General features: G+C 59.7%; 842 protein-coding genes, 7 tRNA genes, 3 rRNA genes, 1 other RNA gene, 9 pseudogenes and 1 riboswitch (2 of these 863 only partly in view). Of the genes and pseudogenes, 392 read left to right on the forward strand and 470 right to left on the reverse strand.

The genetic code is table 11. The features are described 5' to 3' along the window. Together hemL and BLU48_RS24530 are read left to right on the forward strand one after the other, a co-directional pair. Positions 1 to 382: the end of a glutamate-1-semialdehyde 2,1-aminomutase gene (hemL, locus tag BLU48_RS24525; RefSeq protein ID WP_057024466.1), read on the forward strand. Its footprint begins 902 nt before the window's first position; only the last 382 of its 1284 coding nucleotides appear in the window; its start codon lies beyond the left edge, outside the window; the stop codon is at positions 380 to 382. A gap of 226 nt (positions 383 to 608) precedes the next feature. After that, positions 609 to 1163, forward strand: coding sequence for a tetratricopeptide repeat protein (locus tag BLU48_RS24530; RefSeq protein WP_057024465.1), 555 nt, complete (start codon positions 609 to 611; stop codon positions 1161 to 1163). 38 nt (positions 1164 to 1201) lie between these two features. On the opposite strand, the gene BLU48_RS24535 is transcribed toward BLU48_RS24530, so the two are convergent. Continuing rightward, entirely contained in the window at positions 1202 to 1528 is a 327-nt protein-coding gene (locus tag BLU48_RS24535) for a DUF1820 family protein (protein WP_003194436.1), read from the reverse strand. A gap of 130 nt (positions 1529 to 1658) precedes the next feature. On the opposite strand from BLU48_RS24535, the gene miaB reads away from it, so the two are divergent. From miaB to lnt, 5 genes are all read left to right on the forward strand, one after another. Continuing rightward, positions 1659 to 2987 carry a tRNA (N6-isopentenyl adenosine(37)-C2)-methylthiotransferase MiaB gene (gene miaB, locus BLU48_RS24540; RefSeq protein ID WP_057024464.1) on the forward strand — a complete coding sequence of 443 codons (1329 nt, stop codon included), beginning with the start codon at positions 1659 to 1661 and terminating at the stop codon, positions 2985 to 2987. 230 nt (positions 2988 to 3217) lie between these two features. After that, complete coding sequence (locus tag BLU48_RS24545; protein WP_043047963.1) at positions 3218 to 4222, forward strand: PhoH family protein; 1005 nt, start codon at positions 3218 to 3220, stop codon at positions 4220 to 4222. Next, positions 4215 to 4673 carry an rRNA maturation RNase YbeY gene (ybeY, locus tag BLU48_RS24550; RefSeq protein WP_057024463.1) on the forward strand — a complete coding sequence of 153 codons (459 nt, stop codon included), beginning with the start codon at positions 4215 to 4217 and terminating at the stop codon, positions 4671 to 4673. The genes BLU48_RS24545 and ybeY overlap by 8 nt, the downstream gene beginning before the upstream one ends. Positions 4674 to 4715: 42 nt before the next feature. Beyond that, complete coding sequence (locus BLU48_RS24555; protein ID WP_010206772.1) at positions 4716 to 5555, forward strand: HlyC/CorC family transporter; 840 nt, start codon at positions 4716 to 4718, stop codon at positions 5553 to 5555. Between the two features lie 8 nt (positions 5556 to 5563). Continuing rightward, positions 5564 to 7087, forward strand: coding sequence for an apolipoprotein N-acyltransferase (gene lnt / locus BLU48_RS24560; RefSeq protein WP_057024462.1), 1524 nt, complete (start codon positions 5564 to 5566; stop codon positions 7085 to 7087). 125 nt (positions 7088 to 7212) lie between these two features. Here lnt and BLU48_RS24565 read toward each other — a convergent pair whose 3' ends face one another. Together BLU48_RS24565 and BLU48_RS24570 are read right to left on the reverse strand one after the other, a co-directional pair. Continuing rightward, positions 7213 to 7974: a YdcF family protein gene (locus BLU48_RS24565; RefSeq protein ID WP_057024461.1), complete on the reverse strand. Its 762-nt coding sequence runs from the start codon at positions 7972 to 7974 to the stop codon at positions 7213 to 7215. A gap of 101 nt (positions 7975 to 8075) precedes the next feature. Beyond that, the gene (locus BLU48_RS24570; RefSeq protein ID WP_057024460.1) at positions 8076 to 8393 is read right to left on the reverse strand and encodes a hypothetical protein; all 318 of its coding nucleotides are present in this window, start codon (positions 8391 to 8393) and stop codon (positions 8076 to 8078) included. Positions 8394 to 8654: 261 nt separating this feature from the next. Here BLU48_RS24570 and leuS point away from each other — a divergent pair, with 261 nt between their 5' ends. The 5 genes and pseudogenes from leuS to BLU48_RS24595 all read left to right on the forward strand — a co-directional run bounded on the left by leuS (position 8655) and on the right by BLU48_RS24595 (position 14730). After that, positions 8655 to 11261, forward strand: coding sequence for a leucine--tRNA ligase (gene leuS / locus BLU48_RS24575; protein ID WP_057024459.1), 2607 nt, complete (start codon positions 8655 to 8657; stop codon positions 11259 to 11261). Positions 11262 to 11350: 89 nt separating this feature from the next. Then, positions 11351 to 11956, forward strand: a complete 606-nt coding sequence (locus BLU48_RS24580; RefSeq protein WP_057024458.1) for an LPS-assembly lipoprotein LptE — start codon at positions 11351 to 11353, stop codon at positions 11954 to 11956. A 39-nt stretch (positions 11957 to 11995) separates the two neighbouring features. Continuing rightward, positions 11996 to 13033, forward strand: a complete 1038-nt coding sequence (holA, locus tag BLU48_RS24585) for a DNA polymerase III subunit delta (RefSeq protein ID WP_057024457.1) — start codon at positions 11996 to 11998, stop codon at positions 13031 to 13033. A 144-nt stretch (positions 13034 to 13177) separates the two neighbouring features. Continuing rightward, entirely contained in the window at positions 13178 to 13342 is a 165-nt protein-coding gene (gene arfA / locus BLU48_RS24590; protein ID WP_003176285.1) for an alternative ribosome rescue factor ArfA, read from the forward strand. Between the two features lie 62 nt (positions 13343 to 13404). Then, positions 13405 to 14730: pseudogene (locus BLU48_RS24595) on the forward strand (lytic murein transglycosylase). Positions 14731 to 14846: 116 nt separating this feature from the next. On the opposite strand, the gene BLU48_RS24600 reads toward BLU48_RS24595, so the two are convergent. From BLU48_RS24600 to BLU48_RS24660, 13 genes are all read right to left on the reverse strand, one after another. Then, entirely contained in the window at positions 14847 to 15767 is a 921-nt protein-coding gene (locus tag BLU48_RS24600) for a S66 peptidase family protein (RefSeq protein WP_057024456.1), read from the reverse strand. 127 nt (positions 15768 to 15894) lie between these two features. Further along, entirely contained in the window at positions 15895 to 16896 is a 1002-nt protein-coding gene (gene lipA / locus BLU48_RS24605) for a lipoyl synthase (RefSeq protein ID WP_057444888.1), read from the reverse strand. A gap of 26 nt (positions 16897 to 16922) precedes the next feature. Then, complete coding sequence (gene lipB, locus BLU48_RS24610) at positions 16923 to 17570, reverse strand: lipoyl(octanoyl) transferase LipB (protein ID WP_057024455.1); 648 nt, start codon at positions 17568 to 17570, stop codon at positions 16923 to 16925. Further along, entirely contained in the window at positions 17570 to 17845 is a 276-nt protein-coding gene (locus BLU48_RS24615) for a DUF493 domain-containing protein (protein WP_034117737.1), read from the reverse strand. Before BLU48_RS24615 ends, lipB begins: the two co-directional genes overlap by 1 nt. 85 nt (positions 17846 to 17930) lie before the next feature. After that, on the reverse strand, positions 17931 to 19088 hold the full coding sequence (locus BLU48_RS24620) for a D-alanyl-D-alanine carboxypeptidase family protein (RefSeq protein ID WP_046069686.1): 1158 nt from the start codon (positions 19086 to 19088) through the stop codon (positions 17931 to 17933). Between the two features lie 182 nt (positions 19089 to 19270). Continuing rightward, positions 19271 to 20275: a septal ring lytic transglycosylase RlpA family protein gene (locus BLU48_RS24625; protein ID WP_057024454.1), complete on the reverse strand. Its 1005-nt coding sequence runs from the start codon at positions 20273 to 20275 to the stop codon at positions 19271 to 19273. Then, on the reverse strand, positions 20275 to 21285 hold the full coding sequence (gene mltB, locus BLU48_RS24630) for a lytic murein transglycosylase B (RefSeq protein ID WP_057024453.1): 1011 nt from the start codon (positions 21283 to 21285) through the stop codon (positions 20275 to 20277). Before mltB ends, BLU48_RS24625 begins: the two co-directional genes overlap by 1 nt. 17 nt (positions 21286 to 21302) lie before the next feature. After that, complete coding sequence (gene rodA / locus BLU48_RS24635) at positions 21303 to 22406, reverse strand: rod shape-determining protein RodA (protein WP_043047986.1); 1104 nt, start codon at positions 22404 to 22406, stop codon at positions 21303 to 21305. 31 nt (positions 22407 to 22437) lie between these two features. Continuing rightward, entirely contained in the window at positions 22438 to 24336 is a 1899-nt protein-coding gene (gene mrdA, locus BLU48_RS24640) for a penicillin-binding protein 2 (RefSeq protein ID WP_046069688.1), read from the reverse strand. A gap of 15 nt (positions 24337 to 24351) precedes the next feature. Continuing rightward, positions 24352 to 24819, reverse strand: a complete 468-nt coding sequence (gene rlmH, locus BLU48_RS24645; protein WP_003176297.1) for a 23S rRNA (pseudouridine(1915)-N(3))-methyltransferase RlmH — start codon at positions 24817 to 24819, stop codon at positions 24352 to 24354. Between the two features lie 9 nt (positions 24820 to 24828). Beyond that, a complete protein-coding gene (rsfS, locus tag BLU48_RS24650) occupies positions 24829 to 25323 on the reverse strand; it encodes a ribosome silencing factor (RefSeq protein WP_003176298.1) in 495 nt (164 codons plus the stop codon). 66 nt (positions 25324 to 25389) lie between these two features. Next, positions 25390 to 26034, reverse strand: coding sequence for a nicotinate-nucleotide adenylyltransferase (gene nadD / locus BLU48_RS24655; protein WP_043047989.1), 645 nt, complete (start codon positions 26032 to 26034; stop codon positions 25390 to 25392). After that, on the reverse strand, positions 26034 to 27299 hold the full coding sequence (locus BLU48_RS24660; RefSeq protein ID WP_057024452.1) for a glutamate-5-semialdehyde dehydrogenase: 1266 nt from the start codon (positions 27297 to 27299) through the stop codon (positions 26034 to 26036). Before BLU48_RS24660 ends, nadD begins: the two co-directional genes overlap by 1 nt. 174 nt (positions 27300 to 27473) lie before the next feature. Here BLU48_RS24660 and BLU48_RS24665 point away from each other — a divergent pair, with 174 nt between their 5' ends. Both BLU48_RS24665 and BLU48_RS24670 read left to right on the forward strand, forming a co-directional pair. Further along, positions 27474 to 28157: a DNA-3-methyladenine glycosylase gene (locus tag BLU48_RS24665; RefSeq protein WP_057024451.1), complete on the forward strand. Its 684-nt coding sequence runs from the start codon at positions 27474 to 27476 to the stop codon at positions 28155 to 28157. Positions 28158 to 28262: 105 nt separating this feature from the next. After that, positions 28263 to 29579, forward strand: coding sequence for a bifunctional DedA family/phosphatase PAP2 family protein (locus BLU48_RS24670; RefSeq protein ID WP_057024450.1), 1317 nt, complete (start codon positions 28263 to 28265; stop codon positions 29577 to 29579). On the opposite strand, the gene BLU48_RS24675 is transcribed toward BLU48_RS24670, so the two are convergent. The 4 genes from BLU48_RS24675 to BLU48_RS24690 form a co-directional block, all read right to left on the reverse strand. Continuing rightward, on the reverse strand, positions 29573 to 29788 hold the full coding sequence (locus BLU48_RS24675; RefSeq protein WP_046072587.1) for a hypothetical protein: 216 nt from the start codon (positions 29786 to 29788) through the stop codon (positions 29573 to 29575). The two genes, BLU48_RS24670 and BLU48_RS24675, sit on opposite strands and share 7 nt — an antisense overlap. Positions 29789 to 29885: 97 nt before the next feature. Next, entirely contained in the window at positions 29886 to 30476 is a 591-nt protein-coding gene (locus BLU48_RS24680) for an LON peptidase substrate-binding domain-containing protein (protein ID WP_057024449.1), read from the reverse strand. Positions 30477 to 30497: 21 nt separating this feature from the next. Beyond that, positions 30498 to 31214, reverse strand: a complete 717-nt coding sequence (locus BLU48_RS24685) for an LrgB family protein (protein WP_046069693.1) — start codon at positions 31212 to 31214, stop codon at positions 30498 to 30500. After that, positions 31211 to 31564, reverse strand: coding sequence for a CidA/LrgA family protein (locus BLU48_RS24690; protein WP_046069694.1), 354 nt, complete (start codon positions 31562 to 31564; stop codon positions 31211 to 31213). The genes BLU48_RS24685 and BLU48_RS24690 overlap by 4 nt, the downstream gene beginning before the upstream one ends. Before the next feature lie 183 nt (positions 31565 to 31747). Here BLU48_RS24690 and BLU48_RS24695 point away from each other — a divergent pair, with 183 nt between their 5' ends. The 3 genes from BLU48_RS24695 to BLU48_RS24705 all read left to right on the forward strand — a co-directional run bounded on the left by BLU48_RS24695 (position 31748) and on the right by BLU48_RS24705 (position 34698). Further along, entirely contained in the window at positions 31748 to 32203 is a 456-nt protein-coding gene (locus BLU48_RS24695; protein WP_043047997.1) for a MaoC family dehydratase, read from the forward strand. Positions 32204 to 32308: 105 nt separating this feature from the next. Next, positions 32309 to 34027, forward strand: a complete 1719-nt coding sequence (locus BLU48_RS24700; protein WP_057024448.1) for a C13 family peptidase — start codon at positions 32309 to 32311, stop codon at positions 34025 to 34027. A 29-nt stretch (positions 34028 to 34056) separates the two neighbouring features. Then, positions 34057 to 34698, forward strand: coding sequence for an oxidoreductase (locus BLU48_RS24705; RefSeq protein WP_046069697.1), 642 nt, complete (start codon positions 34057 to 34059; stop codon positions 34696 to 34698). 134 nt (positions 34699 to 34832) lie between these two features. On the opposite strand, the pseudogene BLU48_RS24710 reads toward BLU48_RS24705, so the two are convergent. The 6 genes and pseudogenes from BLU48_RS24710 to BLU48_RS24735 form a co-directional block, all read right to left on the reverse strand. Next, a pseudogene (locus BLU48_RS24710) lies at positions 34833 to 35116 on the reverse strand (YceK/YidQ family lipoprotein). Then, the gene (ubiX, locus tag BLU48_RS24715; protein ID WP_057024447.1) at positions 35109 to 35738 is read right to left on the reverse strand and encodes a flavin prenyltransferase UbiX; all 630 of its coding nucleotides are present in this window, start codon (positions 35736 to 35738) and stop codon (positions 35109 to 35111) included. Before ubiX ends, BLU48_RS24710 begins: the two are co-directional and overlap by 8 nt. Beyond that, the gene (gene mpl, locus BLU48_RS24720) at positions 35735 to 37084 is read right to left on the reverse strand and encodes a UDP-N-acetylmuramate:L-alanyl-gamma-D-glutamyl-meso-diaminopimelate ligase (RefSeq protein WP_057024446.1); all 1350 of its coding nucleotides are present in this window, start codon (positions 37082 to 37084) and stop codon (positions 35735 to 35737) included. The genes ubiX and mpl overlap by 4 nt, the downstream gene beginning before the upstream one ends. Before the next feature lie 278 nt (positions 37085 to 37362). Beyond that, a complete protein-coding gene (locus tag BLU48_RS24725; RefSeq protein ID WP_057024445.1) occupies positions 37363 to 38034 on the reverse strand; it encodes a hypothetical protein in 672 nt (223 codons plus the stop codon). A gap of 446 nt (positions 38035 to 38480) precedes the next feature. After that, positions 38481 to 41708: a hypothetical protein gene (locus tag BLU48_RS24730; RefSeq protein WP_057024444.1), complete on the reverse strand. Its 3228-nt coding sequence runs from the start codon at positions 41706 to 41708 to the stop codon at positions 38481 to 38483. Positions 41709 to 41968: 260 nt separating this feature from the next. Continuing rightward, the gene (locus BLU48_RS24735; RefSeq protein WP_057024443.1) at positions 41969 to 43879 is read right to left on the reverse strand and encodes a sigma-54-dependent Fis family transcriptional regulator; all 1911 of its coding nucleotides are present in this window, start codon (positions 43877 to 43879) and stop codon (positions 41969 to 41971) included. Between the two features lie 271 nt (positions 43880 to 44150). Between BLU48_RS24735 and exaC the strand changes: the two genes are divergently transcribed. The 10 genes from exaC to fic all read left to right on the forward strand — a co-directional run bounded on the left by exaC (position 44151) and on the right by fic (position 55223). Next, positions 44151 to 45671, forward strand: coding sequence for an acetaldehyde dehydrogenase ExaC (exaC, locus tag BLU48_RS24740; protein WP_057024442.1), 1521 nt, complete (start codon positions 44151 to 44153; stop codon positions 45669 to 45671). 206 nt (positions 45672 to 45877) lie between these two features. Further along, entirely contained in the window at positions 45878 to 47311 is a 1434-nt protein-coding gene (gene eat / locus BLU48_RS24745; RefSeq protein ID WP_046069706.1) for an ethanolamine permease, read from the forward strand. A 63-nt stretch (positions 47312 to 47374) separates the two neighbouring features. Next, the gene (locus BLU48_RS24750) at positions 47375 to 48769 is read left to right on the forward strand and encodes an ethanolamine ammonia-lyase subunit EutB (protein WP_057024441.1); all 1395 of its coding nucleotides are present in this window, start codon (positions 47375 to 47377) and stop codon (positions 48767 to 48769) included. Beyond that, positions 48766 to 49602: an ethanolamine ammonia-lyase subunit EutC gene (eutC, locus tag BLU48_RS24755; RefSeq protein ID WP_057024440.1), complete on the forward strand. Its 837-nt coding sequence runs from the start codon at positions 48766 to 48768 to the stop codon at positions 49600 to 49602. Before BLU48_RS24750 ends, eutC begins: the two co-directional genes overlap by 4 nt. A gap of 89 nt (positions 49603 to 49691) precedes the next feature. Next, positions 49692 to 50150, forward strand: a complete 459-nt coding sequence (locus BLU48_RS24760; RefSeq protein WP_056846361.1) for a GNAT family N-acetyltransferase — start codon at positions 49692 to 49694, stop codon at positions 50148 to 50150. Positions 50151 to 50454: 304 nt separating this feature from the next. Beyond that, complete coding sequence (locus BLU48_RS24765; protein WP_046069710.1) at positions 50455 to 51111, forward strand: DedA family protein; 657 nt, start codon at positions 50455 to 50457, stop codon at positions 51109 to 51111. A gap of 6 nt (positions 51112 to 51117) precedes the next feature. Further along, complete coding sequence (locus BLU48_RS24770) at positions 51118 to 51933, forward strand: M90 family metallopeptidase (protein ID WP_057024439.1); 816 nt, start codon at positions 51118 to 51120, stop codon at positions 51931 to 51933. Positions 51934 to 52041: 108 nt separating this feature from the next. Next, entirely contained in the window at positions 52042 to 52569 is a 528-nt protein-coding gene (gene ppa / locus BLU48_RS24775; RefSeq protein WP_005791810.1) for an inorganic diphosphatase, read from the forward strand. Positions 52570 to 52782: 213 nt separating this feature from the next. After that, the gene (locus BLU48_RS24780; protein WP_057024438.1) at positions 52783 to 53553 is read left to right on the forward strand and encodes a LexA family transcriptional regulator; all 771 of its coding nucleotides are present in this window, start codon (positions 52783 to 52785) and stop codon (positions 53551 to 53553) included. 548 nt (positions 53554 to 54101) lie between these two features. Next, positions 54102 to 55223 carry a protein adenylyltransferase Fic gene (fic, locus tag BLU48_RS24790; protein ID WP_057024437.1) on the forward strand — a complete coding sequence of 374 codons (1122 nt, stop codon included), beginning with the start codon at positions 54102 to 54104 and terminating at the stop codon, positions 55221 to 55223. 63 nt (positions 55224 to 55286) lie between these two features. Here the strand turns inward: fic and BLU48_RS24795 are convergent, their stop codons facing one another. From BLU48_RS24795 to BLU48_RS24835, 9 genes are all read right to left on the reverse strand, one after another. Then, positions 55287 to 55523, reverse strand: a complete 237-nt coding sequence (locus BLU48_RS24795; protein ID WP_057024436.1) for a hypothetical protein — start codon at positions 55521 to 55523, stop codon at positions 55287 to 55289. 183 nt (positions 55524 to 55706) lie between these two features. Next, on the reverse strand, positions 55707 to 56864 hold the full coding sequence (locus tag BLU48_RS24800; RefSeq protein ID WP_057012897.1) for a glutathionylspermidine synthase family protein: 1158 nt from the start codon (positions 56862 to 56864) through the stop codon (positions 55707 to 55709). Between the two features lie 11 nt (positions 56865 to 56875). After that, entirely contained in the window at positions 56876 to 57589 is a 714-nt protein-coding gene (locus BLU48_RS24805) for a DUF1190 domain-containing protein (RefSeq protein WP_057024435.1), read from the reverse strand. 18 nt (positions 57590 to 57607) lie between these two features. After that, positions 57608 to 58036 carry a DUF350 domain-containing protein gene (locus BLU48_RS24810; RefSeq protein WP_057024434.1) on the reverse strand — a complete coding sequence of 143 codons (429 nt, stop codon included), beginning with the start codon at positions 58034 to 58036 and terminating at the stop codon, positions 57608 to 57610. Positions 58037 to 58051: 15 nt separating this feature from the next. After that, positions 58052 to 58726 (reverse strand): DUF2491 family protein, encoded by a 675-nt coding sequence (locus tag BLU48_RS24815; protein WP_057024433.1) that lies wholly within the window; start codon positions 58724 to 58726, stop codon positions 58052 to 58054. Further along, the gene (locus BLU48_RS24820) at positions 58713 to 59747 is read right to left on the reverse strand and encodes an ion channel (RefSeq protein ID WP_057024432.1); all 1035 of its coding nucleotides are present in this window, start codon (positions 59745 to 59747) and stop codon (positions 58713 to 58715) included. The genes BLU48_RS24815 and BLU48_RS24820 overlap by 14 nt, the downstream gene beginning before the upstream one ends. Before the next feature lie 72 nt (positions 59748 to 59819). After that, a complete protein-coding gene (locus BLU48_RS24825) occupies positions 59820 to 60380 on the reverse strand; it encodes a rhomboid family intramembrane serine protease (protein WP_057024431.1) in 561 nt (186 codons plus the stop codon). A gap of 58 nt (positions 60381 to 60438) precedes the next feature. After that, a complete protein-coding gene (locus tag BLU48_RS24830) occupies positions 60439 to 61137 on the reverse strand; it encodes a PspA/IM30 family protein (protein WP_043048039.1) in 699 nt (232 codons plus the stop codon). A gap of 17 nt (positions 61138 to 61154) precedes the next feature. After that, positions 61155 to 61736 (reverse strand): YjfI family protein, encoded by a 582-nt coding sequence (locus BLU48_RS24835; RefSeq protein WP_043048040.1) that lies wholly within the window; start codon positions 61734 to 61736, stop codon positions 61155 to 61157. Positions 61737 to 62105: 369 nt separating this feature from the next. Between BLU48_RS24835 and ycaC the strand changes: the two genes are divergently transcribed. Further along, complete coding sequence (gene ycaC, locus BLU48_RS24840; RefSeq protein ID WP_057024430.1) at positions 62106 to 62738, forward strand: isochorismate family cysteine hydrolase YcaC; 633 nt, start codon at positions 62106 to 62108, stop codon at positions 62736 to 62738. A gap of 61 nt (positions 62739 to 62799) precedes the next feature. Here ycaC and BLU48_RS24845 read toward each other — a convergent pair whose 3' ends face one another. Beyond that, positions 62800 to 63831, reverse strand: coding sequence for a PDDEXK nuclease domain-containing protein (locus tag BLU48_RS24845; RefSeq protein ID WP_057024429.1), 1032 nt, complete (start codon positions 63829 to 63831; stop codon positions 62800 to 62802). A 183-nt stretch (positions 63832 to 64014) separates the two neighbouring features. On the opposite strand from BLU48_RS24845, the gene BLU48_RS24850 reads away from it, so the two are divergent. From BLU48_RS24850 to BLU48_RS24880, 8 genes are all read left to right on the forward strand, one after another. Continuing rightward, complete coding sequence (locus BLU48_RS24850) at positions 64015 to 64659, forward strand: NAD(P)H-dependent oxidoreductase (protein WP_057024428.1); 645 nt, start codon at positions 64015 to 64017, stop codon at positions 64657 to 64659. Beyond that, positions 64598 to 64978: a MerR family transcriptional regulator gene (locus BLU48_RS24855; RefSeq protein ID WP_082636703.1), complete on the forward strand. Its 381-nt coding sequence runs from the start codon at positions 64598 to 64600 to the stop codon at positions 64976 to 64978. The genes BLU48_RS24850 and BLU48_RS24855 overlap by 62 nt, the downstream gene beginning before the upstream one ends. Positions 64979 to 65113: 135 nt before the next feature. Next, positions 65114 to 69748 carry an RHS repeat-associated core domain-containing protein gene (locus tag BLU48_RS24860; RefSeq protein WP_083348206.1) on the forward strand — a complete coding sequence of 1545 codons (4635 nt, stop codon included), beginning with the start codon at positions 65114 to 65116 and terminating at the stop codon, positions 69746 to 69748. Next, entirely contained in the window at positions 69705 to 70118 is a 414-nt protein-coding gene (locus tag BLU48_RS31885) for a hypothetical protein (protein WP_124356334.1), read from the forward strand. Before BLU48_RS24860 ends, BLU48_RS31885 begins: the two co-directional genes overlap by 44 nt. 281 nt (positions 70119 to 70399) lie before the next feature. Beyond that, complete coding sequence (locus BLU48_RS24865; RefSeq protein WP_003176346.1) at positions 70400 to 70642, forward strand: exodeoxyribonuclease VII small subunit; 243 nt, start codon at positions 70400 to 70402, stop codon at positions 70640 to 70642. Beyond that, on the forward strand, positions 70639 to 71526 hold the full coding sequence (gene ispA, locus BLU48_RS24870; protein WP_057025380.1) for a (2E,6E)-farnesyl diphosphate synthase: 888 nt from the start codon (positions 70639 to 70641) through the stop codon (positions 71524 to 71526). Before BLU48_RS24865 ends, ispA begins: the two co-directional genes overlap by 4 nt. Before the next feature lie 110 nt (positions 71527 to 71636). Further along, on the forward strand, positions 71637 to 73535 hold the full coding sequence (gene dxs, locus BLU48_RS24875; RefSeq protein WP_057025379.1) for a 1-deoxy-D-xylulose-5-phosphate synthase: 1899 nt from the start codon (positions 71637 to 71639) through the stop codon (positions 73533 to 73535). A 140-nt stretch (positions 73536 to 73675) separates the two neighbouring features. Beyond that, positions 73676 to 75553, forward strand: coding sequence for a TonB-dependent receptor domain-containing protein (locus BLU48_RS24880; protein WP_057025378.1), 1878 nt, complete (start codon positions 73676 to 73678; stop codon positions 75551 to 75553). Positions 75554 to 75643: 90 nt separating this feature from the next. On the opposite strand, the gene BLU48_RS24885 is transcribed toward BLU48_RS24880, so the two are convergent. From BLU48_RS24885 to nrdR, 11 genes are all read right to left on the reverse strand, one after another. Beyond that, complete coding sequence (locus BLU48_RS24885) at positions 75644 to 76429, reverse strand: cobalamin-binding protein (RefSeq protein ID WP_057025377.1); 786 nt, start codon at positions 76427 to 76429, stop codon at positions 75644 to 75646. Further along, positions 76426 to 76845 (reverse strand): nuclear FMR1 interacting 1 family protein, encoded by a 420-nt coding sequence (locus BLU48_RS24890; protein WP_043051120.1) that lies wholly within the window; start codon positions 76843 to 76845, stop codon positions 76426 to 76428. The genes BLU48_RS24885 and BLU48_RS24890 overlap by 4 nt, the downstream gene beginning before the upstream one ends. Then, complete coding sequence (gene ribA, locus BLU48_RS24895; protein ID WP_057025376.1) at positions 76842 to 77459, reverse strand: GTP cyclohydrolase II; 618 nt, start codon at positions 77457 to 77459, stop codon at positions 76842 to 76844. Before ribA ends, BLU48_RS24890 begins: the two co-directional genes overlap by 4 nt. A 230-nt stretch (positions 77460 to 77689) precedes the next feature. Then, a complete protein-coding gene (locus BLU48_RS24900) occupies positions 77690 to 78415 on the reverse strand; it encodes a substrate-binding periplasmic protein (RefSeq protein WP_057025375.1) in 726 nt (241 codons plus the stop codon). Between the two features lie 50 nt (positions 78416 to 78465). Further along, positions 78466 to 79431: a thiamine-phosphate kinase gene (gene thiL / locus BLU48_RS24905; RefSeq protein ID WP_057025374.1), complete on the reverse strand. Its 966-nt coding sequence runs from the start codon at positions 79429 to 79431 to the stop codon at positions 78466 to 78468. A gap of 19 nt (positions 79432 to 79450) precedes the next feature. Further along, entirely contained in the window at positions 79451 to 79951 is a 501-nt protein-coding gene (gene nusB / locus BLU48_RS24910) for a transcription antitermination factor NusB (RefSeq protein ID WP_046069738.1), read from the reverse strand. Then, the gene (gene ribH, locus BLU48_RS24915) at positions 79948 to 80424 is read right to left on the reverse strand and encodes a 6,7-dimethyl-8-ribityllumazine synthase (RefSeq protein ID WP_003194576.1); all 477 of its coding nucleotides are present in this window, start codon (positions 80422 to 80424) and stop codon (positions 79948 to 79950) included. Before ribH ends, nusB begins: the two co-directional genes overlap by 4 nt. 88 nt (positions 80425 to 80512) lie before the next feature. After that, positions 80513 to 81604, reverse strand: a complete 1092-nt coding sequence (gene ribBA / locus BLU48_RS24920; RefSeq protein ID WP_046069739.1) for a bifunctional 3,4-dihydroxy-2-butanone-4-phosphate synthase/GTP cyclohydrolase II — start codon at positions 81602 to 81604, stop codon at positions 80513 to 80515. 15 nt (positions 81605 to 81619) lie between these two features. After that, complete coding sequence (locus tag BLU48_RS24925) at positions 81620 to 82282, reverse strand: riboflavin synthase (protein ID WP_057025373.1); 663 nt, start codon at positions 82280 to 82282, stop codon at positions 81620 to 81622. A 47-nt stretch (positions 82283 to 82329) separates the two neighbouring features. Continuing rightward, on the reverse strand, positions 82330 to 83466 hold the full coding sequence (gene ribD / locus BLU48_RS24930) for a bifunctional diaminohydroxyphosphoribosylaminopyrimidine deaminase/5-amino-6-(5-phosphoribosylamino)uracil reductase RibD (protein WP_057025372.1): 1137 nt from the start codon (positions 83464 to 83466) through the stop codon (positions 82330 to 82332). Continuing rightward, the gene (gene nrdR, locus BLU48_RS24935) at positions 83463 to 83927 is read right to left on the reverse strand and encodes a transcriptional regulator NrdR (protein ID WP_026082968.1); all 465 of its coding nucleotides are present in this window, start codon (positions 83925 to 83927) and stop codon (positions 83463 to 83465) included. The genes ribD and nrdR overlap by 4 nt, the downstream gene beginning before the upstream one ends. Before the next feature lie 139 nt (positions 83928 to 84066). Between nrdR and BLU48_RS24940 the strand changes: the two genes are divergently transcribed. From BLU48_RS24940 to trxA (BLU48_RS24950), 3 genes are read left to right on the forward strand one after another with little or no spacing between them, the layout of a single operon-like run. Then, the gene (locus BLU48_RS24940; protein ID WP_057025371.1) at positions 84067 to 84522 is read left to right on the forward strand and encodes a YbaY family lipoprotein; all 456 of its coding nucleotides are present in this window, start codon (positions 84067 to 84069) and stop codon (positions 84520 to 84522) included. Then, positions 84519 to 85181, forward strand: coding sequence for a class I SAM-dependent methyltransferase (locus BLU48_RS24945; RefSeq protein ID WP_057025370.1), 663 nt, complete (start codon positions 84519 to 84521; stop codon positions 85179 to 85181). Before BLU48_RS24940 ends, BLU48_RS24945 begins: the two co-directional genes overlap by 4 nt. A 32-nt stretch (positions 85182 to 85213) precedes the next feature. Continuing rightward, entirely contained in the window at positions 85214 to 86086 is an 873-nt protein-coding gene (trxA, locus tag BLU48_RS24950; RefSeq protein WP_057025369.1) for a thioredoxin, read from the forward strand. Here trxA (BLU48_RS24950) and BLU48_RS24955 read toward each other — a convergent pair. Further along, on the reverse strand, positions 86083 to 86424 hold the full coding sequence (locus BLU48_RS24955; protein WP_057025368.1) for a hypothetical protein: 342 nt from the start codon (positions 86422 to 86424) through the stop codon (positions 86083 to 86085). The two genes, trxA (BLU48_RS24950) and BLU48_RS24955, sit on opposite strands and share 4 nt — an antisense overlap. 129 nt (positions 86425 to 86553) lie before the next feature. Here BLU48_RS24955 and BLU48_RS24960 point away from each other — a divergent pair, with 129 nt between their 5' ends. The 5 genes from BLU48_RS24960 (at position 86554) to BLU48_RS24980 (ending at position 90463) form a co-directional block, all read left to right on the forward strand. Beyond that, on the forward strand, positions 86554 to 87153 hold the full coding sequence (locus BLU48_RS24960; RefSeq protein WP_057025367.1) for a DUF2796 domain-containing protein: 600 nt from the start codon (positions 86554 to 86556) through the stop codon (positions 87151 to 87153). Positions 87154 to 87159: 6 nt separating this feature from the next. Continuing rightward, complete coding sequence (locus BLU48_RS24965; RefSeq protein ID WP_057014535.1) at positions 87160 to 87870, forward strand: ABC transporter ATP-binding protein; 711 nt, start codon at positions 87160 to 87162, stop codon at positions 87868 to 87870. A 1-nt stretch (position 87871) separates the two neighbouring features. Next, positions 87872 to 89137, forward strand: a complete 1266-nt coding sequence (locus tag BLU48_RS24970) for an ABC transporter permease (RefSeq protein WP_057025366.1) — start codon at positions 87872 to 87874, stop codon at positions 89135 to 89137. Between the two features lie 11 nt (positions 89138 to 89148). Next, positions 89149 to 89670 (forward strand): DUF3299 domain-containing protein, encoded by a 522-nt coding sequence (locus BLU48_RS24975; RefSeq protein ID WP_057025365.1) that lies wholly within the window; start codon positions 89149 to 89151, stop codon positions 89668 to 89670. 94 nt (positions 89671 to 89764) lie between these two features. Further along, positions 89765 to 90463, forward strand: coding sequence for an OmpW/AlkL family protein (locus BLU48_RS24980; protein WP_046069749.1), 699 nt, complete (start codon positions 89765 to 89767; stop codon positions 90461 to 90463). 137 nt (positions 90464 to 90600) lie between these two features. Here the strand turns inward: BLU48_RS24980 and BLU48_RS24985 are convergent, their stop codons facing one another. Continuing rightward, positions 90601 to 91485, reverse strand: coding sequence for a sugar nucleotide-binding protein (locus tag BLU48_RS24985; protein ID WP_046069750.1), 885 nt, complete (start codon positions 91483 to 91485; stop codon positions 90601 to 90603). A gap of 166 nt (positions 91486 to 91651) precedes the next feature. On the opposite strand from BLU48_RS24985, the gene BLU48_RS24990 reads away from it, so the two are divergent. Then, positions 91652 to 95899, forward strand: a complete 4248-nt coding sequence (locus tag BLU48_RS24990) for a DEAD/DEAH box helicase (RefSeq protein WP_057025364.1) — start codon at positions 91652 to 91654, stop codon at positions 95897 to 95899. Positions 95900 to 96004: 105 nt separating this feature from the next. Here BLU48_RS24990 and BLU48_RS24995 read toward each other — a convergent pair whose 3' ends face one another. Beyond that, complete coding sequence (locus BLU48_RS24995) at positions 96005 to 98095, reverse strand: mechanosensitive ion channel family protein (protein WP_057025363.1); 2091 nt, start codon at positions 98093 to 98095, stop codon at positions 96005 to 96007. 219 nt (positions 98096 to 98314) lie between these two features. Between BLU48_RS24995 and BLU48_RS25000 the strand changes: the two genes are divergently transcribed. From BLU48_RS25000 to BLU48_RS25015, 4 genes are read left to right on the forward strand one after another with little or no spacing between them, the layout of a single operon-like run. Further along, positions 98315 to 99241, forward strand: coding sequence for a DUF72 domain-containing protein (locus BLU48_RS25000; RefSeq protein WP_057025362.1), 927 nt, complete (start codon positions 98315 to 98317; stop codon positions 99239 to 99241). Next, positions 99238 to 100014, forward strand: a complete 777-nt coding sequence (locus BLU48_RS25005) for an endonuclease/exonuclease/phosphatase family protein (RefSeq protein WP_057025361.1) — start codon at positions 99238 to 99240, stop codon at positions 100012 to 100014. Before BLU48_RS25000 ends, BLU48_RS25005 begins: the two co-directional genes overlap by 4 nt. After that, complete coding sequence (gene clsB / locus BLU48_RS25010) at positions 100011 to 101273, forward strand: cardiolipin synthase ClsB (RefSeq protein WP_057025360.1); 1263 nt, start codon at positions 100011 to 100013, stop codon at positions 101271 to 101273. The genes BLU48_RS25005 and clsB overlap by 4 nt, the downstream gene beginning before the upstream one ends. Beyond that, on the forward strand, positions 101263 to 102219 hold the full coding sequence (locus tag BLU48_RS25015) for a lysylphosphatidylglycerol synthase domain-containing protein (protein WP_057025359.1): 957 nt from the start codon (positions 101263 to 101265) through the stop codon (positions 102217 to 102219). Before clsB ends, BLU48_RS25015 begins: the two co-directional genes overlap by 11 nt. A 4-nt stretch (positions 102220 to 102223) precedes the next feature. On the opposite strand, the gene BLU48_RS25020 is transcribed toward BLU48_RS25015, so the two are convergent. From BLU48_RS25020 to BLU48_RS25030, 3 genes are all read right to left on the reverse strand, one after another. After that, the gene (locus BLU48_RS25020) at positions 102224 to 102979 is read right to left on the reverse strand and encodes an alpha/beta hydrolase family protein (protein ID WP_057025358.1); all 756 of its coding nucleotides are present in this window, start codon (positions 102977 to 102979) and stop codon (positions 102224 to 102226) included. Further along, complete coding sequence (locus tag BLU48_RS25025) at positions 102969 to 104078, reverse strand: DUF3182 family protein (protein WP_057025357.1); 1110 nt, start codon at positions 104076 to 104078, stop codon at positions 102969 to 102971. Before BLU48_RS25025 ends, BLU48_RS25020 begins: the two co-directional genes overlap by 11 nt. Before the next feature lie 172 nt (positions 104079 to 104250). Then, complete coding sequence (locus tag BLU48_RS25030; protein WP_057025356.1) at positions 104251 to 105222, reverse strand: GlxA family transcriptional regulator; 972 nt, start codon at positions 105220 to 105222, stop codon at positions 104251 to 104253. Between the two features lie 96 nt (positions 105223 to 105318). On the opposite strand from BLU48_RS25030, the gene BLU48_RS25035 reads away from it, so the two are divergent. After that, complete coding sequence (locus BLU48_RS25035; protein ID WP_057025355.1) at positions 105319 to 105882, forward strand: cysteine hydrolase family protein; 564 nt, start codon at positions 105319 to 105321, stop codon at positions 105880 to 105882. Positions 105883 to 105903: 21 nt separating this feature from the next. Here the strand turns inward: BLU48_RS25035 and tam are convergent, their stop codons facing one another. After that, on the reverse strand, positions 105904 to 106665 hold the full coding sequence (gene tam, locus BLU48_RS25040) for a trans-aconitate 2-methyltransferase (protein WP_057025354.1): 762 nt from the start codon (positions 106663 to 106665) through the stop codon (positions 105904 to 105906). Between the two features lie 277 nt (positions 106666 to 106942). Between tam and BLU48_RS25045 the strand changes: the two genes are divergently transcribed. Then, entirely contained in the window at positions 106943 to 107767 is an 825-nt protein-coding gene (locus BLU48_RS25045) for an alpha/beta fold hydrolase (RefSeq protein ID WP_046069762.1), read from the forward strand. 74 nt (positions 107768 to 107841) lie between these two features. Here the strand turns inward: BLU48_RS25045 and BLU48_RS25050 are convergent, their stop codons facing one another. Together BLU48_RS25050 and BLU48_RS25055 are read right to left on the reverse strand one after the other, a co-directional pair. After that, on the reverse strand, positions 107842 to 108357 hold the full coding sequence (locus BLU48_RS25050) for a single-stranded DNA-binding protein (RefSeq protein ID WP_043050064.1): 516 nt from the start codon (positions 108355 to 108357) through the stop codon (positions 107842 to 107844). A 9-nt stretch (positions 108358 to 108366) separates the two neighbouring features. Continuing rightward, positions 108367 to 109761: an MFS transporter gene (locus BLU48_RS25055; protein ID WP_056846331.1), complete on the reverse strand. Its 1395-nt coding sequence runs from the start codon at positions 109759 to 109761 to the stop codon at positions 108367 to 108369. A gap of 178 nt (positions 109762 to 109939) precedes the next feature. Between BLU48_RS25055 and uvrA the strand changes: the two genes are divergently transcribed. Further along, positions 109940 to 112774, forward strand: a complete 2835-nt coding sequence (gene uvrA / locus BLU48_RS25060; RefSeq protein ID WP_057025353.1) for an excinuclease ABC subunit UvrA — start codon at positions 109940 to 109942, stop codon at positions 112772 to 112774. A 65-nt stretch (positions 112775 to 112839) separates the two neighbouring features. On the opposite strand, the gene bfr is transcribed toward uvrA, so the two are convergent. From bfr to tyrS, 55 genes are all read right to left on the reverse strand, one after another. Further along, positions 112840 to 113304 (reverse strand): bacterioferritin, encoded by a 465-nt coding sequence (gene bfr, locus BLU48_RS25065; protein WP_003176400.1) that lies wholly within the window; start codon positions 113302 to 113304, stop codon positions 112840 to 112842. 155 nt (positions 113305 to 113459) lie between these two features. Further along, positions 113460 to 114908 carry a catalase gene (locus BLU48_RS25070; protein WP_057025352.1) on the reverse strand — a complete coding sequence of 483 codons (1449 nt, stop codon included), beginning with the start codon at positions 114906 to 114908 and terminating at the stop codon, positions 113460 to 113462. A 238-nt stretch (positions 114909 to 115146) separates the two neighbouring features. Further along, positions 115147 to 115533, reverse strand: a complete 387-nt coding sequence (gene rplQ, locus BLU48_RS25075; RefSeq protein ID WP_003176402.1) for a 50S ribosomal protein L17 — start codon at positions 115531 to 115533, stop codon at positions 115147 to 115149. A gap of 41 nt (positions 115534 to 115574) precedes the next feature. After that, positions 115575 to 116576: a DNA-directed RNA polymerase subunit alpha gene (locus BLU48_RS25080; RefSeq protein WP_003176403.1), complete on the reverse strand. Its 1002-nt coding sequence runs from the start codon at positions 116574 to 116576 to the stop codon at positions 115575 to 115577. 22 nt (positions 116577 to 116598) lie between these two features. Beyond that, a complete protein-coding gene (rpsD, locus tag BLU48_RS25085; RefSeq protein ID WP_003176404.1) occupies positions 116599 to 117219 on the reverse strand; it encodes a 30S ribosomal protein S4 in 621 nt (206 codons plus the stop codon). 18 nt (positions 117220 to 117237) lie between these two features. After that, positions 117238 to 117627, reverse strand: coding sequence for a 30S ribosomal protein S11 (gene rpsK, locus BLU48_RS25090; protein WP_002555466.1), 390 nt, complete (start codon positions 117625 to 117627; stop codon positions 117238 to 117240). Between the two features lie 30 nt (positions 117628 to 117657). Beyond that, positions 117658 to 118014: a 30S ribosomal protein S13 gene (gene rpsM / locus BLU48_RS25095; protein WP_003194635.1), complete on the reverse strand. Its 357-nt coding sequence runs from the start codon at positions 118012 to 118014 to the stop codon at positions 117658 to 117660. A gap of 129 nt (positions 118015 to 118143) precedes the next feature. Further along, on the reverse strand, positions 118144 to 118260 hold the full coding sequence (gene rpmJ, locus BLU48_RS25100) for a 50S ribosomal protein L36 (RefSeq protein ID WP_002555468.1): 117 nt from the start codon (positions 118258 to 118260) through the stop codon (positions 118144 to 118146). Between the two features lie 27 nt (positions 118261 to 118287). Next, positions 118288 to 119616, reverse strand: a complete 1329-nt coding sequence (secY, locus tag BLU48_RS25105; RefSeq protein ID WP_003194637.1) for a preprotein translocase subunit SecY — start codon at positions 119614 to 119616, stop codon at positions 118288 to 118290. After that, positions 119617 to 120054, reverse strand: a complete 438-nt coding sequence (rplO, locus tag BLU48_RS25110; RefSeq protein WP_003176407.1) for a 50S ribosomal protein L15 — start codon at positions 120052 to 120054, stop codon at positions 119617 to 119619. It abuts the gene before it with no gap. Positions 120055 to 120057: 3 nt separating this feature from the next. Then, positions 120058 to 120234, reverse strand: coding sequence for a 50S ribosomal protein L30 (rpmD, locus tag BLU48_RS25115; RefSeq protein ID WP_003176408.1), 177 nt, complete (start codon positions 120232 to 120234; stop codon positions 120058 to 120060). Positions 120235 to 120236: 2 nt separating this feature from the next. Further along, positions 120237 to 120737, reverse strand: coding sequence for a 30S ribosomal protein S5 (gene rpsE / locus BLU48_RS25120; RefSeq protein ID WP_003176409.1), 501 nt, complete (start codon positions 120735 to 120737; stop codon positions 120237 to 120239). A gap of 3 nt (positions 120738 to 120740) precedes the next feature. Further along, positions 120741 to 121091 (reverse strand): 50S ribosomal protein L18, encoded by a 351-nt coding sequence (gene rplR, locus BLU48_RS25125; protein WP_003186037.1) that lies wholly within the window; start codon positions 121089 to 121091, stop codon positions 120741 to 120743. A 10-nt stretch (positions 121092 to 121101) separates the two neighbouring features. Beyond that, on the reverse strand, positions 121102 to 121635 hold the full coding sequence (rplF, locus tag BLU48_RS25130) for a 50S ribosomal protein L6 (protein ID WP_003194640.1): 534 nt from the start codon (positions 121633 to 121635) through the stop codon (positions 121102 to 121104). 12 nt (positions 121636 to 121647) lie between these two features. Beyond that, a complete protein-coding gene (gene rpsH, locus BLU48_RS25135) occupies positions 121648 to 122040 on the reverse strand; it encodes a 30S ribosomal protein S8 (protein ID WP_003176413.1) in 393 nt (130 codons plus the stop codon). Between the two features lie 208 nt (positions 122041 to 122248). Further along, the gene (gene rpsN, locus BLU48_RS25140; RefSeq protein WP_003176414.1) at positions 122249 to 122554 is read right to left on the reverse strand and encodes a 30S ribosomal protein S14; all 306 of its coding nucleotides are present in this window, start codon (positions 122552 to 122554) and stop codon (positions 122249 to 122251) included. A gap of 13 nt (positions 122555 to 122567) precedes the next feature. Further along, on the reverse strand, positions 122568 to 123107 hold the full coding sequence (gene rplE, locus BLU48_RS25145) for a 50S ribosomal protein L5 (RefSeq protein ID WP_003194642.1): 540 nt from the start codon (positions 123105 to 123107) through the stop codon (positions 122568 to 122570). A 22-nt stretch (positions 123108 to 123129) separates the two neighbouring features. Next, positions 123130 to 123444, reverse strand: a complete 315-nt coding sequence (gene rplX / locus BLU48_RS25150) for a 50S ribosomal protein L24 (protein WP_003176416.1) — start codon at positions 123442 to 123444, stop codon at positions 123130 to 123132. Positions 123445 to 123455: 11 nt separating this feature from the next. Then, complete coding sequence (gene rplN, locus BLU48_RS25155) at positions 123456 to 123824, reverse strand: 50S ribosomal protein L14 (RefSeq protein WP_002555479.1); 369 nt, start codon at positions 123822 to 123824, stop codon at positions 123456 to 123458. A gap of 23 nt (positions 123825 to 123847) precedes the next feature. Then, positions 123848 to 124114, reverse strand: a complete 267-nt coding sequence (gene rpsQ / locus BLU48_RS25160) for a 30S ribosomal protein S17 (protein WP_003444370.1) — start codon at positions 124112 to 124114, stop codon at positions 123848 to 123850. A gap of 2 nt (positions 124115 to 124116) precedes the next feature. After that, on the reverse strand, positions 124117 to 124308 hold the full coding sequence (gene rpmC / locus BLU48_RS25165; protein WP_002555481.1) for a 50S ribosomal protein L29: 192 nt from the start codon (positions 124306 to 124308) through the stop codon (positions 124117 to 124119). Beyond that, positions 124308 to 124721: a 50S ribosomal protein L16 gene (rplP, locus tag BLU48_RS25170; RefSeq protein ID WP_003176421.1), complete on the reverse strand. Its 414-nt coding sequence runs from the start codon at positions 124719 to 124721 to the stop codon at positions 124308 to 124310. The genes rpmC and rplP overlap by 1 nt, the downstream gene beginning before the upstream one ends. A gap of 12 nt (positions 124722 to 124733) precedes the next feature. Further along, positions 124734 to 125420: a 30S ribosomal protein S3 gene (gene rpsC, locus BLU48_RS25175; protein ID WP_003176422.1), complete on the reverse strand. Its 687-nt coding sequence runs from the start codon at positions 125418 to 125420 to the stop codon at positions 124734 to 124736. 13 nt (positions 125421 to 125433) lie between these two features. Then, complete coding sequence (gene rplV, locus BLU48_RS25180; RefSeq protein WP_003103908.1) at positions 125434 to 125766, reverse strand: 50S ribosomal protein L22; 333 nt, start codon at positions 125764 to 125766, stop codon at positions 125434 to 125436. An 11-nt stretch (positions 125767 to 125777) separates the two neighbouring features. Beyond that, the gene (gene rpsS, locus BLU48_RS25185) at positions 125778 to 126053 is read right to left on the reverse strand and encodes a 30S ribosomal protein S19 (protein WP_002555486.1); all 276 of its coding nucleotides are present in this window, start codon (positions 126051 to 126053) and stop codon (positions 125778 to 125780) included. 16 nt (positions 126054 to 126069) lie between these two features. Next, complete coding sequence (rplB, locus tag BLU48_RS25190) at positions 126070 to 126894, reverse strand: 50S ribosomal protein L2 (protein WP_003210080.1); 825 nt, start codon at positions 126892 to 126894, stop codon at positions 126070 to 126072. Between the two features lie 14 nt (positions 126895 to 126908). After that, entirely contained in the window at positions 126909 to 127208 is a 300-nt protein-coding gene (rplW, locus tag BLU48_RS25195; protein ID WP_002555488.1) for a 50S ribosomal protein L23, read from the reverse strand. Then, positions 127205 to 127807: a 50S ribosomal protein L4 gene (gene rplD, locus BLU48_RS25200; RefSeq protein ID WP_003176424.1), complete on the reverse strand. Its 603-nt coding sequence runs from the start codon at positions 127805 to 127807 to the stop codon at positions 127205 to 127207. Before rplD ends, rplW begins: the two co-directional genes overlap by 4 nt. Before the next feature lie 12 nt (positions 127808 to 127819). Continuing rightward, positions 127820 to 128455: a 50S ribosomal protein L3 gene (gene rplC, locus BLU48_RS25205; RefSeq protein WP_003176425.1), complete on the reverse strand. Its 636-nt coding sequence runs from the start codon at positions 128453 to 128455 to the stop codon at positions 127820 to 127822. An 81-nt stretch (positions 128456 to 128536) separates the two neighbouring features. Beyond that, positions 128537 to 128848 carry a 30S ribosomal protein S10 gene (gene rpsJ, locus BLU48_RS25210; protein ID WP_003186070.1) on the reverse strand — a complete coding sequence of 104 codons (312 nt, stop codon included), beginning with the start codon at positions 128846 to 128848 and terminating at the stop codon, positions 128537 to 128539. Between the two features lie 158 nt (positions 128849 to 129006). Continuing rightward, complete coding sequence (tuf, locus tag BLU48_RS25215; protein ID WP_003176426.1) at positions 129007 to 130200, reverse strand: elongation factor Tu; 1194 nt, start codon at positions 130198 to 130200, stop codon at positions 129007 to 129009. A 30-nt stretch (positions 130201 to 130230) separates the two neighbouring features. Then, complete coding sequence (gene fusA / locus BLU48_RS25220; protein WP_043050068.1) at positions 130231 to 132336, reverse strand: elongation factor G; 2106 nt, start codon at positions 132334 to 132336, stop codon at positions 130231 to 130233. A 30-nt stretch (positions 132337 to 132366) separates the two neighbouring features. Beyond that, positions 132367 to 132837, reverse strand: coding sequence for a 30S ribosomal protein S7 (gene rpsG / locus BLU48_RS25225; RefSeq protein WP_002555493.1), 471 nt, complete (start codon positions 132835 to 132837; stop codon positions 132367 to 132369). A gap of 118 nt (positions 132838 to 132955) precedes the next feature. After that, complete coding sequence (gene rpsL, locus BLU48_RS25230) at positions 132956 to 133327, reverse strand: 30S ribosomal protein S12 (RefSeq protein WP_002555494.1); 372 nt, start codon at positions 133325 to 133327, stop codon at positions 132956 to 132958. Positions 133328 to 133543: 216 nt separating this feature from the next. Then, positions 133544 to 137743 (reverse strand): DNA-directed RNA polymerase subunit beta', encoded by a 4200-nt coding sequence (rpoC, locus tag BLU48_RS25235; RefSeq protein ID WP_005791982.1) that lies wholly within the window; start codon positions 137741 to 137743, stop codon positions 133544 to 133546. Positions 137744 to 137807: 64 nt separating this feature from the next. After that, a complete protein-coding gene (rpoB, locus tag BLU48_RS25240; RefSeq protein WP_046069767.1) occupies positions 137808 to 141881 on the reverse strand; it encodes a DNA-directed RNA polymerase subunit beta in 4074 nt (1357 codons plus the stop codon). A gap of 219 nt (positions 141882 to 142100) precedes the next feature. Then, positions 142101 to 142466, reverse strand: coding sequence for a 50S ribosomal protein L7/L12 (rplL, locus tag BLU48_RS25245; RefSeq protein ID WP_003176432.1), 366 nt, complete (start codon positions 142464 to 142466; stop codon positions 142101 to 142103). A gap of 78 nt (positions 142467 to 142544) precedes the next feature. Continuing rightward, positions 142545 to 143045 carry a 50S ribosomal protein L10 gene (gene rplJ / locus BLU48_RS25250; protein ID WP_003232405.1) on the reverse strand — a complete coding sequence of 167 codons (501 nt, stop codon included), beginning with the start codon at positions 143043 to 143045 and terminating at the stop codon, positions 142545 to 142547. A 199-nt stretch (positions 143046 to 143244) separates the two neighbouring features. Continuing rightward, the gene (rplA, locus tag BLU48_RS25255; RefSeq protein WP_003176434.1) at positions 143245 to 143940 is read right to left on the reverse strand and encodes a 50S ribosomal protein L1; all 696 of its coding nucleotides are present in this window, start codon (positions 143938 to 143940) and stop codon (positions 143245 to 143247) included. Next, positions 143940 to 144371: a 50S ribosomal protein L11 gene (gene rplK / locus BLU48_RS25260; RefSeq protein WP_003176435.1), complete on the reverse strand. Its 432-nt coding sequence runs from the start codon at positions 144369 to 144371 to the stop codon at positions 143940 to 143942. Before rplK ends, rplA begins: the two co-directional genes overlap by 1 nt. Positions 144372 to 144488: 117 nt before the next feature. After that, positions 144489 to 145022: a transcription termination/antitermination protein NusG gene (nusG, locus tag BLU48_RS25265; protein ID WP_003176436.1), complete on the reverse strand. Its 534-nt coding sequence runs from the start codon at positions 145020 to 145022 to the stop codon at positions 144489 to 144491. A 9-nt stretch (positions 145023 to 145031) separates the two neighbouring features. Further along, positions 145032 to 145400, reverse strand: a complete 369-nt coding sequence (secE, locus tag BLU48_RS25270; RefSeq protein ID WP_003194658.1) for a preprotein translocase subunit SecE — start codon at positions 145398 to 145400, stop codon at positions 145032 to 145034. A gap of 45 nt (positions 145401 to 145445) precedes the next feature. After that, positions 145446 to 145521: transfer RNA gene (locus BLU48_RS25275), tRNA-Trp, on the reverse strand. A gap of 163 nt (positions 145522 to 145684) precedes the next feature. Continuing rightward, a tRNA-Thr gene (locus BLU48_RS25280) sits at positions 145685 to 145760 on the reverse strand. A 26-nt stretch (positions 145761 to 145786) separates the two neighbouring features. After that, positions 145787 to 145860 (reverse strand) — tRNA-Gly (locus BLU48_RS25285). Positions 145861 to 145883: 23 nt separating this feature from the next. Further along, a tRNA-Tyr gene (locus BLU48_RS25290) sits at positions 145884 to 145968 on the reverse strand. A gap of 142 nt (positions 145969 to 146110) precedes the next feature. Continuing rightward, a complete protein-coding gene (locus tag BLU48_RS25295; RefSeq protein WP_057025351.1) occupies positions 146111 to 146557 on the reverse strand; it encodes a hypothetical protein in 447 nt (148 codons plus the stop codon). Positions 146558 to 146564: 7 nt separating this feature from the next. Then, positions 146565 to 147314 carry a pantothenate kinase gene (locus BLU48_RS25300; protein WP_057025350.1) on the reverse strand — a complete coding sequence of 250 codons (750 nt, stop codon included), beginning with the start codon at positions 147312 to 147314 and terminating at the stop codon, positions 146565 to 146567. After that, the gene (gene birA / locus BLU48_RS25305; protein ID WP_057025349.1) at positions 147304 to 148263 is read right to left on the reverse strand and encodes a bifunctional biotin--[acetyl-CoA-carboxylase] ligase/biotin operon repressor BirA; all 960 of its coding nucleotides are present in this window, start codon (positions 148261 to 148263) and stop codon (positions 147304 to 147306) included. Before birA ends, BLU48_RS25300 begins: the two co-directional genes overlap by 11 nt. A gap of 163 nt (positions 148264 to 148426) precedes the next feature. Beyond that, positions 148427 to 148542 (reverse strand): 5S ribosomal RNA (rrf, locus tag BLU48_RS25310). 158 nt (positions 148543 to 148700) lie between these two features. Next, positions 148701 to 151592 (reverse strand): 23S ribosomal RNA (locus BLU48_RS25315). A gap of 247 nt (positions 151593 to 151839) precedes the next feature. Then, positions 151840 to 151915 (reverse strand) — tRNA-Ala (locus BLU48_RS25320). Between the two features lie 30 nt (positions 151916 to 151945). After that, positions 151946 to 152022, reverse strand: a tRNA-Ile gene (locus tag BLU48_RS25325). 82 nt (positions 152023 to 152104) lie between these two features. Next, positions 152105 to 153641, reverse strand: a 16S ribosomal RNA gene (locus BLU48_RS25330). Together the 16S, 23S and 5S rRNA genes with 2 tRNA genes alongside form the textbook arrangement of a ribosomal RNA operon. A 496-nt stretch (positions 153642 to 154137) precedes the next feature. Next, entirely contained in the window at positions 154138 to 155337 is a 1200-nt protein-coding gene (tyrS, locus tag BLU48_RS25340) for a tyrosine--tRNA ligase (RefSeq protein WP_057022960.1), read from the reverse strand. Between the two features lie 209 nt (positions 155338 to 155546). On the opposite strand from tyrS, the gene BLU48_RS25345 reads away from it, so the two are divergent. Both BLU48_RS25345 and BLU48_RS25350 read left to right on the forward strand, forming a co-directional pair. Next, entirely contained in the window at positions 155547 to 156959 is a 1413-nt protein-coding gene (locus BLU48_RS25345; protein ID WP_057022959.1) for a peptidoglycan DD-metalloendopeptidase family protein, read from the forward strand. A gap of 3 nt (positions 156960 to 156962) precedes the next feature. Next, positions 156963 to 158054, forward strand: a complete 1092-nt coding sequence (locus BLU48_RS25350; RefSeq protein ID WP_057022958.1) for an anhydro-N-acetylmuramic acid kinase — start codon at positions 156963 to 156965, stop codon at positions 158052 to 158054. 74 nt (positions 158055 to 158128) lie between these two features. Here BLU48_RS25350 and erpA read toward each other — a convergent pair whose 3' ends face one another. Further along, complete coding sequence (gene erpA, locus BLU48_RS25355) at positions 158129 to 158479, reverse strand: iron-sulfur cluster insertion protein ErpA (protein WP_003176443.1); 351 nt, start codon at positions 158477 to 158479, stop codon at positions 158129 to 158131. A 165-nt stretch (positions 158480 to 158644) separates the two neighbouring features. Further along, positions 158645 to 159679: an N-acetyl-gamma-glutamyl-phosphate reductase gene (gene argC / locus BLU48_RS25360; protein WP_057013901.1), complete on the reverse strand. Its 1035-nt coding sequence runs from the start codon at positions 159677 to 159679 to the stop codon at positions 158645 to 158647. 134 nt (positions 159680 to 159813) lie between these two features. Here argC and hemJ point away from each other — a divergent pair, with 134 nt between their 5' ends. The 6 genes from hemJ to coq7 all read left to right on the forward strand — a co-directional run bounded on the left by hemJ (position 159814) and on the right by coq7 (position 164228). Next, complete coding sequence (hemJ, locus tag BLU48_RS25365) at positions 159814 to 160242, forward strand: protoporphyrinogen oxidase HemJ (protein ID WP_057022957.1); 429 nt, start codon at positions 159814 to 159816, stop codon at positions 160240 to 160242. Between the two features lie 24 nt (positions 160243 to 160266). After that, positions 160267 to 161229 (forward strand): NAD(P)H-dependent flavin oxidoreductase, encoded by a 963-nt coding sequence (locus tag BLU48_RS25370; protein ID WP_057013903.1) that lies wholly within the window; start codon positions 160267 to 160269, stop codon positions 161227 to 161229. A gap of 68 nt (positions 161230 to 161297) precedes the next feature. Continuing rightward, on the forward strand, positions 161298 to 162260 hold the full coding sequence (locus BLU48_RS25375) for a DUF805 domain-containing protein (RefSeq protein WP_056846878.1): 963 nt from the start codon (positions 161298 to 161300) through the stop codon (positions 162258 to 162260). 62 nt (positions 162261 to 162322) lie between these two features. Beyond that, complete coding sequence (locus tag BLU48_RS25380) at positions 162323 to 163111, forward strand: SDR family NAD(P)-dependent oxidoreductase (RefSeq protein ID WP_046069777.1); 789 nt, start codon at positions 162323 to 162325, stop codon at positions 163109 to 163111. A gap of 46 nt (positions 163112 to 163157) precedes the next feature. Further along, entirely contained in the window at positions 163158 to 163496 is a 339-nt protein-coding gene (locus BLU48_RS25385) for a histidine triad nucleotide-binding protein (RefSeq protein ID WP_017128660.1), read from the forward strand. A gap of 84 nt (positions 163497 to 163580) precedes the next feature. Continuing rightward, positions 163581 to 164228, forward strand: coding sequence for a 2-polyprenyl-3-methyl-6-methoxy-1,4-benzoquinone monooxygenase (gene coq7 / locus BLU48_RS25390; protein WP_056846879.1), 648 nt, complete (start codon positions 163581 to 163583; stop codon positions 164226 to 164228). A gap of 69 nt (positions 164229 to 164297) precedes the next feature. Here coq7 and BLU48_RS25395 read toward each other — a convergent pair whose 3' ends face one another. After that, the gene (locus BLU48_RS25395; RefSeq protein WP_003194686.1) at positions 164298 to 164720 is read right to left on the reverse strand and encodes an OsmC family protein; all 423 of its coding nucleotides are present in this window, start codon (positions 164718 to 164720) and stop codon (positions 164298 to 164300) included. 245 nt (positions 164721 to 164965) lie between these two features. On the opposite strand from BLU48_RS25395, the gene crp reads away from it, so the two are divergent. Then, positions 164966 to 165610 carry a cAMP-activated global transcriptional regulator CRP gene (gene crp / locus BLU48_RS25400; RefSeq protein WP_005792020.1) on the forward strand — a complete coding sequence of 215 codons (645 nt, stop codon included), beginning with the start codon at positions 164966 to 164968 and terminating at the stop codon, positions 165608 to 165610. Here crp and BLU48_RS25405 read toward each other — a convergent pair. From BLU48_RS25405 to BLU48_RS25420, 4 genes are all read right to left on the reverse strand, one after another. Then, positions 165607 to 166302, reverse strand: a complete 696-nt coding sequence (locus tag BLU48_RS25405; protein WP_046069779.1) for a lipoate--protein ligase family protein — start codon at positions 166300 to 166302, stop codon at positions 165607 to 165609. The two genes, crp and BLU48_RS25405, sit on opposite strands and share 4 nt — an antisense overlap. A 142-nt stretch (positions 166303 to 166444) precedes the next feature. Then, on the reverse strand, positions 166445 to 167281 hold the full coding sequence (gene trpC, locus BLU48_RS25410; protein WP_057022956.1) for an indole-3-glycerol phosphate synthase TrpC: 837 nt from the start codon (positions 167279 to 167281) through the stop codon (positions 166445 to 166447). After that, positions 167278 to 168327: an anthranilate phosphoribosyltransferase gene (gene trpD, locus BLU48_RS25415; protein ID WP_043051166.1), complete on the reverse strand. Its 1050-nt coding sequence runs from the start codon at positions 168325 to 168327 to the stop codon at positions 167278 to 167280. Before trpD ends, trpC begins: the two co-directional genes overlap by 4 nt. 9 nt (positions 168328 to 168336) lie before the next feature. Then, positions 168337 to 168930 (reverse strand): aminodeoxychorismate/anthranilate synthase component II, encoded by a 594-nt coding sequence (locus BLU48_RS25420; protein ID WP_046069781.1) that lies wholly within the window; start codon positions 168928 to 168930, stop codon positions 168337 to 168339. Between the two features lie 412 nt (positions 168931 to 169342). Here BLU48_RS25420 and estP point away from each other — a divergent pair, with 412 nt between their 5' ends. Then, positions 169343 to 171265: an esterase EstP gene (gene estP, locus BLU48_RS25425; RefSeq protein ID WP_057022955.1), complete on the forward strand. Its 1923-nt coding sequence runs from the start codon at positions 169343 to 169345 to the stop codon at positions 171263 to 171265. Positions 171266 to 171387: 122 nt separating this feature from the next. Here estP and trpE read toward each other — a convergent pair whose 3' ends face one another. The 4 genes from trpE to BLU48_RS25445 all read right to left on the reverse strand — a co-directional run bounded on the left by trpE (position 171388) and on the right by BLU48_RS25445 (position 175659). Next, positions 171388 to 172869 (reverse strand): anthranilate synthase component I, encoded by a 1482-nt coding sequence (gene trpE, locus BLU48_RS25430; protein ID WP_057022954.1) that lies wholly within the window; start codon positions 172867 to 172869, stop codon positions 171388 to 171390. A gap of 68 nt (positions 172870 to 172937) precedes the next feature. Next, the gene (locus BLU48_RS25435; protein WP_057022953.1) at positions 172938 to 173756 is read right to left on the reverse strand and encodes a phosphoglycolate phosphatase; all 819 of its coding nucleotides are present in this window, start codon (positions 173754 to 173756) and stop codon (positions 172938 to 172940) included. After that, complete coding sequence (gene rpe / locus BLU48_RS25440; RefSeq protein ID WP_046069785.1) at positions 173753 to 174427, reverse strand: ribulose-phosphate 3-epimerase; 675 nt, start codon at positions 174425 to 174427, stop codon at positions 173753 to 173755. The genes BLU48_RS25435 and rpe overlap by 4 nt, the downstream gene beginning before the upstream one ends. A gap of 83 nt (positions 174428 to 174510) precedes the next feature. After that, positions 174511 to 175659, reverse strand: a complete 1149-nt coding sequence (locus BLU48_RS25445) for an iron-containing alcohol dehydrogenase (protein WP_043051160.1) — start codon at positions 175657 to 175659, stop codon at positions 174511 to 174513. Between the two features lie 227 nt (positions 175660 to 175886). Here BLU48_RS25445 and BLU48_RS25450 point away from each other — a divergent pair, with 227 nt between their 5' ends. After that, positions 175887 to 176861: an alpha/beta hydrolase family protein gene (locus BLU48_RS25450; RefSeq protein WP_057022952.1), complete on the forward strand. Its 975-nt coding sequence runs from the start codon at positions 175887 to 175889 to the stop codon at positions 176859 to 176861. 145 nt (positions 176862 to 177006) lie between these two features. Here BLU48_RS25450 and BLU48_RS25455 read toward each other — a convergent pair whose 3' ends face one another. Genes BLU48_RS25455 through BLU48_RS25465 form a run of 3 tightly spaced genes read right to left on the reverse strand, consistent with a single transcriptional unit; the run spans position 177007 to position 179472 of the window. After that, positions 177007 to 177774 (reverse strand): TerB family tellurite resistance protein, encoded by a 768-nt coding sequence (locus BLU48_RS25455; RefSeq protein WP_057022951.1) that lies wholly within the window; start codon positions 177772 to 177774, stop codon positions 177007 to 177009. A 1-nt stretch (position 177775) separates the two neighbouring features. After that, positions 177776 to 178450 carry an N-acetylmuramate alpha-1-phosphate uridylyltransferase MurU gene (gene murU, locus BLU48_RS25460; protein WP_057022950.1) on the reverse strand — a complete coding sequence of 225 codons (675 nt, stop codon included), beginning with the start codon at positions 178448 to 178450 and terminating at the stop codon, positions 177776 to 177778. Further along, a complete protein-coding gene (locus BLU48_RS25465; RefSeq protein ID WP_057022949.1) occupies positions 178447 to 179472 on the reverse strand; it encodes an aminoglycoside phosphotransferase family protein in 1026 nt (341 codons plus the stop codon). The genes murU and BLU48_RS25465 overlap by 4 nt, the downstream gene beginning before the upstream one ends. A 130-nt stretch (positions 179473 to 179602) precedes the next feature. Here BLU48_RS25465 and BLU48_RS25470 point away from each other — a divergent pair, with 130 nt between their 5' ends. From BLU48_RS25470 to BLU48_RS25520, 11 genes are all read left to right on the forward strand, one after another. Then, on the forward strand, positions 179603 to 182404 hold the full coding sequence (locus BLU48_RS25470) for an LPS-assembly protein LptD (protein WP_057022948.1): 2802 nt from the start codon (positions 179603 to 179605) through the stop codon (positions 182402 to 182404). Further along, positions 182385 to 183719: a peptidylprolyl isomerase gene (locus BLU48_RS25475; RefSeq protein ID WP_138233671.1), complete on the forward strand. Its 1335-nt coding sequence runs from the start codon at positions 182385 to 182387 to the stop codon at positions 183717 to 183719. The genes BLU48_RS25470 and BLU48_RS25475 overlap by 20 nt, the downstream gene beginning before the upstream one ends. Further along, a complete protein-coding gene (gene pdxA, locus BLU48_RS25480) occupies positions 183716 to 184705 on the forward strand; it encodes a 4-hydroxythreonine-4-phosphate dehydrogenase PdxA (RefSeq protein WP_057022946.1) in 990 nt (329 codons plus the stop codon). The genes BLU48_RS25475 and pdxA overlap by 4 nt, the downstream gene beginning before the upstream one ends. Next, complete coding sequence (gene rsmA / locus BLU48_RS25485) at positions 184702 to 185514, forward strand: 16S rRNA (adenine(1518)-N(6)/adenine(1519)-N(6))-dimethyltransferase RsmA (protein WP_043049711.1); 813 nt, start codon at positions 184702 to 184704, stop codon at positions 185512 to 185514. Before pdxA ends, rsmA begins: the two co-directional genes overlap by 4 nt. Before the next feature lie 211 nt (positions 185515 to 185725). Beyond that, the gene (apaG, locus tag BLU48_RS25490) at positions 185726 to 186106 is read left to right on the forward strand and encodes a Co2+/Mg2+ efflux protein ApaG (protein WP_043049712.1); all 381 of its coding nucleotides are present in this window, start codon (positions 185726 to 185728) and stop codon (positions 186104 to 186106) included. Next, on the forward strand, positions 186106 to 186957 hold the full coding sequence (locus BLU48_RS25495; protein ID WP_057022945.1) for a symmetrical bis(5'-nucleosyl)-tetraphosphatase: 852 nt from the start codon (positions 186106 to 186108) through the stop codon (positions 186955 to 186957). The genes apaG and BLU48_RS25495 overlap by 1 nt, the downstream gene beginning before the upstream one ends. Before the next feature lie 9 nt (positions 186958 to 186966). Beyond that, positions 186967 to 187296, forward strand: coding sequence for a thiosulfate sulfurtransferase GlpE (gene glpE / locus BLU48_RS25500; protein ID WP_046069794.1), 330 nt, complete (start codon positions 186967 to 186969; stop codon positions 187294 to 187296). A 285-nt stretch (positions 187297 to 187581) separates the two neighbouring features. Beyond that, complete coding sequence (locus BLU48_RS25505) at positions 187582 to 189504, forward strand: PrkA family serine protein kinase (RefSeq protein WP_003194732.1); 1923 nt, start codon at positions 187582 to 187584, stop codon at positions 189502 to 189504. A 113-nt stretch (positions 189505 to 189617) separates the two neighbouring features. Next, positions 189618 to 190889, forward strand: a complete 1272-nt coding sequence (locus BLU48_RS25510; RefSeq protein ID WP_057022944.1) for a YeaH/YhbH family protein — start codon at positions 189618 to 189620, stop codon at positions 190887 to 190889. After that, a complete protein-coding gene (locus tag BLU48_RS25515) occupies positions 190886 to 192451 on the forward strand; it encodes a SpoVR family protein (RefSeq protein ID WP_046069795.1) in 1566 nt (521 codons plus the stop codon). Before BLU48_RS25510 ends, BLU48_RS25515 begins: the two co-directional genes overlap by 4 nt. A gap of 63 nt (positions 192452 to 192514) precedes the next feature. Beyond that, entirely contained in the window at positions 192515 to 193747 is a 1233-nt protein-coding gene (locus BLU48_RS25520) for a multifunctional CCA addition/repair protein (protein ID WP_057022943.1), read from the forward strand. Positions 193748 to 193791: 44 nt separating this feature from the next. On the opposite strand, the gene folK is transcribed toward BLU48_RS25520, so the two are convergent. Together folK and folB are read right to left on the reverse strand one after the other, a co-directional pair. Beyond that, positions 193792 to 194340 carry a 2-amino-4-hydroxy-6-hydroxymethyldihydropteridine diphosphokinase gene (gene folK / locus BLU48_RS25525; RefSeq protein ID WP_057022942.1) on the reverse strand — a complete coding sequence of 183 codons (549 nt, stop codon included), beginning with the start codon at positions 194338 to 194340 and terminating at the stop codon, positions 193792 to 193794. Beyond that, positions 194331 to 194684 carry a dihydroneopterin aldolase gene (gene folB, locus BLU48_RS25530; protein ID WP_046069798.1) on the reverse strand — a complete coding sequence of 118 codons (354 nt, stop codon included), beginning with the start codon at positions 194682 to 194684 and terminating at the stop codon, positions 194331 to 194333. The genes folK and folB overlap by 10 nt, the downstream gene beginning before the upstream one ends. Positions 194685 to 194758: 74 nt before the next feature. On the opposite strand from folB, the gene plsY reads away from it, so the two are divergent. Next, complete coding sequence (plsY, locus tag BLU48_RS25535; protein WP_057022941.1) at positions 194759 to 195328, forward strand: glycerol-3-phosphate 1-O-acyltransferase PlsY; 570 nt, start codon at positions 194759 to 194761, stop codon at positions 195326 to 195328. A gap of 20 nt (positions 195329 to 195348) precedes the next feature. Here plsY and tsaD read toward each other — a convergent pair whose 3' ends face one another. Next, on the reverse strand, positions 195349 to 196374 hold the full coding sequence (gene tsaD, locus BLU48_RS25540; RefSeq protein WP_046069800.1) for a tRNA (adenosine(37)-N6)-threonylcarbamoyltransferase complex transferase subunit TsaD: 1026 nt from the start codon (positions 196372 to 196374) through the stop codon (positions 195349 to 195351). 203 nt (positions 196375 to 196577) lie between these two features. Between tsaD and rpsU the strand changes: the two genes are divergently transcribed. The 14 genes from rpsU (at position 196578) to pqqE (ending at position 214095) form a co-directional block, all read left to right on the forward strand. Further along, on the forward strand, positions 196578 to 196793 hold the full coding sequence (gene rpsU, locus BLU48_RS25545; RefSeq protein ID WP_002551877.1) for a 30S ribosomal protein S21: 216 nt from the start codon (positions 196578 to 196580) through the stop codon (positions 196791 to 196793). A 443-nt stretch (positions 196794 to 197236) separates the two neighbouring features. Then, entirely contained in the window at positions 197237 to 199207 is a 1971-nt protein-coding gene (gene dnaG / locus BLU48_RS25550) for a DNA primase (protein WP_057013928.1), read from the forward strand. Between the two features lie 67 nt (positions 199208 to 199274). Further along, positions 199275 to 201125 (forward strand): RNA polymerase sigma factor RpoD, encoded by a 1851-nt coding sequence (gene rpoD / locus BLU48_RS25555; RefSeq protein WP_057022940.1) that lies wholly within the window; start codon positions 199275 to 199277, stop codon positions 201123 to 201125. Positions 201126 to 201246: 121 nt separating this feature from the next. After that, positions 201247 to 204990 carry an EAL domain-containing protein gene (locus tag BLU48_RS25560; protein WP_057022939.1) on the forward strand — a complete coding sequence of 1248 codons (3744 nt, stop codon included), beginning with the start codon at positions 201247 to 201249 and terminating at the stop codon, positions 204988 to 204990. Between the two features lie 15 nt (positions 204991 to 205005). Further along, positions 205006 to 205082, forward strand: a tRNA-Ile gene (locus BLU48_RS25565). 112 nt (positions 205083 to 205194) lie between these two features. Next, entirely contained in the window at positions 205195 to 205641 is a 447-nt protein-coding gene (locus BLU48_RS25570; RefSeq protein ID WP_046069804.1) for an Lrp/AsnC family transcriptional regulator, read from the forward strand. 167 nt (positions 205642 to 205808) lie between these two features. Continuing rightward, positions 205809 to 207491, forward strand: a complete 1683-nt coding sequence (locus BLU48_RS25575) for a flavin monoamine oxidase family protein (protein ID WP_057022972.1) — start codon at positions 205809 to 205811, stop codon at positions 207489 to 207491. Positions 207492 to 207501: 10 nt separating this feature from the next. Continuing rightward, positions 207502 to 208296: a carbon-nitrogen hydrolase family protein gene (locus BLU48_RS25580; RefSeq protein WP_057022938.1), complete on the forward strand. Its 795-nt coding sequence runs from the start codon at positions 207502 to 207504 to the stop codon at positions 208294 to 208296. 48 nt (positions 208297 to 208344) lie between these two features. Next, positions 208345 to 210720 (forward strand): pyrroloquinoline quinone biosynthesis protein PqqF, encoded by a 2376-nt coding sequence (gene pqqF / locus BLU48_RS25585; RefSeq protein ID WP_082636645.1) that lies wholly within the window; start codon positions 208345 to 208347, stop codon positions 210718 to 210720. A 158-nt stretch (positions 210721 to 210878) separates the two neighbouring features. Continuing rightward, on the forward strand, positions 210879 to 210953 hold the full coding sequence (pqqA, locus tag BLU48_RS25590; RefSeq protein ID WP_003194766.1) for a pyrroloquinoline quinone precursor peptide PqqA: 75 nt from the start codon (positions 210879 to 210881) through the stop codon (positions 210951 to 210953). Between the two features lie 71 nt (positions 210954 to 211024). Next, positions 211025 to 211936 carry a pyrroloquinoline quinone biosynthesis protein PqqB gene (gene pqqB, locus BLU48_RS25595; RefSeq protein ID WP_057022937.1) on the forward strand — a complete coding sequence of 304 codons (912 nt, stop codon included), beginning with the start codon at positions 211025 to 211027 and terminating at the stop codon, positions 211934 to 211936. Positions 211937 to 211947: 11 nt separating this feature from the next. Then, positions 211948 to 212700, forward strand: coding sequence for a pyrroloquinoline-quinone synthase PqqC (pqqC, locus tag BLU48_RS25600; protein ID WP_046069807.1), 753 nt, complete (start codon positions 211948 to 211950; stop codon positions 212698 to 212700). After that, positions 212697 to 212972, forward strand: a complete 276-nt coding sequence (gene pqqD, locus BLU48_RS25605) for a pyrroloquinoline quinone biosynthesis peptide chaperone PqqD (protein WP_046069808.1) — start codon at positions 212697 to 212699, stop codon at positions 212970 to 212972. Before pqqC ends, pqqD begins: the two co-directional genes overlap by 4 nt. Further along, positions 212965 to 214095 (forward strand): pyrroloquinoline quinone biosynthesis protein PqqE, encoded by a 1131-nt coding sequence (gene pqqE / locus BLU48_RS25610; RefSeq protein ID WP_043049729.1) that lies wholly within the window; start codon positions 212965 to 212967, stop codon positions 214093 to 214095. The genes pqqD and pqqE overlap by 8 nt, the downstream gene beginning before the upstream one ends. 5 nt (positions 214096 to 214100) lie before the next feature. On the opposite strand, the gene BLU48_RS25615 is transcribed toward pqqE, so the two are convergent. Together BLU48_RS25615 and BLU48_RS25620 are read right to left on the reverse strand one after the other, a co-directional pair. Continuing rightward, on the reverse strand, positions 214101 to 214259 hold the full coding sequence (locus BLU48_RS25615) for a YqaE/Pmp3 family membrane protein (protein WP_003194776.1): 159 nt from the start codon (positions 214257 to 214259) through the stop codon (positions 214101 to 214103). Between the two features lie 183 nt (positions 214260 to 214442). After that, complete coding sequence (locus BLU48_RS25620) at positions 214443 to 215711, reverse strand: aspartate aminotransferase family protein (protein WP_057022936.1); 1269 nt, start codon at positions 215709 to 215711, stop codon at positions 214443 to 214445. A gap of 209 nt (positions 215712 to 215920) precedes the next feature. Between BLU48_RS25620 and BLU48_RS25625 the strand changes: the two genes are divergently transcribed. Then, a complete protein-coding gene (locus tag BLU48_RS25625) occupies positions 215921 to 216820 on the forward strand; it encodes a LysR family transcriptional regulator (protein WP_057022935.1) in 900 nt (299 codons plus the stop codon). A 226-nt stretch (positions 216821 to 217046) separates the two neighbouring features. On the opposite strand, the gene BLU48_RS25630 is transcribed toward BLU48_RS25625, so the two are convergent. From BLU48_RS25630 to BLU48_RS25645, 4 genes are all read right to left on the reverse strand, one after another. Then, on the reverse strand, positions 217047 to 218825 hold the full coding sequence (locus BLU48_RS25630; RefSeq protein WP_057022934.1) for an acyl-CoA dehydrogenase C-terminal domain-containing protein: 1779 nt from the start codon (positions 218823 to 218825) through the stop codon (positions 217047 to 217049). A 119-nt stretch (positions 218826 to 218944) separates the two neighbouring features. Then, positions 218945 to 220717, reverse strand: coding sequence for an acyl-CoA dehydrogenase C-terminal domain-containing protein (locus BLU48_RS25635; protein WP_057022933.1), 1773 nt, complete (start codon positions 220715 to 220717; stop codon positions 218945 to 218947). A 90-nt stretch (positions 220718 to 220807) separates the two neighbouring features. Continuing rightward, positions 220808 to 222097 carry a GGDEF domain-containing protein gene (locus BLU48_RS25640; RefSeq protein ID WP_057022932.1) on the reverse strand — a complete coding sequence of 430 codons (1290 nt, stop codon included), beginning with the start codon at positions 222095 to 222097 and terminating at the stop codon, positions 220808 to 220810. A 206-nt stretch (positions 222098 to 222303) separates the two neighbouring features. Beyond that, complete coding sequence (locus BLU48_RS25645) at positions 222304 to 224109, reverse strand: phenylacyl-CoA dehydrogenase (RefSeq protein ID WP_057022931.1); 1806 nt, start codon at positions 224107 to 224109, stop codon at positions 222304 to 222306. Between the two features lie 52 nt (positions 224110 to 224161). Between BLU48_RS25645 and BLU48_RS32530 the strand changes: the two genes are divergently transcribed. Beyond that, positions 224162 to 224290: a hypothetical protein gene (locus tag BLU48_RS32530; protein WP_255320511.1), complete on the forward strand. Its 129-nt coding sequence runs from the start codon at positions 224162 to 224164 to the stop codon at positions 224288 to 224290. Between the two features lie 155 nt (positions 224291 to 224445). Here BLU48_RS32530 and BLU48_RS25650 read toward each other — a convergent pair whose 3' ends face one another. The 6 genes from BLU48_RS25650 to bioB all read right to left on the reverse strand — a co-directional run bounded on the left by BLU48_RS25650 (position 224446) and on the right by bioB (position 229353). Further along, on the reverse strand, positions 224446 to 224727 hold the full coding sequence (locus tag BLU48_RS25650; RefSeq protein WP_046069815.1) for a hypothetical protein: 282 nt from the start codon (positions 224725 to 224727) through the stop codon (positions 224446 to 224448). A gap of 106 nt (positions 224728 to 224833) precedes the next feature. Then, entirely contained in the window at positions 224834 to 225514 is a 681-nt protein-coding gene (bioD, locus tag BLU48_RS25655) for a dethiobiotin synthase (protein ID WP_057022930.1), read from the reverse strand. Next, positions 225511 to 226323, reverse strand: a complete 813-nt coding sequence (gene bioC, locus BLU48_RS25660) for a malonyl-ACP O-methyltransferase BioC (RefSeq protein ID WP_057022929.1) — start codon at positions 226321 to 226323, stop codon at positions 225511 to 225513. Before bioC ends, bioD begins: the two co-directional genes overlap by 4 nt. Then, a complete protein-coding gene (locus BLU48_RS25665; protein WP_057022928.1) occupies positions 226316 to 227047 on the reverse strand; it encodes an alpha/beta fold hydrolase in 732 nt (243 codons plus the stop codon). The genes bioC and BLU48_RS25665 overlap by 8 nt, the downstream gene beginning before the upstream one ends. Next, a complete protein-coding gene (bioF, locus tag BLU48_RS25670; protein ID WP_057022927.1) occupies positions 227040 to 228221 on the reverse strand; it encodes an 8-amino-7-oxononanoate synthase in 1182 nt (393 codons plus the stop codon). The genes BLU48_RS25665 and bioF overlap by 8 nt, the downstream gene beginning before the upstream one ends. A 76-nt stretch (positions 228222 to 228297) precedes the next feature. Next, positions 228298 to 229353: a biotin synthase BioB gene (bioB, locus tag BLU48_RS25675; protein WP_043049742.1), complete on the reverse strand. Its 1056-nt coding sequence runs from the start codon at positions 229351 to 229353 to the stop codon at positions 228298 to 228300. A gap of 91 nt (positions 229354 to 229444) precedes the next feature. Between bioB and BLU48_RS25680 the strand changes: the two genes are divergently transcribed. From BLU48_RS25680 to rarD, 5 genes are all read left to right on the forward strand, one after another. Continuing rightward, on the forward strand, positions 229445 to 230182 hold the full coding sequence (locus BLU48_RS25680) for a ComF family protein (RefSeq protein ID WP_057022926.1): 738 nt from the start codon (positions 229445 to 229447) through the stop codon (positions 230180 to 230182). A 57-nt stretch (positions 230183 to 230239) separates the two neighbouring features. After that, a complete protein-coding gene (locus BLU48_RS25685; protein ID WP_057022970.1) occupies positions 230240 to 231004 on the forward strand; it encodes a TOBE domain-containing protein in 765 nt (254 codons plus the stop codon). A gap of 79 nt (positions 231005 to 231083) precedes the next feature. Next, entirely contained in the window at positions 231084 to 232982 is a 1899-nt protein-coding gene (locus BLU48_RS25690) for a PhoX family protein (protein WP_057022925.1), read from the forward strand. 169 nt (positions 232983 to 233151) lie between these two features. Next, complete coding sequence (locus tag BLU48_RS25695) at positions 233152 to 234126, forward strand: serine/threonine protein kinase (RefSeq protein ID WP_034116112.1); 975 nt, start codon at positions 233152 to 233154, stop codon at positions 234124 to 234126. Positions 234127 to 234309: 183 nt separating this feature from the next. Beyond that, positions 234310 to 235194, forward strand: coding sequence for an EamA family transporter RarD (rarD, locus tag BLU48_RS25700; protein ID WP_046069823.1), 885 nt, complete (start codon positions 234310 to 234312; stop codon positions 235192 to 235194). A gap of 222 nt (positions 235195 to 235416) precedes the next feature. Here the strand turns inward: rarD and BLU48_RS25705 are convergent, their stop codons facing one another. Further along, positions 235417 to 235929 (reverse strand): glycine cleavage system transcriptional repressor, encoded by a 513-nt coding sequence (locus BLU48_RS25705; RefSeq protein WP_057022924.1) that lies wholly within the window; start codon positions 235927 to 235929, stop codon positions 235417 to 235419. Between the two features lie 267 nt (positions 235930 to 236196). Between BLU48_RS25705 and BLU48_RS25710 the strand changes: the two genes are divergently transcribed. Continuing rightward, complete coding sequence (locus BLU48_RS25710; RefSeq protein ID WP_057022923.1) at positions 236197 to 238374, forward strand: malate synthase G; 2178 nt, start codon at positions 236197 to 236199, stop codon at positions 238372 to 238374. A gap of 65 nt (positions 238375 to 238439) precedes the next feature. On the opposite strand, the gene BLU48_RS25715 is transcribed toward BLU48_RS25710, so the two are convergent. Continuing rightward, the gene (locus tag BLU48_RS25715; protein WP_057022922.1) at positions 238440 to 238868 is read right to left on the reverse strand and encodes a hypothetical protein; all 429 of its coding nucleotides are present in this window, start codon (positions 238866 to 238868) and stop codon (positions 238440 to 238442) included. A gap of 128 nt (positions 238869 to 238996) precedes the next feature. After that, positions 238997 to 239443: a response regulator gene (locus BLU48_RS25720; protein WP_057013953.1), complete on the reverse strand. Its 447-nt coding sequence runs from the start codon at positions 239441 to 239443 to the stop codon at positions 238997 to 238999. A gap of 244 nt (positions 239444 to 239687) precedes the next feature. Here BLU48_RS25720 and BLU48_RS25725 point away from each other — a divergent pair, with 244 nt between their 5' ends. From BLU48_RS25725 to BLU48_RS25760, 8 genes are all read left to right on the forward strand, one after another. Continuing rightward, a complete protein-coding gene (locus tag BLU48_RS25725; protein ID WP_057022921.1) occupies positions 239688 to 241610 on the forward strand; it encodes a putative nucleotidyltransferase substrate binding domain-containing protein in 1923 nt (640 codons plus the stop codon). Continuing rightward, the gene (locus BLU48_RS25730) at positions 241607 to 242314 is read left to right on the forward strand and encodes a 3'-5' exonuclease (protein ID WP_057022920.1); all 708 of its coding nucleotides are present in this window, start codon (positions 241607 to 241609) and stop codon (positions 242312 to 242314) included. Before BLU48_RS25725 ends, BLU48_RS25730 begins: the two co-directional genes overlap by 4 nt. Before the next feature lie 98 nt (positions 242315 to 242412). Continuing rightward, positions 242413 to 242931 carry an RNA polymerase sigma factor gene (locus BLU48_RS25735; RefSeq protein WP_043049751.1) on the forward strand — a complete coding sequence of 173 codons (519 nt, stop codon included), beginning with the start codon at positions 242413 to 242415 and terminating at the stop codon, positions 242929 to 242931. Next, positions 242928 to 243896, forward strand: a complete 969-nt coding sequence (locus BLU48_RS25740; protein WP_057022919.1) for a FecR domain-containing protein — start codon at positions 242928 to 242930, stop codon at positions 243894 to 243896. The genes BLU48_RS25735 and BLU48_RS25740 overlap by 4 nt, the downstream gene beginning before the upstream one ends. Positions 243897 to 244102: 206 nt before the next feature. Next, a complete protein-coding gene (locus BLU48_RS25745; RefSeq protein WP_057022918.1) occupies positions 244103 to 246532 on the forward strand; it encodes a TonB-dependent siderophore receptor in 2430 nt (809 codons plus the stop codon). A gap of 61 nt (positions 246533 to 246593) precedes the next feature. Further along, complete coding sequence (locus tag BLU48_RS25750; protein WP_057022917.1) at positions 246594 to 247697, forward strand: PepSY-associated TM helix domain-containing protein; 1104 nt, start codon at positions 246594 to 246596, stop codon at positions 247695 to 247697. Further along, positions 247694 to 247876 carry a hypothetical protein gene (locus BLU48_RS25755; protein WP_057022916.1) on the forward strand — a complete coding sequence of 61 codons (183 nt, stop codon included), beginning with the start codon at positions 247694 to 247696 and terminating at the stop codon, positions 247874 to 247876. The genes BLU48_RS25750 and BLU48_RS25755 overlap by 4 nt, the downstream gene beginning before the upstream one ends. Before the next feature lie 163 nt (positions 247877 to 248039). Continuing rightward, positions 248040 to 248669 (forward strand): glutathione S-transferase, encoded by a 630-nt coding sequence (locus BLU48_RS25760; RefSeq protein WP_057022915.1) that lies wholly within the window; start codon positions 248040 to 248042, stop codon positions 248667 to 248669. A 174-nt stretch (positions 248670 to 248843) separates the two neighbouring features. Here BLU48_RS25760 and creD read toward each other — a convergent pair whose 3' ends face one another. From creD to rloA2, 4 genes are read right to left on the reverse strand one after another with little or no spacing between them, the layout of a single operon-like run. After that, positions 248844 to 250193 carry a cell envelope integrity protein CreD gene (gene creD / locus BLU48_RS25765; RefSeq protein ID WP_057022914.1) on the reverse strand — a complete coding sequence of 450 codons (1350 nt, stop codon included), beginning with the start codon at positions 250191 to 250193 and terminating at the stop codon, positions 248844 to 248846. 52 nt (positions 250194 to 250245) lie between these two features. Beyond that, positions 250246 to 251685, reverse strand: a complete 1440-nt coding sequence (creC, locus tag BLU48_RS25770) for a two-component system sensor histidine kinase CreC (protein ID WP_057022913.1) — start codon at positions 251683 to 251685, stop codon at positions 250246 to 250248. Then, a complete protein-coding gene (creB, locus tag BLU48_RS25775) occupies positions 251685 to 252353 on the reverse strand; it encodes a two-component system response regulator CreB (RefSeq protein WP_046069836.1) in 669 nt (222 codons plus the stop codon). The genes creC and creB overlap by 1 nt, the downstream gene beginning before the upstream one ends. 8 nt (positions 252354 to 252361) lie before the next feature. Further along, entirely contained in the window at positions 252362 to 252862 is a 501-nt protein-coding gene (gene rloA2, locus BLU48_RS25780; RefSeq protein WP_057022912.1) for a retropepsin-like aspartic peptidase RloA2, read from the reverse strand. Between the two features lie 173 nt (positions 252863 to 253035). On the opposite strand from rloA2, the gene BLU48_RS25785 reads away from it, so the two are divergent. Then, complete coding sequence (locus BLU48_RS25785) at positions 253036 to 253914, forward strand: acyltransferase (protein WP_057022911.1); 879 nt, start codon at positions 253036 to 253038, stop codon at positions 253912 to 253914. A 54-nt stretch (positions 253915 to 253968) separates the two neighbouring features. On the opposite strand, the gene BLU48_RS25790 is transcribed toward BLU48_RS25785, so the two are convergent. Together BLU48_RS25790 and BLU48_RS25795 are read right to left on the reverse strand one after the other, a co-directional pair. Continuing rightward, entirely contained in the window at positions 253969 to 254946 is a 978-nt protein-coding gene (locus tag BLU48_RS25790) for a hypothetical protein (RefSeq protein WP_083348207.1), read from the reverse strand. 185 nt (positions 254947 to 255131) lie between these two features. Next, positions 255132 to 255704, reverse strand: a complete 573-nt coding sequence (locus BLU48_RS25795; protein WP_057022909.1) for a DUF2780 domain-containing protein — start codon at positions 255702 to 255704, stop codon at positions 255132 to 255134. Positions 255705 to 255840: 136 nt separating this feature from the next. Here BLU48_RS25795 and BLU48_RS25800 point away from each other — a divergent pair, with 136 nt between their 5' ends. Beyond that, the gene (locus BLU48_RS25800) at positions 255841 to 256299 is read left to right on the forward strand and encodes an anti-sigma factor domain-containing protein (RefSeq protein ID WP_057022908.1); all 459 of its coding nucleotides are present in this window, start codon (positions 255841 to 255843) and stop codon (positions 256297 to 256299) included. 110 nt (positions 256300 to 256409) lie between these two features. On the opposite strand, the gene fdhA is transcribed toward BLU48_RS25800, so the two are convergent. The 8 genes from fdhA to BLU48_RS25840 form a co-directional block, all read right to left on the reverse strand. After that, on the reverse strand, positions 256410 to 257609 hold the full coding sequence (gene fdhA / locus BLU48_RS25805; protein ID WP_005792122.1) for a formaldehyde dehydrogenase, glutathione-independent: 1200 nt from the start codon (positions 257607 to 257609) through the stop codon (positions 256410 to 256412). A gap of 184 nt (positions 257610 to 257793) precedes the next feature. Further along, positions 257794 to 258651, reverse strand: a complete 858-nt coding sequence (gene purU, locus BLU48_RS25810; RefSeq protein WP_005792124.1) for a formyltetrahydrofolate deformylase — start codon at positions 258649 to 258651, stop codon at positions 257794 to 257796. 10 nt (positions 258652 to 258661) lie between these two features. Next, complete coding sequence (locus BLU48_RS25815; RefSeq protein ID WP_057022907.1) at positions 258662 to 259294, reverse strand: sarcosine oxidase subunit gamma; 633 nt, start codon at positions 259292 to 259294, stop codon at positions 258662 to 258664. Positions 259295 to 259418: 124 nt separating this feature from the next. Then, positions 259419 to 262436, reverse strand: coding sequence for a sarcosine oxidase subunit alpha (locus tag BLU48_RS25820; RefSeq protein ID WP_057022906.1), 3018 nt, complete (start codon positions 262434 to 262436; stop codon positions 259419 to 259421). After that, positions 262433 to 262735 (reverse strand): sarcosine oxidase subunit delta, encoded by a 303-nt coding sequence (locus BLU48_RS25825; RefSeq protein WP_027605979.1) that lies wholly within the window; start codon positions 262733 to 262735, stop codon positions 262433 to 262435. Before BLU48_RS25825 ends, BLU48_RS25820 begins: the two co-directional genes overlap by 4 nt. 15 nt (positions 262736 to 262750) lie before the next feature. Further along, positions 262751 to 264001, reverse strand: a complete 1251-nt coding sequence (locus tag BLU48_RS25830) for a sarcosine oxidase subunit beta (protein ID WP_010207084.1) — start codon at positions 263999 to 264001, stop codon at positions 262751 to 262753. A gap of 22 nt (positions 264002 to 264023) precedes the next feature. After that, positions 264024 to 265277 (reverse strand): serine hydroxymethyltransferase, encoded by a 1254-nt coding sequence (gene glyA / locus BLU48_RS25835; RefSeq protein WP_046069843.1) that lies wholly within the window; start codon positions 265275 to 265277, stop codon positions 264024 to 264026. 251 nt (positions 265278 to 265528) lie between these two features. Then, entirely contained in the window at positions 265529 to 266257 is a 729-nt protein-coding gene (locus BLU48_RS25840; RefSeq protein WP_057022905.1) for a TraX family protein, read from the reverse strand. Positions 266258 to 266347: 90 nt separating this feature from the next. Here BLU48_RS25840 and BLU48_RS25845 point away from each other — a divergent pair, with 90 nt between their 5' ends. Both BLU48_RS25845 and BLU48_RS25850 read left to right on the forward strand, forming a co-directional pair. Continuing rightward, positions 266348 to 267388 (forward strand): threonine aldolase family protein, encoded by a 1041-nt coding sequence (locus BLU48_RS25845; protein WP_057022904.1) that lies wholly within the window; start codon positions 266348 to 266350, stop codon positions 267386 to 267388. A 183-nt stretch (positions 267389 to 267571) separates the two neighbouring features. Beyond that, positions 267572 to 267772 carry a hypothetical protein gene (locus tag BLU48_RS25850; RefSeq protein ID WP_046069846.1) on the forward strand — a complete coding sequence of 67 codons (201 nt, stop codon included), beginning with the start codon at positions 267572 to 267574 and terminating at the stop codon, positions 267770 to 267772. A 74-nt stretch (positions 267773 to 267846) separates the two neighbouring features. On the opposite strand, the gene BLU48_RS25855 is transcribed toward BLU48_RS25850, so the two are convergent. Beyond that, entirely contained in the window at positions 267847 to 269667 is a 1821-nt protein-coding gene (locus BLU48_RS25855; RefSeq protein WP_057022903.1) for a flavin monoamine oxidase family protein, read from the reverse strand. Between the two features lie 270 nt (positions 269668 to 269937). On the opposite strand from BLU48_RS25855, the pseudogene BLU48_RS25860 reads away from it, so the two are divergent. Continuing rightward, positions 269938 to 271388 (forward strand): annotated as a pseudogene (locus BLU48_RS25860) (purine-cytosine permease family protein). Further along, positions 271385 to 272194: a nitrilase-related carbon-nitrogen hydrolase gene (locus BLU48_RS25865; protein ID WP_057022902.1), complete on the forward strand. Its 810-nt coding sequence runs from the start codon at positions 271385 to 271387 to the stop codon at positions 272192 to 272194. Before BLU48_RS25860 ends, BLU48_RS25865 begins: the two are co-directional and overlap by 4 nt. A 3-nt stretch (positions 272195 to 272197) precedes the next feature. Here the strand turns inward: BLU48_RS25865 and gbcB are convergent, their stop codons facing one another. Beyond that, a complete protein-coding gene (gene gbcB / locus BLU48_RS25870; RefSeq protein WP_057022901.1) occupies positions 272198 to 273298 on the reverse strand; it encodes a glycine-betaine demethylase subunit GbcB in 1101 nt (366 codons plus the stop codon). A gap of 281 nt (positions 273299 to 273579) precedes the next feature. Here gbcB and gbcA point away from each other — a divergent pair, with 281 nt between their 5' ends. Together gbcA and BLU48_RS32535 are read left to right on the forward strand one after the other, a co-directional pair. Further along, entirely contained in the window at positions 273580 to 274875 is a 1296-nt protein-coding gene (gene gbcA / locus BLU48_RS25880) for a glycine-betaine demethylase subunit GbcA (RefSeq protein ID WP_057022900.1), read from the forward strand. A gap of 672 nt (positions 274876 to 275547) precedes the next feature. Then, positions 275548 to 277059: a lytic polysaccharide monooxygenase gene (locus BLU48_RS32535; protein ID WP_057022899.1), complete on the forward strand. Its 1512-nt coding sequence runs from the start codon at positions 275548 to 275550 to the stop codon at positions 277057 to 277059. 93 nt (positions 277060 to 277152) lie between these two features. Here BLU48_RS32535 and etfB read toward each other — a convergent pair whose 3' ends face one another. The 6 genes from etfB to BLU48_RS25915 all read right to left on the reverse strand — a co-directional run bounded on the left by etfB (position 277153) and on the right by BLU48_RS25915 (position 284932). Beyond that, on the reverse strand, positions 277153 to 277923 hold the full coding sequence (gene etfB, locus BLU48_RS25890) for an electron transfer flavoprotein subunit beta (RefSeq protein WP_057022898.1): 771 nt from the start codon (positions 277921 to 277923) through the stop codon (positions 277153 to 277155). Between the two features lie 10 nt (positions 277924 to 277933). Next, positions 277934 to 279154, reverse strand: a complete 1221-nt coding sequence (gene etfA / locus BLU48_RS25895) for an electron transfer flavoprotein subunit alpha (RefSeq protein ID WP_057022897.1) — start codon at positions 279152 to 279154, stop codon at positions 277934 to 277936. Next, positions 279154 to 281097 (reverse strand): dimethylglycine demethylation protein DgcB, encoded by a 1944-nt coding sequence (gene dgcB, locus BLU48_RS25900; RefSeq protein WP_046069853.1) that lies wholly within the window; start codon positions 281095 to 281097, stop codon positions 279154 to 279156. The genes etfA and dgcB overlap by 1 nt, the downstream gene beginning before the upstream one ends. Before the next feature lie 172 nt (positions 281098 to 281269). Continuing rightward, a complete protein-coding gene (gene dgcA, locus BLU48_RS25905) occupies positions 281270 to 283330 on the reverse strand; it encodes a dimethylglycine demethylation protein DgcA (RefSeq protein ID WP_046069854.1) in 2061 nt (686 codons plus the stop codon). A gap of 16 nt (positions 283331 to 283346) precedes the next feature. Beyond that, positions 283347 to 283877 carry a DUF5943 domain-containing protein gene (locus tag BLU48_RS25910; protein ID WP_003194877.1) on the reverse strand — a complete coding sequence of 177 codons (531 nt, stop codon included), beginning with the start codon at positions 283875 to 283877 and terminating at the stop codon, positions 283347 to 283349. Positions 283878 to 283954: 77 nt separating this feature from the next. Further along, entirely contained in the window at positions 283955 to 284932 is a 978-nt protein-coding gene (locus BLU48_RS25915; RefSeq protein ID WP_014720245.1) for a dipeptidase, read from the reverse strand. A gap of 218 nt (positions 284933 to 285150) precedes the next feature. Here BLU48_RS25915 and BLU48_RS25920 point away from each other — a divergent pair, with 218 nt between their 5' ends. Continuing rightward, positions 285151 to 285552: a lysozyme inhibitor LprI family protein gene (locus tag BLU48_RS25920; protein ID WP_043046153.1), complete on the forward strand. Its 402-nt coding sequence runs from the start codon at positions 285151 to 285153 to the stop codon at positions 285550 to 285552. Between the two features lie 39 nt (positions 285553 to 285591). Here BLU48_RS25920 and BLU48_RS25925 read toward each other — a convergent pair whose 3' ends face one another. Further along, positions 285592 to 286557 (reverse strand): tyrosinase family protein, encoded by a 966-nt coding sequence (locus BLU48_RS25925; RefSeq protein WP_057022896.1) that lies wholly within the window; start codon positions 286555 to 286557, stop codon positions 285592 to 285594. Between the two features lie 188 nt (positions 286558 to 286745). On the opposite strand from BLU48_RS25925, the gene BLU48_RS25930 reads away from it, so the two are divergent. After that, positions 286746 to 287162 (forward strand): DUF3010 family protein, encoded by a 417-nt coding sequence (locus BLU48_RS25930; protein ID WP_046069857.1) that lies wholly within the window; start codon positions 286746 to 286748, stop codon positions 287160 to 287162. A 7-nt stretch (positions 287163 to 287169) separates the two neighbouring features. Here BLU48_RS25930 and BLU48_RS25935 read toward each other — a convergent pair whose 3' ends face one another. Further along, positions 287170 to 287610, reverse strand: coding sequence for a hypothetical protein (locus BLU48_RS25935; RefSeq protein WP_057022895.1), 441 nt, complete (start codon positions 287608 to 287610; stop codon positions 287170 to 287172). 268 nt (positions 287611 to 287878) lie between these two features. Beyond that, positions 287879 to 288823 carry a GlxA family transcriptional regulator gene (locus BLU48_RS25940; RefSeq protein WP_057022894.1) on the reverse strand — a complete coding sequence of 315 codons (945 nt, stop codon included), beginning with the start codon at positions 288821 to 288823 and terminating at the stop codon, positions 287879 to 287881. Between the two features lie 194 nt (positions 288824 to 289017). Here BLU48_RS25940 and BLU48_RS25945 point away from each other — a divergent pair, with 194 nt between their 5' ends. The 5 genes from BLU48_RS25945 to BLU48_RS25965 all read left to right on the forward strand — a co-directional run bounded on the left by BLU48_RS25945 (position 289018) and on the right by BLU48_RS25965 (position 293004). Continuing rightward, positions 289018 to 289962: a choline ABC transporter substrate-binding protein gene (locus BLU48_RS25945; protein WP_057022893.1), complete on the forward strand. Its 945-nt coding sequence runs from the start codon at positions 289018 to 289020 to the stop codon at positions 289960 to 289962. A gap of 71 nt (positions 289963 to 290033) precedes the next feature. After that, the gene (gene cdhC / locus BLU48_RS25950) at positions 290034 to 290921 is read left to right on the forward strand and encodes a 3-dehydrocarnitine:acetyl-CoA trimethylamine transferase CdhC (protein ID WP_057022892.1); all 888 of its coding nucleotides are present in this window, start codon (positions 290034 to 290036) and stop codon (positions 290919 to 290921) included. Positions 290922 to 291002: 81 nt separating this feature from the next. Continuing rightward, complete coding sequence (locus tag BLU48_RS25955) at positions 291003 to 291968, forward strand: L-carnitine dehydrogenase (protein ID WP_057022891.1); 966 nt, start codon at positions 291003 to 291005, stop codon at positions 291966 to 291968. A 43-nt stretch (positions 291969 to 292011) separates the two neighbouring features. Next, positions 292012 to 292488 (forward strand): thioesterase family protein, encoded by a 477-nt coding sequence (locus tag BLU48_RS25960; protein WP_057022890.1) that lies wholly within the window; start codon positions 292012 to 292014, stop codon positions 292486 to 292488. Positions 292489 to 292740: 252 nt separating this feature from the next. Next, a complete protein-coding gene (locus BLU48_RS25965; protein ID WP_032879047.1) occupies positions 292741 to 293004 on the forward strand; it encodes a hypothetical protein in 264 nt (87 codons plus the stop codon). Positions 293005 to 293092: 88 nt separating this feature from the next. Here the strand turns inward: BLU48_RS25965 and gbdR are convergent, their stop codons facing one another. Both gbdR and BLU48_RS25975 read right to left on the reverse strand, forming a co-directional pair. Then, positions 293093 to 294196: a choline metabolism transcriptional regulator GbdR gene (gene gbdR, locus BLU48_RS25970; protein WP_043046168.1), complete on the reverse strand. Its 1104-nt coding sequence runs from the start codon at positions 294194 to 294196 to the stop codon at positions 293093 to 293095. A 494-nt stretch (positions 294197 to 294690) separates the two neighbouring features. Further along, positions 294691 to 296067, reverse strand: coding sequence for an L-serine ammonia-lyase (locus BLU48_RS25975; RefSeq protein WP_056846928.1), 1377 nt, complete (start codon positions 296065 to 296067; stop codon positions 294691 to 294693). Positions 296068 to 296482: 415 nt separating this feature from the next. On the opposite strand from BLU48_RS25975, the gene BLU48_RS25980 reads away from it, so the two are divergent. The 3 genes from BLU48_RS25980 to choV all read left to right on the forward strand — a co-directional run bounded on the left by BLU48_RS25980 (position 296483) and on the right by choV (position 299517). Beyond that, positions 296483 to 297430, forward strand: a complete 948-nt coding sequence (locus tag BLU48_RS25980; RefSeq protein ID WP_046069867.1) for a choline ABC transporter substrate-binding protein — start codon at positions 296483 to 296485, stop codon at positions 297428 to 297430. A gap of 66 nt (positions 297431 to 297496) precedes the next feature. After that, the gene (gene choW / locus BLU48_RS25985) at positions 297497 to 298342 is read left to right on the forward strand and encodes a choline ABC transporter permease subunit (protein WP_046069868.1); all 846 of its coding nucleotides are present in this window, start codon (positions 297497 to 297499) and stop codon (positions 298340 to 298342) included. Continuing rightward, positions 298339 to 299517, forward strand: a complete 1179-nt coding sequence (choV, locus tag BLU48_RS25990; protein ID WP_043046175.1) for a choline ABC transporter ATP-binding protein — start codon at positions 298339 to 298341, stop codon at positions 299515 to 299517. The genes choW and choV overlap by 4 nt, the downstream gene beginning before the upstream one ends. 169 nt (positions 299518 to 299686) lie before the next feature. Here the strand turns inward: choV and BLU48_RS25995 are convergent, their stop codons facing one another. After that, the gene (locus tag BLU48_RS25995; RefSeq protein WP_231989069.1) at positions 299687 to 301621 is read right to left on the reverse strand and encodes a BCCT family transporter; all 1935 of its coding nucleotides are present in this window, start codon (positions 301619 to 301621) and stop codon (positions 299687 to 299689) included. Positions 301622 to 302010: 389 nt separating this feature from the next. Here BLU48_RS25995 and betI point away from each other — a divergent pair, with 389 nt between their 5' ends. The 10 genes from betI to yccS all read left to right on the forward strand — a co-directional run bounded on the left by betI (position 302011) and on the right by yccS (position 316746). Next, positions 302011 to 302604 (forward strand): transcriptional regulator BetI, encoded by a 594-nt coding sequence (gene betI, locus BLU48_RS26000; protein ID WP_057022888.1) that lies wholly within the window; start codon positions 302011 to 302013, stop codon positions 302602 to 302604. A 110-nt stretch (positions 302605 to 302714) separates the two neighbouring features. Then, positions 302715 to 304187: a betaine-aldehyde dehydrogenase gene (gene betB / locus BLU48_RS26005; RefSeq protein WP_057022887.1), complete on the forward strand. Its 1473-nt coding sequence runs from the start codon at positions 302715 to 302717 to the stop codon at positions 304185 to 304187. A gap of 143 nt (positions 304188 to 304330) precedes the next feature. Continuing rightward, on the forward strand, positions 304331 to 306034 hold the full coding sequence (gene betA, locus BLU48_RS26010) for a choline dehydrogenase (protein ID WP_043046183.1): 1704 nt from the start codon (positions 304331 to 304333) through the stop codon (positions 306032 to 306034). 222 nt (positions 306035 to 306256) lie between these two features. Beyond that, positions 306257 to 307699: a TldD/PmbA family protein gene (locus BLU48_RS26015; RefSeq protein WP_057022886.1), complete on the forward strand. Its 1443-nt coding sequence runs from the start codon at positions 306257 to 306259 to the stop codon at positions 307697 to 307699. Then, entirely contained in the window at positions 307699 to 309015 is a 1317-nt protein-coding gene (locus BLU48_RS26020) for a TldD/PmbA family protein (RefSeq protein WP_057022885.1), read from the forward strand. Before BLU48_RS26015 ends, BLU48_RS26020 begins: the two co-directional genes overlap by 1 nt. Before the next feature lie 172 nt (positions 309016 to 309187). Further along, positions 309188 to 310078: an alpha/beta fold hydrolase gene (locus BLU48_RS26025; protein ID WP_057022884.1), complete on the forward strand. Its 891-nt coding sequence runs from the start codon at positions 309188 to 309190 to the stop codon at positions 310076 to 310078. Between the two features lie 35 nt (positions 310079 to 310113). Continuing rightward, positions 310114 to 311541 (forward strand): multidrug transporter subunit MdtD, encoded by a 1428-nt coding sequence (mdtD, locus tag BLU48_RS26030; RefSeq protein ID WP_057022883.1) that lies wholly within the window; start codon positions 310114 to 310116, stop codon positions 311539 to 311541. 130 nt (positions 311542 to 311671) lie between these two features. Further along, complete coding sequence (gene dbpA / locus BLU48_RS26035; protein WP_231501119.1) at positions 311672 to 313009, forward strand: ATP-dependent RNA helicase DbpA; 1338 nt, start codon at positions 311672 to 311674, stop codon at positions 313007 to 313009. 159 nt (positions 313010 to 313168) lie between these two features. Next, entirely contained in the window at positions 313169 to 314347 is a 1179-nt protein-coding gene (locus BLU48_RS26040) for a BaiN/RdsA family NAD(P)/FAD-dependent oxidoreductase (protein WP_057022882.1), read from the forward strand. 215 nt (positions 314348 to 314562) lie between these two features. Continuing rightward, positions 314563 to 316746 carry a YccS family putative transporter gene (gene yccS / locus BLU48_RS26045; protein ID WP_057022881.1) on the forward strand — a complete coding sequence of 728 codons (2184 nt, stop codon included), beginning with the start codon at positions 314563 to 314565 and terminating at the stop codon, positions 316744 to 316746. A 22-nt stretch (positions 316747 to 316768) separates the two neighbouring features. On the opposite strand, the gene BLU48_RS26050 is transcribed toward yccS, so the two are convergent. Continuing rightward, positions 316769 to 317506 carry a substrate-binding periplasmic protein gene (locus BLU48_RS26050; protein WP_057022880.1) on the reverse strand — a complete coding sequence of 246 codons (738 nt, stop codon included), beginning with the start codon at positions 317504 to 317506 and terminating at the stop codon, positions 316769 to 316771. A gap of 198 nt (positions 317507 to 317704) precedes the next feature. Between BLU48_RS26050 and BLU48_RS26055 the strand changes: the two genes are divergently transcribed. Beyond that, on the forward strand, positions 317705 to 318157 hold the full coding sequence (locus BLU48_RS26055; protein ID WP_057022879.1) for a GNAT family N-acetyltransferase: 453 nt from the start codon (positions 317705 to 317707) through the stop codon (positions 318155 to 318157). A gap of 102 nt (positions 318158 to 318259) precedes the next feature. Here BLU48_RS26055 and BLU48_RS26060 read toward each other — a convergent pair whose 3' ends face one another. From BLU48_RS26060 to BLU48_RS26070, 3 genes are read right to left on the reverse strand one after another with little or no spacing between them, the layout of a single operon-like run. After that, the gene (locus tag BLU48_RS26060; RefSeq protein ID WP_057022878.1) at positions 318260 to 318556 is read right to left on the reverse strand and encodes a winged helix-turn-helix domain-containing protein; all 297 of its coding nucleotides are present in this window, start codon (positions 318554 to 318556) and stop codon (positions 318260 to 318262) included. A 17-nt stretch (positions 318557 to 318573) separates the two neighbouring features. Beyond that, positions 318574 to 319074: a M48 metallopeptidase family protein gene (locus BLU48_RS26065; RefSeq protein ID WP_032879017.1), complete on the reverse strand. Its 501-nt coding sequence runs from the start codon at positions 319072 to 319074 to the stop codon at positions 318574 to 318576. A 42-nt stretch (positions 319075 to 319116) separates the two neighbouring features. Further along, complete coding sequence (locus BLU48_RS26070; protein WP_057022877.1) at positions 319117 to 321222, reverse strand: putative bifunctional diguanylate cyclase/phosphodiesterase; 2106 nt, start codon at positions 321220 to 321222, stop codon at positions 319117 to 319119. A 310-nt stretch (positions 321223 to 321532) separates the two neighbouring features. Between BLU48_RS26070 and BLU48_RS26075 the strand changes: the two genes are divergently transcribed. Further along, positions 321533 to 322198, forward strand: coding sequence for a polysaccharide lyase family 7 protein (locus tag BLU48_RS26075; RefSeq protein WP_043046198.1), 666 nt, complete (start codon positions 321533 to 321535; stop codon positions 322196 to 322198). Positions 322199 to 322628: 430 nt separating this feature from the next. Beyond that, the gene (locus tag BLU48_RS31890; RefSeq protein ID WP_124356341.1) at positions 322629 to 322976 is read left to right on the forward strand and encodes a hypothetical protein; all 348 of its coding nucleotides are present in this window, start codon (positions 322629 to 322631) and stop codon (positions 322974 to 322976) included. Positions 322977 to 323035: 59 nt separating this feature from the next. On the opposite strand, the gene fba is transcribed toward BLU48_RS31890, so the two are convergent. The 6 genes from fba to tkt form a co-directional block, all read right to left on the reverse strand. Next, the gene (fba, locus tag BLU48_RS26080; RefSeq protein ID WP_003177554.1) at positions 323036 to 324100 is read right to left on the reverse strand and encodes a class II fructose-bisphosphate aldolase; all 1065 of its coding nucleotides are present in this window, start codon (positions 324098 to 324100) and stop codon (positions 323036 to 323038) included. Between the two features lie 263 nt (positions 324101 to 324363). Continuing rightward, the gene (locus BLU48_RS26085) at positions 324364 to 324696 is read right to left on the reverse strand and encodes an MliC family protein (RefSeq protein ID WP_057022876.1); all 333 of its coding nucleotides are present in this window, start codon (positions 324694 to 324696) and stop codon (positions 324364 to 324366) included. A gap of 63 nt (positions 324697 to 324759) precedes the next feature. Beyond that, positions 324760 to 324987: a hypothetical protein gene (locus BLU48_RS26090; protein WP_046069886.1), complete on the reverse strand. Its 228-nt coding sequence runs from the start codon at positions 324985 to 324987 to the stop codon at positions 324760 to 324762. 31 nt (positions 324988 to 325018) lie between these two features. Continuing rightward, entirely contained in the window at positions 325019 to 326182 is a 1164-nt protein-coding gene (locus BLU48_RS26095) for a phosphoglycerate kinase (RefSeq protein WP_043046203.1), read from the reverse strand. Positions 326183 to 326199: 17 nt separating this feature from the next. After that, on the reverse strand, positions 326200 to 327255 hold the full coding sequence (gene epd / locus BLU48_RS26100) for an erythrose-4-phosphate dehydrogenase (protein ID WP_057022875.1): 1056 nt from the start codon (positions 327253 to 327255) through the stop codon (positions 326200 to 326202). Between the two features lie 138 nt (positions 327256 to 327393). After that, complete coding sequence (gene tkt, locus BLU48_RS26105) at positions 327394 to 329391, reverse strand: transketolase (RefSeq protein ID WP_005792201.1); 1998 nt, start codon at positions 329389 to 329391, stop codon at positions 327394 to 327396. A 259-nt stretch (positions 329392 to 329650) separates the two neighbouring features. On the opposite strand from tkt, the gene BLU48_RS26110 reads away from it, so the two are divergent. The 4 genes from BLU48_RS26110 to BLU48_RS26125 all read left to right on the forward strand — a co-directional run bounded on the left by BLU48_RS26110 (position 329651) and on the right by BLU48_RS26125 (position 334066). Continuing rightward, positions 329651 to 330646: an ArsR/SmtB family transcription factor gene (locus tag BLU48_RS26110; RefSeq protein WP_046069888.1), complete on the forward strand. Its 996-nt coding sequence runs from the start codon at positions 329651 to 329653 to the stop codon at positions 330644 to 330646. 19 nt (positions 330647 to 330665) lie between these two features. Continuing rightward, a complete protein-coding gene (metK, locus tag BLU48_RS26115) occupies positions 330666 to 331856 on the forward strand; it encodes a methionine adenosyltransferase (RefSeq protein WP_043046210.1) in 1191 nt (396 codons plus the stop codon). 110 nt (positions 331857 to 331966) lie between these two features. Continuing rightward, positions 331967 to 333631: an NAD-dependent DNA ligase LigB gene (gene ligB / locus BLU48_RS26120; protein ID WP_057022874.1), complete on the forward strand. Its 1665-nt coding sequence runs from the start codon at positions 331967 to 331969 to the stop codon at positions 333629 to 333631. Between the two features lie 39 nt (positions 333632 to 333670). Next, positions 333671 to 334066: a DUF1090 domain-containing protein gene (locus BLU48_RS26125; RefSeq protein ID WP_057022873.1), complete on the forward strand. Its 396-nt coding sequence runs from the start codon at positions 333671 to 333673 to the stop codon at positions 334064 to 334066. 6 nt (positions 334067 to 334072) lie between these two features. Here the strand turns inward: BLU48_RS26125 and BLU48_RS26130 are convergent, their stop codons facing one another. Then, the gene (locus BLU48_RS26130; protein ID WP_046069891.1) at positions 334073 to 334522 is read right to left on the reverse strand and encodes a c-type cytochrome; all 450 of its coding nucleotides are present in this window, start codon (positions 334520 to 334522) and stop codon (positions 334073 to 334075) included. Between the two features lie 129 nt (positions 334523 to 334651). Here BLU48_RS26130 and mltA point away from each other — a divergent pair, with 129 nt between their 5' ends. Then, positions 334652 to 335845, forward strand: coding sequence for a murein transglycosylase A (gene mltA, locus BLU48_RS26135; RefSeq protein WP_057022872.1), 1194 nt, complete (start codon positions 334652 to 334654; stop codon positions 335843 to 335845). A gap of 63 nt (positions 335846 to 335908) precedes the next feature. Here the strand turns inward: mltA and BLU48_RS26140 are convergent, their stop codons facing one another. Further along, the gene (locus tag BLU48_RS26140) at positions 335909 to 336295 is read right to left on the reverse strand and encodes an MAPEG family protein (protein ID WP_057022871.1); all 387 of its coding nucleotides are present in this window, start codon (positions 336293 to 336295) and stop codon (positions 335909 to 335911) included. Between the two features lie 31 nt (positions 336296 to 336326). Beyond that, positions 336327 to 337160 carry an EamA family transporter gene (locus tag BLU48_RS26145; RefSeq protein ID WP_057022969.1) on the reverse strand — a complete coding sequence of 278 codons (834 nt, stop codon included), beginning with the start codon at positions 337158 to 337160 and terminating at the stop codon, positions 336327 to 336329. A 102-nt stretch (positions 337161 to 337262) separates the two neighbouring features. On the opposite strand from BLU48_RS26145, the gene BLU48_RS26150 reads away from it, so the two are divergent. Next, positions 337263 to 338522 (forward strand): cation:proton antiporter, encoded by a 1260-nt coding sequence (locus BLU48_RS26150; protein WP_057022870.1) that lies wholly within the window; start codon positions 337263 to 337265, stop codon positions 338520 to 338522. Here the strand turns inward: BLU48_RS26150 and BLU48_RS26155 are convergent. The 3 genes from BLU48_RS26155 to BLU48_RS26165 form a co-directional block, all read right to left on the reverse strand. Continuing rightward, a complete protein-coding gene (locus BLU48_RS26155) occupies positions 338516 to 339403 on the reverse strand; it encodes a formate/nitrite transporter family protein (protein ID WP_043046222.1) in 888 nt (295 codons plus the stop codon). The two genes, BLU48_RS26150 and BLU48_RS26155, sit on opposite strands and share 7 nt — an antisense overlap. A gap of 71 nt (positions 339404 to 339474) precedes the next feature. Further along, positions 339475 to 341394 carry a patatin-like phospholipase family protein gene (locus BLU48_RS26160; RefSeq protein WP_057022869.1) on the reverse strand — a complete coding sequence of 640 codons (1920 nt, stop codon included), beginning with the start codon at positions 341392 to 341394 and terminating at the stop codon, positions 339475 to 339477. A 100-nt stretch (positions 341395 to 341494) separates the two neighbouring features. Beyond that, the gene (locus BLU48_RS26165) at positions 341495 to 341899 is read right to left on the reverse strand and encodes an acyl-CoA thioesterase (RefSeq protein ID WP_043046224.1); all 405 of its coding nucleotides are present in this window, start codon (positions 341897 to 341899) and stop codon (positions 341495 to 341497) included. Between the two features lie 198 nt (positions 341900 to 342097). After that, positions 342098 to 342204, forward strand: a riboswitch (S-adenosyl-L-homocysteine riboswitch). Between the two features lie 21 nt (positions 342205 to 342225). Here BLU48_RS26165 and ahcY point away from each other — a divergent pair. The 5 genes from ahcY (at position 342226) to BLU48_RS26190 (ending at position 348791) form a co-directional block, all read left to right on the forward strand. Continuing rightward, positions 342226 to 343635 (forward strand): adenosylhomocysteinase, encoded by a 1410-nt coding sequence (gene ahcY, locus BLU48_RS26170; protein ID WP_043046226.1) that lies wholly within the window; start codon positions 342226 to 342228, stop codon positions 343633 to 343635. 178 nt (positions 343636 to 343813) lie between these two features. Beyond that, complete coding sequence (gene metF / locus BLU48_RS26175; RefSeq protein ID WP_057022868.1) at positions 343814 to 344659, forward strand: methylenetetrahydrofolate reductase [NAD(P)H]; 846 nt, start codon at positions 343814 to 343816, stop codon at positions 344657 to 344659. Between the two features lie 79 nt (positions 344660 to 344738). Next, positions 344739 to 345821, forward strand: a complete 1083-nt coding sequence (locus BLU48_RS26180) for a hypothetical protein (protein WP_057022867.1) — start codon at positions 344739 to 344741, stop codon at positions 345819 to 345821. Positions 345822 to 345884: 63 nt separating this feature from the next. Beyond that, positions 345885 to 346688 (forward strand): substrate-binding periplasmic protein, encoded by an 804-nt coding sequence (locus BLU48_RS26185; RefSeq protein ID WP_057022866.1) that lies wholly within the window; start codon positions 345885 to 345887, stop codon positions 346686 to 346688. A 222-nt stretch (positions 346689 to 346910) separates the two neighbouring features. Further along, on the forward strand, positions 346911 to 348791 hold the full coding sequence (locus BLU48_RS26190) for a DEAD/DEAH box helicase (RefSeq protein WP_057022865.1): 1881 nt from the start codon (positions 346911 to 346913) through the stop codon (positions 348789 to 348791). A 146-nt stretch (positions 348792 to 348937) separates the two neighbouring features. On the opposite strand, the gene BLU48_RS26195 is transcribed toward BLU48_RS26190, so the two are convergent. Continuing rightward, positions 348938 to 349537, reverse strand: a complete 600-nt coding sequence (locus tag BLU48_RS26195; protein WP_057022864.1) for a YceI family protein — start codon at positions 349535 to 349537, stop codon at positions 348938 to 348940. A 32-nt stretch (positions 349538 to 349569) separates the two neighbouring features. Next, positions 349570 to 350121 carry a cytochrome b gene (locus tag BLU48_RS26200; protein ID WP_057022863.1) on the reverse strand — a complete coding sequence of 184 codons (552 nt, stop codon included), beginning with the start codon at positions 350119 to 350121 and terminating at the stop codon, positions 349570 to 349572. 272 nt (positions 350122 to 350393) lie between these two features. Here BLU48_RS26200 and BLU48_RS26205 point away from each other — a divergent pair, with 272 nt between their 5' ends. Continuing rightward, positions 350394 to 351800 (forward strand): adenosylmethionine--8-amino-7-oxononanoate transaminase, encoded by a 1407-nt coding sequence (locus BLU48_RS26205; protein WP_057022862.1) that lies wholly within the window; start codon positions 350394 to 350396, stop codon positions 351798 to 351800. A gap of 31 nt (positions 351801 to 351831) precedes the next feature. Further along, positions 351832 to 352551 (forward strand): 16S rRNA (uracil(1498)-N(3))-methyltransferase, encoded by a 720-nt coding sequence (locus tag BLU48_RS26210; protein ID WP_057022861.1) that lies wholly within the window; start codon positions 351832 to 351834, stop codon positions 352549 to 352551. A 15-nt stretch (positions 352552 to 352566) separates the two neighbouring features. On the opposite strand, the gene BLU48_RS26215 is transcribed toward BLU48_RS26210, so the two are convergent. Then, positions 352567 to 353484, reverse strand: coding sequence for a transporter substrate-binding domain-containing protein (locus tag BLU48_RS26215; protein WP_057022860.1), 918 nt, complete (start codon positions 353482 to 353484; stop codon positions 352567 to 352569). 93 nt (positions 353485 to 353577) lie between these two features. After that, entirely contained in the window at positions 353578 to 354819 is a 1242-nt protein-coding gene (locus BLU48_RS26220) for a D-amino acid dehydrogenase (RefSeq protein WP_057022859.1), read from the reverse strand. Positions 354820 to 354925: 106 nt separating this feature from the next. Between BLU48_RS26220 and BLU48_RS26225 the strand changes: the two genes are divergently transcribed. Beyond that, entirely contained in the window at positions 354926 to 355828 is a 903-nt protein-coding gene (locus BLU48_RS26225) for a LysR family transcriptional regulator (RefSeq protein ID WP_057022858.1), read from the forward strand. A gap of 15 nt (positions 355829 to 355843) precedes the next feature. Here the strand turns inward: BLU48_RS26225 and trhA are convergent, their stop codons facing one another. Then, on the reverse strand, positions 355844 to 356461 hold the full coding sequence (gene trhA / locus BLU48_RS26230; RefSeq protein ID WP_057022857.1) for a PAQR family membrane homeostasis protein TrhA: 618 nt from the start codon (positions 356459 to 356461) through the stop codon (positions 355844 to 355846). Between the two features lie 146 nt (positions 356462 to 356607). Between trhA and BLU48_RS26235 the strand changes: the two genes are divergently transcribed. Further along, on the forward strand, positions 356608 to 357522 hold the full coding sequence (locus tag BLU48_RS26235) for a LysR family transcriptional regulator (protein ID WP_057014145.1): 915 nt from the start codon (positions 356608 to 356610) through the stop codon (positions 357520 to 357522). Between the two features lie 103 nt (positions 357523 to 357625). On the opposite strand, the gene madM is transcribed toward BLU48_RS26235, so the two are convergent. The 12 genes from madM to BLU48_RS26295 form a co-directional block, all read right to left on the reverse strand. Then, complete coding sequence (madM, locus tag BLU48_RS26240) at positions 357626 to 358390, reverse strand: malonate transporter subunit MadM (RefSeq protein ID WP_057022968.1); 765 nt, start codon at positions 358388 to 358390, stop codon at positions 357626 to 357628. Positions 358391 to 358395: 5 nt separating this feature from the next. Next, positions 358396 to 358788: a malonate transporter subunit MadL gene (madL, locus tag BLU48_RS26245; protein WP_057022856.1), complete on the reverse strand. Its 393-nt coding sequence runs from the start codon at positions 358786 to 358788 to the stop codon at positions 358396 to 358398. 67 nt (positions 358789 to 358855) lie between these two features. Further along, positions 358856 to 359755, reverse strand: a complete 900-nt coding sequence (gene mdcH, locus BLU48_RS26250; RefSeq protein WP_057022855.1) for a malonate decarboxylase subunit epsilon — start codon at positions 359753 to 359755, stop codon at positions 358856 to 358858. After that, on the reverse strand, positions 359752 to 360348 hold the full coding sequence (locus BLU48_RS26255; protein WP_057022854.1) for a malonate decarboxylase holo-ACP synthase: 597 nt from the start codon (positions 360346 to 360348) through the stop codon (positions 359752 to 359754). The genes mdcH and BLU48_RS26255 overlap by 4 nt, the downstream gene beginning before the upstream one ends. After that, entirely contained in the window at positions 360342 to 361112 is a 771-nt protein-coding gene (mdcE, locus tag BLU48_RS26260; protein ID WP_057022853.1) for a biotin-independent malonate decarboxylase subunit gamma, read from the reverse strand. Before mdcE ends, BLU48_RS26255 begins: the two co-directional genes overlap by 7 nt. Further along, positions 361109 to 361951 carry a biotin-independent malonate decarboxylase subunit beta gene (locus BLU48_RS26265; RefSeq protein ID WP_057022852.1) on the reverse strand — a complete coding sequence of 281 codons (843 nt, stop codon included), beginning with the start codon at positions 361949 to 361951 and terminating at the stop codon, positions 361109 to 361111. Before BLU48_RS26265 ends, mdcE begins: the two co-directional genes overlap by 4 nt. After that, positions 361944 to 362243 carry a malonate decarboxylase subunit delta gene (locus BLU48_RS26270; protein WP_057022851.1) on the reverse strand — a complete coding sequence of 100 codons (300 nt, stop codon included), beginning with the start codon at positions 362241 to 362243 and terminating at the stop codon, positions 361944 to 361946. The genes BLU48_RS26265 and BLU48_RS26270 overlap by 8 nt, the downstream gene beginning before the upstream one ends. Continuing rightward, on the reverse strand, positions 362243 to 363076 hold the full coding sequence (locus BLU48_RS26275) for a triphosphoribosyl-dephospho-CoA synthase (RefSeq protein ID WP_057022850.1): 834 nt from the start codon (positions 363074 to 363076) through the stop codon (positions 362243 to 362245). The genes BLU48_RS26270 and BLU48_RS26275 overlap by 1 nt, the downstream gene beginning before the upstream one ends. Next, positions 363077 to 364747 (reverse strand): malonate decarboxylase subunit alpha, encoded by a 1671-nt coding sequence (gene mdcA, locus BLU48_RS26280; RefSeq protein ID WP_057022849.1) that lies wholly within the window; start codon positions 364745 to 364747, stop codon positions 363077 to 363079. Positions 364748 to 364913: 166 nt separating this feature from the next. After that, positions 364914 to 365348, reverse strand: coding sequence for a hypothetical protein (locus BLU48_RS26285; protein WP_057022848.1), 435 nt, complete (start codon positions 365346 to 365348; stop codon positions 364914 to 364916). Continuing rightward, positions 365311 to 365940: a nucleotidyltransferase domain-containing protein gene (locus BLU48_RS26290; RefSeq protein ID WP_046069918.1), complete on the reverse strand. Its 630-nt coding sequence runs from the start codon at positions 365938 to 365940 to the stop codon at positions 365311 to 365313. Before BLU48_RS26290 ends, BLU48_RS26285 begins: the two co-directional genes overlap by 38 nt. A 61-nt stretch (positions 365941 to 366001) precedes the next feature. Next, a complete protein-coding gene (locus tag BLU48_RS26295) occupies positions 366002 to 366241 on the reverse strand; it encodes a DUF6124 family protein (RefSeq protein WP_046069919.1) in 240 nt (79 codons plus the stop codon). 435 nt (positions 366242 to 366676) lie between these two features. Between BLU48_RS26295 and BLU48_RS32420 the strand changes: the two are divergent. After that, positions 366677 to 366763, forward strand: a pseudogene (locus BLU48_RS32420) (helix-turn-helix transcriptional regulator); the annotation flags it as partial. Between the two features lie 86 nt (positions 366764 to 366849). Here the strand turns inward: BLU48_RS32420 and nhaA are convergent. Next, the gene (nhaA, locus tag BLU48_RS26305) at positions 366850 to 368196 is read right to left on the reverse strand and encodes a Na+/H+ antiporter NhaA (RefSeq protein WP_057022847.1); all 1347 of its coding nucleotides are present in this window, start codon (positions 368194 to 368196) and stop codon (positions 366850 to 366852) included. 238 nt (positions 368197 to 368434) lie between these two features. Here nhaA and BLU48_RS26310 point away from each other — a divergent pair, with 238 nt between their 5' ends. Both BLU48_RS26310 and BLU48_RS26315 read left to right on the forward strand, forming a co-directional pair. Continuing rightward, the gene (locus tag BLU48_RS26310; RefSeq protein ID WP_057022846.1) at positions 368435 to 370315 is read left to right on the forward strand and encodes a DUF294 nucleotidyltransferase-like domain-containing protein; all 1881 of its coding nucleotides are present in this window, start codon (positions 368435 to 368437) and stop codon (positions 370313 to 370315) included. Then, positions 370312 to 371034, forward strand: coding sequence for a 3'-5' exonuclease (locus BLU48_RS26315; RefSeq protein WP_057022845.1), 723 nt, complete (start codon positions 370312 to 370314; stop codon positions 371032 to 371034). The genes BLU48_RS26310 and BLU48_RS26315 overlap by 4 nt, the downstream gene beginning before the upstream one ends. Positions 371035 to 371202: 168 nt before the next feature. Here the strand turns inward: BLU48_RS26315 and BLU48_RS26320 are convergent, their stop codons facing one another. From BLU48_RS26320 to pilG, 7 genes are all read right to left on the reverse strand, one after another. Continuing rightward, a complete protein-coding gene (locus tag BLU48_RS26320; protein ID WP_370881222.1) occupies positions 371203 to 372873 on the reverse strand; it encodes a BCCT family transporter in 1671 nt (556 codons plus the stop codon). A 138-nt stretch (positions 372874 to 373011) separates the two neighbouring features. Further along, the gene (locus BLU48_RS26325; RefSeq protein WP_005792246.1) at positions 373012 to 373467 is read right to left on the reverse strand and encodes a chemotaxis protein CheW; all 456 of its coding nucleotides are present in this window, start codon (positions 373465 to 373467) and stop codon (positions 373012 to 373014) included. Then, positions 373460 to 379273 (reverse strand): Hpt domain-containing protein, encoded by a 5814-nt coding sequence (locus tag BLU48_RS26330; protein WP_057022844.1) that lies wholly within the window; start codon positions 379271 to 379273, stop codon positions 373460 to 373462. Before BLU48_RS26330 ends, BLU48_RS26325 begins: the two co-directional genes overlap by 8 nt. Positions 379274 to 379434: 161 nt before the next feature. Further along, positions 379435 to 381486: a methyl-accepting chemotaxis protein gene (locus BLU48_RS26335; RefSeq protein ID WP_057022843.1), complete on the reverse strand. Its 2052-nt coding sequence runs from the start codon at positions 381484 to 381486 to the stop codon at positions 379435 to 379437. Then, the gene (locus BLU48_RS26340) at positions 381483 to 382007 is read right to left on the reverse strand and encodes a chemotaxis protein CheW (protein WP_057022842.1); all 525 of its coding nucleotides are present in this window, start codon (positions 382005 to 382007) and stop codon (positions 381483 to 381485) included. Before BLU48_RS26340 ends, BLU48_RS26335 begins: the two co-directional genes overlap by 4 nt. An 11-nt stretch (positions 382008 to 382018) precedes the next feature. Beyond that, positions 382019 to 382384 (reverse strand): twitching motility response regulator PilH, encoded by a 366-nt coding sequence (gene pilH / locus BLU48_RS26345; protein ID WP_014720320.1) that lies wholly within the window; start codon positions 382382 to 382384, stop codon positions 382019 to 382021. 46 nt (positions 382385 to 382430) lie between these two features. Further along, positions 382431 to 382838, reverse strand: coding sequence for a twitching motility response regulator PilG (gene pilG, locus BLU48_RS26350; protein WP_046069925.1), 408 nt, complete (start codon positions 382836 to 382838; stop codon positions 382431 to 382433). 238 nt (positions 382839 to 383076) lie between these two features. On the opposite strand from pilG, the gene gshB reads away from it, so the two are divergent. From gshB to BLU48_RS26385, 7 genes are all read left to right on the forward strand, one after another. Then, positions 383077 to 384030, forward strand: coding sequence for a glutathione synthase (gene gshB, locus BLU48_RS26355; RefSeq protein ID WP_046069926.1), 954 nt, complete (start codon positions 383077 to 383079; stop codon positions 384028 to 384030). 77 nt (positions 384031 to 384107) lie between these two features. Then, on the forward strand, positions 384108 to 385013 hold the full coding sequence (locus BLU48_RS26360; protein ID WP_057022841.1) for an energy transducer TonB: 906 nt from the start codon (positions 384108 to 384110) through the stop codon (positions 385011 to 385013). A gap of 50 nt (positions 385014 to 385063) precedes the next feature. Then, on the forward strand, positions 385064 to 385633 hold the full coding sequence (locus BLU48_RS26365) for a YqgE/AlgH family protein (protein WP_057022840.1): 570 nt from the start codon (positions 385064 to 385066) through the stop codon (positions 385631 to 385633). Further along, positions 385633 to 386070, forward strand: a complete 438-nt coding sequence (ruvX, locus tag BLU48_RS26370; RefSeq protein ID WP_057022839.1) for a Holliday junction resolvase RuvX — start codon at positions 385633 to 385635, stop codon at positions 386068 to 386070. The genes BLU48_RS26365 and ruvX overlap by 1 nt, the downstream gene beginning before the upstream one ends. A 132-nt stretch (positions 386071 to 386202) precedes the next feature. Continuing rightward, on the forward strand, positions 386203 to 386709 hold the full coding sequence (pyrR, locus tag BLU48_RS26375) for a bifunctional pyr operon transcriptional regulator/uracil phosphoribosyltransferase PyrR (RefSeq protein ID WP_057022838.1): 507 nt from the start codon (positions 386203 to 386205) through the stop codon (positions 386707 to 386709). Between the two features lie 24 nt (positions 386710 to 386733). After that, complete coding sequence (locus tag BLU48_RS26380; protein ID WP_057022837.1) at positions 386734 to 387738, forward strand: aspartate carbamoyltransferase catalytic subunit; 1005 nt, start codon at positions 386734 to 386736, stop codon at positions 387736 to 387738. Beyond that, positions 387735 to 389006 carry a dihydroorotase gene (locus BLU48_RS26385; protein ID WP_057022836.1) on the forward strand — a complete coding sequence of 424 codons (1272 nt, stop codon included), beginning with the start codon at positions 387735 to 387737 and terminating at the stop codon, positions 389004 to 389006. Before BLU48_RS26380 ends, BLU48_RS26385 begins: the two co-directional genes overlap by 4 nt. A 139-nt stretch (positions 389007 to 389145) precedes the next feature. Here the strand turns inward: BLU48_RS26385 and BLU48_RS26390 are convergent, their stop codons facing one another. Beyond that, complete coding sequence (locus BLU48_RS26390) at positions 389146 to 389574, reverse strand: TM2 domain-containing protein (protein ID WP_046069932.1); 429 nt, start codon at positions 389572 to 389574, stop codon at positions 389146 to 389148. A gap of 249 nt (positions 389575 to 389823) precedes the next feature. Here BLU48_RS26390 and BLU48_RS26395 point away from each other — a divergent pair, with 249 nt between their 5' ends. Then, a complete protein-coding gene (locus tag BLU48_RS26395) occupies positions 389824 to 390462 on the forward strand; it encodes a C40 family peptidase (protein ID WP_046069933.1) in 639 nt (212 codons plus the stop codon). 78 nt (positions 390463 to 390540) lie between these two features. On the opposite strand, the gene BLU48_RS26400 is transcribed toward BLU48_RS26395, so the two are convergent. After that, complete coding sequence (locus BLU48_RS26400) at positions 390541 to 391575, reverse strand: type IV pilus twitching motility protein PilT (RefSeq protein WP_057022835.1); 1035 nt, start codon at positions 391573 to 391575, stop codon at positions 390541 to 390543. A gap of 57 nt (positions 391576 to 391632) precedes the next feature. Between BLU48_RS26400 and BLU48_RS26405 the strand changes: the two genes are divergently transcribed. From BLU48_RS26405 to BLU48_RS26445, 9 genes are all read left to right on the forward strand, one after another. Continuing rightward, complete coding sequence (locus BLU48_RS26405) at positions 391633 to 392319, forward strand: YggS family pyridoxal phosphate-dependent enzyme (protein ID WP_043046293.1); 687 nt, start codon at positions 391633 to 391635, stop codon at positions 392317 to 392319. Positions 392320 to 392353: 34 nt separating this feature from the next. Beyond that, positions 392354 to 393172, forward strand: coding sequence for a pyrroline-5-carboxylate reductase (proC, locus tag BLU48_RS26410; RefSeq protein ID WP_057022834.1), 819 nt, complete (start codon positions 392354 to 392356; stop codon positions 393170 to 393172). A 25-nt stretch (positions 393173 to 393197) separates the two neighbouring features. Continuing rightward, positions 393198 to 393785: a YggT family protein gene (locus BLU48_RS26415; protein ID WP_003195087.1), complete on the forward strand. Its 588-nt coding sequence runs from the start codon at positions 393198 to 393200 to the stop codon at positions 393783 to 393785. A gap of 141 nt (positions 393786 to 393926) precedes the next feature. Then, a complete protein-coding gene (gene metX, locus BLU48_RS26420; protein WP_046069938.1) occupies positions 393927 to 395069 on the forward strand; it encodes a homoserine O-succinyltransferase MetX in 1143 nt (380 codons plus the stop codon). 25 nt (positions 395070 to 395094) lie between these two features. Then, positions 395095 to 395715, forward strand: coding sequence for a methionine biosynthesis protein MetW (metW, locus tag BLU48_RS26425; protein WP_005792273.1), 621 nt, complete (start codon positions 395095 to 395097; stop codon positions 395713 to 395715). Between the two features lie 21 nt (positions 395716 to 395736). Continuing rightward, the gene (locus tag BLU48_RS26430) at positions 395737 to 396171 is read left to right on the forward strand and encodes a DUF4426 domain-containing protein (RefSeq protein WP_057022833.1); all 435 of its coding nucleotides are present in this window, start codon (positions 395737 to 395739) and stop codon (positions 396169 to 396171) included. After that, the gene (gene rdgB, locus BLU48_RS26435) at positions 396168 to 396764 is read left to right on the forward strand and encodes an RdgB/HAM1 family non-canonical purine NTP pyrophosphatase (protein WP_164484862.1); all 597 of its coding nucleotides are present in this window, start codon (positions 396168 to 396170) and stop codon (positions 396762 to 396764) included. Before BLU48_RS26430 ends, rdgB begins: the two co-directional genes overlap by 4 nt. After that, positions 396761 to 397963, forward strand: a complete 1203-nt coding sequence (gene hemW, locus BLU48_RS26440; RefSeq protein WP_057022831.1) for a radical SAM family heme chaperone HemW — start codon at positions 396761 to 396763, stop codon at positions 397961 to 397963. Before rdgB ends, hemW begins: the two co-directional genes overlap by 4 nt. Before the next feature lie 21 nt (positions 397964 to 397984). Beyond that, a complete protein-coding gene (locus BLU48_RS26445; protein ID WP_003176691.1) occupies positions 397985 to 398308 on the forward strand; it encodes a DUF3392 domain-containing protein in 324 nt (107 codons plus the stop codon). Between the two features lie 141 nt (positions 398309 to 398449). Here BLU48_RS26445 and trmB read toward each other — a convergent pair whose 3' ends face one another. From trmB to BLU48_RS26465, 4 genes are all read right to left on the reverse strand, one after another. Continuing rightward, a complete protein-coding gene (trmB, locus tag BLU48_RS26450) occupies positions 398450 to 399175 on the reverse strand; it encodes a tRNA (guanosine(46)-N7)-methyltransferase TrmB (RefSeq protein WP_057022830.1) in 726 nt (241 codons plus the stop codon). Between the two features lie 9 nt (positions 399176 to 399184). After that, entirely contained in the window at positions 399185 to 399979 is a 795-nt protein-coding gene (locus tag BLU48_RS26455) for a thiazole synthase (protein ID WP_032884143.1), read from the reverse strand. Positions 399980 to 400043: 64 nt separating this feature from the next. Beyond that, positions 400044 to 400244: a sulfur carrier protein ThiS gene (gene thiS, locus BLU48_RS26460; RefSeq protein WP_046072595.1), complete on the reverse strand. Its 201-nt coding sequence runs from the start codon at positions 400242 to 400244 to the stop codon at positions 400044 to 400046. A gap of 71 nt (positions 400245 to 400315) precedes the next feature. Beyond that, on the reverse strand, positions 400316 to 400696 hold the full coding sequence (locus tag BLU48_RS26465) for a DUF423 domain-containing protein (protein ID WP_057022829.1): 381 nt from the start codon (positions 400694 to 400696) through the stop codon (positions 400316 to 400318). A 74-nt stretch (positions 400697 to 400770) separates the two neighbouring features. On the opposite strand from BLU48_RS26465, the gene mtgA reads away from it, so the two are divergent. After that, positions 400771 to 401493 carry a monofunctional biosynthetic peptidoglycan transglycosylase gene (gene mtgA, locus BLU48_RS26470; RefSeq protein WP_057022828.1) on the forward strand — a complete coding sequence of 241 codons (723 nt, stop codon included), beginning with the start codon at positions 400771 to 400773 and terminating at the stop codon, positions 401491 to 401493. Positions 401494 to 401624: 131 nt separating this feature from the next. Here mtgA and rpoH read toward each other — a convergent pair whose 3' ends face one another. The 4 genes from rpoH to ftsY form a co-directional block, all read right to left on the reverse strand. After that, positions 401625 to 402479 (reverse strand): RNA polymerase sigma factor RpoH, encoded by an 855-nt coding sequence (rpoH, locus tag BLU48_RS26475; protein WP_003176698.1) that lies wholly within the window; start codon positions 402477 to 402479, stop codon positions 401625 to 401627. Positions 402480 to 402608: 129 nt separating this feature from the next. Beyond that, a complete protein-coding gene (gene ftsX / locus BLU48_RS26480) occupies positions 402609 to 403631 on the reverse strand; it encodes a permease-like cell division protein FtsX (protein ID WP_046069945.1) in 1023 nt (340 codons plus the stop codon). Continuing rightward, positions 403628 to 404299, reverse strand: a complete 672-nt coding sequence (ftsE, locus tag BLU48_RS26485) for a cell division ATP-binding protein FtsE (protein ID WP_003195112.1) — start codon at positions 404297 to 404299, stop codon at positions 403628 to 403630. Before ftsE ends, ftsX begins: the two co-directional genes overlap by 4 nt. After that, a complete protein-coding gene (gene ftsY / locus BLU48_RS26490; protein ID WP_057022827.1) occupies positions 404296 to 405672 on the reverse strand; it encodes a signal recognition particle-docking protein FtsY in 1377 nt (458 codons plus the stop codon). Before ftsY ends, ftsE begins: the two co-directional genes overlap by 4 nt. A gap of 338 nt (positions 405673 to 406010) precedes the next feature. On the opposite strand from ftsY, the gene BLU48_RS26495 reads away from it, so the two are divergent. From BLU48_RS26495 to BLU48_RS26510, 4 genes are read left to right on the forward strand one after another with little or no spacing between them, the layout of a single operon-like run. Continuing rightward, positions 406011 to 407366: a M16 family metallopeptidase gene (locus BLU48_RS26495; protein WP_057022826.1), complete on the forward strand. Its 1356-nt coding sequence runs from the start codon at positions 406011 to 406013 to the stop codon at positions 407364 to 407366. Continuing rightward, complete coding sequence (locus tag BLU48_RS26500) at positions 407359 to 408849, forward strand: M16 family metallopeptidase (protein WP_057022825.1); 1491 nt, start codon at positions 407359 to 407361, stop codon at positions 408847 to 408849. The genes BLU48_RS26495 and BLU48_RS26500 overlap by 8 nt, the downstream gene beginning before the upstream one ends. After that, complete coding sequence (rsmD, locus tag BLU48_RS26505) at positions 408849 to 409466, forward strand: 16S rRNA (guanine(966)-N(2))-methyltransferase RsmD (protein ID WP_057022824.1); 618 nt, start codon at positions 408849 to 408851, stop codon at positions 409464 to 409466. Before BLU48_RS26500 ends, rsmD begins: the two co-directional genes overlap by 1 nt. 51 nt (positions 409467 to 409517) lie before the next feature. Continuing rightward, entirely contained in the window at positions 409518 to 410513 is a 996-nt protein-coding gene (locus BLU48_RS26510; protein WP_057022823.1) for a hydrolase, read from the forward strand. Between the two features lie 120 nt (positions 410514 to 410633). Here BLU48_RS26510 and BLU48_RS26515 read toward each other — a convergent pair whose 3' ends face one another. Next, a complete protein-coding gene (locus BLU48_RS26515; protein ID WP_057022822.1) occupies positions 410634 to 411488 on the reverse strand; it encodes a sulfurtransferase in 855 nt (284 codons plus the stop codon). 34 nt (positions 411489 to 411522) lie between these two features. Then, a complete protein-coding gene (locus BLU48_RS26520) occupies positions 411523 to 412194 on the reverse strand; it encodes a TetR/AcrR family transcriptional regulator (protein ID WP_005792294.1) in 672 nt (223 codons plus the stop codon). 144 nt (positions 412195 to 412338) lie between these two features. Here BLU48_RS26520 and BLU48_RS26525 point away from each other — a divergent pair, with 144 nt between their 5' ends. The 5 genes from BLU48_RS26525 to BLU48_RS26545 all read left to right on the forward strand — a co-directional run bounded on the left by BLU48_RS26525 (position 412339) and on the right by BLU48_RS26545 (position 416911). Beyond that, on the forward strand, positions 412339 to 413766 hold the full coding sequence (locus tag BLU48_RS26525) for a coniferyl aldehyde dehydrogenase (RefSeq protein ID WP_057022821.1): 1428 nt from the start codon (positions 412339 to 412341) through the stop codon (positions 413764 to 413766). 29 nt (positions 413767 to 413795) lie between these two features. Next, positions 413796 to 414341 (forward strand): hypothetical protein, encoded by a 546-nt coding sequence (locus BLU48_RS26530; RefSeq protein WP_046069953.1) that lies wholly within the window; start codon positions 413796 to 413798, stop codon positions 414339 to 414341. Between the two features lie 37 nt (positions 414342 to 414378). Beyond that, complete coding sequence (locus BLU48_RS26535) at positions 414379 to 415974, forward strand: GMC family oxidoreductase (protein WP_057022820.1); 1596 nt, start codon at positions 414379 to 414381, stop codon at positions 415972 to 415974. 103 nt (positions 415975 to 416077) lie between these two features. Then, positions 416078 to 416557 (forward strand): pantetheine-phosphate adenylyltransferase, encoded by a 480-nt coding sequence (gene coaD / locus BLU48_RS26540; protein WP_003176711.1) that lies wholly within the window; start codon positions 416078 to 416080, stop codon positions 416555 to 416557. A gap of 102 nt (positions 416558 to 416659) precedes the next feature. Beyond that, positions 416660 to 416911: a YfhL family 4Fe-4S dicluster ferredoxin gene (locus tag BLU48_RS26545; protein ID WP_003195146.1), complete on the forward strand. Its 252-nt coding sequence runs from the start codon at positions 416660 to 416662 to the stop codon at positions 416909 to 416911. A 123-nt stretch (positions 416912 to 417034) separates the two neighbouring features. Here the strand turns inward: BLU48_RS26545 and mutM are convergent, their stop codons facing one another. Both mutM and BLU48_RS26555 read right to left on the reverse strand, forming a co-directional pair. After that, on the reverse strand, positions 417035 to 417847 hold the full coding sequence (gene mutM, locus BLU48_RS26550) for a bifunctional DNA-formamidopyrimidine glycosylase/DNA-(apurinic or apyrimidinic site) lyase (RefSeq protein WP_057022819.1): 813 nt from the start codon (positions 417845 to 417847) through the stop codon (positions 417035 to 417037). Positions 417848 to 417868: 21 nt separating this feature from the next. Then, positions 417869 to 418681, reverse strand: a complete 813-nt coding sequence (locus tag BLU48_RS26555) for an HDOD domain-containing protein (protein WP_172833449.1) — start codon at positions 418679 to 418681, stop codon at positions 417869 to 417871. A gap of 206 nt (positions 418682 to 418887) precedes the next feature. On the opposite strand from BLU48_RS26555, the gene BLU48_RS26560 reads away from it, so the two are divergent. The 3 genes from BLU48_RS26560 to ilvD all read left to right on the forward strand — a co-directional run bounded on the left by BLU48_RS26560 (position 418888) and on the right by ilvD (position 423483). After that, on the forward strand, positions 418888 to 420084 hold the full coding sequence (locus BLU48_RS26560; protein WP_015886370.1) for a class I SAM-dependent rRNA methyltransferase: 1197 nt from the start codon (positions 418888 to 418890) through the stop codon (positions 420082 to 420084). Positions 420085 to 420272: 188 nt separating this feature from the next. Next, a complete protein-coding gene (locus BLU48_RS26565; RefSeq protein ID WP_231989000.1) occupies positions 420273 to 421412 on the forward strand; it encodes an MFS transporter in 1140 nt (379 codons plus the stop codon). Positions 421413 to 421641: 229 nt separating this feature from the next. Beyond that, positions 421642 to 423483 carry a dihydroxy-acid dehydratase gene (ilvD, locus tag BLU48_RS26570; RefSeq protein ID WP_046069958.1) on the forward strand — a complete coding sequence of 614 codons (1842 nt, stop codon included), beginning with the start codon at positions 421642 to 421644 and terminating at the stop codon, positions 423481 to 423483. Between the two features lie 189 nt (positions 423484 to 423672). Here the strand turns inward: ilvD and BLU48_RS26575 are convergent, their stop codons facing one another. The 4 genes from BLU48_RS26575 to BLU48_RS26590 form a co-directional block, all read right to left on the reverse strand. Beyond that, complete coding sequence (locus BLU48_RS26575) at positions 423673 to 426117, reverse strand: TonB-dependent siderophore receptor (RefSeq protein ID WP_057022817.1); 2445 nt, start codon at positions 426115 to 426117, stop codon at positions 423673 to 423675. 133 nt (positions 426118 to 426250) lie between these two features. Continuing rightward, on the reverse strand, positions 426251 to 427198 hold the full coding sequence (locus tag BLU48_RS26580; protein WP_057022816.1) for a FecR family protein: 948 nt from the start codon (positions 427196 to 427198) through the stop codon (positions 426251 to 426253). Further along, on the reverse strand, positions 427195 to 427728 hold the full coding sequence (locus BLU48_RS26585) for an RNA polymerase sigma factor (protein WP_057022815.1): 534 nt from the start codon (positions 427726 to 427728) through the stop codon (positions 427195 to 427197). Before BLU48_RS26585 ends, BLU48_RS26580 begins: the two co-directional genes overlap by 4 nt. A gap of 206 nt (positions 427729 to 427934) precedes the next feature. Further along, complete coding sequence (locus BLU48_RS26590) at positions 427935 to 428996, reverse strand: HAD family hydrolase (RefSeq protein WP_057022814.1); 1062 nt, start codon at positions 428994 to 428996, stop codon at positions 427935 to 427937. 241 nt (positions 428997 to 429237) lie between these two features. Between BLU48_RS26590 and BLU48_RS26595 the strand changes: the two genes are divergently transcribed. After that, entirely contained in the window at positions 429238 to 430629 is a 1392-nt protein-coding gene (locus tag BLU48_RS26595; protein ID WP_057022813.1) for an L-cystine transporter, read from the forward strand. A gap of 87 nt (positions 430630 to 430716) precedes the next feature. On the opposite strand, the gene BLU48_RS26600 is transcribed toward BLU48_RS26595, so the two are convergent. Beyond that, on the reverse strand, positions 430717 to 431229 hold the full coding sequence (locus BLU48_RS26600; RefSeq protein ID WP_057022812.1) for a dihydrofolate reductase: 513 nt from the start codon (positions 431227 to 431229) through the stop codon (positions 430717 to 430719). Positions 431230 to 431298: 69 nt separating this feature from the next. On the opposite strand from BLU48_RS26600, the gene BLU48_RS26605 reads away from it, so the two are divergent. From BLU48_RS26605 to BLU48_RS26615, 3 genes are read left to right on the forward strand one after another with little or no spacing between them, the layout of a single operon-like run. Then, complete coding sequence (locus BLU48_RS26605; RefSeq protein WP_057022811.1) at positions 431299 to 432678, forward strand: DUF2868 domain-containing protein; 1380 nt, start codon at positions 431299 to 431301, stop codon at positions 432676 to 432678. Next, positions 432671 to 434059 (forward strand): DUF3482 domain-containing protein, encoded by a 1389-nt coding sequence (locus tag BLU48_RS26610; RefSeq protein ID WP_057022810.1) that lies wholly within the window; start codon positions 432671 to 432673, stop codon positions 434057 to 434059. Before BLU48_RS26605 ends, BLU48_RS26610 begins: the two co-directional genes overlap by 8 nt. Positions 434060 to 434090: 31 nt before the next feature. Further along, a complete protein-coding gene (locus tag BLU48_RS26615; RefSeq protein WP_057022809.1) occupies positions 434091 to 435071 on the forward strand; it encodes an IS5 family transposase in 981 nt (326 codons plus the stop codon). Between the two features lie 142 nt (positions 435072 to 435213). Here BLU48_RS26615 and BLU48_RS26620 read toward each other — a convergent pair whose 3' ends face one another. The 9 genes from BLU48_RS26620 to BLU48_RS26660 form a co-directional block, all read right to left on the reverse strand. Then, positions 435214 to 435840, reverse strand: coding sequence for a hypothetical protein (locus BLU48_RS26620; RefSeq protein WP_169718277.1), 627 nt, complete (start codon positions 435838 to 435840; stop codon positions 435214 to 435216). A 278-nt stretch (positions 435841 to 436118) separates the two neighbouring features. After that, positions 436119 to 436694 (reverse strand): hypothetical protein, encoded by a 576-nt coding sequence (locus BLU48_RS26625; RefSeq protein ID WP_057022808.1) that lies wholly within the window; start codon positions 436692 to 436694, stop codon positions 436119 to 436121. Between the two features lie 90 nt (positions 436695 to 436784). After that, complete coding sequence (locus BLU48_RS26630; protein ID WP_057022807.1) at positions 436785 to 437342, reverse strand: hypothetical protein; 558 nt, start codon at positions 437340 to 437342, stop codon at positions 436785 to 436787. 112 nt (positions 437343 to 437454) lie between these two features. Continuing rightward, complete coding sequence (locus BLU48_RS26635; RefSeq protein WP_057022806.1) at positions 437455 to 438591, reverse strand: TIGR03364 family FAD-dependent oxidoreductase; 1137 nt, start codon at positions 438589 to 438591, stop codon at positions 437455 to 437457. 125 nt (positions 438592 to 438716) lie between these two features. Continuing rightward, a complete protein-coding gene (locus BLU48_RS26640; RefSeq protein ID WP_057022805.1) occupies positions 438717 to 439739 on the reverse strand; it encodes a putative 2-aminoethylphosphonate ABC transporter substrate-binding protein in 1023 nt (340 codons plus the stop codon). Between the two features lie 22 nt (positions 439740 to 439761). Then, positions 439762 to 441474: a putative 2-aminoethylphosphonate ABC transporter permease subunit gene (locus BLU48_RS26645; protein ID WP_057022804.1), complete on the reverse strand. Its 1713-nt coding sequence runs from the start codon at positions 441472 to 441474 to the stop codon at positions 439762 to 439764. A gap of 1 nt (position 441475) precedes the next feature. Continuing rightward, on the reverse strand, positions 441476 to 442540 hold the full coding sequence (locus BLU48_RS26650) for a putative 2-aminoethylphosphonate ABC transporter ATP-binding protein (RefSeq protein WP_057022803.1): 1065 nt from the start codon (positions 442538 to 442540) through the stop codon (positions 441476 to 441478). A 247-nt stretch (positions 442541 to 442787) separates the two neighbouring features. Beyond that, positions 442788 to 443651, reverse strand: a complete 864-nt coding sequence (locus BLU48_RS26655) for a LysR family transcriptional regulator (protein ID WP_057022802.1) — start codon at positions 443649 to 443651, stop codon at positions 442788 to 442790. Between the two features lie 16 nt (positions 443652 to 443667). Continuing rightward, entirely contained in the window at positions 443668 to 445968 is a 2301-nt protein-coding gene (locus BLU48_RS26660) for a heavy metal translocating P-type ATPase (RefSeq protein ID WP_057022801.1), read from the reverse strand. An 85-nt stretch (positions 445969 to 446053) separates the two neighbouring features. Here BLU48_RS26660 and cadR point away from each other — a divergent pair, with 85 nt between their 5' ends. After that, positions 446054 to 446494, forward strand: coding sequence for a Cd(II)/Pb(II)-responsive transcriptional regulator (cadR, locus tag BLU48_RS26665; RefSeq protein ID WP_057022800.1), 441 nt, complete (start codon positions 446054 to 446056; stop codon positions 446492 to 446494). 130 nt (positions 446495 to 446624) lie between these two features. Here the strand turns inward: cadR and BLU48_RS26670 are convergent, their stop codons facing one another. Both BLU48_RS26670 and lgt read right to left on the reverse strand, forming a co-directional pair. Then, positions 446625 to 447458, reverse strand: coding sequence for a thymidylate synthase (locus tag BLU48_RS26670; RefSeq protein WP_057022799.1), 834 nt, complete (start codon positions 447456 to 447458; stop codon positions 446625 to 446627). A 57-nt stretch (positions 447459 to 447515) separates the two neighbouring features. Beyond that, on the reverse strand, positions 447516 to 448328 hold the full coding sequence (lgt, locus tag BLU48_RS26675; protein WP_057022798.1) for a prolipoprotein diacylglyceryl transferase: 813 nt from the start codon (positions 448326 to 448328) through the stop codon (positions 447516 to 447518). A gap of 217 nt (positions 448329 to 448545) precedes the next feature. Between lgt and BLU48_RS26680 the strand changes: the two genes are divergently transcribed. After that, positions 448546 to 449292: an NRDE family protein gene (locus tag BLU48_RS26680; protein ID WP_057022797.1), complete on the forward strand. Its 747-nt coding sequence runs from the start codon at positions 448546 to 448548 to the stop codon at positions 449290 to 449292. Between the two features lie 125 nt (positions 449293 to 449417). Here the strand turns inward: BLU48_RS26680 and ptsP are convergent, their stop codons facing one another. Then, positions 449418 to 451697 (reverse strand): phosphoenolpyruvate--protein phosphotransferase, encoded by a 2280-nt coding sequence (ptsP, locus tag BLU48_RS26685; protein WP_046069979.1) that lies wholly within the window; start codon positions 451695 to 451697, stop codon positions 449418 to 449420. Positions 451698 to 451719: 22 nt separating this feature from the next. Further along, positions 451720 to 452199, reverse strand: a complete 480-nt coding sequence (locus BLU48_RS26690) for an RNA pyrophosphohydrolase (protein ID WP_003176750.1) — start codon at positions 452197 to 452199, stop codon at positions 451720 to 451722. Between the two features lie 143 nt (positions 452200 to 452342). Between BLU48_RS26690 and BLU48_RS26695 the strand changes: the two genes are divergently transcribed. Continuing rightward, positions 452343 to 452999, forward strand: a complete 657-nt coding sequence (locus BLU48_RS26695; protein WP_057022796.1) for a histidinol-phosphatase — start codon at positions 452343 to 452345, stop codon at positions 452997 to 452999. 113 nt (positions 453000 to 453112) lie between these two features. Here the strand turns inward: BLU48_RS26695 and BLU48_RS26700 are convergent, their stop codons facing one another. After that, on the reverse strand, positions 453113 to 453526 hold the full coding sequence (locus BLU48_RS26700) for a DUF2269 family protein (protein ID WP_057022795.1): 414 nt from the start codon (positions 453524 to 453526) through the stop codon (positions 453113 to 453115). A gap of 41 nt (positions 453527 to 453567) precedes the next feature. Next, complete coding sequence (ilvA, locus tag BLU48_RS26705; RefSeq protein WP_057022794.1) at positions 453568 to 455082, reverse strand: threonine ammonia-lyase, biosynthetic; 1515 nt, start codon at positions 455080 to 455082, stop codon at positions 453568 to 453570. Between the two features lie 137 nt (positions 455083 to 455219). Between ilvA and rpiA the strand changes: the two genes are divergently transcribed. Then, positions 455220 to 455891: a ribose-5-phosphate isomerase RpiA gene (gene rpiA, locus BLU48_RS26710; RefSeq protein ID WP_032878877.1), complete on the forward strand. Its 672-nt coding sequence runs from the start codon at positions 455220 to 455222 to the stop codon at positions 455889 to 455891. A 324-nt stretch (positions 455892 to 456215) separates the two neighbouring features. Beyond that, positions 456216 to 458162 carry an autotransporter domain-containing protein gene (locus tag BLU48_RS26715; RefSeq protein WP_057022793.1) on the forward strand — a complete coding sequence of 649 codons (1947 nt, stop codon included), beginning with the start codon at positions 456216 to 456218 and terminating at the stop codon, positions 458160 to 458162. Here the strand turns inward: BLU48_RS26715 and BLU48_RS26720 are convergent, their stop codons facing one another. The 4 genes from BLU48_RS26720 to BLU48_RS26735 all read right to left on the reverse strand — a co-directional run bounded on the left by BLU48_RS26720 (position 458163) and on the right by BLU48_RS26735 (position 462479). Beyond that, positions 458163 to 459071, reverse strand: coding sequence for an SdiA-regulated domain-containing protein (locus BLU48_RS26720; protein WP_043046998.1), 909 nt, complete (start codon positions 459069 to 459071; stop codon positions 458163 to 458165). It lies immediately after the preceding gene. A 121-nt stretch (positions 459072 to 459192) separates the two neighbouring features. Then, entirely contained in the window at positions 459193 to 460119 is a 927-nt protein-coding gene (locus tag BLU48_RS26725) for an SdiA-regulated domain-containing protein (protein ID WP_057022792.1), read from the reverse strand. Positions 460120 to 460396: 277 nt separating this feature from the next. After that, positions 460397 to 461062, reverse strand: a complete 666-nt coding sequence (locus tag BLU48_RS26730) for a fumarylacetoacetate hydrolase family protein (protein ID WP_057022791.1) — start codon at positions 461060 to 461062, stop codon at positions 460397 to 460399. A 22-nt stretch (positions 461063 to 461084) separates the two neighbouring features. Next, entirely contained in the window at positions 461085 to 462479 is a 1395-nt protein-coding gene (locus BLU48_RS26735) for an FAD-binding oxidoreductase (protein ID WP_043046995.1), read from the reverse strand. 205 nt (positions 462480 to 462684) lie between these two features. On the opposite strand from BLU48_RS26735, the gene serA reads away from it, so the two are divergent. After that, positions 462685 to 463914, forward strand: coding sequence for a phosphoglycerate dehydrogenase (gene serA / locus BLU48_RS26745; protein WP_034116292.1), 1230 nt, complete (start codon positions 462685 to 462687; stop codon positions 463912 to 463914). 63 nt (positions 463915 to 463977) lie between these two features. On the opposite strand, the gene BLU48_RS26750 is transcribed toward serA, so the two are convergent. Beyond that, a complete protein-coding gene (locus BLU48_RS26750; protein ID WP_046069985.1) occupies positions 463978 to 464418 on the reverse strand; it encodes a DUF4399 domain-containing protein in 441 nt (146 codons plus the stop codon). Between the two features lie 134 nt (positions 464419 to 464552). Between BLU48_RS26750 and BLU48_RS26755 the strand changes: the two genes are divergently transcribed. Next, the gene (locus BLU48_RS26755; RefSeq protein ID WP_057022790.1) at positions 464553 to 465047 is read left to right on the forward strand and encodes a transporter substrate-binding domain-containing protein; all 495 of its coding nucleotides are present in this window, start codon (positions 464553 to 464555) and stop codon (positions 465045 to 465047) included. A 71-nt stretch (positions 465048 to 465118) separates the two neighbouring features. On the opposite strand, the gene BLU48_RS26760 is transcribed toward BLU48_RS26755, so the two are convergent. Further along, positions 465119 to 465751 (reverse strand): 2OG-Fe(II) oxygenase, encoded by a 633-nt coding sequence (locus BLU48_RS26760; RefSeq protein ID WP_057022789.1) that lies wholly within the window; start codon positions 465749 to 465751, stop codon positions 465119 to 465121. Positions 465752 to 465882: 131 nt separating this feature from the next. On the opposite strand from BLU48_RS26760, the gene BLU48_RS26765 reads away from it, so the two are divergent. Next, the gene (locus BLU48_RS26765; RefSeq protein ID WP_057022788.1) at positions 465883 to 466635 is read left to right on the forward strand and encodes a DUF2059 domain-containing protein; all 753 of its coding nucleotides are present in this window, start codon (positions 465883 to 465885) and stop codon (positions 466633 to 466635) included. A gap of 103 nt (positions 466636 to 466738) precedes the next feature. Here BLU48_RS26765 and bipL read toward each other — a convergent pair whose 3' ends face one another. Continuing rightward, positions 466739 to 467680: a phospholipase BipL gene (gene bipL / locus BLU48_RS26770; protein ID WP_057022965.1), complete on the reverse strand. Its 942-nt coding sequence runs from the start codon at positions 467678 to 467680 to the stop codon at positions 466739 to 466741. 99 nt (positions 467681 to 467779) lie between these two features. Here bipL and BLU48_RS26775 point away from each other — a divergent pair, with 99 nt between their 5' ends. Together BLU48_RS26775 and BLU48_RS26780 are read left to right on the forward strand one after the other, a co-directional pair. Further along, positions 467780 to 468355 (forward strand): DUF6436 domain-containing protein, encoded by a 576-nt coding sequence (locus tag BLU48_RS26775; RefSeq protein ID WP_057022787.1) that lies wholly within the window; start codon positions 467780 to 467782, stop codon positions 468353 to 468355. Between the two features lie 26 nt (positions 468356 to 468381). Further along, a complete protein-coding gene (locus BLU48_RS26780) occupies positions 468382 to 470736 on the forward strand; it encodes a penicillin acylase family protein (RefSeq protein WP_057022786.1) in 2355 nt (784 codons plus the stop codon). A gap of 9 nt (positions 470737 to 470745) precedes the next feature. On the opposite strand, the gene BLU48_RS26785 is transcribed toward BLU48_RS26780, so the two are convergent. Beyond that, positions 470746 to 471711, reverse strand: a complete 966-nt coding sequence (locus BLU48_RS26785) for a GlxA family transcriptional regulator (RefSeq protein WP_057022785.1) — start codon at positions 471709 to 471711, stop codon at positions 470746 to 470748. Positions 471712 to 471981: 270 nt separating this feature from the next. Between BLU48_RS26785 and BLU48_RS26790 the strand changes: the two genes are divergently transcribed. Next, positions 471982 to 472623 (forward strand): HD domain-containing protein, encoded by a 642-nt coding sequence (locus tag BLU48_RS26790; RefSeq protein WP_057022784.1) that lies wholly within the window; start codon positions 471982 to 471984, stop codon positions 472621 to 472623. A gap of 129 nt (positions 472624 to 472752) precedes the next feature. Here BLU48_RS26790 and BLU48_RS26795 read toward each other — a convergent pair whose 3' ends face one another. The 7 genes from BLU48_RS26795 to BLU48_RS26825 all read right to left on the reverse strand — a co-directional run bounded on the left by BLU48_RS26795 (position 472753) and on the right by BLU48_RS26825 (position 481078). Next, positions 472753 to 473637, reverse strand: coding sequence for an ABC transporter permease subunit (locus BLU48_RS26795; protein ID WP_003195236.1), 885 nt, complete (start codon positions 473635 to 473637; stop codon positions 472753 to 472755). Further along, positions 473634 to 474554: an ABC transporter permease subunit gene (locus tag BLU48_RS26800; RefSeq protein ID WP_005792353.1), complete on the reverse strand. Its 921-nt coding sequence runs from the start codon at positions 474552 to 474554 to the stop codon at positions 473634 to 473636. The genes BLU48_RS26795 and BLU48_RS26800 overlap by 4 nt, the downstream gene beginning before the upstream one ends. Then, on the reverse strand, positions 474551 to 475693 hold the full coding sequence (locus BLU48_RS26805) for an ABC transporter ATP-binding protein (RefSeq protein ID WP_046069993.1): 1143 nt from the start codon (positions 475691 to 475693) through the stop codon (positions 474551 to 474553). Before BLU48_RS26805 ends, BLU48_RS26800 begins: the two co-directional genes overlap by 4 nt. 65 nt (positions 475694 to 475758) lie before the next feature. Next, the gene (locus BLU48_RS26810; protein WP_057022783.1) at positions 475759 to 476853 is read right to left on the reverse strand and encodes a polyamine ABC transporter substrate-binding protein; all 1095 of its coding nucleotides are present in this window, start codon (positions 476851 to 476853) and stop codon (positions 475759 to 475761) included. 152 nt (positions 476854 to 477005) lie between these two features. After that, a complete protein-coding gene (locus tag BLU48_RS26815; RefSeq protein ID WP_043047043.1) occupies positions 477006 to 478100 on the reverse strand; it encodes a polyamine ABC transporter substrate-binding protein in 1095 nt (364 codons plus the stop codon). A 196-nt stretch (positions 478101 to 478296) separates the two neighbouring features. Then, entirely contained in the window at positions 478297 to 479661 is a 1365-nt protein-coding gene (locus BLU48_RS26820) for an aspartate aminotransferase family protein (protein ID WP_057022782.1), read from the reverse strand. A gap of 58 nt (positions 479662 to 479719) precedes the next feature. Continuing rightward, positions 479720 to 481078 (reverse strand): glutamine synthetase family protein, encoded by a 1359-nt coding sequence (locus BLU48_RS26825; RefSeq protein WP_003195249.1) that lies wholly within the window; start codon positions 481076 to 481078, stop codon positions 479720 to 479722. A 609-nt stretch (positions 481079 to 481687) separates the two neighbouring features. Here BLU48_RS26825 and BLU48_RS26830 point away from each other — a divergent pair. After that, positions 481688 to 483064 (forward strand): glutamine synthetase family protein, encoded by a 1377-nt coding sequence (locus BLU48_RS26830; protein ID WP_003213894.1) that lies wholly within the window; start codon positions 481688 to 481690, stop codon positions 483062 to 483064. A 237-nt stretch (positions 483065 to 483301) separates the two neighbouring features. Next, positions 483302 to 483931, forward strand: coding sequence for a TetR/AcrR family transcriptional regulator (locus BLU48_RS26835; protein WP_057022781.1), 630 nt, complete (start codon positions 483302 to 483304; stop codon positions 483929 to 483931). A gap of 124 nt (positions 483932 to 484055) precedes the next feature. Here the strand turns inward: BLU48_RS26835 and BLU48_RS26840 are convergent, their stop codons facing one another. From BLU48_RS26840 to BLU48_RS26875, 8 genes and pseudogenes are all read right to left on the reverse strand, one after another. Beyond that, on the reverse strand, positions 484056 to 484271 hold the full coding sequence (locus tag BLU48_RS26840) for a TOBE domain-containing protein (protein ID WP_003176783.1): 216 nt from the start codon (positions 484269 to 484271) through the stop codon (positions 484056 to 484058). A gap of 28 nt (positions 484272 to 484299) precedes the next feature. Continuing rightward, on the reverse strand, positions 484300 to 485106 hold the full coding sequence (gene ssuB / locus BLU48_RS26845) for an aliphatic sulfonates ABC transporter ATP-binding protein (RefSeq protein ID WP_046069997.1): 807 nt from the start codon (positions 485104 to 485106) through the stop codon (positions 484300 to 484302). Beyond that, entirely contained in the window at positions 485103 to 485888 is a 786-nt protein-coding gene (gene ssuC, locus BLU48_RS26850; RefSeq protein ID WP_057022780.1) for an aliphatic sulfonate ABC transporter permease SsuC, read from the reverse strand. The genes ssuB and ssuC overlap by 4 nt, the downstream gene beginning before the upstream one ends. Positions 485889 to 485897: 9 nt before the next feature. Then, complete coding sequence (gene ssuD / locus BLU48_RS26855; protein WP_043046978.1) at positions 485898 to 487046, reverse strand: FMNH2-dependent alkanesulfonate monooxygenase; 1149 nt, start codon at positions 487044 to 487046, stop codon at positions 485898 to 485900. A gap of 25 nt (positions 487047 to 487071) precedes the next feature. Continuing rightward, positions 487072 to 488040, reverse strand: coding sequence for a sulfonate ABC transporter substrate-binding protein (locus tag BLU48_RS26860; RefSeq protein ID WP_057022779.1), 969 nt, complete (start codon positions 488038 to 488040; stop codon positions 487072 to 487074). A gap of 95 nt (positions 488041 to 488135) precedes the next feature. Next, positions 488136 to 488729, reverse strand: coding sequence for an NADPH-dependent FMN reductase (gene ssuE, locus BLU48_RS26865; protein ID WP_057022778.1), 594 nt, complete (start codon positions 488727 to 488729; stop codon positions 488136 to 488138). Positions 488730 to 488968: 239 nt separating this feature from the next. Beyond that, positions 488969 to 489607 (reverse strand): peroxiredoxin, encoded by a 639-nt coding sequence (locus tag BLU48_RS26870; RefSeq protein ID WP_003213910.1) that lies wholly within the window; start codon positions 489605 to 489607, stop codon positions 488969 to 488971. Positions 489608 to 489879: 272 nt separating this feature from the next. After that, positions 489880 to 491221 (reverse strand): annotated as a pseudogene (locus BLU48_RS26875) (OprD family porin). 370 nt (positions 491222 to 491591) lie between these two features. Between BLU48_RS26875 and tauA the strand changes: the two are divergent. Next, complete coding sequence (gene tauA / locus BLU48_RS26880) at positions 491592 to 492578, forward strand: taurine ABC transporter substrate-binding protein (protein ID WP_057022777.1); 987 nt, start codon at positions 491592 to 491594, stop codon at positions 492576 to 492578. 101 nt (positions 492579 to 492679) lie between these two features. On the opposite strand, the gene argA is transcribed toward tauA, so the two are convergent. Then, on the reverse strand, positions 492680 to 493978 hold the full coding sequence (argA, locus tag BLU48_RS26885; protein WP_057022776.1) for an amino-acid N-acetyltransferase: 1299 nt from the start codon (positions 493976 to 493978) through the stop codon (positions 492680 to 492682). A gap of 134 nt (positions 493979 to 494112) precedes the next feature. Continuing rightward, positions 494113 to 495261 (reverse strand): acetylornithine deacetylase, encoded by a 1149-nt coding sequence (argE, locus tag BLU48_RS26890; RefSeq protein ID WP_057022775.1) that lies wholly within the window; start codon positions 495259 to 495261, stop codon positions 494113 to 494115. A gap of 158 nt (positions 495262 to 495419) precedes the next feature. On the opposite strand from argE, the gene BLU48_RS26895 reads away from it, so the two are divergent. Further along, the gene (locus BLU48_RS26895; RefSeq protein ID WP_043046971.1) at positions 495420 to 496787 is read left to right on the forward strand and encodes a CYTH domain-containing protein; all 1368 of its coding nucleotides are present in this window, start codon (positions 495420 to 495422) and stop codon (positions 496785 to 496787) included. An 80-nt stretch (positions 496788 to 496867) separates the two neighbouring features. Here BLU48_RS26895 and BLU48_RS26900 read toward each other — a convergent pair whose 3' ends face one another. Beyond that, positions 496868 to 497338 (reverse strand): Lrp/AsnC family transcriptional regulator, encoded by a 471-nt coding sequence (locus BLU48_RS26900; RefSeq protein ID WP_057022774.1) that lies wholly within the window; start codon positions 497336 to 497338, stop codon positions 496868 to 496870. A 127-nt stretch (positions 497339 to 497465) separates the two neighbouring features. Here BLU48_RS26900 and BLU48_RS26905 point away from each other — a divergent pair, with 127 nt between their 5' ends. The 6 genes from BLU48_RS26905 (at position 497466) to BLU48_RS26930 (ending at position 502729) form a co-directional block, all read left to right on the forward strand. Beyond that, positions 497466 to 497804: a hypothetical protein gene (locus tag BLU48_RS26905; RefSeq protein ID WP_057022773.1), complete on the forward strand. Its 339-nt coding sequence runs from the start codon at positions 497466 to 497468 to the stop codon at positions 497802 to 497804. 85 nt (positions 497805 to 497889) lie between these two features. Then, on the forward strand, positions 497890 to 499584 hold the full coding sequence (locus BLU48_RS26910) for a GspE/PulE family protein (RefSeq protein WP_057022772.1): 1695 nt from the start codon (positions 497890 to 497892) through the stop codon (positions 499582 to 499584). A 76-nt stretch (positions 499585 to 499660) separates the two neighbouring features. Beyond that, entirely contained in the window at positions 499661 to 500581 is a 921-nt protein-coding gene (locus BLU48_RS26915) for an SPFH domain-containing protein (protein WP_057011345.1), read from the forward strand. Positions 500582 to 500591: 10 nt separating this feature from the next. After that, a complete protein-coding gene (locus BLU48_RS26920) occupies positions 500592 to 501038 on the forward strand; it encodes an NfeD family protein (protein ID WP_043046967.1) in 447 nt (148 codons plus the stop codon). A gap of 68 nt (positions 501039 to 501106) precedes the next feature. Next, positions 501107 to 501421, forward strand: a complete 315-nt coding sequence (locus BLU48_RS26925; protein WP_034116324.1) for a DUF2388 domain-containing protein — start codon at positions 501107 to 501109, stop codon at positions 501419 to 501421. A 165-nt stretch (positions 501422 to 501586) separates the two neighbouring features. Next, positions 501587 to 502729 (forward strand): DegT/DnrJ/EryC1/StrS family aminotransferase, encoded by a 1143-nt coding sequence (locus tag BLU48_RS26930; protein WP_057022771.1) that lies wholly within the window; start codon positions 501587 to 501589, stop codon positions 502727 to 502729. A 113-nt stretch (positions 502730 to 502842) separates the two neighbouring features. Here the strand turns inward: BLU48_RS26930 and gcvH are convergent, their stop codons facing one another. The 8 genes from gcvH to BLU48_RS26970 form a co-directional block, all read right to left on the reverse strand. After that, entirely contained in the window at positions 502843 to 503226 is a 384-nt protein-coding gene (gene gcvH, locus BLU48_RS26935) for a glycine cleavage system protein GcvH (RefSeq protein ID WP_057022770.1), read from the reverse strand. Positions 503227 to 503278: 52 nt separating this feature from the next. After that, complete coding sequence (gene gcvT, locus BLU48_RS26940) at positions 503279 to 504361, reverse strand: glycine cleavage system aminomethyltransferase GcvT (RefSeq protein ID WP_057022769.1); 1083 nt, start codon at positions 504359 to 504361, stop codon at positions 503279 to 503281. Between the two features lie 156 nt (positions 504362 to 504517). Continuing rightward, positions 504518 to 506134 (reverse strand): ABC transporter permease, encoded by a 1617-nt coding sequence (locus BLU48_RS26945; RefSeq protein WP_057022768.1) that lies wholly within the window; start codon positions 506132 to 506134, stop codon positions 504518 to 504520. Positions 506135 to 506295: 161 nt separating this feature from the next. Beyond that, complete coding sequence (locus BLU48_RS26950; protein WP_057022767.1) at positions 506296 to 507300, reverse strand: extracellular solute-binding protein; 1005 nt, start codon at positions 507298 to 507300, stop codon at positions 506296 to 506298. A 162-nt stretch (positions 507301 to 507462) separates the two neighbouring features. Continuing rightward, positions 507463 to 508680 (reverse strand): 2-octaprenyl-3-methyl-6-methoxy-1,4-benzoquinol hydroxylase, encoded by a 1218-nt coding sequence (locus BLU48_RS26955; RefSeq protein ID WP_164484866.1) that lies wholly within the window; start codon positions 508678 to 508680, stop codon positions 507463 to 507465. Positions 508681 to 508741: 61 nt separating this feature from the next. Continuing rightward, a complete protein-coding gene (ubiH, locus tag BLU48_RS26960) occupies positions 508742 to 509929 on the reverse strand; it encodes a 2-octaprenyl-6-methoxyphenyl hydroxylase (protein WP_057022765.1) in 1188 nt (395 codons plus the stop codon). Next, on the reverse strand, positions 509926 to 511248 hold the full coding sequence (gene pepP, locus BLU48_RS26965) for a Xaa-Pro aminopeptidase (RefSeq protein WP_057011354.1): 1323 nt from the start codon (positions 511246 to 511248) through the stop codon (positions 509926 to 509928). Before pepP ends, ubiH begins: the two co-directional genes overlap by 4 nt. A gap of 20 nt (positions 511249 to 511268) precedes the next feature. Continuing rightward, positions 511269 to 511826: a YecA/YgfB family protein gene (locus BLU48_RS26970; RefSeq protein WP_057022764.1), complete on the reverse strand. Its 558-nt coding sequence runs from the start codon at positions 511824 to 511826 to the stop codon at positions 511269 to 511271. Between the two features lie 138 nt (positions 511827 to 511964). Here BLU48_RS26970 and BLU48_RS26975 point away from each other — a divergent pair, with 138 nt between their 5' ends. The 4 genes from BLU48_RS26975 to BLU48_RS26990 all read left to right on the forward strand — a co-directional run bounded on the left by BLU48_RS26975 (position 511965) and on the right by BLU48_RS26990 (position 513385). Then, positions 511965 to 512174 (forward strand): TIGR02449 family protein, encoded by a 210-nt coding sequence (locus BLU48_RS26975; RefSeq protein ID WP_003177365.1) that lies wholly within the window; start codon positions 511965 to 511967, stop codon positions 512172 to 512174. Then, positions 512171 to 512488: a cell division protein ZapA gene (locus BLU48_RS26980; protein ID WP_005792389.1), complete on the forward strand. Its 318-nt coding sequence runs from the start codon at positions 512171 to 512173 to the stop codon at positions 512486 to 512488. Before BLU48_RS26975 ends, BLU48_RS26980 begins: the two co-directional genes overlap by 4 nt. Positions 512489 to 512518: 30 nt before the next feature. Continuing rightward, a non-coding RNA gene (gene ssrS, locus BLU48_RS26985) (6S RNA) lies at positions 512519 to 512697 on the forward strand. Positions 512698 to 512755: 58 nt separating this feature from the next. After that, positions 512756 to 513385 (forward strand): 5-formyltetrahydrofolate cyclo-ligase, encoded by a 630-nt coding sequence (locus BLU48_RS26990; protein ID WP_057022763.1) that lies wholly within the window; start codon positions 512756 to 512758, stop codon positions 513383 to 513385. Positions 513386 to 513398: 13 nt separating this feature from the next. On the opposite strand, the gene BLU48_RS32085 is transcribed toward BLU48_RS26990, so the two are convergent. Further along, positions 513399 to 513548, reverse strand: a complete 150-nt coding sequence (locus tag BLU48_RS32085) for a hypothetical protein (RefSeq protein ID WP_010207387.1) — start codon at positions 513546 to 513548, stop codon at positions 513399 to 513401. 194 nt (positions 513549 to 513742) lie between these two features. Here BLU48_RS32085 and BLU48_RS26995 point away from each other — a divergent pair, with 194 nt between their 5' ends. The 5 genes from BLU48_RS26995 (at position 513743) to BLU48_RS31895 (ending at position 519661) form a co-directional block, all read left to right on the forward strand. After that, positions 513743 to 514192: an EVE domain-containing protein gene (locus BLU48_RS26995; RefSeq protein WP_057022762.1), complete on the forward strand. Its 450-nt coding sequence runs from the start codon at positions 513743 to 513745 to the stop codon at positions 514190 to 514192. Between the two features lie 69 nt (positions 514193 to 514261). After that, a complete protein-coding gene (locus tag BLU48_RS27000; protein WP_057022761.1) occupies positions 514262 to 515227 on the forward strand; it encodes an HlyD family secretion protein in 966 nt (321 codons plus the stop codon). Next, positions 515224 to 517941 carry a ribosome-associated ATPase/putative transporter RbbA gene (gene rbbA / locus BLU48_RS27005; protein WP_057022760.1) on the forward strand — a complete coding sequence of 906 codons (2718 nt, stop codon included), beginning with the start codon at positions 515224 to 515226 and terminating at the stop codon, positions 517939 to 517941. The genes BLU48_RS27000 and rbbA overlap by 4 nt, the downstream gene beginning before the upstream one ends. Beyond that, complete coding sequence (locus tag BLU48_RS27010) at positions 517941 to 519059, forward strand: ABC transporter permease (RefSeq protein ID WP_057022759.1); 1119 nt, start codon at positions 517941 to 517943, stop codon at positions 519057 to 519059. Before rbbA ends, BLU48_RS27010 begins: the two co-directional genes overlap by 1 nt. 188 nt (positions 519060 to 519247) lie before the next feature. Next, positions 519248 to 519661: a hypothetical protein gene (locus BLU48_RS31895; RefSeq protein ID WP_124356351.1), complete on the forward strand. Its 414-nt coding sequence runs from the start codon at positions 519248 to 519250 to the stop codon at positions 519659 to 519661. A 56-nt stretch (positions 519662 to 519717) separates the two neighbouring features. Here BLU48_RS31895 and BLU48_RS27015 read toward each other — a convergent pair whose 3' ends face one another. Next, positions 519718 to 520125, reverse strand: coding sequence for a flagellar basal body-associated protein FliL (locus BLU48_RS27015; protein ID WP_057022758.1), 408 nt, complete (start codon positions 520123 to 520125; stop codon positions 519718 to 519720). A 150-nt stretch (positions 520126 to 520275) separates the two neighbouring features. On the opposite strand from BLU48_RS27015, the gene BLU48_RS27020 reads away from it, so the two are divergent. Next, positions 520276 to 521253: an NADPH:quinone oxidoreductase family protein gene (locus BLU48_RS27020; RefSeq protein WP_057022757.1), complete on the forward strand. Its 978-nt coding sequence runs from the start codon at positions 520276 to 520278 to the stop codon at positions 521251 to 521253. Between the two features lie 228 nt (positions 521254 to 521481). Continuing rightward, entirely contained in the window at positions 521482 to 522819 is a 1338-nt protein-coding gene (gene glpT / locus BLU48_RS27025) for a glycerol-3-phosphate transporter (protein WP_003195321.1), read from the forward strand. Here the strand turns inward: glpT and BLU48_RS27030 are convergent. Together BLU48_RS27030 and BLU48_RS31900 are read right to left on the reverse strand one after the other, a co-directional pair. Then, positions 522816 to 523469, reverse strand: coding sequence for a gamma-glutamylcyclotransferase (locus BLU48_RS27030; protein ID WP_046070022.1), 654 nt, complete (start codon positions 523467 to 523469; stop codon positions 522816 to 522818). The two genes, glpT and BLU48_RS27030, sit on opposite strands and share 4 nt — an antisense overlap. 92 nt (positions 523470 to 523561) lie before the next feature. Further along, positions 523562 to 523705: a hypothetical protein gene (locus BLU48_RS31900; protein WP_156422413.1), complete on the reverse strand. Its 144-nt coding sequence runs from the start codon at positions 523703 to 523705 to the stop codon at positions 523562 to 523564. A 187-nt stretch (positions 523706 to 523892) separates the two neighbouring features. Here BLU48_RS31900 and BLU48_RS27035 point away from each other — a divergent pair, with 187 nt between their 5' ends. Beyond that, on the forward strand, positions 523893 to 524375 hold the full coding sequence (locus tag BLU48_RS27035) for a hypothetical protein (protein WP_057022756.1): 483 nt from the start codon (positions 523893 to 523895) through the stop codon (positions 524373 to 524375). Positions 524376 to 524487: 112 nt separating this feature from the next. On the opposite strand, the gene BLU48_RS27040 is transcribed toward BLU48_RS27035, so the two are convergent. The 6 genes from BLU48_RS27040 to BLU48_RS27065 all read right to left on the reverse strand — a co-directional run bounded on the left by BLU48_RS27040 (position 524488) and on the right by BLU48_RS27065 (position 531760). Further along, complete coding sequence (locus tag BLU48_RS27040; protein ID WP_057022755.1) at positions 524488 to 525456, reverse strand: CDP-6-deoxy-delta-3,4-glucoseen reductase; 969 nt, start codon at positions 525454 to 525456, stop codon at positions 524488 to 524490. After that, a complete protein-coding gene (ubiD, locus tag BLU48_RS27045) occupies positions 525456 to 526922 on the reverse strand; it encodes a 4-hydroxy-3-polyprenylbenzoate decarboxylase (protein WP_057022754.1) in 1467 nt (488 codons plus the stop codon). The genes BLU48_RS27040 and ubiD overlap by 1 nt, the downstream gene beginning before the upstream one ends. A gap of 59 nt (positions 526923 to 526981) precedes the next feature. After that, positions 526982 to 528964 (reverse strand): acyltransferase family protein, encoded by a 1983-nt coding sequence (locus BLU48_RS27050; RefSeq protein WP_057022753.1) that lies wholly within the window; start codon positions 528962 to 528964, stop codon positions 526982 to 526984. A 155-nt stretch (positions 528965 to 529119) separates the two neighbouring features. Next, positions 529120 to 530379 (reverse strand): transcription termination factor Rho, encoded by a 1260-nt coding sequence (rho, locus tag BLU48_RS27055; protein ID WP_003176825.1) that lies wholly within the window; start codon positions 530377 to 530379, stop codon positions 529120 to 529122. Between the two features lie 235 nt (positions 530380 to 530614). Then, entirely contained in the window at positions 530615 to 530944 is a 330-nt protein-coding gene (trxA, locus tag BLU48_RS27060; protein ID WP_003213989.1) for a thioredoxin TrxA, read from the reverse strand. 120 nt (positions 530945 to 531064) lie between these two features. Then, positions 531065 to 531760: a FadR/GntR family transcriptional regulator gene (locus BLU48_RS27065; RefSeq protein WP_057022752.1), complete on the reverse strand. Its 696-nt coding sequence runs from the start codon at positions 531758 to 531760 to the stop codon at positions 531065 to 531067. 253 nt (positions 531761 to 532013) lie between these two features. On the opposite strand from BLU48_RS27065, the gene BLU48_RS27070 reads away from it, so the two are divergent. The 4 genes from BLU48_RS27070 to BLU48_RS27085 are packed head-to-tail and all read left to right on the forward strand — an operon-like array spanning position 532014 to position 534853. Continuing rightward, a complete protein-coding gene (locus BLU48_RS27070) occupies positions 532014 to 532799 on the forward strand; it encodes a transporter substrate-binding domain-containing protein (RefSeq protein WP_057011371.1) in 786 nt (261 codons plus the stop codon). Positions 532800 to 532813: 14 nt separating this feature from the next. Next, complete coding sequence (locus BLU48_RS27075; protein ID WP_057022751.1) at positions 532814 to 533482, forward strand: amino acid ABC transporter permease; 669 nt, start codon at positions 532814 to 532816, stop codon at positions 533480 to 533482. Next, the gene (locus BLU48_RS27080; RefSeq protein ID WP_057022750.1) at positions 533479 to 534129 is read left to right on the forward strand and encodes an amino acid ABC transporter permease; all 651 of its coding nucleotides are present in this window, start codon (positions 533479 to 533481) and stop codon (positions 534127 to 534129) included. The genes BLU48_RS27075 and BLU48_RS27080 overlap by 4 nt, the downstream gene beginning before the upstream one ends. Next, complete coding sequence (locus BLU48_RS27085) at positions 534116 to 534853, forward strand: amino acid ABC transporter ATP-binding protein (protein WP_057022749.1); 738 nt, start codon at positions 534116 to 534118, stop codon at positions 534851 to 534853. Before BLU48_RS27080 ends, BLU48_RS27085 begins: the two co-directional genes overlap by 14 nt. On the opposite strand, the gene BLU48_RS27090 is transcribed toward BLU48_RS27085, so the two are convergent. The 4 genes from BLU48_RS27090 to BLU48_RS27105 form a co-directional block, all read right to left on the reverse strand. Next, positions 534825 to 535400, reverse strand: a complete 576-nt coding sequence (locus BLU48_RS27090) for a DUF1120 domain-containing protein (RefSeq protein ID WP_231989001.1) — start codon at positions 535398 to 535400, stop codon at positions 534825 to 534827. The two genes, BLU48_RS27085 and BLU48_RS27090, sit on opposite strands and share 29 nt — an antisense overlap. Then, positions 535366 to 537780 (reverse strand): fimbria/pilus outer membrane usher protein, encoded by a 2415-nt coding sequence (locus BLU48_RS27095; RefSeq protein ID WP_057022748.1) that lies wholly within the window; start codon positions 537778 to 537780, stop codon positions 535366 to 535368. Before BLU48_RS27095 ends, BLU48_RS27090 begins: the two co-directional genes overlap by 35 nt. A 93-nt stretch (positions 537781 to 537873) precedes the next feature. Continuing rightward, positions 537874 to 538503 carry a fimbria/pilus chaperone family protein gene (locus BLU48_RS27100; protein ID WP_057022747.1) on the reverse strand — a complete coding sequence of 210 codons (630 nt, stop codon included), beginning with the start codon at positions 538501 to 538503 and terminating at the stop codon, positions 537874 to 537876. A gap of 176 nt (positions 538504 to 538679) precedes the next feature. After that, the gene (locus BLU48_RS27105; protein WP_057022746.1) at positions 538680 to 539327 is read right to left on the reverse strand and encodes a DUF1120 domain-containing protein; all 648 of its coding nucleotides are present in this window, start codon (positions 539325 to 539327) and stop codon (positions 538680 to 538682) included. A 481-nt stretch (positions 539328 to 539808) separates the two neighbouring features. Between BLU48_RS27105 and ppx the strand changes: the two genes are divergently transcribed. Continuing rightward, positions 539809 to 541311: an exopolyphosphatase gene (gene ppx, locus BLU48_RS27110; protein WP_046070035.1), complete on the forward strand. Its 1503-nt coding sequence runs from the start codon at positions 539809 to 539811 to the stop codon at positions 541309 to 541311. 137 nt (positions 541312 to 541448) lie between these two features. Here ppx and ppk1 read toward each other — a convergent pair whose 3' ends face one another. Together ppk1 and hemB are read right to left on the reverse strand one after the other, a co-directional pair. Continuing rightward, complete coding sequence (gene ppk1 / locus BLU48_RS27115) at positions 541449 to 543671, reverse strand: polyphosphate kinase 1 (protein WP_046070036.1); 2223 nt, start codon at positions 543669 to 543671, stop codon at positions 541449 to 541451. 18 nt (positions 543672 to 543689) lie between these two features. Then, the gene (hemB, locus tag BLU48_RS27120; protein WP_057022745.1) at positions 543690 to 544703 is read right to left on the reverse strand and encodes a porphobilinogen synthase; all 1014 of its coding nucleotides are present in this window, start codon (positions 544701 to 544703) and stop codon (positions 543690 to 543692) included. Between the two features lie 208 nt (positions 544704 to 544911). Here hemB and BLU48_RS27125 point away from each other — a divergent pair, with 208 nt between their 5' ends. Next, entirely contained in the window at positions 544912 to 545547 is a 636-nt protein-coding gene (locus tag BLU48_RS27125) for a DedA family protein (RefSeq protein WP_057022963.1), read from the forward strand. On the opposite strand, the gene BLU48_RS27130 is transcribed toward BLU48_RS27125, so the two are convergent. Further along, positions 545528 to 546763, reverse strand: a complete 1236-nt coding sequence (locus BLU48_RS27130; protein WP_057022744.1) for a sterol desaturase family protein — start codon at positions 546761 to 546763, stop codon at positions 545528 to 545530. The two genes, BLU48_RS27125 and BLU48_RS27130, sit on opposite strands and share 20 nt — an antisense overlap. Before the next feature lie 115 nt (positions 546764 to 546878). Between BLU48_RS27130 and elbB the strand changes: the two genes are divergently transcribed. Continuing rightward, positions 546879 to 547544 carry an isoprenoid biosynthesis glyoxalase ElbB gene (gene elbB / locus BLU48_RS27135; protein WP_057022743.1) on the forward strand — a complete coding sequence of 222 codons (666 nt, stop codon included), beginning with the start codon at positions 546879 to 546881 and terminating at the stop codon, positions 547542 to 547544. Here elbB and BLU48_RS27140 read toward each other — a convergent pair. The 5 genes from BLU48_RS27140 to BLU48_RS27160 form a co-directional block, all read right to left on the reverse strand. After that, positions 547541 to 547996 (reverse strand): YaiI/YqxD family protein, encoded by a 456-nt coding sequence (locus BLU48_RS27140; protein ID WP_057011383.1) that lies wholly within the window; start codon positions 547994 to 547996, stop codon positions 547541 to 547543. The genes elbB and BLU48_RS27140 overlap by 4 nt on opposite strands. Before the next feature lies 1 nt (position 547997). Beyond that, positions 547998 to 549893 carry an FTR1 family protein gene (locus BLU48_RS27145; protein WP_057022742.1) on the reverse strand — a complete coding sequence of 632 codons (1896 nt, stop codon included), beginning with the start codon at positions 549891 to 549893 and terminating at the stop codon, positions 547998 to 548000. Positions 549894 to 550093: 200 nt separating this feature from the next. Next, positions 550094 to 550726, reverse strand: a complete 633-nt coding sequence (locus BLU48_RS27150) for a LysE family transporter (RefSeq protein ID WP_057022741.1) — start codon at positions 550724 to 550726, stop codon at positions 550094 to 550096. A gap of 87 nt (positions 550727 to 550813) precedes the next feature. Then, a complete protein-coding gene (locus tag BLU48_RS27155) occupies positions 550814 to 551386 on the reverse strand; it encodes a mechanosensitive ion channel family protein (protein WP_057011386.1) in 573 nt (190 codons plus the stop codon). Next, positions 551386 to 553296, reverse strand: coding sequence for an ATP-binding cassette domain-containing protein (locus BLU48_RS27160; RefSeq protein WP_057022740.1), 1911 nt, complete (start codon positions 553294 to 553296; stop codon positions 551386 to 551388). The genes BLU48_RS27155 and BLU48_RS27160 overlap by 1 nt, the downstream gene beginning before the upstream one ends. Before the next feature lie 50 nt (positions 553297 to 553346). On the opposite strand from BLU48_RS27160, the gene BLU48_RS27165 reads away from it, so the two are divergent. Beyond that, positions 553347 to 553811 (forward strand): TIGR02444 family protein, encoded by a 465-nt coding sequence (locus BLU48_RS27165; protein ID WP_057022739.1) that lies wholly within the window; start codon positions 553347 to 553349, stop codon positions 553809 to 553811. Here BLU48_RS27165 and BLU48_RS27170 read toward each other — a convergent pair. Then, positions 553808 to 554962 (reverse strand): AlgP family protein, encoded by a 1155-nt coding sequence (locus BLU48_RS27170; RefSeq protein ID WP_082636641.1) that lies wholly within the window; start codon positions 554960 to 554962, stop codon positions 553808 to 553810. The genes BLU48_RS27165 and BLU48_RS27170 overlap by 4 nt on opposite strands. A 192-nt stretch (positions 554963 to 555154) precedes the next feature. Here BLU48_RS27170 and BLU48_RS27175 point away from each other — a divergent pair, with 192 nt between their 5' ends. Further along, positions 555155 to 555832 (forward strand): FKBP-type peptidyl-prolyl cis-trans isomerase, encoded by a 678-nt coding sequence (locus tag BLU48_RS27175; protein WP_057022737.1) that lies wholly within the window; start codon positions 555155 to 555157, stop codon positions 555830 to 555832. 53 nt (positions 555833 to 555885) lie between these two features. Here the strand turns inward: BLU48_RS27175 and BLU48_RS27180 are convergent, their stop codons facing one another. The 7 genes from BLU48_RS27180 to BLU48_RS27205 form a co-directional block, all read right to left on the reverse strand. Next, positions 555886 to 556344: an Rsd/AlgQ family anti-sigma factor gene (locus BLU48_RS27180; protein ID WP_057022736.1), complete on the reverse strand. Its 459-nt coding sequence runs from the start codon at positions 556342 to 556344 to the stop codon at positions 555886 to 555888. A gap of 209 nt (positions 556345 to 556553) precedes the next feature. After that, entirely contained in the window at positions 556554 to 557075 is a 522-nt protein-coding gene (locus BLU48_RS27185) for a disulfide bond formation protein B (protein ID WP_057022735.1), read from the reverse strand. Between the two features lie 237 nt (positions 557076 to 557312). After that, positions 557313 to 558554 (reverse strand): heme biosynthesis protein HemY, encoded by a 1242-nt coding sequence (locus BLU48_RS27190; RefSeq protein ID WP_057022734.1) that lies wholly within the window; start codon positions 558552 to 558554, stop codon positions 557313 to 557315. A 5-nt stretch (positions 558555 to 558559) separates the two neighbouring features. Beyond that, a complete protein-coding gene (locus BLU48_RS32425; protein ID WP_057022733.1) occupies positions 558560 to 559675 on the reverse strand; it encodes a uroporphyrinogen-III C-methyltransferase in 1116 nt (371 codons plus the stop codon). 18 nt (positions 559676 to 559693) lie between these two features. Continuing rightward, positions 559694 to 560452 (reverse strand): uroporphyrinogen-III synthase, encoded by a 759-nt coding sequence (locus BLU48_RS32430; protein WP_057022732.1) that lies wholly within the window; start codon positions 560450 to 560452, stop codon positions 559694 to 559696. Next, on the reverse strand, positions 560449 to 561390 hold the full coding sequence (hemC, locus tag BLU48_RS27200; protein WP_057022731.1) for a hydroxymethylbilane synthase: 942 nt from the start codon (positions 561388 to 561390) through the stop codon (positions 560449 to 560451). The genes BLU48_RS32430 and hemC overlap by 4 nt, the downstream gene beginning before the upstream one ends. A gap of 138 nt (positions 561391 to 561528) precedes the next feature. Beyond that, a complete protein-coding gene (locus BLU48_RS27205; RefSeq protein ID WP_057022730.1) occupies positions 561529 to 562275 on the reverse strand; it encodes a LytR/AlgR family response regulator transcription factor in 747 nt (248 codons plus the stop codon). Positions 562276 to 562776: 501 nt separating this feature from the next. On the opposite strand from BLU48_RS27205, the gene argH reads away from it, so the two are divergent. After that, positions 562777 to 564171: an argininosuccinate lyase gene (gene argH / locus BLU48_RS27210; protein ID WP_046070055.1), complete on the forward strand. Its 1395-nt coding sequence runs from the start codon at positions 562777 to 562779 to the stop codon at positions 564169 to 564171. A 96-nt stretch (positions 564172 to 564267) separates the two neighbouring features. Here argH and BLU48_RS27215 read toward each other — a convergent pair whose 3' ends face one another. Continuing rightward, positions 564268 to 564927, reverse strand: a complete 660-nt coding sequence (locus BLU48_RS27215; protein WP_057022961.1) for a glutathione S-transferase family protein — start codon at positions 564925 to 564927, stop codon at positions 564268 to 564270. Positions 564928 to 565052: 125 nt separating this feature from the next. On the opposite strand from BLU48_RS27215, the gene BLU48_RS27220 reads away from it, so the two are divergent. The 3 genes from BLU48_RS27220 (at position 565053) to BLU48_RS27230 (ending at position 568750) form a co-directional block, all read left to right on the forward strand. Next, positions 565053 to 565337 carry a hypothetical protein gene (locus BLU48_RS27220; protein WP_057022729.1) on the forward strand — a complete coding sequence of 95 codons (285 nt, stop codon included), beginning with the start codon at positions 565053 to 565055 and terminating at the stop codon, positions 565335 to 565337. A gap of 150 nt (positions 565338 to 565487) precedes the next feature. Then, positions 565488 to 565742 carry a TIGR02647 family protein gene (locus BLU48_RS27225; RefSeq protein ID WP_043046912.1) on the forward strand — a complete coding sequence of 85 codons (255 nt, stop codon included), beginning with the start codon at positions 565488 to 565490 and terminating at the stop codon, positions 565740 to 565742. A 167-nt stretch (positions 565743 to 565909) separates the two neighbouring features. Then, positions 565910 to 568750, forward strand: coding sequence for a class I adenylate cyclase (locus tag BLU48_RS27230; protein ID WP_057022728.1), 2841 nt, complete (start codon positions 565910 to 565912; stop codon positions 568748 to 568750). Here BLU48_RS27230 and rnk read toward each other — a convergent pair. From rnk to cyaY, 3 genes are all read right to left on the reverse strand, one after another. Then, entirely contained in the window at positions 568747 to 569157 is a 411-nt protein-coding gene (rnk, locus tag BLU48_RS27235; protein ID WP_057022727.1) for a nucleoside diphosphate kinase regulator, read from the reverse strand. The genes BLU48_RS27230 and rnk overlap by 4 nt on opposite strands. A 132-nt stretch (positions 569158 to 569289) precedes the next feature. Next, complete coding sequence (locus BLU48_RS27240) at positions 569290 to 569508, reverse strand: DUF1289 domain-containing protein (protein WP_057022726.1); 219 nt, start codon at positions 569506 to 569508, stop codon at positions 569290 to 569292. Positions 569509 to 569510: 2 nt separating this feature from the next. Further along, positions 569511 to 569858, reverse strand: coding sequence for an iron donor protein CyaY (cyaY, locus tag BLU48_RS27245; RefSeq protein ID WP_057022725.1), 348 nt, complete (start codon positions 569856 to 569858; stop codon positions 569511 to 569513). 238 nt (positions 569859 to 570096) lie between these two features. On the opposite strand from cyaY, the gene lptM reads away from it, so the two are divergent. The 6 genes from lptM to BLU48_RS27280 are packed head-to-tail and all read left to right on the forward strand — an operon-like array spanning position 570097 to position 574679. Beyond that, positions 570097 to 570264, forward strand: coding sequence for an LPS translocon maturation chaperone LptM (gene lptM, locus BLU48_RS27255; RefSeq protein ID WP_003195417.1), 168 nt, complete (start codon positions 570097 to 570099; stop codon positions 570262 to 570264). 9 nt (positions 570265 to 570273) lie between these two features. Beyond that, a complete protein-coding gene (gene lysA, locus BLU48_RS27260) occupies positions 570274 to 571521 on the forward strand; it encodes a diaminopimelate decarboxylase (RefSeq protein WP_057022724.1) in 1248 nt (415 codons plus the stop codon). Positions 571522 to 571524: 3 nt separating this feature from the next. After that, positions 571525 to 572355 (forward strand): diaminopimelate epimerase, encoded by an 831-nt coding sequence (gene dapF / locus BLU48_RS27265; RefSeq protein ID WP_043046906.1) that lies wholly within the window; start codon positions 571525 to 571527, stop codon positions 572353 to 572355. A 13-nt stretch (positions 572356 to 572368) separates the two neighbouring features. Next, positions 572369 to 573085: a DUF484 family protein gene (locus BLU48_RS27270; protein WP_057022723.1), complete on the forward strand. Its 717-nt coding sequence runs from the start codon at positions 572369 to 572371 to the stop codon at positions 573083 to 573085. A 2-nt stretch (positions 573086 to 573087) separates the two neighbouring features. Then, positions 573088 to 573987, forward strand: coding sequence for a tyrosine recombinase XerC (gene xerC, locus BLU48_RS27275; RefSeq protein WP_057022722.1), 900 nt, complete (start codon positions 573088 to 573090; stop codon positions 573985 to 573987). Next, positions 573984 to 574679 (forward strand): HAD family hydrolase, encoded by a 696-nt coding sequence (locus tag BLU48_RS27280; protein ID WP_057022721.1) that lies wholly within the window; start codon positions 573984 to 573986, stop codon positions 574677 to 574679. Before xerC ends, BLU48_RS27280 begins: the two co-directional genes overlap by 4 nt. 193 nt (positions 574680 to 574872) lie before the next feature. Here BLU48_RS27280 and sutA read toward each other — a convergent pair whose 3' ends face one another. From sutA to glnK, 4 genes are all read right to left on the reverse strand, one after another. Beyond that, positions 574873 to 575205, reverse strand: coding sequence for a transcriptional regulator SutA (gene sutA / locus BLU48_RS27285; protein ID WP_043046902.1), 333 nt, complete (start codon positions 575203 to 575205; stop codon positions 574873 to 574875). Between the two features lie 102 nt (positions 575206 to 575307). Continuing rightward, positions 575308 to 575733, reverse strand: a complete 426-nt coding sequence (locus BLU48_RS27290; RefSeq protein WP_057022720.1) for a secondary thiamine-phosphate synthase enzyme YjbQ — start codon at positions 575731 to 575733, stop codon at positions 575308 to 575310. 209 nt (positions 575734 to 575942) lie between these two features. After that, a complete protein-coding gene (locus BLU48_RS27295; protein WP_043046900.1) occupies positions 575943 to 577280 on the reverse strand; it encodes an ammonium transporter in 1338 nt (445 codons plus the stop codon). A 34-nt stretch (positions 577281 to 577314) separates the two neighbouring features. Continuing rightward, the gene (glnK, locus tag BLU48_RS27300) at positions 577315 to 577653 is read right to left on the reverse strand and encodes a P-II family nitrogen regulator (protein WP_002555808.1); all 339 of its coding nucleotides are present in this window, start codon (positions 577651 to 577653) and stop codon (positions 577315 to 577317) included. Between the two features lie 423 nt (positions 577654 to 578076). Between glnK and BLU48_RS27305 the strand changes: the two genes are divergently transcribed. Beyond that, positions 578077 to 578340 carry an accessory factor UbiK family protein gene (locus BLU48_RS27305; protein ID WP_046070065.1) on the forward strand — a complete coding sequence of 88 codons (264 nt, stop codon included), beginning with the start codon at positions 578077 to 578079 and terminating at the stop codon, positions 578338 to 578340. A gap of 217 nt (positions 578341 to 578557) precedes the next feature. Continuing rightward, positions 578558 to 580054 carry a YifB family Mg chelatase-like AAA ATPase gene (locus tag BLU48_RS27310; protein ID WP_057022719.1) on the forward strand — a complete coding sequence of 499 codons (1497 nt, stop codon included), beginning with the start codon at positions 578558 to 578560 and terminating at the stop codon, positions 580052 to 580054. Positions 580055 to 580060: 6 nt separating this feature from the next. Here BLU48_RS27310 and BLU48_RS27315 read toward each other — a convergent pair whose 3' ends face one another. Beyond that, on the reverse strand, positions 580061 to 580636 hold the full coding sequence (locus BLU48_RS27315; RefSeq protein WP_057022718.1) for a TetR/AcrR family transcriptional regulator: 576 nt from the start codon (positions 580634 to 580636) through the stop codon (positions 580061 to 580063). A 114-nt stretch (positions 580637 to 580750) separates the two neighbouring features. Between BLU48_RS27315 and BLU48_RS27320 the strand changes: the two genes are divergently transcribed. After that, on the forward strand, positions 580751 to 581665 hold the full coding sequence (locus BLU48_RS27320) for an ABC transporter six-transmembrane domain-containing protein (RefSeq protein WP_057022717.1): 915 nt from the start codon (positions 580751 to 580753) through the stop codon (positions 581663 to 581665). A gap of 3 nt (positions 581666 to 581668) precedes the next feature. Here BLU48_RS27320 and BLU48_RS27325 read toward each other — a convergent pair whose 3' ends face one another. Further along, on the reverse strand, positions 581669 to 583645 hold the full coding sequence (locus BLU48_RS27325; protein ID WP_057022716.1) for a methyl-accepting chemotaxis protein: 1977 nt from the start codon (positions 583643 to 583645) through the stop codon (positions 581669 to 581671). A gap of 176 nt (positions 583646 to 583821) precedes the next feature. Beyond that, entirely contained in the window at positions 583822 to 584742 is a 921-nt protein-coding gene (locus tag BLU48_RS27330; RefSeq protein WP_057022715.1) for a LysR substrate-binding domain-containing protein, read from the reverse strand. Positions 584743 to 584893: 151 nt separating this feature from the next. Between BLU48_RS27330 and BLU48_RS27335 the strand changes: the two genes are divergently transcribed. After that, a complete protein-coding gene (locus BLU48_RS27335) occupies positions 584894 to 586297 on the forward strand; it encodes a NorM family multidrug efflux MATE transporter (protein ID WP_043046893.1) in 1404 nt (467 codons plus the stop codon). 129 nt (positions 586298 to 586426) lie between these two features. Here the strand turns inward: BLU48_RS27335 and BLU48_RS27340 are convergent, their stop codons facing one another. Then, positions 586427 to 588091: a putative bifunctional diguanylate cyclase/phosphodiesterase gene (locus BLU48_RS27340; protein WP_057022714.1), complete on the reverse strand. Its 1665-nt coding sequence runs from the start codon at positions 588089 to 588091 to the stop codon at positions 586427 to 586429. A gap of 276 nt (positions 588092 to 588367) precedes the next feature. On the opposite strand from BLU48_RS27340, the gene rep reads away from it, so the two are divergent. Then, positions 588368 to 590377 (forward strand): DNA helicase Rep, encoded by a 2010-nt coding sequence (gene rep / locus BLU48_RS27345; protein ID WP_046070074.1) that lies wholly within the window; start codon positions 588368 to 588370, stop codon positions 590375 to 590377. 57 nt (positions 590378 to 590434) lie between these two features. Continuing rightward, a complete protein-coding gene (locus BLU48_RS27350; protein ID WP_057022713.1) occupies positions 590435 to 591007 on the forward strand; it encodes a xanthine phosphoribosyltransferase in 573 nt (190 codons plus the stop codon). A 146-nt stretch (positions 591008 to 591153) separates the two neighbouring features. On the opposite strand, the gene BLU48_RS27355 is transcribed toward BLU48_RS27350, so the two are convergent. From BLU48_RS27355 to dadA, 6 genes are all read right to left on the reverse strand, one after another. After that, positions 591154 to 593076, reverse strand: coding sequence for an acetyl-CoA hydrolase/transferase C-terminal domain-containing protein (locus tag BLU48_RS27355; RefSeq protein WP_057022712.1), 1923 nt, complete (start codon positions 593074 to 593076; stop codon positions 591154 to 591156). Between the two features lie 138 nt (positions 593077 to 593214). Beyond that, entirely contained in the window at positions 593215 to 593625 is a 411-nt protein-coding gene (locus BLU48_RS27360) for a c-type cytochrome (RefSeq protein ID WP_057022711.1), read from the reverse strand. A 181-nt stretch (positions 593626 to 593806) separates the two neighbouring features. After that, entirely contained in the window at positions 593807 to 594355 is a 549-nt protein-coding gene (locus BLU48_RS27365) for a cupin domain-containing protein (protein WP_005792468.1), read from the reverse strand. Positions 594356 to 594471: 116 nt separating this feature from the next. Continuing rightward, positions 594472 to 595545 carry an alanine racemase gene (alr, locus tag BLU48_RS27370; RefSeq protein WP_057022710.1) on the reverse strand — a complete coding sequence of 358 codons (1074 nt, stop codon included), beginning with the start codon at positions 595543 to 595545 and terminating at the stop codon, positions 594472 to 594474. 79 nt (positions 595546 to 595624) lie between these two features. Continuing rightward, a complete protein-coding gene (locus BLU48_RS27375) occupies positions 595625 to 595978 on the reverse strand; it encodes a RidA family protein (protein WP_057022709.1) in 354 nt (117 codons plus the stop codon). Beyond that, a complete protein-coding gene (dadA, locus tag BLU48_RS27380) occupies positions 595950 to 597251 on the reverse strand; it encodes a D-amino acid dehydrogenase (RefSeq protein WP_043046885.1) in 1302 nt (433 codons plus the stop codon). The genes BLU48_RS27375 and dadA overlap by 29 nt, the downstream gene beginning before the upstream one ends. A gap of 156 nt (positions 597252 to 597407) precedes the next feature. Between dadA and BLU48_RS27385 the strand changes: the two genes are divergently transcribed. Then, positions 597408 to 597896, forward strand: a complete 489-nt coding sequence (locus BLU48_RS27385; protein WP_003176896.1) for an Lrp/AsnC ligand binding domain-containing protein — start codon at positions 597408 to 597410, stop codon at positions 597894 to 597896. A gap of 60 nt (positions 597897 to 597956) precedes the next feature. Here BLU48_RS27385 and BLU48_RS27390 read toward each other — a convergent pair whose 3' ends face one another. Then, positions 597957 to 598310 carry a YkgJ family cysteine cluster protein gene (locus tag BLU48_RS27390; protein WP_043046884.1) on the reverse strand — a complete coding sequence of 118 codons (354 nt, stop codon included), beginning with the start codon at positions 598308 to 598310 and terminating at the stop codon, positions 597957 to 597959. Between the two features lie 115 nt (positions 598311 to 598425). On the opposite strand from BLU48_RS27390, the gene BLU48_RS27395 reads away from it, so the two are divergent. Further along, complete coding sequence (locus BLU48_RS27395; RefSeq protein ID WP_057022708.1) at positions 598426 to 599718, forward strand: NAD(P)/FAD-dependent oxidoreductase; 1293 nt, start codon at positions 598426 to 598428, stop codon at positions 599716 to 599718. Here the strand turns inward: BLU48_RS27395 and BLU48_RS27400 are convergent, their stop codons facing one another. After that, positions 599719 to 599943 carry a DUF1127 domain-containing protein gene (locus BLU48_RS27400; protein WP_057022707.1) on the reverse strand — a complete coding sequence of 75 codons (225 nt, stop codon included), beginning with the start codon at positions 599941 to 599943 and terminating at the stop codon, positions 599719 to 599721. Positions 599944 to 600109: 166 nt separating this feature from the next. Here BLU48_RS27400 and BLU48_RS27405 point away from each other — a divergent pair, with 166 nt between their 5' ends. Together BLU48_RS27405 and BLU48_RS27410 are read left to right on the forward strand one after the other, a co-directional pair. Continuing rightward, on the forward strand, positions 600110 to 601534 hold the full coding sequence (locus tag BLU48_RS27405) for an aminotransferase-like domain-containing protein (RefSeq protein ID WP_057022706.1): 1425 nt from the start codon (positions 600110 to 600112) through the stop codon (positions 601532 to 601534). A gap of 62 nt (positions 601535 to 601596) precedes the next feature. Then, positions 601597 to 603165: a phospholipase D family protein gene (locus tag BLU48_RS27410; protein ID WP_057022705.1), complete on the forward strand. Its 1569-nt coding sequence runs from the start codon at positions 601597 to 601599 to the stop codon at positions 603163 to 603165. A gap of 26 nt (positions 603166 to 603191) precedes the next feature. On the opposite strand, the gene BLU48_RS27415 is transcribed toward BLU48_RS27410, so the two are convergent. Together BLU48_RS27415 and BLU48_RS27420 are read right to left on the reverse strand one after the other, a co-directional pair. Beyond that, the gene (locus tag BLU48_RS27415; protein WP_057022704.1) at positions 603192 to 604334 is read right to left on the reverse strand and encodes an MFS transporter; all 1143 of its coding nucleotides are present in this window, start codon (positions 604332 to 604334) and stop codon (positions 603192 to 603194) included. Between the two features lie 156 nt (positions 604335 to 604490). After that, on the reverse strand, positions 604491 to 605984 hold the full coding sequence (locus BLU48_RS27420) for an aldehyde dehydrogenase (protein WP_057022703.1): 1494 nt from the start codon (positions 605982 to 605984) through the stop codon (positions 604491 to 604493). 229 nt (positions 605985 to 606213) lie between these two features. On the opposite strand from BLU48_RS27420, the gene BLU48_RS27425 reads away from it, so the two are divergent. Next, positions 606214 to 606576 carry a cupin domain-containing protein gene (locus BLU48_RS27425; RefSeq protein ID WP_046070085.1) on the forward strand — a complete coding sequence of 121 codons (363 nt, stop codon included), beginning with the start codon at positions 606214 to 606216 and terminating at the stop codon, positions 606574 to 606576. Between the two features lie 71 nt (positions 606577 to 606647). On the opposite strand, the gene rpmG is transcribed toward BLU48_RS27425, so the two are convergent. Further along, positions 606648 to 606803, reverse strand: coding sequence for a 50S ribosomal protein L33 (gene rpmG, locus BLU48_RS27430; RefSeq protein ID WP_003176906.1), 156 nt, complete (start codon positions 606801 to 606803; stop codon positions 606648 to 606650). An 11-nt stretch (positions 606804 to 606814) separates the two neighbouring features. Next, complete coding sequence (gene rpmB / locus BLU48_RS27435) at positions 606815 to 607048, reverse strand: 50S ribosomal protein L28 (RefSeq protein ID WP_003176907.1); 234 nt, start codon at positions 607046 to 607048, stop codon at positions 606815 to 606817. A 458-nt stretch (positions 607049 to 607506) separates the two neighbouring features. On the opposite strand from rpmB, the gene BLU48_RS27440 reads away from it, so the two are divergent. Continuing rightward, complete coding sequence (locus BLU48_RS27440; RefSeq protein WP_046070086.1) at positions 607507 to 609099, forward strand: ABC transporter substrate-binding protein; 1593 nt, start codon at positions 607507 to 607509, stop codon at positions 609097 to 609099. 127 nt (positions 609100 to 609226) lie between these two features. On the opposite strand, the pseudogene BLU48_RS27445 reads toward BLU48_RS27440, so the two are convergent. Continuing rightward, positions 609227 to 609388: pseudogene (locus BLU48_RS27445) on the reverse strand (JAB domain-containing protein); the annotation flags it as partial. 73 nt (positions 609389 to 609461) lie between these two features. Between BLU48_RS27445 and BLU48_RS27450 the strand changes: the two are divergent. From BLU48_RS27450 to BLU48_RS27465, 4 genes are read left to right on the forward strand one after another with little or no spacing between them, the layout of a single operon-like run. Continuing rightward, on the forward strand, positions 609462 to 610628 hold the full coding sequence (locus BLU48_RS27450) for a tyrosine-type recombinase/integrase (protein ID WP_223817826.1): 1167 nt from the start codon (positions 609462 to 609464) through the stop codon (positions 610626 to 610628). After that, complete coding sequence (locus tag BLU48_RS27455) at positions 610621 to 612228, forward strand: site-specific integrase (RefSeq protein WP_003253494.1); 1608 nt, start codon at positions 610621 to 610623, stop codon at positions 612226 to 612228. The genes BLU48_RS27450 and BLU48_RS27455 overlap by 8 nt, the downstream gene beginning before the upstream one ends. Beyond that, positions 612225 to 614627, forward strand: coding sequence for a hypothetical protein (locus BLU48_RS27460; RefSeq protein ID WP_003253492.1), 2403 nt, complete (start codon positions 612225 to 612227; stop codon positions 614625 to 614627). Before BLU48_RS27455 ends, BLU48_RS27460 begins: the two co-directional genes overlap by 4 nt. After that, the gene (locus tag BLU48_RS27465) at positions 614624 to 614983 is read left to right on the forward strand and encodes a hypothetical protein (RefSeq protein WP_003253491.1); all 360 of its coding nucleotides are present in this window, start codon (positions 614624 to 614626) and stop codon (positions 614981 to 614983) included. The genes BLU48_RS27460 and BLU48_RS27465 overlap by 4 nt, the downstream gene beginning before the upstream one ends. 8 nt (positions 614984 to 614991) lie before the next feature. Here the strand turns inward: BLU48_RS27465 and BLU48_RS27470 are convergent, their stop codons facing one another. Then, the gene (locus BLU48_RS27470) at positions 614992 to 615414 is read right to left on the reverse strand and encodes a hypothetical protein (protein WP_003253488.1); all 423 of its coding nucleotides are present in this window, start codon (positions 615412 to 615414) and stop codon (positions 614992 to 614994) included. Positions 615415 to 615497: 83 nt separating this feature from the next. Between BLU48_RS27470 and BLU48_RS27475 the strand changes: the two genes are divergently transcribed. The 3 genes from BLU48_RS27475 to BLU48_RS27485 all read left to right on the forward strand — a co-directional run bounded on the left by BLU48_RS27475 (position 615498) and on the right by BLU48_RS27485 (position 618204). Beyond that, positions 615498 to 615818 (forward strand): helix-turn-helix domain-containing protein, encoded by a 321-nt coding sequence (locus BLU48_RS27475; RefSeq protein WP_003253486.1) that lies wholly within the window; start codon positions 615498 to 615500, stop codon positions 615816 to 615818. A 149-nt stretch (positions 615819 to 615967) separates the two neighbouring features. Beyond that, positions 615968 to 616327, forward strand: coding sequence for a histone-like nucleoid-structuring protein, MvaT/MvaU family (locus BLU48_RS27480; RefSeq protein ID WP_003253484.1), 360 nt, complete (start codon positions 615968 to 615970; stop codon positions 616325 to 616327). A 956-nt stretch (positions 616328 to 617283) separates the two neighbouring features. Next, positions 617284 to 618204, forward strand: coding sequence for a hypothetical protein (locus BLU48_RS27485; protein WP_003253479.1), 921 nt, complete (start codon positions 617284 to 617286; stop codon positions 618202 to 618204). Between the two features lie 130 nt (positions 618205 to 618334). Here the strand turns inward: BLU48_RS27485 and BLU48_RS27490 are convergent, their stop codons facing one another. The 3 genes from BLU48_RS27490 to BLU48_RS27500 all read right to left on the reverse strand — a co-directional run bounded on the left by BLU48_RS27490 (position 618335) and on the right by BLU48_RS27500 (position 622672). After that, positions 618335 to 620164, reverse strand: coding sequence for a CocE/NonD family hydrolase (locus BLU48_RS27490; protein ID WP_003253477.1), 1830 nt, complete (start codon positions 620162 to 620164; stop codon positions 618335 to 618337). Positions 620165 to 620208: 44 nt separating this feature from the next. After that, a complete protein-coding gene (locus BLU48_RS27495; RefSeq protein ID WP_003253475.1) occupies positions 620209 to 621648 on the reverse strand; it encodes a YfcC family protein in 1440 nt (479 codons plus the stop codon). A gap of 112 nt (positions 621649 to 621760) precedes the next feature. After that, positions 621761 to 622672 (reverse strand): LysR family transcriptional regulator, encoded by a 912-nt coding sequence (locus BLU48_RS27500; RefSeq protein ID WP_003253472.1) that lies wholly within the window; start codon positions 622670 to 622672, stop codon positions 621761 to 621763. Positions 622673 to 622874: 202 nt separating this feature from the next. Here BLU48_RS27500 and BLU48_RS27505 point away from each other — a divergent pair, with 202 nt between their 5' ends. The 4 genes from BLU48_RS27505 (at position 622875) to tnpC (ending at position 626748) form a co-directional block, all read left to right on the forward strand. Then, on the forward strand, positions 622875 to 624101 hold the full coding sequence (locus BLU48_RS27505) for an OprD family porin (RefSeq protein WP_009682006.1): 1227 nt from the start codon (positions 622875 to 622877) through the stop codon (positions 624099 to 624101). 352 nt (positions 624102 to 624453) lie between these two features. Continuing rightward, the gene (tnpA, locus tag BLU48_RS27510; RefSeq protein WP_014335805.1) at positions 624454 to 624786 is read left to right on the forward strand and encodes an IS66-like element accessory protein TnpA; all 333 of its coding nucleotides are present in this window, start codon (positions 624454 to 624456) and stop codon (positions 624784 to 624786) included. After that, positions 624783 to 625118, forward strand: coding sequence for an IS66 family insertion sequence element accessory protein TnpB (gene tnpB, locus BLU48_RS32435; RefSeq protein ID WP_014335806.1), 336 nt, complete (start codon positions 624783 to 624785; stop codon positions 625116 to 625118). Before tnpA ends, tnpB begins: the two co-directional genes overlap by 4 nt. A gap of 61 nt (positions 625119 to 625179) precedes the next feature. Continuing rightward, entirely contained in the window at positions 625180 to 626748 is a 1569-nt protein-coding gene (gene tnpC / locus BLU48_RS27520) for an IS66 family transposase (RefSeq protein WP_041476245.1), read from the forward strand. Between the two features lie 112 nt (positions 626749 to 626860). Here the strand turns inward: tnpC and BLU48_RS27525 are convergent, their stop codons facing one another. Further along, entirely contained in the window at positions 626861 to 628558 is a 1698-nt protein-coding gene (locus BLU48_RS27525; protein ID WP_003253466.1) for a phosphoethanolamine transferase, read from the reverse strand. 440 nt (positions 628559 to 628998) lie between these two features. Continuing rightward, on the reverse strand, positions 628999 to 629205 hold the full coding sequence (locus tag BLU48_RS32440) for a hypothetical protein (protein WP_003253464.1): 207 nt from the start codon (positions 629203 to 629205) through the stop codon (positions 628999 to 629001). Here BLU48_RS32440 and BLU48_RS32445 point away from each other — a divergent pair. The 3 genes from BLU48_RS32445 (at position 629185) to BLU48_RS27540 (ending at position 630853) form a co-directional block, all read left to right on the forward strand. Then, complete coding sequence (locus BLU48_RS32445; RefSeq protein ID WP_223255137.1) at positions 629185 to 629385, forward strand: zinc ribbon domain-containing protein; 201 nt, start codon at positions 629185 to 629187, stop codon at positions 629383 to 629385. The two genes, BLU48_RS32440 and BLU48_RS32445, sit on opposite strands and share 21 nt — an antisense overlap. Positions 629386 to 629439: 54 nt before the next feature. Then, the gene (locus tag BLU48_RS27535) at positions 629440 to 630345 is read left to right on the forward strand and encodes a cation diffusion facilitator family transporter (protein ID WP_003253462.1); all 906 of its coding nucleotides are present in this window, start codon (positions 629440 to 629442) and stop codon (positions 630343 to 630345) included. Between the two features lie 157 nt (positions 630346 to 630502). Further along, positions 630503 to 630853 (forward strand): DUF3147 family protein, encoded by a 351-nt coding sequence (locus BLU48_RS27540; RefSeq protein WP_003253461.1) that lies wholly within the window; start codon positions 630503 to 630505, stop codon positions 630851 to 630853. A gap of 32 nt (positions 630854 to 630885) precedes the next feature. Here the strand turns inward: BLU48_RS27540 and BLU48_RS27545 are convergent, their stop codons facing one another. Next, positions 630886 to 631212 carry a DUF2790 domain-containing protein gene (locus BLU48_RS27545; RefSeq protein WP_003253458.1) on the reverse strand — a complete coding sequence of 109 codons (327 nt, stop codon included), beginning with the start codon at positions 631210 to 631212 and terminating at the stop codon, positions 630886 to 630888. A 689-nt stretch (positions 631213 to 631901) separates the two neighbouring features. Between BLU48_RS27545 and BLU48_RS27550 the strand changes: the two genes are divergently transcribed. Together BLU48_RS27550 and BLU48_RS27555 are read left to right on the forward strand one after the other, a co-directional pair. Then, positions 631902 to 632576, forward strand: coding sequence for a heavy metal response regulator transcription factor (locus tag BLU48_RS27550; protein WP_003253457.1), 675 nt, complete (start codon positions 631902 to 631904; stop codon positions 632574 to 632576). Further along, positions 632573 to 633991 (forward strand): heavy metal sensor histidine kinase, encoded by a 1419-nt coding sequence (locus BLU48_RS27555; protein ID WP_009682005.1) that lies wholly within the window; start codon positions 632573 to 632575, stop codon positions 633989 to 633991. The genes BLU48_RS27550 and BLU48_RS27555 overlap by 4 nt, the downstream gene beginning before the upstream one ends. 57 nt (positions 633992 to 634048) lie before the next feature. Here BLU48_RS27555 and BLU48_RS27560 read toward each other — a convergent pair whose 3' ends face one another. Beyond that, a complete protein-coding gene (locus BLU48_RS27560) occupies positions 634049 to 634636 on the reverse strand; it encodes a hypothetical protein (RefSeq protein WP_003253452.1) in 588 nt (195 codons plus the stop codon). Positions 634637 to 634902: 266 nt separating this feature from the next. Between BLU48_RS27560 and BLU48_RS27565 the strand changes: the two genes are divergently transcribed. Next, entirely contained in the window at positions 634903 to 635124 is a 222-nt protein-coding gene (locus BLU48_RS27565) for a hypothetical protein (protein WP_003253450.1), read from the forward strand. Between the two features lie 82 nt (positions 635125 to 635206). On the opposite strand, the gene BLU48_RS27570 is transcribed toward BLU48_RS27565, so the two are convergent. Genes BLU48_RS27570 through BLU48_RS27580 form a run of 3 tightly spaced genes read right to left on the reverse strand, consistent with a single transcriptional unit; the run spans position 635207 to position 638023 of the window. Continuing rightward, positions 635207 to 636661 (reverse strand): ArnT family glycosyltransferase, encoded by a 1455-nt coding sequence (locus BLU48_RS27570; protein ID WP_003253448.1) that lies wholly within the window; start codon positions 636659 to 636661, stop codon positions 635207 to 635209. After that, the gene (locus BLU48_RS27575; protein ID WP_003253446.1) at positions 636655 to 637638 is read right to left on the reverse strand and encodes a glycosyltransferase family 2 protein; all 984 of its coding nucleotides are present in this window, start codon (positions 637636 to 637638) and stop codon (positions 636655 to 636657) included. Before BLU48_RS27575 ends, BLU48_RS27570 begins: the two co-directional genes overlap by 7 nt. Then, entirely contained in the window at positions 637604 to 638023 is a 420-nt protein-coding gene (locus tag BLU48_RS27580) for a GtrA family protein (RefSeq protein WP_003253444.1), read from the reverse strand. The genes BLU48_RS27575 and BLU48_RS27580 overlap by 35 nt, the downstream gene beginning before the upstream one ends. A gap of 257 nt (positions 638024 to 638280) precedes the next feature. On the opposite strand from BLU48_RS27580, the gene BLU48_RS27585 reads away from it, so the two are divergent. The 4 genes from BLU48_RS27585 (at position 638281) to BLU48_RS27600 (ending at position 642443) form a co-directional block, all read left to right on the forward strand. Continuing rightward, entirely contained in the window at positions 638281 to 639249 is a 969-nt protein-coding gene (locus BLU48_RS27585) for a LysR family transcriptional regulator (protein WP_009682003.1), read from the forward strand. A 210-nt stretch (positions 639250 to 639459) separates the two neighbouring features. After that, positions 639460 to 640767 (forward strand): OprO/OprP family phosphate-selective porin, encoded by a 1308-nt coding sequence (locus BLU48_RS27590; protein ID WP_003253440.1) that lies wholly within the window; start codon positions 639460 to 639462, stop codon positions 640765 to 640767. Positions 640768 to 641065: 298 nt separating this feature from the next. After that, entirely contained in the window at positions 641066 to 642091 is a 1026-nt protein-coding gene (locus BLU48_RS27595) for a hypothetical protein (RefSeq protein ID WP_003253439.1), read from the forward strand. A gap of 127 nt (positions 642092 to 642218) precedes the next feature. Beyond that, a complete protein-coding gene (locus BLU48_RS27600) occupies positions 642219 to 642443 on the forward strand; it encodes a hypothetical protein (protein WP_003253436.1) in 225 nt (74 codons plus the stop codon). Positions 642444 to 642533: 90 nt separating this feature from the next. Here the strand turns inward: BLU48_RS27600 and BLU48_RS27605 are convergent, their stop codons facing one another. The 5 genes from BLU48_RS27605 to BLU48_RS27625 form a co-directional block, all read right to left on the reverse strand. Beyond that, a complete protein-coding gene (locus BLU48_RS27605; protein ID WP_009682002.1) occupies positions 642534 to 644531 on the reverse strand; it encodes a heavy metal translocating P-type ATPase in 1998 nt (665 codons plus the stop codon). A 201-nt stretch (positions 644532 to 644732) separates the two neighbouring features. Continuing rightward, complete coding sequence (locus BLU48_RS27610; RefSeq protein WP_003253432.1) at positions 644733 to 645056, reverse strand: DUF2790 domain-containing protein; 324 nt, start codon at positions 645054 to 645056, stop codon at positions 644733 to 644735. 162 nt (positions 645057 to 645218) lie between these two features. Beyond that, positions 645219 to 648380 (reverse strand): CusA/CzcA family heavy metal efflux RND transporter, encoded by a 3162-nt coding sequence (locus BLU48_RS27615; RefSeq protein ID WP_003253428.1) that lies wholly within the window; start codon positions 648378 to 648380, stop codon positions 645219 to 645221. Positions 648381 to 648404: 24 nt separating this feature from the next. Further along, positions 648405 to 649655, reverse strand: a complete 1251-nt coding sequence (locus tag BLU48_RS27620; protein ID WP_003253426.1) for an efflux RND transporter periplasmic adaptor subunit — start codon at positions 649653 to 649655, stop codon at positions 648405 to 648407. Between the two features lie 68 nt (positions 649656 to 649723). Then, positions 649724 to 650995: a TolC family protein gene (locus BLU48_RS27625; RefSeq protein ID WP_016712696.1), complete on the reverse strand. Its 1272-nt coding sequence runs from the start codon at positions 650993 to 650995 to the stop codon at positions 649724 to 649726. 404 nt (positions 650996 to 651399) lie between these two features. On the opposite strand from BLU48_RS27625, the gene BLU48_RS27630 reads away from it, so the two are divergent. Further along, positions 651400 to 652743 (forward strand): OprD family porin, encoded by a 1344-nt coding sequence (locus BLU48_RS27630; protein ID WP_057023333.1) that lies wholly within the window; start codon positions 651400 to 651402, stop codon positions 652741 to 652743. A 489-nt stretch (positions 652744 to 653232) separates the two neighbouring features. Further along, a complete protein-coding gene (locus BLU48_RS27635; protein ID WP_003253420.1) occupies positions 653233 to 653907 on the forward strand; it encodes a heavy metal response regulator transcription factor in 675 nt (224 codons plus the stop codon). 535 nt (positions 653908 to 654442) lie between these two features. On the opposite strand, the gene BLU48_RS31910 is transcribed toward BLU48_RS27635, so the two are convergent. Both BLU48_RS31910 and BLU48_RS27650 read right to left on the reverse strand, forming a co-directional pair. Continuing rightward, entirely contained in the window at positions 654443 to 654679 is a 237-nt protein-coding gene (locus BLU48_RS31910; RefSeq protein ID WP_074059229.1) for a hypothetical protein, read from the reverse strand. A 275-nt stretch (positions 654680 to 654954) separates the two neighbouring features. After that, the gene (locus tag BLU48_RS27650) at positions 654955 to 655494 is read right to left on the reverse strand and encodes a hypothetical protein (RefSeq protein WP_003253418.1); all 540 of its coding nucleotides are present in this window, start codon (positions 655492 to 655494) and stop codon (positions 654955 to 654957) included. A 99-nt stretch (positions 655495 to 655593) separates the two neighbouring features. Between BLU48_RS27650 and BLU48_RS27655 the strand changes: the two genes are divergently transcribed. Next, positions 655594 to 656127 (forward strand): hypothetical protein, encoded by a 534-nt coding sequence (locus BLU48_RS27655; protein WP_009682000.1) that lies wholly within the window; start codon positions 655594 to 655596, stop codon positions 656125 to 656127. Here the strand turns inward: BLU48_RS27655 and BLU48_RS32450 are convergent. From BLU48_RS32450 to radC, 3 genes and pseudogenes are all read right to left on the reverse strand, one after another. Beyond that, on the reverse strand, positions 656120 to 657016 hold the full coding sequence (locus tag BLU48_RS32450; RefSeq protein WP_014754857.1) for an alpha/beta fold hydrolase: 897 nt from the start codon (positions 657014 to 657016) through the stop codon (positions 656120 to 656122). The genes BLU48_RS27655 and BLU48_RS32450 overlap by 8 nt on opposite strands. A 336-nt stretch (positions 657017 to 657352) precedes the next feature. Beyond that, positions 657353 to 658390, reverse strand: a complete 1038-nt coding sequence (locus tag BLU48_RS27670) for a hypothetical protein (protein WP_003253411.1) — start codon at positions 658388 to 658390, stop codon at positions 657353 to 657355. 498 nt (positions 658391 to 658888) lie between these two features. Then, a pseudogene (radC, locus tag BLU48_RS27675) lies at positions 658889 to 659401 on the reverse strand (RadC family protein); the annotation flags it as partial. Positions 659402 to 659544: 143 nt separating this feature from the next. On the opposite strand from radC, the gene coaBC reads away from it, so the two are divergent. The 4 genes and pseudogenes from coaBC to argB all read left to right on the forward strand — a co-directional run bounded on the left by coaBC (position 659545) and on the right by argB (position 663801). Then, positions 659545 to 660753 carry a bifunctional phosphopantothenoylcysteine decarboxylase/phosphopantothenate--cysteine ligase CoaBC gene (gene coaBC / locus BLU48_RS27680; protein WP_043048060.1) on the forward strand — a complete coding sequence of 403 codons (1209 nt, stop codon included), beginning with the start codon at positions 659545 to 659547 and terminating at the stop codon, positions 660751 to 660753. A 5-nt stretch (positions 660754 to 660758) separates the two neighbouring features. Beyond that, complete coding sequence (gene dut, locus BLU48_RS27685; protein WP_003213270.1) at positions 660759 to 661214, forward strand: dUTP diphosphatase; 456 nt, start codon at positions 660759 to 660761, stop codon at positions 661212 to 661214. 254 nt (positions 661215 to 661468) lie between these two features. Then, a pseudogene (locus tag BLU48_RS27695) lies at positions 661469 to 662875 on the forward strand (phosphomannomutase/phosphoglucomutase); the annotation flags it as partial. Between the two features lie 20 nt (positions 662876 to 662895). Then, positions 662896 to 663801: an acetylglutamate kinase gene (gene argB / locus BLU48_RS27700; protein ID WP_057023331.1), complete on the forward strand. Its 906-nt coding sequence runs from the start codon at positions 662896 to 662898 to the stop codon at positions 663799 to 663801. Between the two features lie 113 nt (positions 663802 to 663914). Here argB and pyrE read toward each other — a convergent pair whose 3' ends face one another. After that, positions 663915 to 664559 carry an orotate phosphoribosyltransferase gene (gene pyrE, locus BLU48_RS27705; protein WP_057023330.1) on the reverse strand — a complete coding sequence of 215 codons (645 nt, stop codon included), beginning with the start codon at positions 664557 to 664559 and terminating at the stop codon, positions 663915 to 663917. Between the two features lie 82 nt (positions 664560 to 664641). Here pyrE and BLU48_RS27710 point away from each other — a divergent pair, with 82 nt between their 5' ends. Beyond that, positions 664642 to 665421, forward strand: coding sequence for an exodeoxyribonuclease III (locus BLU48_RS27710; protein ID WP_003195493.1), 780 nt, complete (start codon positions 664642 to 664644; stop codon positions 665419 to 665421). A gap of 59 nt (positions 665422 to 665480) precedes the next feature. On the opposite strand, the gene BLU48_RS27715 is transcribed toward BLU48_RS27710, so the two are convergent. Both BLU48_RS27715 and rph read right to left on the reverse strand, forming a co-directional pair. Further along, entirely contained in the window at positions 665481 to 665849 is a 369-nt protein-coding gene (locus BLU48_RS27715; protein ID WP_043048064.1) for a DUF4870 domain-containing protein, read from the reverse strand. A gap of 22 nt (positions 665850 to 665871) precedes the next feature. After that, positions 665872 to 666594, reverse strand: coding sequence for a ribonuclease PH (rph, locus tag BLU48_RS27720; protein ID WP_043048066.1), 723 nt, complete (start codon positions 666592 to 666594; stop codon positions 665872 to 665874). A 190-nt stretch (positions 666595 to 666784) separates the two neighbouring features. Between rph and BLU48_RS27725 the strand changes: the two genes are divergently transcribed. From BLU48_RS27725 to BLU48_RS27750, 6 genes are all read left to right on the forward strand, one after another. After that, positions 666785 to 667648: a YicC/YloC family endoribonuclease gene (locus BLU48_RS27725; RefSeq protein WP_057023329.1), complete on the forward strand. Its 864-nt coding sequence runs from the start codon at positions 666785 to 666787 to the stop codon at positions 667646 to 667648. A gap of 10 nt (positions 667649 to 667658) precedes the next feature. Next, positions 667659 to 668279 carry a guanylate kinase gene (gmk, locus tag BLU48_RS27730; protein WP_003213284.1) on the forward strand — a complete coding sequence of 207 codons (621 nt, stop codon included), beginning with the start codon at positions 667659 to 667661 and terminating at the stop codon, positions 668277 to 668279. A gap of 167 nt (positions 668280 to 668446) precedes the next feature. Further along, positions 668447 to 668710, forward strand: coding sequence for a DNA-directed RNA polymerase subunit omega (gene rpoZ, locus BLU48_RS27735; RefSeq protein ID WP_003195508.1), 264 nt, complete (start codon positions 668447 to 668449; stop codon positions 668708 to 668710). Positions 668711 to 668770: 60 nt separating this feature from the next. Next, positions 668771 to 670876: a bifunctional GTP diphosphokinase/guanosine-3',5'-bis pyrophosphate 3'-pyrophosphohydrolase gene (gene spoT / locus BLU48_RS27740; RefSeq protein ID WP_057023328.1), complete on the forward strand. Its 2106-nt coding sequence runs from the start codon at positions 668771 to 668773 to the stop codon at positions 670874 to 670876. A gap of 39 nt (positions 670877 to 670915) precedes the next feature. Continuing rightward, positions 670916 to 671296, forward strand: a complete 381-nt coding sequence (locus tag BLU48_RS27745; protein ID WP_003176922.1) for a RidA family protein — start codon at positions 670916 to 670918, stop codon at positions 671294 to 671296. A 55-nt stretch (positions 671297 to 671351) separates the two neighbouring features. Beyond that, positions 671352 to 672095 carry a hypothetical protein gene (locus tag BLU48_RS27750; protein WP_057023327.1) on the forward strand — a complete coding sequence of 248 codons (744 nt, stop codon included), beginning with the start codon at positions 671352 to 671354 and terminating at the stop codon, positions 672093 to 672095. Between the two features lie 123 nt (positions 672096 to 672218). On the opposite strand, the gene BLU48_RS27755 is transcribed toward BLU48_RS27750, so the two are convergent. Next, complete coding sequence (locus BLU48_RS27755; RefSeq protein ID WP_057023326.1) at positions 672219 to 673070, reverse strand: SDR family oxidoreductase; 852 nt, start codon at positions 673068 to 673070, stop codon at positions 672219 to 672221. A gap of 190 nt (positions 673071 to 673260) precedes the next feature. On the opposite strand from BLU48_RS27755, the gene exbB reads away from it, so the two are divergent. The 6 genes from exbB (at position 673261) to BLU48_RS27785 (ending at position 680073) form a co-directional block, all read left to right on the forward strand. Then, complete coding sequence (exbB, locus tag BLU48_RS27760; protein WP_057023325.1) at positions 673261 to 674247, forward strand: tonB-system energizer ExbB; 987 nt, start codon at positions 673261 to 673263, stop codon at positions 674245 to 674247. A gap of 6 nt (positions 674248 to 674253) precedes the next feature. Then, on the forward strand, positions 674254 to 674679 hold the full coding sequence (gene exbD, locus BLU48_RS27765) for a TonB system transport protein ExbD (RefSeq protein ID WP_003176926.1): 426 nt from the start codon (positions 674254 to 674256) through the stop codon (positions 674677 to 674679). Further along, the gene (locus BLU48_RS27770) at positions 674676 to 675425 is read left to right on the forward strand and encodes a TonB family protein (protein ID WP_057011438.1); all 750 of its coding nucleotides are present in this window, start codon (positions 674676 to 674678) and stop codon (positions 675423 to 675425) included. Before exbD ends, BLU48_RS27770 begins: the two co-directional genes overlap by 4 nt. A gap of 165 nt (positions 675426 to 675590) precedes the next feature. After that, the gene (locus BLU48_RS27775; protein WP_043048080.1) at positions 675591 to 676511 is read left to right on the forward strand and encodes a hydrogen peroxide-inducible genes activator; all 921 of its coding nucleotides are present in this window, start codon (positions 675591 to 675593) and stop codon (positions 676509 to 676511) included. Between the two features lie 8 nt (positions 676512 to 676519). Then, entirely contained in the window at positions 676520 to 678595 is a 2076-nt protein-coding gene (recG, locus tag BLU48_RS27780) for an ATP-dependent DNA helicase RecG (protein WP_057023339.1), read from the forward strand. Positions 678596 to 678672: 77 nt separating this feature from the next. Then, positions 678673 to 680073: an aminoacyl-tRNA deacylase and HDOD domain-containing protein gene (locus BLU48_RS27785; protein WP_057023324.1), complete on the forward strand. Its 1401-nt coding sequence runs from the start codon at positions 678673 to 678675 to the stop codon at positions 680071 to 680073. 130 nt (positions 680074 to 680203) lie between these two features. Here BLU48_RS27785 and BLU48_RS32095 read toward each other — a convergent pair. The 3 genes and pseudogenes from BLU48_RS32095 to BLU48_RS27800 all read right to left on the reverse strand — a co-directional run. Continuing rightward, positions 680204 to 680284 (reverse strand): annotated as a pseudogene (locus tag BLU48_RS32095) (helicase); the annotation flags it as partial. A 97-nt stretch (positions 680285 to 680381) separates the two neighbouring features. Beyond that, positions 680382 to 680858 (reverse strand): DUF6392 family protein, encoded by a 477-nt coding sequence (locus BLU48_RS27795; protein WP_057023323.1) that lies wholly within the window; start codon positions 680856 to 680858, stop codon positions 680382 to 680384. Next, positions 680752 to 682323 carry an S-type pyocin domain-containing protein gene (locus BLU48_RS27800; protein WP_231989002.1) on the reverse strand — a complete coding sequence of 524 codons (1572 nt, stop codon included), beginning with the start codon at positions 682321 to 682323 and terminating at the stop codon, positions 680752 to 680754. Before BLU48_RS27800 ends, BLU48_RS27795 begins: the two co-directional genes overlap by 107 nt. Before the next feature lie 308 nt (positions 682324 to 682631). Between BLU48_RS27800 and BLU48_RS27805 the strand changes: the two genes are divergently transcribed. Beyond that, complete coding sequence (locus tag BLU48_RS27805; protein ID WP_057023321.1) at positions 682632 to 682874, forward strand: DUF6124 family protein; 243 nt, start codon at positions 682632 to 682634, stop codon at positions 682872 to 682874. Between the two features lie 128 nt (positions 682875 to 683002). Here the strand turns inward: BLU48_RS27805 and BLU48_RS27810 are convergent, their stop codons facing one another. The 13 genes from BLU48_RS27810 to tagH form a co-directional block, all read right to left on the reverse strand. Next, positions 683003 to 683380, reverse strand: coding sequence for a hypothetical protein (locus tag BLU48_RS27810; protein WP_046070103.1), 378 nt, complete (start codon positions 683378 to 683380; stop codon positions 683003 to 683005). A 124-nt stretch (positions 683381 to 683504) separates the two neighbouring features. After that, positions 683505 to 684428, reverse strand: a complete 924-nt coding sequence (gene tagQ / locus BLU48_RS27815) for a type VI secretion system-associated lipoprotein TagQ (protein ID WP_043048086.1) — start codon at positions 684426 to 684428, stop codon at positions 683505 to 683507. 84 nt (positions 684429 to 684512) lie between these two features. Further along, on the reverse strand, positions 684513 to 686225 hold the full coding sequence (locus tag BLU48_RS27820; protein ID WP_057023320.1) for a formylglycine-generating enzyme family protein: 1713 nt from the start codon (positions 686223 to 686225) through the stop codon (positions 684513 to 684515). Continuing rightward, on the reverse strand, positions 686218 to 687402 hold the full coding sequence (locus tag BLU48_RS27825; RefSeq protein WP_057023319.1) for an FtsX-like permease family protein: 1185 nt from the start codon (positions 687400 to 687402) through the stop codon (positions 686218 to 686220). Before BLU48_RS27825 ends, BLU48_RS27820 begins: the two co-directional genes overlap by 8 nt. Continuing rightward, positions 687402 to 688106, reverse strand: a complete 705-nt coding sequence (locus BLU48_RS27830; RefSeq protein ID WP_057023318.1) for an ABC transporter ATP-binding protein — start codon at positions 688104 to 688106, stop codon at positions 687402 to 687404. The genes BLU48_RS27825 and BLU48_RS27830 overlap by 1 nt, the downstream gene beginning before the upstream one ends. Further along, complete coding sequence (locus BLU48_RS27835) at positions 688106 to 691084, reverse strand: serine/threonine-protein kinase (RefSeq protein WP_057023317.1); 2979 nt, start codon at positions 691082 to 691084, stop codon at positions 688106 to 688108. The genes BLU48_RS27830 and BLU48_RS27835 overlap by 1 nt, the downstream gene beginning before the upstream one ends. Beyond that, on the reverse strand, positions 691081 to 691800 hold the full coding sequence (locus BLU48_RS27840) for a PP2C family protein-serine/threonine phosphatase (protein ID WP_057023316.1): 720 nt from the start codon (positions 691798 to 691800) through the stop codon (positions 691081 to 691083). Before BLU48_RS27840 ends, BLU48_RS27835 begins: the two co-directional genes overlap by 4 nt. After that, positions 691801 to 692454, reverse strand: coding sequence for a type VI secretion system-associated protein TagF (gene tagF, locus BLU48_RS27845; protein ID WP_057023315.1), 654 nt, complete (start codon positions 692452 to 692454; stop codon positions 691801 to 691803). Beyond that, complete coding sequence (tssM, locus tag BLU48_RS27850; RefSeq protein WP_057023314.1) at positions 692451 to 695951, reverse strand: type VI secretion system membrane subunit TssM; 3501 nt, start codon at positions 695949 to 695951, stop codon at positions 692451 to 692453. The genes tagF and tssM overlap by 4 nt, the downstream gene beginning before the upstream one ends. Then, complete coding sequence (locus BLU48_RS27855; RefSeq protein ID WP_057023313.1) at positions 695948 to 697237, reverse strand: DotU family type VI secretion system protein; 1290 nt, start codon at positions 697235 to 697237, stop codon at positions 695948 to 695950. Before BLU48_RS27855 ends, tssM begins: the two co-directional genes overlap by 4 nt. 6 nt (positions 697238 to 697243) lie before the next feature. Beyond that, the gene (gene tssK, locus BLU48_RS27860) at positions 697244 to 698578 is read right to left on the reverse strand and encodes a type VI secretion system baseplate subunit TssK (RefSeq protein ID WP_046070113.1); all 1335 of its coding nucleotides are present in this window, start codon (positions 698576 to 698578) and stop codon (positions 697244 to 697246) included. A gap of 18 nt (positions 698579 to 698596) precedes the next feature. Next, the gene (gene tssJ, locus BLU48_RS27865; protein WP_057023312.1) at positions 698597 to 699106 is read right to left on the reverse strand and encodes a type VI secretion system lipoprotein TssJ; all 510 of its coding nucleotides are present in this window, start codon (positions 699104 to 699106) and stop codon (positions 698597 to 698599) included. Positions 699107 to 699163: 57 nt separating this feature from the next. After that, positions 699164 to 700498: a type VI secretion system-associated FHA domain protein TagH gene (gene tagH, locus BLU48_RS27870; RefSeq protein ID WP_057023311.1), complete on the reverse strand. Its 1335-nt coding sequence runs from the start codon at positions 700496 to 700498 to the stop codon at positions 699164 to 699166. Between the two features lie 394 nt (positions 700499 to 700892). Between tagH and tssA the strand changes: the two genes are divergently transcribed. From tssA to BLU48_RS32100, 12 genes are all read left to right on the forward strand, one after another. Beyond that, positions 700893 to 701912, forward strand: coding sequence for a type VI secretion system protein TssA (gene tssA, locus BLU48_RS27875; RefSeq protein WP_057023310.1), 1020 nt, complete (start codon positions 700893 to 700895; stop codon positions 701910 to 701912). Positions 701913 to 701966: 54 nt separating this feature from the next. Continuing rightward, complete coding sequence (gene tssB, locus BLU48_RS27880) at positions 701967 to 702473, forward strand: type VI secretion system contractile sheath small subunit (protein WP_003195557.1); 507 nt, start codon at positions 701967 to 701969, stop codon at positions 702471 to 702473. Positions 702474 to 702475: 2 nt separating this feature from the next. After that, positions 702476 to 703972 (forward strand): type VI secretion system contractile sheath large subunit, encoded by a 1497-nt coding sequence (tssC, locus tag BLU48_RS27885; RefSeq protein ID WP_043048103.1) that lies wholly within the window; start codon positions 702476 to 702478, stop codon positions 703970 to 703972. A 171-nt stretch (positions 703973 to 704143) separates the two neighbouring features. Next, complete coding sequence (locus BLU48_RS27890; protein WP_005792512.1) at positions 704144 to 704632, forward strand: Hcp family type VI secretion system effector; 489 nt, start codon at positions 704144 to 704146, stop codon at positions 704630 to 704632. 78 nt (positions 704633 to 704710) lie between these two features. After that, the gene (gene tssE, locus BLU48_RS27895) at positions 704711 to 705226 is read left to right on the forward strand and encodes a type VI secretion system baseplate subunit TssE (RefSeq protein WP_005792513.1); all 516 of its coding nucleotides are present in this window, start codon (positions 704711 to 704713) and stop codon (positions 705224 to 705226) included. Next, on the forward strand, positions 705223 to 707082 hold the full coding sequence (gene tssF, locus BLU48_RS27900) for a type VI secretion system baseplate subunit TssF (protein WP_057023309.1): 1860 nt from the start codon (positions 705223 to 705225) through the stop codon (positions 707080 to 707082). Before tssE ends, tssF begins: the two co-directional genes overlap by 4 nt. After that, positions 707046 to 708089: a type VI secretion system baseplate subunit TssG gene (gene tssG / locus BLU48_RS27905; RefSeq protein ID WP_057023308.1), complete on the forward strand. Its 1044-nt coding sequence runs from the start codon at positions 707046 to 707048 to the stop codon at positions 708087 to 708089. Before tssF ends, tssG begins: the two co-directional genes overlap by 37 nt. Then, positions 708082 to 710739 carry a type VI secretion system ATPase TssH gene (gene tssH, locus BLU48_RS27910; protein WP_057023307.1) on the forward strand — a complete coding sequence of 886 codons (2658 nt, stop codon included), beginning with the start codon at positions 708082 to 708084 and terminating at the stop codon, positions 710737 to 710739. The genes tssG and tssH overlap by 8 nt, the downstream gene beginning before the upstream one ends. A 158-nt stretch (positions 710740 to 710897) precedes the next feature. Further along, the gene (locus BLU48_RS27915) at positions 710898 to 712844 is read left to right on the forward strand and encodes a type VI secretion system Vgr family protein (RefSeq protein WP_046070120.1); all 1947 of its coding nucleotides are present in this window, start codon (positions 710898 to 710900) and stop codon (positions 712842 to 712844) included. Between the two features lie 15 nt (positions 712845 to 712859). Beyond that, complete coding sequence (locus BLU48_RS27920) at positions 712860 to 713294, forward strand: DcrB-related protein (RefSeq protein ID WP_057023306.1); 435 nt, start codon at positions 712860 to 712862, stop codon at positions 713292 to 713294. Between the two features lie 14 nt (positions 713295 to 713308). After that, positions 713309 to 717634, forward strand: a complete 4326-nt coding sequence (locus tag BLU48_RS27925; protein ID WP_057023305.1) for an RHS repeat-associated core domain-containing protein — start codon at positions 713309 to 713311, stop codon at positions 717632 to 717634. Beyond that, positions 717631 to 718218 (forward strand): hypothetical protein, encoded by a 588-nt coding sequence (locus BLU48_RS32100; RefSeq protein ID WP_172833434.1) that lies wholly within the window; start codon positions 717631 to 717633, stop codon positions 718216 to 718218. The genes BLU48_RS27925 and BLU48_RS32100 overlap by 4 nt, the downstream gene beginning before the upstream one ends. A gap of 201 nt (positions 718219 to 718419) precedes the next feature. Here the strand turns inward: BLU48_RS32100 and BLU48_RS32105 are convergent, their stop codons facing one another. The 4 genes from BLU48_RS32105 to BLU48_RS27950 all read right to left on the reverse strand — a co-directional run bounded on the left by BLU48_RS32105 (position 718420) and on the right by BLU48_RS27950 (position 721644). Beyond that, the gene (locus tag BLU48_RS32105; RefSeq protein ID WP_164484842.1) at positions 718420 to 719547 is read right to left on the reverse strand and encodes a type III secretion effector protein; all 1128 of its coding nucleotides are present in this window, start codon (positions 719545 to 719547) and stop codon (positions 718420 to 718422) included. Between the two features lie 279 nt (positions 719548 to 719826). Next, positions 719827 to 720102 (reverse strand): HU family DNA-binding protein, encoded by a 276-nt coding sequence (locus BLU48_RS27940; protein ID WP_003195589.1) that lies wholly within the window; start codon positions 720100 to 720102, stop codon positions 719827 to 719829. A gap of 189 nt (positions 720103 to 720291) precedes the next feature. Further along, a complete protein-coding gene (locus BLU48_RS27945; RefSeq protein WP_057023304.1) occupies positions 720292 to 721440 on the reverse strand; it encodes an NAD(P)/FAD-dependent oxidoreductase in 1149 nt (382 codons plus the stop codon). 36 nt (positions 721441 to 721476) lie between these two features. Continuing rightward, positions 721477 to 721644: a rubredoxin gene (locus BLU48_RS27950; RefSeq protein ID WP_003213373.1), complete on the reverse strand. Its 168-nt coding sequence runs from the start codon at positions 721642 to 721644 to the stop codon at positions 721477 to 721479. Positions 721645 to 721839: 195 nt separating this feature from the next. Here BLU48_RS27950 and BLU48_RS27955 point away from each other — a divergent pair, with 195 nt between their 5' ends. Continuing rightward, on the forward strand, positions 721840 to 722403 hold the full coding sequence (locus tag BLU48_RS27955; RefSeq protein ID WP_057023303.1) for a chorismate--pyruvate lyase family protein: 564 nt from the start codon (positions 721840 to 721842) through the stop codon (positions 722401 to 722403). Further along, positions 722403 to 723293 (forward strand): 4-hydroxybenzoate octaprenyltransferase, encoded by an 891-nt coding sequence (gene ubiA, locus BLU48_RS27960; protein ID WP_057023302.1) that lies wholly within the window; start codon positions 722403 to 722405, stop codon positions 723291 to 723293. The genes BLU48_RS27955 and ubiA overlap by 1 nt, the downstream gene beginning before the upstream one ends. 107 nt (positions 723294 to 723400) lie before the next feature. Here ubiA and BLU48_RS27965 read toward each other — a convergent pair whose 3' ends face one another. Further along, entirely contained in the window at positions 723401 to 723778 is a 378-nt protein-coding gene (locus BLU48_RS27965) for a COG4315 family predicted lipoprotein (RefSeq protein WP_057023301.1), read from the reverse strand. Positions 723779 to 723930: 152 nt separating this feature from the next. Here BLU48_RS27965 and phoB point away from each other — a divergent pair, with 152 nt between their 5' ends. From phoB to BLU48_RS27980, 3 genes are all read left to right on the forward strand, one after another. After that, positions 723931 to 724620: a phosphate regulon transcriptional regulator PhoB gene (gene phoB, locus BLU48_RS27970; protein ID WP_003176964.1), complete on the forward strand. Its 690-nt coding sequence runs from the start codon at positions 723931 to 723933 to the stop codon at positions 724618 to 724620. 82 nt (positions 724621 to 724702) lie between these two features. Beyond that, a complete protein-coding gene (gene phoR / locus BLU48_RS27975) occupies positions 724703 to 725965 on the forward strand; it encodes a phosphate regulon sensor histidine kinase PhoR (protein WP_231989072.1) in 1263 nt (420 codons plus the stop codon). Positions 725966 to 726258: 293 nt separating this feature from the next. Further along, positions 726259 to 727599, forward strand: coding sequence for a hemolysin family protein (locus BLU48_RS27980; protein ID WP_057011466.1), 1341 nt, complete (start codon positions 726259 to 726261; stop codon positions 727597 to 727599). A 136-nt stretch (positions 727600 to 727735) separates the two neighbouring features. On the opposite strand, the gene BLU48_RS27985 is transcribed toward BLU48_RS27980, so the two are convergent. The 7 genes from BLU48_RS27985 to BLU48_RS28015 form a co-directional block, all read right to left on the reverse strand. Next, positions 727736 to 728638 carry a response regulator gene (locus BLU48_RS27985; protein ID WP_057023299.1) on the reverse strand — a complete coding sequence of 301 codons (903 nt, stop codon included), beginning with the start codon at positions 728636 to 728638 and terminating at the stop codon, positions 727736 to 727738. Between the two features lie 181 nt (positions 728639 to 728819). Further along, positions 728820 to 729581, reverse strand: a complete 762-nt coding sequence (gene phoU, locus BLU48_RS27990; RefSeq protein WP_057023298.1) for a phosphate signaling complex protein PhoU — start codon at positions 729579 to 729581, stop codon at positions 728820 to 728822. 70 nt (positions 729582 to 729651) lie between these two features. Further along, positions 729652 to 730485, reverse strand: a complete 834-nt coding sequence (gene pstB / locus BLU48_RS27995; RefSeq protein ID WP_034116465.1) for a phosphate ABC transporter ATP-binding protein PstB — start codon at positions 730483 to 730485, stop codon at positions 729652 to 729654. Positions 730486 to 730613: 128 nt separating this feature from the next. Continuing rightward, positions 730614 to 732284, reverse strand: a complete 1671-nt coding sequence (gene pstA, locus BLU48_RS28000) for a phosphate ABC transporter permease PstA (protein ID WP_043048129.1) — start codon at positions 732282 to 732284, stop codon at positions 730614 to 730616. A 15-nt stretch (positions 732285 to 732299) separates the two neighbouring features. Further along, the gene (locus BLU48_RS28005; protein ID WP_172833450.1) at positions 732300 to 734333 is read right to left on the reverse strand and encodes an ABC transporter permease subunit; all 2034 of its coding nucleotides are present in this window, start codon (positions 734331 to 734333) and stop codon (positions 732300 to 732302) included. A 384-nt stretch (positions 734334 to 734717) separates the two neighbouring features. Then, positions 734718 to 735704, reverse strand: coding sequence for a phosphate ABC transporter substrate-binding protein PstS (locus tag BLU48_RS28010; RefSeq protein ID WP_057023296.1), 987 nt, complete (start codon positions 735702 to 735704; stop codon positions 734718 to 734720). A 172-nt stretch (positions 735705 to 735876) separates the two neighbouring features. Further along, positions 735877 to 737166, reverse strand: a complete 1290-nt coding sequence (locus BLU48_RS28015; protein WP_005792537.1) for an MFS transporter — start codon at positions 737164 to 737166, stop codon at positions 735877 to 735879. A 458-nt stretch (positions 737167 to 737624) separates the two neighbouring features. On the opposite strand from BLU48_RS28015, the gene BLU48_RS28020 reads away from it, so the two are divergent. Continuing rightward, complete coding sequence (locus tag BLU48_RS28020; protein ID WP_003176975.1) at positions 737625 to 738029, forward strand: acyl-CoA thioesterase; 405 nt, start codon at positions 737625 to 737627, stop codon at positions 738027 to 738029. Between the two features lie 58 nt (positions 738030 to 738087). Next, complete coding sequence (locus BLU48_RS28025; RefSeq protein ID WP_057023295.1) at positions 738088 to 738987, forward strand: D-hexose-6-phosphate mutarotase; 900 nt, start codon at positions 738088 to 738090, stop codon at positions 738985 to 738987. A gap of 118 nt (positions 738988 to 739105) precedes the next feature. Here BLU48_RS28025 and BLU48_RS28030 read toward each other — a convergent pair whose 3' ends face one another. From BLU48_RS28030 to BLU48_RS28050, 5 genes are all read right to left on the reverse strand, one after another. Beyond that, a complete protein-coding gene (locus BLU48_RS28030; protein WP_046070137.1) occupies positions 739106 to 739642 on the reverse strand; it encodes a DUF3299 domain-containing protein in 537 nt (178 codons plus the stop codon). Positions 739643 to 739719: 77 nt separating this feature from the next. Next, on the reverse strand, positions 739720 to 739965 hold the full coding sequence (locus BLU48_RS28035) for a GlsB/YeaQ/YmgE family stress response membrane protein (protein WP_005792540.1): 246 nt from the start codon (positions 739963 to 739965) through the stop codon (positions 739720 to 739722). A 106-nt stretch (positions 739966 to 740071) separates the two neighbouring features. Next, entirely contained in the window at positions 740072 to 741157 is a 1086-nt protein-coding gene (locus BLU48_RS28040; protein ID WP_057023294.1) for a 5-(carboxyamino)imidazole ribonucleotide synthase, read from the reverse strand. Positions 741158 to 741168: 11 nt separating this feature from the next. Then, on the reverse strand, positions 741169 to 741660 hold the full coding sequence (gene purE, locus BLU48_RS28045; RefSeq protein ID WP_003176980.1) for a 5-(carboxyamino)imidazole ribonucleotide mutase: 492 nt from the start codon (positions 741658 to 741660) through the stop codon (positions 741169 to 741171). Positions 741661 to 742132: 472 nt separating this feature from the next. Next, on the reverse strand, positions 742133 to 743041 hold the full coding sequence (locus tag BLU48_RS28050; protein ID WP_043048142.1) for a LysR substrate-binding domain-containing protein: 909 nt from the start codon (positions 743039 to 743041) through the stop codon (positions 742133 to 742135). A gap of 182 nt (positions 743042 to 743223) precedes the next feature. On the opposite strand from BLU48_RS28050, the gene aspA reads away from it, so the two are divergent. From aspA to BLU48_RS28090, 8 genes are all read left to right on the forward strand, one after another. Beyond that, positions 743224 to 744648: an aspartate ammonia-lyase gene (gene aspA, locus BLU48_RS28055; RefSeq protein ID WP_043048143.1), complete on the forward strand. Its 1425-nt coding sequence runs from the start codon at positions 743224 to 743226 to the stop codon at positions 744646 to 744648. Positions 744649 to 745040: 392 nt separating this feature from the next. Further along, on the forward strand, positions 745041 to 746492 hold the full coding sequence (locus BLU48_RS28060) for an alanine/glycine:cation symporter family protein (protein ID WP_057023293.1): 1452 nt from the start codon (positions 745041 to 745043) through the stop codon (positions 746490 to 746492). A 77-nt stretch (positions 746493 to 746569) separates the two neighbouring features. Next, positions 746570 to 747553: an asparaginase gene (locus tag BLU48_RS28065; RefSeq protein WP_057023292.1), complete on the forward strand. Its 984-nt coding sequence runs from the start codon at positions 746570 to 746572 to the stop codon at positions 747551 to 747553. 93 nt (positions 747554 to 747646) lie between these two features. After that, a complete protein-coding gene (locus tag BLU48_RS28070) occupies positions 747647 to 752236 on the forward strand; it encodes a hypothetical protein (protein WP_057023291.1) in 4590 nt (1529 codons plus the stop codon). 54 nt (positions 752237 to 752290) lie between these two features. Continuing rightward, entirely contained in the window at positions 752291 to 753283 is a 993-nt protein-coding gene (locus BLU48_RS28075) for an AraC family transcriptional regulator (protein WP_057023290.1), read from the forward strand. A gap of 128 nt (positions 753284 to 753411) precedes the next feature. Continuing rightward, positions 753412 to 754446, forward strand: coding sequence for a histone deacetylase family protein (locus BLU48_RS28080; RefSeq protein WP_057023289.1), 1035 nt, complete (start codon positions 753412 to 753414; stop codon positions 754444 to 754446). After that, positions 754443 to 755534: a polyamine ABC transporter substrate-binding protein gene (locus BLU48_RS28085; RefSeq protein WP_057023288.1), complete on the forward strand. Its 1092-nt coding sequence runs from the start codon at positions 754443 to 754445 to the stop codon at positions 755532 to 755534. Before BLU48_RS28080 ends, BLU48_RS28085 begins: the two co-directional genes overlap by 4 nt. Before the next feature lie 129 nt (positions 755535 to 755663). Continuing rightward, positions 755664 to 760334: a dermonecrotic toxin domain-containing protein gene (locus BLU48_RS28090; protein WP_057023287.1), complete on the forward strand. Its 4671-nt coding sequence runs from the start codon at positions 755664 to 755666 to the stop codon at positions 760332 to 760334. Here the strand turns inward: BLU48_RS28090 and pdxR are convergent. Further along, the gene (gene pdxR / locus BLU48_RS28095) at positions 760291 to 761829 is read right to left on the reverse strand and encodes a MocR-like pyridoxine biosynthesis transcription factor PdxR (protein ID WP_057023286.1); all 1539 of its coding nucleotides are present in this window, start codon (positions 761827 to 761829) and stop codon (positions 760291 to 760293) included. The two genes, BLU48_RS28090 and pdxR, sit on opposite strands and share 44 nt — an antisense overlap. Before the next feature lie 87 nt (positions 761830 to 761916). Here pdxR and BLU48_RS28100 point away from each other — a divergent pair, with 87 nt between their 5' ends. The 3 genes from BLU48_RS28100 to BLU48_RS28110 are packed head-to-tail and all read left to right on the forward strand — an operon-like array spanning position 761917 to position 763680. Then, positions 761917 to 762555 (forward strand): FMN-binding negative transcriptional regulator, encoded by a 639-nt coding sequence (locus BLU48_RS28100; RefSeq protein WP_057023285.1) that lies wholly within the window; start codon positions 761917 to 761919, stop codon positions 762553 to 762555. After that, positions 762552 to 762998, forward strand: coding sequence for a GNAT family N-acetyltransferase (locus BLU48_RS28105; protein WP_057023284.1), 447 nt, complete (start codon positions 762552 to 762554; stop codon positions 762996 to 762998). The genes BLU48_RS28100 and BLU48_RS28105 overlap by 4 nt, the downstream gene beginning before the upstream one ends. Positions 762999 to 763008: 10 nt before the next feature. Continuing rightward, on the forward strand, positions 763009 to 763680 hold the full coding sequence (locus BLU48_RS28110; RefSeq protein ID WP_057023283.1) for a GNAT family N-acetyltransferase: 672 nt from the start codon (positions 763009 to 763011) through the stop codon (positions 763678 to 763680). Between the two features lie 68 nt (positions 763681 to 763748). Here BLU48_RS28110 and BLU48_RS28115 read toward each other — a convergent pair whose 3' ends face one another. After that, positions 763749 to 764651, reverse strand: coding sequence for a homocysteine S-methyltransferase family protein (locus tag BLU48_RS28115; RefSeq protein ID WP_057023282.1), 903 nt, complete (start codon positions 764649 to 764651; stop codon positions 763749 to 763751). Positions 764652 to 764765: 114 nt separating this feature from the next. Between BLU48_RS28115 and BLU48_RS28120 the strand changes: the two genes are divergently transcribed. The 3 genes from BLU48_RS28120 (at position 764766) to BLU48_RS28130 (ending at position 767836) form a co-directional block, all read left to right on the forward strand. Then, positions 764766 to 765587, forward strand: a complete 822-nt coding sequence (locus BLU48_RS28120; RefSeq protein WP_057023281.1) for an ABC transporter substrate-binding protein — start codon at positions 764766 to 764768, stop codon at positions 765585 to 765587. Further along, entirely contained in the window at positions 765584 to 766354 is a 771-nt protein-coding gene (locus tag BLU48_RS28125; protein WP_057023280.1) for an amino acid ABC transporter permease, read from the forward strand. Before BLU48_RS28120 ends, BLU48_RS28125 begins: the two co-directional genes overlap by 4 nt. Positions 766355 to 766546: 192 nt before the next feature. Beyond that, on the forward strand, positions 766547 to 767836 hold the full coding sequence (locus BLU48_RS28130; RefSeq protein ID WP_056847500.1) for an autotransporter outer membrane beta-barrel domain-containing protein: 1290 nt from the start codon (positions 766547 to 766549) through the stop codon (positions 767834 to 767836). A gap of 83 nt (positions 767837 to 767919) precedes the next feature. On the opposite strand, the gene oadA is transcribed toward BLU48_RS28130, so the two are convergent. Both oadA and BLU48_RS28140 read right to left on the reverse strand, forming a co-directional pair. Beyond that, positions 767920 to 769728: a sodium-extruding oxaloacetate decarboxylase subunit alpha gene (gene oadA, locus BLU48_RS28135; RefSeq protein WP_057023279.1), complete on the reverse strand. Its 1809-nt coding sequence runs from the start codon at positions 769726 to 769728 to the stop codon at positions 767920 to 767922. An 11-nt stretch (positions 769729 to 769739) separates the two neighbouring features. Further along, a complete protein-coding gene (locus BLU48_RS28140; RefSeq protein WP_003195732.1) occupies positions 769740 to 771155 on the reverse strand; it encodes an acetyl-CoA carboxylase biotin carboxylase subunit in 1416 nt (471 codons plus the stop codon). A gap of 195 nt (positions 771156 to 771350) precedes the next feature. Between BLU48_RS28140 and BLU48_RS28145 the strand changes: the two genes are divergently transcribed. Next, positions 771351 to 772325, forward strand: a complete 975-nt coding sequence (locus BLU48_RS28145) for a LysR family transcriptional regulator (protein WP_057023278.1) — start codon at positions 771351 to 771353, stop codon at positions 772323 to 772325. Here BLU48_RS28145 and BLU48_RS28150 read toward each other — a convergent pair. The 3 genes from BLU48_RS28150 to BLU48_RS28160 form a co-directional block, all read right to left on the reverse strand. Next, positions 772255 to 772452 carry a PA3496 family putative envelope integrity protein gene (locus BLU48_RS28150; RefSeq protein WP_080889045.1) on the reverse strand — a complete coding sequence of 66 codons (198 nt, stop codon included), beginning with the start codon at positions 772450 to 772452 and terminating at the stop codon, positions 772255 to 772257. The two genes, BLU48_RS28145 and BLU48_RS28150, sit on opposite strands and share 71 nt — an antisense overlap. A 211-nt stretch (positions 772453 to 772663) precedes the next feature. Beyond that, positions 772664 to 773530: a transcriptional regulator HexR gene (gene hexR, locus BLU48_RS28155; RefSeq protein WP_003177007.1), complete on the reverse strand. Its 867-nt coding sequence runs from the start codon at positions 773528 to 773530 to the stop codon at positions 772664 to 772666. 164 nt (positions 773531 to 773694) lie between these two features. After that, entirely contained in the window at positions 773695 to 776568 is a 2874-nt protein-coding gene (locus BLU48_RS28160; protein ID WP_057023277.1) for an EAL domain-containing protein, read from the reverse strand. A 279-nt stretch (positions 776569 to 776847) separates the two neighbouring features. Between BLU48_RS28160 and uvrD the strand changes: the two genes are divergently transcribed. The 3 genes from uvrD to BLU48_RS28175 all read left to right on the forward strand — a co-directional run bounded on the left by uvrD (position 776848) and on the right by BLU48_RS28175 (position 780672). Continuing rightward, positions 776848 to 779031, forward strand: coding sequence for a DNA helicase II (gene uvrD, locus BLU48_RS28165; protein WP_057023276.1), 2184 nt, complete (start codon positions 776848 to 776850; stop codon positions 779029 to 779031). A 225-nt stretch (positions 779032 to 779256) separates the two neighbouring features. Continuing rightward, positions 779257 to 780129 carry a Tim44 domain-containing protein gene (locus BLU48_RS28170; RefSeq protein WP_057023275.1) on the forward strand — a complete coding sequence of 291 codons (873 nt, stop codon included), beginning with the start codon at positions 779257 to 779259 and terminating at the stop codon, positions 780127 to 780129. Between the two features lie 135 nt (positions 780130 to 780264). Continuing rightward, on the forward strand, positions 780265 to 780672 hold the full coding sequence (locus BLU48_RS28175) for an SMI1/KNR4 family protein (RefSeq protein WP_057023274.1): 408 nt from the start codon (positions 780265 to 780267) through the stop codon (positions 780670 to 780672). An 89-nt stretch (positions 780673 to 780761) separates the two neighbouring features. Here BLU48_RS28175 and BLU48_RS28180 read toward each other — a convergent pair whose 3' ends face one another. Further along, positions 780762 to 782519 carry a cation:proton antiporter gene (locus tag BLU48_RS28180; RefSeq protein ID WP_057023273.1) on the reverse strand — a complete coding sequence of 586 codons (1758 nt, stop codon included), beginning with the start codon at positions 782517 to 782519 and terminating at the stop codon, positions 780762 to 780764. A gap of 292 nt (positions 782520 to 782811) precedes the next feature. Between BLU48_RS28180 and BLU48_RS28185 the strand changes: the two genes are divergently transcribed. Continuing rightward, positions 782812 to 783297 carry an acyl-CoA thioesterase gene (locus BLU48_RS28185; protein WP_043048172.1) on the forward strand — a complete coding sequence of 162 codons (486 nt, stop codon included), beginning with the start codon at positions 782812 to 782814 and terminating at the stop codon, positions 783295 to 783297. A gap of 42 nt (positions 783298 to 783339) precedes the next feature. Here BLU48_RS28185 and pdxY read toward each other — a convergent pair whose 3' ends face one another. Beyond that, positions 783340 to 784212, reverse strand: coding sequence for a pyridoxal kinase PdxY (gene pdxY / locus BLU48_RS28190; RefSeq protein WP_057023272.1), 873 nt, complete (start codon positions 784210 to 784212; stop codon positions 783340 to 783342). Positions 784213 to 784329: 117 nt separating this feature from the next. Between pdxY and BLU48_RS28195 the strand changes: the two genes are divergently transcribed. Then, the gene (locus tag BLU48_RS28195) at positions 784330 to 784725 is read left to right on the forward strand and encodes a DUF3301 domain-containing protein (RefSeq protein ID WP_057023271.1); all 396 of its coding nucleotides are present in this window, start codon (positions 784330 to 784332) and stop codon (positions 784723 to 784725) included. On the opposite strand, the gene BLU48_RS28200 is transcribed toward BLU48_RS28195, so the two are convergent. The 4 genes from BLU48_RS28200 to dksA are packed head-to-tail and all read right to left on the reverse strand — an operon-like array spanning position 784719 to position 788007. Next, positions 784719 to 785681, reverse strand: a complete 963-nt coding sequence (locus BLU48_RS28200; RefSeq protein WP_057023270.1) for a CobW family GTP-binding protein — start codon at positions 785679 to 785681, stop codon at positions 784719 to 784721. The two genes, BLU48_RS28195 and BLU48_RS28200, sit on opposite strands and share 7 nt — an antisense overlap. A gap of 44 nt (positions 785682 to 785725) precedes the next feature. Then, positions 785726 to 786370, reverse strand: coding sequence for a DUF1826 domain-containing protein (locus tag BLU48_RS28205; protein WP_057023269.1), 645 nt, complete (start codon positions 786368 to 786370; stop codon positions 785726 to 785728). After that, positions 786370 to 787575: a zinc metallochaperone GTPase ZigA gene (gene zigA / locus BLU48_RS28210; protein ID WP_057023268.1), complete on the reverse strand. Its 1206-nt coding sequence runs from the start codon at positions 787573 to 787575 to the stop codon at positions 786370 to 786372. The genes BLU48_RS28205 and zigA overlap by 1 nt, the downstream gene beginning before the upstream one ends. A gap of 27 nt (positions 787576 to 787602) precedes the next feature. After that, positions 787603 to 788007, reverse strand: coding sequence for an RNA polymerase-binding protein DksA (gene dksA / locus BLU48_RS28215; protein ID WP_043048182.1), 405 nt, complete (start codon positions 788005 to 788007; stop codon positions 787603 to 787605). A 126-nt stretch (positions 788008 to 788133) separates the two neighbouring features. On the opposite strand from dksA, the gene BLU48_RS28220 reads away from it, so the two are divergent. Further along, positions 788134 to 788502, forward strand: a complete 369-nt coding sequence (locus tag BLU48_RS28220; protein ID WP_057023267.1) for a hypothetical protein — start codon at positions 788134 to 788136, stop codon at positions 788500 to 788502. On the opposite strand, the gene BLU48_RS28225 is transcribed toward BLU48_RS28220, so the two are convergent. After that, positions 788499 to 789710, reverse strand: a complete 1212-nt coding sequence (locus BLU48_RS28225; RefSeq protein WP_057023266.1) for an N-acetylmuramoyl-L-alanine amidase — start codon at positions 789708 to 789710, stop codon at positions 788499 to 788501. The genes BLU48_RS28220 and BLU48_RS28225 overlap by 4 nt on opposite strands. Positions 789711 to 789838: 128 nt before the next feature. On the opposite strand from BLU48_RS28225, the gene folE2 reads away from it, so the two are divergent. The 5 genes from folE2 to BLU48_RS28250 are packed head-to-tail and all read left to right on the forward strand — an operon-like array spanning position 789839 to position 793707. Beyond that, entirely contained in the window at positions 789839 to 790729 is an 891-nt protein-coding gene (folE2, locus tag BLU48_RS28230; RefSeq protein WP_057023265.1) for a GTP cyclohydrolase FolE2, read from the forward strand. Then, entirely contained in the window at positions 790726 to 791394 is a 669-nt protein-coding gene (locus tag BLU48_RS28235) for a metal ABC transporter ATP-binding protein (RefSeq protein ID WP_057023264.1), read from the forward strand. The genes folE2 and BLU48_RS28235 overlap by 4 nt, the downstream gene beginning before the upstream one ends. After that, entirely contained in the window at positions 791394 to 792260 is an 867-nt protein-coding gene (locus BLU48_RS28240) for a metal ABC transporter permease (protein WP_057023263.1), read from the forward strand. Before BLU48_RS28235 ends, BLU48_RS28240 begins: the two co-directional genes overlap by 1 nt. Positions 792261 to 792271: 11 nt before the next feature. Next, positions 792272 to 793150 (forward strand): metal ABC transporter substrate-binding protein, encoded by an 879-nt coding sequence (locus tag BLU48_RS28245; RefSeq protein WP_057023262.1) that lies wholly within the window; start codon positions 792272 to 792274, stop codon positions 793148 to 793150. Further along, a complete protein-coding gene (locus tag BLU48_RS28250) occupies positions 793147 to 793707 on the forward strand; it encodes a gamma carbonic anhydrase family protein (protein WP_046070176.1) in 561 nt (186 codons plus the stop codon). The genes BLU48_RS28245 and BLU48_RS28250 overlap by 4 nt, the downstream gene beginning before the upstream one ends. A gap of 68 nt (positions 793708 to 793775) precedes the next feature. Here BLU48_RS28250 and BLU48_RS28255 read toward each other — a convergent pair whose 3' ends face one another. Continuing rightward, the gene (locus tag BLU48_RS28255; protein WP_057023261.1) at positions 793776 to 794297 is read right to left on the reverse strand and encodes a DUF3617 domain-containing protein; all 522 of its coding nucleotides are present in this window, start codon (positions 794295 to 794297) and stop codon (positions 793776 to 793778) included. Positions 794298 to 794427: 130 nt separating this feature from the next. On the opposite strand from BLU48_RS28255, the gene cls reads away from it, so the two are divergent. Further along, the gene (gene cls / locus BLU48_RS28260) at positions 794428 to 795867 is read left to right on the forward strand and encodes a cardiolipin synthase (RefSeq protein ID WP_057023260.1); all 1440 of its coding nucleotides are present in this window, start codon (positions 794428 to 794430) and stop codon (positions 795865 to 795867) included. A 75-nt stretch (positions 795868 to 795942) separates the two neighbouring features. On the opposite strand, the gene cfaB is transcribed toward cls, so the two are convergent. From cfaB to hflK (BLU48_RS28300), 8 genes are all read right to left on the reverse strand, one after another. Next, a complete protein-coding gene (cfaB, locus tag BLU48_RS28265; RefSeq protein ID WP_057023259.1) occupies positions 795943 to 797127 on the reverse strand; it encodes a C17 cyclopropane fatty acid synthase CfaB in 1185 nt (394 codons plus the stop codon). An 85-nt stretch (positions 797128 to 797212) separates the two neighbouring features. Then, a complete protein-coding gene (locus BLU48_RS28270) occupies positions 797213 to 798001 on the reverse strand; it encodes an HvfC/BufC N-terminal domain-containing protein (RefSeq protein WP_057023258.1) in 789 nt (262 codons plus the stop codon). Continuing rightward, positions 797992 to 798837 carry an MNIO family bufferin maturase gene (gene bufB, locus BLU48_RS28275; protein ID WP_057023257.1) on the reverse strand — a complete coding sequence of 282 codons (846 nt, stop codon included), beginning with the start codon at positions 798835 to 798837 and terminating at the stop codon, positions 797992 to 797994. Before bufB ends, BLU48_RS28270 begins: the two co-directional genes overlap by 10 nt. A gap of 65 nt (positions 798838 to 798902) precedes the next feature. After that, positions 798903 to 799172: a BufA2 family periplasmic bufferin-type metallophore gene (bufA2, locus tag BLU48_RS28280; protein WP_057023256.1), complete on the reverse strand. Its 270-nt coding sequence runs from the start codon at positions 799170 to 799172 to the stop codon at positions 798903 to 798905. A 117-nt stretch (positions 799173 to 799289) separates the two neighbouring features. Next, a complete protein-coding gene (locus tag BLU48_RS28285; protein WP_057023255.1) occupies positions 799290 to 801176 on the reverse strand; it encodes a cation-translocating P-type ATPase in 1887 nt (628 codons plus the stop codon). Continuing rightward, positions 801173 to 802207 carry a protease modulator HflK gene (gene hflK, locus BLU48_RS28290; protein WP_057023254.1) on the reverse strand — a complete coding sequence of 345 codons (1035 nt, stop codon included), beginning with the start codon at positions 802205 to 802207 and terminating at the stop codon, positions 801173 to 801175. Before hflK (BLU48_RS28290) ends, BLU48_RS28285 begins: the two co-directional genes overlap by 4 nt. Next, positions 802204 to 803199 (reverse strand): protease modulator HflC, encoded by a 996-nt coding sequence (hflC, locus tag BLU48_RS28295; RefSeq protein ID WP_164484868.1) that lies wholly within the window; start codon positions 803197 to 803199, stop codon positions 802204 to 802206. The genes hflK (BLU48_RS28290) and hflC overlap by 4 nt, the downstream gene beginning before the upstream one ends. A 9-nt stretch (positions 803200 to 803208) precedes the next feature. Continuing rightward, complete coding sequence (gene hflK, locus BLU48_RS28300; protein ID WP_057023252.1) at positions 803209 to 805134, reverse strand: protease modulator HflK; 1926 nt, start codon at positions 805132 to 805134, stop codon at positions 803209 to 803211. Between the two features lie 311 nt (positions 805135 to 805445). Here hflK (BLU48_RS28300) and BLU48_RS28305 point away from each other — a divergent pair, with 311 nt between their 5' ends. From BLU48_RS28305 to BLU48_RS28330, 6 genes are read left to right on the forward strand one after another with little or no spacing between them, the layout of a single operon-like run. Then, positions 805446 to 806069 carry a CDP-alcohol phosphatidyltransferase family protein gene (locus BLU48_RS28305; RefSeq protein ID WP_057023251.1) on the forward strand — a complete coding sequence of 208 codons (624 nt, stop codon included), beginning with the start codon at positions 805446 to 805448 and terminating at the stop codon, positions 806067 to 806069. 10 nt (positions 806070 to 806079) lie between these two features. Continuing rightward, positions 806080 to 807828 (forward strand): bifunctional alpha/beta hydrolase/class I SAM-dependent methyltransferase, encoded by a 1749-nt coding sequence (locus BLU48_RS28310; protein WP_057023250.1) that lies wholly within the window; start codon positions 806080 to 806082, stop codon positions 807826 to 807828. Positions 807829 to 807830: 2 nt separating this feature from the next. Then, positions 807831 to 809129, forward strand: a complete 1299-nt coding sequence (locus tag BLU48_RS28315) for a phosphatase PAP2/dual specificity phosphatase family protein (protein WP_057023249.1) — start codon at positions 807831 to 807833, stop codon at positions 809127 to 809129. Further along, positions 809119 to 809562 (forward strand): hypothetical protein, encoded by a 444-nt coding sequence (locus BLU48_RS28320; RefSeq protein WP_057023248.1) that lies wholly within the window; start codon positions 809119 to 809121, stop codon positions 809560 to 809562. The genes BLU48_RS28315 and BLU48_RS28320 overlap by 11 nt, the downstream gene beginning before the upstream one ends. Before the next feature lie 9 nt (positions 809563 to 809571). Next, positions 809572 to 810192 carry a lysophospholipid acyltransferase family protein gene (locus tag BLU48_RS28325; protein WP_057023247.1) on the forward strand — a complete coding sequence of 207 codons (621 nt, stop codon included), beginning with the start codon at positions 809572 to 809574 and terminating at the stop codon, positions 810190 to 810192. Between the two features lies 1 nt (position 810193). After that, the gene (locus BLU48_RS28330) at positions 810194 to 811126 is read left to right on the forward strand and encodes a phosphatidate cytidylyltransferase (protein WP_043048213.1); all 933 of its coding nucleotides are present in this window, start codon (positions 810194 to 810196) and stop codon (positions 811124 to 811126) included. Between the two features lie 148 nt (positions 811127 to 811274). Here the strand turns inward: BLU48_RS28330 and BLU48_RS28335 are convergent, their stop codons facing one another. The 17 genes from BLU48_RS28335 to mnmG all read right to left on the reverse strand — a co-directional run bounded on the left by BLU48_RS28335 (position 811275) and on the right by mnmG (position 827550). Next, a complete protein-coding gene (locus BLU48_RS28335) occupies positions 811275 to 811661 on the reverse strand; it encodes a hypothetical protein (protein WP_057023246.1) in 387 nt (128 codons plus the stop codon). A gap of 85 nt (positions 811662 to 811746) precedes the next feature. Further along, positions 811747 to 813579 carry a glutamine--fructose-6-phosphate transaminase (isomerizing) gene (gene glmS, locus BLU48_RS28340; RefSeq protein WP_057023245.1) on the reverse strand — a complete coding sequence of 611 codons (1833 nt, stop codon included), beginning with the start codon at positions 813577 to 813579 and terminating at the stop codon, positions 811747 to 811749. Between the two features lie 10 nt (positions 813580 to 813589). Next, a complete protein-coding gene (locus BLU48_RS28345) occupies positions 813590 to 814360 on the reverse strand; it encodes a DeoR/GlpR family DNA-binding transcription regulator (protein WP_172833451.1) in 771 nt (256 codons plus the stop codon). A gap of 216 nt (positions 814361 to 814576) precedes the next feature. Then, positions 814577 to 815944 (reverse strand): bifunctional UDP-N-acetylglucosamine diphosphorylase/glucosamine-1-phosphate N-acetyltransferase GlmU, encoded by a 1368-nt coding sequence (glmU, locus tag BLU48_RS28350; protein WP_057023244.1) that lies wholly within the window; start codon positions 815942 to 815944, stop codon positions 814577 to 814579. Positions 815945 to 816067: 123 nt separating this feature from the next. Beyond that, entirely contained in the window at positions 816068 to 816484 is a 417-nt protein-coding gene (locus BLU48_RS28355; RefSeq protein ID WP_005792601.1) for a F0F1 ATP synthase subunit epsilon, read from the reverse strand. A gap of 44 nt (positions 816485 to 816528) precedes the next feature. Then, positions 816529 to 817905, reverse strand: coding sequence for a F0F1 ATP synthase subunit beta (gene atpD / locus BLU48_RS28360; protein WP_003195827.1), 1377 nt, complete (start codon positions 817903 to 817905; stop codon positions 816529 to 816531). Between the two features lie 27 nt (positions 817906 to 817932). Continuing rightward, positions 817933 to 818793 carry a F0F1 ATP synthase subunit gamma gene (atpG, locus tag BLU48_RS28365; protein WP_005792602.1) on the reverse strand — a complete coding sequence of 287 codons (861 nt, stop codon included), beginning with the start codon at positions 818791 to 818793 and terminating at the stop codon, positions 817933 to 817935. 50 nt (positions 818794 to 818843) lie between these two features. Further along, positions 818844 to 820388, reverse strand: a complete 1545-nt coding sequence (gene atpA / locus BLU48_RS28370; RefSeq protein ID WP_003195831.1) for a F0F1 ATP synthase subunit alpha — start codon at positions 820386 to 820388, stop codon at positions 818844 to 818846. A gap of 21 nt (positions 820389 to 820409) precedes the next feature. After that, positions 820410 to 820946: a F0F1 ATP synthase subunit delta gene (locus tag BLU48_RS28375; RefSeq protein WP_003195833.1), complete on the reverse strand. Its 537-nt coding sequence runs from the start codon at positions 820944 to 820946 to the stop codon at positions 820410 to 820412. 12 nt (positions 820947 to 820958) lie between these two features. Further along, positions 820959 to 821429, reverse strand: coding sequence for a F0F1 ATP synthase subunit B (locus BLU48_RS28380; RefSeq protein ID WP_046070209.1), 471 nt, complete (start codon positions 821427 to 821429; stop codon positions 820959 to 820961). 56 nt (positions 821430 to 821485) lie between these two features. After that, complete coding sequence (gene atpE / locus BLU48_RS28385) at positions 821486 to 821743, reverse strand: F0F1 ATP synthase subunit C (RefSeq protein ID WP_002555987.1); 258 nt, start codon at positions 821741 to 821743, stop codon at positions 821486 to 821488. 133 nt (positions 821744 to 821876) lie between these two features. Then, the gene (atpB, locus tag BLU48_RS28390; RefSeq protein WP_046070210.1) at positions 821877 to 822746 is read right to left on the reverse strand and encodes a F0F1 ATP synthase subunit A; all 870 of its coding nucleotides are present in this window, start codon (positions 822744 to 822746) and stop codon (positions 821877 to 821879) included. Positions 822747 to 822762: 16 nt separating this feature from the next. Then, on the reverse strand, positions 822763 to 823170 hold the full coding sequence (locus tag BLU48_RS28395) for a F0F1 ATP synthase subunit I (protein WP_010565865.1): 408 nt from the start codon (positions 823168 to 823170) through the stop codon (positions 822763 to 822765). 148 nt (positions 823171 to 823318) lie between these two features. After that, positions 823319 to 824191 (reverse strand): ParB/RepB/Spo0J family partition protein, encoded by an 873-nt coding sequence (locus BLU48_RS28400; RefSeq protein WP_057023243.1) that lies wholly within the window; start codon positions 824189 to 824191, stop codon positions 823319 to 823321. Between the two features lie 9 nt (positions 824192 to 824200). After that, on the reverse strand, positions 824201 to 824998 hold the full coding sequence (locus BLU48_RS28405) for a ParA family protein (protein ID WP_057011547.1): 798 nt from the start codon (positions 824996 to 824998) through the stop codon (positions 824201 to 824203). An 18-nt stretch (positions 824999 to 825016) separates the two neighbouring features. After that, positions 825017 to 825661 (reverse strand): 16S rRNA (guanine(527)-N(7))-methyltransferase RsmG, encoded by a 645-nt coding sequence (rsmG, locus tag BLU48_RS28410; RefSeq protein ID WP_057011548.1) that lies wholly within the window; start codon positions 825659 to 825661, stop codon positions 825017 to 825019. Next, positions 825658 to 827550, reverse strand: a complete 1893-nt coding sequence (mnmG, locus tag BLU48_RS28415) for a tRNA uridine-5-carboxymethylaminomethyl(34) synthesis enzyme MnmG (RefSeq protein WP_057023336.1) — start codon at positions 827548 to 827550, stop codon at positions 825658 to 825660. Before mnmG ends, rsmG begins: the two co-directional genes overlap by 4 nt. Positions 827551 to 828115: 565 nt before the next feature. On the opposite strand from mnmG, the gene BLU48_RS28420 reads away from it, so the two are divergent. The 3 genes from BLU48_RS28420 (at position 828116) to BLU48_RS28430 (ending at position 832087) form a co-directional block, all read left to right on the forward strand. After that, complete coding sequence (locus BLU48_RS28420) at positions 828116 to 828622, forward strand: sigma-70 family RNA polymerase sigma factor (RefSeq protein ID WP_057023242.1); 507 nt, start codon at positions 828116 to 828118, stop codon at positions 828620 to 828622. Continuing rightward, positions 828622 to 829566, forward strand: a complete 945-nt coding sequence (locus BLU48_RS28425; protein ID WP_057023241.1) for a FecR domain-containing protein — start codon at positions 828622 to 828624, stop codon at positions 829564 to 829566. The genes BLU48_RS28420 and BLU48_RS28425 overlap by 1 nt, the downstream gene beginning before the upstream one ends. Positions 829567 to 829648: 82 nt before the next feature. After that, positions 829649 to 832087, forward strand: a complete 2439-nt coding sequence (locus BLU48_RS28430; RefSeq protein WP_057023240.1) for a TonB-dependent siderophore receptor — start codon at positions 829649 to 829651, stop codon at positions 832085 to 832087. A gap of 19 nt (positions 832088 to 832106) precedes the next feature. Here BLU48_RS28430 and mnmE read toward each other — a convergent pair whose 3' ends face one another. The 5 genes from mnmE to rpmH all read right to left on the reverse strand — a co-directional run bounded on the left by mnmE (position 832107) and on the right by rpmH (position 836038). Further along, complete coding sequence (gene mnmE / locus BLU48_RS28435) at positions 832107 to 833477, reverse strand: tRNA uridine-5-carboxymethylaminomethyl(34) synthesis GTPase MnmE (RefSeq protein ID WP_057023239.1); 1371 nt, start codon at positions 833475 to 833477, stop codon at positions 832107 to 832109. A gap of 79 nt (positions 833478 to 833556) precedes the next feature. After that, a complete protein-coding gene (gene yidC, locus BLU48_RS28440) occupies positions 833557 to 835242 on the reverse strand; it encodes a membrane protein insertase YidC (RefSeq protein WP_057023238.1) in 1686 nt (561 codons plus the stop codon). A gap of 2 nt (positions 835243 to 835244) precedes the next feature. Then, complete coding sequence (gene yidD / locus BLU48_RS28445) at positions 835245 to 835490, reverse strand: membrane protein insertion efficiency factor YidD (protein WP_019816912.1); 246 nt, start codon at positions 835488 to 835490, stop codon at positions 835245 to 835247. Continuing rightward, a complete protein-coding gene (gene rnpA, locus BLU48_RS28450) occupies positions 835483 to 835890 on the reverse strand; it encodes a ribonuclease P protein component (protein ID WP_020302575.1) in 408 nt (135 codons plus the stop codon). Before rnpA ends, yidD begins: the two co-directional genes overlap by 8 nt. Positions 835891 to 835903: 13 nt before the next feature. Continuing rightward, entirely contained in the window at positions 835904 to 836038 is a 135-nt protein-coding gene (gene rpmH, locus BLU48_RS28455) for a 50S ribosomal protein L34 (protein WP_003213577.1), read from the reverse strand. A gap of 585 nt (positions 836039 to 836623) precedes the next feature. Between rpmH and dnaA the strand changes: the two genes are divergently transcribed. Genes dnaA through gyrB form a run of 4 tightly spaced genes read left to right on the forward strand, consistent with a single transcriptional unit; the run spans position 836624 to position 842829 of the window. Next, on the forward strand, positions 836624 to 838141 hold the full coding sequence (gene dnaA, locus BLU48_RS28460; protein WP_046070216.1) for a chromosomal replication initiator protein DnaA: 1518 nt from the start codon (positions 836624 to 836626) through the stop codon (positions 838139 to 838141). A 38-nt stretch (positions 838142 to 838179) separates the two neighbouring features. Beyond that, complete coding sequence (dnaN, locus tag BLU48_RS28465) at positions 838180 to 839283, forward strand: DNA polymerase III subunit beta (RefSeq protein ID WP_005783345.1); 1104 nt, start codon at positions 838180 to 838182, stop codon at positions 839281 to 839283. A 20-nt stretch (positions 839284 to 839303) separates the two neighbouring features. Then, entirely contained in the window at positions 839304 to 840407 is a 1104-nt protein-coding gene (recF, locus tag BLU48_RS28470; RefSeq protein ID WP_003187251.1) for a DNA replication/repair protein RecF, read from the forward strand. A 4-nt stretch (positions 840408 to 840411) separates the two neighbouring features. After that, positions 840412 to 842829, forward strand: a complete 2418-nt coding sequence (gyrB, locus tag BLU48_RS28475) for a DNA topoisomerase (ATP-hydrolyzing) subunit B (RefSeq protein ID WP_043048232.1) — start codon at positions 840412 to 840414, stop codon at positions 842827 to 842829. 97 nt (positions 842830 to 842926) lie between these two features. Here the strand turns inward: gyrB and BLU48_RS28480 are convergent, their stop codons facing one another. Further along, the gene (locus tag BLU48_RS28480) at positions 842927 to 843649 is read right to left on the reverse strand and encodes a response regulator transcription factor (protein WP_057023237.1); all 723 of its coding nucleotides are present in this window, start codon (positions 843647 to 843649) and stop codon (positions 842927 to 842929) included. 391 nt (positions 843650 to 844040) lie between these two features. Here BLU48_RS28480 and BLU48_RS28485 point away from each other — a divergent pair, with 391 nt between their 5' ends. Then, the gene (locus BLU48_RS28485; RefSeq protein ID WP_057023236.1) at positions 844041 to 846320 is read left to right on the forward strand and encodes a CHASE2 domain-containing protein; all 2280 of its coding nucleotides are present in this window, start codon (positions 844041 to 844043) and stop codon (positions 846318 to 846320) included. Positions 846321 to 846501: 181 nt separating this feature from the next. Here BLU48_RS28485 and BLU48_RS28490 read toward each other — a convergent pair whose 3' ends face one another. The 4 genes from BLU48_RS28490 to glyQ all read right to left on the reverse strand — a co-directional run bounded on the left by BLU48_RS28490 (position 846502) and on the right by glyQ (position 850898). Continuing rightward, entirely contained in the window at positions 846502 to 847272 is a 771-nt protein-coding gene (locus BLU48_RS28490; RefSeq protein WP_057023235.1) for a lysophospholipid acyltransferase family protein, read from the reverse strand. 82 nt (positions 847273 to 847354) lie between these two features. After that, positions 847355 to 847894: a D-glycero-beta-D-manno-heptose 1,7-bisphosphate 7-phosphatase gene (gene gmhB / locus BLU48_RS28495; protein ID WP_164484809.1), complete on the reverse strand. Its 540-nt coding sequence runs from the start codon at positions 847892 to 847894 to the stop codon at positions 847355 to 847357. Further along, positions 847894 to 849948, reverse strand: coding sequence for a glycine--tRNA ligase subunit beta (gene glyS, locus BLU48_RS28500; RefSeq protein ID WP_057023234.1), 2055 nt, complete (start codon positions 849946 to 849948; stop codon positions 847894 to 847896). Before glyS ends, gmhB begins: the two co-directional genes overlap by 1 nt. Continuing rightward, on the reverse strand, positions 849945 to 850898 hold the full coding sequence (gene glyQ, locus BLU48_RS28505) for a glycine--tRNA ligase subunit alpha (RefSeq protein WP_057023233.1): 954 nt from the start codon (positions 850896 to 850898) through the stop codon (positions 849945 to 849947). The genes glyS and glyQ overlap by 4 nt, the downstream gene beginning before the upstream one ends. A gap of 81 nt (positions 850899 to 850979) precedes the next feature. On the opposite strand from glyQ, the gene BLU48_RS28510 reads away from it, so the two are divergent. Both BLU48_RS28510 and BLU48_RS28515 read left to right on the forward strand, forming a co-directional pair. After that, complete coding sequence (locus BLU48_RS28510; protein WP_057023232.1) at positions 850980 to 851537, forward strand: DNA-3-methyladenine glycosylase I; 558 nt, start codon at positions 850980 to 850982, stop codon at positions 851535 to 851537. Between the two features lie 40 nt (positions 851538 to 851577). Further along, positions 851578 to 852465, forward strand: coding sequence for a lysophospholipid acyltransferase (locus tag BLU48_RS28515; RefSeq protein WP_014716285.1), 888 nt, complete (start codon positions 851578 to 851580; stop codon positions 852463 to 852465). Positions 852466 to 852599: 134 nt separating this feature from the next. Here BLU48_RS28515 and BLU48_RS28520 read toward each other — a convergent pair whose 3' ends face one another. The 5 genes from BLU48_RS28520 to def form a co-directional block, all read right to left on the reverse strand. Next, positions 852600 to 852911: a hypothetical protein gene (locus BLU48_RS28520; protein WP_057023231.1), complete on the reverse strand. Its 312-nt coding sequence runs from the start codon at positions 852909 to 852911 to the stop codon at positions 852600 to 852602. Between the two features lie 18 nt (positions 852912 to 852929). Further along, the gene (gene trkA, locus BLU48_RS28525; RefSeq protein WP_057023230.1) at positions 852930 to 854303 is read right to left on the reverse strand and encodes a Trk system potassium transporter TrkA; all 1374 of its coding nucleotides are present in this window, start codon (positions 854301 to 854303) and stop codon (positions 852930 to 852932) included. 22 nt (positions 854304 to 854325) lie between these two features. Next, positions 854326 to 855636, reverse strand: coding sequence for a 16S rRNA (cytosine(967)-C(5))-methyltransferase RsmB (gene rsmB, locus BLU48_RS28530; protein WP_057023229.1), 1311 nt, complete (start codon positions 855634 to 855636; stop codon positions 854326 to 854328). Then, complete coding sequence (fmt, locus tag BLU48_RS28535) at positions 855633 to 856586, reverse strand: methionyl-tRNA formyltransferase (RefSeq protein ID WP_057023228.1); 954 nt, start codon at positions 856584 to 856586, stop codon at positions 855633 to 855635. The genes rsmB and fmt overlap by 4 nt, the downstream gene beginning before the upstream one ends. Positions 856587 to 856655: 69 nt before the next feature. Then, positions 856656 to 857162 carry a peptide deformylase gene (gene def / locus BLU48_RS28540; RefSeq protein ID WP_046070226.1) on the reverse strand — a complete coding sequence of 169 codons (507 nt, stop codon included), beginning with the start codon at positions 857160 to 857162 and terminating at the stop codon, positions 856656 to 856658. Positions 857163 to 857297: 135 nt separating this feature from the next. Here def and BLU48_RS28545 point away from each other — a divergent pair, with 135 nt between their 5' ends. The 3 genes from BLU48_RS28545 to tsaC all read left to right on the forward strand — a co-directional run bounded on the left by BLU48_RS28545 (position 857298) and on the right by tsaC (position 859874). After that, complete coding sequence (locus tag BLU48_RS28545; protein ID WP_057023227.1) at positions 857298 to 858074, forward strand: hypothetical protein; 777 nt, start codon at positions 857298 to 857300, stop codon at positions 858072 to 858074. Between the two features lie 63 nt (positions 858075 to 858137). Next, positions 858138 to 859241 (forward strand): DNA-processing protein DprA, encoded by a 1104-nt coding sequence (gene dprA / locus BLU48_RS28550; protein WP_057023226.1) that lies wholly within the window; start codon positions 858138 to 858140, stop codon positions 859239 to 859241. A gap of 75 nt (positions 859242 to 859316) precedes the next feature. Further along, on the forward strand, positions 859317 to 859874 hold the full coding sequence (gene tsaC, locus BLU48_RS28555; RefSeq protein ID WP_043048265.1) for an L-threonylcarbamoyladenylate synthase type 1 TsaC: 558 nt from the start codon (positions 859317 to 859319) through the stop codon (positions 859872 to 859874). Positions 859875 to 859978: 104 nt separating this feature from the next. Here tsaC and BLU48_RS28560 read toward each other — a convergent pair whose 3' ends face one another. Further along, the gene (locus BLU48_RS28560) at positions 859979 to 860956 is read right to left on the reverse strand and encodes an NADPH:quinone reductase (RefSeq protein WP_043048266.1); all 978 of its coding nucleotides are present in this window, start codon (positions 860954 to 860956) and stop codon (positions 859979 to 859981) included. Between the two features lie 160 nt (positions 860957 to 861116). Here BLU48_RS28560 and hemF point away from each other — a divergent pair, with 160 nt between their 5' ends. Beyond that, the gene (gene hemF / locus BLU48_RS28565) at positions 861117 to 862049 is read left to right on the forward strand and encodes an oxygen-dependent coproporphyrinogen oxidase (RefSeq protein ID WP_056847525.1); all 933 of its coding nucleotides are present in this window, start codon (positions 861117 to 861119) and stop codon (positions 862047 to 862049) included. Further along, positions 862049 to 862867, forward strand: a complete 819-nt coding sequence (aroE, locus tag BLU48_RS28570; RefSeq protein ID WP_057023225.1) for a shikimate dehydrogenase — start codon at positions 862049 to 862051, stop codon at positions 862865 to 862867. The genes hemF and aroE overlap by 1 nt, the downstream gene beginning before the upstream one ends. A 112-nt stretch (positions 862868 to 862979) precedes the next feature. Here aroE and BLU48_RS28575 read toward each other — a convergent pair whose 3' ends face one another. The 3 genes from BLU48_RS28575 to betC form a co-directional block, all read right to left on the reverse strand. Next, positions 862980 to 864548, reverse strand: a complete 1569-nt coding sequence (locus BLU48_RS28575; RefSeq protein ID WP_057023224.1) for a SulP family inorganic anion transporter — start codon at positions 864546 to 864548, stop codon at positions 862980 to 862982. Positions 864549 to 864704: 156 nt separating this feature from the next. Then, a complete protein-coding gene (gene choX, locus BLU48_RS28580) occupies positions 864705 to 865625 on the reverse strand; it encodes a choline ABC transporter substrate-binding protein (protein ID WP_057023223.1) in 921 nt (306 codons plus the stop codon). 18 nt (positions 865626 to 865643) lie between these two features. Continuing rightward, positions 865644 to 867158 (reverse strand): choline-sulfatase, encoded by a 1515-nt coding sequence (gene betC / locus BLU48_RS28585; protein WP_057023222.1) that lies wholly within the window; start codon positions 867156 to 867158, stop codon positions 865644 to 865646. Between the two features lie 103 nt (positions 867159 to 867261). Here betC and BLU48_RS28590 point away from each other — a divergent pair, with 103 nt between their 5' ends. From BLU48_RS28590 to BLU48_RS28615, 6 genes are all read left to right on the forward strand, one after another. Continuing rightward, entirely contained in the window at positions 867262 to 868212 is a 951-nt protein-coding gene (locus BLU48_RS28590; RefSeq protein ID WP_057023221.1) for a choline sulfate utilization transcriptional regulator, read from the forward strand. Between the two features lie 30 nt (positions 868213 to 868242). Continuing rightward, a complete protein-coding gene (locus BLU48_RS28595; RefSeq protein WP_057023220.1) occupies positions 868243 to 868569 on the forward strand; it encodes a DOPA 4,5-dioxygenase family protein in 327 nt (108 codons plus the stop codon). A gap of 176 nt (positions 868570 to 868745) precedes the next feature. Next, a complete protein-coding gene (locus BLU48_RS28600) occupies positions 868746 to 869705 on the forward strand; it encodes a 2-dehydro-3-deoxygalactonokinase (protein ID WP_057023219.1) in 960 nt (319 codons plus the stop codon). A gap of 1 nt (position 869706) precedes the next feature. Next, complete coding sequence (locus BLU48_RS28605) at positions 869707 to 870327, forward strand: 2-dehydro-3-deoxy-6-phosphogalactonate aldolase (protein WP_057023218.1); 621 nt, start codon at positions 869707 to 869709, stop codon at positions 870325 to 870327. 48 nt (positions 870328 to 870375) lie between these two features. After that, positions 870376 to 871524, forward strand: a complete 1149-nt coding sequence (dgoD, locus tag BLU48_RS28610) for a galactonate dehydratase (protein WP_057023217.1) — start codon at positions 870376 to 870378, stop codon at positions 871522 to 871524. A 168-nt stretch (positions 871525 to 871692) separates the two neighbouring features. After that, positions 871693 to 872997: an MFS transporter gene (locus tag BLU48_RS28615; RefSeq protein ID WP_057023216.1), complete on the forward strand. Its 1305-nt coding sequence runs from the start codon at positions 871693 to 871695 to the stop codon at positions 872995 to 872997. Between the two features lie 33 nt (positions 872998 to 873030). Here the strand turns inward: BLU48_RS28615 and BLU48_RS28620 are convergent, their stop codons facing one another. From BLU48_RS28620 to trpB, 3 genes are all read right to left on the reverse strand, one after another. Next, the gene (locus BLU48_RS28620) at positions 873031 to 874689 is read right to left on the reverse strand and encodes an FAD-dependent oxidoreductase (RefSeq protein WP_057023215.1); all 1659 of its coding nucleotides are present in this window, start codon (positions 874687 to 874689) and stop codon (positions 873031 to 873033) included. A 192-nt stretch (positions 874690 to 874881) separates the two neighbouring features. Next, complete coding sequence (gene trpA, locus BLU48_RS28625) at positions 874882 to 875691, reverse strand: tryptophan synthase subunit alpha (RefSeq protein WP_057023214.1); 810 nt, start codon at positions 875689 to 875691, stop codon at positions 874882 to 874884. Then, positions 875692 to 876918 carry a tryptophan synthase subunit beta gene (gene trpB / locus BLU48_RS28630; RefSeq protein ID WP_043048280.1) on the reverse strand — a complete coding sequence of 409 codons (1227 nt, stop codon included), beginning with the start codon at positions 876916 to 876918 and terminating at the stop codon, positions 875692 to 875694. A 110-nt stretch (positions 876919 to 877028) separates the two neighbouring features. Between trpB and BLU48_RS28635 the strand changes: the two genes are divergently transcribed. Beyond that, positions 877029 to 877925, forward strand: coding sequence for a LysR family transcriptional regulator (locus BLU48_RS28635; protein ID WP_057023213.1), 897 nt, complete (start codon positions 877029 to 877031; stop codon positions 877923 to 877925). 8 nt (positions 877926 to 877933) lie between these two features. On the opposite strand, the gene BLU48_RS28640 is transcribed toward BLU48_RS28635, so the two are convergent. Continuing rightward, positions 877934 to 878260: an ElaB/YgaM/YqjD family protein gene (locus tag BLU48_RS28640; protein ID WP_003170746.1), complete on the reverse strand. Its 327-nt coding sequence runs from the start codon at positions 878258 to 878260 to the stop codon at positions 877934 to 877936. 157 nt (positions 878261 to 878417) lie between these two features. Between BLU48_RS28640 and BLU48_RS28645 the strand changes: the two genes are divergently transcribed. Beyond that, positions 878418 to 878633: a dodecin gene (locus tag BLU48_RS28645; protein WP_005783406.1), complete on the forward strand. Its 216-nt coding sequence runs from the start codon at positions 878418 to 878420 to the stop codon at positions 878631 to 878633. 115 nt (positions 878634 to 878748) lie between these two features. Continuing rightward, positions 878749 to 878973, forward strand: coding sequence for a DUF1161 domain-containing protein (locus BLU48_RS28650; protein ID WP_057023212.1), 225 nt, complete (start codon positions 878749 to 878751; stop codon positions 878971 to 878973). A 58-nt stretch (positions 878974 to 879031) separates the two neighbouring features. On the opposite strand, the gene BLU48_RS28655 is transcribed toward BLU48_RS28650, so the two are convergent. Continuing rightward, positions 879032 to 880033: an LLM class flavin-dependent oxidoreductase gene (locus BLU48_RS28655; protein ID WP_057023211.1), complete on the reverse strand. Its 1002-nt coding sequence runs from the start codon at positions 880031 to 880033 to the stop codon at positions 879032 to 879034. A gap of 218 nt (positions 880034 to 880251) precedes the next feature. Here BLU48_RS28655 and BLU48_RS28660 point away from each other — a divergent pair, with 218 nt between their 5' ends. Beyond that, entirely contained in the window at positions 880252 to 880683 is a 432-nt protein-coding gene (locus BLU48_RS28660; RefSeq protein WP_043048284.1) for an OsmC family protein, read from the forward strand. Between the two features lie 206 nt (positions 880684 to 880889). Further along, the gene (locus BLU48_RS28665; RefSeq protein ID WP_057023210.1) at positions 880890 to 881129 is read left to right on the forward strand and encodes a DUF1161 domain-containing protein; all 240 of its coding nucleotides are present in this window, start codon (positions 880890 to 880892) and stop codon (positions 881127 to 881129) included. Here the strand turns inward: BLU48_RS28665 and BLU48_RS28670 are convergent, their stop codons facing one another. Further along, entirely contained in the window at positions 881130 to 881552 is a 423-nt protein-coding gene (locus BLU48_RS28670; RefSeq protein WP_057023209.1) for a PA0061/PA0062 family lipoprotein, read from the reverse strand. 110 nt (positions 881553 to 881662) lie between these two features. Here BLU48_RS28670 and BLU48_RS28675 point away from each other — a divergent pair, with 110 nt between their 5' ends. After that, positions 881663 to 882706 (forward strand): aminopeptidase, encoded by a 1044-nt coding sequence (locus BLU48_RS28675; protein ID WP_057023208.1) that lies wholly within the window; start codon positions 881663 to 881665, stop codon positions 882704 to 882706. A gap of 83 nt (positions 882707 to 882789) precedes the next feature. Here the strand turns inward: BLU48_RS28675 and BLU48_RS28680 are convergent, their stop codons facing one another. Beyond that, positions 882790 to 883449, reverse strand: coding sequence for an HAD family hydrolase (locus BLU48_RS28680; RefSeq protein WP_057023207.1), 660 nt, complete (start codon positions 883447 to 883449; stop codon positions 882790 to 882792). Beyond that, positions 883446 to 883988 (reverse strand): gamma carbonic anhydrase family protein, encoded by a 543-nt coding sequence (locus BLU48_RS28685; protein WP_057023206.1) that lies wholly within the window; start codon positions 883986 to 883988, stop codon positions 883446 to 883448. Before BLU48_RS28685 ends, BLU48_RS28680 begins: the two co-directional genes overlap by 4 nt. Before the next feature lie 54 nt (positions 883989 to 884042). Here BLU48_RS28685 and prlC point away from each other — a divergent pair, with 54 nt between their 5' ends. The 8 genes from prlC to BLU48_RS28725 all read left to right on the forward strand — a co-directional run bounded on the left by prlC (position 884043) and on the right by BLU48_RS28725 (position 894280). Continuing rightward, entirely contained in the window at positions 884043 to 886142 is a 2100-nt protein-coding gene (prlC, locus tag BLU48_RS28690; RefSeq protein ID WP_172833435.1) for an oligopeptidase A, read from the forward strand. Then, positions 886139 to 886414, forward strand: a complete 276-nt coding sequence (locus BLU48_RS28695) for a YheV family putative zinc ribbon protein (RefSeq protein ID WP_017528719.1) — start codon at positions 886139 to 886141, stop codon at positions 886412 to 886414. Before prlC ends, BLU48_RS28695 begins: the two co-directional genes overlap by 4 nt. 289 nt (positions 886415 to 886703) lie before the next feature. Then, a complete protein-coding gene (locus BLU48_RS28700; protein WP_057023204.1) occupies positions 886704 to 887456 on the forward strand; it encodes a gluconate 2-dehydrogenase subunit 3 family protein in 753 nt (250 codons plus the stop codon). Between the two features lie 2 nt (positions 887457 to 887458). Then, positions 887459 to 889243 (forward strand): GMC family oxidoreductase, encoded by a 1785-nt coding sequence (locus tag BLU48_RS28705; protein WP_056847535.1) that lies wholly within the window; start codon positions 887459 to 887461, stop codon positions 889241 to 889243. A 12-nt stretch (positions 889244 to 889255) separates the two neighbouring features. Continuing rightward, positions 889256 to 890554, forward strand: coding sequence for a cytochrome c (locus tag BLU48_RS28710; RefSeq protein WP_057023203.1), 1299 nt, complete (start codon positions 889256 to 889258; stop codon positions 890552 to 890554). A gap of 79 nt (positions 890555 to 890633) precedes the next feature. Further along, positions 890634 to 891692: a PA0069 family radical SAM protein gene (locus BLU48_RS28715; protein ID WP_057023202.1), complete on the forward strand. Its 1059-nt coding sequence runs from the start codon at positions 890634 to 890636 to the stop codon at positions 891690 to 891692. 226 nt (positions 891693 to 891918) lie between these two features. Continuing rightward, on the forward strand, positions 891919 to 892647 hold the full coding sequence (locus BLU48_RS28720) for a carbonic anhydrase (RefSeq protein WP_043048302.1): 729 nt from the start codon (positions 891919 to 891921) through the stop codon (positions 892645 to 892647). 85 nt (positions 892648 to 892732) lie between these two features. Beyond that, positions 892733 to 894280, forward strand: a complete 1548-nt coding sequence (locus tag BLU48_RS28725) for a SulP family inorganic anion transporter (RefSeq protein ID WP_057023201.1) — start codon at positions 892733 to 892735, stop codon at positions 894278 to 894280. Between the two features lie 155 nt (positions 894281 to 894435). Here the strand turns inward: BLU48_RS28725 and BLU48_RS28730 are convergent, their stop codons facing one another. Further along, complete coding sequence (locus tag BLU48_RS28730; RefSeq protein ID WP_043048304.1) at positions 894436 to 895083, reverse strand: hypothetical protein; 648 nt, start codon at positions 895081 to 895083, stop codon at positions 894436 to 894438. A gap of 369 nt (positions 895084 to 895452) precedes the next feature. On the opposite strand from BLU48_RS28730, the gene coxB reads away from it, so the two are divergent. The 4 genes from coxB to BLU48_RS28750 all read left to right on the forward strand — a co-directional run bounded on the left by coxB (position 895453) and on the right by BLU48_RS28750 (position 899835). Continuing rightward, positions 895453 to 896580: a cytochrome c oxidase subunit II gene (gene coxB / locus BLU48_RS28735; protein ID WP_057011596.1), complete on the forward strand. Its 1128-nt coding sequence runs from the start codon at positions 895453 to 895455 to the stop codon at positions 896578 to 896580. 58 nt (positions 896581 to 896638) lie between these two features. Beyond that, complete coding sequence (ctaD, locus tag BLU48_RS28740) at positions 896639 to 898222, forward strand: cytochrome c oxidase subunit I (protein WP_057023200.1); 1584 nt, start codon at positions 896639 to 896641, stop codon at positions 898220 to 898222. Positions 898223 to 898360: 138 nt separating this feature from the next. Further along, complete coding sequence (locus BLU48_RS28745; protein WP_057023199.1) at positions 898361 to 898912, forward strand: cytochrome c oxidase assembly protein; 552 nt, start codon at positions 898361 to 898363, stop codon at positions 898910 to 898912. A gap of 35 nt (positions 898913 to 898947) precedes the next feature. Further along, entirely contained in the window at positions 898948 to 899835 is an 888-nt protein-coding gene (locus BLU48_RS28750) for a cytochrome c oxidase subunit 3 (protein ID WP_043048310.1), read from the forward strand. 6 nt (positions 899836 to 899841) lie between these two features. Here the strand turns inward: BLU48_RS28750 and BLU48_RS28755 are convergent, their stop codons facing one another. Then, positions 899842 to 900045, reverse strand: a complete 204-nt coding sequence (locus BLU48_RS28755) for a twin transmembrane helix small protein (RefSeq protein ID WP_046070265.1) — start codon at positions 900043 to 900045, stop codon at positions 899842 to 899844. Positions 900046 to 900077: 32 nt separating this feature from the next. On the opposite strand from BLU48_RS28755, the gene BLU48_RS28760 reads away from it, so the two are divergent. The 5 genes from BLU48_RS28760 to BLU48_RS28780 are packed head-to-tail and all read left to right on the forward strand — an operon-like array spanning position 900078 to position 904001. Then, positions 900078 to 900842, forward strand: a complete 765-nt coding sequence (locus tag BLU48_RS28760; RefSeq protein WP_057023198.1) for an SURF1 family protein — start codon at positions 900078 to 900080, stop codon at positions 900840 to 900842. Then, positions 900808 to 901392, forward strand: coding sequence for a hypothetical protein (locus tag BLU48_RS28765; protein WP_046072616.1), 585 nt, complete (start codon positions 900808 to 900810; stop codon positions 901390 to 901392). The genes BLU48_RS28760 and BLU48_RS28765 overlap by 35 nt, the downstream gene beginning before the upstream one ends. Before the next feature lie 10 nt (positions 901393 to 901402). Further along, positions 901403 to 902482 carry a COX15/CtaA family protein gene (locus BLU48_RS28770; protein WP_057023197.1) on the forward strand — a complete coding sequence of 360 codons (1080 nt, stop codon included), beginning with the start codon at positions 901403 to 901405 and terminating at the stop codon, positions 902480 to 902482. Then, the gene (gene cyoE / locus BLU48_RS28775; protein WP_057023196.1) at positions 902470 to 903369 is read left to right on the forward strand and encodes a heme o synthase; all 900 of its coding nucleotides are present in this window, start codon (positions 902470 to 902472) and stop codon (positions 903367 to 903369) included. Before BLU48_RS28770 ends, cyoE begins: the two co-directional genes overlap by 13 nt. Continuing rightward, a complete protein-coding gene (locus BLU48_RS28780) occupies positions 903366 to 904001 on the forward strand; it encodes an SCO family protein (RefSeq protein WP_057023195.1) in 636 nt (211 codons plus the stop codon). Before cyoE ends, BLU48_RS28780 begins: the two co-directional genes overlap by 4 nt. Before the next feature lie 481 nt (positions 904002 to 904482). Here BLU48_RS28780 and BLU48_RS28785 read toward each other — a convergent pair whose 3' ends face one another. From BLU48_RS28785 to BLU48_RS28795, 3 genes are read right to left on the reverse strand one after another with little or no spacing between them, the layout of a single operon-like run. Then, on the reverse strand, positions 904483 to 905253 hold the full coding sequence (locus BLU48_RS28785; protein WP_057023194.1) for a MetQ/NlpA family ABC transporter substrate-binding protein: 771 nt from the start codon (positions 905251 to 905253) through the stop codon (positions 904483 to 904485). Between the two features lie 49 nt (positions 905254 to 905302). After that, complete coding sequence (locus BLU48_RS28790) at positions 905303 to 905977, reverse strand: methionine ABC transporter permease (protein ID WP_057023193.1); 675 nt, start codon at positions 905975 to 905977, stop codon at positions 905303 to 905305. Further along, positions 905977 to 906984: a methionine ABC transporter ATP-binding protein gene (locus BLU48_RS28795; protein ID WP_057023192.1), complete on the reverse strand. Its 1008-nt coding sequence runs from the start codon at positions 906982 to 906984 to the stop codon at positions 905977 to 905979. The genes BLU48_RS28790 and BLU48_RS28795 overlap by 1 nt, the downstream gene beginning before the upstream one ends. Positions 906985 to 907249: 265 nt before the next feature. Between BLU48_RS28795 and katE the strand changes: the two genes are divergently transcribed. After that, entirely contained in the window at positions 907250 to 909391 is a 2142-nt protein-coding gene (katE, locus tag BLU48_RS28800) for a catalase HPII (RefSeq protein ID WP_057023191.1), read from the forward strand. Between the two features lie 101 nt (positions 909392 to 909492). Here the strand turns inward: katE and BLU48_RS28805 are convergent, their stop codons facing one another. From BLU48_RS28805 to zur, 4 genes are read right to left on the reverse strand one after another with little or no spacing between them, the layout of a single operon-like run. Continuing rightward, positions 909493 to 910212: a PA5502 family lipoprotein gene (locus BLU48_RS28805; RefSeq protein ID WP_057023190.1), complete on the reverse strand. Its 720-nt coding sequence runs from the start codon at positions 910210 to 910212 to the stop codon at positions 909493 to 909495. Between the two features lie 37 nt (positions 910213 to 910249). Next, on the reverse strand, positions 910250 to 911038 hold the full coding sequence (gene znuB / locus BLU48_RS28810; protein ID WP_057023189.1) for a zinc ABC transporter permease subunit ZnuB: 789 nt from the start codon (positions 911036 to 911038) through the stop codon (positions 910250 to 910252). After that, on the reverse strand, positions 911031 to 911801 hold the full coding sequence (gene znuC / locus BLU48_RS28815) for a zinc ABC transporter ATP-binding protein ZnuC (protein ID WP_057023188.1): 771 nt from the start codon (positions 911799 to 911801) through the stop codon (positions 911031 to 911033). The genes znuB and znuC overlap by 8 nt, the downstream gene beginning before the upstream one ends. After that, positions 911801 to 912283, reverse strand: coding sequence for a zinc uptake transcriptional repressor Zur (gene zur, locus BLU48_RS28820; protein WP_043048330.1), 483 nt, complete (start codon positions 912281 to 912283; stop codon positions 911801 to 911803). Before zur ends, znuC begins: the two co-directional genes overlap by 1 nt. Before the next feature lie 58 nt (positions 912284 to 912341). On the opposite strand from zur, the gene BLU48_RS28825 reads away from it, so the two are divergent. After that, positions 912342 to 913271: a zinc ABC transporter substrate-binding protein ZnuA gene (locus BLU48_RS28825; RefSeq protein ID WP_046070276.1), complete on the forward strand. Its 930-nt coding sequence runs from the start codon at positions 912342 to 912344 to the stop codon at positions 913269 to 913271. 519 nt (positions 913272 to 913790) lie between these two features. Here the strand turns inward: BLU48_RS28825 and BLU48_RS28830 are convergent. After that, on the reverse strand, positions 913791 to 914040 hold the 3' end of the coding sequence (locus tag BLU48_RS28830) for a homoserine kinase (protein WP_057023187.1). Its footprint extends 704 nt past the window's final position; the window shows 250 of its 954 coding nt (coding positions 705-954); its start codon lies beyond the right edge, outside the window — the gene reads right to left on this strand; the stop codon is at positions 913791 to 913793.

The following is a 914040-nucleotide window of genomic DNA, read 5'->3' on the forward strand; positions in this document are numbered from 1 at the left end:
CCCGCTGGCGATGGCCGCCGGCCTGGCCACCCTGCGCCTGATCAGCCGCCCGGGCTTCCATGCCGAGCTGACCGACTACACCACCCGCCTGCTCGACGGCCTGCAACAACGCGCCGATGCCGCCGGTATCCCGTTTGTCACCACCCAGGCTGGCGGCATGTTCGGCCTGTACTTCAGCGGTGCCGACGATATCGTCACCTTTGATGACGTGATGGGCAGCGATGCCGACCTGTTCAAGCGCTTCTTCCACCTGATGCTGGAAGGCGGCGTGTACCTGGCGCCGAGTGCCTTCGAAGCCGGGTTCACCTCGATCGCCCATGGCGAAGCCGAGCTGAAACTGACCCTCGATGCTGCCGAACGCGCCTTCGCGGCCCTGAAATAACTGACGGCACTCACTGACGTTGCCCCAGGCAGCGTCAGATTTGCTACTTTGCCTACAGATATTTCCTGCATTTTTCGAGAATTATCCTACAAACCGGCAGATATCTTGCCCAAGCAGCAGAAAAACGAGTAAAGACTTTGTAAGCAGGGGCCTGCTTATTTCATAATGCGCGCTGATTGGACTCCCCCGTGGGTCCGCGTGCCCCGTCAGAGGTAAGTCGATTCCCATGAAACGCACCGGCCGCACCCTGGTTCTGGGCTGCCTGTTGCTCCTTCAGCCGCTGCTGGCACATGCCCAGGCAGGCGGCAACTCGTTGTTAATCCCAGCGATGGGTCGCTGCACCCTCAATACCCAGCCAGACAGCCAGGCCGAAGCGCTGAGCGCGTGCCAGAAACAGGCTGATGACGGGGATGCGCAGGCGCAATACGAGTTGGGCGAGTACTACCACGACAGCAAGAACCCGGCCCTCGACCTCAACAAAGCGTTGAGCTACTTCGAGAAAGCCTCATTGCAGGGCCATGCCCAGGCGCAATTCCAGCTGGGTAAGATGTTCTTCCGCGGCGAAGGCGTGCCGGCCAATAACGTCCAGGCGTACATCGTGCTGAAAATGGCCGCAGTCAACGGTGCCGAAGACGCACTGGATACTGCCGACGAAGTTGCCGAGCACATGCAGCGCGATGAGCTGGAAGTGGCCACCCAGGTGCTGGGGCAGATTTTCCGCAATTACCTGCAGGAACTGCAGAGTGCCGATGGGCGCTCGCCCTTCTCACCCCTGCCCTGATTTCGGCCAGCCCCTTCTATTGCCATCGGTCTAACGCCCTACTTCTCAGGCATCGGCATCGGAAACGGCATGACATTGCTAGTGCCCCGCGCCTCGCTGATCTTCGGCGTGCCCAGGCGCTCGACTTCATCGATGCGTACGATCGAATGCATCGGCACAAAACTGCGCACCACGCCTTCGAACTGGGCCTTGAGCTTTTCTTCGCCCGGGTCGACGACCAACTGGGTGCGCTCGCCAAAGACGAATTCTTCCACTTCCAGGAAGCCCCACAGATCACTTTGATAGATCTGCTTGGCGTACATTTCGAACACCTGGCCCTGGTTAAGGAAAATCACCTTGTAGATTGGAGCTTCACGTTTGGTCATGGTGGGCGCGGAACACATGGGGATATAAAAGAGGGCGCGAACTATAGCATGGCACCCGATGCACAGCGCTAGGAACCGATGGGCATGCCCCCTATAATGCGCGGTTCTTTACCACCAGTTGACGATACCCATGGCCAAGAAGCTTTATATCGAAACCCACGGTTGCCAGATGAACGAGTACGACAGCTCGCGCATGGTCGACCTGCTGGGCGAACACCAGGCCCTGGAAGTCACCGCCCGCGCCGAAGATGCCGACGTGATCCTGCTCAATACCTGCTCGATCCGCGAGCGGGCCCAGGACCGTGTGTACTCCCAGCTGGGCCGCTGGCGCGAATTGAAACTGGCCAACCCGGACATGGTGATCGCCGTCGGCGGTTGCGTGGCCAGCCAGGAAGGCGCTGCGATCCGCGATCGTGCGCCCTATGTCGACGTGGTCTTCGGCCCGCAAACCCTGCACCGCCTGCCTGACATGATCGACGCCGCACGCATCACCAAGCTGCCCCAGGTGGACGTTTCGTTCCCGGAGATCGAGAAATTCGACCATCTGCCCGAACCGCGCATCGACGGGCCGAGCGCCTACGTGTCGGTGATGGAAGGCTGCAGCAAGTACTGCACCTTCTGTGTGGTGCCCTACACCCGCGGTGAAGAAGTCAGCCGGCCGTTTGACGACGTACTGTCGGAAATCATCCACCTGGCTGAAAACGGCGTGCGTGAAGTGACCCTGCTGGGCCAGAACGTCAACGGCTACCGTGGCCTGACCCACGACGGGCGCCTGGCCGACCTGGCGGAGCTGATCCGCGTGGTCGCCGCCGTCGATGGCATCGAGCGCATCCGCTACACCACCTCGCACCCGCTGGAGTTTTCCGACAGCCTGATCCAGGCCCACGCCGAAGTGCCGGAATTGGTCAAGCACCTGCACTTGCCGGTGCAATCGGGCTCGGACCGCATCCTGTCGGCGATGAAGCGCAACCACACGGCGCTGGAATACAAATCCAAGCTGCGCAAGTTGCGCGCCGCAGTACCGGGCATTTGCATCAGTTCGGACTTTATCGTTGGTTTCCCGGGCGAAACCGAGAAAGATTTCCAACAGACCATGAAGTTGATCGAGGACGTCGGTTTCGACTTCTCCTACTCGTTTGTTTACAGCCAACGCCCAGGTACACCTGCCGCGGACCTACTGGATGAAACCCCGGAAGCGCTGAAAAAGGAGCGTTTGAACGCGCTGCAACATCGCCTCAACCAACAGGGTTTCGAGATCAGCCGACAAATGGTCGGTTCGATCCAGCGCATCCTGGTTACGGATTACTCGAAAAAGGACCCGGGTGAATTGCAGGGCCGTACCGAGAACAACCGCATCGTCAACTTCCGTTGCGATGACCCCACCCTGATCGGCCAGTTTGCCGATGTGCATATCGATGCGGCGCAGCCACACTCGTTGCGCGGCTCGCTGATCAACTGATCTCGCGGACCGGATGAAGATCAAAATGTGGGAGCGGGCTTGCCTGCGATAGCGATGTATCAGTGCCCTATGCGCCAACTGACCCACCGCTATCGCAGGCAAGCCAGCTCCCACAGGAGTTCTTCATGGTTATCGAGAGTGGGGCCAGTCTATTTAAGTGCTTTCGCACACCGGCGCCTGGCGTTATTCTCTCTCTCACCTCATCAGCCAAAGGGCGGCTAAAAGCAACCTTGAACGCACCCATAGCAGAACCCCATCGTTTTCTCCTCGAGCCTTTTGAGGCTCGCCGTTTCGCCAACCTGTGCGGACAGTTCGACGAGCACCTGCGCCTGATCGAACAACGCCTGAGCATCGAGATCCGCAACCGCGGCAATCAGTTCGAACTCATTGGTGAACCCCAACACACCACGTCTGCAGAAAACCTGCTGCGTCGCCTCTACCGCGAGACCAAGGGCAGTGAGCTGTCGCCGGAAACGGTGCACCTGTACCTGCAGGAGTCCGCCGTGGAAGACCTGGCCAACAACCCGGTGGCCGAAGCCAGCGTGGCCCTGCGTACCAAAAAAGGCATGATTCGCCCACGTGGCTTGAATCAGCAGAAGTACGTCAAGGAAATCCTCGGCAACGACATCAACTTCGGCATCGGCCCAGCCGGTACTGGCAAGACCTACCTGGCCGTGGCCTGTGCGGTCGATGCCCTGGAGCGCGAGCAGGTGCGACGCATCCTGCTGGTGCGCCCGGCGGTCGAGGCCGGCGAAAAGCTTGGTTTCCTGCCCGGCGACCTGGCCCAGAAAATCGACCCGTACCTGCGCCCGCTCTACGACGCACTCTACGAGATGCTCGGTTTTGAATACGTCGCCAAGCTGATCGAGCGCCAGGTGATCGAGATCGCCCCGCTGGCCTACATGCGTGGCCGTACCCTGAACAACAGCTTCATCATCCTCGACGAAAGCCAGAACACTACCGTCGAGCAGATGAAGATGTTCCTCACCCGTATCGGTTTCGGCTCCACTGCCGTGATCACCGGTGACGTCACCCAGGTCGACCTGCCCAAGGGCACCAAGTCGGGGCTGGCTCAGGTGATCGAGGTGCTCAAGGACGTGCCGGGCATCAGCTTTACGCACTTCATGCCCAAGGACGTGGTGCGCCATCCGCTGGTGCAGCGCATTGTCGAGGCCTATGAGCGCTTCGACCACAAGGACGACGCTCCGGCCAAGGACGTTCACCGCGATGCTTGAGCTAGACCTGCAGCTGGCCACCGAAGCGCCCGCCCCCAGCGAAGAACAGTTTCGTCAGTGGTGCACCCTGGCCTTGCGCCAACGCACTGCCGACTCGGAACTGACCATTCGCCTGGTGGACGAGCCCGAAGGCCGCGAGCTGAACCACACCTGGCGCCAGAAGGACTACGCGACCAACGTGCTGTCCTTCCCCGCCGACGTACCGGATGAGCTGCTGGATATCCCGTTGCTGGGCGATCTGGTGATCTGCGTCGAGGTGGTCGAGCGTGAGGCGAAGGAACAAGGCAAGGAACTTGAGGCCCATTGGGCCCATCTAGTCATCCACGGCTGCTTGCATCTCTTGGGTTACGACCATATAGACGATGATGAAGCCGAAGAAATGGAAACACTGGAACGAACGTTGCTTGCAGAACTGGGTCACCGTGACCCTTATGCAGACGACGAAAACTGATCAACACTCAACTGTCATATCAAAGGATTTAGAGTAATCGCTATGAGCGAAGACCGATCGAGCAACGGGCAGAAGTCATGGCTGGGTAAACTGACCCAGGCTTTTGCCCACGAGCCGAAAAACCGCCAGGAGCTGCTGGAGCTGCTGCGCGAGGCCCACCAGAACAAGTTGCTGGACAGCGAAGCGCTGGCCATCGTCGAAGGCGCCATTCAGGTGGCTGACCTGCAAGTACGGGACATCATGGTCCCGCGTTCGCAGATGATCAGCATCAAGGCGACCCAGACCCCACGGGAATTCCTCCCGGCCGTAATCGACTCGGCGCACTCGCGCTACCCGGTGATCGGTGAAAGCCATGACGACGTCATGGGTGTCCTGCTGGCCAAGGACCTGCTGCCGCTGATCCTCAAGGAGAACGGCGACAGCTTCAACATCAAGGACCTGCTGCGTCCGGCCACCTTCGTACCTGAATCCAAGCGCCTGAATGTGCTGCTGCGCGAATTCCGCGCCAACCACAATCACATGGCCATTGTGATCGACGAATACGGCGGCGTGGCGGGCCTGGTGACCATCGAGGACGTGCTGGAACAGATCGTCGGCGACATCGAAGACGAGCACGACGTCGAAGAAGACAGCTACATCAAGCCGCTGCCCAGCGGTGACTTCCTGATCAAGGCGCTGACGCCAATCGAAAACTTCAACGAGTTCTTCGACAGCGAATTCTCCGACGATGAGTTCGACACGGTCGGCGGCCTGGTGATGAGTGCGTTCGGGCATCTGCCCAAGCGTAACGAGACCACCGAGATTGGCGCCTATCGCTTCCGCATTTTGAATGCCGATAGTCGTCGTATCCATCTGATCCGTTTGACACCTATTGCCCGCTAAGGAATGACATGCAGCGCCTGAACCGCCCCGGCTGGCCCGGTAACTTGCTGGCCGTGGTGGCCGGCGCCATCACTACCCTGGCGCTGGCGCCGTTCGATATCTGGCCGTTGGCTCTGGTAGCGGTCGGCCTGTTCTATATCGGCCTGCGGGAGCTGACCCCCCGCCAGGCCCTGGGCCGCGGCTGGTGTTTCGGTTTCGGCCTGTTTGGCGCCGGCACCAGCTGGATCTACTACAGCATTCACCACTTCGGCGGCGCTTCGGTGTTGCTGGCGGGGTTCCTGATGCTGCTGTTTACCGCCGCCATCGCCTGGTTCTTTGCCCTGCCCGCCTGGTTGTGGGCGCGCTGGCTGCGCCGCAATGAAGCGCCGTTGGCGGATGCCCTGACCTTCGCCGCGTTATGGGTTGGCCAGGAAGCGTTTCGTGGCTGGTTCCTCACCGGCTTCCCCTGGTTGTACTCCGGTTACAGCCAACTCGACGGCCCGCTGACCGGCCTCGCGCCGCTGGGCGGAATGTGGCTGATTTCCTTCGCCCTGGCACTCACGGCAGCCCTGCTGTGCAACCTGCCGCGCCTGCTGGCAAGCAAGCGCAACGCCTTCATTGGTGCGGGCCTGGTGTTGCTGGTCGCCCCCTGGGCTATCGGCCTGGCGCTCAAGCACCACGCCTGGACCTCGCCCTCCGGCGATCCCCTGAGCGTCGCCGCCATCCAGGGCAACGTCGAGCAAAGCATGAAGTGGGACCCCCAGCAGCTCAATGCGCAGTTGGCGCTGTACCGCGATATGAGCCTGAGCTCCAAGCGTGTCGACCTGCTGGTATGGCCGGAAACCGCCGTGCCGGTGCTCAAGGAGTCGGTCGAGGGCTACCTGGGCATGATGGGCAAGTTTGCCGCCGACCGGAACACCGCGCTGATTACCGGGGTACCGATTCGCCAGGAAGTGCACCATGAGAAGCGTTACTTCAATGGCATTACCGTAGTCGGCGAAGGTGACGGCACCTATCTCAAGCAAAAGCTGGTGCCGTTTGGCGAATACGTGCCGTTGCAGGACATGCTGCGCGGGCTGATTGCGTTCTTCGACCTGCCGATGTCGGACTTCGCCCGCGGCCCTTCAGACCAGGCCATGCTTCAGGCCAAGGGCTATCAGATTGCGCCGTTCATTTGCTATGAAGTGGTGTACCCGGAATTCGCTGCCGGCCTGTCGGCCCAGAGCGACTTGCTGCTGACCATCAGCAACGACACCTGGTTCGGCCGCTCCATCGGCCCATTGCAGCACCTGCAAATGGCGCAGATGCGTGCACTGGAAGCCGGGCGCTGGATGATCCGCGCCACCAACAACGGCGTGACCGGGCTGATCAACCCGTTTGGGCAGATCACCGCACAGATCCCGCAATTCGAGCGTGGCATTCTCTACGGCGAAGTGGTGCCGATGCATAACCTCACGCCGTACCTGCAGTGGCGTTCGTGGCCGTTGATCATTGTGTGCTTGGCATTGTTTGGCTGGGCCCTGTTGGCTGGCCGGATGTCCAAAACCGTCTAACCGGACAAACACCAAACAAATGTGGGAGGGGGCTTGCTCCCGATAGCAGAGTGTCAGTATCAAATGTACTGACTGACACACTGCTATCGGGAGCAAGCCCCCTCCCACATTTTTATCCTACGGTGTTACTGATAAAACACCCGGTATCCCACCTGCCCCACCGCCTCATTGATCAACTGCCCGCTCTGCCACACCGCCTTGACCTCCGGCATCCAGCCGCCGAGCGGCCGGCCGTGGTCTACGCCCAGAAAGCCCACCGGCCCGGGCACCACAGTAAAACCGGCCTTCTCAAAGCTCCACACCGAACGCGGCATGTGCCAGGCTTGAGTCACCACCACCACACGCTTGATACCTTCCGGTAATAGAATCTCAGCGCTCATCTGGGCGTTTTCCCAAGTGGTACGACTACGCTCTTCCTTCCAGCGCACGCTGACACCGAAGTCATCCTGCATCGACACGGCCATCATCTCGGCCTCACTGGGCGGCGTGCCGTAGTGCAAGCCGCCACTGGTCAGCACCGGCAAACCTGACGCCTTGGCCAGTCGCGCCGCATAACGCTCACGCTCCAAGCCAATGCCGGTGGGCTGGTCGCTGCCCCAGGCAATATCCCCACGCTCACGTCCCGAGCCCAGCACCACAATTGCATCGGCCCGCTGGGCCAGCGTAGCCCAGTCTTCGCGAGCCAAAGGCGGCTCAGTCTCGAGGGCACGAGCGCCCCATTGCACCATCACCGGCAGGCTGATCAACCACATCCCGCCCAGTCCGAGGGCAAAACATAATCCGGCCAGGCGCGGGCGACTGCGACGAAACCACCAGGCAAGAACCAGCAACAGCAAGAAAATACCGGGCGGCAACAACAATTGCTTAATGAAATAACGAAAAGGCATCGGGCATCTCCAAAGATGCCCGAAGCCTAGATGCAACGGGGTTGAGCGACAATCTTTCTTTACCAGCCTGTTTCAAGAAAATTAACGGATGGCACTGTGCTTCACTTGCACCGTACGGACCGGGATTTTTCCGGGTCGCGACCGGCCGCCAGATCCTTCAGCCAGACAACCTTGGCCGAACGAAGAGGCTCTTGGGCTGGCGGGGAGGCCTGCCCATGAGAGGCGCGGTGGTGATTCAACTCCAGGTAGTTCTTGATCAGTTCAAGCTCCGCCTGGCTCAAGCCTCGCAACTCCAGCTCCAGAGGCCGTTCATCACGCAATCGGCCTGCGGTTCTTGCGGCATCCAATGCCCGACCCAAACGGTCGATCAATCCCTCATACAACTGCGGTTTCGTTAAAGTTCGCTGCGATTCAACCATCCCCTCACCTCATTGAAGAAATACTTGCTCCCCAATAAACAGCGTAGCCCCCGTTGCTGCGCCTGCCCGCTGCCGCGACAGACGGCCCTTGCCGCGCAATCAGGGTTTCCCTCGATAGAGTGGGGTCATGTATGCTACGGCGCTTCCTGTAACTCCACTTCCCGCAGGGTTTGGGCACGGACGCGCCGCTTCTTGGTGTCGAACAACCCGGACAGTGCACCGAAGAGGATTAGGCCACCCCTATCCAGTTCAAAAGTAGCCATGCACGAACAATATCAGCCCCGTGAAATAGAAAATGCCGCCCAAACGTTCTGGGACGAGCAGAAGTCCTTTGAAGTCAGTGAACAGCCAGGCAAGGAGACTTACTACTGCCTGTCGATGTTCCCTTACCCCAGCGGCAAGCTACACATGGGGCACGTGCGTAACTACACCATCGGCGACGTGATTTCCCGCTACCAGCGCATGCTCGGCAAGAATGTCCTGCAACCCATGGGCTGGGACGCCTTCGGCATGCCGGCGGAAAACGCCGCGATGAAAAACAACGTGGCCCCCGCCAAGTGGACCTACGAAAACATCGCCTACATGAAGACCCAGCTGCGCAGCCTGGGCCTGGCGGTGGACTGGTCCCGCGAAGTGACCACCTGCAAGCCGGACTACTACCGCTGGGAACAATGGCTGTTCACTCGCCTGTTCGAAAAAGGCGTGATCTACAAAAAAAGCGGCACCGTGAACTGGGACCCGATCGACCAGACCGTACTGGCCAACGAGCAGGTCATCGACGGTCGCGGCTGGCGCTCCGGCGCGCTGATCGAAAAGCGCGAAATCCCGATGTACTACTTCAAGATCACCGCCTACGCCGATGAACTCTTGTCGAGCCTCGATGACTTGCCGGGCTGGCCTGAACAGGTCAAGACCATGCAACGCAACTGGATCGGCAAATCCAAGGGCATGGAAGTACAGTTCCCGTACAACGTCGATTCCATCGGCGAAGCCGGTGCACTCAAGGTCTTTACAACCCGTCCGGATACCCTGATGGGCGCGACCTACGTCGCAGTGGCCGCCGAACACCCGCTGGCCACCCAGGCTGCACAGAACAACCCCGAGCTGCAGGCATTCATCGCCGAATGCAAAGGCGGCAGCGTGGCCGAAGCAGACGTCGCCACCCAGGAGAAAAAAGGCCTGCCGACCGGATTGTTCGTCGAGCACCCGCTGACGGGCGACAAACTGCCGGTCTGGGTCGCCAACTACGTGCTGATGCACTACGGCGACGGCGCCGTCATGGCGGTGCCGGCCCACGATGAGCGCGACTTCGAATTCGCCATCAAATACAACCTGCCGATCAAGTCTGTGGTGCGCACCAGCTCGGGCGACACCAACCCTGCACCATGGCAGGACGCCTATGGCGAGCACGGCACCCTGATCAATTCCGGCGAGTTCGACGGCCTGGATTTCCAAGGCGCCTTCGACGCTATCGAAGTCGCGCTGATCAAGAAGAACCTCGGCGCCTCGCGCACCCAGTTCCGCCTGCGCGACTGGGGCATCAGCCGCCAGCGCTACTGGGGCTGCCCGATCCCGATCATCCACTGCGAGAGCTGTGGCGACGTGCCCGTACCGGAGAACCAGCTGCCTGTCGTGCTGCCGGAAGATGTCGTGCCCGATGGCGCCGGCTCGCCGCTGGCGCGCATGCCGGAGTTCTACGAGTGCAGCTGCCCGAAATGCGGCGCGCCGGCCAAGCGTGAAACAGACACCATGGACACCTTTGTCGAGTCCTCGTGGTACTACGCTCGCTACGCCTCGCCGCACTATGAAGGCGGCCTGGTGGAAAAATCCGCAGCCGACCATTGGCTGCCGGTTGACCAGTACATCGGCGGCATCGAACACGCCATTCTCCACCTGCTGTATGCGCGTTTCTTCCACAAGCTGATGCGCGACGAAGGCCTGGTGAGTTCCGATGAGCCGTTCAAGAACCTGCTGACCCAGGGCATGGTGATCGCCGAGACCTACTACCGCCGTGAAGCCAATGGTGCCTACACCTGGTTCAACCCGGCGGATGTCGAGCTCGAGCGTGACAGCAAGGCCAAGGTGATCAGTGCCAAGCTGAAATCCGACGGTCTGCCGGTGGAGATCGGCGGCACCGAGAAGATGGCCAAGTCGAAGAACAACGGTGTCGACCCGCAGTCGATGATCGACCAGTTCGGCGCCGACACCTGCCGCCTGTTCATGATGTTCGCCTCGCCGCCTGACATGAGCGCCGAATGGTCCGACTCCGGCGTCGAAGGCTCGCACCGCTTCCTCAAGCGCGTCTGGCGCCTGGCCCATGCCCATGTCAGCCAGGGCTTGCCGGGCAAGCTGGACGTCGCGGCCTTGAACGACGAGCAGAAAGCCATTCGTCGCAGCACCCACCTGGCCATCCGCCAGGCCAGCCAGGACGTAGGGCAGCACCACAAGTTCAACACCGCCATCGCCCAGGTGATGACGCTGATGAACGTGCTGGAGAAAGCCCCGCAAGCTACAGAACTTGACCGCGCGCTGATCCAGGAAGGCCTGGAAACAGTTATTCTGTTGCTCGCACCGATCACGCCGCACATCAGCCATGAACTGTGGAGCCGTTTGGGCCACAGCGGCGCCGTAATCGATGCCGCCTGGCCAGTGCAGGATGAAAGCGCCCTGGTACAGGACACGCTGCAATTGGTCATCCAGGTCAACGGTAAACTGCGCGGCCAGATCGACATGCCGGCCAGCGCCAGCCGTGAAGAGGTTGAGGCCGCTGCACGCATCAACGAGAACGTGCTGCGCTTTACCGAAGGCCTGACGATCCGCAAAGTGATCGTGGTGCCCGGCAAACTGGTCAACATCGTCGCCAGCTAAATCGGATCGGGCGCGGGGCTTGGGCCCTGCGCCGAACTAAACCTTTAGGGCCTCGATATGGCCCACATGGTTTCAAGGGGAGCAACAAAATGATCAAACGCAATCTGCTGGTTATGGGCCTTGCCGTGCTGTTGAGCGCTTGCGGCTTCCAGCTGCGTGGCACCGGTACCAATGAGCTGTCGCTCAAGGAACTCGACGTCAGCGCCCGCAACGCCTATGGCGAGACCGTGACCCAGCTGCGCCAGACCCTGGAAAACAGCGGCGTGCATGTGTACAACGGCGCGACCTACAAACTGATCCTGACGGATGAGAAAGAAACCCAGCGCAATATCAGCTACGCCAGTGCCGGCCGTGCGTCAGACGTCGAGTTGAACACTGCGCTCCTCTTCGAAGTACAAGGCCGCGATAACTTGCCGCTGATGGGTGACAAGATCCAGGTGCAGAAGGTTGTCAGTCACGACGGCAACAACCTGGTGGGTTCAGACTCCGAGACCCTCCAGGTGCGCAAGGAAATGCGTCGTGAGCTGATCCAGCGCATGATGACGCGCCTGCAAATGCTGACCCCGGAAAAGCTGGCCGCCCTGCAGCAAACCGCCGACAACAAGGCCAAGGCTGATGCCGATGCCCTGAAAGCCGCGCAAGAGTATGAAGACAACACGCCGAAACAATCGCCTGTTGAAGTCCCAGTCGAGTAAGCCAGGCGGGGCGCCCCTGGCGCCCCGTTCGACCCGTCTATGAAACTTGCCCCTGCCCAACTCGCCAAGCACCTGCAAGGTGGCCTCGCGCCTGTCTATATCGTCAGCGGCGATGACCCGCTGCTGTGCCAGGAAGCGGCCGACGCGATCCGCACCGCCGCACGTCAGCAAGGCTTCGACGAACGCCAGGTCTTCAGCGCCGACGCCAGTTTCGACTGGGGTACATTGCTGCAGGCCGGCGCCAGCATGTCGTTGTTTGCCGAAAAGCGCCTGCTGGAACTGCGCCTGCCCTCGGGCAAGCCGGGCGACAAAGGTGCGGCGGCGTTGATGGAATATTGCTCGCGTCCTGCCGAAGACACGATCTTGCTGGTCAGCCTGCCCAAGCTTGACGGCAGTGCGCAGAAAACCAAGTGGGGCAAGGCGCTGGTAGAAGGCCCACAGACCCAGTTCATCCAGATCTGGCCAGTGGACAGCAACCAGTTGCCGCAGTGGATTCGTCAGCGCTTGTCACAATCGGGGCTGGCAGCGACACAAGATGCCGTAGAGCTGATCGCCGCCCGGGTCGAGGGCAACCTGCTTGCCGCCGCCCAGGAGATCGAAAAGCTCAAGCTGATGGCCGAGGATGGTCAGATCACTGTCGAAACCGTACAAGGCGCAGTCGCTGACAGCGCTCGCTTTGATGTGTTCGGCCTGGTGGATGCGATCCTCAACGGCGAGCCCGCCCACGCCCTGCGTATGCTCGAAGGCCTGCGTGGCGAAGGGGTGGAACCGCCCGTGATTCTCTGGGCCCTGGCTCGGGAGTTGCGGGTACTGGCGAACATTGCCCTGCAATACAGCCAGGGCACACCCCTGGATAAATGTTTCAGCCAGGCCAGGCCTCCGGTGTGGGACAAGCGCAAACCGCTGATGAGCAAAGCTCTGCAACGGCACTCGGCGCAACGCTGGGCGCAACTGTTGCTGGAAGCCCAGCGCATCGACGCCCAGATCAAGGGCCAGGCCGCCGGCTCGCCGTGGATGAGCCTGAGCCGTCTGTCGCTGTTGATGGCCGGCCAGCGCCTGACGCTGCCCGCTGAATAACCCACCGATCCAATTGTGGGAGGGGGCTTGCTCCCTCCCACATTCGACCGCGTACCTTTCCTACATGTCGTCAGGCTTTACAGCCGGGCAACTTCGGCAGATGATTTGCACCGCTCCATTCCACACCCTAGCGAGAGAACCATCATGAGCAAAAAGCCATCCAAGCATGGCCCCAACAAGGCTAAATCCATCATCGCCCAGCCCTTGTTCCGCAGCCGCCAGGAACGCGCCGGCAAGGGCAAAGGCAGCTACCGCCGCGAAGCCTTCCAGTCTAATAGCTGGGAGGCTTCTTACTTTCTGGCTGCCTGAAGGCAAGCGCCCCTCTGGCATGATAAGGTCTATACCTGATTTGTAACCCCCTGGACCTGTGCATGCCCTCTAGTCTTTCTCGTCGTTGGCACCTTCGCCAATTGATCGCTGCCTCCAGCCTCATTCTGCTCGTCGCCTGCGCGGAAAAACCTACCGCCGCGGATGCGCAACCCCTGCCCAAGCTCCAGACCGCACCGGCCATCGCGCCAGCCGTCGTTGCCCCGCTGGCGGTGGACAATCTTGACATCCAACCGACCCAGACCTTCGCCGAATGGCAGGCGGGCTTTCGTGCGCAAGCCCTGCAGGCCGGGATCACAGCTGACGTCTTCGATAACGCCTTTGCTGGCGTCACCCCTGATATGGCGGTAATTCGCGCCGACCGCAGCCAGCCGGAGTTTTCCCGCCCTGTGTGGGAATACCTCGACGGCGCCCTGTCACCAGTGCGCGTGCGTAATGGCCAGGCGCTGTTGGTCAAGTACGCCGATATCCTGCAAAGCATTGAGCAGCGCTATGGTGTCGACCGCCAGGCGCTGGTCTCGGTTTAGGGCATGGAGAGCAACTTCGGCGCGTTCCAGGGCAACAACTCGGTGATCCGCTCCCTCGCCACCCTGGCCTACGAAGGCCGTCGCCCGGCCTTTGCCCAGGCGCAACTGCTGGCGGCACTGCAGATCATCCAGCATGGCGATATTCAGGCCGACCAGATGAAAGGCTCATGGGCCGGTGCAATGGGCCAAACCCAGTTTATCCCGACCACCTATAACACCCATGCCGTGGACTTCGACGGTGACGGTCGCCGTGATATCTGGAACAGCCCGTCCGATGCCCTCGCCTCCACTGCGCATTACCTGCAAAGCTCCGGCTGGCAAAAAGGCCAGCCTTGGGGTGTTGAAGTGCAGCCGCTTCCCTCGGGCTTCGATTACAGCCTTGCCGATGGTGGCGTGCGCAAGAGTGTTGCCGAATGGCTGCAACTGGGGATTGAGTTGCCACCCGGTGTGAGCCTGCCGGCCAACGTCGATCAATTGTCCGCCGCCCTGCTGTTGCCGGCGGGTTACCGCGGCCCGGCATTCCTGGTACTGGATAACTTCCGCGCGATCCTCAAGTACAACAATTCGTCATCCTATGCGCTGGCAGTTGGCCTGTTGTCGGAGCGATTTGGCGGCGGCGGTGTGATTCGTGGCAGTTGGCCCAAAGATGAGCTGCCGCTGAGCCGCTCACAGCGTATCGACCTGCAAACGGCGCTCAGCGCCAAGGGTTATGACGCGGGTAATGCGGATGGGATTATCGGCGCCAACACGCGCAAGGCGATTCGAGCGGCGCAGCAGGCGTTGGGCTGGCCGGCGGATGGGTATCCGACGGTGAAGTTGCTGGAATCCCTGCAAGGCCGGTAGATTGACTTATGGCGACTACCGCAATCGGGGGCAAGCCCCCTCCCACACTTGGAATGCATTCCAAAAATGTGGGAGGGGGCTTGCCCCCGATTGCGGTTTAGCAGACTGTAAAAAACTCAGTGGTTGAACACTACGCCCTGCTCCAGCACCAGCTGCTGCTCCCCCGCATCCAGGCGCACCAAAGCGCCCATCGGCAACGTCAGGTTCGGGTCGCAATGACCACTGCGCCAGCCTGCCAGCACCGGAATGCACAGCGGCTCGAAGGTCTGCTTGAGCAACCGCTCCAGCGCGACGTTATCCACACCCGCCACGTCCCCGACCAGCACACCGGCAACCTGGGCCAGCTTGCCCGCCAGGCGCAGGTGAGTCAGCAGGCGGTCGATACGATAAAGCGGCTCGTTGACGTCCTCGATAAACAGGATGATGGCTTCGGCGTCTATTTCGTACGGCGTGCCCATGACCGCCGCGATCATCGACAGGTTACCGCCCAGCAAGCGCCCACAGGCGATGCCTGGTTCGATCGTGGTCAATGGATAGGCCGCAGGGTGCGCAAGCACGCTGCCGGCGCCCAGCTGACCACGCAGCAGGCTGAACAATGAGGATTCCGTGGGTTGCTGCTTGCCACCCAGCAGGTCGGCATTGAGCATTGGACCGTGGAACGTGACAAAACCGGCATAACGGTTGATCGCCAGGTGCAAGGCGGTGATATCGCTGTAGCCCACGAACGGCTTGGGGTTGGCGCGCAGCAGGTCGAAGTCCAGCGCGTCGAGCAGGCGTGGCGTGCCGTAGCCGCCGCGCAGGCAGAGAATGGCATCGATTTCGGGGTTGGCGAAGGCGGCATGCACGTCGCGCAGGCGCACTTCATCGCTACCGGCCAGGTAGCCGTCGCGTTCGTATACACCGGGATAAATGCGCAGGTCGTAGCCACGGGCACGCATCCATTGCCCGGCTTTTTCAACGTCCAGTGCAGCAGGGCCGGCGGGGGCGATCAGGGCGATGGTGCCTTCAGAACGAAGGGCTGGAACGGCTGGCGTCATATACAACTCTCCCTAGTCAACGCGCAACGAAATGTGGGAGGGGGCTTACCCCCGATGGCTGTGTGACAGTCAATACATGAGTGACTGATACACCGCAATCGGGAGCAAGCCCCCTCCCACATTGGACTTAGGAAACCAAGCTTGCCTTGACCAGCTTGGCCTGCTCATCGGCATGGTACGAAGAACGCACCAACGGGCCGGACGCGACGTTCTTGAAGCCCATCTTGTAACCTTCCTCAGCGAACCAGGCGAAGGTGTCCGGGTGCACGAAACGCTGCACTGGCAAGTGGCTGCGGGACGGTTGCAGGTACTGGCCCAGGGTCAGCATGTCGATGTCGTGCTCGCGCATGCGCTTCATGACTTCGATCACTTCTTCATCGGTTTCGCCCAGGCCGAGCATCAAGCCGGACTTGGTCGGGATGTGCGGCATCATCTGCTTGAATTTCTGCAGCAGGGTCAGCGACCACTGGTAGTCCGAACCCGGACGCGCAGCCTTGTACAGGCGCGGCACGGTTTCCAGGTTGTGATTGAACACATCCGGCGGCTCGGCGGCGGTGATTTCCAGCGCGACGTCCATACGCCCACGGTAGTCCGGCACCAGGGTTTCGAGCATCACGTTCGGCGACAGCTTGCGGATTTCGCGGATGCAGTCGGCAAAGTGCTGGGCACCGCCGTCACGCAGGTCGTCACGGTCAACCGAGGTGATCACCACATACTTGAGTTTCAGGTCAGCGATGGCGATGGCCAGGCTTTCCGGTTCGTTGACGTCCAGAGGCTTCGGACGGCCGTGGCCGACGTCGCAGAACGGGCAACGACGGGTGCAGATGTCGCCCATGATCATGAAGGTGGCGGTGCCGCCGGAGAAGCATTCGCCCAGGTTCGGGCAGGACGCTTCTTCGCACACGCTGTGCAGCTTGTGCTTGCGCAGCAGCGCCTTGATACGGTCGACTTCCGGCGATACCGGGATGCGCACGCGGATCCAGTCAGGTTTCTTCGGCAGTTCGGTGGTCGGGATGATCTTGACCGGGATGCGTGCAACCTTCTCGGCGCCGCGCAGCTTGACGCCGGCTTCCACCTTGGCACGCGGGGCCGGGGCTGGACGCTCGGTGATGTCCAGCGTCGGGATCATGGTTTGCACTGCATCAGTAGTCATAATCAGTCGATTCCGCCCGTGAGGGTCGTCTGCTCAGCATAGTCGAGGTGTTTGACGAGCTGCGCACGCAGCCGGGCACTAACCTCGGCAAATTTAATCGGTGTGGCGTGGTCACTCAGCTGTGTCATCGCCAGCCCGGCGTAACCGCACGGGTTGATGCGCTGGAACGGCGCCAGGTCCATGTCCACGTTCAGGGCCAGGCCATGAAAGGAACAACCATGGCGAATCCGCAAGCCCAGGGAGGCGATCTTCGCGCCATCCACATACACACCGGGGGCATCGGGCTTGGCTGCGGCGCTCACGCCATAACTGGCCAACAGCTCGATCAGGCAAGCCTCCATGCGGCTGACCAGGTCGCGCACGCCAAACCCCAGCTTGCGCACGTCCAGCAATAGATAAGCGACAAGCTGACCGGGCCCATGGTAAGTCACTTGACCCCCTCGGTCGACCTGCACCACCGGAATATCACCCGGAAGTAGCAGATGCTCTGCCTTGCCGGCCTGGCCCTGGGTGAATACCGGTGGATGTTCCACCAGCCAGATTTCATCCGGTACCGAGGTGCCGCGCTCGTTGGTAAAGCGCTGCATGGCATGCCAGACCGGCTCGTAGGCCATCCGGCCGAGCTCGCGAAAGCCCAGGACTTCTGACATCACAGCACCATGTGCACGAAGCCGGTGGCCCGCAGTTCGCTGTTGATGTTGTAGAGCTGGTCTTGATCGGTGGCAACGATGTGCAACTGGATCGTGGTGTACTTGCCGGTGGAGCTTTGACGCTCGTCCACGCGGTTGTCGTTGATCGTCGCATGCTTCCTGACGATCTCGAGAATCTTGTCCTTGCGGCCCACGCCGGTATCGCTGATCACCTTGACGGGATAATCCGTCACCGGGAATTCGATCTTTGGCGCCTTTACTTCTTTATCGGTCATGGCGTAACGGCCTCGTAAGCGGTAAGCCGTGGCGACGGGCAAAGCCCCGCGTCGGATCAACGCGGGGCTTTGCAGGTGCACACAATCAGTTGAACAAGCCGTAGAAGAATAGACGGATGCTATCCCATACGCGGCGGAAGATACCACCTTCGTCGACCGCGTCCAGCGCGATCAGGTCGGCGCTGTGCACCACCTTGTCTTCCAGCTTGACTTCGACTTTACCGATCACGTCGCCCTTGGCGATTGGCGCAACCAATTGCGGGTTCAGGGTCATGCTGGCAGCGAGCTTTTTCAGCTGGCCCTTAGGCATGGTCAAGGTCAAGTCGTCGGCCAGGCCGGCCTTGACTTGGGAGGTCGCACCTTTCCAGACCGGCGCGGTCGCAAGCTCAGCACCCTTCTGGTAGAAGGTCTGGGTTTCGAAGAAGCGGAAGCCGTAGGTCAGCAGTTTCTGCGTCTCGGCCGCACGGGCCTGCTCGCTGTTGGTGCCAAATACCACGGCGATCAGGCGCTGGCCATCACGTACGGCGGACGACACCATGCAGTAGCCGGCTTCGTCGGTATGGCCAGTTTTCAGGCCGTCGACGGTCTTGTCGCGCCACAGCAACAGGTTGCGGTTAGGCTGCTTGATGTTGTTCCAGAAGAATTCCTTCTGGGAGTAGATCGCATAGTGCACCGGGTCGACACGGATGATTGCGCGCGCCAGCAGCGCCATATCGTGAGCCGACGAGTAGTGCTCAGGGTTCGGCAGGCCCGTCGGGTTCATGAAGTGGCTGTTGGTCATGCCCAGGTCGCCGGCCGTCTTGTTCATCATGTCGGCAAAGGCGTCTTCGCTGCCGGCGATATGCTCGGCCAGGGCGACGCTGGCGTCGTTACCGGACTGGATGATGATGCCGTGCAACAGGTCGCTCACGGTGACTTGCGAACCCACCTTGATGAACATCCGCGAACCGCCGGTGCGCCAGGCGTTTTCGCTGACGGTGACCGGATCGTTTTCGCCGATCTGGCCGCGACGGATTTCCAGGGTCGCGATGTAGGCAGTCATCAGCTTGGTCAGGCTCGCCGGCGGCAGGCGCTGGTCACCATTGCTCTCGACCAGCACGTTGCCACTGGCGGCATCCATGAGGACCCAGGACTTGGCGGCCAGTTGCGGGGAGGCCGGCACCATTTCAACCGCCCAGGCGGCCGGGGTGATGATCAGCGAGATAAGCAGGCACGTGCGTTTGGCTAAGGTGGTGATGTTCATCCGTCTCTCGAAATTGCTTATGGAAACTTGCCCTCGCGGGCAAAACTATTCAGACAGCCCGCTTCCAGGCTGTCACGTATTCGGTTGCCCGCTCACCCCTTGCCCCTGGGTTTTTATTGTTCACGAGCCAACAACCTGGGCTCGAGCGCGCATGCGCGCCTGAGCCATCAATCCATTACTGCTTATTCTGCGGTGACCACGCTGGGTTGCCCCAGGTTAGCCAGGCGTACGCTGTTCTGCACTTTGGCTACCTCGCTCGGCGAGCCGATCGGGCCCATGCGTACACGGTGCAAGGTTTGCTGGTTACGCACGATGGAGCTGATGAAGACTGGCGCGCTGACCATGCCGCTGAGCTTGGACCTTAACAGTTCTGCCGCATCCGGGTTGGCGAAAGCGCCCACCTGCAGGTATTGCCCGCCCACAGTAGAAGCGCCCGGCGCTGCATGGGGTACCACCACGGTATCCGGGGCATGCTGCGCCGGCGGCGGCGTCCACTGCTCGATCTTGCCGGTCGATGCCGTCACTTGCGGTTGCGGAGCCTGCGGTTCGTTGAGCATCAACGGCGCCGGCTTGCCGCGCTGGGCCCAGTACTGCGCGGGGTCGATACCTTCGACTTTCACCCGTGCGGTGCCGGTTTCGGCATAACCGAGCTTCTTCGCCGCGGCATAGGACAAGTCGATGATCCGGTCCGAATAGAACGGCCCACGGTCATTGACGCGCAGGATCACCGTGCGGTTGTTGTCCAAATTGGTCACGCGCACATAGCTGGGCAGCGGCAGGGTCTTGTGGGCCGCGCTCATGCCATACAGGTCATACACTTCGCCATTGGCGGTGTTCTGGCCATGGAACTTGGTGCCGTACCAGGACGCGGTACCCGATTGCACGTAGGTCTTGGATTCCTGCAACGGGAAGTAATTCTTGCCGAGCACGGTATAGGGGTTGGCCTTGTAGGGGCCGGTGTGCAGGGTCGGCGTGGCATCCGGGATTTTCGACACATCCACATCCCACCACGGCGCGCCGTCTTTGTGCGCGCGGTTGATGTCCAGGCCCGGTTGGGCGCGGACCACCGCACCGCCGGCCTTCTTGGCAGGCGCACGGTTAGGGCTGGTGGAGCAACTGGCGACCAGCAGGCACAACGCGGTGAACGCCACCAGCTTGAGCGGTTTTTTGAACGGCGATACCCGCATTACTTGTTGCCCCGTGCTTTGACCAGCTCGTCTGACAGCTGATGTACGGCCATGGCGTACATCACACTGCGGTTATAACGCGTGATTGCGTAGAAATTCTTCAGGCCCATCCAGTATTCCGGGCCGTTTGCGCCTTCCAGGCGGAATGCCGTTACCGGCATGTCATCGCGTGGCGCATTCTGACTCGACCAGCCCAGCGCTCGCAACTCCCCGACGGTCTTGACCGGCTCGATACCCTGGGTCAGGCCCTCATCGGCGCGCTCACCGCTGACATCGGCGCGAATCACCACCGGCTCACCGGCTACCCAGCCGTGGTGCTTGAAGTAGCTGGCTACGCTGCCAATGGCATCATCGGGGTTGCTCCAGATGTTGATATGCCCGTCACCGTCGAAATCCACCGCATAGGCGCGAAAGCTGCTCGGCATGAACTGCGGCAAGCCCATCGCACCCGCGTAGGAGCCCTTGAGGGTCAGCGGGTCGACCTGCTCTTCGCGGGCCAGCAACAGGAATTCACGCAGTTCCTTGCGGAAGAATTCAGCGCGGGGCGGGTAATCGAAGCCCAGGGTCGACAAGGCGTCGATCACCCGGTAACTGCCGGTATTGCGCCCGTAGAAGGTTTCAATGCCGATGATCGAGACGATGACCTGGGCCGGTACGCCGTATTCCTGCTCGGCGCGGGCCAGCACCGCCTCGTGCTGGCGCCAGAAGTCGACGCCACGGGCTACGCGGGCGTCGGTGAGGAACATCGGGCGATATTCCTTCCACTGCTTCACACGTTCGGCGGGACGGGAAATGGCGTCGAGAATCGCCTGTTTCTTCTGGGCTTCGCGGAACACGCCCATCAGTTGCTCACCGGCAAAACCGTAGTCGCGGGTCAACTCACCGACAAATTCGGCGACCTGGGGTGAACCATCGTAGTCACCGGCCTGCGCCTCTTGCGTTGCGCCCAGGAGCCCAATCAGGCCCACACAGGTCGCATGCCGAGTCGCCCAGCCGCGCATTAGTTGCATTGACATCTTCACCTTATTCAAACCTGTGCGATCCATTTGCGATGCGTATGAATCGACATCAAAACCCCAAACGCTGACATCAATGTCACCAGCGAAGTTCCGCCGTAGCTAATGAATGGCAACGGCACCCCAACCACCGGTAACAGGCCACTGACCATACCGATGTTGACGAAAACGTAAACAAAAAAAGTCATGGTCAGGCTGCCGGCAAGCAATTTGCCGAACAGCGTCTGTGCCTGGGCAGTGATCACCAGGCCACGACCAATCAACAGCAGATAGATCAGCAACAAGGCGCAAATGCCTACCAGGCCGAACTCTTCGCCCATCACCGCAATGATGAAGTCGGTGTGACTCTCGGGCAAGAAGTCCAGGTGGGACTGGGTGCCCAGTAACCAGCCCTTACCAAATACTCCGCCGGAACCGATGGCCGCCTTGGACTGGATGATGTTCCAGCCGGTGCCCAATGGGTCGCTCTCCGGGTCAAGGAAGGTCAGGATCCGTTGTTTCTGGTAGTCGTGCATAAAGAAGAACCACATGGCCACGGCCACGGGGATGGCCGCAGCCAGCACGCTGAGGATCCAGCGCCAGCGCAAGCCGCCCATAAACAGCACAAATGCGCCGCCGGCGAGAATCAGCAACGAAGTGCCGAGGTCCGGCTGGCGCACGATAAGAATGAAGGGCACGCCAATCAGGATCAGGCTGATGCCCACATGCTTGAGCTGTGGCGGCAAGGTGCGCTTGGACAGGTACCAGGCAATGGTGGCCGGCATCAGGATCTTCATGAATTCCGACGGTTGGAAGCGGATCACCCCCGGGATGTTGATCCAGCGCGTGGCGCCCATGGCGTTGTGGCCCATGACATCCACCACCACCAACAGCAGCACGCCGGCGACATAACCCAGGGGCACCCAGCGTGCCATGAAGCGCGGCTCAAGCTGGGCGATCACCACCATCGACAACAGGCCCAGGCCGAACGAGGACGCTTGCTTGATCAGCAGGTCCCAGTTCTTGCCGCTGGCCGAATACAACACGAACAGGCTACCGGCCGCCAGGGTCAGCAGCAGGATCAGCAGCGGCCCATCAATGTGCATGCGTTGCAGCAACGTCGCACGGCGACGCATCACGTCCTCGCTGGAGAGGATGCGGTCAAAATTACTCTTCACGGGCCGTAACCTCGGGGCTTGAAGGGGGGCCGCCATATTCGGGCTTGAGCTTGCCATCGGCGGCCAGCAGCCAGGCGTCCATGATCTGGCGCACCACAGGCGCGGCGACGCCGGAGCCGGACTCACCGTTCTCGACCATCACCGCCACCACGATCTTCGGGTCCTCGGCCGGGGCAAAGCCGACAAACAAAGCGTGGTCGCGGTGGCGCTCCTGAACCTTGGAGCGGTCATATTTCTCGCCCTGCTTGATCGCGACCACCTGGGCCGTACCACTCTTGCCGGCGATGCGGTATTGCGCGCCGGCCGCCGCCTTGCGTGCGGTGCCACGGGCGCCGTGCATCACTTGCTGCATGCCATGGTTGACCTTGGCCCAGTCGGACGGGTCGCGCAGCACAATGTCGGGGATCGGGTTTTCATCCACTGGCTTTTCGCCTTCGATGGTCTTGGCCAGGTGCGGACGGTTCCAGATGCCCTTGTTCGCCACCAGTGCCGTGGCCTGGGCCAGTTGCAGCGGCGTGGCCTGCATATAGCCCTGGCCGATCCCGAGGATCAGGGTTTCACCCGGGAACCATGCCTGGCGGCGGGTCGCACGCTTCCACTCACGCGACGGCATCAGGCCAGGAGATTCTTCGAACATGTCCAGGGAGACTTTCTGACCGAGGCCGAACTTGCCCATGTAGGCAGACAGGCGATCAATCCCCAGCTTATGGGCCAGGTCGTAGAAGTAGGTGTCGTTGGAGCGCATGATCGCGGTGTCCAGGTCGACATAGCCGTCACCGGAGCGGTTCCAGTTACGGTATTTGTGGTCGTAGTTGGGCAGCATGTAGTAGCCGGGGTCATAGACGCGGCTGGAGGCCGTGACCACGCCGGAATCCAGGCCGGCAATCGCCACCGCTGGCTTGATGGTCGAACCTGGCGGATACAGGCCGCGCAGCACCCGGTTGAACAGCGGCCGGTCAATGGAATCGCGCAGCTCGGCATAGGCCTTGAAACTGATCCCGGTGACGAACAGGTTAGGGTCGAAACTCGGCTGGCTGACCATCGCCAGTACTTCGCCGGTCTTCGGGTCCAGGGCCACGACCGCACCACGCCGGCCACCCAGGGCCATCTCGGCCGCTTCCTGCAGCTTGATGTCCAGGCTCAGCACGATGTCCTTGCCCGGGATCGGGTCGGTACGCTTGAGCACGCGCAATACACGGCCACGGGCATTGGTCTCGACTTCTTCGTAACCCACCTGGCCGTGCAGTTCGGGCTCGTAGAAACGCTCGATGCCGGTTTTGCCGATATGATGGGTGCCGCTGTAATTGACCGGATCGAGGGTTTTCAGCTCTTTCTCGTTGATCCGCCCCATGTAGCCGACCGAGTGGGCAAAGTGCGGGCCTTGCGGATAGTGCCGCACCAACTGCGCCACCACTTCCACCCCTGGCAGGCGGAACTGGTTCACCGCAATGCGGGCGATCTGCTCTTCGGTCAGCTCGAACAGGATCGGCACCGGCTCGAACGGCCGGCGCCCCTGCTTCATGCGTTTCTCGAAGATCACCCGGTCTTCCGGCGTCAGTTGCAGTACCTCGACGATCACATCGAGCACCTGCTGCCAGTCGCCGGAACGCTCGCGGGTCATGCTCAGGCTGAAGCTGGGGCGGTTATCCGCGACCACCACGCCATTGCGGTCGAAGATCAGCCCCCGGGTCGGTGGAATCGGCTGCACATGCACCCGGTTGTTTTCCGACAGCGTGGAGTGATAGTCGTACTGGATCACCTGGAGGAAATACAGCCGCGCAATCAGCACGCCCATCAACGCCACCACCAAGATGGCACCGAACACGACCCGCGCGCGTACCAGACGTGCGTCTTTCTCGTGGTCCTTGATGCGGATCGGCTGGGTCATCGGGGGCGGCGCAGACTATTTGTGGTAAGGGTGCCCGGACAGGACTGTCCAGGCGCGATACAGCTGTTCACCGATCAGGATCCTTACCAACGGGTGCGGCAATGTCAGGGCCGACAGCGACCAACGCTGATCAGCGCGGGCGCAGACTTCCGGCGCCAGCCCTTCCGGGCCACCCACCATGAAATTGACCGTGCGCGAATCCAGGCGCCAGCGGTCCAATTCCACCGCCAACTGCTCGGTACTCCAAGGCTTGCCGTGCACCTCGAGGGTGACGATGCGCTCGTTGGGGCCGACCTTGGCCAGCATGGCTTCGCCTTCCTGACGGATAAAGCGCGCCACGTCGGCATTCTTGCCCCGGGTATTGAGCGGTATTTCCACCAGCTCAAGCGACAGCTCGGCGGGCAGACGCTTGGCATACTCGTGCCAGCCTTCTTCCACCCACTTGGGCATGCGTGAACCGACAGCGATCAGACGCAGGCGCACAGCCGTTCCTTATTCCTGGTCTTTGTTGAGCTTGTCGAAGTGCGCGTGGCCCACTTCCGGGCTGTGGTGCTTGCCATCGGCGGCACGGCTCTGCTCAGCGCCTTTCCACAGACGCTCCAGGTCGTAGAACTGGCGGGCGTTGGAGGTCATCATGTGAACGATCACGTCGTCCATGTCCAGCAGCACCCAGTCGCTGTCGCCCTTGCCTTCTTCACCCAGTGGCTTGACGCCTTGGGCTTTGACGGCTTCGCGAACCTTGTCCAGCATCGCGCCGATCTGGCGGTTGGAAGTACCGGTAGCGATGATCATGAAGTCGGTGATGCTTTGCTTGTCGCGTACGTCGAGCACCTGGATGTCCTGGGCTTTAACGTCTTCCAGGGCGGCCACGGCGACTTTCACCAGCTCTTCGCCAGCCAGTTCCGGGCCAACGTGGGCTTCAACCGGCAGCGGCGCGCTTTTGAAGGTGCCTTTGCGCTTAACTTTGCTTACGTCTTTGTTCGTCATATAAAACTCGTTTTGCTCGTATGTTCGGGCGCTTGCTGCACAACTCGTGCGTTCAAGCGCGCCTTTTCAGTTCGACGCACGGTAAAGCCCGTGCGCATCGATGTAGGCCAGGACCGCGTCAGGCACCAGGAAACGTACCGACTTCCCGCTGGCCAGCAGTTGACGGATCTGGGTGGCGGACACCGCAAGCGGGGTCTGCCAGACGAATGCAATATTCCCGTTCGGCCCGGTCAGGGCCAAGGGGTCACTTACCGACCGCGCGGCCAGCAGGTTGCGCAAGGCATCCGGCGGTTCGCTGTCGGCATCCGGGCGTTGCAAAACCAGGATGTGGCAATGCTGGAGGAGTTCCTCCCAGCGGTGCCAAGAGGGCAGGCCGCAAAATGCGTCCCAGCCCAAAAGCAGAAATAACTGGTCATCCGCGGCCAACTCGGCGCGCATCAATTCCAGGGTGTCGACAGTGTAGGACGGTTTATCGCGCTTGAGTTCGCGATCGTCCACCACCAGCGGCGCTATGCCCTCTACCGCAAGGCGCACCATTTCCAGGCGCTGTTGCGCCGACACTTGCGGCGTATCACGATGCGGCGGCCGGAAATTGGGCAGCAGCCGCACCTCGTCCAGCGCAAGGGCATCCGCGACTTCCAGGGCACTGCGCAGGTGGCCGATGTGCACGGGGTCGAAAGTACCACCGAGCAGCCCGATGCGTTTAGCCATCAACTGCGCACGTGACCGTCACCGAACACCACGTACTTCTCGCTGGTCAAGCCTTCGAGGCCAACCGGGCCGCGCGCGTGGAGCTTGTCGGTGGAGATACCGATCTCCGCCCCCAGGCCGTACTCGAAACCGTCGGCAAACCGCGTCGAGGCGTTGACCATCACCGAAGCGGAATCCACTTCGTTGAGGAAACGCCGGGCATCGCTGAAGTGCTCGGAAACGATAGCGTCGGTGTGCTTGGAGCCGTATTTGTTGATGTGTTCGATGGCCTGGTCCAGGTCATCGACGATACGGATCGACAGGATCGGCGCCGTGTACTCGGTGTACCAGTCCTGCTCGCTCGCCTCGATCACGTCCGCGCCGAGCAACGCCCGGGTACGCTCGCAACCGCGCAGCTCCACGCCCTTGTCGCGGTAGATGGCAGCCAGCGGCGGCAGCACGCGCTCGGCAATGCCGGCGTGCACCAGCAGGGTTTCCATGGTGTTGCACGGAGCATAGCGGTGGGTCTTGGCGTTGTCGGCGATGCGAATCGCCTTGTCGAGGTCGGCGGCGATGTCGATATAGACGTGGCACACACCGTCCAGATGCTTGATCACCGGCACCTTGGCATCGCGGCTGACGCGCTCGATCAGGCTCTTGCCACCCCGGGGAACGATCACGTCGACGAATTCCGGCATGGTGATCAGCGCACCAACGGCGGCGCGGTCGGTGGTTTCCACCACTTGCACCACTTCGGCCGGCAATTCGGCCACGGCCAGGCCTTGCTGGATGCAGGCGGCGATGGCGCGGTTGGAATTGATCGCCTCGGAACCGCCACGCAGGATGGTAGCGTTGCCGGACTTGAGGCACAGGCTCGCGGCGTCGATGGTCACGTTTGGACGCGACTCATAGATGATGCCGATCACGCCCAGGGGCACGCGCATCTTGCCGACCTGGATACCGGATGGCAGGTAGCGCATATCGCGGATTTCACCGATGGGGTCAGGCAGCTTGGCCACCTGACGCAGGCCTTCGATCATGTCGTCGATACGTGCCGGGGTCAGCGCCAAGCGATCCAGCAGGGCCGGTTCCAGGCCATTGGCACGGCCGTTGGCCAGGTCCAGCTCGTTGGCGGCGGTCAACTCGGAGCGCGAGGCATCCAGAGCATCGGCAGCCGCCAGCAGCGCACGGTTCTTCTGGGCAGTGCTCGCACGGGCGATCAACCGCGAAGCCTGACGGGCAGCGCGACCCAGGCGGGTCATGTAGTCAAGAACGGACTCAGTCATGGTCAGGGAGTCTTGGCAAAGAGGAAAGCGGCAGATTATAGCTGTGACGCAGCACGACTGACAGCGGTGAGGGGCGGATGGTCGAAATGAACTGTAAAAACCTGCGGTTCAGGCGTAATTAAGCTGGGAGTTGTTATTATTCGGTCACATTTAGCCGTAATAACCCTGAACGCCATGTCCGGTTTTACCCCTCTGCTCCCCCCCAGCGCCCTGCCCAACTGCTTCTTCGACCGCGATGCGCAACTGCTTGCGCGAGAATTACTCGGCAAAGTCATTCGCCATCGCGTCGGTGATATCTGGCTTTCGGCGCGAATTATTGAAACCGAAGCCTATTACGTGGCCGAAAAAGGCAGCCACTCCTCCCTCGGCTACACAGAAAAGCGTAAGGCTTTGTTTCTGGACGGTGGCCATATCTATATGTACTACGCCCGCGGCGGCGATTCGCTGAACTTCAGCGCCCATGGCCCGGGCAATGCCGTACTGATCAAATCAGCCTACCCATGGGTCGATGAAATCTCCGGCCCGGCCAGCCTGGCCCAGATGCTGCTGAACAACCCGAACGCCGATGGCAGCCCTCGCCCGACGCAAAAACTCTGTGCCGGCCAGACCTTGCTGTGCAAGGCGCTGGGCCTGAAGGTGGCGATGTGGGACGCCAAGCGCTTTGACCAGGAGCTGTTGTATGTCGAGGATGTTGGCCAGGTGCCTACGCAGATTATCCAGACCACGCGGCTGGGCATCCCCAGCGGGCGCGATGAACACCTGATGTACCGCTTCGTAGATGCTGGCTATGCGCCTTATTGCACGCGGAACCCGCTGCGCCGGGGGCAGGTCGAAGGCCGCGATTATTTCTTGATTTGAACAGGTGGACCCACGCAACACATCCAATGTGGGAGGGGGCTTGCTCCCTCCCACAGTTGATCATCAGCGTTTCAGCATATGCATTACAGAGATGGAGTGGATTGTATGGGCCAATGGCTCGATAGCATTACCGGCTGGCTGACCCTGAACCCGCAATGGCTGGCAGCGGCGGTGTTTATTGTCGCGTGCGTGGAGTGCCTGGCCATCGCCGGGCTGATCGTGCCGGGCACGGTATTGCTATTCGCGATTGCCGCGCTGGCCGGCAGCGGCGCGCTGTCCTTAAGTGAAACGCTTTTGCTGGGCTTTCTCGGCGGCTTGTTGGGCGATGGGGTTTCCTACTACCTGGGACGACATTTCCACCAGAACATCCGGCGCCTGCCCGGCCTTCGTCACCATCCTGAGTGGATGAACGGCGCGGAAACCTATTTTCACAAATACGGAATCGCCAGCCTATTGGTCGGACGTTTCATCGGCCCGTTGCGCCCTATGCTGCCAATGGTCGCCGGCATGTGCGACATGCCCTTCCCGCGCTTCGCTGCCGTGAGCATCCTTGCCGCAGCGGGCTGGTCGGTGGCTTACCTGATGCCGGGCTGGGCCGCTGGCGCCGCGTTCCGCCTGCCTCTGCCTGAGGGTTTCTGGCCGGAAGCGGCGGTTATCGCGGCCTGCCTGGCGGTCCTGCTGGGGCTGAGCTTGAACAGCAGCTGGCGCGGCCATCGTCGCGCCACCTTGTGGATCGGTTGCGCCAGCCTGGTCTTGTTGATTGCGCTGTTTATCGGCTACCCCCACCTCAACGACTTCGATCAGGGTCTGAGCGCACTGGTGCAGGAGCATCGCAGCCCTTGGCTGGACGAGGTCATGGTGCGGGTCACCCAACTGGGTGAGTTCAAGAAGATGTTTGTCGCCAGCGCGGTGTTCACCGGCTTGCTGATACTGGCACGGCAATGGCGCCACGCGCTGTTTGTCGGCGCCACGCTCGCCGGTGCGGCCGTGATCAACACCGGCACCAAGCTGTTTTTCGCCCGTGGGCGCCCGGAAATCCTCACAGACCCGTTGACCAGCTTCAGCATGCCCAGCGGCCATGCCTCCGGCGCCTTTGCATTCTTCCTGGCGCTTGCGGTGCTGGCCGGCCGTGGCCAACCCACACGTCTACGCCTGACCTGGATGTTGCTGGGTTGTATTCCCGCGGCCTTCATTGCCCTGTCGCGGGTTTACCTGGGCGCCCATTGGCCCACGGATATCCTGGCCGGCACGTTGCTGGCGATGACCGTATGCGCGTTCAGCCTCACCGTCAGCGAACACCGCAGCCCATTGCCTGCGATGTCGCAAAAAGCCTGGTGGCTGGTGTTGCCGGCCGTGGTGGCCGTACTCGGCTTTATCGCTTTTACCGGCACGCCCCACGCACTGCTCAGGTACGCCTATTGACCCTTGGCCGGGCCGATCCAGTCCACCGAAGCGCTGCGGCGCTCAACACAACGTTCGCGCCGCTCCAGTAGCATCTCATCGGCAATTTCAGCGGCGCGCTCGGCGATGTACTCCGGGCCCCGCGTTGCATCCTGCTGGAGCAATTGTGTGGTCACGCTGACAAAGTACGCGTCCCAGGCAACTTGCTCCGATGGTGTCAGACGAATCATGGTCATCCCCGATCAATTAATGTGATCGGAAAATATTGCAGGCGGCGCAGCTGAGATGGCCGAGCAAACTCTGAAAGCTCCGTCAGATAAATCTGAATCAGGTGAACAGTTCGCCCTGGAGTTCATCCAGCAACATTTGAATCGCATCCAGGCGTTGCTGCGGGTCGTCGAGTTGCAGCAGGTCGACCTTGTCGGCCTCGGTGAACGGCAATAGATAAGCCAGCTGATTGCCCAGAGCTTGCTGCCCCTCGGCTTGGCCGCCCATGTCCAAAGAGGCGACCATCGGGTGCTCGGCCAGGGCCTGGAGCAACGCAAGCAGGTCGGCGTCCTCTTCTTCAAGCGGCCGGTCCGGCAGCTCTTCCATCCATTGCACGTCGGCCACCAGCAGTTGGTCTTTCTGCACGCCGGCATCACGCACACGGAAACGCCGACCGCCTTCGACACGAATCCCCAGCAGGCCGTTGTCCTGCTGTTTGAAGTCGCGGATCAGCGCTTCACAGCCAATCAACGCGTAGCCCTCCGGCGCCATGCCGACTTCCTTGCCGTCGAGGATGCACACCACGCCGAAGCTTTCGCCCTTTTTCATGCAGCGGCTGATCATGTCCAGATAGCGCGCCTCGAACAGTTGCAAGTCGAGGGTGCAGCCAGGGAACAGCACGGTGTTGAGCGGGAACAGCGCCAGACTCATAAAGGTTTCCTTAAACCTGGGTTAAACAATTACCGACACTGCCAGCGGCAGGAACACTGCCGTGGCCACGCCCATCAGGCTCATCGCCAGCGCCGCGAAGGCGCCACACTCTTCGCTTTCCTGCAGGGCCACCGAGGTGCCGACGGCGTGGGCAGTCATGCCCAACGCCATGCCGCGCGCTTCGGGGCTGTGTACACCCAGGCGCGTCAGGTACGCCGGGCCGATCATCGCGCCGACCACCCCGGTGATCAGCACAAACACCGCCGCCAAGGCCGCAACGCCACCAATCTGCTCGGCGACCAGCATGGCGATCGGCGACGTCACCGACTTGGGCGCCATGGTCATCAGCACCATATGTTCGGCTCCGAACCACCACCCCAGCCACACACACAAACCTGTGGCCAACACCCCACCTATCACCAGCGTAGTAAAAATCGGCCAGAACAATTGGCGAATCCGTCGCAGGTTGAGATAAAGCGGCACCGCCAGGGCCACTGTTGCAGGCCCGAGCAGGATGCCCATGATCTCGGTGCTCTTGCGGTATTCGGCATAGCTCAGGCCACAGGTGAGCAGCACGCCGATCACCAGCAGCATGGACACCAGCACCGGCTGCAGGAAGACCCAGCGGGTTTTCTCGAACCCCGCCAGCACCAGTTGATAGGCGCCCAGGGTGATGCCGATGCCGAACAGCGGGTGGTGAATGACGGCCGTCCAGGCACCCTGCCAGTCAAAGATCACTGCCCTCGCTCCTTGCGCTTGACCATTTGCTGCATCAATACGCCGATAAAGCCCATGGCGATCACCAGCGACAATACCAGCGCACCGACGATGGCCCAGAAGTCGGCGGCGATGTCCTTGGCATATACCATCACGCCCACGGCCGGGGGCACCAGCAGCAGCGGCAGATAACGCAACAGGCTGCTGGCCGCCAGGCTCAGGGGCTCGCCGACTTCACCGCGCCAGACCAGGAAACCCAGCATCAGCAACAGGCCCACAATCGGCCCCGGCAGCACTGGCAACAGTAAATGATTGATCGCCGTGCCGATCAGTTGGAACAGCACCAGCCAGGTCAGGCCACGTAACAGCATTCGCTCTCTCCCCTTCAAAGCTCGCCCGCATTATAAGCATGCCCATTCTATGCCCCGGCATTCGCCAAAAGCATGGTGGGTTGACCGGGCGGGGTGCCCATGATGATCTACATTGGTTCTCTGTAACCCATAAAAAGCCCCCATTCTCGGGCGGATAAAAACGATGAACCCAGGAGAGACGCAATGCCCTATGTACCTGTAGCGCAGCTCAAAGATTATGTCGGCAAGGAACTGGGACGTTCCGAATGGCTCACCATCGACCAGGCGCGTATCAACCTGTTCGCAGAAGCCACCGGCGATCATCAGTTCATCCACGTCGACCCGGTCAAGGCCGCCGAGACCCCATTCGGCAGCACCATCGCCCATGGTTTCCTGTCGCTGTCGCTGATGCCCAAGCTGATGGAAGACATCCTGATCATGCCCGAAGGCCTGAAGATGGCAGTCAACTACGGCCTGGACAGCGTGCGTTTTATCCAGCCGGTGAAGGTTGATTCCAAGGTGCGCCTGAACGTCACCCTCACCGATGTCACCGAGAAAAAACCGGGCCAATGGCTGTTCAAGGCCACCGCCACCCTGGAAATCGAAGGCCAGGAGAAGCCCGCCTACATTGCCGAGTCGTTGTCGCTCTGCTTCGTATAAGGCCCGGACTGTGGTGAGGCGATAAACCTTGCCACAGTGTATGTAAATTTATGTATGAATCCTGCGGCTGCGGCATACTCGGCGCTCAATTATCCGGATCCCGCTATGCGCCCACTCGTTCCCCTCGCCTTTGCCCTGTTGCTCACCGCTTGCGGAGACGGCGAATCGCTGTTGCCGCCCGATGCGCGCCTGCCCGATGGCGGCCGCTACCGGGGTGACGTGGTCAACGGACTGCTGCAAGGCCAGGGCCGCGTGGATTACCCCAATGGCAGTTGGTACGCCGGCCAGTTCGACAAAGGGCAGTGGCACGGCAAGGGCGAATGGCATGGTAGTAATGGCGAAGTCTATAAAGGCGAATTCCAGCAGGGCCTGTTTGAGGGCCAGGGCAGCCTGACCACCGCGGGCAGCAGTTACGTCGGAGGTTTCAAAAAGGGTCGACGCAACGGCGAAGGCACCCTCAAAGAGGGGCAAATGACCTATCGCGGCGAATTCAAGGACGACCAGTACGCAGGCCTCGGCCGCCTCGAGCTGGCCGATGGCAGCCAATACCAGGGCCAATTCGCCCACGGCAAGCCCAATGGCGAAGGCCAGCGTAATGACGACAGCGGCAATCAGTTCAGTGGCCGCTTCGTCGATGGCCAACTGGAAGGCAATGGCACCTTCAACAGCGCCGAGGGCGATATCTATGTCGGCCAATTCAAGCAGAACCAGCTCAACGGTAAAGGCCGCTACGAAAACGCCGACGGTGACGTGTGGATCGGCCAGTTCAAGGAAGGCGCCCTCAGCGGCCAGGGTGAGTTGATCGGGGTGGATGGCAGCCACTATGTCGGCCAGTTCAGCGATTGGCGCTTTACCGGCGAAGGCCGCCTGAATCTCACCGATGGCAGTTTCTATATCGGCGGTTTCGACAGCGACAACTACCAGGGCCGCGGCACCCTCGTCCTCACCGACGGCACCGTACAGGCGGGCACCTGGGTCAATGGCCTGCGCGTACGCGATGCCGATGGCACGCTGCTGCCCGACCCACTGGAAACCGGCGTACTGGCCCAAGGCCGCTTGCTCGATAACGCCCTGGCCGCCGTGCCGCTGTCCACCCCTGCCGTCGAGCTGTACACCTTGGCATTGGCGGGCGACGGCAAGCAAAGCGTGTTCCTGCGCGAAGCCGATTACGTCAGCAACATGCTCGCCACACGCTTCGGCGCACGCGGGCAGGTGCGCCTGGTCAACCACCGCGACCATATTACCGACCGCCCGCTGGCCACCCGCGAAAGCCTGCGACGCGCCGTGCAAACCCTGGCCGAACGTACCGGGCCGGAAGACCTGATCTTCATCTACATGACCAGCCATGGCACACACGAACACGAACTGGTGCTCGACCAACCGCGCATGGAACTGGCCGACCTGCCCGCCGATGAGCTGGCCGCGGTGCTCGCACCGCTGAAAAACCGCGACAAGATTATCGTGATCTCAGCATGCTATTCCGGAGGCTTCATACCGGCACTCAAGGATGAACGCACCCTGATCATGACCGCCTCCCGTGCAGACCGCGTGTCGTTTGGCTGCTCGGAAGAAGCGGACTTCACCTACTTCGGTGATGCCCTTTTCGCACAAGCTTTTAACCAGACGGATGATTTGCAACACGCCTTCAAACTGGCACAACTGCACGTGGCCGAACGCGAACAGGCGGACAACTTCGAAGCCTCCGAACCGCAGATCTGGGCCCCCAAAGGCGTGATCGCCCGCTGGCAATTATTACGCAAACAGCAGGCACGAAAGGCGCTCGAAAGCGTCTCAATGAATAGCAAGGAAGCCAAAGGCAACTAAGCTGTAACGTGTAACAAGGGGGAAACACCATGTACCTGACACCTCAGCACATCTTGCTGGCCGGGGCCTCCGGGCTGACTGGCGAGCACCTGCTCGACCGCCTGCTCAACGAACCTACCGTAACCCGCGTACTGGCACCGAGTCGCAAGCCGCTGGCTGAGCACCCGCACCTGGAAAACCCCGTAGGCGACCCCGCCGTATTCCTGCCGCAACTGAGCGGCCAGGTGGATATCGCCTTCTGCTGCCTGGGCACTACCATCAAGCAGGCGGGCTCCGAAGCGGCCTTCCGCGCTGTCGACCTGGATCTGGTCGTGGCCTTCGCCAAGCGCGCACGGGAACTGGGCGCGCGGCACCTGATCGTGATCAGCGCTATTGGCGCCGACCCGAAATCCTCGATCTTCTACAACCGGGTCAAGGGCGAAATGGAACAGGCATTGAAGGCCCAGGACTGGCCGCAACTGACCATCGTGCGGCCTTCGCTGCTATTGGGCGAACGCTTGGAACCACGCCTGGCCGAGCAACTGGCCGGGCCGTTGTCGCGTTTGATCCCAGGCAAGTATCACGGCATCGAAGTCTGCGAACTGGCCCGCGCCATGTGGCGTCTGGCGCTGGAAGAGCAGGATGGGGTGCGGGTGGTCGAGTCGGATGAGCTGCGCAAGCTCGGCAAGTAAATGTAAACACAAAACCAATGTGGGAAGGGGCTTGCCCCGATTACGGTATGTCAGTCACCAAATAGTTGACTGGACTACCGCTATCGGAGGCAAGCCCCCTCCCACATTGTTTTGTGTTGCTGGCGGGATTTGCGTTACAGCCCACCAGTGGCGTTGAAGCCAACGCCCAGCACCGTCAACACCGACAAGGGCAACAACAGCGTGTCGAGCAATGCACTGGCCGGCAGGTCGACATGGGGATAGCGCGGCGCCTCGGCGCCAAAGCGGTCCTTGGCGCAACAGCCGCCATTGATCGCATACAAATCCAGGCGCGTACCTGCATACACCACCGGCGCGCCAGGTTGCGCGGCGTCCAGGGTGCGCGCCGTGGGCAGCCCATCAGTTGCAGCGCCAGCAATAGCAGCAGCGTTTTATTCATCGCCGCCCAAATGGTGCTCGCCCCAGCGCGGCAGCATGTCCTGGGGAATGTTCAGCAGGTTGAGGATGCGCGCCACCACGAAGTCCACCAGGTCATCAATGGTCTGCGGCTGGTGATAGAAGCCCGGCGAAGCCGGCAAAATGGTCACGCCCATGTTCGACAACTTGAGCATGTGCTCCAGGTGGATGCTTGAATACGGCGCTTCGCGGGGCACCAGGATCAATTGGCGGCGCTCCTTCAAGGTCACGTCCGCTGCCCGTTCGATCAGGTTGTTGCAAGCCCCCGTGGCAATTGCCGACAGGGTGCCGGTGGAGCACGGCACCACCACCATCGCCGCAGGCGCACCGGAACCGGAAGCTACGGGCGACATCCAGTCTTCCTTGCCGTAGACCTTGATCTGCCCTGCCGCTGCGCCGGTGTACTCGGTGAGGAACGCCTGCATCGTCTGCACCTTGGCTGGCAGTGCGACATCGGTCTCGGTAGCCATTACCAACTGCGCCGCCTTGGAGATCAGGAAGTGCACCTCCCGGTCCTCGCGCACCAGGCAATCCAGCAAGCGCAAGCCATATGGCGCGCCGGACGCGCCGGTCATCGCCAAGGTGATGCGTTCCGGGCCGCTCATTTCAGCGCCTCGGCCAATTTGCCATGCAGGCCGCCGAAGCCGCCGTTGCTCATGATCACTACGTGGGTGCCCGGCTTGGCGTGATGCTTGACCTGTTCAATGATGGCTTCCAGGGAATCGCACACCACCGACGGCACGGTGCACAACGCAGCAATCGCTGGCAGGTCCCAGCCAAGGTTGGCCGGTGCGTACCACACCACCTGGTCGGCATCGTTGACGCTTTCCGGCAGGCCATCGCGGTGCGCGCCGAGCTTCATTGAGTTGGAACGGGGCTCAACGATCGCAATGATCTGGGCGCCTCCGACGCGCTTGCGCAGGCCATCCAGGGTGGTGGCAATCGCGGTTGGGTGATGGGCAAAGTCGTCGTAGATGGTAATCCCATTCACGTCCGCTACTTTCTCCATGCGGCGCTTCACGCTTTTGAATGCGCTCAATGCCGCAATGCCCATGGCTGGCACTACGCCTACATGCCGAGCTGCGGCCAGCGTCACCAAGGCGTTGGCCACATTATGCTGGCCGGTCATGCCCCAATCGACAATGCCTTGAGCTTCGCCTTCGAACAGCACTTCAAAGCGCGAACCATCTTCGCTGAGCAACCTGGCCTGCCACTGCCCGCCGGCACCGGTGGTCTGTACCGGGGTCCAGCAGCCCATGTCGATCACACGCTGCAAGGCCGGCTCGGTAGTCGGATGGATAACCAGGCCTTCACTCGGGATGGTACGCACCAAGTGATGGAACTGCCGCTCAATGGCCGGCAGGTCGGGAAAGATATCGGCGTGATCGAACTCAAGGTTATTCAGGATCGCTGTGCGCGGGCGGTAATGCACGAACTTGGAGCGCTTATCAAAAAAGGCGCTGTCGTATTCGTCCGCCTCAATCACGAAAAACGGCGTATCACCCAGCCGCGCTGAGACCGAAAAATTCTGCGGCACACCGCCGATCAGGAAACCAGGGCTCATGCCCGCATGCTCCAGCACCCAGGCCAGCATGCTGCTGGTGGTGGTCTTGCCGTGGGTGCCGGCCACTGCAAGTACCCAACGGCCCTGCAACACATGGTCCGCCAGCCACTGAGGCCCTGAGACATAAGGCAAGCCCTTGTTCAGTACATACTCGACCGCTGGGTTGCCGCGGGACATGGCGTTGCCGATCACCACCAGGTCCGGGACGGGGTCGAACTGCGCCGGGTCATAACCTTGGGTCAACGCGATACCCTGCGCCTCGAGTTGCGTGCTCATGGGCGGGTAGACATTGGCATCAGAGCCGGTGACGTGATGGCCCAGTTCTTTGGCCAGGACCGCCATCGAACCCATGAAAGTGCCGCAAATACCGAGAATATGAATGTGCATAGTCGACCTCGTAAAACATCGAGGCAGGTTAGCGTAACGTGAGTAAAGTCGCACTCTTTAGCTTTGGCTCCCGCTATGCAGGGCTTGCCAGGGAGGTGCCAGCTCTCGGGCTTGCTGGATATAAAGCGCCACTCGCGCACTGATTAAATGGTGACCTATTCGTACGCTGAGTGGCGAAAATCACAAACACACTCAAAAAATCGAGGAAGATTTACCCTGATAATTCAGGAAAGATCAAAAAGCCCACCATTCGATGGGCTCTGCTGATATGACCGACCTTAGCCGGTGCCCGCAATCTTCGATTTCAGCGAGCCCATCAACGCAGAAAGGACTGCCATACGGGTCTCCATGGCGATTGCACGGGGCTTGATATCATCTTCGTCAGCCCCCGTGAAAGCGGGCTGAAACGGAATATTGTGCTTGCGCGCTTCTTTAGCGAACTCGCCCTCGGCAAAGTCAAGCATGGCTCCAAGCGCATCCAGACGCGTGTCGTTATCCAGCATCAGCCATTTCACCGATATAGGAACAGGCTCCTCATTACGCAGTTCGCCCAAGGTATTGACGATCTTAAATACACTGCTTTGAATATGATCGACGATCCGGCCCTCTTCTACACTTTGTACGGTGGCATTGGCGGGTGGAGGGTTGATAATTGGCTTGAGCGCTTCGTTAGCAGTTCCGGCAATAAACAATCCCATCGTACTAAAGGGCGCGCTGATTGCTGTGGTGATGGCAGCGGTCTTGAGGAGCGTCTTGGTCGTGGGCGGAAGCGCTGTCTCTTTGGCTTTCACCAGTTCATCGGCATTCTTCTCAAGCTTGGCCGCAGAAAAGGGCTCGACCTCCTGCCCATCGACTCGTCCTGCCGTGGGCTGGCCAAATAACTTGTCGCGAGCTTCAGCGTCTTTACGGGCTTGCCATTCTTTTTGCTGTTTGGCTTTGTATTCGACCATCGCTGGCGATTGATAAATACTTCCCTGACTAGCTTCCCCCGGTAGTCGGGTGCCTACCGAATGCCCTGGCCCCTCGAAGCTTCCAACTTTGGAATCAACGAACGCTTGATCTAGCGTTCGGTCGAGGCTCCCTGACTTGCTGCTGCCAGGTGTGTCGCCTACTTTCGGGGCGTCTAAAGACCGAGTCGGAATTGGAGTACTGCCTCGCGCCCCGCCCATAACGCTGTCTAAAAACCCGCCTATTCTTGAATACTTTGTGTGCAGGTGGGCCTGTGTAGAAATTGAAAGTATCATAATGAGTTACCTGATGATTAATAATTATTAGAAAGCCATCCATTACCTTCATTTGATAAGTGAGCAATATGCCGGAAACAGTTCCTGCTCTTCATTAATAAAAATATCGAAACACACCTACTGCCCAAGCAGCATTAAATACCAACCCAGCACTATTTTTCCAAGGCACTAACAACACCAAACTGCGCAGCTTGCACACCAAAAGGCGTCTTGGTAATAACATTATATGCATACCACCCTCCGGCTTTCAGGATCGCAACGGTGGGTCGCCACACATTATCTTCCGCCGACTTGAAAAACCCTTTGACGATATCGCCCTCCTTGTAAGCTTTGGAGACATCATAACTTTTATAATTTCCTCTGAGCTTTGACAGCACCTCATCGCTTTTTCCCGCGATGTGTTTGATATCCCGATAGCCCGCGTGCGCGCCCTTATTCAAGTTTTTAGCAATATCTACAGTATCGGTGTACCCCACCGACGCACCAACACCGGCAAATACTCCGCGCATGAGAATAGTCAGCAAGCCTTTGCCTGCCTTGGATGCTTTACGACCAGCATTGGCGGCCGGAAGGGCAAAACCTAAAATATCGAAACCGATATTAAACACTGCCCCCTTGATATCCCCTTTAATCGCATCTTGAACTCCATCATAAAAAGGCACGAGGCTCAGGAAAAACTCCTTGAGGTTTTCATCAATTGCCCGCCCTTTCTCAATCTCCGTAACTCCCGCAGCCTTGAGCTTGAGATCCTCATAAGGCTGCACAGAGAAACTACCCACTGCCTGAGCAAGCGCATTGGTTTTTTTTGAGAAGTAGGAGCCCGGCATGTCACCCGTCACATCTGGTGGGTCACGATCTTCGTTGAGCGTTCCATAGGCGTTGTAAACATGCAATGAGCCCGGAACATAGCCCTTGCCTTGGTCGCTGAAATACGAACTGTCGTCAAAGCCGGTTCGGCTACCTGCAACCGTATTTTCCTTGACAACTCGCCCTTCGAAAGGAAGAACGTTATAGGTAGAAACGTTACCCCCCCCGTCCACCACTTTCATCAATAAACCCTGAGTCCCCTTAAGCGCTTTAAGTTCCTGCTCGGTGGGCTCTCTAGGCCAAAACCTCATGCTGGTAAGCACTTCAAGTGGAGAGGGGACTCTATCTAGAAAAGGACGAGATACTTCGAAAAAGCTCACGTCCGACTGGCTAATCTTTTCTCGATCGGCAATTGGCAACAATGAAAGCTGATATTTAAACTGGATACCCCATGCACTCTCATGGGTTTTCCGATAATCCTGGAACGCCGCAGAAAATACTTGGTTGATGTCAGGCTCAAGTTCCTCAATGCGAGACTTAACCTTACTGTATGGAAATTTGTTTTCGTCCAATGACTTCCATTTACCCACCTTGACAGGCCCACTCATGTAAATATCAAGCAGCGACAACGGTGCATGCTTCACCTCCGTGTCCTGCAGCACTTTGAGGGTCGAGTCAATATCGGGAAAAACGCGCCTGAGCTCCTCCAAGGCCAAGGCCTCTCGGGTTTTGGGGAGTGTTTTCAATACTTCACTCGCCCATGAAATTTCTCTTACCTGTTTGATGGATGCTTGCCTTATCCGCTCGAGCTCAGTCGTCGTAACGGTAAACTTCGAATTGTTTACAGTGATTCTGTTCGCGAAGCCCCAGGCGACAATAGCGTCGTGCATTGCCGCGCTCAACTCGCTCTCGCCCTCAAACGAAACAGGCGGCACCTTACCAAAAGCCATCACTTGGCTATAGGTCATGTTTGCCGATGCACCAGGTACTTGCAGCTCAATACGCATTACTTGAATGCAAAAATTCATCCATGCAGCAGAGCCATAAATAATGCCGGGCGGTATGTTTTTTACCAAGAATTCAGGAGCAACCGCCGATAGTAGTAAGCGCGCAGACAATGCAGCCAATTCAACCCCAACCCTGGGTTCAAGATGAGCGACAAAGCGTTTGACGATTTCAGCGGGAGAGGCGCCAATATTATCTTTGTGATACAGGTCATAGCCCGCCACATTGAAACGCGATTTGTCCGCACTGGCATCCAGCTCATGTACCAATGCGGCGTTCACATTTTCAATTGCGCTGGTCGAGGTTTTGATCGACTTGAGCGTGTTTTGAATATCCTCACCCAGCGCCAGCGCCTTGGGCGAGCGAATGAGCTGATCCATTATCAACGCGGGGTGATCTGCGATCATTTGGCTGGTGGCGTGGGGAAGCGCCTTGATCAACAAGCTTAATACACTGCTTGCACCTGGCCCGGTCTGCGTACCAGGCACCTGGGCAAGTTGCTGTCTCTTCCACTCATCCACCAAGCCTTGCCTCTTGCGCAAGGCAGTACGGCCCAACTTTATGCTCAACTGCTTGGTACCCCCCGACTCAATACCTGGTGCCCGATGAGCGAGGTCAACGGACAACCCCAGTGCCGTTTCAAGCGCCTGTTCACTATTGACGGGTACCTTGTTGCCTTCCAGCGTGAGGATTTGTGCGGCACTCATCTCACTGCGCTGTTCGCTGGCGAACAGGCTTGAACGAGGGTCAATGGGAATCTTGACTGCATCCAGGGCAATATGCCCACTGGCATCATCTACCTGGGTGCGCAACGCCGTAATAAGCGCATGACGATTAGCGTTATCCCCCAGCGCCTGCCGGTGTGCAGACAACGCTTCATCAGAACGCGGCGTTACATAGTTATCGGGTAAGTCAAAGCCAGGCTTTTCGAGCAACTGCCGAATACGGGCATGCACTTCAGTCGTGCTAGAGCTCTTGGGCTCGCCGTAAAACTGCTCGACCACAACAAGCGGTACTTGGTCGTCACGTCCGTATAACGGGCATACAAATGTCTGCCCGGTTTCTGGCGCAAACACTTTGGAAATGGACAATAACGTGCGCGAAATATCGGACCACCCTGAATCATCTGATAACGAAAAGGTTTTGATCGCACCGCCGACATAACCAGAGATTTCACCGCGTGATGGATTGACTTTCAAATAGCCCGTGTTGAGATTTTGCTCCCGGGCCCATGCCAGAAACCCTGGCTCTTTGAACGCGTGATCCAACTGTGTACGCCAACGTCCCACGGTCGATTCCCGGCGTACATCAACCAAAGGCGCGTGGCCAAACGTTTTGTTGATACCCGCAGCCAATGTCTTGGCATAAGATCTTGACACTTCTGCATCGGCGCCAGCCCGTGAAAATGCCGTTGGCCCGCCAGCGCGTTCGGGCAGCTCGGTGCGGGTGTCAGCCCGCAATTCATCTGCAGCATGATCGCGATGCGTGCCAATTATCTCTGTAACGGGTGCCAGAACGGCGTTGAAAGCGGATGGGAGCAGAGGCGCGGAGAGTTTTGGAATAGTCATGATTCACCCTTAGTGCAGACATTAAGATTTCCTGTAAAGGAGCCTTCATACATGTCCTTAGTGGATCATTGAAAAAAAATCGCGCGGTTAAACCTCGACCAAATAAGACAGCCCTCAAAAAACCGCAACTCAACGCGCTTGCACACTGCGAATATCAAGGGCTCAGTATATTTTCAACAATATGATACCAATACGCCTGTCGCCACTTAAGACACACACGCATCACTCTTTAAAGAATAAAAGAGAAAACCGAACGTAGTCTAAACCCCGACATTTCGTGAGATCCCGTGCTTGCGCAACTTTCTATAAAGCGTATTGCGGCTTAAACCCAGGCTTGCAGCCGTTTGTGTCATGTGCCAACCCTGCCGCTCCAGTGTGCCAAGCAGTACCAAGCGCTCCGCATCTTCCAGCGCCAGCCCGTTGTGGGTTCCCCTGGTCGGTTCGGTTCGGCCTTGACGCATTGTCGCGGGTAGATCTGCAACGCTGACCGTGCCGCTCTCGTTCAGCGCGACCAACGTGCGCAGCACTGTGCGCAACTGCCGCACATTGCCTGGCCAAGCGTACGCCAGCAGGGCTTGGCGAGCCTGGACGTCGAGTACAACAGGCTGCGTCCCGGCTTCCTGTGCCAATAAAAAGTCGAGCAATTGGGCTTTGTCACTGCGCTCGCGCAGCGGCGGCAGCTCAATCTCCAGACCGTTGAGCCGGTAGTACAGATCCTCGCGAAAGCTGCCGTCTTGCATGCGCTCGAGCAAATTTCGGTGTGTGGCGCTGATGATCCGCACATTCACAGCGTGCGGCTCACCGCCGATGGGCACCACCAGGCGATCCTCCAGCACTCTTAGCAGGCGCGTCTGCAACGCCAGCGGCATGTCGCCGATTTCGTCGAGAAACAGGGTGCCGCCATCGGCTTGTTGCAACTTGCCGCGCATGCCGTCTTTAAGGGCCCCAGTAAAACTGCCGCCGCGATAGCCGAACAATTCGCTTTCGATCAGGCTTTCCGGAATGGCGGCGCAGTTGAGGGCGATAAAAGGTTTATTGGCACGCTGGCTGGCCTGGTGTATGGCCTTGGCGAAAGCCTCCTTGCCGGAACCCGTCTCACCATTGACCAGCAGCGGAACGTCGCGCTCGAAGACTCGCAGCGCCTTGCGAAACTCATTTTGCAAGGCCGGGTCGGCCAGGCAGATGCCGGGCATGCGCGGCGGCTCGGGCGCCTTGAAGACGGGGGGCGGCACAGGGCGCGGCTGACCGCGCAACGCGGCGAACAAGTGCCGCCCGTCGCGGCTGCGTAACGGCCAACTCGCGGTGGCATTGGCACTGGCGCGACCGAACAGTTGGTCCAGGGAGCAGTCGAAAAACGCCTCCACCGGTTGCCCCAGCAAGCCCCCGCGCACTTGCCCCAGCAGGTTCAACGCACTCTGGTTGACCGCGCAAATGCGCCCTTCCCCATCGAACGCCAACAGCCCTTCACTGAACAGGCCCACCGACTCGGCCTGCAGGTGGAAACGCAACAGCCAGTGGTGCTCAAAATGGCGCAGGAAGTAGCAACTCTCAATCATCTTCGCCGACAGGTTCACCAGCGCCATGGTATGGAATTGGCTCTGGCGCGATACCGCTTCGCGTGCCGAGGACACATCGAGTACCGCCAGCAGCTCACCGTGGGGGTCGAACACCGGGCTTGCCGAGCAGGTCAGCCCGGTATGGCGGCCACGGAAGTGTTCATCGCGGTGAATGGTCAAGGACTGGCGCTCCACCAGGCAGGTGCCAATGCCGTTAGTGCCCTCGCAGGCTTCGCTCCAATCAGCGCCCAGCCATAGCCCGGCGCGCTCGAAAATCTTGCGTTCGGACGGCGCGGTAACGCAGTTGAGGATCACGCCCCGTGCGTCGGTGAGCAGAACCGCATGGCCGGCGCCGGAGAGCTGCTGATGCAGGCTGTTCATCTCGCTGCCGGCGATGTGCAGCACTTGGCGCAGGCGCTCGCGGCTTTCCAGCAGGCGGCCGTGTTCAAGCACCGTGGGGGCGATGGTCTGCGCAGGATCGAGGTGATAATCCTCCACGCAACGCAGCCAGGAACGAGCGATGGACGGATCGCTGCCCGGCCCCTGGGACAGCTCCTGTCCGCGGGTGACGGTCAAGACTTGCTGGGCATGGCGACTGAAATGATCGTTATGCATATTCTTATTATTCTCCCTGCGTGAGAGCGCCCAGCATCCCCCAGCCCTCTGCCCATTGCAATCCCGGGCCGACCCACCGGTCACAGGCTGTACCGTTTATGGCACAAACTGTCACAGCACCTGTACCACGAGGGTGACAACGACGCAGAGCGCCAACGCCCAACCCGTTGATTTGACTGGCCGGCGCTGCAGTGGCCCAACCTTTGCTCTACGCTTTATCACGCGCTTGTCGCGATGTACTCCAATAAACATAAAAGCAGGAGATGCCACCATGCGTTACGCACACCCCGGTACTGAAGGCGCGATCGTTTCGTTCAAGGCCAAGTACGGTAACTACATCGGCGGCGAATTCGTTGCGCCGGTCGATGGCAACTATTTCACCAACACCTCGCCGGTCAACGGCAAGCCTATCGCCGAATTCCCGCGCTCCACGGCCAAAGACATCGATAAAGCCCTGGACGCCGCCCACGCCGCCGCCGATGCCTGGGGCAAGACCTCGGCCCAGGACCGCTCCCTGGTGCTGCTGAAAATCGCCGACCGCATCGAACAGAACCTCGAGCTGCTGGCCATCACCGAAACCTGGGACAACGGCAAGGCCGTACGCGAAACCCTCAACGCCGACATCCCCCTGGCCGCCGACCACTTCCGCTACTTCGCCGGCTGCATCCGCGCCCAGGAAGGCAGCAGCGCCGAAATCAACGAACACACCGCCGCCTATCACTTCCACGAGCCGCTGGGCGTGGTCGGCCAGATCATCCCTTGGAACTTCCCGCTGCTGATGGCCGCATGGAAACTCGCCCCGGCCCTGGCCGCCGGCAACTGCGTGGTGCTCAAGCCCGCCGAGCAAACACCGCTGGGCATCAACGTGCTGATGGAAGTGATCGGCGACCTGCTGCCGCCGGGCGTACTCAACGTGGTACACGGTTTCGGCAAGGAGGCCGGCGAAGCCTTGGCCACCAGCAAGCGCATCGCCAAGATCGCCTTCACCGGCTCGACGCCTGTGGGCTCGCACATCATGCATGCGGCGGCTGAGAACATCATCCCGTCCACCGTCGAGCTGGGTGGCAAGTCGCCGAACATCTTCTTCGCCGACATCATGAAAGCCGAACCTGCATTTATCGAAAAAGCCGCCGAAGGCCTGGTGCTGGCGTTCTTCAACCAGGGCGAAGTATGCACCTGCCCATCTCGCGCACTGGTGGAAGAATCGATCTACGACGACTTCATGAAAGTAGTGATGAAGAAGGTCGAGTCGATCAAGCGTGGCGACCCGCTGGACACCGACACGATGGTCGGCGCCCAGGCCTCCGAGCAGCAGTTCGACAAAATCCTGTCCTACCTGGAAATCGCCAAGGGCGAAGGCGCGCAGCTGCTGACCGGCGGCAAGGTCGAGAAGCTGACGGGCGACCTCGCCACCGGCTATTACATCCAGCCGACCCTACTAAAGGGCACCAACGAAATGCGCGTGTTCCAGGAAGAAATCTTCGGCCCGGTGGTGAGCATCACCACCTTCAAGGACGAAGCCGAAGCCCTGGCGATTGCCAACGACACCGAGTTCGGCCTGGGCGCCGGCCTGTGGACCCGCGACATCAACCGCGCCTACCGTATGGGCCGGGCGATCAAGGCCGGCCGTGTGTGGACCAACTGCTACCACCTGTATCCGGCGCATGCCGCGTTTGGCGGTTACAAGAAGTCCGGCGTGGGCCGCGAGACCCACAAGATGATGTTGGATCACTACCAGCAGACCAAGAACCTGCTGGTGAGCTACGACATCAATCCACTGGGCTTCTTCTAACCCGCAACACCCTCCTACCTTTGAAACGCAATCAAAGGTGGGAGGGGCTTGCTCCCGATAGCAGAGTGTCAGTCGACATCTAAGTGACTGACCCTCTGCTATCGGGAGCAAGCCCCCTCCCACATTTGGATCTTCATAAGTATTTGCGATGCGCATTCGGCATACAGAGGCCGAGTTAAAACAATAAGAATGAAAGGTACTTCCCCATGCCTAGCGAACCCACTGGCTCTTCCGTCGACTTCGAAAAAGTCGGCACCGAATACTTCCAACAACGTGAACTGAAAAAAGGTGCCGCCGGCTGGGTACTGCTGGTGGGCCTTGGCGTTGCCTATGTGATCTCCGGCGATTACGCCGGCTGGAACTTCGGCCTGGCCCAGGGTGGCTGGGGCGGCATGTTCCTCGCCACCTTGCTGATGGCGACGATGTACCTGTGCATGTGCTTTTCCCTTGCAGAACTGTCGTCCATGATCCCCACCGCCGGCGGTGGCTACGGTTTTGCCCGCAGCGCCTTTGGCCCTTGGGGCGGGTTTCTCACGGGTACCGCGATCCTCATCGAATACGCCATCGCCCCTGCGGCCATCGCGGTATTTATCGGCGCCTATTGCGAGTCACTGTTCGGCATTGGCGGCTGGATGATCTACCTGGCGTTCTACATCATCTTTATCGGCATCCACATCTTTGGCGTGGGCGAAGCCTTGAAACTGATGTTCGTGATCACCGCCGTCGCCGCAATTGCCCTGGGCGTGTTCCTGGTGTCGATGGTGCCGCACTTCAACGTCGCCAACCTGCTGGACATTCCGGTGACCGAAGCCAAGGGCGCCAGCAGCTTCCTACCGTTCGGCTACGTCGGCGTGTGGGCGGCGATCCCTTATGCCATCTGGTTTTTCCTCGCGGTGGAAGGCGTTCCATTGGCCGCCGAAGAAACCAAGAACCCGAAACGCGACCTGCCCCGCGGCCTGATCGGCGCCATTGTTGTGCTGACCAGTTTTGCCCTGCTGATTCTGGTGATCGCGCCGGGCGGTGCGGGCACTTACGCGCTGATCAAATCCGGCAACCCGCTGGTTGAAGCACTGGCGTTGTCCTACGGCGGTTCGACCTGGATGGGCAGCTTCGTCAACCTGGTCGGCTTGGCCGGCTTGATTGCGAGCTTTTTCTCGATCATCTACGCCTATTCGCGGCAGATCTTTGCCTTGTCCCGCGCCGGCTACCTGCCGCGCAAACTGTCCGAGACCAACAAGAGCAAGGCGCCGGTGCTGGCGTTGGTGATCCCCGGGATTATCGGTTTTGGCCTGTCGCTGACCGGCCAGGGTGACTTGCTGATTTTGGTGGCGGTGTTTGGCGCGACGATTTCCTACGTGCTGATGATGGCCGCGCACATCACCCTACGCATCCGTCGCCCCAAAATGGACCGACCGTACCGCACGCCGGGCGGCATCTTCACCTCGGGCGTGGCGCTGGTACTGGCCTGCGTGGCCGTGGTGGCGGGCTTCCTGGTAGATCCACGAGTGGTGATTGGCGCCGCGGTCATCTATGGAGTATTAATTGCTTACTTTGCTTTCTACAGCCGGCATCACTTGGTAGCAGGCACGCCGGAAGAGGAATTCGCGGCGATCCAGGCCGCAGAGGCCGCCTTGCACTGATTGCCGAAAACCTCGACGCGGGCGCGTACTCTATGTTTGCCCGCGTCATCCAGGAGACACTGTATGGCAAGCTTTTCCCACGCGGTGGGTGCCCTCACCTACCGCTTCGACGACCTCAAGGACGTGATGGCCAAGGCCAGCCCCGCCCGCTCCGGGGACTTCCTCGCCGGTGTCGCCGCACAGAACGACGGTGAACGGGTGGCGGCGCAGATGGCGCTGGCGAATATCCCGCTCAAGCACTTCCTGCAGGAAGCACTGATTCCCTATGAAAGCGATGAAGTCACCCGGCTGATCATCGACACCCACGATAAACAGGCGTTTGCGCCGGTCAGCCACCTCACCGTCGGCGGCCTGCGCGACTGGCTGCTTAGTGATGCCGCCGATGAACACGCCCTGCGTGCATTGGCGCCAGGGCTGACCCCGGAAATGGCCGCCGCCGTGTCCAAGATCATGCGCGTGCAGGACCTTGTGCTGGTGGCGCAAAAGATCCGCGTGGTTACCCAGTTTCGCGGCACCATGGGATTGCGCGGGCGCCTGTCCACACGCTTGCAGCCCAACCACCCCACCGATGAACCGGCAGGCATCGCCGCGAGCATTCTCGACGGCCTGCTCTACGGCAACGGCGACGCCATGATCGGCATCAACCCGGCCACCGACAGCATCGCCTCGATCTGCGCCATGCTGGAGATGCTCGACGCGATCATCCAGCGCTACGAAATCCCCACCCAGGCCTGCGTGCTGACCCACGTCACCACTTCCATCGAGGCGATCAACCGGGGCGTGCCCCTGGACCTGGTGTTCCAGTCGATTGCCGGCACCGAGGCGGCCAACGCCAGTTTCGGCATCAGCCTGAGCGTGCTGCAGGAAGGTTACGACGCCGGCCTGAGCCTCAAGCGCGGCACCCTGGGGCAGAACCTGATGTACTTCGAAACCGGCCAGGGCAGCGCCTTGTCGGCCAATGCGCATTTTGGCGTCGACCAGCAAACCTGTGAAACCCGCGCCTACGCCGTGGCGCGGCACTTCAAGCCATTTTTGGTGAACACCGTGGTCGGCTTTATCGGCCCGGAGTACCTGTACAACGGCAAGCAGATCATCCGTGCCGGCCTCGAAGACCACTTTTGCGGCAAGCTGCTCGGCGTGCCCATGGGTTGCGATATCTGCTACACCAACCACGCCGAAGCCGACCAGGACGACATGGACACCCTGCTGACCCTGCTGGGTGTGGCCGGTATCAACTTCATCATGGGCATTCCCGGTTCCGACGACATCATGCTCAACTACCAGACCACCTCGTTCCACGACGCTCTGTACGCCCGTCAGACCTTGGGTTTAAAACCGGCGCCGGAGTTTGAACAGTGGCTGGCGAAAATGGGCATCTTCACGCAAGAAGGCGGCAAGGTGCACTTCGGCAACAGCCTGCCACCGGCGTTTCGCCATGCCTTGGCGCAACTGGGATGAAGGAGCCGACCGTGCAACCAGAATTGCCTGACAACCCGTGGCTGGAACTGCGCCGCCTGACCCCGGCGCGCATCGCATTGGGCCGCACTGGCACCAGCATTCCCACCAGCGCCCAGCTGGACTTCCAGTTTGCCCACGCCCAGGCGCGGGATGCGGTGCACCTGCCCTTCGATCACGCCGGGCTCAGCAGCCAATTCGCCGAACGCGGCCGCGACAGCCTGCTGCTGCACAGCGCCGCCCCCGACCGGCACATCTACCTGCAACGCCCGGACCTTGGGCGGCGCTTGAGCGATGAGTCGGCCCAGACCTTGCGCGACTACGCCTTGGCACATCCCGGTGGGGTGGACTTGGCGATTGTGGTGGCCGATGGTCTGTCGGCGCTGGCGGTGCATAAACATACCGCGCCATTTCTGGCACGCCTGGAAGAACAGACCCACGCCGAAGGCTGGTCCTTGTCACCGGTAATTCTGGTGGAACAAGGCCGCGTGGCGGTGGCCGACGAGATCGGGCAACTGCTCGGGGCCAAAATGGTGGTGATCCTCATCGGCGAACGCCCGGGGCTCAGTTCGCCGGACAGTCTGGGCCTGTATTTCACCTACAACCCCAAGGTCGGCCTCACCGACGCCTATCGCAACTGCATCTCCAATGTGCGGCTGGAAGGCTTGAGTTATGGCATGGCGGCCCATCGTCTGCTGTACCTGATGCGCGAGGCGTGTCGCCGGCAGTTGTCGGGGGTCAATCTCAAGGACGAGGCGCAGGTTCAGACCCTCGAAACCGACGATCCGGACCTGATGAAGGGCAATTTCCTGCTCAGCCCACCGGCTGATCGATAGCAGCACGATTGCGCTTTTTTGTCGCATTAGGCAGCATCAAGCCACGGCCGCTCGCGTGGTCATACCCCATTAGGAAGTTGAGGCCTGGCATGCGGATTACTCAAGCGACCCTGGAACACCTGGACCTGTTGACCCCGCTATTCGTCAAATACCGCGAGTTCTATGGCGCCTTGCCGTTCCCGGACTCATCCCGGGCCTTCCTGGAAAAGCGCCTGCGACGCAAGGAGTCAGTCATCTACCTCGCCCTGGCTGATGATGATGACAAGCGGCTGCTGGGGTTCTGCCAGCTGTATCCGAGCTTTTCCTCGTTGTCGCTCAAACGGGTGTGGATCCTCAACGACATCTATGTAGCCGAGGACGCGCGTCGGCAACTGGTGGCCGACAACCTGATGCGCACCGCCAAAAAGATGGCCAAGGAAACCCATGCCGTACGCTTGCGGGTCTCCACCAGCAGCGACAATGACGTGGCGCAGAAGACCTATGAATCCATCGGTTTTCGTGAAGACACCGAATTCAAGAACTACGTACTGCCGATCAACGAAGACTGATCCACCCCCCCAAACACCTCAGATCCCCTGTGGGAGGGGGCTTGCTCCCGATTACGGTGGGTCAGGCGCAGATTGGTACCTGACACCCCGCCATCGGCAGCAAGCCCCCTCCCACAAAAAACCAAGCCCAACCGCTTCACACTTTCACGACACTCCCCGCTACAAAAGCCACACGCTTTTCACCATTCAATCCGTATAATGCCGACCTTTCAGGGCCGTAAGAATCGCGACAACTATTTGTAGCCTTATTGCCCGAGCTTCCGCACAGGCCTGCTGAGCCGGGCCGTTCACACAGGTGCCATCCATGGATTTCAACCCGCTCGACCTTATCCTGCATCTCGACGTCTACCTCGACATGCTGGTAACCAATTACGGTCCGTGGATCTACGCCATTCTGTTCCTGGTTATTTTTTGCGAAACCGGCCTGGTGGTCATGCCCTTCCTGCCGGGTGATTCCCTGCTGTTTATCGCCGGTGCCGTAGCAGCCGGTGGCGGCATGGACCCAGTACTGCTGGCCGGCCTGTTGATGCTGGCGGCGATCCTCGGTGACAGCACCAACTACGTCATAGGCCGAACGGTCGGCGAGCGCTTGTTCAGCAACCCGAACTCCAAGATCTTCCGTCGCGACTACCTGCAAAAAACCCACGATTTCTACGACAAGCACGGCGGCAAGACCGTAACCCTGGCGCGCTTCCTGCCGATCCTGCGGACCTTCGCACCGTTCGTCGCCGGCATCGCCAAAATGCCCTATCCGCGCTTCTTCGGTTTCAGCGTGCTGGGCACCATCCTCTGGGTCGGCGGCCTGGTGACCCTGGGCTACTTCTTCGGCAACGTGCCGTTTATCAAGAAAAACCTCTCGCTGCTGGTGGTGTTCATCATCCTGCTGTCCCTCGTGCCGATGATCATTGGCGTGGTGCGCAGCCGCTTTGGCCGCACCTCCTCCGAAGCCAACCCGCACTGACCGGCAATGTGGTCCCTCAGCGCCTGGCGTCGCCGGCGCCTGCTGGCCAAGCACCCGATTGCCGATGACACCTGGCAGCGGGTGCGCCAGCACCTGACCTTCCTCGACGGCATCAGCGCCGAGCAAAACCAGTGGCTGCGCGAAGCCTGCGTGGTCTTCCTCGCCGAAAAACACCTCACCGCCCTGCCCGGCGTCGAACTGCACCAGGAACAACGCCTGCTGCTCGCCGCGCAGGCACAGCTGCCACTGATGAACCTCGGCGATCTCGACTGGTACCAGGGCTTTCATGAAATCGTGCTATACCCCGACGACTTCCTCAGCCCGCAACGCCATCGCGACGCCAGCGGCGTCGAGCACGAGTGGGACGGTGAACACAGCGGCGAAGCCTGGCAACAAGGCCCGGTCATCCTGGCCTGGCCCGGCGTACTCGCCAGCGGTCAATGGGAAGGCTACAACCTGGTCATCCACGAACTGGCCCACAAGCTGGACATGCTCAACGGCGACGCCAACGGCCTGCCGCCCCTGCACCACGACATGCGCGTGCAGGAATGGGCCAGCGTGATGCAAAGCGCCTTCGATGACCTCAACCGCCAACTCGACGCCAACCCGGACGCCGAGACAGAAATAGACCCCTACGCCGCGGAAAACCCGGCGGAATTCTTTGCCGTTACCAGCGAGTATTTCTTCAGTGCCCCGGATTTGCTGGCCGACAGTTATCCACAGGTGTACGCCCAACTCAGCCGCTTTTACCGCCAGGATCCCCTGGCGCGCCTGACCCAACTGCAAGCCCACGACCCGCGCTACCAGCCACACGGCGAATGACCGTACGACGCTTGGCGCATGGCATCGGCGTCAGAATATGCCTATAATCGCCGCCACTTTTAGGCCAATCCGGCCATGTCATATGGCCAACTACGGGGGCAACGCCCAATGAGCTACAGCAAGATTCCGGCTGGCAAAGACCTGCCGAACGACATCTACGTCGCGATCGAAATTCCGGCCAACCACGCGCCGATCAAATACGAAATCGACAAAGACAGCGACTGCCTGTTCGTTGACCGTTTCATGGCCACCCCGATGTTCTACCCGGCCAACTACGGTTTCATCCCCAACACCTTGGCTGACGACGGCGACCCCCTCGACGTGCTGGTCGTGACCCCTTACCCGGTTACCCCAGGCTCGGTCATCCGCGCACGCCCAGTCGGCATCCTGAACATGACTGACGACGGCGGCGGCGATGCCAAAGTCATCGCAGTGCCACACGACAAGCTGTCCCAGCTGTACGTGGACGTGAAGGAATACACCGACCTGCCGCCACTGCTGCTGGAACAGATCAAGCACTTCTTCGAGAACTACAAAGACCTCGAAAAAGGCAAATGGGTGAAGATCGACGGTTGGGGCAACGCAGAAGCCGCCCGCGCCGAGATCATGAAGTCGGTTGCCGCCTACAAAGGCTGATACCCGCGCTTCATTGTTACGGCAAATAAAAAAGCCCCGTTAAATCGGGGCTTTTTTATGGGAAAAATTAAAAATCAAGTTCAATGTTTATTTAATGGCGTTTAACTAAGCGCCACACCTGAAAAACCAAGCCACAACTAAGCCAAATCCTACATATGCAATTCAACGCATGGTTTATTTGATTAGTTTTTCCGGCCAGTAAACTCTGCGTTTATGAATACATCAGGTGATCGTTTAAAAGCGCTACTTCGGGAAGTTCATCTTTCCGCCTCCGACTTCGCCAAGAACCGCGGCGTCACGCCTCAACACGTGAACAACTGGTTCAAGCGCGGAGTTCCCATGGGCCGACTCAACGAGATCGCAGAACTGCTCTGCGTCTCCAGTCGCTGGCTAAGCGACGGCCGAGGCCCCAAACATCCGCCTGCCAACTACCTGTTGGAAGGCCCCACCGCAAGGATTGCAACTACCCGCGAAGACACTGGCAAATACCTCACAGGCCCAGCCTGCCGCCCGGAAAAAACCGACGTGGAGATCGCCCTCCACCCCACATTCACCTCAACCGAACGCATCCGCATCTCGCTGCACACCCTCGAAACCCTCAACGTCAAACCCGACCGCGCGGTAGGCGCCTACATGGTCGACAACAGCATGATCGACATCATCCAACAAGGCGCCACCCTCGCTATCGACCGAGGCCGCACCCAAATCATCGACGGCGAAATCTACGCCGTCGAACACGACGGCATGCTACGCATCAAATACCTCTACAACCGCCCCGGCGGCGGCCTGCGCATGCGCAGCCACAACGCCGCCGAACACCCGGACGAATATCTGAACCACGAAGAACGCTTCGAACAAAGCTTCAAGATCATCGGCTGGGTATTCTGGTGGTCCACCCTTAACAACCGCCGCCCACCCGTGCCGCTGGATGAACACCTGCTGGGCTGGGAAGGCTCTAAATCGGAACCGGAGGTGGGCAATTGAAGTGAATGTGGGTAGAATGCGCCGCACATTTGGCAGGGGGATGGCTTAGCTATCTGCCCTGCCAGGCGATGCGGAGGAGTTCCCGCAGATGCCCCTACTATTCAGCCAGACGCGATGTTGGCTGAGCGATTTGAAGGCTGGTGAGGTTTGTCAAAAACAAGCTGAGGCAGTCCCCGAGAAGCCGGCCACAAGCCGGCTTTTTAATGCCCCCCCTTAAACATCAATCACGTAGCCTTAAAGATCCACTCTGCGCTCCCTGAACATGTCTCTGGTGCAATAGGCAGCCATTCAAAGGCCAGTGGGCTCCAGCAATATCAAAATGACTCGACGCAATTTAGGTGTATTACCCCTTCTTCATTGCTTCACCCAAATAATCAGCAACCTGATCGATATCTAACATGTCGCCAACAGCGACACGAGGATGAAACATGTCGCAAAAATACAAAAATAACGACACGTTATGCACGCGGGCTTACACTAGCGACATGACAAGGGCGCTTATAAAAGCGGCCTCACCTTTAATTGGACGTCCTAGTGAGCGTGCGCCCATGACTAACCCCCAGCGGCCTTGGCAGGCGGATAGACCCTATAACCAGCTTCCACCCTTGCCGCCAAAGGCAGAACTGGAAACCCGAGCAGTCCTCAAACGCTGCATCGAAGCTCGAGCAGCCTTGGCCGTATTGAAACAAGCAGCCGAGCTGATTCCTAACCAAACGATGCTGATCAATACGATCCCGCTGCTGGAAGCCAAGGACAGCTCCGAGATCGAAAGTATTGTCACTACTACAGATTTACTCTTTCAGCATGCCCAGGATGGCGCCAATCATGCAGATCCCGCGACCAAAGAAGCCCTCCGGTACCGCAAGGCTCTACATAACGGTTTCCAGTCGCTGGCTGAACGTCCACTCTCTACCGGCACAGCAGTAGAGATCTGTCGAACGCTCAAGGGGGTAGACATGGACATCCGTCGAGTACCAGGCGTCCAGCTAGCCAATGATCGGACCGGAGAAATCATCTATACCCCACCAGAGGGCGAAGATCGCTTACGCGACTTGCTCGCCAACTGGGAACGTTTTCTACACAACGAGACAGACCTCGACCCGCTGGTTCGCATGGCTGTCGGGCACTATCAGTTCGAGGCTATTCATCCATTCACAGACGGCAATGGTCGTACCGGGCGCGTGCTAAACACCCTGTATCTGATCCAGGAAGGTCTGTTGAATCTACCGATTCTCTACCTTAGTCATTTCATCATTGCGCATAGAGCCGATTACTATCGACTACTGCTTGATGTCACACGCGAACAGGCCTGGGAGCCCTGGCTGCTGTACATGCTTACTGCCGTGGAAGAAACCGCTCGCTGGACCAGTGCCAAAATTGCCGCCATTCGCAGCCTGTCCGAGCACACCAGCCAATTTGTTCGCGAGCGTCTGCCGAAAACCTACTCACGCGAATTGGTGGACGTGATTTTTGAGCAGCCCTATTGCCGTATTAGCAACGTCGTCGACAAGCAGATCGCCCAGCGCCAGGCTGCTTCTCGCTACCTCAAAGAGCTGGTCTCCATTGATGTTCTGCAAGAGGTTCAGGTCGGAAAGGAAAAACTGTTCATTCATCCAAAGCTGATGCAGTTGCTGATTCGCGACGGCAACGAATTCAAGCCGTATTTCTGAGCCGAAATTAAGGAAATCGTGAATAAGTCGCCTGGACGATAAAAACGAACAGGCGACGTCATATCACCTAGGCTGCAAACACTCCACAGCCCGATCCGCCACCATCTTCGCCATCTCCACCAAATGCATCACCGCTCTCTGTGGCGCAGCCAGCGGTTCTCCGACCACCTGCGACGTAGCCACCGCACACTGCAGCAACTCCGCCACACGCACCCAAGCATCCTCGAAGCTCAACTCTTCATTAACAGTAAATGGGTTAGGCCCACGCGAAGAAGGCATATCTGAAACAACGTTTTCCATGGCACAACTCCAATTAAAAAGTGTGTACCAATCGACTCCGGGCGACTAAACCCGATCACTGAATAGACAGTGACAGTTCGCAGCCTAGTCACCCATTCCCGCTGGCGCAATGCAGTTTGGATTCTCTCGGAAACGTCCTGCAAATGAAAGCGATCAGCCCTGCTGGCCCTTTAAGCCGTCGCCTCAATCCAATATCAAATGCGGCAAAAACCGACTCGAATCCTTGGTAATCAAACTATCGTCCTCCCGCACGCCAATCCCCGCCGCTTGATCCCCAATCACCCAAGACCCAATCAACGTGTAGCTGTCCCCAAACCGTGGCAACGGCGCAAACTCCTGAAGAATAAATGGCGCATCCGTGTAGGGCCCGTCCTCTTTCACGATCAACCCATCAGCCGTTTGCAGTTCAATATTGGCGCCTTCCCGCGAGAAGAACGGCTTGCGTACCCAGCCCTTCGGCACGGCCTTGCCTGGGTCAGTATCCAGGTGCGACGCGAGCAAATTCGGGTGGCCTTTGTTGAACTCCCACAACAACGGCAGGATGCCTTTGTTGGAGAGGATGGACTTCCACGCCGGCTCGAAAAACTGCGTATCGCTCTCGGCAATGGCGGCGCCGAAGGGTTCGTGGAAGATGAACTCCCAGGCATGCAACTTGAACAGATGGGGGATCCAGCGATCTTGTAGGTCGACGAAGCGGCCTTCGTTGGTCAGGCCGATGTCTTCGATGTCGATGTGGCGGGATTCGATGCCGACTTTTTCCGCGACCAGACGCAGGTAGTCGGTGGTGCCTTTGTCTTCGATGGAGTCTTTCATCGAGGCGAAGTAGAACGGCTGGTTGACCTGCAGTTGGGCGAAGGCCTGGTGCAGTTTGGTGTCGATGCTGTTGAATTGGTCGGCGTGTTTGGGCAGCAGGCCGCGTTCGATGCATTGCTCGAGCCAGCCCCACTGGAACGCCGCGGCCTCGTAGAGGCTGGTGGGGGTGTCGTAGTTGAGTTCGAGCAGTTTGGCGGGACCGGTGCCGTTGTAGGAGAAGTCCATGCGCCCGTACAGGTGCGGGTGGCCTTCGAGCCATGAGGTGCGGATCATGTCGTAGAAAGGCGCGGGGATGCTCAGGCGTTCGAGCAGTTCTTCACTGTGGACCACGCGGGCCACGAGGTCCATGCACATGTCATGGATCTCGGTGGTCGGGTCTTCAAGGTCGCGCTCGATTTGTTGGAGCGTGAACTGGTAATACGCGCGCTCGTCCCAGTAGGGTTCGCCGTCGATGGTGTGGAACAGAAAACCGAGACTGTCGGCGGTCTGTTTCCAGTCATGACGCTCTGCGCAGTGGATCTTCTTCATGCCTGCCTTCCTTAACTGCTCGACCCGCCGCCGCCCCAGCCGCTGCGGGCGCTGGCCTTGCTGCCGAAGCCGCCACGGGAGGTGGCCGAGGACACGGAGCTCGACTTGTTGGTGGAGCGCAGCGTATTGGTGTAATTGCTGCTGCCGTACCGGGCCTGGTTGGAGCGGCCGAAGGTGGCCCCATTGGAGACGCGCTGGTTGAGCGTGGAGTTGCCGTAGTTGCCGCGATCATCGCGGTAGCGGTACACCGGCTCGGAACGGTAGCTGTTGCGGTTGTTGCTCAGCATGTTGCCGATCAGCAGGCCGGTGAGCAGGCTGCTGGTGGAGAAACCCGAGCCACCGCCGCTTGCTTGGGCGTTGGTCGCTTGGGCATTGGCGGCGTCGACCTGGGATTGAGTCACCTGGCCTTCGGCGGTCAGTTCAAAGCCGCCGAGCCTTGGGATGAACTTGCCGGTGGAGTCTTGCTGGCACCAGTCGGCGACGAAGTCAGCATCGCAATCGGCCTGGCTGTCGTACACCGGCGCAATGCGGCGATGCTCGGCCATGGCGGTCATGTAGGCGTCCGAGCAGACGTCTACCGGGAGTTTTTCATCGGCGCATTGCTGCACCGACTGGAAGTTGTACTTCTTCTGCAAATCGTAGGTTTTTTCCGTTGGCCCGCAGCCGGATATCGCCATGGCGACCGACGCTGCCAGCGACAGCTGGACGTACTTGCTTCGTTTCATCGAGAGCTCCGTGCGCAATCAGTTCGAGGTGGGCGTCATGCACGCGGCATTCAACATGCCGACGCTGATGGCCACGGCGGCCACGTAGATGCCGGCCGCGAGTTCGCCCTTTTTGATGCGCTCGGACGTGCCTTTGAGCACCAGGCTGGTCAGCAAAAACGCCAACAGTTGGACGACGGCTGCAATCACCGCCCAGACCACGAAGTCGACGAGGCTGACGGAGTAGGCAATCACGTTGCTGGCCGGAATGGCGAAGCCGACGATGGCACCGCCCAGGGCGACCGCTGCGGATGTGTTGCCCGCTCGGATCAGCTCGAATTCCTTGTGCGGGGTGATGCGGGTGTAGATGAACTGGAACAGCGCGAACAGTAGCGCAGCCCCCAGGATGTAGAGGACAAAGCCGAACACGGCAGCTTTGTTCAGGGAAATGGAGAGAGCTTCTAGCATGGGATGCTTCCTTTTTTAGAGCGCAGTCAGATCGGTTGTGTACAGCGAAATGCCCAGCGACGTGCTCAGGCTGATGGTGCCTTCGGCGTCTTCTTCGACGGAAAACAGCAAAAACTCGCGGCGGTCGGTCAGGCCGGTGTCGCGTGCATATAGCATCGAACGGTGCTCAATGCTGTAGGCCGCCTCCGGGCTGACGATTTGTTCGCTCATTGCTACCAATTCGGTCTGGCCGTCTTCGCTGCCCCACTCACGGAAGAACTCGACGCCGTCGTGGGTGTAGGTCGGCAACCCGATCAGGCTCTGTGGGCCCGCCAGCCGGCGCAGTTCCGCTTCACTGCTGACAGTGACGTTACTGAGGTAGTTGAACAGGATCACCGACTCGACCTGCCCGGCGATGTCACCCGTGGTGTGCACCTGCAGCCAATAGTCTTCGTCGTTCATGTAATAGCGCGACAGCCAGGTCGACTGCCCGAGGTCAACGGTGCCGTTGGCCCAGATTTCCTGGGAACCGGGTATTACCACCGAGGTTTTCTCATCGAGCAACAGTTTCAGGCTCGTGTCGAACATCAGACCTTTGCCCGGTGCCAGGCCCAATGGCCCGGTGACCGGCAGTGCCTGGCTGGTCGGCGCTTTCGAGTCAGTAGTGGCGTTCGGAGCTTCGAGCCCCATCAGTTGTTTAAACCATCCCATGGGAGATTTCCTTGAGCCGGGTGGAGGCGATATAGAAGAGTTCACCGCCCTCGACGCGGGTGGCGCTCGGCGGGTTGATCGCGGGTTGCTGGGCATCTTTGGCGCGATAGCCGATAAGGGTGGCGTTGTGCTGTTCTTTCAGTCGGGTATACAGCTCGCCAAACGTGGCCTCAAAGGCCTCGGGCAGTTTCATCAGGTATTGGGTGGCACCCTGCCCCACGCACAGCAGTTCATTGATGACCACTGATGAACCGGGGTCCTGGGAGGCACGCACCAGCATTTCAATCGCCATGCTTGAGGTGCATTCCAGGCGGGGTGCGTAGGAACTGGCGAGTGCGGCGATTTCACTTTCGTTGAAGTGGGCGACCACATGCCCGACGGGGCTTAATTGATTGACCGCCAGTACCGTAGCCAGGGTCAGGTCGTCAGATGGGGTTCGCACCAGCACACGTTCGGCACCGGGAACACCGGCACGCAGCAGCAACGCGGTGGAGGACAGGCTCTCACCGCGGATGAACGCCGCTTTGCCCGGCATCGGGTTTTCTTCGAGGGTGCAGTCGCAAATCACGATCAGGTTGTCGTTGGAGGTTTCATCTTGCAGCAACAACTCGATGACCCGCTCACTGGATGCGCCCTCCCAGCCGATCAGCACGGTATGGCCGGCCTTGCCGGTGAAATCGCCTTTGCCCTTCATGCCTTTTCTCCATGCATCGATGACACTGCTGGTGGTTTTGCCGATGGCGGCCGTGAGCAGCGCAATGCCGCCGAGCATGACCCAGGCTGCCACGAATATCCGCCCCACCGCGGTCTGCGGTGCGAGATCGCCATAGCCGACGGTCAGTGTGGTGGTCAGATAAAAGTAAATAAAGGTTGCGGGGGCGGTGAGGTGTTGCTCGCCCAGGAACACCAGGCCCAGATAAGCCACGCCCAGGTGTACGCCCAAGGCAACGACCAGGCCTGCCCAGCCGAAGCGGTGAAAGAGGGACGAAGCGTACCGGCGCAATAAAAGAAAGATCGACATTTCATCCCTGGTTCCGTGGGTACTGGGTTCCTGACGAGGCGCTCGCCTCGGCATTTGGATGCTTAAGTGCGCTCACCCGGCATTAAACCTGCTGCGCGGTGCAGAGAGAAGTACCTTGGCGGCAATAAACCCGGCGAACGCGCCGAAGAGGTGACCTTCGAAGGAAACACCCTGCCGGGGCAGGAAGCCAAGGATCAGGCCGCCATACAGTACCGCCACCACACCGGCGGTTATCAGGTTGCTCCAGCTTCTGTGGAACCAGGCGCGCGCCAGCAGGTAAGCCCATAGCCCGAATACCCAGCCGCTGGCGCCGACGTGAATGCCTGCAAAACCGAACAGCCAGACCAACGCGCCACCCAGCAGAATCACGATTGCGCTGACGGCAATAAAGCGGTGGAGTCCGTCGAGGATAACCAGGGTGCCCAGGACCAGAAAGGCAATCAGGTTTGCGCTCAGGTGGGCAAAGGACGCGTGCAGAAACGGTGAGGTGAGGATGCCGAACAGGCCGTGCAGCGTTCTCGGGACCAGGCCGAAGGCCATGAGGCTGTAACCGGTCGCTACATTGAGCAGTTGCAGCGCGACCATCAAGAGGGCCAGGCCTGCGATTGTCTTGAAACCCTTCAAGGCGTCCATCCTCACCTCGGCATAAAAAAGAAGGGCAGAAATGCCCTCCTCCCTTCGGCGACGTTGCTTACTCGGCCGACTTTTGCTTCAGACGCTCAAGAATCGCATTGGCGCTGCCTTCGTTCGGCGTGATGCCAGCGTCGCGCAGTTTGCGTTCCAGGTCAGTACCCGTCGACGCCTCAGCCAGTTCGTCCTGGGCTTGCAATTCAGCGGCGCGTTGCTGCTGCTTGGCCTGTAAGCGATTCAGCGTACCGACAGCGGTTTCCAGCTTGCCGTTGGCACCGCCGCTGGCAATGGATGCGCTGACCTGGGCCTTTTGCACGCTGTCGCGAGCCTTGGCCATGTCCACTTGCTGGCGCAGGCTTTTGATCCGGCTCTCGGCCTTGGTGATGTCCTTGCGCATGCTCTCGGCGTAGCCACCGAACTCGGCGGTCTGCTTTTGCTCGACGTCCCGCTCGTTGGTCAGGGTCGAAATGGCTTCGGCGACTTCCAGGGCCAGGTCTTCACGGTTAGCCTGGATCGCGGCCATCGCCTTGGTCTCCAGGTCTTTGATCTTGGCGTCGTACTCGCCGACACGATCAGCGGCCAGTTTGTGCTTGGCCATGATGCTGACCAGCTCACGCTTGGCATTGGCCAGGGCGCTGTCAGCATCGCGGATTTCCTGGTCAAGGATGCGCAGGGCCTGTTGGTCGACGATCGATTCGCCGACTTCATTGGCACCGCCACGCAGCGCGGTGAACAATTTGCTCCAGATGGACTGAGTCATTAGGTTTTCCCGAATAATTAGTTGAAGAAACGTTCGAAGGCTTCGCTGGCGCGCTGCACGTTGTCGACCAGGGTTTTCACCTCGGTCACGATGTTGGTCAGGCTGGAGTCGGAGCTGAGCGCACCGAACATGTTGTAGACCACCTGCCCGTTGGGCATGGACTCGATGCCGATGGAAGACAACGGGAACATCTCCCGGCTGCGCAGCACCGCGTCGTTGAACTTGGCGACATCGTTGATGGACTCGACGTCGACCAGCACGGTGTCCACGATGATCTGCTCGCCCACCACTGCGATGTAAATCGGCAGGCCCCCGAAGTCGTTCATTTCCAGCTTGATGCTGGACTCGGAGCCTTGGACGAGGGAAAGCGTAATGTCTTTGGACGTCACTTCATCCAGGGCCTGCAGCGCACTGAAGAGGCGATCGATGTTCCAGTTGGTACCTGCGCTCATGAAATTCTCCGACATGAATGAGCCAGCCAGAATCGGTTGGCGAAGCTGTTTCTCCATCTGCTTGAGCAAGCTTCGGTTTTCGGGAAGCACCCAAGCCTCGTGTTTCACATAACCGGCGGCCGCCAGGCCCGCGCGCATCTGCTTCATGTAAAAGCTCGATGGCTTTTTCGCAGACTGTTTCAAGCGCTCTCCCTGAAGGCTGGCTGAATCGGTATCGGGCCCTGCAGCAGGGCTCGATGGAGAGCTGCTTTTCATCGTACTGACCTCGCTGTGAAAAACTCACGCGTGAGAAAATCTACAGGCAATGTTCGTTGCACTCAATAGCTCACGCGTGAGATTTTTCCGAAGCTGTTTCCGCCCATGGGCAAGACCATATCTTGTGAGTGACCAGGTATTGTCTCTTCTGAGTTGACGGTATTACCTATTCCAGCCGATTTATCCCCCATTACCCACCCATTAATCTGTGCCCATGTTGAACGCAACGCCCAACCAACCTAAACAAAAAAGGATTCAACCATGAGCACTGCAACCTACAACCGCTTGAACAAAGACGACGCCATCGTACTGCTGGTCGACCACCAGACCGGCCTGATCTCCCTCGTGCAAGACTTCTCCCCCAACGAGTTCAAGAACAACGTGCTGGCCCTGGCGGACCTGGCCAAGTTCTTCAACCTGCCGACCATCCTCACCACCAGCTTCGAGCAAGGCCCGAATGGCCCGCTGGTGCCGGAGTTGAAGGAGATGTTCCCGGACGCGCCGTACATCGCCCGTCCTGGCCAGATCAACGCGTGGGACAACGAAGACTTCGTCAAGGCTATCAAGGCTACCGGGCGCAGGCAGATCATCATTGCCGGCGTGGTGACGGATGTGTGCGTGGCGTTCCCGACCTTGTCGGCGCTGGCGGAAGGCTTTGAAGTGTTTGTGGTGACGGATGCGTCTGGCACCTTCAATACCACGGTGCAGCAGGCGGCGTGGAGCCGGATGACCCAGGCCGGTGCGCAGTTGATGAACTGGTTCTCGGTGGCCTGTGAGCTGCACCGCGACTGGCGCAACGACATTGAAGGCCTGGGGAATCTGTTGTCCCAGCGCATTCCTAACTATCGCAATTTGATGAATGGCTATGCGGCGCTGACTGCACAGCAGAAGTAAGCCAGCCGAGTGTGACGATAAGCCTGCCCTGAGAAGCAGGCTTTCGGTGTTTGAGCCGGTCCTACCCCGCCAACTCTCGCTCAATCTGTTCAATGCTGGGCAAACTGGCTTGCAGCTCTGCCGGCAAAGACTCCACCAATTGATATTCCGCCACGCCGATAGGCCGGTTGTTATCGCGCAGTGCATATTCAGCCACCACCTCATTTTTCCCCTTGCACAACAACAGGCCGATGGTCGGGCCATCCTGTGGGTGCTTCAGCTCGGCATCCACAGCTGCGAGATAGAAGCTCAACTTGCCCAGATGCTCGGGCTTGAACTTGCCCGCCTTGAGTTCGATCACCACGTAGCAACGCAGCTTCAGGTGATAGAACAACAAGTCAACGAAGAACTCATCACCGCCCACATTCAGCAGCACTTGCCGGCCAACGAAGGCAAAGCCTGCGCCCAACTCCAATAAGAAGTCAGTGACATGCTTGATCAAGGCGTTTTCGATATCACGCTCTTGTGCATTCAGGCCCAGGCTGAGGAAGTCAAAGCGGTAAGGGTCCTTGAGGGATTCGCGGGCCAGGTCGGATTGAGCTTTGGGCAGGTGGCTTTCGAAGTTGCTGACTGCTTTGCCACTGCGCTCCAGCAGGCGGTTTTCAATGTGCATTACCAGCGTGCTGCGCGACCAGTTGTGTTTGATCGTTTGGGTGATGTACCAACGACGCGTTTCGGGGCCGGGAAGTTTGTCCAATAGCGCGATCTGATGGTACCAAGGCAATTGTGCAAGCACCCCTTGCACAAATTCCGCATCCGGCCACGCCTCGGCAAAAGCGCGCATGTACTTGAGATTGCGCGGCGAAAAACCCTTGATGTCGGGAAAAGCCGCGCGCAGATCTTGCGCAAGGCGGTCGATCACTTTGCTCCCCCAGCCTTGATCGTTTTGACGGGTCAGAATATCGCGGCCGATCTGCCAGTAGAGCAGCACCAGCTCACGATTGACCGCGATTGACGCGCGCTGCTGTGCGTTATGGATACGGCCCTTGAGGTCTGTCAGCCAATCGCTGTAGCCCTCGGGAGGCGCGGACAGCCCGATAGCGGTTTCGCTCATGCCTTTTTACTCTTGTGTTTTCAGCAGGCTAGTCAGGCCATCGTGCCGTCACAAGGGTTCATGAATACTCCAGGAAGGGTCCTGCGCACCTTACGGAACGGTCCTGCTGGCACTGGCTGTGGCCCTTGACTCTCCCCTATACGGCACACCCTACCCTGAACGCCCCTTTCAGGAGCCTTCTGCATGAGTCAGCGCATCCTGGTCATTCTCGGCCACCCGTCCACCGATAGTTTTTGTTCAGCCCTCGCGCAGACCTATATCCACGCCGCGAAAACGGCGGGTCACGACGTACGCGTCCTACGTCTGGGTGACCTCAGGTTCGACCCCATCCTTCACCACGGTTATACCCAGGTCCAAGCGCTGGAGCCCGACCTGCTCAGCGCCCAAGCCGACATCCTTTGGGCCGAGCACCTCACATGGGTTTTCCCTGTTTGGTGGGGTGGTATCCCGGCCTTGATGAAAGGCTTCATCGACCGTGTTTTCCTACCCGGCTTCGCCTTCAAATACCGCGCAGGCAAGGCATTCCCTGACAAGCTGCTAAAGGGCCGAACCGCGCACTTGCTAGTGACCCTGGACACGCCGGCGTGGTATTACCGCTGGGTCTACCGCATGCCGGCCATCCACCAGATGCGTCGCACCACGCTGGCGCTGTGCGGCATCACGCCGAGCAAGACCCTGCTGTTCGGGCCGGTGCTGGGCGCTACGCTGACGCAGCGGGCCAAGTGGCTGAAACAGGCCGGCGCATTATTTGAGAAAGGGAATTTTCATGTACATCGGCAAAGCCGCGCAGTTGTCCGGCACGACCATCAAGGCGATTCGTCACTATGAGGCGATTGGATTGATGCCCGAGCCTCAACGCCAGGGCGGCTACCGCGTTTATACGGCGCAGAGCGTGGAGCGATTGACCTTTATCAAATGCGCCCAGCAGCTGGGGTTCAAACTCAAGGAGTTGCAGGAGATTTTGCTGGGGTACGACGGTGACGCCCTTCCCTGGGACCGGGCGGACCAAGCCATCGCCAACAAAAAGCGCGCACTGGCCGCGCAGATCGCCGTGTTGCAACGGATGCAGGCGGGCTTGATTGAGTTTGAAACCCAACTGAAAGACGCACAAGGGCACTGTTCGTCAATCAGCAGCGTCGCCATTTGACGCAGCCTTTACGCATGAGTTGGCGCTGACTTTTACGGGCCCCTTGTAAGGGCAATCTGATTTTCCAAACCGTTCATCCAGCCGCTTTTCGCTGCGGCAGACTCCGACGCCTTGCCTTCTGTCGAGACGTCATGGATGACCCACGCTGCCCACATCGCCGCTATCGAACACGAGCTGGATGGCTTCCATCAAAGCCTGGTGGAGTACCGCCAGCAGATGGGTGCCTGGTATTCGCGTGCGCTGAATTCGGTCAGCCATGCAGCGGATATGCCGTCGTTGCTGGGCATGGACCGGGTGTTGCGGGTTGGGGATTCCCAGCGTTCGGTAAGCCTTAGCGACGCGGATTTTTCTACCGTGGCCCGCTGCCCGGTGGGTGGCGTGCTGAAGATCGAGAGCAAATTCGAATCAGCGTATGACGTGCCGATTGGCGATATCCCGGTTGAGGTGATTGGCCTGGATGACGGCAGTTCCACGCGGGTGATGCTCGATAAGCACGGCAAGGGTTCGCACTACTGCGCCGCCGGCGGGCGCTATCAGGTGCGGGTTCAGGGTGGTGTTTCAGCGCAGCAAGTGGACGCCTTGTTTACCTCCTATGCCGGGCTGACGGCGGACTTGGAACAGTGGCTTCGGTCGCAGTGGAAAAGCTTCAAACCCCACTGGGAAAGCTCTACTGCCAGCGCGATTGGCAGCGGCGTGCTGGCAGGCAGCTGGGCGGCGATCCATGACGTGTGGGACAGCCTCAAGCTGGTGCAGGCGATGCTTGAAGACCCGTTGAAGTACGTCGAGCAACTGGGCAGCGAGGCGGCCAAGTTGGCGCAGATCGCCACCGATGCGCCCAGGGTCATGGAGCAGGCGATGCTGCTGGCCAGTGATGAAGCGGCGCTGTACCTGTTACTGCGCACCGCCATGATCTGGCTGGACGCGTTACCGCCCAGTGAAGTTGCGCAGGCAGCCGCCAGATTTATGGTGTCGCTGCTGATTGATCTGGTGATCGGCGCAGTGTTGACCATCGCGTTGCCAGCGGCGGGCGTGGCGTATTTGAGCATGCGCCTGGTCAAGTACGGCAAGCAGATTCTTGCGGCGGCAGTGGGCTTTGTGAAGGGCGTGCTGGCGATTCTCACGAAGTTCATGCAGGCGGTGGACCGCTACAAAGCGGTGGCGGTTCGCGGGGTGGTCGGCGGGCTGAAGCAAGGCACGATGCAGATGCGCTGGAAGGCGCGGCAGAACGCAGTGCTGAAGCAGAAAGAGCGTGTGGATGATGTGCCTGTCGTGGCGTCGAATCCCAAGGGGGATGCGGCGGCGCCTGCGGACAAGACGGTCACTCATGGCTGCCCGGTGTCGATGGTCACCGGGGAGGAATTGCTGACCCTCACCGATGGTGCGCTGGACGGGATCTTGCCGTTTGAGTGGACACGCTTGTATCGCACCAGTGCGGTGGAAGTGGATTGTGGGTTGGGGTTTGGCTGGAGTCACGCGCTGGCGCACAGGCTTGTTGTGTCGGGCGAGTCGGTGGTGTGGACCGACCATGAGAATCGCCGTACGCAGTTTCCGTTGCCCACAGATTCTCGACCGGCGATCACCAACAGCCTGGCCGAAGCGGCGATCTACCTGGGCTCGGCACCTGATGAGTTAGTGCTGGCCCAGGCGTCGCGGTTTTATCACTTTCGTGATGGTGTGCTGGTCTCGATCAGTGATGCGTATGACAACCGCCTGCGCATTTGCCGTGATCATTCCGGGCGAATTGAGCGGTTGGATAACGGAGCTGGTCGCTCACTGTTGCTGCGCTATGAGCTGGATCGCATCGTCGCGGTGGACTACCAGGTTCATCGCGCCAAAGACCGTGGGCCCTACGTCTGGGAGACCGAGCAGAACGTCGTTTCCTACGCCTATGACGAAGACGGACGACTGGTTTGCGCGACCAATGCCGTAGGGGAAAGCGAGCGTTATCGGTACGACGATCAGCACGTCATTGTCGAGCGGCAGTTGGCCGGTGGGGCGAGTTTCTTCTGGGCGTGGGAAGGCTCTGGCAAGGCGGCACGCTGTGTCCGGCATTGGGCGAGTTTTTCGCAGATGGACACGCGGTATGCCTGGGGGGATGACGGCCGTGTCACCGTGCACAACGCCGATGGTAGCCAGGAAGTTTATGTCCACGACGACCGGGCGCGGTTGGTACAGCGCATCGATCCCGACGGCGCCCAGCACTTCAAATCCTACGATGACCAAGGCCGGCTAACTGTCGAGCAGGACCCGCTGGGCGCGGTGACCGCCTATCAGTACGACGAAGCCGGACGCTTGGTGGCGCTGTTTCCGGGGGATGACGAGCCGACGTCCTACGAGCATGACAATGGTTTCGTACGGGTTGTCAGGCGTGGCGAGGCGGTCTGGAAATATGAGCGTAATAGCCAGGGCGATGTTACGCGCAGAACTGATCCTGACGGGCAGGTCACGGACTATAGCTACAACAAACGCGGGCAGTTAACCGGAGTTTGGTACCCCGATCACAGTTGTCATCGGCTGGTGTGGAATGAGCGTGGGCAGTTGCTTGAGGAACAATTGCCCAATGGCCGGATCAAGCGCTATCGCTATGACGATCTAGGGCGGCAAGTAGCGTGTGAGGATGAATATGGCGCGCTAACCCAGTATCAGTGGGACAGCGTCGGGCGCTTGATTCGCCTCGTCTTGCCAGGCGGCGCCACTCGGGAATTCAGCTACAACCCCTACGGCAAAATCATCGCCGAGCGCGATGAACTCGGCCACGTCACCCACTACGAATACGCCGACGGCCTGCACCTGATCAGCCGCCGCCTCAACGCCGACGGCACCCAGGTCCACTACCGCTACGACAACGCCCGGCTGTTGCTCACCGAGATCGAAAACGAAGTCGGCGAAACCTACCAGCTCACCTATCACCCCAACGGCCTGCTCCAACAGGAAACCGGCTTCGACGGCCAGCGCACCGCCTATGCCTACGACCTCAACGGCAACCTGCAGGAAAAGACCGAATACGGCGACGACAACAGTCAGCTCATCACCCGCTACGAGCGCGACCACGCCGGGCGCCTTGTCCGAAAAAACCTGCCCGATGGCAGCGCGATCGATTATGCCTACGACCGCCAAGGCAACCTCCTCAGCGTCGAGGACGGCCACTGGGCCCTGGCCTACGAATACGACCAGCAAAACCGCCTCGTCGCCGAGCACCAAGGCTGGGGCACCTTGCGCTACGGCTACGACGCCTGCGGCCAGCTACAAAACCTGCGCCTGCCGGACAATAACCGCCTCACCTTCAACCACGACAAAGGCGGTCACCTCGCCACCGTCGAGCTCAACGGCGAAGTGCTCACTTCACACCTCTTCCGCGCCGGGCGTGAACACCAACGCCAACAAGGCCAACTGCTCAGCCACTACCACTACGACGACCAGAATCGTCTGCACGCCCACGCCATCACCCAACAACAAAACTACCTTTACCAGCGCCAATACGACTACGACAAATCCGGCAACCTCACCCGCCTGCTCGACACCCGCAAAGGCGAACATCGCTACCACTACGACCCCCTCGCCCGCCTGACCCGCGCCGACCATTCGCAGGACGTCCAGGAACGCTTCGCCCACAACCCGGCCGGCAACCTGCTCATGCAAGACCGCCCAGGGCCGGACATCGTCGCGGCGAACCGCCTGGTGATCCAGGGCGACCGCCACTACGACTACGACGCCTTCGGCAACCTCATCCGCGAGCGGCGCGGCAAAGGCCAGCAACTCGTCACTGAATACCGCTACGACTGCCAGCATCGGCTGATCAGCGTGACGAAGCCCAACGGCGAAACCGCCAGTTACCGCTATGACCCCTTTGGGCGGCGCATCAGCAAGACCGTAGATGGCAAGACCACCGAGTTTTTCTGGCAAGGCGACAAGCTGATTGCCGAGCATCACGCGGACCGCCACCGCAGCTACATCTACGAGCCCGACAGCTTCCGCCCACTGGCACTGCTGGAAGGCTTCGGCCCAAAAGCCACAACGCCCTACCACTACCAACTCGACCACCTCGGCACACCGCAGGAACTAACCGACACCGAAGGCGAAATCGTCTGGTCCGCCCACTACCGCGCCTACGGCCAGATCGCCCGGCTCGACGTGGGCAAGATCGACAATCCACTGCGTTTTCAGGGGCAGTACTTCGATCAGGAAAGCGGGCTGCACTACAACCGTCATCGCTACTACAATCCGGATATCGGTCGTTACCTGACGCCGGACCCGGTGAAGTTGGCGGGTGGGGTCAATGGGTACCAGTACGTGCCCAATCCGACAGGGTGGGTGGATCCGCTAGGCTTGAGTAAGTGTCTTGGGGAGGACGGATGCAAATCGCAAGCAGACGTTGAAGAGCCGGCAGATACAGCTAAGGTAAATACAGGCGAACCAAACCAGCCAACCGTAACAACCCGTCCAACGGAGTTTGCCAGCAAGCAAAAACTAAACGAGCATTACGAAAAGCACGGGCCAGAATTCGGAGTAGAGACCCCCAATGAATATTTACTCACGGCACGACATGTCGTGAGCGAAGGCATTCCTGTCAATTACCTCTACAAAAGCAAATCGACAACAGGATATGTTTTACTCATGGGAACGAATAGAACGGGCCAAGCGAAATTTGCATTCGCGGGTACGAATGCAGATGGCAACATAACCACCTTACATACCAAAAGTGGGAAAGACTTCTGGAGGATGATAAATGGCGACGCCACTGACAAAACCATCAGACCTTACAACCAATAACTATAAAAAAGCAAAAGTTGTAGCGCTCAACGAACATATAGAAGAAGACGTAACTTTGATCATCGAAGGGACGACTATAAACTGCTTCGCCAGCTATTGCCCCTATGAGCTTGAAGTGGGTAAGACGTATGACGTGGAACTCACATTAAATCTTTCAGAAAACTACGAAATTGAACGAACTGGCGAAACTAACACACTGATAAAACATACAAATCGCGGTTATTCATATGTACTGTACGGAGACCTGCACAATGAAATCTTAATGTCTTTCACATCTCTTAATGTCGAGGGCGTACATTACGACCATCCCGAATGCAACGACCATTTTATCAAACTAAAAGTTGAAAGAATCGACGCCTGTTTTCACTGACATGCGAAATAGCTCGCACAATCGGCTCACCAAATGAGCCGAATAACCCCCTCTATTCGGCTCGCCCCACCCATGCATTCCTCCATGGATCACCCACGCTGAACCTGGCAACACGCCACTGCCGACCTACTGGAAAAAAACTGCCTGACACGCCTCCCCGGAGGCGGCCGCAGCACGCGTTATCAGATCAATCCCACCCACGAGTAGCCCCCTACTCATTTGCCCCCATCCCCCATGTCTGCTAGTGTCGCGCCGGTTTACCGTCTACCGGAATTGCCGCCATGGCCCGCAAAAAAGTTGCACTGGATTTCGAACAATCCCTCGCCGACCTGCAAACCCTGGTCGAGCGGCTGGAGAACGGCGAGTTGTCGCTGGAGGACTCGTTGACGGCGTTTGAGCAGGGCATCGGCCTGACCCGCGACTGCCAGAGCGCGTTGGCGCAGGCGGAGCAGAAGGTCCAGGTGTTGCTGGAGCGCGATGGGGAGTTGGCCGAAGAACCTTTCGATGCGGAACAGCCGGAATGATCGACGCGTACCAGGCCAGTAGCCAAGCCCGGGTGAATGCCGCGCTGGAGCCCTTGTTTGTTGCGCCAAGCCCGGAAATGGCGCGCCTCTATGAAGCCATGCGCTACAGCGTGATGAATGGCGGCAAGCGTGTGCGCCCGTTGCTGGCCTATGCGGCCTGTGAAGCCCTGGGTGCGCCTGCCGAAGAAGCCAATGGTGCCGCGTGCGCGGTGGAGCTGATCCACGCCTACTCCCTGGTACATGACGATTTACCGGCAATGGACGACGACGATCTGCGTCGCGGCCAGCCCACCACCCACAAAGCCTTTGATGAAGCCTATGCGATCCTGGCCGGTGACGGCTTGCAGAGCCTGGCGTTCAGCGCATTGCTGGACCCGCGCTTGAGCAGCGTCAACGCCGAGATCCGCCTGCGCATGGTAACCACCTTGGCCCAGGCCGCAGGCCCAGCCGGCATGGTCGGCGGGCAAGCCATCGATATGGGTTCGGTCAGCCTCAAGCTGGATCAAAAAGCCCTCGAACACATGCATCGCCACAAGACCGGCGCGCTGATTGAAGCCGCTGTGCACCTGGGCGCCTTGGCCAGTGGCCGTGCCCAAGCCGCGCAGTTGGCGGCCCTGCAAACCTATTCCCGGGCTATCGGCCTGGCGTTCCAGGTACAGGACGACATTCTCGACGTAGAAAGTGACACGGCGACCCTGGGCAAGCGCCAAGGCGCCGATATTGCACGGGACAAGCCGACATACCCTGCGTTGCTTGGGCTGGAAGCCGCCAAGGCATATGCCATTGAACTGCGTGACCAGGCCCTGGATGCCCTGCGACCTTTCGACGCGGCGGCCGAGCCCCTGCGGGACCTGGCGCGGTATATCGTCGAGCGTCGCCACTGACAACCCCGGCCATTTGCGCCGCATATCGGCCAAGTTCGGCGCTCTGCGTGGGCAGTTTGCACGGCTTGAGGTAAACTGCCGCCTCTTCTATACCTATAACGATTCGCCTGATGCCCACGACGTTTCAAGAGATTCCCCGCAAACGCCCGTCCACGCCCTTGCTCGACCGCGCTGCCACGCCGGACGGCCTGCGTCGACTGGGTGAAGCCGAGCTGGAAACCCTGGCCGATGAGTTGCGCCTGGAATTGCTCTACACGGTCGGCCAGACCGGTGGGCATTTCGGTGCCGGGCTGGGCGTGATCGAGCTGACCATCGCCCTGCATTACGTGTTCGACACCCCGGATGACCGGCTGGTGTGGGACGTGGGCCATCAGGCGTATCCGCACAAGATTCTCACCGGCCGGCGCGAGCGCATGGCCAGCCTGCGCCAGAAGGACGGCCTGGCCGCCTTCCCGCGACGTTCGGAGAGCGAGTACGACACCTTTGGCGTTGGCCACTCCAGCACCTCCATCAGTGCAGCGCTGGGCATGGCGATTGCCGCCCGCCTGCAAGGCAGCGAGCGCAAAGCCATTGCCGTGATCGGCGATGGTGCGCTGACCGCCGGCATGGCCTTTGAAGCGCTCAACCACGCGCCGGAAGTGGACGCCAACATGTTGGTGATCCTCAACGACAACGACATGTCGATCTCGCGCAATGTCGGGGGGCTGTCCAATTACCTGGCGAAGATCCTTTCCAGCCGCACCTACGCCAGCATGCGCGAAGGCAGCAAGAAAGTGCTCTCGCGCCTGCCTGGCGCGTGGGAAATTGCCCGTCGTACCGAAGAATACGCCAAGGGCATGCTGGTGCCCGGCACCCTGTTCGAAGAGCTGGGCTGGAACTACATCGGCCCTATCGACGGCCACGACCTGCCGACCCTGATCGCCACCTTGCGTAACATGCGTGACCTCAAGGGCCCGCAGTTCCTGCATATCGTCACCAAAAAAGGCAAAGGCTTCGCCCCGGCGGAAGTCGACCCGATTGGCTACCACGCGATCACCAAGCTTGAGCCCCTGGACGCCCCCGCCGCTGCGCCTAAAAAAGCCAGCGGGCCGAAGTATTCCGGTGTGTTCGGCGAATGGCTGTGCGACATGGCCGCCGCCGACCCGCGCCTGGTGGGCATCACCCCGGCGATGAAGGAAGGCTCCGACCTGGTGGCGTTCAGCGAGCGTTTCCCGCTGCGTTACTTCGACGTGGCGATTGCCGAGCAGCACGCCGTCACCTTCGCCGCCGGCATGGCCTGCGAGGGCGCCAAGCCGGTGGTGGCGATCTACTCCACCTTCCTGCAGCGCGGTTATGACCAGCTTGTTCACGATGTGGCGGTGCAGAACCTCGATGTGCTGTTCGCCATCGACCGCGCCGGCCTGGTGGGCGAAGACGGCCCGACCCATGCCGGTAGTTTCGACCTGTCCTACCTGCGCTGCATCCCCGGCATGCTGGTGATGACGCCGAGCGACGAGAACGAACTGCGCAAGATGCTCAGCACCGGCCACCTGTACAACGGCCCGGCCGCCGTACGTTACCCGCGGGGCAATGGCCCGAACGCGATGATCGAGAAAGACCTGGAACCGATTGAGATCGGTAAAGGCATCGTGCGCCGCCAAGGCAGCAAAACCGCATTTTTGGTATTTGGCGTGCAACTGGCCGAAGCGCTGAAAGTCGCCGAGAAGATCGACGCCACTGTGGTCGACATGCGTTTCGTCAAACCGCTGGATGAAGCGCTGGTGCGCGAGATCGCAGCTAACCATGAGCTGCTGGTGACGGTTGAAGAAAACGCGATCATGGGCGGCGCAGGGGCGGCGGTCAGCGAATTCCTGGCGCGGGAGAATATCCTCAAGTCGGTGCTGCACCTGGGCCTGCCGGATCTGTACGTCGAGCACGCCAAGCCGGCGCAGATGCTGGCTGAGTGCGGGCTGGATGAGGCCGGCATCGAAGCCTCGGTTCGCGAGCGCATGGCAATGCTGGCCCTGTAGAAACCGGGACTAAATGTGGGAGGGGGCTTGCTCCCGATAGTGGTGGATCAGTTAAAAATACTGAGACTGACACACCGCTATCGGGGGCAAGCCCCCTCCCACATTTATTTTGTGTCACCTTCAAACGCTATGGACAGCCCATGAACCGCCGCCTGTGCCTTGCCCTACTGCTTCTACCTTGCGCCGACCTGCTCGCCGACACCCGCGACCAGGCGCTTAAGCTTTCCGACGTGGTTATCAGCGCCAACCGCCAGGTGCAGGCGCGCAACGACAGCAGCGCTGCCAACACTGTGTTCACCCGCGCCGACATCGACCGCCTGCAGCCCACCAGCGTCACCGACCTGCTCAGCCGCGTGCCTGGTGTGCAGGTTGCGCCGACCGGTGGGCGTGGCAGTTTGCCGGGGATCTTCATTCGTGGCACAAAGGCCGCACAAAGCCTGGTACTGGTGGACGGCCAGCGCATTGCCAACACCACCACCGGTGACAGTGGCCTGCAATACCTGAACGTCGATCAGATTGAGCGCGTAGAAGTGCTGCGCGGTTCACGTTCGGTCATTTACGGCAGTGACGCGATTGGCGGAGTAATCCAGATTTTTACCCGGCGCAACGCCGAGCAAGGCCTGCAACCAAGGATGAAGCTTGGATTTGGCAGTAACCAGACATGGGAGCGCAGCCTGGGGCTATCGGGTGGCGATGAACACACGCGCTTCAATCTGGGGGCGAGCCTGGATGAAACCGCTGGCATCAACTCGAGCCACGCGTCGTTCCCCAGCGACGGCGACCATGATGCCTACCGCAACCAGTCCATCAGCCTGAATCTCAGCCATTCGTTCAGCGATGAGCTGGAGGTAGGTTTCAATCTACTGGATAACCGCGGCAAGTCGGAATATGACAATAGCTTTGGCCGCTACGACAGCGTCACCGAGCAAAGCGTTGGTCAGAAACCCTACACTGACTACACGGTGAGCAGCGCCAGCGGTTATGTCGATGCCAAGCTCAATGAGACCTGGCAGTCGCGCCTGGAATTGGGCCACAGCGAAAACCGTGACACCAAGCGCGATACGCTCAGTGATGATTTCAGCGTGTTCAATACCTATCGCGATTCGGTCAACTGGCAGAACGACCTGACCCTGAATGAGCAGAACAACCTGATCGTCGGTGGCGACTGGTATGAAGACCGCTTACACGGCTCCACCACCTTTACCGAAAACAGCCGCTGGAACCGCGCCGCCTTTGTGCAGCACCGCTTCCACAGCGAGTGGTTTTCCACCGAGCTTGGGCTGCGTCGCGACCAGAACCAGCAGTTCGGCGGTCAGAATAGCTGGAGCGGCACGCTCACCGTGCCGGTCAACTCTGACAATGACCTGCTCTTGAGCTACAGCGAAGGCTTCCGTGCACCGACTTTCAACGATCTCTATTACCCCCTCACGCAATACAGCAACCCTAACCTGCAGCCCGAGACATCGAAGAGCTATGAGCTGCAATGGCGCAGCCAACTGACAGACAGCACGCGCCTCGAAGCCTCGCTGTACCGCACCGACCTGAGCGACGCGATCATCCTCGACGCCGGCAAGCCGCAAAACGTGGCGTCAGCGCGCATCAACGGCCTTGAAGCAGCGCTCAAGCAGGAGCTGTTTGGCTGGCAGGGCAACCTGGGCCTCTCGATCATCGACCCGCGTGACCGTGAAAGCGGGCATACCCTGGCGCGTCGCGCACGGCGTACATTGAACCTGGACCTGGATCGGCAGTTCGACGAGGTGGGCATCGGCGCGAGCTGGCAGGCGATCAGCAGCAGCTACGACGACGAAGCCAACCGCGATCGTATGGGCGGCTACGCCTTGCTGGGGCTGCGCAGCAGTTGGGCATTAAACCGGGAAGTATCATTGTCATTGAAGGTCGATAACGTGCTGGACAAGTCCTATTCGCGGGCGAAGTACAGCTACCTCGAGGAAAGTCAGAATTATCGCGAAGAAGGCCGGGTGTGGATGTTTGGGGTTACTTGGACACCTGAGATCTGAATTGTCTGAGCCGGCCTCTTCGCGAGCAAGCCCGCTCCCACATTTGAAATGCATTCCCCTGTGGGAGCTGGCTTGCCTGTGATAGCGGTGTCACAGGTCAGGTGATAACACCTGACACAACCGCGCCACCGCCTCCAACATCTGCCCACTGGGCCGTTCCAATCCCTTGTCCGGCACTAACAAGAGGCGTGCCGCCATCGTCGGCCATGCTTTCCACGCATCCATCTGCGCCTGGTCACCCACCAGTATCACCTCGGGATTACGCTGCAACACCGACTCCACACTGACCTGCGGGGCCGGCAGCTTAAGATCATCAAACACATTGCGCGCCCCGCATACCCCCAGCGCATCGCTGATGATCTGCCCACCGCCCACGGTATACAGCGGCTGGTTCCACACTTGATAAAACACTTGCAAAGGTTCGGTGCGCCGATAGCGCTGTCGCAGTTCGGCGAGGCGTTTACTCAGCTTATCGGCCAACACTCGACCAGCCTGCGCGCGGCCCAATTGCTCGGCAATGGCCTGGACCTGGGTGGTCAGCTGTTCAAGGTTATGGGGTTCGGCGACGTACACCGGGATATTCAGGCGCTGCAATTGCTCGCGCTGGGCCGGGCCAACACTGCCAGGCCACAGCAGGATCAAGTCAGGCTTGAGGCTGAGCAGGCGCTCCATGTCCAACTGGCCGTAATGCCCGACCGACGGCACTTTCGCCAACGCTGCCGGCCGTTCGCCGCCATCGAGTACGCCCACCAGCAGGTCGGCAGCGCCCAGTTCAACCACGATTTCAGACAGTGACGGCGCCAGGCTGACCACTCGCTCGGTCGCCACCGCCTGAACACTGAATACCAGCAGCAGTGCCAGCCAGTAACGGCTCATCCCAGTTGACGCGGAATGCGGTAGAGGTAAAACAGCACCATGGTCGACATTGCCAGCAGAAACAGCGGCACCGCTTCCAGCCCGACAAACACCGCCAGCGCACCGATCCAGGCCGGCAGCGCGGCCACCAGCAAGGCCGTGCGCCGACGCGCCGCCAGGGTGATCCAGGCAGCGGGTTCCTCAGGGGTATCGAGGGCTTTGGAGGTAGCGATCAGCGCATGTTTATAACCATGGAAATAACGCAGGCTGAGAAACATCGAGCCCACGCCAGCAATGAAAAACGGCATGGCCAGCACGGGAAGCAGGGATTCGGCGCGGCCAAATACCAGGTTGATCACAAACAATGGGAGCAACGCCAGGGCCAGGTACTGCCACCAGTTGAAAGACAGTCGCCGCTTTACCTGGCCTCGGGTCACGCGCGGTCGACCTCGCCCTGGTGCTCGTTGCCCATCATGTGGTCGAGCTTGCTGGCCTTGGTGGCCAGGTAGAGCTTGTTGTGCGGGTTGTGCCCGGTATGCAGCGGCACGCGCTCGGCCACGGTGATGCCCATCTCGGTCAAGGCCTTGACCTTGCGCGGGTTGTTGGTCATCAAGCGCAGGGATTTGACACCCAGGTGCTCGAGCATCGGCAGGCAGATCGCGTAGTCACGCTGGTCAGCGGCGAAGCCCAGGCGTTCGTTGGCTTCCACGGTGTCGGCGCCGCCATCTTGCAGTTCGTAGGCACGGATCTTGTTCAGCAGGCCAATGCCGCGGCCCTCCTGACGCAGGTACAGCAGCACACCACGGCCTTCACGGGCGATGGCTTGCATTGCCGCTTCCAGTTGCGAGCCGCAGTCACAGCGCTGGCTGAACAGCGCATCGCCGGTCAGGCACTCGGAATGCACACGCCCCAGCACCGGCGCGCCATCGGTGATGTCGCCGAGGCTGAGCACAACGTGCTCGCGCCCGGTGGCTTCTTCGAGGAAGCCGTGCATGGTGAACGTGGCAAAGGGGGTAGGCAGCTTGGAAGCAGCGACGAAAACGACGGGCACCGTGTGCTCCTGATTTCAGATTTCACAGAGACGGCCATTGTAACAGTACGTTCCTACAGACGCTTAAGCTGAATTATCGCTGATAAAGATCAATAGGTTCGATTGGCCTTCGGATTGATTCTATGTAGGCGCGAGCTTGCTCGCGAAAGTCGTCGACGTTAACGCAGGCATTCTGAAGCAACGCGGCGCCTATGGGGTTTTTTCGCGAGCAAGCTCGCTCCTACAGTGAACTAGAACGGATAGGGCTGGTTCCAGCGTGCGAAAATCCCTTTCAACTCGCCCGTCTTGACCAGACTGGTCAGGCGCTGGTCATACACCGCCATCAACGCCCGCCCGCGCTCGGAATCGGCGAAGCCAATGTAAAGCGGCAACTCGGCGATATGCGTGAGTTTGAACAGCGCCGGGTCCTGGGATTGGCTGAGCACGTACTTGGCTTCAGTGAGGGCGTCGATATAAAAATCGGCGCGGCCGTGTTGCAGCATCGGCAGGATACCGCTGCGCCGCTCGATCTGGTTGAAGCGACGCACGCAGGGCAGGTATTGCTCGTACTTGTAGCCCCGCACCCAGGCGAGGCGGTAGTCGCCCAGCGTCGCCAACGTCGGCGTTGGCGCTGTTGCCAGCCCGAGGGCGTAAATGTGGTCGGCGTCGAAGTTCCATCGGGGATACAACACTGCGCTGGCCTCATTGCGATAGCTGCCGACATAACCATCCACCTCGCCGCGCTGCGTCAGGCCGACCGAGCGGGTATAGGGCACGCTGCGGGTTTGCAAGGTGATACCAGCGGGCTCGAAAATCTGACGCAACAGGTCCCAGGCCAGGCCGCTGCCATCTTGGTTGGTGTAGTCGTTCCACTGCTCACTGGCCAGCACGATCCTGCCAGGCACAGGCATCTGTTCCGCCTGGGCCATGAAGGCAAAGGCACACAGCACGGTCAGCAGCCAGCGGCGCACAGCCATAGTGACGGCCTCTCCTGGAGTAAACCTATTAAGGGTAGCAGGACGCCAGCTTAGGGCGCCCGGCGAAAATGCTGGTAGCCGCGCACCGCCGGGGTGACGTCCTGGCCGTTGGCATCGAGCAGCGTCACGCCCTGCCCGGCTTCGACCCGACCGATCACATGCACTGGCCAGTTGTCCGCCTGCAACGGCAACAACTGAGACGCTGGCAAAGTGAACGCCAGCACGTAGTCATCGCCGCCGCTCAATGCCGCCACACGGGCCTGGTCTTCGCCGACAAATGCCAGCAAGGCCGTGGACAACGGCAACCTGTGACGTTCGACCACCAGGCGGACCGCCGAGGCCTTGGCGATATGCCCACAATCGGCCAGAAGCCCGTCGGAGATGTCCATCGCCGCAGTCGCCTTGCCCCGCAGCGCCAGCCCCAGGGCCAACTGCGGTTGCGGCGACCAGTAATGGGCCAGCAGCGGCTCGGTGATTGCCGCATCCGCCGTGCGCTGGCCCAATACCAGCGGCAAAGCGCCGGCGGCATTGCCAAGCTCACCGCCGACACATAGCAGGTCACCCGGCCGTGCACCGCTGCGCGTCAACGCCTGCCCGGCCGGCACACTGCCAAACACGGTCAGGGTCAGGCTCAACGGCCCGCGGGTGGTATCGCCGCCCACCAAGCCCACGCCGCAGCTTTGCGCCATGGCGTTCAAGCCTTGGGCATAGCGTTGCAGCCAGTCGATATCGACGCTCGGTGTGGTCAGGGCAAGGGTGAATGCGAGGGGGTTGGCGCCCATGGCAGCCAGGTCGCTCACTGCCACGGCCAGCGAGCGCTGGCCGAGCAGGAAGGGATCACACGGGTCGGCAAAATGCACACCGGCCACCAGCGTATCGGTAGAGACAGCCAACTGCTCCCCGGCGGGGAGCGCCAGCAAGGCGCAGTCGTCGCCGATCCCCAAGGCAATGCCTTCGCCGCCTTGCGCACAGGGCGCAGCGGCGAAGAACCTGCTGATCAGCTCGAACTCGCCCATTCGGGAACTCAAGCGCAGGTTAGCGCTTGTGCTCCTTCACTTCGGCTTCGCGCAAGCGCGGGGCCAGTTTGTCGAGCACGCCATTGACGAACTTGTGGCCGTCGGTCGAACCGTAGACTTTCGCCAGTTCGATGCCTTCGTTGATTACCACGCGGTACGGTACGTCAACGCGCTTGAGCAGCTCCCAGGTAGACAGGCGCAGTACCGCCAGCTCAACCGGGTCCAGCTCTTCGAGGGTCAGGTCCAGGCATGGCGACAGCGCAGCATCGATCTCGGCCTGGTTGGCCGGAACACCGTGCAGGATATCGTGGAAGTAGCTCTGGTCAGCAAAGGTGAAGTCGTTATCGACGCGAAATTGCGCTTCGATCTCGTTCAGCGAAGTGCCGGCCATGTGACGCTGGTACAGCGCCTGGGTGGCGAGCTGACGGGCCGCACGGCGCTTTTCACTTTTCGAGGGCTTGCCGGCATCGGCCGGACGCTCGTCGCGCGGGTTGAAACGATCGCTCTCGTCGGAAATCACTTGGCCTCCAACTGCGACAGCAGGCTGACCATTTCCAGCGCGGACAAGGCAGCTTCAGCGCCTTTGTTGCCGGCCTTGGTGCCGGAGCGCTCGATGGCTTGTTCGATGGAGTCAACGGTCAGCACGCCAAAGGCAACCGGCACGCCGAACTCCATGGACACCTGGGCCAGGCCCTTGGTGCATTCGCCAGCCACGTATTCGAAATGCGGGGTACCGCCACGAATGACCGCGCCCAGGGCGATGATCGCCGCGTACTCGCCCTGTTGAGCAACTTTTTGCGCAACCAGTGGAATTTCGAAGGCGCCAGGGGCACGGATAAGGGTGATGTCGCTCTCGCTCACACCGTGGCGAACCAGGGCGTCAACGGCACCGCTTACCAGGCTTTCAACCACGAAGCTGTTGAAGCGGCCAACCACCAGGGCATAGCGGCCTTTGGGGGCGATGAAGGTACCTTCGATGGTCTTCAGGGTCATTCGACAAATCTCTTAAAGAGCCGGGACGCGAAAAGTGCGTCCCTCAGTGATGATTTAACCGCGAACAAGGGGCAGAAATCGCCAGCCTTTATTCGGAGGGCACGTATTCTACAACTTCCAGGTCGAATCCGGATATCGCATTAAATTTCATCGGTGCGCTCATCAGGCGCATTTTGCGTACACCGAGGTCGCGCAGGATCTGCGAACCGGCACCGACGATGCTGTAGGTGGTCGGTTTTTTCACCGGCACGGCGTCAGCGGTTTCGCGGATATGCGCCAGCAAGACATCGCCGTCCAATGGGTGACCGAGCAACAACACCACACCGCTGCCCGCCTCGGAGACCGCAGCCATGGCGGCGCGCAGGCTCCAACGACCCGGTTGCTTGACCATCAGCAGGTCGCGCAGGGGGTCCATATTGTGCACCCGCACCAGGGTCGGTTCTTCGGCGCAAATATTGCCCAGGGTCAGGGCCATGTGTACGTCGCCTTCCACTGAATCACGGTAGGTCACCAAATTGAATTGGCCCAGTTCGCTGTCCAGCGGCTGCTCGGCAATCCGCTGAACGGTACGTTCGTGGATCATGCGGTAGTGAATCAGGTCGGCGATGGTGCCGATCTTGAGGTTGTGTTCGGCGGCAAAGGCTTCAAGCTCAGTACGACGGGCCATGGTGCCGTCGTCGTTCATCACTTCGCAGATCACCCCGCTCGGCTCGAAACCGGCCATGCGCGCCAGGTCGCAGGCGGCTTCGGTGTGGCCGGCGCGTGCCAGTGTGCCACCGGGCTGGGCCATCAGCGGGAAGATATGGCCCGGGCTGACGATGTCTTCGGCCTTGGCGTCTTTCGCGGCAGCGGCTTGCACGGTGCGGGCACGGTCAGCGGCGGAAATACCGGTGGTGACACCCGTGGTGGCTTCAATCGATACGGTGAACTTGGTGCCGAAACCCGAGCCATTGCGCGGCGCCATCAGTGGCAGCTTGAGCAATTCGCAGCGTTCGCGGCTCATGGGCATGCAGATCAGCCCGCGGGCGTGCTTGGCCATGAAGTTGATGTGCTCAGGCAGGCACGCCTCGGCGGCCATGATGATATCGCCTTCGTTCTCGCGGTCTTCGTCATCCATAAGGATGACCATCTTGCCTTGGCGGATGTCTTCAACCAGTTCTTCGATGCTATTGAGCGCCACGCGGCACCCCCTTGGTCAGGATTTCAGGTAGCCGTTAGCGGCCAGAAAACTTTCAGTGATGTTCCCGGATGCAGGCTCTGCGGCCTTTTCGCCCAGCAGCAGGCGCTCCAGGTAACGGGCAAGCAAGTCGACTTCGAGATTCACCCGGCGACCTGGCTGGTATGACGCCATGATGGTTTCGCTCAAGGTGTGGGGAATGATGGTCAGTTCAAATTCGGCGCCATTGACGGCGTTCACGGTCAGGCTGGTGCCGTCGACGGTGATCGAGCCTTTGTGGGCGATGTACTTGGCCAGCTCTTTGGGAGCGCGGATACGGAATTCCACGGCACGCGCATTTTCGCTGCGGGCCACCACTTCGCCGACACCGTCGACATGGCCGCTGACCAGGTGACCGCCCAGGCGCGTGGTAGGCGTCAGGGCTTTTTCCAGGTTGACCGGGCTGCCGGCCTTGAGGTCGTTCATCGCGGTGCAGTCCAGGGTTTCCCGGCTGACGTCGGCGGCAAAGCCGTTGCCCGGCAGGTCGACAACGGTCAGGCACACGCCGCTGACGGCAATGCTGTCGCCCAGCTTGACGTCGCCCAGGTCCAGCTTGCCGGTTTCAACCAGCAGGCGGACGTCGCCACCTTTGGGGGTCATTGCACGGATGCTGCCAATGGCTTCGATAATGCCGGTGAACATGTCGTTCTCCTGAAAACGAGGGCGGGCGCTCAAGCGCAGGCCGGGAATTATACGCTCGCTGCCGGGACGGGAATGGCAGTGACTCGCCAGTCGTCGCCTACAGCACGCATTTCAGTGATCTTGAGTCGAGGGGCGTCGGCCAGTTTTTCAAGCGGCCAATCCAGCAGCGGCCGGGCGGCGGAGCCGAGGAATTTGCCGGCGATGAAAATCACGTATTCATCCACCAGGCCCTGCTGGGCAAACGCACCCGCCAGGCTCGGACCGGCTTCCACCAGCACCTCGTTGACGCCACGTGCGGCCAACGCCACCAGAGCAGAACGCAGGTCAACCTGACCGTCCACGCCCGGCACCACCAGGCACTCGGGGCCACGGGGGTATTGGTTTTGCGCGGTGACGCAGGTGATGACCAGTGCCGGTCCTGCCTTGAAGAAGGGGGCGTTGAGCGGCACCCGCAGCCGGCCATCGATCAACACGCGCAACGGTGGGCGCGACATGGCCAGGGCCGTGGTGGCTTCATCCAGACCCAGCTCAGCGGCACGTACGGTCAAGCGGGCATCATCGGCCAGCACCGTGTCGGCACCGGTCAACACCACACTGGCCTCGGCACGCAGGCGCTGGACGGCGGCGCGGGCAGCGGGGCCGGTGATCCATTGGCTTTCGCCGCTGGCCATCGCGGTGCGGCCGTCCAGGCTCATGGCCAACTTGACCCGCACAAACGGCAGGCCGTGCTCCATGCGCTTGAGAAAGCCCGGGTTTAGCGCCCGCGCCTCAGCTTCCAATACGCCGCTGCGCACTTCGATACCGGCCTGGGCCAGGCGCTGCATACCGCGCCCGGCCACTTCCGGGTTGGGGTCCTGCATGCCTGCGACCACCCGCGCCACGCCAGCCGTCACCAGCGCATCGGCGCAGGGCGGCGTATGGCCATGGTGGCTGCACGGTTCAAGGGTGACGTACACCGTCGCGCCACGGGCCTTGTCACCGGCGGCGCGCAAGGCATTCGGCTCGGCGTGGGGCTCGCCGGTGCGCTCGTGCCAGCCTTCGCCGACAATCTGCCCGTCACGCACAATCACGCAGCCTACCCGCGGGTTGGGGTGAGTGGTGTACAGGCCCTTGCGCGCCAATTCGAGGGCGCGGGCCATGTAATGGGCGTCAAGGACCGCCTGTTCAGCGCTGGGTGGGTTCATTTCTTCACCGGCTCACGGGCCAGGCGGTCGATTTCTTCGCGGAACTCATTGAGGTCCTGGAAACGTCGATACACCGAGGCAAAACGAATATAGGCGACTTCGTCGAGCTTTTGCAGCTCGCCCATCACCAGCTCGCCGACGACCAGGCTCTTGACCTCGCGCTCGCCGGTCGCACGCAGCTTGTGCTTGATGTGCACCAGCGCCGCTTCCAGGCGCTCGACACTTACCGGGCGTTTTTCCAGGGCGCGCTGCATACCGGCGCGCAGTTTTTCTTCGTCGAAAGGCTGGCGGCTGCCGTCGGACTTGATCAGACGGGGCAATACCAGTTCGGCGGTTTCGAAGGTGGTGAAACGTTCACCACAGGCCAGGCATTCGCGCCGACGACGCACTTGATCGCCCTCGGCGACCAGACGCGAGTCAATGACCTTGGTGTCGTTGGCACCGCAGAAGGGACAGTGCATGGTTGGCAGGCAACAAAAAATGGGAGGGCCATGGTAGCGCATCCCCGTGGCAAGACAAGCCATAGCCTTTACGGTATATAGGCAGGCCTATATGTTTCATATTTTTAAGCCACGGATTTTGTCCTTTCTGGAGCCGTACATGCAGTTACGACCATTTGTTCTACTCACCCTGTTCAGTTTCCTGGTCGCCTGCAGCAGCGAAGCCCCCAAGCCGGCCGCGCCTCAACCGACACCGGCGCAAGAGAAAAAAGTCCCGGGCATTGAAGACCTCGGCCCCCTGCCCGCCTATCAACGGGAAATCAGCGGCAGCCTGACCAACGTGCCCGCCGGCGCCGAAGTCGAAATGGCACTGCTGGTGATCGATGACCGTTCGCGCCCGCAGCAACTGCTCGCCAGCAGCGTGCTGAGCGGCAATGGCAAGCCCTTGGCCTTCCGCCTGCGCTTCAACCCTGAAGCCTTCCCGGCCGGTGCGCGGGTTGAATTGCGTGGCCGCGCCAGCCAGTCCGGCCAGTTGATCCTGCACCTGCCTGCGGTGCGCGTCACCCAGGCGATCACCCAGACCACCGGCCCCCTGCAACTCGTCAAGGCGCCATGACGCCACCGCTGCACCTGCAAAGAGCCCTGAGCGAGTTGATCGGCGACGCGCAATTGGTGCCCTGCCCGCTCCCGGGCACTGACTTGTCGTTGTGGCTGCTCGACGCCGACAACATGGACCGTGCCTTCAGCCAGGAAGAAACCCGGCGCATCCTGCATGAGCCGCCCTACTGGAGCTTTTGCTGGGCCAGCGGCCTGGCATTGGCGCGTTACCTGACGGCGCACCCCGAGTGGGTCGTCGGCAAACGCGTGCTGGATTTCGGCGCCGGCTCCGGCGTGGCCGGGATTGCCGCCGTAAAAGCCGGCGCCCTCGAAGTGGTGGCCTGTGATCTCGACCCGCTGGCCCTGGCCTCTTGCCGCGCAAACGCCGAACTCAACGAAGTAGAGCTGGGCTATTCGGCGGACTTTTTCGCCGAAGCCGACCGCTTCGACCTGATCCTGGTAGCCGACGTGCTTTACGACCGCGCCAACCTGCCGCTGCTGGATCAATTCCTCAGCCGTGGCCGCGAAGCGCTGGTGGCGGATTCGCGGGTACGGGACTTCCGTCACCCGCATTATCAACGGCTGGAGATCCTGGACGCGCTGACCCTGCCTGACCTGGCCGAGCCTTGGGAGTTTCGCAAGGTGAGCCTGTACCATTCCCGGCGCCAGCCCTTATAGTTGCCCCATTCCCGCTTTATTCGAGACGCCCCATGAGTGAGCCTACGCCGTACATCTTCGACGTCACCACCGCCAACTTCGACCAGGCGGTGATTCAGAATTCTTTTGAAAAACCCGTGCTGGTGGACTTCTGGGCCGAGTGGTGTGCGCCGTGCAAGGCACTGATGCCGATGCTGGCGCAGATTGCCGAGAGTTATCAGGGCCAGTTGCTGCTGGCCAAGGTCGACTGCGAGGCCGAGCAGGACATCGTCGCGCGCTTTGGCATTCAAAGCCTGCCGACGGTGGTGCTGTTCAAGGATGGCCAGCCGGTGGACGGGTTTGCCGGTGCACAACCGGAGTCGGCAGTGCGGGCGATGCTGGAGCCCCATGTGCAGATGCCACCACCAGCTGCGGCGGATCCGCTGGAACAGGCCCAGGCGTTGTTCAGCGAAGGACGTATCAGCGAGGCCGAAGCGCTGCTGGTGGCGCTGTTGGGCGAGGACAATACCAACGCCGCGGCACTGATCCTGTACGCACGCTGCCTGGCCGAACGCGGTGAGTTGGGCGAAGCCCAGGCCGTGCTCGACGCGGTGAAGGGCGACGACCACAAGGCTGCCCTGGCCGGGGCCAAGGCGCAAATCACCTTCCTGCGCCAGGCTGCGGACTTGCCGGATGCTGCCGACCTGAAAAGCCGCCTGGCGCAAAACCCGCAGGACGATGAAGCGGCCTATCAGCTGGCGATCCAGCAACTGGCGCGCCAGCAATACGATGGGGCGCTGGAAGGCCTGCTCAAGCTGTTTATCCGCAACCGCAGCTACAGCGAAGGCTTGCCCCACAAGACCTTGCTGCAGGTGTTCGAACTGTTGGGCAATGATCACCCGCTGGTCACGGCGTACCGTCGCAAGTTGTTTGCTGCGCTGTACTAATCACCGATCCAACTGTACAGCGGCGTATCACCGCCGCTGCTCACCTTGACCTTGGCGCTGTGGCGCAGGCGGACCAGCAGGCGCTTGCCTGCCCCGGCATCGCCAGCCAACCCTTCCAGTTGATCGAGCAATTCCAGACCATTGAGTTGCCCGGCCTTGCGCAGCAGATCCTGGGCGTGCTGCCACAGATCCTCGTTCTGTTTGACTGGCGTCGGCGTTGGCGCACTTGGCGTTGGAGCGGCCTGTAACTGTGCGCCCAGCCGCGCCCAATCACCGTCATCCAGTTCCAGGGTCAAATCCACCGGCAGGTCGCCGACGGTTCCACGAATTCGCAACATCGTCCTTACTCCTGCATTTTTCTGATGGGCATGCTCCCATGCCGCTTGCGCAACGCCAAGCGGGCGGTCAAACTCTCAAACTTATTGTTATAAGATCACATAACATAACTTTCGTCTTGGAGCCGTCCCATGCGCCGTTTGCTGCTCGCTTTGCCGTTTGCCCTGCTGCCACTGGCCGCCGCACATGCTCACGAAGATCATGACCACGAGCATGGCAGTCTTGGCGCCCACGAACACGGCGTCGCTCGCCTCAACGCGGTTCTGGACGGCCAGGCCCTGGAGCTTGAGCTGGACAGCCCGGCCATGAACCTGGTGGGGTTCGAGCATGCGGCGACCAGCGCCGCCGACAAAGCCAAGGTCGCCGCAGCGCGCAAGCAGCTGGAGAACCCGCAGGCACTGTTCAACCTGCCCAAGGCCGCAGGCTGCAAGGTCAGCAGCCAGGAACTCAACAGCCCGCTGTTCGGTGACAAGCCCGAAGCCGAGCATGACGATGATGAGCACGCCACCGACGGCAAAGGCGCTGCCGCCCACGAGCACCATCACGACCACAGCGAGATCCACGCCCACTATCAGTTCACCTGCGCCACGCCGACAGCCCTGGGCAACCTCGACCTGAGCCAAGTGTTCAAGACCTTCCCTGCGACCACGAAAATTCAGGTACAACTGATCGGCCCAAGCGGTCAGCAAGGTGTTGACGCGACGGCCACCGCAGCCACCCTGAAGTTCTGAGTTCACATGACCCACCCATTGATCGAACTGTCCAACCTGGGCTTCAACTGGCCCGGTCACCCGCAGTTGCTGGACATTCCCGCGTTCCGCCTGGAGCCCGGGGAAACCCTGTTTCTCAAGGGCCCGAGCGGCAGTGGCAAGACCACGCTGCTGGGGCTCTTGGGTGGCGTGCAGAAACCCAGCCAGGGCAGCATCCGCCTGCTCGGCCAGGAATTGACCGAACTCTCGGCCGGCGCCCGTGATCGTTTCCGTGTGGACCACACCGGCTACATCTTCCAGCAATTCAACCTGCTGCCCTTCCTGTCGGTGCGTGAAAACGTCGAGCTGCCTTGCCACTTTTCCAAGCTGCGCGCACAGCGGGCCCGGCAGCGCCACGGCAGTGTCGACCAGGCGGCCGCGACCTTGCTTGCGCACCTGGGTTTGAAGGACAAGGATCTGCTTGAGCGGCGCGCCGACTCGCTGTCCATCGGCCAGCAACAACGGGTCGCCGCGGCCCGTGCGTTGATCGGCCAACCGGAGCTGGTGATCGCCGACGAACCCACCTCGGCCCTGGACTACGACGCCCGCGAAGCCTTCATCCAGTTGCTGTTCGCTGAATGCCGCGACGCTGGCGCCAGCCTGTTGTTTGTCAGCCACGATCAGAGCCTGGCGTCGCTGTTCGACCGCAACCTGTCGCTGGCCGAACTCAATCGCGCCGCCACGCCCGCAGAGGTTTGAGATGTATCTGTTTCGTCTAGCCATGGCCAGCCTGGCTAACCGCCGCTTTACCGCGATCCTCACCGCCTTCGCCATCGCGCTTTCCGTGTGCTTGTTGCTCGCCGTGGAGCGCGTGCGCGTCGAGGCACGCAACAGTTTCGCCAGCACCATCAGCGGCACCGACCTGATCGTCGGTGCACGTTCGGGCTCAGTGAACCTGCTGCTGTACTCGGTGTTCCGCATCGGAAACGCCACCAACAACATTCGTTGGGACAGCTACGAACACTTCGCCGCCAACCCCCAGGTGAAATGGGCGATTCCGATTTCCCTCGGCGACTCCCATCGCGGCTACCGGGTGATGGGCACCAACGAATCCTACTTCGAGCACTACCAGTACGGGCGCAAGCAAAACCTCGAACTGGCCAGCGGCCGCGCTTTCGCCACCGACCCGTTCGAAGTGGTGCTCGGCGCCGAAGTCGCCGACGCCTTGCATTACAAGCTCGGTGACAAGCTGGTGCTGGCCCACGGCGTGGCGGTGGTCAGCCTGGTCAAGCACGACGACAAACCCTTCACCGTGGTCGGCATCCTCAAGCGCACCGGCACTCCGGTGGATCGCACGCTGCATATCAGCCTGGGCGGCATGGAAGCGATCCATATCGACTGGCACAACGGCGTGCCGGCCCAGGGCAAAGGCCGCGTCAGCGCCGACCAGGCGCGCAATATGGACCTGACTCCACAAGCCATCACCGCGTTCATGCTCGGCCTGAACAACAAGATTTCCACCTTCGCCCTGCAAAGGGAGATCAATGAGTTCCGTGGCGAGCCGATGCTGGCGATCCTGCCGGGCGTGGCCCTGCAAGAGCTGTGGAGCATGATGGGCACCGCCGAGAAAGCCTTGTTCGTGATCTCGCTGTTCGTGGTGCTGACCGGTTTGATCGGCATGCTCACGGCTATTCTCACCAGCCTCAACGAACGCCGCCGCGAGATGGCGATCCTGCGTTCGGTGGGCGCGCGCCCGTGGCATATCGCAACCCTGTTGATCTTCGAAGCCTTCGCCCTGGCATTGGCCGGCGTGGTGGCAGGCGTAGGGTTGCTGTACCTGTGCATCGCCGCGTCACGGGGTTACTTGCAGGCCAACTACGGGTTGGACCTGCCGATGTCCTGGCCGAGCGAATATGAATGGACCCTGCTGGCGGGTATCCTCGCGGCAGCGCTGTTGATGGGCAGCGTGCCCGCGTGGCGTGCCTATCGACAATCTTTGGCCGATGGCCTGTCCATTCGTTTATGAGGAAGGCTTCGATGCGTCGTGCCCTGTTTGCCCTGTTGCTGCTGGTGAGCGTGCCCGTGTGGGCGGATGAGCAGCCCAGGGACTTGTCCTGGCAGGAGATGATCCCGCCGGACGCACCGCCGGAAATCCCCAATATGAAACCGCTGCACGACCTGTCGAACATGGCCGACGCCTTGTCCGTGGAAGCTGCGCCCGCGGCCAAGCAGGACCTGCCCAATGCCCCGGTGGTACAAGGTCTCGACGGCCAACATATCCGCCTGCCGGGGTATATCGTGCCGCTGGAGGTCAGTGAGGAAGGTCGTACCACCGAGTTCCTGCTGGTGCCGTATTTCGGCGCATGCATTCATGTGCCGCCACCGCCGTCGAACCAGATCGTGCATGTCAAAAGCGAAGTCGGCGTGAAGCTCGATGAGCTGTATCAGCCGTACTGGATCGAAGGCGCGATGCAGGTCAAGCCGTCGTCAAGCGAGCTGGCCGACGCCGGTTACCAGATGGATGCCGAGAAGATTTACATGTATGAGCTGCAGGAGTAGCGCTGATCACCCTTTCATTGAGCTGAGTCAAAAGACCAGTCGGAACGATCTTTACCATTGGACGTACAACTTCTAAACGTCCTCTGGAGCTCCCATGAACAAGTCTCTGCTCGGCGCGTCCCTCTTCGCGCTCGCCCTCGTCGCACCGGTCGCACACGCTCACCAAGCGGGCGATATCCTGGTGCGTGCCGGTGCAATCACCGTGAACCCGGACGCCGACAGCGGCAAAGTCAAGGTTGACCAGGGCCCACTGGCCGGCACCAACCTGGGCGGCAAGGCGACCATGAGCAGCGACACCCAGTTGGGCTTGAACTTCGCCTACATGATCACCGACCACGTGGGTATCGAACTGCTGGCCGCCACGCCGTTCGAGCATGACGTGAAACTCAAGAACACCGCCCTGGGCGCCGCCAACGGCAAGCTCGGCTCGCTCAAACACCTGCCGCCGACCCTGAGCGTCGTGTACTACCCGCTGGACAACAAGTCGGCGTTCCAGCCCTACGTGGGTGCCGGTATCAACTACACCTGGATCTACGACGAACACGTTGGCGGTCGTGCCGAACAAGCCGGTTTCAGCAACTTCAAGGCCGAAAACTCCTGGGGCTGGGCCGCACAGATCGGCGCCGACTACATGATCAACGACAAATGGATGATCAACGCCCAGGCGCGCTACATCGACATCAGCACCAAGGCGACTGTGGATAACAATGCGCTGGGCCAGGGCACTCGCGCCAAGGTCAATGTGGACGTGGACCCAATGGTTTACATGGTGGGTATCGGCTACAAGTTCTAAGCGATATTTCACGAACACCACACAACCAATGTGGGAGGGGGCTTGCTCCCGATAGCGGTGGATCAGTCCATGAATCTGTTGACTGACACTCTGCTATCGGGGGCAAGCCCCCTCCCACATTTTGGTTTTGTGTGGTGTCAGCTATGGCGATAGAAGCGGTCCAGCAACGCCGGCAACCCTGCCCGCCACGCCCTGGGCTTGATGCCGAAGGTGTGGAGGATCTTCTTGCATGCCAACACCGCGTGCTGCGGTTCTTCTGCGGCATCCGGCCGCGCCGCGTGGGCCTGGGCGGTGGGGGATTCAATGGCCAGCGCGTGGAAGTTGCGCGCCTCGGTCAGGATCGCCTGGCCCAGGGCCAATGGCGTGGTCGCTTCATGCCCGGCATAGTGGTAGGTGCCCCACAACGGCGCCGCGCAATCGAGTTGCTTGAGCACCGAGATGATCACCCGTGCGGCATCGTCCACCGGCGTCGGGTTGCCGCGACGGTCGTCCGCCATCAGTAACTCATCGGGTTTCTCGGCCCGGGCCAGGAAACGCCCGAGAGTGCCGTCAACGCTGTCATCCAGCAACCAGCCAAAGCGCAACAGCACATGCTGTGGGCAAGTGGCGCGCACGCTTTGTTCGATACGCCACAACGCCTGGCCGCGCAGGCCCAGGGGCACCGGCTCGTCTTTTTCGCTGTAGGCGGTGGCGCGAGAGCCATCGAACACACGATAGCTGGACGGTTGCAGCAGGGTGATGCTGTGGTGCTGACACAGTTCGGCCAGGCGCTCGATGGCGAATTCCTGGCCGGCCAGGCGGGTTTCGCTTACGGCTTCGGCCTGGAACCAGTCGAAATAGTAGGCGAGGTTGATCAACGCATCGGGACGGGTGTCGTCGAGCAATTGGGTGAGGCTTGCGGCATCCCAGCCGTCTTGGGGCGGTTTGGGTGCGAGGAAACCGATGTCTTCCTCTGCACCGAGGCGAATCAGCGCCTGCCCGAGGGCATTCCCGCCGCCCAGTAACATAAGGCGCATTCGCATAGATTGAGCAGGCCCGGTCTGTTTGGAACGATGGTTATTATCGACAGGCATGTGCGCCTTGCCGTAGGTAGTTGCCAGAATCGTTGCATTTTGCGGGTTTGTAGCGCAACCGTCACGGATAAAGTGCGGGGTTGCAACTTGGCCCCGCCGGTTGCATATAGGGTGAATGAACCTTCCCGAATCAACGGACAAGGGTTTGCACGGCTTTCACCCCGCCGTCAGCACTTGGTTCCGTAGTACCTTTCCTTCGGTGACCAACGCCCAGGCCCAGGCGTGGCCGTTGATCCGCCAGCGCCGCTCGACACTGGTCGCCGCGCCCACCGGTTCCGGCAAAACGCTGACGGCCTTCCTGGCGGTGCTGGACGACCTGGTGCACCAAGGCCTGGCCAACGGCGGCGAACTGCCGGACCAAACCCTGGTGGTGTATGTGTCGCCGCTCAAGGCGCTATCCAACGATATCCAGATCAACCTGCAAAACCCGCTGGCCGGCATTACCGAACATCTGGAGAAGCTGGGGCTGCCGCCGCTGGTAATCCGCACCGCTGTGCGCACCGGCGACACCCCGCAAAAAGACCGCGCCCAGATGCGCAAACGCGCACCGCATATCCTGGTAACCACTCCGGAATCGCTCTACGTGCTGCTCGGCTCGGATTCCGGCCGGCACATGCTCGCCAGCACACGTACGGTGATCGTCGATGAGATCCACGCCATCGCCGCCGGCAAGCGCGGCAGCCACTTGGCCTTGAGCCTGGAGCGCCTGCAAGGGCTGTGTGCCGAGCCATTGACCCGGATCGGCTTGTCGGCCACGCAAAAACCCATCGAAGCCGTCGCACGCTTTTTAGTCGGCACCGAACGTGATTGCGCCATCGTCGATATCGGCCACGCCCGTCCCCGCGACCTGGCGATCGAAGTACCGCCGGTGCCCCTCTCGGCGGTGATGGCCAACGATGTGTGGGCGCTGGTCTACGATCGCCTCGCGCAATTGGCCCGCGAACACCGCACCACCCTGGTATTCGTCAACACCCGGCGCCTGGCCGAACGCCTGGCCCGGCATTTGAGCGAGCGCCTGGGCAAGACCGCCGTGGCCGCTCACCATGGCAGCCTGGCCAAGGAGATGCGCCTGGACGCCGAACAGCGCCTCAAGGCCGGCGAACTGCAAGTGTTGATCGCCACGGCGTCCCTGGAGCTAGGGATTGATATTGGTGAAGTGGACCTGGTCTGCCAGATCGGCTCGCCGGGTTCGATCAACGGTTTTCTGCAACGGGTTGGCCGTTCCGGGCACCAGGTCGGCGGCACGCCCAAGGGGCGCCTGTTTGCCACCACCCGCGACGACCTGATTGAGTGCGCCGCGCTGCTCGACTGCGTGCGACGTGGCGAGCTGGATACCTTGCATATTCCCGTGGCACCGCTCGATGTACTGGCCCAGCAGATCATCGCCGAGGTCAGCGCCCAGGAATGGCCGGAACAGGCGCTGCTGGCGCTTATCCACCGCGCCGCGCCCTACGCCGAACTGGATGAACGCCACTACCAGGCCCTTTTGCAGATGCTCAGCGAGGGCTACAACGGCCGCCAGGGCATGCGCAGCGCCTACCTGCACCGCGACGCCGTGACCCACACCCTGCGCGGGCGCCGTGGCGCCAGGCTCACGGCGGTAACCAGCGGCGGCACGATCCCCGACAATGCCGACTACAGCGTGTTGCTGGAGCCGCAAAGCCTGAATATCGGCAGCGTCAACGAAGACTTTGCGGTGGAAAGCATCGCCGGGGATATCTTCCAGCTCGGCAATACCTCCTATCGAATCCTGCGGGTCGAAGCCGGCAAGGTGCGGGTCGAGGATGCCCAGGGCCAACCTCCGACCATTCCGTTCTGGCTGGGTGAAGCCCCTGGACGCAGCAACGAGTTATCGGTGGCCGTGGCCCGCTTGCAAGGGCAGTTGGACAGCTTGCTCGGCGCCACGCCCGGCGACCTGCAACCGGCCCTCGACTGGCTTACCGGCACCCTGGGCCTCAATGCCGCCAGCGCCGACCAACTGTTGGACTACCTCGCTCGGTCGCGCCAGGCCCTGAGCGCCCTGCCGTCCCAAGACACATTGATCATGGAACGGTTCTTCGATGCATCCGGCGGCACCCAACTGATCATCCACACGCCGTTTGGCAGCCGCATCAACCGCGCCTGGGGCCTGGCCTTGCGCAAGCGCTTTTGCCGTACCTTCAATTTCGAGCTGCAAGCGGCGGCCAGTGAAAATGCCATCGTGCTGTCGTTGTCCACCAGTCACAGCTTCGCGCTGGATGAGGTGTGGCGTTATCTCAACAGCAACAGTGCCGAGCACATCCTGATCCAGGCCGTGCTGGATGCGCCACTGTTCGGCGTGCGCTGGCGCTGGAATGCCGGCGTGGCCCTGGCGCTGCCGCGTTATACCGGCGGGCGCAAGGTGGCGCCGCAAATCCAGCGGATGAAGAGCGAAGACCTGATCGCCAGCGTGTTTCCCGACCAGATCGCCTGCCTGGAAAACCTTGCCGGCGAACGCGAAATTCCCAACCACCCGTTGGTAGAGCAAACCCTCGACGACTGCCTGCACGAAGCCATGGACAGCGACGCCTGGCTGGCGCTGCTGCGGCGCATGGAGCGCGGCGACGTGCGGTTGATCAGCCGCGACCTGCCCGCGCCCTCGCCCATGGCCGCAGAAATCCTCAGTGCCAAACCCTATACCTTCCTCGACGACGCGCCCCTGGAGGAGCGCCGCACCCAGGCCGTGCTCAACCGCCGCTGGAGCGACCCGCAGAGCACTGACGACCTGGGCGCCTTGGATGCCGACGCCATCGCTGGTGTACGCGATGAAGCCTGGCCGGCGCCCAATGGCCTGGATGAAATGCATGAGGCGCTGATGAGCCTGGCCTGCATCGCAGCGAGCGAAGTTACGCCGCAATGGGCCCAATGGTTGCAGGCATTGCGCAAGGCCGGGCGGGCCTATCAGTTGTCTAACGGAATGTGGGTCGCCGTGGAGCGCTTGAGTTGTTTGCAGGTGCTGTATCCCAACGATCTGCCGTTGCTGCCGGGGTTCGATGAGCCCTGGTCCTTCGATGAAGCGCTGGTGGAAGTGCTGCGTGCGCGCCTGAGTGGTTTTGGCCCGCTGACCCTGGCCGAGATCGCAGCGCCCCTGGCCTTACCGGTGGTGTCGATTACCCAGGCCCTGGCACGCCTGGAACAGGAAGGCTACGTGCTGCGCGGCCACTTCAGCCCCGGCGTGGGTGAAGAACAATGGTGCGAACGTCATTTGCTGGCGCGCATTCATCGCTACACGGTCAAGCGCCTGCGCCGGGAAATCGAGCCGGTGGCATTGCAGGATTTCATGCGCTTTCTGTTCGATTGGCAGCACCTGTCCGACAGCACCCGCGGCCAGGGCAGCGCGGTGTTGCCGCAGATTGTCGGCCAATTCGAAGGCTATGCCGCCGCCACGTCGGCCTGGGACACAGACTTGCTCAGCGCCCGCATCAAGGATTACTCATCGACCTGGCTCGATGACCTGTGCCGCAGCGGCAAACTGGTCTGGACGCGCCTGAGCAACAGGGCCGGCGCCATGGCGTTGCGCAGCACCCCGGTGGTTTTGCTCCCCCGTAGCCAGGTAGCGTTGTGGAGCGGGCTGACCGAGCCTACCGACAGCACCACCTTGTCGCCCAAGGCGCAGAAGGTCTACCTGGCCCTGCGCGAGCATGGCGCGCTGTTTTTCGATGAACTGGTGCACGAGGCCCATTTGCTGCGCAGCGAGCTGGAGACAGCCTTGCAGGAACTGGTAGGCGCCGGCCTGGTGAATGCTGACAGCTTCGCCGGCCTGCGCGCCTTGACCACCCCCGCCAGCAAACGCCAGGCGCGCAGCAGTCGACGTGGGCGCGGGGCGTTTGTCGGCGGTATGGACGATGCCGGGCGTTGGGCCCTGGTTCGCCGCTCGGCGACCGCCGCCGGCGCGCATTCGGCCGAGACCCTGGAGCATGTGGCAATGACCCTGCTGCGCCGTTATGGTGTGGTGTTCTGGCGGCTGCTGGAGCGTGAGGCGGACTGGTTGCCAAGTTGGCGCGAGCTGCTGCGCACTTTCCATCGGTTGGAGGCGCGGGGCGAAATTCGTGGCGGGCGGTTTGTCAGTGGGTTGGCGGGGGAACAGTTTGCATTGCCGGAGGCGATACCGTTGCTGCGCGAGGTGAGGCGGCGGCCCCATGATGGGAGTTTGATTGCGGTGTGTGGGGCCGATCCGTTGAATCTTGTCGGCACGCTGCTGCCGGGAGCCAAGGTGCCAGCGGTAAGCGGTAATCGGGTCGTTTATCGTGATGGGGTGCCGGCGGCGGTGATGGTCGCCGGCAAGCAGCAGGTGTTGCTGGAGGTGGAGCAGCAGGCGGTGCAGGAGAAGTTGATCAGGCGCTGACCTTCAGGGCCTCATCGGGGGCAAGCCCCCTCCCACACTTGAAATGTGTTCACAAATCTAAATGTGGGGGGCTTGCTCCCGATGGGGCTAGAACAGCCACCCTCATCATTGAGACCTGGGCTGCTCGGTCAGCACCAGCGCGTCCGGCTCTTCCACCTGCGCCACACGCTTAGGCAACAACACCTGCTGTGGATAAGTCTGCGCAAAGTGCACCTCATCACAGTTATCCACCAGTTTTTTCAACCGCTGGTTAAACGCCCGACTGACCGCATATTGCCCACCCGACACCGTACGGAACTGTGCGGTAAGCACCACGCCATTGAGGTCCATCTTGTCCACGCCAAATACTTCCAGCGGCCCTTGCAGGTTGTACTTGAGGAACACGTCGTCGCGAATCGACTGGCCCGCTTCGCGGATCAGCTCCACGGCCTTGTCCACATCGGTGTCGTAGGTGAATTGCACCGAGAAGAAGGCATAGGCGAACTGCCGTGACTGGTTGGTAACCGCCTTGATCTGGCCGAACGGCACCGAATGCACAAAACCCTTGCCGTCGCGCAGGCGCAGGGTGCGGATGGTCAGGCCTTCGACGGTGCCGGCGTGGCCGGAGTCGAGCACTACCCAGTCGCCGATGGACAGGGTGTCTTCGATGATGATGAACAGGCCGGTAATCACGTCCTGCACCAACTGCTGGGAGCCGAAACCGATGGCCAGGCCCACCACCCCGGCACCCGCCAGCAACGGCGCGACGTTGATGCCCAGGTTAGCCATGGTGGTGATCGCGCAAATCACCACCAGGATAATCTTCACCGCATTGCGCAGCAGCGGCAGGATGGTTTTCACCCGGGTGCTGGGCTGGCGGCTGGAGCGTTTATTCACCGGCGGCTTGAGGGCTTCCTGGATCGCCGTATCGAGTACCACCCAGAACAGCCAGGTCACCAACAGGATCAGGCCGATGCTGCTGAGGGAATCGCTGATGGCCCGGCCCACTGAGTTGCGCTGGGCGAATTCGAATAGCGATACGCCCCAGATACGCCCGAGGATTTCGATAAAGGCAATGGCCATGACGATACGCAGGATCGCGTGCAGCAAACTGAGGAAGCGTTCCTTGTAGGCGCTGCTGCGTTGGATCGACACTTGGCTGCGGGACTTGAACAGGTGTTGCAGCACGGTGCTGAGAAACACTGTGCCGATCAGCAGCAGCGTGGTGAGCAGTGCGCAACGCAGGGCCTTTTGGTTGTCGTCGCCGGCGCCAATCAGGTTGACCGCCGACACCAGCACCATCAACAGGATCGGCCAGTACCAAAGCCCGGAAAACACCCGCAGCGATTGCTGCAAGGCCGGATGTTTGAGGCGTTGGGCCAACGGCCGGTTACGGATCAAATGGGCCACCGGACGGCGCAGACGCACCACCAGCACACCAAAAATTACTGCGGCAAACAGGCCGGTAAATACCGCAATACTGCTGGTGATATTGCCGCCCAGTTGACGAGCGATCTGCGGGCTGGTCAACGCGTCGCTGAGGGCGGCAAGGAAGCCGATCAGGAACAGCGGCTTGGGGCAGTAGTCACGAATAATCTGCACGGCGGGCCGTTTGTGCCCGACGTTAAACATCACAATGACGCACAGCAGCATCGAGGTCGAAAAGATGCCGCTGCTGGTGGCATAGGCAAAACACAGCGCCAGCGCACGGCCCACCGAAGCGGCCAAGAAGTGGCTCACATAGAGGGTCAGCGGCAGGCAGATCAACGCTGGAATCGTGTAGGGCACTATGTAGCCGAGCAAGCCTTGCAAGCGCTGGCGCCTTGCGACGAACGAGCGGCGGCTGGAGCGCTGCACGACCCAGTGCCCCAGTAACGTCAACACGGCAAAGGCACCGATCCACACTCCGGACAACAGCAGAAAATCGCCGGCCACACTCCACGGCGAGCGCGCGGCGGTCTGGTCGACCAGGCGCCCCACTTCATCCGCCGCCCGGTCGGCACGCAGGCGCCAGGCGTCGACGAGGTTCTGGTTGAGGTCGAGCTTGTCCTGCACGTCATCAATACTGGAACTGATGGCCCCGAGCAGCCCGCCCTCCACCAACAGCTCCGGCTTGGCCGGCGTTTCGGCGGCAGGCGCAGTGGCCGCGGCTTGCAGTGCACCGTTGCCGCACAGCAACAGCGCGGCGAGCAGTAATGCAGTCTTTAGATTCAGCAAAACAACGGGCTCCTTCAGCAGGGTGTGTAAGGAACTGACGGGTTTGGCCTTGGATCGTTCCCTGCGCTTTTTGGGCATGTGATTTAAAACGGTGGGAGGGACTTGCCCCCTCCCACATTTGGTACCCCGTACCGTCTGTAGGAATGTGGAAACTTTCAGGCAAATATCGCAGTCATCCCATAACGGAGGTCAATCCACCCATCATTTACGGGAGCAAGCATGACGGCGATTCATATCGGCATTTCCGGCTGGCGCTACACGCCCTGGCGCGGGGACTTCTACCCCGAGGGGCTGACCCAGAAACGCGAGCTGCAGTTTGCGTCACGTGCCGTCAACAGCATCGAAATCAACGGCTCGTTCTACGCGCTGCAAACCCCCAAGCGCTATGCCGAATGGTATGCCGATACGCCTGAGGGCTTCGTGTTCAGTGTCAAGGCGCCGCGCTATATCACCCATATCCTGCGCCTGCGGGAGGTGCACAAGCCGATGGCGAATTTCTTTGCCTCCGGGGTATTGGAGCTGAAGGAAAAACTCGGCCCTATCCTTTGGCAGTTCCCGCCCAGCTTCAAGTTCGACGCCGCGCTGTTCGAAACCTTCCTAGCCGAACTCCCCACCGACACCTATCAGGCCGCCGCCCTCGCCCGCCAACATGAGTCGCGCATGAACGGCAAGGCCAGCATGAAAGCCTATGCCAAGAAGCCGTTGCGCCACGCGGTGGAGATTCGCCACAAGAGTTTTGCGGTGCCGGAATTTGTGCAGATGCTGGACAAGCACGGCGTCGCTCTGGTGGTTGCGGACACCGCCGGCAAGTGGCCGTATATCGAAGACGTCACCGCCAACTTCATGTACTTGCGCTTGCACGGCGACAAGCAGTTGTATGCCAGCGGCTATAGCGCCGAAGCGCTCAAGCGCTGGGGCGATCGCATCGAGCGCTGGGCCCATGGCAAGCAACCTGCGGACGCGCACCTCGTCGCTCCCCAGCATAAGCCTCGCGCCCGTAAACGGCGCGACGTGTTCTGTTTTTTCGACAACGACATCAAGGTTCGCGCGCCCTTCGATGCACGCCAATTGCTGCAGCGTTTCGAACTGGACAAGCACCTGGCCACCGAGCCCGGCAAGTTGCCGGAACCCGGAGTATTGCCATGACCCAGCCCGAATTGATCCCGATCACACCGACCACCGCCATCACCCGCTTCACCGTGCTGACGGTCAATATTCATAAGGGCTTCACGGCCCTGAATCGGCGCTTCATCTTGCCCGAGCTGCGCGAGGCAGTGCGCAGCGTGGGCGCCGACATGGTGTTCCTGCAGGAAATCCACGGCACCCACGAACGTCATCCCCAGCGCTATAGCGACTGGCCGAAAATGCCGCAATACGAATTCCTCGCCGACAGCATCTGGCCGCAGTTTGCCTATGGTCGCAATGCGGTCTACCCCCATGGCGACCATGGCAATGCACTGCTGTCGAAATTCCAGATCATCCGCTACGACAACCTCGATATTTCCCAAAGCGGCCACGAAAACCGTGGCCTGCTGCATTGCGTGCTGCGCTTGCCGGGTGGCGAGCGCGAGATACATGCGATCTGCATCCACCTGGGCTTGCGCGAGGTACATCGCCAGCAGCAATTGCGTTTGCTGGAGCAGCGCATCCTCGAGATCCCGGCCGATGCGCCGTTGGTGGTCGCCGGCGATTTCAACGACTGGCGCCAAAAGGCCGACCTGAGCCAAAGCGGCCTCCATGAGGTGTTTGTCCATGCCCATGGCAAGCCGGCGCGCACCTTCCCGGCGCGCCTGCCATTGCTGCCTCTGGATCGCATCTATGTGCGCAACCTGACGATCCATAATCCTCGCGTGCTCACCACGCGGCCCTGGTCTCACCTGTCGGATCATGTGCCCCTGTCGGTGGAGATTGAGCTATGAACGTTGCGCTAGAGCATATCGCCACCGACCAGCCGCCGGACGACAGCAAAGCTCGCGACCTGGATTACGGCTGGCAGAGCGGCAACCGTGTGGAGTTGCTGGAGAATGGCGAGGCGTACTTTCCCGCCGTGTTCGACGCCTTGCGCGGCGCCCAGCGCGAAATCCTGTTGGAGACCTTCATCCTGTTTGAGGACAAGGTTGGCCATGAGCTGCAAGGCATCCTTATCGAAGCGGCGCAGCGCGGGGTGAAAGTAGTGGTGAGCCTCGATGGATTTGGTTGTGGCGAACTGAGCCCGGCCTTTCTTGGCGAATTGGCCGAAGCCGGGGTTGCGGTGCAGATGTTTGACCCAGCCTCCAAGACCCTGGGCATTCGCACCAACTGGTTCCGCCGCCTGCACCGCAAGATTGTGGTAGTCGACGCCAACGTGGCGTTTATCGGCGGGATCAATTTTTCCGCCGACCACTTGGCGGACTTCGGCCCCGAGGCCAAGCAGGATTACTCAGTACAGGTGATCGGCCCTGCGGTGGCTGACCTGCACCACTTTGCCCTGGCCCAAAGTGGTCGCCAGGTGCGCACCCGTCGTGGCTGGCGACGGCGTCAGCAGCGGCCTTCGCCCTGGACCAACGAGCAAGGTGACGGCTTGGTGCGCCTGATTTATCGCGACAATATCCAGCATCGCGACGACATCGAAGAGGCGTATATCCACGCCCTGAGCCAAGCCCGCCAGCGAGTAGTGATCGCCAACGCCTACTTCTTCCCTGGTTATCGCCTGCTGCGCGAGATTCGTAACGCGGCGCGCCGTGGCGTGCATGTGCAATTGATCATGCAGGGCCAGCCCGATGTGCTGCTGGCCAAGCTGGCGGCGCGCATGCTCTACGACTATTTGCTCAAGGATGGCGTGGTGATTCACGAGTATTGCCAACGCCCGTTGCACGGCAAGGTTGCGCTGGTGGACGACGAATGGAGCACCGTGGGCTCCAGCAACCTCGACCCACTGAGCCTCGCGCTGAACCTGGAAGCCAATGTGCTGATTCGTGACCGGGCATTCAATCAGCAGTTGTACGAACGCCTGGAGGCACTTGCCAGGAATCATTGCCAGACCATGCCTGCCAAGCGCAAGCCGCGCCTGTGGCTGTGGCGCCTGACCGTGGGCTTTTTGGTGTTCCATGTGATGCGCCACTTCCCTGCGCTGACCGGCTGGTTACCGGCGCACAAGCCGCGCTTGAAACCTTTTGAGAGTAGGCCCCATGACGCCTGAAACCAGCGGTTCGCGGTTCAAGCGCTGGAAGAAACCGCTGACGATTGCGTTCTTCCTGCTGCTGATCGTGCTGTTCACCCTGCTCGCCCGGCGTATCGACTGGAGCGAAGTGTTCCAGACCCTGGGCGACTTCAAGCTGCGCACGTTGCTAATCGCCGGCACCCTGACCTTATGCAGTTTTATCGTCTATGCCTGTTTCGATCTGATCGGCCGCACCTACATTCGCCAGCCGTTGCGCTGGAAACAGATCCTGCCGGTGGGCATCATCAGTTACGCGTTCAACCTCAACCTCAGCGCCTGGGTAGGCGGCATCGCCATGCGCTATCGGTTGTACTCCCGACTGGGAGTGAGCACCAGCAATATCGCCAAGATCCTCGGCCTGAGCCTGGCCACCAATTGGTTTGGCTATATGGCACTGGCCGGGGTGGTGTTCAGCAGCGGACTGGTCACCATGCCGCCCGGCTGGAAGCTCAGCACTGGCGCTTTGCAAGGTGTCGGCGTGCTGTTGGTAATCGCAAGCCTTGGGTATCTGGCGGCGTGCCGGTTTTCAAAAAAACGCGCATGGTCGATCCGTGGCATCGAGATCAACCTGCCGTCGCTGCGCATGGCCTGCCTGCAACTGGCCCTGGGCGCCTTGAACTGGTCGCTGATGGCAGCGGTGATCTTTACCTTGCTGCCGGCCAAGCTGGATTACCCGCTGGTGTTGGGGGTGCTGCTGATCAGCGCAATTGCTGGAGTGGTCACCCATATACCTGCCGGGCTTGGGGTGTTGGAGGCCGTGTTCATTGGCCTGCTGCAACATGAAGCGTCACGAGGGAGTTTGTTGGCAGGGCTGATCGCATATCGGGCGATTTATTTCATCTGCCCGCTGTTGATTGCGTTGGTGATGTACCTGGGCGTGGAAGCCAAGGCCAAGGCCCTGCGAGTGAAGAAAACACCCGCTTAGCGCGTCAGCGGGATTGAATGATGCTTAACCGCTCGCCCACCACCATCTCGGTAATCCAGTCCACCAGGATCGAGGTGTAGGCCTGTTGCGACACCGGGTCACTCAGGGAATGGTCGGCACCATCGATGATGCGGTGGGTCAGGGAGTGAGTCTGCTGGCAGGCCGCACGATAGCTCATGATGGTGGCGTGGGGCACATGATCGTCGGTTTCCGATTCGACGATCAGCACATCGCCAGTAAATTGTGCGCAGGCATGCAGGGCACGGTTGGTCTCGGCATGCACGAGGGTGCCGCGGTAATCCATCAAGTCGGCTTTATCCAGGTCGCGCTTGGGCTTGAGCCATTCCTGGTCGCGGTACAGTGCGGGCACCCGCAGCGCCAGCCAACGCACTGGGCGTAACGAGGTGAGGATGGCCGCCAGGTAGCCGCCATAGCTGGTGCCAACCACCGCCACCGCCGAGGTGTCGATAGCCGGGTGAGACAGCAGGCGGTCGTAGGCCGCTATCAGGTCGCGCAGGTTGTCTTCACGGGTAACGCGGGATAACGGAATGCCGGTGCCGGCGTGGCCGCGCAAGTCGAAGGTCAGGCATACGCAGCCCAGCCCGGCAATGCCTTTGGCTCGCTCCAGGTCGCGCTCCTGGCTGCCGCCCCAACCGTGCACGAACAACACGCCGGGCACTTTGGATTTTGGACTGAGGAATGTTCCGCTCATCTGTTCGTCGTCTATATCGATGGTGATGCTCTCGCTTTTAGCCGTCATAAGGTTTGACCGTCACGTATTTGAGAAGAAATTCGCTGTTTTCGGCCGGGCCTCGGTATACCTCGATGGCATCCGCCGGCAGCGCTTGATCCACGTAGGTTTCCACCGAGGACACACGAATGGCCTTGAGGCCTGGGTTGTTGATAAAGCTCTGCAGCGCCGCGACCTCCGCGCTGCTTGCCCCACCCATGCGCCAGGATTGTTCGAGTACACCACTGCGGCGCTGCCCATCGCTGTCCAGGCCTTGGGCAATGTCGTAGTTGCGCCGCGAGGCGTAGAAGCCTGGGTAGGCTTCGTCGGCAGCGTTGTCGAACACCCGAGCCTGCTCGATGGCTTCACGCACATCCTCTGGCAAGTCCAGGTTGAGCAGGTCTTCGTAGTAACCGCGCACGACCAAGAGGTTGGAGCCGCCGTAAACCTCTTCGCCCTGCCCGTCCTGGGTCAGGTACTGCTCGCCGCAGTAGCTGAATACGTGAGCGCCGATAAAGCTCTGGCCCACACTGTGGGTGACTACGTCGTGCAGGTCCTGTTCCAGCACCACGCCCTCGCTGAACATCTTGCTCGCTTCTGGACGTGCCAAGACCGCGTCGAATTCATCGAGGCTGTGGATAACTTCCTGGCCACGTCCTGCGCAGGCATGCACGGGCTTGAGGCGAATAGGTCCGCTGTAGAGCAGACGAGTAGCGGCGGGCCTGGCGTTCTCGAGGCTGAACACAGTCAAGCCATCCAACACGACGTCGCGCACTCGCTCGCAGAACAGCGGCGACCAACCTTCAGGCGCTTTTGCCTCAGGGCCCAGCAGGCCATGGCTGATGGCTTTGGTGCAGATAAAATCGTGGTCGACATAACCGCCCCACAAGTCTTCGGGCCCTTTGATATTAAGCTGATGCGCTTGAGCGGGCCCAACCAGCGTTTGCGTGGGCAAAAGATACAGTTCACGCCCGGCGTGCAAATCGGGATCGTAACTGCCACCGAATTTGAGTCCGAGTATCTGCGCCAGCCAGCGGGCCAAGGCGCGGTTGGTTTCAACTTCATGCTGCGGCGCGCCCTCTCGCGTGGAGTGTGCGACCACCAGTTTCTTGCGATTCGTTGGGGTCATGCGTTCCCCTTGGTTATCCCGCCCTTATGTGTAGCACAAAGGCTGCATGGATCAGGCCAACGCGCGGCTGGCAGGGATAGTCTTTAAATCAATCAGTTGCGCCGAAAGTGATGGCCGTTAGCCTGTCTTATTCTGCACGACCTGCGTTACACCACACGGCGTTCTGCACGATTCAAACACCAAACCGGTTGCGGTAATCGCTGGGGGCCAGGCCGGTAATCTTCTTGAAGATCGCACGAAAGGCGCTGGGATCCTGATAGCCCACGGTCCAGGCGATGTGGTCGATCGTGCCGTTGGTGAACTCCAGCATCTGTCGCGCCTTGCCTACCCGCAGATGCTGGCAGTATTCGGTGGGTTTCAACCCGGTCGCAGTGCGAAACCGTCGCAGGAACGTGCGCTCCTCAAGGTTCGCCTCCCGTGCCATTGCCGCCACGCCGACATCCACCGCGCCACTGGCTTGCAACCAATGCTGGACTTTGAGGATTGCGCTGTCGCCATGCCTGAGAATCGGCGCAAAGTTACTGCCGCACTGGCTGGCGCTGTCGCGGTGTTCGATCACCAGAAACCGCGCCGTGTCGGCCGCGATGCTGGGGCCCATCAGCCGGTCGACCAGGCGCAGGCCCAGCTCGGACCAGGCCATCAGCCCAGCGGTGGTGATCAGGTCGCCGTCATCGACAATGGGTTTATCCGCTTCCAGGCGCACCGCCGGGTAACGGGCCGCGAAGGTTTTCGCGGATGACCAGTGGGTGGTGGCGCTGCGCCCGTCCAAAAGCCCGCTGCGCGCCAGCATGATCGAGCCGATGCACACGCCGCCAAGCACCGTACCGGCGGCATGCTGCTGGCGGATCCACTCCAGCAGCGCGGGCGGCGCCTGATCTTCGGTGAATTCACCAATCGACGGGGGCACCAGCACGGCCATCATCGATTGGTCCGGACCTGGGTGGCTGTCAAACCCGCGCGCAGGCGTACCGTGGGCATCCACCTGCCAGTGGCTGACCCGCAACAGCGGAAGTTGCCCGGTTCGATGCTCGGCGGCGATGCGATTAGCCACCCCGAACAGGTCCGTCAGGCCATGCACCGCCGCCAGTTGCGCGCCCTGGTAGATCAACACCCCCAGCTCGACGGTCCCGCGTTCCACGGTCATTGTCAGTTTTCCCCCTGTTATTGTCGGTGCAGCCAATCCTCGGCCTGATCGCCAGCTAAGATACTAGGCCCATCAACCCATCACGAGGCGATACACATGGCCAAGCAGGCGCTCATCCTAATCGATATCCAGAACGACTACTTCCCACAAGGCAAGTGGCCCCTCGACGGCGTGGAAGCCGCGGCGGACAAGGCGGCGCAAGTGCTACAGGCGTTTCGCCAGGCCGGCGATGCAGTGATTCATGTGCGGCATGAATTCGAAGGCGACGACGCACCGTTCTTTACACCGGGCTCCGAAGGCGCGCATTTGCATGCCAAGGTGTTGAACGAGGGCGATGAACCGGTCGTGCTCAAGCACTTTGTGAATGCGTTTCGCCAAACCAACCTACGCACCTTGTTGGAACAGCGCAGCATCACCGATGTGGTGGTAGTCGGCAGCATGAGCCATATGTGCGTGGATGCCGTGGTGCGGGCGGCGGCGGACCTGGGCTACAAAGTCACGGTGATCCATGACGCGTGTGCCACTCGCGATCAGGAGTTCAACGGGCAGGTCATCCCAGCGGCTCAAGTACAAGGCGCATACATGGCAGCCCTGGCCTTCGGCTATGCGGGCGTGGTGTCAACGGATGAATTCTTGAAGGCGCAAGCGGCGGCCGCGTGACCGCCACCCGGATCGATGGCTCTAGCGTGTAGCAATGATGAACAGCCGCGGGAACGGCAGCAATACAGTGCCATCGGCCAGGGCCGGATAGGCCTGGGTGATTCGCGCCTTGTACGCCTGCAGGAAAGCGGTTTTTTCTTCACTGCTCAACGGCGCGAGAAAGGGCCGCAATGCCGATGCCTTGAACCACTCCACTACCGCCGCGTGATCCGCCAGCGGGTGCTGATAAGTGGTGCGCCACACATCTACGGCACTGCAATGCTTACTCAGCAGTTCGTAGTAGTAGCTGGCGGTGTGCCGCTCATTGTGTTTGACCGCGCCGATCTTCGCGGACCATGGGCCGTCGGCCGCGACTTCGCGGGCCAGCCGGTGAGCAGGCTCGTCAAGGTTATCCGGTGTTTGCACCGCCAGCGTACCGCCTGGGTTCAGTTGGTTGATCAAGTGCGGGTAGAGCGTGGCGTGGTCGGGCAGCCATTGCAGCGAGGCATTGGCCAGGATCACATCGAAACTCTGTGCCGGACTCCAGGCACCGATATCTGCCAGCTCGAAGTTCAGCGCCGGCAGGCGCTTGCGGGCGTCAGCCAACATGTCATCGGAGCTGTCCATGCCGATCACCTGCGCCTCCGGGAAGCGTTTGGCCAGCACTTCAGTGGAGTTGCCCGGGCCGCACCCCAAGTCAACGGCTGTGCGCACGTCAGCAGTGGGAATGGCCGCGACCAGATCACGGACGGGGCGAGTGCGTTGCTGTTCGAACAGCGTGTATTGCTTGGCAGACCAAGTCATCGCAATTTTCCTTGTTCTAGAGATGAACGACAGCCTAAAACTTGAGAGCCATGAGAACAAATAGCCGAATTGATCGCCACCCCTGTTAAAAGCCTGTCCGTGAGCGGAAAACTCGGCGCTGTCGCCACACGCCTCGCCTGTACAGACTAGAATTATTATCGACCCAAACAGGTTGAGTCTTCTTAGGGTCATCAACTTAACGCCAGCGTAGTGTCCACGGACGATTTTTCTGGCCTCCATCAGCCAAAAATTATCCACACGTCAATGGAGCTGAGCCATGGCCTATTTGAAAACCCGCGAAGGTAACGACCTTTACTACAAGGACTGGGGCAGTGGTCAGCCCGTTGTGTTTTGCCACGGCTGGCCGCTGAACAGCGACAGTTGGGAGTCTCAAATGCTGCACTTCGCCAACCATGGTTTTCGTGCCATTGCGCATGACCGCCGCGGGCATGGCCGATCAAGCCAACCGTGGGCCGGCAATGACATGGATCACTACGCAGATGACTTGGCGCAACTGATCGAGCACTTGGATCTGACCGCCGTGATTCTCTTCGGCTTCTCCACCGGGGGCGGGGAAGTGGCACGCTATATCGCACGGCACGGCACTGCACGCGTGGCCAAGGCAGGGTTGATCTGCGCCGTGACGCCCCTGATGTTAAAAACCCCCAGTAATCCGCAGGGGACGCCGATAGATGTTTTCGACGGCCTGCGCGCCGACTCCATTGCCAACCGTTCGCAGCTCTATCTTGACCTCGCAAGCGGACCATTCTTCGGATTCAACCGAACAGGGGTCGAGCCGTCGCCAGGCTTGATCAATTCGTTCTGGATGCAAGGCGTAATGGGAGGGCACAAAAATACGTTTGACAGTATCGAGGCTTTTTCGGAAACCGACTTCAGGGATGATCTGAAGTACTTCAACATCCCCACGCTGATCATCCATGGAGGCGACGATCAAATTGTACCGATCCAAGCTTCGGCCCTGGAGAGCAAGCGCTTGATCCCACACGCCCAACTGCTGGTATACACAGGCGCCCCTCATGGGTTGACCGACACGCACAAGGAGCGAGCCAATCAAGATATGTTGCGCTTTGCGCAATTGTAGTCGGCAGCAGTACACAAAAAAAACGCGCGGCCTTAGGCAGCGCGTTCTTTTGCAGCGAGTCGCTTTTATGTAGGTTAGAACGGAATATCGTCATCAAAACTGTCGAAATCCTGGGCCGGTTGCGGCGCAGCCTGTTGTGGCGCTGGGCGCGATTCACGCTGTGGCTGCTGGGCTGGCTGCGGACGCGACTGCTGTGGACGCGGTGCCGAGTTGGACATGCCGCCCTGGCCCTGTTGGTCGCCCTGTGGACGGCCGCCCAGCAGTTGCATGGTGCCTTGCATGTCGACCACGATTTCGGTGGTGTAGCGCTTGATACCGTCTTTTTCCCACTCGCGGGTTTGCAGCTTGCCTTCGATGTATACCTGCGAACCTTTGCGCAGGTACTCACCGGCGATCTCCGCAACCTTGCCGAACATCGACACGCGGTGCCATTCGGTCTTCTCGACTTTCTGGCCGGTCTGCTTGTCGGTCCACTGCTCGCTGGTCGCCAGACTCAGGTTGGTCACGGCGTTACCGTTAGGCAAGTAGCGAACTTCGGGATCCTGGCCGCACGTACCGACCAATATGACTTTGTTAACCCCACGGGCCATAACGTTCTCCTAAGCTGGGCGCGCTGTCGGCACTGGGTTGACCAGTTGCTCGAGCGTCGCGCGATCCAATAATTCGGTATCTAGTTTGATGTAGATGGCGGCTTCTTCAGCGACAACCACGGCATCGGTAACCCCGGTGACGGTCTTCAGGCGCTCGGCCAGGCCTGCTTCGCGCATCGCGTCGGGCGATAACGGCAAGCGCAGACTCGTCACATAGGGAGGTTCGCGCATGGTAACAGCAAAGGCCAGCCAAAGTGCAGCCAGCCCGGCGCATCCCAGGAAAACAACCGACAAACCGCCATGCTGGAACATCCAGCCACCCATGATGCCGCCCAGTGCGGAACCCAGGAACTGGCTGGTGGAATACACCCCCATCGCCGTGCCCTTGCCGCCGGCCGGTGAAACTTTACTGATCAGCGAAGGCAATGAAGCCTCCAGCAGGTTGAACGCGGTGAAAAATACCACCGTGCCGGTGACCAGCGCCCGCAGGCTGTCGCCGAACTGCCAGAAGAATAGCTCAGTGAGCATCAGCGTCGCGACGGCGCCGAGCAGAACTCGTTTCATTTTGCGTTTTTTCTCGCCATAGATGATGAACGGGATCATGGCGAAGAACGAAATCAGCAGCGCGGTAAGGTACACCCACCAATGCTGTTCTTTGGGCAGGCCGGCTTTTTGCACCAGGGCCAGGGGCAAGGCGACGAAGCTGCACATCAACATGGCGTGCAACACAAAGATACCCAAATCCAGGCGCAGCAGGTCTGGGTGTTTGAGCGTGGGCAGCAACGCCTGGCGGGCGACACCGGATTCACGATGGGCCAGCGTGCCAGTAGAGCGCGGCACCATAAAGGCCACTATCACGATACCGAACAATGCCATGCCACCGGTGGCCAGGAACAACCCGTGCAAGCCAAACGCACGGGTCAGCAAAGGGCCGACCACCATGGCCACGGCAAACGACAGGCCGATGGTCATGCCGATCATGGCCATGGCCTTGGTGCGGTGCTGTTCACGGGTCAGGTCCGACAGCAAGGCCATGACCGCAGCGGAAATCGCGCCCGCACCCTGCAGGATGCGCCCGGCGATCACGCCCCAGATCGAATCGGACTGGGCCGCGAGCACGCTGCCCAAGGCGAACACGATCAACCCGAGATAAATCACCGGGCGACGGCCAATGCGGTCGGAAATGATCCCGAACGGAATCTGGAAAATCGCCTGGGTCAGGCCATAGGCGCCAATCGCCAGGCCGATCAAAGCGGGGGTCGCGCCTGCGAGATCCATTCCATAGGTCGCCAGTACCGGCAACACCATAAACATGCCCAGCATACGGAAGGCGAACACCAGGGCCAGACCGCTTGCCGCTCGGGTCTCGCCGCTACTCATGCGTTCGCTGTGGGGATCGTGCATGGAAAAACCTCGTGTGAACCGGCGGCGATTCTACCAGTCCCATCGATTGAGAGGGTATATGCGGCGCTTTGCCGCGCAGCTTTCATGTAAGGCTGCAAGCGGCCTTTTGACAGTGTATATTCATCCAGTCTTTAGCCGTATACTCCGGCATTATTTACGCCCGCCGTGCGAGGCCATCTTGGACAAGATCCTGATTCGTGGGGCTAGAACCCACAACCTGAAGAACATCGACCTGACCCTGCCCCGGGACAAACTGATCGTCATCACCGGTTTGTCCGGCTCCGGCAAGTCGTCCCTGGCGTTCGACACGCTGTATGCCGAAGGTCAGCGTCGTTATGTGGAATCGCTGTCGGCCTATGCCCGGCAGTTCCTGTCGATGATGGAAAAGCCCGACGTCGACACCATCGAAGGGCTGTCGCCGGCGATCTCCATCGAGCAGAAGTCGACCTCCCACAACCCACGTTCCACCGTGGGCACCATTACCGAGATCTACGACTACCTGCGCCTGCTGTACGCGCGGGTTGGTATTCCGCGTTGCCCGGACCACGACATTCCTCTGGAAGCCCAGACCGTCAGCCAGATGGTCGACCTGGTGCTGGCCCAGCCGGAAGGCGCCAAGCTGATGCTGCTGGCGCCCGTTATCCGCGAGCGCAAAGGCGAACACCTTTCGGTCTTCGAAGAGCTGCGGGCCCAAGGCTTCGTACGCGCACGCATCAACGGCAAGCTGTATGAGCTGGATGAAGCGCCGAAGCTCGACAAGCAGAAAAAGCATTCGATCGATGTGGTGGTCGACCGTTTCAAGGTGCGCGCCGACTTGCAGCAGCGGTTGGCGGAATCCTTCGAGACCGCGCTGAAGCTGGCCGATGGCATTGCCCTGGTGGCCCCCATGGATGACGAGCCGGGCGAAGAGATCATCTTCTCCGCGCGCTTCGCCTGCCCGATCTGTGGCCATGCCATCAGCGAGCTGGAACCCAAGCTGTTTTCCTTCAACAACCCGGCCGGCGCCTGCCCGACGTGCGATGGCCTGGGCGTGAAGCAGTTTTTCGATATCAAGCGCCTGGTCAATGGCGACCTGACCCTGGCCGAGGGGGCGATACGTGGCTGGGACAGGCGTAACGTCTACTATTTCCAGATGCTGGGGTCATTGGCTTCCCACTACAAGTTCAGCCTGGAAGTGCCGTTCAACCAACTGCCGGCAGACCAGCAGAAGGTCATCCTCAATGGCAGCGGTTCGCAGAATGTCGACTTCAAATACCTGAACGACCGCGGCGATATCGTCAAGCGCTCGCACCCGTTCGAAGGCATCGTGCCGAACCTGGAGCGCCGCTACCGCGAAACCGAATCGGCGAGCGTGCGTGAAGAACTGGCTAAATTCCTCAGCACCCAGCCTTGCCCGGATTGCCGGGGCACGCGCCTGCGCCGTGAAGCACGACATGTGTGGGTAGGCGAGAAAACCCTGCCGGCGGTGACCAACCTGCCGATTGGCGATGCATGCGAATACTTTGGTGTGCTTAAGCTGACCGGGCGTCGCGGGGAGATTGCCGACAAAATCCTCAAGGAGATTCGCGAGCGGTTGCAGTTCCTGGTCAACGTCGGCCTGGACTACCTGTCGCTGGATCGCAGCGCCGATACCTTGTCGGGTGGTGAAGCACAGCGGATCCGCTTGGCCAGCCAGATTGGTGCGGGCCTGGTAGGCGTTCTGTATATCCTCGATGAGCCGTCGATTGGATTGCACCAGCGGGATAACGATCGCCTGCTGGGTACGCTGAAACACCTGCGGGATATCGGCAACACCGTGATTGTGGTCGAGCACGACGAAGACGCTATCCGCCTGGCAGATTATGTGGTCGATATCGGCCCGGGTGCTGGCGTGCATGGTGGACATATCGTTGCCGAGGGTACGCCTGCCGAAGTAATGGCCCACCCCGACTCGTTGACCGGCAAGTATTTGTCTGGCCGGGTGAAGATCGAAGTACCTGCCAAGCGTACTCCGCGTAACAAGAAAATGGCGCTGCATCTCAAAGGCGCGCGCGGGAACAACCTGCGCAATGTCGACCTGGAGATTCCGCTGGGCCTGCTGACCTGCGTGACCGGTGTTTCCGGCTCGGGCAAGTCGACGCTGATCAACAACACGTTGTTCCCATTGAGTGCCACCGCCCTGAACGGCGCGACCACCCTGGAAGCGGCTGCCCATGACAGCATCAAGGGCCTGGAACACCTGGACAAGGTGGTCGATATTGACCAGAGTCCGATCGGCCGCACACCGCGCTCCAACCCGGCGACCTACACCGGATTGTTTACGCCAATTCGCGAGCTGTTTGCTGGCGTTCCAGAATCCCGCTCGCGGGGATATGGGCCTGGCCGGTTCTCGTTCAACGTCAAGGGCGGGCGCTGTGAAGCATGCCAGGGCGACGGCCTGATCAAGGTAGAGATGCACTTCCTGCCGGACATCTACGTACCGTGCGACGTGTGCAAGAGCAAGCGCTACAACCGCGAAACCCTGGAGATCAAGTACAAGGGCAAAAGCATCCACGAAACCCTCGAGATGACCATCGAGGAAGCCCGGGTATTCTTCGACGCGGTACCGGCACTGGCGCGTAAGCTGCAGACGTTGATGGATGTAGGCCTGTCGTATATCAAGCTGGGGCAATCGGCGACCACCTTATCGGGGGGCGAGGCGCAGCGGGTCAAGTTGTCTCGCGAGCTGTCCAAGCGAGATACCGGCAAGACCCTGTACATCCTCGATGAGCCGACCACCGGCCTGCACTTCGCGGATATCCAGCAATTGCTTGACGTACTGCACCGCCTTCGCGACCACGGCAATACCGTGGTGGTGATCGAGCACAACCTCGATGTAATCAAGACCGCTGACTGGTTGGTGGACCTGGGGCCGGAAGGTGGCTCCAAGGGCGGCCAGATCATCGCCGTGGGCACACCGGAGCAAGTCTCCGAGATGTCGCAGTCACACACGGGTTATTACTTGAAGCCGTTGTTGGCGCGCGACCGGGCCTGATTTTCAGGTCCCAATGAAAAGCCCCTGTCACGTTGCGGTGACAGGGGCTTTTTTGTAGCCGGAAGTTAGAACTGCGATTGCAGGTAATTCTCCAGGCCAATCAACTTGATCAGGCCCAACTGCTTTTCCAGCCAATAGGTGTGATCTTCTTCGGTGTCATTCAACTGGACACGCAGTATTTCCCGGGTGACATAGTCGTTGTGCTGCTCACACAGCTCGATGCCCTTGCACAGGGCCGCACGGACCTTGTATTCGAGGCGCAGGTCGGCAGCGAGCATGTCAGGCACCGTTGTGCCCACATCCAGGTCATCGGGACGCATGCGTGGCGTGCCTTCGAGCATCAGGATACGGCGCATCAGCGCGTCAGCATGCTGTGCCTCTTCTTCCATCTCATGGTTGATACGTTCGTAAAGCTCGGTAAAGCCCCAGTCTTCGTACATACGCGAGTGGATGAAATATTGGTCACGAGCTGCCAGTTCGCCCGTCAGCAACGTGTTGAGGTAATCGATTACGTCGGGGTGACCTTGCATCGCCCTACATCTCCCTACTTGAAAGGCTGTAGTTTGAACCATGATGACTTTAAGGTCACGGGATCAACGGCAGAAAAGTGAAGATTTCCGGAGAAAAGTAGCTGAAATAACGCAAAAACCGCCCAAATGAGGGCGGTTCTGCTTATCGTTTAGAGTCAGTTAAGCGATACACCCAGTGCCTTTGCGATTGCTTCTCCATAAGCCGGGTCGGCCTTGTAGAAATGCTGCAATTGACGCTGGACCACATCGCTGGAAACCCCCGCCATCGCACCGGCAATGTTGCTGGTAAGCAGAGCTTTTTGCTCATCGTTCATCAGGCGGAACAACGCACCCGCATGGCTGTAGTAGTCGGTGTCTTCACGATGATCGTAACGATCCGCGGCGCCGCTCAGGGCAAGTGCAGGTTCGGCATATTGCGCAGCTTGCTTGGGTGCATCGGCGTAGCTGTTTGGCTCGTAGTTGGGCGCCGCACCACCGTTACTGCCGAAGGCCATCGAACCGTCACGCTGGTAGCTGTTCACCGGGTTGCGTGGCGCATTCACCGGCAATTGCTGGTGGTTGGTGCCGACACGGTAGCGGTGGGCATCTGCGTAAGCGAAAACCCGACCTTGCAGCATGCGGTCCGGCGACAGACCTACACCTGGAACCATGTTGCTTGGGCCGAATGCAGCCTGTTCTACTTCAGCGAAGTAGTTCTGCGGATTGCGGTTGAGCTCCAGCTCACCCACCTCAATCAACGGGAACTCTTTTTGCGACCAGGTCTTGGTCACGTCAAACGGGTTCTCGTAATGAGCATTCGCCTGGGCCTCAGTCATGATCTGGATGCAGACGCGCCATTTCGGGAAGTCACCGCGCTCAATCGCCCCGAACAGATCACGCTGGGCATAGTCAGGATCAGTCCCTGCAAGTCGGGCAGCCTCGGCTGGCGCCAGGTTCTTGATACCTTGCTTGGTCTTGTAGTGCCATTTCACCCAATGACGTTCGCCCTTGGCATTGATCAGGCTGTACGTGTGGCTACCGAAGCCATGCATGTGGCGATAGCCATCTGGAATACCGCGGTCCGAAAACAGGATGGTGACCTGGTGCAGCGCCTCAGGAGAGTGCGACCAGAAGTCCCACATCATCTGCGCGCTTTTCAGGTTGCTTTGCGGCAGGCGTTTCTGGGTGTGGATAAAGTCCGGGAATTTCAATGGGTCGCGGATGAAAAACACCGGGGTGTTGTTACCCACGATGTCCCAGTTGCCTTCTTCGGTGTAGAACTTCAAGGCGAAGCCACGTGGATCTCGCTCGGTGTCAGCCGAACCGCGCTCACCACCTACAGTGGAGAACCGCAGGAAGGTCGGCGTTTGCTTACCAACCGATTCGAACAGCTTGGCGCTGGTGTACTGGGTGATGTCTTTTGTCACAGTGAACGTACCGTAGGCACCCGAACCTTTGGCGTGCACACGACGCTCAGGGATGTTTTCACGGTTGAAGTGAGCGAGCTTCTCGATCAGGTGAAAATCGTCGAGCAGCAACGGGCCGCGAGGGCCGGCGGAACGCGAGTTCTGGTTGTCTGCGACAGGGGCGCCGCTGGCGGTGGTAAGGACTTTATTCTGGCTCATGCGCAATCTTCCTCAGGTCGGGCTTGAAACTGCCGGCTAATCGGCTTGGAGGGAGTATTGATCATCAACATGACGTGTACAAATTCATTAAATCGTACGCATCAATAGAAAATAACTAATAACCCTCCAGTAGCCATAGTACCCAGCGCCGATGAGTGAAAGCTTGTATCTATTGAGCTTTTCTTGCGCGCACAAAAAACCGGGCACTAGGCCCGGTTCTTCGTTACAGCTTGTCGTCTTACTCGGCGGATACAGCTTCGCCAGCAGTAGCACGATCAACCAACTCGACATACGCCATAGGCGCGTTGTCGCCAGCGCGGAAACCGCACTTGAGGATGCGCAGGTAGCCACCCTCACGGGTAGCGTAACGCTTGCCCAGGTCGTTGAAGAGCTTACCAACGATAGCTTTCGAACGAGTACGGTCGAAAGCCAGACGGCGGTTAGCCAGGCTGTCTGTCTTGGCCAAAGTGATCAGCGGCTCAGCAACGCGACGCAGTTCTTTAGCTTTCGGCAGTGTAGTTTTGATCAGCTCGTGCTCGAACAGCGACACCGCCATGTTTTGGAACATGGCCTTGCGGTGCGAGCTGGTACGGCTCAGGTGACGACCACTTTTACGATGACGCATGGTTCATTCCTTACCAAACTCACGTTCGGTGATTACGACGATCAGGCAGTCGCCTTGTCGTCCTTCTTAAGACTTGCAGGCGGCCAGTTGTCGAGGCGCATGCCGAGGGACAGACCGCGGGAGGCCAGAACGTCCTTGATTTCAGTCAAGGATTTCTTGCCCAGGTTCGGAGTCTTCAACAGTTCTACTTCGGTACGCTGAATCAGGTCGCCGATGTAGTAAATGTTTTCCGCCTTAAGGCAGTTAGCCGAACGTACAGTCAGTTCCAGATCGTCAACCGGGCGAAGCAGGATCGGATCGATCTCGTCTTCTTGCTCGATTACCACTGGCTCGCTGTCACCCTTGAGGTCGACGAACGCAGCCAACTGCTGTTGCAGAATGGTTGCAGCGCGGCGAATAGCCTCTTCAGGATCCAGGGTACCGTTGGTTTCCAGATCAATAACCAGCTTGTCCAGGTTAGTACGCTGCTCGACACGGGCGTTTTCCACCACGTATGCGATACGGCGAACCGGGCTGAACGAAGAGTCAAGCTGCAAGCGACCAATGCTGCGGCTTTCGTCTTCATCGCTCTGACGCGAGTCGGCCGGTTCATAACCACGACCACGAGCTACAGTGAGCTTCATGTTCAGGGCGCCGTTAGACGCCAGGTTAGCGATTACGTGATCGGGGTTAACGATCTCGACATCATGATCCAGCTGAATATCGGCAGCGGTAACCACCCCCGAACCCTTCTTCGACAAGGTCAGCGTAACTTCGTCACGGCCGTGCAGCTTGATAGCCAGACCTTTAAGGTTCAACAGGATTTCAATTACGTCTTCCTGTACACCTTCGATGGCGCTGTACTCGTGGAGCACACCGTCAATCTCGGCCTCGACTACTGCACAGCCGGGCATTGAGGACAACAGGATGCGGCGCAGCGCGTTGCCCAGGGTGTGGCCAAAACCACGCTCGAGAGGCTCGAGAGTGATCTTGGCGCGGGTTGGACTGACAACCTGCACATCAATGTGGCGGGGTGTCAGGAACTCATTTACCGAAATCTGCATGGATGCACCTATTTTCTAGCCCTTACTTGGAGTAGAGCTCGACAATCAGGCTTTCGTTGATGTCGGCGGACAGATCACTGCGAGCAGGAACGTTCTTGAAAACGCCCGACTTCTTCTCAGTGTCTACTTCTACCCATTCTACGCGGCCACGTTGGGCACACAGATCGAGAGCTTGGACAATGCGAAGTTGGTTTTTTGCTTTCTCGCGAACTGCGACCACGTCACCAGCACGAACCTGGTAGGACGGAACGTTTACGGTCTGACCGTTAACGCTGATCGACTTGTGCGATACCAGCTGACGGGATTCGGCACGAGTCGAACCAAAGCCCATACGGTATACAACGTTGTCCAGACGGCATTCGAGCAGTTGCAGCAGGTTTTCACCGGTTGCACCTTTCTTGCCAGCAGCTTCTTTGTAGTAGCCGCTGAACTGACGCTCGAGAACGCCGTAGATACGACGGACCTTCTGCTTTTCACGCAGTTGGGTGCCGTAATCGGACTGGCGACCGCGGCGTTGGCCGTGGATACCAGGTGCTGCTTCAATGTTGCACTTCGATTCGATCGCGCGCACGCCGCTCTTCAGGAAGAGATCGGTGCCCTCGCGACGAGCGAGTTTGCATTTTGGACCAATGTAACGAGCCATTCTTTACAATCTCCTGGATTACACGCGGCGCTTCTTCGGCGGACGGCACCCGTTGTGCGGGATTGGCGTCACGTCGGTGATGCTGGCGATCTTATAGCCACAGCCGTTCAAAGCACGGACAGCAGACTCACGACCTGGACCTGGACCTTTGACGTTAACGTCGAGGTTTTTCAGGCCGTATTCCAGCGCAGCTTGACCAGCACGTTCAGCAGCTACTTGAGCAGCAAACGGGGTGGACTTGCGGGAACCGCGGAAACCCGAACCACCGGAGGTAGCCCAAGAAAGCGCGTTACCTTGACGGTCGGTGATGGTCACGATGGTGTTGTTAAAAGATGCATGGATGTGGGCGATGCCATCAACCACTGTCTTTTTAACTTTTTTACGAGGACGAGCAGCAGGTTTTGCCATGATAATTTTCCTGTCGATTCGCTGGGGCGATTACTTGCGGATCGGCTTACGCGGACCTTTACGGGTACGCGCGTTAGTCTTGGTACGCTGACCGCGTACTGGAAGACCACGACGATGACGCAGACCGCGATAGCAACCGAGGTCCATCAAACGCTTGATTTTCATGTTGATTTCGCGACGCAGGTCACCTTCAGTGGTGAACTTCGCCACTTCGCCACGCAGCTGTTCAATCTGCTCGTCGCTCAGATCCTTGATCTTAGCGGCTGGGTTTACCCCAGCAACTGCGCAAATTTTCTGCGCAGTAGTGCGACCAACACCATAGATGTAGGTCAGCGAGATAACAGTGTGCTTGTTATCTGGAATGTTAACGCCTGCAATACGGGCCATTCAGTGGGACTCCAATTGACAGCTACCTACGCCCCGGAAGCCAAGAAATAGGGCGCGAGATAATATCGCTGTAATAACAAATAATCAACCCGGCAGCGCACTAGCTGCCGGGCTTCAAGCGGATCACACTCAGCCTTGGCGCTGTTTGTGACGCGGTTCCGCGCTGCAAATTACTCGAACAACACCTTCGCGGCGAATAATCTTGCAGTTACGGCACAGCTTTTTCACCGATGCACGAACTTTCATCACCAACTCCTCGAACCTTATGGGTACTCAGCGCAACATGCCGCTGCCGTAACCCTTCAGGTTGGCTTTCTTCATCAGGGATTCGTACTGGTGCGAAACGAGGTGCGATTGTACTTGGGACATGAAGTCCATCACAACCACGACCACGATCAGCAACGAGGTCCCGCCAAGGTAGAACGGAACGTTTGCTGCAACCACCAGGAACTGGGGCAACAAGCACACGGCCGTCATATATAGAGCACCGAACAGGGTCAAACGAGTCAGAACGCCATCAATGTAGCGTGCCGACTGCTCACCTGGACGGATGCCCGGAATAAAGGCACCGGACTTCTTCAGGTTTTCCGCTACGTCTTTCGGATTGAACATCAACGCCGTATAGAAGAAGCAGAAGAAAATAATCCCTGCACTAAACAGCAGAATATTCAACGGCTGACCAGGAGCGATCGACTGAGAGAGGTCCTGCAGCCAGCCCATATTTTCGGACTGACCAAACCAGGTACCCAACGAAGCCGGAAACAGCAAGATGCTGCTCGCGAAAATTGCCGGAATAACGCCGGCCATATTCACTTTCAGCGGCAAGTGGCTGGTCTGCGCAGCAAAGACCTTACGGCCCTGCTGACGCTTGGCGTAGTGAACAGCAATACGACGCTGGCCACGCTCAATGAACACCACAAAACCGATAATCGCTACTGCCAGCAAACCGATGGCAACCAAGGCGAAGATATTGATATCACCCTGACGCGCAGACTCGAAAGACTGCCCGATTGCTCTCGGAAGACCGGCGACGATACCTGCGAAAATCAACATCGAGATACCGTTGCCAACACCACGCTCAGTAATCTGCTCACCCAGCCACATCATGAACATCGCACCAGCCACAAAAGTGGATACTGCGACGAAATGGAAGCCAAAGTCACCAGTGAACGCAACGCCCTGCCCGGCCAGGCCAACGGACATGCCGATAGCTTGAACCAAGGCGAGGACGACAGTGCCGTAGCGGGTGTACTGGCTAATCTTGCGACGGCCAGCTTCACCTTCCTTCTTCAACTGCTCCAGTTGCGGGCTGACGGCTGTCATCAGTTGCATGATGATCGATGCCGAGATGTACGGCATGATCCCCAGTGCAAAGATGCTCATCCGCTCCAGCGCGCCACCGGAAAACATGTTGAACAAGCTAAGAATGGTCCCCTCATTCTGTCGAAACAGGTCTGCGAGTCGGTCCGGGTTGATACCTGGAACCGGGATGTGTGCGCCTATTCGGTAGACGATAATCGCCAGGAACAGAAAACGCAGACGAGCCCAAAGTTCAGACATACCGCCTTTGCCGAGCGCTGAGAGAGCACCTTGCTTAGCCATTTATTCCTCGAACTTGCCGCCAGCTGCTTCGATAGCCGAACGCGCACCTTTGGTGGCGCCGATTCCCTTGCCGATAGTGACAGCGCGAGTCACTTCACCGGACAGCATGATTTTCACACGCTGTACGTTGACGTTGATCACGTTGGCATCTTTCAGGGTCTGCACAGTAACGATGTCGCCTTCCACTTTGGCCAGCTCGGACAGACGCACTTCTGCGCGGTCCATGGCTTTCAGGGATACGAAACCGAACTTAGGCAGGCGACGATGCAGCGGCTGTTGACCGCCTTCAAAGCCTGGAGCGATGGTGCCACCGGAGCGGGAGGTTTGACCTTTGTGGCCACGGCCACCAGTCTTACCCAAACCGCTACCGATACCACGGCCCGGACGATGCTTTTCGCGACGGGAACCCGGCGCTGGACTCAGATCATTGAGTTTCATCGATTAACCCTCTACACGCAGCATGTAGTAAGCCTTGTTGATCATCCCGCGATTCTCGGGAGTATCCTGGACTTCTACAGTGTGACCGATGCGACGCAGACCCAAACCTTTAACGCACAGTTTGTGGTTAGGGATGCGGCCGGTCATGCTTTTGATCAGCGTTACTTTAACGGTAGCCATGATCAGAAGATCTCCTTGACAGTCAGACCACGCTTGGCAGCGATGGACTCAGGAGATTGCATAGCCTTCAGACCCTTGAAAGTGGCGTGAACCACGTTTACCGGGTTAGTCGAGCCGTAGCACTTGGCCAGAACGTTCTGAACGCCAGCAACTTCGAGGACAGCACGCATAGCGCCGCCAGCGATGATACCGGTACCTTCAGAAGCAGGCTGCATGTACACCTTCGAAGCGCCATGGGCGGACTTCATTGCGTACTGCAGAGTGGTGCCGTTCAGATCAACTTGGATCATGTTGCGACGAGCAGCTTCCATTGCCTTTTGGATCGCAGCAGGCACTTCACGTGACTTGCCACGGCCGAAGCCAACACGCCCTTTACCATCACCCACCACGGTCAACGCGGTGAAAGTGAAGATACGGCCGCCTTTAACGGTTTTGGCTACGCGGTTAACTTGAACCAGCTTCTCAATGTAGCCTTCGTCGCGCTTTTGGTCGTTATTTGACATAACTTAGAACTCCAGCCCAGCTTCACGAGCAGCATCAGCCAGCGCTTTCACGCGACCGTGGTACTTGAAGCCAGAGCGGTCGAAAGCCACTTGCGAGACGCCAGCGGCCTTAGCACGCGTAGCGACCAGCTGGCCAACCTTTGTGGCCGCGTCGATGTTGCCAGTGGCACCATCACGCAGTTCTTTATCCAAAGTCGAGGCGCTTGCCAGGACTTTGTTGCCGTCGGCCGAGATGACCTGGGCGTAGATGTGCTGCGACGAGCGGAACACGCAGAGACGCACGACTTCGAGTTCGTGCATTTTCAGGCGTGCTTTGCGAGCGCGACGCAGTCGAGTAACTTTTTTGTCGGTCATTTGCTATGCCCTACTTCTTCTTGGCTTCTTTACGACGGACGACTTCGTCCGCGTAGCGCACACCTTTGCCTTTGTACGGCTCTGGTGGACGGAAGTCGCGGATCTCAGCGGCCACTTGACCTACCAGCTGCTTGTCGATGCCCTTGATCAGGATATCGGTCTGGCTAGGGGTCTCAGCAGTGATGCCCGCTGGCAGTTCGTAATCCACAGGGTGCGAGAAGCCAAGGGCAAGGTTCAGAACCGTGCCTTTTGCTTGCGCTTTGTAACCAACACCGACCAGCTGGAGCTTACGCTCGAAGCCTTGGCTTACGCCTTGGACCATGTTGTTTACCAACGCACGCGTGGTACCGGCCATTGCGCGAGTTTGTTGATCGCCATTGCGAGCAGCGAAACGCAGCTCACCAGCTTCTTCAACGATCTCAACGGACGAATGGATGTTCAGTTCAAGAGTGCCCTTGGCACCCTTCACCGAAAGCTGTTGGCCTGCGAATTTGACTTCGACACCGGCTGGCAGCTTAACGGGGTTCTTAGCGACGCGTGACATGCTTATCCCCCCTTAGAACACAGTGCAAAGAACTTCGCCGCCGACACCGGCAGCGCGCGCAGCACGATCCGTCATCACACCTTTGTTGGTGGAGACGATAGACACGCCCAGACCGCCACGAACTTTCGGCAGATCTTCAGCGGACTTGTACTGACGCAGGCCTGGACGGCTAACGCGCTTCACTTCCTCGATGACCGAACGGCCTTCGAAGTACTTCAGCTCGATGGACAGCAGAGGTTTGATTTCGCTGCTGATCTGATAACCCGCAATGTAGCCTTCGTCTTTCAGGACTTTGGCAACAGCTACCTTCAACTTGGAAGATGGCATGCTTACGACGGACTTTTCAGCCATCTGGGCATTACGGATACGAGTTAGCATGTCCGCTAACGGGTCCTGCATACTCATGGGCTAGACGCTCCTAATACAAAAAAATTAGCCTTGCGGCTACATATGTCGCCGAGAATCTCCGAGCATAGAAAACACGGGCTCAGGCGAGCCGGGTATTCTAGACACACTCCGGAAATGAAACAAGCCCCAAAAGGGGCTTGTTCCAGATTCAAGGTCACCGGCGGTCAGTATCTTGCGATCCGAACCGCCTGGACTTCGAACGTACTTACCAGCTGGCTTTAACCAGACCTGGTACGTCACCACGCATTGCCGCTTCACGCAGTTTGTTACGGCCGAGGCCGAACTTGCGGTAAACGCCGTGTGGACGACCGGTCAGGCGGCAGCGGTTACGCATGCGCGAGGCGCTTGCGTCACGTGGCTGCTTCTGCAGAGCAACTGTAGCTTCCCAACGCGCTTCTGGACTTGCGTTCAGATCAACGATGATAGCTTTCAGTGCTGCACGCTTCTTGGCGTACTTGGCAACCGTGAGCTGACGCTTCAGCTCGCGGTTTTTCATGCTCATCTTGGCCATGGTCCTACTCCAATCAGTTGCGGAACGGGAATTTGAAAGCACGCAACAGGGCGCGACCTTCATCATCGTTCTTGGCAGTGGTGGTCAGGGTGATGTCCAGACCGCGGAGAGCATCGATCTTGTCGTAGTCGATTTCCGGGAAGATGATCTGCTCTTTCACGCCCATGCTGTAGTTACCACGACCATCGAAGGACTTGGCATTCAGGCCGCGGAAGTCGCGAACCCGAGGCAGGGAGATCGACAGCAGACGATCCAGGAATTCGTACATACGCTCACGGCGCAGAGTCACTTTGACGCCGATCGGCCAACCTTCACGGACTTTAAAGCCAGCGATGGATTTCCGAGCGTAAGTCACAACGACTTTTTGACCGGTGATCTTTTCCAGGTCAGCAACAGCGTGCTCGATGACTTTTTTGTCGCCGATCGCTTCGCCCAAACCCATGTTCAGGGTGATTTTGGTGACGCGCGGAACTTCCATCACGTTCCCGAGCTTAAGTTCTTCCTTAAGCTTGGGGGCGATTTCCTTCCGGTAAATCTCTTGTAGTCGTGCCATGGTCTAATCTACCTAGCAGTGTTCAAGCATCAACCGCTTTTTGGGTCGACTTGAAGACACGAATTTTCTTACCGTCTTCTACTTTGAAACCAACGCGGTCAGCCTTGTTGGTTTCGCCGTTGAAGATGGCGACGTTAGAAGCGTCCAGCGGAGCTTCTTTCTCGACGATACCGCCCTGCACGCCCGACATCGGGTTAGGCTTGGTATGACGCTTGACCAGGTTCAGACCACCGATAACCAGACGGTTATTGGCGAGAACCTTAAGCACCTTACCGCGCTTACCTTTGTCTTTGCCGGCGATCACGATGATCTCGTCGTCACGACGAATCTTTTGCATGTCGGATCTCCTTACAGCACTTCTGGGGCGAGCGAGACGATCTTCATGAACTTCTCAGTACGAAGTTCACGGGTCACTGGCCCAAAGATACGGGTGCCGATAGGCTCTTGCTTGTTGTTCAGAAGAACAGCAGCGTTGCCATCAAAGCGGATAATGGAGCCATCTGCACGACGTACGCCGTGACGAGTGCGGACTACGACAGCAGTCATCACTTGGCCTTTTTTCACCTTACCGCGAGGAATTGCTTCCTTCACGGTAACTTTGATGATGTCACCGATACCAGCGTAACGACGATGGGAGCCACCCAGCACCTTGATGCACATAACACGGCGAGCGCCGCTGTTATCGGCCACATCGAGCATGGATTGAGTCTGAATCATATAATTTCTCCGACCCCTAGTCCTTAGACTTCCACAGCGCGTTCGAGAATATCAACCAGCGCCCAAGACTTGGTCTTGGCCAGCGGACGAGTTTCACGAATAGTGACTTTGTCGCCGATGTGGCACTGGTTGGTTTCGTCGTGCGCGTGCAGCTTAGTCGAACGCTTAACATATTTACCGTAGATCGGGTGCTTAACGCGGCGCTCGATCAAAACGGTGATGGTTTTGTCCATCTTGTCGCTGACAACACGGCCAGTCAGCGTACGGACAGTCTTTTCGGCTTCAGCCATGATCACTTACCTGCCTGCTGGTTGAGCACAGTCTTCACGCGAGCGATGTCACGCTTAACTTGCGAGAGCAGATGAGACTGCCCCAACTGGCCAGTTGCTTTCTGCATACGCAGATTGAACTGGTCGCGCAGCAGGCCGAGCAGTTGCTCGTTCAGCTGCTGTGCGGATTTTTCACGAAGTTCATTCGCTTTCATCACATCACCGTCCGTTTAACAAAGGAGGTGGCGAGCGGCAGCTTTGCAGCAGCCAGGGCGAAAGCCTCACGCGCCAGCTCTTCAGAAACGCCCTCGATTTCATACAGGACTTTGCCTGGCTGAATCTGGGCTACCCAGTATTCCACGTTACCCTTACCTTTACCCATCCGAACCTCGAGAGGTTTTTTGGAGATCGGCTTGTCCGGGAATACACGGATCCAGATCTTGCCGCCACGTTTTACGTGACGGGTCAGGGCACGACGCGCTGACTCGATCTGACGAGCGGTGAGACGACCACGAGCTACAGACTTCAGCGCGAACTCGCCGAAGCTGACTTTGCTACCGCGCTGAGCCAGACCACGGTTGTGGCCTGTCATCTGCTTGCGGAACTTCGTACGCTTAGGTTGCAACATTTGGCGTACCCCTTACTTAGCAGCTTTTTTACGAGGCGCTGGTGCTTGTGGTTTCAGTTCTTCTTGGCGACCACCAATTACTTCGCCTTTGAAGATCCAAACCTTTACACCGATCACACCGTAAGTGGTGTGAGCTTCGTAGTTGGCATAGTCGATGTCGGCACGCAGGGTGTGCAGTGGCACACGACCTTCGCGATACCATTCAGTACGTGCGATTTCAGCACCGCCGAGACGACCGCTCACTTGGATTTTGATGCCTTTGGCACCAATACGCATGGCGTTCTGTACGGCACGCTTCATAGCGCGACGGAACATTACGCGGCGTTCCAGCTGCTGAGCTACGCTCTGCGCAACCAGCATACCGTCGAGCTCCGGCTTACGGATCTCTTCGATATTGATGTGCACAGGCACACCCATTTGCTTGGTCAGGTCCTGACGCAGTTTCTCAACATCTTCACCTTTCTTCCCGATAACAATACCTGGACGAGCGGTGTGGATGGTGATACGTGCAGTTTGCGCCGGACGATGGATATCGATACGGCTTACGGACGCGCTTTTTAGTTTGTCTTGGAGATACTCACGCACCTTCAGATCAGCGAACAAATAGTCCGCATAAGTCCGACCGTCTGCGTACCAGACGGAGGTGTGCTCCTTGACGATTCCCAGGCGAATGCCAATGGGATGTACTTTCTGACCCATCTCTTCGACTCCGTTACTTGTCAGCAACCTTGACAGTGATATGGCAAGACCGCTTGACGATGCGATCAGCACGGCCTTTGGCACGCGGCATGATGCGCTTCAGCGAACGCCCTTCGTTGACGAAAACGGTGCTGACCTTCAGGTCATCAACGTCTGCGCCTTCGTTATGCTCGGCGTTGGCTACGGCCGACTCCAGCACTTTCTTCATGATCTCGGCGGCTTTCTTACTGCTGAAAGCCAACAGGTTGAGCGCTTCGCCCACCTTCTTCCCGCGGATCTGGTCGGCGACCAAGCGGGCTTTCTGGGCGGAGATTCGAGCGCCCGACAACTTAGCGGCTACTTCCATTTCCTTACCCCTTAACGCTTGGCTTTCTTGTCTGCCACGTGCCCACGATAAGTGCGGGTACCGGCAAACTCGCCTAGTTTGTGGCCGACCATGTCTTCGTTAACGAGAACTGGGACGTGTTGGCGACCGTTGTGTACTGCGATGGTCAGACCGACCATTTGTGGCAGGATCATCGAACGACGCGACCAGGTTTTAACTGGTTTGCGATCGTTCTTTTCCGCCGCCACTTCGATCTTCTTCAGTAGGTGAAGATCAATAAAAGGACCTTTTTTCAGAGAACGTGGCACTGTCGTATCCCTCTATTTACTTGCGACGACGGACGATCATTTTGTCGGTACGCTTATTACCACGAGTCTTCGCGCCCTTAGTCGGGAAGCCCCATGGCGATACCGGATGACGACCACCAGAGGTACGACCTTCACCACCACCGTGTGGGTGGTCAACCGGGTTCATGGCAACACCACGAACGGTTGGGCGAACGCCACGCCAGCGTTTGGCACCAGCTTTACCCAACGAACGCAGGCTGTGCTCGGAGTTCGAGACTTCACCCAGGGTCGCACGGCATTCAGCCAGCACTTTACGCATCTCACCAGAACGCAGACGCAGGGTCACGTAGACACCTTCACGAGCGATCAGCTGAGCCGAAGCACCAGCGGAACGAGCGATTTGCGCGCCTTTACCTGGCTTCAATTCGATGCCGTGTACGGTGCTACCAACTGGAATGTTACGCAGCTGCAGAGCGTTGCCCGGCTTGATCGGTGCCAGGGCACCTGCGATCAGCTGGTCACCAGCACTAACGCCTTTAGGGGCGATGATGTAGCGACGCTCGCCATCTGCGTACAGCAGCAGAGCGATGTGAGCAGTACGGTTTGGATCGTATTCGATACGCTCGACAGTGGCAGCGATGCCATCTTTGTCGTTGCGACGGAAGTCGACCAGACGATAATGCTGCTTATGGCCACCACCGATGTGACGAGTGGTAATACGACCATTGTTGTTACGACCACCAGTCTTCGATTTCTTCTCGAGCAGCGGTGCGTGAGGAGCGCCTTTATGCAGCTCCTGGTTGACCACCTTGACCACAAAACGGCGGCCAGGGGAAGTCGGTTTGCATTTAACGATTGCCATGATGCACCCCTTCCTTACTCAGCACTGCTGCTGAAATCGAGATCTTGGCCTGGCTGAAGGGAGATAACTGCCTTCTTCCAGTCATTACGCTTGCCCAGACCGCGAGCAGTGCGCTTGCTCTTACCCAGAACATTCAGGGTAGTAACACGCTCTACTTTCACGCTGAACAGGCTTTCGACGGCCTTCTTGATTTCCAGCTTGGTTGCGTCAGTTGCAACCTTGAAAACGAACTGGCCTTTCTTGTCAGCCAGAACCGTAGCCTTTTCGGAAACGTGCGGGCCAAGCAGAACTTTAAATACGCGTTCCTGGTTCATCCCAGCAGCTCCTCGAATTTCTTCACGGCCGACACGGTGATCAACACCTTGTCGTATGCGATCAGACTAACTGGATCGGAACCTTGCACGTCACGTACATCGACGTGTGGCAGGTTGCGAGCAGCCAGGTACAGGTTCTGATCAACAGCTTCAGACACGATCAAAACGTCGGTCAGGCTCATGTTGTTCAGTTTGCCCAGCAGATCTTTGGTTTTTGGACTTTCAACAGCGAAGTCTTGAACCACGACCAGGCGATCAGTACGCACGAGTTCAGCAAGGATGGAGCGCAGTGCTGCGCGATACATCTTCTTGTTGAGCTTCTGAGAGTGATCCTGAGGACGAGCTGCGAAAGTGGTACCGCCGCCGCGCCAGATTGGGCTACGGATAGTACCGGCACGAGCACGGCCAGTACCTTTCTGACGCCAAGGGCGCTTACCGCCACCACGAACGTCGGAACGGGTCTTTTGCTGCTTGCTACCTTGACGGCCGCCGGCCATGTAGGCCACGACTGCTTGGTGAACCAGCGTCTCGTTGAATTCGCCGCCAAATGTCAGTTCGGAAACTTCAATCGCTTGAGCGTCATTTACATTTAATTGCATGTCAGCTTCCCCTTAACCGCGAGCCTTGGCCGCTGGACGTACAACCAGGTTGCCGCCAGTAGCGCCAGGAACAGCACCCTTGACCAACAACAGATTGCGTTCAGCGTCGACGCGCACTACTTCGAGGGACTGCACGGTCACGCGCTCAGCGCCCATATGACCGGACATTTTCTTGCCCTTGAATACACGACCAGGAGTCTGGCACTGGCCAATAGAGCCCGGGACGCGGTGGGAAACGGAGTTACCGTGAGTGTTGTCTTGACCACGGAAATTCCAACGCTTGATCGTACCCTGGAAGCCTTTACCCTTGGACTGACCGGTTACATCAACCAGTTGACCAGCGGCGAAGATTTCAGCGTTGATCAGATCGCCAGCCTTGTAGTCGCCGTCTTCAAGACGGAACTCCATGACGGTGCGACCAGCTGCAACGTTTGCTTTAGCGAAGTGACCTGCTTGAGCAGCAGTCACGCGCGAAGCACGACGCTCGCCGACAGTGACTTGCACTGCACGATAGCCATCGGTTTCTTCAGTTTTGAACTGGGTGACGCGATTCGGTTCGATCTCAATGACCGTGACCGGAATGGAGACACCTTCTTCGGTGAAAATACGGGTCATACCGCATTTACGACCGACTACACCAATAGTCATGTTGTAAACCTCATGAGTGTACGGGGCTTTCACCCGCTATGGCCGCCCATTTCAGAGCGTTACACGACTAAGACCCAAGTCTTAGCCGAGGCTGATCTGTACTTCCACACCGGCCGCCAGATCGAGCTTCATAAGTGCATCAACGGTTTTATCCGTTGGCTGGACAATGTCCAGTACGCGCTTATGAGTACGGATCTCGTACTGGTCACGCGCGTCTTTGTTGACGTGCGGGGAGACCAGAACGGTAAACCGCTCTTTACGGGTAGGCAGTGGAATTGGACCACGCACTTGAGCACCAGTACGTTTCGCGGTTTCCACGATTTCCTGGGTGGATTGGTCGATCAGGCGATGGTCAAAAGCCTTCAACCTGATACGGATTTGCTGATTTTGCATTGGATTTCAGACTCCGGCTGCTATTCCCAGCGAGCGCAATACGCCCGTTAAAAGGAGGCGCAATTCTATAGACGGCCCTGATAGGTGTCAACCCAATAAAAAAGGCCCCCGCTGAGCGGGGGCCTTTTCAAAACATCGAGCCATCTCAGAAGAGATAATTACTCGATGATTTTAGCTACAACGCCAGCACCAACGGTACGGCCGCCTTCACGGATTGCGAAACGCAGACCGTCTTCCATAGCGATGGTTTTGATCAGGGTGACAACCATTTTGATGTTGTCGCCTGGCATTACCATTTCTACGCCTTCCGGCAGTTCGCAGTTACCAGTTACGTCGGTAGTACGGAAGTAGAACTGTGGACGGTAGCCTTTGAAGAACGGAGTGTGACGGCCGCCTTCTTCTTTGCTCAGCACGTACACTTCAGCTTCGAACTTGGTGTGCGGCTTAACCGAACCCGGCTTAACCAGAACCTGGCCACGCTCAACGTCGTCACGCTTGGTACCACGCAGCAGAACGCCGCAGTTCTCGCCAGCACGACCTTCGTCGAGCAGTTTACGGAACATTTCAACACCGGTGCAGGTGGTGACGGTGGTGTCACGCAGACCAACGATTTCCAGTGGATCTTGAACCTTGACGATACCGCGCTCGATACGACCAGTTACAACAGTACCGCGACCGGAGATCGAGAATACGTCTTCGATTGGCATCAGGAACGGCTTGTCGATAACACGGACTGGATCTGGGATGTAGCTGTCCAGAGTCTCAACCAGTTTACGAACGGACGTGGTGCCCATTTCGTTATCGTCTTTGCCTTCCAGAGCCATACGAGCAGAACCGATGATGATCGGAGTGTCGTCACCTGGGAAGTCGTAAGTGCTCAGCAGATCGCGCACTTCCATCTCAACCAGTTCCAGCAGCTCAGCGTCGTCTACCAGATCAGCCTTGTTCAGGTAAACCACGATGTACGGAACGCCAACCTGACGGGACAGCAGGATGTGCTCACGGGTTTGTGGCATCGGACCATCAGCGGCCGAACAAACCAGGATTGCGCCGTCCATCTGGGCAGCACCGGTGATCATGTTCTTCACATAGTCAGCGTGACCTGGGCAGTCAACGTGAGCGTAGTGACGGATCAGCGAGTTGTATTCAACGTGCGCGGTGTTGATGGTGATACCACGAGCTTTTTCTTCTGGTGCGCTGTCGATTTTATCGAAATCAACGATTGCAGAACCGAATACTTCGGAGCAAACGCGAGTCAGAGCAGCAGTCAGAGTGGTTTTACCGTGGTCAACGTGACCGATGGTGCCAACGTTGACGTGCGGTAGGGAACGATCAAATTTTTCTTTAGCCACGACAATTAACTCCTTGCCTAAAGGACTGAATCAGCCTTGTTTTTTGGATACAGTTTCAGCGATGTGCGCCGGAGCTGTGTTGTATTTTTTGAATTCCATAGAGTAGCTTGCGCGACCCTGGGACATGGAGCGAACGTCGGTCGCATAACCGAACATCTCACCCAACGGAACCTCAGCGCGAATCACTTTGCCGGAAACCGTGTCTTCCATACCCAAGATCATGCCGCGACGACGGTTAAGGTCGCCCATGACATCACCCATATAGTCTTCAGGTGTAACAACTTCTACCGCCATGATTGGCTCAAGCAACTCACCACCGCCCTTCTGGGCCAGTTGCTTGGTTGCCATGGAGGCAGCCACCTTAAACGCCATCTCGTTGGAGTCGACGTCGTGGTAAGAACCGTCAAAAACGGTTGCTTTCAGGCCGATCAGCGGATAGCCGGCAACAACACCGTTCTTCATCTGCTCTTCGATACCCTTCTGGATAGCAGGGATGTATTCCTTAGGAACAACACCACCTACTACTTCGTTCACGAATTGCAGACCTTCCTGACCTTCGTCAGCAGGGGCAAAACGGATCCAGCAGTGACCGAACTGACCACGACCGCCGGACTGACGAACGAACTTGCCTTCGATTTCACAGTTCTTCGTGATGCGCTCACGATAGGAAACCTGAGGCTTACCGATGTTGGCTTCGACGTTGAACTCACGGCGCATCCGGTCAACCAGGATGTCCAGGTGAAGCTCGCCCATGCCCGAGATGATCGTTTGACCAGTCTCTTCATCAGTCTTGACGCGGAAAGATGGATCTTCCTGAGCAAGCTTACCCAGAGCGATACCCATTTTTTCCTGGTCATCCTTGGTCTTAGGCTCTACGGCAACCGAAATAACCGGCTCCGGGAAGTCCATGCGAACCAGGATGATTGGCTTGTCAGCGTTGCACAAGGTTTCACCAGTGGTGACGTCCTTCATGCCGATCAAGGCCGCGATGTCACCAGCGCGTACTTCCTTGATCTCTTCGCGGGCGTTTGCGTGCATTTGCACCATACGACCCACGCGCTCTTTCTTGCCTTTAACCGAGTTGATCACGCCGTCGCCGGAGTTCAACACGCCCGAGTAAACGCGGACGAAGGTCAAGGTACCCACGAATGGGTCAGTGGCAATTTTAAATGCCAGAGCGGAGAACGGTTCTGCGTCGTCTGCATGACGCTCCAGCTCGATGGTCTCGTCATCCGGGTCAGTACCCTTGATGGCAGGAATATCGATTGGTGCAGGCAGGTAGTCGATCACAGCATCGAGAACCAGGGGAACACCCTTGTTCTTGAACGAGGAGCCGCAAACAGCCAGGACGATTTCACCAGCGATAGTACGCTGACGCAGAGCGGCCTTGATTTCCACGTTGGTGAGCTCTTCACCTTCGAGGTACTTGTTCATCAGCTCTTCATTGGCTTCGGCCGCAGCCTCAACCATGTTGTTGCGCCATTCGTCAGCCAGTTCCTGCAGCTCGGCAGGGATAGGCTTGCGAACAGGGACCATACCCTTGTCGGCATCGTTCCAGTAGACAGCTTCCATGGTCAGCAGATCGATCTGCCCCTGGAAGTTATCTTCGGAACCGATAGCCAACTGGATTGGCACCGGAGTGTGACCCAAGCGCTGCTTGATCTGACCGATCACGCGCAGGAAGTTCGCACCGGCACGGTCCATCTTGTTTACGTAAACAAGGCGTGGAACGCCGTATTTGTTGGCTTGACGCCATACGGTTTCCGACTGCGGCTCAACACCCGAGGTACCGCAGAACACAACGACAGCGCCGTCGAGTACGCGCAGGGAACGCTCAACTTCAATAGTGAAGTCTACGTGGCCCGGGGTATCGATTACGTTGAAGCGGTGCTCATCCTTGTACTGCTTCTCGGAACCTTTCCAGAAGGCGGTAATAGCAGCAGAAGTAATGGTAATACCACGCTCCTGCTCCTGAACCATCCAGTCTGTGGTCGCGGCGCCATCATGCACCTCGCCCATCTTGTGACTTTTGCCGGTGTAAAACAGTACGCGCTCGGTGGTGGTGGTTTTACCAGCATCCACGTGAGCAACGATACCGATGTTACGGTAGCGGCTAATCGGAGTAGTACGAGCCATAAAGCCCTCGCAAAATTAGTGAAGCTAAAATTAGAAGCGGTAGTGCGAGAAAGCTTTGTTAGCTTCAGCCATACGGTGCACGTCTTCACGCTTCTTAACAGCAGCACCTTTACCTTCAGCAGCGTCCAACAATTCGCCGGCCAAACGCAGAGCCATAGACTTCTCGCCGCGCTTACGGGCGAAGTCTACCAACCAGCGCATTGCCAGAGCGTTACGACGGGACGGGCGAACTTCAACCGGAACCTGGTAAGTAGCACCGCCTACACGGCGCGACTTCACTTCGACCAGCGGAGCGATGGCGTCGAGAGCTTTCTCGAAGATTTCCAGGGGGTCGCTGTTCTTGCGTTCTTTAACCTTTTCCAGCGCGCCATAAACGATACGCTCGGCAACGGCTTTCTTGCCGCTTTCCATCACGTGGTTCATGAACTTGGCCAGGATTTGGCTTCCGTATTTTGGATCGTCAAGCACTTCGCGCTTGGCTGCTACGCGTCTTCTTGGCATGGATAAGCCCTCAAACGGTCTTCAGGTTCGCTCGGAATCGGTGCCCTTTCGGGACGCCTCCGACCTTACTCTTATCGACTCAGAAAATAAGATGATTCAGGTTTACAAAAAGCCGCTACTACTTAGGCTTTTTAGTACCGTACTTCGAACGACCCTGGTTACGACCTTTAACGCCGGAAGTATCCAAGGAGCCGCGTACGGTGTGGTAACGAACACCTGGCAAGTCTTTTACACGACCGCCGCGGATCAGTACCACGCTGTGCTCTTGCAGGTTGTGGCCTTCACCGCCGATGTACGAGGAAACCTCGAAACCATTGGTCAGACGCACACGGCATACTTTACGCAGTGCCGAGTTAGGTTTTTTCGGCGTGGTGGTATACACACGAGTGCATACGCCACGACGTTGCGGGCAGTTCTGCAGCGCAGGCACGTCGGATTTCTCGACGATACGCTTACGCGGCTGACGTACCAGCTGGTTGATAGTTGCCATCTACTAGCTCCACTGTTGTCTTGCGACGCTATTGTCTTGCAAGAAAAGCAAAATGGCAGGAACGAATTCCCGCCAAATTTAGGGGTACAAGAGTCTAAAGAGGATCTTGTCCCCAGTCAAGGCAAGGCCCCGACCTCCCCTCTCGTCGAACCAGGGCAAAAATGCCTCGATCCGACGAATGGGACTGCCAGGGCCCAGACTTATCTACTGCAGAACTCAGTTACCGCTTGAGTTCAGCGCTTCGGTCAGTGCAGCTTCCACTTCACTGGCGCTTACGCGCAACGGCTTGTCAGCATCACGGCGACGCTTGCGCTCGCTGTGGTAAGCCAAACCGGTACCGGCTGGGATCAGACGACCCACAACCACGTTTTCTTTCAGGCCACGCAGGTAATCGCGCTTGCCGGTTACCGCTGCTTCGGTCAGTACGCGAGTGGTCTCCTGGAAGGAGGCCGCCGAGATGAACGACTCAGTGGACAACGACGCCTTGGTGATACCCAGCAGCACGCGAGTGAACTTGGAAACGAATTTCTCTTCGTTCGCCAGGCGCTCGTTTTCTACCAGTACGTGAGTCAGTTCCATCTGGTCGCCCTTGATGAAACTGGAATCGCCGGATTCAGCGATTTCAACTTTACGCAGCATCTGACGCAGGATGGTCTCGATGTGCTTGTCGTTGATCTTCACGCCCTGCAGACGGTAAACGTCCTGGATCTCGTTGACGATATACTTGGCCAGCGCACTCACACCCAGCAGACGCAGGATGTCGTGTGGATCGCTCGGGCCGTCGGAGATAACTTCGCCGCGGTTTACCTGTTCGCCTTCGAAGACGTTCAGGTGACGCCACTTCGGAATCAGCTCTTCATACGGATCGCTACCGTCGTTCGGGGTAATGACCAGACGGCGCTTGCCCTTGGTCTCTTTACCGAACGCGATGGTGCCGCTGACTTCAGCCAGAATCGACGCTTCTTTCGGACGACGAGCTTCGAACAAGTCAGCAACACGCGGCAGACCACCGGTGATGTCACGAGTCTTCGAAGTTTCTTGCGGGATACGCGCGATAACATCACCGATCGCGATCTTCGCACCATCCGCTACACCGACCAGGGCGTTGGCTGGCAGGAAGTACTGAGCGATTACGTCAGTGCCTGGCAGCAACAGATCCTTGCCGTTGTCGTCGACCATCTTCACAGCAGGACGGATGTCTTTACCGGCAGCTGGACGATCTTTGGCGTCGAGTACTTCAATGTTGGTCATACCGGTCAATTCGTCAGTCTGACGCTTGATCGTGATGCCTTCTTCCATGCCCACGTAGGTCACGGTACCTTTCATTTCGGTAACGATTGGGTGAGTGTGCGGATCCCACTTGGCCACGATTGCGCCAGCGTCGACCTTGTCACCTTCTTTAACCGAAATCACAGCACCATACGGCAGCTTGTAACGCTCGCGCTCACGACCGTAGTCATCAGCGATTGCCAGCTCACCGGAACGGGACACAGCAACCAGGTGGCCATCCACTCGCTCAACGTGCTTGAGGTTGTGCAGACGGACAGTACCGCCATTCTTCACCTGTACGCTGTCGGCTGCGGAGGTCCGGCTTGCCGCACCACCAATGTGGAACGTACGCATGGTCAGCTGAGTACCCGGCTCACCGATGGATTGGGCAGCGATAACGCCGACCGCTTCACCGATGTTCACCTGGTGACCACGAGCCAAGTCACGGCCGTAGCACTTGGCGCAGATGCCGTAGCGGGTTTCGCAACTGATCGGCGAGCGAACGATCACTTCGTCGATGCTGTTGAGTTCGATGAACTCGACCCACTTTTCATCTACCAGAGTGCCGGCAGGAACGATAACTTCCTCAGTACCTGGCTTGAACACGTCACGGGCAATCACACGACCCAATACGCGCTCACCCAGCGGTTCTACAACGTCACCGCCTTCAATGTGCGGAGTCATCAGCAGGCCATGCTCGGTGCCGCAATCGATCTCGGTTACAACCAGATCTTGTGCAACGTCTACCAGACGACGTGTCAGGTAACCGGAGTTAGCGGTTTTCAACGCGGTATCCGCAAGACCCTTACGAGCACCGTGAGTGGAGATGAAGTACTGAAGTACGCTCAAACCTTCACGGAAGTTCGCGGTAATCGGCGTTTCGATGATGGAACCGTCCGGCTTGGCCATCAGGCCACGCATACCGGCGAGCTGACGGATCTGCGCAGCAGAACCCCGTGCGCCCGAGTCGGCCATCATGTACATCGAGTTGAAAGATTCCTGGTCGACTTCGTCGCCGTGACGGTCGATGACTTTCTCTTTCGAGAGGTTGGCCATCATCGCCTTGGAAACTTCGTCGTTGGCCTTGGACCAAAGGTCGATCACTTTGTTGTACTTCTCGCCCTGGGTTACCAGGCCGGAGGCGTACTGGCTCTCGATCTCTTTCACTTCGTCAGTGGCGGCACTGATGATGCGAGCTTTTTCATCCGGAATAACGAAGTCGTTAACGCCGATGGAAACGCCGGAAATAGTCGAGTAAGCGAAACCTGTGTACATCAACTGGTCAGCGAAGATAACGGTCTCTTTCAAACCAACCACGCGGTAGCACTGGTTGATCAGCTTGGAGATCGCCTTTTTCTTCATTGGCAGGTTGACGACGTCGTACGACAGACCTTTTGGCACAACCTGGTACAACAGCGCACGGCCGACAGTGGTGTCGACGATACGGGTGTTGCTCACGCTGCCGCCGTCACGGTCGTTGACGGTTTCGTTGATCCGCACTTTGACCTTGGCATGCAGTGCGGCTTCGCCGGCACGGAACACACGGTCAACTTCCTGCAGGTCAGCGAACACACGACCTTCGCCCTTGGCGTTGATCGCTTCACGGGTCATGTAGTACAGACCCAATACAACGTCCTGCGACGGAACGATGATTGGCTCACCGTTGGCTGGCGACAGAATGTTGTTGGTCGACATCATCAACGCACGCGCTTCCAACTGGGCTTCCAGTGTCAGCGGTACGTGCACGGCCATTTGGTCGCCGTCGAAGTCGGCGTTGTACGCAGCACAGACCAGCGGGTGCAGCTGAATCGCCTTACCTTCGATCAGTACTGGTTCAAACGCCTGGATACCCAGACGGTGAAGGGTCGGTGCACGGTTGAGGAGAACCGGGTGTTCGCGGATCACCTCGGCGAGAACGTCCCAAACCTCTGGCAGTTCGCGCTCGACCATTTTCTTGGCCGCTTTGATGGTGGTCGCGAGACCGCGCATTTCCAGCTTGCCGAAGATGAATGGCTTGAACAGCTCAAGTGCCATCTTCTTGGGCAGACCGCACTGGTGCAGACGCAGGGTCGGGCCTACGGTAATTACCGAACGACCGGAGTAGTCAACGCGCTTACCGAGCAAGTTTTGACGGAAACGACCTTGCTTACCCTTGATCATGTCAGCCAGGGATTTCAAAGGACGCTTGTTGGAACCGGTGATAGCGCGACCACGACGACCGTTGTCGAGCAAGGCATCGACCGCTTCTTGCAACATACGCTTTTCGTTGCGCACGATGATGTCCGGAGCGGACAGATCAAGCAGGCGCTTCAAGCGGTTGTTACGGTTGATCACGCGGCGGTACAGGTCGTTAAGGTCGGACGTCGCGAAACGACCACCGTCCAACGGCACCAGCGGACGCAGGTCTGGCGGCAAAACCGGCAGAACGGTCAGTACCATCCACTCTGGCAAGTTGCCGGAACCCTGGAAGGCTTCCATCAACTTCAGGCGCTTGGACAGTTTCTTGATCTTGGTTTCGGAGTTGGTTTGCGGAATTTCTTCGCGCAGACGACCAATCTCGTGCTCCAGGTCGATGGCGTGCAGCAGCTCGCGGACAGCTTCGGCACCCATGCGGGCATCGAAATCGTCACCGAATTCTTCCAGCGCCTCGAAGTACTGCTCATCGTTCAGCAGCTGGCCCTTTTCAAGGGTGGTCATGCCTGGATCGATAACGACATAGCTCTCGAAGTAGAGAACGCGTTCGATATCACGCAGGGTCATGTCCATCAGCAAGCCGATACGGGACGGCAGTGATTTCAGGAACCAGATGTGGGCAACTGGCGAAGCCAGTTCGATGTGCGCCATGCGCTCACGACGAACCTTGGCCAGTGCAACTTCAACGCCGCACTTCTCGCAGATCACACCACGGTGCTTCAAGCGCTTGTACTTACCGCACAGGCACTCGTAATCCTTTACCGGGCCAAAGATCTTGGCGCAGAACAGGCCGTCACGTTCAGGTTTGAACGTACGGTAGTTGATGGTTTCCGGCTTTTTAACTTCACCGAACGACCACGAACGGATCATCTCAGGCGATGCCAACCCAATACGGATGGCGTCGAACTCTTCGACTTGACCCTGGTTTTTCAGCAAATTCAGTAGGTCTTTCAAGGCCTTTCCTCCTGGCGGAGCAGAGAGCGGGCCAAACGGCTCCGCTCTCGATTCGCGTCACGTGTTATTCGGTTTCCAGATCGATATCGATGCCGAGGGAACGAATTTCTTTGATCAACACGTTGAAGGACTCGGGCATGCCCGGCTCCATACGGTGATCGCCGTCCACGATGTTTTTGTACATCTTGGTACGACCGTTCACATCGTCCGACTTCACTGTGAGCATTTCTTGCAGAGTGTATGCAGCACCGTATGCTTCCAGTGCCCAAACCTCCATCTCCCCGAAACGCTGACCACCGAACTGAGCCTTACCACCCAGCGGCTGCTGGGTAACCAGGCTGTACGAACCAGTAGAACGAGCGTGCATCTTGTCGTCTACCAAGTGGTTCAGCTTCAGCATGTACATGTAGCCAACAGTAACCGGACGCTCGAACTTGTTGCCGGTACGGCCGTCGAACAGCTGCATCTGGCCGCTTTCTGGCAAGTCTGCCAGCTTGAGCATGGCCTTGATTTCGCTTTCCTTGGCACCGTCGAACACCGGGGTAGCCATTGGAACGCCGCCGCGCAGGTTCTTCGCCAGGTCCAGGATTTCCTGGTCGGAGAAGGTATCCAGCTCTTCGTTGCGACCGCCGATCTCGTTGTAGATCTCGTGCAGGAACTTACGCAGGTCTGCGACCTTGCGCTGCTCTTCGATCATGCGGTTGATCTTTTCGCCCAGACCTTTGGCCGCGAGGCCCAGGTGGGTTTCAAGGATCTGACCAACGTTCATACGCGAAGGTACGCCCAACGGGTTGAGGACGACGTCGACCGGGGTGCCATTGGCATCGTGCGGCATGTCTTCAACCGGCATGATCACGGAGACCACACCTTTGTTACCGTGACGACCGGCCATCTTGTCGCCCGGCTGGATGCGGCGACGGATTGCCAGGTAAACCTTGACGATTTTCAGCACGCCTGGAGCCAGGTCATCGCCCTGCTGCAGTTTGCGCTTCTTGTCTTCGAACTTGTCGTCCAGCAGACGACGACGATCAACGATATAGGCCTGAGCCTTCTCGAGCTGCTCGTTCAGAGCATCTTCAGCCATGCGCAGTTTGAACCACTGGCCATGCTCAAGACCGTCGAGGATTTCGTCGGTGATGTCCTGACCTTTCTTCAGACCTGCGCCGCCTTCAGCCTTGTGGCCTACCAGAGCGGAACGCAGACGTTCGAAGGTCGCGCCTTCAACGATACGGAACTCTTCGTTCAGGTCCTTGCGGATCTCGTCGAGCTGGGTCTTCTCGATGGACAGTGCACGAGCATCACGCTCAACGCCGTCGCGGGTGAAGACCTGTACGTCAATGACAGTACCCTTGGTACCGGTAGGTACACGCAGGGAGGTGTCTTTAACGTCGCTGGCTTTTTCACCGAAGATGGCACGCAGCAGTTTTTCTTCCGGAGTCAGCTGGGTCTCGCCTTTCGGAGTGACTTTACCGACCAGGATGTCGCCTGCGCCAACTTCAGCACCTACATAAACGATACCGGCTTCGTCCAGCTTGTTCAGTGCAGCTTCACCCACGTTAGGGATGTCCGCAGTGATTTCCTCTGGCCCAAGCTTGGTGTCACGTGCCACACAGGTCAGCTCCTGAATGTGGATCGTGGTGAAACGGTCTTCCTGAACAACGCGCTCCGACAGACAGATGGAGTCTTCGAAGTTGTAGCCGTTCCAGGCCATGAACGCGATACGCATGTTCTGACCCAGTGCCAGCTCACCCATGTCGGTGGACGGGCCATCGGCCATGATGTCGCTACGCTGAACGCGATCACCCTTACGCACCAGCGGACGCTGGTTAATGCAGGTGTTCTGGTTAGAACGGGTGTACTTGGTCAGGTTGTAGATGTCGACACCAGCTTCACCGGTTTCAACTTCGTCATCGGCAACACGAACCACGATACGGCTGGCATCAACAGAGTCGATCACGCCACCACGACGAGCCACGACGCAAACGCCGGAGTCACGGGCTACGTTGCGCTCCATGCCGGTACCTACCAGCGGCTTGTCGGCGCGCAGGGTCGGTACAGCTTGACGCTGCATGTTGGAACCCATCAACGCACGGTTGGCGTCATCGTGTTCCAGGAACGGGATCAGCGACGCTGCAACCGAAACTACCTGCTTCGGCGAAACGTCCATCAAGGTGACGTCTTCCGGCGCCTTGACGGTGAACTCGTTCAAGTGACGAACAGCTACCAGTTCGTCGATCAGGACTTTCTTGTCGTTCATCGTGGCCGAAGCCTGAGCGATCACATGATCAGCTTCTTCGATAGCGGACAGGAATACGATCTCGTCGGTGACCAGACCCTCTTTCACCACACGGTACGGGCTCTCAAGGAAGCCGTACTGGTTGGTGCGCGCATAAGCGGCCAAGGAGTTGATCAGACCGATGTTCGGACCTTCCGGCGTTTCGATCGGGCAAACACGACCGTAGTGCGTCGGGTGTACGTCACGAACTTCGAAGCCTGCGCGCTCACGGGTCAGACCGCCCGGGCCCAGTGCAGAGACACGGCGCTTGTGGGTAATCTCGGAGAGCGGGTTGTTCTGGTCCATGAACTGCGAGAGCTGGCTGGAACCGAAGAACTCTTTCACCGCCGCAGCCACTGGCTTGGCGTTGATCAGGTCTTGCGGCATCAGGCCTTCGCTTTCTGCCATCGACAGACGCTCTTTGACCGCACGCTCAACACGTACCAGGCCAACGCGGAACTGGTTCTCGGCCATTTCGCCAACGCAGCGAACACGACGGTTACCCAGGTGGTCGATGTCATCGACGATGCCTTTGCCGTTACGGATGTCGACCAGGGTCTTCAAGACCGCAACGATGTCTTCCTTGCACAGCACACCCGAACCTTCGATTTCGGTACGACCGATACGACGGTTGAACTTCATCCGGCCGACCGCAGACAGGTCATAGCGCTCAGGGCTGAAGAACAGGTTGTTGAACAGGGTTTCGGCAGCGTCTTTGGTTGGTGGCTCGCCAGGACGCATCATGCGATAGATCTCGACCAGCGCTTCCAATTGGTTGCTGGTGGAGTCGATCTTCAGTGTGTCGGAGATGAACGGACCGCAGTCGATGTCGTTGGTGTACAGGGTCTCGATGCGAACGACCTGGGCCTTGGCGATTTTAGCCAGGATTTCGGTGTTCAGCTCGGTGTTGCACTCGGCCAGGATTTCGCCTGTGGCCGGATGAACGATGACCTTGGCGGTAGTACGCCCCAGGACATAGTCCAGAGGTACTTCCAGCTCCTTGATACCGGCTTTTTCGATCTGATTGATGTGGCGCGCAGTGATACGACGGCCAGCCTCAACGATGACCTTGCCTTTTTCATCCTGGATATCCAGGACAGCAATTTCACCACGCAGACGCGAAGCGATGAGCTCCAGCTTGAGGGTTTCATCCTTCAGGCTGAATACGTTGGTGGTGTAGAAAGCGTCCAGCACTTGCTCGGTGGTATAGCCGAGCGCACGCAGCAGTACCGAGGCCGGCAGCTTGCGACGACGGTCGATACGCACGAACACGCAGTCTTTCGGATCGAACTCGAAGTCCAACCACGAACCGCGGTACGGAATGATCCGCGCGGAGTACAGGAGTTTGCCGGAGCTGTGCGTCTTGCCGCGGTCGTGGTCGAAGAACACGCCCGGGGAACGGTGCAGCTGGGAAACGATTACACGCTCGGTACCGTTGATAACGAAGGTACCGTTCTCAGTCATCAATGGGATTTCGCCCATGTAGACTTCTTGCTCTTTGATGTCCTTGATCGCTTTGTTCGACGATTCTTTGTCGAAAATGATCAGGCGGACTTTTACCCGCAAAGGTACGGCGTACGTAACGCCACGCAACACGCATTCTTTGACATCAAATGCCGGTTCGCCCAGGCGATAACCGACGTACTCCAGCGCAGCATTGCCGGAGTAGCTGATGATCGGGAAAACGGATTTGAAGGCCGCATGCAGGCCCACGTCGCGGAACTGATCTTTGGTCGCTCCCGCCTGCAAGAATTCACGATACGAATCCAGCTGGATAGCCAGAAGGTACGGGACATCCATGACGTCCGGCAACTTGCTAAAGTCCTTGCGGATACGTTTTTTCTCAGTATATGAGTAAGCCATCAGCGTTCCCCAGCTTGGTCACCTGCTTGTTTGGCCCTCCCGACGGGAGCAGCCAGAAAATCTTGCAAACCCCATGGTTTGCACCACCGCATCGGGTGGCTACAGCGCGTTAATGGCGGCGACCGAGTCGACAGCCAAGAACGGAAAAAGGCCGGTGGCAAGAGCCACCAGCCATCAGCCTTCAGCTTAACGCTTGGGCTGGAGACGCAAGGTCGATGCTTACTTCAGCTCGACTTTAGCGCCTGCTTCTTCCAGAGTAGCTTTGGCTTTGTCAGCAGCGTCTTTCGACACAGCTTCCAGAACCTGGGCAGGAGCGCCGTCAACTACAGCCTTGGCTTCTTTCAAGCCCAGACCGGTCAGTTCACGTACTGCCTTGATCACGTTTACTTTCTTCTCGCCAGCTTCCAGCAGCATGACGTTGAATTCGGTTTGCTCTTCAGCAGCAACAGCAGCAACAGCTGGGCCAGCGGAAGCAGCGGCAGCGGAAACGCCGAATTTTTCTTCGAAAGCTTTGATCAGCTCAACAACCTGCAGAACCGACATTTCAGCTACGGCGTTGAGGATATCGTCTTGGGAGATAGACATTGCTGTATTTCCTGAATTGGGGGACGGCCTACGCGGCCATCGAAATAAACAAAAATACGCGAGAGAGGTTGCTCAGCCTTAGGCTGCGGCAGCTTCTTTTTGCTCGCGAACTGCAGCCAGAGTACGAGCCAGCTTGCTGGTAGCGCCTTGAATCACGCTCATCAGCTGCGAAATGGCTTCGTCGCGGGTCGGCAGTGTTGCCAGTACGTCGATTTGGTTAGCTGCGAGGAACTTGCCCTCGAACGCAGCTGCCTTGATCTCGAACTTATCCTGACTCTTGGCGAATTCCTTGAACAAACGGGCAGCAGCGCCTGGATGATCCTTGGAGAACGCAATCAGAGTCGGGCCAGTGAACACGTCGTTGAGAACACTGTATTCAGTGTCAGCAACAGCGCGCTTGAGCAGGGTGTTACGTACAACACGTACGTATACGCCAGCTTCACGAGCCTCTTTACGGAGTCCGGTCATAGCGCCTACTGTCACACCACGGGCATCAGCCACGACAGCGGACAGAGCAGCTTTGGCAGCCTCGTTGACTTCAGCGACGATGGCCTTCTTGTCTTCGAGATTAATTGCCACGGGTTTAACTCCTGCTTGTTACCGTTTCATCTGGCCGGAGCCGGATGTCGTTTTGGTGTCTGATTCGGTAAGGAACCGGGAGCACCATCTGCGTAGGCTTGTTGGTTTAAGACTTGCGTCGCCTACGGTCTTGGATAGCCCCCGCCAGGCAGGGACCCCAATCTTTCAATTGGCGCAATCGCTTGCGCCAACTTGTGTCTTATACGTCCAGCGAGCCTTGGTCGATGACCAAGCCTGGGCCCATAGTGGTGCTCAGGGTAACGCGCTTGACATAGATACCTTTCGAGGAAGCCGGCTTGATACGCTTCAGATCAGCGATCAGGGCTTCAACGTTTTCCTTCAGCTTGACGGCATCGAAGCCGACTTTGCCAACGGAGGTGTGAATGATGCCGTTTTTGTCGGTGCGATAACGAACCTGACCAGCCTTGGCGTTTTTAACCGCGGTAGCTACGTCTGGCGTTACGGTACCGACCTTAGGGTTAGGCATCAGACCACGTGGGCCGAGGATCTGACCCAACTGACCTACTACGCGCATTGCATCCGGGGAGGCAATAACTACGTCGTAGTTCAGGTCGCCGCCTTTCATTTCGGCGGCCAGGTCGTCCATGCCAACGCGATCAGCGCCAGCTGCCAGAGCAGCTTCAGCTGCCGGGCCCTGGGTGAAGACGGCAACACGTACAGTCTTGCCAGTACCGTGTGGCAGCACAGTAGCGCTACGAACGACCTGGTCAGATTTACGTGGGTCAACACCCAGGTTTACAGCAACGTCAACAGACTCGCTGAACTTGACAGTCGACAGCTCGGTCAGCAGGGCAGCAGCGTCTACAAAGTTGTAGGACTTGCCTGCTTCGATCTTGCCGGCGATAGCCTTTTGGCGCTTGGTCAGCTTAGCCATTACACACCCTCCACGTTAAGGCCCATGCTACGAGCAGAACCGGCGATGGTACGCACGGCTGCATCCATATCAGCTGCAGTCAGATCCGCGTTTTTGGTTTTCGCGATTTCTTCCAGCTGAGCACGAGTTACGGTGCCAACCTTAACGGTGTTAGGACGAGCGGAACCGCTAGTCAGACCAGCAGCCTTCTTCAACAGAACCGAAGCCGGGGTCGACTTGGTTTCGAAAGTGAAGCTACGATCGCTGTATACAGTGATGATCACAGGAGTCGGCAGACCTGGCTCAAGACCCTGAGTACGGGCGTTGAAGGCCTTGCAGAATTCCATGATGTTCACGCCGTGTTGACCCAGAGCTGGACCGACGGGTGGACTTGGGTTGGCCTGAGCGGCCTTCACTTGCAGCTTGATGTAAGCGGTAATCTTCTTGGCCATGAGGCACTCCAATTACGGGTTCAAACGCCTCAAAAGGCTCCCCGGTTACTTGCGCGTTTATCCCAGTGACGACAAAACCCCACAGCCTAAGGCTGCGGGGTTGGGATACTTGCTCAGCTAGACCTTCTCGACCTGGCTGAACTCCAACTCTACCGGAGTAGAGCGACCGAAAATGAGCACTGCCACCTGGATCCGGCTCTTTTCGTAGTTAACTTCTTCGACGGTGCCATTGAAATCAGCAAATGGGCCATCAGTCACACGAACAACCTCACCCGGCTCGAACAACGTCTTCGGCTTGGGCTTGTCGCTACCATCAGCAACGCGACGCAGAATTGCTTCCGCCTCTTTGTCGGTGATCGGAGCAGGTTTATCAGCAGTACCGCCAATGAAACCCATGACACGAGGAGTGTCCTTGACCAAGTGCCAAGTACCTTCATTCATGTCCATCTGAACCAGCACGTAGCCAGGGAAGAACTTGCGTTCGCTTTTGCGCTTCTGGCCATTGCGCATTTCAACCACTTCTTCAGTGGGGACCAGAATCTCGCCGAAGCCATCTTCCATGCCTGCAAGCTTTACGCGCTCTAGCAAAGAGCGCATAACATGCTTCTCGTAACCCGAGTAAGCATGCACAACGTACCAACGCTTAGCCACGGGACACCCTTAGCCAACAATCAAGGAAACAAGCCAGCCGAGCAGGGAATCAAGCCCCCACAACAGCAACGCCATAACCAGAACAACAGCCACGACAATCAATGTGGTCTGCGTGGTTTCTTGGCGAGTCGGCCAAACGACTTTACGTATTTCGGTGCGAGCTTCCTTTACCAGGACCGCGAAAGACTTGCCTTTGGCAGTCTGCAGGCCTACAAAGGCAGCTACAGCAGCAAGGGCGAGCAAAGCGAGCACACGGTACAGGATCGGCGAAGCAGAATAGTACTGATTGCCAACAACGCCTACGACCACCAAGGCGACTACAGCGAGCCACTTGACCAGATCGAAACGAGAGCTTTGAGCTTCAGCCTTAGGAGTCATCTATGAAGATCCTGTGAAAAGAAAGCCAGACACACCACGTGAATCTGGCAGGTCAGGAGGGAATCGAACCCCCAACCTACGGTTTTGGAGACCGTCGCTCTGCCAATTGAGCTACTGACCTAAAACAAAATCAGGCCGACCATTATGCAGGCCTGAAAAAGACTTTACAACAACCAACCCCAACAGACTTGAAATCATCCGACAACCAAAGCCAGACACAACACGAAACAAGCCGAGGCAGCTGTTAAAACAAAGGCAGATATTTTCATATCTGCCTTGTTATATGGAGCTCTTGAGCGGATTTGAACCGCTGACCTCACCCTTACCAAGGGTGTGCTCTACCAACTGAGCTACAAGAGCAAAACACCGTGCACAACCTGCAAACTTGGAGCGGGTAGCGGGAATCGAACCCGCATCATCAGCTTGGAAGGCTGAGGTTCTACCACTAAACTATACCCGCGGAGCTTGCAGCTCACGCTAAAATGGTGGAGGGGGAAGGATTCGAACCTTCGAAGTCGTAGACGTCAGATTTACAGTCTGATCCCTTTGGCCGCTCGGGAACCCCTCCTAAGCGAGCCGGCATTCTACATCACGCCGGCCTTCTGTCAAGCATTTTCTCATTAAAAATATGAGGTTAGCTGCGTTGACCTTCGCTTCGCTATGTAGCCCTTAAAGGTCTTCACTGCGAAGCGGGCGCCATTCTATGCAAACTATTCGAGAGTTGCAATGCCTTCGCACAGCATTATTTTATGTTTTAACTCATTGAATTCCTTAGCAAGGTTTTCAAACGGCAGATCATCAGCCAGGCGCCGGCTTTCAGGGGCTACACGCAACCAGTAACCCGAGGCATCAGGCGCACTCAACAATTGAACCTTGACCTTTATATCCAGGCTCGTCAGTCGCTGCTCGACAGATAGGGCTTGGCGCCGATCAGAGAAACCACCGATGTATAGACAGGTATTTTGCCCATCAGATGGCTTTATTCGATCACGCCGAGCCATCCCATCTGCAGATTCACTCAAGAGCCGAATGTCTTGCTGCGCTCCACGATAAAGACTCAAAGGCGTGACATCCTTGGCACGCAACGGAGCTTCTTGCTGATGCCAGACGTAATAGAAAGCATTGAGGACAAGTAAAAGCAAAAACAGCCAACGCATAATCACCTCAAGACAAAGGACATGCCATCGCCAGACCAACAAATACAAGGTCCGGAACCAGCTGAGCCTGGGGCGCAGCATCCGAGACCAACTCAGCATCCCCCCCTGTCAGGAAGACGGTGAAATCGTCACCCCAGTAGCTTCGCGCCAACTCAAGCTGGGTCAGCACAAACCCTCTAAGCATAAGCGTACAGCCTCGCTCGACGGCCTCCACGGTGGTCCGCCCCGGAGAGAGGTGCTCCAGAGCCCTCTCAGCCGCCGCGTCGCCATAACGTATCTTGCGCGTATGGGTACGCAGCTGATTGCGCATGAGGGGCATGCCTGGGCAAATAAACCCTCCCAGGTGCTCACCATCTGAACTGATAAAATCTGCGGTCGCCGCGGTGCCAAAATCGAGCACCAGGCATGCACCTGACGCCAATTTGAATGCCCCGAGCATCGCCAACCAACGATCAAGCCCGAGACGCTCGAAATCTTCGTAGCCGTTGCGCACCCCAGCCATTTCCCGCGCAGGGCCGGCACATGAAACGGTAACGCCAAATGCATCCACCAACGCAGCTACCAGCTTGTCGGTTTCTTCAAGCGCACGAACACTGACTAATCGGCAACGCGTAAGCAGAAGATCGGGAAGAGCCACCAAGCTGTCAATCAATGATGCATCCGAACCTGCTATGCCTTCCGCGCATGCGCTTGCCTCACTCGACTCAAGTACACGCCATTTAATGAAGCTGTTTCCACAGTCGAGCTCAAGAATCATCACGCAACCTCAGGCTTAGCTCACCGCCGCTATATATTTTCTCAACTCCATCGACATTCAAACGCAAGGCGCCCTGACGATCCACGCCCAGTACCACCCCCTCAATCCGGTTGGTGCCGGCAATGAGAGATACAGGCCTGGCCTGCCACAAGTGATGCTGCTCCCACTCTTCTTGCAATCCGGCAAAACCAGTAGCCTTATGGCGATCAAGATAGACTTGCAGCTGTCCTCCCAGGCGCGCCACCAGGTGGTTGCGGTCAATAGAGGTTCCAGTCTCAAGCTGCATCGACGTCCACTGTTGATCGACCTCAACAGCCTTCTGCATATTCACATTGATACCGATGCCAAGCACAACGTGACAGATGTCTCCAGGATCCCCGACTAGCTCGAGCAAGATGCCAGAAATTTTCTTGCTCCCAACCAAGACGTCGTTTGGCCACTTCAAAGCCGCACCCTGGACCCCCGACTCGCGCAAAGCCCGCATGACAGCCAACCCCACTACGAGGCTCAACCCCTCCAACTGTCGCAAGCCGCCTTCGATGCGCAACACGAGACTGTAATAAAGATTTTGCGCATATGGACTGACCCATTTTCGGCCACGCCTCCCCCTTCCAGCCGTTTGTTGTTCTGCCAAGACAACAAAGGGTGGCACGCAGCCCGACTCCACAAGACGCAAAGCCTCGGCATTGGTGGAATCAACGGAATCGTAAATGTGAACCGGCCAGGCTGGAGAACCCGCCTCCAGAGAAATGTCCTCTGCATTCAAAAACACCAGCGGCGCAGCCAATTGATACCCACGGCCACGGACCTTATGAATAGGCAGGTTCATCTCGGCTTCAAGATGCTGGAGCTGCTTCCACACAGCACTTCGACTAATTCCCAGGGCAGCGCCAAGCGCCTCTCCAGAATGGAATCGACCATCTTTCAGAAGTTTCAACAACATCAGCATGCAGGTATCGCCTCACAATGAGGCACGCATGATAGCCATGCATAGAGTCATTGCATAGAAAGCCCGTTCGTTAGCACTCAAGGCATAAGCGATATTTCTTAGATTTTCCGAGCGCCCAAAACAAAACCCCAACTGCTTTCGCAATTGGGGTTTCGGAATTTAATCTTGACGATGACCTACTCTCACATGGGGAAACCCCACACTACCATCGGCGATGCATCGTTTCACTACTGAGTTCGGGATGGGATCAGGTGGTTCCAATGCTCTATGGTCGTCAAGAAATTCGGGTACTGAGTCGTGGCCAGCAGGCCTCGCTTCAGCAAATTGGGTATGTGACAGCTGTCGGTGTTTTGTGAGCGTCGAACTTTCGGTTCATTTTCGTCTTCACACACCGCAATCTGATGCTCGTTAGAGTAGTCAAATTGCTTGGGTGTTATATGGTCAAGCCTCACGGGCAATTAGTATTGGTTAGCTCAACGCCTCACAGCGCTTACACACCCAACCTATCAACGTCGTAGTCTTCGACGGCCCTTCAGGGGACTCAAGGTCCCAGTGAGATCTCATCTTGAGGCTAGTTTCCCGCTTAGATGCTTTCAGCGGTTATCTATTCCGAACATAGCTACCCGGCAATGCCACTGGCGTGACAACCGGAACACCAGAGGTTCGTCCACTCCGGTCCTCTCGTACTAGGAGCAGCCCCTCTCAAATCTCAAACGTCCACGGCAGATAGGGACCGAACTGTCTCACGACGTTCTAAACCCAGCTCGCGTACCACTTTAAATGGCGAACAGCCATACCCTTGGGACCGGCTTCAGCCCCAGGATGTGATGAGCCGACATCGAGGTGCCAAACACCGCCGTCGATATGAACTCTTGGGCGGTATCAGCCTGTTATCCCCGGAGTACCTTTTATCCGTTGAGCGATGGCCCTTCCATACAGAACCACCGGATCACTAAGACCTACTTTCGTACCTGCTCGACGTGTCTGTCTCGCAGTCAAGCGCGCTTTTGCCTTTATACTCTACGACCGATTTCCGACCGGTCTGAGCGCACCTTCGTACTCCTCCGTTACTCTTTAGGAGGAGACCGCCCCAGTCAAACTACCCACCATACACTGTCCTCGATCCGGATAACGGACCTGAGTTAGAACCTCAAAGTTGCCAGGGTGGTATTTCAAGGTTGGCTCCACGCAGACTGGCGTCCACGCTTCAAAGCCTCCCACCTATCCTACACAAGCAAATTCAAAGTCCAGTGCAAAGCTATAGTAAAGGTTCACGGGGTCTTTCCGTCTAGCCGCGGATACACTGCATCTTCACAGCGATTTCAATTTCACTGAGTCTCGGGTGGAGACAGCGCCGCCATCGTTACGCCATTCGTGCAGGTCGGAACTTACCCGACAAGGAATTTCGCTACCTTAGGACCGTTATAGTTACGGCCGCCGTTTACCGGGGCTTCGATCAAGAGCTTCGCGTTAGCTAACCCCATCAATTAACCTTCCGGCACCGGGCAGGCGTCACACCCTATACGTCCACTTTCGTGTTTGCAGAGTGCTGTGTTTTTAATAAACAGTCGCAGCGGCCTGGTATCTTCGACCGGCATGAGCTTACGGAGCAAGTCCTTCACCCTCACCGGCGCACCTTCTCCCGAAGTTACGGTGCCATTTTGCCTAGTTCCTTCACCCGAGTTCTCTCAAGCGCCTTGGTATTCTCTACCCAACCACCTGTGTCGGTTTGGGGTACGGTTCCTGGTTACCTGAAGCTTAGAAGCTTTTCTTGGAAGCATGGCATAAACCACTTCGTCATCTAAAAGATGACTCGTCATCAGCTCTCGGCCTTAGAATCCCGGATTTACCTAAGATTCCAGCCTACCACCTTAAACTTGGACAACCAACGCCAAGCTGGCCTAGCCTTCTCCGTCCCTCCATCGCAATAACCAGAAGTACAGGAATATTAACCTGTTTTCCATCGACTACGCTTTTCAGCCTCGCCTTAGGGACCGACTAACCCTGCGTCGATTAACGTTGCGCAGGAAACCTTGGTCTTTCGGCGTGGGTGTTTTTCACACCCATTGTCGTTACTCATGTCAGCATTCGCACTTCTGATACCTCCAGCAAGCTTCTCAACTCACCTTCACAGGCTTACAGAACGCTCCTCTACCGCATCACTTACGTGATACCCGTAGCTTCGGTGTATGGTTTGAGCCCCGTTACATCTTCCGCGCAGGCCGACTCGACTAGTGAGCTATTACGCTTTCTTTAAAGGGTGGCTGCTTCTAAGCCAACCTCCTAGCTGTCTAAGCCTTCCCACATCGTTTCCCACTTAACCATAACTTTGGGACCTTAGCTGACGGTCTGGGTTGTTTCCCTTTTCACGACGGACGTTAGCACCCGCCGTGTGTCTCCCATGCTCGGCACTTGTAGGTATTCGGAGTTTGCATCGGTTTGGTAAGTCGGGATGACCCCCTAGCCGAAACAGTGCTCTACCCCCTACAGTGATACATGAGGCGCTACCTAAATAGCTTTCGAGGAGAACCAGCTATCTCCGAGCTTGATTAGCCTTTCACTCCGATCCACAGGTCATCCGCTAACTTTTCAACGGTAGTCGGTTCGGTCCTCCAGTTAGTGTTACCCAACCTTCAACCTGCCCATGGATAGATCGCCCGGTTTCGGGTCTATTCCCAGCGACTAGACGCCCTATTAAGACTCGCTTTCGCTACGCCTCCCCTATTCGGTTAAGCTCGCCACTGAAAATAAGTCGCTGACCCATTATACAAAAGGTACGCAGTCACCCAACAAAGTGGGCTCCCACTGCTTGTACGCATACGGTTTCAGGATCTATTTCACTCCCCTCTCCGGGGTTCTTTTCGCCTTTCCCTCACGGTACTAGTTCACTATCGGTCAGTCAGTAGTATTTAGCCTTGGAGGATGGTCCCCCCATATTCAGACAAAGTTTCTCGTGCTCCGTCCTACTCGATTTCATGACTAAGAGATTTTCGCGTACAGGGCTATCACCCACTATGGCCGCACTTTCCAGAGCGTTCCGCTAATCTCAAAGCCACTTAAGGGCTAGTCCCCGTTCGCTCGCCACTACTAAGGGAATCTCGGTTGATTTCTTTTCCTCAGGGTACTTAGATGTTTCAGTTCCCCTGGTTCGCCTCTTGCACCTATGTATTCAGTACAAGATAACCATCTTATGATGGCTGGGTTCCCCCATTCAGACATCTCCGGATCAAAGTCTGTTTGCCGACTCCCCGAAGCTTTTCGCAGGCTACCACGTCTTTCATCGCCTCTGACTGCCAAGGCATCCACCGTATGCGCTTCTTCACTTGACCATATAACCCCAAGCAATCTGGTTATACTGTGAAGACGACATTCGCCGAAAATTCGAATTTCTCAATTAAGAGAACTCACAAATTTTACCTTAGCCTGATCCGTTACCAGTGAAAGTAACGTTCAGTCTATCTTTCTATCACATACCCAAATTTTTAAAGAACGAACTAGTCAAAGACTAGAAATCAACATTCACCATCACAGCGATGGAATGCTCATTTCTAAGCTTTATACAAACAGAAGCAGTAGTGGTGGAGCCAAACGGGATCGAACCGTTGACCTCCTGCGTGCAAGGCAGGCGCTCTCCCAGCTGAGCTATGGCCCCGTATTTCTACAGGCGTTTCCCACACAAAATTGGTGGGTCTGGGCAGATTCGAACTGCCGACCTCACCCTTATCAGGGGTGCGCTCTAACCAACTGAGCTACAGACCCAATTTCGGGCTGCTTCTTATCGTCTTCTTCAATGAATCAAGCAATTCGTGTGGGAACTTATGGAGCAGCTGATGTCGTCGATTAAGGAGGTGATCCAGCCGCAGGTTCCCCTACGGCTACCTTGTTACGACTTCACCCCAGTCATGAATCACACCGTGGTAACCGTCCTCCCGAAGGTTAGACTAGCTACTTCTGGTGCAACCCACTCCCATGGTGTGACGGGCGGTGTGTACAAGGCCCGGGAACGTATTCACCGCGACATTCTGATTCGCGATTACTAGCGATTCCGACTTCACGCAGTCGAGTTGCAGACTGCGATCCGGACTACGATCGGTTTTCTGGGATTAGCTCCACCTCGCGGCTTGGCAACCCTCTGTACCGACCATTGTAGCACGTGTGTAGCCCAGGCCGTAAGGGCCATGATGACTTGACGTCATCCCCACCTTCCTCCGGTTTGTCACCGGCAGTCTCCTTAGAGTGCCCACCATTACGTGCTGGTAACTAAGGACAAGGGTTGCGCTCGTTACGGGACTTAACCCAACATCTCACGACACGAGCTGACGACAGCCATGCAGCACCTGTCTCAATGTTCCCGAAGGCACCAATCTATCTCTAGAAAGTTCATTGGATGTCAAGGCCTGGTAAGGTTCTTCGCGTTGCTTCGAATTAAACCACATGCTCCACCGCTTGTGCGGGCCCCCGTCAATTCATTTGAGTTTTAACCTTGCGGCCGTACTCCCCAGGCGGTCAACTTAATGCGTTAGCTGCGCCACTAAGAGCTCAAGGCTCCCAACGGCTAGTTGACATCGTTTACGGCGTGGACTACCAGGGTATCTAATCCTGTTTGCTCCCCACGCTTTCGCACCTCAGTGTCAGTATCAGTCCAGGTGGTCGCCTTCGCCACTGGTGTTCCTTCCTATATCTACGCATTTCACCGCTACACAGGAAATTCCACCACCCTCTACCATACTCTAGTCAGTCAGTTTTGAATGCAGTTCCCAGGTTGAGCCCGGGGATTTCACATCCAACTTAACAAACCACCTACGCGCGCTTTACGCCCAGTAATTCCGATTAACGCTTGCACCCTCTGTATTACCGCGGCTGCTGGCACAGAGTTAGCCGGTGCTTATTCTGTCGGTAACGTCAAAATTGCAGAGTATTAATCTACAACCCTTCCTCCCAACTTAAAGTGCTTTACAATCCGAAGACCTTCTTCACACACGCGGCATGGCTGGATCAGGCTTTCGCCCATTGTCCAATATTCCCCACTGCTGCCTCCCGTAGGAGTCTGGACCGTGTCTCAGTTCCAGTGTGACTGATCATCCTCTCAGACCAGTTACGGATCGTCGCCTTGGTGAGCCATTACCCCACCAACTAGCTAATCCGACCTAGGCTCATCTGATAGCGCAAGGCCCGAAGGTCCCCTGCTTTCTCCCGTAGGACGTATGCGGTATTAGCGTCCGTTTCCGAACGTTATCCCCCACTACCAGGCAGATTCCTAGGCATTACTCACCCGTCCGCCGCTCTCAAGAGAAGCAAGCTTCTCTCTACCGCTCGACTTGCATGTGTTAGGCCTGCCGCCAGCGTTCAATCTGAGCCATGATCAAACTCTTCAGTTCAAACATCTTTGGGTTTTTAAGAAACCCTAAACTTGGCTCAGCAATCGTTGGTTACATCTTTGATTTCTCGCGGAGTAACTTGTGATGCTGATAATCTTGTTGACTATCAGTCTGACTCCACAAGCACCCACACGAATTGCTTGATTCAGTTGTTAAAGAGCGGTTGGTTAAGAGCTTTCGTCTCAACCGAGGCGCGCATTCTACAGCAGCCTCATTTGCTGTCAAGTGATTATTTTCAGAAGCTTTCGAAGATTTCTTCAACAACTTCAACCACTTGCGCCTCTGATCTCTCATCAGCGGGAGGCGAATTCTACAGCGTTACACGCTGCTGTCAACACCTCTTTTTCAACTTCCTTTGGGCTTCGATGAACTGAAGCTACTTGCTGCCGAAAACTTCATAACTCATTGTTTACCAAGGAGTTTTACGTTTCGACTGCGCCGGAAGTGGGGCGAATTATAGACAGATATAATTCGCCGTCAACACCTAATTTCAGTCTTATTCGGATTTGAGCGTAATGCGCGCAAATGCTTTCTTTCCTGCCTGGCACACATGAGTAGCGCCCAGCTCGTATATAAAGGTGCGATCAACTACCTCACCATCTATACGCACGCCGCCCGACCCCAAGAGATCACGAGCGACCGCCGAGTTCTTTACCAGGCCCGCCTTATTAAGAACAGCCGCAATCGGCATCGCCTCAACAGCCGTCAACTCAATTTCCGGCAGATCGTCAGGCAGCTCGCCATCCTTCATACGATTACCCGCAGCGCGGTGAGCATTGGCCGCAGCCTCCTCACCATGGAAGCGCGCAACAATCTCTTCTGCCAGCTTGATCTTCACATCGCGAGGATTGGCACCTGCCTCTACATCCGCACGCAGCGCGTTAATTTCGTCCATCGAGCGGAAGCTCAACAGTTCGAAGTAACGCCACATCAAAGCATCCGGAATGGAAACCAGCTTGCCGTACATCACACCCGGCGCTTCCTGAATGCCAACATAGTTACCCAAGGACTTGGACATCTTCTTGACGCCATCCAACCCCTCAAGCAACGGCATGGTCAGAATGCACTGAGCCTCCTGACCATATGCACGCTGCAGCTCACGCCCCATCAGCAGGTTGAACTTCTGATCGGTGCCGCCCAGCTCAACATCCGCACGCAGCGCTACTGAGTCATACCCCTGAACAAGCGGGTAAAGGAACTCATGGATCGCGATTGGCTGATTGGTGGAGTAGCGTTTGTCGAAGTCATCGCGCTCGAGCATGCGCGCCACAGTGTACTGGGAGGTCAGGCGAATGAAGTCTGCCGGCCCCATCTCATCCATCCAGGTGGAGTTGAACGCCACCTCGGTCTTGGCTGGATCAAGGATCTTGAATACCTGTGTCTTATAGGTCTCGGCATTATCGAGCACCTGCTCGCGAGTCAGCGGCGGGCGCGTCGCGCTCTTGCCACTCGGATCACCAATCATTCCGGTGAAGTCACCAATGAGGAAGATGACCTGGTGACCCAACTCCTGGAACTGACGCAGCTTATTAATAAGCACGGTGTGACCCAGGTGCAGATCCGGCGCGGTCGGATCAAAGCCAGCCTTGATACGCAGGGGCTGGCCGCGCTTGAGCTTTTCGATCAGCTCAGACTCGACCAACAGTTCGTCCGCACCACGTTTTATCAGCGCTAGCTGCTCTTCAACCGACTTCATAACAGACCCGCAAGGCTCAGATTCAAAAGGGAACCAACCATACAAGATCAGGGACTAATTACAAGTTTTGCCCTGCGCACGGACACCGTTCAGCAAGCCCAGCATTCGCGAGCTTGCGCCACAGATGATTTGGTTATATTTTATACAGTTATTTCATCTTCATCATGTCATTCATCTTTTCCATTTCATCTTCAAAGTCAAAATTACCTATGACCACTGAACCGTCTAAAGCGCCGCCGCTTTACCCGAAGACCCACCTGCTCGCCGCAAGTGGTATCGCCGCCCTTCTCAGCCTGGCACTCCTGGTATTCCCTTCCAGTGACGTAGAAGCCAAACGAACATCCCTTAGCCTCGACCTCGAGAGCCCTGTTGAGCAACTGACACAAGATCAAGACGCTTCCGACGCCCAACAAGCCACAAATACCTCGACCGAATCGCCTTTCGCACACATCGAAAGCGCGCCCGAAGACACCCAACAAGCCACCCAGGACCAACCTGCGGTAGCCGCAGCCAAGAGCCCTCAGCATCGCGAGGTCATCGTCAGCAGAGGCGACACGCTATCAACGCTGTTCGAAAAGGTCGGACTGCCTGCCGCTACCGTCACCGAGGTGTTGGCCAGCGATAAGCAAGCCAAGCAATTTACCCAGCTCAAACACGGTCAAAAGCTTGAGTTCGAACTGACGCCCGACGGGCAGTTGAACAACCTGCACACCAGCATCAGCGACCTGGAAAGCATCAGCCTGAGCAAAGGCGCCAAAGGCTTTGCCTTCAACCGCATCACCACCAAGCCGGTCATGCGTTCAGCCTATGTACACGGCGTGATCAACAGCTCCCTGTCGCAATCGGCCGCCCGCGCAGGCCTTTCGCACAGCATGACCATGGACATGGCCAGCGTATTTGGCTACGACATCGACTTCGCCCAGGACATCCGCCAGGGTGACGAATTCGACGTAATCTACGAGCAAAAAGTCGCCAACGGCAAAGTAGTAGGCACAGGCAACATTCTCTCTGCACGCTTCACCAACCGCGGCAAAACCTACACCGCTGTGCGCTACACGAACAAACAAGGCAATAGCAGCTATTACACCGCTGATGGCAACAGCATGCGCAAGGCCTTCATCCGCACACCTGTGGACTTCGCCCGTATTAGCTCGCGTTTTTCCATGGGTCGCAAGCATCCAATTCTGAATAAAATCCGCGCGCACAAGGGCGTCGACTATGCCGCTCCGCGCGGTACGCCTATCAAGGCAGCTGGCGACGGCAAAGTACTGTTGGCGGGACGTCGCGGCGGTTACGGCAATACGGTGATCATCCAGCACGGCAATACCTACCGAACGCTGTATGGCCACATGCAAGGGTTCGCCAAGGGCGTCAAGACAGGCGGCAACGTGAAACAGGGCCAAGTCATCGGCTACATCGGCACTACTGGCCTGTCCACAGGGCCGCACTTGCACTATGAGTTCCAGGTCAATGGCGTACACGTTGACCCATTGGGCCAGAAGCTGCCAATGGCCGACCCGATCGCCAAAGCCGAACGTGCGCGCTTCATGCAACAGAGCCAACCGCTGATGGCGCGGATGGATCAAGAGCGCTCCACCTTGCTGGCTTCGGCGAAGCGTTAAGGTATGCCGCTCTATATCGGTGTGATGTCCGGGACCAGCCTCGACGGCCTGGATATCGCCCTCATTGAACAAGGCACGGCGATCAATCTGATCGCCACCCGCTACATTCCCATGCCCGACACCTTGCGCACTGAGCTATTGAGCCTGTGCGCCAGCGGCCCTGATGAAATCGCCCGGTCTGCTATTGCCCAGCAACAGTGGGTCACGCTGGCCGCCCAAGGCATCCACGCCTTGCTGGATCAGCACAACTTGAAGCCTCAAGACATTCGCGCGATTGGCAGCCATGGCCAGACGATTCGCCACGAACCCGCCCGAGGCTTCACCGTGCAGATCGGCAACCCCGCCCTGCTCACTGAGCTGACTGGCATCACCGTAGTCAGCGACTTCCGCAGCCGTGATGTTGCCGCTGGCGGCCAGGGTGCGCCCTTGGTTCCTGCGTTTCATGAAGCCTTGTTCGGCGAACACACGGGCAACCGCGCGGTGTTGAATATTGGCGGGTTCAGCAACCTCAGCCTGATTGAGACGAACAAACCTGTCGCCGGCTTCGACTGCGGCCCGGGCAACGTCCTCCTGGATGCCTGGATTCACCTGCAGCGCGGCGAACACTTTGATCGCGACGGGCAATGGGCTGCCAGCGGCAAGGTCCAGCCCCGGCTACTCAACACATTGCTCAGCGACCCGTTCTTCTTGACCAAAGGCCCAAAAAGTACAGGTCGCGAAGTATTCAACCTCGCCTGGCTGCAGGAGCACCTTGCCCGTTTGCCTGTGTTTGAACCCCAGGACGTACAGGCCACGTTACTGGAACTGACGGCCCTCACCATCGTCGAGTCCCTGCAAAGCGCCCAACCAACCACAGAGACCTTGCTGATCTGCGGCGGCGGCGCCCATAACAAAACACTGATGGATCGATTGACAGCGCTGTTGCCCACCACCCACGTCAGCAGCACAGCCACCTACGGCGTAGACCCCGACTGGGTAGAAGCCATGGCCTTCGCCTGGCTGGCTCATTGCTGCCTGGAAGGCATCGCCGCCAACCGCCCCAGTGTCACAGGTGCCAGCGGCCTTCGGGTACTCGGCGCGATCTACCCCGCCTGAAGCCCAGACAGCAAAACGCCGCCTGGCTTAATCAAAGCCCGGCGGCGTTTTTTTGTTGCGGACGAGGTGACCGATCAGATCGAGAACGAAGACCCACAACCACAGGTAGTGGTGGCATTAGGGTTCTTGATCACGAAACGCGAGCCTTCCAGACCTTCCTGGTAATCCACCTCGGCACCTGCCAGGTATTGGAAACTCATCGGGTCCACGACAAGGCTGACGCCCTCGCGCTCGACGATGGTGTCGTCATCGGCCACATCTTCATCGAAGGTAAAACCGTACTGAAACCCTGAACAACCGCCGCCCGTAACGAATACGCGCAGCTTCAAGCGATCATTACCCTCTTCATCGACCAGGCTCTTCACCTTGTGCGCAGCACCGTGGGTAAATTGCAAAGCCGTGGGGGTGAAGGACTCAACGCTCATGCTGATAATCTCCCGGCGTAGCGCCGTCATATGCGTAATGGCCGGTATTATCCGCTTCTCCTAGAAAAGCGGTCAACTATTGTTACGGCATATCAATCCGAGCAGCCGCCATTAAAAACGCAAAAGGCCCGATCAGCGGGCCTTTTGCGCAACAGCCTATCAGCGTTAAGGCAGCATGCCCGCATGGGAGAGACCCAGCTTCTCATCCAGGCCGAACAGGATGTTCATGTTCTGCACCGCCTGGCCCGACGCGCCCTTGACCAGGTTGTCGATCACCGACAGCACCACGACCAGGTCGCCATCCTGCGGGCGATGCACTGCAATACGGCACACATTGGCGCCACGCACACTGCGGGTTTCCGGATGGCTGCCCGCCGGCATTACATCGACGAACGGCTCATTGGCATAACGCTTTTCAAACAATGCCTGAAGGTCTACCGAGCGGTCAGTAACGGTCGCATACAGCGTGGAGTGAATCCCACGGATCATCGGAGTCAGGTGTGGCACGAAGGTCAGGCCCACGTCCTTGCCGGCAGCGCGACGCAGCCCCTGGCGGATTTCTGGCAAGTGACGATGCCCCTTTACCGCATAGGCTTTCATGCTTTCCGACGTTTCAGAGTACAGAGAACCTACCGCCGCGCCGCGCCCCGCCCCGCTGACACCCGACTTGCAGTCGGCGATCAGGCGCGAAGCATCCGCCAAACCAGCTTCCAGCAATGGCAGGAAGCCCAGTTGCGTAGCAGTCGGATAGCAACCCGGTACCGCAATCAGGCGTGCTTGCTTGATCTGCTCACGATTGACTTCCGGCAGGCCGTAGACCGCCTCCTCCAGCAACTGCGGCGCACCGTGGGGCTGGCCGTACCATTTGGCCCACTCATCGGCATCCTGCAGGCGGAAGTCCGCCGACAGGTCGATGACCTTTGTACCGGCCGCCAACAACTCACCCGCCAACGCATGGGCAACACCGTGAGGCGTGGCAAAGAACACCACATCGCAGGCGCCCAGGGTCTTGATATCCGGCACGCTGAACGCCAGGCCGTCATAGTGGCCTCGCAGGTTCGGGTACATATCGGCCACGGCCAGCCCAGCTTCGGATCGGGAAGTGATGACCACCACCTCAGCCTGCGGATGCTGGGCCAACAGACGCAGCAATTCGACACCGGTGTAACCCGTGCCGCCGACAATACCGACCTTGACCATAAACCTGCCCTCAACGAACCCACTGGAAAGCCGTCGATAATAGGGGCCGCATCGTTCTGCGACAACCGTCAACGTGACGTACGGGCGCATGAGCCACTACTATCTTCGTTACCGTGAACCTGGGAATAACTAAAATGCTCTATCTATGGATAAAAGCCTTCCACATCGTCAGCATCGTCTGCTGGTTTGCCGGGCTGTTCTATCTGCCGCGACTGTTCGTCTACCACGCTCAAAGCGAAGACACCGCCAGCAAAGAACGCTTCAGTGTCATGGAGCGCAAACTGTACCGGGGCATCATGGGGCCGGCGATGGTTGCCACACTGGTCTTCGGCATCTGGATGCTGGCGCTCAATCCAGGCATTTTCCAATCCGGTGCCTGGATCCACGCCAAGTTGACCTTGGTCGTGCTACTTATCGGCTACCACCATATGTGCGGCGCGCAGGTGAAACGCTTCGCCCGTGGCGAGAACACCCGCAGCCATGTCTTTTATCGCTGGTTCAATGAGGTGCCGGTTCTGATATTGCTGGCTATCGTAATTTTGGTCGTGGTCAAACCGTTCTAACTTCAATTACTCGGGGAACCTCCAATGTCGCTGCCCGCTTTGCTGGAACAACGTCTGCGCCTGCCCGTGGTGGCTGCGCCGATGTTTCTGATCTCCAACCCGCAACTGGTCCTGGCCTGCTGTCGCAACGGGGTGGTTGGGAGCTTCCCGGCGCTCAACCAACGCGAGAGCAGCGGTTTCAAGGCTTGGCTGGAAGAAATCGAAGCTGGCCTGGCGCAGCTGGACAACCCAGCGCCCTATGCCGTGAACCTGATCGTGCATAACAGCAACCCCCGGCTGGAGGCCGATTTGGCGATCTGTGTGGAGCACAAGGTGCCTATCGTCATTACCAGCCTCGGTGCGGTGAAGGAATTGGTAGATGCCGTCCACAGCTACGGCGGCCTGGTGTTTCATGACGTCACGACCCGACGCCATGCCGAGAAAGCCGCTGAGGCGGGCGTCGATGGCCTGATCGCCGTAGCCGCTGGTGCCGGCGGCCATGCTGGCACCTGGAGTCCCTTCTCGCTGATTGCCGAAATTCGCCAATTCTTCGACAAAACCCTGCTGCTGGCCGGTTGCCTCAACCACGGCCACGAAATTCTCGCAGCCCAGTTGCTGGGAGCCGACTTGGCGTATTTCGGCACGCGCTTTATCGGTACTACCGAAAGCCACGCGCCAGATGCCTATAAAGAGATGCTGCTCACATCGCGCGCCGCCGACATCGTGCACACTCCCGCAGTCTCCGGCGTACCTGCGAGCTTTATGCGCCAGAGCCTGGAAAATGCCGGTTTCGACCTCGCCGCGCTGCAAGGCAAAGGTGAAGTCAATTTCGGCTCCAAACTCAAACCATTGAGTGATGAGGCCAAAGCGTGGAAAACTGTATGGTCCGCCGGTCAGGGCGTCGGTGAAATCGATGATTTACCCAGCGTCGATGAACTCGTCGCCCGCCTGGATGCCGAATACCGCAAAGCACGCGAGCATGCCGCGCAACTGCGCTGGCCACGCTGACCCACTGCACGGCCCGCCGATTGGACGGGCCTGCACACCTTCCCTGATTAAGTGACAAGGATGCCCGCATGAGCGACAACCGTTTCAAGATTGTGTTTGACGGAGCCTTGCTCCCGGGTGTCGAAAGCACCACCGCCAAGCTGAACCTCGCCGAGCTGTTCAAGAGTGATGTCGAGGCGATTGAAAAACTCTTTACCGGCCGCCCGGTCGCGCTCAAACGCGACCTTTCCCGCCCCGATGCCGAAACCTATCTGACGGCATTGAAAAACGCCGGGGTCGACGCACGCATCGAAGCCGAACAACCCGTAGCATTCAGCCTGGCCGAAACCCACGAGACGAGCTCTCCTGGCTCCGACTTTTCCCGCTCCGAAGCTTCACCTTATGCCCCGCCACGCGCTGCGGTTGGCGATGACTTGCCGGAGTTCGCCACCCTCAAGGTATTCACCATAAACGGGCGCATCGGCCGCCTGCGTTACCTGGCCTGGACGCTGGCACTGACCGTCGCGATGCTTGTGGCTGCTGGCATCATCAGTACCGTCGGCTTCGCGGTGGCGACTGCCTCGCCAACAATCGCCATCATTCTCGGCTCGCTGCTGGGTTTCGCGCTATTTGTTGGACTCGTCGTGGTGAGCGTGCAAATCGGTGTGCAGCGCCTGCACGACCTGGGCTGGTCTGGCTGGCTGTACTTGCTGAACCTGGTTCCACTGGTCAATAGCGTTTTCCCTATCCTGTTGCTGGTATTGCCGGGGAACGCGGGTGCCAACCAATACGGCGCACCGCCACCACCGAACTCTACAGCGGTGAAAATCCTGGCCTCGCTGTGGCTGGCGTTTATTCCATTGATGCTCATCATCGGCCTGACCCTGGGCATGAACGGTTATCTGGACCAACTTGAAGCCAATATGGACAGCAGTTACGAAAGCAGCTCCATCACCTCCGATGAAGACGTCGACCAAAGCGTGATTGTGGATGAAGCCGCAGCGCAAAGTGCTGACGACGCGGCCGAACCTGTAGACTCTCCAGAACAGTGAAGAAACGCCCGCCACCTGTGATGCCACTGTCACAGGTCGGCGGCGTTGCGATGGAGAAAGGCATGACCCGTTACGCTCTGATCACCGGTGCCTCCAGCGGCATCGGCCTGGCTTTGGCCGAAGCCCTGGCTCGACGCGGCCGCAGCTTGATTCTGGTGGCCCGCCAGCGTGATCAGTTGGAAAGCATTGCATTGGAATTGACCCAACGCTTCGGCGTCGAGGTGCTGTTTCGTGCCTGCGACCTGGGCGAGCCGCTGCGTTTGTCCGGTTTTTTGCTGGAGCTTGAAGAGGGCGAGCGACAGATTGATCTTTTGGTCAACTGCGCCGGCATTGGTACCAGCGGGCCGTTCCTGGCCCAGGACTGGATGACCGAGCAGGACCTGATCGAAGTCAACATCCTGGCCCTGACCCGCATGTGCCATGCCCTCGGCAATGCCATGGCGCTGCACGGTGGCGGGCAGATTCTAAACGTTGCTTCGGTCGCAGCCTTCCAACCGGGCCCATGGATGAGCAGCTACTACGCCAGCAAAGCCTATGTACTGCACTTTTCAGAAGGCTTGCGCGAAGAGTTGAAGACGTGTGGCATCAAGGTCTCGGTACTTTGCCCGGGCCCTACGCGCACCGCCTTCTTCGGCACCGCGCAGATGGATACGGCGAAACTTGACCACAGCCAGCAACTGATGAGCCCGGAAGAAGTCGCGCTCTACACTGTGCGCGCGCTGGAAAAGAACAAAGCCATCATCATTCCCGGGCGCCGCAACCGCTGGCTCGCATTCAGCCCACGCCTCAGCCCGCGTTGGCTGACCCGCAAGATTGCCGGCGCCATCAACAAGGCCTATTGCCCGCGCTGATCGCCTGGGTACACTCACCCTGCATTTTCATAATGGAGAAACAGCTGTGGATACTCTGTTCACCAAGATCATCAACAGAGAAATACCCGCGAAGATCATCTATGAAGATGATCAAGTCCTCGCCTTCCACGATATCGCCCCGCAGGCGCCGGTACATTTTCTGGTTATTCCGAAAAAGCCCGTCCGCACCCTGAATGATCTGACTGAAGATGATAAGGCCTTGGCCGGCCATATCCTCTTTACAGCCCAACGCCTGGCCCTGGAGCTAGGTTGTGAAGAGGGTTTTCGGGTCGTGATGAATTGCAATGAGTTGGGCGGGCAGACCGTTTATCACATCCATATGCATGTGCTCGGTCAGCGTCAGATGAACTGGCCGCCAGGCTGAGGGCCGGAGTCGAATTGACTCAGCGCAAACGCTTCGCCCTCTCTTGCGGTAAACTGGCCGCCGAGATTCTTCCCGGAGGTCAGCATGACTACCCAACGTCACTACTCGCCGATTGACCGTCTGTTGCTGCAAGCCGACATGGCCATGCGCACACTGCTGCCATTCAGCGGCCAACCCTACCGCCCATCGCCCGCCATCGTGCAGCCCGATGCGCAGCTGAGCGAAACGGATACCCGTCACGTGGCCGGCCTGATGCGTATCAACCATACGGGTGAAGTCTGTGCCCAGGCGCTGTATCAAGGCCAGGCGCTGACCGCCAAGTTGCCGCAGGTACGTGCAGCGATGGAGCATGCAGCCGAGGAAGAGATCGACCATCTGGCCTGGTGCGAACAGCGTATCCGCCAGTTGGGCAGCCACCCCAGCGTTCTGAACCCACTGTTTTATGGCTTGTCGTTTGGTATCGGCGCTGCCGCCGGGTTGATCAGCGACAAAGTCAGCCTCGGATTTGTCGCCGCGACGGAACATCAGGTCTGCAAGCACCTGGATGAACATCTGGAGCAGCTGCCGGCCGAAGACGAAAAGTCCCGGGCGATTCTTGAGCAGATGCGCATCGATGAAGAACACCATGCAGAAAGCGCTCTAGACGCCGGCGGCTTCCGTTTTCCAGCACCGGTGAGGTTCGGAATGAGCCTGATGGCCAAGGTCATGACCAAAAGCACCTATAGAATCTAAAAGTGCGTCAAATTCAAACCGGAAAAAGGGCGCTCGCAGCGCCCTTTCTCTTGCCTGCGATTCCAGCAGTCAGCCCAACTCGATGATTTCGTAATCATGAGTGATGACCACACCTGCGGCACCCAGCATGATCGACGCCGAGCAGTACTTCTCGGCGGACAACTCAATGGCACGCTTGACCTGGGCTTCCTTGAGCGCACGGCCCTTGACCACGAAATGCATATGGATCTTGGTAAATACCTTGGGGTCCTCAGTGGCGCGCTCGGCTTCCAGAAAGGCTTCGCAGCTTTCCACGGCCTGGCGCGACTTCTTCAGGATGCTGACCACATCGAAATTGCTGCAACCACCGACGCCCAGCAGCAACATTTCCATCGGGCGCACCCCAAGGTTACGGCCTCCGGCTTCCGGCGGGCCGTCCATGACCACCACATGACCGCTACCCGACTCACCGAGGAACATGGCTTCGCCCGCCCATTGGATGCGTGCCTTCATCGCCCAGACTCCACTGCTAAAAAAGGGTCGCCAGCTTAGCACAGGGCCTCAAAACCGCAGCGCTCTGGCTGAATTTGATAAATCACAGCGTTTGCCAAGCAATTTCGCTAATCGAGGCAGAATGTGTCTGGTAAGCTGGCGCCAAATCAATGGCGCATTGCCATGATTTTACAGTGCGTATCAATATTGAGACCACTGAATAAAAACAACGCCAACCACACCGCGCAGTCTTTCGGGAAACAACCATGGTTGCTCTTACTCCCACACCCAAGATCAAGAACCTCGACAAGCTGTTGATGCATTGCCAGCGCCGACGTCATCCGGCCAAGCACAACATCATCTGCGCCGGCGAGCGCTCAGAAACCCTGTTTTTCATTATCAAGGGCTCGGTCACCATCCTGATCGAGGATGAAGACGGCCGCGAAATGATCATCGCGTACCTGAACACCGGAGATTTTTTCGGGGAGTTGGGGTTGTTTGAGCAGGCGGGCAAGGAACAGGAGCGCAGTGCTTGGGTACGCACCAAGGTTGAGTGCGAAGTCGCCGAGATCAGCTATGCGAAATTTCGCGAACTGGCCCAGCATGATCCGGATATCTTGTATGCCCTGAGCGGCCAGATCGCCCAACGCCTGCGTGATACCACGCGCAAGGTCGGCGACCTGGCGTTCTTCGATGTCACCGGTCGCGTAGCGCGCTGCCTGCTGGAGTTGTGCAAACAGCCCGACGCCATGACCCATCCCGACGGCATGCAGATCAAGGTCACGCGCCAGGAGATCGGGCGTATTGTCGGCTGTTCACGGGAAATGGTCGGTCGTGTGCTCAAGGACCTGGAAGAGCGCAACCTGGTACATGTCAAAGGCAAGACGATGGTGGTATTCGGCACCCGCTAACCCGGCAGGAAGCTGGCCAGCATTTGACGGTACAACCTGTCGAGCCGACTGATCGCATCCGGTGCGGGAAACGCTTCGTGCAGGGCGATATGGCTCTCGGCACGCACCCGCTGTTCCAGGCCACAGGCTTGATTGAAGCGGTTGACCGCATTGATCAGTTCTTCACGATCGTTATCCAGCAACAAGGCGCCGTGGATCAAGCCCACCGGACGACCGCCACTTTGGCGCCAACGCTGGGCGGTACCGACCATCTTGCGGCCATTGAGATTAACGTTGTACCGACCATCGCAAAAAGCTCCGTCGATTTCGCCAACGGAGGCATCGCCGCCCAACTCGAGCAGAAAATCGCAGATCGGCTGGCACAAGCGCTGGTAACCGGTTTCGATGCGGCCTTGGTCGCCCTCACTGCGCGGCGGCGCATACACCAAGGCGATATTGACCGTGGCAGCGGACTGCGGCACGGGTTCACCCCCAGTTTCCCGCAGCAACACCGGCCAACCGGCATCCGCCGAGATTTGGCTGGCCACCGCAAATGCCGGCAGCCGACTCAAACGGCGCGGCATGACCAGCGCCTGATCGCTGGGCTGCCAGAACAACAGCCCGAAGTCCTGCTCGCCCGCGCCAACGGCTGCCAACAGCTGCTGCTCGGCGGCAAGGCCCGCTTCTACAGTCATGATCACGGGCTGAGTCATCGAACACCTACCTCTCAGATTAAACACAAGGCCCAATGTGGGAGGGGGCTTGCCCCCGATAGCGAACCGTCAGCCGACTGATCATCAACTGAAGGAATGCTATCGGGGCAGGCCCCCTCCCACATTTTTAGCGCATTTTGGATCAGTCTAATGTCGAACCGCTGACTGTCACGCCACGCTCTGGGAAGAACAGGCGTTGCAATTCCGCCCCTGGGTTCTCGGCACGCATGAACGTCTCGCCCACCAGGAACGAGTAGACGCCGCTGATTTCCATCAGCTCCACGTCGGCACGATTGACGATGCCACTTTCAGTAATCACCAAGCGATCACGGGGAATACGCGGCAACAGATCCAGGGTATTTTCCAGGCTGACTTCAAACGTATGCAGGTTACGGTTGTTGACCCCCACCAGCGGCGTGTCGAGGGTTTTCAGTGCGCGCTCAAGCTCGCCGCCGTCATGCACTTCGACCAGTACGTCAAGACCGACGCTTTTGGCCACCGCCGCCAACTCGGCCATCTTCACGTCATCCAGTGCGGAGACGATCAATAACACGCAGTCAGCGCCCAAGGCTCGGGCTTCGACGATCTGGTAAGGGTCAACCATGAAGTCCTTGCGGATCACCGGCAACTTGCATGCAGCACGAGCCTGTTGCAGGAACAGGTCGGAACCCTGGAAGTAATCAATATCGGTCAGCACGGACAGGCAAGTCGCACCGCCCTTCTCATAGCTGGCGGCGATTTCAGCCGGTACAAAGTTTTCGCGAATGACGCCTTTGCTCGGCGAGGCTTTTTTCACCTCGGCGATCACGGCCGGCTGCTTGAGCTTGGCCTGGGCGATCAAGGCATTGGCAAAACCCCGTGGCGCATCGGCGACCTTCGCCTGCGCCTCCAGCTCGGCCAGGCTAACGCGGGCGCGGCGCTCGGCCACCTCTTCGGCCTTTCGGGCCAGGATCTTTTCCAGAACGGTCGGCACACTCATCCTTCATTCTCCATCTTGAATACGGCAGTGAAGGCTCCCAGCTCTTCGAGCTTCTCACGAGCCAGACCAGTGTGCAGCGCATCGTGGGCCAAGGCGACACCTTCCTTAAGACTATAGGCGTGGTCGGCTGCGTAAAGTGCCGCGCCAGCATTCAGAACAATCATCTCCGCGGCCTTCTGACCGTTTTCGGTCTTACGGCGTCCCAGAGCATCACGAATCAGTTCCAGCGAAGCTGCCGGGCTTTCCACCGCCAAGCCGTGCAAGCTCTGACTCTTCATACCCAAGTCCTCAGGCTCGACCCAATACTCAGTGACCTCATCGTTCTTCAGCTCTGCGACAAAGGTCGGCGCCGCCAGGCTGAATTCGTCCAGGCCATCCTTGGAATGCACCACGAGCACATGCTTGCTGCCCAGACGCTGCAAGACTTCGGCCAGTGGCCGGCACAACGCCTGACTGAACACACCCACCACCTGATGCTTCACACCGGCCGGATTCGTAAGCGGGCCAAGCATGTTGAACAGGGTACGCAGGCCGAGGTCCTTGCGTGGGCCGGCAGCGTGCTTCATCGCGCCGTGATGGGACTGGGCAAACATGAAGCCAATGCCAACGCTGTCAATGCAGCGTGCTACTTGTACCGGCGTGAGGTTCAGGTAGATACCCGCCGCTTCCAGCAAATCGGCACTGCCGCTCTTGCCGGATACCGCACGGTTACCATGCTTGGCGACGGTGCAGCCAGCGGCAGCCACCACAAAAGATGAGGCTGTCGACACGTTGAAAATATTCGCACCGTCACCGCCGGTGCCGACCACATCGACAACGCCGTCGAGGGTCTTGAGTTCGACCCTGTCCGCCAGCTCACGCATCACCGACACCGCACCGACGATTTCATCGATGCTTTCGCTCTTCATGCGCATTGCCATCATAAAGGCGCCGATCTGCGCGTCGGTACATTGACCGGTCATGATCTCGCGCATCACATCGCTCATTTCGGCAGTGCTCAGGTCCAGATGACCGACGATACGGTTCAGGGCAGTCTTGATATCCATGAAAAGTCCTTAGCGCGTGCCGCCGCTCTGCTTGAGAAAGTTGGCGAACAGCTCGTAGCCCTGCTCGGTCAGGATTGATTCAGGGTGAAACTGCACCCCTTCGATATTCAGTGTCTTGTGACGCAGACCCATGATCTCATCGACCGAGCCGTCCTCCAGCTGGGTCCAGGCGGTCAACTCCAGGCATTCGGGCAAGGTTTCGCGCTTGACCACCAGCGAGTGATAACGGGTCACCGTCACGGGCAGGTTCAGGCCATGAAACACACCCAGATCCTTATGGAACACCGGGCTGGTCTTGCCATGCATGACTTGGCGCGCCCGTACCACGTCACCGCCAAACGCCTGGCCGATGGACTGATGGCCCAGGCATACGCCCAGGATCGGCAGCTTGCCGGCGAAATAGCTGATGGCTTCAAGAGAGATGCCCGCTTCGGTCGGCGTGCAAGGGCCTGGCGAAACCACGATACGCTCCGGATTCAGGGCGGCAATTTCGGCGACGGTCAGTTCATCGTTGCGCACGACCTTGACCTCGGCACCGAGCTCGCCAAGGTATTGCACAACGTTGTAGGTAAAGGAGTCGTAGTTATCAATCATCAGCAACATGTGGGGTTCAAGCCTCTTGAATTCACTGATTTCAAATGACGGCCTTCCTAGAGAGTGACCCGCTGCCAGACGCACGTTCCGATTGCCGGGGGTAGCCGGCAAGGGGCGTCAGACAACGGGTGAAGAAGGCAAATCGTTACAGGTCCGGCCGGGCCGGCGGAGAAAAATGTCAGGCGCGCCAACGCCAACGGGCGTGTGCCTTGACTACTCGCATCAAGAGTTTGCTGATGATCAACACGGGGAGGGTCTCATTCATACGTTCAGGCACAGTAACGTAGCCTAGCCAGCGGTGCAATATGGAGTAGTAAATACGGGGGGGAACGTAGGCGAATTCGGTATATCCCTACAGAAAATGCCAGAAGTTTTGCTAGTGTTTGAGTTCCGATACAAAAACAACCAAATGGAACCTTGCATGTTCAGACCAGCATTTTTCGCGCCCCTTGCCAGCTGTCTCTTGTCACTGGCATGCGCCCAGGCGTTCGCAGCGCCGTCACCGTATTCAACGATGGTGGTTTTTGGTGACAGCCTGGCCGATGCGGGCCAGTTTCCCGATGGCTCGAATGGCTCCACGCTACGCTTTACCAACCGCACAGGCCCGACATTCCAGGGTGAATACGGCCTGGTTTCATCGACCCTGTTGGGCGCGAAACTGGGAGTAGCCCCCAACGACTTGAACGCCTCCACCTCACCGGTTCGCGCAGCCCAGGGGTTGCCAGATGGCAACAACTGGGCCGTCGGTGGCTACCGTACCGACGATATCCTCGACTCCATTACCTCGGTTTCAGATGCCGCCATCCCACCCGGCAACCCTGGTGCGGGTACAGTTTTGCGCAGCCGCCAGGGATATCTGCCAGCCAACGGCGGACGGGCCGACCCCAATGCACTGTACTTTCTCTCCGGCGGCGGCAATGACTTCCTCCAAGGTCGCGTACTGAGCCCCGAACAAGCCATCGCCGCCGGCGGGCGCCTGGCTGAAAGCGCCCAGGCGCTGCAACAAGCCGGTGCGCGTTACATCATGGTGTGGATGTTGCCCGACCTTGGGTTGACACCGGCCATCAATGGCACCCCGCAGCAGGCCGCAACCTCGGCCCTGAGCACTATATTCAACCAGTCATTGGTCCAGCGCCTGTCGTACGTCGACGCCCAGGTTATCCCTTTGAATATCGCGTTGTTGCTGAAGGAAACCTTCGCCGATCCAGCGCGCTTCGGCCTGGCCACGGGGCAGAATCTGACCGGTACCTGTTTCAGCGGAAACAGTTGTACCGCCAACCCAACCTATGGCATCGGCGGCACCAACCCGGACCCGACCAAGCTGATCTACAACGACTCGGTCCACCCCACGGTGGCGGGACAACGGTTGATTGCCGACTATGCCTATTCACTGCTGGCGGCGCCCTGGGAGCTGACCTTACTGCCGGAAATGGCCCAAGGCACATTGCGCGCCCACCAGGACGAGCTACGCAATCAATGGCAAGCAGACAACGGCAACTGGCAAGCCGTCGGTCAATGGCGTGCAATCGTGGCCGGCGGTGGGCAGCGTCTGGATTTCGACGACCAGAGCAGTTCGGCCAGTGGCGACGGCAGCGGCTACAACCTGAATATCGGCGGCAGCTACCGGCTCGATGAAAACTGGCGCGTAGGGGTTGCCGCCGGCCTGTATCGACAGACACTGGAAGCTGGCACCAACGATTCGGACTACAAGCTCAACAGCTACATGGGCACGGCCTTCGCTCAATACCAGCAAAATCAATGGTGGGCCGATGCCGCCGTGACCGGCGGCAAACTGGACTTCGACAGCCTCAAGCGCAAGTTCGCCCTGGGCGTGAACGAAGCGTCCGAAAAAGGCGATACCGATGGCTGGCTCTGGGCCTTTAGCGGCCGGCTGGGCTACGACCTTGCTGCACCGGGCAGCGACTGGCACCTGTCGCCGTTCATCAGCGCCGATTATGCACGCGTCGAAGTGAATGGTTATTCGGAAAAAAACAGTCGCTCCACCGCACTGACCTTCGATGATCAACAACGCGACTCCAAGCGTCTTGGCGTCGGCCTGCAGGGCAGCTACCGCATCACACCGCAAACCCAGGTGTTCGGCGAAGTGGCTCACGAACACGAGTTCGAAAATGACACGCAGAAGGTGAATATTTCGCTCAACAGCGTGCAGGGAATCGACTTCAAGCTGGACGGGTATACGCCTCGCAGCAATTCCGATCGCTTGAGCCTGGGTGTCAGCCACAAGCTGACTCAGGACCTGGCGTTGCGGGCGGCGTATAACCTCAGGAAGGATGACAATTTGACCCAGCAAGGGGTCAATGTCGGGGTCAGTCTGGATTTCTAAATACTGCACAAAACAAATGTGGGAGCTGGCTTGCCTGCGATGGCGGTAGATCAGTCACTGAATATCTCGAGTGACACACCGCCATCGCGGGCAAGCCCGCTCCCACATTTTTTATTTCAGCTTTAGTCTTGTGGCGTTTGCTCCGCCAGCGCCACGGCACGGAACATCGCCCGGCGCTTGTTCAGGGTTTCTTCCCATTCAAGGGCCGGCACCGAGTCAGCCACAATCCCTCCTCCGGCCTGCACATGCAGCTCGCCGTCCTTGATCACCGCGGTGCGGATCGCAATCGCAGTGTCCATATTGCCGTTCCAGGCAAAATACCCCACGGCACCGCCATAGACACCACGCTTGACCGGCTCCAGTTCATCGATGATTTCCATGGCGCGGATCTTCGGCGCACCCGACAGCGTGCCCGCCGGCAAGATCGCCCGCAACGCATCCATCGCCGTCAATCCGGCTTTCAGTTCGCCGGTGACGTTGGACACGATATGCATCACGTTGGAATAGCGCTCGATGACCATCTTCTCGGTCAGTTTCACCGAGCCGATTTCAGAGACACGCCCGGTGTCGTTGCGGCCCAGGTCGATCAGCATCAGGTGCTCGGCGATTTCCTTATCGTCGCTGAGCAGGTCTTCTTCCAGCGCCACATCCGCCTCTTCGGTCGCGCCGCGCGGGCGAGTACCGGCGATCGGGCGAACGGTGATCAGGTTGTCTTCGACACGTACCAGCACTTCCGGCGAACTGCCTACGACATGGAAGTCGCCAAAATTGAAGAAGTACATGTAGGGGGTCGGATTGAAGCAACGCAGCGCCCGGTAGAGGTCAATCGGCGCAGCCTTGAAGTCGATGGACATACGTTGCGACGGCACCACCTGCATGCAGTCACCGGCAAGGATATATTCCTTGATGGTGTCGACCGCACGCTCGTAGTCGGCCTGGGTAAAGCTGGAACGGAACACCGGGTCGGCCGCCGGTGGTCGGCTGAGGTCCAGGCCGCGACGCGGGGCGATCGGCTGACGCAGTTTTTCCAGCAACGCTTCAAGGCTGGCCTGGCCTTGCTCGAAGGCGGCCTCTTGGGCAGGGTCGGCGAGAACAATCGCATGCATCTTGCCGGCAAGGTTGTCGAACACCACCACCGCGTCGGACACCATCAGCAAAATGTCCGGTACACCCAAAGGGTCCGGATTCGGACATTTCCCCAGGCGCTTTTCTACATAACGCACGCAGTCGTAGCCGAAATACCCCACCAAGCCACCGTTGAAACGCGGCAGGCCAGGAATAGTTGGCACGTTGTAGCGTGCCTTGAAGGTTTCGACAAAGGCCAGCGGGTCTTCTACGTCATGGCTTTCGATCTCGACGCCGTCATGGGTGATGCTCACATGATGGTCGTGTACCCGCAACACGGTGCGGCATGGCAGGCCGATGATCGAGTAACGGCCCCACTTCTCGCCGCCCTGTACCGACTCGAGCAGGTAGGAATTGGGCTCGTCGGCCAGTTTCAGGTAGATCGACAGTGGCGTATCGAAGTCGGCCAGGGTTTCGCAGGCCAGGGGAATACGGTTATAGCCGGCAGCGGCCAAACGCAGGAATTCTTCACGGATCATGGGGTGCCTCGTGGCATGAGGGACAAACGGTCAGGTAGGCAAACGTGCCGCAGCGCGGCGAGGATCAGTCAGGCGCGCCAACGCCAGCGGGCCAGGGCCTTGATGACTTTCATCCAGAGTTTGCGAGTAACCACCACGATGACGTTTCCAGAAGGGGACGGATCAATGTTGGGCAACGTTATCTCAGCGCCCGCTCCCAGGCAACCGGGGATTAACAGTCGCAGGTCGTCAATCACCAGGGCCGGCGATTCTTCTGCAATCGGCCGCCCATGGTTGTAGCCGTAGCTCAGGGCCACGCACTTGACTCCGGCGGCCTTTGCCGCCAGCACATCGCTGCGCGAATCGCCGACAAACAATGATTGGGACGCCGGGATATTGGCCATTTTCATCACGAAGAACAGCGCAGCCGGGTCAGGCTTCTTCTGCGGCAAGGTGTCGCCACCGATGATCCAGCGGAAATAACGACCGATCTTCATCTGGTCCAACAAGGGTGCGACAAAACGCTCCGGCTTGTTGGTGATCAAGGCCATTTCCACACCCTGCTTGCTCAACCATTTGAGCGTGTCACGCACACCGGGGTAGACAACGGTGAGCTCATGGCCATTTTCATAGGCCACATTGAACAACTCCAAGGCGTGTTCGGCCTCGACGTCATCTACGCCTTCGGCGTCGATATGGTTGGCAAGGGCCCGGCGCACCAGCATCTGCACACCGTTGCCCACCCATTCACGCACCGATTCGACCCCCGCCGGCTTGCGTCCCAGCTTGAGCAGCATCTCATCCACCGCCGCCGCCAGGTCGGGCACCGAATCGATCAAGGTACCGTCCAGATCGAACATCACCAGCCGTGGCAGTTTGCCGGGGAACAACTGCTCAAAGCCGCTCATGGACGCGCCAGCGCCAGTTCGGCGCGCATTTTGTCGATGACGGCCTGGTAGTCCGGGGCGTTGAAGATTGCTGAGCCAGCCACGAAGGTATCAGCGCCAGCAGCAGCGATCTCACGGATGTTGTTGACGTTAACCCCACCGTCGATTTCCAGGCGGATATCGCGGCCGGACGCATCGATCAGTGCGCGAGCTTCGCGCAGCTTGTTCAGGGTGCCCGGGATGAACTTCTGTCCGCCGAAACCTGGGTTGACGCTCATCAGCAAGACCATGTCGACCTTGTCCATCACGTACTCAAGCACGCTCAGCGGGGTGGCCGGATTGAACACCAGGCCGGCCTTGCAGCCGCCTTCGTGGATCAGTTGCAGGGTACGGTCGACATGCAACGACGCCTCCGGGTGGAAGGTGATGTAGGTCGCGCCGGCCTCAACGAAGTCGCCGATGATGCGGTCCACCGGGCTGACCATCAGGTGCGCGTCGATCGGTGCGGTGATGCCGTACTTGCGCAGCGCGGCGCAGACCATCGGGCCGATGGTCAGGTTGGGCACGTAGTGATTGTCCATGACATCGAAGTGCACGAAGTCGGCGCCGGCGGCCAACACTTTGTCCACTTCTTCACCCAGGCGGGCGAAGTCGGCGGAGAGAATCGATGGAGCGATGACGAAGGGCTGCATGACGCACCTTTTTGAGCTAAATCACGATGGCGCGCATTGTATACCTCATGCTTTGCTGCGCGCACGGTGACCTATCTCAATGGTTAATAAGCCGCTCGGTAGATTTTCTCGATATCCGCCGCGCTGAGCTGACGCGGATTATTGCGCATCAGGCGCTCGATACCTGCCGCCTCCGTGGCCATGGACGCAATGGCATCCTCGGGCACTCCGAAACTGCGCAGCCCCGCCGGGATCTCCACTGCGGCACACAAGCGCGTCATGGCCTCCACGGCACGGTCGGCAGCATCGTTGACACTCAAGCCGGCCACGTTCACACCCATGGCCTGAGCAATATCCTGCATTCGTTCAACACATGCCAATTTGTTCCAATGCATCACATAGGGCAGCAGCAGCGCATTGCTCACACCATGGGCGATATTGAAGCGCCCACCCAGCGGATACGCCAGCGCATGCACGGCGCCGACCCCAGCGTTACCAAAGGCCATGCCGGCCATGAGGCTGGCGGTGGCCATGTCGTCACGGGCCTGCAGATTGGCCGGATTGGCGTAAGCCTTGGGCAGCGCGCGGGCAATCAACTTGATCGCACCGATGGCCAGGGCGTCGGTAATCGGTGAGGCATTCAGTGACAGGTAGGATTCGATGGCATGCACCAAGGCATCCACACCACTGGCGGCAGTGACGCTGCGCGGGCAGGTCAGGGTCATTTGCGGGCTGATCAGCGCCACATCCGGCAGCAGGTAGTCGCTGACGATGCCTTTTTTCAGCTGTGCGGCCTTGTCGGAGAGGATCGCCACATTGGTCACTTCCGAGCCGGTGCCGGCCGTGGTGGGGATGGCGATCAGCGGCGGGCCCTTGCGCGGCACCTGGTCGACGCCGAACAAGTCCGCCAGCGCGCCGTGGTAGCCGGCATAGGCTGCCACGCTCTTGGCAATATCAATGGCACTGCCGCCGCCCACGCCAATAAGACCGTCATGCCCACCCTCGCGATACGCACGCATGCAGTCTTCGACGATGGCGATTTCCGGGTCAGGCAGCACACGATCAAAAATTTCGTAGGCGCGATCACCCAGGTGCTCCAGGGCCAACGCTACGGTGCCGGACTTGACCAGCGCGGCATCGGTGACGATCAGCGGGTTATCGACATCCAGGCGCGTGAGCTCAGCGGCCAGTTGTTCAATGGCGCCCGCGCCGGTCAGCAGTTTGTGGGCGATCTTGAATGAGGAAGTACTCATGTGCGCGGCCTCTTATTAATGTTGGGCTGGCACAAGAATAGCTGCCCACAGGATGTTGTCTGCCATTCATTGGCTGAATGGTCAGAGGGCTCAGACGACGCCCTACCCTTCAAGGCAAACTACAAACAGCCGATAACGAGTTGAACGCGAAAACCACTCCTCACGCCACTGACAAATACCGACCAACCCATTAGGCTGCTGGAATCACTTCTGGCCGGGAATTAACGATGCTTTTTCCTCACCACTCGGCACTGTCAGCATTGTGCCTATCGCTACTATTGACCAGCGCCCCGCCCGTGCAGGCCGCCGAAGCGCCAGCGCCTGCAGACGAAAAACCGGTTGAACGCCACCCCCTGCCCGAGCGTAGCCAGGCAGAAGCCAGCGCGCTCGAACGGCAGGTGCCGCCACAGGAACAACAACAGTTGCAGGCTGGCAGCGATTCGTTTTTGGCACTCTGGAAACCTGCCAACAGTGCCGAAGCTGAAGGTGTGGTGATTATTGTGCCAGGGGCCGGAGAGAACGCTGACTGGCCGCAAGCCATCGCCCCCTTGCGGAGCAAGTTACCAGACGCCCACTGGGGTACCCTGAGCCTGTCGTTGCCGGACGTGAATGTGGACACTCTGCCGCCACGCGTCATCGAGCCGCCCAAGGCTGCGGTCGATACCAGCAGCAAGGAGGGCAGCACGGCGGCCAAACCCGTCGAACAGGCCGCCAGCGCCGAGGCCGAAGGTACTGACCCGGCGGTGGTACCGGGCGCGGATGAACAGGACAAGACCGACGCCAAGCGCATCTTCGACCGTATCGATGCCGCCGTCGCCTTTGCCCAGACCCAGAGCGCCCGCAGCGTGGTCTTGCTCGGCCATGGCACCGGCGCCTGGTGGGCGGCACGTTACCTGGGCGAGAAACAGCCCTCGCAGGTGCAGAAATTGGTCATGGTGGCCGGAAAGACGCCCGCCGCCCGTCAACCAGACCTGCAACAACTGGCGCCGAGCTTGAAAGTGCCTACGGCGGATGTGTTCTATCAAGATGGCGCCCAGGAACGCAAAAACGCCCAGGAACGCATTCAGGCCGCCAAACGCTCGAAAAATGACGCCTATAAGCAGGTATCACTCACGGCTTTGCCCGGCAATAGCGCAGCAGAGCAGGAACAGTTGTATCGGCGGGTTCGTGGGTGGCTGAGCCCGCAGGCCGGCGCCGACTGATCACAAATTCGAAATCAATATAGACCAATGTGGGAGGGGGCTTGCTCCCGATAGCGGTGTATCAGTCAACATATTCATTGGCTGACAGCTCGCAATCGGGGGCAAGCCCCCTCCCACATTAGCTGGGGTTTTCAGGCCAATCGCCTCAGCGAAAATCCCGCCGCTCGCGAATCAACGCATAGGCGTTATGCAGGTCCCGGGTGCGCTCCGTCGCCTCCCGTACCTGCGCGGGGCTGGCACCGCTGCCAGCGATCTTGTCCGGATGGTGACGGCTGAGCAGGCGGCGGTAGGCGCGCTTGATCACTGAAGGTTCGGTAGTTGCCGTCACGCCTAGAATCCGCAACGCCTCCTGATAAGCCCCGCCACGACTCGCCAATGGCTTACGCTCCGGCGCGTAATCGACTGCCAGCGCCTGGAGTTGTTGCGGTGTCCAGCCCAGCCACTTGCCCCACTGGTCGATCAGGTCGCGCTCGGCATCATCCGCCCGGCCGTCCGCCCAGGCCATGCGCCAACAAGCACGCAAGACGCCTTCCGCCGCATGGGGCTGGGCCTTGAGTACACGTAGGTAGCTGCGTACACGGACACTGCCGGATTTACCACGGTTGAATGCCATGATGGCGCGGCGCTGGGCCGGCTCGCTCATGTCCAACGAACGCATTTCCTGACGCGCCTGCTGGATATGCCCATCGACAACCCGTCCATTACTCTTGGCCAGCCGCCCCAACAGCACAAACAACAATTCGTCGTTGCGCAATGCCGGCCGCCCGCCCAGGCGTTCGCGCAACTGCGCCCAACTGTGCAGCTGCAGGCGACGATCCAATGCCTGCCCCAGCAATGCACCCAACAATGCCCCCGGGATACTGGCAATGGCAAAGCCAGCCCCGGCGCCAATCAGCGTCCCTGGCCACAACATCCTACTGCCCCGCTGTCAGCAGAGTTTCGACCTGTGCCAGGCGCTCCAACGTGCCGACATCAATCCAACGTCCTGTCATGTGTTCTCCCGTTACCAGCCCTTTAGCCATGGCCGCCCGCAACAGCGGGGCCAGCTTGAAGGCACCCGCGCTGCAACCCGCGAACAATTGAGGGTCTAGCACTGATATGCCACTGAAGGTCAGGTTATCGGCACCGGGCGCCGCATCATGAAGCACACCATGATCCAGACGGAAATCACCTGCGGAGGGGTGATGCGCCGGGTTGTCGACCATCACCAGATGCGCCAGGCCCTTGAGCGGTTGCTTGAGCCGGGCGAAATCGTAGTCGGTCCAGATATCGCCATTGACCACCAGGAACGGCTCATCCCCCAGTAACGGGAGGGCCTGGAAAATCCCGCCGCCGGTTTCCAGCGGTTCGCCCTCCGGTGAATAGCGGATGCGCAGGCCGAACTGCGCACCATCGCCCAGGTAACTCTCGATCTGTTGACCGAGCCAGGCGTGGTTGATCACGATATCGGTGAAGCCGGCCTTGGTCAGCGCTTCCAGGTGATATTCGATCAGGCGCTTGCCACCGGCCTGCACCAGCGGCTTGGGCGTATGCAGCGTGAGCGGACGCATCCGCTCGCCTTTGCCCGCCGCCAGGATCATGGCCTTCATACGCTCGCCTCGGCGGGTTGGCGAAGGCTGGCAAGCAGCTCGCCCAGTTCGCTCAACTCAGGCCGGTCGGCGAGCACGGCGTCTATATAAGCGAAGAAGCGCGGCACGTCCGCCAGGTAGCGTGGCTTACCGTCGCGGTGGCAAATGCGCGAAAAGATGCCGATAACCTTGAGGTGGCGCTGCACGCCCATCAGGTCGCTGGCACGCAGGAAATCTTCAAAGTCATCCTGTACGGGAATCCCCAGCTGCCCGGCGCGCTGCCAATAGCCACGCTGCCATTCTCTCACGCGGGCCTGGGGCCAGCTGAGGAAGGCATCCTTGAACAGGCAGGTAATGTCGTAGGTTACCGGGCCGTAGACCGCGTCCTGGAAATCCAGAACGCCAGGGCTGGGCGAGCTGATCATCAGGTTGCGCGGCATATAGTCGCGATGCACCAGCACCTTGGGCTGCGCCAGGGCACTGTCGATCAACTGCTCGCTGACACGCTGCCAGAGGGCCTGTTGCTCGGTGTCAAAGTCGACTCCCAAGTGTCGGCGTACGTACCACTCCGGGAACAATTCCAGCTCGCGGCGCAACAAGGCCACGTCGTAGCTGGGCAGTGGTTGGTCCATCGGCAGTTGCTGAAACGCGAGCAGCGCATCGATGGCATCGGCAAATAACTGATCGGCGTTTTCACCGTCAATCACGTCCAGATAGGTTTTTCTGCCCAGGTCATTAAGCAAAAGAAAGCCACGGGGCAAATCTTCTGCGTAAATTTTCGGCACATTTATTCCCGATTTCGCCAGCAGATGCGCGATATCGACGAAAGGTTTGCAGTTTTCCTGGGGAGGTGGCGCGTCCATGACAACGAACGTATGGTCACCGCCCTCCCAGCGGAAGTAACGCCTGAAACTCGCGTCACTGCTGGCCGCGGTCAATGTGGCCGGGGGCACGGCGCCCCAGTCCTGAGCGTTGAATAGGATTGGCAACTGCTCATCCAGCCAGACTTCCAGCTGTTGTAAACGTAGATCTTGCTCGGGCATTACAGAGGTCTCCGACGGCGCTAGCCGTCAAGCGGGGCATGCTTTATTATCACGCATCTTTTTCAGACCATCGAGAGGCGTGCGGCCCAAACCGCGGGCAGATGGCACGCAGGAAGCCCGGACTAATAAGATGGCATTGAAATCCCCCGCGTTTCGTAGAAAATTTCCGTTGCTGGTAACCGGCAGTCTGCTGGCCATGCAACCTTTCGCCACTTCACACGTGGTCGCCGCTGAGCAGTATGACTGCTCGGTCTCCGCTTCGGGTGCCTGGGATTGTGCGCCGAAGACCGCCGCCGCCCCGCTGCCGCCGCGTCCGGTGCATGACGGTTCCGCCGTCAGCTCGGCCAACGGCACGCCGCAAGGCGAAGCCGGCGGCAAGGTCGACGCCGAGCCGAAGACCATGCTGGTCACCGAAGCCAAGGGCCGTGGCCTGCGTTCGCGCAGCGCCGACTACAGCCACCTGGACTGGGTGCCTCGCGAGAAGCTGACCGCAGCACAGCTGGCCGAAACCGGTCCTTACTGCAGTGGTGCCTACATCGAGCCTGTTCGTCCTGGCATGAACGACAAGACGAACAAGAGCGATGCGCCGACCTTCATCGGTGCCAAGGCCTCTCGTTACGAGCAGGAGCAGCAGGTTGCGACCCTGGCCGGTGACGTGGTCATGCGCCAGGGCAGCATGCAGCTGGAGTCGGACGAAGCCAGCCTGTACCAGGCCGAGAACCGCGGCGAGCTGAACGGCAAGGTGCGTCTGCGCGACAACGGCGCACTGATCGTCGGCGACCATGCCGAAGTGCAGCTGGACACCGGCGCCGCCCAGATCGACAACGCCGAATACGTGATGCACAAGTCACGCATCCGCGGTAACGCGCTGTACGCCAAGCGTGCCGAGAACGCGATCATCCGTCTCAAGGACGGTACGTACACCACCTGCGAGCCAGACAGCAACGCCTGGCAGCTCAAGGGCAACAACATCACGTTGAACCCGGCCACCGGTTTCGGTACAGCCACCAACGCGACGTTGCGGGTCAAGAACATCCCGATCCTGTACACCCCTTACATCTACTTCCCGATCGACGACCGTCGTCAATCCGGCTTCCTGCCGCCGAGCTTCAGCACCGGTGGCGAGACGGGCTTCACCCTGGTGACGCCGTACTACTTCAACCTGGCGCCGAACTATGACGCTACGTTGTACCCGCAATACATGACCAAGCGCGGCTTGTTGATGGAAGGCGAATTCCGCTACCTGACCAAGTCCAGTGAAGGGCAGTTTGGTGGGGCGTATCTCAACGACGACAACGACGAGCGAAGCAAGCAGACCGACTCCGAAAAAACCCGTTATATGCTCAATTGGCAGCATCGGGGTGGGCTGGATTCACGCTTGTCGACACTGGTTGATTACACCAAAATCAGCGATCCGTTCTACTTCCAGGACTTGAAGTCCTATCAGGAAGGCGTTCAGAGCCAGGACTTCCTGAATCAGCAAGGTGCTTTGACCTATCGCGGGGACTCCTATCAGGCCCGTCTGAATGTCCAGTCGATGCAATTGGCGACGATTTCCCAGATCACTCCGTATGATCGACTACCGCAAATTACATTTAACGGTACCCTCCCGTTTCAACCAGCTGGGCTGAACTTCTCTTATGAGACCGAAGCAGTAAGGTTCGATCGTGACTTGCGCAGCGGTAGAGTTCGCGACCAAGATGGTGGCCCGTTTAATGCGGATGGCACCATCGGCGAGAGACGCCTGGATGAAAACGTGACAGGTCTGACCCGTGCAAACGGTACCCGTCTCAACGTTGCGCCAGCCGTCTCGTACCCGATGAACTGGAGCTACGGCTTTATCACGCCGAAGTTGAAGTACGTCTATACCAAATATGACCTGGATCTAGATGGTAAAGGCAAGGACCAAATGGCCCTGGCCGGCCAGACGTTTAACAGCTCGCAAGATCGCTCTGTGCCTATCGCCAGCATCGACAGCGGCCTGTATTTCGACCGCACGACCAATTGGTTCGGCAAAGACTACAACCAGACACTCGAACCTCGCGCGTTCTACCTCTATGTGCCGAACAAAGACCAAAGTGACATTCCGGTCTTCGACACCAGCGAAAACTCTTTCAGCTACTCCTCGCTATTCCGCGATAACCGCTTCAGCGGTTCCGATCGCATCGGTGACGAGAACAAGCTGTCCTTCGGCCTTACCAGCCGTTGGATCGAAGAAAATGGCTTCGAACGTCAGCGTGCATCCATCGGTCAAGCGGTGTACTTCAAGGACCGTGAAGTTCAATTGCCAGGCGTTGATGCCAAGACGCGCGATGATGCGCACTCCAATGTTTCTCCAATCGCATTGGAATACGAGTTTCGCTTCAACCGCGACTGGCGCGCAACTGCCGACTACAACTGGGATACCGATAGCCATAGCCCTCGCTCCGGCAGCGCAATGTTCCACTACCAGCCGGAAGACAACCCGAACAAGGTGGTCAACCTCGGCTACCGCTATCGTAACGACCAAGTGGTCTACAACCAGCTGACCGGCAAATGGCAGTTTGGTGGTGACTTCGGCCAGGAAGGTGATCCAAACTTCGTGAAGGATTACTACAAAATCCAGCAACACGACTTCTCGATGATGTGGCCGATCGTTCCGCAGTGGAACCTGATCACCCGCTGGCAGTATGACTATGCCCGCAACCGCACCCTGGAAGCCTTCGGCGGTTTCGAATACGACAACTGCTGCTGGAAACTGCGCGTCATCAACCGCTACTGGGTTTCCAACGACGAATACAGCCAGATCGCCCCGCAGAACGAAAAGGGTGACCACGGGCTCTTCCTCCAGATCGTCCTTAAAGGACTCGGCGGCCTGACCGGCGCCAAGGTAGAGAGCTTCCTCGACAAAGGCATTGAAGGTTATCGTGAACGTGAAGACAAAGCTTTCTGAGTGTTTGCGCCCGCTAGTGCTGGGCGCGCTGTTCCTGGGTACTGTGACGGCACACGCCGCGGTCCAACAGCTGGATAAAGTAGCGGCCATCGTCGACAACGACGTGATCATGCAGAGCCAGTTGGACCAACGGGTCAAGGAAGTACAGCAAACCATCGCCAAGCGTGGCGGTGGCGTGCCACCGACCAGTGTCCTGGAACCCCAGGTGCTGGAGCGTCTGATCGTCGAAAACCTGCAATTGCAGATCGGCGAACGCTCCGGTATCCGAATCTCGGATGAAGAACTGAACCAGGCCGTCGGCACCATCGCTCAACGCAACAACATGAGCATCGATCAGTTCCGCGCCGCCCTGGCTCACGACGGGTTGTCCTATGAGGACGCCCGTGAGCAAATCAAGCGCGAGATGATCATCAGCCGTGTGCGCCAGCGCCGCGTGGCCGAACGAGTCCAGGTGTCCGAACAGGAAGTGAAGAACTTCCTGGCCTCGGACCTTGGCAAGATGCAGCTCTCCGAAGAACTGCACCTGGCCAATATCCTGATCCCGACGCCAGACAGCGCCAGCGCCGAGCAACTCAACGCCGCAGCCGCCAAGACTCAAGCGGTATACGACCGTCTGAAGGCCGGTGCTGACTTTGCCCAGACCGCGATCGCCGTCTCCGGCAGCGATAACGCGCTGGACGGCGGTGACATGGGCTGGCGTAAGGCCGCGCAACTGCCACCTCCGTTCGACCGTGAACTGAGCGCCATGAACGTGGGTGACATCACCCAACCGGCACGTACGCCAGGCGGTTTCATTATCCTCAAGCTGCTGGGCAAGCGCGGCGGCGAGACCTCGCTGAAAGACGAAGTACATGTTCGTCATATCCTGGTTAAACCAAGCGAAATCCGCACCGAGGCACAAACCAAGGAACTGGCGCAGAAGATCTACGACCGCATCGAAAACGGTGAAGACTTCGCCACCCTGGCCAAAAGTTTCTCGGAAGACCCAGGTTCTGCCCTCAACGGCGGCGACTTGAACTGGATCGACCCAAAAGCCCTGGTACCAGAGTTCCAACAGGTCATGGCCGACACCCCGCAAGGCGTGTTGTCCAAACCGTTCAAGACCCAATACGGCTGGCATGTGCTGGAAGTCCTTGGCCGTCGCGCCACGGACAACACCAACCAGGCCCGCGAGCAGCAAGCCCTGACCGTACTGCGTAACCGCAAGTACGACGAAGAGCTGCAAACCTGGCTGCGTCAGATCCGTGACGAAGCTTATGTAGAAAACAAGCTGCCAGGCGCCGAGCAAACAGGCACCGACCAGGCCACCCAGTGAAACCCCAGCGTTTCGCGGTGACACCCGGCGAGCCGGCAGGCATTGGTCCAGACCTTTGCCTGTTGCTTGCCTCGCAACTCCAGCCACACCCCCTGATTGCCATCACCAGCCGCGACCTGCTCCTCGAGCGGGCCGCGCAACTGGGTGTGGCTGTCACCCTGCTGGACGTAGCGCCGGGCAACTGGCCTGACCTGCCGGCGCCTGCAGGCAGCCTGTATGTGTGGGATACCCCGCTGCACGCCAAGGTTGTTGCCGGGCAACTGGACAAGGCCAATGCGGCGTTTGTGCTGGAAACCCTGACCCGTGCGGGCCAAGGCTGTATCGACGGTGACTTCGCCGGCATGATCACCGCTCCGGTACACAAAGGCGTGATTAACGAATCCGGCATCGCCTTCTCCGGCCATACCGAATTCCTCGCCGAGCTGACCCACACCGCTCAAGTAGTCATGATGCTCGCCACCCACGGCCTGCGCGTCGCCTTGGTGACGACTCATCTGCCGCTGCGTGAAATCGCCGACGCCATTACCGCCGAGCGCCTCGAGCGTGTCACGCGCATCCTGCACGCCGACCTGCAACAGAAATTCGGCATTGCCCAACCGCGTATCCTGGTCTGCGGGCTCAACCCCCACGCCGGTGAGGGCGGTCACTTGGGCCATGAAGAAATCGACATCATTGAACCGACATTAGAGCGCCTGCGCCAAGAAGGCATGGACCTGCGCGGTCCACTGCCCGCAGACACTCTGTTTACCCCCAAATATCTGGAGCACTGCGACGCAGTGCTGGCGATGTACCATGACCAGGGGCTGCCCGTGCTGAAATACAAAGGCTTCGGCGCCGCAGTCAACGTGACGCTGGGCCTGCCGATCATCCGCACCTCCGTCGACCATGGCACCGCCCTGGACCTGGCGGGCAGCGGCAAGATCGATACCGGCAGCCTGCACGTGGCCCTGGAAACCGCCTATCAGATGGCCGAGACCCGTATATGACTGAGCATTACCAACACCGGGCGCGCAAGCGCTTCGGGCAGAACTTCCTGCACGACGCTGGCGTGATCGACCGCATCCTGCGCTCCATCCATGCCAAACCCGAGGACCGCCTGCTGGAAATCGGCCCGGGCCAGGGCGCGCTGACCCAGGGCTTACTCGCCAGTGGCGGGCAACTGGACGTGGTAGAGCTGGACAAGGACCTGATCCCGATCCTCAACCAGCAGTTCGCCGGCAAGCCCAACTTCAACCTGCACCAGGGCGACGCACTGAAGTTCGATTTCAACAGCCTCAACGCCGCGCCCAATAGCCTGCGGGTAGTGGGTAACCTGCCATACAACATCTCCACGCCGCTGATTTTCCACCTGCTGAACAACGCCGGGATCATCCGCGACATGCACTTCATGCTGCAAAAAGAAGTGGTGGAACGCCTGGCTGCCGGGCCTGGCGGCGGCGATTGGGGCCGGTTGTCGATCATGGTCCAGTACCATTGTCGTGTGGAGCACCTGTTCAACGTGGGTCCTGGCGCGTTCAACCCGCCGCCCAAGGTCGACTCGGCCATCGTGCGCCTGGTGCCTCACGCCGTGCTGCCACATCCGGCCAAGGACCATAAATTGCTGGAACGGGTGGTACGCGAAGCGTTCAACCAACGTCGCAAGACCCTGCGCAATACCCTCAAGGCCCTGCTGAGCACCGCTGAAATCGAGGCCGCCGGCGTCGATGGCAGCCTGCGCCCCGAGCAGTTGGACCTGGCCGCATTTGTACGCCTGGCCGACCAGCTGGCTATCCAGCCTGCTCCGACGGCGGAATAAGACAAAAGGACAACATGATCCAAATGTGGGAGGGGCTTGCTCCCGATAGCGGAGTATCAGTGGATATATTTTCAACTGACACACCGCTATCGGGAGCAAGCCCCTCCCACATTTTGGATCACGTTATCCCAGACGGCATGTCTGGCCTAGTGCCCACCTGATGGCCTAGACTGAGCCGCATCTGCTGTCCTCCGCTTTTAAGGCCTCTTGCATGTCCGATCCTCGCTACCAGATCGACGTCAGCGTCGTCACCCGCTTCCTGGCGGACCAATCGCAACCTGAACACAACCGTTTCGCCTTTGCCTACACCGTCACAGTGAAAAACAACGGGCTGGTACCGGCCAAGCTGCTGTCACGGCACTGGGTGATCACTGACGGTGATGGCCAGGTCGAGGAAGTGCGCGGCGCCGGCGTGGTGGGCCAGCAACCCTTGATCGACAGCGGTGCCAGCCATACCTATAGCAGTGGCACGGTGATGACCTCCAAAGTCGGCACCATGCAAGGTTCGTATCAAATGAAGGCCACCGATGGCCACTTGTTCGACGCCACCATCAAGCCCTTCCGCCTCGCGGTGCCCGGAGCCCTGCACTGATGGCGACGTACGCGGTCGGTGACCTGCAAGGGTGCCTGGAGCCCCTCAAGTGCCTGCTGGAGCGCGTAGCCTTCGACCCGGCTGAGGATCGCCTGTGGCTGGTGGGGGATTTGGTCAACCGTGGCCCTCAGTCCCTGGAAACCCTGCGCTATCTCTATAACCTGCGTGATTCCCTGGTGTGCGTACTGGGCAACCACGACCTGCACCTGCTGGCCGCCGGCAATAACATCGAGCGTCTGAAAAAGGGCGATACCTTGCGGGAAATCCTTGATGCGCCCGATCGCGTCGAGCTGCTCGACTGGCTGCGTCGCCAAAAAATCATGCATTACGACGAAGGCCGCAACATCGCCCTGGTCCATGCGGGTATCCCGCCCCAATGGACGTTGAAGAAAGCCCTCAAGTGCGCCGCCGAAGTCGAAAGCGCACTGGCTGACGACAACCTGTATACGGCTTACCTCGACGGCATGTACGGCAATGACCCGGTGAAGTGGGACAACGACCTCACCGGCGTGGCCCGCCTGCGTGTGATCACCAACTACTTCACGCGCATGCGTTTCTGCACCGCCGAGGGTAAGCTGGATCTCAAGAGCAAGGAAGGCGCCGACACTGCGCTGCCGGGTTATAAGCCCTGGTTTGCCCACCCGGAACGCAAGACCCGTGACACCCGGATCATCTTCGGTCACTGGGCAGCCCTGGAAGGCAAGTGCGACGAGCCTGGCGTGTTCGCCCTTGACACCGGTTGTGTGTGGGGCGGCGCCATGACCCTGATGAACATCGACACCGGCGAGCGTCATGACTGCCAGTGCCAAGCCCCCCTTCCCATTACCCAGCCGGCCACCGCCAAGCCTTAGGAGCCCGCCATGAGCGAATTCAAACGTATCCCTCCCGAACAAGCCCAGGCCTTGCGCGAGCAAGGTGCAGTGGTGGTTGATATCCGTGACCAGCCGACTTACGCAGCCGCCCACATCAGCGGCGCCCGGCACCTGGATAACGTCAATATCGCCGACTTCATCCGCGCCGCCGACCTTGATGCGCCCCTGATCGTAGCCTGCTACCACGGCAATTCCAGCCAAAGCGCGGCCGCCTACCTGGTCAGCCAGGGCTTCTCCGATGTCTACAGCCTGGACGGCGGCTTTGAGCTGTGGCGTGCGACTTACCCTTCGGAAATTTCCTCAGGCGATTCGCAATAATTTTTTTCACACCCCGCTACCCCGCGTGACGCTTGGGCTTGCGCCGTTTCTGACGAACGGCGCAGCCAAACTAATTGCGCATCACCCCTTTACCTCCCGGATTCCGAACTATCCTTAAGCGCAGGCCATCCGAATCAGGGGAGAGCCGGTACACCGGCGTACGGGTCATCGGTAGCGTTTCAGGGTGTTCTGGGGGGAAAACAGCCATTGGCGTCCGTCAATGACTGCCAGCATCGACTGATTGATCCGGCGTCGGCTCCACGTATCGAGCGAGGTGACGACGTCATGAGTATTTTCAGCCACTTCCAACAACGCTTCGCGTCCACGCAGCAGGAGGAACTCACCCTTCAAGAGTATCTCGAGCTGTGCAAGCAGGACCGCAGCACCTATGCATCTGCGGCCGAGCGCCTGCTACTGGCGATCGGTGAGCCGGAGTTGGTGGAAACCGCCAACAATTCGCGCCTGTCGCGGATATTTTCCAACAAGGTGATCCGCCGCTACCCGGCCTTTGAAGACTTCCATGGCATGGAAGAATGCATCGACCAGATCGTGTCCTACTTCCGCCATGCCGCCCAAGGCCTGGAAGAGAAGAAGCAGATTCTCTACCTGCTCGGCCCCGTCGGTGGCGGTAAGTCGTCCTTGGCCGAAAAACTCAAGCAGTTGATCGAGAAGGTGCCTTTCTACGCGATCAAGGGCTCTCCGGTCTTCGAGTCGCCCCTGGGCCTGTTCAACGCCACAGAAGATGGCGCGATCCTTGAAGAAGACTTCGGTATCCCTCGACGCTATCTCAATACCATCATGTCGCCGTGGGCTACCAAGCGCCTGGCCGAGTTTGGTGGCGATATCAGCCAGTTCCGCGTAGTAAAACTCTACCCGTCGATCCTCAACCAGATCGGCGTGGCCAAGACCGAACCGGGCGACGAGAACAACCAGGATATTTCGGCGCTGGTGGGCAAGGTCGATATCCGCAAACTTGAAGAATTCCCGCAGAACGACGCCGATGCCTACAGCTACTCAGGCGCGCTGTGCAGGGCCAACCAAGGCCTGATGGAGTTTGTGGAAATGTTCAAGGCACCGATCAAGGTGCTCCACCCACTGCTCACCGCGACCCAGGAAGGCAACTACAACAGTACCGAAGGCCTGGGGGCAATTCCCTTCACCGGGATCCTGCTGGCCCACTCCAACGAATCGGAATGGCACACTTTCCGCAACAACAAGAACAACGAAGCCTTCATCGACCGGATCTACATCGTCAAGGTGCCGTATTGCCTGCGGGTCAGCGATGAGATCAAGATCTACGACAAGCTGCTGTTCAACAGCTCCCTGGCCAAGGCCCACTGCGCGCCCGACACCCTGAAGATGCTCGCCCAGTTCACCGTGCTGTCGCGCCTCAAGGAGCCGGAGAACTCGAATATCTATTCGAAAATGCGCGTATACGACGGCGAAAACCTCAAGGACACCGATCCCAAGGCCAAGTCGATCCAGGAATACCGCGACACAGCAGGCGTGGACGAGGGTATGAACGGCCTGTCGACTCGCTTTGCGTTCAAGATCCTGTCCAAGGTCTTCAACTTCGACCCGCATGAGATTGCCGCCAACCCGGTGCACCTGCTCTATGTACTGGAACAGCAGATTGAACAGGAACAGTTCCAGGCCGAAACCCGCGAGCGCTACCTTCGATTCCTCAAGGAATACCTGGCACCGCGCTACATCGAGTTTATCGGCAAGGAAATCCAGACCGCATACCTGGAGTCCTACAGCGAGTACGGCCAGAACATCTTCGACCGCTACGTGCTGTATGCCGATTTCTGGATTCAGGACCAGGAGTACCGCGATCCGGAAACCGGCGAAATCCTCAACCGCGTGGCCCTGAACGAGGAGCTGGAAAAAATCGAGAAACCCGCCGGCATCAGCAATCCGAAGGATTTCCGCAACGAAATCGTCAACTTCGTACTGCGCGCCCGGGCCAACAACAACGGCAAGAACCCTACTTGGCTCAGCTACGAGAAGCTGCGGGTGGTCATCGAGAAGAAAATGTTCTCCAACACCGAGGACCTACTGCCGGTCATCAGCTTCAATGCCAAGGCCAGCAAGGAGGATCAGCAAAAACACAACGACTTCGTTACGCGAATGGTCGAGCGAGGCTACACCGACAAACAGGTACGGCTGCTCTCCGAGTGGTACCTGCGGGTGCGCAAATCGCAGTAAGGCAGCGACAAGTGTGCACTGCCAGGCCATTGGCCTGGCAGCCGACCGCTTGTCCCGAAGCTTCCAGCTAGCAGCTTGAAGCTTGTAACGTGAAGCTGCCCGGAGGGCTCCCTATGAGCTATGTGATCGACCGACGCCTCAATGGCAAGAACAAGAGCACGGTAAACCGCCAGCGTTTCCTGCGGCGTTACCGTGACCACATCAAAAAGGCCGTCGAAGAAGCCGTCAGCCGCCGCTCCATCACTGACATGGAGCATGGCGAACAAATCAGTATCCCGGGGCGGGACATTGACGAGCCGGTGCTTCACCACGGCCGCGGCGGCAAACAGACCGTCGTGCACCCCGGCAACAAGGAATTCACCACCGGCGAACACATCCAGCGCCCACAAGGTGGCGGTGGCGGTAAAGGCCCGGGCAAGGCCGGCAACTCCGGGGAAGGCATGGATGAATTCGTATTCCAGATCACCCAGGAAGAATTCCTCGAATTCATGTTCGAGGATCTGGAATTGCCAAACCTGGTCAAGCGCAACCTGACCGGGACCGACACCTTCAAGACCGTGCGCGCCGGGATCAGCAACGAGGGTAATCCATCGCGCATCAACATCATCCGCACCTTGCGTTCAGCCCATGCACGGCGCATCGCCCTGTCTGGCAGCAGCCGCGCCAAACTAAAGCAGGCCAAGGAGGAGTTGGCGCGCTTGAAGCGTGAAGAACCGGATAACTTCGGCGATATCCAGGAAATCGAGGCAGAAATAGAGAAACTCAGCGCGCGCATCCGCCGCGTACCATTCCTCGATACCTTTGATTTGAAATACAACCTGCTGGTCAAACAGCCCAACCCCAGCTCCAAGGCCGTGATGTTCTGCCTGATGGACGTGTCCGGCTCCATGACCCAGGCGACCAAGGATATTGCCAAGCGTTTCTTTATCTTGCTGTACCTGTTCCTGAAACGGAACTACGACAAGATCGACGTCGTGTTCATTCGCCATCACACCAGCGCCCGGGAAGTGGATGAAGAGGAGTTCTTCTACTCGCGGGAGACCGGCGGCACCATCGTTTCCAGTGCATTGAAGCTGATGCAGGAGATCATGGCCGAGCGCTACCCTGCCAACGACTGGAACATTTACGCCGCCCAAGCTTCCGACGGCGACAACTGGAACGACGACTCGCCGATCTGCCGTGACATCCTGATCAACCAGATCATGCCGTTTGTGCAGTACTACACCTACGTCGAAATCACCCCCCGTGAGCACCAGGCCCTGTGGTTCGAGTACGAGCGCATCGGCGAAGCCTTTGCCGATACGTTCGCCCAGCAGCAACTGGTCTCGGCCGGCGATATATACCCGGTCTTCCGTGAACTCTTCCAGCGCAGGTTAGTGACATGACCGCCAAAAAAGAGAACAAGCGTCAACCCATTTCCACCGGTTCCGAGTGGACCTTTGAATTGATCCAGGCCTATGACCGGGAAATCAGCCGTATTGCGGCGGGTTATGCCCTGGATACTTACCCCAACCAGATTGAGGTCATCACCGCCGAGCAAATGATGGATGCCTATGCCTCCGTGGGCATGCCGTTGGGTTACCACCATTGGTCCTATGGCAAACACTTCCTCAGTACCGAGAAGTCGTACACGCGAGGACAGATGGGCCTGGCTTACGAGATCGTGATCAATTCCGACCCTTGCATCGCCTACCTGATGGAAGAAAACACCATCTGCATGCAGGCGTTGGTGGTGGCTCATGCCTGCTATGGGCACAACAGTTTTTTCAAGGGCAATTACCTGTTTCGCACCTGGACCGACGCCAGCTCGATCATCGATTACCTGGTGTTTGCCAAGCAGTACATCATGCAGTGTGAGGAACGCCACGGTATCGATGCGGTGGAAGACCTTCTGGACTCCTGTCATGCCCTGATGAACTACGGGGTCGACCGCTACAAACGCCCCTACCCGATTTCCGCCGAAGAGGAACGCCTGCGCCAAAAGGAGCGTGAGGAGCACCTGCAGAAACAGATCAACGACCTATGGCGCACAATCCCCAAACGTGCCGGCAAAAACAACGACAAGGACAATGCGCGCTTCCCCGTCGAACCTCAGGAAAACATCCTCTATTTCCTGGAAAAACATGCTCCGCTGCTGGAGCCTTGGCAGCGGGAAATCGTGCGCATCGTACGCAAGATCGCTCAGTACTTTTATCCACAGCGCCAGACCCAGGTGATGAATGAAGGCTGGGCGACTTTCTGGCATTACACGCTGATGAACGATCTGTACGACGAAGGCTTGGTCACTGACGGCTTCATGATGGAGTTCCTTACCTCCCACACCAGCGTGGTGTTCCAGCCCGGCTTCGACAGCCCGTATTACAACGGCATCAACCCCTATGCCCTGGGCTTTGCCATGTACCGCGACATCCGCCGCATGTGCGAACACCCCACGGAAGAAGATCGCCGCTGGTTCCCGGAAATCGCAGGCAGCGACTGGTTGTCGACCATCAAGTTCGCCATGAGCAGCTTCAAGGATGAGAGTTTTATCCTGCAATACCTGTCACCTCAGGTGATTCGCGACCTCAAGCTGTTCAGCATCCTCGATGACGACCTCAAGGACGATCTGGTGGTCCCGGCCATCCACGACGAACCGGGGTACCGCATCATCCGCGAAACCCTGGCCGCCCAGTACAACCTGGGCAATCGCGAACCTAACGTGCAGATCTATAGCATCGATGTGCGCGGCGACCGTTCGCTGACCCTGCGTCACCAGCAGCATGATCGCAAGCCTTTGGGCGAATCCACCGAGGAAGTGCTCAAGCACCTGCATCGACTGTGGGGCTTTGACATCCACCTGGAAACGCTACAGGGCGATCAGGTCATGAAAACCCATCATGTGCCGCCACGCAGCGATCACAACGACAATGACTACGGCCGCCTGGACATGGCCGTCGTTCATCTCTGAAGCAGCAAAGCCTCCATTGGCCAGGCGCAGGCGTTATCCTGTGGCGCTAATGGAGGCTTTTTCATGAAAATCTACAAAGTCGGCGGCGCCGTGCGTGATCGCCTTCTGGGCATCAAGGTCACCGATATCGACCGCGTCGTCGTCGGCACAACCACCGAGGAAATGCTCGCCAAAGGCTATAAGCCGGTGGGCGCCGATTTCCCCGTATTTCTCGATCCGAAAAATGGTGATGAATACGCCCTTGCCCGCACCGAACGCAAGAGCGGCAGGGGTTACGGTGGCTTTGTGTTTCACGCAAGCCCCGAGGTCACCCTGGAAGAGGACTTGATCCGTCGTGACCTGACCATCAACGCCATGGCGGAAGATGACGATGGCAACCTGACCGATCCTTATCACGGCCAACGCGATCTTGAAGCGCGTATATTACGTCACGTTTCCCCCGCGTTCGCCGAGGATCCGCTCCGCGTGCTGCGCGTTGCCCGCTTTGCCGCGCGTTATGCACACCTTGGCTTCAAGGTCGCACCCGAGACACTCGAGCTGATGCGTCAACTCAGTGATTCCGGCGAACTCGAGGCCCTTACCCCCGAACGCAGCTGGAAAGAAATCTCACGGGCGCTGATGGAAGATCAGCCCCAGGTATTTATCCAGGTACTGCGCGACTGCGACGCACTGAAAACCCTGATGCCGGAGGTAAACGCGCTGTTCGGTGTGCCCCAACCCGAGGCTCATCATCCGGAAATCGATACCGGCGTTCACACTTTGAGCGTGCTGGAACAAGCCGCTTTGCACAAACAACCGCTGACAGTGCGCTGGGCCTGCCTGCTGCACGATTTGGGCAAAGGCCTGACGCCTGTGGATAAGTTGCCGCAGCATATTGCCCACGAACACCGCGGCTTAAAGCTGATCAAGGCGGTAAACGAGCGCTTCAAGGTGCCCAGGGATTGCCAGGAATTGGCCTTGCTGGTGGGCGAATTTCATACCCACGGCCATCGCGCACTGGAACTCAAAGCCTCGACATTACTGGAATTACTGCAGAGTTTTGACCTGTACCGGCGGCCGCAGCGCTTCGAAGAGTTTGTAGTGGCCTGCGAAATGGATGCCCGGGGCCGCAAAGGCTTTGAACAACGCAGTTATCCACAGGCAGATTATTTGCGCGGCGCGGCAAAGGCTGCACGCGAAGTACCGGTTGCACCATTGCTGGAAAAAGGTTTCAAAGGCCCAGAGCTGGGAGCGGCACTCAAGCGCGAACGGCTGAACGCGCTGAAAGCCTACAAGGAACAACACAAGCCTGTGTAGGAGCGAGCTTGCTCGCGAAAAACGTCAACGATAAGGCAGCGCCCTCAGGTTTTTCGCGAGCAAGCTCGGCTCTTACAAGAGAGCTCTTGCGGCGTCAGTTGTCGGCCTTGCCACTCAAAGCCGACAGGCGCCAGCACCTGGTCGATCTGCGCATCGCGCCACAGCTCGGCCATTGTCTTGCCTGCCTCAGGGTGCATACGATCCGGCGCCATCATCGACAGCGGCCACAATACAAAAGCGTTTTTCAGGATTTCTGCCCGTGGCAGGATCAATCCATCGAAATTACCTACCAAATCGCCATACAGCAACACATCGATATCCAGCGGCAGGCCCTTACGGTTAGGCGCATAACGGCCATTATCGGCCTCGATGAATTTCAATCGGCGATCCAACTCCAACAACGGCAGGTCGGTATAAGCCGACACCACCAGGTTGAAAAATGGCCCGCTCTTGATCCCCACCGGCTGGCTTTCGAACACCGCTGAACAGCGCATATCCGTCAAGAACCCCGCCAGCGCATCCAGGCCGGCGCATAGACGGCTTTCGCGCTCAACATTGCTGCCAAGCCCAAGGTAAATCTGAGTCAACGACATCCGCGCTCGATCTCCACGCCCACGCCCTTGGCAGCCGGCACGGCGCCTGGCTTGGTCAATTTGAGGTGCAGCCAGGGAATCTGGAATTCGCTCATCAGCACCTCGGCCAAGCGCTCGGCGAAGGTTTCCACCAACTGATACTGGGACTGCTCGGCAAAAGCCTGGATACGCGCGGACACGCTGGCGTAATCCAGCGCCAGCGCCAGGTCATCACCTGCAGCGGCCGGGCGATTATCCCAGGCGAAGCTCAGGTCCAGGCGCAAGCACTGCCGGATCCCGCGCTCCCAGTCGTAGGCCCCGATCACGGTGTCGACTTCCAGGCCTTCGATAAACACTCTGTCCAAGTACTCTTCTCCGCAGCACGACAAGGGCGCGATGCCCCGTTAGAATCAGGGCATCCTCGCCCGGAATAGTTAGCATGTTTTGGTCACTGGCGATTCTCGCCTACCTGCTCGGCTCGCTGTCCTTCGCCATTTTGCTCAGCCGCCTGACGGGAAACCCCGACCCGCGAATGAGTGGCTCAGGCAATGCCGGCGCCACCAATATGTTGCGCCTGGCCGGCAAGAAACTTGCCGTCCTGACGTTGCTGGGCGACGTGTGCAAGGGCTTGCTGCCCGTGCTGATCGCCAGCCTCCTCGGCCTTACCTTGCAACAGCAAGCCTGGGTGGGCGTGTGCGCCGTCCTGGGCCACCTGTTCCCGCTGTACTTCCGTTTTCGCGGCGGTAAAGGCGTTGCCACAGCGGCCGGTATGCTGCTGGGCATCTACCCACCGGCCGCGTTACTGGCCATGCTCGCCTGGCTGCTGACGTTCTACCTGACCCGAACCAGCTCGCTGGCCGCGCTGATCGCCACCCCGCTGACCCTGCCGCTGTTGGCCTGGCAGGAACCGCAGGCCTTGCTGCCGATGAGCATGCTGACCCTGCTGATCGTCTGGCGTCACCGCGGCAATCTACGCGACCTGTTTGCAGGGCGCGAACGGCATTTTTAAATCCGCCCTTGCGTCGGCTCTTACAACGGCGGCAACTGTTCCATTGGCCAACGTGCCTGCACGCTGATCGCCAGGCTTTCGTGCTGTCCGGCCTGCAAGCGCTGGCAACCGGCATAGGCGATCATCGCGCCGTTATCAGTGCAGAACTCAGGGCGTGCGTAGAACACATGACCATTCATGTCGCCGAGCATTTTCTCCAAGGACACGCGCAGTGCCTTGTTGGCACTGACGCCGCCAGCAATCACCAGCCGCTTCATACCCGCCTGCTTCAGGGCGCGCTTGCACTTGATGGTCAAAGTCTCCACCACGGCCTGCTGGAACGCCAGAGCGATGTCGCAACGGGCTTGTTGACCGTCGTCCCCGGCACTGACGCTCTGCTGCCAGGTGTTCAAGGCGGAGGTTTTCAAACCGCTGAAACTGAACATCAGGCCAGGGCGATCACACATCGGACGCGGGAAGGTGTAGCGCCCGGCCACGCCTTTCTCGGCAAGACGGGCGATTTCCGGGCCACCTGGATAATTGAGCCCCATCATCTTCGCAGTTTTATCGAAAGCTTCGCCGGCGGCGTCGTCCAGGGACTCGCCCAGCAAGGTGTATTGGCCGATACCATCGACCTGAACCAGCTGCGTATGGCCGCCCGAAACCAACAAAGCGACGAACGGGAACTGCGGTGGTGTTTCTTCCAGCATGGGCGCCAGTAAATGGCCTTCCATATGGTGCACGCCAAGAGCCGGAATGCCCCAGGCAAAAGCCAGCGCCTGGGCGCAAGAGGCCCCAACCAGCAGGGCTCCGACCAATCCAGGGCCCGCAGTGTAGGCGATGGCATCGATCTCGGTCGCCACACAATCGGCCTCGTCCAGCACCTGGCGAATCAACGGCAGCATGCGCTTGACGTGATCACGGCTGGCAAGCTCCGGCACCACGCCACCATAGGCGCGGTGCAGGTCGATCTGACTGAACAGCGCGTCGGCCAAAAGCCCGCGTTCACTGTCGTATAGGGCGACGCCGGTTTCGTCGCAGGAGGTTTCAAGTCCCAGTACTAGCATGGGTTTGCGCCTTGTAGAGGCTGAATTCGAAGGCGCGCATGATAGTCCCCGCTCCCCCTCCCGACTAGCGGTTTTCGATCAGAGGCTTTGCATTCCGGGCAATGAGGGGTTAACATCCGCAACCCTTAAAAACCGACGACCTCAGCCGCGAATTTTTTGCGACGAGAACGTTGATTCCCGGTAATGAAAGAAGGTAGCTCTGGATGCCAGCCGTCAAAGTAAAAGAGAACGAACCCTTCGACGTAGCTCTGCGTCGTTTCAAGCGCTCCTGCGAAAAAGCCGGTGTTCTGGCTGAAGTTCGTAGCCGCGAATTTTATGAGAAGCCAACTTCTGAGCGTAAGCGTAAAGCAGCAGCCGCTGTTAAGCGTCACGCCAAGAAAGTTCAGCGCGAACAGCGCCGCGCCGTTCGTCTGTACTAATACACAGACGTTCGTAGCAAGCTTCTGCCAAGCCCGGCCCTCAGCCGGGCTGTTGGCATTTGCGGATATCGCTTGATGCTTCACCGTCGACGCCGCACATGCGACCGAGACACTGCTTCAAACGTCAGGGCTGGCTCTTTTGCCAGCGGTGCACGTCTCTTCTGACGAGCCTAACAAGGCTACTGACGAGCACACCTATTCTTCAAGCAGGCGATCAACTGTGTCGGCTGTGCCCATCGATGCGTTTCCGTGGCCCTCATTGGCCAAGACCGGACGCCCGGGCAACATTTCCATGCCGAAGACTGATCAGAAACTACCGTCAGTGAATGCTCGGCAGATACACTTTCCTGACAACCCAAGCAGACGATGATGATCGAGCACTCGATACGTGCGCTTGAACACTTCACGGGCCCTCATTTACACGCAGTGATGACGAGAACGCCATGGCCGGGCTGATTCCCCAGAGCTTTATTGACGACCTTCTGAACCGCACCGACATCGTCGATGTTGTCAGCTCACGCGTACAACTGAAAAAAGCCGGCAAGAACTACACCGCCTGCTGCCCGTTCCATAAAGAAAAAACCCCATCGTTCAGCGTCAGCCCCGACAAGCAGTTCTATTACTGCTTCGGTTGCGGTGCCGGCGGCAACGCCCTCGGCTTCCTGATGGACCACGACAACCTGGACTTCCCCCAGGCCGTCGAGGACCTGGCCAAAGCCGCCGGCATGGAAATCCCCCGCGAAGAAAGTGGCCGCCCGCACAAACCCAGGCAGCCCACCGACTCGCCCCTGTATCCGCTGTTGACGGCCGCTGCCGATTTTTATCGCCAGGCCCTCAAGAGCCACCCGCAGCGCAAGGCCGCCGTCGATTACCTCAAGGGACGCGGCCTCACTGGTGAAATCGCCCGCGACTTCGGCCTCGGGTTCGCCCCACCAGGGTGGGACAATCTGTACAAGCACCTGAGCAGCGATACCCTCCAGCAAAAAGCCATGATCGATGCCGGCCTGTTGGTGGAGAACGCCGAGACCGGCAAGCGCTACGATCGTTTTCGCGACCGGGTGATGTTTCCGATCCGCGACAGCCGTGGCCGTATCATCGCCTTTGGTGGCCGCGTTCTCGGTGACGACAAGCCCAAGTATCTGAACTCCCCGGAGACTCCGGTGTTCCACAAGGGCCAGGAACTCTACGGCCTGTTCGAAGCGCGCAAGAACAACCGCAACCTCGACGAGATCATCGTGGTTGAAGGCTACATGGACGTGATCGCCCTGGCCCAGCAAGGCCTGCGCAACGCGGTGGCAACCCTCGGCACCGCCACTAGCGAAGAGCACTTGAAGCGCCTGTTTCGCGTGGTACCCAGCGTGCTGTTCTGCTTCGACGGTGACCAGGCCGGCCGCAACGCCGCCTGGCGCGCGCTTGAGGCCACGCTGTCGAGCCTGCAGGACGGGCGGCGCGCACGTTTCCTGTTCCTGCCCGAAGGCGAGGACCCGGACACACTGGTGCGCTCGGAAGGCACCGACGCGTTTCGTGCGCGCATCAATCAACATGCGCAGCCACTGGCGGATTATTTTTTCCAGCAACTGACCGAAGAAGCCGACCCGCGCTCCCTCGAGGGCAAGGCCCATATGGCCACCCTCGCCGCACCGCTGATCGACAAGGTCCCGGGCGCCAACTTGCGCACCCTGATGCGCCAGCGCCTGCTGGAGATCACCGGTTTGAGCGGCGAAGCCGTAAGTCAGCTGGTGCACAGCGCACCACAGGATGCACCGCCGGCCTACGACCCTGGCATGGATTACGACGCCATGCCGGACTATGCCGACTTCCATCAACCCCAGGAGGCCTTTGCGCCCCAGCAGGAGTGGACGCCAAAGAAACCCGGCGCCGGCGGCAAGAAATGGGACAAGAAACCCTGGAGCAAGAACGGCAAGCGCGGCGATCGCGATGAAGCCTACGCTCCACGCACGCCGGTGGCGGTAGAAGCCCCGACACTTATTGCGCTGCGTACATTGATTCACCACCCGCAATTGGCCGGCAAGGTTGAGAGTGCCGACCATTTTGCCAACGAGAGCAACACCTATGCCCAGGTGCTGATTGCCCTGATCGAGGCGGTGCAAAAAAATCCTAAGCTAAACTCAATTCAGCTGATGGCTCGCTGGCATGGCACGGAACAGGGCCGTTTATTGAAAGCCCTGGCGGAAAAGGAGTGGCTAATTGACGGAGATAACCTTGAACAACAGTTTTTAGACACCATTAATAGGTTATCCGCGGGTCAGCATACGCAGACCCTCGATGAGCTCATCAAGAGAGCCAGGCAGCCGGGATTGTCGGCTGAAGAGCAAATTCAGATAGCAAAACAGATGCGCGACCTCTTAAAACAGAATGTTTCCGCATCAAACCCGACCTCAGCTGGCGTGTGAGGTCATAGCTCGGGTATAATCCTCGGCTTGTTTTTTGCCCGCCAAGACCTTCAGTGGATAGGGTGTTATGTCCGGAAAAGCGCAACAGCAGTCTCGTATCAAAGAGTTGATCACACTAGGTCGTGAGCAGGGTTACCTGACTTACGCGGAGGTCAACGACCACCTGCCTGAGGATATTTCAGATCCAGAGCAGGTGGAAGACATCATCCGCATGATTAACGACATGGGGATCAACGTATTCGAAGTCGCGCCAGATAAGGACTCCCTTATGCTGGCCGACGCTGATACCGACGAGGCCGCCGCTGAGGAAGCTGCTGCCGCGCTGGCTGCAGTAGAGACCGATATCGGCCGCACGACGGACCCTGTACGCATGTATATGCGTGAAATGGGTACCGTCGAGCTGCTGACACGCGAAGGCGAAATCGAAATCGCCAAGCGTATCGAAGAGGGCATCCGTGAAGTGATGGGCGCAATCGCGCACTTCCCTGGCACGGTTGACCACATTCTCTCTGAGTACACCCGCGTCACCACCGAAGGTGGCCGCCTGTCCGACGTCCTGAGCGGTTATATCGACCCGGACGACGGCATTGCGCCGCCTGCCGCCGAAGTACCGCCGCCGGTCGACCCGAAAGCGCCGAAAGCGGACGACGACACCGACGACGACGAGGCTGAAGCCAGCAGCGACGAAGAAGATGAAGTCGAAAGCGGTCCGGACCCTGTTGTCGCGGCCCAGCGTTTCGGTGCGGTTTCCGATCAAATGGAAATCACCCGCAAGGCTTTGAAGAAGCACGGTCGCGGCAACAAGCAGGCAATTGCCGAGCTGGTCGCCCTGGCTGAGCTGTTCATGCCGATCAAGCTGGTACCCAAGCAGTTCGAAGGCCTGGTTGAGCGTGTTCGCAGTGCCCTTGAGCGTTTGCGTGCCCAAGAGCGTGCAATCATGCAGCTCTGTGTGCGTGATGCGCGTATGCCGCGTACCGACTTCCTGCGCCAGTTCCCGGGCAACGAAGTTGACGAAAGCTGGACCGACGCACTGGCCAAGGGCAAGGCGAAATACGCCGAAGCCATCGGTCGCCTGCAGCCGGACATCATTCGTTGCCAGCAGAAGCTGATCGCGTTGCAGACCGAAACCGGTCTGACGATTGCCGAGATCAAGGACATCAACCGTCGCATGTCGATCGGTGAGGCCAAGGCCCGCCGCGCGAAGAAAGAGATGGTTGAAGCGAACTTGCGCCTGGTGATCTCCATCGCCAAGAAGTACACCAACCGTGGTCTTCAGTTCCTCGACCTGATCCAGGAAGGCAACATCGGCCTGATGAAGGCGGTGGACAAGTTCGAATACCGTCGCGGCTACAAGTTCTCGACTTATGCCACCTGGTGGATCCGTCAGGCGATCACTCGCTCGATCGCCGACCTGGCCCGCACCATCCGTATTCCGGTGCACATGATCGAGACCATCAACAAGCTCAACCGTATTTCCCGGCAGATGTTGCAGGAAATGGGCCGTGAACCGACCCCGGAAGAGCTGGGCGAACGCATGGAAATGCCTGAGGATAAAATCCGCAAGGTATTGAAGATCGCTAAAGAGCCGATCTCCATGGAAACGCCGATTGGTGATGACGAAGACTCCCATCTGGGTGACTTCATCGAGGACTCGACCATGCAGTCGCCAATCGATGTTGCCACCGTTGAGAGCCTGAAAGAAGCGACCCGCGACGTGCTGTCCGGCCTCACTGCCCGTGAAGCCAAGGTACTGCGCATGCGTTTCGGCATCGACATGAATACCGACCACACCCTTGAGGAAGTCGGTAAGCAGTTTGACGTGACCCGCGAGCGGATTCGTCAGATCGAAGCCAAGGCGCTGCGCAAGTTGCGCCACCCGACGCGAAGCGAGCATCTGCGCTCCTTCCTCGACGAGTGATACCAGAACCCCCGGCCCAGGCCGGGGGTTTTGTTTTGAATAGATAAAATTCGTCGCAACCTCCCTCCCCTGAAATGCCCGTCTACACTCGATTCATTCCCCGTGCCATAACGAGACCGTTATGCCCAGATTGCCGACCGTGTTACTACTGTCGCTGCTGACCTGGACCGCAACGGCTGGCGCGTTGACTCTTACGGATGATGAGCGTAGCTGGTTGACGGACCATCAGGAGCTGCGCCTTGGCGTGGATGCGTCGTGGCCACCTTTCGAATACCGTGATGAAAACAGCCGTTACCAGGGCCTGGCCGCTGACTATGTACGCCTGATCCAGGACCGCCTGGGTGTGCGGATCAAGCTGATCGAGCCAGCCAACTGGACCGCTGCGCTTGAACAAGCCCGGAGCAACCAGCTCGACCTGCTACCCGGCATCATGTCCACCCCGGAGCGCCAAAGCTTTCTGGCCTTCACACGTCCCTACCTGGACTTTCCCATTGTCATCCTTGCCCATGAAGGTGGCGCGAAACCACGCAACCTCAAGGACTTGTACGGCCTGAAAATTGCCGTGGTGGAAAACTACGCGCCCCATGAGTTGCTGCGTACCCACCATCCGGACCTGAATCTCGTTGCAATGCCCAACGTCAGTTCGACGCTGCAAGCGCTGGCCACCGATGAAGTGGATGCGGTAGTCGGCGACCTGGCCTCCAGTGTCTGGAGCCTGCGCCAACTCAAACTCGATGGCTTGTACGTCAGCGGTGAAACGCCCTACCGCTACCAATTGGCGATGGGCGTCCCGCGGGATGAAAAAATACTGGTGGGCATCCTGGACAAAGTCCTCGCCGACCTCAGCCCAGCCGAAACCGAAGCGATCCAGCAACACTGGGTCGGCAGCTTCACGGATCACCGCACCCTCTGGGCGGACCTGCTGATGTACGGCCTGCCAGCGGTGTTGCTACTGAGCACCGTGTTGGCGGTGGTCATTCGGATCAATCGCCGGCTCAGCTCGGAAATCTCCCGCCGGGTCGCCCTTGAGCAAGAACTGCGTAGCAGTGAGTACCACTATCGTGGCCTGGTGGAGAGCTTGTCTGCCATTGCCTGGGAAGCGAGCATCAGCGACTTCACCTACAGCTATGTGTCACCCCATGCCGAAGACCTGCTCGGCTATCCCCGCGCCCATTGGCTGATTCCAGGCTTCTGGCGCAATATTATCCACCCCGCTGACCTGACCCACACCGAGGCGTATTGCTACCGGGAAACCCGTGCCAATCGCGATCATAGCGTCGACTATCGCGTCATCGCCGCTGATGGCCGCTGCCTGTGGGTCCGCGATATCGTGAGCCTGATCGAACATGGCCATGAACCAGTGCTACGCGGCTTGATGATCGACATCAGCGAAGCCAAGCGCACCGAAGAAGCCCTGCAACTGTCCGAGCAGAAGTTTGCCTCAGTGTTTCAGCAATGCCCGGACATCCTAGTGATTGCGCGGCTGTCCGATGGCTGCCTGCTGGAGGTCAATAAGGCATTCGAGGACCAGATTGGCCTGAGCGCCAACGAGGTCATAGGCAAAACTGCCACTGAGCTGAATATATGGGACGTTCAAGGTATTGGCCCGGATTTGCTGCACCGAGTGCAGACCACCAGTATCCGCAACCTGGAAATGCAATTTCTGCGCAGCAACGGCCAGGCATTTACCGGGCTGATCTCAGCTGAGCCCTTCCAACTCGACACCACCGAAGCGCTGGTGGTGGTGGTGCGCGACATCACTCAACTCAAGGAAACCCAACAGCGGCTGCAAACCTCCGAAGAGAAATTCGCCAAGGCGTTCCACGCCTCCCCTGATGGCTTGCTGCTGAGCCGCCAGAGCGATGGACTGCTGATTGAGGTAAACGAAGGTTTCAGTCACCTGACCGGCTTCACCAGTGCCACCTCACTGGATCAATCAACTTCGGACCTGGGCATCTGGGTCGACCTCAATGAACGTAAGCACATGCTTGAGTTGATGCATCGCGACGGCTTTGTCCGCGATTTCGTCTGCCATATCCGCCGCGCTGACGGCCAGATTCGTCTCTGCGAGGTGTCCAGTCGCCCGCTGCCCATTGGGGACGACGATTGCATGCTGACCATCGCCCGGGACATCACCGAACGCCAGTTAATGCAGGAAAAACTGCAACAGGCCGCCACGGTGTTCGAAAGCACCGCCGAAGGCGTCTTGATCACCGACACCCGACAGAACATCAGCGCCGTCAATCGCGCCTTTAGTGAGATTACCGGCTACAGCGAGACCGAAGCCCTCGGCCATACCCCACGCCTGCTTGCCTCCGGCCTGCATGACAGCGCGTTCTACGCGGCCATGTGGCACCAACTGACGGCCCACGGTCACTGGCAAGGCGAAATTTCCAACCGCCGCAAAAACGGCGAGGTGTATCCAAGTTGGCTGACCATCAGCGCCGTGCGTAACCGCGACCAGTTGATCACACACTTCGTGGCCGTGTTTGCTGACATCTCCAGCCTCAAGCTGGCCCAGGCACGCCTGGACTACCAGGCCCACCATGACCCGTTGACCGGCCTGCCCAACCGCACCCTGTTTGAAAATCGACTGCAGGCCGCCCTCAACGGCCAGCAGGAAAGCGGCAAACAGGGTGCCGTGTTGTTTCTCGACCTCGACCGCTTTAAACACATTAATGACAGCCTCGGCCACCCGATCGGCGACCTGCTGCTCAAAGACATCGCCGTACGCCTCAAGGAGCAATTGCGGGACGTGGACACCGTGGCCCGCCTGGGCGGCGATGAATTCATCATCCTGCTTCCCGGCTTGCAGCAGGCCAGCGATGCCCAGCACCTGGCGAATAAACTGCTCGATTGCTTTACACCGCCGTTCCAGGCCGCAGAGCACGAGTTCTTTATCAGCGCCAGTATCGGCACCAGCCTGTATCCACAGGACGGCACCGACGTTGCTACCCTGGTCAAAAACGCCGATGCCGCGATGTACCGCTCCAAAGCCAAGGGCCGCAACCGGGTCGAACACTACACCCGCGACCTGACAGCCCAGGCCAATGAACGCGTGGCGCTGGAACACGAACTGCGTCGCGCCATCGAACGTGACGAATTGAGCCTGTGTTACCAACCCAAGCGCAGCCTGGTGACCCAGGAACTGATCGGCGCCGAAGCCTTGATCCGCTGGCACCACCCGACCTTGGGCGAAGTCCCGCCCGAACACTTTATTGCCCTGGCCGAAGAGAACGGCATGATCCTGCAGATTGGCGACTGGGTACTGGAACAGGCCTGCCGCCAGCTGTACCTATGGCAACAGGCTTTCGACGATTTTGGTCCACTGTCGGTCAATCTTGCTGGCGCTCAACTGCGTCACCCCAAGCTGCTGTCACGCATCGAACAGTTACTGCGCGATTACCGCCTGGAACCCGGCTGCCTGCAGCTGGAGATCACTGAAAACTTCATCATGAGCCAGGCAGAGGAAGCCCTGGGGGTGCTGCATCAACTCAAACGCCTGGGCGTCCAATTGGCAATCGACGATTTCGGCACCGGTTATTCGTCCCTCAGCTACCTCAAGCGCCTGCCCCTGGACTTCCTCAAGATCGACCAATCCTTCGTCCGAGGCCTGCCCGATGACCCCCACGACGTCGCCATCGTGCGCGCCATCATCGCCCTCGGCCACAGCATGCAATTCACCATCATCGCCGAAGGTGTGGAGAACACTGCACAGCAAGCCTTTCTCGCCGCAGAAGGGTGCGAACAGATGCAAGGCTACATCGTCAGCCTGCCCCTGCCACCGGCGCTTTTTGCCGCAAACTTCCTTCGTACAAGGCAGGAGGATTTTTCGGATGGCACACTGAAGAAACCATCGTTATAATCCGCGGCCTACTGAGGGCCTATAGCTCAGTTGGTTAGAGCAGGGGACTCATAATCCCTTGGTCGTAGGTTCGAGTCCTACTGGGCCCACCAAACAAGAAAGCCGCGCATTGCGCGGCTTTTGCGTGTCTGGCGTAGCGGTTCTTTCATCCGGACCAAGCCTGTACCATGCTTGCTCATTGCCGTCCGCACTGGAGCCTCCCCCTTGCCCCCCCTAGACGAAATCGACCGCCAGCTTATCGCCGCCCTGCAGCTCAACGCTCGCGAAAGCGTGGCCATGCTCGCCCGACAGTTGGGCATTGCGCGCACCACGGTGACGTCGCGCCTGGCACGCCTGGAGAAAACCCAGGTGATCACCGGGTATGGCGTGCGCCTGGGCCAACGCGTTGCAGATGGGGGATTGCAGGCTTATGTGGGGATCACCGTACAACCGCGTTCCGGTAAAGAAGTGCTGCGCAGGCTGAGCGCCATGGCGCAAGTACAGCAGTTGTGCGCGGTGAGTGGCGAGTTCGATTATGTGGCTTGGCTGCGCACCGATTCGCCGGAGCAGTTGGACCAGCTGCTCGACCAGATCGGTACTGTCGACGGTGTAGAAAAAACCACCACCTCGATCATCCTCAGCAACAAACTGGACCGCGGCCAACCAATTTGACCACCAAATTCGTCATATTGACAAAAATCAGTGCAATTCGACGACACATTGCGTCTTATTAACGAGCGCAACGCTCCCTAAACTGGCTGCCATCTTTTCCTATACTCAACGGGCCATCTCCCGCCGAGCCGTCAGTAAGGTCAGCCATGAGCATTCCGTCCAGCACCATCAGCAAGACCAATCGCCACCCCGCAGACGGCAAGAAACCCATCACCATTTTTGGTCCGGATTTCCCCTTTGCCTTTGATGACTGGATCGAACACCCCGCCGGGCTGGGCAGTATTCCCGCCGCCCACCATGGCGCCGAGGTGGCGATCGTGGGGGCCGGTATCGCGGGCCTGGTTGCAGCCTACGAGCTGATGAAGCTGGGCCTCAAGCCGGTGGTGTATGAAGCCTCGAAGATGGGTGGGCGTTTGCGCTCCCAGGCGTTTGAAGGCGCCGAGGGCATCATCGCCGAGCTGGGTGGCATGCGTTTTCCCGTGTCGTCCACCGCGTTCTACCATTATGTGGACAAGCTGGGCCTGGAGACCAAACCCTTTCCCAACCCACTGACCCCGGCGTCCGGCAGTACCGTGATCGATCTGGAAGGGCAGACCCACTACGCGCAAAAACTCTCGGATTTGCCGGCACTGTTCCAGGAAGTGGCCGATGCCTGGGCCGATGCCCTGGAAGCCGGCTCGCAGTTCGGTGATATCCAGCAGGCGATCCGCGATCGCGATGTACCGCGCCTCAAGGCACTGTGGAACAAGCTGGTGCCGCTGTGGGATGACCGCACCTTCTACGATTTCGTCGCCACCTCCAAGGCCTTTGCCAAGTTGTCGTTCCACCATCGCGAGGTGTTTGGCCAGGTCGGCTTCGGCACGGGTGGCTGGGACTCGGACTTCCCCAACTCCATGCTGGAAATCTTCCGTGTGGTGATGACCAATTGCGATGACCATCAACACCTGGTCGTCGGCGGCGTGGCGCAAGTGCCCATGGGCATCTGGCGCCACGTGCCTGAGCGTTGCGCCCACTGGCCAGCCGGCACCAGCCTCAGCTCGCTGCATAGAGGCGCACCACGGGCTGGCGTCAAACGCATTGCCCACGCCGCCGACGGCCGTTTCGCCGTCACCGACAACTACGGCGACACCCGTGAATATGCCGCGGTATTAACCACCTGCCAGAGCTGGCTGCTGACCACCCAGATCGAATGCGACGAAACCCTGTTCTCGCAAAAAATGTGGATGGCCCTGGACCGCACGCGATACATGCAGTCATCGAAAACCTTTGTGATGGTCGACCGCCCATTCTGGAAAGACAAAGATCCGCAGACCGGCCGCGACCTGATGAGCATGACCCTCACCGATCGCCTGACCCGCGGTACCTATCTGTTCGATAACGGTGACGACAAGCCGGGCGTGATCTGCCTGTCCTACTCGTGGATGAGCGATGCGCTGAAAATGCTGCCCCAGCCTATCGATAAGCGCGTCAAGCTGGCCCTCGACGCGCTGAATAAGATCTACCCGAAAGTCGATATCAAGGCGCGCATCATCGGCGACCCGATTACCGTATCCTGGGAAGCCGACCCGCATTTCCTCGGCGCGTTCAAAGGCGCCCTGCCCGGTCACTATCGCTACAACCAGCGCATGTATGCGCACTTCATGCAGAAGGACATGCCCGCCGAACAACGTGGGATCTTCATCGCCGGCGATGATGTTTCCTGGACCCCGGCCTGGGTGGAAGGCGCGGTGCAGACCTCGCTCAATGCGGTCTGGGGCATCATGACCCACTTCGGTGGCAACACCCACCCAGAGAACCCGGGGCCAGGTGATGTGTTCGATGAAATCGGGCCAATCGCCCTCGCCGAGTAAGGAGTTGACCATGCGTGTCGCCCTGTACCAATGCCCGCCGCTGCCGCTGGATGTGGCCGCCAACCTCCAGCGTCTGCACCAGGTGGCCCATGAAGCGTGCGACGCCGATGTGCTGGTGCTGCCGGAGATGTTTCTCAGCGGCTATAACATTGGCGCCGAAGCCGTTGGCGCGCTGGCCGAGGCTCAGGATGGGCCGTCGGCACAGGCGATTGCCGAATTGGCGCAGAGTGCCGGGCTGGCGATTCTGTACGGCTACCCGGAGCGGGCCGAAGATGGCCAGGTCTACAACGCCGTGCAGTTGATCGACGCCCAGGGCAAGCGCTTGTGCAACTACCGCAAGACCCACCTGTTTGGCGACCTGGATCACTCGATGTTCAGTGCCGGTCCGGATGATTTCCCCGTGGTGGAATTGAACGGGTGGAAGGTAGGCATGCTGATCTGCTATGACCTTGAGTTTCCGGAAAACACCCGACGCCTGGCCATGGCCGGTGCCGAACTGATCCTGGTGCCCACCGCCAACATGGTGCCCTTCGACTTTGTCGCCGACGTCACTGTGCGTGCACGAGCCTTCGAGAACCAATGTTTCGTGGCCTACGCCAATTACTGCGGGCATGAAGGCGATATTCAGTACTGCGGGCAAAGCAGCATTGCCGCGCCGGATGGCCAGCGACTCGCCCAGGCCGGCCTGGATGAAGCATTGATTGTGGGTACGCTGGATCGTCAATCGATCCTCGACGCCCGCGCCGCCAATCACTACCTGCACGACCGTCGCCCCGAACTCTACGTCGCGCTGCACAAGCCCTGACCCGGTGGGTTTGCTAGCATAGGCACTTCCCATGCCTAGGAAGTGCCCATGCCTGCGCCGGTTCACCCTCACCCTATTCACCTGACCCTGGCCAATGGCCTGCGGGTTGCCCTGCGCCATGCACCGCGCCTGAAACGTTGCGCCGCGGTTTTACGGGTGGCTGCCGGCAGTCATGACGTGCCATTGGCCTGGCCGGGGCTGGCGCATTTTCTTGAGCACCTGCTGTTTCTGGGTACCGAGCGTTTTCCGGCGGGCGAGGGGTTGATGGCTTATGTGCAACGCCACGGTGGGCAGGTCAACGCCAGCACCCGTGAGCGCACCACCGATTTCTTCTTTGAACTGCCGGTGTCGAACTTTGCAGATGGGCTGGCACGCTTGGCGGACATGCTGGCCCATCCACGTTTGACGCTCGACGTTCAACGGCGTGAACGCGAAGTGCTGGACGCGGAGTTTGTGGCCTGGTCCCAGGATGCCAAGGCTCAACTGCAAGTGGCGTTGATGAAGGGATTGGCGGCGGATCATCCGCTGCGAGGTTTTCATGCCGGCAACCGCGACAGCCTGCCGGTGGAAAGTGCCGCCTTCCAGCAAGCCTTGCGCGACTTCCACAGGCATTTCTATCAAAGTGGGCAGATGACCTTGAGCCTTGCCGGCCCACAATCGCTGGCAGACCTGCAAGCCTTGGCCCAGCAGTTCAGTGACGAACTGACCCCGGGGCCACTGCATCCGCAAGCCGCTCCCCCCGCCTTGATGCAGGGCCCAGCACACAGCTATCAACACGTTGCCCATCAACACCTGCATCAGGTCATCACCTGTAACGCCCCACGCCAAACGCTGGAGTTCCTCTGCACTTGGCTCAACGCTTCGGCACCAGGCGGGTTGATCGCGCTGCTGAAAGCACGACAATTGGCCACCGCGCTGCACGCGTCCGTGCTGTACCACTTCGCGGGCCAAGCGGTGCTGGATATCGACTTCACCCTCGATACCAGGAATGAATCGGCCACGCAGATTGAAGCGTTGCTGTACGACTGGCTGGGTTTTTTCGCACGCAGCGATTGGACAGCCTTACGCGAAGAGTTCGCCTTGCGCAACGCTCGTCAACAACAGGTCCAAGGCGCCCTGGCATTGGCTCGCAACGAAAGCGAAGACCTTTCGGAGCAAAGCGTCACAGCCCTCAAGGCCATGCTCGACGGGCTGCACCTGCCTGACTTCGAGCACAACTGGCAGCTGCCACCGAACAACCCCCTGCTGCGTCCGCCGGCCAAGGAAGAACGCGCCGGCCTGATCCGTGGTCAAACCAGCGCCCACCGTGGCTTGCGTAGCTTTGCCCAGGATCGCTCACGGGGTCGAAGGGAGTTAACGGCGCTGATATTCAGCCAGGCGTTGGCGGATGACACCGACGAAGGCGCGTTGTACCTGCACTGGCGGTTTGACGCTGCCGTCCCCGCCGGGCTCGAACCCGCGCTGCAGCCGTTGCGCGAACATGCTCGCCAGGCAGGCATCGAGTTGTCTTGTGAAACCATTGCCAATGATTGGCTGGTGAAAATGCACGGTCTTCACGAAACGATGCCGGCGGTGCTCGAAGAACTGGCACGTTGCCTGAACAGGTGCGATGAACCGCTATCCTCGCCCGAACCGGCGCCGCCGATCGCCATCCGGGAGCTGCTCAAGGCGCTGCCTGCTTGCTGCGCCGGGGTGCAACCCGAGTCCTTGGAAGCCCAAGCGTCGTGGTCTGGCGCACGCTGGCAGGGGCTGGGCTTTGGCCTATCCACCGCCAGTCAAGCGGCGATCAAAATCGCAGCCGCCCACTTGCCAGGGCAACCGGCGAACATCCCGTTTACACCTCAGCCAATCGACGGCCAACACCTCTGGCACGAGATCAACACCGACTCCAGCGAAGCCGCCTTGTTGCTGTTTTGCCCAACACCGAGTCTATCCCTGGCCGATGAAGCCACATGGAGGTTACTCGGGCATGTGCTCCAGGCGCCGTTCTATCAGCGTTTACGAGTCGAGCTGCAAATCGGCTACGCCGTGTTCAGTGGCATCCGGCAAATCAACGGGCAAACCGGCCTGTTGTTTGGCGTGCAGTCGCCCAGCATGTCCCTGGACGGGATTGTCGAGCAGCTGCAAACCTTCCTGGGGCAACTGCCGTCCTTGCTCGAACGCAGTCCAGACTTGGGCAACCAGGCCCTGGCGCAGCAGTTCACAGACCAGGCGCTGCCCATCAGCCAAGTTGCGGACTTGCTCTGGCACGCGCAACGGGCGGGTCATTCGTCGGGGTACCTGGATCAACTTCAACAGCTGATTCAAAGCCGCACACGCGAGGACTTGCAACACGCAGCCCAACAACTCAATAACGCGGCAGGCGGCTGGCGCTGCGTGGCAAACGGGCCGTGCATCAACCACAGCTGGCAAGCAGTGCATTGATCATTGCCAACCCTGCAACAGGCTTTTTCCACCGAGACAGCGCTAACTTGAAAAGAATTGCGTAATATTCCCTGGCAATATCTGAACATCTCCAATGGGAGGTGGACTATATGTATTACTTGGTAGTGAACGTCCCATCCCTTGATAGGAGTAAGAATATGACCTGGTCCAAACCTGCTTACACTGATCTGCGTATCGGTTTCGAAGTCACCATGTACTTCGCCAGCCGTTGATTGGCTGAGTAATACAACGCCTCGGTTTGCCCGGGGCGTTTTTGTTTCGAGCTTTGCCTGATGGAGCGATCATGTTTGTCCAGATTCTAGGTTCCGCCGCCGGCGGTGGCTTCCCGCAGTGGAACTGCAATTGCGTGAACTGCGCAGGTTTTCGCAATGGCAGCCTGCGGGCCCATGCGCGCACCCAGTCGTCCATCGCGATCTCCGATGATGGCGTGAATTGGGTACTGTGCAATGCGTCGCCGGATATCCGTGCGCAACTCCAGGGTTTTGCGCCCATGCAACCCGGCCGCGCCCTGCGCGACACCGGCATCAGCGCGATCATCCTGATGGACAGCCAGATCGACCACACCACCGGCTTGTTGAGCCTGCGCGAAGGCTGCCCACATCAAGTGTGGTGCACCGACATGGTCCATGAAGACCTGAGCACCGGCTTTCCGTTGTTCACCATGCTGACCCATTGGAACGGCGGCCTGGCCTGGAACCGCATCGAGCTGGACGCCAGCTTCACCATCCCGGCCTGCCCCAACCTGCGTTTCACCCCGCTGCCGTTGCGCAGCGCTGCACCGCCCTACTCGCCGCACCGCTTCGACCCACACCCAGGCGACAATATCGGCCTGATCGTCGAAGACCTACGCACCGGCGGCAAACTCTTCTACGCCCCAGGGCTGGGCAAGGTCGACGTACCGTTGCTGGAAATCATGGCCGGCAGCGATTGCCTGCTGGTGGACGGCACAATGTGGGATGACGATGAAATGCAGCGCCGCGGCGTCGGCACCCGCACCGGACGCGAGATGGGCCACCTGGCACAGAACGGCCCTGGCGGCATGCTGGAAGTGCTGGAGCAGTTGCCCAAGCAGCGCAAGGTGCTTATCCACATCAACAACACCAACCCGATCCTCGATGAAGACTCCCCCGAGCGAGCCGAACTGGTGCGGCGCAATGTCGAAGTGGCTTACGACGGCATGAGCATTGAATTGTAGGAGCGACCGAAATGACTGATACAGCGTTGACCACGGCTGAATTCGAAGCAGCCCTGCGGGCCAAGGGCGCCTTCTACCATATCCATCACCCCTATCATGTGGCGATGTACGAAGGCCGCGCCACCCGCGAGCAAATCCAGGGCTGGGTCGCCAACCGCTTCTACTATCAGGTCAATATCCCGCTGAAGGACGCCGCGATCCTGGCCAATTGCCCGGACCGGGAGATCCGCCGCGAGTGGATCCAACGCCTGCTTGACCACGACGGCGCGCCGGGTGAGGACGGCGGTATCGAAGCCTGGCTGCGCCTGGGCCAGGCCGTGGGCCTCGACCCGGACCAACTGCGCTCCCAGGAACTGGTACTGCCCGGCGTACGTTTCGCAGTGGACGCCTACGTCAACTTCGCCCGCCGCGCCAGCTGGCAGGAAGCCGCCAGCAGTTCACTGACTGAGCTGTTTGCACCGCAGATCCACCAGTCGCGCCTCGACAGCTGGCCGCAGCATTACCCATGGATCGACCCGGCCGGCTACGAATACTTCCGCACCCGCCTGGGCCAGGCACGTCGCGACGTGGAACACGGCCTGGCGATTACCCTGCAGCACTACACTACCCGTGAAGGCCAGGAGCGCATGCTGGAAATCCTGCAGTTCAAACTGGACATCCTGTGGAGCATGCTCGATGCCATGAGCATGGCCTACGAACTCAAACGCCCGCCCTATCACAGCGTGACCGAGCAGCGGGTCTGGCATAAAGGGATCACCCTATGAGCTTTGATCGCAGCAAGAAACCGACCTGGCGCCAGGGCTATCGCTACCAGTACGAACCCGCGCAGAAAGGCCATGTGTTGCTCTACCCTGAAGGCATGATCAAGCTCAACGACAGCGCCGCATTGATCGGTGGCTTGATCGACGGCGAGCGCGACGTGGCAGCGATCATCGCCGAGCTGGATAAGCAATTTCCCGGTGTGCCTGAGCTCGGTGAAGATATCGAGCAATTCATGGAGGTCGCCCGTGCTGAGCACTGGATCACCCTTGCCTGAAAAACCAGAGGTCGGCTTGCCGCTGTGGCTGCTGGCCGAGCTGACCTACCGCTGCCCGTTGCAGTGCCCGTATTGCTCCAATCCGCTGGATTTTGCCGAGCAGGGCAAGGAACTGAGCACCGAGCAGTGGATCAAGGTGTTTCGCGAAGCCCGCGAGATGGGCGCCGCGCAGTTGGGTTTCTCCGGCGGTGAGCCGCTGGTGCGACAGGACTTGGCCGAGCTGATCGCTGAAGCCCGCAAGCTGGGCTTCTACACCAACTTGATCACCTCCGGCATCGGCTTGACCGAGCAAAAGATCAGCGACTTCAAGAAAGCTGGCCTGGACCACATCCAGATCAGCTTCCAGGCCAGCGACGAACAGGTGAACAACCTGCTGGCCGGTTCGAAAAAAGCCTTCGCGCAAAAGCTGGAAATGGCCCGTGCGGTGAAAGCACATGGCTACCCTATGGTGCTGAACTTCGTTACCCACCGGCACAATATCGACAAGATCGACCGCATCATCGAGCTGTGCATTGCGTTAGAAGCAGATTTTGTCGAGCTCGCCACTTGCCAGTTCTATGGCTGGGCCCAGCTCAACCGCGTGGGCTTGTTGCCGACCCGGGAGCAACTGGTGCGCGCCGAACGCATCACCAACGAATATCGCGCCAAGCTGGAAGCCGAAGGGCACCCGTGCAAACTGATCTTCGTGACGCCGGACTATTACGAGGAACGCCCGAAAGCCTGCATGAACGGCTGGGGAAGCATCTTTCTGACCGTCACACCGGACGGCACTGCCCTACCCTGTCACGGCGCCCGACAGATGCCGGTGCAATTTCCCAATGTGCGCGACCACAGCATGCAGCACATCTGGTACGACTCGTTTGGCTTCAATCGCTTTCGTGGCTACGACTGGATGCCCGAGCCGTGCCGTTCATGCGATGAAAAGGAAAAGGACTTCGGCGGCTGCCGTTGCCAGGCGTTCATGCTTACCGGTGATGCCAGCAATGCCGACCCGGTGTGCAGCAAGTCCGAGCAGCACGGCATCATCCTTCAGGCGCGGGAAGAAGCCGAACACGCCACCCAGACCATCGAGCAACTGGCCTTTCGCAATGAGCGCAACTCACGGCTCATTGCAAAAGGCTGAGGGCCTCAACGCTTGGCGATGATGTACACCGCGTGAATGATGCCAGGGAAGTAACCGCACAGGGTCAGCAGGATATTCAGCCAGAAGGCGCCGCCGAAACCTACTTGCAGGAACACACCCAGTGGCGGCAGCAGAATGGCGATGATGATACGAATGATGTCCATGGGTCAGCTCCATAAAAATCGGCTCCTGTGAGCCGTGTAGCTAATCGACCTTGGGGGTTCGTGAGGGTTCAGTGGGATCTGGCACTGCGCCATCCTTTATTGAGCAGACAAAAAAACGCCCCCAGCCAAAAGAATCAGGCTGGAGGCGCCGCGTAGGCCGCGAGACGGTTCTGAAATACAGGGTTAAACGGCAATGCCCTTGCGACATTGCACTTGGGCAGTACGCACCCGTGAAAAGGCGCGGGCCAGGCGCTGGAGCATTTCGTCGATGTTGCCTTTGCTTATCGTCAGTGCCGGGGTGAAGCGCAAACAGTCGGGTTGCGGCGCGTTGAGGATCAGTCCCTCCTGCAAGGCGGCCTTTACCACCGCATCCGCAGAATCATCCGATAACGTCAGCCCCCACATCAGGCCATTTCCGCGCAACGGCCCGTGGTCGTAACGATAGGCCAGGCGGGCGAGACCTTCGCCCAGGTAACAGCCCGACTCACGTACATGCTCTAAAAAGCCGTGTCCCAGCACCGTATCGGTCACAGCCAACCCAGCCGCGGCCATCAGCGCATTACCATGGTGGGTGCCTCCCAGCTCACCCACATCAAAGCAACAAGCTTTGCCCCGCGCCAGCAGCGCCGCCAGCGGCACACCGCCGCCCAAGCCTTTGCCCAGGGTAATGATGTCGGCGCGTACGCCGTACTGTTGCTCGGCGAGCAAGTTGCCGCAACGGCCGATACCGGTTTGCACTTCGTCGAGGATCAGCAGGATCCCCAGTTCGCGACACAGCCTCTCGACGCCCTTGAGGTAGTGCTCGGTCGCAGGGATCACACCGGCTTCGCTCTGGATCGGCTCCAGCATGATGGCTACCGTCTGGGCATCTACCGCGGCATGCAAAGCGGGAAGATCGTTGAAAGGGACGTGGCTGAAGCCTGGCAGTTGTGGTTCGAAGCGGTTATCCGATAGACCTGCCGAAGCAGCCAGGGCAGCGAAGCTACGACCATGGCAACCGTTGCTCGTGCTGATAATGCGATAGGCCCCCCCGCGATGCAGCTGCCCCCATTTGCGCGCCAGCTTGATCGCCGCCTCGCAGGCTTCCGCGCCGCTGTTGAGCAGATAAGCCTGGTCGCTGCCGGTATGCCGGCAAAGACGCTCGACGAGATTGAGTTGGACGCTATTGTGCAAGCCGTTGCCGGAGTTGATCAGCGCCTGAGTTTGCTCGGCCAGGGCCTTGATCAACACCTGCGGACTATGACCGAGACTGTTGGCGGCATTGCCTTGGCTGAAATCCAGGTAGGCACACTCATTGCTGTCCCACAGCCAGGAGCCCTGGCCACGCACAAACACCTGAGGTGGGCGGGCCACGGTGGGCATCAGGGCTTCAGTGGAACGGTCGTCGTGCGGCGGATCCAGGATCAGATCGTCAAGGCTCGGCGCTGGGCGGCGCATGTTGAACAGGTTCACAAGTCAGCTCCGGTGGCAACCTGACCTTGGTCGGAATAACCTGGCCAATCCACATGGAGGTTTTTTGCCTTGCCTATGCAAACGCTATCAACACAAACGCTGTTCATTGTCCGATTCGGCCCTGTAAGCCCTGCGAATAGGCGCTAGACTAGGGGTCTGCGGGGCCAGCGGCCATTTCGATTTTCCAGCTTTTTCGATAAGTAAATCTTATGGATTTCAAGCAACTGCGTTATTTCGTCGCGGTGTATGAGGAGGGCCACGTAGGCCGCGCCGCGGAGCGCCTGTCGATCTCCCAGCCAGCCTTGTCGCAACAGATTCGCCAACTGGAGCAGAACCTTGACGTGAATCTGTTCGAACGCAGCAGTAAGCGCCTGTTACCGACGCTGGCGGCGCACACCCTTTACAACCATGCACTGCCGCTCATTGATGGCATGCAGCAAGCCGTCGAGGCGCTGCGCAACTTCAAGGGCCAGGCCATGCGCACCCTGGCCATCGGCGTGCTGCAAACCGTGCACACCAGCCTGGTGCCGCAGATGCTCGAGCGCGTGCGCAAGGCCCAGCCCCATCTGGTGGTGCAGATCTACGAATTGACCGGGCTTGAGATCGAGCGCCGGTTGCTCAACGGTGCCCTCGACATTGGCATCAGCTACCTGCCGCCACGTCAACCGGGCCTGCACGGCGTGTTGCTGTACGAAGATGAGTTGAAGGTGGTGATTCCCGAGGACCATCCGCTGCGCGAATTCAAGAAAGTCTCGTTGAAACAGGCGGCCGAACTGCCGATGTTGCTGCTGGGGGAGGAGTTTCAAGTCAGGCAGATCTGGCAAGGCCAGTTGGCTAACCTGGGGCGGCGTCCGCAGGTGCAGGCCGAGCTCAATACCATGGTGGGCATCCTCGACAGCCTGCCCCACACCCGGCTGGCGACGGTACTGCCGGGCCGCTCCCAGGACGAACACAACAGCAAGGCGCTGCTATGGAAACCCTTGAGTGAACCCAGGGTGGCGCTGAAAGTAGGCTTGGTGTGCCGCGATGTGCAGCGCCAGCAGGCGACGATGGCGTTGCTGCGCACCTTGCTCGAAGATGTGATGAATGCCCCGCAGGCAGGCGCCTGACTTTTTCGCGGGCAAAAGAAAACCCCGCCGAAGCGGGGCTTTGCAGACTGTTTCCCTGACATCCATTTCACTCCGCCGTCCTGGCAGAATCCTACGTGTCCGTGTTGTTGCTTTGCGCTTCCTGCGCGACGTCCATGTGAAGTAGATTAGCCGTGGATCCAATTTGGCGATAGAGGACGAATAGCAGCACGTCATGTAAGAGAATGCTTACACGCCCTCCTCGCCCTTAGAACAAGGCCTCATCCATCAGGAACAACGATTCGCTACCGGCTTTTACCGATGCACTCAACGAGTGGATACGCGGCAACAAGCGGGCAAAGTAAAAACGTGCGGTACCCAGTTTGCTGGCGTAGAAGGCTTCCTCGGTCTCCTTGCCCAACGCGGCCTTGGCCATGCGCGCCCACATGTAGGCGTAGGCCATGTATCCGAACGCATGCAGGTACTCCACCGACGCTGCGCCGATTTCATTCGGGTTGTTCCTGGCGCGATCCAGCACCCAGGCCGTCAATTCATCCAGGTTATCCACCGCTGCGCTGAGCGGCTCAGTGAACTCGGCCAACTCGGCACTTGATCCGGCGATGAACTGGCGGATCTCATCGGCGAACAGGGTGTAGAACGCACCGCCGCTGCCGACGATCTTACGGCCCATCAAGTCCAGGGCCTGAATACCATTGGTGCCTTCGTAGATCTGGGTGATGCGCACGTCACGCACCAACTGCTCCTGGCCCCACTCGCGGATGTAGCCATGGCCGCCGAATACTTGCTGGCCGAGCACGGTGGTTTCCAGGCCCAGGTCGGTGAGGAAGGCCTTGGCAACGGGGGTCAGCAACGCCACCAGGTTATCCGCGCGCTCTCGAGCAGCTGCATCGTCACTGAACTTGGCGATGTCCAGCTGCGTCGCCACGTAGGTGGAGAACGCCCGGCCGCCTTCGTTCGCCGCCTTCATGGTCAGCAGCATGCGGCGCACATCCGGATGCACGATGATCGGGTCTGCCACTTTGTCCTTGGCCTGTGCCCCCAGCGGGGAGCGACTCTGCAGACGATCGCGGGCGTATTCAATCGCGTTCTGATAAGAGCGCTCGCCGGATGCCAAGCCCTGGATCCCCACCCCCAGGCGCTCATAGTTCATCATGGTGAACATCGCCGCCAGGCCACGGTTGGGCTCACCCACCAGGTAACCCAAGGCCTCGTCGAAATTCATCACGCAGGTCGCGGACGCCTGGATGCCCATCTTGTGTTCAATCGAACCGCAGGTCACCGGGTTACGCGCACCCAGGCTGCCGTCGGCATTGACCAGGAACTTCGGCACCAGGAACAGCGAGATGCCCTTGGGCCCGGCCGGTGCATCCGGCAGCTTGGCCAGCACCAGGTGGATGATGTTTTCGGTCAGATCGTGTTCGCCACCAGTGATGAAAATCTTGGTGCCGCTGACTTTGTAGGAACCGTCTGCCTGAGGCTCGGCCTTGGTGCGGATCATCCCCAGGTCGGTGCCGGCATGGGCTTCGGTCAAGCACATGGAACCGGCCCACTCACCAGAATACATCTTCGGCAGGTAGGCCGCCTTGAGCGTTTCACTGGCGTGGGTGTTGATCGATACACAGGCGCCGGAAGTCAGCATGGGGTACAGGCCGAATGCCAGGCTCGACGAGTTGATCATTTCTTCGACCTGCGCCGACACCGCCTTGGGCATGCCCATGCCGCCATAGGTCGGGTCGCCGCCCACTCCCACCCAACCGCCTTCGGCATAGGTGCTGTAGGCCTGGGGGAAGCCGTCCGGGGTACTGACTGCGCTGTCCTTCCACTGGCAGCCCTGCTCATCGCCGCCGCGGCTGAGGGGGGCGATGGATTTGGCGGTGACTTTGCCGGCCTCTTCGAGGATCGCCTCAACGGTTTCGGCATCAACGCTGTCTGCCAATGCCGGCAACTGGGCCCAAGTCTTGGCGACCTCAAAAACTTCGTTGAGGACGAAGCGCATATCACGCAACGGCGCTTTGTAATCAGCCATGGCAAACCTCGTGAGAACGTGAAAAGTGATTCGATAGGATCGGTTTTACAAGCTCCGAGTGTACCCGAACAACTTTTCAGACACATAGGGTCCACTTGTGACCGACAGGTATTTTTAAGTCACTCCAGCTGAAATGCCGCCCCGGACAGACTCATCAGGCATTCGCTGCCCGCTTCCACGGCGGCGCGGTGGGTGGTGGTACGCGGCAGCAGGCGCTTGAAGTAGAAATCACAGGTGGCCAGCTTGGCCTGGGTGAACGCGGCATCGTCCTGGGACTGGGCGGCAATCGCCATGCGCAACCAAAGGTACGCCAGGATGATATAGCCGCTGTACATCAGGTAATCCATCGCTGCCGCGCCCACTTCGTCAGGATTCTTCATCGCCGCCATCCCGACTTTGGTGGTCAACTCACCCCACTCCTGATTGAGCTGATTGAGTTGCGTCACATGAGCCTTGAATTGCGGATGCTCGGCCTGCGCCCCACAGAACTTATGCACGATCTTGGTAAACCCGCGCAGCAGTTTGCCTTGGCTACCCAGCACTTTGCGCCCCAGCAAATCGAGGGCCTGGATACCGTTGGTGCCTTCATAGATCGGCGCAATCCGCGCATCGCGTGCCAGTTGCTCCATGCCCCACTCACGAATATAGCCATGGCCGCCAAATACCTGCATGCCATGGTTGGTCACCTCCAGACCGGTTTCGGTCATGAAGGCCTTGCAGATCGGCGTAAGGAAGGCCAACAAGTCTTCGGCCTCCTGGCGTTGGCCCGCGTCGCTGCCCAGATGAGCAGTATCGAGCAGTTGCGCGGTGAAGTAGGTCAGTGCGCGGTTGCCCTCGTTAAAGGCTTTCATGGTCAGCAGCATGCGGCGTACATCGGCATGCACGATGATCGGGTCAGCAGCCTTCTCCGGGGCCTTGGCGCCGGTCAGCGAGCGCATTTGCAGGCGTTCGCTGGCGTATTTGATCGCGCCCTGGAAGCTTGCTTCGCCATTGCACAGGCCCTGCATGCCGGTGCCCAGGCGGGCGTGGTTCATCATGGTGAACATGCAGTTGAGGCCCTTGTTCGCCTCGCCGATCAAAAAACCCTTGGCGCCATCGAAATTCAGCACGCACGTGGCCGAAGCCTTGATGCCCATCTTGTGTTCGATGGAGCCACAGTGCACCGCGTTGCGCTCACCCGAGTCGGCATGGAACTTGGGCACGATAAACAGCGAAATCCCCTTGGTACCCGCAGGCGCGTCCGGCAACTTGGCCAGCACGAGGTGGATGATATTGGCGCTCATGTCGTGCTCACCGGCCGAGATGAAGATCTTGCTGCCGGTGATTGCATAGCTGCCATCGGCCTGGGGCACGGCGCGGGTCTTGATCAGGCCCAGGTCGGTGCCGCAGTGGGCTTCGGTCAGGCACATGGTGCCGGTCCATTCGCCAGCGGTGAGCTTGGTCAGGTAGGTAGCTTTCTGTTCGTCGGTACCGTGGGCGTGGATGGCCGACATGGCGCCGTGGGTCAGGCCCGGGTACATGCCCCAAGAGGTATTGCTGGAACCGATCATCTCGCTCAGCACCAGGCCCAAGGAATGGGGCAAGCCCTGGCCGCCGTAGGCCGGGTCCGCCGCCACGCCGTGCCAGCCGCCTGCCACGTATTGGGCGAAGGCTTCCTTGAAGCCCTTGGGTGTGGTCACCACGCCATTGTCAAAATGGCAGCCCTCTTCATCGCCACTGCGGTTGAGTGGCGCGAGCACGTTTTCGCAGAACTTCGCGCCCTCCTCAAGGATCGCACTGACCATGTCCGGGCTGGCGTCCGTTGCGCCCAGGGCCGCGTAATGGCCGTGGAAATCGAACACGTTGTCGATCAGAAAGCGCATGTCGCGCAAGGGAGCTTTGTACTCAGGCATGGCAATGTCTCCGGCAGCAGATGCTTTCAAGCTACTGCCGGCACCGCCTGTGGACAATCACTGTAGCGCTGCTGAATACAGCGCCATTACTCAACCGGCAGCGCTTTCCATGCGTACCGCGCCACGTCGGGTCTGGCCGGCCGCGACCACACAGTTACGCCCCGCGCCCTTGGCGGCGTACAACGCCTGGTCGGCGCACTTGAGCACTTCCTCGGGGCTGCGCTGCTCGGCCTGGCGCTCGGCCACACCGATGCTGACCGTTACCGACACACTGGATGCACCGCTGCCAGCACGCCGCTGGCGGCCTTGATGGTCGTCATGGGGGCGGTCCGGGTTGCGCAACTTGATAGCGTAGCCGGCAATGATCTCGCGGATCTCCTCCAGATGCGGCATGCATTCATCCAGGGTCTTGCCGGCAAACACCACGGCAAACTCTTCACCGCCATACCGGTAGGCTCGCCCGCCGCCGCTGACCTTGGACAACTTGCTCGCCACCAGGCGCAACACCTGGTCTCCCACGTCATGGCCATGGGTGTCGTTGAAACGCTTGAAGTGATCCACGTCGCTCATCGCCAGCACATAGCTGCGCCCCAGCCGCTGCATGCGCTCGTTGAGGGCCCGTCGCCCGGGCAAGCCGGTCAGTTCATCGCGAAATGCCATTTGATAGGCCTCATGGGCCACACCGGCAGCGATCATCAGCATCACCTGGCTGCACATGATGTTAAGGGTGAACGGCAGGATGAAGGTTTGCGGCAACATCCAGAACATCCCCAGCAATCCCACCAGTTGCGCGGCGTGCAGCGGGCGCGGCTGATACCAGTACTGTGCGGCCAGGGTGAGAAAGCCGATCAGGAACATGGGGTATGAGAGTTGGATCAGGCTCATCCAGGTGCCATGCAGCGCCGGCCAGCGAATCTCCGCCAGCCAGTTAAGTAGCGCCTGGGGGAAACTTTGCTCCAAGGCCAATGCCACGCTGCCTACCGCCAGTAACACCGCGGCGCGTGCGATGAAGTCACGGAACAAATGGGTCTTCTCCTGCCACAGCGCGTAAATGCTGAACAGCAACGGCAACAAGAGGCAACACAGGTGAAACACCACCGCAGCGTCTTCGCGCACGCGACCGTTGTCGCGGTAAAAATCAGTCTGGGTATCCAGCAGGAAATAGGCAACGTACACCGTGATCATCAGGAACAGTTCACGCTGACGCCGATACACGGCACAGTAGGCACCGCCCAGCAGCAAGACCAGGGTGGGCAGCACGTTGAACAACGAGGTGAAGAAGACACTGAGGTCCTTGACGTACGCAGCCGAAAGCCCAGCCAGCAATAACAGCAGCGAGGGTAGGAAGTGGCTTAAACGTAGCGCAGACACGCGTGACAAGGGTAAAACTCCGACCCGCAAAAAATAATAGCACTGTGCCTCTATGCGATCAGTTAAGCACAACCGACCGGCCATGTATCACATTGCCATCACTTTAACGGCAGGCGCTCCCAATCCCTGAGTGCTGTACGCGGGTTTTTTAACCGGCCATAAAAAACCGCCGGCTCCCGAGGGAGGCGGCGGTTTTCAGAAGGCTGCCGGAAGGCTTAGTAAGCCAGGCCGAAGTCTTCTTCTTTCATGTCCATCAGGTTGCCGGCGCCCGACAGCATGGTTGCTACGTGGGTGCGGGTACGCGGCAGGATGCGCTGGAAGTAGAAGCGCGCGGTCTGCAACTTGGCAGTGTAGAACGCTTCTTCGGTGGTGCCGGCAGCCAACTTCTCGGCAGCCAGGCGTGCCATGTCGGCCCAGAAGTAAGCCAGGCACGCATAACCGGAATACATCAGGTAGTCCACCGAGGCGGCACCGACTTCTTCACGGTCTTTCATCGCGGCCATGCCGACCTTCATGGTCAACTCGCCCCATTCTTTGTTCAACGCCGCCAGCGGAGCAACGAACTCTTTGACAGCCTCGTTACCTTCGTTGGCCTGGCAGAACTTGTGCACGATCTTGGTGAAGCCCTTGAGCGCTTCGCCCTGAGTCATGAGCACTTTACGGCCGAGCAAGTCCAGTGCCTGGATGCCGGTAGTGCCTTCGTACAGCATCGAAATGCGGCTGTCGCGAACGTTCTGCTCCATGCCCCACTCGGCGATGAAGCCGTGGCCGCCGTAGATCTGCACGCCGTGGTTGGCCGATTCAAAACCGACTTCGGTCATGAACGCCTTGGCGATCGGAGTCATGAAAGCCAGCAAGCCGTCGGCCTGTTTCTTGGCTTCGTCGTCGGTGCCGTACTTGACGATGTCCACTTGCTTGGCGGTGAAGTACACCATCGCACGGTTGCCTTCGGCGAAGGCTTTCATGGTCAGCAGCATGCGGCGCACGTCAGGGTGCACGATGATCGGGTCGGCGGCTTTGTCCGGCGCTTTCGGGCCAGTCAGGGAGCGCATCTGCAAGCGATCACGGGCATATTTCAAGCCGCCCTGGAAGCCGATCTCGGCGTGGGACAGGCCCTGCAGCGCAGTCCCCAGGCGAGCGGTGTTCATGAAGGTGAACATGCAGTTCAGGCCTTTGTTCGCCGGGCCGATCAGGAAACCGGTGGCCGCGTCGAAATTCATCACGCAGGTGGCGTTGCCGTGGATGCCCATCTTGTGTTCCAGGGAACCACAGGTCACCGCATTGCGCTCGCCCACCGAACCATCGGCGTTGGGCAGGAACTTGGGCACGATAAACAGCGAGATGCCTTTGGTGCCGGCAGGTGCGTCGGGCAGGCGGGCCAGTACGATGTGGACGATGTTGTCGGCCATGTCGTGTTCACCGGCCGAGATGAAGATCTTGGTGCCGGAGACTTTGTAGGAACCGTCGGCCTGAGGCTCGGCCTTGGTGCGCAACATGCCAAGGTCGGTGCCGCAGTGCGGCTCGGTCAGGCACATGGTGCCGGTCCACTCGCCCGACACCAGCTTGGTCAGGTAAGCCTCTTGCTGCTCAGGGGTGCCGTGCTCGGAAATGGTGTTCATCGCACCGTGGGACAGGCCCGGGTACATGCCCCACGACCAGTTGGCGGCACCCACCATTTCGCTGACCGCCAGGCCCAGGGATTCCGGCAGGCCTTGGCCGCCGTGCTCCACATCGTGGGCCAGGCTTGGCCAGCCGCCTTCGACGAATTGCTTGTAGGCTTCTTTGAAGCCGGTAGGGGTCTTAACGCCTGACTCACTCCAGGTACACCCTTCGATGTCGCCCACGCGGTTCAACGGTGCCAGTACTTGCTCACAGAACTTGGCGCCTTCTTCGAGGATGGCGTCAACCATGTCCGGGGTAGCGTCCTGGCACGCCGACAGGCTCTGATAGTGCGCTTCATAACCGAGCAGTTCGTCACGAACGAAGCGAATATCACGCAAGGGGGCCTTGTAGTCAGGCATAGCGATAAACCTCTGCTGATGTATCTGGGATGAACAACCGCGTGGATTTGTTATGGCGGTCAAACAGGTGTTTGAAACATACGTTTACCACCCAGGGTTGTCAAGCATCGGCCAGATGCCGTTTGTCTTGATGCAGGTCATCGTCAGGCACGGCAAGGCCCGCGGCAAGACGCCACGCTAAATTGAGTGCAGAGAGTGATCAGGGCTAGGCAAGAGAAAAAGGTGGGAGGGGGCTTGCTCCCGATAGCGGAATGTCAGTCAGTACTTTTGTAACTGACCCAGCGCTATCGGGGGCAAGCCCCCTCCCACTTTTTGAACTACGTACATGAAAGAGGATCAGGCGTAGGTGTCGATCAAGGTGCCAAGCATTTCATTCGAAGCCTTCGCGACTTTCGCCCCCAGCTCCACTTGAAACTTGCCCTGGGCCATTTCCACCATATTGCTCGCCGAATTGGATGGCTGGGCGCGGTCGCTGGCTTGCAGACGATCACTTTGTGCACCCGATGGCTGGGTCGTCGCGGCGCTGGCAATCTTGCCGGCCGCCTGGTCGACGCGGTTCTGCCCGGCCTGAATGCTGTTCAGTCCCGAATAAAACGCGCTGCTGCCAGAGATTTCCATGGCGTAAACCTGCCTTTAGAGAATCGTGAAGTTGGATTGAAGCAGACATCTTGGCAAAAGGCCCGTCAAAAACACTAATGGCACATTGCCTTAGTGATAGCCAAAATCAGTCAAGCAGGTCCAATTCAAGGTATTCGGCCACTGCAGCCGCCCCGGCGTGCTTGAGTTTCGGCACTCTTCCCAGGCAAGGCGCCGGCAAGCGCTCAGCCAGGGTGGCGAGGTTTTCTTCCAGACGAGAGGTCTTGGGGTCGATGATGTTCGCCACCCAACCCGCCAGCGGCAAGCCGTCCCGTGCGATGGCTTCGGCGGTAAGCAATGCATGGCTGATACAACCCAGGCGCACCCCAACCACCAGGATCACTGGCAGCTTGAGCGCCATGGCCAGGTCCGACAAGTTGGCCTGGTCAGCCAAGGGTACGCGCCACCCGCCCGCGCCCTCGATCAAGGTGAAATCCGCGCCACGGGCCAGGACTTGCTGCATCGGCTTGAGCAACGATTGCACCGTCAACGCGACACCTGCCTCGCGTGCGGCCAGATGAGGCGCGATAGCCGGCTCGAATGCTACCGGGTTGACCTCTGCATAGCTCAGCGGCACTGAACATTCGGCCAACAGCGCCAAGGCATCGGTGTTGCGCAACCCTTGGGCAGTCAGTTGGCAGCCCGACGCCACCGGTTTTCCGGCTGCGGTACTTTTACCTGCCAGCCTGGCGGCATGCAGCAGGCCAGCCGCGATAGTGGTCTTGCCCACATCGGTGTCGGTGCCGGTGATGAAATAAGCGGCGCTCATGCAGGTTTCTCCAATACGGCATACACCACTTGGTAGGTGGCAGGCAGGCCATGGGCCTGACGCAACTGCTCGTAAGCATCGACCAGTGCCACCATCCGTGCGCGGCCCGTCAACCCTCCCGGGCGGCCCGGGTTGAGGTTATGGGCGCCCAACGCCTTGAGTTCGTGGGTCAGGCTGCGCACATCCGGGTAATGCAGCACATGGGGCTGTCGCTCCAGGCTCATCACCCGCAAGCCACTGATCGCACACAGTTGTTGATAAGCCTCGAAGGTGCGGAAGCGGTTAACGTGGACCAGGCCATCCGCCGCCCGCCAGCTTTCGCGCAGTTCATCCAGCGTGCCTGTGCACAGGCTCGCGAAGGCCAGCACACCGCCCGGTCGCAGTACGCGATGAGCTTCACTGAGTACTGCATCGAAATTTGCGCACCATTGCACCGCAAGGCTGGAAAAGAGCAATTCGATGCTGTCAGCCTTAAGCGGCAAGCGTTCCGCATCACCGGCAATGAAGTGCTGCGCACCGCCCAAAGGCCGCGCATGGTTGAGCATGCCTTCGGCGATATCCAGCGCGATGCCTTCGCTTGCAGGCAAACGCTCACCCAGTACCCGGCTGAAGTAGCCCGTGCCGCAGCCCATATCCAGCCAGCATTGTGGCGAAAGGTTGGGCGGCAAACGGCTGAGCAATTCATGCCCCACCGCCCGCTGCAACTCGGCCACGCTGTCGTAGCTGGCCGCTGCACGGGAAAACGAGGCCGCGACCTGGCGCTTGTCCGGCAAGGCGCCCGGCAGGCAAGGATGGGATAAATCAGTCATCAACACACTCATGCAAAAAAGCCTGGATGGCCCCCGCTACACCGTGGGGGTCTTCCAGGAGAAACGCGTGACCGGCCTGTTCAATCAGGCCGACTTCTACATCGGGGAGCAAGGCCAGCAGATCACTGGCGGCTTCGGCAGGCACCAGCCCATCCAAGCCGGCAAACAAATGCAACTGCGGCCCGCGAAATGCCTGCAAGGCGGCTCGGGTATCCAGTTGGGCCAGCAGTTCCAGGCCAGGCATCAAGACACTGGGGAGTGTATTCGGCGCACCGCTGACCAGCAGCCGCGACAGTCCGCGGGGGTCTGCGGCGCCCTTGGCGCACAGCAGGCCGAAGCGCTTGAGGGTGACCTGGGAGTCGGCATGGCAGCCCGCCAGGAATGCATCAAAGGACTCGGCCGGCATCCCGTGGGGCCAGCTGTCATGGGCGACGAAACACGGATTGCTCGCCAGGGTCAGCAAACCGCAGCAACGCTCGCCGCGCCGCGCCGCCAGCTCTGAAGCGAGCATGCCGCCGAGGGACCAACCACCGAGCCAGACGTTGTCCGGCAGCGTCGCATCGAGCTCGTCGAGCCATTCACCCACATCACTGGAATCCAGCACCGGCAAAGGCTCGATCTGTACCCGCAGATGCTCGTTCAGGCCGTGCAGTGCAGCGGCCAGCGGCTCCAGCGGTGACACACCGAGCCCCCAGCCGGGCAGCAATATCAGTCGATTACGCATGGTCGGGCTCCGAGGCGCCTAACAAGCGGAAACACTCTTCCAACCCGTTCAACAATAGCTGCACCTGCGCCTCGCTGTGGGCCGCCGTTAATGTCACCCGTAAACGGGCGGTGCCGGCGGGCACCGTAGGCGGGCGGATCGCAGTGACCATCAGGCCACGCTCGCGCAGCATTTGCGACAGGCGCAACGCCCGGGCGCTGTCGCCAATCAGGATCGGCTGGATCGGCGTAAAGCTGTCCATCAACGCCAGGCCCATCTGCTCGGCGCCCTGGCGGAACTGGCGGATCAACCCGTTGAGGTGCTCGCGGCGCCAATGTTCATGGCGCAACAGTTCCAGGCTTTTCAGGGTGGCGCAAGCCAGTGCCGGGGGTTGGCTGGTGGTGTAGATATACGGGCGGGCAAACTGGATCAGGCTTTCGATCAACTCATCGCTGCCAGCCACAAATGCCCCGGCGGTGCCGAAGGCTTTGCCCAAGGTGCCCACCAGCACCGGCACGTCCTCCTGGCTCAAGCCGAAATGCTCGACGATGCCACCGCCCTGGGCGCCCAACGGACCGAAGCCATGGGCGTCATCCACCATCAGCCAGGCACCTCTGGCCTTGGCTTCACGGGCCAGTGCGGGGAGGTTGGCCAGGTCGCCGTCCATGCTGAACACGCCATCAGTGACCACCAGCGTATTGCCGCTGGCCTTCTCCAGGCGCTTGGCCAGGCTGTCGGCGTCGTTATGTAGGTAGCGATTGAAACGCGCCCCTGACAGCAAGCCGGCATCCAGCAATGACGCGTGGTTGAGGCGATCTTGCAGCACCGTATCGCCCTGCCCCACCAATGCCGTGACCGCGCCGAGGTTGGCCATGTAGCCGGTAGTGAACAGCAGTGCACGCGGGCGCCCGGTCAAATCAGCCAGGGCTTCTTCCAACTCATGGTGCGGCGTGGCGTGGCCCACCACCAGATGCGAAGCGCCACCGCCCACGCCCCAACGGGCCGCTCCGGCGCGCCAGGCCTGGATCACCTGCGGGTGATTGGCCAGGCCCAGGTAATCGTTATTGCAGAACGCCAACAATGGCTGGCCATCCACCACCACTTCGGGCCCTTGAGGGCTCTGCAGCAGCGGGCGTTGACGGTACAGATGTTCGGCACGGCGGGCAGCGAGGCGCGCGGCGAGATCAAAAGACATGCTGGCCTCGATTTGGCGGGTTCAACTGGATCAAATAATGTGGGAGCAAGCCCCCCACATTTGGATCCCATTTCAATCAGACGACAGCGTTGTAGAACTGCTCGCTGCTCTTTTGCTCCACCAGCGCCTGCTCGATCGCCGCCTGGTGCACTTCATCAGCGTGCTCTTCGCGAGCTTCAGGCAGGATGCCCAGGCGTGCAAACAGTTGCATGTCCTTGTCGGCCTGCGGGTTGGCGGTGGTCAGCAGTTTGTCGCCGTAGAAGATCGAGTTGGCGCCGGCAAAGAACGCCAGGGCCTGCATCTGCTCGTTCATGGCCTCGCGGCCGGCGGACAGGCGCACGTGGGATTTCGGCATGAGGATGCGTGCCACCGCCAGCATGCGGATGAAATCAAAGGGGTCGATATCGTCGGCGTTCTCCAACGGCGTGCCGGCAACCTTCACCAGCATGTTGATCGGCACCGACTCCGGGTGCTCGGGCAGGTTGGCCAACTGGATCAGCAGGTTGGCGCGGTCGTCAAGGGACTCGCCCATGCCGAGGATGCCGCCCGAGCAGATCTTCATCCCCGAATCACGCACATAAGCCAGGGTTTGCAGGCGCTCGCCGTAGGTGCGGGTGGTGATGATCGAGCCGTAAAACTCCGGCGAGGTATCGAGGTTGTGGTTGTAGTAATCCAGGCCGGCCTGAGCCAGGGCTTCAGTCTGGTCCTGGTCGAGGCGCCCGAGGGTCATGCAGGTTTCCAGGCCCATGGCCTTCACGCCTTTGACCATCTCCAACACGTAGGGCATGTCCTTGGCCGACGGGTGTTTCCACGCCGCGCCCATGCAGAAACGCGTCGAGCCGATGGCCTTGGCGCGGGCAGCCTCTTCGAGGACCTTTTGCACTTCCATCAGCTTTTCTTTTTCCAGGCCGGTGTTGTAGTGGCCCGACTGCGGACAATATTTGCAATCTTCCGGGCAGGCGCCGGTCTTGATCGACAGCAAGGTCGATACCTGCACGCGGTTGGCGTCGAAATGCGCGCGGTGCACGGTCTGCGCCTGGAACAACAGGTCATTGAATGGCTGCACGAACAGGGCTTTGACTTCGGCTAAGGACCAATCGTGACGCAGGGTGGCAGAGGTGCTGGCGCTCATGGGCGATTCCTTGATTATGCTTTGGCAAGCGCTGCGGGAAGGGTAATACCCACAGGCACGACACGGATGCCGGCATATTTAAGGAAGAATCATGCACTGTCAACCTGACCACAAACGACAAGTTTACATCTGGTCAAAAAACATACAATCCTGCCTGATTTGCGATGAAAGCACTCAGTCAGCCGAAGATATATGCAACGTCTGCGAAACAGACCTGCCTTGGCTAATGGAGCAGTGTGAACGCTGCGCCCTGCCCTTGCCGATGGATGGCTTGATTTGCGGGCAGTGCCAAAGGCATTCACCCGCTTTCCAGCAGGTCGTCGCGCCTTGGACCTATAGCTTTCCCATCGACACCCTCATCAGCCGCTTCAAGCACCAGGGCCGTTGGCCGCTGGGACACATGCTGGCACGCCTGCTGGGGCAACACCTGCAACACCGCTTCGACAACGCTGAACTCGACCGACCCGACGGCCTGCTGCCGGTGCCCATGGCCCGCAGACGCCTGCGCGAGCGCGGCTTTAACCAAGCGTTGATGGTGGCCCGCTGGCTCAGTAAAGCCCTCGAGATTCCCTATCATGAACATGCGTTATTACGCCCTTATGAAACCGTCGCGCAGCAAGACCTGGATGCCAAGGCCCGCAAATGCAACCTGCTCAACGCTTTTGCCCTGGCACCCGACGCCCACGTAGCAGGGCAACATCTGGCGTTGGTAGACGACGTACTCACCACCGGCGCCACGGCCCACAGCCTGGCGCGGCTGTTGATAGGTGCCGGCGCACGCCAAGTCGACGTCTATTGCCTGGCACGTACACCAAGGTCCAGCGTCTGACTTGACTCCCCTGCGCCAGGACGGCAACGTCCGCTCATCTCATCCAGACGTATGCCCATGTCCCTGCCCAACCCCCTCAACCAGCACATCATCCGTCGGCCCCAGCGCATTGCCTTGCTGGGGCATATCGCCGAGCAGGGTTCCATCACCCGTGCGGCCAAAAGCGCCGGGTTGAGTTACAAGGCTGCTTGGGACGCCATCGACGAACTGAACAACCTGGCGCAAAAACCGCTGGTTGAACGCAGCGTCGGCGGCAAGGGTGGTGGCGGCGCCAAGCTGACGCAAGAAGGTGAACGGGTGTTGCGCCTCTATCAGCGCCTGCAAGTGTTGCAGGCCGAAGTACTCGGCTCGGACGAAGCGGCCAGCGACTTCAACCTGCTGGGCCGCTTGATGCTGCGCACCAGTGCGCGCAACCAATTGCACGGCCAGGTCAGCGCCATCGACAGCCATGGCCGCAATGACATGATTGGCCTGCAGTTGGCCGGCGGTCTGCATCTGGACGCACAGATCACCCACGACAGCACCCAACGACTGGAACTGCAGGTCGGCGTGGAGGTGGTCGCCCTGATCAAGGCCGGGTGGCTCGAATTGCTGGCGATCGGGCAGCCTGAAACACCTGGACACAATTGCATGGGCGGTGTGATCGAGATGATTCTCGACGCCGAAGATGGCCCCAGTGAGGTGCGTGTCGCCCTGCCCAACGGCCAGGTGCTATGCGCGCTGGCACCGCCCGCTGCACTCCAGGCCCTTGACGCTGCCGAGGGCCAACCGATCCGCGTGCAATTCGCCCCCAGCAATGTGTTGCTTGGCACGCCGGTATAGCGGGCCAAAGTCTTCGAACTGCAACAATTTGGTCACAAGCGCTGCTTAAGGTGTCTGCAAAAACCGCAGGGAGCCTGAGATGAGCCTATTAGAAGAAAACCAAGCCACCGACCTTGAACAGATGGTCGGCCTCACACGTCGCCGCTTTATTGGCGCAGGCGCCCTGTGCGGCGCGGCGATGTTCCTGGGTGGCAACCTGCTGAGCCGCAGCGCCCTGGCCGTGAACGCCGCCTCCGCCAGCCCATTGCTGGGCTTCACCAGCATTGCCGCTGCCACCAGCGACACCATCACCCTGCCTCCGGGCTACAGCGCTTCGGTGCTGATCAGTTGGGGCCAGCCATTGCACAAGAACGCGCCGGCTTTCGACCCGTCCGGCAATGGTACGGCCAAGGCGCAGGAACAACAGTTCGGCGACCACAACGACGGCATGAGCCTGTTTCCCTTCCCGGGCGACAACGGCCGCGCGCTGATGGCGATCAACAACGAGTACACCAACTATCGATACCTCTTCGCCCACGGCGGTGCACCGCAGTCAGCTGAAGAGGTACGCAAGGCCCTGGCCAGCGAAGGCGTGTCGGTCATCGAAGTGCGGCGCAAGGGCGACACCTGGCAGTTCGTCCAGGATTCGCGCTACAACCGGCGCATCCACGGCAACACACCGATCCGTTTGAGCGGCCCCGCCGCCGGCCATGACTGGCTGAAAACCCGCGCCGACAAAAGCGGCAAGCAAGTCCTCGGCACATTCCAGAACTGCGCCAACGGCAAGACCCCCTGGGGCACCTACCTGACCTGCGAAGAAAACTTCACCGACTGTTTCGGCAGCAGCAACCCGCAGCAAGCTTTCGACGCCGGGCAGAAGCGCTACGGCGTGGTAGCCGCCAGCAAAGACATCAACTGGCACCCGCACGACCCACGTTTCGACATGGCCAAGAACCCCAATGAACTCAATCGCCATGGCTGGGTGGTGGAAATCGACCCATTCGATCCGCAATCCACTCCGGTCAAGCGCACGGCACTGGGTCGCTTCAAGCACGAAAACGCCGCCCTCGCCGAGACCCGCGACGGCCGCGCCGTGGTGTACATGGGCGACGATGAGCGCGGTGAGTTCATCTACAAATTCGTCAGCCGCGATCAGATCAACCACGACAATCCGAAAGCCAATAAAGACCTGCTCGATCACGGCACCTTGTACGTGGCCATCTTCGACGCAGGCGACGGCGATGCCGATCATCCCAAGGGCAAAGGCCAATGGGTTGAACTCACCCATGGCAAAAACGGCATCGACGCCGGCAGCGGTTTCGCCAACCAGGCAGAGGTGCTGATCCATGCGCGCCTGGCCGCCAGCGTAGTGAAAGCCACGCGCATGGACCGCCCGGAATGGATCGTGGTCAGCCCCACCGACGGCCAGGTCTATTGCACCCTGACCAACAACGCCAAGCGTGGCGAAGACGGCCAGCCGGTGGGCGGGCCCAACCCACGGGAGAAAAACGTCTACGGCCAGATCCTGCGTTGGAGGGCCGACGCCGATAACCACGGCGCCACGGACTTCACCTGGGACCTGTTCGTGGTGGCCGGCAACCCTGGCGTGCACGCCGGTACGCCGAGGGGCGGTTCATCCAATATCAACCCCCAGAACATGTTCAATAGCCCCGACGGTCTGGGTTTCGACAAAGCTGGGCGCCTGTGGATCCTGACCGATGGCGACTACAGCAATGCCGGCGACTTCGCGGGCATGGGCAATAACCAGATGCTGTGTGCCGACCCGAGCACCGGGGAAATCCGCCGTTTCATGGTTGGGCCGGTGGCGTGTGAGGTGACAGGAATCAGCTTTGCGCCGGATCAGAAAACCTTGTTTGTGGGGATTCAGCATCCGGGTGAAACCGGTGGTTCGACCTGGCCGGAGCATTTGCCCAATGGCAAGCCGCGTTCGTCGGTGGTGGCGATTCGGCGGGATGATGGTGGTGTTGTCGGCGCCTGACAGGGCCTCATCGGGGGCAAGCCCCCTCCCACAATTCTGAATTGCGAATACATTCAAGTGTGTGAGGGAGCTTGCCCCCGATTGCAATAGCACAGCCACCACCTATCCCAGCCCCGGTGCGTTACCATACCCGGCCCGACGCGGCGCCCTGCTGCGCGCAGGAGTTCGCATGGCCCACCCGTTTGAAACCCTCACCCCTGACTTGGTCCTCGACGCCGTTGAAAGCATCGGTTTCCTCAGCGACGCACGCGTATTGGCGCTCAACAGCTACGAAAACCGCGTGTACCAAGTGGGTATCGAAGACGCCGAGCCGCTGATCGCCAAGTTCTACCGGCCCCAGCGCTGGACCAACGAGGCAATCCTTGAAGAACACCGCTTTACCTTCGAACTGGCCGAATGCGAAGTACCGGTAGTAGCGCCGCTGATTCACAACGGCGAAAGCCTGTTCGAACACGCAGGTTTCCGCTTCACCCTGTTCCCGCGCCGTGGCGGCCGGGCGCCTGAGCCAGGCAATCTTGATCAGCTCTATCGCCTCGGGCAATTGCTGGGCCGTTTGCACGCAGTGGGTTCCACCCGCCCGTTCGAACACCGTGAAGCTCTGGGTGTGAAGAACTTTGGTCACGATTCCCTCAACACCTTGCTCGAAGGCAACTTCATTCCCAAAAGCCTGTTGCCGGCCTATGAATCCGTGGCCCGCGACCTGCTCAAGCGTGTGGAAGAGGTTTATAAAGCCACGCCGCACAAGAACATCCGCATGCACGGCGATTGCCACCCCGGCAACATGATGTGCCGCGACGAGATGTTCCATATCGTCGACCTGGACGATTGCCGCATGGGCCCGGCGGTGCAAGACCTGTGGATGATGCTCGCCGGCGACCGCCAGGAATGCCTGGGCCAGCTGTCGGAACTGATGGATGGCTACCAGGAATTCCACGATTTCGACCCGCGCGAACTGGCCCTGATCGAACCCCTGCGCGCTCTGCGCCTGATGCACTACAGCGCCTGGCTGGCACGCCGCTGGGATGACCCGGCGTTCCCCCACAGCTTCCCGTGGTTCGGCAGCGAGCGGTATTGGGGCGACCAGGTGCTGGCGTTGCGTGAGCAGCTATCGGCCCTCAATGAAGAACCCCTCAAACTCTTCTAACCGCTTTTGCTTTTAATGTGGGAGGGGGCTTGCTCCCGATAGCGGATTATCAGGTGCCATATTTCTCAACTGACAGTCCGTATCGGGAGCAAGCCCCCTCCCACATAAAGCAAAGCGGGCCCCACTGCTGCACAAATATCCTTACAATCGCGCTTTGTTAGCTGCCTAAGCAAGGATTCTGCAATGCAAGCCGCCAACCCTCGCAAGGGGTACATCCTGGGCCTGAGTGCCTACGTCATCTGGGGTCTGTTCCCGCTTTACTTCAAAGCCATTGCCAGCGTACCCGCCGCCGAGATCATCGTGCACCGTGTGCTGTGGTCAGCGCTGTTCGGCGGTTTGCTGCTGATGGTGTGGAAACATCCCGGCTGGTTCCGCGAGTTGCGCGACAACCCCAAGCGCCTGGCGATCCTGGCCCTCAGCGGTTCGTTGATTGCGGCTAACTGGCTGACCTACGTATGGTCGGTGAACAGCGGGCGTATGCTCGAGGCCAGCCTGGGTTACTACATCAACCCGCTGGTGAATGTACTGCTGGGCATGTTGATCCTCGGTGAACGCTTGCGTCGCCTGCAATGGATAGCAGTGGGCCTGGCGGCGGTGGGCGTGGCGCAACAGGTCTGGCAGGTTGGCAGCTTGCCGTGGGTGTCGCTGGTGCTGGCGTTGACCTTCGGTTTCTATGGCTTGATACGCAAGCAGGCGCCGGTCAAGGCATTGCCCGGGCTGGTGGTGGAGACCTGGATGCTGGTGCCTATTGCCGTGGCGTGGTTGCTGTTCAATCCGTCGGCCCACAGTGCGCAACTGGAATTCTGGAGTACCTCCGAAGCCTGGTGGCTGGTGGCCGCAGGCCCGGTCACGCTGATCCCGCTGGTGTGCTTCAACGCCGCCGCTCGGCATTTGCCCTATACCGCACTGGGCTTTTTACAATACGTCGCGCCGACCCTGGTGCTGCTGGAAGCCGTATTGCTGTTCGGCGAACACTTGGCGCCGGCCACACTGATGGCATTCGCCTTTATCTGGGCCGGCCTGGTGGTGTACAGCCTGGATGCCTGGCTGAGCGTGCGCAAACGCTGATCAAATAACGTACAAACCTCCGCAAGCCACGGACTTCGTGGCTTGCAGCGTTTCACCCCAAGGTTATCCACAACCTGATCCCCGCCATGTGTGCACAAGTCCTTGAAACTGCTCGTTTTTTGCTCAACTGACGGAGATGCACGGCCGGCGTGGGCTGGCGTCGGATTTCTACAGGTTATCCACAGCCCCATGCAAGTTTTCCATGCATAACCCTGTGTATCGTTATTCCTCCTGACGCAACTCCACCATCAAGTCATCGGCCAAGGTTTCCAGCGATGCTTGCAAAGTCTCCAGCGACAGGCTCGCTGGCACCTGCAACAACGCCTCGGCGTTAAACAGCGGATCGCCGCTCATGGGCGCCGGGCGCACATCGGTACTCAGGCGTTCCAGATTGACACTCTGCTGACTCAACAGCGCGGTGATCTCGCGCACGATGCCCGAGCGGTCATTGCCCACCAAGGTCATCAGGATTGGCTTGGACGCCGCCGCCTGCCCGCTGCTGCCCTCACCCACCAGCACGCGAATACCGTGTGTGGATAAGTCCTCCAACGCCGCGGCCAACGCTTGGTGTTGCTCGGCCGGCACGCTGACTCGCAGGATCCCGGCAAACTGCCCCGCCATATGAGCCATGCGGCTTTCCAGCCAGTTACCGCCGTGGGCGGCAATGGTCTGGGCGATGCGTTCCACCAGTCCGGGTTTGTCGGCAGCGATAATTGTGAGTACAAGATGGTCCATGGCAACGCCCTCTGGAATTCAATCTACAAGGTGGACCCGGGAGCCCTCGAAAACAAATCGTGTACCATTTTTAGATTTATCTGGAACAATCTAATAGTTTTTTGAGAACATCTGGTTCTCCGCTGTGACCGTACGACCAAAGTGGGTCGCTAAACGACGTATTTAGTCTAATTTTCACAACCGCAAATCATCATGTAGTATGCCCAACCGTGCACTACATAATGAAAATCTGAAAAAGCGCATAAGCTCCGCAGAGTGAGGCAAGCAATGACTGAACACGTTCAAGTCGGTGGCCTGCAGGTCGCCAAAGTCCTGTTCGACTTCGTGAACAACGAAGCCATTCCCGGTACCGGCATCACTGCCGACCAGTTCTGGGCCGGTGCCGACAAGGTTATCCACGACCTGGCACCGAAGAACAAAGCCCTACTCGCCAAACGCGACGATTTCCAGGCGCGGATCGATACCTGGCACCAGACCCACGCGGGCCAGGCGCATGACCCGGTGGCCTACAAAGCCTTCCTGCAAGACATCGGATACCTGCTGCCAGAAGCCGCAGACTTCCAGGCCTCGACCCAAAACGTCGACGACGAAATCGCGCACATGGCCGGCCCCCAGCTGGTAGTGCCGGTGATGAATGCCCGCTTCGCCCTTAACGCTTCGAATGCGCGCTGGGGTTCGCTGTACGACGCCTTGTATGGCACCGACGCCATCAGCGAAGCCGATGGCGCCGAGAAGGGCAAGGGCTACAACAAAGTGCGTGGCGACAAGGTCATCGCCTTCGCCCGTGCGTTCCTCGACGAAGCCGCGCCGCTCAGCGCCGGCAGCCACGTTGACTCCACCGGCTACAAGATCGTCGATGGCAAGCTGATCGTCAGCCTCAAGGGCGGCAGTAACAGCGGCCTGCGCGACGATGCGCAATTGATCGGCTTCCAGGGCCCGGCGGCCGAGCCGATTGCGATCCTGCTCAAGCACAACGGCCTGCACTTCGAGATCCAGATCGACGCCAGCACCCCAGTCGGCCAGACCGACGCGGCCGGCGTCAAAGATGTACTGATGGAAGCCGCGCTGACCACCATCATGGACTGCGAAGACTCCGTCGCCGCCGTGGATGCCGATGACAAGGTGGTGATCTACCGCAACTGGCTCGGCCTGATGAAGGGCGACCTGGCCGAAGAAGTCGCCAAGGGCGGCAAGACCTTCACCCGCACCATGAACCCTGATCGCGTGTACACCGGGGTGGATGGCCAGGACGTGACCCTGCACGGCCGTTCGCTGCTGTTCGTGCGCAACGTTGGCCACTTGATGACCATCGACGCGATCCTCGACAAAGACGGCCACGAAGTGCCGGAAGGCATTCTCGACGGCCTGCTCACCAGCCTGGCGGCGATCCACAGCCTCAATGGCAACAACACGCGCAAGAACAGCCGTACCGGCTCGGTGTACATCGTCAAGCCGAAGATGCACGGCCCGGAAGAAGCCGCGTTCACCAACGAGCTGTTCGGTCGCATCGAAGACGTGCTGAACCTGCCACGCAACACCCTCAAAGTCGGGATCATGGACGAGGAGCGCCGCACCACGGTCAACCTCAAGGCCTGTATCAAGGCGGCCAGCGAGCGCGTGGTGTTTATCAACACCGGCTTCCTCGACCGCACCGGCGATGAAATCCACACCTCCATGGAAGCCGGCGCGATGGTGCGCAAGGCAGCCATGAAGGCAGAGAAGTGGATCGGCGCCTATGAGAACTGGAACGTCGATATCGGCTTGAGCACGGGCCTGCAAGGTCGTGCACAGATTGGTAAAGGCATGTGGGCGATGCCCGACCTCATGGCAGCGATGCTCGAACAGAAAATCGCCCACCCACTGGCCGGCGCCAACACCGCCTGGGTGCCGTCACCAACCGCCGCGGCGCTGCATGCGCTGCACTATCACAAGGTCGATGTGTTCGCCCGTCAGGCCGAACTGGCCAAGCGCGAACGTGCGTCGGTGGACGACATCCTCGCCATTCCGCTGGCCAGCAACACGGATTGGTCTGAAGAGGAGATCCGCAACGAACTGGACAACAATGCCCAGGGCATCCTTGGCTATGTGGTCCGTTGGATCGACCAGGGCGTTGGCTGTTCGAAAGTGCCGGATATCAACGACATCGGGCTGATGGAAGACCGTGCCACCCTGCGTATCTCCAGCCAGCACATCGCCAACTGGTTGCGTCACGGCATTGTCAATGAAGCCCAGGTGATGGAAAGCCTCAAGCGCATGGCGCCGGTGGTGGACCGCCAGAATGCCGGTGATGCGTTGTACCGCCCACTGGCTCCGGATTTCGACAGCAACATCGCGTTCCAGGCGGCGGTGGAGTTGGTGATTGAGGGGACCAAGCAGCCTAATGGGTATACCGAGCCGGTGTTGCACCGCAGGCGTCGGGAGTTCAAGGCCAAGAATGGGCGTTGAGTAAACGCTGAAAGGAAGAAAGCCCTGTTCGTGAGATCAGGGCTTTGTTCTTATTAGGAGGGCTATCAATTAAAAACAAAAGTGGCTTCACCTGTGCCGTTACTCGTGAGTTCTTGTCCTTCATATTCAAATTTCAAATTCACGTAGTTAATATAATTTATATACGTATCTGGCGAACCTGCGTCTTTGGAAACAACAAAAAACTTTCCAGACGTCGGCTTTATAAAGTAAACGCCATTTTCGTCTCTATAATCAATGTTTCCTCGATGCTTATCTTCATCCCGTGGAAAGTCGAACTCGTACGGCTCGTCCCGCGGAAACAGTGTGTTCCCATACTCAGCTGTCAACGACCCGGCGCCTTCCATGATGACCACAAAATGTCTCAAGCTTGCTCCTACATTAGAAGATTTTAAAAAGCGCGCCTTTCCATCCCTGAGAATTAGAATATTTGCGTTGTCGCTGGCGGCTTGAGCAGTAGGTGTTTGAATAGGCATAACGAGCTCCTTTGGAGGGTATAAGGTCCCGGCTGACGACCAGAACTCTCCAGTGCAGTAGACTCGCTGACCAGCTGCTTGCCTACTGTGAGAATTGACAGTTCAAACAAGGAAAAGATAAGCGGTAGTTATTGCACCATTCCCAACTCCCGCTTCACCAACTTCGCCAACTTCACGCTATCAATCGGCTTGAGCAAGAAATCCACCACGCTCAAATGCATCGCATCAATCACATCCGGCGCTTCCGCGTCCCCTGACATGATGATGATCGGCAACGCCGCACGCGTCGACTCACGCACCTGGCGAATCAACTCCAGGCCATTGCTGGGCTGCATGCGCAGGTCAGTGATCAGCAAACCGATGGAGCTGCTGGACTTCAACAAATCCCACGCCTTCTCACCACTGTCGGCGGTCATGCAGCGAATACCGTCCAGGCCCAGGATCTCCGCCAGCAGTTCACGCGCATCCTTGTCGTCGTCCACGATCAACACGCGTTGTGGCGGTAAATCAGGCTCCAGCATCACGGCGCTCAGCGCCTCGCGCTCGGCATCACTCAAAATATCGTGGTCGGACATACGTTTCTCAGCAATTCTCATCAATCTCCCAGCACAGATGTCAGACATCGTCGGAAGGGCGAACAATGTGCACTTCGTCGGAAAGTTTGCCTAGTGGGCGTTCTACGGGGTTCGGACGATAGTCATGTAAGGTTTTTCCCTAGTTTTGTGCGGTTTTCATCAACCTAGACTTACGTCCAATGGGCACCCGCCGTGCAGGCGTCGACCATGCAGCACGATAACGACAAAAACTGCGGTCACTGTTATGAGTAAAGCTGATGCATTCGCACAGGCAGGAAAAACTGCGGTGTTGCAGAACATCCACGGCACCCTGCAATTCCTGCAACGCTTCCCGCCATTCAACCAGATGGAGCAGGCGCACCTGGCGTTTCTGGTGGAACAGTGCCAACTGCGCTTCTACGGACCCGGCGACAGTATCCTCAAGCCATCGGGCGGCCCGGTCGAACACTTCTATATCGTCAAGCAGGGCCGCGTAGTCGGCGAACGGCCTGACTCGCAAGAAACTACCTTTGAAATCACCACCGGCGAGTGTTTCCCCCTTGCTGCGTTGCTGGGTGAACGCGCCACCCGTACCGAACACAAGGCCGCCGAAGATACCTTCTGCCTGCAACTGAACAAGCCGGCCTTTATCAAGCTGTTCGCGCTTTCCAGCCCCTTTCGTGATTTCGCCCTGCGCGGTGTCAGCAGCCTGCTCGACCAGGTCAACCAGCAGGTACAGCAAAAAGCCGTGGAAACCCTCGGCACCCAATACTCGCTGAACACTCGATTGGGCGAATTGGCAATGCGCCACCCGGTCACCTGCAGCCCGCACACGCCGCTGTGTGAAGCGGTGACCTTGATGCACGAACAGCAGGTCGGCAGCATTGTGATCGTCGACCCGCACAAGGCGCCCCTGGGCATTTTTACCCTGCGTGATCTGCGCCAGGTGGTGGCCGATGGCACCAGCGATTTCAGCCAGGGCATTGAAGCTCATATGACCCAGGGGCCGTTTTCCTTGAGCCCGGACCACAGCGCTTTCGACGCGGCCATCGCCATGACCGAACGGCATATCGCCCACGTGTGCCTGGTCAAAGACCAGCGCCTATGTGGCGTGGTGTCCGAACGTGACCTGTTCTCCCTGCAACGTGTGGACCTGGTGCACCTGGCACGCACCATCCGCAACGCGCCCAGGGTGGAAAACCTGGTGGCGATTCGCGGTGAAATCGGCCAGTTGGTGGAGCGCATGCTCGCCCATGGCGCGTCGTCCACCCAGATCACCCACATCATTACGCTGCTCAACGACCACACCGTGTGCCGCGTGATCGAATTGACCCTCGCGGAAAAAGGCGACCCGGGTGTGCCGTTCAGTTGGTTGTGTTTCGGCAGCGAAGGTCGCCGCGAGCAAACGCTGTATACCGACCAGGACAACGGCATCCTGTTCGAGGCCAAGGACGCTGTCGAAGCTGCCGAAATCCGTGGCCGCTTGCTGCCCCTGGCGCAGCACATCAACCAGAGCCTGGCGCTGTGCGGCTTCAGCCTGTGCAAGGGCAATATCATGGCCGGCAACCCCGAGCTGTGTTTGTCGCGAGTGGAGTGGGCGCGGCGCTTCGGCGCGTTTATCCGTGAAGCGACACCGGAAAACCTGCTGGGATCGAGCATCTATTTTGATTTGCGCGCGGTGTGGGGCGATGAGCGCGGCTGCGAGCAACTGCGCCAGGGCATTCTCGATCAGGTGGCGGATAACCGCTTGTTCCAGCGCATGTTGGCCGAAAACGCTCTGCGCCAGCGCCCGCCGGTAGGGCGTTTGCGCGAGTTCGTGCTGACCCGCAAAGGGGGCGAGAAGGCTACCCTGGATCTCAAGGTGCAGGGCCTTACACCATTCGTGGACGGTGCACGCCTGCTGGCACTGGCCAATGGCATCCATGCCAACAACACCCTGGAACGCTTGCGCCAGTTGGTGGCCAAGCAAGTGATCGAGCCGCTGGATGGGGCGGCCTATGAAGAGGCCTATCACTTTATCCAGCAGACCCGTATGCAGCAGCACCAATTGCAGACCCGTGAAAACCTGCCCTATTCCAACCGCGTCGACCCCGACAGCCTCAACCATCTGGACCGGCGCATCCTGCGTGAAGCCCTGCGCCAGGCCCAGCGCCTGCAAAGCAGCCTGACCTTGCGGTATCAACTGTGAGTCTGTTCAGTTGGTGGCATAAGAAAAAACCTGGCCTGGATGCGGCGCAACAGCAGCGCCTGGCGCAATTACCCAAGCCTCGCGCCTTGGGCGACGGTTCGTTGCGCAGCCAGCGCTGGGTGGTGGTGGACCTGGAGACCAGCGGCCTGAACCTTAACCGTGACCAGGTGCTGTCCATCGGTGCCGTGGTCATCGAGGATGGTGCAGTGGATTTTTCCCAACTGTTTGAACGCACCCTGCAACGCACCGACACCAAACTCAGCCCCAGCGTGCTGATCCACGGGCTCGGCCCCAGCGCGATCGCTGCCGGCAGCGACCCGGCCGAGGCGCTGCTGGATTTCATGACGTTTGTCGGCGACAGCCCATTGCTGGCCTTCCATGCGCCCTTCGATCAACACATGCTGGGCCGGGCGCTCAAGGACAGCCTGAATTATCGACTGGCCCATCCCGTTCTGGATGTAGCCGACCTGGCCCCTCTGTTGTGCCCCGACGTCACGCTGCGCGAAGCCGGCCTGGACGACTGGCTCAACCACTTCAAGCTTCAGGCAGGCGAACGCCATCACGCCAGCGCCGACGCACTGGCCACGGCGGAGCTGATGCTGATCCTGTTCAGCCGTGCCAGGCAGCAGCAGATCGACACGCCCCATGCCCTGCAAGAGCGTTTGGCCCAATGGAAACGCCGCCAACAAGCGCCATCCTTTTAATGGCATCCCGACAGACGCCAATTGCACCCACCTCACGCCTCTGACACAATCGCGAATAATTCTCGTTAGTTAAAGCCCCTTATTTATTCGGTGATGCCGTGTCGTCGGTCCAGACCCCACACAGTGAGCTTGTTGGCGCGTTGTATCGCGACCATCGCGGCTGGCTGTTGGCCTGGCTGCGGCGCAATGTGGCATGTCCAAGCCGCGCCGAAGACCTCAGCCAGGACACCTTCATGCGCCTGCTGGGCCGGGATGAGCTGCGCGAACCCCGCGAACCCCGCGCGTTCCTAGTGGCCATTGCCAAGGGCTTGCTGTTCGACTATTTCCGCCGCGCCGCACTGGAACAGGCCTACCTCACCGAGTTGATGCTGATCCCGGAAAGCGAACACCCTTCGCCGCAAGAGCAGCACCTGATCCTCGAAGACCTCAAGGCCATCGACCGCCTGCTCGGCAGGCTGTCGAGCAAGGCTCGCGCCGCTTTCCTCTATAACCGTCTCGACGGCCTGGGCCATGCAGAAATCGCCCGGCGCCTCGGTGTGTCGGTGCCCCGCGTGCGCCAGTACCTTGCCCAGGGCATTCGCCAGTGCTACATCGCGCTGTACGGCGAGCCGTCGTGACCGCCGTCAGTGCCAAACCGGTGTCAGCGCGGGTGCTGGATGCCGCGATTGCCTGGCAACTGTCCCTCGACTCGGGCGACGGCAGCGCGGTGGAACGCGAAGAGTTCGCCAAATGGCTGGCCAGCGATGAGGAACATGCCCGCGCCTGGCGCCAATTGGGCATGCTCGACCAGCGTTTCAGCGTGGCCTCGGGCCCGGCGCGGGCGGCATTGCTGCAATCGCGCCAAGGCATTCGCCAACGCGTGCGCAAGCTGGGCCGTGGCCTGGCGAGCATTGTGCTGGTGTGCGGCCTGGCGCTGTTTGCCGGCGAGCGGTACGTGCCGATCCACTATTGGCTGGCAGACCAGCGCACCGCCACCGGCGAGCAACGCACACTGAAACTGGCAGACGGCACGCAGATCAACCTCAACACCCATAGCGCCATTGATGTGCGCTTCGATGAAAAACGCCGGTTGATTGTGTTGCAGGAAGGCGAAATCCTCGTCGAAACCGGCCATGACGATGCACGCCCGTTCTATGTGCAAACCCGCGACGGCAGCCTGCGAGCGCTGGGCACGCGGTTTATCGTCAAGCGCGAAGACGAGGCCACGCGCCTGAGCGTATTGCAGTCCGCCGTGGCCGCCCAGCCTACGGCACTGCATCAGGAACAGGTGTTCAAGGCCGGCCAGCAGGTGCTGATGCGCAGCGACGGCCTGGGCCCGACATCGGCTGTCACCCCGGCCTCCGATGCCTGGACCCGCGGCATGCTGGTGGTCGACAACGCCCGCCTGGGGGATGTGGTCAATGAACTGAGTCGCTACCGCGCCGGCTACCTGGGTGTGGATAACGACGTGGCCGAGCTGCGTATCACCGGCAGCTTCCCCTTGCACGACACCACCCTGGCGTTGAACGCGCTGCTGCCGACCTTGCCCGTGCAGATCAAGCAGCACACGCCGTGGTGGGTGACCGTAGCTGCCAAGCCTTAGATTCTGTGGTGACTGGGCAATCGCCATCGGGGGCAAGCCCCCTCCCACATCGGACGGTATTCACATATCCAAAATGTGGGAGGGGCTTGCTCCCGATGAGGCCCTGAAACGCACCGCAAAAAAATAGTTTCACCCGGCCCTATCACTTTCCGCTTCTCGTTCGGCACCTAGGCAATTGAGAAATATTTCCATTCAGGAGCCGCCTTATGTCCCGCACGCTAGACACCCTGTTGCGCCCCAGCCTGTTAGCCCTGGCCATCGCCCTCGGCACCCCGCTGACCAGCACCGCACTGGCCGCTGCTGAACAAGCCTCCAGCATGCGTGCCTACAACCTGCCGGCCGCGCCATTGGCCGCCACCCTGAACCAGATCGCCAGCCAGGCCGGCCTGGCGCTGACCCTCAACCCGACACTCGCCGCCGGCAAGACCTCGGCCCCGGTCAAGGGCCAGTTCGATGCGCAGGGCGCGTTGCGTGAAGCGTTGCGCGGTACTGGCTTGCAGTTGGAACAAAGCAGTGCGGGCACTTACACCTTGGTGCCGGTTCCGGAAGGCGTCGTCGCCTTGCCGACTACCAATATCACCGGCCAGGACAGCTATGAGAGCGCTTGGGGCCCGGTGGAGGGCTACCTCGCAAAGCGCACCGCCGCCGGCACCAAGACCGATACAGCGTTGGTCGAGGCACCGCGCTCGATCTCGGTGGCCACCCGCGAGCAGATGCAGGACCGTAACGTCCAGAACCTGGACGACGCAGTCAAATACATGCCCGGCATCGTGTCCGCCAGCTACGGCAGCGACACCCGTTACGACTGGATGCGCGTACGCGGCTTCGAGCCGACGCAATTCCTCGATGGCCTGCCGCTGCCACGCGGGGTGTATGCCAACCCTAAAGCCGAAACGTGGAATCTGGATCGCCTCGCCTTGCTGCGCGGCCCGGCCTCGTCGGTCTACGGCCAGACCCCACCGGGCGGCCTGCTGGACATGGTCAGCCGTCGTCCCGGCGCCGAACAGAGCAGCGCCATCCAGGTGCAATACGGCAGCGACAATTATCGCCAGATCAACTTCGCCAGCACCGGCAAGATTGATGACGAAGGCCAGTTTCTCTATGGCCTCAGCGGCGTGGTACGTGATGCCGGTACGCAGGTCGACCATATCGACAACAAACGCTACAACATCGCGCCCAGCCTGACCTGGAACATCGATACCGATACCAAGCTGACCTTGCTGTCGCAGTTCACCCGTGACGATACCGGTGCCACCAGCCAGTTTCTGCCGATAGTCGGCACCAAGATCAAGTCGCCACTGGGTGACGTTTCGCATCATAAGAACCTGGGCGATCCGGATTACGAGTTCTACGACCGTACCTATTACGCACTCGGCTACGCATTCGAGCACCGTTTTAACGATACCTGGCAGTTCAAACAGAATCTTCGTTACACCAAATCAGAATTGTCGTTCCAGCAATTAACCGTAGGTGCCTATGGCTGGGCGCCGGTGGACGCTGCGGGCAATATCGACCGCTCGTCGACCAATGTGGACGAGAACATCGGACAATTGGCGGTAGATAACAACTTTCAGGCCGATTTCGCCACCGGTGACGTCACCCACACCCTTCTGCTCGGACTGGACCACCAGCGTACCGATACCTCGTACTTGTCGATTTACGGGCAGGCCGGAAGAGTCAACATCTTCAACCCGGTCAACACCACGCCGGTTGAACGCCCCGCACGCTCCGGCGCTTTCTACGACTACAACCAGAAAACCATCCAGACCGGCCTCTACGTCCAGGACCAGATGGCTCTTGATAACTGGCGCCTGACCCTGGGCGGCCGTGAAGACTGGGTGCACCAAGGCACCACGTACTTCAACAAAAACGACGCGACCAATACTGACCGCAGCAAGAATTTCAGCGGTAATGCGGCACTGAGCTACGTGTTCGACTCGGGCTTCGTACCGTATATCTCCTACGCCGAATCTTTCCAGCCGGCGAGCAATGCCAGCGCTTCACCTACAGAGTCCTATAAACCCACCGAGGGCAAGCAGTGGGAATTGGGGATCAAATACCAACCGCCGGGCTCGAACACGCTGCTCAGTGCCGCGGTGTATGACCTGACCCAGAAGAACGTTCTGGTCAGCAGTTTCCAGTCCGGTGGAGTGTCTGTCACCGACCAGACCGGCGAAGTGAAGGTCAAAGGCCTGGAGCTGGAAGCCATCTCTGACGTCACCGAAAACCTCAAGGTGATCGCGGCGTATACCCTGGCCAAATCCGAAGTGCAAAGAGGCGACTTCAAAGGCAACCGCCTGCAACTGATGCCCAACCAGCAAGCATCCCTGTGGACCGACTACACCTGGCACACTGGCGCGCTCGACGGTTTCGGCATTGGTTTTGGCGCCCGCTACACCGGCAATACCTACGGCGACCAGGCCAATACCTGGGCCGGCAAAGCCAACGCCTACACGGTGTTCGACGGCACCGTGCACTACGACCTCGGCCGCCTGGACAATAGCCTCAAGGGGGCGTCGGTAAAAGTGAACGCGACCAACCTGTTCAACAAGGATTACATTTCCACCTGCGACGGTTCCTACTGCTACTTCGGCGACCAACGCAGCGTAGTCGCCAGCGCCACGTACCAGTGGTAATCGCTTGAGTTAACCACCAGGCCGTCACCGTGGCGGCCTTGGTGTGTCTGAAGGCTAGAAAATGAAAAGCAAAACCATCCGCCGCTGGTCCTTCATCCACACCTGGACCAGCCTGATCTGCACCGTATTCCTGCTGCTGCTCGCCCTCACTGGCCTGCCGCTGGTGTTCCACCATGAGATCGACCATCTGCTGGGCAACGAGCCCGAGTTGGCGCAGATGCCCGCCGATACTCCCCGGCTCAACCTTGAGCAGCTTGTGGCCAAGGCCCAGGCTCATCGTCCCGGCGAGGCCATGCAGTACCTGGCCTGGGACGAAGACGACAAGAATGGCGTGATCGCGATCATGGCGGCCACGGCAGGCACCGAGCCGAATTCGTCCCATACCTTCATGCTCGATGCCCGAACCGGCGAAACGGTCGAAATGCCCTCGGCCAATGGCGGCCTTACCCTGTTCCTGCTGCGCCTGCATGTGGATATGTTCGCCGGCCTGCCGGGCAAGTTGCTGCTGGCATTCATGGGTATTCTGTTTGTGCTGGCGATTATTTCGGGCACGGTGTTGTACCTGCCGTTCATGCGCCGCTTGAAATTCGCCACCGTGCGCCAGGACAAGTCCACCCGCCTGCGCTGGCTCGACCTGCACAACCTGATCGGCGTAGTCACCCTGACCTGGGCGCTGGTCGTGGGCGTGACCGGCGTGATCAGTGCCTGCGCCGACCTGCTCATCGCCGCCTGGCGTCAGGACAGCCTCAGCGCCATGGTCGAACCCTACAAGAACGCCGCGCCGCTGACCCATCGCGCACCGGCCACCGAACTGCTGAGCATTGCTGCCAGAGCCGCGCCCGGTATGGAACCGGACTTTATCGCCTTCCCCGGCACGCGTTTTTCCAGTGAACACCACTACGCCGTGTTCATGAAGGGCAGCACCCACCTGACTTCCCATCTGCTCACGCCAGTGCTGATAGACGCCAGCACCCTGGCCGTTACCGCCATCGCCGAACGACCGTGGTACATGGACGCCATGGGTTTGTCCCAACCGTTGCACTTCGGTGATTACGGCGGCATGCCGATGAAGATCCTGTGGGCGGTGCTGGATGTGCTGACCATCGTAGTACTGGTAAGCGGGATTTACCTGTGGATCGTGCGGCGCAAGGCGGCCAAGGTATGAAGCCGCGGCAGTCGAATTTCTGGAAGGTGTTTGGCCTACCAATGGGGATTGGCCTGCTCAGTGCCGCAGGGTTGTTTGCGGCGCTGCTGGGGGATGGGGTGTGGGATTCGTTGAGTTGGGTGGGGTTAGGCATACCTGCTGCCATTGGTACCTTGGCGTTGTGCAAGCGGCGCGGCTGAGGGCCTCATCGGGGGCAAGCCCCCTCCCACATTTGACTTGTGAACGCCGTCCACTGTGGGAGGGGGCTTGCCCCCGATGAGGCCCTCAGGATCACTAAAAATCCCCCTCGCCAGCCACTGCGCAAGCATCTACGCTAGCCACAGTCCATTTCGAGGAATGCCCATGTCCGCCCCCAGCATGACCTTGTTCCACAACCCCGCTTCACCCTTCGTACGCAAAGTCCGCGTGCTGCTGATCGAGACCGGCCAGCAGGACCGCGTGGCCCTGCACGCTTGCCTGCCGACCCCGGTCAACCCGGATGCCCAAGTGGTGCAAGGCAACCCCGTGGGCAAGATCCCGGCCCTGCGCCTGGCAGACGGTTCGGTGCTGCACGACAGCCGGGTGATCCTCGATTACTTCGATCACCAGCACGTCGGCAACCCGCTGATCCCCCGCGATGGTTCGGCCCGCTGGCGGCGCCTGACCCTGGCCTCGATGGCCGACGGCATCATGGACGCCGCCGTGCTGGTGCGTTACGAGACCGCCATGCGTCCGGTGGAAAAACACTGGGACCAATGGCTGAATGAACAGCGCAACAAGATCCGTCGTGCCCTTGCCGAGCTGGAACAGGACGCGATTGCCGAACTGGCCAGCCACTTCGACATCGCCGCCATCAGCGTGGCCTGTGCCCTGGGTTACCTGGACTTCCGCCACCCGGACCTGCAATGGCGCACGGATAACCCCAAGCTCGCCGCCTGGTACGCCGAGGTCAGCCAGCGGCCTTCGATGCTGCAGACCCAGCCGCCCATCTAAACCTTACCGCCGTCCAATGTGGGAGGGGGCTTGCCCCCGACTGCGGCGTGTCATTGGGCACATCTGTTTCTGAACCACCGCTATCGGGGGCAAGCCCCCTCCCACATTGGACGGCGGTGTGATTGAGGAAGTTGACCATCCTCACCTTCATTTGCTGATCTTCGCGTAACCCAATCATTGCTCCTCCTCCACCTTGCGCTTGCCCACCCCATACCAATCCAGCTTGCGCGTCAGCACCATCACCGTGCCCAGCAGGCCAAACAGCAACAGCGAGCCCATCAGCAGCGCGTAATCCTCGGCACTCAGCAGCCCGTAAAGCAAGCCATACAATGCCGCCAGCCCAGCCGAGAACCCCAAGCCATGAGTGACGCTGCGCAGCACATGGCACACGTAGAAACCGATCAGCAATACGCAGGCGCTGGCGGATATCAGGTACGCCAGGGCAAAGCCCACATGCTCGGACAACGACAACAGCAGCAGATAGAAGAACGCCAGTGCGACGCCCACCAACGCATACTGGACCGGGTGCACCGCCAGGCTCTTGAGCACTTCGAACAGGAAAAAGCCGGCAAAGGTCAGGGCGATAAACAGCAGCGCATACTTGATCGCACGGTCGCTCTTGAGGTACTGGTCCACCGGGTCGATGAAGTTCACGCCAAAGCTGCGGTTGGTGAAGTCTTCACAGCCTTGCCCGTCCAGGCAGCTTTGCAGGGCCTGCTCCAGGTTGGTGGAGAAGAATGAGGTCTGCCAACCAGCGGTAAAGCCTTTGTCGGTGACGTCACGTTGAGCTGGCAGGAAGTTGCCGATAAAACTCGGGTGCGGCCAATTGGACGCCAGCGAAACTTGGCTGGCCTTGCCCACCGGCACCACTTGCAGTTGTTCGGTGCCTTGCAGGCGCAGGTCGAAGGCGAACTCCAGTACCGCAGGTTGCTTACCGTCCTGCTCCGGCAACGTCACATGCACGCCCTCGCCCAGCCAGTCCACTTGGGAGCCCGGCGAAAATTCCAGGCGTTGGTCACCCAGTTCCAGCTTCAGGGCGTTTTCAATCCCGCGAATATCGCTGATACCCACCGCCAGGAACGCCGGTTCAAAACGGTAATCGGCAAAGTTTTCCGTGATGCCCAACTGCGCAGGCAACTCGAAACGCCCGCTGATACGGTTGTCGGCGTGAAACAGCCGCGCCTGGTAGATGCCTCGTGAACGCAGTTCGGTTTGCACTTTGCCGTCAAGTTCAAAGCGGTCCGGCAGGAAATACAGACGACCGCGCTCTTCACGGGTTTCTTCATAGCGTTTGTTGAGCTTTTCATTGAGCTTCCATTCGCGCACGGTCTTGCGATACGGCACCACCATGACCGGCCCGGCCAGGCGCTGGGCGTAGCTGGAACTGCGGGCAATGTCCATCAAGACGCCGTCGCGCAGTTGCTGGCGGTCGCTGATGATGCCGCTGATCATCAGTAGTGGAATCAACAACAGCAGGATCAGTAGCGCAATCGCGCCAAGTTTGAAAAGCAGGCTGCGGTTCATGAATCTCTCCCTGTTTGAATGGGAGAGAGTCTGGGGAATACGTGTGGGGGATTTATGTGGGTAATGTGGAGACTGTGTGGAGATGCAGCACCGCTTGCACACCGCCAGGCACATTGCCGATCTGCAACGAGCCGCCGTGCAGCTTCATGACTTCCTCGACAAAGTTGAGGCCCAGCCCAGTGCTTTTGCGCCCGCTGGCCGGACGTGGCAACGAGTAGAAGCGCTCGCTCAAACGCGGCAAGGCGTAGTCGGGAATGGCATCGGCCTGGTTGAACAGGCTGACTTGCACATCGTTATGCCGCACCTGCGCACTGAACCGCAGCGCACCACCGGGCGGGGTGAAATCCAGGGCGTTGTCCAGCAGATTGCCCAGGGCCTGACGCAGCAGGAAGGGTTCGCCAAACACCTTCACGTCGGCGGCAATCGCCTGCTCGACGTGCAAGCCGGCGCCTTCGATCCGCGCACACTGAGCCTTGAGTACGTCCTCGACCAAGGCCGCCAGCGGGATGCTCGACTGTTCTTCCAGCCCCTGGCGTTGCTCCACCTGGGCCAGGTTGAGCAAGCGCTCGATCAACTGCTGCAGGCGCGCACTCTCGCTATCGATGTTGCCGACAAAACGCTGCTGCTGTTCACGGCTCATATCGCCCTGCAACAGCTCCGCCGCGCCGCGAATCGCCGCCAACGGGCTTTTCAGTTCATGGGTCAGGGTGTGCACGTAACGCTCGACGTAAGCCTTTCCCTCCAACTGCGTGCGCATGTGCTCCACGGCGGTGGACAACTGCTTCAACTCGCCGCCCCGATAATGGGGCAACTCGGCGCGCCGCCCTTCGCTGACCGCCTCGGCGTAAGCCGTCAACCGCCGCAGCGCCACGCTCAACCACCATGACAACACAGCCCCCAGCAGCAAGCCGAGCACCACCAGCCCGGCGCCGTACCACAGCAGGCGGCGCTCGGTGCGGTCCACATAGGGTTGCAATGAGCTGTTGGGCTTGGCCACGGTGACCACGCCGATAATCTGGCCGTTATCGCGAATCGGCGCGCCCACGTGCATCACCGATGAGGCTGGATCCTCCACAGTGCTGCGGGTGGAGCGCGCACCGTATTCGCCGCGCAGGGTCAGGTACACGTCGTTCCATTTCGAATAGTCCTGGCCCACCGCTTCGCCCGTGGAGTCGAGCAGCACCGTGCCCTTGGCATCGGTGACGTAGATGCGGTGGTTGACCTGGTTTTTCGGTAGACCCCAGATCGTCGCTCCCGGCTGGCGACTGCCATAGGCCTTGAGCAGCGCCGGCCAATGACTCTGGCCGAGAGTGCCGTTCTTCACATCTTCGCGCAGGATTTCAGCCAGCAGGTTGGCGGTGTCCACCAGGGTTTCTTCGGTGGACTGGCGCACGCCGGGGCGGATTTCCTTCATCACCGTATTGAGCACAAAGTAACCAGTCAGCCCGATAAACAGCGCATACACCAGGAAGATCCGCAGCCCCAGGCGCATCAGCCGTTGCTCGGGCTGTAACTGTAGCCGAGGCCGCGGTGAGTCTGGATCGGCTCGGCGTCCGCCGCCACGCTACGCAGTTTGCTGCGCAGGCTTTTGATATGGCTGTCGATATTGCGCTCGTAACCCGCATCGGCCGGCACACCCACAGCGTCCAGCAATTGTTCGCGACTGAACACGCGCTCGGGTTGTTCCAGCAGGCTTTGCAGCAGGCGGAATTCATGGCGTGTGAGGCTCAAGGGGTGCCCGCGATAGTTGATCTGCATGCGCTCCAGGTCGACCTGGAACAGCGTCGGCGCCACGCCAGGGCCGACCCGCTTGAGGATCGCCCGGACCCGCGCCGCCACTTCCCGTGGGCTGAAGGGCTTGACCACATAATCGTCGGCACCGATTTCCAGCCCTACCACACGATCGATCTCGGCATCCCGCGCACTGAGGAACATCACCGGCACTTCACTGAAACGACGCAGTTGCTTGCAGGTTTCAAAGCCGGTGATGTCCGGCAGGCCGATGTCGAGGATGATCAGGTCGGCCGGGCTCTGGCGCTGATGCTCCAGCGCAGCCTGGCCAAGGGTCAGCCAGGTGGTGGTGAAGCCCTCGCCTTGCAAGGCAAAGATCAGCGTGTCGGCTATTGCCGCTTCGTCTTCGACAATCAGAATGTGCGGCATGGGTTCAATCAGCAGTCCGGTTTGTCGGCAGTGTAACGACGTGCCGGGTTCACCGCCGCGCCAAATTCACGCAGGGCCTTGGCGCCGATCAGCAGCGGGTAATTGAAGCTGCTGCGGTCGGTGAGGTTGACCTCGACGGTGCGCTTGACGTTGCCCAGGCACATTTCCAGATCGACTACCGGGCGCTTGGCCACGGCAGGTTCGTCCTTGTCATCGTCTTCGTCGGCACGGCTCTTGATCTTGCTGATGCGCGACACCTTATGCTCGTAGACCTTGTTGCCGGCGTCCTTGCCGCCGAGGCGGAAGCGTACCCAATCATCGCCATCGCGGGTGAAGGTCTCGATGTCCCGGGCCGACAATGAGGCGGTCAGCGCACCGGTGTCCATCTTGGCCTTGAAGGTTTCGCCGATCTCCGGCAACTGAATGTATTCGTAGCGACCATAGAGGATCGGTTCAGCGGCCATGACAGGCAGGGCCACTAGAGCTAGGGAGGCAAATAACAGTTTCACGAAGTGAGTTCCTCGGAAAGAAGTAGGCGGATTCTAGACCGCAAACGCGGCACTTAGTTAGTGACTGCCACCCTACACGGCACATTGTGAAACATTCGTCCGCTGATTTGCGATTTGGCCTCTAGACTGACCTTGCTTATCATGACCCACCCACAAGATTCCAAGAGTTATTTATGCGCCGCCTGCTCACCGGCTGTTTTGTCACACTGCTGCTATTGCTCAACACCCTGGTGCTGTTCGGGCCGCTGATGGTGTTTGCCCTGCTCAAGCTGGTGGCCCCGGGTCGCTTTCGCGACTACATGTCCTGGGCGGTGATGTGGATCGCCGAGACCTGGGCCGAGATCGACAAGCTGATCTTTTCGCTGTGCATCCCGACCCAATGGGACATCCGTGGTGGCGACGAACTGCGCAGTGATACCTCCTACCTCGTCATCAGCAACCACCAGTCCTGGGTCGATATTCCGGCGTTGATCCAGGCACTGAACCGGCGCACGCCGTTCTTCAAGTTCTTCCTGAAAAAAGAGCTGATCTGGGTGCCCTTCCTCGGCCTGGCCTGGTGGGCGCTGGACTACCCGTTCATGAAGCGCTACACCAAGGCGTTCCTGGCCAAGCACCCGGAACTGGCGGGGCAGGACTTGAAGATCACCAAAGAGGCCTGCGAGCTGTTCAAGCGCCAGCCGGTGACGGTGGTCAATTACCTGGAAGGTACGCGCTTCAACGCGACCAAGCACAAACAGCAGAATTCACCTTTTACACGCCTGCTCAAACCCAAGGCGGGCGGCGTGGCATTTGTACTGGCGGCGATGGGCGAACAGCTGGATGCGGTACTTGATGTGACCGTGGTCTATCCACAGCAAAAGATTCCAGGGTTCTGGGACTTGATCAGCGGCGCGGTGCCGAAGGTGATCATTGATATCCGCACTCGCGATTTGGACCCGGCGTTATGGCAGGGGGACTATGAGAATGATCCGGCGTTTCGCCAGACTGTCCAGAACTGGGTGAACCAGCTCTGGATGGAGAAAGACCAACGCCTTCAAGAGTTCTTCAAATGAATGCGTCATGATCAATCATCTGCCCCTGAAGCCTCAGCGTATTGAAACCGAAGCTCAGGACTGAGAACGGATACTGTTGAGCAGCGCTGCTTTTAGTTTTTCAGAGTCATTGGCTATAGCGCCAGTGAGCCCCTGCAAAGTCGAACTCAAAGTTGCAACGGCCTGTTGGATATCTGTTCCAGTTGCATTCGCATCCAGGAGTTTCTTGAGAGACAAAATCACATTGTCAGCTTTAGCGTCCAATAAGATCTCTTCGGGTTGGCCGTCTGCCCCTTTCACAAAAAACTTGTCGCCAACAGATGGCTCTCTACCGGCCGGCATTTCTCTCGCCGGGGTGATCTCTTTGGGCTCGCCGTTTTCCCCTTTTACAAAAAACTTGTCGCCAATAGATGGCTCTCTACCGGCCGGCATTTCTTTCGCCAGGGGGACCTCTTTGGGCTCGCCGTTTTCCCCTTTCACAAAAAACTTGTCGCCAACAGATGGCTCTCTACCGGCAGGCATTTCTTTCGCCAGGGGGATCTCTTTGGGCTCGCCGTTTTCCCCTTTCACAAAAAACTTGTCGCCAACAGATGGCTCTCTACCGGCCGGCATTTCTTTCGCCATGGGGACCTCTTTGGGCTCGCCGTTTTCCCCTTTCACAAAAAACTTGTCGCCAACAGATGGCTCTCTACCGGCCGGCATTTCTTTCGCCATGGGGACCTCTTTGGGCTCGCCGTTTTCCCCTTTCACAAAAAACTTGTCGCCAATAGATGGCTCTCTACCGGCGGGCATCTCGGTTGCAATGGAGGGCCCTGCGGTAAACATCTCTAACTTTTGCAGCCCTGTGAGCAGGTTATCAACCGCCCGATGAGGATTCGGCCCGTCAGTCACAGCCTTAAGGTCATTACGCAAGTCCTGCAGCAAGCTCGCCGGAGCCCCGAAGAATCGCATTACATCTGCTTCAACCTGCCCCGGTCTGTTGCTCTGCACTTGATTGTTGAGTTGGCTGTAAGCATTCTGCAGTGCTGACTGCAGCGGATTAACAGTAGTCATGTGATCACCACCAAGTTAGTTAATTGATCTTTGCAGATCACCTATCGCAACACTGCGAAAGCGACTTCTCAGTGGTAAGCCCACGTCCTACCGTTCCCTACAGCTCAATGTTTTTTTCACGTGTGAACTAGATCATTGACGTCAATAAAAATGACTGGTACCTGTACGAAATCTACTTTAAACCCCTAACTACCCGTACCCCACGCTTGGGCCAGCTTGCTCAACACTGAATTGCTGGCGCCCTGGCCACCCAAGTATTGCAGGATCACCGGCGCAAACTGGCTGACCATCCCACTGTCCATACCCAGCGCACTGAACGCCGTATTCAGGTCGTTGGTGTTCTTCACGTTACCCAGCAAACCATCAAGGCCGCTGGTCTTGCTGCCACCGGTCTGGCCGAGCATGCCGCTCAATGCGCCGAGGCTACCCAATGCGTTGTTCCCAGAGAGCTGGTCGAGGCCGGGCACGCTGTTGCCTAGCTGCGAAAAGTCGTTGCCGCTCAGTTTGTTCTTGGCCAGGCCCAGCATGGCGCCCGTACCGCCGACTGCCTGTTCGGGTGTGATATTGAGTTGCGAGGTCAATGCGCTGAGCAAACCGGCCGTCTCGGACGACGGTGCAGCGGCTGCGGCCTTGTTATTGCCCCCTTGCATGCCAGAAATGGCATTGGCGGCGTCACCAAGGTTGAAACCCGCCGCAAACAGCGGGCCAGATGCCAGGGTCATCAGGCAGGAAAGGGCGAAACCGCGTGAAATCTTCATCAAGACAACCTCTGAATGTAGGAGCAAAAGCAGGCGTTGGACTGGGTATCTCGTCGGTTGTTCCAAGGCCACTCTGGAACCCATCGGGGATAAGGGGGTCCATGCACTGACTACAAAATTTGTCAGGAAGAGACTTATGACTGCGATCCAACCCCAAGTGATTGAGCAAAAGCCTCCATTCTGGAGCCGCCCACGCCTGTTCATCGGCGCCTGTGTGGTGGTGGTTGCCGGTATCGGCGGCGCTCTCTACACCCAGGACAGCGTCAAATCTGCGGCGACGTTGGTGACCACTACCCAACAGCCGGCTGCCCAGATCATGGCTCACAAGGATTACCTGGAAGTGCAGCCGATTGCCTCCACGGCGCCAGCACCGGACCAGAGCCTGGAGCTGTGGGCCATTCCTGAAGGCGGCACGCCTATTTCGCTAGGACTGCTGCCGGAAGATGGCAAGGGCATCATTGGCCTTAACCCGCGCCAGCAGGAATCGATCAGCAAGCCGGTAGAGTTGATGGTGAGTGCGGAGACCAAGGGTGGCTCGGTGAGCAAACAGCCGACAGGCCCGACTGTCTACCAAGGCGCGCTGGCCACACGCTGATCCCCTAAACACCATAAAGCCCCCTCCCACATTTGATCTTCAGTGCAGGCTTAAGCGGCAGACGCAAAAAGGGCGACACACGGGTCGCCCTTTTTCATTTGCCCAACGCTTTACGCCGCACTGAACAACTTATGCGGATCAATCACAAACTTCTTCGGCACACCCGCATCGAACTCGCCATACCCACGTGGCGCATCGTCCAGACTGATCACCTGTACGCCAACGATCTCGGCAATGTTGATCCGGTCCCACATGATCGCCTGCATCAGCTGGCGGTTGTACTTCATCACCGGCGTCTGCCCCGTGTGGAAGCTGTGGGATTTGGCCCAGCCCAGGCCAAAGCGAATGCTCAGGCTGCCCATTTTCGCAGCGGCATCCACAGCACCCGGGTCCTCGGTCACATACAGGCCGGGAATACCGATTTTGCCTGCCACACGTACCACGCCCATCAGTGAGTTGAGCACGGTGGCCGGAGCTTCGGCCTTGACGCCGTCGTGACCATGGCCGCGGGCCTCAAAGCCCACGCAGTCGACAGCGCAGTCCACTTCCGGCTCGCCCAGCAGTGCGGCGATTTGTTCGTGCAACGGTGTATCGGTGGACAGGTCGACAATCTCGAAGCCCTGGGCCTTGGCGTGTGCCAAGCGGATCGAGTTGACGTCGCCAATGATCACCACCGCCGCGCCGAGCAGGCGAGCAGAGGCGGCAGCCGCCAGGCCGACCGGGCCGGCACCGGCAATGTATACGGTGCTGCCTGGGCCAACGCCGGCAGTGACGGCGCCGTGATAACCGGTGGGCAAAATGTCAGAGAGGCAGGTCAGGTCACGGATTTTCTCCATGGCCTTGTCGCGGTCGGGCAGTTTGAGCAGGTTGAAGTCGGCATACGGCACCAGCACGTATTCGGCCTGGCCGCCCGTCCAGTCGCCCATGTCTACATAGCCGTAGGCGCCACCGGCACGGGCCGGGTTGACGGTCAGGCATACGCCGGTGTGCTGTTCCTTGCAGGAGCGGCAGCGGCCACACGCCACGTTGAACGGTACGGAAACCAGGTCGCCGATCTTCAGGTTCTCGACGTCGCTGCCCTTCTCGATCACTTCGCCAGTGATCTCGTGCCCGAGTACAAGGCCGGTCTGGGCAGTGGTGCGGCCGCGCACCATGTGTTGGTCAGAGCCGCAGATGTTGGTGGAAACCACGCGCAGGATGACGCCGTGCTCAATCTTCCTGCCACGGGGGTCCTGCATTTTGGGATAGTCGATTTTCTGTACTTCGACCTTGCCGTTGCCGAGATACACGACACCACGATTACCAGACATGCTTTCACCTCGCTGTTGTTTTTGTGGAACTGCGTTGCCGCTTGGGTGGGCAGCGCGTTTAAGTGCTCGGGTACAGATGCTGTTTTTGCGTTGTTTGTAAGGGCATTATCGGGGGCAAGCCCCCTCCCACATTTGAAGGTATTCACAATCAAGGTGGGAGGGGGCTTGCCCCCGATGGCGTCCGTCAGAGCACCACCGTCCGATTGGCATTCAAAAACACCCGCCGCTCAATGTGATACCCCACTGCCCGGGCCAAGGTCAGCCCTTCTATATCCCGCCCCTTGGCAATCAAGTCCTCGGGGTAGTGGCTATGGTCCACCACTTCCACCCCCTGGGCGATGATCGGGCCTTCATCCAAATCGTTATTGATGTAATGCGCCGTCGCGCCCACCAGTTTCACACCCTTGTTGTACGCCTGGTGATAGGGCTTGGCGCCCTTGAAACCCGGCAGCAACGAGTGATGGATATTGATGGCCTTGCCATCCAGCTTGCGGCACAGTTCCGGCGACAGCACCTGCATGTAACGCGCAAGGATGACCAGCTCGGCGCCGGTGTCTTCCACCACCTGCCACACCTGACGCTCCTGGGATGGTTTGTCGTTGGGGTCCAGCGGAAAATGGTAGTAGGGAATCTGGTGCCAGTCGGCCAGCGGCTTGAGATCGGGATGGTTGGACACTACCGCGACCACGTCCATCGACAGTTGCCCGATGCGCTGGCGATAGAGCAGGTCATTGAGGCAGTGATCGGCCTTGGAGACCATGATCACCACTTTCGGCCGGTAGTTCGGCGCGGTCAGCTCGAAGATCATGCCGAAGGCTTCACCGCGTGTCGCCAGGCCGTCGCGAAACGCCTGCTCGTCGAAACCGTCCGGTTGGCGGAATTCGACGCGAATAAAAAACCGGCCCGAGAGGCGATCATCGAACGAATGGTGTTCAGTGACGTAGCAACCCTGCTCGAACAGGTAGCGGGTGACCGCGTCCACCGTGCCGAGCACGCTGGGGCAGTCGGCGGTCAAAATCCATGTATCGGGTGCGCGGCTCATAGGTCTTTCCTCAGGCTTGAACGCTCAGGCCGAACTCGGCCGAGGCATCCTGCAACCACAACCACCAGTAATCCGAGAAGCTGCGACGAATCACCAGCTCCCAAGTGTCTTCAGCGGTATGGCGGATCACCAGTTGCGACTTGGCGAACACCGTGCCCACCGCTTTGCCCACCGGGAAGTTGTTGGGGTGTACGTCGTAGCTGGTGGACTTCATCAGCACGTCGCGCACGTTAGGGCCGCTGAGCTCAAGGAGCTGCTGGCCGCCGCTGACATTGACAACCTGGATATGCAGGTCACCCAGGGCGGCACGCAGGTTTTGTTCGGCGGCGAACTCTTCACCGCCTGGCACGATCAGCAACCACTCATCCGGACCGAGCCATTGCAGACTGGTTTGGCCGTTGACGATCACGCTCAAGGCGCCGGGCAGCTCGATGCCGACGGCCTGGTGCACACCGGCGGCAAACGCTGGGTCATGGGCGTCGCCACGCAGGGTCAGGTGGCCGAGGAGTTTCTTTTCGCGCACGGTCACGCCGGCGTTCTTGCGACCCTTGCCGACCAGGCTGGCGAGGTCGGCATGGTGCAGCGACGACTCGGCCTTGGCACCGGTGGTGGGGCGTTGTTGGTAAACGTTGGCTGCTGTCATATAGCACCTTTCCTGAATTCTGTTGTGAGGCTGATGGCCTCATCGGGGGCAAGCCCCCTCCCACAGGGGAACGCATTTCAACATGTGGGAGGGGGCTTGCCCCCGATGGCTGCGACGCGGTCTATCAGATGTTCTGGCGATCACCTTTCGGATCGAAGAACACCGAAGGCACAATTTCCGCCTCGATCACGCTGCCATCGGCCTGCGGTGAGAACACCCGCTCGCCGATGCGCTTCAAGCCGCCCTTCACCACACCCATGGCGAACGAATAACCCAGGGAGTTGTGCGCATAGCTTGAAGTGACATGACCGACCATCTTCATCGGGATCGTCTGCTTCGGATCGAACACCAGCTGCGCGCCTTCCGGCAGCCACACGTTCGGATCAATCGGCTTCAAGCCCACCAGTTGCTTGCGCTCTTCACGCACGCAGTCTTCGCGGTTCATGCCACGCCAGCCGATCCACGAGAACGGTTTGGTACGGCCCACGCACCAGCCCATGTTCAGGTCGTCCGGGGTCATCGAGCCGTCGGTGTCCTGCCCAACGATGATGAAGCCCTTCTCGGCACGCAACACGTGCATGGTCTCGGTGCCGTACGGGGTCAAGTTGTATTTCTTGCCCGCCTCGACGATCTGTTCCAGCACGCCCATGGCGTAGTCGGCCTGCACGTTGATTTCGTACGACAGCTCACCGGTAAAGGAGATACGGAATACCCGCGCCGGTACGCCGCCGACCAGGCCTTCCTTCCAGGTCATGAACGGGAAGCCGTCCTTGTCCAGGTCGATGTCGGTCACTTCACTCAGCAGCTTGCGGCTGTTGGGACCGGACAGGGTCATGGTCGCCCAGTGGTCGGTGACCGAGGTGAAGTACACCTTGAGGTCCGGCCATTCGGTCTGTTGGTAGATTTCCAGCCACTGGAGAACGCGCGCCGCGCCGCCGGTGGTGGTGGTCATCAGGAAGTGGTTGTCGGCCAGGCAGGCAGTGACGCCGTCGTCGAAGACCATGCCGTCTTCCTTGCACATCAGGCCATAGCGCGCCTTGCCCACGTCGAGCTTGGTCCAGGCATTGCTGTAGATGCGATTGAGGAACTCGCGCGCGTCCGGGCCCTGGATATCGATCTTGCCGAGGGTGGAGGCATCCAGCAGGCCGACGCTGTCGCGCACCGCCAGGCATTCGCGTTTAACGGCGGCATGCAGGTCTTCACCGTTGCGCGGGAAATACCAAGGGCGTTTCCACTGGCCGACGTCTTCAAATTCAGCGCCATTCTTCACGTGCCAGGCGTGCAAGGCGGTGTAGCGCACCGGTTCGAAGATGTGCCCACAGTGACGTCCCGCTATCGCACCGAAGGTCACTGGCGTGTAGTTGGGGCGGAACATAGTGGTGCCCATCTGCGGGATGGTCACGTTCAGCGAGCGCGCCGCGATAGCCAGGCCGTTGACGTTACCGAGCTTGCCCTGGTCGGTGCCGAAGCCCAGTGCGGTGTAGCGCTTGACGTGTTCCACCGACTCGAAACCTTCGCGAGTGGCCAGTTCGATGGCAGCAGCGGTGACGTCATTTTGCAGGTCGACAAATTGCTTTGGCGCCCGTGCGGTAGCTTTCTCGTGGGGCACCTGGAACAGCGCAAGGGTCGGTTCTTCCAGACGGCTCAAGGCCTTTGGCAGCGTACCTTCCACCGGCGCAAAACCGGCTTCGCTGGCGGCGCGCACGCCGCCTTCAAAACCATCGGCCAGGGAATCGCCAAGCCCATAGACGCCGTTGATGCCGCCGACGCATACGCGTTTCTGTGGTGCTTCACCCGGGACGAAACCGAGGATGTCTTCGCGCCAGGTCGGCTTGCCACCCAAGTGCGAGGCCAAGTGAACCACCGGGCTGTAGCCGCCGGAACTGGCCACCAGGTCGCAGTCCAGCCATTCGCCTGGGCTGGTGACTTTATGCGCTTTGACATCGATGGCGGCGACGCGCACACCGGTCACATGCTTGCTGCCACGGGCTTCGATCACGGCGCTGCCGGTGAGGATGCGAATGCCTTTGGCACGGGCCTCTTCAACCAGGGCGCCGCGGGGGTTGTGGCGTGCATCGGCCACGGCGACGACTTGCAGACCGGCATCGAACCAGTCCAGTGCTACGCGGTAGGCGTGGTCGTTGTTGGTCGACAGCACCAGCTTTTTACCCGGTGCCACGCCGTAGCGACGCACGTAGGTAGAAACCGCACCGGCGAGCATATTGCCCGGCACGTCGTTATTGCCGTACACCAATGGACGCTCGCACGCACCCGTCGCCAGTACCACGCGCTTGGCACGTACGCGGTGGATACGCTGGCGTACCACACCAATCGGCGCACGGTCGCCGAGATGATCGGTAAGGCGCTCGTGGATAGTCAGGAAGTTATGGTCGTGGTAACCGTTGACGGTGGCGCGGGGCAGCAGCACCACGTCCGGCAGGGCTTTGAGTTCAGCGATCACGCTGGCAACCCATTCGGTGGCCGGCTTGCCGTCGAGGCTTTCGCGGGAGTCGAGCAAAGACCCGCCGAACTCTTCCTGCTCATCGGCAATGATCACCCGCGCACCACTGCGGGCGGCGGCCAGTGCAGCGGCGAGGCCAGCAGGGCCTGCGCCGACGATCAGCACGTCGCAGTGACGGTTGAAGTTGTCGTAGGTGTCCGGATCATTCTCGGTCGGCGAGCGGCCAAGACCGGCGGCTTTACGGATGTACTTCTCGTAGGTCATCCAGAACGACTGCGGGTACATGAAGGTTTTGTAATAGAAACCCGGCGGCATCAGCTTGCCGCCGACCTTGCCGAGAATCCCCATCATGTCGTTGTTGACGCTCGGCCAGCCGTTGGTGCTGGTGGCGACCAAACCCTGGTAAAGCGCCTGCTGGGTAGCACGCACGTTGGGAATCTGGGTGGCTTCGGTGGCGCCGATCTGCAGCACTGCGTTCGGCTCTTCGGCGCCAGCGGCGAAGATGCCCCGTGGGCGCGAATACTTGAAGCTGCGACCGATGATGTCGACGCCGTTGGCCAGCAACGCGGCGGCCAGGGTATCGCCTTCAAAGCCTTTGTAAGTCTGGCCGTTGAAACTGAAAGTCAGGACTTTATTGCGGTCGATCCGGCCACCGTTGGACAGGCGATTGATCTGGCTCATACCTTCTCTCCAGAAGCCTTGGCGGTGAACTGGGGTTTTTCGCCAATCTTGTAGGTTTCAAGAATTTCGTAGGTGACGGTGTCGCGGGTGGCGTTGAAGTACTGGCGGCAACCGGCGGCATGGATCCACAGCTCGTGGTGCAGGCCACGGGGGTTGTCGCGGAAGAACATGTAGTCGCCCCACTCTTCATCGGTGCAGGCATTCGGGTCCAGCGGGCGCGGGATATGCGCTTGGCCGGACGCATGAAATTCCTCTTCGGAGCGCAGTTCGCCACAGTGAGGACAGAAGATATGCAACATAGGGAATTTCTCCTGTTAGTGGGCGACGGCCGCAGCGCCGTGTTCGTCGATCAGCGCACCGTTGTGGAAACGGTCGATGGAAAAGGGGGCGGCCAGCGGGTGCATTTCACCCTTGGCCAGGCTTGCGGCAAATACGTTGCCTGAACCCGGGGTGGCCTTGAAGCCACCGGTGCCCCAGCCGCAGTTGAAGAACATGTTCGGTACCGGGGTCTTGGAGATGATCGGGCAGGCGTCCGGCGTGGTGTCGACGATGCCGCCCCACTGGCGGTTCATGCGCACTCGCGACAGCACCGGGAACATCTCGACGATGGCCTGAATGGTGTGCTCGATCACCGGGTACGAGCCGCGCTGGCCGTAGCCGTTGTAGCCGTCGATACCGGCGCCGATCACCAGGTCGCCCTTGTCGGACTGACTGATGTAACCGTGCACGGCGTTGGACATGATCACGCTATCGATAATCGGCTTGATCGGCTCCGACACCAAGGCTTGCAACGGATGTGATTCGATCGGCAGGCGGAAGCCGGCAAGCGAGGCCATGTGCCCTGAGTTACCGGCGGTGACCACACCGACGCGTTTGGCGCCGATAAAACCCTTGTTGGTTTCCACACCGATGCACACACCGTTTTCCTTGCGGAAACCAATCACTTCGGTCTGCTGGATCAAGTCCACGCCCAGGGCATCGGCGGCACGGGCGAAGCCCCAGGCCACGGCATCGTGACGGGCCACGCCGCCGCGCCGTTGCACGGTGGCGCCCAGGACGGGATAGCGGGTGTTTTTCGAGCAGTCCAGATACGGAATCTCATCCGCCACCTGCTTGGCATTCAGCAGCTCGCCGTCCACGCCGTTGAGGCGGTTGGCGCTGACGCGACGCTCGGAATCACGGATGTCTTGCAGGGTATGGCACAGGTTGTAGACGCCGCGCTGGGAGAACATCACGTTGTAGTTCAGGTCCTGCGACAAGCCTTCCCAGAGCTTCATCGCATGTTCGTACAGGTGCGCCGACTCGTCCCACAGGTAGTTGGAACGCACGATGGTGGTGTTGCGCGCGGTGTTACCGCCGCCCAGCCAGCCTTTCTCGACCACGGCCACGTTGGTGATGCCGTGCTCCTTGGCCAGGTAGTAGGCGGTCGCCAGACCATGCCCGCCGCCGCCGACGATGACCACGTCGTAGACCTTTTTAGGCGTCGGCGTGCGCCACATTTTCTGCCAGTTTTCGTGATGGCTGAGGGAGTGCTTGAAGAGGCCGAAGCCTGAGTAGCGTTGCATAGTCATTACTCCAAAACCGCGCTCAGCGATAAACCGGGAAATCAGCGCACAGGGCAGACACATGCTTGGCCACGTTGGCCTCGACATCGGCGTCACCGAGGTTGTCGAGGATGTCGCAGATCCAGCCGGCCAACTCAATGCATTGCGGCACTTTGAAACCACGGGTGGTTACCGCCGGGGTGCCGATACGCAGGCCCGAGGTCACGAACGGCGATTGCGGGTCGTTCGGCACTGCGTTCTTGTTAACGGTGATGTGGGCGCGACCGAGGGCGGCGTCCGCCTCTTTACCGGTGAGGCCCTGGCGTATCAGGCTGACCAGGAACAGGTGGTTGTCGGTACCACCGGAGACTACGTCATACCCGCGCTTGATGAACACGCCGGCCATGGCCTGGGCATTGTCGATCACTTGCTGCTGGTAAGCCTTGAAACCGGGTTCCTGGGCTTCCTTGAAACACACCGCCTTGCCGGCGATCACGTGCATCAGCGGGCCACCCTGGGCACCAGGGAATACCGCGGCGTTGAGTTTCTTTTCGATCTCTTCGTTGGCCTTGGCCAGGATCAGGCCACCACGCGGACCGCGCAGGGTCTTGTGGGTGGTGGTGGTGACCACATCGGCGTAGGGCAGCGGGTTCGGGTACAGGCCGGCAGCGACCAGGCCGGCGACGTGAGCCATGTCGACGAACAGCAGCGCACCGACCTTGTCGGCGATGGCACGGAAACGTGGGAAATCCAGGGTCTTGGAATAGGCAGAGAACCCGGCCACCACCATCTTCGGCTTGTGCTCCACCGCCAGGCGCTCGACTTCGTCGTAGTCGATCAGGCCAGTGTCGGTGTTGATGCCGTATTGCACCGCGTTGTACAGCTTGCCCGAGGACGACACCTTGGCGCCGTGAGTCAGGTGACCGCCGTGGGCCAGGCTCATCCCAAGGATGGTGTCACCGGCGTTCAGCAGCGCCAGGTACACCGCACTGTTGGCCGAGGAGCCTGAGTGCGGTTGCACGTTGGCGTAATCGGCACCGAACAGTTGCTTGGCGCGTTCGATGGCCAGGGCCTCGACCTTGTCCACATGTTCGCAGCCGCCGTAGTAGCGCTTGCCAGGGTAGCCTTCGGCGTATTTGTTGGTCAGGCCGCTGCCCTGGGCTTGCATGACGCGCTTGCTGGTGTAGTTCTCCGACGCGATCAGCTCGATATGGTCTTCCTGACGCTGCTCTTCGGCATTCATCGCCGCCAACAGTGCGTCGTCATATCCCTGGATCTGGTCTTGTTTGCTGAACATCGCGTCTCTCCCAGCCTTTCGTATTGTTGAGGCCCGTGCAGGGCCCTTTGATGCGATGGTAGGGCTGGCGCAGGCAGGCCAAATGCCTGCGCACGCCACGCAAAGGTGCGTTTACGACATTCCTTCAGAGACACAGAACAAATGTGGAATAGGGCTTGTGTGGGAGGGGGCTTGCTCCCGATAGCGGTGGGCCAGGCTCTATATGTGCAAGTGATACACCGCTATCGGGAGCAAGCCCCCTCTCACAAGGTTTAGGCGGTGATCTGACGGACGAGTAGCAACAGGAGGAAGTGCAGCGGATAGAGGGTGTAGGCCCAGCGGCGCATGGCTGGCGGTGAGGCGCTGCGGGCGTGTCGCAATAAGACCAAGCCCGCCAATGGCGCAATCAGACATGTCGCCAGGCCCAGCAGCGCCACCGGCGTACCGCTATTGAGCAAAATCTGCCATTGATTAGCCGCTACGCACACTAGTCCCGGCAGCACGCTGAAATACCAGGGCCTGCGAAACACCAGCAACATCGCCAGCGGCAGCAATACACCAAAGAAACCGAACATCAACTGAGTTGAAAATACAGCCGCCATTGTAACGGCGATCAGCGCCAATCCTCGATCAACCAACGCCTTCTGCTGCCAACCTCGGGCAACCAACAGGCCCAGCGCCAGGGTCGGTAACACGTTCAATGTATCGGCATCATCGATAAACATTCGATACGGCACTTCGCTGATCACGCTAAACAGTAGCAACCAACCCAGGTAGCGCCAATGACCGGTCACCGGAGCGCTCCGGAGCCGATGCACATTGGCCGCAATGGCCAGGCAAAACCATGGGAACGCCAGGCGCCCCGGCACATACAGGCCATCCAGGCTTAACCCGACGTAGCGCAGGTGGTCCAGCACCATGCTCAGCAACGCCAGCCACTTGAGCAAGTCCAATGCGCCATCGCGGACGCGTCCTACAGGAGCCGTTACAGTACCGTGCATAATTCCCCAGTGACTTTGCATTTACAGGGCGTGCGCCCTCCTCACAATCTTGGTTAAAGTGCGCACCAACATCGACCACAGGAATGGGCCATGACCGACAAGAGCCAACAATTTGCCAGTGACAACTATTCCGGCATCTGTCCGGAAGCCTGGGCCGCCATGGAACAAGCCAACCACGGCCATCAACGCGCCTACGGCGATGATGAATGGACCCACCGTGCCGCTGACGGTTTCCGCAATCTGTTCGAGAGCGACTGCGAGGTATTCTTTGCCTTCAACGGTACGGCAGCCAACTCCCTGGCGCTGTCCTCGCTGTGCCAGAGCTACCATAGCGTGATTTGCTCGGAGACCGCCCACGTCGAGACCGACGAATGCGGCGCACCGGAGTTTTTCTCCAACGGTTCCAAGCTGCTCACCGCCCGCACTGAAAACGGCAAGCTGACTCCGGAATCGATCCGCGAGATCGCCCTCAAGCGCCAGGACATCCACTACCCCAAGCCGCGCGTGGTCACCCTGACCCAGGCCACCGAAGTCGGCAGCGTCTACACCCCGGAAGAAATCCGCGCCATCAGCGCCACCTGCAAGGAACTGGGCCTGAACCTGCACATGGACGGCGCGCGCTTCTCCAACGCCTGTGCGTTCCTCGGTTGCTCACCGGCTGACCTGACCTGGAAAGCCGGTGTGGACGTGCTGTGCTTTGGCGGTACCAAGAACGGCATGGCAGTGGGTGAAGCCATCCTGTTCTTCAACCACAAGCTGGCTGAAGACTTCGATTACCGCTGCAAGCAGGCTGGCCAGCTGGCGTCGAAGATGCGCTTTTTGTCGGCCCCCTGGGTGGGCCTGCTGGAAAACGATGCCTGGCTCAAGCATGCACGCCATGCCAATCACTGTGCGCAACTGCTGAGCAGCCTGGTATCGGACATCCCCGGCGTGGAACTGATGTTCCCGGTACAGGCCAACGGCGTGTTCCTGCAGCTCTCGGAACCGGCCATTGCGGCGTTGACGGCCAAGGGCTGGCGCTTCTACACCTTCATCGGCAAAGGTGGTGCGCGCTTCATGTGTGCGTGGGATACCGAGGAGGAGCGTGTAAGAGAATTGGCTGCGGATATTCGGACAGTGATGGGCGCGTAAACCGTGATGGATAATGGCGGAAAGCCGAGTTTGTTTTTTGATATTTCTGACAGCAGCGCGTTTGAATTTTGTTGACTAGCCTCTGGTTACCCGCAAGAAGATGCCGCTGCAGAGGCCACCTTTCGGGAACAACTGCCAGCCGAGAAATCGGCCGGAAACGGAAATCCAGCAGAGAGCCAAACCATGGAATATCAAAGCAACGCCAGCATCCTTAAAAGCGACGACACTGCCAGTACCACGGTGATTGATTGGGATGAGTTCAGGACGCACGCAAAGGTCGGGGACACTATCCGCGAGCCGTCCAGGACGTTGAGGATCTACGACAAAGTCTATGAACTGACAGCATCAGGCCAACATTTCGTGGTTCATATCTACGCCCAATAACCCTTAACGCCTAAAGGCCGCGCCGGAGATTCATGGCCTCCGACGCGGAACCGAACTGACGTACCAGCCCTTACTTACAAAGCCTTCGGCTGGAGCGCCGCCCATTCATCGATGGGGCCTGGGTTATTGATAAAGGTACCTCCACCGAACTTCACCGCCAGTTTATTAACCGCGTTCAAGGCAGTGGTCACCGCGCCTTCCCCCCAGCCACCGGTAAAGGACACATCATCCCCAGCAAGAATGAACCCATCGGGACTCGGGCTATGCACATCGTTCATAAACTGGGAAAACAACAGGCGCTGGTATTCGTACTGCCCTGGCAGGTTCATTTTGAAGGCGCTTAGAAAAAACGGCTGCTCTTCCCAATTGATTTCGACAAATGGGTCTGTCATGCCGAACTCTGCGCCAAGGTCTAGCTGATGGTGGGCATACACCGAGTCCAGCAAGGTTGAACATACCGCCACATGGGACGGCAACGGCGCGGCACGGTCACCCAGGAACTTGAGGCTGTCGTCATTCCAGGCGTAAGACAAAAACATCCCACTGCCCTTGTACGAACCTTTACTCGCAGCGTAGTCCAGCAGATAGGTGCCCCGGGTAATTCGATCCGACAACGTCACACTCATCTTGTGTTGGTGATCCGTTCCGACATCGGTCCAGAAAGGTCGCTTGGTTTGCGCAAATACCTTGGCCGACTGCATGTAGTGGGTGTACATCACCGCTTCCCATTCTTTAGTCGACAAAAGGTCATTCATCTGACTGAAGCGACCGGCACCATCCATGTAACGGAATTTGTCCAGTATCCGCTTGTGGGGGGTATAGACCACGGCGGGGAAGACGTATCGGCTCTCAGTTTTCTGGACATGATCATAAATCCACACGTCGAACTGATCGTCCTCTGATCGCCGTATGATTTGCCGCACTTCTTGATTCAACATCTGCGGAATGACTTGAGCACTCAGACTCTCGACAGTAGTTCCCGCCGGCCAGTGGTCCATGCTGTCGCCCATCGTGTCCGGGCTACGTGACAACAACCGGCGCGGCAGCTCACTGGAGCCGTCGTACATCAACTTATGGTTGGTATCCAGGCCTGTGTACAACACCCGCAGCACCTCCAGAAAACTGTTCGGGTAGTCGGTATTCCATCCCCCGGTACCAAAACCGATCTGGCCGAACAGGTCGATATCCTCGCGACTCCATTTTGCCTGCTCCACCATGGCCGCAAAGAAGCTCAGGTTGTCCCAACCTGCGTCCAAAATGGCGTTCCACAGCGTCTTGATCTTCGCCTGATCAATGCTTTCCTCGGACATTGCCGCTTCCATCTCGCGGAAATTGATCGGCTGTTGTTCCAGGAAAATATCGAACAATTTACGTTCGATTTCGACATATTTATCGGGCAATTTATCGCGTTCGTAATAGACCTGTTGCTGCTGGTAATCGACCACTGTACTGGGCGTGGAAGCCGCGCCCGGGTTGGGAAAGTCAGTCGAATTGGCTGACATGCCAACCTTGTCGAAATAGTGCATCAGCGCCTTGCCGGAAACGGGAAAACGCATGGCGCCCATTTCACATATAACGCTGTTGCCGGGGTCCTGCGGATCACCTGTCACATGGGAATAGAACCGCCCACCAATACGGTCACTGGCCTCCACTATCACGGGGTGCAACCCCATGCGCATGGCTTCATAAGCCGCCACAGCGCCGGCTACTCCCGCCCCCACGATAAGTACCTGGCGGCAACTCGTACTGCTGGAAACCCGCCCCAATGGCCTGTCGTCGCTGACGGCCTGATTGAGAAAACGGGAGTAATGAAAGGGGAAGTCTGGGATAAGCGCTGTGACATCTTGGGCCAACAAACGCGCGGCACCTTGAGAACGAGAAGGAATAGCAGACATGTTGATCATCCTTGGTCTGTCAAAGGACGTCCGCCTACTTCTCCACTGCAAAGGGCGACTACGACGAGTTCGGTCTTCAGCGTAGACGCTTGTAGGAAATCTCTCTATATCAACTAGAAATAAAAGGTACGTGCGTAAGGCAAGCCCTGCTTAGACTGGACTTGCGCAATCAGTTCAGAAATTCCTGAAGTGATTATTTGCGAATGCCGATTCAAATGTACTTTTGCTTACAAGACTCTCCGTGGTCTCACTCAATAAAAACAGACCGTGATATCTATGAACACGCCCCCAGAACGACCAACTGCTGCGTCTTCCACCACGCTGAAAGTTGAAACCCGCTCCATTGACTATGTGCCGCGCCATGAACGCCACGGCAAGGTTTGGCATCAAGCGCCGTTCTGGTTCACAGGCAACTTCGTACTGACCACCATGGTCACCGGCTTTACCGGCGCGGCGCTGGGCCTGAGCCTGATGTATGCGATCCTGGCGATTGTCATCGGCGTGTGCCTGGGCACCTTTGCCATGGCCTTCCACGCCAATCAAGGCCCACGCATGGGCTTGCCGCAAATGGTCCAGTCGCGGGCACAATTCGGCTTGCGCGGGGCAATCGTGCCCTTTATCGCAGTGGTCTTCGTGTATATCGGCTTCAACGTCTTCAACGTGATTCTCGCAACAGACGCGATCAACACCGTGCTGCCCGGCGAGCGCGCCCCCTGGTACGCCTTGATGATCATCCTGGCAGTGATCATTGCAGTAGTCGGCCACGACCTCCTGCACACCGTACAACGCTGGCTGACCTACGTGATGATCAGTGTTTTCACCGTACTGACGGTGGCTGCTTTGATGAGCCTGCAAGCCGACTCGGCGGTGGTGGGCGCGCACTTTTCCTGGTCAGCCTTCTTGATTCAACTGTCCGCCGCCGCGGGCTACCAGATCAGCTACGCCGTGTACGTGTCGGATTACTCGCGCTATCTGCCGCACACCACGCCCACGCGCAGCGTTGTCACCTGGACCTACCTGGGCGCCGCCGGCTCAGCGCTGTGGCTGATGTCATTGGGGGCTTTCCTCGCGTCGGCCCTGCCCTCTCCGGATGCTATCGCCAGCGTGCAGGCCGTGGGCAACCAAGTGATACCCGGCTTTGGCACCTTTACCGTATTGATCGCGGTGCCTGCGCTGGTGGGCATCATGGCGGTCAACTGCTATGGCGCCATGCTCACCGGCATCAGTGCCATCGACGGCTTCATCTCGATCAAGCCGCGCCTCAAGAGCGAATCATCGGCATCAGCTTGGTGGCCGCGGTCATTTTCGTGATCGCCCTGAGCATCCCGGAGAGCTACCTGCACAGCTTCAATAACTTCGTCCTCTTGATGCTGTATTTCCTGGTGCCTTGGACGGCGGTAAATCTCGCGGACTACTATGCTGTACGCAAAGGGCGCTACGCAATCAGCGACCTGTTCAACCCTGGCGGCATCTACGGTCGCTGGTCGAGCGCCGGCCTCACCGCGTATTTCCTCGGCATCGCGACGATGGTCCCGTTCATGTCCCTGGGCTTTTACCAAGGCCCGGTCGCACTATGGCTGGGCGGTGCCGACATTGCATTCGTGGTTGGCCTGGTGGTCTCGGCGGCGACCTACTGCATCATGACCCGACGCCTCGATCACTCCCGTGAAGCCCGCGCCGTGGAGGCCAGTGAACGGCTGTTGGAAGGAGAAGAGTCATGACATCGATAACGGTCGTTTGCCATCAACTGGCCCCCCGTATTGGCGATCTTGATTACAACCGGGCGCTCAGCGAAAGCGCAATCCGTGGCGCAAGTGGGGCACAGGTCATCGTCCTGCCCGAACTGATGCAAAGTGGTTACGCCTTCGATAACCGAGGGGAAGCCCATGCGGCTTCCGAGACAGATGACGGCCCGACCCTGAGCCTATGGCGCGCCTTGGCCAGTGAACTGGATATCATCATCGTCGCCGGCTTCTGTGAGCGCCTGAGTGCTGGACGGGTCGCCAATAGCCTCGCGTTGATCCAACCCGCAGGCCGGCTGACGGTGTATCGCAAAGCCCACTTATGGGACCGGGAAAAGCTGATCTTCACGCCCGGCACCGAACCACCGCCGGTCGTCGAAACCAAGATCGGCCGGGTCGCCGCGATGATCTGCTACGACTTGGAACTGCCTGAGTGGGTGCGCCTGGCCGCCTTGGCCGGCGCCGACCTGCTGTGCGCCCCGGTGAACTGGCCGGACGGTCCACGCCCGGCCGACGAGCGACCGGGGGAGATTGTTCGCGTCCAGGCCAATGCTGCAGTCAATCGCATGTTCATTGCCGCCTGTGACCGCTACGGCGAGGAGCGCGGTATAACCTGGGTGGGCGGCTCGCCCATTGTCGATGCCAACGGTTACCCGTTGGCCGGCGCAGTCTCCCATCAGAGGGAACAGCGGCTAGTCGCTCAACTGCCTCTGGCCGAGGCCAGAGACAAGTTCATCAGCGAGCATAACCACGTTCACCAGGACCGTCGGCCGGGCTTGTACTGAGCATCAAAATTCAATGCGCACATCCCCCTTCGGCACACTGCAGCACGACAGGATATAGCCCTCAGCTTCGTCTTCCTCGGTGATCCCGCCGTTGTGCTCCATCTCCACCTCGCCGCCCAGCTTCATCACCTTGCATGTCCCGCAGATGCCCATGCCACAGGCCTTGGGAATCAGCAGGCCGAGCTTGGCGGCCGCGGCGTGCACCGTTTCACCCGGTGCTACACGAATGCTCTTGCCGGAGGCAATGAACTCCACCTGGTGAAGATCCGCCAAGTCGATCTCCGGTGCATCCGCCGCTTGCTCGGCTTGCTCCACTGCATCGGCCCGCGCTTCCGGCGGGGTCGCGCCAAAGGACTCTTCGTGATAGCGCGCCATATCGAAACCAGCGGCTTCGAGCAGGCGCTTCACCGCGCTCATGTAGGGCGTCGGGCCGCAGCAGAACACTTCGCGCTCGAGGAAGTCCGGCACCATCAGTTCCAGCATCTTGTGGTTCAGGTAACCACGGTACCCGGCCCAAGGCTCTCCCAGACCATGCTTTTCGCAGATCAGATGCAGACTGAAGTTGTCGATCCGCGACGCCATGTGCTCCAGCTCGCGGTGGTAGATGATGTCCTTGGGCGAGCGGGCGCTGTGAACAAAGGTCATGTCGACATTCGCGTTGGTGTCGTAGAACCAACGGGCCATGGACATGACTGGGGTGATACCGACGCCGCCGCTGAGGTACAGCACTTTCGGGCTGGGAAAGTCGATGGCGTTGAACAGCCCCACCGGGCCGTGCACCGCCAGCTCCTGCCCTTCATGCAGCGTGTCGTGCAGCCAGTTGGAGACCTTGCCGCCCGGTACGCGCTTGATGGTCACCGAAAAGCTGTAGGGCACCGAGGGCGAACTGGAAATCGTGTACGAGCGCATGATCGGCTGGCCGTCGATCTCCAGCTCCAGGGTGACGAATTGCCCGGGCTTGAAAAAGAACAGGATCGGCTGGTCAGCCATGAAGCAGAAGGTGCGCACGTCCCAGGTTTCCTGGATGACTTTGACGCAACGGACGATGTGTCGACCATTGGCCCAGGTCTGGGTGGTTACCGGATTCAGGAAATTGCTAGACATGTTGTTCTCCACCGCCGACGTCGGCCTTATGGTGGCGATTCTGCGTAACGCCGGGGCCACCCATTTACCTATCTGCGACATTCACATACTTACGGCGACCAGCCCCCAACTACCGGGGGTTGCGCGTCGGGATCAGATTGGGCCATGTCGCCCATGGATAAGGTTCGACGCAACGCCGGGCCCACACTCGCTCCCAACAAAGACGCTTTCTTTACGCCTTGCAACGCAACAACCGTAGCCACTTATCCCGGCCACACAGAATGGCCACGAGGACACATACGATGGACGTCACCGCAACCTTAAGCTTGGGCGATCCGCTGGAACCCGCACGCAAGGCCACCGCGCAAATGCTGCACGAGCGCGAGCGCACCTTTTCACTGCCGCAGCCGTTTTACTCTGATGAGCGGTTGTTTGATATCGACATGCAGGAGATCTTCCAGAAAGAGTGGTTGATCGCCGGCATGACCTGCGAAATCCCTACCAAGGGCAACTACCTGACCCTGCAAGTGGGCAAGAACCCGATCATCGTGATCCGTGGCGCCGACGGTGTGGTGCATGCGTTCCACAACGTCTGCCGCCACCGTGGCTCACGCTTGTGCACCAGCGACAAGGGCAAGGTCGCCAAGCTGGTCTGCCATTACCACCAGTGGACCTACGAGCTGGACGGCCGCCTGCTGTTCGCCGGCACCGAGATGGGCGCCGATTTCGATATGAAGCAGTACGGCCTCAAGCCGGTGAACGTGAAGACTGCCGGCGGCTACATCTTTATCAGCCTGGCCGAGAACCCACCGGCCATCGATGACTTCCTGTCGACCCTGAATCACTACATGGAACCCTACGACATGGAAAACACCAAGGTGGCGATCCAGACCACCTTGTTCGAAAAGGCCAACTGGAAACTGGTGCTGGAAAACAACCGCGAGTGCTACCACTGCAACGCGTCGCACCCCGAACTGCTGAAAACCCTGCTGGAGTGGGACGACGTCACCGACCCTCGCGCCGACCAAGCTTTCAAGGACCATGTGGCCGCTTCCGCCGCCGCCTGGGATGCCGAGAAGATTCCTTACGCCCACGCCAGTTTCGGCCTGCGCAACCGTATCGTGCGCATGCCGTTGCTCAAGGGCACCGTGTCCATGACGCTCGACGGCAAACAGGGCTGCGCCAAGCTCATGGGCCGTATCAAGAACCCGGACTTGGGATCGATGCGCATCCTGCACCTGCCCCACTCCTGGAACCACTGCATGGGCGATCACATCATTGTGTTCACCGTGTGGCCGATCAGCGCCCAGGAAACCATGGTCACTACCAAGTGGATCGTGCACAAGGACGCCGTGGAAGGCGTGGACTACGACGTGGAGCGCATGCGCCAGGTGTGGGACGCCACCAACGACCAGGACCGTCGGCTGGCCGAAGAGAACCAACGCGGCATCAACTCCACCGCTTACCAGCCTGGCCCATACTCCAAGACCTATGAGTTTGGCGTGGTGAATTTTGTGGATTGGTACAGCGAGCGCATGTTGAACAACCTGGGCGCCGCTCCAGCGCCGTACCTCAAAGGTGTGGCAGCACACGAGTAACTGACACGCCGTAGATCAAATGTGGGAGGGAGCTTGCCCCCTCTCACATTAAAATCCGAGCCGTTCAAAATTTGACCAACAATAGCCAAGCCCTCTGCGGTTGGGGCCTCCAGCGTTCGCCCAACAACTTATCCACAGAGGCACCCACAGCTATTGTGGGCAAGTGCCTGGTGCAGCCCAAATTAAATCAAGAAAATCCGTGACTTATTCATTTTTCCGAGTTCACACAACACCTGATCACTTATTGATCAACCCTTTGAAACCATTGATCCACGTGGCTTTCAGAGGTACGCGAACACCTTATCCACAGAACCACCAACAGACTTTGGGGGCAACTTTCGCAGTGCTGTGGAAAACCATGCCAAAGCCTCATGAATTGGGCTGTCCAGCGTTTTCAGTGGGCAAAAAAGCGCATCTGGTTAAATTTCGACCATCTCAGCCAAGCCCTTGTTATATAAGGCCTGTAGCCAACAACGAACATCTTACCCACAGCCAGGCTCACAGCGTTTGTGGGTAAAAATTATTGCTCGATGCGTTGTACAAAACGCCCTCTGTCTCGCAGCTCATCTACACTCATTGGGCAGCCATTGAACCAATGGCGCAGGAGTTGGTGCACACATCGATCGTTCCAGCAGTTCGGAACTTACCTATCTGAATTGAAGGAGCGCGAGCATGAATATACTCACGAAAAAACTTGGCACATGGGCGCTGGCAGCAATGTCTCTGCTACCGCTTGTAGGGTGGACGCACGGGGCGCTGGACATTCCGCCGTCACGCGCAGTGAACTGCCAGGCAACCGGGGGCTACTGGCAATCCGAGGATGGCTCCTCCATCGTCGACAGGGGTTGCCGAGAATCCGCCAGGATATTCAACACCCCCGCCGGAAAAGTATTTGCAGCCCAACAATGGAATGAAGTCGCTCATATTCCTGGCATCAACAATCCCTCGCTGGATCAGATCAAGGCCGTGATCAAGGATGGACTGATCTGTTCTGCGAATGACCCTAGAAAAGCCAGCCTGGACCAACCTACGCCCTACTGGACCAAGGCGGATGTCATTCCCGGCCATTCATTGACCATGCGTCTGATCGGTACGGCTCCCCACGTGCCCAGCAAGTTTTATGCTTTTGTCAGCAGGGCCGGCTTCAATACGGCCACTGACACGCTGAAATGGAGCGATCTGGTGCAGTTGGGCCAGGTCGAGACGTTCACTGTCGCCAGGACAGACTGGCAGACGCCACCCAAGATAGCGGGGGCAGCAGGTTTCTTCGAAATTACCAGAACGATTCCAACGGGCCTATCGGGTAACGGCCTGATCGTCGGTATTTGGGTAAGGAATGACCCGAATGGAGAGTTTTTCATCTCGTGTGCGGATGTGAGTTTCCAGGGAGGAAGCATACCCGAGCAATTTCACAATATCGGCACGTTTATCGCCGCCGAGATGCAGACCCTGAAGCCAGGCGACTCCGTACACTTCCGCATCTTTGATAACAAAGGGGAGAGAAAGGAGCTGGTGGATATCACCCATAAGATCACCACGGCTAATTTAGCGCCCGCCAAATGGGGCAAGGAAATAGCCGATAAAGTCGATCCTGCCATTGCCAGAATTGGCGAGCGACATGGCCAGGATATCGTGTTCAACCAGCAAAACCCGCTGATCAACGCGACGTTTGCCACGGTAAAAGATTACAGCCAGGCGATGTCGATTATTGCCGGGCAAGATCCAGGCCCGGTGGATCCGGCGCCACCGGTGGCACGCATCACCGGCCCGACATCCCTGAAATCGGGGCAAGCCTTTACGTTCAGCGGTACGCAATCGACTGGCGCCAACGGCCCTGTGCGTTATGAGTGGGCAGTTCCGGGCATGACTGGCGCAGAAGACGCCGCGACCGTCAGCGGCAAAGCCCAGATGGTTTCCGAACCGACACCGCTCAAGGCAAGGCTGACGGTTAAAGACCAGGAAAATGGCAAAACCGACACGGCTGAATTTGGCTTTACCGTTCTCCCCGCAGACCCTGGACAGTACCCGCCCTATGTGCCGGAAGGTCTACACGAAGCGGGCAAAACCTACTCCCATCAGGGTAAAAATTATAAGTGCAAACACGCCCCGTGGTGCTCAGGGTCGCCACGATATTACGAGCCCGGCGCGGGCCTGGCCTGGCAAGAGGCGTGGGACGAGCAATAAGACACGTATCCCCGCCTCACTACGCCGCACAGACCGTGCGGCGTTTTTTTGCCCTGTATCACTTGAATGCGGCACCTGCGTTCCCCTCACTGCTCAGCGAACCACGCCCTCCTCAAGCAATAATTGGAGAATCGCCTGGGCGCCCTCTTCAGCGCTGACGCCCTTGAGCACTCGTCCGCCGCCACCGCTGGCCTTGGCCGTGGCTGCCTTCATGCGGTCGGCGCCGCTCTTGGCCTTGATAACCTTGAGCCGCTTGGGTCGCGGCTTGGCTGGTTGCAGCTGCGCCCCTGTGAATAACTCATCCTGTTCGATCTCGACTTCATGGGCCGCCAGCTCCCCGCGCTGCGCCGGGCCGTAGGCGCTTTGGCGTGGTTTGGGTGCGGCGTTATCCACCGTCGCGAGAAACGGCAGGCGCACCTTCAGGCGCCGCCGCTGGCCACGGGGCAACGCTTGCAGCACATGCGCCACGCCAGCCTCGATGGATTCCACCTGGGCCAACCCTACAATCAGCGGCCAACCCAATTGTTCGGCCAACAGGAACGGCAGCATGCCCGAGCCTTCACCGGTTTCGGCCTGGCTGCCGGTGAGTACCACTTGGGCACCAGCATCGCGCAGATACTCACTGAGTATCGGCAAGGCATCGGAGCCTGGCGGTTGTTCCAGTACCTGCAGTTGCGCCAGGCCCATGCCCAGGTAGCTGCGCAGGGTCGGTTCAGCGATGTTGCCGGCGTGCAGCACCTGCAACTTATCCCCAGCCATTTGCAGGCCCAGCTCGACGGCACGCGCATCCTGCTCCGCACGGCGCGGACGCCCGGAAGTGGGGTGGGCGCCGATGGATACCAGGCTGATAACATTGCTTGTCATGGTCATGTCCCTAAGCTGCATCGCGCTTGGCGCCGTTGCGGTAGGCCTCGACCGCATCGATCAAGGCTTGCAGAATCGCGGCGCTCTCGCCGATTACCGACAGGTCGGCACGCTTGATCATGTCGCAACCCGGGTCGAGGTTGATTGCCACCACCTTGTCGCAGGCACCGATGCCTTGCAGGTGCTGGATCGCCCCGGAGATACCCACGGCCACATACACCCTTGCCGTGACCCAGGTGCCGCTGGCACCGACCTGCCGATCACGCGCCATGAAGCCATCATCCACTGCCACCCGCGAGGCGCCTTCGGTGGCGCCCAGGGCCGCGGCGGTCTGGTGGAACAGCGCCCAGTCCTTCACGCCGTTACCGCCGGAGAAAATGAACTCGGCCTCGGCCATCGGAATCGCCGCCGGGTCCACCGCTACCGCGCCGAGATCTTCGATGCGTGGCAGGCTGCGCGCCAGGCTTGTGGATAACTCCACGGGCAACACTTCATGGCGAGTATCGCTGACCGGGTCGGCACATTCGGCAGCAGCCAGAATCAGGCGTGGCAGTGGTCGGGCCAAGTCTTCCTGACCTGCGCCGGCACGGCCGATGCAGGTCTGATCCTTGATTTGCCACACCCGCGTGGCGGGGCGTTCCTTGAGGCTGGCGGCAAAGCGCCGGCCCAACTCGCCACCGCCACTGCGGCTGTCCGGCAGCAGCCAATGACGCGGGTTGAACTGGTTATCCACAGCACGCAGCCCCTGCACACGTTGCTCGGGTGAGTAACCGTCGAATTCATGGCCCTCCAACACCAGCAGGCGGTCGACACCGGCGGTGGAAAATCCAGCTTCCTTGGGTTCGCCGAATACCACCGCCAGTACTGCGCCGTCGCTGCCGGCCAGTTGTCGCGCCAGGCCGAGCAAGTCACGGTCGTGGCTGCTCAGGCGGCCACCGACCATGTCCGGCACCACGTTGACGTAGAACGCAGGCGCTTGCACCTGATGCAGTGGCAATTGCACTTCCACTGCTGCCGTGCGCTTGGCCGCACCACCCTGCTGGGCGCCGCTGCGGTCGATACGCTTGATGCCGTTGGGGCCGATAAAACCGACGCCATGCACATTCTTGCGGATGATCCCGTTAGGGCCCATCCAACTGTGTTGTACCGGCTGCATGGCCGCATGCAGCGGGTGCAGGCGGTTACGGGCGATCCATTCGGCCCGTGGGTCGCGGCGGATAATGTCGCTCATCAGTGCACCTCCGCAGGTTCACGTTTGATCGGGGTCTTGACCGGTGCCGGGTCCTCAAGCAAAGCGTCGGCCACCAGCTCCGCGATGTCTTTGATCAATGGGCGTGGTTCGACCACGCCCTCAAGCATCGCCGTACATTGCGGGCAACCTACAGCCACCAGCTCGGCGCCGGTTTCACGGATGTCATCCATGCGCATATCCGGGATACGTTGCTTGCCGGGAATATCGGTGATCGGCGCGCCGCCACCGCCACCGCAGCAGCGCGAACGGAAGCCCGAACGTTGCATTTCCTTGACCTCGATCCCGAGCGCCCGCAGCACTTGGCGCGGTGCCTCGTATTCGCCGTTGTAGCGGCCCAGGTAACAAGGGTCGTGGTAGGTCACGCTGTTGCCTTTGTGCTGGCCCAGGTTCAGCGCACCATCGCCGATCAGCTCGGCCATGAAGGTGCTGTGGTGCTGCACGAGGTAATTGCCGTTGAACGCACCGTACTCGTTTTTCAGCACATGGAAACTGTGGGGGTCACAGGTGACGATGCGCTTGAAGCTGTACTTGGCCAGGGTCTGGATATTGCGCGTAGCCAACAGCTGGAACGTGGCTTCATCGCCCAGGCGCCGCGCAACGTCCCCGCTGTCGCGCTCCTCCAGGCCGAGTACCGCGAAGTCGACCTTGGCGGCTTTCAGCACTTTGACGAATGCGCGCAGGGTTCGTTGGTTGCGCATGTCGAAGGCACCGTCACCGACCCAGAACAGCACTTCGCAGCTGCCGTTGTCGCTGAGCAGCGGCAGGTTCAAGTCCGCGGCCCAGTTCAGACGGCCGCCAGGTGCGAAGCCGCCTGGGTTATCGGTGGCGATCAGGTTTTCCAGGACTTCGGCGCCCTTGTTCGGTGTGGCGCCTTTTTCCAGGGTCAGGTGACGGCGCATGTCGACGATGGCATCCACGTGCTCGATCATCATCGGGCATTCTTCCACGCAGGCGCGGCAGGTGGTGCACGACCACAACGTCTCAGCGTCCACCAGGCCGTTGACGATCGGTTGATGAGGATTGCCGCCATGCTCGCCTATGGGTTTGCCCGGATACGGGCTGCCGGCGAACTTGGCATCGGTGCCACCGGCCAGGCCGACCACCATGTCCTGGATCAGCTTTTTCGGGTTCAGCGGCTGGCCGGCAGCAAAGGCCGGGCACGCCGCTTCGCATTTGCCGCACTGTACACAGGCGTCGAAACCAAGCAGTTGGTTCCAGGTGAAATCCTTGGGTTTTTCCACGCCCAGCGGTGCAGATTTATCGCTGAGGTCCAGGGGTTTCAACCCCGTGGAGCGGCCACCGCCAAAGCGCTCGGCGCGACGGTGCCAGGCCAGGTGCAGGGCACCGGCGAAGGCGTGCTTCATTGGCCCGCCCCAGGTCATGCCAAAAAACATCTCGGACACACCCCACAGCACGCCCACGCTCAATAGCGCAGCGAGCAGCCAACCGCCGAAGTCCGCTGGCAGGATTCCGGCCACCGGCAAGGTCACCAGAAAGAAGCTCACCGAGAAAGCCATCAGGCTTTTCGGCAGGCGCATCCACGGGCCCTTGGATAGGCGCGCCGGAGGATTGCGACGACGCAGGTAGACGAAGGTAGCGCCAACGAACATCAGCACCGAGGCCAGCAGCAGGGCATAGCCGAGGATACGGTTATGCAGGCCAAAGCCATGTACGAGAATGGCCAGCAGGGCCGACAGCACAAAGCCCAGCGCCGTGGCGACGTGGGTGTTGGCGATGTATTTGTCGCGGGCGACCACGTGGTGCAAGTCGACCATGTAGCGCTTGGGCATGGCCAGCAGGCCGCCGAGCAAGTCGACTTTGGATGCACGGCCACGACGCCACATGTTCATGCGGCGCAGGGCGCCAAGGACCGCAAGGCCCAGGGCAGCAAACAAGAGGATTGGCAGCAAGGTGTTCAACATGATGAAGCTCCCACAGACCACACAGGTCTACTGTGAAACTGGCCTTGAATGTGGGAGGGGGCTTGCTCCCGATGGCGGAGTGTCAGTTGATACTGTTGTAGCTGACCCATCGCTATCGGGAGCAAGCCCCCTCCCACATTTGGACCCAGTCCCACATTGGTTCGGTGTCGGGTCAGAAATCCTTGCACAGGCGCAGGGCGTCATAGATCGCAGCGTGGGTATTACGCTGCGCCACACAGTCACCGATGCGGAACAGCAAGTACCCCTCGCCCGCCTCGCTCAGGCACGGCTGCGGCTTGATCGCGAACAGGGCTTCGACGTCGATCTGGCCCTTGTTGCGCGACCCTTCCTTGAGCCCGTAGTAGATGGCTTCGTCCGGACGTACGCCGTTCTCCACCACCACCTGGTCGACCACCCGTTCCTCTTTGGCGCCGGTGTATTCGTTCTCCAGCACAGCCACCAGCTTGTCGCCCTCGCGATAGACCTTTTCCAGCATCATGTCGCCGGTCATGATCACTTCCTTGGGGTACATGCTGCGGTAGTAAGTCGGGAACGACGTACCGCCAACTGCCACGCCGGGTTTGATGTCATCGGTGACGATTTCCACCTGGCAACCTTTGTCGGCCAGGAAGTCGGCCACCGACATGCCGGTGAATTCACAGATGGTGTCGTACACCAGCACGTTCTTGCCTGGCGCGACTTTGCCATCGAGTACATCCCAACTGCTCACCACCAAACCTTCGGCGGCGCCCCAGTGTTCGTTCTGCTCGATGAACGGATGCCCGCCGACAGCCAGCACTACTACATCCGGACGCAGGTCCAGGATGGTCTCGGCATCCGCCGCCACGCCCAGGCGTAGGTCGACTTTCAAGCGCGCCAGCTCCAGTTGGTACCAACGAGTGATACCGGCGATCTGGTCGCGTTGCGGGGCTTTCGAGGCAGTGGTGATCTGCCCGCCGATAAATTCCTTCTTCTCCAACAGGGTCACATCGTGGCCACGTTCGGCGGCGACCCGCGCAGCTTCCATCCCGGCCGGGCCGGCACCGACCACCACGACTTTGCGTTTGGGTCCGGTGGATTTTTCGATGATGTGCGGCACGCCCATGTATTCACGGGACGTCGCGGCGTTCTGGATGCACAGCACATCCAGGCCCTGGTACTGGCGATCGATGCAATAGTTGGCGCCGACGCACTGCTTGATCTGGTCGATCTGGCCCATCTTGATCTTGGCGATCAGGTGCGGGTCGGCGATGTGCGCACGGGTCATACCGACCATGTCCACATAGCCGCCTTCCAGAATGCGCGTGGCCTGGTTTGGGTCCTTGATGTTCTGCGCGTGCAGCACCGGAACCTTGACCACTTCCTTGATACCGGCGGCCAGGTGCAGGAATGGCTCAGGTGGATAACTCATGTTGGGGATCACGTTGGCCAAGGTGTTGTGGGTGTCGCAACCCGAGCCCACTACGCCGATGAAATCGAGCATGCCGGTGTCGTCGTAATACTTGGCGATCTGCTTCATGTCCTCATGGGAAAGGCCGTCCGGATGGAACTCGTCACCGCACAGACGCATGCCCACGCAGAAGTCATCACCGACTTCTGCACGCACGGCTTTCAAGACTTCCAGGCCGAACTTCATGCGCCCTTCGAAGCTACCGCCCCATTCATCGGTACGCTTGTTGACCCGCGGGCTCCAGAATTGGTCGATCATGTGCTGGTGCACCGCAGACAATTCCACACCGTCCAGGCCACCGGCCTTGGCACGCCGCGCAGCCTGGGCGTAGTTGCCGATCACGCGCCAGATTTCTTCCGGTTCGATGGTCTTGCAGGTGGCACGGTGCACCGGCTCACGTACGCCGGATGGCGACATCAGGGTCGGCCAGTTGAAGCCGTCCCAACGCGAGCGACGGCCCATGTGGGTAATCTGGATCATGATCTTGGCGCCATGCTTGTGCATGGCGTCGGCCAGGTTCTGAAAGTGCGGGATGATGCGGTCGGTGGACAGGTTCACCGAGCTCCACCACTCCTGGGGGCTGTCGATGGCCACCACCGAGGAACCGCCGCAGATCGCCAGGCCGATACCGCCCTTGGCTTTTTCCTCGTAGTACTTCACATAGCGGTCGGTGGTCATGCCACCGTCGGTGGCATACACCTCGGCGTGGGCGGTACTGAGCACGCGGTTGCGGATGGTCAGTTTGCCGATCTGGATCGGCGCGAACATTGCTTCGAAAGCCATGGCAGGGTTCCTCGACTTACAACGGCTTGACGGTGAACAGCCCGTCGTCATGGCCCTCTTCGGAGCCTCCATAGACTTGTTCGGCTACGGTGCGGATGTTGCTGCCGCGCGCTTGCAGAATCTGGTCCATGGCACCGGCAAACCAGCCGGTGAACATGTAGTCCACCTTGCGCCCGACCTTGCCGTACACATAGACAAACGCCGAGTGCTCCAGCTTGACGCTGGCGGTGCCTTTATCCAGGTCGATATCCTGGATCTTGAACAGGCCCCAGCCGCGTTGCGACAGGCGCTTCATGTAGTGCTCGAACACCGCGACACCTTCCAGGCCGTGGCATTCGGCTTCTTTTTCACACCAGTGCCAGGCGGATTTGTAGCCGGCCTTATAAAGGATTTCGGCATAGGCGTCGGCGCCCAGTACTTCTTCGATACCCATGTGGTTATTGACGAAGAAATGCCGCGGCACGTACAGCATTGGCAGGGCGTCGGAGGTCCAGACACCGGTTTCGCTGTCGACTTCAATAGGCAATTGCGGGGCGATCTTGGCCATGGAAACTTAACTCCAGAAAATTTGTTTTGATGCCCCCGCCGTCGGATGGCCGGGGGAAAAGAAGTGTCAGCGGTGGCTTATTCGCCCCAGACGTCCTTGAGCACGTTGACCCAGTTCTCGCCCATGATCTTGCGCACTACGCGCTCGCTGTGGCCGCGCTTGAGCAGGGTTTCGGTGAGGTTGGGGAACTCGCCCACGGTGCGGATGCCCAGCGGGTTGATGATCTTGCCGAAGCTGGTCAGGCGGCGGGCGTAGCCCTTGTCATGGGTGAGCATTTCGAAGAAATCCTGGCCATGGCCCTGAGTGAAGTCGGTGCCGATGCCGATAGCGTCTTCGCCGACGATATTCATGGTGTATTCGATGGCTTCGGCGTAGTCGTCGATGGTCGAGTCGATACCTTTGGCCAGGAACGGCGCGAACATGGTCACGCCGACAAAACCGCCATGATCGGCGATGAACTTGAGCTCTTCATCGGATTTGTTGCGCGGGTGCTCCTTGAGGCCCGACGGTAGGCAGTGGGAATAACACACCGGCTTTTTCGATTCGAGGATCACCTCTTCGGAGGTTTTGGACCCGACGTGTGACAGGTCGCACATGATGCCCACGCGGTTCATCTCGCCGACGATTTCGCGACCGAAACCTGACAGGCCGCCATCGCGCTCGTAGCAACCGGTGCCCACCAGGTTCTGGGTGTTGTAGCACATCTGCACCACCCCCACGCCGAGCTGCTTGAAGATCTCCACGTAGCCGAGCTGGTCTTCAAACGCATGGGCATTCTGGAAGCCGAAGATGATGCCGGTCTTGCCTTGTTCCTTGGCGCGGCGGATGTCGGCGGTGGTTTTAACCGGGATCACCAGGTCGCTGTTCTCACGGATCAGGGTCTGGCTGGCAACAATGTTATTAATCGTGGCCTGGAACCCTTCCCACACCGACACGGTGCAGTTGGCGGCGGTCAGGCCCCCCTTGCGCATGTCCTCGAACAGGTCGCGATTCCACTTGGCAATGATCAGCCCGTCGATAACGATGCTGTCGGCGTGCAATTCGGCTGGGCTCATCAGGCGTCCCCTTATTGGCGATTCATGCGCCGAATCGTGTGCCGGCGCTTTGGGGCCAGCATATGCCCAGGGATCGACGGAGCCGGGTGCAAAAACGACAGGGGAATTGCCGAAAGCGTCAATCCGCGATAAAGGCTATGTAGACATGCCTGCTGGGCGGCTGTTCTTTGTCTTACGCTTGAGCCAGAATTGCGCATCACCTGATATGAGACGGCGCAATGAAATCGATTTTCCTGGCTTTGGCACTCATCGCAACCACCGCCCACGCAGCCGAAGACACCGACAGCACACCGTGCGACGGCATCGAAAACGACAAACAGACCCTGGCCTGCGCCGCCTACAACAAAACCACTGCCGAGCAACTGCTCAAGGATAACTACCAGGGCCTGCTGGAACGCATGGGTTCGATCTATGGCAGCGACAAGACCAAGCTGGCCGACATTACCGCTCGTCTGAAGGACGCCCAGCAGAAGTGGGAAAAACTGCGTGACGCCGATTGCGCGGTGGACACCTTCCCGGCGGTGAATGGCAGCAAGGAATACGCGATTGCGCAGAATGATTGCCTGGCCCGGATGAGTGATGAGCGGTCGGAGTTTTTGGAGTCGATTGGGCAGGAGTAAATGCCCCCCACAGCCATGCCATGGGGGACACCCTTACATTCAAGTCATGAAGGGTGACTTGAAGCGGGGCTTGGGCAATACCAATGGAGGGCTGGGATCGTAGGCGTAATCCAATGCGGTGATATCCATTACATCGCGGATACGATTGGTCCAGGGTTTGAGTACGTCATCGAAATTGTGCCCAGGCGGACCACCCTCCATTGGACAATAATGAGGTGCCAGGGTGGGTTTACCCAGCTCCATCTTCGCCTGCCAATCGGCCCAGACCTTGTCGACGAAGCAGTGATGCAGAAAAAACACCGGATCCTCAGGTGAGGTCATCGCCAGCATGTTGCCACCGATCCACAGGTGAACTCGATTGTGCAACTGCGAACCCGGGGTGGTGACTTGCGGGTCACCCTTCTGGGTAATCCAACCTTCCAGACGGTTTCGAAAACCTCGATTGAACGGGCTGGCGTTGTAATAGGGCTCGTCATAGATTTCTTCGTTCATTGCCTTGTTCAAATCGTCAGGCGTCGGCAACGTAAAGACCCATTGCCCAAACTGCCGTTTCAGACCCGGCTCTGGTAGACCGTCTTGCGGATACCCGGGTACGTCCCAATTATTAAATTTGTGTGCAAAGGGTCCATCTTGCACCCTGAAGTAATCTTTAGGATCACCGTTACCGCCTATCAGCCCCCATACCGGTGAGATCCAGGGCTCTGCCGCGTCCAGTGTCCAATCCCAGTAAGGGATCGCTATTTCTTTTTGAGTGACGCGCAGAATGACCGCTTCCAACTGCAGCAACATTTCACGGTGCCAAGGCAAAAAGGCAGGGCCCAAGTGCGCACCGTTACGATAGTCGGGGTCCTGGGGTTCATGAGGATGGACAGTAGGTACCATTACTGCGTGGTGCCAATGGACAAACTTGTCGTATTCTTTCGCGGCTTTGACCGCCAACAACGCATTGAGAAATTCCATCCACTCATGCCCGCTCAATGTGCGAATTTCCTTACGTATCTTCATTGCGCAACTCCTTTGTAGGAAGGCGTGGAGCTACGAGAACTCCTGTCCCGAATCTAGATGCGGGTCCCACTAAGATCTACTGTCAGATCTGACAGTTCAGGCACTACCTCCGACAAATGGTCGAAACCTCTGCACCTCGCCGAGCCTGTTACCATGCACGACTTCTTCTCGCGTTTAAGGCAACGTCCATGACTCTCTGCGGCATCGAAATCAAAGGCAGCGAAGCCATCATCGCCCTCGCCGCCCTGGACAACCAGGCGCTGACCCACGTCGCCCTGGCCACCAAGAAAATCGCCCTCGATGACGACGATGAGGCAGCCAACGTCAAAGCCTTCGCCGCCCAGGTAAAGGCCTTCGTGCAGGACAACGGCATCCAGCGCATCGCGATCAAGAAGCGCAGCAAAAAAGGTGAATTCGCCGGCGGGCCGACGACGTTCAAGATTGAAGGGGTGTTTCAATTACTGGAGGGCGTTGAAGTGACGCTGCTGTCGCCGCAGACCATCAATGCACAGAACAAGAAGCACACCTTTGATCTGCCCGCGACGCTCAACAAGTATCAGCACGAGGCGTATAAGACAGCCTGCTCATGCCTGATGAAGAAATAACCGCACATCAGCTTTTGACGCAGTGTTCCAGGCCGTGCCCGCCGCCTTCGTATTCAGGGCCGTAATAATACTTAACGAAGGACACTTTACCGTCTGGGGTTGGCGTCACTTGTGCCACGCCCACGCCAAAGTCTTTCAAGGCTGGGTCAGTATGGGCAAAGTAGATGCCCAGCGTATCTGCGGTCCCGGCGGCCATGCCGTCATAGCGGGACTTGTCCTCCAGGGTCAGGGTGAAGGTGTAAGCCGCGTACTTGCCAGTGCTTTGCTTGGCGTCGAGCTTCATATCGACAACACCCTTGAAGTTGCCAATATGTTTATCCTGGCCGTTACATTCATAACGCCCGCTGTAATCGGCTCCGGTGAAGGGTGCCGGAGCCGGAGCCGGAGCCGGAGCAGCCCAAACTGGGGTAGAAACGAACACAATCGCAGCAACTAGTTTTTTCAGCATGCCAACCTCTTATGGTTAAGTAGTGACGCTCCCAGCACACGCGCCTTAACTTTCAAAGCACCGAGCCAAGAGCGACTTCAAGCCCATAGGACGTTAGCAGCAACTTTCTATACGTCGTAGTTAACGACAGAAAATAAGAAAATTCCCACGTACCAAATGTTTTTTTACGCCGGCTTATCCGAAATTTCGTTGCAGTAACAACCAAACACACCACGTCACAAGCGCTGAATCCAATTATAGTCACCACCATAATTGACTATAATTCGCGTCAAACCATCTCCTGTCGCCGATCCTCTCTCGGGCACTTGGCAAACCTGGCTCGATAGCTACGGGTGAAATACGACGGCGACTCAAACCCACACGCAATGCTCACCTCCAGCACACTCATGCCGCTCTGGCGCAGCAGTTTCCGGGCTTTCTCCAGGCGCAGGCCGAGGTAGAAGTTGCTCGGCGTGTCGTTGAGGTGCAGACGAAACAGCCGTTCCAGCTGGCGCCGGGTAACCTTGATCGCCTCGGCCAGGGCCAGGGTGCTCAGGGGCGGTTCAGTGTGTTGCTCCATCTCGCCAATCACCTGCACCAACTTCTTGTTGTTGATGCCATAGCGCGTGGCGATCTGCATGCGCTGGTGGTCTTTGCGTGGGCGGATGCGCCCCAGTACGAATTGCTCCGAGACCTGGATCGCCAACTCCGGGCCGTGGGCCTGGGCGATCAGGTCGAGCATCAGGTCGATGGACGCCGTACCACCGGCGCAGGTGATGCGGCGGCGGTCGATTTCGAAGAGTTCCTGGGTCACGCTCAGGTGTGGATAGGACTCCTTGAAGGCGTCGATGGCTTCCCAGTGCAAGGTCAGGCGGTGACCATCGAGCAGGCCGGCCTCGGCCAGCACGCAGGCACCGGTGTCGATGGCGCCGAGGGTTACGCCGTCATGATCGAGACGGCGCAGCCAGTGTTCCAGCAAGGGAGTGGCGAACTGAAGAGGTTCGAAGCCGGCCACCACCAATAACGTCGCGCCTTTTTTCAGCGGCTCCAGCGCGGCGTCAGCGTTGACCGACATGCCATTGCTCGCCAGCACCGCGCCGCCATCGGCGCTCAATATATGCCAACGGTACAGCTCGCCGCGAAAGCGGTTGGCAACCCGCAACGGTTCCAGTGCGGAGATAAAGCCGATGGCCGAAAAACCCGGCATCAGCAGGAAGTAGAAATCCTGGGACATGGTGGCGCTCTCGTAGTACGGGCAGCGTGGTCACTGTGATACGCCAGTTCAACCAGCCATTCAAGAGCACAGGTCGCTGCAGTGCAAGAGTCGGTCGCCGCCGTGCGTTTTGTTGGCACTCAAGCTGCGTAACTTGATGCCACGGCGCACAAAGACGCCGGAACCCACAATAACGACCTGCCGAGGGATCCACCATGAACCGACTGATCAGCCGCTGTGCACTTGCACTCAGCGCCAGCGCTATTTTGAGTACCCACGTCATGGCAGCGGACGCCGCTTCTTGCCAGAACGTGCGCATGGGCGTGGTGAACTGGACCGATGTAATCGCCACCAGCGCCATGACTCAAGTGCTGCTCGACGGCCTCGGCTACAAGACCAAGCAAACCAGCGCCTCCCAGCAAATCATCTTCGCCGGGATCCGCGACCAGCGCCTGGACCTGTTCCTCGGCTACTGGAACCCGCTGATGACCCAGACCATCACGCCGTTCGTCGATGCCAAGCAGGTCAAGGTCCTCGACAAGCCCAGCCTGGAAGACGCCCGCGCCACCCTGGCGGTGCCCACCTACTTGGCGGACAAGGGGCTGAAAACCTTTGCCGACATCGCCAGGTTCGAAAAAGAGCTGGGCGGCAAGATCTACGGCATCGAGCCAGGCTCCGGCGCCAACACCCAGATCAAGGCGATGATCGCCAAGAACCAGTTCGGCCTGGGCAAGTTCCAGTTGGTGGAGTCCAGCGAGGCCGGCATGCTCGCCGCCGTGGACCGCGCCGTGCGGCGCAAGGAAGCCGTGGTGTTCTTCGGTTGGGCGCCGCACCCGATGAACATCAACGTGGCGATGACCTACCTCAGCGGCAGCGAAGATGCCCTGGGCCCGAACGAAGGCAAGGCCACCGTCTGGACCGTAACCGCGCCGACCTATGCCCAGCAGTGCCCCAACGTGCACAGACTGCTGACCAACCTGACGTTCACCGCCGCCGACGAGAGCCGGATGATGCAGCCGTTGCTGGATCACAAGGACGCCCTGGAGTCCGCCAGGCAGTGGCTCAAGGATCATCCGCAGGACAAGGCGCGCTGGCTGGAAGGGGTGACCACCTTTGACGGCAAACCGGCTGCGACCAATCTGCAATTGACCAACCAATAACCTTTTTTCATCACCGCTTCGCAGCCCGTCACGGCTGCGAACGGCACCACCACGCCCGTAAGGAACCGCCCATGAACCACGACGTCATCATCACCTGCGCACTCACCGGTGCTGGCGACACGACCGCCAGAAGCCCGCATGTGCCGGTCACACCCAAACAGATCGCCGCCGCCGCCGTAGAAGCGGCCAAGGCGGGCGCCACCGTGGTGCATTGCCATGTGCGCGATCCGCAAACCGGCAAGTTCAGCCGCGACGTGGCGCTGTATCGCGAAGTGATGGAGCGCATCCGTGAGGCCGATATCGACATCATCGTCAACCTCACCGCCGGCATGGGCGGCGACCTGGAAATCGGTGGCGGCGAGAACCCGATGGAATTCGGCCCCAACACCGACCTGGTCGGCCCGCTGACCCGTCTGGCCCACGTCGAGGAGCTGCTGCCGGAGATCTGCACCCTGGACTGCGGCACCCTCAATTTCGGCGATGGCGACACCATTTACGTGTCCACCCCGGCACAACTGCGGGCCGGTGCCAAGCGTATCCAGGCGCTGGGCGTAAAGGCCGAACTGGAAATCTTCGACACCGGCCACTTGTGGTTTGCCAAGCAGATGATCAAGGAAGGCCTGCTCGATAACCCGCTGTTCCAACTGTGCCTGGGCATCCCCTGGGGCGCGCCGGCCGACACCACCACCATGAAAGCCATGGTCGACAACCTGCCCGCCGACGCGGTGTGGGCCGGCTTCGGGATTGGCCGCATGCAGATGCCGATGGCGGCGCAAGCGGTGCTGCTGGGCGGCAACGTACGGGTCGGCCTGGAAGACAACCTGTGGCTGGACAAAGGCGTACTCGCCACCAACGGTCAACTGGTGGAACGCGCCAGTGAAATCCTCAGCAGTCTGGGGGCACGGGTCATGACCCCGGCCGAAGGCCGAATCAAGATGGGCCTGACCCAGCGCGGTTAAAAAATGTGGGAGGGGGCAAGCCCCCCTCCCACATTGAGCTGATTCCAAAACAGAACCTTGAATACTTCAGGAAATTCGCCAATGAGCTTTATTACTGAAATCAAAACCTTCGCTGCCCTGGGCAGCGGTGTAATCGGCAGCGGCTGGGTATCCCGCGCCCTGGCCCATGGCCTGGACGTAGTGGCCTGGGACCCGGCGCCCGGAGCCGAGGTTGCCTTGCGCAAACGCGTCGCCAACGCCTGGGGTGCCCTTGAGCAACAAGGATTGGCGCCTGGTGCATCTCAAGACCGCTTGCGCTTTGTGAGCACCATCGAAGAATGCGTCAAAGATGCCGACTTCATCCAGGAAAGCGCCCCGGAGCGCCTGGAACTGAAACTGGATCTACATAGCCGGATCAGCGCGGCGGCCAAGCCCAATGCGCTGATCGGTTCGAGCACGTCCGGGCTCTTGCCGAGCGAATTCTACGAAGGTTCCACGCACCCGGAACGCTGCGTCGTCGGCCACCCGTTCAACCCGGTCTACCTGCTGCCGTTGGTGGAAGTGGTCGGCGGCAAAAACACCGCCCCCGAAGCGATCCAGGCTGCAATCAAGGTGTATGAATCCCTCGGCATGCGCCCGCTGCATGTGCGCAAGGAAGTGCCTGGGTTTATCGCTGACCGCTTGCTCGAAGCGCTGTGGCGCGAGGCGCTGCACCTGGTCAATGACGGCGTGGCGACCACCGGCGAAATCGATGACGCGATTCGCTTTGGTGCCGGCTTGCGCTGGTCGTTCATGGGCACCTTCCTCACCTACACCCTGGCGGGCGGCGATGCCGGCATGCGCCACTTCATGGCGCAGTTCGGGCCGGCGTTGCAGTTGCCGTGGACTTATCTTCCAGCGCCTGAACTGACCGACAAATTGATCGATGATGTGGTCGATGGCACCCGTGACCAATTGGGCAGCCACAGCATTTCGGCGCTGGAGCGCTATCGTGATGATTGTCTGCTGGCAGTGCTGGAGGCCGTCAAGGTTACTAAAGCCAAACACGGTATGACCTTCGCCGAATAACCCTCTCCCACATGTGATCGAGTTCATAACCGGAATTTATGCCATGCCCGCACTGACCACCTACACCACTCGCATCCGTCCCGATTGGGTGGACTATAACGGCCACCTGCGCGACGCGTTCTACCTGCTGATTTTCAGCTACGCCACCGATGCGCTGATGGACACCCTGGGCCTGGACACCGACAACCGGGACGCCAGCGGCCACTCGCTGTTCACCCTGGAGCTGCACCTGAATTACCTGCACGAAGTGAAACTCGACGCCGAGGTGCAGGTGCGCACCCAACTGATCGCCCACGACGCCAAGCGCCTGCACCTCTACCACAGCCTGTATCGAGTGGGCGAAGACCGCGAGCTGGCGGGTAACGAACAGATGTTGCTGCACGTTGACCTCGCCGGCCCGCACGCGGCGCCGTTCACTGCGGCCACGCTGGAAAAACTCACGACCATCAGCGCCGAACAGGCCGAGCTGCCAAAACCTGCCCTCCTCGGCCGCGTCATCGGTTTGCCGGTCAGGAACTGAGCAAAAAAACCCCCGGTCCAGCCGTGACTGGATCGGGGCAGAGTGCCTTGTGTGAGCCGTGCATCCCGAGGGTGACCAAACCATCAAGCTGCGTGCCTGGGATTGAGTGTGCCGAATCCTTCTAAAGGTGAGTGACCCGAAAACGACCTGTTCATAGCCATCCGAGCCATTCGTTGATTCTGCCCTTGCCGACCGGCCGGGGCCCTACCAGAATCCAAGTCAGTTCCCGCTCCCTACACCAGGATGAACGTCATGATGCACGCGGATTTGATTGACCAGGATGACCTGCTGAGCCAACTACGCTCGCTGGGTTTTGAAGTGTCCAGTGGTACCACCGCCGAGCAGGCTTGCGAGTGTGCGGTGCGCGGTTTGAGCGAGGCGCGGGCCAAAGCGCTCAAGGGTATGGTTGAAAAGATGTACAGCGGCAGTGCGACGATTTTGCCGGCGGTAAGGCAGGCGATCGACAAGCAGTTGTTGCCGGCTTTGATGCAGTTCAAACAGAATTCGGGCGCCTGACAGATCGCTATCGGGGGCAAGCCCCCTCCCACCTTTGGAATGCATTCCCCTGTGGGAGGGGGCTTGCCCCCGATGCAGGCGACCCGGTTTAAAGCCTTACACTGGCAAACGTCGATTCATTCCTGGCCTGGCTCAACGCCGACATCGGCCCCGACAACGGTGACAGCACCAACGCCTGCGGAATCGGCATCATCGCCACCTGCTGGGTGGTATTGGAGCCGACGCGTTCATCCCGCGGCGGTATGCCGAAGTATTCGCGGTAGCACTTGGAGAAGTGCGGCGTGGAGACAAACCCGCACACCGACGCCACTTCGATGATCGACATCGGCGTTTGCTTGAGCAATTGCCGCGCGCGGATCAGGCGCAGCTTGAGGTAGTAGCGCGATGGCGAACAATGCAGGTATTTCTGGAACAGCCGCTCCAACTGTCGACGCGACACGGCGACATATACCGCCAGTTCATCCAGGTCGATCGGCTCTTCCAGGTTGGCTTCCATCAGCGCGACGATTTCCTGCAGCTTCGGCTGGTTGGTGCCGAGCATGTGCTTGAGTGGCACGCGCTGGTGATCTTGTTCGTTGCGGATGCGCTCGTACACAAACATCTCGGAGATAGCCGCCGACAATTCACGCCCGTGGTCGCGGCTGATCAGGTGCAGCATCATGTCCAGCGGCGCGGTGCCACCGGAGCTGGTAAAGCGGTTGCGGTCGAGGGTGAACAGGCGTGTGCTCATGGACACCCGCGGGAAGGCTTCCTGCATCGACGCCAGGCATTCCCAGTGCACACTGCAATCAAAACCGTCGAGCAAACCCGCGCAAGCCAGCGCCCAGCTGCCAGTACACACCGCGCCGAGGCGCCGGGACTGGCGCGCCTGGCTTTGCAGCCACGACACATGTTCACGAGTGACGGTGCGTTGGATACCCACGCCGCCGCACACGATGACAATGTCCAGGGCCGGCGCTTTATGCATGGAGGCATCGGGGGTGATCTGCAGGCCATCGCTGGCCCATACCTGGTTGCCGTCGACGCTCAGGGTCGTCCAGCGATACAGCTCGCGCCCGGACAACTGGTTGGCCATGCGCAGCGGTTCCACTGCCGAAGCCAGGGAAATCAGCGTGAAATTGTCCAGCAGCAAAAAGCCGATGGATTGAGGCGCACGGTTCTGGGGTTGGGCCCCGGAGTTGAACGACGTCATCGCGGTATCTCCTCACACAAAGCGGGTGTTGGCCTCAGGCGAGGCTCTTGTTATGGCGGTCGTCCTCAGGAAGGCGACGCTTTGAATTGATAGAGCAAATGCCATGCCTAAATTGGATGGCTATTCAATAACTCCTGAAAACGACCTGTTGACGCGTCTATATAAGCCCGCGCCTGGAGTGCCCGGCAGGTCGCATAACGAGTGATGTTCAAGGGGTGTGAGCAGATCGGTAGCACTTGTGGGAAGGCGCTTTGCGAGCGTAGGAGAAGTCTGTCACCCAAAGCACATTGCACGGGTGATCGTGTAGGAATAGTTCGGAAGCTACTTATCTATTTGCGACGCGCTAAAAGGTGGCGTTTTTGGTTGGAATGTTCACTTTTTGAGCAGTGTTGGCTGGACCACCGCTATCGGGGGCAAGCCCCCTCCCACCTTTGGACCCTGTTCACAGATCAAAATGTGGGAGGGGGCTTGCCCCCGATGCAGGCGACTCGGTCTCAACACTCGACAGCACTCACTGCCAACCCGCCCCGCGAAGTCTCTTTGTACTTGTCATGCATATCCGCGCCGGTATCGCGCATGGTGCGGATCACCCGGTCCAGCGAGATGAAGTGCTGGCCGTCGCCACGCAGGGCCATTTGCGCCGCGTTGATTGCCTTGACCGCCGCAATTGCATTGCGCTCGATGCACGGCACCTGCACCAGCCCACCCACCGGGTCGCAGGTCAGGCCGAGGTTGTGTTCCAGGCCAATTTCAGCAGCGTTGCACACCTGCTCCGGCGTGGCGCCAAGAATCTCGGCCAAGCCGGCCGCGGCCATGGCGCAGGCTGAACCGACCTCGCCCTGGCAGCCAACTTCAGCCCCGGAGATCGAGGCGTTCTTCTTGCACAGAATGCCCACCGCTGCGGCGCCGAGCATATAGTCGACCACGTTGGCTTCGGTGACTTCCTCACTGAATTTCATGAAGTAATGCAGCACCGCCGGAATGATCCCCGCCGCACCATTGGTCGGTGCCGTGACCATGCGCCCGCCGGCAGCGTTCTCTTCGTTGACCGCCAAGGCGAACAGGTTCACCCATTCCATGGCGCTCAAAGTCGAGCCGATCACATTGGGTTTGCCCAGTTCCTGCAAGCTGCGGTGCAACTTGGCCGCGCGGCGGCGCACGTTCAAGCCGCCGGGCAGGATGCCTTCGTGCTTGAGACCCTGCTCCACGCAATCCTGCATGGCGCGCCAGAGCTTCATCAGGCCACTGCGGATTTCCTCTTCGGAACGCCAGGTTTTTTCATTCGCCAGCATCAGCTCGGCGACGCGCAGGTTATGGGTCTTGCACAGCTGCAACAGCTCCACGGCGCTGGAGAAATCGTAGGGCAGTTCGGTGCGGTCCATGTCCGCCACTCCGCTCTGGGCCTGGGCCTCATCCACCACAAACCCACCGCCGACCGAATAGTAGGTATCACGGTGCAGTTCGCCATCATCGCCCCATACCACCAGGGTCATGGCATTGGGATGAAACGGCAGGTTTTCGTCGAGCAGGCGCATGTCCCGCGCCCATACGAAAGGCACCGGCAGGCGACCGTCGAGCAGCAGAGTGTCGGTTTCGCGCAGGGTGTGGATGCGCACGCCGATCTGTGATGGGTCGATTGCGTCGGGCCACTCGCCCATCAGGCCCATGATGGTTGCGGTGTCGCTGCCATGGCCGATGCCGGTGGCCGACAGCGAGCCGTAGAGCTGAACTTCGACGCGCCGCACCTGTTCCAACACGTCACGTTCACGCAACGCCTGGACGAACAACGCCGCGGCGCGCATGGGGCCGACGGTGTGAGAACTCGAAGGCCCGATGCCGATCTTGAACAGGTCGAAAACACTGATAGCCATTGCGGTAGAACTCCTCGATAAGCACGGCCAGGCTTGAACGAGGTGCTACGCTCAGATCGCCCAGATGGCGGCATCATCAAGCTTTTGTCGCCGCTCACGGCGTCTCACACCGACGCATCCATGCTCACCAGCGTCGCTCGCGTGCGAACGCCTGTTTCGGCCGTTTTTTGCGGTGCAGAGGGGTAAAAACAGCGGTTTCACCTTCGGAAAAACCTGTAAGCGACGTCATCGGTACTGGATGCGACCCTCCCTGTACTGGATACGACGCCCCCTGTAGGCGTCAGATTTTCACTGGTACATGATCAGTTCCGACTCGTTTGCAAGGCACCGTGCCAGAGCTGTTGTCGCACGCTCCAACCGCAACACTTATAAAGCGCGGCAAATGCCGCCAGAAAAAACACAGGAGTCTAGCCTTATGAAAGCTTCACCCTCGTTGTTGTTGGCCGCCATGTTGAGTCTGCCAGCCCTGGCAAACGCTGCAGAACCGGAACAGTGCAAGACCGTCAACTTCTCCGATGTCGGCTGGACCGACATCACCGTCACTACCGCGACCACCAGCGAAATCCTCAAGGGCCTGGGCTACAAGCCGCGCACCACGATGATTTCGGTACCAGTGACCTACAAGTCCCTGGCCGACGGCAAGAACATGGATATCTTCCTCGGCAACTGGATGCCGACCATGGAAAACGACATCAAGCAGTATCGTGATGCCGGCACCGTGGAAACCGTACGCGCCAACCTGGAGAACGCCAAGTACACCCTGGCGGTGCCCGAGGCGCTGTACGACAAAGGCCTGAAAGACTTCGCCGACATTGCCAAATTCAAGGACGAGCTGGGCGGCAAGATCTACGGGATCGAGCCGGGTAACGACGGCAACCGCACTATCCAGACCCTTATCGACAAAGACGCCTTCGGTCTCAAGACCGCAGGGTTCAAAGTGGTCGAGTCCAGCGAAGCCGGCATGCTCTCCCAGGTCGAACGCGCCTCCAAGCGCAACCAGGCCATCGTGTTCCTCGGCTGGGAACCGCACCCGATGAACACCCGCTTCAAGATGAAGTACCTGACCGGAGGGGACGACTCGTTCGGCCCCAACTACGGCCAGGCCACCATCTACACCAATACCCGCAAGGGCTACACCCAGGAATGCAGCAACGTCGGCCAGTTGCTGAAGAACCTGGTGTTCACCCTGAACATGGAAAGCACGCTGATGGGCAATGTGCTGGACGACAAAATGAAGCCCGACGCCGCCGCCAAGGCGTGGCTGAAAAAGAACCCCCAAGTGCTCGACACCTGGCTTGCAGGCGTCAACACCGTCGATGGCAAACCAGGGCTGGAGGCCGTCAAAGCCTACCTGGACAAGTAACCACTATCCCGGGCCGTTAAGCCGGTCCGGGATGTTTCCCCCCTTCGCATGTGGACATTCACTACCATGCTGACTGAACAGAAAATCCCACTAGGCCAGTACATCGCTGCCTTCGTCGAATGGTTGACCCAGAACGGTGCCAACTACTTCGATGCAATCGCATCGACACTGGAAACGATGATCCACGGCGTGACGTTTGCGCTGACCTGGTTCAATCCGCTGGCATTGATCGGTCTGATTGCGCTGCTGGCTCACTTTATCCAACGTAAATGGGGCCTGACGGTCTTCGTCATCGCCTCCTTCCTGCTGATCCTGAACCTTGGGTACTGGCAGGAAACCATGGAAACCCTCGCCCAGGTGCTGTTCGCCACCCTGGTCTGCGTGGTCATCGGTGTGCCGCTGGGCATTGTTGCCGCGCACAAGCCGATGTTCTACACCATGATGCGGCCGGTACTCGATCTGATGCAGACCGTACCGACCTTCGTCTACCTCATCCCTACCCTGACCCTCTTCGGGCTGGGTGTGGTGCCTGGGCTGATTTCCACGGTGGTGTTCGCGATTGCCGCGCCGATCCGCCTGACCTACCTGGGTATCCGCGATGTACCGCAAGAGCTGATGGACGCCGGCAAGGCCTTTGGCTGTTCGCGCCGCCAGCTGCTCTCGCGTATTGAACTGCCCCACGCCATGCCGAGCATCGCCGCCGGCATTACCCAATGCATCATGCTGTCGTTGTCGATGGTGGTGATTGCCGCACTGGTGGGTGCCGACGGCCTCGGCAAGCCGGTGGTCAATGCACTCAACACGGCCGATATCGCCCTGGGCTTTGAAGCGGGCCTGGCCATCGTGCTGCTCGCCATCATGCTCGACCGTATCTGCAAACAACCCGACGCTAAAGTAGGGGGTGATGCATGAGCATTATCCGATTCGACAAAGTCGACGTGATCTTCTCCAAAGACCCACGCGAGGCGCTCAAGCTGCTGGACCAGGGCATGAGCCGTAACGAAATCCTGAAAAAGACCGGGCAGATTGTCGGCGTCGAAAACGCCAGCCTGGATATCGAGAAAGGCGAGATCTGTGTGCTGATGGGCCTGTCGGGCTCCGGCAAGTCGAGCCTGCTGCGCTGCATCAACGGCCTCAACACCGTGAGCCGTGGCCAACTGTTTGTGGAGCATGAAGGACGCCAGATCGACATCGCCTCCTGCACCCCGGCCGAGCTGAAAATGATGCGCACCAAGCGCATCGCCATGGTGTTCCAGAAGTTTGCCCTGATGCCCTGGCTGACGGTGCGCGAGAACATCAGCTTCGGCCTGGAAATGCAGGGTCGCCCGGAAAAAGAACGGCGCACCCTGGTGGATGAAAAGCTCGAACTGGTGGGCTTGAGCCAATGGCGCAACAAGAAGCCCGATGAGCTGTCCGGCGGCATGCAGCAGCGTGTCGGCCTGGCCCGCGCGTTGGCGATGGACGCCGATATCCTGCTGATGGACGAACCCTTCTCGGCCCTCGACCCACTGATTCGCCAGGGTCTGCAAGATGAACTGCTGGAACTGCAACGCAAGCTGAGCAAGACCATTGTGTTCGTCAGTCACGACCTCGATGAAGCGCTCAAGCTCGGCAGCCGGATCGCGATCATGAAAGACGGCAAGATCATCCAGTACAGCGTGCCGGAAGAAATCGTGCTGAACCCGGCGGACGACTATGTGCGCACCTTCGTCGCCCACACCAACCCGCTGAATGTACTGTGCGGGCGCAGCCTGATGCGCACCCTGGATAACTGCACGCGGGTCAATGGTTCGGTGTGCCTGGATCCGGGCGGTGACTCATGGCTGGACCTGGCTGAAGGCAATACCATCCAGGGCGCACGCCAGAACGGCGTGGTGATGAATTTGCAGAACTGGGCACCGGGGCAAGCGGTGGAAGATTTGGGCCGGGTCCCAACCCTGGTGGACTCCAATATCGGCATGCGCGATGCGTTGCAGATCCGCTATCAAACGGGGAACAAGCTGGTGCTGCATGACAACAACAAGGTGGTGGGGATCCTGGGCGACAGTGAGCTCTACCACGCCCTCCTAGGCAAAAATCTGGGCTGACAAACACTGCAAAACAACTGAAGAAACTGGGTCAATGTAGGAGGGGGCTTGCCCCCGATAGCGGTGTATCAGTAACAGATGTACTGACTGACACACTGCAATCGGGGGCAAGCCCCCTCCCACATTTGGACCCAGTGGTATCAGCAAGGACACCACTGGCTTTCAACTATCAGCTATAGACCCGGCCAAGGAGCTGCCGATGGCTTTCGAACTGATCGAGCACATCCCGGGTAATCTGTTCCTGGGTGAAGCCCATCAGGTCATATTCCTGCGGCCCGTTGTGCAGGTACACCTCGGCACGGTAGTAACGGGTGCGTTCTTCTTCAGGCAGGTCAGCCGGCGCCGCCGAGTAACCATCCAGGCTCACCTCGTAGACAAACGGGTTGCCCTCTTGCATCTCGATACGCACGCCGATGCAGCGCTTGGATTTGCCCAGCAAGGTCTGCACCTCCAAGCCTTGCTCACGCAGCGCAACCGCCGCTTCTTCCAGCGCCGGCGTTACGTGCTTGTCCATAAAGCGCTGCACGGTGGCCTGGCTCGGTTGCAGGTCCAGGGCGGTCAAGCGCTCGCTGAAACCACGGCGGCCACGCTCAGCCAGTTGCGCCTGTTCCAGTTCTGTCGCCACATCCTGGCGCATGGCCTTGTGCAAACCGAACATAAACAAGATCAGCACCACCGAAAACGGCAGCCCCGCCAGCACGACCATGGTTTGCATGGCTTCGAAGTTACCGGCAAACAGCAGGCCGATGGTCACCAGGGTGATCACCACCGACCAGAAGATCCGCAACCAGTGCGGCGCATCTTCATCCACATTGCCGCCTTTGCAGGACAGGTTGGCCATCATCACCGCGCCGGAATCCGCCGGGGTCAGGAACAGCACAAAGCCTACGAAGATCGACACGCCGATGACGACTTTCGACGCAGGGTAATGCTCAAGCAGTTGGTAGATGGCCATGGACGGTTGTTCCAGCGCCGTCTTGCCCAACTCCACGGCACCATGGTTCAACACCAGGTCCAGCGCCGAGTTACCGAAGATCGACAGCCATGCCAGGGTAAAGCCCAGCGGGATCAGCAAGACGCCGGCCACCAGCTCACGCACGGTACGACCACGGGAAATACGTGCGATGAACATGCCGACGAATGGCGCCCAGGAAATCCACCAGGCCCAGTAGAACAGGGTCCACAGGCCCATCCAGCGTTCGGTCTTGGCACCGTCGCCTTCATATACATACAGGTCGAAGGTTTTCAGCACGATGCCGTTGAGGTAATCACCGGTGTTCTGCACCAGCCCGTTGAGCAGGTGCAGGGTCGGGCCGAACAGCAGCACGAAGATCAGCAAGCCGCTGAACAGCACAATGTTCAGGTTGGACAGGCGGCGAATGCCGTTTTCCACACCCGACACAGCGGCGATGGTGGCCACGGTGCTCATCACGATGATCACGATCAGAAGGTTGGTGTTGCTGTGCTCCATGCCAAACAGGTTTTCCAGCCCCGACGACACCTGCATCGAGCCGATCCCCAGGTTGGTCACCAGGCCCAGCAGGGTCACGAACATGCCGAAACCGTCTACCGCGTGGCCCGCCGCGCCCTTCACCCAACGCTCGCCCACCAGTGGGTACAGCGCCGAACGCAAGGCCAGCGGCTGGTTGTGACGGTAGGCAAAGTACGCTACGGCCAAGCCGACCAGTGCATAGATCGCCCAGCCGTGCAGGCCCCAGTGCAGGAAGGTCAGTTGCAGCGCCTGACGGGCCGCACCATTACTGGCCGCAGCGCCCTCGGGCGGGTTGAAGTAATGATCCAACGGCTCGGACGCACCGAAATACAACAGCGAAATACCGATGCCCGACGAGAACAACATGCCCGCCCAGGCGCCGTAACTGAAGTCCGGGGTGTCGTCTTTACTACCCAGTTTCAATTTTCCATAGGACGAAAACGCCAGGCCGACCACAAACACCAGGTAGGCGGCGATGACCACCATGTAGTACCAGCCAAAGCTTTTGGAAAGCCAGGCCTGGGAGACGCCGAGCATGCGCCCGGCCTCCTGCGGGGCGATGATCAGGATGGCGGTCAACAACAGAATCAGCGCGGTGGAGGTGTAGAACACCCAACCGTTGACCCGAACCTTTTCCGGCGGGGTCTTTATAAGAGAGGCAGAACTCATGGCGCAGATGCTCCAGGCAGTGCGAGAGAGAAACACAAGGCAGCGGTTATCCCGGGACATCGATTTTTCGGCAGTCGACGGACGGGTGTTATAAAGACACCCCGAAAATTCTTGAGCCGCCGAAGCGGTGATCAGGCTCTGAAATGGCCTGTTTCAAGGGTTTTTGCAGGTGTCAGCGGTTGCGGCCAGCAGGTAGGAAACATCTGTAGGTAGCGACCATTTGTCGCAGATCTTATTCTTTGTTGATTGAACGTTCAATCAAAACAAAATAGACTGGCCCTCAAGCCGACGGACGTTCTTCGTCCATCGGCAGGCCTAAGGAGAGGTGCTACATGCCCAAGGTCGGTATGCAACCCATACGCCGCCAGCAGTTGATCGAAGCCACATTGACGGCCATCGATCAGGTCGGGATGGGAGATGCCAGCATTGCGCTGATTGCGCGTCTGGCCGGCGTCTCGAACGGCATCATCAGTCACTACTTTCAGGACAAGAACGGCCTGATCGCAGCGACCATGCGCTACTTGATGAATGCGCTGATCGAGAACGTCCAGGAACGTCGGCGCACCTTGAAGGATGACAGCCCACGGGCACACCTTCAGGTGATCATCGAAGGCAACTTCGACGCCAGCCAGGTCAACGGCCCGGCAATGAAAACCTGGCTGGCCTTCTGGGCCACCAGCATGCACCACCCGTCATTGCACAGGTTGCAGCGGATCAACGATCACCGCTTGTATTCCAACCTGTGCTGCCAGTTCCGCCGTGCGATGCCGTTGTCCGAGGCTCGCAGCGCAGCCCGCGGCCTGGCGGCGTTGATCGACGGTTTATGGTTGCGCGGCGCCCTGTCGGGAGACGCTTTCGACACGGAGCAGGCGCAACGGATCGCTTACGAATACATGGATTTCCAATTGGCCAAGCAGGTGAGTTAGAGCACTTATAAACGCTCAACCCCTGAACGTCCGCCGCTCAGTGTTGCCACAACCCCATGGCCCACTGTTCGGCGGGTAACGCCAACCACTTATGCACTTGCGAGGACTTTATGGCCCGTTTCGACCTGCAAAAACTCTACATTGACGGCGGCTACAGCGACGCTGGCAGCGATGCCACCTTCGAAGCCATCAACCCGGCTAACGGTGAAGTTCTCGCCCAAGTGCAACGCGCCACGAAAGAAGACGTCGAGCGTGCCGTAGCCAGCGCTGAAAAAGGCCAGAAGGTCTGGGCTGCCATGACCGCCATGGAGCGTTCGCGCATCCTGCGTCGTGCTGTCGACATCCTGCGCGAGCGTAACGATGAGCTGGCCGCCCTGGAAACCCTGGACACCGGTAAAGCCTTCTCCGAAACCAAGTATGTCGACATCGTCACCGGCGCCGACGTGCTGGAATACTACGCCGGCCTGGTGCCCGCCATCGAAGGCGAGCAGATCCCGCTGCGCGATACCTCGTTCGTCTACACCCGCCGCGAGCCGCTGGGCGTGGTCGCCGGTATCGGCGCATGGAACTACCCGATCCAGATCGCCCTGTGGAAATCCGCCCCGGCCCTGGCCGCCGGTAACGCGATGATCTTCAAGCCAAGCGAAGTCACTTCGCTGACCACCCTGAAACTGGCCGAGATCTACACCGAAGCTGGCGTTCCAGCAGGCGTGTTCAACGTCTTGACCGGCAGCGGTCGTGAAGTCGGCACCTGGCTGACCGAGCACCCGCGCATCGAGAAAGTCTCGTTCACCGGCGGCACCGACACCGGCAAGAAGGTAATGGCCAGCGCTTCGAGCTCCTCGCTCAAGGAAGTGACCATGGAACTGGGCGGCAAGTCGCCGCTGATCGTGTTCGAAGATGCCGACCTGGATCGCGCCGCCGACATCGCGATGATGGCCAACTTCTACAGCTCCGGCCAGGTCTGCACCAACGGCACCCGTGTGTTCGTGCCTAAGCACCTGCAGGCTGCGTTTGAAGCCAAGATCCTTGAACGCGTTGCGCGCATCCGTGTGGGTGACCCGCAGGACGACAACACCAACTTCGGCCCGCTGGTCAGCTTCGCCCACATGGAAAGCGTGCTGGGCTATATCGCCAAAGGTAAGGAAGAAGGCGCCCGCCTGCTGTGCGGCGGCGACCGCCTGACCGATGGCGATTTCGCCAAGGGCGCCTTCGTAGCCCCGACCGTGTTCACCGACTGCACCGACGAGATGACCATCGTCCGTGAAGAAATCTTCGGCCCGGTGATGAGCATCCTCACCTATGAAACTGAAGAAGAAGTGATCCGCCGCGCCAACGACACCGACTTCGGCCTGGCTGCGGGCCTTGTGACCAAGGACCTGAACCGCGCCCACCGCGTGATTCATCAGTTGGAAGCCGGTATTTGCTGGATCAACGCCTGGGGCGAGTCCGACGCCAAGATGCCGGTCGGTGGCTACAAGCAATCCGGTGTGGGCCGTGAGAACGGCATCAGCTCGCTGAACAATTTCACCCGCATCAAATCGGTACAGGTTGAGCTGGGCGACTACGCCTCGGTGTTCTAAGAGCCGAGCCTTGTAGTGCCTTTGAGGCCGCCATCGGGGGCAAGCCCCCTCCCACCTTTGACTGTGTGAACCCGATCAAATGTGGGAGGGGGCTTGCCCCCGATGAGGCCTGACCTGACTAGACTTCAAAGAGGGTGCATCCAATGTCCCAAGAATACGATTACATCATTGTGGGTGCCGGCTCCGCCGGTAACACCCTGGCGACCCGTCTGACCGAAGACGAAGGCGTCACCGTTTTGCTGCTGGAGGCCGGTGGCCCCGACTACCGCCTCGACTTCCGTACCCAGATGCCAGCCGCCCTGGCCTTTCCGCTGCAGGGCCGCCGCTACAACTGGGCCTATGAAACCGATCCAGAGCCACACATGGACGGTCGTCGAATGGAATGCGGCCGCGGCAAGGGCCTGGGTGGCTCGTCGCTGATCAACGGCATGTGCTACATCCGTGGCAACGCCATGGACTACGACAACTGGGCGAAACTGCCGGGCCTGGAAGACTGGACCTACCTCGACTGCCTGCCGTATTTCCGCAAGGCCGAGACCCGTGACATCGGGCCCAACGATTACCACGGTGGCGAAGGCCCGGTCAGCGTGACCACGCCGAAAGCGGGTAACAACCCGCTGTTCCACGCTATGGTCGAAGCCGGCGTACAAGCCGGCTACCCGCGTACCGAAGACTTGAACGGTTACCAGCAAGAAGGCTTCGGCCCGATGGACCGTACCGTCACGCCGAACGGCCGTCGCGCCAGCACCGCACGCGGTTACCTGGACACGGCTAAAAAGCGTTCGACCCTGACCATCGTCACCCACGCCCTCACCGACAAAGTGTTGTTCGAGGGCAAGCGAGCCGTAGGCGTGCGCTACCTGATCGGCGCCGCCGAAGAGCGCGTCGAAGCTCGTGCGCGTAAAGAAGTGCTGGTGTGCAGCGGCGCAATCGCTTCGCCGCAACTGCTGCAACGCTCCGGCGTCGGCCCCGCCAAACTGTTGGAAAGCCTCGACATCCCGGTGGTCCACGACCTGCCAGGCGTCGGCGAAAACCTGCAGGACCACCTTGAGCTGTACCTGCAATATGCGTGCACCCAGCCGGTGTCGCTGTACCCATCATTGCTCTGGTACAACCAGCCTGCGATTGGTGCCGAATGGCTGTTCAACGGCACCGGCATCGGCGCCAGCAACCAGTTCGAAGCCGGCGGCTTTATCCGTTCGCGTCCGGAATTCGAATGGCCGAACATCCAGTACCACTTCCTGCCGGTGGCGATTAACTACAACGGCAGCAACGGTGTGAAAGAGCACGGTTTCCAGGCACACATGGGCTCCATGCGTTCGCCTAGCCGTGGCCGCGTGCAATTGAAGTCGAAGAACCCACGGGACTACCCGAGCATCCTCTTCAACTACATGGCCACCGAGCAGGACTGGCAGGAATTCCGCGACGGCATCCGCCTGACCCGTGAAATCATGCAGCAGCCGGCGCTGGATCCCTACCGTGGCCGCGAAATCAGCCCGGGCATCGAAGTGCAAACCGATGAGCAGCTGGACAAGTTCATCCGCGAGCACGCCGAAACCGCGTTCCACCCGTCCTGCTCGTGCAAGATGGGCACCGACGAGATGGCCGTGGTGGATGGCGAAGGCCGCGTGCATGGCATGCAGGGCCTGCGGGTGGTCGATGCGTCGATCATGCCGATCATCACCACCGGCAACCTGAACGCGCCGACGATCATGATCGCCGAGAAGATCGCCGACAAGATCCGTGGCCGCAAGCCGCTGCCGCGCAGCAGCGCCGACTACTACGTCGCGGGCGATGCGCCGGTGCGTGGCAAGCCGTTGCGTGAAGTAGGGCCTACTGCGCAGTAACTGAAACACCGCGGCGCCTTCATCGGGGGCAAGCCCCCTCCCACATTTGACTGTATTTACACATCTGGATTTGTGAACACAGTCAGTGTGGGAGGGGGCTTGCTCCCGATGAGGCCCTGACAGACACAGCAAAACCTTCCCCTACACTTTCCTTGATCAGCCCTCAGCCCCGGCCTACTCTGTTGGCCTGCCGCGCGCTGAGCCGCCCACAAGGAAGGCCCCATGTTCGAACACCACACCACACTCAAAAAGCACTTCAGCGCCCTGCGCACCGGTGCTGAGTTCTTCTCGTTGCGTTACGTGCGCGAATCCGGCCAGTACCTGTCGGTGCGCAAGAACGTCGCCGAGCCGCCACACCTGGGTCACGACGAAGGCGCCATGCTTACCGTGCGTCTCAATGGCGTGGAAGCCTACGCCGCGACCAACGACATTTCCCTGGCCGGCCTGCAAGCGGCCCTTGAACGCGCCGAACAGCAAGCCCGGCTGATCCAGCCCCACGCCCTGCTCGATCTGCGCCAGCAGCCAGTTTCCAGTGATGTCGGCGACTACCTGTCTCCCGACCTTGAGCAGCCCTTCCCGTCCCTGAGCGATTGCTACCAACTACTTGGCGATGAGTCTGCCGCCGTGCCCAAGGATGAGCGCCTGGTGACCTGGGAAGTCAGCCTGGGCACCACCCGGGTTGAACAGATTTATCTCAACAGCGCCGGCGCGCAATTGCGCCAGGCCCAGCGTTTCGTCTTTCCCGGCCTGAGCGTCACCGCCTTCGACGGCAACGACAGCCAGACCCGAACCCTGGGCGGTACCAACTTCGGCCAGCAAGGCAGTGCCGGCGTGATCCAGCGCTTTGGCCTGGTCGGCGCTGCCAGCCAGGTGGCCGACGAAGCCCTGCAATTGCTGCTCGCACCGAACACGCCCCACGGCCCACGTGACCTGCTGTTGATGCCCGACCAGATGATCCTGCAGATCCACGAATCCATCGGCCACCCGCTGGAACTGGACCGTATCCTCGGGGACGAGCGCAATTACGCCGGCACCAGCTTTGTGAAGGCCAGCGACTTCGGCCATCTGCAATACGGCTCATCGCTGCTCAACGTGACCTTCGACCCGGACATCCCCGAACAACTGGCCAGCTACAGCCACGACGACGACGGCACCCGCGCCAGCAAGCAATTCCTGATCCGCGACGGCCTGCTGCTCAAGCCCTTGGGCGGTGCGTTGTCGCAATTTCGCGCCGACTTGCCAGGCGTCGCCAACAGCCGCGCCTGCGGCTGGAACCGCCCACCCATCGACCGCATGGCCAACCTGAATATCGAGGCCGGCGATAAAAGCCTCGCGCAGCTTGTGGGCGGCATCGAACACGGCATCCTTATGTCGACCAACCGTTCGTGGTCCATCGACGATGCGCGCAACAAGTTCCAGTTCGGCTGCGAGTGGGGCCAGTTGATCGAAAACGGCGAACTCAAGGGCGTGGTGAAGAACCCCAACTACCGGGCGATTTCCGCGCAATTCTGGCGCAAGCTCAGCGCCGTCGGCGATGCCAGCACTTTCAAGGTATTGGGCACGCCGAACTGTGGCAAAGGCGAGCCCAACCAGGTGATCCGCGTTGGCCATGCATCGCCGGCCTGCGTGTTCAGTAACGTCGACGTATTTGGGGGAGATGCCTGATGGATAACTTCAAGGCATTGGTGGACTGGCTCAAGCAAGCCATCACCGACAAGGAACAATTTCACCTCGGCTACGCGGATGAGTCGTCCGAATTCGTGCGTTTGAACCATGCCAAGGTACGCCAGGCCGGACAGGTGCAACAGGCCAGCCTGAACCTCAAGCTGATCGACGATGGTCGCCATGCGGACCTTGGCATCACCTTGTCCGGCGAGCCGGAACTGGACCGCCAGCGCCTCGCCGATGGCCTGGAACAGCTACGCCAAACCCTGCCGCTGCTGCCCCAGGACCCGTACCTGCTGCTCAACCACAACGCCTGGCAAAGCCACAACGAACAACTGCGACCGCTGCCGGACATGGCGCAAGTGCTGCAAGACATCAGCCTGGCTGCCGAAGGCGTAGACCTGGTCGGCTTCTACGCAGCCGGGCCTATCAGCCGTGGGTTCGCCAGCTCCGAGGGTGCATTCGGCTGGCATCGGGCCAATAGCTTCAACTTCGATTTCAGCCTGTTCCACGCCAATGGTGAAGCGGTAAAAGCCAGCTACGCCGGGCACACCTGGAACAGCGCCGAATTCACCGCCCGCTTGCAGCAAGCGCGCGAGCAGCTGGCGTTTCTCGGTCGCCCGCTGCACAACCTGGCGCCCGGCCAGTACCGTGCCTACCTCGCCCCGGCAGCGCTGGAAGAAATCATCAGCATCATCACCTGGGGAGGGTTTTCCGCCCAGGCCATCGCCAGCAAGAGCAGTTCATTGCAGCGCCTGTATGCCGCTGAGCAGTCGCTGAGCCCGCTGGTGACGATCGATGAGCAGATCAGCGGCTCCCTGAGCCAGGCGTTTTCCACCGAAGGCTACCCGCGCGAGGACGTTACCCTGATCTGCGCCGGCAAGGCGCGAGGCCAACTGGTGAATTCGCGCAGCGCCGCCGAATACGGCTTGAGCGCCAACGGCGCCAGCGGCGACGAATCGCCCAGTGCCCTGCAGATGGCACCAGGCAGCCTGGCCCAAGCCGATATCCTCAAGCAGTTGGGCACCGGCCTGTATATCAGCAACCTGTGGTACCTGAACTATTCCGATCTGCCGGCGGCACGCCTGACCGGCATGACGCGCTTCGCCACGTTCTGGGTGGAAGACGGCAAGATCAAGGCGCCGGTCAGTACCATGCGTTTTGATGACAGCGTCTTCCAGTTGCTCGGCTCGCAATTGGAAGCGCTGACCGCTGATCGGGAGCTGCTGCTGTCGGCCAGTACCTACAGCCAGCGCAATACGGCCTCCAGCCTTCTGCCTGGCGCCTTGGTAAAACGCCTGACGCTGACCTTGTAATAACCAGCCCTGTGGGAACGGGCTTGCTCGCTCCCACATTGGACTGTATGTGCCCTGTACGCTCGTGTGTTGTCGCCGGGAAAAAACCTCGATATAACGGTTGGTGGCCCCCCCGCCACCTCACCCACGAGAGCACGACTTTGCCTGGGAATGGGCAAGCTGGAGCGTTGACATGAACCATGGAAGTTTTGTCATTGAAAAGCTGGTCAAGCACTACAACGTTCATGTTGAGCAGTTGGGAAACAATCCGGAAAAGAAAACCGTGCTGATGGTCAATGGCGCGTTGTCCACCACCCGCTCCTTTGCCCGTACCAGCAAATGCCTGGCCGAGCATTTCAACGTGCTGCTGTTCGACCTGCCGTTCTCCGGCTACTCCCGCGAGTACAATACCGACCTCGACCTGGTCACCAAGGATGACGAAGTACAAATCCTGCGCGCCCTGGTGGAACGCTTCCAGGTCAACCACCTGGTGTCGGCCTCGTGGGGCGGCATCTCCACGCTGCTGACCCTGGCGCACAACCCGCCCTCCATCGAAAGCTCGGTGGTGATGGCCCTGGCGCCCAACCTCAACCAAGCCATGCTCGACTATGTAGAACGCGTGCGCGTGCTCATTGAGGCCGATGACAAGTCTGCGGTCGGCCACCTGCTCAACGAGACGGTCGGCAAATACCTGTCTCCCCGCCTCAAGCGCAACAACCACCGGCACCTGTCGAGCATGGCCACTACTGAGTACCGCCAGGCACGCTTTCATATCCACCAGGTGCTGGCCCTGGGCGACGGTAACTACTTGCCAGCACTCCACAAGATTGAAACGCCAGTGCTCTTTCTCAACGGCGCCCTGGATGAATACACTCCGGCCACGGAGGCCCGATTGTTCAACCGGTATGTGGGCCATAGCAGCTTCGCCGTTGCCGCACACACCGGCCATCTACTGGACCTGGAGTCCCGCGAGGCGGCGTTGGCCGTGCACCGCGCGTTGTTGGATTTTCTAGTGGGCGAGCATGCGGCGTTATCGGACTTAGATGAACCGCCAGTGGGAAAAAACTTAAGGGTTAGCGCATAATCGCCAACACATAGCCTGCTAATCAAAGGGTCTCCATGCCGAATCGCGCCCCTCTCGATGCCAAGACCGCCCGCTGGCTACCCTGGGTGGTAGCGATTGCCTTCTTCATGCAGTCGCTGGATGGGACGATTCTCAACACTGCGCTGCCTGCCATGGCTCGGGACCTCGCAGAAAACCCGTTGCGCATGCAAGGGGTAGTGATCGCCTACATGCTCACCGTCGCCCTGCTGATCCCGGCGTCAGGCTGGATCGCCGACCGCTTCGGCACCAAGAAAATTTTCTTTGGCGCGATCATGCTGTTCAGCATCGGTTCGTTGCTGTGCGCTCTGTCCAGCAGTTTGACCATGCTGGTGGGGGCACGGGTGATCCAGGGCTTGGGCGGTGCTCTGATGCTGCCGGTGGGGCGCTTGGTGGTACTGCGGGCTTATCCGCGTTCCGAGCTGGTGCGGATCATGGGTTTCATTACCATCCCCGGCCTGCTCGGCCCGTTGCTGGGCCCGACCATGGGCGGCTGGATGGTGCAGTACCTGACCTGGCACTGGATCTTCTTGATCAACCTGCCGGTGGGCATGATCGGCTGCTACGCCGTGTGGAAGTTCATCCCCGACCTGCGCGGCAGTGAGCGCACACGCTTCGACGGCCTTGGTTTCTTGCTGTTCGGCGCAGCCATGGTGTTGATCACCATCGCCATGGAGGGCCTGGGCGAACTGCACCTGCCGCACCTGCGGGTGATGTTGCTGCTGTTCGGCGGGCTGGCGTGCCTGGCTGCGTACTGGTTGCGCGCCGGGCATATCGATAGCCCGTTGTTCTCCCCGATACTGTTCAAGACCCGCACCTTTGCCGTGGGCATTCTCGGCAACCTGTTTGCGCGGCTGGGCAGCGGCGCATTGCCGTTCCTGGTGCCGCTGCTATTGCAGGTGGCGCTGGGCTACTCGCCGTCGGAAGCCGGGATGAGCATGCTGCCGCTGGCGGCGGCGGCGATGTTTGCCAAGTCCGTGGCCAGGCCGCTGATCGAGCGCCTCGGCTACCGCATCGTGCTGACCGGCAACACCTTGGCCCTGGGCCTCATGCTGGCGAGCATGGGCCTGGTCAGCGAGCACACACCCTACCCGCTGCTGTTGACCATGCTGGCGGTCCTGGGGGCGATCAACTCCCTGCAATTCACGGCAATGAACACCGTGACCTTGATCGACCTCGACGACGCCCAGGCCAGCAGTGGCAACAGCTTGCTGTCGGTGGTGGCGCAATTGTCCCTGAGCCTGGGCGTGGCCTGCGCCGGTGCATTGCTCGGCGGCTTTACCGCCGAGACGGGCAACGATGGGGTGGAAAGCGTGCTCGGCGCCTTCCAACTGACCTTCCTCACCGTGGGCATCATGGCGATGCTGGCGGCGGCGATCTTCCTGCAACTGTCGCCAAAAGACGGCAAACGGGTGGTCAGCCGCGAGCACGATATCGAGCACTGACGGGCTTCTCGTCGAGAACTTGCAGGGAAAATCCCACGGGGCTGGTACACTGCGCGACATTTTGTTTTGCAGAGCCAGTCCCGTGACTACCATCGCCACCGCTTTTAATACTTTGCCCCTGTCCGCCGCCATGCTGGCTAACCTCGACTCGCTGGGGTATGTCGAGATGACGCAGATCCAGGCGCAAAGCTTGCCGGTGATCCTCAAGGGGCTGGACCTGATTGCCCAGGCCAAGACCGGCAGCGGCAAGACCGCCGCCTTCGGCATCGGCCTGTTGAACCCGATCAACCCACGTTACTTCGGTTGCCAGGCACTGGTGATGTGCCCGACCCGTGAGCTGGCCGACCAGGTCGCCAAGGAAATCCGTCGCCTGGCCCGTGCCGAAGACAATATCAAGGTGCTGACCCTGTGCGGCGGTGTGTCCCTCGGCCCGCAGATTGCTTCCCTGGAGCATGGCGCCCATGTGATCGTCGGCACCCCGGGCCGTATCCAGCAGCACCTGCGCAAAGGTTCGTTGGTACTGGACGGCTTGAACACCCTGATCCTCGACGAAGCCGACCGCATGCTCGACATGGGCTTCTACGACGCCATTGAAGACATCATCAGCAAGACCCCGCCCCGCCGCCAGACCCTGCTGTTCTCGGCCACCTACCCGGTGAGCATCAAGCAACTGGCGTCCAAGTTCATGCGTGCGCCGCAACAGGTCAAGGCCGAAGCGTTTCACTCCGATGACCAGATCGAGCAGCGCTTCTACGAGATCTCCCCGGAAGAACGCATGGATGCGGTGACCAAGGTCCTGGCGCACTTCCGCCCGGCTTCCTGCGTTGCGTTCTGCTTCACCAAGCAGCAAGTGCAGGAAACCGTGGATCACCTGACGTCCAAAGGCATTTCCGCCGTCGGTCTGCACGGTGACCTGGAACAGCGCGACCGTGACCAGGTACTGGCCATGTTCGCCAACCGCAGCACCTCCGTACTGGTCGCCACAGACGTCGCCGCCCGAGGCCTGGACATCGACTCGCTGGACATGGTGATCAACGTCGAACTGGCCCGCGACTCGGAAATCCACATCCACCGCGTCGGCCGCACTGGCCGTGCCGGTGAGACCGGTATCGCCATCAGCCTGGTGGCGCCGTCCGAAGCGCACCGCGCCCAGGCCATCGAGCAACTGCAGAAGTCGCCGCTGAACTGGGACCAATTGGACAACCTCAAACCGCAAAGCGGTGGCCCGCTGCTGCCGCAGATGAGCACCCTGTGCATCGCCGCCGGGCGTAAAGACAAGGTCCGCCCAGGCGACATCCTCGGCGCGTTGACCGGTGAAGCCGGCATCCCGGGCGCCCAGGTCGGCAAGATCGCAATCTTTGATTTCCAGGCATTCGTGGCCGTGGAACGCGGGATCGCCAAGCAGGCGTTGCAGCGTTTGAATGATGGCAAGATCAAGGGCCGATCGTTGCGCGTGCGGATCTTGTAACAACATCTCCGACTTGTTGGAGATCCAATGTGGGAGGGGGCTTGCTCCCGATAGCGGTGTATCAGTTGATATATTTCTGGCTGACACACCGCCATCGGGAGCAAGCCCCCTCCCACATTTGACTGTATTTCAATTCAGAATTTGTATGAGGACACCGTTTTGCGCTCGACCGAAGTTGTGATCATTGGCGCCGGCGCCGCAGGCTTGATGTGCGCACTGACCGCTGCCGGGCGCGGGCGCAAGGTGATGCTGATCGACCACGCCAACAAAGCCGGCAAGAAGATCCTGATGTCCGGTGGTGGCCGCTGCAATTTCACCAATATGTACACCGAGCCGGCCAACTTCCTTTCGCACAATGCACACTTCTGCAAGTCGGCCCTGGCGCGCTATACCCAGTGGGATTTTATCGCGCTGGTCGCCAAGCACGGCGTGCCCTACCACGAGAAGAAACTCGGCCAGCTGTTCTGCGATAACAAGTCCAGCGACATCCTCGGCATGCTGCTTGATGAGTGCATCCAGACCGGCGTGAGCCTGCACCTGGAGACTTCGATTGAGGAGATTGCCAAGCTCGACAGCGGCTACCAGCTGCAGACCACCCTGGGCGAACTGCGCTGCGAATCCCTGGTGATTGCCACTGGCGGTTTGTCGATCCCCACGCTGGGCGCCACCGGTTTTGGCTATCAAGTCGCCAGGCAATTCGGCCATGAACTGTTGCCGACCCGCGCCGGGCTGGTGCCGTTCACCATCACCGACCAGCTCAAGGAATTATGCGGCGAGCTGTCCGGCACTTCGGTGGATTGCCTGGTCAACTGCAACAACCAGAGTTTTCGCGAGAACATCCTCTTTACCCATCGTGGCCTGAGCGGGCCGGCGATTTTGCAGATTTCCTCGTATTGGGAATCCGGCGACACCGTGGAAATCAACCTGTTGCCCGACCACGATGCCCATGCCTGGCTGCAGCAGCAACAGGTCGAACGCCCTAACAGTGAGTTGAAAACCCTGCTGGGTGAAATTTTCACCAAGAAGATGGCCAACCTTTTGGCCGAAACCTGGTTTTTGTCCAAGCCGATGAAGCAGTACACCCACGCTGAAATTACCGACATCGCGCAAAAACTTGGTAGCTGGCAATTGGTGCCGGCGGGCACCGAGGGCTATCGCACCGCCGAAGTGACGCTGGGTGGGGTAGACACGCGGGAAGTGTCGTCCAAGACCATGGAATCGCTGAAAAGCCCGGGCTTGTACTTTATCGGTGAAGTGCTGGATGTGACCGGTCACCTGGGAGGGTTCAACTTCCAGTGGGCGTGGGCATCTGGTTACGCAGCCGCACAATACGTCTGACACAACGCAGCAAAAATGTGGGAGGGGGCTTGCTCCCGATGACGTGTATCAGCAACAGATGTACTGACTGACACGCCGCCATCGGGAGCGAGCCCCCTCCCACATTGGTTTTGTAGTGAACTTGAAAAATTTGCTGTTGGATGTGATCACCACCCTTGCCGTGGCGTCCTTGATAGCTCAATTTAGCGACACTGTCCCGGAAGACTCCAGACTTCATGTCATCGACCTCGTTCAAGCAGTCCATGCGGCGCCTGTGGGCGCTGGATAAATTCAGCTACAGCGTACGGGTGTTCATCGCCCTCACCGGCAGCATGGCGCTGTGTTGGTACCAGGATGAAATGACGCTGCTGATCCCGCTGTTCCTGGGGATTATCGCCAGCGCCCTGGCCGAGACCGATGACAGTTGGCAAGGCCGCCTCAATGCCTTGGCGGTGACGCTGGTGTGTTTCAGCATCGCTGCGCTGTCGGTGGAGCTGCTGTTCCCCTACCCGTGGATCTTTGCCATCGCCCTGGCCCTGGCCAGCTTCTGCCTGACCATGCTGGGCGCCTTGGGCGAACGCTATGGCGCGATTGCCTCGGCCACGTTGATCCTGTCGGTCTACACCATGATCGGCGTGGACCAGCGCGGCGGCGCCGTCACCGACTTCTGGCATGAGCCGTTGCTGCTGGTGGCCGGCGCCGCCTGGTACGGGGTGCTGTCGGTGCTGTGGCAGGTACTGTTTTCCAACCAGCCGGTACAGCAGAGCCTGGCTCGATTGTTCCGTGAGCTGGGGCGTTACCTCAAGCTCAAGTCATCCTTATTCGAACCGATACGCCAGCTGGATGTGGAAGCACGCCGCCTCGAACTGGCCCAGCAAAATGGCCGGGTAGTCGCGGCGTTGAATGCGGCCAAGGAAATCATCCTGCACCGCGTCGGCAATGGTCGGCCGGGCTCGAAGGTCAGCCGCTACCTGAAACTCTACTTCCTGGCCCAGGACATCCACGAGCGCGCCAGTTCCTCCCACTACCCCTACAACGCCCTCACCGAAGCCTTCTTCCACAGCGATGTGCTGTTCCGCTGCCAGCGCCTGCTGCGCCAGCAAGGCAAGGCGTGCCAGACCCTGGCCGAGTCGATCCAACTGCGCCAGCCGTTCATCTATGACGACAGCTTCGCCGAAGCCCTGGGCGACCTCAACGCCTCCCTGGAACACCTGCGCATCCAGAGCAACCCGGCCTGGCGTGGCCTGTTGCGCTCGTTGCGCGCCTTGGCGGCCAACCTGTCCACCCTCGACCGCTTGCTGGGCGATGCCAGCAACCCCGATGCCCTGGCCGACGCCACCGACAGCAACCTGCTGGACCGCGCCCCGCGCAACCTCAAGGAAATGTGGACGCGCCTGCGCACCCAATTGACGCCGACTTCACTGCTGTTTCGCCACGCCTTGCGCCTGTCATTGGCGCTGACCATCGGCTACGGCACCCTGCATGCGATCCACGCGTCCCAGGGTTATTGGATCATCCTCACCACCCTGTTTGTCTGCCAGCCCAGCTACGGTGCTACGCGGCGCAAGCTCGGCCAGCGCATCATCGGTACCGCCATCGGCCTCACCGTGGCCTGGGCGCTGTTCGACCTGTTTCCCAACCCCGTGGTGCAATCAATGTTCGCCATCGCCGCCGGCCTGGTGTTCTTTATCAACCGCACCACGCGCTACACCCTGGCTACGGCGGCGATCACCCTGATGGTGCTGTTCTGCTTCAACCAGGTGGGCGATGGCTACGGGCTATTCCTGCCGCGCCTGTTCGATACCTTGCTCGGCAGCCTGATCGCAGGGCTGGCGGTATTCCTGTTCCTGCCGGACTGGCAAGGCCGGCGCCTGAACAAAGTGCTGGCCAACACCCTGACCTGCAACGGCATCTACCTGCGCCAGATCATGCAGCAATACGCCGCCGGCAAACGCGACGACCTGGCCTACCGCCTGGCCCGCCGCAACGCTCACAACGCCGATGCCGCATTGTCCACCACCCTGGCGAATATGCTGATGGAGCCGGGACACTTCCGTAAGGAAGCCGATGTGGGCTTTCGCTTCCTGGTGCTGTCCCACACCCTGCTCAGCTATTTGTCAGGGCTGGGTGCGCATCGCGAAACCCAACTGCCGGCCGATGTGCGCGAGCATTTGATCGACGGCGCCGGGCACGCCCTGGCATTGAGCATCGATGAAATCGCCAGTGGGCTGGCGAATAAACAACCGATTGCGATTCAGAGTGATGCCGAGGAAGCGTTGGCGGCAGAGCTGGAGCAAATGCCCGATGAAATCGACGAAGGGCAGCGGCTGGTGCAGACGCAATTGGCGTTGATCTGTCGGCAATTGGGGCCGTTGCGCACGTTGGCTGCGCATTTGATCAAAGATACCAGCGCGGCTTAGGCCGCTATCGGGAGCAAGAACGCTACATCCCATGCGCCTTCATCAACCGCGCATAACTGCCATCCGCCTTCATCCTGGCAATCTCCCGATCGAAACCAGCGACGATCTGCGCATGCTCGGGGTTCCTCAGGCTGACCAGGATGTGCAGGCTGTTCTCACTCAATGGCTTGCCCACAAACACCACGGCATCGCGCACCCGCGGCGACTCCCGCGCCAGGTAATAGCGCGCTACGTATTCATCCTCCAGCGTCAGTCGCACGCGCTGCGCCGCCAGCATGCGCACGGCCATGGCGAAGTTGTGCACCGGCACTTTCTGCAACTGGCTGTCTTGATCGAATGCCGCCGAGTAGGCATAACCGCGCACCACCGCGATGGCCTCGTCGTGCAGTGCGTCCAGGCTGTGATATTCGATGGTATCGTCGCTACGCTTGAGAAAGCGCACACGGTTAAGCAAGTACTCGCCGGAAAACTGCCCCAGGTGCGTGCGGTCCTCGTTATACCAGGCGTTGATCAGCACGTCGTAGCGCCCATCCCCCACGCCCTTCAATGCGCGCGCCCAGGGCACCTGTTCAAAATCACTGGCGTAGCCGGCGCGGGCCAGGGCCGTGCGGACGATATCAGTAGCCAAGCCGCCATTGACCAAGGTGGCATCAGTAAACGGTGGCCAGCCATCCGCCACCAGGCGCAAACGTTGTGCCAGCGCCGGTTGCGCCAGCAGCAGCACTGCGATCAAAGCAACGGCACGAGTCAATCGCGGCATGCTTAAAGTCCTTGGCGGGCAGGCGATGGCCTGATAACAGTAGCTCATCAATGAGCTTGCATTGCAGATTACACAAAGAAGCCCGCGGCGCATGCACAGAATGATGGCAAATTGACGCCATTCACAAAATGGCCGATTTTAGACAGCAGCGCCCGTCGCGCTTACTATCCCTGGCAGGTCTTTATAAGAGCGCACATCATGACGGTTGATTGGGTCTGCAAACATCACGACGACTTGGGCAAGGAACAGCTGTACGCCATCCTGCGCCTGCGCAGCGAAGTCTTCGTCGTCGAACAAAAATGCGTCTACCAGGACATAGATAGCCAGGACCTGGCGGGTGACACTCACCACCTCATGGCCTGGCAAGATGATGAGCTGGTGGCCTACCTGCGGTTACTCGACCCGGAGTCCCAGGGCGGCGATGTGGTGATCGGCCGCGTTATCGTAGCAAAGGTGGCACGGGGCAGCGGGCTGGGGCATCAGATGATGGATGAGGCGCTCAAGCGCGTAGAGGATATCTGGCCGCAAACGCCGGTTTACCTGTCGGCCCAAGCGCATTTGCAGGGGTATTACGGGCGGTATGGGTTTGTGGTGGCGGGCGAGGAATACCTGGAAGACGATATTCCACATATCGGTATGCGGCGGGCTTGAGGGCCTCATCGGGGGCAAGCCCCCTCCCACCTTTGAATGTATTCACAGATCAAATGTGGGAGGGGGCTTGCCCCCGATGGCGCCAGACCAGCCCCCCCTGCCTCAGGGATAACCCAGCACTTGCTTGATCGCCGCAAGATTGGCCTCGATCCACCGCCGATCAATCGCGCCCCAATCACGAATTCGATAATTCCCCGCGTGGTTGCGCGCTCCCTCTTGCTGCTCAAACTCGCAGACGATATCCAGGTCCGCCAACGCCGCAATCGTGTCCTGGGCCGTACGCCGAGGCATGCCAGTGGCTTCGGTGAGCGCCGGCACGCTGCTGGCCAACTGGCTGTCGATCAGGTACGCCACGTACAGGCGCCGGTAGAAGCTGCTTTTGGTCTTGCTCACATCCATGGTCAGTCGCCTTGTGCTCAGGGTTTGCCTTGCAGGTCTCGCCATGTGAGGTAGACCCGCAGGTCGAACTCCACTTGATGGTAGTCCGGCATCATGTATTGGCAGAGTTTGTAGAACGCCTTGTTGTGGTCCGATTCCTTGAAGTGGGCCAGTTCGTGCACCACGATCATGCGCAGAAACTGCGGCGCCGCCTCCTTGAACAGCGAAGCGATGCGAATCTCCTTCTTGGATTTGAGATTACCGCCCTGCACCCGCGAAATCGTAGTGTGCAAACCCAAGGCGCGATGAGTCAGGTCCAGCCGGTTATCGAACAGCACTTTATCGATAGAGGGTGCGTTGCGCAGGTGCTCCTGCTTCAAGGCCAGGGCATAGGCGTACAGGGCCTTGTCGCTCTGCACGGCGTGGCGTTCGGGGTAACGCTGTTCCAGGTAGGCGCCCAACTGGTCTTTGGCAATCAGTTGGCGCACTTGCTCCTGGAGCGCAGCGGGATAGGCCTGGAGGTATTTCAACGCGGTCATGGGGTCTGCAACGCAATTCGGACGGGCGCCAGTGTAGCCAATTCAAGGCAAACGCGGGTACGACCAACCAGCAACGTCCTCGGCCATCAATGGCGCCGCCGCCCACGGCCCCTGGATGTGCGTGCAACCATTGGCTTTGAGCCACTGGATTTGCTCAAGGGTCTGCACCCCCTCGGCAATCACCAGCACATCAAAATGCCCACACAACTGGATGATGCTGCGTGCCATCGCCGCATCCCGCGTCGAACCGGGCAGGCGCGCCACCAGTTGCGGGTCAAGCTTGAGGGTATCGAACTGCAAGTCCCGCAAATGGGCCAATGAACAGTGACCTGAACCAAAGTCATCCAGGGCAATACGCACCCCAATCCGGCGCAATAGCTGCAGCTGTTTGGTCGACTCCTCCAGGTTACTCATCAGGCAGTTCTCGCCGATTTCCACCTCCAGTTGTCGCCCCTGCAGCCCATATCGCTCCAGGATCTGCTGCAGTTGGCTGGCCAGGTTGGGCATATTGAACTGGCTGCTGCTCAGGCTCACGCTCAGCACCAGCTCAGGGTCGAAGACGCCCTGCCAGGCTTGGCGCTGGGCAGCGACTTGCTGGTAGATCCAGGCGCTCAACTGGCTGATCAACCGCGCCTCTTCCAGCAGCGGCAAGAACAGACCCGGCGGTACATCGCCGACGCTCGGATGCTGCCAGCGCAACAACGCTTCGACACCGCGCAAACGTCCATCCACAACACAAACCTGGGGCTGGTACACCAGGGTGAAATCCTTGTTTTGAATGGCGGTGCGCACGCTGTCTTCAAGCATCAGCCGCGAACGGGCACGGCCGTTCATTTCCTGGTCGTAATAACGATACTGCTGACGGCCGGCCCGCTTGGCTTCGTACATCGCAATGTCCGCCGCTCGTAACAGACCATTCAGGTCCGAGCCACAATCCGGGAACGTCGCGATCCCGATACTGACCCCGAGCATCACCTCCAAACCGTCGACCTGCTGGCACACAGAGACTCGCTCGATGAGCTTTTCCGCGATCTTCGCCGCCTGTTCGGGAAATTCCAACTCAAGCAACGCGGTGAACTCGTCCCCGCCCATGCGCCCGAGAATGTCGTAGGAGCGCAGACAGGCTTGCATCTGTTCCGACACCCAGCGCAGCACCCGGTCGCCAGCGTCGTGGCCCAGCGTATCGTTGACCCGCTTGAAGCCATCCAAGTCCAGGTACAGCAAGACCAGCGCCTGCTCGTTGCGTTCGTTGCGCAACAAGGTGCTCTCTACCGCCTGATGGAATCCACGACGATTGAGCAGCCCGGTCAACGGGTCGGTCACGGCCTGGAATTCCAGTTGCTGATGAAGATGGCGCACTTCGGACATGTCCAGCACCGTCACGACCATGGCCTTCTGCTCGGCGGGCAACGGCGCACAGGACAATGCCACCGGCACCTGCTGGCCGCGCCCGGTGCGCAAAATGGCGTCATGCTGGCGCCATGTCTCACCTCTGCGATACGCCTCGTACATCGGGAAGCCCAACCAGGCGGGCACATGGGGTTTTTGCAGGAAACTCAGGAAACTCTCGCCCTGCAGCTCAGCCATCGTGGCGTTCAGCAAACGCGAGATAGCCGGGTTGGCGTACTCGATCACACTGCCTTCGCCCACCACCAGGATGCCCTCGGCAGCGTTATCCAGTATCGAGGCATTAAAGGCCCTGGCCAGCTCCAGGTCATGGCTCAGGCACTGCAAGGCACGGCGGTTGCGCTGATGCTCAAGCAATGCCTGCACCTTGGGCTTGAGGATATGCGGGTCAAACGGCTTGAACAGGTAGTCGATCGCTCCGCTGGCATAGCCTTCAAGCACCGCCGCGGGGGACTGGGCAGTGGCCGTCAGGAAGATAATTGGCGTCATGCGTGTGCGTTGGTTGCCACGCATCAGGCGCGCCACCTCAAAGCCGTCCATACCGGGCATGCGCACGTCCAGCAGCACCAGGTCGACATCGTGGGCCAGCAGCAACTCCAAGGCTTCCAGGCCGGACGTGGCGGTGATCACCTGCCAGTCTTCACGTTGCAACAGCGCACGCATGCTGACGAGGTTTTCCGGGTAGTCATCGACCACCAGAAGAACCGAACTTGCATCGCCGGGTTGTGGAGCGCCATCCATGCTACGTCTCTTCCTTAGGGAGCTGCACCGGTCACTTCTGATACAAAGGCCGGATAAACACTGAGGGCTCACTCTAGCCCCGGTTCCAAAAAAGCAGAAGTGACGCGAATGCCCTCATTGCACCAAAGCCAAGGTAGCCGACTAACGGTAAGGCCCTGTAGCCCGCGATTCATGGGCAACATGGCTTTTTGGCATTCCTCTGACGCCAATAAATTGCCAGCAATTGTTTAACAATCGTACGAGCAGCGCCTATAAAGAACCGGTAAGGCCTGCGGGCCAACGCTTTCACCCTCTGTAAAAGGCCAACACCATGATCGACCTTTCCACCTGGAACCTCAGCATTCCGGTCGGCTCCCCGCCCACGACCATCGACACCCCGAGGCTACTGAGCGGCTTCAACGATCAATACTTCCAGGCCGAAGGCAGCGACGTGCAGTTCTGGACCCCCGTTACCGGCACCCGCACCGAAAACGCCATCTACCCGCGTAGCGAACTGCGCGAAACCTACGCCGACGGCCGCCTGCGCAACTGGACCTACCCCGAGGCCGACAACTTTCTGCGCGCCACCCTGGCGGTCAATCAGGTGCCCTCGTCCGGCAAAATCGTGATCGGCCAGATCCACGCCTATGACAGCCAAAAGCCGCTGATTAAGCTGGAGTACCAGTTCAAGGAAAAAACCCAGACCGGCAATATCGTCGCCAAGGTGCGCATGCGCCCGGATGAAGCCGAAAGCCGGGTGATAATCGTCGCCTCCAATGTGCCGCTGGAGAAGAGCTTCACCTACGTGATCAACCTGAACAAAGCCGGGCTGCTCAGCGTGTATGCCGCCGACAGTGAGTGGAATGAACGCATCGGCGCGGCCTGGGGCGACAAGCCGTTGTACTTCAAGGCGGGGGTGTATGTGCAGGACAACAGTGGGGACAGCCAGGAGGGGGCACGGGTGACGTTTGCGAAGTTGGATATTGATCACGAGTAAATGGATTGGCCTATTTCGAGTAGGCAACGTCCGATAAGCACAAGGATCATTCCAGATCCCCTGTGGGAGAGGGCTTGCCCCCTCCCACACTTGCCCTGTGTGGCCTGAGGGCCTGAGGTTCGTCCTACAGGGCCGTCGCGGCCAGTTAAGCCGGCCACTGGCTGAACAGCGATAGGGTTTCGCAGCCATACAGCGTTAAACCGCACCCTTCAAAACAGTCCCGGTATATTAGAAATAACCTCAGCTTTTAATACCCTTCGGCATTGCTCGCTTGCGACCAATGGTCACTTAGATTACCTAAGTCCTGCTCGCTCAGCGCATCAACTCGAAACGGTATAAAAAACTGTCAACTTTGACAGGTGATCTCTATTGTCGGGCCCGCTAATTTAAACGCTCCCACACTTGAAGTTTCACCATAAGGAGCGCAGCTATGACAATGCCTAATCCAATGGGAACCTATGCAGGAGTTAGAGCCGGCAACGCCAATCAGAATTTTTACTTGACCATTACGGCAGCCAATAGCAGTACTGGCGAAATAAAGGCAGACTATCACGATGGCATCAGAGCCAACCCGCTCATTGGCAAATACAGTTTTGCGAATGCTGAACATGGAGGTCAAGCCAGCTTCGAGTTATCCAGCGCGCCCGGAAGCGCAGCAAATTATGCATTTTCACTGGTTTCAAATGCAGTAACCGTCTCTCAACCGTTCGACACGTTAAGCGGAAACTATTGGCTGAACGGCGGAAGCCATCGCATAGACTTGAAAAAGACTTATTAGAGCACTACCGATAATAAAAAAGCCCGCATCACTGCGGGCTTCTCTTCAACGCCTAAGGCTCAATTCACCTTAGCGTTCAACTCACCTTTCAAATACCGCTGGTACATCGCTTCCAACGAAATCGGCTTGATCTTCGACGCATTACCCGCAGTACCAAACGCTTCGTAGCGAGCAATACACACATCGCGCATCGCCGTCACAGTAGCACCGAAGAATTTACGTGGGTCAAATTCGCTCGGGTTAGTCGCCATCAGGCGGCGCATTGCACCCGTCGAGGCCAGACGCAGGTCAGTATCGATGTTGACCTTACGCACGCCGTACTTGATGCCTTCGACGATTTCTTCAACCGGTACGCCGTAGGTTTCTTTGATGTCGCCGCCGTATTGGTTGATGATCGCCAGCCACTCTTGCGGTACCGAGGAAGAACCGTGCATCACCAGGTGGGTGTTGGGGATGCGCTTATGGATTTCCTTGATGCGGTCGATGGCCAGCACGTCGCCGGTAGGCGGCTTGGTGAACTTGTAGGCGCCGTGGCTGGTGCCGATGGCGATGGCCAGGGCGTCGACCTGGGTCTTCTTGACGAAGTCGGCCGCTTCTTCCGGGTCGGTCAGCATCTGGCTGTGATCAAGCACGCCTTCGGCGCCGATGCCGTCTTCTTCACCGGCCATGCCGGTTTCCAACGAACCCAGGCAACCCAGCTCACCTTCAACCGATACGCCGCAGGCGTGAGCCATGGCGACGGTTTGTTGGGTCACGCGCACGTTGTACTCGTAGTCGGTCGGGGTCTTGCCGTCTTCGCCGAGGGAGCCGTCCATCATCACCGAGCTGAAACCCAGCTGGATGGAGCGCTGGCACACGTCAGGGCTGGTGCCGTGGTCCTGGTGCATGCACACCGGGATATGCGGGAATTCTTCGATGGCGGCGAGGATCAGGTGACGCAGGAACGGGGCGCCGGCATATTTGCGCGCACCGGCCGAAGCCTGGACGATCACTGGGGAGTCGGTCTTGTCAGCGGCTTCCATGATGGCGCGCATCTGCTCAAGGTTGTTGACGTTAAAGGCTGGGACGCCGTAGCCGAACTCGGCTGCGTGGTCCAGCATTTGACGCATGCTGATAAGTGCCATTGTGTTGTCTCTCCCGGTCGAGGGTCGTTAATCGTGCAAGCCTGCCGTAGCGGCGGCTGCTATTCAAGTTATTGCAGATCAAGGGGTTGAACCTTGTGCTGCTGAATCGTTATTGCAGTAACCGGCTCTCACTTTGGAACCCGATTTACTGTGGGAGGGGGCTTGCTCCCGATTGCAGTGTGTCAGCCAGCACATGGGTGTCCGGCAGACCGCTATCGGGGGCAAGCCCCCTCCCACATTTGGATCTCATTACAGTCAAAATTTCACTGAGCTTTGCAACCGCGCCCGATCAAATCATCGGTGGCCACCCAGTAAACCAGGCCTTCCTCACCTTTGGTGTGAAACGCCAACTGGCCGTCGCTGTACAACACGCCCGAGGCGGAAACCTCCTGCTTGAGACGGTAAACCTGGTCCGAACCACCGAGGCGTACATCCACCTCGCTACGGGCCTGGTTGGCAAAGCGCCAGTTGACCTCGGCCTTGCTGTCGCAGGTCCAGGTGGTCCACTTATCGGCAGGCTCTGCCTTGTTAAACATGTTCATGCTGCTGCAGCCAGCCAACAGGGCCAGGGCTGCCAGGGCGAAAACGCCTTTCATTGCCAATCCTCGAACGGCGACCCCGGAAGGCCGCCTTTGCTGTCGGTTAGTGGATCAGACCCGTCATGGGCAACCCTGTTCCTGACCGTTGGGCGCGGAATCGTATTTCTCCAGCCGTTCGTTGCCGATGCGCTTGTTGATCACCGGCATGGTCTCGGCTTGCCAGTCAGCCTGGTAACAGCTTTTTTTCAGCGGCGCCTTGGCGTTATCCGCCTCGGGCGCCGCACTTGGCGTGCTGCCGCAGCCGGCCAGCAGGCCTGCTGCGATTACCAGTGCCAACGACTTGATCATGGGAACACTCCTTTTCCTGATCACGCGAGCCTTAGCCCTTGGCTCGGGTTTCCAGCACTTCCACGGCTGGCAGCACCTTGCCCTCGACGAACTCGAGGAACGCGCCGCCACCGGTAGAAATGTAGGAGATCTGATCAGCAACGCCGTATTTATCGATGGCCGCCAGAGTGTCACCACCGCCGGCAATGGAGAAAGCCGAGCTTTCAGCGATCGCCTTGGCCAGTACCTTTGTGCCGTTGCCGAACTGGTCGAACTCGAACACGCCCACCGGACCATTCCACAGGATAGTCTGGGATGCCTTGAGCAGTTCGGCGAAGTTGGCCGCAGTTTGCGGGCCGATATCCAGGATCATGTCGTCAGCGGCCACGTCAGCGATGAGCTTGACGGTGGCTTCGGCGCTTTCAGCGAACTCTTTGGCTACGACCACGTCCACCGGCAATGGCACGCTGACTTTGGCGGCGATGGCGCGGGCGGTATCCAACAGATCCGGCTCGTACAGGGACTTGCCCACCGGATGGCCGGCTGCGGCCAGGAAGGTGTTGGCGATGCCGCCGCCGACGATCAACTGGTTGCAGATCTGGCTGAGGCTATTGAGTACATCCAGCTTGGTGGAGACCTTGGAGCCGGCGACGATGGCGGCCATCGGCTGGGCCGGAGCGCCCAAGGCCTTGCCCAATGCATCCAGTTCAGCGGCCAGCAGCGGGCCGGCAGCGGCAACCTTGGCGAACTTGGCTACGCCGTGGGTCGAACCTTCGGCGCGGTGTGCAGTGCCGAAAGCGTCCATCACAAACACGTCACACAGCGCCGCGTATTGCTGGGCCAGTTCGTCGCTGTTCTTCTTCTCGCCCTTGTTGAAGCGCACGTTTTCGAACAGCACGATATCGCCAGGCTTAACATCAACACCACCCAGGTAGTCAGCCACCAACGGCACGTCACGGCCCAGGGCCTTGCTCAGGTATTCAGCTACCGGCTTGAGGCTGTTTTCGGCAGAAAACTCACCTTCGGTCGGGCGACCCAAGTGGGAGCAGACCATCACCGCTGCGCCTTTTTCCAGGGCCAGCTTGATGGTCGGCAGCGAGGCCAGGATTCGCGCATCGCTGGTGACAACACCGTCCTTGACTGGGACGTTGAGGTCTTCGCGGATCAGTACGCGTTTACCTTGCAGATCGAGGTCGGTCATCTTCAACACGGTCATGGGTCGCAGTTCCTGAATTACTGTTGAGGTTGTTTAGAGGCGATGTGCAGATAATGTTCCGCAACATCCAGCATTCGGTTGGCAAAGCCCCATTCGTTGTCGAACCAGGCCAGGATGTTCACCAGCCTCGGGCCGGAAACGCGAGTCTGGCTGGCATCGACAATCGCCGAATGCGGGTCATGGTTGAAATCGCAACTGGCGTGGGGCAACTCGGTGTAGGCCAGCAGGCCTTTGAGCGGGCCGCTGGTGGCGGCCTCGCGCAGGATCCGGTTGACCTCCGTCGCATCGGTGTCGCTGACGGTTTGCATGGTGATATCCAGGCAAGACACATTCACCGTCGGCACCCGTACGGCTTTGGCCTGGATTCGCCCGGCAAGTTCCGGCAACAGTCGCTCGATGCCGCGAGCTAAACCTGTGGACACCGGAATCACCGACTGGAACGCCGAACGCGTACGGCGCAGGTCTTCGTGGTGATAAGCGTCAATCACCGGCTGGTCGTTCATTGCCGAGTGAATCGTGGTGATCGACACGTAATCCACACCGATCGCCTGATCCAGCAAGCGCAACAGCGGCACGCTGCAGTTGGTGGTACACGAAGCGTTGGACACCAGCAGTTCATCGCCAGTCAGGCAATCCTGGTTGATGCCGTAGACGATGGTGGCGTCCACATCCGCCTCGCTGGCCATCGGCTGGGAAAACAGCACACGCGGCGCACCGGCATCGAGAAAACGCTGGCCATCGGCACGGGTGTGATAGGCACCGGAGCATTCCAACACCAGGTCGACGCCCAGCGCCGCCCAGTCGATGCCCTCGGGGGTGGCACTGCGCAACACTTTCACGCAGTCGCCATTGATATGCAGACAATCGCCGTCGACCCGCACTTCGCCGGGAAAGCGGCCGTGGGTGGAGTCAAAGCGTGTCAGGTATTCGATGCTGGCCATATCGGCCAGATCGTTGATCGCGACAATTTCAAACCCGGCCGCCGTCCCTCGCTCGAACAGCGCACGCAAGACGCAACGACCAATGCGGCCGTAGCCGTTGAGTGCAACTTTGTAAGGACGCGGTTGGGGCATGGGGTTCTCGATCAAGGTTAGTTCGGTGCCGAATGCACTACCGCTATCGCGGGCAAGCCCGCTCCCACATTAGATCGCGATCCAAATGTGGGAGCGGGCTTGCCCGCGATAGCGCCAGTGCAGACAACGCAGACTGACTTAGTCTTCCAGCAGCTCTTCAGCCTGACCCAGGATATTTTCCAGGGTGAAACCAAACTCTTCGAACAACGCTGGTGCCGGCGCCGACTCACCGTAGGTGGTCATGCCGATCACGCGGCCTTCCAGGCCCACGTACTTGTACCAGTAGTCGGCGTGGGCCGCTTCGATGGCGATACGCGCGCTGACCTGCAAAGGCAACACCGACTGCTTGTAGCCGGCGTCCTGGGCTTCGAACACGCTGGTGCACGGCATGGACACGACGCGTACATTGCGGCCCTGGGCGGTCAGCTTGTCGTAGGCCTGGACGGTCAGGCCCACTTCCGAACCGGTGGAGATCAGGATCAGCTCCGGCTCGCCGATGCAGTCCTTGAGCACATAACCACCACGGCTGATGTCGGCGATCTGCGCGTCGGTACGTACCTGGTGTTGCAGGTTCTGGCGCGAGAAGATCAGCGCCGAAGGGCCGTCCTTGCGCTCGATGGCGTGCTTCCAGGCCACGGCCGATTCAACCGCGTCGGCTGGGCGCCAGCAATCCAGGTTCGGCGTGGTACGCAGGCTGGTCAGTTGCTCGACCGGCTGGTGCGTCGGGCCATCTTCGCCCAGGCCGATGGAGTCGTGGGTGTACACATGGATCACGCGCTTCTTCATCAGTGCGGCCATGCGCACGGCGTTACGGGCGTATTCCATGAACATCAGGAAGGTCGCGCCGTATGGCACCAAGCCGCCGTGCAGGGACACGCCGTTCATGATGGCGCTCATGCCGAACTCGCGCACGCCGTAGTACATGTAGTTGCCGCTGGCATCTTCTGCCGAGACACCTTTGCAGCCTTTCCACAGGGTCAGGTTGGAACCGGCCAGGTCGGCCGAGCCGCCGAGAATCTCAGGCAGCAGCGGGCCAAACGCGTTCAGGGTGTTCTGGCTGGCTTTACGGCTGGCGATGGTCTCGCCCTTGGCCGCGACTTCGGCGATGTAGGCCGAGGCTTTTGCCGAGAAGTCGGCAGGCAGGTCACCGGCCAGACGGCGTACCAGCTCGTTGGCCAGTTCCGGGAATTCGGCGGAGTAGGCAGCGAAACGCTGGTCCCATTCGGCTTCGGTGGCCAGGCCTTTTTCCTTGGCATCCCATTCGGCGTAGATGTCGGCCGGGATTTCAAACGGGCCGTGGTTCCACTTCAGCGCTTCGCGGGTCAGGGCGATTTCCGCGTCACCCAGTGGGGCGCCGTGGCAGTCTTCTTTACCTTGCTTGTTCGGCGAGCCGAAGCCGATAGTGGTCTTGCAGCAGATCAGGGTCGGCTGTGCGCTCTTGCGCGCGGTGTCGATGGCGATCTTGATTTCTTCAGGATCGTGGCCGTCGACGTTGCGAATCACCTGCCAGTTGTAGGCTTCGAAACGCTTGGGGGTGTCGTCGGTGAACCAGCCTTCGACTTCACCGTCGATGGAGATGCCGTTGTCATCGTAGAAGGCGATCAGCTTGCCCAGGCCGAGAGTGCCAGCCAGGGACGCGACTTCATGGGAAATGCCTTCCATCATGCAGCCATCACCCAGGAACACGTAGGTGTGGTGGTCGACGATGTCGTGGCCAGGGCGGTTGAACTGCGCGCCCAGGACTTTTTCCGCCAGCGCAAAGCCTACGGCGTTGGCCAGGCCTTGGCCCAGGGGACCGGTGGTGGTCTCAACGCCTGGGGTGTAGCCGAATTCCGGGTGGCCCGGGGTGCGGCTGTGCAGCTGGCGGAAGCTCTTGAGGTCGTCGATGGTGACGTCGTAGCCAGTCAGGTGCAGCAGCGAGTAGATCAGCATCGAGCCGTGGCCGTTGGACAGCACGAAGCGGTCACGGTCGGCGAACGACGGGTTGCTCGGGTTGTGTTTCAGGTAGTCACGCCAAAGTACCTCGGCGATATCCGCCATGCCCATCGGGGCACCGGGATGGCCGCTGTTGGCTTTTTGCACGGCATCCATGCTGAGGGCACGAATGGCGTTGGCACGCTCACGACGGCTGGGCATCGCTGATCTCCTGGAGTTTGCTTAAAAGAAACGGAAAAAAGGACCGGCATTTTCCCTCAGCCACCGCCTGCGGGCAATGACAGATAGTCACTTGAAGAGCTTTTTCCCGAGGTTTCTACAGTTATCCCTTGCAGAACCCTGCCACAGGTTCGTCTAGGGGTTATAGCGGTGGCTTATAACCGCCACTTATCGATCAATATCAAAACTTTTTGATATTGGCCTTGCGGGGATCCCAACCCGTCACTAGACTGCTGGCCTTATGAACCTACCCGTGCCCTCCCTGCGTCCTGACGATGGCGATGAGCTTGCAGCCTTGTGCAAGGCCGCTGGCGATCCGTTGCGCTTGAACGTATTGCGTGCACTGGCCAACGATTCCTTCGGGGTATTGGAACTGGCGCAGATCTTCGCCATCGGCCAGTCCGGCATGAGCCACCATTTGAAGGTGCTGGCCCAGGCCGACCTGGTGGCCACCCGCCGCGAAGGCAATGCGATCTTTTACCGCCGCGCCCTGCCCCACACCGAACAGCTGGGCGGCAAATTGCATGCGGCGCTGCTTGAGGAAGTGGACAACCTGGGCCTGCCAAGCGATGTGCAATCGCGGATCGGCCAGGTGCACGGGCAACGCGCCGCCGCCAGCCAGGATTTTTTTTCCCGGGTTGCCGACAAGTTTCGCGCCCAGCAGGACCTGATCGCCGGGCTGGCCCAGTACCGCGAAAGCGTGCTGGCGCTATTGGACAAGCTGAGCTTCAGTGATAAGGCCACGGCCCTGGAAGTCGGCCCTGGCGACGGCGGTTTCCTGCCGGAACTGGCGCGCCGCTTTGTGCAGGTCACGGCGCTGGACAACAGCCCGGCGATGCTGGAGCTGGCGCGCCAGCTCTGTGAGCGCGAAGCCTTGGGCAATGTGCGCCTGCAGTTGGCCGACGCCCTGGGTGACACCGGCCTGCGGGCCGATTGCGTGGTGCTGAACATGGTCTTGCACCATTTCGCCGCACCGGCCGATGCCCTCAAGCAAATGGCCGGGTTGCTGCACCCCGGTGGTAGCCTGCTGGTGACGGATTTATGCAGCCACAACCAGAATTGGGCCAAGGAGGCCTGCGGTGATCTCTGGCTGGGTTTTGAACAGGACGATCTGGCCCGTTGGGCCACCGCTGCGGGACTCGTTCCCGGGGAAAGCCTCTATGTAGGTTTACGTAATGGTTTCCAGATTCAGGTCCGCCATTTTCAGCGGCCGGCTGGCGACACTCACCATCGGTAAATATCAGGAAAACATCGAGATGAGCGAATACTCCCTTTTCACCTCCGAGTCCGTGTCTGAAGGGCATCCGGACAAAATCGCCGACCAGATCTCTGACGCGGTGCTGGACGCTATCATCGCTGAAGACAAGTTCGCCCGCGTGGCGTGCGAGACGCTGGTGAAAACGGGCGTGGCGATCATCGCCGGTGAAGTCACCACCACGGCCTGGGTCGACCTCGAGCAGATCGTTCGTGATGTGATCACCGATATTGGCTACAACAGCTCCGACGTCGGCTTCGATGGCGCGACCTGCGGCGTGATGAACATCATCGGCAAGCAGTCGCCCGACATCAACCAGGGCGTTGACCGGGCCAAGCCTGAAGACCAGGGCGCCGGCGACCAGGGCCTGATGTTCGGCTACGCCAGCAACGAGACCGACGTACTGATGCCTGCGCCGATCACCTTCTCCCACCAGTTGGTGCAACGTCAGGCCGAGGCACGTAAATCCGGATTGTTGCCATGGCTGCGCCCGGACGCCAAGTCCCAGGTGACCTGCCGCTACGAAGGCGGCAAGGTCGTAGGGATCGACGCCGTTGTACTATCGACCCAGCACAACCCGGACGTGTCCTACGCCGACCTGCGTGAAGGCGTGATGGAGCTGATCGTCAAGCACGTGTTGCCTGCCGAGTTGCTGACCAAGGACACCCAGTTCCACATTAACCCGACCGGCCAGTTCATCATCGGCGGCCCGGTGGGCGACTGCGGCCTGACCGGGCGCAAGATCATCGTCGACAGCTACGGCGGCATGGCCCGTCACGGCGGCGGTGCGTTCTCCGGCAAGGATCCCTCTAAGGTTGACCGTTCGGCGGCTTACGCCGGTCGTTATGTGGCCAAGAACATCGTGGCTGCCGGCCTGGCCGAGCGCTGCGAAATCCAGGTTTCCTATGCCATTGGCGTGGCCCAGCCGACGTCGATCTCGCTGAATACCTTCGGCACCGGCAAGATCAGCGATGACAAGATCGTCAAGCTGGTGCGTGAGATCTTCGACCTGCGCCCCTACGCGATCACCACCATGCTTGACCTGCTGCATCCGATGTACCAGGAAACCGCAGCCTACGGTCACTTCGGTCGTACCCCCGCGCAGAAGACTGTTGGCGACGACACCTTCAGCACCTTCACCTGGGAAAAAACCGACCGCGCCAACGACCTGCGCACTGCCGCCGGCCTGTAAGCGTTCGCGCTACAGACAGAAACACCCGGTAAAAAGCCCCGTGCAATCGGGGCTTTTTTGTGGGCGCTTGGATGACTTAGGCTGGGCACCCTTTTCGAGCAAGGATGCTCATGATGCATAGGTTCATGGCTTTTTTTCTCAGTGTTCTTTCCAGCTGGGCGTGGGCAGAAACGTGCCCCGATGACGTTCGCACGCAACTCGATACCCTGGCCAGGCAGGTCAGCCAGTGGGACGACAGTTACCACCGCCAGGGCCAATCCTCCATCAGTGACGAACTCTACGACCAGGCCCGCCAGCGCCTGGCGCATTGGCGCGAATGCACCCTCCAGCCTACGCCGGAAGCTGATAACCCGCTGGCCAGTTCACGCGGCACATTACCTCATCCGGTCGCGCACACCGGCCTGGACAAGCTGCTGGACGAGTCGGCAGTCAGTGACTGGCTCAGCACCCGTCACGATGTATGGGTCCAGCCCAAGGTCGACGGCGTCGCGGTGACGCTGGTGTATCGACAGGGTCGCTTGCACCAGCTCATCAGCCGGGGCGATGGCCTGCTGGGGCACGACTGGTCGGCCTCCGGGCGCAGGATCCCGGGCATCGTGCAACAGCTGCCAGACGCGGTGGATGTGGTGTTGCAAGGCGAACTTTACTGGCGCCTGAGCCACCACGTGCAATCGATGAAAGGTGGGCTCAGTGCACGCAGCAAAGTGGCTGGCCTGATGAACCGTCGACAGTTGAGCGATGCCGAGGCAGCAGGGATCGGCTTATTCGTCTGGGCCTGGCCCGATGGGCCGAGCGATTTCAACGAACGCCTGGCCACCTTGGCGCACTGGGGATTTACCGACAGCCAGCGTTACAGCCACCCTATCGAGAACATCAGCAAAGCTGCGCATTGGCGCACGCATTGGTACAACGCGCCACTGCCCTTCGCCAGCGATGGGGTGGTACTGCACCAGGCCGTGCGGGCGCCCGCCGAACGCTGGCAGGCCAGCGCCCCCTATTGGGCGGTGGCCTGGAAGTATCCGGCCGTGAAAGCCCTGGCGCTGGTGCGCAACGTCGAGTTCCGGGTCGGTCGTACCGGGCGCATTACCCCCATCCTCGAGCTGGAACCCGTGCGCCTGGATGATCGACAGATCAGCCGGGTCAGCGCCAGCTCATTGAAACGCTGGAAAACCCTGGACATCCGCCCCGGCGACCAAGTGTCCATCAGCCTGGCGGGCCAGGTGATTCCCCGACTGGATGAGGTGGTCCTGCGCAACGTCACAAGGGTGGATGTGCAGGTCCCCGATACCCGAGCCTTTCATGCCCTGAGCTGCTGGCAACTGGACCCCGGCTGCGAGGATCAATTGCTCGCCCGCCTGACCTGGTTGAGCGGCAAACAGGGCCTGGCCTTGCCACATATGGGCCGTGAAACCTGGAACATATTGATCCAGGCGGGTCTAATCGCAGGCTTTCTCGATTGGTTAACCCTGGATGCGGCCCAGCTTGCTACCATTGAGGGCTTCGGTGATCGCACCCGTGCGCGGGTGCTCGACAATATTCAAAGCGCCCGGCAACGCCCTTTTTCAGACTGGCTCAAGGCCTTGGGCGTACCGCCTGCGGCGCGCAACAACCTGGAAGGCGACTGGCAGACACTGGTCGCCAAAGACACCCAAGCCTGGCTGGCCTCAGACGGCATCGGCCCGGGACGTGCGGCGCAACTCAGCGCTTTTTTTCGCGACCCGCAGGTACAAGCCTTGGCTGAAACACTACGCGGGGCCGGGATAGATGGGTTTTGAACGCCGCCCGGCCACCTGATTGCGACCTTGGAGCTTTATATGAAATTTCTCGCCCCCCTTGCCTTGCTGACCCTCGCAAGTTTCACAGCCACGCCACTACTGGCCGCCGAAGACGCGCAGCCGCTTACCGGCTGCGCCGCCAAGCGCCAGGCCATCAGCACCCAGATAGACCAGGCCAAGGCCCATGGCAACAGCGCCCAGCAAGCCGGCCTGGAAAAAGCCCTGGCCGAAGTCACCGCCCACTGCACTGATGCGTCCTTGCGTAAAGAGCGTGAAAACAAGGTGCTGGACGCCAAGCATGAAGTCAGCCGCCGTCAGGCCGACCTCGACAAGGCCATGAAAAAAGGCGATCCGGACAAGATCGACAAGCGTAAGGACAAGCTGGCCGAGTCGCGCAAAGAGTTGCAGGACGCGGTGGAAGAACTCGACCAATAAACCCGGTCAGTGGTCGCGGAACTGCTTATGACAGGCGCTGCAGGCATCTTCGACTTTCTGCACCGCAGGCTGGAGGTTGCTGGCCTTGTAGGGCTGCAATTGGCTGGCGATCACCAATTCACCGGTGGCCGCCTCAAGGTCGCGGGCCAGTTGCTGAAATTGCGCCTGTTTTTGCCAGACATCGTCCTTGGCGCTGGTGTGGTCTTCTTCGCGCACACTCGGGAAATGCTTCCACGGTTCATGGGACAAGGCATCCAGCTTGACCGCTCCCTCGGCGAACCTGGCGCCGTCGAACGGGATACGTCCACGCAACATGCCGCCCAGGTCTTCGCCGGTCTTGAGCATCTGCTTGAAGATCGCCTTGCGCTGGCCCAGAGGGGAATTGGGGTCGACACCGCCACAGGCGGACAAGGCCAGACAGGCCAGCAGTACAACGGTCAGTTTTTTTAACATCATGATGGCTTCAAGGTCACGGAAAACGGCGGCCAGTATCCTCGCACCGCCCACAAAGACCAATAGCCCTATTAATAATAAGGGTTGCCCGCCTGCAGCGACGCACGGGCAATCGTTTCAGGAATTGCCTAGATGAATGTCACCTTTAAACCCTGGAGCCGCCGCCTGGCGTGGGCTCTGCCGATGATCGCGCTGCTGGCCGGCTGCGATGCAGGTAAAGACACCGACAAAGAAGTCGCCAAAGAAGAAGCCAAGCCTCACGCCGTCGCCACCTATGTGAGTGCGCCTTGGGAAGCCTTGCCGGTTGTCGCCGACAGCGACTTGCTGGCCGGGTTTGAATCCTGGCGCAGCGCCTGCCAGCGCCTCAAGGCCGACCCGGTGTGGGGCACGACCTGCGCAGCCGCGACCAGCGTACCGGGCGATGCCGTGGCGGTCCGTGGCTTCCTCAAAGAGCACCTGGATGTATTCGGCCTGCGTTCGGCTGACAACACCCCACATGGCTTGATCACCGGCTATTACGAGCCGGTCTATCCTGGCAGCCTGACAAAAACCGCCAGCGCCCACGTGCCGGTATACGGTGTGCCGGATGACCTGATCATCGTCAACCTCGAAAGTATCTACCCGGAACTCAAGGGCAAGCGTCTGCGCGGGCGCCTGGAAGGCCGCGTACTCAAGCCCTACGACGACGCCAGCACCCTCAACAGCCAAGGTTCGACCGCCAAGCCGATTGCCTGGCTGACTGACCCGATGGACCTGCAATTCCTGCAGATCCAGGGTTCGGGGCGTATTCAACTGGCGGGCGGGCGCCAACTGCGTGTCGGTTATGGCGACCAGAACGGCTACCCCTATCGCCCTATCGGCCGTTGGCTGGTAGAGCAAGGCGAGCTGAAAAAAGAAGAGGTGACCATGGGCGCCATCAGTGCCTGGGCCAAGGCACACCCGCAGCGTATTCCAGAGCTGCTGGCGAGCAACCCCAGCTACGTTTTCTTCAGCGCCCGCCCCGACAGCAACGAAGGCCCGCGCGGTTCGCTGAACGTGCCATTGACCGCCGGCTATAGCGTGGCGGTGGATCGCAAGGTGATCCCGCTGGGTAGCCTGCTGTGGCTGTCGACCACCAAACCCGACGGTTCACCGATCATCCGGCCCGTTGCAGCCCAAGACACCGGCGGCGCAATCACCGGCGAAGTGCGGGCAGACCTGTTCTGGGGCACGGGTGATGCGGCAGGCGAGCTGGCAGGGAATATGAAGCAACAGGGGCAGATCTGGATGTTGTGGCCAAAGGGTGCGCCATTGCCTCAGGTACCAGAGGCGCCAGCTGGTACCTGACAAACGCTGAAGATCAAATGTGGTGGGGGCTTGCCCCCTCCCACAAGGTTTCTGCATCAGGCTTTAGATCGAGACGAAGAAGAAACTCGCGATCAACGCCATCCCCACGAACCACACCAGCGATCGCAAAATGGCCCAATCCGCCAAGTAGCAGATGATGTACAACAGGCGACTGGTGATAAACAACACCGCCAGTACATTGATCGTCACCAGCTCTGCCGTGCCGGCCAGGTGCGCAATGATCACTGCTGCGGCAAACGCGGGGGTTACTTCAAAACTGTTGAGCTGGGCACTATGGGCGCGTTTGGCGAAGCCTTCGAGGGTATCGAGGAACGCACGCGGGTCGTGATTGTGCCGCAGCCCGAACTTGCCGCCACTGAACTTGGCCACGCCAATGCACAAGTAAGGCAGAAAAAATGCAATCAACACACACCAGAAAGCCACTGTCATCACTCATTCCTTTTTTGGATTTATCCGACGGTTAGAATTTCATCACGAACATGCCGATCAACACCAACCCACAGGCTATGAGCCGTGGCCGGCCGAAAGGTTCTTTCAAATAACGCATGCCGAACAGCACCACCAGAATCACGCTGACTTCCCGCAGCGCGGCGGCCTCGGCAATCGAGCCCAACTGCATGGCCCAAAGCACCAAAGCGTAGCTCAACAACACACATAACCCCACGCTCAGCCCCAACCGCCATTGGGTGCGCCAGAACAGGCCGAACGCTGCGCGTTTTCGCACCAATGCCAGCAACGGAAACGGCCAGGCGCTGAGCAGCGTCAGCCACACCAGGTAATCCAAGGGGTGCGCCCAGCGCCGCAGTGCCTGCCCATCCAGAAAGGTGTAACAGCCGATACACAGGCCGATCAGCAACACCACCGGCAGCATCGACCACGGCAACCGGTCGCCGCCCCCGCCCTGCCACAACAGGCACAACATGCCGAACGGGATCAGCAAAATGCCCAGGATCTGCTGGGTACTCAGCACCTCGCCGGCAAACACCAAGGTCAGCATCAGCACGACCAAAGGCGATAAGCCGCGCATCAGCGGATACACCAGGCCCAGGTCACCGACCCGATAGGCCTGGATCAACAAATAGCGGTAGAGCAATTCAAACAGTGCAGAGGCAATGATCCACGGCCAGATGCCCAGCGGCGGCAAGGACACAAACCCTACCGCGAACACCACGAACAGCAGCGCCACACTGTCCATGCAGGCGATGACCAACAAACGTTCGCCACTGAATTTGATCAAGGTGTTCCACGTCGCATGCAACAGCGCCGCTACCAGCACCAGAGCTGTCGCTACCACCAGGACCTCCGCAATTGATTCTTCATGTAACTGCACATGTTTATACTAAACCCTGCTTCGGCGCACCTCGTGTGCCTACACTTCCCGTTCCAAGGACCCCGGATGCTTGAACTTGTTGCCGCCTTCATTTGCCTTACCACCCTGCTCACCTATGTGAACTTCCGTTTCATCGGCCTGCCACCGACCATCGGCGTGATGGTCACCGCGCTGATCTTTTCGCTGATCCTGCAAGGCCTGAGCGTGCTCGGCTACCCGGGCCTGGAGGAACGCGTCCAGCAACTGATCGGCCAGATCGATTTCGGCGATCTGCTGATGAACTGGATGCTCTCGTTCCTGCTGTTCGCCGGCGCCTTGCACGTCAACTTGAACGACTTGCGCAGCTACCGCTGGCCCATCGGCTTGCTGGCAACCTTTGGCGTGCTGATCGCCACCGTCGTGATCGGCAGCCTGGCGTACTACATTTTCGCCCTGTTTGGCTGGCACGTTAGCTTCCTCTACTGCCTGCTGTTCGGCGCCTTGATTTCCCCCACCGACCCGATTGCGGTGCTTGGCGTACTGCGTACCGCCAATGCATCGAAACCTTTGAAAACCACCATCGTCGGCGAGTCGCTGTTCAACGACGGCACCGCGGTAGTGGTGTTTACCGTGTTACTGGGCATCGCGCAGTTGGGCCAGACGCCCACCGTGAGCGCCACTGCGATGCTGTTTGCCCACGAGGCCATTGGCGGCGTGGCCTTTGGCGGGCTGATCGGCTACCTCGTGTACCTGATGATCAAGAGCATCGAACAGCATCAGATCGAGGTCATGCTGACCCTCGCCCTGGTGATCGGCGGCTCGGCCATGGCTTCGGAACTGCACGTCTCGGCACCGATTGCGATGGTGGTCGCGGGGCTGATCATCGGCAACCTGGGGCGCAAGCTGGCCATGAACGATATGACCCGTCGTTACCTGGATGGCTTCTGGGAACTGCTTGACGACATGCTCAACGCCCTGTTGTTTGCGCTGATCGGCATGGAACTGCTGCTGTTGCCGTTCAATTGGCTGCATGTGTTCGCAGCCAGCCTGCTGGCGCTGGCGATTCTGCTCTCGCGCCTGTTGACCGTGGCCCCGGCAATCCTGCTCCTGCGGCGCTGGCGCACGGTGCCACGTGGCACTATCCGCATCCTGACCTGGGGTGGCTTGCGTGGTGGCGTCTCGGTCGCCCTGGCCCTGGCCCTGCCGCTCGGCCCGGAGCGTGACTTGCTGCTGAGCATCACCTACATCGTGGTGCTGTCATCAATCCTGTTGCAGGGCTTGAGCATCGGCAAGCTGGTCAAGCACGTGACCCAGGACGAGCCCCAGGTCACGCCTGAACCTCACTGATCCTTGTTGATCTGCTGCGGATGCCTTGGATCCGCAGCCGCTTTGCCCGGCAGGCTGCTTTCACTGCGGATCTGCGCGTGACTGATCAGTGCGAAGATGAAGCTGCCGCCGATGATATTGCCGGCCAGCGTCGGCCCGGCGAAAATCAGCCAGAAGTCCTTCCATGGCAACTCGCCGGCAAACACCAGGTACGACACTTCCGCCGAGCCGACGACGATATGGGTGAAGTCCCCCAGCGCCATCAGGTAAGTGATCAGGATGATGATCCACATCTTCGCGCTTTCCATCGATGGGATCATCCAGACCATGGTGGCGATCATCCAGCCGGAGACAATGCCCTTGGCAAACATCTGACCGGGATCGTTTTCCATGATCTTGCGCCCGATGTCGAGGAAGGCCAGGTCGGTCTTGGTGTCAAAAATCGGCAAGTGCAGCATCACGTAAGCCACCAGCAAGGTGCCGCACAGGTTGCCCACCAGCACCACTGACCATAGCCGCAACAGACGACCGGCATTGCCCAGGGTAGGCTTGCTCATCACCGGCAGCACCGCAGTCAGGGTGTTTTCGGTAAACAGTTGCTGGCGTGCCAGGATCACTGCGAGAAACCCCGCGCAATAGCCGAAGCTGGCAATCACCTTGAAGCCTTCACCGTCCGGCAGGCGTGAATTGAGCAAACCCATGGCCATCAACGACAGCCCCATGGTGAGTCCCGCCGCCAGTGCCGACCACCACAAGGCGGCGACGCTGCGCTCCAGTTCCTGATCGCCCTGGGTGCGGATGATTTCGTGCAGAACCGCCGCGCGCGGCGGCTGGTTCTTGTCGACGTCCTGTTGCTCTTCCTGCGACAGGTTGGGGGTCTTGCCGTCTGCTTGAGTGGCCATGATGTACCAGAGTCCGAGAGGTGCTTGAAACTACGACCTGCCGCAACGATGGCTGTTCAATGGCTCGACAACTAAACGGGAATGCGCCAGGCCTTTGCCTGTTCTACGGTGGTAGAACTGAACGGGACGCTCCAGGGCTTATTACGCGCTTGATAGTACTTAATGATGCCGTTGAGCACATTGTTGAACTCTTGCGGTGTCGTCGCCTCCCCTAGGTCACGCGCCGCACGCTGTAACAGTTCAACGTTGGATGCCGGCTGGCCAGGACGGTATAGCGATGGGTAGATGACCTCCCGCGTAAAGTTCTCGGCCTTTACCCGCATATCCCGTCGTTTCATTTCACCGACAGCACTGTTCAACACTTTGGACATGTCTCGTGCGTTACCCGCTGCCAGCCTGGCACCCACCTGCAAAAGCTGCTGGAAATTACGATGGCCCGGCGCATTCAAGCGCTTGCCCAGCCACTCGATGTGCTCGGGCCTGCTGGCCAGAGCATCCAGGTTGCGTAGCGCCGAAGCCAGCTTCGGCGTAATCACCAGCGATGTGCTTGACTGATTGGCTTCGCTGATCGCAGCGTCCAACGCTTGCAACGCCTGTTGTGCCTCCTGGCGAAACCGCAGCGCATCTGCGCCGGCTTGATCCTTTTGCAGTTCATCCTGCACGCCGGCAAGCATTTGATCATCCATCGCCATCACAGCATCGTCCAAGGACGCGAACTCATGGCGCTCACGCACCAGTTCGCGCTTTTCCAGATGCCCCGACACCGCTTGGTGAGCCTTGGCTTGCAGATGCAGCTTCTGCTCAGGGGTCATGGTGAAGTTAACAGTGCCGTTGAGCAGGCCGCTGAAATCACCCTTTTCCGATTTCAGCGGCAAGGTTACCGTCTGCTCCGCAAACGCTTTGAGCCGTTCATCCTGGTAGGCCTCGGCGGCGGTGTGCGGGGTTGCCGTAAAGGTATCGCCCAGAAAGCTGAAAAAACCGCCACTTTTGGGCGGTTCGGAAGTCTTTTCAGACTCGAATTTTACGATCAGCGTTTCGTCCTTGCTCAGGGGACTTTCCGGGAAAGAACGTTCGATAACACCGGGAGCCGGCGTATTGAGCAACAGGCCACCGTCCTGGAACGCCGTGACTTCTGCCTGCGCCTGGAACGCATGACCTTGTTCGGTTGGGCTCTTGAACAGGCCCGGCAGTGCACCCGAAATATGCGCAGCACGGGCGATATCCATATCCGGCGTCAAGCTGGCATTGAACACCACCAATTGCGGGCGGCCATCGAACATGCCCGTACCGGTGATGTTGAGCTGCTTGATTGCCGGGATATGGCGGCTCAACACCTCCAGGTCGCGAAAGGTGGGCCCTGCTCCCGCACTGAGCCGGTCGGCGATCTCCGTGACTTCGGTCGGTCGCTTGGCTGCGGGCACGTTCGCGATATGAGCAAGTGCCGATTGACGCGACTGGTCGCGGATCAATTCCTCCAGTGGCTGTGCCTCGGTTTGCAGGCGAGGCAACATGGTCAGCAACAGTTGAGAAATATTACCCGCCGGGCCAGGCAGCTTGCCGGCGAGCTTGCCAAGCTGGGAACTGACATTCTGCAACCATGCCAGGACCGGGTCTTTGCTGTTGAGCAAGCTGGGCAGATCGAGGTCGTTCGACAACTCGGTGAATGCCTTGGCGTCCATGCCACTGGCGAGCACCGCTGCAGAGATCGCACCGGCAGATGAGCCGGAAACCACCTTGATGTCTTTCAGTTTGTCGGCCTCTTCAAGGGCCTGCACCATCCCTGGGAAGGCGATGCCCTTGGCACCACCACCACTGAGCACCAAGTGAGCCGGGGGCGGTGGTGACAGCGCCACCTCCACGCGCCCGTCGCCGTGGCGAAAAACGCTTACCTTGCTTTCGCCCACGCCTTTGACCAACGGCGTCTTCACCTGTTGATCGAGGTTTTGAGGTAATAGTGGCTGACTCTGTACAACGGAACTGGAGACATTCATACACGAGGCTCTCTCTACAGGGTGTAGGCCTGAGTGATGAGAGAGCCTCGGAAAGATCCATGCGGTAGAATCTGGTAACGCAAATCATGCCGTGCAGTTGTTACTCAGAGAGACCGTCATCCTTGAACTGATCCTTCACGTACTTGATTTCGGTACGGCCGTGGGGTGCCGGCAAGCCGTCTTCGCCAAGGTTGACGAAGACCATTTTTTCCACGGTCAGGATGCTCTTGCGGGTGATTTTGTTGCGCACTTCGCAGGTCAGGGTGATCGAGGTGCGACCAAACTCGGTGGCGGTGATGCCCAGTTCGATGATGTCACCCTGGCGCGAGGCGCTGACAAAGTTGATTTCAGAGATGTACTTGGTCACCACGCGCTGGTTGCCGAGCTGGACAATCGCGTAGATGGCCGCTTCTTCGTCGATCCAGCGCAGCAGGCTGCCGCCGAACAGGGTGCCGTTGGGGTTGAGGTCTTCGGGTTTTACCCATTTGCGGGTGTGGAAGTTCATGGTCACTCCAAAGCGTCTTGCCGAATGATAGGCAACATCATGGCAGAGCCCGCGGCCAAGCTCTACGCGCCATTGCCTATCGAGCCCATGGGCGATGTGCATGCCGCCGACGGAAAGGCTTGGGAAGTGCCGCTTACGCGGCTATAATCGCCTCCGTTTCAAAACGGTCATCTTCAGTTGATACCGTTCTCCCGCCACCTGTCCGAGGGGCGCTGCAGCAGGTTCAACCTGTCAGGCTCGGATGGGGCGTTGTCCGGCCTGGTTGCCCTGGCCTGATACTAAACGCACAACGGCGCCCATTCGCACATTACGAATGGAGGCTCTTCATGAGCGCTGTCATCACGCCTGCAGATTTCACCGACTACAAAGTCGCCGATATGTCCCTCGCTGCCTGGGGCCGTCGCGAAACCTTTATCGCCGAATCCGAAATGCCTGCCCTGATGGGCCTGCGTCGCAAGTACGCCGCGGAGCAACCGCTCAAGGGCGCGAAGATCCTCGGCTGCATCCACATGACCATCCAGACCGCCGTACTGATCGAGACCCTGGTTGCCCTGGGTGCCGAAGTGCGTTGGTCGTCCTGCAACATCTTCTCGACTCAGGACCAGGCCGCTGCCGCTATCGCTGCCGCCGGTATCCCGGTATTTGCCTGGAAGGGCGAGACCGAAGAAGAGTACGAGTGGTGCCTGGAGCAAACCATCCTCAAGGATGGCGCGCCATGGGATGCCAACATGATCCTCGACGACGGCGGTGACTTGACCGAGCTGCTGCACAAGAAGTACCCGCAGATCCTCGACCGCGTCCACGGCGTGACCGAAGAAACCACCACCGGCGTACACCGCCTGCTGGACATGCTGGCCAAGGGCGAGCTGAAAATCCCGGCCATCAACGTCAACGACTCGGTAACCAAGAGCAAGAACGACAACAAGTATGGCTGCCGTCACAGCCTGAACGACGCGATCAAGCGCGGTACCGACCACCTGCTGTCGGGCAAGCAAGCCCTGGTGATCGGCTACGGTGACGTGGGCAAGGGTTCGTCCCAGTCCCTGCGCCAGGAAGGCATGATCGTCAAGGTTTCCGAAGTCGACCCGATCTGCGCCATGCAAGCCTGCATGGACGGTTTCGAAGTGGTTTCACCGTTCATCGACGGCATCAACGACGGCACCGAAGCAAGCATCGACAAAGCCCTGCTGGGCAAGATCGACCTGATCGTCACCACCACCGGTAACGTGAACGTGTGCGATGCGAACATGCTCAAGGCCCTGAAAAAGCGCGCCGTGGTGTGCAACATCGGCCACTTCGACAACGAGATCGATACCGCCTTCATGCGCAAGAACTGGGCATGGGAAGAAGTGAAGCCGCAGGTCCACAAGGTTCACCGTACCGGTGCCGGCCAGTTCGACCCGCAGAACGATGACTACCTGATCCTGCTGGCCGAAGGCCGCCTGGTTAACCTGGGCAACGCCACTGGCCACCCAAGCCGGATCATGGATGGCTCGTTCGCCAACCAGGTACTGGCGCAGATCTTCCTGTTCCAACAGAAGTACGCCGACCTGTCGCCAGCCCAGAAAGCCGAGCGCCTGACCGTGGAAGTACTGCCGAAGAAACTCGACGAAGAAGTGGCCCTGGAAATGGTCCGCGGCTTCGGCGGCGTGGTGACTCAATTGACCAAGACCCAGGCCGACTACATCGGCGTGACGGTTGAAGGTCCGTTCAAGCCGCACGCTTACCGCTACTGATACACCTGCTGCCCACTCTCCCTGTGGGGGAACGGGCTTTAATGTGGGAGGGGGCTTGCTCCCGATGGCGGTGGGTCAGTCAATATATTTATTAACTGACACTCCGCCATCGGGAGCAAGCCCCTCCCACATCGACGGTGTACACACTCCGCAATTCTGGGTTTCAAAGGGTATGACCATGTCCCAAGACCGTCGCTACAGCTTCGAGTTCTTCCCGACCAAGACCGATGCTGGGCATGAAAAGCTGATGGCCACTGCCAAGGTGCTGGCCAGCTACAACCCCGACTTCTTCTCCTGCACCTACGGCGCCGGCGGTTCGACCCGCGACCGCACGATCAACACCGTGCTGCAGCTGGAAAGCCAAGTCAAAATTCCCGCCGCTCCGCACTTGTCGTGCGTGGGCGACAGCAAGGACGACCTGCGCGGCCTGCTGACCCATTACCAGCAAGCCGGCATCCAGCGTATCGTCGCCCTGCGTGGCGACCTACCCTCCGGCATGGGCATGGCCAGCGGCGAGCTGCGCTACGCCAACGAGCTGGTGAGCTTCATCCGCGAAGAAAGCGGCGATCACTTCCATATCGAAGTGGCCGCCTACCCGGAAATGCACCCCCAGGCGCGCAATTTCGAGGACGATTTGCAGAATTTCGTGCGCAAGGCCAATGCTGGCGCCAACAGTGCGATTACCCAGTACTTCTTTAACGCCGACAGCTACTTCTACTTCGTCGAGCGTGTACGGGCGATGGGTGTGAACATCCCGATCGTGCCGGGCATCATGCCAATCACCAATTACAGCAAGCTGGCGCGCTTTTCCGACGCCTGCGGCGCCGAGATCCCACGCTGGGTGCGCAAACAACTGGAAGCCTATGGCGACGATGTCAAAAGCATCCAGGCGTTCGGCGAGCAGGTCATTACCGAGATGTGTGAGCAATTGTTGCAAGGTGGCGCGCCAGGATTGCATTTCTATACCCTGAACCAGGCTGAACCCAGCCTCGCCATTTGGAACAACCTCAAGCTGCCACGCTAAGGCTTGTCCGGTTGTGCCAAGGCCCTCGTCCAGACGAGGGCCTTTGTCGTTTTACGTTACCCACGGAACCCCGTAGTCCATGAATACAGTGTCCTCGCCTTCCCGCCCGCAGCTGGTCTACCTGGTCTTCGGTGCCGAGACCTACCACCAGGAGGCGGTATTCAGCATCGCCAGCGCACTTGCGTTCCTGCAGGAGACTGCGGACGCAAACGTAGACATTCAGGTATTCAGCGACAATCCCGAGCCTTATCGCCTGCTGCCGGTGCGCGTGCGCCCTCTCGACGAGGCCACTCGCAAACGCTGGAGCGAGCCCCACGGCTATCACTTCCGCACCAAACACGTGGTGCTGCGCCAGGTGTTGCAAGAGTCCCCGGTGGCGCTGCTGATCGACACCGACACCTTCTTCCACCATTCGCCCATGGCTCTGTTCGAACGCGTCCAGCCCGGCACCCTGCTGTGCAATGCCTTCTACACCAAGTACGGCGATAATCACGAAAGCGTCCTCTACACTGCTCTGCGCCAGCGCCTGCTGGATATGGGCGTGGCCGACGATGAAATGATGACCCTCAATTCCGGCGTCATGGGCCTGACCCAGCAGGATGCGCACATCCTCGATCGCTCCATCGAATTGATGGATGAGCTGTTCCCCCATGCCCAGGGCGCGTACACCCTGGAAGAGTTCTGCCTGTCCATCGCCGCCTATCGCACCGTCAACGTGCGCGAGTGCCCGGACCTGATCCATCATTACTGGAGCCGCAAGCAGTTGTTCCGGGCCAAGGTCAAGGCGTGGATCGCCAAGCACGCCAGCGCCCCTACCAGTGCCCAAGCCCTGGCCGACACGCGGCAGGTTTCCTCGCACCTGCCGCGCCCGCCACGCTTGCAGCGCTTGATGTACAAGCTCATTACCCTGCTGCTGCCCAAGCATCAGCAACAGTTTATTCGCGAAATTCTTTACGGCTGCTACGAACACGAAAACGAATTCGACCAGGCCTGCGGCCCGGTGTGGTGGGATAAGGCCCGACAAAACCAGGAGGAGCGCCAGAAGCGCCCGCTCGATGCCCACCAGTTGGAACACTGGTTCGCCAACCCCGTGGTGCGCCTGATTCTGGGTGAGCGCCGCGCCGCGATCCACGAACACCTGCTGGACGTTCCGGCGAAATAGGACCGTCCGCCAATGCGCATGCCAGAGCTTCTCTTTCGCCCATGAGCGTCGTAACCTGAGGGCATGCCCGTCATTTTCAAGCTGTTGATCGCTGCGCTTTTTGCTTGCCTGAGCCTGGCCGCTAATGGCGAGAAATTGCGCATTGTTACCGAGCCCTGGGCCCCCTACGTCTACGACGACCACGGCCGCATGGCTGGCCTGGACTATGAAACCACCGTGATCGTGTTCCAGCGCCTGGGCGTCGAGGTGCAATGGCAGTTCCTGCCCTGGAAGCGCTGCCTGGCGATGCTCGATCAGGGCCACGCCGACGGCGCGCTGGATATTTTCCACAGCCACGACCGTGACGCCCTGCTGCTCTACCCCGGCGAGCCATTGTCGGACGTTGAATTCGTACTGTTCTACGCCAACGAACGCCCGCATCCCGCCGAAACCCTCGATGACCTGCGCGGCCTGACCGTCGGTGTTTCCCCCGGCTACCTCTATGGCGATGCATTCAGCGAGTCCAGCGCCTTTGAGCGTGAGCCCGCACCCAGCCATGAAGCCAATTTCGGCAAGCTCATGCTCGGGCGCATCGATATGGTGGTTACTGACCGACGGGTGGGACAACACGTGATCAAGGCGCTGGGCCTTGAGGGCAAGGTCAGCCAGGCGTCGGTGGTGGTCAGCCGCCAGCCGCAATTTCTCGCGGTGCGGCGCGGCGCGGGCATGGACCTGCTGGTACAACGCTTTGCCGCCGAGCTCAAGCGCTTCAAGCAAGAGCCGGCCTATGCCGCCTTGAGCGCCAAATATGGTGGAATGCACACACAAACGGCGCCTATATCAGCGTCAGGACGTGCCGTTGAGCAGCAGGAAAGCAGCGCGCAGTGATTGCTCTGTTATACTCCGGCCTTTCCGCCAGGCTTACGCCCGGCCGCTCGGGTCTTGAAAAAGGCACCCAACCCAGCTACTGCGCAGCTTTGCAGCCCGCGCGAGCCGGTGGCGTGCCCGCCAGACGCAGCAGGACCGGACGGGATTGCGCTCCCCTAAGCGCCATTCACGCCCGGCAAGATTATCCCTTTGGGCCAAGCCCTAACTAAAACAGGATTACTCATGTCCTTTGCTTCCCTCGGTCTCTCCGAGGCTTTAGTCCGCGCCATCGAGGCGGCGGGCTATACCGAGCCTACTCCGGTGCAACAGCGGGCCATTCCCGCCGTGTTGCAAGGTCGCGACCTGATGGTCGCGGCTCAGACAGGTACTGGTAAAACCGGCGGTTTCGCCCTCCCGATCCTGGAGCGGTTGTTTCCCAACGGTCACCCGGACAAATCCCAGCGTCATGGCCCGCGCCAACCGCGCGTACTGGTCCTGACCCCAACCCGCGAACTCGCAGCCCAGGTGCATGACAGCTTCAAGCTGTATGCCCGCGACTTGAAGTTCGTCAGCGCCTGCATCTTCGGCGGCGTCGGTATGAACCCACAGGTTCAGGCCATGTCCCGTGGCGTCGATGTGCTGGTGGCTTGCCCCGGCCGTTTGCTCGACCTGTGCGGCCAAGGCAGCGTCGATTTGTCCCACGTGGAAATCCTCGTGCTGGACGAAGCCGACCGCATGCTCGACATGGGCTTTGTCCATGACGTGAAGAAGGTCCTCGCCCGCCTGCCAGCCAAACGTCAAAACCTGCTGTTCTCGGCGACGTTCTCCCAGGACATCACCGCCCTGGCCGGCAAGCTGCTGCACAACCCGGAACGCATCGAAGTCACGCCGCCGAACACCACGGTCGAACGTATCGAGCAACGCGTATTCCGCCTGGCCGCCAGCCACAAGCGTGCGCTGCTGGCACACTTGATTACCGCCGGCGCATGGGAACAGGTGCTGGTTTTCACCCGCACCAAGCACGGTGCCAATCGCCTGGCCGAGTACCTGGATAAACACGGCCTCACCGCTGTCGCCATCCACGGCAACAAGAGCCAGAATGCACGCACCAAGGCCTTGGCAGATTTCAAGGCTGGCTCCGTACGTATCCTGGTCGCCACCGATATCGCCGCCCGCGGCCTGGATATCGACCAGTTGCCACACGTGGTCAACTTCGAGCTGCCCAACGTCGATGAAGATTATGTGCACCGGATCGGCCGTACTGGCCGTGCCGGTCGTTCGGGCGAGGCCATTTCCCTGGTCGCGCCGGACGAAGAAAAACTGCTTAAAAGCATCGAGCGCATGACCAAGCAGAAGATCGCCGACGGCGACCTGATGGGCTTCGATGCCAGCGCCGTAGAGGCCGAGAAGCCTGAAGCGCGCGAGCGTCCGGACGTGCGCAACCCACGCGGTCCGAAGGGCGATGGCCCGAACGGTGGCGGTGGTGGCGGTGGTCGTCGCGACAAGGGCAAGGACAAGGGCAAGGAAAAGTCCGCAAGCAGCAGCCGTGGCGAACGCCCGGCCCGCGAGCAGAAGCCACGTGAAGGCACCCCGGCCCGCGAACAGCGCCAGCCGAGCCAGCCACCACGCGCCGCCGCTGACCGTGCCCCGGACGAGTTCCTCGACGACGATGTGGACAACTTCGGTAACCGCGTCGACTACGTGCCCCAGGCCAAGCCCGCCCAGGGCCGTGGTCGTCGTCCAGGCGCCCCGGCACAAGGCGCCGGTGCGGGTGCTCCCCGTGGCGGCCAGCCACAGGGCGGTCGCCAGAACGGCCCGCGCAACAGCAGCGGCGGCACCACCGGTACTCCTCCTGCCAAGCGCAGCGGCCCGCGCAATGGTGCACCGCGTGACGGCCAGGCGCGTCGTGAAGATTCGCGCAGCAACAATCGCCGCCCGGCCCGTGATGACCAGCCACGCCTGTCTGAGCCCGCGGTGCAAAACCCGCGTGGTGGCCCGGCGCCGAAGATCATCCACAAGGAGTCGAAAGCCGATCGCTTCCCGACACCCGAGCAGTTGGACCAACTGCCAGGTCGTCCTCGTGGTGAAAAACCAGCGTTGCTGACCCGCAACCGCGAGGCATAAAAAAAACCCGTATCGCGAGATACGGGTTTTTTTTGCCTGTAGGAACGGGCTTGCTCGCGAAGGTCGTCAACGATAACGCTGGCGGCCTGACAAAACGCGGTGTCTCTACGTTTTTCGCGAGCAAGCTCGCTCCTACATACGGAGCATTACTTCGCTTTCACACCTTCAAAGGTGATGTACAGCTGAACCACGTCGGACTGTGGACCTACGTCCATGCCCTTCGGAACGAACTCTTTACGGCTGATCGAGGTGGTGCCTTCAAAGCCTGCACGGTAGCCGCCCCATGGATCCTTGCCTTCGCCCAGGAACGTAGCCTTGACCACGATAGGCTTGGTTACGCCATGGAAGGTCAGGTCGCCAGTGACATCAGCAGTCTGCTTGCCATCAGCGTTCTTCCCGGTTGGCTTGACGCTGGTGGAGACGAACTTGGCGTCAGGGAATTTGCCCGATTCCAGGAAGTCTGCGCTATTGACGTGCTTGTCGCGCTCGGCGTGGTTGGAGAACACGCTGGCGGTACGGACATTCATTTCAATCTTGGCGTCTTCTGGCTTGGCAGCGTCAAAGCTGAACTTGCCGTCCAGGTCCTTGAAGGTACCGGTGATGTAGCTGTAGCCCAGGTGGCTGATCTTGAAATCGACGAAGGCATGCTGGCCTTCCTTGTCGATCACGTAGTCAGCGGCCATCGCCGAACCAGCGGACAGCAGGGCAGAACCGATTGCCAGAGCAGCGAGTGTTTTTTTCAACATGCTTTCTATTCCTTGTGAGTCGAGGTTGAACATCAGGCTTTGCGCCCCAGCATTCGTGTCAGGGTCGCATCACGATCGATAAAGTGGTGTTTCAACGCAGCCACGCCATGCAACCCGGCGAAGACCACCAACACCCAGGCCAGGTATAGATGCACCCAACCGGCGGTATCTGCCTGGTCCGGTAGACCGGAAACCAGGGCAGGAATTTCAAACAGGCCAAACACCGGGATACCGACACCGTCGGCGGTGGAAATCAGGTAACCGGCAATCATCACGGCAAACAGCCCCAGATACAGGAACGCGTGCCCAAATGCAGCACCGATCCGCGTCATACGGCTATAGCTGGCCAGCGGCGGTGGCGGCGGGCTGATCAGGCGCCAGACGATACGTACCAGCATGATGGCGAATAGCGTGATGCCAATGCTCTTGTGCAAGTCAGGTGCATCTTTGCGCCAGGCGCTGTAGTAGTCGAGGCCGACCATCCACAGGCCCAATGCGAATAAACCAAACACCACCAGGGCAACGCCCCAGTGTAGAACCATGCTGACCCAGCCATAGCGGGCGGGCGAATTGCGTAGCTGCATGTACTTAATCCCGTAAGAACTGTGCCCAAGACTAGCGTTTTACCTATCGAATTAAAGCGGAAAATTTCGCTTTGAAATATCGAGAAATACGATGAAGAGGCTAGGTATCATAAATTAACAAGGGATTAAGACTATTCCCAAGAAACGTGACAGACCGTCCTGCATTTACCGTCAATTGCCCCACAATGGCTTGTGACAGGCGCCACCATTGCATAGGCTTGCGCGATTGTTTCGCCTGCGCCAGCCGCAGGACCGCTTCGAGGAGATAACCGATGGGCTTGAATAACCAGTGGATGCAACGCGACCTCGCGGTGCTGTGGCATCCCTGCACCCAGATGAAAGACCACCAGCAACTGCCGCTGATCCCGATCAAGCGCGGTGAAGGCGTATGGCTGGAAGATTTCGAAGGCAAGCGCTACCTCGATGCCGTCAGTTCCTGGTGGGTCAATGTGTTTGGCCACGCCAACCCGCGCATCAACCAACGCATCAAGGACCAGGTCGATCAGCTGGAGCACGTGATCCTCGCCGGTTTCAGCCACCAGCCGGTGATCGAGCTGTCCGAGCGCCTGGTGCAGATGACGCCTGAGGGCCTGACCCGCTGCTTCTATGCTGATAACGGCTCATCCTGCATCGAAGTCGCATTGAAGATGAGCTTTCACTACTGGCTCAACCGTGGCCTGCCAAACAAGAAGCGCTTCGTCACCCTGACCAACAGCTACCATGGCGAAACCATCGCCGCGATGTCGGTGGGCGACGTGCCGCTGTTTACCGAAACCTACAAGGCGCTGCTGCTCGACACCATCAAGGTGCCGAGCCCGGACTGCTACCTGCGCCCCGACGGCATGAGCTGGGAAGAACATTCGCGCAACATGTTCCTGGCCATGGAACAGACCCTGGCCGATCACCACGAGACCGTCGCCGCCGTGATCGTCGAGCCGTTGATCCAGGGTGCAGGCGGCATGCGCATGTACCACCCGGTGTACCTCAAGCTGTTACGCGAAGCCTGCGACCGCTACGGCGTGCACCTGATCCACGACGAAATCGCCGTGGGATTCGGTCGCACAGGCAGCATGTTCGCCTGTGAACAGGCCGGCATCCGCCCTGACTTCCTGTGCCTGTCCAAAGCCCTCACCGGCGGTTACCTGCCACTGGCCGCCGTGGTCACCACCGACGATGTCTACGACGCGTTCTACGACGACTACCCGACCCTGCGCGCCTTCCTGCACTCCCACAGTTACACCGGCAATCCGTTGGCGTGCGCGGCGGCCTTGGCGACGCTGGATATCTTTGAAGAAGACAACGTCATCGAAAACAACAAGGCCCTGGCCCAGCGCATGGCGACCGCCACCGCGCACCTGGTCGACCATCCCCATGTCGCGGAAGTCCGCCAGACCGGCATGGTGCTGGCCATCGAGATGGTGCAGGACAAAGCCACCAAGACTGCCTACCCATGGCAGGAACGCCGTGGCCTGAAGGTTTTCGAGCATGCCCTGGAACGCGGCGCGCTGTTGCGGCCGTTGGGCAGCGTGGTGTACTTCCTGCCGCCCTATGTGATTACACCTGAGCAGATCGACTTCCTGGCCGAGGTGGCCAGCGAGGGGATTGATATCGCCACTAACAGCAAAGTCAGTGTGGCAGTGCCGAAAGATTTTCACCCAGGCTTCCGTGATCCGGGTTGATTGCCTACATACACCTTTTCAGAGAACAGAAATGAGACTGTCCCGCTTTTTCACCGACGCCCCGCTGAGCCTCGGCGACCATGAACTGCCCGAAGCCCAGGCGCATTACATCAGCCGTGTGTTGCGCATGGGTGAAGCCGATGCCGTGCAATTGTTCGACGGTTCTGGCCAGGAGTTCCGGGGCACCTTGCTGGAAGTCGGTAAAAAGCGCGTTACCGTACAACTGACGGAGTGCTTTGCCGGTCAGGCCGAATCACCGCTGCACGTCCACCTCGGCCAGGGCCTGTCCCGGGGCGAGCGTATGGATTGGGCGATCCAGAAAGCCACTGAACTGGGCGTCAACGCGATCACGCCGATCTTCACCGAGCGCTGCGAAGTGCGCCTCAAGGACGAGCGCGCCGACAAGCGTCTGCTGCACTGGCGCCAAGTGGCAATCAGCGCCTGCGAGCAATGTGGGCGTTCGACGGTGCCGGTGATTCATGCGCCGTTGCTGCTGGCAGACTGGCTCAAGCAGGTCGAGGCCGGCCTGAAGCTGGTGCTGCACCCGGTGGCCGAGCCGATGATCAGCCATGCCAAGCCATCGCGGCTGGCGTTCCTGATCGGGCCGGAAGGTGGCTTGACGGATGGAGAAGTCGAAACCGCCCAGGGCGCTGGCTTCCATGCCGCGCGATTGGGGCCGCGAGTATTACGTACCGAAACCGCGCCGGTGGTGGCGCTGGCCGTTGCGCAGCAACTCTGGGGCGACTTCTAAAGGTGGATGAGGTGATCACTCCACCGGGTCGCTGACCGGGCTGGCAATGATCGCCTTCAACTCACTGGTCATCGGAAACTCCAGGTTCAAGCCGTTCGGTGGAATCGGCTGCTCGAACCAGCGCTGGTAAATCCCGTTGATCGCCCCCGAGCGGTAAAGGTCGCCCAGGGCCTGGTTAACCACCGCGAGAAACTGTGGGTCATCCTTGCGCACCATGCAGCTGTAGATCTCCCGCGATTGCTCCTTGCCCACGACCACCCAATGGTGTGGGTCCCTGGCCTTGGCGCGTTCGCCGTAGAGCAGCGCATCGTCCATATAGAACGCCACCGCACGGCCGGTCTCAAGCATCTTGAACGCTTCGCCGTGGTCCTTGGCGCTGATGACGAACATATTGCTCTGATGCTCGGCGTTGTAGCGTTTGAGGAAGCGTTCGTTGGTGGTGCCGGCGGTGGTCACCACGTTCTTGCCCTTGAGGTCGGAGAGTCCGTGGATGCCGCTGGTCCTGGCCGTCAGTAACTGCCCCTTCACATAGATAAACCCATAGGAAAATGCCACCTGCTTCTGCCGTTCGGCGGTCACTCCGGTGGAGCCACACTCCAGGTCAACGGTGCCGTTCTGTACCAATGGGATCCGGGTCTGGGACGTCACCAGGCGATAATTCACACGCAAGTTTTTCAGGCCGGCCTGTTCCCGGACGCGCTCGACGATCCTGTGGGTGAGGTCCACCGAATACCCCATCGGCTTGCCGCTCTGATCGCCTATATACGAGAACGGCACTGACGCATCACGATAGCCAACGGAAATTTGCTGGCTGGCAGTGATTTTTTCCAAGGTTGCGCTGGATTCGCTCGCTGACGCCAGGGGTAGTCCCAGCGTCAGCGAAGCGAAAATGCAGACCTTGAAAATGCAACGGTTTACCGCTGTTTTTTGCATAGGGTAGTCCCGCTGGCTATAGCTATAGCTCGAGTCGGCAGCCAGCCGATCCAGGCATCGTTATTCATCTCTTTACACTCCAACAACCAAAGGTCAGGCCGCCTTGGGAAGAAACACATGTGCGTCAATCGAAGTCGACCGCTCTGCAATCATTTCGGCCAGCAACTGGCCGCTGGCGCACGCGAGCGTGAAGCCAAGAGCGCCATGCCCCAGGTTGAGCCACAGATTGCGATAGGAACTGGCACCAATCAGAGGCAGGCCGGTGGGCGTCGCTGGCCGCATCCCTGCCCATTCAACCGCAGCGTCATAGTTGCCGCCCATCGGAAACGTCTGGCGGGCCAAGCGTTTTATCACCGCCAGGCGCTTGGGCTCCGGGGCGCTGTTGAAACCCACCATGTCGACCATGGCGGCGACACGTAACTGATCGCCGATCCGGGCATACACAGCCCTGCGGTCGTAATCGGTCACATTGACCGTTGGCGCACTGTGCTGCTCGCCGATGGGCACGCTGAGGCTGTAGCCCTTGAGGGGGTAAAGCGGTAGACGCATACCTGGCAGACCCAGGCTCGAACTGTTGTGACCGGCTGCCAGGATCAGGTTCTCCACAGGGATGACTTCGTCCTCAAGCTCCACGGCTACAGCTGTATTAAACGCCTCATGGACACGCAATACTTTGCGCCCGTAGACAATGCGGCAGCGTCCCGATGCCTCCAAATGCCCGCCAAGCTGCTGGCAAAATGCGTGGCAATCGGCAACCTCTTCATTAGGGTTGTAAATACCGCCGACAAAGGTCCCCTCCATCAGGGACGGTTCAAGCTTGCGGCAGTCTTCGGCCGATAGCACTTGTTGCTGGAGGGGGTCAGTCAATTTGCGCCGCCCCTGCGCGAAGCTGTCAGCGGAACGGAAGGTCACCAGTTTTCCATTGCGCTTCCAGTTGAACCCCTCCAGATGGTCCTCTACCCGCCAGCGGTTCAGGACGTCCTGGCTCATCGCTGCCAGGCGAAGCAAATGTGCGGAGTTTGTACGGTTTACCGAGGAGCGGCAGGCGCCGAGGAAAGAGGCGAGCCAGCGCCATTGTGAAAGGTCCAGCCGGGGCCTGAGCTTCAGGGGAGACTCCGAGCGCAGCAGAAAGCCAAGCGCCTTGAGTGGTACACCAGCATCGGCAAGGGGGGCGACATAGCGGTAGGACAGTTGGCCACCATTCGCAAAACTGGTGACATTACCCAGTTTTTTTTGCGCTTCGACCAAGGTGACTTCCATGCCTGCACGCACACATGCATAGGCACTCGCCAACCCGATGACACCGCCACCGATGATACATACTCGCCTTGCCATATTGACACCTCACATGGATTGAAACGAATTCCAGAGTAGGTTCAAGTGACAAAAGTTGAACAATGAATAAAGGTAAGCCACCTATAAGTTAAGGTTATGAAAACACATGCGTCTGCGACATATCGAAATCTTCCAGGCCATCCGCCAGACCGGCTCCGTCAGCGCCGCCGCGCAGTTGCTGCACGTCTCGCAACCAGCGGTGACCAAGGTGCTTCAGCACGCCGAATTGCAGCTGGGCTTCCCGTTGTTTCTAAGGGTGCGTGGCAAGTTACAGCCCACACCGGAAGCCCTGGCCTTGGAAAGCGAAGTCGAGAAAGTCACAACGAGTCTGCAAGGGGTGCAACGGCTGGCCAAGAGCTTGCGCCATACGCCTGAACAAAGCGTGCGCATCGGCGCCATCCCGGCGCTGGCACAGTCGCTGCTGCCACCGTCAATCCTTGAGTGGAAGCGCAGCTACCCGGACATGGTCTGTGAGCTGTCCAGCGACCATAGCCGCGAGCTGGTGCAGCAGTTGTTGATGCGCGAAATCGACCTGGCACTGACCCTCAATTTCTCCGGCCACCCGGGGCTCACCAGCCAGATACTGGCGAACGGGGCGCTGGTAGCGTTGGCCTCCAAGGCTTACTGGCCTGAGGCTGAATCAAGCCAGCCATTGCCTTTGGCCGAACTGGCGAATACGTCGCTGATTGGTCTTTCCAGCGCTGATCCGTTGGCGGCAAAGCTCGACAGTTACCTGGAAAATATTGACCCACCGCCACAAATAAGCATTTCCGTACAAACCTATTCCCTGGCCCGGGCCATGGTTGAATCCGGTGCGGGAATAACGGTGATTGATCCCTTCACAGCCCTCGGTGCGTCCATGACGACGATGTGCATTCGCACGCTTGCCCCGCAGTTGCCGATCACCCTGTACGCCCTGACCCGCGCCAACGAACCGCCTCCGCATATGTTGGCCGACCTGTTGCATATCTTCGGCAACCGGGCACGTGCGTTGCTCGAGCGCCTTTAAGAATGTCCCCTTCATTCAGAGCACGTAATGCATGATCGCCACGAAATGCAGCAGGCTGCCGCCGATGACAAACAGATGCCAGACCCCATGGGAATGGCGCAGGCGGTCCTCCAGGGCAAAAAAGATAATACCGACGGTATACAACACCCCGCCCGACGCCAACCAGATGAACCCCGCCGTACCCAGCGCCGCCATCAGCGGCTTGACTGCCACGAGTACGATCCAGCCCATCACGGCATAAATCACGATGGACAGAATCCGCGCCTCCGAGCGCGGCTTGATCTCTTGCAGGATACCGATCACCGCCAGCCCCCACACGATACCGAACAGCGTCCAGCCCCACGGCCCGCGCAGGGTCACCAGGCAAAAAGGCGTGTAGCTGCCGGCGATCAACAGGTAGATGGAAAAGTGATCGACCTTCTGCATGATCGCTTTTCGCCGTCCCTGTACGCTGTGGTACACCGTCGACGCGCTGTACAGCACCATCAGGGTAAAGCCGTAGATCGCCACGCTGACGATCTTCCAGGGGCTGCCGTCCAGGCTCGCCACCACCAACATCCACACGGCGCCAATACACGCCGCGACTGCACCGAGCAAATGGCTCCAGGCGTTGAATCGCTCCCCGTGGTACATCTGTCACCGACCTCCCCATAACCTTCAAGAACAGGCTGGCAAGCGTCCAGCCTTGCGCATAAGAGTGCAAGCGGCTTGTGACGTTCCGAGGACGGCGCACGCGTTTGCGGGCACAATTATAGGTAATCGAACAAGAGCCCACGGCCATGCTGATCGACGAAGAGTTTACCCTCAAGAAGCTGGAAATCTTCCTGGCGTTCATGCGCACCGGCAACCTGGCCCGCGCCGCCGCCGAGTTGCAAACCAGCAACGTCAGCGTTCATCGCGCCATCCACTCCCTGGAAAATGCCCTGCGCTGCCCGCTGTTCAAACACGAAGGTCGCAACCTCACCCCGCTGGAAAGCGCCTATGTGCTTGAAGAACGCGCACAGAAACTGGTGGCCGATGTGGTCGACAGCGTACGCCTGACCCGCGAAGCCGCCGGCTTCTCCGCCGAGCGTTTCAAACTCGGCTCGCTGTATTCGCTGACGGTAAAAACCGTACCGCAACTGATCATGGGCCTGAAGATCCGCCGCAGCGAACTCAATATCGATCTGATCCTCGGCTCCAATTTCGACCTGCTCTACAAACTCAAGAACATGGAAGTCGACGCGATCCTCATCTCCCTCGACGAACACGCCAACGACCCCGACTGTGAGCAGATCGCCCTGTTCAGCGATGACATTTTCCTGGCCACTCCGGCCGATTCCCCACTGGACCGCAACCAGGAAATCGACCTGGCCGATGTACGCGACGCTACCTTCATCACCCTCACCCAGGGCTTCGCCACGCACCAGGACGGCAACCGGGTGTTCAAGCAAGCGGGGTTCGAGCCGAAGGTGGCGATGCAGGTGAACGATATCTTCACCTTGCTGAGCATGGTCAGTTCAGGGGTGGGTTATGCGCTGCTGCCGGGGCGGATTGCAGCGGTGTATGAGAACCGCGTGAAGCTGATACCGCTGCAACCCAGGTATCGGTTGCAGCAGCATATCGGCGTAGTGTTCCTGAAGGCCAAGGAACGCGACCCGAACCTGCTGGCGCTGCTGGCGGAATGTCGGATGTATGCCAATCGGCAAGTTTGAGACCGCTATCGGGGGCAAGCCCCCTCCCACATTGGACTGCATTTCAAATGTGGGAGGGGGCTTGCCCCCGATAGCGCCAGTCCAGACACTGAAAATCCTCAGGTCAGCCCACCAACCCCCTCATCACCAGAAACAACAACGACGGCCCTAGCAGACACCCCAGCGCCGTATAGAACGCCGCCGTCAGGCAGCCATACGGCACCAGCTTCGGATCAGTCGCCGCCAACCCGCCCGCCACACCGCTGGAAGTGCCCATCAAACCACCGAAGATCACCGCACTGCGCGGGTTGTTCAGCCCGATCAGCGGCGCCACGAACGGCGTCATCACCATCACCAGAATCGCCTTGATCAACCCGGCGGCAATGGACAGCGCCATCACCTCGGAACTGGCCCCGATCGCCGCGCCGGTCACCGGGCCGACGATATAGGTCACGGCCCCGGCGCCGATGGTGGTGAGGCTCACCGCATCGGTATAACCGAACGCCATCGCCACTCCGACCCCGGCAATAAACGACGAACCCACGCCGACAAACAACGCCAGTACGCCAACATACCCAGCGCGCTTGAGCTCATCGACACTCACGCCAAACGCCGTGGCGACAATGGCAAAGTCCCGCAGCATGGCACCGCCCAACAGGCCGATACCTGACAACAGCGGAATATCCACCACCCCTTTCGAGCCGCCGGTAAAGGCCCCGCCCACATACGACAGCACCAAGCCCAGCAGGATGGCGATGGCCGAGCCATGCAGGCGGCCTTTGGTAAAGGTGTCTGACATCCAGTAGGAGACCCACATGGTCAGGCCGATCACGGCAAAACCACTGATCAAGCCGTAGCCGGTGATCACTTTCATCATCGATTCGTACATGGCGATCACCCGGCTTCTTTAGTGGGAACAACCGCAGCAGGCTCACGGTTGCCGATGCGTACCAACACCGGCACCAGGGCAAAGCCCAGCAGCACTGCGATGGTTCCGGCCAGAATTGCCATGGGCCCGCCGCTGATGGCGCCATATACGTTTTGCTGGGCCGCCATCGCCACCACAATCGGGATATAGATCGCGGCCCAAAAGCTCACGCCCTGCTCCGACTTGCCGGTAAACAAGCCGCGCTTACCGAGGTAACTGCCCAGGCCGATCAACAGCAACATGGCGATACCCACCCCGCCGACGTTGGCCGGGATACCCATCCATTTGCCCAGCAGCTCACCGATAAACAGGCCAGCCAATGTACACAGCGCCAGAAACGCCACACCGTAGATAATCATTATTGTTGTCCTCAAAGTGCTCGTTCGAAATTGTTGTTTTTGTGCTTCGAAAGCCTTGGGTGCTGCTTTATCGGTGGCGGCGTTCCTCCTCTTGCAGCAGGGCCTGCAAGGTATCCAGGCGTGCGCCTTCGCAGGCGATCACCGTGCCTTGGTCGAAGACCCGCCGTGACAGACCGGTGAGCACCGCACCCGGGGGCAGTTCGATCTGCAGGCGTACGCCACGCTCGTAGGCGCTTTGCACGGTGCCGCGCCAGTCGACGACACGGCACATGTTGAAGGCCAGGTCGTCGCGCAGTTGCTCGAGGTTGTGGATGGGTCGCGCGCGGGTGCTGCTCAGGTAGGTGATGCGCGGCGCCTTGAGCGGCACGAAGGCTTGGGCCAGGACCTGAGCCGGCTGTTCCAGCAACGCGCAGTGGGACGGCACGCTGACGGCCAGGCGCTTGGCGATGCCGTTGCCTTTGATACGTTCAGCAACGCGCTTCATGGCGTCATCACTACCGGCGATGACGGTCTGGTTATCGGCGTTGATATTGGCCAGGTACACCGGGGTCAACGGGCTGTGGATATCCGCCAGCAGCGCCTCGACGCGGGATAATTCAGGACCAATCAGGGCGGTCATGCCATAGCCCTGTGGATACGCCTGCTGCATCAGCTCGCCACGCAGGCTCACCAGCTTTACCGCGTCAGCGAAGTCCAGGGCACCGGCGATGACGGCGGCTGGGTAAGCACCGATGGACAGGCCCGCCACATAATCAGGCGTATGTTGCAACTGGCGGGCATGGGCGACGCCGACGATCAGCAGGCACAGTTGCACCGCACGCGTGCTCGCCAAGGCTTGCGCCGAATCGAGCTGACGCACATCTTCACCCAAGGCATCACTGGCTTCTTCCAGAACCTCGGCCGATAGCGCCTGGAGCATACCCGCCCGCTGGGCGCCCTGCCCCGGAAACACCAGGAGGCTGCTCATGCCACAGCCTGCCAAGGGTCGAGCACAAGGTGTGCGCCGTTGCTGGTTTTGAGCAGGACACGACGAGATATGCCCGCCCATTCGCGCAAGGCAACGGCACCAAACGGGGTTTGCAGTTGCAGGTCCACGGCGCACAGCGCGGTGTCCAGTTTTGCCAGCAACGCCCGCGCCTCAAAGCGATCAAGCGGTTCGGGGGTGCGCAAAATCAAATCCAGATCGCTCATGGCATGCAACGCTTCGATGCCGCTCGCCAATTCAAATCCGGCACTGCCGCTGACGCCCCAGTCCAGCTGCGCCAGCACTGGCCGCAGTTGAGCGAGCGCCCGCAGCGCGGGTAAATCCCGGGATGAGGTCACCTGGCGCAAGTCTTCAGGCGCCACGCGCCGTTGCACAGCGGTTATGGGCATCACCGCCGCAAACCGCTGCTCACGCAAGCGCCCACGCACGCCAACCGCCACTTGGCCCGGATCGGTGACGGCGCGACGCACTACCACCGGATGACCGGCGTCGATCGCTTCCAGCACCCAGGTCGGAGCATCCGCAGGCAGGTGCGCCGGGGTCATGCCCCAGAGCAAGTCATGGGCGTTCACCATTGTTCCCGCAGCAGTTGGCGTACGTGGCTTGAGGCGGCGCGATTAGTCGCACCGGAACGTCCTTTCAAATCGGGTTGCACGACATCTTTGATCGCCTGCACCAGGCAATCGCTGACCCGCGCCACATCGTCCGATGTCGGCTGTTCAATCTGGCTCACCGACAAGGTCTCCCAGAGCAAACCCAGGCTGGCATAACTGTCGATGTCATAGGCCATAGGCGGCACACTGGCGGCCAAGGCTTCCAGCTCTTCAACACTGCGCAAGGTCACCCGCGCCGCCGAGGCCTTGCCCATGGCATGCACCATTACCCCAGGGTCGCGCAGGGCGATCAAGCGGTTGGCCTGGTAACCATGGGCCAGAAACGCACCGGACATGGCCTTGCCCACCAGCAATGCGATGACCGGGTGGCCGGCCAGGCGTGCGCGGGCGTAGCTGTCGGCAGCGGCGGCCAGGGCCTGGTGGATGCCGAGGGCTTCTTCACGACGGCCATAGGCTTGGCTGGGCACGTCGACGATGGCGATGATGGGGCGTTTATCGCCCGCCGCGATGGCCTCATCCACGGCCTTGGCGAGCCCCCAACCTTCCAGCAACCCGACCTCGCCATTGCGCGCACGCGGGAAGCGGTTATTCGGGTCGGTGACCACCGCGATAAAGCGCACCGCCTGCTCACCCAATACGCCGTCTGCGACTTTCAACGAATCCGGCAAGCCCTCTACGGGTGTTGCGCCAGCGCTCAATGCATTGAACCACTGTAACCCTCTCATGGGCGTTCTCCCTGATACAGAGCGCGAACCGTCGCGGGCTCGATTTGCGCCGCTGTGTCGAGTTCGGCCAGGCGCGCCAGGTAGAAATCAGCGCGGCGGCTACGTGGTTGTTCGGGCGCGCCTTGTTGCAACAGCGCACTCACGGTCTGCTGGATCTGCGCCACATCGTCCGCCACGTAACGGTCGGCCAAACCACTGTTAAAACGTTGTTCGCCGCCCGTAAGGCTCCAGATGAAAGGCCGGTCGCGGGAGTCGTATTCTTCCAGGCCGGCCTCCTGCTCGATCACTTGCGGACCATTCAAACCCAGGCGCGCTTCGCGGGTGACCACCAGGTAACTGCACAGTCCGGCCGCGATGGACATACCACCAAAACAACCGACACTGCCCGCCACCACACCGACCACCGGCTGGTACTGGCGCAGGTCGACAATCGCAGCATGGATATCAGCAATCGCGGCCAGGCCCAGGTTGGCTTCCTGCAAGCGCACCCCACCGGTTTCCAGCAGCAGCACGGCGCGGGTCGGTATGGCGTTGCGGTTGTCTTCGGCGGCCAGTTCCAGTGCCCCCGCGATTTTTGCGCCACCGACTTCACCGAGGCTGCCACCTTGGAAATTACCCTCGATAGCGGCGACCACCACCGGCAAGCCGGCGATGTTGCCCTTGGCAATCACCACGCCGTCATCGGCCTGGGGCACCACGCCTTGGCGGCTGAGCCACGGCGACATGACCCGTTGGAACGGGTCGATCAGTTCACGGTAAGTGCCGGCATCCAGCAACGCCTTGGCGCGCTGCCGTGCACCGAGTTCGACAAAACTGTGCTGGTTGAGCAAGTCATTCATGGCCGATCTCCTCGAAGCCCTGCTCCAGGCGCAAACGCACCACGCCGGGGGTAGCGCCGAAATCGTGGATATCGATGTTCAATGCAGGCGGCGTCTGCTCTTGGAAGATACGTTCGAACAGATGCTGCCAGCGTTGCTCGGCGCCGTTGACCGAGGTCTGCACCTGGATCGTCAGCATGCCGGCCGTACCCGGTTCCAGCAGCACTTCAAGGTCGCCCGAGCCAACGCAACCCACCAACGCACGACCTTTTGGCGGCTTCCCGGCGGGAAATTCAAAAGATAAGGTTTCCATCACAACGCTCCGTCGAGGCGGTCGATAAACAGGCAGGCGGCCAACAGGTCGGCGGCGCCGCCAGGGGAGGCATTCAAGGCCAGGAGCTGGGTGTCCAGTTCGTGCAATTGGCGGCGGCCGGCGAGGGTTGCGCTACCACCCGCATCCAGCACAGCCTGGGCGCCTTGCTGCATGGCTTGAAGGCCTTCAGTGCCGGCGCGGTAGAGCACGCAGGTATCGGCCAGCTCGGTCATGATCGCGAGCAAAGCGTCCAGGCGGGCATTCTGTTCACCGGCGTTTTGCTGGCGGCTTCTGTGCAGTTGCGGCAGACCGCGTTGCATCACAGCGGGAAAGCCTAACTGCGCTTCTTCGCGGGCACCGCGTGCGCCGTAGCGCTGGGCAACCTGGGCGCCATGGCTCATGGGTTGTGGGGCATGGCGGTCATTGAGCAAGGCCAGCTTGGCTGCATTCAGTACGACGCCACGTGGTTCCAGGGCCGCTGCGGCGGTGAGCAAACCGAGGGCCCAGATTGCACCGCGATGGGTGTTCACGCCGTTGGTAGTGGCGAGCATCGCTTGTTCACCTTCGCGACCAATACGCCCCAGGGCTTCACGCAGGGGCAAACCGACTTCACCGAATTCAAACGCGGCCTCGGCCATTTCCTTGAACATCGGCCACAGCGACAGCGCCGACGCGTGCATCAGGCCCAGGTGCAAATCGCTGTGGGCACCGTTGCCGCGCCGGTCCACCAGGGCGGGTTTGGGCGATAAATCCGCTTCATCGATCAGCGCATCGACGGCCATATCCGCCAGGCGATCGGCAAGGCTGAGTTCATGCAGTTTGAGGGCGCGCATTTACCAGCTCCTGAACTTGGCGGGCGGGTTGTACAAGCCACCGGACCATTCCACCAGGTCGGCTACGCTCTTGGCGGCCAGCAATTCGCGGGTGGCGTCGGTGCGGCGGATACCCAGGTCTTCGGGCAAGGCAATCAAGCCTTCGCGGCGCATGCGTGCCGTGTCCTTGGGGTTATGGCGCATACCGATGGCCGTCACCCCGGCGACGGCAGCGATCATTGCCTGGCGTTCTTCCAGGGAGCGCGCCTTGTAGAGGTAAGCGATGCCCTCTTCGGTGAGCAAGTGGGTAACGTCGTCGCCGTAGATCATGATCGGCGCCAGGGGCATGCCGCTTTTGCGGGCCACTTCTACTGCGTCGAGGGTGTCGACAAAGGTCGGTTTGCCGCCTTCCTGGAAGGTTTCGACCATCTGCACCACGAGTTTTTTCCCGCGTTCCAGCAGGGCTTCGGGCGCATCGTCGTGGCGCATATCCAGCCAGGCGGGTGTGCCATGACGGCGACCGCGTGGGTCGTGCCCCATGTTCGGCGCTCCACCGAAACCGGCGAGGCGGCCACGGGTGACGGTGCTGGAATGGCCGTCGCCATCGACTTGCAGGGTTGCGCCGATAAACAGGTCCACCGCGTACTGGCCGGCCAATTGGCAGAACATGCGGTTGGAGCGCATCGAGCCATCGCGACCGGTGAAGAACACATCCGGGCGGGCGGCGATGTAATTCTCCATGCCCAGTTCGGTGCCGAAGCAGTGCACGCTCTCGACCCAACCGCTTTCGATGGCGGGTATCAGCGTGGGGTGCGGGTTGAGTGTCCAGTTACGGCAGATCTTGCCCTTGAGCCCCAGGGATTCGCCGTAGGTGGGCAGGATCAACTCGATGGCAGCGGTGTTGAAACCGATGCCATGGTTGAGCGACTGCACATTGTGCTTTTCGTAGATGCCACGGATCGCCATCATCGCCATCAGCACATGCACCGGCTTGATATGGCGCGGGTCGCGGGTGAACAGCGGTTCGATGTAGAACGGCTTGTCGGCCACCACCACGAAATCGACCCAGCTTGCGGGGATGTCGACGCGGGGCAAGTCGGTGACGTCGTCCACCAACTGGTTGACCTGCACGATGACAATGCCATCGCTGAACGCCGCAGGTTCGATCAGCGCCGGGGTGTCTTCGGTGCTGGCGCCGGTGTAGATATTGCCGGCGCGGTCAGCCATGAAGCCGGCGGAGAGCACCACGTTGGGGATCAGGTCCACCACCAGGCGCGCGTAGAGTTCGATGTAGGTATGGATCGCGCCGATTTCCAGCAAGCCGTCTTCCAGCAACTGGCTGATGCGCAGGGATTGAGTGCCGGCGAAGGAAAAATCGAGCTTGCGGGCGATGCCTTTTTCAAACAGGTCCAGGTGCTCGGCGCGCCCGACACTGGGCATGATCATGTGCAAATCGTGGAGCTTGGCGGGATCGGCCTTGGCCAGGGAGCGCGAGAGGAAGTCTGCCTGCTTCTGGTTGTTGCCTTCCAGCACCACGCGGTCGCCGGGGAGGATCAGCGCTTCAAGCGCCTCGACGATCTTGTCGCTGGGCAACACCGCCCCGTCTGCAAATTTTTTGACCAGCCCGAGCCGCCGCTGCTTCTCGTCGCGCCGCCGCGTCCAGCGCGAGTCGGGGGTGATGGTTGTTGTCATGGTTGCTCCACGGGGGGTTGCTGTCGTGGGCTGTACCTTAGGAGCGAATTCGGGGGCCATCAATCAAGCTCAATGACAGACCGTTACGCCTGGAGTAATGAAGATCAAAATGTGCTCAGTAGCGCCTGTCAGATAGCAGTCCCTGTGTGGGACCGAACGAACCGCGCTATCTCTGATCAAGGCTAGCCAAAAAATCTTCCACTTTGACCAGCAATACCGTCGCGCTATCGATCAACTGGCTTAGCAGGGCCTCATCCTCATCCATATACCCTTCGTATTCCGCCAGGTTGCGACGCTCATGACACAACGCCAACAACCGCACCTGCACCTTGCTCGCGTCGAGGGTGTGAACCAGACATTTAAAGACCAGATAGCGTTTGTCAGAACGATAGCCTTGCAAGCGCAAAGCCGTGAGGGCGATAGCATGGGCGGCGTTGTAAGCCAGATCGAAACGGCTGGCGAATGATAGCTGTGGGGTCGCGGCGTCCTTCAATCGATCACGAGCTGAACGCATCAGCCCGTCACACTCCTTGCGATCCGGCGGCTCAGCCTTCAAGCCACCACTACGTTGCAGATTCTCCAGGTTTGCCTTGCTGTCCATCCGTGGATTCCAGGGGGTTGCCCCCTAACAGATTGATCTTGTCCTGCTGCACTACCCGCTGCACGAAACTGTTCCCGGCATTCCATTTACCGATCCAGTCTTCAGGGGTGTACAGCGTCGGGTTGATGGTGCGACCCAGTTGCTCTTCCAGCGGCATGAGTTGCTCCATGACTTCACTGTAGTTGAGGCTTTGACCGATCAGCATCAGATCTATGTCACTGGATGAGTGCGCCTCACCCTTGGCGATGGAACCGTAGATAAACGCCCAGGTGATCTGCTCGGCAAACGGTGCCAGTGCATTGCGCAATGGCTCGTCCAGGCTCAGCGTCTTGCGCACGATAGCCAACAGTTCCGAGTAAATCGGGCACTGAGGGTTGGCTTGGTAGTGAGTCTGGTTGCCTTGGCGCGTCATGTTCAAGATGCCCGCCAACTGCAAACGCTCCAACTCTCGGGTGAGGCTACCCTTACCCACCTGGGCCCACCGGGCAATTTCATTGGTGAAAAAGCTTTGGTCGGGCTTGCCGAAAAGCAGGCCCAGCACTTTTTGCTGGGTGACCGTGAAGAGCGCAGTACTGAGCGGCAAGGTGTGCATGGCAGCGGCCAATGAGTCCCAAAAAGGGAACGATAGGTCCCTTTTTGGGAACGATCAAGTTTTAAGCCGCTGAGGAGGGGGATATCTGTTCCAGTGCTTGATCCACCAATAGCTGTCCTATCTCTGCCATTTGCTGAATCCCGAGCATGACGGCGCGCTGGGAAGTGTCCAGGTCGAAAGCCAGGTTGCAGGTGAGTGCGTTGAGGGAGGACAGGGTTTCGCTGGCGTTGACCAGCAGGGTTTCGGTGTTCTGGTGGGGGTTTACGGTGAAAAGGGGTGGATTGGGGGTAGGTTTGATCATGATTTACAGCTCCGATATGTGATGGAAGCTGCCCTCTTCCGCTTGCACGCGAATCAAGGTGGCAGCTGTGCGCAGGTGTGCAAGACCGGGCATATCGGACCCCGGCAGACTCCGAAGAGTCTCCCACGCACAGCCGCCATAACGAGTACAGCAGGCATAAAAAACGCCCGTTGAATGGCTATGGGCGTTGGTGCGCCGACATGTAACCGGACTTGCACGTCCGTGTCACCGTTTTTTGCGATGACGGGACGAAGACTAGGCGTGCGGACCTCTCACCACAAGTTCATGCGCGGCCCAAAATCTTGCAGGAAAAATCCGAAGCCTTTTATGTCGAAGGGCGTGCAGGAAGTTTCATACAGCGTTTTGGGGTTGTTGCTTGGAACTGGTCCTTCTAGCCTTCGCGGTTGAATGCCCATAGTCGAAGGACGTACCAACATGCCGATGCACAACCCACCTCACCCAGGTGAAATATTGCTTGAAGATGTGATTCCTGCCTTGGGCATTACCATTACCGAGATAGCATGACTGCACGGTGAGCAGCGTCCAGGTCGAAGTCTTGCAGGAAAAACCCGAGCCCCCGCCCACCGGGCTCTTCCCTGCGCGGGCTGTCAGGCGCGTTTGCGCTGGGCCCAACCCCAACTCAAGCCCAGCAAGGCCGCCAGGCCGGAAGCGCACAGCACGCTCAGTTTGGCGGCGGACAGCAGGCTGGCATCGTTGAACGCCAGCGAGGCGATGAAGATCGACATGGTAAAGCCGATACCCGCCAGCAAACCGACCAGCACCACGCCAGACCACGTCACACCCTGTGGCAATTGACACAACCGCGACTTGACCAGCAACCCGCAAGCCAGGATGACGCCGACCGGCTTGCCCACCACCAAGGCCAGGATCACTGCGATGAAGACGTGCTGCGACATCCCTTCGTCGAGGTTCGCGCCGGCCAGGTTCACCCCGGCGTTGGCCAGTGCGAACAACGGCATGATGCCGAACGCCACCCAGGGGTGCAGCGCGGTCTGGATACGTTGCACGGGCGAGAGCATTTCGCGCTGCGCCTGGCGTATCTGTTTGAGGGGTTGATGCACCGCCTGCGGGTCGTGGCCCTTTGCAGAAAACTTGTCGACCAGTTCGTGGAAGTTGCGCTGCAGGCTTTCCAGCGGTCGCTCACGCATCGGCATCGAGCGCACCGGGCTCATCAGACCGAGCAGCACGCCGGCCAGCGTGGGGTGTACGCCGGTCTTGAGCAGGCCGTACCAGACGATCGCGCCTGGCAGGATGTACAGCGCCGTCTTGCTGATCCCCATGCGCTGGAACAACAGCACCATCAGCACCCCGCCCAGGGCAATTACCACTCCGCTCAAATCGAGGCTGGCGGTATAGAACAGCGCAATGATCAGGATGGCGACGATGTCATCGATAATCGCCAGGGCCAGCAGCAGAATGCGCACGCCGCCGGGAATGGACTTGCCCAGCAACGCCAGTACGCCCACCGCAAAAGCGATGTCCGTTGCGGTCGGCACGGCCCAGCCATGGCTGGCCTCGGTGCTGTGGTTGATCGCCAGGTAAATGAGGGCCGGTACCACCACGCCCCCCAAGGCCGCGCCCAGCGGCAAGATGGCCATTTTGAAGCTGGCCAAGGCACCGTCGTGGATTTCCTGGCGTATCTCGGCGCCCACCACCAGAAAGAAAATCGTCATCAGGCCGTCGTTCACTAAAAAGTGCAGCGACCTGGACACACTCCACTCGCCAAAGCCCAACGTTATCTGGGTATGCCAAAGGTGTTCATAGCTGGCGGCATAAGGGCTGTTGGCCCAGGTAAGGGCGACCAGGGCCGCCACCAGCAGCGCGATGCCGCTGACCGCTTCGATATGGGAAAACCGCTCCAGCGCGGACAGGGCACGCTCGGCTAAGACTTGCGGACGGGGAATGGCAGACGAGAGCGGTTTTTTTCCAGGCACTGGCTGACTCCGATGGCGGCCCGACCAACGCTTGAATTTAACCTGCAATGCGCGACACGCGACACAGCACCCGCGGCGATGATATGAAGCCGAGGCAGCGGATGCAAACCCTATGCGGCGTCTTTAATCCCCTCTGGCGTCTGCGCCGCTTCATCAGCCACGGATCACAGATGGTAAGGTTGGGCAGCGACGGCCATTGATGGCGGCTCTTTCCCTTACTTTTCATCTCCGAGGTTCCATGCAGATCGAGTTACAGGAGATTCGCGACCACCTTCACCGTTTCCCGCCTTTCGATGCGCTGCCGCTCGAATCGCTCGAGGCTATCGCCCGGCGCATTGAGGTCAGTTACTTCAAGGCGGGTTCCGACATTCTGGAAGCGGGCGCGGTTGTCCAGCATCTGCATTATGTGCGCAGCGGCGCCGTGGAAATTTACCGACGCAACGGCGAGCTCTATAACCGCCTGGTCGAGGGCGATATCTTCGGCCAGGCCGGTTTGTTGCGCAGCAATAAGGTGCGCTTTCCGGCCAAGGCGCTGGAAGACAGCCTGATCTACTTTATCCCCGCCGAGCTGTTCGCCGAGTTGTGCGCCCAACACGACACCTTTGCCGACTTCGTCGAAGCCGAAGGGCATTCCCGGCTTAAGAGCGCAGTGGAGTCCCAGGGTCGGGCGAGCGAGCTGATCCAGCTGAAAAGTCGTGCGCTGATCTCGCGCTCGCTGGTGTGGGTGAGCGCCGACACGTCCGTGCACGAAGCCGCCAAGGTGATGACCGAACAGAGCGTTTCATGTGTGGTCGTCATGGCGCCCGGCGACGGGTCGCATGCCAAGATGGTCGGCCTTGTGACCGACCGCGACCTGCGCACCCGCGTGGTCGCAGCGGCGCGCAGCGACACCGCCACCGCGATCAGCGAGATCATGACCGTCGACCCTGCGGCGATACAGGCTGACGACTCGGTGTTCGAAGCTATGCTGGTGATGCTGCGCCGCAATATCCATCACCTGCCGGTGGTACACAAGGGCCGTACCCTGGGCTTGATCAACTTGTCGGACATCATCCGCTACGAGTCCCAGAGCAGCCTGTACCTGGTCAATCGCATCTCCAACCAAACCTCGGTCGAAGGCCTGCGCGTGCTGTTGCGTGATTTGCGCGGCACGTATATCCGCATGGTGCGCGATGGCGCCACCGCGCACATGATCGGCAGTGCCATTTCCGGTATTGGCCGAGCGTTCACCCAGCGCCTGCTGGAGCTTGCCGAAAAGAAACTGGGCCCGCCGCCGGTGCCCTACTGCTTCATGGTGCTGGGCTCGATGGCACGCGATGAGCAGTTGCTGGTCACCGACCAGGACAACGCCCTGGTACTCGACGACAGCTTCGACCCCGCGTTGCACGACGGGTATTTTCGCAGCCTCGCCGCCTTTGTCAGCGACGGCCTCGCCGCGTGCGGCTACAGCTATTGCAAGGGCGCAATCATGGCGACCAACGATCAGTGGCGCCAGCCGCTGCACGTGTGGCGCGCCTACTTTGAACAGTGGATAGAAAAACCCAACCCCGCAACGCTGCTCAACAGCTGCATTTTTTTCGATCTCGATGGCGTGTATGGCCAGCTTGAACTGGTGCAGACGCTCAAAACCCTGTGTGCGCAAAAATCCAGCCGCCACCCGGCCTTCCTGCATGCCATGGCGCGCATCGCCCTGAACCGCACGCCGCCCTTGGGATTTTTCCGTACGTTCGTGGTGGAAACGGATGGGCGACAAAAACGCATCATCAACCTCAAGGGTCGCGGCACCGCGCCGCTCACCGACCTGATTCGCATCCATGCCCTGGCCTGTGCCAGCACCGCGCAGAACTCGTTTGACCGGCTTGAGGCGATCAGCGGCACCCAACTGATGCAACCCGAGGCGGTCGAGCATCTCCGTTACGCCCTGGAGTTTCTGTCCATGGTGCGCATCCGCCACCAGGCTGAAGCCATGGAGCAAGGCGAAACGCCCGACAACTACATCGAGCCGGAGCGTTTTTCCACCAGCGAGCGGCATAACCTCAAGGAGGCCTTCCAAGTGTTGAACAATGCGCAGAACTTCCTGCGGTTCCGCTACCCGGCAAAAGGACGGCCAAACCCGTGAAACACTCTTCAAAACCTGAGCCTTGCGCACCGCTGGATTGGGCGGCCCGGTTTCAGGTTCTGGCGCAGGAAGCACGCCACCCGAGCCTGCAAAAGTTCTATCGCGCCGGGACGGTTGCACCGCAGACGCCGATCGAGCAGGTGCAGTTAATGGCCATGGACGTGGAAACCACCGGGCTCAACCCCGGCGCCCACAGTATCGTCAGCATCGGCCTGATCCCGTTTACGCTCAAGCGCATACGCTGTGGCCAGGCGCTTTACTGGGTGATCAAACCGCCGTCGGAGTTGAACGAGCACTCGGTGACGTTCCATCACATTACTCATTCGGACATATTGCATGCGCCGCCCTTGTCCGAGGTGCTGGACGCGTTGCTTGAGGCCATGGCCGGCAATGTGATGGTGGTGCATTACCGGAATATCGAACGCGGTTTTCTGGACCAGGCACTGCGCCGCCAATTAGGCGAAGGCCTGCAATTTCCGGTCATTGACACCATGCAGCTGGAAGCGCGCATGCACCGGGGCAACCGAAGCTGGCTTGGCCGGCTGCTGCGCCGTGCGCAACCCTCGATCAGGCTCGCCGATAGCCGCGAACGCTATCACCTGCCGAGCTACCACGCCCACCACGCGCTCACGGATGCGCTGGCCGCGGCGGAATTGTTCCAGGCGCAGATCGCTCATCACTACGTGCCGGGCACGCCGATCCAGGAATTATGGGATTGATGCACCGAGGCCCAAAAAAAAGGGTGCGCCCTGGGCGTAATGCCGATCAGTTAAAAGCTGGCGCGGACAGCGAGTAACCTGTGGCGAGGGAGCTTGCTCCCTGGCCACAGTTGAGCGCGTGTTATTGACTGACGGGCATTGGCGCCCTGGGGCGCGGCTTTTTTACATTCAGGAGCGTGGCTCCGACATCAGCCCCTTGACCAGGGAAATGCACCCCAGCATGAGCACGATGGCGAACGGCAAGCCGGTGGAAACCGCCATGGCCTGCAGCGCGACCAGTCCGCCGCCAAGCAACAGGGCAATGGCAATCACGCCTTCGATGACCGCCCAGAACACTCGCTGCGGTACCGGCGCGTCGACCTTGCCGCCGGCCGTGATGGTGTCAATCACCAACGACCCCGAATCCGAAGAGGTAATGAAGAACACGATGACCAGGATAATCCCCAGGAACGAGGTGATTTCCTTGAGCGGCAAATGTCCCAGCATGGCGAACAACTTGAGCTCCAGCACGGCATCCTTGACGCCCATGAATCCTTGCAGCGTGGTCTGGTCGATGGCGGTGCCACCGAAGGTGGTCATCCACAACACCGAAACCAGCGACGGCACCAGCAGCACCGAGATCAGGAATTCGCGCACGGTGCGGCCACGGCTCACACGGGCGATGAACATGCCGACAAACGGTGACCAACTGATCCACCAGGCCCAGTAGAACGCAGTCCAGCCTTGGGTGAACTGCGCGTCGGTGCGGCCGAAGGGGTTGGACAGCGCGGGCAAGTACTCGACGTAGGTCACCAGGTTCTTAAAGAACCCGGTGAAGATAGCCAGGGTGGGGCCCACGACAATGATAAACAGCAACAGCAGCAAGGCCAGCCCCATGTTGATCTGGGACAGCATCTTGACGCCCTTGTCGAGGCCGGACAGCACCGACCACAGGGCGATCAGCGTGATGACGACAATCAGCACCACCTTGCTCAGGTTCGTCGACTGAATGCCGAACAGGTATTCGATACCCGCAGCCGCCTGTTCCGCGCCGATCCCCAAGGAGGTCGCAAGGCCGAACAAGGTGGCGAACACCGCTAGGATATCGATGATATGTCCCGGCCAGCCCCACACACGTTCACCCAGCAACGGATAGAAAATCGAGCGTATCGACAGCGGCAGACCTTTGTTATACGAAAACAGCGCCAGGGACAGCGCGACGATCGCATAGATCGCCCACGGGTGCAGGCCCCAGTGGAATATGGTCGCGGCCATCGCCAGGTCGGCGGACGTTTTCATATCCCCGGCGGCACCGCCCAGCGGCGCCCAATCGGTGCGCACGCCATTGGGATCAAGGGTCACACCACCCATGGACGCCGCATAGTGCGACATGGGTTCAGCGACCCCGTAGAACATCAAGCCAATGCCCATGCCGGCGGCAAACAGCATTGAAAACCAGCCCACATAGGAATGGTCCGGCGTGGCATCACGGCCGCCGAGGCGAACCTTGCCCAGCGGTGAAACGATCAGCACAAGGCACAGCACCACGAAAACGTTGGCCACACTCATGAAGAACCAGGCCAGGTGGCCGGTCAGCCAATTGCGTATCGCGCTGAACAGGGGCTCGACTTCGTTCTGCAAGGCCAGCGTCAGAATGACGAACAGCACGATCGTCGCCGCCGAAATAATGAAGACCTTACCGTGGATATCCAGCGAAAAAGAAAACTCGCCTTTGATGTTGTCTTGTCCGATTACATAATCGGTATCAATCAGGTTGGCGGCCCCGCTTGGAGCAGGAATGCCTTCCTCGCCCGAGGGTTGAGGGGTGGCTGGTAAATCAGCCATAGGTTTTTCAGCCATACAGGCCTCCTTGGAAGTGACGTGCGTTCGCGCGCACTGTTATCTGCTCCGCTGTTCCTATGGTTAACGAGAGACGTTAGGCGCACATCCTACAAGTTTGATGGCATATATGTGCGAAAACACTGCCCCGCGCGCAGTTCAAGCCAGGCCGGACTCCACCAACAACGCTTCGAGCCCCATCAAATCCGGCACCTTCGCCACCTGCTCCCCTACCTGCACCGCCGCCAGTTCCAACGGGCACAGCGGCACGTCCACATAGCTCAATTCGCTATCGAGCTTGTACGAACGCGGGATGCCTTGAATCACCAGTGCAATGAATTTCAACGTGGGCCTGCCACCCAACGCATTCAACACCACGATCCGCGAGCGTTCGCCGGTCACGCTGGCTTCACCGCACACGGCTTCAAAGCTGATCAAGGGGATTTGCCGATCGCGCCAGGTCACCTGGCGCAGATACCACGGCGGTGCATCGCTGGCCGGTTCGCCGCGCTGGAAGTCGATCAGCTCGGCGATGGCGACGTTGGGCAGCACCAGGTGGCGGTCGGCCAGGGGCAGTAGCAGGCCGGTGAGTTGGCTGGCGCGGTGGTCAAGCATGGGACTTGCTCCAGTAGGCGATGCTTTCCAGCAGCACCGACTCCTGGTACGGCTTGCCGAGGTAGTCGTTGACGCCGATGGCCATGGCGCGGTCGCGATGTTTCTGGCCGGTGCGCGAGGTGATCATGATGATCGGCAGGCGCATCAGGCGGGGGTCGTTGCGCACCTGGATGGCCACCTCGAAGCCGTCCATGCGCGGCATTTCGATGTCGAGCAGCATCAGGTCCGGGGTGTGTTCTTCGAGCACGGCGATGGCGTCGATGCCGTCCTTGGCGGTGAGCACGTTCATGCCGTTGCGCTCCAGCAGGCGGCTGGTGACTTTGCGCACGGTGACTGAGTCGTCCACCACCAACACTAGCAGCGGGCGCTTTTTCAGCGGGTCGTTGAGGATCAGCGGCGCATCCACCGCCTGGGCCGGCATGGCCGGTTGGCGGGCGCGGATATGCGCGAGCAGGTCGATGATCAACACCACGCGGCCATCGCCCAGAATGGTCGCGCCGGACAAACCTTGCACTGCGGCGAACTGCGGGCCCAGACCCTTGACCACGATCTCCCGAGTTCCGGCCATGGCGTCCACATGCACCGCCACGCGCCGTTCATTGCAGTGCACCAGCAGCACCGGCACCGGCTGGTACTGGCCGAGCAGTTTCGGGCGGCTGACGGTGTGCAGCAGGTCGCCCAGGTAGAACAACTCGTAGCGCTGGCCGGCATATTCATAGTGCGGCGGATCTTGCTGGTAGTGCCCCGCCAGCTCGTGGGGCAGCACGCGCACCAAACCTTCGATGGTGTTGAGGGGAATCGCGTATTGGTCGTCTGCGCATTGCACCATCAGCGCCCGATTGACCGACACGGTAAACGGCAAGCGAATGCGAAAATGCACGCCCGCCCCCGGCGTCGAATCGATCACCATCGAACCGCCGAGCTGGCGCACTTCTTCATGCACCACGTCCATGCCGACGCCGCGCCCGGAAATCTGCGTGATTTTTTCCGCGGTGGAGAAGCCAGGCTGCAGGATGAATTGCAGCACGTCGCGATCACTGATCTCTTGATCAGGGCCAAGCAGGCCGCGCTTTATCGCCTTGCGCCGCACGGCTTCAAGGGGCACGCCGGCACCGTCGTCGCGCATGTCGAAGACGATATCGCCGCCTTCGTGGGTCAGGTCCAGGGTGATACGGCCCTTCTCCGGCTTGCCCGCCTGCAACCGTATCTCGCGGGATTCCAGGCCGTGGTCCACAGCGTTGCGCAGCATATGTTCCAATGGCGCCGCCATGCGTTCGAGTACGTTGCGGTCCATCTCGCCTTCGGCATTGCCGACGATGAACTCCACGTCCTTGCCCAGCTCCTGCGCCACTTGGCGCACGATACGCTTGAGGCGCGGCAGCATGCGTTCGAAAGGCACCATGCGCGTGCGCATCAGGCCCTCCTGCAACTCGGTGTTGATGCGCGCTTGTTGCTGCAACAGGTCGTGGGCATCCTGGTTGCGGCGCTCGAGGGTGTCCTTGAGATCGAGCAGGTCGGAGGCGGATTCGGACAGCGCGCGGGACAATTGCTGCAGCTGCGAATGACGGTCCATTTCCAGCGGGTCGAATTCTTCATAGCCCAGACGCTCGGCCTCGGCCTGCTGGCGACTGAGCAGGCGGCTTTGGGTTTCGCTGTCGAGTCGGCGCAATTGGTCGCGCATGCGCTCGATAGTCGTTTGCACCTCATTCAATGCGATGCGCGCATCGTTGACTTGCTGCTCGATACGGCCACGGAAGATCGAGGTTTCGCCCGCCAGGTTGACCAGGTCGTCGAGCAGGTCGGCAGAAATTTTCACCATGTCGGCAGCAGGATCGATCACCGCCTCACCCTTGCCTGCCGGCAACGCCACCGGCATGACTGGCTCATCACTGGGGTGCACCAGGCTCTTGATGCGTTCGATCAGTTTGTCCACCGAGCCGACGGGCAATCCATCCGCTACGGCGTCGATCATCTGCGCCAGGCGGTCATGGCAACCTTGCAGCAGCGCAAACAGCTCAGGGGTCGGCGCGAGCAAGCCGGCGGACAAGCCTTCGTAGAGAAATTCGAGCTCATGGGCCAAATCGCCAATCGGCCCGATCTCGACCATGCGTGCGCCGCCCTTGAGGGTATGCAGGTCACGCAGCAGGGTTTCGACTTCCTGGCGATTGCCCGGCTCGGCCTGCCAGCGCACCAGCGCGCTGCCTGAGCTGTCGAGGATATCGGCGGCTTCTTCGAGGAAGATATCCAGCAGCTCAGGGTCGGCACCCGAGGCCGGCTCCGCCGCAACCGGAGTTGTTGGTGTGCTGCTCTGGCGCAGCTCCCGCAGTTTGGCGACCAGCTCGGCGCCATCGCTCAAGGGCTGCCGGTGTTGCAGCTCTTCGAGTTGCAAGGCCAACCGTTCGTGGCTGGCCATCAATACCAGGGACAGCTCGGTAGAGTAACTGTAGCGGCGGTCCACCAGGCCCTCATACAGGCACTCCAGCTCATGGGCCAGGTCGCTCACCGGGTCGATTTCGGCCATGCGCGCACCGCCCTTGAGGGTGTGCAGGTCGCGTTGCAACGAGGACAACGGCGTCGCATTGTCGGGCTCCAGCAGCCAGCGCTTGAGGGACTGCCCGGCGCTGTCGAGGATATCCACGGCTTCTTCGAGAAAGATATCGACAATCTCGTCGTCCATCGCCGTCTGCTGGCCCAGCTGCGCAGTGGCGGCGCCCAGCTCGGAAATACTCAGCGCACGGCTGCCGTCGCTTTTGACCAGGCCGGTAGCCGAAGGGTCCAGCGCGTCATCCAGTAGCTCGCGCAGGGCTTGCACCCGCGCCGGCGCCGGGCTGATTTCCTGGCCGGCGGCCAACTGGTCGAGCATGTTGATCAAGGCTTCATGGGCCTGCTCGGCTTCCAGGAAAAACCGCTCGCTGACCGCCAGGCTGCTTTCTTCTACGGCGCCATACAGGTCGAGCAAGGCTTCGCACAGCGCATCGATGGGGTGCAGGTCGGCGATGTGCGCGCCCTCCCCCAAGGTCGTCAGTTCATCCAGCAGTGCGGTGAGCTCCTGGCGCTCGCCGGGGTGTTGCTGCCAGCGACGCAGCAGGCTTTCGGCATCGAGCAGGATGTCCATGCCCTGGGCCAGGAAATTGGTGATCAGTTGCGGGTCGCGCTTGATACGCAGGCCTGTGCCTGGGCCGTCGAGCAGTGCTGCAAGCTGCTGGTCCAGCAGGCTTTGGGTACGGCTGATCAGATCTGCCGCCCCTTTGATCGGTGCCAGGGGATCGCTGCCCAGGTCGCGCAACCCGCGCTGAAAAAGCCCTTGGGCCTCAAGCAGCAGCTCCACTTCATCCAGGTCCAGCGGCAGGCGGTGGGCCTTGTATTCGCGGGTCAGGTGATCGAGCGGCCGCGCCAGTTCGGCGATGGGTAGCACGCCGGCCATGTAAGCACTGCCCTTGAGGGTGTGCAGGGCGCGTTGCAGTTCATCACTGACCTGCAGCGGCACATGCTCTGCAGCCTGTTGCAGGAAGTGGTCAAGGCTGTCCAGGTGGCTCTGGGCTTCGTTGCGGAAGATCTCCAGCAGCATCGGGTCATGGGGTTCGGCAGTCGACACGGGTGCGCTGCTGGCCAAGGCGTGTGCACGGGCGGCCAGGGCGTCGACTTCGTCGCGCTGACGCTGGGCATCGGTAGCAAAATCGGCGATCAATTCCGGCAGCAGGGCCACCGTTTCATCCAGCACCTGCTGCACCTCGGGGCCGAGGGTGACGCTGCGTTCCAGTACACGATTGAGCAGGTTTTCCACAGCCCAGGCCAACTCGGCCAGCACCAGGGCGCGCACCATGCGGCCGCTGCCTTTGAGGGTGTGGAAGGCCCGGCGCATTTCACCCTGGGCGAATTTGTCCGTGGTGTTGGGCAGGTTGCGATGCAGCACTTCAAGGACTTCTTCGGTTTCCTCAAGGAAGACTTCGCGCAACTCATCGTCAATCGGCGCTTCATCAGCCGGCGGCGGTAACAGGCTGCCCGGACGCCGCAAGGCTGGAGGATTGAGGCGGGAAGTCGGGCTGGCCAACGCATCGAATTGGGACTGGCTCGGTGCGGTCTCGGTGGACAATGCGCCGTCGGGCGCGGCCAGGGCCTGGCGCCAGGGTTTTTCGGTTGGCAGGTAACCCAGTGCGCTCAAGCCCTGAGTCGCCAGTTCCAGCACTTTTTCGCCGGCCGCGTCAGGATCTTGGAGCATGCGTTCGAGGTAATACTCCAGGCTGCTGATCACCTCGGCGAAATGCGCCAGTTGCGCCTCGCAAGGCGCAGCGTCACTGACCATCAACTGCTCATCGACGTAGTCGGTGCAACCGCGCATCAGGCTCGCCGCCCGCGGCAGGGGAATCATCGCCAGGGCGCCGCGCACTTGGCTCAAGAGCTCCGGCAGGGATTCCAGGCGCTGGCGGTCCCAGTGGGCCTCGATGCAGTCGATCACCAGCTCCTTGGCCTGCTTCAAGCACTGGCAGGACTCACGAATCACCAATTGATGAATCTGAGTCAGGTCGGTGGTGGGCAGGCGATTCTCTTCGCGGCTTTCCGGCTCGACGGTGCCGATCATCCCGGCCAACGTCGCTTCGACGTAGAGCAAGGCACCGGCCACATCCATCAACACCGCATCACTGGGTTCACGCTGGCCCTGGACCAGGCTCAACACCACGGCGAGTTGGTCAATGATCACTTTGCGCGGCTGGCCAAACCCCAGTACGGCAAGGGTATCGGCGATCTGCCGCAGCGGCGCCAGCAGCGCGTCGAGGTCGTTGGTGTGTTGGCGGTCACTGCGTACGAACAGGTCGAGGCGCTCCTTGACCCGCACCAGTTCCTCGCACAAGGCGCCAAGCACCGAGCCCATGGCATTGCGATCCGGCCCGGCCAGCCGCGCGCGCTCGGCATCCACCACGGCACTGTCGGGCAAGGCTTCGTCCAGGCCATAGCGTTCTTTCAGGCTTTGCATGCGCGGCGTCGGACGGGTGACTTTGGCGACGTAGAACAACAGGCTCTTGAGCAATTCATCCGGCGCCGGCTGGTTGATACCGCCGATGCACTGGGCCAGCAGGCGCTTGAGTTGTTTGTCACTGGCCTTGAGCAGGCTGCGCAGCGCCGGGCTGTTGGCGATCACGCCAGTGAGCATGCCTTCGACCAGCGCCGAGGCGACCTGCCACAACGGCAACAACGGCGCGCCCTGGCACAGCGCTTCAAGGCGCGCGAACACCCGCGCCATGTCTTCCAGGTTGCTCGGGCCGTGGTCTTCGCGCAGCAACCCGGCGAGGGCTTGTTGCAGCAGTTGGTGCCACTGGCGCAATTGTTCATGCAAATCCGGTGTCGCACGCAGGGCCAGTGCTTCATCAGGCAGCGGCGTGATCGACAGCAGTTGCGGGCTGAACAGGCTGGTTTCCGACAACAGGCTTTCACCCCGGGCGCTGCGCAGGTCGTTGAGCAACGGCAGCACCACCAGTGGCAAGTCGCGGCGGGCGCTGTGTACGCGGTCGAGGTACAGCGGCAATTGGCCGAGGGCTTGTTGCAGCAGGCGGATGCTTTCATCGCGCTGGCCGACACGACCGGCCTGGAGGGCCAGGGCCAGCGCCTCGATCTCTTCGGCCAGCAACGCCGCGCCATAGAACTCGACCATTTGCAGCGCGCCATGTACCTGGTGAACACCGGCCAGGCACTCGTCGATGGCGTCGCCGGTTTCAACGTACAGATCCAGCGCCGAACGGGCCTGCTTCAGGGTTTCGGCAATGTCGCCCTTGACCCATTCGAGGGCCACATAGTCGTGCCGATCAACCATAACTGCTCCGCTTTGAATTCGTGGGTTGCTGGTGTTCTTGAAACCAGTGGAGATCAAATGTGGGAGGGGGCTTGCCCCCGATAGCGGTGTATCAGCCAGCAGGTGTATTTACTGACCCGCCGCAATCGGGGGCAAGCCCCCTCCCATATATGGAGCGCATTTCAATCATCAGTCTGCTTGGGCGGTGGGAGCGTGAACCCCGACACCGACCTGCGCAACTGACTGGCCATCTTCGCCAGGTTACCAATGCTTTCGGCGGTGGCGGTGGAACCCGACGACGTCTGGGTGGTGATCTGCTGGATCACGTTCATGGTCAGGGAAATCTGCCCCGCCGACGAGGTCTGCTGCTGCGCCGCATTGGAGATACTCTGGATCAGCGCCGCCAGGGTTTTCGACACGCCTTCGATCTCTTCCAGCGCCACCCCCGCGTCCTGGGCAAGACGGGCGCCACGCACCACTTCGGTGGTGGTCTGCTCCATGGAAATCACCGCTTCGTTGGTGTCGGCCTGGATCGCCCGCACCAGGGTCTCGATCTGCCGCGTGGCCGCCGACGAGCGCTCGGCCAACCGTTGCACTTCATCGGCCACCACAGCAAAACCGCGTCCGGCGTCCCCGGCCATGCTCGCCTGGATCGCCGCGTTAAGGGCGAGGATATTGGTCTGGTCGGCGATGTCGTCGATCAGGCTGACGATGTCACCGATTTCCTGGGAGGACTCGCCCAGGCGCTTGATGCGCTTGGCGGTGTCCTGGATCTGTTCGCGAATGTTGTCCATGCCGTGGATGGTGTTGTGCACCACCTCGTTGCCTTTGTTGGCGATCTCCACTGAACGCTCTGCCACCGCCGAGGATTCGGCGGCGTTGGCCGATACCTGGTCGATGGACTGGGCCATCTGCTCAATCGCCGTCGAAGCCTCGGCAATCTGCTGGGCCTGATGCTCCGACGCCTGGGCCAGGTGCATGGCGGTGGCCTGGGTGTCCTGCACCGCCCCGGCGACTTGCCCGGCGGTGAGGTTGATGGTGGCAACCAGGTCGCGCAGCTGGTCTACGGAGTAGTTGATGGAGTCAGCGATGGTGCCGGTGAAATCTTCGGTGACCGAGGCCGTGACGGTGAGGTCGCCGTCGGCCAGGTCTTCGATTTCATCCAGCAGGCGCATGATCGCGTTCTGGTTGCGCTCGTTCTTCTCGGCGGTTTCATGCAATTGGCGGTTGGTCTCGCGCACCATGACCAGGCCGATCAGGATGATCGAGGCCAGCGCCAGCAGGCCCAGTACGTAACCACCGATGGTGTCGAAACTGCGCCCACTGGCAAGGTTTTCAAAACCGGTGGCCAGGTGCGAGGCTTCATCGAGCAGGGTTTGCGACAGATTGAAAATATGGCTCGCCGATGCCCGCACCTGGAACAGTTGCGGCGAAGTCTCGAGAATTTCATCCACGGAGCCGGAGACGAACTCGAACAGCTCGGCGATTTCCGTCAGTCGCGCACGGGCGTCCTGGTCTTCGACCTGGGTGATGCGCAGCCCCGGGTTGCCGTTGAGCATACCGTTGAGCACCACGCCGAAACGGTTGGCATCGCGGCCAAAGGCATCGGCGGCCTGCACCGCGGTTTCGTCCCCTGCGAGCACAGTGTTGACCGCCCCCAGGATACGTTCGGCCAGCAGTGATTGGCGCTGGGCCAAAGCCACCTGACTGGCCGGGGCGCCGCGTTGCAGGAGGATATCGACGACTTTTTCCGACTCCATCTGCAATTGCGGGACGGTTTCGGCCAGGGTCGCGGCCACTTGATGCAGGGACAGTACGGTCTGCTCGCTGGCAAGGATCGCGTCGGTGTTTTTCAGCAACGCCTCCCAATCGGTCTGCACCGCACGCATTTCGGCGCGTACCGCACTGGGCGCAGCCGGCAAGCCGGTTTGCGGGTCGCCTTTTTTCAGATAGCCCCAGCGCTGGGCAAAATCATTGCGCGCATCGCCCAGCAGTTTGAACGCGGCGGCCTTGCCGGCGGCCGCTTCGGTAGCGTTCTTGGCGATGCGCTGGGACAGCACGCGCAGCTCACCGGCGTGGCCGATGTACTGTTTATCGTAGGTGGACTGGGTGTTGAGGTACGCGAAGTTGGCGAACAACAGCATGATGAACACGATCAAGGCGATAAACAGCACGATGATCTGTGAACGGCTGCGCGAAGCGGCTTGGGGTTTGGGCGAGGTAGCGGTGCTCATGCGGCGACATCCATGAAGCCTGGGGCCTGGGCCAGGGCGAAGGGACTGATGACTTGCCACTGCGTGCCGCCGTCGAAGTGGCCCTGGATAAACGGCGCGCCGGAGGCGGTGCTGGCCATCCAGGCATCCAATGGGAAATGCTGCATACCCGCCACCTCGTCTACCAGCAGCCCGACAAACAGGTCGTTGAACTCCACCACCAATACGCGCCGTTGCTTGCGCGCCTTGGACAACTCAAGACCAAGGAAACCACCCAGGTCCATTACCGGCAACAAGCGCCCGCGCAGGTTGGCCACGCCCTTGACCCAGGGCTTTACCCCGGGTATCAGGGTGCAACGCGGCTCATGCAACACTTCGGCGACTTCGCCCATGGGCGCCACGTACCCGTTTGCCCCTACACGGAAAGCAATCCCGCTCCAGCGTTGCAGGCGGGTTTCCTGGGACGGCAGGTCGGCGGCCAGCAGGCGGCAGCGGCGGTCGATGTCCAGCAGCAGTTCGAAGGCGGTTTGCGACTCGGTCATGATCGCGAGCCTTAGCCGGCCAGTACCTTGTTCAGGGTGGCGATCAGGGTTTCTTCGTCCACCGGTTTGGTCAGGTAGTCCTTGGCGCCCTGGCGTGCGCCCCAGATCTTGTCGGTTTCCTGATCCTTGGTGGTGATGATGATGATCGGGATGCCGTTGGTTTCCGGCTCCTTGGACAATTGGCGCGTGGCCTGGAAGCCGTTGAGACCCGGCATCACGATGTCCATCAGCACCGCGTCGGGTTTTTCCTGGCGGGCCAGGGCCACGCCGTCCGCGCCGTTTTCGGCTTTCAGGACCTGGTGGCCGTGCTTTTCCAGCATGCCGGTAAGTTTGTACATTTCGGTCGGCGAATCGTCGACGATCAGAACACGTGCCATGGTTTTCCCCACTACATTGGTCGGCGCCGGCCCTTGTGGGGTGGCGTCAGTGTGCTTGTTCTACTGCGGCGAAGGCAGGCACATAGGCCTTTATCACGCCCAGCAGTTCTTCCTTGCTGAAAGGCTTGGTCAAAAACTGATCGACACCCACGATGCGCCCCTTGGCCTTGTCGAACAGGCCATCCTTGGAGGACAGCATGATTACCGGGATCGCCTTGAACGCCGGGTTGTTCTTCACCAGGGCGCAGGTCTGGTAGCCATCCAGGCGCGGCATCATGATGTCGACAAAGATAATGTGCGGGTGATGATCCACAATCCGCGCCAGGGCATCGAAACCGTCGATGGCCGTGATGACCTCGCACCCCATGTTCTTCAACAGGGTCTCGGCGGTGCGGCGGATCGTTTTCGAATCGTCGATCACCATCACCCTCAAGGCGTTGGAATGCTGTTCCATATCTGCTCTACCATCGCCACAGCGAATCGGTTTTCGGTGTGTACTGCCTGATGTTGCACAGGATGAACGCCGCAAGCCTTGGAATTCAAGGGCTGCTGCGCCGTGGCAGTCTTTTTAGCACAGTCTCGGGGAGCAATCTATCGAGGCACCCGCCCAGTGGTTTTTCCTTGACCCACAACAGCCGCAGCGCCACTCTGACGCCACTTTTATGCGCCCTAATTTGCTAGAGGAAATCCCCATGAGCGTTCGCGTCGGCATTGTCATGGACCCTATCGCCAGCATCTCCTATAAAAAGGACAGTTCGCTGGCCATGCTCCTGGCCGCCCAGGCCCGCGGCTGGACGTTGTTCTATATGGAACAGCGCGATCTTTACCAGGGTGACGGCCAGGCCCGCGCGCGCATGCGGCCGTTGCAGGTGTTCGCCAACCCTGAGAAGTGGTTCGAGCTTTCAGACGAAATCGACAGCCCCCTGAGCGATCTGGACGTGATCCTGATGCGCAAGGACCCACCGTTCGACATGGAGTTCGTATATTCCACCTACCTGCTGGAGCAGGCCGAACGGGCCGGCGTGTTGATCGTCAACAAGCCGCAGAGCCTGCGCGACTGCAATGAAAAGCTGTTCGCCACCCTGTTCCCGCAGTGCACGCCACCGACCGTGGTCAGCCGCCGCGCCGATGTACTGCGTGAATTCGCCGCCAAGCATGGCGATGTGATTCTCAAACCACTGGACGGCATGGGCGGCACCTCGATCTTCCGCCACCGCGCCGGCGACCCGAACCTGTCGGTGATCCTCGAGACCCTGACAGTGCTGGGCACCCAGCAGATCATGGGCCAGGCCTACCTGCCGGCGATCAAGGACGGCGACAAGCGCATCCTGATGATCGACGGCGAGCCGGTGGATTACTGCCTGGCGCGTATCCCGGCAGCAGGCGAGACCCGTGGCAACCTGGCGGCCGGTGGTCGCGGTGAAGCGCGACCGTTGTCGGACAAGGACCGCTGGATCGCCGCCCAAGTCGGCCCGACCCTGCGGGAAAAAGGTCTGCTGTTTGTGGGACTCGACGTAATTGGTGAGCACCTGACTGAAATCAACGTCACCAGCCCTACCTGTATTCGCGAGATCGACAATGCATTTGGCACGAACATCGGCGAAATGCTGATGGCCGCCATTGAGCGCAAGCTACAAGCCAAGTGACATAGAACAGCCGGACACACACCAACATTGCGTTATCATGCGCCACCTGTGAAACGCGCGATGTTGGTTTTCTTGTCATGACACTCCCGTCCGATCTGCCCCCAGAACTCACCCACAGAGGCGTGCGCCCGGCTGATCGGCTCGGATTTACCTTGTTTCTCGCCGCATTGATTCACCTCGCCTTGCTGCTGGGCGTGGGCTTCACCATGGTCGAGCCCAAGCAGATCACCAAGACCCTGGAAATCACCCTCGCCACGTTCAAGAGCGAAAAGAAGCCCGAAAAAGCCGATTTTCTCGCCCAGGACAACCAGCAAGGCAGCGGCACCCTCGACAAGAAAGCGGTGCCCAAGACCACCGAAGTCGCGCCCTTCCACGACAACAAAGTCAATAAGGTCACCCCGCCGCCGGTCCCCAAACCCGAGGTCAAGCAGGCTGCGCCCAAGGCGGCCGTGACTACCGTCGCGCCCAAGCCGCAAAAAGCCCCGACCCAGCGCGAAAAGACCAAGACCGAACCCAAGCCCGAACCGGTGAAACCCGCGCCAACCTTCGACAGCTCGACGCTGTCCGACGAAATTTCCAGCCTGGAAGCCGAACTGGCCCATGAACAACAGCTGTACGCCAAGCGCCCGCGCATCTATCGCCTGAACGCCGCCTCGACCATGCGCGACAAAGGCGCCTGGTATAAGGACGAGTGGCGCAAGAAGGTCGAGCGCATCGGCAACCTCAACTACCCGGAAGAAGCCCGGCGCCAACAGATCTATGGCAATTTACGCTTGCTGGTGTCGATCAACCGTGACGGTTCGCTCTATGAAGTGCAGGTGCTGGAATCCTCCGGCCAACCGTTGCTGGACCAGGCCGCCCAGCGCATCGTGCGCCTGGCCGCGCCCTTTGCGCCGTTCAGCGGCGACTTGAACGACGTGGACCGCCTGGAAATCATCCGCACCTGGAAGTTTGCCAAGGGCGACCGACTATCCAGTAACTGACGCCGCTCCTGCACTTGTCAGTTCGCCCCTCCAACGCCACACTAGCGGACATGAAAAACGTCAGCCCGACCTACCTCAAGCACCAATTCCTGATCGCCATGCCCCATATGGCCGACCCGAACTTTGCGCAGACCTTGACCTATATCGTCGAGCACACGGCCAATGGTGCCATGGGGCTGGTGGTCAACCGCCCGCAGGAGCTGAACCTGGCCGATATCCTCGAGCAATTGCGCCCGGAGATCGATCCTCCGGCCCGTTGCCAGAGCGTGCCGATCTACATCGGCGGGCCGGTGCAGACTGACCGCGGCTTTGTGCTGCACCCCACCGGGCCGAAGTTCCAGGCCACGGTCGACCTTGAAGGCGTGTCACTGTCCACTTCCCAGGATGTGCTGTTCGCCATCGCCGACGGCGTTGGCCCAGAGCAAAGCGTGATCACCCTAGGCTACGCCGGTTGGGAAGCCGGGCAACTGGAGGCCGAACTGGCCAGCAATGCCTGGCTGACCTGCCCGTTCGACGCCGACATCCTGTTCAACACCGCCAGCGAACTGCGCCTGGAAGCGGCCGCCGCCAAGCTGCGGGTCAACCTCAACCTGTTGACCAGCCAGGCGGGACACGCCTGATGGCCTTGCGTCTGATCCTAGGTTTTGACTACGGCACCAAGCAGATCGGCGTAGCGGTCGGCCAGGTCATCACCGGCCAGGCTCGTGAACTGTGCACCCTCAAGGCCCAGAACGGCGTGCCGGACTGGAACCAGGTTGAAGCCCTTATTAAAGAGTGGAAGCCAGATGCGGTAGTGGTCGGCCTGCCCTTGAACATGGACGGCACCCCCAGCGACATGTGCCTGCGCGCCGAGAAGTTCGCCCGCCGCCTCAATGGCCGCTACAACCTGCCCTTCTATACCCACGACGAGCGCCTGACCACCTTTGAAGCCAAGGGTGAGCGTCGCGACCGTGGCGGCCAGAAGGGCAGCTACCGCGACAACCCCGTGGACGCCATCGCCGCCGCTTTGCTGTTGCAGGGGTGGCTGGATGAAAACACTGCTTTATTTGCATCCTGACCCGCCGCGATCCTGTGGGAGCGGGCTTGCCCGCGAAGAACGTTAACGATACCGCGTGAAGGCTGGATGAACGCGGTGCCCATGAGTTTTTCGCGAGCAAGCTCGCCCCTACACACTTAATAAGGAGCCCCCATGAGCCTGCCCAATCCCGCCGAACTGATCAGCCAGATGGCAATACGCCTCAAGGCGCACCTGAAACAACGCGCCATCAGCGAACCGCGCTTTATCGGTATCCGCACCGGTGGTGTGTGGGTGGCCCAGGCGTTGCTGGAAGAGCTGGGCAGCGACTCGCCCCTGGGCACCCTGGATGTGTCCTTCTACCGTGATGACTTCAGCCAGAATGGCCTGCACCCGCAAGTGCGTCCTTCGGCCCTGCCGTTCGAGATCGAAGGCCAGCACCTGGTATTGATCGACGACGTGCTGATGAGCGGTCGCACCATCCGCGCCGCCCTGAACGAGCTATTCGACTACGGCCGCCCGGCCAGCGTGACCCTGGTGTGCCTGCTGGACCTGGACGCCGGCGAGTTGCCGATCAGCCCGGACGTGGTCGGCGCGACCCTGTCACTTTCCGCCCAGCAACGGGTAAAATTGTCCGGTCCCACGCCGCTCGAACTCGAACTGCAAGACCTTGCCCTTTAAACCGCCTTGTACAGAGTCCCCGCGATGACGCCTCTAGATGCCAAGCGCCCGCTGCAGCTCAATGCTCAGGGCCAGTTGCAACATTTCTTGTCCCTCGACGGTTTGCCCCGCGAACTGCTCACCGAAATCCTCGATACCGCTGACTCGTTCCTCGAGGTCGGTGGCCGGGCGGTGAAGAAGGTACCGCTGCTGCGCGGCAAAACCATCTGCAACGTGTTCTTCGAGAACTCCACCCGCACCCGCACCACCTTTGAGCTGGCAGCCCAGCGGCTGTCGGCCGACGTGATCACGCTGAACGTGTCGACCTCGTCGGCGAGCAAGGGTGAGACCCTGCTCGACACCTTGCGCAACCTGGAAGCCATGGCCGCCGACATGTTCGTGGTACGCCATGGTGACTCCGGCGCCGCGCATTTCATTGCCGAGCACGTGTGCCCGAACGTCGCGATAATCAACGGCGGCGACGGCCGTCACGCCCACCCGACCCAGGGCATGCTCGACATGCTCACCATCCGTCGGCACAAGGGCAGCTTTGAAAACCTCTCGGTGGCCATCGTCGGCGACATCCTGCATTCGCGGGTGGCGCGCTCGAACATGCTGGCCCTGAAGGCCCTGGGTTGCCCGGATATCCGCGTGATCGCACCCAAGACCCTGTTGCCCATCGGTATCGAGCAATACGGCGTGACGGTCTACTCCGACATGACCACAGGCCTCAAGGATGTGGACGTGGTGATCATGCTGCGCCTGCAACGCGAGCGCATGGCCGGTGGCCTGTTGCCGAGCGAAGGCGAGTTCTACCGTCTGTTCGGCCTGACCACTGCACGCCTGGCGGGCGCCAAGCCGGACGCCATCGTGATGCACCCGGGGCCGATCAACCGCGGTGTGGAAATCGAGTCGGCGGTGGCCGACGGCGCGCAGTCGGTGATCTTGAACCAAGTGACCTACGGTATCGCCGTGCGCATGGCCGTGCTGTCCATGGCCATGAGCGGGCAAACCGCGCAACGTCAATTCGAGCAGGAGCAGGCCCAGTGAAGCTCAGCATTCTCGGTGCCCGAGTCATCGATCCAGCCAGTGGCCTGGATCAAGTTACCGATCTACATCTGGATGCCGGCAAGATCATCGCCATCGGCGCAGCGCCCGCTGGCTTCGGCGCCGTCGAGAGCATCGACGCCAAGGGCCTGGTGGCCGCGCCAGGGCTGGTGGACCTGAACGTCGCCCTGCGCGAGCCCGGCTACAGCCGCAAAGGCAATATCAACAGCGAAACCCAGGCCGCGGCGGCCGGTGGCGTGACCAGCCTGTGCTGCCCGCCCAATACCAAGCCGGTGCTGGATACTTCGGCGGTGACCGAACTGATCCTCGACCGCGCCCGCGAAGCCGGCAATTGCAAGGTGTTCCCTATCGGCGCCCTGAGCAAAGGCCTGGATGGTGAACAACTGGCCGAACTGATCGCCCTGCGCGACGCCGGATGCGTGGCTTTCGGCAATGGCCTGGACAATTTCCGCAGCACGCGCACCCTGTGCCGCGCTCTGGAATACGCGGCCACTTTCGACTTGACGGTGATATTCCACTCCCAAGACCGCGACCTGGCCGAAGGCGGCCTGGCCCATGAAGGCGCAGTCGCCAGCTTCCTCGGCTTGCCGGGCATTCCGGAGACCGCCGAAACCGTGGCCCTGGCCCGTGACCTGCTGCTGGTGGAGCAAAGCGGTGTGCGTGCGCATTTCAGCCAGCTGACCAGCGCCCGGGGCGCGGCCCTGATTGCCCAGGCCCAGGCCCGAGGTTTGCCGGTGACGGCAGATGTCGCCTTGTACCAGCTGATCCTGACGGATGAAGCGCTGATCGACTTTTCCAGCCTGTATCACGTGCAGCCGCCCTTGCGCACCAAGGCCGACCGCGACGGTTTGCGGGCGGCGGTGAAGTCGGGCGTGATATCGGCGATCTCCAGCCATCACCAGCCCCATGAGCGCGACGCCAAGCTGGCACCTTTTGGTGCGACCGAGCCGGGCATCAGCAGCGTGGAGTTGTTGCTGCCGCTGGCGATGACGTTGGTGGAGGACGGCTTGCTCGACCTGCCAACGCTGCTGGCACGCTTGAGCGCCGGCCCGGCTCAGGCCCTGCGCCTGCCGGCGGGCAAGCTTGAAGTCGGTTCGCCAGCGGACCTGGTGCTGTTTGACCTGGGCAGCTCGACGGTGGCCGGGGAGCACTGGTTGTCGAAGGGCGAAAACTGCCCGTTCATCGGCCACAGCCTACCGGCGACGGTGCGGTACACCTTCATGGATGGGCGTATCAGCTACCAGGCTTAAAACAAATATCAAGTAAGCACAGTAAATGTGGGAGGGGGCTTGCTCCCGATAGCGGTGGGTCAGCTAAAGATAAGCTGACTGACCCACCGCTATCGGGAGCAAGCCCCCTCCCACATTTTGTTCTCTATGGGCCGAGAGATCAGCGGCCGTTATTGCGCTCAGCATTACGAATCGAAATCTGCGTATTCAACGTCCAGAAGTCATATAGCACCCCCAGCAGGAACAAACCGCCGGTCAGCAGGTAGATCAGGCCGGTGATCCATTTGCCTTGGTACATACGGTGCACACCGAATACGCCCAGGAACGCCAACAGAATCCACGCGACGTTGTATTCGATCGGCCCGGCGGTAAAACGCAGGTCGGCTTCACGGTCCATGGCCGGGATCAGGAACAAGTCGATCAGCCAGCCAATGCCCAGCAGGCCGAAGGTGAAAAACCAGATCGTACCGGTCACGGGTTTGCCGTAATAAAAGCGATGCGCCCCGGTAAAACCGAAAATCCACAGTAGGTAACCGATCACCTTGCTGTGGGTATCTTGCTGCTGACCAACCTGTTGATAGGTGTTCATGAAGGACCTCTTTTGCTTCGATAGATAAATTTTTTCATTTTCTTTGTGACTTTTTTACGAGCGCCCGACGTACGGCAAATGGTATCTTCCTGCCCTCAAAGCCTTATGCCACCTGACTTGTGTAGGACAATTGCGGCAATTCGTCGCGTTTTTCCTGAATTTGACCCCAAGGTTCAGTCGACAAACGGCCTGAGAACGACACAAAAAGCTGTTATAAAGTTGCGCGCAAACCCATAAGAGCCACGCCTAATGCGACCATTTTTCAAGACATGGCTGACCATCTGCCTATTAATGCCACTGGCCGCCCACGCCACCAATCGTGAGCAACGACTTCCGAACGTCAATGGTTTCACCCCTAAAGTCCACAGCACAACCAGTACGGCCAAATCGGCAAAGCTGACCGTCAACCGCCCAACTCAACTGAGCAAGGCCCACGGTAAAGCAACTCCCGGCCTGATGGCGGTGAACACCAAGCAAAGCAGCAACGTGCTCAGCCGCGCCGTCAACGTGCTCGGTACTCCTTATCGTTGGGGCGGCAGCAGCCCAAGTAAAGGGTTCGACTGCAGCGGCTTGGTGAAATATGCCTTTAACGATGTAAAAGCGGTGGATTTGCCACGCACTTCCAACGCCATGGCGGCCGGTCACGGCTTGAAGGTTGATCGCAAAGACCTGAAGCCGGGCGATCTGTTGTTCTTCAAGTTGAAGAGCCGCCAGGTCAACCACGTTGCCATCTACCTGGGCAACGACCGCTTTATCCACGCGCCACGCCGTGGCAAGTCGGTAAGCATCGACACGCTGAAAAAGCCGTTCTGGGACAAGAACTACGTGATTGCCAAGCGGGTGCTGCCGAAAGAGCAGAACAGCAACCTGCGGATCGTGCAGCGCTGATCTTCAGCTGAAATACAGTAAACAATGTGGGAGGGGGCAAGCCCCCTCCCCACATGTGGTTTCATTGTTTGAAAAATTTCATATGTCTGCAGGCACCCTCGCCTTCTCTCGCGCATCGTCTCGACTGATCACGCCTCGCGCAACCAACGCCTTCAAACTCATATCCAGCGTCTTCATTCCCAACGCCCCACCGGTCTGAATCGCCGAAACCAACTGCGCCACCTTGTCTTCGCGGATCAGGTTCCGGATCGCTGGCGTGCCCAGCATGATTTCATGGGCAGCCACGCGCCCGTCGCCGACCTTCTTCACCAGCACCTGGGACACCACCGCCTGCAACGACTCCGACAGCATTGAGCGGACCATGGCCTTTTCCCCGGCCGGGAAGACGTCTATCAGCCTGTCCACGGTCTTTGCTGCCGATGAAGTGTGCAGGGTGCCAAATACCAGGTGCCCGGTCTCAGCGGCCGTCAGCGCCAGGCGAATGGTTTCCAGGTCGCGTAGCTCACCCACCAGTATCACATCCGGGTCTTCCCGCAGGGCTGAGCGCAGGGCGACCGAAAAGCTGTGGGTATCGCGGTGCACTTGGCGCTGGGTGATCAGGGATTTTTTCGGCCTGTGGATAAATTCAATAGGATCTTCCAGGGTGAGGATATGCTGGCGTCGATGCTGGTTAAGGTGGTCGATCATCGCGGCCAAGGTGGTGGACTTACCCGAGCCGGTGGGCCCAGTGACCAGTACCAGACCGCGTGGAAGCTGGGCGATACGCTGGAAAACCTCGCCCAGCCCCAGGTCTTCCAGGCTCTGGACCTCGGTCGGGATAGTGCGAAATACCGCACCCACGCCGCGATCCTGGCGGAACACGTTTGCCCGGAAACGCGCCACGCCAGGCAACTCGAAGGCAAAATCCGTTTCAAGAGATGTTTCGAAATCCTTTTGTTGGTGTTTATTCAGTAAAGGGCACACCAGGTCGACCATTTGCGATGCCTCAAGCCTCGGCCAATCCATGGGCCAGACCTCGCCATCGATGCGCAGCATCGGCGCCAGGCCGGCCGACAGATGCAGGTCGGAGGCGCCTCGGCTTACGCTGGCCGCCAGCAATTGCGTGATATCCATAGGGCTTTCCATTTCCAGTAGAATGCCGCGGACTCCATATCCACGGGTGCAACTTGAATGTCGACGATAGCAGACAACATCGGCCTGGTTAGCCAGCGCATTCGCGCCGCAGCCGAGGCCGCGCAACGTGACGCAAGCAGCATCCACCTGCTGGCCGTGAGCAAGACCAAACCTGCTCAGGCGGTGCGCGAAGCCTATGCCGCCGGTATGCACGACTTTGGCGAGAATTACCTGCAGGAAGCCTTGGGCAAACAGGCCGAATTGACCGATCTACCCTTGAGTTGGCACTTCATCGGCCCCATTCAATCGAACAAGACTCGCGCCATCGCCGAGAACTTCGCCTGGGTGCATTCCGTGGACCGCCTGAAAATCGCACAACGCCTGTCCGAACAACGCCCGGCCGACCTGCCGCCGCTGAATATCTGCATCCAGGTCAATGTCAGCGGCGAAGCCAGCAAGTCCGGCTGCACGCCTGCCGACCTGCCGGCCCTGGCCAATGCCATCAGTGCGTTACCGCGCCTGAAGCTGCGTGGCCTGATGGCGATCCCCGAGCCAACTGAAGACAGGGCCGCACAGGATGCAGCGTTCGCCAGGGTGCGCGACCTGCAAGCCAGCCTGGACCTGGCGCTCGACACACTTTCCATGGGCATGAGCCATGACCTTGAGTCGGCCATCGCCCAAGGCGCCACCTGGGTGCGCATCGGTACCGCCCTGTTTGGCGCCCGCGACTACGGCCAGGCGTGAAATGGCTGACTTCCCTCGAAAATAAGGACCTGTCATGAGCAACACGCGTATTGCCTTTATCGGCGCCGGTAACATGGCGGCCAGCCTGATCGGCGGCCTGCGGGCCAAGGGCCTGGACGCCGAGCAGATCCGCGCCAGCGACCCGGGCGCCGAAACCCGCGAGCGCGTCAGCGCCGAACACGGTATCGAAACGTTCGCCGACAACGCCGAGGCCATCCATGGCGTCGACGTGATCGTACTGGCGGTAAAGCCCCAGGCCATGAAGGCCGTGTGCGAGAGCCTGCGCCCGAGCCTGCAACCCCATCAGCTGGTAGTTTCCATTGCCGCCGGTATCACCTGCGCCAGCATGAACAGCTGGCTCGGTGCCCAGCCCATCGTGCGCTGCATGCCTAACACCCCGGCGCTGCTGCGCCAAGGCGTCAGCGGCTTGTATGCCACCCACGAAGTCACAGCGCAGCAACGTGACCAGGCCGAGGAGTTGCTGTCTGCCGTGGGCATCGCCGTATGGCTGGAGCAGGAACAACAGCTGGATGCGGTCACCGCTGTTTCCGGCAGCGGCCCGGCCTACTTCTTCCTGTTGATCGAGGCCATGACCGCAGCCGGCGTCAAGCTGGGCCTGCCCCATGATGTCGCCGAGCAACTGGCCGAACAAACAGCCCTGGGCGCAGCGAAAATGGCCGTCGGCAGCGATGTGGATGCCGCCGAGCTGCGCCGTCGTGTAACGTCCCCGGGCGGCACTACGCAAGCCGCCATCGAATCGTTTCAAGCCGGGGGCTTTGAGGCTCTGGTGGAAACAGCACTGGGTGCCGCGGCACATCGTTCAGCCGAGATGGCTGAGCAACTGGGCAAATAGTCGTCCCTTACCAAGGTAATCAAACATGCTCGGAATCAATGACGCTGCCATTTTCATCATCCAGACCCTGGGCAGCCTGTACCTGCTGATCGTGCTGATGCGCTTTATCCTGCAACTGGTGCGGGCCAACTTCTACAACCCGCTGTGCCAGTTCGTGGTCAAGGCCACACAGCCACTGCTCAAGCCGCTGCGCCGGGTGATCCCGAGCCTGTTCGGCCTGGACATGTCTTCGCTGGTGCTTGCGTTGCTGCTGCAAATCCTGCTGTTCGTGGTGATCCTGATGCTCAACGGCTACCAGGCGTTCACCGTGCTGCTGTTGCCATGGGGCCTGATCGGTATTTTCTCGCTGTTCCTGAAGATCATCTTCTGGTCGATGATCATCAGCGTGATCCTTTCGTGGGTCGCACCGGGCAGCCGTAGCCCGGGCGCCGAATTGGTGGCCCAGATCACCGAACCGGTGCTGGCGCCGTTCCGTCGCCTGATCCCGAACCTGGGTGGCCTGGATATCTCGCCGATCTTTGCGTTTATCGTGATCCAGCTGCTGCAAAGCTGGGTGATTCCACGCCTGGCGTACTTTGCATACATGCCCAAAGAGCTGTTCGGCCTGATCTGAAATATGCAAAAAAATGTGGGAGGGGGCTTGCCCCCTCCCCCATTTGTATCTTTGTATTGAATTGAATCCGTGCAGACCTTTGCTTGCCGCTGGGGGCCCCGCTCTTTAGACTTACGCCTCATTTAAACGAGAGCAGGGTCGATGCCAGCTGCCTTCCCCCCCGATTCCGTTGGACTGGTCGTGCCCCAAGTGGCGCACTTCAGCGAACCGCTGGCCCTGGCCTGCGGCCGTTCGTTGCCCGCCTACGACCTGATCTATGAAACCTACGGCGAACTGAACGCCACGGCGAGCAACGCCGTGCTGATCTGCCACGCCTTGTCCGGCCATCATCACGCTGCCGGCTTCCACTCTGTGGACGAGCGCAAACCCGGCTGGTGGGACAGCTGCATCGGCCCCGGCAAACCCATCGACACTAACAAGTTCTTCGTGGTCAGCCTCAACAACCTCGGCGGTTGCAACGGTTCCACCGGCCCCAGCAGCCTCAACCCGGAAACCGGCAAGCCGTTCGGCGCGGACTTCCCGGTGCTGACCGTGGAAGACTGGGTGCACAGCCAGGCACGCCTGGCCGACCTGCTGGGCATCGGCCAGTGGGCCGCAGTAATTGGCGGCAGCCTGGGCGGCATGCAGGCGCTGCAATGGACCATCAGCTACCCGGACCGCGTCCGTCATTGCCTGGCCATCGCCTCGGCGCCCAAGCTGTCGGCGCAGAACATCGCCTTCAACGAAGTGGCGCGCCAGGCCATCCTCACCGACCCCGAGTTCCATGGCGGTTCGTTCCAGGAAGCCGGCGTGATCCCCAAGCGTGGCCTGATGCTGGCGCGGATGGTGGGGCATATCACCTACCTGTCCGACGATTCCATGGGCGAGAAATTCGGCCGTGGTCTCAAGAGCGAGAAGCTCAACTACGACTTCCACAGCGTCGAGTTCCAGGTGGAAAGCTACCTGCGTTATCAGGGCGAAGAGTTTTCCGGGCGTTTCGACGCCAACACCTACCTGCTGATGACCAAGGCCTTGGACTATTTCGACCCGGCCGCCAACCACGGCGACGACCTGGCGAAAACCTTCGAGAACGTCACGGCCAAGTTCTGCGTCATGTCATTCACCACTGACTGGCGTTTCTCGCCGGCCCGCTCCCGTGAGCTGGTGGACGCCCTGATGGCCGCCAAGAAAGACGTTTGCTACCTGGAAATCGATGCTCCACAAGGCCACGATGCCTTCCTGATCCCGATCCCACGTTACCTGCAGGCGTTTCGCAACTACATGAACCGAATCACGCTTATATGAATTGCTTACGCTTTGGGAAAACGCCATGAGAGCCGACCTGGAAATCATCCAAGACTGGATCCCCGCCGGCAGCCGCGTGCTCGACTTGGGCTGCGGCGATGGCGAACTGCTGAGCTGGCTGCGCGACAACAAGCAAGTTACCGGCTACGGCCTGGAAAACGACCCGGACAACATCGCCCAGTGCGTGGCCAAGGGCATCAATGTGATCGAGCAGGACCTGGACAAGGGCCTGGGCAACTTTGCCAGCAACAGCTTCGACATCGTGGTGATGACCCAGGCCCTGCAAGCGGTGCACTACCCGGACCGCATTCTTGACGAAATGCTGCGCGTTGGCCGCCAATGCATCATCACCTTCCCCAATTTCGGTCACTGGCGCTGCCGCTGGTACCTGGCCACCAAGGGCCGCATGCCGGTCTCGGATTTCCTCCCATATACCTGGTACAACACGCCGAACATCCACTTCTGCACCTTCGAAGACTTCGAAGCCCTGTGTGGCGAGCGTGAAGCCAAGGTGATCAACCGCCTTGCCGTCGATCAACAGCACCGCCACGGCTGGGCGAGTAAGCTATGGCCCAATCTATTGGGCGAAATCGGTATTTACCGGGTCAGCAGCCCTGGCCTGACCGACCACAAAGTTGCCGTCTAATCATTTTCAAGAGGGACGTTCATGAGTCGTTTGGCTGTTTTTCTATTGACTGCATGCCTGGGCGCCAGCGCCATGGCCGCCGATACTATCGATGCTAATCGCAAGAAAGACTTTGGCGATATCACCGTCCACTACAACACCTTCACCTCCAGCTTCCTGCCACCCGAGACCGCCCAGAAAGTCGGCGTGGTGCGCAGCAAGGAGAAGGGTTTGATCAATGTGACTGTGATCAAGGGCGTGGCCCCGGTCGCGGCCCAGGTGACCGGCACCATCAAGGATCTGGGCGGCAAGAGCGAGATCCTGACGTTCAAGCAAATCGAAGAGAAAGGCGGGATCAGCTATCTCGCGCCCTATTCGGTGACACAGCGCGAATACAAGACGTTTACCATCAACGTTGAAACCGGCGGCAAAGCCCATAGCTTCCAATTCAACCAAGAACTGTTCCCGGCCGAATAATGAACCTTACCCAACTCGTACTGGCCAGCCATAACGCCGGCAAACTCAAGGAACTGCAGGCCATGCTCGGTGAGTCCGTGCAACTGCGCTCGATTGGCGAGTTCAGCCAGATCGAGCCAGAAGAGACCGGCCTGTCGTTCGTTGAAAACGCCATCCTCAAGGCACGCAATGCCGCGCGTATTTCCGGCCTGCCGGCGCTGGCGGATGACTCGGGCCTGGCGGTGGACTTTCTCGGCGGCGCCCCGGGTATCTATTCGGCCCGTTATGCCGATGGCAAGGGTGACGCAGCCAACAATGCCAAACTGCTCGACGCCCTCAAAGACGTGCCGGATGCCGAACGCGGCGCGCAGTTCGTCTGCGTACTGGCCCTGGTGCGGCATGCCGATGACCCGTTGCCGATCCTGTGCGAAGGCTTGTGGCAGGGGCGCATCCTGCACGCCGCCAGCGGCGAACATGGCTTTGGCTACGACCCATTGTTCTGGGTGCCGGACCGCAATGTTTCCAGCGCCGAACTGAGCCCGGCCGACAAGAACCAGATCAGCCACCGCGCCCGCGCCATGGCCTTGCTGCGTCAGCGCCTGGGCCTGAAATGACCCAGAACACCTCTGCGCAGCCGCTGATCCACGGTGGCGCGCAAACACCACGGGCGGCTCTGCCCCACCTGCCGCCCCTGGCGCTGTACATCCACATCCCCTGGTGCGTGCGCAAATGCCCGTATTGCGACTTCAACTCCCACACCGCCAGCAAGGTGCTGCCGGAGGAGGAGTATGTAGATGCATTGCTGGCGGATCTGGAGCAAGACCTGCACGCTGTTTATGGCCGGGAGCTGAGTTCGATTTTCTTCGGTGGCGGCACACCCAGCCTGTTCAGCGCCGCCGCGTTGGGCCGCTTGTTAAAGGGCGTGGAAGCCCGTATTCCGTTCGCCGCTGATATCGAGATCACCCTGGAAGCCAACCCCGGGACCTTCGAGCAAGAGAAGTTCGTGGCCTACCGCAAGCTGGGGATCAATCGTCTGTCCATCGGCATCCAGAGCTTCCAGCAGGAAAAACTTGAAGCCCTGGGTCGCATCCACAATGGCGATGAAGCCGTGCGCGCTGCCGGTATGGCCCGCCAGGCAGGGTTCGATAACTTCAACCTGGACTTGATGCACGGCCTGCCCAACCAGTCCCTGGACGACGCCCTCGGCGACCTGCGCCAGGCCATTGCGTTGAAGCCAACCCACCTGTCCTGGTACCAACTGACCCTGGAACCCAACACTGTCTTCTGGAACCAGCCGCCCGCGCTGCCGGAGGACGACACGTTGTGGGATATTCAGGAAGCCGGCCAGGCCCTGCTCGCCGAGCACGGTTACGCGCAATACGAGGTGTCGGCCTACGCCCAACCGGGGCGGCCGGCGCGACATAACCTGAATTACTGGAGCTTTGGCGACTTTATCGGCATTGGCGCTGGCGCCCACGGCAAGCTCAGCCACCCGGACGGGCGTATTGTGCGCACCTGGAAAACCCGTGCGCCCAAGGACTACCTCAACCCTGCCAAAAGCTTCCAGGCCGGGGCGAAAGAACTGACCAACGAGGAGTTGCCGTTCGAGTTCCTGATGAACGCTTTGCGCCTGACCGAGGGCGTCGATGCCAGGCTCTACGCCGAACGCACCGGGCTCGAGCTGGCCAGCCTCGACGAAGGCCGCCGCGAGGCAGAACAAAGTGGCTTGATGCAGGTCGAACCGTCACGCCTGGCGGCAACCGACCGCGGGCAACTCTTTCTCAATGACCTGTTGCAGAAGTTTTTGAGCTGATAGCTCTTTTAAGGAAATCGAATGGATCTGGTACTCGACCTGCTCGCCACCGTATCCCGCTGGAGCCGTAGCAACCTGTCGGAAATCTCCCTGGCCCTCGTGGGCTGCTTGCTGGTGCTGTTCGGCGCCGATATCAAGGGCTGGGTCGAAGCGCGCCTGGGCAGCATCGCTGGCGCCTTGCGCGTGCCCTTGATGGCCCTGCTGTGCATGATCGGCAGCGGTGCAGCGTTGATCTACGCTACGCCGTGGATTGTGCGGGGGTTGAGCCAGTTCAATAATTACAGCCTGGCGCCGGTGCTGGTGGTGGTGCTGGTGTTGATTGGGGTGGTGGCAGACCGCCGCTAACCTAAAGCCAACACAGATACAAATGTGGGAGGGGGCTTGCTCCCGATAGCAGTGGGTCAGCTACAGATTAGCTGACTGATCCACCGCTATCGGGAGCAAGCCCCCTCCCACATTTGGTTGCATTTCAAGTCAGGGGGCGAGTTATGCCAACTTCTCAAACTTCAAATCCCACACCCCATGCCCCAACCGTTCACCACGGCGTTCGAACTTGGTGATCGGCCGCTCGGCCGGGCGCGGCACGCACTTGCCGTCTTCCGCCAGGTTGCGGTAGCCAGGGGCGACGTTCATCACCTCCAGCATGTATTCCGCGTACGGTTCCCAGTCGGTGGCCATGTGCAGGATACCGCCCACTTTCAGCTTGCTGCGCACCAACTCCGCAAAGGACGCCTGGACGATACGACGCTTGTGGTGACGGGCTTTGTGCCACGGGTCGGGGAAGAACAGCATCAGGCGGTCGAGGCTGTTGTCGGCGATGCAGCGGTTGAGCACTTCAATCGCGTCGCAGTCGTAGACTCGCAGGTTGGTCAGGCCCTGGGTGAGCACGCCGTTAAGTAACGCGCCAACGCCTGGACGGTGCACTTCCACACCGATGAAATCCTGCTCCGGTGAGGCCGCGGCCATTTCCAGCAGGGAGTGGCCCATGCCGAAGCCGATTTCCAGGGAACGTGGGGCCGAACGGCCAAAGACCTGGTCGTAATCAACCGGCGCATCGGCCAAAGGCAACACGAAGAGCGGCGCACCTTGTTCCAGGCCCTTTTGCTGGCCTTCGGTCATGCGGCCGGCGCGCATCACAAAACTCTTGATGCGGCGGTGCTTGGACTCGTCGCCTGCGTCCACGGTGTTCGGCGTTTCGTTTGATTCAGTCATCAATAGCTCTTACTTGATCAGACCATCCAGCGGCGAAGAGGCGCTGGCATAGAGTTTTTTCGGCATGCGCCCGGCGAGGTAGGCCAGGCGGCCCGCGACGATCGCGTGTTTCATGGCTTCGGCCATCATGATCGGTTGCTGGGCGTGGGCGATGGCCGAGTTCATCAGCACCGCGTCGCAGCCCAGTTCCATGGCGATGGTTGCATCGGAGGCTGTGCCCACGCCCGCATCCACCAGCACCGGGATCTTCGCTTCTTCAAGGATGATCTGCAGGTTGTACGGGTTGCAGATGCCCAGGCCGGAACCGATCAAACCAGCCAGCGGCATCACGGCGATACAGCCGATTTCTGCCAACTGACGGGCGATGATCGGGTCATCGCTGGTGTAGACCATCACGTCGAAGCCTTCCTTGACCAGGGTTTCAGCGGCCTTGAGGGTTTCGATCACGTTAGGGAACAGGGTTTTCTGATCAGCCAGCACTTCCAGCTTCACCAGGTTGTGGCCGTCGAGCAGCTCACGGGCCAGGCGGCAGGTGCGCACGGCTTCGATGGCGTCGTAGCAACCGGCTGTATTTGGCAAGAAGGTGTAGCGATCCGGCGACAGCACTTCGAGCAGGTTCGGCTCGCCTTCGATCTGGCCGAGGTTGGTGCGGCGCACGGCGAAGGTGACGATCTCGGCACCCGAGGCTTCGATGGCCAGGCGGGTTTCTTCCATGTCGCGGTACTTGCCGGTGCCGACCAGCAGGCGGGACTGGTAGGTACGACCGGCCAGGACGAAAGGCTTGTCGCTACGAACGATGCTCATGGGAAATCCTCTGTTTGGATGAGGTTCTGCAGAATGCGGGTTGGCGCACTTGGGCGCCGGTCGGCTAGCCGCCGCCGATGGCGTGGACCACTTCGACCTGGTCACCTTCGACGAGCGCGGTCTCGGCGTGCTGGCTACGCGGAACGATATCCAGGTTGAGCTCCACTGCGACGCGTCGCCCGGTCAGGTCCAGGCGGGTCAGCAGGGCCGCGACGGTTTCGCCATCGGGCAGTTCAAAGGATTCGCCGTTCAACTGAATGCGCATGCCACGGGCCGCCATCGTTTTTAGGGGCCAGTATTCTAGCTCGATTGGGACCTAAAGGTCAGCTCCAAGCGTCAAGCGGTCAGCTGCAAGCGCCAGGCCGCGAGGCCGAGGAAGAACCAGCCGAGCAGGAATGCCAGCCCGCCGAAGGGCGTGATGATCCCCAGTTTGCTGATGCCGGTCAGGGTCAGCACATACAGGCTGCCCGAGAACAGCAGAATACCGACAGTAAACGAGATGCCCGCCCAGCTGACCAACCGCCCGGGAATATGTGCCGCCAGCAAGGCCACCCCGAACAGCGCCAGGGCGTGCACCAGCTGGTAAGTCACACCGGTGTGAAAGATCGCCAGGTACTCGGCGCTCAGGCGGTTTTTCAGGCCGTGGGCGGCAAACGCCCCCAGGGCGACACCGGTAAAGCCGAAAAAGGCAGCCAGCATCAGAAAGCTACGCAGCATTGGGAACTCCAGTCAGACTCATCGGGCAGGGTCTGTATAATGGCCCGCTCAACGGGTTCGGCCAAGCCATCTCTATGCTGCGTGTCCTCTTCAAACGCTTTCTCAACGTCGTGAAATGGTTTGCCATCGGCAGTGTGCTGCTGGTGCTGCTGTTCAGGGTTGTCCCGCCACCGTTCACTGCATTGATGGTGGAGCGCAAGGTCGAATCCTGGATTGACGGTGAGCCCATTGACCTGCAACGCACCTGGGTGCCGTGGGATGAGATTTCCGACGACCTGAAAGTGGCGGTGATGGCCGGTGAAGACCAGCGCTTCCCGCAGCACTGGGGCTTTGATTTTGGCGCGATCCAGGCGGCGATCCTGCACAACGAGCGCGGAGGTTCGATTCGCGGCGCCAGCACGTTGAGCCAGCAGGTGTCGAAGAACCTGTTCCTGTGGGCCGGTCGCAGTTATCTGCGCAAGGGCCTGGAGGCTTGGTTTACCGGGCTGATCGAGGTGCTGTGGCCCAAGGAGCGGATTCTTGAGGTTTACCTCAACAGCGTGGAGTGGGATGAAGGTGTGTTTGGCGCAGAGGCGGCGGCGCGACATCATTTTGGCGTGAGTGCCAAAGGGCTTTCGCGGCAACAGGCCAGTTATCTGGCGGCGGTGTTGCCTAATCCGCGGGTGTGGAGTGCCGGCCATCCTACAGCCTATGTGGCGCGGCGGGCGGCGTGGATTCGTCAGCAGATGAGTCAGCTGGGTGGGGACGGCTATCTGGCTGAGTTGAACAACTCCCGAAAAGCCCCCTGGTCCAACTGACACAATACAAAACAACTATGGGAGGGGGCTTGCTCCCGATAGGGGCGGATCAGTCACTCATATGTCGACTGACACTCTGCTATCGGGAGCAAGCCCCCTCCCACATTTTCAAACCAGCATTGCCAGCTGGATTAGGCGGCGATCGACAACTTCAGCTTGTTCATCGCGCTTTTCTCAAGCTGACGAATCCGCTCGGCCGACACGTTGTACTTCTGCGCCAGGTCGTGCAGCGTGGCTTTCTCTTCCGCCAGCCAGCGCTGGTAAAGGATGTCACGGCTGCGGTCGTCCAGTACTTCCAACGCTTCGTGCAGGTTGTGGTTGGAGTTGTCGCTCCAGTCGGCGTCTTCCAGTTGACGCGCCGGGTCGTACCGGTGGTCTTCCAGGTAGTTGGCCGGCGATTGGAAAGCACTGTCGTCATCCGCTTCGGCGGCTGGGTCGAAGGCCATGTCATGGCCGGTCAGGCGGCTTTCCATCTCGCGCACTTCACGGGGCTCCACGCCGAGGCTTTCGGCCACGCGGTGGACTTCCTCGTTGTTCAGCCACGCCAGGCGTTTTTTCTGGCTGCGCAGGTTGAAGAACAGCTTGCGCTGGGCCTTGGTGGTCGCCACTTTCACGATGCGCCAGTTGCGCAGGATGAACTCGTGGATTTCCGCCTTGATCCAGTGCACGGCAAACGACACCAGGCGCACGCCCATTTCAGGGTTGAAGCGCTTTACAGCCTTCATCAGGCCGACATTGCCTTCCTGAATCAGGTCAGCCTGGGCCAGGCCGTAGCCGCTATAGCTACGGGCGATATGTACGACAAAACGCAGGTGGGCGAGCACCATCTGCCGAGCCGCCCCCAAATCCTGCTCATAGTAGAGACTCTCGGCCAGTTCACGCTCCTGCTCAGGCGTCAGCAATGGAATGCTGTTGACCGTGTGCACATAAGCCTCCAGGTTCGCACCCGGGACCAAGGCATAAGCAGGTTGCAAAGAAGTGGTCATACGAAAAAACCTCCGACTCACATAACTCGTGCAGTTCAGCACTGCGAAAATTGACCGGGAACCGTAGGACAAGTTCCCTATACCACTGATACGGTCAATACAAACGAAACCACATTACCCTGGCATTAACTACTTCGGCGCCAGTTCACGTAAATGCCGTGCTACCGCAATCCAGGCACCGATATACCCCAACAGGACGGCGCCAAGCAAGAGACTAAGACCATCGGCAACCGGCACCCCAGCCAGGGCAAAATCACTGCCATACAAACCGGCCAGCCCAACCACCGCGTCGTTCAGCCAGTCAAGGCCAAACGCCAGTACGCCCCAGGACAAAACTCCTGCACCCAAGCCATACAGCGCGCCCATGTACAGAAAAGGACGACGCACATAGCTGTCCGTGCCTCCGACCAGTTTAATCACTTCTATCTCGGTGCGACGGTTTTCAATATGAAGACGAATGGTATTACCTATCACCAAAAGTAATGCAGACACCAACAACACCGTCAAACCGAACACAAAGCGGTCGCCCAGCTTGAGGATCGCGGCCAGGCGCTCTACCCAGACTAGATCAAGTTGCGCCTGTTGCACCTTCGGCATCTCTGCGAGTTTTTGTCGCAGGGCCTCCAGGGCCGGCTTATCGACTTCGTTCGGCGTCACCAGCACCACGCCAGGCAATGGGTTCTGCGGCAGCTCCTTGAGCGCCTCGCCCAGGCCGGATTGCTGTTGGAACTCTTCAAGGGCCTGGTCGCGGCTGATGTACTCGGCCTCGGCAACGCCCGGGATGTTCTTGATGTCGTCGCGCAGTGCTTCGCCGTCCTTGCTGCTGGCGTCCAGGTTCAGGTACAGCGAAATCTGCGCCGCACGCTGCCAGGAACCGCCCAGGCGCTCCACATTATTAAGCAGCAGCGACAAGCCCATCGGCAGGCTCAGCGCCACGGCCATCACCAGGCAGGTGAAAAAGCTGCCGATCGGCTGCTTGCCCAGGCGGCGCAGGCTGTCGACCAGGCTGGCCCGATGGCTTTCGATCCAGGCATGCAGCAAGGTGCCGAAGTCAGGACCGTCGTCTTCGTCGCGCTTTTTCTTCGGTGGCTGCGGGTCGGCCGGTTTCGGCGCCACGCGTTCGGACACTTTAGGGCTGCGAGTGGCACTCATACGCCGGCCTCCCCGTCACCAATCAGGCGACCGCGTTGCAGGGTCAGCATGCGATGGCGCATGCGGGCAATCAGGGCCAGGTCGTGGCTGGCGATCAGTACGCTGGTGCCCAGGCGGTTGATGTCTTCGAACACGCCCATGATCTCGGCCGCCAGGCGCGGGTCGAGGTTACCGGTAGGTTCGTCCGCCAGCAACAAGGCCGGACGGTGGACGATGGCGCGAGCAATACCGACGCGTTGTTGCTGGCCGGTGGACAAGTCGCCAGGGAAGAGATCGGTCTTGTCCGACAAGGCTACGCGCTCCAGGGCCGAGTCCACACGCTTGACGATCTCGGCCTTGGACAGCCCGAGTATCTGCAACGGCAAGGCCACATTGTTGAAGACCGTGCGGTCGAACAGCAACTGGTGGTTCTGGAACACCACGCCGATCTGGCGGCGCAGGAACGGAATCTGTGCATTGCTGATGGTCGCCAGGTCCTGGCCTGCCAGCAGCAACTTGCCGGTGGTCGGGCGCTCCATGGCCAGCAACAGGCGCAACAGCGTACTTTTGCCAGCGCCGGAATGGCCGGTGACAAACAGGAATTCGCCGCGACGCACGCGAAAGCTCAGCTCATGCAAGCCCACATGCCCGTTGGCATAGCGTTTACCGACCTGTTCGAATCGAATCATGAACGCTCCCGCTCGGCAAACAGTGCCTGTACAAAGGGTTCGGCTTCAAAAGTGCGCAAGTCATCGATGCCTTCACCGACACCGATATAACGAATCGGCAACCCGAACTGTTTAGCCAGGGCGAAAATCACACCGCCCTTGGCCGTGCCGTCGAGCTTAGTCAATGCCAGGCCGGTCAGTTGCACCGTCTGGTTGAATTGCTTGGCCTGGCTGATGGCGTTTTGGCCAGTGCCGGCGTCGAGCACCAGCAAGACTTCGTGCGGCGCGTCGGCGTCGAGCTTGCTGATGACACGGCGGACTTTCTTCAGCTCTTCCATCAGATTGTCTTTGGTGTGCAGGCGACCTGCGGTATCGGCGATCAGCACGTCGATATTACGGGCCTTGGCCGCTTGCACGGCATCGAAGATCACCGAGGCGGAATCGGCGCCGGTGTGCTGGGCGATCACCGGAATCTTGTTGCGCTCGCCCCATACTTGCAGCTGCTCGACGGCGGCGGCACGGAAGGTGTCACCGGCGGCGAGCATGACTTTCTTGCCCTCGCCCTGCAGCTTCTTGGCCAGCTTGCCGATGGTAGTGGTCTTGCCGGCGCCATTGACGCCGACCACCAGGATCACGAACGGCTTGTTCGGCGTAATCACCAGCGGCGCTTCCACCGGCTTGAGCATCGCCGCCAGTTCGGCCTGCAAGGATTTGTACAGGGCATCGGCGTCGGTCAACTGCTTGCGTGCGACCTTCTGGGTCAGGCTCTGGATGATCACGGCGGTGGCTTCGACGCCCACGTCGGCGGTGAGCAGGCGGGTCTCGATGTCTTCCAGAAGCTCATCATCAATGACCTTCTTGCCCAGGAACAGGCTGGCCATGCCCTCGCCGATGCTGGCACTGGTCTTGCTCAAGCCCTGCTTGAGGCGGGCGAAGAACCCGGTCTTGCTGGTTTCGGCAGGGACGGTTGGCTCTTCGATCACAGCGGGAGCGGCAATCTGCACGGGCGCAGGCTCGACCGGTGCTTCGACAACCACCGGCTGCGGCTCTATAACCACCGGGATCGGCGGAGCCACATGCTCGGCCTGCACATCTTCAACCAGTGCTACAGGCTCTTCGGCCACCGGCAATTGCGGCCACGGTTTGTGCTCGGGTTCAGGCTCGGGCTCTACCTCGACCACGGGCTGCAATACCGGCTCGGCCATCGGCAACACCACCGGCGCCGGGGTATCGGCAACCGGTTCGGCTTCTACTAAAGGCTCAGGAACGGGCTCGGGTTGAACCTGCGGCTGTTCGACGACGGTTTCCTGCGGCTTTTTGCGCAGCCATCCGAACAGGCCTTTTTTCTCGCCAGCCGCAGCTGGGCTCTTCTTGTCGTCGTTGGAACCAAACATGGAGGACGGCTATCTCAAAGTAGCGATGCGCCAGGGCGCCTCGGTAAATAAATTCGATGCAGAACAGACTGCTTTAACGCCCGCTTGTTCATGCGCAACATTTTGTAAGGCGTAAATAAAGGCCTTGGCAAATCGTTTCAATATAGGACTGAAGCGATAAAATCGGCGAAAAGTTGAAGATCGTCGGGGAAAAACACCCTCTATTCCAACATTCCTACGACTGGATCCAGGACTAGATGACAACCGCAGTGGCCGTCTCTAAATCGGATCAGTATCCTAGCACCTCCTCGCCCGCCGACGCTAAGACCAAGCGGGCAGCCCAACAGGTTTAAAAACGAATGAATGCTCTAGCCCGCCGCGCCGCAGGCCTGCTGCTCAGCACAGTTTGTCTGCCCCTCTCAGCCTTGGCTGCCGACCCACAACCCACCCATGAATTCACTCTGGATAACGGCCTTAAAGTGGTCGTGCGCGAAGACCATCGCGCACCAGTGGTGGTTTCCCAGGTCTGGTACAAGGTTGGTTCAAGCTATGAAACCCCGGGCCAGACCGGTTTGTCCCACGCCCTGGAACACATGATGTTCAAGGGCAGCGCCAAGGTTGGCCCCGGCGAAGCCTCGCTGATCCTGCGTGACCTGGGCGCCGAAGAAAACGCGTTCACCAGCGATGACTACACCGCCTATTACCAGGTGCTGGCCCGCGACCGCCTGGGCGTGGCCTTCGAACTGGAAGCCGACCGCATGGCCAGCCTGCGCCTGCCTGCCGACGAGTTCAGCCGCGAAATCGAGGTCATCAAGGAAGAACGCCGCCTGCGCACCGACGACAACCCGATGTCCAAGGCCTACGAGCGTTTCAAGGCCATGGCCTTCCCCGCCAGCGGCTACCACACGCCGACCATCGGCTGGATGGCTGACCTGGACCGCATGAAGGTCGAGGAGCTGCGCCACTGGTACCAATCCTGGTATGTACCGAACAACGCCACCCTGGTGGTGGTCGGCGACGTGACCCCGGACGAAGTGAAAAACCTGGCCCAGCGTTACTTCGGCCCGATCCCCAAGCGTGACGTGCCACCGGCGAAGATCCCAATGGAGCTGCCCGAGCCTGGCGAGCGCCTGCTGACCCTGCACGTGCAGACCCAACTGCCGAGTGTATTCCTGGGTTTCAACGTACCTGGCCTTGCCACTGCCGAAGACAAACGCTCGGTGCAAGCCCTGCGCCTGATCTCGGCCCTGCTGGACGGCGGCTACAGCGCGCGCATCTCCGAACAACTGGAGCGTGGCGAGGAGCTGGTGTCTGCCGCTTCCACCAACTACGACGCCTATACCCGTGGCGATACGCTGTTCATGCTGTCGGCCACACCCAACCAGCAGAAGAAAAAGACCGTAGCCCAAGCCGAAGCCGGCCTGTGGCGCCTGCTTGATGAGTTGAAAGCCAAGCCGCCGACTGCCGAAGAACTGGAACGGATCCGTGCCCAGGTGATTGCCGGCCTGGTATACCAGCGCGACTCCATTACCAGCCAGGCCACGGCCATCGGCTCCCTGGAAACCGTCGGCCTGTCCTGGAAGCTGATGGACAGCGAGTTGGCCGATCTGCAAAGCGTCACGCCGGAAGATATCCAGAAAGCTGCCCGCACCTATTTCACCCACGAACGTCTGAGCGTCGCCCATGTTTTGCCTGAGGAGAGCGCTCATGAGTAATCGTAAAAGCAGCCGCCTGATCCTGCCCGGCCTGATCGCTGTCACCCTGGTCGCGGCCAGTGCCGTGTATTTCCTGCGCCCGAGCGAGTCGGTCGCCAGCCAGGCCCTGGACAAGGCCCAATCGGCCAGCACCCTGCAATCCCTGGCAGAGCTGGACGGCAAGGCTCCGACCAACCGCAAGCTCGATGTACAGACCTGGACCACCGCCGAAGGCGCCAAGGTGCTGTTCGTCGAAGCCCATGAATTGCCGATGTTCGACATGCGCATCCTGTTCGCTGCCGGCAGCAGCCAGGATGGCGATACACCGGGCCTGGCATTGATGACCAATGCTATGCTCAACGAAGGCGTGCCGGGCAAGAATGTCAGCCAGATCGCCAGTGGTTTTGAGGGCCTGGGTGCCGACTTCGGCAATGGCGCCTACCGCGACATGGCGCTGGTTTCTCTGCGCAGCCTGAGCGACAGCGATAAGCGCGAAGCAGCCCTGACACTGTTTGACCAAGTGATCGGCCAGCCGACGTTCCCGGCGGACTCCCTGGCACGGATCAAGAACCAGATCCTGGCCGGTTTCGAGTACCAGAAGCAGAACCCCGGCAAACTGGCGAGCATTGAGCTGTTCAAGCGCCTGTACGGCGACCACCCTTATGCGCACCCAAGCGAAGGCACCTCCGAGAGCGTGCCGAAGATTACCTTGGCGCAGTTGCAGGCGTTTCACGCCAAAGCCTATGCGGCCGGTAATGCGGTGATTGCGGTGGTGGGCGATCTGACCCGCCCTGAAGCCGAGGCCATGACGGCCAAGGTTTCTGCGTCGCTACCCAAAGGCCCGGCCATGGCGAAGATTGCCCAGCCGACCGAGCCAAAACCCGGCCTGAGCCGCATCGAGTTCCCATCCAAGCAGACCCACTTGCTGTTCGCACAACTGGGTATCGACCGCGCCGACCCGGACTACGCTGCCTTATCCCTGGGCAACCAGATCCTCGGTGGCGGCGGCTTCGGCACCCGCTTGATGAGTGAAGTGCGTGAGAAGCGTGGCCTGACCTACGGTGTGTACTCCGGTTTCTCACCGATGCAGGTGCGCGGCCCGTTCATGATCAACCTGCAGACCCGCGCCGAAATGAGCGGTGGCACCCTGCGCCTGGTTGAAGACGTGCTGGCTGACTATCTCAAGACCGGCCCGACGCAAAAAGAACTGGATGACGCCAAGCGCGAACTGGCTGGCAGCTTCCCGCTGTCCACCGCGAGCAATGCCGATATCGTCGGGCAGTTGGGCGCCATGGGTTTCTACAACCTGCCGCTGAACTATCTGGAAGATTTCATGAAACAATCCCAGGCCCTGACCGTAGAGCAGGTCAAGGCAGCCATGAACAAACACTTGAGCGCCGATAAGATGGTCATCGTGACCGCCGGCCCGACGATTGCGCAAAAGCCACTACCGCCCCCCACTGATAAACCTGCCGAGCAGCCGCTCGGGGTTCCGGAGCATTAATGGCCAGTTCATCTCGCCCGAAAAAACCTGTCCACAACGTACATAACGGTGTGGGCCAACTGCGCATCATTGGCGGTGAATGGGGCAGCCGCAAGCTGAGCTTCCCCGACGTCGTCGGCCTGCGCCCGACGCCGGACCGCGTGCGTGAAACCCTGTTCAACTGGCTCGCGCCATATATCGGCGGGGCCAAGGTGCTCGATCCGTTCGCCGGCAGTGGCGCGTTGTTCCTGGAGGCGCTGTCCCGTGGTGCCGCCCAGGGCCAGGCGCTTGATGCCAGTAATGTGGCAGTGTCCAGCCTCAAGGAGCACCTGGGCACGCTGCGCTGCACTACCGGCCAGGTGCAGACGGCTGACGCGCTGCGCTATCTGGAAACCCAGGCAGCCACGGAATATGACGTGGTGTTTCTCGACCCGCCGTTCAACCAGAACCTGCTGCCGACCGTGTGCGCATTGCTGGAAGAACGTCAGTGGTTGGCGCCGGATGCCTGGGTCTACACTGAAAGCGAGACCGCGCCGTCCACTCTCGGCCTGCCGGGCAGCTGGCGCCTGCACCGGGAGCAGAAATCCGGGCGGGTGTATTACGCACTGTGGCACCGGTTGATCGAAAACGCCGCTTAACCTGTGGTTAGGGAGCTTGCCACGGCAAGCTCACTGGCTACCGAGAGTTTCATGACACCCTCTTCCGACTTGTTCAAACCCGCCTTCGGCCTCGGCAATCCTCACCTGCAAACATTGTGGGGGCCGCTGTGGCGCCCGACGACCCACATCGAGCGCCAGCGCGAACGCCTGTGGCTGGAAGACGGCGACTTCCTCGACCTCGACTGGCACGGCCCCCACGATGCACAGGTACCGTTGGTGCTGGTGTTGCATGGCCTCACCGGTTCGTCCAACTCACCCTACGTGGCCGGCCTGCAAAAAGCCCTTGCCGCCCAAGGCTGGGCCAGCGTCGCATTGAACTGGCGGGGCTGCTCCGGCGAGCCGAACCTGCTTGCCCGCAGCTATCACTCCGGTGCCAGCGAAGACCTGGCGGCGGCGATTGCCCATCTGCGCGCCAAGCGGCCGCTGGCACCCTTGTATGCCGTGGGATATTCACTGGGCGCAAATGTGCTGCTCAAGCACCTGGGGGAAACCGGCATGGCTTCGCAGCTGCAAGGCGCGGCGGCGGTGTCGGTGCCATTTCGCCTCGATCAGTGCGCTGACCGCATCGGGCTGGGGTTTTCGCGGATCTATCAGAAACACTTCATGCGCGAGATGCTGGCGTATATCCGCGTCAAGCAGCGCCAGTTTTTGCAGGATGGCCGTGAGGAAGGGCTCGAAACCCTGAAAGCATTGGGCTCCCTGGAAAAAATGCGCACGTTCTGGGACTTCGACGGGCGGGTGACGGCGCCGTTGCATGGTTTTCTGAGTGCTGAGGATTACTATCGCCGCGCCTCCAGTCGCTACTACCTGGGCGATATCCGCACACCAACGCTGATCATCCAGGCGGCCGATGATCCGTTTGTGTTTGCTCATAGCCTCCCCGAGGCGAGTGAACTCTCGGAGTGCACCGAGTTTGAATTGCTGGCAAAGGGTGGGCACGTGGGGTTCGTGGAGGGCTCGCTGAAACGCCCAGGCTATTACCTGGAACGCCGCATCCCACAATGGCTACTGGCACAACATGGATAAAAATGTGGGAGGGGGCTTGCTGCCGATTGCAGTGGGTCAGCTAAAGATAAGCTGACTGTTACACCGCTATCGGGAGCAAGCCCCCTCCCACATTTTGATTGGGTTTACAGGGGCGATTGCTCAGTCGCCTGTTGCAATTTCCCGCGCCGGATCCGTAATCCACTCACTCCACGACCCCGCATATAACTTGCCCAACGGATACCCCGCCAACGCCAGGGCAAACAGGTTATGGCATGCCGTCACCCCCGAACCGCAGTACGCCACCAACTCCTCCGGCGGGCGCCCCTGCAACTGCGCAGCAAAGCGTTGCTTGAGCTGCTCGGCCGGCAGGAAGCGCCCGTCACTGCCCAGGTTTTCAGTGAATGCCGCGCACTGCGCGCCAGGGATGTGCCCGGCAATCGGATCGATGGGTTCAACCTCTCCACGAAAGCGCGGCTGGGCGCGGGCGTCGATCAGAGTCAAGCCAGGTCGACCCAGGCGCTTGTGCAAGTGCTCGGCATCCAGCACCAACCGGTGATCCGGCGTTCCGGCAAAGGTGCCTGGCTCAATCACCGGTGCATCCAGGCTCAAGGGGAAACCAGCGACATGCCGGGCCTTGAGGCCACCGTCGAGAATAAACACGCCCTCCCGCTTGCCCAGCCAGGCCAACAGCCACCAGGCACGGGCCGCATAGGCGCCTGGGCCATCGTCATATAGCACCACATCGGTGTCGGCACTGATGCCCCAGGCCCGTAGCTGCTTGGCGAACGTGTCTGCTGCTGGCAAAGGATGACGACCCGTCACGCCCTTGGTTACCGGGCCGCTGAGGTGGCGCTCCAGGTCGGCGTATTGAGCCCCCTCGATATGCCCTTCGGCGTAACTGCACAGCCCGTAGTCCGGGTCCTCCAGGGCAAAGCGGCAATCCAGGATCACCAGCCCGGCCGACTTCTGGCGCTCGGCCAATTGCTGGGGGCTGATCAGTTGGGCAAGCGGCATGACGGACTCCTGTGAATACAAAGGGGGAAAGGTCCTACTTCACTTCTTCCAGTGCCTGGTTCAACGGCACGTAAAACTCTTTGAACAAGGCGTCCACCGCCTCTTTGGCCTGGGGCGTGACAAACCCCGCCTCCAGCACCAGCACCTGGTACACCCCGCGCTTGATCGCTTCGGCGCTCAGGTGGGTGGATTTCTCATTGGTGGTGCACAGGAATCGCACCCACGAGGTCAGGATGATCCAGGCGTTCAGGGTCAGGGCCTCGGTTTGCACCGGGTCCATATTGAGAATGCCTGCGTCGACAAACCCCTGGTAGATAGCACCACCCTGGATCAGGCAACGCTGGGAAAACCGCCGGTAGCCAGTGGCCAGTTCCGGGTCGCTTTCGAGTAAATGTTCAAGATCGCGGTGCAGGAAACGATAACGCCACATGCCCGCCAGCACGGCCTGCAGATAAAAGCGCTTGTCTTCCACCACCATCGTGCGCCCCTGGGGCGGGCGCAGGAAACTGTCCACCAACGCTTCATATTCGCGAAACAGCACGGCGATGATCGCCTGCTTGTTGGGGAAGTGGTAGTACAGGTTACCCGGGGAAATTTCCATGTGGGCGGCAATGTGGTTGGTGCTGACACTGCGCTCGCCCTGCTGGTTAAAAAGCTCCAGGCTGGTTTGCACAATGCGCTCGCTGGTCTTTACTCGTGGTGCCATGGGGGATCAGCTTCTATACACGGGATGGGCCATCTTACGGCCTATGCCGGCCAGGATAAATCCGGATGTTACTGCAATGTTATTTGACAATTTAGAGCAATGACTCTAAAAATCCAGGCAGACAATAACAACCGGGACCGCGCCATGCCTGCCAACGTTGCCTACCTGCAAGACTCCCAGGCGCTGGATCACCTCCAAGACCTGTTCGACGCCCAACGTCGCGCCTACGCCGCCAACCCGATGCCACCGGCGGCGCAACGCCAGCAATGGCTCAAGGCCTTGCGGGACATGCTCAGCGATGAACGCCAGGCGCTGATCACGGCGATCAGCCAGGACTTCAGCCATCGCAGCGCGGACGAAACCCTGTTCGCCGAACTGATGCCCAGCCTGCACGGCATTCACTATGCCAGCAAACACCTCAAGGGCTGGATGAAACCCTCCCGCCGCGCTGTAGGCATTGCCTTCCAGCCCGCCTCGGCCAAGGTCATTTACCAACCCTTGGGCGTGGTCGGCGTCATCGTGCCGTGGAACTACCCGTTGTACCTGGCCATCGGTCCGCTGGTAGGGGCGTTGGCAGCCGGCAACCGGGTGATGCTCAAGCTCAGCGAATCCACGCCGGCCACCGGCGAACTGCTCAAGACGCTGCTCGCCAGGATCTTCCCCGAGGACCTGGTTTGCGTGGTACTGGGCGAAGCCGAAGTGGGCATGGCGTTTTCCAAATTGCGCTTCGATCACCTGCTGTTCACTGGCGCCACCAGCATTGGCAAGCACGTGATGCGCGCAGCCGCCGAACACCTCACGCCGGTCACCCTTGAGTTGGGCGGTAAGTCGCCAGCCATTGTCTCGGCCGATGTCCCCCTCAAGGACGCCGCCGAGCGTATTGCCTTCGGTAAAACCCTGAACGCCGGGCAAACCTGCGTGGCGCCGGACTACGTGTTGGTTCCGGAAGACCGCGTGGAGGGGTTTGTCGAGGCTTACTCCAAGGCCATTCGCGGGTTCTATCCGACCCTGGCTGACAACCCGGACTACACCGCCATCATCAACGAGCGACAACTGGCCCGGCTCCATGCGTACGCCAAGGACGCCACCGACAAGGGCGCCACCCTGATCCCGCTGTACGAGCAAGACCAGGCGCGGCGGATGGCCCACAGCCTGCTATTGAATGTCACCGACGACATGACCGTGATGCAGGACGAAATCTTCGGCCCGCTTTTGCCCATCGTGCCTTATCGCGGCCTTGACCAAGCCTTTGCCTACATAAACCAACGTCCGCGCCCACTGGCCCTATATTACTTCGGCTACAACAAGGGCGAGCAGGAGCGGGTGCTCCACGAAACCCACTCCGGTGGCGTATGCCTGAACGACACCTTGCTGCACGTCGCCCAGGATGACATGCCGTTCGGTGGCATCGGCCCGTCGGGCATGGGCCATTACCACGGCCATGAGGGTTTCCTGACGTTCAGCAAGGCCAAGGGCGTGCTGGTAAAACAACGCCTCAACGCAGCGAAGCTGATCTACCCGCCCTATGGCAAATCGATCCAGAAACTGATCCAGAAGCTGTTTATCCGCTGATAACCGCCACCTTCGGGACGATAAAAATAATGAATCCCAGCCTGACTGACTCACCCGCGCTGTCGCGGCGCGGCGTCTTGAAAATCGGCCTGTGCGCCAGCGCGTTTCTCGCCACTGCCGGGCTTGGCGCCAGCCTCAGCGGCTGCTCCAGCAGTACACCGGCCAGTGGCTTTGCCATGCTGCGCGCCAGTGACTTGCCGTTTTTGCGTGCGGTGATCCCGGTGCTGCTGGAAGGCGCGGCCAGCGCCGAGGCGGTGGTCGCTGGCATTGACGACACTCTGAAAAAGCTCGACTACAGCCTGCAGCACTTGTCGCCAGAAATGTTCAAGCTCACCCAGCAGTTATTTGACGTGCTGAGCATGGGTATCACCCGCGGCCCGTTGACCGGTATCTGGGGCAGTTGGGAGAACGCCAGCAGCGAGCAAATCCGCAACTTCCTGCACCGTTGGGAGAACAGCTACCTGAACCTGCTGCGCATGGGCCAGGGCTCGTTGCTCAAGCTGGTAATCATGGCCTGGTACTTCCGGCCCGCGTCCTGGGCCCATTGCGGCTACCCCGGCCCGCCGAAGATCTGATTCGCATCCCTCACAATAAAAACCAGAGACGAACCTGATGCCCGTACCCGATCTGTTCCGCGACGGCCTGGCCCGAGGCTGGAAAACCCACAACGGCGCCGCCCTCGACAACGACCTGACCCTGGAAGCCGATGTAGCCATTATCGGCAGCGGTGCCGGAGGCGGCACCACCGCCGAAATCCTCAGCGCCGCCGGCTACAAAGTGTTGTTGATCGAAGAAGGCCCACTCAAGACCAGCAGCGACTTCAAGCTGCTGGAGGACGAAGCCTATGCCAGCCTTTACCAGGAGGGCATCGGGCGTATGAGCAAGGACGGCGCCATCACTATCCTGCAAGGCCGGGCGGTGGGCGGCACCACCTTGATCAACTGGACCTCCAGTTTTCGCACACCCGACGCCACCCTCGCTCACTGGGCCAGCGAATACGCAGTGAAAGGTCATAGCAGCGCAGAGATGGCGCCCTGGTTCGAAAAAATGGAACAGCGCCTGGGCATCGCGCCGTGGGCGCTGCCGCCGAATGCCAACAACGATGTGATCCGCAAAGGCTGCGAAAAACTCGGCTACAGCTGGCACGTGATCCCACGCAATGTGCGCGGCTGCTTCAACCTGGGTTATTGCGGCATGGGCTGCCCGGTCAATGCCAAGCAGTCGATGCTGGTGACGACTATCCCCTCCACCCTGGAAAACGGCGGCGAGCTGCTGTATCTGGCCCGCGCCGAGCAGCTCAAATACAGTGGCGACACTATCAGCAGCCTGGAGTGCGTGGCCATGGACGAACGCTGCGTGGCACCCACCGGACGCAAGATCAGCGTGAAGGCCAGGCACTACGTGCTGTCGGGCGGCGGCATCAACAGCCCGGCCCTGCTGATGCGCTCGGACGCACCCGACCCGCATTCGCGGCTGGGCAAACGCACCTTTCTACATCTGGTCAACTTTTCCGCCGGGTTGTTCGACGAAGTGATCAACCCGTTCTACGGTGCGCCGCAGTCGATCTATTCCGACCATTTCCAATGGCAGGACGGCACCACCGGTAAAATGTCCTACAAGCTTGAAGCACCGCCTTTGCACCCAGGGTTGGCCAGCACCCTGTTCGGCGGCTACGGCGCGCAAAACGCACTGGACATGAATCGACTGCCCCACACCCACGCCATGCTCGCACTGCTGCGCGACGGTTTTCACCCCGACAGCCTGGGCGGCACTGTGGATCTGCGTGGTGACGGCACGCCGGTGCTCGACTATCAGGTCTCACCCTACGCCTGGGATGGCCTGCGCCGGGCCTTCCACAGCATGGCCGAGATCCAGTTCGCCGCAGGAGCCAAATCGGTCAAGCCCCTGCATCACGATGCAAGGTTCGTGAACACCTTGGCCGAAGCACGCAGCGTGATTGACGGCTTGAGCCTGGAACTGCACCGCACAACCCTGGGCAGCGCCCATGTGATGGGCGGTTGTGCCATGGGCGAAGACCCGAAAAACGCCGTGGCCGACAGCCTTGGCCGACATCATCAGTTGCGCAACCTGTCGATTCACGATGGCTCGTTGTTCCCCACCAGCATTGGCGCCAACCCGCAATTGTCGGTGTACGGATTGACCGCGCAACTCGCGACAGCGTTGGCCGAACGTCTGAAAACGGCATGAAAAAGCGTGGGATTAACGACCTCTATCTACATAAGTCGACTTGGCCGACCGGGATGGCTGCGATACCATCCGGTTCCCCAACGGACTCCGCCAGGACGACGCGATGAACCGAGTGTTGTACCCAGGTACCTTCGACCCGATTACCAAAGGCCATGGCGATCTGGTCGAACGCGCCTCTCGCCTGTTCGACCATGTGATCATCGCGGTCGCGGCCAGCCCCAAGAAAAACCCGCTGTTTCCCCTGGAACAGCGCGTGGAGCTGGCGCGTGAGGTCACCAAGCACCTGCCTAACGTGGAAGTAGTGGGCTTTTCGACGCTGCTGGCGCATTTCGCCAAGGAGCAGAACGCCAATGTGTTCCTGCGTGGCCTGCGCGCGGTGTCGGACTTCGAATACGAATTCCAGCTGGCCAACATGAACCGCCAACTGGCGCCGGATGTGGAAAGCCTGTTCCTCACGCCGTCGGAACGTTATTCGTTCATTTCCTCGACGTTAGTCCGTGAAATCGCGGCTTTGGGCGGAGATATCACCAAGTTCGTCCATCCTGCGGTGGCAGATGCACTGACCCTGCGCTTCAAGAAGTAAGACCGCTCAAGCGGCGCCTGCTCGCACTGCGGGCGCCAATGCGGCACAATTGCGCGCATTAGTTTTCAGATGCCTTGGCCGCGCGCCCTGGCAGGAGTTTCCATGTCCCTGATCATCACCGACGATTGCATCAACTGCGACGTCTGCGAACCCGAGTGCCCGAACGCTGCGATCTCCCAAGGCGAAGAGATCTATGTGATCGACCCTAACCTGTGCACCCAGTGCGTTGGCCATTACGACGAACCCCAGTGCCAGCAGGTTTGCCCGGTGGATTGCATTCCGCTGGATGAGGCACATCCTGAGACTGAAGAGCAGTTGATGGAGAAGTATCGGAAGATTACCGGTAAGGCTTAAGTTTTTTAGTGCCTGTGAGGGCCTCATCGGGGGCAAGCCCCCTCCCACATTTTGAATGTGTTCACAAATCAAAGTGTGGGAGGGGGCTTGCCCCCGATGGCGATATCAGCCATCACACAGCACTCAGCTCTGGCACTTGGGGCAAAACACACTCGCCCGCTGCCCCAGCACCACATTGCGCAACTCGGTCCCACAGACCTTGCACGCCTCGCCGCCACGGCCATACACGTACAGTTCCTGCTGGAAATACCCCGGCTGCCCATCGCCGCCGATAAAGTCCCGCAGCGTAGTACCGCCCCGCTCGATAGCAGCGGCCAGCACCCGTTTGATCTCAATCGCCAGCTTCAAATAGCGCCCGCGTGAAATGCCACCCGCCGCACGCCGCGGGTCAATACCCGCCGCAAACAGCGCTTCCGTCGCATAGATATTGCCCACCCCTACCACTACCGCGTTGTCCATGATGAACGGCTTCACCGCCATCGATTTGCCGCGCGACAGCTGGAACAAACGTTCGCCGTCAAACAGCTCGGTCAACGGTTCCGGCCCCAGGCGAATCAGCAGTTCGTGGTTGTGCGGGTCCTGGCTCCAGAGCATTGCACCGAAACGTCGAGGGTCGGTGTAGCGCAAGGCCAGGCCGGATTCGAGTTCGATGTCGACATGTTCATGCTTGAGCGCAGGCATGCCCACCTCCACCAGGCGCAGGTTGCCCGACATGCCCAAGTGACTGATCAAGGTGCCCACCTCGGCATTGATCAACAGGTACTTGGCCCGCCGTTCCACCAGCACGATACGCTGCCCCGACAGGCGCACATCCAGGTCTTCCGGGATCGGCCAGCGCAGGCGCCGGTCACGCACCACCACGCGGCTGACGCGCTGGCCTTCCAAATGCGGGGCAATCCCGCGCCGGGTGGTTTCGACTTCTGGTAACTCGGGCATGTGTACCTCTTGAATAACGGGTCAGTGCGCGCCCAGTTCGCGGATCGACAACTTCAGGCTCTCGAAGTCGTAGTCCGACAGGCCCACGTAATCCAGCACCAGATGGCCAATCGCGTTCCACTCATGGTCCACGGCCTGGTTGCCCAGCACGCGACAGGACGAACAGATATGCTCGGCCATCTTCAAAATCGCCAGTAGGTTCTTGAGCTGCGGATTGCGCGACGTCTCATCGCTGAAAATCGCCAGGGCATTGTGGTGATTGGCGATGGCATCGGTCACATGTTCCGGCAGGCGCCAGGACTTGGCGGTGTAGTAGCCGACCACCGCATGGTTGGTGTTGAACGCGTTGTTCTCGGTGTCGACCACGCGGCGCTCGGGGCCGGCGCTGGCATAAGCCTGCTCCAGCACCGCCATGTAGTTGGGGAAACGCTTGAGCATCAGCGGCACGCCACAATCATGGAACAAGCCCAAGGCATAGGCCTCGTCCACCGCCTGGGTGCCGGTGCGCTTGGCCAGGGTGAGGCAGGTCATGGCCACATCCTGGGCGGTGTCCCAGAAGCGGTTGAGGGTGACGATGGTGTCGTCGCTCATCTCGCCCTTGATCGACAAGGCATTGATCAGGTTGATGACCGACCGACTGCCCAACAGGTTAACCGCACGCTGGATGGAGGCGATCTTGTTGCTCAAGCCGTAATACGACGAGTTGACGATCTTGAGCAACGCGCCAGACAAGCCCGGGTCTTGGGCGATCAACCGTGCGATCACTTCCAGGTCCGGGTCGGGCATGTACTGCTCCATCTGCAAATCCACCATGATCTGCGGTTGGGGCGGCACGCTGATGCCTTGCAGGACCTGTTGGATCTGCTCGGCGGAAAGCTCTTGGGACATAAGTACACACTCTGGGCTAGACGCGAATTCTAACCCTTATGCGGACATGGCCGACACCCACAACCCAAACTGAAACCCTCCCACATGTCCGGTGCCGCCGCCAAATAATGCGCAACACGCTATACTCCCGCTCTTTTTTCCGGAGCGACGTCATGTCCCTGCCAAGCCTGCGTCTCAAAGCCAACGCCGATCGTCGTTTGCGCAACGGCCACCTGTGGGTCTACAGCAACGAAATCGACGTGGCCGCCACACCACTCCATGGCTTCCAGGCAGGCGACCAGGCGATCCTGGAAGCGGCCGGCGGCAAGACCCTGGGCATCGTGGCCATGAGCCCGAACAACCTGATCTGCGCTCGCCTGCTGTCGCGCGACATCAAGTTGCCGTTGGACAAGTCGCTGCTGGTGCACCGCCTGAACGTCGCCCTGTCCCTGCGTGACCGCCTGTTCGACAAGCCGTTCTATCGCCTGGTCTATGGTGATTCCGACCTGCTGCCTGGCTTGGTGGTCGACCGTTTCGGCGACATCCTGGTGGTACAGATCGCCTCGGCGACCATGGAAGCCCATAAAGAAGACGTGATCGCCGCGCTGACCCAAGTGCTCAAGCCGAGCGGCATCCTGTTCAAGAACGACTCCGCCGCACGTGACGCCGAAGGGCTCAACCGCTATGTCGAAACCGTGTTCGGCCTGGTGCCGGAGTGGGTGGCGCTGGAAGAAAACGGCGTGAAATTCGAAGCCCCGGTGATCCAGGGCCAGAAAACCGGCTGGTTCTACGACCACCGCATGAATCGCGCCCGCCTGGCCCCGTATGCCAAGGGCAAGCGTGTGCTCGACCTGTACAGCTACATCGGCGGCTGGGGCGTGCAAGCCGCCGCCTTTGGCGCCAGTGAAGTGTTCTGCGTCGATGCGTCGGCCTTCGCCCTCGACGGCGTCGAGCGCAACGCCGCGCTGAACGGTGTTGCCGAGAAGATGACCTGCATCGAAGGCGACGTATTCGAAGCCCTCAAGGAACTGAAAGCCAGCGAAGAGCGCTTCGACGTGATCGTCGCCGACCCACCGGCCTTCATCAAGCGCAAGAAAGACATGAAGAACGGCGAAGGCGCCTACCGCCGCCTCAACGAGCAAGCCATGCGCCTGCTCAGCAAGGACGGCATCCTCGTCAGCGCCTCGTGCTCCATGCACCTGCCGGAAGACGATCTGCAGAACATCCTGTTGACCAGCGCCCGCCACCTGGACCGCAATATCCAGATGCTCGAGCGTGGCGGTCAGGGTCCGGATCACCCGGTACACCCAGCGATTGTCGAAACACGCTATATCAAGAGCATTACGTGCCGGTTGTTGCCTAATAGCTAATAGGCTATAGGCCCCGCAGGAGCACTCAACGGGTGTTCCTACGGGATTTTCGGAATTGTCCTGCCGCAGCATCCATTGACTTTGCTTGCAGCCAGATCGACCCTCGTTTCCCCCTCACGGATCGAGCGAACAGGCTGATGCTGCATCGTGCGCCCTCATCAAAAAAGTCATCCATCATCCTTCTGCTGATGACAATGACGTTGCTGGCCGTCTTCCCGCTCGACGTGGTCCTGCCCTCATTCCCCGCCCTCTCCGGCCACTTTCTCACTACGCCTTCCGAGATCGCTCAATCCGTCAGTGTCTTCGCCATTGGCCTGGCGGTCTCGTTGCTGCTGATCGGGCCGTTGTCTGACCTGTTTGGCCGCAAGAAGCTGCTGCTGGCCGGTATTGCACTATCGGCGATTGGCGCAGCGGGATGCTTATTGGCTGAGGACTTTCGATGGTTCATTGGCTTTCGCGTAGTCCAGGCGGTGGGGTGCGGGGCATTTGCTTTGTCACAGGCGCTGATCCAGGACCTGTTCGCCGGTCGGGAACTGGAGCGGATTCGAATCTGGATGACCACCGCCGGAGGGATTTTCATCTCCAGTTCGCCGCTGATGGGGACTTGGCTGCAGCTCCTGGGCGGCTGGCAGGCCAGCTTTTACGTGTTTATCGCGCTGGCAACCGTGGTGTGGCTGTGGTCCGCACGTCTATTGCACGATGCCCGCAGCAGCCACCGCCCGTCCAAGCGACAGTTTTTCAGTGGGTATTGGCTGCTGTTCTCCGACATACGATTTATCGGTTACTGGCTGATTTCTGCCCTGGCCTTTGCCTGTCATTTCTCGTTCATTGTGATGTCGCCACTGATCTTCATGGAGCGCTTGAACCTGTCGGCGTATCAATTTGCCTGGGCACTGCTGCTATATGGCGCGGCCTACGTATTCGGCGGAGTGATTGCCAGCGTCCTGCATCGCAAGATGGACGCAGTCCGTCAAATCAATACCGGCCTGCTGTTGATCGCCCTTTCAGGCCTGGTCATGCTTTGGCTGGCCTGGCAGTTCGGCCTGTCTGCCGCCACGGTGCTGATCCCGATGTTGATCTGCACTGCCGGCACTACCATCTGCCGTCCCATCGCCAACTCCAAGGCCATGAGCCTCTATCCACAACTGGCCGGCACAGCGACCTCCGCCGGTAGCCTGCTGATTTTCATGTGCGGTGGCCTGATCAGCCTGGTGATCAACCTGGCCACCGACAACCTGACCATCGCCCTCGCCCTGTGCTTTCTAATCCTGAGCGCCGCAGGGCTCGCCCTGAATGCACTGATCAAGCCACGCCCACACGTCCCATAGCCGTTATCTTCACGGTTTCGGCCATTCCCTCCAGCCGCCAGCGGTGTAGAATCGGCCCTATTCATCGCCAGTCATCCCCCGGCGGGTTTATGAGCTCGAGGCCCAAGCACGCGGCGATCCCGCGACGCGAGTGGCAACTTCCGGACACACGGCCATTTTTCGGGTGTTCCAGTCGTCAATTAGAAGCTCACTCCCCTTTAGTACTTGATTAGCCGCCCGGAGTGCTCCAATGCCTGATTACCGCTCGAAAACATCCACCCACGGCCGCAACATGGCCGGCGCCCGCGCACTGTGGCGTGCCACGGGGATGAAAGATGACGACTTCAAGAAGCCGATCATCGCGATTGCCAACTCCTTCACCCAGTTCGTACCCGGTCACGTCCACCTCAAGGACCTGGGTCAACTGGTCGCCCGTGAAATCGAACGCGCCGGCGGTGTAGCGAAAGAATTCAACACCATCGCCGTGGATGACGGCATCGCCATGGGTCATGACGGCATGCTGTACTCGCTGCCGAGCCGCGAGATCATCGCCGACTCCGTGGAGTACATGGTCAACGCCCACTGCGCCGACGCCATCGTGTGCATCTCCAACTGCGACAAGATCACCCCCGGCATGTTGATGGCTGCCTTGCGCCTGAACATCCCGGTGATCTTCGTCTCCGGCGGGCCGATGGAAGCCGGCAAGACCAAGCTCGCTTCCCACGGCCTCGACCTGGTCGACGCCATGGTGATCGCCGCCGATTCCAGCGCCTCTGACGAGAAGGTCGCGGAATACGAGCGTAGCGCCTGTCCGACTTGTGGTTCGTGCTCCGGCATGTTCACCGCCAACTCGATGAACTGCCTGGTCGAAGCCCTGGGCCTGGCCTTGCCGGGCAACGGTTCCACGCTGGCCACCCACAGCGACCGCGAGCAGCTGTTCCTGCAGGCCGGCCGCACCATCGTCGAGCTGTGCAAGCGTTACTACGGCGAGAACGATGAGTCGGTGTTGCCGCGCAATATCGCCAACTTCAAGGCGTTCGAAAACGCCATGACCCTGGACATCGCCATGGGCGGTTCCACCAACACCATCCTGCATTTGCTGGCCGCGGCCCAGGAAGCCGAGATCGATTTCGACCTGCGCGACATCGACCGCCTGTCCCGCCACGTGCCGCAACTGTGCAAGGTCGCGCCAAACATCCAGAAGTACCACATGGAAGACGTGCACCGCGCAGGCGGGATCTTCTCGATCCTCGGCTCCCTGGCCCGCGGCGGCCTGCTGCACACCGACCTGCCGACCGTGCACAGCAAGTCCATCGCCGAAGGCATCGCCAAATGGGACATCACCCAGACCGACGACGAAGCCGTACACACCTTCTTCAAGGCCGGCCCGGCGGGCATCCCGACCCAGACCGCCTTCAGCCAGTCGACCCGTTGGGACAGCCTGGACACCGACCGTGAAAACGGCTGCATCCGCAGTGTCGAGCACGCCTACTCCCAGGAAGGCGGCCTGGCCGTGCTGTACGGCAACATCGCCCTCGACGGCTGCGTGGTGAAAACCGCGGGTGTGGATGAGTCCATCCATGTCTTCGAAGGCCGCGCCAAGATCTACGAAAGCCAGGACAGCTCGGTACGCGGCATCCTCGCCGACGAGGTCAAGGAAGGCGACATCGTGATCATCCGCTACGAAGGCCCGAAAGGCGGGCCGGGTATGCAGGAGATGCTCTACCCCACCTCGTACCTTAAATCCAAGGGCCTGGGCAAAGCCTGCGCGCTGCTGACCGACGGGCGCTTCTCCGGCGGCACCTCGGGCCTCTCCATCGGCCACGCTTCGCCGGAAGCGGCTGCCGGTGGCGCCATCGGCCTGGTGCAGGATGGCGACAAGGTGCTGATCGACATTCCGAACCGCTCGATCAACCTGTTGATCAGCGACGAAGAACTGGCTGCACGTCGGGTCGAGCAGGACAAGAAGGGTTGGAAGCCGGTGGAAAAACGTCCGCGTAAAGTCACTACTGCGTTGAAGGCCTACGCGTTGTTGGCCACCAGCGCCGACAAGGGTGCCGTACGCAACAAAGCCATGCTCGACGGCCTGTAAGCCCCGCGCATGAAAATGCCCCGCCAGGTGCGGGGCATTTTTTTTGCCTGGAGATAACCCCAAGCACAATGATGATCAAAATGTGGGAGGGGGCTTGCTCCCGATAGCGGTGGGTCAGCCAACATCAATGTTGGCTGGGCCGACGTCTTAGCGGGCAAGCCCCCTCCCACAGAAGTGATGCGTCAGGTTTTAGAACTGTGGGGTGTAGGTCATGGTGAACATCACATTGCGTGGGTCGCCGTAGTAGTTGCTGCCCCAGTTCGCGTTGTAGGCCGGGATGTAATACTTCTTGTCGAACATATTGTTCAGGTTCGCCGCGACGCTGAATTCCTGGTTGATTTTGTAAGCCACACGCGAATCCCACAGCGCATTGCCGGGCACGCTGAAGTTGCGGTCATAGGCTTCGGTGCTGCTTTGCGCAGTCACGCCGGCGCCCACGCTGAACTTCTGCCAGTCGCCCGGCAACTGGTAATCACCCCAGACCTTAAGTTGATGCTTGGGTGTCCAGGTGCTGAATATCTTGCCCTCGTAGGTGTCGTCCTTGAGGAATTTGGTGGTGTTGTAGGTATAGCTGGAAACCAGTTGCAACCCCGGCAACACCTCGCCGCTCAAGGTGGCTTCGAAGCCTTGGCTACGCACCTTCCCCGAGGCAACCGAGCAGTACCAGCCATTGCAGTTCATCGGCCCTTGAAGGTCCTGGACGCCACGGTTTTGCTGGTCGTAGCGAAAGATCGCAAACGAGGTGTTGAGCCGACCGTCCGCCAATTCACCCTTGATACCCAACTCGTAGTTCTTGCCCTCGATGGGCTTAAGCAAAGAGCCCGAGGTAGTCAGGTTGGTTTGCGGCTCAAAGGCATCAGCGTAGCTCGCGTAGGCCGACCATTGTTCATTCAGGGCGTAGACCAGGCCGGCATACGGAGTGACCTTGCCGGAGGTTTGCGTGGTGCTTTCCTCTGGCGCGCCATACGTACCGCGGGAACCGCTCTGGCCTATGTAGGAATACTCATACCAACTGGTGCGCGCGCCTAGGATAAGGGTCAAGGGGTCCAGCACTTTCACCCGCCAGGTGCCGTAGATGCCTTTCTGGCGTATGTCATACCAGCTATTCGACGCGTTGCCCTGGGCGAACAGCTGGTATTTGTCGCGCTGCGGGCGGTTGTGGTCAATGTTGAAGATATCCGCGCCCGCCGTTGCAGCGCGTGCCCATTGGTCATCGGTGGTCAGTTTGGAATAGTTCGCCCCCAGCACCATCTCCTGCTGGAAGCCCAGGCCCTCGAAGGTGCCGTTTACATACACGTCCGCACCGCGGCTCTTGGTATTGAAGTCGGTGACCCAGTCCACATACCGCACGTTGCCGGCGGTGCCCGGGTTGGGGATAGCGTCCCAGGTTGCCTGGTAGGTCGCGTCGTTATGTTCATCCATGGCTACCAGCGCGGCTTTGATCTTCCAGTCATCGTTGAAGTGATGCTCCACCTCGGCGAACACCTGGGTCTGGTTATTGCCCGCACGGTTCCAGCTGGCGCCGACAAAGGTAGAGCGCGGCAGACCGATATCGTTGCCGTTGGCATAACGCGGCAGCGACATGAAGTTGGGGCGCGAATGACCCTTCTGGTTGCTGATGCCCACACCGATAGTAGTGTCGGGAGTGAAGTCATAGTCGACGGCGGCGTACACCGTCTGGTTCCAGCCACCGGCGTAGTCGACGAATGAGTGGGTGGTGTCGTAGTCCGCTACAAAGCGGCCACGCAAAGTCCCTTCGGCGTTGAGCGGGCCGCCCGCGTCGACCTGGGTGCCGTAGTGGTCCCAGGAGCCGGCCTTGGCGGTGAGGGTGACGGTCGGGTCCTGCTGGCCACGCTTGCGCACCAGGTTCATGGTGCCGCCGGGGCTGTTGGCGCCTTGCAGCAAGGCGGCCGGGCCGCGCAGGGTTTCCACACGGTCATAGATCGCCATGTTTTCGGTGAGGTAACTGCCCAGCGCGTAGGTATTACGTGGGATTGGTACGCCGTCGTATTGCAGGGTGCCGATTTCGAAACCACGGGAGAAGATGAACATACCCGGCCCGGGGGATTTGGTCGCCGTCAGGCCCGGGGTACGCTTGACCACCTCGGAAAGCTTAGTGGTGTTCTGGTCATCCATTTGTTTACGGGTCATGACGCTGACCGATTGCGGGATGTCCTTGAGCTTCTGCTCACCCTTGCCCAGGGTCACCGCACCGGTGGTGTAGGAGCCACTGCCTTCGGTGGTAGCGCCCAGATGTGCGGCGCTGATGGTGGTGGCGCCGACTTCGATAGCGGCGCCGGTGGCTACGCGCTTCTCCAGGGTCACGGTGTCGGTGTTGATAAACGCCGCACTCAGGCCCGTACCACCAAGCAATTGCGCCAAGGCTTCGCGCTGGCCGAGATGGCCACTCACCCCGGGCGACACCACCCCTTGGGTCAACTCACCGGACACCAGCACCTGCACGCGCGTCACCGCTGAAAATGCCGCCAGCGCGCCGTCGAGGCTTTGCCCGGGGATATCGAAACGGTAAGCCTGGGCCTGGGTGGCCTCGGCAGCTTGCAGGGATAGCGACGCAGTGCCGGTCAAGCAAATGACCAGCGCGAGCAAGGGCGATGCGGCGAATCGGTGTGCCATGGATGGAACTCCCCGGTGCAAAAAGTCTGTAATCGGCGCGGCACTACTTGAGAGTGCTTACTATTTGCGCCTCAGTGATCAAGGACGAATGCTCACCGGAAAACCCTGAAAGTATTTTCAAAAAAAATTGCGACTACGACGCCTTGCCCTCGCGCAGCACCAGCAAATACGGGGTGTAATGCTCGGCACGCAGGTTGAGGGTGTGTTCCAGCGCCTTGATTACCGCGTCGGGTTTATCGATTTCAAACACGCCGGAGACCACGCGATTGCGCAATGCGTCGCCGAGTATCAGGGTCTTGCCCGGCCAATAACGGTTCAGCTCGCTGACCACGTCCGACAGCGGTTGCTGGCGAAACACCAGTTGCCGCTGGCGCCAGGCAAACCCGCTGGCCGCGTCGAAACCGTGGACTTCAGCCAGGCGTTTGTCCTGGTACTCCACCGCCCGTCCCGGCTCCAGATACACCGGTATGCCACTGCCGGAACTAACCTGCACCTTGCCCTGAGCCACTTGCACGTGGGTTTGCGCATCGCGTCGCGCCACACTGAACCGGGTGCCGACCACCTTCACCCAGCCGTCGCCGGATTGCACCACGAACGGTCGCGCCGGGTCCTTGGCCACCTCGAAGAAACCTTCGCCGCGCAACAAGCGCACCTGGCGCTCGCCTGCACTCATGCGCACCTGTATGGCACTGTCGGTATTGAGCTGCAGGTGGGAGCCATCGGCCAGTTCGATGCTGCGTGACTCGCCGGTGCCGGTGGCATAGTCCGCACGCATACGGTCAAGCCAAGGTGTGTTTTGCACAGTCAGGCCTACCGCCAGCAGCACGGCCGCGGCGCAGGCCCAGCGCCGTGCGGGCTGGCGCCAGGCAGCCTGTTCGGCGCGGCGAACTACCCGCGCCGGTTCGTGCAAGCCGTCGAGCATCGCCTGCACTTCCTGCCAGGCGGCATGCTGGGCATCGCCCCGCTCCAGCCAGATGGCGAAAGCCTGCAGTTCGCTAGGTGTGACATCCTCGGCCTGCAGGCGGAAATACCAGGCGGATGCTTCGTCGAACAGTTCGTCGGCTGTGGGGGTAGCGTTCATGACCGACGTCCTTGTTCATCACAGGCAAGCCGCTTCTTGATAAAGCCACGGCATTCAATCAAGGCGCGACGCAATTGGTATTCAACACTGCGCGGGCTGATCGACAGGCGTTCGCCGATCTCGCGATAGGAAAGTTCGTCGACATGATAAAGCAGGAAGATCTGCCGAGTCGCTTCGGGCAACGCCAGGATGGCAGCCTGCATTAACTGTTCCTGCTGGTAGGCCGCCAATTGTTCATCGGCGCCTGGGTTGCTGCACGGCAGTTCATCGCTGGGCTCCCCGGCATCCAGGCGCTCGCGGCGGATGGCCTGGCGCTGATGATCGCGCACCAGGTTGCTGGCGATGGTGAAAAGGAAGGCAGGAAGGTTATCGATTTTGTCGCCGGAATCCAGCCGCGCCAGGCGCAGGAAAGATTCCTGGGTCAGGTCGGCGGCCACTTGGGCACTGCCGGTGCGGCGAGTGACGAAGGCTTCGAGGGCTTTCTTCTGCTCCGCGAACAGGCGCGCGATCTGCGAATTCCAGGAGAGCACGGCACTACCTTGAGAAGAACGTGGGGTTCAGGAGATGTGCACGCTAGCAGAGGATGAGATTGGTTCGCAATTGATATCTATTTATAGCTCTGGGTTTTGTGGTGTTCTTCAGATAGCCATCGGGGGCAAGCCCCCTCCCACATTTTGATTTGTGAACACATTTCAAATGTGGGAGCTGGCTTGCCTGCGATAAGGACGACTCGGTTTTACTGAATCTCCTCCGGCTTGACGATCACCCAGTTCTTGTCCGCCGTCACTGGCAGTCCTTCCTTGGCTTGCGCCGCCGCGTGCTTGGCGATCATGCCGTTAAGCTGGGTCATGTATTTGTCCTTGCGGTTGATCCACAGGTGGATCCCGCCCTTGGCCACGTCCACATCGTGGAACAGCATGTAGCCGTCGCTGGTGGGTGTATCACCGCCGACAATCACCGGTTTTTTCCATTCGTCGATGTAGGTGAGGATCGCCGCGTGCTTGCCGGCCATCCAGGTTGCCGGGGTCCACAGGTAAGGGGTCAGCTCCAGGCCGAGGTTGGCGTTCTGGTCATACTTGCCGGCGGCGATCTGCTTGCGGGCGGTGGTCAGCTCGCCGGTCTTGCGATCCTTGAGCAGGGTGCTCACGCCGATGACGTTTTCGGGTTTGACGTTGTAGCCGTACTTCGGATCGGCAGCGACCATGCGCACCAGTTCCTCGGAAGCGGCGGTCATCACGTACACCTCGATGCCGTTTTCCATCAGTTTGTTGTATAGCTCGGCCTGGCCAGTGAAGACTTTCGGCGGCTGCACTTCAGACTGCTTCACCGCGTCGCCTTCGAAGTAACTGACCGGCACCGGCTTGCCGGACGCCATCAGCTCGTCCACCTGGACTTTGAGTTCCTTGAGGGTGAAGCCGGAGAACACCTGGGCGACCCACGGATAGCAGACCATGTCGTCGACTTCACAAAGACGATAGTAGTAACTGAACAGGCTTTCCTTATGTTCGGCGGTGTCCTTGAACGGCATCAGCTTGAGCGAAGGATCAAGGCTGTCGCGGGTGATCAGGCCTTTGTTTTCCATGTACGGCAGCAGGGACTCTTCGAGGTCGTAGCGGTAGCTGGTGTTGTCCATGTCGAACACCGCGTAGTTACCCTTATTGGCGTTGGCGGCGATCATTGCGCTCAACTGCTTGGCAGCCGGCGCCGGCCAGTGTTTCAACTCGGTGGCGGCGAACGCCTGGCTGGCGAGTCCGAGGAGGAAAGCGGCGGATACCAGTAGTTTCGGCGCAAGCTTCATAGACGTTGTCTCCCTGAGTGAAAGACATCGACGCTAACAAATCCGTATGACAGTTATCGCCCGGGCGCGACTGCTGACGTCTTGATCACGCCAAGGGCATAGGTATGAGCGCCATTGGCTTATTCCAAAAACGACAGTCGCCATTCCATATCGGTATTAAATCATTATATTTCAAGCTGTTAGGCTTCCCGGTTCGCAATCGCAGGCTCACGCGATTGGCTGCCTTCTCAACGGAGCTTCAATGAATCTGCCCCTGATTCTCAATTTATTGGTGTTCGTGGCCCTCTTGCTGGGCCTGGCACAAACCCGTCGTACGAACTGGAGCCTGGCCAAGAAGGTGCTCTTCGCCTTGGTTCTGGGCGTACTGTTCGGTGCGGCCTTGCACACGATATACGGCGACGGCAACCCGGTGCTCAAAGCTTCCATCGGCTGGTTTGACCTGGTCGGCAATGGCTATGTGCAACTGCTGCAGATGATCGTGATCCCACTGGTGTTCGCCTCGATCCTCAGTGCCGTGGCACGCCTGCATAACGCTTCTTCCCTGGGCAAGATCAGCTTCCTGACCATCGGCACGCTGCTGTTCACTACCGCCATCGCGGCGTTGATCGGTATCGGCCTGACCAACCTGTTCGGCCTCACTGCCGAAGGCTTGGTGGCCGGCACCCAGGAAATGGCGCGCCTGCAAGTGATCCAGAGTGATTACGCCGGCAAGGTTGCCGACCTGAATATTCCGCAATTGCTGCTGTCGTTCGTGCCAGCCAACCCGTTCGCCGACCTGGCGCGGGCCAAGCCGACATCGATCATCAGCGTAGTGATTTTCGCCGCCTTCCTGGGGGTCGCCGCGCTGCAACTGCTCAAGGATGACGTGGAGAAAGGCCAGAAGGTTGTCAACGCCATCGACACCCTGCAAGCCTGGGTGATGCGCCTGGTGCGCCTGGTGATGAAGCTGACGCCGTACGGAGTATTGGCGCTGATGACCAAGGTGGTCGCCGGTTCCAACCTGCAAGACATCATCAAGCTCGGCAGTTTCGTGGTGGTGTCGTACCTGGCCCTGGGCCTGATGTTCGTGGTGCACGGCCTGCTGCTGTCCCTGGCCGGGATCAACCCGCTGCGCTTCTTCCGCAAGGTCTGGCCGGTGCTGACCTTTGCCTTTACCAGCCGCTCCAGCGCAGCGAGCATCCCGCTGAGCATCGAGGCACAGACCCGTCGCCTGGGTATCCCGCAATCCATCGCCGGCTTCGCCGCCTCGTTTGGCGCGACCATCGGCCAGAACGGTTGCGCCGGTCTTTACCCGGCGATGTTGGCGGTGATGGTCGCGCCGACCGTGGGCATCAACCCCCTGGACCCGCTGTGGATCGCGACCCTGGTAGCGATTGTGACCTTGAGTTCGGCGGGCGTTGCCGGCGTGGGCGGTGGTGCGACCTTTGCCGCGCTGATCGTACTGCCGGCCATGGGCTTGCCGGTGTCACTGGTGGCGCTGCTGATTTCCGTGGAGCCGCTGATCGACATGGGCCGCACGGCGTTGAACGTCAATGGTTCGATGACGGCGGGTGCTATTACCAGCCAGATCATGGGGCAGACGGATAAAGCGCTGTTGAATGCCGATGAGCATGCCGAGTTAGCGCAGGCCTGATAGACCCCTATCGGGAGCAAGCCCCCTCCCACACACTTGAATGTATTCACAAATCAAAATGTAGGAGGGGGCTTGCCCCCGATGCTTTTAGGCTTTTTCCCAGACTTCGAAGTTGTAGGCCGGCTTATCGCCTTCAGCTGGATTCTCCAGATTCGACACCAGCTTCCACTGGTTCGTATCAAACTCTGGAAACCACGCATCCCCTTCCGGGCTCAACGCCACCCGCGTCAGATATAGGCGATCGGCCTGCTCCAGCCCCTGCGCATACAACTGCGCGCCGCCGATCAGCATCAGCTCGTCCACGCCTTGGGCCTTGGCCCATTCCTCAGCCCGTTCTATCGCCGCTTCCAGTGACGGAAAAACTTGCGCACCTTCGAGCGCCAGATCGGTCTGACGGCTGACCACCAGGTTCAAGCGCCCCGGCAGCGGTCGGCCCAGGGAGTCCCAGGTCTTGCGCCCCATGATGATCGGCTTGCCGAGCGTGGTGGCCTTGAAATATTTGAAATCCCCCGGCAAATGCCAGGGCATGCTGTTGTCGACGCCGATCACGCGGTTTTCACCGAGGGCTGCGATCAGGCTTAAAGGGAGAGATTTTTTCATGGCGACGAGAATACCAGAGGCGCGAGCCAGCGGTTATGCTCCAACCTCACTGAAACAACAGGATGGCGCGTGACTGCACTGAACCCCCTGCACACACTCTGGCTGACCGAAACCGTGCGCCTGCGTGAAGAACACGCCGGCCCCCTGGAAGACCTGGAAGCCAACCGCCTGGCCCGTGCGGCTGGTGGCGACCTGCCGACGCGGATCCAGCAACGGGCCTTGCACCTGGCCGAACGCGATGGCCTGACCGGCGCCCTCACGCGCTGGCTGCAAGGCGCACGCCTGGCGCTGATGTTGCTGGCAGTAGTCGCAATCATCAGTGGCGCTGGCTTGGCTTTTGCCGCATTAGGCAACGGCTTGACGCCGGTGAATGTGTTCTGGGCCTTGGGCAGCCTGCTCGGTTTGAACCTTATTTTGCTGATCAGTTGGGCCCTGGGCCTGCTGTTTGCCGGCGAGCACGGCGCCAGCCTCGGGCGACTGTGGTTGTGGCTCAGCGAAAAACTCGCCCGCGACGCCAAGGCCGCGCAATTGGCACCGGCGCTGTTGCTGTTGCTGCAACGGCAAAAACTCAATCGCTGGGCGCTGGGTGTGCTGGTCAACAGCCTGTGGCTGCTGGCACTACTCAGTGCCCTGGTGATTTTGCTGACCCTGTTGGCCACACGGCGCTACGGCTTTGTGTGGGAAACCACCATTCTCGGCGCCGACACCTTTGTCGCCGTAACCCAAGCCCTCGGCACCCTGCCCGCGCTGCTGGGCTTCAACGTGCCGAGCGTCGACATGATCCGCGCCAGCGGCGATTCCGCGCTGAATATCGAAAGCGCCCGCCAAGCTTGGGCCGCCTGGCTGGTGGGCGTGTTGCTGGTCTACGGCCTGCTGCCCCGGCTGATCATCGCCCTGTTCTGCCTGTGGCGCTGGAACGTCGGGCGTGCCGCATTGCGCCTGGACCTCAACCTGCCCGGCTACAGCCAGTTGCGCGAACGCCTGATGCCCAGCAGCGAACGCCTGGGGGTCAACGATGTGGCGCCCGAGCAACTGCACCACGTCAGCGGTGGTGTCAGCGATCTGGACAGCGACGGCGCCTTGCTGGTCGCCATCGAGCTGGACGATCAACACCCTTGGCCGCCCAAGCTGCCGGCCAGCGTAAAGAACGCTGGCATTCTCGACAGCCGCGAATCGCGTAACAAACTGCTGGAGCAACTCAGCCGTTTCCCGCCCGCACGCCTGGCCATCGCCTGCGACCCGCGCCGCTCGCCGGACCGTGGCAGCCTGGCGCTGATTGCCGAACTGGCACGCAGCGCCACCGCCACCCGTGTATGGCTGCTGCAAGCCCCGCCGGGCCAGGCCCTGGACGCCGAGCGCCTGAGTGATTGGCACACCGCGCTGCAACAGCTTGATCTAATGTTTGCCGACTGTGCGCCGCTGAACTGGCTGGAGACCGGTCATGACTAAACCGCTGAAACTCGCCGTGGTCGGCCACACCAACGTCGGCAAGACCTCCCTGCTGCGCACCCTCACCCGTGACGTGGGCTTCGGTGAAGTCTCCCATCGCCCCAGCACCACGCGGCATGTCGAAGGTGCACGCCTGTCGGTGGATGGTGAAGCCTTGCTGGAACTGTACGACACGCCCGGACTGGAAGACGCCATCGCCCTGCTCGACTACCTCGAACGCCTGGATCGCCCCGGTGAACGCCTGGACGGCCCGGCGCGCCTTGCGCGCTTCCTGGACGGCGGCGAAGCCCGTCAGCGTTTCGAACAGGAAGCCAAGGTATTGCGCCAACTACTGGCCTCGGACGCCGGCCTGTATGTGATCGACGCCCGCGAACCGGTGCTGGCCAAGTACCGCGATGAGCTGCAGGTGCTGGCCAGTTGCGGCAAGCCATTGCTGCCGGTACTCAACTTCGTCAGCAGCAGCGAGCATCGCGAGCCGGACTGGCGCGAAGCCCTGGCCCGCCTCGGACTGCATGCGCTGGTGCGTTTCGACAGCGTGGCGCCGCCGGAAGACGGCGAGCGCCGGCTGTATGAAAGCCTGGCCCTGCTGTTGGAAACCTCACGGCCGCAGTTGCAGCGCTTGATCCTTGACCAAGAGGCCCAGCGCCAGGCCCGCCAGCAAAGCGCTGCGCGGTTGATCGCCGAGCTGCTGATCGACTGCGCCGCCTGCCGTCGCAGCGTGGTCACCGAGGATGAACAGCAAGCCATCGGCGATCTGCGTAAAGCCGTGCGCCAGCGCGAACAGAAGTGCGTCGAAGCCTTGCTCAAGTTGTTCGGCTTCCGCCCGCAGGATGCCGCCGCCAGTGACCTGCCATTGCTCGACGGGCGCTGGGGCGATGACCTGTTCAACCCGGAAACCCTCAAGCAGCTTGGCGTGCGGGTCGGTGGTGGGATTGCCGCCGGCGCTGCGGCCGGCGCGGGCGTGGATCTCTTGGTCGGCGGCCTGACCCTCGGCGCTGCAGCCCTGGCCGGTGCTATCGCCGGTGGCGCCCTGCAAACCGCACGCAGCTACGGCAGCCGCCTGCTCGGCAAGCTCAAGGGCCACCGCGAGCTGACCGTTGACGACAGCGTGCTGCGCCTGCTCGCCCTGCGTCAGCGTCAACTGCTCAAGGCCCTCAACCTGCGCGGCCATGCAGCGATGCACAGCATAAAGGTCGATACGCCCCAGGACAAAACCTGGCGCGAGGGCAAGCTGCCCGACGCCTTGGGCAAGGCCCGCGCCCACCCGCAATGGTCGAGCCTCAACCCCCACGCCAAGCTGAGCCAGGCTGAGCGCCAGGAGCAGATCCTGGCCCTGGCTCTGGAACTAAGGAATCTCCGAACAAGTTTTCAAATGTGCTGAAATACGCCTGACCACCTGATCCGAGCCGCCTATGAGCCAGATGAGCTTTTCCGATTTCGAATACGCCGGCAAGCGCAAGCAGACACGCCGCGAACGCTTCCTCGCCGAGATGGATCAGGTCGTGCCCTGGACGGGTCTGCTGGGCCTGATCGAGCCGTTCTACCCCAAGGCCGGTGGCGGCAGAAAACCCTATCCTCTGGAAACCATGCTGCGTATTCATCTGTTGCAGAATTGGTTTTCCCTGAGCGATCCGACCATGGAAGAAGCGCTCTACGAAATCACGCCCATGCGCCAGTTTGCACGTTTGACCTTGAGCGCCCCGATACCTGAAGACACCACGATCATGAATTTCCGGCACTTATTGGAAAAGCATCAGCTTGCACCTGCAATCCTCGCGGTCATCAATGGTTATTTGCAGGACAAAGGCATGTCTCTGCGTCAGGGCACTATCGTCGATGCCACCATTATTCATGCTCCCAGTTCGACTAAAAACGAAGAGGGAAAGCGCGACCCCGAGATGCATCAGACCAAAAAAGGTAACCAGTATTTCTTCGGAATGAAGGCCCATATTGGCGCTGATGTCGAGTCCGGCTTGGTTCATCACGTCCACGGCACCGCCGCCAACGTCGCCGATGTCACACAGGTCGCCGAGCTTTTGCATGGCGAAGAAAATGCAGTGTATGCAGACGCCGGATACACCGGCATTGAGAAGCGTGAAGAGCATGAAAATCGTGAAGTGATCTGGCAAATCGCGGCGCGCCGCAGCACCTATTCCAAGTTGAATAAACGCAGCGTGCTCTACAAGGCCAAGCGCAAGATTGAGTACTGCAAAGCCCAGACACGGGCCAAGGTCGAACATCCGTTTCGGGTGATCAAATGCCAATTTGGGTACGTGAAAGTGCGCTTTCGTGGGCTGATGAAAAACACGGCTCAGTTGACCACATTGTTCGCCCTGTCGAACCTGTGGATGGCTCGAAAACAACTGATGGGTATGGGCGAGTTGCGCGCTTAACATGGAAAACCGGGCGAAAAACGCCCTCGATGAACACTGCATCAGGTCGTTTTGAGCAAATAGCGCTGCGTGCCGTGCAAATTACGACTTGCGGCCGCCGCGCAGCAAGTTGATCGGAGCATCCCTAAGTGTTGACTGACGATCAGTGCCAGTTGAATCGCAGGTACAACTTGCTCAAGGCATGGATAGTTTGTTGGTCCACGGTATCGAACAGTTCGAATTGATCGTCAGGCGCGAGAGGGTCCAAACCACCATCGCAATCCTGGTCGCCAGCCGTGCTGCTATACACCAGCTTGTCCTTGCCACCCGAACTGCTGCGCTGGAAAAAGTCCGAGCGCACTTCCCGCGGCGTGCCAAGCTCGTCATAGCGGCTCACGTAAAAGTTCAAAGAGCGCCCGGCACCCTCGCCCCTATTGAACCAGCTGAGTTTCAATGCCTCATTGGCAAAAGTCTTCAGTAACCGCCGATCCCTGAGCGTCGATGCTCCATTGAAATCGATATCCCCAGTCGACTGAAAATCTACCGCCCCGTCAGCCGTGGCGTCAAAAGCCACGGCTTGATGCATAAGCTCATCGGGTAAATCCGGATCCCTTTGAAAAAAGTACAGCTTAACGGTGTCTGCCCGGTCATTTTCAGTACGGTCTTGCACGATCACTTTCACATAACGCATCGGTATTGCCTCATTAGAAATATCAGGGACCAACATAGTGATGCCCCGCGTTTCTTTATAGGTGATACCGACGCCACACCCCGTAAGAAACCACGACATAACAACCTTCGCGACTTACTGCACCGGGCAAGACTCCTCATACCATTTGAAGGCAAGAAAAACATTGCACAGATGACGAACCAACTCCTGGCCACTTCGGTCGACTACGCCATTTCGATCGATATAGGAAAAACTGCGATCCTGGGCGGTAACTTTTAAATAGCGCATGGAATGTCTCACATAAAGAACAGAGCCATACGCTAGTTCAAGCTTCCTCTAACAGCTAGAGCGTGGCATCCGCCATGACGGTAGGAAACAGCGACTTGACTGCGCGTCAATCATTGCGCCGGAACATCGATAACCTTGACGTCGAAGGCTTCGGGCGTGTGCCAATTGAATTTCAAGTAGAGTTCGGCCAACTGCTGGATCAGATGCTTGTCCACATCATCGATAACACCATCCCGGTTGATGTCGGAATGAATGTCCCACTCAAGTTCGCCATTGTTATCAAAATCATAGGCAGCGCTCCAAGAGACCTGAGTGTCCGAACTGAGCAGCCCAGGCCCTTTATGCAAATGCAGGCGCACGGTGTCGGGAGTGCCGTCTTTATAGAAGTCTTCGGAAAAAATCTTCATATAGCGCTTTGTACCAGTCCCGCGATTAACCCAATTGATTTTTAGATAGGCATTGGCAAACCTGTCCAACAGCACCCTGTCCAGGCTGTTCTCCCGACCGTTATTTGTAACGTCTCCCCGGCTATAGTCCACTTTCCCGTCTGAGGTGAAATCATAGGCCACCACCTCATTGAGCAATCTGTCCTGATTGCATTGCGTACGTTGGTAGAACTGAAGCCGCACCGTATTGGCGCGGCCATCCCCGGTCCGATCCTGTGCAATAACCTTTAAATAACGCACTTTTTTACTCCTTGTGTGCATAGCACTTGAACGCAATAAAGAGCTTGCACAACACTCTGATTAATACGTTATCCAGTTGAGAAATGTGCATCAACATGCCGCTGACACCGGGTCTGTGTACCATTTAAAGGCAAGGAAACTGCTGCACAGGGAACGGATCAATTCTTTATCGACCTCATCCACCACACCGTTCTTGTCCACGTCGGTATTGGTAAACCATTCCAATACACCATTACCGTAACCGTCATAAGCGGCGGCCTGAAAAGCCAGGGTAGGTTTGCGCACCGTGCTGCGCCGTTCCAGAAAATTGAGTTTCACGCCATTGGGCGGGCGTTTTTCGTATTCATGGACGGCGACAACCACCAATGTGCGCTTCCAGCTTTCGCCACCGTTAAACCAGTTCAACTTAAGAAAGGCGTTGGCGAATAACGTAAGCAAGTGGCTGTCGATGACCATGCTTTGGCCTTCAACGTCGATGTCTACAACAGTTTGAAGATCCACGTTTTTATCACCGTTCATATCAACAGCGAATGCCTCATGAACCAACTCATCGAACCCGCCGGCACCGCGTTCGTAAAAATGCAGAAAGACGGTATCGGCCTTTCCATTACCGCTTCGGTCCTGGGCAGTGGCTTTTAAGTAGCGCATCGAATGCTCTCATTCGTGGTTGATAGAGGCGTGAGCGTATCGACGTGCGCCATCGCATCTCTAGCCGCCCCTTCCGCGTTGGACGTATGAATTCACGCTGTGGGCCCAGGGTTCATCGCGCCCCTCCCCACAGTGAGCTGATATTTCGCTCGGCCAGCGCCGGCCCTACACTCATACCCACGCCGGTGTGCATCCACGCGGCGCTGACACCGGGTGCCGCCTGCACAAACGAAAACGGACCCGGTCCGCGAGCTCCGTAGACGCCTTGCCAGCGCTCGACCACCTGGATCTTGCACCCCAGGGTGTGCTCGGCCAACTCGATCATCCAGTCATCCACCTGCTCAGCGTTGAAGGGTGACGGATCGCTGCCGTAATGGTGAGAGTCACCGATGATCAGTTCGCCGCGGGGCGTCGGGCTGATCAGCAGGTGGATACCGTGCTCATGCAGGTGCGGCGTTTCGCGCAGGATCTGCGCCTGCACCGCGCAGGCTTCCGGCAGGTCGGCGAAGGCGCCGTAGTGCACGCAGCTCAGGCCGGTGAGCAGGGCGTGTTGCAGCTCCAGGTTAAACATCGGTCGGGCGCGCAGCATTTGCAGGCGACAGGTTTGCAGGTTGAGCTGGGCGATGGATTCGGCCAACAGGGTCTGATAGTCATGGCCGGAGCAGACAATGATCTGCTCGCCGCGAAAGCTGCCTGCGGTGCTGTGCAACTGGCCGGGCTCAACGTCGCGCACCAGGGTAGAGAAGTGAAACTCCACGTTCAGCGCCTGGCTGAGGTAGTGGACCAGCGCCGGGATCGCCTCGCGGGAATACAGTTGCTGGTCGTCCTTGCCGTGCAACGCAGCGCGGTGATGGCGGAACTGGCCGGCGTAGAGTTCCTTCATCGCATTGCCTTGCAGCAGCTCGACGTTGTAGCCGTGTTCGCGGGCACGCCCGGCGCAGAAGGCTTCGAGCAGATGTTCTTCAGCTTCCGTGCGGGCAAACAGGTAAGAACCATTGCGCTTGAGCGCAAGGCCCGCCGTTTGCGCCCATTGGCCCCAGATCTCGCGACTCTGGCGGGCCAGGTCCAGCATCGGCCCCGGCGGCTGGCCGGTGACCAGCGCTTGGCCGAAGTTGCGTACCGAGGCGCCCAGAGGCGTGGCGCTGCGCTCGAACACCTTGACCTTGAGGCCGCGCTTGGCGGCGGCATAAGCGTGGGACAGGCCGAGGATGCCGGCGCCGATGATCAGCAGGTCGCTGTGGTGTGTCATGGAGTGATGTCCTGAATTCGAAGCCGCTATCGCAGGCAAGCCAGCTCCCACATTTTGATGTGTGAATACCTTCAAATGTGGGAGCTGGCTTGCCTGCGAAGGGGCCATAAGCCCTAACGAAAACCTTACTGACCCGCCACCTTCTCCGACTTACCGTCATAGCGCTTGCGCCATTCAGTCAGGATGCTGTCGCGGTTCTTCGACGCCCAGGCAAAGTCGTTCTTGATCAGGCGCTGCTCGTAATCGGCCGGCAACTCGGTCTGCGGCTTGGCGATACCTGGTTGGGCAAGGATGGCGAAGTTGGCCTTATACAGCTCCATCGCCGCTGGGCTGGCGGAGAAGTCAGCGAGTTTTTTCGCGGCGTCGCCGTGGGCGCTGCCTTTGATCACAGCGGTGGCTTCGATCTCCCAGCCCAGGCCCTCTTTCGGCAGGATGATGTCCAACGGGGCACCCTGGCGTTTGAGTTGAATCGCCGGGTACTCGAAGGAAATCCCAATCGGGAACTCACCGGACGCCGCCAGCTTGCATGGCTTGGAGCCGGAGTGAACGTACTGGCCGATGTTCTGGTGCAGATCGTCCATGTATTGCCAGCCTTGCTTCTCGCCGAAGGTCTGCAACCAGGCGCTGACATCCAGGAAGCCGGTGCCGGAGGACGCCGGGTTGGGCATCACGATCTTGCCCTTGTACTCAGGCTTGGTCAGGTCCTGCCAGCTCACCGGCTTGGCCAGGCCCTGCTTTTGGGCTTCGATGGTGTTGAAGCAGATGGTCGCGGCCCATACGTCCATGCCGACCCAGGCCGGCGGGTTGGCGGCGTCGCGGTAGTGTTCGCCGATCTTGTCCAGGTCTTTGGGCGCGTAGTTGTCGAGCATGCCTTGCTGGTCGAGGATCGCCAGGCTGGAGGCGGCCAAACCCCACACCACGTCAGCCTGCGGGCGGTCTTTCTCGGCCAGCAGCTTGGCGGTGATGATGCCGGTGGAGTCGCGTACCCACTTGATTTCGACGTCGGGGTTGGCCTGCTCGAAGGCTTTTTTGTAGGTCTTCAATTGCTCGGCTTCGAGGGCCGTGTACACGGTCAGCTCGGTCTTGGCGAAGGCATTCAGGCTGAATGCCGTGAGTACCGCAGCGACCAGCGCCAGGGGTTTGAACATGGAGCACCTCCTTCAGGTTTGTTTATTGGCCGGGCGCGGTCTGGCGCCAGGCTTGGGAACGACGCAGCGCGCCACGTGAGGCCCACGCCAACAGCAGCGAGACGCCGCCTGAGGTGAACAGGATCAGGGTCGACATGGCCGCGGCGCCGCCCACATTGCCAGCGTCGTCCATGTTCAGGACGGCGACGGCGGCGAGGATGGTGTCGGGGCTGTAGAGAAAGATCGCGGCGGACACGGTGGTCATCGCCGACACAAACAGGTAGCGCAGGATATCCAGCAGCGCCGGTAGGCAAATCGGTACCGTGACACGCAGATAGTGGCGATACAGCGGTGCCTTGAGGGACAGCGCAGCGGCTTCGAACTCGGCGTCCAATTGGCGCAGGGCGGTGGTGGCGGTCATCTGCGCAGTAGTGAGGTAGTGCGCAATGGTGCACACCACCAGCAATGCCATGCTGCCGTAGAACACATGCAGCGGGTTGCCGTTGAGGTTGAAAAAGAACACGTAGCCCAGGCCCAGCACCAAACCAGGCACGGCCATCGGTACGAAGCTGAGCATGCGCAGCGCCAGGTTCAGGCCCTTCTGGCCCTTGGTCTTTTCCATCAGGTAGGCGCCAGTGAAGATCAGTACGCTGCCGATCAACGCCGTGCACAGCGCCATGGTCAGGCTGTTGCGATAGGCCAGCCAGCCGCCGCCGGCGGTGTCTTCAAACTGGTAGTGATGGAGCGACAGCGACAGGTTGTACGGCCAGAACTTCACCAGCGACGAATACACCGCCATCCCGAACACCAGCAGCAACACCGCGCAAATCAGCAACACGATGGCCAGGTAGCAACCGTCGCGCAGCCGCGATGGCGCGGGCAGAAACACCTGGGCGCGACCGCTCATCGAGTCGCCATGCCGACGGCGCAACCAGGCATCCACGCCGAAGCTGAACAGTGCCGGCAGCAGCAACACCATGCCGATCAACGCGCCGCGCCCGAACTGTTGCTGACCGACCACCGCCTTGTAGGCTTCCAGCGCCAACACCTGGTAATCACCGCCCACCACCACCGGCACACCGAAGTCGGTGATGGTCAGGGTAAACACCAGGCAGAACGCGGCGAACACCGCCTGGCGCGTGGCCGGCCAGGTGATGCTGCGAAACGCCCGGGCCGGGCTGGCGCCCATGCTCGACGCGGCATCGAACAAGCGTGCATCCGCCAGGGACAGCGCCGAGAGCAAGATCATCAAGGCATGGGGAAAGGTGTAGATCACTTCACCGAGCACAATGCCCCAGAAGCCGTAGATATTGTCCGAGAGCAAGCCGCGCAACATGCCCTGGTTGCCGAACAGATAGACCAGGGCAATGCCCGGCAGCATCGATGGCGCCATCAACGGCAGCAACGACAAGCCACGCCAGACAGATTTGCCGGGAATCAACGTGCGTTGCAGGGCGTAGGCAAACAGATAGGCCAGCGGTACGACGATGGCTGCCACGCTGAGGGACACTTTCAGGCTATTGCCCAGCAACCAGTGGAAGTTGGCGCTGGTCAGAAGTTCGCCCGCGGCCACCAGACCACCGCCCTGCCCGGATTCGCTGCTGAAGCCGCGCCAGAAGATAGCCAATAGTGGCAGCAACACCGCCACCACCAAAAGGCCCAGCCAGAGCCATTTGCCGCCGACCACGAAGATACGGTCGCCCCACTCGGCGCGGGACACCTGACGCGGTACCGGCAGTGTCATGACAGCGGCCATCTCAGGCAAACACCTGCAGGCTGCGCGGCGGCAAGGCCACCCAGATATCCTGGGCGCCCAGGCGCGGCATGGCTTCGGGCGCAAGTTCGGCCAACAATGGATGGCCTGGCAACTGTTCCAGTTCAAAGCTCATGCGGCAACGGTTGCCGAGGAAAGTGATCTCGCGGACCTTGGCCGGGAACAGGTTTTCCTCATGCACTGGCGGGTTAACGCTGATGGCTTCCGGCCGGCAAAACAGGCGGCCGGAATTGGCCACGCCCGCATCGTCGGCCAGGCGCATGTTCAGGCCGCCGACTTGGGCATGGCTGGCGCTGTTGCGGCTGAACGGCAGCCAATTGCCCTGGCCAACAAACTCGGCCACGAACGGCGTGGCCGGACGGTCGTAGATTTCCTGCGGCGTGGCGTACTGCTCGACCTTGCCGTTGTTCATCACGGCAATGCGGTCGGCCATCAACATGGCTTCATCCTGGTTGTGGGTCACCATCAAGGTGGTGATGCCCAGGCGCCGTTGCAGTTGGCGCAGCTCAGTGCACAGATGCTCGCGCACACGGGCATCGAGGGCTGACATCGGTTCATCCAGCAGCAATAGCGACGGGGCCGGCGCCAATGCACGGGCCAGGGCGACGCGCTGTTGTTGGCCGCCGGAGAGTTGACCGGGGTATTTCTTTTCGCTGCCGAGCAGGCCGACCAGCTCGAGCATCTGCCCGACGCGCTTGCGTACTTCATCACGGCCGCTGCCGGTGAGGCCATAGCCGATGTTCGCTTCCACGCTGAGATTGGGGAACAGCGCATAGGACTGAAACAGGATGCCGTAGTCCCGCGCCTGGGGCGGCAGTAGGGAAACGTCACGCTCGCCCAGATAAAGCTCGCCGCTGTCCTGGCGCTCCAGGCCGGCGATGCAGCGCAGCAGGGTGGTTTTGCCACAGCCGGAGGGGCCGAGCAGGCACACCAGCTCGCCGGCGGCGACGTCCAAAGACACGTTGTCCAGCGCGGTGAAGGCACCAAAGCGTTTCTGGATCCCGCGCACCTTCATGGGCGCGCCGGGTTGGGTCAGGGCTGTGTTCATGCAAGGCACCTCATCAAACGGATGAAGGCCATGCTAGGCAGGCAATGCGTAGCTGATGTGGCAGAAAGGCAAAATGGGGTGATAGTGGTATTGGTGGATTTGTGTAGGACTCACAGAGATGAGTTGCCTGGACTACCGCTATCGGGAGCAAGCCCCCTCCCACAGTTGACCGGGTTCCAACATGAGAATGCGGTCAAAATGTGGGAGGGGGCTTGCTCCCGATTGGCCCTCAAGCCAGCCACAGAACTTAAATTGGCGACATTTCCTGAGCCAGGCCAAGGAATGCCGCCGGCAGCCGTGCACCTTTACGCTCTTTGAGGCAATACAGATACTCCGGAATCTGCGGCGCATTCTCGATGGTCAGCACACGCAATTGCGGATCATGGGGCACTTCCTGGCGAGCGATGATGCTGATGCCGATATTGCGCAGCACCGCCTCGCGAATCGACTCGCGGCTGCCAATCTCCAGCAACGGCCCATACCCTACGCCGCCGCTCTTCAAAAGCTCTTCGGTCAGCCTGCGGGTGGTGGAGCCGGCTTCACGCATCAACAGCGTGTGCCCGGCCAGCGCGCTCAACGACACATGCTCAAGCTTGGCCAACGGATGATTGCGATGCACCGCCAGCACGAGCGGGTCGGTGCCCAGCACGCGGCGGATCAGGCGCGGGTCTTCCAGCAATTGCGAAGACGCGGCGACATCGACGCGGTAATCATCCAACGCTTCGAGCACCTGCTGGGAGTTGCCGATTTCCACCGATACCTCCACTTGCGGCAGGCGCTCGCGAAAGGCTTTGACCAGATCGAGAATGTAATACGGTGCCGTCGCGGCAATACGCAGTGCGCCCTGGACCTGGCCGTTGTTGCGCAGGAAAAACTCGATATCCGCTTCCTGCTGCAACAGCGTCTTGACCATCGGCAGCAGCCGCGCACCTTCGTCACTGACGGTGAGGCGACGGCCGCCGCGATAGAACAGCTCAACGCCGTACTGGCTTTCCAGGTTACGAATCTGGGTAGTCACTGTGGGCTGGCTCAGGCCGAGTTTTTTCGCCGCCTGGGTGATGCTGCCCAGGCGGGCGACCATGAAAAACGCCTTTAACTCAGCACTCAGCACACCACCCTCTCATCCTCTATTTGCGCAACAGGCGCAGGCCGTTGAATACCACCAGCAGGCTTACGCCCATATCGGCGAAGACCGCCATCCACATGGTCGCCATGCCCATGAATGTCACCGCCAGGAAGATCGCCTTGATCACCAGCGCCAGGGCGATGTTCTGCTTGAGGATACTCGACGTTTGCCGCGACAACCGAATGAAAGCCGGAATCTTGCGCAAATCGTCGTCCATCAGCGCTACGTCAGCGGTCTCGATGGCCGTGTCAGTGCCCGCCGCGGCCATGGCAAAGCCGATCTCGGCCCGCGCCAGGGCCGGGGCGTCGTTGATACCGTCGCCGACCATGCCCACCCGATGGCCTTGACCGTAAAGGGTTTCGATAGCTTGCAGCTTGTCGGTGGGCAGCAAGTCGCCCTGGGCCTGGTCGATGCCGACCTGACTGGCAATCGCCTGGGCGGTGTGAGTGTTGTCACCGGTGAGCATCAGGGTCTTGATGCCCAAGTCATGCAGTTGCTGGATAGCTTCGCGACTGCTGTCCTTGACGGTGTCGGCCACGGCAAACAGCGCCAGCGGGCCGGATTTGTCCAGCAGCAGCACCACGGACTTGCCTTGTTTTTCCAGGGCGAAGAGTTTTTCTTCCAGGGCCGGGGAGCACAGGCCGAGGTCTTCCACCAGACGGTGGTTACCCAGGTGATAGGTCTGGCCGTTGATATCTCCGCGCACGCCGCGCCCGGCCAGGGCCTCGAAGTTAGCCACAGCATGAATCGTCAGGTTTTTATCCACCGCCGCATTGGCTATCGCCAGGGACACCGGGTGGTCGGAACGCCCGGCCAAACTGGCGGCCAGCGCCGGAGCGCTGTCTTCGAGGTTGGGGAACAGCGGCAGGTAATCGGTTTGCACCGGCTTGCCATGGGTAATGGTGCCGGTCTTGTCGAGGGCCAGGTAGTCGAGTTTGTAGCCCCCTTCCAGGTACACGCCGCCCTTGATCAGGATGCCTTTGCGCGCCGCCGCGGCCAGGCCGCTGACGATGGTTACCGGCGTGGAGATCACCAATGCGCAGGGGCATGCCACCACCAGCAGCACCAGGGCGCGGTAGATCCAGTCAAACCACACGCCAGCCATGAACAACGGCGGAATCACCGCCACGCCCAGGGCAAACAGGAAAACTGCCGGGGTGTAGACCTTCGAGAAACTATCAACAAACCGCTGGGTCGGCGCCCGTGCGCCTTGGGCCTGCTCTACCGCGTGGATGATCCGCGCCAGGGTCGAGTTGTTGGCCGCCGCAGTGACTTGGTACTCCAGGGAACCGGCCTGGTTGATGGTGCCGGCGAAGACTTTATCGCCGATGGTCTTTTCAATCGGCAGGCTTTCCCCGGTGATCGGTGCCTGATCGATGGTGGATTGACCGGCAGTGACCTCGCCGTCCAGGCCGATACGCTCGCCGGGCTTTACCCGAACGATCGCACCAAGCTCAATACTTTTAACCTCTTGTTCCATCCATGAGCCGTCGGCCTGTTTTACCGTGGCCTGTTCCGGCGTCATCTGCATCAGGCCGCTGATGGCATTGCGCGCCCGGTCCAGGGACTTGGCCTCGATCAACTCGGCCACGGTGAACAGGAACATCACCATCGCCGCTTCCGGCCACTGGCCAATCAGGATGGCGCCGGTCACCGCGATGCTCATCAGCGCGTTGATGTTCAGGTTGAGGTTTTTCAGGGCAATCCAGCCCTTTTTGTAGGTGGTGAGGCCGCCGCTGAGGATCGACACCAGCGCCACCAGCGCGATCACCCAGGTCGGGGCTACGCCGGTGAAATGCAGTACTTCGGCGCCCAAGGCACCCACGCCAGATACCGCCAATGGCCACCAATGTTTCTTGGCGGGCGGTGCGGCGGCGGGGCTGCCTTCTTCGATAGGGTCGGCCTGCATGCCGATGGACTTGATCGCATCGATGATCGGCGCTGTGCTCGGCAGGTCATGGGTGACACCGAGGATGCGGTTGATCAGGTTGAATTCCAGCTGCTGCACACCGGCGAGCTTGCCCAGTTTGTTCTGGATCAGCGTCTGCTCGGTGGGGCAGTCCATGGCTTCGATGCGGAAGGTGCTCAGCCGCGAGCCGGCGGTGGGCGCTTCGCTCAGGGTCACCACGGCAGGCCCGGCAGCGCCGGAGCAGCATGAGCCCGCGTGGCCGTGGTTATCCACAGGCGTCAGCTTTGCGGGGCCATGATCATGGTTGTGATCGTGACCGTGGTCGTGCTTATGGTCATGAGCATGGTCGTGATCGTGATCGTGCTTGTGCGGGGTGTGAATGGAGTGGCTCATCAGGTTGCGTCCGTAAAGGTGCCTGTTGCCAAGTAAAGACCCTGTAGCCACTATAGGGTCAAGCACCCATGTGGAGATTGCTGCGATGAAGATCGGCGAACTGGCCAAACTCACCGACTGCCCGGTGGAAACCATCCGTTATTACGAGAAGGAAAACCTGCTGCCGCCGCCGGCGCGCACCGAGGGCAACTACCGGGTCTATACCCAGGCACACACCGAGCGGCTGACCTTTATCCGCAATTGCCGCAGCCTCGACATGACCCTCGAAGAAATTCGCAGCCTGCTGGGGCTGCGCGACAGTCCCCAGGACCAGTGCGAAAGCGTGAATGCGTTGATCGACGAGCATATCCACCACGTGAAAGCGCGGATCGATGGGTTGCTGGCCTTGCAGGAGCAATTGCTGGACCTGCGCCAACGTTGCGGCGGTGGGGAACAGTGCGGGATTCTGCAGCAGCTGGAAGTCAGCGGAGGGATTGCGGCCAGCGAGGCCGAGCCTTCGCATGTGGGCAGAAGCCACGGCCATTGAACCTAAGTGAACACGATTAAAATGTGGGAGGGGGCTTGCTCCCGATAGCAGTGGATCAGTCACAACCTCTGTAACTGATACACCGCCATCGGGAGCAAGCCCCCTCCCACAGTTCTGACCGAGGCAGGCTTTAAATAGCCACGTCTGCCTTGATGCTTGGATCCGCGTCATAGCCCACGATCTCGAAGTCTTCGAATTTGTAGTCGTAGATCGAGGCAGGTTTACGCTTGATCACCAGTTCCGGCAGTTTTTTCGGCGTGCGCGCCAACTGGGTCCGGATCTGTTCCATGTGGTTACTGTAGGCGTGGGTGTCGCCGGTGGTGACGATGATCTCGTGGGGGATCAGGTCGCACTGCTGGGCCAGCATGTGGGTCAGCAACGCCAGCGCGGCGGTGTTGTATGGCAGGCCCAGGAACACGTCGGAGCTGCGGATATACAGCTGCATCGACAGATGACCGTCATGCACGAACGCCTGGTACAGCAGGTGACACGGCGGCAGGGCTTGCTTGCCGTTGCGCGCGTTTTCCTGGGGGCTCTTGGTTTCGTCCGGCAGGTATTCGACGTTCCAGCCGTGGAACAGGATGCGGCGGCTGTTGGGGTTGGTCTTGAGCGTGTGCACCATGTAGTCGATCTGGTTGATCGTGCCGCCGTCCTTGGTCGGCCAGGCGGTCCACTGCTCGCCATACACAGGGCCCAGGTCACCGTCCTCGGTGGCCCATTCGTCCCAGATACGCACGCCGTTTTCGTTCAGCCATTTGATGTTGGTGTTGCCGCTCAACATCCAGATCAGCTCGTTGGCAATGCTTTTGAAGTGAAGCTTCTTGGTGGTCAGCAGCGGGAAGCCGTCAGCCAGGTTATGCCGATACTGACGGGCGAACACGGCCTTGGTGCCGGTGCCGGTGCGGTCGCCCTTGGTCAGGCCATTGGTCACGACGTCGTGCAGCAGTTCGAGATATTGCTTCATGTGGTTACCCGTATCGTTGAAGCCGCGGCCCTTCAAGCAAGGGCCGCGGCATTCGAATTAAAGCGCGGCGTTCTTCAGCGACTGCGGGCGATTGTACGCCCACCAGAGCATGCCCAGGCCCGCGAGGATCATCGGCAGGCTGAGGACCTGACCCATGGTCAGCCAGCCCCACGCCAGGTAACCCAACTGCGCATCCGGTACCCGTACGAATTCGACGATAAAGCGGAAGATCCCGTAGAACAGCGCGAACATGCCCGACACAGCCATGGTCGGGCGTGGCTTGCGCGAGAAAATGTAAAGGATAAGGAACAGTGCCACACCTTCCAACGCGAACTGGTAGAGCTGCGACGGGTGGCGCGGCAGTTGCGCCGGGTCGCTGAACGGCGGGAATACCATGGCCCACGGCACATCGGTCGGCTTGCCCCACAACTCGGCGTTGATGAAGTTACCGATGCGCCCGGCGCCCAGGCCGATCGGCACAAACGGTGCGACGAAGTCCATCAGCTGGAAGAACGACTTGCCATTACGGCGACCGAACCACCAGGCGGCGATCATCACGCCGATAAACCCGCCATGGAAGGCCATGCCACCTTTCCACACTTCGAAGATCAGCGTCGGATTGGCGATATAGGCCGACAAATCGTAGAACAGCACATACCCCAGGCGTCCGCCGACGATCACCCCCATCGACATCCAGAACACCATGTCGGAGAGCTTCTCCTTGGTCCAGGTCGGGTCGAACCGGTTCAGGCGCCGGGAAGCCAGCAGCCAGGCACCGCCGATGCCGATCAGGTACATCAGCCCGTACCAGTGGATTTTCAGCGGACCGATGGCCAGGGCCACCGGGTCGATCTGCGGGTAAGGCAGCATTGCGACTCCTCGTTAAAACATTTAGTCATGACGCACCGGACCATGCCGAGGTGCGATTAAGCCTGCGTTACAGCGCCGATATCAAATTAAGAAGTTCACATACACACCAAACAGCCCGGCATGTTAACGGATGGAAGGTGCGCGGCCCAACTTCGTTGCGATGGAACGCTCGCGGTTCTGTGGGTAGAGTTGAGAAAAACACACAAGGGATCTCCCAATGTGCCTGATTGTTTTCGCCTGGCGACCGGGCCATGCCCAACCGCTGATCGTCGCGGCCAACCGCGATGAGTTCTACGCCCGCCCCAGCCTGGCGCTGGCCCAATGGCCGGATGCGCCACAGATCTATGCCGGCCGCGATCAGGAAGCCGGTGGCACCTGGCTTGGAGTCAACGCTGATGGGCGCTTTGCTGCGTTGACCAATATTCGCGACCCGCACCAGCCACCGGCGCGCAAGTCCCGTGGTGAATTGGTTGCGCGTTTTCTCAGCGGTTCGCTGCCCATTGACGATTATTTAGCCGACGTTAACGGACGCTCGATTGAATATGCCGGGTTTAACCTGTTGGTTGGCACGCGGGATGAGCTGTGGCATTACAACGCCAATGACACCCAGCCCACATTGCTGGCGCCGGGGATCTATGGGCTATCCAATGCCGGGCTGAATACCCCGTGGCCGAAGCTGGTCAAGGCCAAGGCGGCGTTGAGCGCAGTGCTGGAGAATCCGCAGCCGGAGGCGTTACTGGAGATTCTGAGCGATCCGCAGACGGCGTCATTTGCTGACCTCCCCGATACCGGTGTGGGGTTGGCTACTGAGAGTCTGCTGTCGAGTGTGTTTATCGCCAGCCCCAGTTATGGGACACGGGCGAGTACGGCGCTGATTGTGAATGCCGATGGAAGGCGAAAGATGGTGGAGCGTAGTTTTGGGCCGCACGGCGGGCGACTAGGTGAGGTCGAACTCAATTTTTAACCACACCCCAAAACCAATGTGGGAGGGGGCTTGCTCCCGATAGCGGTGGGTCAGTACCAGATATTCTGGCTGACACCCTGCAATCGGGAGCGAGCCCCCTCCCACATTTTGTTCAGTGCCAGCCTTTAGAGAGTTTTCGCCGAAGCCGGGTTGATCATCCGGGTCAGCCCCAGGTTCTTCAGCGCCAATTGCAGCGAGCTGTGGATAACTTGCGGATTGTCGATGGTCATCAACTCGGCGAGTAAATCCTTGGCCATGCCCAATTCAACCTGGCGCAGCATCCACTTCACTTTCGGCAAGTTGGTGGCGTTCATCGACAGGCTGTCAAAGCCCATTGCCATCAACAGCACCGCCGCCGCCGGATCGCCGGCCATCTCGCCGCAGATGCTCACCGGCTTGCCCTCGGCATGGGCGTCGCGCACCACGTGTTGCAGAGCTTGCAGCACCGCCGGGTGCAGGTAGTCGTAGAGGTCGGCCACCCGTGGGTTGTTACGGTCCACGGCCAGCAGGTACTGGGTCAGGTCGTTGGAGCCCACCGAGAGGAAGTCCACCTGCCGCGCCAGCTCCTTGGCCTGGTACACCGCCGCGGGGATCTCGATCATCACGCCAATCGGCGGCATCGGCACGTCGGCGCCTTCATCACGCACTTCGCCCCAGGCCCGGTGGATCAGGTGCAGGGCCTCTTCCAGCTCATGGGTGCCGGAGATCATCGGCAGCAGGATACGCAGGTTGTTCAAACCCTCGCTGGCCTTGAGCATGGCGCGGGTCTGGACGAGGAAGATTTCAGGATGGTCGAGGGTGACGCGGATGCCACGCCAGCCAAGGAAGGGGTTGTCTTCCTTGATCGGGAAATACGACAGTGACTTGTCGCCGCCAATGTCCAGGCTGCGCATCGTCACCGGCAGCGGGTGGAAGGCCTGAAGTTGCTCGCGATAAATCGCCAGCTGCTCCTTCTCACTCGGAAAACGCTGGTTGATCATGAACGGCACTTCGGTGCGATACAGCCCTACTCCTTCGGCGCCACGTTGCTGGGCACGTGCTACATCCGCCAGCAGGCCGGTGTTGACCAGCAGCGGTACACGGTGGCCGTCGAGGGTGACGCACGGCAGCTCGCGCAACGAGTCGAGGCCCTGTGCCAGCTGCTTCTCTTCTTCCACCACTTCGGCGTATTGCTTGCGCAGCACATCGCTGGGGTTGGTAAACACCTCACCGCGATGCCCGTCGACGATCATGTCGATGCCGTCGACCTTGGAATACGGCAGGTCCACCAGGCCCATCACCGTCGGAATGCCCATGGCCCGGGCCAGGATCGCGACGTGGGAGTTACCCGAGCCCAGTACCGAGACCAGGCCCACCAGCTTGCCCTCAGGCACTTCACCGAGCTGGGTGGCCGTCAATTCTTCACTGACCAGGATGGTGTTGTCGGGGAAGACCATGTTGGTGCTGCGGTCTTCCTGCAGGTATGCCAACAAACGGCGGCCGAGGTCGCGCACATCCGAAGCCCGCTCGCGCAGGTAGGCGTCGTCCATCATTTCGAAGCGGTTGACGTGGTCGGTGACCACCTGGCGCAACGCGCCCTGGGCCCACTGGCCGGTCTTGATCACGGTCTTGACTTCGTTACCCAGGGACGCGTCGTCGAGCATCATCTGGTACACGTCGAACAGCGCACGCTCTTCGGGGCGCAGCTGGGTGGCCAGCTTGTTCGACAGGTTGCGCATGTCGGCGCGCACGCCTTCGAGGGCAGTTTTGAACAGTTTGATTTCAGCGTCGATGTCATCGACGCTCTTGTCCGGCACCACGTCGAGGTCGGCCGGCGGCAGCATGACCACCGCCTTGCCCACCGCAGCCCCAGGCGAGCCCGGTACGCCGACGAACTTGGCTTCCTGGATGCCCTTGCCCTGGCGCCCCAGGCCGCGAATCGAACCGGTGGCCTCGGCGTGGGCGATAACCCCGGCGAGTTGCGCGCTCATGGTCACGAGGAAGGCTTCTTCACCTTCGTCGAACTGGCGGCGTTCTTTTTGCTGGATGACCAACACGCCGACTACGCGGCGGTGGTGGATGATCGGCGCGCCGAGGAACGAGGCGTAGCGCTCTTCGCCGGTTTCGGCAAAGTAGCGATAACGCGGGTGGTCGGCCGCATGTTCGAGGTTCAGGGGTTCTTCACGCGTCCCCACCAGGCCCACCAGACCTTCATTGGGCGCCATGCTGACCTTGCCGATGGAGCGCTTGTTCAAGCCCTCCGTGGCCATCAGCACAAAACGGTTGGTCTCTGGGTCCAGCAGGTAAACCGAGCAGACCTGGCTGCCCATGGCTTCCTTGACGCGCAACACAATAATCCCCAACGCCGCCTTGAGATCCTTGGCGGAGTTAACTTCCTGGACGATCTTGCGCAGCGTATTGAGCATGGCTCGGGGTCGAACTCCGTCGTCAGTCGCGCGCTAAAAGGCGCGGGGCAAGCTCTTTGAGAGCGCGACGATAAACCTCGCGCTTGAATGTCACCACCTGGCCCAACGGGTACCAATAGCTGACCCAGCGCCAGCCATCGAACTCCGGTTTACCGGTCAAATCCATCCGCACCCGCTGCTCATTGGAGATCAGGCGCAGAAGAAACCATTTTTGCTTCTGGCCGATGCACAGCGGTTGGCTGTGGGTACGCACCAGGCGTTGCGGCAAACGATAACGCAACCAGCCACGGGTACAGGCCAGAATCTGTACATCTTCACGCTCAAGGCCGACTTCTTCGTTCAACTCACGGTACAAGGCGTCTTCAGGGGTTTCGTCGGGGTTGATTCCACCTTGAGGAAACTGCCAGGCATCTTGGTTGATTCGGCGAGCCCATAGCACCTGTCCGGCATCATTCGTAAGAATAATCCCGACATTAGGACGGAAACCATCGGGGTCGATCACGGCAACAACCTCGCAAACGCATGTCGCCGCATTGTTCCACAAAGGTTGTTCCAGCGGCAACGAGGCTTCTTACCTTATGTGCACTCTTGTGAAAAGACCGTATTCTGGACGCCTTTTTACAGACTTTTCAGCGAGTAATTGCAATGCGCCTGGCTTTATTCGACTTGGACAACACGCTCCTGGGTGGTGACAGCGATCACGCCTGGGGTGATTACCTGTGTGAGCGCGGGTTTCTCGACCCGATCGCCTACAAGGCCCGCAACGATGCGTTCTACCAGGACTACCTGGCCGGCACGCTGGATAATGCCGCCTACCTGAACTTTTGCCTGGAAATCCTCGGCCGCACCGAAATGGCCCAGTTGGACGAATGGCACAACGACTATATGCGCGACTGCATCGAGCCGATCATGCTGCCCAAGGCGGTGGAACTGCTGGCCAAACACCGCGCCGCGGGCGACAAGCTGGTAATCATCACCGCCACCAACCGTTTCGTCACTGCGCCAATTGCCGCACGGCTGGGCGTCGAGACCCTGATCGCCACAGAATGCGAAATGCTGGACGGCCGCTATACCGGGCGCAGCACCGATGTGCCGTGCTTTCGCGAAGGCAAGGTGACGCGCCTGAACCGTTGGCTGGAGGAGACCGGGTATAGCCTGGAAGACAGCTATTTCTATAGCGACTCGATGAATGACTTACCGTTGCTGGAGCAGGTGACGCATCCGGTGGCGGTGGATCCGGATCCGAATTTGCGCGCTGAAGCCCAGAAGCGCGGTTGGCCGGTGATTACGCTGCGTAGCTGATGACCCTATCGGGGGCAAGCTCCCTCCCACACTTGACCGAGTTCCAACATGAGAATGTGGTCAAAAATGTGGGAGGGGGCTTGCCCCCGATGCAGTCGACGCGGTCTAAAGCCCTAAACCGGCTTGGCGCCCATGAGCCCCGCAATCGCCACAAACCCCACCAGACTGACCACCGCCAGCACCAGGGTGAAATTCAGGCTACCGCCCTCGCCTTTGCGCAGGCGATTAAGCCGCGCCACCAGCCAGAACCAGGCCAGCGCCGCTACGGTGTAGAGGATGCTGGAACCCAGGATCCAGGTTTGCCCCAACGGCCAGCCGAGCAGGTGCACCAGCCACCAGCCGGTGAACGGCATGCTGATCAGGCAAATGCCCATCAACAGCCAGACGAACGCCCACGGGCGTTGCACAGTAACAGCAGGGCCCGCGCTGCGCTTACGCCAGGCCAATACGGCCAGGCCGAGGCCACTGAGCAGCAGCAACACGGTGGCGGTGATGTGGATAACCTTGAGGGTGGTCAGCGTTTCCATGGTCTCGATTCCTTTAAAGGCCGCTCAGTCAGCGTAGTCGCTCAACCGAGGAACAACTGGTAGGCCGGGTTTTCGCTTTCATCCCAGTACGGATAACCGATTTCAGCCAGGGCCGCCGGCACCAGGTGACGCTCATCCGCCGGCACTTGCAGCCCGGCAACTACTCGGCCGTCGGCCGCGCCGTGGTTGCGGTAATGGAACATCGAGATGTTCCAGCGCCCGCCCAACTTGTTAAGAAAGTTGAACAATGCCCCCGGCCGCTCCGGGAATTCGAAGCGAAACACCAACTCGTCGCTGACTTTGGCCGCGTGCCCGCCGACCATATGGCGAATGTGCAACTTGGCCAGTTCGTTTTCGGTCAGGTCCAGCACCGGGAAACCCTGGCTGGTCAGGCTGGCGATCAGCGCGCTGCGTGGATCGTTTTCGGGGTGGGTCTGTACGCCGACGAAGATGTGCGCCTCGCTGCCGGTGTGGTAACGGTAGTTGAATTCGGTGATCTGGCGTTTGCCCACGGCCTCGCAGAACGCCTTGAAGCTGCCCGGCTGCTCGGGGATGGTCACGGCGATAATCGCTTCGCGGCCTTCGCCCAGCTCCGCACGCTCGGCCACGTGGCGCAGGCGGTCGAAGTTGACGTTGGCGCCAGAGTCGATGGCAACGAAGGTCTGGCCGCTGACGCCACGGGTCTCGACGTACTTTTTGATCCCGGCCACGCCCAACGCGCCTGCCGGCTCAGTGATAGAGCGAGTGTCGTCGTAGATATCCTTGATCGCCGCGCAGATTTCATCGGTGCTGACGGTGATCACTTCATCGACATAGTCCTTGCAGATGTCGAAGGTGTGCTGGCCGATCTGCGCCACCGCCACGCCATCGGCGAAGATCCCGACGGTGGGCAACACCACGCGCTCGCCCGCGGCCATGGCGGCTTGCAGGCAGTTGGAGTCGTCCGGCTCGACGCCAATGATCTTGATCTCCGGGCGCAGGTATTTCACGTACGCGGCGATGCCGGCGATCAGCCCGCCGCCGCCCACCGGTACGAAAATCGCGTCCAGGGGCCCCGGGTGCTGGCGCAGGATTTCCATCGCCACGGTGCCCTGCCCGGCAATAGTGTGCGGATCATCGTAGGGGTGAATGTAGACGTAGCCCTTTTCATCGACCAGCTTGAGCGAGTAGGCCAGCGCTTCCGGGAAGGAATCGCCGTGCAACACTACTTTACCGCCACGGGAGCGCACGCCTTCGACCTTGATCTCCGGGGTAGTCTTGGGCATCACGATGGTGGCCTTGACCCCCAGCACCTTGGCCGCCAGGGCCAGGCCCTGGGCATGGTTGCCCGCCGAAGCCGTGACCACGCCGCGGGCACGTTCCTCGCTGCTTAATTGGGTCAGCTTGTTATAAGCGCCGCGAATCTTGAACGAGAACACCGGCTGCAAGTCTTCGCGCTTGAGCCAAATCTTGTTGCCCAGCCGCTCGGAGAGCTGGCGGGCAGTCTGCAAGGGGGTTTCCACGGCAATGTCATAAACGCGCGAGGTGAGGATCTTTTTGACGTAATGTTCAAGCATCGGCAGGCATCTACTTCACGGGTTGGGCAGGACCAGGGAGTCTAACCCGGCTTTTGGCCAGGCGACCACACGAATCCCGAGGTTTTGTTGGGTTATACTCGCCGCCCTCGATAATCCCCGCCCGTTCCGGAGCCCGCATGACCCAGGATCAACTCAAACAGGCAGTGGCCCAGGCCGCTGTCGATTTAATCCTTCCTAAACTCGACGACAAGAGCATCGTCGGTGTCGGCACCGGTTCCACCGCCAACTGCTTTATCGACGCACTGGCCCAGCACAAGGGCGCGTTCGACGGCGCAGTCGCCAGCTCCGAAGCCACCGCTGCACGTCTTAAAGGCCATGGCATTCCGGTGTACGAGCTCAACACCGTGAGCGACCTGGAGTTCTACGTCGACGGCGCCGATGAAAGCGACGAACACCTGAACCTGATCAAGGGCGGCGGCGCAGCCCTGACCCGCGAAAAGATCGTCGCAGCCGTAGCCAAGACCTTCATCTGCATCGCCGATGCCAGCAAACTGGTGCCGGTGCTCGGCGCATTCCCGTTGCCGGTGGAAGTCATCCCCATGGCCCGCAGCCATGTGGCCCGCGAGCTGGTGAAGTTGGGCGGCGACCCGGTGTACCGCGAAGGGGTGTTGACCGACAACGGCAACATCATCATCGATGTGTTCAATATGCAGATCACCAACCCCGTTGAGCTGGAGACGCAGATCAACGCAATCGTGGGCGTGGTCACCAACGGCCTGTTCGCGGCGCGCCCGGCCGATGTGTTGCTGCTGGGCACCCCGGAAGGCGTGAAAACCCTCAAGGCTTAACAACTGTGGGAGGGGGCTTGCTCCCGATGGCAGTGTGTCAGGCAGCTAATCTGTAGCTGACACTCCGCTATCGGGAGCAAGCCCCCTCCCACATTTGAGAGCCCTCGCTGTAACAAAAACGCTACCTTTCGCAGCACTCCTCGCCAAAACCGTGCGCTCTGTCACGGCATCCCCTGCCCCGCCTGGTATCCAATCCGTTACAAATTACAGCCACGCGACCCACGCGTTTAACAATGCGCCAATTTGCAGCCGCCCACGGAATGAGGCGCGCATTGTGCAAAGGGTCTGGGCTTTGAACATTCCCATCACCTCAAGGAAGACCTTGTGATAAAGCCCCTAGCCCTCGCCATCAGCGTTGCCGGTGCCCTGCTGTCCGCGCAAGCCCAAGCCTACGATTACGGCCAGCACGCCAACACCACCCTGGAAAAACTGATCAATGACTACCCCGGTCGTTATCGCGGTACGGCCAATTTTGCCGGCGCTGCGGATTGGATGCAGAGCCAGATGGGCACGGCCTATTCCATCAGCCGCCAGGACTTCACTTGGAACAACGGCAGCCGCGCTTCGCAAAACGTGGTTGCCTACGCCGCCGGCACCAAGCCGCAGTACGTGGTGTTTGGCGCACATTTCGACACCTATTTTGGTCGCCCGACCCTGCAAGGCCTGGACGACAATGGCTCCGGTGCCAGCGTGTTGACCGAGGTAGCCAAAAACCTCGGCGGCCTGCAACTGGAAAATGGCCTGCAAATAGTCGGCTTCGGCGCCGAAGAAGAGGGCTTACGCGGCTCCCGCGCCTTTGTCGACTCGCTCAGCACCAGCCAGCGCGCCAATATGCTGGCGATGATCAACCTCGACAGCTTGATCACCGGCGACATGATGTACGCCCACGCCGGTCAGAACAGCACCGCCAACCCGGCCTTGGCGTCATTGCGCGAGCACACCTTCCAGATCGCCAAGGAGTTGAACATCCCGCTGTTCACCAACCCCGGCCTGGACCCGCAATACCCTCAGGGTACCGGCTGTTGCAGCGATGGCGAGGCGTTTGAACCGCTGAACATCCCGATCCTTTATGTCGAAGCCACTAACTGGGAACTGGGCGACCTGGACGGCTACACCCAGACCGATAACCCGAAAATCCCCGGTGGCTCGACCTGGCACGACCCGAACGAAGACAACAAGGCCGTGCTCACCGATGCCTTCGGCCAAGCGCGCATCGAGCAGCGCCTGCGTGACTATTCACGCCTGCTCAGCCGCCTGGTGCTGGAGTTGACCAACGCCGACCTGATGGCCTCAACGGCGTCCGGCGGCGCGGTCGCACGCAATATGCAAGACAACCTGCAGCGCCAGCATCAGGCCATGGTGCGCTTGCATGATCGCCGCTGGCTGACCCTGCAGGCTGCCAGCCGGGAGGTGGGCAGCTTTGATGGCGAAATCGGCGTGGATGGCGAATACAACCCGGACAGTGGCTTCGACAGCGCCCCCAACCCCGAAGCCCGGCGCCTGGGCCTGCATGCCCTCGGCGACTACCAACTGACCTCGAGCCTGAATATCGGCGCCAGCCTGAGCTACCTCAATGGCCGCGACAAACTCGAGCATCGCGGCAAACTGGACAGTGACACCTGGCAGGCAGCCGTCTATGCGCTGCTCAACGATGGCGGACCAAGCTGGCTGGCCGGTGACCTGAGCGTCGGCCGCACGCGCTTCGAATCCAAGCGCAACCTGGTGATCCAGGCCAGTGGCGGGCCGATCCTGCTCGATCAGCAACTGAGCGGCGAGACCGACGCTCTGGCATTGGGCGCACGGGTCCTTGGCGGCTATGACTTTGATTTCGGTGCCTTAAAGAGCGGGCCGTTCGCCGGCCTGGACTACAGCCATTACCGCATCGACAAATTCCACGAAAAACAGAACCTGCGCACGGCCCTGGAGTACGAAGAACAGTCTTTCGACTCCCTGGAAGCCAGCCTCGGCTGGCGCGTGCGTGGCGCGGTCGCCCTGCCCTACGGCCTGAGCCTGCTACCTTATGGCGACATCGCCTGGGTCAAGGAATTGGCCGACGGTCGCCTCGACGACCTGCAACTGAGCGCACGTGCCGATGGCCAAGCGCGCACCGCCAGGCTCGGTTCAGTGGACAAGAGCTTCGGCCGGGCGCAGATCGGCAGCCAATTGGCGATCACCCCGGAATTGGGCGTGTATGCCGAGGTCAATAGCCGACTGGGGCATGCCGAAGGCAGCCAGACCGGCTATTCACTGGGCGTGCAATGGATGTTCTGATCAGGGTTTCTTGAACACGTAGAACAGGTTCGGCTCGCTGACCATGTACAAGGTGCCATCGTCGTCCATGGCGATCCCTTCGGCCTGGGGCACGCGCTTGCTCAGGCCATGGCGCCCTTTAAGCAGCGACAGACTGCTTAACGGGCGACCGTCGATATCCAGCTCCAACACCAGGAACGACTCATCCGACAGCGCCAGCAGATGCCCGCTGCGCTCGTCGTATTGCAGGCTCGACAGGTCGCGTACAAACAACCCGGCATCGCGCTTGGGGTTGTTGATCACGTGCACCGAGTAGGTTTTTTCCGGCTTGAAATGGGGAAATCCGTGCACCTCGTAGATCAGCATCGGGTCACGCTCCTTGGCCACGAACAGGCGCTTGCCTACCGAGTCGTAGGCCAATCCTTCAAAACCCTTGTTGCCGCCAATATGTACGCCGAGGGTCATTTGCTCGGCGTCGGCGGCATCGAGAAATTGCGTGTCATCGTCCACGTGCACCTTGATCAGCCGCTGCTGGCGCTCATCGCTGATGACATAGATGTTGTCGCTGATAAATTCCACCGCCTCGGCATCGCCAAAGCCCACCAGGGGAATGCGCCGCAGGATCTTGCCGTCCAGGGACAGCTCCACCAGCTCGGCGTTTTTATTGGTGACGGTAAACAGGCTTTTGCGCACCGGGTCGTAGGTGAGGGCCGAGACGTCGTCGTCGAGCCCTTCGATCACCTGGCCTTCGACGATGACGCGATAGTCCGCCAGGCCAATCGCGCGCTCATCGGCGGGCTGGCGCCACACCTGCCAATTGAACCAGGCACGCTCGAACAGGCGGAACTGCTGCGCAACCACCCCGGCGGCAACCAGGGCAAGCAACAGCAGGATGAAGAAAGCAGGTTTGGGACGGGCAAGTCGACGCATTGGGGCGGGCTCAGAGAAAAAACTGGCGAATAGATATCAAGGTCGCCTGAATTTAAACTTAAACGCACCGGACTGTCTGGCGAATGCCGTTTATAAAGAAAAGTCTGACGTAATTCGTCAGTTATTTCCGCTTTTCAAAACGATAGAACAGGTTTGGCTCACTGACCATGTACAGGTTGCCGCTCTCGTCCATGGTCACCCCTTCGGCGCGGGGGATGGTGTCTTTCAGGCCATTGAAGCCACCGAGCAAGGTCATGAAGCTGACTTGCTCGCCTTTCTCGTCCAGTTCCAGCAACAAATGGGAGTCGGCTGACAGTGCCAATAAGTGCCCGGTACGGGAATCGATTTCCAGCGCCGAGAGGTTGCGCATGTCCAGTTCGCTACTGGCCAGCTTGGCCTTGCTGCCAGCCAGCCGCTGGCTGCCATCGCTTTTCCAGGTGAACAGCGCCGGCGGGCGCTCTTCGCCCAGTATGAGTTGCTGGTTGCGCCTGTCCCAGGTAATGGCCTCAAAGGCCTTGTTCTGGTCTGCGGATGGGCCAAGGTCATAACTGGGGAAGTCAGCCTTGTTCAACGCGGTGGTAGCGGCGTCGACCCTGACAATGGTCAGGCTGTGCTGACGCTCATCGACCACCGCCATCAGGCCGTTTTCCATCACCGTCAGGCCTTCCGGGTTGTTCCAGCCATTGAGCGGCATCTTGCGCAACACATCGCCTTGCAGGCTCAGTTCGACCAGGAACGGGTTCTTGCCCATGACGGAAAACAAGGTTTTGGTCTGGGGGTTGTAGGACAGGTCCGAAGCCTCATCCTTCTCCATACCGGGCAGCAACTTGGCATCGATGACCGCGTGATAATCCGGGAGCCATACGCTCTCCTGGCGTTCGGCCGGGCTCTCAAAGCGCTCCAGCACCCACAACACACCGCGATCGTCCCAATGCATGGCCCAGGCAACCCCATACAGAATCGCACCGGCCAAAAACACCCAGGAATACCAACGCATGGACAAGCGGGAGCGAAGCGAGGGTTTTGAAGTGGGCAGAGGCACGGCCATTGAGCGCTTTTCCGGAAAGTCAGCTGTAGGGGATAGCACAGGATTCAAAGGCCCGCGCGCAAGTGGCTGGAATTATCCGGATGGTGTGTGAAAAAAATGCAAAAGCCCATACTTGGGATATACACAAAACCAATGTGGGAGGGGCGGTGCGACGATTCGACTTGCTCCCGATAGCAGTGTGTCAGTCAGAATATCTGCTACTGATACACCGCAATCGGGAGCAAGTCGAATCGTCGCACCGCCCCTCCCACATTTTTCACCGCATTTCTTCAGGCAGTCAGCGAACGAAGCTTTCGAAACGGTTCACACCCGCCAGCTCCAATACCAGTTCATCGCCGACGTTCAACGGGCCAACGCCAGCCGGGGTGCCGGTCAGGATCACGTCACCCGCCTGCAGGGAGAAGCACCCAGCCATATGCTGGATCATCGGCACAATCGGGTTGAGCATCTGCGCGCTGTTGCCGTCCTGGCGTACTTCACCGTTGATGCTCAGGCGAATGCCGATATCGGTCATATCCTCAAAGGTACTGCTGACCACGAAAGGTGCAATCACCGCCGCGCCATCGAAGGACTTGGCGATTTCCCACGGCAGGCCCTTGGCTTTGAGCTCAGCCTGCTTGTCGCGCAAGGTCAGGTCCAGGGCCGGGGCGAAACCGGAGATGGCGTCCAGTACTTCTTCACGGCTCGGCTTGGTCGACAATGGTTTACCGATCAACACGGCGATTTCCGCTTCGTAATGCACCGAACCGCGCTCGGTTGGAATGCTGAAACCGCCTTCCAGCGGTACCACGCAACTGCCCGGCTTGATGAACAGCAGGGGTTCGGTCGGCACCGGGTTGTCCAGTTCCTTGGCGTGTTCGGCGTAATTGCGCCCAATGCAGACCACTTTACCCACGGGAAAGTGGATATTGGTGCCGTCGACATACTTGTGCTGATAGCTCATGGAACGACTCCTCAAGGTGCGGTTAAACAGCGAAGATCTTGCCGGGGTTCATGATCCCGTTCGGGTCGAACACGGCTTTCACCGCCTTCATGTATTCGATTTCAACCGGCGAGCGGCTGTAGGTCAGGTAATCGCGCTTGGTCATGCCCACCCCGTGTTCGGCGGAGATCGAGCCGTTGTACTTCTCGACGGTTTCGAACACCCACTTGTTCACAGTGGCGCACTTGGCGAAGAACTCATCCTTGCTCAGGTTTTCCGGCTTGAGGATGTTCAAGTGCAGGTTACCGTCGCCGATATGGCCAAACCAGACGATTTCGAAGTCCGGGTAGTGTTCACCGACTATCGCGTCAATTTCACTCAGGAACGCCGGCACTTTGGAGACGGTGACCGAGATGTCGTTCTTGTACGGCGTCCAGTGGGAAATGGTCTCGGAGATGTACTCGCGCAGTTTCCACAGGTTGTGCAGTTGGGTTTCGCTCTGGCTCATCACGCCGTCCAGTACCCAGCCCTGCTCGACGCAGTGCTCAAAGGTTTCCAGGGCGTGGTTGGCGACTTCTTCGGTGGTGGCTTCAAATTCCAGCAGCGCGTAGAACGGGCACTCGGTTTCGAACGGCGCCGGCACATCGCCGCGACCGAGGACTTTAGCCAGGGCCTTGTCGGAGAAGAACTCGAAGGCCGTCAGGTCCAGCTTGCTCTGGAACGCATGCAGCACCGGCATGATCGAGTCGAAGTCAGTGGTGCCGAGTACCATGGCGGTGAGGTTCTTCGGTGCACGATCCAGGCGCATGGTGGCTTCGACCACAAAGCCCAGGGTGCCTTCGGCGCCGATGAACAGCTGGCGCATGTCGTAGCCGGTGGCGTTCTTGATCAGGTCGCGGTTCAGTTCCAGCACATCGCCCTTGCCGGTGACCACCTTCATGCCAGCCACCCAATTGCGGGTCATGCCGTAGCGAATCACCTTGATCCCGCCGGCATTGGTGCCGATATTGCCGCCAATCTGGCTGGAACCGGACGAGGCGAAGTCCACCGGGTAGTACAGGCCGTTTTCTTCGGCGACGTTCTGCAGTTGCTTGGTGACCACCCCCGGTTGGCACACCGCAGTGCGGTCGGTGAGGTTCACATTGAGGATCTGGTTCATGTAGTCGAACGACACCACCACTTCGCCATTGGCCGCCACCGCCGCTGCCGACAGGCCGGTACGCCCGCCGGACGGCACCAGCGCTACCTTGTGCGTATTGGCCCAACGCACGATGGCCTGCACCTGCTCGGTGGTCTTGGGGAACACGATGGCGCTGGGCGCGGGTGCGAAGTGCTTGGTCCAATCCTTGCCGTAAGCCTCCAGGGAGTCTGCATCGGTCAGCACTTTGCCGGGCTCAACCAGGGTCTTTAGCTCATCAATCAGGGCAGGATGGGTCATCGACAGAACTCTCGAACAATTCATGGTCATCCTGAGAACGCTTCACGTCGCAGGAATAGGTGTTTAGCGGGGTGCGTATGCTAGCATACCGCCCCCGCAGGACAGACCCAAAGGGCGTTTCTGCGGTGACGGCTTTCCTGCCGTCCGGGTCAGCTTGCGCTGCTCGACTCCCTGCCAATTTTCTCCGGGATACAGGTTTACGCAGATGAGCAAGACTTCTCTCGATAAGAGCAAGATCAAGTTCCTTCTTCTGGAAGGCGTCCACCCATCGGCTGTCGACGTTCTGAAAGCCGCTGGGTACACCAGCATTGAGTACATCACCAGTTCTCTGCCGGAAGCCCAGCTCAAGGAAAAGATCGCCGACGCGCACTTTATCGGCATTCGCTCCCGCACTCAGCTGACCGAAGAGATCTTCGACCACGCCAAGAAACTCGTGGCTGTCGGCTGTTTCTGCATCGGCACCAACCAGGTCGACCTCAACGCAGCGCGCGAGCGCGGCATCGCGGTGTTCAACGCGCCGTACTCCAACACCCGTTCCGTGGCGGAGCTGGTGTTGGCCGAGGCTATCCTGCTGCTGCGCGGTATCCCCGAGAAGAACGCTTCCTGCCACCGTGGCGGCTGGATCAAGAGCGCGGCCAACTCCTTCGAGATCCGCGGCAAAAAGCTGGGTATCGTCGGTTACGGCTCGATCGGCACGCAACTGTCGGTCCTGGCCGAAGGCTTGGGGATGCAGGTATTCTTCTACGACACCCTGACCAAGCTGCCATTGGGCAATGCCACCCAGGTGTCGAGCCTGACCGAGCTGTTGGGCATGTCCGACATCGTCACCCTGCACGTCCCGGAAACCGCTGAGACCCAGTGGATGATCGGCGAGAAGGAAATCCGCGCCATCAAGAAAGGCGGCATCCTGATCAACGCTGCACGTGGCACCGTGGTCGAGCTGGACGCCCTGGCCGAGGCGATCAAGGACAAGCACCTGATCGGCGCCGCCATCGACGTGTTCCCGGTGGAGCCGCGCTCCAACGACGACATCTTCGAAAGCCCGTTGCGTGGCCTGGATAACGTCATCCTGACCCCGCACATCGGTGGTTCCACCGCTGAAGCCCAGGCCAACATCGGCCTGGAAGTCTCGGAAAAGCTGGTCAAGTACAGCGACAACGGTACTTCGGTATCGTCGGTCAACTTCCCCGAAGTGGCCCTGCCGGCTCACCCGGGCAAGCACCGCCTGCTGCACATCCACCAGAACATTCCGGGCGTGATGATGGAGATCAACAAGGTCTTCGCGGAAAACGGCATCAACATCTCCGGTCAGTTCCTGCAGACCAACGAGAAGGTTGGCTACGTGGTCATCGACGTCGACGCCGAGTACTCGGACCTGGCGCAAGAGAAGCTGCAGCACATCAACGGCACTATCCGTAGCCGCGTGTTGTTCTAAGGTTTCAACTGCACCACGAAAAAGGGAGCCCCATGGGGCTCCTTTTTTGCATCTGAACAAATCTTACTTAACGTTAACCGTGATCACTTTAGAGGCTACAGTCGGGTTGAACTGCATGTGCAGTTTGTCGCCGGCCACCAGCTGTAAGGTGTGCTTGCCTGGCGTAAGAGTCACTTCAGTCTCGGTCTGGGCCTTGCCGTAATGGATCACAGTGTCGGTGGCCGGGATCGGCAGTTTCGCATCCGGCAGTTCTTTCTGATCGATCAGCAGATGGTGGTGGCCGGTGCCTGGCGCCTGGTCGGTCGCCGGGGCCAGTTTCAGGCCTTCCATGCCGAATTTCACGGTGAAGGTTTTATCGACGGTGGCGCCATCTTTCGGCGAGACAATAAACACCTTGGCACCTTCCGGTGGAGCGCTGCGCGGGATACCGTCGGCGGCTGTGGCCAACATCGAAGCACCCAGCAACAGGCTGGCCAGGGTGGCGCGGGATAAAAGGGCTTTCATTCGCTTCTCCAGTTTTTCGGTGAAATCTGTGGGGTTATGACAACTTCGCGACAAATTGCTGTCCAAGGCACTCGACACCATAGCAAAGCGATGCTGAACGGCGTCTCGCCCGTACGAATTCTTTAGGAGTGACCATGCGCTTTTCGCCTGGCCTGTTACTTTTGCTTCCCCTGCTGAGCCCCTTGGCCCACGCCGAACTGATCGACGACGTCAATGATCGCGGTGAACTGCGCATCGCCCTGGAAGCCAACACCGCGCCCTACAACTTCAAGGACGGCGACAAACTCACCGGCTTTGAAGTGGAGCTGGGTGAGCAGCTGGCCAAGGAAATGGACGTACGCCCGTCTTTTATCACCACCGACGACAGCGACCTGTTGCCAGGTGTGGAAACCGGCAAGTACGACGTGGCAATAAACCATATCGCTATGACTGCCGAACTCAAGGATCGGTTCGATTTCAGCACGGCTTATCGCGAGAAGCCGGACCTTGTGATCCCATTCCAGAAAGGTAACCCGGCGTTCAAGAGCAGCCTGGACATGGCCCTGGAGCGGGTGAAGGCGGATGGCAGATTGAAGGCGCTGGCGCAGAAGTGGTTTGAAAGCAGTGCACCGATAGTCAAGACACAGTAGGTCAAATGTGGGAGGGGGCTTGCCCCCTCCCACATTTTGTTCAAGGCAAGACTTTGGAATCCTTTGCCGGCTTAAAACGGCTCGTTGCCCCGTCGGCGAAACCAACCAGTCAAGGACAGCCGCTCTCGGGTGGCAGGCAGTACCTCGTGGGGCACCTCGCCCGACAAAAACACCACCAGGCAACCACCGGTCGGCACCACGTCGTATTCAACGCCGCCCTTGAGGTACATGCGTAACTGGCCGCCGTGCTCGGGCAGCCAGGCGTCATTTAAGTAGATCACCGCCGAGACCATGCGCCGGTCATCATCGCGAAAACGGTCCACATGCTTAAGGTAAAAGGCCCCGGGCGGGTACATCGCGAAGTGGCTTTCGAAATCTTCCAGGCCAAGGAAAAGGCTGCGGTTCATCGCCAGGCGCAGACCATCCATCACCGCCATATAGGTGTCGCAGACCGCCGCGTCACCTTCCTCCAGCCACTGGATATGGTCACCGCGAATGCCCTCGCGAATCTCCTGGGCCGGCCCGCGCCCCACCGCTGCCGGTGCCAGTTCACCTTCAGCCGCACGTTTATGGCACTCAGCAGCGAGCTCCAGGGTCAGAGCCTGGGGCAGGAAGCCATTCTGCTGCGACCAGCCTTTTTCGGCCAGGTCGTCAACGATGCGTTGCAGCAGCGGGTGATCGAGGGGTATTTGCATGGCGCGCATAGTATCCATACGCCTGGGAATCCGACAGAGCCGCTGAGCGTCTGAATACACTTTAGTCAGGTGACTGATAGGACTTCTCGACAAATCCTACGCCCGACACGGACAATAGTGGCCGACTGACAGGAGTCCATATGCGTCGTTTGTTATTTTCCGTGTTGATGCTCTGCGTTTTGCCCGCCTGGGCAGACGGCTATGACCAGTTATACAAGGTCGCCGGCTGGGCCGAACAACGTGCGCATTTCAATGACGCCCTCAGTGCCGCCCAGCAACGCTATCGCAATAGTCTGCCGCCAGCTGTGTATCAGGCGCTGGTGGACAACAGCAATAAACGCTTTGCCGCCCAGGCCATGGACCAGCGTGCCGAGGCGCAACTGCGCAAGCACCTGCCAGACCCGAAACCGGCCCTGGTATTTTTCCAATCGCCCCTGGGGCGCAAGATTGTCGCCGCCGAATTGCTGGCTACCCGCCGCGACCAGTTGGCGAAGAACGCCCAGGGCCTGCCGAAAATCCAGGCCGAAGCCACCCGCAACCTGATCATCGGCCACCTGGCCCAGGCACTGCCTGCTCGTGAAGCTGGGGCGGAAGTCAGCCTGGCGATTGCCGGCGTGGCGGCCGACAGCTTGAGCCAGATGATCCCCGGCCTGCTTGGCGGCGGTCAGGCCCAAGGCATGTTGAATGGACAGCGTGAACGGCTGATGCAGCAGATTGATAAGGATCTGAACAATACGCTGCTGTATGTCTACCGGGATTTGTCCGACCCGGAGCTGGAAGAATTCGCCACGTTTGCCGAATCGGCGGAGGGGAAGGCGTATTACCAGGCCGCACTTGCAGCCATTCGCGCAGGACTGGCAGTAGGCCAGAGCACCTCAAGCCTGGCGCAGTAGAAAATGTGGGAGGGGGCTTGCTCCCGATAGCAATGTGTCAAGCAAACATTTTTTGCTGACCCACCGCCATCGGGAGCAAGCCCCCTCCCACATTTGGATCGCATCAGGTCAGATGGTCCGTCAAGTATCGGAAGTATTCCTCGCGGATCTCTGGAATCTCATTGGCCAGGTGATGCCGGCCGCGCTTGAGCATCAACACCTCGGGCCGGTCGAACTTGCCCCGCAGCACTTGCAAGTTGTGCTGCCAATCCACCGTCATATCTTCCTCACCCTGCACGATCACCGGCCGCCTGGCGCTGCGTGGCGCGGCTTCGATGCGCTTGATCCAGCGCGCCAGCGCCCCCACCCAGGCGGTGGGCAATTGGCGGGGCTGGAGCGGGTCGGCTTCAAGGAACGGCTTGAAGTCAGGATCGTTGGAGTTATCGCTGAAACGCCGGGCGATGCCTTTGACGAACGGGCGCAGCAGGTAATAGCTGACCTGGGACCAACCCCAGGCCCGCGGCCGTACCAGTGGCGATAACAAAAAGGTCTTGCCCTGGGCCGGGCTGTCGGCACCGTGATTGAGCAGGTGATCCACCACAATGGCGCCCCCGGTGCTCTGCCCGAACAGGTGCCAGGGTTGGGGCAATTGCAAGGCCTTGGCCTCGGCGAATAGCCCCTGCACCACCCGCTGGTATACCGCAAACTCATCGATGCTGGCGCGGGGGCCGCTGGACAAACCGTGGCCCGGCAGGTCGCAGGCAATCACCACGAAGCCCTGGTCCAATGCCCAGTCCACCACGTGGCGGTACAGTCCCATGTGATCGTAGAAGCCGTGGAACATGAACACCGTCGCCACCGGCGCAGGCGGCCACCACACCTGGGCCACCACTTCGAACCCGTCCACCTCGAAACGCCCCAGGCGACTCACGGCCGGCACCTTGCGGGCGGCCAGGTCGAGCCCATAGAAACGTTGGTAGACCCGCGCTTCGGCGCTCAGCGGTTGCGCGTCCACCAACGGCCGCAAGCTTTCGCGCAGATGATCAGGGTCAAAGGTGACGGGCATAAAGGCTTCCAGACTGGCGGTGAAGATGAATATCGAGCTGCGATATTCATCTGTCAGGACAAGCATGGCAAGCTACGCGACCTGCGAGGATACCTCTGAATGCGACCGCCCTACCGTAATGCCCTGTTCGCCAGTCTGATCCTGGTTATCTGCGCTGGCGTGCTGTGGGCCGCGTATGACTGGTTCCAGGGCCGCTACCTGCGCGCCTTCAGCGAGCACACGGCGGTGTTCTCCGGCGATGCGCTGCAACTGCCTGCCGCCCTCAGTGGCCCTGGCCCGATTCGCCTGGTGCACTTCTGGGACCCGGCCTGCCCGTGCAATGTTGGTAACCAGCAACACCTGGGCGAGCTGATCGAGCAGTACGGGCCCCAAGGAGTGGAGTTCTATGCCTTGCAAAAACCCGGCAGCCACGGCCAGCTGCCCGACAACCTGCGCCACATGAAAGTCATCGACGCCCTGCCCGGCGCCGACCGGATACCCGCCAGCCCAGCAGTGGGCATTTGGGACCGCACAGGCAAGCTGGCGTATTTCGGCCCCTACAGCGAGGGGCTGACCTGCAACGCCAGCAACAGTTTTATCGAGCCGATTCTCAAGGCCCTTGGAACCGGACGCGAAGTGAATGCCACTCACACCCTCGCGGTAGGCTGCTATTGTTCGTGGCCTAAGGATCTGTAGCCCGTCCACTTTGCTAAGGAATATTCATGAAGCGCGTCTTGCAGGTTTTCGCGGTGCTGATTGTGCTGGTCGCCCTGGGCGCCGGTTGGTACCTCTACAGCAAGCAACCCACGCGCCAGGGCACGGTAACCCTGGCCCACCTGCAAGGCTCGGTCACGGTGCGCTACGACGATCGTGGCGTGCCGCATATCCGCGCCGAGAACGAGGCCGACCTGTACCGCGCCCTGGGCTATGTGCATGCCCAGGACCGATTGTTCCAGATGGAGATCATGCGGCGCCTGGCCCGGGGCGAGCTGGCCGAAGTGCTGGGGCCGAAGCTGCTCGAGACCGATAAGCTGTTCCGCAGCCTGCGTATTCGCGAGCGCGCCTCGAGCTACGCCGAGCACATGGACCCTGACTCAGCCTCCTCGAAAGCGCTGCAGGCCTATCTGGACGGAATCAACCAATATCAGGCCAGCCACGCCAGCCCCATGGAGTTCGATGTGCTGGGTATCCCCAAGCGCCCATTCACCGCCGAAGACAGCATCAGCGTCGCCGGGTACATGGCCTACAGCTTTGCCGCGGCCTTTCGTACCGAGCCGGTGCTGACCTACGTGCGCGACCGGTTGGGCAGCGATTACTTGAAAGTCTTCGACCTCGACTGGCAACCCAAAGGCGCCCTCAACCTGGCGAACGACGACTGGAACACCCTCGGCGCTATCGCCGCCCTGAGCGAACAGGCCCTGGCCGACAACGGCCTGCCGCAGTTCGAGGGCAGCAATGCCTGGGCCGTCAGCGGCAACCACACCCGTAGCGGCAAACCACTGCTGGCGGGTGACCCCCATATCCGTTTCTCGGTGCCGTCGGTGTGGTACGAGGCGCAACTGTCGGCACCCGGTTTTGAGTTGTATGGCTATCACAACGCGCTGGTGCCGGTGGCGTTCCTGGGGCACAACATGGATTTTGGCTGGAGCCTGACCATGTTCCAGAACGACGACCTCGACCTGGTCGCCGAGAAGGTCAACCCGGACAACCCCAATCAGGTCTGGTATCACGACCAATGGGTCGACATGACCAGCAGCGAGCAGCAGATCCAGGTCAAGGGCCAGGCGCCGGTGATCCTCGTCCTGCGCCGCTCGCCCCACGGTCCGATCATCAATGACGTGCTCGGCGAAAACGCCGGCAGCACGCCGATTGCCATGTGGTGGGCGTTCCTCGACAGCGAAAACCCGATCCTCGAAGGCTTCTACCAGCTCAACCGCGCCGAGACCCTGGCCAAGGCGCGGGCCGCTGCGGCCAAGGTCTCGGCACCGGGCCTCAACATCATATGGGCCAATGCCAAGGGCGATATCGGCTGGTGGGCGGCGGCGCAGTTGCCGATGCGCCCGGCCGGAGTCAACCCGGCGTTCATCCTCGATGGCAGTACCGCCCAGGCCGACAAGCTGGGCTTCTACCCCTTCAGTGCCAACCCCCAGGAAGAAAACCCGTCGCGTGGCTATGTGGTGTCGGCCAACGCGCAGCCGGCCTCCCCTACAGGCATGGAAATTCCCGGCTATTACAACCTGGCCGACCGTGGCCAGCAGTTGAACGCGCAGTTGAGCGATAAGAGCGTGAAGTGGGATGTGACCAACAGCCAGGCGCTGCAACTGGGCACCACTACCGCCTATGGCCCGCGGCTGCTGGCGCCACTGTTGCCGGTGCTGCGCGAAGTGGTCAAGGACCCGGCGCAGTTAAAGCTGGTGGAACAACTGGCCAACTGGAAAGGCGACTACCCGCTGGACTCCACCAGCGCTACGCTGTTCAACCAATTGCTGTTCAACCTCGCCGAAGTGACCTTCCACCCGAAACTGGGCGACGCGCTGTTCAAGACCCTGATCAGCACCCGTGTGATCGACGCCGCATTGCCACGCCTGGCCGCCTCGGCGGATTCACCCTGGTGGAACGGCAAGCGTACCGACACCGTCAAACTCGCCTGGGACAATAGCCTCGCGCACCTCAAGAGCACCTTCGGCGATGACCCGGCGCAGTGGCAATGGGGCAAGGCGCACACCCTGACCCACGGCCACCCGCTGGGCATGCAAAAGCCATTGGATAAGCTCTTCAACGTCGGCCCGTTCCCGGCACCCGGCAGCCACGAAGTGCCAAACAACCAGACCGCCCCGATCGGCCCGGCGCCTTGGCCGGTGACCTATGGGCCTTCGACGCGGCGCCTGATCGACTTCGCCGACCCGACCCATGCCCTGACCATCAACCCCGTGGGGCAAAGCGGCGTGCCGTTTGATACGCACTATGGCGATCAGGCGCAAAGCTATATCGAGGGCGGGTATGAGCAGGCGCATTTCAGTGAAGAGGAAGTCACGGCCAATACCCGCGGAACCCTCAAGCTGCTGCCTGCCAGATAGACATGATCGCTACACCGGTGCCGCAAAGTTAAGCCTGAACTGTTGCGGCGTAACGCCCAGCCGGCGGTTGAACACACTGCGCATGTGCTGGGCGTCGCGAAACCCGCATTGATAGGCCACGGTCTTGAGCGGCGCGTGGCTGCTTTCAAGCATCACCCGCGCCGCATCCACCCGCGCACGCTCGACAAATTCGGCTGGCGTGATCCGCGCTTCTCGGGCGAACACCCGGGAGAAATTGCGCGCACTCATATTGGCGGCCCTGGCCAAGTCGGCGATGGTCAAATCGCCGGTCAGGTTGGCCAGCACGTACAACTGCACCAGCGCCACCGCCGAGGTAGTTTCGGCATGGGGCGTGAGGAACGGACTGAACTGCGATTGCCCGCCCGAGCGCTGGGTGAACACCACCAGGCGCTTGGCCACGCTCAACGCGACTTCCGGGCCGTGGTCCTGGGCCAGCAGGTACAGTGACAAGTCGATACCCGCCGTGACCCCGGCCGAGGTGTAGAGGTTGCCGTCCTGCACGTAGAGGCGGTCGGCTTCGACCCGGGCCGAGGGGCACACACGCGCCAGGTCCGCGGCATCGCCCCAATGGGTGGTGACGGTTTTACCCTCCAGCAGGCCGGCGCGGGCCAGCATGAAGGCACCGTTGCAGATCGAGCCGAAGCGTTGTGCCCTTGCGGTGGCAGCACGCAGCCAGTCATCAAACTGGGGACCGAAGTTTTCGAAGGGCAGTTGCGGGCCGCCGGCGACCAGCAGCAGGTCGTAGGATTGCAGAGCTTCGCTGTAGTGTTTGTGGGCCTGCAAGGACAGGCCGTTGGAGGCGGCCATAGAACCGTGACCGAAGCCGATGACCTCCAGTTGGTAGTGATCTTCGGGAGCCAGGAAGCGGTTGGCCTCGCAGAACACGTCCATCGGCCCGGTCACATCCAGTGACTGGACGCCGGGGAAAATCAGGATGGCGACGGTTTTGCTCATGAAGTCACACCTTTTCTAACTTGAAAAACACTAATCCCCTGTGGGAGGGGGCTTGCTCCCGATAGCGGTGGGTCAGTCACTGCATCTATTGACTGACCCACCGCTATCGGGAGCAAGCCCCCTCCCACATTTGGATCTTCGCAGGCAACACCCTAGCTGATTTGAGCTTGGCACGATGTATAGACAAATTGGCCGGGATCACTCCCTCGCCGTAATAGCCCTTGCGCGGGTGCACGACCAGACTGGAGTCCTTTCCAGAGGAGAACCACCATGAGCACCACCATCGCCGGCATCCAGATCCCCGACAGCGCCTTGGCCAAGGCCACCACCGAATATATCCGCGACGTCGAGTCCGACCTGCTCTACCACCACTCGCGCCGGGTATTTCTGTTCGGCGCCTTGAGCGGCGAGCGCAGGCAACTGGCCTACAACCCGGAGTTGCTGTACGTGGGCGCGATGTTCCACGACCTCGGCCTGGTGGAAGGCCATCGCAGTGACAACGAGCGTTTCGAAGTGGACGGTGCCAATGCCGCCGCCGCGTTCCTCAAGCCCTATGGGCTGAGCGATGACGACATCGAACAAGTGTGGTTGTCGATCGCCCTGCACACCACGCCTGGCGTGCCTAAGCACTTGCGCCCCACCGTGGCGCTGGTGACCGCCGGTGTCGAGATGGACGTGCTGGGCATGGACTACGCCGCGTTCAGCAGCGTGCAGCGCGAAGCGGTGGTGCATGCGCATCCACGGGGTGAAGGATTCAAGGAGTGCATCATCTGCGCGTTTGCCGACGGCTTGCGCCACCGCCCGCAGACCACGTTTGGCAACGTGAAGACCGATGTGCTGGTGGATCAGGAGCCGGGGTTCAAGCCGATGAGTTTTGTTGAGGTGATTCGTAAGTCGCCATGGGCAGCATAACCAAATTGGAATGCCATCAATGTGGGAGGGGGCTTGCTCCCGATTGCTGAGTGTCAGTCACTGCATCTGTTACTGACCCACTGCTATCGGGGGCAAGCCCCCTCCCACATTTTGAGCCCAGTCCGGCAGTCAGACCGGCGCTGGCGCCCGGCGCTTGTCCGGCTGCTGCCAGCCATCCGCCGCGGCTTCTTCGATGGCTTGCTGGATGGCTTTCTTGCGATGCTCTTCGGCCCGGCGGCTGAAGAACCACACCAGGAAGGTCACCAGCGATACCGCCAACAGAATCAGGCTCGCCACGGCGTTGATCTCAGGCTTGACCCCCAGGCGCACCGCCGAGAACACTTCCATCGGCAAGGTGGTCGAGCCCGGGCCCGACACGAAGCTGGCCAGTACCAGGTCATCCAGGGACAGCGCAAAGGACATCATGCCGCCCGCCGCCAGCGACGGCGCGATCATCGGGATGGTGATCAGGAAGAACACCTTCCATGGCCGTGCGCCCAGGTCCATAGCCGCCTCTTCAATCGACAGGTCCAGCTCACGCAGGCGCGCCGACACCACCACCGCCACATACGCCGCACAGAACGTCGTGTGCGCGATCCAGATGGTGACGATGCCACGCTCCTGGGGCCAGCCGATCATCTGTGCCATGGCCACGAACAGCAGCAACAGCGACAGGCCGGTGATCACTTCCGGCATCACCAGCGGTGCGGTCACCAGGCCGCCGAACAGCGTGCGGCCCTTGAACTGGCTGATGCGCGTCAGCACAAAGGCCGCCAAGGTGCCCAGCGCCACTGCGGCCACCGCCGTGTAGCAGGCGATTTCCAGGGAGCGTGCCACCGAGCCCATCAACTGGGTGTTGTCCAGCAGGCCCACGTACCACTTGATCGACCAACCGCCCCACACCGTCACCAGCTTGGATTCGTTGAACGAATAGATCACCAGGATCAACATCGGCAGGTAGATAAACAACAAGCCTGCGACCAGCATGAAGCTGGAGAAACGAAAGCGCTTCATATCTTGCCCTCCAGCTCTTTGGCCTGGCTGCGGTTGAACAGGATGATCGGCACGATCAGGATCGCCAGCATCACCACGGCCAAGGCAGAAGCCACCGGCCAGTCACGGTTGTTGAAGAACTCTTGCCACAGCACTTTACCGATCATCAGGGTTTCCGGGCCGCCGAGCAGTTCAGGAATCACGAACTCGCCCACCACCGGGATAAACACCAGCATGCAGCCGGCGATGATGCCGTTCTTGGACAGTGGCACAGTGATTTTCCAGAAGCTGTTGAAGGTGCTCGAACCGAGGTCGGAGGCGGCTTCCAGCAGGCTTTGGTCGTGTTTGACCAGGTTGGCGTACAGCGGCAGGATCATGAACGGCAGGTACGAGTAGACCACGCCGATATACACCGCGATGTTGGTGTTGAGGATCTGCAACGGTTCGCTGATCAGCCCCATGGACATCAGGAAGCCATTGAGCAAGCCGTTGTTGCTGAGGATGCCCATCCACGCATACACGCGGATCAGGATCGCGGTCCAGGTCGGCATCATGATCAGCAGCACCAGCACGGTTTGCATCTCTTTGCGTGCGGTAGCGATGGCGTAGGCCATCGGGTAGCCAATCAGCAGGCACAGCAGCGTGCTGAAAAACGCCATCTTCAGCGAGCCCAGGTACGCGGCGATGTAGAGCTCGTCGCCCGCCAAGAGGCTGTAGTTGGCCAGGTTCAGCACCACTTGCAGCTTTTGCTCAACGTAGGTGTAGATCTCGGTGTAGGGCGGGATCGCCACGTCGGCTTCGGCAAAGCTGATTTTCAATACGATGAAAAACGGCAGTGCGAAAAACAGAAACAGCCACAGGAAGGGAATCCCGATGACCACCTGCTTGCCATTGGGGATTATGCGATCCAAGCGCCGCTTGAATTTCTTCATGTTCATGAGCGAAGTACCACGCCGCTGTCGTCTTCCCACCACACGTAAACCTGATCACCCCAGGTTGGGCGCTGGCCACGGCGTTCGGCGTTGGCGACGAAGGACTGCACCAGCTTGCCGCTCGGCAGCTCCACGTAGAACACCGAGTGCCCGCCCAGGTAGGCGATGTCGTGCACCTTACCGCTGGACCAGTTGTGCTCGCAGGTCGGCATTTGGGTAGTGACCAGCAGTTTTTCCGGGCGGATGGCGTAGGTCACCGATTTGTCTTCCACCGCGGTGGCGATGCCGTAGCCCACGTAGATATCGCGGTCCAGATCAGCGCACTTGAGCACTGCGTGGCCTTCGGCGTCGTCCACCACCTGGGTGTCGAAGATGTTGACGTTGCCGATGAACTCGCACACCAGGCGGCTGGTGGGGGTTTCGTAGATATCGATGGGGCTGCCGATCTGGGCGATCCAGCCCAGGTGCATGATCGCGATACGCTCGGCCATGGTCATGGCCTCTTCCTGGTCGTGGGTCACCATCACGCAGGTCACGCCGACGCGCTCGATGATTTCCACCAGCTCCAGTTGCATCTGCGAACGCAGCTTCTTGTCCAATGCGCCCATGGGCTCATCGAGCAGCAGCAGTTTCGGGCGCTTGGCCAGGGAGCGGGCCAGGGCCACACGCTGGCGCTGGCCACCGGACAACTGGTGCGGCTTGCGCTTGGCGTACTGGCTCATCTGCACCAGCTTGAGCATCTCGGCCACGCGGGCGTCGACTTCGGCCTTGGGGATCTTGTCCTGCTGCAGGCCGAACGCGATGTTCTGCGCAACGGTCATGTGCGGGAACAAGGCGTAGGACTGGAACATCATGTTGATCGGCCGCTCATAGGGCGGCATGTCGGTGATGTCCACCCCGTCGAGGTAGATGCGACCTTCGGTCGGGCGCTCGAAACCTGCAAGCATGCGCAGCAAGGTGGATTTGCCCGAACCCGAACCGCCGAGCAAGGCGAAGATCTCGCCTTTCTTGATTTCCAGGGACACATCGTCCACGGCAATCGTCTCGTCGAACTTCTTCGTGACCCGGTCGATTTTGACCAGCACCTTTTTCGGTGTCTGGTCGCCCTCGAGGGCTTTCTTATAGGCGCCGGAGGCAACTGCCATTTACGAAACTCCCAAAAAAACGGTGCGGTTCGCCTTAGGCGGGCGAACCCAGGATAGTTTGAGCCTTACTTGCCCGTCTTGACCTTGGTCCAGCTACGGGTCATTAAACGCTGCACTTTCGGGGGTAGCTCGAAGTTGACGAAAGTCCGCTCGAGAACCGCCTGCGGTGGGTAAACCGCTGCGTCAGTGCGTATCGATTGCTCCATCAGCTTGTCCGCCCCTGGGTTAGGGTTGGCATAACCGACCTGATCACTGACCTGAGCGATCACCTCAGGCTGCAGCAAATAGTTGATGAAGGCGTGGGCTTCCTTGACGTTGCTGGCATCCTTGGGGATCGCCAGCACGTCAAACCACAGGTTGCCGCCTTCTTTCGGGATCGTGTAGGCGATATTCACGCCTTTGCCTGCCTCAGCCGCACGGGCCTTGGCCTGGAACACATCGCCGGAGAAGCCGGCCGCCACGCAGATATTGCCGTTGGCCAAGTCCGAGATGTATTTGGAGGAGTGGAAGTAGGTTACGTAGGGCCGCACTTTCAGCAGCTTTTCCTCGGCTTTCTTGTAGTCGGCCGGGTTGGTGCTGTTAGGGTCCAGGCCCATGTAGTTGAGCACGGCAGGCAGCATTTCGTCTGCCGAATCCATGAAGGACACGCCGCAAGTGGCGAGCTTCTTCATGTTTTCCGGCTCGAACAACACGGCCCAGGAGTCGATATGGTCGACGCCCAGCACTTCCTTCACTTTGTCGACGTTGTAACCGATGCCATTGGTACCCCACAGGTACGGCACTGCGTACTGGTTACCCGGGTCGTTCTTTTCCAGACGCTTGAGCAGTACCGGGTCGAGGTTGGCGTAGTTCGTCAGCAGTGACTTGTCGAGCTTCTGGAACGCCCCGGCCTTGATCTGCTTGCCGAGAAAATGGTTGGACGGCACCACCACATCGTAGCCGGTACGCCCGGCGAGCAACTTGCCTTCCAGGGTTTCGTTGGAGTCAAACACGTCATACACGGGCTTGATGCCGCTGGCCTTTTCGAAGTTGGCCAGGGTGTCGGGGCCGATGTAGTCCGACCAGTTATAAATATGCACCGTCGGTGCGGCCTGCACGCTCGCAGCCAGCGTGATACCTGCACCCACCAGCATGGCTTTGCGAAATAAAGAAATTGGCAAGTGGAGGTCCTCTTAAATAGTTGGGCCTTAGAGTTGTTGCCCGGCAACAAAACCGGCGCGCAACTTACCCTCGATAAACCGATCCGGCAAAACTTTCTTTGATCTAATTTGTGGGAGGGGGGGAAATTGCCCCCTCCCACAACTAACAGGACTTACTTGCCCGACTTGATCTTGGTCCAGCTGCGTGTCATTTCCCGCTGGGTTGCAGCCGGCAGGTCAGCAATCGCGTAGAGCTTGGCCTGCACGTCCGCCGACGGGTAGATGCCCGGGTCGCTGGTGATGTCTTTGTCCACCAATGCGGTGGCCTTCTCGTTACCGTTCGGGAAGCGCACGCTGTTGGTGATCGACGCCATGACTTCGGGCTTGAGCAGGTAGTTCATGAAGGTGTAGGCCGCTTCGACGTTTTCGGCATCCTTGGGGATGGCAACCATGTCGAAGAAGCTGCCAGCGCCTTCTTTCGGAATGTCGTAAGCCACTTTCACTTTGCCACCGGCTTCAGCCGCACGGGACTTGGCCTGCTGAATGTCACCCGAGTAACCCACGGCTACGCAGATATTGCCGTTGGCAAGGTCGGAGATGTACTTGGACGAGTGGAAATAGCCGATCGAAGGACGGATCTTCAAGAACAGGTCTTCGGCCTGCTTGAGATCGGCTTTCTTCTGGCTGTCGGTCGGCAGGCCCAGGTAATGCAGCGCAATCGGCAGCATTTCGGTTGGCGAGTCGAGGAAGCTCACGCCGCAGCTTTTCAGCTTGGCGATGTTTTCCGGCTTCATCAGCACATCCCATGAATCGATCTTGTCTACGCCCAGCGCAGCCTTGACCTTCTCCGGGTTGTAGCCGATGCCGATCGAGCCCCACATGTATGGGAACGCGTGCTTGTTGTCCGGGTCGCTGACCGACACGGCCTTAAGCAGGGATTTGTTCAGGTTGCTGTAGTTAGGCAGCTTGGACGTGTCCAGTTCCTGGTACACACCGGCCTTGATCTGCTTGGCCAGGAAGTTGTTGGACGGCACGACAATGTCGTAGCCGGACTTGCCTGCCAGCAACTTGGCCTCCAGGGTCTCGTTGCTGTCGAAAACGTCGTACACCACCTTGATGCCCGACTCTTTTTCAAAGTTGGCAATGGTGTCCGGTGCAATATAGTCGGACCAGTTATAGACGTGCAGCACTTTACTGTCTGCCTGGGCCGCGCCCGCCATTGCGCCCATCAGCGACAAGGCGAGGAGGGTCTTGCCAGCGTTTTTCAAACCTAATGCCTTCATTGGGTGATGCTCCGATTTTTTCTTTTTTGGGCCACAAGCTTTATATGTTTTACGGCCCAGCCAAAGGGCAACAAAACAGGGCGACAGTCTGGCAAGTTCCGAGGCCGGCTTTCAACCAAAGCCTCACATATAACTGCCCGGTGCGCAGCGCCCGAACGCCGCTGCGCACTGAGCCTAGCACTTAGCCCTGCAATGCCGCCAAGGTCAGGTCCAGGCACTGGCGAGCCTTGCTGACCAGCTCGTCAATTTCAGCCTTGCTGATCACCAATGGCGGCGAAATGATCATGGTGTCGCCCACGGCACGCATGATCAGGCCATTCTCGAAGCAGAAGGTTCGGCAGATCATGCCGACGCCCTTGCCTTCATAACGCTTGCGCGTGGCCTTGTCCTGGACCAGCTCAATCGCACCGAGCATGCCCACGCCGCGCACTTCGCCCACCAGTGGGTGATCTGCCAGTTCCCGCAGACGTTTCTGCAAATACGGTGCCGTTTCATCCTGAACACGCTTAACGATTTTTTCGTCGCGCATGATGCGGATGTTTTCCAGGGCCACCGCCGCCGCTACCGGGTGACCGGAATAGGTGAATCCGTGGTTGAAATCGCCGCCTTCATTCAGCACCTCGACCACTTCATCACGCACGATCAGGCCACCCATGGGGATGTAGCCCGAGGTCAGGCCCTTGGCGATGGTCATCATGTGCGGCTTGAGGTCGTAGAAATCGCTACCAAACCACTCACCGGTACGGCCAAAACCGCAGATCACTTCGTCGGCAACAAACAGGATGTCGTACTTGGCGAGGATTTCCTTGATGCGCGGCCAGTAGGTGGCTGGCGGCACGATCACGCCACCGGCGCCCTGGATCGGCTCGGCAATAAAGGCACCGACGTTGTCCACGCCCAGTTCCAGGATCTTTTCTTCCAATTGGTTGGCCGCCCACACACCGAACTCATCGGGGCTCATGTCGCCGCCTTCGCCAAACCAATATGGTTGGGCGATATGGGTGATGCCCGGGATCGGCAAGTCGCCCTGTTCATGCATATAGGTCATGCCGCCCAGGCTGGCGCCGGCCACGGTGGAACCGTGGTAGCCATTCTTGCGGGCAATGATGGTTTTCTTGTTCGGCTGGCCCTTGATCGCCCAATAGTGGCGGACCATGCGCAACATGGTGTCGTTGCCTTCGGAGCCGGAGCCGGTGAAGAACACATGGTTCATGCCGGCCGGTGCGATGTCGGAAATCGCCTTGGCCAGTTCCAGCACCGGCGGGTGCGCGGTCTGGAAGAACAGGTTGTAGTAAGGCAGCTCTTTCATCTGCTTGGCGGCGGCATCGGCCAGTTCATCGCGACCGTAACCGATCGCCACGCACCACAGGCCGGCCATGCCGTCGAGGATCTTGTTGCCTTCGCTGTCCCACAGGTAAACGCCGTGGGCTTTGGTGATGATCCGTGGGCCTTTCTCTTTCAATTGCTTGAAGTCGCTGAACGGCGCCAGGTGGTGATCATTGCTCAAGGCTTGCCATTCACGGGTTTGCGGGTTGTTGCTGGACATACCAATCTCCTAGACTTTTCAGGTGAAGGCGCGTCTTTCCTACGACGCGCCCGGCGCATCAGACGGCGAAGAGCAGGAATTCCCGCTCCCACGAACTGATCACGCGCTTGAAGTTTTCATGCTCGGCCCGCTTGACCGCGACGTAGCCTGTGATGAATTTCTGCCCCAGGTATTTCTCGATGGTCTTGCTGTTTTCCATACGCTCCAGGGCGTCTTCGATGGTCAACGGCAAGCGCAGATTGCGGCGCTCATAACCACGGCCGACTACTGGCGCGCTCGGGTTGTGGCCTTCGACCATACCGATGTAGCCGCACAACAGGCTGGCGGCAATCGCCAGGTAGGGGTTGGCATCGGCGCCCGGCAGGCGGTTCTCCACGCGGCGGTTCTGCGGGCCGGCATCCGGTACGCGCAGGCCGACGGTGCGGTTTTCTTCGCCCCACTCCACGTTTACCGGCGCCGAGGTATCGGGCAGGAAGCGGCGGAACGAGTTCACGTTGGGGGCAAACAGCGGCAGCAATTCGGGGATGAATTTCTGCAGGCCGCCAATGTGGTTGAGGAACAGCTGGCTCATGGTCCCGTCTTCATTGGAGAAGACATTCTTGCCGGTGGCGATGTCGATGATGCTCTGGTGCAGGTGCATCGCGCTGCCGGGCTCGCCGGTCATTGGCTTGGCCATGAAGGTGGCGGCCACATCGTGCTTGAGCGCGGCTTCACGCATGGTGCGCTTGAACACCAGGATCTGGTCGGCCAGGGACAGGGCATCGCCATGACGGAAGTTGATTTCCATCTGCGCCGTGCCGTCCTCGTGGATCAGGGTGTCGAGGTCCAGCTCCTGCAGTTCGCACCAGTCGTAGACGTCTTCGAACAATGGGTCGAATTCGTTGGCGGCTTCTATAGAGAAGGACTGGCGACCGGTTTCCGGGCGGCCGGAACGGCCAATCGGCGGCTGCAGCGGGAAGTCCGGGTCTTCGCAGCGCTTGGTCAGGTAGAACTCCATCTCCGGCGCCACGATGGGCTGCCAGCCACGGTCGGAGTAGAGCTTGAGGACTTTCTTGAGTACGTTACGCGGCGACAGCTCGATCGGGTTGCCTTGCTTGTCGTAGGTGTCGTGGATCACCTGGGCGGTCGGCTCGATAGCCCACGGCACCAGGAACACCGCGTTCTGATCGGGGCGGCAGATCATGTCGATATCGGCCGGGTCGAGCAATTCGTAATAGATGTCGTCTTCGACATAGTCGCCGGTCACGGTCTGCAACAGAACGCTCTCGGGCAGGCGCATGCCTTTTTCGGCGATGAACTTGTTGGTCGGCGAGATCTTGCCCCGGGTGATGCCGGTGAGGTCGCCAATCATGCATTCGACTTCTGTGATCTTGTGGTCTTTCAACCAATCGGTGAGCTGGTCGAGGTTGTTACTCATAAATGCCTCTGGGCTGGGTTTCCTGGCATCCATTAAAAGGCCAGGCGTTGGTTGACGCAGCATCCGCGTCGTTTTTACATTCAGGGTAGGAGCTTACCTGCCATTTGCTGCAGCGTTGCATTCCTCACGCCAAACTTGTGCAGAATCATGAGCAACCCCGCAGGCGCAAGCCATTGAGAGGCAAATTCGAGGGCAGTGAAGAAGCAAAGAAGAGGTCGGCCCGGGCGTCAAGAATATTGATCGCGGCGCAGGGGTTCACGCAGGACACATGAACGGGTGAAAAAGCCCGACTGGAGCAGGCCAAGACGCCAAGTGGCGGCAGGAGAAACATGAAGCACCCCGGTATTATTGCTGTTATGGGTTTGAATCGAGCTTAGCCTTGTTCATTTTTTTACACAACACCCCCGTAAAAAATCCTAGACGGCCCGCTCAAACCTGCGAGTCCCAAGCACATCAAACCCGGAAAACCGCCCCAAAATCCCGCAAAAAAGCCCTCAAGGCGCTTTTTTAGGGCAAAAAAGCCCTCGCTTGACTTCGGCATGCCGTTCGGGTTGACTGAAACCAGAAAAGATCAATGATTGATATTTTTAACAACAAAGGTGTTGCATCATGTCGGTACCCCCGCGTGCCGTTCAGCTTAACGAAGCGAACGCGTTCCTTAAGGATCATCCTGAGGTTCTGTACGTAGACCTTCTAATTGCGGATATGAATGGTGTGGTGCGCGGTAAGCGCATCGAACGCACCAGCCTCCACAAGGTTTACGAGAAGGGCATTAACCTGCCTGCCTCTTTATTTGCCCTGGATATCAACGGCTCGACGGTGGAAAGCACCGGCCTGGGCCTGGACATCGGCGATGCTGACCGAATCTGTTATCCAATCCCCGATACCCTGTGCAATGAACCCTGGCAAAAGCGCCCTACCGCGCAGCTGCTGATGACCATGCACGAACTTGAAGGTGAACCTTTCTTCGCCGATCCGCGCGAAGTGCTCCGCCAAGTTGTAAGCAAGTTTGACGACCTCGGCCTGACCATCTGCGCCGCCTTCGAGCTTGAGTTCTACCTGATCGACCAGGAGAACGTGAACGGCCGCCCACAACCGCCCCGCTCGCCTATTTCCGGCAAACGCCCGCATTCGACACAGGTCTACCTGATCGACGACCTCGACGAATACGTCGACTGCCTCCAGGACATCCTGGAAGGTGCGAAGGAGCAAGGCATTCCGGCCGACGCCATCGTCAAGGAAAGCGCCCCGGCGCAGTTCGAAGTGAACCTGCACCACGTCGCCGACCCGATCAAGGCTTGCGACTACGCGGTACTGCTCAAGCGCCTGATCAAGAACATCGCCTACGACCATGAGATGGACACCACCTTCATGGCCAAGCCTTACCCAGGCCAGGCAGGCAACGGTCTACACGTGCATATCTCCATTCTGGACAAGGACGGCAAGAACATCTTTGCCAGCGAGGATCCCGAGCAGAACGCCGCATTGCGTCACGCAATCGGCGGTGTGCTGGAGACCCTACCCGCCCAAATGGCGTTCCTGTGCCCCAACGTCAACTCCTACCGTCGTTTCGGCGCACAGTTCTACGTGCCCAATTCGCCGTGCTGGGGCCTGGATAACCGCACCGTGGCGATTCGCGTACCCACCGGCTCGTCCGACGCCGTACGTATCGAACACCGTGTGGCTGGCGCCGACGCCAACCCTTACCTGCTGATGGCTTCGGTGCTGGCGGGCGTGCACCACGGCCTGACCAACAAGATCGAGCCAGGCGCACCGGTGGAAGGCAACAGCTACGAGCAGAACGAGCAAAGCCTGCCGAACAACCTGCGCGACGCCCTGCGTGAGTTGGACGACAGCGAGGTAATGGCCAAGTACATCGATCCTAAGTACATCGATATCTTCGTCGCCTGTAAGGAAAGTGAGCTGGAGGAGTTTGAACACTCCATCTCCGACCTTGAGTACAACTGGTACCTGCATACCGTGTAAGTGGTTGCGGCATTGAAGAAGCGCCACAGGCTCAGGGTCTGTGGCGCTTTTTTATGGGCTTATTCCGGGAGACCGAATTGGCCTCATCGGGAGCAAGTCGAATCGTCGCTCCGCCCCTCCCACATTTTGAATGTATTCACAGATCTAAATGTGGGAGGGGGCTTGCTCCCGATGGCGGCCTGGAAGACAACACACCTCCCTGCTCATACAATGCCCGCTGCCTTGTAGGAGACTTCCATGCCCACCCGCCCCGCCACGCCTCGCAAACCCCGCGCCCGCAGCCGGGCCCGGATCGACGCGATCCTCGATGCCGCCCGCACCTTGCTGGCCACCGAAGGCGTGGCGAGTTTGTCGATCTACAGCGTGGCCGACCGGGCGCAGATTCCACCGTCGTCGGTTTATCACTTCTTCTCCAGTGTGCCGGCGTTGCTGGAGGCGTTGACTTCTGACGTACACGCCGCTTTCCGCGCCGCCATCCAGGCGCCTATCGAGCATGAGTCACTCAGGCACTGGCGCGACCTGTCCTGCATCGTTGAACAACGCATGCTCACCGTTTATGACCAGGACGCCGCTGCACGCCAGTTGATCCTGGCCCAGCACGGGCTGACCGAAGTCACCCAAGCCGATCGTCAGCATGACCTGGAGCTGGGGGACTTGATGCTGGAGGTGTTCAACCGCCACTTCGAAGTGCCGAGCTTGCCCAAGGACGTGGATGTATTTGCCCTGGCGCTGGAGCTGAGCGACCGCGTGTATGCGCGCTCGGTGCATCAGCATGGGCTGATCACGCCGCGTATGGCGGAAGAAGGGATGCGGGTGTTTGATGCTTATGTGGGGCTTTATTTGCCGGCATATCTACCCAAGCGGTGAGCCTTGTGTTGGCTGGGCCGGCCCTATCGGGGGCAAGCCCCCTCCCACATTTTGACCTTATTGTTCCTGAATAAACGCGGTCCAGTGTGGGAGGGGGCTTGCCCCCGATAGCGGTCTCAAGCAATCACAACTTGGCAATCGACACCTCAGTGGATTTCACAAAGGCAATCACTTCACTGCCAATCACCAACTCCAGCTCTTTGACCGAACGCGTAGTGATCACCGAAGTAACGATGCCGGACGCAGTCTGTACGTCGATTTCCGACAGCACGTCACCGACCACGATTTCCTTGATGGTGCCTTTGAACTGGTTACGCACGTTGATGGCTTTGATAGTCATGGTGTTCTTCCTTCTTAGGACAAGTGGGTTATTGCGCCCAACGCAATTGCGTCGGCAGCGGTGAAACAGGTTCGGGTTCCGGCGGTGAGCCGGGCAGCGACAGCACGCGGTTGAGCACCTCGGCCTCCAACGCGGCCAGGCGGTGTGAACCACGGGCCCGTGGGCGCGGCAGGTCGACGTTCAGGTCGAGGCCGATTTCGCCGTCTTCAATCAGAATCACACGGTCGGCAATCGCCACGGCTTCGCTGACATCGTGGGTCACCAGCAACACAGTGAAACCGTGCTTGCGCCAGAGGTTCTCGATCAGTTGCTGCATCTCGATGCGGGTCAGGGCGTCCAGCGCCCCCAGCGGCTCGTCAAGCAGCAGCAGGCGCGGCTGGTGGATCAACGCACGGGCCAATGCCACGCGCTGCTTCTGGCCACCGGACAAGGCAGCCGGCCATTCATTGGCGCGCTCGGCCAGGCCCACCGCTTCGAGGGCCTCCAGCGCCCTGGGGCGCCAGTTGCCCGTAAGGCCAAGGCCGACGTTGTCGATGATCTTTTTCCACGGCAGCAAACGCGCTTCCTGGAACATCAATCGTGTGTCTTCAATCGCCTCGTGCAGCGGCGCGGAGCCGGCCAGCAGCTCGCCGCCACTGGCCTTGTCCAGCCCCGCCAGCAGGCGCAACAAGGTACTCTTGCCGCAGCCGCTGCGACCGACCACGGCCACGAATTGACCGGCCGGAATATGCAGGTCGATGTCCTTGAGCACTTCGCGAGTGCCGAAGGATTTGCGTAATTTGCGCACCGCCAGGGGGATGCCCTTGAGCAGGCGCGGGGGTTGTTGAGCTGTCATGCCGCACCTCCTTTGACTTGATACGCCGGGTGCCAGCGCAGCCATACCCGCTCCAGGCCACGCGCCGCCAGGTCGGCGAGTTTGCCGAGGATCGCGTACATCACGATGGCCAGCACCACCACATCGGTTTGCAGGAACTCACGGGCATTCATCGCCAGGTAGCCGATACCGGAGCTGGCCGAAATGGTTTCCGCCACGATCAGCGTCAGCCACATAAAGCCCAGGGCAAACCGCACGCCAACCAGGATCGACGGCAGCGCGCCCGGCAGGATGACTTGCCAGAACAGGCTGAACCCCGACAGGCCATAGCTGCGCGACATTTCCACCAGCGCCGGGTCGACGTTGCGGATACCGTGATAGGTGTTCAGGTAGATCGGGAACAACGTGCCCAGGGCCACCAGGAAAATCTTCGCGGTCTCGTCAATGCCGAACCACAGGATCACCAGCGGGATCAGCGCCAGGTGCGGCACGTTACGAATCATCTGCACAGAGCTGTCCAGCAAGCGCTCGCCCCACTTCGACAACCCGGTGATAAAGCCCAGGGCCAAACCGATGCTGCCGCCGATCACAAAGCCCAGGCCGGCACGCCAGCCACTGATGGCCAGGTGTGTCCAGATTTCGCCGCTGACCACCAGGTTGACTCCGGCTTCGATCACCGCACTCGGCGCTGGCAGGATGCGCGTCGACAGCCAACCCGCCGAGACTGACAACTGCCACACCGCCAACAACAAGATCGGCAGCACCCAGGGCGCCACGCGATGGCTGAATTTTTCAAATTCCATGGCGGCGCCTCAACTCTGTGACGCAGCTTTGGGAAGAATATCGTTGGCGACCATCTCGCCGAAGGGGCTGACGTAGCCAGCGCTTTTCGGCAACTCGGGACGTTCGATATCCAAATGCGGGAACAACAGCTCGGCGACCCGATAAGACTCTTCCAGGTGCGGATAACCGGAGAAGATAAAGGTATCGATGCCCAGGTCCGCGTATTCCTTGACCCGCGCCGCAACCGTTGGGCCATCGCCGACCAGCGCAGTCCCGGCACCGCCCCGCACCAGGCCGACGCCGGCCCACAGGTTGGGGCTGACTTCCAGGTTGTCACGGCTACCGCCATGCAAGGCCGCCATGCGTTGCTGGCCGACCGAGTCGAAGCGCGCCAGGGATGCCTGGGCGCGGGCGATGGTGTCGTCGTCCAGATGGGAGATGAGTTTGTCGGCGGCTTTCCAGGCCTCTTCGTTGGTTTCGCGCACAATCACATGCAGGCGAATGCCGAAGCGCAGGGTACGTCCGAGTTTTTCGGCCTTGGCGCGAACCTGGGCGATTTTTTCCGCGACCGCAGCCGGAGGCTCGCCCCAGGTCAGCACCATTTCCACCTGTTCGGCTGCCAGGTCCTGGGCGGCTTCGGAGGAACCACCAAAGTACAGCGGCGGGCGTGGCTGCTGGATTGGCGGGTAAAGCAACTTGGCGCCTTTGACGCTGATGTGCTCGCCGTCGTAGTCCACGGTTTCGCCCTCCAGCACCCGGCGCCAGATGCGGGTGAATTCCACCGAGGCCTGGTAGCGCTCTTCGTGGCTGAGGAACAAGCCGTCGCCGGCCAGCTCTTCGGGGTCACCACCGGTGACCAGGTTGAACAACGCACGGCCTCCGGACAGACGGTCGAGAGTCGCGGCCTGACGTGCAGCCACCGTCGGGGAAATGATCCCGGGGCGCAGCGCGACGAGGAATTTCAAGCGCTGGGTCACTGGAATCAGCGAGGCCGCCACCAGCCACGAGTCTTCGCAGGAGCGACCGGTGGGGATCAACACCCCACCGAAACCCAAGCGGTCAGCGGCCTGGGCCACTTGCTGCAGGTAACCGTGGTCGACGGCGCGAGCGCCTTCGGCGGTGCCAAGGTAATGGCCGTCGCCATGGGTAGGCAGGAACCAGAAAATATTGAGGCTCATGGAGTTGTCTCCTGAAGAAGTCGAATTACGGCGCTTTGGCAACCGCGGCGGGTGGCGTCCAGATCACGTCCTTGATACTCAAGGGCTTGGGGATCAATTTGAGTTGGTAGAAGGTGTCGGCGATTTTTTGCTGTGCGGCGACTACTTCGGGCGTCAGGAACAGCGCGCCGTAACCCTGGCGTTTCACCGAGGTCAGGGTGATGTCGGCCGGCAGGCCCAGCAGTGGCGCGACTTGTTCGGTGACCTGCTCAGGGTTGGCCTTGGACCACTCGCCCACTGCGCGCACTTCTTCCACCAATGCCTTGATCACTTCAGGGTGTTGCTCGGCATAGGGCCTGGTGGCCAGGTAGAACTGATGGTTGTCGGCGATGCCAGTGCCGTCACGCAGGGTGCGGGCCTGCAGCTGATTCTCGGCGGCAGCCTGGTAGGGGTCCCAGATCACCCAGGCATCTACGCTGCCGCGCTCGAATGCGGCGCGGGCATCGGCGGGCGGCAGGAATACCGTCTTCACGTCGGTGTAGTTGAGGCCGGCATCTGCCAGGGCACGCACCAGCAGGTAGTGCACATTGGAGCCTTTGTTAAGCACAACCTTTTTACCCATCAACTCGGCCACCGATTTGATCGGCGAGTCCTTGGGCACCAGGATCGCTTCGCTGGTGGGCGCTGGCGGTTCGTAGGCGACATAGAGCAGATCAGCGCCGGCAGCCTGGGCAAAGACCGGCGGGGTTTCGCCGGTGACGCCGAAATCGATGGCGCCGACGTTCAGGCCTTCCAGCAACTGCGGGCCACCTGGGAACTCGGTCCACTGCACCTGCACGCCTTGGGCGGCGAGGCGTTTTTCCAGGGAGCCCTTGGCCTTGAGCAGCACCAGGGTGCCGTACTTCTGATAACCGATCCGCAGGGTCTCGGCGGCTTGGGCTTGTACAATGGCGCCGAAGGACACAGCCGCAGCAAACAGTGCGACCAGACCACGACGCAAGATGACAGTGCGCATGGCGCTCTCTCCACAGTTGCGATTAAGGTTTTGGCTGCACCTGCTTGGCCGTTGGCGGCTGAGTAAGGTGAGTGTTTCTCGATATTGGGTAAGGCTCAGATGCTCCAGCGAGCGCTCAACAAACGTTCATTCAATACATCTGGGTCCAGTGGTTTCGGGCGCCGGGCCATTGCGCTGTAGAGCTGTTCCAGGGCCTCGTGCAGACGCTGCTCGAGCACTGGCACCAGTTGCGCCTGGGCGCTGCCTTCGCCGTAGGCGATCTGGCTGTCCTCGGCAAAAATACCGTGGAGAAGCTCCTGGGCTTTGAGGGCCGACAACACCGGCTTCAAGGCGTAGTCCACCGCCAGCATGTGGGCGATGCTGCCCCCGGTGGCTATCGGCAACACCACCTTATGCGCCAGGGCGCGCTCAGGCAGCAGGTCCAATACAGTTTTCAGCGCGCCGGAAAACGACGCCTTGTACACCGGCGTCGCGATCACCAGGCCGTCGGCATTGGCCACCTGTTGCAGCAGGTCGATGACTTTGGGGCTGTCGAAGCGCGCATGCAGCAAGTCCTCTGCGGGGAAGTCCCGTATCTGGTAACTCACCACCTCCACGCCCTGGCGCTGCAGCCATTGACGGGTTTTATCCAGCAGCACCCCGGAGCGGGAACGCTGGCTGGGACTGCCTCCAAGTGTTACGACCAGCATGTAGGGAATTCCTTAAGCAAGTGTCAGCGGTTCGCGGTGTGGCGATGGCGCCAAGATGGAACAGACCTTAGCAGCAGATTTATATATCTATAAATCTTATTTATTCATTTGTTTATTCCATAAAAACATATGCGTTTTATTATTCGCCAGGCGAAAAAAAAGGCCGTTAAAACGGCCTGAAAACCCCTGCATGTGTGCTTTAAATGTGGGAGGGGGCCTGCTCCCACATGGGATCTATGTCATCGGTTGGGTTGCGGAGTGAGGCGCAGGTACGGCTTCACGGCGCGGTAGCCCTTCGGAAAGCGTTTCTTGATCTCTTCCTCATCCTTGAGCGACGGCACGATCACCACCTCATCCCCATCCTGCCAGTTGGCCGGCGTGGCGACCTTGTGGTTGTCGGTCAGTTGCAGTGAGTCGATCACCCGCAGGATTTCATGGAAGTTGCGCCCGGTGCTGGCCGGGTAGGTGATGGTCAGGCGGATCTTCTTGTTCGGGTCGATCACGAACAAGGAGCGCACGGTGAGCGTGTCACTGGCGTTCGGATGGATCAGGTCGTAAAGGTCCGAGACCTTGCGATCAGCATCGGCCAGGATCGGGAAGTTGACGATGGTGTTCTGGGTTTCGTTGATGTCTTCGATCCACTTGTGGTGCGAGTCCACCGGGTCTACCGACAGGGCGATGGCCTTGACGCCACGTTTGGCGAATTCGTCCTTGAGCTTGGCTGTGAAGCCCAACTCGGTCGTGCACACCGGGGTGAAGTCCGCCGGATGGGAAAACAGCACACCCCAGCTGTCTCCCAGCCATTCGTGGAAACGAATCTTGCCGGCGCTGGAATCCTGTTCGAAGTCGGGGGCGATGTCGCCCAGTCTTAGGCTCATGGTGTGGCTCCTGATGGGTGCTTATGGAGCCCACTGTGCATGGATTTGGGATTATTTAAAAAGAATAAATATCGATTTATCTAGACGATAAAGGAATATTAAAAATGTGTTCATTGGACTTGGGTACAGGCGAGGATCAACATTGTTTTCAAGGTTCGAGAAGGCCTTGAGACGCTGTAAAAGAGAGTTCAGGAAGGGCTTGCGGGGGTTGAGCCCGACTTGAACAAGCAAGACACCTTGCCCGGCATTGCGCCGGGCAAGGCTTTACAGACTTACAACAGCGGGATCGAGTAGCTGACGATCAGGCGGTTTTCGTCCTGGTTACGTGCGTTGGCGATATCGCTGCGCCACATAGCGTTTTTCCACGCCACGCCGACGTTTTTCAGCGGACCTTCCGGTACGACGTAGGCAACAGTGATGTCACGTTCCCACTCGGACTGGCCGGTGAACTCGGCACGGTTGCTGGCAACGGTGTCGATATGGTCGCCCTTGAGGTACACGACGCCGGCGGTCAAGCCAGGTACGCCGACCTTGGCAAAGTCGTAGGAGTAGCGAGCTTGCCAGGTGCGCTCGCCAGCACGGGCGAACTTCTGGATCTGCATGTCGGTAGTGATGTAGGCCGACGAGCCGTCACCCTGTCAACCAAGGGAAGTCGCTGCTGCCGTTGCTGACCTGGTAACCGCCACCGAAGGTGTGACCGGCAACGGAGTACAGGAACAGACCGCTGTACAGGTTGTTATCCACCTTGCCACGACCGTTGTTGACGCCACCGTAGTTACCTGTGGAGAAGTAGGCAGACTGGTTGCCATTGTTACCGTCGTCGGAGCTGTTGAAGTAACGCAGGTCGGACTTCAGCACGCCAGGGCCGATAGCCCAGTTGTGGGTCAGGCCCAGGAAGTGTTGCTTGTAGAAATCTTCCAGGTTGCCGTAGTAGTACTGGGCGGTCAGGTCCTTGGTGATCTTGTAGTCACCACCGGCGTAGTAGAACTTGTTGCTCGAACGCCAGTTCGCACCACGGCTGTTGGCGCCGGAGATGGACAGGCTTTCATTGTTGCTGGAGTTACGGCCCTTGGCTTTTTCGATCTGGCCGGCGACCAGGGTCAGGTCCTTGATGTCGCTGGAGGTGATCTGGCCACCCTGGAAGGTCTGCGGCAGCATACGACCATCGTTGGTGACGATGACCGGCAGCTTAGGCTGCAAGGTACCCAGCTTCAGTTCGGTCTGGGAGATCTTGGCTTTGGCAGTCAGACCCAGGCTCGAGTAGTTATCAACGGCTTCGCCATTGGACTTGCTCGGGAAGATAGTGCCGCCGTAGGAGCTGGCAGTTGCGCCGTTGGTACCGCCGCCGGAATCCAGGCGAACACCCAGCAGGCCGATAGCGTCAAGACCGAAGCCAACGGTGCCTTGGGTATAACCGGAGATAAAGCGCAGATCGAAGCCTTGGCCCCATTCTTCGTTCTTGCTCGGGTTGGCGGTGCCTTCACGGTTATCGGTGTTGATGTAGAAGTTACGCAGGCCCAGTGTGGCCTTGCTGTCTTCGATAAAGCCGGCAGCGCCTGCTTGCTGGGCAACTGCGCCCAGGGCTACAGCCAGTGCCAAGGTGGACTTATTCATGTACCGCTCCTCTCATTTCTAATTTTTGTATTTCTTTGGTCCCGGGTCTGACGCCCTGGATCCACAGATGCGCGATTAGCGCCAGATAGTGACTGCCAAGTCAATCGTAACCTTGTGTGTCTACTACCTTGGTCTAATCGCAGTTGATTTGGTCCCTGCAGGGTAATGAGTTTTTCATACACCCAAAAAGAATTATTTCATTCTTTTTCATACGATCCAGGAATAAGACTTTCCATGCAGCAGACGGGTCAGGATAGACTCTCCGCTCCATAAGCTAATTCCTAAAGGGTATTTACCAGTGCTTTTTTAGATCGATTAGTGTGCCCGTACGGTTGCACACGTCACTCACGATCAAAAAGGCGACGCCATCATGGCCAAACGCACATCCTCCCGTCAATTTGTTACAGTTTTTGTATCGCTAATACTTTCTTTTAGTGTCAGTGCCGCCGATTTAACCGTCGGTTATCAAACCGGCATCGACCCCAGCAAAGTCCCCCAGGCCGACGGCCTTTATGAAAAAACCATTGGCGAGAAAATCGCCTGGCGCCGGTTCAACAGCGGGCCGGAGGTGGTCACGGCCATTGCCTCGGGTGATGTACAAATCGGCAACCTCGGCTCCAGCCCCCTCGCCGCAGCCGCTTCGCGCAATCTACCCATCGTCGCGTTTATCGTATCGGCACAGATCAACACTTCTGAAGCCTTGGTAGTGCGTAATGGCAGTGGCATCGACAAACCCGAAGACCTGATCGGCAAAACCATCGCCACACCATTCGTCTCAACCTCCCATTACAGCCTGCTCGGCGCGCTGAAGCACTGGGGGCTGGACACTAAACAAGTCAAAGTGGTGAACCTGCAACCGGCCGAGATCGCCGCCGCCTGGAAGCGCGGCGATATCGACGGCGCATTCGTGTGGTCACCGGCCCTGGGCGAAATCCGCAAGACCGGCAAGACCCTGACCGATGCGGCGCAGGTGGGCCAATGGGGCGCACCGACGTTTGAAGTGTGGGTCGCGCGCAAGGATTTCGCCGAAAAACATCCTGAGGTAGTGGCCAGGTTTGCCAAGGTCACCCTCGATTCATTCGCCGACTATGCCGCCCATAAAGAAAGCTGGACGGTGGATTCGGAGCCGGTGCAGAAGATCGCTGGATTGACCGGCGCCAATGCGATCGACATTCCTGAGCTGCTGGCTGGCACAACGTTCCCGGATGCACAGGCGCAGCAAACCGATGCGCTGCTCGAGGGCGGCACGGCGAAGGCGATTGGGGAGACAGCGAAGTTCTTGAAGGAGCAAGGCAAGGTGGAGACGGTGTTACCGGATTATTCGGCGTATGTGACCGACAAGTTCATCACAGAATAAACGCGGTCCAATGTGGGAGGGGGCTTGCTCCCGATTGCGGTCTGTCAGTGACTTATCTGTTAACTGACCCACCGCTATCGGGAGCAAGCCCCCTCCCACATTTACAACGCTTTCTCGAAAATTTTCGAGTTGCGCTGATAGTTGTAAAGAGACGCCCGCGCCGACGGCAGGCGGTCCACGCTGCTCGGCACGAACCCGCGCTCTCGGAACCAGTGGGCCGTACGAGTAGTGAGCACGAACAACGTCTTCAACCCCTGGGCCCGGGCCCGGGTCTCAATGCGCTCCAGCAATTCATCGCCGCGCCCACCGTGGCGATATTCAGGGTTAACTGCCAGGCAAGCCAACTCCCCCGCATCTGAATCCGCAATCTGGTAGAGCGCCGCGCAGGCGATGATCATGCCTTCGCGCTCGACCACGCTGAACTGTTCGATCTCACGCTCCAGCACTTCCCGCGAGCGGCGCACCAGGATGCCCTGCTCCTCCAACGGGCTGATCAGGTCGAGCAAGCCGCCGACGTCTTCAATCGCCGCTTCGCGTACCAGCTCGAATTGTTCCTGGGCCACCAGCGTACCGCCGCCGTCCCGGGTGAACAGCTCAGTGAGCAAGGCGCCGTCTTCGGCATAGCTGACGATGTGGCTGCGCCCCACTCCACCCCGACAGGCTTGCGCAGCGGCATCAAGCAGCTCGGCTTGATAGTTGCTGCCCAGGCGTTGCAGGTGCGCTGGCACTTGCTGTGGGCGCAGCTCACGCACCAGGCGACCGTTTTCATCGATCAGGCCCAGGTCGGCACCAAACAACAGCAGCTTGTCGGCGCCCAAATCGATGGCGGCGCGGGTGGCGACGTCTTCGCAGGCCAGGTTGAAGATCTCACCGGTGGGCGAATAACCCAATGGCGACAGCAGCACAATGGAGCGTTCGTCCAACAGGCGGTTAATGCCCTTGCGGTCGACCCGGCGCACTTCGCCGGTGTGGTGGTAGTCGATGCCCTCAAGCACACCAATCGGCCGCGCGGTCACCAGGTTGCCGCTGGCCACCCGCAGGCGCGAGCCCTGCATCGGCGAGGAGGCCATATCCATGGACAAGCGCGCTTCAATGGCGATACGCAAATGGCCTACTGCGTCGATCACGCACTCCAGCGTCGACGCATCGGTGATGCGCAAGCCTTCGTGGTAAGCCGGGGTCAGGCCGCGGGCCTGCAGGCGGGTTTCAATCTGTGGACGCGAACCATGCACCAACACCAGCCGCACACCCAGGCTGTGGAGCAGCACCAGGTCGTGGACGATATTGCCGAAGTTCGGGTGGTCCACACCATCGCCGGGCAGCATGACCACAAATGTGCAGTCGCGATGGGCGTTGATGTAGGGCGAAGCATGGCGAAGCCAATTGACGTATTCGGGCATGGAACCTGGGCCTGTAATAAAAAGCAGCCGAAAAAAGGATGAGTCGCAAAAACGCACAGCGGGCTGATGGTTATCGTCGGAACAGGCTTGGCGACACGCTCGCTCTCCTTATGTACGAATGGGCAAAGGTTAATTTATGCAGGCTTCAGGCAGTAATGTTCGACCAGTTCCCGCAATAGACGCACTGTAGGCGTCAAGCGTGACATTTCGAGGTACTCGCCCGGCTGGTGGGCACAGGCGATGTCGCCGGGGCCAAGCACAAGGGTTTCACAACCAAGGCGCTGAAGATAAGGCGCTTCGGTGCCGAACGCTACTGCTTCGGCACGATGACCGGTCAAACGTTCCGCCACCCGCACCAACTCGGCGTCCTCAGGCTGCTCGAAAGGCGGCACTTCGGGAAACAACGGCGCGTAATCGATCTTGACCTTGTGGCGCTCGGCCAGGGGTTCGAGCTTCTGCCGGATCGCCGCACGCAGCACCTCGGGGTCCATCCCCGGCAAAGGGCGCAGGTCGAATTCCAGGGAACACTGGCCGCAAATGCGGTTGGGATTGTCGCCGCCGTGGATGCAGCCGAAGTTCATGGTCGGTTGCGGCACGCGAAATTGCGCATTGCGATACTCGCGCTGCCAGGCCAGGCGCAGGCCGCGCAATTCGCCAACGGCATCGTGCATGGCTTCGAGGGCACTGTGGCCCAGGCTTGGGTCCGACGAGTGGCCGCTGCGGCCGAGGATATCGATGCGTTCCATCATCACGCCCTTGTGCAGGCGGATCGGTTTGAGGCCCGTCGGCTCGCCAATCACCGCCGCCCGCCCCAGAGGCCGCCCCGCCTCGGCCAGGGCGCGTGCACCGGACATGGAGCTTTCCTCGTCACAGGTGGCGAGGATCAGCAGCGGCTGCTTGAACGGCTGGTCCAGCAACGGCAACACCGCTTCAATGGCCAGGGCAAAAAAACCCTTCATGTCGCAACTGCCCAGCCCTACCCAACGGCCATCGACTTCCGTCAGCTTGAGCGGATCGGTCTTCCACAGCGCCTCATCATAAGGAACCGTATCGCTATGGCCCGCCAGCACTAAGCCACCGGGGCCGCTGCCGAAACTGGCGAGCAGGTTGAATTTGCCAGGGCTGACTTGCTGGATGTCGATAGCAAAGCCCAAGTCGCCCAGCCACGCGGCGAGCAGATCGATCACCGGGCGGTTGGTCTGGTCGAGCGACGCTTGGGTGCAGCTCACCGACGGTGCGGCGATCAAGGCGGCGAACTGCTCTTTCATGGACGGTAACGGCATGCGCGGTCTCCCAACTTCCCGGATGAAGCTCACTATAGAGGCATCTGCACGACACAATAAACCGTTGCGCCACGTTGCCGGGCTCAGTCCTGTACACTGCACGACCTTGGCAGCCACATTTTTCCCCGGCTGCGCTCCCGATCCTGGATTTTCCGGCCATGCAGAAAGAAACCGAAATCAAGCTCCGCGTCAGCCGCGAAACCCTCGCCGCGCTGCGTGAGCACCCGCTACTGAAAAAACGCAACAAAAGTGGCTGGGAACGCCGTGAGTTGATGAACCAGTACTTCGACACCCCCGAGCGCGACCTGGCCCAGGCCAAGGTTGCCCTGCGCCTGCGCAAGGACGGTGACGACATCATCCAGACCCTCAAGACCCGTGGCCAAAGCGTCGCCGGCTTGTCGGAACGCAACGAGTACAACTGGGACCTGCCCAAAGCCAAGCTCGACGTGAAGAAACTCGACGGCGAATGCTGGCCCGAGCAACTGGCTGAGCTGGACAAAAAGACCCTCAAGCCGATCTTCACCACCGACTTCGTCCGCGAACGCGCCGAAATCGCCTGGGGTCGCGGCAAGGCCAAGGTGGTGATCGAAGCCGCCCTGGACCTGGGCCATGTGGTGGTCGGCAAGCAGAAGGAAGAAATCTGCGAGCTGGAACTGGAACTGCGCGAAGGCGAACCCGCTGCCCTGCTGGAACTGGCCGCCGAACTGGCCGCAACCCTGGCGCTGATGCCCTGTGACATCAGCAAGGCCGAGCGTGGCTATCGCCTGTACGACGCCAGCAGCTACTCCCTGAGCCTGCCTGCGCCGCAGATCCACGCCGAAATGCCGCTGGACGATGCTTTCGCCGCAATCATGTGGCACCTGCTGGGCAGCAGCCAGCGCCTGGCCGAGCAATACCGTTTCAACGGCCACTGGCGCCTGCTGCAGGACTGGGTCGAAAACCTCGGCGAACTGCGCGCCCTGATCGGCAGCCTCGGCCAGGCCGCCCCGCGTCAGTCCACCAGCGAGCTGCGCAGCGCCCTGGATGCACTGCTGGAAGACTGGCGCCCGCTGGTCCAGGCCGGTGATGACGATGAAGACATTCGCAAAGCCGCGCCGGAGCAGTTCGTCGAAGAATTGACCGACGTGCGCTGGGGCCTGTTCTCACTGAACACCTCGCGCTGGCTGCTCGCCCGCACCTGGACAGCCGAGCGTAACGTGCGCGGTAACCGCCAGGGCGCAGCGCAAATCACCAACTGGCTGCCACGCCTGCTGGCCGATGACGCCGTGGCCCTGCAACTGCCACGCTACCAGCAACAGCCGGAAGACCTGGCCGAGCAACTGCCGCGCATCGAACGCATCCAGGCCTGGCTGCACCATGCGCGTCATGTGGTGGACATTCCAGAACTGGACCGCTTGTACGGCGAGCTGAACAAGCTGGCGCACCTGGCTAACCAGCCGATTACCGATGAGTCGCTGGATGCGCGTATGCATCAGGCGATTGCGGTGTATCAGAATCGGGCCTGGAAGACGCTTCTGCGCCTGTAATATTGCCATCGGGAGCAAGCCCCCTCCCACGGGGAATACATTCCAACGGGGGGGGCTTGCCCCCGATGGGGCCCTCCCTGTCAGCGCAATACTGGCAGGCTGGTAGTGGACTTGATCTCCGACAACGCCACAATCGAATTGACCTCCTGGATCCCCGGCACCATCGACAACTTGTCAAAGAAAAACCGTTCGTACGCCTCGATGTCCGACGCGACGATACGCAGCAGAAAATCCACCGCTCCCATCAGCACATAACACTCCAGCACCTCCGGAAACTCACGGATCGCCTCGGTGAACTCGGTGAAGTTGGAGCGGCCGTGGGCATTGAGTTTGACCTCGGCGAAAATCTGCGTGTTGAGCCCGATTTTCTTGCGGTCCAGCAAGGTGACCTGACCGCGGATTACCCCCTCTTCCTTGAGCCGCTGAATGCGCCGCCAACAGGGAGACTGCGACAGGCCGACCTGCTCGGCGATCTGTGCGCTGGAGAGCGAGGCATCCTCTTGCAGCAGGGCCAGGATGCGGCGGTCATAGACGTCCAACTCGCTGTGCATAGAAATACCTGCAAATAAGCTTATTTTGAATTGTTCGATTTGATTAATCGCAAAAGAAGCTCATCTTAGATAAGAATTCTCCCGAGGCGAATGTAAAAATTTCTCCAGTCGAATCTGGAGAGTCAGCATGCATGCCGTTGAAACCAACCCCCCTGCCACCCGTGTCGATGCCTGGGCCGTCAACAGCGCCCATTGCCAGGCGCACTATCACATCGTCGCAGAAGCGGAACCGGACGTGCTGTGCCGGGTGCTGAACTATTTCGCGTTGCAGTTCCTGACCCCTGCCCAGGTCAGTGTGAGCCGGGCAGCCGACTTGCTGAACATCGATATCGTGATGGACGGGCTGAGCTGGCACCGTGCCCAAGTGATCGGTGAAAAGATTCGAAACCTGATCAGCGTATGCGACCTCAAGCTTTGGCCGGCTGATGCCGAGCGGCCTAAAGCGCTGGCGGCAAGTGCTGGGTAATAGCCTGCAAAACAACCAGGGAGGAGGAATTCCAGAGGCTGGCTAGCCTTGGATTTACATCCCAAGCCTCCCAGGAAAAACCTGCATGTCCGTTGCCTCTCGCGATTACCCCCTGGAACTGCATCAATTGTTGCCGGCATTAATCGAGCAAGGGCAGATCACGGCGCAGGCGGCGCAAAAAGTTTCGGCAGCGCCCTGCGGCCTGCATCCCCTGGAATGCATCGCGGCCGAAGGCCCTTGCCTGGAGAGCCTGACCCAATGGCTGGCTGGGCATGTGGGCCAGCCTTACCTGCGCATCGACCCGTTGCAGATCGACGTAGCAACGGTGGTGCCCCTGATGTCCCATGCCTTCGCCCAACGCCACGGCATTCTTGCAGTGGCCGTGGATGCTCAGAGCGTCACGGTCGCCAGCGCCCAGCCCCATGTCAGCGCCTGGGAAGCCGGGCTCGCCCAGGTGCTCAAGCGTTCCATCAAGCGCGTGGTTGCCAACCCCCGGGATATCCAGCGCTGCATCAACGAGTTTTACCGCCTGGCCAAGTCAGTCAGTGGCGCCGATCAAAAGATGGCGACGCCCGGCAACGGCGAACTGCTCAGTCTCGGCGCCAGCGACAAGGAGCCGGAGGCCAATGACGCCCATATCGTCAACATCGTCGACTGGCTGTTGCAGTACGCCTTTGCCCAACGGGCCAGCGATATCCACATTGAGCCCTGCCGCGAGCAGGGCCGGGTGCGCTTTCGCATCGATGGGCTGTTGCACGACGTCTATCAATTTCCACCCCAGGTCACCACGGCGGTGGTCAGCCGTTTGAAAAGCCTCGGGCGAATGAATGTGGCCGAGAAACGCAAGCCCCAGGATGGCCGCGTCAAGACCAGAAACCCGGCGGGCGTCGAGGTGGAACTGCGTCTGTCGACCCTGCCGACCGCGTTTGGCGAAAAGCTGGTGATGCGGATTTTTGACCCCCAGGTATTGCTCAAGGACTTCGACCAGTTGGGCTTGTCGAACGCGGACCAGCAGCGCTGGCACGCCATGACCCGGCAAGCCAATGGCATCATCCTGGTCACGGGCCCGACCGGCTCGGGCAAGACCAGCACCCTCTACACCACCCTCAAGCAACTGGCGACCCGGGAGGTCAACCTGTGCACCGTGGAGGACCCGATCGAAATGGTCGAGCCGGCGTTCAACCAGATGCAGGTGCAGCACAACATCGACCTGACCTTCGCCAGCGGCATCCGCGCCCTGCTGCGCCAGGACCCCGACATCATCATGATCGGCGAAATCCGCGATCAGGAAACCGCAGAGATGGCGATCCAGGCCGCGTTAACCGGGCACTTGGTGCTCTCGACCCTGCATACCAACGATGCGCCCAGCGCCATCAGTCGCCTACAAGAGCTGGGGATTGCTCATTATTTGATCAAGGCTACGCTGATAGGCGTTATGGCCCAGCGCCTGGTTCGCGTGTTGTGCACCCACTGCAAGCGCCCGGCAAAACTGGAAGACGTTGGCGGCTATGAGGCCGTCGGCTGTGTGGAGTGCCGTGACAGTGGTTATCGGGGCCGAGCCGGGCTCTACGAAATCATGCCCATGGACCCGGCGCTCAAGGGTTTGGTTACTCCCGGCGCGGACATACAGGCACTGCGCCGCCGGGCATTGGCACAGGGCATGAGCAGCCTGCGCATGGCCGGTATCGACAAAGTGAAGGCCGGCCTGACCACGATGACGGAGGTATTACGGGTCACGCCTGGGGATCCGGAAACAAATCCTTTGTTAGTTGGGCCGTGAAACCGTCTTTATTCGTGACCAGACCGTTACAATCGGCCTAATGTCGTTCACTGACACCTCCAGATAGGGAATCGTTATGCAGATCGGAACCGTACTGCTTCTTTTCGTGGGATTGGCCATCGCCATCCTGTTCATGGGTTTCAAAGTGGTGCCCCAAGGCTACCAGTGGACCGTCGAGCGTTTCGGCCGCTACACCAACACCCTCAAGCCCGGCCTGAATATCATCATCCCGGTCATGGACCGCATCGGTCGCAAGATCAACGTGATGGAAAGCGTGCTGGATATCCCGCCCCAGGAAGTCATCACAGCCGACAACGCCACCGTGCAGATCGATGCCGTGTGCTTCTTCCAGGTGGTCAACACCGCCCAGGCCGCCTACGAGGTCAACAACCTCGAGCACGCCATCCGCAACCTGCTGCAAACCAATATCCGTACCGTACTCGGCTCGATGGAGCTGGATGCCATGCTGAGCCAGCGCGACGGTATCAACGAAAAACTGCTGCGCACCGTGGATGAAGCCACCGCGCCGTGGGGCATCAAGATCACCCGTATCGAGATCAAGGACATCAGCCCGCCCGCCGACCTGATGGCGGCCATGTCCGGCCAGATGAAAGCCGAGCGGATCAAGCGTGCACAGATCCTCGAGGCCGAGGGCCTGCGTGCGTCGGCAATCCTGACCGCCGAAGGCAAGAAGCAGGCGCAGATCCTCGAAGCCGAAGGTAGCCGCCAGGCGGCGTTCCTGGAATCAGAAGCCCGTGAACGCCAGGCCGAAGCCGAAGCCCGGGCGACACAAGTGGTCTCGGAGGCGATCGCGTCGGGTAACGTGCAGGCGGTGAACTACTTCGTTGCGCAAAAGTACATCGATGCCCTGGGCAAGCTGGCATCGGCCAACAACAGCAAGGTCATCCTGATGCCGCTGGAAGCCAGCCAGGTGATTGGGGCCGTGGGTGGTATCGGCGAGATCGTCAAAGCAACTTTCGGCAACCAGAAAGTCTGAGGCGATCACTATGTGGGAGTTCCTGCTGCATTTGTCGTTCTGGGATTGGCTGGCGCTGGGCACCGTGCTGTTGATTCTTGAGGTGTTCGGTGCAGGAGGTTACCTGCTGTGGATGGGTATCGCCGCCGCCGCTGTGGGCGTGATCAAGTTCCTGGTGCCGCCACTCGGGCTGGAATGGCAACTGCTGCTGTTTGCCGTGTTGTCGATATTGACCGCGGTGTACTGGTGGAAACGCCAGCGCAGCAGCGCCAAGGCCAGCGATCAACCGGGGCTGAATGAGCGTGGTACCGAGTTGATTGGGCGCACCTTCGTGGTGCATCAGGCCATTGTGGATGGTCGTGGCAAGGTCAAGGTCGGCGATGGGGTATGGATGGTCACTGGTGCCGACACGCCTGCAGGCGCTCAAGTACGCGTGGTTGGCCTGGAAGGGGTGATTTTAAAGGTTGAAACTGTTTAGTCAGTGATGGAACTCGATTGGCTTAACTACAATCAAAACGTACAGATAACCCACCGGAGTCACCCATCATGCGTCTCAAATATGCTGTCGCCACCCTCGCTGTGCTTTCCCTTCCTGTCGGCTCAGCCATGGCCGATAGCTTCTGGCGTAATGTCATCTCGTCGGGCGCCACCACCGGCTCGACGTACCTGACCTTCAAGGACCACAAGCTGGTCGTTGCCGCCCAGGATGATGCAGGCAGCTTCGTTGCCAGCGACGGCGGCATTCGCGGCCCGTACCTGGAAGCGGCCATGCAGAAAGTCCGCGCCGATAACCCTGGCCTCAAGGCTACTGACATGGAGCTGGCCAACGCCATCCTCGCGAAGAATGCCGTAGCCGAGTAACCATGCCTGATAAAAAATGCCGCTTTTACAAGCGGCATTTTTTTGCCTGCACGCTGACGAATCGTTCATGAGCGACAGGCTATATTCAGTCTCGCCGTGCAACCATGCGTTACTGACTCGCCTATTAGTACCTGTCGCCTACCTGAAACGGATGCCCTCTTCGACATGAGCCAACTGCCCTTCCTGCCGTTTTCCAAACCTACCATTGATGAAGCCACCATCTCGGCGGTGGGCGATGTCCTGCGTTCCGGCTGGATCACCAGTGGGCCGAAGGTGCAGGCGTTCGAAGCGCAGTTGTCGGAGTATTTTGGCGGGCGCCCGGTGCGCACCTTCAACTCGGGCACCTGCACCATGGAAATCGCCTTGCGCATCGCCGGCATCGGGCCTGGGGATGAGGTCATCACCACGCCAATTTCCTGGGTTGCCACGGCCAACGTCATCCTCGAGGTGGGTGCCACGCCCGTATTTGCCGATATCGACCCGGTAACCCGCAACATTGACCTGGCCCAGGTCGAAGCGGCTATCACCCCGCGTACCAAGGCGATCATCCCGGTCTACCTGGCCGGTTTGCCCCTGGATATGCCGATGCTTTATGCACTGGCGAACAAGTACAACCTGCGTATCGTCGAAGATGCAGCCCAGGCCCTGGGGTCCAGTTGGGATGGAGAGCGAATTGGCGCCACCGGCGACTTCGTATCGTTCAGCTTCCAGGCGAACAAGAACATCACTTCGTCCGAAGGCGGCTGCCTGGTGTTGAACAACGCCGAAGAAGCCCGCCTGGCAGAGAAATATCGCCTGCAGGGCGTGACTCGCAGCGGTTTCGACGGCTTGGATGTGGATGTGTTGGGCGGCAAGTTCAATATGACCGACATTGCCGCAGCCATTGGCCTGGGGCAGTTTGCGCATATCGAGAAGATCACCGCCCACCGCCAGAACCTGGCACGCCATTATTTCAAGTGCTTTGGCAGTGATTTTGAAGAGAAATACGGCGCGCAGCTACCGCCGCCGGACTTCGAAAACAGCAACTGGCACCTGTTCCAACTGGTGCTGCCGGAGCGTCACGATGGCCTGCCGGCACGTGCGACGTTCATGGAGCAGATGCAGGCCCAGGGCGTCGGCATTGGCTATCACTACCCGCCCATTCACCTGCTGAGCCTGTATCGGGCGCAGGGTTTCAAGGAAGGCATGTTCCCGGTGGCAGAGCGTGTCGGGCGCTTGATCGTGTCGTTGCCGATGTTTACGGCGATGACGGAGGCGGATGTGGAGCGGGCTGTGGCGGCGGTCGAAGCGGTATTGAAAGCAGGCTGAGCACTTATTAAATGTGGGAGGGGGCTTGCTCCCGATTGCGGTGTGTCAGCTACAAGTGAGCTGACTGGCACACTGCTATCGGGGGCAAGCCCCCTCCCACATGGCCTCTGCGTTTATTCGCCGATGGCGGCTGCGTAGCCGGCAGCGTCAAGCAGCTTGTCCAGCTCGGCCGGATTGCTTGGCTTGAGCTTAAAGATCCAGGCTTCATACGGATTAGCGTTCAGCAGCTCCGGACTACCACCCAACTCTTCGTTGACCGCAATCACTTCGCCCGCAATCGGCGAATAGATATCCGACGCGGCCTTCACGGACTCAACCACACCCGCCTGGCCTTGGGCTTCAAAAGTAGCGCCGACCTCAGCCAGCTCAACAAACACCACATCACCCAAGGCTTCCTGTGCATGGTCGGAGATCCCGACGGTCACGGTGCCGTCGGCTTCCAGGCGGGCCCATTCGTGACTTTCGGCAAAACGCAGGTCGGCAGGGATATTGCTCATAGTCTGTGTCCTCAAGAAGAAATGTCAGCGGCCTTCGGCCTGCCGGAAATAGTTAGATCAAGGTTTTGCCATGGCGCACGAAGGTCGGCTTGACCACTCGCACCGGGTACCACTTGCCGCGGATTTCCACTTCGGCCCGGTCGGCAGTCGCCGTCGGTACACGCGCCAGGGCAATGGATTTGCTTAGCGTAGGCGAGAAACTACCACTGGTGATCTCTCCTTCGCCAACATTGGCGATACGAACCACCTGATGAGCCCGTAAAACCCCGCGCTCCTCGAGCACCAGCCCCACCAGTTTGAACTGCACACCGGCGGCTTTTTCCGCTTCCAGCGCGGCGCGGCCGATGAAGTTGCGCCCGAAGGGCTCCCAGGCAATGCTCCAGGCCATGTTGGCCGCCAGGGGCGAAACAGCCTGATGAATGTCCTGGCCGTACAGGTTCATGCCGGCCTCCAGGCGCAAGGTATCGCGGGCGCCGAGGCCGATAGGGGAAATGCCGGCACCCACCAGATCGTTGAAAAACCCCGGGGCCTGGTCGGCGGGCAGGACAATTTCCAGGCCATCTTCACCGGTATAGCCGGTGCGGGCGATGAACCAGTCACCGTCGGCCTGGCCTTCGAACGGCTTGAGCTGACGAATCAGGGTGCCACGGGACTGGGTCACCAGTTCAGCGATTTTCTGCCGGGCGTGGGGCCCCTGGATGGCGAGCATGGCCAACTCGGGCCGCTCATGCAGTTGCGCCTGGTAACTGCCCAATTGCGCTTGCATCCAGGTCATGTCCTGATCGCGGGTGGCGGCGTTGACCACCAGTCGGTAACCGCTTTCGGTGCGGTAGACGATCATGTCGTCCACTACCCCGCCCTGCTCGTTGAGCATGGCGCTGTACAACGCACGGCCACAGCCGTGCAATCGATCGACATCATTGGCCAGCAAGTGCTGGAGCCATTCCTTGGCCTGAAGGCCGCTGACATCGATTACGGTCATATGAGATACATCGAAAACCCCGCAGTCGCGTCGCACCTGATGGTGTTCTTCAACTTGCGAGCCGTAATGCAAAGGCATATCCCAACCGCCAAAATCGACCATTTTCGCGCCGAGGGCGAGATGCAGGTCATACAGAGGCGTACGCTGTCCCATGGGTTTCTCCTTCCGGGCTTGGCGAAGGTGCGCAGAGCTGCCACCTGCGCCGAACACCTTGAATTACAAGGCCCACAGGCACATACAGCAGGTCGACCCGAAAGACGGAGCGCACCGAATGCCGCGCATTGTAGCCTCAAGCTGTAGGACTGGCACCTAACCGATTTGTCGGGCAGAGCGGCGAATCAGCCCGATGACCGGCAACAACCCGACCAGCACCAGGGTCAGGGCCGGCAAGGAAGCCCGCGCCCATTCGCCTTCACTGGTCATTTCAAAGATCCGCACCGCCAGGGTGTCCCAGCCGAACGGGCGCATCAGCAGGGTTGCAGGCATTTCCTTGAGCACGTCGACGAACACCAGCAGCGCCGCGCTCAAGGTACCCGGCAGCAACAACGGCAGATACACTTTGCAAAACAGTCGTGGGCCGCTCACCCCAAGGCTGCGTGCAGCTTCGGGCAGCGATGGGCGAATGCGTGCCAGGCTGTTTTCAAGCGGCCCGTACGCTACCGCCAGAAATCGCACCAGATATGCCAACACCAGTGCAGACAGGCTGCCCAGCAGCAAGGGCTTGCCCGCACCGCCCAGCCAGCCGGAGAACGGCACCACCAGCTCACGGTCAAGGTAGCTGAACGCCAGCATGATTGACACCGCCAGCACCGAGCCCGGCAAGGCATAGCCGACATTGGCCAGGCTGATGCCGGAGCGAATCGCCCGGGTCGGCGCCAGGCGGTTGGAAAAGGCCAGTACCAGCGCCACGCTGACGGTGATCAGCGCCGCGATACCGCCCAGGTAGAGGGTGTGGACGATCAGGCCGGTATAGCGCTCATCCAGGTCGAAGCGCCCGCGCTGCCAGAACCAGGCCACCAGTTGCAGCATCGGGATCACAAATGCGCAGGCGAAGACCAGGCCGCACCAGGCACTGGCCGCAGCCGCCTTGAGCCCGCGCAGGTGGTACAACGCCTTGCCTCGTGGTCGCTCATTGCTCGGTCGGCTCGCCCCACGCGCGCGCCGTTCGCCATACAGCACCAGCATCACCACCAGCAGCAACAGGCTGGCCAGTTGCGCGGCACTGGAAAGGCTGAAAAAACCATACCAGGTCTTGTAGATGGCGGTGGTGAAGGTGTCGAAGTTGAATACCGAGACGGCGCCGAAATCCGCCAGGGTCTCCATCAAGGCCAAGGCCACGCCAGCACCAATCGCCGGGCGCGCCATCGGCAAGGCCACGCGCCAGAACGCTTGCCAGGGCGACTGCCCCAGCACCCGCGCCGCTTCCATCAAACCCTTGCCCTGGGCCAGGAACGCCGTGCGCGCCAGCAAGTAGACGTAAGGGTAGAACACCAGCACCAACACGATGATCACGCCGCTGGTGGAGCGCACTCGCGGCAAACGCAGCCCGGCACCGAACCATTCGCGCAGCAGGGTTTGCACGGGCCCTGCGAAATCCAGCAGGCCGACGAACACGAAGGCCAGCACATAAGCCGGGATCGCAAAGGGCAGCATCAGCGCCCAATCGAGCCAGCGGCGCCCGGGGAATTCGCAGAGGCTGGTCAACCAGGCCAGGCTGACACCCAACAGTGTCACACCAAGACCGACGCCGAGTACCAGGGTCAAGGTGTTGCCCAGCAATCGAGGCATCTGGGTATCCCAGAGATGGGACCAGATCTGGTGGTCGATGCTTTGCCAGGACAGCAGCAGCACGCTCAGCGGCAGCAGCACCAGGGCGGCGACGGAAAAGACCGGCAGGTACCAACGGCGTTGGGCGGGGTGGGCCAAGGAAAAGCTCTCTATGAACAGACTATTCAAAGACAAACACAAAACAATGTGGGAGGGGGCTTGCCCCCGATAGCGGAGTGCCAGTCACTGATGATTAGACTGACACTCCGCTATCGGGAGCAAGCCCCCTCCCACATTTAGATCTGTGGCAATTTACACATTCAGTTCCAGCCGGCGCGATCCATCAGGCGAATGGCCTCGGCCTGGCGCTTGCCCGCCACTTCCACCGGCAAGGTATCGGCCACGAACTTGCCCCAGCTCGCCACTTCCGCCGATGGCGGCACCGCCGGGTTGGCGGGGAACTCCTGGTTCACGTCGGCAAAGATCTTCTGCGCCTCAGGCGTAGTCATCCACTCCACCAGTGCCTTGGCCGCTTCCGGGTGCGGCGCGTGCTTGGTCAGGCCGATGCCCGAAAGGTTCACATGCACGCCACGGTCGCCCTGGTTCGGCCAGAACAGTTTCACTGCCAGGTCCGGCTTCTGCTTGTGCAGGCGACCGTAGTAGTAGGTGTTGACGATACCCACGTCGCACTGCCCGGCGTTTATGGCTTCCAGCACGGCAATGTCATCGGAGAACACGTCGGTGGACAGGTTGTTGACCCAGCCCTTGACGATCTCTTCGGTCCTGGCCGCGCCATGGGTTTCGATCAAGGTCGCGGTCAGCGACTGGTTATAGACCTTTTTCGCCGTACGCAGGCACAGGCGGCCTTCCCACTGTTTGTCGGCCAAGGCTTCGTAGGTGGTCAGTTCGCCCGATTTTACCCGGTCGGTGGAATAGGCGATCGTCCGTGCACGCAGGCTCAAACCGGTCCAGGCGTGGGCCGATGAGCGATATTGCAGCGGAATATTCTTGTCGATGACGGCGGAGGTGAAGGGTTGCAGGATGCCCATCTGTTCAGCCTGCCACAGGTTGCCGGCGTCGACGGTGAGCAGCAGGTCGGCGGTGGCGTTCTCGCCTTCGGCCTTGATGCGCTGCATCAGCGGCGCTTCCTTGTCGGTGATGAACTTGACCTGCACGCCGGTCTTCTTGGTGTAGGCATCGAAAACCGGCTTGATCAGTTCGTCGATACGCGAGGAGTAGACCACCACTTCGTCGGCCGCCTGCACGGTGGTGCTGCCGATCAGGGTGAGTGCCAGGGCAGTCAGGAGGCGCTTGGGTGCCAACATGGGTGCGGTCTCTCTCATTTGCAAATTGAGGGCAAATGATAAGGACTCACATTTGGTAACGCTCGGCGGAGGCGTTACCAGATGTTGCACAGCCCGAATATGCGCGAGGGTTGAGGGCCTCATCGGGGGCAAGCCCCCTCCCACAGGGGACTGTATTTCAATTCAGGGTTTAGCGAGTTCTGGTAGATCGCCAGTCAAACCTAGCGCTTGGCGCACAAACACCGCTTTGGCTTCGGGCATCTGGTCGACGATTTTCAAGCCGGCGTTACGCAACCAGCGCAACGGCAGTTGATCAGCCTGGAACAGGCGTTCAAAGCCTTCCATCGCCGCCATCAACGCCAGGTTGTGCGGCATGCGCCGCCGCTCGTAACGGCTCAGCACCTTCACGTCCGCCAGGCGCTCGCCGCGCTCGGTGGCCGCCAGCAACACTTCGGCCAGCACCGCCGCGTCGAGGAAGCCCAGGTTCACGCCCTGCCCTGCCAACGGGTGGATCACATGGGCCGCGTCGCCGATCAACGCCAGGCCCTCGGCCACATAGCGTTTGGCATGGCGCTGGCGCAACGGCACGCAGACCCGCGAGTCGGCGCTGATCACAGTGCCCAGGCGGCCTTCGAAGGCACGCTCGAGTTCCCGGCAGAAGCGTTCATCATCCAGAGCCATCAGGCGCTCGGATTCAGCCGGCGTGGTCGACCAGACAATCGAACACCAATCTTCCTGCCCATCCCGTACCAGCGGCAGGAACGCCAGCGGGCCGGTATCGGTAAAGCGTTGCCAGGCCGTGCGCTGGTGCGGCTGGCTGCTGCGCACGCTGGTGACGATCGCGTTATGCAGGTAATCCCACTCGCGGGTCGGGGTGCCGGTCAGGCGGCGTACTGCGGAGTTGGCGCCATCGGCGGCCACCACCAGCGGCGCACGCAACTTGCGACCATCAGCCAGGGTCAGCAGCCAGTCATCGCCGGAGCGGCGCATCTGCTCAAGGCGCGCATTGGCCAGCAGGCCGAGGTCGCAGTCGTGCAGGCGCTCCAGCAAGGCATCCTGCACTACGCGGTTTTCGACGATATGCCCGAGCACCTCGGCATGCACGCTGGCCGCCGAGAAGTGGATCTGCCCGGTGCCGCTGCCATCCCACACCTGCATCTCGCCGTAGGGGCTGGCGCGGCGCTCGACGATGCCGTCCCATACGCCCAGGCGTTCGAGGATGCGCTGGCTGGCAGCCGACAACGCGCTCACCCGCGGTTCAAACGCCGCATCTGGCTCGAACGGTTTGACACTCAAGGGGCTGCCGTCGAGCAGCAGCACCTGCAAGCCACTGCCCTGCAACGCCAGCGCCAGGGCGCTTCCGACCATTCCGGCCCCGACAATCAGCACATCTGCGTGCATGTCCATGCTTTAAGCCTTGTCTCGTGTGCGGCACACGCCGCCGATAAAGTAGTGGGCCGGTTCAGACATCGGCGCGCGTGCCCAGGCCCATGGCCTGGCGAGCGAACCAGCGTTTGGCCGGCGGCAACAGGTCCAGGCCCAGCAGGCCCAGGTTGCGACCCAGCGCCATCAGCGGCTGGCCGCTGCCAAACAGGCGCGTGACCTGGTCGGAGAAACCCACGGTGAGTTGCTGGTCCAGGCGCTGGCGCTCGCGATAGCCTTGCAGGGTCGTCAGGTCGCCCGGCACGGCCGGCCCGGCCAGCAACGCCTCGGCCAAGGCATTGGCATCGCGCAGGGACAGGTTGAAGCCCTGCCCGGCAATCGGGTGCAGGCTGTGCGCCGCATTGCCAAGCACCGCCAGGTGCGAGCGCACTTGCTCTTCGGCTTCCACCAGGGTCAGCGGGTACAGGTGACGGGCACCCACCTGCTTGAGGGTGCCCAGGCGATACCCGAACACACCCTGCAATTCGCTCAGGAAGCTGCGCTCGTCAAGGCTGGCCAGGCGCTGGGCGTCCATGCCGATGCGGGTCCAGACCAGCGCGCAACGGTTGTCCGGCAGCGGCAGCAAGGCCATCGGCCCTTCATCGGTAAAGCGCTCGAACGCTTCGCCATTGTGGGCTTCGCTCGGAGTGATGTTGGCGATCAGTGCGCTCTGGTTGTAGGGCCGGGTTTTCACGCCAATGCCCAGTTGCTCACGCAAACCGGAGCGGCCGCCATCGGCCAGTACCGCCAGGTCGCACTCCAGCACGGTTTCATCGTTGAGGGTCAGGCGATAGCCATCGGGCAGTGGTTCCATGCGTGTGACTTGCGCCGGGCAGCGCCAGCTCACCACGTCCTTGTCCAGGCCTTGCCACAGGCATTGGCCGAGCCAGGCGTTTTCCACTACATAGCCCAGGGCCGGCACGCCCTCTTCCATGGCGGACAAACGTGCCGTGGAGAAACGCCCACGGTCCGACACATGGATTTGCTTGATCGGCTCGGCACGCCGAGAGATGGCCTGCCAAAGGCCCAGGCGCTGGTAAATCTGGCGAGCGCCAAACGACAGCGCCGAAGAGCGCGCATCGTAGCTCGGCTGGTAGCTGTCACCCGGCGCAAAGGGCTCGATCAACACGATCTTCCAACCCCGCGTCTTGGCCCCGGCCTGCAACGCCAGGGCGAGGCTGGCGCCCACCAGGCCGCCGCCGATGATTGCCAGGTTGACCCGGCTCATCGGGCAGCCGCCATGAGCGCTTCGATCTCGGCAACGGTCTTGGGCACGCCGCCAGTCAGGATTTCACAGCCTTGCTTGGTCACTATCACGTCGTCCTCGATGCGTACGCCAATGCCACGCCATTTCTTTGCCACGTTCTGGTTATCCGGGGAAATATAGATGCCCGGCTCCACGGTCAAGGCCATGCCGACTTCCAGCACCCGCCATTCACCGCCGACCTTGTACTCGCCCACATCATGCACATCCATGCCCAGCCAGTGGCCGGCGCGGTGCATGTAGAAAGCGCGGTAAGCCTCGCTGGCGATCAGCTCGTCGACGTCACCTTGCAGCAGCCCCAGCTTCACCAGCCCGGCGGTGATGACCTGCACGGTCGCCTCGTGGGCCTGGTTCCAATGTTTGTTCGGCGCGATCTGCTTGAAGGCGGCTTCCTGGGAGGCCAGCACAATCTCGTAGATCGCCTTTTGCTCGGGCGAAAACTTGCCGTTGACCGGCCAGGTGCGGGTGATGTCGCTGGCGTAGCAGTCGATCTCACAACCAGCGTCGATCAGCACCAGGTCGCCGTCCTTGAGCAGCGCGTCATTCTGCTGGTAATGCAGGATGCAGCTGTTGCGCCCGGCGGCGACAATGGAGCCATAGGCCGGCATTTTCGCACCGCCCTTGCGGAATTCGTAATCCAGCTCGGCTTCCAGGCTGAACTCATGCAGCCCGGCACGGCTGGCCTGCATTGCCTTCACGTGGGCCGCACAGGAAATTCGCGCCGCCTCGCGCATCACCTTCACTTCTGCCGCCGATTTATACAGGCGCATATCGTGGAGCAGATGATCCAGGGCAACGAATTCGTTCGGTGGCTGGGCGCCCAGGTGCGCCTTGGAACGGATCACGTTGATCCACTCCATCACATGCCGGTCGAATTCGGCGTTGCTGCCCATGGCCGAATATACCCGGTCGCGGCCTTCGATCAGGCCGGGCAGGATGTCGTCGATATCTGTGATAGGGAATGCGTCGTCGGCGCCAAAATCGCGGATCGCGCCTTCAGTGCCGGCGCGCAGGCCATCCCATAGCTCGCGCTCCGCGTTGCGCTCACGGCAGAACAACACGTATTCGCCGTGCTGGCGACCGGGCATCAGCACGATCACCGCTTCGGGTTCGGGGAAGCCGCTCAGGTACTGGAAGTCGCTGTCCTGGCGGTACACATGCTCGACATCGCGGTTGCGAATGGCCACGGCGGCGGCCGGCAGGATCGCGATGCTATTGGGTTCCATCTGCGCCATGAGCGCCTTGCGGCGACGGGTGTATTCCGCTTTGGGGATATGAATCATGGGCAGATGGGCTTCCTTTCTTAGTGCAACAACGGCTTGGCCGCGACCGGTTCAGCGGACTTTCGGGTCTCGGTGAACAGCAGCAACGGCGCGACGCGCAGGTATTCCATGACTTCCATGTAGTCGCCTTCGCCGTCTTCGGATTCTTCCAGGGCATCTTGCACCTGGGAGATGGCTGCCAGGTCCTGCAGCACTTCCTTGGCGTCGGTGCTCAGCTCCAGGCCGCCGGCGTTAACGCCGAAACCGTGGAGGAAACCCTGGCACCACTGGCCCAGGGCGGCAGCGCGCTCGGTGAGCGGCGCGTCATCGGTCGGCAGCAGCAGGACCACGGTGACGTCGTCACCGGTCAGCTCGCCCTTGACCATCTCTTGCAGGCCAATCAACGCGTTGCGCACGTTTTCGTTGGGTTCGGTTTCCAGCAGCTCGGCTACATCAGCCAGCCAGTTGTCTGCATCAAAGCCCACACCGGTGCAACTGCGGCCCAACAGCACGCCGTGCAGTTCGGCAGGCGAGCAGGGGTGACCGCTGGTGCTCAGCAGTTTGGAAAAAGCGTCGTACGGGGAATTCTGAATGGGCATGGTGAGCTAGGCGCCAGACGGCGCAATGTCTAGAATGGAGCGCTGTATCCTAGCACCGGCAGACGCACCAAGACTATCGAGGGCGTCAGATCGTTTATCCTGCAGTTGCCATTCATCAGACAAATCCAGTGGAACCCAATGGAAGACACCGACCTGCAAGCGCTGATGGCCAGACTCGAACTGCTAATTGATCGGGTCGAGCAACTAAAGAGTCAAAACGGACTCCTATTAGCTCAGGAAAAGACCTGGCGCGAGGAACGCGCTCACCTCATTGAAAAAAACGAAATCGCCCGGCGTAAGGTCGAATCGATGATTTCGCGCCTGAAGGCCCTGGAGCAAGACTCATGAGTTCAAGCAATAGCGTAACTGTGCAGATCCTCGACAAAGAATATTCGATCATCTGCCCCCAGGAAGAACGCAGCAACCTGGTGAGTGCTGCCCGCTATCTGGACGGCAAGATGCGTGAAATCCGCAGCAGCGGCAAAGTCATCGGCGCCGACCGCATCGCCGTGATGGCCGCGTTGAATATCACCCACGATCTGCTGCATAAGCAGGAACGCCCTGACGTGCAGGCCAGCGGCTCGACCCGCGAGCAGGTACGCGACCTGCTGGAGCGCGTGGATCTGGTGCTTTCTACCGACTCAGACGCACCCAAGGGCTGATTGCCGAGTCGGTTTAAGGTATACTCGCGTCACTCCCTGGCGTGTTTGCCAGTCGGCGATGTCCCTGAGCCGATTCGCACTACCCTGGAAGTTGCACGTTGGGCTGGTGTGCATGTCCGCTAGACGGAAAGCCTTAAAGCCTACTGCTTCTTCCACCTTGAACTTTCGGGTTCAAGGGCTAAGTCGACAGCGGCTCTGTCGGGGAGCCTGAATTTCCAAACTCAATGCCAGTCCCAGGACTGGCATTGTTTTATGAGCCGAAAAACCATGACCGAACCTGCGCCGCTTTCCCGTCCGCAACTTCGACGCATGTTGCGCAAGGCCCGCCGGGCACTCACGCCGAGCGAGCAGCGCCAGGCCGCCCTTGGGGTGTATCGGCAACTGGCACAGCACCCGCTGTTTCGCCGGGCCAAACATATTTCCTTATATCTACCGACGGACGGTGAAATCGATCCGCGCTTGCTGCTGCGTGCAGCCCAGCGCCGGGGTAAGGCCACCTATCTGCCGGTACTGAGCGCCTGGCCGCGCACCAAGATGGTGTTCCAGCGCGTGCGGCCTGGGGAAAAGTTGTTGCCCAACCGCTTTGGCATTCTTGAGCCACGGGTCAATGCCCATCGCCAACGCCAGGTCTGGGCGCTGGATTTGGTGCTGTTGCCGCTGGTGGGCTTCGATGATGCGGGCGGGCGCCTGGGCATGGGCGGCGGGTTCTACGACCGTAGCCTGGCCTATCTGGCCCGCCGCTATAGCTGGCGCAAGCCAACGCTGCTGGGGCTGGCCCACGAATGCCAGAAAGTCGGGCGACTGGCGCAGGCAAGCTGGGATGTGCCGTTGGCGGGGACAGTGACCGATAAGCAGTGGTATGTCGCAGAAACGCCGCTGGAAACAGCGGCGCCTTAGTTAATGCTTCGAGTTAACGCTTGAACGGTTGTGGCTGCTGCTGAGCCAGTTCAACCGGTGCATCGGTCTTGTTCGACCACAGGCTCTGGGCATAACCGGTGGTCACGACGCCCAGACCAAACAAAATAACCAAAATCCATAGTAAATCCGGTTTACGTTGCATCGATTGCCCCCCTTCAGGCACCTCGTACACGATGACAACAACGTTCCAAAGTAGTCCGTTGCAGCTGCGTCAAGCCTAAAAGCGCGCATTCTGCGGCAACGTGATCCAACACGCAAACCTTGACGCCAACCGACTGTCGGTTTGTGATGGAATTGCCCGACAACTTGCCCAATGCCTTTTTCAGGAGCCCCAAAATGGCCTACTGGCTGATGAAATCCGAGCCCGACGAACTCTCCATCAACGGCCTGGAAACGCTCGGCGAAGCGCGCTGGGATGGGGTGCGTAACTATCAGGCGCGCAACTTTCTGCGGGCGATGGCCGTGGGCGATGAGTTTTTCTTCTATCACTCCAGTTGCCCGCAGCCCGGTATTGCCGGTATCGGCAAAATCATCGAGGCCGCCTACCCGGACCCTACTGCCCTGGAACCGGACAGTCCTTATTTCGACGCCAAGGCCAAGGCGGAGAAAAATCCATGGAGTGCAATCACCGTGGCCCACGTCAAAACCTTCCCCAAGGTGCTGAGCCTGGGCGATTTGAAGCAGCAAACCGCCCTTGCCGAAATGCCGCTGGTGCAGAAAGGCAGCCGGCTTTCGGTCATGGCGGTCACGCCTGAACAGTGGGCGGCCATCCTTCATCTGCTTTAACTGACCGATATCAAGACCCTCACGGGGTAAACCCGTCACACTGGAACGCTAACGCCGCAGGATGCAGCCATGTCTACGAACCACCGCACCTCCCGTCTTTTCGCCTTCGCCCTGATCGTCCTGTTGCTGGGGGCCGGGGCCTTTGGTTACTGGCGCTCGACCCAGGACCGCCTGCCCGAAGGCTTGAGCATGGGTAACGGGCGGCTGGAGTCCACCGAAGTGCAGATCGCCGCCAAGATCCCCGGGCGCCTGGCCGAAGTACGCGTGGATGAAGGCGACAAAGTGCTCAAGGGCCAGCTGCTGGCGCGTATGGACACCCGCACCCTGGAAGCCCAACGCGCCCAAGCCGAAGCCGAGGTGTTGCGCGCCAAGGAAAACTTCGCCGCCGCCGAAGCCAACGTGCAGTTGCGCCAAAGCGAGCAATTGCTGGCCAACCAGGAACTCAGGCGTACCCAGGAGCTGTACCGGCGCGGCTTCGCCAGCAGCCAGTTGATCGACCAACAGCAAGCACGCCAGAACACCGGCAATGCAGCGGTGATCGCGGCCCAAGCCCAAGTCAACGCAGTGAAGGCCGCCATCGGTGCGGCCCAGGCCCAGGTCGCCCAGCTCACCAGCGAAATCGATGACAGCAGCCTGCGTGCGCCCATCGACGGCATCATCCAGTTGCGCCTGGCCGAGCCAGGTGAAGTGCTCGGCGCGGGTGGGCGCGTGTTGCTGCTGATTGACCCCAATGACCAGTACATGAACCTGTACCTGCCCGCCTCCGTCACCGGTCGCCTGACCGTCGGCAGTGAAGCGCGCATTCTGCTCGACGCCCTGCCCCAGCAGGCGTTGCCGGCCAAAATCAGTTTTGTCGCAGCCAAATCCCAGTTCACTCCCAAGGAAGTGGAAACCCGCGATGAGCGGCAGAAACTGGTGTTCCGCGTCAAATTGCACCTGACTCAACCCAGTGCCGTGCCGCAAGCCAAGCCGGGCATGCCCGGCGCGGGTTATGTGCGCACAGCCGATATCGACTGGCCGGCCAACCTGCAATGAGCGGCCTGGCGCTGCACTCCACGGGGATCAACCACCGCTACGGCAAGCAACAGGCACTGCTCGACATTGCCTTCAGCCTGCCGGCCGGCACCCGCTGCGGGTTGATCGGCCCGGACGGCGCCGGCAAGTCGAGCCTGCTGGGATTGATCGCCGGGGTTAAGAAGCTGCAGGACGGCCAGTTGCAGGTGCTCGGCGGTTCCATCCAAGACCGTCGCCATCGCAACAGCCTGTACCCGCGCATCGCCTTTATGCCCCAGGGTCTGGGCGGTAACCTGTACCCCGAGTTGTCCATCAGCGAAAACATCCGTTTCTTCGCCACCTTGTTTGGCCTGTCGAAAGCCGATTGCGACCAGCGCATGCACAACCTGTTGCTCGCCACCGACCTCGCACGCTTTGCCGAGCGCCCGGCGGGCAAGCTCTCTGGGGGTATGAAGCAGAAGCTCGGCCTGTGCTGCGCGCTGATCCATGATCCGGACCTGTTGATCCTCGACGAACCCACTACCGGCGTCGACCCGCTGTCACGCCGGCGGTTCTGGGAGCTGGTCGACAGCGTACGCAGTGAACGCCCGCAACTGACGCTGCTGGTGGCCACCGCCTACATGGAAGAGGCCGAGCAATTCGAGCATTGCCTGATGCTCGACCGTGGCAGGTTGATCGCCGATGGGCTGAGCCGCGAACTGGCGACGATTACGCCCAGCGGCAAGCTGGATGAAGCCTTTACTCACTTTCAGGGCGACAGCGCCCACGACAACCAACCACTGGTGATTCCACCACGCACGGGCGGCAACACCGATATCGCCATCCAGGCCCACGACCTGACCCTGCGCTTTGGCGATTTCACCGCGGTGAATAAGGTCAGCTTTGACATTGGCCGCGGCGAGATCTTCGGCTTCCTCGGTTCCAACGGTTGCGGCAAGACCACCACCATGAAAGTGCTGACCGGGCTGATGCCGGCCACCGAGGGCAGTGCAATCCTGCTGGGCAAACCGGTAGACGCCAAGGACCTGGCGACCCGCAAGCGCGTGGGCTTCATGTCGCAAAGCTTCTCGCTGTATGGCGAGCTGAGCGTGCGCCAGAACCTGGTGCTGCATGCGCAACTGTTTGACCTGCCCAAGGCCGACAGCGGCCCGCGTATAGATGAACTGATCCAACGCTTCGACCTCGGTGAAGTGGCCGAGCAGCCCTCCGGCGAGTTGCCCCTTGGCCTGCGCCAGCGTTTGTCCTTGGCGGTTGCGGTGCTGCATCGCCCGGAAGTGCTGATCCTCGATGAGCCCACCTCGGGCGTCGACCCGGCGGCGCGGGATGATTTCTGGCGGTTGCTGATCGAGTTATCGCGGGAACAAGGTGTGACCATCTTCCTGTCCACCCACTTTATGAACGAAGCCCAGCGCTGCGACCGCATCTCCTTGATGCATGCCGGCAAAGTGCTGGCCTGCGACACACCCGAGGCGCTGCAACAGCAGTTCCACGGCGACACCCTGGAAGCGGCTTTCGTCACCTGCCTGGAACAGGCCCAAGGTGAACCCGAACCCGCCGCCCCCCGTGCAACCGTTAACGACACCCACGCGCCGCCGGTGAGCAAAAGCGGCTTCAGCCTGGCACGGTGGTTGGCCGTGGCCAGTCGCGAAGGCAAGGAGTTGCTGCGCGACAGGGTACGCATGGCTTTCGCCTTGCTCGGGGCGATGTTCATGATGGTGATCTTCGGCTACGGCATTTCCCTGGATGTGGAAAACCTCGCCTTCGCCGTCTACGACCAAGACCACACTCCGCAAAGCCGCGCCTACCTGGAAGCATTTCGCAGTTCACGCTATTTCGCCGAGCAAGCCCCCATCCGCGACGCCAACGAATTGCACCGGCGCCTGCAACGCTCGGAAATCAAACTGGCCCTGGAGATCCCGCCAGGTTTTGGCCGCGACCTGTACGCCGGGCGCCAACCGACCGTGGCTGCATGGATCGATGGCGGCATGCCGTTTCGCGCCGAAACCAGCCGTAACTACATCGAAGCGGTACACCAAGGCAATCTCCAGCAGTTGGCCGAATTGAGCAGCCTGCCCCGCAGCACGCAAGCCGCGGTCAAGCTGGAAACACGCTTTCGCTACAACCAGGACGTGGTCAGCGTGAACGCTATCGGCCCGGGCGTGATGGCGCTGATCCTGGCATTTATCCCGGCGATGCTCACCGCCCTGGGCATCGTGCGCGAAAAAGAGCTGGGTTCGATCACCAATTTCTACGCCACGCCGCTGACACGCCTGGAATTCCTGCTGGGCAAACAGGCGCCCTACCTGGCCGTCAGCCTGGTCAACCTGGCGCTGCTGGTGGCGATGAACCGCTGGTTGTTCGGTGTACCGTTCAAAGGCAGCGGCTTGACCCTGGCTTTCGGTGGCCTGCTGTACGTGCTGGCGACGACGAGCATGGGCCTGTTGATCTCGGCATTCACCCGCACCCAGATCGCAGCGATCCTCGGCACCATGATCATCACCAGCCTGCCGACCATTCAGTTTTCCGGGCTGATCGTGCCGCGCTCCTCCCTGGAAGGCGCGGCGGCACTGATGGGCATGCTGTTCCCCGCCGGGCACTTCCTGGATATTGCGGTGGGCACCTTCACCAAGGCCCTGGACCTGCGCCAGTTGTGGCCGCAGTGCCTGGCGTTGTTCGGGTTTTTCGTCGGTTTCACCGGGCTGAGCCTGGTGATGCTCAAGAAGCAGGAGGCCTGATGCACAAACTCGCCCATATCCTGCGCCTGGGGCTCAAGGAACTCACCAGCCTGCGCCACGACAGCGTGTTGCTGCTGTTTCTGTTCTACGCCTTCACCGTGGCGATCTATATGCCCGCTGCCGGCTCGGTGATTGGCGTGCACAACGCCAGCGTGGCCTTTGTCGATGAAGATCACAGTGCGCTCTCGCGACAAATGGCCGAGGCCCTGCAGCCACCAGAATTCCAGGCGCCGGCGCCACTGGCCTACGACCAGTTGGACAAGGTCATGGACAGCGGCCAGTACACCTTCGTCGTCAATGTACCGGCGAATTTCCAGGCCGACCTGTTGGCGGGGCGCCAGCCGGGCGTGCAGGTGAACGTCGATGCCACGGCAATGAGCCAGGCCTTCATGGGCGCCGGTTACATCGGGCGGATTTTCCAACGCGAACTGCTGACCTACAGCGGCCAGGCCGACGCTGCCGGCAAAGCCCCCGCCCTGCTGACTACCCGGGCGCTGTTCAATACCAATCTGGAAGGTGGCTGGTTCCTGGCGGTGATCCAGATCGTCAACAACATCACCATCCTCGCCATCGTGCTGACCGGCACCGCCCTGCTGCGCGAACGCGAACACGGCACCCTCGACCACCTGCTGGTGCTGCCCCTGACCGCGCTGGAGATCATGCTGGCAAAAATCTGGAGCAACATGCTGGTGGTGGTCTTGTGTACATGGCTGTCCCTGGAACTGGTGGTCAAAGGCTTGCTCGGCGTGCCGTTGGCCGGCTCCATGAGCCTATTCCTGTTGGTGACGGCGCTGTATCTGTTTGCGAGCACGGCGCTGGGCATCTTCCTCGCCACCCTCGCCCGCTCGACGCCGCAGTTCGGCTTGCTGGCGATCCCGGTGATCATCCCGATGCTGTTGCTTTCTGGCGGCAGTACGCCGCTCGACAGCATGCCCGAATGGTTGCAGTGGGTGATGCAGGGCTCGCCGTCGACGCACTTTGTGAGCTTGAGTGCGGCGATTCTATTCAGGGATGCGGGGCTGAGCGTGGTGTGGCCGGACTTGTTGGCGCTGACGGGGATTGGCTTGGTGTTTTTTGCGGTGGCGTTGGCGAGATTCAGAAGTACGTTGTTGTCTTGACGCTTGAATTATTAGCGCCAAAAAAACACTAAAAAACCCATGCTTATTTCTATATAGCCTAAACAACTGTCATTTATGACAGTAGTAAATTCCGCTCCAGAGAACTCTACTGACGATATAAAAATTTGCTGCGGAAGAATCAAAGCCTTAGCAACTTTTTCATACCCATCACTTAACGGAGATTCATCATGGCGGACACACAAGCCCCCAATGAAAACTACATCGAACTTCCTGCCGAAACTACAAGCGCCCCAACCACCACTGCGACGAAAATGGTGGTATCTGGCGCGTATGCACCATGGGGATTCGAAGGTTCGATAGAGTTCGAGTATTCTCTTATCGCTCCGGGCTCGCCGACAATCTTAATTAGAACCTTAAACTACTATCTCAAAGCGTCATACCAGCCGGCATCTTCGACATTTAATATCACAGCACCTAACTTATCACCCTTAAGTGTAAATCCAACAGCGATCAACAGATGGGTGCTTTGGGGTTCAAGCTCTCAAACAACTTCGCGATCATATAATTTTGATTTCATATTCCAGGCGATACAGAATGGCCCGAGTGCAACTGTCCGCAAAACTATAAATCTGCCCATTTGAATAATATCTACCCACCTGCGGCCGACAAACCAGCCGCGGGCGTGGTAAGTCTGCACTTATTGAATAATCAAGTTATTGAACAACAAATCCTCAACCACCGGCTTGCCGGTCTCATCGTTCATTACTTGCTGGGTTTGCTTCAGGGCTTCCTGGCGCAGTTTTTCCTTGCCTTCAACAGTGCTCATGGCCTCATTGGTCTGCTGGGTGAACAGCGCCACCAGTTGGTTGCGAATCAACGGGTCGTTGGCTTTGACCGCAGCAGCAGCTTCAGGGCCGGTCACACGCAGAGCGATATCAGCCTTGTACACCTTGAGCTTCGCCGTGCCATCCAGGCCGTAGTTGCCCACAAACGGTGGCGTCAGGCTGATATAGCTGACCTTCGGCGCCTCACCTTCCTTGGCTTCTTCGGCCTGGGCTGCCATCGGCAACGTCAGGGCCAGCATCAACAGGATCCACGCTTTCACAGTTCATTCCTCGAATTCGGTTGCCCGGTAGCATAACGCTAGCAAGGCTGAGCACAAGCTTATGGCGGCTTATCAGGCCCGGGCATGCTCGTTGACCCGCGGGCGTACCCTCCTACACTTATCGGCCACGACGCCAAAAGGAATAGTCCGATGAAAGCTGTGCTGTGCAAAGCCTTCGGCCCCGCCGAAACCCTGGTGCTGGAAGAAATCGCGAGCCCTGCGATCAAGAAGAACGAGATCCTGCTGGACGTGCACGCGGCCGGGGTGAATTTCCCGGACACCCTGATCATCGAGGGCAAGTACCAGTTCAAGCCGCCCTTTCCGTTTTCACCCGGTGGCGAAGCGGCGGGCGTGGTCAGTGAAGTGGGTGAGAAAGTCAGCCACCTGAAAGTCGGTGACCGCGTGATGGCGTTGACAGGCTGGGGCAGCTTTGCCGAGCAGGTTGCAGTGCCCGGCTATAACGTGCTGCCGATCCCGCCAAGCATGGACTTCAACACCGCTGCCGCCTTCAGCATGACCTACGGCACCTCGATGCACGCGCTCAAACAGCGCGCCAACCTGCAACCCGGCGAAACCCTGCTGGTGCTTGGCGCTTCCGGGGGCGTGGGCCTGGCCGCCGTGGAAATCGGCAAGGCCATGGGCGCCCGGGTGATCGCCGCCGCCAGCAGCGCCGACAAACTTGCGGTGGCCAAGGCGGCCGGCGCCGATGAGTTGATCAACTACAGCGAAGCCAGCCTCAAGGACGAGGTCAAGCGCCTGACCGATGGCAATGGCGCCGATGTGATCTACGACCCGGTGGGCGGCGATCTGTTTGATCAGGCCGTGCGCGCCATCGCCTGGAACGGCCGGCTGCTGGTGGTGGGGTTTGCCAGCGGGCGCATTCCTGAACTGCCGGTGAACCTGGCATTGCTCAAGGGCGCGGCGGTGGTCGGGGTGTTCTGGGGCTCGTTTGCCCAGCGCCAGCCGCAGGATAATGCGGCGAACTTTCAGCAGTTGTTTGGGTGGTATGCCGAGGGCAGGTTGAAGCCGTTGGTGTCGCAGGTGTATCCGCTGGAGCAGGCGGCCCAGGCGATTAATGACCTGGGGCAGCGCAAGGCAGTTGGAAAGGTTGTCGTACAAACCCGCTGACAGATTTTAAATGCTGTCCATGTGGAAGGGGGCAAGCCCCTCCCACATTTGTTCATCGATCTGGAGAACTCCGAACACGACCCACACTTATCTATTAGCGACATGTTCGTAAAAGAACATGCAATTGCTCCCCTTTCCTGTGTTTGCAGATAAGAGGCGATGCTATTTTCGGTAACGAAACTGTAACATTCGCATCCGCAGTCAAAACAAGAAATTTGGAGCTCTTGAATGTTTGCTTTCTTTCGTCCTGCCGCACACCAGGCGCCCCTGCCTGAAGAAAAAATAGACAGTACCTACCGACGCCTGCGCTGGCAGATCTTTGCCGGTATTTTCTTCGGTTACGCCGGCTATTATCTGCTGCGCAAAAACTTCTCTCTGGCCATGCCCTACCTGATCGACGAGGGTTATACCCGCGGTGAACTGGGCCTGGCGATGTCGGCGATTGCGATTGCCTACGGCTTGTCCAAGTTCCTCATGGGCCTGGTCTCCGACCGCTCCAACCCACGCTACTTCCTGCCCTTCGGCCTGCTGGTTTCAGCGGGTGTGATGTTCATTTTCGGTTTCGCACCCTGGGCAACGTCCAGCGTGACCATGATGTTCATCTTGCTGTTCATCAACGGCTGGGCCCAAGGCATGGGCTGGCCGCCGAGTGGACGAACCATGGTGCACTGGTGGTCGCAGAAAGAACGCGGCGGCGTGGTGTCGGTATGGAACGTGGCGCACAACGTCGGCGGCGGCCTGATCGGCCCGCTGTTCCTGCTGGGCATGGCGTGGTTCAACGACTGGCATGCGGCGTTCTATGTGCCGGCTACGGTGGCCTTGGCGGTGGCGGCGTTTGCCTTCATCACCATGCGCGACACCCCGCAATCGGTGGGCCTGCCACCGATCGAGCAGTACAAGAACGATTACCCGGAAGGCTACGACGCCAGCCACGAAGACGAATTCAGCGCCAAGGAAATCTTCGTCAAGTATGTGCTGCGCAACAAAATGCTCTGGTACATCGCTTTCGCCAACGTGTTCGTCTACCTGCTGCGCTACGGCGTACTGGACTGGGCGCCGACCTACTTGAAAGAAGCCAAGCACTTCACGGTCGATAAGTCGTCCTGGGCGTATTTCTTCTACGAGTGGGCAGGTATCCCGGGCACGCTGTTGTGCGGATGGATGTCGGACAAGATCTTTCGTGGCAACCGCGGCCTGACCGGTATCGTGTTCATGGCCCTGGTGACCGTGGCGACCCTGGTTTACTGGCTCAACCCGCCGGGCAACCCGATGATCGACATGATCGCGCTGTTCTCCATCGGCTTCCTGATCTACGGCCCGGTCATGCTGATCGGCCTGCAGGCGCTGGAACTGGCACCGAAGAAAGCCGCCGGCACCGCAGCGGGCTTCACTGGTTTGTTCGGTTACCTGGGTGGTTCGGTGGCAGCCAGTGCGGCCATGGGCTACACGGTTGACCATTTCGGCTGGGACGGTGGGTTCGTGTTGCTGATCGGTGCCTGCGTACTGGCGATCGCGTTCCTGATCCCCACGCTGTGGCACACCAACAGCGTCAGCTCGGCGCGTTAAGCGCCCGGGCAATCCTTGGCACAGCGCTTGAGCCGCGCCTCCAGGTTCTTATCTGGCATGGCGTGGCTACGCAGGGCGTTCACGGTCTGCTCGACATAATCGCGAGTGGTGCCGTAACGCCCGCAAGCGCTTTGCAGCACGTGATTGAGCACAATATCGGGCAAGTTCCCGGCATAGCTGGGCAAGTGCCGCTCCAACACAAACCCCAACGCCTGCACGGTACTGCCATCTTCCAATCGGCAGCTGAGCCAGTGCGGCCGATAAGAAGGGTAAGGCATCTCGCGCTGCCATAAGGCGTACAGCGAGGCCTCCAACTGGTCCTCCGGCAAGCGGTAGGCAAACCCGCTGCAGGATCCGCCGCGATCCAGCCCGAACACCAACCCCGGCAACTCCGGCGTACCCCGATGCTCGTGGGACCACAGGTACAAGCCGCGGTGATAACCGTGAACCCGTGCGCGCACCCGTTCGGTCGACGAACATTCAGGGCGCCAGATCAGCGAACCATAGGCAAACAGCCACACCGGCCCACCCTTGTGCCGGGCCATAGTGGCCTGCATCGAGCTCATTAATTGTTCGTGAGTGAGTTGCGGCCCAAGATCGAGCCGCGGAGGGTAAGCCAACTGCAAAAGATCGGTTTCAATGGCGGTCATGGCAAAAAGCGGTGCGCCTCCTGTGTGTTACCAGTTGTAAGCGACTTTACCGTAAATAAAACGCGCCGCTGTAACCGTACGGCGAAAAAGTGCTATAGGCCAGATTGCCGCCGCGCCAATACGGCGCCCAGCTCATCGGGGCCGGTGCTGCTTAGCGCTTCGCCGGTGATCAAGTCGATTGGCAACAGCGAAGCACTGGCCATGCGCCCGTTGCCATATAGCTTAAAGACATTCATCAGCCAGAATAAATACCTTAAAAGAATAAGAAAAAGCATAAGCACGCCCGCCCACTCGTCAGGATCTAAACCGGTAATTTCGGTAATTTCAGCCCCGGTTCAGCCTGGGCACGCGCCAAGCAGTCAAAATAGCGCACACATTACGACCCACTTAGCCGCTCATCACATCGACTATCGAGGTCGCTCCATGAAGACATTCCGCTTGCCTGGCCTGTTGTTCCTGGCCCAGGCCACCACCGCACTGGCTACCGAAACCCCACCCACCAATGACGACAAGGGCTTCTGGTATGCCCAGACCAGTGTCTACACCCGGCACTTCGCACCCGACCCGGAGCACAACAACAAGCAGGATTTGATCGGCCTGGAACGCAACGAGGCGTCGGGCCTGGTGTATGGCGGGGTGACCTTTCGCAACTCGTTCCGCCAGCGCTCGTACTACGCCTACGCGGGCAAGCGCTATGACATGGCCGACTACCCGGTGTATGCGAAATTGACCGGCGGACTGCTCCAGGGCTATCGCGGCGAATATCGCGACAAGATCCCATTGAACCGATTCGGCGTGGCGCCGGTGATCATTCCGTCGGTGGGTACCCACTATGGGCCGGTGGCGGCGGAGCTGGTGCTGCTGGGGTTCAATGCAGCGATGGTGACGACCGGCGTACGATTCTGACACTGACACGGCACGTGTCTACTGTGGGAGCTGGCTTGCGTGCGATAGCGGTGTTGGCTGACAGACCGCTATCGCAGGCAAGCCAGCTCCCACATGGATTCAACTTGAGTCTTTAGGGCCGTGGAGCGTAGGCGAACACATCGGCACGCATGCGGTGCGCATCCATGCCGGCGTTGACCAGTGCGTCCAGGGTGCCGTAGATCATCGCCGGCGAACCGCTGGCATAGACATGCACGCTATTGAGGTCGGCAATGTCCTCGCACACCGCTTCATGCAGCAAGCCACAGCGGCCTTCCCAGCCACACAGGTCGCTGACCACCTTGTGCAGGAACAGGTTGGGCAATTGCTGCCATTGCTCCCAATGCTCAATCTGGTAGAAATCTTCCGGGCGGCGTACGCCCCAGTACAGGTGCACCGGGTGCTTGAAGCCGGAAGCGCGGCAATGCTCGATCAGGCTGTGCATCTGCGCCATGCCCGTGCCGGCAGCCATCAACACCAGCGGCCCGTCCGGCAACTCGGCCAGGTGGGTGTCACCGAAAGGCAGTTCGACGCGAGCCATCTGGTTGCGCTGCAATTGCTCGATGAGGTTGCGCGCACTGTCCTCACGGGCCAGTACATGCAGCTCCAGCTCACGTCCGGCATGGGGCGCCGAGGCCAGGGAAAACGCCGATTTCTCGCCATTCTCCCGCTCGATCATCAGGTATTGCCCGGCGTGGTAACGCACTGCCTTGCCCGCCGGGGCACGCAGGCGTACACGCCACACATCGCCGCCGACGTCTAAGCACTCAATTAATTGGCACGACAATTTGCGCAACGGCAACTCTCCCGGCGCCAGTACCCCATCCCACAACACAACGCAGTCCTCCAAGGGTTCGGCAATACAGGTGAAGAATTCACCATGATCACGCACCTCGCCGGCTTGGCGTACCCGCCCTTCCACCAGCAACGCCGCACACACATGGCATACACCATTGCGGCAGGCTTGGGGGCACTCATAGCCCAGGCGACGTGCGCCGTCGAGGATTCGCTCGCCAGGGTCCAGCTCCAGCACAGCGCCGGAAGGTTGCAGGGTTACACGCATCAATCTATTCCCAATTCTTTCCAGATCGCATCGACACGCGCCGTGACGGCTTCATCCTTGACGATCACCCGGCCCCACTCGCGAGTGGTCTCACCCGGCCACTTGTGGGTGGCATCCAGGCCCATTTTCGAGCCCAGCCCCGAGACCGGCGAGGCGAAGTCGAGGTAGTCGATCGGCGTGTTATCGATCATCACCGTGTCGCGCTTGGGGTCCATGCGCGTGGTGATGGCCCAGATCACGTCGTTCCAGTCACGGGCATTGATGTCGTCGTCAGTGACGATAACGAACTTGGTGTACATGAACTGTCGCAAAAACGACCACACACCCAACATGACCCGCTTGGCATGTCCCGGGTACGACTTCTTCATGGTCACGATCGCCATGCGGTACGAGCAACCTTCCGGCGGCAGGTAGAAGTCGGTGATTTCGGGGAATTGCTTTTGCAGGATCGGCACGAACACTTCGTTGAGCGCCACGCCGAGGATGGCCGGCTCATCCGGCGGGCGGCCCGTGTAGGTACTGTGGTAGATCGGCTTGATCCGATGGGTGATGCGCTCGACGGTAAATACCGGGAAGCTATCGACTTCGTTGTAGTAGCCGGTGTGATCGCCATAAGGGCCTTCATCGGCCATCTCGCCCGGGTGAATCACGCCCTCGAGAATGATTTCGGCGGTGGCCGGCACTTGCAGGTCGTTACCGCGGCACTTGACCAATTCGGTGCGGTTACCGCGCAGCAAACCGGCGAAGGCGTATTCGGACAGGCTGTCGGGCACAGGCGTCACGGCGCCGAGGATGGTGGCCGGATCGGCGCCCAAAGCGACTGAAACCGGAAATGGCTGGCCGGGGTGCTTCTCGCACCACTCACGGAAGTCGAGAGCGCCGCCACGGTGACTCAGCCAGCGCATGATCACCTTGTTGCGGCCGATGACTTGCTGACGGTAGATGCCGAGGTTCTGGCGGTCCTTGTTCGGGCCCTTGGTGACGGTCAGGCCCCACGTAATCAGCGGCCCAACGTCGCCCGGCCAGCAGGTCTGCACCGGGAGCATGGCCAGGTCTACATCATCGCCCTCGATGACCACTTCCTGGCATACCGCGTCCTTGACCACCTTGGGGGCCATGGCAATGATCTTGCGGAAGATCGGCAGCTTCGACCAGGCGTCCTTCAAGCCCTTGGGCGGCTCGGGCTCCTTGAGAAAGGCCAGCAACTTGCCGATCTCGCGCAGTTCGCTGACCGACTCGGCGCCCATGCCAAAGGCCACACGCTCGGGGGTCCCGAACAGGTTGCCCAGTACCGGAATGTCAAAGCCAGTCGGTTTTTCGAACAACAGCGCCGGGCCCTTGCTGCGCAAGGTGCGGTCGCAAATCTCAGTCATTTCCAGCACCGGAGAAATCGGCATCTGGATACGTTTCAACTCTCCGCGCTGCTCAAGTTGCTGCACGAAATCCCGAAGATCCTTGAATTTCATTAACCATGCCACCCGTAAAATAGGCGTACATCCTACCTGCTCTGAGGGCGGCTGGCAGCTTAATTGGCCGTCAGCCCTCGTGATTGCAAGGAACTGAACAATGGTTCCAGGAAGGCTTCGATGTGCCGGGCACCAACGTCTGACAGATGGTTATCGTCGGTATACAACGCTCGACCATTGAGTTCGACCCGGCACAAACCATCGGCGCCGCACAGCAGGGGCGCAGGGTCCAGCACCTTGACACCGCTGTCGCCCGCCGCCAGTTCGTCAAACAACTGCGTGATAAAGGCCTGGCGCTTCACATGCTCGGCTATGGCGAGCCCTTCACCGTCCACTGGACGGTTCATCATCGCCAGGCGGCTGAGACGGTAAGGCACGATGATCTCCTGCAGCGGCACTTCCTTGACCAGCCAGACCTTATGGCCGGCAGCACGCAAGCCCTGGATGCGTTCACGAAGGCCTTGGGCGAAGCGTTGCTCGGCGACAGCACGCACATACTGGCCAGTGCCGGGATCCTTAAGCGCATGCTCCTTGTCACCCGACATTTGCCCATAGACGTACAGGCTCCAACGGGCCGCCAGCACCACGTCGCTGAACGCCTGCTCGGTCATGGCCTTTTCGACGCGACGGTTGAAGTGCGCGCATCGAGCGATATTCTCCAGGCCGTCCAGCGGGATACAGCCGGCAAAACTGGCCTCTACCAGGCTGATATCGTGGCGATCAGCCCCCTCTCTGAGCGCGGGTATCAGCGCAGTGGCGTGACTGTCGCCCCATACCAGCGCTGAAACAGATTGGCTTCTCGGACCGAAATGGCAGAACAGCCGATCATCGGGGGTGTCTTTGTCAGCCATGCACGCCAGCAGGTCCGGGCTCCACTTCTTGGCCTGGGCAAAACGCAATGCCTGTTCGGACAAGCGCGAAGGCACACCGTCGAACTCACGTATCGCCAGGCCGGTAAAGCCAAGTGCCAGGATGCCGACCAAGGCTGATGCCAGAATCGCCTTGCGTCCGGCCAGCAGGCGTTTTTCCCGGAACGGCGTTTCCACGAAGCGCCAGGACAGGTAGCCCAGCACCAGCGACAGCAGCATCAATCCGGCCAGTTCCAGGGCGCTCAATCCATCCACTGCGGCATAGTTGGCGTACACGAAAACCGGCCAGTGCCAGAGGTACCAGGAATAGGAAATCAGCCCGATACCCACCATCACCCGCGTACTCAACAGACGCCCGACCCAGGTCTGCTGCTGGCCGTTGGCCCAGATCAAGCCGACGACACCCAGCACAGGCAATAGAGCGGTTGCACCGGGAAACGGCGTTTTTGCGTCATAACCCAGCACAGCGATCAGAATCAGTGCCATGGATGCCAGGCTGACCCCTTGCGCCAAAGCGGGCGAAGCGCGCCACTCACGCTTGGGCAACACTGCCAGCATCGCGCCGGCCAGCAATTCCCAGGCGCGCAGATGCAGCAGGAAGAAAGCTTTTTGCGGCTCATGCTCAACCGCCCAGACGCTCATGCCGAAAGACCCGAGCAACACCGCGAACAGCGCCAGGCGCCAGTGTTTCAGGCGGCTCGACAGCAACGCCAGCAACAGCGGGAAGAAGATATAGAACTGCTCCTCTACCGCCAGCGACCAGGTATGCAGCAAGGGTTTGATGTCTGAAGACACATCGAAATAGCCATGCTGACGCGAGAACAGCAAGTTGGAGGTAAACGTCACCTGATAGTGCGCCGACCGGCCCAACTCCTCGTAGTCCTTGGGCGCCAACAGAAACCAACCCACTGCCAGTGTCGCGGCGATCATCACAAACAGCGCGGGCAAGATACGCCGGGCGCGGCGAGCCCAGAAGTCGATGAAACTGAAGCGGCCAGCCTGGCGCTCACGCCAGATAATTGACGTAATTAAAAAGCCGGAAATGACGAAAAACACATCAACGCCAACAAAACCGCCAGTAATGCCAGGAACGCCAAAATGAAATAACACGACTGCGAGGACAGCGATGGCACGCAGGCCGTCGATGTCTCTGCGGTAAGCAAGAGTGGTCATAAGAATGTGATCAGTCTGTGACGAAAGGAGTTAGCGTAGTCACGCGTCAATTTTTGTTACTTAACGGATACTTATGCCACAAATGCCGCAGAATCTCGACGCATAAAAAAAGGCGCCCTTGAGGGGCGCCATTTTTTTGGACCTGAAACGCCGTATTACTTGCGCTTCATCGACAAGAAGAACTCGTCGTTGGTCTTGGTGGTTTTCAGCTTATCGATCAGGAATTCGATGGCAGCCACTTCGTCCATCGGGTGCAGCAGCTTGCGCAGGATCCACATACGCTGCAGTTCGTCGTCTGCGGTCAGCAACTCTTCGCGGCGGGTGCCGGAACGGTTGATGTTGATCGCAGGGAACACACGCTTTTCAGCGATCCGACGGTCCAGGGGCAGTTCCATGTTACCGGTACCCTTGAACTCTTCGTAGATCACTTCGTCCATCTTCGAACCAGTCTCGACCAGCGCGGTGGCGATGATGGTCAGGGAGCCGCCTTCCTCGATGTTGCGCGCAGCACCGAAGAAACGCTTGGGCTTCTCCAGGGCGTGGGCATCAACACCACCGGTCAGCACCTTGCCGGAGCTTGGGATCACGGTGTTGTAGGCACGCGCCAGACGGGTGATGGAGTCAAGCAGGATCACTACGTCTTTCTTGTGTTCGACCAGGCGCTTGGCCTTCTCGATCACCATCTCGGCAACCTGCACGTGGCGGGTTGGCGGTTCATCGAACGTCGAGGCAACCACTTCGCCGCGCACGGTGCGTTGCATTTCGGTCACTTCTTCCGGACGCTCATCGATCAACAGCACGATCAGGTGAACTTCAGGGTTATTACGCGCGATGTTCGCTGCGATGTTCTGCAGCATGATGGTCTTGCCGGCTTTCGGCGGTGCGACGATCAGGCCACGCTGGCCCTTGCCGATCGGGGCGCACAGATCGATCACACGACCGGTCAGGTCTTCGGTGGAACCGTTGCCGGCTTCCATCTTCATGCGCACGGTCGGGAACAGCGGGGTCAGGTTCTCGAAGAGAATCTTGTTTTTCGCGTTCTCGGGGCGATCGAAGTTGATCGTGTCGACCTTGAGCAGGGCGAAATAACGCTCGCCTTCCTTCGGAGGACGGATCTTGCCAACGATGGTGTCACCGGTGCGCAAGTTGAAGCGACGGATCTGGCTCGGCGAGACGTAGATGTCGTCTGGGCCGGCGAGATAGGAGGCGTCTGCGGAGCGGAGGAAGCCGAAGCCGTCCTGGAGAATCTCCAGCACGCCATCACCGGAGATTTCCTCGCCGCTTTTCGCGTGCTTCTTGAGCAGGGAGAAAATCACGTCCTGCTTGCGCGAACGGGCCATATTTTCTATGCCCATTTCTTCGGCCAGCTGGAGCAGGTCGGTAATCGGCTTTTGCTTGAGTTCAGTCAGATTCATATAGGAATGACGTAATCATTTTATGGAGGGGGGAAATTAAGCTTTTGGCTTAATGAGGCCGCGCCGCAGAGAAGGCGACAGGATCGCGTACTAATCGAAAAGGAATGCGTCGGCGACGGCTTGCAGGGGGCAGTGGAGAAACCAGTGCGGGGCCGAATGTACCACCTGAATTTCTGAGCGTCTAGCCCTGTTTCACGAAAAAGCCCCGCGATTTGCGGGGCTTTTTCGACAACGCTTAAATGTTCGCGTCGAGGAAAGCTTGCAGCTGGGACTTCGACAGTGCGCCCACTTTAGTGGCTTCGACGTTGCCGTTCTTGAACAGCATCAGCGTAGGAATGCCGCGCACGCCATGCTTGGCTGGGGTTTCCTGGTTGTCGTCGATGTTCAGCTTGGCGATGGTCAACTTGCCTTCGTAGGTGGTTGCAATGTCGTCCAGGACCGGAGCGATCATTTTGCAAGGGCCACACCATTCAGCCCAGTAGTCAACCAGCACCGGGCCTTGAGCCTTGAGTACTTCGGCCTCAAAGGTCGCGTCGGTGACGTGCTTGATAAGATCGTTGCTCATGGATGTCTCCGGAATGTAAGCAAAAAAAACGTTGCTCATCATAGCTGCCCTTCCCCCGTTCAGGAAGCCGCGTCTGATTGAGTCTTGCTATGGCGCTGCATGAGTGTGGGTATGACCCACTCACGACGTGACGGGCGTCACAAATGCTATGCCGGTGCGCAATGCCGCCTTGCGCACGTGTTCCTGCATGGCTTTCTGTGCCGCTGTACTGGTACGCCGGGCCAGGGCGCGCAGGATTTTGCGATGTTCCTGCCAGGTCTCCATGGCACGTTCCGGCCGGATGAACGGTAGTTTCTGGCTTTCCAGGAACATCTCGGCGCAGGCACTGAAAATGCTCACCATCGCCTGGTTGCCGCTGGCCAGCAGGATGCGCCGGTGAAAGTCGAAGTCCAGGCCGGCGGCGGCTTCGAAGTTGCCGGCCTTGAGCATTTTGCGCATTGCTTCGACATTGTCTTCCAGGCCGTCCAGCTCGTCGATGGTCAGTGTCACCGCTGCCAACCCCGCCGCAAATCCTTCCAATGCGTACCGCAGCTGGAAAATCTCCGTTGGCGTGGCCTGCGCCGCGAAGGGCCAGGCGAACCCCGGCGCGTCCTGCAGGCCTTGCACGAATACGCCCTTACCCGGCTGCACGCTGACCACGCCCAAGGCGCTCAGAGACGACAACGCCTCGCGCAACGACGCTCGGCTCACCCCTAATTGCATCGCCAGGTCACGCTGGGAAGGCAACGCATCGCCCGGCCCGAAACCCTGCTCCTTAATCAGCTTGCGGATGGCTTGCAGGGCCGCCTCCGGTACGGCTTGGGCGATCGAATTCATAAAAACCAGGTTTCCAGATCACTGTGCAGCTAGTTGTAAAGCTATTTACAACCGGCTGCAAGCCACGCCCCAAAGGGGCTCGCACGGTTTTATCGGCGCCCGAAAAGAGTGCGAAACGGGCAACAACTGTTCAGACCAGTAAGACCGCCGCCGCCCAGCAAAACCAAGCGTTGCAGGCCATTACAAGAGGAGTGGCATGGGCTGTGCACTGAGCAAATCCAGAAAATCCCTTCGCCTTTCTCGGAGAGTTGTCATGACCAAGCGCTACAGCGCCCTGCTCACTGCCCTGTTTGCCAGCCTGATGCTGAGCCAGGCTCCCGTCCAGGCTAATGGTCTGGATGACATCGTCGCCCGTGGCACCCTTAAGGTCGCCGTGCCCCAGGACTTCCCGCCATTTGGTTCGGTCGGCCCCGACATGCAACCACGGGGGCTGGACATCGACACCGCCAAGCTGCTGGCCGACCAACTCAAGGTCAAGCTGGAGCTGACCCCGGTCAACAGTACCAACCGTATTCCGTTCCTCACCACCGGCAAGGTCGACCTGGTGATCTCCAGCCTGGGCAAAAACCCCGAGCGTGAAAAGGTCATCGACTTCTCCAAGGCCTACGCCCCGTTCTACCTGGCCGTGTTCGGGCCGCCCGAGGCCGCCATTGGCAGCACCGATGACCTCAAGGGCAAGACCATCAGCGTGACCCGTGGTGCCATCGAGGATATCGAGCTGACCGCGGTGGCACCCAAGGAAGCCACGATCAAGCGCTTCGAGGACAACAACTCGACCATCGCCGCCTACCTGGCCGGCCAGGTCGACCTGATCGCCAGCGGCAACGTGGTCATGGTCGCCATCAGCGAACGCAACCCCAAACGCGTACCTGCGCTGAAGGTAAAACTCAAGGATTCACCGGTGTACGTGGGCGTGAACAAGAACGAGCCGGCGTTGCTGGAGAAGGTCAACCAGATCCTGGTCACGGCCAAGGCTGACGGCAGCCTGGAAAAGAATGCACTGCAGTGGCTGAAAGAACCGCTGCCTGCCGATCTCTGATGCGGAGCTGACAGATGGCCTATCAATTCGACTTCGTGCCAGTGCTGGCCAATACCGACCTGCTGCTGCGCGGCGCACTGTTCACCCTGGAGCTGACGGCCATCGGCGCGATCCTCGGGGTAGCCCTGGGCACCCTCGGCGCCGTGGCAAGGGCATGGAGGATCCAGCCGTTTGCGTGGATCTTTGGTGTGTATGTTGAATTGATCCGCAACACACCCTTCCTGGTGCAGTTGTTCTTCATCTTCTTCGGCCTGCCGTCCCTGGGGTTGAAGATCACCGAGTGGCAAGCGGCGGTGCTGGCAATGGTGATCAACCTCGGGGCCTACTCCACCGAGATCATCCGCGCCGGGATCCAGGCCATCCCGCGCGGGCAACTGGAAGCGGCTGCAGCGTTGGCGATGACGCGCTTCGAAGCGTTCCGCCATGTGGTGTTGCTGCCGGCGCTGGGCAAGGTGTGGCCGGCCCTGAGCAGCCAGATCATTATCGTGATGCTGGGTTCGGCGGTGTGTTCGCAGATCGCGACTGAAGAATTGAGCTTTGCCGCCAACTTTATCCAGTCGCGCAATTTCCGTGCATTTGAAACCTATGCCCTGACCACCCTTGTTTACCTGTGCATGGCGCTGATGATTCGCCAATTGCTCAACTGGATCGGCCGGCGATTTGTGATGAGGAACAGCCGATGAGTGAGTTCACCTTGTGGGACATCGTGCGCAACCTGTTCACTGGCCTGCAATGGACGCTGCTCTTGTCAGTGGTGGCGTTCGTGGGCGGCGGCCTGATCGGCCTGCTGGTGATGACGATGCGCATCAGCCGTGCAGCGTTCCTGCGCAATAGTGCCCGCACCTATATCGAACTGTTCCAGGGCACGCCGTTGCTGATGCAGTTGTTCCTGGTGTTCTTCGGCGTTGCCCTGCTCGGCGTGGATATATCGCCCTGGCTGGCTGCGGCAATCGCCTTGACCCTGTTCACCAGCGCTTACCTGGCCGAAATCTGGCGCGGCTGCGTGGACTCCATCGCCCACGGCCAATGGGAGGCCTCCGCCAGCCTGGCCCTGAACCCACTTGAACAACTGCGCTATGTGATCCTGCCGCAAGCGCTGCGCATTGCCGTCGCGCCCACAGTGGGCTTTTCGGTGCAGGTGGTCAAAGGCACCGCCGTGACCTCCATCATCGGCTTCACAGAACTGACCAAGACCGGGGGCATGCTCGCCAATGCCACCTTCGAGCCCTTCATGGTCTATGGCCTGGTGGCCCTCGGTTATTTCCTGCTCTGCTACCCCTTATCCCTCAGTGCGCGCTACCTGGAAAGGAGACTGCATGCCTCTGCTTAGAATTTCGGCCCTGCATAAGTATTACGGCGATCACCACGTCCTCAAGGGCATTGACCTGACGGTGGATGAAGGCCAGGTGGTGGCGATCATCGGCCGCAGCGGCTCGGGCAAGTCCACCTTGCTGCGTACCCTCAACGGCCTGGAGTCGATCAACGACGGCGTGATCGAAGTCGACGGCGAATACCTGGATGCCGCCCGCGCCGACCTGCGCAGCCTGCGGCAGAAAGTCGGCATGGTGTTCCAGCAGTTCAACCTGTTTCCGCATTTGAGCGTTGGTGAAAACGTAATGCTGGCGCCGCAGGTGGTGCAGAAAGTGCCCAAGGCCAAGGCGGCCCAACTGGCAAGGCAGATGCTCGAGCGGGTCGGGCTGGGCGAGAAGTTCGACGCCTTCCCCGATCGCTTGTCCGGTGGCCAGCAGCAACGGGTGGCCATTGCCCGGGCATTGGCGATGTCACCCAAGGTGCTCTTGTGCGATGAGATTACGTCGGCCCTGGACCCGGAACTGGTCAATGAAGTGCTCAGTGTGGTGCGCCAGCTGGCCCAGGACGGCATGACCCTGATCATGGTGACCCACGAAATGCGCTTTGCCCGGGAAGTCGGCGACAAACTGGTGTTCATGCACCAGGGCAAAGTGCATGAAACCGGCGACCCGAAAATGTTGTTTGCCAACCCAAGAACCGCCGAGCTTGCCAATTTCATTGGCTCGGTGGAACAGCCGAGCTGACCAGCTCAAAGCTGCCCTGCCCCTCCAAGTGGATCTCACTGCGCACCGCCAAGGCATCGGAGGGCAGTTCGGTATGGATATCCACCAGGGCAGTGAGCCGCCGACCGACCACCGGCCCGCCTGCTGCGTGCGCCACCACCGCCTGGCCGGGCAGCAATTGGCCGCTGGCTGGCGCGCCAGGCACATGGGCAACCGCCCAATCGACAGGGCGGCCGTCCACTTGGGCATTTTTGAGACTCAACCGGTAACGCCCCTCGCGACCAAACCGAAAACCCTGTCCATCGGCGGCAATGCCAACAAAACGCAGGGCCATGGCCGCTGGCTCAATGCAGAGTACATTCACGCTGATCGAACGGACAGTCAGCATCACTGTGGTGCTTTGAGCCTCTGCACCCCTGCGTATCGAGCCATAGTCGATGCGCGGCTGACTCAGCGACAGGCGACAGTTTTCAGCCAACGCCTCAGACGGCGCCAGCAACGTGCAACATAGCGCCAAGGGCAGGCTTGCAGCCTTAACCACCTTGGCAAACCGCCGATGCGGCTTCATAGAATTTGTCATTGTCTGGCTTGGTCTCGGGGTCAATGTTCAACAGGCAAGTGGAAGAGTCCGGCAATGAAACCCGCAGGGTTTGCGACTCAGTGACGTCGTTGAGGAAAATCATGCCCTCGCCTACCACGCTGGTGATGAAACGATTGCCTTTGCCGAATACCGAGGCGCCCTGAGGTAATGGCCGGCCGTGCTGATCGTTCGCGGTGACCAGCATTCGACGCACTTTCACTACGTCGAAATCCACGGTATTGAACGAGCCTCGACCTGCGGCAAGTACCTGAGTGCCGTTTTTCAGGTCCACGCGCTTGGGCAACGATTGGGTCTGCACCTCGACTCGGCTGTTGGTGTAGGCCGGCAGGCTCGCGATCACTGCTTGCCCGCTGAAGTCGGTCCAGACCGGGCCCTGTGGTGTCTGGACTTTCGCGGAACCGATATCGCCGACCGAGACGACGCCGAACGTGTCCTGCACGGTATAAGGCGAGAAGGTCAGGCCGCCTGGGTGAGCCACTGCTCCGCCCTGCAACTGCCCTGTGTAGCTGGTGCCCAGGGGATCGCGGCTGACGCCCAGGCCGACCCGGGTATAGCGTGGCAGCAGGTCCACCTGGCCCCGCACCGATTGCTCCCGGGCCCGGATGTCGCGCTCGACGCCTACTTCGTAATTCACATACTCGTTGACCCTTTCGCTCAGCGCAGTCCCCGCGGTGAACTGGTCCCCACGGCGACTGGTGAAGCTGCTTACACGACGATCCCCTCCCAGCGGCACACTGACCTGCAACCGCAAGGACAGGTCGTTACCCAGGGAACTGTCAGGCCCACTGTCGGCAAGTGAAGCGCCACGCCGGGTCCGAGTGCCACCCACCTGCGAATCTGCAATGATTGCAACATCGGCGTGGCCAAACGTCTTGTTCCAGGAGGCGAACACATGCTCGCTAGTTTGCCCGCCAAATTGAGCACTGCGTGTGTAGTTCAGAGAAAATATGCCCAGGGTAGAGTCGGACCAGCTCATGCCCGCCGTGTATTGGTTTTTGAAATGCGAGTTCAGTTCATCGGCTTTGAGCGAACGCCCCACGTCAGTGACTTCGCGGTAACCGCGCGTCTGGGTGGTTGCACTGAAGTTGACATCGATATTGGCAACCACCGGGCTGCTCGCGGACAGGCTGCTACGTGAACCGGACACGGCCTTTTGGCTGTCTCGGGACAGGTTATGTCGTGCGTTCACGGAAACCCGCTGGAAAAACACACTGCTGAGGCTGCCACCTGCAGCCCAATAGTCATCGGTGCTCAACAAACCAAAACCCGCGGATGAATCGCGCCCCAGCCCCCAGGTGCCACTGCCCATGGCGATCACCGGTGACGGGCCCTCTTCACCGGCGGTTCTGCGCAGTTCGCCAAGCGAGAAATAATACCCAGGCGCGGCCGGGGCAGCCCCTGCGAACGACGCCGCTGGTACGACAAAACTGCGCCTGGCGCCCCGCACGTCAATCACGCTGACTTCAAGATCACTGGTGCTGTTGAGCAGGGGCAATCCCGTCAACCGGAACGGCCCTTCGGGCACCAGGGTACTGTGGACCAACACGCCGGACTGGCGCACCTCAACCCGAGATTGGCTTTGGGCCAAACCCTCGACCACCGCATTGTTGTTGCCTGCGGGTATCCGGGACTGCCCATCGGGAAAAAACTGCAAGCCGGAGAGCTGGATGCCACCAAACAGCGGGTTATTGCTCGACAGCTGGCCCGCCTGGAAAGTCGAATGCAACGCGGCGATGTCCCGCTGCGCATAAGCATGCAGGTGTTCAGTGCGCGTCTTGCCGTTATCAGACACATAGAACTGGCGGCTGCGGACGATCCAGTCTTGCAGGTTGAAACCCGCTTCGGTATAGGCCGACACGAACCGTGTCGGCCCGCTGCGCGAGTGGCTGTCATATCCCAGCACGTCGTAGTTGAACAAGGCCGCCGCCCCGCCCCTGGAAAAACTTCCGGCTTCCCACTGCGGCTCACGCAGGGCCTGGGTGGGCACCACAAGCACCACTTCGTCAGTACCGGGGCGCAGGCGCACCATCGTCGCCGGAAACTGCCCGAGGAAATCATGACAAGCCTGGTCCGGCGTGACGCCTTCCAGAAGAATGCCCCGGGGCTTGACCAATCCAGCCTTCTCCAGCAGCCCGGGGGTGAAACACAGCCCCCCCTGTGCGTCGAACCGGGCATCTACCAATCCAAGGGGGTTTCCATTGACGCGCAACCCCACCACCTGGACGCCTTCGCGAAAGCGCGCCGCACTGCGGAAATAGTCGGAAACCTTGGGGTCTATACCGTGGGTTGTGAGCGCAGCAAGATCGAATCCCTCCCCGATCTCCAGCGCAGCCACGAGACCAGGCATGCTCCATAACGCTGCAAACCCGATGAGCAATGTGGGCCTGCGGGGCAACGAAGGGGCGGCGACGCGGTTATTCAAAGGCATCATCATGGGTGATCAACCCTCATCGGTGTTGATCGGAGCCCGGTAGCTATCGACCGAAAACCCATAGACCGTAGCTGGCTGAATCTGAACTTCAGCGGCGCCGTCCAAGGCTACGTCAACCTTCGCCACCAGCACCTCGCCCGGCAAGATGTAGGTGCGCGGCAACGTGGCCAAGATATCGTTTGGCAGCAGTTGCACATCCGGCGCCAGGCGCACGACATAGGCGCTATTGTTATGGACGACCAGTTGTTGTCCCGTACGCTTCCACTTCAGCAACTCCCAAGGCGTGTGGTGCCGCGGCAGCCCCCGCGGATGCAGGATCAGCGGCAAATTCTGACGCAGGGTAATGCCGATGGTCGCACCACCGGCGACCCGAGCCTGAGGGATGCCCTCGAAGGAGATACGCTTGAGCCGTTGGGTCTTGAGCGGCTCCTTCAAGGTACTGATGAAGCGCACCAGTTGGGTCTCCCCTGCCTCCACTCGAGTGATAGGCGGTGTGACAATCAGTAGCGGCTCCAGGTCCTCAGGCACGTTTTCAACAACTGAATGAAGCAGCGCCGGTCCCTCATCAGTATTCTTGATATTGATCGTGGCTTCGCCGTCTTCTTCATATAGCACCACCACTGTTGTTTCCGGCAACATACCGTCTGCCGTGGCAACAGCGCTGAAATAAACACTCCACAGCAGCGTACAACTTATTAAAAAACCACGCACTCGGCATTCTCCGCAACTCATGAAGTTGACGATCGGCTATCAACCGCCCACAGAAAAACAGCCAACAAGAAATAGTGGTTTCTTGATCGGCTGTTTTCAGTTGTTTAGATGTAACTCAATACCAGCGTGGCGCGACCATCAATGGAAACGTCGCGGCTCAGATCCAAGTCCTGAGCCCTGTTGATTACCGCCTTCACTGCAAGTGTGCCGGTCAGTTGGCTGATAGAGGCCGGTGTGATAGTCACGCTGTTACGCCAAGAATACTGGCTTGGCGACTGGGCAACTTTGCCATCACTGTTCTGCCAGGCCCCCAGGCCTGTGCGCATGATCGGATGCAGCACCGCTGCGGACGACCGCAGGTCCCTGAGGGTCACCGAATAACCACCGGTTCGCCGGCCTCCCACCATGCCCAAGCCAAAGTTTTGCGCTTCGCTAAAGCCTGCCCCCAGGATACCTGTCACCTTGCTGCCCGCTTGCAGGTCAGTAAGGGTGAGCCCGAACCTGGCCGGTGTGGCACCGCAATTGATGACAAGGGAAGTGGTCCTCTCCTCGCGCGGGTTGAACGACGTGCGGGACAACTCGCCGGAGCGAATCGTACCGTAGTCGATGATGCCACTGCCTGCCAGGCTGAGATTGCATGCAGCGGGGGTAATGGTGCCCCTGACGACCAACTGGGCACTGGTGGTTGCCTGGGCACTCAGGGTCGCAGCCAGGCACGCAATACCTAAGGTCAATCCAATAATTTTTTTCATGTTTGTCCTGTCACTTGAAGTTCTCAGGCGCTCTTTATTTTCGGTCTTGGCGACTCCGTCGCCCAACGCCTTATCTTCCGTAATACAAAACGATAAATAAATAACACCTAGGCAGAATTGCCGAGTGACAGTCTGGCGCCTTGGCGCTTAGCAATTGAATCAGACAACACGTCATTTATTGTGGTATCGGGTTAAATCAAGCAATAACCTTTATCCATTAGCAGAGTAGTCCCAAGCAAGGTATCGGACAAAAAACTATTCCAACCCCTGTAAGCAAAGTCATGGGTATCTTGGCACCGCATATGATTAAATACTCTTACCCCCCCGAAGCACCTCTTCAACGGCCACATACAAATTCTCCCTACATTTATAATGAAACACCCTTACAGACAGCATTCATAAAATTACCGAAGCACAACGCGTTGGCGTCAGCGGTCGATCGTGGCACGATGGCGAGGTTATCGACCGAGATCCCCAAACCATGCCGCAATCCCAAGCCAAGAACCTGTCCTTGATCGCCGCCATCGACCTGGGCTCCAACAGCTTTCACATGGTCGTGGCCAAGGCCCAGAACGGCGAGATCCGCATCCTCGAGCGGCTCGGCGAGAAAGTGCAACTGGCCGCCGGGATCGACGACGAGCGCAAGCTCAATGAAGAATCCATGCAGCGCGGGCTCGATTGCCTCAAGCGCTTTGCGCAACTGATCAACGGCATGCCTACTGGCGCCGTGCGCATCGTCGGCACCAACGCCTTGCGCGAAGCTCGCAACCGCAACGAGTTCATCCATCGTGCCGAGGACATCCTCGGGCATCCGGTGGAAGTCATCTCGGGCCGTGAAGAAGCCCGCCTGATCTACCTCGGCGTATCCCATACCCTGGCCGATACTCCCGGCAAACGTCTGGTGGCGGACATCGGCGGCGGCAGCACCGAATTCATCATCGGCCAGCGTTTCGAACCGCTGCTGCGTGAAAGCCTGCAGATGGGCTGCGTGAGTTTTACCCAACGGTATTTCAAGGACGGCAAGATCACACCGGCGCGCTATGCCCAGGCCTACACGGCGGCACGGCTGGAGATCATGAGTATCGAACACGCCCTGCACCGCCTGACCTGGGATGAAGCCATCGGTTCGTCCGGCACCATCCGCGCCATCGGCCTGGCCTTGAAAGCCGGTGGCCATGGCACTGGCGAGGTAAACGCCGAAGGTTTGGCGTGGCTCAAGCGCAAGCTGTTCAAGCTGGGGGATGCGGAAAAAATCGACTTCGACGGCATCAAGCCCGACCGTCGCGCCATTTTCCCCGCGGGCCTGGCGATTCTCGAGGCTATCTTCGACGCCCTCGAACTGCAACGCATGGACCACTGTGACGGCGCCCTGCGCGAGGGCGTGCTCTATGACCTGCTGGGCCGCCATCACCACGAAGACGTGCGCGAGCGCACCCTCAGCTCGCTGATGGAGCGTTACCACGTCGACCTGGAACAAGCTGCTCGTGTGGAGCGCAAAGCCTTGCACGCCTTCGACCAGGTCGCCGAGGATTGGGACCTTGAAGACGGTGTCTGGCGGGAGCTGCTCGGCTGGGCCGCCAAGGTGCATGAAGTGGGCCTGGACATCGCCCACTACCACTACCACAAGCATGGCGCCTACCTGATCGAGCATTCGGACCTGGCCGGCTTCTCCCGGGAGGACCAGCAGATGCTCGCGCTGCTGGTGCGCGGCCATCGTCGCAATATTCCCAAGGACAAGTTTGCCGAGTTTGGCAAAGACGGCATCAAGCTGATCCGCCTGTGCGCGCTGTTGCGCTTTGCGATCCTGTTCCACCACATTCGCGGAACCCAGGAAATGCCCCAGGTGAAACTGCATGCCGTTGGCGACAGCCTTGACGTGGTGTTCCCCAAGGGCTGGCTGGATGAAAACCAGTTGACCCAGGCGGACTTCGCCCAGGAAGCGGAATGGCTGACGCGGGTGGGGTTCAGCCTGAATCTGCGCTAAAAAGCACACCGATAGATAAATGTGGGAGGGGGCTTGCTCCCGATGGCGGTGGCCCTGCCGACTAATGTGTCGACTGATTCACCGCTATCGGGAGCAAGCCCCCTCCCACATTTTTTAGACCTCGCTGGTGCTGGGGTTTAGTTCACCGCAAGAATCGGGCTACCCAGCTTCTCCAGCAACGTTGCCTGCGCGCTGCGCGGGTTCTGGTTGCCGGTCGGCGTGTTACGCACGTAGCGACCGTCCGACTGCAGGCTCCAGCTGTGGGTGTTGTCGGTGAGGTAGCTTTCCAGTTCCTTCTTGACCCGCATGATCAGCTTCTTGCCTTCCACCGGGAAACAGGTCTCCACCCGCTTGTCGAGGTTGCGCTCCATCCAGTCGGCACTGGAGAGGAACATCTGCTCTTCGCCGCCGTTGAGGAAGTAGAACACTCGCGTGTGCTCCAGGAAGCGACCGATGATCGAGCGCACGTGGATGTTATGCGACACGCCGACAATGCCCGGGCGCAGGCAGCACATGCCCCGCACCACCAGGTCGATGCGCACGCCGGACTGGCTGGCCTTGTACAGCGCGCGGATGATCTTCGGATCGGTCAGCGAGTTGAACTTGGCAATGATGTGCGCCGGCTTGCCGTCGAGGGCGAACTGGGTCTCGCGGGCAATCATGTCGAGCATGCCCTTCTTTAGCGTGAACGGTGCATGCAGCAGCTTCTTCATGCGCAAGGTCTTGCCCATGCCGATCAACTGGCTGAACAACTTGCCGACGTCTTCGCACAGCGCGTCGTCGGACGTCAGCAGGCTGTAGTCGGTGTAGAGCTTGGCGTTGCCGGCATGGTAGTTGCCGGTACCCAAGTGGGCGTAGCGCACGATCTCACCGGCTTCACGACGCAGGATCAGCATCATCTTGGCGTGGGTCTTGAAGCCGACCACGCCGTAGATCACCACCGCCCCGGCCGCTTGCAGGCGGCTGGCCAGTTGCAGGTTGGACTCTTCGTCAAAGCGCGCACGCAGCTCGATCACTGCGGTGACTTCCTTGCCGTTACGCGCAGCATCCACCAGCGCATCGACGATTTCCGAGTTGGCACCACTGCGGTACAGGGTCTGGCGCACGGCCAGGACATGCGGGTCCTTGGCGGCCTGGCGCAGCAAATCGACCACCGGGGTGAAGGATTCGAATGGGTGCAGCAGCAGGATGTCCTGCTTGCTTATCACGCTGAAGATGTTCTCGCTGTTTTGCAGCAGTTTCGGGATCTGCGGGGTGAACGGCTTGTATTGCAGCTCCGGGTGGCTGTCCAGGCCGGTGATGCTGAACAGGCGCGTCAGGTTCACCGGGCCGTTGACTTGGTACAGCTCGGACTCGGCCAGGTTGAACTGCTTGAGCAGGTAATCCGACAGATGTTTCGGGCAGGTATCGGCGACTTCCAGGCGTACAGCGTCGCCGTAGCGCCGCGAGAACAGCTCGCCGCGCAGGGCACGGGCCAAGTCTTCGACATCTTCGGAGTCCAGCGCCAGGTCGGCGTTGCGGGTCAGGCGGAACTGATAGCAGCCCTTGACCTTCATGCCCTGGAACAGGTCATCGGCATGGGCATGGATCATCGACGACAGGAATACATAGTTGTCGCCAGCGCCGCCTACCTCCTCGGGTACCTTGATGATCCGTGGCAACAGGCGCGGTGCCGGGATGATTGCCAGGCCGGAGTCGCGTCCAAAGGCGTCGATACCTTCCAGCTCAACAATAAAGTTGAGGCTCTTGTTCACCAGCAACGGGAACGGGTGCGTAGGGTCGAGGCCGATGGGGGTGATGATCGGGGAAATCTCGTCACGGAAGTAGCGGCGCACCCAGGTCTTGATCTTAGCGGTCCAGTGGCGACGGCGAATGAAGCGGACCTGATGCTTTTCCAGCTCCGGCAGCAGGATGTCGTTGAGGATTGCGTACTGGCGATCCACATGGCCGTGCACCAGCTCGCTGATGCGAGCCAGGGCCTGGTGCGGTTGCAGGCCGTCAGCACCGGCTTGTTCGCGGGCGAAGGTAATCTGCTTCTTGAGCCCGGCGACACGGATCTCGAAAAACTCGTCCAGGTTGCTGGAGAAGATCAGCAGGAATTTCAGTCGCTCCAGCAACGGGTAGGACTCATCCAGCGCCTGCTCCAGCACGCGGATGTTGAATTGCAGCTGTGACAGCTCGCGGTGGATGTACAGGCTGCTGTCATCCAGGTTGGTGACCACGGCCACCGGCGCAGGCGCAGGCGCTTCAACGACCACCGCAGGCGCGGCCGGCTCCAGTTCCGGCGGGGTCTCGGCGACTTGTTCAACCACCGGGTGAGCGTCTTTTACAGCCACTTCTGAGAGTCCTTCGGTATTCATCGAGTGTTCCTGTGAGGGCTATTGTTGCTCTCTAAGCAATTGGGCGGCGCGGGCGGCGAAGTAGGTCAGGATGCCATCGGCGCCGGCACGTTTAAAGGCAGTCAGGGATTCGAGGATCACCCCTTCACTCAACCAACCATTCTGGATTGCGGCCATATGCATGGCGTATTCACCGCTGACCTGGTAGACAAAGGTCGGCACCTTGAATTCCTCTTTGACCCGATAAAGGATGTCCAGATAAGGCACCCCGGGCTTGACCATCACCATGTCGGCGCCTTCGGCCAGGTCCGCCGCAACTTCGTGCAGGGCTTCGTGGCTGTTGGCCGGGTCCATCTGGTACGAGGCCTTGTTGGCCTTGCCCAGGTTCAGGGCCGAGCCCACCGCATCGCGGAACGGGCCGTAGTAGGCGCTGGCGTACTTGGCCGAGTAAGCCATGATCCGCACATTGACATGGCCCGCCAGTTCAAGCGCTTCACGAATTGCCTGGATGCGACCGTCCATCATGTCCGACGGCGCAACCACCTGGGCGCCCGCTGCGGCATGGGATAACGCCTGCCTGACCAGCGCATCGACGGTAATGTCGTTCTGAACGTAACCGTCTTCGTCAAGAATGCCATCTTGGCCGTGGGTGGTGAACGGGTCCAGGGCCACGTCGGTAATCACGCCCAACTCCGGGAAGCGCTCGCGCAGGGCGCGGGTGGCACGCTGGGCGATCCCTTGTGGGTTCCAGGCTTCTGCGGCGTCCAGGGACTTGAGCTCCGACGGCGTCACCGGAAACAGTGCCAGCGCCGGGATCCCCAGTTCGACCCAATTGGCCGCCTCGATCAGCAACTGATCAATGGTCAAACGCTCCACACCCGGCATCGATGCCACCGCTTCCCGACGATTTTCACCATCGAGCACAAATACCGGCAGGATCAGATCATTCGTCGTCAGTACATTTTCACGTACCAGGCGACGAGAAAAATCATCACGGCGATTGCGACGCAGGCGGGTAGCGGGGAACAGGCGATTGGCAGGGGTAAAGCTCACGACAGACTCCTGAGCCCGCGTTTACGGGCGAGCGTTGCAGTTATAAGCGGCCATTATGACGAAGGAATGACAGTTGTGCTTATCGATGCGACCTGTAGTCGCATTCGTCATTTATGTAGGAATTGTTCACTTCGTGACACATCTCGATACTTTCATGAATCTTCGTGAAGGCGTAGGCTGCGCGTTCATTTCGCCAGCACCCCAGACCATGCTTCAACAATTTCTGCATGACTTCGGTTACTTTGCCCTCTTCCTCGGCACGTTCTTCGAAGGCGAGACCATCCTCGTGCTCGCAGGCTTCCTGGCGTTCCGTGGCTACATGGATATCAACCTGGTGGTGGTCGTTGCCTTCTTTGGCAGCTACGCCGGCGACCAGCTCTGGTACTACATGGGGCGCAAGCATGGCCGCAAGCTGCTGGCACGCAAGCCGCGCTGGCAATTGATGGGCGACAAGGCGCTGGAACATATCCGCAAGCACCCGGATATCTGGGTACTGAGCTTCCGCTTCGTCTATGGATTGCGCACGGTGATGCCCGTGGCAATTGGCCTGTCCGGCTACCCGCCGTTGCGCTATCTGATCCTCAACGGGATCGGCGCGGCGATCTGGGCCGCTGCGCTGGGGGCTGCGGCCTACCACTTCGGCGCGGTGCTGGAGGGCATGCTCGGCAGCGTCAAGAAATACGAACTGTGGGTGCTGGGCGCCTTGCTGGTACTGGGCCTCGTCCTGTGGCTGCGCCGCCGCTTCAAGAATGCCCGTATCGCCCGCGAGGCCTGTGCCGCGGCCAAGGCCCGGCTCGCTGCAGAGCCAGCCCAGGTGGAAACACCTAAGACACCAGTCGAGTAAGCCGGCTTCTGCAACAGTAGAGGCCGATCACGCTCAGCAGACTGTAGCTCGCCAGCGCCAGCCAGGCCAGGTTGCTGGCGGGCCACAGACCGACCATCGGTGCCAGCCATACCAACGGCGCGTTCAGCGCCAACCGCGCCAGCTCGGCCTTCAACGCCCACGGGCGATTTTCCAGCGCCACCCCCAAGGTAAACAGGCCCAGCGCCATGGCTCCCCAACCCAGGACCAGCGCCGCCGAGGGCATCGCCTCGCCGAAATTCATCAGATAGCTGCCAAACCCCACGTACGCCGCAAACTGCAAGGCGACGTACACCTGCTGTCGCGCATCCAATTGCACCTCGAATTTGCGGAACTGGCTCAGGTCCGGCTTGGGCATCGGGTACTTGGCTTTGACGTCCGCCGGGCGCCAGCCGGTGCGCATGAACCAGATACGTAACTTGTCCCACCAGCTGTCAGTACGCCGGGCGTCATTCCATAACTGCGCGTAGAACTGCAGGTTGGCCCACAACGGATTCCAACTGGCCAAGGGCGTGGTCACACCGAAAATGACCGGCTCGTTGTCGTCTTCCTCTTGGAACGTGCCGAACAGCCGGTCCCAAATAATGAACACCCCGCCGTAGTTGCGATCCATGTAGAGAGCGTTCTGTGCATGGTGGGCCCGATGATTGGACGGTGTGACGAAGAACCACTCGAACCACCCAAGCTTGGGAACGTGACGGGTGTGGACCCAGAACTGATAGAGCAGGTTGAGCGACGCCACGCTGATAAACACCACCAGCGGCACACCGACCACAGCCAGGGGCAGGTAGAAGATCCAGCTCAGCAGGAAACCGGTGCTGGTCTGGCGCAAGGCAGTGGTGAGGTTGTAGTCCTCGCTCTGGTGATGCACCGAATGCGCGGCCCAGAGGATATTGCGCTCATGACCCATGCGATGCAGCCAGTAGTAGCACACGTCATAGAACACGAAGGCGAACACCCAGGTCCAGGCACTCTGGGTCGACCACTCGAACAGCGCCAGATGCTTGAGGGCGAATGCGTAGGTCAGCAGACCCACACCCTTGGTCAACAACCCGGTGGTGGTGGACAGCACGCCGGTGCTGAGGCTGTTGATGGCATCCGCCACTCGATAGTTGCGCGCGCCGCGCCAACGGTCGGCCAGCAGTTCAACCACGATCAGGGCGATGAAAAACGGTACCGCGTAAGGCACGAAGTCCATGGGCTAGTCCGGTCTATTTTTGTTACATCAAGATTAGGTGCCCCGCCGTGAGATCCCATTGGCAACAGGTTACAAATTAGTAGACATTTAACGCCATGAATCAGGAGAAATGCCCATGAGCAAAAAGATTGCAGTGATCCTTTCCGGCTGTGGCGTGTACGACGGCGCAGAAATCCATGAAAGCGTGATCACCCTGCTGCGCCTGGACCAGCGCGGCGCTCAAGTCGAATGTTTTGCGCCGAATATCGCCCAGTTGCACGTGATCAATCACCTTACCGGTGAGGAAATGCCTGAAACACGCAATGTACTGGTGGAGTCGGCGCGCATCGCCCGGGGCGCAGTGAAGGACATTCGCGAAGCCAACGCCGCAGACTTTGATGCGCTGATCGTGCCTGGCGGCTTCGGCGCGGCGAAGAACCTGTCTGACTTCGCCGTGGAAGGCGCTGCCTGCAGCGTCAACCCGCAGGTACTGGAGCTGGCCGAAGCCTTCGCCGAAGCGGGCAAACCCGTTGGGTTGATCTGCATTTCGCCTGCGTTGGCCGCGAAGATCTACGGCCCGGGCGTGACCTGCACCATCGGCAACGATGCCGACACAGCGGCAGCCCTGGACAAGATGGGCGCCACGCATCATGAATGCGCGGTGGAGGACATCGTCGAGGACAAGGCGCGCAAGCTGGTGAGTACGCCGGCTTATATGCTCGGCAAAAACATCAGCGAGGTCGCGTCAGGCATCAACAAGCTGGTGGATCGGGTGTTGGAGCTGACCCACGAAAATGACTAACCCGTGCGCATAAGACGGGTAAGGAGGCGATCCAAGGCATTGGCAAATGCTTGCTTGTCCTTTTCCCCGTGGGGCGGTGGCCCGCCGCCCATCTGGCCCTGCTCGCGCAGGTCGGTGAACAGGTTACGCACCGCCAGGCGTTCACTCATGTTCGCCGGGCTGAACTCCTTGCCCCGTGGGTCAAGGGCCGTGACGCCCTTTTTCACCAGCCGGTCGGCCAAGGGCACGTCGCTGCAGATCACCAGTTCACCGGGCACAGCATGCTCAACCAAGTAGTCATCGGCCGCATCCGGGCCGCTGGGGACCACGATAAGCTTCACACAGGCGAAGCTCGGCTTGATCTGGCTCTGCCCGGCCACCAGCACCACCTCGAACTGGCGCTTGAGGGCAAACTTCACCACTTGGTCCTTGGCCGCCCGAGGGCAGGCGTCGGCGTCGATCCATACTCGCATGCTACGCCGCCGCCCGGCGCTTCTCGGTCAGCCGGCTACGGCCATACAGCACCACAATCGCCAGGATCGCCACGGCCTGCGCACCCAACGAATACGCATCGGCATGGATGCCCAGCCAGTCGAAGTCAAAGAACGCCACCGGCCGCGTGCCGAAGATGCCCGCCTCCTGCAAGGCCTTGACACCGTGCCCGGCGAACACCACCGACAGCGCGCACAGCAGCGCCGCGTTGATACCGAAGAACAGCGCCAACGGCAGCTTCGCCGAACCGCGCAGGATCACCCAGGCCAGGCCCACCAGCAGCACCAGCGCCGTGGCCCCACCCGCCAATACCGCGTTATGCCCGGCCGGGCCGGCTTGCAGCCACAGGGTTTCGTAGAACAGGATCACCTCGAACAGCTCGCGGTACACCGAGAAGAACGCCAGTACCGCAAAACCGAAACGCCCACCGCCGCCCACCAGGCTGCTCTTGATGTAGTCCTGCCAGGCCGCCGCATGACGCCGATCGTGCATCCATACGCCGAGCCACAACACCATCACGCTGGCAAACAACGCCGTGCAGCCTTCGAGCAGTTCGCGCTGGGCACCGCTGACGTCAATCACATACGCCGCCAAGGCCCAGGTGGCCAAGCCAGCCAACAGCGCCAGGCCCCAGCCGACGTTGACACTACGTACCGCCGATTGCTGGCCGGTATTGCGCAGGAAGGCCAGGATCGCCGCCAACACCAGGATCGCTTCCAGACCTTCGCGCAGCAGGATCAACAAGCCGGAAATGTAGCTCAACGACCAGCTCAAGCCATCGCCGCCCAGCAAGCCGGCGGACTCGGTAAGCTTGCCCTTGGCCGCGTCCAGGCGTTGCTGCACCTGCTCGATAGGCAAACCGTCCTGCAATGATTGCCGATAGGCCATCAGGGCCTTCTCAGTGTCTTTGCGCACATTGGCATCGACGTTATCCAGGGAGCTTTCCACCAGTTCGAAACCTTCGAGGTAAGCGGCGACCGACAGGTCGTAGGCCTGCTCGTGGTCACCGTTGCGGAAGGCGGCAAGGCTCTTGTCCAGGGTGGTGGCGGTGTAGTCGAGCAACTGCGCGGGGCCACGCTGGACCTGCGGCGGCTGCGCACGCTGGGCGCGGAAAGCCGCGGCGGCGGCAGGACCATTGGCGGCGAGCACTTCATTGGGGGTCTGGCGCGCCAGGTCGGCCAAGTTGAACGCCTGCGCGCTTTTGGCGGCAGCCGGGTCGGCGGTGAAACCAGCGATGTAGGTAGCCAGGTCCCAGCGCTGGCGGTCGTCCAGTTGATCAGCGAACGACGGCATATCGGTGCCTTCGACACCCAGGCCGAGGGTGTTGTAGATCGCATACAGGCTCAAGCGATCCAGGCGTGCAGCATCGCGCAGGTTCGCGGGTGGCGGCGTGAGGCCCACGCCCGCCGGGCCATCACCGGCACCGGCCGTACCGTGGCAGACCGAACAGTGCTGAGCGTACAGCGGCGCGCCGCGTGTAGGGTCGGGCGTGATGGCCGGGGCCTGGCTGACTTCATAGGCCACCGCCAGCTTGGCGCCCAACTGACGGGCCTGACGGGCCACGCCTGCGCCGTCCTGGCGGGCGGTGACCGCTGCCAACAGTTCATCAACGCCGGTTACCAGCTCGGCCCGCTCGGGCTTATCCGGCAAATCGGCTACCAAGCCCTGCAATACCCCGAGAAACTCTACCTGCTCGCGGTATTCCGAGTCGTCCACCACCTTGCCCGCTTCTACCGTCGGTGGGTAGTCGGCGCCAATGTAGTCCAGCAAATGCAGGGCTTGTGGCGCGCCCTCGGCGGTTGCGGCCAAGAGATTAAAGCTGCACGACATCATCGCCGGCAACAGCAGCCAGGCGAGAAAGCGGAAAGGGGCAGTCATGAATGGATCTCAAGTGGAAATACGAAGTAACACTATTGTTGAGCTTTAATGGATTCGACTCAAGGTGTTATTTCATATCACCACAAAACCAATGTGGGAGGGGCTTGCTACCGATAGCAGTGTGTCAGCCAAAAATTTCTAAGCTGATACACCGCCATCGGGAGCAAGCCCCCTCCCACATTTTGATTTGGTTTCTTCAGTTATGCCGTAGCGCGGTGCAGGCTGGCGAGGAAGCCCGCCGCACCTACGAACAAACCTGCAAAGGTGCGGTTTACGCGTTTCTGTTGTTTAGGTGTACGCAACAGGCGCAAGACTTTAGACGCCAACCCCGTGTACCCCGCCATCACGATCATATCGACGCTGATCATGGTCGCACCGAGGATCAGGTACTGGATCAACAACGGCGACTGCGGGTTCACGAACTGCGGCAGCACAGCCAGCATGAACACCAGGGCCTTGGGATTGCTGGCGTTGACCAGGAACCCCCGGAACATCATCGCCATCGGCTTGCCGATAGGGCGCACGGCGGCGTCATCGGTCATGTCCATGGGCAAGGCACGCCATTGCTTGATGGCCAGGTACACCAGGTAGGCCACACCAAACCATTTGATCGCATAGAACGCGGTAGACGACGCCGCCAGAATGGCGCCCAAGCCGCCCGCCACCACGGCAATTTGCATCGCCAGGCCAATCTGCAGGCCGATGGCGTTCCAGTAGCCACGCACGAAACCGTATTGCAGGCCGCTGGACATCGAGGCGATGGCACCGGCGCCGGGGGATAGGGAAATGATCCAACTGGCCAGGAAGAAGGCCAGCCATGTGTCGAGAGCCATTGCGCACCTCAGAAGGGAGTTAGCGGTTGTGCCTTAAGCTAACTCCACCGAGCGAGGGCTGGCTATAGAATTTTGTTAGATGAAACGCTAACGATCGCCTGGAAACATATGTGTCCCTGGCCAACGTCGCACCGAACGCTGGAAGAACAAACTGTTGGGCACCTGCACCATCGCGCTGCTGGTGCCGGCTTCCTCGACTTCGATCAACGTGGTGTAGAGCAGGTTGATCGCCACCACCCGCCCCTTCACGCCGGGTTTGTCGACGGTGTCCACCAGTTCGACGATGTCACCGAGACGGAACGGCCCGACCGTAAAGATCAGGATCGCGCACAACAGGTTGGACAGCACCGACCACATGGCGAAGAACGCCACTGCCGCCACCGCGACAAACCCCGACAGCGCCGTCCATAAGACAGTGGCGGACACACCCAGGCGGCCCAGCACAAAGATCAGCGCACTGCCCATGATCAGCCAGCGCAGGCCGCCACGCAGGGGCATCAGTAACTGCGGCGGCAGCGGGTAGCGCTCACCCAGGCGGGTCAGGCCCTTGGCGACAAAGCGCTGGGCCAGGTAGCCGGCCAGCAGGATCAGCAGGATTTGCACGCCGATCCATACGGGCTCGACCCATTGCGCCGGCAACGGCAGTTGCAACGCTTCCATCAGGACAGCGCCTCCAGCTCCGCTTGCAGGGTTTCGAGCAACTCGAGGGCCTCCATCCAGGTTTCCTCCAACTGCCCTTCGCGCACCTTGAGCTTGGCCTGTTCGGCCAGCAGGTCGCGCAGTTCATCCTTGCGCGCGGCCTCGTACACGGCGCTGTCGCCCAGGCTGGCTTCGATCCTGGCCAGGCGCTCGTGCACCTTGCCCAGCTCGGCTTCCAGCTTGTCGGCTTCACGCTTGTGCGGGGCCAACTGCTGGCGCAATGCGGCGGCAGCCTGGCGCTGGGCTTTCTTGTCGGTCTTGTCTGGATTGACCGGCGTGTTACTGGCCGGCGCATTACGCAGGCGGTAGTCGGTCAGCCAGCGCGCATAGTCGTCCAGGTCGCCGTCGAACTCTTCGACCTTACCGTCAGCCACCAGCAGGAAGTTATCGGTGGTGCTCTTGAGCAGATGGCGATCGTGGGAGACCACCAATACCGCACCGCTGAATTCCTGCAGGGCCATGGTCAGCGCCAGGCGCATTTCCAGGTCCAGGTGGTTGGTCGGTTCGTCGAGCAGCAGCAGGTTCGGGCGGTCCCAAGCGATCAGGGCCAGAGCCAGCCGGGCTTTTTCGCCTCCGGAGAAATTCAGCACGGGCTCATCAATGCGCGCACCACGGAAGTCAAAACCACCGAGGAAATCACGCAAGGTCTGCTCGCGCTCGGTCGGTGCCAGGCGTTGCAGGTGCAGCAGCGGGCTGGCCTTGGAATCGAGCGAGTCCAGTTGGTGCTGGGCGAAGTAACCCACCACCGTGTTCTCGCCACGGGTCAGGCGACCTGCCAGCGGCTCAAGTTCGCCCGAGAGATTCTTGATCAGCGTCGACTTGCCCGCGCCGTTGGGGCCCAGCAAACCGATACGAGCGCCTGGCGTGAGCTGCAGCTTGACCTTCTCCAGGATGGTTTTGTCGCCATAACCCAGGCGGGCATCGGAGAGGTCCAGCAACGGGCTGGAGATCTTCACCGATTCGCGAAATACAAAGTCGAACGGCGAATCGACGTGGGCCGCCGACAGCTCTTCCATGCGCTCCAGAGCCTTGATCCGGCTCTGGGCCTGGCGGGCCTTGGTGGCTTGGGCCTTGAACCGGGCGATGTAGCTTTCCATGTGCGCACGTTGAGCCTGTTGCTTCTCATAGGCCTGTTGCTGCTGGGCCAGGCGCTCGGCGCGGGCGCGTTCGAACGCGGTATAGCCGCCACGATAAAGGGTGATCTTCTTCTGTTCGACGTGGGCGATGTTATCGACCACGGCATCGAGGAAATCCCGGTCGTGGGAAATCAGCAGCAACGTACCCTGATAGTTCTTGAGGAAGTCTTCCAGCCACAGGATCGCATCAAGGTCCAAGTGGTTGGTCGGTTCGTCGAGCAGCAGCAGGTCCGAAGGACACATCAGCGCTTGGGCCAGATTGAGGCGCATGCGCCAGCCACCGGAGAAGTCGGCGACCGGGCGGTCCATCTGTTCGTTGGTAAAACCCAGGCCGGCAAGCATCTTGCGGGCACGGGCGTCGGCGGTATAGCCGTCGGCACTGTCCAGCTCGGCGTGCAGGCGGGCCTGGGCGGCACCGTCCTGGGTTTTTTCGGCTTCGGCGAGGTCGTGTTGCACCTGGCGCAGGCGCAGGTCGCCATCGAGCACGTAGTCGATCGCGATGCGGTCCAGGGTGTCGATCTCCTGGCGCATATGGGCGATGCGCCAGTCGGCCGGCAGCAGGCAGTCCCCGGAGTCCGGGGTCAGCTCACCCAGCAACAAGGCGAACAACGTGGATTTGCCGGCGCCGTTGGCACCGATCAGGCCGGCTTTGTGACCGGCGTGCAGGGTCAGCTCGGCGTCTTCAAGAAGACGTTGCGGGCCACGCTGTAATGTTAGGCTTTGAAGTCGGATCATAATGGCGGCGGAGTCTACCAGCTTCGTTGGCCGCTGGCTTGGGTGTGAATATGTGCACTGACCTGTGGAGCTTTGCCCTCTCGACCTACGCCCGCCCGGGTGTAGAGGCTGCTTGCCTGCGCTTGCAGGAGCAAGGAGCGGATGTGTGCCTGTTGCTGTGTGGTGCGTGGCTGGAACAACGAGGGGTGGCGTATACGTTCGAACGCGTGCAGGCATTGCAGCAGCTAGCTCGCCCCTGGCGGAAACAGGTGGTCGAACCGTTGCGACAAGTGCGTGTGCAATGGCGAACCATGGCGCAGCAGGATACGCAACTGGCATCGCTACGGGAGCGGGTCAAGACTCTAGAAATGGAAGCCGAGCGAGCATTGCTGATGCGCTTGGAAACGCTGGCGCAGGCATGGCCTATCAATGAGGGGGTGGGTCAGTACGGATGGCTTGAAGGCCTGGCGACCGAAGCCGCCAACCTTGACCACGACGCGCTGCAGCGGCTGCGCGTCGTAGTCGCCAACACTTAAGAAGCGTTGGTTTGGGTGGTGCTTGGCGCTATCGATGCAGGGGTGCTGCCGGTCGATGCGGTTGGAGCGGTTGAAGCGGTCGCAGTGGCAGCAGGTGCTACTGGAGTGGCTGGCTTGGCGGGTGCTGGTTTTGCAGCCGCGGGTTTGGCGGCTGGTTTCGCGGCAGCAGGTTTCGCAGCTGGCTTGGCGGCTGGTTTCGCGGCAGTAGGTTTAGCAACTGGCTTGGCGACTGGTTTCGCAGCAGCAGTTTTAGCAGCTGGCTTGGCGGCTGGTTTCGCAGCAGCGGTTTTAGCCGCTGGCTTGGCGGCTGGTTTCGCAGCAGCGGTTTTAGCCGCTGGCTTGGCGGCTGGTTTCGCAGCAGCAGTTTTAGCCGCTGGCTTGGCGACTGGTTTCGCAGCAGCAGTTTTGGCAGCTGGCTTGGCGACCGGTTTCGCAGCAGCGGTTTTAGCCGCTGGCTTGGCGACCGGTTTCGCAGCAGCGGTTTTAGCCGCTGGCTTGGCGGCCGGTTTCGCAGCAGCGGTTTTAGCCGCTGGCTTGGCGGCTGGTTTCGCAGCAGCGGTTTTAGCCGCTGGCTTGGCAGCTGGTTTCGCAGCAGCGGTTCTGGCAGCTGGCTTGGCGGCTGGTTTCGCAGCAGCGGTTCTGGCAGCTGGCTTGGCGGCTGGTTTCGCAGCAGCGGTTTTGGCAGCTGGCTTGGCGGCTGGTTTCGCAGCAGCAGTTTTCGCAACCGGCTTGGCTGCAACTTTTGCAGGGGTACGAGCACCCAGCGCTTTCCCTACGGCTTCCTTCACACGACCAATGCCCTGGGCCAGCTTCAGGCTTTCCTGAGCGTCTTTCTTGAGTTGGGAAATGTAGCTGCGGGTCTCAGCTTGACGATCCTTGAGGGCATCCAGCAGGTCCTCAAGTTCTTTAACGGCGTCCTTGGCTTTGGCTTGCGCCTTGGACTTGCCGGCTGTAGCGGCGTCTTGCAGTTTGGTGCGGGACTTGTGCAGTTTTTCTTGGGCTTTACCGCGTTGTTTTTCCAGTTTGGCGAGCAGTTTTTCTGCATCGGCCAACGCCTGGGAACATGCGCTTTCGAGATGTTCGAGCAGGCTGCCCGAAAGTTGTTGGAGCAAGTGCAACGGGGTATTTACAGGCTTCTGTTTGGCCGACATGGTTTACCTCCTGGCTGACGTGGGTGCGGCTCATACTAGCCCTCTGCTCTTACCGCCGCTAGGGCATGTTGACAGTATCGTTTGCCTTGCGTTGCACCGTACGAAAATTCTTATCGATATAACGAAAAACCGCGCCACTTTTTACTCTCTCACACTGGCATAATCCGTCGCACTTAAGCCGGGAGACTGTCCATGTCGCGTTACCTTTTTCTAGTGCTTGGCTTAGTGATCTGCGTAGCCGATGCGAGCGACCAACCGTCGTCAAAAACCACTGCCTCGGATCCGCATGATCTTGCCTATAGTCTCGGCGCAAGCCTCGGCGAACGGTTGCGCCAGGAAGTCCCTGACCTACAGATTCAGGCACTGGTGGACGGCCTCAGGCAGGCCTACCAAGGCAAGCCGCTTGCGCTGGACAACGTTCGTATCGAACAGATACTCGCCCAGCACGAAGCACAGAACGCCGCCGACGCCCAAATCCCTCAAAGCGAAAAAGCGCTCGCCGCCGAACAACAATTTCTGACTCAGGAAAAAGCCGTCACTGGCGTGCGCGAATTGGCAGACGGGATCCTGCTCACCGAGCTGGCGCCTGGCACAGGCAATAAACCGCTGGCCAGCGATGAGGTGCAGGTGAAATACGTGGGGCGACTACCCGACGGAACTGTCTTCGACAAAAGTACGCAGCCGCAATGGTTTCGCCTGGACAGCGTAATCAGCGGTTGGAGCAGTGCGTTGCAACAGATGCCGGTGGGTGCGAAATGGCGCCTGGTAATTCCTTCACCCCAGGCCTATGGCGCAGATGGGGCGGGTGAGTTGATCCCACCCTTTACTCCTTTGGTGTTTGAGATTGAACTGCTCGGCATTCGCCACTGACCCATAAAAAAACGGTGCGACGTGCGCACCGTTTTTTATATCGTCGGCAAGGTTCAGACCTGGGTGGCCGCCTCTTCCTTGTGAGCGTTGTGCAGCACTTCGATCAGGCAGTCCTCCAATTCGAAACGCTCATGCAGCAGCGCACCCAATTCTTTGAATTTTTCCGCTACACATTTACCTGCATCACACAGGTCAGTAAACGCCAGCAGTTTTTCCGTGATCACATCGATGCGCGGGTAAATAGTCTCTGCCAGGTCGAGGCCACGCTGGTCGTCGAAGGCTTCCGCCTCTTTGGTCAGTTGCTCGTAGACGCCGAAATGGCCTGCCGATACGTAATCCACCAGTACTCCACAGAAATCCTGCAATGGCTCGCGATTCGCACCCAATGCTTCGGGCTTGGCACCGAGAGCATCAAAGGCCCGAACCAGTTCGTGGCGTGCCTTCAACCAGCTGTCGATCAGCTTGTGCACCCCACCCCAGCGTTCCTGAGCATTCTGACAACTTTCCAGCATGATGATCTCTCTTCCCTATAGGGGTGCTGCTGCTATGTACCTGCGCAACACTTCGAGGATAAAGCAGCAGCCGGACAAGGCCGCGTCTGACAAACGGTTTGGATAACGCGTGCGGGCCAGATTATGCCCGCACGACTGTGGCTTCAAGGTACGCAGGAGAGAAAGTTCATACAAGTGTTTAATCCACTCCTACAACCTGCGTTGGGTTTTCATGGCCCTGCAGGGCGCAAATGCCTACAAAATAACAACCTTGAAAATTGCATGGAGCCCAGGATCAGCATGGTTACGAAGAACAACAGGCTCCACTCGGGAAGGCTCAGTTCAAATAGCGTCCAGGTGATTTCGACGCAATCGACAGTGCCGTTGAACACTGCGCGCATGGCCTGCCAGAACGACAGGCTCTCAATCATGGATTGCAGGTTGGGCCAGCAATCCCGGACCTGGCCTGGCGGCATACTCTGCAATAGCACTTGGCGCCCCGCGGTAATGGCGCCAAGCAGCGCACATCCCATGCTCGCCAGCCCATACAGGCAAACGCCCAAGCGCCCAGGGTTATAAAGAGCAGCGACCAGGTTGATCAACGTAAACGTGGCAAGCAACAGGCGTTGTACCTGGCATAAAAAACAAGGCTGTAGCAGCGCGCCATATTCCAGATAAAAGGACGCGCCCAACGTCAGCGCACCTGCCATGAACGCCAGGAAAAACAAAGAGCGTAAAGGGGCCAAAGACATTGTTTATCCGCACTGCAAGAGATAGGACGCTACGGTAGAGTAAAGGCCCGACCCCTTTCAATACGCCCTAGAGCAGACTATTCCGCGAAAACGTAAGGACATCCCGCCAGAGCCCGGAGGAAATCCAATTACAACAAGTAGGAATTAGTAACAACACCGCTTAAGCCAAGTGTTTACGGGGGCTTGGCGGACCGGGTGTCAGATAGGTCGGAGCCAATCTGTTCACCCTTTCCTACTTCAAACTCGCACAGGGACTGGCAGCGGCGAGGACAGCAGACGATTGTCCAGCAACCCCAGGCCTTCCTGAAACAATTGGTTGCTGCGCTCGGTGTCGCCCAACTGGGCCAGCAGGCGGGCCAGCTCGGCGCAGGCTTCAGGATTACGCTGCACTTGCAGGCTGCTTTCCAGATAGTCCCGTGCCTTGCCCCACAGACTGTTTTGCAGGCAGAGGCGGCCCAGCGTCAACAGCAAACTGGCATCGCCAGGATGATCCTTGAGCCAGCCTTCGGCAAACTTCAATTGACGTGCAGGATCACTGCCGCGCAGCAGGCCATACAGCCGGATCAAGTGGCTGTCATAGCCGCGCTTGAGCGTACCACGCAGTACCTCCTCGGCCTTGGCATCCGCGCCAAGTCGACGTAGCTGGTCGGCATACGCCAGCACCAGCTGTGGCTGCTGGCGCTGGGCCGAAGTCAATTGCTCCCAGGCCCGTTCGAGGGACTGCAAGCCCGCTTCACCTTGCTCTTCACGCTGGGCAGCCAGGCTGAGGTTCTCGCCCCAGGCGCGACGCTCCAGCTCGGCCAGCTCACCCGCAGGCAACACTTTGTCCTTGCGCAGTTCAGGCAACAGGCGAATCACCGACGACCAATCGCCACGCTGCTGATGCAGGCGTTGCAACTGTCGTAGCACCTGCGCGTTATGCGGATGACGCTCGTGCATCGCCTGCAAGGTAACCAGGGCGCCTTCAGTATCGCCTCGGTCCATCTGCAATTGCGCATGGCTCAGTGCAACCGCCAGTTCGGCCTGGGGCTGGCGCTCCAGGGCGCGCTCGAGCAAGCCATCGGACTCCTCATAACGGCCCTGCTCATTGGCCGCACGGGCGGCGCCGATGTAATACAACAACGGCTGGCGCTCTGCTTCCGCGGCGCGGTGCAAATGCCGTTCGGCGCTGGCCCAGCGGCCCTCGGCAAGGTCCATCTGGCCTTGCTCGATAGCAATCTGCACACGGCGGCTGCGGTTGCGCCGCGACCAGGGATTGACCACGCCACTGGATGTGGTGACTAGGCTCAACAACACGCGCACCAGGTAGATCGCCAGGCCGATGGCAAATACCGCCACCAAGGTAGCCCACAGGCTCGATTCGTAATGCAGCAAATGGGGATAGGTAATCAGCACGTAGCCGGTGTGTTTCGAAATGCCCACACCCAGCGCCAGTGCGACCGCAATCGCCAGCACCAGGATCACATAGAAACGCTTCATCAGCTCTACTCCTGGGTCGCCGGTTGGCCAGCCGAGGCCTTGGCATCATCGGCAGACTGATGACGACGTTCGAGGTACGCCTGCACTGCGGCCAGGCTCGCCGCCAGGTCTGGCGTCACCACCGAAACGGCCTTGGGTTCGAGTTCAGCGATACGCGCCAGCATCGCCTTGCTCTGCGGGTTGTCCTGGTTGAAGTTGTCTTGCAACACGCTACGCGCTTCACCCAGCGAGCGGCTGTACACCGCCGATTCGCCATTCAGTGCGGCCCATTGTGCTTGCTCCAGCGCCAGGCTCAGGGCCAGTCGCACTTGGTTCAAGCCTTGGCCCGCCAACAATGGGCGGATGTTGTCATCCGGGTTGAAGTCGATGCGGAAGTAACGGGAAACCTGCTCCCACCACTGGCTCAACCAGTTCTCCGTATCGCTGGTAGGACGCCCTTGGGAGGAAGGCTCGGTGAGTTGATACTCCGGCGCAATCGCCGCCAACTGCACGACCTGGTCACGCAAGGCCGCCAGCTGCAGGTAAAGGCCGGTACGATCCGGTTGCTCGGTGCTACGCAGCGCGGCCAGGCTCTTGGCCAGTTGCTCGCGCGCGGCGAAAGCGCCTGGGTCGCTCTGCTCGCGAAGAATTTCGTCGGCGCCCTGGACCAGCGACTGAGCGCTGTTGATGTCTTGTAAGGCGGACAAGCGCAAGCTGGCCAGACGGATCAGGTGCTCGGCTTCGGCCAGCCGCCAGTCCTTGCGGCTGGCGCCCAATACGGTTTCCAGACGCTGATTCAGGCGCTGCTGATCACCCTGCAGTTGGGCAACCAGGCGGCGGCGCTCTTCAAGCTCATCCGCGCCCGGCAACTGCGCCAGGCGAGCGGCCAACTGTTGCTGGCTTTGCTTGAGGCTCTGGGATTGGTCATCCAGGGCCTGCACCTGGCCCAGCTGATGCTGGCTGCTGGCTTGCAGGGCGCGGACCTGCCAGATCCCCCAGCCGCCGGCGGCTACGCCCGCAGCGCCCAGCAGCAAGGCGACAATGGCTAGGCCATTGCCACGGCGTGGCGCGCTGACCGGTGTCTCGACCGGCGCATCGAGCGCGGGCTGAGCTTCATCTTTAGGCAAGGCTGTTTCGCTCACGTATCCGTCCTTTGCGTATCAGAGAGTGGGAACGGGATAGCTCCCTAACGCCACTAACAAAGCCGCGGCACTCGCGCCACGACAATCCACAACTTTTTCTGCGCCAGCAGCCCGCGCGATCTCATAGACACGCGGACTGGGCACGAACAATGGCAGCTGTGCCACCTCTGGCCAATCGGGGCCGGCCATGGCCTGCAAGTGTAGAAAACCCTGCCCACTGCTGACCACCAGGCCGTTCAAGCGTTCCAACTGGATGCGCTGCATCAGCGTGCCCGTCTCGTAAGCCGGAAGAAAACGTCGATACAATTCCAGGTAGTCGACACTAGCACCTTGCTCGCGCAAACGCTCTGCCAGCAGCTCCCGCCCGCCTTCGCCGCGCAGGATCAGCACCCTTGCACCCGGCCGGGCAGTAGCCTCGCGCAATGCAGGCAATTGAAGCAAGGCCTCGCTGTCATCGCCAGTGGCTGGATAGTGAACATCGAGGCCATGATCGGCCAGTATCTGCGCCGTCGCCGCCCCAACGCTGAACCAGGGCATTGGCGCCGGAGTACTCTTCAATCGTTGCAAGGCCAGGCGCGCGGCCGGCTTGCTCACCACAATGATCGCGCAATAGCGCTGCAGCGCGCCGAACAACGCCTGTTGCTCGGGCGTGACCGGCAACGCTTCGGTTTCCAGCAAGGGTAGGCTGCTGCTGTAGATACCAGCCTCGGACAGCAAGGCCCCCAGGGCCATCGAGTCCTCGGCAGGCCGCGTCAGCAGCACGCGCCAATCGGTCACTGCGGGCCGGCCTCGCCATAGACTTTCTGCAGGATGGCGCCAGCGCCTTTGTCCAGCAACTCCTCGGCGACCTGGATGCCCAGGGCCGTGGCATCACGTTGCGGGCCGCGCACTTCGGCGGTCAGCAGCGTACCGCCGTCCGGGTCGCCGACCAGGCCACGCAGCCACAGGTTTTCACCTTCGAGCACGGCATAGCAGGCGATTGGCACTTGGCAGCCACCATTGAGATGCTTGTTCAAGGCACGCTCGGCGGTGACACGCACTTCGGTATCCGCGTGATCAAGGGGCTTGAGCAGTGCGTGGATTTCGCTGTCGGCGGTGCGGCATTCAATGCCGACCGCGCCCTGCCCGCCCGCGGGCAGGCTGTCTTCGATGCTGATGGCTGACGTGATGCGCTCTTCGAAGCCCAGGCGGATCAAGCCGGCAGCGGCAAGGATGATTGCGTCATATTCACCGGCGTCGAGCTTGGCAAGGCGAGTGTTGACGTTGCCGCGCAGGAAACGGATCTGCAAATCGGGGCGCCGGCTCAGCAACTGAGCCTGGCGACGCAGGCTGGAGGTGCCGACGATACTGCCCAGCGGCAATTCATCCAGGGATGCGTAGGTGTTGGAAACAAAGGCGTCACGCGGGTCTTCGCGCTCGCAGATGCAAAAAAGGCCCAGGCCTTCAGGGAAGTCCATGGGCACATCTTTCATCGAATGCACGGCGATGTCGGCTTCGTTCTCCAGCAGCGCGGTTTCCAGCTCCTTGACGAACAAGCCTTTGCCGCCGATTTTCGACAGTGGCGAGTCGAGCAGCTTGTCGCCGCGACTGACCATGGGCACCAGGGATACCTTGAGGCCCGGATGGGCCTGCTCAAGGCGTGCTTTGACGTATTCGGCCTGCCACAAGGCCAGGGCGCTTTTACGGGTGGCGATGCGGATTTCGCGAGAGGACATGGATCAATCCGAACTGAATAGTTACAGCGGATAATAACAGCTCAGGCAAATACGCTTTGATTTGAATCAGCAAGTGCGGGGCCTCCCTGGCCACATCGCACCGGGATAAGGAATGCAGACCGCGCCGCAGCCCTTGGGCTAAAGCTGCTGCATCATCTTGCGCACGCCGGCGACGTGGCGTCGACTGACAATCAGTGCATCGCCGTTGAGTCCCTTCAGGAATAGCTGAAAGTGCCCCAGGGGCGTACGTTGCAGGCGCTCGATACGTTCACGGGCTACCAGCGCGTTGCGATGGATGCGCACGAAGCGATCGCCAAACTCGTCCTCGAGAGCCTTGAGCGGCTCATCGAGTAATACCTCGCCCAACTCATGACGCAGGGTCACGTACTTGTGATCGGCAATAAAGTAGACGACCTGGCTAAGGGGGATCAGCTCGATGCCCTTGCGGGTGCGCGCACTGATGTGGCTGCGTGGCCCGTTACCACTTTGGGCGGCCGGCTGGGTCAAGGCAGCGAGCTGGGCGCGATTGGGTCGCTCGGCTTTCTTCAAAGCCTTGAGCAAGGCTTCGGCGTTGACCGGCTTGACGAGAAAACTGACAGTGCTGTCTTCGAGCGTCTGTGCAGAAAACTCATCCTGAGCCGCACACAACACCACGGCCGGTGGCGATTCACGCTCGCTCAGGCGAGCAGCCACTTGCAGGCCATCGAGGCCCGGCATGCGGATATCGAGCAGCACCAGGTCGGGCTTGAGGCTGTCGATCAGGGTCAACGCCTCCTCACCGTTGGCGGCACTCGGTTCAAGGATTGTATAACCCTCGAGTTCACTGACCAGACGGCTCAGTCGCTCGCGGGCTTGGGGTTCGTCATCAACGATCAGGACATTCATATTGCGCTGGATTCCTGCGTGAGTCTCGCACAAGGATAGCGTAGACAGGTGCGGTGACTTACGTCACAGCGATCCACGCTAAGACTAGCGCGAGCGGCAAAAAGTGCCCTGAGAGCGGCACCCAAATTTACCCGGACCTGTTCAATTGCGCCCAGGACCTGCTGCCGTCGGGCATCGTCGTAGGGTTCACTGATACACAATCCGAATACCCCCCTGTTTAATGGATAGTCTGGTTATGACCGCATCAGTCGACTTTGGTGCATTCACACACTATCAGTGCAACTGTAGACGCTCACCAAGACGATATTGCTCAATCGTCAAATATCGTTTCAACAAGTACCTGCCTCCAGTCTCGTCCCGGATGCGGTCGGCGGCAAGGCACTTAGCCATCTACGGCGCAAATAAAATTGCCAGGCACCCGCAACACCGCCACCAAGGGCAACCCTGTTATTATCGCCGGCACACCTCCATGCCTCTTTCAAACAGATCACGAGCGAATCCATGAGCACCGACAAGACCAACCAGTCCTGGGGCGGCCGCTTCAGTGAACCCGTCGACGCCTTCGTCGCCCGCTTCACCGCCTCCGTCACCTTTGACCAGCGCCTGTACCGCCACGACATCATGGGCTCCATCGCCCACGCCACGATGCTGGCCAAGGTCGGCGTGCTGACCGACGCCGAGCGTGACAGCATCATCGACGGCCTGACCACCATCCGCGGTGAGATCGAGGCCGGTACGTTCGATTGGCGCGTCGACCTGGAAGATGTGCACATGAACATCGAGGCGCGCCTGACCGACCGCATCGGCGTAACCGGCAAGAAACTGCACACCGGCCGCAGCCGTAACGATCAGGTAGCCACCGATATCCGCTTGTGGCTGCGCGATGAAATCGACCTGATCCTGGCCGAAATCACCCGCCTGCAAAAAGGTTTGCTGGAGCAGGCCGAGCGTGAATCGGACACCATCATGCCCGGCTTCACCCACTTGCAGACCGCACAGCCGGTGACCTTCGGCCACCACCTGCTGGCCTGGTTCGAAATGCTCAGCCGCGACTACGAGCGCCTGGTGGATTGCCGCAAGCGCGCCAACCGCATGCCATTGGGCAGCGCCGCGCTGGCGGGTACCACCTACCCGATCGACCGCGAGTACACCGCACAACTGCTGGGCTTTGACGCCGTGGGCGGCAACTCCCTGGATGGCGTGTCGGATCGTGACTTCGCCATCGAATTCTGCGCCGCCGCCAGCATTGCGATGATGCACCTGTCGCGTTTCTCGGAGGAGCTGGTGCTATGGACCAGCGCGCAGTTCCAGTTCATTGACCTGCCGGACCGCTTTTGCACCGGCAGCTCGATCATGCCGCAAAAGAAGAACCCCGACGTGCCCGAACTGGTACGGGGCAAAAGCGGCCGGGTATTCGGCGCACTGATGGGCCTGTTGACCCTGATGAAAGGCCAACCCCTGGCCTACAACAAGGACAACCAGGAAGACAAGGAACCGCTGTTCGACGCCGCCGACACCCTGCGCGACTCGCTGCGTGCCTTTGCCGACATGATCCCGGCGATCAAGCCCAAGCACGCGATGATGCGTGAAGCAGCCCTGCGCGGGTTTTCCACCGCGACCGACCTGGCTGACTACCTGGTACGCCGTGGCCTGCCGTTCCGTGATTGTCACGAAATCGTCGGCCACGCGGTTAAATATGGCGTAGACACCGGCAAGGACCTGGCGGAAATGAGCCTGGAAGAACTGCGCCAGTTCAGCGACCAGATCGAGCAGGATGTATTTGCCGTGCTGACCCTGGAAGGTTCGGTGAACGCCCGCGACCATGTGGGCGGTACTGCGCCAGCACAGGTCAAGGCTGCCGTAGTACGCGGCAAAGAATTGCTCGCCAGCCGCTAAAACTGTGGGAGGGGGCTTGCTCCCGATGGCGGTGGGTCAGCTAAGGTTTTCTTACCTGATACACCGCCATCGGGAGCAAGCCCCCGCCCACATTGATTATTTTTTGGCCGCAATCATCGCCATGAATGCCGGCATCGCCGCCTGCCTGTCCGCCTCCACCTTCTGCGCATTGGGCATTTCATTCAGGCGCCCCAGCAATGCCTTCGCTTGCGGCAACTGCGCCAGCAAGTCCAGCCCAAACAGCTTCTCACCCACGCCGCAGGCCAGGTTCAAGCTGAACATGAAATACAAATCTGCAATCGTGAAGCTCTCACCCGCCACATAAGGCGCGAACTTACCATGCCGACCTAACGCAGCGATCCCAAGCAACAACTCGGCCTTGGATTTTTCCTTGATCGCCTCCGGCACCGGCATGCCGAAAAACGCCTCGGCGAAACAGGCACGGGCAGGCAATTCGATGTACAGCTCGATCTCCCTGCATAACGCCAGCACCTGGGCACGCTGGAACGGCTCGGCCGGAAGCAGCGCTGGGCCTTCCTGGGTCTGCTCGATGTATTCGAGGATCACGCTGGTTTCGTTGATAAATCCCTGCGTCACGCCCAGCACCGGCACCTTGCCGCGGGGGCTTATCGCCAGCGCTTCGGGGGTTTGCCCGGCATAAAAAGGCACCTCTTCGAAAGGCAGCCCTTTCTCCAGCAGCGCCAGTTTCACCATGTTGTAGTAGTTGCTGACCGAAAATCCGTAAAGCTTGAGCATCGCAAAGCCTCCAGGCCGGGTGCGGGGTTGGCTGCAAGAGTTATAGATGCCCGAAGCCGGGCTGACCAGCAGCATCACTTAGCTGAATGGCGGTAGACTGACGTCCTTTCCTTAAGGAGCCTGCCATGAGCGAGCCGACCGATATTGATAACGACGAAGAAGAGTTCACCGAAAGCACGCTGACCCAGGCCATCGAAAACCAGATCGAAAGCGACAACCCGCCTGCCGCCAAGGCCACCTTCAATAAACTGACCCTGGTAGGTTACGAGCGCGACGACATTTTGAACCTCATGGCCCATGTGCTGGCTGTTGAGATAGACAAGATGCTCGAAGAAGACCGTGCTTTCGATACCGAATGGTATGAAACGGCGTTGCGAGCGCTCCCTGAACTACCGCCTGAAAACAACTGAAACCAGCCTTGGCGTGGCCGGGAAGCCCGCTTCCTCGCCACAAATCTGCGCCATATCAATACCTACGACTTTCTCACTGGACAGCCCGCCAAAGTGCGTTCACCTTATGGCTTGCTAGCCTCTAATAAATTTAGAAAGTCTGGAGTCCTTATGTCGTATACACCCGAGTTGGTTGCCGAACTGGAAATCCTTGCACTCTTCAACCTGGGCAGTTCCCAGGAAGGTCTGAAAGTCCACCAGACTGCCGCTCCTGCCGCCATTGCCGCTGCCAAGCGCCTGTTCGAGAAAAAACTGATCGACCAGCCGGATGGCGGTTATCTGACCAGCCTGGGTCGTGACGCCGCCGAACAAGCGCAAACCCTGCTGACTATCCTGACCACCAGCTCGACCAAAGAAGCCGCCTGATAACTGATACCGCCCGTGGAGTACGCCCTTGCGGATTCCACGGGTGTTGCTGCGCAACGGCGAAAATTCTGACACCAAAATCATTTCCCCTCTAAAACTCCTACGCTTCTGGCTGTAAACTCCTACACGGCCGCCCATGTCGGGCCCTGCGAGCCGCCGAGTTCGACATGACCCGCACCCATGAAATCCGCCCCGACCTGGACGAAGGCATCGACCGCAAGGTGCTGACCCAGTTGCGCGCGCGCTTCATGGCACTCAATGAAGAGCGCATGGCCCGTGCCGTCGAGGGGCTGACCCCGCGCCAGCAAAGCGTGCTGACCCTCCTGCCGCTATTTTTCCACGTCAATCACCCGTTGTTACCGGGCTACGTCTCCAGCACCACTCCGGCCGGGCTGTCGAATTTCGAACCTGACGATCAGGCCCTGACCGAAGCCCAGCGCCTGACCCGCTCGTTCTCTTATAAGCCCCGCCACGGCAACCCGCCCCGACCGATCCACGGCCTATTCCTGATGGGCAGCCTCGGCACGCTGGCCCAGGCCGATCAAAGCGATATGGATGTGTGGGTGTGCCATGCGCCCGATCTGAACGACAACGAACTGGCCGAGCTGCGCAAGAAGTGCCAATTGCTGGAGGCCTGGGCCCTGGGCATGGGCGCCGAAGCGCATTTCTTTTTGATCGAGCCGACGCGCTTCGTATTGGGTGAGCGCGACACGCAACTGAGTTCCGACGATTGCGGCACCACCCAGCACTACCTGCTGCTGGACGAGTTCTACCGCACCGCCATATGGCTGGCCGGGCGCACGCCGATCTGGTGGCTGGTGCCGGTGTATGAAGAACGCCGCTACGCCGAATTTACCCACACACTGATGTCCAAGCGTTTCATCCGCGCCGACGAGACCCTAGACCTTGGCCACCTGGCCCACATCCCGCCGGGCGAGTTCATGGGTGCCGGGCTGTGGCAATTGTTCAAGGGCATCGAATCCCCCTACAAGTCGGTGCTCAAGCTGTTGCTGACCGAGGTCTACGCCAGCGAACACCCAAACGTGCAATGCCTGAGCCTGCGTTTTAAACGGGCGGTGTTCGCCAACCAGGTCGATCTGGATGAGCTGGACCCTTACATCATGGTCTACCGCCGCATCGAGGAGTACCTCAAGGCTCGCAACGAGCCAGAGCGCCTGGAACTGGTGCGACGCAGCCTGTACCTGAAGGTCAACCGCAAGCTCAGCGTCGGCCAGCGCACTACCGGTTGGCAACGGCTGCTGCTCGAGCGCCTGGCTCTTGAGTGGGGTTGGGACCAACGCCAACTGGCCCTGCTGGACAGCCGCAGCCAGTGGAAAGTGCGCCAGGTCGCTTCCGAACGCCGTGCCCTGGTCAATGAGCTGAACTACAGTTACCGCTTCCTCACCCAGTTCGCCCGTACCGAACAGACTGTCAGCCTGATCAACAAGCGCGACCTCAACGTGTTGGGTCGGCGCCTGTATGCAGCGTTTGAGCGCAAGGCCGGCAAGGTTGAGTTCATCAACCCCGGTATTGCCCCCGACCTGGCCGAAGATACCCTGACACTGGTGCAGTCGCCCAACCGCAAGGAAGCCGGCCAGCACCATTGGGGCCTGTATAACGGCAACCTCACGGCCCTGGAATGGGAGCACTTCGCGCCGATCAAACGCAGCCGCGACCTGCTGGAAATGCTTACCTGGTGCCACCGCAACGGGGTGATCGACAGCAGTACGCGCCTGGCGCTGCACCCTGGCACCAGTGACATGACCGAGTTTGAGCTGTTCAACCTGCTGGGTAGCCTGCAGCAGACCATTGCCCTGCCCCTGGCCAGCGTCGATGAAGTCCGTCTGTTGCGTCCGGCAGTGCCGGAAGAAGTGTTGTTGCTGATCAACGTCGGCGTCGACCCGCTCAAACATCATCGCGAACTGAATATCCTGATGACCACCGAGCGCACTGACTCCCTGAGCTATGCCGGTGTACGCGACAACCTGGTGCTGACCCTGGACCAGGTCACGCTCAATAGCTGGAACGAGGTGATGGTCAGCCGCTACGACGGTCCCCACGCGCTGCTCGACTGTCTACGCGACTACCTCAACCAACTGCCATCGGATCATCTGCCACGGCTGCGGGTGCGCTGCTTCTGTCACAACCGTGCGCAGTTCATTGCCCAGCGTGTGGAGGAGGTATTCGACACTGCGCAGAACCTGCTGCTCAGCCAGGGCAATCACCGCTACCTGCTTCAGGTGCAGCAGCACTATCACGTGATGGAACTGACACCGGGCCAGGCCACTCATGTGCCGCTGCCCACCCAGGACGCGCTGATTGCCTACCTCAGTGAGGAACTGGCCAGCTACAGCCCGTGGCACTTGGACGCCATGGCCCTGGAAGACCACGACCTGGCGTTGCTGCTACCCATGGGCCTGGCCGATTGCGTGCAGGTGTTCTATCGGGTCAACGAAGGCTTCGCCGAGCTATACGTGCTCGACGAATTCAATGCCCTTTGGCAGCAGCGCCTGCCATTCCACGATGAACAGAGCCTGCTGGCGCCACTGCAGCGCTTCCTGCAATCGATCCTTTATCGCCGAGAGGCGTTATCGTCCCTGGACGCGCAGCCACCCCTGGGTGAGATTCACACCCTGTACTACCAGCTATTGCCCTCAGGCAACTCCCGCGCGCGCCGCGTCGAGCCAAGGCCAGCCCCGCAAAATCCTGCCGACAAGCCGTTTTATGACGTGCAGGCGATTATCGGCAAGGGCGCGCCGGGCCAGGTGGGGATTACGTTGTACTGCAATCAGCGGGAATTTTCCGAGCTGGAATTCGGCGACCAACTGTTTGCCGTGGTAGCCCAGGAGATCGTCGCGCAGCGCCAGGAGACCGAACGATACCGCTGCTATATCACCGATCTGGATTTGTCGGGCCTGCTGGGGGACGTGCAGAGCCCGAGCAATCTGTACCTGCGCTACAAGGCAGAACTGGAACAGTCACTCAATGCGGCGCTGGATCAGATCTAGAGCGTGAAGGCGCCGCCATCTTTGGGCTGGCCTTCGACGTTGAGCAGTTCAAGCTTGAGTGTCTTGCCGCCCGGCGCAGGCCAGTCGATATGCTGGCCCACTTGCAAGCCCAGCAAGGCACTGCCCACCGGCGCGAGGATCGAGATCTTGCCTTCGTCGGCATTCGCGTCCTTGGGGTAGACCAGGGTCAGGTGGTAGTCCTTGCCACTGCCTTGCTCACGGCAGTGCACGCTGGAGTTCATGGTCACGACAGTTGCAGGCACTTCATCGTGGCCAACCACTTCTTCGGCGCGGTCGAGTTCGTGTTGAAGGGCTTCGACGCCCGGCGAGTCCTCGCCTACACGGTCGATCAGTTGCTCAAGACGCTGCACGTCGAGACGGGTAAGAATGATGGAAGGTGCGGTCATGATTCAGGCAGACTCCTTTTTTTCTGCACAAAAAAGCAAAACCCCGCCAGGAAAAGGCGGGGTTCTCGCGGACCTCGATGAGTTGAGGTGTATCCGGACACTACCACAGCGACACAAATAAACAAGACGACGTCAGGCGCGTGCCTTGCGTTGCTCAGCTTCGGCGCAGATCACCCGGCGCCGCGCATCGTCGGCGGAACGCCATTCGCGGATATCTTCCACATGGCGGAAGCAACCGAGGCAAACCTTCTGTTCGTCCAGGCGACACAAACTGATACAAGGTGACGGCACCGCCGGGCTGACATTGCTGAACAGCGGCTTGGGCGGGCGTACGGGTAAAGGCTGGGTCACGGTCAGATCTCGTCCTGCCCCAACTCATCAAAGTCCAGCTCGGTGCCGGTATATTCCTGGACCAAACGCGTGAGCATCTCACCCAACAACTCTTCACTCTTGTCGCACTGCCATTTGCCGCTTTCTTCGTCGTAGTCGAAGTGAACGCCACCGGAGCGCGCCGCCAGCCACAGCTGACGCAGCGGTTCCTGGCGACTGAAGATCAGTTGCTGGCCGCTCTCGAACTTGACGGTCAGCACACCGGCCGAGCTTTCCAGATCCACATCCAGGCCGCTGTCGTCGAAAATATCTTCCAGCTTCTCCTGTGTGGTATCCACCAGGTCGTGAAAACGGGCTTCGGTCAAACTCATCGTGGCAACCTCAAAAGTGTCTGGTTTTGCTCAAGCGCCGCACGATACGGACGCGCTTCGCCGATTGCAAAGGATACCGATTTCATTACAGATGGCAGTACGAAATATCCTCTAACAGCGTAACCCGCTTCCCAGTCATCTCGGCAAACCCCCGCCGGACGGGTATTGCGGCGCATAGGCAAGCTGGCGGGTGGTCGGTATACTCGGGCGCAATTAATGCATATTCAAGGATTTCGCCATGAAGCGCCTGATCTCTTCCCTTGCTGCGCTCGTCGCGGTCGCCTGTCTCGTCAGTGCCTGTGGTCAAAAAGGCCCGCTGTACCTTCCCGATGACAGCAAAGACCCGAATGAACAGGCGCAATCGTCGCAAAAGCCGTCAAAAGCGCATAAGCACGACACCTACTAAGGGACACTTATGGACGCTTTTAACTACCGGGACGGCGAGCTGTTCGCGGAAGGCGTGGCATTGTCCGCGATTGCCCAGCAGTTTGGCACCCCGACCTATGTGTACTCCCGTGCGCATATCGAAGCCCAATACCGCTCGTTCACCGACGCGCTCGACGGCGTACCGCACCTGGTGTGCTACGCGGTAAAGGCCAACTCCAACCTGGGCGTACTGAATGTCCTGGCGCGCCTGGGCGCCGGTTTCGACATCGTGTCCCGTGGCGAGCTGGAACGCGTACTGGCCGCCGGCGGCCAGGCTGACAAGATCGTCTTCTCCGGGGTCGGCAAGAGCCGCGATGACATGCGCCGCGCCCTGGAAGTCGGCGTACATTGCTTCAATGTCGAATCCACCGACGAACTGGAGCGCCTGCAAGTCGTTGCCGCCGAAATGGGCGTTCGCGCGCCGATCTCCCTGCGCGTCAACCCGGATGTCGACGCCGGCACCCACCCGTACATTTCCACCGGTCTCAAAGAGAACAAGTTCGGCATCGCCATCGCCGACGCCGAAGACGTGTACATCCGCGCCGCCCAACTGCCGAACCTGGAAGTGCTGGGCGTCGACTGCCATATCGGTTCGCAACTGACCACCCTGCCCCCCTTCCTGGATGCGCTCGACCGCCTGCTGGCGCTGATCGACCGCCTGGGCGAGTGCGGCATCTACCTGCACCACATCGACCTGGGTGGTGGCGTGGGCGTGCGTTATCGCGATGAAGAACCACCGGCGATCGCCGACTATATCCAGGCCGTGCGCGAACGCATTGAAGGCCGCGACCTGACCCTGATGTTCGAGCCAGGCCGTTATATCGTCGCCAACGCTGGTGTACTGCTGACCCAGGTCGAGTACCTCAAGCACACCGAACACAAGGATTTCGCCATCGTCGATGCGGCGATGAACGACCTGATCCGCCCGGCGCTGTACCAGGCCTGGATGAATGTCACCGCCGTGACGCCTCGCGCAAGCGTTGCCCGCGCCTATGACATCGTCGGCCCGATCTGCGAGACCGGCGACTTCCTGGCCAAGGATCGTCAGTTGGCCCTGGAAGAAGGTGACCTGCTGGCCGTGCATTCGGCCGGTGCCTACGGGTTTGTCATGAGTTCCAACTACAACACCCGCGGGCGTACCGCCGAGGTGCTGGTGGACGGTGATCAAGCATTTGAAGTGCGTCGCCGCGAGACGGTAGCCCAGTTGTATGCTGGCGAAAGCCTGCTGCCGGAGTAAGCCATGCTGCTGCGTTTTACCAAGATGCACGGGCTGGGCAATGACTTCATGGTCCTCGACCTGGTCAGCCAGCACGCGCACATCCTGCCCAAGCACGCCAAACAGTGGGGCGATCGCCACACCGGTATCGGCTTCGACCAGTTGCTGCTGGTTGAAGCGCCGAGCAACCCGGAGGTGGATTTCCGCTACCGGATCTTCAACTCCGACGGTTCCGAAGTGGAACAGTGCGGCAACGGTGCGCGCTGCTTTGCGCGCTTTGTGCTCGACAAGCGCCTGACCGCCAAGCGCCAGATTCGCGTCGAGACCAAGGGCGGCGTGATCGAACTGGATATCCGCAGTGACGGCCAGATCAGCGTCAACATGGGCGCGCCACGCCTGGTGCCGGCGGATATTCCGTTCCAGGCCACCGAGCAGGCCCTCAGCTACCCGCTGGATGTGGATGGCAAGACCGTGGATATCGCTGCCGTGTCCATGGGCAACCCCCATGCAGTACTGCGGGTCACCGACATCAATAACGCCCCGGTACACGAACTGGGGCCGAAGATCGAACATCACCCGCGCTTTCCGGCACGGGTCAATGTGGGCTTCCTGCAGGTGATCGACCGTACCCGTGCGCAATTGCGCGTATGGGAACGTGGCGCCGGCGAAACCCAGGCTTGCGGCACCGGCGCTTGCGCCGCTGCCGTGGCCGCGATCAGCCAGGGGTGGATGGATTCGCCGCTGCTGATCGACCTGCCCGGCGGACGCTTGTCCATCGAATGGGCAGGCCCAGGCCACCCGGTAATGATGACCGGGCCGGCCTCGCGCGTATACGAAGGACAGGTCCGTCTATGAGTGAGCCAAGCTAATGACCGATAAGCCTCAAGTACCCGCAGACGCTACCCCGAGTCAAAGCCTGGAGGCCGCTGCTGTCGCGGCGTACCTTGAGGCTAATCCGGACTTCTTCGTAGAGCACGAAGAGTTGCTGCCGGCCCTGCGTATCCCCCACCAGCGCGGTGACACCGTGTCGCTGGTGGAGCGGCAGATGAAGATCCTGCGCGAGCGCAACATCGAAATGCGCCATCGGCTCTCCCATCTGATGGACGTGGCCCGCGACAACGACCGCTTGTTCGACAAGACCCGCCGCCTGATCCTGACCCTGATGGACGCCGCCAGCCTGGAAGAAACGGTGATCGCCGTGGAGGACAGCCTGCGCGAGGATTTCCAGGTGCCTTTTGTCAGCCTGATCCTGTTCAGCGATAACCCAATGCCGGTGGGTCGCTGGGTCACAGGTGGCGAGGCGCAGACGGCCATCGGTGGCCTTCTTTCCGAAGGCAAAACCGTCAGCGGCACCTTGCGCGAACATGAACTGGACTTCCTGTTCGGGGCCGAACAGCGCAAGCAGATCGGCTCTACCGCAGTCATTGCCCTCAGCCATCAGGGCTTACACGGCGTACTGGCCATTGCCAGCCGCGACCCTGCACACTACAAGAGCTCGGTGGGCACTTTGTTCCTGACCTACATCGCAGAAGTGCTGGGCCGCGTCCTGCCACGCCACACCACCACCCTGCGCGCGGTGCGCTGACCATGGAGCGGCAACTGGACGCCTACTGCGCTCATCTGCGCAACGAGCGCCAGGTGTCGCCCCACACCCTCGAAGCCTATCGTCGGGACTTGAACAAGGTCCTGGCCTATTGCGAAAAACAGCACGTCAGCAGCTGGAAGGCCCTGGATATCCAGGCCCTGCGCAGTCTGATCGCACGGCTGCACCAGCAAGGCCAGTCCTCGCGCAGCTTGTCTCGCTTGCTGTCGGCGGTGCGTGGCCTTTACCACTACCTCAATCGCGAAGGCTTGTGCGACCACGACCCGGCCAATGGCCTGTCCCCGCCCAAAGGCGAACGACGCCTGCCCAAGACGCTGGATACCGACCGCGCCCTGCAGTTGCTCGATGGCGCCGTGGAAGATGACTTCCTGGCCCATCGCGACCAGGCGATCCTTGAACTGTTCTATTCCTCGGGCTTGCGCCTGTCGGAGCTGACCGGCCTTAACCTCGATCAACTGGACCTCGCAGATGGCCTGGTGCAAGTCCTCGGCAAAGGCAGCAAAACCCGCGTGCTGCCGGTCGGCAGGAAGGCCCGGGAAGCTCTCGAGCTATGGCTGCCGCTGCGCCTGTTGACCAATCCTGTGGACGATGCGGTGTTTGTCAGCCAGCAGGGCCGGCGCCTGGGACCACGGGCGATTCAGCTGCGGGTCAAGGCCGCCGGTGCGCGGGAACTCGGACAGAACCTGCATCCACATATGCTGCGCCACTCCTTCGCCAGCCATCTGCTGGAGTCCTCCCAGGATCTGCGCGCCGTGCAGGAACTGCTCGGCCACGCCGATATCAAGACCACGCAGATCTACACCCATCTCGACTTCCAGCACCTGGCAACGGTGTACGACAGCGCCCATCCACGGGCCAAACGCATCAAGGGCGGCGACTTATGAGTATCAAGCTGATCACCTTCGACCTGGACGACACCCTCTGGGACAACGTACCCGTCATCATCAGCGCCGAAGCGTCAATGCGCGAATGGCTGGCGGTCAACGCCTCCAAGGTCGGGGACTTGCCCCTGGAGCATTTCGCCAGCCTGCGCCAGCAAGTACTGCAGCGCCATCCTGAACTCAAACACCGCATCAGCCTGTTGCGACATCGTGTTTTGGTGCATGCGTTCGAGGAAGCCGGTTATCCCCAACCAGAAGCTGCGCAGATGGCGGATGTCTGCTTTGAAGCGTTTATCCATGCACGCCACCAGCTCACCGTTTTCCCGGAAGCCGAGCCGATGCTCAAAGCGCTGCGCCAGCACTTTTTGCTGGGAGTGATCACCAATGGCAACGCGGATGTGCAGCGCGTGGGCCTGGCGGACTACTTTCACTTTGCCTTGCGCGCCGAAGATATCGGCATCGCCAAGCCGGATGCTCGCTTGTTTGAAGAGGCGTTGCAGCGGGGCGGCGTGGATGCCAGTGCGGCAGTGCATGTGGGCGATCACCCTGGAGATGACATCGCCGGCGCACAGCAGGCCGGGTTACGGGCGGTGTGGTTTAACCCGGCGGGCAAGACTTGGGAGGGTGACAAGCGCCCGGATGCGCAGATTCACAGCCTGACGGAGTTGCCGGAGTTGCTGCAGAGCTGGCAGTAACACCGCAGATCAAAATGTGGGAGGGGGCTTGCTCCCGATAGCAGTGGTTCAGCCAGCACATGTGGCAACTGATACACCGCGATCGGGAGCAAGCCCCCTCCCACATTTAGAACACCACAAGGCTTGAACAAGTCATAAGGCGTGAAAAAGCCCGCAGCGACGGCGGGCTTTTTCGGCAAGCAGGAGGCAGACCTCAGATGGGTCGGCTGCCGTACTTGTTGTCCGGCTTCTTCGGTGGATCAGCCACCACGTTGGGCTCGACTTCGACCACTTTGCCGCCTTTAGCGAGGAATTCTTCCATCGCACGGGCCAGGGCATCGCGCTCTTTGTTCTTGGCTTCAACGCTCGGCAGCTCGTCTACCGAGACCGCAGCCTTGGCTTTGCCTTTGGCTTTGGGGCTCGCCTCATCGACACTGCTCTCATCGACATCGTCAGCAACGTCTTCCGCTGCTACTTCAAGACCTTCTTCGGTTTCATCTTCATCACCTACTTCGAGGTCGTCTTGTTCCAGATCATCGTCGCTCATGTTCTACCTCATGACTTGCGAAAAGCAGATTAGTTATAGCCCAGCTTCACCCTCTGTCGAGGTCGCCGGAAAAAAATCAACATCCACCGGATAACCAGTGGCTTATGCCTCTTCACCCTGCAAGGTGGCGAGGACTTTACGAGCACCGCCATGATCACGGTGCTCGCCCAGATAAACACCTTGCCAGGTCCCTATCGCCAAGCGGCCGGCCTTGACCGGCAAACTCAGCTGGCAGCCCAGCAGACTGGCCTTGAAGTGCGCCGGCAGATCATCCGGACCTTCGTCGTTGTGTTCAAACCCTGCGCCACCTTGTGGCACCAGCAGGTTGAAAAACCGCTCGAAGTCACGGCGAACCGCCGGGTCGGCATTCTCGTTAACAGTCAACGAGGCCGAGGTGTGCTGCAGCCACAGATGCAACAGGCCCACACGACACGCCTTTAATTCAGGCAAGCCGGCAAGCAACTCGTCCGTTACTAGATGAAAGCCCCGGGGCTTGGCCCGCAGGGTAATCAGGGTCTGTTGCCACATACAGTTCTCCGCCCATCGGCGCGCATTCTAGCGCGCTCTGGGAAAAAACAAAGTGCCGAATACGCCTTCATAGCTGTAAGACATTTGCACCCTTGAAAGTGCCGCGTGGATCCCATCACAAAGTCGACAAAAAACCCACGCACCTTTAGCCACAGACAAACGCCAGGCAAAAAAATGCCCGGCAAGCCGGGCATCTTTTTTTCATGTGCTTACAAGTTGTAGCCGCGCTCGTTGTGTTGCGCCAGGTCGAGGCCTACCGCCTCTTCCTCTTCGGTGACACGCAGCCCCATGACCATGTCCAGTACCTTTAGGATGACGAAGGTCACGATCGCCGTGTAGATCACAGTGAAGCCGACGCCTTTGCACTGGATCCAGACTTGGGCAGCAATGTCGGTCACGGTGCCGAAGCCGCCCAGGGCCGGGGCTGCAAACACACCGGTGAGGATCGCACCGACGATACCGCCGATACCGTGTACGCCAAAGGCGTCCAGGGAGTCGTCATAGCCAAGCTTGCGCTTGAGGCTGGTAGCGCAGAAGAAGCACACCACGCCGGCGACCAGGCCGATCACCAGGGCGCCCATCGGCCCCACGGTGCCAGCGGCTGGTGTGACAGCGACCAGGCCGGCCACCACGCCCGAGGCGATCCCCAGTGCGCTCGGTTTACCGTGGGTGATCCACTCGGCAAACATCCAGCCCAGTGCCGCAGCGGCGGTGGCGATCTGGGTAACCAGCATCGCCATGCCCGCAGTGCCGTTGGCCGCCGCAGCGGAACCGGCGTTGAAGCCGAACCAACCGATCCAGAGCATGGCCGCGCCCACCAGGGTATAGCCCAGGTTGTGTGGGGCCATTGGCGTGGTCGGGAAGCCTTTGCGCTTGCCGAGCACGATGCACGCCACCAAGCCGGCCACACCGGCGTTGATATGTACGACGGTGCCGCCGGCGAAGTCCAGCACACCCCAATCCCACATCAGGCCACCGTTGCCGCTCCAGACCATGTGCGCGATCGGCGCATAGACCAGGGTGAACCAGATCGCCATGAAGATCAGCATCGCGGAGAACTTCATACGCTCGGCGAAAGCACCGACGATCAGCGCTGGGGTGATGATGGCGAAGGTCATCTGGAAGGTGATGAACACCGCTTCCGGAAACAGCGCCGCAGGCCCGGTAATGCTGGCCGGGGTGACACCCGCCAGGAACGCCTTGCCCATGCCGCCGAAGAAGGAATTGAAATTGACCACGCCCTGTTCCATACCGGTGGTATCGAACGCGATGCTGTAGCCGTAGACGACCCACAGGATGCTGATCAGGCCAGTGATGGCAAAGCACTGCATCATCACCGACAGGATATTCTTGGAGCGGACCATGCCGCCGTAAAACAGCGCCAGGCCAGGGATAGTCATGAACAGCACCAGTGCCGTGGCGGTCAGCATCCAGGCAGTGTCGCCGGAGTTGAGGACTGGAGCAGCCACTTCATCTGCCGCCATGGCCAGGCCTGGCATTACGATGGACAGCAGGGCTCCGAGCCCTGCGAATTTACGCAGAGTCATATTGTTTTCTCCTGGGGCGTTGGGGTTTGGCGGCTTAGATTGCGTCGGTATCGGTTTCGCCGGTACGGATGCGAATAGCCTGTTCCAGATTGACCACGAAGATCTTGCCGTCACCGATCTTGCCGGTGTTGGCCGCCTTGGTTATCGCCTCGATAACCCGATCAAGATCCTTGTCGTCAATGGCGACATCGATCTTCACCTTCGGCAGGAAATCGACCACGTATTCCGCGCCGCGATACAGCTCGGTATGACCCTTCTGCCGACCGAAGCCCTTGACCTCAGTAACGGTAATGCCCTGCACGCCGATCTCGGACAGCGACTCGCGTACATCGTCCAACTTGAACGGCTTGATGATGGCAGTGACTAGCTTCATGAAAACTCTCTCCCGAATTGGTGGACTTGCCCCAGGAAAACAAACCCGTCTCAAGTCTAAGCGCAGCGCCTGGCTTTGTAACGCATCGTCGCCTCGGCATATGCCGTCACGACGCCAGCGAACCACTGGTGACGAAACCTTTACCCCCTGATCCCTCGGCGCACTGCATTCGTCACAGCGACTGCGTCAGTGCATGGGTCATGATCGTCTAAGCAGAAACCTTGCCAGCTCCGTAAAAACCACTGAAAACAGTCCTTTGCCCACTTGTGCCCACCCTCGGGGCGTTTGCGCGGCGGCAATGCGCATCAAAACAGTGCGCGACTGCCCGCCCCACTGCGCGAAAAGCGTGCGCAGCGGGGACGTGAAAAGACTATAGACGCTGCGTGATACACTGCCGGCCAACTGTTTTCCGGAATACTTCCCATGCTCGCGCCCAAAGACTTTCTCGACGCCCTGAGCGGCCACGCCTCTCGCCTGTTCAGCGGCGACACCCCGCTGCCCCGTAACGAAATCGAAAGCCAGTTCAAGGCCCTGCTGCAAAGTGGCTTCAGCAAGCTCGACCTGGTCAGCCGCGAAGAATTCGATAGCCAGATGGTGGTGCTCGCCCGCACGCGTGCGCGATTGGAGAGCCTGGAGGCGAAAGTGGCGGAACTGGAAGCGCGGCTGACACCAACGTCGACTGAATAAACGCAGTACATGTGGGAGGGGGCTTGCCTTCAATAGCAGTGTGTCAGTCACCATTAATATTGGCTGATGCATCGCCATCGGGGGCAAGCCCCCTCCCACATTTGTTTTGCATCGCACTATAGATACGTTCTGTAAAACCTCCCCCGCCTCGCTCTTCCACACCTCGTCTACCCTTGAAGAACCCGCAGGAAGCGGCCCTCCCTTTCAAGGAACGAGCATGTCCCTCGCCATCGTCCACAGTCGCGCCCAGGTCGGCGTCGAAGCTCCTGCCGTCACCGTCGAGGTGCATATGGCTAATGGCCTGCCATCACTGACACTGGTGGGTTTGCCGGAGACGGCGGTGAAAGAGAGCAAAGACCGCGTGCGCAGTGCCATTTTAAATTCGGCGCTGCAATACCCAGCACGTCGCATCACCCTCAACCTCGCGCCCGCCGACCTGCCCAAGGACGGCGGGCGTTTTGATTTGGCGATTGCGCTGGGGATCCTCGCGGCCAGCGTGCAGGTGCCGGCGTTGATGCTCGATGAGGTGGAGTGCCTGGGGGAGCTGGCGCTTTCCGGCGAGGTGCGGGCGGTGAAAGGCGTGCTGCCGGCAGCACTAGCAGCGCGCAAGGCTGGGCGCACCGTGATAGTGCCCCGAGCCAATGCCGAGGAAGCGTGCCTGGCGTCTGGATTGAAAGTGATTGCCGTGGATCATTTGCTGCAGGTGGTGGCGCACCTGAATGGACACGTGCCGATTGAACCGTACACATCCGACGGCCTGCTGTATTTGAACAAACCCTACCCGGACCTGAGTGAGGTACAGGGCCAATTGGCGGCCAAGCGTGCGCTGCTGATCGCGGCGGCCGGTGCGCATAACCTGTTGTTCAGTGGCCCCCCGGGCACCGGTAAGACCCTGCTCGCCAGCCGGCTGCCGGGCTTGCTGCCACCGTTGAGCGAGCAGGAAGCCCTGGAAGTGGCAGCGATCCAATCCGTGGTCAGCCTCCAGCCCCTGAGTCATTGGCCTAACCGCCCGTTCCGGCAACCGCACCATTCGGCATCCGGGCCGGCGCTGGTGGGTGGCGGCTCGAAGCCGCAACCGGGGGAAATCACCCTGGCCCACCACGGGGTGCTGTTCCTGGATGAACTGCCGGAGTTTGATCGTAAGGTGCTGGAAGTGCTGCGCGAGCCATTGGAGTCGGGGCATATCGTGATCTCTCGAGCCCGTGACCGGGTGAGTTTCCCGGCGCGCTTTCAACTGGTCGCGGCGATGAACCCCTGCCCTTGCGGCTACATGGGTGAGCCCAGTGGGCGTTGCCGGTGCACGCCGGAGCAAATCCAGCGCTATCGCAACAAGCTCTCCGGGCCGTTGCTGGACCGCATTGACTTGCACCTGACGGTGGCCCGGGAGACCACTGCGCTGAACCCCTCCCAACAGATCGGTGAAACCACCGCTCAGGCATCCGCCCAGGTAGCGCAAGCCCGCGAGCGTCAGCAACAACGCCAGGGCTGTGCCAATGCGTTTCTCGACCTGCCGCGGCTGCGCGAACACTGCCTGCTGGCAAAAGCCGATGAATACTGGCTGGAGGCCGCGTGTGAACGGCTGACTTTATCCCTGCGCGCCGCACACCGGCTGCTCAAGGTAGCGCGCACGCTAGCGGACCTTGAGCATGTAGACAGCATCGCTCGCCATCATTTGGCAGAAGCCTTGCAGTACCGGCCGGCCGCAATTGGCTAGCAGCGGTCAGGAAAATCCCAGCAACAGCCTCGCCACTTCCAGCACCTCATCCAATGCCGCCTCTGCCGACTCGGTGGAAGGCTTGAGCATCAGGTCATCGGCATAGCCCATTGCCAGGGCAAAAATCTGCCGGGCTGCGCGTTGGGGCGAATCACAGTGAAACACACCGACGGCAACGCCGCGCTCGATCACCTCGGCAAGCATGCCTTGCCATTGGGCGTTGATCACCAGGTAAGCCTGGGCCATTTGCGCGTCGTGCATGGCCTCGTCCCAGGCGTCGAGCCAGAGCGCCCAACCTGCATCGGCAGTGCTGGGCAGGCAGTCGTGCAAGAACCCCACGAGCGCCTGCAGCGGTGGCGCATCGGCCAAGGGCTCGCGCACTTCGTCCAATTGCTCATTGGCAAAGCGCACAAAGGCTTCGCGGCGCAGTTCATCCCAGTCGCTGAAGTAGTGATACACATGACTGCGCGACAGCCCGGCATGTTCGGCCAGGTCACGGGTGGATACATCGGCAAAACCCTTGCTGCGAAACAGCTCCAGGGCGGCAGCGATGATCTGGTCTTTACGGTCGATACGCGGCATTGAGCAATTCCTTCAAGCGTGGACAGATAAGCGGCGCTTGCTTTTTGAGCGATCGCTCAAGGATACTTGAGCAGTCGCTCAATAATAGCGTCTATCACTCCTTTGGTGCACCTCATGACATCCGTCACCCCACACATTCTGATCGAAGAAAGCAAGAAAATCGGTCAACAGTCCGCCAGCCAGACACTCAAGGCAATTGCCAAAGCCTATCCCGGCAAGCTGTCTTGCACCTTGTCGCTGGTGGCGCTTGAGAACGCACTGTTGTTGGCTTACCCGCTGTTTGCCGGGTTCGCGGTGGATTCGATTATCCGCGGCGATACCACCAGTGCATTGCTCTATGCCGCCGTGGTCATGGCGTTCTGGGCCGTGGGGGCGGCGCGACGAGCGCTGGACACGCGCACGTTCACGCGCATTTACGCCCATCTCGCGGTGCCGGTCATCCTCAACCAGCGCCTACAGAACCACAACACCTCGAAATCGGCGGCACGGGTGGTGCTTGCACGGGAGTTTGTCGACTTTTTTGAAAAACACGTGCCAACCATTGCCACGGCGTTGGTATCGATTGTGGGCGCGGCGGTGATGTTGATCGTGATTGAGCCATGGGTAGGCATGGCGTGCCTGGCCGCGCTGCTGCTGTGCATAACCTTGTTGCCACGCTTTGCCCAACGTAATCAGACGCTGCACGAGCGCCTGAATAATCGTCTGGAAAAAGAGATCGGCCTGGTCGAAAAGGTTGGCGCGCCAACCCTGCGACGCCACTACCAGGTGCTGTCACGCCTGCGTATCTGGCTGTCAGACCGCGAGGCCGCGGCGTTCCTGTTTATCGGTGCGATCGCAGCCTTGCTGTTCGTGGTTGCGATCAGCCAGTTGGCCATGACCCCAGCGGTCAAGGCTGGCCATATCTACGCGGTCATGACCTATCTGTGGACGTTCGTCACCAGCCTGGACGAAGCGCCGGGCATGGTCGACCAACTGGCGCGGCTCAAGGACATTGGCAAGCGCGTGGATCCAGGGCTTGGGGAGCCCTGAGCCTCAACGAAACCGGTCGACCTCCTGACGCAAGCTTGCCGCCAAGGTCTCCAGCTCCTTGGCGGTAACCGCCAGGTTCGACACCACTTCGCGCTGCTCGCTGTTGGCCAGTGCAATGCTCTGCAAGTTGCTGCTGAGCAAGGTGGCGGTACTGCTCTGCTCCTGGGTCGCGGTGGTGATCGCAGCGAACTGCTGGCCGGCCGAGCGGCTTTGCTCGTCGATACGCGCCAGGGCCGAGGCCACGGCGGCGTTACGCGACAGGCCTTCCTGCATCAGCACATTGCCGTGTTCCATGGTACTGATGGCATTGCCGGTTTCCTGCTGGATGCTCTGGATCATCGTGGAAATTTCATCGGTAGCCTGACGGGTGCGCGACGCCAGGTTGCGCACCTCGTCGGCGACCACGGCGAAACCCCGACCCTGCTCACCGGCGCGGGCGGCTTCGATGGCGGCGTTGAGCGCCAGCAGATTGGTCTGTTCGGCGATGGCCGTGATTACGCCAACGATCCCGCCGATTTCCTGGGAGCGCTGGCCCAGGGTGTTGATCACCGCAGCGGTGCTGTTCAGGGCGGTGGCGATATGTTCCAGGGACGATGACGCCTCCTGCATCGAATCGCGACCAATGCGGGTCTGCTGGGCATTCTCTTGCGCCAGGCGCTCGGTATTGCCCATGTTGTCGGCGATGTTCAACGAAGTGGCGCTGAATTCTTCCACCGCGCCAGCCATGCTGGTGATTTCGCCGGACTGCTGTTCCATGCCTTCATAGGCACCACCGGACAAACCTGACAGCGCCTGGGCACGACTGTTGACCTGTTCGGCAGCGTTGCGGATATGCGAAACCATGGTCGACAGCGCGTCGCCCATCTGGTTGAAGCTGCGCGCCAACTGGCCGATCTCGTCATGGCTGGACACGTTGAGACGTGCGCTCAAGTCACCCGCGCCCAGGGCTTCTGCCTGGCGTACCAGGTCGCTCAGTGGCGCCAGCTTGCTGCGCAACAGCCACACCGTGGCACCCACTGCCAGCAACATCGCCAGCACACTGCCGATTACCAGGCGGATACCGACTTCCCAAGTCACGGCGCGAATCTCAGCCTTGGGCATGCTCGCGACCACCGCCCATGGGCCGCCTTCGAACGGCACCGAGACGCTGTAGAAGTCCTCGTGCTTGTCGCTCCAGAAGCGGCCAGCTCCCGGTTTCTTCGCCAGGTCGAGCATCACCGCAATGGCCTCATCCGGCGCCTGCACGCCAGCTGGCGCCACCAGCCAATGCTTCTGTTCATCCAGCAGCGCGAGGGAGCCCGTCTGGCCGATACGGAAGCGCTTGAGATTTTCAAACTGGGCGTTCTGGGCGTCGGTGTAATCGAAACCGATGAACAACACGGCGATGACCTTGCCGCTGCTGTCACGCACCGGGCTGTATTGGGTCATGTAGGAACGGTCGAACAACACCGCACGACCGATATAGGTCTGCCCCTCGGCAACGCGCTGGTAAGCCGCGCCCTGACGGTCCAGCACTGTGCCGATGGCGCGGTTGCCATCCTGCTTGGTCAGCGAGGTGCTGACGCGAATAAAGTCGTCGCCGCTGCGCACGAACACCGTGGCCACGCCGCCAGACATCTGCTTGAACTCATCCACCTCTTCGAAATTGTTGTTCAGCACCTCGTCTCCCAGGTAAAGGCTCGGGGTCTGCACGCCGGCCACCGCCACCGGTTGGTCAGCACGCACACTCAAGCCGGCGACGAAGCGCTTTTCAAACAGCCCGCTCAAACGCTGGGTACTTTCGCGCAAGGTGCTGTGGAAGGTATTGAGTTGGTCGGCAAGCAAACGCGCCTCGCTGGCCAGGTGTTCCTCACGGGTGTCGAGGTTGGCTGAGTCGAGGGAGCGCAGAGCGAAGACGGTACTGCCGCTGATAACGATAGCCAGAATCACGGCAAGTGCGAGACCTAACTGGGAGGCAATCCGGGCACGAGGTTGAGACATGGGAGCTCCTGGCCGAGGCCAGGATCATCCTGATCTCATAGCGATGCTCGGCAAATTATCTAGTGGGAAGCGTTGGTGCACGATAGTTCCAACATTCCTTCTTCGGCGGCATTTGCCAATACTTGAGCGAATCACAGGGGTATCGCGCAAACGATTGCACCATAGGCCTGCCACGCTCAATCGAGGTGCTCGACCCGGGGCAACTCCATCGCCTTGACTTCACCTTGAAGAAACTCCGCCAGCCTGCGCAAACGCTCGCCACCGGGACGAGTTTTCGGCCACACCAGGTAATAATTTTCCCCACTCGCCACTGCCGTTGGCCACGGCAGGCTGAGTCGCCCTTGCGCCACATCCTCAGCCACCATCAGCAGATCACCCATGGAAACGCCATAGCCTCGTGCCGCAGCGATCATGCCCAGTTCTAAGGTATCGAACACCTGCCCGCCCTTGAGGGATACCTGGGACGACAACCCCATGCGTCCCAGCCAGTTGCGCCAGTCGCGACGGTCGGGGGTGGGGTGCAGCAACTCGGCACTCGCCAGTCGGGCTGCGTCCCAGGGGCCATCGTCCAGCAGGTTCGGCGCGCCCACGGGAATCAGTAATTCCGGGAACAGATAGCTGGCTTCCCAGTCCGCCGGAAAGTGCCCGTAGCTCAGCAACACCGCACAGTCGAAGGGCTCCTGGTTGAAGTCCACCTCGTCTACGCTCATCCACGCGCTGGTCAGTTGCACCTCATTGCCCGGCTGCAATGCACGGAAGCGACTCAACCGCGCCAGCAGCCAGCGCATGGTCAATGTGGACGGCGCTTTCATGCGCAGGATGTCATCTTCGGCGTTCAGGGTATGACAGGCGCGCTCCAGCGCGGCGAACCCTTCGCGCACCCCGGGCAACAACAGACGTGCGGCTTCGGTGAGCTGCAGGTTGCGGCCGCTGCGCTGGAACAGGCGGCAAGCGAAATGCTCTTCAAGGGTGCGAATATGGCGGCTGATCGCACTCTGGGTAATGGACAATTCCTGCGCCGCACGGGTGAAGGAGTTGTGTCGCGAAGCGGCTTCAAATGCACGCAGGGCATACAGTGGAGGAAGACGACGAGACATTGGGAAAGCTCCGACGGCGCAATATCGGCACCCTACCAGAATCAATCCAGCATGAGTTTTAATCATGCGAATGATCGCATTTATCCTTTTGTGCAGTGGACGCAAAGCGCCGAGAATCAACCCTCTCCCAACACTCTGACTATTGAGCGTGATGATCATGCAACATCCGGCACGTACCGAGCTCTGGGCCATTCTGCGGCTGTCGGGGCCGTTGATTGCATCACAGCTGGCGCACATGCTGATGGTGTTGACCGACACCCTGATGATGGCGCGCCTGAGCCCCGAAGCCCTGGCCGGTGGTGGCCTGGGCGCGGCGAGCTATTCGTTCGTGGCGATCTTCTGCATCGGCGTGATTGCCGCCGTAGGCACCCTGGTCGCCATTCGCCATGGCGCGGGCGATATCGACGGCGCCACCCGCCTGACCCAGGCCGGGCTGTGGCTGGCATGGTTGATGGCTCTGGCGGCGGCATTGCTGCTGTGGAACTTGAAACCGGTGCTGCTGATGTTCGGCCAGACCGAAACCAACGTGCACGCGGCCGGGCAATTCCTGACGATCCTGCCCTTCGCCCTGCCCGGCTACCTGAGCTTCATGGCACTGCGCGGCTTCACCAGCGCCATCGGCAAAGCCACGCCGGTAATGGTGATCAGCCTGTGCGGTACGGTAGTCAATTACCTGCTCAACCACGCGTTGATCGAAGGCATGTTCGGCCTGCCGAAGCTGGGCCTGATGGGTATTGGCCTGGTGACCGCCATCGTTGCCAATGGCATGGCGCTGGCCCTGATGTGGTACATCCGCAGCAACCGCGCCTACGCGGCCTACCCGCTGAGCACCGGCCTGCTGCGCCTGAATACCCAATACCTGCGCGAGCTGTGGCGCCTGGGCCTGCCGATTGGCGGCACCTATGCGGTGGAGGTCGGGCTGTTCGCCTTTGCTGCGCTGTGCATGGGCACCATGGGCAGTACGCAGTTGGCGGCGCATCAGATCGCCCTGCAGATTGTCTCGGTAGCGTTCATGGTGCCGGCGGGAATGTCCTACGCAGTGACCATGCGCATCGGCCAGCATTACGGCGCCGGCCAGTTGCTGCAGGCACGCATGGCCGGCCGGGTCGGCATCGGCTTTGGCGCCATGGTGATGTTGGGGTTTGCCGTTGTGCTGTGGCTGTTTTCCGACCCGCTGATCGGGTTGTTCCTCGATCATGACGACCCGGCGTTCCATGACGTCATCGTCCTGGCCGTCAGCCTGTTGGCCGTCGCCGCCTGGTTCGAATTGTTCGACGGCGTGCAGACCATCGCCATGGGCTGCATCCGTGGCTTGAAGGACGCCAAGACCACCTTCCTGGTGGGGCTGGGCTGTTACTGGCTGATCGGTGCACCTTCGGCCTGGCTGATGGCGTTCACGTTAGGCTGGGGGCCAACCGGCGTGTGGTGGGGCCTGGCGCTGGGCCTGGCGTGTGCGGCAGTGAGCCTGACATGGGCGTTCGAGGCGAAGATGAAGCGGATGATTCGGCAGGAGCCTGAAATGCAGCCTGCCTTTCAGGCCGCACAAACAGAATAAAGCCCTGCTCGGTCAGAACTGTGGGAGGGGGCTTGCTCCCGATTGCTGAGTGTCAGTCACTGCATTTGCTGACTGACGCACCGCTATTGGGAGCAAGCCCCCTCCCACATTTTTAATGGCGTTCGCAACTTAGCCCAGCAGTGCCTGCTGGCTTTGCCCAAACATCAGGTATTCGACCAATTCCGGCAATGGCAACGGTTTGCTGATCAGGTAACCCTGGGCCTGGTCGCACCCGAACAAGCGCAACAATGCCAACTGCTCCGGCGTCTCTACACCTTCAGCCACCACTTCCAGGTTGAGGTTGTGGGCCAGGTTGATCATCGCGTGCACCAACTTGCGGTTTTCCTCGCGTTCTTCCATGCCACCGACAAAACTCTTGTCGATCTTCAACAAGGCGATCGGCAGGCTGTTGAGGTGCACGAACGACGAAAAGCCGGTGCCGAAGTCATCCAGGGAGAACCGCACACCGAGTCGGCCAAGGGCGTCCATGGTCTGCTTGACCAAGTCGCTGCGGCGCATCACGGCAGTTTCGGTCAGCTCGAACTCCAGCCATTGCGCTTCCACACCGCGCTCGGCAATCAGGCGACTGAGCGTTGACAGTAATTGGCTGTCCTGGAACTGGCGGAACGACAGATTGACCGCCATGTGCAGCGGCGGCAGACCGCGTTCGCGCAGGTCTTGCATGTCGCGCAAGGCCCGGGAAATCACCCAGTAGCCCAATGGCACGATCAGGCCGCTCTGCTCGGCCAGCGGCACGAACTCGCTGGGCGGCAACAAGCCGCGCTCACCGTGGCGCCAACGCACCAAGGCCTCGAGACCGACGATATGGCCGTCGTCCAGATCCAGGCGCGGCTGGTAGTGCAGTTCCAACTCATCGCGGCGCAGGGCCCGGCGCAGTTCACTTTCCAGATCGGCCAGGCTGCGAGCATTGCGGTTGATGCGTTCGTTGAAGATATGAAAGGTGCAGCCCTGGGTGCTTTTGGCCTGCTGCATGGCGATATGGGCATGCCACATCAACGGGTCGGCGCCGGCTCGGGCACGGGCATGGGCCACGCCCAGGCTGCAGCCGATCAGCAGGCTTTCACCATCCACCCAATAGGGCTCGGCCATCACTTCGGTGATCCGCTCAGCCATCCACTCGGCACGCTGCGGCGCCCGGCGGGTATCGATCAGCAAGGCAAACTCATCGCTGCCCAGGCGTGCCAGTTGGTCGCCGGCTTCGAGCTGGCTCTTGAGCCGCGACACCACCTGCAGGATCAGGCGGTCGCCAGCCTGATGGCCGAGGGCGTCGTTGGCATGACGGAAGTTGTCCAGATCCAGGTGGCCGAGAGCCAGGCCGCGGCCTTCGTTTTCCACCAGCCGCGCCGCCAGCAGGGTCTGGAAACCCTGGCGATTGGCGATACCGGTGAGCGGGTCCTGCTCGGCCAGGCGCTGCAAGGTGTTCTCCAGCACGCCGCGCTCGCGCACATGGCGCAAGCAGCGGCGCAGTGTGTCGGCGTCCAACGCATCCCGGATCAACCAGTCGCTGACACCCAGCGGCGCAACCAATGGTTCCTGCTCCAGCAGCAATACACACGGCAAGCTGCAACGGCCGGGGCCGGGTTGCAGGCTTGGTGTGGTCAATAGCACAGCACCCTGGTCGTCATCGAACAGACGACTCACCGAGTCCCAGTTGGGCGCACTGATCAGCACAGCCCCCTCGCCCATCGGCGCCAGGCACTCGCGCAACAACGCTGCCCACGCAGGCGTATCGGCCAGCAGCAGCAAACGCAAGGGTTCGACAGGCGTAGACACGCTAACTCCCTAGACTCGGCAAAATTTCGTTGGCGGTGGCATTATGACGTGCGGCCTGGCAATGATAAATGCATGACAAATGCATGGCAGATGATAGGTGTTATCAAACACGCAGACTGTGAAAAATAGTCTGAGTATTCCCCACATCCTGCGGCAAAGTAGCAAAACCGGCAAATTTAGATCGAGTGGTACGTCACACCGTCGTTCTATGGCAGCAGAATCTTTCCAGCCTGTTAAAATGCCCGCCCTTTTGAACAACGACTCCTTAAATTCCGTATGTCCCGACTCAATCCCCGGCAGCAAGAAGCCGTGAACTACGTCGGCGGCCCTCTATTGGTGCTCGCCGGCGCCGGCTCCGGCAAGACCAGCGTGATCACCCGCAAGATCGCGCACCTGATCCAGAACTGCGGCATCCGTGCCCAGTACATCGTCGCCATGACCTTTACCAACAAGGCGGCGCGGGAAATGAAAGAGCGGGTCGGCACCTTGCTCAAGGGCGGCGAAGGCCGTGGCCTCACGGTGTGTACCTTTCACAACCTGGGCCTGAACATCATCCGCAAGGAGCATGTGCGGCTGGGCTACAAGCCGGGCTTCTCGATCTTCGACGAGACCGACGTCAAGGCCCTGATGACCGACATCATGCAAAAGGAATACGCGGGCGACGACGGCGTCGACGAGATCAAGAACATGATCGGCGCCTGGAAAAACGACCTGATCCTGCCCGCCGAGGCCCTGGAAGCTGCACGCAACCCCAAGGAACAGACCGCTGCCATTGTCTACACCCACTACCAGCGCACGCTCAAGGCGTTCAACGCGGTGGACTTCGACGACCTGATCCTGCTGCCGGTCAAGCTGTTCCAGGAACACAAGGACATCCTGGAGAAGTGGCAGAACAAGGTGCGCTACCTGCTGGTGGACGAATACCAGGACACCAACGCCAGCCAGTACCTGCTGGTGAAACTGCTGATCGGCACGCGCAACCAGTTCACCGTAGTGGGCGACGACGACCAGTCGATCTACGCCTGGCGCGGCGCCCGCCCGGAAAACCTGATGCTGCTCAAGGTCGACTATCCGTCCTTGAAAGTGGTGATGCTGGAGCAGAACTACCGCTCCACCAGTCGCATCCTGCGCTGCGCCAACGTGCTGATCTCCAACAACCCCCACGAGTTTGAAAAACAACTGTGGAGCGAGATGGGTCATGGCGATGAGATCCGCGTGATCCGCTGCCGCAACGAGGATGCCGAAGCCGAACGCGTGGCCGTGGAAATCCTCAGCCTGCACCTGCGCACCGACCGGCCCTACAGCGATTTCGCAATCCTGTACCGCGGTAACTACCAGGCCAAGCTGATCGAGCTGAAATTGCAACACCACCAGGTGCCATATCGCCTGTCGGGCGGCAACAGCTTTTTCGGGCGCCAGGAAGTGAAAGACCTGATGGCCTACTTCCGGCTGATCGTGAACCCGGACGACGACAACGCTTTCCTGCGCGTGATCAACGTGCCGCGTCGGGAAATCGGCTCTACCACCCTGGAAAAGCTCGGCAACTACGCCACCGAACGCAAAATTTCCATGTATGCCGCCACCGACGAAATCGGCCTGGGCGAGCATCTGGATACACGCTTCACCGACCGGCTGTCGCGCTTCAAGCGCTTCATGGACAAGGTCCGCGAGCAATGCGCCGGCGAAGACCCGATCAGTGCCCTGCGCAGCATGGTCATGGACATCGACTATGAGAACTGGCTGCGCACCAACAGCTCCAGCGACAAAGCCGCGGATTACCGCATGGGCAACGTCTGGTTCCTGATCGAAGCGCTGAAGAACACGCTGGAAAAAGACGAAGACGGCGAAATGACCGTCGAGGACGCCATCGGCAAGCTGGTACTGCGCGACATGCTCGAGCGCCAGCAGGAAGAGGAAGACGGCGCCGAAGGTGTGCAGATGATGACCTTGCATGCCTCCAAGGGCCTGGAATTCCCTTACGTGTTCATCATGGGCATGGAAGAGGAAATCCTCCCGCACCGCTCCAGCATCGAAGCCGACACCATCGAGGAAGAACGGCGCCTGGCCTACGTGGGTATTACCCGCGCGCGTCAGACCCTGGCCTTCACCTTCGCTGCCAAGCGCAAGCAATACGGCGAAATCATCGATTGTGCCCCTAGCCGTTTCCTTGACGAGCTGCCACCGGACGACCTCGCCTGGGAAGGCAACGACGACACCCCCACCGAGGTGAAGGCCGTGCGCGGCAACACCGCCTTGGCGGATATACGCGCGATGTTAAAGCGCTAGAATCGACTACTTTTTAATCTACTTTCGGCGCCTGTTGCGCCATCAGAGGAAGTTTCCGTGGAAGCACTGCACAAGAAAATTCGCGAAGAAGGCATCGTGCTTTCCGATCAGGTACTCAAGGTCGATGCCTTTCTGAACCACCAGATCGACCCGGCGCTGATGAAACTGATCGGCGACGAATTCGCCGCGCTGTTCAAGGACTCGGGCATCACCAAGATCGTCACCATCGAGGCCTCGGGCATCGCCCCGGCAATCATGACCGGGTTGAACCTGGGCGTGCCGGTGATCTTTGCCCGCAAGCAGCAGTCGTTGACCCTGACGGAAAACCTGCTGTCGGCGACGGTGTATTCCTTCACCAAGAAAACCGAGAGCACCGTGGCGATCTCCCCGCGCCACTTGACCAGCAGTGACCGCGTGCTGGTGATCGATGACTTCCTGGCCAACGGCAAGGCGTCCCAGGCGCTGATCTCGATCATCAAGCAGGCCGGCGCAACCGTGGCCGGCCTGGGCATCGTGATCGAGAAGTCGTTCCAGGGTGGGCGTGCGGAGCTGGATGCGCAGGGTTATCGGGTTGAATCGCTGGCGCGGGTGAAGTCGTTGACCGGTGGCGTCGTCACCTTCATCGAGTAATTTGCTACACAGTAAATACCAAGTGAACACAGTTTAAAATGTGGGAGGGGCTTGCTCCCGATAGCAGCGGGTCAGCCAACTTATTTGGTGACTGATACACCGCCATCGGGAGCAAGCCCCCTCCCACATTGGGTTCAGGGTGTTTGTTAGTGCGCGGTGGCCTGTAGGCCCGCGAGCAGCAGGCGCTGGTACAAGTCTTCCTTCAATCCCTCTGGCTGGTCCAAGCGCATGCGCTTGAGATGCTCGGGAAACGCCTCCGGCTCCGGTGCATCCAGCGCCGCCTTGCCCAGCTCCAGAATCTCCGTCAGCTTGAATTTGCTCTTGAGCCAGTTCAGCGCCCGCAACAAATCCCGCTCTTCACCTGTGAAATCACTGCCCAGCGGGTATTCAGGGAAGAGTCGTCGATGCCTGGCTTGAATCGCTTGCAGCCGTTCCGGCGTGTTGTCGCCAAAGCGCGGATCCAGTTGGAAATCCTTGGGCAACTTGCCGGCCTTTTGCGCCTGTTCGATCAACTCGCCCTGGAACCGTGAGTCGGCGACATTCAGCAGCGCTTCGATCACCTTGGCATCCGTCTGACCCCGCAAATCGGCAATGCCGTACTCAGTAATGACAATATCCCGCAGGTGCCGGGGAATGGTGCAATGCCCGTACTCCCAGACGATATTGGAGCTGACCTCCCCCGCCGCCTCGCGCCAACTACGCAGGATCAGGATCGAACGCGCACCTTCCAGCGCATGCCCCTGGGCCACAAAGTTGTATTGCCCACCAACACCGCTGAGCACACGACCGTCTTCCAATTGGTCAGCCACACCTGCACCGAGCAATGTCACCATGATCGCGCTGTTGATAAATCGCGCATCCAGGCGTTGCAAACGCTTGAGTTCTTCCTGGCCGTATAGCTCGTTGATATAGCTGATGCCCGTCATGTTGAATTCGAGGCGCTTGGCGTGGGTCATTTCCTGCAAGCGCTGGTAAAAGCTGCGTGGCCCCAGGAAGAAACCGCCATGGATCGACACGCCATCGGGCTGGGCCGCATCATCCAGCAAGCCGGCATTAGCCTGCGCCTGGGTCGCCACATCCGGGTACACCTTGCGCCGGATAATCCCGGCATCCGCCAGCACCAGCAGGCCGTTGACGAACATCTCGCTGCAACCGTAAAGGCCCCGGGCAAAAGGCTCGACACCGCCTTCACGACTGATCAACGGCGCCCACTGATACACATCCATGTCCGTCAGCAACAACCGGTAGGCTTCGTTATCGGCCTGGCGCGCCAGCAAGGCAGCGGTCAGCGCATCGCCCATGGAACCGATGCCGATCTGCAAGGTGCCGCCGTCACGCACCAGGGTGCTGGCATGCAGGCCGATAAAATGGTCCTGGAAACCCACCGGCATGTTCGGGGTAGAAAACAGCGTGGTGCTGTCTTTTTCATCGAGCAGGTAGTCGAAGGCGTCCATGCCCAGTTCGGCATCCCCAGGCATGTAGGGCAGATCGCTGTGGACTTGGCCGACAACGAGGATGGTTTCACCGGCTTCGCGGCGCTTGGCGATCATCGGCAGCAGGTCGAGGGTGATATCCGGGTTGCAGCTCAGGCTCAGGCGGTCGGGATGCTCGGCGCTGCTGGCCACCAGTTGCGCCACCAGGTTCAGGCCCGCGGCGTTGATGTCGCGGGCGGCATGACTGTAGTTGCTGCTGACGTAATTCTGCTGCGCCGACGTGCTGTGGAGCAGGCTGCCGGGCTGCATGAAAAACTGCTGCACCTGGATATTCTTCGGCAGGCTGTCTTTATGCAGGTCGGCGAGAAAATCCAACTCGGGATAATCGCCAAACACCCGTTCGATGAAAGGTTCGAGGAAGCGCTTCTGCAAGCCATCGCCCAAGGTTGGCCGACCCAGGCTCAAGGCGGTGTAGATCGTCAGTGCCCGCTCCGGCAACTTGGCGATGCGCCGGTATAGCGCATTGGCAAACAGGTTGGGCTTGCCCAGGCCCAGCGGCATACCCATGTGGATATGCGCAGGCAACCGCGCCAGTACGTCGTCAACTGCTTGCTCGATTGAACACAACTGCACCATCCGACTGCTCCCGAACATTCCATGAATTGGAGTTGGACCGAGCTTGCCGGGTCTTTGCTGCAATGAACAGCCTCGAAACACAAATCGCACGCACAAAAAAGCCGCTCGTAAGCGGCGTTTTTGGCGAAGATCGGCTGATTACAGACCAGACATCTTCTTGATGGCGCCTTTGAGGTCATCATCCGAGCAATCAGCGCAGGTGCCTTTTGGTGGCATGGCGTTGATACCGGTGATGGCCTTGGCCAGGATGCCGTCGAGGCCGCCCTGATGATCGGCGCGCTCTTTCCAGGCAGCGGTGTCGCCAACTTTCGGCGCACCCAAGAGGCCAGTGCCGTGGCACGCGTTACAGTGCTTGGCGATAATCTCGTCCGGCGTCTTCGCACCGCCGCCACCCGCTGCCACGGCCACTTCCATGCCCTTGCACTCCTGGCCCTGGACGCACACCTGGCCCACGGGCTCCAGGCGCTTGGCAATATCATCATTGGTCGCAGCCTGGGCGCTGACAGCCCATAGGGCCAGTACGGTTGCTGGTGCAGCCAGCATTTTCATAATTAGGTTCACGCGTTCACCCTCAATGGTGGCTATTCACGCCTGCGGCCACGGTTTCGCAGGCGGCGAAAGTATAACGGTTAGCCCGCCTGGCCGAAACAACCCTATTAAATAAAGGGAGATTCAACCTCGCGGAATACTGCACGGGCGTCTCTACAACGTTGGCAGGACGCCTCTTCTGTTAAAAGTTCGCGGGCGTGGCTGCGCTGATTAGTCGCGCCGGCACGTCGAACGGGTTGCGAAAACGATGAGGCTTGGTGCTTTCAAAGTAGTAGCTATCGCCAGCTTCGAGCACAAAAGTTTCAAGACCGACCACCAGTTCCAGGCGACCCTCCAGCAGGATCCCGGTTTCTTCACCTTCGTGGGTGAGCATTTCTTCGCCTGTGTCGGCGCCCGGCGGGTAGATTTCGTTGAGAAATGCGATGGCCCGGCTCGGGTGTGCCCGGCCCACCAGTTTCATGGTGACGGCACCGTCAGAGATGTCGATCAGCTCATTGGCTTTATAGACGATCTGCGTCGGTATTTCCTGGAGGATCTCCTCGGAAAAGAACTCGACCATGGACATAGGGATACCGCCCAGCACCTTGCGCAAGGAGCTGATCGAGGGGCTGACGCTGTTTTTCTCGATCATCGAAATGGTGCTGTTGGTGACGCCCGCACGCTTGGCGAGCTCACGCTGGGAAAGACCTTTGAGTTTACGGATGGATTGCAGTCGTTCGCCGACGTCCAATGCAGGAGCCTCCTAGGATTCAGGCTTTGTTGTAATTGAGCGTTATCATGGCGACAGCGTTCAGTATTTACAACACTTGGGCCTAAATCCCGGACAGCTTGGTTCGTAGCCGGCGGCTAAGCCCCGGAATAGAGGCGTGGCACTCGGCGCAGGTTGCAGAAGATCTGGTAAGGAATGGTCTCAGCGGCCACGGCGACGTCACTGGCGAGGATAGTCTTGCCCCACAGTTCCACAGTGGAACCGAGGCCCGCCTGGGGTACGTCGGTGAGGTCGACACAGAGCATGTCCATGGACACACGCCCCAGCAGTTGGCTGCGCTGGCCCGCCACCAGCACTGGCGTGCCGGTTGGCGCATGGCGCGGGTAGCCGTCGGCATAGCCCATGGCAACCACACCAACACGCATCGGCTTGGGCGTGACGAACTTGGCGCCATAGCCCACGGGCTCACCGGCTGGTAGCTCGCGTACGCAGATAACTTTGGACTCAAGGGTCATCACTGGCTGCAAACGGGCAGCGAGCGCTTGATCTTCACCAAATGGCGTTGCGCCGTAGAGCATGATGCCCGGGCGCACCCAGTCGCTGGTCATCGTCGGCCAGCCCAGCACCGACGGCGAATTGCGCAGGCTGACTTCGGCCGCCAGGCCTTTTCGCGCCGCTTCGAATACGGCCACCTGTTCATCACTGCGCACGCAATCGAGTTCATCGGCGCGGGCGAAGTGGCTCATCAACACAATCTTGGCGACCTTGCCGCTGGCCAGCAGGCGCTGATAGGCCTCGTGGTAATCCTTGGGATGCAGGCCGACGCGGTGCATGCCCGAATCCAGCTTGAGCCAGACCGTCAACGGCTTGCTCAGGCGGGCCTGTTCGATGGCGTCCAACTGCCATAGCGAATGCACCACGCACCACAAGTCATGCTCGATGATCAGCGGCAGCTCGTCGGCCTCGAAAAACCCTTCCAGCAGCAGCACCGGCGCACGAATGCCGGCAGCACGCAATTCCAGGGCTTCCTCGATGCACGCCACGGCAAACCCGTCGGCCTCGGCTTCCAGCGCCTGGGCCACACGTACGGCACCATGGCCGTAGGCGTCTGCCTTGATCACGGCGAGGGCCTTGGCCCCCGTGACTTCACGGGCCAGTTGATAGTTATGGCGCAGGGCTTGGAGGTCGATCAGGGCACGGGCTGGACGCATGGCGGCAGGCTTCTAGGCAGCAAGGTGAAGAAAAAACCGGTGCCGACCAACAGCGTCGGCGCCGGGAGAGGGATCGTTATTAAGGCAGCGCAGCCACGACGGACAGCTCAACCAGGATTTGCGGCTCGCAGAGCTTGGCTTCAACCGTGGCGCGGGCCGGGGCGACGCCCTTGGGCAGCCACTTGTCCCATACCGAATTCATGCCGGCGAAGTCAGCGTCGATGTCTTTCAAATAGATCGTCACCGACAGCAACTTGCTCTTGTCAGTGCCGGCCAGGTCCAGCAGACGCTCGATATTGGCCAGGGTTTCACGTGTCTGCTGTTCAATCCCGGCGCTCATGTCGTCGCCGACTTGCCCTGCCAGATACACGGTACCGCTGTGGACAACGATCTGGCTCATGCGCTCATTGATGAGCTGGCGCTGGATTGACATGTTTCGCGGACTCCTGGTGGTTGCCATAACGGGAAATATCGAGGCCTGCGGCGCTGATCTGCGGGGTTTTCCTGGCCATCAGGTCGGCCAGCAAGCGGCCGGAGCCACAGGCCATGGTCCAACCGAGCGTGCCGTGACCGGTATTCAGGAACAGGTTCTTGAATGGGGTCGCACCGACAATCGGCGTGCCGTCGGGCGTGGTCGGGCGCAAGCCGGTCCAGAAACTGGCTTGGGCCAAATCGCCGCCCTGAGGATAAAGGTCGTTGACGATCATCTCCAGGGTTTCACGTCGACGTGGGTTCAGCGACAGGTCAAAACCGGCTATTTCAGCCATGCCACCAACACGAATGCGGTTGTCGAAACGGGTGATCGCGACTTTGTAGGTCTCGTCGAGAATAGTCGAGGTCGGCGCCATGGCCGGGTTGGTGATCGGTACGGTCAGCGAGTAGCCCTTGAGCGGGTACACCGGTGCCTTGATCCCCAATGGCTTGAGCAGCTTCGGCGAATAACTGCCAAGGGCCAGGACGTAGCGGTCGGCGGTTTCCAGCTTGCCGTCTATCCACACGCCGTTGATGCGATCACCTGCATAATCCAGGCGCTGGATGTCCTGTTCAAAGCGGAACTCCACACCCAACTGCTTGCACATATCAGCCAGGCGCGTGGTGAACATCTGGCAGTCGCCAGTCTGGTCATTCGGCAAACGCAGGGCACCGGCGAGGATATCCGTGACGCTGGCCAGGGCCGGCTCAACCCGAGCAATGCCGGCGCGATCAAGCAGTTCGAACGGCACGCCGGACTCCTGCAGCACGGCGATGTCCTTGGCGGCACCGTCGAGCTGGGCCTGGGTGCGGAACAGCTGGGTCGTACCGAGGCTACGGCCTTCGTAGGCAATGCCGGTCTCGGCGCGCAATTCGTCGAGGCAGTCACGACTGTACTCGGACAGGCGCACCATGCGCTCCTTGTTCACCGCATAGCGGCTGGCCGTGCAGTTACGCAGCATCTGCGCCATCCACAGGTATTGATCGATGTCGGCGGTGGCCTTGATCGCCAGCGGCGCGTGGCGTTGCAACAGCCACTTGATGGCCTTGAGCGGCACGCCCGGCGCAGCCCATGGGGATGCGTAGCCAGGAGAGACCTGGCCGGCGTTGGCGAAACTGGTTTCCATGGCAGCGGCAGGCTGACGATCGACCACGACAACATCGAAGCCGGCCCGCGCCAAATAGTAGGCACTGGTCACCCCAATGACGCCGCTACCCAAGACCAGAACGCGCATTTTTATATCCTCATCACGGGCTTAGCCGCTGACGTGTGTTATTCGAGCAATGATGGGCGCAGTATAAAAAGCAATCGCCAGTGCATTTCACTATATAAATGCCTATATTTGGCGACAATTCTCGGCAAAAACCCTTTTGACAGAGGCGTATCCCCTATGCGTACCAACACCCAGACCAAGCGGGAGCTGGACAAGATCGACCGTAATATCCTGCGCATCCTGCAAACCGATGGGCGTATCTCGTTTACGGAGTTGGGAGAGAAGGTCGGGCTGTCCACCACTCCCTGTACCGAGCGGGTGCGACGCCTGGAGCGCGAAGGGATCATCATGGGCTACAACGCGCGTCTCAACCCCCAGCATTTGAAAGGAAGTTTGCTGGTATTTGTCGAGATCAGCCTCGATTACAAGTCGGGCGATACCTTCGAAGAGTTTCGCCGCGCCGTACTGAAACTGCCCCATGTGCTGGAGTGCCATTTGGTGTCAGGGGACTTCGACTACCTGGTGAAGGCGCGGATTTCCGAGATGGCCTCGTACCGCAAATTGCTCGGCGATATCCTGCTCAAGTTGCCCCATGTGCGCGAATCCAAGAGCTATATCGTGATGGAAGAGGTGAAAGAGAGCCTTAACCTGCCGATTCCGGACTGACTCACCAGCACAACTCATCCAAATGTGGGAGCAAGCCCCCACATTGGCCGAGAACATCCGCTAGACCAATACCTGCCGGGTGCTCGCCATGTACTCATGAATCTGTTTTTCCACCCGTGGATGAATCAGCTCCACCGGTCCCCGTCCATTGGGGCATGGCAGGGTCTTGGTGGTGCCAAACAACCTGCAGATCAACGGCCGCTCGTCATACACCGTGCAACCGTTGGGCCCCAGGTGCACGCAGTTCAACTCGTCCATGGCCGCCTCCTGCTCTGCGGCGGTCTTGCGCGGCAGGCGCGACATTTCCTCAGGCGACGTCGTCACCGGCCCACAGCAGTCGTGGCAACCTGGGACGCACTCGAACGAAGGAATCTGTCGACGCAGCGCGCTGATTTTCTGCCTGTTGCAACTCATCGAAACACACACCGAACCGCGAATAAGCGTGGATTCTGACGCAAAACGCTCTGCGCAGACAGCCTCGTCCGACCGCTGTATCCTGCGTCAAATTTTCCAAACAGGGATGCTCCCCATGACCGCCAGCGCCCGGCACACCGCTTCCTACTATGCCGCCAGCAGCCTGCCGCAACCGGATTACCCGACATTGACCGGCGATGTGCGTGCCGATGTGTGCGTGATCGGCGGTGGTTTCTCCGGGCTCAATGCCGCCCTGGAACTGGCCCAGCGCGGCTTCAGCGTGGTGTTGCTGGAAGCGCGCAAGATCGGCTGGGGCGCCAGCGGGCGCAATGGCGGCCAGTTGATTCGCGGCGTTGGCCACGGACTGGATCAGTTCGCCAATGTGATTGGCAGCGACGGCGTGCGCCAGATGAAACTGATGGGTCTGGAAGCCGTGGAGATCGTGCGCGAGCGCGTGGAGCGTTTCCAGATTCCCTGTGACCTGACTTGGGGCTACTGCGATCTGGCCAACAAACCCCGTGACCTGCAGGCCCTGGCCGAAGACGCCGAAGAGCTGCGCAGCCTGGGCTATCGACACGAGGTGCGCCTGCTGCAAGCCAGCGAGATGGGCAGTGTGATCGGCTCCGACCGCTATGTCGGCGGCATGATCGACATGGGCTCCGGCCACCTGCACCCGCTGAACCTCGCACTGGGTGAAGCCGGCGTCGCGCAGCAGTTGGGCGTGAAGCTGTATGAACAATCAGAAGTGACCCGCATCGACTACGGCCCCGAGGTCAAGGTGCACACGGCCCAAGGCTGTGTGCGCGCCCAGACCCTGGTACTGGCCTGCAACGCCTACCTGAACGGGCTCAACCCGCAACTAAGCGGCAAGGTGCTGCCCGCTGGCAGCTATATCATCGCCACCGAACCCTTGAGCCAGGCGCAAGCCGCCAACCTGTTGCCGCAAAACATGGCCGTGTGCGACCAACGCGTGACGGTGGACTACTTCCGTCTGTCCGCCGACCGCCGCCTGTTGTTCGGCGGCGCCTGCCACTATTCCGGTCGTGACCCGAAGGACATCGGCGCCTATATGCGGCCGAAGATGTTGCAGGTGTTCCCACAATTGACCGAGGTGAAGATCGACTACCAATGGGGCGGCATGATCGGCATCGGTGCCAATCGACTGCCACAGATTGGTCGCCTGGCCGATCACCCCAACGTGTATTACGCCCAGGCGTACGCCGGTCATGGCCTCAACGCCACCCACCTTGCGGGCAAGCTGTTGGCCGAGGCTATCAGCGGCGAGCAACAGGGGCGCTTCGACCTGTTCGCCCAGGTGCCACACATCACCTTTCCCGGCGGCAAGCACCTGCGCTCGCCGCTGCTGGCCCTGGGGATGCTCTGGCACCGCCTCAAGGAACTGGTTTGATCAATCGCGCCAGAAGGGTTTCAAACCTTCATGGCGCGCCTGTTCAGCGCTAAGCCCTACGTCGCGCAGTTGCTCACTGGTCAGGTCCAGCAGGGCTTTGCGTGTATGACGACTGCGCCAGAACATCCCCCAGCGACTCTCGGTCGGCGCGGTCATCGTCCGCGCTTGCCCCGCTTCCAGTTCCTGGCTGCGTAACGCCAGCCGCACATCGCTCATACCGTTCATTTTGCTGTCCCTCATTGGCGTGTTGCCTTGAGTGGACAGCATGCGCGGGCGGTCAAAACCATTACAGATTCAAACTATTTTTATTAAAACAATACAGACACTGCCTATGGGCGGCTGAATCCTGTATTTTCCCCCTATCTGTACTGGTCCCTCGGGAGCGACCATCATGACCCTCTACGTCAACCTTGCCGAATTGCTTGGCACCCGCATCGAGCAGGGTTTCTACCGTCCGGGGGATCGACTGCCTTCGGTGCGAGCCTTGAGTGTTGAACATGGGGTCAGCCTGAGCACCGTACAGCAAGCCTACCGGTTGCTCGAAGACAATGGCCTGGCGACGCCTAGACCCAAGTCTGGTTACTTTGTGCCAGCCAGCCGCGAGCTGCCGGCGCTGCCCGAGGTCGGTCGCCCGGCTCAGCGGCCGGTGGAAATCTCCCAATGGGACTTGGTGCTGGAGCTGATTCGCGCGGTGCCACGCAAGGGCGTCATACAGCTGGGCCGTGGCATGCCGGATGTACTGTCGCCCACCTTGAAGCCGCTGCTACGCAGCCTGGCCCGCGTAAGCCGGCGCCAGGATCTGCCGGGGCTGTATTACGACAACATCCTCGGCTGTATGGAGCTGCGCGAGCAAATTGCCCGGCTGTCATTGGACTCGGGCTGCCAGCTGAACGCCGAGGACATCGTGATCACGACCGGCTGTCACGAAGCGCTGTCCGCCAGTATCCATGCGATTTGCCAGCCTGGGGATATCGTCGCGGTGGATTCGCCCAGCTTCCACGGCGCTATGCAAACTCTCAAGGGCCTGGGCATGAAAGCCCTGGAGATCCCCACCGATCCGCTCACCGGCATCAGCCTCGAGGCCCTTGAGCTGGCGCTGGAGCAGTGGCCGATCAAAGTCATCCAGCTCACCCCGAACTGCAACAACCCGTTGGGCTACATCATGCCGGAGGCGCGTAAACGCGCCCTGCTGACCCTGGCCCAACGCTTCGACGTGGCCATCATTGAAGACGATGTGTATGGCGAACTGGCCTACAGCTACCCGCGCCCGCGCACGATCAAATCCTTCGACGAAGATGGCCGCGTGCTGCTGTGCAGTTCGTTCTCGAAAACCCTGGCGCCAGGCCTGCGCATTGGCTGGGTCGCCCCGGGGCGCTACCTGGAACGGGTACTGCACATGAAATACATCAGCACCGGCTCCACCGCCACCCAGCCGCAGATCGCAATTGCCGAATTTCTCAAGGGCGGCTATTTCGAGCCGCATTTGCGCAGGATGCGCACGCAATACCAGCGCAATCGCGACTTGATGCTCGACTGGGTCAGCCGCTACTTCCCCGCCGACACCCGCGCCAGTCGGCCTCAGGGCAGCTTCATGCTGTGGGTTGAACTGCCGGAGGGCTTCGACACCTTGAAGCTCAACCGTGTGCTGGTGGAACAAGGTGTACAAATAGCCGTAGGCAGTATCTTTTCGGCCTCCGGCAAGTACCGTAATTGCCTGCGCATGAACTACGCTGCCAAGCCAACACCACAGATTGAAGAGGCCGTGCGCAAGGTCGGCGCCGCCGCAAGCAAACTGCTGGCAGAAACGGCGGACTGACCTTTCCCGCTCAATTGCCGTCATATACCGACAAACGCCATGGTCTGGAAGTAGCTCCCTTGATGATTCGACGGCTTTTACCGTTTTTCCTGTTGGGAGCCCTGGCCCTGGGTGGCTGCGCGACGGTCAACGTGCCGCGCATTCCCAGCGATGCCCTGCCGGCGACGCAGTCGTCATTCGGCCGCTCGATCCAGGCCCAGGCAGCGCCGTACCAGGGGCGTTCGGGCTTCCGCCTGCTGCCCAACAGCAGCGAGGCCTTCATGGCCCGCGCCGAGTTGATCCGCAACGCCCAGACCAGCCTCGACCTGCAGTACTACATCGTGCACGACGGCATCAGCACGCGCATGCTCGTGGATGAACTGCTCAAGGCGGCTGACCGCGGGGTGCGCGTGCGTATCCTGCTGGATGACACCACCAGCGGCGGCCTCGATCAGGTCATAGCCACCCTCGCCGCCCACCCCCAGATCCAGATTCGCCTGTTCAACCCCCTGCACCTGGGCCGCAGCACCGGCATCACGCGTACCCTGGCGCGTGCGTTCGACCTGTCGCTGCAACATCGGCGCATGCATAACAAACTGTGGCTGGCGGACAACAGCGTGGCTATCGTTGGCGGACGCAACTTGGGCGATGAGTACTTCGACGCCGAGCCTAACCTGAATTTCACCGATATCGACATGCTCAGCGTCGGGCCGGTGGCCGAGCAGTTAGGCCACAGTTTCGACCAGTACTGGAACAGCGCCCTGAGCAAGCCGATCGACGAGTTCGTCTCCAACAAGCCCTCCAGGCTCGACCTCGCTACTGCCCGCGTGCGCCTGGAGGCATCACTGGCCGAATCGCGCCAGCAGAACCATGCCTTATATAACCGCTTGCGTACCTACCAGACCCAGCCACGCATGGACATCTGGCGTCGCGAGCTGATCTGGGCCTGGAACCAGGCGCTGTGGGACGCACCGAGCAAAGTACTGGCCAAGGCTGACCCTGACCCGCGCCTATTGCTCACCACCCAACTGGCACCGGAGCTGGAAGGGGTCAGCCAGGAGCTGATCATGATTTCGGCGTATTTCGTTCCGGGGCCTTCCGGGCTGGTGTACCTGACGGGGCGCGCCGATGCGGGTGTCTCGGTAAGACTGCTGACCAACTCCCTTGAAGCCACCGACGTACCGGCCGTGCATGGCGGCTACGCGCCCTATCGCAAGGCATTGCTGGAGCACGGGGTGAAACTCTACGAGCTGCGTCGGCAACCGGGCGATCCAAGCGCTGGCAGCGGCCCACACTTGTTTCGTCGAGGCAGCTTCCAGGGCTCGGACTCCAGCCTGCACAGCAAGGCGATGATCTTCGATCGAAAGAAGTCGTTTATCGGCTCGTTCAACTTCGATCCACGCTCAGTTCTGTGGAACACCGAAGTCGGCGTGATGGTAGACAGCCCCGAACTGGCGGAACACGTGCGCAACCTGGCACTGCAAGGTATGGCGCCGGCGTTGAGCTACGAGGCGAAACTGCAGGATGGCCAGATAGTGTGGGTGACCGAGGACAACGGCCAACTGCACACCCTGACCCGTGAGCCGGGCAGTTGGTGGCGCAGGTTCAATGCCTGGTTCGCCACTTCAATTGGCCTGGAACGCATGCTCTAAGACCAACGAAGCCCACGCCCACAAGTTCAGACCGGTTGCGCTGCTCCAAACGCCCCCTGGCGCAGCAACAACACCACCAGCCCCAACGCCCCAACTGCCATCAGCAGCGGCAACGCATGCCCGCTGATCCACTGGCTGCCCGCACCGGCCACCAGCGGCCCTACCAGGCAGCCAATGCCCCACAGCTGCGCCACATGAGCATTGGCACGCACCAGCGCATCGTCGCGGTAACGCTCGCCAATCAAAATCAGCGACAAGGTAAACAACCCGCCGGCACTGGCGCCGAACAGCACCCACACCGGCCAGATCAGCAGTGTGTGCATCAACATCGGCACCGCCAGGCTCGACGCCAGCAACAGCAAGGCACAGCCCAGGAACAGCGTGCGCCGTGGCAGGTAGTCGGCCAGCGCGCCGATGGGCAATTGCAACAGCGCATCACCCACCACCACCGTGCTGACCATCGCCAAGGCGATTTCGGCAGTGAAGCCCTGTTGCAGGCAGTACACCGGCAACAGCGTCAGAATCATCGCTTCAAACGCAGCGAATAATGCCACCGCCCAGGCAATCGCCGGCAGACTCAGGCAGAACCGCCACAGCTCGCTGAACGTGACACTGAACGCATCCGCCGTCGGTGCCCCGGAACGCCCCAGCAACAGCAGCGGCGCCACCACCAACAGGCCCACGCCCACCCAGAAACCGTAGTCATGGTCAGTCCCCATCAGGCCCAGCAACAATGGCCCCGACAGTTGGCTCAAGGCATAGGTACAGCCATACAGCGCCACCAGGCGGCCACGCCACTGCTCAACCACCAGCTGGTTGATCCAGCTTTCGCCCAGGATAAATACAATGGTGAGGATTACCCCGATCATCAATCGCAGCACCAGCCACACCGGGTAGCTGGGCAGGATCGCCAGCAGGCCGATGGACACCGCCCCGGCCCACAGGCACAGGCGCATCAGGTTGGCGGTGCCAAGCCAGGACGCCATTCGGCTGGAAACCTTGGCCCCCAGCAATACGCCGAACGCCGGCATCGCCGCCATCACACCGATGGCGAAACTGCCGTAGCCCCAGCTTTCAAGGCGCAGGGATACCAACGGCATGCTGACGCCCAACGCCAGACCAACGCTGAGTACCGAGGCCAGGACGGCGAAGTAAGTCGCCCAACGCATTGCCACGCTCCTGTGGAGATTTAAAGGTTCACACAAAACAGTGTGGGAGGGGGCTTGCTCCCGATAGCTTGGTATCAGCCACCGCATGGGGTGACTGGTCTACCGCTATCGGGAGCAAGCCCCCTCCCACATTTGCCTGCGGCGTTTTCTGCAGGTTTAGAGCTTGATCCAGGTCGCCTTAAGCTCCGTGTACTTGTCGAAGGCATGCAGCGACTTGTCGCGGCCATTACCCGACTGCTTGAACCCGCCAAACGGCGCGGTCATGTCGCCGCCGTCGTACTGGTTGACCCACACGCTACCGGCACGCAGGGCCTTGGCGGTCAGGTGCGCCTTGGAGATATCCGCCGTCCACACCGCCGCGGCCAGGCCGTATTGGGTGTCGTTGGCGATGGCGATGGCTTCTTCGGCGCTGTCAAACGTAAGCACCGACAGCACTGGGCCAAAGATCTCTTCCTGGGCAATCTTCATGGCATTGGTCACGCCGTCGAAAATCGTCGGCTCAACGTAGGTGCCGCCGGACTCCTCCAGAGTGCGCTTGCCGCCTGCGACCAGCTTGGCGCCATCGGCGTGACCGGCCTCGATGTACGAGAGCACGGTGTTCATCTGCTGCGTATCCACCAGTGCACCGACGTTGGTGGCCGGGTCCAGCGGGTTGCCCGGCTTCCAGCCCTTGAGCGCCTCGATTACCAGCGGCAGGAAGGTGTCCTTGATCGAACGCTCCACCAGCAGGCGCGAGCCGGCGGTGCAGACTTCGCCCTGGTTGAAGGCGATGGCGCCAGCGGCAGACTCAGCGGCCGCTTGCAGGTCCGGCGCATCGGCAAACACGATGTTCGGGCTCTTGCCGCCGGCTTCCAGCCACACACGCTTCATGTTCGACTCGCCGGAGCGGATCAACAGTTGCTTGGCGATCTTGGTAGAACCGGTGAATACCAGGGTATCGACGTCCATATGCACTGCCAGGGCATTGCCCACGGTGTGACCATAGCCCGGCAATACGTTGAACACGCCTTTTGGAATGCCGGCTTCAACGGCCAGGGCAGCAATACGGATGGCCGTCAGCGGGGACTTTTCAGACGGCTTGAGGATCACAGAGTTACCGGTGGACAACGCCGGACCGAGTTTCCAGCAGGCCATCATCAACGGGAAGTTCCACGGCACGATGGCGCCTACCACGCCGACTGGCTCGCGGGTCACCAGGCCCAATTGGTCGTGCGGAGTAGCTGCGACTTCATCGTAGATCTTGTCGATGGCCTCGCCGCTCCAGCTCAGGGCATTCGCCGCGCCCGGAACGTCGATGTTCAGGGAATCGCTGATGGGCTTGCCCATGTCCAGGGTTTCAAGCAACGCCAGCTCTTCGGCATTGGCCTTGAGCAGCGCGGCGAAACGGATCATCACTGACTTGCGCTTGGCCGGCGCCAGGCGCGACCAGACACCGGAGTTGAAGGTGGCACGGGCATTTTCCACGGCACGCTGGGCATCGCTGGCGTCACAGCTGGCAACGGTGGCCAGCAAGCGGCCATCCACCGGGCTGATGCACTCGAAGGTGTCGCCGGAAACGGCGGCGGTGTATTCGCCATTGATATAGGCACGGCCTTCGATCTTCAGATCCTTGGCGCGTTGTTCCCAGTCGGCACGGGTCAGGGTGGTCATGCGAGTGTCCTCCTCTTATTGAATACAAGGGGCCTGGGGTTCAACCCGGCACCTTTACGAATTCTTGCCCGGCCAGCCTGCTGTTCGGCTCAAGGCAGCTGCCACCCTAAACCAGCGGCTGGGGATGTTTCAATATATTTGACATAACGGCGGCAAACGCCCTTGCGATGTTCATTTTAATAAACATAGACTTTGGGCTCTCCAACCCCAGGCCAGACGGGACACGCAAATGAGCATCCAGGATATCGTCGATTTCAGCCAAGCCAACACGGCCCCCGACCGCTACCGCCCCGCCGCCGAAAAAGTTCTCAAGGGCGATCCGGAGCAGACGCTCTATAACCACTACAACAGTCCGTGCGGGCAGATGAATGCCGGGGTGTGGGAAGGCGAAGTCGGGCAATGGAAGGTCAACTACACCGAACATGAGTACTGCGAGATTGTGCAGGGGGTTTCGGTGCTGCGCGACGCCGAGGGCAACGCCAAGACCTTGCGTGCTGGCGACCGCTTTGTGATTCCCGCTGGTTTCAGCGGTACCTGGGAAGTACTGGAGCCGTGCCGCAAGATCTATGTGGTATTCGAACAAAAAGCCTGATCAGCAAATCACAGGCAAAAAAAAGCCCGCATCGTGAGATACGGGCTTTTTTTCACAAGGAAGAAAATCAATTACTTGATTTTGCCTTCTTTGTAGATCACGTGCTTGCGAACGCGCGGGTCGAACATTTTCTTTTCGAGCTTGTCCGGGGTAGTACGCTTGTTCTTGTCGGTAGTGTAGAAGTGACCAGTACCGGCGCTAGAGATCATTCGAATCAATTCACGCATGATAGAGCTCCTTAGATCTTGCCAGCGGCGCGGATTTCGGCCAGCACGACAGTGATGCCGCGCTTGTCGATGATACGCATGCCTTTGGCAGATACACGCAGGCGAACAAAACGTTTCTCTTCTTCAACCCAGAAGCGGTGATGCTGCAGGTTCGGCAGGAAACGACGACGGGTTTTGTTATTTGCGTGGGAAATGTTATTCCCAGTCACCGGACCCTTACCGGTAACTTGACAGACTCTCGACATGCCTCAGCCCTCTAAAACCACATGCCCAACCCGGCATGGGTTGGCCGCTTAATCTCTCAGTCATTTGGCGCCAGGCGCCGCGTTTCTTTAGGGTCTTACCGGCTACACCTACAAGCGAAGGAACCGGGCCCCTAGAAAAGAGCGCTGCTTTATACCAGAAAGACCCCAGTGCAACAACAGCTCGTGTGTTTTTACCACCGTAAATCTTAGTGGCAGACGCCTGAACCACTGCCAGGAGGGGCCGCTGTGACAGCCGACCGCTCGTCGCACAGAATGATTTACAGCGCCCACAGGCACGGCGAAGTACACGGCGAAACGCGCTGAGGCGCCATCAAAACAGCATTTTGGCCAAAAGCACAGGCAAAAATGGGCTAGTCATTTATCAATCAGACCTCTACGGTAGGCTTTTTCCAGACTGCACTCGCAGATGGGCCTTCGATCTGCACAGGAAACCGAATATGCGCCTCGCTGCCCTACCGCTATTGCTTGCTCCTCTCTTTATCGCGCCGACAGCTATCGCGGCCACCAACCTGAGCGTCTGCACCGAGGCCAGCCCCGAGGGGTTCGATGTGGTGCAGTACAACTCGCTGACTACCACCAATGCCTCAGCAGACGTGCTGATGAACCGCCTGGTGGACTTCGACGCAGCCAGCGGCAAACTGGTACCGAGCCTGGCGGACAGTTGGGAAGTCTCATCCGATGGCCTGACCTACACCTTCAAGCTGCACCCGGGCGTGAAATTCCACCGCACCAACTATTTCAACCCCAGCCGTACGTTGACCGCCGAAGACGTACGCTTCAGCTTCGAGCGCATGCTTGATCCGGCCAACCCGTGGCACAAGATCGCCCAGAGCGGCTTCCCCCACGCCCAATCCCTGCAATTGCCGGCACTGGTCAAGAAGATTGACGCCCTTGACCCGTTGACCGTGCGTTTCACCCTCGACCACGCCGACTCCACCTTCCTTGCGTCGCTGAGCATGGGCTTTGCCTCGATCTACCCGGCTGAATATGCCGATAAACTGCTCAAGGCCGGCACTCCCGAGAAGCTCAACAGCCAGCCAATCGGCACCGGTCCGTTCGTTTTCGTGCGTTTTCAGAAAGATGCCGTGGTGCGCTACAAGGCCAACCCGGACTACTTCGCCGGCAAGCCGGCGGTGGATAACTTGATCTTCGCCATTACTCCGGATGCCAACGTACGCCTGCAGAAGCTGCACCGCGATGAATGCCAGATCGCTCTTTCGCCCAAGCCATTGGATGTGGGCGAGGCCGAAAAAGACCCAGCCTTGAAGGTGGAAAAAACCGCCGCCTTCATGACTGCATTCGTCGCCATCAACAGCCAGCACCCACCGTTGGACAAGCCCGAGGTGCGCCAGGCGATCAACTTGGCCTTTGACAAGAACAGCTACCTCAAGGCCGTATTCGAAGGCACCGGCGAAGCAGCCAATGGTGTCTACCCGCCGAACACCTGGAGCTATGCCCAGGATTTGCCGGGCTATCCACAAGATCTCGCCAAAGCCAAGGCGCTGCTCGACCGTGCCGGGCTCAAGGACGGCTTCAAGACCACGATATGGACTCGCCCTACCGGTAGCCTGCTGAACCCCAACCCGAATCTTGGCGCACAGCTGTTGCAGGCCGACCTGGCCAAGGTCGGCATCCAGGCCGAAATCCGTGTGATCGAATGGGGCGAGTTGATTCGCCGCGCCAAGGCCGGCGAGCACGACCTGCTGTTCATGGGCTGGGCTGGCGACAACGGCGACCCGGATAACTTCCTGACCCCGCAGTTCTCCTGCGCAGCAGTGAAGTCCGGCACCAACTTCGCCCGCTATTGCGATCCCGCGCTGGATAAATTGATCCGCGCCGGCAAGACCACCAGCGAGCAAGGCGTGCGCACCAAGCTGTATCAACAGGCCCAGGCGCAGATCCAGCAGCAGGCCCTGTGGCTGCCGCTGGCACATCCGACGGCGTTTGCCCTGGCCCGCAAGAATGTCGAGGGCTATCAGGTGAGCCCGTTCGGGCGTCAGGATTATTCGAAAGTCAGTGTCAAACCGTAAGGCGCAACACCTTGCACTGTAAGAGCGAGCTTGCTCGCGAAGATCGTTAACGATAATGCGAAAATCCTGGTGCCCCGCGAGATCATCAGGTTTTCGCGAGCAAGCTCGCTCCTAGATACGGGTGTCGTTATATCCACCCGTATTCAGCCATCGACAGCGGGTCACCATCTCCAACGATGATGTGATCCAACACGCGCACATCCACCGCCTCCAAGGCCTTTTGCAGCAACTTGGTCAATTTTCGATCAGCTGCGCTGGGCTCTACATTCCCGGACGGATGGTTGTGACACTTATGGTATATGTTCGGAAACGTTGCAGATCTGGAGCTACCGATGCCAGACGTCCCTTTCTGCGAGATCCGAATGATTCGTACTGCCTCCAGCGGCCTCAGGCCATACCTGCTGGTGCAGGGGGTTCCAGTGATCCTAGCAAACCTCTGGGCGGAGGATTTGCTCCACAGATCGCGTCTCAATACCGTCGAAAATTACCTACGTGACATCGCTATCGCGTACGAGTGGGCTCTCAGCCGAGGTTCTCCACTGGAAGCGAAGCTTGAGCGCCTAGCGGTGTTCAGCTCAGCGGAACTGACATCGCTGGCCGAACGCCTCTGCTCCACCAAACGCGGTGCGGGTGCGAGCCAATCGACATGCACCCGACGACTCGAAGCTGTCAAATCATTCATAGATTTCTCCTTCGAGCACTACGTTGAGCTCAATCGACTAGGTCTACTTGAGCAAAGCCAAGCGGAAAAAAACAAAGCCAAGAATCTGCGAAATCTTCAAAAAAAAATCACCAAGATTGCATATCAATCAGAACCGCCGCTACCAGCAACGCCACTTGACTCCGGCGGACAAGCCTTATTCAAAGGGGTGCTCAGTCCTGATGACTTTAGGAACCCATTCCAAAGTAAACAGATACAGGCACGCAATTACTGTCTGTTCTTAGTAATGCTTGAAACACTTGCCAGGCGTGGCGAAGTGGTTCTCATAGAACTCGACGACGTTGACCTTGGTCCCTCACCTACAATACGCATCAAGCGCCCAAGCGATATCAACAGGGAGCGGAGACTGGACGGGGCTAGTCTCAAGACGCGCGGTCGGATAGTCCCCATAACCGCATCGGTAGCCGCGGTTCTGAACGAATACATTTCCGATCATCGCCCTAAACTGATCAAACCAAAAAGACCTTGTACAGCCCTATTCGTGAGTTCCCGTGACGGGAGACGGCTATCTGCGCGAACCGTAAACACCATTCTTCGTACCGTTGCAGCCAGCCTCGGCTTGCCAAACTTTTCAACACGAATTCATCCGCACGGCTTGAGGGCGACAGGGGCAAATATAGCTCGCAAAAAGTTTGAAAAAAGTGGCGCCAACAGCATTAATGTAAAAGATGCTCTGGCGTATCTGGGCGGATGGAGCCCCAGCAGCGAAAGTGTTCAGCGCTACTCTCGACAGGCCATATCTGATCGGCTCGGCGAAATAATCAGAAGCTCAGACAGCTCAAATTTTCGAGGCAATGAAGATGATTAAAATTTCGCCTGCCGAACTCGTAGCCGAGATTGAATGTCGCTTCGGCATCGAGGCCGATGCCTTTCCTTCCACAGTCAAATCCACCTTCGGTCAGGCTATAACAATTCACAACAATGATGCGTGGGTTGAGAGAATAACGGTAGAGATTGTCGGGTGTGCTCCGATGAATATTGCGTGGAGCAAGCCCCTACATTCTAACTTGTTAGTTGAGTGGCTACTCAGAGGGTGGTTCATCGACAGACTCCAAACCCACATCGACCTTAGGCCTCTGATTGTCGTCCAGCGGCTTCTGGCCCAGCATAAATTTTCGGGAAATGACGCGGATACTATTGGCAATAGGTTATCGACATTTGCTGTACGTGAATGCACTCGATTAAAAGCATCAAGCTGGTATGAGGAGCTAGTTGCTCTTCGAGTATTTTATCGATGGTGCTTGGATGAAGAAGTCCCAGGCTTCAACGAACATGACAGCCTTGAACTATCACAGCTTACAGTAAAGGCGCATGATAACAGGCATTTAGTCACGATGCGAGATGATGACTTTGGCCCTTTCACTCGCGTACAACTCGCGAACATTGAGATGAAGCTTGCCAACAATCCGCTCATCACTCATGCCCAACGCACGCTTTTTTTGCTCTGTCGCGACTGGGCTCTTCGCCCTATACAGTTGGCCCTAATGCAGGTTACTGACTTCGGGATCGATGAGGGCGGCCCCTTTGTAAAGGTGCCGAGTGTTAAAGGAATTAGACGTTCAAGGCTCAGGAGGCATCCGAGCAACCTGGTAAAACGTTACATCGCTAACGATACTGCAGAGGCAGTAGAACTTCAGTGCACTTTAGCTGAGACCCAATGCAATGCCGCATCGAAGGAAATCAACGCGATATGTGCCAGGCATGGAATAAGCACTCCAGTACTTCCTACGCCGTTGTTTCCCTCGGCGTACACAACCGAAAACCGCCTTTTACGCTTCCTCACCAACCCCAAGCTGACACCATTCACATTACATCTCGACAACCATAGAATAAGTTATGCGCTAACATCTCTCACTTGGATACTCCAGTTACCAGACCCTCATCGACCCATACAAAAAACAGAGCCCTTCATGCGGATCACCGCGTACCGACTGCGCAGGACCAAGGCTACTTCAATGGTTCTTTCCGGTGCATCCCCTGAAGAGGTCGCTGAAGCTTTAGATCATTCAAATCTGAACTCTATAAAGCACTACTTCCATTACAACCTTGAGCTGCAAGAGTTCATAAATACGACCCACATGGCAAGCCCGGAGATCAATGCAGCCGTGCAGATGTGGTGCGGCAAATTCATGGAAGAAATCCCTGACAGATCCGCGCTAAGGCCAATAAGTGGCTTAGGATCATGCAATTCTGAAGAGCCATGTCCTTACCACCCGACGGTCACTTGCTATGCATGCCCTAAATTCAGACCTAGCCGTCATGCTAATCATGAAGGGGCTTTAGCAGACATCACTAAATTCCAGCAGATGCTCGGGAGCAATTCCACTGGCGCTATGGCCCAACAGGTCGAAGCAGCAATTCACGGCGCTAAGTCAGTAATCATTGCTGTGAAGGAGTTGAAAGAATGAGCATATCAATGATGGTCTTAGACGACCGATACAAACATGCAGAGCAACAATTTAATGACCTCAAGGCCAACGGATTAGTAGCAGGAGATTTCGAGGGCAAGGTATGGCAGTATCGATCGAGTAATATTCCCTTCACATCACTCGATCCTCTCAACAGGCGAAATCAAGACCAACCCCCTCTCCCGCTAGTGATTGGCAAGCTTGCGCGCTGCTTTATAGTTAAAGAAATTCTGGCACATCCGTCAGCAGAGCTGATTATCGGCAGAATGGCCTCGATTAGGCATCTATCCGCAGTAATGGATAGCGAAAACATTGAGTGGAGCGACATAACGCGCAAAGTCTTCGACCGCACCGTAGACTCGATCAGGCATGGACGTTCAGACTCTACCATTTACCATAGAGCAAATGCCCTCAAGGCATTTGTTGATTTCCTCAACCAACTTAGCGTAATGGTCGATGGAGTACTGCTGCGATTCGTCGATAGGTTTATCAAATGGCAAACTGGGATACCCAACCCGACTCATAGTGCGCTTGAACTCACATCACGAGAGTTTCAGCAAAGAGAAGAAAATCTATACTCTTCTGACTTGCACAAAGGGATTGCACAAGCCAGGTGGTTGATCAAGCAGAACCCACATTTGGAGCCAACTGCGGGCTTCGATAGAATTCGACTTGAGGCGACCTGCTTTGGAATGGCGCTCGGTTTGAGAGTTGGTGAGATCGCGAATCTTCCAAAGAGTTGCCTTTTCCAAGATCCCAACACTCACACGACGTTCGTACGAGTGCCTGTAGAAAAAAACTGCATCCCCAACGCCGTACCCGTCGCAGACCTATGGAGCGCACCACTCACCGAAGCGTACGAGTACTTGCTGGCTGTCACTCAGGATGCTAGAGAGCGTGCTCTTGACATTGAAACCAATGGTTTCTCATTTATAGATAAAGCACTCGCAGCCTATCGCGCTAACCATCCGTTAGATCCCGGCGCGGTGGATCAACTCTCATCGTTGGATCTGCCCGTAGAACATCACTACTTTGTTGAGGAGATATGTAAGTGCTTCCCCGTATCTCCAAAAGAGCTCTACAGTGGTGGGCGATTTTACAGCAGCAGCGTTGAACTCCCTAGAATAACGGCCGCTCGAATCGCAATTTGGATAGATGAACGAATGCATAATTGGGATTGGTCTAATTTTCTCAATGAGTACAAAAAGAACTGTTATAGCGTATCCGTCATTGACATTGCAAAACACACAAAATCCTCCGAGGCGTCAGTAAAAAAGAGCAAATGGTTTGTAGATCACCTGCGCACCTTTCTCAAGGGAATGGTTCACGACGGGCTTTTCAAGCCTGGAAACAATCCTTCACATGCGCAACTCTTCGACATCCGGAATGAGTGGGCAAGCATCAGAGAACTTATGTTATCTCAAAGAGGATTCGGGGCGGGAGTACCATCCCTGGTCATAGATATCAGACTGCTCAAGCGCCTTTTAGAAGATAAATACAGATTTCACCTGCGACGCCATTTTGAAGAACAATTTTCAATGCCTGGTGATGGAAGTGAAGCACCTTATCATGCGAAGCACACTGCCAAAGGTTATCCTAGCAAGCTGAGTGACAACTTACTTGTAATCTGGGAAAACCAGTTTGACTCGATATCTGAGCTAGGGATCATCCCCCGCCCCCTATTTAGAGCCGATCTCTACAACTATCTCTCTTCGAACTCCTCAAAAAAAACAATCTTTCAGCGCCTTGACCTACGAGGGCAAGACGGTGAAATCTTTTCCATCACTCCTCATCAAATCCGTCGTTGGGTTACCACGGCAATTCTTCGTTCTGGTCCCTCTGAAACAGCTGTGGACCTATGGATGGGGCGAACCCCACGCCAAAGCCGTCAATATGACTACCGTACTGCCAAAGAGCGAGCAGAATATGTGAGATCTTTATACTTGGCCGTTGACCCTCCCCCAGACTTTTTGGGCAGGCTAGTAATCCGATGGCGGGAGGAGTCAATCGCTGACGAACAAATCGAAGAGATGATCATCGAGAAACTCAGCATTCTCAACCTAACGCCTTGGGGCGGGTGTACACGTGAGCTCTATATCAGTCCGTGCGACAGGGGCCTCATGTGTATCAGAGGCTTCGGTACAGATTCTGGATGTAAATCCTTTCACCTGAACCCTGATGATCTGGAAGCAAAGGCCGCTATCGAGAGCTTACTCAGCGAGTACGAGAAAATTTTGAGGGCAATTTTTGACAACCAAACTGACATCACGTCTAGTATTGAGGCTGAGCTCGATAATACTCACGCTTTCGATCAGCACGTTCTGTTTGTGATGGATATGGTTACGAGCTGCAAAACGGCCTTAGAAGCTTACTCAAAACCTAAGAAGGCTTCATCATGAAGCAGGAAAAAAAATGGAAGGACCACGTGCGGTCCATTCTCGCCGAATATGAGGCCGGACGGGTTCAGGAACCGCTCACCCAAAGTGGCCTTGCCCAGCAGGCGGGTGTTAGTCGTCAAACGCTCTGGAGAGATGAGGAAATACGATCTTTATATACGGCCACTCAGACCCATCTTAAAGACTTCAAAAAGGTCGGGCGTAAAAATAGTGATGCGAGAATTTATGCTCTCGAAGCACAGCTACAAAAAGCACGCATGGAGAACAATCGATTAATTCAGACAATCGTCAAAGCCGCTCAGCTAATGACCGAGGATGCAATTGACCCAAGACGATACTTCGAAGATACCACGAGCTGACTCACCAGCTATCCTCGTCTGTAAAGTTCCTTGAAGAAGCCATACTCACGGCACTCGGAGCTGTTAGGCTGGTAATACCGACGACCGCCTTGAACGGTGTAACACCTGTACAAACGATCCTCGCTTTCATGAATGACCTCCAGATGCTCCATCGCCCACCCGCTACTACCGTTCATCCACCCGGGAGTAACAATCTGAAGGGATAACTCAACGGCACCATTCAGGGTTAAACGCGTGAACTGCTCCAGCCCACGCATGTCCTCCAGAAAGAAGACCTCCACACACGTGTCCTCTCCCCGCTCCCTCGTCACCGTGATGTGAATCCATGGCGATGACAGCCGTTGCTCCACGAAATGCCAAGCCTGCTGATCCTCAGCCAGCCAGGCGAAGGAGCGATCCACCTCTGCCCATCGGTTGGTGATAAACATCATGACCCCCTCTCAAATGAACAGCATACATTGTAGTCATATACTGTTCACGGGTGCCTCATCTTTCCTTTTGCGGAAGATGCAAAGTGGAATTGAGACAGGCATTCGGTCGGGTTCTGAAGTGGATGCGAGTCCAGCAAAAGCTGACCCAAGAAGACTTCGCGACGGTGAGCAGTCGTACCTACATCAGCACGCTGGAAAGGGGACGATACGTCCCGACCATCGAGAAACTGGACACCATCGCACCAGTGCTGGGAGTTCATCCGATCACATTACTGGTTGGGAGCTATGCCCTCAAAGAGAACCGAGCAGTGGCAGAGTTACTCGCTCAAATCACTCAAGAAGCTGAACGCATGGACCTTGCAACGGCCTTCCCGGACTCAAGCAAAACCTCACACCAGAGCTGATCACCACCTGCTAATGCCGCGAAGCGATTGCCCAAGCGCCAATGGGGGGACTGGATTTTGCTCTATTGCAGGGCTGTTTAGGCCACAAGATACTTAGCACGCTTTCTGTCTAGCCTGATAAAATCTCAGGCCACTTCTTGGAGAATCTCATGTCCCGTCTCGCTGAATTTCGCCTTCTCGAACAACAGCTCGCCGCGCAGCTCGCCGAACTGGAAGCACTGAAGAATGATTCCGCCCTGAAGCAGGAAATGGAATTCGAAACGAAGCTCCGCAACCTGCTCAACGATTACGGCTACAGCCTGCGTCACGTGATCCAGATCATTGATCCGCAGCCCGTAGATTCCGGATCTATTGCACAAAAACCTGCACGGAAACCACGAGTAGTGAAAACCTACAAGAACCCGCATAGCGGAGAAGTCGTTGAGACGAAGGGGGGCAATCAGCGCACTCTGAAGGCCTGGAAGGCAGAGTACGGTGCCGAGGTGGTTGAGTCCTGGTTAGCCAACTGACTGTGCTGTAGTCGACCTGTGGCAGGAGCATAAACGTGAATCGTCGCCAAATGCGAATTCCCATTCTGGGGCGCGACGATTTTTTTGGTAGGTGGTAATGACACACCATTTATGCGCATTAAATAGAGGTCCACTTCAGAAACGGACGCTCCAAAATGCGCAATGCTCTCGTCACAATCTCAGTAAACACCCTCGCAAGCATCCTGGCTGGTCTCATGCTCCACTGGATCACCCCCCCTCCTACTGCCGAAGCCATTCGATCCGGGATCGCGACGCCTGTCTCACCGTCTAAGTCGGTTACCGAGCCTTGACATCTGCACCTCCGAATCATGTGGCCGGCTTACCCAGTGGATGCCTCAAAAAAGCAGAACTTGGGGACCAGTTCGCGCCCCGCCCGAAGCGCATGAAGTGATGTTCCGTTTTTAGACCAAGCGAGAGCACGCCAGGCTTACAAGTCAGTTGCATGATCAGCTGAACGAATTGCTGGAGCATTTCGTAAACCTCAACGAGGGGCTGTACTTCGGGGGCGGATGTCACGGTATTGCAGAATTTCACTATGCTCGATGCGGAGGATGAAGACTTCGTGCATTACAGCCTGCACGACTGGTTCAGTTTTGGAGACGCCATAGAAGACGACGATTTGCTGATTGAGCGGCCTTGATCGACGGTGCTGGGCCATAGCTGACGGCTGGTCTGCCTACCAACTGATCCGTTCCGTGGCAGGTGTTATTTTCTCTACAAGAATAGCCTCCACGCCTCGGGCGGGTCCCAGACCTGCACTGCGCACCAGGGGGTTAGTTGTTTCTGGGGCTCACAGACTCCTTACGGGGTAATCCCATGCTTCTGGCAAGGCCTGCCACCGGAGGGTGACCACCTAAGGGGCAGATAGGCCTTCCTGCTACCGAACTTCGCTGGGTACGATCAATAAACCCTCTATTGATACGGTTTTGGCAAAGATGGATGTGTACAAGCTCCGCATTGAAGACACTGAAAGCAAAACCATAGACAAGGATCGGTTCGAGTCTGAGACCTTCCGCAGGGAGCCGTGGTATCAGCCCGGAAGCGCGGGCAAGCTGGCTCAGTTCGCGGTGTGCCCGGCATGCGACAACCCTGTCCAGCTGGTAGGGCTGTATGAGTTACCCCCAAACGTAAAAAATCCCTTCGGAAAGCACGCGACGAAGAGCATTCGCGGTATCGCTCCATTTGATGGAGAGGCCCGTAACGATTGCCCATACTTCCAGCCCCGTCAGCACAAGAAGACCGACCGAAAAACCGGTTTTGACGGCGTACCGCGGAAGATTCTCAGGCTTTTGATAGAACAGTTTGACCGCGTGGTTTACATCCTGGAGAAGGAAACCCAGGTGGTGCTCTCGGAGAAAGCCTTGCGAGGCATGCTGCAGCGTTACAAAGGGGAGCGCGGCTACCTCTATACCGGTGCGACGCTACGCAACGTGCCATGGATCTTCGCCTATATGTCGGACGCCACTCGGCTCTTTGGCCAGAAGATAGGTGGGAATGCTGAGCTTGTGAAAGCGATAGAGTCTCAAGTGCCAGGGGCGGAAATCAGCACCAAAGGCCGGCTGGAGGCGAAGAGCCTTCCTGGGATGAAAGGCCCCTACTTCGATCTCAAGATGAGTTTCATCCGCCACCGGATCTCTAAGGATAACGAGGAATCCGGCCTGGTTGAGAGCATGGAGTTTGTAGTGTCCCAGCTTCGCAAAGGTGAGCTTGAGCACATTCACAAGCAGGTGCTCAAATTCGATCCGGCTTGGTTCGAGAGCCTCATCCGAATGCCTGTTGATCATCCCTATCGCAGGATGGACCGAGTGGATATGGCCCGTGAAGAGCTAGGCGATTTGCTGGTGTCGAACGGGTAGAGGTGAGCATCGTGTAAACCTATTTTTTTACCTGTTAACTACAGTGGTTAACAGGTAAAAAAACTGGTTTACAGGGACAGCGCTCGGCAGCTGTCCAGAACTGCTGCCAAGCGATAGCTCTATACCGCTATCAGCTACCAGCTGGTGCTTGGACGACCGTTAGCTGAATCCTGGAGGGCCGCTTAGCCCCCATATGTACGGTATTTCGAGCAGTCCTTTTTTTGTTCGCGCAGCCTTCCGGCTCACCGCTGTTGGGGTTTACGTCGAACCGTGGGAAATTGCTGCCGGCAATCTCAAGGCGCAAGCTGTGACCGCGCTTGAACAGGTTGCAGGTTGCAAACGGTTCGATCTGCACCTTGAAACATTCCCCAGGTACCGTCGGCTTCGGATCGTTCCAGCTGTCCCGGTATCGGCAACGAATGATGCCGTCTGTAATGTTCATGGCATACCCCTCTGGGAAGTCATCGCTTGGCGGATAGACGTCGACCACCTTAGCGGTAAAGTCAGTGTCTAAGCCGTCGGTCTCGACCCACAGCTGGATCGTTACCGGACCGGCGACAGCAAGGTCAGCTTCAAGCGGCTCAGTTTCGAAACACAGCACATCGCTGCGCTGGCAGATGGCGCTGCCATCTCCGCGCGCGCCGAAGAAGCGTGGTGTTTCTCGCTGATCAAACGCTCCGCCTTCGAAGACAGGAGCGCCGGAAGTCAGCGCGCCGCCGATGGTCGGTACTGGATTAGATGGATCGGCGAGGAAGTGGCAAGCAGCATCGGTTGCCGCTGGCCCCCCTTTGCTCAACTGACCGTCAGGATGAAGATAAAGATCCAACCGCTGGCTGCCAGGTAATGGCCACTGCTGTGCATCAAGCCACTGACCACCATGATCTATTCGCGTGTCCTGAAGCTTGCGACCACTACCACCGCCCATCATGAATACCTGCACCTGTTGGGCTGGTGCAGTGATCTGTAGCTGCAGATGGTTTACAAACCACTCAATACGACAGGACAGCCAATCCTGCGCCACTTGCCCATCGAAAGCGGCGGCTGGGCCAAACTCGGCATCGCCGCTGTGGCTAATGTTGCGGTCGCCATGCAGCCAAGGGCCCATCACGAGTCGTTGTGGTGCCTTACCGTTCGCGACGAAGGCAGCAAAGTTATCCAGGGTTGAGCTGACATAGGCGTCATACCAGCTCGACATGTGCAGCACCGGAATATCGGGAATGTTGCTGCGATAGTGATCGGCGCAAATGCCCAACTGTTGCCAATAGGCATCGAAACAGCCGCGGCCCCATTGGTCGAACAGGTAGTCCTCATACGCTGGCGCATGACGCAGCGGTGAAAATCCTGGACGCCACGGCATATGGGCGAACCAATGCCGGATGTCTTCCTGCTCCAATGCTTCGCGCAATAGTGGATCGGCTTTGGCTGCCGGACTTTCCTTGGCCTGCTTGTATGCCCATGTGGCCTGTTTGAGCTCGAATGCGCCTCCTTGGCGGATGCCACATTGATAAGCGTTGGCGAAGCCTCCAGAGTCCAGCACCATCGTCTTCAGCCCTGGAGGATTTAAGCAGGCCATAGCGAGCTGAGTATGGGCTGCATAAGAAAGACCCATGCTTCCGACCTTCCCATTGCACCAAGGCTGCTCGACCAACCAGGCCAAAGTGTCGTAGCCGTCTTCTGCTTCGTTGACGTACTTGATGAATTCGCCTTCGGAGGCGTAGCGACCGCGGCAGTCCTGAAACACAGTGACGAAGCCATGTTCGGCAAAGGCTTGGGCCATCTCTTCACGCCCTAAGTGATGACCATTCAGGCATTTCTCCGAGCGTGAGGGCTTGCTCTTGTCGTATGGAGTGCGTTCGATCACCACTGGCCACACGCCGGTACTTTCATCAGGCAGGTAGACATCGGTGGCCAACCGAACGCCATCGCGCATCGGGACCATCAGGTTTCTGAGGATTTGCATGTTTGACACTCAAAGCAGTAGGGCCGCATACGCGGCCCGAGATTTCAGTAGCCGGTCAGAACGGCAATGGAGAGGAGGCACATGGCGATGGCCGCGAATACCAGGCACAACGGCCAGATGAATCGCGCCCATTGACCCCATCCGACTTGAGCGGTCGCAAGCAGCACTAGTAGGCCACTTGAGGTAGGAGTGATCAGGTTTGTTAGACCATTGCCCAGCAAAAAGGCATACACAGTGGTCTGAGCGCTCACACCTGACAATTGCCCCAACGGTCCGAAGATTGGCATGGTCACTGCTGCTTGCCCCGACGTGGACGGGATCAGGACATCCAGCCCGAGTTGTGCGAAGAACATGCCGTACGCCGAAACTAGAGGGCCGTGATCGCTGACCAGGTTGGAAAGGTTGTTGACGATAGTGTCGAGCACCTGGCCAGTGCTGAGGATGATCTCCACCGCAGTGGCGAGACCGATCAGCACGCCGGCCATTAGCACCTTCTTCATTCCGTCGACGAATGCGCCGGCAGCCTCGCTGGCACCGATGCCAGCCACCACACTGAACACCATGCTCATCGCCAAGTAGTACGCAGACAACTCTGGGTACTTCCAGTGCCAGCGATTGGAGGCATAAACCAGGAAGGCGACGCCCGCTCCCAGCAGTAGAAGGTTGAGACTGTGGCGTGGCGCTAGCGGTGTGCGCTTAAAAGTAAACTCAGCACTGGCGTCGTAACCCAGTCGGCGTACAGTCATTAACACGAAGCCAATGCCGACCAGCAGAAACACCAAGTAGGCTGCCACACGCATATTCAGCCCGCTGAACATTGGAACGCCCACTAGCGGCTGGGCAACCGCCAATGCCACGGGGTTGGTAATCGAACCCAGATAGCCGATTTTCACCGAGATCACCACGATCGCCAGACCAACAATGTTGGGCAGCCCCAGGCGATTGGCCATCGCTACCATTAGCGGGACGATCAGGATGAACTCTTTGGCCAGTCCCATGAACGTGCTACCGGCCGAGAACACCAGCATCAAGCAGGGTACCAGCACGTAGATGTTGCCCCGGGTAAGGCCAAGTATCCGCTCAAGACCAGCATCGATTGCCCCGGCCTTGTTCAGCACGCCAAACATTCCGCCGATGAACAAAACCATGAAGATCAGGCCGGCTCGCTTCTCGATGCCCTGTGGAATGGCCATGAAAGCCTCAACCAAGGAGACCGGACGTGCAGCAGAATCGGTTGTGGCACGCGGCTCTGTGGAAAATAGCTGGCTTAGAGAGGCGTCCTTTTCCAAGGTCTGGTACGAACCGGGGACAACAGCGATGTCTTTGCGCTGGAACTGGCCTGAATCGACGAAGTAGGTGAAGGCCAGAGCCATGAAAACAATGCTCAACAGGATCAACGCAGGATTGAGCTGCTTGGCCGGGCGAGGGATGTCTGCTTTTCCAGCAGGCGCGGCTTGCGCCGCCGGTGCATGAGGTAGGTTCATGGTGCGCGATCTCGATTATTGTTTTGTAGGGGCCCAGGGCTACAGGGCGCACACTAGTTCAATCGGATGCAGTCACTCAACGTTATGAGTAAATCGGGTTGGGCTATGCAATTTATTGCGTTGGCGTAGAACCATTCACCTCTGTGAGCCTGTTACGCATGTGCTCCGCGAAACTCTCAACCAGCAAAGAGCGTGGCTGGTCTTTGCGGAAAATCAGGCCAAAACGATAGCAAAGCGCAGGTCTCAGCGGCTTGGCGATCAAAGGAAGGCCACCAAACTCTTTGGCCAAAAGACCATTGATAATTGAGACCCCCATACCCTCTGCAACGAATGCGCAAGCAGCACTGACCGAGTGGACCTCTACGCGAACTTGAGGGGTAATTTCAGCCTCTCGGAAACGCAGGTCGAGTTCAGATCGAAGGCTCCTTTGCCGCCCCAGAAGCACGAGGGGTTCATACCGCAATGCTTCGAGACTGACCTCCGATAGCTCCGCCAGTGGATGGCTTTGGTGCATGACGCACATCCCTTCGGTCTCCAGTACCGGTAGCACTTCAAAATGCTGAAGTTCCGTAGGCAAACGCACGAAAGCGAAGTCAGCGCTTTTGTCGAGTACGGCCCTTTCCAGCGCATCGTATCCGCCGGTGATGACCTCTACGACGACGTCCTCACGGCCCTGCATGAATTCGGCAACGATCCTCGGTAGCAAGTGTTGAGACATGCTGGTCGGTACTGCAACCTTGAGCAGACTCCGGCGCGAATGACCCAGTCTCAGCTCATCTGCCATGCGTTGTACGCGCTGGAGGTTGTCTACGAGCTCCGCCACCTGTCCAAGGAGTTCTTCCGCCTCAGGAGTCGCCATCAATCTGCCCTTACGTCGAAGGAAGAGCGCGAGGCCTAAGTGATCTTCGAGCTGAGTTAACAAGCGGCTGACGGCCGATTGGGACAAGCCCATACGGGTAGCAGCTCCGATGGTAGAGCCCGTTGTCATGATGGCTTGAAAAGCTTCGAGTTGTTTGAGGTTCACAAGATACTCCGAGGTTTCTTACCAACTAAACGCATAGCCTCATGCGTATTACTCATAACGTTGTTGCCGATTCCACGACGGGTTAGTGTCCGCCGCATGAGTGAATCCCGTCCAGCATGACGCTGCGTAATCTGCGATGGATAGTACTGGGTCGCTCCATTTTGATGCTGCCAAAAATCACAATACACAGCAGAGATTTCCGATGAACACCCTCACAACATCGCGCACACTCGCGTGTGCAAGCGTCATTGCTAGCTTGTTCCCCAATTTTGCTGAAGCAGACTTCTTCAAAGACTCCGAGGGCCGGCTGGCTCTGCGAAATTACTATTTCAATGATGGATTTCGTGATGGGGGCGAAGATCGCAAAGAGTGGGCGCAGGGTTTTCTGCTCAAGCTACAGTCAGGTTACACCGAAGGACCTGTAGGCTTTGGTTTGGAGGCACTGGGACTTTCAGGAATCCGGCTCGACTCAAGCGCTAAGCATGCGGGGACAGGCCTTCTGCCGGTCCACGACGATGGTCGGGCAGCTAGCGAATATTCGAGTCTTGGCATTACCGCTAAGGCCAAATGGAATGACCTTTTGGTCAGTGGTGGCACTCTCCTCCCCAAAATCCCCGTCCTGGTTTACAACGATGGTCGACTACTACCTCAAACGTTCCGAGGTACCCAAGCGGAGTACACCGGTGTTGATCGGTTGTACCTTCAAGCTGGGCATCTAGACAAATTCAAAGCCCGAAACTCTACCGATAGCGTCGATATATTTCCTCAGGGATATTCCGGAGGTGGCGGTACGGACTTTGATTTTGCGGGGATGCGCTACGACCTCACCAAACAGCTCAGTTTTAGCAGCTACTACGGGGAACTTCGGGATTTCTACCGCCAACAATTTTTCGGGTTGGTTTACACACTGCCGCTTGGCCCAGGCAAGCTAACTAGCGATCTACGTTACTTTATCAGTGATGATGCTGGCGCAGCCCGTAATGGTGTAGTTGATAGCGATATGTTTAGCGGTTTACTCAGTTATCGTCTGGGTGGCCACACGTTCAGTGCTGGATATCAAAAGGTTGATGGCAGCACCGCACTTCCGTACGTGAGCGTAAGCACGGTCTACTCGTTCAGCAATGCTAGCGTTGGCAAATTCATTCAGCCCGGAGAGCGGACCTGGATGGCGAGGTACGACTACGATTTTACTAGCATGGGAATTCCTGGACTGAGCTTCATGACCCGCTACTACAAGGGCGAGGATGGGGTCTATCGTGGTCAGGAAGCCCGGGAGCACGAGTCCAATACGAACCTGAAATATGTGATCCAGGACGGGCTCTTCAAAGGTGTGGGGGCTGAGTTTCGATATGCAGTGGCCAGGAGCACGTACAGCAGCGACCGGGATAACTACCGCTTGTATCTGACGTACGACATTGCATTGTGGTGATAGCTTCAAGTTCCCCTTGAAGCCGTCATCTAAAGGCAGCTCCCGCAGTCGGGAGCTGCCTTGTTAACCTACTCCCCCTTTTTGTGCTTGTGGGGTTTCAGGTCCGGATGGTCCTTCTGCTTCTCAGGCGTGACTCGCTGCCTTTTATCCGGAGTGCCATCTTCGTTAGTTCGTTTAGGGCCTGGCTTGATGCTCATGCGAGATTTCCTTTATCGCTTGGGTTGGTGGGTGCTGCTATGTAGTTAGTCCGTATGCGTCCGGCCAACACACCTTCCTGACCCCGACGCCAAAGGCGATGGTGTCCACCTGATTTAAGTGGACACCATTTCTAGCCTTTATAAGCGGGTCTTTCATGCAGCCACAACGCCGTTCTTACTCCAAATCCTTCAAGGCCCAGGTCATTCAAGAGTGTTCCCAGCCCGGGGCCTCGATTGCCAGCGTTGCGCTGAGCCACAGCCTCAACGCGAACCTCGTCCATAAATGGATTCGAGTGCAAACGCAGAAAGCCATGGCGCTGCAACCTGCTTTCATTCCGCTGCCCTTGCAGTTAGCCGGAGCAAATTCGCAAGCCACGTCATCGACTATCTGCCTCGAAATCCCACACCCGCGCGGCACCGTGAAAGTGAACTGGCCGACCGAAAGCGCCGCTGCCTGTGCCACCTTTCTGCGAGATCTGTTGCGATGATCCGCATCGACGCCATCTGGCTCGCCACTGAGCCCATGGACATGCGCGCCGGTACCGAGACCGCGCTAGCCAGAGTGATCGCGGTCTTCGGTGCGGCGAAGCCGCACTGCGCTTATTTGTTTGCCAATCGCCGGGCCAATCGCATGAAAGTGCTGGTACACGATGGGATTGGTATTTGGTTGGCCGCACGTCGCTTGAACCAGGGCAAGTTTCACTGGCCAAGCCTTCGACAAAGCAGCGAAATGCAGTTGGATACCGAACAACTTCAGGCCTTAGTGCTCGGACTACCTTGGCAACGTGTTGGAGCCGGCGGTGCAATCACGCTGCTTTAAAAACTGTAATTAGCGTCTTGGCTGGCTGTCGCAAGTGGCCTGCTTTGGTAAAATCCACGGCATGACGTCCTCACCCAATCTCGATCAAATGACTCCCGACCAGCTACGTGCATTCGCTGCGCAGTTGCTGTCGCAAGTCGAGACCCTGGGCAAGACGGTTGAAACCATGGGCAAGACAGTTGACACCATGGGCAAGAAGATCAACCGCGATCAAACGGTGATCGAGAAACTGACCCACGAAATCGCGCAACTCAAGCGTTTGAAGTTTGCCAAGCGTAGCGAGCAGATGAATCCTGAGCAGGCCAGTCTGCTCGATGACCTGATCGATACCGATATCGCGGCGATTGAGGCCGAGCTTCAAGCCTTGCAAATAGCGCCAGCGACGACCGAGAAAAAGCAAAAGCCCAAGCGCACGGCATTGCCGGCGGAATTCCCACGCACGTTGATCCATCATGAACCGGACAACACTCGCTGCCCTTGTGGCTGCGCACTCAAGCGTATCGGTGAAGACGTCAGCGAAAAGCTGGACTACACACCCGGCGTGTTCACCGTCGAACGCCATGTTCGTGGCAAGTGGGTTTGCGATGACTGCGAAACGCTGATCCAAGCGCCCGTACCGGCGCAGGTCATCGACAAAGGTATCCCAACGGCAGGCTTACTTGCCCACGTCATGATCGCGAAGTTCGCTGACCATTTGCCGCTCTACCGCCAGGAATCGATTTTCGGTCGCGCCGGCTTGGCGATTCCACGCTCCACTTTGGCTCAATGGGTTGGAATGACGGGTGTGCAATTACAGCCCCTGGTCGATGCCCTGCGTGACGTAGTGATGGGACAGCAAGTCATCCACGCGGATGAAACACCGGTACAGATGCTTGCTCCAGGTTCGAAGAAAACCCACCGGTCTTATGTTTGGGCTTACGCCACGAGCCAGTTCTGCGAAACAGCCGCTGTCGTCTACGACTTCAGCCCCAGCCGCGCCGGTGAGCATGCTCGCAACTTCCTGCAAGGCTGGAAAGGTAAGTTGGTCTGCGACGACTTTGGCGGTTACAAGGCCAGCTTCGAACTCGGCGTGACCGAGATCGGCTGCATGGCCCATGCCCGACGCAAGTTTTTCGAATTGCACGCGACCAACAAAAGCCAGATCGCCGAGCAGGCCCTGCGCTACATCCAGTTGCTGTACGAAATCGAGAGCGAAGTGCGTGATCTGGAACCGGATTTACGGTGCCGAATACGACAAGAAAAAGCCGCTCCGGTGATGGATAGATTGCATGTCTGGATGATCGCCCAGCGTGATCTTGTGCCCGAAGGTTCGGCCATCAGCAGAGCACTCGATTACAGTCTCAAACGCTGGGCAGCGCTGTCGCGCTACCTCGATGATGGGGCCGTCCCCATTGATAATAACTGGGCGGAGAACCAGATCCGGCCGTGGGCTCTTGGACGCAAAAACTGGCTCTTCGCTGGGTCGCTACGTAGCGGAAAACGGGCGGCAGCGATCATGAGTTTGATCCAGTCTGCGCGGCTGAATGGTCATGACCCGTACGCCTATCTAAAGGATGTTCTCACGCGTTTACCGACGCAGCGGGCGAGTGAAATCGAGCTGCTGCTTCCGCATAAGTGGCAGCCGGTTTAATCACGCAAGATGTGATGCCCGGACGCATACGTTAGTCCAGCTTCTTATAGCTGTCAAAGCGGACGGGAGCAGAAGCACTTGGCATCCCAGAGGGGCCATCCTACTTCGTGTCTTAGAGGCCTGAGTAAGAGCCTCCTGGCAAGGGCTTGCACGGGGCAGTGAAATCCAAGGCTGAGCGGTACGAGGACGTCTGGACATTCATCATCCCGAGCACTGTGTGAAACAGGTTGTCGTGGCTAAGAGGTGAGCTTGCTTGAGCTTTCAAACAGCCGACGTTGAGCCTTTCACTCTTCGCAAGAGAATCGGACATCCAAAGCACCAATGGCACCTTGGTTTGCTCTTCAGGAGCCATCGCATAAGGCAGCCCATGCAGGTAGAGCCCACCCTCACCCAGTGATTCTCCGTGGTCAGAAACGTACAGGAGCCCAGTGTCGAATTTGGTGTTCGCTGCCAGGATGTCGATCAGCCCGGCTGTAACGTAGTCGGTGTAAAGGATCGAGTTATCGTAGGCATTGAGCACTTCCTGCTGCTTACATTTGTCGAGCTCGTTGGTCTCGCACACCGGCGCGAATTTCTTGAATTGCGCGGGGTAGCGCTTGTAGTAGGCCGGGCCATGGCTACCTTTGTAGTGGAGCACCAGGACAGCATCGCCTTCTTGACGCTTGATGAAGTCTTGCATCTCCGAGAGCAGCACCCCGTCCTTACACTCCTCGCTGGTGCAAAGTTGGGGATCCGCGTGAGAGGCAGCCTTGTGGTTGGGAACCCTGTCGCAGGCCCCTTTGCACCCCGAGTTGTTGTCAGTCCACATGACACTAATGCCTGCGCGTTGAAGCACGTCGAGCAGCCCTTCTCGGCTCTTGGCCAAGCCATCTTTGTACTCGGCCTTACCCACATCCAGGAACATGCATGGCAACGAAACTGCGGTGGCGGTGCCGCAGGAGCTGACGTTGGAGAAGCTGATGACGTTGCGTTTTTCCAGCTCCGGGTTCGTTTCACGGGTGTAGCCATTGAGGGAGAAGTTGGCGGAGCGGGCGGTCTCTCCTACAGCCAGTACCAGCAGCCTAGGTTTACGGGCCGCCCCCTGTCGATTAACTACCGCATCAGTTCCAATGGCCGTCAGCGTTTTAGGTGTGGCCAGCTGGCGCTTCAGGTAACCATGGCCAGCCGCAAACAAGTTGGTGGGTACCAGGATCAGTCGGATCTCCCGATTGTTGCGCAGCAAGGAGGCATATGACTGGTATTGACTCAGCACGATGCCAGACAAGGTCAACAGAGCGAGCGACAGAGCAATGACCCTGCTGACCAAAGCTCTGGCCCAAGGCTTGCGCCGGAGGGGAACCCGGGAGATCAGGTAGACGGGCAACACCCCAACCATTGCGACCCACAGACCGAGCTTCCAATTCAGCAGCTCGGTTGCCTCAGCGACGTCTGTCTCCACAACGTTGGTGAACATTGTGTAATCGATCACGATGCCATAGGCATTCATGAAGTAACTCGCAAAAGCCGCGCTGATCAGTACGAGACATAGAAAAGGTTTGGTCAGCCGCGCCCATGACAGCAAGCTCAGAACCGTAAACACCCATGCGAATACTATGACTGGGAGGCTAGCTGCTAGCAGCCAGTTCACTTCATCGGTTTTGAATACCAGCTTCCAGAGCACGCTCCAGAGCTCAGCATTCGCGAATAGCAGCAACCAAAGAGTTACCAGCCCAATGAGCAGATTAGTGCTGATGCCTTCCTGTCGGGCAGTGCGAATAGCAAAGATCCATTTACTTAACAGGGTGTGAACAATGGATTTTGAAGGTGTCATTATCAAACTCTGAGAGGCTGCTTATCCATGCGTTAGCTGTGGAGTTAGCGGGAGCTGCTTGGCAAACCATCGACAGATGCTGAGCGATTGCGCAATGTGCGGAGCGCCAGAGGCCTTAGGGCCTAGGCGTTGGAGACGCTTAGAATGTGTGAGGCATAGGGACAAAAGAGAAATAAATCTCGCTGAGCGCATTATTTCCGGCGCCTGATAACGACACGATGACCTCGTGATTACAATGCTGACAGAAATGCAATAACTGCTGTTTTAATTGCCATCGACCAGGCTATGATAAAAATTAGGGCGACACCATCTATTAAACGCAGAGCACCGCTCAGCTAGATAAATTTAATTTCACAAACAAAACGGCTTCGTTTTGACGTAGGCTAATTTTGAACTTTCACTTTAACTTACAAGTCTTTCTCGCGAGCAGAACATTCTTTTCAACTTTTGCTCGTTAATATGTCACCCATCAATGAGGGGCGAATACCATGAGCTTTTTCAAAAATATCCTGGGCGGGCACCATGGCCGTGGAAACCACGGTGGAGGCAAGCACCACAGCGGGGGACATGGGGCCGAGCAATACGATCGCCATGGCCGGCAGCAGGGCTGCGACGGCGGCAACCAGGTGTATGACGGCGGGCGCCATGCCACTCCAGCCCCCATTAAAGATCTGCAGGGCTGCAGGCAGTGCCGGACGGCCAACGATCCGTCAGCACGCTTTTGTCTAAACTGCGGAACACCACTATCGAGTGGTTGCACCGCCTGTGGCTCGTTGCTGAGCGCAGGAGCAAAATTCTGCAGTCAGTGTGGCCAAGCGACGCTCTAACGATAGGCAGACAGGAAGGCCAACGAGACCACAACCCTGCGCAAGGAGAAATACGTGGGTTCAAATCATGACCATGGCAGCGCTGCAGTACGCGAGGGGCATCAGAAGAAGCTAATCATGGCGCTCGCCTTGACTGGCAGCTTCATGATTGCAGAAGTGATCGGTGCGTGGATTACCGGCAGCCTGGCGCTGCTGTCTGACGCATCCCACATGTTCACAGATACTGCCGCCTTGGCGATCTCACTGATTGCACTTCAGATAGCCAAGCGCCCGGCGGATCAGAAAAGAACCTTCGGCTATGCGCGCCTGGAGATTCTGGCTTCGACGTTCAACGCCGTGCTGCTCTTCCTGGTGGCGATGTACATCTTGTACGAGGCCTACCAGCGCTTTTTCATGCCGGCGGAGATCGCTACCGGGGCGATGATGTGGATCGCAATCGCCGGCCTGATCATCAACCTAATCTCGATGCGCCTTCTGGCATCTGCGAGCAACGAGAGCCTTAACGTCAAAGGCGCCTACCTCGAAGTTTGGAGCGACATGCTCGGCTCGCTAGGCGTAATCATTGCAGCACTCATCATCCGCTTCACGGGCTGGACCTGGGTCGACACGATTGTCGCTGTGGCAATCGGACTTTGGGTACTGCCGCGGACGTGGCAGTTGCTTCGCGAAAGCCTGGGGATTCTCATGGAGGGTGTGCCGAGGGGGCTCGACGTTACGGCAATCGAGGCCACCATCCGCGGCGTAGATGGGGTCACGGACGTTCATGACTTGCACGTCTGGGCCGTCAGCAGTGGCAGCAACGTGATGACGTCGCACGTAGTGGTACGGGATTCTGCAGATGGGGATGCTGTGTTGGCGGCCGTCGTGGATGCTGTCAGCGATGGATTTGAAATCCATCACTGCACCATCCAGATCGAGCGGGCAGCTTTCCACGAGAGCGTTCCCTCGCCCTCGCACTGATCGATCGGTAAACACCATGCAGACACATCCCCTTCCTGGCTGAGGGGGATGTTGTAGAAGAAATGCGATGAGGGATGGCGTAAACGGCAGGAGCACTTCGAGAGGGGTTGGAGAATGGCTTCACCTCCCCCGTCCACAATCCCCAGAAGGTTCAGCGATGGCTTGGATCATCACGAAGTACCTACTCACTGCCGGAATAGTGATTCTCGTATCAGAGCTGGCGAAACGCAGTGACAAGCTGGGCGGCCTGGTCGCCGCCCTACCCCTGGTCACTGTCTTGACGCTGGTCTGGCTCTATTTGGAGAACCAGAGCATGGAGAAGATCTCCAATCATGCTTGGTACACGTTCTGGTACGTGCTTCCTACACTGCCGATGTTTATCGCGTTCCCGTTGCTGCTACCTAAGCTCGGCTTCTGGCCGACCCTTATCAGCAGCATCCTCATCACAATGGCCAGTTTCGGATGTTTCGCCGTACTGCTGCGCCGGTTCGGCATTGAGCTTCTATGATCCGGCGACCGCAGACATCATCTTGATGAGCCTTAACGGCTGTTAATACACTCGCCCTTCACCAGGTAGCGAACCATGTGCAGCTCGCCTTTCGAGTCTTCGTAGGTCATCATACTTCTTACATTACCGCAGTACCGCACGCTGGGTGATACATACACCAACTTACCAACGTCAAGGTCCATACCGTAGGCATAGTCTTCAAGTTGAGGCATGGGCTTTTTTACGCGCTGAGCATAATCCGCAGTAGCCTCTCTAGCAGAACGCTCAATGCGTTGGTTTATTTCCATACCGCTTTGTGCATTGGCTGTTAGTGATGTGAAGAGCATAAACACGGCGATCGCTGATACAGTAGTGTTCATAAGAAGTCCCTTAATAAAAAAGCGCCCGTAGGGGGGCGCTAAAATTCACCTACCAAAGGAGCGTATGGTTTACAGGTGAATGCATTGACGAGAACAACTGCCCGCTGCTCTTGCCAAGCTGCTTTGAAATGAGACAATTTCCAAAGCAGCGATGCCTCTTCCGCTGCCCTTAAACTAGCAAAGGAGGCTAACACCAAGATGATCGCGCAATTACAATTTGGACATGTAATAGATTGTAAGGTAATTATTCGGGAGACTACTGAGCCACCAAGTGAACTAATTCGCAGAAAGGCGTAGCAGTTCGCGGCCGTGCATGGGGACTGCCTGCGTGGCGCACTCGATGCAAGGCCAGCGCCAGTCTCTGCAAGCTGGCGACCGAAATACTGCCTGTCATGGCCGATTCCGCCTGTCAGGCGAAGCTGTCATACACCGTCGCAGACCCCAGAATCCGCTAAGCTCAGAGCTGGAGCCTGCATGACTGTCAGAAATCTTGCGGCTACATTACAAATTTGTAGGATTTCGCCGCGGCCAGCTTCTTCGCGTTAAGATTCAAGCGTCCTCAGGTGACCCGGCGTATGGACAGAGGTAGCGACTACCACATGCCATACCCTCAGCCTATCTTTCGAACAGCCTGCAACCATAATCTTGGCGGATTAGGCCAACTCCTTCCTCACACCTTGAGATAAGTTATGCGCGTTCTAGTTGTGGAAGACGAAATTAAAACTGCCGAATATCTTCAGCAGGGCCTATCCGAAAGCGGGTATGTCGTAGATATCGTGCACAACGGTGTAGATGCCCTGCACTTGTTCAACACTAATGTCTATTCGTTGGTCCTTCTGGACGTGAACCTCCCCGGTATCGACGGCTGGGACCTGCTGGAAACCATCCGTAAGACCAGCCGGGTCCGCATCATCATGCTGACCGCCCGCGGACGCATCAATGACAAGCTCAAGGGCTTGGACGGCGGCGCGGATGACTACCTTGTGAAGCCATTCGAATTCCCTGAACTGCTTGCTCGCATCCGTTCGCTGCAACGCCGTGGTGATGAGTTGGTCGAGAAGAGCTCGCTGAAAATTGCGGATCTGGAACTCGACTCCGTCCGCCATCGCGTCTTCCGCGGTGGCACACGCATCGATCTCACCACCAAGGAATTTGCGCTTCTGCACCTGCTCATGAGCCGAACGGGCGAAGCGCTGACTCGTTCCCAGATCATCTCGTTGGTCTGGGATATGAATTTCGATTGCGACACCAATGTCATCGATGTAGCCATCCGGCGCTTGCGCTCGAAGATCGATGACCCGTTTGAAACCAAGCTCATTCACACGCTTCGTGGCGTTGGGTACGTTTTTGAGGAACGCGCATGAGGCCATTCAGCCTGGCTGCAAAGCTGGGGTTAAAAGTTGGGTTGATGAGCGCAGCGTTGCTGCTTCTGTTCGCCACCTTTGGCTATCTGATGGTAGGTAAGGCTCTGGAAAGAAATGCCCGAGCGGACCTGGAAGTAAAGATGGCGGGGATGGCTCACAACCTGTCCACCATCCCGGATATCTCCGGCGTCAACGCAGATGCACATCAGCTTGTCGATTTGGTCATGGGCCACAACAACCTGTATGTGAGCATATTCGATACCTCACAGAATCAGACTCCTCTGCTCTCGATTGGCTCGAAACAGGTCAATCTGGAGGTGCACAAGTTTCAGCCGGCGGCCCAGCCTAAAGAGCATGAATGGCGTGATACGCAGGACCGTCCTCTGCTGAGTGCTTCTCGGATCATGCGCTTGGGCGATGGAACAGAGGTCAGCGTCTATATGACCATGGACCAGTCATCCAGTGAGGCACTGCTTGATGCGTTGCTGACTTGGGCCTTGATGATGTCCCCCGTCATCCTCGCACTGATCTTGGCCATTGGCTGGTGGACCGTGCGCAGAGGCCTGCTGCCGCTGACCAAATTCCTCAAGGTGGCGTCAAAGATCTCAACGGAGAGCCTCGACCATCGTCTTCCGACTGATGGGATGCCGGCAGAACTCAAGAAGCTCGCCGACGGCATCAACATCATGCTGGCTCGCCTGGATGATGGCGTTCAGCAGCTCTCGCAGTTCTCTGACGACCTTGCCCACGAACTTCGAGCACCGCTTTCCAACCTGATGGGCAAGGCCCAGGTTGCCTTGACCAGAGAAAGATCGCTTTCCGAGTACCGGGAGGTTCTAGAGTCGTGCACAGAAGAGTTGGACCGCATGAGCCGCATGGTTTCCGACATGCTGTTCTTGGCCCAGGTCAGTCACCCTGCGTCCATGGTGGAGTTCGAACCGGTGTCCCTGGTCGACGAGGTTCAGCGCGTATGCGACCTCTTCAGCATTTCGGCAGAGGAAGGCGAGATCCAGCTGCAGATTTCTGGGAGTGATGATGTGGTACGCGGGAACCGCCTGATGGTTCAACGGGCCGTCTCAAACCTCGTGTCGAACGCGATCCGCTACTGCCCTCGCGGCCGCACGGTCTACGTGAAGGTGCAGCATAGTGCGAGCGGTACGACCTTGAGTGTCGGCAACCCCGGCCGCGGTATTGCCAAGGAACACCATGCGCACTTATTTGAGCGGTTCTACCGTGTGGACAAGAGCCGAGCACGGAGCGAAGGCGGTACCGGTCTTGGCTTGGCCATTGTGCAGTCGATCATGAGCCTGCACCAAGGGTCGGCGAGCGTGGAGGTGACCGAAGAAAACTTCACCTGGTTCCACCTTCACTTTCCCGCAGCCCAGCAACTGCAGCCAGCAATGACCGCCGCTTAAACCGCGCAGACATGATTAGGCCCGTCCATCGACGGGCCTTTTTGTTTGCTCAATGCATCAGTGCCGGAGGACCACAGGGTCCATAGGCGACCGCAGAATCACCGACTTGATGATCTTCTGCTCGTCAGGATTGGCGTTCTTCCACAGGTGTGAGAAGTACTGAGCATTCACTTTCTCTTGAGCACTTACGCTGCCGGCGGCATCGATCAGGCGCATGGTCGAGTAGACACAGATCAGCGCCAGAATGAAGAACGACGTGGCGACCACCATCACATAACGCTTGGCCAGCACCGGTGCCCGCTTGAGCTCCTGGATAGAGGCGTCCGCCGCCTTTGTCGCTGCTGTAAGCTCCGAGATCAGTGGCTGGATGGCGGTGTCGACTCCGCGGCATGCAGCTGAATACGCTGATGCAGCGGCGCGCAAGGCAACCTCCTCCGCGTTCGACCAAGCCTTCTCCGCCTTTCGCACCTCCTCCTGAATCTGCCGGCCGACAGCGTCCACCTGCTCCACCAGTTCGTTCGACCTCTCCAGAACAGCGCTGGAGGTCCGCGTCTGCGAGGTCAGCTCATCGAGCTGGACAGTGAGTTTTTCAGTGCAGCGGCGAAAGTCACCGATAGCAACTGCCCAGGGCTCTATGTCATTCATGGCTATCTCCTAGGGCGGCCAACAACGCCGCGCTGAATTAACGCGCTAGATATCAAAATTGTAATTTAAGAGAAAATTCTTAGTCGCCCTCGACAGTGCCGAGATAGACATGATCCTTCCAGATTTGAGGATTTAACGCATCCTGCCTGCCGCCAAAATTACGGAATTGTAATTATTGACTCACCTTGTCGTTAGCTTCGCGTTCCTAAACTACAAACCAACAAAGGCCGCTAATCAGGCAGGCCTAGTATGAACCGAGGTTCACAATGAAATTTGTCAAATCTATCGCTATTGGCAGCCTGCTGCTGGGTCTCATGGGTACCGCTTACGCTGAAGGTGGCTTCGAGCGAGCGAAACAGTTCAATGAAAACTTCCGAACCGAACAGGCTCGCCTATGGAGCGATGACTCTTCGGACCAGAACAAACAACAAGTCGCTCAAGAGCAAAAGAAAGAAAGCAAGGATGGTAAGGAACAAGCCGACAATTAATCGGCGGTTAAATAGGACTTCAAATGACGAAAGAAATCGACAAAAAAGCCAGGATAAAACCTGGCTTTTTTGTGCTTGGAATTTAGCCTTCGTTCTTGCGAGGCGTTTCCGCATTGCTTTCTCCAGCCAGACCCTCGGCACCTTGTACGGTACGTTTCCAATGGCACAGCATGAGCTGGCTGGCGTTCGCTTCGGTGATCGCTGTACATGCTAGATCAGCGGGCAGACCATCCTTGCTGTCTCGCAAGCGCCTGGACAGATAGAACGAGCCATCCTGCGGCCACTTGGCAGGATCCTTGATGTTCTCGGACTTTCCGCTGCTGTAAAACTCCGACGAGTATGAGCGGCGGCCAGGATAGATCAGGGGAGCGGAATGAGCAGACTGCACATTGAGCCAGGCTTGAACCACATCTCGCTGATTCTGAGGTCGCTCCTCAAGTACCCCGGCGTAGATGATGCCCGCACCGATGATTGGTAACACCAATGCACTCGCCGCGGCAGCCCATGTAGTCTTCGGGCCAACATCGCTGATCCGTCCGGATAGCAGCAATGCCCAGGCTGGCAGCGCAGGTAGCAGGTAGGTCCACAGAATGTTGCCTGCAAATGTGAAGAAGACCGGTGTCGCCAAGGCCCACAGCCAGAGGTAAGCCTCGAAGCGCTGCATTGATTCACGCTTGCGGATCAGTAATGGTAAGAAAAAGGCCCACGGCAGTAGCGACAGTCCGAGCTGGATCCAGATGGTGCCATATGGCTTGGCATGAGCACTGCCGTATAGGTCGCCCGCCCAGTTACTGACGACGTAGCGGCTCCAGTGCTCACCAACGAAGAAGTACTCCATGAAGCCGGGCGTTTTCATCTCGGCCGCGACATACCAAGGCACGGATATACCGAACATGAGTACAAGGCCGCTGATCCAGGGAAGCCTCAGTACCCGTCCCCATTCCTTGTAGATAACGAACCAGGCGAATGCCGGCGCCCCCATAAGCACTAGGGTCAGAGGGCCTTTGGCAAGCAAGCCCAGCCCGAGACCTGCGAACATCAGGTAGGCATCCGCCTTGCTGGCGCACTTCATCCAACGCCAGAAACCGTAGCTGGCCAGCAGAATCGAGAACGACAAAACAGGGTCGGTCAGCACGACACCGCTGGAGACTAGGCCAAGGGTGGTGCTGGAAAAGATAATGGCGGCCCAGATGCCGGCGTTACGGGAAATCTGCTGCGTGCCGAGTTTGATGATGATGAAACAGCTTGCCAGGTGCAGCAGCCACGCCGGGAAACGCGCAGCGAACTCGTTAACGCCGAAGACCGTCATGCTTGCGGCCTGGGTCCAGAAGGACAACGGTGGCTTGCCCCAGAACGGTACCCCGTAGTCGAACATGGGCGTGATCCAGTCATTCAACTCGACCATCTTGCGAGCCATTTCAGCGTAGCGAGCCTCCGATGTGTCCATCAGTGGATAGATGCCCAGCCCCACCAAACGCAAGAGCAAAATCGAACCCAGGATCCACCACAGCGTCCGCTCGTTTTTCAGGCTCAGCATTTCTTACCCTCGATCGAGGCCATCGAAGGGTGGAGTGACACGGGATCCGCCTTGCTGCTGTGCTTCAGGAAATAGAGAGGCCGGCGCTTCACTTCCGCGAGTGTCACGCCCAGGTACTCCCCCACCATGGCGACACCGACGCACATGAATGAAGCCATTCCGACGATCAGGTGATGGATGTCGAAACTTCCTGCCACAAGCGACGCAAGCATGTAGCAGATGCTGGAGACGAAAAGACCGAAACTGATGAGGCTGAAAATGCGCAGCGGTTTGCGAGAGAAGCTGACGATGCTTTCGATGGCCAGATTGAACAGGCCAGCTGCATTCCACTTGGTGCTGCCGGCATGGCGAACGGTGCGATTGTAGGGCAGCTCGATGGTACGGAAGCCTACCCAGCCGATCATGCCTTTGAGAATCCTGGAGCGTTCGTCCAGCGCCCGCAGTGCTGCCAGCGGCGCAGGCCCAATCAATCGGAAATCGCTGACATCGGCCGGCATGTCCACCTTCTCCACCAGGCGCTGCATGACCCAGTAGTAAGCCCGGGCACTCATGCGCTTAAACCACGAATCACCGACTCTCAGGTTGCGTTGCATGTTCACCACGTCGTAACCGCGTTGCCAGTGGTCCACCATGGCCGAGATGAGCTCTGGTGGGTCCTGCAGGTCGACATCGATGAAGATCAGCGCACTGCCACGGGCATGGTCTATCCCGGCGCTGAGTGCAGCCTCTTTGCCGAAGTTGCGACTCAGGGACAGACAACGTACAGATGACCCATCCTGATAGTGGCGAAGAATGTCGGCCGTTCGGTCGTTACTGCCATCGTCGATATAGAGGATTTCGCAGGAGACGGGTAAGCGCTTCACGACGCGGGTGATCCGCTGGTGGAACTCGGGGATGGTTTCCTCTTCCTGGAAGCAAGGGACGACGATGGTTAACAAGGGATCAGGGCGCTCGGGAAAGCGATGTAATGTCTGCATGATTGAATGTCCAAAAACGATGTGCAATGAATCCAAGTGCAGTGAGGCTTAAGGTCACTACAAGTTGGGAGATGAGCGGTGACAGATTCGACTTGATGAGGAACCACATACCCACGCCATTGCCGAAGTTTGTGGCTAACGCGACCAGTGCAAACCTGACAGGCTGAAACTTACGAGAGCCATCTGACACAAAGCAGAGCGCCCTATTTCCAATAAAGCTTGCGATAGCGCCAACCATGCCTCCACAGATACTGGCTAGCAATGGAGTAGATAATTCTGTCGTAACCAGCACTAGGAACACCGCATAATGGATTCCCGTTGCTATGAAGCCGATCCCCAGATAACGAATCAGTAAGGTAGTAAGAGGTAGGGTTTGATTTTCCATGCCCAAAGCCTATGGAGGCAAAGGTGAAAAAAAAGTGAACCAAATGTAAATGCGTAATTGGCTAAATTTAGATCTGCCAAGTAATGAAATTGGCGCGCTAGGCTAGCACGCTACAATATCAGCAAGATTGCTCGAAAATTACGCTTTCGAAATAAAACCTTCCGATAACGCATGCATGACCTGCGGATTACAATGCTGACAAGATAAGGAAATGCTGGGTGGCATTGAGATAGATTCCCCGAATTAAGGGGGACCCAATGGTTACACAAAATGAAACATTTACAAGCAGCGTTGTTCCTTACAGTCCTGACATATTGGATGATCTGCCAATTGATGATCAGCTGGCCGTAGAGTTTTTCGCAACAGCACGTTGTGCCAGTTTCAAACAGGCTGCCCGGGGGCTCAATGTGCCAGTGGTAGGCCTTCGGAAACGCTTGGAGAAACTGGAAGAGCACATTGGTGCTCCCGTGTTTGTATACAAACACAACAAGCTTGCCCTGACCCGCACTGGCGAGAGGGTCAGCCATTACCTGTGCCAGCTCTTCGGCCCAGACGGCCTTGGCAAGTCCGGTGAAAAGGAAGTCCCCAGGCTTACCATCGCGATCACGGAGCCAGTGTTGAGCGACATCGTAAACCGCGATCTAGTCGCCTACGTGCGCGATCATGCCGAAATGCAGCTTGAAATCCATTCAGAGTGCACAACGCAGATGCTCTCTGAGTGTGAAGTCGATGTGGGTATCGCTTTCGTGAGCCCAGATGATGAGGGCGCGTTTGATCGCCATCCTACGTATAGGTTTGAACGGCTTGGCCGGATTGGGCACTCGCTGTTCATTTCCAGCCGCTACTCAAGAAGCGTCACCCTTCCAGTGCAGAGCCTGGATTTGCACAACTTCATGCTCGTTATCCCTTGGGATGAAGAGATTTTGGCGGGCTCACGAAAGTGGGCATCGATAATGGCTGAGCATCAGGGCGGTACCACTCGGGTAAAGAACTATAACTTATCCCGTGGCCTTGTCGTAGGAGGCGCGTGTATCGGTGTGCTGCCCGACTATAGTCGAAAGATGGAGAGGAATATTCTGCCGGTGCCGGGTTTTTTGGACGATCTGGAGGAGAAAGATGTCTATCTTGTTATCAAAACCAAGCTTGCCCGCAACCCGCACGTTCTGGAAATCCGTAGATTGATCAAGAAGAGCTTCTTTGATAAGAAGGACTGGCTTGTTCGGTAACAGTTTTGTTAGGTTTCAAACTCTCCTGTTAACACTACAGAAACACAACTGTCATATTCGCTTGCAATCTAGTCAGAGTGCTTAGAACAAAGGCATCTTGTTACAGCAGGTGACAACCGTGGCCTGCTCCCATCTGCAAGATAAATTTAGGCCGACGAAGGGCGAAATACAACGTCGGTAGCTAAGCACTTAACATACGAGAGGCAAGCAATGATCCGTTCTTCGAACATGCGGGAAAAGCTGTTGGCTGCCGCAATAATAGGCACATTTTCCTCGCAAGCATTCTCCGGAACAGTAACCACTGACGGAGCTGACATCGTTCTGAAGACCAAGGGCGGTCTTGAAGTATCGACTTCTGACAAGGAATTCAGTTTCAAACTGGGCGGTCGCGTTCAGGCCGACTACGGCCGTTTCGATGGTGTCTTCACCAAGAATGGCGATACCGCTGACGCCGGCTACTTCCGTCGCGCCTACCTTGAGCTCGGCGGCGTTCTGTACCGCGACTGGAAGTATCAGCTCAACTACGACCTTTCCCGCAACACGGGCAACGACTCCGACGGTTACTTCGACGAGGCCAGCCTGACCTACACCGGTTTCAAGCCCGTCCAACTGCGATTCGGTCGTTTCTACACCGACTTCGGTCTTGAGAAAGCCACCAGTTCGAAGTGGACCACTGCCATGGAGCGGAACCTCTCGTACGACCTGGCGGACTGGATCAACGACAACGCCGGCATGGGTGTTCAAGCCACCAGCACCATCGCTGACATGGCTTATGTCTCCGGTAGCGTTTTCAGCGAAACCAACAACAACTCGGATGGCGACAGCACCAAGCGCTACAACGCACGTGCCGTGTTCGCACCGCTGCACAGTGATGGCAACGTCCTGCACGTCGGTGCTCAGTACGCTTACCGCGACCTCAAAAACAGTGCGGTCGATACCCGGATTCGTTCGCGTCTTGGCGTTCGCGGTGTAGATACCAATGGCGGCGGCGATGCCGGCACCAACGGCAACCGCATGCTGTTTGGCGGTGCCGCCGCACAAGATGGCCTGTGGAAGGACGATTCGGTCTGGGGTCTCGAAGGTGCCTGGGCCACCGGCCCGTTCTCGGTGCAAGCGGAATACCTTCGCCGCAAGCTGAAAGCTGACCAGGCCAACAGCGACATGAAGGCCTCTGGTTACTACGCCCAGATGGCTTACACCCTGACCGGCGAGCCGCGTATCTACAAGCTCGACGGTGCCAAGTTCGACACTATCAAACCAGAGAACAAGGAACTGGGGGCCTGGGAAGTTTTCTACCGCTTTGACGATATCAAGGTCGAAGACGGCAACCTGGTCACCGCAGCGGATCAATCGAACGAGCGCAAGGCCAAGAGCCACACTGTGGGTGTGAACTGGTATGTCAACGAGGCAGTGAAACTCAGTGCCAACTACATCAACGTGCGTACTGACAATAACGAGAACACCGTGGGCGACGACAGCGGCAATGCAATCGTGACCCGCCTGCAATACGTCTTCTGATCCCTCTCATCAGTCTGACGTGAGAAAGCCGGAAGCGCTCAATGTGCTTCCGGCTTCCCTGTTTCTGACGTGATCGAGCTTGGAGCGTCCTCCTCCTACCTGCTCTCGCTCACCTGATGACCTCTCTTGCCAAAACTCGGCGAATCTGGTGTGATTGCCGCGTCGGGTTTTGCATGGTGGCCGTGCAAGCAAACCAAACCTGACTCCTACTCATGATTGAACCTGATTCGACGTCCAGCTTCGCGTCTAACGGCCCTACAAGCGCAGCTACCCCAACGTCGCTCATTAGGGGATAGTCATGTCTGCCAAAAAGCTGCTTCAACCTCTCGCTGCTCAGCTGCACGCCTCATTCTCGGCTTCCGGTCGCCCGTACGCTCACCAGCACATTCACCAGTTGCTCCACGCTGCCATTGGCTCCGTCTCCCCAGAAGTTGACTCCCAAGACAATCTGCCAATCCAGGTATGCCGTGACAGCGACAGGCAGTACAACCTCTACGAGACGATTGAGCGGGCGAAAAAGTGCTTGGGATTGACCGATCTTCAAGCAGTCGGCGTGGCTGAAGAAGTCATCGAAGTACTACGAGCTGCAGGGATAGGCGTGAACCAGGTTCGCCTGCTCCTCGACCCCTCCTTCACCTCGAAGACTCGTAAAAAGGCATTCAAAGCCCTTTGCAAGAATCTGGATCTGAACGAGCTCGGCGATCGATTCGTCCCGAAAACGGCGACGCTGGCCATTGCGGCGGGTATGGCACCGCCTCCGAAAATCACGTGGAAAGATCGCTTCGCACTGGCTGCAGATTTCCCTATACGGGGACAGAGCCAGCTCGTCGAAATGGTGACTCGAAGCGAGTGCTATCTGTGGGTATTTCCGCCGACTGATCATCAAGCTACGGCTTCGGCGAGTCACGACCGCTATTTCGGTGAACAGACCCATCCGAGCGCTGAGATGGGCATGGGGTTCACTATCATCGATTCCGGATCGACCCGCCCTAAATTTCCGATGCTCTCCAAACAGCCGGAAGAGACCTTCATCCAGTATTCACTTTCGGCGCCGATGTGGTTCTGGCGCGCACAAAGTAACACCTGGCGGCTGGGAAACATCCTGCGCTCCAAGATCCTTGACGGGGCTCCTTGGCATAACGAGCCCTTGAGCGATGTGCTGCCAGGTGGTCTGAAGTCTCTGCCGCGGATTTATGGGTGCACCACCTGCCAAACGCTGTTCGTCGAGAAACACAGCGGCTATCCGGATGTACCCACTCAGTGCCAATGCGGTGAGGCGAGCAGCACGCGTGACCAAAACGAGTCACCTGCTCTCAATAGCTGATTTTCCTTACGGTGGCGGGCTATGCCCCCCGTTAGGGATTGGCTATGGGAGCGGGATTCGCTCACCCCAAACCTGAAGGCGCCGCCATCTAACCGAGCGATATGAGCTGAATGCTCGCGGAGTAGATATGCAGAACAGTACCAACAAACAAGACACCCTGGCGGCGATCAATGCACTTGTGGAGATTGCGTATGATCAGGGATTTGCGAACGGACAAGGGGTCGGCAATCAAGTCGGTTTCGTAGCCGGTGTCATGAGTCTCAAAGCTGCGTTGGCCTGCGGCTTAAGGCACGGCTCACCTGAGTGTGGGAAGGCCCTTGAAAGCCTCAAGCGCATCGGGATCGACGAGTGAGAAAAGTACGGGTCGTGCGCTGATCGCGCACGACCCGTACTTCTACTTCAAGTCATTTCCCTGCTTAGCTTCATGATTGAAGCTCAGGGATCAGGAGCTTCTGCGGTAGGCCAACAACCGCAAGGCGTTGAAGACGACCAGCAGTGTGGAGCCCTCATGGATCGCAACGGCGGCACCAATGCTCAAGCCCATGATGGTAGACGGAACCAAGATGGCCACAATCCCCAAGCTGACGAACAGGTTCTGGCGGATGATCGATCGCGTGTGACGGCTCAGCCCCACCGCAAATGGGAGTTGCCTGATGTCGTCAGCCATAAGCGCGATATCAGCCGTTTCCAGGGCGACATCAGATCCGGCAGCCCCCATTGCGATGCCAACGCTCGAATTGGCCATGGCAGGGGCATCATTCACGCCGTCACCCACCATGGCCACCCTGGCGCTGAGGCGCAGGTTCTTGATGGCCTTGACCTTGTCTTCCGGCATTAGGTCTCCCCACGCCTCATCTAAGCCAACTTGTTTGGCTACCGCCTCTGCAACGCGGTTGTGGTCCCCAGAAATCATGACCATGCGGTCGATGCCCATCTCTCTGAGTTTCTGGAGTGCCTCTTTGGCACCCTCTCGGGGTGTGTCCAATAGCCCGATAGCGCCCAGATCCTTGTCAGCGCGACGTACCACCATGGTTGTGCGGCCCGACTGACGCAGACGCTCCGCAGCCTCCAAGGCTGCCTTGCTCAGTGCGGGAATACCATTGGTACCGAACATCTCGACCTTGCCAATCCAGACGAACTGCCCATCAAGCTCGGCACGTACGCCGCGGCCAATCATGTTGCTCATGTTCTTGGCTTGCAATCGGCGCCGTGTGCCAATCATCTCTTCACCGTCACGCACAATTGCCGCAGCCAGCGGATGGTCGCTCATCGACTCCACAGCGATGGCGACGTTTAGTAGATCCTCGATCTGCGTGCCGCCTACCGGTATTACATCGGTGATGCGTGGGCGCCCTTCGGTCAGGGTACCGGTCTTGTCGAATGCCATGGCATTCAAGGAGCCGAGCTCTTCAAGCGGTGCACCGCCCTTGATCAGCACGCCACCTCGGGCTGCCCTGGCGATGCCAGATAGAATGGCGCTTGGTGTTGCGATCGCCAGCGCGCAGGGGCTGGCTGCAACCAGTACGGCCATCGCCCGGTAGAACGAGTCACGGAACGGCTCATCAAGGAAAATGCCGGCAAATAGCAGCCCGACTACCAGCAGCAAAACCAACGGGACGAATATGCGTTGGAAGCGGTCCGTGAATCGCTGGGTCGGTGACTTCCTGACTTCGGCTTCACTGACCATCTTGATGACCCGCGCCAGGGTACTTTCCGTAGAGCGCCGTGTTACCTCAACCTCGATGAGCGTTTCGCCATTGATGGTACCGGCGAAGACTTTCGAGGCTGCATCCACTGCATCTGGCTTGCTGCGTGCGAGTTCGGCATCAGGGACAGGTTGCTTGTCCACGGGGACGCTCTCACCGGTTACTGGCGCCTGGTTGATACTTGAGGAGCCCACTACAACAAAACCATCGGCCGGTAGGCGGTCATTGGGGCGCACGATGACAACGTCACCGGGAACCAGCAGCTCCACAGGCATTTCCAACGTGCCATTTGCTCTGCGTACGATCGCGGTGGCTGGTGCGAGCTTGGACAGTGCCTCAATCGCTTTCTTGGCCCGCCCCATCGCGTAGCTTTCAAGGGAATGCCCCAGACTGAACAGGAACAGCAGCAGAGCCCCCTCCGCCCAGGCGCCAATGCTCGCGGCACCGGCTGCGGCGAGAAGCATCAGCGAATCGATCTCGAAGCGTTTCTGGCGGATGTTGCTGATCGCTTCCTTGGTGGTGAACCATCCACCGAACACATAGGCCGACACGTACAGAATCAGGGGCAGTCGATCAATCAGGTCAAGTTGTCCTGCGAGAGCTCCGGCACCCAGGAGGGCACCACAGATCAGCGCGAAAATCAGCTCCGTGTTCATGCCAAAAATGCCGCCATGCTCATGGCTATGACCTTCATGCCCAGCTTGGTCATCAGGGCGTTCAAGCAAACTCTTCATAACTCGTCCCTTCTGGGGTCAAGGCTTCCAATTGCCCTCTGCAGTTGGGAGCCGTCGCGGTTGGTTAGCTAAGACCTATTGCACGGTTTGCCCCGGCCCAGGCGTTAACATGTCAAAACCATGGGGCATCGGGCGTAATAAAAAATGCCAGGCACTGCCTGGCATTTATGAATTCTCTAATTGTTCTGTTCAAATCGTTTACTACTTGTTGTTGATGCATTGCGAATACATCGAGTAACGAACAGTCTTGAGCGTGCCCTGGGAGTCCTCGAAGGTCATCAACCGTGGGTAGACCTGGCAGGTACGTGGGTCCTGCGACTGACGTACGAACTTAGCAACGTCTATCTTCATGCCATATTTGTAATCCTGAATCTCTGGCATTGGCTTGCCATTTTTCTCCGCGTACTTGGCCACTGCGGTCTGGTGCTCCTTGGTGTATTGCAGCTGCTTGCTCTCGGAAAAAGTGTTGGCCTGCGAAGCCACCGAGAAAACAACAAGTGCAGCAGCGATAATTAGCTTTTTCATAAAACCCTCTCAATTTCAAAACTTCTCGGGCGTAACCTTAGCAATGCATAGGCATCACCGGCATGACGAGAAACTTACAATTTTGAAAGGTAAGTGCATCTACTTCACTTTAAACAAAAAAGCCCACAACACGTGTTGTGGGCTTCTCTTTAGCGGAGCCTGTTAGCTAACCACTTCGGCCTCGTCGCCGTCTTCATCCTTGCGGTGTGCCCAGTAATACAGGGCAGGCAGTACCAACAAGGTCAATGCGGTGGAGGACAGGATCCCGCCAATCACCACAGTCGCCAGTGGCCGCTGAACTTCTGCACCGGTACCGGTGGCCAAAGCCATCGGGATGAAGCCCAGGGAAGCTACCAAGGCAGTCATCAGAACAGGTCGCAGACGGGTTAATGCACCTTCATCGACTGCCTGCCTGAGCGTTCGCCCTTCCTCCCTTAGCCCGCGGATGAAGGCAATCATCACCAGGCCGTTCAGTACTGCAACGCCGGACAGTGCAATGAAGCCGACACCTGCCGAGATCGACAGTGGGATGTCCCGCAACCACAACGCCACAACACCACCGGTGAGTGCGAATGGAATACCGGTGAAGACCAGCATGCCGTCCTTCAGGTTGTTGAACATCAGGAACAACAAGGTCATGACCAGCAGCAAGGCGACTGGAACAACGATCTGCAGCCGTTTGGCAGCCGACTGCAGCTGCTCGAACTGGCCACCCCAAGTCGTCCAGTAGCCCGCAGGGATTTGCACCTTCTGATCCAGCGAAGCGGTCGCCTCCTCAACGAAGGATCCCAGGTCACGGCCTCGAACGTTGGCACTGACGATTACCAGACGCTTGCCGTTCTCGCGGCTGATTTGGTTCGGGCCCAGTTGCAGGTCCAGATTAGCGACCTGCGACAGCGGGATGAAACCGATCTGGTTGGCACCCTGAGCCGCATTGGCAGGCACCGGAATCAGCAAACTGGACATCCCCGCTACGTCGGTGCGAACGGTCTCAGGCAGGCGCACTACCATGTCGAACCGACGGTCGCCCTCATACAGCGTGCCGGCCTGGCGACCACCCACGGCGATAGCGATCGAGTTCTGAACATCCGCGATGTTCAGGCCGTAGCGTGCTGCTTTCTCGCGGTCGATGTTGATTGTCAGCACCGGCAGGCCGGATGTCTGCTCAACTTTCACTTCCGACGAGCCCGGTACCGCTTTGAGCGCTGCCGCGATCTTGTTGGCGGTGTTGTTGAGCACGTCCATGTCATCGCCGAAGACCTTCACAGCGACATCACTACGCACGCCCGAAATCAGCTCGTTGAAACGCAGTTGGATTGGCTGCGACAACTCGTAGTTGCTTCCTGGAACACCCGCTGCGGCCTTCTGCACCTCAGCAATCAGCTCATCGCGAGGCTTCTTGGGGTTAGGCCACTGATCCTGAGGCTTGAGCATGATGTAGGCGTCGGAGGCGTTCGGTGGCATCGGGTCAGATGCAATTTCCGCGGTACCCGAGCGTGCGAACATCCGCTCGACTTCAGGCACCTGCGCTATTACCGCTTTCTCCAGACGCTGCTGCATCTCGACGGACTGAGTGAGGCTCGTTCCAGGCACACGCATGGCCTGCATCGCAAAGTCACCCTCACTGAGGCTTGGGATGAACTCGCTACCCATACGACTTGCCAGCACACCACTGAGCACGACCAAGGCTACTGCGGCCGAGAAAGCGATGTTCCGATGTCCCAGCACCCATTGCAGAACCGGCTCATAGCGCAGTCGAGCTGTGCGCATGACCACGCCTTCCTCTTCCTTCACCTTGCCAGTGACGAACATGGCAATAGCTGCAGGAACAAAGGTAACGGACAGGATCATTGCGCCCAGCAGAGCCATCACAACGGTGAACGCCATAGGGTGGAACATTTTGCCTTCGACGCCGGTGAGGGCGAAGATCGGCAGGTACACCACCATGATGATCAGCTGACCGAAGATCAGCGGCCGGCGAGCTTCTCGCGCCGCGGCAAAGACCTCGTGGAAGCGTTCGGTTTTGGTGAGCATGCGGCCATGCTTATGCTGCGCATGAGCCAGTCGACGGATCGCGTTTTCTACAATAACCACGGCACCGTCGACGATGATGCCGAAGTCGAGTGCCCCCAAACTCATTAAGTTGGCACTGACCTTGTTGTTGAACATGCCTGTGAAGGTGAAAAGCATGGACAGCGGAATCACCATCGCGGTGATCAGGGCTGCACGGATGTTGCCGAGGAACAGGAACAGAATCGCGATTACCAAGATCGCGCCTTCTACCAGGTTCTTCTTCACCGTCGCGATGGCTTTTTCAACCAGGTTGGTACGGTCGTAAACGGTCACAGCCACCACGCCCTTTGGCAGGGTGCGGTTGATGTCCGCCAGTTTGGCGGCGACAGCTTGAGACACAGTACGGCTGTTTTCACCAATCAGCATGAACACGGTACCGAGCACGACTTCGCGGCCGTTCTCAGTAGCAGCACCTGTGCGGAGTTCTTTACCGATGCTGACGTCAGCAACGCTGCTGATGCGAATCGGTGCACCATCCACGCTGGTGATCACGATGTTGGCGATGTCTTCGATGTTGCCTACCTGGCCGGGCGCACGGATGAGCAACTGCTCACCATTACGTTCGATGTAGCCGGCGCCGACGTTGGCATTGTTACTTTCCAACGCTGCGACCAGGTCATTGAGGGTAAGCTTGTAGGTAGCCAGGCGCTTAGGATCTGGCGCAACCAGGAACTGCTTGGCATAGCCGCCGATGGTATTGATCTCGGCTACACCCGGGACGTTGCGCAGCTGAGGCTTGATGATCCAGTCTTGGATCACGCGCAGGTCGGTCGGGGTGTAAGGCGTACCGTCCTCTTTGACCGCGCCATCTTCGGCTTCAACGGTCCACAGGAAGATCTCGCCGAGGCCGGTAGATACCGGGCCCATAACGGCCTCTACGCCTTCTGGCAGCTGTTCCTTCGCAACCTGCAGCCGCTCGTTGATCAACTGGCGGGCAAAGAAGATGTCAGTGCCATCCTTGAAGATCACGGTGACCTGAGACAAGCCAGAGCGAGACAGGGAACGGGTCTGCTGAAGGCCCGGGAGACCGGCCATGGCCGTTTCAACTGGAAACGTGATCCGTTGTTCGGTTTCCAAAGGCGAATAACCAGGCGCTGCAGTGTTGATCTGCACCTGGACGTTGGTGATATCGGGTACCGCATCGATGGGCAGCTTTTGATAGCTGTAGATACCGATACCCGCCATGATCAGAACAGCGATCATTACTACGATGCGCTGCTCGATGGCGAATCTGATGATACGTTCAAACATGAGAAATCATCCTGTCAGTTCGCATCAGTGACCGTGTTCGGCAGAAGCTTTGCCGAGCTCGGACTTGAGTGTGAAGCTGCCACTGGTTGCTACCTGGGCGCCGGCTTCAATACCGTCGATGACTTCCACGTACCCATTGTCGCGACGACCCAGTTTTACCGGGCGGGTGTCAAACCCATCTGGGGTGCGTACGAATACCGAGGGTTTGTCTTCAACGGTCTGGACTGCGTGCTCAGGGACCGCTACGGCAACTCGATCAGTCTGGGAAGTGACCGCAATGTTCACGAACAGGCCTGGACGCCAGGCACCGTTGGGGTTGGTCAAGGTGACGCGGACAGTGGCTGCGCGGTTTTGCTCGCCCAGCAGGCTCCCGACATAACCCACCTTCCCTTCGACCTCGACATTCATGTCAGGCGAAGAGACTTTCACCGCACGACCAGTCGTGACCTTGCCCAGATCTGTAGGCGGGACGGCGAAGGTTGCCCAGACCTGATTCAGGTCAGAAAGGATGAAGGCGTTGGTCGCCTCGCTGACGACTTCGCCAACGGTCAGGTGTTTCTCCACCACCACGGCGTCGAAAGGAGCTCGGAGTTCGTAACGATTACCGCCAACGGAGTTAACCGAAGCACCGATCGCACCGACCTTCTGCTTGGCGTTGGCCAAGGAGATCTCCGCTTCTTGCAGCGCTTGGCGTGCTTGGAGGTAGTCTTGCTCCGCGGAAATCTTGTCCTGCCACAGCTGCTTCTCACGCTCGAAGGTCACTCGCGCCAGTTCGACGCGACGCTGTGCGGCCTGTTGTTCGCTGCGCAGGTCAGAGATCTGCTGGCTCGCGATTACAGCGAGGACCTGACCCTTTTTGACCGTCTCACCCAGGTCGGCTTGGACAGTCTCTACAACGCCAGGAACACGAGGAACCACGTGGGCGGTCCGGTCTTCATCGAAGCGAATTTCGCCCGGGAAGCTCACGACTGTACCCAAGTCACGCGGCGCTGCAGCTTCCAGGGCAACGCCGGCAGCCTTGATCTGCTCAGCGCTAAGCGTCAGCTTGCCCTCTTCTTCACCGCCCTCTTCGCTGTGGCCTTCTTCACCATGGCCCTCATCACCCTCCTCTTTGGCGGCAGATGCGGCTTTCTTTTCGTCGCCATGGCCATCGTTAGCGCCATGCTCGGCGGTACTAGCGGCCTGCTGTCCAGAACTGTTGTTCCAGGCAAGGCTGCCAAATCCGAGGGCTGCCACAGCGGCTACCGCGAGGGCGATCTTGCGTTTGTTATCCATTGCTACTCCTGCTGATCGTAGGCACCGGCTTGTTCAAGGCTGTGTGCCGAAGAAAATGTTTGGCCCGTTCAGCGAGCGCCGGCAGTTGAGCCGACTTCGCCATAAACCCTTTCCACCTGCGCACGCGCATTGGTCGCCGCTGCCAACGATTCGAGATATTGGCCACGAGCGACGATCAAGGTGCGCTGGGCATCCAGCACTTCGATGAAGCCGAATTTGCCCATCTCGAAGCCGCGGGTTGCGGTATCTACGGCTTGTTGGGCTGACGGCAGAATGGTCTTGTCGTAGGACTCGACCTCCTGCATGGCGGTGGACCACTGGTTCAACGCGGTTTGGGTTTCGGTGCGCAGCCGCAGCTCCACAGCATTGCGCTGGTCTCGGGCCTGATCTGCACGACGAGAAGCGGAAAGAATGTTGCCCTGGTTGCGATCAAACAGCGGCAAAGGCATAGAGACGCCCACAGTGTTGACACGCTCGCGCACAGAGCGGTCGTACTGGCTACCTACGCTGACGGTAAGGTTCGGGATACGCTGAGCTTTCTCTGAACCGAGCGAGGCATCGCTCTTGTCGATCTGTACCACGGCCTGGCGCATTTCTGCGGTCTGATCGAGCTTCGCCAGCAGCTCTTCAGTCCGCGGTGGCAGTCCCGGGGAGAGGGTTGGCGATTCGAGTCGATCAAAGACGGTGACCGAGCTCCCGGTAATTTGAGCGAGTTGCTGGTAAGCGGTCGTCTTTTCGGTTTCGGCACGTCGAACTTGCAGCTTTGCTTCGGCCAGTTGTACTTGGGCGCGGGTGGCCTCTACTGGAGACGATTTACCTGCGCGAACACGACCATCGACGATGCGGAGACCGCGCTCAGTCAGTTCGAGAGATTGCTTGGCCAGGTCAAGGCCTGTCTGGGCCCGCAATGCGGCGTAGAAGGCCTGTACGACGTCTGCCCGCAGACCGTTCACGCGACGGTCCAACTCCAGCTGTGCGGCGGTCTGCCCGTAAGTGGCGACGTCAACACGAGCTCCCCGCTTACCACCCAGCTCCAGGGTTTGGCTAAGCGACACGGTCGTCGTGCTGGTGTTACGACGGGTGTCTTCCACGTCGTACGAAATAGTGGGGTTGGGGATAAGCCCGGCCTGCTTGCGAGCACCATCAGCGATGCCAATCTCTTGCCGGGCCGCGGCCAGGTCAGGGTTGGCATCCATGGCCGTCGAAAGCGCCTGGGGCAAGCTGATGCTTTGAGCAAGAGCTGCAGGTGCCATCAATCCAGAGATGACTGCACAGAGTGCAGCGATCTTCCAGGGCGAGACGGAGGTCTTGGATAAGACATTGCGGTTATACCGGGGCACTTTGATGGTCCTCGTGCACAAACTTCGATAAAGCTTGGCGAGAACGCCGAAACAGCTGCCAAGCCCCACTTGATTAGGTGATGGCACTCTAATGAGCGGTAGCTATCAGAGGGGTGGCTAGAAAATTACAATTTCGTAAGAAAGTCCTGTAATGCCCGAAAATACTGGGAAACCAAACCCGGCACTAGGATTTCGTTACAAGCAACGGAGATGGCAAACACGCGGTGCGAAGGCGCCGAATAACAGGCAGATGACGAAATTGTAATTGTCCTATCACCCTCCCGTTATCTTCGGCCTGCAAATATGAGCTCGCGCTACGCTAGGCGCGCCGCCGGGTCAGAACAATTAACGACACCCGCGCCGGTAAACATAATAAAAACTGCCGTGAATCAAAGGAGCATCGGATGAAAATCAAAGTACCACAGTATTTGGCGGCAGTTTCTGCGCTGTCTGGAAGCTACGCTATTTCGGCACAAGCTGAAGACAAGCCAGAAGGCTTCATTGAAGGCAGCAGCCTTACAGTGTTGAACCGTAACTTCTACTTCAACCGTGATAATCGCGACAGCACCGCCCCCACTTACAACAGTGGCAAGGGCAATACCAACGGCTACTCCGAAGCCTGGGCGCACGCGATCATCAGTAAATTCAACTCTGGGTTTACCCAGGGTACCGTTGGCTTCGGCGTTGATGCCTTCGCCATGATCGGCCTCAAGCTCGACACCGGTGATGGGCGCAACGGCGGCCGTAGCTCCTTCGACGTGCTACCCGTTGATAACAAGGGCGAAGCTCGCGACGAATACACCAAGGTCGGCGGTGCAGCCAAAGTCCGCTTGTTCGATACCATCGTGAAAGTAGGTGATGTTTTCCCATCGACTCCGGTCGTTGCATCCGGTGACTCTCGCCTGCTGCCAGAAAGCTTCCGCGGCGTGACCGTTGAGAACACCAGCATCCAAGGCCTCACCCTTCAGGGTGGTCGACTGCACGCCATGAGCCAGCCAGTCTCCAGCAACCTGAACGACAACTTCGTGACCTTCTACGGCGGCCCGGTCAACTCGCCATGGATCGGTTACGGTGGTGGTGACTACTCGATCAACGACAACTGGACTGTGAGCGTCTACGCCAGCCAGCTGAAAGACGTCTGGAATCAGTACTACGCCGGCACCAGCGTTGTTTACCCGCTGAGCGACGATCTGGCGCTGATCGGTGGCTTCAACTACTACAAAGCCGTAGATGAAGGTAAGAAGCGCCTGGGTGAATTCGACAACAACATCTGGAGTGCCAAGGTCGGCGTGCGTTACGGCGCCCACACCCTGGCCCTGTCGCACCAGCGCAACAACGGCGACGACGATTTCGACTATCTGCGTCAGTCGGACTCGATTTTCGTCGACAACTCCATCCAGTACAGCGACTTCAACTCGCCGAAAGAGCGTTCCTGGATGCTGCGCTATGACCTGAACTTCACCAGCTACGGCATCCCAGGCCTGACGTTCATGACCCGCTACGCCAGAGGCTCGGGCGCGGATTACTCGAACGCTAACCAGTTCTACATGCGCACCGACGACAACGGCAACCCGCTCGACAATCAGAAGCGTTGGGAGCGTGACGTCGAAGTCAAATACGTTGTGCAAACCGGTCCGGCAAAAGACTTGTCCTTCCGGTTGCGCCAGGCAACCACGCGTGCCACTGCTTTCGAATCGGATCTGGATGAAACTCGTGTAATCATCGAGTACCCGCTTTCGATTCTGTAATTCGCTGAGCGGGCCAGTCTTTCGACGGCTGGTCCGATTAGTAAAACGAGCATTACGAATTCACCTTGAGTGGCTTAATTGCTCCTTTGGTAAAAGGTGGATATTTGGCGCCCATTGGGCGCCTTTTTTTTGCCTAAAATTCAAGTAAGCGTTCGATTGTACGCATTGCATGCCGGTGAAGTTCATGACTACACCAATGACCAGTCTCCTCAACATGAGCGACCTCGCCGTCATCCGAACGGAACGAAGCTAGCACAAAGAAGAAAATAACCCAGTATTTCATATGGTCAAATCATCCGCTGGAGAGAGGGCCCGCAACTGTCAAACCCAAGCCGCGACAAGATATACCTCCAGACTATCAACTGTATTACCTAGAAATTACAAATCCGTCATTTGAACCCCAACACGCTCATTTTGATTTACCATCCATTTCAATAATGCCGGCGCGCGTGCGCGGTTAATTGCTCAGTGATATCGAGACATAATCCCATGCGAATTCTGGTAATTGAGGATGAAGTAAAAACTGCGGAGTATGTGCGTCAAGGCCTTACAGAGTGTGGCTATGTCGTAGATTGCGTCCACACCGGATCAGATGGATTATTCTTGGCCAAGCAGCATGAGTACGAGCTGATTATCCTCGATATAAACCTACCAGAGATGGACGGTTGGCAGGTCCTTGAGTTGTTGCGCCGTAAAAACTGCCCGTCCCGCATCATGATGCTGACGGCGAGAAGCCGATTGGCGGATAAGGTCCGGGGGCTGGAGAACGGCGCAGATGACTATCTGATCAAACCATTTGAGTTCCCAGAGCTGCTAGCCCGGGTTCGCGCCTTGATGCGCAGGTCAGATCACCCCGCATCTGTGGAGGTCATTCGCGTGGCCGATCTGGAACTTGATCAAAGCCGGCACAGGGCATTCAGGGACGGTCAGCGTATTGATTTGACCACCAAAGAATTCGCGTTGCTGCACTACTTGATGCGTAACACCGGGGTGGTACTGAGCCGTACGCAGATTATCTCTCAGGTTTGGGATATGAATTTTGATTGCGACACGAACGTTGTAGAGGTGTCGATTCGAAGACTCAGAGCCAAGATAGATGACCCCTTCGAAACCAAGCTGATACACACACTTAGAGGCGTAGGGTATGTACTTGAAAAGCGTTAATTGCCAAACTATATAGTATCGAGATCGGCTAACTAATTCCGTCGCAAACGTGCCTACTGAACTGGATTTTACTATTTACGACCCGCGGCGCTGATTCCTTACCCCGCAAATGAGGTAGGCTGTGCATGAGGTATAGCATTGATTATCAGCAGGTCTCGGAGGATCAAGAGTTTGTCAGGCCTGATGACCGCTCAGCTGATATTGTCTTTAACAGTGAGCATGGCTTAGCTCTTATCCCATGTGTTGGCGATGTAGTCAACCTACCCTCTACGGCCGTCAAAGCGGGGGTTTGTGGCGTCGTCAGATCAAGAATTTTCAATTATCTCAGGGGTCCTGAAGAGTTTTACTGCCACGTCAATATTTTTGTTGAAGAGGCCGACATCAATTTCGGCAATCTAATATCCGAATATATGCGTAACCAGGCACGCTCACGATCACCCTCCTCATAGTGGTTTGAATAGTCAATACGGATTCCGTCCTTTTATTGAGTGCTCAGTAGAACCCACGTTGCAGAGCTCTACTGAGCCCAAAAACCTTATTTCCGCTGCTGTGCAAAAACCACTAACTGCCACTCAATCTTGCCCGCGCCAGGTGCATGCTGGTGATGGTTCTGTGGAGGAAGAACATGCCCTTTGGCAATACCGATCTCATCCCCGCAGGAGACGCATCGGTAAATGCCTGGATTTGGCGCTTCGGTACCAGGCGAATACTTTTTATCGTACTCCGAATGATCACTTTTGTGCAGAAAATTGCCGTGCTTATACTGAGCCATATCTATTCCCTTGAACTGTTGCTCTATATTTTTGTGCCACTTTACCGGGGCACAGAATAATTTTTATCACGTAATGACGAATAGATTCCAGCGAAGTTTTCCATAATCGCTCAGTACGCAGCCTACTTTCGTAGCATTTATTATTCTGATTGTGTCAGGCAGGAGATTTTTATGCCGGCGGAATTTTGGCGCCATGCTATGGCACCAGGATAGAGATCAAATCACGCCATCAAGTGACTCTTGCTATTCGAACCTGCCCCTACAAGAACAGGTAGTCACGGCACCCTGCTAGAGCGCGGGAGAGGCGGAGCACACAGAGCAGGCGTCATTGTTTTTTGAATAGCGCACTGAAAAATATAGAAGTACAAGAAGCCCGCAAAGAGAACAGTAGGCGCCATCAGAGCCAATTGAGGATCCATAAACCCTGAAATTACATACTGCTTAAGTGTAAGAGAAGCCAGGATAAAGGCCGAACAATACAAAGCACCTGTAAATTGATTCCCTAGAAAGCTTAGCACCCCACTAAAGGCATTATTGGCGCTCAATAACACTGCCTTCAATATGGTCCAACCGAAAAGCGGAAGGAAAATCTTCACCATAAAGGCAAATAAAGTTGTTGAGGCGAACAGTTTCAGTGGTATCTCTGCCCATGGCTTGATGGTACCGTCGTTTTCTACACCAAAGAATAGGATGGCATTCAGGATAATTGCTATAGAGCAGCATATGATGAGGCGTATCACCTCCCGTTTAAGCGGGGCCATCATTATAACTGAGTTAATGCTTTTCGCGATATATTGCTTTAGAGCCTGGGTCATTGACCTATTGCGTCCTATGCTAGCCGAGGTGATAATATTGTATTGATGCAGCAGTAATAGACTGACGCTTTATTTATTTCTCAGTCAAGGAGAATCCTGATGATTTACGAGTCTGATGATTGGAGGAAGTCACTTCTTCGTTCAGCTCGTTGGCTTGAGAAGGCTCGTGTAAAAGAGTGTTCTGAAGGGCGCATTTATGCGAAAGCAGAACGTGAAATTTTTGTCAGTTTTTATACGGTACGCAAGCTAATCGAGACCTACAAAATCTCTGAATCAACGAAGAAAATTAAGCTCCATCTACCGTACTACCCGATCACCAGTGGCAAGACAGTAGACTACTTCAATCGGCACAACATAATGGAAAACTACGAAACTACTAAAGTTTACAAAGAACTGCGGGATATGACTTTTGTCGCGAACCAGGTAATCCACTCGTACGTATTCGAATTCGCGACTAGTGAGGATGGACGGATTGACGGGGTGTTTGTGGCCTCAGACAAGGGACGACACCAGCGACTCTATTACTATTCTATGACGCTAATGCTCAGTATTTTTAGGTCCGTAGGCTTGGATGTCGTCTCAGAGCAGCATTTGGTAAGGGACCCTGAAACAGAGCAGTGGAAGATCAGGTGAGTAGCCACCAAGCCAAACCCGCTACGGCAGCTGTAATTAACCCAACGGTTGCATAGAAGGCAGGTCTGCCGATCCAAGGGTGACAAGCCAGCATGATTCCCAGATGGGTCTTCGGCTTTATGCTATCCCACTCAGACTCGACGATGGTCCCATCTAGAATATAAGGCTTCCAATATTTGACGATATGGTCCTTGTCGGGCTCAAAAAAATCGCTATGGCCGTAATCAAAGTAACGGTCAGCTACACGTGTATTTTTAAATCCGTTTCGACCAGTCCCGCCGTAGCCTATAGTCGAAAAGGTAGCTAGGACGGGGTAAAAATCTCGCGTCCCGACATCGTTGACGATGTTGCCTGCAGCCATGTGCCGAGCATGCTTCTCCCAGGCATAATTGCCTTTTATTATGGAGCCGCAGAGAACAATTCTCTCAATGTTGATGTCAGTGTATTTGGCGAGGATCCGACTAATGATATAGGTGCCGAAGCTGTGGGCAATGACCATAATGCGAGCAGTCGGTTCCATAAGCCGTGCGTCTCGGAAGTCATTTGCGATCTTATTGATTGGCGTAGATCGAAACGGACACGCAAGCTGCAGCGCGGTCACACAATGGTAGCCAAGACCTTTGACTCTGACATGAGCAACATCTCGGAAGGCTGCTTTTACCAGCTCGTGCCAGGAACCATCAGTTTGAATACCATGGACAAGCATGAGCGTGATGGCCTGAGCATCATCTTTGACATTAGAAATCTGCATATCGACTAACGAGTCAAACAGCTCCAGATGCTCGGCATCCAGAGTTGCCCTAATTGCCTGCAGCTGGGCCAGTCGTTTGGTCTCAATCGTATTTTCCCAAGTCGATCGAACAAGGGTAACAATATCAACAGGCTTCAATCGAGCACCAATCTATAGGTTGGTTCCACGTTGGCGGCAAGTACTTCAAATTCGGTATCCATCCCAGGATCACGAACAATCTCTGGGATATCGCCGTAAGATTGGAATGAGAGACCTTCGCCGCTGGGGCACCTAACAATAAGGAATCTCTTGATAATCCGGCCCGTTACCAAGATATTAATCAAGATTGCAAGGTGCGCGGAAGTACCGGCTTGCATAATATCGAACATGCGATTCGGGTTTAGCCGAATTCTAGGCAAAGCTTCGCCACCCTGGGATTCATAGCCCTGGATAAAACTAGCCAATCTTCGGAGGCCTTCAGCCTCGTCTGGATGGTTAAGTATTAAAGGCGATAACTTTTCCGCGAACATATTCGTATTCTCCGGCGGAGCACGCTACGGTCACCGCAAACTCGTTTCTCTCACCCGAAATCAAAAGCCTCAGTTCACGGGGAGGATCACTGTCTGGTAGTTTAACGTAAATATTGGCTCCCGTCACTTCGCCATCACGCTCCAAGAAGCGATCCAACGCAGACATCGAACCCTCATCCGATGAAAGGTTTTCATCAACCGATGCGGAGGTAATCTGCATTTGGGCCCCGAATTCATTTCGAGCCGTTGAATTGCTATATCTGATTTCTTGGGAGAGGTTATCGCGCTCGCGCAGAATCTTATTCTTAGCGGGGCTAAGCGAAACTTCAGCGAACCCATCGTCCGGTAGAAATTTCCTTACTTTGTTTTTCAACACCCACAAGAGCTCGGAATATTTCTTTGCCTGATTATCTTGAGAGGCAATACGAAACTCCAATAAACCAGTGTGGTCCAGGTGAACAATATTCACCGCACGTTTTTTTGTGGTCGCATAGCGTCGAATCAGTTCGCCAGTTGCTGGATCCGTCTCCACAGCGCTGAGACGATTGATGTCACGGCTTTCGACGACTTTGATCGTAAGCGAAACCGGTGTCTTCTGCGGGTCCGGACGGTACAGGCGGATGTCGACGATTGTGGCCTCGTCGGGCATCTCAAGATCCAGCGGGTGAGTAAACAGCCCCGAAAGGCCCTCAGCTGCTGCGATTGAAGCGATGCGCGTAGGAGACAGCAGGCCGATTGCCCGCTCTTCAGTGCACTGGAAAAGGAACGAGTGCTGCTTGCCAAACTCCTCCACCTGCTGCAGTAGATCACGGAGGTCTTTCAGGGCAAGTTTTTTATCCTTGAGGGCAGGCTCGATCCGCTTCTCATAGAGATCGTCCCAGTTTTGCGCAGAAACGGGGATGCCCTTCGTCCGGAGGAATTCCTTGACGACGGCTTGGCTAGTCGCATTTTTCAGAAGGCCAAAAAGGATCTTGGCTAGCTTTTGGTCGTCGTCACTCAGCACATCACTCTCCACAAATTGGCATTAAGCTTAAAGGCTCGTGCGAGCCTTGGCTGTGGAGGCATGAAGCCGGTGACATCCTGCCACGAGAGCGCCGACCTGCGCGCATCATGCCTTCCATTGCGCGCGCATTCTCGCCTTTTTATCCAGCGGTACACAATGAGTGGAGAAGGTCAAAATGCCATCAGCGATGTAGGATCCCTTGGCCACGTGGAGTAGGTTCCATCAGATTTTGCCGTAATGTTCAGCTTTTTCGGGAAGATGGGTAGGAATTCCCAGCTTTTCTGTGAACCGCAAGCAACAGCCTGAGCCCCAGTCATCCGGGACCTAGCATCACAATTGTTGGTGAAGCTGACTGCTGTGGTGGCCCGCCTGGGCCTAAAATCAAATTTGCTCTGCAACACTGAATATGGAACATCAAAATCTGAATAAGCATCAAGGAATGCTTCTATCTCGGGCACTTCAGCCGAGTGAAACACTAGAGTTGACACCATAACCCTTTAGGATCAACGCCGCCGCGTTGTACGCCAGCGCGCGCTTGACCACTTGCCGCGGATAAACAATCGCAGTGTCGATGGTGCCCTGAAACATTGCCTCAAAACCCAACACCCGGTGTCTTGAATCAAGGAACAGGCAGCCAAAGATCTCATGGGGTTCGTGGCGCAGTAGTGCCTTGAGATACTCGCGCACGGCCAGCGGGCTCTCCAGCACCGAATCAGCGCGCAAGCGCTCGGCCATGTGGCGCCGGGACATTTCCAGCACCGCCTGCAGCTGGGCAAACTTCGCCGGCCCCAGCCCCAGATGCTGGCTGAACAGCGTCTGGCTGGCCTCCAGCAGTGGGCGCAAACCACCGAATTGCGCCAACAGATGGCGCGCCAGATCGACCGCACTTCTACCGGAAACCCCTGTACGCAGGAAGATCGCCAATAACTCGGCATCGGACAGGCTCGCCGCGCCGCCTTCCAACAATTTCTCCCGCGGGCGCTCCGCCACGGGCCAATCACGAATACTCATCCCACCTCCGTGTGTACCTGCTCCGCTGTTGCCCAGCGGGCGCTGTGTTATCGTAGGCGCTCTTTTTTGCATGCGATTTCACCTGGGGAGGGGGCATCGCAGGCGTCACTGAACTGGCATCACTGAACTGGAAAGGCAAACCAATGCAGCGTCTGTATCGGAAACGCATCGTTCTCGGCGTCGGCGGCGGCATTGCCGCCTACAAGAGCGCAGAGCTGGTTCGCAGGCTCCTGGACCAAGGCGCCGAAGTACGCGTGGTCATGACCCGTGGCGGCAGTGAGTTCATCACCCCACTGACCATGCAGGCCCTGTCCGGCCACCCGGTTCACCTGGACCTGCTCGACCCGGCGGCCGAAGCCGCCATGGGCCATATCGAGCTGGCCAAATGGGCCGACCTGGTACTGATCGCCCCGGCCACCGCCGACCTGATCGCCCGCCTGGCCCAGGGCATCGCCGATGACCTGCTGACCACACTGGTATTGGCCACCGACGCCACCGTCGCCATCGCCCCGGCCATGAACCAGGCCATGTGGCGCGACCCGGCTACCCAGGCCAATACCCAGCTCCTGCAAAGCCGCGGCCTCAAGGTGTTCGGCCCCGCTTCCGGCAGCCAAGCCTGCGGCGATGTCGGCATGGGCCGCATGCTCGAAGCCACCGACCTGGCACAGTGCGCCGCCGAGTGCTTCCAGCACCTGGCCCTGACCGGCAAGCACGTGCTGATCACCGCCGGCCCGACCCAGGAAAACATCGACCCGGTGCGCTACATCACCAACCATAGCTCAGGAAAAATGGGCTTCGCGTTGGCAGAAGCAGCGGTCGAAGCAGGCGCACGGGTCACCCTGATCACCGGCCCGGTGCATCTGCCCACCCCTGACCGCGTCACGCGAATCGACGTAGTCAGCGCCCGGGACATGCTGGCAGCCTGTGAAGCGGCCATTCCCTGCGACCTGTTCATCGCCTCGGCAGCGGTTGCGGATTACCGCCCGGAAGTCGTCGCCCCGCAAAAGCTCAAGAAAGACCCCACAAGCGGTGACGGCCTGCTCCTGCAAATGGTGCGCAACCCGGACATCCTGGCCACCATCGCCACGCGTCCGGATCGCCCGTTCAGTGTAGGTTTTGCTGCCGAAACCGAACACCTGCTGGACTACGCCGCACGCAAACTGAAAGACAAAAACCTCGACCTGATCGTTGCCAATGATGTCGCCAACCCGAGCATCGGCTTCAACAGCGAGGAAAATGCCTGCAGCGTGATCGACCGCGAGCTGCACGCCACCCTTTTCGCCCAGACCAGCAAGGGCAAGATTGCCCGCCAACTGATCTCTTTTATCGCCCAACGGCTGAACCAGGTTTAATTTCCATGCACGCTTTGCAAGCCAAGATCCTCGATCCCCGCATCGGCAACGAATTCCCTCTGCCGGCCTACGCCACTCCAGGCTCCGCCGGCCTGGACCTGCGCGCCATGCTCAAGCAAGACACCGTCCTTGAACCGGGCCAGACCATCCTGATCCCCACCGGCTTGTCGATTTATGTTGGCGACCCTGGCCTGGCGGCGCTGATCCTGCCGCGCTCCGGCCTGGGCCATAAACACGGGATCGTGCTGGGCAACCTGGTCGGCCTGATCGACTCCGACTACCAGGGCGAGCTGATGGTGTCGTGCTGGAACCGTGGCCAGACTGCGTTCAACATCGCAGTGGGCGAACGCATCGCCCAACTGGTATTGGTGCCCGTAGTACAGGCGCACTTCGAACTGGTAGAAGAGTTCGACGAAACCCAGCGCGGCGCAGGTGGTTTTGGGCATTCCGGCAGTCACTGACTAAGCTGAATCAGGCCGGACACCCTGGTCCGGCCCGATGCCACCGCCCGGCGTTTCAGGATGAAGAATGCGCGGAGCTCACGAACGAGATTTATCCAGCAAAATCAATGTATTACTTGACCGTACGGGCAAGCCAAAAGCCCCGATGGCACTTTTACACCACGAACTCTCTGCCGAAAACGCCGTCATACCCTTCAGTTTGAGCCTGCCGGCCAGCCCCATTCAGGCCAGCCCCGCCCCTTTCAGATGGAGTTTCCCCCGCGATGAGTACTGCAGCCCGCGTAGCCCCGACCTTCCCCGACAGCATTTTTCGCGCCTATGACATTCGGGGCGTGGTATCCAAGACCCTGACCGCCGAAACCGCCTACTGGATTGGCCGCGCCATCGGCTCCCAGAGCCTGGCCCAGGACGAACCCAACGTGTCAGTGGGGCGTGACGGCCGCTTGTCCGGCCCGGAGCTGGTCGAGCAACTGATCCAGGGCCTGGCCGACAGCGGCTGCCACGTCAGCGACGTCGGCCTGGTGCCGACACCCGCGCTGTATTACGCCGCCAATGTCCTGGCCGGCAAATCCGGGGTGATGCTCACCGGCAGTCATAACCCTTCGGACTACAACGGGTTCAAGATCGTCATCGCAGGCGACACCCTGGCCAACGAACAGATCCAGGCCCTGCACACCCGCCTGAAAACCAACGACTTGACCAGTGGCACCGGCAGCATTACCAAGGTCGACATCCTCCAGAGCTACTCCGATGAAATCACCCGTGACGTCAAGCTCGCACGCCGCATGAAAGTCGTGGTGGACTGCGGCAACGGCGCGGCCGGCGTGATCGCACCGCAGTTGCTCGAAGCCCTGAACTGCGAGGTGATCCCGCTGTTCTGCGAGGTCGATGGCAACTTCCCCAACCATCACCCGGACCCAGGCAAGCCAGAAAACCTGGTGGACCTGATCGCCAAGGTCAAAGAAGTGGGCGCCGACGTGGGCCTGGCCTTCGATGGTGACGGCGACCGCGTGGGCGTGGTGACCGAAACCGGCGAGATTGTGTTCCCGGACCGCCTGCTGATGCTGTTCGCCCGCGACGTGGTGGCGCGCAATGCCAACGCCGAGATCATCTTCGACGTGAAATGCACCCGCCGCCTGACACCATTGATAAAGGAATACGGCGGTCGCCCGCTAATGTGGAAGACCGGTCACTCGTTGATCAAAAAGAAAATGAAGGAAACCGGCGCGCTGTTGGCCGGTGAGATGAGCGGCCACGTATTCTTCAAGGAGCGCTGGTTTGGGTTTGACGACGGTATTTACAGCGCCGCTCGTCTGCTGGAGATCCTCAGCAAGGAAAAATCTACGGCAGAAGAGCTGTTTCAGACCTTCCCGAATGATATTTCTACGCCTGAGATCAATATCCATGTGACCGAGGAGAGCAAATTCAGCATCATTGACGCACTGCATGATGCGCAATGGGGTGAAGGCGCCGACCTGACCACCATTGATGGTGTGCGAGTCGATTACGCCAAAGGCTGGGGCCTGGTTCGCGCGTCCAACACCACACCGGTGCTGGTCCTGCGTTTCGAGGCGGATTCCGAGGCTGAGCTGCAGCGCATCAAGGACGTGTTCCACGTCCAGTTGAAACGTGTTGCCCCTGACCTTCAATTACCGTTCTGATTTTTTGCCCGGAGCCCTGAATGACCCTCGAACGCGAAGCCGCTGCCAACACCGCCAAGGTCCTGTCCGAAGCGTTGCCTTACATTCGACGCTACGTCGGCAAGACGCTGGTGATCAAGTACGGCGGCAATGCCATGGAAAGCGACGAGCTGAAAACCGGCTTTGCCCGCGACATCGTGCTGATGAAAGCCGTAGGGATCAACCCAGTGGTGGTGCACGGCGGCGGCCCGCAGATCGGCGAACTGCTCAGGCGACTGTCGATCGAGAGCCACTTCATCGATGGCATGCGCGTCACTGACGCGCAAACCATGGACGTGGTGGAAATGGTCCTCGGCGGCCAGGTCAACAAAGACATCGTCAACCTGATCAACCGCCACGGCGGCAGCGCCATCGGCCTGACCGGCAAAGATGCGGAGCTGATCCGCGCGAAAAAACTGACTGTTACCCGCAAGACTCCGGAGATGACCCAGCCGGAAATCATCGATATCGGCCAGGTCGGCGAAGTGATCGGCATCAACACCGATCTGCTGAACCTGCTGGTCAAGAGCGATTTCATCCCGGTGATCGCACCTATCGGTGTGGGCGCCAATGGCGAGTCCTACAACATCAATGCTGACCTGGTAGCGGGCAAGGTGGCTGAAGCACTGCAGGCTGAAAAGCTGATGCTGCTGACCAACATTGCCGGCCTGATGGACAAGGAAGGCAAGGTACTGACTGGCCTGTCCACCCAGCAAGTAGACGAGCTGATCGCCGACGGCACCATCTACGGCGGCATGCTGCCCAAGATCGGTTGCGCACTGGGCGCGGTACAGGGCGGCGTTGGTAGCGCGCTGATCCTGGATGGCCGTGTACCGAATGCGGTGCTGTTGGAGATCTTCACGGATACCGGCATGGGCACACTGATCAGCAACCGCAAGCGTCCTTAAAACGCTGCAATAAAAGGCCCCGCTCAATCCGATTGAGCGGGGCCTTTTTGTATAGAGCGAGAGGACAATGGAGATCCCCTCCCACACAAACCCATTTCAACAAAAAGTCGGTATCAGACGCCAAACTGCTCGCGATACGCTCGCACTGCCGGCAAATGCTGCTTGAGCTGGGGATCATCCTCCAGGAACTGCAACACCTGGTTCAACGACACGATACTTACCACCGGAATGCCGAAATCCCGCTCCACTTCCTGGATCGCCGACAACTCACCGTTGCCGCGCTCCTGGCGGTTCAAGGCGATCAGCACCCCGGCAGCCTTGGCGCCGTCCTGGGACGCGATGATCTGCATCACTTCACGGATCGCGGTGCCGGCGGTGATCACGTCGTCGATGATCAGCACATCGCCGGCCAGCGGAGCACCGACCAGGCTGCCGCCTTCACCATGGGCCTTGGCTTCCTTGCGGTTGAAACACCATGGCAGATCCCGCCCATGATGTTCCGCCAGGGCCACCGCTGTAGCCGCAGCCAAGGGAATCCCCTTGTAGGCCGGGCCAAAGAGCACGTCGAAGGAGATACCGCTTTCAACGATGGCTGCCGCATAGAAACGACCCAGCTGAGCCAGGGCCGAACCCGAGTTGAACAGGCCCGCATTGAAGAAGTACGGGCTGGTGCGCCCGGACTTGAGAGTGAACTCACCGAAGCGTAGAACGCCGCGATCGATGGCAAAACGAATGAAATCGCGTTGATACGCCTGCATGAAAAAAGCCTCAGATACCACGGATTTAGCTAATTAGGTGGACGGCGTGTATCATACACGCACGCGATTTTTGGGGCCATTTATGCGGATCATCAGTGTGAACGTTAATGGTATTCAGGCTGCAGTTGAGCGTGGTTTGCTCAGTTGGCTGCAAGCACAGAATGCCGACGTCATCTGCCTGCAGGACACCCGCGCCTCCGCCTTTGAACTGGACGACCCAGCCTTCCAACTGGATGGCTACTTCCTTTATGCCTGCGATGCCGAAGTGCCCACCCAAGGTGGCGTGGCTTTGTACTCGCGGTTGCAACCCAAGGCGGTCATCAGCGGCCTCGGCTTCGAGACAGCCGACCGCTACGGGCGTTACCTGCAAGCCGATTTCGACAAGGTCAGCATCGCGACCTTGCTGCTTCCTTCGGGGCAGAACGGCGATGAAGACTTGAACCAGAAGTTCAAGCTAATGGACGACTTCGCCCGTTATCTGGATAAACAGCGACGCAAACGTCGCGAGTACATTTATTGTGGCTCGCTGTACGTGGCGCAACAGAAGCTGGATATCAAGAACTGGCGCGACAGCCAGCAATCCCCGGGCTTCCTGGCGCCGGAACGGGCCTGGATGGACGAGATTGTCGGCAACATGGGCTATGTCGATGCCCTGCGTGAAGTCAGCCGTGAAGGCGACCAGTACAGCTGGTGGCCGGATAACGAACAGGCCGAGATGCTCAACCTGGGTTGGCGCTTCGACTACCAGTTGCTGACCCCAGGCCTGCGTCGGTTCGTGCGCAGTGCACGCTTGCCGCGCCAGCCGCGCTTCTCGCAACACGCGCCATTGATCGTGGACTACGACTGGACATTGACCATCTGAGGTCGTTCTCCAGGCACAAAAAAACCGACAGCAATGTCGGTTTTTTTGTGGCCGGTCGGTTACTTGACCAGGCGCCAGGTCCACGGGTAGCGGTAAGCAACGCCTTTGTTGGCCTGGATCCCGGCGATGATCGTCAGTATCAGCGCCCCGATCACCAGCACGGTCATCAGCAAAAAGCCGATGACGACAAAGCCCAGCACCAGGCACACCAGCCAGGCGATCGCCACGGTAATCTGGAAATTCAGCGCTTCCTTGCCCTGATCATCGATAAGCGGGTCCACGTCCTTCTTGAACTGCCACAGGATCAGCGGCCCCAACAAGCTGCCGAAGGGGAATACCAACCCCGCAAACGCCGCGAAGTGACACAACATTGCCAACTGGCGTACTTCCTTGGACGGTGCCGGAACCGGCAACTGGCTGTCACTCATGGCGTTTCTCCTTGGCACCGGCTCAGTCGGCCAGCGCGGCGTTCTGCAGTTGGAAAATTTCGGTCATGCCTTTCTGGGCCAAAGCCAGCATCGCGTTCAGCTCAGCCGGCTGGAATGGCGCGCCTTCAGCGGTGCCCTGCACTTCGATGAAACCACCGGTGCTGGTCATGACCACGTTCAGGTCAGTCTCGGCGGCCGAATCCTCCAGGTAGTCCAGGTCCAGTACAGGCTCACCCTGGTACATGCCGACCGATACCGCGGCGATCATCTGCTTGAGCGGGTCACCGGCCTTGAGGCCGCCGCGTTTCTTGATCACTTTCAGCGCGTCGACCAGGGCCACCATGGCACCGGTGATGGAGGCAGTACGGGTACCGCCATCAGCCTGGATCACGTCGCAGTCGACGTACAGGGTCACGTCGCCCAGCTTGGACATGTCCAGGGCGGCGCGCAGGGAACGGCCGATCAGGCGCTGGATCTCCAGGGTGCGCCCACCTTGCTTGCCACGGCTGGCTTCACGCTGGTTACGCTCGCCAGTGGCGCGCGGCAGCATGCCGTATTCAGCGGTCAACCAACCCTGGCCCTGGCCCTTGAGGAAGCGCGGCACGCCGTTTTCGACGCTGACGGTGCAGATCACCTTGGTATCGCCAAACTCGACCAGTACGGATCCCTCGGCGTGTTTGGTGTAGTTGCGGGTGATGCGGATCGAGCGGAGCTGATCGGCAGCGCGACCACTTGGACGTTTCATAGGGGATACCTGTACGAAGGACGAAAAACTGCCGAGCATTATAGAGCCGCCAACCGATTCGGGGCACTTCTTAAAATTCGGTTACGAATGCGCATGTTTGGGCGCCTCCTGCGCACTGCGCTACAATCCTGCGCCTCGCTCCTACAGGTCGGCCTGGCCAATCTTTATTTATCCAACACGAGGTACCTCCATGGTGCACAGCATGACCGCCTTCGCCCGTGTCGAAAAAGCCGGAGCCCAAGGCACCCTCAGCTGGGAATTGCGCTCGGTCAACAGCCGTTACCTGGAGCCGCACCTGCGCCTGCCGGAGTCGTTCCGCGACCTCGAAGGCGCCGTCCGTGAAGCGCTGCGCCAGGGCATCTCCCGTGGCAAGCTGGAATGCACCCTGCGCTTTACCGAAGAAACTACCGGCAAGCCGCTGCAGGTCGACCGCGACCGCGCCGCGCAACTGGTGGCCGCCGCCGAAACCATCGCCGGCCTGATCAAGCAACCGGCCGCACTGAACCCCCTGGAAGTGCTGGCCTGGCCCGGCGTGCTGGTGGCCGACGCTACTGACCCGCAAGCCTTGAATGCCGAAGCCCTCGCCCTTTTCAACCAGGGCCTGAAGGAACTCAAGGCCGGTCGCGAGCGCGAAGGCGCCGAACTGGCGCGCCTGATCAACGAGCGTCTGACCTCGATCGAAGCAGACGTGATCACCCTGCGCGAACTGGTGCCGCAGATGCTCGCCACCCAGCGCCAGAAGGTTCTCGACCGCTTCACCGACATGAAGGCCGACCTTGACCCGACTCGCCTGGAACAGGAAATGGTCCTGCTCGCACAGAAGAGCGATGTGGCCGAAGAGCTCGACCGCCTGAGCACCCACATCCTTGAAGTGCGCCGCGTCCTCAAGTCTGGCGGTGCCGCCGGTCGGCGCCTGGACTTCCTGATGCAGGAACTCAACCGCGAAGCCAATACACTGGGCTCCAAGGCGTTCGATCCGCGCAGTACCACGGCCGCGGTCAACCTCAAAGTGTTGATCGAGCAGATGCGCGAACAAGTACAGAATATTGAGTAAGGCAACCTCCATGACCCACAGCACCGGCACCCTTTACATCATTTCCGCCCCTTCGGGCGCGGGCAAGAGCAGCCTGGTCAAAGCCTTGACCGACGCTGACGAGCAGATCCGCATTTCGGTGTCCCACACCACCCGCGCCATGCGCCCGGGCGAGGTCAATGGCGTGCACTATCACTTCGTCGAACGCACCGAGTTCGTCAAGATGATCGAACATGGCGATTTCCTCGAACGTGCCGAAGTCTTCGGCAACCTCTACGGCACCTCCCAAAGCCACTTGCAGCAAACTCTGGACGAAGGCCACGACCTGATCCTGGAAATCGATTGGCAGGGCGCCGAGCAAGTACGCCAGCTGATGCCCAAGGCTCGCTCGATCTTCATCCTGCCGCCATCGCTCGAAGCCTTGCACCAGCGCCTGACCAACCGCGGCCAGGACAGCGACGAGATCATCGAAGGCCGCATGCGCGAGGCCGTCAGCGAAATGAGCCACTACGTCGACTACGACTACCTGATCATCAATGACGATTTCGCCCATGCCCTGGACGATTTGAAGGCGATTTTCCGCGCCAACCAGCTCCAGCAAAAGCGTCAACAGCAACGTTTCGGCAAATTACTTGCCGAACTGCTCGGCTGATTGGCTCTTCCCAAAACTGCTGCAAGGGCCTTACATTGGCACTTGCAGCGGTTTTGCCAGGGTCTGCGAAAAATCAGCGCTTCCCTAAACGCTGGTGTTTTTTTAAACTGCTCAGTCCGCTCGCCCAACCGGGCAGCGCGCATCTTGCATTCGCTCCGAGGAATACCATGGCCCGCGTAACCGTTGAAGACTGCCTAGAACACGTGGATAACCGCTTTGAGCTGGTCATGCTCTCTACCAAGCGTGCCCGTCAACTGGCCACTGGCGGCAAAGAGCCTCTGGTCCAGTGGGAAAACGACAAGCCTACCGTTGTAGCCCTGCGTGAAATTGCTGAAGGCCTGATGAGCTACGAGTTCATCGCCAACGCCGAAATCGTTGAAGACGAGCCGCTGTTTGCAGCGTTCGAAGGCGAGTCCAACGAGGACGTCTAAGCCTATGCCTGGTCGACGTAGCACGGCGCGGGGTCACAGCCATCGGCAGGAGTTCACACTTTGCCGAGCATAGACGCCCTCGCCGATCGCTTATCGACCTACCTCGGCCCAGACCAGGTCAACCTGGTCCGCCGAGCGTATTTCTACGCCGAACAAGCCCACGATGGCCAACGCCGCCGCAGTGGCGAGGCGTATGTCACCCATCCTCTCGCGGTGGCAAATATTCTTGCCGACATGCACATGGACCATCAGAGCCTGATGGCTGCGATGCTGCATGACGTGATCGAAGACACCGGCATCGCCAAGGAAGCGCTCAGCGCGCAGTTTGGCGAAACCGTGGCCGAACTGGTCGACGGGGTCAGCAAACTGACCCAGATGAACTTCGAGACCAAGGCCGAAGCCCAGGCGGAAAACTTTCAGAAGATGGCCATGGCCATGGCCCGGGATATCCGGGTGATCCTGGTCAAGCTGGCCGACCGGCTGCACAACATGCGCACGCTGGAAGTGCTGTCCGGCGAAAAACGTCGGCGCATCGCCAAGGAAACTCTGGAAATCTACGCGCCCATCGCCAACCGGCTGGGCATGCACGCCATTCGCATCGAATTCGAAGACCTCGGTTTCAAGGCCATGCACCCGATGCGTTCGGCGCGCATCTACCAGGCGGTCAAGCGCGCCCGGGGCAACCGCAAGGAAATCGTCAACAAGATCGAAGAGTCCCTGAGCCATTGCCTGGCGATCGACGAGATCGAGGGCGAAGTCAGCGGCCGGCAGAAGCATATCTACGGCATCTACAAGAAGATGCGCGGCAAACGCCGGGCCTTCAACGAGATCATGGACGTGTATGCGTTCCGGATCATCGTCGACAAGGTCGATACCTGCTACCGCGTGCTGGGCGCTGTGCATAATTTGTACAAACCCCTGCCGGGCCGCTTCAAGGACTACATCGCGATCCCCAAGGCCAACGGCTACCAGTCGCTGCACACCACGCTGTTCGGTATGCATGGCGTGCCCATCGAGATCCAGATCCGCACCCGCGAAATGGAAGAGATGGCCAACAACGGCATCGCCGCCCACTGGCTGTACAAATCCAGCGGCGACGAGCAGCCCAAAGGCACCCATGCCCGCGCCCGCCAATGGGTCAAGGGCGTGCTGGAAATGCAGCAACGTGCCGGCAACTCCCTGGAATTCATCGAAAGCGTAAAGATCGACCTGTTCCCGGACGAGGTCTACGTGTTCACGCCCAAGGGTCGGATCATGGAGCTGCCAAAAGGCTCCACGGCGGTCGACTTTGCCTACGCGGTGCACACCGACGTCGGCAACAGCTGCATCGCCTGCCGCATCAATCGTCGTCTCGCACCGCTGTCCGAACCGTTGCAAAGTGGCTCCACAGTCGAGATCGTCAGTGCTCCAGGCGCACGCCCGAACCCGGCGTGGCTCAACTTCGTGGTCACCGGCAAGGCACGTACGCATATTCGCCATGCCCTGAAACTGCAGCGTCGTTCCGAGTCAATCAGCCTGGGAGAACGCCTGCTGAACAAAGTACTCAACGGTTTCGACAGCGCCCTGGACAGGATCCCGCAGGAACGCGTGCAAGCGATGCTCCACGAATACCGTCAGGAAACCATCGAAGACCTGCTGGAAGATATCGGCCTGGGCAACCGCATGGCCTACGTGGTCGCCCGCCGTCTGCTGGGCGAAGGCGAACAGTTGCCGAGCCCGGAAGGCCCGCTGGCGATTCGTGGTACCGAGGGCCTGGTGCTCAGCTACGCCAAATGCTGCACGCCGATCCCTGGCGACCCGATTGTCGGGCACTTGTCCGCGGGCAAGGGCATGGTGGTACACCTGGACAACTGCCGCAACATCACCGAAATCCGTCACAACCCGGAAAAATGCATCCAGCTCTCGTGGGCCAAGGATGTCACCGGCGAATTCAACGTCGAGCTGCGGGTGGAGCTGGAACACCAGCGCGGCCTGATCGCCCTGCTGGCCAGCAGCGTCAACGCCGCCGACGGCAATATCGAGAAAATCAGCATGGACGAACGTGATGGTCGCATCAGCGTGGTCCAGCTGGTGGTCAGCGTGCACGACCGCGTGCACCTGGCCCGCGTGATCAAGAAACTGCGTGCCTTGACTGGGGTCATCCGCATCACCCGTATGCGTGCATGACTCCTCAGATAACTCATCACCCATTACAAGGAGTCACTCATGACCAAGACAGTTATCACCAGCGATAAAGCCCCAGCCGCCATCGGCACCTACTCCCAGGCGATTAAGGCGGGCAACACCGTCTACATGTCCGGCCAGATCCCACTGGACCCAAAGACCATGGAACTGGTTGAAGGCTTCGAAGCCCAGACCGTACAGGTCTTCGAAAACCTCAAGTCCGTGGCCGAGGCCGCCGGCGGTTCATTCAAGGACATCGTCAAGCTGAACATCTTCCTCACCGACCTGAGCCACTTCGCCAAGGTCAACGAGATCATGGGCAAGTACTTCGAACAACCCTACCCGGCCCGCGCCGCCATTGGCGTTGCCGCCCTGCCAAAAGGCGCGCAGGTTGAGATGGACGCCATTCTGGTCATCGAGTAAAACACCCGGCGCAGCCCAACAGGCTGCGCCGACTTCGTTTCAGAAGGATTTCGTGATGCGCAAAGCGCTTGTAGCCTCTTCGTTGCTCGCCCTGGTGCTGGGCGGCTGTGCCAGCAACCCCGCCGATCTGGATGTGAGCGGTACCTGGATCAACCAGGCCGCCATCGATGCGGCAGCCAAGGGCGGCCCTTTGCGTGAAGCCCTGCAGTCCTATGGCCCCAACCTTGAGTGGGAGGTCAACACCAAGGCTGCGCAGGCGCGCTACTACAATGGTTTTGAAGTAGCCGAAGGCAAGCTGACCGGTGAAAAGTCCGGCGCCTGGAGCGTCGACTTCTACGGCAGCACCGCTACCGAACTCAAGCGCAAAGGCAAGCAGCTGCTGCAAGTAGCCAATGACAATGAGCCAGAGCAACTGTTCGGCCGCGCCAAAGAGCCAGCCCCTGAAGGCGCGCCATTGGGCGCCAACTTCGAGCGGGCGCTGTACGCGACCTACATGGGTGGCGACTGGAAGATCACCGACGGCACGGGCAGCGGCGCCACGGTGCAGTTCCAGGCTGACGGCAAGGTCGCCGGCCTACCTGGCGTTGACCGTTACTCGCTGTGCCTGGCGGGTGATTGCGCCTCCATGAGCGGCGGTTACGACAGCATCTGGCTGCAACTGAACGGCCAGGGCAACCCGTGGATCTTCACGCACAAGGGTGAACAGCTGGAAATCTTCCAGGCAATCAATACCGCGCAGGCGGATGAAGTGCCTCAGTTCACCCCAGGCCCGCGCCAGTGGCTGCTTGAAAAGCCATAACAGCATCACCTGAATCCAAATGTGGGAGGGGGCTTGCTCCCGATAGCAGTACTGAAGTCAATATGTCTTTGGCTGACTCACCGCTATCGGGAGCAAGCCCCCTCCCACATTCTCAGATTGATTTCAGCCCTTGAGTATCGCGGCATACCCTTCACGATAGGTCGGATACTTGGGCACCCAACCAAGGGCCTTAACCCTGGCATTGCTGCATTGCTTGCTGCCCGCACGCCGCACACTGGCGTCATCAGCCCATTCGGTCACACCCAGGTACTCGCGCAACCAGCCCACCACCTCGGCCAATGGCGCCGGCGCATCGTCGACACCGATGTAGACTTTGTCCAATGTACCGCCCTGCTCTACGTGCCGCAGTAAAAACGCCAGCAGCCCGGCCGCATCATCGGCGTGAATCCGGTTGCCATATAAAGGCGGGTCAATCGCTACCCGATAGCCTTGGCGCACCTGGGTCAACAGCCATTCGCGTCCCGGACCGTAAATCCCGGTCAGCCGTACAATAGTGGCGGGGATGCCGCTGTCGAGCGCCACTTGCTCTGCCTCCAGCATCACCTGCCCGGAGTAACCCTTCGCTTGCGTCTCTGACGTTTCGTCGACCCACTCGCCGTTCTGCTGCCCATACACACTGCTGCTGGATACGAACAACAGGTGTTTCGGCTCCTGGCCGTAGTCCTTCAACCACTCCAGCACATGTTGCAGCCCCTGCACGTAAGCGGCGCGATAGCCGGTTTCGTCATGGTCGGTGGCAGCGGCGCAATACACCAGGTAATCCACCCCGCCGATAGGCCAGGTGTCAGGGCAATCCTTGTCGAACAGGTCGCCGGCGATGCCAATCACCCCCTCGGGCAGGCGCGAAATATCGCGGCGCAAGCCATGAACCTCCCATTCCGAGGCCAGCAATTGGCTAGCCAGCCGACTACCCACATCGCCGCAACCGGCAATCACAACAGAAGGCACAGACATCACAAAACTCCGTTCTTAAAGGCGCAGATTAGCCGCCAGACATGACCAGCGGCCAGAAAAAGCCAAATAAAGTTACTGTATTACTTCTGTTAACAAGAATTACTTGCAATAATAACCACCCATTTGTCCTCGCCCCCCCACCTGGGTTTGGAAGGACGATCACCCATTTTTTCTCTCAGGTCCGGCCAGCATGACACGTAATACAAAACCCGCTTCGCCAACCAAGCCTCACAGTCCATCCCGCGCCTGGCGTGCGATTGCTGCGATGCTGTTCAGCATACTGCTGGCACCGACCGCCGCATTCGCTGATGCCACGGCCCCCGCCGCTCCGGCTGCCACCGAGCAAAATGCTGCTGCCCCGGCGGCCGCTCCAGCTCCAGCTCCAGCCGCTACCGACCCGGCCCAGGCTGCGGGCGACGCCGCACCTGCCGACGAAACCGGCGTGGTGCTGGAAGAAGACAACACCCTGGGCATGGCCCACGACTTGTCGCCATGGGGCATGTACCAGAATGCCGACGTGGTGGTGAAGGCCGTGATGATCGGCCTGGCCATCGCCTCGATCATTACCTGGACTATCTGGATTGCCAAAGGCTTCGAGCTGCTGGGTGCCAAGCGCCGCCTGCGTGCTGAAATCGTCCACCTGAAAAAAGCCACCACCCTCAAGGAAGCGAGCGAAACCGCGACCAGGAAGGGCACCCTGGCCAACACCCTGGTGCACGACGCCCTGGAAGAAATGCGCCTGTCGGCCAATACCCGCGAAAAAGAAGGTATCAAGGAGCGCGTGGCTTTCCGCCTCGAGCGCCTGGTTGCGGCCTGCGGCCGTAACATGAGCAGCGGCACCGGCGTACTCGCCACCATTGGCTCCACCGCACCTTTCGTCGGCCTGTTCGGCACCGTATGGGGCATCATGAACAGCTTCATCGGCATCGCCAAGACCCAGACCACCAACCTCGCCGTCGTTGCCCCCGGCATCGCCGAAGCCCTGCTGGCTACCGCCCTGGGCCTGGTTGCCGCGATCCCTGCGGTGGTGATCTACAACGTCTTCGCCCGTTCGATTGCCGGCTACAAAGCCCAGGTTTCGGATGCATCGGCAGAAGTCCTGTTGCTGGTCAGCCGTGACCTCGATCACCTGCCTACCGAGCGCAGCTCGCAACCGCACATGGTGAAAGTGGGGTAATCGGCCATGGGCCTGCATTTGAATCAAGGCGACGACGAGCTCGTCGAGAACCACGAAATCAACGTCACACCGTTTATCGACGTGATGCTGGTGCTGCTGATCATCTTCATGGTGGCGGCACCGCTGGCCACCGTGGACATCAAGGTGGACCTGCCAGCCTCCAGCGCCAAGCCGGCGCCGCGGCCGGAGAAACCGATCTTCCTCAGCGTCAAGGCAGACCAACGCCTGTTCCTGGGCGAAGAAGAAGTCAAGACTGAAAGCCTGGGCCCGGTGCTCGATGCCAAGACCCAGGGTAAGAAAGACACGACGATCTTCTTCCAGGCCGACAAAGGCGTGGACTACGGCGACCTGATGAGCGTGATGGATGCCCTGCGGGCAGCCGGCTACCTCAAGGTGGGCCTGGTCGGACTTGAGACGGCAGCCAAGAAATGATCACGACGCGCCACAAACTGACGCGTTATGGCACCAGCCTCGCCGTCGTGCTGGGCGTGCATGCCGTCGCGATCATCATCGCGCTCCAATGGTCCGCGCCGCAGGTGATCCAGTTGCCACCCGCCGCCATGGTCATCGACCTGGCGCCGATGCCGGCACCACCACCTCCGGCACCGCCCAAGGTGGTGACGCCGCCGCAGCCGCCTGCCCCCGTGGAAGAGCTGCCCCTGCCAAAAATGGCCGAGGCGCCCAAGCCAACGATCCAGGTGCCCAAGCCGGTCAAGCCCAAGCCTAAGCCGCAACCGCCCAAGCCGGTAGAGAAGAAGCCCGAGCCACCCAAGGAAAAACCTTCCGAGGAGCCACCGAGCGAAACTCCACCGACCAATACACCGGCGGAAAAATCGGCCCAGCCCGCGCCTGGCCCATCGGCACAGCAGATAGCGGCCCAGGCGTCCTGGCAAAGCACCCTGCTGGCGCACCTGCAGAAGTACAAGAAGTACCCGCCCGCCGCCCAACAGCGCGGCAAGGAAGGTATGAACCGCTTGCGCTTCGTGGTCGATGCCGAAGGCAACGTATTGTCCTACGAGTTGGAAGGCCGCTCCGGCAACGCCGACCTGGACCGTGCGACCCTGGAGATGATCCGCAAGGCCCAGCCGCTGCCCAAGCCACCAGCCGACCTGCTGAAAAATGGCAGCGTCGAACTCGTTGCGCCGTTCGTCTACAACATCGACAAGCGCCGCCGTTAAACACATCTACAAGCAATGCGGGAGAAAGTTTTTACTCCCGCATTCGCCATCGCCAAATCAGCAAAATTTCCGACATTCCCCACTCAATCCCCAGCAAAGTTCTGATAACGTGCGTCTATCGATTGCAGCCGGTATGCTTGGCCTGCAACCTCATGGACGCCTGCTATGACTCTTACAGAATTACGCTACATCGTGACCCTCGCCCAGGAACAGCACTTCGGCCACGCGGCCGAGCGTTGCCATGTCAGCCAGCCGACGCTGTCGGTGGGCGTCAAAAAGCTTGAAGACGAACTCGGTGTGTTGATTTTCGAGCGCAGCAAGAGCGCCGTGCGCCTCACTCCGGTGGGCGAAGGCATCGTGGCCCAGGCCCAGAAGGTCCTGGAACAAGCGCAAAGCATTCGCGAACTGGCCCAGGCCGGCAAGAACCAGCTGACCGCGCCGCTCAAGGTCGGCGCGATCTACACTGTCGGCCCGTATCTGTTCCCGCACTTGATCCCGCAACTGCATCGCGTCGCGCCGCAGATGCCGCTGTATATCGAAGAAAACTTCACCCACGTGCTGCGCGACAAACTGCGCAATGGCGAGTTGGACGCGATCATCATCGCCCTGCCGTTCAACGAGGCGGACGTACTCACGCTACCTCTCTACGACGAGCCGTTCTACGTGTTGATGCCGGCCTCCCACCCGTGGACCAAGAAGGACACTATCGACGCCGCCCTGCTCAACGACAAGAGCCTGCTGCTGCTTGGCGAAGGCCACTGCTTCCGCGACCAGGTATTGGAAGCCTGCCCGACCCTGACCAAGGGCAACGACGGCGCCAAGCACACCACGGTGGAATCCAGCTCACTGGAAACCATTCGCCATATGGTCGCTTCCGGCCTGGGCATCTCGATCCTGCCGCTGTCAGCCGTAGACAGCCATCACTACGCCCAGGGCGTAATCGAAGTGCGCCCGCTCACACCTCCGGTGCCGTTCCGCACCGTGGCGATCGCCTGGCGTGCCAGCTTCCCACGCCCCAAAGCGATTGAGATTCTCGCCGATTCGATCCGCCTGTGCTCGGTGGCCAAGCCGCCCGTTGCGAGCTAAGCAACCGTATGACTGAGCTGTCGCAGGTGCCGGTGACGGCACTCAAGGGTGTGGGTGAGGCCATGGCCGAGAAGCTGGCCAAGGTCGGCCTGGAAAACCTCCAGGACGTGCTGTTCCATTTGCCCCTGCGCTACCAGGATCGCACCCGCGTGGTGCCCATCGGCCACTTGCGCCCCGGGCAGGACGCGGTGATCGAAGGCACCGTCAGCGGCGCCGACGTGGTGATGGGCAAACGCCGTAGCCTGGTAGTGCGCCTGCAGGATGGCACCGGTGGCTTGAGCCTGCGCTTCTACCATTTCAGCAACGCGCAGAAAGAGGGCCTCAAGCGTGGTACCCGCGTGCGCTGCTACGGCGAGGCGCGCCCTGGCGCTTCGGGCCTGGAAATCTACCACCCGGAATACCGCGCCATTACCGGCGACGAACCGCCACCGGTAGATACCACGCTCACACCGATCTACCCGCTGACCGAAGGCCTGACCCAGCAACGCCTGCGCCAGCTGTGCATGCAGACCCTGACCATGCTCGGCCCGCAAAGCCTGCCCGACTGGCTGCCCCTGGAGCTGGCCCGCGACTATCAACTGGCGCCCCTGGCTGATGCGATCCGCTACCTGCACCACCCGCCCGCCGATGCCGACGTGGACGAACTCGCTCTCGGCCATCATTGGGCCCAGCATCGCCTGGCCTTCGAAGAGCTGCTGACCCACCAACTGTCCCAGCAGCGCCTGCGTGAAAGCATGCGCTCCCTGCGCGCCCCGGCAATGCCAAAGGCCACCCGGCTGCCGGCGCAATACCTGGCTAACCTCGGCTTTGCGCCGACCGGAGCGCAACAGCGTGTGGGCAATGAAATCGCCTACGACCTCAGCCAGCAAGAACCGATGCTGCGCCTGATCCAGGGCGACGTAGGCACAGGCAAGACCGTGGTGGCTGCCCTCGCCGCCTTGCAAGCACTGGAGGCTGGTTATCAAGTGGCGCTGATGGCGCCCACTGAAATCCTTGCCGAACAACATTTCATCACCTTCAAGCGCTGGCTCGAACCGCTGGGCCTGGAAGTGGCGTGGCTGGCCGGCAAGCTCAAAGGCAAGAACCGCGCAAGCGCCCTGGAGCAGATCGCCGCGGGCGCCCCTATGGTGGTGGGCACCCATGCGTTGTTCCAGGACGAAGTGCAGTTCAAGAACCTTGCCTTGGTCATCATTGACGAACAGCACCGCTTCGGCGTGCAACAGCGCCTGGCCCTGCGCCAGAAAGGCGTGGGCGGGCGCATGAACCCGCACCAGTTGATCATGACCGCCACCCCGATCCCGCGCACCCTGGCCATGAGCGCCTACGCCGACCTCGACACCTCTATCCTCGACGAACTGCCGCCCGGGCGTACCCCGGTCAATACCGTGCTGGTCACCGACACCCGGCGCGTTGAAGTGATAGAGCGCGTGCGCGGCGCCTGTGCCGAAGGCCGTCAGGCGTACTGGGTGTGCACCTTGATCGAAGAGTCCGAAGAGCTGACCTGCCAGGCCGCCGAGACCACCTACGAAGACCTCACCAGCGCCTTGGGCGAACTCAAGGTCGGGCTGATCCATGGGCGCATGAAACCTGCGGAGAAGGCCGCAGTGATGGCCGAGTTCAAGGCCGGCAACCTGCAATTGCTGGTGGCGACCACGGTGATCGAAGTGGGCGTGGACGTGCCCAACGCCAGCCTGATGATCATCGAAAACCCCGAGCGCCTGGGCCTGGCGCAACTGCACCAACTGCGCGGCCGGGTCGGCCGGGGCAGTGCTGCCAGCCACTGCGTGTTGCTGTATCACCCGCCGCTGTCGCAGATCGGTCGTCAGCGCCTGGGGATCATGCGCGAAACCAATGACGGTTTTGTCATCGCCGAAAAAGACCTCGAACTGCGCGGTCCGGGTGAAATGCTCGGCACGCGCCAGACCGGCCTGCTGCAATTCAAGGTTGCTGACCTGATGCGCGACGCCGATCTGTTGCCTGCCGTGCGCGACGCCGCCCAGGCCCTGCTCGAACGCTGGCCCGATCACGTCAGCCCGTTGCTGGATCGCTGGCTGCGGCACGGGCAGCAATACGGCCAAGTGTGACGCCTGACGCACTTATCCGACCAACACCTGTATCAAGCTGGTTATACTCCAATGAATGTAAGAAATTGGATCAGGCCATGTCAGAAGTTGCCCTCGCCACAGCCCCACTGACCGCCCCGCCGGTCATTCGGGCGCTGCTCGCCAAGCTCGCCATCCCCTACACGGAAGTCATCGAACAACCTGGCATGAACCCTGCGCAAAAGGTCCAGGCGGTGTTGCTTGAAGATGCGGTTGGCGCACTCATGGTGCTGTTCCCCCAAAGCCAGTTGCTCGACCTCAACCGCCTCGCCGAACTCACGGGTCGCCGCCTCACGGCCGTTGCCCCTGAGCGCGTCGAACGCATGCTCGGCAAGCATGCCCTGAGTCTGCTGCCGGGCCTGCCGGCACTCACCAGTTCACCGTGCCTGTATGAAGGCAGCCTGCTCAACGAGCCGAGCCTGCTGGTGCATTCGGGCGAAGCCGGACTGTTGCTGGAAATCCCCGGCGACGCGTTCAAGGGTATGCTGACCAAGGCCAGCGCCGCGCACTTCGGTGAACCGCTGAGCAATATCCGCCCAAACCTCGACCGCCCCAATGATGACCGCGAGGAAATCACCCAGGCGATGCAGGCGTTCACCGCCCGCCGTATCCAGCAACGTCTTGAGGCGACCATCGAGATTCCACCGCTGGCCGACACGGCGCAAAAGATCATCAAGCTGCGCGTCGACCCCAACGCCACAATCGATGACATCACCGGCGTGGTGGAAACCGACCCGGCCCTCGCCGCCCAAGTGGTGAGTTGGGCCGCGTCGCCCTACTACGCATCGCCGGGCAAGATCCGTTCAGTCGAAGATGCCATCGTGCGCGTACTGGGCTTCGATCTGGTGATCAACCTGGCCCTCGGCCTGGCCCTGGGCAAGACCCTGAGCCTGCCCAAGGACCGTCCGCATCAGTCCACGCCCTATTGGCACCAGTCGATCTACACCGCCGCCGTGATCGAGGGCCTGACCCGCGCCATACCGCGCGCCCAGCGCCCGGAAGCCGGCCTGACCTACCTGGCCGGCCTGCTGCACAACTTCGGCTACCTGCTGCTGGCCCACGTGTTCCCGCCGCACTTTTCGCTGATCTGCCGGCATCTGGAGGTCAACCCGCACCTGTGCCACAGCTATGTCGAACAGCACTTGCTAGGTATCACCCGCGAGCAGATCGGTGCCTGGCTGATGCGCTATTGGGACATGCCCGACGAACTGTCCACCGCCCTGCGGTTTCAGCACGATCCGACCTATGACGGGCAATACGCTGAGTATCCGAACCTGGTGTGTTTGGCCGTACGCTTGTTGCGCAGCCGGGGGATTGGTTCCGGGCCCGACGAGACCATTCCAGATGCGCTGCTTGAGCGTCTGGGCCTGAGTCGTGAGAAGGCTGAGGAAGTAGTCGGCAAGGTGCTGGATGCCGAGGTGTTGTTGCGCGAACTGGCTTCCCAGTTCAGCCAGGGCTGAATGTGTAGCCCCTCAGGCCGCTATCGGGAGCAAGCCCCCTCCCACATTTGCCTGCATTCCAACGTTGGAACTCAATCAAATGTGGGAGGGGGCTTGCTCCCGATGCATCCAACTCGGCCTACCTGAAACCCTACTTCTTCTTTTTCGGCTTCAAATACTTGGTCAACCCCTGAAACCAGATTACCAGCGCCGGGTTGCCCTTGATCTGGATCTATTGATCGTTCCCACGCTCTGCGCTCATCGCTCTACACAAATCTCGATGAGCACAGAGCGAGGGAACAATCACTAACCGAGTAACGGAAGGTAGATCAGTCGTGGTTCTTATCAATCAATGTAAACACCAACGCCTTTACTTGAAAAGTGGGGCTGTACTTGCAGATCAACTTGATATTCGGATATGTACTTGGATCAAGGCGATAGGCATCCCATCCTCCAGTCATGCCCACGGGCTGTGGCATTTTTACAGGAGCACTCGATTCTATCGGGACGCCGAAATGAGACCGAATGTCGGATTTTGTCATCGTAGAAGCGAGCGGTTTGGGCAGCTCGCCCTTATATTCAACCGTTGAGGGAGTGCTTTTGATCAGAGTGATGAATAGCGTTTCCAATCGCTTGGTTTCTGCCCAAAAACTCAAGGAAAGACCCAATGCCGGTTCCAAGTGTAGGCGATCCCGCCCTTCATAAAGTTCCTGTAATGGCTGGTTCGGTATCAACCCTTCGGCAATCAAAACGTCGTAGCGCCTGCCAAGACTCCTGATCCAGCCCTCGATAGTTTTCGCATTCATCAATACCACCCCTGTTCTTTAGCGAGCCTATGCAGCTGCTCTCGAGCCACTTCAATGTCCGCATCGGTGAAGCCTTCTTCAAGAAGGCCGCGTTTAATCGCATTGAAATTGCTGTCCACTGCTGCCCTAAGGTCGGAGGCATCCTGCACCTGCTTTGCTTTGGTACTACGCCCCCGTAGGTCTCACTGTATTTTTGATGGACTCGGGCAGGAATAGCGATGCTTGGGGCTCGTCGAAGGTAATCCCTTATTTCCCGTGGATCCATTTCTCCGTCAAGTTTTAATAAAACGGCTTCAAGCACTTTACGAGCCGGAAGATGATCGATGTCATAACCATCTTTGATGCTACGACTGCTCAAGTCGTCATATGCCCCAACTTCCAGTGGAGTAACCATTGGCTTGGCAAACACCAAATACAACGGCGGCAGACCCGAATCAGCAGGAAACGAAATGATCGTATCCTGCCAGGTGACGTCCTCAGCTTCCCGACCTGGGTAGTGACTGATTACCGAATCTTGCCCCACTGCAACCGGATGAACGAACAAATTATCCAAGCGCTCCGGTGTACCTGGGTATGGGCTCGGCGCACTGACCACCGGTCCACGGTTCGGCGTCCAAGTGATGCTGATGCCATCCAGCACCGCCACCATCGCGCTGTTGTCCGCATTCCATCCGGCTTGCGCAACGGGCACGCGATCAACACCACTCTCAGGCTTGGTATGTATGCCGTAAACACGCAGTTCACCTGACTCATCCTGGCGAAACTGGAAACGCACCCGCGTACTGGCCGAGCGCATACCGGCCAACTGTGCGGGGCTGTACAGCGTTGAATCACCGATATCTCGCGGCCAAAAAGCCAGAAGCACGACGTTGAGGGCCGAACTGGCGCCGGCCAGCCCTCGTACAGCCCAGGCCCCGAGGTCGCTGCCGAGCGTTCCGGAGACCCTGCCGACGGCGCCCGTCGTACCGGTTGAGGCCATGACGGCCGTGGTGCCGAAGTTCCTGGCGTTTTCCGGGCCGGTTCCCGCAGCGGTAGAACCGGCCGGCACCGAAACGCATGATTTGGCGAAAACGCATGCATCAGCGGCACGATTCGGCGCAACGGGCGCGGAAAAGCTGGGAGGGGGCGAGACGGATGCGGTCGGTCCCATTCCAGCGGCGGTGAATCGTTGAGGCTGGGGGCCGAACTGCTGAGATTTGAAGCTCTGATTGGCAATCAACTCCGGCGGCGGATCGCATTTGCAGATACACAGATCCCCCTCAAGCGCCGCCTGCTTGCCGTCCCACTCTTCGTGCAGATGAGGGCCGGTGAGCGCGATGAAGCCTTCAGTGCCGCAGGCTGGACAAGCGACCCGGTCACCCTCCCTTGAGATCAATTCGCCGTTGAAACTGGTGCGCTCACAACCGCTGATCACTTTGCCACCCGCCGTGGTGGTTGAACCCGTGGTGATGTTGTAGCGCCTCACATCTGGCTCTGCACGCGGTCGTTGAGAGGGGTGTTGACTGGGCCGATTGACTGCAGGACCTGAGTATCAGTGCTCTTCATGGTTTGTCCTTTTTTACGCGTACGGGTGCTCAAACGCGGTCGTGGCGTCTGCCTCCTTTCAGTTGACGCTTTTTTATCGTCTACTGTGCTGCGTTATGGTGGCTGTGCGCGGGATACCTTCGGGTATGCCGGTTTCCTTAATCTCCGGTCCGCGAACCTGCGCACAGCTGCCACCCCATCGCATCGCGGCGATCAATGGCAGCTCCACTTAGATTAAGGAATTTCACAATGATCAAACCCACCCCCAACCCTCCCATCCGCCTGTTCACCGTTGCCGACAGCATCAGCACCGAAGACCTGTTGATCAACCTCAGCGAAACACTTGCTTCGGCCAACGCGCTGAGCTGCGACCTGGCCTTTAACTTAGAAGGTTCACCACGAGAGGAACTGCTGGGCGTTGCGCAATTGATTGAGCTGGCACAGTTGTTGGCTGATCGAGTACTCACTGTCTCAGGACAGGTAAGCCCGTGAGATGACGGACTGACCCCTTTTGAGAGCAAGTCACTTCCCACATTTGACCGAATTCCAGCTATGGAATGCATTCCAAGTGTGGGAGGGGGCTTGCTCCCGATGAATCCACCTCGGTTTTACTGAAAACCTCAGCTCTTCTTTTTCTTCGGTTTCAAATACTTGGTCAACCCCTGGAACCAGATCACCAGCGCCGGGTTGCCCTTGATCTGGATCGACTTATCCTGAATCCCCGTCATGAACGCCAGTTGCTTGTTCTTCGCCTGCATCGTGGCAAAACCGTAGGCGGCATCCTTGAAGGCAATCGCAAAAGCAGGCTCAGGGTGAACACCTGAACGGCTGGTGATGCGCTGGTCTTTGACAATGAAGTGACGGGCAACCTTGCCGTCGAGGGTCTGCAGCTGGAAGGCCAGGTCTTTGTCACCCAGTTGCTGCTGGAACGCGGGGTTGGTGCGGCTGGCTTTGCCCATCATCAGGCCCAGCACCCACAGGAGAAGACGAAATTTCATGCACACGGCCTCGGTGTATTTATTGGAGTGGCCGCAGCAGTGTAACGATTTGCAAAAAGAACGCCACCGATCTCGCGCTTTAGACGCAGATCGGCGGGCGTTTAACGCTTATAGCAACAAGTGCTTAGACGTTAGGGCAAGGCACCGGTGCCCAGTCGACCAGGTTCGGGTTGGTGCAGTTGAGCTTGAGCTGGGAATCACCCGCGTTGGCCACCTGCTTGCTTTCAGCCTGCTTGGCCTGGGCCGTTTGCAAGGTCTTCTCGGTGGTGACCGCTTCTTTCGGCACGGTTGGCAGCACTGGCTTTTTCGGTGGCTTGGTGCCGCCTTTCTTCTTCGTCGACGTCACAACGGGGGCTGCATCGGCCTGGGCCACGGTGACCACGTCGGCACGCTGTACGCCGACTTGTTGCAGGTCTTTTTCGTAGGCCTGGGTGTAGTTGTTCAGATCTTCGCTGGCTTTGCCGTTGACCGCGACGATCAGGTCATTGGATTCCTTCAGGCCCGCAACGATTTCCGCCAGGCGCTTGCGGCCTTCGGTGTCGTTGACAGTCTTGGCCTTGCGGTCGGCCACCAGCTTGGTGAACGCGCTCTGGTAGCACTGTTGCGAGGCCTTGGCGTAGGCGGTGCTGCGGTCGATGTCGGAAACGCTTTTGTTCACGTCAGCGGCATAGGAGGCAATGCGCTGGTTGTCATCGGCAATCTGCTTCTGACGCTCGGTGTAGTAACCCGCCGCGCCGCCGGCCAGAGCGCCGCCCGCAGCGCCGATGGCGGCGTTACGGCCACGCTTTTCCTTGTCGCCGGTCAGGGCGCCCAACAACGCACCGCCGGCCGCGCCGATGGCGGCACCGGTCACCACCGACTTGGTCATGTTCGAATCGGTAGCGCGCAGGTGCTGCACCGGCTCGTAGCAGTTGGGGTAGTACTCGACCTTGGTGCTCGATGCGACCTTGGAGGCTGGCGACGTAGCGCAACCAGTCAACACGGTGCTGAAACCGGCTGCGATCAGCAGCAGGTGACGCTTGGAAACCGCCTTACGGGAAAAAAGCATAGGTGTGATCTCTATTAAGTTTGACTTGCCCAGCACGGCCCACCGCCGCCTGAGTCCTTTCCAAGCTCGCTAGACAGCCAACGATCAAGACCGCTGACCGCTCGCTGCGAGCAATTCCTTCAAGATCGTTGCCGGGTCGGCCCGCTGTTGCTTGCGGTAGTTGCCGACATGGCGAACGAACAGTGTCGCGCGCGTCACCAGGCTCTTGCCGAGCACTGGCTTGCGATCCAACTCTTCCTTGATTCGTTGAAACTGCGCCTGGATCACCGCATCGGTATAGCGCGTGCCGGTGGCCAGGTTGTCGATATAGATAGCCACCGCACCGTCGAGGGCGCTGCGTCCATTGGTAATGGCCGTGGCGAACAGCTGCGCGCTGGCCTCGTCCTTGCTGTCCACGGCCTGCTGGCGACTCTTCTGCAGGTTGGCCAGGCGGATGTTGTAGTTGCTGATGGTCTCGGCCACCAACGCCGCCGACTGAATCAGGTTGCCCGCCGCTTCTTCACGTTGCTGGGCGATCAGCGAAACGTTGCGCTTGAGCTCTTCGTTGACCAGGCCCAGCTCGGCTTGCAGCTTGGGGTCGACGCTGGCGGCGATGATGCTGTCCAGGCGCTTGGTCGGGTCCTGGGCGTCGTCGATGGCGTCAGTCAATGAGGCCAGGCGCCCTTCCTTCTGCCATTGGGCAAACAATTCCTTGTAGCGCGAACGCGGCGCCGACAATGCGCCAATCGCCACGCGAAAGCCGGTGGTCTCGTTGCTTTGTTCGGTGCCATCGGCAGCAAACAGCGGGTATTCGCGGCGCATGCCGGTGAACAGCGTGCCCTCGCCTTCCAGGTAGTTGCCGCCCTTGACCACAAAGCCACCATAGGTGCCCTGGCGCCGGCCGGCGTGGACCAGCTGGAAGGATTCCTGGACCATTTCCGCAGCGTTGCCGATCACGTCAAACAGGCCGATGGGGTTGGGCAACTTGGTACCGATGGGCATCAGCCGTGCTGCCTGCCCAGTGCCACCAGCCACCTGGTTGAACACCGCGTAGTCGGCCAACGGGCCATCGCTTTCGCTGCCCTCGGCGCGGCGTGGGTACAGGCGCCCTTCCAGGTCCTGGCGGCTGACCGCCTGGCCACCGCGTGCGGCGTACTCCCACTCCACTTCGGTGGGCAGGCGCACAAAGCCCAGGCCGCCGTCTTCGGCCGACGATCCACGCCCACTCACCGGCAGCAATTCACGGTGGTACTTCATCAGCCAGGCGCTGTAGACCGCCGAAAACCGCTCGGCTTCAAAGCGCGACAGTTTCACCTTGGGCAAACGCCCGGCCATACCGGCAGGCGCGTCACAGGCCGGGGCCGGCTCGCCGCTGGCCAGGGACTGCGCCTGGGCCATCACCTGGGCGTACTGGCGCGCGGTCACTTCGTATTTGCCGATGAAATACAGCATGGGCTTGAGCGGGGTCTTGGCGTCGGTCTTCGGCATCAGCGGCGCGATGACTTTATTCCAGTCCTTGGGCAAGTCCTTGAGGGTGAACTGGCCATTGATGAAGTCGCGGCGATAGCCGGAAATAAACGACTGCTGATAACCGGCCTCGCCTTCGGCAAAGGGGTAGCCGAGGCTGATTTCGCGGTCATCCAGGGTGCCCTGGGCCAATACATAGGCGTAGCGGAACACCATGTTGCCGTCGCAGGGCAGCGGCAGGCTGACGTCATCCGGCAACGGCTTGGGGTTGTCGAGCTTGTCGCTTGCCTCATCCGCCCAGGCCAGAGAGGCCAGGCTCAGCGCCACACAGACGCCCAATAACTTATACATCTCTGATTCCCTCAGAAGCCTGAATACGCGCCACTCGCCAACCACCACAGGCGGCCGCCACGGCGCTGACGCCGAACACAGCAGCCAGGGCCAGACCGTAATGACGCGCCAACAGGTGGCTGGCGTATTCGCCCGGCACCTGCACAAAAAGCTTATTCAGCGCGGCCTCGGCCAGGCCATACAGCCCACCACTGAGCACGGCGGCAAAGCCCGCGCTGTACAGCGCCTGCAGCAGCACAAATAACAACAGCGCCCCGGTGGAAAACCCCAGCAGACGCAACACCGATAATTCCCGGCGCTTGCGCGCCACCGCCGCCAGGGTTGCGGCGAAGATCGCCGCAAACGCCCCGGCCAGGGCCAACCCGGCGATGACCCAGAACACAATCGACAGGTTGCGACTCAACGACTGCACCTGGGCGATGGTGTTCGCCTGGGTCGACACCAGTAGATTCTGCCCGGCGAAGAACACCCGCAACGGCTCTACATCGGTGAGGTTGCGCGCATACAAGCGAAACGCCGGATACACCCGCTGTTCGCTTACCGCCACCGCATCCCCCGCCCAGCCCAACGCCGCTACTGCACGGCCATCGCGGTAATCTTCCGCCGCTTCCAACAAGCCCAGGCCTGCAAACAAACCGTCACGGGCGAACGCTTCCAACGGCAACACGGCCAACACCTGCAATCGCGTGTGCTGGGCTTGGACCTGCCCGGCCACCTGCCGCGCAAAGCTGGTCTGCAGCCAGTCGCCAGGCCTGGCCGCGAGCTTTTCGGCGGCGGTATGGCTCAGCACGATCTGGTCCAGACCATGGGGTATCGGCAAGCCGGTCAACAACGGATCACCCGCGGCGGTCGGCAGCATTTCCAGAGTCAGCGCACCCACCTGGGCCGTTGCCGCAATCTGCCGTGTACGCGGCAAGGCGAACGCCACATCGCTGCGCTGCCCCAGCTGCTCGATAAACGCCGCGCTGAACCGTCCACCACCCAACGGGATGATTTCACGGGTGGCGGGGTCAGTCTCCAAGCGTTCGGTCAAACTGCTGACCAGTCCAAATTTCAGGCCGAATAACACCAGCAACGGCGCGATGACCGCCACCAGCGCCAGCACCGAACAGGCCGACAGCCAGCGATCGTTGCGGTAGTCCTGCCAGGCGAGCGATGTGATCAGGCCGATGCGCATCAGCACACCTCCCCGAGGGTCGCAGTGACGCCGCCGTCAGCATCGCGACGGCAACTGATACGCCGCACCTGCAAGCCACTGGCACGGGCCAGAGGCTCGTCATGGGTGGCGATCACACAGGCAGTGCGGTGCTCGCGGGCCTGGGCCAGCAACGCCTGCATCACACGTTCGGCGTTGAGCGGGTCGAGGGACGCAGTCGGTTCATCCGCCAGCACCAGTTGCGGCCCATGGGCCAAGGCCCGGGCACAGCTCACACGCTGGCGCTGGCCCACCGATAACGCGGCCGGGCGCTTACCCAACTGGTCGCTGATCTGCAACTGCTCGGCCAGGCGCGCCACGCGGCCGTCGTCTTTCAAGCCCAGCAATTGCCGGGACAAGGCGATATTGCCGCGCACATCGAGAAACCCCAACAAACCACCGGTTTGCGGCACATAGCCCAGGTGCTGGCTGCGCAATGCAGCCAGGTCGGATTGCCGGTCGGCACGCCACAGCGCGCCGATGTCCTGCTGGTTGAAGTCAAACTGCTCGGCCTGATCCGGCGCCAAGACCAGCGCCAGCAGGTCCAGCAAAGTGCTTTTGCCGCAACCGCTGGGCCCGACAATCGCCAGTTGTTCACCTGCGTCCAGGTGCAGCGCCGCAATCACCAGGCTATAGCGCTGGCTGCCGACTCCCCGGCTCTTGTGTACCGCGTTCAGGCTCAGCATTAAGGCAGCGTCGACAGCGGCACGCGGTACAACGCGTCGCCCGGTTCGGCATCGCCGAAACGGACCCAGTTGGCCACGTCGTTATGGAAGGTTTCATACAGGCGGATCTTCGAATCCAGCTCGTCGATAAAGTCTTCCTGCTCGGCCACGCTCAACGACAACCACAAATCCTGGGTCATGTTCAGCGACTTGCTGCGATACGGCAGGCCCTCCAGGTATTCGCCGAGCAAACCGCCATCGGCCAGGTTGCCGCCCTTGCGCAAGGCTTGGGGGTCACGGCTCATATAGGCCGAGGCGCTGGCAATTTCCTGGAAGAAATCCTTGGGTGAGCGTTGGGTCTTGCGCGCCGCATCCACGATCAACTTCAGCGACTGCTGCAGATCGTTGAGTTGCAGCTTGGTCAGCATCACGCACACCTGGAACGCCGGCAGCGCCGGGTTGGTCAGGTCGCGGTCGGCGGTCCAGGCGTTGACCAGCTGCGGCGCCTGGCTGGCGGTTTTGCGCCCGAGGAAATCCATGTGCATGGCATAACCGACGGCTGCGGATTTATCCGCCAGGCTTGGCGCCGAACTCAGCAGCGGCACCGGTTGTGGCGTGTTACTGCGCACCTGATGCACCAGGTTGGCGAACACCGTGCCGATCTCATCCACGCGCTCACCCAGTTTGCGCACATCACCACCCGGCACCGGCGTATAGAGGTCGCCGATCTGCGGGTTGGCATCGGCGGTAAGGATCCGGTATTGGCTCTCGGCACCGGCGTGGGTTTTCTTGCCGGCGTCGGTGCGCAGGTGCAGCGCATAGATCTTGATCTGCTTGCCCAGCGCCGCCTGGCGCACTTCGGCTTCGTTCATCTGGGTGGCGGCGAACGGGTCGTTCTTGCGCAACGCGCCCGCGTCGGTAACCAGCAGGATGATGCGACCGCCGTAGCCCGACCAATCCATTCCATCCACCGCCTGCATCACGCCGGCAAACGCATCTTCGTTGAAGGAATGGCTGGACACCGTAGAAGCCTTGACCTGACGCGCCATATCGAGGAAGCGTTGCGGGTCACGGCCTTGGTCGAGGCTGATCAGGGTTTTGGCGACATATTCCAGGCCCGGGGTTTTCTTGATGCTGCTGCGGAAACCCACCAGGCCGAAGCTGACACTGTCCAGCTCGCCACGTTCGGCAATGCGGGTTTGCAGTTCGTGAACCACATCGCGCACCTGATCGATATACGGCTGCATCGACACGGTGGTGTCCACCACCAGCACCACGGCGGTGCGGAAGGCGTCGGCGTTTGCGCTGATCAGCGGCGTGGCCGGTTTGGCCTGCGCGCTGCTGCCCGGGTCGATGGAGGCGATGTTAAGCAACTGCACCGGCTGGCCGTGTTCATCGAAGCTTTCTTTGGCGTCGAAGATCGGCAGCAGGTAGAACTGGTCCTGTGGCACCGCGCTGGCCGTCGGCTCCAGAGCCAGCACCTGCTGGTTGTCTTCACGGTTGCTCTGCGCCTTGGCCAGCACGCTTTTCGCCGCGGCGGGATCGGCCAGCAGTTTTTCCACTTCGGTCGATTGACGCAGGAACATCACCGGCGCCCGACCGGAGCGTTCGGTGAACTTGAGCACCAGGCTCTGCTTCCAATCGCTGACCTGGGAGGCCGGCAGCCAACCGTCGCTGCGACCATCAGTGGCAGCGCCGACGCGTACCCACGGGCTGCCATCGACATCCTTGCGCTGGTACACGTAGAGCACCGAGAACGCCGGCAAGGTTTTGCCTGGCGCACTGCCCGCATCTGTTGAAAGCTTGGCGCCGGGCTTGCTGAGCACGCGCTGGAACAGGGTCTTCTTGCCCGCCATCAGCAGAGGCCTTTGGCCGCCGTCGACTTCGGCGGCCGCCACGGGTGGCGTCACCTTCGGCACTACGGCAGACGGCGGCTGGGTCGGTTCATCGCTGCCACTCAACCACCAGTAGCTAGCGCCGCCAATGGCCAAGGCAACCGCCACCGCCACGGCGGCCAACGCCAACACCGGTCCACGGCGCTGCTCGGACGGCGCGTTGTGCTGCGTCGGAGTCACCACCGGCTGGCGCACTATCGGCTGCGGCTGTGGTTTATCGGTCGGGATATCGATGGTGACGGGCGTCATGCCCGCCAGGTCGAAACTCAATGGAATCGGCAGCGGCCGCACCAAGGTGGCTTCTGCCGAGTCCGCCGGCAGTTGCTCCAGTGCCTCCAGCAACGCCGCCGCATTCGGGAAGCGCTCCGCCGGGTCCTTGGCCAGCAACTTGCGCAGCACGCCCTGATAACGCCCGTGGTGCACCGGCAGCTCCGGTAACGGCTCGGTCAGGTGCGCCAGTGCGGTAGAGAGCGCATCGGTGCCGCTGTAGGGCAGCTTGCCGACGAGGATCTCGTACAACACCACGCCGAGCGCGTAGAGGTCGGCACGACCATCGATCTCCTGGCCTCGCGCCTGCTCCGGGCTCATGTAGCTTGGCGTGCCCACGGCAAACCCGGCCTGGGTGAATTGGGTGCGGTCGTCCAGTGACTTGGCGATGCCAAAGTCCGAGAGCACTGCGGTGCCGTCGGCGCGGAACAGGATGTTCGCCGGCTTGACGTCGCGGTGCACCAGGCCTTGGGCATGGGCATAACCCAGCGCCGAGGCAATCTGGCGGATCAGCGTCACGCCCTGCTCCGGCGTCAGGCCGGCGGCAATGCGCTCCTTGAGCGTGCCGTTGGGCAGGTATTCCATGGCCATGTAATACAGCTCACCGACGTTGCCGATGTCATGGATGGTCACCGTGTGCGGATGCGACAAGCGCGCCAGGGTCTTGCCCTCGCGCAGGAAGCGTTCGCAGAACGTCGGGTCGGCCGCCAGCGCTGCCGCCATCACCTTCAACGCCACCTTGCGCTCCAGCGAACGCTGGGTTGCCAGGTACACGCTGGCCATGGCGCCTTCGCCGATCTCGCCTTCGATGTCATAACCCGGGATGACGATGTTCATGACGAGACCTTCACGACAATGGCGGTGATGTTGTCCGGTGCGCCGCGATTGAGCCCCAGGTGCACCAGGCTGCGCACGATTTCATCCGGCGCGTCATGGCTGAGCACTTCGCGGATTTCATGGTCTTCGACGGTCTTGTTCAGTCCATCGCTGCACAACAGGTAGCTGTCGCCGGGGGCGATCAACAGGTCCACCGAGGCGACATCCAACTGGGCTTCCACGCCAACAGCGCGGGTGACGATATTGGCGCGTGGATGTGTGCGGGCGTCGGCTTCACTGAGCAAGCCGCTGTCTTGCAAATCCTGGACGTAGCTGTGGTCGCGGGAAATGCTTTCCAGCACACCGTCGCGCAGGCGATACAAACGACTGTCGCCGGCCCACAGGCACACGCCGCGCAAGCCGCGTGCAACGAACACCACCACGGTGCTGCCCATCATGGTCACGCCACGGTTGGCGGTTTCTTCGCGCACAGTGGTGTTGATGCGCATCAGGTCGTTGCGCAGCGCCGCCGCGTATTCGTCGAGGGAGCGGCCCAGCGGCACGTTACGCAAACTGTCGACGATCAAGCTGCTGACATAGTCCCCCGCCGCGTGCCCGCCCATGCCATCGGCCACCACCCACAGGCGGTGTTCCGGCAGGTCCAGGCAGGCATCTTCGTTGACTTGGCGAACCATGCCCACATGGCTTTTGCTCGCGGATTTGTACGTCGCCCCCATCTACACCACACCTTCTTGTCCGAGCAAAAACTGCGCAAAATCGTCGGCGGCAGGCAAACCCTGGCACCGTAATAAACCTGGGGAAATATGCTGCGAACCCCGGCCCCACCACAGGCTCGCGCCCTCGCATGCCTGTTCGGCCAGTGCGGTCATGCGCTGATGGGGCTCGCTGGCTGCCACCCGTTGCAGGCCGGCGAAACGGCTATCCACTGCACGCGGCTCAGTCGCCGGCACGCCCAGGGTGTCGAGGCCAGCGTTGAAGTTTTCGAAGGTGGCGCCGCTGTCCAAGGTGCCGAGCAATAGCGCTTCGGCCTGCTCGAACCAAATGTCCGGGCCGCCCACCAGAGAGGCGGGGTTGGTGTCGCGATCCAGCAAGCTGACCACCGTCAACGGAAAATACCGCCCGACCCGGTCAATGCTCGGCATCACCACCCCGGCCGCCGCATCCGGCCCGCACACGTCCGGTGCCAGCACAAAACGCCATAACGGGCTGACCAGGTATGCCTTGAGCCAGTCACCGCCCAGGCTGTTCTGGCTGGCGAGCAACCCCGCCGCCAGCCAACTGTCCCAGGGGCCGATAAAACTCTGGGGCAAGGCGCGGCTGACAAAGTCCCCGCGGCTGGCCAGCTTGCCGTAGAAACCCAGGGTCGTCATAGACGCTCCGGCAGGCTGAAGCCGCTGAGTACCCGGCTCTTGAACGGGTTGAAGGCACTATTGGCACGCAATTCGTAGGCGATGCTGGCGCCGTCGACCCGCAAGCGCAGGTTGAAGCGATCCGGCGAGTTGCCGGCGGTAAGATCCGATTGCTCCAGCAGGCGGAACCAGGCCCATGGGCCATCCAGGGTGATGCCGGAGCGACCACTGGCCGACGGCGGCATGATGGAAATGCGCACCACGCCAATACTGCCGGGGTTAGGCCATTGCATCGCCACCGGGCGGCTCGGGCCGTGGTCGTAGCTCAATTGTTGACCGTCCAGATCGAGCAGGAACTGAGTGATGGTCGGGTCCATAGACACTGGCTTGAGTTCGAAACGCACGATGGGCTGGGTGCCCCCGGATCTGAAAAACGCATCCCGGATAGTCGCTGCACGCTGGAAGGTTTGCAGCACGCCCGGGGCAATCCCAAGCTTCTGCGCCGCACCCGGCTGCCAGCGCCAGGTCTGTGCCGATGTGTCCACATAGGGCTGCAGGTATTTGCGGAAGTAGTTATCCATCACTCCGCCCACGCCAAAGAACTGGCCGAAGTCATCCAGGGTCGCGTCCCGCGCACTGCCCGGCGACATCGGATAGCGACCAGCCAACGACTGGCGATACACGTTGACCACCTCGCTGACCCAGGCCGCGTTCAACTGGTTGCGCACCCCGCCCATCATGCTGTTGGTGGTGGAATTGACCACCGACTTGACCATGCCCTGCACCAGCGGCGGCTGGCGCTCGGCATTCAGGCTGACCCGCGTGGCCGCAGCCGCTGCCTGGTTCTTGGCCTCACCGAGCAGCGCATCGCCGCTGGCGCCGACCATGGCGCTGACTTGCACATACAGCGCATTCATGTCCGAGAGCAGGCCGTCGATGGCCGCCGGCTCACCTTCGTTTTTACTGACGATGCTGTTGAGTTCGGCAAAGTGCGCGGTCACTGGATCGTCCGCAACCACCGGGGCATTCGCCGTGGTTTGTTCCTGGCCGAGCAAGCTGCCCAGGCGCTCCTTGAGTTTGTCGACACCGCCCTCCACCGCCACACCTTTGGCGGCCAATTGACGTTCTTCAGCTTGCAGATCGGTTTCCTTGGCCACCGCCACCAACAATTTTTTCAGTGGCGAGGTCGGGCCGGAGATCACCCGCAGCACATCGGCGGCCTGGGCCACGCTGGTGATCGGCACGAAGTCGATGTCGGCGAGCAGCGCATCCCACTGGCGCTGGTAGTCCTGGAAGTACAGGCGGCGCACATCGGCGGCCAGGCTCACCACGTTCTGCTGATCGGCCTGTTCGTGGCCCAACACCCATTGTTCTTCGGCCAGGGTGCCGGTCTGGTTCAGGCTGCTCAGCAGGAATGCCTGGCGATAGCCCTTGGCGGTGAAGAAACCACTCAACGGCTCGCCCAAGGGCTTGCCGCTTTTGCGGCTGAACACCAACGCCGCGTCACGCCCGGCGGCCTCGTTGAGGCGAAAGTCCGGGATACCTTCGGGCAGTTTCTGACGCTTGACCCGGTCATACACCCGCTGCGCTACCGGCAGTTGCTGCAACTGGCGACGCAGGTCATCGATCAGGCGCGGGTCCAGGCGGGCACTCGGCGGGTGCCGCTCGAACAGTGCCTGCAAATGCCCAGCCAGTGCCTGGCGTTGGTCGGCCGGCAGGTCGCGGGGCAGGTTGCGGTCCCAGTCCAGGGCGATCCAGGCCTTGATAAAGTCCGCGTCGTAATGCTCGGTGTCGGCGAGCATCAGGTAAGCCTTGAGGCCCTCATAGAGGAAGTCCGAGTTACCGCCGCCGTGCAGTTGCTCTTCGATACGCGTCACCAGGCGCGGCGCAAAGACGGCGATCAACAGCTTGCGGTACACGCTGGCAGACTCGGCTTCGAGCATATCGCCTTGATACAACCCCAGCCCTTCGGACCAGCTTGGCGAGTCCGCCGCCAGGTTCTTGACCGCATCGAGCAACGGCAGCACGGCAAGCACTTCCCGCTGTGCCGGGCTCAGGTTTTGTACCGTCTGCCCCAGGGGCGCGACCTTCTGGTCGACCTGGGCGATGTACGCCTGGTTGGCGCGATAACTCACCCACCACAGGCTGCTGACCACCACGACCAAGGCGACGGTGGCGGCCAGTACGCCACGGGCGATCCACTTGCGGCGCCGTTCGACTTTCGGGTTCACCCCAACCAAGCCACGCTCGGCGAAGGCCACGGCGGTGAAGAGTTTCTCGATGAAGTAACTGCGCCCGGTGCCGCTCTGGCGCGCCAGGTGCTGGCGGTCCAGATTCATGCTCTGGGCCATGGCGCCGATCAAGCGGTCAATCGGGCTGCCTTCCTGGGTGCCGCTGGTGAAATACACGCCGCGCAGCAACACGCGCTCTTCAAAGGCGTTGGGTTTGAACACAGCTTCGAGGAAGCTTTGCAGGCAGTCCTTCAATGCGCCGAACTGCTGCGGGAAACCGTAGATCAGGTCGCGCCGCGCCGGGTCGCGCTCCTGTTGCAGGCGCTCGACCAAGCGTTCGTTCAGGCGCTGTTCCAGCCCGGCAAATTCACTTTGCAGGTGCGCCAACGGACTGTCGCTGTGCTTGCCGTCATCAAGGGCAAAGGTCATTCCCCATACCTGGGCGCGCTCTTCCTTGCTCAGGTTATCGAAGAACTCCATGAAGCCCGGCACCAGGTCGAGCTTGGTGAGCATCAGGTAGATCGGGAAACGCACGCCCAGTTGGGTGTACAGCTCCTGGATGCGTAGGCGTATCGCGGCGGCATGGGCAGCGCGCTCGGCGTCTGTACCCAACAGCAGATCCGACAGGCTGATGGCGATGAACGCACCGTCGATGGGCCGGCGCGAGCGCTGTTTTTTCAGCAGGTCGAGGAAGCCCAGCCACGCGGCTTTGTCCACCGTGGAGTTGCTGTCCTGGGTGGTGTAGCGGCCAGCGGTGTCGAGCATTACCGCTTGATCGGTAAACCACCAGTCGCAGTTGCGCGTGCCCCCGACGCCGCGCACCGCACCGGCGCCCAATTGTGCCGCCAGCGGGAAATGCAGCCCGGAATTGACCAGCGCGGTGGTCTTGCCCGAACCCGGCGGGCCGATGATCACGTACCAGGGCAGCTCGTAGAGGTTGCGCCGCTCATCGCCACCAAGCTTGGCTTTTTTCAGCAGCGTCAGGGCTTCGTCCATGCGCTGGCGCAGGGTCGACAATTCTTCGGCAGTGGCGACGCTGTTGGGGTCGGCCGGGGTTTCGGCGGCCAGGCTGCGCATCACTTCGGCGGCCTGGCGGCGGGCCTGGATAATGCGGAACACGCGGTAGGCGATCCACAGCGCAAATACCAGGATGATCAGCGCCCAACGTCGCCCCTCGGGCATCAGCACATCGAGCAACGGCCCGACAAACCAGATGATCAGGCTCAGGGCAATCAGGCCCAGCACGGGGATCACCCAGCGAATCATGAAACTGAAAAACGCCTTCACTCGACGCCCCCCGCCAATACGGTGATTTCAACCCGACGATTGCGGGCACGTCCTTCGGCAGTACTGTTGGTCGCCAACGGCTCGGTGTCGCTGCGGCCTTCGGCGCTGAAGCGATCACCCTGGCCGGTCTTGGCCGCGAGAATCTCCAGCACCGACTTGGCTCGGGCTTCGGACAGCGCCCAGTTCGACGGAAAGCGCAACGTGGCAATCGGGCGGTTGTCGCTGTGACCGGTGACGCGTACCTGGCCCTTGACCTTGCGAATGGCGTCAGCGATACGCAGCATCAGCGGCTGGTAGTCATCGACGATGCTGGAGCTGGCGGACGCGAACAGCTCATCGCCACGAATGGTCACCACCGAGCGGTCCACCTTGTCTTCCACGGCCACGCGACCGGCCTTGATGTCTTCGGCCAGGAAGCCGGCCAGGCGCGGCCGCTCGATGACTTTCGGTTGCGCCACCGGACGGTCGATGGCCTGCACCGGGATCTCACCCAGGGCATGGATATTCTTGAATACCGGCTCGGCATCCGAGGCCAGCTTCATGCGCAGGCCGAACAGCAACGCCAGCAATAGCGCCAGGCCAATCGCTACGGCGATCCACGGCGGCATGAATTGCGCCAGGCGGTCACGGGCCACGGTCACGCCGCGCCAATGTGGCGACAGCTCACGCTCGAGTTCGCCACGGGCGCTGCGAATCGCTGCGGCGGTGCGCTCGCGCAAAGCCTCCAATTGGCTGCGCCCATCGGTCATCACGCGGTAGCGGCCTTCGAAACCCAGGCACATGCACAGGTACAGCAGCTCCAGCAGGTACAGGCGTTCCCGTGGGCTTTGCAGGCAATGGTCGAGCAACTGGAAGACCTTTTCACCGCCCCAGGCTTCGTTGTGCACAGTGATCAGCAGGCTTTGTTTACCCCAGTCGCTGGTGCTGCCCCACGGCGTACTCAGTACCGCTTCGTCCAATGCAGTGCACAGCGCGTAACGGGCCAGCAGCACTTCATTGCGCGCTACGCCGGCGGCCTCGGCGCGCTCTTCGAACTGGCGCAGGTAGGCCAGCAACTGCGCACGCAGGCTGGCTGGCGCCGGGTGGGCGATGGTGTTGCGCAGCCGCGTCAGCAGTGCCAACAGCGGGCCGGCGGCGCTTTCCAGTGGGTTCAGGCCGTGGCTCTTGCCAGTGAGGATCGGCGCGGCCGGCATCGACAAAGGTGCCGGCTCTGCACGTGCAGGTTCTGGCGCACGGCCACCCGGGCGCGGCATGAACTGGGTGCGGTCATCATCATTGGGATGCATCGCGGATTATCCTCGGATCGCCCAGAAGGCCAGGTTCAAGCCCGGGAACTGCCCGGCGATATGGAAGGCAAAACCGCCGGAATTGCTCAACTGCTGCCAGTGCTCGCTGCCCCGGTCCAGTTCGTAATAGGTGCTGCCGGCGTGGTACGGCAGTTGGCGCGGCGCTACCGGCAACGGCAGCAGGCCAATGCCCGGCAGTTGCAGGTTGACCATGTCGCGGATGTGCTCCACCGAGCCGACCTTGCTCTGCTGGCCAAAGCGCGCACGCAGGGTTTCGCCGGGCACATCGGCACGCACCACGAGGATGAAACTGGCGTTGTCGAGCAAGGTCTTGTCGGCCAACATGGCCACGTGGATGCCGTAGGCTTTCTCGACAATCGGGATTGGCGTGGCCTTGCTGTCGATCAGCATCGACAGCGCCTCACGCAAGGCGGCCATGACCGGCGTGAAGCTCAGGGCCAGGTCGTCGTGCTGGTATTGCGGGTATTCCTGGGGGCGCCGACCTGAAGTTGAGAAGGTGGAAAACTCACCGGCCAGGCTCACCAATTCACTGAAGAAGCGTTCCGGGTGCAGCGGGCTCAACTGGTTGAAATGCTGGATCAGCGGCTGGGCGCGATTGACCAGTTGCAACAGCATGAAGTCGGCAATCTCCGAGGCGCCGCCAGCGCCGGAAGCCACAACGCGGCCGGCCAGGGCTTCGCCACGCTGGTGCAACAGGCCGAGCAGTTCGCTGCGAAAGGCCGTCAACGGTTTGCTTGCGGCCACATCCAGCACCGGCGGGATATAGGTGTCATCCAGCACCAACGCACGGTCGGCGCGTTTTTCCTTGATGCGTACCAGGCCGATGGCGGCGTAGTCGCTGATACCGTCCTGCGCCGTCAGCAGGCGTAACGCTCGCGAACCCACTGCCACTGGTGCGCGGTTTTCGAAAGGCGCGTTGTCGTCGCGCACTTCGCGTACCTGGCTCACATAACGTGCGGCCTCCAGGGCTTCGCCCTCGTCGACAGTGTCGCGGGCACCCGCACGCTTGAGCGGCAGGGCCAGGTACACCAGGCCGTCGCGCAGATTGTCGTCGATATTCAACGGGCTCGGCGCCAGGTCATCCTGGGGGATATTGAACGGCGTGCCGTCCGGCAACAGGCCACGGGCCGACACAATCGCCAGTTTGCCCTGGGCCAGCAGGCCCTGGTCGATCAGCAATTCGGAAAAGCCCCAGGCCCCGGCCGACAACGGGCGGCTGCGGGCGTCGATCAGGTTTTCCAGGTAACGGTCATGCTGCTGGAAGTGCTGCGTTCCGATGAACATGCCTTCCGACCAGACCACGCGATTGTTCCAGGACATGGGGGCTCCGATTGCTTGTTATTGGGCAGGGCTGGATGGGGGAGCCACGACATCGGCGCGCACGGCACGCACATCGAGGCTGATCTGGTATTCACTGGATTGGCGCGGCGGCACGTTGATGACGGTGCGCCATTGCGCACGGTCCAGCTCGCGATAGCCCACCAGCACGCCGATCTGACGCGTGGCCGGGTCGAGGTCGCGCTGGATGCTCAGTTGCTGGCCGGGTTGCACCATCACTTCATCCTGGTCCAACAGGTCGAGGCCGAGGGTCGATTGCGCACGGTCCGCCAGGGCGAAGTAATCGGAGCGGGAAAAGGTCGCGGCGTTTTTCAGTTCGAAAATGCGCACCCGCACCGGCGCGGCCTGGCCGTTGGCGCCGGGGTTAAGCCCGGCAATCGCGTGGAAGTGCAACTCGACAGTGGTGGTACTGGCTTGCGCGCCGGCAACCGCTTCGGGTTTGACCGCGTCGTTGGCACACGCCGTCAGCAGCAGCGCGGTAGCGGCTGCGAGTAAAAACCTGGGAATCATCCTGCGTCCTCAATGACGTACTTAGCTATCCGTTTGATCCATTCGTACAACGCGTTTTTAGCGTCGCTGTCGTGCGCTGTGTTCTTCGTAGGCCCGACTGAATTCGCGGCCGAACAGGTCCTGGAAATCCTCCTGGGCCTCGCGGGAAATATTGCTGTAGAGCTCGGTGAACTGCTGCCAGTACTGGGCCTGACGCGAGCCGTTGAAAATACTCGAAAGGCCACCGGGCTTGCCCATGCGCTCTTCCAGCTGCGCCGGCTCAAAGCGCATGAGCAGGTGCTTGATCGCCGCTTCCACTCCGGCCATCACCGCCAATTGGTGGGCCCGCAAGTCGTCGAAGCTGTCACGCACCGCAACGTCCGGCGCCATAAACGCTTGGTTGCCGTGACGAAGCAACAGCAGTAAGGCTTCATCGGCATTCGGGGCGAATTTCAACGGGTTGTTTTCGGCAGGACGGATCATCGTCTGCTGCATGCGGAACTCGCCCTTGAGGCTGGCCCGGGCACGCAATACGTCAATCAGGCCCTCGACCATCAGCCGGTAGCTGCGGCCAATGCTTTCCATCTGGGCGCAGGCGTCGGCTTTATCCAGGCGTAGCTGGTCAAGGCCGGCACCGCGCAGGAAGGCTTGCAACAGGTCGGGTTGTGGCTCGGCGCCGGCCACGGGGAGCGCAACAGGCTCGACCACAGGTGGCGGTGGGGCAATAGGTGCAGGAGGCGGCGCAGTATTGACCACCGCCGCGGGTGCGTCGCCGAACAGGTCCCAGTCTTCGGGAATAACCGAGCCCTGCACCTGAGCTTTTTCAGGCTCGGGCGCAGGCACAGCAACCGGCGCCGGCGGGCGGAAATCGTGCTGCTCGGACGGCACATGGTCGGCCACGGTGGGCGGCGGCACGGCGCTGGGGCTGAGGAAGTCGAACAGATCGGGCAAGGTTTCCATCGACGAGGCGCCGTGGAACTGCGGTGCGATCATCGGCGTTGGCGCGGGCGGGCTCGCCACAGCGCCCATCAGCGCTTCAAAGCTGTTCGGCGAATCACCGGCAAATGGCTGGCTGCCAACGGCCTGCACGTTGAAGTCGATACGCGCCTGGATTTCGTAATCGCCAATGCGGATCAGCTCGCCATCATGCAGCGGCTCGCTATTACCCCTGCGCAAACGAATACCGGCGTTTACCAGTTCCACACCGTTGGTACTGTTATCAGTTAAGTAATAACGACCATCTTTGTATTGAATAACGCAATGTTGGGAGGAAACGAGACGTTCCGGGTCAGGCAATACCCAGTCATTCTCTGAACTGCGGCCGATAGCCATCACGCCCTGATCCATGGACTTCTCGGGGCACTGCCCAGGGGTAATCTTGTGATAACTAGTGATAGTCAAACACAGCGCCATCTTGCCTCCTTGCTGATACATCGCGCGCGGTCTATCCAAAGGGACACGCTTCCCTGAAGACTTGCCCACGGTCGCGCAAAAACGACCGCCAAAACTGTCTTTACCAGCATGATCGATGATCTTAACTGGCTTGCATGACAAAAATCCTCTACGGGCACGCCTTTCGACCCGTCAGTCGCGCAGGTTGTTAAACACCGCACATCTGTCACAGAGGGCGAATAGCTTACCTTGACAAGGCATAAGTACTACACCAAAAATGCACAACTTCTTGAACATCAGTGATGGCGCAATAGTGGCGCTCTGATGTTATGACCAAGAAAACATGCAAAGTTCATCGCGTAACTCGTGCATGCGTTGCTCGCCGTTCAGCGGGCTGATAAGGAGATCGAATTCAGTGGATGTGCCGTTGTTGCTCACCGCCGTTTCTGCGACTTCGCCTTGTGGCGAAGACATGGAGTATGACGCGCAATTCTTGCAACTGGAGCGTGATGCCAAGGGCCAGCCCGAGCGCAGCATGGGCGACTCGATCCTGCCCGCTGAACCCCCGGAATGGCGCAGCATCCAGCAGCAAAGCCTCGACCTGTTGCAGCGCAGCAAAGACCTGCGCATCACCCACTTCCTGCTGCAAAGCTCCCTCGCCCTCCAAGGTGTGGCCGGGCTGGCCGAAGTCCTTACGCTGATCAACGCCCTGCTGCGCGAATACTGGGCGGACCTGCATCCGCGCCTGGATGCCGACGACGATAACGACCCCACCGTGCGCATCAATGCCCTGTCCGGCTTGACCAGCGACACGACGATTCGCCTGCTGCGCGAGAGTATTCTCACGCGCTCGCGCACCTTCGGCCCCGTGAGTCTGCGCGCCGCGCTCAACGCCAGCGGCCTGCTGAGCTTCCCCGATGAGCAACTGGGCAGCCAGCAGCTCAATGCCGCGTTCCTCGACAGCGACCCCGAACTCCTGCAAGCCACTCGTGACGCCTTGAGCGCAGCACGTACGGCCTGCGAAGCCATCGAACAACAGGTCAATGACCAGGTCGGTTCCGCCCAGGGCGTGGACCTCAGCGCCTTGAAGCAACCGCTCAAGCAGGCCCTGCAAATCCTCAATCAAGCGGTGCCCGGCACCGACAGCAGCAGCGATCCCGAGGCCGTCAGTGACGACAATGCCCCCTCGGTCGATTGCGCCGCTGCGCCCGCAGCCCCACGCCCGACGGGCGATATCGCCACCCGCGATGACGTGCTGCGCAGCCTCGACAAGATCCTTGCGTACTACACCCGGCACGAGCCATCGAGCCCGCTGCCGGTGTTGTTGAACCGGGCCAAGAACCTGGTGCACGCCGACTTCGCGGCCATCGTGCGCAATCTGATTCCCGACGGCATGTCCCAATTTGAAAACCTGCGCGGCCCGGACAGCGACTAAGCCGCCGGACCGTGCAGTAACAACACCGTCGCTCAAGCGACCAGGAGCAGCAACGTGGCGAAGCAAAGTTCTCAGAAATTCATCGCGCGCAACCGTGCGCCTCGAGTGCAGATCGAGTACGACGTCGAGCTTTACGGCGCCGAGAAAAAGGTCCAGCTGCCTTTTGTGATGGGTGTGATGGCCGATCTCGCCGGCAAGCCTGCCGAGCCTCTGGCTCCCGTGGCCGACCGCAAGTTCCTTGAAGTGGATGTCGATAACTTCGACTCGCGCCTCAAGGCCATGCAGCCGCGCGTGGCGTTCCACGTACCCAACGAGTTGACCGGCGAAGGCAACCTGAGCCTGGACATCACCTTCGAAAGCATGGACGACTTCAGCCCGGCCGCCGTGGCGCGCAAGGTCGACTCCCTGAACCAGCTGCTCGAAGCCCGCACCCAGTTGGCCAACCTGCTGACCTACATGGACGGCAAGACCGGCGCTGAAGAAATCATCATGAAGGCGATCAAGGACCCGGCACTGCTTCAGGCACTTGCCAGCGCGCCCAAGCCTGCAGGGGAGCAGTAAGCATGACTGACAATACCGTACGCGAAGGCGCATCCAGCCTGGGCGCCACCGAAGAAACCAGCGAGTTCGCCTCGCTGTTGATGCAAGAGTTCAAGCCCAAGACCGAACGTGCCCGCGAGGCCGTGGAAACTGCGGTGCGCACCCTGGCCGAACAGGCCCTGGCGCAAACCGACCTGGTGTCCAACGACGCAATCAAGTCGATCGAATCGATCATCGCCGCCATCGACGCCAAGCTCACCGCCCAGGTCAACCAGATCATCCACCACCAGGATTTCCAGCAGCTGGAAAGCGCCTGGCGTGGCCTGCACTACCTGGTCAACAACACCGAGAGCGATGAGCAGCTGAAGATTCGCGTGCTCAACATCTCCAAGCCGGACCTGCACAAGACCTTGAAGAAATTCAAGGGCACCGCATGGGACCAGAGCCCGATCTTCAAGAAGATGTACGAAGAAGAATACGGCCAGTTCGGCGGCGAACCTTATGGTTGCCTGGTAGGCGATTACTACTTCGACCAGTCGCCACCCGATGTGGAATTGCTGGGCGAACTGTCGAAAGTCTGCGCAGCCATGCACTCGCCTTTCATCGCTGCAGCTTCGCCAACCGTAATGGGCATGGGCTCCTGGCAGGAGCTGTCGAACCCCCGTGACCTGACCAAGATCTTCACCACCCCGGAATACGCCGGCTGGCGCTCGCTGCGTGAATCGGAAGACTCGCGCTACATCGGCCTGACCATGCCACGCTTCCTGGCGCGCCTGCCGTATGGCGCCAAGACCGATCCGGTGGAAGCCTTTGCCTTCGAAGAAAACACCGACGGCGCCGACAGCTCCAAGTACACCTGGGCCAACGCCGCGTACGCGATGGCGGTGAACATCAACCGTTCGTTCAAGCACTACGGCTGGTGCTCGCGCATCCGTGGCATCGAGTCCGGCGGTGAAGTGGAAAACCTGCCGGCCCACACCTTCCCGACCGATGACGGCGGCGTGGACATGAAGTGCCCGACCGAAATCGCCATCAGCGACCGCCGTGAAGCGGAACTGGCGAAGAACGGTTTCATGCCGCTGCTGCACAAGAAAAACACCGACTTCGCCGCGTTCATCGGTGCGCAGTCGTTGCAGAAACCGGCCGAATACGACGACCCGGACGCCACCGCCAACGCCAACCTGGCCGCACGCCTGCCGTACCTGTTCGCCACCTGCCGTTTCGCCCATTACCTGAAGTGCATCGTGCGCGACAAGATCGGTTCCTTCAAAGAGAAGGACGAGATGCAGCGCTGGTTGCAGGACTGGATCCTCAACTACGTCGACGGCGACCCGGCGCACTCCACCGAAACCACCAAGGCCCAGCACCCGTTGGCGGCTGCCGAAGTGATCGTGGAAGAAGTCGAAGGCAACCCGGGGTACTACAACTCCAAGTTCTACCTGCGCCCGCACTACCAGCTGGAAGGGCTGACGGTGTCGCTGCGCCTGGTATCGAAGCTGCCTTCGGCGAAAAGCGCTTAAGTAACTCGCTCTCGCTCTTCTGTGGGAGGGGGCTTGCCCCCGATGCAGGCAACTCGGCCTGTCAGTCAGACCGAGGTGATGCTATCGGGGGCAAGCCCCCTCCCACACAAAAGCATTGCCCCTTTTGGGGCATAACCAAATTCAGTGGCAGAGTCCACACAGGGAGAAAACATGGCTGTTGATATTTTCATCAAGATCGGCGACATCAAGGGCGAGTCCATGGACAAGGCCCACAAGGACGAAATCGACGTATTGAACTGGAGCTGGGGCATGGCCCAGTCCGGCAACATGCACGTCGGCGGTGGCGGCGGTGCGGGCAAGGTGAATATCCAGGACCTGTCGCTGACCAAGTACGTCGACAAGGCTTCGCCCAACCTGATGATGCACTGCGCCAGCGGCAAGCACATCGACAAGGTCAAGCTGACCGTGCGCAAGGCCGGTGGCGAAAGCCAGGTCGAGTACATGGTGATCAACCTGGAAGAAGTGCTGGTCACGTCCCTGAGCACCGGCGGCTCGGGCACCGATGATCGCCTGACCGAGAACGTCACCCTGAACTTCGCCCAAGTGATGGTCGACTACCAGCCGCAGAAAGCCGACGGCACCAAAGATGGCGGCGCGATCAAGTTTGGCTGGAACATCCGCTCCAATACCAAGCGCTGATAGCCCCTGTGGCCGTGGCCTCGCGTCACGGCCACAGATACCTTGTCCCTCTCGCAACCCGTCCGTGGAGCTGCTTTGGTGGTAACTGAAATCGCTTCCCGCGACCGTCTGCAACCGTCCCTGCTGGACCGGTTGACCGATGACGACCCGACCAACCCCAAGGAAAGCGCCGACAAGCGTGTGCTGTCCCTGACCCAATTGAAAGCCTCGGTGCTGCGTGACCTGGCGTGGCTGCTCAACACCACGTCGTTGCTCGATGCCGATGCCACGCTGCACACCCCAGCCGGTACCTCGGTGGTCAATTACGGCCTGCCGGCGCTGGCGGGCAACAGTGTTTCCAGCGTCGATATCAAGGCACTGGAAGCCCTGATCTACCAAGCCATCGCCACCTTCGAGCCGCGCATCCTGCGTCACACCTTGCGGGTCAAAGCCCGAGTCGGCCATGGCGAAATGAACCACAACGCCCTGAGCTTCGAGATCGAAGGCGACCTGTGGGCACAGCCAGTGCCTTTGCGCCTGTTGCTGCAAACCGACCTCGACCTGGAGTCGGGCCATGTACGCGTGGTCAACGCCGACCAGCGGAGGCGCCCATGAACCCGCGCCTGCTGGAGCTGTACAACCAGGAACTGCACCACGTGCGCGAAAGCGCCGCCGAGTTCGCCAAGGAATACCCGAAGATTGCCAGTCGGCTGACCCTGTCCGGTATGGACTGCGCCGACCCCTACGTCGAACGCTTGCTCGAAGGCTTTGCCTACCTGACGGCCCGGGTGCAGCTCAAGCTCGACGCCGAGTACCCGACCTTCACCCACAACCTGCTGGAAATCGCCTACCCGCATTACCTGGCGCCGACGCCGTCGATGACCGTGGTGCAGCTGCAGACCGACCCGGATGAAGGCTCCCTGGCCAGCGGTTTCCCGCTGCCCCGCGACACCGTATTACGTGCTGCCCTGGGCCGCGAAACCCAGACCTGCTGCGAGTACCGCACCGCCCACCCGGTGACGTTGTGGCCGCTGCAGGTCAGCGCCGCCGAATACTTCGGCAACCCCGCCGCCGTGCTCGGGCGCCTGGCCGCCAGCGAGCCAAAAGCCAAGGCGGGCTTGCGCTTGACCTTGCGCACCGGCGCCGAACTGCCATTCAACAGCCTCGAGCTGGAAAACCTGCCGCTGTACCTCAGTGGCGCCGATGAGCAGCCGTTCCGCCTCTACGAACAACTGTTAGGCAACGCCTGCGCAGTGTTTGCACGCAAACCCGGTGGCGATTGGGTCGAGCGCCTGCCCCAGGGCGCGTTGCGCTCGCGGGGTTTCGACGATGCCGACGCAGCCATGCCGGTGGTGGCGCGGGCATTCCAGGGCTATCGCTTGTTGCAGGAATACTTCGCCCTGCCCCATCGCTTCCTGTTCGTCGAGTTCGCCGAACTGAGCCGTGCAGTCAAGCGTTGCGACGGCCAGGAACTGGAGCTGATCGTGCTGTTTGACCGTCATGAGCCGAGCCTGGAGGGCAGTGTCGGTGCGGCACAGTTCCTGCCGTTCTGCACCCCGGCGATCAACCTGTTTCCCAAGCGCGTAGACCGCATCCACTTGTCCGACCGGGTCAACGAACACCATGTGATCGCCGACCGCACGCGGCCGATGGATTTCGAGATTCACTCATTGAGCGGCATCACCGGCCATGGCACTGGGCCGGAACAGCCGTTCTTGCCGTTCTACGCGGTGCGTGACCCGTCGCGCTATGGCCGTGACCTGGCTTACTACACCGTGCGCCGCGAGCCACGGGTGTTATCCAGCGACCAGCGCCGCAACGGCCCGCGCTCCACCTATGTGGGCAGCGAAACCTTCGTCAGCCTGGTGGACAGCCGCCAGGCGCCCTACGGCCATGACCTGCGCCAGTTGGGTGTCACCGCGTTGTGCACCAACCGCGACTTGCCGCTGTTCATGAGCGTGGGTAACGGCAAGACCGACTTCACCCTGGCCGACAGCGCCCCGGTGCTGTCTGTGCGCTGCGTCGCCGGGCCAAGCCGGCCGCGCGCCAGCCATGCCCATGACGCCAAGGCCTGGCGCCTGATCAGCCAGTTGTCGCTCAACTACCTGTCCCTGAGCGAACAGGGCCAGGGTGCCGGGGCCTTGCGTGAACTGCTGCGCCTGTACGGCGACAACAACGATGCGGCCCTGCAATTGCAGATCGAGGGCCTGCGCGAAGTCAGCAGCAAGGCCGTGACCCGGCGCCTGCCGATGCCTGGCCCGATTGTGTTTGGCCGTGGCTTGGAAATCACCTTGGAGTTCGATGAAAACGCGTTTCGCGGCACCGGCGTATTCCTGCTCGGTGCGGTGCTGGAGCGCTTCCTGGCACGTTATGTGTCGATCAACAGTTTTACCGAGACGGTGATCCGTACCACCGAACGCGGCGAGATCATGCGATGGAAAGCCAAGCCCGGACGGCGTCCGACCCTGTGAGTACCCTGGATGCGATGCACCAGGAGCCCTGGGAATATGACTTCTTCCAGGCGCTGCGGCGTATCGAGTGCGAATCGCCGGACCTGCCGCGCCTGGGCCATTCCCTGCGCCTGGCGGATGACCCGTTGCGCCTGGGGCAACAAGCCGATTGCACCTTCGCCCCGGCCACGCTGGCGTCAGTCGACCCCGGTGGCGACGGCAAGCCGGCGCGGCTCGAGCAATTCTTCTTCGGCCTGGGCGGCCCCAACGGCCCGCTGCCGTTGCACATCACCGAATACGTACGCGAACGCCAGCGCAACAATGCCGACAGCACCAGCAAGCAGTTCCTGGATGTGTTCCACCACCGCTTGCTGAGCCTGTTCTACCGGGCCTGGGCCGAGGCGCGGCCGACGGTCAGCCACGACCGCCCGGATGATGACTACTGGTCTGCACGCCTCGCCGCCTTGAGTGGCCGTGGCATGCCAAGCCTGCAGAATCAGGGGCTTATCCCGGATACCGCCAAGCTGCACTACAGCGGCCACCTGTCGGCACAGACCCGCTACCCGGACGGCTTGAAAGCCATTCTCAGCGAATACTTCGGCCTGCCGGTGGAGATCGAAGAGTACGTCGGCCAATGGCTGGAGCTGCCCGAACGTAGCCGCGTGGGCGTGAGCGCCAATAGGCTGGGCGTGGACTTTTGCCTGGGCCGCTTTGTGTGGGACCGCCAGCACAAATTCCGTATTCGCCTCGGCCCGCTGAAACTCAATGACTACATGGGCATGCTGCCCGGCAGCCAGCCGTTCAACGAACTGGTGGCGTGGGTGGCCGAGTACCTGGGCCATGAATTGGACTGGGACTTGAACCTGGTTTTGCAACAACCCGAAATACCGGCGCTGCAACTCAACGGCCAGTTCCGCCTGGGCTTCAACACCTGGCTCGGCCGCCCTGCGCATGACGCCAACGACCTAATCCTGGCCCGGCATTACGCCGATCACGCCACCACCTCAAGGAATCCAGAGCATGGGTGAAATCAGTCGCGCCGCACTGTTCGGCAAACTCAACAGCGTGGCCTACAAGGCCATCGAAGCCGCCACCGTGTTCTGCAAGTTGCGCGGTAATCCGTATGTGGAACTGGCCCATTGGTTTCACCAGTTGCTGCAACTGCAGGACTCGGACCTGCACCGCATCATCCGCCAGTTCAACGTCGAACCGGCGCGCCTGGCCCGAGACCTGACCGAAGCCCTGGACCGCCTGCCACGCGGCTCGACCTCGATCACCGACCTGTCCTCCCATGTGGAAGAAGCCGTGGAGCGCGGCTGGGTGTATGGAAGCCTGATGTTCGGTGAAAGCCAGGTGCGCACCGGCTATCTGGTGCTGGGTATTCTCAAGACGCCGAGCCTGCGCCATGCGCTGCTGGGGTTGTCGGCCGAGTTCGACAAGATCAAGGTCGAAGCCTTGAGCGAGCGCTTTGACGAATACGTCGGTGACTCGCCGGAAAACGCACTGACTGCCAGCGACGGTTTCAATGCCGGCGCCGTGCCGGGCGAAGCCAGTGGCGCGATGGCGCCAAGTGCGATGGGCAAGCAGGAAGCCCTCAAGCGCTTCACTGTCGACCTGACCGAACAGGCCCGCAGCGGCAAGCTCGACCCTATCGTCGGCCGTGACGAAGAGATCCGCCAACTGGTGGATATCCTCATGCGTCGGCGCCAGAACAACCCGATCCTCACCGGTGAAGCCGGGGTGGGCAAGACTGCCGTGGTCGAGGGTTTCGCCCTGCGCATTGTCGCCGGTGATGTGCCACCGGCCCTGAAGGATGTAGAACTGCGCTGCCTCGACGTGGGCCTGCTGCAAGCCGGCGCCAGCATGAAAGGCGAGTTCGAACAGCGTCTGCGCCAGGTCATCGAAGACGTGCAGGCGTCGCCCAAGCCGATCATCCTGTTTATCGACGAAGCCCATACCCTGGTGGGTGCCGGTGGTGCTGCCGGTACAGGTGACGCCGCCAACCTGCTCAAGCCCGCCCTCGCCCGTGGCACCTTGCGTACCGTGGCCGCCACCACCTGGGCCGAGTACAAGAAGCACATCGAGAAAGACCCGGCCCTGACCCGCCGCTTCCAGGTGGTGCAGGTTGCCGAGCCGTCGGAAGACAAGGCGCTGCTGATGATGCGCGGCGTGGCCTCGACCATGGAAAAACACCACCAGGTGCAGATCCTCGATGAAGCCCTGGAAGCCTCGGTGAAGCTGTCGCACCGCTACATCCCGGCGCGCCAGTTGCCGGACAAATCCGTGAGCCTGCTGGATACCGCCTGCGCCCGCGTCGCCATCAGCCTGCACGCGGTGCCCGCCGAAGTGGACGACAGCCGCCGCCGTATCGAAGCGCTGGAGACCGAGCTGCAGATCATCGCCCGCGAACACGCCATCGGCATTGCCATTGGTGCGCGCCAGAGCAACAGCGAAGCCCTGTTAAGCGCCGAACGTGAACGCCTGGCGACCCTGGAAAGCCGTTGGGCCGACGAGAAAGCCCTGGTGGATGAGCTGCTCGCCACCCGAGCGACTTTGCGCGAAAAAGCCGGCATGGTGGACAGCGGCAACGATGAATTGCGTGCGCAACTGGTCGACCTGCAACAGCGCCTCACCACCCTGCAAGGTGAAACCCCACTGATCCTGCCGACCGTGGATTACCAGGCGGTGGCCTCGGTGGTCGCCGACTGGACCGGCATCCCGGTGGGCCGCATGGCCCGCAACGAACTGGAGACCGTGCTTAACCTCGACCAGCACCTGAAAAAACGCATCATCGGCCAGGACCACGCCCTGCAAATGATCGCCAAGCGCATCCAGACTTCCCGCGCCGGCCTCGACAACCCGAGCAAGCCGATTGGCGTGTTCATGCTCGCCGGCACCTCGGGCGTGGGCAAGACCGAAACCGCCCTTGCCCTGGCTGAAGCCATGTACGGCGGCGAGCAGAACGTGATCACCATCAACATGAGCGAATTCCAGGAAGCCCACACCGTGTCCACCCTCAAGGGCGCGCCACCGGGCTATATCGGCTACGGCGAAGGCGGCGTGCTCACCGAAGCGGTACGGCGCAAACCCTACAGCGTGGTGCTGTTGGACGAGGTGGAAAAAGCCCACCCGGACGTGCACGAGATATTCTTCCAGGTGTTCGACAAGGGCGTGATGGAAGACGGCGAAGGCCGGGTGATCGACTTCAAGAACACCCTGATCCTGCTGACCACCAACGCCGGGACAGAGCTGATCTCCCAGGTGTGCAAAGACCCGGCGAACATCCCCGAGCCGGAAGAGATCGCCAAGGCCCTGCGCCAGCCGCTGTTGGAGATTTTCCCGCCGGCCCTGCTCGGGCGCCTGGTGACCATTCCGTACTATCCGCTGAGCGACGAGATGCTCAAGGCGATCACCCGCCTGCAACTGAACCGCATCAAGAAGCGCGTGGAGAGCACCCACAAAGTCGCCTTCGACTACGACGACGCAGTGGTCGACCTGATTGTCTCGCGCTGCACCGAAACCGAAAGCGGTGGGCGCATGATCGACACCATCCTCACCAACAGCCTGCTGCCGGACATGAGCCGCGAATTCCTCACGCGCATGCTCGAAGGCAAGGCGCTGGCGGGGGTGCGGATCAGCAGCCGGGATAATGAATTGCACTACGACTTCAGCGATTGACCTGACGGAATGCGATAAAAATTGTGGGAGGGGGCTTGCCCCCGATTGCGGTGGATCAGTCACCCAATGCATCAACTGACACACTGCTATCGGGGGCAAGCCCCCTCCCACACTTGGACTCGGTTTCTTCAGTTATTACGACACTTACGGGTTAACCGATGCTATTCAACCAAGCCTCACGCCTGGCCAAGATCACCAGCCCCCTCGGGCCGGATGTGCTGTTGCTCAATGAAATGGGCGGCGGTGAAGAGCTGGGCAGGCTGTTCAACTATGAGCTGCAACTGACGTCCCTGGACGCCAACATCGACCTCAACCAGTTGCTCGGTAAGCCCATGAGCGTGGGCTTGCAACTGGCAGACGGCGGCGAGCGGCATTTCCACGGCATCGTTGCCCGTTGCAGCCAGAACATCGACCAGGGCCAGTTCGCCAGTTACCAGGTGACCCTACGCCCATGGCTGTGGTTGCTCAGCCGCACCTCCGACTGCCGGATTTTCCAGAACCTGAGCATCCCGCAGATCATCAAGCAGGTATTCCGCGACCTGGGCTTTTCCGACTTCGAAGATGCCCTGAGCCGACCGTATCGCGAGTGGGAATACTGCGTGCAGTACCGCGAGACCAGTTTCGATTTCGTCAGCCGTCTGATGGAACAGGAAGGCATCTACTACTTCTTCCGCCATGAACAGGACCGCCATGTGCTGGTGCTGGCCGACGCTTACGGCGCCCACACCACCGTACCAGGCTACGCGTCGATCCCTTACTACCCCAAGGACGAGCAGCAGCGCGAACGCGACCATATGCACAACTGGCACCTGGCGCAGGAGGTGCAGCCCGGGTCGCTGGAGCTTAACGACTACGACTTTCAGCGCCCCAGCGCCAGCATCGACGTGCGCTCGGCCATGCCACGCCCGCACACCGCAGGCGACTACCCGCTGTACGACTACCCGGGCACCTATGTGCAAAGCGCAGACGGCGAACACTACGCCCGCACCCGCATCGAAGCGCTGCAAACGCTGCATGAACAGATCGAGTTCGCCGGCAATGCGCGGGGCCTGGGCTCCGGCCATCTGTTCAGCCTCACCGGCTTCAGCCGCCAGGACCAGAACCGCGAATACCTGATCGTCGGCTGCCGCTACTACATCGTCCAGGAAAGCCTGGAAAGCGGCGGTGGCTCGGGCTCGGCGCAGTTCGAAAGCAGCCTGACCTGCATCGACGCCCAACAGAGTTTCCGCCCGCTGGCCAACACCCACCGCCCCATCGTCAAAGGCCCGCAGACCGCCCTGGTGGTCGGCCCCAAGGGCGAAGAAATCTGGACCGACCAATACGGCCGCGTAAAGGTGCACTTCTACTGGGACCGTCACGACCAGTCCAACGAGAACAGCTCCTGCTGGATTCGCGTATCGCAATCCTGGGCCGGCAAGAACTGGGGTTCGATGCAGATTCCACGGATCGGCCAGGAAGTGATCGTCAGCTTCCTCGAAGGCGACCCCGACCGTCCGATCATCACAGGCCGCGTCTACAACGCCGAGCAGACCGTGCCCTACGATCTGCCGGAAAACGCGACCCAGAGCGGCATGAAAAGCCGCTCGAGCAAAGGCGGCACACCGGCCAACTTCAATGAAATCCGTATGGAGGACAAGAAGGGGCTGGAGCAGTTGTACATCCATGCCGAACGCAACCAGGACATCGTGGTAGAGGTGGATGAAAGCCACTCGGTGGGGCATGACCGCAACAAGAGCATTGGCCACAACGAGACGGTGACCATCGGGAGTAACCGCCTGCGGGTGGTGCGCAACAACGATACCGTGATTGTGGGTGGGGCCAAGTCGGACAGCGCCGCCACCCACTACACCATCGAAGCCGGAGAGTGTCTTCGCCTGGTGTGCGGGGACAGTGTGATCGAGCTCAAGGCAGGCGGGGACATCAACCTGACCTGTGGCTCGTTCAACCTGTTTTCCACCGGCAGCAGCAAGATCCAGACGAAGGGCAAGCTGGATATCAACCTGGGCAGTGACAAGGGCACATCGCCCGGCGCCCAAGGCGTGCAAGACACGATCAAGTCCGCCGTCGAATCAAAATTCCCCGGCAAGCCCGGCGCTGGTCAATAACGAGATTTCTTCACCATGAATTACCTGATCAACGAAGCACAGTTCACCCTGCCTGATGCCGAGGTACAGGACACTTCGATCAATATCCTCAAGTTCGCCAAGCTGGGCACCACCCTGGTGGTAAGCCGCAGCCCGTTGGCGGACGGCGAAAGCCTGCAAAGCAACTTCGAGGGCCAGCTGAAAAAGCTCGAGCAGCAGGTCAAGGATCTGCGCTATTCCCCCGCCCAAGCGGTCAAGGTCGGACCGACGCAGGACATCGACGCCTTTGAAGTACAGAACCGTTTCAACAAAGGCAGCGACAACATTTACCAATATCAGCTGGCAATGCAGATACCCGGCACCCGCCAACTGATTGCGCTGAGCTACGTCAAGACCCATCCCCTGGGCCCTGCCGAGGCAGCTCATTGGGCGACACTCAAAAACACGCTCAATTTTACTGCTACGCCCTGAGTCGAGCCTGAGCGATGAGTGACGATCTTTGGGCTGCCCGCGAAGGCGACGCACTGCTGCACACCTCGGTGATGGCCGATATTCTCGGCGGTGTGCTGGAAGTGGCCGCCTATGCGGCGATCACTACTGTGGGCTGCCTGGCCGTTGCCGGAGCGGTTTTCCTCGCGACCGGTGCGACCATTGCCACAGGCGGTGTGGCATTGGTGTTGGTGGTCGGCGCTGTCGTCGGCATTACCGCAGGCCTCACGGGTGCGGACTTGAAGATATCCAGTTGGTGCGAGTCCGCCGCCAACTGGGTGTTCCCGCCGGTGATCGATGCGTTCATCACCAGCGGCTCGCACAACGTGTTCATCAATGGCAAAAAAGCTGCCCGTGCAGCCGGCAAAATGACCGCCGTGCCGGTCGCGCCCAGCGAGCCGCCAGCGCCAAGCTTTCTGGATATGGCCGGGGAGTTTTTCTCGCAGATGTGGCGCCCGACCGTCGCCTCGCCCGCCCCCGGTACCGAGCCGTGCCCGCTGGACACCGTGGCGTGCAACAAGCACCCGCCCATGCCCCTGCAGTTTATTGCCGAAGGTTCCAGCTCGGTGTTCATCAACGGGCAGCCTGCGGCACGCAGCGGTGATCGCAGTACCTGTGACGCCAAGATTGGCACCGCCCAGGGCTTGATTTCGCCGGATGTGCGCATTGGCGGCGAGACCATTGTGGTACAGGAGATTCGTAGCGGGAAAACGCCGGGGGTGGGGCTGGCGATTGCCGTGGTGATGGCGTTGCGGGGCAATCTGAAATGTTTCTGGACCAAGCTGCCGTGCATGATCGGAGGTGCGTTGGTGGGCGGCGCGATCTCTTACGGGACCGCCAAGGTCACCTCGGCACTCAAGAGCGCCATGAATGGTTCGCCCAATCCGGTGCACAGCGCAACGGGGGCCAAGGTACTGGGCGGGGAAGAGGAGCTGGATTTCATCCTGCCAGGCCTGCTCAACATCGTATGGCAGCGTTTTTACAGTAGCCTCGACACACGCCAGGGCAGCCTTTTCGGTGCGGGTTGGAGTGTCGGCTATGAGGTAGCCGTAGAGATTGATGCCGATGAAAACCTGACCTATATCGATGAGCAAGGGCGCCGCCTGGAAATTGGCTATATCCCGTTGTCTGGCGGCGCTTTCAGCCCTGGCGAGGGCTTGGCCGTCAGGCGCAGCGCAGAGGGGGCGGTACTGATCGAGAGTACGGAAGGCTTGTACCGGCTCTTCGAAACCGACCCGTTGAACAGCACGCGGATGCGCTTGCACCTTCTGGGTGATCGTAACGAAGGGCGGATCTTCCTCGACTACAACGCTCAGGGCCGATTGTGCCGGTTACGCGACACCCATGACTTGATGCACGTCGACCTGATCTACTCCGTAGAGCATCCTGGGCGCGTGAGCCATATCGAACGACGTTACCTGCGCCAGGACCATTTCGATGCGCGCAGCGACATGCTCGTCAGTTATCGCTATGACAGCAATGGCGATCTTGCCGAGGTCTTGGACGCACAAAGTACAACCCAACGACGCTTCGCTTACGACGCCAGTCGGCGCTTGATCGAACACCAATTGCCGAGTGGCCTGCGCTGTTTCTACCAATGGGCTGAAGTGGAGGGGCCAGGCGGCCCGGAATGGCGCGTGAGTCGGCACTGGACAGACGCTGGAGACGAATACACCTTCGAATACGATCTCGATGCCGGCATTACCCGCGTGACCGATGGCCTGATGCGCGTCAGCACCCGGCATTGGAACCCACAGTTCCAAATCACTCGCTACGTGAACAACCTAGGCCATATCTGGCAGTTCGAGTGGAGCGACGACCGCCAACTGCTGGCCGCAATTGACCCGCAAGGCGGCCAGTGGAGCTTCAACTACGACGAGTCAGGTAACTTGAGCGCGGTGATCGACCCGCTGGGCAGGACCAGTGCTACGCGATGGCTGGCACACTGGGCATTGCCCGAGGTAGAAACCGACACTGCGGGCCACAGTTGGCATTACCGCTACGATCAGCGTGGCAACTGCATCGAGGAAGTCGACCCTCTTGGCAACCGTACGCGCTATGTCTACGACGGTTTCGGCCAGCCGGTGCGCATCTTCGATGCGACGGAAAAAGCCAGAACATTGCATTGGAACGAATGGAGCCAACTGGTCGAAGAAGTGGACTGCTCGGGTTATCCCACTCGCTATCAGTACGACGCCTTCGGCAATTTGGTGGTGCAGACCAATGCCGAGGGTGAATCGGTGCGCTATCGGTATAGCCCGCAGGGACTGCTTTTGGAATGCAGGCTTCCGGATGGCCGCGTGGAACAACTTCAACGTAGCACCAGCGGCTATTTGACGGCCTATATCGACCCGGCCGGCAGCACCACGCGCTATGCCTATGACGTACGCGGCCTGGTCAAACAACGCTGGGATGCACACAACCGGACGATCATGTTCGATCACGACGCCTATGGGCGACTGCGCAGACTGACGAATGAAAATGGTGAAAGCTATCGCTTCGAGTGGGATGCAGCAGATCGTCTGGTGCAGCAGCAAGACCTAGACCAAAGCCGGCGCTGCTACACCTACGATCAGTTGGACGACGTTATCGCCGTAGACTACCTGCCGGGAATCGAAGGCGAGCCAGTTGCTCCACTGTCCCACCAGTTTCAGCGGGATCCTCTAGGACGCCTGATCAGCAAAGTTACTTCAGACGGTACCACCGTTTATGAACATGATCTGAACGATCATCTGGTGGGTGTCAGTTTCACCGCTCTGGACGGTCGCCAGCAGGCCCTCGCCTTTAGCTATGACGCGTTGGGTCAGTTGCTTGAAGAGCAAAGCGCGGCAGGGTCTGTGCAGCATCGTTACGACGAACTGGGAAATCTGATCCAAACCGGCTTGCCCGACGGTCGATGGTTGAACAGGCTGTACTACGGTAGCGGCCACCTGCATCAGTTGAACATCGATGGAAAAGTCATCAGCGACTTCGAGCGTGATCGCGTGCATCGCGAAGTGCAGCGTACCCAGGGCCAATTCAAGACGAGTACCGCATATGACCGAAGCGGTAGAGTTCGCTCACGCCAACGCCGCAGTATTGACCAGCCGTGGCAACTGCCCCCGTTAGTCGAGACGGACTACACCTACGATCCCAGTGACAACCTGATCGGGCGACGTCGGATAAGCCGACAATACGACCGTCAAGAGCTACTGGGCTATGACAGTACCGGGCGTATCCTAGTCAGCCATTCGATAGGACGGAGCGAAACATACGCATACGATGCAGCGGCAAACCTGCTGGATGCGCCGCAACAGAGCGGGCTGGTACGGTATAACCGGCTGCTGACTCATCAGGACAAACGTTACAAGTACGACACTCTTGGCCGGATGATTGAAAAACGTAGCGCCGCGCGTGGCTTACAGCGGTTTGCGTATGATGCAGAAAGCCGACTGGTAGAAGTGCGAAATGAAAACGGCAGTGTAGTCAGGATGACCTACGACCCGCTGGGGCGACGCATTGAAAAGAGCGAGCATGGTGCCAATGACTATCCGCTGGGACGCAGCTATTTTACATGGGACGGCCTGCAGCTCCTGCAAGAGCAACGAAACAATCAATCAAGCGTGTACGTCTACGAAGAAGGAGATTATGAGCCGCTGGCCCGAATCGACGGCTTCGGCGTACTACAAAGTATCCGTTACTACCATAACGATATCATTGGCCTCCCAGAGCAGCTTACCGAAGCCGACGGTCATATCGTCTGGCAAGCCAAATATCGCGTATGGGGCAATACCGTCGAGGAAATAAGTGAGCCTTATTATCTTGAGCAACAGAATCTGAGATTCCAGGGGCAATACCTGGATCGAGAGATTGGACTGCATTACAACATATTTAGATTTTATGACCCCGATGTGGGACGCTTCACAACGACGGACCCTATCGGGCTAGCCGGGGGCTTCAACCTCTACCAGTACGCAGCAAACCCGATAGGTTGGCTTGATCCTTGGGGGCTCTCCGCCTGCGCCCCGACACACCATATCGCTACGAATAAACATGCAAAATGGACACCGAAATACCGTGTTCTTTTTGAGAAAAATGGGTTGGGTAAATTTAAAAACGGAAAATCCCGCAGGGACGTACTCAATGACCCGTTAAACAAAGTGGACGTGCCCGGGCATAAAGGTCCGCACCCAGAGGGAATGCATGCAGAGATTTATAAACGACTGCAAAATGCAAGCCGAAAAGGGCCGGATCAATTCAAGGCCGAGCTCGCAGAGCTTAGGAAGGAGGCACTGGACCCTACCTCCACGCTTAATAAGATTTTGAGGAAAGTAGACTTATGAATTACTTCAAACTTAATCCAAACGTCACCAGTAAAAAGTGGGAAGGTTATGTAAATCTGGGAGGGCTCGTTTATAAAGGAGAGGAAGTAGACGATGTTGAGCTATCTAATAGTAGAATGCCTTGTGCCTTCGAACCTCTGCACTATGAGATTCTCGTAGATGGGAACACAGCCCCGGTCAACACCATCGGGGCTGACTTTTTTGTATTTGACGAAGCTCTCCAAGGATTGGATAACTTGCTGACGGAGCATGTGCAATTTGTGCCCATCAGCCACAAAACACAAAACGTGCGTTATCGTCTTCTTCACGCTTACAAACATGTCGATTGCGTCGATTGGGCGCTGTCTGAATACGAGGCTTGGCCCGAATCACACGTGGTCAAAGAGTGGCAAAACCCAAGAGGTCGTTTCTTTTTCAACCCAACATTAAGCATAGACAAAATCCCAAAAAACACAGAGGTTTTTCGCTTAGAGGGCTGGGGCGGAGCTTTCAACATCGTCATTTGCGAAGCGTATAAAAATAAATTGCTGAGCCTTGACTTCGACCATTCTTTTTTGGAATTTCACCCTATTATGCTTGTGTGACCCAGACCTATTCATTAGGCAGCTTATTTAAATGAAGACCCATAAGATAAATTAAATTAATCCGTCCCTGTCTGTCCGAACATACAGTGGACAAAAAATAAGGCTTTTTCAACGAGATGGATGAGAGGTTTATTCAATAAATAACGGCGGTCTAAGCAACTGCCAATATCGAATAACCTCCCCGCCTATTCGTCCCTTTACTTAAACGCCTGCTTTTTTCTTTGCCTTTTGTTCCTGGATAGTTTTCAGCAAGTCGACTTTTTCATCTATATAAGCTTGGCGCTTTTCAATATTGTCCATACGAGACTGCTCAGTCGGCGCTTCTGATGACTCAGGAGTTACATACGGCTTGTAGAGAATGTCGAACCGCTCGGCGAGCTCTGGCATTTGCTTTTCGATTTCATCCAGCGTCTTCTCAAGATTGCTCAAGCGCCCTTCTGTATCAGTAGGCGCATCATCGCTCGGCTGCACCCCTTTCGCGTCGCTCCCTAAAGCCAGAAAAATAAACAGGTTGGACGTTGCCTCGTTTTTTATTTCAGCGCCTTTAAGCCGAGCATCCATTTTTTGCGCCTCCGTCGCGTTAGGATCCACGGTTCCGATCGTGCCATCTGCATTCACTACTGGCGCTCCAGGCATTTCAGATTGTGCTTCAAGTTTGCTCTGGAAGTAACTGGACGCGAATTGATTTCCCACAGTGAAGGGGCTGGCGACCACGTTGTTTGCCCCGGCGGTTATAAAAGCATTGCGTATACTAGCGGCTACTGACGGGGGCGCTGCCGGTAAGCTCTGTGGCTGGTTGGCAATACTTTGCGCGGCACTCACGTTACTGCTCGGACTGTTCGGCGCAACCTTTGGCTTAGGTGCAGGTGCGCTAGTCGACTTAGCTGTGCTCGACGTGTCAGATGCACTAGATTGCTTAGACTGAGTTGTTTGCTTAGACTGAGTTGTTTGCTTAGATTGAGTTGTTTGCTTAGATTGAGTTGTTTGCTTAGATTTACTAGTTTGCTTAAATGTACTAGATTGCTTAGCCGTCTTAGGCTTAAAGGAACCGGCAGCGCGACGAAGACGACTTGTGCCTTGCAGTTGCCCGGCCTCTCCCGGCTCGATCCTACTTACAGCGGCATCATCTTCACGTCTGGCTTTAGCATTGATCTCCTCAGGCGTGGCTGCGGGGTATCTGAATACCTTCTCCTTAGCCGCTTCTGATGCGGGGCTCGAACTGCCTGCGGCTGCTCCAATATTTCCAGGAGCTGCTGAAGCACCTGCTTCCGTCTTTTTTTCCTGGGGTAACAGATTGGAATAGGGATTAATAGGCTGATCAACTTTCATACATACACCTCTAAAAATGAGTTTAGAGAGCGTTCCCTGCTGTCTCGCGCTATAGGTGACAATTGCTTAGATATGGTTCCAAATCGAATGAACAATTTACATAACCCAACCAACTTTCGACTTGATACAGCCTCTACATTGACTGCTCACAACAATGCAATAGGCAACTACTTTTATTCCGCCGGCACTCTTTTTCGCACCCAACAAAAATGGGCACCCGACTCAATCGGCATGCCCATTCTTTTACCGCCCGCCTCCCTTCGAGGCGGCCTCGCTTACTTACGGGTTGACGCTGTCTTTGAGCGACTTGCCCGGCTTGAACGCTACGGTGTTGCTCGCCTTGATTTTCACTGGCTCACCGGTTTGCGGGTTTTTGCCGGTGCGGGCGCCACGGTGGCGTTGCAGGAAAGTGCCGAAGCCCACCAGGGTGACGCTGTCCTTGCGGTGCAGGGCGCCGGTGATTTCTTCGAGAACGGCGTTGAGCACGCGGTTGGCCTGCTCTTTAGTGAGGTCTGCTTTTTCAGCGATGGCGGCTGCGAGATCTGGTTTACGCATATGAAGCCTCTTTGACGGTTTTTTGTTGTTATGTCCGTGCTGCTCTCTGGTGGAGCAGCGCCCAAGGCGCCGCAGGCTCTACTCTGCGGCAGACGGGAGTGAGGATGGCATGCCCTCGGGCGCCGCGCCAGTCTCGCAGCGGCCTTTCTCGGGGTTAGAACGTGCTGATTCCGACAGAACGACCGGTATTTACGCCAGCAACGGTGGAAGTTCTTTGTTCAGGGCCAGTTTTTCCATGACAGCACTGCCGGTCAGCGCGTAACCCAGCAGGCGCCCGCTGGCGTCGCGGCACAGGGCCTTGATATCGCCGCCCTGCCCTTCGACGCTCCATACGCCTTCGGTGCCCCGTGGGGCGGGTGATACTACCAGCGGGCAGATAGGGGTTTTCACCGTGATCGGCATCGGCCCGTAGCTCACGGCCGTGGCATTACCGGCCAGGGTTTGCGCCAGGGCGCGGGCGCAGCTCATGAGCGGCATCACGTACAGCAGGTTCAGGCCATCGACCTCGGCGCAGTCGCCCAGGGCGTAGATATTGGCATGGGAGGTCTTGAGGTGGCGGTCCACCATGATCCCGCGATTGATTTGCAGGCCGGCGGCCGCAGCCAGGTCTACGCGAGGGCGCAGGCCGATGGCGGAGACCACCAGGTCGCACTGGATCACTTCACCGTCCGACAGGTGCGCTTCAAGGCCGTCAGCGGTGCGTTGCAGGCGATTGAGCACCGGGCCCAGGTGGAAACGCGCACCAATGCCCTCCAATCCAGCCTGCACTGCTGCGGCTGCCGCCGGGTGCAGCAGGGTCGGCATGACTTGCTCGCATGGCGCGACCAGGTCGATTTCATAACCACCAACGATCAGGTCGTTGGCGAATTCGCAGCCGATCAGGCCGGCGCCGAGCAGCAGCACGCGACGTTTACCCGCAGCGGCGGCGCGAAAGCGCGCGTAGTCTTCGAGATCATTGATCGGGAAAATCAGTTCAGCCGCGTCGCCTTCGACCGGTACGCGTACGGTTTCTGCACCCCAGGCCAGGATCAGGTCGCGGTAGGCCACCGCTTCCTCGCCGATCCACAGGCGTTTGTGGCCCGGGTCGATGCCGCTGACACGTGTGTGGGTGCGCACTTGGGCCTTGAGCTGCTCGGCCATGGCGCCGGGTTCAGCCATGCTCAGGCCGTCGGCTTCCTTGTTTTTGCCAAAACCGGTGGAGAGCATGGGCTTGGAGTAAGAGCGCCCGTCATCCGCGGTGATCAGCAGCAATGGGGTCTCGCTGTCGAGCTTGCGAAATTCCCGGGCTACGTTGTAACCGGCCAATCCTGTGCCGATGATCACGACAGGTGCGTTCATTCCTTTCTCCTTGTAGTACGTTTCGTAAACTAAAAATCAGCCGATTTCGATCATTTCGAAATCCATTTTGCCCACACCGCAGTCAGGGCATAGCCAGTCTTCCGGAACGTCCTGCCAGAGGGTGCCCGGTGCGATCCCATCATCCGGCCAACCGTCCTTTTCGTCATAGATCAGGCCGCAGACTACACATTGCCACTTCTTCATTACTTACTTCCTCAGGTCCAGGCATCTTGGCCGGCGGTCGATGAATCCAGCATTGCCGCGCGGCTCAGGGCGTTTTGTACTGATCGGAGCCGGCAGATGCAAGCACGATCGGCGCAAACGGCGGGTTGGGCGCGGCAAAAGATCAGGGTGCCATGGTAAGCTCGCCGCCTCTTTTGCTGCCAATACTGACTCACTGTGCCGCACTCAATCGCCCTTCCCGATGCTTGCCAATGGCTGACCCAGAGCCTTCTGAGCCCCTTGCCCACGCCCTTGACCCTTAATTGGCTGTTTGATGAGGGCTCGCTGACGCGACGGTTGACGTGGCTGTCCAACGACGGTTTCAGCGTGACGCCATTGTTCGAAGGCTGGCAGCCGTTGCGCGAGGATGAATGTGCAGCCCTGGGCCTTGCCCAGGCCAGTGTCGGCTGGGTGCGCGAGGTGTATCTGCGTGGGCATGGCCAGCCGTGGGTGTTCGCCCGCAGCGTGGCGGCCCGCAGTGCCTTGCAGGGCGATGGCCTGCACATGGACGAGCTGGGCAGCCGTTCGCTGGGCGAGTTGCTGTTCTGCGACCACGCGTTTACCCGCCAGGCCATTGAGGTGTGTCGCTACCCTCGCCCATGGCTGCCAACAGAGGACCAGACCGACGGTTTATGGGCGCGCCGTTCGCGCTTCGACCGTGGGTCGTTGAGCGTGCTGGTGGCGGAAGTCTTCCTGCCGGGTTTCTGGCACGCGCTGCATGATCATCCGGAGAATTGCTGATGTATCAACGTCTGCTCAAGTCCTTAAATCGCCTGAACCCAAGGGCCTGGGATTTCATTCAGTTGACGCGCATGGACAAGCCCATCGGCATCTACCTGCTGCTGTGGCCGACACTATGGGCACTGTGGATCGCCGGCAAAGGCTCGCCATCCCTGCTTAATATTGTGATTTTTGTACTCGGTGTCGTACTGACCCGCGCCGGCGGCTGTGTGATCAATGATTGGGCCGACCGCAAGGTTGACGGCCATGTGAAGCGCACCGAGCAACGCCCACTGGTAAGCGGCAAGATCAGTTCGAAAGAAGCATTGGTGTTTTTTGCCGTGCTGATGGGCATCAGTTTCCTACTGGTGCTGCTGACCAACGCCACGACTATCCTGCTGTCCCTGGGCGGCCTGGCATTGGCAGCCAGCTACCCGTTCATGAAGCGCTACACCTATTACCCGCAAGTGGTGCTGGGCGCGGCGTTTTCCTGGGGCATGCCGATGGCGTTCACTGCCGAGACCGGCCATCTGCCCGCTACGGCGTGGTTGCTGTATATCGCCAACCTATTGTGGACGGTGGGCTACGACACTTATTACGCAATGACCGACCGCGACGACGACTTGAAAATCGGGGTGAAATCCACCGCCATTCTGTTTGGCGATGCTGATCGCGTGATCATTATTACCCTGCAAGGGCTGTCGCTGGTGTGTCTGTTGCTGGCCGGCGCGCGGTTCGACCTGGGCGGCTGGTTCCACCTCGGCCTGATGGGGGCGGCGGGCTGTTTTGCCTGGGAGTTCTGGTACACCCGTGATCGGGACCGTATGAAGTGCTTCAAGGCGTTTTTGCACAACCATTGGGCGGGGTTGGCGATTTTTGTCGGGATTGTGGTGGATTACGCGGTTCGGTAGTGCAGGACTGACGCCATCGGGGGCAAGCCCCCTCCCAAATTTTGATTTGTGAATACACTCAAGTGTGGGAGGGGCCTGCCCCCGATGGATTCAGCAGCGCCGCAGACTCAAGGCTTGATGATGTGCCAGGCGCCACCTTTGCCATCACCAGTCTTGTCACCGGCCTCCTTGTCGTCCTTGTAGGTATAGACCGGCTTGCCTTTGTAAGCCCATTGGCTGGTCTGGTCGTCACGGGTGATGACCTTCCAGTCGCCCGTCGCAGTGTCAGTGGACTCGGCCTTCAACGGCGGCCAATTGGTCGCGCATTGGTCTTTGCACACTGACTTGCCGTCGGCATCCTTGTCGAAGGTGTAGAGCGTCATGCCCTTGTGATCCACCAGCATCCCGTCTTTCGTCATCGCCGGCTCCGCCGCAAACGCCAGGCCCGGCAGGGCCAACACTGCCGTAACCAGCAGGGCTTTCCAGGAAACAGTGCTGTAAGTCATCGGAACCTTCCTTTTGTGGTTGTCAGGATTCGGACCCAAAGGGTAGTCCAGAGTGCCGTAAATTGCCCAGGCGACTAAATTACTGTCACACGACTGCAATAATTCCGTTATCTAATGCGGCGCAAGACAGTTAAATGACAAGAGGATTGAGCATGGTTGGCAGGAGCATTCTGATCGTTGACGACGAAGCGCCCATCCGCGAGATGATCGCCGTTGCGTTGGAAATGGCCGGCTACGACTGCCTGGAGGCGGAGAACTCCCAGCAGGCCCATGCCATTATCGTCGACCGCAAGCCCGATCTGATCCTGCTCGACTGGATGTTGCCCGGCACTTCGGGCATCGAGCTGGCCCGCCGCCTCAAGCGTGACGAGCTGACCGGGGATATCCCGATCATCATGCTCACCGCCAAGGGCGAAGAGGACAACAAGATCCAGGGCCTGGAAGTCGGGGCCGATGACTACATCACCAAGCCGTTTTCCCCACGGGAACTGGTCGCACGCCTGAAAGCCGTGTTGCGCCGCGCCGGCCCGACCGATGGCGAGGCGCCAATCGAAGTCGGTGGCCTGCTGCTCGACCCGATCAGCCACCGCGTGACCATCGACGGCAAGCCCGCCGAGATGGGCCCAACCGAATACCGCCTGCTGCAATTCTTCATGACCCATCAGGAGCGCGCCTACACCCGTGGCCAATTGCTGGACCAGGTGTGGGGCGGCAACGTCTATGTGGAGGAGCGCACCGTTGACGTGCATATCCGTCGCCTGCGCAAAGCCTTGGGCGATGCCTACGAGAATCTGGTACAAACCGTGCGCGGCACCGGCTATCGGTTCTCTACCAAAGGCTGAGCCAGTCTTTTTCCTCCCTTAACAGCTGACAAGGACGCATGTTTAAGTGAACCAGAACTGGCACGGCACCCTGATCCGCCACATGCTTCTGTTGATCACTGCCTGCCTGCTGGTCGGGCTGATCAGTGGCTATTACGGCTGGAGCCTGGCCGCCGGCATCGCGTTGTACCTGGGCTGGACCCTCAAACAATTGCTGCGCCTGCATGAATGGCTGCGCCAGCACAAACCCGACGAAGCACCGCCCGATGGCTATGGCCTGTGGGGCGAAGTGTTTGACAGCATCTACCACCTGCAGCGCCGCGACCAACGGGTACGCGGGCGCCTGCAAGCGGTGATCGACCGGGTGCAGGAGTCCACCGCCGCACTCAAGGACGCGGTGATCATGCTCGACAGCGACGGCAACCTCGAATGGTGGAACCGCGCCGCCGAGACCCTGCTGGGCCTCAAGACGCCCCAGGACAGCGGCCAGCCGGTGACCAACCTGGTACGCCACCCGCGCTTCAAGGAATACTTTGAGCAGGACAACTACGAAGAAGCCCTGGAAATCCCCTCGCCCACCAATGACCGCGTACGCATCCAGCTGTACCTGACGCGTTACGGCAACAACGAGCACCTGATGCTGGTGCGCGACGTCACCCGCATCCACCAGCTGGAACAGATGCGCAAGGACTTCGTCGCCAACGTCTCCCACGAGTTGCGCACGCCCTTGACGGTGATCTGCGGCTACCTGGAGACGCTGCTGGACAACGTCGACGAGATCAACCCGCGCTGGAGCCGCGCCCTGCAGCAGATGCAGCAGCAGGGCTCGCGCATGCAGACCCTGCTCAACGACCTGCTGTTGCTGGCCAAGCTTGAGGCCACCGATTACCCCTCGGATAACCAGCCGGTGGCCGTACACAGCTTGCTGCAGACCATCAAGAACGATGCCCAGGCCCTCTCCGGCGAGCGCGGCCAACAGATAACCCTGGAAGCCGACCCACGGGTGTTGCTCAAGGGCAGCGAAGGCGAGTTGCGCAGTGCGTTCTCCAACCTGGTGTTCAACGCGGTGAAGTACACCCAGGACCAGGGCAATATCCGTATCCGCTGGTGGGCCGACGAACAGGGTGCACACCTGAGTGTGCAGGACTCCGGCATCGGCATCGACGCCAAGCACCTGCCGCGCCTGACCGAACGTTTCTACCGCGTCGACTCCAGCCGCAACTCCAACACTGGCGGCACCGGGCTCGGCCTGGCGATCGTCAAGCATGTGCTGTTGCGCCATCGGGCACGCTTGGAAATCAGCAGCGTGCTGGGGCACGGCAGTACGTTTACCTGCCATTTTCCGGCGACGCAGGTAACGCGTTAGCCAGTGATCGACAATGATGAATAACTCAAATACAGCACAAATCTAAATGTGGGAGGGGGCTTGCCCCCGATGGCGGTGTATCAGTATCAGATGTGCTCACTGACATACTGCTATCGGGGGCAAGCCCCCTCCCACATTGGATTTGTATGCTTTTGGAGAACAGCTTCCAGGCCCCACCTGGCAGCAGGCACTAGGCAAGCGCCCCGCCAGCCGCTACATTGGCCGACTTGCGCCTGTCTTTCAGGCCCACCTGCCATCCCTTATTGAACACACGGAACCTGCAAAACCCCATCATGGACCCTTCCCCTGGTATCACCCTCGCGACACTCTTCGCCGATTTCGGCATGATTCTTTTTGCACTGGTCTTGGTACTGCTCAACGGTTTCTTCGTTGCGGCGGAATTTGCCATGGTCAAGCTGCGCGCCACCCGGGTCGAGGCCATTGCCCACAAGAACGGCTGGCGCGGGCAGATCCTGCGCACCGTACACAGCCAGCTCGACGCCTACCTGTCGGCCTGCCAGCTGGGTATCACCCTGGCTTCCCTGGGCCTGGGCTGGGTCGGTGAGCCGGCCTTTGCGCACATCCTCGAGCCTATGCTCGGCGCCATCGGCGTGCAGTCGCCGGAAGTGATCAAGGGCGTGTCGTTCTTTGCCGCCTTCTTCGTGATTTCCTACCTGCACATCGTGGTCGGTGAGCTGGCGCCCAAGTCCTGGGCGATTCGCAAGCCCGAACTGCTGTCGCTGTGGACGGCAGTACCGCTGTACCTGTTCTACTGGGCAATGTACCCGGCCATCTACCTGCTCAACGCCAGCGCCAACGCCATCCTGCGCGTCGCCGGCCAAGGCGAGCCTGGCCCGCACCACGAGCACCATTACAGCCGCGAAGAACTCAAGCTTATCCTGCACTCCAGCCGTGGCCAGGACCCGAGCGACCAAGGTATGCGCGTACTGGCCTCGGCGGTGGAAATGGGCGAGCTGGAAGTGGTCGACTGGGCCAACTCCCGGGAAGACCTGGTAACCCTGGACTTCAACGCCCCGCTCAAGGAAATCCTCGCGCTGTTTCGTCGCCACAAGTTCAGCCGTTACCCGGTGTACGACGCAGTGCGCAATGAGTTCGTGGGCTTGTTGCACATCAAGGATCTGCTGCTGGAACTGGCCGCCCTGGACCATATTCCCGAATCGTTCAACCTGGCCGAGCTGACCCGCCCGCTTGAGCGCGTCTCGCGGCATATGCCGTTGTCGCAGCTGCTGGAGCAGTTCCGCAAAGGCGGCGCGCACTTCGCCCTGGTGGAGGAAGCCGACGGCAAGATCATCGGCTACCTGACCATGGAAGACGTGCTGGAAGTGCTGGTGGGCGATATCCAGGACGAACACCGCAAGGCCGAGCGGGGCATCCTCGCCTACCAGCCTGGCAAACTGCTGGTGCGTGGCGACACGCCGTTGTTCAAGGTAGAACGCCTGTTGGGCGTCGACCTGGACCATATCGAAGCAGAAACCCTCGCCGGGCTGATCTACGACACGCTCAAGCGCGTACCGGAAGAGGAAGAAGTGCTGGAAGTTGAAGGCCTGCGGATCATCATCAAGAAGATGAAAGGGCCGAAGATCGTGTTGGCCAAAGTGCTGCTGCTGGACTGACAGCAGGTGCGCGGACTCAATGTGGGAGGGGGCTTGCCCCCGATGGCGGAGTATCAGTCACTGCATCTGGTGTCTGACCCATCGCTATCGGGAGCAAGCCCCCTCCCACATTTTGTGTCAGGTGCCGCTGTGAGGATTACGCACCCGGCACAAAATGCTTCTGCGCCGTACCGCGCGCGATCAGGCGCGAGATGTAGTCCAGCTTCTGCGCGTCCTGGTCGATAAAGCGGAAGGTCAGTTGCAGCCAATCACTGTCCGGCCTGGGTTCGAAAGCGACGATGGCGTGCAGGTAGCCATTGAGGCGTGCGACTTCGGCGTTCTCACCCTGCTCAAGGTCGAGCACGGCGCTTTCCAGGACCTGGGGCAGGACTTCACCACGCCGCACCACCAGCAACGCTTCCTTGATGCTCAGGGCCTTGATCACGCATTGCTGGGTGCCACTTGAAAGGCGCAACTGCCCCTGGCCGCGACCGCCAGCCGGCGACGCTGCCGCTGGCGCTTGTACCGGTGGGTTGTTGAGCAGGCCTTTGTTGGGGGCCGCCGCGACGGGAGCCGACTTGACCGCTTCGGGCTTGCCGCCGGTCAGGGCACTCAGGGAATCGTTACCAAAGGCCGAATTCATCTTGGTCGGCGCACTGGCGATCAGTGCATCGAGGCGGCCGATCTTGTGCAGGGCCTGCTTGACCTTGTTCAGCAACTGTTCGTTGGTGAACGGCTTGCTCACATAACCGGAAACGCCGGCTTGGATCGCCTGCACCACGTTTTCCTTGTCGCCACGGCTGGTCACCATCACGAACGGCATGGCTTTCAGATGGGCTTGCCCACGGCACCAGGTCAATAGCTCAAGACCGGACATCTCCGGCATTTCCCAGTCACACAGCACCAGGTCGAAGGTTTCGCGCATCAGGATGGATTGCGCCTTTTTGCCGTTCACCGCATCTTCGATCTTGATCCCGGGGAAGTAATTGCGCAGGCACTTCTTCACCAGGTCGCGAATGAACGAGGCGTCATCCACCACCAACACACTGACTTTGCTCATCGACCCTTTATCCTATAAAAACTTCGGCACGCAAAACGCCTGACTGATGGCATTTTGCCAAAACTCGCCAGTCACAGCGGGGCTTTTTTCACTATCGCGTTCAAATTCAGCCCGCGCAAAAAATTCGGTGCCACAAACAAAAACGCCCGGCCAAAGGCCGGGCGTTAATTTCTCGGGCAACTTACTTATCGTCAGTTTCACCCGGAACATTAGGGATTAGATCAGCAGTGCCTTCAACTTCGGCTTTCATGCGCTTGAGGCCCATGTGTCGTACGTCGGTGCCGCGCACCAGATAAATCACCAATTCCGAGATATTGCGCGCATGGTCGCCGATACGCTCCAGGGAACGCAGCACCCAGATAATGTTCAACACCCGTGAGATCGAGCGCGGGTCTTCCATCATGTAGGTGGCCAGTTCGCGCAACGCGGTCTTGTATTCGCGGTCGATGATCTTGTCGTACTGGGCCACCGACAACGCCAGTTCGGCGTCAAAACGGGCGAAGGCGTCGAGGGCATCACGCACCATGTTGCGCACCTGGTCGCCGATGTGGCGCACTTCCACGTAGCCGCGGGGCGCTTCACCTTCTTCGCACAGCTGGATGGCGCGGCTGGCGATCTTGGTGGCTTCGTCGCCGATACGCTCCAGGTCGATCACCGACTTGGAGATGCTGATGATCAAACGCAGGTCGGAAGCCGCCGGCTGGCGACGGGCAAGAATGCGCAGGCACTCCTCGTCGATATTGCGTTCCATCTGGTTGATCTGGTCATCGATCTCGCGCACCTGCTGGGCCAGGCCCGAGTCGGCCTCGATCAGCGCGGTGACCGCATCGTTGACTTGCTTCTCCACCAGCCCACCCATCGCCAGGAGGTGGCTGCGCACCTCCTCGAGCTCGGCGTTGAACTGCGCGGAGATGTGATGGGTAAGGCCTTCTTTGCTAATCATGTTGGCGTCCTTGGAGCGTCCGGTAAGGTGCGGAGAACCGCAGCGTCAGTGCAATCAGAACCACAGCGTCCTAGCCGTAGCGACCGGTGATGTAGTCTTCGGTCTGCTTTTTCGCCGGATTAGTGAACAGGGTATCGGTATCGCCGAATTCCACCAGCTTGCCCATGTACATGAACGCGGTGTAGTCGGACACCCGCGCCGCCTGTTGCATGTTGTGGGTCACGATAACGATGGTGAACTTGGACTTGAGTTCATAGATCAGCTCTTCGACTTTCAGGGTCGAGATTGGGTCGAGGGCCGAACACGGTTCGTCGAGCAGCAGCACTTCCGGCTCCACGGCGATGGTACGAGCGATCACCAGGCGTTGCTGCTGGCCACCGGACAGGCCGAGAGCCGACTCGTGCAGCCGGTCCTTGACCTCATCCCACAGGGCCGCACCCTTGAGGGCCCATTCAACCGCTTCGTCGAGGATGCGCTTCTTGTTGATGCCCTGGATGCGCAGGCCGTAGACCACGTTTTCGTAGATGGTCTTGGGGAACGGGTTGGGCTTCTGGAACACCATGCCCACGCGGCGGCGCAGCTCGGCCACGTCTTCGCCCTTGCGATAGATGTTGGTGCCGTAAAGGTTGATCGCGCCTTCCACACGGCAACCGTCGACCAGGTCGTTCATACGGTTGAAGGTGCGCAGCAGCGTGGACTTGCCGCAGCCGGACGGGCCGATAAAGGCGGTCACGCGCTGCTTGGGGATGTTCATGCTGACGTCGAACAGTGCCTGCTTGTCGCCGTAGTAGAGGCTCAGGCCCGGCACTTCGATGGCCACGGTTTCCTGAGCCAGGCTCAGGCTCTGCTTGTCGCGACCCAGGGCAGACATATTGATGCCGTGGGAATGGTTTTCGTGTTGCATGGGATGCTCCCTGTGCTACCAATTTGTTGTGTGGGAGGGGGCTTGCCCCCGATAGCAGTGCATCAGGAACATGTGTGCTGGCTGGCACACCGCAATCGGGGGCAAGTCCCCTCCCACATTGAATGGTGTTAGCTGTCCAGCGCCTTGTATTTTTCGCGCAGGTGGTTACGGATCCACACCGCCGACAGGTTGAGCGTGGCGATCACCAGCACCAGCAGCAACGCGGTGGCGTACACCAGCGGCCGTGCAGCTTCGACGTTGGGGCTCTGGAAGCCGACGTCATAGATATGGAAGCCCAGGTGCATGATCTTCTGGTCCAGGTGCAAATACGGATAGTTACCGTCCAATGGCAGCGACGGCGCCAGTTTCACCACACCCACCAGCATCAGCGGCGCCACTTCACCGGCGGCGCGGGCTACGGCGAGGATCATGCCGGTCATCATCGCCGGGCTGGCCATCGGCAGCACGATCTTCCACAGCGTTTCCGCCTTGGTCGCGCCCAACGCCAGGGAGCCTTCGCGCACGGTGCGAGGAATCCGCGCCAGGCCTTCTTCGGTGGCCACGATCACCACCGGCACCGCCAGCAGCGCCAGGGTCAGCGAGGCCCACAGCAAGCCCGGGGTACCGAAGGTCGGAGCCGGCAGGGCCTCGGCGAAGAACAGGCGGTCAACCGAGCCACCCAATACATAGACGAAGAAGCCCAGGCCGAATACGCCGTAGACGATGGCCGGTACGCCAGCCAGGTTGTTCACGGCGATACGGATAATCCGCGTCAGGGTGTTCTGCTTGGCGTATTCACGCAGGTACACCGCCGCCAGCACACCAAACGGGGTCACGATCATCGCCATGATCAGGGTCATCATCACGGTGCCGAAGATGGCCGGGAAAATCCCGCCTTCGGTGTTGGCTTCCCGTGGGTCATCGCTGAGGAATTCCCAGACTTTGCTGAAGTAGAAGCCGATCTTGGTCAGGGTGCCCATGGCGTTAGGCTGGTAGGCGTGCACTACCTTGCCGATGCCGATCTCCACTTCCTTGCCGTTGCCGTCGCGGGCGGTCAGGGCGTCGCGGTTGAACTGGGCGTGCAGGTCAGCCAGGCGCGCCTCGATGTCCTGATAGCGGGCATTCAGTTCGGCGCGGTCGGCATCCATATCGGCCTGGGCGGCGGCGTCGAGCTTGCCCTCCAGTTCCAGTTTGCGGCCGTGCAGGCGGATGCGTTCGAGGCCGGCGTTGATCGCGCCGATATCGGATTTTTCCAGGGTCTTGAGCTGGGCGGCGAGCTGATTGACGCGCGCGACCCGGGCTTGCAGCTCCGGCCACGCGGCTTCGCCTTCAGCAATGACCTTGCCGTCCTGCTTGACGTTGACCAGGGTGCCGTAGAAATTGCCCCATTCGCGACGCTCGATGGCCATCAGGTTGGTCGGCTTGGTCTGATCCTTCAACCACTCGCCGACAATCCAGGTGAAGTCGTTGCCGTTAAGGTCGCGGTTGCCGACCTTGATCAGCTCGCGGGTCATGAACTCAGGGCCTTCGTCCGGCACCGGCAGGCCGGCGCTTTTCAGGCGCTCACGCGGCACTTCTTCTTTCTGTACCACTTCGCCGATGACGATGTGGTTGGCCTGGCCCGGCACGTTGTAGTTGGCCTGGATCAGGTCGGCCGGCCAGAAATGGCCCAAGCCACGCACCGCAATCACAGCCAGCAGACCAATGGTCATGATGACCGCGATGGACACCGCGCCACCGCTGATCCAGACGCCGGGAGCGCCGCTCTTGAACCATCCATTCAGGGAGTTCTGTTTCACAGACTTCTACCTTTCTTAAAGCGACGAGTATTTCTTGCGCAGGCGCTGACGAATCAGCTCCGCGAGGGTGTTCATAATGAAGGTGAACAACAGCAGCACCAGCGCCGAGAGGAACAACACGCGGTAGTGACTGCCGCCGACTTCCGACTCGGGCATTTCCACCGCGACGTTGGCCGCCAGCGTGCGCAGGCCCTCGAACAGGTTCATCTCCATCACCGGGGTGTTACCGGTGGCCATCAGCACGATCATGGTCTCGCCCACAGCACGGCCCATGCCGATCATCAGTGCCGAGAAGATGCCCGGGCTGGCGGTGAGGATGACCACGCGGGTCATGGTCTGCCAGGGCGTGGCGCCCAGGGCCAGGGAGCCCAGGGTCAGGCCGCGTGGCACACTGAACACGGCGTCTTCGGCGATGGAGTAGATGTTCGGGATCACCGCAAAGCCCATGGCGAGGCCGACCACCAGGGCGTTACGCTGGTCGTAGGTGATGCCCAGGTCGTGGGAGATCCACATGCGCATGTCGCCGCCGAAGAACCAGGTTTCCAGGTACGGGCTCATGTACAGCGAGAGCCAACCCACAAACAGGATCACCGGGATCAGGATCGCGCTTTCCCAGCCATCCGGCACCCGTAGGCGAATGGACTCGGGCAAGCGGCTAAAGACAAAGCCGGCGACCAGGATGCCAATTGGCAACAGCATCAACAGGCTGAAAATCCCCGGCAGATGCCCTTCCACATACGGCGCCAGGAACAGGCCGGCGAAGAAGCCGAGGATCACGGTCGGCATGGCTTCCATCAGCTCGATCACCGGCTTGACCTTGCGGCGCAGGCTCGGAGCCATGAAGTAAGCGGTGTAGATCGCGGCGGCAACCGCCAGCGGCGCCGCCAGCAGCATGGCATAGAACGCGGCCTTCAAGGTCCCGAAGGTCAGCGGGGCCAGGCTCATCTTGGGTTCGAAGTCGGTGTTGGCGGCGGTGGACTGCCAGACGTATTTAGGCTCGTCGTAGTTTTCGTACCAGACCTTGCTCCACAACGCGCTCCACGAGACTTCCGGGTGCGGATTGTCGAGCAGCAAGGGTTGCAGCTTGCCGCCGGCCTCGACGATCACACGGTTGGCTCGAGGCGACATGCCGAACAGACCCTGGCCCTCGACCACCGGGTCGACCAACAGGGTGCGATGGGCGGTGCTGTGGAACACGCCGAACTGGCCAGAAGCGTCGAGGGCGGTGAAGCCTTTGCGGCGCTCTTCAGCGCTGATTTCGACGATGGGCGCAGTGCCCATCTGGAAGGTACGGATCTGCTTGAGGCGTTGTTCGCCATCCGGGTCGCGAGCCATGAACCACTGGGCCAGGCCACCTTTGGAATCCCCCATGATCAGCGAGATGCCGCCCACCAGCTGGGTGCTGGCGGTGATTTCGGCATCGCCGTTTTCCAATAACTTGTAGCGACCGTTGAGGCTCTTGTCGCGCAGGCTGAACACGTCGGCCAGGGCGCGACCGTTGATCACATACAGCCACTGCTGGCGCGGGTCGATGAAGATCGCCTTCACCGGTTCAGTCATCTGTGGCAGTTCGACACGCTTCTGCTCACTGGTGACTTCACCGGTCATCATGTTTTCTTCGCGGCTCAGGGTCAGCACGTTCAGGTGCGAACCCGCTGAACCTGCGACCACCAGCGAGGTGTCGGTGGCGTTGAGGGCAACGTGTTCCAGTGGGCGACCGGCGTCATCCAGCACGATCGGCGTTTCGCCGTAGGGGTATTCGATCGCCGGGCTGATGGTTTTCTTGCCGTCCGGATACGACACTTTATAGGTGTGGCGAAACACCAGGGACTGGCCATTGGATAAGCCGAGGATCACCAAAGGGCTGCCTGGCTGGTCTTCACCAATGGAGGCCACGCTGGTACCGGCCGGAAGCGGCAGGTCGACACGCTTGAGTTCAACGCCGGTGTCCACTTCAAAGAACAATGCCTGGCCCTTGTCGGAAACCCGCATGGCGACTTGGTTCTGTTCTTCGAGGGAGATCATCAACGGCTTGCCGGCATCCTGCATCCAGGCGGGCGTCAGCGCGTCTTCCTTGGTCAGCGAGGCGCCTTGGAACAGCGGCGCGACGACATAGGCGAGGAAGAAGAAGATCAGGGTAATGGCCGCCAGCACGGCGAGGCCGCCGATCAGCACATACCAGCGGGTAAAGCGATCCTTGAGCGCGCGCATGCGGCGCTTGCGTTGCAGCTCAGGCGTATTGAAATCAATGCGCTTGGGGGGAGAAGTTGTCGTCATGGTGGAATTGGCCAGATCATTCATGCGCACACCCTAGCGATCCTGTATGACAGAAAGATGACAGTGCAGTGACGCAACAAATCCGCCGCGAAGCAAAGCTGGCAGCGGACTAGAAAATTCGGATGCGGAGCCGGTAGGCCGGCCCCGCAGAGGCAATCAGCTGCCTTCTTTCAGACCCAGGTCAGCCAGTGCCTTGGCGGCCACTTTGGCTGGCAGTGGGATGTAGCCGTCTTTCACCACGACTTCCTGGCCCTGCTTGGACAGCACCAGTTTCACGAACTCGGCTTCCAGCGGTGCCAGAGGCTTGTTCGGGGCTTTGTTGACGTAAACGTAGAGGAAGCGCGACAGCGGGTATTTGCCGTTCAGGGCGTTTTCTTCGCTGTCTTCGATGAATTCAGTGGTGCCTTTCTTGGCCAGAGGCACGGTCTTCACGCTGGCGGTCTTGTAACCGATGCCTGAGTAACCGATGCCGTTCAGCGAGGAGCTGATCGACTGCACGACCGAAGCCGAGCCAGGTTGTTCGTTCACGTTTGGCTTGTAGTCACCTTTGCACAGGGCCTCTTCCTTGAAGTAGCCGTAGGTGCCGGACACCGAGTTACGCCCGAACAGTTGCACTGGCTTGTTGGCCAGGTCGCCGGTCACACCCAGGTCGCCCCAGGTTTTCACGTCAGCCTTGCCACCGCATAGGCGAGTCGAGGAGAAGACCGCGTCGACTTGTTCCATGGTCAGGTGCTGGATCGGGTTGTCCTTGTGCACGAATACCGCCAGGGCGTCCACGGCAACCGGAATAGCGGTAGGCTTGTAGCCGTACTTCTGCTCGAAGGCCGCCAGTTCCGTGTCCTTCATCTTGCGGCTCATCGGGCCCAGGTTGGAGGTGCCTTCGGTCAGCGCAGGTGGCGCGGTGGCGGAGCCGGCAGCTTGAATCTGGATGTTGACGTTCGGGTATTCCTTCTTGTAACCCTCGGCCCACAGGGTCATCAGGTTGGCCAGGGTATCGGAACCGACGCTGGACAGGTTGCCCGACACACCAGTGGTCTTGACGTAAGCCGGAATTGCCGGATCAACACCAGCGGCCACCGCGTTGGCGGTCGCAACGCCAGCAGCGACAAAAGTCATTGCCGCCATCAAACGTTTCAGTTTCATGCCTTGCTCCTAGCAGATAGGGATAATTGGATCGGGGCCAAGTATCGGGAGGCCGTGTGAACACTCTATGTCTTAAATATGACAATTAGATGAAAGGCCACTATCGGAAAGCGAAGGCTTGTAAGGAGCGAGACATTGAATGAATGCCTCGCCACAGTGGATTAGGCTAACTCTAGCGGCCGCGTTTCCACAGATACCCACCCACCAACATCCCCATCACACACAAGACGGCCACGTAGTAAGCCGGGCCCATAGGGCTCTCCTTCATCAACAGCGATACCGCCAATGGTGTCAGCCCACCGAACACGGCATAAGCGACGTTGTAGGAGAATGACAGGCCACTGAAACGCACCACTGGCGGGAAGGCCTTGACCATCACGTAGGGCACCACACCGATGGTGCCCACGAACAAACCGGTCAATGCGTACAACGGGAACAGCCAGTCCGGGTGAGCCATCAGGCTGTGGTAGAGCGTCCAGGAGGTTGCCAACAGCAGCGCGCAACCGGTGACCAATACGCGGCCGGCGCCAAAACGGTCGGCCAGGGCGCCCGAGGCAATGCAACCCAGGCTCAACGTTACGATGGCCAGGCTGTTGGCTTGCAGCGCAACCGTAGGGCTGAAGTGATAGACGGTTTGCAGCACGGTCGGCGTCATGAGGATGACCACTACGACGCCGGCCGACAACAGCCAGGTCAGCAGCATCGACAACACAATGGCGCCGCGATGATCGCGCAGCACTGCACGCAACGGCAGCTCGGCAGCCAGGGTCTTGCGTTGCTGCATCTCGGCGAAGATCGGTGTTTCATGCAGCCAGCGGCGCAGATACACCGACAGCAGCCCGAATACACCGCCGAGCAGGAACGGGATCCGCCAGGCGTAATCGGAGACCTGCTCCGGGGTATAGGCCGTATTGATGGCGGTGGCCACCAGCGAGCCCAGCAAGATACCGGCGGTGAGGCCGCTGGTCAGGGTGCCGCAGGCGTAGCCGATGTGGCGCGGCGGGACGTGCTCGGAGACGAACACCCAGGCGCCCGGTACCTCGCCGCCAATCGCCGCGCCCTGGATGACGCGCATCAGCAGCAGCAGGAGCGGCGCCCACAGGCCGATCTGCGCGTAAGTCGGCAGCAGGCCCATGATCAGGGTCGGCACGGCCATCATGAAGATGCTCAGGGTGAACATCTTCTTGCGCCCCAGCAGGTCACCGAAGTGCGCCATGATGATGCCGCCCAGGGGGCGCGCCAGGTAGCCGGCGGCGAAGATGCCGAAGGTCTGCATCATGCGCAGCCATTCGGGCATGTCGACGGGGAAGAACAGTTTCCCGACCACGGTGGCGAAAAACACGAAGATGATGAAGTCGTAGAACTCCAGCGCCCCGCCCAAGGCAGACAGCGACAGGGTTTTGTAGTCGTTGCGGGTCAGCGGGCGCGAGGGTTGCGCACTGCTTGCGGGCACGGAAGACATGGCAAGGTTTCTCTTATAGTAGTCAGGACGGCAAGCCCGGGACTTGCGGCAGGCTTGGCAAGATAGCAAATCGCTCCAAAAAGCACAGCGTCGAGCCCTTAACAGTTCAGTGGCAGGCAATCTTACCGACGCAGGCCAGCGCTCAACTCGGCCAGGAGCACAGTTGCCGGAAAAAGCCCCGATACAGCGCCTATTTACCGACCAAATGAGCCTTGGGAGGTCGTCGCGGCGCCAGCGTCTCGATATACTCGGCCCTTGCAAGCGCAGAACCGCGGTCTTGAGGGCTGCTGTGCCAAACGCCGTTGGGGCCGCCCAGCCGGTTTGGCAGAGTTTCCCTTTAGCACGCCTTACGAGAAACGCGTCGAACGCGTATGTTTGTGCTGAAACGTTTTTCCAATAGTCGGCTATCCACTTTGCACCACTTATAAGAAGCGTCACGGGTCAGAGGCACCCCCGGCATGATCGAACTCGAACAAGAAGATCCTATCCCGCAAGGCGATCTCGCCCTGCAAATCACTGCACTCCCTCGTGAAACCAACGGTTTTGGCGATATCTTCGGCGGCTGGCTGGTCGCGCAGATGGACCTGGCCGGCACGGCAATGGCCAGCAAGGTTGCCGGTGGGCGAGTGGCGACTGTAGCTATTGACCGCATGGCCTTCCTGGTACCGGTGGCGGTGGGCGCGCAGCTTTCCTTCTATACCCAGGCCCTGGAAATCGGCCGCAGCTCGATCCAGATGATGGTCGAGGTGTGGAGCGATGACCCGCTGTCCAGCGAATGGCGCAAGGTGACCGAGGCGGTATTTGTGTTCGTCGCCATCGATGGCAGCGGCCGCACGCGGTCTGTGCCGTCACGAGCGCGTTAAACATCGCCGGGTTTTGACGGTCAATTGCCCCATTGCCTGCCATTGAGAGAGCTTTGTTATGCCTACGCCCCACGTTGAAACGGTGAAAGTCGACGAGCTGGACTGCTGGCGCATTCGCCACAACGGCGCCGAACTGATGGTGGCCCGGCAGGGTGCGCACATCTTCAGTTACCAGCGCCAGGGCGAGCAGCCGCTGATCTGGCCGAACCCTGAAGCGGTGTTCAAGCCGGGCAAGGGCATTCGTACCGGCGTGCCGGTGTGCTGGCCGTGGTTTGGCGTGTTTGATCGCAACCCGCAAAGCGTCAAGGCGATGCGTCAAAGCGATCAACCGGCTGGCGCGCATGGTTTTGTGCGCACCGCCCTCTGGGAATTGACCGAAACTGCAATTGAAGGTGAAGCCCTGCGCATCGAGCTGGCGCTGCCGGTTCCTGCGGGCGGCTTTCCCGACTGGCCCCATCAGGTCAACTTGACGTTAAGCCTGCTGCTGGACGACCAACTGCACATCCAACTGACCAGCCACAATCAAGGCACCGACACCGTGACCCTCAGCCAGGCGCTGCACACCTACTTTGCTGTGAGCGATGTGCGCAATGTGCAGGTCGAGGGCCTGGACGGCTTGGCGTATATCGATACCGCCGACGGCTGGACCGAGAAGCAGCAAGCCGGCCTGCTGCACTTCACCGCCGAGACGGATCGCATCTACCTGGATACGCCGGCGCAGTTGAGCATTGTCGATAAAGACTGGCAGCGCCGCGTCCAACTCATCAGCCAGGGCTCGAGCTCGACGGTAGTCTGGAACCCCTGGACCGAACGGGCCAAGGCGCTTGATGACATGGCTGACGATGGCTGGCAGGGCATGTTGTGCATCGAAACGGCAAATGTGCTGGATGATGTGGTGAGCCTGGCGGCCGGTGAAAGCCACACCTTGGGCGTGAGCATCACCAGTATCACCTTGTAAACCCGATCAAATGTGGGAGGGGCTTGCTCCCGATAGCTTCGGTTCAGTCAATATCTCAAGTGACTGAAGCACCGCTATCGGGAGCAAGCCCCCTCCCACATTGGTTATGTGTAGGGTTTTAGAGATCGGATTCCTTCACTACCCGCACTTTCCCCGCCTCCAGCGCATACGCTGCGTCCGCCAAGTCATTGTTGACCTTCTCCACCTTCAACGTGCCCGTGACCCACAGCGGCGTGTAGATATCGTCAAGCTTCAATCCCTTGGGATACCGCACCAGCACCAGTTGGTTAGGCGGCGGTGGCGGCACGTGGATGCAGGCGCCAGGGTAAGGCACCAGGAAGAACAGTGTGCTGCGACCCTTGGCATCGGTTTCCAGCGGCACCGGATAGCCGCCGATACGGATGTTCTTGCCGTTCATGGCGGCCACGGTCTTGGTGGAATACATCACCGCGGGCAAGCCTTTGCTCTGTTTCAAGCCACCTTTTTCGGTGAACGTGCCTTGGGCTTCGGGGGAGTTGTGGTCGATCTCGGGCATGGCTTCGAGGGCTTTCTGGTCCGAAAGCGGCATCAGTTCAAGCCAGTCAGTTTCCGGCAGTTCGCCAGCATGGGTCAGGCCAGGGGCCAGCAGCAGAAGGGTCAATAGAAGACGGCGCATGGAGAGGCTCGGCAAATACAAGTGTCGAGCATTCTAGCCCCCTGCGCCTGCGCAGCGCAGAGGACTTTGTCGGCTGATTACTTCTTTTTGATCAGGCCGTAGATCACCAGCAACACGATGGCACCCACCAGTGCGCCGATGAAGCCCGCACCCTGGCCTGCCTGGTAGATCCCCAGTGCCTGGCCGCCGTAGGTCGCGGCCAGGGAGCCGGCGATACCCAGCAGGATGGTCATGATCCAGCCCATGCTGTCGTCGCCAGGCTTGAGGAAACGCGCCAGCAGGCCAACGATCAAGCCGATAAAAATGGTTCCAATGATACCCATGGCATTTCCCTCTGATTGAATATGAGTCATGACAAAGCCTAGCCAGGCTTTGTCATCCTGCAATCAGAGAGACGACGGCCACCAATGGTTCCCGCCGAACCTCGGGTTATTGCTCGGCGATCAGCGCCTCGACCTTGAGGATCTGTGCCTGCAGGGTCGCACGGTCCTTGCAACGCAGGTTGGCATGGCCGACTTTGCGCCCGGCCTTGAAGGCCTTGCCGTAGTGGTGCAGGTGGCAGTCGTTGATCGCGATTACCCGTTCAACCGGCGGTACCACGCCAATGAAATTGAGCATGGCGCTCTCGCCGACCTTGGCCGTAGAGCCTAACGGCAAGCCCGCGACCGCCCGCAGGTGGTTTTCGAACTGGCTGCACTCGGCGCCTTCGGTGGTCCAATGCCCGGAGTTATGCACGCGGGGCGCGATCTCGTTGGCCTTGAGGCCGCCGTCGACCTCAAAGAACTCGAACGCCATCACGCCGACGTAATCCAGCTGCTTGAGCACACGACTGGAGTAGTCCTCGGCAAGGGCCTGCAGCGGGTGATCGGTGCTGGCCACGGACACCTTGAGAATGCCGTTGACGTGGGTGTTGTGCACCAAGGGGTAGAAACGGATCTCGCCATCGCGGGCTCGCACGGCAATCAGCGAGACTTCGCCGGTGAACGGCACGAAGCCTTCCAACAGGCAAGGAACGCTGCCCAGTTCGGCGAAAGTACCGACCACGTCGGCTTCGCTGCGCAGGACTTTCTGGCCCTTGCCGTCGTAACCCAAAGTGCGGGTTTTCAACACGGCCGGCAGGCCGATGCTGGCGACAGCGGCGTCCAGGTCTGCCTGGGACTGGATGTCGGCGAAGGCCGGGGTAGGGATGCCCAGGTCCTTGAACATGCTCTTTTCGAACCAGCGGTCCCGGGCGATGCGCAAGGCTTCGGCGCTCGGGTAAACCGGCACGAACTGCGACAGGAAGGCCACGGTTTCGGCCGGGACGCTTTCGAATTCGAAGGTCACCAAGTCGACTTCGTCAGCCAGTTGGCGCAGGTGATCCGGGTCGCTGTAGTCAGCGCGCAGGTGTTCACCCAGGGCGGCGGCGCAGGCGTCTGGCGCCGGGTCCAGAAAAGCGAAATTCATTCCCAGCGGAGTGCCCGCCAGGGCCAGCATGCGGCCCAGTTGGCCGCCACCGATTACACCGATTTTCATCGTCAACAACCTCAGGCGATACGTGGGTCTGGATTGTCCAGCACGCTGTCTGTCTGCTCGGCACGGAATTTTTTCAGCACCGCGTGGAACTGCGGGTGCTTGGCGCCCAGGATGCTGGCGGACAGCAACGCGGCGTTGATCGCGCCGGCCTTGCCGATCGCCAGGGTCGCCACCGGGATACCGGCTGGCATCTGCACGATGGACAACAGCGAATCCACGCCCGAGAGCATCGCCGACTGCACCGGCACGCCAAGCACCGGCAGGTGGGTCTTGGCTGCACACATGCCTGGCAGGTGCGCCGCGCCACCGGCACCGGCGATGATCACCTCGATGCCACGGGATTCTGCTTCATCGGCATACTGGAACAGCAAGTCCGGCGTGCGGTGGGCGGAGACCACCTTCACTTCATACGGAATGCCGAGTTTTTCCAGCATATCGGCGGTGTGGCTAAGGGTGGACCAATCGGACTTGGAGCCCATGATCACGCCAACCAATGCACTCATCGTCGTGCCTCTTCTCTCTGGGCGCCCGCAGGCGCGTCAAAAAACAACAAGCCACGCGGGAGACCGGCGTGGCTTGTTGTACGAATTAGTTTCGGGCCAGAACTGCCTACGCTCAATCAGGCTGCGTTGAAAACAAACTCGGAATGCTCATTGGCTAAAGCCAACTCCGCTTCCTCGCTTGTTTTTGCCTTGCCTGATCTTCGCTCGGCGAGTTCTGACCTCGAAACGCGGCCGGTTGGACCGGCCGAAGGCCGCGCAGTATACCGTAATAATCCAGATAAACAGCCCCTGGAATGACCATCTGTCTAGCCGCTCAAACCGGCGGTTTTATTGACTCTTGAGTCAGTCCCCTACACCGCAAAACCCTGTGGGAGGGGGCTTGCTCCCGATAGCGGTGTTTCAGTGTCCTAATCAGCGCCTGACACACCGCTATCGGGAGCAAGCCCCCTCCCACATTGGATCTGTGTCAGGCTCAGGTACTTTGCGCCGCGCCTCCTTCCAGTTTGCGCCACAGCAACCGCACATTCGCCTTGCGCACCAATGCACAGCGATACAAACGAATCTCCAGCGGCACATGCCATTGCGGCCCTCCGCACACCACCAGTTCACCGCGTGCCAACTCCGCACGCACACTCAGCTGCGGCACCCAGGCGATACCCAAGCCTTCAAGGGCCATGCTCTTGAGGCTGTCGGCCATGGCGGTTTCGTAAATGGTCGTGAAGCGCAGGGCCCGCTGGCGCAGCAGCAGATTCACCGAGCGGCCGAGGAACGCTCCGGCGCTGTAGGCGAGCAGCGGCACACTGCCCTCGCCTTCGAGGTCGAACAGCGGCTTGCCGTCGGCATCGGCAGCGCAGACCGGGAGCATCTCGGTGTTGCCCAGGTGCAGGGACGGGAAGATCTCGGCGTCCATCTGCATCGCAGCGTCGGGATCGTAGAACGCCAGCATCAGGTCGCAACCACCTTCGCGAAGAGCGTGTACCGCATCGCCGACGTTGGTGGCGACCAGTCGCGTGGCGATGTTCAGGCCCTCGTTGCGCAGCTGTGCGATCCAACGTGGGAAGAACCCCAGTGCCAGCGAGTGCGCGGCCGCCACCTGCATGACTTCGCCCTGCCCGCCTTCCAGGTGATGCAAATGGCGCAGTACTTCGCCCAGCTGTTCGACCACCGTGCGCGCGGTCACCAGAAACAGCTGCCCCGCCGCCGTCAACTCCACTGGCGTACGCGAGCGGTTGACCAGGGTCAGGCCCAACGCGGCCTCAAGGCTACGGATACGGCGGCTGAACGCCGGTTGGGTGACAAAGCGCCGTTCCGCTGCCTGGGAAAAACTGCGGGTGGCCGCCAGGGCGCTGAAGTCTTCCAGCCATTTGCTCTCAAGGTTCATCACTTCCTCCCAAGGGTATGCACCATTTTGGCACACACGCCCGCCATCATAGCTGGGTCACATCCACATTATGCCGTTTGTGCATAGGCCAGTGCTTAACAGCATTGGCCCAAAAAGTTCTACAAGCCTAGCATTCGCAGCGTTCCGGCCAGTTCCGGGTCCATATCGAGATGATTTCCGTCATGTCCTCTGCTGCATCTTTCCGTACAGAAAAAGACCTGCTTGGCGTACTCGAAGTACCTGCTCAAGCGTATTACGGCATCCAGACCCTGCGAGCGGTGAATAATTTCCGCCTCTCGGGCGTTCCGATTTCGCATTACCCGAAATTGGTGGTCGGCCTGGCGATGGTCAAGCAAGCAGCGGCGGACGCCAACCGCGAACTGGGACAGCTCAGCGATGCCAAGCACGCTGCCATCAGCGAAGCTTGTGCCCGCCTGATCCGCGGCGATTTCCACGAAGAATTCGTGGTGGACATGATTCAAGGCGGCGCCGGCACTTCAACCAACATGAATGCCAACGAAGTCATCGCCAACATCGCGTTGGAGGCCATGGGTCACCAGAAGGGCGAGTACCAGTACCTGCATCCCAACAACGACGTGAACATGGCGCAGTCGACCAACGACGCCTATCCGACTGCGATCCGCCTGGGTCTGCTGTTGGGCCACGACGCACTGCTGGCCAGCCTCGACAGCCTGATCCAGGCGTTCGCCGCCAAAGGCGCCGAGTTCAGCCATGTGCTGAAAATGGGTCGCACCCAATTGCAAGACGCCGTGCCGATGACCCTCGGCCAGGAATTCCGCGCCTTCGCCACCACCCTGGGTGAAGACCTGGCCCGCCTGAAAACCCTGGCGCCGGAGCTGCTCACCGAAGTCAACCTGGGCGGCACAGCCATCGGTACCGGCATCAACGCTGACCCGCGTTACCAGGCCCTGGCCGTACAACGCCTGGCGACCATCAGCGGCCAGCCGCTGGTGCCGGCAGCCGACCTGATCGAAGCCACCTCCGACATGGGCGCCTTCGTGCTGTTCTCCGGCATGCTCAAGCGTACCGCGGTGAAGCTGTCGAAGATCTGCAACGACCTGCGCCTGCTGTCCAGCGGCCCACGTACCGGCATCAACGAGATCAACCTACCGGCGCGCCAGCCAGGCAGCTCGATCATGCCCGGCAAGGTCAACCCGGTGATCCCGGAAGCGGTCAACCAGGTGGCGTTCCAAGTCATCGGCAACGACCTGGCCCTGACCATGGCAGCCGAAGGCGGCCAACTGCAACTGAACGTGATGGAGCCGCTGATCGCCTTCAAGATCTTCGATTCGATCCGTCTGCTGCAACGCGCCATGGACATGCTGCGCGAGCATTGCATCGTCGGCATCACCGCCAACGAAGCCCGCTGCCGCGAACTGGTGGAGCACTCCATCGGCCTGGTCACCGCGCTGAACCCCTACATCGGCTATGAAAACGCCACCCGCATTGCGCGTATCGCCCTTGAAAGCGGCCGCGGCGTGCTGGAACTGGTGCGTGAGGAAGGCTTGCTCGACGACGCCATGCTCGACGACATCCTGCGCCCCGAAAACATGATCGCTCCACGCCTGGTCCCGTTGAAGGCCTAAGCGTTTGTTACACCGCTCACCAGGTTGAGGGACTAGACACCTCTCACCTTTTGAGGGCCTGAAGGCTCGTTCTTCAGGCCCTTTTTTTTGCCTCAAGGTTGTGAAATGAAGCCCATAAAAACTCCAATATCGCCCTGCAAACCCACCTTGCTTGCCACCGCGTGGCTGAAACCTTTAATCAGCCCGTGCAGACGGATCAGTCTCGCCTAGGTATAGTGCCGCCCCTCTCGCGTCTGCGGCCATCGGTAACGAGGCCCGGGTACCACGCGACACCGCATGAATAACAACACCCGCAAAAGGATTGGGGTCGAACGGTCGTGCACTGCCTGGTGCCATACGACGTGTCGAACCGTCCTGCGTTTGCCATCAGAAAAATCAGCGAGGAACACTCCATGCTCGAAGTCATCAACGACTTCCTCTCAGGGAAAGTACTGATCGTGCTCATAGTCGGGCTCGGCGGTTATTTCACGATCCGCTCGCGTTTCGTTCAACTGCGCCACTTTTTCCATATGTTCTCGGTGTTTAAAGACAGCCTGAAGAGCAGTGCCGGCCAACTCAGCTCGTTCCAGGCGCTGATGCTCAGCCTGGCGGGCCGCGTGGGTGCCGGTAACATTGCAGGCGTCGGTATTGCCGTGACCCTGGGTGGCCCGGGCGCCGTGTTCTGGATGTGGGTCACCGCACTGGTGGGCATGTCCTCGAGCTTTATCGAGTGCTCCCTTGGCCAGTTGTACAAGCGCACCGACGCCGAAGGCACCTACCGTGGCGGCCCGGCGTATTACATCCAGCATGGCCTGCACAAGCGCTGGCTGGGCATGGTCATGGCGTTCCTGCTGCTGGTGACCTTCGGCTTTGCCTTCAACGGCCTGCAAGCCCACGCCGTGACCCATTCGCTGAACAATGCCTTCGGCCTCGACACCACTTACACCGGCCTCGCGCTGGCGGTGTTGCTGGGCCTGGTGTTCATCGGCGGGATCAAGCGTATCGCCTCGATCGCCGACTTGCTGGTGCCGGTCAAGACCCTGGTTTACATCGCCGTGACCCTGTACGTGATCGTGCTGCAATTCGACCACGTGCCCGCCATGCTCGCGACCATCGTCAAGAGCGCGTTCGGCCTCGACCAAGCCTTCGGCGGCCTGGTCGGCAGCGCGATCATCATGGGTGTGAAGCGCGGCGTGTTCGCCAACGAAGCAGGTTTAGGCAGTGCGCCTAACGTGGCGGCAGTCGCTTCGGTAGAACACCCGATTGCCCAAGGTGTGGTGCAAGCGTTCAGCGTGTTCCTCGACACATTCATCATCTGTACCTGCACCGCGTTGCTGATCCTGCTTTCCGGTTTCTACACGCCGGGCTTTGAAGGCGATGGCATTGCCCTGACCCAGAACTCCCTGGCGGCGGTGGTCGGTGACTGGGGCCGGATGTTTATCTCCGTGGCCCTGGCGTTGTTCGTGTTCACCTCGATCATGTACAACTACTACCTGGGCGAGAGCAACCTGCGCTTCCTGGTCGGCAATAACCGCAAGGTGCTGATGGGCTACCGCGCATTGGTACTGGTGCTGATCTTCTGGGGTTCCATCGAGAACCTGAGCACCGTGTTCGCCTTCGCCGACATCACCATGACCATGCTGGCCTTCGTCAACCTGTTCGCCCTGGCGTTCCTGTTCAAGATCGCCATGCGCATCCTGAACGACTACGACAACCAGCGTGCGGCAGGCATCAAGACCCCGGTGTTCGATTCCAGCCAGTTCCCTGACCTGGACCTGGACCGCAAAGCCTGGCCGGCCAACCCGGTAAAACCGGAGCCTGCCATGCAAGCCACTGCTGAATCGGTCGCCCAAACGCAACGTTAAGCGTAGATAGATGACACGCCGCCCGGCCTTGGGCATGCTCTGGGCCCGGCGGCGTTTTTCGTTCAGGAGACTTTTCAATGCAACCAGCTAATAACGTCATGGTGCTCTACACCGGTGGCACCATCGGCATGCAGGCCAGCGCCAATGGCCTGGCCCCGGCGTCGGGTTTTGAAGCACGCATGCGCGAACAGCTTGCCAATCAATCGATACCCGCCTGGCGCTTTCGCGAAATGTCGCCGCTGATCGACAGCGCCAACATGACCCCGGCCTACTGGCAGCATCTGCGCAGCGCCGTGGTCGAGGCGGTGGACGAGGGCTGCGATGCCGTACTGATCCTGCACGGCACCGACACTCTGGCCTACAGCGCGGCAGCCATGAGCTTCCAACTGCTGGGCCTGCCCGCACCAGTGCTGTTTACCGGTTCGATGTTGCCCGCCGGCGTGCCGGACAGCGATGCCTGGGAAAACGTCAGCGGCGCCTTGACCGCGTTGGGCGAAGGCTTGGCATCCGGAGTGCAGCTGTATTTCCACGGCCAACTGCTACCGCCGACCCGTTGCGCCAAGGTGCGCAGCTTTGGCCGCCATCCGTTTGCAACCTTGCAGCGTATGGGTAACCAGCCCCGCGCCGAATCACTACCGGCCGCGCTGGATTACCGTCAGCCCAAGACCGTGGCGGATATCGGCGTATTACCGCTGGTGCCGGGCATGCGGGCCGCGCTGGTGGACAGCCTGGTCGACAGCGGGGTACAGGCGCTGATCCTGGAGTGCTATGGCAGCGGCACCGGGCCCAGCGACAACCCCGAGTTCCTCGCCAGCCTCAAGCGCGCACAGGTCCGGGATGTAGTGGTGGTCGCCATTACCCAATGCCATGAAGGCGGTGTCGAACTGGATGTCTATGAAGCCGGTAGCCGCCTGCGCGACGCCGGCGTGCTGTCGGGTGCAGGCATGACCCGTGAAGCGGCGTTCGGCAAGCTCCATGCCCTGCTCGGCGCCGGCCTGGCCAGCGAAGAGATCCGCCGCTTGGTGGAGCTGGACCTGGGTACCGAGGCCTGTCCTAGATAACTACCCCCTGCCCTGTCTTGCGCCTTTCTAGCATGGAAACCCCGGGCCTGACCCTCGGGTTGTTCCCCTCCATCGGCAAGACAGGGATGTACCATGACCACCTCAAGCGCCACCGCGCAGGCTGCCAAATCCGAAGACCTCACCCTTAAACTCATCACCCAGCTGTGCGTCGGCCCCTCGATCACCGAGGTGGCCGGCCAACTGCTGCGCGACTCCCTGGCAGAAAAATACCCCGACCTGCACATCAATCCGGACACCACCCTGCTGGGCACGCCAGTGTGGGAGCTGGTAGACGACAAGATTATCTCCAGCCCCCCGCAGTATCGAACCCTCAGCACCCTGCTGGCCAGGCAGGCCGTGTTGAAGGAGCCCACCTTGTGCATCGAAGGCGAGCATTTTCTTACCCCGCTGCCCCTCACGGAACCCGCGGTGCATGTGCCGGTGCGCATCGTCGAAGTGGCTAATACCATCAATGTCCTGGCGCCGGTGGTATTTGAGGCGTTCAAGGAACAGTTGGTGACGTACTGGAACAACAGCAACGGCATCGGCCCGCGTTGGCACGAATTGTCCAGCACCTTGCGCAGCACCTGGAATGTGCAGCAGGTGGACGGCTGGACCGACGACGACTGTGCACTGGCGCGCCGTTTGTACCACTCGCCCGACCCGGCGAACCGCACCGCAGGCAGCAAGCTCCAGGCTTGCCTGGTCGACGTTGACCTGGTGAGCGACGGCAAGGCCAGCCACACCCCGCAAGTATTTATTGCGGTACTGCTGGGCCAGTCCGGGGGGCAAGACGTAATCCTCTGCCAATCCCTCGACGGCTACAAAAAATTCGACACCCAGGACCAATTGGGCGAATACCTGGCGACGCTGGTGTATCAGCCAACTGTTTATGAACGTTTGCAGTGGCGCCTGTATGAACCCGTCGGCAACTTTTTCGAGCAGTTGGCCTTCTCCCTGATCACCCTGCAAATCGACGCCCTCACCACCGTCTCCATCGACACACCGGCCACACCCACCAAAGCGCCGTTGAGCGTGCTGACAGGGACGATCGGGCAGGTCACCCCAAAAGGGCCGGATCTTGAATGGTATCGACAAGTGCTGCCGGACTGGCTCGCCCAAGCCACTGCTTCGGATCGCGCGTTTTATTCGCGGCACCTCAAGGACCTGGCCGCGCTGCACGGCCGGAACGAGGGCAAGACGTACCAGGATGATATTCCCCCCCTCCAGCAGTATGCCCGCGACACGCTCAGGGCACTCATCATCAAGGAGCATCCCAAGGCCGCGTACCTGGCTTTGGACACCCTGACCATCCAGGTACAGAGCCAGGTGGTGTGGGGCACGTTCACGGTACCGGGGCAGGTCGAGACCCGCGCCTTCAGCCTGGCCGAACTGGCCCTGCAAAATCTGATTGCACTGCCCTTGGGTAATCAAAGCCTGCGCATGCAGACGCGCAAGGCCCTGCCTGAGTGGCTGAGCGTCGACTACGTGAAAACCCTCATCACCAAGGCCGATATTGGCCGTGCCTATCCGGCACTGATACGCAGCAAATTGATCGACGACACCACCGAGTCGACGCGGCGCAAAGCCTTGTACACCCAGCACCTGCGCATCCAACTGCCGCTGCTGGCCTTGCAGCACAAGATACGCCAGGAGGGCGGGATCGATGAGCGCGGCTATCGCTACGTGGCAGCAGTCATGCAAGCTGAAAGTGCCGACCGCTATGTAGATGGGCAAGCAATCGTCATCCGCCCCCTGGCCTTCGTGCCCAAGCGCCGACAAAGCAATGGACAGGATGTGGTGAGCAACATGTACGTCATTGGCCCGCAGAACGCCGAAGCCGGTCCCTGCCTGTTGTACCGTCCGCTGTTCGAGCCGGTACTGATGCAATTCCCGTCACCGGCGAACCTGCTATATGCCATCGCACAGTCACCGACGCTGCGTGACTCGGTGGTGGCCTGGCTGCCCGACGCCGTGCGTACTGACTACTCCAACTATGTATTTCCCGGCGACTTGCCTTCACCCTGGGCAGTGGCCGACTTCCTCGTGGAACCGAACAAGCTCTGGACCTACAGCGGCCCCATGAGCCTGGGCCAGCAAGCCCTCAACGGCGACCTGTTTAACACCCTGTTTGATGCGAACGCCAAGGCACTGGTGGAGTTGGCGGACCGCCAATCGGTATCCAACGCGGAAAGCCGCTGGGCCACGCTCAAGCAGGCCGGTTGGCTGATCTTCAATGCAGCGTTGCCCTTCATGGGCCGTATTGCAAATACGGGTGCCTGGATCTGGCAGATCCTCGACCAGGTGCAAACCCTGGTCGAGGCCCACAAACACGGCGAGCAACAGGCACAATGGTCGGCGCTCACCGATGTACTGCTTAACCTGGGCATGGCCGTCACCTTGCATGTGGCCACCGGCACCCGCCCTGCCACCAGCGCTGCCAAGGTCGAGCCTGAAACACCCCGCGTCGGCGCTGAAACTTCGATCAGCGTGGAACAGCTCCCCACGCGCACCAAGGAGCAGCCGCCTGCCGACCATGACCTGCCGCTCAACACCCACGGCGCGCTCACCCGAACCACCAGCAGCCTGGCGACGGTACTGGACACGTTTAAAATCGAAAAACCCGAGGGCCTGGCAAACGCCATCAGCGAAGAAGGGGCTTATCAACATCTCTATCTACATGAACAGCGTTACTACGCGCCGGTGGGCGCACGCTGGTTCGAGGTCAAGCTGGTCGGTGACGAAACCGTGGTCATTGTCGATCCCAAGCAGCCCAACCGCACAGGCCTGCCGCTGATTCACAACGCCCGGGGCGATTGGTTTATCGACACACGCCTACGCCTGGCCGGCGGCGGTCGCAAAGGCAAGCAGAAAAAGGCGGCTGACAAGGCAAAGGCCGAATCCGAAAAGCTGAGTACCAACTTGAAGGCCTTTGAGCAAACCAAGAAAACGGTCCAACGTGACCTGCAGCAGGCGTTCCAGGCGCTGCAGGACGCCTCTGGCAGTTCAACCCAGTCCAAACGCGAGGCCTATCTGAACAAACTCGACAGCCACAGCCTGGAATACGAAGAGGTACGCCAACAACTGATGACCTTGAATGTCTTCACCCAGGTGCCTGATTTCCAGCAAAAAGCCCTCGGTTATGTGAAGGCACAACTGGACCTCAACGAGGCCGGCATCCGAGAGCTGCAGACCCGGTTCACCCCGCAGCTCAAGACAGTGCTGGACCAGATCGAAACCCCATCGACTTCGTCCCAGGCCAACCGCATCACCGACGCGCAACTGATGACGGACCTGTGCGGCGACATGATCAAGCGCCTGGACTACACCCAGACGCGCTTTACCGAATTACGCGAACTCGCCCGGGCGGGCACACAGCTGATTCAAACCGCCAAGGCCAAACTGCCGCTTTATACCAGCGATCACCTGCGGGCCCTGCAAGTGACGCTGACGCGAAACCTGTGCCTGAGCCCGCAATCGATCACCACTGAGCCTGACGCCTGGAACCTGATCAGCAAGATTGTCGACAAGGCCGATATTGCGGTGGAGACCCTGCAGGACGCCCTGAAAGAGCGCAGCAAGTCGCGCCTGGACGAACGCATTGAAATCCTGGCCAGCCTGGTGGAGCAGTTCCAACTGATTGACGAACACCTGCAGGACTTCTGCGAGGATTACCCCCAGCAGGCCCTCGATACGTCCATTGAAAACCTGCGAAGCACGCTGGGCACATTTGCAAATCGAGCCAAGGCCGCACTGGCGCCCCTGCACTTTGAGCAGGCGCAAGCCCGTATCCGACCAACGCCACCGCCGACACCGCCACGGCCGACCAAAAAGTTCATCCATACCCGCTTCAACGGCATGCTGATTGGCGAGCCACGCCTGACGTCAGTGGGGCTCGAGACCGACCTTGTCGACATCAAGTCACCCTTGACCCATAAACTCATCGCCACCTTTCATGAAAAAAAACCGGGTGTCTGGGTCGAGCACGTTTCGCCCACCACTACCCAGCCCGCACTTGCCGCCCCCACAGTCGAAGCCAGTGTTGCCCATGGGCAATCGCTGATCGACCAACTGCCGGCATTCCAGGCCCGGGCCACGGCGCAAATCGGCAAGCCGTCCCGCACCCCGATCGGCATCGAGCATATGTTTCATCAACATGCTCAAGTGCTGGAGCAGGCCGCGGAGACTATCGAGAAAGCGCTGACCAAGGTCAATGCCACGGAAAGCGAGCAGCCCGCCGCCGCCGCGCTGGGCAAAGAACTCAATGATGCGGCGCAGGCCCTTTACCAGCAGGCCAACGAGCAGGTGCAGACGATGATCAAGCAACAGCCGCCTACGCTCTCACGGGTCGAATGGCTCACGAGCCATGACCTGCTCAGTATCAAGAAACCGGGCAAACGACGCAGAATCAAGAGCGCGACCAAAGATTATCTGGATGAATACATCCTCACCGATGCATCGACAAAAGACGTGCTTTGGTATGCCCACTTCCATTACTCGACCTCCGATGCGCCGCTCGATCGGTTTCTCTCTGCTCGCTTGAAGACCCCGCAAGAGCATGCGCAGGGCGACCAGGCCGATGACGTTCATGGGCTCAACGCACAGCAACAGGTCGATTTCTATCGCAGCACCATCAACTTGGCACAGGCCAAGCGCGTGTTCTTCCCACCCGTGCGGGATTGATCGCCAACGGCACATAATTTGCTCCAGCCTGGTAAACCCAGGCCGGAACCCACCATGCTGCATTCACACCTGACTACCCTCAATGCGGTCTCGCGGGTGCTGGACACCTTCAAGGCCGAAGGCGTGAGCTATGACACGCTGCTGGCCGGCAGCGGTATCCGCCAAGCCGACCTGGCACGCGCCGACACCCATATCACCACCCATCAGGAGATGCGTGTGTGCGCCAACGCCGTGGCGTTGCGCCAAGACGTGGGCCTGGAACTGGGGCAACGCATGCATGTGTCGTCCTACGGCATGCTCGGTTATGCCTTGCTCACCAGTGCCACCTTCGGTGACGCCCTGCGCCTGGCCCTTCGTTACCCGGCGCTATTGGGAACACTTTTTGAACTGAGCCTGGAGCAGGACAGCCAGCGCATCTGGTTGACCGCCGGCGATTACCGCGAGGACCCGGCCTTGACCCAATTCAATGTGGAGTTTTGCCTGGTTTCGCTGAAGGTTATCTGCGCCGATCTGCTCGGCCAGCCCCTGCCGCTTCTCGGCGCCCGCTTTGCCTACCCCAGCCCCGACTACCAGGCACGCTATGTCGAGCACTTCGCCTGCCCGTTGGAGTTTTCCGCCCAGGCCAATGCCTTTGCGTTCGATCGGCACTGGCTCGAGCAACCCTTGCCGCTGGCTGATGTCATCACCCATCGCGCCATCGCCGAGCGTTGCCGCAAACAGAACACCGAGTTCACCGGGCGCCAGGCCTGGCTGGGCCGGGTTCGCCATCTGCTCGGCGCACAGCTGGACGCCGCGCCAGGTCTTGGTGGGTTGGCGGAGCAGATGAACTGTTCCTCGCGTACCTTGCGCCGGCATCTGCATGAGTTGGGGTGCAGCTATCAGGAGCTGTTGGACGAACTACGCTTTGAACGCGCCAAACAACTGCTGGGCGGCAATGAGCTGCCGATCTATCGAATCGCCGAGCAACTGGGTTTCAGTGAGACCGCGAGTTTCCGGCATGCCTTCGTGCGCTGGAGCGGCGTGGCGCCCAGTCAGTTCAGGCTGTGACCAGAGGGGCGAATAACGGACATGAACATTGGCCCTGTCGATCCCCTTTTGGCCGCTCCTGCCGTTCTCCAACGGCCCGCTCGCCGCAACACTGCAGGCATAGCACCCAGCCTGCGGAGACCAACACAATGCTGACGATCTACTCGGACGATCACCATCTGCACCACGGCCGTTGTGAATTGATGGACGGGCAACTGATGCCCTGCTTCGAAATGCCCGCACGCGCCGACCACGTATTGCAACGGGTCAAGGACCGCGGACTGGGCCCGGTGCAGGCACCACAGGACTTCGGCCTGGCACCGCTGCAACGCATCCACAGTCCCGATTACCTGGATTTCTTCAAAAGTGCGTGGCAACGCTGGACCGAATTCGGCCAGGACGGCGACCTGTTGCCCTACACCTGGCCGGCACGCACCTTGCGCCGGGTGTTACCCACCAGCCTGCACGGCCAGCTGGGTTACTACAGTTTCGATGGCGGCGCGCCGATTACCGCCGGCACCTGGCAAGCCGCGTACAGCGCCGCCCAGGTTGCGCTCACTGCGCAACAGGCGATCCAGCAGGGTGCGCGCTCGGCCTTCGCCCTGTGTCGGCCACCAGGCCATCACGCCGCCAGCGACTTGATGGGCGGCTACTGCTACCTCAACAATGCGGCCATTGCCGCCCAGGCGTTTCTCGACCAGGGCCATACGAGGGTCGCGATCCTCGATGTGGATTACCACCACGGTAACGGCACCCAGTCGATTTTCTATACTCGCAACGACGTGCTGTTCACCTCGATCCATGGGCACCCGGAAGCGGAATTTCCCTTCTTCCTCGGCTATGCCGACGAGTTGGGGGAAGGCGCCGGGGCCGGCTTCAACTTCAACTATCCGCTGCCGGCGGGTTCAGGTTGGGAGCGCTGGAGCCAGGCGCTGGAACAAGCCTGCCAGCAGATCGAACGCTACGGCGCCGATGTGATCGTGGTGTCCCTGGGTGTGGACACGTTCAAGGACGATCCCATTTCCCAATTCAAGCTCGACAGCCCGGACTACCTGGCCATGGGTGCACGCATCGCACGCTTGGGCAAACCCACGCTGTTCGTCATGGAAGGCGGCTACGCCGTAGAAGAAATCGGCATCAACGCCGTCAATGTGCTCGAAGGCTTTGAGGAGTGTGTGCAATGAACCTGTTCAAGGTATTCGCCCTTTGTATTGCCGTACTCGGCAGCGCGGCCCACGCCGAAGAAAAAACCCTGAAGGTCTACAACTGGTTCGACTACATCACCCCAAAGGCACTTGAAGACTTCAAGGCACAGAACCCGCAGATCAAGCTGGTGTACGACATCTTCGACACCAACGAGGCGCTGGAAGCCAAGCTGCTCACCGGCAACTCCGGATACGACGTGGTGGTGCCGTCCAATGTGTTTTTGGCCAAGCAGATCGAAGCAGGCGTGTTCCAGCCCCTGGACCGCAACCAACTGCCCAACTGGAAGCACCTGGACCCCAAGCTGATGAAGCTGATCGAGGCCAACGACCCTGGAAACAAGTTTGCCGTGCCCTATATGTACGGCACCATCCTTATCGGCTTCAACCCGGCCAAGGTCAAGGCAGCGCTGGGTGACAGCGCGCCAGTGGATAGCTGGGACCTGATCTTCAATGAAGCCAACCTCAGCAAGCTCAAGCAGTGCGGCGTTGCCTTGCTGGACTCGCCCTCGGAAATCCTGCCCCTGGCCCTGCAGCACCTGGGCCTGGACCCCAACAGCAACAACCCCAAGGACTACGCCAAGGCCGAAGCGCTGATGATGAAGATCCGCCCCTACATCACTTATTTCCACTCATCCAAATACATGGCCGATATCGCCAATGGTGACATCTGCGTGGCCGTCGGTTATTCCGGCAGTTTTTCCCAGGCTGCCAATCGCGCCAAAGAGGCGAAAAACGGCGTGACCGTGGACATGCGCCTGCCCAAGGAGGGCGCACCGATCTGGTTCGATATGCTCGCCGTTCCCAAGGGCGCCCAGAACCCCGAGGACGCCTACACCTTTATCAACTACCTGCTGCAGCCGGACGTCATTGCGCCGATCAGTGATTTTGTCGGCTACCCCAACCCCAATAAGGACGCCACCGAACAGGTCGCCCCGGCAATCCGCAACAATCCCAACCTGTACCCCACCGAAGCGGCCATGGCCACGCTCTACACCCTCAAGCCCCTGGGCCGGGAGGCCGAGCGCGCCCGGACGCGGGCCTGGACCAAGATCAAGTCCGGTACCTGACCGGCTGCGGGGCGAGCCTGCTCGCCCCCGTTATTTATCTACCGTTGTCGCCACGCCTGAAAGGCTTACCTTGCGCCCTCCAAGGTCCGTTGCAGCCCGCTCGGGCCAACGCCTGCCAAGGAGCTGCAGATGCCCGACAACACCGTCGCCACGGACACTTCGCAAACCAACCGGCCGCCCACCGTCGATGAACTGCTCATCCAGCTGACTACCGGCCCCACCAGCCGGGAAGTCGCGGCCAACACCTTGCGCACTGCCCTGCGCGAGCAATATCCGAAGCTGGATATCGACCCGGACCTGGCCATGGTCTGCCATCCGCGTTGGCGAGTCATCGACGATCTGATCGTCTCGTCCAGGGGTACAGCCGAGTCCCTGACCTCAGTCTTGGCACACCAGGCCATATCGCCCAGGCCGGTGGTCTATATCGACGGCGAGCACTACCTCTCGCTGCAATCCCATGCCTGGGAGGCCGTGCACCTGCCGGTGAAGATCGACGCTGTCGGCCGCTTGATCAACGAGCTGGCGCCGTTGCTGTTCACCGCTTTCCAGGAACAACAGCTCGATTACTGGAACCAATCCAGCGACGGTAATGGCCCGCGCTGGCAAGTGCTCGCCAACTCACTGCGCAAAGTGTGGAACGTGGATGTGGATACTGTAGAAGGCTGGGACGCAGACGACTGCGCCATGGCCAGAACGCTGTACCACTTTGCGCAGAAAGAAACCCGCAGTGCCAAGGACCCGTACAAGAGCCGTGCCTGCCTGATCGATATAGACTTGCTGCACGATGGTCAGGTTCGTCATATCGGCGTGCTGGACAAGACGCTATTGATCGGCGAGCACGAGGAAAAAACCAAGATCCTCGCCTACTCCCTGGTCGACGGCTACGAGAAATTCGCCTCACTGGAGCAGGTCGGGGCAAGCCTTCCGTCCAAATTGAGCCAGATGCCCCACGGCACGATATTGCAATGGCGCCTGATTGAGCCGGCCGACAACTTTTTCGACAGCCTGGCCTGCGCCTTGATCTCCATGCAAATCGAAGCCATCGGCATGCTCGATGACCGCGAGGGCCGCGCCGCCCTCGGCCAGCCCGGCGTCCCTTCGACCATAACCCGTGCCCTGCCCGCCCTCGAAGACCTGAGCGGACAGTCCTTGTCGCGCGTTCACCAAGTCCACCAGCAAATGCCCGACTGGCTGGCCGACGCCAGTGATGCCGATGCAGCCGCCTATGGCCGTTACCTCATTGACTTGGCCCAGGTGCACACCTCCAGTCATGGCCGCTTGTTCCAGGACGGTATTGCGCCGATACGCGACTATGCCCGCGCGCAATTGCAAAGCCGGTTCAAGGCCGACAAACAGAGCACCAGGCTGAACCCGGACAAGGTCGAAGTCATCATCCAGAGCCCGGTCATATGGGGCACCTTTGCTGTGCCTGGACAGATCGACATCACCCGTCGCAACCTGATCGACCTGGCCCTGGAAAATCTCACCGGGCTGCCCACCGGCGAGACCAGCGTGGCGTATAACGGCGGTCCCGCGCCTGAATGGCTGACATACAGCTACCTCAAGGACTTGATTACCCAACTGGATATCGGCGAGCACTATCCGGCGCTGATCAAGCGCACACTGCTTGAAGACCCGGTGCAATCCCAGGCACGGCAACAGCTCTACACCAGTCACCTGCGTGTGCAGCTGCCGATGCTGGCCCTGCAATGGAAAATCCAGGGACGCTATGGCCTGGATGAGCTTGGTTACCGATACGTTGCCGCCTTGATGCAACCTGACGCCCATGACCGCCAGTTCGATGGGCAGGAAATCGTCATCCGTCAGCTGGCCTTTATTCCCACCTTGCGCCCCGGGCACGAACAGGACGGGGTGACCAACATGTTCGTGATCGAGCCCCGGTCCGCCGACCAGGGCCCGTGCGTACTGTACCGCCCGCTGCTTGAACCGATGCTGCGCCAATTCCCCTCGCGGCAAAACCTGCTGTATGCGATCAAACATGATCGGCATCTGCGCGAATCGGTGCTGGCCTGGTTACCCGAAGCATCGCGTTTCAACTACGCACAGTACGTGTTCCCCGGCGCCGTGCCGTCGCCCTGGACACTTGCCCGCGTGCTGGTCGAGCCCGCCACCGTGGTGTACATGAGCGGCGCCATTGCCTTGAGCGACGAAGTGCTGGGCAATGACATACTGGGTTCGCTCTTCAAGGCCAACGCCAATGCCATGGTGGAGCTGGCGACTCGTCAATCGGTGTCCAACGTGCAAAAACGCTGGGCGACCTTTCGCCGTGCCGGCTGGCAGATTTTCAATGCGACCTTGCCGTTCCTTGGCCCTACGGTGGGAATCGCGGCCTGGATGTGGCAGATCATGGATGACCTGGAAGAGGTCGGGCAGGCAGTCAATGCCGCCGACAAAGCCACGCCCTGGACCTCACTGGTGGACCTGTGGCTCAACCTGGGAATGGCCCTGGCGCTGCATGTGGCCCTGCGTCATCCGTCCGCCCCGGCGACAGACGAAACGCTCAAGCCCAAGGTGCCCGAGGAGCCGCTGTCGAACACCAACACAGAACAACCGGCGCTGCCCGCGCCCTCTATCAGCGCGGTGCAGCTGCCGGACTTGCCCAGCACCGAACTGTTCGCCTCGCACCAGGGCTCCCTGCATGTCAGCGGCGCACTCAGCCGCACCCCCACGAGCCTGCGCACATGGCTGGAGAGTTTCAATGTGGAGCGGCCCGCCGAATTGGGCGAGCAGAACAAGCAAGCCGGTACCCACCACCATCTGTATCCCGCCGCCAACAAATGGTTCGTACCAGTTGGCAAGCGCTGGTTCGAGGTCAAGGTAGATGCCAACGACAACGTGGTTGTTATCGACTCGATAATCCCAAACCGTACCGGCCCATTGCTGATCAGTAACAGGGCTGGGCAGTGGTTCGTCGATCCCCGCCTGCGCCTGCGTGGCGGCGGTTTCCGCAACCGCCTGCGCACGGCCAGGCAGCAGAAACCGCCGCGCATTGAAGAACTGCGCAGAAGTATTGACCGCTTCCAAATCACCGACCGGGATCGACAACAACAGATGTCCGATACCCTCGCTGCCATCGGCACACAGCCAGGGCCCTCCACTGACTTACGCCGTGAAAATTTCATCAGAGATGTGAATCAACGCCTGCTGGAGTACGAAGAGCCCATTCGCCAACTCAGGTCCCTGGGCCACATCGACGACGTGCCTGAATACCAGAGCATGATGATTGGCTTCCTGAAAAACCAGTTGGCGCTGACGCGAGCCGCCATTAATGAACAATTGCCCGCTTACCGCGATGCCTTGTTGGGTTCCCTCAATGCGCTCGAATTACCCGCCTCGCTGGAGAGGCGAACCGCCGAGACTATTGCGACTCAGACCCTGGAAATGATCATGCGCCTGGAATATGTGGCTGGTCGCTTCAAGGAACTGGAAAACCTTGGTGTCGATGGTGCAGAAGTTATCCAGTCGACGATGCGCGCCTTGCCCAATATCACGCTCCCCGACCTGAAGGCGCTGCACATCACCCTGATGCGCTATCTGTGTGTCAAAGCCGGTAACAGCGCGGTGTTGACCCATGTCCGCGCACAGCTGAGCGATATCATCGACGCCGCCGACCTGCATGTGCAGAGCGTGATTGACATCCTCGGCGAGCCCGAAGGCAGCAGCCTGGATGAGCGCATCGAAACGCTCAACAGCTTGGCCGAGCAATTCGACATCGTTGACCATCGCTTGCTGGACCTGCACGCCGAATATCCAGAGCAACTGCAACGTGACCCCGTGGAAGTACTGCGCCAGCGCATCGAAGAATTTCATCAACGCGCCTTGCACGAACTGGCGCAGCTGTTGCGTCAGCGCAAAGCCCTTGAGCCAAAGCCAGGACCGTCGAAACCGCCCGAGCGGCCTCGACGCAAAATCATCAAGACCCGTTTCAAGGGCATCGTGGTCGGAGAACCACGGGAAAGCGATGCCGCCCTGGTAGACGTCAAGGCCCCGCTGACCGGCAAGGTGATCGCCACCTTCCACGAAAAAACCCCAGGAGTCTGGGTGGCACACAACGAAGCCACCTCAAGGCCGACAGTGACCAAGCCGGTGGACCTGGGGATAAGCCTCAATGCCGGGCAACGGCTGCTGGATGAAGAGCCGGTGGCCACCCAGCGTTTGTTGGCGCACTCGCGCAGACCGGAGCGCATTCCGGTAGAGATTGAGGAAATGTTCCACCAGCAAGCGGCACGCCTGGAGCAGGCCGTGACGGATGTGGAGTCGGCCCTGACCCAGCTCAACCTCACCGAAAGCGACCGCCCTTCGGCCGCCACGCTCAATCGTCAGCTCAATGACAAAGCCAAGCACCTCTATGAGCTGGGCTCACAGACACGCATCAACATGACCAAGCAACAATTGCCCACGGCGGCACGGGTGCAGTGGCTGCATGAGCAAAAGCTGGTGAAAATTGTCAAGGTGCAGAGCCGTCAGCGCCTCAAAAGACCGGGTAACGACTATATGGACGAATATGAGATTGTCGATAAACAGAGCAAAACCGTGCTCTGGTACGCGCACTTTCACTACGCCTCGCCCCAGGCTGAGGCCGAGCACTTTACAGCTGGACACCTCAAGACCCGCAAGCAGCAAAAGCTCCGCGGAGCGGTGCAGCGCACCGGCACCAGCGACAAGGACCAAATCGCGATTTACCGTAGTGAAATCAGCTCGGCACTGGCCAAATCACTGTTCTTCGACAGCCCCCCTAACCCTGCCATGCCGCCCGCAATCGCACCAGCGCTTGGGTAATCGCCGCCTCCGGCACAGCGGCGAACCCCAGTACCAGCCCGGCGCGTTGGTCGGCGGGGGTAATTGAGTCTGCCAGCCAATAGTTGCTCAGGCCATTGACCTCGACCCCCGCGGCCAACGCCTGGGCCAGCAATTGCTGCTCATGGGCCAGGCTGTCCAGCCTCACCGTGAGGTGCAACCCTGCCGGTACATTGGGCAGCGGGCCAAGGCCAGGCAGGTCGCCCGGCCAGCCGGCGAGCAACGTGTTGCGTCGGCTCAGGGCCGCACGCCGCATGCGCCGGATATGCCGCTGGAAATGCCCGGCCGCCATGAACTCAGCCATCACCGCCTGGGTGCTGACCTCCGAATGACGCATGTCCACGGCGCGACGTTGGGCAAAGGCGTCCACCAAAGCCGACGGCAATACCAGGTAACCCAGGCGCAGGGCCGGGAACGCCACCTTGCCGAAGGTGCCGACGTACAGCACGCGCCCGCTGCGATCCAGCGCCGCCAGTGGCGACAGCGGCGCACCGCTGTAGCGGTACTCACCGTCGTAATCATCCTCAACCACCCAACCGCCCGTGCGCTGCGCCCAGTCCAGCAGTTCCAGGCGACGCGCCAGGCTCATCACCACGCCCAGCGGGTACTGGTGGGAAGGCGTGACATAGGCCACCCGGCAATCGCCCAGGGCATTGAGCGCCTGGCAGTCGATGCCTTCGCCGTCCACCGGCACGCCGTGCAGTCGCCCGCCGGCCAGGGCGAACGCGTGGCCTGCCGCGCGATAGCCAGGGTTTTCCACCGCAATGCCGTCGCCAGGCTCCACCAGCAGCTGTGCACAAAGGCTGATCGCCTGCTGTGCGCCGCTGGTGATCACTATTTGCTCAGCACTGCACTGCATGCCCCGCGAGCTGCGCAAGTAGGCGGCGATCAATTCGCGCAGGCGACCATCACCCGCCGGGTCGCCGTAGCACAGTTGTTGCGGGTCCGGTTTGCGCCAGAACGCCGCGCTCAGCTTGGCCCATACCTCGAACGGAAACAGGTCGAAAGCCGGCACTCCCACGCGAAATGCCCGTGGTGGCCCCGATGGCGGCTGGGGCAGGTGGTTATTTTTTACCCTCGCCAAGCCGCCGCTGTGGATAACTTCATCGTCCAAATTTCCAGGAAAATCCATCCATTTTGTGGATAAAGCTGGGGATAAGCCTGTTGTTAACCCTGTGGATACTTTTGTGGATAGTTTTTTGGGGGCGGGTAATTGAGCGACGTAAGTGCCGTCTCCGACCCGGCTCTCGATAAACCCTTCTGCATACAGCTGGTCATAGGCACGCACTACGCTGTTGCGCGAAATTGATAATGCCGTTGCCAAGTCGCGGGTGGCGGGTAACCGCGTGCCGCTCACCAATCTCCCGTCCAGCACGCGCTGGCGCAAGGCTTCATAGAGTTGGCGCGTCAGGCCCTGGCGGCGATCCAGCTCGATGCCGGCAGGATTGAATGACAACGGCGGTGTAGTGCACGACATATTGGACCTATGAAATTGGCGCTAGATGGCTCTTACAACGAACCATTAGCCTGCCTAGGATGCAGGCATTCGCCAAGGAAAATTTCCATGTACACACCTCGCGCCTTTGCCCTCGACGATTTGCCCGAAATCCAGCAATTGATCCAGCATACGCGCCTGGCGCAACTGGTGACCTTTGGTGAGCAAGGCCTGCAAGCCAGCCACCTGCCGCTGCTGCTCAACCCCGATGAAGGCCCCCATGGCACCCTCTACGGGCACTTGGCCAAGGCCAATCCCCAGTGCAAAGACCTGCAAGACGGCAGCGAAGCGTTGGTGATCTTTGCCTGCGCCGACGCCTACATCAGCCCATCGTTCTACCCGGCCAAGGCCGAGCACGGCAAGGTGGTGCCAACCTGGAATTACATCGCCGTGCATGCCTATGGCAAGCCCGAAGCGTTTACCGACGCCGAGCGTCTGCTGGCCGTGGTTACCGCGTTGACAGACCGCCATGAAGGCAACCGCGCCCAGCCGTGGAAAGTCAGCGACGCCCCGGCCAACTACATTGACGGCATGCTCAAGGCCATCGTCGGCTTTGCCCTGCCGATCGAACGTTTGGTAGGCAAGCGCAAACTCGGCCAGAACCGCAGCCAGGCTGACATCAACGGCATTCGCGAGGGCCTGGCCACCAGCCTCGACGTGCGCGACCAGACCCTCGCACGCTTTATGCCCCAAGGAGTTTCAGAATGAGCCCGATCGACATCCGCCCCGTCACCGCCACTGATCACGCCGCCTGGCTGGCGCTGTGGCAAGCGTATTTGCAGTTCTACAACACTGAACTGCCGGACGCCGTCAGCCTCAGCACCTGGCAGCGCTTGATCGACGCCAGCGAGCCGACCCACTCGGCCCTGGCCTGGCAAGACGGCAAGGCCGTGGGCATGGTCAACTTCATCTACCACCGCTCCAACTGGAGCATCGAGAACTCCTGTTATCTGCAGGATTTGCTGGTAGTTCCGTCACAACGCGGCAGCGGCGTGGGCCGCCAGTTGATCGAGTACGTCTACGCCACCGCCAAGGCCGATGGTTGCTGCAAGGTGCATTGGCTGACCCACGAGACCAACGCCACCGCGATCCAACTCTACGAACGCATCGCCGAACGCCCAGGCTTCATCCAATTTCGCCAAGGTCTTTAAGGAGCGCAATATGTCCACTTCCCTCGCCGACTGGAAAGGCGTCCCGGCCCCCACGGCTCAACTGCTCGAAGGGCGCTTTATCCGCCTGGAAAAACTCGACCCGGCGCGCCACGGCGATCAACTGTGGCAAGCTCTTGAAGGCCCCGGTGCCGACCCGAAGTTGTGGGACTATTTACCCTACGGCCCATTTCCAGAGCGCAGCGCCTTCGATGCCTGGCTGAACAACCATGCAGCCGGTAGTGACCCATATTTCTTCAGCGTGATCGACCGCGCGACCGGCCAGGTCCAAGGCATCCTCAGCCTGATGTCGATCGTGCCCGAGCAGGGCCGCATCGAGATCGGCCACGTCACCTTCGGTGCTTCGATGCAACGCTCGCCCAAAAGCACCGAAGCGGTGTACCTGTTGGCCAAGTATGCCTTCGAGCAGGGCAATCGCCGCCTGGAATGGAAGTGCAACAACGCCAACGCCCGCTCCAAGTATGCGGCCGAGCGCTTGGGCTTCAGCTTTGAAGGCGTGTTCCGCCAGCATACGGTGGTCAAAGGCAGGAACCGGGATACCGCGTGGTATTCGATCATCGATTCGGAATGGCCAAAGGTAGGCGCAGGGTTTGAGGCATGGCTATCGGAGGCGAACCAGAGCGGCTCGGGCCAGCTGAAAACCCTGGCCGAATGCCGGACCTAGGCCTCACAACCCATACAAAACCAAACGTGGGAGGGGGCACCCCCTCCCACACTTTGAAGTGCGGTAAATCAGTTGGTCAGGCGCTGCGCCAGCACCGCAATATGCTCCGGCCCGATGCCACAGCACCCACCCAAATGGCTGGCGCCACGCACCTGCCAATCAGCAGCCCAATGCAGGTAACCTGGCGGGTCGAGATCGTCGCGTAACGGGTCCAGGCCGTCGTTGGCCGTGGCTTCCTTGGGTTGCGGCGGGAAGGCGTTGGCATAGGCGCCGATCTGGATCGCTACACCCAATCGCTCGAAGGTTTCACGCGCCGCATCGATCGCTGCACCGATCACTTCCGGCTGGCTGCAATTGAACAGCAACACCTGCACGCCCAACTGCGCGGCAGCCTCGGCCGCCTCCGTCACTGGCTCGCCGGAGCGCAGGCGTGGTACGTCGTCGGTGTCTTCGTCTTTCAAGGTAAACGACAGCCAAAATGGCTTGCCATCCTGCGGCAGGCCGGCATGAATCGCTCGTGCTTCAACGATTGAGCTCTGGGTTTCCGCCAGCCACAGGTCGACGTGAGGAGCCAAGCCTTGCACCAGTGGTGTCAGCAACTCGCTGACCCGTTCGGCCTGGAACAAGTCGGGGCGATAAGAGCCAAACAGCGGTGGCAATGAACCGGCGACCCGTACCGCTTTGCCGGATGCATCCACCGCCCGTCGCGCCAACTCACCGGCCAGTGCCGCCAGCGCCTTGCCTTCGGCGGCAAATCGCTCTTCGCCGATATGAAACGGCACCACCGCATAGCTATTGCTGGTAATCACGTTGGCGCCGCTGTCGATATAGGCCGCATGCACGGCCTCCACTGCTTGCGGCGCTTCGCTCAAGGCCAGGGCCGACCATTCCGGCTGGCGGAACGGTGCGCCACGGCGTTGCAGTTCACGGCCCATGCCGCCATCGAGAATTACTGTGTTAGCTGCGCCCATATGCTTTTTACTCATATGCTTATGAAAATAACTCACTATGAGAGTCGTTCTTATAACTATTTAATGCGTACCATTCGGTTAATAACAACCACTTTTTTATTCAGGTGCTCGATTTTGAAATTCAGACTGCTGCAGGCCCTCGGCCTGACGATGTTGGCCGCTTCCACCCAAGCCTTTGGCGGCGTCACCCTGGACCGTATCGAGCAAAAAAAAGAGTTGGTCGGCGTGTTGATGGAAAGTTACCCGCCGTTTTCATTTCTCAACGAGCAGAACCAGCTCGACGGTTTCGACGTGGACGTGGCCAAGGCCGTGGCGCAAAAACTGGGGGTGAAACTGCGCCTGGAAACGCCGTCGTGGGACGTGATCGCCGCCGGCCGCTGGAGCGGGCGCTACGACATTTGTATCTGCTCCATGACCCCGAGCAAGGCGCGTGCCGAGGTGTTCGACTTCCCGGTGCAATACTATGCCTCGCCCGCCGTGATCGTGGTCAATGCCAAGGATGATCGTATCCACGAAGCCAAAGACCTGAGCGGCAAGAAAGTCGGTCTCACCAGTGCCTCCAGCTACGAAAGTTATCTGAACAAGAACCTGGTGATCGAGGGCGCCGAAGATACCCAGCTGCAGTATCCGTTCGAGGATGTGCAGATCGCCCCGTACGACACCGACAACGTGGCGTTCCAGGACCTCGGCCTGGGTGCGGGCGTACGCCTGGATGCGATCCTTACCAACCTGGTGACCGCGCAGCCGCGCCTGACGCAAGATAAACGCTTCAAGCTCGCCGGCACGCCGTTGTATTCGGAGCCCAACTCGGTAGCCATCGAGAAAGGCGACGCGCAATGGGACAGCAAAGTGCGTGAGGTCTTCGCCGAGCTCAAACAGGACGGCACCTTGAGCAAGTTGTCGCAAAAATGGATCGGCGCCGATATCAGCCAATGAGCTTTCGTATACGGCTATACCTGACCTGGGCGGTACTGTTTGCACTGTTTGCCAGTTTTTTCCTGAGCTTTGACCTGAAGTTCTCGATCATCCTCGACAAGCTGCCCAACCTGGTCGGTCTGCACCTGGCGCCCAACGGCTTTGTGCAAGGTGCGGCGCTGACGCTGTTTCTCTGCCTGTGTGCCATAGTTGCCTCATCGGTGCTGGGCTTTATCACGGCGCTGGGGCGCCTGTCGAAAAGCGCAGTGGCGTTTGGCATTGCCAGTTTCTACGCCTCGTTCTTTCGCGGCACACCGCTGCTGATCCAGATCCTGCTGATTTACCTGGGCCTGCCGCAACTGGGCCTGGTGCCAGGCGCCATCGTCGCCGGGATCATTGCGTTGTCGCTGAACTATGGCGCGTACCTGAGTGAAATTTTCCGCGCCGGCATCCTCGGCGTCCCCCATGGTCAACGCGAAGCCGCGCTGGCGCTGGGCATGCGCGACAGGGAGATCTTCTGGCACGTCACCTTGCCCCAGGCTATGCGCACCATCATCCCGCCAGCCACCAACCAGTTCATCTCGATGCTCAAGGATTCGTCGTTGATTTCGGTAATGGGGGTATGGGAAGTGATGTTCCTGGCGCAGTCCTATGGTCGCTCCAGCTACCGCTATATCGAGATGCTCACCACGGCGGCGATTATTTACTGGGTGATGTCACTGGCGCTGGAGCTGATCCAGGCGCGCATGGAACGGCATTTCGGCAAGGGTTATGTGCGCCGCGGTTGAAGCTCAGGACCTATGGCGCTCTGCCTTGGCTACGTTCAGCGATTTTACGGTCTGATATTGCTGTCGAGCCCATGAGTTTTTAATCGCATCTCACCGAAGACAACTCCCGCAAGCCAGCGGTCACTGGCCTGACATTTATCGTCCCGCGCCCCCGCTAAATTCCCGGCCTCATTCATCAGAGGTTGGGAATTCATGCCCTTTACACCCCAAAGAATCGCGATAGTCATCAGCCTTGCGGCAACCGCCAGTTTTCAACCCGTGCACGCGCGCGGCGATATCGAATATCGGTCGCCCTACGACGCGGCTCCCGCTCAGTGGGAGTTCATGTCCGGGTTCGGGGCCCCGCCCATTCCACCGCCTTTCGACGGTTTCCTTACGCAGCAGGCCACCTCGCACAACGGTCTACAGGTCGCCAAGGTGCTGGAACCGGCCTTGATTCGACTGGTTGCATCCGGCCAGATGAGCGCCGAAGAGCTCAAGGACATGCAGAAGAAACTCGACCAACTGAGCAAACAGCCCGGAGGCATCGGTGCAGCCCTTGAGCAATTGGCCGCCAGCCAAAACGCCAACCTGGCCGCCGCGACCCAGCGCACCACGCAACACCTGAGCAGCCAATTGCTCTCCACTTTGCGCACACTGCCCACTGAAGACGACGGCCACTTCTGGGTGCAGGGCCTGGGTAACGGTGGCAGCCTTGATTCACAGCACGGCAGTGCTGGCCTGAAACACGATACCCAGGGCCTGCTGCTGGGCGCCGACTGGGCAGTCGACTCAGCCTGGCGAGTGGGCGTCATGGGCGCCAAAACCTCCGGCCGCTTCGATGCTGCGCGTTTTGCCGCTGATCTGGACAGCTGGCACCTGGGCGGCTATGCCGTGCGCCAGGATGGCCCATTGGCCTTGCGCATGGGGGCGATCTACAGCAAGCATGCCGGCCAGAACAAACGCAACGTCAGCCTTCTGAATCACACGGAGTCGCTCAAGAGCAGCTACAACGCCCACAGTCAAACGCTGTTCTCCGAACTTGGCTATCAACTGGGCAGTGGCGATTCCAGTGTCGAACCTTTCGTCGGCCTGGGCTACCAGCGCTACCAACGCGAACGCTTCAAAGAGAGCGGCGGCCGAACCGCGTTGAATGTCGGCCCACAGACCCAGCGAAACCTGAACAGCACCCTCGGCCTGCGCGTAGCGACGGTGTATCGGTTCGATAACAAGATGAGCCTCACACCCCACCTGAGCACCAGTTGGAAACACCTCTATGGCGACGTCAGCAGCCAGGTCAACCAGTCTTCGCGCCATGCGCCAGCCCTGATCGATGCATTCACCATCACTGGCACCGCCCTGGATCGCGACAGCCTGGACCTGCAAGCGGGTCTGGACCTGGCCTTCTCGACCCAACACAGTATCGGCCTGACCTATACCAGCCAAAGCGGCAACCACGGTCGCGACCAAGGTTTGATGGGGCAGTGGAAGGTGAGCTTCTAATGCTGCCGAACGCTGAATAACGGGCGAAAAAAAGGGGAGCACCTGCCCCCCCGAGGATTAAACGTTAGTCTCGAAGGCTGTAATCAGCCTTCGATCTCGATCAGGATTTCGCCAGGGTTGACCCGGTCGCCCTTGGCCACATGAACGGCGGTCACCTTGCCGGCAATCGCTGCCTGCACTTCGGTTTCCATCTTCATGGCTTCGGTAATCAGTACCGCCTGGCCAGCCTTGACCACATCGCCTTCCTTGACCAGCACGTCGACGATATTGCCCGGCATCGCCGTGCTCACATGGCCCGGCTCGGTGGCGTGCTTGCGTTTGCTGCCGCCGCTGCTGACAAACTCGTTGAGCGGTTCGAACACCACTTCTTCCGGCATGCCGTCGATGGACAGGTAGAAGTGGCGCTTGCCTTCGGCCTTCACCCCCACGCCGGTAATGTCGACGCGGTAGCTTTCGCCATGGACATCGATGACGAATTCGGTCGGCACACCTTCGCCACCGGCACGGGCCACGCCACCGGCTTCCGGAATCGGCAGCAGCACTTCCGGTGCCAGGGTGCCGGCGTCGCGCTCTTCAAGGAATTTACGCCCAATGTCCGGGAACATGGCATAGGTCAGCACGTCTTCTTCGGACTTGGCCAACGCGCCGATTTCGCCGCGCAGCTTGGTCATTTCCGGCTTGAGCAAATCGGCCGGACGCACGTCGATCACTTCTTCGCTGCCGATGGCCTGGCGACGCAGTTTCTCGTTCACGGTGCCGGGCGCCTTGCCATAGCCGCCTTGCAGATAGAGCTTCACTTCGTTGGTGATGGTCTTGTAGCGCTCGCCGGCCAGCACGTTGAAGAACGCTTGGGTGCCGACGATCTGCGAGGTCGGGGTGACCAGTGGGGGGAAGCCCAGGTCTTCACGCACACGGGGGATTTCGGCCAGCACTTCACTCATGCGGTTGAGGGCGCCCTGCTCTTTCAACTGGTTGGCCAGGTTGGAAATCATCCCGCCCGGCACCTGGTTGACTTGCACGCGAGTGTCGACCGCGGTGAATTCGCTTTCAAACTGGTGGTACTTCTTGCGCACTGCATAGAAGTAAAGGCCGATCTCCTGCAGCAGTTCCAGATCCAGGCCCGTGTCGAATTCGCTGCCTTTAAGCGCGGCGACCATCGACTCGGTACCCGGGTGGCTGGTGCCCCAGGCGAAGCTGGAGATGGCGGTATCGATATGATCGGCACCGTTTTCGATGGCCTTGAGCTGGCACATCGCGGCCAAACCGGCGGTGTCGTGGGAATGGATAAAAATCGGCAGGTTCTGTTCGGCTTTCAGCGCCTTGACCAGTTCGCCGGTGGCGTACGGGGTCAGCAGGCCGGCCATGTCCTTGATCGCGATCGAGTCGCAACCCATGGATTCCAACTGCTTGGCCTGGGCCACAAAAGCCTCGACGGTGTGCACCGGGCTGGTGGTGTAGGCGATGGTGCCCTGGGCATGTTTGCCAGCGGCCTTGACGGCTTCGATAGCCACACGCAGGTTACGCACGTCGTTCATGGCGTCGAAGATACGGAACACGTCGATACCGTTAACCGCCGCCTTGGCCACGAAAGCCCTCACCACGTCATCGCTGTAGTGGCGGTAGCCCAGCAGGTTCTGGCCGCGCAGCAGCATTTGCAGGCGCGTGTTGGGCAACGCGGCGCGCAGTTTGCGCAAGCGCTCCCACGGGTCTTCCTTAAGGAAGCGCACGCAGGCATCGAAGGTCGCGCCGCCCCAGACTTCCAGGGACCAGTAGCCGACTTTGTCGAGCTTGTCGCAGATCGGCAGCATGTCGTCGGTGCGCATGCGGGTGGCCAGCAACGATTGGTGGGCGTCGCGCAGGATGGTGTCGGTTACGAAGATCTTTTTAGTCATTGGAATGTTCCTCACAGGCCTGCGTGGGCGGCGATGGCGGCGGCGATGGCCAGGGCCAGCTCTTCGGGTTTGCGCTTGATCGAGTAGTTGGTCAGCTCAGGGTGGCTTTCCACGAAACTGGTGTTGAACTGGCCGCTGCGGAATTCCGGGTTGCGCAGGATTTCCTGGTAGTAGGCGGCGGTGGTCTTCACGCCTTGCAGGCGCATGTCGTCCAGGGCTCGCAGGCCGCGGTCCATGGCCTCTTCCCAGGTCAACGCCCACACCACCAGTTTCAGGCACATGGAGTCGTAGAACGGCGGGATGGTGTAGCCGGTGTAGATCGCCGTGTCGGTGCGTACGCCGGGGCCGCCGGGTGCGTAATAACGGGTGATCTTGCCGAAGCTGGGCAGGAAGTTGTTCTTCGGGTCTTCGGCGTTGATACGGAACTGCAACGCGAAACCACGGTGCTGGATATCTTCCTGTTTCACCGACAGCGGCAGTCCCGAGGCTATGCGGATCTGCTCACGCACGATGTCGATCCCGGTGATTTCTTCGGTGATGGTGTGTTCCACCTGCACCCGGGTGTTCATCTCCATGAAGTACACCTCGCCCTCGGCGAGCAGGAACTCCACGGTGCCGGCGTTCTCGTAGCCAACGGCCTTGGCGGCGCGCACCGACAGGTCGCCGATATAGGCGCGCTGTTCGGGGGTCAGCTGGGGGCTTGGAGCAATTTCGATGAGTTTCTGGTTGCGACGCTGGATCGAGCAATCACGCTCGAACAAATGCACCACGTTGCCAAAGCTGTCGCCGAGGATCTGCGCCTCGATGTGCTTGGGATTGACGATGCATTTTTCCAGGAACACTTCCGCCGAACCGAACGCCTTGGTGGCTTCGGAGATAACACGGGGGAAGGCTTGTTCGAGCTCTTCGCGGCTGTTGCAACGGCGGATGCCACGACCGCCGCCACCGGAAGTGGCCTTGAGCATCACCGGGTAACCGATGCGGTCGCCTTCGGTGAGGGCTTCATGGATGTCAGCAACGTTGCCTTCGGTGCCCGGCGTAACCGGCACACCGGCCTTGATCATGCTGCGGCGCGCTTCGGTCTTGTCGCCCATGCGGCGGATCACTTCGGCCGACGGGCCAATGAACTTGATCCCGCGTTCGGCGCAGATGTCCGCCAGTTCAGCATTTTCTGACAGGAAGCCATAGCCGGGGTGCAGGGCGTCGCAACCGGTTTCCACCGCCAGGTTCACCAGCTTGCGCGGGTTCAGGTAGCCGGCCAGGGGCTCGGCACCAATGCTGTGAGCCTCGTCGGCACGCTTGACGTGCAACGCGTGGCGGTCGGCGTCCGAGTAGACCGCGACCGAGCGAATGCCCATCTCGGCGCAGGCACGTACGATTCGTACGGCAATTTCACCACGGTTGGCGATCAGGATCTTTTTTATCACTTGGAAATTCCCTTGAGCCGATTGCTGCGTCTTCGACCTGATGGAACTGGGTCGGCGCGTGACCAAATGTTTCATGACAGTCGCGAGACACACACTAAGCCCGTCAAGGGATTAACAAAAATCAATAATTATTGGGTCATGCATAAGTAAAGACTTATAGTTGGCCGGATAGCCTGGGGTGAAGGGAGGTAAATGATGCGTAAGTCACTGATGAGACTGACATTACGTCAATTGCAGATCTTTCATGAGGTCTGCGATCTGCGCTCCTACAGCCGCGCAGCCGAGGAAATGTCCCTCACGCAACCCGCTGTCAGCCTGCAGATTCGCCAGCTGGAAGAGCTGATCGGCCAACCGCTGTTCGATTATGTTGGTAAAAAACTTTACATGACCGAGGCGGCCGAAGCCCTGCAGCGCGCCAGCCGCGATATCTTCGGGCGCTTGGAAAACCTCGATATGCAGCTATCGGACATGCAGGGCTCGCTGCAGGGCCAGCTGAAACTGGCGGTGGAATCGAGCGCCAAGTATTTCGTGCCGCACCTGTTTGCCGCCTTCAAGCGCCAGCATCCGGAAGTGCAATTGCATCTGACCGTGGTCAACCGCGCCCAGGTCATTCGCCGGCTTTCGGATAACCGCGATGACCTGGTGATCATGTCCATGGTGCCCCAGGACATGGGCCTGGAGTTCTTGCCGTTTCTCAACAACCCGATTGTCGCCGTAGCGTTGCCAGATCATCCGTTGAGCTTGCAAGGGCCGCTGCGCCTGCAAGACCTGGAGCCTTACACGCTGCTTATCCGCGAACCGGGCTCCGGTACACGGCTGGCCTGCGAGGAGTACTTCAAGGAAAAACGCGTGCATTTCACTCAGACGGTAGAAGTGGCGTCGGCCGAGGCGCAGCGTGAGTGCGTGGTCGCAGGTTTGGGTGTGGCCCTGCTGACGCGCCACGCCTTGAACCTGGAACTGGCCACCGGCGGGCTCAAGGAGCTGCCGGTGGAAGAACTGCCGCTGTACCGCAGTTGGTGCCTGGTGCAGGCCAAGGCTAAACGCCTGTCACCAGTGGCTCACGCGTTCCTGGGCTTTATCCGCAGCGAACGGGTGCAGATCAGCGCGTTGGCTGAGCGTTTCGCTGGGCGGCCACGGGTGCCTGCCAATGGAGTTCCGGGTAGTCAGTGATGCTCTGGAGCAACTGGCGCTCTTCGCAACGGTCTTCGATGGCGCGACGGAACGCCATGCGGCGCTGGTCTTCCTGCTGACGACGGGTCTTGACGGTGCTGTTGCTGTCTTCGTAGTGCCGGGTCATTTGGAGTCTCCCAATGCGAGTACGGGGGAGTACAGGGTGGACGCGGGGGATGACGGGGCGATGACAGCCTGATGAAGATTCTGGACACACAATAGATTCCAATGTGGGAGGGGGCTTGCTCCCGATAGCAGTGGGTCAGTCAATGAATGGGTGATTGACACTCCGCTATCGGGAGCAAGCCCCCTCCCACATTTTTTACTGTGTACAATTTTTAGTCGTCGAGGGCTTTGACGGATTTGGGCGACAGGCGCAGGCTGCGCAAGCTGCGCTTCACGCTCTTGAGGTGGTTGACCAGGCTCGGGCCACGGGCCATGGCCACGCCCATCGCCAGCACGTCGATCACCACCAGATGAGCAATGCGCGAGGTCAGCGGCGTATAGATTTCGGTGTCTTCATGCACGTCGATCGCCAGGTTCACCGTGGACAACTCCGCCAATGGCGTCTGGCTCGGGCACAGGGTAATCAGCGAAGCGCCGCTCTCACGCACCAGATTGGCGGTGATCAGCAAATCTTTGGAACGACCGGACTGGGATATACAGATCGCCACGTCAGTGGGCTTCAAGGTAACGGCCGACATTGCCTGCATGTGCGGGTCGCTGTAGGCCGCAGCCGTCAGCAGCAGGCGAAAGAACTTGTGCTGGGCATCGGCCGCCACCGCGCCCGAGGCACCAAAGCCATAGAACTCGACGCGCTGGGCCTGGGACATGGCAGTTACGGCTTTTTGCAGCTCCACCGGGTCGAGCTTCTCGCGCACTTCCATCAGGGTATGCAAGGTGGTGTCGAAGATTTTCAGGCTGTAGTCGGCAACAGAGTCGTCTTCATGGATCGCAAACTGGCCAAAGCTCGCGCCGGCCGCCAGGCTTTGTGCCAGCTTGAGTTTCAGATCCTGGAACCCGGAGCAGCCAATGGCGCGGCAGAAGCGCACGATGGTCGGCTCACTGATGCCCACGCTGTGGGCCAGGTCGGCCATGGAACTGTGCATCACGGCCGCAGGATCAAGCAGCACATGATCGGCAACCTTGAGTTCCGATTTGCGTAACAGGTGGCGCGACTGGGCGATATGTTGCAACAGGTTCAAAGGGCAGGACTCTTGTTATTGGCAGGCGCCAGGGATGTAGCAAGCTTGTAGTTATACTACAAGAATTCTCGTTTTGCCCGTTCGATGCATCACTAAATCGCCCTGCTCCCCCTCTGGTTTCAGCGGGCAGGCGCTATGTAGCCATATATTCAGCCTACGCTGCGTTAAGAAAAATCTGCATTTTTGCGTAACAAATCCGCCAGCCCTTCGGCCGGCATCGGCTGGCTGATCAGATAACCCTGCACTTCATCGCACTGCTCACCGCGAAGAAACTCCAGCTGCTGCTGATCTTCCACGCCTTCGGCCACGACCTTGAGCGCCAACCCATGGGCCATGGCGATGATTGCACGGGTGATCGCCGCATCCTCACGCCCCTGGCCAAGGCCACGGATAAAGGTCTGGTCGATCTTCACGTAGTCCACCGGAATGCGCTTGAGGTAGCTCAGGGACGAATAACCTGTGCCAAAGTCATCGATGGCCAGTTTCACCCCCAGGTCGCGCAACTGCTGGAAGGTGGCAATGATGTGTTCAACGCTGTCGAGCAACTGGCTTTCAGTCAGCTCCAGCTCCAGGTATTGCGAGTCCAGGCCGGTTTCTTCCAGGACCTGGCGCACCAGGCTGACCAGCTTGCCCTGGCGCAACTGATGCACCGACAGGTTGACCGATACCCGAATCGGCGCGAGCCCCTGACGCTGCCACTCACAAGCCTGCCAACACGCCTGGCGCAGCACGAACTCGCCCAGCGGCACGATCAAGCCGGTTTCTTCGGCCAGGCCGATAAAGTCCCCCGGCGGCACCATGCCCCATTGCGGATGCTCCCAGCGGATCAGCGCCTCGGCGGCATTCAGCTTACCGGTGGCCAGGCACAGTTTAGGCTGGTAGAACACACTCAGATGACGCTCCCCGATGGCTTTACGCAGGTGGTTTTCCAGCTGCAAACGTTCCAGGGTGCTGGCTTGCAGACTGTCGGTGTAAAACTGGAAATTATTCCCGCCCAAGTGCTTGGCGTGCTGCATGGCCATATTCGATTGGCTGACCAGCGCAGAAATTTCCCGCGCATTATCCGGCAGCAGACTAACCCCCATTGAGGCGCTAACCACCAGCTCATGCCCCTCCACCGTCACCGGTACACGCAGTTTTGCCAGCAGCCGCGTCGCCACCCGTGCCAGGCTCGACAGGTTGCCGTAGGCGTCGAAGAGCACGGCAAACTCGTCACCGGACAGGCGCGCAATGGTGTCGGCTTCAGGCAACGCGTTGATCAAACGCCGGGCCATTTTCTGCAATAACTGGTCGGCCACTTCATGGCCCAAGCTGTCATTGAGCAACTTGAAGCGGTCCAGGTTGATATGCAGCAGCGCAAGGCTGCGCCCGCCCTGGCGCACACGCTGGTGGGCCTCGCGCAGGCGTTCGCGAAACAGCGAGCGGTTGGCCAGGCCGGTCAGTTCATCATAGTGAGTGAGGTAGCGCATACGCTCCTCGGACTCGCGCCGCGCCGAAAGATCGGCAAAAAAGCCCACGATATGACTGACGTTTCCCCGGACATCGCGCACTACGTTCAGTTGCAGCCACTGCGGGTAGAGCTCACCGTTCTTGCGCGTTTCCACCAACTCGCCCTGCCAGGTACCGTGGCTGAGCAGCGCCTGGCGGATCACCGGGAAGTGGCGTCGCGCATCTCGGCTGCTGGGCAGTTCCACCACATTGCGGCCAAGCATGTCGTCGATGTCAAAACCGGTGACACGGCTGAATGCCTGGTTCACTGCGATCAGCGCGTACTCTGGATCGAGGATCACGATGCCTTCGCTGGCCGCCTCGAACACCGTCGAGGCGAGCCGTTGCTGTTCTTCCAGCGCCTTACTGGCGCTGATGTCGCGGCGCGTGCCGAGCATGCGGGTCACGCGGCCGTTGGGCGCACGCTCCACCGCACGGCCACGGTCCTGGATCCACACCCAATGCCCGTCACCATGGCGCACCCGGTACTCCACCTGATAGTCCTCGCTACGGCCTTTGAGATGCTCCACCAGCGCACGCTTGAGCAGCGGCAGGTCGTCGGGGTGCAGGCGCGGCTTGAGGTGGCTGAGCATCGCCGTGACGTACTCGGGCTCCAGGCCGAACAGCTCCTTGAGTTGGGTGTGGTGGACTTCGTCGGTTTGCAGGTTCCAATCCCACAGTCCCAGTTCGCTGGCTTGCAGGGCCATGGCCAGGCGCGCTTCGCTTTTATTCAGGGCAAGGCTGGCGGCATCCAGCTCCTGGCTGCGTCGCGCCACGCGGTCTTGCAGGCGAACCTGGGCCTCGCGCAAGTCCTGCTCCACCTGGCGGCGCTGCTCGACTTCACGCACTAGTTCCAGGTTCAATTGTTCGCTGCGTTGCTGCGCCTGTTGCAAATGCTCGATCAGGGCCTGGTTCTGGAAGCGTCGCAACAGCCCGTGTTGGATCAGGCGGTTGATTTGCCAGGCCACCAGGCTCAGGGACGCCAGCAGGATCAGGCCGAGCACCCCCCAGCCCTGCTGCTGGGGGGCGCCATTCCAGAACAGATAGGCGATGGCCGGCACCAGGCACGGCAAGGCAAACGACAGGAAGGCCCAAAGGCTCACGGCATAGGCCACGCTGGCCGATAATGAGGCCGCGCCGATCAGGCCAAACACCCAGGCCTGGTGCATAAAGCTGTCGGCGGGCACCAGGGCAATAGCCGCGACGGACAGGGTCAGGCCACTGACTGCCGAGCCGAGCATGAACATACGCCGCCACACCGGTTGGGCCTGGCGGCTGGGCATTGCCGAATCAAAGGCCGCCACCTGAATCACACGCATCGCCACCAGAGCCAGCAACCAGAGCAGCCAGATGCTATCGAGCAGATATTGCTCGGGGTTCCACAGCAACCAGGCACAGACCAGGCCGTTGACCAACATCAGCAATGTCGGCAGCAGCGACCCCTGATATAGCAGGCGTGTGCGCTCGACCGCCATTTCGGTTGCATAGTGTTTACGGATGAGCTGCGCAGGCGCCGCCGAGGGGCCTAACAGGTCGGTGCTAAGGGTCATAGGCGATGTTCTTATAATGGTGAGCCCGGAACGTCGACGGAGCATACACAAGCAAGTGCCTGGGCCAAACTGCTCCAAGTCATAAAAAAACCTCGGCAATGGCCCGCAAACCTTTGGCGCAGACGGCTTGAGCAAGACGCGGCGGGGGCTGCGGCCCATGACCAACCGGTCATCCCCCTCGGCAGAATGTCTGCCCGGTCGACAGCGCTCCGGATGTTTTGCGTCGACCACCTGGCATTGAGATTTGCCCGAGCCCCCTTAGGCCCATAGAATGCGTCGATGCGCGATGATCTCTCTCTTTTGTTGAACTCCCTCAACGATGCCCAACGCCAGGCCGTAGCGGCCCCCGTTGGTCGTCAGTTGGTCCTGGCCGGTGCTGGCTCCGGTAAAACCCGAGTGCTGGTGCACCGTATCGCCTGGTTGATCCAGGTCGAAAACGCGTCCCCACATTCCATCCTGTCGGTGACCTTCACCAACAAGGCCGCTGCCGAGATGCGCCATCGCATCGAGCAGTTGATGGGCATCAGCCCGGCCGGCATGTGGGTGGGCACCTTCCACGGCCTGGCGCACCGCCTGTTGCGGGCGCATTGGCAGGAAGCGGGGCTGAGCCAGACCTTCCAGATTCTCGACAGCGACGACCAGCAACGCCTGGTCAAGCGCGTGATCCGCGAACTGGGCCTCGACGAACAGCGTTGGCCGGCGCGCCAGGCCCAATGGTTTATCAATGGCCAAAAGGACGAGGGCCTGCGCCCGCAGCATATCCAGGCCAGCGGCGATCTGTTCCTGGCTACCATGCGCAGCATTTATGAAGCCTACGAGGCGGCGTGTTTGCGTGCCGGCGTGATCGACTTCTCCGAACTGTTGCTGCGCGCCCTCGACCTGTGGCGTGACAACCCCGGTTTGCTGGCCCATTACCAGAAGCGCTTCCGCCATATCCTGGTAGACGAGTTCCAAGACACCAACGCCGTGCAATACGCCTGGTTGCGCCTGCTGGCCAAGGGCGGCGACAGCCTGATGGTGGTGGGCGATGACGACCAGTCGATCTACGGTTGGCGCGGCGCGAAAATCGAGAACATCTACCAGTACTCCGAAGACTTCCCGGACGCGGTGACCATTCGCCTGGAGCAGAACTACCGCTCCACCGCCGGGATCCTCAAGGCCGCCAATGCCTTGATCGCCAACAATACCGGGCGCCTGGGCAAAGAGCTGTGGACCGACGGCGGCGAAGGCGAGGCGATCAACCTGTACGCGGCGTTCAACGAGCACGATGAAGCGCGCTACGTGGTGGAAACCATCGAAAGCGCGCTGAAAACCGGCCTGGCGCGCAGCGATATCGCGATTCTGTACCGCTCCAACGCCCAATCGCGGGTGCTGGAAGAAGCCTTGTTGCGCGAACGCATTCCCTACCGTATCTATGGCGGTCAGCGCTTCTTCGAACGGGCGGAAATCAAGAACGCGATGGCCTACCTGCGCTTGCTCGAGGGCCGTGGCAACGATGCGGCACTGGAGCGGGTGATCAACATCCCGGCCCGCGGTATCGGCGAGAAAACCGTCGAGGCGATCCGCGACCATGCACGCCATGCCGATGTGTCGATGTGGGAAGCCATGCGTTTGCTGATCGCCAACAAAGGCCTGACCGGCCGCGCCGCCGGGGCCTTGGGTGTGTTTGTCGAGCTGATCGAGAACCTGGCCGCCAAGTGCGCCGAAATGCCCCTGCACCTTATGACCCAGACCGTGATCGAGCAGTCCGGGCTGATCGCTTATCACGAAGCGGAAAAAGGCGAGAAAGGCCAGGCCCGGGTAGAAAACCTCGAGGAACTGGTCAGCGCCGCCCGCGCCTTCGAAAATACCGACGAGGACGAAGAGCTGACGCCGCTCGCCGCCTTCCTGGGCCACGCGTCGCTGGAAGCCGGCGATACCCAGGCCGATGAGCACGAAGACAGCATCCAGCTGATGACCTTGCACAGCGCCAAGGGCCTGGAATTCCCCTACGTATTCCTGGTGGGCATGGAAGAAGGCCTGTTCCCCCACAAGATGAGCCTGGAAGAACCCGGCCGCCTCGAGGAAGAACGCCGCCTGGCCTATGTGGGCATTACCCGGGCGATGCAGAACCTGGTGATGACCTATGCCGAGACCCGACGCCTGTACGGCAGCGAAACCTACAACAAGGTGTCGCGCTTTGTACGTGAAGTGCCGAAAGGGCTGATCCAGGAAGTGCGCCTCTCCAACAGCGTCAGCCGCCCGTTCGGCGGTGGTCAGCAGCAAAACTCCAGCACCATGTTCGCAGGTTCCGAGATTCCGGAAACCCCGTTCAGCCTGGGCCAGCAGGTCAGGCATGCGATCTTCGGCGAAGGGGTGATCCTTAACTTCGAAGGCGCCGGTGCCCAGGCGCGGGTGCAGGTGAACTTCGCCGAAGGCAGCAAGTGGCTGATGATGGGCTACGCGAAACTCGAAGCGGTCTGACACGCTTCACCTGTAGGAGCGAGTTCGCTCCTACAGAGAACGGTTCAACATGAAGGTTACGGCTGCTCCCTTGTATTTCACGAGGACGCGCCAATATCTGTAAAACGTCCTACAGACCCTTCGGATTCGGTCTTACGCAAAAGCCCGAAACATTATGCCGCTAGCCACTGTCACGACACCTGTGCAACATGGCGCGCGTGCAATCCACAAATGGGAATTCCCTTTATGAAACGTTTTCTTAGCATCGCCATGGCGTTGTGCATCGGCTTGACGATGAGCCTCGACGCCAACGCCAAACGCTTCGGTGGCGGCAAAAGCTCGGGCGCGGCGCCGACTCACCAGACCAGCCAGATGGCTCCAAGCGCCGGTGCCGGCGGTGCAGCCGCCACTGCGGGCGCAGCCGGTGCCGCTGGCGCTGCTGCCAAGGCCGGCGGTGCTTCGCGCTGGCTGGGCCCTCTGGCCGGTATCGCTGCCGGTGGCCTGCTCGCCTCCATGTTCATGGGCGGCGGCTTCGAGGGCATGCAGATTTTCGATATCCTGATCCTGGCCGTCATTGCTTTCGTGATCTTCCGCTTTATCGCCGCCCGTCGTCGCAAGCAGCAGGAGCACCTGGCTCCAGCCGGCGCGCCAATGCAGCGTGAAGTATTCGAGCAGAAGCCTGCCATGGGTTCGATCTTCGGTGGTTCGGCAGCACCTGCCGCTGCCGCCCGTCCGGTGATCAACGCACCGGCCTGGTTCAACGAAGAGCGTTTCGTCGAAGCGGCCCGCAGCCACTTCCAGTCCCTGCAACAACACTGGGACGCCAACGAAATGGACAAGATCTCCGAGTTCGTGACCCCGCAACTGCTGGAGTTCCTCAAGCGCGAACGTGCCGAGATCGGTGACGCGTTCCAGTCGACCTACATCGACGACCTGCGCGTTCAACTGGACGGTGTGGATGATCGCGCCGACAAAACTATCGCCACCCTGACCTTCAGCGGCGTGTCGAAGACCTCGCGCTTCGACCAGGGCGAAGTGTTCAGCGAAAGCTGGAACATGGAACGTGCCCAGGGCGAGGACCAGCCATGGCTGGTGGCCGGTATCCGCCAGAACGGCTGAAACCTGCACGTTTGAGCAAGCGGTAACAAAAACCCCGGACATGTCCGGGGTTTTCTATTTCACGGTTGCACTTATAGCGAGCTACTGTATAAAACGCCCCTATAAACCGCGCCATCTAGCAAGAGGATCCCGGCCGTGGAAGAAATCATCGAACAATTGCGTGAAGCCAACGAACCGGTCCCGGTTCCTTTGGAGCTGCCTGACGAAGACCAACTGGTGGAAATCGAAGAACAACTGTTCATCGACATCCCGTTTGTCTTCCGCGAATTCCTGCTGACCGTCAGTGATGTGGTGTACGGCAGCCTGGAGCCGGTGACCGTCACCGACCCACAATCCCACACCTACCTGCCAGAGGTTGCCGCCAACGCCTGGGATGCCGGCGTTGATCGCAGCATGATCCCGATCTGCCAGGACGGCGATGACTACTATTGCGTCGAGGAAGACGGCACCGTGGTGCTGTGGTCCGGCGAAGAAGAACTCGTTACCGAAGAAACCTGGGAATCGGTATGGCACTGGGCGCGGGACGTCTGGCTGGAAAGCTGAGGCCTTTGCAGGAGTCGAGCTTGCTCGCGAGAAACCTGAGGGCGCCACTGGTTGTCAGGTTTCCCGCGTTATCGCTAGCACGCTCGCTCCTACTGCGTATCCTTGTGGTTATCCAGCGTTTCCAACAAGGCCACCTGCATCCGCGTATGCACACGGATAAACCAGCGCCAGAGCACCGCCGCCACCGCCGCCGTGACCACGGCGATCAACACCAGCAACTTGTTGGTCGGCAGAATGCTGGCCGACAAGGCTGCCAGTAGCAGGAAGATCACCAGCAGTGACAAGATGGGGATCAGCTCCGCAATCACCCGTCGCACGCGCTGGGTATGCCGCCCGGCCATCTCCGGCTTCACACTCATCTCTGCCAACAACATCGACAGTGCCTTGAGCTTGCGATACGCCGCAATCAGGAACGGCAGCGATAACAGCAGTGCCCCACCCCAGATCAATGCCTTCTGCCAGCTCGGATCACTGATCCATCCCTCCAGGTACCCGCCGATGCGTGCGGCGAAATAACTACCCGCGAAGAAGATCGCGATCACCAGTGCCAGGTTGACCCCTACTTGCAGGATGATCTTGCGAATCATCGAGGCCAGCATCGCCCCCTCGCCCTGAGGCTGGATGCTGCGCAGCCACTCGCCATACATGCCGAAGACCCGGCTCATGCGCTTGGGCATTACCGCTGCGATCTTCAATGACAGTGGATCGGCGCCGCGAATCAGGTAGGGCGTCAGCAGCGTGGTAATCGCCGAAACAGCCACCGCCACCGGATACAGGAAGTCGCTGGTCACCTGCAGGGTCATTCCCAATGCTGCAATGATGAAAGAAAACTCGCCAATCTGTGACAGCCCCATGCCGACCCGCAGCGAAGTGCGGCCATCATTGCCGGCGATAAAGGCTCCCAGACCGCAGGACAGCATCTTGCCCAGCACCACCGCCACGGTGATCACCGCAATCGGCCAGGCGTATTGCAGCAGGATATGAGGGTCGATCATCAACCCTATCGCGACAAAGAAGATTGCACTGAACATGTCGCGAACCGGCTCGATCAGGCCCTCGATCTTAATCAATTGACGGGATTCAGCCATGATCGCGCCAATCAAAAAGGCCCCGAGCACCATGCTGTATTCCAGTTTCACCACCAACAGGCAGAAACCGAAGCATAAGCCCAGCACGGTGATCAGCAGCATCTCATTGCTTTCAAACTTGGCCACATAAGCCAGCAGGCGCGGCACCAGCAAAATGCCGATCACCAACGCAACGATCATGAACAAGGACAGCTTGCCGACCGTGGAGAACACCTCGCCAGAGCTGACCGTGCCACTGACGGCGATGCTCGACAGCAAGGCAATGATGCCGATACCCAGGATGTCCTCGACGATCAGCACGCCAAAAATCAGCTGGGCGAAACGCTGGTCTTTCATCTTAAGGTCATTGAGGGCCTTGACGATGATGGTGGTCGAGGAGATCGCCAGGATCGCGCCGAGAAACAGCGAGTCCATGGTGCTCCAATCGAACCAGCGGCCGATCTCGTAGCCGATCCAGATCATCAGGACGATCTCAAGGAACGCCGCGATAAACGCCGTGGCCCCCACCTTGAACAGCTTGCGCAGGCTGAACTCCAGGCCCAGGCAGAACATCAGGAAGATCACCCCCAGCTCGGCCAGGGTCTTGATGGTGTCTTCGTCGTGGATCAGGCCAAACGGCGGAGTATGGGGGCCGATAATGAAGCCCGCGACGATATAGCCCAGCACCACCGGCTGCTTGAGGCGATGAAACAGGATGGTGACGACCCCTGCTACCAGCATGATCACGGCCAGGTCCTGGATAAAGCTGATGGCGTGCATGGCGAGGGGCTCCTTGAGGGTACCGGCGCTTTTCCCACTTCCGGCCGCGCCTTTGTAGGGTCGCAAAGAGCGGAAGGAAAAGTCTGCCTTGAACGTAAGAAAAGCCCTGAGATGGGCTTTTGAAGGTTAACACCGCGACTTCTGCTGGAAAGCCGGTGCAATATATGGAAACAGATCGCCGAGCGCGTGACGGCAAGCCGCCCACTGGCGTCCCGTTAGGGATGGCGCTGCAAAGACTCCAGCACCCGCAGAGGTGCCCCCCCAACCAATGCCTACAACCCGTGAGTGTGCTATGGAACCCGGAAACGCCCAGCTGTCGATGACGGTATTGATGACCCCTGACATGGCCAACTTCTCAGGCAATGTCCACGGCGGCACGCTGCTCAAGTATCTCGACGAAGTGGCCTATGCCTGTGCCAGCCGTTATGCCGGCCGTTACGTGGTGACGCTGTCGGTGGACCAGGTGATTTTTCGCGAGCCGATCCATGTCGGTGAGTTGGTGACTTTCCTGGCGTCGGTCAACTACACCGGCAATACCTCGATGGAAGTGGGCATCAAGGTAGTGACCGAGAACATTCGTGAACGCTCGGTGCGCCATACCAACAGCTGCTTCTTCACCATGGTGGCCGTGGATGACCAGCGCAAACCCGCCGCCGTGCCGCCCTTGCAGCCGCAGAACAGCGAGGACAAACGCCGCTTTGTGCAGGCCCAGCAGCGTCGGCAGATTCGCCAGGAGCTGGAAAAGCGTTATCAGGAAATCAAAGACGAAGCGCCTTAGTTCAAAACCTGTAAACCCCCTCCCACACTGGTTTTTGCGTACTTACAGACTGATCGGTGTGGCTTCGAAGCGTACACGAGGATGGGCAATGCGATCCTGGGCCCGCACCAGTTCCAGTTCATAACTGGCGCAGGCCTGGGTTTCCAGCAGCACTTCATGCACTGCCGCGGCGGTGAACTCAAAGGCTGCCACCAGGCTATCGCCCAGCAGCACCCGCGCCAGGAACAGGCCCGACGTCAGGTCGCCCACGCCCACTGGCTGACGCGGGAACGCCAGCAGCGGCCGACGCAAGTGCCAGCTGCCGTCTTCGGTCACCAACAGCATCTCGAAGCCGTCCGGCAGTTTGCCCGGGTAATCCAAGTGCTTGACCAGCACCGCCTTGGGCCCACGTGCCAGCAAGGCCTTGGCCATTGCGAGGCAATCGAACAGCGACTGCGGCTTGCGACCGGCAAAGCTATCCAGCTCCAGCTGATTGGGGCAGAGGAAATCCGCCATGGCTGCGGCCTCATCCAGCAGGAAATCGCTGACCTCCTGTGGCACGATGCAGCCCTTTTCCGGGTGGCCCATCACCGGGTCACACAGGTACAGCGCCTTGGGGTTGATCGCCTTGATGCGGGCGACACCGCTAAGGATCGCGCGGCCTTGAGCTGCACTGCCGAGGTAGCCGGACAGCACCGCATCGCAGTTGCCCAGCTCACCAATCGCGGCAATACCTTCCACCAGCGCCGGAATTTGCTGCGGCGCCAACACTTCCCCCGCCCATTGTCCATACTGAGTGTGGTTGGAGAATTGCACCGTGTTGAGCGGCCAGACGTTCACCCCGACCCGCTGCATAGGGAATACGGCGGCGCTGTTTCCGGCGTGGCCAAAGACCACATGAGACTGGATCGCAAGCAGATGAGGTGTGCGTTTCATGCGGGAGATTTCCGTCAAGCCGTTGAAATTCTGGCCGCGCAGTATGCGACTAAACGCAGCCTGTACGACAGACCGGCGACACAGTTAAGCTGCTCTCACTTTGTTGGAGTTCATGGAATGCTGACCCTGGGAAACATGTTCGTGTTGATGCTGCTGGCGACCGGCGCCGCCTGGGTCTGGCACAACCACGGCCTGCGTGAGCGCGCGCTGGAGCGGGTCAAGCAGCATTGCGCCAAGCTTGATATCGAACTGCTCGATGGTGCGGTGGCACTCAAACGCATCGGTTTCGTCAAGGATGCCAATGGCCGGCGGCGCCTGGCACGTGTCTACACTTTCGAATTCACCGTGACCGGGGAAACCCGGCATGCCGGGATCATTACCCAGTTCGGCGCCCACAGTGCGCAGATCGAGCTGGCGCCCTACCCGTTCGAGGCCAAGGAGCCGTTGCCCACCGCCGAGGTGATCGAATTGAGCCAATGGCGCCAGGACCACGCGACCAAGAACCGTCAGTAACGACAGGCTGCCAGTGCTTCCTGCAAGGTGGCCACATCCTGTGGCTCGCTGAAGATCAATTCAATCCGCGAATCCCGCCGCCATTCGCTGGGTCGCCAAACTAGAGGGCTGTTATCCACAGCGTTGGCCGAGACCCAGCCGTCGACACTGTGGATAACCAGTTTGGCACGCCGCCAGTCGAGGCCTGATAGCCAATGATGCAGACGGCTGATCTCGAATTGCTGGCTCGGGTGCCAACGCCAGCCGATACTCCAGCCGCCCTCCTGGCCCTGGCTCAGACAGATCGGCAGCGCAGGATCACTCCAGATGGCCGGCATTTGCGCCAGCCCCTCAGGGACCTCGAAGTTACCCACAGCGCCTTGGGCCTGCGCATCCAAGCCTGGCAACCGCTCAAGCGGCAATTGCGCCTGGCGTGTCCAATACACTGCGCATGCGGGTAATTGCGCTTCAATCGCCTGACGTTGTGCTGCATCCAGCGCCTCGTCCTTGTTCAGCACCAGCAGGCCGGCGCTGGCCAATGCCTCTTGCTGTGCCTGCGGCAAAGGCTTCCCCACCGCCAAGGCCTGGGCATCCAGCACCAGGACACAGGGCTGTACCGCCAGCACGCCTTGCCATGGCGCCTCTCGCAGCTGTTTGAGCAACTGCATCGGATGGCCCAGGCCCGAAGGTTCGATAAACAACCGATCCGGCTTGGCCTTACGGAGCAAGCGGCTCAGCCCGACCTGGAACGGTGCACCATTCACACAGCACACGCAGCCCCCGGCCACTTCACCGAGGGCGATGCCATCATCGTCTTGGGTGAGCAAGGCCGCGTCCAGGCCGATCTGGCCGAACTCATTGATCAGCACCGCCCAGCGCTCGTTGGCCGGGCGCTGGGCGAGCAGGTGCTGGATCAGGCTGGTCTTGCCGGCGCCCAACGGGCCGGCAATCACGTGGGTGGGAATATTCTGCAGCATGGGAAGCATCATTCAGACCGTGTAGAGAGCTTGATCCTACCCGGTTATGCCAGCCAATCCAGCGTCAGGATCAACCGTCGCTCATCGGCCTGGAGCGCTGGCGAACGGTGGATCAGGCCATGCCCTTCGTTACCGTGCCATTTCGTCCCCTTGAGCAACGCCACTTCGCCGCAGTGAATCTGCTCGATGCGCTCGGAGGGCTCAGCGTCTGCCTGGCTCAATTGGCGCCGGTCCATGACACCTTCGCGCAACCATTGGCTGCCGATGCCGGCATAGGTGGTGATCAGCCGGACCGGCACATGGTCGACGTGAAAGCGCGGGCACATGGCCTTATCCAACAGCCGCAGGCGCACGCCGATACGCCTGGCGCCGAGCAGGCAGGCGAATGCGCTGACCAGCCACGACACATCGGCAATAAACCCGTCGTAACCTTCAAGATCCCGACAACTGGACGCCAAACCCTGCAGGTTAGGTACGGCGTCTTCGTTGTCGAGCTCAATCACCAAGGACTCGGCTAACGGCTCATTGAGCGCCACCAGTAAGGCGCCGAATTCGGCAATATGCAGGGGCAAATGGCGCTGCCAGACTGCCAGGTTGACGCCATCTTCGAGAATGTCTGACAGCGCCAACGGTGTTTCCCCGCGGGTCTGGCGGATCACGGGGCGCAGGGGAATAACCGGGGCCAGCATCAGGCTACCTGCTCATACCAAGGGCCAAAAGGATCAGGCAGCATGCGCCAGCTTTCGACGCCCAGGGCCATTTCTTCATCATTGAGCAAGCAGGCATCCAGCTCGGCACGCATCTGGTTGAAGTCGATGTTTTGCCCGATAAACACCAGTTCCTGCCGGCAGTCACCGGTATTCAATTGCCAGTTCCCCATGATCGCCGCGACGCTTTCTTCGTCCTGGGGCCATTGGCTTTTTGGCACAAAGCGCCACCAACGCCCGGCAAACCCGTGGCGCATCAACCCGCCGGCCTGGGACCAACTGCCAGCGTCCTGATGCTTGCTGGCCAACCAGAAGAAGCCCTTGGAACGCAGCAGCTTGCCGTTCACCCACGGGCGGTCGATAAAGTCGAAAAAACGCTGTGGGTGGAAGGGCCGACGCGCACGGTAAGCGGTGGAAGCGATCCCATACTCTTCGGTTTCCGGCACATGTTCACCGCGCAATTCCTGTAGCCAACCCGGGGCCTGGGCGGCGCGTTCGAAGTCGAAACGGCCGGTGTTGAGGATCTTGTGCAGCGGCACCTCGCCCATGACCATCGGGATGATTTCCGCCTGGGCATTAAGGCGCTCGAGGATCGCCATCAGCTCTTCGCGCTCGCGGCTGCTGATCAGGTCGATCTTGCTGATAAGGATGACGTCGGCAAACTCGATCTGCTCAATCAACAGGTCGGTGATGGAACGCTCATCCTCTTCTCCGAGGGTTTCGCCCCGTGAAGCCAGGCTTTCAGCGGCCTGGTAGTCGAGCAGGAAGTTCATACCGTCGACCACGGTGACCATGGTGTCCAGCCGCGCAATGTCGGCCAGGCTTTGCTCGTTTTCATCGCGAAAGGTGAAGGTTTCGGCCACGGGCAGAGGCTCGGAAATACCGGTGGATTCAATCAGGAGGTAATCGAACCGACCTTCCTTGGCGAGTTTTCCGACTTCTTCGAGCAAGTCTTCACGCAAGGTGCAACAGATGCAGCCGTTGCTCATCTCCACCAGTTTTTCTTCCGAACGATTGAGCGTGACGTCGCGCTGAACCTCGCTGCCGTCGATGTTGATTTCGCTCATGTCATTGACGATCACCGCTACCCGCAGGTTGTCGCGGTTACGCAAGACGTAGTTGAGCAGCGTACTTTTACCGGCACCGAGAAAGCCGGATAACACGGTCACGGGGAGACGATTGGGCATCAGGTATTCCTCATCAGGGTTGGCCGGTCAAACTGCCCGTTTATGGCGTTCGCGCAGCTCTTCACGTTCTTTGGCTTCAATACACAGGGTCGCGGTGGGGCGCAGCAGCAGGCGCTGCAGGCCGATGGGCTCGCCGGTTTCACGGCACCAGCCGTATTCACCGCGGGCCAGCAGCTCCAGAGCATCGTCGATCTTGTCCAACAGCTTCTTTTCCCGCTCCAGCAGGCGCAGTTGCCATTGACGTTGTTCTTCGGCACTGCCGATATCCGCCAGGTCGCTATTGGTTTCCTGCTCGCGCAGCGCCTGGAACTCAGCGTCGATACGGGCTTGCAGCTCATTGCGCTGAGCCAGCAGCAGCTCGCGGAAGAAGCGCTGTTGGGCGTCGTTCATGTAGTCGGCAGGCGGTTGGGCCAGAAGGTCTTGTTCGGTCATGGGAAGCGGTTCACGGGTCAGGCTGTGCTTTTATGTTATAGTATAACAATGCAAATAAGCCAATCCCCTTGTTCGACGCGACGAAGGGCGCAATGCTTGATCATCTTCTTACCCAGAGAAAATTCGATGAGATACCTGATGTGCGCCCTGCTCGTGGCAGCCGCAGGGCCTGCCTGCGCCCAAACGCCCAGCCTGTTGGCCAACTGCACACGCAGCGCCAACCTGCTGGCGTGCGTGGACCCGTTGGGCAATGCCTATAGCGTGGCGACCGTGGGCAGCACCACCTATTTGCGCGGCTTTGAAGTGATCGGTAAACGCTACTGGGCGCAGACCAACAGCCGCTATGGGCAGCTGACGTTCTTTATCGGGTTGGCATCCGATGGCGAGGCGTGGGTCGGTTACACGCGGCGTGTGGGCTGGACCACCCTCAACCGCTTTTCCAGCTCAGGTGGTGCCAGTGCCAAGTTCACTTGCAGCCGAATGACCGGCTGTTAAGCCTGGGCGTTCTTCTGTTCCTGCACCCAGGCCATGTAGCTGTTCATCGGCGGGTTCTTCTGGAAGTAACTTTTCAAACCTTCGAAAAGTCCGTCCGCCACCGCTTGCTGGTGGCGCGCGGTGACCAGCCGCTGGGCATCCCGCGCATTGGAGATAAACCCGGTTTCCACCAGGATCGAAGGCACGTCCGGTGACTTGAGTACCGCAAACCCTGCTTGTTCCACACGCTTCTGATGCAGGCTGGTGACGCTTTGCAGGCTGCCCAATACCGAGCTGCCCAATTGCAGGCTGGAGGCGATGGTAGCGTTCATCGACATGTCCAGGATCACCCCGGCCAGCATCGGGTCCTTGTCCTTCAGATTGAGCAACGTGGTGGCGCCCAGCAGGTCTGCGCCGTTTTCGCGCTGAGCCATGAAACGCGCTGTGGCGGAGGTGGCACCGCCCTCAGACAATGCATACACCGAAGCGCCCGATGCGCTAAGCCGTGGGGCGGCGTCGGCATGCACGGAGATAAACATATCGGCCTTGTGCTGACGGGCGATGTCCACGCGTTTGCGCAGCGGCACAAAGAAGTCGTCGTTGCGCACCAGTTTGACGTCAAAGCCCTTTTCGCGTTTCAAGCGTTTAGCCAGCAACTGGGCGATCGACAGCACCACATCCTTTTCGCGCTGGCCCTTGGAACCGACGGCACCCGGGTCTTTGCCGCCATGCCCGGGGTCGACCACCACGATGATGTCGCGTTTGGGATGCCCCTTGCCCACCGGCGTCACTAGCGGCGGCGGTTCAGCGACGATTTGACGGGGGGCGCGAGTGGCGTTGGTCAGGTCGAGCACCAGGCGATGGCCTTGGCCATCCTGGGGCGGCAGCACGAAACTGTTGAGCTGCATCGGCGCAACCAAATCCAACACGATGCGCGTGTCGCTCTTACCAAAATGCCCGGAACGGATCGAGGTAATCCCACTGTTCTTCAGCGCCAGCTGGGAGAAGTCGCCACTGAGGCCCGCACCACTTAAGTCGATGATCAAGCGGTCCGGAGCCGTCAGGGAGAAGGTCTTGTATTGCACCGGGCCGCTGAGGTCGAACACCAGGCGCAGCTTGTCGTCCGAGCGCCACAGGCGTGCATTGCGAATCTGCGTGGCATAGGCGCCCAAAGGCAAGGTGAACAGGGGGCTGACCAGCAGCAAGTTGAGAAGCTGACGTCTGTGCATGACATATACCGCAGATAAAGGAGCGTCCCTGCTCGACATGACTGAACAAAGGCTGGGGTAGAAATTTCATCGTAGCGGTTATTGTTATACTATAACATGACGAATTATTTCCAACGATGGACCTGCTTATGAATGCGCTGACTCTGCCGGATATCGCCGCGCAGGCTTCACGCCAAGCCTTGCCACTCGACTGGGTAGGCATGTGCGGCATCGCCTTGCCCATTTTGATTGACGGTCAGCGCCTGACCGCCACTGCCGATGCAGGCGTCAGCCTGGACGATGGCACGGCCCGTGGCATTCATATGTCACGCCTTTACCTGGCCCTGGAAATGCTCGATCAGCAGCCGCTCACACCTGCACTTCTGCGTAATGTACTGCTTCGATTTCTCACCAGTCATGAAGGTTTATCTAAGAACGCCTACCTGCGTATCCACACCGATCTACTGCTTAAGCGCCCGGCGCTGGTCAGCCCGTTAGCGGGCTGGAAAAGTTACCCGGTGAGCATCGAAGCACGGTTGGAAAACCAGATGTTCCACGTGGAACTAAAAATTGACGTTACTTATTCCTCAACTTGCCCATGCTCTGCCGCACTCGCCAGGCAGTTGATTCAACAGCAATTTCTCGAGGATTTCGCCAGCTCACCATTGCAGCACGAAGACGTGTTGGCTTGGCTCGGCAGCGCCAACGGCATTGTCGCCACGCCTCATAGCCAGCGCAGCAGTGCGCAGTTACACGTTCACCTGCAAGGTAATGAGCTGGCGATAGTCGACTTGATCAACAGTGCCGAAACCGCCCTCGGCACCGCTGTGCAAACCGCAGTGAAACGCGCGGACGAACAAGCCTTCGCCCTGGCCAACGGGCAGAACCTGATGTTCTGCGAAGATGCCGCTCGCCGCCTGAACCTCGCCTTGAAACGCTCGGACGCGGTCAAAGCCTTCCACCTCAAAGTGATCCACGCCGAAAGCCTGCACGCGCATGATGCCGTGGCTGAAAGCCGCTGGACGAGAGACCTGGCATGATCACCTGTAACGCTCTGCGCTGGGGCGCTCCCGGTCAACCACTGACGCCGGCACTGGATTTGACGCTGGAGAAAGGCAGCCTCACCGGCATCATCGGCGCCAACGGCACGGGCAAGAGCAGTTTGCTCAAAGTCATTGCTGGCCTGCAAAAACCATTGTCGGGAAAGGTCAGCATGGATGTTCCACGCCGTGGTGGCCTGTCGTTCCTGCCCCAGCAGCAACACTTGGATCGCCAGTTCCCCATCAGCTTGCAAGAATTGGTCGCCGCCGGTTTTTGGCGTACCCGGTACACCAGCGAGGAACGCAGCCAACGCCTGCAAGCGGTACTGGACGACTGGTGCCTCAGTGGCCTGGAACATCGGCCGTTGATGGCGTTGTCCGGAGGTGAACTGCAACGTGCCCTGCTCGCCCGCATGAGCCTGGCCGACGCGCCGATCCTGTTGCTTGACGAACCCCACGCCGCCCTCGACGAGGACGGCCAGGCCCTGTGCTGGCAACATATCCACGCATGGCATAGTGAGGGCCGCACGCTGATCGTTGTCTGTCATGACCTGGCATCTGTGCGCTATCACACCCAGCAGGTGGTGCAGATCAAGAACACCGGCTGCGTCTTCGGCCCCAGCAAAGCGCTGATCCGCCCGCAACCACAGATGCAGGTGGCCTGATGCACCTTAGCGCCCACCTGTGGATGCCGTTCCATGAATTCGTGTTTATGCGCCGTGCACTTTTCGGCGGGTTGGTGCTCGCCTGCAGCACCGCGCCGCTGGGGGTGTTTCTGATCCTGCGGCGTATGAGCCTGATCGGTGACGCGGTGGCACACGGCATCTTGCCCGGAGCCGCCCTGGGCTTCTGGTTCGCAGGCTTGAGCCTGCCCGCGCTGACCATTGGCGGCCTCGGCGCCGGCCTGAGCATGGCCGGCCTGGCCGCGTGGATCACCCGTCGCACCGGCCTGCGCGAAGACGCCAGCCTCGCCGCCATCTATCCCATTTCCCTCGCTGCCGGCGTACTGATCCTGGGCCTTGCCGGCAAACGCCTGGACCTGCTGCACTTGCTGTTCGGTTCAGCCCTGGCGGTGGATCAAACCACCCTCACCGGCATGCTCTGGGTCTCAGGTTTCAGCCTGATCGCCATGGCGCTGATCTACAAACCGCTGCTGCTCGACACCCTTGACCCGCTGTTTCTGCAGACTGTCAGCCGTCTCGGCCCGCTTGCCCATGGCGTGTTCCTGACCCTGGTGGTGCTGAACCTGGTGATCGGTTTTCAGGCCATCGGCGCCTTGATGGTGGTGGGCTTGATGATGCTGCCGGCCATCGCTTCACGCTTCTGGAGCCGACGCCTGCCGGTACTGATGGCGGTATCGGCAGTGCTGGGATGCCTATCGGTATGGCTAGGGTTGTTGCTGTCGTTCTACTACTCACTGCCCAGCGGCCCGGCCATTGTGCTGGTGGCGGGCGCCGGGTATCTGCTGTCCGTGGTGTTCGGTCCGGTGCACGGCTTGTTGCGCCGCCCGCCTTTGCTTTCATCCCAATGAGGTGTTTCCCGATGCGCGCCCTACTCGTGCTGTTCAGTCTGCTACTGCCGCTTTCGATGGCTCACGCTGCGGACAAACTCCAGGTGGTCACCAGCTTCAGTATTCTCGATGACATCACCCACCAGATCGGAGGCGACCATATCCAGATCAGCAACATGGTCGGCCCGGACGCTGACGCCCATACCTATGAACCCACCCCGGATGATGCCAAGGCACTGCTCAAGGCCCGGGTCATCATCAAGAACGGCCTTGGTTTCGAGCCATGGCTGGATCGCCTGGTGACCAGCACCGAAACCAAGGCCACTGTGGTCACCGCTAGCAAAGGCGTGATTTCCCACACCATGGACGAAGATGGCGAAACCATTCCCGACCCACACGCCTGGCACAACCTGGCCAACGCTGAAATCTATGTGAGCAACATCACCAAGGCGCTGGCAGCCGCCGACCCGGACAACGCCAACGCCTACCTGAGTAATAGCCAGGCCTACCTGAAACAGATCCATAGCCTGCTGGCCGACGCCAAGGCCAAGTTCGGCGCCCTGCCGCCGGGCAACCGTCGCATCGTCACCTCCCATGACGCCTTCGGTTACCTGGGCCAGGCCTACGGTATCCAGTTCCTCGCGCCCCAAGGCTTGTCCACCGAGCGTGACCCTTCGGCCGCCGAAGTCGCCGCGCTGATCACCCAGATTCGCAAGGACAAGGTCAAAGCCGTATTCATGGAAAACATCAAGGATGCGCGCCTGCTCAAACAGATCGCTGATGAAAGCGGCGCACAGATCGGCGGCACGCTGTACTCCGACGCTCTCGCCGCAGAAGGCCCGGCCAGCACCTTTACCGGCCTATTCGAATACAACCTCAATACCCTCTACGCAGCCTTGAGCAAGCCATGATCCGCAAGAACCCTTCCGGCGACCTGCCGGTGATTGCTGAATCGGCCTACGTGGACAAAACCGCGATCATCTGCGGCAAAGTCATTATCGGCGAGAACGTGTTCGTCGGCCCCTATGCCGTGATCCGCGCAGACGAAGTCGACGCCAGCGGCGCCATGGACCCGATTACCATCGGCGCCAACTCCAACATCCAGGACGGCGTGGTCATCCATTCCAAGTCCGGCGCAGCGGTGACCATCGGCGAGTTCACCTCCATCGCCCACCGCTCCATCGTCCATGGACCCTGTACAGTCGGCGATCGCGTGTTTATCGGTTTCAACAGCGTGCTGTTCAACTGCGGCGTGGGCGATGGTTGCGTGGTGCGCCACAACTCAGTGGTCGACGGCCGCGACCTGCCCGCCGCCTTCTACGTGCCCTCCACCACTCGCATCGGGCCCAACACCGACTTGTCGCAATTCCCGCCGGTGAGTGTCAGTGCCTCGGAGTTTTCCGAAGACGTGGCGCGCACCAACGTCGACCTCGTGCGCGGCTACAAAGCCTTGCAAAACGAGTTCTGAGCCAGCACGCGCTGGTTTCCGGGCACCTGGCCTGTCACAACGGCCAGGGCCGTCTCGCAGGTTCTGCGTTAAGCGCGTGGCTTGACCGTACCGCAATCTTTGCCTAGCCATTGGGCGTGGCTGTCCAAGCTGCCCTTCTGCTGGATGCCGGTGGCATTGAACGTACCGTTGACAGTGGTGGTGAATTCCTTCTGGCTCTGGAATGTCGCCACGCCTGTGCCTTGGGCTTTCGGGCAGCTGAAACGGAATTTCCACTGGTTGCCGCTCTTGTCGGTCACTTCCTGTTTGCACCCCGATTGAGGGTCGGTCAGCGGGATGGAGTCGGAGGCGACCTGGGCAGGGGTCAGGCACACCTGCACGCCCTTACCGGCCATGTTGATGCCTTGCTTTTCGAGCATAGCGCGCTGTTCAGGGGTCATCTGTTGCTTGAGCTGACCGAGGATCAGCGACAGGTCCGGCAGGTCCTGGTTATCGACCTTCATATTGCTGGTGGTCAATTCCCACAAGCCCGGCGCCAACATCTGCGCCTGCGCCGCCACCGGCAGCGACAACCCAACAACCATGGCCAAACCTAGCAGACGAGCATTCATCGGGTAACTCCTGGGTAATTGTCGGCGTTAGACGCCGCAAAGCGGCCAGTGTTGCACGGCAAATAAAATAGCGACATTCGCCGTCGTTCATGGTCTGTTACGCACTGGACTGCCTGGAGTTACGTCGTTCATGGATTTCTTTGGCCCGCACCTGCTCGCCTACTTCATTGCCACGCTGCACGTTCTCGGGAGCCTCGCCGCAGTTCACGCGGTACTGACTGTCCGCACCGCCCAAGGCTCGATCGCCTGGGCCTTGTCGCTGATGTTCATGCCTTACCTGACGCTGATCCCCTACCTGATTTTCGGCCGCAGCACCTTCGACGCCTACATCCAGGCCCGGCGCCAGGCCAACCAGGAAATGCACACGGCGATTACCGAGCTGAACTGGCGCCCATGGGTAGAGGAAGCCCTCGCGGCACGCAACTCCAGCGCCTATGGCTCCCTGCGCGCCATGCCCAAGCTGGGGCGCATGCCGTGCCTGGCCAATAACGAAGTGCGCTTGCTGATCAATGGTGATGCCACGTTCGGCGCGATCTTCGAGGCCATTCGCAACGCCAACACCGCCGTGCTGTTCCAATTCTTCATCATTCATGACGATGAACTGGGCCGCCAGTTGCAGGCCCTGTTGAAGGAAAAGTCCGCCCAAGGCGTGGCGATCTACGTGCTGTACGACCGTATCGGCAGCCATGCGCTGCCCCATCGCTACGTGCAATCGCTGCGCGACGCCGGGGTACAGGTCAAGGCGTTCGCCACCCGCAGCGGCTGGCTCAATCGCTTCCAGGTCAACTTTCGTAACCATCGTAAGATCGTGGTGGTGGACGGTCTTACCGGGTTTGTCGGCGGGCATAACGTCGGCGATGAATACCTGGGCAAGAAACCACCGCTGGCGCCATGGCGCGACACCCATGTGCAGGTCACCGGCCCGGTGGTGGCGTGCCTGCAGGAATCGTTTGCCGAGGACTGGTTCTGGGCTGCACGGGAACTGCCGCCGCTGATTCTGCCGGACGCCTATCCTGAAGACGGCGTGCTCTGCCAACTGCTCGCCAGTGGCCCGGCCGACCCCTATGAAACCTGCTCGCTGTTTTTCGTCGAGGCCATCCATGCGGCGACCGAACGGGTCTGGATCACCAGCCCCTACTTCGTTCCCGACGAAGCCGTGTTTGCCGCCCTGCGCCTGGCGGTGCTGCGTGGGGTGGACGTGCGCCTGCTGCTGCCATCGCGGCCCGACCACCGCATCGTGTACGCCGCATCCAGCCTGTACGCCATCGAAGCGGTGCGCGCAGGCGTGCGGGTCTTCCGCTACACGCCAGGGTTTCTGCATCAGAAGGTGGTGTTGGTGGACAGGGAAATCAGCGCCATTGGCAGCGCCAATTTGGACAACCGTTCGTTCCGGCTGAATTTCGAAGTGATGTTGCTGACGGTGGATGAAGCCTTCGCCAGCCAGGTTGAACACATGCTGCTGGACGATTTCGCCCTGTCCCATGAGGTCAGCCAGGAGGAAAGCCGTGAGACTCGCCGCCTGCAACAATTGGGGATGCGGGTGGCACGCTTGATCTCACCGATCCTCTAACAAACAACACAGGGAAAATGTGGGAGGGGGATTGCCCCCTCCCACATTTGGATCTCCAGTGTTCTGGAAAACGGGTTAGCGATAGAGATCTTCCCGCGTCCAGGGCAGTTCATGGCTGCCATCGGCGTGAGGTTTCACCGCCAGGATCTGGTGCAGGTTGATCCAGCCCCGGGCAAACGCATAAGCGCAACCGGCCAGGTACAGACGCCAGATGCGCAACGCCTGCTCCGGCACCATCTTCGCCGCCGCTTCCAGGTTGTCTTCCAGGCGCTCGCTCCAATGATCCAGAGTGCGTGCGTAGTGCAAACGCAGGCTTTCGACATCAACCACTTCCAGCCCGACTTCACTGATCTCAGCGGTCATCATCGCCAGGTGCGGCAGCTCACCATTGGGAAATACGTAGCGTTCGATAAAGTCCCCGGCACCGCGGCCTACTGGGCGGCCATCGGTGTGCTTGGCGGTAATGCCATGGTTCATCACCAGGCCACCTTCGCGTACGGCGCCAAACAGGGTTCGGCAATATTGCGCTAGGTTGGCGTGGCCGACGTGTTCGAACATACCCACGCTCACCACTTTGTCGAAACGACCGTCCTGGGGCAGGTCGCGATAATCAAGTAGTTGCAGGTCGACCTGGTCTTCCAGGCCTTCGGCTTTTACGCGCTCCTTGGCCAGCGCCAGCTGTTCCTTGCTCAGGGTGATGCCAAACACCTTGACCCCGAACTCCCGCGCCGCATAGCGCGCCAGTCCGCCCCAGCCGCAGCCCACATCGAGCAGGTACTCACCCGGCTGCAGTCGTAGCTTACGGCACAGGTGGCGAAATTTATCCTGTTGGGCCTGGTCGATGGATTCGCTGCCGGTTTCGAAATAACCGCAGGAATACGCCATATCCTGGTCCAGCCAGAGCTGGTAGAACTCGTTGGACAAGTCGTAGTGATAGGAAATGGCTGCCGCGTCGGTGGCCTTGTCATGGATAGAGCGCACCGGACGGCTGCCCTCGTCGTCATCGACCAAGGCGTGACTCAATTCATCACAGACCCGGATCACTTCGGAGATGGAGCCTTCCAGCTCCAATTTGCCTTCGACGAAAGCTTCGCCCAGAGAGTCGAGCGTTGGATGGCTCAGCTTGGACACGACCGTGGGATCCTTGACCACGATGGTCACACTGGGCTCGGGGCCCAAGTTGAATTCATGGCCGTCCCAGAGTCGAAGACGCAGCGGTAGCTGAAGATTCTGTAAGGCCGGTGGAAGTTGCGCGAGCATGAGTAGTCCCCCCTTGTTTCAGACGTCTGCTGTGAGGGTAGACCATCCTAAACAAAGTAGGAAGCTATCGATCGATAGCACCTTTCTATGGCACTCGCCGTTCGAGCAAACCATCCTGGATCCACTGCTTCAGCCATGTGGCCGCTTGCAGTGGCGCACCCTCTTCATAAGTGACTGCCAACTGCGCACACAGTTCTGAAAAACTCCAACCGGTGGTCACCATCCCCGCCAGAGCACCGGCTTCTCCGGGCTCCAGGCTGCGGTAGTGGCACACATTCTCATGGCGCCACACCAGGCAGAGTTGCGCCAGATTCAGAGCTTGGCTGCCGGGGAAATCCAATTGCTCCTTGCTGGCGCGCCAGATCGCCACCGTATTGAAACGGCAAAGCAACTGCTGCACTGAGGGCGCGAGGGTGACCTGTAACGCCGGCCAGTCTTCAGGCGCCAGTTGCGCCATGTCATTCAAGGTCAGCGGCGCACCCTGGGGCGCATCAAACGCCAGGGTGAACGCCCACTCCAAGCGCGCCATTTCAGCCAGCGGCGCACTTTGTTCTGCGACCAGGCGCTCAAGGATAAACACTGCAAAGCGTTCACCCAGCCAGCGCAGGCTATAGTGGGCCGAGGGATATCGACGGATATAGGCTTGGGTCAGCAAGGCAAACTCATCATCTCCCAGCCAATACCAGATGGCGCCGAAGTCATGGCGCAGCACTTCCTGCAATCGCGACAGGTAGGCGTTGTGATAAATGGCCAGCCCCGTGTCTACATCCAGCGTCGGCCCACCCAGCAAGGTGGCGGCAAAGCCACTGTTGGCGACGGACGTTTCGGATAACAGATGCTGCTCAAAAGCCAACTGCCAGTCGATCAGGCGCATAACGATCTCCGGGCCAAGGCGCTGGTCCCAAGTTCGCGTGCCTTGCTCAATTCGGTGAGTAACTCTTCGAACGGCGGGAAATGGTCATCGCGTTCCAACAGTGTCGACACCGGCCCCAAGTGCTCCAGGGTCTGCTGATACAGCGCCCACACCGGGTCGCACACCGGATGGTCATGGGTGTCGACCACATAGTCGCCGTAGTCCATATGCCCTGCCAGGTGCAGTTGGCGAATGCTCTGGGGCGGCAGGTTGCGAATAAACGTCCAGGCGTCGAACCCATGGTTACGCGAACTGACGTAGACATTGTTGACGTCCAGCAGCAACTGGCATCCGCTCAGGTGGGCCAGGGCGTTGAGAAATTCCCACTCGGTAAAGTCATCGGCCTTGGAGCGCACATAGCTGGAGACGTTTTCCAGTACCAGCGGGCGCTGCAACACATCCTGTACCTGACGCACACGGCCGGCCACGTGGTAGAGACTCTCTTCGGTGTAGGGCAGAGGCAGCAGGTCATGCAACTGGTGCGCGTTGCCGCGGCTCCAGCACAGGTGATCGGAAATCCACGCCGGCTGGATGCGCTCGGCGAGCTGTTTGATTTGCTCCAGGTAATCGGTATCGAGGGCATGGGGCCCGCCGATGGACAAGGACACCCCGTGCATCACCAGGGGATAGCGCTCGGCTATGGCATCCAGGTAGTACAAGGCTTTGCCGCCCGGCACCAGATAATTCTCGGAGATCACTTCGAACCAATCCACCGCAGGGGATTGCGCCAGGATCTGCTCATAGTATTCGTTGCGTAACCCCAGGCCGTAACCCAGGGAGGGGAAGGAACTGCTCATCATGAACTCCCGCAAAGTGTCCACAGCGGTGGAGTTGAACCGCTGCGGTTGCACTCGGTTGTCGCTTACTCGCCGACTTTGCCGCCAGCCTCGTCGCAAGCAGCCTTGGTCATGGTCTTGAAGCCGTGGCCTTTGCAGACAGCCTGGCCTTTGCAGACAGCCTGGCCTTTGCAAGCGTTTTCGGCGGTCTTGCAATCGTTCATGCCTTTGCAGGAGGTGACGCCGTAGCAATGAACCGAAGCGTCGGCAGCCTGTACCTGGGTGGCGACACCGGCAAACATGGAAGCTGCAGCGATTGCCAGGGCTGCACCGGAAACGGCTTGTTTGATGTTCATTGTGTAGTCCTCATAAATCGGTAGGGGAGCCGGTCTGAACGGATTGCTCAGTCTCGACACACCACTAGAGTGAGGCCCCTTATCGGCGTTACAGCTGTGAGCAAATTTTTCCGAAAATTAATCCTCAAGCTTCAACAGCGGCTCCTGGAAGCGCAATAAACGCCCGGCGTTACCCAGCACCAGCAAGGTGCTGAGGTTATGTAACACCGCCGCGATCATGGCGCCCGCCGCACCCAGCCAGCCAAACGCTGCGAACACCACAATGGCCAGGGTCCAGCCCAAGCCGATGATCACGTTCACCTGCAACGTCTGCCGGCACTGGCGGCTCAAGCGCACACAGGTGCCCAGGCGGCGCAAGTCGCTGCCGATCAACACCACGTCAGCCGACGCCAGGGCGATGTCCGCACCGCCCGCGCCCATCGCCACGCCGACCACACCGGCCTTGAGCGCCAGGGAGTCGTTGATGCCATCGCCCACCACCATCGGCCGGAAGCCGCTGCTGATTTCCCCCAGCACGCGGTTGAGCTTGTCTTCCGGCAGGGCCTGGGCTTCGACATCACTGATGCCCACATCCAGCGCCAGGCTATCGGCCACGCTTTGGCGGTCACCGGTCAGTAGCAATTGGCGGCCCAGGCCCAAGTCCCGCAGTTCTTGCAGGGCCTGGCGCGCTTCCGGCTTGACGCTGTCGGCCAGCAACAGCCAGGCCAGGAACTCGCCGTTCAACGCCAGCCCGGCGATCGGGCCGTCATGGGTGGGAACGCCGGTAGTGACGATGCCCAACTGTTCGAACAATTCCGGGCGCCCGAGCGCCGCTTCGCCCTGCTCGGTCTGCGCTACCACACCCAGGCCCTGGCGCTCTCGGATGTCGGTGAGTGCCAGCATTTGTTCCTGGGTCGCCAACCCCGCCAACGCTCGGCTGACCGGGTGACTGCTCGCCGAACCGAGGCTGGCCGCCAGGTTCAGCAGCGCCTGGCGATCCGGCGCGGTGGTGTCGATAGACTGCAGGCGCAAAGTGCCAAAGGTCAGGGTGCCGGTCTTGTCGACCACCAGCGACGTCAGGTCGGCCAGCTCTTCAAGGAACGCAGAGCTGCGAATCAGAATCCCGTGGCGCGCCGCCACGGCGATCCCGGCAATCGCCGTGGCCGGCGCCGACAACACTAGGGCGCACGGGCATGCCGCCACCAGCACGGCGAGCATGGCCTGGGCGTCATTGGTGACAAACCAGGTCACCGCTGCCAGCAACAGCACCAGCACCATATAGCTGCCGGCATAACGCTCCAGCAGCCGGGTGATCGGCGGCTTGGAACGCTCGGCGTTCTGCATCAGTGCGATGACTTTGCCCAAGGTCGACTCATTGCCGGTGCGCGTCACTTCAAGGCGCAACAAACCATCGAGGTTGATCGCGCCTCCAAACACCTGCACGCCGACGCCGGCTTCCAATGGCACCGACTCGCCGGTAATCGGCGCCGTGTCCAGGCTCGCCTGGCCGGACAGCACGACACCATCAGCCGGCACGCGGTCACCGGCGCGCACTTCGACGATATCGCCGGTGTTCAGGGTGCCGTTATCCACTTCGGTAATGGTGCCGTCCGCCTGCACCAGGCGGGCGTGGCTGCGGGTGAGTTTACCCAGGGCATGGATCGCTTCCTGGGAGCCGATCACGCTGCGCTCTTCCAGCACATGCCCGAAGATCATGATGATCGGCAACAGCGCCGCGGTGAGCAGATCGCCGGTAGCCCAGGCGCCGAGCATGGCCAGCGCAATCAATTGGTCGGTAATGCCGTGCAGGCTCGGAAAGCGCAGGCTGTACCAGGCCGAACGCATCACCGGCACCGCCACCAACAGCGAAGCCACGCCCAGCAGCAACTGGCTCACGCCGCTCTGGTCCGGCGCCAGCCAGCGCCATACCAGGCCCAGTACCAGCAGCCCCAACGCGAGCATGGCCAGGGTCAATTGCCGGGCAGCGCTACGCTGTTCGGCGGAAGTCAGCATGGGCGCGCTCATTGTTCGGCTCCCTGGATGATCAAGCGGGAGTCGTCCTTGGGGTCGACGGTGGTGACGGAACCGGCCTGGCCGAGAATCTTCGGCATGCGCTCGCGGTACAGGCGCAACAGCAAACCAGGGTCTTTGACCTGGGCCAGGCTGGCGACAGTGGCGGTTTGCGCCTGGGCATTGGCCAAGCGTTCGCTGGCCTGGGCGTGGGCGACTTGCACCTGGCGGTCAGCTTCCTGATTGGCGTTCTGGGTGAGTTTTTCCGCTTCGGTGCGCGCATTGGCCACGGCTTTATCGGCTTGCTGGCTGGCGGTCAGTACCGCGTTGAAGGCATTCACCGCCGGGCCCGGCAGGCTTGATTGCACATCGACGCGGGTGACTTCGACGCCCAGGCCCAAACCGGCGGCGGCCAACTGCGCCAGGCGTTTGTTGATGCCTTGCACCAGATCGCCGCGCAGCCGCTCACGGCGTTCGGCGGCGCCATTGTCGCTGCCGATCAGCTCCGGGCGGGCGACCAGGATGGTGTCCAGATCCCGCGCCGCGGTGAGGGCCACAGCGCTGCGGGTCACCAGCCGATCCAGGGCAGGCAACACGTGCTCGCCTTGCAATACGAAAGCGTAGGGCTCGGTCACCTTATAGAAAACCCGCACGTCCAACTGCACTACCCCGGCATCGCCAGTCAGCAGATAACCGGAGCCAGCCAAGGCATCGCTCAACGGCGTAGCGAAACTGGCCACGCGATCAGCCTGCAGCGCCGCGTCGGAACGTAGCAGGTTTTCTACCCGGCGCTCGATCACCCGGTCCGCCGCCGGCAGCAACACCACCTGTTCGAAGGGCTGCGGCCAGGCCAGCAACAGCCCGGCGTTCTGAATGCGATCAAGGGCGCCGAAGTGCAGGACCACGGCGCGATTCTGCGGGTCGATCTGGCGCACATTGGAAAAGGCCCAGGCCAACGCCGCCAACACGGTGACCGCGTACAGCGCCAGGAACGTCAGGCGCCCGGCCTGGATCCATGGGCTGTCCGGGCTGTCACGCTCGCTCATGGCTGGATGTCCTTCGGCCCGTCCACCAGGGCGCGGAACGGCGCAGCGTCGGTGCGCAGAATGATCTTGGTGCCCGGCGTAACCACGGTGCCCAGGGTGTCCAGCGAGCGCAGCAGGTTGTACAGCTGTGGATTACCGGCGTAGGCGCGACCATAAATCTGCGCGGCTTCGACCCGCGATTGCGCTTCGATATCGGCGGCTTTCACCGTCGCATCGGCCTGCACGATGCGCGCATCACGCTCGGCGGCGGAGCGGATCTGCGCCGCTTCGCGCTTGCCCACCGCAGTGCGCTCGGTGGCGATGGTTTCACGCTCGGCACGCATACGATCAACCGTGGCGGTGAGTGTCACCGAGGGCAATGTCAGGCGCTCGATGCCGACCTGCGCCACGCGCACGCCGTAGGTGGCGAGCAGTTGTTGATCAATCTGCTGGCGCAACTGCGCTTCGAAATCAGCAATGCGCACTTGGCTGGCATCGGTATTGATCAGGCTGGACAGGTCAAAGCTGGCCGCGGTGGTCTCCAGCGCCGAACCGACGAAGGTGCGGATCTGCCGTGCCGCTTCATCCGGCTGGTTCTGCACCGCGCGCATAAAGCGCTGCACATTGTCGGCATCGCCCTGCACCTGCCACGCCACATAAGCCTGCACGATAATCCGCAGGCCATCGCGGGTGCCCACATCCTGCAAGCCGCTGGACGTGGTGCGCAGGCGCAGGTCCACCGGGATCGCCGCTTCGAACGGCGCTGGCCAGCGCCAGCCCAGGCCAGGTTCCAACAACACCCGTGCGGGGTTACCGAAGCGGGTAATCACCGTGGCCTCGCCGGAACGCACCTGCACAAGGCTTGCCGCTGCCACGGCAAACAGCACCAGCAACACTGCCCAGGCCATACGACGCCAAGGAAAAGGCCCGCTCGCCTGCTCATCGCCGTGATGGTGATGGTGGTGGCCGTGATGATGGTGATGACCGTGATCATGAGAATGAGCGCTCAACAGACAGACTCCTTATTGAACGGCTTTGCGCGGCACCGACGGATCGGCGGGCAAAGTAAAAGAACGCAGATCAATCGTCGGCGCACTGCCGGCACCCAAACGATGATCCAGAATAAGCAGCTTGGCGTGGGCCAGGCCCAGGCTCAGTTGACCCAGGTACTGTTCCAGCACGAAGGCCTGGCCAGCGGCGGCGTAGGCTTTTTGTTCGGCGGTAAAGCGTAGGTTCGCCGCTTGCGCGCCAGCATTCACCTCGCGGGCGTTGGCCTGGGCTTGATCCCGGGCAGTGCTGGCTTGCAACAGCGCTTGGTTGGTCTGCTCGCTGGCGGCGCCGCGTTCCCGGGCGATCAGGGCCTGGGCGCCGATCTGCGCGGCTTGCACACCGTGGTAAGCGTTGGCGGCTCCAGCGGGCGGGTGAATCGCTTCGACCACCGTGGCAAGGATCTCCACACCACTGTCGAGTGTTTGCAGATCGGCTTGCACGCTGCGACCAATTTCGTCGGCGAGGCTGGTGCGTTGTTCACCGAGCAATTCGTCCAGGGTGCGCGAGGCGAAGTCATGCACCAGGATGCGGCTGGCGGTACTGCGGATCAGAGTCGGGATATCAGCGCTGTTATAGGTGGCGGAGAGCGCGGCCTGGTCGGTAAGGCCGATACGGTAGACAAAACGCACGTCCATATTGACGATCTGGAAGCCCTGCTTATCGCCGCTGCTGCTGGCAATGACCTGGGATTTGTCATTTACGTGGCTGGCGTCCCACAGGCGGTTGGCGATCAACGGCGCCGGGCCTTCGGCAGCGGCCAACGGCGCAGTGGCGGCTTCACTGACGCTGGTCGCCAGCTCATGCACCACGCCGTTTTCGATGTTCAGCACACGGCCCAACGGCCACGGTAAACCCGCATGCAGGCCGGGGCCGAACACCTCGACCGGTTTGCCAAAGCGCTCATAAATCCCACGGCCTTGCAGGGGCACCTCATGCACGCCGGTCAGCGCCCAACCGACCGCGAGCACCACCAGCAGCACCGGCAAAAACGCCCGGCGCATGTAGGTAAAGGCCCAGATCTGGCGCAGGTCGATACCGAAACGGTTGTGCAATTCATGCTGCAACGCCAGCAAGGGTTGTGGCGGCCAACGCAGCAGGCCGGCGATAAAACTCTGCGCTATCAAGCGCGGTTCGAGACGCGGCTGGCGTGGGCTGAACAGCGACAGTACGCCTCTGAGCAGGAACTCCAACGCCACCAGTGCCGGCAGCAGGCCGATCAGTGTCGCCAGGCGCAGTGGCCAAACCGACTCGGCATTGGCAAACAGCAGGCAGATTGCACTGATCACCAGGCAGATAATTGCCACCCGGCTCAACTGCGCCAGCTGTGACGCTTCCGGCCATTGGGCGGCGGTTTCCTGGGCGAGGCGACGTTCAAACACCAGCAGACCGAACGCCAGCGCCAACGCCAGCGCCGCGCCGATGCTTGCCGATTGACCGACGGCCGCAGCGGGCAAGGCCAGGTTCCAGAACTGGGTAACACTGACCAACGCCAGCAGCGACCAGCCACCCAACCACAATACCGGCGCGCCGACCTGGGCCAGCAGACCATTGCCGAAACGGTTGATCAGGCCCTTGTGCCAAGTGGTGGGCTCGCTGGGTTCTTCGACCAATTCAGCGCTTGGCGCCTCCAGCGCCTGGGCGCGCCAATCGGCCACCCACCAGGCCGACTGTAACCCGGCTACCAGCACCAACAGGGCCGAAGCGCAGTTGATCAACACCACCGGCCAGATCGACAGTGGCGCAAACAACGCCACGAACAACGCCAGTACCCAAGCACTGATGGCCAGGGTCGTCAGGCTGATGCCAGCCTGGCGCAGTCGACGGGCATGGAACAACCCTTGCTGAAAACGCGCAAGGCCCTCTACCGAAGCGCCGTCAGCTTCTAGATCCACTTGCATCCACTCAACGCCCGCGTGTACATAATTCGTTACGATATAACACGAAGCGTGAAATTTTTGTTCGCTTTTGAACTCAGCCTGGATCCCCTGTGGGAGGGGGCTTGCTCCCGATGGCATTGGGTCAGTAAGTAGATGGGTTGGCTGATGCACCGCTATCGGGAGCAAGCCCCCTCCCACATTTGCCTCACGGTGTTCTCTGGATTGTGACTAACCCCCTATAAACACGAGCTATCACTAGTGTCGGCGGCAATAAGTCGGCACACTCCTGAACAGTTTTTCGCGGGCCCACGGACAAGGAAGCGCCACCTCCCATGATTTCCATCTACCAACTCAAACCGCGGTTCCAGAACCTGCTGCGCCCCCTGGTGCAGCGTCTCTACGACAACGGCACCACCGCCAACCAGATCACCGTGCTGGCGGGGGTGATTTCCTTGCTGGTCGGCTTGCTGATTGCTGCTTTCGCCCAGCAGCTCTGGCTGTTTGCGCTGATCCCGCTGTGGATGATTGTGCGTATGGCCCTCAACGCCGTCGACGGCATGCTCGCCCGGGAGTTCGGCCAGCAGTCACGCCTAGGCGCCTACCTCAATGAACTGTGCGACGTGATTGCCGACAGCGCGTTGATCCTGCCCTTTGCCTTGATACCCGGCGTGAGCCTGGCGCCGGTACTGCTCGTGACGCTGCTGGCGGTATTCAGCGAGTACGCCGGGGTGCTGGGGCCGATGGTGGGTGCATCGCGTCGCTATGACGGGCCGATGGGCAAGAGTGATCGGGCCTTCGTACTTGGCGTGCTGGCTACCGGTGTGGCGTTGGGCTGGCTCGGCGCCGGCTGGGTCGAGGCGGTGATGTGGCTGGTGGCTGCCCTGCTCGCCTACACCTTGGTCAACCGGGTACGTCAGGGCCTCAAAGAACAACAACACACTCCCCCTTCTGCATAAGGATTTTGCGATGCGCGAACAGCAAGAGCACACCTTCAGTACCCATGATGGCGTCGAGCTTTTCTACCGGCACTGGCCGGCTACGGCCGCCGCCGGGCCGCGCAAGGCAATCCTGTTGTTCCATCGCGGCCATGAGCACTCCGGGCGTATTGCCCACCTGGTAGATGAACTGGGCTTGCCGGAGTTTGATTTTTTCGCCTGGGACGCCCGCGGCCACGGCCAATCGCCCGGCGAGCGCGGCGACAGCCCCAGCTTTGCCACCAGTGCCCGTGATGTGCAGACCTTCTGTGACCACATCGGCGGCGCCTACGGCATCGAAGAGCAAAACTTCGCCGTGATCGCCCAAAGCGTCGGCGCGGTGATCGCGGCCACCTGGGTCCACGACTATGCGCCGAAAATCCGCGCCCTGGTGCTCGCCTCGCCGGCCTTCAAGGTCAAGCTGTACGTGCCCTTCGCCCGCCCAGGCCTGGCCTTGATGCGCAGGTTTCGGGGCAACTTTTTCGTCAACAGCTACGTCAAGGCCAAGTTCCTCAGCCATGACCCGGAGCGCGTAGCCTCCTACGACAGCGATCCGTTGATCACCAAGGCCATTTCGGTGAATGTGCTGTTGGGGCTGTACGAAGCGGCCGATCGGGTTGTAGCCGACGCCCAGGCGATCCAGGTGCCGACCCAGTTGCTTATCTCCGGCTCCGATTTTGTGGTGCACCGTAAACCCCAGCAGCAATTTTTCGGCCGCCTCGGCAGCCTGAAAAAAGAGCTGCATATCCTCCCCGGGTTTTTCCACGACACCCTCGGTGAACGTGACCGAGCCGTGGCCGTGAGCAGCGCCAAACGCTTTATCTTGCAGAACTTCGCACACCCGCTGGACCGCGCATCTCTACTGAACGCCGACAAACTTGGCGCCACCTGCGCCGAATCCGAATCCCTCGCCGCGCCACTGCCACGCAATTCCCTGCGCGACCTCTACTGGCGCATGACCCGCGCCAGCATGGGCCTGGGCAAGAACCTGTCGGACGGCGTGAAACTGGGCTTCGACACCGGTTTCGACTCCGGCAGCACGCTGGACTACGTGTATCGCAATAAGCCTACCGGCAAGGGCGGGCTGGGGCGGATGATCGACACCAACTACCTCAACTCCATTGGCTGGCGCGGTATCCGCCAGCGCAAGCTGAACGTCGAGGAACTGCTGCGCTTGGCCATGACCAAGCTGCGTGACGAGCACCGCGAGGTCCGTATCGTCGATATCGCCGCCGGCCACGGCCGTTACATCCTTGAAGCCTTGCAGGGCGTATCGCCGTTGCCGGAGTCGATCCTGCTGCGCGACTACAGCGACATCAACGTGCGCGACGGTGGCGCGCTGATTCGCGAGAAGGGCTTGGGGGACATCGCCCAGTTCGTCAAAGGCGATGCGTTCGACCGCGCCGACCTGGCTGCCCTGGACCCCAAGCCGACCTTGGCCGTGGTGTCCGGGTTGTATGAGTTGTTTGCCGATAACGCCATGGTCGGCGGCTCACTGGCAGGCTTGGCCGAAGCCGTGGAGCCAGGCGGTTACCTGGTGTATACCGGCCAGCCATGGCACCCGCAACTGGAGTTGATAGCCCGCGCGCTTACCAGCCACCGCCAGGGCCAAGCTTGGGTAATGCGTCGCCGCAGCCAGGCGGAAATGGACCAACTTGTCGAGGCCGCGGGCTTTCGCAAGATCACCCAGCGCGTGGATGAATGGGGCATCTTTACGGTGTCCCTGGCCCAGAAGATCTGAACATGCGTGAACCCGGTTTATTGAAACCAGCGGTCCTCTGGCTGCTGCTGTTGGCGCCGCTGTTTTTCAGCACTTACGGCTTTGCCACCTGGGTCACCAGCCAGCGCAGCGACGTCGGCACGCTGGTATTCGGCTGGGAAACCCATATGCCGTTCTGGGCCTGCACCATCGTGCCCTATTGGTCCATTGACCTGCTCTACGGCTTCTCCCTACTGTTACCCAATACTCGCCATGAACTGAAACAACATGCACTGCGCCTGCTGAGCGCGCAGGTTATTGCCGTCAGTTGCTTCCTGATCTGGCCACTGCGCTTCACCTTTGAGCGGCCGGAACTGGACGGCGTGTTCGGCTGGCTATTCACGGTGCTGGCCGGTTTTGACAAACCCTTCAACCAGGCACCGTCCCTGCATATCGCGCTGCTGGTGATCCTGTGGGTCATGTATCAGCGGCACACCCGGGGATTCTGGCGCTGGGTGGTGCATGGATGGTTCGCCCTGATTGGCCTCTCGGTGCTGACCACTTATCAACATCACTTTATCGACTTACCCACAGGCGCCCTCGCGGGGTGGTTATGCGTGTGGTTTTGGCCGGTGGAACATCCGAGCCCGTTGGTGAATGCGCGACTGACGCGGGATCCCCAACGCTGGCGCCTGGGAGTGCGCTATGGGCTGGGTGCATTGATACTGGCGGTGCTTGCTTTCGTGCTCGGCGGCGGCTGGTTGTGGCTGCTGTGGCCGGCGGTATCCCTGGGGTTGGTCAAAGCCAATTACATCGTGCTAGGCGCGTCAGGCTTTCAAAAACGCGAAGACGGTCGTCTTAGTCCCGCCGCACGCTGGCTGTATGCCCCTTACGTTGCTGGCGCGTGGATCAACTCGCGCCTATGGACACGCAGACACCCACAGCCCGATATGATTGTGGATAACGTCTGGCTTGGGCGTATTCCCACAACGCACCAGCAAGGTTCATTCAAGGCCATTGTCGATCTGTGCGCCGAACTGCCGATTAATCCACAGGGCCGTGCGTATGCCTGCGTGCCAGTGCTTGACCTGATCGCGCCGACCCCCGAGGAGTGCCTGAAAGCCGCGCAGGCTATCGAGCAACTGCGCCAGCACGGGCCCTTGCTGGTGTGCTGTGCCCTCGGTTACTCCCGCAGCGCTACCGCCGTTGCCGCCTGGCTGCTGATCACAGGGCGCGCCGCCACGATAGATCAATCGCTGGCTATCATTCGTACAGCACGGGCCAACGTGGTCCTGCATCCTGCGCACCGAGAAGCTTTGGAGGGTTTGCCCCATGCCCGCTGATATGGAACTCCAGGTGGTCGCCAGCCTGCTGCGCCGTGGCCATTCGCTGGATCAGTTATCCACAGGCCTGACGCTGCTCGGCGTACTGTTCGGCCTTGCCCAGCTATTGTTGGCGAGTATCTCGACGATCTGCCTGTTGCTGGCCCTGTGGATGATCGTATTGGGCCTGCTGCAAAAATACTGGGCATTGCGCGTGGCCCTCGACGCCGACCTGTTTGCCCTGCTCGCCCGCGACACCACACGCACACCGGACCTCGACCAGGCCCTGCAAACCCTTGGTTTGCAATCACCTAAACGAGCCGGTCGGCCCTGGAGCGAACGCCGTCGTGGCGCGCTCAAACTGTTGCGCAAACAAGCCTGGTTGCTGGGCGCGCAAGCGCTGCTGACCCTGGGCGTCATTCTCGCCAGCCCTTGGCTGCCTTTCGCCGGATAAGGAATCCCCATGTTCGAACCCGTGGTCGCCACGCTGATTACTTCCATGGCCCGCACCGTCACCGGCGCTCGCAGCCTGTGGCTGGGGTGCGCGCCGGTGCCGGTGCAACGCATCTATTTCGCCAACCACAGCAGCCACGGCGACTTCGTGCTGGTATGGGCGTCGCTGCCGCAGAACCTGCGCAAGTTCACGCGCCCGGTGGCGGGCAGTGATTACTGGAACAAGAGCGCCCTGCGCCGCTACATCATCAACCGTGTGTTCAACGGTGTGCTGATCGACCGCGAGCGCAAGGAGCCTGTGGATAACCCTTTGCAACCCATGCTCGCTGCGCTGGAAGGCGGTGACTCGCTGATCATTTTTCCGGAAGGCACACGCAATCTGGAGGATGGCTTGCTGCCATTCAAGAGCGGCTTGTACCACTTGGCCAAAAGTTACCCACAGGCCGAACTGGTGCCCGTGTGGATAGCCAACCTCAACCGGGTCATGCCCAAGGGCCGAGTGCTGCCACTGCCCTTGTTATGCACAACCAGCTTCGGTGCTCCCCTGCAATTGGAAGAAGGCGAAGACAAAGCCGCATTCCTTGCTCGTACCCGCGACGCCCTGCTCGCCCTTGCCCCGGAGCATTCCTGAAATGGATAGCCAAACCCTGATGTTATTCGGCGGCATAGGCGCGATCCTGGTCATCGCCTCGCTGATCGGCCTGATCCTCAAGCTGCGCACCCGTGGCAGCCCCAATGCCGTGATCGACAACCTCAACGCCCGCATCAACGCCTGGTGGGTGATGGTGGTGGTGATCGGCATTGCCTTCTGGCTCGGTACTGGCGCGGTGATCCTGTTGTTCTATGCCGTGTCGTTCTACGCCCTGCGAGAATTCCTCACCCTCACCCCAACCCGGCGCAGCGACTACCCGGCCCTGGTGGCCGCGTTCTACCTCGCCCTGCCGCTGCAATATGTGCTGATCTACGCCGACTGGTATGGGCTGTTCTCGATCTTCATCCCGGTGTACGTGTTTTTGCTGCTACCGATCCTCGCCTCCCTTGGCGGCGACAGTACACACTTCCTGGAACGCGCCTCGAAGGTGCAATGGGGGCTGATGATCGCGGTGTTCTGCGTGTCCTTCGTCCCAGCCCTGCTGACGCTGGACATTCCCGGCTACGAAGGCCGCAACCTGTTGCTGATCGCCTACCTGGTGATCGTGGTGCAACTGTCAGACGTATTGCAGTACGTATGCGGCAAGCTGTTCGGCAAACACAAGATCGCGCCCAATCTGTCACCGTCGAAAACCGTGGAAGGGTTCGTAGGCGGAATTCTGCTGTCATCCCTGATCGGCGCGGCGCTGTGGTGGACCACACCGTTTAATCCCTGGCAGTCGTTCTTGATCGCGCTGTTGATCAACTTGCTGGGCTTTGCCGGTGGGATCGTGATGTCGGCGATCAAGCGCGATCGCGGCGTGAAAGACTGGGGGCATATGATCGAAGGACACGGCGGGATGCTGGATCGGCTGGATTCGGTGTGCTTCGCGGCGCCGATCTTCTTCCACCTCGTACGTTACTGGTGGACCTGACCCACCCCTTTCTCAAAACCAATGAAGATCAAAATGTGGGAGGAGGCTTGCCTCCGATAGCCGAGCTGGCAGTCACCGGATAGGTTGGCTGATACACCGCAATCGGGGGCAAGCCCCCTCCCACCTTGGTTTGCGGTGCTTTCAGGGTTTAAGCAAAATCTGAAACTGGTGCAGCAGCGATCTCGACATAGCTAGACTCCCCGCCGCCTGTTGCACCCGATAGCCAGCCCCAAACGAAACTCAGCGTTGTGCGCCCGCGAAGGTCCACGTCTACCGTGCCACGTGACCACCCCGCGAGCAGTTCCCCTTCCAGGGTCACGCATTGATAAAGCAGCTCGATGGTATCTGCACCGGTCACCCGCCCGACCTGCGTGCCCAGGCGAATCCGGCCACCTTGGTAGGTGCTTGAAATGACGCCATCTTCAACTTGGTAGTGAAATACTGTCCCCGTGCCGGACAGCCCTTGAGTATTGTTCGCGACCGCAAACCGACGGTTATGCAAACGTGCGTGAACGGTCGCTGATGAGCTTTGCATTATTGGCATCCTTGAGTGGAGCGAATTCAAACCCATAAAAAAAGGGCTGTTAAAAACAGCCCCTCTTCAGGTACGCGAGAAAGCCTTACTCCACTGTCACCGACTTCGCCAGGTTACGCGGCTGGTCAACGTCAGTGCCTTTGAGCACGGCAACGTAGTACGACAGCAACTGCAGCGGGATGGTGTACAGAATCGGCGACAGCGTGTCGTGAATGTGCGGCATGTTGATCACGTGGGTGCCTTCACCATTGGTCATGCCTGCCTTCTCATCGGCGAAGACGATCAGTTGGCCGCCACGGGCGCGTACTTCCTGCAGGTTGGACTTGAGCTTCTCCAGCAGTTCGTTGTTTGGCGCCACGGTAACCACTGGCATATCGTCATCCACCAGGGCCAATGGGCCGTGTTTCAGCTCACCGGCCGGATAGGCTTCGGCGTGGATGTACGAGATTTCCTTGAGTTTCAGCGAGCCTTCCATCGCCACCGGGTATTGCGCGCCACGGCCCAGGAACAGGGTGTGGTTCTTGTCAGCGAACAGCTCAGCGACTTTTTCCACGGTGCCGTCCATTGCCAGGGCTTCGCCAAGGCGGGTTGGCAGGCGGCGCAGTTCTTCTACCAGAGTGGCTTCCACGCCCTCGGCGAGGGTGCCGCGTACTTGGCCCAGGGACAGGGTCAGCAGCAACAGGCCCACCAGTTGGGTGGTGAAGGCTTTGGTGGAGGCTACGCCGATTTCGCGACCGGCCTGGGTCAGCAGGGTCAGGTCGGATTCACGCACCAGGGAGCTGATGCTGACGTTGCAGATTGCCAGGCTGCCGAGGAAACCCAGCTCCTTGGCGTTGCGCAGGGCAGCCAGGGTATCGGCGGTTTCGCCGGACTGGGAGATGGTTACGAACAGGGTGTCGGGTTGCACCACCACCTTGCGATAGCGGAACTCGCTGGCGACTTCGACCTGGCACGGAATGCCCGCCAGTTCTTCCAGCCAGTAACGGGCGACCATGCCGGCGTGGTAGCTGGTGCCGCAGGCCACGATCTGCACATTGCGCACCTTGGCGAACAGCTCGGCGGCTTGCGGGCCGAAAGCGTTGACCAGTACCTGGTTCTGGCTCAGGCGACCTTCCAGGGTGCGTTGCACCACAGACGGCTGCTCGTGGATTTCTTTGAGCATGAAGTGGCGGAACTCGCCCTTGTCAGCGGCTTCGGCACCGTCACGGTATTGCACGGCTTCACGCTCGACGGACTGGCCGTCAACGTCCCAGATCTGCACGCTTTCACGACGGATGTCGGCAATATCGCCTTCTTCCAGATACATGAAGCGGTCGGTCACTTGGCGCAGGGCCAGTTGGTCGGAGGCGAGGAAGTTCTCGCCCAGGCCCAGGCCGATCACCAGTGGGCTGCCACTGCGTGCAGCAACCAGGCGATCAGGCTGGCCGGCGCTGATCACGGCCAGTCCGTAGGCGCCATGCAGTTCCTTGACCGTGGCCTTGAGGGCGGTGGTCAGATCGCTGTGGTCCTTGAGCTTGTGGTTGAGCAGGTGGGCGATGACTTCGGTGTCGGTATCCGAAGTAAACACATAACCCAGGCCCTTGAGCTGTTCGCGCAGCACTTCGTGGTTTTCGATAATGCCGTTGTGCACTACCGCCAGGTCACCGGAGAAGTGTGGGTGAGCGTTACGCTCGCACGGCGCACCGTGGGTGGCCCAACGGGTGTGGGCAATGCCCAGGCGACCTACGAGCGGCTCGCCGGCCAAGGCCTGGTCCAACTCGCTCACCTTGCCCGGCCGGCGCATGCGCTCCAGCTTGCCGGCATTGGTGAAAACCGCCACGCCGGCACTGTCATAGCCGCGGTATTCGAGGCGCTTGAGGCCTTCGATCAGGATGGCAGTAACATTACGTTCGGCGACTGCGCCAACAATTCCACACATGGTATTTCTCCTAGATGACGGCCGCGCATATCAGCGTAATGCCGCGGGCTTGGATCTGGTCGCGGGCCTCAAGCGGCAGGCGATCATCGGTAATAAGGGTATGGACGCTGCTCCAAGGCAGTTCCAGGTTGGGAATCTTGCGGCCGATCTTGTCGGACTCGACCATCACCACCACTTCACGGGCGACCTCGGCCATGACGCGGCTCAAGCCCAGCAATTCGTTGAAGGTGGTGGTGCCACGCTGCAGATCGATGCCATCGGCACCGATGAACAGTTGGTCGAAGTCGTAGGAACGCAGCACCTGCTCGGCGACCTGGCCCTGGAACGAGTCCGAATGCGGGTCCCAGGTGCCGCCCGTCATCAACAACACCGGTTCGTGTTCCAGTTCGCTCAGGGCGCGGGCCACGTTCAGGGAGTTGGTCATCACCACCAGGCCGGGCTGATGGCCCAGTTCGGGGATCATGGCGGCGGTGGTGCTGCCGCTGTCGATGATGATGCGTGCGTGTTCGCGCAAACGCACCACTGCCGCACGCGCGATGGCGCGCTTGTAGGCCGAGATGGGTTGGGCAGCGTCGCCCACCAGCTCTTGGGGCATGGTGATCGCGCCACCGTAGCGACGCAGGAGCAGGCCGTTACTTTCGAGAGCGGCCAAGTCCTTGCGGATGGTGACTTCCGAAGTTTCGAAACGCTTGGCCAGTTCGTCCACGCTGACTTCGCCCTGTTCATTGAGCAGAGTGAGGATATTGTGGCGTCGTTGGGGTGTATTTCGTTTCGACATGATGGTGATAAGTTTCGTTTCGAAAGATAACGAAGGCAATCAAAACCTATTGGCGAAAGATCGTCAAGTGAGATTTCTAAAATAATGCAGGCAAAATGTGGGAGGGGGGCTTGCCCCCGATGGCGGTGTGTCAGCCAATGTATATGTGACTGAACCACCGCTATCGGGAGCAAGCCCCCTCCCACACTGGAGTTTGTTGCGAGCGAGGCTGTGGATAAATCAGGTTTTCTTGATTTTTACCGGGCGCTTCCAACCGTCGATGTTGCGTTGACGGGCGCGGGCGACGGCCAACTGCGACTTATCCACATCCTGGTTGATGGTGGAACCTGCCGCGGTGTTTGAACCATCACCAATGGTGACTGGCGCAATCAACGAGTTGTTGGAGCCGATAAATACGTCTTCACCAATAGTCGTCTGATATTTATTGGCGCCGTCGTAGTTACAGGTGATAGCGCCAGCACCAATATTGCTGCGGGCACCGATCACTGCATCACCGAGGTAAGCCAAGTGGCCGGCCTTCGCTTCGTCACCCATTTTCGCATTTTTCAGCTCGACGAAATTGCCAACGTGCGCTCTCACGCCCATCACTGTACCCGGACGCAACCGTGCAAACGGCCCCGCATCGCTACCCTCGCCCATCACGGCACCGTCGATATGGCTGTTAGCCTTGACCACCACGCCTTTGCGCAAGGTGCTGTCCTTGATCACGCAGTTCGGGCCGATGACCACGTCGTCTTCAATGATCACCCGGCCTTCGAGGATCACGTTGATATCGATCAGCACGTCGCGGCCCACCGTCACTTCGCCACGCACATCGAAACGCGCCGGGTCACGCAGGGTCACGCCCTGGGCCATCAGGCGGCGGCCCTCGCGCAGTTGGTAGTGACGCTCCAGCTCTGCGAGCTGCTTGCGGTCGTTGGCGCCCTGCACTTCCATCGGGTCGTGAGGCTGTTCGGTGGCGACCAGCAGGCCGTCACTCACAGCCATTTCGATCACATCGGTGAGGTAGTACTCGCCCTGGGCGTTGTTGTTGGACAGACGGCTCATCCAGTCGCCCAGCTTATCGGCAGGCACGGCAAGAATGCCGGTGTTGCCTTCAGTAATGGCGCGCTGGGCTTCGCTGGCATCTTTATGCTCGACGATAGCGGCAACCTTGCCGTCCGCATTACGCACAATGCGGCCGTAGCCGGTAGGGTCGTCCAGCTCAACGGTGAGCAGGCCCATCTGGCCAGGCACGACATGCTTGAGCAGACGTTGCAGGGTTTCCACTTCAATCAGCGGTACATCGCCGTAGAGGATCAGCACCGTGTCGGCAGTGATGAAGGGCACGGCTTGCGCAGTGGCGTGGCCGGTGCCCAATTGTTTGTCTTGCAATACGAAATTCAAGTCGTCCGCAGCCAAACGTTCCCGTACTACGTCGGCACCGTGGCCGATCACCACGTGAATACGCTGAGGGTCCAACTGCCGGGCGCTGTGGATAACATGACCCAGCATGGAATTGCCGGCTACCGGGTGCAGCACCTTGGGCAGGGCCGAACGCATACGAGTGCCCTGGCCTGCGGCGAGAATGACGATTTCAAGAGACATGAATGGCTACCAATCCTGGGCGGTCCGGGTTCAGACCAAAGAAGTGTTTTGCAAAAAAAGAAAAAGGGTAGCCGAGGCTACCCTTTTTAATCAATCACGCATGAAGCGTAACGGCATGGCCGCTTACTTCTTGCGGATCTGCTGGAGCGTGCGCAGCTGAGCTGCAGCCTCGGCCAGACGAACTGCAGCAGCGCTGTAGTCGAAGTCTGCGCCTTTTTCGTTCAGCGCCTTCTCGGCAGCCTTGACGGCTTCCTGAGCGGAGGCTTCATCCAGGTCGCCAGCACGTTGCACGGTGTCGGCAAGTACCTTGACCATGTTCGGCTGAACCTCGAGGAAACCACCGGAGATGTAAAACACCTCCTTTTCCCCGCCTTGCTTGGTCAGAGTGATCGGACCTGGCTTCAAGCTGGTAATCAACGGAGCGTGACCCATGGCGATACCAAGATCACCCAAGTCGCCGTGCGCTGTTACAAACTCGACCAGACCGGAGAAAATTTCCCCTTCCGCGCTGACGATATCGCAATGGACTGTCATAGCCATCTGATTGCCTCAACCTGATGAGCGCCCGTTGCCGGGCGCCTGGATTACAGTTTCTTGGCTTTCTCGATCGCTTCTTCGATGCCGCCGACCATGTAGAACGCTTGTTCTGGCAGATGGTCGTAGTCACCGTTGAGGATGCCTTTGAAGCCAGCAATGGTGTCTTTCAGGGAAACATATTTACCCGAGGCACCGGTGAAGACTTCAGCCACGAAGAACGGCTGCGACAAGAAACGCTGGATCTTACGAGCACGGTTTACCAACTGCTTGTCGGCTTCCGACAGCTCGTCCATACCCAGGATCGCAATGATGTCCTTCAGTTCTTTGTAGCGCTGCAGCACGTACTGAACGCCGCGAGCGGTGTCGTAGTGCTCCTGGCCGATCACGTTCGGGTCCAGCTGGCGCGAAGTCGAGTCGAGTGGATCGACCGCTGGGTAGATACCCAGGGAAGCGATGTCACGGGACAGAACGACGGTGGCGTCCAAGTGGGCGAAGGTGGTGGCTGGCGACGGGTCGGTCAAGTCATCCGCAGGTACGTATACCGCTTGGATCGAAGTGATCGAACCTTCCTTGGTCGAAGTGATACGTTCTTGCAGAACGCCCATCTCTTCAGCCAGGGTCGGCTGGTAACCTACTGCCGAAGGCATACGGCCCAGCAGTGCGGATACTTCAGTACCGGCCAGGGTGTAACGGTAGATGTTGTCGACGAACAACAGAACGTCGTTACCTTCGTCACGGAACTTCTCGGCCATGGTCAGGCCAGTCAGGGCTACGCGCAGACGGTTTCCCGGCGGCTCGTTCATCTGACCGTAAACCAGTGCCACTTTGTCCAGAACGTTGGAGTCCTTCATCTCGTGGTAGAAGTCGTTACCCTCACGGGTACGCTCACCAACACCTGCGAACACGGAATAACCGCTGTGTTCGATGGCGATGTTACGGATCAGTTCCATCATGTTTACGGTCTTGCCTACACCGGCACCACCGAACAGACCGACTTTACCGCCCTTGGCGAACGGGCAAACCAGGTCGATAACCTTGATGCCGGTTTCCAGCAGGTCGTTGCCGCCCGCTTGCTCGGCGAACGAAGGCGCGGCGCGGTGAATGCCCCAGCGCTCTTCGGTGGCGATCGGGCCAGCTTCGTCGATCGGGTTGCCCAGTACGTCCATGATCCGGCCCAGGGTCGCTTTACCGACCGGTACGGAGATGGCAGCGCCAGTGTCGACAACGTCCAGACCGCGCTTCAAGCCTTCGGTAGAACCCATCGCAATGGTACGAACTACGCCGTCGCCCAGCTGCTGCTGGACTTCCAGGGTAGTTTCCGCGCCTTGTACTTTCAGCGCGTTGTAGATGCTCGGTACGCTGTCGCGTGGAAATTCCACGTCGATAACGGCGCCGATGATTTGAACGATACGTCCGCTACTCATAGCTGGATCCTCTGAATATTTGAACCGTTAAACCGCGGCAGCGCCGCCGACGATTTCCGAGATCTCTTGGGTGATCGCAGCCTGACGCGCCTTGTTGTAGATCAGCTGCAAATCGCTGATCAGATCACCGGCGTTATCGGTAGCGTTTTTCATCGCGATCATCCGCGCCGCTTGTTCAGCTGCGTTGTTCTCGACCACCGCCTGGTACACCTGCGACTCCACGTAGCGCACCATCAAGCCGTCAAGCAGCTCTTTGGCGTCTGGTTCGTAGAGGTAGTCCCAGTGGTGCTTGAGTTCCTGATCCGGGGTCGCCACCAGTGGAATCAATTGCTCCACGGTTGGCTGCTGGGTCATGGTGTTGATGAACTTGTTGGATACCACGGACAGGCGGTCAATCCGGCCTTCCAGGTACGCATCCAGCATCACCTTCACACTGCCGATCAAATCATTGATCGACGGCTCTTCACCCAGGTGGCTGATAGCTGCAACGACGTTACCGCCGAAGTTACGGAAAAAGGCCGCACCCTTGCTACCCACAACACACAGATCGATCTCGACGCCGTTTTCGCGGTTTACCGCCATGTCCTTGACCAGGGCCTTGAACAGGTTGGTATTCAGACCACCACACAAACCACGGTCACTGCTCACTACCACATAACCTGCACGCTTGACGGCGCGCTCGATCATGAACGGGTGGCGGTATTCCGGGTTGGCGTTGGCCAGATGCCCAATTACCTGGCGGATACGCTCCGCATAAGGACGGCTAGCAGCCATGCGCATTTGTGCCTTGCGCATTTTGCTGACCGCCACTTTTTCCATGGCGCTGGTAATTTTTTGCGTGCTTTTGATGCTCGCAATCTTACTGCGAATCTCTTTTGCGCCTGCCATGTAACACCTATCAGGTTAGCAAGCGGGAGCCTTGCGGCTCCCGCTGCGGCTTACCAGGTTTGGGTGGCCTTGAACTTCTCGATACCGGCTTTCATGCCAGCGTCGATATCGTCATTGAAGTCACCCTTCACGTTGATCTTCGCCATCAATTCGGCGTGATCGCGGTTGAAGTAAGCAATCAGCGCTTGTTCAAAGCTGCCGACCTTGGCGATTTCAACGTCGGTCAGGAACCCACGCTCAGCGGCATACAGCGACAACGCCATGTCAGCGATCGACATCGGGGCGTATTGCTTCTGCTTCATCAGCTCGGTAACGCGCTGACCATGCTCAAGTTGCTTACGGGTCGCTTCGTCCAGGTCAGAAGCGAACTGGGCGAATGCCGCCAGTTCACGGTACTGAGCCAGAGCGGTACGGATACCACCGGAGAGCTTCTTGATGATCTTGGTCTGAGCGGCACCACCCACACGGGATACCGAAACACCGGCGTTCACAGCAGGACGAATCCCTGAGTTGAACATGGCCGATTCCAGGAAGATCTGACCGTCGGTGATGGAAATCACGTTGGTCGGAACGAACGCGGAAACGTCGCCAGCCTGGGTTTCAATGATCGGCAGTGCGGTCAGGGAACCGGTTTTGCCGGTCACTGCGCCGTTGGTGAACTTCTCTACGTACTCTTCCGAAACGCGGGATGCGCGCTCCAGCAGACGGGAGTGGAGATAGAACACGTCGCCTGGGTAAGCTTCACGGCCTGGTGGACGGCGCAGCAGCAGGGAAATCTGGCGGTAAGCCACTGCCTGCTTGGACAGATCGTCATAAACGATCAGCGCGTCTTCACCGCGGTCGCGGAAGAATTCACCCATGGTGCAACCGGAGTACGGTGCCAGGAATTGCAGCGCAGGAGATTCCGAAGCACTGGCAGCCACGATGATCGTGTTGGCCAGGGCGCCGTTTTCTTCCAGCTTGCGAACCACGTTGGCGATGGTCGATTGCTTCTGACCAATGGCTACGTAGACGCAGAAAATGCCGCTGTCTTTCTGGTTGATGATCGCGTCGATCGCCAGGGCGGTTTTACCGATCTGACGGTCACCGATGATCAGCTCACGCTGGCCACGGCCGACCGGGATCATGGCGTCGACAGCCTTGTAGCCAGTCTGTACAGGCTGGTCTACCGACTTACGCCAGATCACGCCTGGAGCAACTTTCTCGACCGCGTCGGTCTCGGTGTTGCCCAGTGGACCTTTGCCGTCAACTGGATTACCCAGTGCGTCGACTACGCGACCCAGCAGTTCCTTACCAACCGGAACTTCCAGGATGCGGCCGGTGCACTTGGCGCTCATGCCTTCAGCCAGACTGGTGTACGCGCCCAATACAACGGCACCTACGGAGTCTTGCTCCAGGTTGAGGGCCATACCGTAGACGCCGCCCGGAAACTCGATCATCTCGCCGTACATGACGTCGGCCAGACCGTGAATCCGCACGATGCCGTCAGATACGCTGACGACAGTGCCTTCGTTACGGGCTTGGGAGGTCACATCGAGCTTGTCGATGCGGCCCTTGATAATTTCACTTATTTCGGAAGGATTGAGTTGCTGCATTGCTCTGCTGCCCCTTCAAACTCAAGATTTCAATGCTTCGGCAAGTTTCGCGATTTTGCCGCGAATCGAGCCATCGATAACCAGGTCGCCGGCACGGATAACGACACCACCAATCAGGGATGCGTCCTCCGAAGCTTGCAGGCGCACTTCCCGATTGAGTCGTGCACTGAGAACCTTGGCGAGTTTGTCTTGCTGTTCTTGGTTCAATGCGAAAGCACTGGTCACTTCAACGTCTACCGATTTCTCTGCTTCGGCCTTGTACAGGTCGAACAGAGCGGCGATCTCCGGCAATAACGGGAGACGGTCGTTTTCGGCAATGACGTGAATGAAGTTCTGCACCTTCACATCAAACTTGTCGCCGCACACTTCAATAAAAGTGGCGGCCTTGTCTGCGCTCGTCAGGCGCGGGGCCTTGAGCACGCGCTGCATGGTGTCGTCTTGCGACACTGCTGCAGCCAGGCCGAGCATGGCTGACCAAGAGGCCAGCTGCTGGTGGGCCTGGGCGTGCTCGAAGGCTGCCTTAGCATAAGGTCGGGCCAACGTGGTCAGTTCTGCCATGATCGCCCTCGCTTAAATTTCAGCAGCCAGTTTGTCAACCAGCTCCGCGTGCGCGTTTTGATCGATTGTGGCACCAAGGATCTTCTCCGCGCCGCCGACAGCCAGGGCACCCAGTTGGGCACGCAGCGCGTCTTTGACACCGTTCAGTTCCTGTTCGATCTCGGCATGAGCCGAAGCCTTCACACGGTCAGCTTCGACGCGGGCTTTTTCAACAGCCTCTTCGACGATCTGGTTACCGCGTTTCTTGGCTTGCTCAATGATTTCAGCTGCCTGTGCTTTAGCTTCGCGCAGTTGAAGACCCACTTTCTCTTGGGCCAACTCCAGGTCGCGAGCTGCACGGCTGGCAGCGTCCAAACCATCCGCGATCTTCTTCTGACGTTCGTGCAAAGCCGCGATGACCGGAGGCCACACGAACTTCATGCAAAACACTACAAAAATGAAGAACGCAACGGATTGGCCAATCAGGGTTGCATTAATGTTCACGCCAACACCTCGCTCATTCGTTGTCCATCACCCCAATCACTCGAAAAGTCGAGTGATTAGCCAGCGAGTTGACCAACGAAGGGGTTCGCGAAGGTGAAGAACAGTGCGATACCAACGCCGATCATGGTCACGGCGTCGAGCAGGCCGGCGACGATGAACATTTTAACTTGCAGCATTGGGACCATTTCTGGCTGACGCGCTGCGCCTTCCAGGAATTTGCCGCCCAGCAGGCCGAAACCAATGGCAGTACCCAGGGCGCCCAGGCCGATCAACAGTGCAACAGCGATAGCGGTTAGACCAACTACAGTTTCCATCTTTCCTCCCGACTTTTACGTCGTATGGTTTAGGTTTTTTAGATTTTAAAGCGGTAAAACAAATCGTTTCATAGCCCTGGTGGGCCACCTTCCCGTTTGACCGGGAAGGACATCAGACTAGTCGAGACTGGTCTTAATGGTTCTCTTCGTGCGCCATCGACAGGTAGACAATGGTCAGCATCATGAAGATGAAGGCCTGCAGGGTAATGATCAGGATGTGGAACACAGCCCACGCCCACTGCAGAACTACGCCCAGGCCGCTAAGCCAGAGCAGGCCGCTGCCGAACATCACAGCGATCAGGATGAACACCAGCTCGCCGGCATACATGTTGCCGAACAGTCGCAGGGCCAGGGAGATCGGCTTGGCGACCAGGGTCACGAACTCGAGCAGGAAGTTCACCGGAATCAGCAGGGCTTGAACGAAAATGTTCTTGCTGCCGAACGGGTGCAGGGTCAGTTCGCCGATGAAGCCGCCGATACCCTTGACCTTGATGCTGTAGAAAATGATCAACGCGAACACCGACAGGGCCATGCCCAGGGTGGCGTTCGGGTCAGTGGTCGACACGGCGCGGAATGGAATGTGCGCATCGCCGGAGATCAGGATAGCCAACTGAGGAATCCAGTCCACCGGGATCAGGTCGACGGCGTTCATCAGGAACACCCAGACGAAGATGGTCAGTGCCAGCGGTGCGATCACCGGGCTACGGCCATGGAAGCTGTCTTTCACGCTGCCATCGACGAATTCGACCAGTACTTCAACGAAGTTCTGCAAGGCACCTGGCTGACCGGAGGTCGCCTTCTTTGCCGCCATGCGGAAAATCAGGACGAAGATCAGACCCAATGCGACCGACCAACCTAGAGTATCCAGGTGGAAAGCCCAGAAACCCATTTCTTTGGCCTCTGCTGCGGTGTGGGCAAAGCCCCAGCCGCCGTTGGGAAGCTGACCGAAGGTCAGGTTCTGCAAGTGGTGCTGGATATAGCCCGAAGCGGTTGTTTCTGCCATGGTTGCCTCAAACGCCCTAAGGTTTCGAAAGTCTTGTTTTCATTAGCAGGGGAGCGAACCAGCTGACCAGTTGGGTCAACACGAAGACGCCGAATACAGCCAGCGGCGCCAATGGCTTCACACCTGCAAAGGTCAGTGCAAACAGCACTGCCGTCAAAATCAGTTTCCCCGCCTCGCCGGCATAAAAAGACCGGACGATAGCCTGGGCTGCTCGGGCGCCGGAAAACCGAAAGGCCCTGTGAGCGAAATACATATTGGGCAGCAAGGCTATCAGGCCTCCGCAGAGTCCTGAATATCCGGCTACGACTCCATGCCAATACCAAAGCGCCAAAGCGGCGATCAGCAGAATGACAAATTGAGCCAATAAAACCGGGAAAACAGCCAAGCGATGGAACGGCAACGTGTTTGGCGTGCGGGTTTCCATCACTCTTGCTCCTCAATGGTCGGCTGCCGGAAATCAATAACTTGGCATAATTTGTGCCGACAAAATGCGCGCAGAGTATAGGGGCGGTTCTGCCCCTATTCAACTGTCGGGTAGTGATTTCCGATCACACGCTACATAAGCAAATGTTTCAGCGGATGTGGGCAAGGACGCCCTGCAGCTCATCGAGAGAGTTATATCCGATGACCAATTGCCCTTTGCCCTTCTTGCCGTGACGAATTTGCACCGCAGAGCCCAGGCGCTCGGCCAGGCGCTGCTCGAGTCGTGCGATATCCGGATCAGGTTTGGCCGCTTCGCCCGGTGCAGGTTTGCCGCTGAGCCACTGGCGAACCAGGGCCTCGGTCTGACGTACAGTCAGACCTCGTGCGACAACGTGTCGCGCCCCTTCAACCTGTTGATTTTCCGGTAAGCCGAGCAAAGCACGGGCGTGGCCCATTTCCAGGTCGCCGTGGGACAACATGGTCTTGATGACTTCCGGCAGCGCGATCAGGCGCAGCAAGTTGGACACGGTGACTCGGGATTTCCCCACTGCGTCGGCCACTTGTTGTTGGGTCAACTGGAATTCATGCTGCAAACGCTGCAACGCGATCGCTTCTTCGATCGGGTTGAGGTCTTCGCGCTGGATATTCTCGATCAACGCCATGGCGATGGCGGTTTCATCCGACACATCGCGCACCATCGCCGGGATGGTCTCCTTGCCGGCCTGTTGGCTGGCGCGCCAGCGACGTTCACCGGCGATGATCTCAAAGCGGCCACCGCCAATCGGGCGCACCACAATCGGTTGCATCACGCCCTGGGCCTTGATCGAGTTAGCCAGTTCTTCCAGCGCCTGGGGATCCATGTCCCGGCGTGGCTGGTATTTGCCGCGCTGGATCAGGTCCAGGGGCAGGTGCTGCAGCTCGCGCTCGTCGGCCTGCACCGCTTGCTCTTCAAGCGATGTGACGGTCGGACCACTAAGCAGTGCATCCAGTCCACGTCCGAGACCTCGTTTCTTGACGGCCATGGGGATTCCTTAAGTTGGCTGGGCTGCAGCAGTGCGTGAATTGCGGCGTTGACGGCGAACCAACTCACCGGCCAGCGCCAGATAGGCAATGGCACCACGCGAGGACTTGTCGTACGCCAGCGCGGGCATGCCATAGCTTGGCGCTTCGGCCAGGCGGATGTTGCGTGGGATCACGGTGTCATACAGTTGATCGCCAAAATGTTCCTTGAGCTGCGCCGACACATCGTTCATCAGGCTCAGACGCGGATCGTACATGGTCCGCAACAGGCCTTCGACTTTCAGGTTCGGGTTGAGCAACTCGGCGATACGCTTGATGTTATCCACAAGGTCGCTCAAGCCTTCGAGGGCGAAGTATTCGCACTGCATGGGGATAATCACCCCATCGGCGGCCACAAGGGCGTTGAGCGTCAGCATCGACAGCGACGGTGGGCAGTCGATCAGAATGTAGTCGTAATTCTCGCGAATGGGCGCCAGGGCGCTGCGCAGACGGCTTTCTTTCATCTGCATTTCCAGCAGCACCACTTCCGCCGCGGTCAAATCGCGGTTGGCCGGCAGCAGTTGGTAACCGCCATGCTCGGAATAGTGCATGGCCTGGGCCAGGTCGCATTCGCCAATCAGCAAATCGTAGACCGAGTTTTCCAGGCCGTGTTTATCCACACCGCTACCCATGGTGGCGTTGCCCTGTGGATCGAGATCGATCAACAGCACCCGACGCTTGGTGGCGACCAGGGATGCTGCGAGGTTGATACAGGTGGTGGTCTTACCCACGCCACCTTTCTGGTTCGCAATCGCGAATACCTTAGCCATTCTTGCTTGTGTTCCCAATCATGCCGTGCGGCGCAGTATCAGCAGATGGCGTTGGCCTTGGCAACCGGGTACGGCCAAGGCGTGTTCGCTATCGAGGTGGAAGTCCGCCGGCAATGCTAACAGCTCGTCGCTTGGATGGACGCCCTTCATTGCCAGCCAACGGGTATCGCGGTCGCCGAGGTGGCGGGTCCAGTTGCTGAAGTTCTCCATGCTGCTGAACGCCCGGGACACAATGCCGTTGAAAGGCAGCTCAGGCGTGAAGGCTTCGACACGGCTGTGGATAACTTGCAGGTTATCCAGCTTGAGTTCGAGTTTGACCTGGGTCAGGAAGCGGGTTTTCTTGCCGTTGCTGTCGAGGCAGGTCACTTGGGACTCGGGAAACAGGATTGCCAAAGGAATCCCAGGCATGCCGCCGCCACTGCCGACGTCGAGCCAGCGACCGTTTTCGATGAACGGCATCACGCTGAGGCTGTCGAGCAAATGCCGTGACACCATCTCATCCGGATCACGCACCGCAGTCAGATTGTAAGCCTTGTTCCATTTGATCAACAGGGCCAGATAACCCAGCAGTAGCTCATGCTGGGCTTCAGTCAGGGCCACGCCCAACTGGCGCGCCCCTGTGGATAACTCTTCGGCGTGTTGCGAGGTGACCAACGAACTCAAGCGCTTTGCTCCAACTGACGGCCCGCGCCGCGTTTTTTCAAATGAATCATCAACAGCGAAATGGCTGCCGGCGTGACGCCTGGGATGCGTGAAGCCTGGCCGAGCGTTTCCGGCCGAGTTATCCCCAGCTTGCTTTGAATCTCTTTCGACAGCCCGGAAATCCCGGTGTAGTCGATATCCACAGGGAGCTTGGTGTCTTCACTGGCGCGCAAGCGGGCGATCTCGTCCTGCTGGCGATCAATGTAACCGGCGTATTTGGTCTTGATCTCGACCTGTTCGGCAACCTGTGGATCTTCCGCGCCCTGGCCTGTCACTTCGACCAGGCCAGCGTAGTCGATTTCCGGACGGGAAAGCAGGTTCAGCAGGTTGTACTCATGGGTCAGCGGCGTGCCGAATTTTTCCGCAATCGCATCGCCTTGTTCAGTGCCCGGGCGTACCCAGGTACTTTTCAGCCGTTGCTCTTCGAGCGTGATACTTTCGCGTTTCTTGCAGAACGCAGCCCAACGGGCGTCATCGACCAGGCCCAATTCGCGACCTTTTTCGGTCAAGCGCAGGTCGGCGTTGTCTTCGCGCAGGATCAGGCGGTATTCGGCCCGGGAAGTGAACATCCGGTACGGTTCCTGGGTACCGAGGGTAATCAGGTCGTCGACCAATACACCGATATAGGCTTCATCGCGACGCGGGCACCAGCTGTCTTTGCCTTGTGCGCGCAATGCCGCGTTGGTTCCGGCCAGCAACCCCTGGGCCCCGGCTTCTTCGTAACCGGTGGTGCCATTGATTTGCCCGGCAAAGAACAAGCCGCCAATTACCTTGGTTTCCAGGCTGTATTTCAAGTCACGCGGGTCGAAGTAATCGTACTCAATGGCGTAGCCCGGTCGCACGATGTGCGCATTTTCCATACCGCGAATCGACTGCACGATCTGGATTTGCACGTCGAACGGCAAGGAGGTGGAAATCCCGTTCGGGTAAAGCTCGTGCGTAGTCAGGCCTTCGGGCTCGATGAAGACCTGATGGCTTTCCTTGTCGGCAAAGCGGTGGATCTTGTCTTCGATCGACGGGCAATAACGCGGGCCAATACCTTCGATCACCCCGGAATACATTGGCGAACGGTCGAGGTTTGCGGCAATGATTTCGTGGGTTCGGGCGTTAGTGTGGGTAATCCAGCAACTGACCTGTTTCGGGTGCTGCTCCTTGGAGCCCATGAACGACATAACCGGAATCGGCGTGTCACCGGCTTGCTCGGCCATCACCGAAAAATCCACAGAACGCCCGTCAATACGTGGCGGGGTCCCGGTTTTCAGGCGACCAACTCGCAGAGGCAATTCGCGCAGGCGTTTTGCCAGGGCGATCGACGGCGGATCACCGGCGCGACCACCGGAATAATTCTGCATGCCAATGTGGATAAGCCCACCGAGGAAGGTACCGGTGGTCAGCACGACGGATTCTGCGAAGAAACGCAGGCCCATTTGGGTGACCACGCCTTTCACGACGTCCTGCTCGACGATCAGATCATCGGCGGCTTGCTGAAATATCCACAGGTTCGGCTGGTTTTCCAGGGTTTCACGTACGGCCGCCTTGTACAGGATGCGGTCAGCTTGAGCCCGGGTTGCACGCACCGCCGGGCCTTTGCGGCTGTTGAGCACGCGAAATTGAATACCACCTTTGTCGGTAGCCATGGCCATCACGCCGCCAAGGGCGTCGATTTCCTTGACCAAGTGGCTTTTGCCAATCCCGCCGATAGCGGGGTTGCAACTCATGGCACCGAGGGTTTCCACGTTGTGCGTAAGCAGCAGGGTTTTTACGCCCATGCGTGCTGACGCCAGTGCTGCCTCGGTACCGGCATGACCGCCGCCGATGACGATCACTTCAAAACGGGAAGGGAAATCCACCACGCACCTCGTGCCTGCTTATGTAGGTAATCAGGAATTGTTTGTTGAAAGAGTTCTGGAGCTTTGGCGGCAAGTATAGGGACTTCGCCGTTCCTAAAGAACCCTTTGCACAAAATTTAACCAGCTGTGGATGAATCACGGACAATAGAAATTAAAAGAGAGAAATTTATTAAATCTTTGTTTTTATGTTTATTTCTACTGAGCTACTTTTCTGTGGATAGATTGCTACGGACCTTTATTTACAATGTGTACAGAGGTTCAAAAGTCTGTGGTCATGTGCCAATGAGAGCCTTGGATAAGTGCTTTAAGCCTGTGGATTAAACACGTGGTTATCCACAGAGGGGTTTTTGCTCAGGTTTCAGGCCCTGTTATCAACTGGGCACAAGGGCGGTTATTCACAGGGCTTAATCCACAGAAAACCGCAAATCCGCTGGTATTTCCTTCTGTACGAAGGCAGCCGCATCCTTTACCCGGGGTGGTGATTGCTTCAAAAAGAGATCTATTGTGAGAAAACGGTTCGGCAGTTAATAATAGCGATTATCATTAACCTGCCTTGTCATGCCCTATGTCCCTTCCATCACACACGGCTGCGGTCCAGAACATCTATGAGCAACACCATTCCTGGTTGCACGGGTGGCTCAAAGGTAAGTTGCATAACGCCTGCGATGCGGCCGATGTGGCGCACGATACGTTCGTGCGTATTCTGGGCGGGCGACATGCGGCGCAGATCATTGAGCCGCGGGACTATCTGGCGACCATCGCCAGGGGCCTGGTGATTGATCGTTACCGTCGACACGCCATTGAGCAGGCCTACAAGCAAACCTTGGCCGAACGTCCTGAAGCCAACACCATTAGCGAAGAAGACAAGGCCATCATCATTGAGACCTTGGTGGCTGTGGATAAAGCTTTGGCCGCACTCGGCGAGCGAGCGCGGCGGATCTTTATGCTGTCGCAGCTCGAGGGGCTGACTTATCAACAGATCGCAGATCAGCTGCAGGTCTCATTGACCACAGTGAAGAAGCACATGATCCGTGCATTGACCGAATGTTCGCTGATCGTGGCCAGCCTGTAATGGCGGTCCCCGATCGCAAGACCTTCGAAGCCGCTGCCAGCTGGTACGTACAGTTCCAGTCCCAGACACCCACGCCCGCTGACCGCAAGGCTTGGCAACAATGGCTGAACAGCGATCCGTCCCACCAGGCTGCGTGGGACCAGATGGAACAATTACAGCGCAGTCTTGGCGCGCTGCCCCAGGATTTCACCCGCCGTGCATTGTCGACCACGCAGCAACGGCGCCAAGTACTGAAGTGGATGCTGGCGTTGGGCGGTACCGGCTATCTAGGCTGGAATGTTCAGCAACACACGCCCCTGGCCCATGTTTGGGCTGATTACCGAACGTCCGTGGGTGAGCGCCGGCGTATAGAACTGGCTGACGGTACGCGGATTGATCTTAATACCAGCACCGCGATTGACGTGGTTTTCGATGGGCGCCGGCGCTTGATCCGTTTGCGCGAAGGTGAAGTACTTATCCACACCGGCAAGCTCGGCTGGCAAACGCCGTTTTATGTCGAAACCCTTCAAGGCCGCGTCCAGGCATTGGGCACTCGGTTCACCGTGCGCCAGTTGCCAGGCTCCACACGTGTCGGCGTCCTGGAGGATCGGGTGAGCGTGTATCCAGGTGACCAGCCCAACCACGCGCGGCTGCTCGGTGCCGGTGAGAGCGCTGACTTTGATCGCCAAAACGTGGGTCCCAACACGAGTTATCGCGGCTCCCAGGCTGCCTGGGTCGATGGGCAGTTAATCGTATTGGATGCTCGCCTCGCAGAGGTGATGGACGAAATCGCCCGCTATCGCCCAGGTGTCCTGAAATACGATTCGGCTTCGGCGCGCTTGCGTATCTCCGGCACCTTCCGACTGGATTCAACCGATGCAGTACTGGCTAACCTACAGGCAACCCTGCCGATTCAGGTGAAGTACTTCACGCGCTATTGGGTTTCAGTGATGCGAATCGGTTAAAAAAATCGCACACGGGGTTATCTTTTTTTCACCTGATGCGGCCCTACAGGTAATCACGACCACCTTCAGGGCTTACCCACCTATGCGCCTCCCCACCAAGCTCCGCTTGCGACTTTCCTGCCACGGTATGATGTATGGCCTGCTGCTCGGTACCGCAACCATCGCCAGTGTCTTGCTTGCCCCTGGCGCCATGGCCGCCAATGGGGTGCAGCATTTCGTCATCGCGGCTGGCCCGCTGGACAACGCCTTGAGTCAATTCGCTGCCAGAGCGAATGTGATTCTGTCTTTCTCGCCTCAGCAAACCGCGCAGCTGACTACAGCAGGGCTGGAAGGCGATTATTCGGTGGAACAAGGCTTTGCGCAGTTGCTGCAGAACTCGGGGCTACAAGTGCTATCCCAGGCGCCCGGCAGTTATGTTCTGCAGGCCATTCCCGCAGGGCAACTAGTGCTCGCCCCTACCACGGTCAGCGGTTATCAACAGGCAGCGTTCAACCAAGACATCGCCGGGGATGTGGGCTACAAGGCGCAAAATAGTCGCATCGGTACCAAGACCAGCACGCCTTTGTCCGAAACACCACGTTCGGTATCGGTCGTCACCGGTCAGCGCATAAAGGACCAGAAGTCACAAACGCTGACTGAAGTGTTGGGTTATGTGCCGGGGATCTTCGCGCCCCCTTTTGCTGCCGGTGACGGCCTGGCAGGCGACCTGTTCTTTATTCGCGGTTTCAATGCCACGGATTACGGCTACGGCCTTCTGCGGGATGGGCTACGGGTACAAGGCAATCGCTACGATACGACCAGTGAGCCTTATGGCTTGGAGCGCGTCGAAATCTTTCGCGGCCCCTCGTCCCTGCTCTACGGTGAGAATGCGCCTGGCGGCTTGGTGAATCTGGTGAGCAAACACCCCACCGCCACTCCGCAAGGTGAGGTGCAAGTGGGGTATGGCTCAAATAATCGGCGTCAATTGGGTGTGGATATCTCGGGTCCGCTCAACGACAGCGACAGCATCCTTGGACGCGTGGTGATGCTGGGTCGCAAATCCGACACGCAAACTGACCATGTTCCAGATGATCGCCTGTATATCGCGCCCTCCCTGACCCTGAATTTCGACGATTACAACAGCCTGACCCTGTTGGCCAATTACCAAAAAGACCACACTAATCTCGAGCTAGGCCTACCCGCCGCCGGCACCTTGCTTACCAACCCCAATGGCAAACTGTCCAAGCACACCATGCTCGGCAACCCGGACTGGAATACGTTCGAACGTGAAGCCTGGAGCACTGGCTACGAGTTCAGCCATAGTTTCAACGACGATTGGCAGTTCCGCCAGAACTCACGCTATATGCAGTCGCGCATCAACCGCCATGAAACCTGGCCTGGCGCGCTGAATAACCGTGGCTTCGGTACTCAGCTGAACATGACTGCCTATGACCGCTACAACAAGTCGATGGTCTATTCCCTGGATAACCAGGTGGAAGGCAAATTCCAGCTCGGTGGTCTCGACAATACTGTGCTCCTCGGCGCCAGCTACGACCGCACCTCGTTCAACCAGGATTGGGACGCTGGCTCTGCCGGCACCATCAATGTGTATAACCCCGTCTACCTGCGTGATCCATTGACCCCGATTGCCGTACAAAACACCTTGCTCGAACAACAGATGAAAGGGGTCTATGCACAAATCCAGAGCAAGTATGACCATTGGCTGTTCCTGCTCGGAGGCCGTCAGGACTGGGTGGAAAGTCATTTCCGTGACAAGGTCAACAAGGCCAGCAACACCGAGGCCGAGGACCGCAAGTTCACTTACCAGGGCGGGGTGATGTACCAATTCGACAACGGTCTGACGCCGTATGTCAGCTATTCCACTGCCTTCGTTCCCGTGCAGCAAATCTCCAACGCCGGTTCACCCTTGAAGCCGATCACCAGCAGCCAGTACGAAGTGGGAGTGAAGTACGAGCCGATCGGCTGGGATACCGCGATGACAATGTCGCTGTATGACTTGCGCAAGCAAGACGATACCTACCTGGACGCCACCACCAACAGTTACCGCCAGGTGGGCGAGAGCCGGGCCAAGGGTGTAGAAGTCGAGGTGAACAGCAATCTCACGCCCAATCTCAATGTGACGGCGGCTTACACCTATACGGACGCTCGGATTACCAAGGATTCGGCTACCTCACTGGTCGAGGGGCACCAAATGACGGGAGTGCCGCGCAACCAGGCCTCGATCTGGGGCAAGTACCGTTTCCTCGATGGCCAACTCAAGGGCTTATCCCTGGGTGGCGGTGTGCGTTATTTCGACAGTACCTTTGCTTACACCGCACCTACGCTGTACGGGAAGTTGGACGCAGGTAGCGTCACCTTGGTGGACGCAGCGGTTGGCTATCAGATCGATAAACACTGGTCAGTCGACCTGAACGCCAAGAACCTGTTCGATAAGGAGTATGTAGCCGGCTGCAACGACGCCGGCCGTTGCTACTGGGGGGACAGCCGTACCCTGCTCGGTACGGTGTCGTACAACTGGTAGAGGCCTGTGGATAACCAGGCTATTTGCCGATGCAGAAACTGGAAAAGATCCGCCCCAACAAATCATCGGAGCTGAATGCGCCGGTGATTTCCCCCAAGAGCTGCTGCGCCTGTCGCAGATCCTCTGCCAGCAGCTCTCCCGCCCCCGCTAGGGTCAGCTGCGCACGACCGTGTTCCAACGCCGCGCTCGCATGGCGCAACGCCTCCAAATGCCTGCGGCGTGCACTGAAGCTGCTTTCCGAGGTCTGTTCGTAGCCCATGCAGGCCTTGAGGTGCTCACGCAGCAATTCCAGGCCCTCACCCGCCGATTTGGCGCTCAAGCTGATCGTGACATGCCCGTCCTCACTGGTTTCAAGGGCGATTGCTTCACCTGTCAGGTCGGCCTTGTTACGAATCAGAGTGACTTTGGCTGGGTCCGGGCGTTGCTCGAGGAATTCAGGCCACAGTGCAAAAGGGTCCACAGCTTCCGGTGCCGTGGCATCAACTACCAGCAACACCCGATCTGCTTCGCTGATAGCCTTGAGCGCACGTTCCACGCCGATTTTTTCCACTTGGTCATCGGTGTCGCGTAAGCCGGCAGTGTCGACCACGTGCAGCGGCATGCCGTCGATGTGGATATGTTCGCGCAGGATATCCCGGGTAGTGCCGGCAATCTCGGTGACAATCGCCGCCTCGCGTCCTGCCAGGGCATTGAGCAGGCTGGATTTACCGGCATTGGGCCGGCCGGCAATCACCACTGTCATGCCATCGCGCAACAGCGCGCCCTGCCCGGCTTCACGCAGCACTGTGGATAATTCCTCGCGGACTTTATCCAACATGGCTAAGACGTGGCCATCGGCGAGGAAGTCGATTTCTTCTTCCGGAAAATCAATTGCCGCTTCGACGTAAATACGCAGACTGATCAGTTGCTCGGTCAAGTTATGCACACGCAGGGAAAAAGCGCCCTGCAACGAGCGTAATGCGTTGCGCGCAGCCTGGGCAGAACTGGCTTCGATCAAATCGGCGATGGCTTCGGCCTGGGCCAGGTCGAGCTTATCGTTCAAAAACGCGCGTTCGCTGAATTCCCCAGGTCGCGCCAAGCGGCAACCCAGTTGCAGGCAGCGCTGCAAGAGCATATCCAGCACGACAGGGCCGCCATGGCCCTGTAACTCCAGAACGTCTTCTCCAGTGAAGGAGTTCGGCCCAGGGAAGTAGATAGCCAACCCTTCATCCAATACGCTTTGGTCGGCATCCAGGAATTGGCCGTAATGGGCATAGCGCGGTTTCAGCTCTCGGCCACTGATAGCCTTGGCTGCTACACCCGCAAGCGGCCCGGAAATTCGAACGATACCCACACCGCCTCGACCTTGAGCGGTGGCCACAGCAGCGATGGTTTCACGGGGAGCACTCATCAGCAGGTTCCAGAACAAAAGTGACGGAAAGCAAAACGCCCCACTAGGGGGCGTCTTGAGTGGTTATCCACAGAGTAAATTACGCCTCGGCTTTTTTGGTAGCCGCTTCGATTTTACGTGTGATGTACCACTGTTGAGAGATCGACAACACGTTGTTGACCACCCAGTACAGTACCAAGCCGGCTGGGAACCACAGGAAGAAGAAAGTGAAGATGATTGGCATCATTTTCATTACCTTGGCCTGCATCGGATCCGGCGGGGTTGGGTTCAGGCGCTGCTGGATGAACATGGTCGCGCCCATGATGATCGGCAGGATAAAGAACGGGTCTTTGATCGACAGATCAGTTATCCACAGCATGAACGGCGCCTGGCGCATTTCCACGCTTTCCAGGAGTACCCAGTACAGCGACAGGAATACCGGCATCTGCACCAGAATCGGCAAGCATCCACCCAGCGGGTTGATCTTCTCTTTCTTGTACAGCTCCATCATGGCCTGCGACATTTTCTGCCGGTCGTCACCATGTTGTTCTTTCAATGCGGCCAATTTCGGGGCCACGGCACGCATACGCGCCATCGATTTGTAGCTGGCAGCCGACAGAGGGAAGAAGATCCCCTTGATCAGCATGGTCAGGAAGATGATCGACCAGCCCCAGTTACCGACGATGCTGTGGATATGTTGCAGCAGCCAGAAGATCGGCTGGGCAATGAACCACAGAATGCCGTAATCGACAGTCAGTTCCAGGCCTGGGGATAACTCTTTCAGGACGGCCTGGCTCTTCGGGCCGGCGTACAGCGTAGCGCTGGTTTCGGCCTTGGCACCCGGAGCGACGTTCAACGCCGGGCCAGTAAAACCAATGATGTAGTTGCCTTGGCTGTCTTTACGGGTCTGAACCAGGTTGGCTTCACCCTTGTTCGGGATCCACGCGGTCACGAAGTAGTGTTGCAACCAGGCAACCCAGCCGCCTTGCACGGTTTCTTTCAGCGAACCCTTGTCGATATCTTTCATCGACACTTTTTTGTACGGCTCGCCACTTGTCCACAGGGCTGCGCCCAGGTAAGTCGCGGTGCCGGTGGCAGTGCTGGAAGAAGGATCGGAGCTGCCATCACGCTTGAGCTGAGCAAACAGGTTGCCACTCCAAGGCTTGTCGCTTTCGTTGTCGATCAGGTAAGTGACCTTCAAGTCGTACAAACCACGGGTAAAGCTGAAACGCTTGATGTAGTTGACGCCGTCGAGGCTGAATTTCAGGTCGACGTTCAACTGGTTCTGGCCGTCAACCAGTTGATAAGTCTTCTGTTCGGTCGAATAAACCGGACGACCGGTAGCACGTGCATCCGGACCGTTGGTGCCGGTCAGGCCACTTTGTGCCAGATAAACACGCTCGCCACCGTTATCAAACAGTTGGAACGGAACATCCGGATGGTCTTGGCGACGTGGATACAGCGGCAGTTTCAACTGCGCGATATCGCCACCTTGCGGGTCGATAGCCAGGTCGAGCACATCCGTTTTCACGTGGATGAGGTCTTTGTTGGTGACCACTGGCGTTTCTAAAGGGGCGCTGGTCTCGCCATTCGCGCTGGGAACATCGGCACTCGCGGACGCATTATTATTACCCAGCGGGGCGTCCGGAATAGCCGGCGCGGCCTGATTGGTAGCAACATTCTGAGTCGGCAGGGCAGCCTGGCCGTAGTCCTGGTTCCACTTAAGAACCATGACGTAGGACACGATTGCCAGGGCGACGATCAGGATCGTGCGTTTAATATCCATGATTACTCGGCCATCGAAGAAGAACGGGAGGTAGGGATAGGTGGAACCGGGTCATAACCACCGGGATTCCACGGATGACAGCGACCTAAACGACGAAAGGTCAGCCAGCCACCGCGCAGAAGACCATGATTTTCTATGGCCTCTAACGCGTAGCAGGAACAGCTGGGGTAGAAACGACAGTGGCTGGCCATCAGGGGACTAATGGCATAGCGATAAAACTGGATCGGAACGATTGCCAGTTTACGCATCAAGACTGTCTACCCCTACAGTTTCGGTGCTGACTGCTGGTGCTGGCTTGTGGGTACGCGCCAAACGTTTCCAGAGCTTGCCGAAATGCTGAATCAATTCGGGGTTTTCTACATCACCCAAGCCTTTGCGCGCGACGATAACAATATCCCAACCAACCAGAGTGTCCTGGTGGAGGCGAAACGATTCGCGCATCAGACGCTTGAGGCGATTGCGCTCAACGGAGAGCTTTACGCTCTTCTTGCCGATCACCAACCCTAGACGAGGGTGATCAAGATCGTTGTTACGCGCAAGGAGCAGGAGATTTTTCCCCGGAACCTTGCCGGTGGGGGAGTCAAAGACTGCCTTGAAATGCCGGGGGGTTAGCAGACGCTTTTCCCGACTGAAGTCCTGACTCACCACCAGTACCGGATTATCAAACTGCCAGACGCGCACGACCTTTGGCGCGGCGACGCGACAGGACAGCACGGCCGTTCTTGGTAGCCATGCGAGCACGGAAGCCGTGAGTACGGGCGCGTTTGATGGTGCTTGGTTGGAAAGTACGTTTCATGGCGTTGTTACCTGGTTCGTCCACAACGGGCCGGAATGGCCCCCGTTTTAAGAGACCGGCGATTCTAGAGAAAGCAAGCCTCTAGGTCAATTTCCAACCAGCTTTTCCTTTAATTAGTTCTTCATGGCGTCACGACGCACTTCGGGTCGTCCGGCTTCCATCAGCCTTGCGTTAGATATAAAAATAAAGAAGGAAGTTATTTAAAGCTTTTCTGTAAAGCTTATAAAAGCTAGGCCCTCGATCTTCTGTGGATAACTACCTTTAGCCCTTGTTCTACGTGATGTACAGAGAATGACAACACGGGGGAGAAGCGGTGCTCTGCCTGTGCTGCGCTGTCGGATAAGCTGTGCGTGGAATGGGTTGTTATCCACAGGCCAGTTACCCACAGAGTTTCGACCCCACTTGTACAACGAGCTCAGGGTGGCTTATCCACAGAGCTTATGCACAGACCATTGGTCGCCTTTTTTGCAGTTAAGACGTTGATTTTGGCTGGGCTGTGAGCAACCTACATGTGGATAAGTGGGCGGCTGGCCGCTACAATGGCGGCTGTTTTTGCCTCACCGGCTTTCAACTTAGGGGATATCCGTGTCAGTGGAACTTTGGCAGCAGTGCGTGGAGCTTTTGCGCGATGAGCTGCCTGCCCAGCAATTCAACACCTGGATCCGTCCGCTACAGGTCGAAGCCGAAGGCGACGAGTTGCGTGTCTACGCACCCAATCGTTTTGTTCTCGACTGGGTCAACGAGAAGTACCTGAGCCGCGTTCTCGAATTGCTCGATGAACATGGCAACGGCCTCGCGCCCGTGCTCTCCTTATTAATAGGCAGCAAACGTAGCTCGGTACCACGGGCCGCGCCGAATGCGCCTTTGGCTGCCGCGGCGTCGCAAGCCCAGGCCGCAGCGGCGCCGGTTGCCGCTTCCCCGGTGCCTGCGGCGACGCCTTCCAAATCCTCAGCGCAAAAAAATGCGCCAGAGAATGAAGAGCCATCCCGTGACAGCTTCGACCCGATGGCGGGTGCCAGCTCCCAGCAGGCGCCGATCCGCGCCGAACAGCGCACTGTTCAGGTTGAAGGTGCGCTCAAGCACACCAGCTACCTGAACCGCACCTTCACCTTTGAAAACTTCGTCGAAGGTAAGTCGAACCAGCTGGCTCGGGCGGCCGCCTGGCAGGTCGCCGATAATCCCAAGCACGGGTACAACCCGCTCTTCCTTTATGGGGGCGTTGGCTTGGGTAAGACGCACTTGATGCACGCCGTGGGTAACCACCTGTTAAAGAAGAACCCGAATGCCAAGGTCGTGTACCTGCACTCGGAGCGCTTCGTGGCGGATATGGTCAAGGCCTTGCAGCTCAATGCAATCAACGAATTCAAGCGCTTCTACCGTTCCGTTGACGCCTTGCTGATCGATGACATTCAGTTTTTCGCGCGCAAGGAACGCTCCCAGGAGGAGTTTTTCCATACCTTCAACGCCCTGCTTGAAGGTGGACAGCAGGTCATCTTGACCAGTGACCGTTACCCGAAGGAAATCGAGGGCCTTGAGGAACGTTTGAAGTCGCGCTTCGGTTGGGGCCTGACCGTTGCGGTGGAACCGCCGGAGCTGGAAACCCGCGTCGCGATCCTGATGAAGAAGGCCGACCAGGCCAAAGTCGACCTGCCCCACGACGCCGCGTTCTTCATTGCCCAACGTATTCGTTCCAACGTGCGTGAGCTGGAGGGCGCGCTCAAGCGGGTCATCGCTCACTCGCACTTCATGGGCCGCGATATCACCATCGAGTTGATTCGCGAATCCTTGAAAGACCTGTTGGCCTTGCAGGACAAACTGGTGAGTGTGGATAACATCCAGCGCACCGTGGCCGAGTACTACAAGATCAAGATTTCCGACCTGCTGTCCAAGCGTCGGTCGCGCTCGGTTGCGCGCCCCCGTCAGGTAGCCATGGCTCTCTCCAAGGAGTTGACCAACCACAGCCTGCCGGAAATCGGTGATGTATTTGGCGGACGCGACCACACCACGGTCCTGCACGCATGCCGCAAGATCAACGAACTTAAGGAATCCGACGCGGATATTCGCGAGGACTACAAGAACCTGCTGCGTACACTGACTACGTGATGACACCAGCGCAGCTTATTGAGGCAAGGGACTAGACCATGCATTTCACCATTCAACGCGAAGCCCTGTTGAAACCCCTGCAACTGGTCGCAGGCGTCGTCGAGCGCCGACAGACCTTGCCGGTGCTTTCCAACGTATTACTGGTGGTCGAAGGCCAGCAGTTGTCCTTGACCGGCACCGACCTGGAAGTCGAGCTGGTGGGGCGCGTACAGCTCGAAGAGCCCGCCGAACCCGGCGAGATCACCGTGCCGGCGCGCAAGCTGATGGATATCTGCAAAAGCCTGCCGAACGACGCGTTGATTGATATCAAGGTCGATGAGCAAAAGCTGGTGGTCAAGGCTGGTCGCAGCCGTTTTACCCTTTCGACCTTGCCGGCCAATGATTTCCCTACCGTGGAAGAAGGCCCGGGCTCGCTGACCTGCAGCCTGGAGCAGAGCAAGCTGCGTCGCTTGATCGAGCGCACCAGCTTCGCCATGGCCCAGCAGGACGTGCGTTACTACCTCAACGGCATGCTGCTGGAAGTGTCGGAAGGCATCATCCGTGCCGTGGCCACTGATGGCCACCGCCTGGCGATGTGCTCGATGCGCGCCGATATCGGCCAGCCGGATCGCCACCAGGTGATCGTGCCGCGCAAAGGTATCCTCGAATTGGCCCGCCTGCTCACCGAGCCGGACGGCAACGTAAGCATCGTGTTGGGGCAGCATCACATCCGCGCAACCACTGGCGAGTTCACCTTCACTTCCAAGCTGGTTGACGGCAAGTTCCCGGATTACGAACGCGTGTTGCCTAAAGGTGGTGACAAGCTGGTAATCGGTGATCGCCAGGCGCTGCGTGAGGCGTTCAGCCGTACTGCCATTCTGTCGAACGAAAAGTACCGCGGTATTCGCCTGCAACTGGCCAACGGCCAATTGAAAATCCAGGCCAACAACCCGGAACAGGAAGAGGCGGAAGAAGAAGTCGGCGTCGACTACAACGGCGGTTCACTGGAAATCGGCTTCAACGTGAGCTACTTGTTGGACGTATTGGGGGTGATGACGACTGAACAGGTTCGCCTGATTCTGTCTGACTCCAACAGCAGCGCCCTGGTGCAAGAATCCGACAACGACGACTCGGCTTACGTTGTCATGCCGATGCGCCTGTAACCATGTTCAGCAGAAGCTAGATGTCCCTCAGTCGCGTCTCGGTCACCGCGGTGCGCAATCTGCACCCGGTGACTTTCTCCCCTTCCCCTCGCATCAATATCCTCCATGGCGCCAACGGCAGTGGCAAAACCAGCGTGCTGGAAGCGATCCACTTGTTGGGGCTTGCTCGTTCTTTCCGCAGTGCGCGCCTGCTACCCGTAATTCAATACGAACAATTGGCTTGCACAGTGTTTGGCCAAGTTGAACTGGCTGAAGGCGGTCATAGCAGCCTGGGGATATCCCGTGATCGCGGCGGTGAGTTTCAAATCCGAATTGACGGCCAAAATGCTCGCAGCGCAGCGCAATTGGCGGAAATATTGCCACTGCAGCTAATCAACCCAGACAGTTTTCGATTGTTGGAAGGCGCACCGAAAATTCGGCGGCAATTCCTCGATTGGGGCGTGTTCCACGTGGAACCACGCTTTATGGCCACCTGGCAGCGCCTGCAGAAGGCCCTGCGGCAGCGGAACTCATGGCTGCGGCATGGTACACTTGACGCCGCTTCACAAGCAGCCTGGGACCGGGAACTGTGCCTGGCCAGTGATGAAATAGATGAGTACCGTCGTGCCTATATCAAAGCCTTGAAACCAGTCTTTGAGCAGACCTTGAGCGAGTTGTTGGATCTCGAGGGGCTGACGCTGAGTTACTACCGCGGTTGGGACAAAGAGCGCGAGCTGAGCGCAGTGCTCGCCACCTCCTTGCAGCGGGATCAGCAAATTGGCCACACCCAGGCCGGACCCCAACGCGCTGACTTGCGCCTTAGATTAGGCGCACACAATGCTGCGGATATCTTGTCCCGCGGCCAGCAGAAATTGGTGGTCTGTGCATTGCGTATCGCGCAGGGGCATCTGGTTAGCCAGGCCCGTCGCGGCCAGTGTATTTATCTGGTGGATGACTTGCCGTCGGAACTCGACGAGCAGCACCGCCGTTCGCTATGCCGCTTGTTGGAAGACTTACGCTGCCAAGTGTTTATCACTTGTGTAGACCACGAATTATTGAGGGAAGGCTGGCAGACGGAAACGCCAGTCGCTTTGTTCCACGTGGAACAAGGCCGTATCACCCAGACCCACGACCATCGGGAGTGAAGGCATGAGCGAAGAAAACACGTACGACTCGACCAGCATTAAAGTGCTGAAAGGTTTGGATGCCGTACGCAAACGTCCCGGTATGTACATTGGCGACACCGATGATGGTAGCGGTCTGCACCACATGGTGTTCGAGGTGGTCGATAACTCCATCGACGAAGCTCTGGCCGGTCACTGCGACGACATCAGCATTATCATCCACCCGGATGAGTCTATTACCGTGCGTGACAACGGTCGTGGCATCCCGGTAGACGTACACAAAGAAGAAGGCGTTTCTGCGGCAGAGGTCATCATGACCGTGCTCCACGCCGGCGGTAAGTTCGACGACAACTCCTATAAAGTATCCGGTGGTTTGCACGGTGTAGGTGTGTCGGTAGTGAACGCGCTGTCCGAAGAGTTGATTCTCACCGTTCGCCGCAGCGGCAAGATCTGGGAACAGACCTATGTCCACGGTGTGCCGCAGGAGCCGATGAAAATCGTTGGCGACAGTGAAACCACGGGCACCCAGATCCACTTCAAGCCATCGGCTGAAACCTTCAAGAACATCCACTTCAGCTGGGACATCCTGGCCAAGCGGATTCGTGAACTGTCCTTCCTCAACTCCGGTGTCGGTATCGTCCTCAAGGATGAACGCAGCGGCAAGGAAGAACTGTTCAAGTACGAAGGCGGCCTGCGTGCATTCGTTGAATACCTGAACACCAACAAGACTGCGGTCAACCAGGTGTTCCACTTCAACATCCAGCGTGAAGATGGCATCGGCGTGGAAATCGCCTTGCAGTGGAACGACAGCTTCAACGAAAACCTGTTGTGCTTCACCAACAACATTCCGCAGCGCGATGGCGGTACTCACTTGGTGGGTTTCCGTTCTGCGCTGACGCGTAACCTGAACACCTACATTGAAGCGGAAGGCCTGGCGAAGAAGCATAAAGTCGCCACCACCGGTGACGACGCCCGTGAAGGTTTGACCGCGATCATCTCGGTCAAGGTGCCGGATCCGAAGTTCAGCTCCCAGACCAAAGACAAGCTGGTGTCTTCCGAAGTGAAGACCGCTGTTGAACAGGAAATGGGCAAGTACTTCTCCGACTTCCTGTTGGAAAACCCGAACGAAGCCAAGCTGGTCGTTGGCAAGATGATCGATGCTGCCCGTGCCCGTGAAGCCGCACGTAAAGCCCGTGAGATGACCCGTCGTAAAGGCGCGTTGGATATCGCCGGCTTGCCAGGCAAACTGGCTGACTGCCAGGAGAAGGACCCTGCCCTCTCCGAACTGTACCTGGTGGAAGGTGACTCTGCTGGCGGTTCCGCCAAGCAGGGTCGCAACCGTCGCACCCAGGCCATCCTGCCGTTGAAGGGTAAGATCCTCAACGTCGAGAAGGCTCGTTTCGACAAGATGATTTCCTCCCAGGAAGTCGGCACCTTGATCACAGCGCTGGGCTGCGGTATTGGCCGTGACGAGTACAACATCGACAAGCTGCGCTACCACAACATCATCATCATGACCGATGCTGACGTCGACGGTTCGCACATCCGTACCCTGCTGCTGACCTTCTTCTTCCGTCAATTGCCTGAGCTGATCGAGCGTGGCTATATCTACATCGCCCAGCCGCCGTTGTACAAAGTCAAAAAAGGCAAGCAAGAGCAATACATCAAAGACGACGACGCCATGGAAGAGTACATGACGCAGTCGGCCCTGGAAGACGCCAGCCTGCACCTGAACGACGAAGCCCCGGGTATCTCCGGTGAGGCGCTTGAACGCCTGGTCAACGACTTCCGCATGGTAATGAAGACGCTCAAGCGTTTGTCGCGCCTGTACCCTCAGGAGCTGACCGAGCACTTCATCTACCTGCCTTCCGTGAGCCTGGAACAGTTGGGTGACCATGCACACATGCAGGATTGGCTGGCCCAGTACGAAGTGCGCCTGCGTACCGTCGAGAAGTCTGGCCTGGTGTACAAAGCCAGTCTGCGCGAAGACCGTGAACGTAACGTCTGGCTGCCAGAGGTCGAACTGATCTCCCACGGCTTATCGAACTACGTCACCTTCAACCGCGACTTCTTCGGCAGCAACGATTACAAGACGGTAGTTACCCTCGGTGCGCAGCTGAGCACGCTGCTGGACGACGGTGCTTATATTCAACGTGGTGAGCGTAAGAAGGCAGTCAAGGAGTTCAAGGAAGCATTGGACTGGTTGATGACTGAAAGCACCAAGCGCCATACCATCCAGCGATACAAAGGTCTGGGCGAGATGAACCCGGATCAGCTGTGGGAAACCACCATGGACCCGGCTCAGCGTCGCATGCTGCGCGTGACCATCGAAGACGCCATTGGCGCAGACCAGATCTTCAACACCCTGATGGGTGACGCGGTCGAGCCTCGCCGTGACTTCATCGAGAGCAATGCTTTGGCGGTGTCTAACCTGGACTTCTGATCAGGTAAATCGGCTAAAACCAAAAAGGCCAACGCTTAGCGTTGGCCTTTTTTATTGGGTGCATTCTGAAAATGCTCCACGTGGAACATCACGAAATTTAACTTTGGGAGTTCGTTGCCACACTCTCCAACCGATACCCGTACCCATAAATCGTCAACAGTTGCCAACCGCGATCCGCCGTCAGTCCCAGCTTATTGCGCAGACGGTAGATGTGCGTATCCAAAGGCCGCGAAGAAACCATTTCTTCGTGGCTCCAGAATCGCTCATACAGGTACTCGCGAGACAGCGGTCGGGCCAAATTGGCGAACAGGCAACTGGCAAGGCGGTATTCCCGTTCCGTCAGGTTGATAGGTTTGCCTGCGCGGGTTACGGTCAATTCAGCATCGTCGAAGGTCAGATCGTTGAAACTCTGCACTTCCTGAGTAGCCGACTTCTGCAGGCCATGGCGCCGCAAGACAGCACTGACTCGGGCTTTGAGTTCATTAGGTCGAAAGGGCTTGCTGACGTAATCGTCCGCACCGCTATTTAACGCTGTGACGATATCGCTCTCCGCATCACGACTGGTGAGCATGATGACAGCGGGAGGGGATTCCATATGTTCGCGGGTCCAGCGCAACAGTGCGATCCCCGAGATATCCGGCAGTTGCCAATCGAGTATCAGCAGGTCAAAGGTTTCCCGACGCAGTTGGCGCAGCAGGTCCTCACCGCGTTCAAAGACGTGCAGGGACCAAGGCTGTTCCGCTTGGCTGGGAATCTGTCGCAGTGTCTGTTCCACCCGTCTCAATTCGGCGGGCTCGTCATCCAGTATTGCGACACGCATGGGTGGGTCCTTCCTACAAAAATACAAGAGCTTGAATGGGGGGCACTGCTGTGCAAATGCCGGCCTCTGAATCTGAATAATTATGGACGGAATCTACGCTTCGGTAATCTCTCGATACGCTGATATCAAAGGGCTGTTAACTTGACGCGCTCTCGATGCTCAAAGGAAAGATACCGGCTCCTGTATATAAGGAAAAGGCGCGGTGCCGATAGCCTCCCTGGTACATCTGTTTGGCGGGCCTGCACAAAGCCCTGCAATGAGACCGAAATAGGCTTCACTTGTTTCAGAGCATCGTACGCGCTTCATCATAACCACCTGACAGGGAACCTGGGCCTATGACAGCTTTACCTGCAAACCATCATCGCTTTTGCCTGAGTGAGGCGGTAGCCCTGTGAAACTATGGCGCAAAGCCGAGAAACGCCAACCCACCCGAGCGCAGCTGTTATTTCATGGGCTGGTGCGGGAGTGGCTGCTGATCGGCTTGGTACTGCTGCCCTTCACCGTGTACTTGTCCTTGAGCCCAGGCCTGGCCCTCAATAACCCGCTCTACGATAGCTTGCGTCGGCTTGCACCTTTGCCGGTAGATCCTCGGATCCTGCTGGTGACCATTGACGCCCCCAGCCTTGAAGCACTCGGCCCATGGCCTTGGCCGCGCAGCGTGCATGCCGACCTGATTGGACGCCTGAGTGCCGCCCAGCCTGCAGCCATCCTGTTTGATGTCATTTTCAGTGAGTCCGGCAAGGAAGCCGATGGCCAGCGATTGGCCGACGCCGTGTGTAAAGCCGGGAATGTATTGCTGCCTATCATCGGTGATAGCAGCGGGAGCCCGAGCCCGCCGCAAGAACCGTTATCGCCATTACTCAAATGCGCCAAGGGGGTCGGGCATATCAACGTCGAGGCGGATAACGACGGCGTGGTGCGCAGTGTTTATCTGCGTGAAGGCCCCCCCGGAAGTACGCTTCCGCAATTGGCCTGGCTGGCATTCACTCTGAGTGGACAAGCCCCGACCATGCCTGGATTGCCTCAAGCGCCCAGCAATGTGCGATGGCACCAGGAGCACGAGATTCGTGTTCCATTCACCTCCGAGGCCGAGCACTTTCCAAGTGTCTCCTATGTCAGCGTATTACGCGGTGAAGTACCTCCAGAGTCACTGCGTGGTCGGCTGATTCTGATAGGTGCCACGGCCTATGGGATGGCCGATCGTTTCGTGACGCCGCTCTCCTCCACCGTTGGTACTACAGCTGGTGTGGAGATCCAAGCCGACGTGCTCAATGGCTTATTGCAGGGCCGCAGCATTGTCGACTTGCCCGGATGGCTGGCCGCGCTGTTGGCAACATCATTGGTAACGCTGCTGCTGGGTCTTTTGCTTTATCGCCCACGTTACGCCCTGTGGATGACCTTGGCAGGCATGGCCGCCGCGTTGCTGGGGTCTTGGGCATTGTTGCGCTTGGGGCACTGGTGGTCTCCTGCGGCCTGCCTGATTGGTTTGTTGCTCAGTTATCTGATTTGGAACTGGCGACGCCTGAGCGTGATCCTCGCCTACTTTGGCTGGGAATTGGCCCGCCTGGATAACGAACCGAAGGTGCTTCCTGAACGTCGCCGTGCGCCTGCCAGTAAGGGCGACGTACTGCAGGGACGGATCTTTGCCCTTGAGCAAGCCGTCAGCCGCACGCGAGATACACGGCGCTTCATGGCCGACGGACTCGAATGCCTGCCGGTCGCGACGCTGATCACCGATCCCCAGGGCAATATTCTGTTGGCCAACCGGGTGGCCCGTGACGTATTCGGCAATGACCTGGTCGGCGAAAACCTCGTCGAACAACTCGCCGATTTGGGTTATCCCCCGCTGCACAACGGCGTACGCCCTGCCCTGTCAGTACTGGAACTGGTGGAGTTCCGCGACATCCACCAACGCAGTCTGCGCATGGAGCTTGCACCTTTGCTTCCCGCCGAAGGTGATTTTGCCCTCGGCTGGTTGCTCAGCCTGACTGATCTGAGCAAGGAGCGCGAAGCCCAGCAGCACCGCGAGACGATGTTGCGTTTCCTTTCCCATGACCTGCGCGCACCGCATTCGGCAATCCTCGCCCTGCTGGACGTGCATAACGGCGAATCGACGGTCTTTGCCCAGATCGAGCAGCAGGTCCGCCGGGCCTTGAGCCTTACCGAATCCTTTGTGCAATTGGCCAAGGCCGAGGCTGACGGGTATCAGTTCCAACCGACCCTGTTCGCCATGCTGGTGATGGATGCCTTTGATCAGGTAGCGGTGATTGCGCACCTCAAGGGCATTCATCTGGTCCACGATCTGGATGAGGCCGATGAGGCCATGGTCTACGCCGACCAATCACTGCTTACGCGGGCGTTGTTCAATGTGCTGGAGAACGCGATCAAATATTCCCCATCCGGTACTACCGTCAGACTGAGGCATGCCAGCGCACAAGGTTGGTTAGAATGCCGTATCAGCGACCAGGGGCCGGGGATTGCACCTAAGGATTTACCGGAGCTGTTCAGTCAATACCGGCGTTTCGATTCCGCCCAGGGCAGTGACGGTCTTGGGCTTGGCCTGAGCATGGTCAAAGCCGTGGTAGAACGGCATGGCGGGCGCATCGTTTGTGAAAGTGCACAAGGCAAAGGCTCCACGTTCATCCTGCAACTGCCGCAGTTGGACGATTGAAAAACGGAATTTCCTGCTGTGCATAAAAAACCGGTCACAAGGACCGGTTTTTTTATGAAGAAAAAACTTATGCACGTTTTTCCTGATTTTATGAGGTCAAGAAATATGTAGTCAAATCAGCATGTTATGCATCAAAAAAGCCAATTCGCCAACAAAGCGTACACAGGTTATCCACAGATGCTCAAACGACGGGGGTCTCTACCACTACGGGTTCCGGAGGCAAGGAGCCCATGGCCCGCTGTTGAGCTTCATTCCAAGCCGCTGCGCGGTCATTCAGTGCGGCGATGGCCCGTGGCCCTTCGCCTTCTGCGTACATCGGTTCACCGATTACCACGGTGATGGTACCTGCGCGTTTGGCCCAGCCGGTCTTGGGCCAGAACTTGCCGGCGTTATGTGCAATTGGCAACACAGGCAAGTTGGCATTGACCGCCAGTGCGGTACCGCCACGTGAGAACTTGCCCACCGTACCGAAGGGCACCCGTGTGCCTTCCGGAAAGATCAGTACCCACACGCCATCCTTGAGCAGTTCATCACCTTTCTTGGCGACATGCTTGAGCGCTGCCTTGGGGTTGTCGCGGTCGATGGCGATCGGCCGGAGCATAGCCATGGCCCAACCGAAGAACGGCACATACAGCAGCTCGCGCTTGAGCACCTGACTCAGTGGCGAGAAATAAGCCGAGAGGAAGAACGTCTCCCAGGTGCTCTGGTGGTTCGACAGAATCACACAAGGCTGCTCCGGGACGTTTTCAGCGCCCTTGATCTCGAAACGGATATTGAGGAATACCTTGCTCAGCCACAACGCGCAGCGGCACCAATAAACGTTGATGAAACGATAGCGCGCCTTGAAAGGCAGGAACGGTGCGATAAAAAAGCTCAGGGTGCACCAGAGAAACGAACTGGTGCCCAGCAGCAGGTAAAAGAAAAAGGTTCTGATGGCCTGCAAGATCGACATGGCGGCATTTACCGTTGCGGGACACGGCCCGCCTGTTAAAAGCGCACTCCCGAACAATCCTTGGTCAGGAAGTCGAGGGCGGCTAGTTGTTGATAAGTTCTGCGGCAACGGCCGCCAGATCGTCAAAAATCAAGGTGCCTACCGGCAGGTTTTTCGCCTGGGTCTTCTCGCCTTTTCCGGTCTTAACCAAAACTGGCTGAGAGTCGACGGCCTTGGCCGCCTCCAGGTCACCGAGGCTATCCCCGACGAACCATATCCCAGCTAACGGCACCTTGTAATGTTCTGCAATAATTTTCAACATGCCAGGCTTGGGCTTGCGGCAATTGCAGCCCTCATCCGGCCCGTGGGGGCAGTACACCACCAGCCCCACCTCGCCCCCCTGCTCGGCCACCAACGTGCGCAAACGCGCATGCATGGCTTCCAGGGTAGGAATGTCGTAGTAACCACGGGCGATGCCGGACTGGTTGGTGGCAATGGCCACGGTCCAGCCGGCTTTGCTCAACTGCGCGATGGCCTCGATCGAGCCGGGCAGTGGGATCCACTCATCCACCGACTTGATGTAAGCGTCGGAGTCGTAATTGATCACCCCGTCCCGATCGAGAATCAGCAGTTTCAACATCATCAGCCCAGTACGGAAATGTCAGCGATATTGATGAACAGGCCACGCAGACGCGCGAGCATGGCGTAGCGGTTTTTCCGCACGCCGGCATCGTCGGCATTGATCATCACTGCTTCGAAGAACGCATCCACCGGCTCACGCAACGACGCCAGGCGCGCCAACGCTTCAGCGTAGTTACGCTCGGCGATCAGCGGCTTCACGGCGTTTTCGGCCTTGGCAATGGCCGAGTTCAGCGAGAACTCCTTGGCATCGGCAAACAGGCCTGGGTCGACTTCGGCATTGCCGAGGTTGTCGGCCTTGCTCAGCAGGTTCGACACGCGCTTGTTCACGGCAGCCAGGGCATCAGCTTCCGGCAGCTTGCGGAATGCCTGTACGGCTTGTACACGCTGGTCGAAGTCCAGGGCAGAACCCGGTTGCAGGGCACGCACCGACAGGTAGACCGAAACGTCCACGCCTTCGTCTTCATAACGCGCACGCAGGCGGTCGAACACGAACTCCAGCACTTGCTCGGCCAGGCCGGCTTGCTTGACCTTGGCGCCGAACTGGCCGACGGCGAACACCACGGCCTGGGTCAGGTCGAGGTCCAGCTTCTTGTCGATCAGGATGCGCAACACGCCCAAGGCCGCACGACGTAGGGCATAGGGGTCTTTACTGCCGGTGGGCAGCATGCCGATGCCGAAGATGCCAACCAACGTATCCAGCTTGTCGGCGATGGCTACTGCCGCACCGGTCAGGGTGGTCGGCAGCTCTGCACCGGCACCGCGCGGCATGTACTGCTCGTTCAGGGCCAGGGCGACTTCTTGCGGCTCACCGTCGTTGAGGGCGTAGTAATAACCAGCAACGCCTTGCATCTCGGGGAACTCTCCGACCATCTCGGTGGCCAGGTCGCACTTGGACAGCAAGCCGGCACGTGCGGCCCAGGCCGGGTCGCCGCCAATGCGCGGGGCAATGTAGGCCGCCAGTTTGGAAACCCGTGCGGCCTTGTCATAGACACTGCCGAGTTTTTCCTGGAACACCACGTTTTGCAGGCGCAGGTTGAAGTCTTCGAGCTTCTGCTTCTTGTCTTGTTTGAAGAAGAACTCGGCGTCGGTCAGGCGCGGGCGAACGACTTTTTCGTTACCGGCGATGATCTGCTGCGGGTCCTTGCTTTCGATGTTGGCCACGGTGATAAAACGCGGCAGCAACTTGCCGTCCGCGTCGAGCAGGCAGAAATACTTCTGGTTGTCCTGCATGGTGGTGATCAACGCTTCTTGCGGCACCTCAAGGAAGCGCTCCTCGAACGAGCACACCAGCGGCACCGGCCATTCCACCAGGGCGGTCACTTCGTCCAGCAGGCTTGGCGGCACGATGGCGGTGCCTTCCTGCAGGCGCGCCAGCTCTTCGGTGCGCTTGCTGATCAGCTCGCGACGCTCGTTGGCATCGGCCAGCACATAAGCAGCGCGCAGGTCGTTGAGGTAGTTGGCCGGCGAGGTGATACGCACGCTTTCTGGATGGTGGAAGCGGTGCCCACGGGAATCACGACCGGCTTTCTGGGCGAGGATAGTGCAGTCGATGACCTGGTCACCGAGCAGCATCACCAGCCATTGGGTCGGACGCACGAACTCTTCCTTGCGCGCACCCCAGCGCATGCGCTTGGGGATAGGCAGGTCGTTCAGGGAATCTTCGACGATGGTCGGCAACAGGCTGGCGGTCGGTTTGCCGGTGATGACCTGGCTGAAACGCAGTTTCGGGCCGCTTTGGTCGACCTCGCTCAGCTCTACGCCACACTTCTTGGCAAAGCCAAGGGCGGCCTGGGTCGGGTTGCCTTCGGCATCGAAAGCCGCCTGGCGCGGCGGGCCATCGAGGTTGATGCTGCGATCCGGCTGCTGGGTTTCCAGCGCGGTCAGCAGTACCGCCAGGCGACGTGGCGCGGCGTAGACTTTCTTGGCTTCAAACTTCAGGCCGGCGGTCTGCAGGCCTTTTTCGATACCGGCCAGGAACGCATCGGCCAGGGTATTGAGTGCCTTGGGTGGCAGCTCTTCGGTGCCCAGTTCAACCAGGAAATCTTGAGCACTCATTGTGCAGCCTCCAGCTTAGCCAACACTTCATCACGCAAATCCGGGGTTGCCATCGGGAAGCCCAGCTTGGCGCGAGCCAGCAGGTAGGCTTGGGCGACGGAACGCGCCAGGGTGCGTACACGCAGGATGTATTGCTGACGCGCAGTTACCGAGATGGCACGGCGGGCGTCCAGCAGGTTGAAGGTATGGGACGCCTTCAACACCATTTCATAGCTCGGCAACGGCAGCGGCTGTTCGAGTTCGATCAGGCGCTTGGCTTCGCTTTCATAGAAGTCGAACAGTTCGAACAGCTTGTCGACGTTGGCGTGCTCGAAGTTATAAGTGGACTGCTCCACTTCGTTCTGATGGAACACGTCGCCGTAGGTGACTTTGCCGAACGGGCCGTCAGCCCACACCAGGTCGTACACCGAGTCCACGCCTTGCAGGTACATGGCCAGGCGCTCCAGGCCGTAGGTGATTTCGCCGGTCACCGGGTAGCACTCGATGCCGCCGGCTTGCTGGAAGTAGGTGAACTGCGTCACTTCCATGCCATTGAGCCAGACTTCCCAGCCCAGGCCCCAGGCGCCCAGGGTTGGCGATTCCCAGTTGTCTTCGACGAAACGGATGTCGTGCACCAGTGGGTCCAGGCCCACATGCTTCAACGAGCCCAGGTACAGTTCCTGGAAATTATCCGGGTTGGGCTTCAATACCACCTGGAACTGGTAGTAATGCTGCAGACGGTTCGGGTTTTCGCCGTAGCGGCCGTCAGTCGGGCGGCGACTGGGCTGCACATAAGCGGCGTTCCAGGTTTCCGGGCCGATGGCCCGCAGGAATGTAGCGGTGTGGAAAGTGCCGGCGCCTACTTCCATATCGTAGGGCTGAAGTACCACACAACCTTGCTCGGCCCAGTATTGCTGGAGGGCGAGGATCAAGTCTTGGAAGGTACGCACGGCTGGCGTAGGCTGGCTCACGAAATTCACCTGTTACTTGGGCTGCGATTTAAAGAGCGGGAGTATACCCGATTCGGCCCTGCCACCACTCCCTGGAGCCTTATGCCACGCTGCTTTTGGTGTTCTGAAGATCCGCTGTACATGGCTTATCACGATCAGGAGTGGGGAACGCCGCTGCGCGATGCGCAGGGTTTGTTCGAGTTGCTTTTGCTCGAAGGGTTCCAGGCAGGCCTGTCCTGGATCACCGTTTTACGCAAACGCGAGCATTATCGAAAGGTGTTGTTTGGCTTTGATGCGCAGCGTCTGGCGCAACTGAGCGATGACGAGATCGAGGTGTTGATGCAGGATCCAGGCATCGTGCGCAATCGCTTGAAGCTCAACGCTACTCGGCGCAATGCCGCGGCCTGGCTGGCATTGGAAGATCCGGTGGGTCTGCTCTGGTCGTTTGTCGGCGGCAAACCCAAGGTCAATCATTTCAAGGATCGCAGCGAAGTCCCGGCGATTACCACCGAGGCCGAAGCAATGAGCCGCGCCTTGAAAAAAGCCGGCTTCACCTTCGTCGGCCCGACCATCTGCTACGCCTTCATGCAGGCCTCGGGCATGGTCATGGACCACACCCAGGACTGCGACCGCTACGCGGACTTGGCCAACGCCGGTTAGAATGCCGGCTTTGCGCACCACACACGATCAGGAGTGACCTGTGGAAAAGTTTAAAGGCGCCTTGCTGGTAGGCGCTCTCCGGTTGTTTGCCCTGCTGCCCTGGCGCGCCGTACAGGCCGTCGGCACGGGCATCGGCTGGATCATGTGGAAAACCCCCAATCGTTCCCGCGACACGGTGCGGATCAACCTCTCCAAATGCTTCCCGGACATGGACCCGGCCGAGCGCGAGCGCCTGGTGGGTCGCAGCCTGATGGACATCGGCAAATCCCTGACCGAAAGCGCCTGTGCGTGGATCTGGCCGGCGCAGCGTTCCATCGACCTGGTACGCGAAGTCGAGGGCCTTGAAGTGCTGCACGAAGCCCTGGCCTCCGGCAAAGGCGTGGTGGGGATCACCAGCCACCTGGGCAATTGGGAAGTGTTGAACCACTTCTATTGCAGCCAGTGCAAGCCGATCATTTTCTATCGCCCGCCCAAGCTCAAGGCAGTGGACGAATTGTTGCGCAAACAGCGTGTGCAACTGGGTAACCGCGTGGCGGCGTCGACCAAGGAAGGTATTCTCAGCGTGATCAAGGAAGTGCGCAAAGGCGGCCAGGTGGGTATTCCTGCCGACCCGGAGCCGGCTGAGTCGGCCGGCATCTTCGTACCATTCTTTGCCACCCAGGCGCTCACCAGCAAATTCGTGCCGAACATGCTCGCAGGCCACAAGGCGGTGGGCGTATTCCTGCATGCCCTGCGCCTGCCGGACGGCTCAGGCTACAAGGTGATCCTGGAAGCGGCGCCGGAAGATATGTACAGCACAGACACGGCCACCTCCTGCGCGGCGATGAGCAAGGTGGTGGAGCGCTATGTCGGCGCCTACCCGAGCCAGTACATGTGGAGCATGAAGCGCTTCAAGAAGCGCCCGCCGGGTGAGGCGCGGTGGTACTGATTCACAGCTGACTCAAGACCGATATAGAAACAATGTGGGAGGGGGCTTGCTCCCGATAGCGGTGGTTCAGCCAAATATGCATTGGCTGACACACTGCCATCGGGAGCAAGCCCCCTCCCACATTTAGTCCTGTATCAAGCCTGGCGGTCGAGTTTTTTCAGGAACACGGTCATCTCTTTTTCGGCTTGTTTGTCGCCATGGGCCTGGGCCGCTTCGATGCCCCTCTCCCAAGCCAGTCGTGCTGCGGCGTTATCACCCAACCCTTGCTGCGCCTTGCCCAACAGCTTCCACGCTGCCGAATACTTCGGATCGAACTCGACGCACTTGGCTAGATGCTCGGCCGCCTTGGCATTGTCCTTCAAGTCCAGATAACCCTTGCCCAACCCAAAGCGCAGCAGCGAATTATCCACACCCTTGGCGAGCATTTTTTCCAGGGATTCGAGCATGTCGGTCACTCCGTCGGATCAGAAAAAGCTCAAGCCCACGTGGAACAGTTTCTCCACGTCGCGGATATGTTTTTTATACACAAGGAACAGAATCACATGATCACCGGTGGCGATCACCGTATCGTCGTGAGCAATGATCACTTCTTCATCACGAATAATTGCGCCAATAGTGGTGCCCGGCGGCAGGCCGATATCGCGAATGGCCTTGCCGATGACTTTGCTCGACTTCGAGTCACCGTGGGCGATCGCCTCGATGGCTTCCGCCGCGCCCCGGCGCAATGAGTGCACGCTGACGATATCGCCACGGCGTACGTGGGCGAGCAAGGTGCCGATGGTGGCTAGCTGCGGGCTGATGGCGATATCGATATCGCCGCCCTGGATCAGGTCGACGTAGGCCGGGTTGTTGATGATGGTCATCACCTTCTTCGCCCCCAGCCGCTTGGCCAGCAGCGACGACATGATGTTAGCTTCGTCATCGTTGGTCAGGGCCAGGAAGATGTCGGCGTCGGCGATGTTCTCTTCCATCAGCAGGTCGCGGTCCGAGGCGCTGCCTTGCAGTACGACGGTGCTGTCGAGGGTGTCGGATAAATGCCGACAACGCGCCGGGCTCATCTCGATGATCTTCACCTGGTAGCGGCTTTCGATGGCTTCGGCCAGACGTTCGCCAATCTGCCCACCGCCAGCGATGACAATGCGTTTGTAGCTTTCATCGAGCCTGCGCATTTCGCTCATGACGGCGCGAATATTCGCTTTGGCGGCGATGAAAAACACTTCGTCGTCGGCTTCAATCACCGTATCGCCCTGGGGCAGGATCGGCCGGTCACGACGGAAAATTGCCGCTACGCGGGTTTCTACATTCGGCATGTGTTCGCGCAGCTGGCGCAGTTGCTGGCCCACCAACGGCCCACCGTAGTAAGCCTTCACCGCCACCAATTGCGCCTTGCCTTCGGCAAAGTCGATCACCTGCAAGGCGCCCGGAATCTCGATCAGGCGCTTGATGTAGTGGGTCACTACCTGTTCCGGGCTAATCAGTACGTCGACGGGAATAGCATCGTTATCGAACAGGCCGGCGCGGGTCAGGTAGGCCGCCTCGCGCACACGGGCGATCTTGGTCGGGGTATGGAACAAGGTATGGGCCACCTGGCAGGCGACCATGTTGGTTTCGTCGCTGTTGGTCACCGCGACCAGCATGTCGGCATCGTCGGCACCCGCCTGACGCAGCACCGTCGGAAACGATGCGCGGCCTTGCACCGTACGGATATCCAGGCGGTCGCCCAGGTTCCGCAGGCGCTCGGCATCAGTGTCGACCACGGTAATGTCGTTGGCTTCGCCGGCCAGATGTTCGGCCAGCGTGCCACCAACCTGCCCTGCCCCAAGGATGATGATTTTCATCCGGTCACTCCCTTAAAACCATTCAGCCGCGCGCGGCGGCGATCTTGATCAGTTTGGCGTAGTAGAAACCATCGTGCCCGCCTTCCTGCGCGAGCAGTTGGCGGCCGTGGGGCTGCTTGATGCCTGCGGTAGTCGCGAGGTCAAGCTCACGCGCGCCGCTGGTGCGGGCGAGGAAGGCCTGGATGACCTCGGTATTCTCGGTGGGCAAGGTGGAGCAGGTGGCGTAAAGCAGGATGCCACCGACTTCCAGGGTAGGCCACAGTGCGTCGAGCAGTTCGCCTTGCAGCACGGCCAGGGCGGCGATGTCGTCGGGCTGGCGGGTCAGCTTGATGTCCGGGTGCCGGCGTATGACCCCGGTGGCGGAGCACGGTGCGTCCAGCAGGATGCGCTGGAACGGCTTGCCGTCCCACCAAGTGGCGGTGTCGCGGCCATCGGCGGCAATCAGTTCGGCGCTCAGGCCCAGGCGTGCGAGGTTTTCTCGTACGCGTACAAGGCGCTTGGCTTCAAGATCCACGGCCACTACACCGGCCAGGTTTTTTTCGACTTCAAGGATGTGGCACGTCTTACCGCCCGGTGCACAACAGGCGTCGAGTACACGCTGGCCGGGCGCCAAGTCGAGCAAGTCGGCGGCCAATTGCGCGGCCTCGTCCTGCACACTGATCCAGCCTTCGGCAAAGCCCGGCAGGCTGCGCACATCGGCGGCGGCTTCCAGCACGATGCCGTCCGTGCTGTACACGCACGGGGTGGCGTTGATGGCCGCGTCGGCGAGTAATTGCAGGTACACGTCACGGCTGTGGTGGCGACGGTTGACCCGCAGGATCATCGGCGGGTGCGCGTTGTTGGCCGCGCAGATAGCCTCCCATTGCTCGGGCCAGAAGGCTTTAAGGGACTTTTGCAGCCAGCGCGGGTGGGCGGTGCGCACCACCGGATCATGTTCCAGCTCGGCCAGCAGTGCTTCGCTTTCACGCTGGGCGCGGCGCAACACGGCATTGAGCAGGGCCTTGGCCCAGGGCTTTTTAAGTTTGTCGGCGCACCCGACGGTTTCACCGATGGCTGCGTGGGCTGGTACCCGGGTGTAGAGCAATTGATAAAGGCCCACCAGCAACAGCGCCTCGACATCAGCGTCTGCCGCTTTGAACGGCTTTTGCAGCAGCTTGGCCGCCAGCGCAGACAACCGAGGCTGCCAACGGGCGGTGCCAAAGGCCAGGTCCTGGGTGAAGCCGCGGTCGCGGTCTTCGACTTTATCCAGCTGGGTTGGCAGTGAACTGTTCAGCGAAGCCTTGCCGTTGAGGACAGCAGCGAGAGCCTTGGCGGCGGCCAGACGTGGGTTCATTGAGCGGCCACCCCAAGGATTGTGCCGAGGGCAAATTTCTCACGGCGACTGTTGAACAAATCGCTGAAATTCAGCGCTTTGCCGCCGGGCAATTGCAGGCGAGTCAGGCACAGCGCCTGTTCACCACAAGCCACCAGCAGACCATCTTTGCTGGCGCCGATGATTTCGCCGGGAGTGCCTTTGCCGTCGGCCAAGGATGCGGCGAGTACTTTCAAGGCTTCGCCGTTGAGGCTGCTGTGGCAGATGGGCCACGGGTTGAACGCACGCACCAGACGCTCCAACTCCACAGCGGGGCGGCTCCAGTCGATGCGCGCTTCGTCCTTGTTCAGCTTGTGGGCGTAGGTGGCCAGGCTGTCGTCCTGTATTTCACCTTCCAGGGTGCCCGCCGCGAGGCCGGCGATGGCCTGGAGCACGGCGGACGGCCCCAGCTCAGCCAGGCGGTCATGCAGGCTGCCGCCGGTGTCTTGGGCGGTGATGGGCGTGGTGACCTTGAGCAGCATCGGGCCGGTGTCCAAACCCGCCTCCATGCGCATCACGGTCACACCGCTTTCCCCATCGCCCGCTTCCACGGCGCGCTGGATAGGCGCCGCACCACGCCAGCGTGGCAACAGCGAGGCATGGCTGTTGATGCAACCCAGGCGCGGGATATCCAGCACCGCCTGTGGCAGGATCAAGCCGTAGGCCACCACCACCAGCAGGTCCGGTTTCAGCGCGGCCATTTCGGCCTGGGCCTCGGCATTACGCAGGGTCGGTGGCTGCAGCACCGGGATATTGTGCTCCAGTGCCAATTGCTTGACCGGGCTCGGCATCAGTTTTTGCCCGCGACCGGCCGGGCGATCCGGCTGGGTGTACACCGCGACGATGTCATAAGGGCTGGCAAGCAGCGCCTTGAGGTGTTCGGCGGCGAATTCAGGGGTGCCGGCAAAAACAATGCGCAATGGCTCGGTCATGGGCGTTCTCGGTTAAAAGCAGTCACAAAAGAAAAAGGCTTGCCGCAGCAAGCCTTTGGAAGAAGGGTATCAAGCTTGCTGGCGATGCTTTTTTTCCAGCTTCTTCTTGATCCGGTCACGCTTGAGCGTGGACAGGTAATCGACAAACAGCTTGCCGTTGAGGTGGTCGCATTCATGCTGGATGCATACCGCCAACAGGCCTTCGGCAACCATTTCGAACGGCTTGCCATCACGGTCCAGGGCCTTGATCTTCACGCGCAGCGGGCGTTCGACGTTCTCGTAGAACTCCGGCACCGACAGGCAGCCTTCCTGGTATTCACCCATCTCGTCGGTCAGCGGTTCGAACTCGGGGTTGATGTATACCCGAGGCTCGCTGCGATCTTCAGACAGGTCCATGACCACGACGCGCAGGTGCACGTTGACCTGGGTGGCGGCGAGGCCGATGCCCGGGGCTTCATACATTGTTTCAAACATGTCATCGACCAACTGACGAACCTTGTCGTCCACTACGGCCACCGGCTTGGCGATCGTGCGCAGGCGCGAGTCGGGAAATTCGAGGATGTTCAAAATAGCCATAAGCGTAATTGCTGCACATGTGAGGTAGAGACCAATCGGCGGTGGGATGGACCCACACGGCCGGTGTGAAACGCTCGGAAGCCGCGAAGGCCATGACATTTCACGCGAACGCACATAATAAAGGAGATTGACCCCATGAGGAAATCGCTACTCGTCTTGCTGCTATGGGCCCCGCTTGCCACGGCACTGATTGCGCAGCCCACCGAGCGCCTGGGTCAGGCGCCGCAACAGGCCATCCAGCACTTCCTGCTGCATAACCGTATTCTCGATTCACCCCAGGACCTGGATAACGCACCTTACATTGTCGCAGTACAAGGCGGTCGTGTGCTGGTTTCCAACGGCGAGCGTATACATGCTCGCGGTAGCTTGGACCCGGCCCAGCCCAGCTATGGGATCTTTCGTCGGGGCAAGGCCTACATCGACCCTGACACCCAGGAGCTACTGGGAATCAACGCCAATGACATCGGCACCGCGCGCTTTTTGCTCGCCGACAACCTCACTACCTTGACGGTACAGAGGGTTACCCAGGAAATCCGCCCGGGCGACCGTTTGCTCCGTGCCGAACCGCCTGTCGAGCTGGCCAACCTGCAAGCAGCCAAATCAGCACCCTTCATCGAAGGGCACATTATCGATATTCCCAGGGGCATCACTCAGTTCGGCGCGCTGGATGCCGTGACCCTGAACAAGGGACGTCGCGATGGCCTGGTAGAAGGCCAATTGCTCACGGTGATCAAGGCTGGCGCCACTGTGCGAGACGCTCTTACCGGCGTGCCGACCCGACTTCCCGATGAGCGGGCCGGCACCCTGCAGGTCTTTCGCACCTATGAAAAGCTCAGTTATGCCCTGGTGCTCAGTGCTTCACGCGCCCTGGCGATTAAGGACCGTTTTGAGACGGCTCAACAATCACAATAAATAGCCTGCTAAATAAGTTACCAACAGAGTTATCCACAGCTTGTTCCGGTCAAGGATGATCAAATGAATCCGATAAATAGTAGCGAAATCTCTCCGGCAGAACTGGAAGCCCGGCTACGCTTGCACAGGCTGCCGGAACTGGGTCCGAAGCGTTTTCATACGTTGATTGAAGCCTTCGGCTGCGCCTCCAAGGCCATCAGTGCTCCTGCCAGTGCCTGGCGTTCCCTCGGCCTGCCCGCCATCAGTGCTGATGCCCGGCGTAGCCCGCAAATTCGTGACGGCGCCAGTGAGGCGTTGACGTGGCTGGGCCACCCGGCCCAGCATTTGCTGATGTGGGACCAGCCTGACTACCCTGCACTGCTCGCCCAGATCGATGACGCGCCGCCGCTGTTATTTGTCGCGGGCAATCCAGGGATTTTGGAAAAACCCCAGTTGGCCATGGTCGGTAGTAGGCGGGCGTCGCGCCCGGGAATGGACACGGCCGCTGCGTTTTCACGCAGCCTGGCGAGCGCCGGTTTTGTCATCACCAGCGGTCTCGCATTGGGCATAGACGGCGTGGCGCATCAGGCGGCACTGGATGTGGGCGGCCATACAATCGGCGTGCTCGGCACTGGCCTGGAAAATTTTTATCCACAGCGCCATCGCAAGCTCGCGGCGGCGATGATTGCCCAGGGCAGCGCGGTGGTTTCCGAGTTTCCGCTGGATGCACCGCCTCAGGCCGGCAATTTCCCACGGCGCAATCGGATTATCAGCGGGCTCTCGCTGGGCGTCCTGGTGGTGGAAGCCAGCATGGCCAGCGGTTCGCTGATCACTGCGCGGCTGGCGGCGGAACAAGGGCGTGAGGTCTATGCGATCCCGGGTTCCATCCATCATCCCGGGGCCAAGGGCTGTCATCAGCTGATTCGCGATGGCGCAGTGCTGGTGGAAACCATCCAACACATTCTTGAAGGCTTGCGCGGTTGGCAAGCGGTGTCGCGTCCCACGCCGCTGCCGATTATTCACCCACTGGTAGCGCTTTTGCATGCGGCGCCGCATAGCAGCGAAGCCCTGGCGATTGCCAGCGGCCGGCCTTTGTCTCAGGTGCTGGCAACCCTTATGGAACTGGAGCTGGAAGGCCAGGTGATCTGCGAAAGCGGACGCTGGCTTGCGCGTTGCCAGCTTTCGTAGCCGTCAGTTCTTTGGAGCTAGGTTTTGTAACGAAGATCGGTAAACTGCCCAGAGCTTTAGTTCGGAGAGTAAAGAATGGTCAACAGGTGGCGTGTGCTGGAAGCCGCACGGGAAATTCGCGCAGGCGCGGTGATTGCCTATCCGACCGAAGCGGTCTGGGGCCTGGGCTGCGACCCGTGGAATGAAGAAGCGGTGGATCGGTTGCTGGCGATCAAGAACCGATCAGTGGACAAAGGCCTGATCCTGGTGGCGGACAATATCCGTCAGTTCGACTTTCTGTTTGAAGACTTCCCGGACACCTGGATCGAACGCATGGCCAGCACCTGGCCTGGACCTAACACCTGGCTGGTGCCCCATCAGGACTTGCTGCCGGAATGGGTCACAGGCATGCATGACACGGTGGCCTTGCGGGTCACGGACCACCCGTTGGTGCGGGACTTGTGCGCACAGGTCGGGCCGCTGATTTCCACATCGGCCAATCCTCAGGGGCGTCCGGCGGCGCGCACGCGGATTCGCGTGGAACAGTATTTCCGCGGGCAACTGGACCTGGTGTTGGGTGGAGCCCTGGGTGGGCGCAAGAACCCGAGCCTGATTCGTGACCTGGTGACGGGGGATGTGGTGCGGCCCTCCTAAGACCGAGGTGCGGCCATCGCGGGCAAGCCGCCTTCCACATTTTGACCGCGTTGTCATGACGGACACAGATCAAATGTGGGAGTGGGCTGCCCGCGATGACTCGCTTAAGGCAACAGGATTGTTGAGCCGGTTGTACGGCGCCCCGACAACTCCGTCTGCGCCTTGGCCGCATCCGCCAACGAAAACCGCTGGTTGATATCAATGCGCACCTTGCCGCTCTTGATCATCGAAAACAGGTCATCCGCCATCGCCTGCAAGGCCTGCGGGTTGCTGGCGTAGGTCGCCAGCGTCGGCCGGGTTACGTACAGCGAGCCTTTGGCCGACAAGATGCCCAGGTTCACGCCATCTACCGCGCCTGACGCGTTGCCAAAGCTTACGACCAAACCCCTTGGCGCCGTGCTGTCCAGAGAGGTCAGCCAGGTGTCCTTGCCGACGCCGTCGTACACCACTGGGCACTTTTTGCCGTCAGTTAATTCCAGTACGCGTTGTGCGACATTTTCCTTGCTGTAGTCGATGGTTTCCCAGGCACCGAGGGATTTGGCCAGGGCGGCCTTTTCCGGGGAGCTGACCGTACCAATCAACTTCACACCCAGGGCCTTGGCCCACTGGCAGGCCAGGGAACCGACGCCACCGGCAGCGGCGTGAAACAGGATAGTCTCGCCGCCTTTCAGCTCGTAGGTCTGGCGCAGCAGGTACTGCACGGTCAGGCCCTTGAGCATGGCGCCGGCGGCCTGTTCAAAGCTGATGTCCTCCGGCAAGTGCACCAGGTTGGCGGCGGGCAGCACATGCAACTCGCTGTAGGCCCCCAGCGGGCCGCTGCCGTAGGCAACGCGGTCGCCGACCTTGAACTGGGTGACTTCACTGCCAACGGCATCCACCACACCGGCGCCTTCCGCGCCCAAGCCCGATGGCAGGGCGGGCGGTGCGTAGAGGCCACTGCGGAAATAGGTGTCGATGAAATTCAGGCCGATCGCCTCGTTACGCACGCGAACCTGCTGCGGGCCAGGCTCCGCCGGCGTGTAGTCCACATATTCGAGAACTTCGGGGCCGCCATGGGCGCTGAACTGGATACGTTTGGCCATCTGCACTTCTCCTGAGGTTGCATTCGCGTAGCCCCCTATCCCACTCCTAAGCTTGATCTTCGTCAACTGCGACGCAACGGAATGCAGTGGTATCCTGTGCGCCCATTTGCCGCCGACGCCCAGTGGCCTCGCGTAGCTTTGCCCGATTCAAGGTGATGCCATGACTACCCGCACCGAGGCTGTTAAAGCCTACCTGCTTGACCTGCAAGATCGCATTTGCAGCGCCCTGGAAACCTTCGAGACGGACACTCGCTTTATCGAAGACGCCTGGACCCGGCCTGCCGGCGGCGGCGGTCGCACCCGTGTGATCGAGAACGGTGCGGTGATCGAAAAGGGCGGCGTCAACTTTTCCCACGTGTTTGGCAGTGGCCTGCCACCGTCGGCCAGCGCCCATCGCCCTGAGCTGGCCGGTCGCGGCTTCGAGGCACTGGGCGTGTCGTTGGTGATCCATCCGCACAACCCGCATGTACCGACTTCCCACGCCAATGTGCGCTTTTTCATCGCAGAAAAAGACGGCGAAGAACCGGTGTGGTGGTTTGGTGGCGGCTTTGACCTCACCCCGTACTACGGCAATGAAGAAGATTGCGTCCACTGGCACCGCGTGGCCGAGCAGGCCTGTGCGCCGTTTGGCCCGGACGTCTATTCGCGCTACAAAGCCTGGTGCGACACCTACTTTCACATCAAGCATCGCAATGAGCCCCGTGGCATCGGTGGCCTGTTCTTCGATGACTTGAACGAGTGGGGCTTCGACACCTGCTTTGCCTTCATTCGCGCCATCGGCGATGCCTATATCGACGCTTACCTGCCGATTGTGCAGCGCCGCAAGGCCATGGCCTATACCGAGCAGCAGCGCCAGTTCCAGGAGTTCCGCCGCGGCCGCTACGTTGAGTTCAACCTGGTCTATGACCGTGGCACCTTGTTTGGCCTGCAATCGGGTGGCCGCACCGAGTCGATCCTGATGTCGCTGCCACCCCAGGTACGTTGGAGCTATGACTGGAAGGCCGAGGTTGGCAGCGAAGAAGCGCGCCTTACCGACTATTTCCTGCAAGACCGCGATTGGCTCGGCGTCGTCGCGCCCAAGGCGGCGGTGTGATGGATCGTTATGTCGTGTTCGGCAACCCCATCGGCCACAGCAGATCGCCGCTGATTCACCGTATGTTCGCCGAGCAGACCGGCGAACAACTGGACTACAGCACTTTGCTCGCGCCGTTGGAGGATTTCACCAATTGCGCCCTTGAGTTTTTCCAACAGGGCCGTGGCGCCAACGTCACCGTACCCTTCAAGGAAGAAGCCTACCGTCTGGCCAACACCTTGACCGAGCGTGCCCAGCGCGCCGGGGCGGTGAACACCCTGAGCAAATTGGCTGACGGCACATTGCTGGGCGACAACACCGACGGCGCCGGCCTGGTGCGCGACCTGACGGTGAACGCAGGGCTTAACCTGCACGGCAAGCGCATCCTGTTGCTGGGTGCCGGCGGTGCCGTGCGCGGTGCACTGGAGCCGTTGCTGGCGCAGCAACCCTCATCGTTGATCATTGCCAACCGCACCGTGGAAAAGGCCGAGCTGCTCGCTAAGCTGTTCGATGACCTGGGCCCGGTGTCTGCCAGTGGTTTCGACTGGTTGCGTGAGCCGGTGGATGTGATCATCAACGCTACTTCGGCCAGCCTGGCAGGCGATGTCCCGCCGATTGCCGGCAGCCTGGTCGAACCGGGCAAGACGTTCTGCTACGACATGATGTACGCCAAGGAACCCACCGCGTTTTGCCGTTGGGCCACGGAACACGGCGCAGCGGTGGCAATGGACGGCCTCGGCATGCTGGTGGAACAGGCGGCCGAAGCCTTCTTTCTGTGGCGCGGCGTGCGCCCGGATTCGGCGCCGGTACTGGCCGAACTGCGCCGTCAATTGGCCTGACACAGATCGAAATGTGGGAGGGGGCTTGCCCCCCGATGCTGCCTGTCAGCTCCGATATGTTGGCTGACACACCGCTATCGGGGGCAAGCCCCCTCCCACATTTTGAGCGTGTTCAGTCTTCGAAATGAATGGGGCAGTTGTCGGCACCTTCCAGTTTCTTCAACTCCTCAACTACTTGCGGCCTGGCCCGGCGCAACGTCAGGCTGCGTCCCAACCCCGCCAACCGCCGCGCCTCCTGATGCAGCATCTCCACCCCGGAATAGTCGATAAAGTTGATCTGCTGCGCCTCGATCACCACCCGTTCGCCCTGCAAGCTTTGCAGCCGCACTTGCAGGTAATGGCTCGCACCAAAAAAGATCGAGCCGCCCACTCGCAACACATCCTCCTCACCGTCGCGCCATTGCTGAACCCGTGGTTGCGAGGTGCGCTTGAGGTAGAAAAACAGCGACGCCAGCACCCCGGCATAAATGGCCGTTTGCAGTTCCAGCAGCAAGGTGGCGACACACGTCAGGCTCATCACCACGAATTCGGCGCGACTGACTCGGAATAATGCTCGAATGCCCCGGTGGTCTATCAGGCCCCAGCAAATCAGCAGGATGCTCGCCGCCATGCTCGGGATTGGGATATGGGCGATCAACGCCGCGCCAAATAATGCGAATAACGCCACCCACAGTGCCGAAAACACCCCCGCCAACGGCGAGCAGGCGCCCGCCTCGTAGCTAAGGCCCGAGCGGGTGAAGGAGCCCGCCGACAGGTAGCCGGAGAAAAATCCGCCGACGATGTTGGATAAACCCTGGGCGCGCACTTCCTGGTTGGCGTCGAGCAACTGTTGCGAGCGGGCTGACAGCGAACGGGCAATCGACAGGCTGGTCACCAACCCCAGCATCCCCACCGCTACGGCGCTGGGCAGCAAGCGCAAGACCAGGTCCAGGTCCATCGGCAACGGGCTGAACGGCGGCAGCTTGCCGATAAACGCACTGACCAATGCCACATGCCCGAACATTGCCGGCCACAGCCATGCTGCAACGCTGCCCAGGGTCAGGGCGATCAGCAGCGTTGGCCAGCGTGGCATTAGATACTTGAGCAATGCACCAGCCAGTAAAGTGCCAAGCCCCAGGGCGAGGGAAGCGTGGTCCCACTCTGCGCCATGGTCGATCAGCGCCAGCAGGCTATTGATGGCTGTGGCCTGGCTCGGCAAATCCAGCCCCATCAGATTGGGCAACTGCCCCAGGGCGATGACCACGGCCGCGCCCAGGGTGAAACCCAGCACCACCGAATGGGAGACAAAATTCACCAGCGCGCCGAAGCGCAGCAAGCCGAGCAGCCACTGGAATACCCCGGCGAGGAAGGTCAGTAGCAGGATCAACGTGATGTAGTCCTGGGAGCCCGGCACGGCCAGGGGGCTGATGCTGGCGTAAAGCACAATGGAAATGGCCGCCGTAGGCCCGCAGATCAGGTGCCAGGACGAGCCCCACAGGCAGGCGATCAACACCGGGATGATCGCGGCATAGAGCCCGTATTCCGGTGGCAGGCCGGCGATCAGCGCGTAGGCAATCGACTGCGGCAAGGCAAGCACGGCGCCACTGAGGCCGACGATCGCATCCCGGCCGACGCTGGCGCGGGTTTGGCGCGGGAGCCAGCTGAGGAAGGGGAAGAGTGTATGGCGGTTGGGCCGGGGCATCGCAGGCTCGGGTAGAAGGTTTGGCTTAGAGTATCAGTACGCACCGGCTCCCTGTGGGAGGGGGCTTGCTCCCGATAGCGGTGTTTCAGCCATACATTCATAGCTGATAGGCCGTCATCGGGGGCAGGCCCCTACCACATTTGGATCGAGGCGCATCTAGAGTTGGGCTTTTACCGCGGGCAACGCATCCTGGCCATCCAGGGTTTTCACGCCGTCGAGCCACTTGTCCAACACCGCCGGGTTGGCCTTGATCCACGCCTTGGCTGCCTCGGCATTGCTGACCTTGTTATTGGCCACCTCAGCCATGATGCTGTTCTCCATCTCCTGGGTAAAACTCAGGTTGGTGAGCAGTTTTCCCACATTCGGACAGGCCTGTGCGTAACCCTTGCGGGTCAAGGTATACACGCTGCCGGTGTCGCCAAAGTACTTTTCGCCGCCCTTGAGGTAACGCATTTTCAACTGCACGTTCATCGGGTGTGGAGTCCAGCCGAGGAAGGTGACGAAACGCTGTCTCTTCACTGCCCGCGAAACTTCGGCGAGCATCGCCTGTTCACTGGATTCGATCAGCTTCCACTGGCCGAGATCAAAGTCATTTTTCTTGATGATCTCCTGCAGCGAGATATTCGCTGGCGCTCCAGAGCCGATGCCGTAGATTTTCTTGTCGAACTTGTCGGCAAACTTGTTCAGGTCGGAAAACTCGTGCACCCCGGCGTCCCATACGTAATCCGGCACGGCGAGGGTGAACTCGGTGCCGTCGAGGTTTTTCGCTAGCTGCACCACATCGCCGTTGGCCACGAACTTGTCATAGAAACCCTGCTGCGCGGGCATCCAGTTGCCCATGAACGCGTCCACCTGGCCATCCTTGAGCCCGCCAAAGATAATCGGCACCGCCAGGGTGTCGACCTTGGGCTTGTAGCCCATGCCCGTCAGCAGAAAACCCGTGATGGCGTTGGTGGCGGCAATGTCGCTCCAGCCCGGATCGGCCATCTTTACCGTTTCACAACGGGCGTCCGCGTACACATGGGCGCTGCTTAAGGCGAGTACCGCTACGCTTAGCACCACAGTCAACTTTTGCATGGCCTTCCCTCTGTTTATTTATTGGTTTTGGCAGGGTTGTGGATAACGTGCCTTGCGCTCCAGGTCGTCGAGGTCGATATGGTTGCGCATGTACTGCTGACTGGCGTCCACCAGTGGCTGGTGGTCCCAGCTCTTCAGCTTGCCTTGGGTCAGCGCCTCGAACACCAGGCGGCGACGGCGTTGGCTGGCGAGCACCTGTTGGTGGATCGCCGGTATGTCCCATTTAGCCCGCGCTTCGCGCAAAAACGCTTCGAACAACACTCGGTGTTCCGGTGACTCGCTGAGGTTCTCCCGCTCGTGCGGGTCGTTATGCACATCGAACAGTAGACAAGGATCGTCTTCGCTGTAGATGAATTTGTAGGCGCCCCGGCGGATCATCATCAACGGGCTGATAGTGCCTTCGGCCATGTATTCGCCAAACACTTCGTCGTGCCCGCCCTGCCCCTGCAAGTGTGGGACCAGCGAACGGCCGTCCAGTGGCAGGCGCGGGTCCAGTTCGCCGCCGGCCAGTTCTACCAGGGTCGGCAACAGGTCAGCGGTGGACACGGCCTGAGTGACGCGGCCAGCGGCGAACTGCCCCGGCGCACTGATCAGCAGCGGTACGCGGGCGGCCATTTCGAACCAGTGCATTTTGTACCAGAGGCCGCGTTCGCCGAGCATATCGCCGTGGTCGCCGGAGAAGATGATGAGCGTGTCGTCGGCCAGGCCGGTGTCTTCCAGGGTTTGCAGGAGCTTGCCGACATTGCTGTCGATATAGCTGCACGCCCCGAAGTAGGCGCGGCGCGCATCGCGGATCTTGTCCACAGGCAGCGGTTTGTCCCACAAGTCATAGACCTTGAGCAGCCGCTGGGAGTGTGGATCCAAATCTTCTTGCGTCGGCGTTGCAGGCAAAGGGATGTCGGCGTCGTCGTACAGATCCCAGAACGGCTTGGGAATGGTGTAGGGGTCGTGGGGATGGGTCATCGACACGGTCAGGCAGAACGGCTGGTCACCGTCCTCACGAATATGATCGAACAGGTACTGCTGGGCCTTGAACACCACCTCTTCGTCGAAATCCAGCTGGTTGGTGCGCACACACGGGCCGGCTTGCAGCACCGAGGACATGTTGTGATACCAGGTAGGACGTACGTCCGGTTCATCCCAGTTCACTGCCCAGCCATAGTCGGCCGGGTAGATGTCGCTGGTCAGGCGTTCTTCGTAGCCGTGCAATTGGTCGGGGCCGCAAAAATGCATCTTGCCCGACAATGCGGTGCGGTAGCCGAGGCGTCGCAGATAGTGGGCATAGGTCGGCACATCGGCGGGGAAATCGGCGGCGTTGTCGTAGGCGCCGATCTTGCTCGGCAACTGGCCGCTGACCAGTGTGAAGCGCGACGGTGCGCACAACGGACTGTTGCAGTAAGCGGCGTCGAATACCACGCCTTGAGCGGCGAGGCGGCTGAGGTTGGGCAACTTGATCGGGGACGGCCCGTAGAACGGCAGCATTGGCGCGGCCATTTGATCGGCCATGATGAAAAGAATGTTCTTGCGCTTCATGGTTACTCGGCATTCCATAGGCGGTATTTATGCGACTGAGCATGCGGCCCATGAAACATGGGGTAAAGCCCATGCAAAGCAATGTCTAGGATAAGTTGAGCTTATGTATAACGCACTAGGTAACCTCTCTCTCGACCTGCTGCGTGCCTTTGAAGCGGCAGCGCGGCATCGTAGTTTCACCGCCGCCGCGATGGAGCTGGGCACGACTCAACCGGCCGTCAGCCAGCAGATCAAGCGTCTTGAAGAGCAATTGGCAATCCGCCTGTTTGACCGCATTTATCGCGGTATCGAACTGACCGACGCCGGCGCGTTGCTGTACGAGCATGTGCAAAGCGGCTTGCAGAGCATCAACCTGGGCCTCAGCGCCATTTCCCAGCAAGACCAGCATGAAGTGCTGCAAGTGGCCACCGACTTCGCCTTCGCTGCCTATTGGCTGATGCCGCGCCTGCACCGCTTCCACCAGGCCAACCCGCAGGTGGATGTCAGCCTGGTGACCAGTGAGCGCAACCATGCCACCCTGCGCAGCGATATCGATGTGGCGGTGTTGTTCGGCGATGGCCGCTTCAAGCAGGGCGACAGCTTGTGGTTGTTCAACGAGGAAGTGTTCCCAGTGTGCAGTCCGCAATGGCTCAAGGACCAGGCAGCACCGCTGACCGTGCAGGCCTTGCAAGATTGCCCGTTGCTGCACCTGCGTCAGGAAAACAACAGCCGGTGGTTCGACTGGAACGGGGTGTTCCGTGAACTGGGTATTACGGCCGCGCCGACCCCTGGTCAATTGCGTTTCGATAACTACACCTTGCTGATCCAGGCTGCGATTGCCGGCCAGGGTGTGGCCATCGGCTGGCGCCACCTGGTGGATAACCTGCTGGAACAAAACTGGCTGTGTCGACCGATCAGCGACACCGTGACCTCGCGTTTCGGCTATTACGTGGTGCAACCCCAGCGCAAACGCCGTGGGCAGTTGGTCGAGCGCTTTGTCGAGTGGCTGGTCGCTGAACAGGCCAGCAGTGCGCAGTCGTTGACCGGGCTGGCCCTGCCATCGATTGCGGTCTAGGATCGGCGCATATTGGATCCGGAGTCCGTCATGCAACGTATCAAGGGCTACCACGCCCACATCTACTTCGATGCCAGCACTATCGAACAGGCCCGTACCCTATGTGAAGACGCGGCCAGGCTGTTTCCCCTGCGCATGGGCCGTGTGCATGAGAAGCCGGTGGGCCCGCACCCGAATTGGAGCTGCCAGCTTGCGTTCGAGCCGGAATACATCGGTGTGGTATTGCCGTGGCTGGCGCTGCATCGCAATGGCTTGGTGGTGTTCCTGCACCCTGAAACCGGCGATGACTTGAAGGACCACACCGATTACGCGGTATGGATGGGGGCCATGCGCGAATTGAATCTGTCGGTTTTTTAACCTTCCTTAGCAGATAAAACCTCACGTCTCCGTCAAAAAAATCCCGGAGATCTGTAGGATTTATCTTGTCGCGTCTCATTATATGGGATTGATATTTATATATTGAGATATTGCTGGCCGTAGGTTTATATTCGCCCATTTGCTTTTTTCAGCACCCACTCATTTCAGGTGAAGCGATGCAGGCGCAATTGATCGCGCTCGATTGGGGGACCAGCTCCCTTCGTGCTTACAAACTCGGCCCCGCAGGCGTGGTGCTGGAACAACGCTCGCTGGCCTTGGGCATCATGCATTTGCCCAGCGAACCCCGGAACATCGCAGGCGTTGACTGTACTGACGGCTTTGAGTTGGCGTTCGATACCGCCTGCGGCGATTGGCTCGACGCTCAGCCGAGCCTGCCGGTTATCGCCTGCGGCATGGTCGGCAGCGCCCAGGGTTGGAGCGAGGCGGCTTATCGCAGTACCCCTGTAGACGTCGCCAGCCTCGGCCAAGCGTTGCACTGCGTACGCAGCTTGCGCGCAGTAGATGTGCATATCGTGCCGGGGGTGATTGAGCAGGTTGGCCTGCCCAATGTGATGCGTGGCGAAGAAACCCAGGTGCTCGGCGTGTTGCAAGGCCTTGGTGCCCAGGTGTTGATTGGGCTGCCCGGCAGCCATTCCAAGTGGGTCGAGGTGGTCGAAGGTCGCATTACTCATTTCGACACCTTCATGACCGGTGAACTGTTTGCGATATTGAGCAAGCACAGCATCCTGGGTCGCACCCAGCAGCCGTGCGAGCAGTTCCAGGCCGAGGCTTTCGACCGCGGCGTGCACGTAGCGCTTTCAAAAGATGGCCAACGTGGCGTGCTGTCGACGCTGTTCAGTGCCCGCACCTTGGGGCTGACCACTGAACTGGCGCCCGAGCAGCAGCCCGACTATCTGTCCGGCCTGCTGATCGGTCACGAACTCGCTGGCTTGCCAGACAACGCCAAACATAAACCAATCATCCTGGTGGGCGCGGCACCCCTCTGCGCGCGCTATCAACGCGCCCTCGCCCTTTGCGGTTTTGCCCATGTGAGCCTGGCGCAGGAAGCCACCGAACGCGGCCTGTGGCAATTGGCCGTGGCGGCTGGGCTCATTCAACCTGTAACGGAGGCCTGACATGCTCAAGCAAGCACTCGCGCAAAACGGTTTGATCGCAATCCTGCGCGGCATACGCCCGGATGAAGCCCAGGCTATCGGTAAGGTGCTGTACGACGCGGGGTTTCGTGTGATCGAGGTCCCGCTCAATTCGCCCGACCCGTACACCAGCATCCGCACCCTGCGCGACAGCCTGCCCGCCGATTGCCTGATCGGTGCCGGCACGGTGTTGACGCCGGAACAGGTCGAGCAGGTCAAGGCTGCGGGTGGTCAGGTGATTGTCATGCCCCATAGCGATGCCAAGGTCTTGCGTGCCGCCAAGGCGGCGGGCCTGTATTTGTCGCCTGGCGTGGCCACTCCCACAGAAGCTTTTGCTGCACTGGCCGAAGGCGCCGACGTATTGAAGCTGTTCCCGGCCGAGCAAATCGGCCCGGCAGTGATCAAGGCATGGCTGGCGGTATTGCCGGCTGGCACCTTGTTGCTGCCGGTGGGCGGCATTACCCCGGACAACATGCAGGTGTTCATCGACGCCGGCGCCAAGGGGTTCGGGTTGGGTTCCGGGCTGTTCAAGCCGGGAATGACAGTGGATCAGGTCGCGAGCCATGCCCAGGCTTATGTCGCCGCCTGGAAAGCCCTGAGCTGATATCAAGTTCCGCGCCCACAGGCGCTGCATCTATAAGAGAGACAAGAGATGAAAATCACCAAACTGACGACCTTTATCGTCCCGCCGCGCTGGTGCTTCCTCAAGGTCGAAACCGACCAGGGTGTGACTGGCTGGGGTGAGCCTGTGGTCGAAGGCCGCGCTCACACCGTCGCGGCTGCTGTCGACGAACTGTCCGACTACCTTATCGGCAAAGACCCACGCAATATCGAAGACATCTGGACCGTGCTCTATCGCGGCGGCTTCTACCGTGGCGGTGCCGTGCACATGAGCGCCCTCGCCGGCATCGACCAGGCGCTGTGGGATATCAAGGGCAAGGCCCTCGGCGTCTCGGTCAGCGATCTGCTGGGCGGCCAGGTGCGCGACAAGATCCGCGTGTATTCGTGGATCGGCGGCGACCGACCTGCCGACACTGCCCGCGCCGCCAAAGACGCCGTGGCCCGTGGTTTCACCGCGGTAAAAATGAACGGCACCGAGGAGTTGCAGTTCGTCGACAGTTTCGAAAAAGTTGACCTGGCCCTGGCCAACGTCGCGGCCGTGCGCGATGCAGTTGGCCCTAACGTGGGTATCGGCGTCGACTTCCATGGCCGCGTGCACAAACCTATGGCCAAGGTGCTGATGAAAGAGCTCGACCCGTACAAGCTGATGTTCATTGAAGAGCCGGTGCTCAGCGAAAACTACGAGGCGTTGAAAGAATTGGCACCGCTGACCAGTACGCCGATTGCCCTGGGCGAGCGCCTGTTCTCGCGTTGGGATTTCAAGCGCGTACTCAGCGAAGGCTATGTCGACATCATCCAGCCGGACGCCTCTCACGCGGGCGGTATTACCGAAACTCGCAAGATTGCCAACATGGCCGAAGCCTACGACGTGGCCTTGGCCCTGCATTGCCCGCTCGGTCCAATCGCGTTGGCGGCGTGCCTGCAGTTGGATGCGGTTTGCTACAACGCGTTTATCCAGGAGCAGAGCCTGGGCATTCACTACAACGAGAGCAATGACCTGCTCGACTACGTGCGTGACCCGGGCGTATTCGACTATGACCAGGGCTTTGTGAAGATTCCGAACGGGCCGGGCCTGGGCATCGAGATCAACGAGGAATATGTGATTGAGCGCGCGGCTATCGGCCATCGCTGGCGCAATCCGATCTGGCGTCATGCCGATGGCAGTTTTGCGGAATGGTGATTCCTACTTGAAGAATCGCGGTTAAAAATGTGGGAGGGGCGGTGCGACGATGTCGACTGACACTCAGCCATCGGGGGCAAGTCGAATCGTCGCACCGCCCCTCCCACATTTCTAACCGCGTTTATTCAGTTAGACCTATCCTCAATAAACATAAGAAGAGGCAACCCCATGCACCCTGAACCCCTCACCGGCCAGGCTTCTTTAGTCACGCCCAGCCGAAAGCGTTTCTTCATCATGGTGCTGCTGTTTATCACCGTGGTTATCAACTACCTCGACCGCAGCAACCTGTCGATTGCCGCCCCGGCGCTGACCAGCGACCTGGGCATCGACCCGGTGCAGGTCGGGCTGATTTTCTCGGCGTTCGGCTGGACTTACGCGGCCATGCAAATCCCCGGCGGCTGGCTGGTAGACCGCGTGCCGCCGCGTATTCTCTATACGGTCGCCCTGCTGCTGTGGTCGATTGCCACCGTCATGCTCGGTTTCGCCGCCAGCTTCATCGCGCTGTTCGTGTTGCGCATGGCGGTGGGCGCATTGGAAGCACCGGCCTATCCGATCAACAGTCGTGTGGTCACCACTTGGTTTCCTGAGCGCGAGCGCGCGACCGCGATTGGCGTCTACACCTCCGGGCAATTCGTTGGCCTGGCGTTCCTGACGCCGGTCCTGGCCTGGCTGCAACACCAATACGGCTGGCACATGGTGTTTGTCGTCACTGGGGGTGTCGGCATCCTGTGGGCCGCGATCTGGTACGCGGTGTATCGCGAACCGAAGGATTTCAAGGGCGCCAATGCGGCTGAAATCCAGTTGATCCGTGATGGTGGCGGCCTGGTGGATATGCAGGCACAAACCGCCAAGGCGCCGTTCAGTTGGGTCGACCTGGGTATCGTGCTGAGCAAGCGCAAACTCTGGGGCATATACCTGGGCCAGTTCTGCCTGAACTCCACGCTGTGGTTCTTCCTGACCTGGTTCCCGACGTACCTGGTGAAGTATCGCGGCATGGACTTCATCCAGTCAGGCTTGCTGGCATCATTGCCGTTCCTCGCCGCGTTTGTGGGCGTGCTGTGTTCGGGGGTGTTTTCCGATTGGCTGATTCGCCGTGGAGCCTCGGTGGGCTTTGCGCGCAAGCTGCCGATCATCAGCGGCCTGCTGATTTCTACGGCGATCATCGGCGCCAACTACGTGGACTCCACCGCGTGGGTCATCGCGTTCCTGGCGGTGGCGTTTTTCGGCAATGGCCTGGCATCGATCACCTGGTCATTGGTGTCGACCCTGGCGCCTGCGCGGTTGCTGGGGCTGACCGGGGGCGTGTTCAACTTCATCGGTAACCTGGCAGCGATTGCCACGCCTATCGTGATTGGCTTTCTAGCCAGCGGCGATTCGTTTGCGCCGGCGATTACCTATATTGCGGTACTGGCATTGCTTGGTGCGCTTTCCTACATATTGCTCGTAGGCAAAGTCGAGCGGATCGAGCTGTAAAAGCGGGCGACCTCAGGGTCGCCCTTTTTCGAGCTACGGCACCGACATCTCGTTACGAAAAATATGGCGTGGGTCCCAGCGCTGCTTGGTACGCCGTAATCGGCTTTCGATGATCAGGTCGGGGAAGAAGATTCGATACCACTGGGGGTTTTTGCCGTTGGGCGGATTGCCGCCCACGTACGTCATGTCGAGGTCAGGGTAGTTGATGTAGCAACCTTCGAACTCATTGTTGATCGGTACGCCCTGAGCATCGGCAAACGCGTTTAAGTACAGCCCTCGGATCCAGTCGGCATGGGCTTGGTCCGAAGCGTCGCTGGCGTCGCGCCAATAACATTGTGGCTGCCACTTGAGGTAGGAAGAGCGCTGCGCGACGGAAGATTCCCTGCGCACTGGCGCGCTGACGGCATTGATCTGTCCACCGAAAGACTGAATCTGGATAAGGCTTTGTGTCAGGTGCTTGTCTGGGTCGGGCCAGTTCAATGTGGTCCAGATGGCGTCCAGTACCTGCGAGGTGAATGAACCCTTTTGGTAAGCCGATTTATAGCGCCCCCGCTGGTTGTCCCCTGAGCCATTCAACGTCTGTTGGCACACCAGCCAATCCAGGCGCTGCTCGGCTGCCTTCGCGGCTGAGAGTGAGTCGATGGTGCGGCCGGTAGCGGTGCCGGGCGGCAGATGGATGACATGAAACGGCACCAGCGATTCTGTAGCGGGAAGGCCAATGGCTGTGAGCATCCTGCTGACAAAGTCATCGAAGGGCGCCCGGTCGTTCAGTTCGCCATCCTTGTCCACATAGTGAATGCCCAAGGTAACGTTGCCCGTGTGTCGGTGGCGCATCTCAAGCTTGGTCGCCAGCCCCCAAGTGTCCGGGTTGTCTTGATTGTTGGCAAACCATGACTGATAGGCGACCAGCAGGTTGTCGAGCGCGGGTTTGGTCAGTACTGACCAGTCCCATTCCAGCACCAGCCACAGCACTTCCTTCGGTGCAGCAGGCAGGTCCTTGAAGTAATAGCTGGTGATGATGCCGAACTGTCCGCCACCTGCACCGCAGCACGCGGCGAACAGGTCCAGTTCGTCCTGGCTGGTGCTGTTTCTTGAAACGTGATGCTTTTCGAGAGCTTTGCCTTCGATATCGGGCACCAGGATATCCACACCGCTCAGCCAGTCACACACCAGTCCGTATTTGCGTGACAACAGCCCATAGCCGCCCCCGCATATGTGCCCGCCCAGGCCCACCGAATAGCACGACCCCCCTGGCAGGGTCTTGTTGGCCAGTTTGTATAACGCCACGTAGACATCCCAGTTTTGGGCACCGGCTTCGAGGCGAAAGCTATAGCGTTCAGTTGCTGCGGGGTCCAGATCGGAACCGATTTGCCCGGCAACGTCGTAGACCACTCGGTTCAGCGCACTGATATCCAGGATCGACAGCACCTCACGGGGGCTGTCGGGCATCTTGTTGGCGACAAAACCTTCGTAGCAATGGCCTCCGCTGCGCACGGTAATGCGCCCGTTGGGTTGGGCCAATGCCTGCGCGGCGGCATCTATGATGTCTTGCGAGCTGTGGCAGAGGTAGATCAGGTTGGCGCCATTGGGCGAGGACTGGCCCTGCACGTTGCCGAGTGGCCAGCGCAGGTTGAAACCTTTCTGCAATGTTGAATGACGGCGGTCTGAAGGGGTGACGAGATCAAATGCCATGATGTGCTCCTGAAGAGACAAAGATGACTTCTGATGCGGCTAACTTAACGACCGGGGGCAAGGACTGCGTGGCCTGCGAGGGTGGTTAGACGGCAAAGGGCACGAAGCGCGTTAAACGGAGGCGGGCGACATGCCCGCCTCCCTTGAAGCCTAGCTGATCAGCCGGAAGGCGTTCAGATGGAGGGATTACATTTACTTGCGAGCGTTACGCACACCTTCCGACAGCGCCGCGCACAGGCTCAACACGCCATCAATGGCTTGCTGGTCGTTTTCGGCGTTGGCGATATGGTCGATCAGCGCTGAACCCACCACTACACCGTCTGCCAGGCGAGCAATGGCCGCTGCCTGGTCCGGCGTGCGTATGCCAAAGCCGATGCTGATCGGCAGGTCGGTATGGCGACGCAGGCGGGTCACGGCTTCTTCGACGTGCTCCAGGGTGGCGGCACCGGCACCGGTCACACCGGCCACCGACACGTAATACACAAAGCCGGAGCTGCCGTTGAGCACTGTGGGCAGGCGTATGTCATCGGTGGTCGGGGTGGTCAGGCGGATAAAATCGATGCCCGCGGCCTGGGCCGGGTCGCACAGTTCACCGTTATGCTCAGGCGGCATGTCGACCACGATCAGGCCGTCGACGCCAGCTGCCTTGGCATCGGCAATGAACTGTGGCACGCCGTATTTATGGATCGGGTTGAAGTAGCCCATCAACACCAGTGGGGTGTCGTTGTTGTCCTGGCGAAACTCGCGGACCATTTGCAGGGTTTTCACCAGGTTCTGCTTGGCGGTCAGCGCACGGATATTGGCTAGTTGAATAGCCGGGCCGTCAGCCATCGGGTCAGTGAAGGGCATGCCCAGCTCGATCACATCGGCGCCGGCTGCCGGCAGGCCCTTGAGGATCGCCAGCGAGGTGTCATAACCCGGGTCGCCGGCGGTGACGAAGGTCACCAGGGCGGCGCGGTTTTGTTCCTTGAGTTGAGCGAAGCGGGTTTGCAGGCGGCTCATTTAGTGTTTCTCCTGCTGAGACTGTTCCATGTGGTGCATCACGGTCTGCATGTCTTTGTCGCCACGGCCGGACAGGTTGACCACCATCAGGTGATCCTTCGGCAAGGTCGGTGCGCGCTTGAATACTTCTGCCAGGGCGTGGGCGCTTTCCAGCGCAGGGATAATCCCTTCCAGGCGGCAGCACTTGTGGAAGGCATCCAAGGCTTCGTCGTCGGTCACCGAGGTGTACTGGACGCGGCCGATATCATGCAACCAGGCGTGTTCAGGGCCGATGCCGGGGTAGTCGAGGCCGGCGGAAATCGAGTGGGCGTCGATGATCTGGCCGTCGTCGTCCTGCAGCAGGAAGGTGCGGTTGCCGTGCAGCACGCCCGGTACGCCGCCATTGAGGCTGGCGGCGTGCTTGCCGGTTTCGATGCCATGGCCTGCGGCTTCAACACCGATGATCTCGACGCTGGTGTCATCCAGGAACGGGTGGAACAGGCCCATGGCGTTGGAGCCGCCGCCGATGCATGCCACCAGGCTATCCGGCAGGCGGCCTTCCTGGGCTTGCAGCTGGGTACGGGTTTCCTTGCCGATCACGGCCTGGAAGTCGCGCACCATCGCCGGGTAAGGGTGTGGGCCGGCCACGGTGCCGATCAGGTAGAAGGTGCTGTCGACATTGGTTACCCAATCACGCAGGGCTTCGTTCATCGCATCTTTCAGAGTACCGGTGCCGGCGACCACCGGAATCACTTCGGCGCCCAGCAGCTTCATGCGGAACACGTTGGCCTGCTGGCGCTCGATGTCAGTGGTGCCCATGTAGATTACACATTGCAGGCCAAAGCGTGCGGCGACAGTGGCGGTGGCCACGCCGTGCATGCCGGCGCCGGTCTCGGCGATGATGCGTTTCTTGCCCATGCGCCGCGCCAGCAGGATCTGGCCGATGCAATTATTGATCTTGTGCGCGCCGGTGTGGTTGAGCTCTTCGCGCTTGAGGTAGATCTTGGCGCCGCCACAGAACTCGGTCAGACGTTCGGCGAAGTACAGCGGGCTGGGGCGTCCGACGTAGTCGCGCTGGAAGTAGGCCAGTTCTTCGTTGAACGCGGGATCAATCTTGGCCGCTTCGTATTCACGGGCCAGGTCGAGAATCAACGGCATCAAGGTTTCAGCGACGTAGCGGCCACCGAACCCACCAAACAGGCCGTTGGCGTCAGGGCCGTTGCGTAGATCGGTCTGGGACTGAGTCATGGGACGCTCCAGGGAAGAATGTGTTTAAGAGGCAATGACGGCCACTCTACCCCTGACGCTGTAGCCTGAAAACCGATAAGATCGCCTCAACCTGTCAGGAAAACTCACAGATGAGCCGCGACCTTCCACCCCTCAACGCCTTGCGCGCATTTGAAGCCACCGCCCGCCTCAACAGCGTCAGCCAGGCCGCCGAGCAATTGCACGTGACACATGGTGCGGTGAGCCGCCAGTTAAAAGTGCTTGAAGAACACTTGGGGGTAAGCCTGTTCGTCAAGGAAGGACGAGGCCTCAAACTCACAGCTGCGGGCGTGAGGCTGCGAGATGCCAGCGCCGAGGCGTTCGAGCGTTTGCGGGATGTGTGCGCTGAGCTCACCCAGAGCAGCGCCGATGCGCCTTTCGTGCTCGGTTGTTCGGGCAGTTTGCTGGCGCGTTGGTTTATTCCGCGCCTGGGGCGCTTGAATGCGGATTTGCCGGACTTGCGCTTGCACCTGTCTGCCGGCGAAGGTGACCTTGACCCTCGTCGCCCTGGGTTGGACGCGCTGCTGGTATTTGCCGAGCCGCCGTGGCCGGCGGATATGCAGGTGTATGAACTGGCCAGCGAACGCATCGGTCCGGTCATGAGCCCGCGTTATGACGGTTATAAACAGTTGCGCCAGGCACCAGCGTCGGCTTTGGCTGATGAAGGGCTATTGCACACCACGTCGCGGCCCCAAGCCTGGCCCAGTTGGGCGCGTCAACACGATATCGAGCCCGGCGCGTTGAAATTCGGCCAGGGATTCGAGCATTTGTATTATTTGCTGGAAGCGGCAGTTGCAGGATTGGGAGTGGCGATTGCGCCAGAGCCGCTGGTGGCAGAGGACCTGCGTGCGGGTCGCCTGGTGGCGCCGTGGGGTTTCAGCGAAACCCCGGCGCACCTGGCGTTGTGGCTACCCAAGCGCGCCGCGGACGGGCGCGCCGGGCAGTTGGCGCAATGGCTCAAGGCCGAGCTGATGCGCCAACCGCTATAGCCGGTAAATCAGTCGCCGCGCTTGCACAGCAGGTAAGCCGCCAGCAGACCCAGCGCGCCAACGGCGACGCCGGCGGTGGTCCATGGATGCTCTTGTGCATAGTCCCGGGTGGCAACACCGGTTTCGCGGATTTTGACTTTGCTTTCTTCATAGGCATCGCTGATCAGATGACGAGAGTGCTTGAGGGCGTTCTCGGCATTGCTTTTCAGGGCCTTCAGCGTTTTGCGCGACTCATCGGATGCATCATCCTTGAGGCTCTCAAGGGACTTGAGCAGGCTCGAGATCTCGGCTTCCATGCTTTCCAGCGACGCTTTGCGTAAAGAAGTGTTGGCCATGTGAACATCTCCTGAAGTGATTGAGTGGCGTGTGTAGATACCGACTGCGGCGGTTTCAGAAAGTGCAGTAATTCTGAACTTTCACCTCTCAACGGTCGCCAGAAGCAGTACGAGTATTCACTGCTAGTCTTGATTAACGACCCCTAGGAGAAACGCCATGAGTGATCATCACACCTACAAGAAAGTCGAACTGGTGGGTTCTTCCACCACCAGCATTGAAGATGCGATCAACAATGCCCTGGCTGAAGCGAACAAAAGCATCAAGCACCTGGAGTGGTTTGAGGTGACCGAAACCCGTGGTCACATCAAGGATGGCAAGGCCGCGCACTTCCAGGTCACGCTTAAGGTGGGATTCCGAATTGCCAGTAGTTAATCGGCTGAGTTGAACTTTGACCGCTGGCCGATTGCCATAACCTGCGCTACAAACAACGGGTGCCGACGCGATGAGCGCCGGCACGCTCTTTCGATCAGCGCAAGGAAAGTAACGGATGAAGAAGTTTCTGTTGGCGGTAGGTTTGTTGGGCATTGCGGGCACGGCCCTGGCGGCGGGCAAGCCTTGTGAAGAGCTGAAAAGCGAAATTGCAGCGAAAATCGACGCCAAGGGCGCGTCGGGTTATTCGCTGGAAGTGGTGGATAAAAGCGCTTCGACCGACGCTAAAGTGGTCGGCACCTGCGAAGGTGGCACCAAGGAAATCGTCTACAAACGCGGTTAATCCCGTGTTGCAGACATAAAAAACCGACGCAGGTGCGTCGGTTTTTTTTCGTCTGGGTTCAGCCTTTCATAACCTGTGCCAGCAACTCGTAGGAATGAATCCGGTCGGCGTGCTCGTACAGGTCACTGGTGAAGATCAGCTCATCGGCGCCGGTCTGCTCGATCAACACCTCCAGCTTGGCGCGGATCTTCGCCGGGCTGCCGACCATGGCCAGGCCGAGGAAGCTTGCGACCGCGTCTTTTTCATGGGGCAACCACAGGCCATCCATGGTGTTCACCGGTGGGCGCTGCACCAGGCTTTGGCCGCGCATCAGCGCGAGGATGCGCTGGTACACCGAGGTGGCCAGGTAATCGGCCTGTTCATCGGTATCCGCCGCCACCAGAGGAATGCCGAGCATCACGTAGGGCTTGTCCAACACTGCCGACGGCTTGAAGTGATTGCGGTACACGCGAATCGCCTCATGCATCAAGCGCGGTGCGAAATGGGAGGCGAAGGCGTAGGGTAAACCCCGCTCACCGGCCAATTGCGCGCTGAACAGGCTTGAACCCAGCAGCCACACCGGCACGTTGGTGCCGGTGCCCGGTACGGCGATCACCCGTTGATCGGGCGTACGTGGGCCCAGGTAGGCCATCAATTCGGCCACATCCTCGGGGAAATCATCGGCACTGCCTGAGCGTTCACGGCGCAGAGCGCGGGCGGTCATCTGGTCGGAGCCGGGCGCTCGGCCCAGACCCAGGTCAATACGGCCGGGGTAGAGGCTTTCCAGGGTGCCGAACTGCTCGGCGATCACCAGCGGCGCATGGTTAGGCAGCATGACTCCGCCGGAACCCACGCGGATGGTCGAAGTGCCGCCGGCCAGGTAGCCGAGCAGTACCGAGGTGGCCGAGCTGGCGATGCCGTCCATATTGTGGTGCTCAGCTACCCAGAAACGGTGGAAGCCGAATTTTTCCACGTGCTGGGCCAGGTCCAGGGAATTGCGCAGCGACTGCGCTGGGTTGCCGTCGGCGCGCACGGGCACCAGGTCGAGTGTCGAAAATTTTACGTCGGACAGCGATTTCATAAGCCTGCTTCTCCAAAGGGGCGCACAGGCTTTTTTTATCGAGCCAAAACCTGCCGCGGCATGTGCATGCCCTATGCAATGAGGGCATATACCCGAGATTCAATAGTACGCGAGAATTTTCCTACTTAATCACTAGGTTTTTCTTACGAGTGAACTTTGCCGTGGCGTCTATCCTCAGAACCCTTACTGACACAAAACCACCGTTCGAGGAGAAAGCTATGAGCATCGTTAAAAAGGCATCCGCGCATTGGGAAGGTGATCTGAAGACTGGCCTGGGTTCCATTTCCACGGAAACCGGCGTACTGCGCGAAGCGCCCTACGGCTTTAAGGCCCGATTCGAGGGCGGCAAGGGCACCAACCCAGAAGAACTGATCGGCGCGGCTCATGCCGGCTGCTTTTCCATGGCGTTTTCCATGATTCTCGGCGATGCCGGGCTCAAGGCAGACAGCATCGACACCCAGGCTGATGTGACGCTGGACCAGGTCGATGGCGGCTTTGCGATCACTGCGGTGCATCTGACCCTGAAAGCCAAGATCCCAGGCGCCAGCCAGGCACAGTTCGATGAACTGAGCAAAAAGGCCAAGGAAGGGTGCCCGGTTTCCAAGGTGCTGAATGCGACCATCACCCTGGATGGCACGCTGGTTAACTAACTCAGCACTGCCTGTGTGGGAGGGGGCTTGCCCCCGATAGTGGTGGGTCAGCCAATAGTTGGATGGCGGATACACCTTTATCTGGCACAAGCCCCCTTCTCATTTAGTTCTGCGTTAAATCAGAACTCGTGTTTCCCCCATGTGGTCCTATAGCCTATGCAGCCTTAGGCGCACACTCGTGCGCATGCATTCAGGGAGCTACACACATGAAACGTTTTGCCTTGGCGATCATCTGCGCTGTATTGGCCACTTCGGCCGTGGCCGCGCCAAAAGATTGTGAAGAGCTCAGGAAGGAAATCGAAGTGAAGATCCAGGCCAAGGCGATTCCGTCCTACACCCTGGAAATCATCACCGCCGAAGAAGCCAAGAATCATGATGAAGCCATGATTGTCGGGTCGTGCGAAAACGGCACCAAGCGCATCATCTATCAGAAGAACAACGACTGATCAGATGCAGTTAACGCTGCGTTCTTCGGCCAGCAACTGCCGTGCTGAGTCATACAGCCGGATATTGGGCGTGAACGCCAGCGAGCGGCCTTCGAGCACATAGCGCTGGCCGGCCTGGAAATGATCGTACTGCAAGGTCATGAAACAGGTTCGATACATCATCTGGCTGAGGCCACCCAAACCACCGCCGGCGGGCACTTCAAAGTCAAAGCGCACCATCAGCTCGTGAGGGCCGGGGGGCATCTGGAAAAAGCGTCCGTCGTCGAGGTTCTTCCCATCCAGCCGCTGGGCCATGACCAACTTGGAGCCCGGGGTCGGCGTGGTGAAGTCGACCCAGGCCTGCTGCGGGTCGGCTGGCGGGAGAGGCGTCGAAGCGCAGGCGCTGAGGAACAGGGCGGCGACGGGAAACATAAACTGACGCATGGCAGGTACTCAACGCAGGGAGAGGTTTGAGTATAAACACGCCGCGCCGTAGAAAAATTCCATAAAAGCGCGATAGCTTGGCGAATTAATCAACCAGGAGCAGTGGGGGCATGATCAGGCGTTTTCTTCCAGGGTTGATGGTTGTGCTACTCAGCGGTTGTTCCAGCGTCAGTTATTACAGCCAGTTGGCGAGCGGCCAGTGGCAGTTGTTACGCGCCAGGAAGCCGGTTGCCGAGGTCATTGCCGACCCCTCTCGCCCGCCATTGCTGCGCGAGCATCTGGTTCAATCGCAGAAAGCCCGAGCCTTTGCCAGTGAGCACCTGCATCTGCCCGACAATCAAAGTTACCGCCTATACGCCGATATCGGCCGGCCCTATGTGGTGTGGAATGTCTTTGCCACGCAGGAGTTTTCCCTGTCCGCTGAAAACCACTGCTTCCCCATTGCAGGTTGCGTCGCCTATCGCGGCTACTACAGCCAAGGTGCGGCGCGTGGCGAAGCGGCGTTGTTGCGGCAACGGGGCATGGACGTATCGATCGGTGGCGTCGAGGCTTATTCCACCTTGGGTTGGTTCAACGACCCGATCATGAGTTCGATGATGAGTTGGGGCGATGAGCGCCTGGCCACACTGATTTTTCATGAGCTGGCCCACCAACGCTTTTACGTGAAAGACGACACCGAGTTCAATGAATCCTATGCCAGCTTCGTTGAGCAGGAAGGCACTCGTCAATGGCGGGCGGCACGAGGCCTGGCGCCTTTCAGCGATGCGGCGTTGAAGCAGCGCGACCAGTTTATCCGGCTGATTCTCGAAACCCGCAAACGCCTGGAAGCGCTGTATGCGCAGCCGTTGGCAGCGGACGTGATGCGGCAGGCCAAAGCGGCGCAGTTCGAGCGCTTGCGCAGTGAATACCGGCAGATGCGTGATAGCCAATGGGGCGGCGACAAACGTTATGACGCCTGGATCAACCAGCCGATGAATAACGCACGGCTGTTGCCGTTCGGGCTGTATGACCAGTGGGTGCCGGCGTTCGCAGCGTTATTTGCACAGGAAGGTGGGGATTGGGTGAAGTTTTATGCGGCTGTGGAAAGGCTGGGTGGGTTGCCAGTGGCGCAGCGTAAAGCGGAGTTGAGGCAGTTGGAGGGTGCTGGCCGTTAGGGCCTAATCGTGGGCAAGCCCCCCCCACACTGAACTGTGAACGCAGTCCAATTGTGGGAGGGGGCTTGCCCCCGATAGCGGTTTCAAGCGCGCTGCAAAAACGCCTGATGCATCTGCGCCAACGTCTCGAAATGCCAGGTCGGCGCCTCGGCATTGAGCTCTTCAAAACTGCCAAACCCATACCCCACCGCCGCCGAATCCAGCCCGTTGCTGCGTGCGCCGATCAGGTCATGCTTGCGATCACCAATCATCAAGGTGGTGGCCGGGTCCAGCCCTTCCTCACGCATCAAGTGGGCGATCAACTCGACCTTGTTGGTGCGCGTGCCGTCCAGCTCGCTGCCGTAGATCACCTTGAAGTGCTTGGCGAAGCCGAAATGCCGCGCAATCTCACGGGCAAATTCCCACGGCTTGGAGGTGGCTACGTATAGCTGGCGGCCCTGGCTGTTCAGCTCTTCCAGCAATGGCATGACGCCGTCGAATACGCGGTTTTCATACAGCCCGGTGACCTTGAAGCGTTCGCGATAGAAGTTCACCGCTTCCCAGGCCTTGGCCTCGTCGAAGCTATAGAACTGCATGAACGCCTGCAGCAAGGGCGGACCGATGAAGTGTTCGAGCTTGGTCAGATCGGGCTCGTCGATGCCCAATTTGCCGAGGGCATACTGGATCGACCGGGTAATGCCCTCACGTGGGTCGGTCAGGGTGCCGTCCAGGTCGAACAGGACGGTGGAGTGGTTCAGATTCATTGATCGAAGCCTTCAGCCAGGTGCAGGTCCTTGAGCTTCACGTAGTTCGCGGCGCTGTAGGTGAAAAAGGCACGCTCCTTGTCAGTCAGGGCGCGGACCTGTTTAACCGGGCTGCCCACGTACAAGAAGCCGCTGGCGAGTGTCTTGCCTGGCGGCACCAGGCTGCCGGCGCCGATGATCACGTCGTCCTCGACCACGGCACCGTCCATCACGATACTGCCCATGCCGATCAGGATGCGGTTACCTACGGTGCAGCCATGCAGCATGACCTTGTGGGCGATGGTCACGTCGTCACCGACCAGCAGCGGGAAACCGTCAGGATTGAACGGCCCTGCGTGGGTAATGTGCAGCACGCAGCCGTCCTGCACGCTGGTCCGTGCACCGATGCGGATGCGGTGCATGTCGCCGCGTATCACTGTCAGCGGCCATACCGAGCTGTCGGCGCCGATTTCGACATCGCCGATCACCACCGCCGAAATATCGACAAAAGCCCCGGTGCCCAGGGTCGGCGTGTGGTTCTGATAGGTGCGAAGGGTCACGATAGCCTCTCTCTCTTCTGCTGATAGCTGCGGTGGGTGTTGATTGTAATTAAGATGGCCCCATCTTTGTTCTTACATGTTTCTTCAGCCAAGGTGCCAACCGTGAGCGCGAACAACCCTCTTTTGCAGTCCTACGACCTGCCGCCGTTCTCGGCGATCCGTGCCGAGCACGTCCAGCCGGCCATCGAACAGATCCTCGCCGACAACCGTGTGGCTATCGCAGACATCCTGCAAAGCCAGGGTAAAAATCCGACATGGGCCGGTCTGGTCCTTGCCATGGATGAACTCAATGATCGTCTTGGCGCTGCCTGGAGCCCGGTCAGCCACCTCAATGCCGTGTGCAACAGCGCCGAGCTGCGCGAAGCCTACGAGGCTTGCTTGCCGGCATTGAGCGCCTACTCCACCGAAATGGGCCAGAACCGCGAACTGTTCCAGGCCTTCGAAGCCTTGGCCAACAGCCCAGAGGCCGCCGGTTTCGACGTGGCGCAGAAAACCATCCTGGAACACGCCCTGCGCGATTTCCGCCTGTCGGGCATCGACCTGCCGCCGGAACAGCAAAAGCGCTACGCCGAAGTGCAAAGCAAGCTTTCCGAGCTGGGCAGCAAATTCTCCAACCAGTTGCTGGACGCCACCCAAGCCTGGACCAAACACGTCACCGATGAAACCACTCTCGCCGGCCTGACCGACTCTGCCAAGGCGCAAATGGCCGCTGCGGCCCAGGCCAAGGGCCTTGATGGCTGGCTGATCACCCTGGAATTCCCCAGCTACTACGCGGTAATGACCTACGCCCAGGACCGCGCCTTGCGTGAAGAGGTGTACGCCGCTTACTGCACCCGTGCATCGGACCAAGGTCCGAACGCCGGCCAGAACGATAACGGCCCGGTGATGGAGCAGATCCTCGACCTGCGTCAGGAACTGGCCCAGTTGTTGGGTTTTGCATCCTTTTCAGAGCTGAGCCTCGCAACCAAGATGGCCGAGTCCAGTGACCAGGTGCTGAGCTTCCTGCGCGATCTGGCCAAGCGCAGCAAGCCGTTTGCCGCCCAGGATTTGCAGCAGCTCAAGGCTTACGCCGCCGAACAAGGCTGCGCCGACCTGCAGAGCTGGGACAGCGGTTTCTACGGCGAAAAACTACGCGAGCAGCGCTACAGCGTGTCCCAGGAAGCCCTGCGCGCCTACTTCCCCATCGACAAGGTGCTGGGTGGGCTGTTTGCCATCGTTCAGCGCCTGTATGGCATTGAGATTGCCGAGCTAAAAGGCTTCGACACCTGGCACCCGGATGTCCGCCTGTTCGAAATCAAGGAAAACGGCGAGCACGTCGGGCGTTTCTTCTTCGACCTGTACGCTCGCGCCAACAAGCGCGGCGGTGCCTGGATGGACGGAGCCCGTGACCGCCGCCGCACCGTCGATGGCGTGCTGCAAAGCCCCGTGGCCAACCTGGTGTGCAACTTCACTCCAGCCGACAGCGGCAAGCCTGCCCTGCTGACCCACGATGAAGTCACCACGCTGTTTCACGAATTCGGCCACGGCCTGCATCACCTGCTGACCCGCGTCGAACATGCCGGCGTATCCGGTATCAACGGCGTGGCGTGGGATGCGGTGGAGTTGCCGAGCCAGTTCATGGAGAACTGGTGCTGGGAGCCCGAGGGCCTGGCACTGATTTCCGGCCACTATGAAACCGGCGAGCCGCTGCCCCAGGACCTGCTGGAAAAAATGCTCGCCGCGAAAAACTTCCAGTCCGGCCTGATGATGGTGCGCCAGCTGGAGTTTTCGCTGTTTGACTTCGAGCTGCACGCCACCCATGGCGATGGCCGCAGCGTGGCGCAGGTCCTTGAAGGCGTGCGTGACGAAGTCTCGGTGATGCGTCCACCGGCCTACAACCGCTTCCCTAACAGCTTCGCGCACATTTTTGCCGGGGGTTATGCGGCGGGTTACTACAGCTACAAGTGGGCGGAAGTGCTGTCCGCGGACGCATTTTCCAAGTTCGAAGAAGACGGAGTGCTCAACGCCCAGACCGGTCGTGCGTTCCGTGAAGCGATCCTGGCCCGTGGGGGCTCCCAGGCACCGATGGTGCTGTTCGTCGACTTCCGCGGACGAGCGCCGTCGATTGACGCACTCTTGCGCCACAGCGGCCTGAGTGAGGACGCGGCAGCATGAGTGAAGGGCCTGTGATTACCAAAAAGCAATTTATCGCCGGGGCAGTCTGCCCGGCGTGCAGCGAGCCGGACAAGTTGAAGATGTGGACCGAAGACAGCGTGCCGCACCGTGAGTGCGTGGCCTGTGGCTATACCGATACGTTGAATGATCAAGGCTTGTCTGTGCCCAAGGAATTGGGCACGCGGGTCAATACGTCGGCGTTGAAAGCGCCTGCGGATCCAAAAGTGCAAGCTGTGCAGTTCTTTCCCAACCCCAAGTTGAAAAAAGACTAACAACCTGTACGCATACCGAAATGTGGGAGGGGCTTGCCCCCGATAGCGGCGTTCCAGCCATGCATAGGTTGGCTGACACGACCCTATCGGAAGCAAGCCCCCACCCACTTTCTATGCGACTTAGGTCGCTGAATCTCTCCTCTACATCCTTAGCCTGCTATCATTTGTAACTATTGATTGCGGCTGCGCTCTATTTCATTGGATCGGTTGGATCCAATGTGCCGCTAAAAAAGACGAACCGTTCTCAGAAGCGGCTGCCGAACCCGTGCCCACATGATGAGGTGTACCCATGTCTGATCAAGATCAAGACAACCCCCGGCGTGACTTTCTACGCAAATCCTTGACCTTGATCCCGGTGGTCACGGTTGCCAGCACCGGCCTTGGCGGTTCGATGCTGATGGCCACGCCGGAGCCTGCCCAGGCCGCACCGGTCAAGCCGGCCCCAAACGACAAGACCTATGAGCCAAGCTATTTCACGGCTGAGGAATGGGCATTTATAAATGCCGCCGTGGAGCGCTTGATTCCCGCTGACGCACAGGGCCCTGGCGCCTTGGAAGCTGGCGCGCCGGAATACATCGACCGTCAGATGAATACGCCATATGCCAGTGGCGCGCTGTGGTACATGCAGGGACCGTTCAATGCCGATGCAGCACCGGAGATGGGCTGGCAGAGCAAACTAGTGCCCAAGGAAATCTACCGCCTGGGTATTGCTGCGACGGATGCATGGTCGAAGGCGTTCAACGGTAAAGTTTTTGCTGCGCAAGACAGCGCTACCCGAGACGATATGCTGCGGCGCCTGGAGGCTGGCGGCAGTGAGGTCGCAGCGCATTTCGAGGCGGTGCCAGCGAAGATATTCTTCAACCTGCTGCTGCAAAACACTAAGGAGGGTTTCTTCTGCGATCCCATCCACGGCGGCAATAAGGGCATGGTCGGCTGGACCATGATCGGCTTCCCGGGCGCCCGCGCCGACTTCATGGATTGGGTAGAACGCAACGAGCAATACCCCTTTCCGGCTGTTTCCATTCGCGGCGAGAGGGCATAAACGTGGCGACTATCATGAAGAAAGTGGATGCGGTGATTGTTGGCTTCGGCTGGACCGGCGCGATCATGGCCAAGGAGCTGACGGAAGCGGGCCTCAACGTGGTAGCGCTGGAGCGCGGCCCGATGCAGGACACTTATCCGGACGGCAACTATCCCCAGGTCATCGACGAATTGACCTACAGCGTGCGTAAGAAGCTGTTCCAGGATATCTCCAAGGAGACGGTGACCATTCGCCATAGCGTGAATGATGTTGCCCTGCCCAACCGTCAGTTGGGTGCATTCCTGCCGGGTAATGGCGTAGGGGGCGCGGGCCTGCATTGGTCAGGTGTGCATTTTCGTGTCGACCCCATCGAACTGCGCATGCGTAGCCATTACGAAGAGCGCTATGGGAAGAACTTTATTCCCAAGGACATGACCATCCAGGATTTCGGTGTCAGCTACGAAGAGCTGGAGCCATTTTTCGACTATGCGGAAAAAGTCTTCGGCACCTCCGGTCAGGCGTGGACCGTCAAGGGGCAGTTGGTAGGCGAAGGTCGTGGGGGCAACCCGTATGCGCCGGATCGCTCCAACCCGTTCCCGTTGGAGGCGCAGAAAAATACGGTCTCCGCACAGCTGTTTCAGAAAGCCGCGGCTGAAGTGGGCTACAAACCCTACAACCTGCCGTCGGCCAATACTTCGGGGCCATACACCAACCCTTATGGCGCGCAGATGGGCCCGTGTAATTTCTGCGGTTTTTGCAGTGGCTACGTGTGCTACATGTATTCCAAGGCTTCACCGAACGTGAACATTCTGCCGGCCCTTCGCCAAGTGCCGAACTTCGAGCTGCGACCCAATTCCCACGTGCTTAAGGTCAACCTCGACAGCACCCAGAAAAAAGCCACCGGCGTGACTTATATCGACGCCCAGGGCCGCGAATGCGAGCAGCCGGCAGACCTGGTGATTCTTGGCGCGTTCCAGTTCCATAACGTGCGCCTGATGCTGCTGTCGGGCATCGGCAAGCCCTACGACCCGATCACCAATGAGGGCGTGGTGGGCCGCAACTTCGCCTACCAGAACATGGGCACCATCAAGGCGTTCTTCGACAAGGACACTCACACCAACAATTTCATCGGCGCGGGCGGCAATGGCGTGGCCATCGACGACTTCAACGCCGACAACTTCGACCACGGCCCCCACGGCTTCGTGGGTGGCTCGCCGATGTGGGTCAATCAGGCCGGCAGCCGGCCGATTGCCGGTACCTCCAACCCGCCGGGCACGCCGGCCTGGGGCAGCGCCTGGAAGCGCGCCACCGCCGATTACTACACCCATCAGGTGTCGATGGATGCCCACGGCGCCCATCAGTCCTACCGCAGCAACTACCTGGACCTGGATCCGGTTTACCGCGATGCCTACGGTTTGCCGCTGCTACGCATGACCTTCGACTGGCAAGAAAACGACATCAAGATGAACCGCTTCATGATCGAGAAGATGGGCAAGGTCGCCCAAGCCATGAACCCCAAGGCCATCGCGGTGTTGGGTAAAAAAGTCGGCGAGCACTTCAATACCGCCTCATACCAGACCACCCACCTTAACGGTGGCGCGATCATGGGCACCGACCCAAAAACCAGTGCGTTGAACCGCTACCTGCAGTGCTGGGATGTACACAACGTGTTTGTCCCAGGTGCCTCTGCCTTCCCACAAGGGTTGGGCTATAACCCTACGGGGCTGGTGGCAGCGTTGACCTATTGGTCGGCTCGAGCGATCCGCGAGCAGTACCTGAAAAACCCCGGCCCACTGGTTCAGGCATAAGGAGCGATGACCATGAAAGCATTCGTTATCGCCTCCCTGGCGCTCTTCAGCAGTTGCTCGGTCAGCGCTGCCGAAACCGACTTGATCAAGCAGGGTGAATACCTGGCGCGTGCCGGTGACTGCGTGGCCTGCCATACCGCCAAGGGTGGCAAACCCTTCGCCGGCGGCCTGCCCATGGAAACCCCCATCGGGGTGATCTATTCCACCAACATCACCCCGGACAAGACCGGCCTGGGCGACTATAGCTTCGAGGACTTCGACAAGGCCGTGCGCCATGGCATCGCCAAGAACGGTAGTACGCTTTACCCGGCGATGCCCTATCCGTCTTATGCGCGCGTTAGCGACAGCGATATGCAGGCGTTGTATGCGTATTTCATGAAGGGCGTTGAGCCGGTTGCCCAAGAGAACAAGGACAGCGATATTCCCTGGCCCTTGAGCATGCGCTGGCCTTTGGCGGCTTGGCGCTGGATGTTCGCGCCAGCGGTCGAGGAGCATCAGGCGCAAACCGCTGCTGATCCGGTGATCAATCGTGGTGCTTATCTGGTTGAAGGCCTCGGCCACTGCGGCGCCTGCCATACGCCTCGTGCCCTGACCATGCAGGAAAAAGCCCTGAGTGCCGCTGATGGCAACGCCTTCCTGTCTGGCAGTGCACCGTTGGAAGGCTGGATCGCGAAAAGCCTGCGCGGTGACCACAAGGATGGCCTCGGCAGCTGGAGCGAGGAGCAACTGGTGCAGTTCCTCAAGACCGGTCGCAGTGACCGCAGCGCGGTGTTCGGTGGCATGAGCGATGTTGTCGTCCATAGCATGCAGTACATGTCGCAGGACGACCTGACCGCTATCGCCCGTTACCTCAAGAGCCTGCCGGCGGTCGACCCCAAGGACCAGCCACACCAGTACGACAAGCAGGTAGCCCAAGCGCTCTGGAAAGGCGATGACAGTGAGCCAGGCGCGTCGGTGTATATCGATAACTGCGCGGCCTGCCACCGTACCGATGGCCATGGCTATACGCGTGTATTCCCAGCACTGGCGGGTAACCCGGTGTTGCAGACGGCGGATGCCACATCGTTGATCAACATCGTGTTGAACGGCGGTACTTTGCCTGCGACCCATACGGCGCCATCGACCTTCACCATGCCGGCGTTCGCCTGGCGCCTGTCGGACCAGGAAGTGGCGGACGTGGTCAGTTTCATCCGTGGCAGCTGGGGCAACAAAGGGGCGCCAGTCAATGCCAGTGAGGTGGCGGACCTGCGCAAAAGCAATATGCGCACGACCTCGGGGGATGACTTGGGGCAGGTGACGCAAAAGCGCTGACCTCCCTGGCCGCCCAACGGCACTGGTCAGAAACCTCACGCCTCGATACTGTATATAAAAACAGTATCGAGGCGTTTTCATGTCTACTGCGTTGCCGCCCCGGGGTCGGGGTACAGCCACCAACCTGCACAACCGGTTTGCACCTACTGTCAGCGTGGCTGAGGACGACGGCTGGTATCAGGAGGTGCCCGAGACCCAAGGCACCGAGGTGCGTATTGAAACGGCCAAGACCATCATCACGCGCAATAACTCGCCGGACTTGCCCTTTGATCGTTCCATCAACCCTTATCGCGGCTGCGAGCATGGTTGCATCTACTGTTATGCGCGGCCCAGTCATGCCTATTGGGACATGTCCCCGGGGCTGGACTTCGAAACCAGATTGATCGCCAAAACCAACGCGGCTGATGTGCTGGAACAGCAGCTGTCGAAGCCTGGCTACGTGTGCGCGCCGATCAACCTGGGCTCCAATACCGATCCGTACCAGCCTATCGAGCGTGAATACAAGATCACTCGGCAAACCCTGGAAGTGCTGCTGCGCTACCGGCACCCGGTGACTATCATCACCAAGGGGTCATTGATATTGCGCGATCTCGACCTGCTGACCGAGCTGGCCCGCCAACGGCTGGTGGCGGTGATGATCAGCCTCACCAGCCTGGACGATGAACTCAAGCGCATCCTGGAACCACGCACGGCGGCGCCCAAGGCGCGGCTGAGGGCGATTCGGGTTATGCGCGAGGCGGGTATCCCGGTCGGCGTGTTGTGCTCGCCGATTATTCCGATGATCAACGACAGCGAATTGGAGAGCCTGCTCGCCGAGGCTCACGCGGCCGGGGCACAAAGCGCGGCCTATATGATGCTGCGCTTGCCGTTGGAGGTTGCGCCGCTGTTCGAGGAATGGCTGGCGGCCCATTATCCTCAGCGTGCCGCCCATGTCATGAGCCTGGTGCGCCAGGTGCGCGGTGGTCAGGTGTATGACAGCCGCTTCGGTGTGCGAATGCGTGGTGAAGGGCCATTTGCGGACCTGCTGGCGCAACGCTTCAGCAAGGCGATCAAGCGCCTGGGGCTGAATCGTCGTGAAGGTTTCAATCTCGATTGTGCGGCGTTCTGCCCGCCGGGCAGGCAAATGGCATTGTTGTAGACTGATGAGTAAGACGGCACCATTAGTGTATGAGTGGTCGCGTTTTGATATCACTGAAAGCCCCGAGCTAGAGCGGTTCATTCAGTTTGAGTTAAGTTTCGACGGTTACCTTGTTCAGCGAGTGACTCATAAGTCGCCGCCGTGGGTTGTGGGGGGCTCAACTATTCCACTCGCCCGGCGTCGAATGGTGGTGAACACTCCCCTGCATTAATCAAGAGGATGAATCATGAGTGACAAGGATAAACAGCCGTTGGCTGCGTCGGCTTCAGCCCCTGGGGCGGAGTCCGCCGATGCAGCGTTGCAACATATAGTTGACGGCTTTTTGCATTTCCATCACGACGTCTTCCCCCAGCAGGAAGAACTCTTCAAGAAACTCGCTACGGCGCAGAGCCCGCGGGCGATGTTCATTACCTGTGCCGACTCGCGCATCGTGCCGGAGCTGATCACCCAAAGCTCCCCCGGCGATCTGTTCGTAACCCGTAACGTCGGTAACGTGGTGCCTCCCTACGGCCAGATGAACGGTGGCGTGTCTACGGCCATCGAGTACGCGGTGCTCGCCCTTGGCGTACAGCACATCATCGTGTGCGGGCACTCCGACTGCGGCGCCATGCGCGCGGTACTCAACCCCGACAGCCTGGAAAAGATGCCGACTGTCAGGGCCTGGTTGCGTCACGCCGAGGTCGCCAAGGCCATGGTCCATGACAACTGCGACTGCGCCAATGAAGGCGAGAGCATGAAGGTGTTGACCGAAGAAAACGTCATCGCGCAGTTGCAGCATCTGCGCACCCACCCCTCGGTGGCTTCGCGCATGGCCAACGGTCATTTGTTTATCCATGGCTGGATCTACAACATCGAGACCAGCGAAATTCGGGCCTACGATGCGGAAAAGGCAGCGTTTCGACCGTTGAACGGCACCGAGCCGATCCCGTCCGCGACGCCTAGAGCGCGCTTCTAAAACACTTCCCCGCCGGGTAAAGCGGTGGCTGCCATGGATGCAGCCAGGCTTTGCCGTGCCCGGCGAATGCCTCGGGAGAGCCATCATGCGTGCTGCTCAATTGAAAGCTGTACTGCCGCGGGAGCTGCTCGCCTCCGTGGTTGTGTTTCTGGTCGCACTGCCCCTGTGCATGGGGATCGCGATCGCGTCCGGCATGCCGCCGGCCAAAGGGCTGATCACCGGTATCATCGGTGGCCTGGTGGTGGGCTGGTTGGCAGGGTCACCACTGCAGGTCAGCGGTCCGGCAGCGGGTCTGGCGGTGCTGGTGTTCGAGCTGGTGCGCCAGCACGGCATGCTGATGCTGGGGCCGATCCTGTTGCTGGCGGGTTTCCTGCAACTGGTGGCCGGGCGTTTACGTCTGGGCTGCTGGTTTCGTGTCACGGCACCGGCTGTGGTCTACGGCATGTTGGCGGGGATCGGCGTATTGATTGTGTTATCGCAGATCCATGTGATGCTCGATGGGGCGCCCAAGCCATCTGGGCTGGATAACCTGGCAGGATTCCCGGCGGCTGTGGCTGAAGCGGTTCCGACCCTCGGCGGCGGGCTGGGTTGGCAAGCCGGCCTGCTCGGCCTGTCGACCATGTTGGTGATGTACCTGTGGGATAAATTCCGTCCGCAACGGCTACGTTTCGTACCGGGCGCCTTGCTCGGCGTGGGCCTTGCGACCGTCACCAGCCTGGTGCTGGCGTTGCAGGTCAAGCGTGTGGAAGTCCCGGAAAATCTCGCGGATGCCATCGACTGGCTGCGCCCCAGCGACCTGCTCAACCTGGCTGACCCACAGCTGTTGATCGCGGCATTCGCCGTCGCGTTTATTGCCAGTGCCGAAACCCTGCTGTCTGCCGCCGCGGTGGACCGTATGCACAGCGGTCAGCGCTCCGATTTCGACAAGGAGTTGTCTGCCCAGGGTGTCGGCAACATGCTTTGCGGCCTGGTTGGCGCCTTGCCGATGACGGGCGTGATTGTACGCAGCTCAGCCAACGTCCAGGCCGGTGCTACCACGCGTTTATCGGCGATGTTCCACGGCCTGTGGCTGCTCGGCTTTGTACTCTTGCTGTCGAGCGTGCTGCAAAGCATTCCGGTCGCAAGCCTGGCGGGTGTGCTGGTGTACACCGGGATCAAGCTGGTGGACGTCAAGGCGTTCAAGGCACTGGGGCGCTATGGGCGGATGCCGATGTTTACCTATGCGGCCACGGCGCTGGCGATCATCTTTACCGACTTGCTGACCGGTGTGCTGGTGGGCTTTGGGCTGACGTTGCTTAAACTGGCCTTCAAGGCTTCGCGATTGAAAGTCAGTCTGATCGACCTGCCTCAAGAGGGTGAGATGGAGCTGCGCTTGACGGGCGCGGCGACCTTTCTGAAAGTGCCGGCGTTGACTCAGGTGTTGTCGACGGTGCCTGCGGGGACCACGTTGCACGTGCCGCTGAGTAACTTGAGTTATATCGACCACTCTTGCCTGGAGTTGCTGGAGGAGTGGGGCCGGGCCAATGCGGCCAAGGGCTCGACGCTGGTGATTGAGGCGCGTGGGCTCAAGCGCCGATTGGAAGGCCGGGTACGCACAACGGTGGGGATAGGTTCGGCGCCGTCCGTTACCTGACGAAACCGCATCAAAATGTGGGAGGGGCGGTGCGACGGTTCGACTTGCTCCCGATTGGGGTGTGTCAGCCAAAGAGATTTTGACTGGTCCACCGCTATCGGGGGTCGAACCGTCGCACCGCCCCTCCCACATTTGATCTTTGTAAACCGGACGATTTACGCCGGCTGATCCAGCGTCAGTTCAACCCCAAGCTGGCGCGACAGGCACGGCCAGCGTTTCCATGCCGCTTCGGTGCTCGGGCTCTTCAGTGTCTCGCGGTACGCCTCGACCGACTCCAGCGCAAAGCTGTCTTCGTTAAGCATTTCATCTACCGCGTGGTGTACGGCTTCATCCAACTGGTTGGCGAATGTTTCGCCGATCAATCGGTGAGCAATCACATTGGCCACGGTGGTATCCGCGGGAATCAACGGCTGGCCGAAATGTTTGATATACAGATCGTTGACCTCCTCCACCAGACGATGGGCCAGGTAAGCCTCGTCCAGCAGGCCGTCGAGGCCCTCGTGCCCAGCCATGATCGCGGGCGGTTGCAGGAAGAAGTGTTCGGCGATTTTCAGCACCGGCTTGATTTGGCTTTCAATTCCGGCCTCGCGGGCCACGTCATTGGCAGCGTCCAGCAAATCGGGAACCAGATCGATATAAGCGGTGACAAAGCGCGTCATGACAATGTTGCTATCACCGTCAGCCAAGGAAATAGCCGAATGCAGGTGCGGCAATTGTTTTTCCAGCTGTGTGGCAAGCTGGCCAGTGCTGGCTTCGTGTTGATGGGCACGGGAAATCTGCTCGCGCAATGCGGCGGTGTTCATGAAGGCTCCAGTGAAACAGGTGTAGGAAAAGGGAGAAGATAAGGTAGTTCGTTTATACGGGCGCCTAAGACGCATTTGTCATAATTATTTCATGGTTATGCAGGTGTGTTATATCGAAATGCCATCGTTCGTCGGATAAACGTTTGCGCCCCCGGTTTTATTGGGCCCGCTGGTCTGTTTTCGCTCATTTGCCCCTACACATTGCGGGGTTGCCCTGGCTGTCTATACTCGGGTTTGTACGCAATTAGCTGATGACGCCCAACTGCATGACGCAGGCAAGGCTTGGCGGTTGTAAGCAGTATGGAAGCCGCTCCCTTCGCCGCAGGTGCAAACCGGCGGGATAACAAGAAACATAAAGGGGAACCCGCAATGACGCGACATCCACACGTTTGGATGGGCCTACTGTTGTGGTCGGTATTCGGCCAGGCGCACGCCGCCTGGACAACGAATATGGCGCCAGGGGCTACTGAAGTCAGTCACGCCGTGTTTGACCTGCACATGACCATCTTCTGGATCTGTGTGGTGATCGGCATCGTCGTGTTTGGCGCCATGTTCTGGTCGATGATCCTGCACCGCCGGTCCACGGGCCAGGTTGCGGCCAAGTTCCACGAGAGCACTACCGTGGAAATTCTCTGGACCGTGGTGCCCCTGCTGATCCTGGTGGCCATGGCCATTCCGGCGACCAAGACCCTGATCAACATCTACGACAGCAGTGAGTCGGATATCGATATCCAGGTCACCGGCTATCAGTGGAAGTGGCACTACAAGTACCTGGGCCAGGATGTGGAGTTCTTCAGCAACCTGGCCACACCCGCCGAGCAGATCCATAACCAGGCGACCAAAGGCGAACATTACTTGCTGGAAGTCGACCAGCCGCTGGTGTTGCCGGTGGGCGCCAAGGTGCGCTTCCTGGTGACCGCCGCCGATGTGATCCACTCTTGGTGGGTGCCGGCCTTTGCGGTCAAGCGCGACGCCATCCCAGGCTTCGTCAACGAGGCCTGGACCCGTATCGAGAAGCCGGGCATCTACCGTGGCCAATGCGCGGAGTTGTGCGGCAAGGACCACGGCTTTATGCCCATCGTGGTCGAGGTCAAATCCAAGGCCGACTACGACACTTGGCTCGGCGAGCGCAAGGAAGAGGCCGCCAAGCTCAAGGAGCTGACCTCCAAAGAGTGGACGCTCGATGAGCTGGTAGCCCGTGGCGACAAGGTCTACCACACCACCTGCGTGGCGTGTCACCAGGCTGAAGGCCAAGGTTTGCCGCCGATGTTCCCGGCGCTCAAGGGCTCGAAAATCGCCACCGGCCCAGCAGCCGATCACTTGGGCATCGTCTATCACGGCAAGCCCGGTACCGCGATGGCAGCCTTCGGCAAACAACTTTCGGAAGTGGATATCGCCGCTGTCGTGACCTACGAGCGTAACGCCTGGGGCAATAACAAAGGCGACATGGTCACGCCCAAAGACGTGCTGGCTCTGAAGCAGGCGGAAAGCAAATGACTACTTTCGTTGCGAATGCCTTGAATCGCCCCGCTGACTCGCTTGCAGGAGAACGGCCATGAGCACTGTGATCGACCATGGTCATGCCGACCATGCCCACGGCCCCGCCAAAGGCTTGATGCGTTGGGTGCTGACCACCAATCACAAAGACATCGGCACGATGTACCTGTGGTTCGCCTTCACCATGTTCCTGCTCGGCGGCTCGTTCGCCATGGTGATACGTGCTGAGCTGTTCCAGCCGGGCCTGCAGATCGTCGAGCCGGCGTTCTTCAACCAAATGACCACCATGCATGGCCTGATCATGGTGTTCGGCGCAGTGATGCCAGCCTTTGTCGGGCTGGCAAACTGGATGATCCCGTTGATGATCGGCGCGCCGGACATGGCCTTGCCGCGCATGAACAACTTCAGCTTCTGGCTGCTGCCGGCGGCATTCCTGCTACTGGTGTCCACCCTGTTCAGCCCCGGTGGCGGGCCGAATTTCGGCTGGACCTTCTATGCGCCGCTCTCCACCACCTACGCACCGGAGAGCGTGACGTTCTTCATCTTCGCCATCCACCTGATGGGCATCAGTTCGATCATGGGGGCGATCAACGTGGTTGCCACCATCCTCAACCTGCGCGCGCCGGGCATGACTCTGATGAAAATGCCGCTGTTCGTGTGGACCTGGCTGATCACCGCGTTCCTGCTGATTGCGGTGATGCCGGTGCTGGCGGGCTGCGTGACCATGATGCTGATGGATATCCACTTCGGCACCAGCTTCTTCAGCGCGGCTGGCGGCGGTGACCCGGTGCTGTTCCAGCACGTTTTCTGGTTCTTCGGCCACCCTGAGGTGTACATCATGATCCTGCCGGCCTTTGGTGCCGTCAGCTCGATCATCCCGACCTTCTCGCGCAAGCCGTTGTTTGGCTACACCTCAATGGTCTATGCCACCGCCAGCATTGCGTTCCTGTCGTTCATCGTGTGGGCGCATCACATGTTCGTGGTAGGCATTCCGCTGGTGGGTGAGTTGTTCTTCATGTACGCCACGCTGTTAATTGCCGTGCCCACGGGGGTGAAGGTGTTCAACTGGGTCAGTACCATGTGGCAAGGCTCGCTGACGTTTGAGACGCCAATGCTGTTTGCGGTCGCCTTTGTGATCCTGTTTACCATCGGCGGCTTTTCTGGGCTGATGCTGGCTATTGCCCCGGCGGACTTCCAGTACCACGACACCTACTTCGTGGTGGCGCACTTCCATTACGTACTGGTGCCCGGCGCGATCTTCGGGATCTTCGCCTCGGCCTACTACTGGCTGCCGAAATGGACCGGCCACATGTACGACGAAACCCTGGGCAAGTTGCACTTCTGGCTGTCCTTCGTGGGCATGAACCTGGCGTTCTTCCCCATGCACTTCGTGGGGCTGGCCGGCATGCCGCGCCGGATACCGGACTACAACCTGCAGTTCGCCGACTTCAACATGGTCTCGTCCGTGGGCGCCTTTATGTTCGGTGCTACGCAGATCTTCTTCCTGTTCATTGTGATCAAGTGCATCCGTGGCGGCGCGCCGGCACCGGCCAAACCATGGGATGGCGCCGAGGGCCTGGAATGGAGCGTGCCCTCGCCCGCGCCGTACCACACCTTCACCACGCCGCCGGAGGTCAAATGAACAAGTCACCGCTGATCCCCTGTGGGAGGGGGCTTGCCCCCGATAGCGGTGTGCCAGCCGACATCATTATTGGTTGTGAGGCAGCAATCGGGGGCAAGCCCCCTCCTACACTTTCCTGGTTCGTCTCGGGTGATTGTCATGTCTGAGTCTGTGCCGATCAAACGCCTGGTCATCCGCCTGCTGATCCTGGTGCTGGCGATGTTCGCCTTCGGCTTCGCCCTGGTGCCGATCTACGACGTGATGTGCAAGGCGTTCGGCATCAACGGCAAGACCGCTGGGCAGTACGAGGGTGAGCAAATCGTTGACCCGTCGCGCCAGGTGCGGGTGCAGTTTCTGTCAACCAATGCCATCGACATGGTCTGGGAGTTTCATTCCAAGGCCGATGAAATCGTGGTCAACCCCGGGGCGGTCAACGAGATGCTGTTCGTGGCCTACAACCCCACCAATAAGCCGATGACGGCCCAGGCGATCCCGAGCATTTCCCCGGCCGAAGCGGCGATGTATTTCCACAAGACCGAATGCTTTTGCTTTACCCAGCAGGTGCTGCAGCCAGGCGAGCGTATCGAAATGCCGGTGCGTTTTATCGTCGACCGCGCCATGCCCAAGGATGTGAAGCATTTGACCCTGGCGTACACGCTGTTTGACATCACTGCGCGGCAAGCGCCGGTGGCCGCGAACAGCGGCGGCTAGCTACTGTTTGCCCCCTCAATCAGGAGAGCGAATACATGTCGACTCATGATACGTACTACGTACCAGCGCAAAGCAAATGGCCGATAATTGCCACGATTGGCCTGCTGGTCACCGTGTATGGCCTGGCCGTATGGTTCAACGACTTAAAGGCGGCGCGCCCGGAATCCCATGGCCCGTGGATCTTTTTCGTCGGCGGGTTGTTGCTGGCCTACATGCTGTTCGGCTGGTTCGGCGCGGTAATCAAGGAAAGCCGCGCCGGGTTGTACAGTGCGCAGATGGATCGCTCGTTTCGCTGGGGCATGACCTGGTTCATCTTTTCCGAGGTGATGTTCTTCATCGCCTTTTTTGGTGCGCTGTTCTATGTACGCGTGTGGGCGGGCCCCTGGCTGGCGGGCGAAGGCCCCAAAGGCATCGCCCATATGCTGTGGCCGAATTTCGAATTTGCCTGGCCGCTGCTCAACAACCCCGATCCCAAGCTCTACCCTGCGCCCAAAGGCACCATCAGCCCTTGGGGCCTGCCCTTGGTGAACACCATTTTGCTGGTGAGCTCCAGCGTGACTATCACCATCGCCCACCATGCCCTGCGTAAAGGTCATCGCGGTGCGCTGAAGATCTGGCTGGCGATCACCGTGCTGCTTGGCCTGGCGTTTCTCGGTTTTCAGGCTGAGGAGTACATCCACGCCTATAAAGAGCTGGGCTTGACCTTGGGCTCTGGCGTGTACGGCGCAACCTTCTTCATGCTCACGGGGTTTCACGGTGCCCACGTGACCATCGGCACCATCATTTTGTTTGTGATGCTGATGCGCATCCTGCGCGGGCATTTCAACGCCGAGCATCAGTTTGGTTTCGAGGCGGCCAGTTGGTATTGGCACTTTGTGGATGTGGTGTGGATCGGGCTGTTTTTCTTCGTCTATGTGCTGTGAGGTGGTTTACCACGGCACATGAGAGACCAGTTGGCCGCTGAAAAAGCCCCAGGCGATCAAGCCCACGGTGATCACGGCCAGTACCACGCGCACGGTCAAGGCAGTGACGAGGCGGTTGGAATTGCCCTCGTCCTTGACCAGGAAGAACAAGCCACTGAACAGGCTCACGACAGTCGCGATCAGCATCAGGGCAATGGCTGCTTTGAGCATGGTTTGGCTCCAGGGCTATAGGGGGAGGGGCGATGAGATCCAGTATAGCCAGTGCCGTGCAGCGCTTTCGTCCGGGTATCGCGCCGACGCTGGTGGTGCTGGTGTTGCTGCCATTGATGGTGAGCCTGGGATTCTGGCAACTGGCTCGAGGACATGAAAAACAGCTGCTGGTGGACAGCTATGCCGAGCGCCGCACCGCCGAGCCGGTGAACAGCGTGCAGCTCAACGACATGGCCGATCCTGCCTTTCGCCGCGTCCATCTTCGTGGTCAATTCGATGCCGAGCACAGCGTGCTGCTGGACAACCGTATGCGCGACGGCAAGGCGGGTGTCGAGCTGCTGCAGCCCTTCCACGACCAGGCCAGCGGCCTATGGTTATTGCTCAACCGCGGCTGGCTGCCATGGCCTGACCGGCGTACACCCCCGGCTTTTTCCACCCCCGGGCAGGCACTGAATCTCGACGCCTGGGTGTACGTCGCCCCCGGCGAGACTTTCCAGCTGCATGCCGACCCTGCGAGCGCGCAATGGCCACGTCTGCTCACAGCGCTGCACCCCGCCGCGCTGTGGGACGAGTTGGGGCGTAGCGGTTTTGCCTACGAACTGCGCGCTGAAGCGGGTCCTGGTACGTACGACACCACTTGGCCAATCGTCGCCATGGGCCCGGAAAAACACTTGGCCTATGCGGTGCAGTGGTTTGCCATGGCACTGGCGTTGCTGGTGCTTTACCTCTACTTCGGATGGCACAACAAAAAGGAGAAGCCCCATGGGAGCGGCCATGAATCCACCCAACATGTCTGAGGTGCCTGACCGCCGCAAAGGTCGCTGGCAACTGGTCCTGATCCTGCTCATGGTGGTCGGCCCGATGGTGCTGGCGACCCTGATGTACAAGCTGCAATTCTGGGTTCCAGACAGTCGCAGCTACCATGGCGAACTGATTGGCAACGGCCAGACCCGTGCCGACATCGGCGTACAGGCAGATGAAGATCGCTGGCAACTGCTGGTTACTGCCCCTGCCACGTGCGCTGCCGATTGCCAACAATTGGTCTACCTCGCTCGGCAACTGCAGATCGGCCTCGGTCGCGACGCCTCCCGTGCCAGCCACGCCCTGGCCAGCGCGCAGCCTGTCGCTGCGCAATACGACGCCAAGCTCAAGGCCGAATACCCACAACTGCAGCGTTACCCGCTGGATCTGCCGACCTTTACCAAGAGCGCTGCCGCCCCCGGCGAGGCGCAACTGTGGATCGTCGACCCCCACGGCAACCTGGTGCTGCGCTACGACGCCAAGGTCAAGGGCAAGGACTTGCTCAACGACCTGCGCCTGCTGCTGAAACTATCAAATATCGGATAAGGGCATCGTCATGGCCAAGCCTGGATTTCGCCTCGCGCTGTTTGCCACGTTACTGGCGCTGATTGTCGTACTGCTCGGAGCCTACACGCGCCTGACCCACGCCGGCCTGGGTTGCCCGGATTGGCCGGGTTGCTATGGTTTTATCAGCGTGCCCAACAGCGAAGCCCAACTGGCCCATGCCGAACTGCATTTTCCCGACACACCGGTAGAGGCTGACAAAGGCTGGGCCGAGATGACCCATCGCTACTTCGCTGGCAGCCTGGGGCTATTGATTGCGCTGTTGGCGGCGCGCTCGTGGAGCCATCGGCGTGACCCGGGCCAGCCGGTGAAATTGCCCTTGTTTGTGTTGGCGGTGGTATTTGCCCAGGCCGCCTTTGGGATGTGGACGGTGACCTTGAAGTTGTGGCCGCAAGTCGTCACCGGGCACCTGTTGGGTGGTTTTGCGACCTTGAGCCTGCTGTTTTTGCTGACCCTGCGTTTATCTGGCGTGCTGCCGGCGCTGATCGTGCCCAAGCGCCTGCAATATTGGGCGACGGCGGGCTTGGTGCTAGTGATCGGGCAGATCGCGCTGGGTGGTTGGGTCAGTTCCAACTACGCGGCCGTGGCCTGTGTCGATCTGCCGACCTGCCACGGCCAATGGTGGCCGGCGGCGGATTTTGCCAATGGGTTTCACCTGACCCAGCACATCGGCCCCAATTACTTGGGTGGTCAGCTCGACAGCGAGGCTCGCACGGCGATCCACCTGACCCATCGCATCGGCGCCGTACTGGTGACCCTGGTGCTTCTGGGCCTGGCCTGGCAACTGCGTGTCGTGGGCATGACGCGGCTGGCGGGTTTGCTGTTGATCGCCCTGGCTGCGCAAATCAGCCTGGGGGTGAGCAATGTGGCTTTCGGCCTGCCGTTGCCCGTGGCGGTGGGGCATAACGCGGGCGGAGCGGCGTTGTTACTGACTCTGGTGCTGGTCAATTACCATGCGCGTACCAGCCTGGTCCGGGTTCGCCACCAGCTACCGTTCGGCTGGCGTTTCAGCCCGCGCAAACAGGTTTCCGGCCTGATCACCCTTAAAGGAGAGATGCCATGGCGACCTTGATCGGCGCACGTCACGCTCAGGCAATCTGGCGTGACTACCTGGAGCTGACCAAGCCGAAAGTGGTGGTGCTGATGCTGATCACCTCGCTGGTGGGCATGTTCCTCGCCACCCGCGCCGGGGTGCCCTGGACGGTGCTGGTGTTTGGCAACCTGGGCATTGCCCTGTGTGCGGGCGGTGCGGCGGCGGTGAACCATGTGGTCGATCGGCGGATTGATGCGGTGATGGCGCGCACCCACAAGCGACCGTTGGCCGAGGGGCGTGTGTCACCCATTGCAGCACTGACCTTTGCATTGGTTCTTGCTGTTGCCGGCTTGGCCCTATTGCTGGCGTTCACCAACCCGCTGGCAGCCTGGCTGACGCTGGCCTCGCTGCTCGGTTACGCAGTGATCTACACCGGTTTTCTCAAGCGCGCGACGCCGCAGAATATCGTCATAGGTGGCCTGGCCGGTGCTGCACCGCCGCTGCTGGGTTGGGTTGCCGTTACGGGGCATGTCAGCGCCGAACCCTTGCTGCTGGTACTGATTATCTTCGCCTGGACCCCGCCACACTTCTGGGCCCTGGCCATCCACCGCAAAGAGGAATACGCCAAGGCTGATATCCCGATGCTGCCGGTCACCCATGGCGAGCACTACACCAAGGTGCATATCCTGCTGTATACCTTTGCTTTGCTGGCGGTGAGCCTGTTGCCCTACGTCATTCATATGAGCGGCTTGCTCTACCTGGCTTGTGCCTTGGTATTGGGAGCGCGCTTTCTGCAATGGGCCTGGGTGCTGTACCGTGGCAGCAAGCCGCACGCGGCGATCAACACGTTCAAGTACTCTATCTGGTACCTGTTCCTGTTGTTTATCGCCCTGCTCGTAGACCACTACCTACTGTTGAACCTATGACTCGAACTCAAAAAACCGTCTTCATCCTCGTGGCCCTGGTGGCGTTGATCATGGGCCTGACCGTTAACAAAGTGCTCTCGGGCAAAGGTCAGGGCGACCCCACTGCGCTGATCGACGCCGGCATTATCCTGCTGCCGCAAAGCCGCCAGTTACCGCCGGTGAGCATGACCAACCAGGACGGCCAGCCGGTGCTGGTCAATGAGTTGAAAGGCAAGTGGAGCCTGCTGTTCTTTGGCTACACCTTCTGCCCGGATATTTGCCCGACCACCCTCGCCCAACTGCGCCAGATCAAGAGCGAGCTGCCCAAAGAGGCTGTGGATAAGTTTCAGGTGATCCTGGTCAGCGTCGATCCGAACCGCGATACCCCGACTCAGCTCAAGCAATACCTGAGCTACTTCGATCCGCAATTCGAGGGCCTGACCGGCGCTACTGTAGAGGATGTGCAGAAGGTCTCGAATGCCGTGAGCATTCCCTTCATTCCGGCGGATACCAGCAAGCCGAACTACACCGTGGATCACAGCGGCAACCTCGCGCTGATCGGCCCGGACGGTACCCAGCGTGGGTTTATCCGTGCGCCGCTGAACAACCAGAAGCTGGTAGCGCAGTTGCCAGGGTTGCTACAGCGCAAATAAAGACAACACAAAGCAAATGTGGGAGGGGGCTTGCTCCTGATAGCTGTGGACCAGTCAGCTCATGCATCGACTGACACTCTGCTATCGGGAGCAAGCCCCCTCCCACATTAGGATTTGTGCAAAGTTTAAAAAAGTGTGGTGTCGGACATTTCCTGCATGTTGTCGCGCTTTGCGTGAACTTGTTGGGTGGTGCTTGTGTGGCTAGTCTTTGGCCTGTCGCTGCAAATTCAGTGACAGGGTGTGGAAGCCCTTATATCGTTAGGCGCACAAAGCGCCACCTAGTGTCAGGCGCTTTTTCTTGCCTGTGTTTTAAGGTGGCTGTGCGTTGGCTTGATCTCACAAGCGGCGCAAAACAAATGTGGGAGGGGGCTTGCTCCCGATAGCGGTGGACCGGTCAGCTCATGCATCGACTGACACTCTGCTATCGGGGGCAAGCCCCCTCCCACATTTTGATCTTCAGTGTTTGGGAGATTGGGGCGGCTCAGAACGCTGGCTTGATCGCGCCTTTGTACTTCTCTTCGATGAATTTTTTCACTTCAGGCGTGTGCAGGGCTGCAACCAGCTTCTTCACCGCGTCCGAATCCTTGTTGTCTTCGCGGGTCACCAGGATGTTCACGTAAGGCGAGTCGCTGCCTTCGATTATCAGGGCGTCCTTGGATGGATCCAGCTTGGCTTCCAGGGCGTAGTTGGTGTTGATCAGCGCCAGGTCGACCTGGGTCAGCACGCGTGGCAAGGTGGCGGCTTCCAGTTCGCGGAATTTCAGGTTTTTCGGGTTCTCGGTGATGTCCTTGATGGTCGACAGGATGTCGGTCGGGTCCTTCAGGGTGATCAGGCCGTTCTTGGCCAGCAGCAACAGCGCACGACCGCCGTTGGTGGCGTCGTTCGGGATCACTACGTTGGCACCGCTTGGCAGCTCTTCCAGTTTCTTGTACTTGCTGGAGTAGGCGCCAAGGGGTTCCAGGTGCACGCCGCCAACGCTCACCAGGTGAGTGCCCTTGGCCTTGTTGAACTCATCCAAGTATGGCTGGTGCTGGAAGAAATTGGCGTCCAGGCGCTTTTCAGCGACTTGCACGTTGGGCTGCACGTAGTCGGTAAAGACTTTGACCTGCAAGTCCACGCCTTCTTTGGCAAGGGCAGGCTTCACGAATTCGAGAATTTCCGCGTGAGGCACCGGTGAGGCCGCGACCTTGATAGTCTCGGCATGGGCAGAAAACGCGGCAACGGCAGCGAAGGCAACCAGTAGTTTTTTCATCCAGCAAGCTCCTTGTTCGGGCATCTGCCGGCTGGGCCGGCAATGGCCGTTATTTTCGAGAAAAATGCACCACCAGCCTGTCGCCGACGGTTTGTAGAATTTGCACCAGGATCAACAGCATCACCACTGTGACCACCATCACATCGGTCTGGAAGCGCTGGTAGCCGAAACGGATCGCCAAGTCACCCAGCCCACCGGCACCGACGACGCCAGCCATGGCGGTGTAGGAAACCAGCGTAATCGCTGTCACCGTAATCGCTGCGAAAATGCCGGGACGGGCTTCGGGCAGCAGGGCGTTGGTGATGATTTGGCGCGTGCTGGCGCCCATGGATTGGGTGGCTTCGATGATGCCACGGTCCACTTCGCGCAGGGCGGTTTCCACTAGGCGCGCAAAGAATGGTGTGGCACCGACGACCAGTGGCGGAATTGCTCCGGCGACACCCAGCGACGTGCCGGTGATCAGTACGGTGAACGGGATCATCACGATCAACAGGATGATGAACGGCAGCGAGCGCAGGATGTTTACGATCAGCGACAGCAGCGCGTACAGGCCTTTTTGTTCGTACAGTTGGCGCGGGCTGGTCAGGAACAGCAGCACGCCCAGGGGCAAACCCAGCAGCACGGTGAAGAACAGCGAGCCGAACAGCATAATCATGGTGTCGCCGGTGGCGAGCCAGATTTCGGACCAGTCGATATTGGCAAAGAAACTCAGGAAAACGTCCATCAGCGCAGGACCTCCATGTGAACGTCTGCGGCGGTGAAGCGCGCAAACGCGGCATCCATGTCACCGCCAGTGACGGCGAGGGTCAGTTGCCCGTAAGGGATGTCTTTGATGCGGTCGATACGGCCGGCAAGGATGCTGTAGTCCACGCCCGTTTCCCGGGCGACAGTACCCAACAATGGCGCGTAGGTCGCTTCGCCCTGGAACGTCAGGCGCACGATGCGACCTGGTACATGGGCGAAGTCGTCATGCTGCTCGCCTTCGTCGACCTGTTCGGCTTCTTGCACGAAGCGTTTGGTAGTCGGGTGCTTGGGGTGTAGGAACACGTCCGCCACCGAGCCTTGCTCGACGATCACGCCGGCGTCCATCACGGCGACCTGGTCGCACACGCGGCGGATCACATCCATTTCATGGGTGATCAGCACGATGGTCAGGTTCAACTCCCGGTTGATCTCGGCCAGCAGTTGCAGGACCGACGCGGTGGTTTGCGGGTCGAGGGCGCTGGTGGCTTCGTCACACAGCAAAATCTTTGGCTTGGTCGCCAGGGCGCGGGCAATGCCGACGCGCTGCTTCTGGCCACCGGACAACTGGGCCGGGTACTTCTTGGCATGGTCCGACAGGCCGACGCGCGCGAGCAGTTCGGCGACGCGTTGGTCGATGGCCTTACGCGACAGCTCACCGGCCAGGGTCAGCGGCAGCGCCACGTTGTCGGCGACGGTCTTGGACGCCAGCAGGTTGAAGTGCTGGAAGATCATGCCGACCTGCTGGCGGAAACGGCGAAGGCCGTTGGCGTCCAGGGCGGTGACTTCTTCGCCATCCACGCTGATCTGACCACCGCTGGGCTCTTCCAGGCGGTTGATCAGGCGCAGCAGGGTGCTTTTACCTGCACCCGAATGACCAATCAGGCCAAACACCTGGCCGTTCTCGACGCGCAGGCTGGTGGGGTGCAGTGCGGGGATATCCTTACCGGCGACGCGGTAGGTTTTATGAACGTTTTGAAACTCGATCACGTAGCGAACCTTGTGGGGCGCATTGAAAAGGGATCAGCGGTTAGCCGGGCGCGCATTTTAGCCTGTCCGTATAGCGTTTCTTAGCATTTATTTCGCATTCATCCAGTCATTTGGCAATAACGCGATCAAAGGTCATAAAAAAGGAACGGTGCAAAACCGCGTCAGTCACTACTTAAGCAACTCGATTTCCCAGGTGCCGTGTCTGGGGTTTTGCTCAAACGAGCCGGGGACCGCTCTGGCCACTTTGAATAAGGAGTTTTGACTGATGAGTATCAACAAGCCAGCCACCCCGCCTAAGAGTGAACTCGCGGGTACCGATACAGTGGATCGTGGCAACACCAACGCCAAGCTGCAGGCCCTGGAAGAATTCCGTTCCGATGCGACCGGCCAGGCCCTGCGCACCAACCAAGGCGTAAAGATTGCCGATAACCAGAACACCCTCAAAGTCGGCGCCCGCGGCCCGTCGCTGCTGGAAGACTTCATCATGCGTGAAAAAATCACGCACTTTGACCATGAGCGTATCCCGGAGCGCATCGTGCATGCTCGTGGTACTGGCGCCCACGGCTATTTCCAATCTTATGAAGACCATTCGGCGCTGACCAAGGCTGGTTTCCTGCGTACCCCGGAGCATAAGACCCCGGTGTTCGCGCGATTTTCCACGGTGCAAGGACCGCGTGGCTCTGGCGATACCGTACGTGATGTACGTGGCTTTGCCGTGAAATTCTTCACCGAGGAAGGCAACTTTGATCTGGTCGGCAACAACATGCCGGTATTCTTCATCCAGGACGCGATCAAGTTTCCCGACTTTGTACATGCGGTAAAACCTGAACCCCACAACGAGATTCCTACCGGTGGCTCGGCCCACGATACGTTCTGGGATTTCGTTTCGCTGCAGCCGGAGTCGGCGCACATGGTGATCTGGGCCATGTCTGACCGGGCCATTCCGAAGAGCCTGCGGGCCATGCAGGGGTTTGGCGTGCACACCTTCCGCCTGATCAATACCGAGGGCAAATCCAGCTTCGTCAAATTCCACTGGCGGCCGAAGGTAGGCACCTGCTCCCTGGTCTGGGACGAAGCGCAGAAACTTGCCGGTAAAGATACCGATTACCACCGTCGTGACCTGTGGGAAGCGATTGAAAGCGGTGACTACCCTGAGTGGGAACTGGGTGTGCAGATTGTGGCGGAAGAAGACGAACACAAGTTCGATTTCGACCTGCTTGACCCGACCAAGATTATTCCCGAGGAATTGGTGCCGATCACGCCGCTGGGCAAGATGGTGCTCAACCGCAACCCGGATAACTTCTTCGCTGAGGTAGAGCAGATTGCGTTCTGCCCGGGCCATATCGTGCCGGGCATCGACTTTACCAACGACCCGCTGCTGCAAGGCCGTCTGTTTTCCTATACGGATACCCAGATCAGCCGTCTGGGCGGGCCGAACTTCCACGAGATCCCGATCAACCGACCTGTGGTGCCTTTCCATAATGGCCAGCGTGATGCCCAACATCGCACGGTCATCGACAAAGGCCGTGCTTCGTACGAGCCGAACTCGATCGACGGCGGTTGGCCGAAAGAAACCCCGCCTGCGCCACAGGACGGTGGCTTCGAGACCTATTACGAGCGTGTCGACGCTAACAAAGTGCGCGAGCGCAGTGAGTCGTTTGGTGATCACTTCTCCCAGGCCACGCTGTTTTACAACAGCATGAGCCACCACGAGAAAGAGCACATCATCGCGGCCTATAGCTTCGAGTTGGGCAAGGTGGAGCGTGAGTTTATCCGTGCGCGCCAGGTGAATGAGATTCTGGCCAATATCGATCTGGAACTGGCCAAGCGCGTTGCGCAAAACCTGGGCGTGCCGGCGCCGACCAAAGGCACAGTCCCTGCGCGTGAGACATCGCTGAAAGAATCACCAGCGTTGAGCCAGGTGAACTTGCTGTCGGGTGATATCAAGACGCGCAAAGTGGCGATTCTGGCGGCTAACGGCGTTGATGGTGCGGCGATTGATGCGCTTAAGGCCGCGCTGGAGGCTGAAGGCGCCCATGCCAAATTGCTGGGGCCGACGTCGGCGCCTGTGACTACCGCAGATGGCAAGACGCTACCGGTAGACGCTTCGATGGAAGGCATGCCGTCCATTGCCTTTGACGCGGTGTTTATCCCGGGCGGTAAGGAGTCGGTGAAGGCGTTGAGCGGCGATGGTGTGGCGTTGCATTACGTACTGGAAGCGTACAAGCACCTCAAGGCGATTGCGGTGGCCAGTGATGTGAAACCGTTGCTGGACTTGCTGAAGCTGGAAGCGGATGCGGGGTTGATCGTGGGCGCTGATGCCAAGGCGTTCAAGGCGTTCTTTGCTGCGATTGCTCAGCATCGGGTGTGGGAGCGGGAGCCGAAATCCAAGGCGATTCCGGCCTAAACTCAGGGTTGTTAGTTAGATCGTCATCGGGAGCAAGCCCCCTCCCACACTTGAATTGTTAAGACATTCAAGTGTGGGAGGGGGCTTGCTCCCGATGCTCTTTAGTCCGCTTTGCGCGGAATCAGTACAACCTGCGCCGGAATATGTTTCAAAATCTGCCGGTGAATCTTCAGGTCATACCCCGAATCAATCCGCTTCACCCGTTTGGTCAATAACGTGGCCAACCACGGGTAATCCTGGGTGCGCGGCACCTGGATGCTGACATCGCACTGGTAGTTCACCACGTCGGTGGCGATGGCATCCAACTGATGACGCATGTCTTCGACATCCGCGAGGTTCAGCGCCACGGTGGTGCTCGGTGCTGCGGGGTCGATGACCTTGGCCGCAGGCTTGGCTTCGGCGGCTTTCAACGCGGCTTCTGCCTGATCCAATTCGGCTTTGCGCGCATGGCTGATAGCGCTGTTGACGCCACCGGTCAGTGCGGGCGCCTTGGGCATCAGCGCACGGGCACGACTCAGGGCTGTTGCGGCGGCGTTGACGTCGCCTTTTTGCAGCACGATCTGACTGCGTTGCAAGTAGGCTTCGGCCAGTTGGCGCTGGTAAGGCTCAAGGGTTGGGTCGTTGGGCGATTGCGCCTGCAACGCTGCGAGCTGGTCTTCGGCGGTGGCCAGCTCGTTGCTGGCCAGGTTTTGCTCCAGCTGTGCGATAGCCGCAGCGCGTGCGTCCGGCGCCTCGGGGGCGGCGGACGGTGTGCTTTGACAGGCGCCCAGCAGCAGGGAAAATGCGGCAAGGAGCAGATAACGGGAGGTGAACGGCTTCATTCCTGCGACTCTCTATTTGCGCAAAAAGCGAGCAAGTCTACACCCCTCGACGGGGCAGGACAAAACTCAGCAGAAACAGGGCGGCCGCCGTCACCACAATCGACGGTCCGGCCGGGGTGTCCTTGAACCATGACAGCGCCAGGCCCCCGCACACTGCCAGCATCCCCAGGAAGCTGGCGCCGATTGCCATCTGCTCCGGGGAGCGAGCATGGCGCTGGGCGGCGGCGGCGGGAATGATCAGCAGCGACGTGATCAACAATACGCCGACTATCTTCATCGCGACAGCAATCACCACCGCAATCAACAACATCAGGGCCATGCGCAGGGCAGGCACCGGCAAGCCTTCTACCGTGGCCAGTTCTTCATGCACGGTGATCGCCAGCAACGGTCGCCACAGGGTCAGCAGCAGGATCAGCACGGCCGCGCTACCGCCGAGGATCCAGGCCAGGTCGGTCGGGCTGATCGCCAGCAAGTCCCCGAATAGATAAGCCATCAGGTCTATGCGCACTTCATGCATGAAGCTCAGCACCACCAGGCCCAGGGACAGGGTGCTCGGCGCGAGGATGCCCAGCAACGTGTCGGAGGCCAGTGGCTGGCGCTGTTGCAGGGTTACCAGCAGCACCGCCAGCAATAGGCAGCCCGCGGTCACGGCGATGGTCGGGCTTACATCCAGCAAGAAGCCCATGGCCACGCCCAGCAGCGCGGCATGGGACAAGGTGTCGCCGAAATAGGCCATGCGCCGCCAGACCACGAAGGAGCCCAATGGGCCCGCCACCAATGCCAAAGCCAAGCCTGCCAGCAGGGCGTAGAGCAGAAAATCAGCCATGCTTGCAGCTATCTCCATGGACGTGGGGAGTATCGACGACGGCACCATGCAGGTCATGAGCGTGGTCGTGATGGTGGTGGTAGATCGCCAGACTCTGGGCATTCTTGCCGAACAGCTCGACGAAAGCCGGGTCGCTACTGACCTGCTCCGGGTGCCCGGAGCAGCATACGTGGCGGTTGAGGCAGACAACCTGGTCGGTGGTGCTCATCACCAGGTGCAGGTCGTGGGAGACCATCAGCACGCCGCAGCCATGGCGGTCGCGCAGGCGGGTGATCAGGCTGTACAGCTCGGCCTGACCGGCGACGTCGACGCCTTGTACGGGTTCATCGAGCACCAGCAACTCTGGCTCGCGCAACAAGGCGCGGGCCAGCAGCACACGCTGCATTTCGCCGCCTGAGATGCTTTGTACCGGGCTGTCGATCACTTGCTCGGCACCCACTTCCTTGAGCGCGGCCTGTGCTCGGGCGCGGTCGACACCGGGCACCAGGCGCAGGAAGCGCAATACGGACAGCGGCAATGTCGGGTCCACATGCAGCTTTTGCGGCATATAGCCCACGCGCAGCTTTGGCTTGCGCCACACGCTGCCGCTGTCGGGCTTGAGCAAGCCGAGTACGGCGCGCACCAGGGTGGTCTTGCCGGCGCCATTGGGGCCGATCAAGGTGACGATTTGCCCCGGCTCCACGCTCAGTGCGATGTTGTCCAGCACCTTTTGCCCGGCGAATGTGACGCCGACCTGCTCCAGGCGGATTAAGGCGTTGCTCATCAAGCCCCCTGGCAGCCCGCGCACAGGCCGACTACTTCGACCGTTTGCCCTTCGACCTTGAAGCCGACCTCGGCAGAACTTTTGATAATGGCGTCACTGATGCTTTTTTGTTCAAGCTCGATGGCGGCGTGGCATTCGCGGCAGATCAGGAACTGACCCTGATGCGCGTGCTCCGGGTGGTTGCAACCGACGAAGGCGTTGAGCGAGGCGATACGGTGCACCAGGCCGTTTTCCAGCAGGAAATCCAGCGCGCGGTATACGGTAGGCGGCGCGGCGCGACGGCCGTCCTGCTCGCTGAGTACGCCGAGAATGTCGTATGCGCCCAGCGGCTTGTGGCTCTGCCACACCAGCTCAAGCACCCGGCGACGCAAGGCGGTCAGGCGCAAGCCTTTCTGCGCGCACAGGGTATCGGCCTCCGACAATGCGGTGTGCACGCAGTGAGAGTGGTCGTGGGGACGGCTGGCAAGCGGTGTTTTAGGCATGAGCGGCGACAGATATTTGATAGAGACGTTATTATGTTACCCGTTCCTACGCCATCGAGTGGTCATCGTGTCCCGACTTTTTGCCGTTTTTGTCGTATTTGTCACCAGTTTGTTCGTCGCGAGTGCCGCCCAGGCCGAGGTCAAGGTGCTGACGAGCATCAAGCCGTTGCAGCTGATTGCCGCTGCTGTGCAGGATGGAGTAGCCGTTCCAGAGGTGTTGCTGCCGCCGGGCGCATCGCCGCATAACTTCGCTTTGCGCCCATCCGACGTACGGCGCGTACAGTCGGTGGACCTGTTGTATTGGATCGGGCCGGATATGGAGACCTTTCTGCCCCGCGTGTTGAAAGGCCGTACGACCGCTACCGTGGCCGTCCAGGACCTGCCAGGGATGAAATTACGTATTTTCGGCGAAGATAGCCATTCCCACGCCGACGATGCCGACGAGCATGACCATGATCATCGACCTGGCAGTGTCGATGCGCATTTATGGTTGTCAACGGTGAACGCGCGGGTAATCGCCACGCGCATGGCTGCGGACCTCAGTGCGGCTGATCCTGCAAACGCCGAGCGTTATCAGAGCAATGCCAAAGCTTTTGGTGAGCGTCTGGATGCGTTGGATGCGCGCTTGAAAAAGCGACTGGCGAGCGTAGATGGCAAGCCTTACTTCGTATTCCATGAGGCGTTTGACTACTTCGAAGAGGCTTACGGCCTCAAGCACACCGGCGTATTCAGCGTGGCCGCCGAAGTGCAGCCAGGCGCCCAGCATGTGGCGGCGATGCGCACGCGCTTGCAGGAGGTGGGCAAGACGTGCGTGTTCAGCGAGCCGCCGTTGCGGCCGCGATTGGCCGAGACGCTGGTTGCCGGGTTGCCGGTGAAGTTGGCGGAGCTGGACGCGTTGGGTGGCTATACCCCGGCTACCGCCCAGGGTTATGAGCAGGTCCTGGAGAAGCTAGGCAATGATTTGGCAGGGTGCCTGGAGTCGTTGTAAGCCTCAATGGGGCCAAATGTGGGAGGGGGCTTGCTCCCGATGGCGGCCTGACAGCCAACCAGGATGTTGGATCAGACCGAGTACATATCCGTTGCTGCGGTAACGGCCACTTAGGGTTACGCCCTTACGGCGTGTCACTTTTGTAAAGGCACAAAAGTAACCAAAAGGCCTTCGCCCCAACACTCGGCACCTCGCTTAGGCTCGGTGTGCCCGAACGCAGGCTTGAATCCGTGGGCCGCCGCCACGCGCCATCCATGGCGCGGGGCGGCTAACCCGGCGTCCTGCCGGGTTACCCACGGATTCAAGCCTGCGTTCGGCCAGCGTGTTTGACGGGGCGCCTGAGATCAAGATCAAAAGCCAGAGCAACAGCAACAGCGCAAGAGCAAGCAGTTGTGTAGATACCTATGCCCCGATGAGAGAGTGTCAGTGAATACAATTGTTGCTGACCCACCACAATCGGGGGCAAGTCGAATCGTCGCACCGCCCCTCCTCCCACATTGTTGACCGAGCAGATCTTCTTTAGAGCGCGAACGGCAGGTGGACACTGACCTGCTGGCGTTGCGCCAGACGGAGCTCGAACTCAGCGGGATCGTGAATGAGAACATCCTGGCCGGCAAACGACTCGGCGGCGATCAGTCGTGACAGCCAGAAACGCACGCACGCCACACGCAGCAGGGTCGGCCATAGCTCGGCCTCCTTAGCTGTGAACGGTCGCAGCCCCGCGTAGGCCCCCAACAGCGCCCGGGCGCGTTGCCCATCAAGTACGCCA

Source organism: Pseudomonas synxantha, from assembly GCF_900105675.1.
GTDB classification, from domain to species: Bacteria; Pseudomonadota; Gammaproteobacteria; order Pseudomonadales; family Pseudomonadaceae; genus Aquipseudomonas; species Aquipseudomonas synxantha.

Bases quoted from the DNA above. Each gene is read 5' to 3' on its own strand.
- BLU48_RS28650 (WP_057023212.1), top strand. From the start codon at position 878,749: ATGAAGAAGTTTCTGTTGGCGGTAGGTTTGTTGGGCATTGCGGGCACG.
- BLU48_RS25300 (WP_057025350.1), bottom strand. From the start codon at position 147,314: ATGATTCTTGAGCTCGACTGTGGAAACAGCTTCATTAAATGGCGTGTA.
- BLU48_RS27140 (WP_057011383.1), bottom strand. From the start codon at position 547,996: ATGCGAGTATGGATCGACGCCGACGCCTGCCCTCGGGCGGCCAAGGAC.
- BLU48_RS27440 (WP_046070086.1), top strand. From the start codon at position 607,507: ATGCGCCTCGCTGCCCTACCGCTATTGCTTGCTCCTCTCTTTATCGCG.
- BLU48_RS28675 (WP_057023208.1), top strand. From the start codon at position 881,663: ATGATCAGGCGTTTTCTTCCAGGGTTGATGGTTGTGCTACTCAGCGGT.
- rpsG (WP_002555493.1), bottom strand. From the start codon at position 132,837: ATGCCAAGAAGACGCGTAGCAGCCAAGCGCGAAGTGCTTGACGATCCA.
- BLU48_RS25345 (WP_057022959.1), top strand. From the start codon at position 155,547: ATGACCACTGAACCGTCTAAAGCGCCGCCGCTTTACCCGAAGACCCAC.
- BLU48_RS25395 (WP_003194686.1), bottom strand. From the start codon at position 164,720: ATGAAGGCACGCATCCAATGGGCGGGCGAAGCCATGTTCCTCGGTGAG.
- BLU48_RS24810 (WP_057024434.1), bottom strand. From the start codon at position 58,036: ATGCTAGAAGCTCTCTCCATTTCCCTGAACAAAGCTGCCGTGTTCGGC.
- BLU48_RS28060 (WP_057023293.1), top strand. From the start codon at position 745,041: ATGCTCGAAGTCATCAACGACTTCCTCTCAGGGAAAGTACTGATCGTG.
- ssuD (WP_043046978.1), bottom strand. From the start codon at position 487,046: ATGAGCCTCAATATTTTCTGGTTCCTGCCTACCCATGGCGACGGCCAT.
- BLU48_RS27980 (WP_057011466.1), top strand. From the start codon at position 726,259: ATGGACCCTTCCCCTGGTATCACCCTCGCGACACTCTTCGCCGATTTC.
- BLU48_RS28240 (WP_057023263.1), top strand. From the start codon at position 791,394: ATGCACCTTAGCGCCCACCTGTGGATGCCGTTCCATGAATTCGTGTTT.
- BLU48_RS26695 (WP_057022796.1), top strand. From the start codon at position 452,343: ATGCGCCTGGCTTTATTCGACTTGGACAACACGCTCCTGGGTGGTGAC.
- BLU48_RS27525 (WP_003253466.1), bottom strand. From the start codon at position 628,558: ATGACACCTTCAAAATCCATTGTTCACACCCTGTTAAGTAAATGGATC.
- tauA (WP_057022777.1), top strand. From the start codon at position 491,592: ATGGCCAAACGCACATCCTCCCGTCAATTTGTTACAGTTTTTGTATCG.
- rpsU (WP_002551877.1), top strand. From the start codon at position 196,578: ATGCCAGCCGTCAAAGTAAAAGAGAACGAACCCTTCGACGTAGCTCTG.
- tnpC (WP_041476245.1), top strand. From the start codon at position 625,180: ATGACGTCCTCACCCAATCTCGATCAAATGACTCCCGACCAGCTACGT.
- BLU48_RS27495 (WP_003253475.1), bottom strand. From the start codon at position 621,648: ATGAACCTACCTCATGCACCGGCGGCGCAAGCCGCGCCTGCTGGAAAA.
- BLU48_RS28330 (WP_043048213.1), top strand. From the start codon at position 810,194: ATGGATAGCCAAACCCTGATGTTATTCGGCGGCATAGGCGCGATCCTG.
- BLU48_RS27550 (WP_003253457.1), top strand. From the start codon at position 631,902: ATGCGCGTTCTAGTTGTGGAAGACGAAATTAAAACTGCCGAATATCTT.
- glpT (WP_003195321.1), top strand. From the start codon at position 521,482: ATGTTTGCTTTCTTTCGTCCTGCCGCACACCAGGCGCCCCTGCCTGAA.
- BLU48_RS25465 (WP_057022949.1), bottom strand. From the start codon at position 179,472: ATGCCCGAGCAAGATCTACGTTTACAACAGCTGGAAGTCTGGCTGGAT.
- BLU48_RS26160 (WP_057022869.1), bottom strand. From the start codon at position 341,394: ATGAATGTCTCCAGTTCCGTTGTACAGAGTCAGCCACTATTACCTCAA.
- lptM (WP_003195417.1), top strand. From the start codon at position 570,097: ATGAAGCGCCTGATCTCTTCCCTTGCTGCGCTCGTCGCGGTCGCCTGT.
- BLU48_RS26580 (WP_057022816.1), bottom strand. From the start codon at position 427,198: ATGAACGCTACCCCCACAGCCGACGAACTGTTCGACGAAGCATCCGCC.
- rsmD (WP_057022824.1), top strand. From the start codon at position 408,849: ATGGCCAGTTCATCTCGCCCGAAAAAACCTGTCCACAACGTACATAAC.
- BLU48_RS27925 (WP_057023305.1), top strand. From the start codon at position 713,309: ATGAGTGACGATCTTTGGGCTGCCCGCGAAGGCGACGCACTGCTGCAC.
- pilG (WP_046069925.1), bottom strand. From the start codon at position 382,838: ATGGAACAGCATTCCAACGCCTTGAGGGTGATGGTGATCGACGATTCG.
- BLU48_RS24700 (WP_057024448.1), top strand. From the start codon at position 32,309: ATGCGCCCACTCGTTCCCCTCGCCTTTGCCCTGTTGCTCACCGCTTGC.
- lipA (WP_057444888.1), bottom strand. From the start codon at position 16,896: ATGATCCCGACGCTGGACATCACCGAGCGTCCAGCCCCGGCCCCGCGT.
- BLU48_RS28105 (WP_057023284.1), top strand. From the start codon at position 762,552: ATGAGCCCGATCGACATCCGCCCCGTCACCGCCACTGATCACGCCGCC.
- trpC (WP_057022956.1), bottom strand. From the start codon at position 167,281: ATGAGTGTGCCGACCGTTCTGGAAAAGATCCTGGCCCGAAAGGCCGAA.
- BLU48_RS24660 (WP_057024452.1), bottom strand. From the start codon at position 27,299: ATGACTGAGTCCGTTCTTGACTACATGACCCGCCTGGGTCGCGCTGCC.
- BLU48_RS26320 (WP_370881222.1), bottom strand. From the start codon at position 372,873: ATGGCTGAAAAACCTATGGCTGATTTACCAGCCACCCCTCAACCCTCG.
- BLU48_RS28115 (WP_057023282.1), bottom strand. From the start codon at position 764,651: ATGGGCGCAGCTAACACAGTAATTCTCGATGGCGGCATGGGCCGTGAA.
- pepP (WP_057011354.1), bottom strand. From the start codon at position 511,248: ATGATTCATATCCCCAAAGCGGAATACACCCGTCGCCGCAAGGCGCTC.
- BLU48_RS25915 (WP_014720245.1), bottom strand. From the start codon at position 284,932: ATGAGCCCAGCCGAATTGCACGCCGACAGCATCGTTATCGACGGGCTG.
- BLU48_RS27215 (WP_057022961.1), bottom strand. From the start codon at position 564,927: ATGCTCAAGCTTTACGGATTTTCGGTCAGCAACTACTACAACATGGTG.
- BLU48_RS28085 (WP_057023288.1), top strand. From the start codon at position 754,443: ATGAACCTGTTCAAGGTATTCGCCCTTTGTATTGCCGTACTCGGCAGC.
- argH (WP_046070055.1), top strand. From the start codon at position 562,777: ATGAGCACCGACAAGACCAACCAGTCCTGGGGCGGCCGCTTCAGTGAA.
- BLU48_RS28400 (WP_057023243.1), bottom strand. From the start codon at position 824,191: ATGGCCGTCAAGAAACGAGGTCTCGGACGTGGACTGGATGCACTGCTT.
- rsfS (WP_003176298.1), bottom strand. From the start codon at position 25,323: ATGACGAACAAAGACGTAAGCAAAGTTAAGCGCAAAGGCACCTTCAAA.
- BLU48_RS28510 (WP_057023232.1), top strand. From the start codon at position 850,980: ATGCCACGCTGCTTTTGGTGTTCTGAAGATCCGCTGTACATGGCTTAT.
- BLU48_RS25815 (WP_057022907.1), bottom strand. From the start codon at position 259,294: ATGACAGCAGCCAACGTTTACCAACAACGCCCCACCACCGGTGCCAAG.
- tsaD (WP_046069800.1), bottom strand. From the start codon at position 196,374: ATGCTAGTACTGGGACTTGAAACCTCCTGCGACGAAACCGGCGTCGCC.
- BLU48_RS26640 (WP_057022805.1), bottom strand. From the start codon at position 439,739: ATGTTCAAACCCCTGGCGCTGGTCGCTGCGGTACTCACGGCATTCAGC.
- BLU48_RS24835 (WP_043048040.1), bottom strand. From the start codon at position 61,736: ATGAAGCAGATGCGCGCGGGCCTGGCGGCCGCCGGTTATGTGAAACAC.
- BLU48_RS24565 (WP_057024461.1), bottom strand. From the start codon at position 7,974: ATGCCTTTTCGTTATTTCATTAAGCAATTGTTGTTGCCGCCCGGTATT.
- BLU48_RS24965 (WP_057014535.1), top strand. From the start codon at position 87,160: ATGACCCACCCATTGATCGAACTGTCCAACCTGGGCTTCAACTGGCCC.
- BLU48_RS26195 (WP_057022864.1), bottom strand. From the start codon at position 349,537: ATGTTGAAAAAAACACTCGCTGCTCTGGCAATCGGTTCTGCCCTGCTG.
- choX (WP_057023223.1), bottom strand. From the start codon at position 865,625: ATGCAAAAGTTGACTGTGGTGCTAAGCGTAGCGGTACTCGCCTTAAGC.
- rplD (WP_003176424.1), bottom strand. From the start codon at position 127,807: ATGCAATTAAATGTAAATGACGCTCAAGCGATTGAAGTTTCCGAACTG.
- creD (WP_057022914.1), bottom strand. From the start codon at position 250,193: ATGAACCGCAGCCTGCTTTTCAAACTTGGCGCGATTGCGCTACTGATC.
- betA (WP_043046183.1), top strand. From the start codon at position 304,331: ATGTCCCAAGAATACGATTACATCATTGTGGGTGCCGGCTCCGCCGGT.
- lgt (WP_057022798.1), bottom strand. From the start codon at position 448,328: ATGCTGCCTTACCCGCAGATCGACCCGGTGGCCCTGGCCATCGGTCCG.
- BLU48_RS25405 (WP_046069779.1), bottom strand. From the start codon at position 166,302: ATGACTCAGCCCGTGATCATGACTGTAGAAGCGGGCCTTGCCGCCGAG.
- BLU48_RS28010 (WP_057023296.1), bottom strand. From the start codon at position 735,704: ATGAAACTGAAACGTTTGATGGCGGCAATGACTTTTGTCGCTGCTGGC.
- phoB (WP_003176964.1), top strand. From the start codon at position 723,931: ATGGTTGGCAGGAGCATTCTGATCGTTGACGACGAAGCGCCCATCCGC.
- BLU48_RS26215 (WP_057022860.1), bottom strand. From the start codon at position 353,484: ATGCAAAAAACAGCGGTAAACCGTTGCATTTTCAAGGTCTGCATTTTC.
- znuC (WP_057023188.1), bottom strand. From the start codon at position 911,801: ATGAGCAACGCCTTAATCCGCCTGGAGCAGGTCGGCGTCACATTCGCC.
- ispA (WP_057025380.1), top strand. From the start codon at position 70,639: ATGATCGACGCGTACCAGGCCAGTAGCCAAGCCCGGGTGAATGCCGCG.
- BLU48_RS28220 (WP_057023267.1), top strand. From the start codon at position 788,134: ATGAGATACCTGATGTGCGCCCTGCTCGTGGCAGCCGCAGGGCCTGCC.
- BLU48_RS28730 (WP_043048304.1), bottom strand. From the start codon at position 895,083: ATGAACACCGCCGCATTGCGCGAGCAGATTTCCCGTGCCCATCAACAC.
- epd (WP_057022875.1), bottom strand. From the start codon at position 327,255: ATGCCCCAACCGCGTCCTTACAAAGTTGCACTCAACGGCTACGGCCGC.
- BLU48_RS24955 (WP_057025368.1), bottom strand. From the start codon at position 86,424: ATGTTGCGAATTCGTGGAACCGTCGGCGACCTGCCGGTGGATTTGACC.
- dadA (WP_043046885.1), bottom strand. From the start codon at position 597,251: ATGCGCGTTCTGGTCTTGGGTAGCGGCGTCATTGGGGTGACCAGTGCC.
- rpmB (WP_003176907.1), bottom strand. From the start codon at position 607,048: ATGTCGAGAGTCTGTCAAGTTACCGGTAAGGGTCCGGTGACTGGGAAT.
- alr (WP_057022710.1), bottom strand. From the start codon at position 595,545: ATGCGTCCAGCCCGTGCCCTGATCGACCTCCAAGCCCTGCGCCATAAC.
- trpD (WP_043051166.1), bottom strand. From the start codon at position 168,327: ATGGATATCAAGACTGCCCTGAACCGTATCGTCGGTCATCTGGACCTG.
- BLU48_RS27915 (WP_046070120.1), top strand. From the start codon at position 710,898: ATGCTATTCAACCAAGCCTCACGCCTGGCCAAGATCACCAGCCCCCTC.
- BLU48_RS31910 (WP_074059229.1), bottom strand. From the start codon at position 654,679: ATGGCTCAGTATAAGCACGGCAATTTTCTGCACAAAAGTGATCATTCG.
- thiL (WP_057025374.1), bottom strand. From the start codon at position 79,431: ATGGGCGAGTTCGAGCTGATCAGCAGGTTCTTCGCCGCTGCGCCCTGT.
- BLU48_RS28750 (WP_043048310.1), top strand. From the start codon at position 898,948: ATGTCGACTCATGATACGTACTACGTACCAGCGCAAAGCAAATGGCCG.
- BLU48_RS26635 (WP_057022806.1), bottom strand. From the start codon at position 438,591: ATGACACACCACAGCGACCTGCTGATCATCGGCGCCGGCATCCTCGGC.
- BLU48_RS28090 (WP_057023287.1), top strand. From the start codon at position 755,664: ATGCCCGACAACACCGTCGCCACGGACACTTCGCAAACCAACCGGCCG.
- BLU48_RS25435 (WP_057022953.1), bottom strand. From the start codon at position 173,756: ATGAGCGGCTTTGAGCAGTTGTTCCCCGGCAAACTGCCACGGCTGGTG.
- BLU48_RS25750 (WP_057022917.1), top strand. From the start codon at position 246,594: ATGAAAAGCAAAACCATCCGCCGCTGGTCCTTCATCCACACCTGGACC.
- BLU48_RS28600 (WP_057023219.1), top strand. From the start codon at position 868,746: ATGCAGGCGCAATTGATCGCGCTCGATTGGGGGACCAGCTCCCTTCGT.
- BLU48_RS27010 (WP_057022759.1), top strand. From the start codon at position 517,941: ATGCACAAACTCGCCCATATCCTGCGCCTGGGGCTCAAGGAACTCACC.
- ubiA (WP_057023302.1), top strand. From the start codon at position 722,403: ATGTATCAACGTCTGCTCAAGTCCTTAAATCGCCTGAACCCAAGGGCC.
- dprA (WP_057023226.1), top strand. From the start codon at position 858,138: ATGAATCCGATAAATAGTAGCGAAATCTCTCCGGCAGAACTGGAAGCC.
- BLU48_RS26805 (WP_046069993.1), bottom strand. From the start codon at position 475,693: ATGGCAGTTGCCTCCGGCGCCTATAAGAAAGCCCTCGAGGGCGACCAG.
- BLU48_RS26535 (WP_057022820.1), top strand. From the start codon at position 414,379: ATGCCCGTACCCGATCTGTTCCGCGACGGCCTGGCCCGAGGCTGGAAA.
- BLU48_RS28050 (WP_043048142.1), bottom strand. From the start codon at position 743,041: ATGAACCTTGAGAGCAAATGGCTGGAAGACTTCAGCGCCCTGGCGGCC.
- BLU48_RS26835 (WP_057022781.1), top strand. From the start codon at position 483,302: ATGCCCACCCGCCCCGCCACGCCTCGCAAACCCCGCGCCCGCAGCCGG.
- ribD (WP_057025372.1), bottom strand. From the start codon at position 83,466: ATGAACCCACCCAGCGCTGAACAGGCGGTCCTTGACGCCCATTACATG.
- BLU48_RS27450 (WP_223817826.1), top strand. From the start codon at position 609,462: ATGATTCGTACTGCCTCCAGCGGCCTCAGGCCATACCTGCTGGTGCAG.
- aroE (WP_057023225.1), top strand. From the start codon at position 862,049: ATGGATCGTTATGTCGTGTTCGGCAACCCCATCGGCCACAGCAGATCG.
- BLU48_RS27360 (WP_057022711.1), bottom strand. From the start codon at position 593,625: ATGAAAATGCTGGCTGCACCAGCAACCGTACTGGCCCTATGGGCTGTC.
- BLU48_RS25725 (WP_057022921.1), top strand. From the start codon at position 239,688: ATGAGTAAAGCTGATGCATTCGCACAGGCAGGAAAAACTGCGGTGTTG.
- znuB (WP_057023189.1), bottom strand. From the start codon at position 911,038: ATGGCTGATTTTCTGCTCTACGCCCTGCTGGCAGGCTTGGCTTTGGCA.
- BLU48_RS26950 (WP_057022767.1), bottom strand. From the start codon at position 507,300: ATGTTGGCACCCAAGCGCCTCCTGACTGCCCTGGCACTCACCCTGATC.
- BLU48_RS25025 (WP_057025357.1), bottom strand. From the start codon at position 104,078: ATGACCCCAACGAATCGCAAGAAACTGGTGGTCGCACACTCCACGCGA.
- BLU48_RS25910 (WP_003194877.1), bottom strand. From the start codon at position 283,877: ATGGCCAAGATCGCCCCGCAATTGCCTATTGAAGTCGACAGCGAAACC.
- tssK (WP_046070113.1), bottom strand. From the start codon at position 698,578: ATGTCCTGGAACAATCGCGTGGTCTGGTCGGAAGGCATGTTCATCGGA.
- BLU48_RS27825 (WP_057023319.1), bottom strand. From the start codon at position 687,402: ATGCGCATCGGCCTGATCACATCGCTCGCCTGGCAGGACTACCGCAAC.
- BLU48_RS25980 (WP_046069867.1), top strand. From the start codon at position 296,483: ATGAAAGCTTCACCCTCGTTGTTGTTGGCCGCCATGTTGAGTCTGCCA.
- gbdR (WP_043046168.1), bottom strand. From the start codon at position 294,196: ATGACGTCGTTCAACTCCGGGGCCCAACCCCAGAACCGTGCGCCTCAA.
- atpE (WP_002555987.1), bottom strand. From the start codon at position 821,743: ATGGAAACTGTAGTTGGTCTAACCGCTATCGCTGTTGCACTGTTGATC.
- BLU48_RS26545 (WP_003195146.1), top strand. From the start codon at position 416,660: ATGTCCCTGATCATCACCGACGATTGCATCAACTGCGACGTCTGCGAA.
- BLU48_RS28770 (WP_057023197.1), top strand. From the start codon at position 901,403: ATGGCCAAGCCTGGATTTCGCCTCGCGCTGTTTGCCACGTTACTGGCG.
- BLU48_RS26620 (WP_169718277.1), bottom strand. From the start codon at position 435,840: ATGTCGTGGTTTCTTACGGGGTGTGGCGTCGGTATCACCTATAAAGAA.
- pqqF (WP_082636645.1), top strand. From the start codon at position 208,345: ATGCCTGCGCCGGTTCACCCTCACCCTATTCACCTGACCCTGGCCAAT.
- BLU48_RS24825 (WP_057024431.1), bottom strand. From the start codon at position 60,380: ATGGACGCCTTGAAGGGTTTCAAGACAATCGCAGGCCTGGCCCTCTTG.
- betC (WP_057023222.1), bottom strand. From the start codon at position 867,158: ATGAAGCGCAAGAACATTCTTTTCATCATGGCCGATCAAATGGCCGCG.
- BLU48_RS28245 (WP_057023262.1), top strand. From the start codon at position 792,272: ATGCGCGCCCTACTCGTGCTGTTCAGTCTGCTACTGCCGCTTTCGATG.
- tssH (WP_057023307.1), top strand. From the start codon at position 708,082: ATGGGTGAAATCAGTCGCGCCGCACTGTTCGGCAAACTCAACAGCGTG.
- hemW (WP_057022831.1), top strand. From the start codon at position 396,761: ATGACCCAGAACACCTCTGCGCAGCCGCTGATCCACGGTGGCGCGCAA.
- cyoE (WP_057023196.1), top strand. From the start codon at position 902,470: ATGGCGACCTTGATCGGCGCACGTCACGCTCAGGCAATCTGGCGTGAC.
- BLU48_RS27145 (WP_057022742.1), bottom strand. From the start codon at position 549,893: ATGACTGCCCCTTTCCGCTTTCTCGCCTGGCTGCTGTTGCCGGCGATG.
- BLU48_RS27810 (WP_046070103.1), bottom strand. From the start codon at position 683,380: ATGAAATTTCGTCTTCTCCTGTGGGTGCTGGGCCTGATGATGGGCAAA.
- choW (WP_046069868.1), top strand. From the start codon at position 297,497: ATGCTGACTGAACAGAAAATCCCACTAGGCCAGTACATCGCTGCCTTC.
- BLU48_RS27485 (WP_003253479.1), top strand. From the start codon at position 617,284: ATGGATGTGTACAAGCTCCGCATTGAAGACACTGAAAGCAAAACCATA.
- ftsE (WP_003195112.1), bottom strand. From the start codon at position 404,299: ATGATTCGATTCGAACAGGTCGGTAAACGCTATGCCAACGGGCATGTG.
- BLU48_RS26840 (WP_003176783.1), bottom strand. From the start codon at position 484,271: ATGACTATCAAAGCCATCAACGTGCGTAACCAGTTCAAAGGCACCATC.
- mutM (WP_057022819.1), bottom strand. From the start codon at position 417,847: ATGCCCGAGTTACCAGAAGTCGAAACCACCCGGCGCGGGATTGCCCCG.
- dut (WP_003213270.1), top strand. From the start codon at position 660,759: ATGCACGCTTTGCAAGCCAAGATCCTCGATCCCCGCATCGGCAACGAA.
- BLU48_RS26220 (WP_057022859.1), bottom strand. From the start codon at position 354,819: ATGGCAAGGCGAGTATGTATCATCGGTGGCGGTGTCATCGGGTTGGCG.
- BLU48_RS26630 (WP_057022807.1), bottom strand. From the start codon at position 437,342: ATGCGCTACTTAAAAGCCACTGCCCAGGACCGAAGCGGTAATGGAAAG.
- trpA (WP_057023214.1), bottom strand. From the start codon at position 875,691: ATGAGCCGCCTGCAAACCCGCTTCGCTCAACTCAAGGAACAAAACCGC.
- BLU48_RS27770 (WP_057011438.1), top strand. From the start codon at position 674,676: ATGATCACGACGCGCCACAAACTGACGCGTTATGGCACCAGCCTCGCC.
- BLU48_RS24615 (WP_034117737.1), bottom strand. From the start codon at position 17,845: ATGACCGATAAAGAAGTAAAGGCGCCAAAGATCGAATTCCCGGTGACG.
- BLU48_RS25760 (WP_057022915.1), top strand. From the start codon at position 248,040: ATGTCCGCCCCCAGCATGACCTTGTTCCACAACCCCGCTTCACCCTTC.
- plsY (WP_057022941.1), top strand. From the start codon at position 194,759: ATGTTTTGGTCACTGGCGATTCTCGCCTACCTGCTCGGCTCGCTGTCC.
- rplC (WP_003176425.1), bottom strand. From the start codon at position 128,455: ATGACTATTGGTGTAGTCGGTCGTAAATGCGGTATGACCCGTATTTTC.
- BLU48_RS24760 (WP_056846361.1), top strand. From the start codon at position 49,692: ATGCGGATTACTCAAGCGACCCTGGAACACCTGGACCTGTTGACCCCG.
- BLU48_RS25945 (WP_057022893.1), top strand. From the start codon at position 289,018: ATGAACCGACTGATCAGCCGCTGTGCACTTGCACTCAGCGCCAGCGCT.
- BLU48_RS26190 (WP_057022865.1), top strand. From the start codon at position 346,911: ATGTCCTTTGCTTCCCTCGGTCTCTCCGAGGCTTTAGTCCGCGCCATC.
- pdxY (WP_057023272.1), bottom strand. From the start codon at position 784,212: ATGAAACGCACACCTCATCTGCTTGCGATCCAGTCTCATGTGGTCTTT.
- BLU48_RS25625 (WP_057022935.1), top strand. From the start codon at position 215,921: ATGGATTTCAAGCAACTGCGTTATTTCGTCGCGGTGTATGAGGAGGGC.
- BLU48_RS28560 (WP_043048266.1), bottom strand. From the start codon at position 860,956: ATGGCCAAACGTATCCAGTTCAGCGCCCATGGCGGCCCCGAAGTTCTC.
- BLU48_RS26670 (WP_057022799.1), bottom strand. From the start codon at position 447,458: ATGAAGCAATATCTCGAACTGCTGCACGACGTCGTGACCAATGGCCTG.
- creB (WP_046069836.1), bottom strand. From the start codon at position 252,353: ATGCCGCACATTCTGATTGTCGAAGACGAAGCGGCAATAGCCGACACG.
- elbB (WP_057022743.1), top strand. From the start codon at position 546,879: ATGAGCAAAAAGATTGCAGTGATCCTTTCCGGCTGTGGCGTGTACGAC.
- ctaD (WP_057023200.1), top strand. From the start codon at position 896,639: ATGAGCACTGTGATCGACCATGGTCATGCCGACCATGCCCACGGCCCC.
- BLU48_RS28405 (WP_057011547.1), bottom strand. From the start codon at position 824,998: ATGGCTAAGGTATTCGCGATTGCGAACCAGAAAGGTGGCGTGGGTAAG.
- tsaC (WP_043048265.1), top strand. From the start codon at position 859,317: ATGGTCAACAGGTGGCGTGTGCTGGAAGCCGCACGGGAAATTCGCGCA.
- BLU48_RS25375 (WP_056846878.1), top strand. From the start codon at position 161,298: ATGAGCGACAACCGTTTCAAGATTGTGTTTGACGGAGCCTTGCTCCCG.
- BLU48_RS27785 (WP_057023324.1), top strand. From the start codon at position 678,673: ATGTCAGAAGTTGCCCTCGCCACAGCCCCACTGACCGCCCCGCCGGTC.
- dgcB (WP_046069853.1), bottom strand. From the start codon at position 281,097: ATGTTGAACACCTTGCTGCCAATCCTCTTGTTTGCTGCCCTGGGCCTT.
- BLU48_RS24925 (WP_057025373.1), bottom strand. From the start codon at position 82,282: ATGTTCACCGGCATTATCGAAGCCATTGGCAGCATCCGTGCAATGACC.
- BLU48_RS28285 (WP_057023255.1), bottom strand. From the start codon at position 801,176: ATGAGCGCGCCCATGCTGACTTCCGCCGAACAGCGTAGCGCTGCCCGG.
- BLU48_RS24805 (WP_057024435.1), bottom strand. From the start codon at position 57,589: ATGAAACGAAGCAAGTACGTCCAGCTGTCGCTGGCAGCGTCGGTCGCC.
- metW (WP_005792273.1), top strand. From the start codon at position 395,095: ATGAGAGCCGACCTGGAAATCATCCAAGACTGGATCCCCGCCGGCAGC.
- rpsL (WP_002555494.1), bottom strand. From the start codon at position 133,327: ATGGCAACTATCAACCAGCTGGTACGTCAGCCGCGTAAGCGTATCGTC.
- BLU48_RS26660 (WP_057022801.1), bottom strand. From the start codon at position 445,968: ATGAGCCACTCCATTCACACCCCGCACAAGCACGATCACGATCACGAC.
- hemC (WP_057022731.1), bottom strand. From the start codon at position 561,390: ATGTCCTCTCGCGAAATCCGCATCGCCACCCGTAAAAGCGCCCTGGCC.
- BLU48_RS24665 (WP_057024451.1), top strand. From the start codon at position 27,474: ATGTCCGGTTTTACCCCTCTGCTCCCCCCCAGCGCCCTGCCCAACTGC.
- BLU48_RS27890 (WP_005792512.1), top strand. From the start codon at position 704,144: ATGGCTGTTGATATTTTCATCAAGATCGGCGACATCAAGGGCGAGTCC.
- exbD (WP_003176926.1), top strand. From the start codon at position 674,254: ATGGGCCTGCATTTGAATCAAGGCGACGACGAGCTCGTCGAGAACCAC.
- BLU48_RS27585 (WP_009682003.1), top strand. From the start codon at position 638,281: ATGGTTACACAAAATGAAACATTTACAAGCAGCGTTGTTCCTTACAGT.
- BLU48_RS26870 (WP_003213910.1), bottom strand. From the start codon at position 489,607: ATGAGCCTAAGACTGGGCGACATCGCCCCCGACTTCGAACAGGATTCC.
- BLU48_RS27040 (WP_057022755.1), bottom strand. From the start codon at position 525,456: ATGCGTGTAACCCTGCAACCTTCCGGCGCTGTGCTGGAGCTGGACCCT.
- BLU48_RS27095 (WP_057022748.1), bottom strand. From the start codon at position 537,780: ATGCCTGGTCTCGTGGCTGCGCTGGAGATCGGGGAGGGATTCGATCTT.
- BLU48_RS28235 (WP_057023264.1), top strand. From the start codon at position 790,726: ATGATCACCTGTAACGCTCTGCGCTGGGGCGCTCCCGGTCAACCACTG.
- BLU48_RS25070 (WP_057025352.1), bottom strand. From the start codon at position 114,908: ATGAGCCAGAATAAAGTCCTTACCACCGCCAGCGGCGCCCCTGTCGCA.
- ubiH (WP_057022765.1), bottom strand. From the start codon at position 509,929: ATGAGCCGGGTCAACCTGGCAATCATCGGCGGCGGCCTGGTGGGCGCC.
- BLU48_RS24845 (WP_057024429.1), bottom strand. From the start codon at position 63,831: ATGAGCGAAACCGCTATCGGGCTGTCCGCGCCTCCCGAGGGCTACAGC.
- tagF (WP_057023315.1), bottom strand. From the start codon at position 692,454: ATGACGACCCTGGGTTTCTACGGCAAGCTGGCCAGCCGCGGGGACTTT.
- BLU48_RS27965 (WP_057023301.1), bottom strand. From the start codon at position 723,778: ATGACTTACAGCACTGTTTCCTGGAAAGCCCTGCTGGTTACGGCAGTG.
- BLU48_RS25505 (WP_003194732.1), top strand. From the start codon at position 187,582: ATGAGTATTTTCAGCCACTTCCAACAACGCTTCGCGTCCACGCAGCAG.
- tnpB (WP_014335806.1), top strand. From the start codon at position 624,783: ATGATCCGCATCGACGCCATCTGGCTCGCCACTGAGCCCATGGACATG.
- yidD (WP_019816912.1), bottom strand. From the start codon at position 835,490: ATGCGTAAACTGGCAATCGTTCCGATCCAGTTTTATCGCTATGCCATT.
- BLU48_RS26920 (WP_043046967.1), top strand. From the start codon at position 500,592: ATGTGGGAGTTCCTGCTGCATTTGTCGTTCTGGGATTGGCTGGCGCTG.
- rsmB (WP_057023229.1), bottom strand. From the start codon at position 855,636: ATGAACCCACGTCTGGCCGCCGCCAAGGCTCTCGCTGCTGTCCTCAAC.
- BLU48_RS25020 (WP_057025358.1), bottom strand. From the start codon at position 102,979: ATGACGGCTAAAAGCGAGAGCATCACCATCGATATAGACGACGAACAG.
- BLU48_RS28620 (WP_057023215.1), bottom strand. From the start codon at position 874,689: ATGGCATTTGATCTCGTCACCCCTTCAGACCGCCGTCATTCAACATTG.
- BLU48_RS28575 (WP_057023224.1), bottom strand. From the start codon at position 864,548: ATGCCCCGGCCCAACCGCCATACACTCTTCCCCTTCCTCAGCTGGCTC.
- dxs (WP_057025379.1), top strand. From the start codon at position 71,637: ATGCCCACGACGTTTCAAGAGATTCCCCGCAAACGCCCGTCCACGCCC.
- BLU48_RS26015 (WP_057022886.1), top strand. From the start codon at position 306,257: ATGTTCGAACACCACACCACACTCAAAAAGCACTTCAGCGCCCTGCGC.
- BLU48_RS26185 (WP_057022866.1), top strand. From the start codon at position 345,885: ATGCCCGTCATTTTCAAGCTGTTGATCGCTGCGCTTTTTGCTTGCCTG.
- BLU48_RS27425 (WP_046070085.1), top strand. From the start codon at position 606,214: ATGAGCATCCAGGATATCGTCGATTTCAGCCAAGCCAACACGGCCCCC.
- oadA (WP_057023279.1), bottom strand. From the start codon at position 769,728: ATGACTAAAAAGATCTTCGTAACCGACACCATCCTGCGCGACGCCCAC.
- rplE (WP_003194642.1), bottom strand. From the start codon at position 123,107: ATGGCACGACTACAAGAGATTTACCGGAAGGAAATCGCCCCCAAGCTT.
- BLU48_RS25800 (WP_057022908.1), top strand. From the start codon at position 255,841: ATGACTGCGATCCAACCCCAAGTGATTGAGCAAAAGCCTCCATTCTGG.
- BLU48_RS28615 (WP_057023216.1), top strand. From the start codon at position 871,693: ATGCACCCTGAACCCCTCACCGGCCAGGCTTCTTTAGTCACGCCCAGC.
- BLU48_RS25840 (WP_057022905.1), bottom strand. From the start codon at position 266,257: ATGCACGGTACTGTAACGGCTCCTGTAGGACGCGTCCGCGATGGCGCA.
- BLU48_RS26180 (WP_057022867.1), top strand. From the start codon at position 344,739: ATGAATACAGTGTCCTCGCCTTCCCGCCCGCAGCTGGTCTACCTGGTC.
- BLU48_RS28335 (WP_057023246.1), bottom strand. From the start codon at position 811,661: ATGCAAAGCTCATCAGCGACCGTTCACGCACGTTTGCATAACCGTCGG.
- murU (WP_057022950.1), bottom strand. From the start codon at position 178,450: ATGAAGGCCATGATCCTGGCGGCGGGCAAAGGCGAGCGGATGCGTCCG.
- BLU48_RS28595 (WP_057023220.1), top strand. From the start codon at position 868,243: ATGCAACGTATCAAGGGCTACCACGCCCACATCTACTTCGATGCCAGC.
- bipL (WP_057022965.1), bottom strand. From the start codon at position 467,680: ATGCCCGTCACCTTTGACCCTGATCATCTGCGCGAAAGCTTGCGGCCG.
- BLU48_RS26650 (WP_057022803.1), bottom strand. From the start codon at position 442,540: ATGAACACAGCCCTGACCCAACCCGGCGCGCCCATGAAGGTGCGCGGG.
- BLU48_RS24850 (WP_057024428.1), top strand. From the start codon at position 64,015: ATGAGTCAGCGCATCCTGGTCATTCTCGGCCACCCGTCCACCGATAGT.
- BLU48_RS27710 (WP_003195493.1), top strand. From the start codon at position 664,642: ATGCGGATCATCAGTGTGAACGTTAATGGTATTCAGGCTGCAGTTGAG.
- BLU48_RS28160 (WP_057023277.1), bottom strand. From the start codon at position 776,568: ATGACCCTTAGCACCGACCTGTTAGGCCCCTCGGCGGCGCCTGCGCAG.
- BLU48_RS26395 (WP_046069933.1), top strand. From the start codon at position 389,824: ATGCGACCATTTTTCAAGACATGGCTGACCATCTGCCTATTAATGCCA.
- BLU48_RS24535 (WP_003194436.1), bottom strand. From the start codon at position 1,528: ATGACCAAACGTGAAGCTCCAATCTACAAGGTGATTTTCCTTAACCAG.
- rpsN (WP_003176414.1), bottom strand. From the start codon at position 122,554: ATGGCCAAGATGAGCATGAAAAACCGCGAGCTGAAGCGTCAGCTCACG.
- rplW (WP_002555488.1), bottom strand. From the start codon at position 127,208: ATGAACCAGGAACGCGTATTTAAAGTTCTGCTTGGCCCGCACGTTTCC.
- BLU48_RS25000 (WP_057025362.1), top strand. From the start codon at position 98,315: ATGACGGCGATTCATATCGGCATTTCCGGCTGGCGCTACACGCCCTGG.
- glmS (WP_057023245.1), bottom strand. From the start codon at position 813,579: ATGTGTGGAATTGTTGGCGCAGTCGCCGAACGTAATGTTACTGCCATC.
- trhA (WP_057022857.1), bottom strand. From the start codon at position 356,461: ATGTACCACGGGGAGCGATTCAACGCCTGGAGCCATTTGCTCGGTGCA.
- BLU48_RS26290 (WP_046069918.1), bottom strand. From the start codon at position 365,940: ATGCACACCTTGCCGCTCAGTACTGCGCTCTTCACGGTCACCCAGCAA.
- BLU48_RS27555 (WP_009682005.1), top strand. From the start codon at position 632,573: ATGAGGCCATTCAGCCTGGCTGCAAAGCTGGGGTTAAAAGTTGGGTTG.
- exaC (WP_057024442.1), top strand. From the start codon at position 44,151: ATGCGTTACGCACACCCCGGTACTGAAGGCGCGATCGTTTCGTTCAAG.
- rpmC (WP_002555481.1), bottom strand. From the start codon at position 124,308: ATGAAAGCGAATGAACTTCGTGAAAAATCCGCACAGCAGCTGAACGAG.
- BLU48_RS25030 (WP_057025356.1), bottom strand. From the start codon at position 105,222: ATGACCGTGGAACGCGGGACCGTCGAGCTGGGGGTGTTGATCTACCAG.
- BLU48_RS26150 (WP_057022870.1), top strand. From the start codon at position 337,263: ATGCTTGAACTTGTTGCCGCCTTCATTTGCCTTACCACCCTGCTCACC.
- BLU48_RS27410 (WP_057022705.1), top strand. From the start codon at position 601,597: ATGATTCGACGGCTTTTACCGTTTTTCCTGTTGGGAGCCCTGGCCCTG.
- BLU48_RS24725 (WP_057024445.1), bottom strand. From the start codon at position 38,034: ATGGTCGAATACAAAGCCAAACAGCAAAAAGAATGGCAAGCCCGTAAA.
- BLU48_RS28420 (WP_057023242.1), top strand. From the start codon at position 828,116: ATGTCCCTTCCATCACACACGGCTGCGGTCCAGAACATCTATGAGCAA.
- BLU48_RS26730 (WP_057022791.1), bottom strand. From the start codon at position 461,062: ATGAGCTATCAGCACAAGTATGTCGACGGCACCAATATCCACTTTCCC.
- madM (WP_057022968.1), bottom strand. From the start codon at position 358,390: ATGTACGAATCGATGATGAAAGTGATCACCGGCTACGGCTTGATCAGT.
- BLU48_RS26330 (WP_057022844.1), bottom strand. From the start codon at position 379,273: ATGGTTGATCGGCACGACTATGTGGCCCTCGAATGGGTCAAGGGCGAC.
- BLU48_RS25035 (WP_057025355.1), top strand. From the start codon at position 105,319: ATGGCCAAGCAGGCGCTCATCCTAATCGATATCCAGAACGACTACTTC.
- mnmE (WP_057023239.1), bottom strand. From the start codon at position 833,477: ATGAGTGCTCCCCGTGAAACCATCGCTGCTGTGGCCACCGCTCAAGGT.
- cdhC (WP_057022892.1), top strand. From the start codon at position 290,034: ATGAACCACGACGTCATCATCACCTGCGCACTCACCGGTGCTGGCGAC.
- BLU48_RS25615 (WP_003194776.1), bottom strand. From the start codon at position 214,259: ATGGACATCATTCGTATCATCATCGCCATTCTGCTGCCGCCACTGGGT.
- BLU48_RS26065 (WP_032879017.1), bottom strand. From the start codon at position 319,074: ATGACCGCGTTGAAATACCTCCAGGCCTATCCCGCTGCGCTCCAGGAG.
- rpsD (WP_003176404.1), bottom strand. From the start codon at position 117,219: ATGGCTCGTTACATTGGTCCAAAATGCAAACTCGCTCGTCGCGAGGGC.
- eat (WP_046069706.1), top strand. From the start codon at position 45,878: ATGCCTAGCGAACCCACTGGCTCTTCCGTCGACTTCGAAAAAGTCGGC.
- nadD (WP_043047989.1), bottom strand. From the start codon at position 26,034: ATGGCTAAACGCATCGGGCTGCTCGGTGGTACTTTCGACCCCGTGCAC.
- BLU48_RS25705 (WP_057022924.1), bottom strand. From the start codon at position 235,929: ATGGACCATCTTGTACTCACAATTATCGCTGCCGACAAACCCGGACTG.
- rpsC (WP_003176422.1), bottom strand. From the start codon at position 125,420: ATGGGTCAGAAAGTACATCCCATTGGCATTCGCCTGGGAATCGTCAAG.
- BLU48_RS24680 (WP_057024449.1), bottom strand. From the start codon at position 30,476: ATGAGTCTGGCGCTGTTCCCGCTCAACACCGTGCTGTTCCCTGGCTGC.
- BLU48_RS24860 (WP_083348206.1), top strand. From the start codon at position 65,114: ATGACCCACGCTGCCCACATCGCCGCTATCGAACACGAGCTGGATGGC.
- BLU48_RS25630 (WP_057022934.1), bottom strand. From the start codon at position 218,825: ATGGCTGATTACAAAGCGCCGTTGCGTGATATGCGCTTCGTCCTCAAC.
- rodA (WP_043047986.1), bottom strand. From the start codon at position 22,406: ATGCGTCGCCGTGCGACGTTGCTGCAACGCATGCACATTGATGGGCCG.
- BLU48_RS28765 (WP_046072616.1), top strand. From the start codon at position 900,808: ATGGGAGCGGCCATGAATCCACCCAACATGTCTGAGGTGCCTGACCGC.
- BLU48_RS26020 (WP_057022885.1), top strand. From the start codon at position 307,699: ATGGATAACTTCAAGGCATTGGTGGACTGGCTCAAGCAAGCCATCACC.
- BLU48_RS24620 (WP_046069686.1), bottom strand. From the start codon at position 19,088: ATGAACATCACCACCTTAGCCAAACGCACGTGCCTGCTTATCTCGCTG.
- atpD (WP_003195827.1), bottom strand. From the start codon at position 817,905: ATGAGTAGCGGACGTATCGTTCAAATCATCGGCGCCGTTATCGACGTG.
- dnaN (WP_005783345.1), top strand. From the start codon at position 838,180: ATGCATTTCACCATTCAACGCGAAGCCCTGTTGAAACCCCTGCAACTG.
- BLU48_RS24900 (WP_057025375.1), bottom strand. From the start codon at position 78,415: ATGGCTGTGCGCCGCTGGCTGCTGACCGTGCTGTGTGCCTTTGCCTTC.
- metK (WP_043046210.1), top strand. From the start codon at position 330,666: ATGAGCGAATACTCCCTTTTCACCTCCGAGTCCGTGTCTGAAGGGCAT.
- BLU48_RS27090 (WP_231989001.1), bottom strand. From the start codon at position 535,400: ATGAAGCCGCATCGGCGGTTTGCCAAGGTGGTTAAGGCTGCAAGCCTG.
- BLU48_RS26285 (WP_057022848.1), bottom strand. From the start codon at position 365,348: ATGGACAGCAAGGCAAACCTGGAGAATCTGCAACGTAGTGGTGGCTTG.
- BLU48_RS26590 (WP_057022814.1), bottom strand. From the start codon at position 428,996: ATGAAGCTTGCGCCGAAACTACTGGTATCCGCCGCTTTCCTCCTCGGA.
- BLU48_RS26405 (WP_043046293.1), top strand. From the start codon at position 391,633: ATGTCGACGATAGCAGACAACATCGGCCTGGTTAGCCAGCGCATTCGC.
- BLU48_RS26750 (WP_046069985.1), bottom strand. From the start codon at position 464,418: ATGAAAGCCCTTTTATCCCGCGCCACCCTGGCCAGCCTGTTGCTGGGT.
- dapF (WP_043046906.1), top strand. From the start codon at position 571,525: ATGCTGCTGCGTTTTACCAAGATGCACGGGCTGGGCAATGACTTCATG.
- yccS (WP_057022881.1), top strand. From the start codon at position 314,563: ATGTCATCGACCTCGTTCAAGCAGTCCATGCGGCGCCTGTGGGCGCTG.
- BLU48_RS24555 (WP_010206772.1), top strand. From the start codon at position 4,716: ATGAGCGAAGACCGATCGAGCAACGGGCAGAAGTCATGGCTGGGTAAA.
- rpoD (WP_057022940.1), top strand. From the start codon at position 199,275: ATGTCCGGAAAAGCGCAACAGCAGTCTCGTATCAAAGAGTTGATCACA.
- BLU48_RS27940 (WP_003195589.1), bottom strand. From the start codon at position 720,102: ATGCGTAAACCAGATCTCGCAGCCGCCATCGCTGAAAAAGCAGACCTC.
- BLU48_RS26165 (WP_043046224.1), bottom strand. From the start codon at position 341,899: ATGAACTTCCACACCCGCAAATGGGTAAAACCCGAAGACCTCAACCCC.
- BLU48_RS25925 (WP_057022896.1), bottom strand. From the start codon at position 286,557: ATGAAGATACGTAAGGAAATTCGCACATTGAGCGGGCATGAGTGGATG.
- BLU48_RS27050 (WP_057022753.1), bottom strand. From the start codon at position 528,964: ATGACCACTCTTGCTTACCGCAGAGACATCGACGGCCTGCGTGCCATC.
- BLU48_RS27205 (WP_057022730.1), bottom strand. From the start codon at position 562,275: ATGAATGTCCTGATCGTTGATGACGAACCCCAAGCCCGCGAGCGACTG.
- rplF (WP_003194640.1), bottom strand. From the start codon at position 121,635: ATGTCACGCGTCGCTAAGAACCCCGTTAAGCTGCCAGCCGGTGTCGAA.
- BLU48_RS25445 (WP_043051160.1), bottom strand. From the start codon at position 175,659: ATGAGTACTTCCTCATTCAAGATCGCCCACAAACTGCTGACCGGCGCG.
- rpsH (WP_003176413.1), bottom strand. From the start codon at position 122,040: ATGAGTATGCAGGACCCGTTAGCGGACATGCTAACTCGTATCCGTAAT.
- BLU48_RS26900 (WP_057022774.1), bottom strand. From the start codon at position 497,338: ATGCACAGCGAGTTGGACGTCTATGACCGCCGCATCCTGGCCCTGCTG.
- BLU48_RS28780 (WP_057023195.1), top strand. From the start codon at position 903,366: ATGACTCGAACTCAAAAAACCGTCTTCATCCTCGTGGCCCTGGTGGCG.
- BLU48_RS32100 (WP_172833434.1), top strand. From the start codon at position 717,631: ATGAATTACTTCAAACTTAATCCAAACGTCACCAGTAAAAAGTGGGAA.
- BLU48_RS27605 (WP_009682002.1), bottom strand. From the start codon at position 644,531: ATGAAGAGTTTGCTTGAACGCCCTGATGACCAAGCTGGGCATGAAGGT.
- BLU48_RS28065 (WP_057023292.1), top strand. From the start codon at position 746,570: ATGCAACCAGCTAATAACGTCATGGTGCTCTACACCGGTGGCACCATC.
- BLU48_RS24800 (WP_057012897.1), bottom strand. From the start codon at position 56,864: ATGAAGAAGATCCACTGCGCAGAGCGTCATGACTGGAAACAGACCGCC.
- etfB (WP_057022898.1), bottom strand. From the start codon at position 277,923: ATGACAAGCAATGTTATCAGCCTGGTATCCATCGGCGCCCACCCCACT.
- tssG (WP_057023308.1), top strand. From the start codon at position 707,046: ATGGAAAGCCAAGCCCGGACGGCGTCCGACCCTGTGAGTACCCTGGAT.
- ybeY (WP_057024463.1), top strand. From the start codon at position 4,215: ATGCTTGAGCTAGACCTGCAGCTGGCCACCGAAGCGCCCGCCCCCAGC.
- gshB (WP_046069926.1), top strand. From the start codon at position 383,077: ATGAGCGTTCGCGTCGGCATTGTCATGGACCCTATCGCCAGCATCTCC.
- BLU48_RS24530 (WP_057024465.1), top strand. From the start codon at position 609: ATGAAACGCACCGGCCGCACCCTGGTTCTGGGCTGCCTGTTGCTCCTT.
- rplV (WP_003103908.1), bottom strand. From the start codon at position 125,766: ATGGAAGTAGCCGCTAAGTTGTCGGGCGCTCGAATCTCCGCCCAGAAA.
- ppa (WP_005791810.1), top strand. From the start codon at position 52,042: ATGAGCTACAGCAAGATTCCGGCTGGCAAAGACCTGCCGAACGACATC.
- BLU48_RS28590 (WP_057023221.1), top strand. From the start codon at position 867,262: ATGTATAACGCACTAGGTAACCTCTCTCTCGACCTGCTGCGTGCCTTT.
- BLU48_RS24670 (WP_057024450.1), top strand. From the start codon at position 28,263: ATGGGCCAATGGCTCGATAGCATTACCGGCTGGCTGACCCTGAACCCG.
- ligB (WP_057022874.1), top strand. From the start codon at position 331,967: ATGATGCATAGGTTCATGGCTTTTTTTCTCAGTGTTCTTTCCAGCTGG.
- trxA (WP_003213989.1), bottom strand. From the start codon at position 530,944: ATGAGCAACGATCTTATCAAGCACGTCACCGACGCGACCTTTGAGGCC.
- BLU48_RS27950 (WP_003213373.1), bottom strand. From the start codon at position 721,644: ATGAAGAAGTGGCAATGTGTAGTCTGCGGCCTGATCTATGACGAAAAG.
- uvrD (WP_057023276.1), top strand. From the start codon at position 776,848: ATGCGCGATGATCTCTCTCTTTTGTTGAACTCCCTCAACGATGCCCAA.
- BLU48_RS28200 (WP_057023270.1), bottom strand. From the start codon at position 785,681: ATGCTGCAGAATATTCCCACCCACGTGATTGCCGGCCCGTTGGGCGCC.
- BLU48_RS26095 (WP_043046203.1), bottom strand. From the start codon at position 326,182: ATGACCGTGTTGAAGATGACCGACCTCGATCTGCAAGGTAAACGCGTA.
- BLU48_RS24985 (WP_046069750.1), bottom strand. From the start codon at position 91,485: ATGCGAATGCGCCTTATGTTACTGGGCGGCGGGAATGCCCTCGGGCAG.
- bioF (WP_057022927.1), bottom strand. From the start codon at position 228,221: ATGTCTTTTGATCTCGCCGCGCGCCTCGCTGCCCGCCGTGCCGAACAT.
- rpiA (WP_032878877.1), top strand. From the start codon at position 455,220: ATGACCCAGGATCAACTCAAACAGGCAGTGGCCCAGGCCGCTGTCGAT.
- BLU48_RS24600 (WP_057024456.1), bottom strand. From the start codon at position 15,767: ATGACGCCAGCCGTTCCAGCCCTTCGTTCTGAAGGCACCATCGCCCTG.
- BLU48_RS24780 (WP_057024438.1), top strand. From the start codon at position 52,783: ATGAATACATCAGGTGATCGTTTAAAAGCGCTACTTCGGGAAGTTCAT.
- BLU48_RS27175 (WP_057022737.1), top strand. From the start codon at position 555,155: ATGTCGCGTTACCTTTTTCTAGTGCTTGGCTTAGTGATCTGCGTAGCC.
- cyaY (WP_057022725.1), bottom strand. From the start codon at position 569,858: ATGAGTTTGACCGAAGCCCGTTTTCACGACCTGGTGGATACCACACAG.
- tnpA (WP_014335805.1), top strand. From the start codon at position 624,454: ATGCAGCCACAACGCCGTTCTTACTCCAAATCCTTCAAGGCCCAGGTC.
- BLU48_RS26790 (WP_057022784.1), top strand. From the start codon at position 471,982: ATGAGCACCACCATCGCCGGCATCCAGATCCCCGACAGCGCCTTGGCC.
- BLU48_RS26925 (WP_034116324.1), top strand. From the start codon at position 501,107: ATGCGTCTCAAATATGCTGTCGCCACCCTCGCTGTGCTTTCCCTTCCT.
- BLU48_RS27835 (WP_057023317.1), bottom strand. From the start codon at position 691,084: ATGAACATCGTCATCCCGGGTTATGACATCGAAGGCGAGATCGGCGAA.
- BLU48_RS28680 (WP_057023207.1), bottom strand. From the start codon at position 883,449: ATGAATCTGAACCACTCCACCGTCCTGTTCGACCTGGACGGCACCCTG.
- ruvX (WP_057022839.1), top strand. From the start codon at position 385,633: ATGGCCTTGCGTCTGATCCTAGGTTTTGACTACGGCACCAAGCAGATC.
- BLU48_RS27130 (WP_057022744.1), bottom strand. From the start codon at position 546,763: ATGGACTTCGTGCCTTACGCGGTACCGTTTTTCATCGCCCTGATCGTG.
- BLU48_RS26860 (WP_057022779.1), bottom strand. From the start codon at position 488,040: ATGCGCACTGTCATCTTGCGTCGTGGTCTGGTCGCACTGTTTGCTGCG.
- BLU48_RS28110 (WP_057023283.1), top strand. From the start codon at position 763,009: ATGTCCACTTCCCTCGCCGACTGGAAAGGCGTCCCGGCCCCCACGGCT.
- BLU48_RS28180 (WP_057023273.1), bottom strand. From the start codon at position 782,519: ATGCACGCCATCAGCTTTATCCAGGACCTGGCCGTGATCATGCTGGTA.
- BLU48_RS28070 (WP_057023291.1), top strand. From the start codon at position 747,647: ATGACCACCTCAAGCGCCACCGCGCAGGCTGCCAAATCCGAAGACCTC.
- BLU48_RS27315 (WP_057022718.1), bottom strand. From the start codon at position 580,636: ATGCCGCGTATCGACCGTAAAGACCAGATCATCGCTGCCGCCCTGGAG.
- ftsX (WP_046069945.1), bottom strand. From the start codon at position 403,631: ATGAGTGCCACTCGCAGCCCTAAAGTGTCCGAACGCGTGGCGCCGAAA.
- argA (WP_057022776.1), bottom strand. From the start codon at position 493,978: ATGCCCGAATACGTCAATTGGCTTCGCCATGCTTCGCCCTACATCAAC.
- leuS (WP_057024459.1), top strand. From the start codon at position 8,655: ATGCACGAACAATATCAGCCCCGTGAAATAGAAAATGCCGCCCAAACG.
- rpmD (WP_003176408.1), bottom strand. From the start codon at position 120,234: ATGGCTACCGTTAAAGTAACGCTGATCAAAAGCATGACCGGCCGCATC.
- BLU48_RS24695 (WP_043047997.1), top strand. From the start codon at position 31,748: ATGCCCTATGTACCTGTAGCGCAGCTCAAAGATTATGTCGGCAAGGAA.
- BLU48_RS28715 (WP_057023202.1), top strand. From the start codon at position 890,634: ATGTCTACTGCGTTGCCGCCCCGGGGTCGGGGTACAGCCACCAACCTG.
- hemF (WP_056847525.1), top strand. From the start codon at position 861,117: ATGACTACCCGCACCGAGGCTGTTAAAGCCTACCTGCTTGACCTGCAA.
- BLU48_RS26600 (WP_057022812.1), bottom strand. From the start codon at position 431,229: ATGAAAAAATCTCTCCCTTTAAGCCTGATCGCAGCCCTCGGTGAAAAC.
- bfr (WP_003176400.1), bottom strand. From the start codon at position 113,304: ATGCAAGGTCACCCCGACGTAATCGATTACCTCAACACGTTGCTGACG.
- recG (WP_057023339.1), top strand. From the start codon at position 676,520: ATGACTGAGCTGTCGCAGGTGCCGGTGACGGCACTCAAGGGTGTGGGT.
- BLU48_RS26800 (WP_005792353.1), bottom strand. From the start codon at position 474,554: ATGAACATGAAGAAATTCAAGCGGCGCTTGGATCGCATAATCCCCAAT.
- BLU48_RS24735 (WP_057024443.1), bottom strand. From the start codon at position 43,879: ATGCATAACGATCATTTCAGTCGCCATGCCCAGCAAGTCTTGACCGTC.
- BLU48_RS26645 (WP_057022804.1), bottom strand. From the start codon at position 441,474: ATGGCCGCTGTCATGACACTGCCGGTACCGCGTCAGGTGTCCCGCGCC.
- rpoH (WP_003176698.1), bottom strand. From the start codon at position 402,479: ATGACCACTTCTTTGCAACCTGCTTATGCCTTGGTCCCGGGTGCGAAC.
- BLU48_RS28185 (WP_043048172.1), top strand. From the start codon at position 782,812: ATGGAACCCGGAAACGCCCAGCTGTCGATGACGGTATTGATGACCCCT.
- hflK (WP_057023252.1), bottom strand. From the start codon at position 805,134: ATGCAAGTGGATCTAGAAGCTGACGGCGCTTCGGTAGAGGGCCTTGCG.
- BLU48_RS26780 (WP_057022786.1), top strand. From the start codon at position 468,382: ATGAAGCGCGTCTTGCAGGTTTTCGCGGTGCTGATTGTGCTGGTCGCC.
- BLU48_RS28225 (WP_057023266.1), bottom strand. From the start codon at position 789,710: ATGCACAGACGTCAGCTTCTCAACTTGCTGCTGGTCAGCCCCCTGTTC.
- glmU (WP_057023244.1), bottom strand. From the start codon at position 815,944: ATGTCTCTTGAAATCGTCATTCTCGCCGCAGGCCAGGGCACTCGTATG.
- BLU48_RS27620 (WP_003253426.1), bottom strand. From the start codon at position 649,655: ATGGATAACAAACGCAAGATCGCCCTCGCGGTAGCCGCTGTGGCAGCC.
- BLU48_RS27560 (WP_003253452.1), bottom strand. From the start codon at position 634,636: ATGAATGACATAGAGCCCTGGGCAGTTGCTATCGGTGACTTTCGCCGC.
- BLU48_RS27490 (WP_003253477.1), bottom strand. From the start codon at position 620,164: ATGCAAATCCTCAGAAACCTGATGGTCCCGATGCGCGATGGCGTTCGG.
- hemJ (WP_057022957.1), top strand. From the start codon at position 159,814: ATGCTCTATCTATGGATAAAAGCCTTCCACATCGTCAGCATCGTCTGC.
- BLU48_RS28425 (WP_057023241.1), top strand. From the start codon at position 828,622: ATGGCGGTCCCCGATCGCAAGACCTTCGAAGCCGCTGCCAGCTGGTAC.
- BLU48_RS26025 (WP_057022884.1), top strand. From the start codon at position 309,188: ATGAACCATGGAAGTTTTGTCATTGAAAAGCTGGTCAAGCACTACAAC.
- BLU48_RS27920 (WP_057023306.1), top strand. From the start codon at position 712,860: ATGAATTACCTGATCAACGAAGCACAGTTCACCCTGCCTGATGCCGAG.
- BLU48_RS26085 (WP_057022876.1), bottom strand. From the start codon at position 324,696: ATGAAAGGCGTTTTCGCCCTGGCAGCCCTGGCCCTGTTGGCTGGCTGC.
- rbbA (WP_057022760.1), top strand. From the start codon at position 515,224: ATGAGCGGCCTGGCGCTGCACTCCACGGGGATCAACCACCGCTACGGC.
- BLU48_RS27280 (WP_057022721.1), top strand. From the start codon at position 573,984: ATGAGTATCAAGCTGATCACCTTCGACCTGGACGACACCCTCTGGGAC.
- BLU48_RS25420 (WP_046069781.1), bottom strand. From the start codon at position 168,930: ATGTTGCTGATGATTGATAACTACGACTCCTTTACCTACAACGTTGTG.
- coq7 (WP_056846879.1), top strand. From the start codon at position 163,581: ATGACTACCCAACGTCACTACTCGCCGATTGACCGTCTGTTGCTGCAA.
- BLU48_RS27635 (WP_003253420.1), top strand. From the start codon at position 653,233: ATGCGAATTCTGGTAATTGAGGATGAAGTAAAAACTGCGGAGTATGTG.
- BLU48_RS27160 (WP_057022740.1), bottom strand. From the start codon at position 553,296: ATGATCCGACTTCAAAGCCTAACATTACAGCGTGGCCCGCAACGTCTT.
- BLU48_RS32105 (WP_164484842.1), bottom strand. From the start codon at position 719,547: ATGAAAGTTGATCAGCCTATTAATCCCTATTCCAATCTGTTACCCCAG.
- BLU48_RS25295 (WP_057025351.1), bottom strand. From the start codon at position 146,557: ATGCGTTGGCTGTTTTTGCTTTTACTTGTCCTCAATGCTTTCTATTAC.
- BLU48_RS25455 (WP_057022951.1), bottom strand. From the start codon at position 177,774: ATGTTGTGGCCAGGGACGCTGATTGGCGCCGGGGCTGGCTTTGCCATT.
- BLU48_RS25955 (WP_057022891.1), top strand. From the start codon at position 291,003: ATGAGCTTTATTACTGAAATCAAAACCTTCGCTGCCCTGGGCAGCGGT.
- coaD (WP_003176711.1), top strand. From the start codon at position 416,078: ATGAACCGAGTGTTGTACCCAGGTACCTTCGACCCGATTACCAAAGGC.
- BLU48_RS27065 (WP_057022752.1), bottom strand. From the start codon at position 531,760: ATGAATTCGATCGCCCAAGCCGTACCGGAGGCGGCCCTGCAAGCCATC.
- lipB (WP_057024455.1), bottom strand. From the start codon at position 17,570: ATGTCAGAAGTCCTGGGCTTTCGCGAGCTCGGCCGGATGGCCTACGAG.
- ptsP (WP_046069979.1), bottom strand. From the start codon at position 451,697: ATGCTCAATACGCTGCGCAAGATCGTCCAGGAAGTTAACTCCGCCAAG.
- phoR (WP_231989072.1), top strand. From the start codon at position 724,703: ATGCTTCTGTTGATCACTGCCTGCCTGCTGGTCGGGCTGATCAGTGGC.
- glyA (WP_046069843.1), bottom strand. From the start codon at position 265,277: ATGTTCAGCAAACAAGACCAGATCCAGGGATATGACGACGCACTGTTG.
- arfA (WP_003176285.1), top strand. From the start codon at position 13,178: ATGAGCAAAAAGCCATCCAAGCATGGCCCCAACAAGGCTAAATCCATC.
- BLU48_RS26725 (WP_057022792.1), bottom strand. From the start codon at position 460,119: ATGGCCGTGCCTCTGCCCACTTCAAAACCCTCGCTTCGCTCCCGCTTG.
- BLU48_RS25510 (WP_057022944.1), top strand. From the start codon at position 189,618: ATGAGCTATGTGATCGACCGACGCCTCAATGGCAAGAACAAGAGCACG.
- coxB (WP_057011596.1), top strand. From the start codon at position 895,453: ATGACGCGACATCCACACGTTTGGATGGGCCTACTGTTGTGGTCGGTA.
- BLU48_RS24815 (WP_057024433.1), bottom strand. From the start codon at position 58,726: ATGGGATGGTTTAAACAACTGATGGGGCTCGAAGCTCCGAACGCCACT.
- BLU48_RS28355 (WP_005792601.1), bottom strand. From the start codon at position 816,484: ATGGCTATGACAGTCCATTGCGATATCGTCAGCGCGGAAGGGGAAATT.
- atpB (WP_046070210.1), bottom strand. From the start codon at position 822,746: ATGGCAGAAACAACCGCTTCGGGCTATATCCAGCACCACTTGCAGAAC.
- mrdA (WP_046069688.1), bottom strand. From the start codon at position 24,336: ATGACCCAGCCGATCCGCATCAAGGACCACGAGAAAGACGCACGTCTG.
- BLU48_RS27655 (WP_009682000.1), top strand. From the start codon at position 655,594: ATGATTTACGAGTCTGATGATTGGAGGAAGTCACTTCTTCGTTCAGCT.
- BLU48_RS32530 (WP_255320511.1), top strand. From the start codon at position 224,162: ATGGCGGTCAAACAGGTGTTTGAAACATACGTTTACCACCCAGGGTTG.
- trxA (WP_057025369.1), top strand. From the start codon at position 85,214: ATGAGTGAGCCTACGCCGTACATCTTCGACGTCACCACCGCCAACTTC.
- eutC (WP_057024440.1), top strand. From the start codon at position 48,766: ATGAAGGAGCCGACCGTGCAACCAGAATTGCCTGACAACCCGTGGCTG.
- BLU48_RS24885 (WP_057025377.1), bottom strand. From the start codon at position 76,429: ATGAGCCGTTACTGGCTGGCACTGCTGCTGGTATTCAGTGTTCAGGCG.
- rpoB (WP_046069767.1), bottom strand. From the start codon at position 141,881: ATGGCTTACTCATATACTGAGAAAAAACGTATCCGCAAGGACTTTAGC.
- BLU48_RS27310 (WP_057022719.1), top strand. From the start codon at position 578,558: ATGTCCCTCGCCATCGTCCACAGTCGCGCCCAGGTCGGCGTCGAAGCT.
- lysA (WP_057022724.1), top strand. From the start codon at position 570,274: ATGGACGCTTTTAACTACCGGGACGGCGAGCTGTTCGCGGAAGGCGTG.
- BLU48_RS28270 (WP_057023258.1), bottom strand. From the start codon at position 798,001: ATGCGCCTGATCGACTGGCAGTTGGCTTTTGAGCAGCATCTGTTATCC.
- choV (WP_043046175.1), top strand. From the start codon at position 298,339: ATGAGCATTATCCGATTCGACAAAGTCGACGTGATCTTCTCCAAAGAC.
- argC (WP_057013901.1), bottom strand. From the start codon at position 159,679: ATGGTCAAGGTCGGTATTGTCGGCGGCACGGGTTACACCGGTGTCGAA.
- BLU48_RS25045 (WP_046069762.1), top strand. From the start codon at position 106,943: ATGGCCTATTTGAAAACCCGCGAAGGTAACGACCTTTACTACAAGGAC.
- BLU48_RS24980 (WP_046069749.1), top strand. From the start codon at position 89,765: ATGAACAAGTCTCTGCTCGGCGCGTCCCTCTTCGCGCTCGCCCTCGTC.
- BLU48_RS27000 (WP_057022761.1), top strand. From the start codon at position 514,262: ATGTCTACGAACCACCGCACCTCCCGTCTTTTCGCCTTCGCCCTGATC.
- glpE (WP_046069794.1), top strand. From the start codon at position 186,967: ATGAGCGAATTCAAACGTATCCCTCCCGAACAAGCCCAGGCCTTGCGC.
- ribH (WP_003194576.1), bottom strand. From the start codon at position 80,424: ATGACCCTGAAGACCATCGAAGGTACCTTCATCGCCCCCAAAGGCCGC.
- BLU48_RS26895 (WP_043046971.1), top strand. From the start codon at position 495,420: ATGCAGAAAGAAACCGAAATCAAGCTCCGCGTCAGCCGCGAAACCCTC.
- rep (WP_046070074.1), top strand. From the start codon at position 588,368: ATGTCCCGACTCAATCCCCGGCAGCAAGAAGCCGTGAACTACGTCGGC.
- BLU48_RS24675 (WP_046072587.1), bottom strand. From the start codon at position 29,788: ATGATTCGTCTGACACCATCGGAGCAAGTTGCCTGGGACGCGTACTTT.
- BLU48_RS26905 (WP_057022773.1), top strand. From the start codon at position 497,466: ATGCATGCCGTTGAAACCAACCCCCCTGCCACCCGTGTCGATGCCTGG.
- betB (WP_057022887.1), top strand. From the start codon at position 302,715: ATGGCCCGTTTCGACCTGCAAAAACTCTACATTGACGGCGGCTACAGC.
- BLU48_RS27750 (WP_057023327.1), top strand. From the start codon at position 671,352: ATGCGCAAAGCGCTTGTAGCCTCTTCGTTGCTCGCCCTGGTGCTGGGC.
- BLU48_RS26500 (WP_057022825.1), top strand. From the start codon at position 407,359: ATGAGTAATCGTAAAAGCAGCCGCCTGATCCTGCCCGGCCTGATCGCT.
- BLU48_RS28130 (WP_056847500.1), top strand. From the start codon at position 766,547: ATGCCCTTTACACCCCAAAGAATCGCGATAGTCATCAGCCTTGCGGCA.
- BLU48_RS24855 (WP_082636703.1), top strand. From the start codon at position 64,598: ATGTACATCGGCAAAGCCGCGCAGTTGTCCGGCACGACCATCAAGGCG.
- BLU48_RS28635 (WP_057023213.1), top strand. From the start codon at position 877,029: ATGAGCCGCGACCTTCCACCCCTCAACGCCTTGCGCGCATTTGAAGCC.
- BLU48_RS26265 (WP_057022852.1), bottom strand. From the start codon at position 361,951: ATGAATGACTTGCTCAACCAGCACAGTTTTGTCGAACTCGGTGCACGG.
- gbcA (WP_057022900.1), top strand. From the start codon at position 273,580: ATGGACGTCACCGCAACCTTAAGCTTGGGCGATCCGCTGGAACCCGCA.
- BLU48_RS27505 (WP_009682006.1), top strand. From the start codon at position 622,875: ATGAACACCCTCACAACATCGCGCACACTCGCGTGTGCAAGCGTCATT.
- creC (WP_057022913.1), bottom strand. From the start codon at position 251,685: ATGCGCCTGGGGCTGCGGATCTTCCTGGTGTATGCGCTGTTTATCGGG.
- gbcB (WP_057022901.1), bottom strand. From the start codon at position 273,298: ATGTCTAGCAATTTCCTGAATCCGGTAACCACCCAGACCTGGGCCAAT.
- BLU48_RS26595 (WP_057022813.1), top strand. From the start codon at position 429,238: ATGAATCTGCCCCTGATTCTCAATTTATTGGTGTTCGTGGCCCTCTTG.
- BLU48_RS26765 (WP_057022788.1), top strand. From the start codon at position 465,883: ATGCGTCGTTTGTTATTTTCCGTGTTGATGCTCTGCGTTTTGCCCGCC.
- trpB (WP_043048280.1), bottom strand. From the start codon at position 876,918: ATGACTCAGTCCCAGACCGATCTACGCAACGGCCCTGACGCCAACGGC.
- BLU48_RS26295 (WP_046069919.1), bottom strand. From the start codon at position 366,241: ATGATCAAACCTACCCCCAATCCACCCCTTTTCACCGTAAACCCCCAC.
- BLU48_RS26910 (WP_057022772.1), top strand. From the start codon at position 497,890: ATGTCCGTTGCCTCTCGCGATTACCCCCTGGAACTGCATCAATTGTTG.
- BLU48_RS26795 (WP_003195236.1), bottom strand. From the start codon at position 473,637: ATGAAGCGCTTTCGTTTCTCCAGCTTCATGCTGGTCGCAGGCTTGTTG.
- BLU48_RS27470 (WP_003253488.1), bottom strand. From the start codon at position 615,414: ATGATGTTTATCACCAACCGATGGGCAGAGGTGGATCGCTCCTTCGCC.
- BLU48_RS28430 (WP_057023240.1), top strand. From the start codon at position 829,649: ATGCGCCTCCCCACCAAGCTCCGCTTGCGACTTTCCTGCCACGGTATG.
- BLU48_RS28520 (WP_057023231.1), bottom strand. From the start codon at position 852,911: ATGCTCGAATCCCTGGAAAAAATGCTCGCCAAGGGTGTGGATAATTCG.
- rpmH (WP_003213577.1), bottom strand. From the start codon at position 836,038: ATGAAACGTACTTTCCAACCAAGCACCATCAAACGCGCCCGTACTCAC.
- BLU48_RS25920 (WP_043046153.1), top strand. From the start codon at position 285,151: ATGAAATCGATTTTCCTGGCTTTGGCACTCATCGCAACCACCGCCCAC.
- pdxR (WP_057023286.1), bottom strand. From the start codon at position 761,829: ATGTCGTGCACTACACCGCCGTTGTCATTCAATCCTGCCGGCATCGAG.
- BLU48_RS28150 (WP_080889045.1), bottom strand. From the start codon at position 772,452: ATGACCCGGCACTACGAAGACAGCAACAGCACCGTCAAGACCCGTCGT.
- BLU48_RS26335 (WP_057022843.1), bottom strand. From the start codon at position 381,486: ATGAGCACCGCTACCTCGCCCAAACCCCAAGCCGCTTCGCGCAGCCGT.
- atpG (WP_005792602.1), bottom strand. From the start codon at position 818,793: ATGGCAGGCGCAAAAGAGATTCGCAGTAAGATTGCGAGCATCAAAAGC.
- BLU48_RS25865 (WP_057022902.1), top strand. From the start codon at position 271,385: ATGACATCGATAACGGTCGTTTGCCATCAACTGGCCCCCCGTATTGGC.
- BLU48_RS26390 (WP_046069932.1), bottom strand. From the start codon at position 389,574: ATGAACACCTATCAACAGGTTGGTCAGCAGCAAGATACCCACAGCAAG.
- serA (WP_034116292.1), top strand. From the start codon at position 462,685: ATGAGCAAGACTTCTCTCGATAAGAGCAAGATCAAGTTCCTTCTTCTG.
- BLU48_RS26430 (WP_057022833.1), top strand. From the start codon at position 395,737: ATGAGTCGTTTGGCTGTTTTTCTATTGACTGCATGCCTGGGCGCCAGC.
- fmt (WP_057023228.1), bottom strand. From the start codon at position 856,586: ATGACCGAGCCATTGCGCATTGTTTTTGCCGGCACCCCTGAATTCGCC.
- ahcY (WP_043046226.1), top strand. From the start codon at position 342,226: ATGAGCGCTGTCATCACGCCTGCAGATTTCACCGACTACAAAGTCGCC.
- BLU48_RS26520 (WP_005792294.1), bottom strand. From the start codon at position 412,194: ATGGCACCACGAGTAAAGACCAGCGAGCGCATTGTGCAAACCAGCCTG.
- BLU48_RS26525 (WP_057022821.1), top strand. From the start codon at position 412,339: ATGCCTGCCAACGTTGCCTACCTGCAAGACTCCCAGGCGCTGGATCAC.
- BLU48_RS27325 (WP_057022716.1), bottom strand. From the start codon at position 583,645: ATGTCTCAACCTCGTGCCCGGATTGCCTCCCAGTTAGGTCTCGCACTT.
- BLU48_RS25515 (WP_046069795.1), top strand. From the start codon at position 190,886: ATGACCGCCAAAAAAGAGAACAAGCGTCAACCCATTTCCACCGGTTCC.
- BLU48_RS24960 (WP_057025367.1), top strand. From the start codon at position 86,554: ATGCGCCGTTTGCTGCTCGCTTTGCCGTTTGCCCTGCTGCCACTGGCC.
- gmhB (WP_164484809.1), bottom strand. From the start codon at position 847,894: ATGATGTTGAAACTGCTGATTCTCGATCGGGACGGGGTGATCAATTAC.
- BLU48_RS26415 (WP_003195087.1), top strand. From the start codon at position 393,198: ATGCTCGGAATCAATGACGCTGCCATTTTCATCATCCAGACCCTGGGC.
- rplL (WP_003176432.1), bottom strand. From the start codon at position 142,466: ATGTCTATCTCCCAAGACGATATCCTCAACGCCGTAGCTGAAATGTCG.
- tssC (WP_043048103.1), top strand. From the start codon at position 702,476: ATGACTGACAATACCGTACGCGAAGGCGCATCCAGCCTGGGCGCCACC.
- BLU48_RS25015 (WP_057025359.1), top strand. From the start codon at position 101,263: ATGACGCCTGAAACCAGCGGTTCGCGGTTCAAGCGCTGGAAGAAACCG.
- BLU48_RS28205 (WP_057023269.1), bottom strand. From the start codon at position 786,370: ATGCTGGCCCCGGTTATTCCCCTGCGCCCCGTGATCCGCCAGACCCGC.
- rplN (WP_002555479.1), bottom strand. From the start codon at position 123,824: ATGATTCAGACTCAATCCATGCTCGATGTGGCCGATAACAGCGGCGCT.
- BLU48_RS28170 (WP_057023275.1), top strand. From the start codon at position 779,257: ATGAAACGTTTTCTTAGCATCGCCATGGCGTTGTGCATCGGCTTGACG.
- BLU48_RS28310 (WP_057023250.1), top strand. From the start codon at position 806,080: ATGCGCGAACAGCAAGAGCACACCTTCAGTACCCATGATGGCGTCGAG.
- mltA (WP_057022872.1), top strand. From the start codon at position 334,652: ATGAATGTCACCTTTAAACCCTGGAGCCGCCGCCTGGCGTGGGCTCTG.
- tssF (WP_057023309.1), top strand. From the start codon at position 705,223: ATGAACCCGCGCCTGCTGGAGCTGTACAACCAGGAACTGCACCACGTG.
- pilH (WP_014720320.1), bottom strand. From the start codon at position 382,384: ATGGCACGTGTTCTGATCGTCGACGATTCGCCGACCGAAATGTACAAA.
- BLU48_RS27305 (WP_046070065.1), top strand. From the start codon at position 578,077: ATGCTCGCGCCCAAAGACTTTCTCGACGCCCTGAGCGGCCACGCCTCT.
- BLU48_RS26680 (WP_057022797.1), top strand. From the start codon at position 448,546: ATGTGCCTGATTGTTTTCGCCTGGCGACCGGGCCATGCCCAACCGCTG.
- BLU48_RS26510 (WP_057022823.1), top strand. From the start codon at position 409,518: ATGACACCCTCTTCCGACTTGTTCAAACCCGCCTTCGGCCTCGGCAAT.
- BLU48_RS27165 (WP_057022739.1), top strand. From the start codon at position 553,347: ATGTGCACTGACCTGTGGAGCTTTGCCCTCTCGACCTACGCCCGCCCG.
- BLU48_RS27170 (WP_082636641.1), bottom strand. From the start codon at position 554,962: ATGTCGGCCAAACAGAAGCCTGTAAATACCCCGTTGCACTTGCTCCAA.
- gcvH (WP_057022770.1), bottom strand. From the start codon at position 503,226: ATGAGCAATATCCCTGCCGACCTGCGTTTTGCCGAAAGTCACGAATGG.
- BLU48_RS26360 (WP_057022841.1), top strand. From the start codon at position 384,108: ATGACACTCCCGTCCGATCTGCCCCCAGAACTCACCCACAGAGGCGTG.
- rplO (WP_003176407.1), bottom strand. From the start codon at position 120,054: ATGAAACTCAATGATCTGAGTCCAGCGCCGGGTTCCCGTCGCGAAAAG.
- BLU48_RS31900 (WP_156422413.1), bottom strand. From the start codon at position 523,705: ATGAATGTCTTTAAGCTATATGGCAACGGGCGCATGGCCAGTGCTTCG.
- BLU48_RS26980 (WP_005792389.1), top strand. From the start codon at position 512,171: ATGAGTTCAAGCAATAGCGTAACTGTGCAGATCCTCGACAAAGAATAT.
- BLU48_RS28250 (WP_046070176.1), top strand. From the start codon at position 793,147: ATGATCCGCAAGAACCCTTCCGGCGACCTGCCGGTGATTGCTGAATCG.
- rho (WP_003176825.1), bottom strand. From the start codon at position 530,379: ATGAATCTGACTGAACTCAAGCAAAAGCCGATTACCGACCTGCTCCAG.
- BLU48_RS28100 (WP_057023285.1), top strand. From the start codon at position 761,917: ATGTACACACCTCGCGCCTTTGCCCTCGACGATTTGCCCGAAATCCAG.
- BLU48_RS26615 (WP_057022809.1), top strand. From the start codon at position 434,091: ATGAGCCAGATGAGCTTTTCCGATTTCGAATACGCCGGCAAGCGCAAG.
- BLU48_RS25645 (WP_057022931.1), bottom strand. From the start codon at position 224,109: ATGCCTGACTACAAGGCCCCCTTGCGTGATATTCGCTTCGTTCGTGAC.
- katE (WP_057023191.1), top strand. From the start codon at position 907,250: ATGAGTATCAACAAGCCAGCCACCCCGCCTAAGAGTGAACTCGCGGGT.
- bufB (WP_057023257.1), bottom strand. From the start codon at position 798,837: ATGAGCAGTTCCTTCCCCTCCCTGGGTTACGGCCTGGGGTTACGCAAC.
- coaBC (WP_043048060.1), top strand. From the start codon at position 659,545: ATGCAGCGTCTGTATCGGAAACGCATCGTTCTCGGCGTCGGCGGCGGC.
- dksA (WP_043048182.1), bottom strand. From the start codon at position 788,007: ATGACCGAACAAGACCTTCTGGCCCAACCGCCTGCCGACTACATGAAC.
- BLU48_RS26130 (WP_046069891.1), bottom strand. From the start codon at position 334,522: ATGATGTTAAAAAAACTGACCGTTGTACTGCTGGCCTGTCTGGCCTTG.
- BLU48_RS26125 (WP_057022873.1), top strand. From the start codon at position 333,671: ATGAAATTTCTCGCCCCCCTTGCCTTGCTGACCCTCGCAAGTTTCACA.
- BLU48_RS24580 (WP_057024458.1), top strand. From the start codon at position 11,351: ATGATCAAACGCAATCTGCTGGTTATGGGCCTTGCCGTGCTGTTGAGC.
- secE (WP_003194658.1), bottom strand. From the start codon at position 145,400: ATGACTCCTAAGGCTGAAGCTCAAAGCTCTCGTTTCGATCTGGTCAAG.
- BLU48_RS27985 (WP_057023299.1), bottom strand. From the start codon at position 728,638: ATGAGCAAAGTCAGTGTGTTGGTGGTGGATGACGCCTCGTTCATTCGC.
- BLU48_RS27105 (WP_057022746.1), bottom strand. From the start codon at position 539,327: ATGAAAAAAATTATTGGATTGACCTTAGGTATTGCGTGCCTGGCTGCG.
- BLU48_RS26210 (WP_057022861.1), top strand. From the start codon at position 351,832: ATGAGACTGTCCCGCTTTTTCACCGACGCCCCGCTGAGCCTCGGCGAC.
- BLU48_RS26530 (WP_046069953.1), top strand. From the start codon at position 413,796: ATGAATCCCAGCCTGACTGACTCACCCGCGCTGTCGCGGCGCGGCGTC.
- ubiD (WP_057022754.1), bottom strand. From the start codon at position 526,922: ATGAAATTCAAGGATCTTCGGGATTTCGTGCAGCAACTTGAGCAGCGC.
- BLU48_RS27595 (WP_003253439.1), top strand. From the start codon at position 641,066: ATGTCTGCCAAAAAGCTGCTTCAACCTCTCGCTGCTCAGCTGCACGCC.
- BLU48_RS25650 (WP_046069815.1), bottom strand. From the start codon at position 224,727: ATGGAAATCTCTGGCAGCAGCGCGTTTTATTCGGGACTGAACAGCATT.
- fic (WP_057024437.1), top strand. From the start codon at position 54,102: ATGACTAACCCCCAGCGGCCTTGGCAGGCGGATAGACCCTATAACCAG.
- BLU48_RS28305 (WP_057023251.1), top strand. From the start codon at position 805,446: ATGATTTCCATCTACCAACTCAAACCGCGGTTCCAGAACCTGCTGCGC.
- rpsE (WP_003176409.1), bottom strand. From the start codon at position 120,737: ATGTCAAATAACGACCAAAAGCGCGACGAAGGCTACATTGAGAAGCTG.
- rplP (WP_003176421.1), bottom strand. From the start codon at position 124,721: ATGTTGCAACCTAAGCGTACGAAGTTCCGCAAGCAGATGACAGGCCAC.
- pyrE (WP_057023330.1), bottom strand. From the start codon at position 664,559: ATGCAGGCGTATCAACGCGATTTCATTCGTTTTGCCATCGATCGCGGC.
- cfaB (WP_057023259.1), bottom strand. From the start codon at position 797,127: ATGCTCGCGCAACTTCCACCGGCCTTACAGAATCTTCAGCTACCGCTG.
- BLU48_RS26755 (WP_057022790.1), top strand. From the start codon at position 464,553: ATGCGCTTTTCGCCTGGCCTGTTACTTTTGCTTCCCCTGCTGAGCCCC.
- BLU48_RS26275 (WP_057022850.1), bottom strand. From the start codon at position 363,076: ATGCGCGCCCTCAAACTGCATGAACTCAGCCTTGCCGATCGCCTGGCG.
- BLU48_RS28195 (WP_057023271.1), top strand. From the start codon at position 784,330: ATGCTGACCCTGGGAAACATGTTCGTGTTGATGCTGCTGGCGACCGGC.
- BLU48_RS26495 (WP_057022826.1), top strand. From the start codon at position 406,011: ATGAATGCTCTAGCCCGCCGCGCCGCAGGCCTGCTGCTCAGCACAGTT.
- BLU48_RS24970 (WP_057025366.1), top strand. From the start codon at position 87,872: ATGTATCTGTTTCGTCTAGCCATGGCCAGCCTGGCTAACCGCCGCTTT.
- BLU48_RS25520 (WP_057022943.1), top strand. From the start codon at position 192,515: ATGAAAATCTACAAAGTCGGCGGCGCCGTGCGTGATCGCCTTCTGGGC.
- BLU48_RS27225 (WP_043046912.1), top strand. From the start codon at position 565,488: ATGTCGTATACACCCGAGTTGGTTGCCGAACTGGAAATCCTTGCACTC.
- BLU48_RS27480 (WP_003253484.1), top strand. From the start codon at position 615,968: ATGTCCCGTCTCGCTGAATTTCGCCTTCTCGAACAACAGCTCGCCGCG.
- miaB (WP_057024464.1), top strand. From the start codon at position 1,659: ATGGCCAAGAAGCTTTATATCGAAACCCACGGTTGCCAGATGAACGAG.
- trkA (WP_057023230.1), bottom strand. From the start codon at position 854,303: ATGAAAATCATCATCCTTGGGGCAGGGCAGGTTGGTGGCACGCTGGCC.
- BLU48_RS24880 (WP_057025378.1), top strand. From the start codon at position 73,676: ATGAACCGCCGCCTGTGCCTTGCCCTACTGCTTCTACCTTGCGCCGAC.
- BLU48_RS24705 (WP_046069697.1), top strand. From the start codon at position 34,057: ATGTACCTGACACCTCAGCACATCTTGCTGGCCGGGGCCTCCGGGCTG.
- BLU48_RS27945 (WP_057023304.1), bottom strand. From the start codon at position 721,440: ATGAACGCACCTGTCGTGATCATCGGCACAGGATTGGCCGGTTACAAC.
- BLU48_RS25960 (WP_057022890.1), top strand. From the start codon at position 292,012: ATGCCCGCACTGACCACCTACACCACTCGCATCCGTCCCGATTGGGTG.
- BLU48_RS26200 (WP_057022863.1), bottom strand. From the start codon at position 350,121: ATGCAGCTACGCAATTCGCCCGCCCGCTATGGCTGGGTCAGCATGGTT.
- gmk (WP_003213284.1), top strand. From the start codon at position 667,659: ATGACCCACAGCACCGGCACCCTTTACATCATTTCCGCCCCTTCGGGC.
- BLU48_RS27565 (WP_003253450.1), top strand. From the start codon at position 634,903: ATGAAATTTGTCAAATCTATCGCTATTGGCAGCCTGCTGCTGGGTCTC.
- BLU48_RS26915 (WP_057011345.1), top strand. From the start codon at position 499,661: ATGCAGATCGGAACCGTACTGCTTCTTTTCGTGGGATTGGCCATCGCC.
- fba (WP_003177554.1), bottom strand. From the start codon at position 324,100: ATGGCACTTATCAGCATGCGTCAAATGCTGGACCACGCAGCCGAGTTC.
- sutA (WP_043046902.1), bottom strand. From the start codon at position 575,205: ATGAGCGACGATGATCTGGAACAAGACGACCTCGAAGTAGGTGATGAA.
- purU (WP_005792124.1), bottom strand. From the start codon at position 258,651: ATGAGCCGCGCACCCGATACATGGATTTTGACCGCCGACTGCCCCAGC.
- bioB (WP_043049742.1), bottom strand. From the start codon at position 229,353: ATGAGCGCCAGCACCTCTGCCACCCTGCGTCACGATTGGTCCTTAGCC.
- proC (WP_057022834.1), top strand. From the start codon at position 392,354: ATGAGCAACACGCGTATTGCCTTTATCGGCGCCGGTAACATGGCGGCC.
- BLU48_RS27820 (WP_057023320.1), bottom strand. From the start codon at position 686,225: ATGTATAAGTTATTGGGCGTCTGTGTGGCGCTGAGCCTGGCCTCTCTG.
- pqqB (WP_057022937.1), top strand. From the start codon at position 211,025: ATGTTTGTCCAGATTCTAGGTTCCGCCGCCGGCGGTGGCTTCCCGCAG.
- BLU48_RS27030 (WP_046070022.1), bottom strand. From the start codon at position 523,469: ATGACCGCCATTGAAACCGATCTTTTGCAGTTGGCTTACCCTCCGCGG.
- tssJ (WP_057023312.1), bottom strand. From the start codon at position 699,106: ATGATTCCCAGGTTTTTACTCGCAGCCGCTACCGCGCTGCTGCTGACG.
- BLU48_RS27035 (WP_057022756.1), top strand. From the start codon at position 523,893: ATGAAGACATTCCGCTTGCCTGGCCTGTTGTTCCTGGCCCAGGCCACC.
- metX (WP_046069938.1), top strand. From the start codon at position 393,927: ATGCCAGCTGCCTTCCCCCCCGATTCCGTTGGACTGGTCGTGCCCCAA.
- BLU48_RS26455 (WP_032884143.1), bottom strand. From the start codon at position 399,979: ATGAGCATCGTTCGTAGCGACAAGCCTTTCGTCCTGGCCGGTCGTACC.
- mdcH (WP_057022855.1), bottom strand. From the start codon at position 359,755: ATGAGCAGCCTCCTGGTGTTTCCGGGGCAGGGCGCCCAGCGGGCGGGT.
- dgoD (WP_057023217.1), top strand. From the start codon at position 870,376: ATGAAAATCACCAAACTGACGACCTTTATCGTCCCGCCGCGCTGGTGC.
- BLU48_RS26560 (WP_015886370.1), top strand. From the start codon at position 418,888: ATGTCCCTGCCAAGCCTGCGTCTCAAAGCCAACGCCGATCGTCGTTTG.
- BLU48_RS28665 (WP_057023210.1), top strand. From the start codon at position 880,890: ATGAAACGTTTTGCCTTGGCGATCATCTGCGCTGTATTGGCCACTTCG.
- BLU48_RS27830 (WP_057023318.1), bottom strand. From the start codon at position 688,106: ATGCTGAGCCTGAACGCGGTACACAAGAGCCGGGGAGTCGGCAGCCAG.
- BLU48_RS27290 (WP_057022720.1), bottom strand. From the start codon at position 575,733: ATGTGGCAACAGACCCTGATTACCCTGCGGGCCAAGCCCCGGGGCTTT.
- BLU48_RS25940 (WP_057022894.1), bottom strand. From the start codon at position 288,823: ATGTCCCAGGATTTCTACTTCCTGCTGATGCCGGGTTTTTCGGCCATC.
- BLU48_RS26820 (WP_057022782.1), bottom strand. From the start codon at position 479,661: ATGTCCAGCAACAACCCGCAAACCCGTGAATGGCAAGCCTTGAGCAAT.
- recF (WP_003187251.1), top strand. From the start codon at position 839,304: ATGTCCCTCAGTCGCGTCTCGGTCACCGCGGTGCGCAATCTGCACCCG.
- BLU48_RS26785 (WP_057022785.1), bottom strand. From the start codon at position 471,711: ATGAGCAAAACCGTCGCCATCCTGATTTTCCCCGGCGTCCAGTCACTG.
- BLU48_RS26445 (WP_003176691.1), top strand. From the start codon at position 397,985: ATGGATCTGGTACTCGACCTGCTCGCCACCGTATCCCGCTGGAGCCGT.
- BLU48_RS26140 (WP_057022871.1), bottom strand. From the start codon at position 336,295: ATGACAGTGGCTTTCTGGTGTGTGTTGATTGCATTTTTTCTGCCTTAC.
- BLU48_RS28670 (WP_057023209.1), bottom strand. From the start codon at position 881,552: ATGCGTCAGTTTATGTTTCCCGTCGCCGCCCTGTTCCTCAGCGCCTGC.
- BLU48_RS25930 (WP_046069857.1), top strand. From the start codon at position 286,746: ATGACTCTCTGCGGCATCGAAATCAAAGGCAGCGAAGCCATCATCGCC.
- rpe (WP_046069785.1), bottom strand. From the start codon at position 174,427: ATGCAGCCCTTCGTCATCGCTCCATCGATTCTCTCCGCCGACTTCGCC.
- ycaC (WP_057024430.1), top strand. From the start codon at position 62,106: ATGAGCACTGCAACCTACAACCGCTTGAACAAAGACGACGCCATCGTA.
- BLU48_RS27465 (WP_003253491.1), top strand. From the start codon at position 614,624: ATGAAGCAGGAAAAAAAATGGAAGGACCACGTGCGGTCCATTCTCGCC.
- BLU48_RS24570 (WP_057024460.1), bottom strand. From the start codon at position 8,393: ATGGTTGAATCGCAGCGAACTTTAACGAAACCGCAGTTGTATGAGGGA.
- BLU48_RS27590 (WP_003253440.1), top strand. From the start codon at position 639,460: ATGATCCGTTCTTCGAACATGCGGGAAAAGCTGTTGGCTGCCGCAATA.
- pyrR (WP_057022838.1), top strand. From the start codon at position 386,203: ATGAGCCTGCCCAATCCCGCCGAACTGATCAGCCAGATGGCAATACGC.
- folE2 (WP_057023265.1), top strand. From the start codon at position 789,839: ATGAATGCGCTGACTCTGCCGGATATCGCCGCGCAGGCTTCACGCCAA.
- gyrB (WP_043048232.1), top strand. From the start codon at position 840,412: ATGAGCGAAGAAAACACGTACGACTCGACCAGCATTAAAGTGCTGAAA.
- BLU48_RS28395 (WP_010565865.1), bottom strand. From the start codon at position 823,170: ATGGAAACCCGCACGCCAAACACGTTGCCGTTCCATCGCTTGGCTGTT.
- BLU48_RS32440 (WP_003253464.1), bottom strand. From the start codon at position 629,205: ATGGCGCCCGCCGTCATACACCTGGTTGCCGCCGTCGCAGCCCTGCTG.
- BLU48_RS28545 (WP_057023227.1), top strand. From the start codon at position 857,298: ATGAGGAAATCGCTACTCGTCTTGCTGCTATGGGCCCCGCTTGCCACG.
- BLU48_RS26090 (WP_046069886.1), bottom strand. From the start codon at position 324,987: ATGATCAAGTCGTTGGCACTGGTAATCGCAGCAGGCCTGCTGGCCGGC.
- BLU48_RS28030 (WP_046070137.1), bottom strand. From the start codon at position 739,642: ATGCGCCGTCTTCTATTGACCCTTCTGCTGCTGGCCCCTGGCCTGACC.
- clsB (WP_057025360.1), top strand. From the start codon at position 100,011: ATGAACGTTGCGCTAGAGCATATCGCCACCGACCAGCCGCCGGACGAC.
- BLU48_RS28755 (WP_046070265.1), bottom strand. From the start codon at position 900,045: ATGCTCAAAGCAGCCATTGCCCTGATGCTGATCGCGACTGTCGTGAGC.
- BLU48_RS27575 (WP_003253446.1), bottom strand. From the start codon at position 637,638: ATGCAGACATTACATCGCTTTCCCGAGCGCCCTGATCCCTTGTTAACC.
- tagH (WP_057023311.1), bottom strand. From the start codon at position 700,498: ATGGCGCTGTGTTTGACTATCACTAGTTATCACAAGATTACCCCTGGG.
- BLU48_RS27630 (WP_057023333.1), top strand. From the start codon at position 651,400: ATGAAAATCAAAGTACCACAGTATTTGGCGGCAGTTTCTGCGCTGTCT.
- secY (WP_003194637.1), bottom strand. From the start codon at position 119,616: ATGGCTAAGCAAGGTGCTCTCTCAGCGCTCGGCAAAGGCGGTATGTCT.
- BLU48_RS26110 (WP_046069888.1), top strand. From the start codon at position 329,651: ATGAACCTACCCGTGCCCTCCCTGCGTCCTGACGATGGCGATGAGCTT.
- mtgA (WP_057022828.1), top strand. From the start codon at position 400,771: ATGCTGCGTGTCCTCTTCAAACGCTTTCTCAACGTCGTGAAATGGTTT.
- BLU48_RS26515 (WP_057022822.1), bottom strand. From the start codon at position 411,488: ATGCCGCTTGCCCAACTGATCAGCCCCCAGCAATTGGCCGAGCGCCAG.
- BLU48_RS27545 (WP_003253458.1), bottom strand. From the start codon at position 631,212: ATGAACACTACTGTATCAGCGATCGCCGTGTTTATGCTCTTCACATCA.
- BLU48_RS27610 (WP_003253432.1), bottom strand. From the start codon at position 645,056: ATGAAAAAGCTAATTATCGCTGCTGCACTTGTTGTTTTCTCGGTGGCT.
- BLU48_RS25785 (WP_057022911.1), top strand. From the start codon at position 253,036: ATGCGCCGCCTGCTCACCGGCTGTTTTGTCACACTGCTGCTATTGCTC.
- trmB (WP_057022830.1), bottom strand. From the start codon at position 399,175: ATGACTGAATCAAACGAAACGCCGAACACCGTGGACGCAGGCGACGAG.
- birA (WP_057025349.1), bottom strand. From the start codon at position 148,263: ATGCTGATGTTGTTGAAACTTCTGAAAGATGGTCGATTCCATTCTGGA.
- BLU48_RS25450 (WP_057022952.1), top strand. From the start codon at position 175,887: ATGCTTTTTCCTCACCACTCGGCACTGTCAGCATTGTGCCTATCGCTA.
- BLU48_RS25560 (WP_057022939.1), top strand. From the start codon at position 201,247: ATGCCCAGATTGCCGACCGTGTTACTACTGTCGCTGCTGACCTGGACC.
- pqqC (WP_046069807.1), top strand. From the start codon at position 211,948: ATGACTGATACAGCGTTGACCACGGCTGAATTCGAAGCAGCCCTGCGG.
- glyS (WP_057023234.1), bottom strand. From the start codon at position 849,948: ATGAGTGCTCAAGATTTCCTGGTTGAACTGGGCACCGAAGAGCTGCCA.
- BLU48_RS26060 (WP_057022878.1), bottom strand. From the start codon at position 318,556: ATGGATGTGAGCAAGACCAAAAGCAGCTTCTACCGGCGCCTGTACGTG.
- etfA (WP_057022897.1), bottom strand. From the start codon at position 279,154: ATGAGCGACATTATCCGCCGCGACCCACGGGCCGAATGGATCGCCCGT.
- BLU48_RS26995 (WP_057022762.1), top strand. From the start codon at position 513,743: ATGGCCTACTGGCTGATGAAATCCGAGCCCGACGAACTCTCCATCAAC.
- BLU48_RS27155 (WP_057011386.1), bottom strand. From the start codon at position 551,386: ATGGAAGCGTTGCAACTGCCGTTGCCGGCGCAATGGGTCGAGCCCGTA.
- BLU48_RS28660 (WP_043048284.1), top strand. From the start codon at position 880,252: ATGAGCATCGTTAAAAAGGCATCCGCGCATTGGGAAGGTGATCTGAAG.
- zur (WP_043048330.1), bottom strand. From the start codon at position 912,283: ATGCCTAAAACACCGCTTGCCAGCCGTCCCCACGACCACTCTCACTGC.
- BLU48_RS28790 (WP_057023193.1), bottom strand. From the start codon at position 905,977: ATGGACGTTTTCCTGAGTTTCTTTGCCAATATCGACTGGTCCGAAATC.
- BLU48_RS27855 (WP_057023313.1), bottom strand. From the start codon at position 697,237: ATGCATCCCAATGATGATGACCGCACCCAGTTCATGCCGCGCCCGGGT.
- BLU48_RS27420 (WP_057022703.1), bottom strand. From the start codon at position 605,984: ATGACCACCCTGACCCGTGCCGACTGGGAACAACGCGCCAAGGATCTG.
- BLU48_RS25720 (WP_057013953.1), bottom strand. From the start codon at position 239,443: ATGTCCGACCACGATATTTTGAGTGATGCCGAGCGCGAGGCGCTGAGC.
- BLU48_RS25820 (WP_057022906.1), bottom strand. From the start codon at position 262,436: ATGAGCCAGATCAATCGCCTGTCCAACGGTGGCCGGATCGACCGCAAT.
- rplR (WP_003186037.1), bottom strand. From the start codon at position 121,091: ATGACCGACAAAAAAGTTACTCGACTGCGTCGCGCTCGCAAAGCACGC.
- BLU48_RS25080 (WP_003176403.1), bottom strand. From the start codon at position 116,576: ATGCAGATTTCGGTAAATGAGTTCCTGACACCCCGCCACATTGATGTG.
- BLU48_RS27375 (WP_057022709.1), bottom strand. From the start codon at position 595,978: ATGTCAATCCAGCGCCAGCTCATCAATGAGCGCATGAGCCAGATCGTT.
- BLU48_RS24795 (WP_057024436.1), bottom strand. From the start codon at position 55,523: ATGGAAAACGTTGTTTCAGATATGCCTTCTTCGCGTGGGCCTAACCCA.
- bioD (WP_057022930.1), bottom strand. From the start codon at position 225,514: ATGAGCGCCGCTTATTTCATCACCGGCACCGACACCGATGTGGGCAAG.
- BLU48_RS28325 (WP_057023247.1), top strand. From the start codon at position 809,572: ATGTTCGAACCCGTGGTCGCCACGCTGATTACTTCCATGGCCCGCACC.
- BLU48_RS27600 (WP_003253436.1), top strand. From the start codon at position 642,219: ATGCAGAACAGTACCAACAAACAAGACACCCTGGCGGCGATCAATGCA.
- BLU48_RS27180 (WP_057022736.1), bottom strand. From the start codon at position 556,344: ATGCTGGAAAGTTGTCAGAATGCTCAGGAACGCTGGGGTGGGGTGCAC.
- BLU48_RS25965 (WP_032879047.1), top strand. From the start codon at position 292,741: ATGATGCACGCGGATTTGATTGACCAGGATGACCTGCTGAGCCAACTA.
- BLU48_RS26055 (WP_057022879.1), top strand. From the start codon at position 317,705: ATGACGGTTGATTGGGTCTGCAAACATCACGACGACTTGGGCAAGGAA.
- BLU48_RS27085 (WP_057022749.1), top strand. From the start codon at position 534,116: ATGCCTCTGCTTAGAATTTCGGCCCTGCATAAGTATTACGGCGATCAC.
- BLU48_RS27405 (WP_057022706.1), top strand. From the start codon at position 600,110: ATGACCCTCTACGTCAACCTTGCCGAATTGCTTGGCACCCGCATCGAG.
- BLU48_RS28015 (WP_005792537.1), bottom strand. From the start codon at position 737,166: ATGTCTTCCGTGCCCGCAAGCAGTGCGCAACCCTCGCGCCCGCTGACC.
- bufA2 (WP_057023256.1), bottom strand. From the start codon at position 799,172: ATGAACATCAAACAAGCCGTTTCCGGTGCAGCCCTGGCAATCGCTGCA.
- mdcA (WP_057022849.1), bottom strand. From the start codon at position 364,747: ATGACAACAACCATCACCCCCGACTCGCGCTGGACGCGGCGGCGCGAC.
- BLU48_RS25005 (WP_057025361.1), top strand. From the start codon at position 99,238: ATGACCCAGCCCGAATTGATCCCGATCACACCGACCACCGCCATCACC.
- BLU48_RS25745 (WP_057022918.1), top strand. From the start codon at position 244,103: ATGTCCCGCACGCTAGACACCCTGTTGCGCCCCAGCCTGTTAGCCCTG.
- BLU48_RS27725 (WP_057023329.1), top strand. From the start codon at position 666,785: ATGGTGCACAGCATGACCGCCTTCGCCCGTGTCGAAAAAGCCGGAGCC.
- BLU48_RS28320 (WP_057023248.1), top strand. From the start codon at position 809,119: ATGCCCGCTGATATGGAACTCCAGGTGGTCGCCAGCCTGCTGCGCCGT.
- BLU48_RS25830 (WP_010207084.1), bottom strand. From the start codon at position 264,001: ATGCAACGCTACTCAGGCTTCGGCCTCTTCAAGCACTCCCTCAGCCAT.
- rplB (WP_003210080.1), bottom strand. From the start codon at position 126,894: ATGGCAATCGTTAAATGCAAACCGACTTCCCCTGGCCGCCGTTTTGTG.
- BLU48_RS27455 (WP_003253494.1), top strand. From the start codon at position 610,621: ATGATTAAAATTTCGCCTGCCGAACTCGTAGCCGAGATTGAATGTCGC.
- BLU48_RS24625 (WP_057024454.1), bottom strand. From the start codon at position 20,275: ATGCGGGTATCGCCGTTCAAAAAACCGCTCAAGCTGGTGGCGTTCACC.
- BLU48_RS27415 (WP_057022704.1), bottom strand. From the start codon at position 604,334: ATGCGTTGGGCGACTTACTTCGCCGTCCTGGCCTCGGTACTCAGCGTT.
- BLU48_RS26700 (WP_057022795.1), bottom strand. From the start codon at position 453,526: ATGGAAACGCTGACCACCCTCAAGGTTATCCACATCACCGCCACCGTG.
- madL (WP_057022856.1), bottom strand. From the start codon at position 358,788: ATGATTATCTACGGTGTGGCGTTTCTGGCGCTGTGTACATTGGCTGGC.
- BLU48_RS27075 (WP_057022751.1), top strand. From the start codon at position 532,814: ATGGCCTATCAATTCGACTTCGTGCCAGTGCTGGCCAATACCGACCTG.
- BLU48_RS26235 (WP_057014145.1), top strand. From the start codon at position 356,608: ATGCTGATCGACGAAGAGTTTACCCTCAAGAAGCTGGAAATCTTCCTG.
- BLU48_RS26340 (WP_057022842.1), bottom strand. From the start codon at position 382,007: ATGACCGAGTCGCAAACCGCCTTCGAACTGCTGCTGGACATCGACCGC.
- BLU48_RS24770 (WP_057024439.1), top strand. From the start codon at position 51,118: ATGTGGTCCCTCAGCGCCTGGCGTCGCCGGCGCCTGCTGGCCAAGCAC.
- purE (WP_003176980.1), bottom strand. From the start codon at position 741,660: ATGAGTGCATTGGTTGGCGTGATCATGGGCTCCAAGTCCGATTGGTCC.
- BLU48_RS25350 (WP_057022958.1), top strand. From the start codon at position 156,963: ATGCCGCTCTATATCGGTGTGATGTCCGGGACCAGCCTCGACGGCCTG.
- BLU48_RS27070 (WP_057011371.1), top strand. From the start codon at position 532,014: ATGACCAAGCGCTACAGCGCCCTGCTCACTGCCCTGTTTGCCAGCCTG.
- BLU48_RS28655 (WP_057023211.1), bottom strand. From the start codon at position 880,033: ATGAAATCGCTGTCCGACGTAAAATTTTCGACACTCGACCTGGTGCCC.
- BLU48_RS25495 (WP_057022945.1), top strand. From the start codon at position 186,106: ATGGCGACGTACGCGGTCGGTGACCTGCAAGGGTGCCTGGAGCCCCTC.
- BLU48_RS32535 (WP_057022899.1), top strand. From the start codon at position 275,548: ATGAATATACTCACGAAAAAACTTGGCACATGGGCGCTGGCAGCAATG.
- BLU48_RS25790 (WP_083348207.1), bottom strand. From the start codon at position 254,946: ATGACTACTGTTAATCCGCTGCAGTCAGCACTGCAGAATGCTTACAGC.
- lnt (WP_057024462.1), top strand. From the start codon at position 5,564: ATGCAGCGCCTGAACCGCCCCGGCTGGCCCGGTAACTTGCTGGCCGTG.
- BLU48_RS27100 (WP_057022747.1), bottom strand. From the start codon at position 538,503: ATGTTGCCGGAAACAACAGTGGTGGTGCTATATGAAGAAGACGGCGAA.
- BLU48_RS25380 (WP_046069777.1), top strand. From the start codon at position 162,323: ATGACCCGTTACGCTCTGATCACCGGTGCCTCCAGCGGCATCGGCCTG.
- BLU48_RS25715 (WP_057022922.1), bottom strand. From the start codon at position 238,868: ATGCCTATTCAAACACCTACTGCTCAAGCCGCCAGCGACAACGCAAAT.
- BLU48_RS28710 (WP_057023203.1), top strand. From the start codon at position 889,256: ATGAAAGCATTCGTTATCGCCTCCCTGGCGCTCTTCAGCAGTTGCTCG.
- BLU48_RS26075 (WP_043046198.1), top strand. From the start codon at position 321,533: ATGATCGACCTTTCCACCTGGAACCTCAGCATTCCGGTCGGCTCCCCG.
- BLU48_RS25580 (WP_057022938.1), top strand. From the start codon at position 207,502: ATGCGTGTCGCCCTGTACCAATGCCCGCCGCTGCCGCTGGATGTGGCC.
- BLU48_RS26735 (WP_043046995.1), bottom strand. From the start codon at position 462,479: ATGACCCATCCTGCCCTGATTGATGAGCTAAAGACCCTGGTTGAGCCC.
- ftsY (WP_057022827.1), bottom strand. From the start codon at position 405,672: ATGTTTGGTTCCAACGACGACAAGAAGAGCCCAGCTGCGGCTGGCGAG.
- tyrS (WP_057022960.1), bottom strand. From the start codon at position 155,337: ATGAAGTCGGTTGAAGAGCAGCTAGCGCTGATAAAACGTGGTGCGGAC.
- ssuE (WP_057022778.1), bottom strand. From the start codon at position 488,729: ATGCTGGTCGTAACACTTGGAGGCAGTCCCAGCCAGCGTTCCCGCTCC.
- cadR (WP_057022800.1), top strand. From the start codon at position 446,054: ATGAAGATCGGCGAACTGGCCAAACTCACCGACTGCCCGGTGGAAACC.
- BLU48_RS26050 (WP_057022880.1), bottom strand. From the start codon at position 317,506: ATGCCGCGATTGACTCGTGCCGTTGCTTTGATCGCAGTGCTGCTGCTG.
- folK (WP_057022942.1), bottom strand. From the start codon at position 194,340: ATGTCGTTGACTCAGATTTACCTTGGGCTTGGCAGCAATGTTGAGCGC.
- BLU48_RS27020 (WP_057022757.1), top strand. From the start codon at position 520,276: ATGAAAGCTGTGCTGTGCAAAGCCTTCGGCCCCGCCGAAACCCTGGTG.
- ubiX (WP_057024447.1), bottom strand. From the start codon at position 35,738: ATGAGCGGCCCGGAACGCATCACCTTGGCGATGACCGGCGCGTCCGGC.
- tkt (WP_005792201.1), bottom strand. From the start codon at position 329,391: ATGCCCAGCCGTCGTGAGCGTGCCAACGCCATTCGTGCCCTCAGCATG.
- BLU48_RS26720 (WP_043046998.1), bottom strand. From the start codon at position 459,071: ATGCGTCGACTTGCCCGTCCCAAACCTGCTTTCTTCATCCTGCTGTTG.
- BLU48_RS25825 (WP_027605979.1), bottom strand. From the start codon at position 262,735: ATGTTGCATATCTTCTGTCCTCACTGTGGCGAACTGCGCTCCGAAGAG.
- rpsQ (WP_003444370.1), bottom strand. From the start codon at position 124,114: ATGGCTGAAGCCGAAAAGACTGTCCGTACGCTGACTGGCCGTGTTGTC.
- mdcE (WP_057022853.1), bottom strand. From the start codon at position 361,112: ATGAGAGGGTTACAGTGGTTCAATGCATTGAGCGCTGGCGCAACACCC.
- BLU48_RS25935 (WP_057022895.1), bottom strand. From the start codon at position 287,610: ATGCTGAAAAAACTAGTTGCTGCGATTGTGTTCGTTTCTACCCCAGTT.
- rplK (WP_003176435.1), bottom strand. From the start codon at position 144,371: ATGGCCAAGAAGATTACCGCTTACATCAAGCTGCAAGTGAAGGCCGCT.
- BLU48_RS27745 (WP_003176922.1), top strand. From the start codon at position 670,916: ATGACCAAGACAGTTATCACCAGCGATAAAGCCCCAGCCGCCATCGGC.
- ppx (WP_046070035.1), top strand. From the start codon at position 539,809: ATGCCGCAATCCCAAGCCAAGAACCTGTCCTTGATCGCCGCCATCGAC.
- rpsJ (WP_003186070.1), bottom strand. From the start codon at position 128,848: ATGCAAAATCAGCAAATCCGTATCAGGTTGAAGGCTTTTGACCATCGC.
- BLU48_RS27220 (WP_057022729.1), top strand. From the start codon at position 565,053: ATGAGCGAGCCGACCGATATTGATAACGACGAAGAAGAGTTCACCGAA.
- BLU48_RS27185 (WP_057022735.1), bottom strand. From the start codon at position 557,075: ATGTCTTTGGCCCCTTTACGCTCTTTGTTTTTCCTGGCGTTCATGGCA.
- BLU48_RS27805 (WP_057023321.1), top strand. From the start codon at position 682,632: ATGATCAAACCCACCCCCAACCCTCCCATCCGCCTGTTCACCGTTGCC.
- rpoZ (WP_003195508.1), top strand. From the start codon at position 668,447: ATGGCCCGCGTAACCGTTGAAGACTGCCTAGAACACGTGGATAACCGC.
- ppk1 (WP_046070036.1), bottom strand. From the start codon at position 543,671: ATGAATACCGAAGGACTCTCAGAAGTGGCTGTAAAAGACGCTCACCCG.
- BLU48_RS26310 (WP_057022846.1), top strand. From the start codon at position 368,435: ATGCAGATCGAGTTACAGGAGATTCGCGACCACCTTCACCGTTTCCCG.
- ilvD (WP_046069958.1), top strand. From the start codon at position 421,642: ATGCCTGATTACCGCTCGAAAACATCCACCCACGGCCGCAACATGGCC.
- BLU48_RS26325 (WP_005792246.1), bottom strand. From the start codon at position 373,467: ATGCTTGACCACCGCGCCAGCCAACTCACCGGCCTGCTACTGCCCCTG.
- BLU48_RS27390 (WP_043046884.1), bottom strand. From the start codon at position 598,310: ATGAGTTGCAACAGGCAGAAAATCAGCGCGCTGCGTCGACAGATTCCT.
- holA (WP_057024457.1), top strand. From the start codon at position 11,996: ATGAAACTTGCCCCTGCCCAACTCGCCAAGCACCTGCAAGGTGGCCTC.
- metF (WP_057022868.1), top strand. From the start codon at position 343,814: ATGTCCCAAGACCGTCGCTACAGCTTCGAGTTCTTCCCGACCAAGACC.
- BLU48_RS24945 (WP_057025370.1), top strand. From the start codon at position 84,519: ATGACGCCACCGCTGCACCTGCAAAGAGCCCTGAGCGAGTTGATCGGC.
- BLU48_RS27385 (WP_003176896.1), top strand. From the start codon at position 597,408: ATGCGTACCAACACCCAGACCAAGCGGGAGCTGGACAAGATCGACCGT.
- yidC (WP_057023238.1), bottom strand. From the start codon at position 835,242: ATGGATATTAAACGCACGATCCTGATCGTCGCCCTGGCAATCGTGTCC.
- BLU48_RS28375 (WP_003195833.1), bottom strand. From the start codon at position 820,946: ATGGCAGAACTGACCACGTTGGCCCGACCTTATGCTAAGGCAGCCTTC.
- BLU48_RS28315 (WP_057023249.1), top strand. From the start codon at position 807,831: ATGCGTGAACCCGGTTTATTGAAACCAGCGGTCCTCTGGCTGCTGCTG.
- BLU48_RS27755 (WP_057023326.1), bottom strand. From the start codon at position 673,070: ATGTCTGTGCCTTCTGTTGTGATTGCCGGTTGCGGCGATGTGGGTAGT.
- betI (WP_057022888.1), top strand. From the start codon at position 302,011: ATGCCCAAGGTCGGTATGCAACCCATACGCCGCCAGCAGTTGATCGAA.
- BLU48_RS26270 (WP_057022851.1), bottom strand. From the start codon at position 362,243: ATGGAAACCTTATCTTTTGAATTTCCCGCCGGGAAGCCGCCAAAAGGT.
- BLU48_RS28020 (WP_003176975.1), top strand. From the start codon at position 737,625: ATGATCGAACTCGAACAAGAAGATCCTATCCCGCAAGGCGATCTCGCC.
- atpA (WP_003195831.1), bottom strand. From the start codon at position 820,388: ATGCAGCAACTCAATCCTTCCGAAATAAGTGAAATTATCAAGGGCCGC.
- BLU48_RS26255 (WP_057022854.1), bottom strand. From the start codon at position 360,348: ATGGTGAACGCCCATGACTTGCTCTGGGGCATGACCCCGGCGCACCTG.
- hflK (WP_057023254.1), bottom strand. From the start codon at position 802,207: ATGAGCGAGCGTGACAGCCCGGACAGCCCATGGATCCAGGCCGGGCGC.
- rpsK (WP_002555466.1), bottom strand. From the start codon at position 117,627: ATGGCAAAACCTGCTGCTCGTCCTCGTAAAAAAGTTAAAAAGACAGTG.
- BLU48_RS24940 (WP_057025371.1), top strand. From the start codon at position 84,067: ATGCAGTTACGACCATTTGTTCTACTCACCCTGTTCAGTTTCCTGGTC.
- BLU48_RS25055 (WP_056846331.1), bottom strand. From the start codon at position 109,761: ATGCACGATCCCCACAGCGAACGCATGAGTAGCGGCGAGACCCGAGCG.
- argE (WP_057022775.1), bottom strand. From the start codon at position 495,261: ATGCCGTTACCGTCCATGAAAGAGCAGTTCGCCGCCTTGATCGCCGCA.
- BLU48_RS24975 (WP_057025365.1), top strand. From the start codon at position 89,149: ATGCGTCGTGCCCTGTTTGCCCTGTTGCTGCTGGTGAGCGTGCCCGTG.
- dgcA (WP_046069854.1), bottom strand. From the start codon at position 283,330: ATGGCTTTCGAAGCAATGTTCGCGCCGATCCAGATCGGCAAACTGACC.
- BLU48_RS27795 (WP_057023323.1), bottom strand. From the start codon at position 680,858: ATGAATGCGAAAACTATCGAGGGCTGGATCAGGAGTCTTGGCAGGCGC.
- BLU48_RS25690 (WP_057022925.1), top strand. From the start codon at position 231,084: ATGAGCCTATTAGAAGAAAACCAAGCCACCGACCTTGAACAGATGGTC.
- rpmG (WP_003176906.1), bottom strand. From the start codon at position 606,803: ATGCGTGAATTGATTCGAATGATCTCTAGCGCCGGTACTGGTCACTTC.
- BLU48_RS31890 (WP_124356341.1), top strand. From the start codon at position 322,629: ATGACAATGCCTAATCCAATGGGAACCTATGCAGGAGTTAGAGCCGGC.
- def (WP_046070226.1), bottom strand. From the start codon at position 857,162: ATGGCTATTTTGAACATCCTCGAATTTCCCGACTCGCGCCTGCGCACG.
- BLU48_RS24820 (WP_057024432.1), bottom strand. From the start codon at position 59,747: ATGTCGATCTTTCTTTTATTGCGCCGGTACGCTTCGTCCCTCTTTCAC.
- BLU48_RS27775 (WP_043048080.1), top strand. From the start codon at position 675,591: ATGACTCTTACAGAATTACGCTACATCGTGACCCTCGCCCAGGAACAG.
- BLU48_RS28035 (WP_005792540.1), bottom strand. From the start codon at position 739,965: ATGGGTATCATTGGAACCATTTTTATCGGCTTGATCGTTGGCCTGCTG.
- phoU (WP_057023298.1), bottom strand. From the start codon at position 729,581: ATGATTAGCAAAGAAGGCCTTACCCATCACATCTCCGCGCAGTTCAAC.
- BLU48_RS25665 (WP_057022928.1), bottom strand. From the start codon at position 227,047: ATGCGTAATCGACTGATATTGCTGCCCGGCTGGGGGCTCGGTGTGTCA.
- BLU48_RS28480 (WP_057023237.1), bottom strand. From the start codon at position 843,649: ATGCGTGTCGCAATACTGGATGACGAGCCCGCCGAATTGAGACGGGTG.
- BLU48_RS26930 (WP_057022771.1), top strand. From the start codon at position 501,587: ATGAGCCAACTGCCCTTCCTGCCGTTTTCCAAACCTACCATTGATGAA.
- crp (WP_005792020.1), top strand. From the start codon at position 164,966: ATGGTTGCTCTTACTCCCACACCCAAGATCAAGAACCTCGACAAGCTG.
- BLU48_RS31885 (WP_124356334.1), top strand. From the start codon at position 69,705: ATGGCGACGCCACTGACAAAACCATCAGACCTTACAACCAATAACTAT.
- BLU48_RS25680 (WP_057022926.1), top strand. From the start codon at position 229,445: ATGCACTGTCAACCTGACCACAAACGACAAGTTTACATCTGGTCAAAA.
- bioC (WP_057022929.1), bottom strand. From the start codon at position 226,323: ATGACTGATTTATCCCATCCTTGCCTGCCGGGCGCCTTGCCGGACAAG.
- BLU48_RS26825 (WP_003195249.1), bottom strand. From the start codon at position 481,078: ATGAGTAACAACCTCGACCAGCTCACCGATTGGTTGAAAGACCACAAG.
- ssuB (WP_046069997.1), bottom strand. From the start codon at position 485,106: ATGACAGCTCAACAACCCCCGCGCCTGCTCAAGGGCATCCCCCTGGCG.
- rnk (WP_057022727.1), bottom strand. From the start codon at position 569,157: ATGACCGCACCTTCCATCATTCTTACCCGTCTCGACGTGCAGCGTCTT.
- BLU48_RS27335 (WP_043046893.1), top strand. From the start codon at position 584,894: ATGATCATGCAACATCCGGCACGTACCGAGCTCTGGGCCATTCTGCGG.
- BLU48_RS27400 (WP_057022707.1), bottom strand. From the start codon at position 599,943: ATGAACGGTATGAGCGATGTGCGGCTGGCGTTACGCAGCCAGGAACTG.
- BLU48_RS27570 (WP_003253448.1), bottom strand. From the start codon at position 636,661: ATGCTGAGCCTGAAAAACGAGCGGACGCTGTGGTGGATCCTGGGTTCG.
- BLU48_RS28720 (WP_043048302.1), top strand. From the start codon at position 891,919: ATGAGTGACAAGGATAAACAGCCGTTGGCTGCGTCGGCTTCAGCCCCT.
- BLU48_RS26400 (WP_057022835.1), bottom strand. From the start codon at position 391,575: ATGGATATCACGCAATTGCTGGCGGCCAGCGTAAGCCGAGGCGCCTCC.
- BLU48_RS25845 (WP_057022904.1), top strand. From the start codon at position 266,348: ATGACCGACAAGAGCCAACAATTTGCCAGTGACAACTATTCCGGCATC.
- BLU48_RS27080 (WP_057022750.1), top strand. From the start codon at position 533,479: ATGAGTGAGTTCACCTTGTGGGACATCGTGCGCAACCTGTTCACTGGC.
- xerC (WP_057022722.1), top strand. From the start codon at position 573,088: ATGGAGCGGCAACTGGACGCCTACTGCGCTCATCTGCGCAACGAGCGC.
- BLU48_RS28645 (WP_005783406.1), top strand. From the start codon at position 878,418: ATGAGTGATCATCACACCTACAAGAAAGTCGAACTGGTGGGTTCTTCC.
- tagQ (WP_043048086.1), bottom strand. From the start codon at position 684,428: ATGCTTTTTTCCCGTAAGGCGGTTTCCAAGCGTCACCTGCTGCTGATC.
- BLU48_RS27150 (WP_057022741.1), bottom strand. From the start codon at position 550,726: ATGGCTCTCGACACATGGCTGGCCTTCTTCCTGGCCAGTTGGATCATT.
- BLU48_RS27840 (WP_057023316.1), bottom strand. From the start codon at position 691,800: ATGGGGGCGACGTACAAATCCGCGAGCAAAAGCCATGTGGGCATGGTT.
- thiS (WP_046072595.1), bottom strand. From the start codon at position 400,244: ATGCGCATTCAGTTGAACGGCGAATCCTTTGAACTGCCCGATGGCGAA.
- BLU48_RS27395 (WP_057022708.1), top strand. From the start codon at position 598,426: ATGACCGCCAGCGCCCGGCACACCGCTTCCTACTATGCCGCCAGCAGC.
- aspA (WP_043048143.1), top strand. From the start codon at position 743,224: ATGTCCTCTGCTGCATCTTTCCGTACAGAAAAAGACCTGCTTGGCGTA.
- BLU48_RS25975 (WP_056846928.1), bottom strand. From the start codon at position 296,067: ATGGCTATCAGTGTTTTCGACCTGTTCAAGATCGGCATCGGGCCTTCG.
- BLU48_RS28005 (WP_172833450.1), bottom strand. From the start codon at position 734,333: ATGCAGGATGCCGGCAAGCCGTTGATGATCTCCCTCGAAGAACAGAAC.
- BLU48_RS26225 (WP_057022858.1), top strand. From the start codon at position 354,926: ATGCGTCTGCGACATATCGAAATCTTCCAGGCCATCCGCCAGACCGGC.
- mdtD (WP_057022883.1), top strand. From the start codon at position 310,114: ATGCCGAATCGCGCCCCTCTCGATGCCAAGACCGCCCGCTGGCTACCC.
- rplX (WP_003176416.1), bottom strand. From the start codon at position 123,444: ATGCAAAAGATTCGTCGTGACGACGAGATCATCGTGATCGCCGGCAAA.
- nrdR (WP_026082968.1), bottom strand. From the start codon at position 83,927: ATGCACTGTCCCTTCTGCGGTGCCAACGACACCAAGGTCATTGACTCG.
- BLU48_RS27540 (WP_003253461.1), top strand. From the start codon at position 630,503: ATGGCTTGGATCATCACGAAGTACCTACTCACTGCCGGAATAGTGATT.
- BLU48_RS28080 (WP_057023289.1), top strand. From the start codon at position 753,412: ATGCTGACGATCTACTCGGACGATCACCATCTGCACCACGGCCGTTGT.
- rph (WP_043048066.1), bottom strand. From the start codon at position 666,594: ATGAAACGTCCAAGTGGTCGCGCTGCCGATCAGCTCCGCTCGATCCGC.
- BLU48_RS24865 (WP_003176346.1), top strand. From the start codon at position 70,400: ATGGCCCGCAAAAAAGTTGCACTGGATTTCGAACAATCCCTCGCCGAC.
- BLU48_RS28075 (WP_057023290.1), top strand. From the start codon at position 752,291: ATGCTGCATTCACACCTGACTACCCTCAATGCGGTCTCGCGGGTGCTG.
- BLU48_RS28640 (WP_003170746.1), bottom strand. From the start codon at position 878,260: ATGGCCAACACTTCTTTACGCAAAGCGTCGCTGGAAAGCATGGAAGCC.
- BLU48_RS26465 (WP_057022829.1), bottom strand. From the start codon at position 400,696: ATGCTGCGTAGCTTTCTGATGCTGGCTGCCTTTTTCGGCTTTACCGGT.
- BLU48_RS27230 (WP_057022728.1), top strand. From the start codon at position 565,910: ATGACCCGCACCCATGAAATCCGCCCCGACCTGGACGAAGGCATCGAC.
- BLU48_RS27460 (WP_003253492.1), top strand. From the start codon at position 612,225: ATGAGCATATCAATGATGGTCTTAGACGACCGATACAAACATGCAGAG.
- BLU48_RS27355 (WP_057022712.1), bottom strand. From the start codon at position 593,076: ATGGTGCAGTTGTGTTCAATCGAGCAAGCAGTTGACGACGTACTGGCG.
- BLU48_RS28040 (WP_057023294.1), bottom strand. From the start codon at position 741,157: ATGAAAATCGGTGTAATCGGTGGCGGCCAACTGGGCCGCATGCTGGCC.
- BLU48_RS28145 (WP_057023278.1), top strand. From the start codon at position 771,351: ATGCGTAAGTCACTGATGAGACTGACATTACGTCAATTGCAGATCTTT.
- BLU48_RS28745 (WP_057023199.1), top strand. From the start codon at position 898,361: ATGTCTGAGTCTGTGCCGATCAAACGCCTGGTCATCCGCCTGCTGATC.
- BLU48_RS28490 (WP_057023235.1), bottom strand. From the start codon at position 847,272: ATGTCGATCTTGCAGGCCATCAGAACCTTTTTCTTTTACCTGCTGCTG.
- BLU48_RS28255 (WP_057023261.1), bottom strand. From the start codon at position 794,297: ATGAATGCTCGTCTGCTAGGTTTGGCCATGGTTGTTGGGTTGTCGCTG.
- BLU48_RS24990 (WP_057025364.1), top strand. From the start codon at position 91,652: ATGAACCTTCCCGAATCAACGGACAAGGGTTTGCACGGCTTTCACCCC.
- rsmA (WP_043049711.1), top strand. From the start codon at position 184,702: ATGACTGAGCATTACCAACACCGGGCGCGCAAGCGCTTCGGGCAGAAC.
- BLU48_RS28025 (WP_057023295.1), top strand. From the start codon at position 738,088: ATGCCTACGCCCCACGTTGAAACGGTGAAAGTCGACGAGCTGGACTGC.
- mpl (WP_057024446.1), bottom strand. From the start codon at position 37,084: ATGCACATTCATATTCTCGGTATTTGCGGCACTTTCATGGGTTCGATG.
- BLU48_RS27190 (WP_057022734.1), bottom strand. From the start codon at position 558,554: ATGAAGCGTTTCTATGTGATCCTGGTGCTGGCGATTGCGGTCGCACTG.
- BLU48_RS27270 (WP_057022723.1), top strand. From the start codon at position 572,369: ATGACCGATAAGCCTCAAGTACCCGCAGACGCTACCCCGAGTCAAAGC.
- BLU48_RS26380 (WP_057022837.1), top strand. From the start codon at position 386,734: ATGACGCCTCTAGATGCCAAGCGCCCGCTGCAGCTCAATGCTCAGGGC.
- BLU48_RS28760 (WP_057023198.1), top strand. From the start codon at position 900,078: ATGAGATCCAGTATAGCCAGTGCCGTGCAGCGCTTTCGTCCGGGTATC.
- rpmJ (WP_002555468.1), bottom strand. From the start codon at position 118,260: ATGAAAGTTCGTGCATCGGTGAAAAAGCTGTGCCGTAACTGCAAGATT.
- BLU48_RS28725 (WP_057023201.1), top strand. From the start codon at position 892,733: ATGCGTGCTGCTCAATTGAAAGCTGTACTGCCGCGGGAGCTGCTCGCC.
- erpA (WP_003176443.1), bottom strand. From the start codon at position 158,479: ATGAGCGTTGAGTCCTTCACCCCCACGGCTTTGCAATTTACCCACGGT.
- BLU48_RS26760 (WP_057022789.1), bottom strand. From the start codon at position 465,751: ATGCGCGCCATGCAAATACCCCTCGATCACCCGCTGCTGCAACGCATC.
- estP (WP_057022955.1), top strand. From the start codon at position 169,343: ATGTTCAGACCAGCATTTTTCGCGCCCCTTGCCAGCTGTCTCTTGTCA.
- apaG (WP_043049712.1), top strand. From the start codon at position 185,726: ATGTCCGATCCTCGCTACCAGATCGACGTCAGCGTCGTCACCCGCTTC.
- dbpA (WP_231501119.1), top strand. From the start codon at position 311,672: ATGCTGGCTAACCTCGACTCGCTGGGGTATGTCGAGATGACGCAGATC.
- BLU48_RS25850 (WP_046069846.1), top strand. From the start codon at position 267,572: ATGGAATATCAAAGCAACGCCAGCATCCTTAAAAGCGACGACACTGCC.
- argB (WP_057023331.1), top strand. From the start codon at position 662,896: ATGACCCTCGAACGCGAAGCCGCTGCCAACACCGCCAAGGTCCTGTCC.
- BLU48_RS25370 (WP_057013903.1), top strand. From the start codon at position 160,267: ATGTCGCTGCCCGCTTTGCTGGAACAACGTCTGCGCCTGCCCGTGGTG.
- BLU48_RS26975 (WP_003177365.1), top strand. From the start codon at position 511,965: ATGGAAGACACCGACCTGCAAGCGCTGATGGCCAGACTCGAACTGCTA.
- BLU48_RS27580 (WP_003253444.1), bottom strand. From the start codon at position 638,023: ATGGAAAATCAAACCCTACCTCTTACTACCTTACTGATTCGTTATCTG.
- BLU48_RS28700 (WP_057023204.1), top strand. From the start codon at position 886,704: ATGTCTGATCAAGATCAAGACAACCCCCGGCGTGACTTTCTACGCAAA.
- rpsM (WP_003194635.1), bottom strand. From the start codon at position 118,014: ATGGCCCGTATTGCAGGCGTTAACATTCCAGATAACAAGCACACTGTT.
- BLU48_RS26365 (WP_057022840.1), top strand. From the start codon at position 385,064: ATGAAAAACGTCAGCCCGACCTACCTCAAGCACCAATTCCTGATCGCC.
- BLU48_RS26575 (WP_057022817.1), bottom strand. From the start codon at position 426,117: ATGGCACACCGATTCGCCGCATCGCCCTTGCTCGCGCTGGTCATTTGC.
- BLU48_RS26970 (WP_057022764.1), bottom strand. From the start codon at position 511,826: ATGCCCATTCAGAATTCCCCGTACGACGCTTTTTCCAAACTGCTGAGC.
- BLU48_RS27295 (WP_043046900.1), bottom strand. From the start codon at position 577,280: ATGACTCTGCGTAAATTCGCAGGGCTCGGAGCCCTGCTGTCCATCGTA.
- BLU48_RS26205 (WP_057022862.1), top strand. From the start codon at position 350,394: ATGGGCTTGAATAACCAGTGGATGCAACGCGACCTCGCGGTGCTGTGG.
- BLU48_RS26955 (WP_164484866.1), bottom strand. From the start codon at position 508,680: ATGCACGCAGATGTGCTGATTGTCGGGGCCGGAATGGTCGGAAGCGCC.
- BLU48_RS28695 (WP_017528719.1), top strand. From the start codon at position 886,139: ATGAGTGAAGGGCCTGTGATTACCAAAAAGCAATTTATCGCCGGGGCA.
- BLU48_RS28605 (WP_057023218.1), top strand. From the start codon at position 869,707: ATGCTCAAGCAAGCACTCGCGCAAAACGGTTTGATCGCAATCCTGCGC.
- glnK (WP_002555808.1), bottom strand. From the start codon at position 577,653: ATGAAGCTAGTCACTGCCATCATCAAGCCGTTCAAGTTGGACGATGTA.
- prlC (WP_172833435.1), top strand. From the start codon at position 884,043: ATGGCCCCATCTTTGTTCTTACATGTTTCTTCAGCCAAGGTGCCAACC.
- BLU48_RS27330 (WP_057022715.1), bottom strand. From the start codon at position 584,742: ATGTCTCGTCGTCTTCCTCCACTGTATGCCCTGCGTGCATTTGAAGCC.
- rplQ (WP_003176402.1), bottom strand. From the start codon at position 115,533: ATGCGTCATCGTAAAAGTGGTCGTCACCTGAGCCGTACCAGCTCGCAC.
- rplA (WP_003176434.1), bottom strand. From the start codon at position 143,940: ATGGCTAAGCTGACCAAGCGCCAAAAGGCTATCGCCGGCAAGATCGAA.
- BLU48_RS27125 (WP_057022963.1), top strand. From the start codon at position 544,912: ATGCTTCAACAATTTCTGCATGACTTCGGTTACTTTGCCCTCTTCCTC.
- BLU48_RS27320 (WP_057022717.1), top strand. From the start codon at position 580,751: ATGACATCCGTCACCCCACACATTCTGATCGAAGAAAGCAAGAAAATC.
- tam (WP_057025354.1), bottom strand. From the start codon at position 106,665: ATGACTTGGTCTGCCAAGCAATACACGCTGTTCGAACAGCAACGCACT.
- BLU48_RS28805 (WP_057023190.1), bottom strand. From the start codon at position 910,212: ATGAAGCCGTTCACCTCCCGTTATCTGCTCCTTGCCGCATTTTCCCTG.
- zigA (WP_057023268.1), bottom strand. From the start codon at position 787,575: ATGCCCAATCGTCTCCCCGTGACCGTGTTATCCGGCTTTCTCGGTGCC.
- BLU48_RS25050 (WP_043050064.1), bottom strand. From the start codon at position 108,357: ATGGCCCGTGGGGTTAACAAAGTCATATTGGTCGGTACGTGCGGCCAG.
- BLU48_RS26155 (WP_043046222.1), bottom strand. From the start codon at position 339,403: ATGGCCACTCAAGCAGACGGCAAGACCCCCAACCTGTCGCAGGAAGAG.
- rarD (WP_046069823.1), top strand. From the start codon at position 234,310: ATGCAAGCCGCCAACCCTCGCAAGGGGTACATCCTGGGCCTGAGTGCC.
- BLU48_RS24730 (WP_057024444.1), bottom strand. From the start codon at position 41,708: ATGACTATTCCAAAACTCTCCGCGCCTCTGCTCCCATCCGCTTTCAAC.
- BLU48_RS28785 (WP_057023194.1), bottom strand. From the start codon at position 905,253: ATGAAAAAACTACTGGTTGCCTTCGCTGCCGTTGCCGCGTTTTCTGCC.
- BLU48_RS31895 (WP_124356351.1), top strand. From the start codon at position 519,248: ATGGCGGACACACAAGCCCCCAATGAAAACTACATCGAACTTCCTGCC.
- BLU48_RS25685 (WP_057022970.1), top strand. From the start codon at position 230,240: ATGTCCCTGCCCAACCCCCTCAACCAGCACATCATCCGTCGGCCCCAG.
- cls (WP_057023260.1), top strand. From the start codon at position 794,428: ATGGATTTCTTTGGCCCGCACCTGCTCGCCTACTTCATTGCCACGCTG.
- ilvA (WP_057022794.1), bottom strand. From the start codon at position 455,082: ATGCTTGAACATTACGTCAAAAAGATCCTCACCTCGCGCGTTTATGAC.
- BLU48_RS27715 (WP_043048064.1), bottom strand. From the start codon at position 665,849: ATGAGTGACAGCCAGTTGCCGGTTCCGGCACCGTCCAAGGAAGTACGC.
- fdhA (WP_005792122.1), bottom strand. From the start codon at position 257,609: ATGTCTGGTAATCGTGGTGTCGTGTATCTCGGCAACGGCAAGGTCGAA.
- pqqD (WP_046069808.1), top strand. From the start codon at position 212,697: ATGAGCTTTGATCGCAGCAAGAAACCGACCTGGCGCCAGGGCTATCGC.
- BLU48_RS27650 (WP_003253418.1), bottom strand. From the start codon at position 655,494: ATGACCCAGGCTCTAAAGCAATATATCGCGAAAAGCATTAACTCAGTT.
- BLU48_RS26990 (WP_057022763.1), top strand. From the start codon at position 512,756: ATGACCGAACCTGCGCCGCTTTCCCGTCCGCAACTTCGACGCATGTTG.
- BLU48_RS24830 (WP_043048039.1), bottom strand. From the start codon at position 61,137: ATGACTCAGTCCATCTGGAGCAAATTGTTCACCGCGCTGCGTGGCGGT.
- BLU48_RS25795 (WP_057022909.1), bottom strand. From the start codon at position 255,704: ATGAAGATTTCACGCGGTTTCGCCCTTTCCTGCCTGATGACCCTGGCA.
- BLU48_RS24765 (WP_046069710.1), top strand. From the start codon at position 50,455: ATGGATTTCAACCCGCTCGACCTTATCCTGCATCTCGACGTCTACCTC.
- BLU48_RS25470 (WP_057022948.1), top strand. From the start codon at position 179,603: ATGGCATTGAAATCCCCCGCGTTTCGTAGAAAATTTCCGTTGCTGGTA.
- BLU48_RS25695 (WP_034116112.1), top strand. From the start codon at position 233,152: ATGGCCCACCCGTTTGAAACCCTCACCCCTGACTTGGTCCTCGACGCC.
- BLU48_RS26775 (WP_057022787.1), top strand. From the start codon at position 467,780: ATGCGACCGCCCTACCGTAATGCCCTGTTCGCCAGTCTGATCCTGGTT.
- BLU48_RS32085 (WP_010207387.1), bottom strand. From the start codon at position 513,548: ATGCAACGTAAACCGGATTTACTATGGATTTTGGTTATTTTGTTTGGT.
- BLU48_RS25710 (WP_057022923.1), top strand. From the start codon at position 236,197: ATGACTGAACACGTTCAAGTCGGTGGCCTGCAGGTCGCCAAAGTCCTG.
- BLU48_RS27615 (WP_003253428.1), bottom strand. From the start codon at position 648,380: ATGTTTGAACGTATCATCAGATTCGCCATCGAGCAGCGCATCGTAGTA.
- exbB (WP_057023325.1), top strand. From the start codon at position 673,261: ATGACACGTAATACAAAACCCGCTTCGCCAACCAAGCCTCACAGTCCA.
- trpE (WP_057022954.1), bottom strand. From the start codon at position 172,869: ATGATCCGTGAAGAATTCCTGCGTTTGGCCGCTGCCGGCTATAACCGT.
- BLU48_RS26610 (WP_057022810.1), top strand. From the start codon at position 432,671: ATGACTAAACCGCTGAAACTCGCCGTGGTCGGCCACACCAACGTCGGC.
- BLU48_RS25635 (WP_057022933.1), bottom strand. From the start codon at position 220,717: ATGCCTGAGTACAAAGCTCCCTTGCGCGACATGCGCTTTCTGATCGAC.
- gcvT (WP_057022769.1), bottom strand. From the start codon at position 504,361: ATGGGACAGCGTACGCCTCTGTATGACCTGCATCTCGCCCTCGGCGCG.
- BLU48_RS26830 (WP_003213894.1), top strand. From the start codon at position 481,688: ATGTCGGTACCCCCGCGTGCCGTTCAGCTTAACGAAGCGAACGCGTTC.
- ssuC (WP_057022780.1), bottom strand. From the start codon at position 485,888: ATGGAATTTGAAAAATTCAGCCATCGCGTGGCGCCCTGGGTGCTGCCG.
- BLU48_RS24750 (WP_057024441.1), top strand. From the start codon at position 47,375: ATGGCAAGCTTTTCCCACGCGGTGGGTGCCCTCACCTACCGCTTCGAC.
- BLU48_RS24690 (WP_046069694.1), bottom strand. From the start codon at position 31,564: ATGCTGTTACGTGGCCTGACCTGGCTGGTGCTGTTCCAACTGATCGGC.
- fusA (WP_043050068.1), bottom strand. From the start codon at position 132,336: ATGGCTCGTACTACTCCGATTAGCCGCTACCGTAACATCGGTATCGTT.
- BLU48_RS28125 (WP_057023280.1), top strand. From the start codon at position 765,584: ATGAGCTTTCGTATACGGCTATACCTGACCTGGGCGGTACTGTTTGCA.
- BLU48_RS26070 (WP_057022877.1), bottom strand. From the start codon at position 321,222: ATGGATGGCGCTCCACAACCCGGCGATGCAAGTTCGGTTCTTCTGGTG.
- dnaG (WP_057013928.1), top strand. From the start codon at position 197,237: ATGGCCGGGCTGATTCCCCAGAGCTTTATTGACGACCTTCTGAACCGC.
- BLU48_RS26565 (WP_231989000.1), top strand. From the start codon at position 420,273: ATGACAATGACGTTGCTGGCCGTCTTCCCGCTCGACGTGGTCCTGCCC.
- BLU48_RS25855 (WP_057022903.1), bottom strand. From the start codon at position 269,667: ATGTCTGCTATTCCTTCTCGTTCTCAAGGTGCCGCGCGTTTGTTGGCC.
- BLU48_RS25755 (WP_057022916.1), top strand. From the start codon at position 247,694: ATGAAGCCGCGGCAGTCGAATTTCTGGAAGGTGTTTGGCCTACCAATG.
- pstB (WP_034116465.1), bottom strand. From the start codon at position 730,485: ATGCAACACGAAAACCATTCCCACGGCATCAATATGTCTGCCCTGGGT.
- mltB (WP_057024453.1), bottom strand. From the start codon at position 21,285: ATGCAACTAATGCGCGGCTGGGCGACTCGGCATGCGACCTGTGTGGGC.